The organism is Agromyces soli, from assembly GCF_022811605.1.
Lineage (GTDB): Bacteria > Actinomycetota > Actinomycetes > Actinomycetales > Microbacteriaceae > Agromyces > Agromyces soli.
Genome location: NZ_CP094533.1, coordinates 2,629,879 through 3,533,570, shown reverse-complemented (window position 1 = coordinate 3,533,570; position 903,692 = coordinate 2,629,879). Strand labels below are relative to the sequence as shown.

Annotated in this window: 858 protein-coding genes, 16 tRNA genes, 3 rRNA genes, 1 other RNA gene, 2 pseudogenes and 1 riboswitch (2 of these 881 only partly in view); of the genes and pseudogenes, 477 read left to right on the top strand and 403 right to left on the bottom strand. The window is 71.9% G+C overall.

The window, feature by feature from the left end; translation table 11 throughout:
- The 4 genes from MTP13_RS16985 to bcp all read left to right on the top strand — a co-directional run.
- A protein-coding gene (locus MTP13_RS16985; protein WP_243568824.1) for a hypothetical protein crosses the window boundary here: on the top strand, positions 1-43 show its 3' portion. Its footprint begins 521 nt before the window's first position; the window shows 43 of its 564 coding nt (coding positions 522-564); its start codon lies beyond the left edge, outside the window; the stop codon is at positions 41-43.
- Positions 43-1,314: a CpaE/TadZ family protein gene (locus tag MTP13_RS16980; protein WP_243568823.1), complete on the top strand. Its 1,272-nt coding sequence runs from the start codon at positions 43-45 to the stop codon at positions 1,312-1,314. The genes MTP13_RS16985 and MTP13_RS16980 overlap by 1 nt, the downstream gene beginning before the upstream one ends.
- Before the next feature lie 3 nt (positions 1,315-1,317).
- Complete coding sequence (locus tag MTP13_RS16975; protein WP_243568822.1) at positions 1,318-2,811, top strand: sensor histidine kinase; 1,494 nt, start codon at positions 1,318-1,320, stop codon at positions 2,809-2,811.
- 73 nt (positions 2,812-2,884) lie between these two features.
- Entirely contained in the window at positions 2,885-3,361 is a 477-nt protein-coding gene (gene bcp / locus MTP13_RS16970; protein WP_243568821.1) for a thioredoxin-dependent thiol peroxidase, read from the top strand.
- Positions 3,362-3,396: 35 nt separating this feature from the next.
- Here bcp and MTP13_RS16965 read toward each other — a convergent pair whose 3' ends face one another.
- Positions 3,397-3,849 (bottom strand): hypothetical protein, encoded by a 453-nt coding sequence (locus MTP13_RS16965; protein WP_229781798.1) that lies wholly within the window; start codon positions 3,847-3,849, stop codon positions 3,397-3,399.
- Between the two features lie 236 nt (positions 3,850-4,085).
- Here MTP13_RS16965 and MTP13_RS16960 point away from each other — a divergent pair, with 236 nt between their 5' ends.
- Positions 4,086-4,334, top strand: a complete 249-nt coding sequence (locus MTP13_RS16960; protein ID WP_055859573.1) for a WhiB family transcriptional regulator — start codon at positions 4,086-4,088, stop codon at positions 4,332-4,334.
- Positions 4,335-4,400: 66 nt separating this feature from the next.
- On the opposite strand, the gene rsgA is transcribed toward MTP13_RS16960, so the two are convergent.
- Both rsgA and aroA read right to left on the bottom strand, forming a co-directional pair.
- A complete protein-coding gene (rsgA, locus tag MTP13_RS16955) occupies positions 4,401-5,471 on the bottom strand; it encodes a ribosome small subunit-dependent GTPase A (RefSeq protein WP_243568820.1) in 1,071 nt (356 codons plus the stop codon).
- Positions 5,468-6,829, bottom strand: a complete 1,362-nt coding sequence (gene aroA / locus MTP13_RS16950; protein ID WP_243568819.1) for a 3-phosphoshikimate 1-carboxyvinyltransferase — start codon at positions 6,827-6,829, stop codon at positions 5,468-5,470. The genes rsgA and aroA overlap by 4 nt, the downstream gene beginning before the upstream one ends.
- Positions 6,830-6,940: 111 nt before the next feature.
- On the opposite strand from aroA, the gene MTP13_RS16945 reads away from it, so the two are divergent.
- The 3 genes from MTP13_RS16945 to MTP13_RS16935 all read left to right on the top strand — a co-directional run bounded on the left by MTP13_RS16945 (position 6,941) and on the right by MTP13_RS16935 (position 10,083).
- A complete protein-coding gene (locus MTP13_RS16945; protein ID WP_189086373.1) occupies positions 6,941-7,564 on the top strand; it encodes a sigma-70 family RNA polymerase sigma factor in 624 nt (207 codons plus the stop codon).
- Entirely contained in the window at positions 7,561-7,815 is a 255-nt protein-coding gene (gene rsrA, locus MTP13_RS16940) for a mycothiol system anti-sigma-R factor (RefSeq protein ID WP_189086324.1), read from the top strand. Before MTP13_RS16945 ends, rsrA begins: the two co-directional genes overlap by 4 nt.
- A gap of 75 nt (positions 7,816-7,890) precedes the next feature.
- Positions 7,891-10,083 (top strand): MMPL family transporter, encoded by a 2,193-nt coding sequence (locus MTP13_RS16935; protein WP_243568818.1) that lies wholly within the window; start codon positions 7,891-7,893, stop codon positions 10,081-10,083.
- A gap of 82 nt (positions 10,084-10,165) precedes the next feature.
- Here MTP13_RS16935 and MTP13_RS16930 read toward each other — a convergent pair whose 3' ends face one another.
- On the bottom strand, positions 10,166-13,936 hold the full coding sequence (locus tag MTP13_RS16930) for a multifunctional oxoglutarate decarboxylase/oxoglutarate dehydrogenase thiamine pyrophosphate-binding subunit/dihydrolipoyllysine-residue succinyltransferase subunit (protein ID WP_243568817.1): 3,771 nt from the start codon (positions 13,934-13,936) through the stop codon (positions 10,166-10,168).
- A 146-nt stretch (positions 13,937-14,082) separates the two neighbouring features.
- Between MTP13_RS16930 and guaB1 the strand changes: the two genes are divergently transcribed.
- The 4 genes from guaB1 to MTP13_RS16910 all read left to right on the top strand — a co-directional run bounded on the left by guaB1 (position 14,083) and on the right by MTP13_RS16910 (position 18,553).
- Complete coding sequence (gene guaB1, locus MTP13_RS16925; protein WP_243568816.1) at positions 14,083-15,522, top strand: GMP reductase; 1,440 nt, start codon at positions 14,083-14,085, stop codon at positions 15,520-15,522.
- Positions 15,523-15,649: 127 nt separating this feature from the next.
- Positions 15,650-16,975 (top strand): hemolysin family protein, encoded by a 1,326-nt coding sequence (locus MTP13_RS16920; protein ID WP_243568815.1) that lies wholly within the window; start codon positions 15,650-15,652, stop codon positions 16,973-16,975.
- Positions 16,972-18,009 (top strand): hemolysin family protein, encoded by a 1,038-nt coding sequence (locus MTP13_RS16915; RefSeq protein WP_243568814.1) that lies wholly within the window; start codon positions 16,972-16,974, stop codon positions 18,007-18,009. The genes MTP13_RS16920 and MTP13_RS16915 overlap by 4 nt, the downstream gene beginning before the upstream one ends.
- Positions 18,010-18,121: 112 nt before the next feature.
- A complete protein-coding gene (locus MTP13_RS16910; RefSeq protein WP_243568813.1) occupies positions 18,122-18,553 on the top strand; it encodes a VOC family protein in 432 nt (143 codons plus the stop codon).
- 7 nt (positions 18,554-18,560) lie between these two features.
- Here MTP13_RS16910 and MTP13_RS16905 read toward each other — a convergent pair whose 3' ends face one another.
- Complete coding sequence (locus MTP13_RS16905) at positions 18,561-19,205, bottom strand: HAD family hydrolase (RefSeq protein WP_243568812.1); 645 nt, start codon at positions 19,203-19,205, stop codon at positions 18,561-18,563.
- Positions 19,206-19,228: 23 nt separating this feature from the next.
- Between MTP13_RS16905 and MTP13_RS16900 the strand changes: the two genes are divergently transcribed.
- Positions 19,229-20,077, top strand: coding sequence for an ADP-dependent NAD(P)H-hydrate dehydratase (locus MTP13_RS16900; RefSeq protein ID WP_243568811.1), 849 nt, complete (start codon positions 19,229-19,231; stop codon positions 20,075-20,077).
- 36 nt (positions 20,078-20,113) lie between these two features.
- On the opposite strand, the gene MTP13_RS16895 is transcribed toward MTP13_RS16900, so the two are convergent.
- Genes MTP13_RS16895 through MTP13_RS16885 form a run of 3 tightly spaced genes read right to left on the bottom strand, consistent with a single transcriptional unit; the run spans position 20,114 to position 22,636 of the window.
- A complete protein-coding gene (locus tag MTP13_RS16895) occupies positions 20,114-20,902 on the bottom strand; it encodes an amino acid ABC transporter ATP-binding protein (RefSeq protein WP_243568810.1) in 789 nt (262 codons plus the stop codon).
- On the bottom strand, positions 20,899-21,765 hold the full coding sequence (locus MTP13_RS16890) for an amino acid ABC transporter permease (RefSeq protein WP_243568809.1): 867 nt from the start codon (positions 21,763-21,765) through the stop codon (positions 20,899-20,901). The genes MTP13_RS16895 and MTP13_RS16890 overlap by 4 nt, the downstream gene beginning before the upstream one ends.
- 34 nt (positions 21,766-21,799) lie before the next feature.
- Positions 21,800-22,636 carry an ABC transporter substrate-binding protein gene (locus MTP13_RS16885; protein WP_243568808.1) on the bottom strand — a complete coding sequence of 279 codons (837 nt, stop codon included), beginning with the start codon at positions 22,634-22,636 and terminating at the stop codon, positions 21,800-21,802.
- 103 nt (positions 22,637-22,739) lie between these two features.
- On the opposite strand from MTP13_RS16885, the gene MTP13_RS16880 reads away from it, so the two are divergent.
- The 4 genes from MTP13_RS16880 (at position 22,740) to MTP13_RS16865 (ending at position 26,078) form a co-directional block, all read left to right on the top strand.
- The gene (locus MTP13_RS16880) at positions 22,740-24,053 is read left to right on the top strand and encodes a hypothetical protein (RefSeq protein ID WP_243568807.1); all 1,314 of its coding nucleotides are present in this window, start codon (positions 22,740-22,742) and stop codon (positions 24,051-24,053) included.
- Between the two features lies 1 nt (position 24,054).
- On the top strand, positions 24,055-24,405 hold the full coding sequence (locus MTP13_RS16875; RefSeq protein ID WP_243568806.1) for a hypothetical protein: 351 nt from the start codon (positions 24,055-24,057) through the stop codon (positions 24,403-24,405).
- A gap of 8 nt (positions 24,406-24,413) precedes the next feature.
- A complete protein-coding gene (locus MTP13_RS16870) occupies positions 24,414-24,719 on the top strand; it encodes a thiamine-binding protein (protein ID WP_230766043.1) in 306 nt (101 codons plus the stop codon).
- An 81-nt stretch (positions 24,720-24,800) separates the two neighbouring features.
- Positions 24,801-26,078, top strand: coding sequence for an MFS transporter (locus MTP13_RS16865; RefSeq protein ID WP_243568805.1), 1,278 nt, complete (start codon positions 24,801-24,803; stop codon positions 26,076-26,078).
- A 39-nt stretch (positions 26,079-26,117) separates the two neighbouring features.
- Here the strand turns inward: MTP13_RS16865 and MTP13_RS16860 are convergent, their stop codons facing one another.
- The 6 genes from MTP13_RS16860 to MTP13_RS16835 all read right to left on the bottom strand — a co-directional run bounded on the left by MTP13_RS16860 (position 26,118) and on the right by MTP13_RS16835 (position 33,310).
- Positions 26,118-26,774 (bottom strand): response regulator transcription factor, encoded by a 657-nt coding sequence (locus tag MTP13_RS16860; protein WP_189086340.1) that lies wholly within the window; start codon positions 26,772-26,774, stop codon positions 26,118-26,120.
- A complete protein-coding gene (locus MTP13_RS16855) occupies positions 26,775-28,019 on the bottom strand; it encodes a hypothetical protein (RefSeq protein ID WP_243568804.1) in 1,245 nt (414 codons plus the stop codon). It lies immediately after the preceding gene.
- Complete coding sequence (locus MTP13_RS16850) at positions 28,016-29,170, bottom strand: sensor histidine kinase (RefSeq protein WP_243568803.1); 1,155 nt, start codon at positions 29,168-29,170, stop codon at positions 28,016-28,018. The genes MTP13_RS16855 and MTP13_RS16850 overlap by 4 nt, the downstream gene beginning before the upstream one ends.
- Before the next feature lie 111 nt (positions 29,171-29,281).
- Positions 29,282-30,487 carry a homoserine O-acetyltransferase MetX gene (gene metX, locus MTP13_RS16845; protein WP_243568802.1) on the bottom strand — a complete coding sequence of 402 codons (1,206 nt, stop codon included), beginning with the start codon at positions 30,485-30,487 and terminating at the stop codon, positions 29,282-29,284.
- Positions 30,488-30,708: 221 nt separating this feature from the next.
- A complete protein-coding gene (locus MTP13_RS16840; RefSeq protein ID WP_243568801.1) occupies positions 30,709-32,031 on the bottom strand; it encodes a bifunctional o-acetylhomoserine/o-acetylserine sulfhydrylase in 1,323 nt (440 codons plus the stop codon).
- A 118-nt stretch (positions 32,032-32,149) separates the two neighbouring features.
- Positions 32,150-33,310 (bottom strand): acyltransferase family protein, encoded by a 1,161-nt coding sequence (locus MTP13_RS16835; RefSeq protein WP_243568800.1) that lies wholly within the window; start codon positions 33,308-33,310, stop codon positions 32,150-32,152.
- 34 nt (positions 33,311-33,344) lie between these two features.
- On the opposite strand from MTP13_RS16835, the gene MTP13_RS16830 reads away from it, so the two are divergent.
- From MTP13_RS16830 to MTP13_RS16775, 12 genes are all read left to right on the top strand, one after another.
- Entirely contained in the window at positions 33,345-34,127 is a 783-nt protein-coding gene (locus tag MTP13_RS16830) for an SDR family oxidoreductase (protein WP_243568799.1), read from the top strand.
- Complete coding sequence (locus tag MTP13_RS16825; RefSeq protein WP_243568798.1) at positions 34,124-34,894, top strand: potassium channel family protein; 771 nt, start codon at positions 34,124-34,126, stop codon at positions 34,892-34,894. Before MTP13_RS16830 ends, MTP13_RS16825 begins: the two co-directional genes overlap by 4 nt.
- Positions 34,875-35,390 (top strand): phosphoribosyltransferase, encoded by a 516-nt coding sequence (locus MTP13_RS16820; protein WP_243568797.1) that lies wholly within the window; start codon positions 34,875-34,877, stop codon positions 35,388-35,390. Before MTP13_RS16825 ends, MTP13_RS16820 begins: the two co-directional genes overlap by 20 nt.
- A complete protein-coding gene (locus MTP13_RS16815) occupies positions 35,387-36,103 on the top strand; it encodes a Type 1 glutamine amidotransferase-like domain-containing protein (RefSeq protein ID WP_243568796.1) in 717 nt (238 codons plus the stop codon). The genes MTP13_RS16820 and MTP13_RS16815 overlap by 4 nt, the downstream gene beginning before the upstream one ends.
- Entirely contained in the window at positions 36,103-36,801 is a 699-nt protein-coding gene (locus MTP13_RS16810) for a uracil-DNA glycosylase (protein WP_243568795.1), read from the top strand. Before MTP13_RS16815 ends, MTP13_RS16810 begins: the two co-directional genes overlap by 1 nt.
- Positions 36,802-36,899: 98 nt before the next feature.
- The gene (locus MTP13_RS16805; protein WP_243568794.1) at positions 36,900-37,478 is read left to right on the top strand and encodes a GNAT family N-acetyltransferase; all 579 of its coding nucleotides are present in this window, start codon (positions 36,900-36,902) and stop codon (positions 37,476-37,478) included.
- Between the two features lie 34 nt (positions 37,479-37,512).
- Entirely contained in the window at positions 37,513-38,946 is a 1,434-nt protein-coding gene (locus MTP13_RS16800) for an amidase (protein WP_243568793.1), read from the top strand.
- A gap of 225 nt (positions 38,947-39,171) precedes the next feature.
- Positions 39,172-40,140 carry a siderophore-interacting protein gene (locus MTP13_RS16795; RefSeq protein WP_243568792.1) on the top strand — a complete coding sequence of 323 codons (969 nt, stop codon included), beginning with the start codon at positions 39,172-39,174 and terminating at the stop codon, positions 40,138-40,140.
- Complete coding sequence (locus MTP13_RS16790; protein WP_243568791.1) at positions 40,140-41,189, top strand: FecCD family ABC transporter permease; 1,050 nt, start codon at positions 40,140-40,142, stop codon at positions 41,187-41,189. Before MTP13_RS16795 ends, MTP13_RS16790 begins: the two co-directional genes overlap by 1 nt.
- Positions 41,186-42,250, top strand: a complete 1,065-nt coding sequence (locus tag MTP13_RS16785) for a FecCD family ABC transporter permease (protein WP_243568790.1) — start codon at positions 41,186-41,188, stop codon at positions 42,248-42,250. The genes MTP13_RS16790 and MTP13_RS16785 overlap by 4 nt, the downstream gene beginning before the upstream one ends.
- Positions 42,247-43,233 (top strand): ABC transporter ATP-binding protein, encoded by a 987-nt coding sequence (locus MTP13_RS16780; protein ID WP_243568789.1) that lies wholly within the window; start codon positions 42,247-42,249, stop codon positions 43,231-43,233. Before MTP13_RS16785 ends, MTP13_RS16780 begins: the two co-directional genes overlap by 4 nt.
- Before the next feature lie 44 nt (positions 43,234-43,277).
- Positions 43,278-44,306 carry an iron-siderophore ABC transporter substrate-binding protein gene (locus tag MTP13_RS16775; protein ID WP_243568788.1) on the top strand — a complete coding sequence of 343 codons (1,029 nt, stop codon included), beginning with the start codon at positions 43,278-43,280 and terminating at the stop codon, positions 44,304-44,306.
- Between the two features lie 186 nt (positions 44,307-44,492).
- Here the strand turns inward: MTP13_RS16775 and MTP13_RS16770 are convergent, their stop codons facing one another.
- The 9 genes from MTP13_RS16770 to MTP13_RS16725 all read right to left on the bottom strand — a co-directional run bounded on the left by MTP13_RS16770 (position 44,493) and on the right by MTP13_RS16725 (position 52,234).
- Positions 44,493-44,897: a Fe-S oxidoreductase gene (locus MTP13_RS16770; RefSeq protein ID WP_243568787.1), complete on the bottom strand. Its 405-nt coding sequence runs from the start codon at positions 44,895-44,897 to the stop codon at positions 44,493-44,495.
- Entirely contained in the window at positions 44,894-45,745 is an 852-nt protein-coding gene (locus MTP13_RS16765) for an arginase family protein (RefSeq protein ID WP_243568786.1), read from the bottom strand. The genes MTP13_RS16770 and MTP13_RS16765 overlap by 4 nt, the downstream gene beginning before the upstream one ends.
- Before the next feature lie 90 nt (positions 45,746-45,835).
- Entirely contained in the window at positions 45,836-46,570 is a 735-nt protein-coding gene (locus MTP13_RS16760) for a PspA/IM30 family protein (RefSeq protein WP_243568785.1), read from the bottom strand.
- A gap of 112 nt (positions 46,571-46,682) precedes the next feature.
- A complete protein-coding gene (locus tag MTP13_RS18245) occupies positions 46,683-48,722 on the bottom strand; it encodes a TPM domain-containing protein (protein ID WP_279399744.1) in 2,040 nt (679 codons plus the stop codon).
- A gap of 84 nt (positions 48,723-48,806) precedes the next feature.
- Positions 48,807-49,610: a hypothetical protein gene (locus MTP13_RS16745; protein ID WP_243568784.1), complete on the bottom strand. Its 804-nt coding sequence runs from the start codon at positions 49,608-49,610 to the stop codon at positions 48,807-48,809.
- Entirely contained in the window at positions 49,597-50,127 is a 531-nt protein-coding gene (locus MTP13_RS16740) for a sigma-70 family RNA polymerase sigma factor (RefSeq protein ID WP_243568783.1), read from the bottom strand. The genes MTP13_RS16745 and MTP13_RS16740 overlap by 14 nt, the downstream gene beginning before the upstream one ends.
- 119 nt (positions 50,128-50,246) lie before the next feature.
- A tRNA-Arg gene (locus tag MTP13_RS16735) sits at positions 50,247-50,319 on the bottom strand.
- Between the two features lie 50 nt (positions 50,320-50,369).
- Positions 50,370-51,563, bottom strand: a complete 1,194-nt coding sequence (locus MTP13_RS16730; RefSeq protein WP_243568782.1) for an ROK family transcriptional regulator — start codon at positions 51,561-51,563, stop codon at positions 50,370-50,372.
- A 38-nt stretch (positions 51,564-51,601) separates the two neighbouring features.
- The gene (locus tag MTP13_RS16725) at positions 51,602-52,234 is read right to left on the bottom strand and encodes a DUF3558 family protein (RefSeq protein WP_243568781.1); all 633 of its coding nucleotides are present in this window, start codon (positions 52,232-52,234) and stop codon (positions 51,602-51,604) included.
- Between the two features lie 39 nt (positions 52,235-52,273).
- Between MTP13_RS16725 and MTP13_RS16720 the strand changes: the two genes are divergently transcribed.
- The 9 genes from MTP13_RS16720 to MTP13_RS16680 all read left to right on the top strand — a co-directional run bounded on the left by MTP13_RS16720 (position 52,274) and on the right by MTP13_RS16680 (position 64,477).
- Entirely contained in the window at positions 52,274-53,947 is a 1,674-nt protein-coding gene (locus MTP13_RS16720) for an arginine--tRNA ligase (protein WP_243568780.1), read from the top strand.
- A gap of 10 nt (positions 53,948-53,957) precedes the next feature.
- The gene (locus MTP13_RS16715) at positions 53,958-54,764 is read left to right on the top strand and encodes an LmeA family phospholipid-binding protein (RefSeq protein ID WP_243568779.1); all 807 of its coding nucleotides are present in this window, start codon (positions 53,958-53,960) and stop codon (positions 54,762-54,764) included.
- 161 nt (positions 54,765-54,925) lie between these two features.
- Positions 54,926-56,359 carry a diaminopimelate decarboxylase gene (gene lysA, locus MTP13_RS16710; protein ID WP_243568778.1) on the top strand — a complete coding sequence of 478 codons (1,434 nt, stop codon included), beginning with the start codon at positions 54,926-54,928 and terminating at the stop codon, positions 56,357-56,359.
- Entirely contained in the window at positions 56,356-57,666 is a 1,311-nt protein-coding gene (locus MTP13_RS16705; protein WP_243568777.1) for a homoserine dehydrogenase, read from the top strand. Before lysA ends, MTP13_RS16705 begins: the two co-directional genes overlap by 4 nt.
- On the top strand, positions 57,663-58,760 hold the full coding sequence (gene thrC, locus MTP13_RS16700) for a threonine synthase (protein ID WP_243568776.1): 1,098 nt from the start codon (positions 57,663-57,665) through the stop codon (positions 58,758-58,760). The genes MTP13_RS16705 and thrC overlap by 4 nt, the downstream gene beginning before the upstream one ends.
- 20 nt (positions 58,761-58,780) lie before the next feature.
- Positions 58,781-59,722 carry a homoserine kinase gene (gene thrB / locus MTP13_RS16695; protein WP_243570876.1) on the top strand — a complete coding sequence of 314 codons (942 nt, stop codon included), beginning with the start codon at positions 58,781-58,783 and terminating at the stop codon, positions 59,720-59,722.
- Between the two features lie 259 nt (positions 59,723-59,981).
- Positions 59,982-62,132, top strand: a complete 2,151-nt coding sequence (gene rho / locus MTP13_RS16690) for a transcription termination factor Rho (protein WP_243568775.1) — start codon at positions 59,982-59,984, stop codon at positions 62,130-62,132.
- 7 nt (positions 62,133-62,139) lie between these two features.
- The gene (gene prfA, locus MTP13_RS16685) at positions 62,140-63,216 is read left to right on the top strand and encodes a peptide chain release factor 1 (RefSeq protein ID WP_243568774.1); all 1,077 of its coding nucleotides are present in this window, start codon (positions 62,140-62,142) and stop codon (positions 63,214-63,216) included.
- A gap of 289 nt (positions 63,217-63,505) precedes the next feature.
- Positions 63,506-64,477, top strand: a complete 972-nt coding sequence (locus MTP13_RS16680) for a type IV toxin-antitoxin system AbiEi family antitoxin domain-containing protein (protein WP_243568773.1) — start codon at positions 63,506-63,508, stop codon at positions 64,475-64,477.
- A gap of 24 nt (positions 64,478-64,501) precedes the next feature.
- Here the strand turns inward: MTP13_RS16680 and epsC are convergent, their stop codons facing one another.
- Together epsC and cysK are read right to left on the bottom strand one after the other, a co-directional pair.
- Positions 64,502-65,086 (bottom strand): serine O-acetyltransferase EpsC, encoded by a 585-nt coding sequence (gene epsC / locus MTP13_RS16675; protein WP_243570875.1) that lies wholly within the window; start codon positions 65,084-65,086, stop codon positions 64,502-64,504.
- 4 nt (positions 65,087-65,090) lie between these two features.
- The gene (gene cysK / locus MTP13_RS16670; RefSeq protein ID WP_243568772.1) at positions 65,091-66,026 is read right to left on the bottom strand and encodes a cysteine synthase A; all 936 of its coding nucleotides are present in this window, start codon (positions 66,024-66,026) and stop codon (positions 65,091-65,093) included.
- A gap of 111 nt (positions 66,027-66,137) precedes the next feature.
- On the opposite strand from cysK, the gene prmC reads away from it, so the two are divergent.
- Complete coding sequence (gene prmC, locus MTP13_RS16665) at positions 66,138-67,016, top strand: peptide chain release factor N(5)-glutamine methyltransferase (RefSeq protein WP_424221787.1); 879 nt, start codon at positions 66,138-66,140, stop codon at positions 67,014-67,016.
- Positions 67,017-67,025: 9 nt separating this feature from the next.
- Here prmC and MTP13_RS16660 read toward each other — a convergent pair whose 3' ends face one another.
- Positions 67,026-68,108, bottom strand: a complete 1,083-nt coding sequence (locus MTP13_RS16660) for a TetR/AcrR family transcriptional regulator C-terminal domain-containing protein (protein ID WP_243568771.1) — start codon at positions 68,106-68,108, stop codon at positions 67,026-67,028.
- 114 nt (positions 68,109-68,222) lie between these two features.
- Here MTP13_RS16660 and MTP13_RS16655 point away from each other — a divergent pair, with 114 nt between their 5' ends.
- From MTP13_RS16655 to MTP13_RS16585, 15 genes are all read left to right on the top strand, one after another.
- Positions 68,223-69,155, top strand: coding sequence for an ATP-binding cassette domain-containing protein (locus tag MTP13_RS16655; RefSeq protein ID WP_243568770.1), 933 nt, complete (start codon positions 68,223-68,225; stop codon positions 69,153-69,155).
- 47 nt (positions 69,156-69,202) lie between these two features.
- Positions 69,203-70,033 carry an ABC transporter permease gene (locus tag MTP13_RS16650; protein WP_243568769.1) on the top strand — a complete coding sequence of 277 codons (831 nt, stop codon included), beginning with the start codon at positions 69,203-69,205 and terminating at the stop codon, positions 70,031-70,033.
- 107 nt (positions 70,034-70,140) lie between these two features.
- Positions 70,141-70,926, top strand: a complete 786-nt coding sequence (locus MTP13_RS16645; RefSeq protein ID WP_243568768.1) for an L-threonylcarbamoyladenylate synthase — start codon at positions 70,141-70,143, stop codon at positions 70,924-70,926.
- Complete coding sequence (locus tag MTP13_RS16640) at positions 70,923-72,203, top strand: MraY family glycosyltransferase (RefSeq protein WP_243568767.1); 1,281 nt, start codon at positions 70,923-70,925, stop codon at positions 72,201-72,203. The genes MTP13_RS16645 and MTP13_RS16640 overlap by 4 nt, the downstream gene beginning before the upstream one ends.
- A complete protein-coding gene (locus MTP13_RS16635; protein WP_243568766.1) occupies positions 72,200-72,673 on the top strand; it encodes a Cg1360 family ATP-synthase-associated protein in 474 nt (157 codons plus the stop codon). The genes MTP13_RS16640 and MTP13_RS16635 overlap by 4 nt, the downstream gene beginning before the upstream one ends.
- Before the next feature lie 196 nt (positions 72,674-72,869).
- Positions 72,870-73,649 carry a F0F1 ATP synthase subunit A gene (gene atpB, locus MTP13_RS16630; RefSeq protein WP_243568765.1) on the top strand — a complete coding sequence of 260 codons (780 nt, stop codon included), beginning with the start codon at positions 72,870-72,872 and terminating at the stop codon, positions 73,647-73,649.
- A 45-nt stretch (positions 73,650-73,694) separates the two neighbouring features.
- Positions 73,695-73,931 carry an ATP synthase F0 subunit C gene (gene atpE, locus MTP13_RS16625; RefSeq protein WP_108390493.1) on the top strand — a complete coding sequence of 79 codons (237 nt, stop codon included), beginning with the start codon at positions 73,695-73,697 and terminating at the stop codon, positions 73,929-73,931.
- A gap of 30 nt (positions 73,932-73,961) precedes the next feature.
- Positions 73,962-74,522 (top strand): F0F1 ATP synthase subunit B, encoded by a 561-nt coding sequence (locus MTP13_RS16620; protein ID WP_243568764.1) that lies wholly within the window; start codon positions 73,962-73,964, stop codon positions 74,520-74,522.
- 3 nt (positions 74,523-74,525) lie between these two features.
- Positions 74,526-75,317, top strand: coding sequence for a F0F1 ATP synthase subunit delta (locus MTP13_RS16615; RefSeq protein ID WP_243568763.1), 792 nt, complete (start codon positions 74,526-74,528; stop codon positions 75,315-75,317).
- Between the two features lie 87 nt (positions 75,318-75,404).
- Positions 75,405-77,045 carry a F0F1 ATP synthase subunit alpha gene (gene atpA, locus MTP13_RS16610; protein WP_243568762.1) on the top strand — a complete coding sequence of 547 codons (1,641 nt, stop codon included), beginning with the start codon at positions 75,405-75,407 and terminating at the stop codon, positions 77,043-77,045.
- Between the two features lie 44 nt (positions 77,046-77,089).
- Positions 77,090-77,986, top strand: coding sequence for a F0F1 ATP synthase subunit gamma (locus MTP13_RS16605; RefSeq protein ID WP_230768582.1), 897 nt, complete (start codon positions 77,090-77,092; stop codon positions 77,984-77,986).
- A 22-nt stretch (positions 77,987-78,008) separates the two neighbouring features.
- On the top strand, positions 78,009-79,463 hold the full coding sequence (gene atpD / locus MTP13_RS16600; protein WP_243568761.1) for a F0F1 ATP synthase subunit beta: 1,455 nt from the start codon (positions 78,009-78,011) through the stop codon (positions 79,461-79,463).
- Between the two features lie 2 nt (positions 79,464-79,465).
- Positions 79,466-79,726, top strand: a complete 261-nt coding sequence (locus MTP13_RS16595) for a F0F1 ATP synthase subunit epsilon (protein WP_189086159.1) — start codon at positions 79,466-79,468, stop codon at positions 79,724-79,726.
- A gap of 31 nt (positions 79,727-79,757) precedes the next feature.
- On the top strand, positions 79,758-80,330 hold the full coding sequence (locus tag MTP13_RS16590) for a P-loop nucleotide/nucleoside kinase family protein (protein ID WP_230768578.1): 573 nt from the start codon (positions 79,758-79,760) through the stop codon (positions 80,328-80,330).
- Positions 80,330-81,103 carry a YaaA family protein gene (locus MTP13_RS16585; protein ID WP_243568760.1) on the top strand — a complete coding sequence of 258 codons (774 nt, stop codon included), beginning with the start codon at positions 80,330-80,332 and terminating at the stop codon, positions 81,101-81,103. The genes MTP13_RS16590 and MTP13_RS16585 overlap by 1 nt, the downstream gene beginning before the upstream one ends.
- A 35-nt stretch (positions 81,104-81,138) precedes the next feature.
- On the opposite strand, the gene MTP13_RS16580 is transcribed toward MTP13_RS16585, so the two are convergent.
- On the bottom strand, positions 81,139-81,744 hold the full coding sequence (locus MTP13_RS16580) for a DNA-3-methyladenine glycosylase I (RefSeq protein WP_243568759.1): 606 nt from the start codon (positions 81,742-81,744) through the stop codon (positions 81,139-81,141).
- Positions 81,741-82,238 (bottom strand): methylated-DNA--[protein]-cysteine S-methyltransferase, encoded by a 498-nt coding sequence (locus tag MTP13_RS16575; protein ID WP_243568758.1) that lies wholly within the window; start codon positions 82,236-82,238, stop codon positions 81,741-81,743. Before MTP13_RS16575 ends, MTP13_RS16580 begins: the two co-directional genes overlap by 4 nt.
- A 210-nt stretch (positions 82,239-82,448) precedes the next feature.
- On the opposite strand from MTP13_RS16575, the gene MTP13_RS16570 reads away from it, so the two are divergent.
- On the top strand, positions 82,449-83,588 hold the full coding sequence (locus tag MTP13_RS16570) for a DUF4192 family protein (protein ID WP_243568757.1): 1,140 nt from the start codon (positions 82,449-82,451) through the stop codon (positions 83,586-83,588).
- 148 nt (positions 83,589-83,736) lie between these two features.
- On the opposite strand, the gene MTP13_RS16565 is transcribed toward MTP13_RS16570, so the two are convergent.
- On the bottom strand, positions 83,737-85,119 hold the full coding sequence (locus MTP13_RS16565) for an aspartate aminotransferase family protein (protein ID WP_424221786.1): 1,383 nt from the start codon (positions 85,117-85,119) through the stop codon (positions 83,737-83,739).
- 2 nt (positions 85,120-85,121) lie between these two features.
- The gene (locus tag MTP13_RS16560; protein WP_243568755.1) at positions 85,122-85,610 is read right to left on the bottom strand and encodes an Lrp/AsnC family transcriptional regulator; all 489 of its coding nucleotides are present in this window, start codon (positions 85,608-85,610) and stop codon (positions 85,122-85,124) included.
- A gap of 213 nt (positions 85,611-85,823) precedes the next feature.
- On the opposite strand from MTP13_RS16560, the gene MTP13_RS16555 reads away from it, so the two are divergent.
- The 7 genes from MTP13_RS16555 (at position 85,824) to MTP13_RS16525 (ending at position 94,639) form a co-directional block, all read left to right on the top strand.
- Complete coding sequence (locus tag MTP13_RS16555) at positions 85,824-86,621, top strand: PP2C family protein-serine/threonine phosphatase (RefSeq protein ID WP_243568754.1); 798 nt, start codon at positions 85,824-85,826, stop codon at positions 86,619-86,621.
- A 74-nt stretch (positions 86,622-86,695) separates the two neighbouring features.
- On the top strand, positions 86,696-87,331 hold the full coding sequence (locus MTP13_RS16550; protein WP_243568753.1) for an FHA domain-containing protein: 636 nt from the start codon (positions 86,696-86,698) through the stop codon (positions 87,329-87,331).
- Positions 87,332-87,429: 98 nt separating this feature from the next.
- A complete protein-coding gene (locus MTP13_RS16545; protein WP_243568752.1) occupies positions 87,430-90,339 on the top strand; it encodes an FtsK/SpoIIIE domain-containing protein in 2,910 nt (969 codons plus the stop codon).
- A 152-nt stretch (positions 90,340-90,491) separates the two neighbouring features.
- Positions 90,492-91,634 carry an ABC transporter substrate-binding protein gene (locus tag MTP13_RS16540; RefSeq protein WP_243568751.1) on the top strand — a complete coding sequence of 381 codons (1,143 nt, stop codon included), beginning with the start codon at positions 90,492-90,494 and terminating at the stop codon, positions 91,632-91,634.
- A 2-nt stretch (positions 91,635-91,636) separates the two neighbouring features.
- Complete coding sequence (locus tag MTP13_RS16535; protein WP_243568750.1) at positions 91,637-92,833, top strand: ABC transporter ATP-binding protein; 1,197 nt, start codon at positions 91,637-91,639, stop codon at positions 92,831-92,833.
- Position 92,834: 1 nt separating this feature from the next.
- Positions 92,835-93,746: an ABC transporter permease gene (locus MTP13_RS16530; RefSeq protein WP_189086147.1), complete on the top strand. Its 912-nt coding sequence runs from the start codon at positions 92,835-92,837 to the stop codon at positions 93,744-93,746.
- Between the two features lie 149 nt (positions 93,747-93,895).
- A complete protein-coding gene (locus tag MTP13_RS16525; RefSeq protein ID WP_243570873.1) occupies positions 93,896-94,639 on the top strand; it encodes an ABC transporter permease in 744 nt (247 codons plus the stop codon).
- A 66-nt stretch (positions 94,640-94,705) separates the two neighbouring features.
- Here the strand turns inward: MTP13_RS16525 and MTP13_RS16520 are convergent, their stop codons facing one another.
- Together MTP13_RS16520 and gabT are read right to left on the bottom strand one after the other, a co-directional pair.
- Positions 94,706-95,695, bottom strand: a complete 990-nt coding sequence (locus MTP13_RS16520; RefSeq protein WP_243568749.1) for an asparaginase — start codon at positions 95,693-95,695, stop codon at positions 94,706-94,708.
- Positions 95,695-97,053 carry a 4-aminobutyrate--2-oxoglutarate transaminase gene (gene gabT, locus MTP13_RS16515; RefSeq protein ID WP_243568748.1) on the bottom strand — a complete coding sequence of 453 codons (1,359 nt, stop codon included), beginning with the start codon at positions 97,051-97,053 and terminating at the stop codon, positions 95,695-95,697. The genes MTP13_RS16520 and gabT overlap by 1 nt, the downstream gene beginning before the upstream one ends.
- 108 nt (positions 97,054-97,161) lie before the next feature.
- Between gabT and MTP13_RS16510 the strand changes: the two genes are divergently transcribed.
- Positions 97,162-97,644, top strand: a complete 483-nt coding sequence (locus MTP13_RS16510; protein ID WP_243568747.1) for an OsmC family protein — start codon at positions 97,162-97,164, stop codon at positions 97,642-97,644.
- 71 nt (positions 97,645-97,715) lie between these two features.
- Here MTP13_RS16510 and MTP13_RS16505 read toward each other — a convergent pair whose 3' ends face one another.
- Positions 97,716-98,630, bottom strand: a complete 915-nt coding sequence (locus MTP13_RS16505; RefSeq protein ID WP_243568746.1) for a hypothetical protein — start codon at positions 98,628-98,630, stop codon at positions 97,716-97,718.
- A 76-nt stretch (positions 98,631-98,706) separates the two neighbouring features.
- Positions 98,707-99,507 carry a lysophospholipid acyltransferase family protein gene (locus MTP13_RS16500; protein WP_424221785.1) on the bottom strand — a complete coding sequence of 267 codons (801 nt, stop codon included), beginning with the start codon at positions 99,505-99,507 and terminating at the stop codon, positions 98,707-98,709.
- 47 nt (positions 99,508-99,554) lie between these two features.
- Between MTP13_RS16500 and dxr the strand changes: the two genes are divergently transcribed.
- The 5 genes from dxr to MTP13_RS16475 all read left to right on the top strand — a co-directional run bounded on the left by dxr (position 99,555) and on the right by MTP13_RS16475 (position 104,518).
- The gene (gene dxr, locus MTP13_RS16495) at positions 99,555-100,649 is read left to right on the top strand and encodes a 1-deoxy-D-xylulose-5-phosphate reductoisomerase (protein ID WP_243568745.1); all 1,095 of its coding nucleotides are present in this window, start codon (positions 99,555-99,557) and stop codon (positions 100,647-100,649) included.
- A 45-nt stretch (positions 100,650-100,694) separates the two neighbouring features.
- Positions 100,695-102,020, top strand: coding sequence for a M50 family metallopeptidase (locus MTP13_RS16490; RefSeq protein ID WP_243568744.1), 1,326 nt, complete (start codon positions 100,695-100,697; stop codon positions 102,018-102,020).
- A gap of 131 nt (positions 102,021-102,151) precedes the next feature.
- The gene (locus MTP13_RS16485) at positions 102,152-103,345 is read left to right on the top strand and encodes a sensor histidine kinase (protein ID WP_243568743.1); all 1,194 of its coding nucleotides are present in this window, start codon (positions 102,152-102,154) and stop codon (positions 103,343-103,345) included.
- Entirely contained in the window at positions 103,342-104,049 is a 708-nt protein-coding gene (locus tag MTP13_RS16480) for a response regulator (protein ID WP_243568742.1), read from the top strand. Before MTP13_RS16485 ends, MTP13_RS16480 begins: the two co-directional genes overlap by 4 nt.
- Positions 104,050-104,215: 166 nt before the next feature.
- A complete protein-coding gene (locus MTP13_RS16475) occupies positions 104,216-104,518 on the top strand; it encodes an SHOCT domain-containing protein (RefSeq protein ID WP_243568741.1) in 303 nt (100 codons plus the stop codon).
- Positions 104,519-104,561: 43 nt separating this feature from the next.
- Here the strand turns inward: MTP13_RS16475 and MTP13_RS16470 are convergent, their stop codons facing one another.
- Both MTP13_RS16470 and MTP13_RS16465 read right to left on the bottom strand, forming a co-directional pair.
- Positions 104,562-105,815 carry a low temperature requirement protein A gene (locus tag MTP13_RS16470; RefSeq protein WP_243568740.1) on the bottom strand — a complete coding sequence of 418 codons (1,254 nt, stop codon included), beginning with the start codon at positions 105,813-105,815 and terminating at the stop codon, positions 104,562-104,564.
- A gap of 83 nt (positions 105,816-105,898) precedes the next feature.
- Positions 105,899-107,083 carry an acetyl-CoA C-acetyltransferase gene (locus MTP13_RS16465; RefSeq protein ID WP_243568739.1) on the bottom strand — a complete coding sequence of 395 codons (1,185 nt, stop codon included), beginning with the start codon at positions 107,081-107,083 and terminating at the stop codon, positions 105,899-105,901.
- Between the two features lie 132 nt (positions 107,084-107,215).
- Here MTP13_RS16465 and MTP13_RS16460 point away from each other — a divergent pair, with 132 nt between their 5' ends.
- From MTP13_RS16460 to MTP13_RS16435, 6 genes are all read left to right on the top strand, one after another.
- Entirely contained in the window at positions 107,216-107,989 is a 774-nt protein-coding gene (locus MTP13_RS16460; protein ID WP_243568738.1) for a CoA transferase subunit A, read from the top strand.
- A gap of 1 nt (position 107,990) precedes the next feature.
- On the top strand, positions 107,991-108,635 hold the full coding sequence (locus tag MTP13_RS16455; RefSeq protein WP_243568737.1) for a CoA transferase subunit B: 645 nt from the start codon (positions 107,991-107,993) through the stop codon (positions 108,633-108,635).
- Between the two features lie 62 nt (positions 108,636-108,697).
- Positions 108,698-109,690 carry a YihY/virulence factor BrkB family protein gene (locus MTP13_RS16450; RefSeq protein ID WP_243568736.1) on the top strand — a complete coding sequence of 331 codons (993 nt, stop codon included), beginning with the start codon at positions 108,698-108,700 and terminating at the stop codon, positions 109,688-109,690.
- A 100-nt stretch (positions 109,691-109,790) separates the two neighbouring features.
- Positions 109,791-110,492, top strand: coding sequence for a hypothetical protein (locus MTP13_RS16445; protein ID WP_243568735.1), 702 nt, complete (start codon positions 109,791-109,793; stop codon positions 110,490-110,492).
- Between the two features lie 95 nt (positions 110,493-110,587).
- Positions 110,588-111,718 carry a flavodoxin-dependent (E)-4-hydroxy-3-methylbut-2-enyl-diphosphate synthase gene (gene ispG / locus MTP13_RS16440; protein WP_243570871.1) on the top strand — a complete coding sequence of 377 codons (1,131 nt, stop codon included), beginning with the start codon at positions 110,588-110,590 and terminating at the stop codon, positions 111,716-111,718.
- Between the two features lie 229 nt (positions 111,719-111,947).
- Complete coding sequence (locus tag MTP13_RS16435) at positions 111,948-113,471, top strand: hypothetical protein (protein ID WP_243568734.1); 1,524 nt, start codon at positions 111,948-111,950, stop codon at positions 113,469-113,471.
- On the opposite strand, the gene MTP13_RS16430 is transcribed toward MTP13_RS16435, so the two are convergent.
- Positions 113,437-114,903: an RNB domain-containing ribonuclease gene (locus MTP13_RS16430; protein ID WP_243568733.1), complete on the bottom strand. Its 1,467-nt coding sequence runs from the start codon at positions 114,901-114,903 to the stop codon at positions 113,437-113,439. The genes MTP13_RS16435 and MTP13_RS16430 overlap by 35 nt on opposite strands.
- A 65-nt stretch (positions 114,904-114,968) precedes the next feature.
- On the opposite strand from MTP13_RS16430, the gene MTP13_RS16425 reads away from it, so the two are divergent.
- The 6 genes from MTP13_RS16425 to rbfA all read left to right on the top strand — a co-directional run bounded on the left by MTP13_RS16425 (position 114,969) and on the right by rbfA (position 122,673).
- Complete coding sequence (locus MTP13_RS16425) at positions 114,969-116,738, top strand: proline--tRNA ligase (protein WP_243568732.1); 1,770 nt, start codon at positions 114,969-114,971, stop codon at positions 116,736-116,738.
- A gap of 58 nt (positions 116,739-116,796) precedes the next feature.
- Positions 116,797-117,864, top strand: a complete 1,068-nt coding sequence (locus MTP13_RS16420; RefSeq protein WP_243568731.1) for an LOG family protein — start codon at positions 116,797-116,799, stop codon at positions 117,862-117,864.
- 108 nt (positions 117,865-117,972) lie between these two features.
- Positions 117,973-118,962, top strand: coding sequence for a transcription termination factor NusA (gene nusA / locus MTP13_RS16415; RefSeq protein ID WP_243568730.1), 990 nt, complete (start codon positions 117,973-117,975; stop codon positions 118,960-118,962).
- Positions 118,963-119,025: 63 nt separating this feature from the next.
- Positions 119,026-119,271: a YlxR family protein gene (locus MTP13_RS16410; protein ID WP_243568729.1), complete on the top strand. Its 246-nt coding sequence runs from the start codon at positions 119,026-119,028 to the stop codon at positions 119,269-119,271.
- Between the two features lie 85 nt (positions 119,272-119,356).
- Positions 119,357-122,143: a translation initiation factor IF-2 gene (gene infB, locus MTP13_RS16405; protein WP_243568728.1), complete on the top strand. Its 2,787-nt coding sequence runs from the start codon at positions 119,357-119,359 to the stop codon at positions 122,141-122,143.
- A 59-nt stretch (positions 122,144-122,202) separates the two neighbouring features.
- Positions 122,203-122,673 (top strand): 30S ribosome-binding factor RbfA, encoded by a 471-nt coding sequence (gene rbfA, locus MTP13_RS16400; protein WP_243568727.1) that lies wholly within the window; start codon positions 122,203-122,205, stop codon positions 122,671-122,673.
- 16 nt (positions 122,674-122,689) lie between these two features.
- On the opposite strand, the gene MTP13_RS16395 is transcribed toward rbfA, so the two are convergent.
- A complete protein-coding gene (locus tag MTP13_RS16395; protein ID WP_243568726.1) occupies positions 122,690-123,574 on the bottom strand; it encodes an HhH-GPD family protein in 885 nt (294 codons plus the stop codon).
- Between the two features lie 52 nt (positions 123,575-123,626).
- Between MTP13_RS16395 and MTP13_RS16390 the strand changes: the two genes are divergently transcribed.
- Positions 123,627-124,214 carry a nucleoside/nucleotide kinase family protein gene (locus MTP13_RS16390; RefSeq protein ID WP_243568725.1) on the top strand — a complete coding sequence of 196 codons (588 nt, stop codon included), beginning with the start codon at positions 123,627-123,629 and terminating at the stop codon, positions 124,212-124,214.
- 101 nt (positions 124,215-124,315) lie between these two features.
- Here MTP13_RS16390 and MTP13_RS18240 read toward each other — a convergent pair whose 3' ends face one another.
- On the bottom strand, positions 124,316-124,438 hold the full coding sequence (locus MTP13_RS18240) for a hypothetical protein (protein WP_279399743.1): 123 nt from the start codon (positions 124,436-124,438) through the stop codon (positions 124,316-124,318).
- A gap of 20 nt (positions 124,439-124,458) precedes the next feature.
- A complete protein-coding gene (locus MTP13_RS16385; RefSeq protein WP_243568724.1) occupies positions 124,459-124,800 on the bottom strand; it encodes a hypothetical protein in 342 nt (113 codons plus the stop codon).
- On the opposite strand from MTP13_RS16385, the gene MTP13_RS16380 reads away from it, so the two are divergent.
- On the top strand, positions 124,793-125,128 hold the full coding sequence (locus MTP13_RS16380) for a hypothetical protein (RefSeq protein WP_243568723.1): 336 nt from the start codon (positions 124,793-124,795) through the stop codon (positions 125,126-125,128). The genes MTP13_RS16385 and MTP13_RS16380 overlap by 8 nt on opposite strands.
- 27 nt (positions 125,129-125,155) lie before the next feature.
- Here the strand turns inward: MTP13_RS16380 and MTP13_RS16375 are convergent, their stop codons facing one another.
- The gene (locus MTP13_RS16375; RefSeq protein ID WP_243568722.1) at positions 125,156-126,151 is read right to left on the bottom strand and encodes a ketopantoate reductase family protein; all 996 of its coding nucleotides are present in this window, start codon (positions 126,149-126,151) and stop codon (positions 125,156-125,158) included.
- Positions 126,152-126,206: 55 nt separating this feature from the next.
- On the opposite strand from MTP13_RS16375, the gene truB reads away from it, so the two are divergent.
- The 10 genes from truB to MTP13_RS16325 all read left to right on the top strand — a co-directional run bounded on the left by truB (position 126,207) and on the right by MTP13_RS16325 (position 135,042).
- Entirely contained in the window at positions 126,207-127,103 is an 897-nt protein-coding gene (truB, locus tag MTP13_RS16370; RefSeq protein ID WP_243568721.1) for a tRNA pseudouridine(55) synthase TruB, read from the top strand.
- The gene (locus tag MTP13_RS16365) at positions 127,100-127,468 is read left to right on the top strand and encodes a hypothetical protein (RefSeq protein ID WP_243568720.1); all 369 of its coding nucleotides are present in this window, start codon (positions 127,100-127,102) and stop codon (positions 127,466-127,468) included. Before truB ends, MTP13_RS16365 begins: the two co-directional genes overlap by 4 nt.
- A 45-nt stretch (positions 127,469-127,513) precedes the next feature.
- The gene (locus MTP13_RS16360) at positions 127,514-127,993 is read left to right on the top strand and encodes a hypothetical protein (RefSeq protein ID WP_243568719.1); all 480 of its coding nucleotides are present in this window, start codon (positions 127,514-127,516) and stop codon (positions 127,991-127,993) included.
- Positions 127,990-128,925, top strand: coding sequence for a bifunctional riboflavin kinase/FAD synthetase (locus MTP13_RS16355; RefSeq protein ID WP_243568718.1), 936 nt, complete (start codon positions 127,990-127,992; stop codon positions 128,923-128,925). Before MTP13_RS16360 ends, MTP13_RS16355 begins: the two co-directional genes overlap by 4 nt.
- 2 nt (positions 128,926-128,927) lie before the next feature.
- A complete protein-coding gene (locus tag MTP13_RS16350; protein ID WP_243568717.1) occupies positions 128,928-130,145 on the top strand; it encodes an MFS transporter in 1,218 nt (405 codons plus the stop codon).
- Between the two features lie 155 nt (positions 130,146-130,300).
- The gene (locus MTP13_RS16345) at positions 130,301-131,245 is read left to right on the top strand and encodes a sugar-binding transcriptional regulator (protein ID WP_189086116.1); all 945 of its coding nucleotides are present in this window, start codon (positions 130,301-130,303) and stop codon (positions 131,243-131,245) included.
- 62 nt (positions 131,246-131,307) lie between these two features.
- The gene (gene deoC, locus MTP13_RS16340; protein ID WP_243568716.1) at positions 131,308-132,315 is read left to right on the top strand and encodes a deoxyribose-phosphate aldolase; all 1,008 of its coding nucleotides are present in this window, start codon (positions 131,308-131,310) and stop codon (positions 132,313-132,315) included.
- 17 nt (positions 132,316-132,332) lie between these two features.
- Entirely contained in the window at positions 132,333-133,922 is a 1,590-nt protein-coding gene (locus MTP13_RS16335; RefSeq protein ID WP_243568715.1) for an aldehyde dehydrogenase family protein, read from the top strand.
- On the top strand, positions 133,919-134,779 hold the full coding sequence (locus tag MTP13_RS16330) for an aldehyde dehydrogenase family protein (RefSeq protein WP_243568714.1): 861 nt from the start codon (positions 133,919-133,921) through the stop codon (positions 134,777-134,779). Before MTP13_RS16335 ends, MTP13_RS16330 begins: the two co-directional genes overlap by 4 nt.
- Positions 134,780-134,781: 2 nt before the next feature.
- Entirely contained in the window at positions 134,782-135,042 is a 261-nt protein-coding gene (locus tag MTP13_RS16325) for a hypothetical protein (RefSeq protein WP_243568713.1), read from the top strand.
- 38 nt (positions 135,043-135,080) lie between these two features.
- Here MTP13_RS16325 and MTP13_RS16320 read toward each other — a convergent pair whose 3' ends face one another.
- The gene (locus MTP13_RS16320) at positions 135,081-135,359 is read right to left on the bottom strand and encodes a metal-sensitive transcriptional regulator (RefSeq protein ID WP_243568712.1); all 279 of its coding nucleotides are present in this window, start codon (positions 135,357-135,359) and stop codon (positions 135,081-135,083) included.
- 82 nt (positions 135,360-135,441) lie between these two features.
- Between MTP13_RS16320 and MTP13_RS16315 the strand changes: the two genes are divergently transcribed.
- From MTP13_RS16315 to MTP13_RS16280, 8 genes are all read left to right on the top strand, one after another.
- A complete protein-coding gene (locus MTP13_RS16315; RefSeq protein ID WP_243568711.1) occupies positions 135,442-137,301 on the top strand; it encodes a DUF2207 domain-containing protein in 1,860 nt (619 codons plus the stop codon).
- A gap of 34 nt (positions 137,302-137,335) precedes the next feature.
- The gene (locus tag MTP13_RS16310) at positions 137,336-138,070 is read left to right on the top strand and encodes a ZIP family metal transporter (protein WP_243570870.1); all 735 of its coding nucleotides are present in this window, start codon (positions 137,336-137,338) and stop codon (positions 138,068-138,070) included.
- Between the two features lie 255 nt (positions 138,071-138,325).
- A complete protein-coding gene (locus MTP13_RS16305; RefSeq protein ID WP_243568710.1) occupies positions 138,326-140,449 on the top strand; it encodes a DEAD/DEAH box helicase in 2,124 nt (707 codons plus the stop codon).
- Between the two features lie 149 nt (positions 140,450-140,598).
- Positions 140,599-141,630, top strand: coding sequence for a 6-phosphofructokinase (locus MTP13_RS16300; RefSeq protein ID WP_243568709.1), 1,032 nt, complete (start codon positions 140,599-140,601; stop codon positions 141,628-141,630).
- A 14-nt stretch (positions 141,631-141,644) separates the two neighbouring features.
- Positions 141,645-142,127 (top strand): 8-oxo-dGTP diphosphatase, encoded by a 483-nt coding sequence (locus MTP13_RS16295; RefSeq protein ID WP_243568708.1) that lies wholly within the window; start codon positions 141,645-141,647, stop codon positions 142,125-142,127.
- Positions 142,128-142,235: 108 nt separating this feature from the next.
- Positions 142,236-143,414: an inorganic phosphate transporter gene (locus MTP13_RS16290; protein ID WP_243568707.1), complete on the top strand. Its 1,179-nt coding sequence runs from the start codon at positions 142,236-142,238 to the stop codon at positions 143,412-143,414.
- Positions 143,411-143,761, top strand: a complete 351-nt coding sequence (locus tag MTP13_RS16285; protein ID WP_243568706.1) for a peptidase — start codon at positions 143,411-143,413, stop codon at positions 143,759-143,761. The genes MTP13_RS16290 and MTP13_RS16285 overlap by 4 nt, the downstream gene beginning before the upstream one ends.
- Before the next feature lie 77 nt (positions 143,762-143,838).
- On the top strand, positions 143,839-145,302 hold the full coding sequence (locus tag MTP13_RS16280) for an NCS2 family permease (protein WP_243568705.1): 1,464 nt from the start codon (positions 143,839-143,841) through the stop codon (positions 145,300-145,302).
- A 67-nt stretch (positions 145,303-145,369) separates the two neighbouring features.
- On the opposite strand, the gene MTP13_RS16275 is transcribed toward MTP13_RS16280, so the two are convergent.
- The 4 genes from MTP13_RS16275 to MTP13_RS16260 form a co-directional block, all read right to left on the bottom strand.
- A complete protein-coding gene (locus MTP13_RS16275) occupies positions 145,370-146,656 on the bottom strand; it encodes a uracil-xanthine permease family protein (RefSeq protein WP_243568704.1) in 1,287 nt (428 codons plus the stop codon).
- A 171-nt stretch (positions 146,657-146,827) separates the two neighbouring features.
- Entirely contained in the window at positions 146,828-148,477 is a 1,650-nt protein-coding gene (locus MTP13_RS16270) for a GMC family oxidoreductase (RefSeq protein ID WP_243568703.1), read from the bottom strand.
- Positions 148,474-149,424, bottom strand: coding sequence for a YegS/Rv2252/BmrU family lipid kinase (locus tag MTP13_RS16265; RefSeq protein WP_243568702.1), 951 nt, complete (start codon positions 149,422-149,424; stop codon positions 148,474-148,476). Before MTP13_RS16265 ends, MTP13_RS16270 begins: the two co-directional genes overlap by 4 nt.
- Positions 149,425-149,426: 2 nt before the next feature.
- The gene (locus MTP13_RS16260) at positions 149,427-151,079 is read right to left on the bottom strand and encodes an FAD-binding oxidoreductase (protein WP_243568701.1); all 1,653 of its coding nucleotides are present in this window, start codon (positions 151,077-151,079) and stop codon (positions 149,427-149,429) included.
- A 20-nt stretch (positions 151,080-151,099) separates the two neighbouring features.
- Between MTP13_RS16260 and MTP13_RS16255 the strand changes: the two genes are divergently transcribed.
- From MTP13_RS16255 to MTP13_RS16245, 3 genes are all read left to right on the top strand, one after another.
- Complete coding sequence (locus MTP13_RS16255; RefSeq protein ID WP_243568700.1) at positions 151,100-151,708, top strand: TetR/AcrR family transcriptional regulator; 609 nt, start codon at positions 151,100-151,102, stop codon at positions 151,706-151,708.
- A complete protein-coding gene (locus tag MTP13_RS16250) occupies positions 151,705-153,171 on the top strand; it encodes a glycerol-3-phosphate dehydrogenase/oxidase (protein ID WP_243568699.1) in 1,467 nt (488 codons plus the stop codon). Before MTP13_RS16255 ends, MTP13_RS16250 begins: the two co-directional genes overlap by 4 nt.
- A gap of 89 nt (positions 153,172-153,260) precedes the next feature.
- A complete protein-coding gene (locus MTP13_RS16245) occupies positions 153,261-153,608 on the top strand; it encodes a DUF4190 domain-containing protein (RefSeq protein WP_229781772.1) in 348 nt (115 codons plus the stop codon).
- A 60-nt stretch (positions 153,609-153,668) separates the two neighbouring features.
- On the opposite strand, the gene MTP13_RS16240 is transcribed toward MTP13_RS16245, so the two are convergent.
- The 5 genes from MTP13_RS16240 to MTP13_RS16220 are packed head-to-tail and all read right to left on the bottom strand — an operon-like array spanning position 153,669 to position 158,785.
- The gene (locus tag MTP13_RS16240; protein ID WP_243568698.1) at positions 153,669-154,403 is read right to left on the bottom strand and encodes a FadR/GntR family transcriptional regulator; all 735 of its coding nucleotides are present in this window, start codon (positions 154,401-154,403) and stop codon (positions 153,669-153,671) included.
- A 10-nt stretch (positions 154,404-154,413) separates the two neighbouring features.
- A complete protein-coding gene (locus MTP13_RS16235; RefSeq protein ID WP_243568697.1) occupies positions 154,414-155,202 on the bottom strand; it encodes a 3-oxoacyl-ACP reductase in 789 nt (262 codons plus the stop codon).
- Positions 155,203-155,254: 52 nt separating this feature from the next.
- Positions 155,255-156,610 carry an aldehyde dehydrogenase family protein gene (locus MTP13_RS16230; RefSeq protein ID WP_243568696.1) on the bottom strand — a complete coding sequence of 452 codons (1,356 nt, stop codon included), beginning with the start codon at positions 156,608-156,610 and terminating at the stop codon, positions 155,255-155,257.
- Positions 156,607-157,437 carry a gamma-glutamyl-gamma-aminobutyrate hydrolase family protein gene (locus tag MTP13_RS16225; RefSeq protein ID WP_243568695.1) on the bottom strand — a complete coding sequence of 277 codons (831 nt, stop codon included), beginning with the start codon at positions 157,435-157,437 and terminating at the stop codon, positions 156,607-156,609. The genes MTP13_RS16230 and MTP13_RS16225 overlap by 4 nt, the downstream gene beginning before the upstream one ends.
- Positions 157,418-158,785 carry a glutamine synthetase family protein gene (locus MTP13_RS16220; protein ID WP_243568694.1) on the bottom strand — a complete coding sequence of 456 codons (1,368 nt, stop codon included), beginning with the start codon at positions 158,783-158,785 and terminating at the stop codon, positions 157,418-157,420. The genes MTP13_RS16225 and MTP13_RS16220 overlap by 20 nt, the downstream gene beginning before the upstream one ends.
- 222 nt (positions 158,786-159,007) lie before the next feature.
- Here MTP13_RS16220 and MTP13_RS16215 point away from each other — a divergent pair, with 222 nt between their 5' ends.
- Positions 159,008-160,594 carry an amino acid permease gene (locus MTP13_RS16215; RefSeq protein WP_243568693.1) on the top strand — a complete coding sequence of 529 codons (1,587 nt, stop codon included), beginning with the start codon at positions 159,008-159,010 and terminating at the stop codon, positions 160,592-160,594.
- 210 nt (positions 160,595-160,804) lie between these two features.
- The gene (locus MTP13_RS16210; protein ID WP_243570869.1) at positions 160,805-162,262 is read left to right on the top strand and encodes an aspartate ammonia-lyase; all 1,458 of its coding nucleotides are present in this window, start codon (positions 160,805-160,807) and stop codon (positions 162,260-162,262) included.
- Between the two features lie 66 nt (positions 162,263-162,328).
- Here MTP13_RS16210 and MTP13_RS16205 read toward each other — a convergent pair whose 3' ends face one another.
- Entirely contained in the window at positions 162,329-163,204 is an 876-nt protein-coding gene (locus MTP13_RS16205; RefSeq protein ID WP_243568692.1) for a fumarylacetoacetate hydrolase family protein, read from the bottom strand.
- A 110-nt stretch (positions 163,205-163,314) separates the two neighbouring features.
- Positions 163,315-164,850 (bottom strand): AlkA N-terminal domain-containing protein, encoded by a 1,536-nt coding sequence (locus MTP13_RS16200; protein WP_279399742.1) that lies wholly within the window; start codon positions 164,848-164,850, stop codon positions 163,315-163,317.
- A gap of 74 nt (positions 164,851-164,924) precedes the next feature.
- Here MTP13_RS16200 and MTP13_RS16195 point away from each other — a divergent pair, with 74 nt between their 5' ends.
- The 4 genes from MTP13_RS16195 to MTP13_RS16180 all read left to right on the top strand — a co-directional run bounded on the left by MTP13_RS16195 (position 164,925) and on the right by MTP13_RS16180 (position 168,867).
- Positions 164,925-166,328: an FAD-binding oxidoreductase gene (locus MTP13_RS16195; RefSeq protein ID WP_243568691.1), complete on the top strand. Its 1,404-nt coding sequence runs from the start codon at positions 164,925-164,927 to the stop codon at positions 166,326-166,328.
- A 9-nt stretch (positions 166,329-166,337) separates the two neighbouring features.
- Complete coding sequence (locus MTP13_RS16190; RefSeq protein ID WP_243568690.1) at positions 166,338-167,477, top strand: PrsW family intramembrane metalloprotease; 1,140 nt, start codon at positions 166,338-166,340, stop codon at positions 167,475-167,477.
- Between the two features lie 231 nt (positions 167,478-167,708).
- Positions 167,709-168,080, top strand: coding sequence for an FKBP-type peptidyl-prolyl cis-trans isomerase (locus tag MTP13_RS16185; RefSeq protein ID WP_189086090.1), 372 nt, complete (start codon positions 167,709-167,711; stop codon positions 168,078-168,080).
- Positions 168,081-168,156: 76 nt separating this feature from the next.
- Positions 168,157-168,867, top strand: a complete 711-nt coding sequence (locus MTP13_RS16180; RefSeq protein ID WP_243568689.1) for a lysoplasmalogenase — start codon at positions 168,157-168,159, stop codon at positions 168,865-168,867.
- Here the strand turns inward: MTP13_RS16180 and MTP13_RS16175 are convergent.
- On the bottom strand, positions 168,779-169,078 hold the full coding sequence (locus MTP13_RS16175) for a protealysin inhibitor emfourin (RefSeq protein ID WP_243568688.1): 300 nt from the start codon (positions 169,076-169,078) through the stop codon (positions 168,779-168,781). The genes MTP13_RS16180 and MTP13_RS16175 overlap by 89 nt on opposite strands.
- An 11-nt stretch (positions 169,079-169,089) precedes the next feature.
- Positions 169,090-170,175 carry a M4 family metallopeptidase gene (locus MTP13_RS16170; RefSeq protein WP_243568687.1) on the bottom strand — a complete coding sequence of 362 codons (1,086 nt, stop codon included), beginning with the start codon at positions 170,173-170,175 and terminating at the stop codon, positions 169,090-169,092.
- 51 nt (positions 170,176-170,226) lie between these two features.
- Between MTP13_RS16170 and MTP13_RS16165 the strand changes: the two genes are divergently transcribed.
- Positions 170,227-171,060, top strand: coding sequence for a CPBP family glutamic-type intramembrane protease (locus MTP13_RS16165; protein WP_243568686.1), 834 nt, complete (start codon positions 170,227-170,229; stop codon positions 171,058-171,060).
- Between the two features lie 76 nt (positions 171,061-171,136).
- Positions 171,137-172,159, top strand: coding sequence for a CPBP family intramembrane glutamic endopeptidase (locus tag MTP13_RS16160; protein ID WP_243568685.1), 1,023 nt, complete (start codon positions 171,137-171,139; stop codon positions 172,157-172,159).
- Between the two features lie 46 nt (positions 172,160-172,205).
- Here the strand turns inward: MTP13_RS16160 and MTP13_RS16155 are convergent, their stop codons facing one another.
- On the bottom strand, positions 172,206-172,577 hold the full coding sequence (locus MTP13_RS16155) for a DUF488 domain-containing protein (RefSeq protein WP_243568684.1): 372 nt from the start codon (positions 172,575-172,577) through the stop codon (positions 172,206-172,208).
- Positions 172,578-172,710: 133 nt separating this feature from the next.
- Between MTP13_RS16155 and rpsO the strand changes: the two genes are divergently transcribed.
- A complete protein-coding gene (gene rpsO / locus MTP13_RS16150) occupies positions 172,711-172,980 on the top strand; it encodes a 30S ribosomal protein S15 (RefSeq protein ID WP_189086083.1) in 270 nt (89 codons plus the stop codon).
- Between the two features lie 117 nt (positions 172,981-173,097).
- On the opposite strand, the gene MTP13_RS16145 is transcribed toward rpsO, so the two are convergent.
- Complete coding sequence (locus MTP13_RS16145; protein WP_243568683.1) at positions 173,098-173,640, bottom strand: CGNR zinc finger domain-containing protein; 543 nt, start codon at positions 173,638-173,640, stop codon at positions 173,098-173,100.
- A gap of 94 nt (positions 173,641-173,734) precedes the next feature.
- Between MTP13_RS16145 and MTP13_RS16140 the strand changes: the two genes are divergently transcribed.
- The 3 genes from MTP13_RS16140 to MTP13_RS16130 are packed head-to-tail and all read left to right on the top strand — an operon-like array spanning position 173,735 to position 176,322.
- Positions 173,735-174,772: an EamA family transporter gene (locus tag MTP13_RS16140; protein ID WP_243568682.1), complete on the top strand. Its 1,038-nt coding sequence runs from the start codon at positions 173,735-173,737 to the stop codon at positions 174,770-174,772.
- 9 nt (positions 174,773-174,781) lie between these two features.
- Complete coding sequence (locus tag MTP13_RS16135) at positions 174,782-175,669, top strand: LLM class flavin-dependent oxidoreductase (protein ID WP_243568681.1); 888 nt, start codon at positions 174,782-174,784, stop codon at positions 175,667-175,669.
- Between the two features lie 53 nt (positions 175,670-175,722).
- The gene (locus tag MTP13_RS16130; RefSeq protein ID WP_243568680.1) at positions 175,723-176,322 is read left to right on the top strand and encodes a hypothetical protein; all 600 of its coding nucleotides are present in this window, start codon (positions 175,723-175,725) and stop codon (positions 176,320-176,322) included.
- 24 nt (positions 176,323-176,346) lie between these two features.
- On the opposite strand, the gene MTP13_RS16125 is transcribed toward MTP13_RS16130, so the two are convergent.
- Entirely contained in the window at positions 176,347-176,721 is a 375-nt protein-coding gene (locus MTP13_RS16125; RefSeq protein ID WP_189086078.1) for a thioredoxin family protein, read from the bottom strand.
- Positions 176,722-176,857: 136 nt separating this feature from the next.
- Here MTP13_RS16125 and MTP13_RS16120 point away from each other — a divergent pair, with 136 nt between their 5' ends.
- The gene (locus tag MTP13_RS16120; RefSeq protein ID WP_243568679.1) at positions 176,858-177,829 is read left to right on the top strand and encodes an alpha/beta fold hydrolase; all 972 of its coding nucleotides are present in this window, start codon (positions 176,858-176,860) and stop codon (positions 177,827-177,829) included.
- Here MTP13_RS16120 and MTP13_RS16115 read toward each other — a convergent pair.
- A complete protein-coding gene (locus MTP13_RS16115) occupies positions 177,814-178,584 on the bottom strand; it encodes a glycosyltransferase family A protein (protein ID WP_243568678.1) in 771 nt (256 codons plus the stop codon). The genes MTP13_RS16120 and MTP13_RS16115 overlap by 16 nt on opposite strands.
- 180 nt (positions 178,585-178,764) lie before the next feature.
- On the opposite strand from MTP13_RS16115, the gene MTP13_RS16110 reads away from it, so the two are divergent.
- The gene (locus MTP13_RS16110) at positions 178,765-179,976 is read left to right on the top strand and encodes an LLM class flavin-dependent oxidoreductase (protein WP_243568677.1); all 1,212 of its coding nucleotides are present in this window, start codon (positions 178,765-178,767) and stop codon (positions 179,974-179,976) included.
- Positions 179,973-180,605 carry an FMN reductase gene (locus tag MTP13_RS16105; protein WP_243568676.1) on the top strand — a complete coding sequence of 211 codons (633 nt, stop codon included), beginning with the start codon at positions 179,973-179,975 and terminating at the stop codon, positions 180,603-180,605. The genes MTP13_RS16110 and MTP13_RS16105 overlap by 4 nt, the downstream gene beginning before the upstream one ends.
- 67 nt (positions 180,606-180,672) lie before the next feature.
- Here the strand turns inward: MTP13_RS16105 and MTP13_RS16100 are convergent, their stop codons facing one another.
- Entirely contained in the window at positions 180,673-181,257 is a 585-nt protein-coding gene (locus tag MTP13_RS16100; RefSeq protein WP_243568675.1) for a DedA family protein, read from the bottom strand.
- A 54-nt stretch (positions 181,258-181,311) separates the two neighbouring features.
- On the bottom strand, positions 181,312-181,518 hold the full coding sequence (locus MTP13_RS16095) for a dodecin family protein (RefSeq protein ID WP_243568674.1): 207 nt from the start codon (positions 181,516-181,518) through the stop codon (positions 181,312-181,314).
- 211 nt (positions 181,519-181,729) lie between these two features.
- Between MTP13_RS16095 and MTP13_RS16090 the strand changes: the two genes are divergently transcribed.
- Together MTP13_RS16090 and MTP13_RS16085 are read left to right on the top strand one after the other, a co-directional pair.
- Positions 181,730-183,808, top strand: a complete 2,079-nt coding sequence (locus MTP13_RS16090) for a GDSL-type esterase/lipase family protein (RefSeq protein ID WP_243568673.1) — start codon at positions 181,730-181,732, stop codon at positions 183,806-183,808.
- Positions 183,809-184,001: 193 nt separating this feature from the next.
- Positions 184,002-186,287, top strand: coding sequence for a polyribonucleotide nucleotidyltransferase (locus MTP13_RS16085; protein ID WP_243568672.1), 2,286 nt, complete (start codon positions 184,002-184,004; stop codon positions 186,285-186,287).
- A 102-nt stretch (positions 186,288-186,389) separates the two neighbouring features.
- Here MTP13_RS16085 and MTP13_RS16080 read toward each other — a convergent pair whose 3' ends face one another.
- The 3 genes from MTP13_RS16080 to MTP13_RS16070 form a co-directional block, all read right to left on the bottom strand.
- A complete protein-coding gene (locus MTP13_RS16080; protein WP_189086071.1) occupies positions 186,390-186,602 on the bottom strand; it encodes a hypothetical protein in 213 nt (70 codons plus the stop codon).
- A 2-nt stretch (positions 186,603-186,604) separates the two neighbouring features.
- Positions 186,605-187,261 (bottom strand): ArsR/SmtB family transcription factor, encoded by a 657-nt coding sequence (locus tag MTP13_RS16075; RefSeq protein WP_243568671.1) that lies wholly within the window; start codon positions 187,259-187,261, stop codon positions 186,605-186,607.
- 118 nt (positions 187,262-187,379) lie between these two features.
- The gene (locus MTP13_RS16070; RefSeq protein WP_243568670.1) at positions 187,380-187,838 is read right to left on the bottom strand and encodes an Lrp/AsnC family transcriptional regulator; all 459 of its coding nucleotides are present in this window, start codon (positions 187,836-187,838) and stop codon (positions 187,380-187,382) included.
- A 168-nt stretch (positions 187,839-188,006) separates the two neighbouring features.
- On the opposite strand from MTP13_RS16070, the gene pdhA (MTP13_RS16065) reads away from it, so the two are divergent.
- The 4 genes from pdhA (MTP13_RS16065) (at position 188,007) to MTP13_RS16050 (ending at position 191,913) form a co-directional block, all read left to right on the top strand.
- Positions 188,007-189,146, top strand: a complete 1,140-nt coding sequence (gene pdhA, locus MTP13_RS16065) for a pyruvate dehydrogenase (acetyl-transferring) E1 component subunit alpha (protein WP_243568669.1) — start codon at positions 188,007-188,009, stop codon at positions 189,144-189,146.
- Complete coding sequence (locus MTP13_RS16060) at positions 189,143-190,153, top strand: alpha-ketoacid dehydrogenase subunit beta (protein WP_243568668.1); 1,011 nt, start codon at positions 189,143-189,145, stop codon at positions 190,151-190,153. Before pdhA (MTP13_RS16065) ends, MTP13_RS16060 begins: the two co-directional genes overlap by 4 nt.
- Positions 190,150-191,535, top strand: coding sequence for a dihydrolipoamide acetyltransferase family protein (locus MTP13_RS16055; protein WP_243568667.1), 1,386 nt, complete (start codon positions 190,150-190,152; stop codon positions 191,533-191,535). Before MTP13_RS16060 ends, MTP13_RS16055 begins: the two co-directional genes overlap by 4 nt.
- 87 nt (positions 191,536-191,622) lie before the next feature.
- The gene (locus MTP13_RS16050; protein ID WP_243568666.1) at positions 191,623-191,913 is read left to right on the top strand and encodes a 4a-hydroxytetrahydrobiopterin dehydratase; all 291 of its coding nucleotides are present in this window, start codon (positions 191,623-191,625) and stop codon (positions 191,911-191,913) included.
- A 31-nt stretch (positions 191,914-191,944) separates the two neighbouring features.
- Here MTP13_RS16050 and MTP13_RS16045 read toward each other — a convergent pair whose 3' ends face one another.
- Both MTP13_RS16045 and MTP13_RS16040 read right to left on the bottom strand, forming a co-directional pair.
- Positions 191,945-192,424, bottom strand: coding sequence for a GNAT family N-acetyltransferase (locus tag MTP13_RS16045; protein WP_243568665.1), 480 nt, complete (start codon positions 192,422-192,424; stop codon positions 191,945-191,947).
- A complete protein-coding gene (locus MTP13_RS16040; RefSeq protein WP_243568664.1) occupies positions 192,403-193,014 on the bottom strand; it encodes a TetR/AcrR family transcriptional regulator in 612 nt (203 codons plus the stop codon). Before MTP13_RS16040 ends, MTP13_RS16045 begins: the two co-directional genes overlap by 22 nt.
- Positions 193,015-193,193: 179 nt before the next feature.
- Between MTP13_RS16040 and MTP13_RS16035 the strand changes: the two genes are divergently transcribed.
- From MTP13_RS16035 to MTP13_RS16000, 8 genes are all read left to right on the top strand, one after another.
- On the top strand, positions 193,194-194,801 hold the full coding sequence (locus MTP13_RS16035; protein WP_243568663.1) for a carboxyl transferase domain-containing protein: 1,608 nt from the start codon (positions 193,194-193,196) through the stop codon (positions 194,799-194,801).
- A gap of 5 nt (positions 194,802-194,806) precedes the next feature.
- Entirely contained in the window at positions 194,807-196,834 is a 2,028-nt protein-coding gene (locus MTP13_RS16030; RefSeq protein WP_243568662.1) for an ATP-binding protein, read from the top strand.
- Positions 196,819-197,985, top strand: coding sequence for an acyl-CoA dehydrogenase family protein (locus tag MTP13_RS16025; RefSeq protein WP_243568661.1), 1,167 nt, complete (start codon positions 196,819-196,821; stop codon positions 197,983-197,985). Before MTP13_RS16030 ends, MTP13_RS16025 begins: the two co-directional genes overlap by 16 nt.
- Positions 197,986-198,001: 16 nt before the next feature.
- Positions 198,002-198,532, top strand: a complete 531-nt coding sequence (locus MTP13_RS16020) for a MaoC family dehydratase (RefSeq protein ID WP_243568660.1) — start codon at positions 198,002-198,004, stop codon at positions 198,530-198,532.
- The gene (locus MTP13_RS16015) at positions 198,529-199,356 is read left to right on the top strand and encodes an HpcH/HpaI aldolase/citrate lyase family protein (RefSeq protein ID WP_243568659.1); all 828 of its coding nucleotides are present in this window, start codon (positions 198,529-198,531) and stop codon (positions 199,354-199,356) included. The genes MTP13_RS16020 and MTP13_RS16015 overlap by 4 nt, the downstream gene beginning before the upstream one ends.
- Before the next feature lie 74 nt (positions 199,357-199,430).
- Positions 199,431-200,483, top strand: coding sequence for an aldo/keto reductase (locus tag MTP13_RS16010; RefSeq protein ID WP_243568658.1), 1,053 nt, complete (start codon positions 199,431-199,433; stop codon positions 200,481-200,483).
- A gap of 60 nt (positions 200,484-200,543) precedes the next feature.
- A complete protein-coding gene (locus tag MTP13_RS16005) occupies positions 200,544-201,926 on the top strand; it encodes a M16 family metallopeptidase (RefSeq protein WP_243568657.1) in 1,383 nt (460 codons plus the stop codon).
- Between the two features lie 37 nt (positions 201,927-201,963).
- On the top strand, positions 201,964-202,566 hold the full coding sequence (locus MTP13_RS16000) for a histidine phosphatase family protein (RefSeq protein WP_243568656.1): 603 nt from the start codon (positions 201,964-201,966) through the stop codon (positions 202,564-202,566).
- Positions 202,567-202,611: 45 nt separating this feature from the next.
- Here the strand turns inward: MTP13_RS16000 and MTP13_RS15995 are convergent, their stop codons facing one another.
- A complete protein-coding gene (locus MTP13_RS15995) occupies positions 202,612-203,097 on the bottom strand; it encodes a GNAT family N-acetyltransferase (protein ID WP_243568655.1) in 486 nt (161 codons plus the stop codon).
- A gap of 69 nt (positions 203,098-203,166) precedes the next feature.
- Between MTP13_RS15995 and dapB the strand changes: the two genes are divergently transcribed.
- Both dapB and MTP13_RS15985 read left to right on the top strand, forming a co-directional pair.
- Positions 203,167-203,919 carry a 4-hydroxy-tetrahydrodipicolinate reductase gene (gene dapB / locus MTP13_RS15990; protein ID WP_243568654.1) on the top strand — a complete coding sequence of 251 codons (753 nt, stop codon included), beginning with the start codon at positions 203,167-203,169 and terminating at the stop codon, positions 203,917-203,919.
- Positions 203,916-204,350, top strand: a complete 435-nt coding sequence (locus MTP13_RS15985) for a hypothetical protein (RefSeq protein WP_243568653.1) — start codon at positions 203,916-203,918, stop codon at positions 204,348-204,350. The genes dapB and MTP13_RS15985 overlap by 4 nt, the downstream gene beginning before the upstream one ends.
- 40 nt (positions 204,351-204,390) lie before the next feature.
- Here the strand turns inward: MTP13_RS15985 and MTP13_RS15980 are convergent, their stop codons facing one another.
- The 4 genes from MTP13_RS15980 to MTP13_RS15965 form a co-directional block, all read right to left on the bottom strand.
- A complete protein-coding gene (locus MTP13_RS15980) occupies positions 204,391-205,284 on the bottom strand; it encodes a TIGR01777 family oxidoreductase (RefSeq protein ID WP_243568652.1) in 894 nt (297 codons plus the stop codon).
- 2 nt (positions 205,285-205,286) lie between these two features.
- Positions 205,287-205,712 (bottom strand): OsmC family peroxiredoxin, encoded by a 426-nt coding sequence (locus MTP13_RS15975; RefSeq protein WP_243568651.1) that lies wholly within the window; start codon positions 205,710-205,712, stop codon positions 205,287-205,289.
- Between the two features lie 140 nt (positions 205,713-205,852).
- Positions 205,853-206,335, bottom strand: a complete 483-nt coding sequence (locus MTP13_RS15970) for a DUF4395 domain-containing protein (RefSeq protein WP_243568650.1) — start codon at positions 206,333-206,335, stop codon at positions 205,853-205,855.
- Positions 206,322-206,774 (bottom strand): TlpA family protein disulfide reductase, encoded by a 453-nt coding sequence (locus tag MTP13_RS15965; protein WP_243568649.1) that lies wholly within the window; start codon positions 206,772-206,774, stop codon positions 206,322-206,324. Before MTP13_RS15965 ends, MTP13_RS15970 begins: the two co-directional genes overlap by 14 nt.
- A 122-nt stretch (positions 206,775-206,896) precedes the next feature.
- On the opposite strand from MTP13_RS15965, the gene MTP13_RS15960 reads away from it, so the two are divergent.
- The 10 genes from MTP13_RS15960 (at position 206,897) to MTP13_RS15915 (ending at position 218,428) form a co-directional block, all read left to right on the top strand.
- On the top strand, positions 206,897-207,706 hold the full coding sequence (locus MTP13_RS15960; RefSeq protein WP_243568648.1) for a thymidylate synthase: 810 nt from the start codon (positions 206,897-206,899) through the stop codon (positions 207,704-207,706).
- Positions 207,703-208,284, top strand: coding sequence for a dihydrofolate reductase (locus MTP13_RS15955; RefSeq protein WP_243568647.1), 582 nt, complete (start codon positions 207,703-207,705; stop codon positions 208,282-208,284). The genes MTP13_RS15960 and MTP13_RS15955 overlap by 4 nt, the downstream gene beginning before the upstream one ends.
- A gap of 183 nt (positions 208,285-208,467) precedes the next feature.
- Entirely contained in the window at positions 208,468-209,391 is a 924-nt protein-coding gene (gene dapA / locus MTP13_RS15950) for a 4-hydroxy-tetrahydrodipicolinate synthase (RefSeq protein WP_243570867.1), read from the top strand.
- A 72-nt stretch (positions 209,392-209,463) separates the two neighbouring features.
- Complete coding sequence (locus MTP13_RS15945; protein ID WP_243568646.1) at positions 209,464-211,137, top strand: ribonuclease J; 1,674 nt, start codon at positions 209,464-209,466, stop codon at positions 211,135-211,137.
- A gap of 229 nt (positions 211,138-211,366) precedes the next feature.
- Positions 211,367-212,404, top strand: coding sequence for an efflux RND transporter periplasmic adaptor subunit (locus tag MTP13_RS15940; RefSeq protein ID WP_243568645.1), 1,038 nt, complete (start codon positions 211,367-211,369; stop codon positions 212,402-212,404).
- A complete protein-coding gene (locus MTP13_RS15935; RefSeq protein ID WP_243568644.1) occupies positions 212,401-213,111 on the top strand; it encodes an ABC transporter ATP-binding protein in 711 nt (236 codons plus the stop codon). The genes MTP13_RS15940 and MTP13_RS15935 overlap by 4 nt, the downstream gene beginning before the upstream one ends.
- On the top strand, positions 213,108-214,349 hold the full coding sequence (locus MTP13_RS15930) for an ABC transporter permease (protein WP_243568643.1): 1,242 nt from the start codon (positions 213,108-213,110) through the stop codon (positions 214,347-214,349). Before MTP13_RS15935 ends, MTP13_RS15930 begins: the two co-directional genes overlap by 4 nt.
- Positions 214,350-214,424: 75 nt before the next feature.
- Complete coding sequence (locus MTP13_RS15925; RefSeq protein ID WP_243568642.1) at positions 214,425-217,268, top strand: FtsK/SpoIIIE family DNA translocase; 2,844 nt, start codon at positions 214,425-214,427, stop codon at positions 217,266-217,268.
- Positions 217,269-217,286: 18 nt separating this feature from the next.
- A complete protein-coding gene (gene pgsA / locus MTP13_RS15920) occupies positions 217,287-217,892 on the top strand; it encodes a CDP-diacylglycerol--glycerol-3-phosphate 3-phosphatidyltransferase (protein WP_243568641.1) in 606 nt (201 codons plus the stop codon).
- The gene (locus MTP13_RS15915; protein WP_243568640.1) at positions 217,889-218,428 is read left to right on the top strand and encodes a CinA family protein; all 540 of its coding nucleotides are present in this window, start codon (positions 217,889-217,891) and stop codon (positions 218,426-218,428) included. The genes pgsA and MTP13_RS15915 overlap by 4 nt, the downstream gene beginning before the upstream one ends.
- Here MTP13_RS15915 and MTP13_RS15910 read toward each other — a convergent pair.
- Both MTP13_RS15910 and MTP13_RS15905 read right to left on the bottom strand, forming a co-directional pair.
- Positions 218,425-219,111 (bottom strand): response regulator transcription factor, encoded by a 687-nt coding sequence (locus MTP13_RS15910; RefSeq protein WP_243568639.1) that lies wholly within the window; start codon positions 219,109-219,111, stop codon positions 218,425-218,427. The genes MTP13_RS15915 and MTP13_RS15910 overlap by 4 nt on opposite strands.
- Positions 219,108-220,709, bottom strand: a complete 1,602-nt coding sequence (locus MTP13_RS15905) for an ATP-binding protein (RefSeq protein ID WP_243568638.1) — start codon at positions 220,707-220,709, stop codon at positions 219,108-219,110. Before MTP13_RS15905 ends, MTP13_RS15910 begins: the two co-directional genes overlap by 4 nt.
- Positions 220,710-221,045: 336 nt before the next feature.
- Between MTP13_RS15905 and MTP13_RS15900 the strand changes: the two genes are divergently transcribed.
- From MTP13_RS15900 to MTP13_RS15850, 12 genes are all read left to right on the top strand, one after another.
- Positions 221,046-221,951, top strand: a complete 906-nt coding sequence (locus MTP13_RS15900; protein ID WP_341680661.1) for a Bug family tripartite tricarboxylate transporter substrate binding protein — start codon at positions 221,046-221,048, stop codon at positions 221,949-221,951.
- Positions 221,948-222,502, top strand: a complete 555-nt coding sequence (locus MTP13_RS15895; protein ID WP_243568636.1) for a tripartite tricarboxylate transporter TctB family protein — start codon at positions 221,948-221,950, stop codon at positions 222,500-222,502. Before MTP13_RS15900 ends, MTP13_RS15895 begins: the two co-directional genes overlap by 4 nt.
- Positions 222,495-224,054, top strand: coding sequence for a tripartite tricarboxylate transporter permease (locus MTP13_RS15890; protein WP_243568635.1), 1,560 nt, complete (start codon positions 222,495-222,497; stop codon positions 224,052-224,054). The genes MTP13_RS15895 and MTP13_RS15890 overlap by 8 nt, the downstream gene beginning before the upstream one ends.
- Before the next feature lie 213 nt (positions 224,055-224,267).
- A complete protein-coding gene (locus MTP13_RS15885; protein WP_189086033.1) occupies positions 224,268-224,576 on the top strand; it encodes a helix-turn-helix domain-containing protein in 309 nt (102 codons plus the stop codon).
- 92 nt (positions 224,577-224,668) lie between these two features.
- The gene (locus tag MTP13_RS15880; RefSeq protein ID WP_243568634.1) at positions 224,669-224,899 is read left to right on the top strand and encodes a DUF3046 domain-containing protein; all 231 of its coding nucleotides are present in this window, start codon (positions 224,669-224,671) and stop codon (positions 224,897-224,899) included.
- 263 nt (positions 224,900-225,162) lie between these two features.
- On the top strand, positions 225,163-226,227 hold the full coding sequence (gene recA, locus MTP13_RS15875; RefSeq protein ID WP_230766598.1) for a recombinase RecA: 1,065 nt from the start codon (positions 225,163-225,165) through the stop codon (positions 226,225-226,227).
- 103 nt (positions 226,228-226,330) lie between these two features.
- Positions 226,331-226,462, top strand: coding sequence for a hypothetical protein (locus MTP13_RS18235; RefSeq protein ID WP_279399740.1), 132 nt, complete (start codon positions 226,331-226,333; stop codon positions 226,460-226,462).
- 49 nt (positions 226,463-226,511) lie between these two features.
- Positions 226,512-227,138, top strand: a complete 627-nt coding sequence (locus MTP13_RS15870; protein ID WP_243568633.1) for a regulatory protein RecX — start codon at positions 226,512-226,514, stop codon at positions 227,136-227,138.
- Positions 227,139-227,150: 12 nt separating this feature from the next.
- Positions 227,151-228,752, top strand: coding sequence for a tRNA (N6-isopentenyl adenosine(37)-C2)-methylthiotransferase MiaB (gene miaB, locus MTP13_RS15865; protein WP_243568632.1), 1,602 nt, complete (start codon positions 227,151-227,153; stop codon positions 228,750-228,752).
- A gap of 1 nt (position 228,753) precedes the next feature.
- On the top strand, positions 228,754-229,674 hold the full coding sequence (gene miaA, locus MTP13_RS15860; protein WP_243568631.1) for a tRNA (adenosine(37)-N6)-dimethylallyltransferase MiaA: 921 nt from the start codon (positions 228,754-228,756) through the stop codon (positions 229,672-229,674).
- Positions 229,675-229,679: 5 nt separating this feature from the next.
- Complete coding sequence (dapF, locus tag MTP13_RS15855; protein WP_243568630.1) at positions 229,680-230,561, top strand: diaminopimelate epimerase; 882 nt, start codon at positions 229,680-229,682, stop codon at positions 230,559-230,561.
- The gene (locus MTP13_RS15850) at positions 230,558-231,817 is read left to right on the top strand and encodes an MFS transporter (protein ID WP_243568629.1); all 1,260 of its coding nucleotides are present in this window, start codon (positions 230,558-230,560) and stop codon (positions 231,815-231,817) included. Before dapF ends, MTP13_RS15850 begins: the two co-directional genes overlap by 4 nt.
- Positions 231,818-231,860: 43 nt before the next feature.
- Here the strand turns inward: MTP13_RS15850 and MTP13_RS15845 are convergent, their stop codons facing one another.
- On the bottom strand, positions 231,861-232,475 hold the full coding sequence (locus MTP13_RS15845) for a class I SAM-dependent methyltransferase (protein ID WP_243568628.1): 615 nt from the start codon (positions 232,473-232,475) through the stop codon (positions 231,861-231,863).
- 42 nt (positions 232,476-232,517) lie between these two features.
- Between MTP13_RS15845 and hflX the strand changes: the two genes are divergently transcribed.
- The 3 genes from hflX to metE all read left to right on the top strand — a co-directional run bounded on the left by hflX (position 232,518) and on the right by metE (position 237,685).
- On the top strand, positions 232,518-234,044 hold the full coding sequence (gene hflX, locus MTP13_RS15840) for a GTPase HflX (protein WP_243568627.1): 1,527 nt from the start codon (positions 232,518-232,520) through the stop codon (positions 234,042-234,044).
- A 247-nt stretch (positions 234,045-234,291) separates the two neighbouring features.
- Positions 234,292-235,245, top strand: a complete 954-nt coding sequence (locus tag MTP13_RS15835; protein WP_243568626.1) for a methylenetetrahydrofolate reductase — start codon at positions 234,292-234,294, stop codon at positions 235,243-235,245.
- Between the two features lie 106 nt (positions 235,246-235,351).
- Positions 235,352-237,685: a 5-methyltetrahydropteroyltriglutamate--homocysteine S-methyltransferase gene (gene metE, locus MTP13_RS15830; RefSeq protein ID WP_243568625.1), complete on the top strand. Its 2,334-nt coding sequence runs from the start codon at positions 235,352-235,354 to the stop codon at positions 237,683-237,685.
- 81 nt (positions 237,686-237,766) lie between these two features.
- On the opposite strand, the gene lexA is transcribed toward metE, so the two are convergent.
- Positions 237,767-238,456: a transcriptional repressor LexA gene (gene lexA, locus MTP13_RS15825; protein WP_243568624.1), complete on the bottom strand. Its 690-nt coding sequence runs from the start codon at positions 238,454-238,456 to the stop codon at positions 237,767-237,769.
- A gap of 255 nt (positions 238,457-238,711) precedes the next feature.
- Between lexA and MTP13_RS15820 the strand changes: the two genes are divergently transcribed.
- The 8 genes from MTP13_RS15820 (at position 238,712) to MTP13_RS15785 (ending at position 248,648) form a co-directional block, all read left to right on the top strand.
- Entirely contained in the window at positions 238,712-239,080 is a 369-nt protein-coding gene (locus tag MTP13_RS15820) for a LysM peptidoglycan-binding domain-containing protein (RefSeq protein ID WP_243568623.1), read from the top strand.
- Positions 239,081-239,140: 60 nt separating this feature from the next.
- Complete coding sequence (locus tag MTP13_RS15815; protein WP_243568622.1) at positions 239,141-240,241, top strand: histidinol-phosphate transaminase; 1,101 nt, start codon at positions 239,141-239,143, stop codon at positions 240,239-240,241.
- Between the two features lie 2 nt (positions 240,242-240,243).
- Positions 240,244-240,852, top strand: a complete 609-nt coding sequence (gene hisB, locus MTP13_RS15810) for an imidazoleglycerol-phosphate dehydratase HisB (RefSeq protein WP_189086190.1) — start codon at positions 240,244-240,246, stop codon at positions 240,850-240,852.
- The gene (gene hisH, locus MTP13_RS15805) at positions 240,849-241,487 is read left to right on the top strand and encodes an imidazole glycerol phosphate synthase subunit HisH (protein ID WP_243568621.1); all 639 of its coding nucleotides are present in this window, start codon (positions 240,849-240,851) and stop codon (positions 241,485-241,487) included. Before hisB ends, hisH begins: the two co-directional genes overlap by 4 nt.
- Positions 241,488-241,609: 122 nt before the next feature.
- A complete protein-coding gene (priA, locus tag MTP13_RS15800) occupies positions 241,610-242,356 on the top strand; it encodes a bifunctional 1-(5-phosphoribosyl)-5-((5-phosphoribosylamino)methylideneamino)imidazole-4-carboxamide isomerase/phosphoribosylanthranilate isomerase PriA (protein ID WP_189086019.1) in 747 nt (248 codons plus the stop codon).
- A 10-nt stretch (positions 242,357-242,366) separates the two neighbouring features.
- The gene (locus MTP13_RS15795) at positions 242,367-243,215 is read left to right on the top strand and encodes an SseB family protein (protein ID WP_243568620.1); all 849 of its coding nucleotides are present in this window, start codon (positions 242,367-242,369) and stop codon (positions 243,213-243,215) included.
- 38 nt (positions 243,216-243,253) lie between these two features.
- Positions 243,254-247,864 carry an ATP-dependent helicase gene (locus MTP13_RS15790; protein ID WP_243568619.1) on the top strand — a complete coding sequence of 1,537 codons (4,611 nt, stop codon included), beginning with the start codon at positions 243,254-243,256 and terminating at the stop codon, positions 247,862-247,864.
- On the top strand, positions 247,851-248,648 hold the full coding sequence (locus MTP13_RS15785; RefSeq protein ID WP_243568618.1) for a DNA-formamidopyrimidine glycosylase family protein: 798 nt from the start codon (positions 247,851-247,853) through the stop codon (positions 248,646-248,648). Before MTP13_RS15790 ends, MTP13_RS15785 begins: the two co-directional genes overlap by 14 nt.
- Positions 248,649-248,686: 38 nt before the next feature.
- Here the strand turns inward: MTP13_RS15785 and MTP13_RS15780 are convergent, their stop codons facing one another.
- On the bottom strand, positions 248,687-249,094 hold the full coding sequence (locus MTP13_RS15780) for a DUF1844 domain-containing protein (protein WP_189086015.1): 408 nt from the start codon (positions 249,092-249,094) through the stop codon (positions 248,687-248,689).
- Positions 249,095-249,372: 278 nt separating this feature from the next.
- Here MTP13_RS15780 and infC point away from each other — a divergent pair, with 278 nt between their 5' ends.
- From infC to MTP13_RS15695, 17 genes are all read left to right on the top strand, one after another.
- The gene (gene infC / locus MTP13_RS15775; protein ID WP_189086189.1) at positions 249,373-249,993 is read left to right on the top strand and encodes a translation initiation factor IF-3; all 621 of its coding nucleotides are present in this window, start codon (positions 249,373-249,375) and stop codon (positions 249,991-249,993) included.
- Between the two features lie 45 nt (positions 249,994-250,038).
- Positions 250,039-250,233, top strand: a complete 195-nt coding sequence (rpmI, locus tag MTP13_RS15770; protein WP_243568617.1) for a 50S ribosomal protein L35 — start codon at positions 250,039-250,041, stop codon at positions 250,231-250,233.
- Between the two features lie 29 nt (positions 250,234-250,262).
- On the top strand, positions 250,263-250,646 hold the full coding sequence (gene rplT, locus MTP13_RS15765; protein WP_189086013.1) for a 50S ribosomal protein L20: 384 nt from the start codon (positions 250,263-250,265) through the stop codon (positions 250,644-250,646).
- 128 nt (positions 250,647-250,774) lie between these two features.
- On the top strand, positions 250,775-251,575 hold the full coding sequence (locus MTP13_RS15760) for a TrmH family RNA methyltransferase (RefSeq protein ID WP_243568616.1): 801 nt from the start codon (positions 250,775-250,777) through the stop codon (positions 251,573-251,575).
- 68 nt (positions 251,576-251,643) lie between these two features.
- Positions 251,644-252,432: an amino acid ABC transporter ATP-binding protein gene (locus tag MTP13_RS15755; protein ID WP_424221784.1), complete on the top strand. Its 789-nt coding sequence runs from the start codon at positions 251,644-251,646 to the stop codon at positions 252,430-252,432.
- Positions 252,433-252,488: 56 nt separating this feature from the next.
- Positions 252,489-253,388 (top strand): glutamate ABC transporter substrate-binding protein, encoded by a 900-nt coding sequence (locus MTP13_RS15750; protein WP_243568615.1) that lies wholly within the window; start codon positions 252,489-252,491, stop codon positions 253,386-253,388.
- 69 nt (positions 253,389-253,457) lie between these two features.
- Positions 253,458-254,114, top strand: coding sequence for an amino acid ABC transporter permease (locus MTP13_RS15745; protein WP_189086010.1), 657 nt, complete (start codon positions 253,458-253,460; stop codon positions 254,112-254,114).
- Positions 254,111-255,013: an amino acid ABC transporter permease gene (locus MTP13_RS15740; RefSeq protein ID WP_230766639.1), complete on the top strand. Its 903-nt coding sequence runs from the start codon at positions 254,111-254,113 to the stop codon at positions 255,011-255,013. The genes MTP13_RS15745 and MTP13_RS15740 overlap by 4 nt, the downstream gene beginning before the upstream one ends.
- Positions 255,014-255,059: 46 nt before the next feature.
- Complete coding sequence (pheS, locus tag MTP13_RS15735) at positions 255,060-256,100, top strand: phenylalanine--tRNA ligase subunit alpha (RefSeq protein ID WP_243568614.1); 1,041 nt, start codon at positions 255,060-255,062, stop codon at positions 256,098-256,100.
- Positions 256,101-256,102: 2 nt separating this feature from the next.
- Positions 256,103-258,628, top strand: a complete 2,526-nt coding sequence (gene pheT, locus MTP13_RS15730; RefSeq protein ID WP_243568613.1) for a phenylalanine--tRNA ligase subunit beta — start codon at positions 256,103-256,105, stop codon at positions 258,626-258,628.
- Positions 258,629-258,908: 280 nt separating this feature from the next.
- On the top strand, positions 258,909-259,952 hold the full coding sequence (gene argC / locus MTP13_RS15725) for an N-acetyl-gamma-glutamyl-phosphate reductase (protein ID WP_243568612.1): 1,044 nt from the start codon (positions 258,909-258,911) through the stop codon (positions 259,950-259,952).
- A complete protein-coding gene (argJ, locus tag MTP13_RS15720) occupies positions 259,949-261,106 on the top strand; it encodes a bifunctional glutamate N-acetyltransferase/amino-acid acetyltransferase ArgJ (protein ID WP_243568611.1) in 1,158 nt (385 codons plus the stop codon). The genes argC and argJ overlap by 4 nt, the downstream gene beginning before the upstream one ends.
- 2 nt (positions 261,107-261,108) lie before the next feature.
- Complete coding sequence (gene argB, locus MTP13_RS15715) at positions 261,109-262,032, top strand: acetylglutamate kinase (protein ID WP_243568610.1); 924 nt, start codon at positions 261,109-261,111, stop codon at positions 262,030-262,032.
- Positions 262,029-263,213, top strand: a complete 1,185-nt coding sequence (locus MTP13_RS15710) for an acetylornithine transaminase (protein ID WP_243568609.1) — start codon at positions 262,029-262,031, stop codon at positions 263,211-263,213. The genes argB and MTP13_RS15710 overlap by 4 nt, the downstream gene beginning before the upstream one ends.
- Before the next feature lie 23 nt (positions 263,214-263,236).
- The gene (argF, locus tag MTP13_RS15705; protein WP_243570866.1) at positions 263,237-264,172 is read left to right on the top strand and encodes an ornithine carbamoyltransferase; all 936 of its coding nucleotides are present in this window, start codon (positions 263,237-263,239) and stop codon (positions 264,170-264,172) included.
- Positions 264,169-265,617, top strand: a complete 1,449-nt coding sequence (argH, locus tag MTP13_RS15700; RefSeq protein WP_243568608.1) for an argininosuccinate lyase — start codon at positions 264,169-264,171, stop codon at positions 265,615-265,617. The genes argF and argH overlap by 4 nt, the downstream gene beginning before the upstream one ends.
- 14 nt (positions 265,618-265,631) lie before the next feature.
- Entirely contained in the window at positions 265,632-266,231 is a 600-nt protein-coding gene (locus tag MTP13_RS15695) for a DNA-3-methyladenine glycosylase (protein ID WP_243568607.1), read from the top strand.
- An 18-nt stretch (positions 266,232-266,249) separates the two neighbouring features.
- Here the strand turns inward: MTP13_RS15695 and MTP13_RS15690 are convergent, their stop codons facing one another.
- Positions 266,250-266,843 carry a hypothetical protein gene (locus tag MTP13_RS15690; RefSeq protein WP_243568606.1) on the bottom strand — a complete coding sequence of 198 codons (594 nt, stop codon included), beginning with the start codon at positions 266,841-266,843 and terminating at the stop codon, positions 266,250-266,252.
- Positions 266,840-267,463 carry a DNA-binding protein gene (locus MTP13_RS15685; RefSeq protein WP_243568605.1) on the bottom strand — a complete coding sequence of 208 codons (624 nt, stop codon included), beginning with the start codon at positions 267,461-267,463 and terminating at the stop codon, positions 266,840-266,842. The genes MTP13_RS15690 and MTP13_RS15685 overlap by 4 nt, the downstream gene beginning before the upstream one ends.
- Positions 267,464-267,584: 121 nt before the next feature.
- On the opposite strand from MTP13_RS15685, the gene tyrS reads away from it, so the two are divergent.
- The 4 genes from tyrS (at position 267,585) to rrf (ending at position 274,852) form a co-directional block, all read left to right on the top strand.
- Positions 267,585-268,886 carry a tyrosine--tRNA ligase gene (gene tyrS, locus MTP13_RS15680; RefSeq protein WP_243568604.1) on the top strand — a complete coding sequence of 434 codons (1,302 nt, stop codon included), beginning with the start codon at positions 267,585-267,587 and terminating at the stop codon, positions 268,884-268,886.
- A gap of 586 nt (positions 268,887-269,472) precedes the next feature.
- Positions 269,473-270,997 (top strand): 16S ribosomal RNA (locus MTP13_RS15675).
- A 467-nt stretch (positions 270,998-271,464) separates the two neighbouring features.
- Positions 271,465-274,569: ribosomal RNA gene (locus MTP13_RS15670) — 23S ribosomal RNA — on the top strand.
- A gap of 166 nt (positions 274,570-274,735) precedes the next feature.
- Positions 274,736-274,852, top strand: a 5S ribosomal RNA gene (gene rrf / locus MTP13_RS15665).
- Together the 16S, 23S and 5S rRNA genes form the textbook arrangement of a ribosomal RNA operon.
- 168 nt (positions 274,853-275,020) lie before the next feature.
- Here rrf and MTP13_RS15660 read toward each other — a convergent pair.
- Positions 275,021-275,818 (bottom strand): hypothetical protein, encoded by a 798-nt coding sequence (locus tag MTP13_RS15660; RefSeq protein WP_243568603.1) that lies wholly within the window; start codon positions 275,816-275,818, stop codon positions 275,021-275,023.
- Between the two features lie 9 nt (positions 275,819-275,827).
- Between MTP13_RS15660 and MTP13_RS15655 the strand changes: the two genes are divergently transcribed.
- From MTP13_RS15655 to cmk, 15 genes are all read left to right on the top strand, one after another.
- Positions 275,828-276,793 carry a hypothetical protein gene (locus MTP13_RS15655; protein ID WP_341680650.1) on the top strand — a complete coding sequence of 322 codons (966 nt, stop codon included), beginning with the start codon at positions 275,828-275,830 and terminating at the stop codon, positions 276,791-276,793.
- Positions 276,768-277,799, top strand: a complete 1,032-nt coding sequence (locus MTP13_RS15650) for an HAD-IIA family hydrolase (protein ID WP_243568602.1) — start codon at positions 276,768-276,770, stop codon at positions 277,797-277,799. Before MTP13_RS15655 ends, MTP13_RS15650 begins: the two co-directional genes overlap by 26 nt.
- A gap of 110 nt (positions 277,800-277,909) precedes the next feature.
- On the top strand, positions 277,910-278,080 hold the full coding sequence (locus MTP13_RS15645) for a hypothetical protein (RefSeq protein WP_243568601.1): 171 nt from the start codon (positions 277,910-277,912) through the stop codon (positions 278,078-278,080).
- A 2-nt stretch (positions 278,081-278,082) separates the two neighbouring features.
- A complete protein-coding gene (locus MTP13_RS15640) occupies positions 278,083-278,892 on the top strand; it encodes a TlyA family RNA methyltransferase (RefSeq protein WP_243568600.1) in 810 nt (269 codons plus the stop codon).
- Positions 278,889-279,803, top strand: coding sequence for an NAD kinase (locus MTP13_RS15635; protein WP_243568599.1), 915 nt, complete (start codon positions 278,889-278,891; stop codon positions 279,801-279,803). Before MTP13_RS15640 ends, MTP13_RS15635 begins: the two co-directional genes overlap by 4 nt.
- Before the next feature lie 18 nt (positions 279,804-279,821).
- On the top strand, positions 279,822-281,519 hold the full coding sequence (gene recN / locus MTP13_RS15630) for a DNA repair protein RecN (protein WP_243568598.1): 1,698 nt from the start codon (positions 279,822-279,824) through the stop codon (positions 281,517-281,519).
- Positions 281,520-281,536: 17 nt separating this feature from the next.
- A complete protein-coding gene (locus tag MTP13_RS15625) occupies positions 281,537-283,306 on the top strand; it encodes a CTP synthase (RefSeq protein ID WP_424221962.1) in 1,770 nt (589 codons plus the stop codon).
- Positions 283,299-283,976 carry an NUDIX domain-containing protein gene (locus tag MTP13_RS15620; protein WP_243568597.1) on the top strand — a complete coding sequence of 226 codons (678 nt, stop codon included), beginning with the start codon at positions 283,299-283,301 and terminating at the stop codon, positions 283,974-283,976. Before MTP13_RS15625 ends, MTP13_RS15620 begins: the two co-directional genes overlap by 8 nt.
- Positions 283,973-284,875, top strand: coding sequence for a site-specific tyrosine recombinase XerD (gene xerD, locus MTP13_RS15615; protein WP_243568596.1), 903 nt, complete (start codon positions 283,973-283,975; stop codon positions 284,873-284,875). The genes MTP13_RS15620 and xerD overlap by 4 nt, the downstream gene beginning before the upstream one ends.
- Before the next feature lie 55 nt (positions 284,876-284,930).
- Entirely contained in the window at positions 284,931-285,818 is an 888-nt protein-coding gene (locus MTP13_RS15610) for a ParA family protein (RefSeq protein WP_243568595.1), read from the top strand.
- Positions 285,802-286,653 carry a segregation and condensation protein A gene (locus MTP13_RS15605; RefSeq protein WP_243568594.1) on the top strand — a complete coding sequence of 284 codons (852 nt, stop codon included), beginning with the start codon at positions 285,802-285,804 and terminating at the stop codon, positions 286,651-286,653. Before MTP13_RS15610 ends, MTP13_RS15605 begins: the two co-directional genes overlap by 17 nt.
- Positions 286,643-287,407, top strand: coding sequence for an SMC-Scp complex subunit ScpB (gene scpB / locus MTP13_RS15600; protein WP_243568593.1), 765 nt, complete (start codon positions 286,643-286,645; stop codon positions 287,405-287,407). Before MTP13_RS15605 ends, scpB begins: the two co-directional genes overlap by 11 nt.
- Positions 287,400-288,206 carry a pseudouridine synthase gene (locus tag MTP13_RS15595; protein ID WP_243568592.1) on the top strand — a complete coding sequence of 269 codons (807 nt, stop codon included), beginning with the start codon at positions 287,400-287,402 and terminating at the stop codon, positions 288,204-288,206. Before scpB ends, MTP13_RS15595 begins: the two co-directional genes overlap by 8 nt.
- Before the next feature lies 1 nt (position 288,207).
- Positions 288,208-289,290, top strand: a complete 1,083-nt coding sequence (locus MTP13_RS15590; protein WP_243568591.1) for a prephenate dehydrogenase — start codon at positions 288,208-288,210, stop codon at positions 289,288-289,290.
- 52 nt (positions 289,291-289,342) lie between these two features.
- Positions 289,343-290,014, top strand: coding sequence for a (d)CMP kinase (gene cmk / locus MTP13_RS15585; protein ID WP_243568590.1), 672 nt, complete (start codon positions 289,343-289,345; stop codon positions 290,012-290,014).
- Here cmk and MTP13_RS15580 read toward each other — a convergent pair.
- Positions 290,011-290,859: a GAP family protein gene (locus tag MTP13_RS15580; RefSeq protein WP_243568589.1), complete on the bottom strand. Its 849-nt coding sequence runs from the start codon at positions 290,857-290,859 to the stop codon at positions 290,011-290,013. The two genes, cmk and MTP13_RS15580, sit on opposite strands and share 4 nt — an antisense overlap.
- Before the next feature lie 118 nt (positions 290,860-290,977).
- Here MTP13_RS15580 and MTP13_RS15575 point away from each other — a divergent pair, with 118 nt between their 5' ends.
- The 4 genes from MTP13_RS15575 (at position 290,978) to MTP13_RS15560 (ending at position 294,774) form a co-directional block, all read left to right on the top strand.
- Positions 290,978-292,171 (top strand): sensor histidine kinase, encoded by a 1,194-nt coding sequence (locus MTP13_RS15575; RefSeq protein ID WP_243568588.1) that lies wholly within the window; start codon positions 290,978-290,980, stop codon positions 292,169-292,171.
- A complete protein-coding gene (locus MTP13_RS15570; RefSeq protein ID WP_243568587.1) occupies positions 292,168-292,857 on the top strand; it encodes a response regulator transcription factor in 690 nt (229 codons plus the stop codon). Before MTP13_RS15575 ends, MTP13_RS15570 begins: the two co-directional genes overlap by 4 nt.
- A 127-nt stretch (positions 292,858-292,984) precedes the next feature.
- Positions 292,985-294,496, top strand: a complete 1,512-nt coding sequence (der, locus tag MTP13_RS15565) for a ribosome biogenesis GTPase Der (protein WP_243568586.1) — start codon at positions 292,985-292,987, stop codon at positions 294,494-294,496.
- Positions 294,497-294,537: 41 nt separating this feature from the next.
- Positions 294,538-294,774 carry a DUF167 domain-containing protein gene (locus MTP13_RS15560; protein WP_243568585.1) on the top strand — a complete coding sequence of 79 codons (237 nt, stop codon included), beginning with the start codon at positions 294,538-294,540 and terminating at the stop codon, positions 294,772-294,774.
- 21 nt (positions 294,775-294,795) lie between these two features.
- On the opposite strand, the gene MTP13_RS15555 is transcribed toward MTP13_RS15560, so the two are convergent.
- Positions 294,796-295,407, bottom strand: a complete 612-nt coding sequence (locus MTP13_RS15555; RefSeq protein ID WP_243568584.1) for a GNAT family N-acetyltransferase — start codon at positions 295,405-295,407, stop codon at positions 294,796-294,798.
- Between the two features lie 73 nt (positions 295,408-295,480).
- On the opposite strand from MTP13_RS15555, the gene MTP13_RS15550 reads away from it, so the two are divergent.
- The 6 genes from MTP13_RS15550 to MTP13_RS15525 all read left to right on the top strand — a co-directional run bounded on the left by MTP13_RS15550 (position 295,481) and on the right by MTP13_RS15525 (position 298,398).
- A complete protein-coding gene (locus MTP13_RS15550) occupies positions 295,481-295,927 on the top strand; it encodes a MarR family winged helix-turn-helix transcriptional regulator (RefSeq protein WP_243568583.1) in 447 nt (148 codons plus the stop codon).
- Positions 295,924-296,613, top strand: coding sequence for a hypothetical protein (locus MTP13_RS15545; RefSeq protein WP_243568582.1), 690 nt, complete (start codon positions 295,924-295,926; stop codon positions 296,611-296,613). Before MTP13_RS15550 ends, MTP13_RS15545 begins: the two co-directional genes overlap by 4 nt.
- Positions 296,614-296,720: 107 nt before the next feature.
- A tRNA-Pro gene (locus MTP13_RS15540) sits at positions 296,721-296,794 on the top strand.
- A 182-nt stretch (positions 296,795-296,976) separates the two neighbouring features.
- A complete protein-coding gene (locus MTP13_RS15535) occupies positions 296,977-297,165 on the top strand; it encodes a helix-turn-helix domain-containing protein (RefSeq protein WP_243568581.1) in 189 nt (62 codons plus the stop codon).
- A 46-nt stretch (positions 297,166-297,211) separates the two neighbouring features.
- Positions 297,212-298,069, top strand: coding sequence for a tyrosine-type recombinase/integrase (locus MTP13_RS15530; protein WP_243568580.1), 858 nt, complete (start codon positions 297,212-297,214; stop codon positions 298,067-298,069).
- Complete coding sequence (locus MTP13_RS15525; RefSeq protein ID WP_243568579.1) at positions 298,036-298,398, top strand: tyrosine-type recombinase/integrase; 363 nt, start codon at positions 298,036-298,038, stop codon at positions 298,396-298,398. Before MTP13_RS15530 ends, MTP13_RS15525 begins: the two co-directional genes overlap by 34 nt.
- A 282-nt stretch (positions 298,399-298,680) precedes the next feature.
- Here the strand turns inward: MTP13_RS15525 and MTP13_RS15520 are convergent, their stop codons facing one another.
- Positions 298,681-300,075: a DUF6414 family protein gene (locus MTP13_RS15520; protein WP_243568578.1), complete on the bottom strand. Its 1,395-nt coding sequence runs from the start codon at positions 300,073-300,075 to the stop codon at positions 298,681-298,683.
- A complete protein-coding gene (locus tag MTP13_RS15515; protein WP_243568577.1) occupies positions 300,065-301,288 on the bottom strand; it encodes an AAA family ATPase in 1,224 nt (407 codons plus the stop codon). The genes MTP13_RS15520 and MTP13_RS15515 overlap by 11 nt, the downstream gene beginning before the upstream one ends.
- Positions 301,289-302,144: 856 nt before the next feature.
- On the opposite strand from MTP13_RS15515, the gene MTP13_RS15510 reads away from it, so the two are divergent.
- From MTP13_RS15510 to MTP13_RS15495, 4 genes are all read left to right on the top strand, one after another.
- On the top strand, positions 302,145-302,723 hold the full coding sequence (locus MTP13_RS15510; protein ID WP_243570863.1) for a helix-turn-helix domain-containing protein: 579 nt from the start codon (positions 302,145-302,147) through the stop codon (positions 302,721-302,723).
- Positions 302,724-302,978: 255 nt separating this feature from the next.
- A complete protein-coding gene (locus MTP13_RS15505) occupies positions 302,979-304,355 on the top strand; it encodes a purine-cytosine permease family protein (protein WP_341680640.1) in 1,377 nt (458 codons plus the stop codon).
- Positions 304,352-305,005: a cyclase family protein gene (locus tag MTP13_RS15500; RefSeq protein ID WP_243568575.1), complete on the top strand. Its 654-nt coding sequence runs from the start codon at positions 304,352-304,354 to the stop codon at positions 305,003-305,005. The genes MTP13_RS15505 and MTP13_RS15500 overlap by 4 nt, the downstream gene beginning before the upstream one ends.
- Before the next feature lie 148 nt (positions 305,006-305,153).
- Positions 305,154-305,708, top strand: a complete 555-nt coding sequence (locus tag MTP13_RS15495) for an AAA family ATPase (RefSeq protein ID WP_243568574.1) — start codon at positions 305,154-305,156, stop codon at positions 305,706-305,708.
- A gap of 136 nt (positions 305,709-305,844) precedes the next feature.
- Here the strand turns inward: MTP13_RS15495 and MTP13_RS15490 are convergent, their stop codons facing one another.
- A complete protein-coding gene (locus tag MTP13_RS15490) occupies positions 305,845-306,189 on the bottom strand; it encodes a winged helix-turn-helix transcriptional regulator (RefSeq protein ID WP_243568573.1) in 345 nt (114 codons plus the stop codon).
- 64 nt (positions 306,190-306,253) lie between these two features.
- On the opposite strand from MTP13_RS15490, the gene MTP13_RS15485 reads away from it, so the two are divergent.
- Positions 306,254-307,117 (top strand): SDR family oxidoreductase, encoded by an 864-nt coding sequence (locus MTP13_RS15485; RefSeq protein WP_243568572.1) that lies wholly within the window; start codon positions 306,254-306,256, stop codon positions 307,115-307,117.
- Positions 307,118-307,185: 68 nt separating this feature from the next.
- Here MTP13_RS15485 and MTP13_RS15480 read toward each other — a convergent pair whose 3' ends face one another.
- A complete protein-coding gene (locus tag MTP13_RS15480) occupies positions 307,186-311,676 on the bottom strand; it encodes a DUF7507 domain-containing protein (protein ID WP_243568571.1) in 4,491 nt (1,496 codons plus the stop codon).
- 263 nt (positions 311,677-311,939) lie between these two features.
- Positions 311,940-312,299: an ArsR/SmtB family transcription factor gene (locus tag MTP13_RS15475; protein ID WP_243568570.1), complete on the bottom strand. Its 360-nt coding sequence runs from the start codon at positions 312,297-312,299 to the stop codon at positions 311,940-311,942.
- A 16-nt stretch (positions 312,300-312,315) separates the two neighbouring features.
- Between MTP13_RS15475 and MTP13_RS15470 the strand changes: the two genes are divergently transcribed.
- Positions 312,316-312,798, top strand: coding sequence for an SRPBCC domain-containing protein (locus MTP13_RS15470; protein ID WP_243568569.1), 483 nt, complete (start codon positions 312,316-312,318; stop codon positions 312,796-312,798).
- A 78-nt stretch (positions 312,799-312,876) separates the two neighbouring features.
- On the opposite strand, the gene MTP13_RS15465 is transcribed toward MTP13_RS15470, so the two are convergent.
- The gene (locus tag MTP13_RS15465; protein ID WP_243568568.1) at positions 312,877-313,425 is read right to left on the bottom strand and encodes a type 1 glutamine amidotransferase domain-containing protein; all 549 of its coding nucleotides are present in this window, start codon (positions 313,423-313,425) and stop codon (positions 312,877-312,879) included.
- A gap of 148 nt (positions 313,426-313,573) precedes the next feature.
- A complete protein-coding gene (locus MTP13_RS15460) occupies positions 313,574-313,933 on the bottom strand; it encodes a DoxX family protein (RefSeq protein WP_243568567.1) in 360 nt (119 codons plus the stop codon).
- Positions 313,934-314,078: 145 nt separating this feature from the next.
- On the opposite strand from MTP13_RS15460, the gene MTP13_RS15455 reads away from it, so the two are divergent.
- The gene (locus MTP13_RS15455) at positions 314,079-314,507 is read left to right on the top strand and encodes a winged helix-turn-helix transcriptional regulator (protein WP_243568566.1); all 429 of its coding nucleotides are present in this window, start codon (positions 314,079-314,081) and stop codon (positions 314,505-314,507) included.
- A gap of 18 nt (positions 314,508-314,525) precedes the next feature.
- Here the strand turns inward: MTP13_RS15455 and MTP13_RS15450 are convergent, their stop codons facing one another.
- The 3 genes from MTP13_RS15450 to pdhA (MTP13_RS15440) are packed head-to-tail and all read right to left on the bottom strand — an operon-like array spanning position 314,526 to position 317,820.
- Positions 314,526-315,698 carry a dihydrolipoamide acetyltransferase family protein gene (locus MTP13_RS15450; RefSeq protein ID WP_243568565.1) on the bottom strand — a complete coding sequence of 391 codons (1,173 nt, stop codon included), beginning with the start codon at positions 315,696-315,698 and terminating at the stop codon, positions 314,526-314,528.
- Positions 315,699-315,712: 14 nt separating this feature from the next.
- Positions 315,713-316,705, bottom strand: a complete 993-nt coding sequence (locus MTP13_RS15445; protein ID WP_243568564.1) for an alpha-ketoacid dehydrogenase subunit beta — start codon at positions 316,703-316,705, stop codon at positions 315,713-315,715.
- The gene (gene pdhA / locus MTP13_RS15440; RefSeq protein ID WP_243568563.1) at positions 316,702-317,820 is read right to left on the bottom strand and encodes a pyruvate dehydrogenase (acetyl-transferring) E1 component subunit alpha; all 1,119 of its coding nucleotides are present in this window, start codon (positions 317,818-317,820) and stop codon (positions 316,702-316,704) included. Before pdhA (MTP13_RS15440) ends, MTP13_RS15445 begins: the two co-directional genes overlap by 4 nt.
- 107 nt (positions 317,821-317,927) lie before the next feature.
- Here pdhA (MTP13_RS15440) and MTP13_RS15435 point away from each other — a divergent pair, with 107 nt between their 5' ends.
- Positions 317,928-318,545, top strand: coding sequence for a TetR/AcrR family transcriptional regulator (locus tag MTP13_RS15435; RefSeq protein ID WP_243568562.1), 618 nt, complete (start codon positions 317,928-317,930; stop codon positions 318,543-318,545).
- Between the two features lie 59 nt (positions 318,546-318,604).
- Here MTP13_RS15435 and MTP13_RS15430 read toward each other — a convergent pair whose 3' ends face one another.
- Positions 318,605-319,930 (bottom strand): flavin monoamine oxidase family protein, encoded by a 1,326-nt coding sequence (locus tag MTP13_RS15430; protein ID WP_243568561.1) that lies wholly within the window; start codon positions 319,928-319,930, stop codon positions 318,605-318,607.
- Between the two features lie 175 nt (positions 319,931-320,105).
- Between MTP13_RS15430 and MTP13_RS15425 the strand changes: the two genes are divergently transcribed.
- From MTP13_RS15425 to MTP13_RS15415, 3 genes are all read left to right on the top strand, one after another.
- Positions 320,106-320,552: a hypothetical protein gene (locus MTP13_RS15425; protein WP_243568560.1), complete on the top strand. Its 447-nt coding sequence runs from the start codon at positions 320,106-320,108 to the stop codon at positions 320,550-320,552.
- A gap of 89 nt (positions 320,553-320,641) precedes the next feature.
- On the top strand, positions 320,642-321,286 hold the full coding sequence (locus MTP13_RS15420; protein WP_243568559.1) for a CueP family metal-binding protein: 645 nt from the start codon (positions 320,642-320,644) through the stop codon (positions 321,284-321,286).
- Between the two features lie 210 nt (positions 321,287-321,496).
- Complete coding sequence (locus MTP13_RS15415; protein WP_243568558.1) at positions 321,497-321,910, top strand: hypothetical protein; 414 nt, start codon at positions 321,497-321,499, stop codon at positions 321,908-321,910.
- 87 nt (positions 321,911-321,997) lie between these two features.
- Here MTP13_RS15415 and MTP13_RS15410 read toward each other — a convergent pair whose 3' ends face one another.
- The gene (locus tag MTP13_RS15410; protein ID WP_243570862.1) at positions 321,998-323,728 is read right to left on the bottom strand and encodes a 2-isopropylmalate synthase; all 1,731 of its coding nucleotides are present in this window, start codon (positions 323,726-323,728) and stop codon (positions 321,998-322,000) included.
- A gap of 282 nt (positions 323,729-324,010) precedes the next feature.
- Between MTP13_RS15410 and MTP13_RS15405 the strand changes: the two genes are divergently transcribed.
- From MTP13_RS15405 to rlmN, 3 genes are all read left to right on the top strand, one after another.
- Positions 324,011-324,679: a FadR/GntR family transcriptional regulator gene (locus MTP13_RS15405; RefSeq protein WP_243568557.1), complete on the top strand. Its 669-nt coding sequence runs from the start codon at positions 324,011-324,013 to the stop codon at positions 324,677-324,679.
- A complete protein-coding gene (locus MTP13_RS15400) occupies positions 324,676-325,467 on the top strand; it encodes an ABC transporter ATP-binding protein (protein WP_243568556.1) in 792 nt (263 codons plus the stop codon). The genes MTP13_RS15405 and MTP13_RS15400 overlap by 4 nt, the downstream gene beginning before the upstream one ends.
- Positions 325,468-325,540: 73 nt before the next feature.
- On the top strand, positions 325,541-326,734 hold the full coding sequence (gene rlmN / locus MTP13_RS15395; protein ID WP_243570861.1) for a dual-specificity RNA methyltransferase RlmN: 1,194 nt from the start codon (positions 325,541-325,543) through the stop codon (positions 326,732-326,734).
- A gap of 23 nt (positions 326,735-326,757) precedes the next feature.
- On the opposite strand, the gene MTP13_RS15390 is transcribed toward rlmN, so the two are convergent.
- The 3 genes from MTP13_RS15390 to fdxA are packed head-to-tail and all read right to left on the bottom strand — an operon-like array spanning position 326,758 to position 327,727.
- A complete protein-coding gene (locus MTP13_RS15390) occupies positions 326,758-326,907 on the bottom strand; it encodes a hypothetical protein (RefSeq protein WP_243568555.1) in 150 nt (49 codons plus the stop codon).
- Positions 326,904-327,407, bottom strand: coding sequence for a flavin reductase family protein (locus MTP13_RS15385; protein ID WP_243568554.1), 504 nt, complete (start codon positions 327,405-327,407; stop codon positions 326,904-326,906). The genes MTP13_RS15390 and MTP13_RS15385 overlap by 4 nt, the downstream gene beginning before the upstream one ends.
- Positions 327,404-327,727, bottom strand: coding sequence for a ferredoxin (gene fdxA / locus MTP13_RS15380; RefSeq protein WP_243568553.1), 324 nt, complete (start codon positions 327,725-327,727; stop codon positions 327,404-327,406). The genes MTP13_RS15385 and fdxA overlap by 4 nt, the downstream gene beginning before the upstream one ends.
- A 57-nt stretch (positions 327,728-327,784) precedes the next feature.
- On the opposite strand from fdxA, the gene soxR reads away from it, so the two are divergent.
- From soxR to ligD, 4 genes are all read left to right on the top strand, one after another.
- Complete coding sequence (gene soxR, locus MTP13_RS15375) at positions 327,785-328,300, top strand: redox-sensitive transcriptional activator SoxR (RefSeq protein WP_243568552.1); 516 nt, start codon at positions 327,785-327,787, stop codon at positions 328,298-328,300.
- A 174-nt stretch (positions 328,301-328,474) separates the two neighbouring features.
- On the top strand, positions 328,475-329,383 hold the full coding sequence (locus tag MTP13_RS15370) for an aggregation-promoting factor C-terminal-like domain-containing protein (RefSeq protein WP_243568551.1): 909 nt from the start codon (positions 328,475-328,477) through the stop codon (positions 329,381-329,383).
- 72 nt (positions 329,384-329,455) lie between these two features.
- Entirely contained in the window at positions 329,456-329,941 is a 486-nt protein-coding gene (locus MTP13_RS15365; RefSeq protein ID WP_243568550.1) for a nitroreductase/quinone reductase family protein, read from the top strand.
- Positions 329,942-329,951: 10 nt separating this feature from the next.
- Positions 329,952-330,983 (top strand): non-homologous end-joining DNA ligase, encoded by a 1,032-nt coding sequence (ligD, locus tag MTP13_RS15360; protein WP_243568549.1) that lies wholly within the window; start codon positions 329,952-329,954, stop codon positions 330,981-330,983.
- Positions 330,984-330,990: 7 nt separating this feature from the next.
- On the opposite strand, the gene MTP13_RS15355 is transcribed toward ligD, so the two are convergent.
- The gene (locus MTP13_RS15355) at positions 330,991-331,698 is read right to left on the bottom strand and encodes a GTP pyrophosphokinase (protein ID WP_243570860.1); all 708 of its coding nucleotides are present in this window, start codon (positions 331,696-331,698) and stop codon (positions 330,991-330,993) included.
- Between the two features lie 210 nt (positions 331,699-331,908).
- Positions 331,909-332,319, bottom strand: a complete 411-nt coding sequence (locus tag MTP13_RS15350; protein WP_243568548.1) for a YchJ family protein — start codon at positions 332,317-332,319, stop codon at positions 331,909-331,911.
- A gap of 143 nt (positions 332,320-332,462) precedes the next feature.
- Between MTP13_RS15350 and MTP13_RS15345 the strand changes: the two genes are divergently transcribed.
- Complete coding sequence (locus MTP13_RS15345) at positions 332,463-333,296, top strand: aggregation-promoting factor C-terminal-like domain-containing protein (protein ID WP_243568547.1); 834 nt, start codon at positions 332,463-332,465, stop codon at positions 333,294-333,296.
- Positions 333,297-333,309: 13 nt separating this feature from the next.
- Here the strand turns inward: MTP13_RS15345 and MTP13_RS15340 are convergent, their stop codons facing one another.
- Both MTP13_RS15340 and MTP13_RS15335 read right to left on the bottom strand, forming a co-directional pair.
- The gene (locus MTP13_RS15340) at positions 333,310-333,603 is read right to left on the bottom strand and encodes a GNAT family N-acetyltransferase (protein WP_243568546.1); all 294 of its coding nucleotides are present in this window, start codon (positions 333,601-333,603) and stop codon (positions 333,310-333,312) included.
- Positions 333,604-333,621: 18 nt separating this feature from the next.
- A complete protein-coding gene (locus tag MTP13_RS15335) occupies positions 333,622-334,002 on the bottom strand; it encodes an RNA-binding S4 domain-containing protein (RefSeq protein ID WP_243568545.1) in 381 nt (126 codons plus the stop codon).
- A gap of 49 nt (positions 334,003-334,051) precedes the next feature.
- On the opposite strand from MTP13_RS15335, the gene MTP13_RS15330 reads away from it, so the two are divergent.
- The 5 genes from MTP13_RS15330 to MTP13_RS15310 all read left to right on the top strand — a co-directional run bounded on the left by MTP13_RS15330 (position 334,052) and on the right by MTP13_RS15310 (position 337,048).
- The gene (locus MTP13_RS15330; RefSeq protein ID WP_243568544.1) at positions 334,052-334,501 is read left to right on the top strand and encodes an NUDIX hydrolase; all 450 of its coding nucleotides are present in this window, start codon (positions 334,052-334,054) and stop codon (positions 334,499-334,501) included.
- 67 nt (positions 334,502-334,568) lie between these two features.
- Positions 334,569-335,165 carry a CDP-alcohol phosphatidyltransferase family protein gene (locus MTP13_RS15325; protein WP_279399738.1) on the top strand — a complete coding sequence of 199 codons (597 nt, stop codon included), beginning with the start codon at positions 334,569-334,571 and terminating at the stop codon, positions 335,163-335,165.
- A 116-nt stretch (positions 335,166-335,281) separates the two neighbouring features.
- Positions 335,282-335,695: an FHA domain-containing protein gene (locus tag MTP13_RS15320; protein WP_243570858.1), complete on the top strand. Its 414-nt coding sequence runs from the start codon at positions 335,282-335,284 to the stop codon at positions 335,693-335,695.
- On the top strand, positions 335,692-336,384 hold the full coding sequence (ftsR, locus tag MTP13_RS15315) for a transcriptional regulator FtsR (RefSeq protein ID WP_243568543.1): 693 nt from the start codon (positions 335,692-335,694) through the stop codon (positions 336,382-336,384). Before MTP13_RS15320 ends, ftsR begins: the two co-directional genes overlap by 4 nt.
- A 109-nt stretch (positions 336,385-336,493) precedes the next feature.
- Positions 336,494-337,048 (top strand): MerR family transcriptional regulator, encoded by a 555-nt coding sequence (locus tag MTP13_RS15310; RefSeq protein ID WP_189086683.1) that lies wholly within the window; start codon positions 336,494-336,496, stop codon positions 337,046-337,048.
- Between the two features lie 48 nt (positions 337,049-337,096).
- On the opposite strand, the gene MTP13_RS15305 is transcribed toward MTP13_RS15310, so the two are convergent.
- Positions 337,097-337,969, bottom strand: coding sequence for a ParA family protein (locus MTP13_RS15305; protein WP_243568542.1), 873 nt, complete (start codon positions 337,967-337,969; stop codon positions 337,097-337,099).
- An 83-nt stretch (positions 337,970-338,052) separates the two neighbouring features.
- On the opposite strand from MTP13_RS15305, the gene MTP13_RS15300 reads away from it, so the two are divergent.
- Together MTP13_RS15300 and def (MTP13_RS15295) are read left to right on the top strand one after the other, a co-directional pair.
- On the top strand, positions 338,053-341,457 hold the full coding sequence (locus tag MTP13_RS15300; RefSeq protein WP_243568541.1) for a pyruvate carboxylase: 3,405 nt from the start codon (positions 338,053-338,055) through the stop codon (positions 341,455-341,457).
- 73 nt (positions 341,458-341,530) lie between these two features.
- Entirely contained in the window at positions 341,531-342,022 is a 492-nt protein-coding gene (gene def, locus MTP13_RS15295) for a peptide deformylase (RefSeq protein ID WP_189086686.1), read from the top strand.
- A gap of 64 nt (positions 342,023-342,086) precedes the next feature.
- Here def (MTP13_RS15295) and MTP13_RS15290 read toward each other — a convergent pair whose 3' ends face one another.
- Complete coding sequence (locus MTP13_RS15290) at positions 342,087-343,919, bottom strand: AMP-dependent synthetase/ligase (RefSeq protein WP_243568540.1); 1,833 nt, start codon at positions 343,917-343,919, stop codon at positions 342,087-342,089.
- 150 nt (positions 343,920-344,069) lie between these two features.
- On the opposite strand from MTP13_RS15290, the gene MTP13_RS15285 reads away from it, so the two are divergent.
- The 3 genes from MTP13_RS15285 (at position 344,070) to MTP13_RS15275 (ending at position 347,230) form a co-directional block, all read left to right on the top strand.
- Complete coding sequence (locus MTP13_RS15285; RefSeq protein ID WP_243568539.1) at positions 344,070-345,035, top strand: ROK family glucokinase; 966 nt, start codon at positions 344,070-344,072, stop codon at positions 345,033-345,035.
- A 55-nt stretch (positions 345,036-345,090) separates the two neighbouring features.
- Positions 345,091-345,780, top strand: a complete 690-nt coding sequence (locus MTP13_RS15280; RefSeq protein WP_189086689.1) for a lysophospholipid acyltransferase family protein — start codon at positions 345,091-345,093, stop codon at positions 345,778-345,780.
- A 121-nt stretch (positions 345,781-345,901) separates the two neighbouring features.
- Positions 345,902-347,230 carry a class II 3-deoxy-7-phosphoheptulonate synthase gene (locus tag MTP13_RS15275; protein ID WP_243570857.1) on the top strand — a complete coding sequence of 443 codons (1,329 nt, stop codon included), beginning with the start codon at positions 345,902-345,904 and terminating at the stop codon, positions 347,228-347,230.
- Between the two features lie 91 nt (positions 347,231-347,321).
- Here MTP13_RS15275 and pknB read toward each other — a convergent pair whose 3' ends face one another.
- Positions 347,322-349,226 (bottom strand): Stk1 family PASTA domain-containing Ser/Thr kinase, encoded by a 1,905-nt coding sequence (gene pknB, locus MTP13_RS15270; RefSeq protein ID WP_243568538.1) that lies wholly within the window; start codon positions 349,224-349,226, stop codon positions 347,322-347,324.
- Between the two features lie 89 nt (positions 349,227-349,315).
- Complete coding sequence (locus MTP13_RS15265; RefSeq protein ID WP_243568537.1) at positions 349,316-350,419, bottom strand: LysM peptidoglycan-binding domain-containing protein; 1,104 nt, start codon at positions 350,417-350,419, stop codon at positions 349,316-349,318.
- A 242-nt stretch (positions 350,420-350,661) separates the two neighbouring features.
- Between MTP13_RS15265 and MTP13_RS15260 the strand changes: the two genes are divergently transcribed.
- Positions 350,662-351,000 (top strand): Rv2175c family DNA-binding protein, encoded by a 339-nt coding sequence (locus MTP13_RS15260; RefSeq protein ID WP_243568536.1) that lies wholly within the window; start codon positions 350,662-350,664, stop codon positions 350,998-351,000.
- Positions 351,001-351,032: 32 nt separating this feature from the next.
- Here the strand turns inward: MTP13_RS15260 and MTP13_RS15255 are convergent, their stop codons facing one another.
- Positions 351,033-352,145, bottom strand: coding sequence for a polyprenyl synthetase family protein (locus MTP13_RS15255; protein ID WP_243568535.1), 1,113 nt, complete (start codon positions 352,143-352,145; stop codon positions 351,033-351,035).
- A gap of 73 nt (positions 352,146-352,218) precedes the next feature.
- Between MTP13_RS15255 and MTP13_RS15250 the strand changes: the two genes are divergently transcribed.
- The 24 genes from MTP13_RS15250 to MTP13_RS15135 all read left to right on the top strand — a co-directional run bounded on the left by MTP13_RS15250 (position 352,219) and on the right by MTP13_RS15135 (position 379,176).
- Positions 352,219-352,608, top strand: coding sequence for a DUF3040 domain-containing protein (locus tag MTP13_RS15250; RefSeq protein ID WP_243568534.1), 390 nt, complete (start codon positions 352,219-352,221; stop codon positions 352,606-352,608).
- Between the two features lie 345 nt (positions 352,609-352,953).
- Positions 352,954-353,385, top strand: a complete 432-nt coding sequence (gene mraZ / locus MTP13_RS15245; protein ID WP_243568533.1) for a division/cell wall cluster transcriptional repressor MraZ — start codon at positions 352,954-352,956, stop codon at positions 353,383-353,385.
- Positions 353,386-353,489: 104 nt separating this feature from the next.
- A complete protein-coding gene (rsmH, locus tag MTP13_RS15240; RefSeq protein WP_243568532.1) occupies positions 353,490-354,443 on the top strand; it encodes a 16S rRNA (cytosine(1402)-N(4))-methyltransferase RsmH in 954 nt (317 codons plus the stop codon).
- Complete coding sequence (ftsL, locus tag MTP13_RS15235; RefSeq protein ID WP_243568531.1) at positions 354,440-355,015, top strand: cell division protein FtsL; 576 nt, start codon at positions 354,440-354,442, stop codon at positions 355,013-355,015. The genes rsmH and ftsL overlap by 4 nt, the downstream gene beginning before the upstream one ends.
- Positions 355,016-355,037: 22 nt before the next feature.
- Positions 355,038-356,807 (top strand): peptidoglycan D,D-transpeptidase FtsI family protein, encoded by a 1,770-nt coding sequence (locus tag MTP13_RS15230; RefSeq protein WP_243568530.1) that lies wholly within the window; start codon positions 355,038-355,040, stop codon positions 356,805-356,807.
- A gap of 13 nt (positions 356,808-356,820) precedes the next feature.
- Positions 356,821-358,365 (top strand): Mur ligase family protein, encoded by a 1,545-nt coding sequence (locus tag MTP13_RS15225; protein ID WP_243568529.1) that lies wholly within the window; start codon positions 356,821-356,823, stop codon positions 358,363-358,365.
- Positions 358,362-359,774 carry a UDP-N-acetylmuramoyl-tripeptide--D-alanyl-D-alanine ligase gene (locus MTP13_RS15220; RefSeq protein WP_243570856.1) on the top strand — a complete coding sequence of 471 codons (1,413 nt, stop codon included), beginning with the start codon at positions 358,362-358,364 and terminating at the stop codon, positions 359,772-359,774. The genes MTP13_RS15225 and MTP13_RS15220 overlap by 4 nt, the downstream gene beginning before the upstream one ends.
- Positions 359,771-360,865 (top strand): phospho-N-acetylmuramoyl-pentapeptide-transferase, encoded by a 1,095-nt coding sequence (mraY, locus tag MTP13_RS15215; protein ID WP_243569863.1) that lies wholly within the window; start codon positions 359,771-359,773, stop codon positions 360,863-360,865. The genes MTP13_RS15220 and mraY overlap by 4 nt, the downstream gene beginning before the upstream one ends.
- Positions 360,865-362,400 carry a UDP-N-acetylmuramoyl-L-alanine--D-glutamate ligase gene (murD, locus tag MTP13_RS15210; protein WP_243568528.1) on the top strand — a complete coding sequence of 512 codons (1,536 nt, stop codon included), beginning with the start codon at positions 360,865-360,867 and terminating at the stop codon, positions 362,398-362,400. The genes mraY and murD overlap by 1 nt, the downstream gene beginning before the upstream one ends.
- Positions 362,357-363,631 carry a putative lipid II flippase FtsW gene (gene ftsW, locus MTP13_RS15205; RefSeq protein WP_243568527.1) on the top strand — a complete coding sequence of 425 codons (1,275 nt, stop codon included), beginning with the start codon at positions 362,357-362,359 and terminating at the stop codon, positions 363,629-363,631. The genes murD and ftsW overlap by 44 nt, the downstream gene beginning before the upstream one ends.
- Entirely contained in the window at positions 363,628-364,707 is a 1,080-nt protein-coding gene (locus MTP13_RS15200) for a UDP-N-acetylglucosamine--N-acetylmuramyl-(pentapeptide) pyrophosphoryl-undecaprenol N-acetylglucosamine transferase (RefSeq protein WP_243568526.1), read from the top strand. The genes ftsW and MTP13_RS15200 overlap by 4 nt, the downstream gene beginning before the upstream one ends.
- 86 nt (positions 364,708-364,793) lie before the next feature.
- Positions 364,794-366,197, top strand: coding sequence for a UDP-N-acetylmuramate--L-alanine ligase (murC, locus tag MTP13_RS15195; RefSeq protein WP_243568525.1), 1,404 nt, complete (start codon positions 364,794-364,796; stop codon positions 366,195-366,197).
- A gap of 13 nt (positions 366,198-366,210) precedes the next feature.
- Positions 366,211-367,278, top strand: coding sequence for a cell division protein FtsQ/DivIB (locus MTP13_RS15190; RefSeq protein ID WP_243568524.1), 1,068 nt, complete (start codon positions 366,211-366,213; stop codon positions 367,276-367,278).
- Positions 367,279-367,459: 181 nt separating this feature from the next.
- Positions 367,460-368,665, top strand: coding sequence for a cell division protein FtsZ (gene ftsZ, locus MTP13_RS15185; RefSeq protein ID WP_243568523.1), 1,206 nt, complete (start codon positions 367,460-367,462; stop codon positions 368,663-368,665).
- The gene (locus MTP13_RS15180) at positions 368,662-369,333 is read left to right on the top strand and encodes a YggS family pyridoxal phosphate-dependent enzyme (protein ID WP_243568522.1); all 672 of its coding nucleotides are present in this window, start codon (positions 368,662-368,664) and stop codon (positions 369,331-369,333) included. Before ftsZ ends, MTP13_RS15180 begins: the two co-directional genes overlap by 4 nt.
- Before the next feature lie 33 nt (positions 369,334-369,366).
- Positions 369,367-369,855 carry a cell division protein SepF gene (locus MTP13_RS15175; protein ID WP_243568521.1) on the top strand — a complete coding sequence of 163 codons (489 nt, stop codon included), beginning with the start codon at positions 369,367-369,369 and terminating at the stop codon, positions 369,853-369,855.
- A 6-nt stretch (positions 369,856-369,861) separates the two neighbouring features.
- Positions 369,862-370,179, top strand: coding sequence for a YggT family protein (locus MTP13_RS15170; protein WP_243568520.1), 318 nt, complete (start codon positions 369,862-369,864; stop codon positions 370,177-370,179).
- Positions 370,180-370,303: 124 nt separating this feature from the next.
- Positions 370,304-370,990, top strand: coding sequence for a DivIVA domain-containing protein (locus tag MTP13_RS15165; RefSeq protein WP_243568519.1), 687 nt, complete (start codon positions 370,304-370,306; stop codon positions 370,988-370,990).
- Complete coding sequence (gene lspA, locus MTP13_RS15160) at positions 370,980-371,630, top strand: signal peptidase II (protein ID WP_243568518.1); 651 nt, start codon at positions 370,980-370,982, stop codon at positions 371,628-371,630. The genes MTP13_RS15165 and lspA overlap by 11 nt, the downstream gene beginning before the upstream one ends.
- A complete protein-coding gene (locus MTP13_RS15155; RefSeq protein WP_243568517.1) occupies positions 371,630-372,550 on the top strand; it encodes an RluA family pseudouridine synthase in 921 nt (306 codons plus the stop codon). The genes lspA and MTP13_RS15155 overlap by 1 nt, the downstream gene beginning before the upstream one ends.
- A 135-nt stretch (positions 372,551-372,685) precedes the next feature.
- Positions 372,686-376,156 (top strand): DNA polymerase III subunit alpha, encoded by a 3,471-nt coding sequence (dnaE, locus tag MTP13_RS15150; protein ID WP_243570855.1) that lies wholly within the window; start codon positions 372,686-372,688, stop codon positions 376,154-376,156.
- A gap of 95 nt (positions 376,157-376,251) precedes the next feature.
- Complete coding sequence (gene hisD, locus MTP13_RS15145) at positions 376,252-377,562, top strand: histidinol dehydrogenase (RefSeq protein ID WP_243568516.1); 1,311 nt, start codon at positions 376,252-376,254, stop codon at positions 377,560-377,562.
- A gap of 35 nt (positions 377,563-377,597) precedes the next feature.
- A complete protein-coding gene (gene nrdR / locus MTP13_RS15140; protein WP_189086504.1) occupies positions 377,598-378,071 on the top strand; it encodes a transcriptional regulator NrdR in 474 nt (157 codons plus the stop codon).
- Between the two features lie 46 nt (positions 378,072-378,117).
- Positions 378,118-379,176 (top strand): quinone-dependent dihydroorotate dehydrogenase, encoded by a 1,059-nt coding sequence (locus tag MTP13_RS15135; protein ID WP_243568515.1) that lies wholly within the window; start codon positions 378,118-378,120, stop codon positions 379,174-379,176.
- A 36-nt stretch (positions 379,177-379,212) separates the two neighbouring features.
- Here MTP13_RS15135 and MTP13_RS15130 read toward each other — a convergent pair whose 3' ends face one another.
- A complete protein-coding gene (locus MTP13_RS15130) occupies positions 379,213-380,298 on the bottom strand; it encodes an App1 family protein (RefSeq protein ID WP_243568514.1) in 1,086 nt (361 codons plus the stop codon).
- A 115-nt stretch (positions 380,299-380,413) separates the two neighbouring features.
- Between MTP13_RS15130 and MTP13_RS15125 the strand changes: the two genes are divergently transcribed.
- The 5 genes from MTP13_RS15125 (at position 380,414) to MTP13_RS15105 (ending at position 384,341) form a co-directional block, all read left to right on the top strand.
- A complete protein-coding gene (locus MTP13_RS15125; RefSeq protein ID WP_243568513.1) occupies positions 380,414-381,076 on the top strand; it encodes a TetR/AcrR family transcriptional regulator in 663 nt (220 codons plus the stop codon).
- A 97-nt stretch (positions 381,077-381,173) separates the two neighbouring features.
- Positions 381,174-381,986: an ABC transporter ATP-binding protein gene (locus tag MTP13_RS15120; RefSeq protein WP_243568512.1), complete on the top strand. Its 813-nt coding sequence runs from the start codon at positions 381,174-381,176 to the stop codon at positions 381,984-381,986.
- On the top strand, positions 381,983-382,675 hold the full coding sequence (locus MTP13_RS15115; protein WP_243568511.1) for an ABC transporter permease: 693 nt from the start codon (positions 381,983-381,985) through the stop codon (positions 382,673-382,675). Before MTP13_RS15120 ends, MTP13_RS15115 begins: the two co-directional genes overlap by 4 nt.
- Positions 382,672-383,415 (top strand): ABC transporter permease, encoded by a 744-nt coding sequence (locus MTP13_RS15110; protein WP_243568510.1) that lies wholly within the window; start codon positions 382,672-382,674, stop codon positions 383,413-383,415. The genes MTP13_RS15115 and MTP13_RS15110 overlap by 4 nt, the downstream gene beginning before the upstream one ends.
- Positions 383,412-384,341: an ABC transporter substrate-binding protein gene (locus tag MTP13_RS15105; protein ID WP_243568509.1), complete on the top strand. Its 930-nt coding sequence runs from the start codon at positions 383,412-383,414 to the stop codon at positions 384,339-384,341. Before MTP13_RS15110 ends, MTP13_RS15105 begins: the two co-directional genes overlap by 4 nt.
- 27 nt (positions 384,342-384,368) lie before the next feature.
- Here the strand turns inward: MTP13_RS15105 and MTP13_RS15100 are convergent, their stop codons facing one another.
- The 3 genes from MTP13_RS15100 to MTP13_RS15090 all read right to left on the bottom strand — a co-directional run bounded on the left by MTP13_RS15100 (position 384,369) and on the right by MTP13_RS15090 (position 386,545).
- Complete coding sequence (locus tag MTP13_RS15100) at positions 384,369-385,130, bottom strand: DedA family protein (protein WP_243568508.1); 762 nt, start codon at positions 385,128-385,130, stop codon at positions 384,369-384,371.
- A gap of 108 nt (positions 385,131-385,238) precedes the next feature.
- Positions 385,239-386,165, bottom strand: coding sequence for a M56 family metallopeptidase (locus tag MTP13_RS15095; protein WP_243568507.1), 927 nt, complete (start codon positions 386,163-386,165; stop codon positions 385,239-385,241).
- Positions 386,166-386,167: 2 nt separating this feature from the next.
- The gene (locus MTP13_RS15090) at positions 386,168-386,545 is read right to left on the bottom strand and encodes a BlaI/MecI/CopY family transcriptional regulator (RefSeq protein ID WP_243568506.1); all 378 of its coding nucleotides are present in this window, start codon (positions 386,543-386,545) and stop codon (positions 386,168-386,170) included.
- A gap of 122 nt (positions 386,546-386,667) precedes the next feature.
- Between MTP13_RS15090 and MTP13_RS15085 the strand changes: the two genes are divergently transcribed.
- From MTP13_RS15085 to holA, 9 genes and pseudogenes are all read left to right on the top strand, one after another.
- On the top strand, positions 386,668-388,080 hold the full coding sequence (locus MTP13_RS15085; protein WP_243568505.1) for a cytochrome ubiquinol oxidase subunit I: 1,413 nt from the start codon (positions 386,668-386,670) through the stop codon (positions 388,078-388,080).
- Between the two features lie 12 nt (positions 388,081-388,092).
- Positions 388,093-389,097, top strand: a complete 1,005-nt coding sequence (gene cydB, locus MTP13_RS15080; RefSeq protein WP_243568504.1) for a cytochrome d ubiquinol oxidase subunit II — start codon at positions 388,093-388,095, stop codon at positions 389,095-389,097.
- Position 389,098: 1 nt separating this feature from the next.
- The gene (gene cydD / locus MTP13_RS15075) at positions 389,099-390,745 is read left to right on the top strand and encodes a thiol reductant ABC exporter subunit CydD (protein ID WP_243568503.1); all 1,647 of its coding nucleotides are present in this window, start codon (positions 389,099-389,101) and stop codon (positions 390,743-390,745) included.
- Positions 390,732-392,402: a thiol reductant ABC exporter subunit CydC gene (cydC, locus tag MTP13_RS15070; protein ID WP_279399736.1), complete on the top strand. Its 1,671-nt coding sequence runs from the start codon at positions 390,732-390,734 to the stop codon at positions 392,400-392,402. Before cydD ends, cydC begins: the two co-directional genes overlap by 14 nt.
- Before the next feature lie 156 nt (positions 392,403-392,558).
- On the top strand, positions 392,559-393,941 hold the full coding sequence (locus tag MTP13_RS15065) for an anthranilate synthase component I family protein (protein ID WP_243568502.1): 1,383 nt from the start codon (positions 392,559-392,561) through the stop codon (positions 393,939-393,941).
- Between the two features lie 76 nt (positions 393,942-394,017).
- Positions 394,018-396,594 carry a leucine--tRNA ligase gene (leuS, locus tag MTP13_RS15060; RefSeq protein WP_243568501.1) on the top strand — a complete coding sequence of 859 codons (2,577 nt, stop codon included), beginning with the start codon at positions 394,018-394,020 and terminating at the stop codon, positions 396,592-396,594.
- Positions 396,595-396,694: 100 nt separating this feature from the next.
- Positions 396,695-397,411, top strand: a complete 717-nt coding sequence (locus MTP13_RS15055) for a helix-hairpin-helix domain-containing protein (protein ID WP_243568500.1) — start codon at positions 396,695-396,697, stop codon at positions 397,409-397,411.
- Between the two features lie 770 nt (positions 397,412-398,181).
- A pseudogene (locus MTP13_RS18310) lies at positions 398,182-399,525 on the top strand (ComEC/Rec2 family competence protein); the annotation flags it as partial.
- A 388-nt stretch (positions 399,526-399,913) separates the two neighbouring features.
- Complete coding sequence (gene holA, locus MTP13_RS15050; RefSeq protein WP_243568499.1) at positions 399,914-400,942, top strand: DNA polymerase III subunit delta; 1,029 nt, start codon at positions 399,914-399,916, stop codon at positions 400,940-400,942.
- A gap of 318 nt (positions 400,943-401,260) precedes the next feature.
- Here the strand turns inward: holA and rpsT are convergent, their stop codons facing one another.
- The 4 genes from rpsT to MTP13_RS15030 form a co-directional block, all read right to left on the bottom strand.
- Positions 401,261-401,521 (bottom strand): 30S ribosomal protein S20, encoded by a 261-nt coding sequence (rpsT, locus tag MTP13_RS15045; RefSeq protein WP_189086488.1) that lies wholly within the window; start codon positions 401,519-401,521, stop codon positions 401,261-401,263.
- 148 nt (positions 401,522-401,669) lie between these two features.
- On the bottom strand, positions 401,670-402,503 hold the full coding sequence (locus tag MTP13_RS15040; protein ID WP_243568498.1) for an alpha/beta fold hydrolase: 834 nt from the start codon (positions 402,501-402,503) through the stop codon (positions 401,670-401,672).
- A gap of 2 nt (positions 402,504-402,505) precedes the next feature.
- Positions 402,506-403,138, bottom strand: a complete 633-nt coding sequence (locus MTP13_RS15035) for a response regulator (protein WP_243568497.1) — start codon at positions 403,136-403,138, stop codon at positions 402,506-402,508.
- Entirely contained in the window at positions 403,135-404,349 is a 1,215-nt protein-coding gene (locus MTP13_RS15030; RefSeq protein WP_243568496.1) for a sensor histidine kinase, read from the bottom strand. The genes MTP13_RS15035 and MTP13_RS15030 overlap by 4 nt, the downstream gene beginning before the upstream one ends.
- Positions 404,350-404,429: 80 nt before the next feature.
- Between MTP13_RS15030 and lepA the strand changes: the two genes are divergently transcribed.
- Genes lepA through hemW form a run of 3 tightly spaced genes read left to right on the top strand, consistent with a single transcriptional unit; the run spans position 404,430 to position 408,186 of the window.
- Positions 404,430-406,304, top strand: a complete 1,875-nt coding sequence (gene lepA, locus MTP13_RS15025; RefSeq protein ID WP_243568495.1) for a translation elongation factor 4 — start codon at positions 404,430-404,432, stop codon at positions 406,302-406,304.
- Positions 406,305-406,314: 10 nt separating this feature from the next.
- Positions 406,315-406,959 carry a DUF1990 family protein gene (locus MTP13_RS15020; protein WP_243568494.1) on the top strand — a complete coding sequence of 215 codons (645 nt, stop codon included), beginning with the start codon at positions 406,315-406,317 and terminating at the stop codon, positions 406,957-406,959.
- 3 nt (positions 406,960-406,962) lie between these two features.
- Positions 406,963-408,186: a radical SAM family heme chaperone HemW gene (gene hemW / locus MTP13_RS15015; protein ID WP_243568493.1), complete on the top strand. Its 1,224-nt coding sequence runs from the start codon at positions 406,963-406,965 to the stop codon at positions 408,184-408,186.
- A gap of 76 nt (positions 408,187-408,262) precedes the next feature.
- On the opposite strand, the gene MTP13_RS15010 is transcribed toward hemW, so the two are convergent.
- Both MTP13_RS15010 and MTP13_RS15005 read right to left on the bottom strand, forming a co-directional pair.
- A complete protein-coding gene (locus tag MTP13_RS15010; protein ID WP_341680611.1) occupies positions 408,263-408,682 on the bottom strand; it encodes a DUF4870 domain-containing protein in 420 nt (139 codons plus the stop codon).
- 136 nt (positions 408,683-408,818) lie between these two features.
- Positions 408,819-409,226 (bottom strand): DUF4870 domain-containing protein, encoded by a 408-nt coding sequence (locus tag MTP13_RS15005; RefSeq protein ID WP_243568492.1) that lies wholly within the window; start codon positions 409,224-409,226, stop codon positions 408,819-408,821.
- A gap of 180 nt (positions 409,227-409,406) precedes the next feature.
- On the opposite strand from MTP13_RS15005, the gene hrcA reads away from it, so the two are divergent.
- From hrcA to leuA, 13 genes are all read left to right on the top strand, one after another.
- Positions 409,407-410,429: a heat-inducible transcriptional repressor HrcA gene (gene hrcA / locus MTP13_RS15000; protein WP_243568491.1), complete on the top strand. Its 1,023-nt coding sequence runs from the start codon at positions 409,407-409,409 to the stop codon at positions 410,427-410,429.
- Positions 410,430-410,485: 56 nt separating this feature from the next.
- On the top strand, positions 410,486-411,586 hold the full coding sequence (gene dnaJ / locus MTP13_RS14995; protein WP_243568490.1) for a molecular chaperone DnaJ: 1,101 nt from the start codon (positions 410,486-410,488) through the stop codon (positions 411,584-411,586).
- A gap of 1 nt (position 411,587) precedes the next feature.
- Positions 411,588-412,322, top strand: coding sequence for a 16S rRNA (uracil(1498)-N(3))-methyltransferase (locus MTP13_RS14990; protein WP_243568489.1), 735 nt, complete (start codon positions 411,588-411,590; stop codon positions 412,320-412,322).
- Positions 412,323-412,346: 24 nt separating this feature from the next.
- The gene (locus tag MTP13_RS14985) at positions 412,347-412,706 is read left to right on the top strand and encodes a histidine triad nucleotide-binding protein (RefSeq protein ID WP_189086477.1); all 360 of its coding nucleotides are present in this window, start codon (positions 412,347-412,349) and stop codon (positions 412,704-412,706) included.
- A 4-nt stretch (positions 412,707-412,710) separates the two neighbouring features.
- Positions 412,711-413,805 carry a PhoH family protein gene (locus MTP13_RS14980; RefSeq protein WP_243568488.1) on the top strand — a complete coding sequence of 365 codons (1,095 nt, stop codon included), beginning with the start codon at positions 412,711-412,713 and terminating at the stop codon, positions 413,803-413,805.
- A 7-nt stretch (positions 413,806-413,812) separates the two neighbouring features.
- Entirely contained in the window at positions 413,813-414,274 is a 462-nt protein-coding gene (gene ybeY / locus MTP13_RS14975) for an rRNA maturation RNase YbeY (RefSeq protein ID WP_243568487.1), read from the top strand.
- Positions 414,275-414,276: 2 nt separating this feature from the next.
- Positions 414,277-415,590 carry a hemolysin family protein gene (locus tag MTP13_RS14970; RefSeq protein WP_243568486.1) on the top strand — a complete coding sequence of 438 codons (1,314 nt, stop codon included), beginning with the start codon at positions 414,277-414,279 and terminating at the stop codon, positions 415,588-415,590.
- Positions 415,583-416,476 carry a GTPase Era gene (gene era, locus MTP13_RS14965; protein ID WP_243568485.1) on the top strand — a complete coding sequence of 298 codons (894 nt, stop codon included), beginning with the start codon at positions 415,583-415,585 and terminating at the stop codon, positions 416,474-416,476. Before MTP13_RS14970 ends, era begins: the two co-directional genes overlap by 8 nt.
- Positions 416,477-416,581: 105 nt before the next feature.
- Positions 416,582-417,775 carry a sensor histidine kinase gene (locus MTP13_RS14960; RefSeq protein ID WP_243568484.1) on the top strand — a complete coding sequence of 398 codons (1,194 nt, stop codon included), beginning with the start codon at positions 416,582-416,584 and terminating at the stop codon, positions 417,773-417,775.
- Complete coding sequence (locus MTP13_RS14955) at positions 417,772-418,431, top strand: response regulator (protein ID WP_243568483.1); 660 nt, start codon at positions 417,772-417,774, stop codon at positions 418,429-418,431. Before MTP13_RS14960 ends, MTP13_RS14955 begins: the two co-directional genes overlap by 4 nt.
- Before the next feature lie 100 nt (positions 418,432-418,531).
- Positions 418,532-419,293, top strand: coding sequence for an ABC transporter ATP-binding protein (locus MTP13_RS14950; RefSeq protein ID WP_243568482.1), 762 nt, complete (start codon positions 418,532-418,534; stop codon positions 419,291-419,293).
- The gene (locus tag MTP13_RS14945) at positions 419,293-420,690 is read left to right on the top strand and encodes an ABC transporter permease (protein ID WP_243568481.1); all 1,398 of its coding nucleotides are present in this window, start codon (positions 419,293-419,295) and stop codon (positions 420,688-420,690) included. Before MTP13_RS14950 ends, MTP13_RS14945 begins: the two co-directional genes overlap by 1 nt.
- Before the next feature lie 220 nt (positions 420,691-420,910).
- Positions 420,911-422,683: a 2-isopropylmalate synthase gene (leuA, locus tag MTP13_RS14940; RefSeq protein ID WP_243568480.1), complete on the top strand. Its 1,773-nt coding sequence runs from the start codon at positions 420,911-420,913 to the stop codon at positions 422,681-422,683.
- 180 nt (positions 422,684-422,863) lie between these two features.
- On the opposite strand, the gene MTP13_RS14935 is transcribed toward leuA, so the two are convergent.
- Positions 422,864-423,532 carry a trimeric intracellular cation channel family protein gene (locus MTP13_RS14935; protein WP_243570852.1) on the bottom strand — a complete coding sequence of 223 codons (669 nt, stop codon included), beginning with the start codon at positions 423,530-423,532 and terminating at the stop codon, positions 422,864-422,866.
- 98 nt (positions 423,533-423,630) lie between these two features.
- Here MTP13_RS14935 and recO point away from each other — a divergent pair, with 98 nt between their 5' ends.
- Together recO and MTP13_RS14925 are read left to right on the top strand one after the other, a co-directional pair.
- Positions 423,631-424,443 (top strand): DNA repair protein RecO, encoded by an 813-nt coding sequence (recO, locus tag MTP13_RS14930; RefSeq protein ID WP_243568479.1) that lies wholly within the window; start codon positions 423,631-423,633, stop codon positions 424,441-424,443.
- Positions 424,440-425,246, top strand: coding sequence for an isoprenyl transferase (locus MTP13_RS14925; RefSeq protein WP_243568478.1), 807 nt, complete (start codon positions 424,440-424,442; stop codon positions 425,244-425,246). Before recO ends, MTP13_RS14925 begins: the two co-directional genes overlap by 4 nt.
- 9 nt (positions 425,247-425,255) lie before the next feature.
- On the opposite strand, the gene MTP13_RS14920 is transcribed toward MTP13_RS14925, so the two are convergent.
- The 7 genes from MTP13_RS14920 to MTP13_RS14890 all read right to left on the bottom strand — a co-directional run bounded on the left by MTP13_RS14920 (position 425,256) and on the right by MTP13_RS14890 (position 433,671).
- Positions 425,256-428,540: a hypothetical protein gene (locus MTP13_RS14920; RefSeq protein ID WP_243568477.1), complete on the bottom strand. Its 3,285-nt coding sequence runs from the start codon at positions 428,538-428,540 to the stop codon at positions 425,256-425,258.
- Positions 428,537-429,877: an SWIM zinc finger family protein gene (locus MTP13_RS14915; RefSeq protein ID WP_243568476.1), complete on the bottom strand. Its 1,341-nt coding sequence runs from the start codon at positions 429,875-429,877 to the stop codon at positions 428,537-428,539. Before MTP13_RS14915 ends, MTP13_RS14920 begins: the two co-directional genes overlap by 4 nt.
- A gap of 20 nt (positions 429,878-429,897) precedes the next feature.
- A complete protein-coding gene (locus MTP13_RS14910; RefSeq protein WP_243568475.1) occupies positions 429,898-431,652 on the bottom strand; it encodes an ABC1 kinase family protein in 1,755 nt (584 codons plus the stop codon).
- A 4-nt stretch (positions 431,653-431,656) separates the two neighbouring features.
- The gene (locus MTP13_RS14905; protein WP_424221783.1) at positions 431,657-432,220 is read right to left on the bottom strand and encodes a PadR family transcriptional regulator; all 564 of its coding nucleotides are present in this window, start codon (positions 432,218-432,220) and stop codon (positions 431,657-431,659) included.
- A 71-nt stretch (positions 432,221-432,291) separates the two neighbouring features.
- Positions 432,292-432,459 (bottom strand): hypothetical protein, encoded by a 168-nt coding sequence (locus tag MTP13_RS14900; protein WP_243568474.1) that lies wholly within the window; start codon positions 432,457-432,459, stop codon positions 432,292-432,294.
- The gene (locus tag MTP13_RS14895) at positions 432,456-433,121 is read right to left on the bottom strand and encodes a DsbA family oxidoreductase (RefSeq protein WP_243568473.1); all 666 of its coding nucleotides are present in this window, start codon (positions 433,119-433,121) and stop codon (positions 432,456-432,458) included. Before MTP13_RS14895 ends, MTP13_RS14900 begins: the two co-directional genes overlap by 4 nt.
- Before the next feature lie 67 nt (positions 433,122-433,188).
- A complete protein-coding gene (locus tag MTP13_RS14890; RefSeq protein WP_243568472.1) occupies positions 433,189-433,671 on the bottom strand; it encodes an aminoacyl-tRNA deacylase in 483 nt (160 codons plus the stop codon).
- A 91-nt stretch (positions 433,672-433,762) separates the two neighbouring features.
- Between MTP13_RS14890 and dusB the strand changes: the two genes are divergently transcribed.
- The 11 genes from dusB to MTP13_RS14835 all read left to right on the top strand — a co-directional run bounded on the left by dusB (position 433,763) and on the right by MTP13_RS14835 (position 446,286).
- A complete protein-coding gene (dusB, locus tag MTP13_RS14885; protein ID WP_243568471.1) occupies positions 433,763-434,932 on the top strand; it encodes a tRNA dihydrouridine synthase DusB in 1,170 nt (389 codons plus the stop codon).
- 47 nt (positions 434,933-434,979) lie between these two features.
- Complete coding sequence (locus tag MTP13_RS14880; protein WP_243570850.1) at positions 434,980-436,242, top strand: deoxyguanosinetriphosphate triphosphohydrolase; 1,263 nt, start codon at positions 434,980-434,982, stop codon at positions 436,240-436,242.
- Between the two features lie 62 nt (positions 436,243-436,304).
- Positions 436,305-438,194: a DNA primase gene (dnaG, locus tag MTP13_RS14875; protein ID WP_243568470.1), complete on the top strand. Its 1,890-nt coding sequence runs from the start codon at positions 436,305-436,307 to the stop codon at positions 438,192-438,194.
- 201 nt (positions 438,195-438,395) lie between these two features.
- The gene (locus tag MTP13_RS14870) at positions 438,396-440,027 is read left to right on the top strand and encodes an ABC transporter substrate-binding protein (RefSeq protein ID WP_243568469.1); all 1,632 of its coding nucleotides are present in this window, start codon (positions 438,396-438,398) and stop codon (positions 440,025-440,027) included.
- 96 nt (positions 440,028-440,123) lie between these two features.
- Positions 440,124-441,215: an ABC transporter permease gene (locus tag MTP13_RS14865; RefSeq protein ID WP_243568468.1), complete on the top strand. Its 1,092-nt coding sequence runs from the start codon at positions 440,124-440,126 to the stop codon at positions 441,213-441,215.
- 1 nt (position 441,216) lies between these two features.
- Positions 441,217-442,305 (top strand): ABC transporter permease, encoded by a 1,089-nt coding sequence (locus tag MTP13_RS14860; RefSeq protein WP_243568467.1) that lies wholly within the window; start codon positions 441,217-441,219, stop codon positions 442,303-442,305.
- Positions 442,302-443,990: an ABC transporter ATP-binding protein gene (locus MTP13_RS14855; RefSeq protein ID WP_243568466.1), complete on the top strand. Its 1,689-nt coding sequence runs from the start codon at positions 442,302-442,304 to the stop codon at positions 443,988-443,990. Before MTP13_RS14860 ends, MTP13_RS14855 begins: the two co-directional genes overlap by 4 nt.
- A 2-nt stretch (positions 443,991-443,992) precedes the next feature.
- Positions 443,993-444,847, top strand: a complete 855-nt coding sequence (locus tag MTP13_RS14850; protein WP_243568465.1) for an ATP-binding cassette domain-containing protein — start codon at positions 443,993-443,995, stop codon at positions 444,845-444,847.
- 89 nt (positions 444,848-444,936) lie between these two features.
- Positions 444,937-445,863 (top strand): NAD(P)-dependent oxidoreductase, encoded by a 927-nt coding sequence (locus MTP13_RS14845; RefSeq protein WP_243568464.1) that lies wholly within the window; start codon positions 444,937-444,939, stop codon positions 445,861-445,863.
- A gap of 69 nt (positions 445,864-445,932) precedes the next feature.
- A tRNA-Asn gene (locus tag MTP13_RS14840) sits at positions 445,933-446,005 on the top strand.
- Between the two features lie 113 nt (positions 446,006-446,118).
- Positions 446,119-446,286, top strand: a complete 168-nt coding sequence (locus tag MTP13_RS14835) for a hypothetical protein (protein ID WP_243568463.1) — start codon at positions 446,119-446,121, stop codon at positions 446,284-446,286.
- A gap of 50 nt (positions 446,287-446,336) precedes the next feature.
- Here the strand turns inward: MTP13_RS14835 and MTP13_RS14830 are convergent, their stop codons facing one another.
- From MTP13_RS14830 to MTP13_RS14805, 6 genes are all read right to left on the bottom strand, one after another.
- Positions 446,337-446,822 carry a gluconokinase gene (locus MTP13_RS14830; protein ID WP_243568462.1) on the bottom strand — a complete coding sequence of 162 codons (486 nt, stop codon included), beginning with the start codon at positions 446,820-446,822 and terminating at the stop codon, positions 446,337-446,339.
- 138 nt (positions 446,823-446,960) lie between these two features.
- The gene (locus MTP13_RS14825) at positions 446,961-448,601 is read right to left on the bottom strand and encodes an amidohydrolase (RefSeq protein WP_243568461.1); all 1,641 of its coding nucleotides are present in this window, start codon (positions 448,599-448,601) and stop codon (positions 446,961-446,963) included.
- Positions 448,602-448,623: 22 nt separating this feature from the next.
- On the bottom strand, positions 448,624-449,475 hold the full coding sequence (locus MTP13_RS14820) for an ABC transporter permease (RefSeq protein ID WP_189086448.1): 852 nt from the start codon (positions 449,473-449,475) through the stop codon (positions 448,624-448,626).
- On the bottom strand, positions 449,472-450,428 hold the full coding sequence (locus tag MTP13_RS14815; protein WP_243568460.1) for an ABC transporter permease: 957 nt from the start codon (positions 450,426-450,428) through the stop codon (positions 449,472-449,474). Before MTP13_RS14815 ends, MTP13_RS14820 begins: the two co-directional genes overlap by 4 nt.
- 5 nt (positions 450,429-450,433) lie before the next feature.
- Positions 450,434-451,585: a polyamine ABC transporter substrate-binding protein gene (locus MTP13_RS14810; RefSeq protein WP_243568459.1), complete on the bottom strand. Its 1,152-nt coding sequence runs from the start codon at positions 451,583-451,585 to the stop codon at positions 450,434-450,436.
- Positions 451,586-451,605: 20 nt separating this feature from the next.
- Positions 451,606-452,697 (bottom strand): ABC transporter ATP-binding protein, encoded by a 1,092-nt coding sequence (locus MTP13_RS14805; RefSeq protein WP_243568458.1) that lies wholly within the window; start codon positions 452,695-452,697, stop codon positions 451,606-451,608.
- A 206-nt stretch (positions 452,698-452,903) separates the two neighbouring features.
- Between MTP13_RS14805 and MTP13_RS14800 the strand changes: the two genes are divergently transcribed.
- The gene (locus MTP13_RS14800; protein WP_243568457.1) at positions 452,904-453,590 is read left to right on the top strand and encodes a FadR/GntR family transcriptional regulator; all 687 of its coding nucleotides are present in this window, start codon (positions 452,904-452,906) and stop codon (positions 453,588-453,590) included.
- A gap of 32 nt (positions 453,591-453,622) precedes the next feature.
- On the opposite strand, the gene MTP13_RS14795 is transcribed toward MTP13_RS14800, so the two are convergent.
- Entirely contained in the window at positions 453,623-454,612 is a 990-nt protein-coding gene (locus MTP13_RS14795) for a LacI family DNA-binding transcriptional regulator (RefSeq protein WP_243568456.1), read from the bottom strand.
- Positions 454,613-454,769: 157 nt separating this feature from the next.
- Between MTP13_RS14795 and MTP13_RS14790 the strand changes: the two genes are divergently transcribed.
- From MTP13_RS14790 to MTP13_RS14735, 12 genes are all read left to right on the top strand, one after another.
- A complete protein-coding gene (locus tag MTP13_RS14790; protein WP_243568455.1) occupies positions 454,770-456,443 on the top strand; it encodes an amidohydrolase in 1,674 nt (557 codons plus the stop codon).
- 55 nt (positions 456,444-456,498) lie between these two features.
- On the top strand, positions 456,499-457,413 hold the full coding sequence (locus MTP13_RS14785) for an ABC transporter substrate-binding protein (protein WP_243568454.1): 915 nt from the start codon (positions 456,499-456,501) through the stop codon (positions 457,411-457,413).
- A gap of 5 nt (positions 457,414-457,418) precedes the next feature.
- The gene (locus MTP13_RS14780; protein ID WP_243568453.1) at positions 457,419-458,444 is read left to right on the top strand and encodes an amino acid ABC transporter permease; all 1,026 of its coding nucleotides are present in this window, start codon (positions 457,419-457,421) and stop codon (positions 458,442-458,444) included.
- Positions 458,441-459,205: an amino acid ABC transporter ATP-binding protein gene (locus tag MTP13_RS14775; RefSeq protein WP_243568452.1), complete on the top strand. Its 765-nt coding sequence runs from the start codon at positions 458,441-458,443 to the stop codon at positions 459,203-459,205. Before MTP13_RS14780 ends, MTP13_RS14775 begins: the two co-directional genes overlap by 4 nt.
- 122 nt (positions 459,206-459,327) lie before the next feature.
- Positions 459,328-459,876, top strand: coding sequence for a hypothetical protein (locus tag MTP13_RS14770; protein ID WP_243568451.1), 549 nt, complete (start codon positions 459,328-459,330; stop codon positions 459,874-459,876).
- A gap of 194 nt (positions 459,877-460,070) precedes the next feature.
- Positions 460,071-461,117, top strand: a complete 1,047-nt coding sequence (locus tag MTP13_RS14765) for an ABC transporter substrate-binding protein (RefSeq protein WP_243568450.1) — start codon at positions 460,071-460,073, stop codon at positions 461,115-461,117.
- On the top strand, positions 461,114-461,884 hold the full coding sequence (locus MTP13_RS14760) for an ABC transporter ATP-binding protein (protein WP_243568449.1): 771 nt from the start codon (positions 461,114-461,116) through the stop codon (positions 461,882-461,884). The genes MTP13_RS14765 and MTP13_RS14760 overlap by 4 nt, the downstream gene beginning before the upstream one ends.
- Positions 461,881-462,762, top strand: coding sequence for an ABC transporter permease (locus tag MTP13_RS14755; protein WP_243568448.1), 882 nt, complete (start codon positions 461,881-461,883; stop codon positions 462,760-462,762). Before MTP13_RS14760 ends, MTP13_RS14755 begins: the two co-directional genes overlap by 4 nt.
- Entirely contained in the window at positions 462,747-463,778 is a 1,032-nt protein-coding gene (locus tag MTP13_RS14750) for an Ldh family oxidoreductase (protein WP_243568447.1), read from the top strand. The genes MTP13_RS14755 and MTP13_RS14750 overlap by 16 nt, the downstream gene beginning before the upstream one ends.
- The gene (locus MTP13_RS14745) at positions 463,775-466,021 is read left to right on the top strand and encodes a DUF1684 domain-containing protein (RefSeq protein ID WP_243568446.1); all 2,247 of its coding nucleotides are present in this window, start codon (positions 463,775-463,777) and stop codon (positions 466,019-466,021) included. The genes MTP13_RS14750 and MTP13_RS14745 overlap by 4 nt, the downstream gene beginning before the upstream one ends.
- Before the next feature lie 89 nt (positions 466,022-466,110).
- Positions 466,111-466,857, top strand: coding sequence for an AzlC family ABC transporter permease (locus MTP13_RS14740; RefSeq protein ID WP_424221782.1), 747 nt, complete (start codon positions 466,111-466,113; stop codon positions 466,855-466,857).
- Positions 466,854-467,159 (top strand): AzlD domain-containing protein, encoded by a 306-nt coding sequence (locus MTP13_RS14735; RefSeq protein WP_189086432.1) that lies wholly within the window; start codon positions 466,854-466,856, stop codon positions 467,157-467,159. The genes MTP13_RS14740 and MTP13_RS14735 overlap by 4 nt, the downstream gene beginning before the upstream one ends.
- A gap of 3 nt (positions 467,160-467,162) precedes the next feature.
- On the opposite strand, the gene def (MTP13_RS14730) is transcribed toward MTP13_RS14735, so the two are convergent.
- The gene (gene def, locus MTP13_RS14730; RefSeq protein WP_243568445.1) at positions 467,163-467,729 is read right to left on the bottom strand and encodes a peptide deformylase; all 567 of its coding nucleotides are present in this window, start codon (positions 467,727-467,729) and stop codon (positions 467,163-467,165) included.
- Positions 467,730-467,770: 41 nt separating this feature from the next.
- Between def (MTP13_RS14730) and MTP13_RS14725 the strand changes: the two genes are divergently transcribed.
- The 4 genes from MTP13_RS14725 (at position 467,771) to MTP13_RS14710 (ending at position 470,595) form a co-directional block, all read left to right on the top strand.
- Positions 467,771-468,688 carry a DMT family transporter gene (locus MTP13_RS14725; RefSeq protein WP_243568444.1) on the top strand — a complete coding sequence of 306 codons (918 nt, stop codon included), beginning with the start codon at positions 467,771-467,773 and terminating at the stop codon, positions 468,686-468,688.
- A gap of 159 nt (positions 468,689-468,847) precedes the next feature.
- The gene (locus tag MTP13_RS14720; protein WP_243568443.1) at positions 468,848-470,098 is read left to right on the top strand and encodes a glycosyltransferase; all 1,251 of its coding nucleotides are present in this window, start codon (positions 468,848-468,850) and stop codon (positions 470,096-470,098) included.
- 9 nt (positions 470,099-470,107) lie between these two features.
- Positions 470,108-470,181, top strand: a tRNA-Ile gene (locus tag MTP13_RS14715).
- A 63-nt stretch (positions 470,182-470,244) separates the two neighbouring features.
- Entirely contained in the window at positions 470,245-470,595 is a 351-nt protein-coding gene (locus MTP13_RS14710; protein WP_243568442.1) for a metallopeptidase family protein, read from the top strand.
- An 83-nt stretch (positions 470,596-470,678) separates the two neighbouring features.
- Here the strand turns inward: MTP13_RS14710 and MTP13_RS14705 are convergent, their stop codons facing one another.
- The 3 genes from MTP13_RS14705 to MTP13_RS14695 all read right to left on the bottom strand — a co-directional run bounded on the left by MTP13_RS14705 (position 470,679) and on the right by MTP13_RS14695 (position 473,620).
- Positions 470,679-472,142, bottom strand: coding sequence for a flotillin family protein (locus MTP13_RS14705; RefSeq protein ID WP_243568441.1), 1,464 nt, complete (start codon positions 472,140-472,142; stop codon positions 470,679-470,681).
- Positions 472,143-472,228: 86 nt separating this feature from the next.
- On the bottom strand, positions 472,229-472,699 hold the full coding sequence (locus tag MTP13_RS14700) for an NfeD family protein (protein WP_243568440.1): 471 nt from the start codon (positions 472,697-472,699) through the stop codon (positions 472,229-472,231).
- A 168-nt stretch (positions 472,700-472,867) separates the two neighbouring features.
- Positions 472,868-473,620 carry a hypothetical protein gene (locus MTP13_RS14695; protein WP_243568439.1) on the bottom strand — a complete coding sequence of 251 codons (753 nt, stop codon included), beginning with the start codon at positions 473,618-473,620 and terminating at the stop codon, positions 472,868-472,870.
- A gap of 100 nt (positions 473,621-473,720) precedes the next feature.
- Here MTP13_RS14695 and MTP13_RS14690 point away from each other — a divergent pair, with 100 nt between their 5' ends.
- On the top strand, positions 473,721-475,460 hold the full coding sequence (locus tag MTP13_RS14690; RefSeq protein WP_243568438.1) for a bifunctional 3'-5' exonuclease/DNA polymerase: 1,740 nt from the start codon (positions 473,721-473,723) through the stop codon (positions 475,458-475,460).
- On the opposite strand, the gene MTP13_RS14685 is transcribed toward MTP13_RS14690, so the two are convergent.
- Complete coding sequence (locus MTP13_RS14685) at positions 475,439-476,056, bottom strand: PadR family transcriptional regulator (protein WP_243568437.1); 618 nt, start codon at positions 476,054-476,056, stop codon at positions 475,439-475,441. The genes MTP13_RS14690 and MTP13_RS14685 overlap by 22 nt on opposite strands.
- 220 nt (positions 476,057-476,276) lie before the next feature.
- On the opposite strand from MTP13_RS14685, the gene MTP13_RS14680 reads away from it, so the two are divergent.
- Positions 476,277-476,798, top strand: coding sequence for a DUF3145 domain-containing protein (locus MTP13_RS14680; RefSeq protein ID WP_243568436.1), 522 nt, complete (start codon positions 476,277-476,279; stop codon positions 476,796-476,798).
- Between the two features lie 148 nt (positions 476,799-476,946).
- On the opposite strand, the gene MTP13_RS14675 is transcribed toward MTP13_RS14680, so the two are convergent.
- The 6 genes from MTP13_RS14675 to aceE form a co-directional block, all read right to left on the bottom strand.
- On the bottom strand, positions 476,947-478,182 hold the full coding sequence (locus MTP13_RS14675; protein WP_243568435.1) for a beta-ketoacyl-[acyl-carrier-protein] synthase family protein: 1,236 nt from the start codon (positions 478,180-478,182) through the stop codon (positions 476,947-476,949).
- Between the two features lie 76 nt (positions 478,183-478,258).
- Positions 478,259-478,507, bottom strand: a complete 249-nt coding sequence (locus tag MTP13_RS14670) for an acyl carrier protein (protein WP_189086421.1) — start codon at positions 478,505-478,507, stop codon at positions 478,259-478,261.
- A gap of 67 nt (positions 478,508-478,574) precedes the next feature.
- On the bottom strand, positions 478,575-479,579 hold the full coding sequence (locus MTP13_RS14665) for a beta-ketoacyl-ACP synthase III (RefSeq protein ID WP_243568434.1): 1,005 nt from the start codon (positions 479,577-479,579) through the stop codon (positions 478,575-478,577).
- 41 nt (positions 479,580-479,620) lie between these two features.
- Positions 479,621-480,544 (bottom strand): ACP S-malonyltransferase, encoded by a 924-nt coding sequence (locus MTP13_RS14660; protein ID WP_243568433.1) that lies wholly within the window; start codon positions 480,542-480,544, stop codon positions 479,621-479,623.
- Between the two features lie 108 nt (positions 480,545-480,652).
- Positions 480,653-481,870 carry a PucR family transcriptional regulator gene (locus tag MTP13_RS14655; protein ID WP_243568432.1) on the bottom strand — a complete coding sequence of 406 codons (1,218 nt, stop codon included), beginning with the start codon at positions 481,868-481,870 and terminating at the stop codon, positions 480,653-480,655.
- A 13-nt stretch (positions 481,871-481,883) separates the two neighbouring features.
- Positions 481,884-484,610: a pyruvate dehydrogenase (acetyl-transferring), homodimeric type gene (gene aceE, locus MTP13_RS14650; protein WP_243568431.1), complete on the bottom strand. Its 2,727-nt coding sequence runs from the start codon at positions 484,608-484,610 to the stop codon at positions 481,884-481,886.
- Between the two features lie 159 nt (positions 484,611-484,769).
- Between aceE and MTP13_RS14645 the strand changes: the two genes are divergently transcribed.
- Positions 484,770-485,228, top strand: coding sequence for a peroxiredoxin (locus MTP13_RS14645; protein WP_243568430.1), 459 nt, complete (start codon positions 484,770-484,772; stop codon positions 485,226-485,228).
- Between the two features lie 30 nt (positions 485,229-485,258).
- On the opposite strand, the gene MTP13_RS14640 is transcribed toward MTP13_RS14645, so the two are convergent.
- Positions 485,259-485,990: a hypothetical protein gene (locus MTP13_RS14640; RefSeq protein ID WP_243568429.1), complete on the bottom strand. Its 732-nt coding sequence runs from the start codon at positions 485,988-485,990 to the stop codon at positions 485,259-485,261.
- 65 nt (positions 485,991-486,055) lie between these two features.
- Here MTP13_RS14640 and MTP13_RS14635 point away from each other — a divergent pair.
- Positions 486,056-486,128: transfer RNA gene (locus MTP13_RS14635), tRNA-Val, on the top strand.
- A gap of 85 nt (positions 486,129-486,213) precedes the next feature.
- Here the strand turns inward: MTP13_RS14635 and MTP13_RS14630 are convergent.
- Positions 486,214-486,930, bottom strand: coding sequence for a DUF4386 domain-containing protein (locus MTP13_RS14630; RefSeq protein WP_243568428.1), 717 nt, complete (start codon positions 486,928-486,930; stop codon positions 486,214-486,216).
- A gap of 94 nt (positions 486,931-487,024) precedes the next feature.
- Here MTP13_RS14630 and MTP13_RS14625 point away from each other — a divergent pair, with 94 nt between their 5' ends.
- The gene (locus MTP13_RS14625) at positions 487,025-487,459 is read left to right on the top strand and encodes a hypothetical protein (protein ID WP_243568427.1); all 435 of its coding nucleotides are present in this window, start codon (positions 487,025-487,027) and stop codon (positions 487,457-487,459) included.
- Complete coding sequence (locus MTP13_RS14620) at positions 487,459-487,683, top strand: helix-turn-helix transcriptional regulator (RefSeq protein ID WP_243570848.1); 225 nt, start codon at positions 487,459-487,461, stop codon at positions 487,681-487,683. Before MTP13_RS14625 ends, MTP13_RS14620 begins: the two co-directional genes overlap by 1 nt.
- 240 nt (positions 487,684-487,923) lie before the next feature.
- Here the strand turns inward: MTP13_RS14620 and MTP13_RS14615 are convergent.
- A pseudogene (locus MTP13_RS14615) lies at positions 487,924-488,148 on the bottom strand (winged helix-turn-helix transcriptional regulator); the annotation flags it as partial.
- Between the two features lie 166 nt (positions 488,149-488,314).
- On the opposite strand from MTP13_RS14615, the gene MTP13_RS14610 reads away from it, so the two are divergent.
- From MTP13_RS14610 to rnpB, 4 genes are all read left to right on the top strand, one after another.
- Positions 488,315-488,644, top strand: coding sequence for a YciI family protein (locus MTP13_RS14610; RefSeq protein WP_243568426.1), 330 nt, complete (start codon positions 488,315-488,317; stop codon positions 488,642-488,644).
- 166 nt (positions 488,645-488,810) lie between these two features.
- On the top strand, positions 488,811-489,629 hold the full coding sequence (locus tag MTP13_RS14605; RefSeq protein WP_243568425.1) for a Nif3-like dinuclear metal center hexameric protein: 819 nt from the start codon (positions 488,811-488,813) through the stop codon (positions 489,627-489,629).
- A gap of 43 nt (positions 489,630-489,672) precedes the next feature.
- Entirely contained in the window at positions 489,673-490,410 is a 738-nt protein-coding gene (locus tag MTP13_RS14600) for a zinc ribbon domain-containing protein (protein WP_243568424.1), read from the top strand.
- 55 nt (positions 490,411-490,465) lie between these two features.
- Positions 490,466-490,841, top strand: an RNA gene (rnpB, locus tag MTP13_RS14595) — RNase P RNA component class A.
- A 39-nt stretch (positions 490,842-490,880) separates the two neighbouring features.
- Here the strand turns inward: rnpB and ppgK are convergent.
- Together ppgK and map (MTP13_RS14585) are read right to left on the bottom strand one after the other, a co-directional pair.
- Positions 490,881-491,633, bottom strand: a complete 753-nt coding sequence (gene ppgK / locus MTP13_RS14590) for a polyphosphate--glucose phosphotransferase (RefSeq protein WP_243568423.1) — start codon at positions 491,631-491,633, stop codon at positions 490,881-490,883.
- 30 nt (positions 491,634-491,663) lie between these two features.
- Positions 491,664-492,527, bottom strand: coding sequence for a type I methionyl aminopeptidase (map, locus tag MTP13_RS14585; protein ID WP_243568422.1), 864 nt, complete (start codon positions 492,525-492,527; stop codon positions 491,664-491,666).
- Between the two features lie 11 nt (positions 492,528-492,538).
- Here map (MTP13_RS14585) and MTP13_RS14580 point away from each other — a divergent pair, with 11 nt between their 5' ends.
- Positions 492,539-492,724, top strand: a complete 186-nt coding sequence (locus MTP13_RS14580; RefSeq protein WP_189086408.1) for an SPOR domain-containing protein — start codon at positions 492,539-492,541, stop codon at positions 492,722-492,724.
- Positions 492,725-492,775: 51 nt separating this feature from the next.
- Here the strand turns inward: MTP13_RS14580 and panB are convergent, their stop codons facing one another.
- Positions 492,776-493,618 (bottom strand): 3-methyl-2-oxobutanoate hydroxymethyltransferase, encoded by an 843-nt coding sequence (gene panB, locus MTP13_RS14575; protein ID WP_243568421.1) that lies wholly within the window; start codon positions 493,616-493,618, stop codon positions 492,776-492,778.
- Positions 493,619-493,692: 74 nt separating this feature from the next.
- Between panB and MTP13_RS14570 the strand changes: the two genes are divergently transcribed.
- Together MTP13_RS14570 and MTP13_RS14565 are read left to right on the top strand one after the other, a co-directional pair.
- Positions 493,693-495,030, top strand: a complete 1,338-nt coding sequence (locus MTP13_RS14570) for a glutamine synthetase family protein (RefSeq protein ID WP_243568420.1) — start codon at positions 493,693-493,695, stop codon at positions 495,028-495,030.
- 4 nt (positions 495,031-495,034) lie between these two features.
- On the top strand, positions 495,035-498,061 hold the full coding sequence (locus tag MTP13_RS14565; protein WP_243568419.1) for a bifunctional [glutamine synthetase] adenylyltransferase/[glutamine synthetase]-adenylyl-L-tyrosine phosphorylase: 3,027 nt from the start codon (positions 495,035-495,037) through the stop codon (positions 498,059-498,061).
- A 65-nt stretch (positions 498,062-498,126) separates the two neighbouring features.
- Here the strand turns inward: MTP13_RS14565 and MTP13_RS14560 are convergent, their stop codons facing one another.
- On the bottom strand, positions 498,127-498,303 hold the full coding sequence (locus tag MTP13_RS14560) for a YegP family protein (RefSeq protein WP_189086404.1): 177 nt from the start codon (positions 498,301-498,303) through the stop codon (positions 498,127-498,129).
- A 141-nt stretch (positions 498,304-498,444) separates the two neighbouring features.
- Between MTP13_RS14560 and MTP13_RS14555 the strand changes: the two genes are divergently transcribed.
- Positions 498,445-498,822 carry a cupin domain-containing protein gene (locus tag MTP13_RS14555; protein WP_243568418.1) on the top strand — a complete coding sequence of 126 codons (378 nt, stop codon included), beginning with the start codon at positions 498,445-498,447 and terminating at the stop codon, positions 498,820-498,822.
- Between the two features lie 85 nt (positions 498,823-498,907).
- Here MTP13_RS14555 and glnA read toward each other — a convergent pair whose 3' ends face one another.
- Positions 498,908-500,332, bottom strand: coding sequence for a type I glutamate--ammonia ligase (gene glnA / locus MTP13_RS14550; protein WP_243568417.1), 1,425 nt, complete (start codon positions 500,330-500,332; stop codon positions 498,908-498,910).
- A 148-nt stretch (positions 500,333-500,480) separates the two neighbouring features.
- Here glnA and MTP13_RS14545 point away from each other — a divergent pair, with 148 nt between their 5' ends.
- A complete protein-coding gene (locus tag MTP13_RS14545; protein ID WP_243568416.1) occupies positions 500,481-500,918 on the top strand; it encodes an RDD family protein in 438 nt (145 codons plus the stop codon).
- A 100-nt stretch (positions 500,919-501,018) separates the two neighbouring features.
- On the opposite strand, the gene MTP13_RS14540 is transcribed toward MTP13_RS14545, so the two are convergent.
- The 3 genes from MTP13_RS14540 to lipB form a co-directional block, all read right to left on the bottom strand.
- Positions 501,019-501,732, bottom strand: a complete 714-nt coding sequence (locus MTP13_RS14540) for a DUF4191 domain-containing protein (RefSeq protein WP_243568415.1) — start codon at positions 501,730-501,732, stop codon at positions 501,019-501,021.
- Positions 501,733-501,829: 97 nt separating this feature from the next.
- Positions 501,830-502,819, bottom strand: a complete 990-nt coding sequence (lipA, locus tag MTP13_RS14535) for a lipoyl synthase (RefSeq protein ID WP_243568414.1) — start codon at positions 502,817-502,819, stop codon at positions 501,830-501,832.
- Positions 502,816-503,451 carry a lipoyl(octanoyl) transferase LipB gene (gene lipB / locus MTP13_RS14530; RefSeq protein WP_243568413.1) on the bottom strand — a complete coding sequence of 212 codons (636 nt, stop codon included), beginning with the start codon at positions 503,449-503,451 and terminating at the stop codon, positions 502,816-502,818. The genes lipA and lipB overlap by 4 nt, the downstream gene beginning before the upstream one ends.
- Positions 503,452-503,576: 125 nt before the next feature.
- Between lipB and MTP13_RS14525 the strand changes: the two genes are divergently transcribed.
- Positions 503,577-505,283, top strand: a complete 1,707-nt coding sequence (locus MTP13_RS14525) for a serine/threonine-protein kinase (RefSeq protein ID WP_243568412.1) — start codon at positions 503,577-503,579, stop codon at positions 505,281-505,283.
- Here MTP13_RS14525 and sucB read toward each other — a convergent pair.
- From sucB to MTP13_RS14510, 3 genes are all read right to left on the bottom strand, one after another.
- Positions 505,280-506,800: a 2-oxoglutarate dehydrogenase, E2 component, dihydrolipoamide succinyltransferase gene (gene sucB / locus MTP13_RS14520; protein WP_243568411.1), complete on the bottom strand. Its 1,521-nt coding sequence runs from the start codon at positions 506,798-506,800 to the stop codon at positions 505,280-505,282. The two genes, MTP13_RS14525 and sucB, sit on opposite strands and share 4 nt — an antisense overlap.
- 59 nt (positions 506,801-506,859) lie before the next feature.
- The gene (lpdA, locus tag MTP13_RS14515) at positions 506,860-508,233 is read right to left on the bottom strand and encodes a dihydrolipoyl dehydrogenase (protein ID WP_243568410.1); all 1,374 of its coding nucleotides are present in this window, start codon (positions 508,231-508,233) and stop codon (positions 506,860-506,862) included.
- Positions 508,234-508,335: 102 nt separating this feature from the next.
- On the bottom strand, positions 508,336-509,802 hold the full coding sequence (locus tag MTP13_RS14510; RefSeq protein ID WP_243568409.1) for a leucyl aminopeptidase: 1,467 nt from the start codon (positions 509,800-509,802) through the stop codon (positions 508,336-508,338).
- Positions 509,803-509,897: 95 nt separating this feature from the next.
- On the opposite strand from MTP13_RS14510, the gene MTP13_RS14505 reads away from it, so the two are divergent.
- The 4 genes from MTP13_RS14505 to MTP13_RS14490 all read left to right on the top strand — a co-directional run bounded on the left by MTP13_RS14505 (position 509,898) and on the right by MTP13_RS14490 (position 514,439).
- A complete protein-coding gene (locus MTP13_RS14505) occupies positions 509,898-510,821 on the top strand; it encodes a proteasome assembly chaperone family protein (RefSeq protein ID WP_243568408.1) in 924 nt (307 codons plus the stop codon).
- A gap of 300 nt (positions 510,822-511,121) precedes the next feature.
- Positions 511,122-512,438, top strand: coding sequence for an RNA polymerase sigma factor (locus MTP13_RS14500; RefSeq protein ID WP_243568407.1), 1,317 nt, complete (start codon positions 511,122-511,124; stop codon positions 512,436-512,438).
- Between the two features lie 7 nt (positions 512,439-512,445).
- On the top strand, positions 512,446-513,702 hold the full coding sequence (locus MTP13_RS14495) for a Mur ligase family protein (protein WP_243568406.1): 1,257 nt from the start codon (positions 512,446-512,448) through the stop codon (positions 513,700-513,702).
- Positions 513,699-514,439 (top strand): type 1 glutamine amidotransferase, encoded by a 741-nt coding sequence (locus tag MTP13_RS14490; protein WP_243568405.1) that lies wholly within the window; start codon positions 513,699-513,701, stop codon positions 514,437-514,439. The genes MTP13_RS14495 and MTP13_RS14490 overlap by 4 nt, the downstream gene beginning before the upstream one ends.
- A gap of 51 nt (positions 514,440-514,490) precedes the next feature.
- On the opposite strand, the gene MTP13_RS14485 is transcribed toward MTP13_RS14490, so the two are convergent.
- Positions 514,491-514,724, bottom strand: a complete 234-nt coding sequence (locus MTP13_RS14485; protein ID WP_189086390.1) for a DUF7455 domain-containing protein — start codon at positions 514,722-514,724, stop codon at positions 514,491-514,493.
- A 145-nt stretch (positions 514,725-514,869) separates the two neighbouring features.
- Here MTP13_RS14485 and MTP13_RS14480 point away from each other — a divergent pair, with 145 nt between their 5' ends.
- Positions 514,870-516,948: a DNA gyrase/topoisomerase IV subunit B gene (locus MTP13_RS14480; protein ID WP_243568404.1), complete on the top strand. Its 2,079-nt coding sequence runs from the start codon at positions 514,870-514,872 to the stop codon at positions 516,946-516,948.
- A 114-nt stretch (positions 516,949-517,062) separates the two neighbouring features.
- Here the strand turns inward: MTP13_RS14480 and MTP13_RS14475 are convergent, their stop codons facing one another.
- Positions 517,063-519,534, bottom strand: a complete 2,472-nt coding sequence (locus tag MTP13_RS14475; protein ID WP_243568403.1) for a DNA gyrase/topoisomerase IV subunit A — start codon at positions 519,532-519,534, stop codon at positions 517,063-517,065.
- An 81-nt stretch (positions 519,535-519,615) separates the two neighbouring features.
- On the opposite strand from MTP13_RS14475, the gene MTP13_RS14470 reads away from it, so the two are divergent.
- The gene (locus tag MTP13_RS14470; protein WP_243570846.1) at positions 519,616-520,755 is read left to right on the top strand and encodes an alkaline phosphatase family protein; all 1,140 of its coding nucleotides are present in this window, start codon (positions 519,616-519,618) and stop codon (positions 520,753-520,755) included.
- Between the two features lie 58 nt (positions 520,756-520,813).
- Here the strand turns inward: MTP13_RS14470 and MTP13_RS14465 are convergent, their stop codons facing one another.
- The gene (locus tag MTP13_RS14465; RefSeq protein WP_243568402.1) at positions 520,814-521,395 is read right to left on the bottom strand and encodes a DUF3043 domain-containing protein; all 582 of its coding nucleotides are present in this window, start codon (positions 521,393-521,395) and stop codon (positions 520,814-520,816) included.
- A 38-nt stretch (positions 521,396-521,433) separates the two neighbouring features.
- Between MTP13_RS14465 and MTP13_RS14460 the strand changes: the two genes are divergently transcribed.
- The 5 genes from MTP13_RS14460 (at position 521,434) to MTP13_RS14440 (ending at position 526,585) form a co-directional block, all read left to right on the top strand.
- On the top strand, positions 521,434-522,852 hold the full coding sequence (locus tag MTP13_RS14460; RefSeq protein ID WP_243568401.1) for a dipeptidase: 1,419 nt from the start codon (positions 521,434-521,436) through the stop codon (positions 522,850-522,852).
- A gap of 117 nt (positions 522,853-522,969) precedes the next feature.
- Positions 522,970-523,320, top strand: a complete 351-nt coding sequence (gene erpA, locus MTP13_RS14455; RefSeq protein WP_243568400.1) for an iron-sulfur cluster insertion protein ErpA — start codon at positions 522,970-522,972, stop codon at positions 523,318-523,320.
- A gap of 201 nt (positions 523,321-523,521) precedes the next feature.
- Positions 523,522-524,424: an aa3-type cytochrome oxidase subunit II gene (gene ctaC, locus MTP13_RS14450; protein WP_243568399.1), complete on the top strand. Its 903-nt coding sequence runs from the start codon at positions 523,522-523,524 to the stop codon at positions 524,422-524,424.
- A complete protein-coding gene (gene ctaD, locus MTP13_RS14445; RefSeq protein WP_243568398.1) occupies positions 524,421-526,157 on the top strand; it encodes an aa3-type cytochrome oxidase subunit I in 1,737 nt (578 codons plus the stop codon). The genes ctaC and ctaD overlap by 4 nt, the downstream gene beginning before the upstream one ends.
- Positions 526,157-526,585: a cytochrome c oxidase subunit 4 gene (locus MTP13_RS14440; RefSeq protein ID WP_243568397.1), complete on the top strand. Its 429-nt coding sequence runs from the start codon at positions 526,157-526,159 to the stop codon at positions 526,583-526,585. Before ctaD ends, MTP13_RS14440 begins: the two co-directional genes overlap by 1 nt.
- A 203-nt stretch (positions 526,586-526,788) precedes the next feature.
- Here the strand turns inward: MTP13_RS14440 and MTP13_RS14435 are convergent, their stop codons facing one another.
- The 5 genes from MTP13_RS14435 to ctaE form a co-directional block, all read right to left on the bottom strand.
- Positions 526,789-527,514, bottom strand: a complete 726-nt coding sequence (locus MTP13_RS14435; protein WP_243568396.1) for a methyltransferase domain-containing protein — start codon at positions 527,512-527,514, stop codon at positions 526,789-526,791.
- A gap of 212 nt (positions 527,515-527,726) precedes the next feature.
- Positions 527,727-529,331, bottom strand: a complete 1,605-nt coding sequence (qcrB, locus tag MTP13_RS14430) for a cytochrome bc1 complex cytochrome b subunit (RefSeq protein ID WP_189086380.1) — start codon at positions 529,329-529,331, stop codon at positions 527,727-527,729.
- Positions 529,328-530,398, bottom strand: coding sequence for a cytochrome bc1 complex Rieske iron-sulfur subunit (gene qcrA / locus MTP13_RS14425; protein ID WP_243568395.1), 1,071 nt, complete (start codon positions 530,396-530,398; stop codon positions 529,328-529,330). Before qcrA ends, qcrB begins: the two co-directional genes overlap by 4 nt.
- A gap of 38 nt (positions 530,399-530,436) precedes the next feature.
- Entirely contained in the window at positions 530,437-531,228 is a 792-nt protein-coding gene (gene qcrC / locus MTP13_RS14420; protein ID WP_230768765.1) for a cytochrome bc1 complex diheme cytochrome c subunit, read from the bottom strand.
- 47 nt (positions 531,229-531,275) lie between these two features.
- A complete protein-coding gene (gene ctaE / locus MTP13_RS14415; protein ID WP_243570844.1) occupies positions 531,276-531,878 on the bottom strand; it encodes an aa3-type cytochrome oxidase subunit III in 603 nt (200 codons plus the stop codon).
- Positions 531,879-532,051: 173 nt separating this feature from the next.
- On the opposite strand from ctaE, the gene trpD reads away from it, so the two are divergent.
- Positions 532,052-533,104, top strand: coding sequence for an anthranilate phosphoribosyltransferase (gene trpD / locus MTP13_RS14410; RefSeq protein WP_243568394.1), 1,053 nt, complete (start codon positions 532,052-532,054; stop codon positions 533,102-533,104).
- A 90-nt stretch (positions 533,105-533,194) separates the two neighbouring features.
- Here the strand turns inward: trpD and glpK are convergent, their stop codons facing one another.
- Complete coding sequence (gene glpK, locus MTP13_RS14405; RefSeq protein WP_243568393.1) at positions 533,195-534,709, bottom strand: glycerol kinase GlpK; 1,515 nt, start codon at positions 534,707-534,709, stop codon at positions 533,195-533,197.
- Between the two features lie 110 nt (positions 534,710-534,819).
- Entirely contained in the window at positions 534,820-535,545 is a 726-nt protein-coding gene (locus MTP13_RS14400) for an MIP/aquaporin family protein (RefSeq protein ID WP_243570843.1), read from the bottom strand.
- A 283-nt stretch (positions 535,546-535,828) separates the two neighbouring features.
- Here MTP13_RS14400 and dhaK point away from each other — a divergent pair, with 283 nt between their 5' ends.
- From dhaK to dhaM, 3 genes are read left to right on the top strand one after another with little or no spacing between them, the layout of a single operon-like run.
- On the top strand, positions 535,829-536,830 hold the full coding sequence (dhaK, locus tag MTP13_RS14395) for a dihydroxyacetone kinase subunit DhaK (RefSeq protein WP_243568392.1): 1,002 nt from the start codon (positions 535,829-535,831) through the stop codon (positions 536,828-536,830).
- A gap of 13 nt (positions 536,831-536,843) precedes the next feature.
- Entirely contained in the window at positions 536,844-537,491 is a 648-nt protein-coding gene (dhaL, locus tag MTP13_RS14390) for a dihydroxyacetone kinase subunit DhaL (protein ID WP_243568391.1), read from the top strand.
- Between the two features lie 3 nt (positions 537,492-537,494).
- Positions 537,495-538,208, top strand: a complete 714-nt coding sequence (dhaM, locus tag MTP13_RS14385) for a dihydroxyacetone kinase phosphoryl donor subunit DhaM (RefSeq protein WP_243568390.1) — start codon at positions 537,495-537,497, stop codon at positions 538,206-538,208.
- 25 nt (positions 538,209-538,233) lie between these two features.
- Here dhaM and MTP13_RS14380 read toward each other — a convergent pair whose 3' ends face one another.
- Positions 538,234-538,995, bottom strand: coding sequence for an SDR family NAD(P)-dependent oxidoreductase (locus MTP13_RS14380; RefSeq protein WP_243568389.1), 762 nt, complete (start codon positions 538,993-538,995; stop codon positions 538,234-538,236).
- Between the two features lie 62 nt (positions 538,996-539,057).
- Between MTP13_RS14380 and MTP13_RS14375 the strand changes: the two genes are divergently transcribed.
- Complete coding sequence (locus MTP13_RS14375; RefSeq protein ID WP_243568388.1) at positions 539,058-539,396, top strand: hypothetical protein; 339 nt, start codon at positions 539,058-539,060, stop codon at positions 539,394-539,396.
- A gap of 10 nt (positions 539,397-539,406) precedes the next feature.
- Here the strand turns inward: MTP13_RS14375 and MTP13_RS14370 are convergent, their stop codons facing one another.
- The gene (locus tag MTP13_RS14370) at positions 539,407-539,898 is read right to left on the bottom strand and encodes a DUF1990 family protein (RefSeq protein ID WP_243568387.1); all 492 of its coding nucleotides are present in this window, start codon (positions 539,896-539,898) and stop codon (positions 539,407-539,409) included.
- A 92-nt stretch (positions 539,899-539,990) separates the two neighbouring features.
- Here MTP13_RS14370 and MTP13_RS14365 point away from each other — a divergent pair, with 92 nt between their 5' ends.
- Together MTP13_RS14365 and MTP13_RS14360 are read left to right on the top strand one after the other, a co-directional pair.
- Positions 539,991-540,497, top strand: coding sequence for a GNAT family N-acetyltransferase (locus MTP13_RS14365; RefSeq protein WP_243568386.1), 507 nt, complete (start codon positions 539,991-539,993; stop codon positions 540,495-540,497).
- A gap of 10 nt (positions 540,498-540,507) precedes the next feature.
- Entirely contained in the window at positions 540,508-541,041 is a 534-nt protein-coding gene (locus MTP13_RS14360; RefSeq protein WP_243568385.1) for a GNAT family N-acetyltransferase, read from the top strand.
- Here the strand turns inward: MTP13_RS14360 and MTP13_RS14355 are convergent.
- Together MTP13_RS14355 and MTP13_RS14350 are read right to left on the bottom strand one after the other, a co-directional pair.
- Positions 541,005-541,469 (bottom strand): DUF6461 domain-containing protein, encoded by a 465-nt coding sequence (locus MTP13_RS14355; RefSeq protein WP_243568384.1) that lies wholly within the window; start codon positions 541,467-541,469, stop codon positions 541,005-541,007. The two genes, MTP13_RS14360 and MTP13_RS14355, sit on opposite strands and share 37 nt — an antisense overlap.
- Positions 541,466-542,206 (bottom strand): DUF4328 domain-containing protein, encoded by a 741-nt coding sequence (locus MTP13_RS14350; protein ID WP_243568383.1) that lies wholly within the window; start codon positions 542,204-542,206, stop codon positions 541,466-541,468. The genes MTP13_RS14355 and MTP13_RS14350 overlap by 4 nt, the downstream gene beginning before the upstream one ends.
- A 141-nt stretch (positions 542,207-542,347) precedes the next feature.
- Here MTP13_RS14350 and MTP13_RS14345 point away from each other — a divergent pair, with 141 nt between their 5' ends.
- The 4 genes from MTP13_RS14345 (at position 542,348) to MTP13_RS14330 (ending at position 544,860) form a co-directional block, all read left to right on the top strand.
- Positions 542,348-542,761, top strand: a complete 414-nt coding sequence (locus MTP13_RS14345; RefSeq protein WP_243568382.1) for a hypothetical protein — start codon at positions 542,348-542,350, stop codon at positions 542,759-542,761.
- 60 nt (positions 542,762-542,821) lie between these two features.
- Complete coding sequence (locus MTP13_RS14340; RefSeq protein ID WP_243568381.1) at positions 542,822-543,298, top strand: hypothetical protein; 477 nt, start codon at positions 542,822-542,824, stop codon at positions 543,296-543,298.
- A gap of 84 nt (positions 543,299-543,382) precedes the next feature.
- Positions 543,383-544,045 carry a DUF2510 domain-containing protein gene (locus MTP13_RS14335; protein WP_243568380.1) on the top strand — a complete coding sequence of 221 codons (663 nt, stop codon included), beginning with the start codon at positions 543,383-543,385 and terminating at the stop codon, positions 544,043-544,045.
- Positions 544,046-544,338: 293 nt separating this feature from the next.
- Positions 544,339-544,860 (top strand): hypothetical protein, encoded by a 522-nt coding sequence (locus MTP13_RS14330; protein WP_243568379.1) that lies wholly within the window; start codon positions 544,339-544,341, stop codon positions 544,858-544,860.
- Positions 544,861-544,876: 16 nt separating this feature from the next.
- Here the strand turns inward: MTP13_RS14330 and MTP13_RS14325 are convergent, their stop codons facing one another.
- The gene (locus MTP13_RS14325; protein ID WP_243568378.1) at positions 544,877-545,218 is read right to left on the bottom strand and encodes a hypothetical protein; all 342 of its coding nucleotides are present in this window, start codon (positions 545,216-545,218) and stop codon (positions 544,877-544,879) included.
- Positions 545,215-545,403 (bottom strand): hypothetical protein, encoded by a 189-nt coding sequence (locus MTP13_RS14320; RefSeq protein WP_243568377.1) that lies wholly within the window; start codon positions 545,401-545,403, stop codon positions 545,215-545,217. The genes MTP13_RS14325 and MTP13_RS14320 overlap by 4 nt, the downstream gene beginning before the upstream one ends.
- A 98-nt stretch (positions 545,404-545,501) precedes the next feature.
- Between MTP13_RS14320 and MTP13_RS14315 the strand changes: the two genes are divergently transcribed.
- Positions 545,502-546,014 carry a GNAT family N-acetyltransferase gene (locus MTP13_RS14315; protein WP_243568376.1) on the top strand — a complete coding sequence of 171 codons (513 nt, stop codon included), beginning with the start codon at positions 545,502-545,504 and terminating at the stop codon, positions 546,012-546,014.
- 64 nt (positions 546,015-546,078) lie between these two features.
- On the opposite strand, the gene MTP13_RS14310 is transcribed toward MTP13_RS14315, so the two are convergent.
- The 4 genes from MTP13_RS14310 to MTP13_RS14295 form a co-directional block, all read right to left on the bottom strand.
- On the bottom strand, positions 546,079-546,804 hold the full coding sequence (locus MTP13_RS14310) for a phosphotransferase (protein WP_243568375.1): 726 nt from the start codon (positions 546,802-546,804) through the stop codon (positions 546,079-546,081).
- 25 nt (positions 546,805-546,829) lie between these two features.
- On the bottom strand, positions 546,830-549,205 hold the full coding sequence (locus MTP13_RS14305) for an ATP-binding cassette domain-containing protein (RefSeq protein ID WP_243568374.1): 2,376 nt from the start codon (positions 549,203-549,205) through the stop codon (positions 546,830-546,832).
- A gap of 71 nt (positions 549,206-549,276) precedes the next feature.
- The gene (locus MTP13_RS14300) at positions 549,277-549,684 is read right to left on the bottom strand and encodes a VOC family protein (protein WP_243568373.1); all 408 of its coding nucleotides are present in this window, start codon (positions 549,682-549,684) and stop codon (positions 549,277-549,279) included.
- 5 nt (positions 549,685-549,689) lie between these two features.
- Positions 549,690-550,148: a helix-turn-helix transcriptional regulator gene (locus MTP13_RS14295; RefSeq protein ID WP_243568372.1), complete on the bottom strand. Its 459-nt coding sequence runs from the start codon at positions 550,146-550,148 to the stop codon at positions 549,690-549,692.
- A 216-nt stretch (positions 550,149-550,364) separates the two neighbouring features.
- Here MTP13_RS14295 and MTP13_RS14290 point away from each other — a divergent pair, with 216 nt between their 5' ends.
- Positions 550,365-550,967 carry an HdeD family acid-resistance protein gene (locus MTP13_RS14290; RefSeq protein ID WP_243568371.1) on the top strand — a complete coding sequence of 201 codons (603 nt, stop codon included), beginning with the start codon at positions 550,365-550,367 and terminating at the stop codon, positions 550,965-550,967.
- Between the two features lie 82 nt (positions 550,968-551,049).
- On the opposite strand, the gene MTP13_RS14285 is transcribed toward MTP13_RS14290, so the two are convergent.
- Positions 551,050-551,817: an SDR family oxidoreductase gene (locus MTP13_RS14285; protein ID WP_243568370.1), complete on the bottom strand. Its 768-nt coding sequence runs from the start codon at positions 551,815-551,817 to the stop codon at positions 551,050-551,052.
- Between the two features lie 120 nt (positions 551,818-551,937).
- Here MTP13_RS14285 and MTP13_RS14280 point away from each other — a divergent pair, with 120 nt between their 5' ends.
- From MTP13_RS14280 to MTP13_RS14265, 4 genes are all read left to right on the top strand, one after another.
- A complete protein-coding gene (locus MTP13_RS14280; RefSeq protein WP_243568369.1) occupies positions 551,938-552,411 on the top strand; it encodes an NfeD family protein in 474 nt (157 codons plus the stop codon).
- The gene (locus tag MTP13_RS14275; protein ID WP_243568368.1) at positions 552,408-553,331 is read left to right on the top strand and encodes an SPFH domain-containing protein; all 924 of its coding nucleotides are present in this window, start codon (positions 552,408-552,410) and stop codon (positions 553,329-553,331) included. Before MTP13_RS14280 ends, MTP13_RS14275 begins: the two co-directional genes overlap by 4 nt.
- Complete coding sequence (locus MTP13_RS14270; RefSeq protein ID WP_243568367.1) at positions 553,328-554,092, top strand: glycerophosphodiester phosphodiesterase family protein; 765 nt, start codon at positions 553,328-553,330, stop codon at positions 554,090-554,092. The genes MTP13_RS14275 and MTP13_RS14270 overlap by 4 nt, the downstream gene beginning before the upstream one ends.
- Positions 554,093-554,177: 85 nt before the next feature.
- Positions 554,178-554,543 (top strand): RNA polymerase-binding protein RbpA, encoded by a 366-nt coding sequence (locus tag MTP13_RS14265; RefSeq protein WP_189086779.1) that lies wholly within the window; start codon positions 554,178-554,180, stop codon positions 554,541-554,543.
- 78 nt (positions 554,544-554,621) lie between these two features.
- On the opposite strand, the gene lnt is transcribed toward MTP13_RS14265, so the two are convergent.
- The 9 genes from lnt to MTP13_RS14220 are packed head-to-tail and all read right to left on the bottom strand — an operon-like array spanning position 554,622 to position 564,511.
- Positions 554,622-556,145, bottom strand: coding sequence for an apolipoprotein N-acyltransferase (gene lnt / locus MTP13_RS14260; RefSeq protein WP_243568366.1), 1,524 nt, complete (start codon positions 556,143-556,145; stop codon positions 554,622-554,624).
- Positions 556,146-556,204: 59 nt separating this feature from the next.
- Positions 556,205-558,637, bottom strand: coding sequence for a DEAD/DEAH box helicase (locus MTP13_RS14255; protein WP_243568365.1), 2,433 nt, complete (start codon positions 558,635-558,637; stop codon positions 556,205-556,207).
- A gap of 9 nt (positions 558,638-558,646) precedes the next feature.
- Positions 558,647-559,399 (bottom strand): twin-arginine translocase subunit TatC, encoded by a 753-nt coding sequence (gene tatC, locus MTP13_RS14250; RefSeq protein WP_243570842.1) that lies wholly within the window; start codon positions 559,397-559,399, stop codon positions 558,647-558,649.
- Between the two features lie 51 nt (positions 559,400-559,450).
- Positions 559,451-559,681, bottom strand: a complete 231-nt coding sequence (gene tatA, locus MTP13_RS14245; protein ID WP_243568364.1) for a twin-arginine translocase TatA/TatE family subunit — start codon at positions 559,679-559,681, stop codon at positions 559,451-559,453.
- 39 nt (positions 559,682-559,720) lie between these two features.
- On the bottom strand, positions 559,721-560,731 hold the full coding sequence (locus tag MTP13_RS14240) for a helix-turn-helix transcriptional regulator (RefSeq protein ID WP_243568363.1): 1,011 nt from the start codon (positions 560,729-560,731) through the stop codon (positions 559,721-559,723).
- Positions 560,731-561,747, bottom strand: coding sequence for a helix-turn-helix transcriptional regulator (locus tag MTP13_RS14235; protein ID WP_243568362.1), 1,017 nt, complete (start codon positions 561,745-561,747; stop codon positions 560,731-560,733). Before MTP13_RS14235 ends, MTP13_RS14240 begins: the two co-directional genes overlap by 1 nt.
- Positions 561,748-561,796: 49 nt before the next feature.
- The gene (locus tag MTP13_RS14230) at positions 561,797-562,798 is read right to left on the bottom strand and encodes an FKBP-type peptidyl-prolyl cis-trans isomerase (RefSeq protein WP_243568361.1); all 1,002 of its coding nucleotides are present in this window, start codon (positions 562,796-562,798) and stop codon (positions 561,797-561,799) included.
- A 34-nt stretch (positions 562,799-562,832) separates the two neighbouring features.
- Positions 562,833-563,843, bottom strand: a complete 1,011-nt coding sequence (locus MTP13_RS14225; RefSeq protein WP_243568360.1) for a tRNA (adenine-N1)-methyltransferase — start codon at positions 563,841-563,843, stop codon at positions 562,833-562,835.
- A complete protein-coding gene (locus MTP13_RS14220) occupies positions 563,840-564,511 on the bottom strand; it encodes an HAD family hydrolase (RefSeq protein ID WP_243570841.1) in 672 nt (223 codons plus the stop codon). Before MTP13_RS14220 ends, MTP13_RS14225 begins: the two co-directional genes overlap by 4 nt.
- Positions 564,512-564,624: 113 nt before the next feature.
- Between MTP13_RS14220 and MTP13_RS14215 the strand changes: the two genes are divergently transcribed.
- Entirely contained in the window at positions 564,625-565,536 is a 912-nt protein-coding gene (locus tag MTP13_RS14215) for a PAC2 family protein (RefSeq protein ID WP_243568359.1), read from the top strand.
- A gap of 40 nt (positions 565,537-565,576) precedes the next feature.
- Here MTP13_RS14215 and MTP13_RS14210 read toward each other — a convergent pair whose 3' ends face one another.
- Positions 565,577-566,395 (bottom strand): undecaprenyl-diphosphate phosphatase, encoded by an 819-nt coding sequence (locus MTP13_RS14210; RefSeq protein ID WP_229781860.1) that lies wholly within the window; start codon positions 566,393-566,395, stop codon positions 565,577-565,579.
- Positions 566,396-566,465: 70 nt separating this feature from the next.
- Positions 566,466-567,791, bottom strand: a complete 1,326-nt coding sequence (locus tag MTP13_RS14205) for a M20/M25/M40 family metallo-hydrolase (RefSeq protein WP_243568358.1) — start codon at positions 567,789-567,791, stop codon at positions 566,466-566,468.
- A gap of 200 nt (positions 567,792-567,991) precedes the next feature.
- Between MTP13_RS14205 and MTP13_RS14200 the strand changes: the two genes are divergently transcribed.
- The 5 genes from MTP13_RS14200 (at position 567,992) to MTP13_RS14180 (ending at position 574,830) form a co-directional block, all read left to right on the top strand.
- Positions 567,992-568,076: transfer RNA gene (locus MTP13_RS14200), tRNA-Leu, on the top strand.
- A gap of 131 nt (positions 568,077-568,207) precedes the next feature.
- A complete protein-coding gene (locus MTP13_RS14195) occupies positions 568,208-568,909 on the top strand; it encodes a hypothetical protein (RefSeq protein WP_243568357.1) in 702 nt (233 codons plus the stop codon).
- Positions 568,906-570,444 carry a Y-family DNA polymerase gene (locus MTP13_RS14190; protein WP_243568356.1) on the top strand — a complete coding sequence of 513 codons (1,539 nt, stop codon included), beginning with the start codon at positions 568,906-568,908 and terminating at the stop codon, positions 570,442-570,444. The genes MTP13_RS14195 and MTP13_RS14190 overlap by 4 nt, the downstream gene beginning before the upstream one ends.
- Before the next feature lie 13 nt (positions 570,445-570,457).
- On the top strand, positions 570,458-573,889 hold the full coding sequence (locus tag MTP13_RS14185) for an error-prone DNA polymerase (RefSeq protein WP_243568355.1): 3,432 nt from the start codon (positions 570,458-570,460) through the stop codon (positions 573,887-573,889).
- A 74-nt stretch (positions 573,890-573,963) separates the two neighbouring features.
- The gene (locus MTP13_RS14180) at positions 573,964-574,830 is read left to right on the top strand and encodes a DUF3097 domain-containing protein (RefSeq protein ID WP_243568354.1); all 867 of its coding nucleotides are present in this window, start codon (positions 573,964-573,966) and stop codon (positions 574,828-574,830) included.
- A 34-nt stretch (positions 574,831-574,864) separates the two neighbouring features.
- Here MTP13_RS14180 and MTP13_RS14175 read toward each other — a convergent pair whose 3' ends face one another.
- The 3 genes from MTP13_RS14175 to MTP13_RS14165 all read right to left on the bottom strand — a co-directional run bounded on the left by MTP13_RS14175 (position 574,865) and on the right by MTP13_RS14165 (position 577,448).
- On the bottom strand, positions 574,865-575,611 hold the full coding sequence (locus MTP13_RS14175) for an SDR family oxidoreductase (RefSeq protein ID WP_243568353.1): 747 nt from the start codon (positions 575,609-575,611) through the stop codon (positions 574,865-574,867).
- 79 nt (positions 575,612-575,690) lie between these two features.
- On the bottom strand, positions 575,691-576,779 hold the full coding sequence (locus tag MTP13_RS14170) for a VIT1/CCC1 transporter family protein (RefSeq protein WP_243568352.1): 1,089 nt from the start codon (positions 576,777-576,779) through the stop codon (positions 575,691-575,693).
- 192 nt (positions 576,780-576,971) lie between these two features.
- Positions 576,972-577,448, bottom strand: a complete 477-nt coding sequence (locus MTP13_RS14165; protein WP_243568351.1) for an Lrp/AsnC family transcriptional regulator — start codon at positions 577,446-577,448, stop codon at positions 576,972-576,974.
- Positions 577,449-577,557: 109 nt separating this feature from the next.
- On the opposite strand from MTP13_RS14165, the gene MTP13_RS14160 reads away from it, so the two are divergent.
- Positions 577,558-578,808, top strand: coding sequence for a trans-sulfuration enzyme family protein (locus tag MTP13_RS14160; protein ID WP_243568350.1), 1,251 nt, complete (start codon positions 577,558-577,560; stop codon positions 578,806-578,808).
- Between the two features lie 9 nt (positions 578,809-578,817).
- Here MTP13_RS14160 and MTP13_RS14155 read toward each other — a convergent pair whose 3' ends face one another.
- On the bottom strand, positions 578,818-580,623 hold the full coding sequence (locus MTP13_RS14155; protein ID WP_243568349.1) for a DEAD/DEAH box helicase: 1,806 nt from the start codon (positions 580,621-580,623) through the stop codon (positions 578,818-578,820).
- Positions 580,624-580,736: 113 nt separating this feature from the next.
- Between MTP13_RS14155 and MTP13_RS14150 the strand changes: the two genes are divergently transcribed.
- Complete coding sequence (locus tag MTP13_RS14150) at positions 580,737-581,579, top strand: SGNH/GDSL hydrolase family protein (RefSeq protein WP_243568348.1); 843 nt, start codon at positions 580,737-580,739, stop codon at positions 581,577-581,579.
- Between the two features lie 12 nt (positions 581,580-581,591).
- On the opposite strand, the gene MTP13_RS14145 is transcribed toward MTP13_RS14150, so the two are convergent.
- Both MTP13_RS14145 and MTP13_RS14140 read right to left on the bottom strand, forming a co-directional pair.
- Positions 581,592-582,953, bottom strand: coding sequence for a D-alanyl-D-alanine carboxypeptidase family protein (locus MTP13_RS14145; RefSeq protein WP_243568347.1), 1,362 nt, complete (start codon positions 582,951-582,953; stop codon positions 581,592-581,594).
- A gap of 11 nt (positions 582,954-582,964) precedes the next feature.
- Positions 582,965-583,792 (bottom strand): TrmH family RNA methyltransferase, encoded by an 828-nt coding sequence (locus tag MTP13_RS14140; RefSeq protein WP_243568346.1) that lies wholly within the window; start codon positions 583,790-583,792, stop codon positions 582,965-582,967.
- A gap of 104 nt (positions 583,793-583,896) precedes the next feature.
- On the opposite strand from MTP13_RS14140, the gene MTP13_RS14135 reads away from it, so the two are divergent.
- Positions 583,897-584,742, top strand: coding sequence for a Sir2 family NAD-dependent protein deacetylase (locus tag MTP13_RS14135; protein WP_243568345.1), 846 nt, complete (start codon positions 583,897-583,899; stop codon positions 584,740-584,742).
- 56 nt (positions 584,743-584,798) lie between these two features.
- A complete protein-coding gene (locus MTP13_RS14130; protein WP_243568344.1) occupies positions 584,799-585,407 on the top strand; it encodes a histidine phosphatase family protein in 609 nt (202 codons plus the stop codon).
- A gap of 6 nt (positions 585,408-585,413) precedes the next feature.
- Here MTP13_RS14130 and MTP13_RS14125 read toward each other — a convergent pair whose 3' ends face one another.
- Both MTP13_RS14125 and MTP13_RS14120 read right to left on the bottom strand, forming a co-directional pair.
- Positions 585,414-586,511, bottom strand: coding sequence for a glycosyltransferase family 4 protein (locus MTP13_RS14125; protein WP_243568343.1), 1,098 nt, complete (start codon positions 586,509-586,511; stop codon positions 585,414-585,416).
- Positions 586,508-587,398 (bottom strand): alpha/beta fold hydrolase, encoded by an 891-nt coding sequence (locus MTP13_RS14120; protein ID WP_243568342.1) that lies wholly within the window; start codon positions 587,396-587,398, stop codon positions 586,508-586,510. The genes MTP13_RS14125 and MTP13_RS14120 overlap by 4 nt, the downstream gene beginning before the upstream one ends.
- 60 nt (positions 587,399-587,458) lie before the next feature.
- On the opposite strand from MTP13_RS14120, the gene MTP13_RS14115 reads away from it, so the two are divergent.
- Positions 587,459-588,157: an exonuclease domain-containing protein gene (locus MTP13_RS14115; RefSeq protein ID WP_243568341.1), complete on the top strand. Its 699-nt coding sequence runs from the start codon at positions 587,459-587,461 to the stop codon at positions 588,155-588,157.
- A 163-nt stretch (positions 588,158-588,320) separates the two neighbouring features.
- On the opposite strand, the gene MTP13_RS14110 is transcribed toward MTP13_RS14115, so the two are convergent.
- The 3 genes from MTP13_RS14110 to glgA all read right to left on the bottom strand — a co-directional run bounded on the left by MTP13_RS14110 (position 588,321) and on the right by glgA (position 590,760).
- Entirely contained in the window at positions 588,321-588,575 is a 255-nt protein-coding gene (locus MTP13_RS14110; RefSeq protein ID WP_243568340.1) for a type B 50S ribosomal protein L31, read from the bottom strand.
- A 143-nt stretch (positions 588,576-588,718) separates the two neighbouring features.
- Positions 588,719-589,507, bottom strand: coding sequence for an ABC transporter ATP-binding protein (locus MTP13_RS14105; RefSeq protein WP_243568339.1), 789 nt, complete (start codon positions 589,505-589,507; stop codon positions 588,719-588,721).
- Positions 589,508-589,572: 65 nt separating this feature from the next.
- A complete protein-coding gene (gene glgA, locus MTP13_RS14100; protein WP_243568338.1) occupies positions 589,573-590,760 on the bottom strand; it encodes a glycogen synthase in 1,188 nt (395 codons plus the stop codon).
- A 92-nt stretch (positions 590,761-590,852) separates the two neighbouring features.
- Between glgA and glgC the strand changes: the two genes are divergently transcribed.
- Both glgC and serB read left to right on the top strand, forming a co-directional pair.
- The gene (glgC, locus tag MTP13_RS14095; RefSeq protein ID WP_243568337.1) at positions 590,853-592,100 is read left to right on the top strand and encodes a glucose-1-phosphate adenylyltransferase; all 1,248 of its coding nucleotides are present in this window, start codon (positions 590,853-590,855) and stop codon (positions 592,098-592,100) included.
- Positions 592,097-592,765: a phosphoserine phosphatase SerB gene (gene serB, locus MTP13_RS14090; RefSeq protein WP_243568336.1), complete on the top strand. Its 669-nt coding sequence runs from the start codon at positions 592,097-592,099 to the stop codon at positions 592,763-592,765. The genes glgC and serB overlap by 4 nt, the downstream gene beginning before the upstream one ends.
- A 378-nt stretch (positions 592,766-593,143) precedes the next feature.
- Here serB and MTP13_RS14085 read toward each other — a convergent pair whose 3' ends face one another.
- From MTP13_RS14085 to MTP13_RS14075, 3 genes are all read right to left on the bottom strand, one after another.
- A complete protein-coding gene (locus MTP13_RS14085; RefSeq protein ID WP_243568335.1) occupies positions 593,144-594,499 on the bottom strand; it encodes an HNH endonuclease signature motif containing protein in 1,356 nt (451 codons plus the stop codon).
- Between the two features lie 198 nt (positions 594,500-594,697).
- The gene (locus MTP13_RS14080; protein WP_243568334.1) at positions 594,698-595,165 is read right to left on the bottom strand and encodes a hypothetical protein; all 468 of its coding nucleotides are present in this window, start codon (positions 595,163-595,165) and stop codon (positions 594,698-594,700) included.
- A 10-nt stretch (positions 595,166-595,175) separates the two neighbouring features.
- Complete coding sequence (locus MTP13_RS14075; RefSeq protein ID WP_243568333.1) at positions 595,176-595,886, bottom strand: beta-ketoacyl-ACP reductase; 711 nt, start codon at positions 595,884-595,886, stop codon at positions 595,176-595,178.
- Between the two features lie 144 nt (positions 595,887-596,030).
- Between MTP13_RS14075 and MTP13_RS14070 the strand changes: the two genes are divergently transcribed.
- Genes MTP13_RS14070 through MTP13_RS14060 form a run of 3 tightly spaced genes read left to right on the top strand, consistent with a single transcriptional unit; the run spans position 596,031 to position 597,453 of the window.
- Positions 596,031-596,351: a DUF3099 domain-containing protein gene (locus MTP13_RS14070; protein WP_243568332.1), complete on the top strand. Its 321-nt coding sequence runs from the start codon at positions 596,031-596,033 to the stop codon at positions 596,349-596,351.
- Positions 596,348-596,590 (top strand): hypothetical protein, encoded by a 243-nt coding sequence (locus tag MTP13_RS14065; protein WP_243568331.1) that lies wholly within the window; start codon positions 596,348-596,350, stop codon positions 596,588-596,590. Before MTP13_RS14070 ends, MTP13_RS14065 begins: the two co-directional genes overlap by 4 nt.
- Positions 596,587-597,453 (top strand): SURF1 family cytochrome oxidase biogenesis protein, encoded by an 867-nt coding sequence (locus MTP13_RS14060; protein WP_243568330.1) that lies wholly within the window; start codon positions 596,587-596,589, stop codon positions 597,451-597,453. Before MTP13_RS14065 ends, MTP13_RS14060 begins: the two co-directional genes overlap by 4 nt.
- An 84-nt stretch (positions 597,454-597,537) precedes the next feature.
- On the opposite strand, the gene MTP13_RS14055 is transcribed toward MTP13_RS14060, so the two are convergent.
- A complete protein-coding gene (locus MTP13_RS14055) occupies positions 597,538-599,136 on the bottom strand; it encodes an ABC-F family ATP-binding cassette domain-containing protein (protein ID WP_243568329.1) in 1,599 nt (532 codons plus the stop codon).
- A 117-nt stretch (positions 599,137-599,253) separates the two neighbouring features.
- Between MTP13_RS14055 and MTP13_RS14050 the strand changes: the two genes are divergently transcribed.
- Positions 599,254-600,360 (top strand): winged helix DNA-binding domain-containing protein, encoded by a 1,107-nt coding sequence (locus MTP13_RS14050; RefSeq protein ID WP_243568328.1) that lies wholly within the window; start codon positions 599,254-599,256, stop codon positions 600,358-600,360.
- An 88-nt stretch (positions 600,361-600,448) separates the two neighbouring features.
- Here MTP13_RS14050 and MTP13_RS14045 read toward each other — a convergent pair whose 3' ends face one another.
- Together MTP13_RS14045 and MTP13_RS14040 are read right to left on the bottom strand one after the other, a co-directional pair.
- The gene (locus tag MTP13_RS14045) at positions 600,449-601,012 is read right to left on the bottom strand and encodes a YceI family protein (RefSeq protein WP_243568327.1); all 564 of its coding nucleotides are present in this window, start codon (positions 601,010-601,012) and stop codon (positions 600,449-600,451) included.
- A gap of 133 nt (positions 601,013-601,145) precedes the next feature.
- Positions 601,146-602,312, bottom strand: a complete 1,167-nt coding sequence (locus tag MTP13_RS14040; protein ID WP_243568326.1) for a glycoside hydrolase family 3 N-terminal domain-containing protein — start codon at positions 602,310-602,312, stop codon at positions 601,146-601,148.
- 91 nt (positions 602,313-602,403) lie between these two features.
- Between MTP13_RS14040 and MTP13_RS14035 the strand changes: the two genes are divergently transcribed.
- The 6 genes from MTP13_RS14035 to MTP13_RS14010 all read left to right on the top strand — a co-directional run bounded on the left by MTP13_RS14035 (position 602,404) and on the right by MTP13_RS14010 (position 608,559).
- A complete protein-coding gene (locus MTP13_RS14035; RefSeq protein ID WP_243568325.1) occupies positions 602,404-603,558 on the top strand; it encodes an aggregation-promoting factor C-terminal-like domain-containing protein in 1,155 nt (384 codons plus the stop codon).
- A gap of 80 nt (positions 603,559-603,638) precedes the next feature.
- Positions 603,639-604,451, top strand: a complete 813-nt coding sequence (locus MTP13_RS14030; RefSeq protein WP_243568324.1) for an oxygenase MpaB family protein — start codon at positions 603,639-603,641, stop codon at positions 604,449-604,451.
- 16 nt (positions 604,452-604,467) lie between these two features.
- Positions 604,468-604,959 (top strand): Lrp/AsnC family transcriptional regulator, encoded by a 492-nt coding sequence (locus MTP13_RS14025; RefSeq protein ID WP_243568323.1) that lies wholly within the window; start codon positions 604,468-604,470, stop codon positions 604,957-604,959.
- A gap of 107 nt (positions 604,960-605,066) precedes the next feature.
- Positions 605,067-606,194 (top strand): pyruvate dehydrogenase (acetyl-transferring) E1 component subunit alpha, encoded by a 1,128-nt coding sequence (pdhA, locus tag MTP13_RS14020; RefSeq protein ID WP_243568322.1) that lies wholly within the window; start codon positions 605,067-605,069, stop codon positions 606,192-606,194.
- Complete coding sequence (locus MTP13_RS14015) at positions 606,191-607,219, top strand: alpha-ketoacid dehydrogenase subunit beta (protein ID WP_243568321.1); 1,029 nt, start codon at positions 606,191-606,193, stop codon at positions 607,217-607,219. The genes pdhA (MTP13_RS14020) and MTP13_RS14015 overlap by 4 nt, the downstream gene beginning before the upstream one ends.
- Entirely contained in the window at positions 607,216-608,559 is a 1,344-nt protein-coding gene (locus MTP13_RS14010; protein WP_243568320.1) for a dihydrolipoamide acetyltransferase family protein, read from the top strand. Before MTP13_RS14015 ends, MTP13_RS14010 begins: the two co-directional genes overlap by 4 nt.
- Positions 608,560-608,596: 37 nt before the next feature.
- On the opposite strand, the gene MTP13_RS14005 is transcribed toward MTP13_RS14010, so the two are convergent.
- Entirely contained in the window at positions 608,597-609,091 is a 495-nt protein-coding gene (locus MTP13_RS14005; RefSeq protein WP_243568319.1) for a hypothetical protein, read from the bottom strand.
- 342 nt (positions 609,092-609,433) lie between these two features.
- Between MTP13_RS14005 and MTP13_RS14000 the strand changes: the two genes are divergently transcribed.
- From MTP13_RS14000 to MTP13_RS13990, 3 genes are all read left to right on the top strand, one after another.
- Entirely contained in the window at positions 609,434-609,952 is a 519-nt protein-coding gene (locus MTP13_RS14000; protein ID WP_243568318.1) for a hypothetical protein, read from the top strand.
- A 302-nt stretch (positions 609,953-610,254) separates the two neighbouring features.
- The gene (locus MTP13_RS13995; RefSeq protein ID WP_243568317.1) at positions 610,255-611,907 is read left to right on the top strand and encodes an FAD-dependent oxidoreductase; all 1,653 of its coding nucleotides are present in this window, start codon (positions 610,255-610,257) and stop codon (positions 611,905-611,907) included.
- Complete coding sequence (locus MTP13_RS13990) at positions 611,904-612,236, top strand: metal-sensitive transcriptional regulator (protein WP_243568316.1); 333 nt, start codon at positions 611,904-611,906, stop codon at positions 612,234-612,236. Before MTP13_RS13995 ends, MTP13_RS13990 begins: the two co-directional genes overlap by 4 nt.
- Positions 612,237-612,255: 19 nt before the next feature.
- On the opposite strand, the gene MTP13_RS13985 is transcribed toward MTP13_RS13990, so the two are convergent.
- A complete protein-coding gene (locus MTP13_RS13985) occupies positions 612,256-612,771 on the bottom strand; it encodes a tetratricopeptide repeat protein (protein WP_243568315.1) in 516 nt (171 codons plus the stop codon).
- 278 nt (positions 612,772-613,049) lie between these two features.
- On the opposite strand from MTP13_RS13985, the gene MTP13_RS13980 reads away from it, so the two are divergent.
- The 3 genes from MTP13_RS13980 (at position 613,050) to MTP13_RS13970 (ending at position 615,899) form a co-directional block, all read left to right on the top strand.
- On the top strand, positions 613,050-613,799 hold the full coding sequence (locus MTP13_RS13980; protein WP_243568314.1) for a tryptophan-rich sensory protein: 750 nt from the start codon (positions 613,050-613,052) through the stop codon (positions 613,797-613,799).
- Positions 613,800-613,875: 76 nt separating this feature from the next.
- A complete protein-coding gene (locus MTP13_RS13975) occupies positions 613,876-614,811 on the top strand; it encodes a hypothetical protein (protein ID WP_243568313.1) in 936 nt (311 codons plus the stop codon).
- Positions 614,808-615,899 carry a hypothetical protein gene (locus MTP13_RS13970; protein ID WP_243568312.1) on the top strand — a complete coding sequence of 364 codons (1,092 nt, stop codon included), beginning with the start codon at positions 614,808-614,810 and terminating at the stop codon, positions 615,897-615,899. The genes MTP13_RS13975 and MTP13_RS13970 overlap by 4 nt, the downstream gene beginning before the upstream one ends.
- A gap of 127 nt (positions 615,900-616,026) precedes the next feature.
- On the opposite strand, the gene MTP13_RS13965 is transcribed toward MTP13_RS13970, so the two are convergent.
- The 10 genes from MTP13_RS13965 to rplU form a co-directional block, all read right to left on the bottom strand.
- Positions 616,027-616,102 (bottom strand) — tRNA-Ala (locus MTP13_RS13965).
- A gap of 90 nt (positions 616,103-616,192) precedes the next feature.
- Entirely contained in the window at positions 616,193-616,588 is a 396-nt protein-coding gene (rsfS, locus tag MTP13_RS13960) for a ribosome silencing factor (RefSeq protein WP_243568311.1), read from the bottom strand.
- A gap of 45 nt (positions 616,589-616,633) precedes the next feature.
- Positions 616,634-617,650, bottom strand: coding sequence for a hypothetical protein (locus tag MTP13_RS13955; protein ID WP_243568310.1), 1,017 nt, complete (start codon positions 617,648-617,650; stop codon positions 616,634-616,636).
- The gene (gene nadD, locus MTP13_RS13950) at positions 617,647-618,243 is read right to left on the bottom strand and encodes a nicotinate-nucleotide adenylyltransferase (RefSeq protein WP_189084981.1); all 597 of its coding nucleotides are present in this window, start codon (positions 618,241-618,243) and stop codon (positions 617,647-617,649) included. The genes MTP13_RS13955 and nadD overlap by 4 nt, the downstream gene beginning before the upstream one ends.
- Before the next feature lie 10 nt (positions 618,244-618,253).
- Positions 618,254-618,451 carry a hypothetical protein gene (locus MTP13_RS13945; protein WP_243568309.1) on the bottom strand — a complete coding sequence of 66 codons (198 nt, stop codon included), beginning with the start codon at positions 618,449-618,451 and terminating at the stop codon, positions 618,254-618,256.
- A 91-nt stretch (positions 618,452-618,542) separates the two neighbouring features.
- Entirely contained in the window at positions 618,543-619,805 is a 1,263-nt protein-coding gene (locus MTP13_RS13940; protein WP_243568308.1) for a glutamate-5-semialdehyde dehydrogenase, read from the bottom strand.
- Between the two features lie 9 nt (positions 619,806-619,814).
- The gene (gene proB, locus MTP13_RS13935) at positions 619,815-620,633 is read right to left on the bottom strand and encodes a glutamate 5-kinase (RefSeq protein WP_243568307.1); all 819 of its coding nucleotides are present in this window, start codon (positions 620,631-620,633) and stop codon (positions 619,815-619,817) included.
- Complete coding sequence (gene obgE, locus MTP13_RS13930; protein ID WP_243568306.1) at positions 620,630-622,138, bottom strand: GTPase ObgE; 1,509 nt, start codon at positions 622,136-622,138, stop codon at positions 620,630-620,632. The genes proB and obgE overlap by 4 nt, the downstream gene beginning before the upstream one ends.
- Positions 622,139-622,221: 83 nt before the next feature.
- Positions 622,222-622,479, bottom strand: coding sequence for a 50S ribosomal protein L27 (gene rpmA / locus MTP13_RS13925; protein WP_189084976.1), 258 nt, complete (start codon positions 622,477-622,479; stop codon positions 622,222-622,224).
- A gap of 27 nt (positions 622,480-622,506) precedes the next feature.
- A complete protein-coding gene (rplU, locus tag MTP13_RS13920; protein ID WP_189084975.1) occupies positions 622,507-622,815 on the bottom strand; it encodes a 50S ribosomal protein L21 in 309 nt (102 codons plus the stop codon).
- 244 nt (positions 622,816-623,059) lie between these two features.
- On the opposite strand from rplU, the gene MTP13_RS13915 reads away from it, so the two are divergent.
- The gene (locus MTP13_RS13915; RefSeq protein ID WP_243568305.1) at positions 623,060-623,344 is read left to right on the top strand and encodes a DUF4031 domain-containing protein; all 285 of its coding nucleotides are present in this window, start codon (positions 623,060-623,062) and stop codon (positions 623,342-623,344) included.
- Between the two features lie 6 nt (positions 623,345-623,350).
- On the opposite strand, the gene MTP13_RS13910 is transcribed toward MTP13_RS13915, so the two are convergent.
- Complete coding sequence (locus MTP13_RS13910) at positions 623,351-625,945, bottom strand: Rne/Rng family ribonuclease (protein WP_243568304.1); 2,595 nt, start codon at positions 625,943-625,945, stop codon at positions 623,351-623,353.
- Between the two features lie 297 nt (positions 625,946-626,242).
- On the opposite strand from MTP13_RS13910, the gene MTP13_RS13905 reads away from it, so the two are divergent.
- Positions 626,243-626,869 carry a vitamin K epoxide reductase family protein gene (locus MTP13_RS13905; protein ID WP_243568303.1) on the top strand — a complete coding sequence of 209 codons (627 nt, stop codon included), beginning with the start codon at positions 626,243-626,245 and terminating at the stop codon, positions 626,867-626,869.
- An 81-nt stretch (positions 626,870-626,950) separates the two neighbouring features.
- On the opposite strand, the gene ndk is transcribed toward MTP13_RS13905, so the two are convergent.
- From ndk to MTP13_RS13880, 5 genes are all read right to left on the bottom strand, one after another.
- Complete coding sequence (gene ndk / locus MTP13_RS13900; RefSeq protein ID WP_189084971.1) at positions 626,951-627,373, bottom strand: nucleoside-diphosphate kinase; 423 nt, start codon at positions 627,371-627,373, stop codon at positions 626,951-626,953.
- Complete coding sequence (locus MTP13_RS13895) at positions 627,370-627,744, bottom strand: DUF4233 domain-containing protein (protein WP_243568302.1); 375 nt, start codon at positions 627,742-627,744, stop codon at positions 627,370-627,372. The genes ndk and MTP13_RS13895 overlap by 4 nt, the downstream gene beginning before the upstream one ends.
- A complete protein-coding gene (locus MTP13_RS13890) occupies positions 627,741-629,117 on the bottom strand; it encodes a bifunctional folylpolyglutamate synthase/dihydrofolate synthase (protein ID WP_243568301.1) in 1,377 nt (458 codons plus the stop codon). The genes MTP13_RS13895 and MTP13_RS13890 overlap by 4 nt, the downstream gene beginning before the upstream one ends.
- The gene (ileS, locus tag MTP13_RS13885; protein WP_279399733.1) at positions 629,114-632,419 is read right to left on the bottom strand and encodes an isoleucine--tRNA ligase; all 3,306 of its coding nucleotides are present in this window, start codon (positions 632,417-632,419) and stop codon (positions 629,114-629,116) included. Before ileS ends, MTP13_RS13890 begins: the two co-directional genes overlap by 4 nt.
- Before the next feature lie 216 nt (positions 632,420-632,635).
- Entirely contained in the window at positions 632,636-633,265 is a 630-nt protein-coding gene (locus tag MTP13_RS13880; RefSeq protein ID WP_243568300.1) for a TetR/AcrR family transcriptional regulator, read from the bottom strand.
- Positions 633,266-633,338: 73 nt separating this feature from the next.
- Between MTP13_RS13880 and MTP13_RS13875 the strand changes: the two genes are divergently transcribed.
- The 7 genes from MTP13_RS13875 (at position 633,339) to MTP13_RS13845 (ending at position 641,866) form a co-directional block, all read left to right on the top strand.
- Positions 633,339-635,006 carry an ABC transporter substrate-binding protein gene (locus MTP13_RS13875; protein ID WP_243568299.1) on the top strand — a complete coding sequence of 556 codons (1,668 nt, stop codon included), beginning with the start codon at positions 633,339-633,341 and terminating at the stop codon, positions 635,004-635,006.
- Positions 635,007-635,010: 4 nt separating this feature from the next.
- A complete protein-coding gene (locus MTP13_RS13870; RefSeq protein WP_243568298.1) occupies positions 635,011-635,955 on the top strand; it encodes an ABC transporter permease in 945 nt (314 codons plus the stop codon).
- Positions 635,956-636,041: 86 nt separating this feature from the next.
- Positions 636,042-636,842, top strand: a complete 801-nt coding sequence (locus tag MTP13_RS13865) for an ABC transporter permease (RefSeq protein WP_243570839.1) — start codon at positions 636,042-636,044, stop codon at positions 636,840-636,842.
- Positions 636,839-638,509, top strand: coding sequence for an ATP-binding cassette domain-containing protein (locus tag MTP13_RS13860; protein WP_243568297.1), 1,671 nt, complete (start codon positions 636,839-636,841; stop codon positions 638,507-638,509). The genes MTP13_RS13865 and MTP13_RS13860 overlap by 4 nt, the downstream gene beginning before the upstream one ends.
- Positions 638,510-638,574: 65 nt before the next feature.
- Entirely contained in the window at positions 638,575-641,157 is a 2,583-nt protein-coding gene (gene valS, locus MTP13_RS13855; protein ID WP_243568296.1) for a valine--tRNA ligase, read from the top strand.
- A 20-nt stretch (positions 641,158-641,177) separates the two neighbouring features.
- Entirely contained in the window at positions 641,178-641,627 is a 450-nt protein-coding gene (locus tag MTP13_RS13850; protein ID WP_243568295.1) for a GNAT family N-acetyltransferase, read from the top strand.
- A complete protein-coding gene (locus tag MTP13_RS13845; RefSeq protein WP_243568294.1) occupies positions 641,627-641,866 on the top strand; it encodes a hypothetical protein in 240 nt (79 codons plus the stop codon). The genes MTP13_RS13850 and MTP13_RS13845 overlap by 1 nt, the downstream gene beginning before the upstream one ends.
- A gap of 25 nt (positions 641,867-641,891) precedes the next feature.
- Here the strand turns inward: MTP13_RS13845 and MTP13_RS13840 are convergent, their stop codons facing one another.
- The 6 genes from MTP13_RS13840 to sufB all read right to left on the bottom strand — a co-directional run bounded on the left by MTP13_RS13840 (position 641,892) and on the right by sufB (position 646,918).
- The gene (locus tag MTP13_RS13840; RefSeq protein ID WP_243568293.1) at positions 641,892-642,704 is read right to left on the bottom strand and encodes a methyltransferase domain-containing protein; all 813 of its coding nucleotides are present in this window, start codon (positions 642,702-642,704) and stop codon (positions 641,892-641,894) included.
- Between the two features lie 93 nt (positions 642,705-642,797).
- Entirely contained in the window at positions 642,798-643,127 is a 330-nt protein-coding gene (locus MTP13_RS13835) for a metal-sulfur cluster assembly factor (protein ID WP_243568292.1), read from the bottom strand.
- A 20-nt stretch (positions 643,128-643,147) separates the two neighbouring features.
- Positions 643,148-643,918 carry a Fe-S cluster assembly ATPase SufC gene (gene sufC / locus MTP13_RS13830; protein ID WP_243568291.1) on the bottom strand — a complete coding sequence of 257 codons (771 nt, stop codon included), beginning with the start codon at positions 643,916-643,918 and terminating at the stop codon, positions 643,148-643,150.
- 68 nt (positions 643,919-643,986) lie between these two features.
- Entirely contained in the window at positions 643,987-644,313 is a 327-nt protein-coding gene (locus tag MTP13_RS13825; RefSeq protein WP_243568290.1) for a non-heme iron oxygenase ferredoxin subunit, read from the bottom strand.
- A gap of 1 nt (position 644,314) precedes the next feature.
- A complete protein-coding gene (gene sufD / locus MTP13_RS13820) occupies positions 644,315-645,496 on the bottom strand; it encodes a Fe-S cluster assembly protein SufD (protein ID WP_424221781.1) in 1,182 nt (393 codons plus the stop codon).
- Positions 645,497-645,499: 3 nt separating this feature from the next.
- Positions 645,500-646,918: a Fe-S cluster assembly protein SufB gene (sufB, locus tag MTP13_RS13815; RefSeq protein ID WP_189084955.1), complete on the bottom strand. Its 1,419-nt coding sequence runs from the start codon at positions 646,916-646,918 to the stop codon at positions 645,500-645,502.
- A 226-nt stretch (positions 646,919-647,144) separates the two neighbouring features.
- Here sufB and MTP13_RS13810 point away from each other — a divergent pair, with 226 nt between their 5' ends.
- Positions 647,145-648,077 (top strand): COX15/CtaA family protein, encoded by a 933-nt coding sequence (locus tag MTP13_RS13810; RefSeq protein WP_243568289.1) that lies wholly within the window; start codon positions 647,145-647,147, stop codon positions 648,075-648,077.
- Between the two features lie 192 nt (positions 648,078-648,269).
- On the opposite strand, the gene MTP13_RS13805 is transcribed toward MTP13_RS13810, so the two are convergent.
- Complete coding sequence (locus MTP13_RS13805) at positions 648,270-649,190, bottom strand: heme o synthase (protein WP_243568288.1); 921 nt, start codon at positions 649,188-649,190, stop codon at positions 648,270-648,272.
- A 309-nt stretch (positions 649,191-649,499) separates the two neighbouring features.
- Here MTP13_RS13805 and tkt point away from each other — a divergent pair, with 309 nt between their 5' ends.
- Genes tkt through pgl form a run of 6 tightly spaced genes read left to right on the top strand, consistent with a single transcriptional unit; the run spans position 649,500 to position 657,608 of the window.
- Positions 649,500-651,590: a transketolase gene (gene tkt / locus MTP13_RS13800; protein WP_243568287.1), complete on the top strand. Its 2,091-nt coding sequence runs from the start codon at positions 649,500-649,502 to the stop codon at positions 651,588-651,590.
- A gap of 25 nt (positions 651,591-651,615) precedes the next feature.
- On the top strand, positions 651,616-652,725 hold the full coding sequence (gene tal, locus MTP13_RS13795) for a transaldolase (protein WP_243568286.1): 1,110 nt from the start codon (positions 651,616-651,618) through the stop codon (positions 652,723-652,725).
- Positions 652,722-654,326 (top strand): glucose-6-phosphate isomerase, encoded by a 1,605-nt coding sequence (locus MTP13_RS13790; protein ID WP_243568285.1) that lies wholly within the window; start codon positions 652,722-652,724, stop codon positions 654,324-654,326. The genes tal and MTP13_RS13790 overlap by 4 nt, the downstream gene beginning before the upstream one ends.
- A gap of 17 nt (positions 654,327-654,343) precedes the next feature.
- A complete protein-coding gene (zwf, locus tag MTP13_RS13785; protein WP_243568284.1) occupies positions 654,344-655,885 on the top strand; it encodes a glucose-6-phosphate dehydrogenase in 1,542 nt (513 codons plus the stop codon).
- Positions 655,882-656,841: a glucose-6-phosphate dehydrogenase assembly protein OpcA gene (locus MTP13_RS13780; protein WP_243568283.1), complete on the top strand. Its 960-nt coding sequence runs from the start codon at positions 655,882-655,884 to the stop codon at positions 656,839-656,841. Before zwf ends, MTP13_RS13780 begins: the two co-directional genes overlap by 4 nt.
- Positions 656,838-657,608 (top strand): 6-phosphogluconolactonase, encoded by a 771-nt coding sequence (gene pgl, locus MTP13_RS13775; RefSeq protein ID WP_243568282.1) that lies wholly within the window; start codon positions 656,838-656,840, stop codon positions 657,606-657,608. The genes MTP13_RS13780 and pgl overlap by 4 nt, the downstream gene beginning before the upstream one ends.
- 82 nt (positions 657,609-657,690) lie before the next feature.
- Here the strand turns inward: pgl and MTP13_RS13770 are convergent, their stop codons facing one another.
- The 12 genes from MTP13_RS13770 to coaE all read right to left on the bottom strand — a co-directional run bounded on the left by MTP13_RS13770 (position 657,691) and on the right by coaE (position 671,912).
- Positions 657,691-658,056 carry an RNA polymerase-binding protein RbpA gene (locus tag MTP13_RS13770; protein ID WP_243568281.1) on the bottom strand — a complete coding sequence of 122 codons (366 nt, stop codon included), beginning with the start codon at positions 658,054-658,056 and terminating at the stop codon, positions 657,691-657,693.
- Positions 658,056-658,307, bottom strand: a complete 252-nt coding sequence (gene secG / locus MTP13_RS13765) for a preprotein translocase subunit SecG (RefSeq protein WP_189084947.1) — start codon at positions 658,305-658,307, stop codon at positions 658,056-658,058. Before secG ends, MTP13_RS13770 begins: the two co-directional genes overlap by 1 nt.
- A 99-nt stretch (positions 658,308-658,406) precedes the next feature.
- Positions 658,407-659,195: a triose-phosphate isomerase gene (gene tpiA, locus MTP13_RS13760; protein WP_243568280.1), complete on the bottom strand. Its 789-nt coding sequence runs from the start codon at positions 659,193-659,195 to the stop codon at positions 658,407-658,409.
- Complete coding sequence (locus MTP13_RS13755) at positions 659,186-660,400, bottom strand: phosphoglycerate kinase (protein WP_243568279.1); 1,215 nt, start codon at positions 660,398-660,400, stop codon at positions 659,186-659,188. Before MTP13_RS13755 ends, tpiA begins: the two co-directional genes overlap by 10 nt.
- Before the next feature lie 34 nt (positions 660,401-660,434).
- Positions 660,435-661,439 (bottom strand): type I glyceraldehyde-3-phosphate dehydrogenase, encoded by a 1,005-nt coding sequence (gap, locus tag MTP13_RS13750; protein WP_189084944.1) that lies wholly within the window; start codon positions 661,437-661,439, stop codon positions 660,435-660,437.
- A gap of 99 nt (positions 661,440-661,538) precedes the next feature.
- Positions 661,539-662,165, bottom strand: a complete 627-nt coding sequence (locus tag MTP13_RS13745) for a superoxide dismutase (RefSeq protein ID WP_189084943.1) — start codon at positions 662,163-662,165, stop codon at positions 661,539-661,541.
- Between the two features lie 103 nt (positions 662,166-662,268).
- Positions 662,269-663,249, bottom strand: coding sequence for a DNA-binding protein WhiA (gene whiA / locus MTP13_RS13740; protein WP_243568278.1), 981 nt, complete (start codon positions 663,247-663,249; stop codon positions 662,269-662,271).
- A 42-nt stretch (positions 663,250-663,291) separates the two neighbouring features.
- Positions 663,292-664,167 carry an RNase adapter RapZ gene (gene rapZ / locus MTP13_RS13735; protein WP_243568277.1) on the bottom strand — a complete coding sequence of 292 codons (876 nt, stop codon included), beginning with the start codon at positions 664,165-664,167 and terminating at the stop codon, positions 663,292-663,294.
- 35 nt (positions 664,168-664,202) lie between these two features.
- A complete protein-coding gene (gene uvrC, locus MTP13_RS13730; RefSeq protein WP_243568276.1) occupies positions 664,203-666,158 on the bottom strand; it encodes an excinuclease ABC subunit UvrC in 1,956 nt (651 codons plus the stop codon).
- 3 nt (positions 666,159-666,161) lie between these two features.
- Entirely contained in the window at positions 666,162-669,068 is a 2,907-nt protein-coding gene (uvrA, locus tag MTP13_RS13725) for an excinuclease ABC subunit UvrA (RefSeq protein ID WP_243568275.1), read from the bottom strand.
- A 93-nt stretch (positions 669,069-669,161) separates the two neighbouring features.
- On the bottom strand, positions 669,162-671,228 hold the full coding sequence (uvrB, locus tag MTP13_RS13720) for an excinuclease ABC subunit UvrB (protein WP_189084938.1): 2,067 nt from the start codon (positions 671,226-671,228) through the stop codon (positions 669,162-669,164).
- Positions 671,229-671,300: 72 nt separating this feature from the next.
- On the bottom strand, positions 671,301-671,912 hold the full coding sequence (coaE, locus tag MTP13_RS13715; RefSeq protein WP_243568274.1) for a dephospho-CoA kinase: 612 nt from the start codon (positions 671,910-671,912) through the stop codon (positions 671,301-671,303).
- A 47-nt stretch (positions 671,913-671,959) separates the two neighbouring features.
- On the opposite strand from coaE, the gene MTP13_RS13710 reads away from it, so the two are divergent.
- On the top strand, positions 671,960-672,565 hold the full coding sequence (locus MTP13_RS13710; RefSeq protein WP_243568273.1) for a DUF4126 domain-containing protein: 606 nt from the start codon (positions 671,960-671,962) through the stop codon (positions 672,563-672,565).
- Positions 672,566-672,665: 100 nt separating this feature from the next.
- On the opposite strand, the gene rpsA is transcribed toward MTP13_RS13710, so the two are convergent.
- The 5 genes from rpsA to MTP13_RS13685 form a co-directional block, all read right to left on the bottom strand.
- A complete protein-coding gene (gene rpsA, locus MTP13_RS13705; protein WP_189084935.1) occupies positions 672,666-674,117 on the bottom strand; it encodes a 30S ribosomal protein S1 in 1,452 nt (483 codons plus the stop codon).
- Between the two features lie 108 nt (positions 674,118-674,225).
- Positions 674,226-675,257, bottom strand: a complete 1,032-nt coding sequence (locus tag MTP13_RS13700) for an epimerase (RefSeq protein ID WP_243568272.1) — start codon at positions 675,255-675,257, stop codon at positions 674,226-674,228.
- Positions 675,254-676,921 carry a DUF885 domain-containing protein gene (locus tag MTP13_RS13695; RefSeq protein WP_243568271.1) on the bottom strand — a complete coding sequence of 556 codons (1,668 nt, stop codon included), beginning with the start codon at positions 676,919-676,921 and terminating at the stop codon, positions 675,254-675,256. The genes MTP13_RS13700 and MTP13_RS13695 overlap by 4 nt, the downstream gene beginning before the upstream one ends.
- A 79-nt stretch (positions 676,922-677,000) precedes the next feature.
- A complete protein-coding gene (gene polA / locus MTP13_RS13690; protein ID WP_243568270.1) occupies positions 677,001-679,679 on the bottom strand; it encodes a DNA polymerase I in 2,679 nt (892 codons plus the stop codon).
- Between the two features lie 155 nt (positions 679,680-679,834).
- The gene (locus tag MTP13_RS13685; RefSeq protein WP_189084931.1) at positions 679,835-680,440 is read right to left on the bottom strand and encodes an ANTAR domain-containing response regulator; all 606 of its coding nucleotides are present in this window, start codon (positions 680,438-680,440) and stop codon (positions 679,835-679,837) included.
- A gap of 36 nt (positions 680,441-680,476) precedes the next feature.
- On the opposite strand from MTP13_RS13685, the gene MTP13_RS13680 reads away from it, so the two are divergent.
- Positions 680,477-680,562 (top strand) — tRNA-Leu (locus tag MTP13_RS13680).
- Between the two features lie 37 nt (positions 680,563-680,599).
- Here MTP13_RS13680 and MTP13_RS13675 read toward each other — a convergent pair.
- From MTP13_RS13675 to pyrR, 30 genes are all read right to left on the bottom strand, one after another.
- Positions 680,600-681,067, bottom strand: coding sequence for an SRPBCC family protein (locus MTP13_RS13675; RefSeq protein ID WP_243568269.1), 468 nt, complete (start codon positions 681,065-681,067; stop codon positions 680,600-680,602).
- A gap of 94 nt (positions 681,068-681,161) precedes the next feature.
- Positions 681,162-682,577, bottom strand: a complete 1,416-nt coding sequence (gene pyk, locus MTP13_RS13670; protein WP_243568268.1) for a pyruvate kinase — start codon at positions 682,575-682,577, stop codon at positions 681,162-681,164.
- A gap of 67 nt (positions 682,578-682,644) precedes the next feature.
- Positions 682,645-684,102: a glutamate synthase subunit beta gene (locus tag MTP13_RS13665; protein WP_243568267.1), complete on the bottom strand. Its 1,458-nt coding sequence runs from the start codon at positions 684,100-684,102 to the stop codon at positions 682,645-682,647.
- A 53-nt stretch (positions 684,103-684,155) separates the two neighbouring features.
- A complete protein-coding gene (gene gltB / locus MTP13_RS13660; protein WP_243568266.1) occupies positions 684,156-688,730 on the bottom strand; it encodes a glutamate synthase large subunit in 4,575 nt (1,524 codons plus the stop codon).
- A 109-nt stretch (positions 688,731-688,839) separates the two neighbouring features.
- Entirely contained in the window at positions 688,840-689,826 is a 987-nt protein-coding gene (lgt, locus tag MTP13_RS13655; RefSeq protein ID WP_243568265.1) for a prolipoprotein diacylglyceryl transferase, read from the bottom strand.
- A gap of 59 nt (positions 689,827-689,885) precedes the next feature.
- On the bottom strand, positions 689,886-690,671 hold the full coding sequence (gene trpA / locus MTP13_RS13650) for a tryptophan synthase subunit alpha (protein WP_243570837.1): 786 nt from the start codon (positions 690,669-690,671) through the stop codon (positions 689,886-689,888).
- Positions 690,671-691,876, bottom strand: a complete 1,206-nt coding sequence (gene trpB / locus MTP13_RS13645) for a tryptophan synthase subunit beta (protein WP_243568264.1) — start codon at positions 691,874-691,876, stop codon at positions 690,671-690,673. Before trpB ends, trpA begins: the two co-directional genes overlap by 1 nt.
- A 1-nt stretch (position 691,877) precedes the next feature.
- The gene (gene trpC, locus MTP13_RS13640; RefSeq protein WP_189084925.1) at positions 691,878-692,648 is read right to left on the bottom strand and encodes an indole-3-glycerol phosphate synthase TrpC; all 771 of its coding nucleotides are present in this window, start codon (positions 692,646-692,648) and stop codon (positions 691,878-691,880) included.
- Position 692,649: 1 nt separating this feature from the next.
- Positions 692,650-692,880 carry a DUF6704 family protein gene (locus tag MTP13_RS13635; RefSeq protein ID WP_243568263.1) on the bottom strand — a complete coding sequence of 77 codons (231 nt, stop codon included), beginning with the start codon at positions 692,878-692,880 and terminating at the stop codon, positions 692,650-692,652.
- A gap of 31 nt (positions 692,881-692,911) precedes the next feature.
- The gene (locus tag MTP13_RS13630; RefSeq protein ID WP_243568262.1) at positions 692,912-693,613 is read right to left on the bottom strand and encodes a Trp biosynthesis-associated membrane protein; all 702 of its coding nucleotides are present in this window, start codon (positions 693,611-693,613) and stop codon (positions 692,912-692,914) included.
- Positions 693,610-695,139, bottom strand: coding sequence for an anthranilate synthase component I (locus MTP13_RS13625; RefSeq protein ID WP_243568261.1), 1,530 nt, complete (start codon positions 695,137-695,139; stop codon positions 693,610-693,612). The genes MTP13_RS13630 and MTP13_RS13625 overlap by 4 nt, the downstream gene beginning before the upstream one ends.
- Positions 695,136-695,516 (bottom strand): phosphoribosyl-AMP cyclohydrolase, encoded by a 381-nt coding sequence (hisI, locus tag MTP13_RS13620; protein ID WP_243568260.1) that lies wholly within the window; start codon positions 695,514-695,516, stop codon positions 695,136-695,138. Before hisI ends, MTP13_RS13625 begins: the two co-directional genes overlap by 4 nt.
- The gene (hisF, locus tag MTP13_RS13615; RefSeq protein ID WP_243568259.1) at positions 695,513-696,274 is read right to left on the bottom strand and encodes an imidazole glycerol phosphate synthase subunit HisF; all 762 of its coding nucleotides are present in this window, start codon (positions 696,272-696,274) and stop codon (positions 695,513-695,515) included. The genes hisI and hisF overlap by 4 nt, the downstream gene beginning before the upstream one ends.
- 10 nt (positions 696,275-696,284) lie before the next feature.
- Positions 696,285-697,124: an ATP phosphoribosyltransferase gene (gene hisG / locus MTP13_RS13610; protein WP_243568258.1), complete on the bottom strand. Its 840-nt coding sequence runs from the start codon at positions 697,122-697,124 to the stop codon at positions 696,285-696,287.
- A gap of 44 nt (positions 697,125-697,168) precedes the next feature.
- The gene (locus MTP13_RS13605; RefSeq protein ID WP_243568257.1) at positions 697,169-697,432 is read right to left on the bottom strand and encodes a phosphoribosyl-ATP diphosphatase; all 264 of its coding nucleotides are present in this window, start codon (positions 697,430-697,432) and stop codon (positions 697,169-697,171) included.
- A gap of 9 nt (positions 697,433-697,441) precedes the next feature.
- Positions 697,442-698,110, bottom strand: a complete 669-nt coding sequence (gene rpe, locus MTP13_RS13600; protein WP_243568256.1) for a ribulose-phosphate 3-epimerase — start codon at positions 698,108-698,110, stop codon at positions 697,442-697,444.
- Between the two features lie 30 nt (positions 698,111-698,140).
- Positions 698,141-699,511: a transcription antitermination factor NusB gene (locus tag MTP13_RS13595; RefSeq protein ID WP_243570836.1), complete on the bottom strand. Its 1,371-nt coding sequence runs from the start codon at positions 699,509-699,511 to the stop codon at positions 698,141-698,143.
- Positions 699,512-699,624: 113 nt separating this feature from the next.
- A complete protein-coding gene (gene fmt, locus MTP13_RS13590; protein ID WP_243570835.1) occupies positions 699,625-700,560 on the bottom strand; it encodes a methionyl-tRNA formyltransferase in 936 nt (311 codons plus the stop codon).
- A gap of 58 nt (positions 700,561-700,618) precedes the next feature.
- On the bottom strand, positions 700,619-702,574 hold the full coding sequence (locus MTP13_RS13585) for a primosomal protein N' family DNA-binding protein (RefSeq protein WP_243568255.1): 1,956 nt from the start codon (positions 702,572-702,574) through the stop codon (positions 700,619-700,621).
- 1 nt (position 702,575) lies between these two features.
- Entirely contained in the window at positions 702,576-703,769 is a 1,194-nt protein-coding gene (gene metK, locus MTP13_RS13580; protein WP_243568254.1) for a methionine adenosyltransferase, read from the bottom strand.
- A 2-nt stretch (positions 703,770-703,771) separates the two neighbouring features.
- Complete coding sequence (gene coaBC, locus MTP13_RS13575) at positions 703,772-705,016, bottom strand: bifunctional phosphopantothenoylcysteine decarboxylase/phosphopantothenate--cysteine ligase CoaBC (RefSeq protein WP_243570834.1); 1,245 nt, start codon at positions 705,014-705,016, stop codon at positions 703,772-703,774.
- Between the two features lie 30 nt (positions 705,017-705,046).
- Positions 705,047-705,304: a DNA-directed RNA polymerase subunit omega gene (rpoZ, locus tag MTP13_RS13570; protein WP_189084914.1), complete on the bottom strand. Its 258-nt coding sequence runs from the start codon at positions 705,302-705,304 to the stop codon at positions 705,047-705,049.
- A 78-nt stretch (positions 705,305-705,382) separates the two neighbouring features.
- Positions 705,383-706,297 carry a guanylate kinase gene (gene gmk / locus MTP13_RS13565; RefSeq protein ID WP_243568253.1) on the bottom strand — a complete coding sequence of 305 codons (915 nt, stop codon included), beginning with the start codon at positions 706,295-706,297 and terminating at the stop codon, positions 705,383-705,385.
- Positions 706,290-707,168: an orotidine-5'-phosphate decarboxylase gene (gene pyrF, locus MTP13_RS13560; RefSeq protein ID WP_243568252.1), complete on the bottom strand. Its 879-nt coding sequence runs from the start codon at positions 707,166-707,168 to the stop codon at positions 706,290-706,292. The genes gmk and pyrF overlap by 8 nt, the downstream gene beginning before the upstream one ends.
- Positions 707,165-710,455, bottom strand: a complete 3,291-nt coding sequence (carB, locus tag MTP13_RS13555; protein WP_243568251.1) for a carbamoyl-phosphate synthase large subunit — start codon at positions 710,453-710,455, stop codon at positions 707,165-707,167. The genes pyrF and carB overlap by 4 nt, the downstream gene beginning before the upstream one ends.
- Positions 710,455-711,609, bottom strand: a complete 1,155-nt coding sequence (gene carA / locus MTP13_RS13550; protein WP_230763399.1) for a glutamine-hydrolyzing carbamoyl-phosphate synthase small subunit — start codon at positions 711,607-711,609, stop codon at positions 710,455-710,457. Before carA ends, carB begins: the two co-directional genes overlap by 1 nt.
- Complete coding sequence (locus MTP13_RS13545; RefSeq protein ID WP_243568250.1) at positions 711,602-712,150, bottom strand: PH-like domain-containing protein; 549 nt, start codon at positions 712,148-712,150, stop codon at positions 711,602-711,604. Before MTP13_RS13545 ends, carA begins: the two co-directional genes overlap by 8 nt.
- Entirely contained in the window at positions 712,143-713,483 is a 1,341-nt protein-coding gene (locus tag MTP13_RS13540; RefSeq protein WP_243568249.1) for a dihydroorotase, read from the bottom strand. The genes MTP13_RS13545 and MTP13_RS13540 overlap by 8 nt, the downstream gene beginning before the upstream one ends.
- Positions 713,480-714,433 carry an aspartate carbamoyltransferase catalytic subunit gene (locus MTP13_RS13535; protein ID WP_243568248.1) on the bottom strand — a complete coding sequence of 318 codons (954 nt, stop codon included), beginning with the start codon at positions 714,431-714,433 and terminating at the stop codon, positions 713,480-713,482. Before MTP13_RS13535 ends, MTP13_RS13540 begins: the two co-directional genes overlap by 4 nt.
- A complete protein-coding gene (pyrR, locus tag MTP13_RS13530; RefSeq protein ID WP_243568247.1) occupies positions 714,430-714,987 on the bottom strand; it encodes a bifunctional pyr operon transcriptional regulator/uracil phosphoribosyltransferase PyrR in 558 nt (185 codons plus the stop codon). Before pyrR ends, MTP13_RS13535 begins: the two co-directional genes overlap by 4 nt.
- A gap of 104 nt (positions 714,988-715,091) precedes the next feature.
- On the opposite strand from pyrR, the gene MTP13_RS13525 reads away from it, so the two are divergent.
- Entirely contained in the window at positions 715,092-716,432 is a 1,341-nt protein-coding gene (locus MTP13_RS13525) for an MFS transporter (RefSeq protein WP_243568246.1), read from the top strand.
- A 126-nt stretch (positions 716,433-716,558) separates the two neighbouring features.
- Positions 716,559-717,917, top strand: coding sequence for an 8-oxoguanine deaminase (locus MTP13_RS13520; protein ID WP_243568245.1), 1,359 nt, complete (start codon positions 716,559-716,561; stop codon positions 717,915-717,917).
- 74 nt (positions 717,918-717,991) lie between these two features.
- Here MTP13_RS13520 and nusB read toward each other — a convergent pair whose 3' ends face one another.
- The 13 genes from nusB to MTP13_RS13455 all read right to left on the bottom strand — a co-directional run bounded on the left by nusB (position 717,992) and on the right by MTP13_RS13455 (position 730,596).
- Positions 717,992-718,405, bottom strand: a complete 414-nt coding sequence (gene nusB, locus MTP13_RS13515) for a transcription antitermination factor NusB (protein ID WP_243568244.1) — start codon at positions 718,403-718,405, stop codon at positions 717,992-717,994.
- Positions 718,405-718,968, bottom strand: coding sequence for an elongation factor P (efp, locus tag MTP13_RS13510; protein ID WP_243568243.1), 564 nt, complete (start codon positions 718,966-718,968; stop codon positions 718,405-718,407). Before efp ends, nusB begins: the two co-directional genes overlap by 1 nt.
- 74 nt (positions 718,969-719,042) lie before the next feature.
- A complete protein-coding gene (gene aroQ, locus MTP13_RS13505; RefSeq protein ID WP_243568242.1) occupies positions 719,043-719,480 on the bottom strand; it encodes a type II 3-dehydroquinate dehydratase in 438 nt (145 codons plus the stop codon).
- 43 nt (positions 719,481-719,523) lie between these two features.
- Complete coding sequence (gene aroB / locus MTP13_RS13500; RefSeq protein ID WP_243568241.1) at positions 719,524-720,618, bottom strand: 3-dehydroquinate synthase; 1,095 nt, start codon at positions 720,616-720,618, stop codon at positions 719,524-719,526.
- Entirely contained in the window at positions 720,615-721,148 is a 534-nt protein-coding gene (locus MTP13_RS13495; protein ID WP_243568240.1) for a shikimate kinase, read from the bottom strand. Before MTP13_RS13495 ends, aroB begins: the two co-directional genes overlap by 4 nt.
- Positions 721,145-722,374 (bottom strand): chorismate synthase, encoded by a 1,230-nt coding sequence (aroC, locus tag MTP13_RS13490; RefSeq protein WP_243568239.1) that lies wholly within the window; start codon positions 722,372-722,374, stop codon positions 721,145-721,147. Before aroC ends, MTP13_RS13495 begins: the two co-directional genes overlap by 4 nt.
- A gap of 87 nt (positions 722,375-722,461) precedes the next feature.
- Positions 722,462-723,310 (bottom strand): shikimate dehydrogenase, encoded by an 849-nt coding sequence (locus tag MTP13_RS13485; RefSeq protein ID WP_243568238.1) that lies wholly within the window; start codon positions 723,308-723,310, stop codon positions 722,462-722,464.
- The gene (gene mltG / locus MTP13_RS13480) at positions 723,307-724,764 is read right to left on the bottom strand and encodes an endolytic transglycosylase MltG (RefSeq protein ID WP_243568237.1); all 1,458 of its coding nucleotides are present in this window, start codon (positions 724,762-724,764) and stop codon (positions 723,307-723,309) included. The genes MTP13_RS13485 and mltG overlap by 4 nt, the downstream gene beginning before the upstream one ends.
- Positions 724,761-725,240 (bottom strand): Holliday junction resolvase RuvX, encoded by a 480-nt coding sequence (ruvX, locus tag MTP13_RS13475; protein WP_243568236.1) that lies wholly within the window; start codon positions 725,238-725,240, stop codon positions 724,761-724,763. Before ruvX ends, mltG begins: the two co-directional genes overlap by 4 nt.
- A 1-nt stretch (position 725,241) precedes the next feature.
- Positions 725,242-727,899, bottom strand: coding sequence for an alanine--tRNA ligase (alaS, locus tag MTP13_RS13470; RefSeq protein ID WP_243568235.1), 2,658 nt, complete (start codon positions 727,897-727,899; stop codon positions 725,242-725,244).
- Between the two features lie 69 nt (positions 727,900-727,968).
- Positions 727,969-728,163 carry a hypothetical protein gene (locus MTP13_RS13465; RefSeq protein ID WP_189084896.1) on the bottom strand — a complete coding sequence of 65 codons (195 nt, stop codon included), beginning with the start codon at positions 728,161-728,163 and terminating at the stop codon, positions 727,969-727,971.
- 147 nt (positions 728,164-728,310) lie between these two features.
- Complete coding sequence (gene rpsD / locus MTP13_RS13460; RefSeq protein ID WP_189084895.1) at positions 728,311-728,934, bottom strand: 30S ribosomal protein S4; 624 nt, start codon at positions 728,932-728,934, stop codon at positions 728,311-728,313.
- A gap of 180 nt (positions 728,935-729,114) precedes the next feature.
- The gene (locus tag MTP13_RS13455) at positions 729,115-730,596 is read right to left on the bottom strand and encodes a replication-associated recombination protein A (RefSeq protein ID WP_243568234.1); all 1,482 of its coding nucleotides are present in this window, start codon (positions 730,594-730,596) and stop codon (positions 729,115-729,117) included.
- A gap of 113 nt (positions 730,597-730,709) precedes the next feature.
- Here MTP13_RS13455 and MTP13_RS13450 point away from each other — a divergent pair, with 113 nt between their 5' ends.
- From MTP13_RS13450 to MTP13_RS13440, 3 genes are all read left to right on the top strand, one after another.
- The gene (locus MTP13_RS13450; protein ID WP_243568233.1) at positions 730,710-731,489 is read left to right on the top strand and encodes a peptidylprolyl isomerase; all 780 of its coding nucleotides are present in this window, start codon (positions 730,710-730,712) and stop codon (positions 731,487-731,489) included.
- A 120-nt stretch (positions 731,490-731,609) separates the two neighbouring features.
- Positions 731,610-732,842 carry a DUF349 domain-containing protein gene (locus MTP13_RS13445; protein ID WP_243568232.1) on the top strand — a complete coding sequence of 411 codons (1,233 nt, stop codon included), beginning with the start codon at positions 731,610-731,612 and terminating at the stop codon, positions 732,840-732,842.
- 93 nt (positions 732,843-732,935) lie between these two features.
- The gene (locus MTP13_RS13440; RefSeq protein WP_243568231.1) at positions 732,936-733,478 is read left to right on the top strand and encodes a hypothetical protein; all 543 of its coding nucleotides are present in this window, start codon (positions 732,936-732,938) and stop codon (positions 733,476-733,478) included.
- 9 nt (positions 733,479-733,487) lie between these two features.
- Here the strand turns inward: MTP13_RS13440 and MTP13_RS13435 are convergent, their stop codons facing one another.
- The 11 genes from MTP13_RS13435 to pdxS form a co-directional block, all read right to left on the bottom strand.
- Positions 733,488-735,734, bottom strand: a complete 2,247-nt coding sequence (locus tag MTP13_RS13435; protein ID WP_243568230.1) for a RelA/SpoT family protein — start codon at positions 735,732-735,734, stop codon at positions 733,488-733,490.
- A gap of 67 nt (positions 735,735-735,801) precedes the next feature.
- Complete coding sequence (gene secF / locus MTP13_RS13430; RefSeq protein ID WP_243568229.1) at positions 735,802-736,806, bottom strand: protein translocase subunit SecF; 1,005 nt, start codon at positions 736,804-736,806, stop codon at positions 735,802-735,804.
- A complete protein-coding gene (secD, locus tag MTP13_RS13425) occupies positions 736,806-738,533 on the bottom strand; it encodes a protein translocase subunit SecD (protein WP_243568228.1) in 1,728 nt (575 codons plus the stop codon). The genes secF and secD overlap by 1 nt, the downstream gene beginning before the upstream one ends.
- 63 nt (positions 738,534-738,596) lie before the next feature.
- Positions 738,597-739,007: a preprotein translocase subunit YajC gene (gene yajC, locus MTP13_RS13420; protein WP_189084888.1), complete on the bottom strand. Its 411-nt coding sequence runs from the start codon at positions 739,005-739,007 to the stop codon at positions 738,597-738,599.
- A 71-nt stretch (positions 739,008-739,078) separates the two neighbouring features.
- Positions 739,079-740,134, bottom strand: coding sequence for a Holliday junction branch migration DNA helicase RuvB (ruvB, locus tag MTP13_RS13415; protein ID WP_243568227.1), 1,056 nt, complete (start codon positions 740,132-740,134; stop codon positions 739,079-739,081).
- Positions 740,131-740,751 carry a Holliday junction branch migration protein RuvA gene (gene ruvA / locus MTP13_RS13410; protein ID WP_243568226.1) on the bottom strand — a complete coding sequence of 207 codons (621 nt, stop codon included), beginning with the start codon at positions 740,749-740,751 and terminating at the stop codon, positions 740,131-740,133. Before ruvA ends, ruvB begins: the two co-directional genes overlap by 4 nt.
- Positions 740,748-741,365, bottom strand: coding sequence for a crossover junction endodeoxyribonuclease RuvC (gene ruvC, locus MTP13_RS13405; RefSeq protein WP_243568225.1), 618 nt, complete (start codon positions 741,363-741,365; stop codon positions 740,748-740,750). The genes ruvA and ruvC overlap by 4 nt, the downstream gene beginning before the upstream one ends.
- 10 nt (positions 741,366-741,375) lie before the next feature.
- A complete protein-coding gene (locus tag MTP13_RS13400; protein WP_243568224.1) occupies positions 741,376-742,131 on the bottom strand; it encodes a YebC/PmpR family DNA-binding transcriptional regulator in 756 nt (251 codons plus the stop codon).
- Between the two features lie 87 nt (positions 742,132-742,218).
- Positions 742,219-742,755 carry a DUF1697 domain-containing protein gene (locus MTP13_RS13395; RefSeq protein ID WP_243568223.1) on the bottom strand — a complete coding sequence of 179 codons (537 nt, stop codon included), beginning with the start codon at positions 742,753-742,755 and terminating at the stop codon, positions 742,219-742,221.
- 10 nt (positions 742,756-742,765) lie between these two features.
- Positions 742,766-743,401, bottom strand: a complete 636-nt coding sequence (gene pdxT, locus MTP13_RS13390) for a pyridoxal 5'-phosphate synthase glutaminase subunit PdxT (RefSeq protein ID WP_243568222.1) — start codon at positions 743,399-743,401, stop codon at positions 742,766-742,768.
- Entirely contained in the window at positions 743,398-744,288 is an 891-nt protein-coding gene (gene pdxS / locus MTP13_RS13385; protein ID WP_279399732.1) for a pyridoxal 5'-phosphate synthase lyase subunit PdxS, read from the bottom strand. The genes pdxT and pdxS overlap by 4 nt, the downstream gene beginning before the upstream one ends.
- Positions 744,289-744,371: 83 nt before the next feature.
- On the opposite strand from pdxS, the gene MTP13_RS13380 reads away from it, so the two are divergent.
- Both MTP13_RS13380 and pdxY read left to right on the top strand, forming a co-directional pair.
- On the top strand, positions 744,372-745,763 hold the full coding sequence (locus MTP13_RS13380) for an aminotransferase class I/II-fold pyridoxal phosphate-dependent enzyme (RefSeq protein WP_243568221.1): 1,392 nt from the start codon (positions 744,372-744,374) through the stop codon (positions 745,761-745,763).
- A gap of 7 nt (positions 745,764-745,770) precedes the next feature.
- On the top strand, positions 745,771-746,622 hold the full coding sequence (gene pdxY / locus MTP13_RS13375; RefSeq protein ID WP_243568220.1) for a pyridoxal kinase PdxY: 852 nt from the start codon (positions 745,771-745,773) through the stop codon (positions 746,620-746,622).
- Between the two features lie 68 nt (positions 746,623-746,690).
- On the opposite strand, the gene MTP13_RS13370 is transcribed toward pdxY, so the two are convergent.
- Positions 746,691-747,164 carry a hypothetical protein gene (locus MTP13_RS13370; protein WP_243568219.1) on the bottom strand — a complete coding sequence of 158 codons (474 nt, stop codon included), beginning with the start codon at positions 747,162-747,164 and terminating at the stop codon, positions 746,691-746,693.
- A 159-nt stretch (positions 747,165-747,323) separates the two neighbouring features.
- Between MTP13_RS13370 and MTP13_RS13365 the strand changes: the two genes are divergently transcribed.
- Positions 747,324-748,529, top strand: a complete 1,206-nt coding sequence (locus MTP13_RS13365) for a sensor histidine kinase (protein ID WP_243568218.1) — start codon at positions 747,324-747,326, stop codon at positions 748,527-748,529.
- Positions 748,526-749,155: a response regulator transcription factor gene (locus tag MTP13_RS13360; protein ID WP_243568217.1), complete on the top strand. Its 630-nt coding sequence runs from the start codon at positions 748,526-748,528 to the stop codon at positions 749,153-749,155. The genes MTP13_RS13365 and MTP13_RS13360 overlap by 4 nt, the downstream gene beginning before the upstream one ends.
- Positions 749,156-749,185: 30 nt before the next feature.
- On the opposite strand, the gene MTP13_RS13355 is transcribed toward MTP13_RS13360, so the two are convergent.
- The 5 genes from MTP13_RS13355 to MTP13_RS13335 form a co-directional block, all read right to left on the bottom strand.
- On the bottom strand, positions 749,186-749,743 hold the full coding sequence (locus MTP13_RS13355) for an HIT family protein (protein WP_243568216.1): 558 nt from the start codon (positions 749,741-749,743) through the stop codon (positions 749,186-749,188).
- Positions 749,740-751,734 (bottom strand): threonine--tRNA ligase, encoded by a 1,995-nt coding sequence (thrS, locus tag MTP13_RS13350; RefSeq protein WP_243568215.1) that lies wholly within the window; start codon positions 751,732-751,734, stop codon positions 749,740-749,742. The genes MTP13_RS13355 and thrS overlap by 4 nt, the downstream gene beginning before the upstream one ends.
- A 211-nt stretch (positions 751,735-751,945) precedes the next feature.
- Positions 751,946-752,020, bottom strand: a tRNA-Val gene (locus MTP13_RS13345).
- 24 nt (positions 752,021-752,044) lie between these two features.
- Positions 752,045-752,118, bottom strand: a tRNA-Cys gene (locus tag MTP13_RS13340).
- A 55-nt stretch (positions 752,119-752,173) separates the two neighbouring features.
- Positions 752,174-752,246: transfer RNA gene (locus MTP13_RS13335), tRNA-Gly, on the bottom strand.
- Between the two features lie 271 nt (positions 752,247-752,517).
- Here MTP13_RS13335 and MTP13_RS13330 point away from each other — a divergent pair.
- Positions 752,518-752,593 (top strand) — tRNA-Val (locus MTP13_RS13330).
- A gap of 69 nt (positions 752,594-752,662) precedes the next feature.
- On the opposite strand, the gene MTP13_RS13325 is transcribed toward MTP13_RS13330, so the two are convergent.
- From MTP13_RS13325 to zapE, 3 genes are all read right to left on the bottom strand, one after another.
- Positions 752,663-753,244 carry a type II toxin-antitoxin system PemK/MazF family toxin gene (locus MTP13_RS13325; RefSeq protein ID WP_243568214.1) on the bottom strand — a complete coding sequence of 194 codons (582 nt, stop codon included), beginning with the start codon at positions 753,242-753,244 and terminating at the stop codon, positions 752,663-752,665.
- 41 nt (positions 753,245-753,285) lie between these two features.
- Positions 753,286-754,548 carry an ammonium transporter gene (locus tag MTP13_RS13320; RefSeq protein ID WP_189084874.1) on the bottom strand — a complete coding sequence of 421 codons (1,263 nt, stop codon included), beginning with the start codon at positions 754,546-754,548 and terminating at the stop codon, positions 753,286-753,288.
- 146 nt (positions 754,549-754,694) lie between these two features.
- A complete protein-coding gene (gene zapE, locus MTP13_RS13315) occupies positions 754,695-755,750 on the bottom strand; it encodes a cell division protein ZapE (RefSeq protein WP_243568213.1) in 1,056 nt (351 codons plus the stop codon).
- Between the two features lie 143 nt (positions 755,751-755,893).
- On the opposite strand from zapE, the gene MTP13_RS13310 reads away from it, so the two are divergent.
- Complete coding sequence (locus MTP13_RS13310) at positions 755,894-756,793, top strand: sulfurtransferase (RefSeq protein ID WP_243568212.1); 900 nt, start codon at positions 755,894-755,896, stop codon at positions 756,791-756,793.
- Between the two features lie 62 nt (positions 756,794-756,855).
- A complete protein-coding gene (locus tag MTP13_RS13305; protein ID WP_243568211.1) occupies positions 756,856-757,290 on the top strand; it encodes a SufE family protein in 435 nt (144 codons plus the stop codon).
- Positions 757,291-757,300: 10 nt separating this feature from the next.
- Here the strand turns inward: MTP13_RS13305 and MTP13_RS13300 are convergent, their stop codons facing one another.
- Complete coding sequence (locus tag MTP13_RS13300; RefSeq protein ID WP_243568210.1) at positions 757,301-758,470, bottom strand: alpha/beta hydrolase family protein; 1,170 nt, start codon at positions 758,468-758,470, stop codon at positions 757,301-757,303.
- Between the two features lie 91 nt (positions 758,471-758,561).
- Between MTP13_RS13300 and MTP13_RS13295 the strand changes: the two genes are divergently transcribed.
- From MTP13_RS13295 to MTP13_RS13280, 4 genes are all read left to right on the top strand, one after another.
- Complete coding sequence (locus MTP13_RS13295; protein WP_243568209.1) at positions 758,562-759,146, top strand: DUF3000 domain-containing protein; 585 nt, start codon at positions 758,562-758,564, stop codon at positions 759,144-759,146.
- On the top strand, positions 759,139-760,335 hold the full coding sequence (locus MTP13_RS13290; RefSeq protein WP_243568208.1) for a ribonuclease D: 1,197 nt from the start codon (positions 759,139-759,141) through the stop codon (positions 760,333-760,335). Before MTP13_RS13295 ends, MTP13_RS13290 begins: the two co-directional genes overlap by 8 nt.
- A gap of 78 nt (positions 760,336-760,413) precedes the next feature.
- Positions 760,414-761,619, top strand: a complete 1,206-nt coding sequence (locus MTP13_RS13285) for a thiolase family protein (protein WP_243568207.1) — start codon at positions 760,414-760,416, stop codon at positions 761,617-761,619.
- Between the two features lie 5 nt (positions 761,620-761,624).
- Positions 761,625-763,763, top strand: a complete 2,139-nt coding sequence (locus tag MTP13_RS13280) for a 3-hydroxyacyl-CoA dehydrogenase NAD-binding domain-containing protein (RefSeq protein ID WP_243568206.1) — start codon at positions 761,625-761,627, stop codon at positions 763,761-763,763.
- A 72-nt stretch (positions 763,764-763,835) separates the two neighbouring features.
- Here the strand turns inward: MTP13_RS13280 and dxs are convergent, their stop codons facing one another.
- The 5 genes from dxs to dut all read right to left on the bottom strand — a co-directional run bounded on the left by dxs (position 763,836) and on the right by dut (position 770,796).
- A complete protein-coding gene (gene dxs / locus MTP13_RS13275) occupies positions 763,836-765,782 on the bottom strand; it encodes a 1-deoxy-D-xylulose-5-phosphate synthase (RefSeq protein ID WP_243570833.1) in 1,947 nt (648 codons plus the stop codon).
- A 123-nt stretch (positions 765,783-765,905) separates the two neighbouring features.
- Entirely contained in the window at positions 765,906-768,716 is a 2,811-nt protein-coding gene (locus MTP13_RS13270) for an aconitate hydratase (protein ID WP_279399731.1), read from the bottom strand.
- A 156-nt stretch (positions 768,717-768,872) separates the two neighbouring features.
- Positions 768,873-769,718 (bottom strand): DUF3159 domain-containing protein, encoded by an 846-nt coding sequence (locus tag MTP13_RS13265; RefSeq protein WP_243568205.1) that lies wholly within the window; start codon positions 769,716-769,718, stop codon positions 768,873-768,875.
- Positions 769,718-770,341: a DUF3710 domain-containing protein gene (locus MTP13_RS13260; RefSeq protein WP_243568204.1), complete on the bottom strand. Its 624-nt coding sequence runs from the start codon at positions 770,339-770,341 to the stop codon at positions 769,718-769,720. The genes MTP13_RS13265 and MTP13_RS13260 overlap by 1 nt, the downstream gene beginning before the upstream one ends.
- A complete protein-coding gene (dut, locus tag MTP13_RS13255) occupies positions 770,338-770,796 on the bottom strand; it encodes a dUTP diphosphatase (protein WP_243568203.1) in 459 nt (152 codons plus the stop codon). The genes MTP13_RS13260 and dut overlap by 4 nt, the downstream gene beginning before the upstream one ends.
- Positions 770,797-770,834: 38 nt before the next feature.
- Between dut and MTP13_RS13250 the strand changes: the two genes are divergently transcribed.
- Complete coding sequence (locus MTP13_RS13250) at positions 770,835-771,281, top strand: DUF3093 domain-containing protein (protein ID WP_243568202.1); 447 nt, start codon at positions 770,835-770,837, stop codon at positions 771,279-771,281.
- Positions 771,282-771,296: 15 nt separating this feature from the next.
- Here the strand turns inward: MTP13_RS13250 and MTP13_RS13245 are convergent, their stop codons facing one another.
- Complete coding sequence (locus MTP13_RS13245) at positions 771,297-771,590, bottom strand: DUF4193 domain-containing protein (RefSeq protein ID WP_189084861.1); 294 nt, start codon at positions 771,588-771,590, stop codon at positions 771,297-771,299.
- Positions 771,591-771,784: 194 nt separating this feature from the next.
- Between MTP13_RS13245 and sepH the strand changes: the two genes are divergently transcribed.
- On the top strand, positions 771,785-772,885 hold the full coding sequence (gene sepH, locus MTP13_RS13240; protein ID WP_243568201.1) for a septation protein SepH: 1,101 nt from the start codon (positions 771,785-771,787) through the stop codon (positions 772,883-772,885).
- A 107-nt stretch (positions 772,886-772,992) separates the two neighbouring features.
- Here the strand turns inward: sepH and clpX are convergent, their stop codons facing one another.
- The 8 genes from clpX to MTP13_RS13200 form a co-directional block, all read right to left on the bottom strand.
- Positions 772,993-774,270, bottom strand: a complete 1,278-nt coding sequence (gene clpX, locus MTP13_RS13235; RefSeq protein ID WP_243568200.1) for an ATP-dependent Clp protease ATP-binding subunit ClpX — start codon at positions 774,268-774,270, stop codon at positions 772,993-772,995.
- Positions 774,271-774,366: 96 nt separating this feature from the next.
- Positions 774,367-775,116, bottom strand: coding sequence for an AAA family ATPase (locus MTP13_RS13230; protein WP_243568199.1), 750 nt, complete (start codon positions 775,114-775,116; stop codon positions 774,367-774,369).
- A 15-nt stretch (positions 775,117-775,131) separates the two neighbouring features.
- Complete coding sequence (locus tag MTP13_RS13225) at positions 775,132-775,809, bottom strand: ATP-dependent Clp protease proteolytic subunit (RefSeq protein WP_243570831.1); 678 nt, start codon at positions 775,807-775,809, stop codon at positions 775,132-775,134.
- A 26-nt stretch (positions 775,810-775,835) separates the two neighbouring features.
- Positions 775,836-776,423 (bottom strand): ATP-dependent Clp protease proteolytic subunit, encoded by a 588-nt coding sequence (locus tag MTP13_RS13220; protein ID WP_243568198.1) that lies wholly within the window; start codon positions 776,421-776,423, stop codon positions 775,836-775,838.
- A gap of 74 nt (positions 776,424-776,497) precedes the next feature.
- Entirely contained in the window at positions 776,498-776,995 is a 498-nt protein-coding gene (locus MTP13_RS13215; RefSeq protein ID WP_243568197.1) for a tetratricopeptide repeat protein, read from the bottom strand.
- A gap of 79 nt (positions 776,996-777,074) precedes the next feature.
- The gene (gene tig, locus MTP13_RS13210) at positions 777,075-778,484 is read right to left on the bottom strand and encodes a trigger factor (RefSeq protein WP_243568196.1); all 1,410 of its coding nucleotides are present in this window, start codon (positions 778,482-778,484) and stop codon (positions 777,075-777,077) included.
- A 49-nt stretch (positions 778,485-778,533) separates the two neighbouring features.
- Positions 778,534-778,608: transfer RNA gene (locus MTP13_RS13205), tRNA-Pro, on the bottom strand.
- 165 nt (positions 778,609-778,773) lie between these two features.
- A tRNA-Gly gene (locus tag MTP13_RS13200) sits at positions 778,774-778,844 on the bottom strand.
- A gap of 201 nt (positions 778,845-779,045) precedes the next feature.
- On the opposite strand from MTP13_RS13200, the gene MTP13_RS13195 reads away from it, so the two are divergent.
- Entirely contained in the window at positions 779,046-779,531 is a 486-nt protein-coding gene (locus MTP13_RS13195; RefSeq protein ID WP_243568195.1) for a Dps family protein, read from the top strand.
- An 81-nt stretch (positions 779,532-779,612) separates the two neighbouring features.
- Here the strand turns inward: MTP13_RS13195 and MTP13_RS13190 are convergent, their stop codons facing one another.
- From MTP13_RS13190 to MTP13_RS13165, 6 genes are all read right to left on the bottom strand, one after another.
- Entirely contained in the window at positions 779,613-780,275 is a 663-nt protein-coding gene (locus tag MTP13_RS13190; RefSeq protein WP_243568194.1) for a response regulator transcription factor, read from the bottom strand.
- 36 nt (positions 780,276-780,311) lie between these two features.
- Entirely contained in the window at positions 780,312-781,796 is a 1,485-nt protein-coding gene (locus tag MTP13_RS13185; protein ID WP_243568193.1) for a sensor histidine kinase, read from the bottom strand.
- Positions 781,783-783,342 carry a multicopper oxidase family protein gene (locus MTP13_RS13180; RefSeq protein WP_243568192.1) on the bottom strand — a complete coding sequence of 520 codons (1,560 nt, stop codon included), beginning with the start codon at positions 783,340-783,342 and terminating at the stop codon, positions 781,783-781,785. The genes MTP13_RS13185 and MTP13_RS13180 overlap by 14 nt, the downstream gene beginning before the upstream one ends.
- A gap of 95 nt (positions 783,343-783,437) precedes the next feature.
- Complete coding sequence (locus MTP13_RS13175; RefSeq protein ID WP_243568191.1) at positions 783,438-784,442, bottom strand: Fpg/Nei family DNA glycosylase; 1,005 nt, start codon at positions 784,440-784,442, stop codon at positions 783,438-783,440.
- A 9-nt stretch (positions 784,443-784,451) separates the two neighbouring features.
- On the bottom strand, positions 784,452-784,964 hold the full coding sequence (locus MTP13_RS13170; protein WP_243568190.1) for a ribose-5-phosphate isomerase: 513 nt from the start codon (positions 784,962-784,964) through the stop codon (positions 784,452-784,454).
- Between the two features lie 10 nt (positions 784,965-784,974).
- Positions 784,975-785,961: a DUF2332 domain-containing protein gene (locus MTP13_RS13165; protein ID WP_243568189.1), complete on the bottom strand. Its 987-nt coding sequence runs from the start codon at positions 785,959-785,961 to the stop codon at positions 784,975-784,977.
- 127 nt (positions 785,962-786,088) lie between these two features.
- Between MTP13_RS13165 and pepN (MTP13_RS13160) the strand changes: the two genes are divergently transcribed.
- The 9 genes from pepN (MTP13_RS13160) to MTP13_RS13120 all read left to right on the top strand — a co-directional run bounded on the left by pepN (MTP13_RS13160) (position 786,089) and on the right by MTP13_RS13120 (position 798,458).
- A complete protein-coding gene (pepN, locus tag MTP13_RS13160) occupies positions 786,089-788,638 on the top strand; it encodes an aminopeptidase N (protein WP_243568188.1) in 2,550 nt (849 codons plus the stop codon).
- 74 nt (positions 788,639-788,712) lie between these two features.
- Positions 788,713-789,624, top strand: coding sequence for an ABC transporter ATP-binding protein (locus MTP13_RS13155; protein WP_243568187.1), 912 nt, complete (start codon positions 788,713-788,715; stop codon positions 789,622-789,624).
- The gene (locus tag MTP13_RS13150) at positions 789,621-790,484 is read left to right on the top strand and encodes an ABC transporter permease subunit (protein ID WP_243568186.1); all 864 of its coding nucleotides are present in this window, start codon (positions 789,621-789,623) and stop codon (positions 790,482-790,484) included. Before MTP13_RS13155 ends, MTP13_RS13150 begins: the two co-directional genes overlap by 4 nt.
- Positions 790,485-790,494: 10 nt before the next feature.
- Complete coding sequence (locus tag MTP13_RS13145; protein ID WP_243568185.1) at positions 790,495-791,814, top strand: sensor histidine kinase; 1,320 nt, start codon at positions 790,495-790,497, stop codon at positions 791,812-791,814.
- Positions 791,811-792,518, top strand: a complete 708-nt coding sequence (locus tag MTP13_RS13140; protein WP_243568184.1) for a response regulator — start codon at positions 791,811-791,813, stop codon at positions 792,516-792,518. The genes MTP13_RS13145 and MTP13_RS13140 overlap by 4 nt, the downstream gene beginning before the upstream one ends.
- 95 nt (positions 792,519-792,613) lie before the next feature.
- Positions 792,614-795,181, top strand: coding sequence for an aminopeptidase N (gene pepN, locus MTP13_RS13135; RefSeq protein WP_243568183.1), 2,568 nt, complete (start codon positions 792,614-792,616; stop codon positions 795,179-795,181).
- 22 nt (positions 795,182-795,203) lie between these two features.
- Positions 795,204-796,307 (top strand): mechanosensitive ion channel family protein, encoded by a 1,104-nt coding sequence (locus MTP13_RS13130; RefSeq protein WP_243568182.1) that lies wholly within the window; start codon positions 795,204-795,206, stop codon positions 796,305-796,307.
- Between the two features lie 44 nt (positions 796,308-796,351).
- Positions 796,352-796,759, top strand: coding sequence for a globin (locus tag MTP13_RS13125; protein ID WP_243570830.1), 408 nt, complete (start codon positions 796,352-796,354; stop codon positions 796,757-796,759).
- A 40-nt stretch (positions 796,760-796,799) separates the two neighbouring features.
- Complete coding sequence (locus MTP13_RS13120) at positions 796,800-798,458, top strand: FAD-binding dehydrogenase (RefSeq protein ID WP_243568181.1); 1,659 nt, start codon at positions 796,800-796,802, stop codon at positions 798,456-798,458.
- Positions 798,459-798,465: 7 nt separating this feature from the next.
- On the opposite strand, the gene MTP13_RS13115 is transcribed toward MTP13_RS13120, so the two are convergent.
- Positions 798,466-799,146: a DUF8185 domain-containing protein gene (locus MTP13_RS13115; protein WP_243568180.1), complete on the bottom strand. Its 681-nt coding sequence runs from the start codon at positions 799,144-799,146 to the stop codon at positions 798,466-798,468.
- A gap of 90 nt (positions 799,147-799,236) precedes the next feature.
- Between MTP13_RS13115 and MTP13_RS13110 the strand changes: the two genes are divergently transcribed.
- From MTP13_RS13110 to MTP13_RS13100, 3 genes are all read left to right on the top strand, one after another.
- The gene (locus MTP13_RS13110) at positions 799,237-800,118 is read left to right on the top strand and encodes an acyl-CoA thioesterase (protein WP_243568179.1); all 882 of its coding nucleotides are present in this window, start codon (positions 799,237-799,239) and stop codon (positions 800,116-800,118) included.
- 149 nt (positions 800,119-800,267) lie between these two features.
- Entirely contained in the window at positions 800,268-800,750 is a 483-nt protein-coding gene (locus tag MTP13_RS13105; protein WP_243568178.1) for a QcrA and Rieske domain-containing protein, read from the top strand.
- A gap of 4 nt (positions 800,751-800,754) precedes the next feature.
- The gene (locus MTP13_RS13100) at positions 800,755-801,243 is read left to right on the top strand and encodes a DUF2231 domain-containing protein (RefSeq protein ID WP_243568177.1); all 489 of its coding nucleotides are present in this window, start codon (positions 800,755-800,757) and stop codon (positions 801,241-801,243) included.
- Between the two features lie 12 nt (positions 801,244-801,255).
- Here the strand turns inward: MTP13_RS13100 and MTP13_RS13095 are convergent, their stop codons facing one another.
- The 4 genes from MTP13_RS13095 to MTP13_RS13080 are packed head-to-tail and all read right to left on the bottom strand — an operon-like array spanning position 801,256 to position 804,476.
- Positions 801,256-801,735: an acyl-CoA thioesterase gene (locus MTP13_RS13095; RefSeq protein WP_243568176.1), complete on the bottom strand. Its 480-nt coding sequence runs from the start codon at positions 801,733-801,735 to the stop codon at positions 801,256-801,258.
- A gap of 1 nt (position 801,736) precedes the next feature.
- A complete protein-coding gene (gene ettA, locus MTP13_RS13090) occupies positions 801,737-803,419 on the bottom strand; it encodes an energy-dependent translational throttle protein EttA (RefSeq protein WP_243568175.1) in 1,683 nt (560 codons plus the stop codon).
- Positions 803,420-803,424: 5 nt separating this feature from the next.
- The gene (locus MTP13_RS13085) at positions 803,425-803,910 is read right to left on the bottom strand and encodes a DUF6993 domain-containing protein (RefSeq protein WP_243568174.1); all 486 of its coding nucleotides are present in this window, start codon (positions 803,908-803,910) and stop codon (positions 803,425-803,427) included.
- Positions 803,911-803,954: 44 nt separating this feature from the next.
- On the bottom strand, positions 803,955-804,476 hold the full coding sequence (locus MTP13_RS13080; protein WP_243568173.1) for a single-stranded DNA-binding protein: 522 nt from the start codon (positions 804,474-804,476) through the stop codon (positions 803,955-803,957).
- Positions 804,477-804,749: 273 nt separating this feature from the next.
- Here MTP13_RS13080 and MTP13_RS13075 point away from each other — a divergent pair, with 273 nt between their 5' ends.
- Complete coding sequence (locus MTP13_RS13075; RefSeq protein ID WP_243568172.1) at positions 804,750-804,989, top strand: hypothetical protein; 240 nt, start codon at positions 804,750-804,752, stop codon at positions 804,987-804,989.
- Positions 804,990-805,070: 81 nt separating this feature from the next.
- Entirely contained in the window at positions 805,071-805,751 is a 681-nt protein-coding gene (locus MTP13_RS13070; protein WP_243568171.1) for a hypothetical protein, read from the top strand.
- Positions 805,752-805,874: 123 nt separating this feature from the next.
- Here MTP13_RS13070 and nadE read toward each other — a convergent pair whose 3' ends face one another.
- Complete coding sequence (nadE, locus tag MTP13_RS13065) at positions 805,875-806,696, bottom strand: ammonia-dependent NAD(+) synthetase (RefSeq protein WP_243568170.1); 822 nt, start codon at positions 806,694-806,696, stop codon at positions 805,875-805,877.
- A gap of 124 nt (positions 806,697-806,820) precedes the next feature.
- Between nadE and MTP13_RS13060 the strand changes: the two genes are divergently transcribed.
- The 6 genes from MTP13_RS13060 to MTP13_RS13035 all read left to right on the top strand — a co-directional run bounded on the left by MTP13_RS13060 (position 806,821) and on the right by MTP13_RS13035 (position 810,652).
- Complete coding sequence (locus MTP13_RS13060; RefSeq protein ID WP_243568169.1) at positions 806,821-808,041, top strand: cation:proton antiporter; 1,221 nt, start codon at positions 806,821-806,823, stop codon at positions 808,039-808,041.
- Between the two features lie 41 nt (positions 808,042-808,082).
- A tRNA-Arg gene (locus MTP13_RS13055) sits at positions 808,083-808,155 on the top strand.
- Positions 808,156-808,219: 64 nt separating this feature from the next.
- Positions 808,220-808,843, top strand: coding sequence for an oligoribonuclease (gene orn / locus MTP13_RS13050; protein WP_243568168.1), 624 nt, complete (start codon positions 808,220-808,222; stop codon positions 808,841-808,843).
- 39 nt (positions 808,844-808,882) lie between these two features.
- Positions 808,883-808,958: transfer RNA gene (locus MTP13_RS13045), tRNA-His, on the top strand.
- A 56-nt stretch (positions 808,959-809,014) separates the two neighbouring features.
- Positions 809,015-809,362, top strand: coding sequence for a metallopeptidase family protein (locus MTP13_RS13040; protein ID WP_243568167.1), 348 nt, complete (start codon positions 809,015-809,017; stop codon positions 809,360-809,362).
- 54 nt (positions 809,363-809,416) lie between these two features.
- Positions 809,417-810,652 (top strand): D-alanyl-D-alanine carboxypeptidase family protein, encoded by a 1,236-nt coding sequence (locus MTP13_RS13035; protein WP_243568166.1) that lies wholly within the window; start codon positions 809,417-809,419, stop codon positions 810,650-810,652.
- Positions 810,653-810,689: 37 nt separating this feature from the next.
- On the opposite strand, the gene MTP13_RS13030 is transcribed toward MTP13_RS13035, so the two are convergent.
- From MTP13_RS13030 to MTP13_RS12960, 15 genes are all read right to left on the bottom strand, one after another.
- The gene (locus MTP13_RS13030) at positions 810,690-810,947 is read right to left on the bottom strand and encodes a hypothetical protein (RefSeq protein ID WP_243568165.1); all 258 of its coding nucleotides are present in this window, start codon (positions 810,945-810,947) and stop codon (positions 810,690-810,692) included.
- Between the two features lie 42 nt (positions 810,948-810,989).
- Positions 810,990-811,544: a zeta toxin family protein gene (locus MTP13_RS13025; RefSeq protein ID WP_243568164.1), complete on the bottom strand. Its 555-nt coding sequence runs from the start codon at positions 811,542-811,544 to the stop codon at positions 810,990-810,992.
- Entirely contained in the window at positions 811,541-812,407 is an 867-nt protein-coding gene (locus tag MTP13_RS13020; protein WP_243568163.1) for an energy-coupling factor transporter transmembrane component T family protein, read from the bottom strand. The genes MTP13_RS13025 and MTP13_RS13020 overlap by 4 nt, the downstream gene beginning before the upstream one ends.
- The gene (locus tag MTP13_RS13015; protein WP_243568162.1) at positions 812,404-813,894 is read right to left on the bottom strand and encodes an ABC transporter ATP-binding protein; all 1,491 of its coding nucleotides are present in this window, start codon (positions 813,892-813,894) and stop codon (positions 812,404-812,406) included. The genes MTP13_RS13020 and MTP13_RS13015 overlap by 4 nt, the downstream gene beginning before the upstream one ends.
- Positions 813,891-814,529, bottom strand: a complete 639-nt coding sequence (locus MTP13_RS13010) for an ECF transporter S component (RefSeq protein ID WP_243568161.1) — start codon at positions 814,527-814,529, stop codon at positions 813,891-813,893. Before MTP13_RS13010 ends, MTP13_RS13015 begins: the two co-directional genes overlap by 4 nt.
- A gap of 35 nt (positions 814,530-814,564) precedes the next feature.
- Positions 814,565-814,675, bottom strand: a riboswitch (TPP riboswitch).
- Positions 814,676-814,758: 83 nt separating this feature from the next.
- A complete protein-coding gene (locus MTP13_RS13005; RefSeq protein ID WP_243568160.1) occupies positions 814,759-815,094 on the bottom strand; it encodes a hypothetical protein in 336 nt (111 codons plus the stop codon).
- Positions 815,095-815,157: 63 nt separating this feature from the next.
- Complete coding sequence (locus tag MTP13_RS13000) at positions 815,158-816,438, bottom strand: DNA polymerase IV (RefSeq protein WP_243568159.1); 1,281 nt, start codon at positions 816,436-816,438, stop codon at positions 815,158-815,160.
- A gap of 43 nt (positions 816,439-816,481) precedes the next feature.
- Positions 816,482-817,102: a hypothetical protein gene (locus tag MTP13_RS12995; RefSeq protein ID WP_243568158.1), complete on the bottom strand. Its 621-nt coding sequence runs from the start codon at positions 817,100-817,102 to the stop codon at positions 816,482-816,484.
- A 108-nt stretch (positions 817,103-817,210) separates the two neighbouring features.
- Positions 817,211-818,731 carry an Asp-tRNA(Asn)/Glu-tRNA(Gln) amidotransferase subunit GatB gene (gatB, locus tag MTP13_RS12990; protein WP_243568157.1) on the bottom strand — a complete coding sequence of 507 codons (1,521 nt, stop codon included), beginning with the start codon at positions 818,729-818,731 and terminating at the stop codon, positions 817,211-817,213.
- Entirely contained in the window at positions 818,731-820,272 is a 1,542-nt protein-coding gene (gatA, locus tag MTP13_RS12985; RefSeq protein ID WP_243568156.1) for an Asp-tRNA(Asn)/Glu-tRNA(Gln) amidotransferase subunit GatA, read from the bottom strand. The genes gatB and gatA overlap by 1 nt, the downstream gene beginning before the upstream one ends.
- Positions 820,269-820,571 (bottom strand): Asp-tRNA(Asn)/Glu-tRNA(Gln) amidotransferase subunit GatC, encoded by a 303-nt coding sequence (gatC, locus tag MTP13_RS12980; protein WP_189084818.1) that lies wholly within the window; start codon positions 820,569-820,571, stop codon positions 820,269-820,271. The genes gatA and gatC overlap by 4 nt, the downstream gene beginning before the upstream one ends.
- 38 nt (positions 820,572-820,609) lie before the next feature.
- On the bottom strand, positions 820,610-822,955 hold the full coding sequence (gene ligA, locus MTP13_RS12975) for an NAD-dependent DNA ligase LigA (RefSeq protein ID WP_243570829.1): 2,346 nt from the start codon (positions 822,953-822,955) through the stop codon (positions 820,610-820,612).
- Between the two features lie 77 nt (positions 822,956-823,032).
- Positions 823,033-823,734, bottom strand: a complete 702-nt coding sequence (locus MTP13_RS12970) for an aminoglycoside 3'-phosphotransferase (RefSeq protein WP_243568155.1) — start codon at positions 823,732-823,734, stop codon at positions 823,033-823,035.
- Positions 823,735-823,779: 45 nt separating this feature from the next.
- On the bottom strand, positions 823,780-824,919 hold the full coding sequence (mnmA, locus tag MTP13_RS12965; protein WP_243568154.1) for a tRNA 2-thiouridine(34) synthase MnmA: 1,140 nt from the start codon (positions 824,917-824,919) through the stop codon (positions 823,780-823,782).
- Positions 824,920-825,003: 84 nt separating this feature from the next.
- Positions 825,004-826,227, bottom strand: coding sequence for a cysteine desulfurase family protein (locus MTP13_RS12960; protein WP_243568153.1), 1,224 nt, complete (start codon positions 826,225-826,227; stop codon positions 825,004-825,006).
- A 53-nt stretch (positions 826,228-826,280) separates the two neighbouring features.
- On the opposite strand from MTP13_RS12960, the gene MTP13_RS12955 reads away from it, so the two are divergent.
- Both MTP13_RS12955 and ybaK read left to right on the top strand, forming a co-directional pair.
- Positions 826,281-828,368: a glycogen debranching protein gene (locus MTP13_RS12955; protein ID WP_243568152.1), complete on the top strand. Its 2,088-nt coding sequence runs from the start codon at positions 826,281-826,283 to the stop codon at positions 828,366-828,368.
- Positions 828,368-828,865 (top strand): Cys-tRNA(Pro) deacylase, encoded by a 498-nt coding sequence (ybaK, locus tag MTP13_RS12950; RefSeq protein WP_243568151.1) that lies wholly within the window; start codon positions 828,368-828,370, stop codon positions 828,863-828,865. Before MTP13_RS12955 ends, ybaK begins: the two co-directional genes overlap by 1 nt.
- A gap of 8 nt (positions 828,866-828,873) precedes the next feature.
- Here the strand turns inward: ybaK and glgP are convergent, their stop codons facing one another.
- On the bottom strand, positions 828,874-831,453 hold the full coding sequence (glgP, locus tag MTP13_RS12945; RefSeq protein WP_243568150.1) for an alpha-glucan family phosphorylase: 2,580 nt from the start codon (positions 831,451-831,453) through the stop codon (positions 828,874-828,876).
- Positions 831,454-831,550: 97 nt separating this feature from the next.
- Between glgP and MTP13_RS12940 the strand changes: the two genes are divergently transcribed.
- A complete protein-coding gene (locus MTP13_RS12940) occupies positions 831,551-833,593 on the top strand; it encodes a maltotransferase domain-containing protein (RefSeq protein ID WP_243568149.1) in 2,043 nt (680 codons plus the stop codon).
- Positions 833,586-835,766: a 1,4-alpha-glucan branching protein GlgB gene (glgB, locus tag MTP13_RS12935; protein ID WP_243568148.1), complete on the top strand. Its 2,181-nt coding sequence runs from the start codon at positions 833,586-833,588 to the stop codon at positions 835,764-835,766. The genes MTP13_RS12940 and glgB overlap by 8 nt, the downstream gene beginning before the upstream one ends.
- A gap of 50 nt (positions 835,767-835,816) precedes the next feature.
- Here glgB and MTP13_RS12930 read toward each other — a convergent pair whose 3' ends face one another.
- Together MTP13_RS12930 and MTP13_RS12925 are read right to left on the bottom strand one after the other, a co-directional pair.
- Positions 835,817-836,752, bottom strand: coding sequence for a tetratricopeptide repeat protein (locus tag MTP13_RS12930; RefSeq protein ID WP_243568147.1), 936 nt, complete (start codon positions 836,750-836,752; stop codon positions 835,817-835,819).
- The gene (locus MTP13_RS12925; protein WP_243568146.1) at positions 836,749-838,620 is read right to left on the bottom strand and encodes a DUF8094 domain-containing protein; all 1,872 of its coding nucleotides are present in this window, start codon (positions 838,618-838,620) and stop codon (positions 836,749-836,751) included. Before MTP13_RS12925 ends, MTP13_RS12930 begins: the two co-directional genes overlap by 4 nt.
- 161 nt (positions 838,621-838,781) lie before the next feature.
- On the opposite strand from MTP13_RS12925, the gene MTP13_RS12920 reads away from it, so the two are divergent.
- Positions 838,782-840,395 carry a DivIVA domain-containing protein gene (locus MTP13_RS12920; RefSeq protein ID WP_243568145.1) on the top strand — a complete coding sequence of 538 codons (1,614 nt, stop codon included), beginning with the start codon at positions 838,782-838,784 and terminating at the stop codon, positions 840,393-840,395.
- Positions 840,396-840,417: 22 nt separating this feature from the next.
- A complete protein-coding gene (locus MTP13_RS12915; protein ID WP_243568144.1) occupies positions 840,418-841,494 on the top strand; it encodes an AI-2E family transporter in 1,077 nt (358 codons plus the stop codon).
- A 48-nt stretch (positions 841,495-841,542) separates the two neighbouring features.
- Here the strand turns inward: MTP13_RS12915 and MTP13_RS12910 are convergent, their stop codons facing one another.
- From MTP13_RS12910 to rpsB, 9 genes are all read right to left on the bottom strand, one after another.
- Positions 841,543-842,292 carry an alpha/beta hydrolase gene (locus MTP13_RS12910; protein WP_243568143.1) on the bottom strand — a complete coding sequence of 250 codons (750 nt, stop codon included), beginning with the start codon at positions 842,290-842,292 and terminating at the stop codon, positions 841,543-841,545.
- Positions 842,289-842,594, bottom strand: a complete 306-nt coding sequence (locus MTP13_RS12905) for a hypothetical protein (RefSeq protein ID WP_243568142.1) — start codon at positions 842,592-842,594, stop codon at positions 842,289-842,291. Before MTP13_RS12905 ends, MTP13_RS12910 begins: the two co-directional genes overlap by 4 nt.
- A gap of 84 nt (positions 842,595-842,678) precedes the next feature.
- Positions 842,679-843,278, bottom strand: coding sequence for an aggregation-promoting factor C-terminal-like domain-containing protein (locus MTP13_RS18305; RefSeq protein WP_424221780.1), 600 nt, complete (start codon positions 843,276-843,278; stop codon positions 842,679-842,681).
- 153 nt (positions 843,279-843,431) lie between these two features.
- Positions 843,432-843,986 carry a DivIVA domain-containing protein gene (locus tag MTP13_RS12895; protein WP_243568141.1) on the bottom strand — a complete coding sequence of 185 codons (555 nt, stop codon included), beginning with the start codon at positions 843,984-843,986 and terminating at the stop codon, positions 843,432-843,434.
- A gap of 20 nt (positions 843,987-844,006) precedes the next feature.
- Positions 844,007-845,023, bottom strand: coding sequence for a phosphatidate cytidylyltransferase (locus tag MTP13_RS12890; protein ID WP_243568140.1), 1,017 nt, complete (start codon positions 845,021-845,023; stop codon positions 844,007-844,009).
- Positions 845,024-845,032: 9 nt separating this feature from the next.
- Positions 845,033-845,587 carry a ribosome recycling factor gene (gene frr, locus MTP13_RS12885; RefSeq protein WP_189084801.1) on the bottom strand — a complete coding sequence of 185 codons (555 nt, stop codon included), beginning with the start codon at positions 845,585-845,587 and terminating at the stop codon, positions 845,033-845,035.
- Between the two features lie 35 nt (positions 845,588-845,622).
- Positions 845,623-846,360 (bottom strand): UMP kinase, encoded by a 738-nt coding sequence (pyrH, locus tag MTP13_RS12880; protein ID WP_189084800.1) that lies wholly within the window; start codon positions 846,358-846,360, stop codon positions 845,623-845,625.
- A gap of 198 nt (positions 846,361-846,558) precedes the next feature.
- Positions 846,559-847,383, bottom strand: coding sequence for a translation elongation factor Ts (gene tsf, locus MTP13_RS12875; protein WP_243568139.1), 825 nt, complete (start codon positions 847,381-847,383; stop codon positions 846,559-846,561).
- A gap of 23 nt (positions 847,384-847,406) precedes the next feature.
- Complete coding sequence (gene rpsB / locus MTP13_RS12870) at positions 847,407-848,318, bottom strand: 30S ribosomal protein S2 (protein WP_243568138.1); 912 nt, start codon at positions 848,316-848,318, stop codon at positions 847,407-847,409.
- A gap of 425 nt (positions 848,319-848,743) precedes the next feature.
- Between rpsB and MTP13_RS12865 the strand changes: the two genes are divergently transcribed.
- The gene (locus MTP13_RS12865; protein WP_243568137.1) at positions 848,744-849,256 is read left to right on the top strand and encodes a murein hydrolase activator EnvC family protein; all 513 of its coding nucleotides are present in this window, start codon (positions 848,744-848,746) and stop codon (positions 849,254-849,256) included.
- Between the two features lie 44 nt (positions 849,257-849,300).
- Here the strand turns inward: MTP13_RS12865 and MTP13_RS12860 are convergent, their stop codons facing one another.
- The 10 genes from MTP13_RS12860 to MTP13_RS12815 form a co-directional block, all read right to left on the bottom strand.
- On the bottom strand, positions 849,301-850,335 hold the full coding sequence (locus MTP13_RS12860) for a tyrosine-type recombinase/integrase (protein WP_243568136.1): 1,035 nt from the start codon (positions 850,333-850,335) through the stop codon (positions 849,301-849,303).
- A gap of 4 nt (positions 850,336-850,339) precedes the next feature.
- Positions 850,340-851,236: a metallophosphoesterase gene (locus tag MTP13_RS12855; RefSeq protein WP_243568135.1), complete on the bottom strand. Its 897-nt coding sequence runs from the start codon at positions 851,234-851,236 to the stop codon at positions 850,340-850,342.
- Between the two features lie 82 nt (positions 851,237-851,318).
- On the bottom strand, positions 851,319-852,641 hold the full coding sequence (gene dprA, locus MTP13_RS12850; RefSeq protein WP_243568134.1) for a DNA-processing protein DprA: 1,323 nt from the start codon (positions 852,639-852,641) through the stop codon (positions 851,319-851,321).
- Between the two features lie 8 nt (positions 852,642-852,649).
- Positions 852,650-854,191, bottom strand: a complete 1,542-nt coding sequence (locus tag MTP13_RS12845; RefSeq protein ID WP_243568133.1) for a YifB family Mg chelatase-like AAA ATPase — start codon at positions 854,189-854,191, stop codon at positions 852,650-852,652.
- Positions 854,191-854,547 carry a YraN family protein gene (locus MTP13_RS12840; protein ID WP_243568132.1) on the bottom strand — a complete coding sequence of 119 codons (357 nt, stop codon included), beginning with the start codon at positions 854,545-854,547 and terminating at the stop codon, positions 854,191-854,193. The genes MTP13_RS12845 and MTP13_RS12840 overlap by 1 nt, the downstream gene beginning before the upstream one ends.
- Positions 854,548-854,658: 111 nt before the next feature.
- Positions 854,659-854,982, bottom strand: coding sequence for a DUF2469 family protein (locus tag MTP13_RS12835; RefSeq protein ID WP_243568131.1), 324 nt, complete (start codon positions 854,980-854,982; stop codon positions 854,659-854,661).
- Positions 854,983-854,988: 6 nt separating this feature from the next.
- On the bottom strand, positions 854,989-855,678 hold the full coding sequence (locus MTP13_RS12830; protein WP_243568130.1) for a ribonuclease HII: 690 nt from the start codon (positions 855,676-855,678) through the stop codon (positions 854,989-854,991).
- Positions 855,678-856,427, bottom strand: coding sequence for a signal peptidase I (gene lepB, locus MTP13_RS12825; RefSeq protein WP_243568129.1), 750 nt, complete (start codon positions 856,425-856,427; stop codon positions 855,678-855,680). The genes MTP13_RS12830 and lepB overlap by 1 nt, the downstream gene beginning before the upstream one ends.
- A gap of 91 nt (positions 856,428-856,518) precedes the next feature.
- On the bottom strand, positions 856,519-856,866 hold the full coding sequence (gene rplS / locus MTP13_RS12820; protein WP_243568128.1) for a 50S ribosomal protein L19: 348 nt from the start codon (positions 856,864-856,866) through the stop codon (positions 856,519-856,521).
- A gap of 198 nt (positions 856,867-857,064) precedes the next feature.
- Positions 857,065-857,565, bottom strand: coding sequence for a hypothetical protein (locus tag MTP13_RS12815; protein ID WP_243568127.1), 501 nt, complete (start codon positions 857,563-857,565; stop codon positions 857,065-857,067).
- 122 nt (positions 857,566-857,687) lie between these two features.
- Between MTP13_RS12815 and map (MTP13_RS12810) the strand changes: the two genes are divergently transcribed.
- The gene (gene map / locus MTP13_RS12810) at positions 857,688-858,455 is read left to right on the top strand and encodes a type I methionyl aminopeptidase (protein ID WP_243568126.1); all 768 of its coding nucleotides are present in this window, start codon (positions 857,688-857,690) and stop codon (positions 858,453-858,455) included.
- A 15-nt stretch (positions 858,456-858,470) separates the two neighbouring features.
- On the opposite strand, the gene trmD is transcribed toward map (MTP13_RS12810), so the two are convergent.
- Genes trmD through rpsP form a run of 4 tightly spaced genes read right to left on the bottom strand, consistent with a single transcriptional unit; the run spans position 858,471 to position 860,459 of the window.
- Positions 858,471-859,163 (bottom strand): tRNA (guanosine(37)-N1)-methyltransferase TrmD, encoded by a 693-nt coding sequence (gene trmD, locus MTP13_RS12805; protein ID WP_243570828.1) that lies wholly within the window; start codon positions 859,161-859,163, stop codon positions 858,471-858,473.
- A 16-nt stretch (positions 859,164-859,179) separates the two neighbouring features.
- Positions 859,180-859,785, bottom strand: a complete 606-nt coding sequence (gene rimM / locus MTP13_RS12800) for a ribosome maturation factor RimM (RefSeq protein WP_243568125.1) — start codon at positions 859,783-859,785, stop codon at positions 859,180-859,182.
- Between the two features lies 1 nt (position 859,786).
- Entirely contained in the window at positions 859,787-860,023 is a 237-nt protein-coding gene (locus MTP13_RS12795; protein ID WP_189084786.1) for an RNA-binding protein, read from the bottom strand.
- A gap of 4 nt (positions 860,024-860,027) precedes the next feature.
- Positions 860,028-860,459, bottom strand: a complete 432-nt coding sequence (rpsP, locus tag MTP13_RS12790; protein ID WP_189084785.1) for a 30S ribosomal protein S16 — start codon at positions 860,457-860,459, stop codon at positions 860,028-860,030.
- Positions 860,460-860,748: 289 nt separating this feature from the next.
- On the opposite strand from rpsP, the gene MTP13_RS12785 reads away from it, so the two are divergent.
- Positions 860,749-861,900: a glutamate--cysteine ligase gene (locus MTP13_RS12785; protein WP_243568124.1), complete on the top strand. Its 1,152-nt coding sequence runs from the start codon at positions 860,749-860,751 to the stop codon at positions 861,898-861,900.
- 8 nt (positions 861,901-861,908) lie between these two features.
- On the opposite strand, the gene ffh is transcribed toward MTP13_RS12785, so the two are convergent.
- From ffh to smc, 5 genes are all read right to left on the bottom strand, one after another.
- Positions 861,909-863,492, bottom strand: coding sequence for a signal recognition particle protein (ffh, locus tag MTP13_RS12780; RefSeq protein WP_243568123.1), 1,584 nt, complete (start codon positions 863,490-863,492; stop codon positions 861,909-861,911).
- 61 nt (positions 863,493-863,553) lie between these two features.
- Positions 863,554-864,042, bottom strand: a complete 489-nt coding sequence (locus tag MTP13_RS12775; RefSeq protein WP_243568122.1) for a DUF2004 domain-containing protein — start codon at positions 864,040-864,042, stop codon at positions 863,554-863,556.
- 25 nt (positions 864,043-864,067) lie between these two features.
- Complete coding sequence (ftsY, locus tag MTP13_RS12770) at positions 864,068-864,943, bottom strand: signal recognition particle-docking protein FtsY (RefSeq protein ID WP_243568121.1); 876 nt, start codon at positions 864,941-864,943, stop codon at positions 864,068-864,070.
- A 52-nt stretch (positions 864,944-864,995) separates the two neighbouring features.
- On the bottom strand, positions 864,996-865,670 hold the full coding sequence (locus tag MTP13_RS12765; RefSeq protein ID WP_243568120.1) for a hypothetical protein: 675 nt from the start codon (positions 865,668-865,670) through the stop codon (positions 864,996-864,998).
- Between the two features lie 64 nt (positions 865,671-865,734).
- On the bottom strand, positions 865,735-869,253 hold the full coding sequence (smc, locus tag MTP13_RS12760; RefSeq protein ID WP_243568119.1) for a chromosome segregation protein SMC: 3,519 nt from the start codon (positions 869,251-869,253) through the stop codon (positions 865,735-865,737).
- Between the two features lie 127 nt (positions 869,254-869,380).
- On the opposite strand from smc, the gene MTP13_RS12755 reads away from it, so the two are divergent.
- The gene (locus MTP13_RS12755) at positions 869,381-870,481 is read left to right on the top strand and encodes a GNAT family N-acetyltransferase (protein ID WP_243568118.1); all 1,101 of its coding nucleotides are present in this window, start codon (positions 869,381-869,383) and stop codon (positions 870,479-870,481) included.
- A 6-nt stretch (positions 870,482-870,487) separates the two neighbouring features.
- Here MTP13_RS12755 and MTP13_RS12750 read toward each other — a convergent pair whose 3' ends face one another.
- Positions 870,488-871,528 (bottom strand): LacI family DNA-binding transcriptional regulator, encoded by a 1,041-nt coding sequence (locus tag MTP13_RS12750; RefSeq protein WP_243568117.1) that lies wholly within the window; start codon positions 871,526-871,528, stop codon positions 870,488-870,490.
- A 145-nt stretch (positions 871,529-871,673) separates the two neighbouring features.
- On the opposite strand from MTP13_RS12750, the gene uxaC reads away from it, so the two are divergent.
- From uxaC to manD, 8 genes are all read left to right on the top strand, one after another.
- Positions 871,674-873,113 carry a glucuronate isomerase gene (gene uxaC / locus MTP13_RS12745; RefSeq protein ID WP_243568116.1) on the top strand — a complete coding sequence of 480 codons (1,440 nt, stop codon included), beginning with the start codon at positions 871,674-871,676 and terminating at the stop codon, positions 873,111-873,113.
- Between the two features lie 128 nt (positions 873,114-873,241).
- Entirely contained in the window at positions 873,242-874,540 is a 1,299-nt protein-coding gene (locus MTP13_RS12740; RefSeq protein WP_243568115.1) for an ABC transporter substrate-binding protein, read from the top strand.
- 28 nt (positions 874,541-874,568) lie between these two features.
- Positions 874,569-875,528 (top strand): carbohydrate ABC transporter permease, encoded by a 960-nt coding sequence (locus MTP13_RS12735; protein ID WP_243568114.1) that lies wholly within the window; start codon positions 874,569-874,571, stop codon positions 875,526-875,528.
- Between the two features lie 58 nt (positions 875,529-875,586).
- Entirely contained in the window at positions 875,587-876,468 is an 882-nt protein-coding gene (locus MTP13_RS12730; protein ID WP_243568113.1) for a carbohydrate ABC transporter permease, read from the top strand.
- Positions 876,469-876,518: 50 nt separating this feature from the next.
- Positions 876,519-877,595, top strand: a complete 1,077-nt coding sequence (locus MTP13_RS12725) for an alpha/beta hydrolase family protein (protein ID WP_243568112.1) — start codon at positions 876,519-876,521, stop codon at positions 877,593-877,595.
- Entirely contained in the window at positions 877,592-879,028 is a 1,437-nt protein-coding gene (locus tag MTP13_RS12720; protein ID WP_243568111.1) for a tagaturonate epimerase family protein, read from the top strand. The genes MTP13_RS12725 and MTP13_RS12720 overlap by 4 nt, the downstream gene beginning before the upstream one ends.
- A complete protein-coding gene (locus tag MTP13_RS12715; RefSeq protein WP_243568110.1) occupies positions 879,025-879,807 on the top strand; it encodes an SDR family oxidoreductase in 783 nt (260 codons plus the stop codon). The genes MTP13_RS12720 and MTP13_RS12715 overlap by 4 nt, the downstream gene beginning before the upstream one ends.
- An 87-nt stretch (positions 879,808-879,894) precedes the next feature.
- Positions 879,895-881,133, top strand: a complete 1,239-nt coding sequence (manD, locus tag MTP13_RS12710) for a D-mannonate dehydratase ManD (RefSeq protein WP_243568109.1) — start codon at positions 879,895-879,897, stop codon at positions 881,131-881,133.
- Positions 881,134-881,164: 31 nt separating this feature from the next.
- Here the strand turns inward: manD and mutM are convergent, their stop codons facing one another.
- From mutM to MTP13_RS12660, 10 genes are read right to left on the bottom strand one after another with little or no spacing between them, the layout of a single operon-like run.
- Positions 881,165-882,133, bottom strand: coding sequence for a bifunctional DNA-formamidopyrimidine glycosylase/DNA-(apurinic or apyrimidinic site) lyase (gene mutM / locus MTP13_RS12705; protein WP_243568108.1), 969 nt, complete (start codon positions 882,131-882,133; stop codon positions 881,165-881,167).
- A 1-nt stretch (position 882,134) separates the two neighbouring features.
- Positions 882,135-882,845, bottom strand: coding sequence for a ribonuclease III (gene rnc / locus MTP13_RS12700; RefSeq protein ID WP_424221779.1), 711 nt, complete (start codon positions 882,843-882,845; stop codon positions 882,135-882,137).
- 28 nt (positions 882,846-882,873) lie between these two features.
- Positions 882,874-883,077, bottom strand: a complete 204-nt coding sequence (rpmF, locus tag MTP13_RS12695; RefSeq protein WP_067950558.1) for a 50S ribosomal protein L32 — start codon at positions 883,075-883,077, stop codon at positions 882,874-882,876.
- A 9-nt stretch (positions 883,078-883,086) separates the two neighbouring features.
- Positions 883,087-883,602 carry a YceD family protein gene (locus MTP13_RS12690; RefSeq protein ID WP_243570826.1) on the bottom strand — a complete coding sequence of 172 codons (516 nt, stop codon included), beginning with the start codon at positions 883,600-883,602 and terminating at the stop codon, positions 883,087-883,089.
- 56 nt (positions 883,603-883,658) lie between these two features.
- Entirely contained in the window at positions 883,659-885,965 is a 2,307-nt protein-coding gene (locus tag MTP13_RS12685; RefSeq protein WP_243568107.1) for a transglutaminase TgpA family protein, read from the bottom strand.
- The gene (locus MTP13_RS12680; RefSeq protein ID WP_243568106.1) at positions 885,955-887,331 is read right to left on the bottom strand and encodes a DUF58 domain-containing protein; all 1,377 of its coding nucleotides are present in this window, start codon (positions 887,329-887,331) and stop codon (positions 885,955-885,957) included. Before MTP13_RS12680 ends, MTP13_RS12685 begins: the two co-directional genes overlap by 11 nt.
- Before the next feature lie 2 nt (positions 887,332-887,333).
- Positions 887,334-888,317: an AAA family ATPase gene (locus MTP13_RS12675; protein ID WP_243568105.1), complete on the bottom strand. Its 984-nt coding sequence runs from the start codon at positions 888,315-888,317 to the stop codon at positions 887,334-887,336.
- Positions 888,318-888,346: 29 nt separating this feature from the next.
- A complete protein-coding gene (gene coaD, locus MTP13_RS12670) occupies positions 888,347-888,838 on the bottom strand; it encodes a pantetheine-phosphate adenylyltransferase (protein ID WP_243568104.1) in 492 nt (163 codons plus the stop codon).
- Positions 888,839-888,880: 42 nt separating this feature from the next.
- Positions 888,881-891,082, bottom strand: coding sequence for an ATP-dependent DNA helicase RecG (locus MTP13_RS12665; protein ID WP_243568103.1), 2,202 nt, complete (start codon positions 891,080-891,082; stop codon positions 888,881-888,883).
- The gene (locus MTP13_RS12660; protein WP_243568102.1) at positions 891,079-891,879 is read right to left on the bottom strand and encodes a hypothetical protein; all 801 of its coding nucleotides are present in this window, start codon (positions 891,877-891,879) and stop codon (positions 891,079-891,081) included. The genes MTP13_RS12665 and MTP13_RS12660 overlap by 4 nt, the downstream gene beginning before the upstream one ends.
- Before the next feature lie 93 nt (positions 891,880-891,972).
- On the opposite strand from MTP13_RS12660, the gene rsmD reads away from it, so the two are divergent.
- Entirely contained in the window at positions 891,973-892,575 is a 603-nt protein-coding gene (gene rsmD / locus MTP13_RS12655) for a 16S rRNA (guanine(966)-N(2))-methyltransferase RsmD (RefSeq protein ID WP_243568101.1), read from the top strand.
- Here rsmD and thiL read toward each other — a convergent pair.
- The gene (gene thiL / locus MTP13_RS12650; protein ID WP_243568100.1) at positions 892,545-893,540 is read right to left on the bottom strand and encodes a thiamine-phosphate kinase; all 996 of its coding nucleotides are present in this window, start codon (positions 893,538-893,540) and stop codon (positions 892,545-892,547) included. The two genes, rsmD and thiL, sit on opposite strands and share 31 nt — an antisense overlap.
- A 24-nt stretch (positions 893,541-893,564) precedes the next feature.
- On the opposite strand from thiL, the gene MTP13_RS12645 reads away from it, so the two are divergent.
- On the top strand, positions 893,565-894,068 hold the full coding sequence (locus MTP13_RS12645) for a DUF3515 domain-containing protein (protein WP_243568099.1): 504 nt from the start codon (positions 893,565-893,567) through the stop codon (positions 894,066-894,068).
- Positions 894,069-894,077: 9 nt separating this feature from the next.
- Here the strand turns inward: MTP13_RS12645 and MTP13_RS12640 are convergent, their stop codons facing one another.
- The 9 genes from MTP13_RS12640 to MTP13_RS12600 all read right to left on the bottom strand — a co-directional run.
- The gene (locus tag MTP13_RS12640) at positions 894,078-895,184 is read right to left on the bottom strand and encodes a D-alanine--D-alanine ligase family protein (protein ID WP_243568098.1); all 1,107 of its coding nucleotides are present in this window, start codon (positions 895,182-895,184) and stop codon (positions 894,078-894,080) included.
- Positions 895,084-896,223, bottom strand: coding sequence for an NAD(P)H-dependent glycerol-3-phosphate dehydrogenase (locus tag MTP13_RS12635; protein ID WP_243568097.1), 1,140 nt, complete (start codon positions 896,221-896,223; stop codon positions 895,084-895,086). The genes MTP13_RS12640 and MTP13_RS12635 overlap by 101 nt, the downstream gene beginning before the upstream one ends.
- A complete protein-coding gene (locus MTP13_RS12630) occupies positions 896,213-897,019 on the bottom strand; it encodes a lysophospholipid acyltransferase family protein (protein ID WP_424221778.1) in 807 nt (268 codons plus the stop codon). Before MTP13_RS12630 ends, MTP13_RS12635 begins: the two co-directional genes overlap by 11 nt.
- An 8-nt stretch (positions 897,020-897,027) precedes the next feature.
- Positions 897,028-898,398, bottom strand: coding sequence for a UDP-N-acetylglucosamine 1-carboxyvinyltransferase (murA, locus tag MTP13_RS12625; protein ID WP_243568096.1), 1,371 nt, complete (start codon positions 898,396-898,398; stop codon positions 897,028-897,030).
- Entirely contained in the window at positions 898,399-899,016 is a 618-nt protein-coding gene (gene leuD / locus MTP13_RS12620; protein WP_243568095.1) for a 3-isopropylmalate dehydratase small subunit, read from the bottom strand.
- 2 nt (positions 899,017-899,018) lie between these two features.
- The gene (gene leuC / locus MTP13_RS12615) at positions 899,019-900,467 is read right to left on the bottom strand and encodes a 3-isopropylmalate dehydratase large subunit (protein ID WP_243568094.1); all 1,449 of its coding nucleotides are present in this window, start codon (positions 900,465-900,467) and stop codon (positions 899,019-899,021) included.
- Positions 900,468-900,591: 124 nt separating this feature from the next.
- Positions 900,592-901,149, bottom strand: a complete 558-nt coding sequence (locus MTP13_RS12610) for an FHA domain-containing protein (protein WP_243568093.1) — start codon at positions 901,147-901,149, stop codon at positions 900,592-900,594.
- Between the two features lie 9 nt (positions 901,150-901,158).
- Positions 901,159-903,498: a transglutaminase-like domain-containing protein gene (locus tag MTP13_RS12605; protein WP_243568092.1), complete on the bottom strand. Its 2,340-nt coding sequence runs from the start codon at positions 903,496-903,498 to the stop codon at positions 901,159-901,161.
- A protein-coding gene (locus tag MTP13_RS12600) for a DUF58 domain-containing protein (protein WP_243568091.1) crosses the window boundary here: on the bottom strand, positions 903,495-903,692 show its 3' end. Its footprint extends 1,113 nt past the window's final position; the window shows 198 of its 1,311 coding nt (coding positions 1,114-1,311); its start codon lies beyond the right edge, outside the window; it ends in the stop codon at positions 903,495-903,497. Before MTP13_RS12600 ends, MTP13_RS12605 begins: the two co-directional genes overlap by 4 nt.

Here is a 903,692-nt window from a genome sequence, read left to right as displayed (position 1 = left end):
CGGCGACGCGATCGACCTCGTGCCCGCACGGTCGGTCGGCTGATGGTCCGGATCGCCCTGCTGCTCGGGCGCGAGGTGGAACGTCGACTGCTGCCCGACGCGGTGGAGCACGGGCACCGGGTCGTGCGGGCCGGCACGTGGCCGGAGCTGCGCGACGGGCTGGCGGAGCACCGGCCGGAACTCCTGCTCGTCGCGGCCGGCGTGCTCGCCGTCGATCACGACGTGCTGGCGGTGTGCGACGCCGCCGGGGTCCGGGTCGTCGCCCTCGCCGACGACGACCGCCAGCGCGCCGCGGCGCGGGCGGCCGGCCTGCACGAGGTCGTCGGGCCCGTCGTCGCGTGGGCGGAGCTCGAGCCCGTCGTGACGGGGCGCGTCGCGCTCGCGCCGGAGGCGACGCCCTCGCCCGAGGCCCGCACCGTCGCGGTCTGGGGTCCCACCGGGGCGCCCGGCCGCACGACGGTCGCCGTCAACGTCGCCGCCGAGCTCGCGGCCGCAGGTCGACGCGTCGCACTCGTCGACGCCGATCCGTACGGCGGAGCCGTGGCGCTCGCCCTCGGGCTGCTCGACGAGACTCCCGGCTTCGCGGCCGCCTGCCGACTCGCCGGCATGAACGCCCTCGATCGCGCGGAGCTCGAGCGGCTCGCGCAGCGCTGCGCGACGAGCGGTGCGGAATTCGAGGTGTTCACCGGCCTCATCGGACCGGGGCGCTGGCCCGAGCTCGGCGCGGACCGGGTGGCCGCCGCGCTCGCGGCCATCGCCGCCGAGGTCGATGTCGTCGTCATCGATACGGGGTTCAGCCTCGAGCGCGACGAGGAGCTGACGAGCGATCAGTTCGCCCCGCGGCGCAACGCCGCGACCTTCGCCGCGCTCGAGGCGGCCGACCGGGTGATCGCCGTCGGGCTCGCCGATCCCACGGGGCTCGGCCGCCTGCTGCGCGGCTGCGCTGAACTCGCGGAGCACGTGGATCCGGAACAGATCGACGTGCTGGTGAACCGGGTCCGACCGAGCGTGCTCGGCATCGGTGCCTACGCGCAGGTGCGGGCGACGCTGCAGCGCCTCGGCGGCATCGAGCGGGCCTGGCTCCTGCCCCACGACGGGCGCGGCCCGGACGCCGCGGTCCTCCGGGCTCGAGCACTGCGCGACGCGGCTCCGCGCTCCGCCCTGGCCTTGGCCTTTCGGGAGTACACCGCCGAGCGCTTCCCGCGCGCGGATGCGTTCGACGCGGGCGCGCCCCGCCCGAGCAGACGCGGCCCGGGCATCCGCGGAACACGTCTGCTGGATCGCGTACGACGCGGTGCGCCGCACTACGCTTGAGCTGTGTCGACCCTCAGTGAACTCGTCCTCGCCCAGGGCCGCAGCAGTCAGGCCGACGTCGACTGGCTGCACATGCTCGTCGGCGACCTGCAGCTGCTCGCCGATCTCGCCTTCGCCGACATCGTGCTGTGGGTGCCGTCCGGCGACGACGACTTCGTCGCGGTCGCGCACTCGCGCCCCTCGAGCGCGGCGACGCTCTTCTACCGGGACTTCGTCGGCCAGCGCATCAAGCCGCAGTGGCGCGAGCTCGTCACGCAGGCGTACACGAGCGCGGAGATCATCGACTCCTCCGCGCCCGACTGGTACGAGGAGATGCCGACCCGCGTGCGCGCCGTGCCCGTCATGCGGCGGCTCGCCGAGGCGAGCACCGCGGTCGCGCCCGAGCCGGTCGCCGTGATCACCCGGCACACGAACCTCGGTGCGACGCGCACGCCGAGCCGGCAGGAGCTCACCTTCAACGACTGCGCCGGCGAGCTGTTCCAGATGATCGCCTCCGGCGACTTCCCCGATCTCGGTGCCCCGACGGGCCCCCGGCGAGGCGCCCCGCGCGCCTCCGACGGCCTCATCCGGCTCGACGTCGACGGCATCACGACCTTCGCGAGCCCCAATGCGCTCTCGGCCTTCAACCGGATGGGGTTCGACGACGAACTCGAGGGGGAGTCGCTCGCCGACGTGACGACCCGGCTGCTCGGCGGCAAGCTCGTCGTCGACGAGTCGCTGCCCCTCGTCGTGACGGGGCGGGCGCCCTGGCGCACCGACGTCGAGTCCCGCGGCGTCACGGTCTCGCTCCGGGCCATCCCGATCCGGCGCAAGGGATCGCGCATCGGCGCGATCGTGCTCACCCGGGACGTCACCGAGCTCCGCCACCAGGAGCAGGAGCTCATCACGAAGGATGCCACGATCCGGGAGATCCACCACCGGGTCAAGAACAATCTGCAGACCGTCGCGTCATTGCTGCGCATCCAGGCGCGCCGCACCCACTCCGACGAGGCCCGCGAGGCCCTCACCCAGGCCATGCGCCGAGTCGGGGCGATCGCGGTCGTGCACGACACGCTGTCGACGGGCCTGTCTCAGAACGTGGACTTCGACGAGGTCTTCGACCGGGCGCTGCTGCTCGTCGCCGAGGTCGCCGCCGCTCACAACACGACGGCCCACCCGAAGCGCTCCGGCAGCTTCGGCGTGCTCCCGAGCGAGTACGCGACCCCGCTCGCCCTCGCGCTCACCGAGCTCGTCACCAACGCGGTCGAGCACGGCCTCGCCGGCCAGGTGGGCGAGGTCGAGGTGGTCGCCGACCGCTCCGACCAGCTGCTCACCGTGCAGGTGCGCGACACGGGATCCGGCCTCCCCGAGGGGCGCGTGGGCGAGGGGCTCGGCACGCAGATCGTGCGCACCCTCATCCAGGGCGAGCTCGGCGGCACGATCGACTGGCACACCGTCGTCGGCACCGGCACCGAGGTGACCATCGAGGTGCCGCTGCGCTGGATCGCCCCGGCGTGAGCCGGCGCTCGTCGCCGGCGCCCGGACATCCGACGCGGGGCGCGCCCCGCGGAGGCGGCCTACCATGGTCGATATGAACGATGCACGACTCGCCCCCGGCGATCCCGCCCCCGACTTCACGCTCGACGACCAGGACGGCACCCCGGTGACGCTCTCGTCGCTCCGCGGCGGCAAGGTGGTGCTGTACTTCTACCCCGAGGCGATGACCCCGGGCTGCACGACCGAAGCGTGCGACTTCCGCGACAGCCTCAACTCCTTCAAGGCGGCGGGCATCCGCGTCCTCGGCGTCTCCAAGGACGAGGTCGAGAAGCTCAAGCGCTTCGCGGAACGCGACCGGCTGAACTTCACCCTCCTCGCGGACCCCGACCTCGCCGTCCAGCAGGCGTACGGCGTCTGGGGCGAGAAATCGCTCTACGGCAAGATCGTCGTCGGCTCCATCCGCTCGACCTTCGTGATCGACGAGGAGGGCCGCATCGCGAAGACCTTCTACAACGTGAAGGCCACCGGGCACGTCGCGCGCATCCGGCGCGAGCTCGGCCTCGACGACTGAGCCGCATCCGCTCCGCCGGGGCGGTGCCGGGGTGCTCAGTGCTCCGGCGCCGCCCCGGCGTTGCCGTAGGCGCGGCGCACCGACGGGGCGAGCATGAGCACGACCACGACGATCGCCGGGATGAGCAGGGCCCAGCCGATGTCCGGACGGGCGAAGAGCCCCTGGAACGCCCCGGCCGCGACCGAGACCTGCAGCACCTGCCACACGATGGCGCCGGCGCGCGACCACCCGGCACGACGGATCGAGGCGACGGCGACGGCGGCCGTGAAGACGGCGCCGATCGCGACGAGCACGATGAGCGCGACGGCGGTCGCGTAGGACGACGGGGCGAGGGTCAGCAGGTCGACGACGAGCCAGACGAGCACGCCCGCGACGGCGAGCGCCTCGAGCACGAGCAGCACGTTCACGATCGCGAGCGCCGCGCGGGGGACCCCCTGATCAGCGGGCGGTTCCTCGGCTGAGGCGGGGCGGTCGGAGCTCTGATTCACAGCGATATCCCATACACGGCTATTGATTCGACCCCGTCGCTATGCCACGATTTACAAGGCCGAGTTGATGCTCACAGGGTGGTGAGCCGATCAATCATGATCCTACTTCCCGAGACTTGGCTTTCCCCCCCGCAACACCGCCACCGAGTTCGCGCGCACGCGAGTACGTACGAACGAAATGGCCGCGCGAGAGCGCGCGAGTGTGACTGCGACGAGTAGCAACAAGGAGCATCTCCATGGATTGGCGCGACAAAGCCGCCTGCCTCACCGCCGACCCCGAACTGTTCTTCCCGGTGGGGAACACTGGTCCGGCCGTCGACCAGATCGAGAAGGCGAAGGCGGTCTGCGCCCGTTGCACGGTCACCGAGATCTGCCTGCAGTACGCCCTCGAGACCGGTCAGGACTCGGGCGTCTGGGGCGGCCTCAGCGAAGACGAGCGCCGCGCCCTGAAGCGCCGCGCCGCTCGCGCCCGCCGCGCCGGCTGAGCGCCGCGACACGACCTCCATCGAGCCGAGGCCGGACGACACCACCCCGTCCGGTGCTCGGCTCGATCAGTGTCCGCCGCGATCGGCGCCGCCCGGCGCGGTCGAGAACGTCTCGAGCAGCCGCTGCAGCGAGTCCAGCCTGGCCGCGCCCGTCTCGTCGAGCTCGCCGTCGGCCGCGGCCTCGTTGAGCGCGCAGTCGGGCGCATCGGGCAGATGGGTGCAGCCCCTGGGGCAGCGCTCCGCGATCTCGGCGAGCTCGGTGAACGAGCGCAGGATGTTCGCGGGGTCGACGTGCCCGAGGCCGAAGGAGCGCACGCCGGGGGTGTCGATCACCCAGCCGTCGCCCTCCGCCGCCTCCAGGCGCAGCGAGACCGTCGAGGACGAGGTGTGCCGGCCGCGACCGGTGACGTCGTTCACCCGGCCGGTGGCACGCTCCGCGCTCGGCACCAGCGCGTTCACGAGGGTCGACTTGCCGACGCCGGAGTGCCCGACGAAGACCGTGCGGTGGCCCACGAGGGCGGCGCGGATCTCGTCGAGCGGCATGTCCTCGGCAGCGGAGCGGAAGACCGGCAGCTCGAGGCCGGCGAAGCTCTGCAGGAACGGCTCGGGATCGGCGAGGTCGGTCTTCGTGATGCAGAGCAGCGGCGTGATGCCCGCGTCGTAGGCGGCGACCAGATAGCGGTCGACGAGCCTGGTGCGCGGTTCGGGGTTCGCGGCGGCGACGACGACGAGCATCTGATCGGCGTTCGCCACGATGATGCGCTCCACGGCGTCGGTGTCGTCGGCGCTCCGCCGTAGCAGGCTCGTGCGCTCGCCGATCCTGACGATCCGGGCGAGCGTGCCCTCGTCGCCCGTCGTGTCGCCGACGACGTCGACGAGGTCGCCGGTCACGACGGACTTGCGCTTGAGCTCGCGCGCCCGCGCGGCGGTCACCTCGCGCTCGTCGGCACCGCCCTCGTCGAGTAGGACCGCGTAGCGGCCGCGGTCGACGCCGAGCACGCGGCCCTGCACGGCGTCGGCGTGCTCCGGGCGCTGCTTCGTGCGCGGCCTGCTGCCGCGGCGGCTCGGACGCACCCGGACGTCGGACTCGTCGAACTCGGGCTCGTCGTCCTCGTCGTCGGCGTCCCACCAGCTCATCGCAGCAGCCCGCCCCAGAGCTCGGGGAACTGCGGCAGGGTCTTGCCGGTCGAGGCGATGTCGTCGATCACGACCCCGGGAACCGCGAGGCCGACGATCGCGCCGCTCGTCGCCATCCGATGGTCGGCGTAGGCGCGCCAGGCGCCCTCGTGCAGCGGGACCGGCTCGACCAGCAGACCGTCCTCGAGCTCGGTGACCCGCCCGCCGAGGCCGTTCAGCTCGGCCGCGAGCGCGGCGAGCCGGTCGGTCTCGTGGTGGCGGATGTGGCCGATCCCGGTGAACGTCGACGGGCCGTCGGCGAAGGCGGCGATCGCGACGAGGTTCGGCACGAGCTCGCCCGCCTCGCCGAGGTCGAGCTCCACGGCGCGGATGCCGCCCGCCGCCGCACCCGGAGCGCGGACGGTGAGCCGGTCGCCGGCGCGCTCGACCGTGGCGCCGAAGCGGGGCAGCAGCGTCTCGAGCTGGGCGCCGACCTGCGTGGTGGCGTCGGGCCATCCCGTGATCGTCACCTCGCCGCCCGCGACGAGCGCCGCGGCCAGGAACGGCGCAGCGTTCGAGAGGTCCGGCTCGATGTCGACGTCGACGGCGGCGATGGGGCCGGGCGCCACGATCCAGCGACCGGGCTCCGGCGACTGGACCACGACGCCCCGGCGGGCGAGGGCCGCGACGGTCATCTCGATGTGCGGCATGCTCGGCAGCCGCTCACCGGTGTGCCGGAGGTCGAGCCCCTGCTCGAAGCGCGGGGCCGACAGCAGCAGCCCGGAGACGAACTGGCTCGACGCGGAGGCGTCGATCTCGAGGGCGCCGCCCGCGATGCGGCCGGTGCCGTGCACGGTGAACGGCAGCGTGCCGCGGCGGTCGTCGTCGAGGTCGACGCCGAGGCCCTTCAGGCCGTCGATGACGCCGGACATCGGGCGTCGCCTGGCGGCCTCGTCGCCGTCGAAGGTGGTGGGCCCGAGGCCGAGGGCGGCCACCGGCGGCACGAAGCGCATGACGGTGCCGGCGAGGCCGCAGTCGACGGTGGTGGAGCCGAGCAGCTCCTCGGCGGGCGTCACCCGCAGATCGTCGCCGAAGCCGCCGCGGCCGGGCAGCCGTTCGAAGCCCACGCCGAGCGCCGAGAGCGCCTCGACCATCAGTTCGCTGTCGCGCGACCAGAGCGGCGCCCGGAGCACCGACGGGCCCTCGGCGAGGGCGGCGAGCACGAGCTCGCGGTTCGTCAGCGACTTCGAGCCCGGCACGGCCAGCGTCGCCTGCAGCGGCCGGCTCGCGGTGGGCGCGGGCCAGCCCGGGTCGGGCTCGGTGCGGCGCGCGTCGCCGTACGGGTCGAACTCGGGCTCGGAATATGGCGTGATCTGCATCGGTTATCAACAGTAGCGTCCGTGCGGGCGCGGGAGGAGAGGGTGCAGGTGAGCCTCGCACTGCTGGAACGGACGGCGGCCGAGCGGGTCGACGATCTAGGATGGCCGGTGATGACCGGTGATGAGATCGACGAGCCCATGGTCGAGGCCGAGCGCCCGCTGGGCGAGCTGTTCGAGGAGCAGGCGCTGCCCTTCATCGATCAGCTGTACGCCGCCGCGCTGCGGATGACGAAGAACCCCGCCGACGCGCAGGACCTCGTGCAGGAGACCTTCGTCAAGGCGTACGCCGCCTTCGCGCAGTTCAAGCAGGGCACGAACTTGAAGGCGTGGCTGTACCGCATCCTCACGAACACCTTCATCAATACCTACCGCAAGAAGCAGCGGGAGCCCTACCAGGGCACGATCGACGAGCTCGAGGACTGGCAGCTCGGCGGCGCCGAGTCGACGACCGCCGCGACGAGCCGCTCCGCCGAGGCGGAGGCGATCGACCACCTGCCCGACAGCGCCGTGAAGGACGCGCTGCAGGCGCTCCCCGAGGACTTCCGACTCGCCGTGTACTTCGCGGACGTCGAGGGCTTCTCCTACCAGGAGATCGCCGACATGATGAACACCCCGATCGGGACCGTGATGAGCCGCCTGCACCGTGGCCGGCGGATGCTTCGCGAGTCCCTCGCCGACTACGCCCTCGAGCAGGGCATCCAGTCGGCGGCCAACCCCACCAGGAGCAAGAAATGAACGACTGCGGCTGCGACAAGGCGCGCGCCGAGCTCGAGGAGTACCTGCACAACGAGCTCTGCAGCGAGGATGCCGCCGACATCCGCGCGCACATGGAGAACTGCCCCGAGTGCTCCGGCGAGCTGAAGGTCGGCATCACCATCACCGAGGTCGTGCAGCGGGCGTGCCGTGAGAGCGCCCCCGACGAGCTCCGCACCGTCGTGCTCACGCGGATCCGCGAGATCCAGACGCACGCCGTCTTCGCCGACTGAGCCGAGCGGTCCGCGCGCGGCCAACCTTTCGATGGACGCGCCGGAAGGCGCGCGCGGCCTAACGTCGAGAGCATCATGAACGATGCAGAGCTTCGACCCGTCCGCTCCGGAGTGCCCCGCTGGCTCCGCGTGCTGCTGCCCGCCGTCCTGATCCTCCTGTGGACGGCGGCGTTCGGCGTCGGCGGCGCCTCCTTCGGCGCCATCTCCGAGGTGCAGACGAACGACCAGACCCAGTTCCTGCCCGCGAGCGCCGAGGCGACCGAAGTGCAGGCCCTCCAGGAGAGCTTCCGCACGGGAGACGAGGTGCCCGCGATCGTCGTCTACGCGAGCGACGACGGCTCCAAGCTCGACGCCGCCGCCCTCGCCGACGTCGACGACGTCCGCGGGCTCATGGCCGGCGTCGACGGCGCGGGGGAGACCTCGCCGGTCATCCCCTCCGAAGACGGTGCCGCGGCGCAGTTCGTCGTCCCGGTGGACTCGGGCGCCGAGGGCGGGGTCGACGAGGTCGTCGGCCAGGTGCGGGAGCTCGTCGCCGAGCACCAGCTCGACGGCGTCACGAGCGCCGTCACCGGCCCGGCGGGCTTCACCGCCGACCTCGTGGCCGCCTTCGCCGGTATCGACGGTCTGCTGCTCGCCGTCGCCCTCGCCGCGGTGTTCGTCATCCTCGTGATCGTCTACCGCTCGCTCCTGCTGCCGTTCATCGTGCTCTTCACGAGCTTGTCGGCGCTCTGCGCCTCGGTGTTCGCCGTCGTCTCGCTCGCGCGCAGCGGCGCGCTGCTGCTCAGCGGCCAGACCCAGGGCATCCTCTTCATCCTCGTGATCGGCGCGGCCACCGACTATGCGCTGCTCTACACCGCGCGCTACCGCGAGGCGCTCGAGTCCGAGCCCGGCAAGTGGGCGGCGACGATGACCGCGCTCCGCCGCGCCTGGGAGCCGATCGTCGCCTCGGGCGGCACGGTCATCGCGGGGCTCCTCATCCTGCTCTTCAGCGAGCTCAACTCGAACAAGGCGCTCGGCCCGGTCGCGGCCATCGGCATCGTCGCGGCGCTCCTCGCCGCCCTCACCCTGCTGCCGGCGCTGCTGCTCTGGGCGGGCCGGGCGGCCTTCTGGCCGCGCAAGCTGCACCGACCGGATGCCTCGGCGCCCGGCGCCCCCGCGGAGCCCGAGCTGCCCGCCACGGGGCTCTGGGCGGGGCTTGCGCGCCTGGTCGGTCGGCGGCCGCGCCTCGTCTGGGTGCTCTCCGTGCTGCTCCTCGCCGGCATGTCGCTCGGCCTCGCCCGGCTCGACGCCGACGGGGTGCCGTCGAGCGAGTTCGTGCTGGGGCACTCCGAGGCGCGCGACGGGCAGGCACTGCTCGCCGAGCACTTCCCGGGCGGCTCCGGGGCGCCGGCGGCGATCGTCGGGCCGGAGGACGAGCTGCAGGCGATGGCCGACACCGCCCTCGCGACGGATGGCGTGGCGAGCGTCGCGGTGGTCTCGGCCGACTCGCCCTCCGGCACCGCGCCCGTGACGGCCGACGGCATCGGCGCGTTCGGCCCGCCCGGCACCCCGGCGCCCGAGCCGACGGTCGTCGACGGTCGGGTCCTGCTGCAGGCGACCCTCGACGACGCCCCGGACTCCGCGGCCGCCGAGCAGACCGTGCGGGAGCTGCGAGACGCGCTCGACGCCGTGTCGTCCGACGCGCTCGTCGGCGGCCCGACGGCAGTCGCCCTCGACACGAACGATGCGGCGATCGCCGACCGCACGCTCATCATCCCGCTGGTGCTCGCGGCGATCCTGCTCATCCTGATGCTGCTGCTGCGCGCCATCGTGGCGCCGCTGCTGCTCATCGCGAGCGTCGTGCTCTCGTACACGGCGGCGCTGGGCGTGTCCGCCTGGGTCTTCGAGGGGATCTTCCACTTCCCGGGCGCCGACCCGAGCGTGCCGCTCTTCGGCTTCGTCTTCCTCGTCGCCCTCGGAGTGGACTACAACATCTTCCTGATGACGCGGGTGCGCGAGGAGTCGCTGCGCTTCGGCGCGCGGGAGGGCGTGCTGCGCGGACTCCGGCTCACCGGCGGGGTGATCACCTCCGCCGGCCTGGTGCTCGCGGCGACGTTCGCGGCGCTGGGGGTGCTGCCGATCCTCTTCCTCGCGCAGATCTCCTTCATCGTCGCGTTCGGCGTGCTGCTCGACACCTTCCTGGTGCGCACCCTGCTCGTGCCCGCCCTGGCGTACGACCTGGGCCGGTCCATCTGGTGGCCGTCGAAGCTCGCCCGCGGGGCGCGCTGAGCGGGCGCGCCCCCGGGCGCGGGAGCGCCGAAGGGGCGCGGATGCCGAGGCATCCGCGCCCCTTCGGCGCTTCAGACGTGAGTTACACGCTCAGCGCGCGACGCACGAGCTCGCTCTGCTCGGCGGCGTGCCGCTTCGCCGAGCCGGTCGCGGGGGAGGCCGCGGCCGCACGCGAGATGACCTGGACCTGACGCGGCCCGAGCTTGTTCGTCTCGATGATGAAGTACGGCCAGGCGCCCTGGTTCTCCGGCTCGTCCTGCGCCCACACCAGCTCGGCGTTCGGGTAGGAGTCGGTGACCGCCTTCAGCTCGCCGGCGGGCAGCGGGTAGAGCTGCTCCAGGCGGACGAGGGCGATCTCGGGGTTGGGTGACTTCTCGAGCTCCGCCGCGAGGTCGTAGTAGAGCTTGCCCGACAGGAACACGACCCGCTTGACGGCGGCCTTGTCGGTGATGCGCGCATCGTCGATCACCGGCTCGAAGCGGCCCTGCGTGAAGTCGGCCACCTCGCTCGTGGCGCCGCGCAGGCGCAGCATCGCCTTCGGGGTGAAGACCACGAGCGGCTTGCGCGGCCGCGCGTACGCCTGACGGCGCAGCAGGTGGAAGTAGGACGCCGGCGTCGAGGGACGGGCGACCGTCATGTTGTTCTCGGCGCAGAGCTGGAGGTACCGCTCGATGCGGGCGCTCGAGTGGTCGGGGCCCTGGCCCTCGTAGCCGTGCGGCAGCAGGAGCACGACGCTCGAGCGCTGGCCCCACTTCTGCTCGGCCGAGGAGATGAACTCGTCGATGATGGTCTGCGCACCGTTCGCGAAGTCGCCGAACTGCGCCTCCCACGCCACGAGAGTGTCGGGGCGCTCCACCGAGTAGCCGTACTCGAAGCCCATCGCCGCGTACTCGCTGAGCAGCGAGTCGTAGACGTAGAAGCGGCCCTGGTTCTCGGCCAGGTTCATGAGCGGCAGCCATTCCTGGCCGTTCACCCGGTCGTGCATGACCGAGTGGCGCTGTACGAAGGTGCCGCGGCGCGCGTCCTGACCGGCGAGGCGCACGGGGGTGCCCTCGAGCAGGAGCGAGCCGAAGGCGAGCAGCTCGCCGAAGCCCCAGTCGATCTTGCCGTTGCGGCTCATGTCGACGCGCTTCGTGAGCAGCTGCTGGATCTTCGGGTGCACCGTGAAGCCGTCGGGCTTGTTGCCGAAGGCGTCGCCGACGGCGTGCACGACCTCGAGGGAGACGCCGGTCGTCTCGAGCTCGCCGCTGGCGGGCTCGGGTTCGGCGACGGACTCGGTCGCGCCGATCACCGGGATCGCGCCGGTCTGCGCCGCGTGCGTCTCCGCGAAGGCGCGCTCGAGGCGGTCCTGGAAGTCGCGGTGCGCGTTCTCGTACTCCTCCTCGGTGATGTCGCCGCGGCCGACGAGCGCCTCCGTGTAGAGCTTGCGCACGCTGCGCTTGGCCTCGATGAGGTTGTACATCAGCGGCTGCGTCATCGAGGGGTCGTCGCCCTCGTTGTGCCCGCGCCGGCGGTAGCAGATGAGGTCGATGACGACGTCTCGCTTGAACTCCTGGCGGTAGCGGAACGCGAGCTCCGCGACCCGCACGACCGCCTCGGGGTCGTCGCCGTTCACGTGGAAGATCGGCGCCTGGATCGTCTTCGCCACGTCGGTCGAGTAGATCGACGAACGGGCGTCGCCCGGCACGGTGGTGAAGCCGACCTGGTTGTTGATGTTGACGTGGATCGTGCCGCCCGTGCGGTAGCCGCGCAGCTGCGACATCTGCATGGTCTCGACGACCACGCCCTGGCCGGCCATCGCCGCGTCGCCGTGGACCAGGATCGGCAGGGTCGAGAAGGTGCCGATGGGCTTGCGGTCCTGCTTCGCGCGCACGATGCCCTCGAGCACGCCGTCGACGGCCTCGAGGTGCGAGGGGTTGGCGGCGAGCGAGACCGGGATCTGCTGGCCGCCGTCGGCGGTGAAGGTGCCCTCGGTGCCCAGGTGGTACTTCACGTCGCCGGAGCCCTGGCCGGCGGTCGCGCCCTCGAACTCGCGGAACACCTGGCCGTACGTCTTGCCGGCGATGTTCGTGAGCACGTTGAGCCGCCCGCGGTGGGCCATGCCGATCGCGACCTCGTCCATGCCGGCCTTCGCCGCGCCCTGGAGGATCTCGTCGAGCAGGGCGATCACCGACTCGCCGCCCTCGAGGCTGAAGCGCTTCTGGCCGACGTACTTCGTCTGCAGGAAGGTCTCGAACGCCTCGGCCTCGTTCAGCTTGCCGAGGATGCGCATCTGCTCGTCGTGGGTCGGCTTCTCGTAGGGCCGCTCGACCTCGTTCTGGATCCAGGCGCGCTGCACGGGGTCCTGGATGTGCATGAACTCGATGCCGATGGTGCGGCAGTAGGAGTCGCGCAGGACGCCCAGGATGTCGCGGAGCAGCGCCTTGCGCCGGTCGCCGAAGCCGCCGGTCACGAACTCGCGGTCGAGGTCCCAGAAGGTGAGGCCGTGGCTCGCGATGTCGAGGTCGGGGTGCGTGCGCTGCACGTACTCGAGCGGGTCGGTGTCGGCCATCATGTGACCGCGCACGCGGAACGCGTTGATGAGCTCCTGCACGCGGGCGGTCTTGTCGATCGCGCTCGCGACGTCGACCGCGATGTCCGGCGCCCACTGGATGGGCTCGTACGGCAGCCGGAGCGCGGCGAAGATGCCCTCGTAGAAGCCGCGCTGGCCGATCAGCAGCTCGTGCACCTTCTTCAGGAACTCGCCGGAGCCGGCGCCCTGGATGACCCGGTGGTCGTAGGTCGAGGTGAGGGTGATCGTCTTGCCGATCGCGAGGTTCGCGAGCGTCTTCTCGCTCGCGCCCTGGAACTCGGCGGGGTACTCGAGGGCGCCGGCGCCGATGATGCAGCCCTGGCCCTTCATGAGCCGCGGCACCGAGTGCACGGTGCCGATGCCGCCCGGGTTCGTCAGGGAGATCGTTCCGCCCTGGAAGTCGTCGGCCTTCAGCTTGTTCTGGCGCGCCCGCGAGACGAGGTCCTCGTACGCGGCGAGGTACTCGTTGAAGGTCATCGTCTCGGCGCGCTTGATGGCCGGGACGAGGAGGGCACGGGTGCCGTCGGGCTTCGGCAGGTCGATGGCGATGCCGAGGCCCACGTGGGCGGGCTTCACGAGGGAGGGCTTGCCCTCGACCTCGGCGTAGTAGACGTTCTGGCTCGGGAACTCCTTGAGCGCCTGGATCAGCGCCCAGCCGATGAGGTGGGTGAAGCTGATCTTGCCGCCGCGGGTGCGCCGCAGGTGGTTGTTGATCACGATGCGGTTGTCGATCATGAGCTTCGCGGGGACGGTGCGCACGCTCGTCGCGGTGGGAACGGTGAGCGAGGCGTCCATGTTGGCCGCGAGCGTCTTCGGCATGCCCTTGAGGGTCACGACCTCGTCCTCGCGCTCGGAGGCGACGACGGGCTGCGGGCTCGTGACGGGCACATCGGCCGGGACCGGCTCGGAGCGCGGCGCCCGGGAGGTGGTGCGCGCCGCCGGGGTCTGCCCGATGACGGGCGTCGGCGTGGTCGGCGTGGGCACGGCGCCGTTGGCCGAGCCGTCGGCCGAACCGTTGGCCGGTTGGGGAGCCGCCGGTGCGGCCTGCGCGGCCGGCGCCGGCGGAGCGGCGGAGGTCTCGGCCGCGGGAGCCGGAGCAGCGGCGGCGCTCTCGGCCGTCTTCGAGCGGTGGTAGTGCTCCAGCACCGGCCGCCAGGTCTCGTCGACGGAATCAGGGTCGGCGAGGTACTTCTCGTACATCTCGTCGACGAGCCATTCGTTGGCTCCGAATTCGCCCGACGCCGTCTCTTCGGCACCCGCCCCGGTCAATTGGCTCGACACAGCCTCTCGCCCACTCTCTCCGTTGATGAAAGGATTCCGCGGAGATCGGACCGGCCGCGCTCGCGACCGCGCCCCGATCACCCACCCAAGCCTAAACCCGTTGCGACCCGGCCGAGGACCTCGCGCCTGGCAGTACCGTGGGAGCCATGGAGTTCTACCGCACGGCGCCGACGCACGATCTGACGTACTCCGACGTATTCCTCGTCCCGAGCCGCTCCGGCGTGCCGAGCCGGCTCGACGTCTCGCTCGCCCCGGACGACGGATCGGGCGGCTCGATCCCCGTCGTCTCGGCGAACATGAACTCCATCACGGGGCCGCGCCTCGCCGCGACGCTCGCCCGCCGCGGCGGCATCGGCGTGCTCCCGCAGGATCTGCACCTGCAGGACCTTGCAGAATCCATCCGCTGGGTCAAGGCCCAATCGGCGAGCTTCGACATCCCGCACCGCTTCTCGCCGGATCAGACCGTCGCCGATGCCCTCGTGGCTCTGCCCGCCGCCGCCGGCCACGGCCTCGTGCTCGAGGACGAGCAGGGCGAGTTCCGCGGCTGCATCCTGGCCGAGCGCCTCGCGACGGCGCTCCCCGATGCCCGGCTCGGCGACCTCGTGCACGGCGGCAGCGCCGCGCTCGACGCCGACGACGTCGACACCCCGCGCCGCGCCTTCGACCTCATGGTGGAGGCCGAGCTCGACTTCGCCCCCGTGCTCCGGCACGGCAAGGTCGTCGGCACGCTCAGCCGGCGCAGCGCCCTCCGCGGCACGATCTACGAGGCCAACGTGGACGGCGACGGCCGGCTCCGCGTCGCCGCGGCCGTCGGCATCAACGGCGACGTCGAGGCCAAGGCCCGCGCGCTCGCCGCGGCCGGCGTCGACATGCTCGTGCTCGACACGGCCCACGGCCACCAGGAGGGCATGGTCGCCGCGGTCCGCCGCGTGCGCGACCTCGAGCTGGGGCTGCCCATCGTCGCGGGCAACGTCGTGACCGAGCAGGCGGTGGCCGATCTCGTCGAGGCCGGTGCCGACGTGCTGAAGGTCGGGGTCGGGCCCGGCGCGATGTGCACGACCCGCATGATGACCGCCGTCGGTCGCCCGCAGTTCTCCGCCGTGCTGGAGACCGCCGAGGCGGCGGCCGGCCTCGGGGCGAAGGTCTGGGCGGACGGCGGGGTGCGCTACCCGCGCGACGTCGCGCTCGCCCTCGCCGCCGGGGCGGCCTCGGTGATGATCGGCTCCTGGTTCGCCGGTACGATCGAGGCGCCCGGCGTGCTGCGCACCGACGCCGACGGCCGGCTGTACAAGGAGAGCTGGGGGATGGCCTCCACCAAGGCCGTGCGCGAGCGCTTCGACCGGCTCTCGCCCTACGAGCTCGCCCGCAAGGAGCTCTTCGCCGAGGGCATCTCCTCGTCGGCGATCTACCTCGACCCGCTCCGGCCCTCGCTCGAGGATCTGCTCGACATGATCACCTCCGGCGTGCGCAGCTCCTTCACCTACGCGGGGGCGCGCTCGCTCGCCGAGTTCCGCGATCGTGCGCTCGTCGGCATCCAGTCCGCGGCAGGCTACGAAGAGGGCAAGGCGCTGCCGGTCAGCTGGTGACGGATGCGGCGGCTTCCCAGTCTCGGAGCGGGACGCCGCCGATATACTGGCGGCACCATGGACGAACCTCCCTCTGCGAATACGCCCGGCCATAGACCCTCGCCCGTGACGCGTCGGGGAGGTGCCCGTGTCTGAGTGGATCCTGCTCGGCATCGGTGTGCTTCTCACGATCGGCACGGGCTTGTTCGTTGCGAGCGAGTTCGCGCTCGTCAACCTCGATCGCGCCGATCTCGAGGCGCGACGCGCCAGGGGCGAGACCCGATTGGGCCTCACCATCCAGGCGCTGAAGATCACCTCCACCCACCTCTCGAGCGCCCAGCTCGGCATCACGCTGACGACGCTGCTCACCGGTTACACGATGGAGCCCGCGATCTCCTCGCTGCTGGCGGGGCCGCTCACGGGCATCGGGCTCCCGGAGGAGCTCGTGCGGCCAGTGGGGGCGACGACCGCCGTCGTCATCGCGACGCTGCTGTCGATGCTCGTCGGCGAGCTCGTGCCGAAGAACTTCGCGCTCGCGCTCCCGCTCGCCACGGCGAAGCTCGTCATCCCGTTCCAGACCGCGTTCACCTGGGTCTTCCGGCCCGCGATCGCGGTGCTGAACGGCAGCGCCAACGCCGTCATCCGCTCCTTCGGCATCGAGCCGAAGGAGGAGCTCTCCGGCGCCCGCTCCGCTGAGGAGCTGAGCTCGCTCGTGCGCCGCTCCGCGAGCGCCGGCGTGCTCGAGCAGGACACGGCGACGCTGCTCGGCCGCACGCTGCGCTTCTCGGGCCACGACGCCTCCGACGTGATGACGCCGCGCCCGCGGCTCGCCGCGGTGCAGCGCCTCGAGCCGGCGGAGGCGGTCATCGAGCTGGCGCGCCAGACCGGCTACTCGCGCTTCCCGGTGTACGACGAGAACCTCGACGACATCGTCGGCGTCGTGCACGTCAAGCAGGCGGTGGCCGTGCCGCGCGAGCGCCGCGGCGAGGTGCCGACCTCGGCGCTGCAGTCCGACGCGCTCCGCGTGCCGGAGACCATGAAGCTCGACTCGCTCCTCGGCGAGCTGCGGGCGCGCGGCTTCCAGATGGCGGTGATCGTCGACGAGTACGGCGGAACCGCCGGGGTCGCGACGCTCGAGGACCTCGTCGAGGAGCTCGTCGGCGAGGTCGCCGACGAGCACGATCGCACGCGCGCGGGCATCGTGCGCCGTGGCGACGAGATCAGCTTCCCCGGCATCCTGCGCCCCGACGAGCTCGAGGAGCGCACCGGCATCCGCGTTCCCGAGAACGGCGACTACGAGACCGTGGCCGGGTTCATCACCGCGTCCCTCGGGCGCCTGCCCGTCGTCGGCGACGAGGTCGAGATCGACGAGGGCCGGCTCGAGGTGCGCCGGCTCGACGGCCGCCGGGTCGACCGGGTGAGGTTCATCCCGACCCCGCTCCCCACGGCCGATGAGGAAGGGGGCGAGCGATGAGCGACTGGGCCGGACTCGCCTGGCTGTTCGTGCTGCTGCTCGCGAACGCCTTCTTCGTGGGCGCCGAATTCGCCGTCATCTCGGCGCGGCGCTCGCAGATCGAACCGCTCGCCGAACAGGGCAAGCGCAGCGCCAAGACCGCGCTCTGGGCGATGGAGCACGCGACGCTCATGCTCGCGATGAGCCAGCTCGGCATCACGATCTGCTCGCTGCTGATCCTGAACGTCTCGGAGCCGGCGATCCACCACCTGCTCGAGATCCCGCTGGCGCTCACCGGCTGGAGCGAAGAGGTGATCGGCACGGTCGCGTTCATCATCACGCTGGTGCTCGTGAGCTACCTGCACGTGGTGTTCGGCGAAATGGTGCCGAAGAACCTCTCGTTCTCGGTGCCCGACCGCGCGGTGCTGCTGCTCGCCCCGCCGCTGGTGTTCATCGCCCGCCTCCTGAAGTTCGTCATCGTGGCGCTGAACGCGACGGCGAACGGGGTGCTGCGGCTCTTCGGCGTCGAGCCGAAGAACGAGGCGAACTCGACGTTCACGCTCGACGAGGTGCAGACCATCGTCGACCAGTCCCGCCGCGAGGGCGTGCTCGACGACGCGAGCGGCACGCTGAGCGCGGCGTTCGAGTTCACGACGAAGCGCGTCTCCGACGTCGCGGTGCCGATGGACTCGCTCGTCAGCCTGCCGCCCGGGGCCACCCCGCGGGACGTCGAGCGCGCGGTCGCCAAGCACGGCTTCTCGCGCTACGTCATCCTCGGCGAGGACGGCGAGCCCGACGGCTACGTGCACCTGAAGGACGTCATCGACCTCGACGACGGCGAGTTCGACGACCCGCTGCCCGCGAAGCGGGTGCGGCGGCTCGTCTCGGTCTTCGACGGCACCGAGGTCGAGGACGCGCTGTCGACGATGCGCCGGCTCGGCACGCACGTCGCCCGCGCCTTCGACCGGGAGGGGGCGACGACGGGCGTGGTGTTCCTCGAGGACATCATCGAGGAGCTCGTCGGCGAGGTGCACGACGCGACCAGGCGGGGCTGACGCCACCGCGACCGAAGGGCGGCCCCGCGCAGGCGGGGCCGCCCTTCGGCGTCAGCGGCAGGTGCCGATTCCGGCGTAGACTGAGCGCGACCCGAGGAATCGAGGTTCACTCATGTTCGAGACGATCCTGGCGACGGCGGTCCTGCCGGCGCACGACCTCGACCGCGCCAGGCAGTGGTGGGCGCAGGTGCTCGGCCGCGAGCCCATCGGCGGCGAGCCGGAGGGCGAGACGCTGTTCTACGAGATCGGCGGCCTGCCCGTCATGGTGTACCGCACGGGCTTCGCCGGCACCGCGCAGAACACCGCCTTCAATCTGCTCACCGACGACCTCGACCGTGACATGGCGGCGCTCCGCGCAGCGGGCGTGGCCTTCCACGAGTACGACCTCCCGGGCCTCAGCACGGTCGACGGCGTCGCCGAGCTCGGCGACGAGCGTGCGGCCTGGTTCAGCGACAGCGAGGGCAACATCTTCTCGCTGAGCCAGCCGGCCGGGGAGTCGGCGGCACTCGTCGAGCGCTTGCGCGCCCGGAACTCGGCCGGCTGACTCCGCCTCAGGCCGAGCGCTCGCGGAGCCAGCGCTCGAGACCGGCGGCGTCGGTGAAGACATGCCCGTCGCCGCCCGCAGCCCGCGCGCCCTCGACGTTCTCGGCCCGGTTGTCGATGAACAGGAACTCCTCGGGCACGATGCCGAGCTCGGCGATGACGTGCTCGTAGATGTCGGCGTTCGGCTTCACGAGCCCGAGCTCGCCGCTCACGAAGACCCGCTCGAACAGCGGACCGAAGGAGCCGTGCCGCAGCCAGCCCGAGAAGTCGGCGCCCGCGTTCGACAGCAGGGCCAAGCGGGTGCCGCCGGCCTGCAGCGCGTGCAGCACGGCGAGGGTGCCCGGATCGACGCTGAGCCAGCCGCGGTGGTCGATCGCCCACAACTCGTGCACGTCGATTGGGGAGAACTCCGTGCCGAGGCCCGCGGCGACCGCCGACCAGTAGCCGAAGATCGAGAGGGTGCCCTGGTCGAGGCCCTCGCGGTGCGCCCAGTACTCGTGCCAGAACGCGTCCTCCTGCTCGGGGGCGACGCGCGCCCGGGCGACGAGGGCGGCGCGGTCGGCGGCGCCGGGCTCGCGGGAGATCACCTCGCCGTAGTCGAACACGACGACGGCGGGGGAGAGGGCGATGGGGGCGAGGGCTGTCGGAGTCATCCCGGCCAACCTATCGTTGGAGCATGAGCGCTGGCGGATGGCAGGAATGGCAGGCCGGGGACGCGGCGGAGTGGCTGCGGCCGCCCACCGCGGACGACGACAAGTACTCCCGCGGCGTGCTCGGGGTGGTCACCGGTTCCCACGAGTACCCCGGGGCGGCACTGCTCGGGGTCGAGGCCGCCACCCGGAGCGGCGTCGGCATGGTGCGCTACACGGGGCCGCGCCCCGTGCGGGCGCTCGTGCTGGCCCGCGCACCCGAGGTGGTCACGACCTCCGGCCGGGTGCAGGCCTGGCTGCTCGGCTCGGGCATGGACCCCTCGCGCCGCTCCTTCGTGCTCATCGGCGAGCTCGAGCACGCGCTCGCCTCCGGCCTCCCGGTCGTGCTCGACGCGGGCGCCCTCGACCTCGTCGGCGCGCATTCGGCGCCCACCGTCATCACCCCGCACGCTCGCGAGCTCGCGACCCTGCTCGCCGACCGGGAGGTGCGCACGAGCGTCGAGGAGGTCCGCAGCGACCCGGCCGCGTGGGCGGCGCGCGCCGCGCGCGAGATCGGCGTCGTCGTGCTGCTGAAGGGCGCGGTGACGCACATCGCCGATCCGGACGGCGCGGCGATCGCCGTGACCGCGCCGACGCACCGGCTCGCCACCGCCGGCTCGGGCGACGTGCTGGGCGGCATCCTCGGCGCGCTCGTCGCCGGCTCCCACGAGCGCCTCGCGAACGACGCGCACGCGCTCGCCCCGATCGCCGCGACCGCAGTGCTGGTGCACGGGCTCGCCGCCGAGCGGGCCGTCGCCGCGGTCGACGGCGGCCCGATCGTCGCCTCCGACATCACCGCGCAGGTGCAGCGGGTGCTGGGTCAGCTCGCGGGCTGAACGCCCCGCCGGACCGTCGTCGGAAGCGGCCGCGCGTCAGCCGGGCAGCACACGGGCGAGGAACGCGCGGGTGCGCTCCTCGCGCGGAGCGGCGAAGAACTGCCGCGACGGCCCCTGCTCCACGATGCGGCCGCCGTCGAGGAACACCACCCGGTCGGCGACGTCCCGTGCGAACGCCATCTCGTGCGTCGCCATCAGGATGGTCGTGCCGCCGTCGGCGAGGGAGCGGACGAGGGCCAGCACCTCGCCGACGAGCTCGGGGTCGAGGGCGCTCGTCACCTCGTCGAGCAGGAGCAGCTCGGGTCCGGTCGCGATGGCCCGCACGATCGCGACGCGCTGCTGCTGCCCGCCCGAGAGCCGGTCGGGGTAGGCGCGGGCGAAGTCGGCCAGGCCGATCGAGGCGAGGAGCTCCTGCCCGCGGCGCTCCGCTTCGGCCTTCGGCGTGCGATGCACCAGGCGGGAGGCGAGCGTCACGTTGTCGAGCACGCTCAGGTGCGGGAACAGGTTGTAGTGCTGGAAGACGGCGCCGATCCGCGCGCGGACCGCATCGGCATCCACTCGCGGATCGCTGATGTCGCGACCCGCGAGCCGGATGACGCCGTCGTCGATCGGCTCGAGGAGGTTCGCGGTGCGCAGCAGCGTCGACTTGCCCGAGCCGGAGGCGCCGATGAGCGCGACGACCTCGTGCGCGCGCACCTCGAGGTCGACCCCGTCGAGGACGACGTGCTCGCCGTACGCGCGGCGGACGCCCGAGAGGGCGAGCACGGGTTCGCGCTCGCCCGCGGCCCCGGCGGGCGGCTGCGCCCCGTCGGCTGCGCGGCTCATACGATGCTCCCGATCTGCTCGCGTCGCCGCATCCGCGCCGTCACCCAGTCGGTGAGCCGGACCATCGGCAGCGCGAGGAGGACGAACAGCAGCCCGGCGACGACGTAGGGCGTGAAGTTGAAGTAGTGCGCCGTCTCGATCTGCGCCGCCCGCACCGCGTCGACCGCGCCGAGCACCGAGATCAGCCCGACGTCCTTCTGCATCGCGACGAAGTCGTTCATGAGCGCCGGCGTCACCTTGCGGATCGCCTGCGGCAGCACGACCCGGCGCATCGTCTGCGCGTGGCTCAGGCCGAGCGAGCGCGCGGCGAGCCGCTGCGAGGGGTGCACCGCCTCGATGCCGGCGCGGAACACCTCGGCGACGTACGCCGAGTACACCAGGACGATCGCGATCGTGCCCCAGACCGCGACCGGCAGCCGCGGGAAGAACTCGAGCGCGGGCACGCCGTAGCCGACGAGGTAGAGCACGATGAGCAGCGGCACCCCGCGGAAGAGATCGGTGTAGCCGGCCGCGATCGCCCGCAGCGGGAAGAACACCGGGCCGCGGAGGGTGCGCAGAGTCGCCAGCGTGATGGCGACGAGCAGCACGCCGACGGCGGCGAAGACGAGCACCTGGAGGTTCAGCAGCAGCCCCTCGGCGATGCGCGGGAGGGAGGCGATCGCCACCTCGGGATCGAAGAAGGTCTCCGCGACCCGCGCCCACCCCGGCGAGCCGAGCACCGCCCAGGCGAGCAGCCCGGCGAAGACGAGCGTGCTCAGGGCGCTCACGAGCACCGATCGCCAGGTCTGCCGACGGCGGAACGCCCGGCGGCCGAGCTCGAGTTCGCTCGGCCGCCAGGCGCCGTCGGGGGATGCTGCGCTCATGCGGCCGCCGGAGCGGCCGGAGCGGCCACGCGGGTCACTTGAGGACGGGCGCCGTGTCGTCGCCGCCGAGCCACTTCGCCGCGAGCTCGTCGAGCGTACCGTTCTCGCGCAGCGCGTCGACCGCGGCGGTGACCTTCTCGGTCAGCGGGGAGTCCTTCGCGAGCACGAGGCCGAACTGGTCGCCGCCGCCCGTCGAGGGCAGCTGGCCGATGATCTTGCCGCCGTCGAGCTCCGCGCCCGTCAGGTAGAACGCGGTCGGCAGGTCGACGACGATGGCGTCGACGGTGCCGCTCTGCAGCGCGAGCTTCGCGTCGTCGTTCGTGTTGAAGATCTGCGCCCCGCCCTCGGGGGCGATCGTCTGCTCGACCGCGGTGAGGCTCGTCGTGCCGGTCTGGGCGCCGATCTTGAACGGCTTCAACTCGGCGATCGTGGTCGCGCCGGCCGCGGGCGAGGCGTCGACCGTGACGACCACCTGCGTGGTCTCGTAGTACGGCGAGGAGAAGTCGACGGCCTGCTTGCGCTCGTCGGTGATGGAGAACTGCTGGAGGTTGAAGTCGAAGTCCTTCGGTCCCGGCGCGATCGCCTGCTCGAAGGTGGAGCGCACCCAGACCACGTCGTCCTTCGTGAAGCCGAGCTCGTCGGCGACCGCGTAGGCCACGGCCGACTCGAAGCCCTCGCCGGACTCGGGGGCGTCGTCGATGACCCAGGGGAAGTACGCGGGCTGGCCGGTGCCGATCGTGAGCTTGCCGTCGGTCACGTAGCCCTCGGCGCTCGGGCCGGCGGCCTGGCCGTCACCGCCCGCGGTGCAGCCGGCGAGGGCGAGGGCCGCTGCGGCGGCGAGGGCGACGGCGGTGAGCGTGCGACGGGTCATGGCGGGGCCTTCCGATCGGGATGACTCCAGCTTGGCCGAACTCGCCGCATTCCGCAGCCCGCATGGCGTCGTATGACGGCCCGGCGCGGCTAGGCTCTGAGCCATGCCGGATCGGGTGGGGGGTCGTCGATCGAGCCGTGGCATCCGCCGTCTTCTGGCCGGGCGGGGCGCGATCTGGATCGCGTTCGCGCTCGTGCACGCCGCGCTGATCGCGCTCAATCTCTTCGCGCAGGGCCTGCCGCTCGGCGACGTGACCGGGGTGTACCGGATCTGGGCCGAGAACGCGGCGCACGGCTACGCGCGAATGGGCATCGACCTGCCGTGGGTGTACCCGATCCTCGCCTTCGCTCCGATGGCGGCGTCCCTCGCGTTCGGCGGGCCGTGGTTCGGCGAGACGTGGCTCGCGCTCGTCACCGTGCTGAACGGGATCACCCTCGCGGTGCTGCTCGGGCGGGCGGCCTTCTCCAGGCACCGCCGGCTCGCCGCCTGGTGGTGGCTCGGCTTCCTCGCGCTGCTCGGGCCCATCGCGCTCGGCCGGATCGACGCCGTCACCGTGCCCTTCGCGATGCTCGGCCTGCTCTGGGCCGCCGGCCGGCCCCGCGTCGCCGCCGTGCTGCTCACCATCGGCGCGTGGATCAAGGTCTGGCCGGCCGCTCTCGTCGCCGCCCTCGTCGTGGCGCTCCGCCGCAGGGCCGAGGTCGTGATGATCGCGCTCGCGCTGAGCTTCGGCATCCTCGCGGTGAGCGTCGTCGCCGGAGCGGGCGCCAACGCGATCGGCTTCATCGGCGAGCAGGCGGGCCGCGGGCTCCAGGTCGAGGCGCCGCTCGCGGTGCCCTGGCTGTGGGCGATCGTCGCCGGCGCGCCCGGGGTGCACATCGCCTACGACCGCGAGATCCTGACCTACCAGGTGTACGGACCCGGCGTCGAGACCGCCGCCTGGCTCACCACGCCGCTGCTCGCCGTCGGCGTCGCGGCCGTGCTCGCCGTCGGCATCCGCGCGGCGCGACGTGGCGCACCGTTCGGCCGGCTGCTGCCACCGCTCGCGCTCGCCTTCGTCGTGGTGCTGCTGCTCGGCAACAAGGTCGGCTCGCCGCAGTTCGTCACCTGGCTCGCCGCCCCGATCGTGCTGGGGCTCGTGCTGCGCCCCGCGCGCTTCGCGGTGCCGGCGCTGCTCGCGGCCGGCGCGGCGCTGCTCACCCACGTCATCTACCCGTACTGGTACGGCTGGCTGCTCGTCGCAGACCCGGCGTTCGTGCTGCTCTTGACGGGCAAGGTCGCGCTGCTCGCGCTGCTGCTCGCGTGGGCGCTGCGACGGTTGTGGCAGGCTGGAAGCCGGGTCGCGCTCCCGGTGGACACCCGACCGCAGTCGATGGAGTCAGGATCGAGACTCGGGCGGGCGATCGGCGGGAGGGACTGAGATGATCCGCGTACTGCGGGACAGCGAGGAGTGGGGCTCCCCGCATCTCGAGTTGCTCCAATCGAACATTCTGGAGCAGCTCGATGCGGAGAACATGCTCTGCGACCTGGGGCTCGAGGCCGACGCCCTGGAGAGACTGGCCTGGGCACTGACGGCGAACATCCAATATGCGTTCGACGTGCGTTGGGCGCCGAAGTGGGTGCCGAAGGGGTCCCCGCACATCTGGGTCCAGTGGGACCAAACATTCGCACGGTGCAACGAGTGCCTCGCCGAGAGCCCTGCGCTCGCCTCGGAGAACCAGGCAAGGGCGTGGTTCTCCTCGCACCGGGTGATTCACGAGAACACGGAGTAGGAGCAGACATGCTGGTGGCATTCTCAGTCGCGCCGAGCGGCACGGGGCGGAGCGACGGCTCGGTGCACGACGCCGTCGCGGCGGCGGTGAAGATCGTGCGGGAGTCCGGGCTGCCGAACCGCACCACCTCGATGTTCACTGAGATCGAGGGGGAGTGGGACGAGGTCTTCGACGTGGTCCGGCGGGCGACCGAGGCCGTCGGCGCGTACGGCTCGCGCGTCTCGCTCGTGCTGAAGGCCGACATCCGCCCGGGCTACGCCGGCGAGCTCGACGCGAAGGTCGAGCGGCTGGAGCAGGCGATCGACGAGGCATAGTCGGCGCGCTCGCACGGACGCACGACGGCGGATGACGGCATCCGCTTGTCGAATCGATTCGAGGCGTGACAGAATCGCCGGGTGATCCCCGACTCCTCCGGGCCGACGACGCTGTCGCCGGCCCGTCTCCGTTTCGCGCTGCTGGCGCTCGCCCTCGGCGGCTTCGGCATCGGCGCCACCGAGTTCGTCGCGATGGGCCTACTGCCCGACATCGCGGGCGATCTGCTGCCCGGCCTCGCCGCCACCTCGCCCGACGAGGCGAACGCGCAGGCCGGCTGGCTCATCTCCGCGTACGCGCTGGGCGTCGTCGTCGGGGCGCCCACCATCGCCGCGGCGGCGGCGAAGTGGCCGCGCAAGCGGCTGCTGCTCGCCCTCGCCGCCTGGTTCGCCCTCGGCACGCTCGCCTCGGCCCTGCTGCCGAGCTTCGGCCTCGTGCTCGTCGCCCGCTTCGTCGCCGCGCTGCCGCACGGCGCGTACTTCGGCATCGCCTCCCTCGTCGCGGCGAGCCTGATGGGGCCGGGCAAGCGCGCCCGCGGCGTCGCGCTCGTGCTCTCCGGGCTCACCATCGCGAACGTCGTCGGCGTGCCGAGCATCACCTGGCTCGGGCAGCTCGCGGGCTGGCGGATCGCCTATCTCGCCGTCGCCGTGATCTTCGTGCTCACCTTCCTCGCGATCGCGGCGGCGGTGCCGTGGCAGGCGGGCGACCCCGCGGCGAGCATCCGTCGCGAGCTCGGCGCCTTCCGCCGCTCGCAGGTCTGGTTCGCGATCGCGATCGGCGCGATCGGCTTCGGCGGCTTCTTCGCGATGTACAGCTACATCGCGCCGCTCGCCACCGAGGTGACGGGGCTCGAAGCGGCCTTCGTGCCCTTCGTGCTCGTCGCGACCGGCCTCGGCATGACCGTCGGCAACCTCATCGGCGGCCGCCTCGCCGACTGGAGCGTGCGCCGCACGATGTACCTGTTCTTCGTCGCCCTCGCGGCGGCACTGCTGCTGCTCGCCCTCACGGCGAGCCATCCGCTCGGCCTCTTCGGTGGGGTCTTCCTCGTCGGCGTGACGTCCTCGGCGCTCGCGCCGACCATCCAGACCCGCCTCATGGACGTCGCCCGCGACAGCCAGTCGATCGCCGCCGCGCTGAACCACTCGGCGCTGAACGTCGGCAACAGCATGGGCGCGGTGCTCGGCGGCCTCGTGATCGCCGGCGGCCTCGGCTACCTCGCCCCGATCTGGGTCGGCTTCGCGCTGACGCTCGCGGGCATCGCCCTCGCGTTCGCGAGCTTCGCGCTCGACCGGCGGCGGATCGGCCGCGGCGTCGACGTGCCGTACGCGACCGGGGCGGTCGCGGCGGCCGAGCGGGACTGAGCGGAGCGGCCGGCCGCGCGGCGCCGGCCGCGCGCCGCGTCAGTCGGTCTGCAGCAGGATGCCGTCGGCGATGGCGCGCTTGCGGAGCGCGACCTTCGTGCCGACGTCGTAACCGGCGACGCGGTACTTCTCGCGGATGCGCTTGAGGTAGCTCTTCGCGGTCTCCTCGGAGATGCCGAGCTGGAACGCGACCGCCTTCACCGGCTGCCCGGCGCCGTACAGCGCCATGACGCGCCGCTCCTGCGCCGACAGCTTCGGCGCCTGCACCGCGTCGGCGTCGGCGAGGGTCGTCTCGAGCTCGGGCGTGATGTACGAGTCGCCGAGCCGCGCCGCCCGGATCGCCTCGACGATCGTCTCGACCGGCTCCGACTTCACGAGGTAGCCGAGCGCGCCCGCGTTCAGCGCCTCGCGGACCACCGCGGGCTCCGAGTAGGTGCTCATCAGCATCGTCTGCACGCCGGCCGACTTCAGCATCGACAGCTTCAGGGAGACCGGGATGTTGTCGCGCAGGTCGAGGTCGAGGAGCACGACGTCGGCCGGGAACTCCGGATGCGCGAGCAGCTCCGACCAGGACGGCACCGCGGCCACGAGCTGGATGTCGGGCGCAGCACCCCGCAGCCACTCGGATAGGGCGCCGAGCAGCATGCGGTGATCGTCGACGATCGCCAGGCGGATCGGTGCGGCCGGTTCAGGCATTCATCTTCCCCTCGTTCGGGCGCCTCGAGGCGCCGAAGCGGCTGCCGGGGCGTTCGGGTCGACCGGGCAGACGAGTTCGATCCTGATCGAATCCGATGTGGACACGACCTCGTGACTTCCGAGACTACCGAGTGCATCCCAGATGGCGGGGTCCAGATGACGCCGCGCCACGCCGGAGACCTCGATCTCGATCGCGAGCGGGCCACGTTCGTCGTCGTCGAACGGCTCGCTGCGGACCCGCACGACCACCCTCGCGCCGGCCGCCCGGCGCGGGCGCCGCTCGCCGGCGATCAGCCAGAGCGTGAGCAGCAGACCGTCGCGCTGGGCCGGAGCGAGGACACCGGCGTCGCCCTCCGGGTCGTCGATCGTGACGCGGCGGCTGAGGTACGCCGACTCGGTGACGGCGTGCTTCAGCCAGGTGTCGCTGCGCCCCTCGATGAGGCGGACCCGCAGCTTCGCCGCGAGCGCGCCGGCCCGGAGCGCCGCGTCGGTCGGCAGCGGGATCGGCAGCCGTCCGGAGCCGACGTCCTCGAGCAGCGACTCGGCGTCGAAGTCGAGCCGTGCGAGCTCCTCCGAGGCGCGCATGCCGACCGCGCTGCGCGGGGTCTGCACCGTGCTCTGCACGAGCGAGAGGTCGAGCTCGCGCCCGACGAGCCGGCGGAACCCCACGATCGCGAGTGCGGCGACGACGACGGGCAGCACGGCGGACGCGGCGACCGCGACGCCGACGACGACGAGGGAGCCGGCGGCGGGCAGCTGCAGCAGGGAGACGATCGCGATCGCCGCGCCGATGACCCCGGCGACCACGACGGGCACGCGGCGGCCGCGCAGCGTCGTCACGGGCATCAGCACGACGGCGGATGCCGCGGCCGCCGTCGGCGCGACGCCGAGGTGCAGCAGGCCCTGGGTCGCGACGAGGTCGAGGCCAACCGGCACCGCGAGCGCGGTGAACAGCGCGAGGTAGACCCAGGCCGGCATCCGCGGCGAGAACAGCCGGGAGACGACGCCGCCGGCGAGGACGACCGCGAGCGCGATCCACGCCGCCCAGGGGTCCCGGCCGGCCGGATAGGCGCCGGCCGTGGCGAGGAGGTGCACGAAGTGCCCGGCGACGAGCACCGCCGCGGCGATCGTGATGCCCGCAGACATCCGCCGACCACCGTGGCGCTCGCGCATGTCGACGGCGGCGCGCGCCGAGCGCGCCGGTCGCCGGAACGAGCGTTCGATGGTCGAGTGCAGTCCGCTCACGGCTTCGGCACCTCGAGCATGACGGTCGTTCCGGCCCCTGGGGAGGAGAAGACCCTGGCGCGCCCGCCGACGGCGTGCAGACGGCCCACCACCGACTCGGCGAAGCCGAGCCGGCCGGGCTCGACCGCGTCGGTCTGGAAGCCGGTGCCGGCGTCGGTGATCATCGCGCGCACCGCACGCTCGTCGTCGGTGACCGTGACGTCCGCCTCGTTCACGCCGGAGTGCCGGCGCACGTTCTCGAGGCACTCGCCGAGCGCGCCGAGCAGCGCGTCGAGGCTGTCCCGGGGGAGCAGCAGTTGGCCGGCGCCGTGCCAGTTCACGTCGAGGCCCATCCGGGCGAAACGCTGGCGGACCGACTCGAAGGTCGAGCCGAGCGCGTCCTCGTCGGCCTCGGGCGCGTACATCGGGTGCGAGCCGACCTCGAGCGGCACGCCCAGGCGCAGCTGGCGCAGCAGGCGGGCGTCGTCGCGCGCCTGGTCGCGGAGGGCGGCCTGGCCCACGCCGACGCCGGAGTGCGCGAGGAGGCTGAGGGTCGCGAGCACGGTGTCGTGCAGCAGCCGGGCGTCCTGGCGCTGCTGCGACTCCGCCTCGCTCGCGAGGCGCTCCGCCTCGTGCGCCCGACCGACCTCGGAGATGCGGTCGGCGGCCCGGTCGATCGCGCGCGCCGTCCAGGTCGCGAGCAGGCCGCAGGCCGCCCAGCCCGCGATCGCGGCGACGATGGGCAGCAGCGAGCCGCGGCCGGCGACCGCGCCGATCCAGACGGCGATGACGACGACGGCGGCGAGGCTCGCGACGATGAGCTGACCGTGGCGTCGGGGGACGAGGGTCAGCGCGAGCGCGGCCGTCGCGGCGCCCGCGATGGCCGCGATGGCCGTCGATCCGGCCGGGCCCGGGGTGTCGAGGCCCACGAGGAGGATGGCGGCGACGCCCGCCGCCACCGCGCCGAGCGCCGGGCCGAGCTCGCCGCGTTCGGTGTGCAGCACGATCGCGCCGGCCACGAGCAGGATGAGCACGATGGCGACGATCCGGGCGATGAGGCCCGTGGAGTCCGGCACGAGCAGGCACAGCACCGCCCCGGCGCACCCGGAGAGGCCGGTCAGCCGCGCGATCCGGGCGAGGAGCCGATCGCGTTCGTTGTGGATGCGATGCACGATCTTCCTCAGCCGAACAAGGGCGCCCGCGACGGAAGCCCGATAGTCGAACCCTAGTGCAGAGCGGGCCGGTGGCGCTCGTTCGAGCGGCGACGCGCGCCCGCCGGAGGCTCAGGCGGCGAGCAGCGCCGCGATCGCGCGGCCCACGGCGTCGGACTCGATGAGGAAGGCGTCGTGGCCGTACTCGGAGTCGAGGACGACCGGGTCCGGCCCGTGCACACTGCGCCGCAGCTGCGCCGCGATCTCGCGCTGCCCGGCGAGCGGGAAGTACCGGTCGCTCTCGATGCCGAGCACGAGGCTCTTCGCCTCGATGCCGGCGAGCGCCGTCGCCGCCCCGCCGCGCCCTCGGCCGACGTCGTGCGAGTTCATCGCCTCGGTGAGCACGAGGTAGCTGTTCGCGTCGAAGCGCCGGGTGAACTTGTTGCCGTGGAAGTCGAGGTACGACTCGACGGCGAACCGGCCGCCGCCGCCGAGCGGGTCGAGGCCCGACTGCCAGCTGCGCGCGAAGCGGTCGTTGAGCTCGGTCGCCGTACGGTAGTTCAGCATCGCCATCCGGCGGGCGAGTGCGAGGCCCCGGCTCGGGCCTTCGCCGTCGGGGGCGTCGTAGTAGGCGCCGCCGGCGAAGGCGGGGTCGGAGCGGATGGCCTCGAGCTGCACCGAGTTCAGGGCGATCTGGTCCGCGGTCGCCGCGGGCGGGCCGGCGAGCACGGCGATCCGCTCGACCCGCTCGGGGGCGGTGATCGCCCACTCGAGCACGTGCATCGCGCCCATCGAGCCGCCCACGACGGCGGCGAAACGCTCGAGGCCGAGCTCGTCGGCGAGGGCCTGCTGCGCGGCGACCTGGTCGCGGATCGTCAGGAACGGGAATCGGCCGCCCCACTCGGCGCCGTCGGGCGCGAGGGAGGCCGGGCCGGTCGAGCCCTGGCAGCCGCCGAGCACGTTCGGGGCGATGACGAACCAGCGCTCGGTGTCGATCGCGCGGCCCGGGCCCACGACGTCCTCCCACCAGCCGGCGCTCGGGTGGCCGGGCCCAGCCGAGCCGAGCACGTGGCTGTCGCCCGTGAGCGCGTGCAGCACGAGCACGGCGTTGTCGCGCGCGGGGGAGAGTTCGCCCCAGGTCTCGTAGGCGATCGTGACCTCGGGCAGCGTCTCGCCGGACTCGAGCCGGACCGCGCCGATCTCGGCGAAGCGGCGGTCGCCGACCGGGTCGCCGATGCGCCAGGCGCCGGTCGCCGGGGCTCGGCCGAGCAGGCTGTGCGCCCGCGCCTCCGGCACGATGCTCGCCGGGACGACGTCCGCCTGCGTCTGCCAGTCCATGCCTTCGATTCTCCCCGAGCGCGCGGGGCGCGCGGGCATTGTTACGGTCGAGGCGTCCGGCCACCGTCGCCCTCGCACAACTCAGGAGGGCCAGCCAGGGGCGACGCGGATCGGGCGGATGACGACGGCCATAACCGGCAGATGTTCCTGAGTTGTGGAAGGGGAGACGACGGATGCCGCAGGCGTCGGCCTGCGGCATCCGGGTCGTGCTGGGCTTCGCGTTACGCGCGGAGCGCCTCCGAGGCGGCGCGGGCGGCGGCGAGGCCGGCCTCGAGGTCCGCCTTCAGGTCGTCGATGTTCTCGATGCCGACCGAGAGCCGCACGAGGCCCGGCGTCACGCCGCTCGTGAGCTGCTGCTCGGGCGTGAGCTGCGAGTGCGTCGTCGAGGCCGGGTGGATGACGAGCGAGCGCACGTCGCCGATGTTCGCGAGGTGCGAGAACAGCGAGAGGTTGTCGACGAGCGCGCGGCCCGCGTCGACGCCGCCCTTCAGCTCGAAGGACAGCACCGCGCCGACGCCCTTCGGGGCGTAGGTGTTCGCCGCCGCGTACCAGGGGCTCGAGGGCAGGCCGGAGTAGTTCACGCTCGCGACGTCCGGGTGGTCGTCGAGCCACTCGGCGATCTCCTGCGCGTTCTGCACGTGACGCTCGATGCGCAGCGACAGCGTCTCGATGCCCTGGATGAGCAGCCAGGCGCTGTTCGGCGAGATCGCCGCGCCCAGGTCGCGCAGCAGCTGCACGCGGGCCTTGATGATGTAGGCGAGGCCGTCGCCGACCGCGGCCGTGTAGCTCGCGCCGTGGTACGAGGGGTCGGGCTCGGTGAGGCCGGGGAACTTCTCGACGTTCTTCGACCACTCGAACTTCCCGCCGTCGACGATGATGCCGCCGATGGTGGTGCCGTGGCCGCCGAGGAACTTCGTCGCCGAGTGGATGACGATGTCCGCGCCGTGCTCGAACGGACGGATGAGGTACGGCGTCGCGATCGTGTTGTCGACGACGAGCGGGATGCCGGCGTCGTGCGCGATGCCCGACACGAGGCCGATGTCGAGCACGTTGATCTTCGGGTTGCCGATGGTCTCGGCGAAGAAGAGCTTCGTGTTCGGGCGCACCGCGCGGCGCCACTCCTCGGCGTCGTCCTGGTTCTCGACGAAGGTGGTCTCGATGCCGAGCTTCGCGAGCGTGTACTTGAAGAGGTTGTAGGTGCCGCCGTAGATCGAGCTCGACGAGACGATGTGGTCGCCCGCCTGCGCGATGTTCAGCACCGAGAAGGTCGCCGCCGACTGGCCGGAAGCGAGCAGCAGTGCGCCCGTGCCGCCCTCGAGCGCGGCGACCCGCTCCTCGACGACCGCCTGGGTCGGGTTCTGGATGCGGGTGTAGATGTTGCCGAACTCGGCGAGCGCGAAGAGGTTCTGCGCGTGCTCGGCATTGTCGAAGACGTACGAGGTCGTCTGGTAGATCGGGGTCGCGCGGGCCTTCGTGATCGGGTCGGGGGCGGCGCCGGAGTGGACCTGCTTGGTCTCGAAGCGCCAGTCGGCTGCGTTGCTCATCGAGCTCTCCTTCGGTTCGGCCGGCTCGGGTGGCCCGGCCGTGTTGCGACCACGCTAGGCGGGGCGCGCAGGCCGGGCAACGCGACCCGACACACGGCGTAACCGCTGACCGGCCGGCTCAGTCGCGCGGCGCGGGCGGGGCCGTGGGCGGCGTCGTACCGGCCGGGCCCGGCGGAAGGGCCTCCGGGGGGAGCACGATCGTGCCGGTCGCGGTCGACGGCTCCGGGCGGAACAGCCACCTGGCGCGCGGCTCGACGAGCGGGCGGAAGAGCCGGCGCACGGGTTTCAGCGACAGCACGATCGAGATGCCGACGCAGAATACGATCATCGCGGGCAGCACCCAGAACGGCTGATCGCCCTCGAGCACGCCCGACTCGCGGAACGGATAGAGCACGAAGCTGTGCAGCAGGTAGATGTACATCGTCGCGGCGCCGAACGGCGTGAACCAGTGCGCCCCGCGCGGCATGAGCGTGAGGAAGGCGACCGCGAGCACCATGGCGGCGAGGAGCAGACCGAGCCGGATGGCGCCCGTCCACGGCTCGTCGTAGCCGAGGTCGGGGTAGGACTCGTCGTAGAGCAGGAACCGGCGGAGCTTCATGTCGCGCCACCACTCGATCGCGCTCGGCATGGCGATGAGCACCGCGGCGAACAGCGCGATCGCCCCCGCGCGCCAGCGCCAGGCCACGCGGGCGGGCAGCGCCAACCAGCGGCCGGTGATGCGCCACTGCCGCAGCTTCCACCCGAAGACGAAGAACGGCAGCATGCCGAAGGTGCGGCTGAGGGCGAGCGTCGAGTCGATCGTCTCCGAGTAGCCGGCGGCGACGGAGATCGCGATCGCGATGAGCAGGGGCGCCCGCAGCACCACCAGGTAGGGCAGCGCGACGCGCCACACCGCGAGCGCGATGAGGAACCAGAGCGTCCACGACGGCGTCGCGTAGTCGAGCCCGACCCCGGTGCCGAGGAGGAATCGCAGCACCGTCCAGATCGTCTCGAAGATCAGGTACGGCAGCACGATGTCGGTGATCACCTGGCGGATCGACCGGGCCGTCGGCGGCCCCGACTTCGCGAAGTAGCCCGAGACCGTGACGAACACCGCCACATGGAAGGAGTAGATGAACAGGTAGACGCTGTACGCCGAGTTGGACTCGCCGATGAGCGGCAGGATGCCGTGACCGACGACGACGAGGACGATCGCGATCCACCTCGCGTTGTCCCACAGCGGCACCCGTTTCTTCTGGTGCGGCTGGGACTTCGTCGGCGTCGTCGGCGTGGAAGGCATCGCCCCATTGTTCCAGCACGGGCAGAATAGGCGCATGAACGGCAGGCGGGCAGTGGTCACCGGGGCGAGCTCGGGCATCGGCGAAGCCACGGTGCGGGCGCTCCGCGCAGGCGGCTGGGAGGTGGTCGCCGTCGCGCGGCGCGCGGATCGGCTGCGCGCGCTCGCCGAGGAGACGGGGGCCGCGTTCGTCGTCTGCGACGTCACCAGGCAGGACGACGTCGACGCCCTCGCCGCCGAGCTCGCCCGGGGCGGGCCCGTGCACGGGCTCGTGAACAACGCGGGCGGGGCCAAGGGGGTCGCCTCCGTCGAGGCATCCGATCCCGAGGACTGGCGCTGGATGTTCGAGGTGAACGTGCTCGGGCTGCAGCGCGTCACCGCGGCGCTCCTGCCGCTGCTGCGGCAGGGGGCCGCGGAGCGCGGCGTCGCCGACCTCGTCAACGTCACCTCGATCGCCGGGCACGTACCGTACGCGGGCGGAGGCGGGTACAACGCCGCGAAGTCGGCCGCCCACGCCGTCACCGCGGTGCTGCGGCTGGAGTTGAACGGCGAACCGATCCGCGTCGTGGAGGTCGCGCCCGGCATGGTGCGCACCGAGGAGTTCTCGCTCGTGCGCTACGGCGGCGACCGGGAGAAGGCGGAGGCCGTCTACGCCGGAGTGGCGGAGCCGCTCGCCGCCGAGGACGTCGCCGCGGTCATCGCCGACGCGATGGGCAAACCCAGGCACGTCGATCTCGACCTCATCGTCGTGAAACCTGTGGCGCAGGCCGCCCCGCACCTGCTGGCGCGGGGACCGCTCGAGGTGCGGACCGGGCGATGAGCGGGACGGGCGGGGGCGAGCGCGATCGTGAGACCGCCCGCCGCCGCGCCTGGGAGGACCGCACGACCGGGCCGCTCGTCGTGCTCGGGATCGGGTTCCTCGTCGCCTACGCGACCCTCGTGCTCACGGAGGCGCTGCCGCCCTGGCTCGTGCTGACGCTGCAGCTGCTGCTCATCCTCTCCTGGGCGACCTTCGTCGTCGACGTCGTCGTGCGCTGCGCGCTCACCCCGCGCGGGCACCGGATCGCGTTCCTCGCGCACCACCCGCTCGACGTGCTCTCGGCGCTGCTGCCGGTGTTCCGGGCGCTTCGCGTGGTGAGTCTCGTGCACCGGGTGCGGTTCTTCCGGGGCCATGGCGGCGACGCGTTCCGCGCGCGGGTCGTCTCCTCGATGCTCGTCTACGCCGTCGTCTTCATCGTCTTCATCGCGCTCGCCACGCTGAACGTCGAGCGCGACGCTCCGGGCGCGACGATCCAGAGCTTCGGCGACGCGATCTGGTGGGCCTGCGTCACGATCGCCACCGTGGGCTACGGCGATATGTACCCGGTGACGGTGACCGGGCGCATCTTCGCCGTCATGCTGATGATCGGCGGCATCGCGATCGTCGGCACCGCCTCGGCCACGATCGTCTCGCTGTTCACCGAGCGCCTCGGGCAGCTCCGCGAGCGGCCGCACGAGGAGCGCGAGCGCCCGCACGAGGGACGGACCGCGGATGCCGGGGCGGCCCCCGACGCCGTACCCTTGCAGGATGACCTTCGACGCGAATGACGCGGCCATCGGCGAACCCGATGTGCGTCGCGAGATCCTCGGCTGGGACCAGTTCGGCGAGGCGGCGAGGACCCTCGCCGCGGACGTGCTCGGGTCGGGGTTCCGCCCCGACGTCGTCATCGCGATCGCCCGCGGCGGGCTGCTGCTGGCCGGCGCGATCTCGTACGCGCTCGGCACCAAGCAGTGCGGCTCCATCAACGTGGAGTTCTACACCGACATCGAGCAGGTCCTGCCCGAGCCGATCGTGCACCCGCCGATGCTCGACGCCCCCGCGCTCGCCGGCCTGAAGGTGCTGCTCGTCGACGACGTCTCCGACTCGGGCCGCACGCTCGCGAAGGTGCTCGAACTGCTCACCGACGTCGGCTCGGAGGTGCGCACGGCGACGCTCTACACGAAGTCGCGCACGGTGCTCGTGCCGGACTACAGCTACCGGGCCACCGACGACTGGATCGTCTTCCCGTGGTCGGCGCAGCCGCCGGTGCAGGTCACCGCGTGAGCGTCCACCTGCTGGGCGGCGGCGCGCTGGAGCCGGCGGACGCCCCGCTGTACGCCCCGTTCCTCGCCGAGGCGGCGACGCGGGCCCGCGCGGCCGGCCGCACCGTGCCCCGCGTCGCGATCGTGTCGATCCACCCGGGCGGTCCGGAGCGGGCCGAGGTGCTGCGCGTCGTGCTCGCCGCGGCCGGCGAGGTCGAGACCCACGTGACGAGCTCGCCCGGCGGCGAGCCGCTCGCGCTCACCGCGATCGCGGACGTCGACGGCATCCTCGTCGGCGGCGGCATCGTGGAACAGGTGCGCGCCGGGCTCGAACCGCTCTTCGGCGAGCTGCGGCGTCAGGTCGCGGGCGGCGTGCCCTACCTCGGCGTCTCGGCCGGCGCCATGATCGCGGCCGAGGGCGCGCTCGGCGGCGGCTCCCGCATCGACGGGGTGCTGGTCGCGCCCGAGGACCCGGCCGAGCCCGGCCCCGAGTTCGAGGTGGACGCCGGCATCGGCCTCGTCGACGTCGCGATCGACGCGCACGTCGCGCAGCGCGGCACCCTCTCCCGGCTCGTGGCCGCCGTGGAGTCCGGGCTCATCGACGGCGCCCTCGGCATCGACGAGCGCACGGTGCTCATCGTCGGCGAGGGCGGGCTGCGCGTCGAGGGCGACGGCAGTGTGTGGCGCGTGCTCCCCGGCGACGGCGGCGTCCTCGTCTCGACGATCGGCGCCTGATGGCGCCCGCGAAGACCCTGCCCGAGCTCGCCGAGGCCGGCCTCATCGACCCGGGCTGGGCGGCCGCGCTCGAGCCGGTCGCCCCGCGCATCGCCGAGCTCGGCGAGTTCCTGCGCGCCGAGCAGGCCGCCGGTCACGGCTACCTGCCGGCGGGGGACCGCGTCCTGCGCGCGTTCTCGCAGCCGATCGACGACGTCCGGGTGCTCATCGTCGGGCAGGACCCGTACCCGACGCCGGGGCATCCGATCGGGCTGAGCTTCGCCGTGGAGGCGCACGTGCGACCGGTACCGCGCAGTCTCGGCAACATCTACAAGGAACTGCGCGACGACCTCGGCGTCGAGCCGCCGGCGCACGGCGACCTCGGTGCCTGGAGCCGCAACGGCGTCATGCTGTTGAACCGGGTGCTGACCGTGCGCCCCGGCACGCCGGCCTCGCACCGCGGCAAGGGCTGGGAGGCGGTCACCGACCACGCCATCCGCACCCTCGTTGCTCGGGGCACGCCGCTCGTCGCGATCCTCTGGGGGCGCGACGCGCAGTCGCTGAAACCGCTGCTCGGCCAGACCCCGACGATCGAGTCGGTGCACCCCAGCCCGCTCTCCGCCTCGCGCGGCTTCTTCGGCTCGAAGCCGTTCAGCCGGGCGAACGCGCTGCTCGAGGCCCAGGGCGGCGCCCCGGTCGACTGGTCGCTGCCCGCCTGAGCCGCGCCGCCGGCTCGGCCGACTCCGCCGGCTCGGCCGACTCCGCCGGCTCGGCCGCCGAAACGCGCCCGCAACACCGGACGCGTAGGCTGGCCGCCATGCTCGAGGAGGAATACCAGCAGCGGCGCGTGCCGCCGCCGCATCTGCGACCGGCTGCGCCCGCCGAGCCGCCGTTCGAGTACGTCATCCGGCCGGCGACGCCCGCCGACCTGCCGAGCGTGCGGGAGATCTACAACTACTACGTCGCGAACTCCACGGTGACCTTCGACGAGGACCCGATGACCCTCCGCGAGTGGCGGCAGAAGTTCGCCATGCTCGACAAGCTCGGCCTGCCGTTCCTCGTCGCAGAGTCGCCGTCCGGTCAGCTGCTCGGCTACGCGCTCGCCGCTCCCTGGCGCCAGCGGCGGGCGTACCGGTACACAGCGGAGAACTCGATCTACCTCGGCCCCGCGGCATCCGGCAAGGGGCTCGGCCGCGCGCTGCTGACGGCCCTCCTCGATGCGTCGACCGCGGCGGGGCTCCGCGAGATGATCGCGGTCATCGCCGACCAGGGCGCCGAGGCCTCGCTCGCGCTGCACGAGAAGTTCGGCTTCGTCGAGATCGGCCGCATGGGGCGCGTCGGCTTCAAGTTCGACCGCTGGCTCGGCACGGTGCTGATGCAGAAGAACCTGCGCTGAGCGCGCAGACCGCCGTCGGTCGTAGGCTCGACGGATGAGCGACCCGGTGGAACTGCACGAAGCGACCGCCCTCGAACTGCACCAGCTGCTCCAGCGCGGCGAGGTCTCGCCGAGCGAGCTCGCGGCGCACTTCCTCGCCCGCATCGAGCGGCTGGGCCCCCGGGTCGGCGCCTTCGCCCACGTCGACGCGGAGGCCGCGCTCGAGCGCGCGCGCCTCGTCGAGCGGGAGGTGCCGCGGACCGCGCCGCTCTGGGGGATGCCGCTCGCGGACAAGGACCTGCAGCTGCGCGCGGGGATGCCGGCCCGCTTCGGCTCCCGCGCCTTCGCCGACTTCGTGCCCGCGGAGTCCGATGCGCTCGTGCGCGACGTCGACCGTGCCGGCGCCGTGAGCCTCGGCAAGACCGCGACGCCCGAGTTCGGGCTGCCGTCGTACACGGAGGGGCTCGCCTTCCCGCCCGCCCGCACGCCCTGGGACCTCGCGCGCGGCGCCGGCGGCTCGAGCGGCGGCGCCGCGGCGGCCGTCGCGGCCGGGCTGCTGCCGTTCGCGCCCGGCTCGGACGGCGGCGGCTCGATCCGCATCCCGGCCGCCTCCTGCGGGCTGGTGGGGCTGAAGCCGTCGCGGGGGCGGGTGCCGGGCGGGTCCGGGATCGGCAGCCTCGCCGGCCTCGGCGTGGCCGGCCCGATCGCGCGCACCGTCGCGGACGCCGCGCTGCTGCTGGACGGCCTGGTCGCTCCGGCCGGGTACCCGGCGGAGCATCCCTTCGCCCTCCGCGCCCCCGGCTCCGACGGCCCGTTCCTCGGTGCCGCGATCCGCGGCGAGGGCCGCTATCAGCTCGGGGTGATGACCGAGACCCCGTGGGACGACTTCACCGAGATCGTCGTCGAGCCCGAGGCGCACGCCGCACTCGAGCGCGGCATCGAGCTCGCCGACCGGCTCGGGCACGGCGTCGAGGCCGTTCCGCCGGCGCCCGAGCCCGGCTACGCCGACGCGTTCCGCGCCGTCTGGCAGGCGGGCGCGGGCGGCATCCCGGTGCAGGGCGAGGGGGAGGAGCTGCTCGAGCCGCTCACCCGCTGGCTGCTCCGCCGCGGCCGCGCCCTGCCCGCGACCGAGCTCGTCGCGGCGCTGTCGTGGCTCTCGGACTACGAGCAGCGCGTCATCCGCCGCCTCGCGAGCTACGACGCGGTGCTCACCCCGGCGCTCGCGATGACGCCGCGCCCCGTCGGCTGGTACGACGCGGAGGACGGCGAGCGCAACTTCGCCCAGCAGGTCGCGTTCACGCCGTTCACCTCCTTCGTGAACGTCACGGGGCTGCCCGCGATCACCGTGCCGGTGACGTTCACCGAGGGCGGGCTGCCGATGGGGGTCCAGCTGATCGGGCGGCCGGGCGGCGAGGCCGTGCTGCTGTCGATCGCGGCGCAGTTCGAGCGCCGTGCCGGTGTCGTGGGGCGGCGTCCGCAGGTCTGGTGAGCGGCCCCGCCCCGCCCGTCGGGCGCCGCCTCGCCCGCTCCGTCGCCCCGCCCGGCCCGCCCGCCCTGCCCCGTCCACCCCGCCCCGCCGCCTTTCGAGAACTCAGGAACGCGTTCCGGGCAGGCGCGGAATCTCGGGCCTCCGCGAAATGCACGGCGGCCATAACGGGCAGATGTTCCTGAATTGTCTCTTCGCCCCGGCGGAGTGGTGTGTAAGACTTAGGTAATGCTTACCTCAGTAGCGGAGTCGATCGTCCGCTCGCGACCGGCGTACCGCAGCTTCCCCGCCGCCGTCGCGCGGGTCGAGCGACTGTCGCCCCACTTCGTCCGGGTGACGTTCGCGGGGGAGGAGCTCGCCGACTTCGGCACCGCCGGCCTCGACCAGCGGGTGAAGCTCGTCTTCCCCATCGAGGGCCGCGGCTTCGCCGACTTCCCCGAGGGGGAGGACTGGTACCGCGCCTGGCGGGAGCTGCCCGCCGAGCGGCGCAACGTGTTCCGCACCTACACGGTGCGCGCCGTGCGCCCGCACCGCCGGGAGGTCGACGTCGACTTCGCCCTGCACGGCGACCTCGGACCCGCCTCCGCCTGGGCCGCCCGCGCGAGCGCCGGCGACGAGCTCATCATCATCGGGCCCGACGAGCGCAGCCCCGAGCGCACCGTGGGCATCGACTTCCGCCCGGGCGCGGTCGACACCGTGCTGCTCGCCGGCGACGAGACCGCGGCGCCCGCCATCTGCGCGATTCTCGAGCAGCTCCCCGCCGACGCCTCGGGCGCCGCCATCATCGAGGTGCCGACCGCCGACGACGTGCTGCCGGTCGCCGCGCCGCCCGCCGTCGAGGTGCGCTGGCTCGCCCGCTCCTCGGCCGACGCGGTGCACGGGGAGCGGCTGATCCCCGCAGTGCGCGACTGGGTCGTGCGGGCGACGACGCCGAGCGGCTCGGGCGAGGCGGCCGCCGCCGCAGATGCCTCGGGGGCCGCCGCGCTCGCCGCGGCCGAGCGGGCCGACGGCGACGACGTGCCGCTCTGGGACGTGCCGGAGGGTCGGAGCCTCGACGGGGCCTGCTACGCGTGGCTCGCCGGCGAGGCATCCGTCATCACGGCGCTGCGCCGCTTCCTCGTGCGCGACGCCGGTCTCGACCGGCGCCAGGTCGCGTTCATGGGCTACTGGCGGCGCGGTCGCGCCGAGCTGGAGTGATGCGCGCCGCCACCACGGGCCCGTCCTCGGTTTCCGCGCCCGCCCCGCGTCGGCCGACCCGCTCCCGGCCCGGCCGGGTCGTGCTGGTCTTCGGCCTCGCGGCCCTGGTGCTCGTGCTGATGGTGCTCGCGAGCCTCGCCTTCGGCGTCCGGGCGATGGACCCAGCACAGGTCTGGCGGGCGATCTTCTCGCCCGACACGGCCGACCCGGACCAGTTCGTCGTGCTGCAGCTGCGCGTGCCGCGCACGGTCATCGGGCTCGCCGCGGGCGTCGCGCTCGGCCTCGCGGGCACGGTGATCCAGGGCGTCACCCGGAACCCGATCGCCGATCCCGGCCTGCTCGGCATCAACGCCGGCGCCTCGTTGGCGGTCGTGCTGGGCATCTCCTTCGTCGGGATCGTCGACCCGCTCGGCTACATCTGGCTCGCCTTCGCCGGGGCCGGGCTCGCGGCCGTCGCGGTGTTCTCGATCGGCCGCGGGGAACCCGTGCGGCTCGCACTCGTCGGCGCGGCCGTCACGGCGTTCATCACGCCGCTCATCGCGCTCGTGCTGCTGCAGGACACCGAGGCGTTCAACCAGTACCGCTTCTGGGCGGTGGGCTCGTTGACGGGGCGCGAGCTCGCGACGGTCGGCGTGCTCTGGCCGTTCCTGCTCGTCGGCGCCGTGCTGGCGTTCTTCCTCGCGCACCGGCTCAACCTCCTCGCCCTCGGCGAGGACGTCGCGAGCGCCCTGGGGCAGCGCGTCGGCGTCACCCGCGGCCTCGCGGGCGTCGCGATCGTGCTGCTCTGCGGCACCGCGACGGCCCTCGCCGGCCCGATCGCCCTCGTCGGGCTCGTCGTGCCGCATGCGGCGCGCCGGCTGGTCGGCAGCGACTACCGCCTCGTCATGCCGCTCGCGCTGCTGCTCGGGCCGATCATGCTGCTCGCCGCCGACGTGCTCGGCCGGCTCGTCGTGCCGAACTCGGAACTCGAGGCGGGCGTCGTCGCGGCCTTCCTCGGCGCGCCCGTGCTCATCGCGGTCGCCCGCAGCCGGAAGGTGGCCGGGTTGTGACCGCCGTGGGAGTGCGCCCCGGCCGCGCGGAGGCGTCGCCCGGCGTCGGACGGCTGCACGAGGTGCGCCGTCGTCGTCGCCGTCGCGGGCTCGCGGTCGTGCTCGTCGTCGCGGCGCTCGGGCTCGCCGTCGCGCTCGTGGCCGCGTCGCTCGGCGCGGCGGCCGTCTCGCCCGACCGGGTGCTCGCGGTGCTGCTCGGGCAGGGCGAGAAGGTGGAGCGCTTCGTCGTGCTCGAACTCCGCCTGCCGCGGATCGTGGCGGCCCTCGTCGTCGGCTGGGCCTTCGGGCTCGCCGGCTCGGTGTTCCAGGCGGTGCTGCGCAACCCGCTCGCGAGCCCCGACATCCTCGGCATCTCCTCCGGGGCGAGCCTCGGCGCCGTCTGGGCCATGCTCGGGCTCGGCCTCGCCGGCATCTGGGTCACGGGCTTCGCCTTCGCCGGCGGACTGCTCGTCGCCGTCATCATCTGGGCCGTCGCGTGGCGGCAGGGCCTGCACGGCATCCGCTTCGTGCTCGTCGGCGTCGGCCTCGCCTACGTCTGCGGTTCGGCGGTCAGCTGGCTGCTCGCCCGCGGCGACGTGCGGCAGGCGCAGCAGGCGCTGCACTGGACGGTCGGCAGCGTCGCGGACGTGCGCGGCGACGACCTCGCGGGCCTCCTCCTCGGGGTCGCCGTGATGTCGCTCGTCGTCGCGCTCGCCTCGCGCATGCTCGCGGTGCTCGCGCTCGGCGACGACCACGCCTCGTCGCTCGGAGCCCGGGCGCACGCGGGCCGCGTGGTGCTGCTGGCCGCGGCCGTCGGGCTCGTCGCCGTCGCCGCCGCGATCGCGGGGCCGATCGCCTTCGTCGCACTCATCGCCCCCGCCATCGCTCGCCGGCTCGTCGGCGGCGGCGGCGCGGCGCTCCTCGCCGCGGCCGTCGTCGGCGGCGTGCTGACGCTCTCCGCCGACGTCGTCGGCCAGTTCGCGATCCCGGGGCTGATGGCCCCCGTCGGCATCGTCACCGGCCTGATCGGCGCCCCCTATCTGCTCTGGCTGCTCGCCCGCACCGAGAGGACCCGCGCATGACCCCCCGGGCACGCACCGTCGACCCGGCCGTGGAGGCCGGCTCGGTTCCAGCCGACGCCGGGCCGGTCCCGGTCGAGGCATCCGCGCCCCGTCCGTCCGCCGACGCCTCCGGCCCCTCGGACCGCGCCGACCACCGCGCCGGCCACCCCATCGGCCTCGCCGCCGAGGGCGTGAGCCTCGGCTACGACGGCCGCCGCATCGTCGAGGACCTCTCGCTGCGGCTGCCGGCGGGACGGATCACGGCGATCGTCGGCCCGAACGCGTGCGGCAAGTCGACGCTGCTGCGCGGCCTCGCGCGACTGCATCCGCTCGAGGCCGGCCGCGTCACGCTCGATGGGCAGGACGTCGGACGGATGCCGCGTCGCGAGCTCGCCCGCCGGCTCGGCGTGCTGCCCCAGTCCTCGGTCGCCCCGGACGGCGTGCGCGTCGCCGACCTCGTGGGGCGCGGGCGCTACCCGCACCAGGGCTGGTTCGGTCGGCATTCGAGCGGCGACGACCTGGCGGTGGCCGAGGCGCTCGAGGCGACCGGGATGGCCGAACTCGCCGACCGGCCGATCGACGAACTCTCCGGCGGGCAGCGGCAACGGGTCTGGATCGCGATGGTGCTGGCGCAACAGCCCGAGGTGATGCTGCTCGACGAGCCCACCACCTACCTCGACCTGGCCCATCAGCTCGAACTTCTGGACCTCCTCACCGCGCTGAACCGCGAGCGCGGCACGACGATCGTGATGGTGCTGCACGAGCTGAACCTGGCGGCACGCTACGCCGACCACCTCGTCGTGATGTCGGGTGGTCGCGTGGTGGCCGAGGGGGAGCCCGCCCGCGTGCTCGACCGCGACACGGTGCACGGCGCGTTCGGGCTCTCGGCGGAGGTGATCGACGACCCGGTCTCCGGCGGTCCGCTCATCGTGCCGATCGGACGGTTCCACTCGGCGCCGGTCGTCACGGAGCGCAACGCGGGTTCCGAATCCACTCTCGGTTAGGTTAGCCTGTCCTTATCATCCCCTGATCGACTCGAGGAGTCCCCGTGCGTCTTCGCCGTTCCCTGATCGCCGTGGCCGGTGCCGCCGTCGCCGCGATCGCCCTGTCCGCCTGCGCCGGCGGGAGCACCGAGCCCGCGGCGAGCGACGCGCCCGTCACCGGCGAGGGCTTCCCGATCACCATGGAGCACGCCCTCGGCGAGACCGTGATCGACCAGGCGCCCGAGCGCGTCGCCACCTGGGGATGGGGGTCGACCGAGGCGGCCATCGCCCTCGGCGTCTACCCCGTCGCGATCGGCGAGCAGATCTGGACCGTCGGCGCCGGCAACTACCTGCCCTGGGTCGAGGCCGCCTACGAGGACGCCGGCGTCGAGCTGCCCGCCCTGCTGAGCGACCCCGAGGGCGGCGCGACCGTGCCCTACGAGGAGTTCATCGAGGCCGACCCCGACCTGATCCTGGCGCCGTACTCCGGCCTCACGCAGGAGCAGTACGACACCCTCTCCGAGATCGCCCCCGTCGTCGCCTATCCCGAGGCGCCGTGGACCACCCCGTGGGACGAGGAGATCCGCATCACCGCCGAGGCGCTCGGCCTCGCCGAGCAGGGCGACGAGCTGCTCGCCTCGATCTCCGACCAGCTCGCGGAGACCGCCGCAGCGCACCCCGAGTTCGCGGGCAAGACCTTCGCCGGCATCTGGGACGGCGACGGCTTCGTCTCGGTCTACACCGCGGCCGACTCGCGCATCGAGGTGCTCACCGAGCTCGGCCTCGAGGTCGCGCCGAGCGTGTCGAAGCTCGACACGAGCGACGGCGGCTTCTACTACGAACTCAGCTACGAGCAGCTCGACCAGCTCGACGCCGACTTCATCGTGAGCTACCACTCCTCGAAGGAGGAGGCCGACGCCTTCCTCACCAAGCCCGAGGTGCAGGCCATCCCCGCCGTCGCCGCGGGGAAGGTCGCCCAGGTCTCCGACCCGGTCACGGTCTCCTCGGTCTCGCCGCCGACCGCGCTCAGCTTCGACTGGGAGGGCGGCCTGCCCACGCTCGTCGACGCGATCGCGGCGGCGCTCGCCAAGTAGGCGGGCAGACGCCACGGGAACGGCCCGGATGCCTCGAGGCATCCGGGCCGTTCCGTGTTCGCGCCATCTCCACCCCGTTGCTCCACAACTCAGGAACAACCCGATCGGCATCCCTGTGAATCCGGGCATCGTCCGATGGGGCCACGCGCATAACCGCCAGATGTTCCTGAGTTGTGCGAGGAGGGGTCAGGGGAGGTAGCCGCCGTCCTGGAGCCCGGCCTCGATCTCGAAGCGGTTCTTCAGCGGATCGCGGCCGGCGATGAAGTAGAGCAGCGGGAAGAGCATGCCGTACGTCCGCCACTGCTCCCGGTGCACGGCCTCGTGCACGAGCACCCGCGGCCCGACGTTGCGGTCGGTGAGGTAGCAGCCGCCGACGCAGGAACCGCCGCGGCCGAAGGTCCACTTCGGCATCCCCTGGAAGATCCAGAGCCCGTCGCGCCGCTCGATGCGACCGGTGCTCCACAGCGATCCCCAGACGAAGCCGACGGCCGTGGCCCACCAGTAGCCGACGCGGCTGACGGGCGAGTCGGTGAGGCGCAGCACGACGCGGCGCGGCTCCCGGTCCGGGATGCCGCGGGCACCGCCCGTCATGCCTCGCCCCGCTCGGCCGAGGTGAGCGCGGCGACGAGGCGCAGGATCGTCGGCAGGTCGTCCTCCGCGGCGAGCGGGGAACCGGGGGCGAAGCCCGCGATCGCGGCGCCCGCGATCGGGAAGCGCGCGACGACCGCGCGGAGCGTGGCGGCGAGGGTCGCGGCGTCGACTCCGAACGGCAGCGGGTAGGAGAGCCCGGCGAGCGCGGAGGGGTCGAGCACGTCGAGGTCGAGGTGCACGAACACGCGGCTCGCACCCGTCGCCTCGAGGGCGCCGACCACGACGGTCGGGTCGGAGAGGTCCTCGACGGTGAGCGTCTGCACGCCGTGCTCGTCGATGTAGCGGCGCTCCTCGTCGTCGAAGGCGCGGGCGCCGCCGAGCACGATGCGCTCGGGCGGGACGCGCTGCGACTCGTCGAGCCGGAGACCGTCGGCGCCCTCGCCGGCGATGGCGCGGAGGGTCATGCCGCCGAAGCCGCCCGACGGCGAGCTCTCCGGCGTGTTCAGATCGGGGTGGGCGTCGAGCCAGAGCACCGCGAGCTCGCCGTCGCCGCGGGCCGAAGCGTGCCCCACCGCGGCGAGCGAGGCTCCGCAGTCGCCGCCGATCGTCAGCGCCCAGTCGGGCACCTGCTCGAGCACCGTCGCGGCGGCCTCGCGCACGCGGCGGATCGTGCTGTACCGCTGGATGCCGGTGCCGAGCGCCTCACCGGCCTCGACGGGCACCTCGACCGTGAGCGTCGCGGCGGACGGCAGATCGCCGCGGATCGCCTCGGCTCCGTCGACGTGGCTCATCGCGCGAGCGGAGACGGAACCCTGCCAGAGGGGGACGACGACGAAGGTGGCCGGCATGGTCTCCAGTATCGCCCCTCGACGGGGGATCGGGGGAGAACGGCGGATGCCCCGAGCTTCCGCCCGGGGCATCCGACTGGTGCGCGCGGTTCAGCCGCCGATCGCGCCCTGGCCGCCGCCGGCCTTCAGCGCGGCGAGCCGCGCGTCGACCTCGGTGAGCTCGCCGAGGTCGTCGAGCTCGTTGAACTGGGCGTCGAGGCTCGACGCGGCGATCTCGGCCTGGCCTCGGACGAGCGCCTCTTCGCGGCGGATCTTCTGCTCGAAGCGGCCGAGGTCGCTCGTCGGGTCGAGGATGTCGATCGACTTGACCGCGTCCTGCACCTGGCGCTGCGCCTGGGCGGTCTTCGCCCGGGCGACGAGCTCGTTGCGCTTGTTCTGCAGCTCGACGAGCTTCTGCTTCATGCCGTTCAGGCCGGCCTTCAGCTTGTCGACGACCTCGGTCTGCGCGGCGATCTGCGGCTCGGCGGCCTTCGCCTCGTTCTCGGACGTGATCTGGCGGCTGAGCGCGACCTTCGCGAGGTTGTCGAACTTGTCGGCCCCGGCGGCGTCGCCGGCGCTGCGGAGCTCGTCCGCCTTGCGGCTCGCGGCGAGGGCCTTGTCGCCCCACTCCTTGGCCGCGTCGACGTCTTCGCGGTGGTCGTCCTCGAGCAGGCGCAGGTTGCCGATGGTCTCCGCGATGGCGGCCTCGGCGTCGGCGATGGAGTTCGTGTAGTCGCGCACCATCTGATCGAGCATCTTCTGCGGGTCTTCGGCCTCGTCGAGGAGCGCGTTGATGTTCGCGCGGACGAGCTGCGAGATGCGACCGAAGATGGACTGTTTGACCATGGCGGTTCCTTTCCTGTGGCGGGTCAGCGGATGCCGTCGGCATCCGTCGGGTCGAGCCGGCCGGTGCCGGCGAGCCGGCCGGTGCCGGCGAGTCTGGGGCGGGCTGTCCGGATCAGAATCGGCCTCCGCTCCCGCGGCGGGATCGCGTGCCTGAGCCGCCGAAGCTCCCTGCGGAGCGGCGCCCGGAGCTGCCGCCGCCGAATCCGCCGAATCCGCCGGACGAGCCGGAGGAGCCGGAGCCGCCGCCCCAGCCGCCGCTCGAGCGACGGCCGCCGCCGCCTCCGCCGCCGAGCAGGTTGTCGATGAGGATGCCGCCGAGCACCGCGCCGAAGAGGTCGCCGCCGGAACTGCGGCCGGCCGGGGCCGCGCCGCCGCCGTACCCGGAGCCGTACCCGCCGCCGCCGAAGCCGCCGACGTCGGTGCGGGCGAGCGAGATCGCCTCGTCGGCGAGGCGCTCGGCCTGCTGCGCGGTGGCGAGCGCCGCGACGGGGTCGCTCGCCGCCTGGGTGCCCGCCTCCGAGACGAGCCTGCGGGCCTCGGCGACCCTGGTGCGGGCTTCCGGGCCGATGGCGCCGCGGCGGGCGACGATGTAGTCCTCGGCGGTCTGTGCCTTGGCGGAGGCGGCGGCGAGCGTGCGCTGCAGCTGGGCCGCGGCGCGCTGGACGCGCTCCGCCGCATCGCGCGCGCCGGCGATCGCCTGATCGATGGCGGTGTTCGCCTGGGCGAGCCGCGCCTGCAGGGCGAGCGGGTCGCGGGGGGCGGCGCCAAGGGCGCTGCGGAGCGCGGCGGCCTCGGCAGCGGTCTGCTCGGCGAGCGCGGCGAGCCCGTCGCCCGGCATGCCGCGGGCCGTCTGCACGTCCTGCTCGAGGTCGGCGGCACCCGCGGCGATCGCCGCATCCGCGGCGGCGAGCTCGGCCGCGAGCCGCTCCACGGCCGCCGCGAGCAGCTTCGCCTGGTCGACGGCCTCCTCCGCGGCGCGGATCTCGACGGCGGCCGGGCCCTGCTCGCCCCGGGCGAGGGCGGCCTCGGCCTCGGCCATCGCCTCGCGCGCGAAGTCGAGGCGGGCGCGGGCCTGCGCCGGGTTGTCGGCGATCGCCGCGAGGGCCGGGGCCGCGTACTGCGCCTGCAGCGAGGCGAGCCGGGCCGCCGCGGGCGACGCGTTGGTCTCGACGGCGGCCGCGGTCTGCCGCACCCGGGCGAGCGCCTCCGGGGCGGTGCGTTCGAGCTCGCGCAGGGCGTCGAAGCGTTCGGCCTGCGCGTCGAGCAGCGCGTCGGCCTCGCCGGTCACGCGGATGATCGTCGAGTACCACTCGCGGCGCTGCTCGTCGGTGTCGGGGATCCCGTCGTCGAGCTGCTGCTGGATCGCGAACGCCTCGCGCACCTTGCCCTTCGCGGCGGCGAGGGCCTCGCGGAACGGCGCGGTGGCCTCGTCGCCGTAGGAGGCGACGGCGAAGCCGAGCTCCTCCTCGCTGGTCTTCAGCGCGTCGTCGATCTGCACGAGGGCGCCGCCGGCGGTGCGGCGCAGCTCCTCGAGCGAGGGCGGCGGGGGAGCGCCCGGCGCGGCGGTCCCGGCGCCCCGCCTGCGACGGGAGCGGACGACGAGCACGATCACGACCACGATGCCCGCGACGACGAGGAATGCGAGGAGCCAGCCCCACCAGCCGCCGGCCGCACCGTCGCCGCCGGCGATCGCGTCGGCCGCCGCGGTCGCGGCGCCGGCCCAGTCGCCGGCGCGGAGCCTGGGTTCGACGATCTCGGAGCTGATCCGGTCGAGCTCGGCGTCGGAGAGCGAGGCGCTCTGGTCGGCGGAGAGGTAGTAGGCGCGGCCGTCGACGGCGACGGCGAGGAGGTAGTCCTCGGCGCCCATGTTCGCGCCGACCGCGGTGTCCGCCGCCCACTCGACGGCGGACGACGGGTTCGTGAACTCGTCGACGTAGGCCACATAGAGCTGGCGGCCGCTGCGCTCGCCGGCGTCGACGAGCGCCTGCTCGACGGAGGCGAGCTCATCGCCCAGCACGCCGGCCTGATCGACGACGGGGGAACTGCCGAACGAGACCGGATCCTCCGCGTGCGCGATGCCCGCGGGCAGGGCCACCGCGGTGAGGACGGCGCCGAGCGCCAGCAGCATCGAACCCAGACGTCGCTTCGACATGTACCAGCAGCCCTCCGCCCCGGGACCAGACGCTCCAGAGTCTATGTCCCGCCCCCGAACTGGCGCCACCGGAGGGCGCGGCGCTCAGCGGACGGTCAGCTGCACCGGTTCGGAGACGAGGGGGACGCCGAGTGCGGCACCGGGGGCGGCGAGCGAGACGGCGGCGCTCAGCGCGTAGGAGCCGGGCGCGAGCGCGGGGAGGGCGCCGGGGTCCGTGAGCGCCGCGTCGTCGTCGCAGCGCACGGCGCGCACCGGGGCGGTGAGCTCGATGTGCTCGCCGGGCTCGAGTGCGAGCGGCATCCGCACCGCCTCGAGCCCGCTCGTGTGCCACCGGGTGACCTCGTCGGCGACGGTGAGCGCCGGCCCGGCGAACAGCTCGCCGCGGAACGGGACCTCGCCCGTGTTCGTGAGGGTCACGGTCGCCTGCGCGATGCCGCCGGCGTCGAGCGCCGGGACCGCCGAGATCTCGATCGCGAGCCCGTCGGCGGACGGCGTGTTCGCCGCGGCCGGAGACGTCCCGCACGGGTTCAGCCGGTCGATCGGGCGCAACGCGAGCTCCTCCTGCGGCGGCTCGTCCGCCGGGGCGACGCCCGTCGCGGACGGCGCGGGCGACCCGGCGGCGTCGCCGTCGGCCTCGGTCGAGGCGCTCGCGGGCGCGTCGGCCGTCGTCGACCCCGCGTTCATCACGAGGCCGCCGGAGAGCACGACGCCGCCGATCGCGAGCACCGCGACCGCGCTCGCCGCGCCGCTCAGGATGGCCGTTCGCCGTCGTCGGCGGTCGCGCCGGCTGCGCGAGAGCACCCCCTCGAGGTCGAGCCGGGCGCCGTCGGCGCCCTCGGCATCCGCGTGCAGGGCGCGACGCAGCGCCTCAGGGTCAGGGCGTTCCATCTCCGCCTCCCGTTCCGGCGGCCGGATCGGCCGCGATCATGCTGGAGGAGAGCGCCCGCAGCCCGTCGCTCAGGTAGCGCTTCACGGAGCCCTGGGCGATGCCGAGGACGCGGGCGATCTCCGCGACCGGCAGGTCCTCGTAGTAGCGCAGCACCAGGCACGCCGACTGCCTCGGCGAGAGCGTGCGCAGCCGCTCGGCGAGATCGATCCGCTCGTCCACCGCCTCGGCGGCGGCGACCGTCCGCTCGGGCTCGACGGCGAGGTGCCTGACCCGTCGCCAGGTGTCCCGCCGCCTGGAGCGGTCGATGACGAGGTTCAGGATGGCTCGTCGCACGTAGGCCTCGGCGCGCGGCAGCTCGAGCGAGCGGCGGGGCCGGCCGAAGGTGCGGACGAGCGCGTCCTGCACGAGGTCGGCCGCCTCGTCCCGATCGCCGCAGAGCAGGTAGGCGTAGCGCACCAGGGCGTCGCCGCGTTCGGCGACGAGCCGCTCCGCGACCCGGTCCCATGCGCTCGCCACGTTCGTTCCTCCCGACGGCGGACGATCCGCCGTCACTTGAAGAGACGAGTGAGTCGGCGAATCGGTTGGGGCGGAAACGCGAATGACGCGGGACTCGCGTCCCGCGTCATTCGAACTCGTGCCCCCGGAGGGATTCGAACCCCCGACCTACGGTACCGGAAACCGGCGCTCTATCCCCTGAGCTACGGAGGCGCACAGCTGTCAACAGTAGCACCCCGCGAGGGGCGCGCCGAACGCTCGGCTCAGTGCACGACGAGGCTCGCGACGGTGTCCAGCAGGTCCTCGCGCACCTTCGCGCGCAGGTACGTGCGGCCGCCCCGGAGCACCGGCACGTCGCGCACCTCCGTCGCCACGACCTCCGGGTACCAGCGGCTGATCCGGCGGATCGCCGCCTGCACGACGGCCGCGAGCTCGTCGCCGCCGATCGCCGCGACCGGGCCGGCCAGCACGAGCTGCCGCGGGTCGAGCGTGGCGAGCAGCGGAAGGACGGCGTGCGCCACGCGCTCGCCGAACTCCGCGGTGAAGCGGGCGCGCACCTCGGGTCCGGCGGCGGCGAGCGCGGCGAGGGCCGTCGGGTGGTCGCCGGCGGGCAGCCCCTCGGCCCGGACGAAGCGCTCGACCGCCCGGCCGCCGACGAGGTCCTGCACCGTCTGGGCCTCCGGGTCCATCGCGCGCGCCTCCGCGGAGAGGGGGAGGAAGCCGATCTCGCCGGCCCCGCCGAAGCTGCCGCGGTGCAGGTCGCCGGCCACGTCGAAGGAGGCGCCGACGCCGTTGCCGAGCCAGACGAGCGCGAACACCTCGCCGTCGACCCCGGCGCCCGAGTCGCGCTCCGCGACGGCGGCGAGGTTCACGTCGTTCTCGATGAACACCGTGCGGCCGAGCGCCGCCTCGAGCGTCTGCCGCACGCGCAGCACCGGCCAGCCGGGCAGCGTCTCGGTGAACAGCTCGCCCTCCTCGCCGGGGTCGACGTAGCCGGCGGTGCCGATCACGACCGTGTGCACCGCTTCGGCGTCGGTGCCGGCCGCCGCGCTCGCGTCGGCGATGGCGCGGCGGATCTCCGCGACCGCGTCGCGGTCGGCGGCCGCGGCGGGCAGGGCGAAGCGGGCGACCGGATGCTCCGTGCCGACCGCGTCGACGACGGTCGCCCGGAGTTCGGCGGCGTCGAGGTCGACGGCCACGCCGAGCGGGCGGTCGATGCGCGCCGCGTACAGCGCGGCGTTCCGGCCGGGGGAGCCCGCGACGGTGCCGCGCTCCTCGATGACGCCTGCGGCGAGCAGCCGGGTCATCATCAGCGACGCCGTGGGCTTGGAGACGCCGACGATCTCGCAGATCCGGTTGCGGGTGAGCGGGCCGTGGTCGAGCAGCGCCGAGAGTCCGACCCGGTCGTTGACCGCGCCGAGCCACGATGGCGTGCCCTTGGCGGATCGCGCAGCCATCCTCGCTCCTTCCCGTTCCGCCTGGCCGTGGCCCGGCGTCACGCCGGCAGGTTCGACAGCACCGCCTCGACGAGCTGCTGGGCGTCGCCCGGCTCGAAGAGCGCGTTCGAGTCGATGACGATCCAGTAGCCGCTCTCGGTGAAGATCTGCGCCTCGCCCGAGTCGCCGGACTGGCGGAAGTACCCCTCGACCGCCGGCGGCGTGCCGTACGTGGGCACCGCGCTCGAGCCGGACGCCGCCTGGTTGCGGGCGGCGTCGAGCGCCGGGCCGGCGGGCGTCGCGACGCCGAGCTGGATGACCTCGCCGCTCGTCTGGTTGAGCCAGCCGCAGGCGGTGCCGCCCGCCGCGACCGTGGCCGAGACGTCGGTGGAGCTCGGCTCGAAGCCCTCTTCGAGGCCGAAGTTGGCGTTGAACTCGTAGATCTGATCGGGGGTGATCAGGGTGTCGCAGTCGGCGCTGAACGGTGTCGACGTGGGCTCCGGAGTGGCGCTCGGCGTCTCGCTCGGCGCGGGCGCGGAGCTCGAGGGCGACGGCGACCCGCTCGGCGTCGAGCTCGGGGTCGGCGACTCGGCCGCGCAGCCCGCGAAGGCGGCGGTCGCCGCGACTGTGACGAGGAACGCCGCCACGGCCTTGGCGGACCGGACGGCGGGGGAGCGGTGCATGCGCGACATGGGAGGAACCCTATCAATCGCGAACGATAGGATTCGTGCGTGACTCCAGCCGATCTTTCGCATGCCCTGTCCGACCTCGTCGCCGCCCTCGTGGAGCGACGTCGCGCGGCGGGCGCGGAGCTCGAGCTGAGCGTCACCCCCGAGCAGATCGTGCTCGAGCGGCCGAAGCTGCGCGAGCACGGCGACTGGGCCTCGAGCGTGGCGCTGCGCATCGCGAAGCCGCTCGGCGCGAACCCGCGCGAGATCGCCGAGGAGCTCGCTTCCGGCCTCGCCGAGCTCGACGGCGTGGCGAGCGCCGAGGTCGCCGGTCCCGGCTTCATCAACATCCGCCTCGACGCGGCGGCGGCCGGCGCACTCGCGAAGACGATCGTCGACGCGGGCGCCGACTACGGGCACGGCACCACCCAGGCGGGCCGAGTGATCAACATGGAGTTCGTCTCGGCGAACCCCACCGGCCCCCTGCACATCGGCCACACCCGCTGGGCGGCGCTCGGCGACTCGATCAGCCGGGTGCTGCGCGCCGCGGGCGCCGAGGTCGCGAACGAGTACTACATCAACGACGCCGGCAACCAGATGGACAACTTCGGCGCCTCGGTGCTCGCGGCGGCGAAGGGCGAGCCGACGCCGGAGGGCGGCTACCCCGGCCAGTACATCGCCGACCTCGCGAAGGTCGTGCTCGAGCGCGAGCCGAAGCTCGGCGAGCTCGACGACGCGACCGCGCTGCACACCGCCCGCGAGATCGCCTACGAGCACCAACTGGCCGAGATCCAGGCCTCGCTCGACCGCTTCAACGTGCACTTCGACGTGTGGACGAGCGAGCGCCGGCTGCACCAGAAGGACGAGCACGGCGTCTCGGCGATCGACGCGGCGCTGGAGCGACTGCGCGCCCAGGGTCACGTCTACGAGGCCGACGACGCGATCTGGGTGAAGACGACCGACTTCGGCGACGACAAGGACCGCGTGTTCTGCCGCTCGAACGGCGTGCCCACCTACTTCGCCGCCGACGCGGCGTACTACCTCGACAAGGGCGACCGCGGCTTCGAGCACAAGATGTACCTGCTCGGCGCCGACCACCACGGCTACGTGCACCGGCTGAAGGCCGTCGCGGGCGCCGCGGGCGAGGACCCCGAGCGCGACATCGAGATCCTCATCGGCCAGCTCGTCTCGGTCAACGGCGCCCGGCTGTCCAAGCGCGCCGGCAACATCATCGAGCTCGACGACCTGCAGGCCTGGCTCGGCACCGACGCGCTCCGGTACACCCTCGCGCGCTACCCGGCCGACTCGCCGATCGCGATCGACCCGGAGGTGCTGAAGCGGCGCACCAACGACAATCCCGTCTTCTACGTGCAGTACGCGCACGCCCGCACCGCGGCCGTCGCCCGGAACGCGGCCGCCTCCGGCGTCGACCGTTCGGAGTTCGCCCCGGAGCTGCTCGAGCACGAGACGGAGTCGGCCCTGCTCGGCGCCCTGCAGGAGTTCCCGCGCGTCGTGGCGCAGGCGGCGGAGCTGCGCGAGCCGCACCGCGTCGCCCGCTATCTCGAGGAACTCGCCGGGCTCTACCACCGCTGGTACGACAACTGCCGCGTGCTGCCGCTCGGCGAGGAGCCGGTCGGCCCGCTGCACCGCACCCGGCTCTGGCTGAACGACGCCTCCGGCCAGGTGCTCCGCAACGGCCTCGACCTCCTCGGCGTCTCGGCGCCCGAGCGGATGTGACGGAGGCGCGATGAGCGAGGCCGCGACCGTGCCGATCGACCCGGCTCCCGGTGCCCGGGGGCCGAAGCCGAAGCGGCGCGGGCTGCGCGCCCTCGTCATCGTGCTCGTCGTCGTCGTCGTGCTCGGCGTGGCCGCGGTCGTCGCCGACGGCATCGCCCGCGGCATCGCGCAGCAGCAGGTGGCGGCCAAGATCCAGCAGAAGCTGCCCGAGGACGTGCAGGGCGACGTCGACGTCCGCATCGGCGGCTTCTCCGTCATCGCCCAGTACCTCTCCGGTCGGATGGACGAGGTCGAGCTCTCCGCACCCGAACTCGAGGTGCGCGGTGCGCCCGTGGCCGTCGATGTCACGCTGCACGGCGTGCCCGTCGACCTCGCGGAGCCGGTCGGTCGGCTCTCCGCCCGCGTCACGATCGAGCAGGACGCGCTGAACGCCCTCATCGCCGAAGCCGGCACCGCGGCGGCGGTGGGCACGGTCGAGCTCGGCGAGGGCACGGTCGGCTACGCCGGACAGGCCGAGCTGCTCGGCCTCACCGTCGACTACACGGCGAGCGCGCGCCCGGAGGCGGCCGGCGACGAGGTGCTGCTCACCCCCGTCGACGTCTCGGTGGGCGCCCTCGGCGGCAGCATCGACGTGTCGGGCCTCGTCGAGCGGCTGCTCGGCGAGGAGCCGGTCGCCGTGTGCGTCGCGCAGTACCTGCCCGAGGGGCTCCGGGCGGAGCGCGTGCAGGTCGAGCCCGGCACCGCGACGGCGTGGCTCGGGGCGGAGCGCTTCACGCTCGACGGCGCGAGCCTGTCGACGACCGGCAGCTGCGACTGACCCGACGTTTCGGGGCGTCGTCATGAATTTCAGCGGCTCCGGCTCCGTCGATAGACTCGCGATGATCCGCCGAGGCGGATGACGCCGACTGGCTTCAGGGACCAATCCGGGTTCGCTCGCCGCGCAGCACCCCCAGCTCCCGCATCCCGTGAGGTTCGTACGTGGCAGGACACGCAGCAGACCGCCGCACCCTCGAGGTGCCCGCCGACCCGAACGCGCTCGTCGAGGGCGTCTGGCCCGCGAGCGCGACCCGTGACGAGGCCGGCCGACTCGTCGTCGGCGGCGTCGACGCGGAGAGCCTCGCGGCCAGGTTCGGCACCCCGCTCTACGTGCTCGACGAGGGCGACGTTCGCGCCAGAGCCGCCCGCACCCGCACCGCGTTCGAGGCGGCAGCGCGCCGCATCGGCACCGAGGCGACCGTCTACTACGCGGGCAAGGCGTTCCTCTCCACGGCGATCGTCCGCTGGGTGACCGAGTCGGGTCTCGCCGTCGACGTGTGCTCGGGCGGTGAGCTCGCCGTCGCGCTCGCCGGGGGCGCCGAGCCCGCGCGCCTGGGCTTCCACGGCAACAACAAGTCGGAGGCGGAGATCGCCGCCGCGGTCGAGGCCGGCGTCGGCGCCCTCATCATCGACAGCGAGATCGAGATCGAGCGGGTCGCCCGGGCTGCTGCGGCCGCCGGCCGCGTGCAGCGCGTGCGCCTCCGCGTGAACAGCGGCGTGCACGCGTCGACGCACGAGTTCCTCGCCACCGCGCACGAGGACCAGAAGTTCGGCGTGACGCTCGGCCGCGCCGTGGAGCTCGGCGAACGCATCCGCTCGCACCCCTCGCTCGAGTTCCTGGGGCTGCACTGCCACATCGGCTCGCAGATCTTCGACGCGGCCGGCTTCGCCGAGTCGGCGGCGCGGCTCCTCGCCGAGCACGCCGCGCTGCTGGCCACCGGCCCGGTGCCCGAGCTGAACCTCGGCGGCGGCTTCGGCATCGCCTACACCGCGGCCGACGATCCGGCGCCCATCGAGCGCATCGCCGACGGCATCGCCGACGCGGTGGCCGAGGGCTGCCGCGCCCTCGGCATCCCCGTCCCGAAGCTCGCCTTCGAGCCCGGCCGCACGATCGTGGGCCCAGCGGGCGTCACGCTCTACCGCGTCGGCACGGTGAAGCCCGTGCCGACCGAGGAGGGCTGGCGGCACTACGTCTCCGTCGACGGCGGCATGAGCGACAACGCGCGCTTCGCGCTGTACGGGGCCGACTACTCGGCCCGGCTGGCCTCCCGCAGCTCGGCGGAGCCCGCCGCGCTCGTCCGCATCGCGGGCAAGCACTGCGAGGCCGGCGACATCGTGGTCGACCGCGAGTACCTGCCGCACGACGTGGGCCCGGGCGACCTCGTCGCCGTCGCCGCGACGGGCGCGTACTGCTGGTCGCTCTCGAGCAACTACAACCACGTGCCCCGCCCGGCCGTCGTCGCCGTGGACCGGGGCGCCGTGCGGGTCATCGTCCGCGGCGAGACCATCGCCGATCTCCTCGCCCGCGACGTCGGGCACGACGCATCCGGAACCTCGGACGCCGTCTCCACCCCAGCCGAAGGGACCTCAGAATGATCGAGTACCGCTCCATCCGCGTCGCACTCCTGGGCGCCGGGTCGGTCGGATCGCAGGTCGCGAGGCTCCTCCTCGAGCACGGCGACGAGCTGGCCCAGCGCATCGGCGCGCGGCTCGAGCTCGTCGGCGTCGCGGTCCGCGACGTCGACGCCCGCCGCGATGTCGAACTGCCCCGGGAGCTCCTCACGACCGACGCGGAGACGCTCATCCTCGGCGCCGACGTCGTCATCGAGCTGATGGGCGGCATCGAGCCGGCGCGCACGCTCGTGCTGCAGGCGATCGGTTCCGGCGCCGACGTCGTGACGGGCAACAAGGCGCTCATCGCCGCGCACGGCCCGGAGCTCTTCGCCGCGGCCGAGCAGGTCGGCGCGCAGCTCTCCTACGAGGCCGCGGTCGGCGGGGCGATCCCGATCATCCGCCCGCTGCGCGACTCGCTCGCCGGCGACCGGGTCGAGCGCATCCTCGGCATCGTGAACGGCACCACGAACTTCATCCTCGACCGCATGGACACGACGGGCGCCTCCCTGGAGGACGCGCTCGCGACCGCGACCGAGCTCGGCTACGCCGAGGCCGACCCGACCGCCGACATCGGCGGCTACGACGCGGCGCAGAAGGCCGCGATCCTCGCGAGCCTCGCGTTCCACACGAACGTCCCGATCGAGGACGTGCACCGCGAGGGCATCACGCAGGTGAGCGCGGAGCAGGTCGAGTCCGCGCGGAAGGCCGGCTACGTGGTCAAGCTGCTCGCGATCTGCGAGCGGATCGCGGATGCCGCGAGCGGCGAGGAGGGCGTCTCGGCCCGCGTCTACCCGGCGCTCGTGCCCCGCAGCCACCCGCTCGCCGCCGTGCACGGCGCGAACAACGCGGTCTTCGTCGAGGCCGCCGCCGCCGGCCCGCTGATGTTCTACGGCGCCGGCGCCGGCGGCGTGCAGACGGCGTCGGCCGTGCTCGGGGACCTCGTCGCGATTGCCCGCCGGCACGTCATCGGCGGCCCGGGCACCGCGGAGTCGACGCACGCCGCCCTGCCGGTGCTGCCGATCGACCGCATCACGACCCGCTACGCCATCACGCTCGAGGTCGCCGACGAGCCGGGCGTGCTCGCCACCATCGCGCACGTCTTCGCCGACCACGGGGTCTCGGTCGAGCAGCTCGAGCAGACCGTGGACGAGGTCTCCGGCCGGGCTACGCTGGTCATCGGCACGCACGAGGCCAGTGAGGGCGCCCTCGCCCAGACCGTCGCCGCACTCGCGGCGAGCCCGGTCGTCGTGTCCGTCGCGTCCGTCCTCCGAGTCGAAGGAGCCCAGTGAACCAGCCCACCCCCAAGCCGGGCTCGCGCCAGTGGCGCGGCGTCATCCGCGAGTACGCCTCGAGGCTCGACGTCACCGACGCCACCCCCATCGTCACGCTCGGCGAGGGCGGCACGCCGCTGCTGCCGGCCCCCGCGCTCGGCCGCCGCACCGGCGCCGACGTCTGGGTGAAGTTCGAGGGCATGAACCCGACCGGCTCGTTCAAGGACCGCGGCATGACCATGGCCGTCACGAAGGCCGTCGAGCGCGGCGCCGAGGTCGTCATCTGCGCCTCGACGGGCAACACCTCGGCCTCGGCGGCCGCCTACGCGGCGCACGCCGGCATCACGGCGGCGGTGCTCGTGCCCGAGGGCAAGGTCGCGATGGGCAAGCTCAGCCAGGCCGTCGCGCACGGCGCCCGCATCATTCAGCTGCAGGGCACCTTCGACGACTGCCTCGACATCGCCCGCGAGCTGGCCGACGTGCACCCGGTCCACCTCGTCAACTCGGTGAACAACGACCGCATCGAGGGGCAGAAGACGGCGGCCTTCGAGGTCGTCGAGGTGCTCGGCGATGCGCCCGACTTCCACTTCGTGCCGGTCGGCAACGCCGGCAATTACACGGCGTACACGCGCGGGTACCGCGAGGACATCCAGGCGGGCAACGCGACGCGGATGCCTCGCATGTTCGGCTTCCAGGCGGCGGGATCGGCTCCGATCGTCCGCGGCGAGCCCGTGCGCGACCCCGAGACGATCGCGAGCGCCATCCGCATCGGCAACCCCGCCTCGTGGGAGCTCGCGCTCTCCGCGCGGGACGAGACCGACGGCTACTTCGGCGCGATCGCCGACGAGCGCATCCTCGAGGCGCAGCGCATCCTCTCGGCCGAGGTCGGCATCTTCGTCGAGCCCGCCTCGGCGATCTCCGTCGCCGGACTGCTCGAGCGCGCCGAGGCCGGGCAGGTGCCGGCTGGTGCGCGCGTCGTGCTCACGGTCACCGGCCACGGGCTGAAGGATCCGCAGTGGGCGGTCCGCCGCGCCGACGGCACGGAGGAGCAGCCGGTCGTCGTCCCCGTCGACACGGCCCAGGTCGCCTCGCTGCTGGGGCTCGGCGCGTGAGCGGCGGGATGGCCGGCGCGATGCCGGAGCAAGAGCTCGCACAGGCCCCCGGCCTCGTGGGACGCTCGATCGTCGTGAAGGTGCCCGCCACCTCGGCGAACCTCGGCCCCGGCTTCGACACGCTCGGGCTCGCGCTCGCGCAGTACGACGAGCTCGAGGTCAGCGTGATCGAGGCCGGCCTCGAGATCGAGGTGCACGGCGTCGGTGCCGGCGAGGTGCCGCTCGACGACTCGCACCTCGTCGTGCGCGCGGCGGCGCACAGCTTCGCCCGCGCGGGCTACGCCCTGCCGCCGATCCGGCTCGTGGCGCGCAACACGATCCCGCACGGCCGAGGGCTCGGCTCCTCGGGTGCGGCGATCGTCGCCGGCGTGATGATCGCGAAGGGCCTGCTCGAGGGCGTCGTCGAGTTCGACGCCGACCGCCTGCTCGAGCTCGCGACCGAGCTCGAGGGCCACCCCGACAACGTCGCCCCCGCGCTCTTCGGCGGGCTCACGATCGCGTGGACGACGCCGGAGGGACCGCGCCACAAGAAGCTCATCGTGCACCGCGGCGTCTCGCCGCTCGTGCTCGTGCCCGAGCACGAGATGTCGACGGCGCTCGCCCGTTCGCTGCAGCCCGAGCAAGTGCCGCACGAGGACGCGGTGTTCAACGTCTCGCGTTCGGCGCTGCTCGTCGCCGCGCTGATCCAGAGCCCCGAGCTGCTGCTCGCGGCGACGGAGGACAAGCTGCACCAGAACTACCGGGCGCAGGCGATGCCCGAGACCGACGCCCTCATCCGGGCGCTCCGCGCCGCGGGGCATCCGGCCGTCGTCTCGGGCGCCGGGCCCTCGATCCTCGTCCTCGCGAGCGACCCGGCCGAGCGTGCGGAGGCCGCGGCGCTCGTCGCCGAGCGCTCGGAGACGGCCTGGCAGGCCCTGCCGCTCGCCGTCGACTTCAAGGGCGCGACCGTCCAGGCGGGCTGACCCGGCGCGCCGGCGGACGCTTCCGTACGGATTGGCGCGTCGCGGTTCGTCCCCGGGCGGGGTCGGGTGCTAGACTCGACCCCGCACCCGACGACCGACACGCGGTTCGCGTCCGTCGCCGCATGGTGCGATTCCCGGCAATTCATTGCTCTCGCTCTTGCGCAGATCTGCGCCTCCGCGCGCATCGATCGCCCGCTGTCGAGCGACCAGCCCTTCCGAGCCCGCGAATCTCGCGGCCGGGGGAAAGGAACATACCCCAGTGACCAACGGAACCGACCGCGTCCAGAACGCGGCCAGCACCGCAGAACTCAAGAGCCTCAAGGTGGCCGAGCTCGTCGAGCTCGCCGGCTCCCTCGGCATCGCCGGCGCCTCGAAGCGCCGCAAGGGCGAGCTGATCGAGCTCATCGAGGCCCAGCAGGCAGCCGGCAACGTCGAGCTCGACGTGCCGACCGTCGAGGCCGACGCGCCCGCCCCTGCCGAGGCGGCACCCGCCGTCGCGACCGAGGCGCCCGCCGACGAGGCCCCGGCAACCGAGGCATCCGCTGCGTCCGAGGCGCCGGCCGTTGAGGCGCCGGCCGTCGAAGCATCTGTCCCGGCCGAGGCGCCCGTCGCCGAGGCGCCGGCGCAGACCGAGGCGCCCGCGCGTCGCGGCCGCCAGTCGCGTCGCGTGACGAGCAGCGGCACCGCCGCCGTGCAGCACGTGAACGGCGGCGGCTCCGGCGTTCCGCTCGTCCCCGGCGACGACGAGGCCGCCCGTGAGGCCGCCCGCGCCGCCGTGCGCGAGGAGCTCGCGGCCGCCACCGGCGAGGCCGGCCAGCGTCCGGCCGCCGCCGAGGGCGAGTCGGGCGAGACGCCCGAGCCCCGGCAGGGCCGTCGTCGCGGCCGCCGCGGCGGCGAGCGCAACGCCGACGACAAGCAGCAGAACGGCCGCGGCGAGTCGCAGGCCGACGGCGAGAAGTCGCAGGGCGGTCGCAACGGCGACGCCCGCAACGAGCGCAAGAACGACGGCGAGCGCAAGAACGACGGCGAGCGCAAGAACGACGGCGAGCGCAGGAACGACAAGAACGACGGCGACAAGACCGCCGACGGCGAGAAGCAGGGCCAGGGCCGCGACAAGCAGGGCCAGCAGGGCGGCCAGCAGACCCAGCAGCAGGACGGCGAGGGCGGCCGTCGCAGCCGCTACCGCGACCGCAAGCGCCGCGGCCAGGGCGGCCAGGGTGACGAGGTCGAGCCCGAGATCCTCGACGACGACGTGCTCATCCCCGTCGCCGGCATCCTCGACGTGCTCGACAACTACGCCTTCGTGCGCACCACGGGCTACCTGCCCGGCCCGAGCGACGTCTACGTCTCGCTCGGACAGGTGAAGAAGTACCACCTGCGCAAGGGCGACGCCGTGGTCGGCGCCATCAAGCAGCCGCGCGAGGGCGAGGGCAGCAGCCGCCAGAAGTACAACGCGCTCGTGAAGGTCGACTCGATCAACGGCCAGACCGCGGAGGAGGCGGCGGCCCGCGTCGACTTCCAGAAGCTCACGCCGCTGTACCCGCAGGACCGCCTGCGCCTCGAGACCGAGCCGACGAAGCTCACCCAGCGCATCATCGACCTCGTCGCCCCGATCGGCAAGGGCCAGCGCGGCCTCATCGTCGCGCCGCCGAAGGCCGGCAAGACGATCGTCCTGCAGCAGATCGCGAACGCGATCTCGCAGAACAACCCCGAGGTCCACCTCATGGTCGTGCTCGTCGACGAGCGCCCCGAAGAGGTCACCGACATGGAGCGCACGGTGAAGGGCGAGGTCATCGCCTCGACCTTCGACCGTCCCGCCGAGGACCACACCACCGTCGCCGAGCTCGCCATCGAGCGCGCCAAGCGCCTGGTGGAGCTCGGCCACGACGTCGTCGTGCTGCTCGACTCGATCACCCGTCTCGGCCGCGCGTACAACCTCGCCGCGCCGACCTCGGGCCGCGTGCTCTCCGGCGGCGTCGACGCCTCGGCGCTGTACCCGCCGAAGCGCTTCTTCGGCGCCGCGCGCAACATCGAGAACGGCGGCTCGCTCACCATCCTCGCCACCGCGCTCGTCGAGACCGGGTCGAAGATGGACGAGGTCATCTTCGAGGAGTTCAAGGGCACCGGCAACAGCGAGCTGCGCCTCAGCCGCCAGCTCGCCGACAAGCGCATCTTCCCGGCGGTCGACGTGAACGCGTCGTCGACCCGTCGCGAGGAGATGCTGCTCAGCCCCGACGAGGTGAAGATCACCTGGAAGCTCCGTCGCGCGCTCGCCGGCCTCGAGCCGCAGCAGGCGCTCGAGGCCGTCCTCGGGCGGCTCAAGGAGACCCAGTCGAACACCGAGTTCCTGCTCCTCATGCAGAAGTCGGCACCGGTCGGCGGGCACTCGAACGAGTCCGACCACCGCTGATCCGCCGATGTTCGAAACCGTCCGACCGCTGATCGCCGAGCACGGCGAGCTCCAGCAGGAGCTCGCCGACCCGGCGCTGCACGCCGACCCCGCTCGCGCGAAGAAGGCGAACCGGCGGTACGCGGAGCTCTCGAAGATCGTCGCCGCACACGGCGCCTGGGTGCAGGCCGGCGACGATCTCGAGGCCGCCCGCGAGCTGGCGAAAGAGGACGAGGCGTTCGCCGAGGAGGTGCCCGCGCTCGAGGCATCCCTCGCCGAGGCGCAGGAGAAGCTGCGGCGGCTGCTGATCCCGCGCGACCCCGACGACGGCCGCGACGTGATCATGGAGATCAAGGGCGGCGAGGGCGGTGCCGAGAGCGCGCTGTTCGCCGCCGACCTGCTGCGCATGTACATCCAGTACGCGCAGTCCAAGGGGTGGAAGACCGAGCTGCTCGAGCGCAACGAGTCCGACCTCGGCGGCTACAAGGACGTGCAGCTCGCGATCAAGTCGAACGCGAGCGATCCCTCGCAGGGCGTGTGGGCGCACCTCAAGTACGAGGGCGGCGTGCACCGCGTGCAGCGCGTCCCCGTGACCGAGACGCAGGGGCGCATCCACACCTCGACGACGGGCGTGCTCGTCTTCCCCGAGGTCGACGAGCCCGAGGAGGTCGACCTCAACCAGAACGACCTCAAGATCGACGTCTACCGATCGAGCGGCCCCGGTGGCCAGTCGGTCAACACGACCGACTCCGCCGTGCGCATCACGCACCTGCCGACCGGCATCGTCGTCTCGATGCAGAACGAGAAGTCGCAGCTGCAGAACCGCGAGGCGGCCATGCGCGTGCTGCGGGCACGGCTCCTCGCCCGGCAGCAGGAGGAGCTCGCCGCGGCGGCCTCCGACGCCCGCCGCTCGCAGATCCGCTCGATGGACCGGTCCGAGCGCATCCGCACGTACAACTTCCCCGAGAACCGCATCGCGGATCACCGCACCGGCTACAAGGCGTACAACCTCGATCAGGTGATGAACGGTGCGCTCGACCCCATCATCGAGTCGGCGATCCGCGCCGACGAGGAGTCGCAGCTGGCCGCCTCCGGCGACGACTGAGCCGCCCGGGCAGGGCTCCGGCGCCTGACGGACGCTGCCCGGTCTGCGGCTGACTACGCGGGCCCTGACGCAGCGCGCGCGCCACTTCGTGCTCGTCGCGCCACTCGGAGTGGCGCGTGGCGAGCGAAGTGGCGCGGATGCCTCGGGTCGAGGCCTGCGGGCCGCCGAAGGGCGCGCGAACGCACCTGGATGCCCCTGCTCCTCCTCCACATCGTGGCGAGCTGCGGCGTCCTCCACGGATGCGCTCCGAGCGCCGGGACGGCGGCTCGCACGGCTCGATGCTGAGGCGGTGCCCAGCCGCCCCGACGACTCAACGCCCCTGCCGATCGATCGCCATCGGCTCATCCGCACGTCCGCGGCGCGCCAGACCGGGCAGCAGGCGCAGCTCAACCGGGCGGTACGTGCCGGCGAGGTGCAGCGCGTTCGGCGCGGGGTCTACGCACCGGTCGGCGCCGACCCGCCGCTGCGCGGAGCCGACCATCACCTCCTGACCGCGTTCGCCGCAGCCGCGCAGCGCGAGGACCCGGTCTTCGCGGGATACACCGCCGCGCTGCTGCACGGCATGCCGGCGGTCGGGGCGATCCCGGCGCAGGTGACCGTTCTCGCGGGCGGGGCCTCCGGGCGCATCCGCAACGGCGTCATCGAGCTGGGGCGCCGAGCCGACACCGTCGTCGAGTCGCATGGCGGCGTCCGGCTCACCTCGCTCGCCGAGGCGGTCCTCGAGGTCGGTCGTCGATCACCCCTCGTGACCGCGCTCGCGATGGTGGATGCCGCGATCGGCCCTCGGCTCGACGGCGATCCGCGCCCAGACTGCACGCTCGACGAACTCGTGGCGATCCTCGAACGTCGGCGGCCGTTCCGGGGGAGTCCCCGGATCGCGGCCGTCCTCGCCCGCGCCGACCCGCTGGCCGAGAGCCCGCTCGAGTCGCTGAGCCGGCTGCGTTTCGAGGAGTACGGCTTCCCGCCGCCGCGCTCGCAGCACGAGGTCCGCCTCACCGACGGGCGGACCGCTCGGCTCGACTTCGCGTGGCCGGGCCTTGGGGTGTGGGGCGAGGCCGACGGCATGGGCAAGTACGGCAGCGGCGGGGCGCGTACTGCGGCGACCCTCATCGAGGAGAAACGGAGAGAGAATGCGATCCGAGCGATCACCGGGTGGCGCTGCGTGCGCTGGGGATGGCGGGACGCGTGGCTGGGCGTCCCGCTCGCGCGCCTGCTCCTCGACGCGGGGCTCCCGGCGAGCGGACGCGCCCGACGGCGGTGAATCCGTGCGGCGGCGCGCGCGTCGTCAGATCTGCCAGTGCCAGTCGTGCACGCCGCGCGCGGCATCCGCGGCAGCGTTCGAGAGCGGGCGCACCGTCGCGGGGACGCCGACGACCAACGAGTGCGGCGGGGCGTCCTTCGTGACGACCGCATTCGCCCCCACCGCGCTCCAGGCGCCGATCGTGATGTTGCCGAGCACTTTCGCGCCGGCGCCCACGGTCACGCCGTCCTCGAGGGTCGGGTGCCGCTTCGTGCCCGGCGGGGTGTTCCGGGGCGCCTTCCCGCCGAGCGTGACGCCGTGGTACAGCATCACGTCGTCACCGATGACCGTGGTCTCGCCGATGACGACGCCCATGCCGTGGTCGATGAAGAACCGCCGGCCGATGGTCGCCCCCGGGTGGATCTCGATCCCCGTGAGGAAGCGCGCGAGCTGCGAGACGAGCCGGGCGAGGAAGCGCCAGCGGCGGCGCCACATCCGGTGCGTCAACCGGTACGTCCAGATGGCGTGCAGCCCCGAATACACGAGGAAGACCTCGAGACCGCCCCGTGCGGCGGGATCGTGCGCACGGGCGGTCGCGAGGTCTTCCTTCAGGCGCGAGAAGATCGTCACCCGATCAGTCAAGCAGACCTTCGTACAGCACCGTCGACAGGTACCGCTCGCCGTAGCTCGCGACGATGACCACGATGGTCTTGCCCTCGTTCTCGGGGCGCTTCGCGAGCTCCAGCGCGGCGTAGACCGTCGCGCCCGAGGAGATGCCGCCGAGGATGCCCTCCTCCTGGCCGAGCCGGCGCGCCGTGGCGACGGCCTGGTCGATGTTGACGTCGATGATCTCGTCGTACACCTCGCGGTCGAGCACCGCGGGCACGAAGTTGGCGCCGATGCCCTGGATCTTGTGCGGCCCGGGCTCTCCGCCGTTGAGGATCGGCGATTCGGCGGGCTCGACGCCCACGATCTTCACCTCGGGCTTGCGCTCCTTGAGCACCTGGCCGGTGCCCGTCAGCGTGCCGCCCGTGCCGATGCCGGAGACGAAGATGTCGACGCCGCCATCGGTGTCGGCCCAGACCTCCTCGGCCGTCGTCTTGCGGTGGATCTCGACGTTCGCCTCGTTCTCGAACTGGCGCGCGAGGATGGCGCCGGGTGTCGAGGCGGCGATCTCCTCGGCCTTCGCGACGGCGCCGCGCATGCCCTCGGAGCCCGGGGTGAGCACGAGCTCGGCGCCGTAGGCCTTCAGCAGCGCCTTGCGCTCGGCCGACATGGTCTCGGGCATCGCGAGGATGACCCGGTAGCCGCGTGCTGCACCGATCAGGGCGAGCGCGATGCCGGTGTTGCCGCTCGTGCCCTCGACGATCGTTCCGCCGGGCTGCAGCTGACCGGACGCCTCGGCGGCGTCGACGATGCCGACGCCGAGACGGTCCTTCACGCTGGCCGAGGGGTTGTAGAACTCGAGCTTCGCGAGCACGGTGGCGCCCGCGCCCTCGGTGAGGCGGTTCAACCGCACGAGCGGGGTGCCGCCGAACGTCCGGGTGATGTCGTCGTAGATCTTGGCCATCTGGAGCCCCTCTCGGAGAGCAACGGGTCGGGCGCTGCGGAGCGCAACTGGTCGGGCGCTGCCAGACTACGGCGGGAGTCTCACAGCCGGGTGTGCGTTACATTCCATTGCGTGGATTCGTTCGACCCGCCCGCCCGTTCCCTGCGTCAATTGCGAGAGGAGACGGTGGCCCGACTCGCCGCCGCGGGGGTTCCCGATCCCGAGGTCGACGCCGAGCTGCTGCTCGGCCACGTCCTGGGCCTCAGCCGCGGGGGAGTGCAGGCGAAGCTCGTCGTGGGCGCCGAGGTGCCCGATGCGCAGCTCGCGACGCTCGACGGCCTCGTGGCCCGTCGGGTGCGGCGCGAGCCGCTGCAGCACCTCACGGGGCGCGCCGCGTTCCGGTCGCTCGAACTGCACGTCGGGCCGGGCGTCTTCGTGCCGCGCCCCGAGACCGAGCAGGTGACGGAGCTCGCCGTCGAAGCCCTGCGCGCCGTGGCGACGCCCGAGCCGGTCGCGGTCGACCTCGGCAGCGGCAGCGGGGCGATCGCGATCGCCCTGGCCACCGAGGTGCCGCACGCCCGGGTCTACGCCGTCGAGAAATCCGGCGACGCGATCGACTGGACGCGCCGCAACGTCGACGAGCTCGCGGGTCCCAATCTGACGCTGGTGCACGGCGACCTGGCCGACGCGCTCCCCGAGCTCGACGGCGCGGTCGACCTCGTGATCTCGAACCCGCCGTACGTGCCGGACGAGGCGGTGCCGCGCGATCCGGAGGTGTGGCTGCACGACCCGGCGATGGCGCTCTACGGCGGGGCGGACGGGCTCGACGTCGTGCGCGTGCTGTCGCAGCGGGCGCGGCAGCTGCTGCGCCCGGGGGGCCTGCTCGTGATCGAGCACGGCGAGCTGCAGGCGGCGCCGATCGCGGCGCTCCTCGCCGGCGACGGCTGGAGGGGCATCTCGCACCACCGCGACCTCACCGCCCGCGACCGGGCGACGACGGCGCTGCGCTGAGCCCGGCGGTCAGCTCTGGCGCGCGGCCTTCTCGCGCGCGTGCTGCTCCTTCTCGCGCGCGTGCTGCTCCTTCTCGCGCGCGTGCTGCTCCTTCTCGTGCGCCTGCTTGACGGCCTCGCGCTCGCGCTTGCGGGCCTCGCGCAGGGCCTTCTCGGCCTCGCGCACCTTCTGCTCGGCCTCCTTGCGCGCCTTCGCCGCTTCGCGCACCTTCGGCTCGCGAGGCAGCACGAGCATCGGGTCCCCCTCGGGCTGCGGCCCCGCGGCCTCCGCGTCGACGCGAGCCGCCCCGCTCTGCCCCGCTGCGGCCGAGCCTGAGGTCGAGGCCGCCTCGGCCGTGCGATCGAGGTGGTACTGGAGCCCGTCGAGGATCCGTTCGAGCCCGAAGGTGAAGTCGGTGTCCGCGTCCTCCTCGGACTCCTCGGGCGGCGGCACGTAGCCGCCGGCGGCGAACAGTGGGCTGAGCGCGGGGAAGCGCTCGGGGGTCACCAGCTCGGCGAGCGCGGCGAACGCGGCGGAGCCCGAGGCATCCGCTCCGCCGGCCGCCGCCGCGGTGAGGTCGCGCTCCTGCGCGCTCGTGGCGCGGACGTAGGCCGTGAGCAGCAGGAGCGCCGACATCTTCTCGCCGTCGCTCAGGGGGAGCTCCCGCACCTCGTGCAGGAACCAGTCGACGATCTGCAGACTGTTGGGCGTGATCGGCGCGCCCGACACGGGGATGTCGACGAGCCAGGGGTGCTCCCGATACGTCGAGCGGATGCCGAGCGCCCAGGCGGTGACGCCGGCGCGCCAGTCGCGCTCGAGCGACTCGCTCGGCTGCACGGGCAGGCTCGCGCCCTCCTGCATCAGGAGCACGAGGTCGTCCTTGCTCGTGACGTAGCGGTAGAGCGACATCGTGGTGAAGCCGAGCGCCGTGGCGACCTTGCTCATCGAGACCGCGGCGAGCCCCTCTGCATCCGCGATCTCGATCGCCGTCTCGACGATGCGCGCGATCGACAGCTCGCGCTTCGGTCCGCGCTGGGGGTGTGCGGCGATGCCCCACGCCAGCGCCACCCCGCGGGGGAGCTCGGGGTCGGTGGGCGGCGCGGGCTGATTCACTCGGCACTCCTCGGTTCGGCTTGACCTCAGTCTAGAACTGTGTATTACTTAAACAACTGTAGGCGATATAAACAGTTTGCGGGATACGCAGACGCTCGACGAAGGGAACCACCCGTGGAACTCGCCATCCAAGCCCGCGGACTCCGGAAGCGGTTCGGCAGCACCGAGGTGCTCGCCGGGCTCGACCTCGCCGTCCAGGCGGGCAGCATCTTCGCGCTGCTCGGCCCGAACGGCGCCGGCAAGACGACCACCATCGGCATCCTCACGACGCTCGTGCGGCCCGATGCCGGAGCGGCGACCGTCGTCGGCGCCGACGTCCGCACCGCGCCCGCCGAGGTGCAGCGGCGCATCGCGCTGACCGGCCAGTCGGCCGCGGTCGACGGGGAGCTCACCGCGATCGAGAACCTGGTGATGCTCGGACGGCTGTCGGGGCTCGGCCGGCGGCAGGCCCGCGCGAAGGCCGCCGAGCTGCTCGCGCGTTTCGAACTCGAGGGCGCGGCGAAGCGGCGCGTCAGCACCTTCTCCGGCGGCATGCGCCGTCGGCTCGACCTCTCGCTGAGTCTCGTGGTCGACGTGCCGGTGCTCTTCCTCGACGAGCCGACGACCGGGCTCGACACCCGCAGCAGGCAGGAACTCTGGGCCATCATCCGCTCGCTCGCCGACGCCGGCACGACGGTGTTCCTCACCACCCAGTACCTCGAGGAGGCCGACCGGCTCGCCGATCGCATCGCGGTGCTCGATCGCGGCACGATCGCGGCGGAGGGCACCGCGGCCGAGCTCAAGGCACGAGTCGGCGGCGAGTTCGTCGAACTCCGCGACGCCGACGGGGAGCTCCTGCGCGAGATCCCGACCGACGGCAGCGTGCACGCCCTGCGCGGCGCCATCGACGAGCTCGACCGCAGCGAGCTCGGCGCCGTGCCCGGCGCGCGGATCGGCATCCGCCGGCCCAGCCTCGACGACGTCTTCCTCGCGATCACCGCGGGCGGAACGCCCGGCTCGCCCGGATCCTCGGCCGTGCGATCCGGCGAATTGCTCGAGACGAACTGACCCGTGCCGACGCGAGCACGTGACGAACCGACCTTGAAGGGACGACCATGACCACCAACGCCACCACCCTGCCCGCGCGCACCGCGCCGGCCGGCCCGACGCGCGCCCTCCGCCCGCGCATCCGCGGCACCGTCGCCGAGCGGGTCTTCGTGACCAGGAGCCTGCTCCAGGAGCTCCGCGACCCCGAGTCGATGCTCATGGCCGTCGTGCTGCCGGTGATGCTCATGCTGATGTTCACGTTCATCTTCGGTCAGGCGATCGACCCGAGCGGGGGCTACGTCGACTACGTCGTGCCCGGCATCATCCTGCTCTGCGCGGGCTTCGGCGCCTCCTCGACCGCCGTGTCGGTGTCCCGGGACATGACGACCGGGATCATCGAGCGCTTCCGCACCATGCCGCTGCGCAGCGGCGCGGTGCTCACCGGGCACGTCGTCGTGAGCGTCATCCGGAACCTCTTCGCGACCGCCGTCGTCATCGCCGTCGCGCTCCTCGTCGGCTTCCGGCCGGACGCCACCGCGCTCGACTGGCTGGCGATGTTCGGCGTCGTCGCGCTCTACATCCTCGCGATCACCTATCTGTTCGCGGCGATCGGCCTGGCCGCCTCGAGCCCGGAGGCGGCGAACGGCTACGGCTTTATCCTGCTGTTCCTGCCGTACGTGTCGAGCGCGTTCGTGCCGGTGGAGACCATGCCCGACTGGCTGCGGCCGATCGCCGAGCACCAGCCGATCACGCCGGTGATCGAGACGATCCGCTCCTTCCTCGTCGGCACGCCGCTCGGCAGCTCCGGCTGGGTCGCGCTGGCCTGGTGCCTCGGCATCGTGCTCGCCGCGGCCGTCTGGGGCGCCTGGCTCTTCCGGCGCAAGGCCGGCCGCCGCTGAGGCGCCGATACGGCGGATGCCTCGGGCGCGGCGTCGCCCGAGGCATCCGGCGCGCCCCCGGCCGCACGCCGTCGCCTCTCGCGGGCCCGGACTAGAATCGGCAGGTCATGACTGCCATCTACGACTGCTCGGTCGACTCCCAGCTGCTCACCGGAATGCGCCTCGCCAGAGGTGCGATCGGCCGGGGCGAGCTCGTCGTACTGCCGACCGACACCGTCTACGGACTCGCGGCCGACGCCTTCACGCCCGCCGCCGTGCAGCGGCTGCTCGACGCCAAGGGGCGCGGGCGCACCTCGCCGCCGCCCGTGCTCGTGCCCGGGATCCCCACGCTCGACGCCCTCGCCGCCGAGGTGCCCGATGCGGTGCGCGAGCTCGTCGCGGCGTTCTGGCCGGGCGGGCTCACCGTGATCCTGCACGCCCAGCCCTCGCTGCAGTGGGACCTGGGGGAGACGCGCGGCACGGTCGCGCTCCGCATGCCCTCGCATCCGATCGCGCTCGAGCTGCTGAGCGAGACGGGCCCGCTCGCCGTGTCCTCCGCGAACCTCTCCGGCCGTCCGAGCGCCACGACCGCCGCCGAGGCGGAGGCGATGCTCGGCGATTCGGTCGCGGTCTATCTCGAGGCGGGGCCGAGCGGCAGCGACTACGAGGCCGTCGGCGAACGCCCCGGCGACCTGTCGTCCACCATCGTCGACGCCACGGCGCTCGCTTCCGGCGGGCCGCTGCGCATCGTCCGCGCCGGGGTCATCACCCGTGAGCGCATCGCCGAGGTCGTGGGGGAGGAGCTCCTGGCCCCGATCGCGGAACCGGCCCTCCCGGCCGCCGCGGATGCCTCGGCGGACGCGGACGCGTCGACCGACGCCGCTCCCGATGAGACGGACGCCGCCCGCTCATGACCCTGTTCGTCGCCCTCGCGCTGCTCGCCGCCCTCGTCACCTTCGGGTGCGCGGTCGTCGTCTGGCGTCTCAGCCTGAAGTTCCGGCTGTACCCGAAGATCCGCGAGCGCGACGTGCACACCCGGCCGACGCCGAGGCTCGGCGGCATCGCCATGTTCATCGGCGTGCTCGCCGCCTTCGGGGCGGCCTGGTTCGTGTCCTCGCTCGGCTCGACTCGATTCGCGAACGTCGCCATCATCTTCCAGAACCCGGGCCAGGTGCTCGCCATCCTCGGTGCGGCCCTGCTCATCGTGCTCATCGGCGTCGCCGACGACCTCTGGGACCTCGACTGGATGACGAAGCTCGCCGGTCAGTTCATCGCCGCCGGCCTCGTGACCTGGCAGGGCGTCTCGATCGTCTCGCTGCCGATCGGGGGCATCACCGTCGGCTCCTCCTGGATGTCCGCCGCGGTGACGGTCTTCGCGATCGTGCTCGTGATGAACGCGGTCAACTTCATCGACGGGCTCGACGGACTGGTCGCCGGCGTCTCGCTCATCGCCAACGGCGTGTTCTTCGTCTACACCTACCTGCTCGTGCAGCAGACCTCGCCGACCAACTACTTCAACCTCGCCTCGATCATCGCCGTCGTCCTCGTCGGCGCCTGCGCGGGCTTCCTGCCGCTGAACTGGCGCCCCGCGAAGCTGTTCATGGGCGACGCCGGCGCGCTCCTCGTGGGGCTGCTGATGGCGACGTCGGCGATCTCGGTCACCGGTCAGCTGAACCCGGGCAGCGTGGGCTTCGAGCAGCTCTTCGCGGCGTTCATCCCGATCCTGCTCCCCTTCATCGTGCTGCTCATCCCGCTGCTCGACTTCGGCCTGGCGATCGTCCGGCGCCTGCGCGCCGGCAAGTCGCCGTTCGCCGCCGACCGCAAGCACCTGCACCACCGACTGCTCGACATGGGGCACAGCCACCTGAACGCCGTGCTCATCTTCTACGGCTGGACCGCGGTGGCGTCCGTCGGATGCCTCCTCACCTACGTCTTCCCGCTGTACTTCGGGATCGACGTGCTGTGGGCCTTCGTCTTCCTCGGCGTCGGCTTCGTCGTCTGCACGGTGCTGACCCTCGCCCCGCTCGGCCGGCGCAAGCGCCTGACGGTGGCTGCGGAGGAGCGCCAGGTCGAGGGCCCGGTGAACGCCGTGGACGGCGAGCCGGAGGAGCCGGTGCACGCCGACGGGCTCGACGAACTCGCAGCGACGCCCTCGGTAGAATCGGGCGACCCCGGAACAGGAGCCCGATGAACGACGTCGCCCCCGCAGACCGCACGCCCACCTCGAACCCGGTGCTTCGCCGGGCGCTGACCTGGGGCGGCCTCCTCGCGGCCGTCATCCTGGTGGTGAGCTCGGTGCTCGGGCTGATCTTCGCCGGGGTGCCGGGCCTCGTGAGCGCCCTCATCGGCACGGTGATGGCCGTCGTCTTCATGGGCATCACCTCGGCGAGCATCCTCCTCGCCAACCGCTACGCGAACAGCGACCTCTTCGTCGGCATCTTCTTCGGCGTCGTGCTCGGCGGCTGGATCGTGAAATTCATCGTCTTCATCGTGCTCGTCGTCGTCCTGCGCGGCGTCGACTGGCTCGATCCGACGGTGCTCTTCCTCAGCATCGTGGCCGGCGTGCTCGCCTCGCTGGTCGTCGACGTGCTCGTCGTGGCCAAGTCGCGGCTGCCCTACGCGAGCGATGTCGAGCTCCCGAAGGCGCCCTCCGAGGACTGATCTCGGCGAAACTCCCGGCTACGGCGAATTCGTCTCGATGTAGAAGTATTGCTAGAGTAGACCCCGATCCCCTACGGTTTGCGCCGCTCACGCGTGTGCGAAACCGTATCCGATGTTCGTCGTCGCGAGAGCCCCGCTCCACGCCCCGAAACAGGAGAACGCGCTGCTAGCACACGCTGTGAACCTGCTGGTTCCGATGTCAACCGATGATGGTGAATTCCACGGACCGTCGATCGGCGAATTCTTCCCGGGCCCGCTCCTGTTCGAGGACACGCCCTTCGAGATCAACCGCATCATGCTGGTGCGTTTCGTCGCCGTCGCCGCGCTCCTCCTGCTCTTCTGGCTCGGCACCCGTCGCATGCGCGTCGTCCCGGGTCGCTTCCAGAGCCTCGTCGAGATGGGCCTCGACGTCGTTCGCGTGAACATCGCCGAGGACCTGCTCGGCAAGAAGGACGGCAAGCGCTTCCTGCCGATCCTCACCACCATGTTCTTCATGGTGCTGTTCATGAACCTCACGGGCGTCATCCCGTTCCTGAACATCGCCGGCACCTCCGTCATCGGTGTGCCGCTGGTCCTCGCGATCGTCTCGTACATCACCTTCATCTACGCCGGTGTGCGCAAGAGCCCGAAGAACTTCTTCAAGAACGCGCTCTTCCCCTCGGGCGTGCCGTGGCCGGTGTACATCATCGTCACGCCGATCGAGTTCATCTCGACCTTCATCATCCGCCCCGTCACGCTGACGCTGCGACTCATGATGAACATGATCGTCGGCCACCTGCTGCTCGTGCTCTTCTTCGCAGCCACGCAGTTCTTCTTCTTCACGGCGCCCGGGCTGTTCAAGCTCATGGGCGTGGGCAGCCTCGCCTTCGGCCTGGCGTTCACCCTCTTCGAGATCCTCGTCGCCGTGCTGCAGGCCTACGTCTTCGCTCTTCTCACCGCGGTCTACATCCAGCTCGCGGTCGCGGAAGAGCACTGAGCCGGGCAACCGCCCACACCAATCCCTAAGAAAGGAAACCCCAACGTGGACGCAACCACCGTTCTCGCTGAGATCAACGGCAACATCGCGACGGTCGGCTACGGCCTCGCTGCCATCGGCCCGGCCATCGGCGTGGGCATCGTCGTCGGCAAGACGATCGAGGGCGTGGCCCGCCAGCCCGAGCTCGCCGGCCGCCTGCAGGTGCTGATGTGGATCGGTATCGCCTTCACCGAGGCGCTGGCCTTCATCGGTATCGCCACCTACTTCATCTTCACCAACTAGTCCCCTTCCGCAGCGAGTTAGGAGGCCACTGTGCTTCACGCAGTACTCAAGGCTGCGACTGAGGAGTCGACGCAGAACCCGGTGATCCCGGAGTGGTACGACATCATCTGGTCGTCGGTCTGCTTCGTCATCATCCTCGTCTTCTTCTGGAAGTACGTGCTGCCGCGCGTCCAGAAGATGCTCGACGAGCGCGGAGAGGCCATCGAGGGCAACATCGCGAAGGCCGATGAGGCTCAGCGCAAGGCCGAAGCGGCCCTCGAGGAGTACACCGCTCAGCTCGCCGACGCGCGAGCCGAGGCCGGTCGTATCCGCGAGACCGCCCGCGAGGACGGCAAGCAGATCGTCGCCGAGGCCAAGGACACCGCGGTCGCCGAGGCCGCTCGCGTCACCGCGAGCGCGCAGGCGCAGATCGAGGCCGAGCGGCAGTCCGCGCTCGTCTCGCTGCGCAGCGAGGTCGGCACCATCGCGATCGACCTCGCCTCTGGCGTGGTCGGCGAGACGCTGTCCGATGACGCGAAGGCGAAGGCGGTCGTCGACCGCTTCCTCGCCGATCTCGAGGCCGACACGGCCACCGCCGGAGGGAAGAACTAGCCCATGGGGAGCGCCACGACCCAGGCCCTGGCCGCCACGCGCACCGCACTCGGTGCGCTCGGCCCGGCCGAGCTGTCGGTCGCGAGCGAACTGCTCGCCGCCGTTCGCGTGATCGGTGCCACGCCGCAGCTGCGCACCGCACTCACCGACAACGAGGCGGATGCCGCGCAGAAGCGCGCGCTCGTCGAGTCGGTCTTCGGCGGCAAGATCTCGGCCGGCGCGGCCTCGCTCCTCGTGAGCGCCGCGTCGAGCCGCTGGTCGAGCGCCGCGGACTTCCTCGCGGGTGCCGAGGAGCTCGGCATCCGGGTCGCCGCCCGTGCGTCGAGCGACGCCGAGGTCGACGCCGAGCTGTTCGCCTTCGACCGCACGGTCGCCGGCGACTCGGAGCTCGAGCTCGCGCTCGGCTCGAAGCTCGGCGGCCCCGAGCCGAAGGCGGCGCTCGTCGATCGCCTGCTCGGCGGCAAGGCCTCGCCCGCGACGGTCGCCATCGTGCGTCACCTGGTGCAGCAGCCGCGCGGCCGCCGCATCGGCGAGATGCTGCGCGGTGCCGCGTCCGTGGTCGCCGACGAGCGCGGCTTCGAGGTCGCGACCGTGACGACCGCCGTCCCGCTCACCGCCGAGCAGCTCGCCCGGCTCGAGCGCGGCCTCGCCGCACAGGCCGGCCGTGCCATCCGCTTCGACACCATCGTCGACCCCGCCGTCGTCGGCGGAGTCCGCGTGCAGATCGGCGACGAGGTCATCGACGGCAGCGTCGCCAGCCGCCTCAACGAGCTGCGGCAGAAGCTTGCCGGCTGACGCCGGACGACAACGACCGGCGTCCTGCGCCGCGACACATCAGTAGCTGTACCGCGGTACAGGCCAGCCCAGGAAAAGGAAAAGGCAATGGCAGAACTCTCCATCAGCCCCGATGAGATCCGTTCGGCTCTCTCGGAGTTCGCTCAGGCGTACGAGCCTGGCGCGGCGCAGAAGACCGAGGTCGGGTACGTGACCGACGCGGCCGACGGCATCGCCCACGTCGAGGGCCTGCCCTCGGTCATGGCGAACGAGCTCGTCCGCTTCGCCGACGGCACCCTGGGCCTGGCGCAGAACCTCGACGAGGACGAGATCGGTGTCGTCGTGCTCGGCGAGTTCACCGGCATCGAGGAGGGCATGGAGGTCACCCGCACGGGTGAGGTCCTGTCCGTCCCGGTGGGCGAGGGCTTCCTCGGCCGCGTCGTCGACCCGCTCGGCAACCCGATCGACGGTCTCGGCGAGATCACCGACATCGACGGCCGTCGCGCGCTCGAGCTCCAGGCGCCCGGCGTCATGCAGCGCAAGAGCGTGCACGAGCCGATGCAGACCGGCATCAAGGCGATCGACGCCATGATCCCCGTCGGCCGCGGCCAGCGCCAGCTGATCATCGGCGACCGCCAGACCGGCAAGACCGCCATCGCGATCGACACGATCATCAACCAGCGCGCCAACTGGGAGTCGGGCGACCCGACCAAGCAGGTCCGCTGCATCTACGTCGCGATCGGCCAGAAGGGCTCGACCATCGCGAGCGTGAAGGGCGCCCTCGAGGAAGCCGGCGCGATGGAGTACACCACCATCGTCGCCGCGCCGGCCTCGGACCCGGCGGGCTTCAAGTACCTCGCGCCGTACACCGGTTCGGCCATCGGCCAGCAGTGGATGTACGCCGGCAAGCACGTCCTCATCGTGTTCGACGACCTGTCGAAGCAGGCCGAGGCCTACCGCGCCGTGTCGCTGCTCCTCCGCCGTCCGCCGGGCCGCGAGGCCTACCCGGGCGACGTGTTCTACCTGCACTCGCGTCTGCTCGAGCGTTGCGCCAAGCTCTCCGACGAGCTCGGCGCCGGCTCGATGACCGGCCTGCCGATCATCGAGACCAAGGCGAACGACGTCTCGGCGTACATCCCGACCAACGTGATCTCGATCACCGACGGCCAGATCTTCCTGCAGTCCGACCTGTTCAACGCGAACCAGCGTCCGGCGGTCGACGTCGGTATCTCGGTCTCGCGAGTCGGCGGTGACGCGCAGGTCAAGTCGATCAAGTCGGTCTCCGGCACGCTCAAGCTCGAGCTCGCCCAGTACCGCTCGCTCGAGGCGTTCGCGATGTTCGCGTCGGACCTCGACGCGGCCAGCCGTCGTCAGCTCGCCCGCGGTGCGCGCCTGACCGAGCTGCTGAAGCAGCCGCAGTACTCGCCGTACCCCGTCGAGGACCAGGTCGTCTCGATCTGGGCCGGCACCAAGGGCCACCTGGACGAGGTCCCGGTCGAGGACATCCTGCGCTTCGAGTCGGAGTTCCTCGACTACCTGCGCCGCAACTCGGACGCCCTCACGGTGCTCCGCGAGTCCAACAAGCTCGAGGACGAGACCATCGCCAAGCTCGAGTCGGCGATCTCGACCTTCAAGAGCGAGTTCCAGACCGGAGAGGGCAAGCCCCTCGCCTCGGTCGGCAGCGAGCAGTTCGAGGCCATCGCCGAGGAAGACGTCAACCAGGAGAAGATCGTCAAGGGTCGCCGCTGAGGCATCCGGCGATCTAGCCAGGTCACCAGGGATACAGGAGAGACATGGGAGCGCAACTTCGGGTCTACCGGCAGAAGATCAAGTCTGCCCAGACGACGAAGAAGATCACCAAGGCGATGGAGCTCATCGCCGCCTCGCGCATCCAGAAGGCGCAGGCCCGAGTGACGGCGTCGACGCCGTACTCGCGGGCCATCACCCGTGCCGTCTCGGCCGTGGCGACGTACTCCAACGTCGATCACGTGCTGACGACCGAGCCCGAGAAGATCGAGCGTGCGGCCGTCGTGATCCTCACGAGCGACCGCGGCCTCGCCGGTGCCTTCAATTCGCAGGTCCTGCGTGAGGCGGAGGAGCTCGCCGAGCTCCTCCGCTCGCAGGGCAAAGAGGTGGTGTACTTCCTCGTCGGACGCAAGGCGGTCGGATACTTCCAGTTCCGTCACCGCGGGTTCGAGCAGCAGTGGACCGGCAGCTCGGAGAACCCCGAGTTCGAGCTGGCGAAGGAGATCGCCGACGCCGTGCTCGAGGCCTTCCTCCGGGACGCCTCCGACGGCGGCGTCGACGAGATCCACGTCGTCTACAACACCTTCGTGAGCATGATGACGCAGACCCCCACGGTCGTGCGCCTGCTGCCGCTCGAGGTGGTCGAGGGCGTCGAGGAGCCGGATGCCACGGTGCAGCCGCTCTACGAGTTCGAGCCCGACGTCGAGACGGTGCTCGACGCACTGCTTCCGGTGTACATCGAGAGCCGCATCTTCAACGCGCTCCTGCAGTCGGCTGCCGCCAAGCACGCCGCGACGCAGAAGGCGATGAAGTCGGCCTCGGACAACGCCGACAAGCTGATCACCGACTACACCCGCCTCGCGAACAACGCTCGCCAGGCCGAGATCACGCAGCAGATCTCCGAGATCGTGGGCGGCGCGGACGCGCTCGTCGTCGCCAAGTAGCAATCCAGAAAGAGTGAGCAGAATGACTGACACCATCGACATGGTCGCTGACCAGGCCGTCGCGGTCGGCCGGATCGCCCGCGTGACGGGCCCGGTCGTCGACATCGAGTTCCCGCACGACTCGATCCCCGAGATCTACAACGCCCTGACCACGCAGGTCACCATCGGCGGCGAGACCTCGACCCTGACGCTCGAGGTCGCCCAGCACCTCGGCGACGACGTGGTCCGGGCGATCGCCCTGAAGCCGACCGACGGTCTCGTCCGCGGCCAGGAGGTCCAGGACACCGGCGCGCCGATCTCGGTGCCCGTCGGCGACGTCACCAAGGGCAAGGTCTTCAACGTGATCGGCGAGGTGCTGAACCTCGAGCCCGGGCAGACCATCGAGGTCACCGAGCGCTGGCCGATCCACCGCAAGCCCCCGGCCTTCGACCAGCTCGAGTCGAAGACGCAGCTCTTCGAGACCGGCATCAAGTCGATCGACCTCCTCACCCCGTACGTGCAGGGTGGAAAGATCGGTCTGTTCGGTGGTGCGGGCGTCGGCAAGACGGTCCTCATCCAGGAGATGATCCAGCGTGTCGCGCAGGACCACGGCGGTGTCTCCGTGTTCGCCGGCGTCGGCGAGCGCACCCGTGAGGGCAACGACCTCATCCACGAGATGGAGGAGGCGGGCGTCTTCGACAAGACCGCCCTCGTCTTCGGCCAGATGGACGAGCCGCCGGGCACGCGTCTCCGCGTCGCGCTGTCGGCCCTGACGATGGCCGAGTACTTCCGTGATGTCCAGAAGCAGGACGTGCTCCTCTTCATCGACAACATCTTCCGCTTCACGCAGGCGGGCTCGGAGGTCTCGACCCTGCTCGGCCGCATGCCGTCCGCGGTGGGGTACCAGCCGAACCTGGCCGACGAGATGGGCATCCTGCAGGAGCGAATCACCTCGACCCGTGGCCACTCGATCACCTCGCTGCAGGCGATCTACGTGCCGGCCGACGACTACACCGACCCGGCCCCGGCCACCACGTTCGCGCACCTCGACGCGACCACCGAGCTCTCGCGCGAGATCGCCTCGAAGGGTCTGTACCCCGCGATCGACCCGCTGACCTCGACGTCGCGCATCATGGACCCGCGCTACCTGGGCGCCGACCACTACCGCGTCGCCACCACGGTGAAGCAGATCCTCCAGAAGAACAAGGAGCTCCAGGAGATCATCGCGATCCTCGGTGTCGACGAGCTCTCCGAGGAAGACAAGATCACCGTGGCCCGCGCGCGCCGTATCCAGCAGTTCCTCTCGCAGAACACCTACATGGCGAAGAAGTTCACGGGTGTCGAGGGCTCGACGGTTCCGCTGAAGGAGACCATCGAGTCGTTCGACGCCATCGCCCGCGGTGACTTCGACCACGTCGCCGAGCAGGCCTTCTTCAACGTCGGCCCGATCTCGGACGTGGAAGAGAAGTGGGCGCAGATCCAGAAGGAGAACGGCTGATCATGGCCGCCCTCAACGTGAGCGTCGTCTCGGCCGACCAGGAAGTCTGGTCGGGCGAGGCGGCGATGGTGGTCGCGAAGACCGTCGAAGGCGAGATCGGCATCCTGCCGGGTCACGAGCCCATGCTCGCGATCCTCGCCGGCGGCGAGGTCCGGGTGACGCTCGACGGAGGGGAGAAGCTCACCGCGAACGCGGAAGAGGGCTTCCTCTCGGTCCAGCAGAACTCGGTCCAGATCGTGGCGTCTCGCGCCGCGCTCGTCTGAGCGATCCACCCAGCTGAGAAGGAGTTCGCGGATGCCTGGGGAGCAGCCGTTCGACCGCCAGTTCGGTGACCTCGCGGTCACGCAGCTCATCGTCATGGCGGGGCTGCCGGGTGCGGGAAAGTCGACGATCGGTGAGATCGTCGGCGCCCGCCTCGGCGCCACCGTCGTGTCGGTCGATCCGATCGAGTCGGCCGTGCTCCGTGCCGGCATCGATGCGGATCAGCCCACCGGCCTCGCCGCATACCTCGTCGCCGAGGAGATCGCGCGCAAGGAGCTCGAGGCCGGTCGCACCGTGATCGTCGACGCGGTGAACGCCGCGGAGGCCGCGCGTCTGCAGTGGCGGGATCTCGCCGAGCGCACCGACGCCCGGCTCCGGGTCATCGAGGTCGTCTGCTCGGACGAGGGCGTGCATCGTTCCCGTCTCGAGAAGCGCGAGCGCAACCTCCCGCACCTCGACGAGACCACGTGGCGCGCCGTGGAGCAGAGCCTCGAGGGCTATGCCGCCTGGAACGGCCCCTCGGCGGCGCTCCCGCGCGTGACGATCGACTCGGTCCGCTCGCTCGGTGAGAACGTCGACGCGGCGCTCGCGTTCATCGCCTCGTAGTGCTGCTCGTCCTTCCGCCCTCGGAGACGAAGCGCACCGGCGGCACGCAGCCGCCGCTCCGTCTCGACGCACTGTCGTACCCCTCGCTCGAACGGGTGCGCGCCGAGCTCGTTGCCGCCGTGGTGGAACTCGCCGCGGATCAGGACGCCGCGATGCGCGCCCTGAAGCTGGGACCCCGCTCGGCGGCCGAGGTCGAGCACGACCGGCTGCTCGCGACGTCGCCCACGATGCCGGCCCTTGACCGCTACACGGGCGTGCTGTACGACGCCCTCGACGCTCCGAGCCTGGACGGAGATGCACGCGCGTACGCCGGCCGGCATGTCGTGGTGCACTCGGCGCTGTTCGGCCTCGTGGGTGCGCTCGATCCCATCCCGGCGTATCGGCTCTCGCACGATTCGCGCGTGCCCGGCCATCGGCTGAAGCCGCTCTGGCGGGAGCCGCTCGCGGCCGCGCTCGCGGCGCACGGCGGTCTCGTCGTCGATCTCCGCTCCGAGGGCTACGTGGAACTCGGGCCGGCGCCGCCCGGTTCGGTGTTCGTGCGGGTCGTCGCGGTCGATGGCGACGGCCGGAAGCGCGCCCTCAACCACTTCAACAAGCGCGCGAAGGGCGAGTTCACCCGGGCGCTGCTCACCGCGCGCCCCGAGCCCCTCGACGAGGTCGACGCCCTGATCGCATGGGCGCGCTCGGCCGGCTTCGAGCTCAGCCTCAGTGCCGATGCGACCGCCGGAGGCGACGAGCCGTCCGTGCGCGAGTTGGAGCTGCTCGCAGCGTGAGCGGCGGGCGCCTGCGCCGCGCGACGGCACGCTGATCAGCTCACGAGCCCGTCGGTCCGCGATGCGGAGCGGAAGCAGCCGACCAGATGATCGTCGACCATCCCGGATGCCTGCATGAGGGCGTACATCGTGGTCGGCCCGACGAAGCGGAAGCCGAGCCTGCGGAGCTCCTTGCTCATCGCGGTGGACTCGGGTGTCGTCGCGGGCACCTCCGCGAAGCTCGCGAACGGCGCCTCGCGAGGCGGCGGCGCGAACGACCAGAGCAGCTCGTCGATCGGGGCATCGAGTGCGAGCGTCGCCCGTGCGTTCTGAATGGTCGCCTCGATCTTGCCGCGGTGCCTGATGATCCGTGCGTCGCCGAGCAGCCGTTCGACGTCGTGTTCGTCCATCTCGGCGACTCGGACCGGATCGAAGCCGTGGAAGACCTCGCGGAACACCGGCCGCCGCCGCAGGATCGTGATCCAGGAGAGCCCGGCCTGGAAGCCTTCGAGGCACAGCTTCTCGAACAGTCGGACGGGGTCGCGCATCGGGGTGCCCCACTCCTCGTCGTGGTAGCGGGAGTACTCGGCGTCGCCGGCGCCCCACGCGCACCGCGTGATTCCGTCGTCGCCGACGACGAGGTCGGGGCGTTCCGCGCTCATGCGGCGAAGCCGATCTGCTCGTGGCCGAGCAGCCACAGCTTGGTGGGGATGCCCCGCCCGCCCGAGTAGCCGGTGATGCGTCCATCGGAGGCGAGCACTCGGTGGCAGCCGATCACGATGGGGATCGGGTTGGCGCCGACTGCGCCACCGATCGCTCGCGCGGAACCCGGGCGGCCGACAGCCTGGGCGAGAGCGCCGTAGGAAGTCGCCTCGCCCCAGTGCAGTCGCGCGAGCTCGGCCCACACGGCGCGCTGGAAGTCGCTGCCGCCCGCGGGCCGCACCGGGATCTCGAAGTCCGTGCGCGTGCCCGCGAAGTACTCGGACAGCTGCTCGCGGGCGAGCTCGAGGACGGCGTTGGGGCGCTCGGGCTCGTCGTCGTGCGGCAACGAGCCGTCGGCGTCCTCGATCGTCAGCGCGACGAGGTGCTCGTCGTCGCCGACGAGCTCGATGCGCCCGACGGGGGAATCGATCCGGAGGAGGTAGACGTTGCTCATGCTTCGAGCGTATCTGCGCCCGCAGACACCAGCTCGCGGGAATCGGACACCTGTGGAGAGCGGATTCCGGTCGGCCGTTGTTGGGGGAGGGGAGGCGACCGCGTCGTGCGCTCCGGCGATCCGTCCTCCCCATCCTCCATCCAGACCGCAGCTTCCACAGAAGCCGCTCGCGCCGCCGTCGACGGTCCGCTCGGTGCGGATGCTGGGGCCATGTCGAAACAGTTCACCGTCCGCGCCGTGGGCGGACACGAGTTCCTCGCCCTCCTCCCGCAGCTCGCCGGGGTCCCCGTCCGGCGATCGCTCGTCTGCGTCGCGTTTCGAGGCGATACGGTCATCGGCGTCCTCCGGCACGATCTCCCGCGCCGGGTCGCCGACCATCCGGTGCTCGTCGCGGCGGTCGTCGGAGCGGTGTGCCGCATCGAGGGGGCCGAGGGCATCATCGTCGTCGTGTTCACCGACCGTGACTATCCACGGTCTGCCGCCGCCTCTGAGCGCCGTCTGATCGATCGGATGGGTGCGCGGCTCGAAGATGCGGGCTTCGAGGTGCGCGACGGCTTCGTCGTGGCGTCGACCGGCTGGGGATCGGTCGTCGATCCGCTCGTCCCCATCGGAGGACGCGATCTCGCACTCATCGACTCGGCGGCCGCCGAGCTCCCGGTGCTCGGCGAGCTCGCAGCGGACCCCCGGCAGCCCACCACGGACCGCGCACGGGCCGCTCGCCTGCGACGACGTCTCGTGGCGCTGCGCGAGCAGGGCTCGCTCGAGTGGCTCCAGCGCGAGCTCGGCGACCAGATCGACCCGATCGAACTCGTCGAGCGCGTGCTGTGCGAACCGGTGTCGACGGCGGCGCAGGGCGCGTGGTTCGCCGAGCTCTCCGCGTCGGCGGTGTTCCGGGACGCGATCGTGCTGCAGATCGCGTTCGGCGCCGCGGTCGGGGAGATCGCGCTCCAGGGGGCCGCCGGACGCTCCGAGCCCTTCGACGACAGCCCCGTCGGGCTGACGAGCGACCTGGAATCGGAGGGGAGCGAGGAGTTCGTCTCGGAGCTCTACCTCGGCCGTACTCGGCTCAGACCGCAGACGAAGCGGGTCGAGGCCGGCATCGGGTTCGTGGAGCAGCTGCTGGTCGACCTCCCGCGGGCCGATCGGCCAGGGGTGCACTGCGTCGCCGGCTGGCTGCACTGGGCGCTCGGACGGGGAAGCCGTGCCGGCGCGCACCTCGATCGGGCCCTCGAGATCGACCCGGACCACGCCATGGCGCGCTTGCTCGACACCTACCTGGGTTCTGGGGCGCTGCCCGAGTGGGCGTTCGTCCGGGAGGATGACCACCGTGCGCTCCTGGGCGGGCACTGATCGCGGGAGCGGTCCGATGCGGTCCGTCCCGCCGGCCGCGAGCGGGTCCGCAGGGACGCCGAGGGCCCCGGATGTCACGCATCCGGGGCCCTCGGGATCTGGCCGATTCAGTGCGTTCGCGCGTCGATCCGTGCGCGAACGCGAGCGGTCACAGGCGGTTCGACGCCTCGGTGAGCACGCTGCGCAGAATCTGCTCGATCTCCTGGAACTCGGGCACGCCGATGGTGAGCGGCGGCGAGAGCTGGATCACGGGGTCGCCGCGGTCGTCGGCGCGGCAGTACAGGCCCGCGTCGAAGAGCGCCGTCGAGAGGAAGCCGCGCAGCAGGCGCTCCGACTCCTCCTCGTTGAAGGTCTCGCGCGTGGCCTTGTCCTTCACGAGCTCGACCGCGAAGAAGTAGCCCTCGCCGCGGACGTCGCCCACGATCGGCAGGTCGTTGAGCTTCTCGAGCTCGGCGCGGAACAGCGGGCTGTTCTCGCGGACGTGCTCGTTGAGCTTCTCCTCCTCGAAGATGTCGAGATTCTCGAGCGCGACCGCGGCCGAGACCGGGTGACCGGCCCAGGTGTAGCCGTGGTAGAAGGTCGTGTCGCCCTTCTTGAACGGCTCGTAGATCTTCTCGTTGATGATGGTCGCGCCCATCGGGGCGTAGCCCGAGGTCATCGCCTTCGCGCAGGTGATCATGTCGGGCACGTAGCCGAGCTGGTTGCACGCGAAGTAGTCGCCGATGCGGCCGAAGGCGCAGATGACCTCGTCCGAGACGAGCAGCACGTCGTACTTGTCGCAGATCTCGCGCACCCGCTGGAAGTAGCCGGGGGGCGGCGGGAAGCAGCCGCCGGAGTTCTGCACGGGCTCGAGGAAGACGGCGGCGACCGTGTCCGGGTCCTCCATCAGGATCTGCTCCTCGATGCGGTTCGCCGCCCAGAGGCCGAAGGCCTCGATGTCGTCGGCCGGCGCGCCCATCTCGGCAGCGCGGTAGAAGTTGGTGTTGGGCACGCGAAGCCCACCGGGGGTGATCGGCTCGAACGGCGCCTTGATCGGCAGACCGGTCACGGCGAGGGCGCCCTGCGGGGTGCCGTGGTAGGCCAGGGCGCGCGAGATGACCTTGTACTTGGTCGGCTTGCCCATGAGCTTCCAGTAGTTCTTCGCGAGCTTGTAGGCGGTCTCGACCGCCTCACCGCCGCCGGTCGAGAAGAACACGTGGTTCAGGTCGCCGGGCGCGTACTCCGCGAGACGGTCGGCGAGCTCGATCGCCTTGGGGTGCGCGTAGGACCAGATCGGGAAGAACGCGAGCTCCTCGGCCTGCTTCGCGCCCGCCTGGGCGATGCGCGAACGGCCGTGGCCGGCGTTCACGACGAAGAGGCCGGCGAGCCCGTCGATGTAGCTCTTGCCGTTGATGTCGAAGATGCGGTGGCCCTCGCCGCGAGTGATGATGGGCACACCCTGCTCCATCGTCGACTGGCGCGCGAAGTGCATCCAGAGGTGATCCTTCGCCTGCTTCTGCAGCGTCGCATTGTCGTAGCGGACATCGGTCATGGTCATCGGTTCCTCACGGTTCCCCAGTTGTAATGCTGCTTCTGCAGCCTCAGGTAGACGAAGGTCTCGGTCTGCTGCACGCCGTCCAGCGAGCGGATGCGAGCGTTGAGGAGATCGATGAGCTCCTCGTCGTTCTCGCACACGACCTCGGCGAGCAGATCGAAACTGCCGGCGGTGAGCACCACGTAGTCGATCTCGGGGATCGCGGAGAGCTGCTCGGCGAGCAGCCGGGTGTCGCCCTCGGCGCGGACGCCGATCATCGCCTGTCGCGTGAACCCGAGCTGCATCGGGTCGGTGACGGCGACGATCTGCATGACGCCGGCCTCCTGCAGCCGTTGCACGCGCTGGCGCACCGCGGCTTCGGAGAGGCCGACGGCCTTACCGATATCGGCATAGGAACGCCGACCGTCGGTCTGGAGCTGCTCGATGATCGCCTTCGACACATCGTCGAGTTGCACCGGACGCGACGTGAGTCGTCCCGTGTTCGTCATGGCTCGATCATGACAGTCCAAAGGTGCAGAAGCAAGGGAATCAGTCGAATGAGCGCTGTTTCACAACTGATTCCATGGATGGTGGGGGGAGATCAATCCCGAACCGGGAAGTGCTCGTGGCGCGTTGTCCGCAGCCGAGCGGCGGTTCGAAGCGCTACGATCGACGGGTTCCCCTCACATCCTGACGCGTCCCCCCGCAGACAGGCGAGATCCGTGACCCAGATCGGCATCGGCAATCCGCGCCATCGTGTCGTGCTGCCCGGCGGCACCGAGATCGGGATCGCGTGGTCGGCGATGACCGACACGGGCCTGCGACGCGAGGTGAACGAGGACAGCTTCCTCGCCCAGCCGCCGATCTTCGCCGTCGCCGACGGGATGGGCGGGCACGCGGCCGGTGACTTCGCGAGCGCCGCGGTCGTCACCCGGCTCGCGGAGTACGGCGGCCGAACGGTCGTGGGCACCCCCGACATCGACCAGGCGCTGCGCTCCGCCGTCCAGGACATGGGCCGCGGCCGGGGTGTGACCGACGAGGGCAGCGGCACCACGGTGACCGGCGTCGCGCTCGGCTCGATCTCGGGCGAGCCGGCGTGGATCGTCTTCAACATCGGCGACTCCAGGGTCTACCGGCTCATCGGCGGCGTGCTCGAACAGCTCACCGTGGATCACTCGATCGTGCAGGAGCTCGTCGACGCCGGTCAGATCACGCGGGAGGAGGCCGAGACGCACCCGCACTCGAACGTGATCACCCGCGCGGTCGGCTTCCACGAGGCGCCGCTGCCCGACTACCGCGCCATCGCGATCGAGCCGGGAATGCGCCTGCTGATCTGCTCCGACGGGCTCACGAAGGAGATCACGGCCTACGGTCTCCGCCACTTCCTCGCGTCCAATCCCACGGCGGATGCCGCGGCCAGGCACCTGATGGATGCGGCGCTCGGCAACGGCGGTCGCGACAACGTCACCGTCGTCGTGGTCGACGTCCTCGATGTGGTCCGGCCGGCCGGGACCGACTGACACCCCTCGCCGGCGACACGGGCGCCGCCCGCCTGCGCCCGCCCGGCGCATCCGCCGCTACGCTGGAAGCGGAGATGAGGAGCGTGCACGTGAACTGCCGGATCTGCGGTGCTGACCTGCCCGACGGGGCGATGTTCTGCGGTGAGTGCGGAAGCTCGACGAGCGCGACGCCGGAGTCCAGGCGCAAGCCCGACCCGAGGCCGGGCGATACGACCATCGTCCACCCCCTTCCGCGCCGCAACAGCGGAGTCATCAGCATCCCGGTCGGCGGGTTCCTCGCCCCGGGCGCTGACGCCCAGGGGGACGACGTGCCCGTGGCGGCGGGCCAGACGCCGCCGGCGTCGAGCGGGGCAGCGCCCGCTGCGAAGAGCGCTCCGGGGGAGTCCGACCGGTTCCGCCTGCGGTTCAGCACGGGGGAGACCCGCATCGTCTTCGGCACCGGCCTGATCGGACGCAAGCCGCTGCCGCAACCGGGCGAGCGGTTCGACCATCTCGTGCAGATCGCCGATCGCACGCTCTCGGTGTCGAAGACGCATCTCGAATTCGGATCCCACGACGGCGTGCTGTGGATCGCCGACCGCTTCTCCGGCAACGGCACGCTGGTGCGCCGCCCGGACGATGGCGCCGTGCGCTGCGAACCCGGCCGCCGATACCAGGTGCCGAGAGGCAGCACGATCGAGCTCGCGCAGCAGCAGATCGTCGTCGACTAGCGAGGCTCCCGTTCCTCAACAGCGGGCGTGATCGCCGTCGTATCCACCGATCGCCCGACCCGAAGCCGGCGGCGGTCCGATGCTGCTGAGATTCTGGCATGGACCTCCCGACCGATCGGCAGCCGCGGCTCCGCCTCCCGCACCCGCCGAGCACCCGGCAGAAGCCTCCGTTCCCGCTCCTGGCGACGCTCGCGCCGATCGCCACCGCGGGCGTGCTGTTCGCGCTGACGCGGTCTCCGCTCGCGCTCGTGTTCGCCGCGATCGGGCCGGTGGTCGGCCTCGCGGCGGTCTTCGACGGGCGGCGCAGTGCGCGGCGCCATCTCAAACGGGAGCGGCTCGAACGGATCGAGGCGCGGCGGTTGCTCACCGACGAGATCGCGGAGCGCCACGCGGTGGAGCGCGTCGAGGCGTGGCGTCGGGCCGGCGAACTCGAAGCGCTCCTCTCCGAGCCGGCGGGCTCACGATGGCGCACCGCCGACAGCTCGGAACTGGTGCTCGGTCGCGGCGTCGTACCCAGCGGGCTCCGCATCGAGGGCGAGGCCTTCGACGACGACGACCGGGCGCTGCTCGCCCGGGCATGGGCGCTCTCGGACGCGCCGATCCGCGCCGATCCCGCCGCGGGCATCGGCTTCGTCGGGCCGATGCCCGTGGTCCGGGCAGCGGTCCGCGCTTCGGTGGTCAGGTGGGCGTCCACCGTGCGGCCCGGCGCAGGAGGGCTGCGCGTCCCGCCGCTGGAGGAGTGGGCCTGGGCCGAGCGGCTGCCCCAGCTTCGCGGTTCGCCCTCGATCACCGTCGTCGAGGGCGAGCAGCCGGCCGACCCGCGCGGAGTCATCGCGTGCGCGATCGAGCGCGCCGCCTTGCCGCCGGGCCTCGGCACGGTGGTCGAGCTCGACTCCCCGCGTCGCGCTCGGATCGAGGTGCTCGACTCGCCGGAGCGCAGCGGAGCGTTCGTCCCGGAGCTGCTCAGCAGCAGGCACGCCGCCACCGCTGCGGACCGGCTGGCCGAGGTCGCCGAACGAAGCGGCCTCGACGCGAAGCCGCTGCCTCTTCGTGTCGATCTCGCCGCGTTGACGCAGCCGCCCGCCGGTGGTCGCGAACGTCTCGCGGCGGCGGTGGGGACTGCGTCCGGCGGTGGCGCGCTCGAACTCGACTTGGTGCAGCAGGGACCGCACGCCCTCATCGGCGGCACGACGGGAAGCGGCAAGAGCGAGTTCCTGCTCGCCTGGCTCGCCGCGCTCGCGACGATGTACTCGCCCGCGGCCCTCGCGATGCTGCTGGTCGATTTCAAAGGCGGCGCGGCGTTCCGACCGATCGCCGAGCTGCCGCACGTCGTCGGCATCGTCACCGACCTCGATGAAGCCGAGGCGCTCCGCGCCGTGGAGAGCCTCCGCGCAGAGATCCGGCAGCGAGAACGGCGGCTGCGGCAGAGCGGCGCTCGGGACTTCGTCGAGCTCGATCGCTCGATCGATCTCCCGAGGCTCGTCATCGTCGTCGACGAGTACCAGGCGCTCCTCGAACGCTTCGACGAGTTGGGTCGGGTGTTCGCCGACCTCGCGGCCCGCGGGCGCTCGCTCGGCATGCACCTCATCCTCTCCACGCAACGTCCGAACGGAACCGTTCGGGAGCAGATCACCGCGAACTGCCGGCTGCGCGTCTGCCTGCGGGTGCTGCACCCGAGCGACAGCCGCGCCGTCGTCGGCGTCGATGACGCGGCGCGGATCCCTCCCGATCGACCGGGACGAGCGATCGTCGACGACGGCACTGGGCCACCGCGCACGTTCCAGTCGGCGATCGCGGACCCGCTGCACCTCGAACTGCTGCAGGCCGGTCGGGCGGGCGAACCCCAGGCCAAGCGCCCGTGGCTCGACCCGCTTCCCTCCCGCCTTCGTCTGGGCCAACTCGATCCGACTCCCGACGGCATCGTGTTCGGGCTGCTCGACGCGCCTGAGGAGCAGCGCCGCATGAACGCGGTCTGGCGGCCCGCAGCCGACGGCGCCCTGCTCGTCTGCGGAGCACCCGGCAGCGGTCGGCGCACGACCCTCGACACGATCGCGGCCGCGTTCGCCGCGCGCCACGGTCCTGATCGGGTCGTCCGGCTGCCCGAGCAGCGCTCGCTGGCCTGGGACCTGCTGACGGGGCTCGCCCGGCAGGCGGAGTCCCCCCGCCTCGGTGGCGGGCCGAGACTCCTGCTCGTGGACGCCGCCGACGTGCGCTTCCGCTCCTGGCCCGACGAGTACCGCCTCGCTGCGGCCGAGGCGCTCGCCACGATCCTCGACGACTCGAGCGGCGGCCTGCACCTCGCGGTGTCGGCGACCCGCCCGACGGGCCTGCCAGCCGAGATCCGCGACGGCTTCCGTGCGCTGCTGCTGCTTCGGCATGCGTCGCGTGGTGAACTCGCGCAGCTCGGCGGCGAGCCCTCGCTCTGGCGAGCCGATGATCCGCCCGGAGCCGGGCAATGGGGCGGCAAACGGCTGCAGGTGGCGATGACCGATCCGCCCGGCTCGGGGGCGATGCGTGCCGGGAGCCCACCGCTCGCCGGCCGGCCGGATCCGGCTTCCGTGCTCGAGTTCCAGGGCGGCGGCCGGTACGCGGTCATCGCGCGGAACGTTCCCCTCGCACTCGCGCGACTCGCGGAGATCGAGGGCATCCGGGTCCGTGGCCTGACTGCCGCCGGCGCGGTCGAACACCCGCTCGCTCCGGCCGATGAATCCGGCCGGCCCGAGGTGCTCGTCGGCGACCTGGACGCGTGGGCGGCCGCGTGGCGGCTCTGGGGAGAGCTGAGGCAGACGGCGGTCGTGATCGTCGACGGCGGACTCGCCGAGTTCCGCACGCTCTACCGGGGACGCGAGCTGCCGCCGCTGCTCGACCGGGGCGCCGGGCAAGGCTGGCGGGTGAGCCCCGACGGGGGAATCGCACGCTTCGTCTGGCCGGAGCGGCGCTTTCGACGGATTCACCCGTCGAAAGCGCCGAGCGCAACCGGAACCATCGTGTCCGACGCGGAATCGTAACGAATCGGACATCGACCCGTGATTCCAGCCGTGCACTGTGGCAGGATCAAGCCACCCCGCAGTGCTGCGAACCCGAGAGGAAGCCCGTGACTCGGCAACCCCCGACGGATCCACGAATCCGTTCCCTCATCGATCTCGCACGCCGCCAGCAGTTGAGCCGCAGAACCTTGCTCGCCGGTGCCGGCGCCGGGGCCACTGCGCTCGCGCTCGCCGCGTGCCAGAGCGGGCCCCGCCCGAAGCCGACGCCGGCCGCCGACCGTTCCGACGGCGATCCCACCGTCCGCTGGGCCAACTGGGCCGCCTACATCGATGAGGACGACGACGGCAACTACCCGACCCTGCAGGCGTTCACCGAGGCCACCGGCATCTCGGTCGACTACCAGGTCGCCGTCGACGACAACAACACCTACTACGGCAAGGTGAAGGATCAGCTCGCGCTCGGCCAGGACATCGGCTCCGACACGGTCTGCCTCACCGACTGGATGGTGGCCCGCTGGATCCGCTTCGGCTACACGCAGGAGCTCGACCACGCCAACATGCCGAATCTCGCAAACCTCAATCCCGCCCTCCGCGATCCGGACTTCGACCCCGGCCGCACGTACTCCGTGCCGTGGCAGGGCGGCTTCGGCGGCATCTGCTGGAACAAGGAGGCGATCCCCGGCGGCATCACGCGGGTCTCCGATCTGTGGGACCCCTCGCTCAAGGGCCGGGTGGGCGTCCTCTCCGAGATGCGGGACACCATGGGCTGCATCATGCAGGACCTCGGCACCGACATCGCCGGCGATTGGGGCGACGACGAGTTCACCGCGGCCATCGACGTCTTCCGCGAACAGGTCGACCGCGGCCAGGTGCGCAACATCAAGGGCAACGCCTACCTCGAGGACCTGAAGTCCGGCGACACCCTGGCGGCGATCTGCTGGTCCGGCGACATCACCGTGATCAACGCGGAGGCCGGCGACAAGTGGGAGTTCGCCCTGCCCGTCGGCGGCGGCACGCTGTGGAACGACAACTTCCTCGTCCCGGTCGGCTCGCCGCGCAAATCGAACGCCGAGCGGCTCATCGACTTCTACTACCAGCCCGAGATCGCCGCGGAGGTCGCGGCGTGGGTGAACTACATCACGCCCGTCGAGGGGGCGAAGGAGGCCGCCATGGCCATCGACCCCGAGCTCGCCGAGAACCAGCTCATCTTCCCGAACGCCGACACGCTCGAGCAGGCTCACGTCTTCCGGGGGCTCACGGCGCGCGAGGAGCAGAAGTACCAGACCCAGTTCCAGTCGATCCTGTTGGGAGTGTGACCATGGCGATGCGCGAATTCGCCGAGCGCGGTGCGGACCTCGAGCTCGTCGGTATCCACAAGCGGTTCCCCGGCTTCACCGCCATCGAGGAACTCGATCTCACGATCCCCGCGGGATCCTTCTTCGCCCTGCTCGGGCCGTCGGGCTGCGGCAAGACGACCACCCTCCGGCTCGTCGCGGGGCTCGACGAGCCGACGAACGGACGCATCCTCATCGGCGGCACGGACGTCACGGCCACTCGATCGCACGAGCGCCCGGTCAACACGGTCTTCCAGAGCTACGCGCTCTTCCCGCACATGACGATCCTCGAGAACGTCGCGTTCGGGCTCCGCCGGCGCCGCATCGACGATCCGGCGGGCAAGGCGCACGAGGCGCTCCGCCTCGTCGAACTCGACCACCTCGCCCAGCGCCGGCCCCAGCAGCTGTCCGGCGGGCAGCAGCAGCGCGTCGCGCTCGCCAGGGCGATCGTGAACCGTCCCGCGCTCCTGCTGCTCGACGAGCCGCTCGGCGCGCTCGACCTGAAGCTCCGGCGGCAGATGCAACTGGAGCTCAAGGCGATCCAAGAAGAAGTGGGGCTCACCTTCCTCCACGTCACCCACGACCAGGAGGAGGCCATGACCATGGCCGACACGGTCGCGGTCATGAACAAGGGGCGCATCGAGCAGATGGGCGCCCCGGAGGAGCTCTACGAACTGCCGAGGACGGCGTTCGTGGCGAACTTCCTGGGCCAGTCGAACCTGTTCACGGGCGACGTCGTCGGCGCCACGGACACCGCGATCGCGGTCGACGCCGCCGGCTCGCGCATCGTGGTCCCGGCGGCGCGGGCGCAACGCCATTCGGGCCAGGTCACGGTCGGCGTCCGCCCCGAGAAGGTCGAGCTGCACCGCGAACAGCCCGCCGCCGAGGCGGACCGCAACCTGATCGGCCCGGGCGTGGTGACCGACGTCTCGTTCTCGGGGGTGAGCACCCAGTACCTCGTCGAGATCCCCGGAGCCGGTCGGGTGCTGGTGTTCGCGCAGAACATCTCCTTCGGCCCCGCGGCCGCCGAGGGCGACCGCGTGTGGGTCAGCTGGGCCGTCGAGCACGGCTTCGGGCTCGAGGACACCCCGGACGAAGCGCGGTTCCAGGCGGATGCCTCGACGAGCGCCATCGCGGCCCAGCACCGCGACGCGCTCGTGGCGGAGCTCGAGGAGCACTGAGGTGGCCTTCGCAGCCTTCGCCACGGCCGAAGCGCAGCCGCAGGCGCCGAGGAAGCGCAGCGCGATCGCGCTCGTGCTGCTCGCCCCCGGCATCGCCTATCTGGTGCTGTTCTTCCTGACGCCCCTCGTCTCGCTCCTGCTCACCTCGCTGCAGGTGCAGAGCGAGTTCGGCGACATCGGCGAGTTCGACTACGCCTTCAACTGGCAGAACTACGTCGACGTCGTCACCTCGTACTGGCCGCACATCCTGCGCTCCTTCGGCTACGCGCTCGTGGCGACCGTGCTCGCCCTCGTGATCAGCTATCCGATCGCCTACTTCATCGGAGTGAAGGCCCGCAGCAAACCGCTCCTGCAGGGCATCCTGCTCGTGCTCGTCATCGCCCCCTTCTTCATCTCCTTCCTGCTGCGCACCCTGGCCTGGAAGCAGGTGCTCTCCGACGAATCGTTCATCATCACCTCGTTGAAGGCGCTCTCGCTCATGGCGCCGGACGCGCACTTCACCGGCACCCCGTTCGCAGTCATCTTCGGTCTGACGTACAACTTCATCCCGTTCATGACCCTGCCGCTCTACACCACCCTCGAGCGGCTCGATCTCCGCTACCTCGAGGCGGGCGGCGACCTGTACGCGAGCCCGGCGACGGTGTTCCGCAAGGTCACCGTCCCGCTGTCGATGCCGGGCATCGTGGCGGGCACGCTGCTCACATTCATCCCAGCGGCCGGCGACTACGTGAACGCGAGTCGCGACTTCCTCGGCGGGCCGGGCACGCAGATGATGGGCAACGTGATCGAGGCGAACTTCCTCGTGCTGCTGAACTATCCAGCGGCCGCGGCACTCTCCATCATCCTGATGGCGGCGATCCTCATCCTCGTCGGCATCTACGTCAAGCGGAGCGGAACGGAGGACCTGCTGTGAGCGGTGAAGGACAGGCCGGGGCGGTCCTCGGGGGACTCGCCGAGAGCGAGCAGCTCGAGCAGCGCCCGCAGCCGACGCGCGACCGACCCCGACGCGGGCTCGGCCGCTGGCTGCTGCCCACCTACGTGACGATCGCCTTCGCGTTCCTCATGATCCCGATCGTGTACACCTTCGTGTTCAGCTTCAACGACTCGGTCAAGTCGAACATCGCGTGGCGCGGGTTCACCTTCGACAAGTGGCTGAACGTCTGCAACGTCGAGGGCGGTGCGGTCTGCCAGGCGTTCGGCAACAGCATCGTGATCGGGCTCGTCGCGACCGTCCTGGCCACCACGCTCGGCACGATGATCGCGATCGCCCTCGTGCGCTACCGGTTCCGCGCCCGATCGGCGATCAGCCTGCTGCTGTTCCTGCCGATGGCGACCCCGGAGGTGGTGCTCGGTGCGGGCCTCGCCGCGCAGTTCCTCGCGGTCGGCGTGCCGAAGGACATGGTGACGATCATTCTGGCGCACACGATGTTCTGCATCAGCTTCGTCGTCGTCACGGTGAAGGCCCGGGTCGCGAGCCTCGACCCGGCGCTCGAGGAGGCGGGCCGCGACCTCTACGGCTCGCCGTCGCAGGTGTTCTGGCGGGTGACGTTCCCGCTGCTGCTGCCCGGCATCCTCGCGGCTGCGCTGCTCTCCTTCGCGCTCAGCTTCGACGACTTCATCATCACGAATTTCAACTCCGGTTCGGTGTCGACGTTCCCGAAGTACATCTACATCTCGGCGGCGCGAGGCATCCCGGCCGAGGCGAACGTGATCGCCTCCGCCGTGTTCCTGTTCGCGATGATCCTCGTGATCACCGTGCAGGTGTCGCGCGCGGCGCGCGAGAAGCGGCTCGCCAAGCTCGGCTGAGGCGGTGTGGGCGCTCGGATGAGCGCCCGCACCGCATCCGCCTGAGGGCGGCGCGAGCGGCGGTCGTCAGACGGTCGCCCGGATCTCGCCGACCGGGCGGTCGCCGCCCATCACCCAGAGGTCGAGCTCCGCGCGGGCGAGGTCGACGTCGTCGTGGTCGAGCGCCTTCGCATCGGCGAGCAACCGCAGCGCGACGATCGTCGACGCCCGTGAGGAGCCGTCGAGCACCTTCAGTGCGACCGTCGTGCCGTTCGGCGCGGTCATCACCATGACGCCTTCCGCGCCGAACTTCGCGAAGACGCCGAGCCGTTCGATCGCCACCGTGTCGGGCTGCCCGGGACCGGCGACCGCCCACGGGTGCGCCCGCGCGGCCTCCGCCAGTTCGGCGGCCTCGCGGTAGAGCGCGAACGGCGAGCTGGTCTGGGCGGTGGTGATCTTCTGGACACCGCGCGCGAGCCCGCCGAGGCTGATCGCGTGCACCGGCGCCCCGCAGCCGTCGACCGCGCTCGCCGCGGGGCGCTCGCCGGTCAGCCGCTCGAGCACGTCGAGGATCTTCTTCTGCAGCGGATGCTCGGGGGAGAGGTAGCCCTCGACGGGCCAGCCGTTCTGCACGCAGGCGAGCAGCATGGCCGCGTGCTTGCCCGAGCAGGTCATGAAGACCCGTTCGGCCGAGCCCCCCGAACGCAGCAGCTGTTCCCGCGCCGTGCGGTCGCCCGGCAGCGCCGGCGGGCAGCCGAGCGCCGATGCGCTCAGGCCTTCGCGGGCGAGCAGCCCCTTGACGAGCGCCACGTGCGCGGCCGTGCCGGAGTGGCTCGCCATCGCGATGGCCGCGTCCTCGCCGCGCAGAACGACCCCTGAGGTCATCACGGCCACGGCCTGGAACGGCTTCAGCGCCGAGCGCGGGAAGACCGGGGTGCGAACGTCGCCGAGGCTGCGCAGCACCTCGCCCTCGGGGGTGAGCACGATGGCGGAACCGGCGTGCCTGGACTCGATGAAACCATTGCGTTCGACCACTGCGAGTTCGACGGAATCGGCGATGCTGAAGGTGCCGGCCATCAGCCGAGCGTCGCGAGGCCGGACTCGAGCACGCCGAGCGCGTCCTCGATGAGCTCGTCGGTCACGGCGAGGCTCGGCAGGAAGCGGAGCACGTTCCCGTAGGTGCCCGCGCTCAGCAGCAGCACGCCCTGCTGGGCGGCGTGGGCGATGAGCGCCCCGACCGCCTCGGGGTACGGCTCCTTCGTCGTGTCGCGGGTTCCGGGCCGGACGAGCTCGATCGCGATCATCGCGCCCTTGCCGCGGACGTCGCCGATGACGTCGAAGCGCTCGGCGAGCGAGCGGAGCCCTGCGGTGAGGCTCGACTCGATCCGGCGGGCCTCCGCCAGGAGGTCGTCGCCCTCGATCGCCTCGAACACGGCGACGGCCGCCGCGCAGGCGACCGGGTTGCCGCCGAAGGTGCCACCGAGGCCACCGGGCTGCGCCGCGTCCATGATCTCCGCGCGGCCGGTGACGGCGGCGAGCGGGAGCCCGCCGGCGATGCCCTTCGCGGAGAGCACGAGGTCGGGCTCCCAGCCGAACTGCTCGCTCGCGAAGTAGCTGCCGCTGCGGGCCATGCCCGACTGGATCTCGTCGGCGATCATGACGACGCCGTGCTCGGTGCACCAGGCCTGCAGCGCGGGCAGGAAGCCGTCGGCGGGCACCATGAAGCCGCCCTCGCCCTGGATCGGCTCGACGACGAGGCACGCCAGGTCCTCGGCGCCGACGACCTTCTCGAGATAGGCGATCGTGCGCGCAGCGGCCTGCTCGCCGCTGAGCCCGTCCCGGTACGGGTAGGAGTTCGGCGCGTGGTAGACGTCTCCCGCGAGCGGGCCGAAGCCGGAGGCATACGGGTGCGCCTTGTAGTTCATGGCCATGGTGAGGTTGGTGCGACCGTGGTAGGCGTGGTCGAGCACCGCGACGCCCCGGCGACGGGTGAACTTGCGTGCGATCTTCACGCCGTTCTCGACGGCCTCGGCGCCCGAGTTCACCAGCACGGACTTCTTCGCCCAGTCGCCCGGCGTGTGCTGGGCGAGGAGCTCGGCCACGCGCACGTACTCCTCGTACGGGGTGACGGTGAACAGGGTGTGGGTGACGTCGTGCAGCTGCGCGGTGGCCGCCTCGACGACGTGCCGCTCGGTGTGGCCGACGGTGGTGACGCCGATGCCGCCGCCGAAGTCGACGAAGCGGTTGCCGTCGACGTCGACGAGGATCGCGCCGTTGGCGCGCTCGATGTAGACCGGCAGGGCGCTCGAGACGCCCGCGGAGACGACGGCGGTGCGTCGCTCGTGCAGCGCGATCGACTTCGGGCCGGGGACGGCCGTGACGAGCTGGCGCTGCTGCGGCACCGTGTACGAGGGTGCGATCTGGGTCTCAGTCATGATGCGCCCAAGCTTATCCCCGAGGCAGAATCGTGTGGGCGGTCGATTCGGCCGCCGGACCGGGCGGCGGTCGCGCGCCCGGTCGAGACGCGGTCGGACGGAGTCGGGATGCTGGGCGAACACCACTACGAGGTCGCGGTCGAGTGGACCGGCAATCTGGGCACCGGCACGAGCGGCTACCGCGCCTACTCGCGCCGCCATGTCGTCCGCGGGGCGGGCAAGGAGCACGAGCTCGCCGGTTCCGCCGATCGCACCTTCCACGGCGACCGCGAGCGCTGGAACCCCGAGGAGCTCCTGCTCGCCGCCCTCAGTCAGTGCCACATGCTCTCGTACCTGCACGTGGCGACGAACCACGGCGTCGTCGTGCTGGGCTACGAGGACGCCGCGTCGGGCACCATGAGCGAGGACGGTCGAGGCGGTGGGGCGTTCGTCGCCGCGACGCTGCGGCCGCGGGTGACCGTCGCCGATCCCGCCATGGTCGAGCTCGCCCAGCGGCTGCACGCCGAGGCTGCGGAGAAGTGCTTCATCTCGGCATCCGTCGCCTTCCCGGTCGGCCATGAGCCGAGCGTCGAGGTGGCAGCGGCCGACTGAGCCGCCGCGGCCGACCGAGCCGCAGCGGCCGTCAGCGCACGGCGCCGCCGGCCGACCGCGACGAGCCGCGGTCAGTCCTCGCGCGGCGGCGCGGTCGGGATGCCGGGGGTCGGGCAGACCTGTCCGTCGACGAGTCGGCTGCACGGCGGCAGGAAGCCCGGGTAGCGCTCGCTCGTGGGGTCGCCGAACCACCGGTTCCACAGCAGCCAGAAGTTCAGGTTGCCCCAGGCCGAGCAGCCGTCGCCGCCCGCGTCGGCCGAGACGAGGGCGGCCTCGTTGGGCTGGTAGGGCGTGTAGTTGTAGAGGTTCGCGGTCGCCTGGTTCTGGATGAGCACGGTGCTGCCGCCGCACGCGGCGTCGGGGTTGTAGGAGACGGGCACCGCCCCGATCCGGTACTGCCGGTCCGGCTGCTGGGTGTACTGCCGGAACTGCCACGCCGCGTTGTACACCTGGTTGAAGAAGCCGAAGTACTTCACGTCGCAGTCGGCCGTGTCCGGGCAGGCGTAGCCCGTCGCCCGCAGGTAGCCGTGCTCGCTCGGCCGGGTGAGCAGCGACTGCTCCTTCTGCAGCAGCACGAGCAGCGTCTTCGGACTCACCCCGCAGGCGACCGCGGTCTTCGCGATGATGCGGCTCGCGCGCTCCTTCACCGCGCCGCGGTACTCGGCGCAGTGTCCGGGACCTGCGGCCGGCTGCGTCACGGTCGTCTGCCGGTAGTCGGCCAGGCAGGTGACCCCGGCGTCGGGACGGCAGGGCAGCGCTTCGAGGAAGTCCTGGATCTGCTCCTCGTCGAGCGCGGCCGAGTCGAAGAAGCTGTCGTCGCTGACGATCAGGCCGGGATCGAAGCCGGAGGTGTCGACCTCGTCGATCTGCTCGGGGTTCGCGCGGACGGTCGCCGCCGGGTCGACCGTCGGCGCGCAGGCGGCGAGCAGCACGACGACGCCGGCGGCGAGCGCGGCGAGGGCGGAGATCGGTCGGAGCCTGGTCACCCGCTCGACGCTAGCGGGTACCGGTGCCAAGCGGCTGAGAAGCGGCGGCACGTCGCGAGGCGGGACCGCTCGCGGCTCAGACCCGTTCGCGCGGGACGACCCGGTCGGCGATGCGGGCGATCGCGCTCTGCGGGGGCGTCTCGTTGTAGCGGCCGGCGAGCTCCTGGCCGCTCAGGGCGTGGATCGCGGCCATGATCTCGTCGGTCGCCGCCCGCCGGGCCTTGCCGGACTCGGCACTGCCGTGCACGGAGAGGTCGAGCGGCTCGCCGAAGCGCACCTGCACCGGCCGGATGCGAGGGAATCTGGCACCCACCGGCTGGATCTCCTGCGTGCCGACGAGCCCGACCGGCACGACGGTCGCGCCCGTGGTGAGCGCGAGCCACGCGACGCCCGTGCGGCCCTTGTAGAGGCGGCCGTCGAGGGAGCGGGTGCCCTCCGGGTAGAGCGCGAAGGCGTTGCCGCCCTCGAGGATGCGACGGCCGAGATCGAGGGCCTCCTGCGCCTGCGAGCCGGCGCCGCGCTCGACGCTGACGGCCCCGATCGAGCCGAAGAAGGTGCGCGAGACCCACCCCTTCAGGCCCTTCCCGGTGAAGTAGTGCGACTTCGCGAGGAACTGCACGGGCCGGGGCGCGGCGAGCGGGATCACGATGCTGTCGATGAACGAGAGATGGTTCGAGGCCAGGATGACCGGCCCGCGTCGGGGCACGTGCTCGCGGCCCGTGATCTTCGGCCGGTAGACGATCGCCACCAGGGGACGGAGGATGCCTCGCACGATCGTGTACAGGGGCCCGGGGCGCTTCGGCGCAGCAGGGACGGCTTCGGCCTCGATCTCGCTCACCAGACGAGCGTAGGGCCATCCGTATGCGGCTGTCGGCATACCCCCGAACCCGGGCGGCGAGGCGTCGTCGGCCCTAGGGTGGAGGCGTGCGCAGCGTGATCATCCTCGGCTCATCCGGTTCCATCGGCACCCAGGCGCTCGACGTCATCCGCGCCAATCCCCGCCGCTTCGAGGTCGTCGGCCTCGCGGTCGGCTCCGATCGGGCGACCCTCGAACGGCAGGCCGCGGAGTTCGGGGTCGAGCACACCGCGGTCGGCATCGAGGAGGCCGAGCAGCTCGTGCGCGACGTCGACGCCGACGTCGTGCTGAACGGCATCACCGGCTCGGTCGGCCTGGGCCCGACGCTCGCGACGCTCCGGCGCGGCGCGACGCTCGCGCTCGCGAACAAGGAGTCCCTCATCGTGGGCGGCGATCTCGTGACCGGGCTCGCAGCTCCCGGCCAGATCGTGCCGGTCGACTCCGAGCACTCCGCCATCGCGCAGGCGCTGCGCTCCGGCACCGACGACGAGGTGCGCCGGCTCGTGCTCACCGCGTCCGGCGGACCGTTCCGCGGCCGGAGCCGCGACGAGCTCGAGGCGGTCACGCCCGCCGAGGCGCTCGCTCACCCGACCTGGGACATGGGGCTCGTCGTCACGACGAACTCCGCGACCCTCGTGAACAAGGGTCTCGAGGTGATCGAGGCGCACCTGCTCTTCGACGTCGACTACGAGCGGATCGACGTCGTGGTGCATCCGCAGTCCATCGTGCACTCGATGGTCGAGTTCATCGACGGCTCGACGATCGCGCAGGCCTCGCCGCCCGACATGCGGCTGCCGATCTCCCTCGGCCTCGACTGGCCGAATCGGGTGGGGTCCGTCGGCCGGCCGCTCGACTGGACGCAGGCGCAGAGCTGGACCTTCGAACCGCTCGACGACGCGGCGTTCCCCGCCGTGCGCCTCGCGAAGCAGGTGGGCCGGGCCGGGGGCGAGTACCCGGCCGTGTACAACGCGGCCAACGAGCAGGCGGTCGCGGCGTTCCACGCCGGCCGCATCGGCCTCCTCGACATCGTCGACACCGTGCGCGAGGTCGTCGAGCAGCACGAGGCCGCCGGCACGCTGACCCTCGAGTCGCTCGCCGCGGCCGAGGCATCCGCCCGCCGCTCGGCCGACGCGAGGATCGCACGCCGCTCAGCGGATCGATAGCCGCCGCCCAGCGGCCTCCGAGCGGATCGCAGTACGCTTCACCCCGTGGAATCCGTGCTCGCCTTCGTCATCGGCGTCGTCATCATCGTGATCGGCCTCGGCCTGTCGATCGGCCTGCACGAGATCGGGCACCTCGTGCCGGCGAAGCTCTTCAAGGTCAAGGTGACGCAGTACATGATCGGCTTCGGGCCGACCATCTTCTCCCGGCGCAAGGGCGAGACCGAGTACGGCGTGAAGGCGATCCCGCTCGGCGGCTACATCTCGATGATCGGCATGTTCCCGCCCGGCAAGAGCGGGCAGACGAGGGCGGACTCCACCGGGTTCTTCCGCGGCCTCGTGCAGGACGCCCGCGACTCCAGCGCGGAGTCGATCACGCCGGGCGACGAGGACCGCGCCTTCTACCGGCTGCCGGTGTGGAAGCGCATCATCGTCATGTTCGGCGGGCCGTTCATGAACCTGCTGCTCGCGGTGCTCTTCTTCGGCATCCTCTTCATGGGGCTCGGGATGCCGGAGCCCTCGACGACCATCGGCAGCGTGAACGCCTGCGCGCTCCCCGCGACGAGCGAGCGGCAGACGTGCGAGAGCGGCGACCCGCAGGCGCCCGGCGCCGAGGCGGGGCTGAAGCCCGGCGACCGGCTCGTCTCGATCGACGGCACCCCGATCACCAGCTGGGCCCAGTCGACGGCGCTCATCCGGGAGCACCCGAACGAGGCGATGACCTTCGTCGTCGAGCGCGACGGCGCCGAGCGCGAACTCACCGTCACCCCCATGCTGAGCGAGCGCTACGCGCTCGACGAGCGGGGCGAGGTCGTCACCGGGGCGAACGGGCAGCCCGAGACGATCTCCGCGGGCTTCGTCGGCATCGGCGCCGCGAACCACCGGGTCGCCCAGTCGCCCGGCACGACCCTCGAGGCGGTCGGCCAGCAGATCTCCGGCGTCGCCGGCATCATCGTGAACCTGCCGCAGCGCATGATCGACGTGGCGAACGCGGCGTTCGGGCCGGGGGAGCGCGACCCCAACGGGCCGATCTCGGTCGTCGGGGTCGGCCGAGTCGCCGGCGAGATCGCGACGATCGACACGATCCCGCTCGTCGACAAGGCGGCCGGCATGATCGGCATCCTCGGATCGCTGAACGTTGCCCTGTTCGTCTTCAACCTCATCCCGCTCCTCCCGCTCGACGGCGGCCACATCGCGGGAGCGCTGTGGGAGGCGATCCGTCGCGGCTTCGCGAAGCTCTTCCGCCGGCCCGACCCGGGCCCCGTCGACCTCGCGAAGCTCATGCCGCTCACCCTCGGGGTCGTGGTCGTCGTCGGCGCGATGAGCGCGCTGCTGATCTACGCCGACCTGGTCAAGCCGGTGACGCTGCTCTGAGCCGGCGGCACCGCAGGGGACCAGCGCGCACCGGGATGGCCCGGGCGTCTCGACGGCTACGCCGGCGGGAGTACGGGAGCCGCCTCCCGTGGGCGGATCCGGACGGGATGGCGCGGGGCTACGATCGGGACATGCCCGTGCCTCCGTGGGACGACCAGGCTGCGCGGCAGGGCCCTCCGCCCGCCGTCGTGCTGCTCCTGCCCGTCGTGCTCAGCCTGCTCGTGCAGGTGCCGGCGGCGATCGGCATCGCCGTCTGGACGGCCGCGCCCCCGGCGCTCGCCGCGCTGCAGATCGGCCTCGCCGCGGCCGGCGGCCTGGCCCTCCTCGCCTCGCGGCGCTGGCCCGGGCCGACCGTCGTGGTCGTCGCCCTGCTCGCGCTCGCCGCGGTGCTCACCGGTCCCGACGTCGGGCCCCCGTCCCTCGCGCTCGCGTTCGCGATCGTGCTGGCGATCGTGCGCGGCGCCGCGGTCTGGGCCGCGAGCGCGGTCGGCGTGGCTTGGGTCGTCGCCGTCGCGCTCGGGCCGGTGACGGGGCACGCCTGGTCGCCGTTCCGGGTCGCCGCGACCACCGCGGGGCTCGGGCTCTGCTTCGCGATCGGCTGGTTCGCGCGCCGCCGACGGGAACGGGCGAGCGCCTTCCGGGAGGCGGTGGCCCGGCGACGACGCACCGCGGAGGAACGCGAGCGCGTGCGGATCGCCCGGGAGCTGCACGATGTCCTCGGCCACGCGCTCTCGCAGATCAACGTGCAGGCGAGCGTCGGACTGCACCTCATGGACCGCGACCCCGAGCAGGCGCGGACCGCGCTCGCGAGTATCAAGGGCGCCTCCAAGACCGCGCTCGAGGAGGTGCGCAGCGTGCTCGGCGTGCTCCGCGAGGGCGAAGCGCCGCTCGCGCCTCAGGCCGAGCTCGCGCAGCTGCCCCGGCTCGTCTCGGAGTTCGCGGTGCCCGGGCTCACCACCAGCCTGGACGACCGGCTGGGCGGCGAGGTGCCGGCCCGACCGACGCAGTTCGCCGCCTACCGCATCGCCCAGGAGGCGCTGACGAACGTCGCCCGGCACGCCGAGGCGAGCCGCGTCGAGCTGCGCCTCGAGCGCGACGGCGAGGTCTTCGTGCTCACGGTCGACGACGACGGCGTCGGGCTCTCCGCCAACGCCGCCGAGGCGACGACCGGCGCGATCGCGCTCGGCGACGGGCTGGAGGCCGGCCGCGGCCTCCTCGGCATGCGTGAGCGCGCCGCGTTGCTCGGCGGCACCGTCGACTTCACGGCGGCGCCGCACGGCGGCACCCGGGTCACCGCCAGACTGCCGTGGGGTGCGCCGCGATGAACGAGTCGACCGCCGCCACCGCACCCCGGACGATCCGCGTCGCCCTCGCCGACGACCAGCTGCTCGTGCGCGCCGGCTTCCGCGCACTCCTCGACGCCGAGCCCGACGTCGAGGTCGTCGCCGAGGCGGCCGGCGGCCGGGAGCTCCTCGCCCGGCTCGGGGAACACGCGGTCGACGTCGTGCTGATGGACATCCGGATGCCGGACGGCGACGGCCTCTGGGCGACGGAGCAGATCGCCGCCGATCCCGCGCTCGCCGGGGTGCGGGTCGTCATCGTCACCACCTTCGAGCTCGACGAGTACGTGGCGCGGGCGGTGCGGGCCGGGGCGAGCGGCTTCCTCGTGAAGGACACCGAGCCGGTCGACCTCATCCGCGCCGTGCGCGTCGTCGCCGCGGGCGAGGGGCTGCTCTCGCCGGGCGTGACGCGGCGGCTGCTGGAACGGCTCTCCACGGGCCTCCGCGAGTCCCCGCGCAGAGCGGAGCTCGACGTGCTCACCGAGCGGGAGCGCGAGGTGCTTCGCCTGGTCGGCCTGGGCCTCTCGAACGAGGAGATCGCGGCCCGGCTCGTGCTCAGCCCGCTGACCGCGAAGACGCACGTCTCTCGGATCATGTCCAAGGTCCACGCCCGCGACCGGGTGCATCTCGTGGTGCTCGCCTACGAGACCGGGCTCGTCGCGCCGGGCTGGCAGGACCCGGCCGGCTGATCGGTCGCCGATCTTCGCCGGCCGCCACGCGTCCGGCCGGAGGGGCCTGCTCCCGGGGGAGCAGTCGAGGTGTCTCCCACCGGCGGATTCGCGGGACGCCGCCGACGGGGAGGCTCGAATCGGAGCGGCCCACTCGGGGTCGACCGGATCGCAAAGGACCCACACCATGCTCACCACCACCCTCGCAGCGGCCGTGGCCGCGCACGCCGGCCCCTGGGCCGCCGGATTCGGCTGGGTGTTCTTCCTCATCCCGCTGTTCTGGATCCTCGTCTTCGTGCTCCTGTTCGGACTGCTCGGCCGTCGCTGGCGTCGTGCGGCCTGGGCGCAGGGCGGCGGCTACGGGCCACCGTGGGCCCGCGGCGCGAGCGCCGAGCAGACCCTGGCGGAGCGTTTCGCGAAGGGCGACATCGACGAGCAGGAGTACCGCGCTCGGCTCGAGGTGCTCCGCGCGAACCGGCCGAACGGCTGAACCCGGATGGCGGGCGCCGCGGGCGCCCGCCATCCGCTCCGCCTCAGCGCTCGAGGATCTCCTCGAGCGCGAGGCGCTGGTGGCGGTGGCCGACGGTCTCGTAGCCGACCACGACGACGAGGGGCGCGAGCGCCGCGATCAGGATGCCGACGGGCAGGCTCGCCCCCGCGGCGACGGCGACGGCGGCGAGCGCGAGCATCGCGAGGCTGCCGAGGTACAGGCCGATGTGGAACGGGTCGAAACGACCGAGCAGGAACGAGTACAGGGCGAACAGCATCGTCAAGAACACCGCGACCGGGATCACGACGGTCGCGAGCGCGGCCAACTCGGAGATGGCGACCTCGTCGGCGATCGCGTTCGCGGCGACGTGGAGGCCCGCGCCGGTCGCCGCGAGCGCGCCGAACACGAGCATGTGCCCGTAGCCCCAGACGAAGGAGCGCCGCGGGAACACGGCGAGCAGCGTGCCCGACGGCATGGTGAAGTAGCTCCACCAGAGTCCGAAGGCGAGCAGGACTCCGCCGAACGCGACGATCACGGCGTCGGCCGACCACCCCTGCTCCTCGACGACGGCCGAGATCGCGAGGATCGTGCCGAGCACGATCTCACCGAGGGTGATGATGACGAGGAGCGAGTAGCGCTCGGCGATGTGGTGCGGATGCCACGGCGTGCTGCCGCCGCGGCGCTCGGCCAGCAGCGGCACGAGCATCTCCGCCACGCCGAAGAGCACCATGAGCCAAATCGCCACGGCGAACGGCGGGTACACGAGGATCTGCACGATCCAGGCGATCTGCACAATGCCGAGGAGCCCGGCGTAGCGGAGCGCCGTGCGCCGATAGCGCGGGTCGTGCCGGGCGACGCGCAGCCAGAGCGCGATCGTCGAGACCCGCATCACGACGTAGCCCGCGATCATGATCCCGTTCTCGACGTGCGCACCCTCCTCGATGGAATGGAAGAACGGCGGCAGGCCGAGCGCGAGGACCAGCACGCCGAGCATCTGCACCATCGTGGCGATGCGGACGAACACGTCGTCGTTGTCGAACGCGCTGGCGAGCCAGGAGTAGTTGATCCACGCCCAGCAGATCGCGAAGACGGCGAGGCCGAAGGCCAGCAGGGCCGGGCCGAAGCTGCCGATGCCGAGCAGGTGCGCCGCCTGGGTGCCGGCCTGGCTGAACGCGACGACGAGGGTCAGGTCGTAGAGCAGCTCGAGCGGCGTCGCCGCCCGGTGCTGCTCCTCGGGGTCGCGGCCGACCATCCGGCGCAACCGGTGGTCGAGCGGCTGGTGGGCGGTCGAGGTCATGCGCACATCGTCGCACGGTGGGCGGGAACGGCGACAGCCCCCGGATCGGCGGCGATCCGGGGGCTGTCAGGGTGCTCGGAGGGTCAGCGGGAGAGCAGCAGCGCCTCGCCCTGACCGCCGCCGCCGCAGAGGGCGACCGCGGCCCGCCCACCGCCACGGCGCGAGAGCTCGAGCGCGGCGTGCAGTGCGAGCCTCGCGCCGGAGGCGCCGATCGGGTGGCCGAGGGCGATGGCGCCACCGTGCACGTTCACCCGCTCGTGGTCGAGCTCGAGGTCGCGGGCGGACTGCAGGGAGACGGCGGCGAAGGCCTCGTTGATCTCGACGAGGTCGAGCTCGCCGGCCGTCCACCCCGCGCGTGCGAGCGCCGCCTGGATGGCGTTCGACGGCTGGGAGTGCAGCGAGTTGTCGGGGCCGGCGACCTGCCCGGCGGCGCCGATCACGGCGAGCCAGCCGAGGCCGCGCTCTTCGGCCCAGCTGCGGCTCGCGACGACGACCGCCGCCGCGCCGTCCGACAGCGGCGAGGAGTTGCCGGCGGTGATCGTGCCCTCGGCGGCGAAGGCGGGGCGCAGCTTCGCGAGCACCTCGACGGAGGAATCCGGTCGTACGCCCTCGTCGGCGGAGACGGTGACCGGCTCGCCCTTGCGCTGCGGGATCTCGACGGACACGATCTCGTCGTCGAACACGCCCTCGGCCTGGGCGCGGCCCGCCCGCACGTGCGAGGCGGCGGCGATCTCGTCCTGCTCGGGGCGGCCGATGCCGTAGCGGCCGTTGATCCGCTCGGTGGAGGCACCCATCGACTCGCGGTCGAAGGCGTCGGTGAGTCCGTCGTGCGCGGCGTGGTCGAGGAGCTCGATGCTGCCGTACGTGTGCCCGGCACGCGAGCCTGGGAGCAGGTGCGGCGCCTTCGTCATGGACTCCTGGCCGCCGGCGACCACCACGCTCGCCTCGCCCAGTCGGATGAGGCGAGCCGCGTCGGTGATCGCGACGAGGCCGGAGAGGCACACCTTGTTCAGCGTCGTCGCCGGCACGCTCCACGGGATGCCCGCGGCGACGGCGGACTGCCGGGCGGGATTCTGCCCGGCGCCGGCCTGCAGGACCTGGCCCATGATGACGGCGTCGACGTCGTCGGGGGCGACCCCCGCGCGCTCGAGCGCGCCGCGGATCGCGACCGTGCCGAGCTCGACGGCGCTGCGGCTCGCGAGGTTGCCGTTGATGCGGGCGAACGGGGTGCGGGCGCCGGCGATGATGACGACGTCTTCGGTGCTCATGGTGGGTGGACTCCTTCGTCGGGGCGCGGGCTTGCGCGACCTCACCATTCTACGGTTCAGTTAACGGTGATTCACCGGAATCGCGGCGGACGGCCCGATTTCCGGCGGTCGACGTGACGAGGAGGTCGCGACATGACGCTCGACAAGACCGTGCCCGATGCCGCGGCGGCGGTCGCCGACATCCCCGACGGCGCTTCGCTGGCCGTGGGCGGCTTCGGCCTCTGCGGCATCCCGATGGTGCTCATCGACGCCCTGCTCGCACGCGGGTCGCGTGAGCTCGCCGTGGTGTCGAACAACTGCGGCGTCGACGACTGGGGGCTCGGCGTGCTGCTCGCCGCCGGGCGCATCCGCAAGATGACGTCCTCGTACGTGGGCGAGAACAAGGAGTTCGAGCGGCAGTACCTCTCGGGGGAGCTGGAGCTCGAGCTCACCCCCCAGGGCACGCTGGCCGAGAAGCTCCGCGCCGGGGGAGCCGGCATCGCCGCCTTCTTCACGCAGACTGGCGTCGGCACGCAGGTCGCCGAGGGCGGGCTGCCGCAGCGGTACTCCGCGGACGGGGGGATCGCCGTGGCCTCCGCCCCGAAGCCGGTGCAACGCTTCGACGTCCGCGGCGAGCTGCGCGATTTCGTGCTCGAGGAGGCCATCACCACGGACTTCGCGCTCGTGCACGCGAAGCGGGGCGACCGGCACGGCAACCTCGTGTTCGACAAGTCGGCGCGCAACTTCTCGCCGCTCGCCGCGATGGCCGGGCGGATCTGCATCGCCGAGGTCGAGGAGCTCGTCGAGCCCGGCGAGATCGACCCGGACGCGGTGCACCTGCCGGGGATCTTCGTGGACCGCGTCGTCGAGGTGGGCCCCGACGTCGAGAAGCGCATCGAACGGCGCACCGTGCGAGAGGAGCACTGAGATGGCGCTCAGCAGGCTGGAGATGGCGGCCAGGGCCGCGCGGGAGCTCGCCGACGGCTCGTACGTGAACCTCGGCATCGGGCTGCCGACCCTGGTGCCGAACTACGTGCCCGACGGGGTCACCGTGGTCCTGCAGTCCGAGAACGGGATCCTCGGCGTCGGCCCGTACCCGCGCGAGGACGAGGTCGACCCGGACCTCATCAACGCGGGCAAGGAGACGGTGACGGTGCTGCCCGGCGCCGCGTTCTTCGACTCGGCGACGAGCTTCGGCATGATCCGCGGCGGCAAGGTCGACGCCGCGATCCTCGGCGCGATGCAGGTGTCCGCGACGGGCGACCTCGCGAACTGGATGATCCCCGGCAAGATGGTGAAGGGGCCTGGCGGCGCGATGGATCTCGTGCACGGCGCCCGTCGCCGGATCGTGCTCATGGAGCACGTCGCGAAGGACGGCTCGCCGAAGATCGTGCGCGAATGCTCGCTGCCGCTCACCGGGCGCGGCGTCGTCGATCGGATCATCAGCGACCTCGCTGTGATCGACGTCACGCCCGATGGGCTGCGGCTCGTGGAGCTCGCGCCGGGGGTCACTGCCGAGGAGGTCGTCGCCGCGACGGAGCCGCCGCTCGACGTCAGCGCCGTCGCGCACTAGCGCGGATCCGGTGCCGACGGAAGGGGCTGCGGCATCCCGCCGGGTTCCGCCAGAATCGCAGGGTGGAACGCCCAGCATCGCCCGTACAGCTGAGCCGCGCCGCGTGGTGGGTCGCCGCCCGCCGCACGGCCCGCACCTTCTTCGAGGGCAACGGCATCGACCGCGCCGCCGCGCTCGCCTTCTTCAGCGTGCTCGCGCTCTTCCCCGCGGTGCTCGTGACCGCGTCGATCCTCGCGCTCGCCGGCCAGGAGGGACGCGCGCTCGGCGCGGCGATCGATCTGGCGGGCGATGTGCTGCCGCGCGAGACGGTCGCCTTCCTCAGGGAACGGCTCGGCGAGTTCGCGGTCTCGCCGGCGGCGACGCTCGGCGTGGTCACCGGCGCGGTCGTCGCGCTCTGGACCGCCTCCGCGTACGTCACGGCCTTCGGTCGGGCCATGAACGACGTCTACGGCGTCGAGGAGGGGCGGCCGATCTGGAAGCTGCGCGGGGTGCAACTGCTCGTCACGGCGGGGTTCCTGGCCCTCGTCTCCGTCATCGTGCTGCTGCTCCTGCTCGGCGGCGGGATCGCCACGGCGGTCGCCGAGCAGCTCGGCGCGGGCGAAGCGGTCCAGCTCACCTGGGCGATCGTGCGCTGGCCCCTCATGTTCGCGGTGCTCGTCTGCCTGATCGCGCTGCTGTACCGGGCGACGCCGAACATTCGGCAGCCGAGGTTCCGCTGGCTGAGCGTCGGCGCCGTCGTGGCGATCGTGGTGGTCGCGGGGGCCTCGGCGGCCTTCGCCTGGTACCTCACGGCGTTCGCCGACTACGACCGGGTCTACGGTTCGCTTGCCGGAGCCGTGGTCTTCCTGGTGTGGCTGTGGCTGGTGAACGGCGGTCTGTTGATCGGTGCCGCGTTCGATGCCGAGCTCGAGCGCGCACGGGAACTGCAGGCTGGCGCTCACGCCGAGGATCGCATCCTCCTGGAGCCGCGCGACACGAGTCGGATCGCGCGCAACGCCGAGCGGATCGCCGCCGAGCGGGAACGGGCGCGGCGGCTGCGACGAGACGCTCCGTGAGCCGTTACCGGATCGTGCTCTCCGGTCGCTGTCCAGGAATGAATGCGTCCAGCAGAATGTGATCGACGGGCGGGGGATGCCCGGAGAGGCATGGTGGGGGATGCGCCGGACGCGCGTGGGGATCATCGGGGTCGTCGTCGCGGCGGCGCTCGTGCTGACGGGGTGCGCGGCGGAGCCGGCGCCCACTCGTGCCCCGAGCCCTCCGGCGACGCCGGTCGAGACACCGACGCCGACGCCGAGCGCGGACCCGCTCGCCTCCGTCGACGCGCTCGTCGTGCGGCCGACCGTGCTCGAACTCCGCGCGGGCGAGGAGGTCGTCGAGACGCTCGACTACATGTCGGAGCCGGCGGCCGCGGTGGCGACGCTCACCGAGCTCTTCGGCCGGCCGCCGGTCGACGAGGAGTACGACGGCGGCAATCACCGGCCGGACGGCATCTTCCACGCGTGGGGCGACTTCGTCCTGGACGAGCGGTTCTACGACGAGGAACGCCGGCAGCGCGACGGCTACGACTGGCTCGTCTGGCCCCGCTTCGCGGTCTACTTCGACGGCCCGGCCGCCGAGGGGATCGCGCTCCGCGCGCACGACGGTTCGCAGGCGGGCGAAGCCTGGTCGGCGCTCGCCGAGCGGCCGTCGTTCGACCCGGAGCTCTGGGTCTGCGTCGGCACCTCGATCGAGGCGGAGACGATCGAGGTGCCCGACGATCGAGCGGATCGCGTGAACGTCGTCGCGACGGAGGACGAGGAGGACGGCACCGTGCGCTGGATCGGCGCCCCCGAGATGGAGGCGGAGGGCTGCGCCTAGCGCGACGACCGTGACGCCTCGGGAGTTCGCTGCGCTCGGCCGCGACCCAGCCGGGCGGAACTAGACTGCAAGACGTGCCTGCAGTGAATCTCGGAATGCCGAAGGTCCCCGAAGTCCTGGCCGCGCGACGCAAGTCCCGCCAGATCAAGGTGGGCAAGGTGCTCGTCGGCGGCAACGCCCCGGTGAGCGTGCAGTCGATGACTACGACGCCCACCACGAACATCAACGCGACGCTGCAGCAGATCGCCGAGCTCACCGCCTCCGGCTGCGACATCGTGCGCGTCGCGGTGCCGAGCCGCGACGACGCCGAGGCGCTGCCGATCATCGCGAAGAAGAGCCAGATCCCCGTGATCGCGGACATCCACTTCCAGCCGAACTACGTGTTCGCCGCGATCGACGCCGGCTGCGCCGCGGTGCGGGTGAACCCCGGCAACATCCGCAAGTTCGACGACCGGGTCGGCGAGATCGCGGCCGCGGCGAAAGCCGCCGGCGTCTCGCTCCGCATCGGCGTGAACGCGGGGTCGCTCGACCCGCGGCTGCTCGAGAAGTACGGCAAGGCGACGCCCGAGGCGCTCGTCGAGTCGGCGGTGTGGGAGGCCTCGCTCTTCGAGGAGCACGACTTCCACGACTTCAAGATCTCCGTGAAGCACAACGACCCCATCGTCATGGTGAAGGCGTACCGGCTGCTCGCCGAGCGCGGCGACTGGCCGCTGCACCTCGGCGTGACCGAGGCGGGGCCGGCGTTCCAGGGCACCATCAAGAGCGCGACGGCCTTCGGCATCCTCCTCGGCGAGGGCATCGGCGACACCATCCGCGTCTCCCTCTCGGCCCCGCCGGTCGAGGAGGTCAAGGTGGGCCTGCAGATTCTGCAGTCGCTGAACCTCCGCGAGCGCAAGCTGGAGATCGTCTCCTGCCCGTCGTGCGGGCGGGCGCAGGTCGACGTCTACACCCTCGCGAACGATGTCACCGAGGGGCTCAAGGACGTCACCGTCCCCCTTCGCGTCGCCGTGATGGGCTGCGTCGTGAACGGCCCCGGCGAGGCTCGGGAGGCCGACCTCGGCGTCGCGAGCGGCAACGGCAAGGGCCAGATCTTCGTCAAGGGCGAGGTGATCAAGACGGTGCCCGAGGCGGAGATCGTGCAGACCCTCATCGCCGAGGCGCAGCGCATCGCCGAGGAGATGGGCGGGGATGCCCCGACGGGCGCCCCGACGGTCGTCACCGTCTGATCCGCGCTCCGCGTCGAACGACCCCCACTCGGGTGCCCCGAGCTGGGGGTCGCTCCGTGTGCGCCAGGGGTGGAGAATCGGGGCACTCCCTGATCTGAGAAAACCTCACAGATTAGTACCGTGATGGCGTGAACCGGGACGCCGCGCCGGTACCGCCTCCGCCCCGTTCCGGGAATCGCCGAACCCGATTGCCGCCCGCCCGGGCGGCTGCACGAATGGAGCGATACCCATGTCCATCCGAACGCGCGCTCGCGCGCGGCTCGGCGTCGGCCTCGGTGCCGGTGCCGCGCTCGCCGCGCTGAGCCTCCTGATCGCGCCGCTCGCGGCGCAGGCCGAGGAGCCGGCACCGGCCGACCCCGCGGCCGTCACGGCCCCCGCCGATCCGGCGCCCGCCGAGCCGGCGCCCGACCCCGCCCCCGCGCCCGCCGATCCCGCACCCGCAGCCGAGCCGGAACCCCCAGCCGAGACCGCTCCCGCACCGGAATACGAGCCCGCCGCAGCGCCCGAACCGGCGCCCGCGCCGCCCGCGGTCGTCGTCGCCGAGCCGGGCACCACCGCCGAGGAGTCCCTCGCCGATCCTGTGGCGGAGCCGACCGTGACGCTGTTCCCGGGCGCGAGCACGCCGGCGGCGACGGGAACGAAGGCCGCCGCAGCACCGCTCGCCGCCCCCGCGCCGGGCGACCCCTGCTATCCGGCCGTCTGCATCGACAACGGCACGATCCTGCTCGCCGTGAACCCGACGGGCGAGCTCAACACCTCGAACGCCGCCGGTTCGAAGGCCGGCCCAGGGGACGCCGGGCTCGACTACCTGCCCACCAACAACGACGCCACCTCGCCCGGATGCCTCTGCGAAGGCTGGGGCGTCGCGGATCCGGCGAGCGGGGTCTGGGGCGGGGCGAACCTCGACACCGAGGGGCCGGGCGGCACGAACCTCGTGCTCGAGTCCTTCACGCACACCGCCTCGACGGCGACCTCGGTCGTCGTGATCCAGGACGCGGAGGCCCGCCCCGTGTTCCGGGTCACCCATCAGTACGTGCCCTCGACCGCCACGAAGAACCTCTACCAGGTGAACGTGACCATCGAGAACTTGACGGGGGAGACCATCGCCACCGTGAAGTACCGGCGCGTCATGGACTGGGACATCGAGCCGACGGCGTTCAGCGAGTTCGTCACGATCGACGGCGGCTCGGCGAGCGCTCTCGCGTACTCGAGCGACGACGGCTTCGCGAGCCCGAACCCGTTGGCCGGGCCCAGCTCGATCCGCTTCGAGGGCAACGCCGTCGATGACGGCCCCGCCGATCACGGAGCGCTGTTCGACTTCGCCTTCGGTCCGCTCGGTCCCGGCGGCTCGCTCAGCTTCGTGATCTTCTACGGGGCGGCGGCGAGCGAAGCGGAGGCGCGGGCCGCGCTCGCCGCGGTCGGCGCCGAGGCCTACTCCTTCGGCCAGACGAGCAGCGATCCGAGCGGCGGCACGCCGAACACCTTCATCTTCGCCTTCGGCAAGGTCGGCGGTGCGCCGATCTTCCCGAACGAGGGTGAGGAGCCCGAACCGGTGCCGGTGCCCGCTCCGGTCGTCGTGCCGGCCGCGCCCGTCGCGGTCCCGGCGGCGGAGGTGGAGGTCGCCGCGGTCTCCGCCGACGAGCTCGCCTCGACCGGCGCCGAGCCGGCCGGTGGCCTGCTCGCCGCCGCGCTGCTCGCGTTCGCGGGGATCGGGCTCGTCACGACGGCAGCGCTGCGCCGCCGCCGGGCCTGAACCCGACCGAGCCGGAGCGGATGTCGGCGTGCTCCAGCACGATCGGCATCCGCTCGCCGGCTCCAGGCATCGGCCGGCCGGCCGGTGCCCGGCAGTTCGCGGTGACCGCCGGCTCGTCCAGTTGCACGACGAGGCGGTCCTCGCCGCGCACCTCGACGACGGTCGCCTCGAAAACCTCGCCGACCCGGTCGGCGAGGAGCGCCGCCTCGACCCGGTCGAGGGTCGCCTGCTCGAGCCGGCCCGCGCGAGCGGCGGAGGCTTGCATGAGGGGCGGCAGCTCGGGCAGGCTCTCACGGAGCCACGTCGGCACCGGACGGCCCTCGGCGATCGCGAGGCTCGCGACGAGCCCCCAGCGGTCGACGAGCCGGCGGATCGGCGCCGTGACGTGCGCGTACGGCGCGGCGATCGCGGCCTGCCCGGGATCGGCGGGCGGAGTGCCGTCGAACACCTCGTAGCCGGCGCCGCGGAACAGCGAGGCGGCGGCGCGCAGCACCGGTCCGGTGCGCGGGTCGCGGCGGTCGAGGCTGCGCAAGTACTCGCCGTAGGCGAGCCGCTCCGGCCAGGGCAGCCCGAGCGCCGCCGTCCGGATGCGGAACGCCGCGATCGCCTCGGCGTCCGGCGGCGGCATGGTCCGCAGCACCCCGACGCCGCCGTCGAGCATGAGCCGGGCGGCCGCGATGCCCGTCATGATCGAGAGCTGCGCGTTCCAGGTCTCCACCGGCAGGGGCAGTCGCCGCTCGATGCGGTAGCCGCCCTGCTCGTCCCTGACGACCTCCTCGTCCGGCAGGTCGAGGCTCGCGCCGCCGCGCAGCCGTTCCTGCTCGAGCCTGGCCGCTCCGAAGGCGGGCAGTTCGGCGAGCGGGCCGGCGTGCTCGCCGGCGTCGACGGCGCGCTGCGCCGACTCGTAGTCGAGCTGCGCCCGTGAACGGACGAGCGCGCGCTCGAGACCGGTGCGCAGGACCTCGCCCTGCCCGTCGAGCTCGAAGGACCAGACGTAGGCGGTGCGGTCCTCGCCGGGCAGGAGCGACGCGCGGTCCACCCCGATGACGGGCGGATGCAGCGGGATCATGCCGTCGGCCGCGTACAGGCTCTGCCCGCGGCGGCGGGCTTCGGCATCGACCGCGCCGCCCGGGCGGACGAACGACGGCACATCGGCGATCGCGTAGCGGACGAGCCATCCGCCGCGCCTCCGCGGCTCGATCAGGAACGCCTGATCGAGATCGCGCGCCCCGGCCGGATCGAGCGTGACGAACGCCAGCTCGCGGAGGTCGCGTGCGGGCACGGGGTCGGCGGGGCGCGCCGCATCGGCCTCCGCGAGCACCTCGGGGGAGAACTCGCCGGGCAGCTCGAGCTCCGTGCGCAGCGCGTCGAGGGCCTCGGCGAGCTCGCTCTGCGCGGTGGACGGGGCGAGGTGCGTGCGTCGGGCCGGCATGGGGCCAGCCTACGAGCCGACCGGGCGCGCTGAGCGAGCTCGCCGCTCGCAACTAGACTCGTCGGGTGCCCACACGTCTTACGAACTTCTTCCTCCGCACCCTCCGTGAAGACCCCGCCGACGCCGAGGTCACGAGCCACAAGCTGCTCGTCCGCGCCGGCTACATCCGGCGCCAGGCGCCGGGCGTCTTCGCGTGGCTGCCGCTGGGCCTGCGGGTGAAGGCGAAGATCGAGCGCATCGTCCGCGAGGAGATGACCGCGGCCGGGGCTCACGAGGTGCACTTCCCCGCGCTGCTGCCGCGCGAGCCCTACGAGCTCACGAACCGCTGGACCGAGTACGGCGACGCGCTGTTCCGGCTGCAGGACCGCAAGGGCGCCGACTACCTCCTCGCGCCGACGCACGAGGAGGCCTTCACGCTGCTCGTGAAGGACCTGTACTCCTCGTACAAGGACCTGCCGCTCACGATCTTCCAGATCCAGGACAAGTACCGCGACGAGGCCCGGCCCCGCGCGGGGCTCCTCCGCGGCCGCGAGTTCACGATGAAGGACGCCTACTCCTTCGACGTCGGCGACGAGGGGCTGGATGCCTCGTACCAGGCCCAGCGCGACGCGTACGAGCGCATCTTCACGCGGCTCGGCCTCGAGTACGTCATCGTGCAGGCCGACGCCGGCGCGATGGGCGGTTCGAAGAGCGAGGAGTTCCTGCACCCGACGCCGGTCGGCGAGGACACCTTCGTGCGCTCGGCCGGCGGCTACGCGGCGAACGTCGAGGCGTTCACGACCGTCGTGCCGGACCCCATCCCCTTCGACGGTCTGCCGGCCCCCGTCGTGGTCGACTCGCCGAACACGCCGACCATTCAGACGCTCGTCGACCTCGCGAACGCGGAGGTGCCCCGGCCCGACGGCCGCGCCTGGACCGCGGCGGACACCCTGAAGAACGTCGTGCTCGCGCTGACCCGGCTCGACGGCAGCCGCGAGCTCGTCGTCATCGGACTGCCCGGCGACCGCGAGGTCGAGATGAAGCGCGTCGAGGTCGCCTTCGCGCTGGCCGAGGTCGAGCCCGCCACCGAGGCCGACTTCGCGAAGCACCCCGGCCTCGTCAAGGGCTACATCGGCCCCTGGTCCGAGGACGGCGCGGTGCTCGGCGAGGAGTCGGCCACCGGCATCCGCTACCTGCTCGACCCGCGCGTCGTCGACGGCACCGAGTGGATCACCGGGGCGAACGTCGACCAGAAGCACGTCTTCGGGCTCGTGGCCGGCCGCGACTTCGTCGCCGACGGCACGGTCGAGGCCTCCGACGTCCGCGACGGCGACCCCGCGCCCGACGGCTCCGGCCCGGTGGAGATCGCCCGCGGCATGGAGATCGGCCACGTCTTCCAGCTCGGCCGCAAGTACGCCGAGGCGCTCGGCCTCAAGGTGCTCGACGAGAACGGCAAGCTCGCCACCGTGACGATGGGCTCCTACGGCATCGGCGTCACCCGCATCCTCGCGATCATCGCCGAGCTGAACAACGACGAGAAGGGCCTCGTCTGGCCCGCCGCGGTCGCGCCGTTCGACGTGCACGTGCTCGCGACGGGCAAGGACCAGGCCGCCTTCGAGGCCGCCGAGCGGATCGTCGCCGCGCTCGAGGCGAGCGGACGCGAGGTGCTCTACGACGACCGCCCGAAGCTCTCGCCCGGCGTGAAGTTCGCCGACGCCGAGCTCATCGGCGTGCCGAAGATCGTGATCGCGGGCCGCGGCGTCGCCGAGGGCGTCGTCGAGCTCTGGGACCGCGCGAGCGGCGACCGCGTGCAGGTGCCGATCGACGGCGTCGTCGCCGCGCTCGACCAGGACTGAGGCGGCTCGCACGGGCGCGGCGGGCGATGATCGCCGCGCTCCGTGCGAGGCTGGAGGCATGAGCCTCACGCCCGCCGACGCCCCGAGTCTGCCGCCCGAGCTGCAGGGCGCCGTCGACGAACTCGTCGCCGAGGCCGGGATCTCCGCGAACCGCTCGCTGATCGAGCGGATCCTCGTCACCGGCCTCCACCTCGGCACCGATCCGACCGATCGGCTCGACCTCAAGATCACCGCGGCCGCGCTCGAGGAGATGCGCGCCGCCTTCCGGCTGTTCGCACCCTATGCGGACGTGCCGAAGGTCACCGTCTTCGGCTCGGCGCGGACGAGGCCCGACGATCCGGGCTACGCGCAGGCGGAGCAGGTCGCCGCGGCGCTCGCCGAGCAGGGCTGGATGGTCGTGACCGGCGCCGGCCCCGGCATCATGGAGGCCGCGACCAAGGGGGCGGGGCCCCATCGCTCGCTCGGCGTGTCGATCCGGCTGCCCTTCGAGGAGAGCCCGAACCCGGTGCTCGTCGACCCGAACCGCGTCGCGATGAAGTACTTCTTCACCCGCAAGCTCATGCTCGTGAAGGAGTCGCGCGGCTTCGTCTGCCTCCCCGGGGGCTTCGGCACGCTCGACGAGACGTTCGAGCTGCTCACCCTGCAGCAGACGGGCAAGGCGGAGCCGGTGCCGATCGTGCTGCTCGACCGGCCGGGCGGGCACTACTGGCGCGGGCTCGCGGAGTTCGTCGAGGGCGAGCTCGCCGCCGGCGGCTTCATCGCGCTCGACGATCTCGATCGGGTGCTCATCACCGAGGACCCCGTGCGGGCGGTCGACGAGATCGTCGGCTTCTGGCGCAACTACGACTCGCTCCGCTGGGTGGGCGGCCGCCTCGTGCTGCGCCTTCGGGCCGAGCCGAGCGACGCCGAGATCGCGGAGCTCAACGAGCGCTTCGCCGGGCTGCTGGCGGGCGGCAGGATCGAGCGGGTCGCCCCGTTCGCCGTCGAGCGCAACGACGACGACCGGATCGAGCTGCCGCGGCTGGCGCTCGAGCTCGTGCCCCGGCAGGTGGGGGAGTTGCACCGGCTCATCCGCGCCATCGACGAGTTGCCGAGCGCGCCGGCCGAGCCTCCGCTCGGCGTCTGAGCCGGCGCGGCACCGGGCGCGGACGGCGCGGTACTGACCGGGCGGTCGATCCGGTACCCTGGGATCTCCGCCGAATCGGCGGGAAGAGCTGAATAGAGGAGGCCGGCGATGGATATCGACCTCAGCATGCTCCGCATGGTGGAGCGCGAGAAAGAGATCCCGTTCGACGAACTGGTGCAGATCATCGAGCAGGCGATCCTGATGGCCTACCTCAAGCACAGCAATCCGAATCAGCACGGGCACGCCAATCCCAACGGCGCGCGTGCCGAGCTCGACCGCAAGAGCGGGCACGTCGCGATCTTCGTGCCCGAGCTCGACGAGGAGGGCAACGTCATCGGCGAGGCCGAGGACACCCCCGACGACTTCGGCCGCATCGCGGCGTACGCCGCGAAGCAGGTCATCAGCCAGCGCCTCCGCGACATCGCCGACGACGCCGTGCTCGGCGAGTTCCGGGGCCGCGAGGGAGACATCGTCGCCGGCGTCATCCAGCAGGGCCCGAACCCGAAGATGGTGCACATCGACCTCGGCACCGTCGAGGCCATCCTGCCCCCCGAGGAGCAGGTGCCCGGCGAGGAGTATCCGCACGGCCAGCGCGTGCGCGTCTACGTGACGAGCGTCGCGAAGGGCGCGAAGGGCCCCTCGATCACGGTGTCCCGCACCCACCCGGCGCTCGTGCGCAAGCTGTTCGCGCTCGAGGTGCCCGAGATCGCCTCCGGCGTGGTCGAGATCGTCTCGCTCGCCCGCGAGGCGGGACACCGCACGAAGATCGCGGTGCGCGCCACCCAGCCCGGCGTGAACGCGAAGGGCGCGGCGATCGGCGAGCTCGGCCAGCGCGTGCGCGCGGTCACCGCCGAGCTCGGCAACGAGAAGATCGACATCGTCGACTTCTCCGACGACCTCGCGACCTTCGTCGCCTCGGCGCTCTCGCCCGCGAAGGTGACCCGGGCGTACGTCGTCGACGAGACGCTGCGCGCCGTGCGCGCGCTCGTGCCCGACTACCAGCTCTCCCTCGCCATCGGCAAGGAGGGCCAGAACGCGCGCCTCGCGGCGAAGCTCACGGGCGCGAAGATCGACATCCAGCCGGACACGGCCGAGTAGGGAACCGCGTCGGCTCCTCCGTCGCGTCCCGGCGCGACGGAGGACGTGGCCCGGGGGTGTAAGATGGAACCCGTCAGAACGTGCATCGGTTGCCGTGCGCGTGCCCCGCGATCCTCACTTCTGAGGGTCGTTCTCCAAGATTCCCACCTCGTCGCAGATGCGGCAGCGGTGCGTCCTGGGCGGGGCGCGTGGCTGCATCCGACGCGCGAGTGCTTCCTGCTCGCTGACCGGCGCCGCGCCTTCGGGCGCGCGCTCCGATTCACGGGCTCGCTGGACACCAGCGACATACAGAACAGGCTGAACGGCTAATGGACCACTAATGAGCGGCTCGAAATGAGACCCGTCCACTAATCGGTCTGCCCCTGTCCGGGCGCAGACCCGGAACAGGAGAGTTGTGGCTGCCAAACCACGCGTACACGAGATCGCCAGCGAGCTCGGGGTCGACACCAAGATCGCCCTCGAGAAGCTGAAGGAACTGGGCGAATACGTCAAGGGCCCGTCCTCGTCGATCGAACCCCCCGTCGCCCGCAAGCTCAAGGCCGCCCTCGAGGCCGCCGGAGCCGCCGGCACCGCTGCGCCCGCCGCAGCGCCGAAGCCCGCGGCGGCGAAGCCGGGCCCCAAGCCGGGCCCGAAGCCCGCAGCGACCCCCGAGCCGGCCCCCGCCCCCGCGGGCGAGGCCCCGCTCACGGTGGCCGAGCGCCAGGCGCAGGCCGAGAAGGCCGCGGCCGAGAAGGCTGCTGCCGAGAAGGCCGCCGCAGCGCAGGGCGCCGAGCAGGCGCCCGCGGCCGAGCAGCCCGCCGGCGACGCCGTCAAGCCCGGCGGAGCGCCCAAGCCCGGTGCCCCGCGCCCGGCCGGCCCGAAGCCGGCCTCCTCGCGTCCGGGCAACAACCCGTTCTCGAGCTCGCAGGGCATGGGCCAGCGCCCCGCGCAGCCCCGCCCGGGCAACAACCCGTTCTCGAGCTCGCAGGGCATGGGCCAGCGCCCGAGCCCCGGCAACATCCCGCGCCCGCAGGCGCCTCGTCCCGGTTCGCCGCGCCCCGGCGCCCCGCGTCCCGGCGGTGCTGGTCGTCCCGGCGGTCCCGGCCGTCCCGGTGGTGGCGGCGGCTTCCGTCCCGGTGGTGCTCCCGGCGGCGCAGGCCGTCCGGGCGGTCCCGGTGCCGGTGCCGGCGGCTTCCAGCGCCCCGGCGGCGGCTTCGGCGGCCCGCGTCCCGCGGGTGGCGGCGGTCGCGGTCGTGGTCCCGGCGGCGGCACGGCCGGCGCGTTCGGCCGCGGTGGCGGCAAGAGCAAGGCGCGCAAGTCGAAGCGGACGAAGCGGGCAGAATTCGAGATGCGGGAGGCTCCGTCGCTCGGCGGCGTGAGCGTGCCCCGTGGCGACGGCTCGACCCCGATCCGTCTGCGCCGCGGCGCCTCCATCTCGGACTTCGCCGACAAGATCGATGCGAACCCCGGTTCGCTCGTCACCGTGCTGTTCCACCTCGGTGAGATGGCGACGGCGACCGAGTCGCTCGACGAGGCCACCTTCCAGGTGCTCGGCGAGGAGCTCGGCTACAAGATCCAGATCGTCTCTCCGGAGGACGAGGACCGCGAGCTGCTCGAGGGCTTCGACATCGACCTCGACCAGGAGCTCGAGGACGAGACCGACGAAGACCTGGCCCAGCGGCCCCCGGTCGTCACCGTCATGGGTCACGTCGACCACGGTAAGACCCGACTGCTCGACGCCATCCGCAACGCGAACGTCGTGTCGGGCGAGGCCGGCGGCATCACCCAGCACATCGGTGCGTACCAGGTGCACACTCAGCACGAGGGCATCGACCGCGCGATCACCTTCATCGACACCCCGGGTCACGAGGCGTTCACCGCCATGCGTGCCCGTGGTGCGCAGGTGACCGACATCGCGATCCTCGTGGTCGCGGCCGACGACGGCATCATGCCGCAGACGGTCGAGGCGCTGAACCACGCCCAGTCGGCGAACGTGCCGATCGTGGTCGCCGTGAACAAGATCGACAAGCCCGAGGCGAACCCCGCCAAGGTTCGTCAGCAGCTCACCGAGTTCGGCCTCGTGGCCGAGGAGTACGGCGGCGACGTCATGTTCGTCGACGTCTCGGCTCGTGAGGGCGTCGGCATCCAGGACCTGCTCGACGCGGTGCTCCTCACCGCCGACGCGGGGCTCGACCTGCGGGCCAACCCCGACAAGGACGCCCGCGGCGTCGCGATCGAGGCGAAGCTCGACAAGGGCCGCGGCGCCGTGGCGACCGTGCTCATCCAGTCGGGCACGCTCAAGGTCGGCGACGCGATCGTCGCGGGCACGGCCTACGGCCGCGTCCGGGCGATGAGCGACGAGAACGGCGATCCGGTCGAGGCCGCGCTGCCGTCGCGCCCGGTGCAGGTCCAGGGCCTGTCCTCGGTGCCTCGCGCCGGCGACACCTTCCTCGTGACCGAGGACGACCGCACGGCGCGTCAGATCGCCGAGAAGCGCGAGGCCGCCCAGCGGAACGCGCAGCTCGCGAAGGCCCGCAAGCGCATCTCGCTCGAGGACTTCACCCGGGCCCTCGAGGAGGGCAAGGTCGAGGCGCTCAACCTCATCATCAAGGGCGACGTGTCGGGTGCCGTGGAGGCGCTCGAGGAGTCCCTGATGAAGATCGAGGTCGACGACTCGGTCCAGCTCCGCATCTTGCACCGCGGCGTCGGTGCGATCACGGAGTCGGACATCGACCTGGCCACCATCGACAACGCGATCGTGATCGGCTTCAACGTGCGACCCGACGTGAAGGCGCGCGAGCGCGCCGCCCGCGAGGGCGTCGACGTGCGCTTCTACTCGGTCATCTACAACGCGATCGACGACATCGAGAACTCGCTCAAGGGCATGCTCAAGCCCGAGTACGAAGAGGTCCAGTCGGGTGTCGCCGAGATCCGCGAGGTGTTCCGCTCCTCGAAGTTCGGCAACATCGCCGGTGTCATCGTCCGTTCGGGCACGATCACCCGCAACGCGAAGGCGCGCGTCATCCGCGACGGCGTCGTCCTCGCGGACGGGCTCGCCATCGAGTCGCTGCGCCGGTTCAAGGACGACGTCACCGAGGTCCGCACGGACTTCGAGTGCGGTATCGGCCTCGGCAAGTACAACGACATCCAGGTCGGCGACGAGATCGAGACCGTGGAGCTGCGCGAGAAGCCTCGCGTCTGATCGAAACGGCCGGGGCGGTTCGCCGCCCCGGCCTTTCGTTCGAAAGGAGACCCTGCATCATGGCTGATCCCCAGCGCGCCAGGAAGATGGCGGACCGCATCCGCGAGATCGTCGCACGTCGGCTCGAGAAGGGGCTGCGGGACCCGCGCCTCGGCTTCGTGACGATCACCGACGTCCGCGTCACGGGCGACCTGCAGCACGCCAGCATCTTCTACACGGTCTACGGCACCGAGGAGGAGCGTCGCGACTCGGCGCTCGCCCTCAAGGCGGCGACCGGGATGCTGCGCACCGAGGTCGGTCGCAACATCACCGCGCGGCTCACTCCGTCGCTCGAGTTCATCGCCGACGCGATCCCCGAGAACGCCGAGCACATCGAGGAGCTGCTCCGCGAGGCGCGCGAGCGCGACGCGGAGACCACGGCGCTCGCCTCGGGCGCGAGCTTCGCCGGGGAGGCCGACCCCTACGTGAAGCCTCGCGTGGACGAGGACGAGGACGACGAGGACGAGGCATCCGCCGCCGTTCGGGACTGATCCCGCCCGCCGCCGTTCAGGCGTCCGGGAGGGAGTAGCCGTCCGCGCCGACGACCGCGAGGCCGTCGGCGACGAGCGAGCCGAGCGCACGCTCGAGCTGTCCGGCGTCGGCCCAGCGGGTCTCGAGCAGGGCCCGGTCGACGGGGGCGTGCGCGGCCCGCAGCTCCGCGAGCACGATGCCCCGCACCTGGCGGTCTGAGCCCTCGTAGCGGGCCTGCCGACGCTTCGGTGCGCCGTCGTCCGGGCGGCCGGCGGCGAGCCAGGCGCAGCGCGAGCGCACCGGGCACGCCTCGCAGTCGGGCGTGCGCGCCGTGCACACGGTCGCGCCGAGCTCCATCGCCCCGGCGTTGAAGCGACGCGCTGCGGCGCGCTCGACGGGCAGCTGGGCGGACATGGCGGCGAGGTCGCGCGCCGTGGAGGGGGCGCCGGCATGGGCGCGGCCGTCGATCGCGCGGGCGAGCACCCGACGGGTGTTCGTGTCGACGACGGGGTGCCGATCGCCGAAGGCGAAGGCGGCGATCGCGCGCGCCGTGTAGGGGCCGATGCCCTTGAGGGCGAGCAGCTCGTCGAGGCCGGACGGGACCTCGCCGCCGTGGCGCTCCACGATCTCCGTGGCGGCCTCGTGCAGCCAGAGCGCGCGCCGGGGGTAGCCGAGACGGTCCCAGGCGCGAACGGCCTCGGCCGGGGGAGCGGCGGCCAGCGCGGCCGGCGTCGGCCAGCGCTCGATCCATGCGGTCCAGCGGGGGAGCACCCGCGAGACCTGCGTCTGCTGGAGCATGAACTCGCTCACGAGCACCGCCCAGGGCGACACCTCGGCGGCACGCCACGGCAGGGGGCGCGCGGCGTGCGCGAACCAATCGTCGACGAGCTCGGCGAAGCTCGGCTCGGTGGGGTGTGGCATCCTCTCGAGCCTAGGCCGTGCCGGGGCGGGCCGAGGCGGTTAGGCTCGCAGTATGCGACTCGTGACGACCCCGCGAGTGACGTTCCTCCGGGACCTCGCCGACCTCGTGCAGCTGCGCACCGCCCGGGGGCGGGTGGTGGTCGCGGTCGACGGGCCGCTGCGCTCGGGCAAGACCGCGTTCGCCGACGACCTCGGCGCGGTGCTCGAGGAGCGCGGCGCGACGGTGTTCCGGGCGCGCATGGAGGGCTTCCACCGTTCGCGCGAGGCGCAGGCGGCGTTCGGCCCGGACACCGCCGCGCGCTACGTCGACTACGGCTTCGACGAGTCGGCGCTGCGTCGGGTGCTCGTCGAGCCGTTCCGGCTCGCCGGCTCGACGGGATTCGTCACGCGGGTCCGCGACGTCGGACGGGATGCCTGGGTGGAGCCGAAGTGGCTCACGGGGCCCGAAGACGCCCTGCTCCTCCTGGACGGGCGGTTCCTGCTGCGGGACCGGCTGCGTCCGCTCTGGGACTTCTCGATCGCGATCGCCGGGGATCCGGTCGACCCGGCGGACGCGATCGCCTACGCCAGGTGCGACCCGCGGCGGGTGGCGGACGTGGTGGTGGAGCTGGCCGACCCGGCGAGGCCCCGCGCGGTCTGAGCCGCGTCGAGGCCGCACCGGACGCGGCTGAGTCGCGGCCCGCTCCGGACGGCGAGCCGGTGTGACGACGGGGGCGGACGGACGCCCGCCCCCGGGCTCGCTCAGCGCTTGCGCGCCTTGACGATGCCCTCGTCGGCCTTCTCGCGCTTCTGCGCTCGCTTCTCCTTCAGCGAGAGCTGAGGCTGCTTCTTCGACGTGCTTGCCTTGGGTGACTTTCCGGCCATGATGAGCTCGCTTCCCTTCGTCAGCTGGCGGGCTTCCGGACACCATAGTCCATTTCTTGCGGGAGCGTGGTGCGGGGCAGGCGGCTTCGCACGCAGCGCCGGGAATTGCCGTTCACCAGGGAATCTGGGATGATCGTCAGTTCAATCGGAATCTTGCAGGGAGGGCAGTCGTGATGGTTCACCGCACCGCGGACGCGCCGCTGCGCGACCGCGTCGTCACCCCCGACCGCCCCGCCCGACCGCCAGGCAGCTGAGCCGAACACCCAGACGCTCAACGCCACCCGGTCGACGACCGGGTGGCGTTCTCCGTCTCCGCCGTCCACCGACCATCCGACCGCAGAAAGGACCACGACCATGACCACCACCGACCGCCTCGCAGGCCTCGACGCCGAGCAGCTGCACCGCATCGTCGTCGCGCACGAGGCCGCCAAGCGGGCCCGCTTCAGCGCCGACTACCTGCGCGCCCGGGTCACGATCGCCGGCGCCCCCGAGTTCGCGCAGGCCTCCGCCGAGTTCACCGACGAGATCATGGAGCTCATGGACCGGGTGGGCTACACCGGCGGCCGGAACACCGCGCTCGCGACCATCCGGTGGGCGCTGCTCGCCGACCGTTTCCGGGACTCGCTGAGCGACGACGAGCACCGCGCCCTCACGGCCTCGTTCGAGGCGGCGGCGGTCCCGGCCGCCTGAGTCGGGTCCGGCGTCGTCGCGTCGCGCTCAGCTCGGGATGGCCGCGAGCAGCTCGGACTCGCCGAGCGGTGCGCCGGCGCGTTCGACCCGGTGCACCAGCTCGACGAGCGCGGCGTTCACGGGGGCCGTGAGCCCGACCGCGGCCGCCTCGCGCACGACCGCGCCGTTCAGGTGGTCGACCTCGGTCGGCTGCCCGCGGCGGAGGCTCTGCTGGGTGGAACCGAGGTTCGGCACCCGCCCCATGCGCACGCCCATCAGCCACGGCAGCGCCTGGCCGAGCGCCACCGGGAGTGCGGCGAAGCACCGCAGCCGACGATCGCCGAGGCCCTGCAGAGCGCCGAATCGCACGCCGCGGGCGACGCCCACCCGCACGGTCTCGCGCATCGAGCGGGCGACGACCCGGCGGGTCGGTCCGTGCCGGAGGACGTCCTGCACGGGGCGGCCCAGAATCGCCGGCACCGCGTTCACCATGTTGACGACGAGCTTCGACCACTGCGCGCCGCGGAAGTTGCCGATCGCGACGACCGGTACGGCGTCGCTGAGCAGCGCCGCGATGCGCCGGCTCTCGGCGTCGGCCGGGCCCTCGCCGCGGCCGAGGTAGCTCGTGGCCGTCGTCGTCACGCGCACGACGCCCGGCTCGGTGTAGTTCGCGGCGATGATCGACAGCACGCCGAAGCACGGCGTGCCGGGCAGCAGCCGCTCGGCCGTGGCGACGCCGTCGAGGCCGTTCTGCACGACGACGAGCGGCAGGCCGGCGATCAGCTCGGCGTTCGCGGCGATCGCGGCCTCGGCATCCTGCGCCTTCGTGCACACGAGCACGAGCTCGGGGCGACGGGTGAGCCGGGGGTTCGCCTCGACCTGCACGGCGGCCTCGCCGTAGCCGCCGGACAGGCGGATGCCGCCCGCGCGGATCGCCTCGAGCCCGGCGCCCCGCGCGGTCACCTCGACCTCGTGGCCCGAGCGGGCGAGCAGCGCGGCGAAGGTGCCGCCGAGCGCGCCCGCGCCGATGATCCCGATCCGCATCCTCCCAGCGTAGGGGCGGCGGCCCGGCCCGCGGACGACTGTTAGCCTGGTCGGCGTGAACAGCGGCCTCCTCCTCGTCGACAAGCCGCAGGGGATCACGAGCCACGACGTCGTCGCGCGCGTCCGCCGCCTCGCCGGCACCCGCCGGGTGGGCCACGCCGGCACGCTCGACCCGATGGCGACGGGGCTCCTCCTGCTCGGCGTCGGCGGCTCCACCCGCCTGCTGCACTACCTCGTCGGTCTCGACAAGCAGTACCTCGCGACCATCCGCCTCGGCTGGGGCACCACGAGCGACGACGCCGAGGGCGAACCGCACGAGGCGGCCGACCCGGCGCGCGTCGCCGCCGTCGCCGACCGGGCGATCGCCGCCGGCATGGCGGCGCTCACCGGCGAGATCGAGCAGGTGCCGAGCTCCGTGAGCGCCGTGAAGGTCGACGGACGGCGCGCCTACGACCGCGTCCGCGCGGGGGAGCAGGTCGAACTCGCGCCCCGGCGCGTCACGGTCTCGGCGTTCGAGCTGCTCGAGCTCCGCCGCGCCGACGGCCACCTCGACCTCGACGTGCGCGTCGACTGCAGCTCGGGCACCTACATCCGGGCGCTCGCCCGCGACCTCGGCGCGGGCCTCGGCGTCGGCGGGCATCTGACGGCGCTCCGCCGCACCAGAATCGGCAGCTTCCCGGTCGAGCAGGCCGCACCGCTCGACGGACTGGACGTCGCCGCGCGCATCCTGAGCCCCGCCGAGGCGGCGCGACGCGCGCTGCCGGTCGTGTCGATCGACGCGCAGCAGACCATCGACCTCGGCCACGGCAAGCGCATCCCCGCCGGCGAGGCCCCGACGAAGCAGCCGCTCGCAGCGATCGGTCCCGCCGATCGGCTCGTGGCCATCGTCGAGCGCCGCGGCGACGAGCTCCGCGTCATCACCGGCTTCCCCCAGGAGGAGACGACCCCATGATCGAGTGGTACACCTGGGTGCAGCTCGGCGTCGCCGTCGCGGCGGGCCTGCTCTGCCTCGTCCTGGGCCTCGCAGGACGCAAGCCCAGCGACCTCACCATCGGCGCGCTCGCCCTCGTCGAGCTGCTGCTCGTCGCGCAGCTCGTCGTCGCGCTGCTCGCGCCCGCGTTCGGGAACGCGCCGAGCGGCAGCGTGCTCGAGTTCTACACCTATCTCGTGAGCGCCCTGCTGCTGCCCCCGGCGGCCGCGCTGTGGGCGCTGCTCGAGCGCAACCGCTGGTCGACGGTCGTGCTCGGCGTCGCCGCCTTCTCCGTGGGCGTCATGGTGTACCGGATGCTGCAGATCTGGACCGTCCAGGGGCTCTGACCCCGTGCGCCGCATCGTCGGCGCGTCTGAGAGAATCGAAGCGACATGAACAGCGCACCCCAGAGCCCGGCCGCGCCCGCCGCGCGTCGGCGGATGAGCGGCATCGGCCGCGTCCTCGTCGCCGTCTACGGCGTGCTCGCCCTCGCGGCCCTCGGCCGTTCCTTCGTGCAGATCGTGCAGAAGTTCGACGAGGCGCCGCTCGCCTACGCCCTCTCCGCGCTCGCCGCCGTCGTCTACGTGATCGCGACGATCGCCCTCGTCCGCTCGGGCCGCGGCTGGTACCGCGTCGCCTGGGCGACGATCGTCTTCGAGTTCACCGGCGTCCTCGTCGTCGGCACGCTGAGCGTCGTGCTGCCGGGGCTGTTCCCGCACGACACGGTGTGGTCCTGGTACGGCCGCGGGTACCTGTTCATCCCGCTCGTGCTTCCGGTGCTCGGCATGTGGTGGCTCGCGAAGCACCGCCCGGCCGCCGGCACGCCGGCCGAAACCCCGCTCGCCGTCGCCGCCGAACGGCCGGCCTCGTGAGGGTCTTCGACGACCTCGCCGGAGTCCCGGCGGGGTTCGGGCCCGCTGCCGTCACGATCGGCAAGTTCGACGGCGTGCACGTCGGGCACCGCGCCGTCATCGGGCGACTGCGCGAGATCGCGGCGGAGCGGCAGCTCGCCGCGGTCGCCGTCACCTTCGACCGCAATCCGCTCGCGCTCCTCGCGCCAGACAAGTGCCCGGCCTCTCTCGTGAGCACGAGGCAGAAGCTCGAGCTGCTCGCGACGACCGGGCTCGACGCCACGCTGCTGCTGCACTTCGACCGGGTGCTGGCCTCGGTGCCGGCCGAGGAGTTCGTCGAGCGCATCCTCGTCGGCGCGCTCGGCGCGAAGGCGCTGCTCGTCGGCGAGGACTTCCGCTTCGGGGCCAGGGGCGCCGGCGACGTCGCCCTGCTCGAGCGCCTCGGCGAGGGGCACGGCTTCACGGTCGAGGTGCTGGGCGACATCCGGCCCGACGGCGAACGCCGGGTCTCCTCGACCTGGGTGCGCGAGATGCTCGACGAGGGCGACGTCGCCCGTGCCGCCGAGCTGCTCGGCGGGCACCGGCCCACGGTGAGCGGCGTCGTGGTGCACGGCGCCGCGCGCGGCCGGGAGCTCGGCTTCCCGACGGCCAACCTCTCGCCGGAGTCGGAGGGACTCATCCCGGGCGACGGCGTGTACGCCGGCTGGCTGACCGACGCCGGCGTCCGGTATCCGGCGGCGATCTCCGTCGGCGACAACCCGACCTTCGAGGGCGTGCCGAAGAAGCAGGTCGAGGCGTACGTGCTCGATCGCGAGCTCGACCTGTACGACCACCTCGTCGACGTCGAGTTCGTCGAGCGGATCCGCGGGATGGTGGCGTTCACGACCATCCCAGACCTGATCGCGACCATCCAGGACGACGTCGACCGCATCCGCACCATCCTGCTGGGCTGAGCGTGGCCCCCGCGGGTCCGCCCTCGCCTCGCGCTCCGTGGCGGGGCCGGCTGCTCGCCCTCCTCGGCATCGTGCTCGTCGCGTTCAACCTGCGCACGGCCGTCGCGGCGCTCTCGCCGGTGCTCGGCCGGGTCGCCGAGGACATCGCACTGAGCCCGGCGTTCATCGGCTTCCTCGGCATGCTGCCGCCGCTGTGCTACGCGGCCTTCGGCATCCTGACGCCGCTCGTGGCGCGCCGGTTCGGCCTCGAACGCACCCTCGTGGCCTCCCTCGTGCTGCTGACGGCCGGGCTGGCCTGGCGCGGTCTCGCCGCGGACGGCGTGCAGCTCGTCGTGGCGAGCGTCGCGACCTTCGCGGCGATGGGCGTCGGCAACGTGCTGCTGCCCCCGCTCGTGAAGCGCTACTTCCCGGCTCGGATCGGGCTCATGACGACGGTCTACGTCACGGCGATGTCGGTGAGCACGCTCGTTCCGCCCCTGCTGGCCGAACCGGTGGCCGAGGCGGCCGGTTGGCGGGTGTCGGTGGGGGAGTGGGCCGTTGTCGCGGCGGTCGCGCTCGTGCCGTGGGCGCTGCTGCTCGCGCGGCCGGCGGCGGGCGTCGACAGCCAGCCGGAGGAGCCGCAGCCCGGGCTGCTCGCCCGGGCCGCGCGCTCGCCCCTCGGCTGGGCGCTGCTCGTCGTCTTCGCGGTCGCCGGCTTCAACGCCTACTCGGCGTTCGCCTGGCTGCCCGAGATCCTGCACGACATCGCGGGCACCGCTCCGGCGGAGTCGGGCGCGCTGCTCTCCCTCTACGCGGCGATGGGGATCCCGGCTGGGCTCTTCGTCCCGGTGCTCGCGGTGCGCTTCGGCCGGATCCGGCTGCTCGTCTGGTTCGCGGTGCTCGTGTTCGTCTGCGGCTACCTGGGCCTCCTGCTCGCGCCGGGGCAGGCGAGCTGGCTCTGGGTCGCCCTCGTCGGCTGCGGTCCGATGCTGTTCCCGTTGTCGCTCGTGCTCATCAATCTCCGCACGCGCAGTCACGAGGGTGCGGTCGCCCTGAGCGGCTTCGTGCAGTCGGCGGGGTATCTCGTCGTCGCGGTGGGCCCGCTCGTCGTCGGCCTGCTGCACGAGGCGAGCGGCGGCTGGACGTGGCCGCTCCTGCTGCTGCTCGTCTCGACCCTGCCGGCCGCGGTCGCCGGGGCCGTCGTGGCGCGGCCGCGGTACCTGGAGGACGAGCGGCGCTGAGCGTCCGCGCCGGTCGCGGGCTCCGCGGTGGATGCCTCGCCGCCGTGCTCGCGCGCGTGCGCCGCCGGCCCGTGTTGCTCATGTGAGCAGAATCACCTGCGAGTGTTGCTGGGCGCGGATCCGGTGCCTACCCTGGAACGAGGGGAAGGAGTCGGATGGACGAGACCGATGAGCTGCTGTCGATCCGGGCCGCTGAGCTCTACTACGAAGAGAACAAGACCCAGGACGAGATCGGTCAGGCGCTGCGCCTGACCCGCTGGAAGGTCGGCCGGCTGCTCGCCCAGGCCAAGCAGCGCGGGTTCATCCGCATCGAGATCCTGCACCCGCGAGCCCGGCGCCTGCCGATCGAGCGCCGCCTGCGCGAGGAGCGCGGGCTGAGCGACGCGATCGTCGTCTCCTCCGCCGGGGTCGCCGGCCCCGAGGAGTTGCAGGCCCGCACGGCCCAGGCCGCGGCCGACTACCTCACCGCGCTGCGCCCGGTGCCGCGCACCCTCGGCGTGAGCTGGGGCCGCACGCTCTACGAGATCTCGCAGCACCTCCGCAACGGCTGGGCGACCGGCGTGAACGTCGTGCAGATCAACGGCGGCGTGAGCCTGAACCGACGACCGGGCACCGCCGCGGCCACCGCCGTCGGCATCGCCCAGAAGGGCGGAGGGCAGGCCACCCTGCTGCCGAGCCCCGCCATCCTCGAGCGGCTCGAGACGAAGCAGGCCATCGAGTCCGATCGCGTCGTCGCGGGCGTGATCGAGCTCGCCCGCTCCGCCGACGCCTACCTCTTCAGCGCAGGCGCCGCCGACGAGAGCTCGGTGCACGTCGAGAGCGGGTACCTCTCCGTCTCCGACGTGGACCTCCTCGTCGCGAAGGGCGCCGTCGGCGACGTCGTCGGCCGCTACCTCGACTCCGACGGCAACATCGTCGACCCCGCGCTCGACGCGCGCACCGTCGGGCTCACTCTCGACGAGCTCCGCCAGGCCCCGCTCGCCATCGCCGTCATCGCCGGTCAGGCGAAGCATCCCGTCGCCGACGCGGTCGTGCGCAGCGGGCTGTGCACCGTGCTCGTCACCGACGAGGCCACGGCGCTCCACCTCCTCGACGGCTGAACGCCGCGCACCTCCCCACGAACCACGTATCGCCACAACAGCCGGAAGGCAGGTCACCCACGATGACTGGCACCACCCTCGTCACCGCCCGCGAGCGCGCGCTCGCCGTGCTCGGCGGCGACCCCGACGACGCGACGCTCCGCCGCTATCTGCACGGCATCCCCGGCGTCGACGCGGTCGGCCTCGAACAGCGGGCGGCCGCGCTCGGCACCCGCTCCGTCAAGACCAGCTCGAAGGCCTGGGCCCTCGACCGCATCATCTCGCTCATCGACCTGACCACGCTCGAGGGGGCGGACACCCCCGGCAAGGTGCGCTCGCTCGTCGCGAAGGCGCAGAACCCCGACCCCGCCGAGCCCGGCACCCCGCGGGTCGCCGCCGTCTGCGTCTACGGCGACATGGTCCCGTACGCGGTCGAGGCGCTCGGTGCCGCCCACGGCGACCCCGACGACGGCGGCATCTCGGTCGCGGCGGTCGCGACCGCCTTCCCGTCCGGCCGCTCCTCGCTCGACATCAAGCTCGCCGACACGGCCGAGGCCGTCGCGGCCGGCGCCGACGAGATCGACATGGTGATCGACCGCGGGGCGTTCCTCGCCGGTCGCTACGGGCTCGTCTTCGACCAGATCGCCGCCGTGAAAGAGGCCTGCCGCCGTCCCGACGGCACGAGCGCGAGCCTCAAGGTGATCCTCGAGACCGGCGAGCTCGTGACGTACGACAACGTGCGCCGCGCCTCCTGGCTCTCGATCCTCGCCGGCGGCGACTTCATCAAGACCTCGACCGGCAAGGTGCAGCCCGCCGCGACCCTGCCCGTGACCCTGCTGATGCTCGAGGTCGTCCGCGACTGGCACCGCCTCACCGGCCACAAGGTGGGCGTGAAGCCGGCCGGCGGCATCCGCACCTCGAAGGACGCCATCAAGTACCTCGTCACCGTCGCCGAGACCGTGGGCGAGGAGTGGCTCGTGCCGCACCTCTTCCGCTTCGGCGCCTCCAGCCTGCTGAACGACGTGCTGCTGCAGCGCCAGAAGCTCGCGAGCGGGCACTACTCCGGCGCCGACTACGTGACCATCGACTGACCGAGACGAGACCTGAGATGAGCTTCCTCGAATACGCACCGGCCCCGGAGTCCCGGGCCATCCTGTCGCTCCGCGACCGCTACGGCCTCTTCATCGACGGCGAGTTCGTCGACGGCCGCGGCACGCCGTTCCAGACGATCTCCCCGGCGAGCGAGGAGCGGATCGCCGAGATCGCCTCGGCCAACGCGGAGGACGTGGCCGACGCCGTCGCCGCCGCCCGGCGCGCCTACGAGCGGGTCTGGTCGAAGATGAGCGGCCGGGACCGCGGCAAGTACCTCTTCCGCATCGCCCGCCTCGTGCAGGAGCGCGCCCGCGAGCTCGCGGTCGCCGAGTCGCTCGACAACGGCAAGCCGATCAAGGAGTCGCGCGACGTCGACGTGCCGCTCGTCGCCGCCTGGTTCTTCTACTACGCGGGCTGGGCCGACAAGCTCGACCACGCTGGCCTCGGGGCCGACCCGCGCGCCCTCGGCGTCGCCGGGCAGGTCATCCCGTGGAACTTCCCGCTGCTCATGCTCGCGTGGAAGATCGCGCCGGCGCTCGCCGCGGGCAACACGGTCGTGCTGAAGCCGGCCGAGACGACCCCGCTCACGGCGCTGCTCTTCGCCGAGATCCTGCAGCAGGCCGAGCTGCCCGCCGGCGTCGTGAACATCGTCACCGGCGCGGGCGAGACGGGCGCGGCGCTCGTCGCCGCCGACGTCGACAAGGTCGCCTTCACCGGCTCGACGGGCGTCGGCCGGGCGATCGCGAAGCAGGTCGCCGGCACGCAGAAGAAGGTCACCCTCGAGCTCGGCGGCAAGGCGGCGAACATCGTCTTCGACGACGCGCCCATCGACCAGGCGATCGAGGGCATCGTCAACGGCATCTTCTTCAACCAGGGGCACGTGTGCTGCGCCGGCAGCCGCCTGCTCGTGCAGGAGAACATCCACGACGAGGTCGTCGACCGGCTGAAGCAGCGCCTCTCCACGCTCCGCCTCGGCGACCCGCTCGACAAGAACACCGACATCGGCGCCATCAACTCCGCCGCGCAGCTCGCCCGCATCCGCGAGCTCAGCGACGTCGGCGTGGCCGAGGGCGCCGAGCGCTGGAGCGCACCGTGCGAGCTGCCCGCCGAGGGCTTCTGGTTCGCGCCGACGATCTTCACGGGCGTCGAGACGAGCCACCGCATCGCCCGCGAGGAGGTGTTCGGCCCGGTGCTCTCGGTGCTGAGCTTCCGCACCCCGCAGGAGGCGATCGCGAAGGCGAACAACACCCCGTACGGCCTCTCGGCCGGCATCTGGAGCGACAAGGGCAGCCGCATCCTCGCGGTCGCCGATCAGCTCCGGGCGGGCGTCATCTGGGCGAACACCTTCAACCGCTTCGACCCCGCGAGCCCGTTCGGCGGCTACAAGGAGTCCGGCTACGGCCGCGAGGGCGGCCGGCACGGGCTCGGCGCCTACCTCGCGCCCGCCACGAGCCGCAGCGCGCGCGCCGCGCGCGCCGTCGAGGCATCCGCCGCGCCCGCCGCGAAGGCGAGCCCCGCCGCGAAGGCGGATGCCGAGGCGAAGCCGGCCCCCGCGAAGCGGAGCCGTCGATCGAGCAAGTCCGCTGAGAAGGGAGCCGCGAAGTGAGCCGCCTCACCGTGCCGAAGACGTACAAGCTGTTCATCGGCGGGGCCTTCCCCCGCAGCGAGTCGGGCCGCACCTACGAGGTGACGAACGCGTCGGGCGGGTTCCTCGCCAACGCGGCGAAGGCCTCGCGCAAGGACGCCAGGGACGCGGTCGTCGCGGCCCGCGGCGCCGTCGCGGGCTGGGCCGGCGCCACCGCCTACAACCGCGGCCAGGTGCTCTACCGCATCGCCGAGCTGCTCGAGGGCCGCCGGGCCCAGTTCGTCGCCGAGATCGAGGAGGCCGAGGGCGTCTCCCGCGCCGCGGCCGGCGCGCAGGTCGACGAGGCCATCGACCGCTGGGTCTGGTACGCGGGCTGGGCCGACAAGTTCGCACAGGTCGCGGGCAACGCCAACCCGGTCGCCGGCCCCTACTTCAACCTCTCGGTGCCGGAACCCACGGGGGTCGTCGCGATCGTCGCGCCGCAGGATTCCGCGCTCCTCGGCCTCGTCTCGGCGGTCGCCCCCGCGCTCGTCGCCGGCAACGCGGTCGTCGTCGTCGCGAGCGAGCGCTTCCCGCTGTCGGCCATCTCGCTCGCCGAGGTGCTCGCCACGAGCGACGTGCCGAAGGGCGTCGTCAACGTGCTCACGGGCTCGCCCGCCGAGATCGCCCCGTGGCTCGCGAGCCACGCCGACGTCAACGCGCTCGACCTCGTCGGCGCGGGCGCGCTCGACTGGATCGACCTCGAGATCGCGGCGGCCGACACCCTGAAGCGGGTGCACCGCCCCGAGCAGGGGACGGACGCCGCGGCGCCGAGCCTCGAGCGCATCGTCGGCTTCACCGAGACGAAGACGGTCTGGCACACGAAGAGCCTGCGCTGATCGTGGCCGGTCGCCGGGGCGCCTCCGACGAACGCGGTCGTCTCGTCGACGATCCGTTCGCGTGGCGCGCCACGGCGGCCGGCGGCCTGCTCGTCTCCCGCGGCGGCCGGCACGTCGTGACCGTCGGGGGAGCGGAGGCGGCGCGCCTCATCGCGCGCCTGGAGCGGGCCGAGTCCGCCGGTGACGAACTCGCCGTGCAGCACCTGCTCGCCCGCGCGACCGGCAACTACCGGCGCGGCAACGAGCGGCGCGGCGGGGGCTGAGCTCCGGCTCGGGCTCAGGTTCGGGCGCCGGGCGAGGCTCAGCTGCGGTTGTTCGACAGCTCGAAGATGCGGATCAGCTCGGCGACGGCGGCTTCGCGCTGCTCGCCGCCGGCCTCGTACTGGTGGCTCACGTGGGTGCGCAGGTGGTTCTCCACGAGCAGCTTGTTCAGCGAGCCGAGGGACTTCTGCACCGCGAGCGACAGCGTGATGATGTCGACGCAGTAGTCCTCGTTCTCGATCATCTTCTCGATGCCGCGCAGCTGGCCCTCGATGATCTTCGTGCGGTGCAGCGCCCGCTTCTTGATGTCCTCGATCACCCCCTCAGGATAGCGGCTGCGAATGCAGTACCGACCGGGGTATTCGGTCCAAGCGCGGGGCCGGATTCGCTACGGTGGCAGCATGAGCCGTCGGATGCCCCGCACCGCCGTCGCCCTCGTGGCCGGCCTCCTCGCCGGCGCCGGGCTCGCGCTCGCCGGCGCCCCGCTCGCCTTCGCGGGCCCTGGCGGTGCGGCGGCGCCCGCACCCGCGCTCGCCTCGGCCGAGACAGCGGCGCCGGCCGGCGTGTCCGTGCTGCCCGCGGGCACCGACGACTTCGTCTTCGACTCCTTCGACGCCGTGTACGAGCTCGGCACCGACGAGGACGGCCGGTCCGTGCTCGACACCACCGAGACGCTCGTCGCCGTGTTCCCCGAGTTCGACCAGAACCGGGGCATCCGCCGGGCCATCCCGCTCTCCTACGACGGTCACCCGGTCGACCTCGAGGTGCGCTCGGTGACCGACGAGCACGGCACGCCGCGCGCCTACTCGACCGAGCCCGACGACGACGACGAGTTCCTGCTCGTCTCGATCGCGGGCGACGAGTACGTGCACGGCCGGCAGAGCTACGTCATCGAGTACCGCCAGCACAATGTCACGCACGTGCCCGACGACCGGCCGATCGACGAGTTCTACTGGGACGTGAACGGCACCGGCTGGGCGCAGCCCTTCGGCCGGGTGAGCGCCGAGGTGCGGCTCGCGGGCGGGGCGGCCGCGGGCTTCACCGGGGAGGGCGCCTGCTACCAGGGCCCGTCGGGCTCGAACACGCCGTGCACCTCGCTCGAGCTCGGCGAGACGGGGGCCGTCGCCACGGCCGAGGCGCTCGGGCCGTACCAGAACCTCACGGTTGCGCTGGCCTTCGAGCCCGGCACCTTCGTGCCGCGCGACGACGCCTTCACCTCCTCGCCCGCGGCGCTCGCCGGGGCCGGGGGAGCGCTCCTCGCCCTCGGCGCCGCGGGCGCGGCCATCGTCGCCCGGGCCACGCGATGGCGCGACCATCCGGGACGCGGCACGATCATCGCCCAGTACGAGCCGCCGCCCGGGCTCAGCGTCATGGAGGCCGCCGAGCTCGTCGGACAGCCGGGCAAGGGCGTCACGGCGACGATCCTGCAGCTCGCGGTGCAGCACCGGCTCCGGGTCGTCGAGCTCGCTCCGAAGCGCTTCGCCGTCGAGTACGGCGGCGGCGAGGGGCCGGACCCCGACGCCGACCAGGTGCTGCGCGAGCTCTTCGCCACGAGCGGTCGGCGCGAGCTGAAGCAGCAGGACACCGCGCTCGGCAAGAAGCTGCTCGCGCTTCGCAGCGCCGTCCGCAGCCGCGTGGTGACGGAGGGGCTCCGACGCACGCCGCCCGTCGGCCCGCGCCTGCTGCTGGGGCTCCTCGCCCTGCTGGGCGGCATCGCGGGCGTCGTCTTCGGCATCGTCGCCCTCGACCAGGCGATGGGCGGCGGGTGGCCCGTGCTCGGCCTCGTCCTCGGTATCCTCGCGGTGCTCGCCGCCGCGTTCGCGGTGATCGACGTGCGCCCGCTGACCGAGCCGGGCCGCGCGGCGAAGGACCACCTCGAGGGGCTGCGCGTCTACCTGCGACTCGCGGAGGCCGACCGCATCCGAATGCTGCAGAGCCCGCAGGGCGCGCTGCGCACCGGCGGCCCCGAAGCCGTGCTGAAGCTGCACGAGAAGCTGCTGCCGTACGCGGTGATCTTCGGCATCGAGCGGGAGTGGAGCCGGGTGCTCGCCGCCGAGTACGCGGAGCGCGGGGCCCAGCCCGAGTGGTACGCGGGGCGCGGGCCGTTCGACGCGCTCGCGTTCAGCGCGGGGGTCTCCGCCTTCTCGACGAGCTCGTCGAGCTCATGGTCGGGGTCGAGCTCGAGCTCCTCCTCGAGCGGTTCGGGCGGCGGGGGCTTCTCGGGCGGCGGCGGGGGCGGCGGCGGAGGCGGCGGACTGTGAGCGCGACGCCGGCCGGCCCGGAGGCCCGCCGGTGATCCCCGAGTGGATCGCCCCGGGCATCGCCGGCCTGCTCGCCGGCGGCGCCCTCCTGATCGGTGCGCTCGTCGCCTGGTACGTCGACGTCCCGAGACCGATCGTCGCCGGCATCATGGCCTTCGGCGCCGGGGTGCTCGTCTCCGCGCTCGCCTTCGATCTCGTGCTCGAGGCGCAGGAGCAGGGCGGGCTCTGGCCGACGGTGCTCGGCTTCGCGGGCGGCGCGGTCGTCTACGTCGTGCTGAACCAGCTGCTCGACCGGCTCGACCAGCGCAACCGCCCCGGCAGCGGCGAGGACCCGGGCACCGGCACGGGCATCGCGGTCGGCGCGCTGCTCGACGGCATCCCCGAGTCCGCCGTGCTGGGGCTCAGCATGGTCGGCGGGGCAGGGGTCAGCGTGCCCGTCTTCGTCGCCATCCTCATCTCCAACCTGCCGGAGGGGCTGTCGAGCACCGCCGAGCTGAAGGCCGCAGGCCGGAGCCGGCGCTACGTGCTGCTGCTCTGGTCGGGGATCGCCGTCGCGAGCGCCCTCTCGGCGATCGCCGGCTTCGTGCTGCTCGACGAGGCGAGCGGCGAGACGACCGCCGTCGTCACCGCCATCGCGGCCGGAGCCATCCTGGCGATGATCTGCGACACGATGATCCCCGAGGCGTTCCGCACCGCCCACGCCGCGACCGGCCTGCTCGCGACCGCGGGGTTCCTGCTCAGCTACACCGTGCACGTGCTCGGCGGCTGAGCGCCGCGCCGATCCCCGTGAACTCGCCTGTTCGGGTCGAATCCCGCTAGAATGAGGGGTGCGCCGGGCGATTCCGCTCAGGGGCAGGCGGTGCGATCCGCGCCAGCCGTCCCAGATGCCGCCCTGCAGTCGATGATCGACACCGCGCAGTCCGCGGTTCCGATCGTGCGGCATCCGTCAGCCGGAGGCCGCGAGGGGGAGTCGTCGTTCCGAACGGGCCGACGCCCGGCGCGACGGCCAAGAGACCGGAGGACCATGGCCCAGACCAGGCAGCGCTCGCGCACGCGCTCCCGCGACGACGACGCGCCCATCATCCCGATCCTCGCGCGCAAGGTGCGCGAGGTCGAGCAGAAGGCGCAGAAGAACAAGCTCGGCCCGACGAACCGGACCAAGTTCCAGGTGATCGCCCTGCTCATGCGCGAGGAGCGCACCCGCGTCAAGGCCGATCCGGAGCTCAGCGATGCGCAGCGCGCCGAGCTGCTGAAGCGCCTCGACGGCATCGCCCAGATCCTCGCCAAGACGGCGGCGCGCGACACGAGCCTCATCACCCTGCTCGAGCCGGATGCCTCGATCTCCACGGTCGCGCAGCGCTTCCGCCGCGACTGGCTGCTCGAGTCCGGCGCCGAGCTCAGCGCCGACGAGCTCATCATCACGCGCGAGCCGGAGCCCGCCCCGATGCTCGCCGAGAACCAGGTCGTGCCGCGCTCCGTGAAGTCGCGGCAGCTCGCGAGCCCGTTCCTCGCCCCCGACTTCTCGCAGCAGCCGCAGCCGGCCGTCCCGGCCCGACGCCTCGCGAACTGGGAGCTGCTGAGCCCGCTGTTCAAGGCTTTCGAGCTCGGCTCGGGCGGCCAGTCGGCGACGATGCCGCTGCCCGAGGCGCCGAAGATCGACCGGGTCACCCCGCGCGGCCTCGAGCTCATGAAGCACCAGGCCCGCTTCGTCGAGGCCGCCCGGCTCGGCCACCGCACCTTCCTGCTCGCCGACGAGCCGGGACTCGGCAAGACGGCGCAGTCGGTGCTCGCCGCCTCCGTCGCCGATGCCTACCCGCTGCTCGCCGTGGTGCCGAACGTCGTGAAGATGAACTGGGCCCGCGAGGTCGAGCGCTGGACGCCGCAGCGGCGCGCCACGGTCATCCACGGCGACGGGCAGACCGTCGACGCCTTCGCCGACGTCGTCGTGGTGAACTACGACGTGCTCGACCGGCACATGTCGTGGCTGTCGACCCTCGGCTTCCGCGGCATGGTCGTCGACGAGGCGCACTTCATCAAGAACCTCGGGTCGCAGCGCTCGAAGAACGTGCTCGCCCTCGCCGAGCGCATCCGCCGCAGCGCCCCCGGCGGCGACCCGCTGCTGCTCGCCCTCACCGGCACCCCGCTCATCAACGACGTCGACGACTTCCGGGCGATCTGGCAGTTCCTCGGCTGGATCGACGGCGACAAGCCGGCCCCGCAGCTCCTCGCCGAGCTCGAGCGCATCGGGCTCACGCCCGCCGACCACGGCTTCTACGCCGAGGCGCGCCGCGCGGTCATCGACCTCGGCATCGTCCGCCGCCGCAAGGTCGACGTCGCCGCCGACCTGCCCGCCAAGCGCATCGCCGACCTCCCCGTGGAGCTCGACGACGAGCTGGGACGCTCCGTGCGGGCCGCCGAGCGCGAGCTCGGCAACCGGCTCGTGCAGCGCTTCCGGGCGCTCGTCGAGGCGCGCGACCTGCGTGTGGGCGACCTCGACGAGGACACCCGCGACCAGTTCGTCCGCGCGGTCGCGAGCGCCGAGCTCGAGGAGTCGAAGCAGGCGAAGTCCGGCGAGAACGTCTTCACGATGGTGCGCCGCATCGGCCAGGCGAAGGCCGGGCTCGCGGCGGACTACGCCGCCCAGCTCGCCCGCTCGGTCGGCAAGGTCGTCTTCTTCGCGAAGCACATCGACGTCATGGACCAGGCCGAGGCCGCCTTCGCGGCGCGCGAGATCCGCACGGTGTCGCTCCGCGGCGACCAGACGGCGCTCGCCCGCCAGGCGGCGATCGACGCGTTCAACTCGGACCCCGAGGTGCACGTCGCGGTCTGCTCGCTCACGGCGGCCGGCGTCGGCGTCAACCTGCAGGCGGCCTCGAACGTCGTGCTCGCCGAGCTCAGCTGGACGAGCGCCGAGCAGACGCAGGCGATCGACCGCGTGCACCGCATCGGTCAGGACGAGCCGGTCACCGCGTGGCGGATCATCGCCGCGCACACGATCGACGCGCGCATCGCGGAGCTCATCGACCAGAAGCAGGGCCTCGCCGCCCGCGCGCTCGACGGCCAGGACGTCGAGCCCGGTTCGGCGGACTCGGTGCAGCTCGATGCGCTGCAGCACCTCCTGCGGCAGGCGCTCGACGGCGCGCTCTGAGCGATCCGTCGGCGGCGGGGTCGGGGCGAACGCCCCGGCCCCGCCGCCGTCTCAGCACCCAGTCGAGGAGCGTATAGACTCCGATTCGACCCCGCCGACGTGGTCATGCACCCTTCCCGCCTTCCCACTTCCCCAGGAGACGTGCACATATGAAGATCGGCCTGCTCACCTCCGGCGGCGACTGCCCCGGACTCAACGCGGTCATCCGCGGCGCCGTGCTGAAGGGCGTCATCTCCCACGACACCGAGTTCGTCGGCTTCCGCTGGGGCTGGCGCGGCGTCGTCGAGCGCGACATCGTGCCCATCACGCGGCACGACGTGCGCGGCCTCGCCCGACAGGGCGGCACCATCCTGCACTCGAGCCGCACCAATCCCTTCGAGGGCGAGTTCGGCGGCCCTGAGCACATCCAGCGCACCCTCGACGAGTACGGCATCGACGCGATCATCGCGATCGGCGGCGAGGGCACGCTGACGGCGGCCCGCCGGCTCTACGACGAGGGCGGCATCAAGGTCGTCGGCGTGCCGAAGACCATCGACAACGACCTCGCGGCGACCGACTACTCCTTCGGCTTCGACACGGCCGTGGAGATCGCGACCGAGGCCATCGACCGCCTCCGCACGACGGCCGACTCGCACGGCCGCTGCATGGTGCTCGAGGTCATGGGCCGCCACGTCGGCTGGATCGCGCTGCACTCCGGCATGGCGGGCGGCGCGCACGCCATCCTCATCCCCGAGCAGCCCCAATCGATCGAGCAGATCTGCGAGTGGGTCGAGTCGGTGCGTTCGCGCGGCCGCGCCCCGCTCGTGGTGGTCGCCGAGGGCTTCACCCTGCCCGGCATGGACGAGCCGCACTCGCACAAGGGCCTCGACGCGTTCAACCGGCCGCGCCTCGGCGGCATCGCCGACGTGCTCGCGCCGATGATCGAGGAGCGCACGGGCATCGAGTCCCGGGCGACCGTGCTCGGCCACATCCAGCGCGGCGGCGAGCCGAGCGCCTACGACCGGGTGCTCGCCACCCGGCTCGGCATGGCCGCCGTCGAGGCGGTCTACGACGAGGCCTGGGGCTCCATGGTGACGCTGCGCGGCACCGACATCCGCACGGTCTCGATCGCCGAGGCGACCGGCAGCCTGAACACGGTGCCGCAGTCGCGCTACGACGAGGCCAGGATCCTCTTCGGCTGAGGCCGGCGCGACGGATGCGGCATCCCGAGGTGTGCGTGTGCTACCTCCTGCGCGAGCGGGAGGGGCGGTTCGAGGTGCTCCTCGGGCGCAAGAAGCACGGCCTCGGCGAGGGGCGGCTCGTCGCACCAGGCGGCAAGCTCGAGCCGGGGGAGACCCCGGCCGCCGCGTGCGTCCGCGAGGTGGCCGAGGAGGTCGGCCTCGACGTCGTCCCGGCCGACCTCGAGGCGCGGGGCGTCGTCGACTACCGCTTCCCCACTCGGGAGTCGTGGAGCCAGCGCTCGCACGTCTTCGTCTGCCGCGAATGGCGGGGGGAACCGCGCGCGTCCGACGAGCTCGATCCCGAGTGGTTCCCGGTCGAGGAGGTGCCGCTCGAGCGGATGTGGGACGACGCCTCGCGATGGCTTCCGGGCGTGCTCGCGGGGGGCCGGGTCGAGCGCTCCTTCGTCTTCGGGGACGATCTCGCGACCGTGGTGGAACCGGGCCCGTCCGTCGCGTAGGATCGACGGGTGCGCGGGCTCCCCGGAGGCCGCAAGCGATACCCCATGAACTTCTGGTGAACGTCTTCACCGATCACAAGAGGCAGCGTCCACTACAGAAAGGCGCCGGTGGATCTCACCCTCATCGTCGTGCTGGTCATCGCACTGGCGTTGTTCTTCGACTTCACGAACGGCTTCCACGACACGGCGAACGCCATGGCGACGCCGATCGCCACCGGGGCGCTCCGGCCGAAGACCGCGGTCACGCTCGCCGCGATCCTGAACCTCGTCGGCGCGTTCCTCTCCACCGAGGTGGCGAAGACCATCTCGGGCGGCATCATCCGCGAGGGCGACGGCGGCGTGCTGATCACGCCCGAGCTCGTGTTCGCCGGCCTCATCGGCGCCGTGGTCTGGAACATGATCACGTGGCTGATGGGGCTCCCGTCCTCGTCCAGCCACGCCCTGTTCGGCGGCCTCATCGGCGCGGCGATCGTGGGCGCCGGCCTCGGGGCGATCGACTTCCCGGTCGTCGTCTCGAAGGTCATCCTGCCGGCCCTGCTCGCACCGCTCACCGCCGGGCTCGTCGCCTACGCCGCGACGAAGCTCGCCTACGCGATCACCCGGCGCTACGACGGCAAGCCCGACGGCCGCGACGGCTTCCGCTACGCGCAGGTGTTCTCCTCCTCGCTCGTCGCGCTCGCGCACGGCACGAACGACGCGCAGAAGACGATGGGCGTCATCACGCTCACGCTCGTCGCCGCGAACCTGCAGGCGCCGGGCAGCGACGTGCAGTGGTGGGTCATCGTCACCTGCGCCGTCGCGATCGCGCTGGGCACCTACATGGGCGGCTGGCGCATCATCAAGACCCTCGGCACGGGGCTCACCGACGTGAAGCCCGCGCAGGGCTTCGCCGCCGAGACCGCGACCGCCGCGACGATCCTCGCCTCGAGCCACGTCGGCTTCGCGCTCTCGACGACCCAGGTCGCCTCGGGCTCGGTGATCGGCTCCGGTCTCGGCCGGCGCGGCTCGAAGGTGCGCTGGCGCACGGCCGGGCGCATCGGCGTCGGCTGGCTGCTGACGCTGCCCGCCGCGGGCGCGGTCGGCGCGCTCGCCGCGCTCGTCGCCCACCTCGGCGTCGGCGGCGTCATCATCGACGCGGTCGTCGGCGTCATCGTCATCATCGGCATCTTCATGTGGTCCAGGCGAAGCGAAGTCTCCCACCACAACGTGGTCTCCGAGGTGGCGGACTCCGGTCGCGCCGTGAAGATCAAGCGCAACCCGAAGCCCAAGCGGAAGGCGAAGAAGTGATCGACTGGGCCGCCTTCCTCCTCGTCCTCGTCTCCGCGCTCGTCGGGGCCTGCGTCGTCGTGAGCGCGTACGCGCTCGGCATCCGCCTGCTCACCCTGTCGGGTCGCACCCCGCTCGTCACCCCCGCCGAGTTCACCGACGCGATCACCATCGTCACGCCCGCCGAGATCAAGGCCGCAGCGAAGCGCGCCGCGAAGGCGGCCAAGAAGAGTCCGCTCACGGAAGGCCAGAAGCGGCTCGCGCTCTTCGGAGCGTGGGGGTGCTTCGCGCTGAGCGCGATCGCCGTGCTCGTCGGGATCTACCTGATCCTCGGCGAGCACCTCACGCGGCTCGTCGGCGGGGCCTGACGCCCGAGTCGCTGCATCACCCTTCGGATTCCCCACCTCCGAGCGCACGCTCGGCGACCCCACAGAAGGCGCAGCCAATGACGACCACGACCCCGACTGCTGACACCCCGCAGCAGACCCCCAAGAACGCGTTCGACCGCTTCTTCGAGATCACCGCCCGCGGCTCGTCCGTCGGCACCGAGATCCGAGGCGGCATCGTCACCTTCGTGACGATGGCCTACATCGTGATCCTGAACCCGATCATCCTGTCCTCCGGCGTCGACGTCGACGGCAACCAGCTCGGCTTCGCCCAGCTGTCGGCGGTCACGGGCCTCACCGCGGGCGTCATGACGATCCTCTTCGGCGTCGTCGCGCGGCTGCCGTTCGGCTTCGCCGCGGGCCTCGGCATCAACTCCTTCCTCGCGGTCTCCGTCGTCGGGCAGGTCACCTGGCCCGAGGCGATGGGCCTCGTCGTCGTGAACGGCCTCATCATCGTGCTGCTCGCGGCCACCGGCCTGCGGCGCATGATCTTCAACGCGGTGCCGATCCAGTTGAAGCTCGCGATCACGGTCGGCATCGGCCTGTTCATCGCCTTCATCGGCTTCGTTGACGCCGGCTTCGTGACCGCGACGGGCGTCTCCTCGCCGCCGGTCGGCCTCGGCGCCGGCGGCTCGGTCGCGACCGTGCCGAGCCTCGTCTTCATCCTCACCCTCCTCATCACCGGCGTGCTCGTCGCCCGCAAGGTGAAGGGCGGCATCCTCATCGGCCTCGTCTCGGGCACCGTGCTCGCGGTCGTCATCGAGGCGATCTGGAACCTCGGCCCGAAGATCGCGAACGGCGAGCTCGTGAACCCGAACGGCTGGGGCCTCTCGGTGCCGGAGCTGTCCGGCTCGCCCGTGAGCCTGCCCGACCTCTCGCTCGTCGGCCAGGTCTCCTTCGGCTCCTTCGAGCGCATCGGCGTGCTGGCGGCCCTCATGCTGGTCTTCACCCTCGTGTTCACGAACTTCTTCGACGCCATGGGCACCATGACCGGCCTGTCGAAGGAGGCCGGCCTCGCGGACGAGCGCGGCGACTTCCCGCGCATCAAGTCGGCCCTCGTCGTCGAGGGCGTCGGCGCCGTCGCGGGCGGTTTCACCTCGGGCTCCTCGAACACCGTCTTCATCGAGTCGGGCGCCGGCATCGGCGAGGGCGCCCGCACGGGCTTCGCGAACGTCGTGACGGGTGTGCTGTTCCTGCTCGCGATGTTCTTCACGCCGCTCGTGTCGATCGTGCCGACCGAGGTCGCCGCGGCGGCGCTCGTGATCGTCGGCGCGCTGATGATGTCGCAGATCCGCTACATCGACTTCAGCGACTTCTCGGTGCTGCTGCCGGTATTCCTCGCGGTCACCGTCATGCCGCTCACGTACTCGATCGCGAACGGCATCGGCGCGGGCTTCATCGCCTGGGTCGTGGTGCGTTCGCTCGGCGGCAAGGCCCGCGAGATCAGCCCGCTGCTGTGGATCGTCGCGGCCGGCTTCCTGCTCTACTTCGCCCGTGGCCCGGTGGAGGCGCTGTTCGCCTGATCGGCGGGTGACGCACGGATGCCCCGGGCAGCACTGCTGCCCGGGGCATCCGTCGTTCGAGGCGGGGCTACGCCGTGCCGCGCGCCTTCCCGATGGCGTTCATCGCGTGGTACACGACGATCGCGGCGACCGTGCCGAGCGCGATGCCGTTGAAGACGACGGTGCCGAACTGGATCGTGAAGTTCGCGATGCCGATGATGAGCGCCGTCGCGGCCGTGAACTGGTTCACCGGGCGCGAGAAGTCGACCTTGTTGTCGACCCAGATCTTCACGCCGATGATGCCGATGAGACCGTACAGGGCGACCGTGGCGCCACCGAGCACGCCCGCGGGGATCGTGTTCACGAGCGCCCCGAACTTCGGCGAGAGGCCGAGCAGGATCGCGACGAAGCCGGCCACCCAGTACGCGGCCGTCGAGTAGACGCGCGTCGCCGCCATGACGCCGATGTTCTCGCCGTACGTCGTGGTGCCCGAGCCGCCGAAGAAGCCCGCGATGGTGGTCGCGATGCCGTCGGCGAAGAGGGCGCGGCCGGTCTGCCGGTTGACCGCGGGGTCGGTCATCTGCGCGACACCGCGCACGTGGCCCACGTTCTCGGCGATGAGCACGAGCACGATCGGCAGGAAGGCGGGCAGCAGGCCCCAGAGCGCCGCGTCGGCGAAGGGGTTGCCGGCGAGGTGGAACTCGGGCAGGCCGACCCAGGCGGCCTGCTGGATCGCCTCGAAGTCGACCTGGCCCTGCAGCACGGCCGCGACGTAGCCGACGAGTACGCCGATGAGGATCGAGATCCGCCCCAGGATGCCGCGGAACAGCACGGTCGTGAGCAGCACCGCCGCGAGCGTGATGAGCGCGGTGAGCGGGGCCTGATCGAAGTTGGACTTCGCCGCCGGGGCGAGGTTCAGACCGATGAGCGCGACGATCGCACCCGCGACGACCGGCGGCATGAGCACGTCGATCCAGCCGGTGCCGGTCCAGATCACGAGCGCGCCGATGAGGGCGAGCATGACGCCGACGGCGACGATGCCGAAGAGCGCCGCGCCCATCGGGTCGGCCGCCTGCTCGGCGGCGAGCGCGGCGGTGACCGGGGCGATGAACGCGAACGAGGAGCCGAGGTAGCTCGGCAGCCGGTTCTGCGTGATCACCAGGAAGAGGATCGTGCCGATGCCGGAGAACAGCACCGTCGTCGCCGGCGGGAACCCGGTGAGCAGGGGCACGAGGAAGGTGGCGCCGAACATGGCGACGACGTGCTGCGCGCCGAGGCCGATGGTGCGCGGCCAGCTCAGGCGTTCGCCGGGGGCGACGACCTCGCCCGGGGCGACGGTCTTGCCGTCGCCGTGAAGGGTCCAGGGGAGTGCCATGGGGCTCCGTTTCGCGTGGTGGGGGTGCCCGTCGGCGCGGGTCGCGCGGCGGGCCGGGGCTCGAGCGGCGCGGCAGGGGCCGTGCGCTGCATCGGAGCATAGCGAAGCGGAGGGCCCCCTGTCGTCACTTCGATCGGAGAAGTGCCGTCGCGGCGGCGCGCGCCGCGGCGCTCAGCGCGCGAGCAGCCGGTCCTGGCTCGGCCGTTCGTCGGGCGCGCCCGCCGCGGGCCAGTACGACAGGGCGCGCTCGGCGAGCGCCGTGATCGTGAGCGAGGGGTTCACGCCGGGGTTCGCCGGCACGGCCGCGCCGTCGACGACGGAGAGCCCGGGGTGGCCCCACACCCGGTGGTACGCGTCGACCACGCCGTCGGCGGGCGACGCGGAGATCGGGGCGCCGCCGAGGAAATGCGCGGTCAATGGGATGCCGAACACCTCCGGCCACGAGCCGCGCGCCTCGGCGGGCACACCGCTCTCCTCGGTCATCCGGGCGGCGATGGCCTCGGCGGCGCGGTGCGCCTCGGGCAGATGGCTCGGGTTCGGCTCGCCGTGGCCCTGCGCGCTCGTGAGGCTCAGCCGGCCGAAGCGGCGGCGCAGCGAGAGGGTCAGCGAGTTGTCGGCCGTCTGCATGACGAGCGCGATGATGCCGCGCTCGCTCCAGCGGCGCAGCGAGGCGAGCCGGAACTGGCGGGCGGGCGAGCGCAGCACGAGCCGGACGACCCGGCCGAGGCGCCGGGGGAGCGGGAGCTCGCCCGGCACCATCACGGTCGCGAGCGCGCCCATGAGGTTCGAGCCGGGCCCGTACCGCACGTTCTCGACGTGGGTGCGGTCGTCGACGTGGAAGGAAGTCGTGATGGCGACGCCGTGCGCGAGGCCGAGCGAGTCGGGCACCGCGGTCGCCACGGCGCCGTCGAGGGCCTCGGAGTTCGTGCGGGTGAGCCGGCCGACCGCGTCGGAGACGGCGGGCAGCGCGCCGGAGCGCTTCATCCGGTGCAGGAGCTGCTGCGTGCCCCAGGTGCCGGCGGCGAGCACGACCCGCTGCGCGGTGACGGTGCGTTCGCCGCGCCGCAGCCGGCCGTCGGTGCGGCGGGTGGTGACGGTGAAGCCGCCGCCCGGCAGTTCGCGCACCTCGGTGACGGTGCGCATCGCCTCGATGGCGACGCCCCGGCGCTCGGCGAGCGCGAGGTAGTTCTTGACGAGCGTGTTCTTCGCACCGACCCGGCAGCCGACCATGCAGTTGCCGCAGAGCGTGCAGCCGGTGCGCTCGGGGCCCTCGCCGCCGAAGAACGGGTCGGCCGTGCGCTCGCCGGGTCGACCGAACCAGACCCCGACCGGGGCGCGCCGGAAGGTGTCGCCGACGCCGAGGTCCTCGGCCGCGCCCGCCATGATCCGTTCGACGGGTCCGTGATGCGGATAGCGTTCGACGACGCCGAGCATGCGCTTGGCCGTCGCGTAGTGCGGGGCGAGCTCGCCGCCCCAGTCCGCGAGATCCCGCCACTGCCGGTCGGCGAAGAAGCCGGGACCGGGTTCGTAGAGGGTGTTCGCGTAGTTGAGCGAGCCGCCGCCGACGCCGGCGCCGGCGAGGATCATCACGTGGGGCAGGCGGTGGATCCGCTGCACGCCGTAGCAGCCGAGCGCGGGCGCCCAGAGGTAGCGCCGCAGGTTCCAGCTCGTCTTCGCGAAGTCCTCGTCGGCGAAGCGCCGGCCGGCCTCGTAGACGCGGACCCGGTAGCCCTTCTCCGCCAGCCGCAGCGCCGCCACCGAGCCGCCGAAGCCCGAGCCGACGACGACGACGTCCTCGTCGAACGCCGTCCGTGCGCTCATGCCGGGCCGCCCGCGGCGTGCGCCGCTTCGCCGAGGGTCGGCCGACCCTCCGCGGGCGGCACCATGATGCGCAGCGCGCCCGCCCGGGAGACGATCTCGCAGTCGCCGCTGCCGACCCGCTCCCCGTCGGCGTAGACGGTGAGCCCGGGGGCCGAGACCCGCACGGCCCGGGCGCGCCGGTGGGTCACCTCGGGGCGGCGGTCGTGCCGGCCGCGCAGCAGCAGCGGGAACAGCCGGATGAGCCGCAGCCGCGTGAGCGGGGCGACGTGCACGAGGTCGAGCAGCCCGTCGTCGGGGTGCGCGCCGACGCAGACGGGCATGCCGCCGCCGTAGCTCTCGGTGTTGCCGACCGCGACGAGCGTGCCGGGCGCGCGGTACTCGGCCTCGTCCTCGATCCGGATCGTGAAGTCCATGGGGCGCAGCCGCACGAGCTCGATCGCGAGCGCCAGGTAGTAGCGGAGCGCGCCGTGCGGCCAGCGCAGCCGGTTCGTGCGGTCGCTGACCTTCGCGTCGAAGCCGAGCGCGGCGACGGTGAGGAAGGGCGTCGTCCGGCCCGCGCTCCGCACCTCGCCGACGTCGATGACCCGCGCGGTTCCGGTGAGCGCGAGCGCCGCGGCGGCCGCGGCATCGTCACGGGGGAGTCCGAGGGCGCGGGCGAGGTCGTTGCCGGTGCCCGCGGGAACGAGCACGATCGGCACGGACACGTCGAGGAGGAGGGGCTCGAGGATGCCGGAGAGGGTGCCGTCGCCGCCGACGACCACGAGCGCGCTCGGGGCGGCTTCGAGCGCCTGCACCGCGAGCGCGGCGGTCTCGGCGGCCGAATTCCCCTCGTAGCTGCGCACCTCGACGCCGTGCGCGCGGAGCCCGGCGACGGCCGATGCCGCCGCGGCGCGTCCGCGCCCCTTTCCGGCGAAGGGATTGGCCAGCACCGCGATGTGCCCGCCCACCGTCATCCCTCCAGGCCCGGTTCGGGTTCGGGGGACGCGGGCGGCTCGGCCGCGATCACCGCGCCGGGATTCAGGATCGCGCGCGGGTCGAGTTCGCGCTTGATGGCGCGGAGGATGCGGATGCCGGTCTCGCCGATCTCCGTCGCCAGCCACGGGGCGTGGTCTCGGCCGACCGCGTGGTGGTGGCTGATGGTGCCGCCGGCCGCGAGGATGGCGTCGTTGACGTCGGCCTTCACCCGCTCCCAGACCTCGAGCGGCTCTTCTCGGATGCCCGCGAGGACGGTGAAGTAGAGCGAGGCGCCGGTGGGATAGACGTGCGACACGTGGCACATCACGTACGACTTGGCGCCGGCCGCGCCGAGCCCATCTCTGAGCGTGCGTTCGACGGCCTCGCGCAGCGCCGGCAGCTTCGACCAGGTGGTGGCCGTTTCGAGCGTCTCGCAGAACACGCCGGCGTCGAGGAGGGCGTCGCGCAGGTAGGGGCCGTCGAAGCGGCCGGCCAGCCAGTCGGAGGCGGCGCCCGCGCCGGAGGAGGTGCCGCCCGCGGCGCGCAGCAGCTCCGCGGTGCGCGCCCGGCGGTCCTCGATGCCGTCGCCCTCGTAGACCGTGACGGCGCTCGCCCCCTTCGCGAGCGCCTTGCCGAGCTTGCCGAGCTGGGCGAGGCTCACAGCGGTCTCCGCCTCGTCGGAGAGACGGATGACGGTCGGGCCGCCGCCGTGCTGGGCGACCCGGCGGAGCCCCTCCGCGCCCGACGCGAAGTCGGGGAAGGTCCAGGCCTCGAACACCCGCTCGCGCGGCACCGGGTGCACGCGCACCCGGACCTCGGTGATGACCCCGAAGATGCCCTCGGAGCCGAGGAACACCCGGACGAGGTCGGGGCCGGCGGCGGAGCCGGGGGAGCGGCCGAGCTCGAGCTCGCCGGTGGGGGTGGCGACGCGCAGTCCCGTGACCATGGTGTCGAAGCGTCCGTAGCCGGCCGAGTTCTGCCCGGACGAGCGGGCGGCGGCGAAGCCGCCGATGGTCGCGTAGCGGAAGCTCTGCGGGTAGTGGCCGAGCTCGAAGCCGTGCGCGGCGAGCAGCGCCTCCGCCTCGGGGCCGGTGGTGCCGGCGGCGAGGACGGCCTCGCCGCTGAGCTCGTCGAGGGAGCGGAGGCCAGTGAGCCGGCGCAGGTCGAGGCTCACGACGGCGTGGTGGGCGCCGCGTTCGGGGTCGAGGGCGCCCACGACGCTCGTGCCGCCGCCGTACGGGATGACCGCGATGCCGTGGGCGTCCGCGACGGCGAGGCAGGCGAGCACCTCGTGGTGGTCCGCCGGACGCACGACGGCGTCGGGGGCGAGCTGCTCCGCCGCCCTGCGGCGGAGCAGGTCCGGCGTGGAGCGGCCGCCGGCGTGCCGGAGCCGGGCCTCGGCCGAGAGCTCGACGTGCGCTTCGCCGACGACGGCGCGGTACGCGTCGAGCTCGTCGGCGGTGAGCGCGGGCGGCGGCAGGCGCACGGCGTCGAGCTCCGCGGCCGGGGCCGGTCGCCGGACCCGGCCGAGCAGGAGCGGCAGCAGCGTGCGCACGGCGAGCGGCAGTTCCTTGGCCTTGGCGGGGTCGCCCCAGCCGTTCCACCGCATCGGCGGGTCCGCGGCGACTCTGTCGCGTGCATCGCTCATGCATTACAGTGTGACAGATCATGGAAGAACGTCAAGCAATGCTGCCGCCGTTCGGCGCCGAGCTCCCCGAGTGGGACGCCACGCAGGCGCGCGTGCTCGACGCCGCGGACGAGCTCATCCGCCGTCGCGGCCTCGGCGGGGTGACGATCGCCGAGCTCTCGCGCCGTTCCGGGCTGAGCCGACCCACCGTGTACCGCAGCTGGAGCGACGCCGACGACGTCGTCCGTTCGGCGCTGCTGCGCCGGGTCATCCGCATCCTCGGATCCTTCGAGACCCCCGCGCGCACGCGCGCGGGCCTCGTCGACGACGTGCTGCGCTTCTCCGCCCGGTTCCGCGCGGACGCGGTCTACGGGCGGCTGCTCGACGACGAGCCGGAGGCGTTCACGCGCTACACCCTGCAGCGCGTCGGCTCGAGCCAGCGGATGATCCTCGCCTGGCTCGCCACGGCGATCGCGGCCGCGCAGGACGACGGCTCGGTGCGTCGGGGCGAGCCCCGCGAGATCGCGGTCATGCTGCTGCTCATCGCCCAGTCGGCCGTGCTCTCGCACGGCACCGTCACCGAGCTCATCGACGAGGTCGCCTGGGAGCGCGAGCTCCGCGCGGCCCTCGACGGGCACCTGCGGCCATGACCGGTCCCGACGCGCTCGATGCCGGCCGCCGCAGCCGGGAGCTCGAGCGCGCCGCCGGCGAGACGGCGGATCTGCTCGTCGTCGGCGGCGGCATCACGGGAGCCGGGGTCGCGCTCGACGCGGCCTCGCGGGGGCTCCACGTCGTGCTCGTCGAGGCGCAGGATCTCGCCTTCGGCACGAGCCGATGGAGCTCGAAGCTCGTGCACGGCGGGCTCCGCTACCTGGCGACCGGCGACGTGGCGACCGCCAGGGAGAGCGCCGCCGAGCGCCAGCTGCTGATGACCGCGATCGCGCCGCACCTCATCCGGCCGCTGCCGCAGCTCCTCCCGTTCCTGCCGGGCGTCTCGCTCCGTCAGCGTGCCGCCGGGGCGGTCGGCATGGGCCTCGGGGACCTGCTCCGCGTGCAGGCACGCACCCCGCGGAGGGTGCTGCCGCCGCCGCGGCCCGTCACGGCCGGCACGGCGCGGCGGCTGGTGCCGGCGCTCGAGCGGCGGGGCCTGCGCGGCGGGATGCTCTCGTACGACGGGCAGCTCGTCGACGACGCGAAGCTCGTGGTCACCGTCGCCCGCACGGCCGCAGCGCACGGGGCGCGGATCCTCACCCGTGTGCGCGCGCTCCGACTTCGCGCCGACGGCGCCGCGGTGGTGGACGCGCTGAGCGGGGAGCGCTTCGAGCTCCGCGCGCGGGCCGTCGTGAACGCGACGGGCGTCTGGGCCGGAGGCCTCGACGACGGCATCGCCGTGCGACCGAGCCGCGGCACCCATCTCGTGCTCGACGGCGCGCTCCTCGGCCACCCGTCCGCGGCGCTGACGATCCCGCACGAGGGCTCGATCAGCCGCTACGTGTTCGCCCTGCCGCAGCGCTCCGGCCGCGTCGTGGTCGGGCTCACCGACGAGGATGCGCCGGGGCCCGTGCCGGAGGTGCCGGTGCCGAGCGAGGCCGAGATCGCCTTCCTCCTCGCGAGCCTGAACCGGGTCGTCGCGACGCCGGTCCGGCGCGAGCAGATGCTCGGCGCGTTCGCCGGGCTGCGGCCGCTCATCGACAGCGGCGCCGACCGCACGGCCGACCTCTCCCGGCGCCACCTCGTCGCCGTCTCGGGCGCCGGCTTCGTCTCCGTGCTCGGCGGCAAGCTCACGACGTACCGGCGGATGGCGGAGGACGCCGTCGACCTCGCGGTGGCGACACGGGCGATCGCGGCGCCGCCGAGTCGCACCGCCCGCCTGCGGCTCGTCGAGGTCGACGACGCCCTCGCCCGAGCCCGCCTGGCGGACGCGGCCGAGCCGATCGCCGAGGGCGTCCCCGTGCGTCGCGCCGACGTCGAGTACGCCGTGCGCGTCGAGGGCGCGCTCACCGCCGACGACGTGCTCGATCGGCGCACCAGGATCGGTTTCATCGCCGCCGAGCGGGAGCGCTGCCTGCCCGTCGTCGAGCAGCTCGTCGCCGAGGCGCTCGCCGAGGGGTGAGCCCGCAGCCCGGGGTCGGGTCCGCTCGGGGTCGGAATCGGGGGATATCCCCATACCGACGTCGCGGCGCGATCCGTAGCGTTGGAGCCATGACCACCACCATCGATCCCACCGTCACCCCCGTCCACCCGGCGGGCGGGGCTCAGCAGCCCGCCCCGGCGCAGCCCCGGGCGGCCGAGACGAACGGCTTCTCGATCGCGAGCCTCGTGCTCGGGCTCGTGTCGATCGTCGCCGGCTTCACGTTCCTGGTGCCGATCGGCGGTCTCGTGCTCGGCATCGTCGGCCTCCAGCGTGAGCCCGCCTCGCGCACCATGGCGATCTGGGGCGTCGTGCTCAACACCGTGATGCTCGTCGGCACCGTGCTCGTCGGCTTCGGCATGCTCGCCTTCGGCGCGCTCACACTGCCGTTCCTGCCCTTCTTCGCGACCGCGTTCTGACGCCCGCACCACGGACGGGGGCGCGCCGACGGCGCGCCCCCGTTCCGCGTGCGCGCGAGCTCAGCCGTAGAAGCCGCGCAGCAGCGCCTCGGTGCCGATGAGGTGCTCGGCCATGGCCTGCGCCGCCTCGTCGGGGCTGCCCTTCAGGATCGCCGAGACGATCGCGCCGTGCTGCTCGTCGGAGTGCGAGATGTTCGGCGCGAGCAGCGGGATGCCGTCCAGCAGTTCGTTGATGCGCATCCGCACCTCGGCGACGAGCGGGGTCACCGACTCGGCCCCGACCACCTCGGCGATGACGAGGTGCAGTCGGGAGTCCGCGACCCGGTAGCCCGCCTCGTCCGCCTGTCCGCAGGCGAGGTGCGCCTGCCAGAGGCGTTCCCGGTCGGCGGCGCTCAGCTCGCTCTCGGCGGCTCGCCGCGCCACGCCGACCTCGACGACGGCGCGCAGCGCCAGGGTGTCGTCGAGCGCCCGCCGCTCGATCGGCCGGGGCACGCCGGGCCCGGGCTCGGGCAGGGGATCGGAGACGAAGGTGCCGCCGTAGCGGCCGCGCCGGGCGACGACCCAGCCGGCGTCCGCGAGCGAGCCGATCGCCTCGCGGAGGGTGTCCCGGCTGACCTCGAGGGTCGCCGCGAGCTCGCGCTCGGCCGGCAGGCGCTCTCCGGGCGCGATGAGCCCGAGCCGGATGGTCTGCAGCAGCCGCTGCACGGTCTCCTCGAAGGCGTTCGCCGGCCGGGCGGGCCGCAGCAGCAGGCCGGCGTCCAGCATGCCCGGCTGCTCCGCTCCCCGCTCGTCCATGCTTCCGAGCCTAGAGGGGCGTGACGTAGGCGGCGCTGATGCCGCCGTCGACGAGGAAGGTCGAGCCGGTGATGAACGAGGCATCGTCGCTCGCGAGGAAGGCGACCGCCGCCGCGAGCTCCTCCGGGTTCGCGAAGCGCCCGACCGGCACGTGCACGAGCCGGCGCTGCGCCCGCTCGGGGTCCTTCGCGAACAGCTCCTGCAGCAGCGGGGTGTTGACCGGGCCCGGGCAGAGCGCGTTCACCCGGATGCCCTGCCTCGCGAACTGCACGCCGAGCTCGCGGCTCATCGCGAGCACGCCGCCCTTCGACGCCGTATACGAGATCTGCGAGGTGGCCGAGCCCAGTACCGCGACGAAGGAGGCGGTGTTGATGATCGAGCCGCGGCCCTGCGCGACCATGTGCCGGAGCGCGGCCCGCGAGCACAGGTACACGCTCTTCAGGTTGACGTCCTGCACCTTCTGCCAGGCCGGCAGCTCGGTCGTCTCGATGGAGTCGTCATCGGGCGGGGAGATGCCCGCGTTGTTGAAGGCGATGTCCACCGAGCCGTAGACCCGCGCGGCCTCGTCGAAGAGGTGGTCGACCTGCGCCTCCTCGGTGACGTCGAGCTGGACGAAGAGGCCGTCGACGTCGCTCGCCGCGGCCGCGCCGCTCGTCGGGTCGAGGTCGCCGATGACGACCTTCGCGCCCTCCGCCGCGAGGCGGCGCGCGGTGGCGAGGCCGATGCCGGAGGCGCCGCCGGTGATGACGGCGACGCGCCCGGCCAGGCGCTGGGTGAGGTCGAGCGGGGTGACGGTCATGGTGCTCCCTGGGTTGCGATGGTCGGATCGGGGCGAGGCGTGGCGGGCCGGCTCAGTCGACGGCGATGAAGACGTTCTTCGTCTCGGTGAAGGCGGCGGGGGCGTCGGGTCCGAGCTCGCGGCCGAGCCCGGACTGCTTGAACCCGCCGAACGGCGTCGAGTAGCGCACGGAGGAGTGCGAGTTCACGGAGAGGTTGCCGGACTCGACGCCGCGGGCGACGCGGATGCCGCGGCCGATGTCCCGCGTCCAGATCGAGCCGGACAGCCCGAAGCGGCCGGCATTGGCGAACGCGACCGCATCCGCCTCGTCGTCGAAGGGGAAGACCGACACGACCGGGCCGAAGATCTCCTCCGTCGCGGTGCGGGCGTCGCGGGCCGGGGTCAGCACCGTCGGCGGGAACCAGAACCCCGGGCCGTCCGGTGCGCTGCCGCGGAACGCGACGTCGCGGTCGTCGGGCACGAACTCGCGCACCCGCTCGCGGTGCGCCGCCGCGACGAGGGGGCCCATCTCCGTCGCCTCGTCGCGGGGGTCGCCGACCTTCACGCCCTGCACGGCGGGTTCGAGCAGCTCCATGAAGCGCTCGTACACGCTGCGCTCGACGAGGATGCGGCTGCGCGCGCAGCAGTCCTGGCCGGCGTTCTCGAACACGCCGTACGGCGCGGTGGCCGCCGCGCGCTCGAGGTCGGCGTCGGCGAAGACGATGTTCGCGCTCTTGCCGCCGAGCTCGAGGGTCACCCGCTTCACCTGCGCGGCGCAGCCGGCCATCATGCGCTGACCGACCTCCGTGGAGCCGGTGAAGACGACCTTCCGCACCGTCTCGTTCGTCACGAACCGCTCGCCGACCACCGAGCCCCGACCCGGGATCACCTGGAACAGCCCCTCCGGCAGCCCGGACTCGAGTGCGAGCTCGGCGAGTCGGAGGCTCGTGAGCGGCGTCCACTCCGCGGGCTTCAGCACCACCGCGTTGCCGGCGGCGAGCGCCGGCGCGAAGCCCCACGAGGCGATCGTCATGGGGAAATTCCACGGCGTGATGACCCCGACGACGCCGAGCGGCTCCTGGAAGGTGACGTCGAGGCCACCCGCGACCGGGATCTGCCGGCCGAACAACCGCTCGGGGGCGGCCGAGTAGTACTCGAGCACGTCGCGGACGTGGCCCGCCTCCCAGCGGGCCTGGCCGATCGGATGCCCAGAGTTGCGCACCTCGATCGCCGCGAGCTCCTCGATGGCGCCGTCGACGGCTTCGGCGAAGCGGCGGAGCGCTCGCGCCCGGTCGGCGGGCGCCGCGGCGGCCCAGTCGCGCTGCGCCAGCGCGGCGGCGGCGATCGCGGCGTCCGTCTGCTCGACGTCGGCGCCCTCGACGGCGGTGACGAACTCCTCGTCGGCGGGGTTCACGATGGTGTGCGTCATGGCGCGGTCCTCTCGGGGGCGTCGGATGCGGGGGCGGCGGATGCGGGGGCGTGCTCGCGGGTCGCGCGGTGGGACCGGGCGGCCTCGACGAGGCCGGCGAACAGCCGGCGGTCGCGGGCGTTCTCCTCCGGGTGCCACTGCACGGCGACGCCGAACGGGGCGGCGGGCAGCTCGACGGCCTCGATGACCCCGTCGTCGCTGCGCGCGGTCACGAGGAGGCCGTCGGCGACGCGGTCGAGCGCCTGGTGGTGGTAGACGTGCACGGGCAGGGCGTCGGTCTCGCCGACGAGCCCCGCGAGGCGGGAACCGGGGGCGATCCGCACGGTGGTCTCGCCGAACACGGCGGGCGCCGGCTGGTACGCCTCGGTGCCGACGACGTCGGGCAGGTGCTGGTGCAGCGTGCCGCCGAGGGCGACGTTCAGCATCTGAGCGCCGCGGCAGATGCCGAGGAACGGCACGCCGTCGTCGATCGCTGCGGTCAGCAGCGCGTCCTCCCAGTCGTCGCGATCGACTCTGGGCGCACCCGTGCGCTCGTGGGCGGGCTGCCCGTAGCGGGCCGGGTCGACGTCGGCGCCGCCGGCCACGATCAGCCCGTCGAGCGAGGCGAGGACCCGGCTCGCGAGCTGCGCGTCCACGGGCTGCGGCGGCAGCAGCACGGCGATGCCGCCCGCATCGGTGACGGCGTCGAGGTAGACCTTCGGCAGGAAGGATGCGGGCACGTCCCACACCCCGGTCTGCGCCCGTTCGAGATAGGTCGTGATGCCGATGACCGGCGCGGTCGCGCTCGCCGCCCGGAGGCGCTGCGGCTCAGAGTCGTTCGAAGCCACGAACCCGCTCCCAGTCCGTCACGGCCGCGTCGTAGGCGGCGATCTCGACGCGCGCGTTGTTCAGGTAGTGCTCGACGACCTCATCGCCGAAGGCGTCGCGGGCGATCGTCGAGGCCCCGAAGAGCTCGGCGGCCTCTCGGAGGGTCGCGGGGACCCGGGCGACGTCGGACTCGTAGGCGTTGCCCGAGAAGAGCTCGTCGGGCTCGAGCTCCTGCTCGATGCCGTGCAGGCCCGCGGCGATGAGCGCGGCGACGGCGAGGTACTGGTTGACGTCGCCGCCCGGCACCCGGTTCTCGACGCGCATGCCGTGGCCGTGGCCGACAACGCGGAGCGCGCAGGTGCGGTTGTCGAGCCCCCAGGCGATCGCGGTCGGCGCGAAGCTGCCGGCGACGTAGCGCTTGTAGGAGTTGATGTTCGGTGCGGAGAACAGGGTGAGCTCGCGCATGGCGGCGAGCTGCCCGGCCAGGAAGTGCCGGAACAGCTTCGACATGCCGTGCGGGGCGGACTCGTCGGCGAAGACCGCCTCGCCGCCCGTGCCGCGGAGCGAGATGTGGATGTGGCAGCTGTTGCCCTCGCGCTCGTCGTACTTCGCCATGAAGGTGAGCGCCTTGCCGTGCCGGTCGGCGATCTCCTTCGCGCCGTTCTTGTAGAGCGAGTGGTTGTCGCAGGTGGTGAGCGCGTCGGCGTAGCGGAAGGCGATCTCCTGCTGGCCGAGGTTGCACTCGCCCTTGACGCCCTCGCAGTACATGCCGGCGCCCTCCATCGAGCGGCGGATGTCGTGCAGCAGCGGTTCCATGCGGGTGGAGGCGAGCAGGGCGTAGTCGATGTTGTAGTCGCTCGCCGCGGTGAGCTCGCGGTAGCCCTTGCGCCAGGCCTCGCGGTACGAGTCGTCGAAGACGATGAACTCGAGTTCGGTGCCGACGAAGGCGGTGAGGCCGCGCTCGGCGAGCCGCTCGAGCTGGCGCTGCAGGATGCGCCGGGGCGAGGGCTCGACGGGGGAGTCGTCGAGCCAGCGGAGGTCGGCGGTGACGATCGCGGTCTGCTGCAGCCAGGGCGCCATCCGCAGCGTCGCGAAATCGGGGATGAGCGCCATGTCGCCGTAGCCGCGCTCCCAGCTCGACATGGCGTAGCCGCCGACGGTGTTCATCTCGACGTCGACCGCGAGCAGGTAGTTGCACGCCTCGACGCCGTGCGCGGCGGCGTCCTCGAGGAAGAGCCGGGCCGAGACCCGCTTGCCGACGAGGCGCCCCTGCATGTCGGTGAACGAGACGATGACCGTGTCGACGTGGTCGTCGGCGATCGCCTTGCGCAGCTGGTCGAGCGTGAGGGGTCCCGTGGGTGCCGACATTCGATGCTCCTCCTCGAGTGGAATGGTCGGTTGTGGCGACCATTACATCACGAGTGCGCGCCGCTGGGAATGGATGCTTCGCAGCCGATCTGGATGTTTCCGAGACATTTCTTCACGAAAGGTCTGTACGGCCGACCATTGACGCCCCTATCATCGTGGCCAACACACCGCACCCCCGCGCTCGCCCCCGAACGGCGCGCGCCATGAATGCAAGGGAGCACCATGGCCAAGGACACGCTCAAGGTGTCGGGCGTCACGTATTCGACGGCCGACGAGGGGTACTTCGAGAAGCGCAGGCTCAAGCGTTCGGCGGGCGTCTGGGGGCTCTGGGGCCTCGCGGTCGCCGCCGTCATCTCCGGCGATTTCTCGGGCTGGAACTTCGGCATCGACTTCGCCGGCTTTGGCGGCATGCTGATCGCCTTCGCCGTGCTCATCGTCATGTACTACGGCCTGATCTTCTCCATCGGCGAGATGAGCTCCGCGATGCCGCACACGGGCGGCGCCTACTCCTTCTCGCGGGCGGCGATGGGCCCGTGGGGCGGCTTCATCACGGGCCTCGCGGAGACCATCGAGTACGTCGCCACCACCGCGGTGATCGTCTACTTCTCGGCGGCGTACGCCGACGGCATCACGAGCGAGCTGCTCGGCTTCTCGATGCCGGCGCCGATCTGGTGGGCCATCCTCTACCTCGCGTTCATCGCGCTCAACGCGGCCGGGGCGAGCATCTCGTTCAAGTTCGCGATCGTCGTGTCGATCATCTCGATCGCGATCATCCTCGTGTTCTCGGCCATGGCGCTGTTCTCCGGCCAGTTCTCCTGGGATGCGCTCTGGGACATCGCGCCCGACGCCGGCCAGACGGCGTTCCTGCCGCACGGCGTGCTGCCGATCCTCTTCGCGCTGCCGTTCGCGATGTGGTTCTTCCTCGGCATCGAGGAGCTCCCGCTCGCCGCGGAGGAATCGCACGACCCCGTCCGGGACATCCCGCGCGCCGGTCTCATCGCCCGCGCGACGCTCATCATCACCGGCCTGCTCGTGCTGTTCCTGAACACCGGCGTCATCGGCGCCGAGGCCACCGGCACCGCGGGGGAGCCGCTGCTCGACGGCTTCCGGGCGATCGTCGGCGACGGCGCGGCCGCCGTGCTCGCGCTCTTCGCGCTCGTCGGCCTGCTCGCCTCGCTGCAGGGCATCATGTTCGCCTACGGGCGCAACATGTACTCGTTGTCCCGCGCCGGGTACTACCCGAAGTTCCTCTCGCTCACCGGATCGCGGCAGACCCCCTGGGTCGCGCTCGTCGCCGGGGCGATCATCGGCTTCGTCGCGCTCAACATCGTCGACCTCGCGGGCGGGGCGGGCGGCGTCGCGGGCGCGATCGTGCTCAACATCGCCGTGTGGGGCGCGGTGCTCGCCTACCTCATGCAGATGGTGGCCTTCGTGCTGCTGCGCCGCAAGTTCCCGAACGCGAGCCGCCCGTACCGCAGCCCGTGGGGCGTGCCCGGGGCGATCGCCGCGGCCGTCATCGCGGCGCTCATCTTCGTCGGCTTCCTACTGAACCCGACCTTCGTGCCGGCGATCATCGCGATCGCGGTGGTGTACCTCGTGATGCTCGTCGGCTTCGGCGTCTGGGGCCGGCACCGCCTGGTGCTCTCCCCGGAGGAGGAGTACGCGGTGTCCGGCGGCCTGCACGGCGACCCGCAGGCCGAGGGCTACGGCGGCACGGTGGAGGAGCAGCTGCTCGCGAGCGACGGCGTCGACGAGCCGGCCGAGGGGCGAGCGACGGGCGGACCGGGCGGGGCGGCCCCGCTCGGCTGAGCGGGCGACGGATCCCGGCGTGGGGGCGCCGGGAGGAGCGGAGCGGCGGGGCGCGGGGGGCGCTCCGCCGCTCGGCGCTTCGGGCTAGGCTCGGAGGAGGCGCGGAACCGCGCCGGTACCACCCGCCGGGCGATCCCCGGCGGCCGAGGCGATGGAGCCAGCGTGTCGATCTCCGCACACCCGACCCACGAGCGCCGCCTGGAGGCGAACATGATCGGACCCGACGTCCCCACCCGAGTCGAGCGGGACTCGCTCGGCGAAGGCCATGTGCCCATCGACGCCTACTGGGGCGTGCACACGCTCCGCGCCCTCGAGAACTTCCCGATCACCAAGCGCCCGATCTCGGTCTACCCGGAGCTCGTCGTCGCCCTCGCCTCCGTCAAGCAGGCGGCGGCCCGAGCCAACCGCGAGCTCGGCGTGCTGACCGAGCAGAAGGCCGCCTGGATCGACGAGGCCTGCCAGCGCATCATCGACGGCGAGCTGCACGACCAGTTCGTCGTCGGCGTGATCCAGGGCGGCGCCGGCACCTCGACGAACATGAACGCGAACGAGGTCATCGCGAACTTCGCGCTCGAGATCGGCGGCTACGAGAAGGGACGCTACGACGTCCTGCACCCGATCGACGACGTCAACCGCAGCCAGTCGACGAACGACACCTACCCGACCGCGGTGAAGCTCGCGATGGCGTTCTCGCTGCGCACGATGCTCACCGAGCTCGACCTGCTGCGCATCGCCTTCGGCAAGAAGGGGCGCGAGTTCCACGAGGTGCTGAAGGTGGGCCGCACGCAGCTGCAGGACGCCGTGCCGATGACGCTCGGCCAGGAGTTCCACGGTTTCGCGACCACGCTCGGCGAGGACGTCGACCGGCTCCGCGAGACCATCAAGCTGCTCTCCGAGGTGAACCTCGGCGCGACCGCGATCGGCACCGGCATCACGGCGGAGCCGGGCTACACCGACGCGGTCGTCCGCACGCTCAGCGAGATCACCGGCCTCACGCTCGAATCCGCGCCCGACCTCATCGAGGCCACGAGCGACACCGGCGTCTTCATGACCTTCTCGAGCGCGCTGAAGCGCAGTGCCATCAAGCTCTCGAAGATCTGCAACGACCTGCGTCTGCTCTCCTCCGGTCCGCAGGCGGGCCTCGGCGAGATCAACCTGCCGCCGAAGCAGGCGGGCTCGTCGATCATGCCCGGCAAGGTCAACCCGGTGATCCCCGAGGCGGTCAGCCAGGTCGCCTACGCCGTCGCCGGCGCCGACCTCACGGTCACGATGGCGGCCGAGAGCGGGCAGCTGCAGCTGAACGCCTTCGAGCCGGTCATCGCGCACTCGCTGCTGCAGTCGATCACGTGGATGCGCCAGGCCTGCTGGACGCTGCGGGTGAACTGCGTCGACGGCATCACCGCCAACACCGACCGGCTCGAGCACATGGTCTCGACGAGCGTCGGCGTCATCACGGCGCTCATCCCGTTCATCGGCTACACCGAGGCCGCGACGCTCGCGAAGCTCGCGCTCGCGACGGGTCGCCCCGTGGCCGACCTCGTCGTCGAGGCCGGCCTGATGAGCCGCGAGGACGTCGAGCGGCAGCTCTCGCCATCGAAGCTCTCCGGCATCCGCCCGATCACGACCGCGATCCCGGTGCAGCAGCTGCAGGCCGAGCCGAGCGAGTAGCGAGCGATGCGAAACGGCGCCCCGGCCGAGGCCGGGGCGCCGTTCGCGTCCGTGCGTGGGGTCGTCTCAGACGACGCGGCAGTGGGTCGTGAGCGAGCCGATGCCCTCGACGGTGATCGTGACGGTGGAGCCGTCCTGCAGGAACACCTGCGGGTTGCGCGAGTAGCCGGCGCCGCCGGGGCTGCCGGTGCTGATCAGCGTGCCGGGCGGGATCGTCGCCGAGCGCGACAGGTAGGAGATGATCTCCGCGACGCTCCGCACCATCTCGTTCGTCGAGGCGTCCTGCAGGATGCGGCCGTCGAGGTTCGTGGTGAGCCAGAGGTCCTGCGGGTCGGCGATCTCGTCGGCGGTGACCACGACGGGGCCGGTCGGGGTGAAGCCGTCGAAGGACTTGCAGCGCGACCACTGCGCCTCGCTGAACTGGATGTTGCGCGCCGTGATGTCGTTCACCACGGTGTAGCCCCAGACGTAGTCGAGCGCGTCGCGCACGTGCACGCCGCGCGCCGGCCGACCGATGATGACGCCGAGCTCGGCCTCGTAGTCGACCTGCGTCGAGAGGTCCTCCGACCAGCTCGTCGTGGCGCCGTGCGAGGTGAGCGAGTTCGGCCAGAGCGAGAAGATCGTCGGGGCGGTCTCGTGGCGGAGCTTCAGCTCCTGCGAGTGCGCGGCGTAGTTCGCGCCGATCGCGAGGATGTGCGGCGGGCGCAGCACCGCGGAGGCGTGCCGCAGCTCGGAGACGGGGGTGAGCCGTGCGCCGGCCTCGAGCGCGACGTCGACTGCGACGCGGACGGCGGCGAGGCCGTCGGGGCCCTGCTCGATGAGGTCCTGCAGGTCGCGCGGCGCCGGGTCGAGCACCTCGTCGAGGAAGAGCGCTGCTTCGGCGATCACCACCGCGAGCCGGGGGGTCGTCTGGCCTTCGACTCTCAGGTGCGCGAATTTCACCATTCCAAGCTATCGGGTGGGTTCCGGGCGAAACCTGACGGCATGTACAACACTCCGGCGCTATCCTTCCACAATGGCGACAGTCGCTTCCGCCATCCGAAAGGAATGGGTCACGTGGCGGCGCGCCAGAGATGCATCGAGGCGTAGCTGCGCCAGGGCGCCCAGCCCGTGCCGCGCCCGTCGAGCTCGCCCGCTTCGCCCGGCAGGCCGAGCGCCCGCGCCCCGGCGCGCAACGCGAGGTCGCTCGTCAGCAGCACGTCGGGCGCCCGGGTGACGCGCATCGCCACGTAGCCGGCCGTCCAGGGGCCGATGCCGCGGATGGCGAGGAGGTCGGCGGCCAGCTGCTCCCGCGACCGTTCGGCCGAGACGAGGAGTTCGCCGCTCGCCAGCCGCTCGGCGACGTCGAGGATGGTCGCGATCCGCGCTTTCGGGCCGGCGAGCACTTCGGCGCCGCGCGCCGCGATCGCGGCGGCCGTCGGGAAGAGCAGGGAGAGCTCGCTCGGTGCCGCCGCCGGCATGGGCTCGCCGAGCGCGGCGGCGAGGCGGCTGAGCGCGGTGCGCGCGGCGGCGACGGAGATCTGCTGGCCGATGAGGGCGCGGAAGAGGAGTTCGTGCGGGTCGAGGCAGCCGGGGACGCGGATGCCGGGCACCCGCGCCACCGCCGGGGCGAGCGCCGGGTCGTCGGCGAGCGCCTCGTCGATCGCGACCGCGTCGGCGTCGAGGTCGAACAGCCGGCGCACCCGGGCGACGAGCGGCGGCAGGTCGCCGAGGGCGGCGAGCCGGGCCTCGACCTCGATCGCGGCGCCGCCTTCCGCCTTCGTGAACGAGAGCAGCGCCGGTCCGCCCGGCAGCCGCAGGGTGCGCTCGAAGCCGCCCTCGACGGCTCGCTCGACGCCGACGACCGCGCGGACCGCGAGCCAGGTGAAGACGCCGTCGGCGTCGAACGGCTCGCGAGCGGGCAGTCGCAACCGGACGTGGGCGCCGCCGTCGGCGGTGGCCTCCGGCGGCGCACCGCCCGCGCCCGTGCGATGCGCCGCGTGCCGCAGCTCGAGCGGGCTGCGGTCGTAGACCTCGCGGATCGTCTCGTTGAACTGACGCACGCTGCCGAAGCCGGCGGCGAACGCGATGTCGGCCGCCGGCATGTTCGTGGAGAGCAGCAGCGTGCGCGCCGTCTGGGCGCGGTGCGCCCGCGCGAGGGCGAGCGGGCCGGCGCCGAGCTCGGCGCCGAGCACCCGGGTGAGGTGGCGGGTGGTGTAGCCGAGCCGTGCGGCGAGGCCGGGCACGCCCTCGCGCTCGACGACGCCGTCGGCGATGAGGCGCATGGCGCGGGCGGCCAGGTCGTCGCGCAGGTCCCACTCGGGGGAGCCGGGCACCGCGTCGGGCAGGCAGCGCTTGCAGGCGCGGAGGCCCGCCTCGTGCGCCGCGGCCGCGGTGAGGTAGAAGGTGACGTTCGACGGCTTGGGGGAGACGGCCGGGCAGCTCGGCCGGCAGTAGATGCCCGTGGAGTGCACGCCTGTGATGAACTGCCCGTCGAAGCGGGCGTCGCGGGCGCGCATCGCCCGGTACCGCTCGGCGAAGACCGGGTCGGCGAGCGCGGCCTCGTCGCGGGCGGCGGCCCGCTGCGGGCGGTCGGTGGTGACGGTCATAGCTCCAGCCTGCCACCGTCCGCCGACAACGACTCGCGGGAATCGGACACGAGCGGCGCGGCTAGGCTGCATCCATGTCGAACGAGGTCGTCCAGCAGCTGATCGCCGAGCTCGGGGGCGCCGTGGCCCTCGACGAGGCCGCGCTCGACGCGAGCCGCGAGGACCGCTCGGGGCATCGCGCCGCCGCGCGCCCCCTCGCGGTCGTCCGCCCCGGCAGCATCGCGGAGGTGCAAACGACGATGCGGATCGCGCACGCGAGCCGCACCCCGGTCGTGCCGCGGGGAGCCGGCACCGGGCTCGCCGGCGGCGCGATCGCGAGCCCGGGAGCCATCGTGCTCGACGTCTCCGGTATGGACCGCATCCTCGAGATCGACGAGGAGGACGAGCTCGCCGTCGTCGAACCCGGCGTGCTCAACGGCGCCCTGAACGCCCAGCTCGCGCAGAGCGGACTCTGGTTCGCGCCCGACCCGGCGAGCCGGGAGATCTCCTCGATCGGCGGCAACATCGCGACGAACGCGGGGGGCCTGCTCTGCGCGAAGTACGGCGTCACCCGTGAGGCGGTGCTCGGGCTCGCCGTGGTGCTCGCCGACGGTCGGCTGATCCGCACGGGCCGCCGCACCGTCAAGGGCGTGACCGGCTACGACCTCACCGCGCTCCTCACCGGCTCCGAGGGCACGCTCGGCGTGATCGTGGAGGCGACGGTACGGCTGCGGCCCATCCCGCTCGGCGGACCCGTGACGATCGCCGCCGCCTTCCCCGACGTCGAGGCGGCCGCCGCGGCGTGCACCGCGGTCACGGCGGCGAAGCTCCGGCCCGCCATCCTCGAGCTGCTGGACGCCGGATCGATCGCCCGCATCGCCGAGCACCTCGGCGAGGCGGCGCTCGTCGGCACCCCGCTCGCCGGGCTCGCGCCCGGCGAGGCCTTCGTCGTCGCCCAGTGCGACGACGCCGGGGCCGAGGCGGACGCGGTCGCCGTGGCCGCCGTGTTCGAGGCGGCCGGCGGGCGCACCCGCCGCTCGGGCGACGTCGCCGAGGGGGAGCGGCTGCTCGGCATCCGCCGTGCGATGCACCCCGCGATGGCCGCGCGCGGCGAGGTGCTCATCGAGGACGTCGCCGTGCCGCGCTCGAAGCTCGCGGAGATGTTCCGCGCCATCGAGGAGATCGGCGCCCGGCACGGCGTCGAGATCCCGACGATCGCGCACGCCGCCGACGGCAACCTGCACCCGAACTTCGTGTACGCCGGCGGCGAGGTCCCCGCTCACCTCTGGGCCGCCGCCGATGAGATGTTCCGCACCGCCGTCAGCCTGGGCGGCACCCTCACCGGCGAGCACGGCGTCGGCATCCTGAAGCGCCGCTGGCTCGCCGACGAGCTCGGCCCCGACGTCTTCGAGCTGCAGCGGGGCGTCAAGCGACTGTTCGACCCGCTCGGCATCCTGAACCCCGGGGTGATGTTCGAACCGGCGCCGCCCGCTCGATAAGCTGCGCGCGTGAGCTTCCATCCGCAGGCCCAACCCCAGTTCCTGCCGCCCGCCGCGACGCCGCCGCGCCGCTCGTCGGGCCTCGTCTTCGCGGTCGTCGGCCTCTCGATCGCCGGGCTCGTGGGCCTCCTCGTCCTCGCCTACCTCGCGGTCGCGCTCGGCGTGTCGAGCCTCGTGGTGGGCTCGGTGCTGGCCCTCGTCCCGCTCGCCATCGTGCTGCTCGCGGTGCGGTGGGTGGACCGCTGGGAGCCGGAGCCGCGTTGGGCGCTCTGGTTCGCGTTCCTGTGGGGCGCCGCGGTCTCCGTCGCGATCGCGCTGATCGTGGACCTCGGCGTGCAGATCGCCGTCGCGGTGACGACGCCGGGAGGTGCGAGCGACGAGGTGCTGCAGTCGGTCGTGCAGGCGCCGATCGTGGAGGAGACGGCCAAGGGCGTCGGCGTGCTCCTCGTCTATCTGTTCTCGCGTTCGCACTTCGACGGTCCGATCGACGGGCTCGTGTACGCGGCCACGGTCGCCGCGGGCTTCGCCTTCACCGAGAACGTGCTCTACTTCGGCGTCGCGCTCGCCGAGGGCGGCGCCGAAGAGCTCGGCGCGACCTTCGTCGTGCGCGGGCTCTTCTCGCCCTTCGCCCATGTGCTCTTCACCGCGTGCACGGGCCTGGCGCTCGGCATCGCGGCGAATCGCGGCGGCGGGCCCCGGGTCGTCGGCTGGTTCCTCGGCGGGCTCGCGCTCGCGATCGGGCTGCACGCGCTCTGGAACGGCTCGCTCGTCTTCGCCGACGCGGTGGCCATCTACGTGACGGTGCAGGTGCCGATCTTCGTCGCCGCGATCGTGCTCACCGTGCTGCTGCGGCGCCAGGAGGTGCGGATCACGAGGCTGAGGCTCGGCGAGTACCAAGCCGCGGGATGGTTCGACGCGGGCGAGGTCGAGGGGCTCTCGACCCCGGCGGGCCGCCGGGCCGCCCTCGCCTGGGCGAAGGCCCAGCGGCCGCCGCGCACCGCCGCGGTGCGGAGCTTCATCGCGGACTCCACGCGACTCGCCTTCACGCGGAACGCGATCGCCACGGGGCGGGCCGACGTGCGCCGGCTCGAGGACGAGCGGGTGCTGCTCGAACGGGTCACCGCCGCCCGCCGCGCGATCATGGGGTAGACGCACGGAAGAAGCTCGTCGCCTGGGCCGGTGATGGGCGCAGTGCGCTGCCGGGGCGTTTCCCCCTCCACGGAAGAAGCTCGTCGCCCTGGGGTGTGGCACTGCCGACAGCTCTCCTGGGCGACGAGCTCCTTAGGGTTCCAGGGTGCACGCTGTTCGCAGTCAGCGCAAGAGCGGAGTGGACGCCCGTCCGCGATTGCTCTCGGCCAGGCCATCCGTTTGGATGGAGGCATGACCGACACCAACAGCAAGCCTGAGATCGACGCCCCCGAGGGGCCCGCCCCCACCGAGCTCGTCATCGAGGACATCGTCGTCGGCGACGGCGCCGAGGCCCAGCCCGGTTCGACCGTCGATGTGCACTACCTCGGCGTCGAGTACGACTCGGGCGAGGAGTTCGACTCCTCCTGGAGCCGCAACCAGTCCATCAACTTCCCGCTGCAGGCGCTCATCGCCGGTTGGCAGGAGGGCATCCCCGGCATGAAGGTCGGCGGGCGCCGCAAGCTCACCGTTCCGCCGCAGAAGGCGTACGGTCCCGCCGGCGGTGGCCACCGCCTCTCGGGCCAGACCCTGATCTTCGTGATCGACCTGCTCGGCGTCAGCTGAGCGACCACGACCAACGAGGGCCGGCGGGGATTCCCGCCGGCCCTCGTCGCGTCCGCGCCGCGCTACGATGCCTGCTGTGCTGCCGCCGTTCCTGCCCTATCTGGTCCTCTCCGTCGTGCACCTCGTGCTGCTCTCGATCGGCCCGGACTGGTCGGTGACCGCGACGAAGGCGCTGCTGATGCCGGCGCTCGCGCTCGCCGTGGTGCTCGCCGCACCGCGGCCGAGGGGCGCGGCCTGCTGGCTCCTCGTCGCGGGGCTCGGCTTCTCCTGGGGCGGCGACGTGGCGCTGAGCTTCCCCGGCGACGGCTGGTTCACGATCGGCCTGGGCTCGTTCCTCGTCGCGCATCTCGTGTACCTGGCGTTGTTCCTGCGGCTCGGCCGCGGGGCGGGCGAGGTGCGTCTGCGTCGACGCCGGCGGGTCCCGCTCTGGGCGCTCCTGGGCTATCCGGTGTGGTTCGCCGGGTTCCTCGCGCTGCTCGGCCCGCACACGGGCGCGCTCCTCGTGCCGGTGGCCGCCTACGGGCTCGCGCTCGGGGCGATGGCGGCGTTCGCCGCCGGCAACGGTCCGATGCTCGCCGCGGGCGGCGCCCTCTTCGTGGTGTCCGACTCGGTGCTCGGGCTCGGCCGGTTTCTGCCGGGCTACGACGTCGCATGGCACGATGCCGTCGTGATGGTGAGCTACCTCGCCGCGCAGGGCCTCATCGCCCTGGGCGTCGTGGTGCACCTCCACGTTGCGGCGCGGCGGTCCGCCGCACCCGTTCGACCAGCTGCTGCCACGGCCCGGTGAGCTGACGCTCGGCGAGCTCGACCTCGTTCGGCGGGCAGCTGATGCGGTAGACGTAGCGGTCGGGCTCCGGCGGTGCCGCGGGCACCTCGTGCCAGGGCAGCTCGTCGAGCAGCAGCACCCAGTCGTCGCGGTCGGGCTGCGCGTCGACCTCCACCTGCCAGGTGAGGCGGAGCCCGGCGAGCCCGCCGCTGCGTTGCACGATGACGTCCATCGCGCCAGATGCTACTCCGCCGGACGGGACGCCGGGCCGTCGGCCCCGGCATCGTCACTCGCCTCGGGCTCGACGCCCACCGCCTGCCAGCCGCGGAGCACCGCCTGCCGTTCGCGGGATTCGGCGCCGAAGCGCTCGCCGGCGGCGCGCACCGTCTCGGCGGCGAAGCCGGCGAAGGTCTCGTCTTCGCGGAGCCGGTCCGACACGAGCGCGTCGTACCAGATGCGGCCCACGTGCTCCCAGGCGAAGCCGCCGAGCTCGCGCGCCGCGAGGGCGAACGCCCGGTTGGGGATGCCGGAGTTCAGGTGCACCCCGCCGTGGTCGTCGCTCGTCTCGACGTAGTCGCGGAGGTGCCCCGGCTGTGGGTCGCGGCCGAGCACGTCGTCGTCGTAGGCGGTGCCGGGTTCGAGCATGGAGCGCAGCGCCCGCCCCTCGACCTCGGGCGTGAAGATCCCTTCGCCGATGAGCCAGTTCGCGGCCTCGGCGTCCTGGCCGAGGGCGTACTGCTCGACGAGGGCGCCGAACGCGTCGGAGACGTGCTCGTTGAGCGCGCCCGATTGGCCCTCGTAGCGGAGCCTGGCGGTGTGCTCGGTGACGCCGTGCGCGAGTTCGTGCCCGATGACGCTGAGCGAGCCGGTGAACCCCTGGAACACCTCGCCGTCGCCGTCGCCGAACACCATGCGCTCGCCGTCCCAGAACGCGTTGTCGTAGCGGTCGCCGAAGTGCACGGTGGCCTCGAGGGGCATGCCGGCGCCGTCGATCGAGTCGCGCCCGAACACCCGCTCGAACAGCCGGTGGGTGTCGCCGAGGCCGTTGTACGCCTCGTCGACGGCGTCGTCGCCGGTGGCGGGTTCGCCCTCGCGCCGGACGAGCCGGCCGGGCAGCTTCTCGAGGCCTTCGGCGTCGGAGATGCGGCGCACCGGCGTGGAGGGCGCGTCGGGCAGCACGCTCGGCAGCTCGGGCAGCGGGCCCGGGCCGAGCCGGGGCGACGGGGGCCGCAGCAGTGCGCGCCGGGCGGCCTCCGCGGCGAGCGGGAAGCGCGGCCCGGCGGACTCGGCGATGCGATCGAGCAGGTAGGGCGGGACGATCTCCGGCATGCCTCGATGCTGCCACCGACCGCCGACAGCGGCCACCCTTAGGGTGGGAAGGTGCCAACGCTTCCGACGGGCGAGCTCCGCCGCCATGCGATCGGTCTGCTCCCCGCCGCCGCGGTCTGCGGTGCGGCGGTGCTGCTGTTCGGCGTGCAGCTCGTCTGGCCGGGCTACGCGCTGCTCGCCGCAGGCCTCGTCGGCGCCTGGCTCTGCGACCGCAGCGGCCGCACCGAGCGGCTCGCCGCCGATCTCGCGCTCATCGCGCTCGGCCAGCTGATCATCTCCACCGTCTCGCTGAAGGCCGACCTCTCGAACGAGGGGATGGTCCGCTTCGCGATCGTGCTCGGGCTCGCCGTCGCTGTGCCGTACCTGGTCTCGCGATTCCTCTACCGCGAAAAGGTGATCCGATTCCCGTGGCGCACGGGGCGGCGCTGGACGCTCGCGCAGTGGGGCTACCTCGCCGCGGTCGTCGTGGCGGGATGGCTCATCCTGCCGTTCTACTTCATCACCTCCGGGGTCTACACGAACTGGCCGACCGTGGTCGCGCCCGACGAGATCGCCCGCCTCTTCGTCGGCGTGAACGCCGTCGGCACCTGGGACGAGCTGTTCTTCATCTGCACGGTGTTCACGCTGCTCCGCCGGCACTTCCCGGTCTGGCAGGCGAACCTGCTGCAGGCGACGGTGTTCGTCTCCTTCCTCTGGGAGCTCGGCTACCAGTCGTGGGGGCCGCTGCTCACCATCCCGTTCGCCCTCGTCCAGGGCTGGACCTTCACCCTCACGAAGTCGCTCACCTACGTGCTGACCGTGCACCTGCTGTTCGACGCGGTGGTCTTCGCGGTCATCGTGTACGCGCACAACGGATGGCCCGCGATCTTCCTGCTCGCGCCCTGAGCTCCCACGGGCGGGGGAGGGGATTCCGCCGCACGGGGGAGGTGCGGCCTCCGCCGGCTCCGCTTCGATGGGATCCATGAGCGATTCCGAGACCACCACCACGGTGCCGGGCCCGGCCGGGGCGGGCGCCGCGAGCGCCGCCGACCGTCAGCGGGCGAAGAACTCCGAGCGCGGGCCGGTGCTGCCGACGTCGGTGCCGTGGCGGGCGGTGATCGTCTTCCTCGTCATCGCGCTCGGCGGCGCCTGGCTCGTCGAGCTGCCGGTCTGGCTCTCGGGCGAGGGCCTCGCGAGCCCGTGGTTCGGCCCGCTGACCCTCGCGATGATGTTCACCCCGACGGTCGCCGCCCTCGTCGTGGCGTTCTGGGTGCGGCGCGCGCCGAGCGTGCCGCGCTGGCTCGGGCTCTGGCCGCTGCGGCCCGCGGGGCGGACCTGGCTTCTCATCGCGCTCGGCGCGGTCGGCTTCACCGTCATCCCGTTCGCCGCGCTCCTCCTCGGCGACACGATGGGGCTCATCCGGCTCGACCTGAGCGGCGTCAGCGGCGTCGCCGCGGCGCTCGCCGCGAGCGGCGGGCAGGGCGCGGATCCCGCGACCGTCGTGACGATCACCCTCCTGATGCTGCCGATCGTCACCCTCGTCAACTGCGGGGCGACCTTCGGCGAGGAGCTCGGCTGGCGCGGCTGGCTGCTGCCCGCGCTGCGCCCGCTCGGCACCTGGGCGGCGCTCCTCGCGAGCGGCGTGATCTGGGGGCTCTGGCACGCGCCGGTCGTGCTGCTCGGCTACAACTACGGCCGCACCGACGTGCTCGGCGTCCTCTGCATGATCGTCTTCTGCGTGCTCGTCGGCACGGTGATCGGCTGGCTGCGCCTGCGCAGCGCCTCCGTGTGGCCCGCGGTGATCGCGCACGCGGCGCTCAATACCGCCGGCTCCCAGTTCCTGATCTTCGTCGACGCGAGCGACCTCCCGGCCGATCCGTGGGGGTCGATGCTCGGCTGGCCCGGCTGGATCCTCTTCGCGGCGATCATCGTGCTGCTCGCCGTGACGGGGCAGTTCCGGAAGCAGCCGCAGCCCGGCCTCACGCTCGCCGAGTCGCACGCTTGAGCCGAGACGCCCGAGTCGACGCGTCGAGTCGGGCGAGCCTCCCGGCTCAGGCCGGCTGCTCGACCTCGGCGCCGTGCGCGGCGAGCCAGTCGAGCAGTACCGCCGCGTGGTTCACCCGCTCGTCGCGGGCGCCGAAGAGGAGCGTGACCCGCGGATGCTCCCGGCCGAGCTCGAGGAGCTCGGCACCGGCCGTGCCCGCGTCGAGCTCATGCCGGTACTGCGCGGCGAAGTGCGCGAAGTCCTCGAGCTGGTGATGCCACGCCGTGCGCAGCTCGGGGGAGGGGGCGACCTCCTTGTCCCAGCGGTCGAGTTCGGCCCGCTCCCGGCTCACCCCGCGCGGCCAGAGCCGGTCGACGAGCACTCGGAATCCGTCGTCGGCGGAGGCCGCCTCGTAGACGCGCTTGATCGCGAACACCATGGCTCCAGTCTGAGGCAAGTCGGGCCCTCGCGCTCTGCTAAGCTAGTTCGGTTGCCGTCCACCGGCCGCGCATGAAGAGAGCCCAGGCATCAGGCCCCGGGCAGCGCGCAACGAGAAGAAAGGGGATCCCTCTATGGCACTGGATTCAGAGACCAAGAAGGCGATCATCGAAGAGTACGCGACGCACCCCGGTGACACTGGATCCCCCGAGGTCCAGATCGCGATCCTCACCAAGCGCATCAAGGACCTCACCGAGCACCTGAAGGAGCACAAGCACGACCACCACTCGCGTCGTGGTCTGCTGCTCCTCGTCGGTCAGCGCCGTCGTCTGCTCGGCTACCTCGCCGACGTCGACATCGAGCGCTACCGTGCGCTCATCGAGCGTCTCGGGCTGCGCCGCTAAGTGCCGCCGGCGCCGCCCTCGTGCGGCGCGCCGAAGTCCGGCATGGCTCTCGATGAGCCGCGAACTTCTTGCGAAGGCCCCCGCACCTGCTCCTCGGAGCAAGGCCGGGGGCCTTCGTCATGCCCGGGCGCGGTAGGCGCGCACGGCCATGCGGTTGCCGCAGCGGGTCGAGCAGAAGCGGCGTGAGCCGTTCTTCGAGAGGTCGAGGTAGGCGGCATCGCAGTCGTCGGCGTCGCAGCTGCGGAGCCGCTCGAGCTGATCGGCGCGCACGACGTCGACGAGGGCCATGGCGACCTCGACGAGGATGCGCTCGGCGAGCGGGGCCTCGGCCGAGGTCGCGTGGATGTGCCAGTCGAGCGCGTCGTGCCGCACGAGCCGGGGGACCGCGTTCGACTCGGTGAGGATCGCGTTCACCTCGTCGACCGCGTCGTCGCGGTCGCGCGACCACAGTGCGCGCAGCCGCGCCCGCGCGGCGGCCACCTCGGCGAGTTCCCGGGCGTCGCCGTCGCGTCGTCCCGAGTACCACCAGCGATCCAGGATCGCGACGAGGGCGGCGGGGTCGCCGAGCTCGTCGGTGCCGGAGGCGCTCGCCTCGGGCACCGTGTTCACCAGGGCGGCGGCGAAGTGCAGGGCGTCGATCGTGTCATTGGTGAAAATCATTTGACTCCTGACTTCGGCGTGCCGTACTGTCACGAGCATAACGACGTTCACCCATGACGTGTGGACGTTTCGGCATCGGAGTCGAGGAGGGCTCGTGCGCGGATCGCGCGGCGTGACGGGGATCGCCCTCGGGGTGGCGGCGGGGCTCGCCTTCGGCGTGGGCGGCGTGTTCGTGAAACCGCTGCTGGAGAACGGCTGGAGCCCCGGCGCGGCGGTGCTCGCCCGTATCTCGATCGCCGCCGTCATCCTCGCCGTCCCCGGCGTCCTCGCCCTCCGCGGCGACCTCCGCCCGCTCTGGCGGGCGCGCTGGACCGTGCTGCTGTTCGGCCTCATCGCCGTCGCCGGCGTGCAGTTCTTCTTTTACGCCTCGCTGGAGCGCATCCCGGTCTCGCTCACGCTTCTCATCGAGTACCTCGCGCCGATCGCGCTCGTGCTGCTCGCCTGGGCGCGCTCCCGGCGGATGCCGCAGCGCATCGTGCTCGCGGGCTCGGTGCTCGCGCTCGCGGGCCTCGTGCTCGTCATCGGCCCGGGTGGCGGCCGGCTCGACCCGCTGGGGCTCGCCTTCGCCGCGCTCGCGATGCTGGGGGTCTGCGTCTACTACCTCGTCGGCGAGTCCTCGGCCTCCCAGCTGCCGCCGCTCGCGCTCATCGCCGCCGGCTTCGTCGTCGGGGCCGTCGCGCTCGCGCTCCTCGGGCTCACGGGGCTGCTGCCGATGCGTTTCGTCTTCGACGACGTCGCGTTCCTCGGCGCCGAGGCGCCGTGGTTCGTGCCCCTGATCGCCGTGGGCGTGCTCTCCACCGCCTTCGCGTACAGCGCCGGGCTCGCCGCGATCGGCCGGCTCGGTTCCCGGCTCGCGGCCTTCCTCGGGTTGTCCGAGGTGGTCTTCGCGGGCATCGCCGGCTGGGTGCTGCTCGGCGAGGTGCTGAGCGGCCTGCAGATCCTCGGCGGGGCGCTCATCCTGGCCGGCATCGTCTGCGTCAAGCTCGAACGCCGGCCGGCCGTGCCCGGCGGCACCGCCGGTGGAGGGGGCGGCGAGGCATCCGCGCCCGCCGTCGAGCTCGGCGCCGAGCCGATCCCGGTCACCGCCGCGCTGCCGCTCCCGCCGGGTGCGGGCGAGGAACGCGGGGCCTAGGCTCGCCCCATGCGCTTCGGCATCGTCATCCTTCCCCAGTTCCCGTGGCCGGAGGCCGCCCGCCGGTGGCAGGCGGCGGAGGCGTACGGCTTCGACGTCGCCTGGACGTACGACCACCTCTCGTGGCGATCCCTCGCCGACGAACCCTGGCAGGCGACCGTGCCGACGCTCACCGCGGCGGCGATGGCGACCTCGACGATCCGGCTCGGCACCTTCGTCGCGAACCCGAACTTCCGTCACCCCGTGCCGTTCGCGAAGGAGCTCGCGACCCTCGACCAGATCGCGGGCGGACGCGTGGTCGCCGGGCTCGGCTCCGGCGGCACGGGCTTCGACGCGCACGTGCTCGGGCAGGAGGCCCTGTCACCGAGACAGCGGCACGAGCGCTACGTCGAGTTCGTCGAGGCGCTCGATCGGCTGCTCCGCTTCGAGCAGCCCGGATCGGGCGGCGTCTCGTTCGCGGGGGACTGGTTCACCGCGGAGCATGCCCGCATGGTCGGTGCGCCGGCGCAGTCGCCGCGGCTGCCGGTCCAGCTCGCGGCGAACGGTCCGCGCGGCCTCGCGTTGGCGGCACGGCTCGCCGACGGCTGGATCACGACGGGGCGCGCCGAGCTCGATGCGGAGGCGTGGTGGCGGCACGTCGGCGAGCTGTCCGAGCGCTTCGCGGAGGCGTGCGCCGAGCAGGGCCGCGACGTCGCCGCGGTCGCGCGGGTGCTCTCGCTCGACGAGGGCGACCGCTATTCGCTCTCGAGCGCCGCCGCGTTCGAGGACGCCGTCGAGCGGGCGCGCGAGCTCGGCTTCGACGAGTTCGTCGCGCACTGGCCGCGCGAGTCGGGCATCTACGCCGGCGACGAGCGGGTGCTCGAGGACGTCGCGGCCCGGCTGCCCCAGCTGCGCTGAGCGCTGGGAAGCCGCCGTGAGTCGGCGGCGATCGAGCAGATACCGTTGAGGGCATGCCAGCCCCCCGCCGCAAGCCCCTGCTCCTGTGGGAGCCGTTCCCCTATCTCGCGCTCTTCGTCGTGCTGCTCGCGACGAGCTTCGTGCGGCCGGGCGCGGAGCCGTGGCTGTTCTGGCCGCTCATCGTGCTGCTCGCGGCCGCGCTCGTGTACCTGGTCATCTCGATCGGTCGCGAGAAGCGCGGCGCGAACCCCGACCAGTGGGGCAATCTGCTCGGCGTCGACGACCTCACCCTCGTCGAGGCGCCGTCGGCCGATCGCGAGGTGCGCACGGTCGTGCCCATCGACGGCGCCGCCCACCGGCAGTCCGGCATCGAGATCGCGCGCACGCAGGGCGGACCCGAGCAGACGGCGGTCCTCGTGCCGCGGGCGAGCCGGTGGATGGCCCGTCGCTACCGGGTGGGCGTGCAGCTCGTCGGCGGGCAGCGGCCCCGGCACGCCGGCTACCTCGGCCAGGCGGCGGAGGACCGCTACGTCGACCGGCTCGACGCGCTGCGCGGCGAGGGCAAGTACGTCCGGGTGCCGGCGCGCATCGTGGGCGACGGGCGGCCGTTCAAGGTCGAGCTCGACCTCAGCGGACTCGACGAGACGGTCTGAATCCGGGCGCGCGGCGCGCTCGGGTCAGGAGGCCTGACCGTCCTCCTCGCGCGCGAGCTGCTCGCGGACCTGGTCCATGTCGAGCTCACGAACCTGCGAGACGAGGTCGTCGAGCACCGGGCGGGGGAGCGCCCCGGCCTGCGCGAAGACGCCGATGCCGTCCTTGAATGCCATGATCGTGGGGATCGAGGTGATGTTCATCGCCGCGGCGAGCTGCTGCTGGTCCTCGGTGTCGACCTTCGCGAAGACGAGGTCGGGGTTCGCCTCGGCGGCCGCCTCGTAGTTCGGTGCGAACTGCAGGCAGGGGCCGCACCAGGACGCCCAGAAGTCGACGAAGACGGTGCCGCCTTCGAGGATCGTCTTCTCGAAGGTGTCCATGGTGAGCGCGACGGTAGCCATGGGCGTCAGCCTACGGGCCGCAGCTTTGAAGCCGCCCAGTGTTCGCTCTCGGCGATGGCTCGGCGAGGAGTCGCTGAGTCTCGGCGTCGCGCCGCCGTTCCGCCGATTCGAGCAGCCGCAGCGCTATCGTGAGGGCGTGACTGAGCGCGGTCCCGATGAAGCGGAGCGGGCGACGGATGCCGCCTTCCGGAGCACGCCGGCGGGCGTGCTCGCGCCACCGCCCCCGGGCTGGCAGGCGCACGCGGCCGAACTCGACGCCGCGATCCCCGACTTCGACTGGCGCTCGCTGCCGGTCGGGGCCGAGCGCCGCTGGTTCGACGCGCCGAGCGGGCGGCTCGCCGGACTCGCCATGGGGCCGGCCGACGGGCCGAGGGTGCTCCTCGTCCCCGGTGCGACCGGCTCGAAGGAGGACTTCGTCCTCATGCTGCCGCTGCTCGCGGACGCCGGCTACCGCGTCGAGGCCTTCGACCTCGCTGGGCAGTACGAGTCCGCCGGAGCGGGGCCCTGGCGGCTCGACCCACCGGCCGCGCGCTACGAGCGCACGCTCTTCCTGAACGACCTCCTCGCGGTGCTCGCCGCGGGGAGCGGGCCGGCGCACGTGCTCGGCTACAGCTTCGCGGGCACGATCGCGCAGGAGGCGCTCACCCTGGCGCCCGAGCGTTTCGCGAGCCTGGCGCTGCTGTCGAGTCCGCCGGAGCCCGGGCAGGCGTTCCGCGGGGTGAAGCGGATCGGCGCGATCTCCGGCTTCACGACGCCCAGGCAGGGCGCCGCGCTCATGCTCTGGGGCATCCGCAGCAATCTGAACCGGGTGCCGCCCGGGCGTCTCGCCTTCGTGCGCGAGCGGTTCCGGCTCACCCGCCGCGACAGCGTGGACGATCTCATCGCGTGCATGATGGCGACCCCCGACCTCCGGCGCGAGGTCGCGGCATCCGCCGTCCCGAAGCTCGTGGCGGTCGGGGCGCACGACCTCTGGCCGCTCGAGCTGCACGAGCGCTCGGCCCGCGAGCTGGGCGCGCGCTACGCCGTGTACCGGACCGGGCACAGTCCGTGCGAGACGACGCCGCACCAGCTCGTGCGCGACCTGCTCGAGCTCTACGCGACCGCCTGATCGCCCTCGTCCGCCACGGCGGTGTCCGTCGCTGCCGCGCGGTGCTCGGCGCGCCGCTCGAGCGCCGGCCACTCCCGCCATTCGACCGCGAGGGTGTGGAACGCCATCCGCAGCCGGCGGCCGAGCGCCGCCCAGCTGTCGAACGGTCGCGCGGAGACGCCGACGAGGAGGCTGCGCTCGTAGGCGACGGACATGCCGGGGCGGAGCCACCAGGCCAGGTCGAGGTCGTCGTGCACGTCGGCGCGCTCGCGGTGGACGATCCCGCGCAGCTCGCGCCACGCCTCGCTGCGCAGCGCATAGTTCGAGCCGAAGAGCGGCGGATGCCCGAGCAGGATGCCGATGGCCCAGAAGTAGCCGCCGATGTAGAGGTGCCTGGCGACCCAGCGCGTGAACGCGGTGCCCCCGTAGAAGCGGCCGGGGCCGGTGACCGCGGTGGGAGCGTCGGCCTCCGCCATCCGTCGCTCGACGCGGGCGAGCCAGTCGGGCGGGGGCACCGAGTCCGCGTCGAGTCGGGCGAGCAGCTCGCCGCGAGCCGCGTCGAAGCCGGCGGCGGTCGCTGGCCAGATGCCGCGGCGCGGCTCGGTCACGACGCGGGCGCCCACGGCGCGGGCCACGGCGGCCGAGTCGTCGCTCGAGCCGTTGTCGACGACGATGATCTCGTCGGCGGGGCGGGTCTGCGCGGCCAGCGCGGAGAGGCAGACCCGGAGCATGGCGGCATCGTCCAAGCAGGGGATGACGACCGAGATGCTGCCCATCACCCCGGAGTCTAGACCCCGGGTGTCCGCGGATCGCGGCGGCAGGGCAGACTGGATCCGGTGCGTCATTCCGCTGCCGATTCGATCGAATCGGCGAAGCGGGAATAGCTTCGGGGGCGAGCTCGTTCCTGTCTATGCAAACGCATTGAAAGCACTCGACCCGCACCCCAGGAGGACGCCGTGCAGTTCGGAATCTTCACCGTCAGCGACATCACGCAGGACCCGACGACCGGCCGCACGCCGACCGAGGCCGAGCGGATCCAGGCCACCGTCGCCATCGCCAAGCACGCCGAAGAGGTCGGCCTCGACGTCTTCGCCCTCGGCGAGCACCACAACCCGCCGTTCTGGTCCTCCTCGCCCACGACGACGCTCGCGTACATCGCCGGCCAGACCTCGACCCTCCAGCTCTCCACCGCGACGACGCTCATCACCACGAACGACCCGGTGAAGATCGCCGAGGACTACGCGATGCTCCAGCACGTCTCGGGCGGCCGCGCCGACCTCATGATCGGGCGCGGCAACACCGGGCCGGTCTACCCCTGGTTCGGCAAGGACATCCGGCAGGGCCTGCCCATCGCCGTCGAGAGCTACGAGCTGCTGCACCGCCTCTGGCGCGAGGACGTCGTCGACTGGGAGGGCAAGTTCCGCACCCCCCTGCAGGGCTTCACCTCGACGCCGCGCCCGCTCGACGGCGTGCCCCCGTTCGTCTGGCACGGCTCCATCCGCACCCCGGAGATCGCCGAGCAGGCCGCCTACTACGGCGACGGCTTCTTCGCGAACCACATCTTCTGGCCCGCCTCGCACACTCAGCGCATGATCGCGCTGTACCGGCAGCGCTTCGAGCACCACGGCCACGGCACCGCCGCGCAGGCGATCGTCGGCCTCGGCGGCCAGGTCTTCATGCGCCGCAACTCGCAGGACGCGGTGCGCGACTTCCGGCCGTACTTCGACAACGCGCCGGTCTACGGGCACGGCCCGAGCCTCGAGGAGTTCACCCAGCAGACCCCGCTGACCGTGGGCAGCCCGCAGGAGGTCATCGACCGCACGCTCGGCTTCCGCGACTACGTGGGCGACTACCAGCGCCAGCTGTTCCTCGTCGACCACGCGGGCCTGCCGCTGAAGACCGTGCTCGAGCAGCTCGACCTGCTCGGCGAGGTCGTCGGGGTGCTCCGCACCGAGTTCGCGAAGAACCGCCCGGCCGAGGTGCCCGACGCCCCCACGCACGCCTCGCTCGTCGCCGCGAAGTACGGTGACGAGGCGCCCCGGCAGGCGACCCCGAACGCCAACCGCGGCGACAACCTGACCGTGGGCGCCTCGCCCTACCAGGACGCGCCCGCGCCCGCCGGCTCGGCCTTCGGCCCCGCCGCGACCCGTGCAGGAGGTGCACGATGACCACCAAGCAGATCGTCGTCGTCTCGGCGGGGCTCTCCACCCCGAGCTCGACCCGTCAGCTCGCCGACCGCCTCGCCGCGGACTCGGTCGCCGCGCTCGCCGAGCGCGGGGTCGAGGCCGAGGTGCGCACCTTCGAGCTGCGCGAGCTCGCCCACGACATCACGAACCACCTGCTCATGGGCTTCGCGCCGCCGAAGCTCGAGGAGGCGCTCGACGCCGTGGCCTCGGCCGACGGGCTCATCGCCGTCACGCCGATCTTCACGACGAGCTATGCGGGACTGTTCAAGTCGTTCATCGACGTGATCGACCCGCAGGCCCTCACCGATCTGCCGGTGCTGCTCGGCGCGACCGGCGGCACGCCCCGGCACTCCCTCGCGATCGACTACGCGATGCGCCCGCTGTTCACCTACCTGCACGCGGTGCCGGTGACCACCGGCGTGTTCGCCGCGACGAGCGACTGGGGCGGCGCGGACGGCGACGGCGTGCGCTCGCTGCCCGACCGCATCTTCCGCGGCGCCAAGGAGTTCGCCGAGCTGGTCGAGCGCACCGACCGCTCGCAGCTCGTCAGCGACCCGTTCCGGCTCGACCGGCCGATGGGGCACCTCATCGGCGGCCTCGCCGGCGAGTAACCCCCGCCCACCCAACCGAGTTGCCCGACTTTCATGAAAGTCGGGCAACTCGGCGTTTTCAGCGGGCTCAGGGGGCGAAACGGCGGACGAGCGCGTCGACCCCGAGGCCCGCGAGGATCGCGACGGGCACCGAGATCGCGAGGGCGAGCAGCGGCCGGTCCGCGAAGGCGGAGCCGACGATCGCCCCCATCGCCGTGTTGAACACCGCCCACGCAAGCCCCGCCGCCGCCGAGAGCGGCAGGTACCGGCCGAGCGGGATCCGTACGGCGCCGGCGGCGAGGTTCACGGCGATGCGGGCGAAGGGCACGTAGCGGGCGGTGAACACGAGCACGGCGGTGCGGCGGCCCACGGTGCGACGCACCCGCTCGATCGCCGCGGCGACCCGCGGCTTCCGCTGCCACGCCCAGCGCTCGAGGCCGCCGGCGCGGCCGATCGCGTAGCAGGCGAGGTCGCCGAGGACGGCGCCGACCGCGGCGACCGGGATCACGACGAGCGGATTCGGATGCCCCGTGGTCGCCGCGAGCGCCCCCAGGGCCACGACGAGGGTCTCGCTCGGCAGCACCACGAGGAAGGCGTCGCCGACGACGAGCGCGAAGAGCGCGGGCAGCAGCCACGGCGAGGCGGCGAGCTGGGCGAGGGCGTCGTCTGACACCCCGCCTTGCTATCCCGGCGGGGTGAACAGCGGGTGGCCGAGCGGCGAGCGCCGTCAGTCGTCGAGCACGAAGGTCACTTCGAGCGTGACCGACCAACCGGTGATCACCCCGTCGCTGGCCTCGATCTTCTGCTCCTTCACCCAGGCTCCGGAGACGTTGCGCAGCGTCTCGGACGCCCGGGCGACGCCCGCGGAGATCGCGTCGTCGAAGCTCTGCTCGGAGCGGGCGGTGATGGTCGTCACGCGGGCGACGGATGCCATGGGATCCTCCTCGATCGATGGAGCGGTGCTCGGATGCGGCGCCGCCCTGCCATGCAACGCCGCTCCCGGCACGGCGGCAAGGCTCGAGCGCTGTCCGTCCGGCGACGGGTTCGCGACCGGGCGGCGAACGCTCGCCGACGCGGCGGTGAATCCTCGGTGCCCGGGCCCGCTTTCGCGCGGTGCGGCGGCGCAGCCGGGGCACCCTGGTCTCGTGAAGGTCGCGATCCTCGCCGAATCGTTCCTCCCGCACATGAACGGGGTCACCCACTCGCTCCTCCAGGTGCTGGGGCACCTGGAGCGCGCCGGGCACGAGGCCCTCGTCATCGCACCGCGCGCCGGCCGCGTCGACGAGGCGGCGCTCCGCGGGGCGCGGCTCGTGCAGCTGCCGTCGACGCCGCTGCCGCGCTACCCGCAGGTGCGGATCGCGGTGCCCGGCCTGCGCCGGCTCACCGCCGCGCTCGCCGAGTTCTCGCCCGACGTCGTGCACCTCGCCTCGCCGTTCGTGCTGGGGTGGCAGGGCGTGCGCGCCGCCGAGGCGATCGGGGCGCCGAGCGTCGCGGTCTACCAGACGGATGTCCCGGCCTACGCCGCCCGCTACGGAGTCCCGGCCGCGGCACCGGCGCTGGAGCGGCACGTCGCGCGGCTGCACGGCCGGGCGACGCTCACGCTCGCACCCTCGAGCTCGGCGCTCGAGCGGCTCGACGCGCTCGGCGTCTCCGGCTCCCGGCTGTGGCGGCGCGGTGTCGACCTCGAGCGCTTCCGGCCGGGTCGTCGCGACGAGGCCTGGCGGCGGCGGATCGCACCCGGCGGCGAGGTCGTCGTGGGCTACGTCGGCCGGCTCGCGCCCGAGAAGCAGGTCGAGGATCTGCTGGCGCTCCGCGGCGTGCCCGGAATCCAACTCGTCGTCGTCGGCGACGGCCCCTCCCGCGACGAGCTCGAGGCGCTGCTGCCGGACGCGGTCTTCACCGGGTTCCTCGGCGGCGAGGAGCTCGCGACGACGCTCGCGAGCTTCGACGTCTTCGTGCACCCGGGGGAGAGCGAGACGTTCTGCCAGACCGTGCAGGAGGCGCACGCGAGCGGTGTGCCCGTCGTCGCCACCGGCGCGGGCGGCCCGCTCGACCTCGTGCGGCAGAGCGTCGACGGCTGGCTCTACCGACCGGGCGACCTCGACGAGTTCGCCGCCCGCGTCGCGGACCTCGCGGGCGATGCCGCGAAGCGCCGCGCCTTCGGCCGGGCGGCCCGCCGCGGCGTCGTGGGCCGGGGGTGGGACGTGCTCTGCGAGGAGCTGCTCGCCCACTACCGCGACGCCAGGGCGCGCGCCGCGGGGCTCGCGTCGGCGGCACCGGGCCAGGTCGCACCGGCCCCGCCCGCGCCGCACCCGGCATCCGTTCCCGGCCCGGCCGAGCCCGGCCGGACCCGCGCCGCCGAGGCGCCGCTCCGCTTCGTCGCGGTGGGCGACTCGCTCACCGAGGGGCTCTGCGACGACTCGCGCACGGCCCCGGGCGAGTACCGCGGCTGGGCCGACCGGCTCGCCATGCTGCTCGCGATGAGCCGGCCGGGGCCCGGCGTCGAGTACGCGAACCTCGCAGTGCGCAGCCGCCGCATCCGGGACGTGGTCGACGAGCAGCTGCCCGCGGCGCTCGCGCTCGGCGCGGAGCTCGTCGGCATCTTCGTCGGCGGCAACGACCTCGTGCAGCGCGGCGCGGACCCCGTCGCGCTCGCCGATCAGCTCGGAGCGGGTCTGCGCGCGGCCGCCGCCGCAGGCTGCCGGGTGCTCGTCGTCACCCCGTTCCTGCCGGAGCGCTGGGAGGTGCGCGGCCTCCGGGCCCGATTCGCCCGCTTCGACGCGCGGCTCCGCGCGCTCGCGGCGGAGCACGGCGCCGTGCTGGTCGACGTCGAGCACGCCGCCGAGCTGCGCGCCCGCTCCAGCTGGGCGGCCGACCGGGTGCACCTGAACCCCGCCGGCCACCGCACGCTGGCCTACGCCGCGGCGCGCGCGCTCGGCATCCCGGACGCCGCGGTCCTCGCCGACCTCGAGCTCGCGCTGCACGACGGCGCGCACCGGACGCGGGTCTCGGGGCCCGCCTGGATGGCGGTGCACGTGCTGCCCTGGGTGGTCCGGCGGCTGCGCGGACGGACCGCGGGGGAGGGCCGCTCGCCGAAGCGGCCGGAACTCGCCCTACTCCGGATTCCGGCTCCGACCGGGGCCGCTCTGCTAGAGTCGAAGCGGTTGCCCGAGTGGTCGCCGCATCGCAGCTCTGCCTCGCAGCGGGCCGCGAACCGCAACTGAACACCGAGCACCTTCGGAGCAGGCCGGCAGGAAGCTGGTCCCCTGTGGTGGCTTACCGACTCGATTCGGTGGACTTCTACTGGTGGCCAGCGTGAGCGCATCGTCCTGATGCGATTCGTATTGCCTGTTCCTGCTCCTTCGTATGCAGTCGTGCCCACACGGGGTGCGACGGGAAACAAAGGAGAGAGACCTCTTGGAAGGTCCTGAAATCACGTTCGCCGAGACCGTCATCGACAACGGCAAGTTCGGCACCCGCACCATCCGCTTCGAGACCGGACGCCTCGCCCAGCAGGCGCAGGGCTCCGCGGTCGCCTACATCGACGAAGAGACCATGCTGCTCTCGGCGACGAGCGTCTCGAAGCAGCCGAAGGATCACTTCGACTTCTTCCCCCTCACGATCGACGTCGAGGAGCGCATGTACGCCGCGGGTCGCATCCCCGGCTCGTTCTTCCGTCGCGAGGGCCGCCCCTCGACCGAGGCGATCCTCACCTGCCGCCTCATCGACCGCCCGCTCCGCCCCTCCTTCGTCGAGGGCCTGCGCAACGAGGTCCAGGTCGTCGTGACCGTCCTCGCCATCGAGCCCGACGAGCTCTACGACGTGCTCGCCATCAACGCCGCGTCGCTCTCGACGCAGCTGTCCGGCCTGCCGTTCTCCGGTCCGGTCGCCGGCGTCCGCGTCGCGCTCATCGACGGCCAGTGGGTCGCGTTCCCGAAGCACGGCCAGCTCGAGGAGGCCGTGTTCAGCATGGTCGTCGCGGGCCGCGTCGTGACCGAGGCCGACGGCTCCGAGGACGTCGCGATCATGATGATCGAGGCCGAGGCGACCGACAACGCGTGGAACCTCATCCAGGGCGGCGCCGTCAAGCCCGACGAGACCGTCATCGCGCAGGGCATCGAGGCCTCGAAGCCCTTCATCAAGCAGCTCGTCGAGGCGCAGCTCGCGGTCGCGAAGACCGCGGCGAAGCCCGTCGCCGACTACCCGACGTTCCCGCCGTACCAGCCCGAGGTCAAGGAGGCCGTCGAGGCCTTCGCCGCCGCCGAGCTCAAGGACGTCTACCAGATCGCCGGCAAGGTCGAGCGCCAGGACGCCGACGACGCCCTCAAGGCGCGCGTCAAGGAGCACGTCGCGGCCAAGGTCGAGGCGGGCGAGCTGCCCGAGTCGGCCAACGCCGAGGTCTCCGCGGCCTACAAGTCGGTCACCAAGAAGGTCATGCGCACGCGCGTGCTCGAAGAGGGCGTCCGCATCGACGGCCGCGGCCTCGCCGACATCCGCCCGCTCGACGCCGAGGTGCAGGTCGTGCCCCGCGTGCACGGCTCGGCCATCTTCCAGCGCGGCGAGACCCAGATCCTGGGCGTCACCACGCTGAACATGCTGAAGCTCGAGCAGCAGATCGACTCGCTGAGCCCGGTCACCAAGAAGCGCTACATGCACAACTACAACTTCCCGCCCTACTCGACCGGTGAGACCGGTCGCGTCGGGTCGCCGAAGCGTCGCGAGATCGGGCACGGCGCACTCGCCGAGCGCGCGCTCGTGCCGGTGCTGCCGACGCGCGAGGAGTTCCCCTACGCGATCCGTCAGGTGTCCGAGGCCCTCGGCTCCAACGGCTCGACCTCGATGGGCTCCGTCTGCGCCTCGACCCTGTCGCTGCTGAACGCCGGTGTGCCGCTGCGCGCCCCGGTCGCCGGCATCGCCATGGGCCTCATCTCCGACACCGTGAACGGTGAGACCCGTTACGCGGCCCTCACCGACATCCTCGGTGCCGAGGACGCGCTCGGCGACATGGACTTCAAGGTCGCCGGCACGAGCGAGTTCGTCACGGCCATCCAGCTCGACACGAAGCTCGACGGCATCCCCGCCTCGGTGCTCGCCGGCGCGCTGACCCAGGCCAAGGAGGCCCGCACCACCATCCTCGCCGTGCTCAACGCGGCGATCGACGGCCCGGACGAGATGGCCCCGACCGCTCCGCGCGTCATCAGCGTGCAGATCCCGGTCGACAAGATCGGCGAGCTGATCGGCCCGAAGGGCAAGACGATCAACGCGATCCAGGACGAGACCGGCGCCGACATCTCCATCGAGGAGGACGGCACCGTCTACATCGGCGCCACCGACGGCCCCTCGGCCGAGGCGGCCCGCGCCCAGGTGAACGCGATCGCGAACCCGACCAACCCGGAGGTCGGCGAGCAGTTCCTCGGCACCGTCGTGAAGATCGCCACGTTCGGCGCCTTCGTGTCGCTGCTGCCGGGCAAGGACGGCCTGCTGCACATCTCCGAGGTGCGCAAGCTCGCCGGCGGCAAGCGCGTCGAGAACGTCGAGGACGTGCTGGGCGTCGGGCAGAAGCTGCTCGTCGAGATCACCAAGATCGACGACCGCGGCAAGCTCTCGCTCGCCCCGGTCCTGCAGGAGGACGCCGACGTCGAGGGTCGTACCGCCACTGGCGAGCACACCGACGCGCCGGCTGAGGGCTCCGAGGTCGAGTGACCGCGGTTCCCGCCTGACACGCGGATGCCCCGCCCGATTCGTTCGGGCGGGGCATCCGTCGTTTCCGGGCCGCTGCGGACGACGCGCAGCGCGGCCCGTTGCTCAGAGCGGGAGGTAGCCCGCGCTGCGGAACAGCTCGTCGCGCTCGGCGAGGGCGCGCTCGGCGGCGGCCCGGGCCTCGGCCCGGCCGAGCAGCTGCTCGCGGTCGGTGCGTCGGCTGGCGCGGCGCAGGCCCCAGCTCGCGAGGCCGAGGCCGCTGCGGACGGCGAGGCCGGCGAGTCGGCCGGCGCCGGGGGAGAGGGTGGCGGTGGTCATGATCACTCCTTCCGAGTGTGGTCCTGGGTGGCCTCGCCGCGCACGAGCGGGAAGGCGTTGAGGTGAATCTGCACGGGCATGGAGCCCGGCGTGGGCGTGCGCTTGTAGCGATCGCCGAACTTCAGGAACACCGCGTCGATCTCGGCGACGAGCTCGGCGAGCTGTTCGACGGTGAGACGGAGGTTGATCGTGTCGCTGGTGGCGACCTCGAGCCACTCCTTGCCGAAGACGTGCGGGCCGTCCGAGACGAAGTCGCGATAGTTGCGGTCGCGGATCGTGAGCCACTCGTCCTCGACGAGCTTCGCGGCGAGCCGCTCGGCGCTGCCCGGGGGCAGGTCCTGCGGGTCGGGCACGGCGACCGAGCCGGGCGTGCGCTCCCACCACCGCTCGCGGCCGGTGCCGCGGCTGGTGTCTTCGCGGACGAGGCCGGCGCGCTCGAGCTGGCGGAGGTGGTAGCTCATGGAGCCGCTCGACTCGCTCAGCCGTTCGCCGAGCCCGCTCGCGGTGAGCGGGCCGTAGGAGGACAGCTCGTCGTAGATGCGGATGCGCAGCGGGTGCCCGAGCGACTTCAGCGCCGTCGCCGACAGCACGTGGTCGATGCCGGGATGCCGGGTGCTGCTCGGCTGGGCCTCGATGTGGCTCGGAGTCGTCTCGCTCATGCATGCAAAGATACCGTTGCAAAGAAAGCTTTGCAAGCGTTTGTTTGCAAGTATTCGTTTGCAACGGTTTCTTGGCACTCGTGGACCGACGCGGGCCCCGGAGTTCGGCCGGCCGCGGCTACCGCTCGAGCAGCGGCCCGATCCGATAGGGGATGAGCTCGCCCATCGAGAGGGAGGTCTCGGTGCGCTCGACCCCGTCGATCGCGAGGATCTCGCCGTCGATGCGGAAGAGGTCGTGCGCGTCGCGGCAGACGACGCGGGCGAGCAGGTCGACCGAGCCGGAGAGCCCGTGCGCCTGCAGCACCTCGGGGATCTCCGCGATGCGGGCGACGACCTCGCCGAGCTGCTTCTGCCGCACGTGCACCGCGACGAAGGCCTCGAGCGGGTAGCCGAGCGGCGCCGGGTCGATCGCCCGCTCGAAGGAGGCGAAGGCGCCGGATGCCTCGAGCCGGGCGAGCCTGGCCTGCACCGTGTTGCGGCTGAGGCCGAGGCGCTCCGCGAGGGCGACGACGGTCGCGCGGTGGTCGGCGGCGAGCGCGGTGAGGAGGGCTCGGTCGAGCTGGTCGAGAGTGCTCATGCTGCGCAGTGTAGCGAGGATTCAGCGCCGCGTGCTTGGCAACATGCTCAATGGATCCGGTGATGCTTGAGCTGTGTGACCTCCCGACGTACGCTCGGGCGTATCCGGCGACGTGGCCGGCGAGTCGGAGCGCCCACGAAGCGCTCCGCCGAACCAGGAGGATCGACGATGACCCTTTCCGACCGTGATGCGACCGGGCTCTTGACGAGGCCCGAGTCGTTCGTGCAGCTCGTCGACGAGACGGGCACCCGGCGCCACGACGCCGAGTTCGACCCGTGGGTCGCCGACGTCGACGCCGCCGCGCTCGGCCGGCTCTACCGCGACATGGTCATCGTCCGCCGGCTCGACGCCGAGGGGGTCGCGCTGCAGCGCCAGGGCGAGCTCGGGCTCTGGCCGCCGCTCGCCGGGCAGGAGGCCGCGCAGATCGGCTCCGTGCGCGCCCTGCGCGACGACGACTTCGCGTTCACGAGCTACCGGGAGCTCGCCGTCGCCTGGGCCCGCGGCGTCGCCGCCGAGGGGCTCGTGACCACCTGGCGCGGCACCGCGTCGTCCGGCTGGGACCCGGCCGCCCACCGCGTCGCCGTGCCGCAGATCATCATCGGCGCGCAGGCGCTGCACGCCACCGGCTACGCGATGGGGCTGCGCTGGGACCACTCCGACGCCGCGGCCATCGCCTACTTCGGCGACGGCGCGACGAGCGAGGGCGACGTCAACGAGGCGTTCGTCTTCGCCTCGAGCTTCGAGGCGCCCGTCGTCTTCTTCTGCCAGAACAACCAGTGGGCGATCTCGGAGCCGGTCGGGCTGCAGTCCAAGCAGGAGCTGGCCCGCCGCGCCGACGGCTTCGCGATGCCCGGCATCCGGGTCGACGGCAACGACGTCCTCGCCGTGCTCGCCGTCACCCGCATGGCGCTCGAGCGCGCCCGGCGGGGCGATGGCCCGAGCCTCATCGAGGCCGTCACCTACCGCATGGGTCCGCACACCACGGCCGATGATCCGAGCCGCTACCGCGACGACGCGGAGCTCGCCGCCTGGCGGGAGCGCGATCCGATCGCCCGCCTGCTCGCCCTCCTCGAGGGCCTCGGAGTCGACGTCGCGGGGCTCGAGCGCGAGACGGCCGAGGCGGCGGACCGCGCCGCCGCCGAGCTCCGAGCCGCCTGCCTCGGCCTCGTCGACCCGCCCGCCCTCAGCGTCTTCGACCACGTCTACGCGGAACCGAACAGCCACGTCGCCCGTCAGCGCGAGCACTACGAGCGGTATCTCGCGCTCTTCGGCGACGAGGCATCCGACCAGAACGGAGCCGGCCGATGACCACCCTCACCCTCGGCAAGGCCCTGAACCGGGGCCTCCGAAACGCCCTCGCCGCCGACGACCGCGTCGTCCTCATGGGCGAGGACATCGGCACGCTCGGCGGCGTGTTCCGCATCACCGATGGGCTGCAGGCCGAGTTCGGCCGCGAGCGGGTCGTCGACTCGCCGCTGTCCGAGGCGGGCCTCATCGGCACCGCGGTCGGGCTCGCCTACCGCGGCTTCCGCCCCGTCGTCGAGATCCAGTTCGACGGCTTCATCTACCCCGGCTTCGATCAGATCGTCGCGCAGGTGGCGAAGCTGCACTACCGCTCCCGCGGGGCGGTGAAGGTGCCGATCACGATCCGGGTCCCGTTCGGCGGCGGCATCGGGGCGGCCGAGCACCACTCCGAGTCGCCCGAGGCGTACTTCGCGCACACCGCCGGCCTCCGCGTCGTGGTCTGCTCGAACCCGGCGGACGCGCACGTGATGATCCAGCAGGCGATCGCGAGCGACGATCCGGTGCTCTTCTTCGAGCCCAAGCGGCGGTACCACGTGAAGGGCGAGGTCGACGAGGCCGCGAGCCTCGCCGACGCGAAGCCGATGGGCATCGCGACGGTGGTCGCACCGGGCGACGACGTGACGCTCGTCACCTACGGCGCGCTCGTGCAGACGGCCAAGGACGCCGCGGTCGCCGCCGCCGAGGACGGCGTCTCCCTCGAGGTCATCGACCTGCGGTCGCTGGCGCCGGTGGACTACCCGACCCTCGAGGCCTCGCTGCGACGCACCGGTCGGCTCGTCATCGCGCACGAGGCCGGGCAGCAGGGCGGGGTCGGCGCGGAGATCGCCGCGAGCCTGACCGAGCGCTGCTTCGACTACCTGGAGCACGCGCCGGTGCGGGTCACCGGCCACGACATCCCGTACCCGCCCGCGAAGCTCGAACAGCACCACCTGCCGGACCTCGACCGGATCCTCGACGGCGTCGACCGCGTGCTCGGCCGCGCCAACTCGCTCTCGGGGGTCGAGGCGTGAGCGGCGTGCGCGCGTTCGCGCTGCCGGACCTCGGCGAGGGCCTGACGGAGTCGGAGCTCGTCGCCTGGCGCGTGTCGGTCGGCGACCGCATCGAGCTCAACCAGATCGTCGCCGACGTCGAGACGGCGAAGGCCGTCGTCGAGCTGCCGTCGCCCTTCGCGGGGGTGATCACCGCCCTGCACGCCGAGCCCGGTCAGACCGTCGAGGTCGGCGCGCCGCTGTTCTCGTGCGAGACCGGCGAGGGTGCGCCGGCCGGCGGCGCGGGCGATGGCGGCGCGGATGCCTCGGGCAGCGCAGGCCCCGAAGCAGACGCGCAGCCCGAGCCGAAGCGCGAGCCGACGCTCGTCGGCTACGGCGCCGCGGCCGATCGCGGGCCGCGCCGTCGCCGGCGCGTCCCGCCACCCGGCGGGGCGACGCCGGCAGCAGGCAGCGACGGCGGCGAGGCATCCGCCGCGAGCCCCGCGACCGCGGTCGCGAGCCCCGCCTCCGGGCCCTCGCGGCGCGGTGACCGGCCTCGTTCGACGCCGCCGGTGCGCCGACTCGCGCGCGAGCTCGGCGTCGACCTCGACGCGGTCGACGGCACGGGCGAGCGCGGGCTGATCACGCGCGACGACGTCGAACGCACGGCGAACGCCCTCCAGCCGTCCGCGGCGGCGGCGGCCCGCCCGGCGGCGGGCGAACGCCCGGCCGAGACCCGCATCCCCATCCGCGGCGTCCGAAAGCACACGGCCGCCGCGATGGTGCGCAGCGCCTTCACCGCGCCGCACGTGACCGAGTTCCTCACCGTCGACGTGACCGCGACGATGGAGCTGCTTCGCGGCCTGCGCGAGGATCGCGCCTTCGCCGGGCACCGGATCACGCCGCTCGCCGTCGTCGCGAAAGCGGTCTGCCTCGCCGCGGCGCGCACCCCGGAGGTCAACGCGCGCTGGGACGAGGAGGCGCAGGAGATCGTGCAGTTCGCCGGCGTGAACCTCGGCATCGCGGCGGCCACGGATCGCGGGCTCGTGGTGCCCGTGATCCCCGGCGCCGAGCGGATGACCCTCGTCGAGCTGGCCGACGCGATCGCGGCGCTCGCCGAGACCGCCCGTGCCGGCCGCACGAGCCCGGCCGAGCTGTCCGGCGGCACGATGTCGATCACGAACATCGGCGTCTTCGGGATCGACGCGGGCACGCCGATCCTGAACCCGGGGGAGGCCGCGATCCTCGCGACCGGCCAGGTGCGCCGGCTGCCGTGGGAGCACCGCGGCGAGATCGCGCTGCGCGAGGTGATGACGCTCTCGCTCTCCTTCGACCACCGGCTCGTGGACGGCGAGCAGGGCTCGCGCTTCCTCGGCGACGTCGGCCGGCTGCTGCGGGAGCCCGGGTTCGCCCTCACGATGTGAGCGGGCCGCGGGGGATGGCGGCGCCGTCCCCCGCGGCGTAGCCTCGCCGAAGGGCCGCACCTGCGGCCGGGACGGGGGGACGACGGGATGGACGACCGCACACTGCTGCTCGCGGAGGACACGGCCGCGGCGCTCGCCGGCACGCCGTTCGAACACGCCGTGGACCACCTCGTCGCGAGCTACGAGACGGGGGACTTCTCGGCCGGGGTGCGCTTGCTCGACCGCGTCGCGGTGGTCGCCGACGAGCTCGCGCACCATCCGGACGTGCACGTGCGCTGGGGCTCGATCACCTTCGAGCTGCGCTCGCACGACGTCGGCGGGGTGACCCGGCGCGACGTCGAGCTCGCGCAGCGCATCCACGCGCTCGCGAGCGAGTAGCGACTCGCACTCGGTCTCGGCGGTGTCGGGCTCAGTCGAGCTCGTAGACGAGGCGCTCCGTCTCGCCGCCGCGGGCGGGCGCGAACACGAGCTCGCGGGCGACCTCCGCGAAGCCGAGCTTCGCGAGCACCGCGCGCGAGCCCCGGTTGTCGGCCGCGACCCGGGCGCGCACGGGACGCTCCGGGAGCCCGTCGAGCAGGAGGCGGAGGGCGCGAGTGGCGATCCCGAGGCCCCAGTGGTCCGGGTCGATCCAGGAGTCGAGCACGGCCACGCCGTGCTCGCGGCGCACTTCCACGTCGCCGACGATGCGTCCGTCGGCGCGCACGGTGCGGGTGGTGAGCTCGGGATCGGCGAGGCGCTCGGCCCAGCGGGCGTCGAATGCGGGCCGGTCGTCGTCGCCCGGCGCGAACGCGGCCTGGTGGACGGCGATCTCGTCGTGGTGGAAGCGGAACAGTGCGTCGAGATCGGCGGCGCGGGTGGGGCGCAGCGTCACGACATGAGGCTCGCCCATGTCATTTCCTCCAGAATGCCGCGGATGGTGGTCGCGGCGGGTCGGCGCCCAGGGGTGCGGGCGCTGTGCGGAGTGGAGTTCATGAGGCCGAAGGCGGCGTGTGCCCTGACCCTGAGCTCCTCTTCGGCCAGATCCGGCCGGAGTCGATCGAGCACGCCGACCCAGTGTTCGACGTACGTGCGCTGGAGGGTGCGCATCTCGTGCCGTGCGGCCGGGTCGAGCTGGGTGACCTCGCGCTCCTGCACGGCGATGACGTCGGCGTCGCCGACGGCGAACTCGACGTGGAAGCGGATGAGGGCGCGCAGCGCCGCCTCCGGGGTCGCATCGACGGCGAGCACGCGCTCGGCCCCGTCGAGCAGCGCCCGGCTCGCGTCGACGAGGATGGCGGCGAGCACGGCGCCCTTGCCGGGGAAGTGCCGGTACACGGCCGGACCGGAGACGCCGACCGCCGCGCCGAGCTCGTCGAGGGTGACGCCGGCGTAGCCGCGCGCCGCGAAGAGCGCGGCGGCGGCGTCGAGGATGGCGGCGCGCCGATCGGCCTTGCGGAGGCTCCGCTGCGTGGGGGCCTCGACCTCGGTGCCGCTCGTCATCCGTGCTCCGCGTCGTCGGGAATTCAGTGAGTGCAGGTTAACCGGGTCGTGCTCGACCGGTCAACCTGGCGCGCAGGCGAGCGCACTGCTTGCCGTTTCGGTTAGTCGCCACTAACATCAAATCGAGTTAGCGGGCATTAACCGAAGTGCCCGCCCAACGCCACGACGGAGAGGCGGACATGGGCGCATTGCAGTCAGCAGTCGACCCGGCATCCGAGCGCGCGATCGCGAACGCCGCCGCTCACGCCGAGCTCGCCGCCGAGCTCCGCGAGCGGCTGGCGCGCGCCGCCCTCGGCGGGCCCGAGGCCTCACGCGCGCGCCACGTCGCCCGGGGCAAGCTGCTGCCGCGCGACCGCGTGGTGCGACTGCTCGACGAGGGCAGCCCGTTCCTCGAGCTCGCGCCGCTCGCCGCCGAGGGGCTGTACGGCGGCGACTCGCCCGGCGCCGGCCTCATCACCGGCATCGGCCTCGTGCACGGGCGCCCCGTCATGGTCGTCTGCAACGACGCCACCGTCAAGGGCGGCACCTACTACCCGATGACGGTGAAGAAGCACCTCCGGGCGCAGGAGGTCGCGCTCGAGCAGCGGCTGCCGTGCATCTCGCTCGTGGACTCCGGCGGGGCGTTCCTGCCGATGCAGGACGAGGTGTTCCCCGACCGCGAGCACTTCGGCCGCATCTTCTTCAACCAGGCGACGATGTCCTCGCTGCGCATCCCGCAGCTCGCCGCCGTGCTGGGCTCCTGCACCGCGGGCGGCGCGTACGTGCCCGCGATGAGCGACGAGACCGTCATCGTGCGCGGGCAGGGCACCATCTTCCTCGGCGGCCCGCCGCTCGTGAAGGCCGCCATCGGCGAGGTCGTGACCCCCGAAGAGCTCGGCGGCGGAGAGCTGCACGCGCGCACCTCCGGCGTCGTCGACCACCTCGCCGAAGACGACGAGCACGCGCTCGAACTCGTCCGCGACATGGTCGCCACGCTGCCGGCGCCCGCCGAGCGGGCCTGGGCCGTTCGGGAGCCGCGACCCCCGGCGGTCGACCCCGCGGGGCTCACGAGCGTCGTCCCGGTCGACGTGCAGCAGCCCTACGACGTGCGCGAGGTCATCGCCCGCCTCGTCGACGCCAGCGAGTTCGCCGAGTTCAAGCCGGAGTACGGCGACACGCTCGTCACCGGCTTCGCCCACCTCGACGGCCACCCCGTCGGCGTCGTCGCGAACAACGGGGTGCTGTTCAGCGAATCGGCGCTGAAGGGCGCGCACTTCGTCGAGCTCTGCGATCAGCGCGGCATCCCGCTCGTCTTCCTGCAGAACATCTCGGGCTTCATGGTCGGCCGCGACGCGGAGGCCGGCGGCATCGCCAAGGACGGCGCGAAGATGGTCACCGCCGTCGCGACGACGCGCGTGCCCAAGTTCACCGTCGTCATCGGCGGCTCCTTCGGCGCGGGCAACTACTCGATGTGCGGGCGGGCGTACTCGCCCCGCTTCCTCTGGATGTGGCCCAACGCCCGCATCTCGGTGATGGGCGGGGAGCAGGCCTCGTCGGTGCTCGCCACCGTGAAGCGCGACCAGCTCGCCGCGCGGGGCGAGGACTGGCCGGAGTCGGACGAGGCGGCGTTCCGCGCCCCGATCCGCGCGCAGTACGAGGAGCAGGGCAGCCCGTACCACTCGACCGCGCGGCTCTGGGACGACGGCATCATCGAGCCGGGCGACACCCGCACCGTGCTCGCGCTCGCCCTCGAGCTCGCGAGCCGCACCCCGCTGCCCGAGCCGCGCTTCGGCCTCTTCAGGATGTGATGGCGATGACCGATCAGCAGCTGCGCCGCTCCGCCGGCCCCCGGCCCTTCGACCGTGTGCTCGTCGCCAATCGCGGCGAGATCGCCGTGCGCGTGATCCGCACCCTGCAGCGGCTCGGCATCGAGGCCGTGGCCGTGTACTCCGACGCCGACCGGGACGCCCCGCACGTCGCCCTCGCCGACCGCGCGGTGCGCATCGGCCCGGCCCCGGCCGCCGAGAGCTACCTCGATCCCGAGCGCCTCGTGCGCGCCGCGGTCGAGAGCGGCGCCGAGGCCGTGCACCCCGGCTACGGCTTCCTCTCCGAGCACGCCGGCTTCGCCCGCGCCTGCGCCGACGCCGGGCTCGTCTTCATCGGCCCCGGAGCGCGCGCACTCGAGATCATGGGCGACAAGATCCGGGCGAAGCGCCACGTCGCCGCGAGCGGCGTCCCCGTGGTACCGGGCGTCGCCGACCCCGCGCTCGACGACGCGGCCCTGCTCGACGCCGCCGAGGCCGTCGGCTACCCGATCCTCGTGAAGCCGTCGGCCGGCGGCGGCGGCAAGGGCATGCAGCTCGCCCGCGACCGCGAGGAGCTCGCCGAGGCGCTGCCGACCGCGCGCCGCGTCGCGTCCGCCGCCTTCGGGGACGACACGCTCCTGCTCGAGCGCTTCATCGAGCGGCCCCGGCACATCGAGGTGCAGGTGCTCGCCGACGCGCACGGCGCCGTGGTGCACCTCGGCGAGCGCGAGTGCTCCCTGCAGCGCCGGCACCAGAAGGTCATCGAGGAGGCGCCGTCGGCGCTGCTCGACGAGGCCACTCGCGAGCGCATCGGCCTGGCGGCCTGCGAGGCCGCCAGGAGCGTCGACTACCGCGGCGCCGGCACGGTCGAGTTCCTCGTCTCGGATGCCGCGCCGGGCGAGTTCTTCTTCATCGAGATGAACACACGGCTGCAGGTCGAGCACCCCGTCACCGAACTCGTGACCGGGGTCGACCTCGTCGAGCAGCAGCTGCGCATCGCCGCGGGGGAGCACCTCGCACTCACCCAGGACGCGCTGCACCTCGACGGGCACGCGATCGAGGCCAGGCTCTACGCCGAGCGGCCCGCGGACGGCTTCCTGCCCGCCACCGGCCCGGTGCTCGTGTGGCGCCCGGCGGGCGGCGACGGCGTCCGCATCGACGCGGGCCTGCGGGCGGGGCAGGAGATCACCGCCCACTACGACCCGATGCTCGCGAAGCTCATCGCCTGGGGGCCCGACCGCACGACCGCGCTCGAGCGGCTCCGGGCGGCGATCGACGAGACCGTCGTGCTCGGGGTCGACACGAACCTCGAGTACCTCGGCGAGCTGCTCGACGACCCGGAGGTGCGCGCCGCCCGGCTGCACACCGGCCTGATCGACCAGCGCCCGGCACCGGCGGGAGCGGAGCCGACCGCCGCGGCGCTCGCCGCAGCGACCGCGCTCGTCGAGGCCGAGGCGCTCGCCGCCGCAGGGCCCGCCGCCCGCGCATGGCGGCGCGAGCGGGGCTGGCGAGCCTCGGGGCCCGGAGCCGAGGAGGCACCCGCCAGCCGTGCGCAGCCGGACGCCGTCGCCGTGCGCGCCCCCGACAGGGCGATCTGGGTGCACGCCGACGGCCGCGCCCAGCGCATCGTCCCGGTCGACCGCCGGGCCGAGCTCGAACGCCGTCTCGCGGCCGCGGAGCGCGGGGGAGCGGCCGACCCGGTGCTCCGGGCGCCCATGCCGGGCACCGTCACGGCCGTGCTCGTGCACGACGGCGACGCCGTCGAGACGGGCGCCGCGATCCTCGCCATCGAGGCGATGAAGATGGAGCACCGCGTCGTCGCGCCGTTCGCGGGCGTGGCGCGGCTCGCCGTCGCGGTCGGCGCGCAGGTCTCCCGCGAGCAGGCCGTCGCCACCGTCGAGCAGCTCCTCGCCGTCGAGCCGTCCGGACCCGACTCCCACCCCGATCCCGGCCGCGCCGACCCCGGCGCCGCCGAGCCATCGGCCCACGAGGCCACGACCCACGAGCAAGGAGCACCGCAGTGGACTACCAGCTGAGCGACGAGGAGCAGGCGCTCTTCGACCGCGTGAAGGACTTCGCCGACACCGTCGTCGCGCCCGCAGCCTACGAGTACGACACGAAGCGCCGGCTGCCGCTCGAGATCATCGCCCAGATGGGCGAGCTCGGACTCTTCGCGCTGCCGTTCCCGGAGTCGGTCGGCGGGCTCGGAAAGTCCTACTTCCAACTCTGCCTCGCGGTGGAGGCCCTCGGCCGCGTCGACCAGTCCATCGGCGTGACCCTCGAGGCGGGCGTCGGCCTCGGCGTCATGCCGATCTACCGCAACGGCACCCCCGAGCAGCACGCCGAGTTCCTGCCCGACCTCATCGCCGGTCGCGCGCTCGCCGGATTCGGCCTGACCGAGGCGGGTGCGGGCTCCGACGCCGGCGCCACGCAGACGACCGCGGTGCTCGACGGCGACGAGTGGGTGATCAACGGCTCGAAGCAGTTCATCACGAACTCCGGCACGCCGATCACGAAGCTCGTCACGATCACCGCGGTCACCGGAGAGCGCGAGCTCCCCGACGGCACCGTGAAGAAGGAGCTCAGCTGCATCATCGTGCCGAACGGCACGCCGGGCTTCACCGTCGAGGAGGGCTACGACAAGGTCGGCTGGCACACGAGCGACACCCACCCGCTGACGCTCCGCGACGTGCGGGTGCCGGCCGCGAACCTGCTCGGCGAGCGGGGCCGGGGCTACGCCAACTTCCTGCAGCGGCTCGACGAGGGACGCATCGCCTTCGCGGCGCTCGCCACGGGCGCGGCGCAGGGATGCCTCGAAGAGGCGCTGCGCTACGCGAAGAGCCGCGTGGTGTTCGGCCACGAGATCGGGCGCAACCAGCACATCGCCTTCAAGATCGCCAAGATGCAGGCCCGGGTGCACCAGGCGCGGCTGGCGTGGCACGACGCCGCGCGCAAGATGGACGCGGGGCTGCCCTTCAAGATGGAGGCCTCGATCGCGAAGATGGTGTGCGGGGAGGCGGCGATGGACAATGCCAGGGACGCGACGCAGATCTTCGGGGGCTACGGCTTCATGAACGAGAATCCCGTCGCCCGCCACTACCGCGACTCGAAGATCCTCGAGATCGGCGAGGGGACCACCGAGGTGCAGTTGATGATCATCACGAGGGAGCTCGGGCTCGTCGCCTGAGCGCGAGGAGGTCGCCATGACGGATGCCGGCGCCGAGACGCCCGCGCTGCGCGAGATCGTGCAGCGGGGCCTCTGGTTCGAGGAGTTCGAGGAGGGCGTGCGCTACGTGCACCGGCCCGGTCGCACCGTGACCGAGGCCGACAACGTGCTGTTCACGACCCTGACGATGAACCCGCAGCCGCTGCACCTCGACCGGGCCTTCGCCGAGACCCAACCGTTCGGCCGGGTGCTCGTCAACTCGATGTTCACCCTGTCCACGCTCGTGGGGCAGTCGGTGGCGCAGCTCACACTGGGCACGCTCGTCGCCAACCTGGGCTTCGGCGAGATCGCGTTCCCGGCTCCGGTGTTCGTCGGCGACACGCTCTCCGGCGAGAGCCTGGTCGAGGGCAAGCGGCTCTCGTCGTCGCGGCCGGGCGAGGGCGTCGTGACGCTGCGGCACACCTCGCGCAACCAGGACGGTGTCGTCGTGGCGCGGTGCACGCGCAGCATGCTCGTCTGGACCCGCGAGGCGGGGGAGCGGGCCGCGGCCGGCGGTGCGCGATCGTGAGCGGCGGATTCCGCTTCGGCCCCGCGCTGCTGTTCTGCCCGGCGGACCGACCCGACCGCTACGAGAAGGCGCTCGCGCGCGCCGATGCGGTGATCCTCGACCTCGAGGACGCGGTCGCCGCCCAGGCGAAGCCGGCGGCGCGCCGGGCGCTCGTCGAGCACCCGCTCGATCCGGAGCGGGTGATCGTGCGGGTGAACCCGGCGGCCAGCGGGGAGCTCGAGGCCGACCTCGAGGCGCTCGCCGGCACCGGGTACCGCACGGTCATGCTCGCGAAGTGCGAGGGCACCGCCGACCTCGTCGAGCTCGGCGCCCTCGAGGTGATCGCGCTGTGCGAGACGGCGCGAGGCGTGCTCGCCGCCGGGGAGCTGGCGGCCCTCGCCCCCGTGATCGCCCTGATGTGGGGCGCGGAGGACCTCGTCGCCTCGCTCGGCGGCACCTCCAGCCGTTTCCCCGACGGGCGCTATCGCGACGTCGCGAGGCACGCCAGGTCCCAGGTGCGCCTCGCGGCGGCCGCGCACGGCGTCGCCGCGGTCGACGCGGTCCACCTCGACCTCGACGACGACGCCGGGCTGCGGGCCGAAGCCGACGACGCGGTCGCGCTCGGCTTCGAGGCGACCGCGTGCGTGCACCCGCGCCAGGTGGAGCTCGTGCGGGCGGCGTACCGACCGCATCCGGACGCCCTCGCCGAGGCGCGGACCATCCTCGCCGCGGCCTCGGGGGAGCGCGGCGTGTTCGCGTACGAGGGCCGCATGGTCGACGCGCCGCTGCTCAGACAGGCCGAGGCGGTGGTCCGCCGCGCTGGCGGTTCGCCAACGATTCGGTAACGCTTCGGCCGCCATTCACGGCCAGTGGTATCCCCGCCCCGTACGCTCGAAAGCGATCCTGGGGAGGAGGAGCGGTGGCACGCCACACGATGACGAGAGACGCCCAGCGCGGGCGCGAGGCGGTCGAGCTCGAGTTCGACGCCGAGGTCATCGACGAGCCCACCGACGTCCTGGTGCCCTCGAACCCCGTGTCCGGTCCCATCCGGGTGCCGCGCAAAGCCGCCCTCGGCGACACCGGCATCGCGGTGCACCCGCTCGCCCTCGGCGGCAGCGTCTTCGGCTGGACGCTCTCGCACGAGGCATCCTTCGCGGTCCTCGACCGCTTCGCCGGCCTCGGCGGTGAGCTCATCGACACGGCCGACGCCTACGCCTCGGGACGCAGCGAGCAGATCATCGGCGCCTGGCTCGCCGACCGCGGGCTCCGCGACCGCATGACCGTCATGACCAAGGCCGGCCGACACCCCGAGCACCGGGGGCTTTCGCCCCGATCGCTCCAGGGCGCCGTCGACGCCTCGCTCGAGCGTCTCGGCGTCGAGCGCATCGACGTGCTCTTCTTCCACGGCGAGGACGCCGAGGTGCCGCTGGAGGAGAGCCTCGGCGCCGTCGACCGGCTGATCGCGGCGGGCAAGGTTCGCTCCATCGGCGCCTCCGACTTCTCGCCGGAGCGGCTCATCGAGGCGCGGGTGCTCGCGGCCAACGGCCTGCCGAGGTTCCAGACCGTCACGACGGCGTACAACCTGATGGACCGCCGCGGCTTCGAAGGGGCGCCCGAGCTCGTCGCGCACGCCCAAGGGCTCGCCGTGCTGCCGTACTTCGCCCTCGCGGGCGGCTTCCTCGGCGGCGGGGTGCGCCGTCGCACCGAGCTCCGTCACGACGCGCGCGGCGCGCGCGTGGCGCGCCACCTCGGCCGCCGCGGTCAGCGCGTGCTCGCCGTGCTCGACGACATCGCCGCGGAGCACGGCGTCACCACGGCGACGATCGCCGTCGCCTGGCTGCAGTCGCGCCCGACGGTCGCCGCGCCGGTCGCGGGCGTCTCGCGCCCCGAGCAGGTCGACGCGCTCCTCGCGGCCGGCTCCGTGCAGCTCCAGCGCTCCGAGCTCGTCGAGCTCGACCGCGCCTCGGCCTGAACCGGGGCCGCCCGGACGGGGGCGACCCACCTCCGGGGGACGTGGCTTAGGCTGTTCGGGATGAACGGCGCTGTCGACCTCCCTCTCGGCCTGGCCGAGCTCTCCTTCCGGGCGGCCGGGGAGTCGCTCGTCCGGCGCAGCGTCCTCCCCTCCGGCGTGCGGGTCCTGAGCGAGCAGGTGCCGGGCGCCCGTAGCGCCACGATCGGCTTCTGGGTCGCCGTCGGCTCGCGCGACGAGCAGCCCACCGGGGCGGGGCATCCGGCCACGTACGGCTCGACGCACTTCCTCGAGCACCTGCTCTTCAAGGGCACCGCCGGGCGCAGCGCGCTCGACATCGCCGTCTCCTTCGATGCGGTCGGCGGCGAGCACAACGCGCTCACGGCGAAGGAGCACACCTGCTACTACGCGAAGGTGCAGGACCGCGATCTGCCGATGGCGGTCGAGGTGCTCGCCGACATGTTCACCTCCTCCCTGCTCGACGCCGGCGAGTTCGAGACCGAACGCGGCGTCATCCTCGAGGAGCTCGCGATGGCCGGCGACGACCCGGCCGACGTCGCGGGCGAGCGCTTCTTCTCCGCGGTGCTCGGCGAGCACCCGCTCGGCCGCCCGATCGGCGGCACGCCGGAGACGATCCGCGCGGCGACGCGCGACGCCGTCTGGGAGCACTACCGCGCGAACTACCGGCCGCAGGACCTCGTCGTCACCGTCGCGGGCGCCGTCGATCACGACGAGCTCGTCCGGCTGCTCGAGGGTGCACTGGCCCGCGCCGGCTGGCGCATGGACGAGCCGGGCACCCCGGTCGAGCGTCGCACGGCGGTGCCGGCCCCGCTGGAGCGCGGCCCGGAACTCGCCGTCGTCGAGCGCCCGATCGAGCAGGTGAACCTGCTCGTCGGCGTGCCCGGCCTCGTCGCCTCCGACGAACGGCGCCCGGCGATGAGCGTGCTGAACGCGATCTTCGGCTCCGGCATGAGCTCCCGCCTCTTCCAGGAGGTCCGCGAGCGCCGAGGGCTCGCCTACTCCGTGTACTCCTTCGCCCCCGCGTACTCCGATGCCGGGCTCTTCGGCATGTACGCCGGCTGCGCGCCGCAGAAGGCCGGCACCGTCGTCGAGCTGCTCCGCAGCGAGCTCGAGCGGCTGGCCGAGCACGGCGTCACCCCGGAGGAGCTCGCCCGGGCGGCGGGCCAGCTCGGCGGCGCCTCGGCGCTCGCCCTCGAAGACTCCGACACGCGCATGTCGCGTCTCGGCCGTGCCGAACTCACGCTCGGCGAGTTCCAGGATCTCGATGAGGCGCTCCGGCGCATCGCACTCGTCACCGTCGACGATGTGCGGGCGCTCGCAGCAGACCTCGTCTCGCGGCCCTTCTCGGTCGTCGCCGTTGGCGCGACCGACGAGGCCGCCCTCAGCGGAGCGGCCGAGGCCGTTTCCGCGACCAGCGTCGCCTGAGCGCGGCATCCGATCGACGACAGGGAATCGAAACCTCGTGGCACACCACCTCTACCTCGTACGCCATGGCGAGCAGCTCGACGCCGAGCACGGCATGCCGGACGGACCGCTCTCGCCGAGGGGCCGCCGGCAGGCGGAACTGCTCGCCGAACGGCTCGGCGGCATCCCCTTCGACGCCGCCTGGCACTCGCCCCTGCAGCGTGCGGCGGAGACGGCGGGGATCGTCGCCGCGAAGCTCCCGGCGGTGACGCCCGAGCCCTCGGCCCTGCTCTTCGACTGCATCCCCTCGGGCCCCGCCCCCGAGACCCCCTCGGCGTACGCGCCGTTCTTCGGCGCCGTCACCGACGCCGAGATCGAGGCCGGCAGCGCGCAGATGGCCGACGCGGTGGCGGAGTTCCTCCGCTCGCACCGCGACGACCGGCACGAGCTGCTGATCACGCACAACTTCGTGATCGCGTGGTTCGTCCGCGAGGTCCTCGGCGCCCCGGACTGGCGCTGGGTGTCGATCAACCAGGCGAACTGCGGCCTCACGGTGCTCACGCAGAAGCCGGGCCGGCCGTGGAGCCTCGTCGTGCACAACGACCTCTCGCACCTGCCGCCCGAGCTGCGCACCGGCCTGCCCGAGCCCTACGCGCTCTGAGCGGGCGCCGAGCGCGAGCGACGGCGGGTCGGCCGGCGGGATGCCTCAGCCGAGGCGCTTGCCGAACCAGTCCGTCGCGTTCGGGTTCGCGTTGTACGGCTCGATCGGCGTGAAGCCGCTCGCGCGGTAGAGGCCGCCGGCCGCCTCGAGGCTCCGGTTGGTGTCGAGCACGAGCTCCTGCGCACCGAGTTCGCGAGCCCGCTGCTCGAGGGCGTCGAGCAGTCGCCGGCCCTCGCCGCCGCCACGCGCCGCCGGGGCGAGCCAGAGGTGCTTGACCTCGAAGCGGATCAGTTGATCGGGCTCGGGGGAGCGCTGGATGCGCCGCACGCCGCCGCAGCCGACCGCGTGCCCGTCCTCGCGGACGACGAGCAGGAAGGCGCCGGCCGGCGGGGCGAACTGGGCCGGATCCGGAAACGTCGGTCGGTACTCGCCCTGCTCGGGCGGGAAGCCCTCGGCCCGCTCGGCGAAGTACGCCGTGAGCATGGCCTGCGCGTCCGCGTCGGCGACGTCGACCTCTCGGTGCTGCAGCATGGGCCCAGCCTACGGCCGGCACGGCGACCGCCAGGCCGGGCGCCGGTCCGCCCGCGATAGGCTGGTCGGGTGACGATACGGGTCGCGGTGGCCGGGGCCACCGGCAAGATGGGACAGCTCGCGACGAGGCTCATCGAGGCCGCCGACGACCTCGAACTGCACGCCGGGCTCGACTCCCGTGCTCCGCTGAGCGCGCTCGACGGCGCCGACGTCGTGCTCGACGTCACCCACCCCGCCGCGAGCGCGGGCATCGTCGAGCACGCGGTCCGCGGCGGCATCCCCGTCGTCGTCGGCACCTCCGGCTGGTCGGCCGATCGCATCGTCGGCATCGAGCGGCTCGTCCGCGACACCGAGGGCGCGCGGGCCGTGCTCTTCGTCCCGAACTTCTCCATCGGCAGCGTGCTCGGCACCGCCTTCGCCGCGCTCGCCGCCCGGTTCTTCGACTCGATCGAGGTCGTCGAGGCGCACCACGCCGGCAAGGTCGACTCGCCCTCGGGCACCGCGGTGCGCACGGCCGAGCTGATGGGCGAGGCCCGCGCCGCCGCCGGCGAACCGCCGGTCGCCGCGCCGCACGTCGACCAGCGGGCCCGCGGGCAGCTGGTCGCCGGCATCCCCGTGCACAGCCTGCGCATGACCGGTCTCCTCGCCGAACAGCGGGTGCTCCTCGGCGGCGACGGCGAGACCCTGCAGATCACGCACTCGACCCTCTCCTCGAGCTCCTACGAGGCGGGCATCCTGCTCGCCCTGCGCCGCGCGCCCGGGGCGGAGGGCGTGAGCGTCGGGCTCGACGCCCTGCTCGAACTCGGGATCGGCGCGCGATGAGCGTGCGCATCGGCGCCGTCGTCATGGCGGTGCTGCTCGGCGTGTACCTCGTGCTCGTCGGCTGGCGGGCGGTGCAGTTCATCGGCACCGGCGAGCCCATCGCCGTCGCGATCGGCGTGGCCCTGCTCGTGCTGCCGCTGATCGGCGCCTGGGCGCTCTGGCGGGAGGTCCTCTTCGGCGCCCGCTCGCAGACCCTGATGACGACCCTCGCCGCGGAGGGCGGTACCGAGCTCGGGCTGCCGACGCTGCCGAGCGGTCGCCCGGAGCGGCAGGCCGCGACCGAGCGCTTCGACGAGTTCCGGCTCGCGGTCGAGGCCGAGCCCGAATCCTGGCGCGCCTGGCTGCGGCTCGGCCTCGTCTACGACGCCGCGGGCGACCGGCGGCGGGCCCGCCAGGCCGTTCGCCGGGCCATCGAGCTCTCCCGGGCCTGAACAGCCCGCGCGAGCCGAGCCGGCCGGTTCCGGCCGCGCGTCAGCGCGTCGGGGCGAGCATCGCGTCGAGCGCCGTCTCGACGGAGGGACGGGCGAAGCGGTAGCCGTCCGCCAGCAGCCGCTCCGGCACCGCGGCCTGGTCGGCGAGCAGCAGCTCGTCGGCGGCGACGCCGAGACCCAGCCGCAGGAACGGTGCAGGCACGGCGAGCACGTAGGGTCGCCGCATCCGCGTGGCGAGCGCCGCGAGCACATGATCGGCCGTGGCCGGCGCGGGGCCGACGAGGTTCACCGGGCCGTCGAGCTCGGAATCGAGCAGGTGCAGCATCGCGCCGATCTCGTCGTCGAGGGCGATCCAGGGCCAGTGCTGACGTCCGTCGCCGAGCCGGCCGGACAGCCCGAAGCGGGTGAGTCCGGCGATCCGGCGCATCGCCCCGCCGCGACCGACGACGATGCCGGAGCGCAGCAGCACGGTGCGCGTGCCGGCGGGGGCGCGGAGGGCCTCGGCCTCCCAGACGGCGACCACCTCGGCGAGGAAGCCCTCGCCGCGCTCGGCCGACTCCGGAAGCGTCTCGCCCGGTCGATCGCCGTAGGCGCCGACGGCCGAGGCGTTCAGCAGCGCCGCGGGCGGTGAGGCCGCCCGGCGCATCGCCTCGACGAGGGTGCGCGTGGCCGCGACCCGCGAGGCGACGATCTCGGCGCGGTAGCCGCGGGTCCAGGGCAGTCGCGCGAGCGACGCACCGGAGAGGTTCACGACCGCGTCGGCGCGCTCGATCTCCGCGAGGTCGATCTCGCCGCGCTCCGGCGCCCACGCGGACTCGTCGCCGGCGGACGCCGGGCGGCGCACCAGCCGGACGACCTCGTGCCCCGAGGCCCGCGCGCGGGCCACGAACTCGGTGCCGAGGAAGCCGGACGCACCGGCGACGAGGACGCGCACGATCAGGCCAGCTCGGCCTCGATGGTGATGGGGATGCCGGCGAGCGCCTGCGAGATCGGGCAGTTCTGCTTGGCGTCCTCGGCGAAGGTCTGGAACTCGGCTTCGCTGAGGCCCGGGACGCGCGCGCTCACGAGCAGGTGGCTGCCGAGCACGCCCTTGCCGGCCTCGAAGGTCACGGCGGCGGTGGTCTGGATGCTCTCGGGCTCGTGGCCGGCGCCGGAGAGCGCGTGCGAGAGGGCCATCGAGAAGCACGAGGAGTGCGCCGCGGCCAGCAGTTCCTCGGGCGTCGTCGTGGCGTCGGCGCCCTCCGAGCGGGCGCGCCAGTTCACGTTGAACTCGGCCAGCTTCGAGGAGTCGAGGCGGACGCTGCCGGAGCCGGCGACGAGGCTCCCGTTCCAGACGGTGGTGGATTCGCTCGTGACGGCCATGGGGTCCTCCTCTTCGCGCCGGGATCCGGCGTTCGTTCGGTGCGCCGGGCGTCTCACGATGCGGGCTCCGGCCTCGGGGGCCGGTGCCCGGCGCGCTGTTCGGCCGCCCGTCGGAGCTCGTCTTCGAGCCGGCACCCAGCCTAGCGAAGCGAGCCGGCGAGCGGACGGGCCGGGCGGATCACCCGGGCCCGGATCAGCAGCAGATACAGCTGGCAGCCGAGGCAGAATCCGAACGCGGCGTTCAGGAACGCGGCGAGGAACGCGGCGGCCGCCGCGATCGGGACCGCGAGCGGGAGGCCGACGGCGCCGAGCACCACGCCCGCGCCGGCGACGAGGAGGCCGACGCCCTGGGCGAAGGCCGGCGGGCGCGGGTCCTCGAGCTCGGCGGGCGGCGCGAGCCGCGGGCGGACGAGGCGCCGGTAGAGCACCCCGAACGGATGCCGGGCGACCCCGGCGATGGCGCCCCACGCGAAGAGCAGCGCGAGCGCCGCGAGCAGCAGCCATGCGGCGAGCTCGGCGCCGGCGAGGCCGAGCACGACGTCGACGAGGAGCAGCGCCGCGGTGATCGCGGCGCTGAAGCGCGGTCCGCGGGGATCGATGGCGGCGGGTTCAGTGCTGGACACGGGTCCTCCTGGTGAGCGAGTCGAGCAGCCGGGCGAGCTCCTCGATGCGAGGCGGCCCGCCGATGCGGGCGCGCTGCCGGCCGGCGCCGTCGTACACGAGCGTGGTCGGCGTCTGCAGCACGGCGAAGCGCGCCGCGAGCTCCGGTTCGTCGGTGAGATCGATCTCGAGGTGCCGCACGCCCTCGGTCTCCGCGGCGAGGGCCCCGAGCTGCCTGGCGGTGCCGGGGCAGCGGCTGCAGAGCGCGGTGGAGAACTGCACGAGGGTCGCCCGCTCGCCGAAGGCGGCGGCCTCCACGCCGAGCGCAGCGGCCGCCGTCGAGGCATCCGTGCCGCCGGAGGCGACGACCACCCGGCCGCTGCGGGCGCGCAGCACGAAGCCGAGCGCCGTCGCCGCGCCGAGCAGCGCGAGGGCCACGAGGAGCGCCGCGGTCCAGTTCATGCGGCGATGCTAGGCGCGCAGGAACCGGCCCGCGAGCATGTTGCGCCGGGTGACGCAGCGTGACGTCCGGCGGCTCAGCGCGGCACGCCCGCGACCCCCGGTTCCGGGGCTAGCATCGAGGGGTGGCAGCCGCGATCCCGACCCCGTACGAAGACCTGCTCCGCGACGCGCTCGAGCACGGCACGCACAAATCCGATCGCACCGGCACGGGCACGACCAGCGTGTTCGGCCGGCAGATCCGCTTCGACCTCGCGCAGGGATTCCCGCTGATCACCACGAAGCGCGTGCACTTCAAGTCGATCGCGTACGAGCTGCTCTGGTTCCTCCGCGGCGACTCGAACGTGCGCTGGCTGCAGGAGCACGGCGTCACCATCTGGGACGAATGGGCCGACGCCGAGGGCGAGCTCGGTCCCGTCTACGGCGTGCAGTGGCGCTCCTGGCCGACGCCCGGCGGCGAGCACATCGACCAGATCGCCCAGGTGATCGAACAGATCCGCCAGACGCCCGACTCGCGCCGGCTCATCGTCTCAGCATGGAACCCGGCCGACATCCCCGACATGGCGCTCGCGCCGTGCCACGCGATGTTCCAGTTCTACGTCGCCGACGGCAAGCTGTCGTGCCAGCTGTACCAGCGCAGCGCCGACCTCTTCCTCGGCGTGCCGTTCAACATCGCGTCCTACGCCCTGCTCACGCTCATGGTCGCCCAGCAGACGGGGCTCGAGCCCGGCGACTTCGTCTGGACGGGCGGCGACTGCCACATCTACGACAACCACCTCGAGCAGGTGCGCACCCAGCTCGAACGCGAGCCGTACCCCGCTCCGACGCTGCGCTTCGCGCGCACGCCCGAGTCGATCCTCGACTACGAGTACGACGACTTCGTGGTCGAGGGCTACGAGCACCACCCGGCCATCCGCGGCGCGGTCGCGGTATGAGCGACGCCTCCGCCGCGTCGGCGGCCGGTGTGCGCATCGGGCTCGTCTGGGCCGAGGCCCACGGCGGCGTGATCGGCGCCGGCGGCGGCATGCCCTGGCACGTGCCGGAGGACCTGGCGCACTTCAAGGCGGTGACGCTCGGCGCGCCGGTCGTCATGGGGCGCAAGACCTGGGACTCGCTGCCCGAGCGCTTCCGGCCGCTGCCCGGCCGGGCGAACGTCGTCGTGACGCGGCAGGCCGAGTGGTCGGCCGACGGCGCGCAGCGGGCCGGCTCGCTCGACGAGGCGCTCGCGCTCGCCGCGGAGGGCACGGCGGCCGACGCGGATGCCTCGGCCGAGGCCGTCCGCGTCTGGGTCATCGGCGGCGGTGAGCTCTTCCGGCAGGCGCTGCCGCGCGCCGATCGACTGGAGGTCACCGAGCTCGACCTCGAGGTCGCGGGCGACGCCTTCGCTCCCGAGCACGGCGCCGAGTGGCGGCTCACGGCCGTCGAGCCCGACGAAGCGGGGAACGGATCCGAGGCGGGCTGGCACTCCTCCCGCTCCGGCATCCGCTACCGCTTCCTCGCCTTCGAGCGCTGAGCCCGCCCGGCTGCGCGCCCAGCTCCGCCCGTGCCCCCAGGCCCGCCCGTGCGCCCCGCAACGGATCGGCGGCGACGGCCGCGAAGCGCAACGGAACGTCGCGCGGCGCGCGGAACCGATAGCCTGGAGGGCGTGACTCAGGAAAACCCCTTCGGACAAGTGCTCGTCGCGCTCGTCACGCCGATGACGGCGGACGGCGAAGTCGATTGGCCCGGGGTCGAGAAGCACATCGACGACGTCATCTCGAACGGTGCCGACGGCATCGTCGTCACGGGCACCACGGGCGAGACCTCGACGCTGACCGACCCCGAGAAGCTGCGGCTCGTCGAGGTCGGCAAGGACGTCGCGGCGGGCCGCGCGAAGATCATCACCGGCGGCGGCTCGAACGAGACCGCGCACGCCATCGAGCTGTACCAGCACAGCGAGAAGGCCGGCGCCGACGGCATCATGATCGTCACGCCGTACTACAACAAGCCGACCCAGGCCGGCATCCTCACGCACTTCCGCATGGTCGCCGACGCCACCGACCTTCCGGTCATCCTCTACGACATCCCCGGTCGCACGGGCGTGCCGATCACCTACGAGACGATCCTGCGGCTCGCGAAGCACCCGAACATCCTCGCCGTGAAGGACGCGAAGGGCGACTTCAGCGAGGTCAGCCGGGTGCTGAACCAGACCGATCTCATGTACTTCTCCGGCGACGACGCGAATGTGCTCCCGCACCTCGCGATCGGGGCGACCGGCCTCATCGGCGTCACCGCGAACATCGCGCCGGCGCCCTACCGGGCCATCGTCGACGCCGTGAACCGGGGCGACCTCGCCGCGGCGACGGCCGAGCACCAGCGCCTCGAGCCGCTCGTTCGTGCGACGATGACGCACGTGCCGGGCACCGTGGCGGCCAAGTACATCCTGCACGGCCTCGGCCGCATCGGCAGCCCGCGCGTGCGCCTGCCGCTCGTCGGGCCCGAGGAGTGGGAGGCCGCCCTCATCGAGGACGAGATCGCGCTCGTCCAGGGCGTGCCCGGCGCCGACTTCCACAACTTCCGCCCCGATCGCAACGCCGCCGCCGGCGGCGCCCTGCCGAAGATCGCGGGCACCACGCGCTGAACGGCGCACCGAGACATCCGCTGGGCCGCGCGGCCCGCACCGTCAACTGAACATCAACACGAAGGAGGGCCTATGCCCGACGTCTTTGCACCCGCCACGCTCGAGGCGGGCACGCTCCGCGTGATCCCGATCGGCGGCCTCGGCGAGGTCGGCCGCAACATGACGAGCTTCGAGATCGACGGCAAGATCCTGATCGTCGACTGCGGCGTGCTCTTCCCGGAGGAGCACCAGCCCGGCGTCGACCTCATCCTGCCCGATTTCGGCTTCCTCGAGGACCGCCTCGGCGACATCGTCGGGGTCGTGCTGACGCACGGCCACGAGGACCACATCGGCGCCGTGCCCTACCTCCTGAAGCGCCGCGCGGACATCCCGCTGATCGGCTCGACGCTGACCCTCGCGCTCGTCGAGGCGAAGCTCAAGGAGCACCGCATCCAGCCGTACAGCCTCACCGTGCGCGAGGGGCAGCGCGAGACGCTCGGCCCCTTCGACCTCGAGTTCGTCGCGGTGAACCACTCGATCCCCGACGCGCTCGCCGTCGCGATCAAGACCCGGGCGGGCAGCGTGCTGGCCACCGGCGACTTCAAGATGGACCAGCTGCCGCTCGACGGCCGCCTCACCGATCTGCGCGACTTCGCTCGCCTCGGCGAGGAGGGCATCGACCTGTTCATGGTCGACTCGACGAACGCGGATGTCCCGGGCTTCACGCCGCTCGAGCGCGAGATCGGCCCGGTCCTCGACCAGGTGATCTCGCGGGCCACGAAGAAGGTCGTCGTGGCGAGCTTCTCGAGCCACGTGCACCGTGTGCAGCAGGTGCTCGACGCGGCGCACGCGAACGGCCGCCGGGTCGCGCTCCTCGGCCGCAGCATGGTGCGCAACATGACCATCGCCGCCGAGCTCGGCTACCTGAAGGTGCCGGACGGCGTGCTCGTCGACTACAAGAAGGCCGGCGACATCCCCGACGAGCGGATCGTCTACATGTCGACCGGCTCGCAGGGCGAGCCGATGGCCGTGCTCAGCCGCATGGCGAACCGCGACCACCAGATCGAGATCGAGCAGGGCGACACCGTCATCCTCGCCTCGAGCCTCATCCCCGGCAACGAGAACGCCGTCTACCGCGTCATCGACGGGCTCACGAAGCTCGGCGCGAACGTCGTGCACAAGGGCAACGCCCGGGTCCACGTCTCGGGCCACGCCGCGGCCGGCGAGCTGCTGTACTGCTACAACATCCTGAAGCCGCGCAACGTGCTGCCGATCCACGGCGAGTACCGGCACCTCGTCGCGAACGCGAAGCTCGCGCGCGACACGGGCATCCCGGAGCGCAACACCTTCATCGGCGAGAACGGCACCGTCTTCGACCTGAAGGACGGCGAGGTGCGCGTCGCGGGCCAGCTCGATCTCGGCTTCGTCTACGTCGACGGCTCCACGGTGGGCGAGATCACCGACGCCGACCTCAAGGACCGCCGCATCCTCGGCGAGGAGGGCTTCATCTCGGTCATCGTCGTCGTCGACGCCGCGACCGGACGGGTCATCTCCGGGCCGGAGATCCACGCCCGCGGCTTCGCCGAGGACGACGCGGTCTTCGAGGACGTGAAGCCGAAGATCGTCGGCGCCCTCGCGGATGCCGCGCAGAACGGCGTGCGCGATGCGTACGGGCTGCAGCAGATCGTGCGCCGCACGCTCGGCACCTGGGTGAACCGGCGGCTGCGCCGGCGCCCGATGCTCGTGCCGCTCGTGATCGAGGCGTAGCCCGCCGCCGTCCCGCTCCGCTCGCACCGCCCGTGGCTCCGGCCCGGGCGGTGCGAGCCGTTTCGGCGAGCCCGGCAGTGCGGGCGGCGCCTCCGCGACAGCGCGGTGGCGGGATCGCGACACCCGCTCGGGGTTTTCCCGGATTCATCCCCGAGAGGTACGAAGCGGAGCCGATTCACCCCATAAGGTGGTCCAGTGCCCGGGGGACGGGCCGAAGGATTGGGGTGTCGTGGGCGTCTGGCGCAAGTGGATCTTTCCGATCATCCGGGTGGTGCTCGTCGCGGTCGTCGCAGTGGCGCTCGTGAAGCTGGCCTTCTTCCCGGACCGGGCGGAGGATGACGCGGCGCTGCAGCCGGGCGGCAGCCTCACCCAGCCCCAGGTCGTCGTCTCGACCGGCACAATCACGAACGATCTCGTGCTGAGCGGCACGGTGAACGCCGACGCCGCCGTCACCGTCAAGGCCACCGGCACAGGCACGGTCGACGAGATCTTCATCGGCGCGGGCAGCACCGTGACCAAGGGCGACAAGATCTTCGACATCAAGGTCGAGGACCCGCCCGCGATGGTCGAGGAGCCGGGGCCCGACGGGCAGCCGATGCAGGTGCCCGCGGAACCGACGTTCCACTTCGAGAAGGTCTTCGCGCCGGCGAACGGCGTGCTCAGCTCGCTCGACGTCATCGAGGGCCAGCCCGTCACGACCGGGGCCGCGGCGGGCAAGGTCGCCCCGCCGTCCTTCAACGTGACGGCGACGCTGAGCCCGGAGCAGCAGTACCGGCTCACGCAGCAGCCGAGCGAGGCGACGGTGGCGATCACCGGCGGCCCTGCGCCGTTCGTCTGCACCGGCCTCACCATCGGCACGCCGCAGACCGGCGGCGGCGACGGCGGCGAGGAGAGCGGCGGTCAGGGCGAGGGCACCGCGACGGCGGCGACGGTGCGCTGCGCGGTCCCCGGCGACGTGCGCGTCTTCCCGGGCCTCGCCGCCGAGGTGACGATCCAGGCCGGCTCGGCCGAGAACGTGCTCATCATCCCCACGACCGCCGTGAAGGGCGGGGCGGAGACCGGCGTCGTGTGGCTCGTCGACGCCGAGGGCGCGCAGACCGAGCAGAACGTGAAGCTCGGTCTCAGCGACGGCAGCCAGGTGGCGGTCGCCGAGGGCCTCGCCGAGGGCGACACGATCCTCGAGTTCGTCCCGGGTGCTCCGGCCGTCGTGCCGGGCATGGAGGGCTGCGAGCTCCTGCCCGACGGCAGCCAGGTGTGCCTCGGATGAGACTCGTCGAGGCCGTCGACGTCGGCCGCACGGTGCAGATCCCCGACGCCGAGCCGCTGACGATCCTCCGGGGCGTCGAGCTCACCGTCGAGGCGGGGGAGCGGGTGTCGATCGTGGGACGCAGCGGGTCCGGCAAGTCCACGCTGCTCAACCTGCTCGGGCTCATCGACAGCCCGACCGAGGGCGAGCTGCGCATCCTCGGCGAGGACGCCGCACGGCTCCGCGGCGCCCGGCGCGACCGCATGCGCGGGCAGGAGATCGGCTTCGTCTTCCAGCAGTTCAACCTGCTTCCGGGGCGGACGGCGCTCGAGAACGTCCAGACGCCGCTGCTCTACGCCGGTGGCGCCTCCTTCTGGCGTCGTGAGCGGATCGCGCGCGAGATGCTGGGGCGGGTCGGCCTCGGCGAGCGCACCGACGCGAAGCCCGAGCGCCTCTCCGGAGGCGAGCAGCAGCGCGTCGCCATCGCCAGGGCGCTCGTGCGCCGCCCCCGGCTGATCCTCGCCGACGAGCCGACCGGCGCCCTCGACCTCGAGACGGGAAGCACGGTGATGGAGCTCATCGAGGAGGTCGCGGCCGAGACCGACGCCGCCCTCGTCACGATCACGCACGACCCGGCGATCGCGCGCCGCGCGGACCGTCACCTGCGGCTGAGCGAGGGGCGCCTCGTGCCCCTCGACGAGCCGGTGCCCGCCGGGAGCGCCGCATGAACGCGCTCGCGCGGCTCGGCACGGGCTTCGTCAGCGCCGTCGTCGAGGCGATGGAGGAGCTGCGCATCCACCGGGGGCGCGTGCTGCTGTCGCTCGTGGGCGTCGCGGTGGCCGTGTGCGCCCTGGCGACCGTCGTCGGGGCCGGCGCGGTCGCCGAGCAGGGCGTCCGCGAGTCCTCCGAGCGCGGGGGCGGTCGCGCCGCGACGGCGACCTTCAACGTCAATGCGGCGACGCCGCCCGATCCGGTGCAGGTCGGCACGGCCTGGAACGAGGTCCTCGAACGCTACGGCGTCGCGTACGGCACGCGGCTCAGCTACGGCGAGATGCTCGTGCAGTTCACCGACGGCGCCGTGACCGTCCCCGTGCAGGCCGTCGATCCGGCGTACGGCATCATCCACCGGGTGCGCGTGAGCGAGGGCGCCTGGTTCGACGAGACCGACGCGGAACGGCTCGCCCCCGCCGTCGTGATCAGCGAAGCCTTCTGGGACCGGCTCGGGCGACCGCCGCTCGCGACGCACCCGACGGTGGAACTCCTCGGCGAGGGCGGCCGCACTGCGGTCGTCGTCGGGGTCACGCCGCGCAACGGCGAGTGGGACACCGAGCCGAGCGCGTTCATCCTCGCCGACGCATACGCGTCGTTGCCGGTGCCGGGCGGAACGGGCTCGTCGATGATGGGCAGCCTGCTGCCGAGCTTCGAGGCGTGGATCGACCAGAACCAGGCCGACCCGATCATCGAGGCGATCCGCCGCGACTTCGCGGCCGCGCTCGGCGACGGGGTCCAGGTCGACGGGTTCCGCACCGACTACGCCGCCTTCGGCGAGGACCCGCTGCTCTTCGTCAAGCTGCTCGTCATCGGGGTCGCGGTGATCATCCTTCTGCTCGGCGCGCTCGGGCTCGTGAACATCGCCCTCGTGACGGTGCGCACCCGCATCCGCGAGATCGGCATCCGGCGCACCTTCGGCGCGACCGCCGGCCGAGTGTTCTTCGCCGTGATGATGGAGAGCGTGGTCGGCACCTTCGTGGCCGGCGTCGTCGGCGTCGGCGTCGCGATCCTGATCGTGCGCAGCCCGCTGATGAGCATGCTGCTCGGCGGCGGGGAGCTCGAAGACCTCCCCGGCTTCCCGATCGAGGCCGCGGTGATCGGGCTCGGCTCCGCAGTGCTCGTCGGAGCGCTCGCCGGCCTCCTGCCGGCCTTCGCGGCCATCCGCGTGCGGGTCATCGACGCGATCCGGTTCTGAGCGTGCGCACGCGGATCCGGAACATTCCCGCGCAGCTGCCGGCCGGTGACGGCGGGCGGCCGTAGCCTGGTGGGCATGGCAACGAGCACGAAGTCGACGGGCCGTGCCTCGGGTACCTCGACCCGCGGCGCCGCCGCGCGCACTGCCCCGACGAAGAAGCTGCCCGCCGCGACGGCCAAGCAGAGCAAGGCCGCGCAGGCGAAGGCCGCGCAGCCCGAGGGTCCGAACCTGCTCGTGCGGGCGTGGATGGGGCTCGCCCACGTGGCCGGCGGGGCCGCTCGCGCGCTGGGTCCGGAGACGCTGCAGAAAGAGGAGCGCCGCGACGGGCTGCCCTTCTTCCTGGTGCTCCTCGCCATCGCGGGCGCCGTGATCGAGTGGTTCCTCATCAACGACCCCGTGGCGCAGACGCTCGATGCGTGGAGCTTCGGCGCCCTGTTCGGCCGGGTCGCCTTCGCGCTGCCGATCATCATGCTGCTGTTCGCGGTCTGGCTGTTCCGCCACCCGAGCTCGGTGCACGACAACACCCGCATCGGCATCGGCCTGGCGCTGCTCCTCGTCACCGTGGCGGCGCTCTGCCACATCTTCGGCGGGCAGCCCGATCCGAGCGAGGGCATCATGGCGCTCGCGAAGGCCGGCGGCGTCCTCGGCTGGACGCTCGCGCAGCCCCTGATCTTCCTGATCACGCCGATCGGCGCGACCGCCGTCGTGATCCTGCTGCTCATGCTGGCCCTGCTCATCATGACGAAGACCCCGCCGAACCGCATCGGCGCGCGCGTCCGCGAGCTCTACGTCTGGCTCTTCGGCGCACCGGAGGCCGACCCCGTCGAGGCGGCGCCCGAGGCGAAGCCGAGCCGCCGCAAGAAGGAGCGCAGCGAGCCGGTCGAGCTCGACGGACTCGACGACGACGAGGAATCGAGTGCGAGCGGCCTCGTCCCCTGGTGGCGGCGCAACAGCTCGAACCGCGAAGAGGACCCGAGCTTCGAGGCTCCCGGCGTCGACGGCCTGACCGAGGTGTTCGGGCCCGGCTCGGCCGACGGCAGCTTCGAGTCGGCCATCGAGGGCGACGGCTACGACGCCGAGGTGATCGGCGAGCTCGAGCGCGCCGAGTCCGCGGTGGCTCGTTTCACGGGCGAGGTGCCGCACGGCGGCACGGGGCTCCGGGGCGACGACGCGGGCGCGACCGCCGTGCTGGAGCCGCTTCCCGGCCTCGACGACGAGCCTGGGGCCGACGCGGTGCCCGGGCTCGTGCCCGACGAGGCCGCCGAGCCGCAGCCCGACCGCCCCTACCACCTGCCCGCCTCCTCGACGCTCGCGGCGGGTGCCCCGGCGAAGACGCGGTCCCAGGCCAACGACGACGTGGTCCGCGCGATCACGGGCGTGCTCGAGCAGTTCTCGGTCGATGCGAAGGTCACCGGCTTCTCGCGCGGCCCGACCGTGACCCAGTACGAGATCGAACTCGGGCCCGGCGTCAAGGTCGAACGGGTCACCGCGCTGTCGAAGAACCTGTCCTACGCGGTCGCGTCGAACGAGGTGCGCATCCTCTCGCCGATCCCCGGCAAGAGCGCGATCGGCGTCGAGATCCCGAACGCCGACCGTGAGATCGTGACCCTCGGCGACGTGCTGCGGGCGCCGGCCGCGGCGAACGCGAAGCACCCGATGACGATCGGCGTCGGCAAGGACGTCGGCGGCGGCTACGTCGTCGCGAACCTCGCGAAGATGCCGCACCTCCTCGTCGCCGGCTCCACCGGCTCGGGCAAGTCGAGCTTCGTGAACTCCATGATCACGAGCCTCCTGATGCGGGCGAAGCCGAGCGACGTGCGCATGGTGCTCATCGACCCGAAGCGCGTCGAGCTCGCCCCCTACGCGGGCGTCCCGCACCTCATCACGCCCATCATCACGAACCCGAAGAAAGCGGCCGAGGCGCTGCAGTGGGTCGTCAAGGAGATGGACATGCGGTACGACGACCTCGCGTCGTTCGGGTTCCGCCACATCGACGACTTCAACAAGGCCGTCGTCAACGACGAGATCGTGCTGCCGGCGGGCAGCGAGCGGGTGCTGAAGCCGTACCCGTACCTCCTCGTCGTCGTCGACGAGCTCGCCGACCTCATGATGGTCGCCCCGCGCGACGTCGAGGACTCGATCGTCCGCATCACGCAGCTCGCCCGCGCCTCGGGCATCCACCTGGTGCTGGCGACCCAGCGCCCCTCGGTCGACGTCGTGACCGGCCTCATCAAGGCGAACGTCCCGTCGCGGCTCGCGTTCGCGGTGACGAGCGTCACCGACTCGCGCGTCATCCTCGATCAGCCGGGCGCCGACAAGCTCATCGGTCAGGGCGACGGCCTGTTCCTGCCGATGGGGGCGTCGAAGGCGCTCCGCGTGCAGGGCGCGTGGGTGAGCGAGGCCGAGATCGAGCGCGTCGTCTCGCACGTCACGCGGCAGGCGCGACCCGACTACCGTCAGGACGTGCAGGCCGCGGTCGAGCGCAAGGAGATCGACTCCGATATCGGCGACGACCTCGAGCTGCTGCTCGCGGCGGCCGAGCTGGTGGTGTCGACGCAGTTCGGCTCGACCTCGATGCTGCAGCGCAAGCTCCGCGTCGGCTTCGCGAAGGCCGGGCGGCTCATGGACCTCCTCGAGTCCCGCGAGATCGTCGGTCCGTCCGAGGGCTCGAAGGCGCGCGACGTGCTCGTGACCGCCGAGCAGCTGCCCGGCGTGCTCGCCAAGCTCCGCGGCGAGCCGTCGGGGCCGGCGCCCGCCGCGGCACCGGCTGCCGCGCCCGCCGCCGCGGCTGCGCCGCCGCAGGCCGCGCCGCAGGTGGACGACCGCTACGACGATCCGGTCGGCCGCATCCCCGAGGGCCTCGAAGAGGTCGAGGCGGAGGACGACGAGGATGCCTGGGGCCTCACCGGTCGCGACTGACCGGGTAGCCTTGGCCCTATGACCTCCTCCGCCGAAGGGCGTGCTCGATCGGCGAACTGGAACCTGCCGAACGCGATCACGATCGTGCGCATCCTGCTCGCGCCGATCTTCTTCTGGCTGCTGCTGGCCGATGGCGGCGAGGGCGGCGCGCTGCGCTGGGCGGCGACCGCGCTGTTCGTCGTCGCGATCGCGACCGACGGCATCGACGGGCACATCGCGCGCAGCCGCGGGCTCGTCACCGACCTCGGCAAGATCCTCGACCCCATCGCCGACAAGCTGCTCACGAGCGGAGCGCTCGTCTGCCTCTCGATCCTCGCCGAGGTGCCGTGGTGGGTGACCGGGCTGATCGTGCTGCGCGAGGTCGGCATCACCGTGTGGCGCTTCGTCGAGCTCGGCCGCGGCAACGTCGTACCGGCGTCCTCGGGCGGCAAGCTCAAGACCGTCGTGCAGGCGGTCGCGATCTCGGTCGCCCTCGCGCCGCTGCCCGTGCTGCTGGGCGAGTGGATGGCGTGGGTGAACGCGGTGCTCATCGCGGCGGCGCTCGTGCTCACCGTCTGGTCCGGTCTGCTGTACGTGCGGGACGCGGTCCGGCTCGCCCGTGAGGGGCGCGCGGGGCGCGCATGACGCACGGCGCGGATGCCTCGCTCGGGCCGGCCTCTCGGGGCTCCGGCGCCGCATCCCGGCACGACGAGACGGCCGCGCTCGTCGCGGAGCTCGGCCGTCGCGGCTGGCGTCTCGCGGTCGCCGAGTCGCTCACCGGCGGCCTCCTGGCCGCCGAACTCATCCGCATCCCCGGCGCCTCGGCCGTCGTGAACGGCGGGATCGTCGCGTACGCCACCCCGCTGAAGCACCGGCTCCTCGGCGTGGACGCCGAGCTGCTGGCCGCCGAAGGCGCCGTGCACCCGGAGGTCGCCAGGCAGATGGCCCGCGGCGCCCGCTCGGCGCTCGCCGTCGACGGCCGCGACGCGGAGCTCGGCATCGCCACGACCGGGGTCGCCGGCCCGGATCCGCAGGACGGCCGAGCACCCGGCACCGTCTACCTGGGAGTCAGCGGCCCGGCGGGGGAGCGTGCGGTCGAGCTCCGGCTGACGGGCGATCGGGCGCAGATCCGAGCCGAGACGGTGCGCCGGGCCATCGCCGAGCTGCGCGCCGGGCTCTAGCGCGACTCCCGCCGCCGGTAGCGGTGCTCCGGGCGGCCCGCCGCACCGTACCGCGGGGCGACCTCGGCCGCGCCGGTCGCGACGAGGTGCTCGAGGTAGCGCCGGGCGCTCACCCGGCTCATGCCGAGCGATTGGGCGATCTCGGCGGCCGAGGCATCTGGTGCCGCGTTCGCGAGCTCGGCGGTGACCCGGCCGAGACTGACCCCCGACAGCCCCTTCGGCACCGTCAGCGGGCCGGTCGCCGCCGCCGCAGTGCCGAGCAGGCGGTCGACTTCCTGCTGGTCGAGCGCGTCGGGGCGACGCTCCCGGCGGAGCTCGCGCCGCACCTCCTCGAGCCGTTCGCCGAGGGTCGCTCCGGTGAACGGCTTCACGAGGTACTGGCGCACGCCGAGCAGTCGCGCCCTCCGCACGGTGTCGAGGTCGCGGGCCGCGGTCACGGCGATGACTTCGATCTCGTCGCCCGAGGCGCGCAGTCGGCGGAGTACTTCGAGGCCGCCGAGGTCGGGCAGGTACACGTCGAGCAGGACGAGCTCCGGGCGGTGCTGCTCGATGGCCGCGAGCGCGGCGGCGCCGGTGTGCGCCTCGGCGACGACGACGAAGCCGGGCCGGGCGTCGACGAAGGCCCGGTTGACCTGGGCGACGGCGAAGTCGTCGTCGACGATGACGACGCGGACGTCGCTCATGCGTCCGCCTCCGCCCGGTCTCTGGCGGAGGGCAGCCGGACGGTGAAGCGCGCGCCGCCGGCGGGGGAGGGCACGGCCTCGGCGGTGCCCCCGAGCCGGAGGGCGATCCGCTGGACGATGGTGAGCCCGATGCCGCGGCGCGCCTTGCCGGGTGCGGGGGGTTTGTCGCTGACGTCGGGCTGGAAGATCGCGGCGCGGCGCTCGGCCGGGACGCCCGGTCCGTCGTCGTCGACCTGCACCAGGACGACATCGGGCTCGAGGTCGTCGCGCACGAGGAGGTGGACGCCGCCGCCGAGGACGCACGCTTCGACGGCGTTGTCGAGGAGGTTCGCCACGACGGTGCGGATGTCGTCGGCCGCGGGGTGCCCACTGCCGAGATGCGAGGCGGGGTCGACCTCGAGCCCGATGCCGAGCTCGTGGGCGCGGGAGCGCTTGGCGAGCACGAGCGCCGCCGTCTCGGGATCGGCGATGCCGCCGTGGTCGTGCAGCGAGCTCAGCGCGCCGCCGGCACCGACGCGCTCGATGAAGGCCGTTGCCGCCTCCAACTGGCCGAGCTCGATGAGCCCGCCGAGCACGTGCAGGGTGTTCGAGAACTCGTGCGACTGGGCGCGGAGGTCGTCGGCGAGGCTCTGCGCGCCCTGCAGCTCGCGCAGCATGGTCTCGAGCTCGGTGCGATCGCGGAGGATCGCGATCCAGCCCACCTCGCGGCCGTCGACGCGGATGCGGTCGGCGTGCACGAGCAGCACGCGTTCGCCGGAGAGCACGGGGGTCTCGGCGGGCTCGTCGGCCACGATGAAGCGGGCGAGCTCGCCGTCGAGCGCCTCGTCGACCGTGCGGCCGAGCACGGCCTCGGCGTCCACGCCGAGGAGGCGGGCGGCCGCGTCGTTCACGAGCACGATGCGCCGGTCGCCGTCGAGGGCGACGAGGCCCTCGCGGATGCCGTGCAGCATGGCCTCTCGTGTCTCCAGCAGGGCACGGATCTCGTCGGGCTCGAGTCCGTAGATGCGGCGCCGGATGAGCCCGCCGATCCAGGCGGAGCCGAGCACGCCCACGAGGGTCGCCCCGACGAGCGCCGCGAAGAGCGCCCAGAGGCCGCCGAGGAAGTCTTCGCGGAGCTCGGACTCGAGGATGCCGACCGAGACCTGACCGAGCACGGTCGTGCCGTCCGCGGCGAAGATCGGCACCTTGACCCGCCAGGACTCGCCGAGCGTGCCGGTCTGCGTGCCGACGTAGATCCGTCCGGAGAGCGGCACGGACGGGTCGGTGGAGACCCGCTCGCCGATCCGCTCGGGATCGGGGTGCGAGTAGCGGATGCCCTCGTCGTTCGCGACGACGACGTACGTCACGTCGGAGGCCTCGCGGATCACCTCGGCGATCGGCTGGATCGTGCGCGACGGCGCGCGGTCGTCGAAGGCGTCGATGATCACGGGCAGCGAGGCGACGGACTGGGCGACGGCGACCATGCGGTCCTCGTACGACTCGCGGAGCTGCCGCTCCTGCAGCAGGGCGGCGACGAGTCCGGTGCCGACGACGGTGGCGAGCACGATCGTCACCTGCAGCAGCAGGAGCTGCATGCGCAGCGACATCGACCGGCCCACTGGAACAGTGTGCCGCACGCGGCGGCGCCTCCAGGCATCCGGAGCCGTGAACACTACGACCGAAACGACCGCAACGACCCTTACGACGCTTACGACCGCAGCATTCCGCCTGACGGAAGCCGGGCTCTAGCTTCGTGCCGTACCGATCGACCGGCCAGGGTGGCCGGCGCTCAAGGAGGAGTCTTGCGATCAGCATCCGGACCGCGGTCCGCGGTCCTTTCCCGACCCACGGCGCGGCGCTACGGCGTCGTCGCTCTCGCGCTCGCGACCGGACTCGGCCTCGCGGCCTGTTCCGGCACCGGGGCGCAGCCCTCCGGCGGAGGCGACTCGGAGGCGGTGTCGCTCGACGCCGTCCAGCTCATCGCCCCGGCGGACCCCGGCGGCGGCTGGGACCAGACCGCTCGTGCGCTCGGCGAGGTGCTCACCGGTGAAGGCCTCGTCGGCAAGGCGCCCGTCGAGAACATCGGCGGCGCGGGCGGCACCGTCGGCCTCGCGGCGCTCGCCAACGAGAAGGATCCGGCCACCCTCATGGTGACCGGCCTCGTGATGGTCGGCGCCGTCGAGACGAACGCTTCGCAGTCGCGCATCGAGGACGTCACCCCGATCGCCCGGCTCACCGAGGAGCCGCTCGTCGTGGTCGTGCCCTCGTCGTCGCCCTACAAGTCGGTCGGCGACCTCGTCGACGCGATTGTGAAGGAGGGCGCGGCGATCTCGGTCACCGGCGGTTCCGCGGGAGGCGCCGACCACATCCTGGCCGGCATGCTCGTCACCGAGGCCGGCGTCGACCCCGCCGACGTCCCGTCGACGCTGAACTACATCCCGAACTCGGGCGGCGGCGAAGCGGTCACGATGCTGCTCGGCGGCACCGTGCAGGCCGGCATCTCGGGCGTCGGCGAGTTCGCCGAGCAGGTCGAGGCGGGCGAGCTCCGCGCGCTGGCGGTCTCGTCAGGCGAGCCGAGCGAGCTGCTGCCCGAGGTGCCGACGCTGGCCGACGAGGGCTACGACATCGAACTCACCAACTGGCGTGGGCTCCTCGCCCCTCCCGGCATCGACGACGCCGACCGTGAAGCACTGGTCGAGCTCGTGACCGAGCTGCACGCCTCCGACGCGTGGACGACGACCCTGGCCGACAAGGGCTGGAGCGACGCGTTCCTCGTCGGCGACGAGTTCCAGGCGTTCCTCGACGGGAACATCGCCGAGGTCGCCGAGACGCTGCAGACGATCGGCCTGGTCGCGAAGTGACCACCGAGACTCCGGACCCCGCCGGCGGCCCCCGCCCGGCGGGGGCCGGACCCCGGCGGCCGATCGGCGAGCTCGCGTTCGCGGTCGTCTGCGCGCTGCTCGGCGTCGGCGTCATCGTCGGCGCCGGGGCCATTCGCGTCCCGCCGGGCTCGGCGAGCGTGCTCGGCCCGCGCGTCTTCCCGTACTTCGTCGGCGCGCTGCTGCTCGCCGCCGCGGTCGCCGTCGTCGTCGCGATCGCGACGGGGCACCGCGGACAGCCCGACGAGGGCGAGGACGTCGACCCGAACGCGAAGACCGACTGGCGGGCGGTCGTGCTGCTCGTCGTCGTGTTCTGCTCGCAGCTCGTGCTCATCGAGTTCGTCGGCTGGCCGATCGCGATCGCCGTGGTCTTCGCCGGCGCGGCCCTCACCCTCGGCGCGAAGCGCTGGTGGATCGCGGTGCTCGTCGGGCTCGGACTCGGGCTCGCCACGCAACTGCTCTTCGGGACCTGGCTGGGGCTCTCGCTCCCCGCCGGCCCCCTGCTCGACTGGATCCCGATCTTCAATGGATAGTCTCGCCGCCCTCCTCGAGGGCTTCGCCACGGCCCTGCAGCCGCAGTACCTCCTCTACGCGCTGTTCGGCGTCTTCGTCGGCACCGCGGTCGGCGTGCTGCCGGGCATCGGCCCGGCGATGACCGTCGCCCTCCTGCTGCCGCTCACCTACTCGCTCGATCCCACGGGCGCCCTGATCCTCTTCGCCGGCATCTACTACGGCGGCATGTACGGCGGCTCGACCACCTCGATCCTGCTGAACACGCCGGGGGAGTCCGCATCGATCGTCACCGCGCTCGAGGGCAATCGGATGGCGAAGGCCGGCCGCGGCGCGGCCGCCCTCGCCACGGCCGCCATCGGCTCCTTCGTCGCGGGCACGATCGCCACCGTGCTGCTCACCTTCCTCGCCCCCGGCATCGCCAAGCTCGCGGTGCAGCTCGGACCGGCGGACTACTTCGCCCTGATGGTCGTGGCGTTCCTCACGGTCGGGGCCCTGCTCGGCTCGAGCGTGCCGCGTGGGCTCGTCTCGCTCGGGCTCGGCCTCATGCTCGGGCTCGTGGGTACCGAGGTGCTCTCCGGGCAGCAGCGCTACACCTTCGGGGTGCCGAGCCTCGCCGACGGCATCGACGTCGTGCTCATCGCGGTCGGCCTCTTCGCGCTCGGCGAGACGCTCTACGTCGCGTCGCGGCTCCGGCACGGCGCGGTGCAGCTCATCCCGGTCACGCGCGGATGGCGCAGCTGGATGACCCGCAGCGACTGGCGCCGCTCGTGGAAGCCGTGGTTGCGCGGCACGGCGATCGGCTTCCCGATCGGCACGATCCCGGCCGGCGGCGCCGACGTCGCGACGTTCCTCTCCTACGCGAGCGAGCGCAAGCTCGCGAAGGGCCGCGCCCGCGAGCAGTTCGGGCGCGGCGCGATCGAGGGCGTCGCGGGCCCGGAGGCCGCGAACAACGCAGCGGCGGCCGGCGTGCTGGTGCCGCTGCTGACGCTCGGCCTGCCGACCACGGCGACCGCGGCCATCATCATCTCCGCGTTCCAGTCGTACGGCATCCGCCCGGGGCCGCTGCTCTTCGAGAACCAGTCGGGCCTCGTCTGGGCGCTCATCGCGAGCCTCTACATCGGCAACGTGCTGCTGCTCGTGCTCAACCTGCCGCTGGTCGGCATGTGGGTGAAGGTGCTGCGCATCCCGCGGCCGTACCTCTACGCCGGCATCCTCGCCTTCGCCGGCCTCGGAGCGTACGCGCTGCACTTCAACGTCTTCGACACCCTCACGCTGCTCGTCGTCGGCGTCGCCGGCTTCCTCATGCGCCGCTACGGCTACCCGGTCGCCCCGATGGTCGTCGGCGGCATCCTGGGGCCGATGGCCGAGGAGCAGCTCCGCAAGGCGATGGCGATCAGCCAGGGCGATCTGCTCTACCTCGTGCACAGTCCGTTCGCGATCATCGCCTACACGACGATGGCCGTCATCGTGCTCGGCGGCATCTGGCTGAAGCGACGCAGAGCGCGGCTCGAGGCGGCGCCGAAGCTCGTGCCGACGTCCGCGATCCAGGCGATCGACGAAGCGACGAAGTAGTCGCAGCTTCGGGCCGCGGGGCCCCGTGGTGATCACCCGGGATCGCCGCGGGGCCCCGCGGAATACCCGCCGACTCCGAGCCGTTACATGTGACGAGTTCACACGGGAATTCCAGTGTGCAAGGCTAGAGTCTGACTCACGGGAGACGTCGGTTAGACTGACCCTCCCGTTCCGGTCCAACCGGGCCGAGAGGCAGAAGAGAAGGAGGTTCCGATGGTTCTGGTTCGTCAGGAGATCGGCGATGTGCTGAGGGACTTCCGGCTGCAGAAGGGGCGCACCCTTCGCCAGGTGGCGTCCAAGGCCTCCGTCGCTCTCGGCTACCTCAGTGAGGTCGAGCGCGGGCAGAAGGAGGCGTCGAGCGAGATCCTCGCGTCCGTCGCCGAGGCGCTCGACACTCCCATCTCGGTGATCATGCACGAGGTCGGCGATCGCATCGCCGTGCTCGAGGGCCTCACCGCGGTGCCCGACAGCCTGCCCGACGAGCTCGTCGCCGAGTTCGACGCAGACATGATGGTGCGCTGAGCCTCGAGTTCAGTGCTCCCCGATTCCCCGAACGGCCGGTCCTCGACCGGCCGTTCGGCTGTTCCCGGCCGTGCGGCCGGCAGGAGGTCGACGTGAAGCTCAGCGAGTTCCAGCTCGCCGTCGCCGAGGAGTTCGGCGAGGGCTACGGCGGGGTCGTGGTCGCCGATCTGGCGCTCGCCGCGTTCGGCGGGCGCACGGCGAAGGAGGCGCTCGCCGACGGCGTTCCGGCCCGCGAGGTCTGGGCGGCGCTCTGCGAGGCGACCGACGTCCCGTTGGCGCGGCGCCACGGGCCGGCGATCCGCGAGCCGCGCGCCACGAGCTGAACCGCGCCGAAGATCTGTTCGACACGCCGCGGCGGGTTCGAACATGCGTTCGGTGCTGCGGTACTGTCCTCAACAGGTGAGGTGATCCAGGATCCGTCCACGGTTCACCGCTTCCGGCACCCGGTGTCGGTGGTGGTGGCTAGCGTCGGAGGCGTCGGATCTTCCGATCCGAACCCGCCTTGTCGCAAGGCGGGCGGGGTCACGGCCCCGCTCGAGGCGCGACAGCCTAGAGGCAGCCGACCGACTCAGAAGGAGCCCACCTCATGCCCTCTCCCGCAGACCGCGAGAAAGCCCTCGAAACCGCCCTCGCCCAGATCGACCGCCAGTTCGGCAAGGGCTCCGTCATGCGCCTCGGCAGTGAAGAGCGCGCCCCGGTCGAGGTCATCCCCACCGGTTCCATCGCCCTCGACGTCGCGCTCGGCGTCGGCGGCCTGCCCCGCGGCCGCATCATCGAGATCTACGGCCCGGAATCCTCGGGAAAGACCACGCTCACCCTGCACGCCATCGCCAACGTGCAGCGCGCCGGCGGCATCGCCGCCTTCGTCGACGCCGAGCACGCGCTCGACCCCGACTACGCCAAGAAGCTGGGCGTCGACATCGACTCGCTCCTCGTCTCGCAGCCCGACACGGGCGAGCAGGCGCTCGAGATCGCCGACATGCTCGTCCGCTCGGGCTCCATCGACCTCGTCGTCATCGACTCCGTCGCGGCGCTCGTGCCCCGCGCCGAGATCGAGGGCGAGATGGGCGACTCGCACGTCGGTCTCCAGGCCCGCCTCATGTCGCAGGCGCTCCGCAAGCTGACCGGTGGGCTCAACCAGACGAACACCACGATGATCTTCATCAACCAGCTCCGCGAGAAGATCGGCGTGTTCTTCGGTTCGCCCGAGACGACCGCCGGCGGCAAGGCGCTGAAGTTCTACGCCTCGGTGCGCCTCGACATCCGTCGCATCGAGACCCTGAAAGACGGCACCGAGGCGGTCGGCAACCGCACCCGCGTCAAGGTCGTCAAGAACAAGATGGCCCCGCCGTTCAAGCAGGCCGAGTTCGACATCCTGTACGGCGTCGGCATCTCCCGCGAGGGCTCGCTCATCGACTACGGCGTCGACCAGGCCATCGTGAAGAAGTCGGGTGCGTGGTACACCTACGACGGCGACCAGCTCGGCCAGGGCAAGGAGAATGCGCGCAACTTCCTCCTGCAGAACCCCGACATCGCCGCCGACATCGAGCAGAAGATCCTCGTGAAGCTCGGCATCGGCAAGCAGGGGCAGCAGGCAGCCGAGACGGGCGGCAACGTCGAGTCGATCGACGCGAAGCGCCGGGGCGCCTGAGTCCCATGGTCCGTCGGCACGAGCCGGGTGGTGGGCGCGAGCGCTCGGACGAGGTCGGTCAGCCGGCCGAGTCCGAGCGGCTCGCGCCCGTCGCGTATCTGCCGTGGGCGGTGCCCGGTGTCGAGCCGAGCCCGCGCCAGGGCGAGTCGGGGTCGACCTCGGCACGGCCGGCAGCATCGCCACCGAGCGCGTCGCGCACGTCGGCCTCGCGATCGAGCCGCTCCCGCTCGCGTGACTCCGAGGCGCGACCGCCTCGGGGCAGCGAGTGGTCGCACCTCATCGCGGTGACGTCCGAGCCCGCCGACGAGGCGACGTTCGCCGGAGCCGCCAGCGGTGAGGATGCCGCCGGTCGGCGCGGTGGGCCGCGGGCCGACCGATCGCGATCCAGGGGCGGGCACCGGCCTCGGGCCGACGAGCCCGTCGAGGTCGACGAGCCGGGTCCCGAACGCGACGAGCGCATCGATCGAATCGTGGTCGGCCGGCTCCGGCGTTCGGCGTTGTCGGTCGCCGAGGTCCGGGCCGTGCTGGTCGAGCACGGCCTCGACGACATCGAGGTCGAAGACTGGATCGAGCGCTACGAGCGGCTCGGTTACCTCGACGACGCCCGGCTCGCCGAGCAGCTCGTGCACAGTCACGGTGAACGCCGCGGCCGGGGGAGCGGGGCGATCCTCGCGGAGCTCGGACGGCGCGGCGTCGACGTCGGCGTCGCCCGAGAGGCCGTCGGTGAGCTCGACCCCGAGGTCGAGCTCACGAACGCCATCGCGGTCGCCGAACGTCGGGCACGGCAGCTCGGCGGGCTCGACCGTGCGGTCGCCGAGCGCCGGCTCTCGGCATTCCTCGCCAGGCGGGGGTATCCGGGCGACGTCGTGCGGGAGGCGGTGGCGACGGCGCTGCCTCGCGAACGCTCGTAGACTGGTGCGATCATGAGCACGCTTCACGAGGTCTCGCCGGGCGAGGCCGTCCCCGCCCAGGCAGAGTCCGCCCCGCGCACCTACGAGGTGCGCACCTTCGGCTGTCAGATGAACGTGCACGACTCCGAGCGGCTGTCGGGCTCTCTCGAGGCCGCCGGCTACGTCCCCGCCAACGGCGCCGAGGCCGACGTGGTCGTCATCAACACCTGCGCGGTGCGAGAGAACGCCGACAACAAGCTCTACGGCAACCTCGGGCACCTCGCCGGCGTGAAGCGCCGCCACGAGGGCATGCAGATCGCCGTGGGCGGCTGCCTCGCGCAGAAGGACAAGAACGTCATCCTCGAGAAGGCGCCGTGGGTCGACGTCGTCTTCGGCACGCACAACATGGGCGCCCTGCCGAGCCTGCTCGAACGGGCCCGTCACAACGACGAGGCGCAGCTCGAGATCCTCGACGCGCTCGAGGTCTTCCCCTCGACGCTGCCGACGAAGCGCGACTCGACCTACAGCGGCTGGGTGTCCATCTCGGTCGGCTGCAACAACACCTGCACCTTCTGCATCGTGCCCGCGCTCCGCGGCAAGGAGAAGGATCGCCGGCCGGGCGAGATCCTCGCCGAGGTGCAGGCGCTCGTCGACGACGGCGCCATCGAGGTCACGCTGCTCGGGCAGAACGTCAACTCCTACGGCGTCGAGTTCGGCGACCGGCAGGCGTTCGGCAAGCTCCTCCGCGCCGCAGGCAAGATCGACGGGCTCGAGCGCATCCGCTTCACGAGCCCGCATCCCGCCGCCTTCACCGACGACGTCATCGACGCCATGGCCGAGACACCGAACGTCATGCCGCAGCTGCACATGCCGTTGCAGTCGGGCTCCGACCGCATCCTCAAGGCCATGCGGCGCTCCTACCGCTCCGAACGCTTCCTCGGCATCCTCGACCGGGTGCGCGCCAAGATCCCGAACGCGGCGATCTCCACCGACATCATCGTCGGCTTCCCGGGCGAGACCGAGGAGGACTTCCAGGAGACCCTTCGCGTCGTCGAAGCCGCCCGCTTCGCCTCCGCCTTCACCTTCCAGTACTCCATCCGCCCGGGCACCCCCGCCGCCACGATGGAGGAGCAGGTGCCGAAGGAGGTCGTGCAGGAGCGCTACGAGCGGCTCATCGCCCTCCAGGAGCGCATCTCCTGGGAAGAGAACCAGCGACTCATCGGCCGCACCGCCGAGGTGCTCGTCGCGACCGGCGAGGGCAAGAAGGACGCCGAGACGCATCGGCTCTCGGGCCGTGCCGAAGACAGCCGGCTCGTGCACTTCGAGGTGCCGGAGGGCTCCGAGATCCCGCGGCCGGGCGACGTCGTCACCGTCGTCATCTCGCAGGCGGCGCCGTTCCACCTCATCGCCGACTCGCCCGACGGGGCGCCGCTCGCGGTCCGTCGCACCCGCGCCGGCGACGCCTGGGACCGCGCGCAGGCCGAGAGCTGCGGCGTGCCGGCCGACGGCGGCGCCGCCGGAGCGCCAGGTCCGGTCTCGCTCGGACTGCCGTCGGTCCGCGTGGCGCGCGAGCCGCTCGTCTCGCCGGGCGTCGGCACCATGCCGATCTACGATCCCACCGACGGTCAGCGCTGAGGTGACCCTCGTCGCGGTCGTCGGTGCCACCGGCACCGGCAAGTCGGACTTCGCGCTCGACCTCGCCGAGGCGGTCGCGCGCACCGGCCGGCAGGCCGAGATCGTGAACGCCGACGCCATGCAGCTCTACCGCGGCATGGACATCGGCACGGCGAAGCTGCCCGTCGCGGCGCGCCGAGGCATCCCGCACCACCTCCTCGACGTGCTCGAGGTGACCGCGGAGGCCTCCGTCGCCGCGTACCAGCGCGATGCGCGCGCCGCCGTCGAGCGGATCACCGCCGACGGGGGTGTCGCGGTGCTCGTCGGCGGCTCCGGCCTGTACGTCTCGAGCGTCATCCACGACTTCCGCTTCCCCGGCACCGACCCGGCGGTGCGCGCGCGACTCGAGGCCGAGCTCTCCGAGCGGGGGCCTGGACTCCTGCACGCGCGACTGCGCGAGATCGACGCCGAGACCGCCGCAGGCGTCGACGCGCAGAACGGCCGGCGCATCGTGCGAGCGCTCGAGGTCATCGAGGTGACCGGCGAACCCAAGGCGGCGCGCCTTCCCGAGGAGCCGGTGCCGTGGCGCCCGCACCGCATCGTGCACCTCCGCAGCGACCGGGCCGCGCTCGTCGCTCGGCTCGACGAGCGGGTCGAGCAGATGTGGCGCGACGGGCTCGTCGACGAGGTGGCGGGTCTCCTGCCGCTGGGACTGGAGCGCGGGGTGACCGCGCGCAAGGCGATCGGCTACGCGCAGGCCCTGGCCGAGCTGCAGGGCCGGATGCCGCGGGCCGAGGCGATCGTCGAGACCCAGCAGCTCACCCGGGTGTACGCGAGACGCCAGGTGGGCTGGTTCAAGCGGTACCGCGAAGCGGTCGTGCTCGACCCCCTCGACGACGACGCCCGCGCCGCGGAGCTCGACCGGCTCGCCGCCCTAGACTGAAGCGCATGTCGTTCGATCTCAGGTTCACCAAGGGGCAGGGCACCGGCAACGATTTCGTGCTCTTCGCGGATCCCGAGGGCGACCTCGAACTGACCCCCGAACAGATCCGCGCGGTCTGCGACCGGCGCTTCGGCGTCGGCGCCGACGGCGTCATCCGCGCGGTCCGCAGCAGCAACCTCGCGGCCGGGGCCGATGCCCTCGCCGAGGACGCCGCGGCCGTCTGGTTCATGGACTACTGGAACGCCGACGGCTCCGTCTCGGAGATGTGCGGCAACGGCATCCGCGTCTACGCCGCGTACCTGCTCGACCAGGGCCTCGCCGAGCTGCCCGACGGCGGCGAGCTCGTCATCGGCACCCGCGCCGGCGTGCGGCACGTGCGCCGGGCCGGCAGCGGCTACCAGGCCGACCTCGGCGTGTGGCGGCTCGCCGGCGGCGAGCCGCTCGTGCGCGCGAAGAACCTGCCCGTCGCGCGGCCCGGCCTCGGCATCGACGTCGGCAACCCGCACGTCGTCGTCGCCCTCGCCGACGAGGCCGAGCTCGAGGGCCTCGACCTCGGCTACCTGCCCGTGCTCGACCCGGAGCCCGAGGCCGGTGCGAACGTCGAGTTCGTGGTGCCGGCCGACCCGCTCGTCGAGGACGGCGTCGGCCGCATCCGCATGCGCGTGCACGAGCGCGGCTCGGGCGAGACTCTGTCCTGCGGCACGGGCGCGGTCGCCTCGGCGCTCGCCGTGCGGCACTGGGCGGGCGCGGGCGCGCCTGACGCCTGGCGCGTCCAGGTGCCCGGCGGGGTGCTCGGCGTCCGCATGGTGAACGCCCCCGACGGCGAGCACGTCTCGCTCTCCGGCCCGGCCGAGCTCGTCTACGACGGCGTGCTCGCGCTCGCATGAGCGGGGCCGACCGCCGAGAGTCCGCGCGCTCCGCCTTCCCCTGGCTGCTGCTCGTCGGCATTTCGCTCGTCGCGCTGAACTTCCGCGGGCCGCTCGTCACGATCTCGCCGGTCATCGGGGATATCGAGCAGAGCCTCGGCATCACGCCGACCACCGCGGGGCTGCTGACCAGCCTGCCGGTGCTCTGCTTCGCGCTCGGCACGCCCGTCGCCGCCTGGACGATCCGGCTGACCGGTGCCGAGCGCGCCGTCGCGATCGCGCTCATCGGCACGTTGATCGGCACGATCATCCGGTCCGGCGGTACGACGACGGCCGCCTTCGTCGGCACCATCGTGATCGGCATCGCCATCGCGATCGGCAACGTCGTCGTGCCAGTCGTCATCCGGCGCGACGTGCCACCGGCGCGGGCGCAGCTCGTCACCGGCGTGTACTCGGCCATGATGAACGTCGGCTCGATGCTCACCATCGCCGCCACCGCGCCGCTCGCCGAGCAGATCGGCTGGCAGTGGGCCACCGCCGTCTGGGGCGTGCTCATCCTCGTCGCGCTCGCGGTGTGGGGCGTGCACCTGCGCCGCACGGTCGCGGAGAGCCGGGAGGCGAGGGCGGCGGAGGCGCTCGCGGTCACCGGCTCGATGCAGGCGGTCACCGGACCGACCGGCGTGATCCCGGGGGAGCGATCCGCGTGGCGCAACAGCATGACCTGGCTGCTCGCCGCGGCCTTCGCCACGCAGTCGTTCTCGTACTACGGCCTGAGCGCCTGGCTGCCGAGCCTGTACGGCGACGAGCACGGCCTCGACGCGATCGCCGCGGGCAACGTCTCCTCGCTGTTCCAGCTGGCCGCCGTCGTGGGCGCGCTCGGCGTGCCGTTCCTCGGCCGCGCGCGCCCCGTCTGGCTGCAGCCCGCGATCGTCGGCGTGCTCTGGATGAGCCTGCCGCTCGGGCTGCTGCTCGCGCCGGACGCGTACCTGCTCTGGACCGTCACCGGCGGCGTCGCGCAGGGCGGCGGCTTCGTCGTCATCATCGCCTCGGTCGTGCGGTTCACGCGCACCGACCGGGAGACGACGCAGATGTCCGCGCTCGTGCAGGCCGGCGGCTACCTGCTCGCCGCGACCGCGCCGCCCGTGCTCGGCGCCCTGCACGAGTCGACCGGCGCGTGGACCGCGCCGCTGCTCGCGGTGCTGGTCGCGACGAGCGGATTCCTCGTGCTCACGAGCACGGCGGCGATCCGTGCGGCGCGCACGGGCGCGGCGGACTGATCGCGAGCGCCGTGCGCCGAGCGCGGCGCGCGCCGCGTACGCGTCACGCGTCGGGCGAGCGCACCTCGATGAGGCGGAAGCCCTTGTCGGTGGCGTGCCGCTCGACCGCCGTGCCGCTCGGCAGCGTCTCGCCGAGCCAGCGCTGCAGCGAGTCGGCGCCGAGATTCTTCTGCACGACGAGCCAGGCCGAGCGGTCGGCCTCGAGGCGGGGCAGCCACGTCGTGAGCAGTTCGTGCAGCTGCGGCTTGCCGATGCGGATCGGCGGGTTGGACCAGATCGCGCGGAACGCCAGGTCGCCGGGAACATCCTCGGGCAGCACGGCGTTGACATTCGTGAGCCCGAGCCGCGCGGCGTTGCGTCGCACGAGGTCGAGTGCCCGTTCGTTCACGTCGACGGCCCAGACCGTCGCATCGGGGGAGCGCAGCGCGAGCGTCAGCGCCATCGGCCCCCAACCGCAGCCGAGGTCGAGCAGCTGCCCGTCGGCGGGCGGCTCGGGGGCGTGGTCGAGCAGCACACGGGTGCCGTGGTCGACGTGCTCGGGGCTGAACACCCCGGCGGCGGTGAGCAGCTCGAGTTCACGCCCCGCCAGGCGCACCCGGACGGTGCGCAGCGCGTCCTCCGACGCGGGCTTGGACGAGAAGTAGTGCTCCTGAGACATACAGGGGAACCTATCGCACGAGGGAGAAGTAGGCTGGACACGATGAACGAAGCCCCAGAACAGCACCCCGACGACGCCGTCGAGCGCGTGCTGCGCTCGGCCGACACGCGCGCCGGCATCGCCCGGTTCGGTGCCGAGGCCGCCGCAGCCATCCAGAAGGACGGCGCGGATGCCTCGCCGTGGCAGTCCAGCGACGGCGAACAGCTCGACCGCGAGGAGCGTGCAGCGCTCCGCCGCGTGAGCGGGCTATCGACCGAGCTCGAAGACGTCACCGAGGTCGAGTACCGCCAGCTCCGACTCGAGAACGTCGTGCTCATCGGCGTCTACTCGCAGGGCTCGCTCGACGACGCGGAGACCTCGCTGCGCGAACTCTCCGCCCTCGCCGAGACCGCGGGAGCCCGGGTGCTCGACGGCGTACTGCAGCGCCGCCCGCACCCCGACCCCGCCACCTACCTCGGCCGCGGCAAGGTCGAGGAGCTGCGCCACATCGTCGCCTCCCTCGGCGCCGACACCGTCATCGCCGACACCGAGCTCGCACCGAGCCAGCGCCGCGCGCTGGAGGACGCGGTGAAGGTCAAGGTGATCGACCGCACGGCCGTCATCCTCGACATCTTCAGCCAGCACGCGAAGAGCCGGGAGGGCAAGGCCCAGGTCGAGCTCGCGCAGCTCGAGTACCTGCTTCCCCGGCTCCGCGGCTGGGGCGAGTCGATGTCGCGCCAGGCCGGTGGCCAGGTCGGCGGCGCCGGCGCCGGCATGGGCAGCCGCGGCCCCGGTGAGACGAAGCTCGAACTCGACCGGCGGCGCATCCACTCCCGCATGGCGAAGCTCCGCAAGCAGATCGTCGGCATGAAGCCGGCCCGCGAGGCGAAGCGGGCCAACCGCAAGCGCAACGCGGTGCCGTCCGTTGCGATCGCGGGCTACACGAACGCCGGCAAGTCGAGCCTCTTGAACCGCATCACCGGCGCGGGCGTGCTCGTGGAGAACGCGCTCTTCGCGACGCTCGACGCGACCGTGCGGCGCAACACGACGGCCGACGGCCGCGTGTACACGATCGCCGACACGGTCGGCTTCGTGCGCAACCTGCCGCACCAGCTCGTCGAGGCGTTCCGCTCGACGCTCGAGGAGGTCGGCGACGCCGACCTCATCGTGCACGTCGTCGACGCAGCGCACCCCGACCCGGCCGGGCAGATCGCCACCGTGCGCGACGTCATCGGCGAGGTCGGCGCACGCGACGTGCCCGAGCTCGTCGTGTTCAACAAGGCCGATCTCGTCACCGCCGAGGACCGCCTCGTGCTGCAGGGCCTTGAGCCCGATGCCGTGTTCGTGTCCGCGCGCACCGGCGAGGGCGTCGAGGCCGTGCTCGAGGCGATCGGGCGCATGCTGCCCGACCCGGCCGTCGAGGTCGAGCTGCTCGTGCCCTACGAACGCGGCGACATCGTCTCCGCGCTGCACGAGACCTCCCGCGTGCTCGAGCTCGACTACGTCGAGGAGGGCACCCGGGTGCGCGCGCTCGTCTCGCCCGAACTCGCGGGCCAGCTCGCCGAGTTCCGGGCGCCGGTCGCGGCCTAGAACCGAGCCGCACCGCCGCGGGAGGCCGGGTCATCCGGCGTCCCGCGGCGTCATCCTCGGTCATACTCCTGCGCGCCCGGCGCCGTCGGCGTATCGTCGCTCATGATCGTCGGCGACGGGCCGGATGCCCGCCGCCAGGAGCGACCGCCGAGCCCGGCACCCGCCCGCGAGACCCACCCGCCGCACGGCGGCGGTGGCCGCGGCAAGCCGTGCCACCGCCCATGCGGCATCCCGTCGAGGAGCCAGCATGACCGGAGCCGCAGGCGACTGTCCCGGCCGTCCGCCGATCTCCTTCGAGCTGTACCCGCCGCGCAGCGACGCCGCGGCGATCGCGCTCGGGCGCACGATCGATCGGCTGGCCGAGGTCGACCCCGCGTTCATCTCCGTGACGTTCGGCGCCGGCGGTTCCTCGCGCGGACGCTCCCTCACGGTGCTCCGATACATCCTCGAGCAGACGCACGTCGAGCCGATGGCGCACCTCACCTGCGTCGGTTCCTCCCACGCCGAGGCGAACCGCATCGTGCGGGAGTTCCTCGACGCGGGGATCACGAGCTTCCTCGCGCTCCGCGGCGACCCCCCGGAGGACGGCGACGCGGACGCCGGTCTCGGCGACCTGGGCTCGGCCGCCGAACTCGTGCAGCTCATCCACCGGGTGCAGGAGGAGCGCGAGCCCTTCGGCCAGGCCGGAGTGCCCGGCGCCCCCGGCGCCCGGCGGATCCGCGCCCGCCCGCGCCCCGAGCGCGTCGCCGTCGCCGCCTTCCCGACGGGGCATCCGCGCTCGCGCGGCCTCGCCCAGGACGTCGACGCCCTCCTCGCCAAGGAGGTCGCCGGGGCGACGCTCGCGATCACCCAGCTGTTCTGGCACGCCGAGGACTACCTCGGCTTCGTGGAGCGGGCGCGCGCGGCCGGGGTCTCGATCCCGATCCTGCCCGGCCTCATGCCCGTGACGACGCCGGCCCGCCTCGCCCGGCTCACCGAGCTGACGGGCGTCGAACCGCCCGCGGAGCTCGCGATCGCGCTCGAGATCGAACCGGACGCCGCGGGCCGCGCGGAGATCGGCGAGGCGCACGCGGCGGCGCTCGCGGCCGCGGTGCTCGCCGGCGGGGCGCCCGGCCTCCACCTCTACACCTACAACCGGCACGAGACGGTGCGCTCGGTGCTCGAACGGATCGGCATCCACTCGGCCACGACGCACGGCTGAGCCCGAACGAAGACCCGGCCCGAGGCATCCCGCCCCGGGTCTCCCCGGCGACCCGCGATCCCGCGGTGCCTCGTCGACCCCGCAGCACGACGAAAGGACCCAGCACATGACCGCACCCGCCTTCCCCGCGGGCACGATCCTCGGCTACCCGCGGATCGGCCGCCGCCGCGAGCTGAAGCGCGCCGTGGAGGCCTACTGGGCCGGACGCATCGACCGCGCCGAGCTCGAGCGGCGGACCGCCGAGCTGCGGTCGGCGACCCGCGCCCGGCTCATCGAGCTCGGGCTCGGCCGCGACGACTCGGCCCTCCCCGACTCCTTCGCCGCGTACGATCAGGTGCTCGACACCGCCCTCGCGGTCGGCGCGGTGCCCGAGCGCTTCGCGCACCTCCGCACGGCCGACGGCTCCGTCGACGTCGACGGCGAGTTCGCGCTCGCCCGCGGCGAGGCGGGGCAGCCGCCGCTCGAGATGACGAAGTGGTTCGACACGAACTACCACTACCTCGTGCCCGAGATCGGCCCGGAGACGGCGTTCGGCGCCCATCCTGAGCGGCTCGTGACGCGCTTCGCGGAGGCGCTCGGGGAGGGCGTGCTGACCCGCCCGGTGCTCGTCGGACCGGTGACGCTCCTCGCGCTCGCGAAACCGGCCGCGGAGGCGCCTGAGGGCTTCCGACCGCTCGACGCGCTGGAGCGGCTGCTCCCCGTGTACGCCGAGCTTCTGGCACGTCTCGCCGAGGCGGGCGCCGCGTGGGTGCAGCTCGACGAGCCGGCCCTCGCGAGCGAGAGCCTCGACGAGAGCCCGGCCCGCCTCCGCGAGGCGGCGGCGCGAGCCTATGCCGTGCTCGGGACCGCCGCGCGGCGCCCGGCCCTCTTCATCGCCACCCCGTACGGCGGCATCGGCGAGGGGCTGGACGTGCTCGCGGCGGCGCCCGTCGAGGCGATCGGCCTCGACCTCGTGCGCGGCGAGCTCCCGAGCGGACTCGACGACACCACCCGCGCCGGCCTGGCGGGCAAGACGCTCGTCGCGGGCGTCGTCGACGGGCGGAACATCTGGCGGGGCGACCTCGCGGCGGCCTTCGATCGCGCCGCGGCGCTCGACGGGCTCGCCGGGTCGCTCGCGATCGCGACCTCCACCTCGCTCCAGCACGTGCCGCACGACCTCGCGGACGAGCAGCGGCTCGACCCGCGGCTCGCCAGCTGGCTCGCCTTCGCCGACCAGAAGGTCGCCCAGGTCGCGACGCTCGCGCGCGGGCTCGCGGACGGCCGGCGCACGATCGAGTCGGAGCTCGCGGATGCCTCGGCCGCCCTCGTCGACCGCGCCGGCGCGCCCGGGGTGCGGGTGCCGGCGGTCCGCGAGCGGCTCGCCGCCCTCTCGGACGCGGACTTCGCGCGCGTCGCCTACGACGCGCGCGTCGAGGCCCAGCTCGACCTCGGGCTGCCCGAGCTGCCGACGACGACGATCGGCTCCTTCCCGCAGACGGGCGAGCTCCGTCGGGCGCGGGCCGCGCTCGCGGGCGGCGAGCTCGACGAGGCCGGCTACCGCGCGCTCATCGAGCAGGAGATCGAGCGGGTCGTGCGGCTGCAGGAGGAGCTCGGCCTCGACGTGCTCGTGCACGGCGAGCCGGAGCGCAACGACATGGTGCAGTACTTCGCCGAGCTGCTCGACGGCTTCGCGGTGACCGAGCACGGCTGGGTGCAGTCCTACGGTTCGCGCTGCACGCGTCCGTCGATCCTCTGGGGCGACGTCTCCCGCCCCGCGCCGATGACCGTGGGCTGGTCGGCCTACGCCCAGTCGCTCACCGAGCGGCACCTGAAGGGGATGCTGACGGGGCCGGTGACGATCCTGGCCTGGTCGTTCGTGCGCGACGATCAGCCGCTCGGCGACACCGCGCGTCAGGTGGGCCTCGCCCTCCGCGACGAGATCGCGGACCTGGAGGCCGCCGGCATCCGGATCATCCAGGTCGACGAGCCCGCGCTCCGTGAGCTGCTGCCGCTCCGCCGTGCGGACCAGCCCGCGTACCTCGACTGGTCGGTCGGCGCGTTCCGGCTCGCGACGGGCGGGGCCGCACCGGCGACGCAGGTGCACACGCACCTCTGCTACTCCGAGTTCGGCGTCGTCATCGACGCCATCCGGGGGCTGGATGCCGACGTCACGAGCATCGAGGCCGCGCGCAGCCGCATGGAGGTGGTCGAGGACCTCGGCCGCAGCGGCTTCGACCACGGGGTGGGTCCGGGCGTGTACGACATCCACTCGCCCCGGGTGCCCGGCGAGGACGAGGTGCGCGAGCTGTTGGAGCGCGCGGTCGCGGAGGTGCCGGCCTCGCGGCTCTGGGTGAACCCGGACTGCGGGCTGAAGACGCGCGGCTACGCCGAGACCGTCGCCTCGCTCGCCCACCTCGTCGGCGCGGCGCGTTCGGTGCGGGAGTCGCTCGCCCGCGCCTGAGCGGCGTGACCCGCCGCGGCTGCGGACGCGGAACGGCCCGGGATGCGAGGCATCCCGGGCCGTTCCTGGCGTCTGGCGGCGTCAGACCGCGCGGAGCACCGCGACGACCTTGCCGAGCACCTCGGCGTCGTCGCCCAGGATGGGCTCGAAGGCGCTGTTGCGGGGGAGCAGCCAGGTGTGGCCGTCGCGCTGCCGGAAGACCTTCACGGTCGCCTCCTCGTCGAGCATGGCCGCGACGATCTCGCCGTTCTCCGCGGTGCGCTGCGATCGCACGACGACCCAGTCGCCGTCGCAGATGGCCGCGTCGACCATGGAATCGCCGACCACTTTCAGCATGAACAGCTCGCCCTTGCCCACGAGCTGGCGGGGGAGGGGGAAGACCTCGTCGATCTGCTGCTCGGCGGTGATCGGGATGCCGGCGGCGATGCGGCCGACGAGCGGCACCATCGCCGCGTCGCCGACGGGGATCGGCTCGCCCTCGCTCGGCTGGCGCTCGTCGCTGCCTGGGAGCTCGATCAGCACCTCGAGCGCGCGGGGACGGTTCGGGTCGCGGCGCAGGTAGCCGGCCAGCTCGAGCTGGTTCAGCTGGTGCGTGACGCTCGACAGCGAGGACAGGCCCACGGCGTCGCCGATCTCGCGCATGCTCGGCGGATAGCCCCGCGTCGCAACGGAGCGCTGGATGACCTCGAGGATCGAGATCTGCTTCGCGCTGAGGCTCTTGCGGCGGCGCGCACGTGCGGCCGGTTTGCTGCCCTCGGTCTCGGTGCTCACGTGCTGACGCCCCTCGTCGGCGGTCTTGCGACCGGAATGTCGGTGGTCCCTGATGGACTCTGTTCTGACATTCGAAACTGTATCCGCGCAACGCGGGTGCGGCAAACATTCCTTCGAGTGTGTCGCGAATCCGACGTGGCGCAATGTTCGAAGAACGGCTTGCAGATTCGAACAATCGAAGATAGATTCGGAACACAGCTTCGCATCCGGCCCTCCCGGCCGAGGGCCGGGTGCGATTCTCCTGGAGGTGTTGAGATGAGCGCAGTGGTAGCAAGCGGTGCCGAGTTCACCGCGAACGGCTTCGCAGGTGCCCGCACGCGGCTTCGACTGACCCGACGCGGTCGGGTCGTCTTCACGACCCTCGGGGCGCTCCCGCTCGTCATCTGGGCGGCACTGAGCGTGCTCGGCGCCGGAGTCGCGGCGGCCGACGACGCGGTCGGCGGCCCGGGCGCGAGCTTCGAGTACGTCACGGTCGGCGCCGGCGACACCCTGTGGGAGATCGCCGAGGCGACCGACCCCGGGGCCGATCCGCGGGTGGTCATCGACGACATCATCCGACTGAACGGGCTCGACTCCTCGGTGGTCGAGCCGGGCCAGCGCCTGGCGCTTCCCGCCGCGAACTGAGCGCTCCGACGCCGCGTGATCGCGGCGTCACAGGGTGCCGCGCATCACTAGCATGAAGTGGTGACGAGCTTCGAAGATCTGCCCATCCGCGATGACCTCAGGGGGCGCTCGCCCTACGGAGCGCCGCAGAAGATCGTTCCGGTCGCGCTCAACGTGAACGAGAACACGCACCCGATTCCCGAAGATGTGGCGCACGACATCGTCGCGCGAGTGGCGGCGGCCATCCTCCAGCTGAACCGGTACCCCGATCGGGAGTTCACCGCACTGCGCGAGGCGTTCGCCCGCTACCTCGGACACGGTCTCGCGCCCGAGCAGATCTGGGCGGCCAACGGCTCGAACGAGGTGCTGCAGCACCTGCTGCAGGCGTTCGGCGGCCCCGGGCGCCGGGCGCTCGGCTTCTCGCCCACCTACTCGATGTACTCGCTGCTCGCCTCCGGCACCGGCACGGAGTGGATCGACGCCCCGCGCGACGCCGACTACGAGTTGAGCGCCGAGACGGCCGTCGCGGCCATCGAGCAGCACGATCCCGACGTCGTCTTCCTCTGCGCGCCGAACAACCCCACCGGTACCCCGGTGTCGCTCGACACCATCCGCGCCGTCGCCGATGCCGCGCGCGGCATCGTGATCGTCGACGAGGCCTACTTCGAGTTCGCGGACCCCGGCACGCCGAGCGCGCTCGAGCTCCTCGAGGGCCGGCCGCGCCTCGTCGTCTCGCGCACGATGAGCAAGGCCTTCGCCTTCGCGGGTGCGCGGGTCGGCTACCTCGCCGCCGATCCGGCGGTGATCGACGCCCTCCGTCTCGTGCGGCTCCCGTACCACCTCTCCGCCCTCACCCAGGCCGCGGCCCTGGCCGCCCTCGCGCACAGCGACGAGATGCTCGCGATGGTCGACGAGATCCGCGGACAGCGCGAGCGCATCGTGCGCGAGCTCGGCGGCCTCGGCTTCCGCCCGTACCGGAGCGGGTCGAACTTCGTGCTGTTCGGCGGCGTCGAGGAACCGGCGGCGCTCTGGCAGGCGCTCCTCGAGCGGGGCGTCCTGATCCGCGACATCGGCCTGCCCGGCAGCCTCCGGGTGAGCGCGGGCACCGAGGCGGAGACGACCGCGTTCCTCGAGGCGATCGCGCTGTTCGCGCCGAGCGCCGCGAATAGGATCGGAGCATGACCATGGCGAACCAGCACCGCACGGCCCGCGTCCAGCGCGAGACGAGCGAGTCGAGCATCGACCTCTCCATCGATCTCGACGGCACCGGCACGAGCGACATCGAGACGGGCGTCCCGTTCTACGACCACCTGCTCACCGCCTTCGCCAAGCACTCGCTGAGCGATCTCACCGTGCGCGCCAGCGGCGACGTGCACATCGACGTGCACCACACCGTCGAGGACACCGGCATCGTGCTCGGCCAGGCCATCCGCCAGGCGCTCGGCGACAAGCGCGGCATCTCGCGCTACGGCGACGCACTCGTCCCGCTCGACGAGGCGCTCGCGCAGGCCGTCGTCGACATCTCGGGTCGGCCGTACCTCGTGCACACGGGCGAGCCCGAGGGCTTCGAGTTCCACCTCATCGGCGGCCACTTCACGGGGTCGATGGTGCGCCACGTCTTCGAGGCCATCACGTTCAACGCCGGCCTCACCGTGCACGTCCGCGTGCTCGGCGGACGCGACCCGCACCACATCGCCGAGGCCGAGTTCAAGGCCTTCGCGCGGGCGTTCCGGCAGGCCAAGGCGCTCGACCCGCTCGTCGTCGGCATCCCGTCCACGAAGGGCGCGCTGTGAGCCGCACCCGGCGCGTCGTCGTCCTCGACTACGGCTCCGGCAACGTCCACTCGGCGGCGAAGGCGCTCGAGCGGGCGGGGGCCGACGTCGAGGTCACCGCGGCCCGCGCGGCGGTGATGGAGGCCGACGGGCTCGTCGTGCCCGGCGTCGGCGCCTTTCGCGCCGTGATGGAGCAGCTCCGCGCCGTGCGCGGCGACGAGCTCATCGATCGGCGACTCGCGGGCGGGCGCCCCGTGCTCGGCATCTGCGTCGGCATGCAGGTCATGTTCGAGCGCGGCGTCGAGCGCGGCACCGACACCGAGGGGCTCGGCGAGTGGCCGGGCGAGGTCACCGAGCTGCCGGCCGAGGTGCTGCCGCACATGGGCTGGAACACGGTGACGCCCGACGCCGGCAGCGCGCTCTTCGACGGCATCGAGGACGAGCGCTTCTACTTCGTGCACTCCTTCGCCGCCCAGCGGTGGAGCCTCGATGTGATCCCGCCGTTCCCGCAGCCCTCGCTCACCTGGGCCGAGCACGGCGGCCGCTTCCTGGCCGCGGTCGAGAACGGCCCGCTCTCGGCCACGCAGTTCCACCCGGAGAAGTCCGCGGATGCCGGCATCCGCCTGCTCTCCAACTGGATCGGCACCCTTTCCTGACCGGCGCGACGCCCCGGCGTCCCGACCCTGATCGTCACGTGTCAATCGCGGCCACCGGCCGCGACTAGGATGCTGTGACTGTGCCCGAGTGCCGCACAGCGGCCTTCTCTCCGAGGACAGTGATGAGCGAGTTCAACCACACCCCCCGCCTGGTGCTCCTGCCGGCCGTCGACGTCGCCGGCGGCAAGGCCGTCCGCCTGACCAAGGGGGAGGCGGGCACCGAGACCAACTACGGCGACCCCGTCGACGCCGCGGCCGAGTGGGCCGATCAGGGCGCCGACTGGATCCACCTCGTCGACCTCGACGCCGCCTTCGGCCGCGGCTCGAACGCGGGCATCCTGAAGAAGGTCATCCGCCAGGTGCGCGGCGTGAACGTCGAGCTCTCCGGCGGCATCCGCGACGACGCCTCGCTCGAGAACGCGCTCGAGATCGGCGCGAAGCGCATCAACCTCGGCACCGCGGCGCTCGAGAACCCCGAGTGGGCCGCCTCGGTCATCGCCCAGTACGGCGAGGCCATCGCGATCGGCCTCGACGTGCGCGGCACGACGCTGGCCGCGCGCGGCTGGACGAAGGACGGCGGCGACCTCTGGCAGGTCATGGACCGCCTCGAGGAGGCCGGGGCCGCCCGCTACGTCGTCACGGACGTGACCAAGGACGGCACGCTGCAGGGACCGAACCTCGAGCTGCTCCGCCAGGTCATGGAGCGCACGCACCGCCCGGTCGTCGCCTCCGGCGGCGTCTCGAACCTCGACGACATCGCGGCGCTCCGCGAGCTCGTGCCGCTGGGCCTCGAAGGCTCGATCGTCGGCAAGGCGCTCTACGCGGGCGCGTTCACGCTCGCCGAGGCGCTCGACGTCGCCGGCTACTGACGGCCCGGCGATGAACGACGCCGAGGCGGCCGGCACCGACGGCCAGGATGGCGCACGGGAGCTTCCCGCGCACCTGGCCGACTCGGCGGGCGTCCCGTGGGCCGGTCGCGCCTTCGAGGCGAACCCGCACGCGGGCGACGACGGCTCGACGCCGCCGGAGCTCGGCGCCGCGCTCGCCCGGTTCCGCGACGGCGACGGCTCGCAGGCGGCGGTGGTCGACGCGTTCGGCCGTGCGCGGCTGCTGATCCCGCTCCTCGCGGAGCTCGGCGACCCGTCGGCCGGCTCGGGGGAGTCCGGCGGTGCCGAGATCGGCCCGCACGGCCACGCCGTCGACAAGAGCCAGGAGCTCTCGATCGTCACGGTGAAGGCGCCGGACGGTCGGCGCGTGCTGCCCGTGTTCTCCTCCGTCGAGGCGATGCGCACCTGGAACCCGGAGGCGCGGCCGGTTCCCGCCGACGGCGTGCGGGTGTGCCTCGCGGCCGCCGACGACGGCACGGAGCTCGTGGTGCTCGACCCCGGCTCGGGGAACGAGTTCGTGCTGCGCCGGCCCGCGGTCTGGGCGGTCGCCCAGTCGCACGGCTGGCTGCCGCCGTTCGAGTCCGTACCGGTGCGGCTCGCGTTCGAGCGCTCGATCGGCAGCGAGCTCGCGGTGCTCGGCATCGACCTCGCCGCGGGCGATCCGCTCTCGCAGCTCGCCGGGCCCGAGCTCGTCGTCGTGCTGCACCTCGTGGAGGGGCTCACCCGCGAGGAGCTCGACGCCACGACCAGCCGGCTCGCCCGCCGCTGGGCGGAGGACGACGCCATCGCGACCGGCGTCGACTCGCTCGCGGTCCGTCTCGTCGGCGGCCGCGCGGCCTGAACCGCCGGCGTGTCGGCGGCATCCGCTTGAATGGGTGCATGACGGATGCGCTCACGGCGTTCTCGGCGGCCACGCGCACGTGGTTCACCGAGGCGTTCCGCGCGCCGACGCCCGTGCAGGCCGGGGCCTGGTCGGCGATCGGGCGGGGGTCGCACGCCCTCGTCGTCGCCCCCACCGGCTCGGGCAAGACGCTCTCGGCCTTCCTCTCGGCCATCGACCGGCTGCATCGCGAGCCCGCCCGTGAGCCGGGCACGCGGGTGGTGTACCTCTCGCCGCTGAAGGCGCTCGGCGTCGACGTCGAGCGCAATCTGCGCGCGCCGCTCACGGGTATCGCCCGGGTGGCCGAGCGGCTCGACGAGACCCCGCCGCCGATCACGGTCGGCGTGCGGTCGGGCGACACCCCGGCCGACGAGCGACGCGCGCTGCAGCGGCACCCGCCCGACATCCTCATCACGACGCCCGAGTCGCTCTTCCTCATGCTGACCTCGCAGGCGCGTGAGACGCTCCGCTCCGTCGAGACGGTCATCGTCGACGAGATCCACGCGGTCGCCGGCACGAAGCGGGGCGCGCACCTCGCCGTGACCCTCGAGCGCCTCGACGCACTGCTGGAACGTCCGGCGCAGCGCATCGGGCTCTCGGCCACGGTGCGTCCCGTCGAAGAGGTGGCGCGCTTCCTCTGCGCGAGCGCTCCCGTCGAGATCGTCGCGCCCCCGGCCGACAAGCGTTTCGAGCTGCGCGTCGTGGTGCCCGTCGAAGACATGGCGCAGCTGCCCGCGAGCGACGACGCCACGGGCTCGATCTGGCCGCACGTCGAACAGGCGATCCTCGATCAGGTGCTCGCGAACCGCTCGTCGATCGTCTTCGCGAACTCCCGCCGCCTCGCCGAGCGGCTGACGGCCAGGCTCAACGAGCTGCAGCTCGAAGAGGTCGAGCGCGAGGAGCTGGCCGTCGCGGCCGCCGCCGGCGGGCCGCCGGCGCAGGTCATGGCGCAGTCGGGGCAGACGAACGGCGCCCCGCCCGTCATCGCCCGGGCGCACCACGGCTCGGTCAGCAAGGAGCAGCGGGCCGAGATCGAGGACGACCTGAAGTCCGGCCGCCTCCGTTGCGTCGTCGCCACCTCGAGCCTCGAGCTCGGCATCGACATGGGGGCGGTCGACCTGGTCGTGCAGGTCGAGGCGCCGCCCTCGGTGGCGAGCGGCCTGCAGCGCCTCGGTCGGGCCGGTCACCAGGTCGGCGAGGTCTCCCGCGGGGTGATGTTCCCCAAGAATCGGGCCGATCTGGTGCACACCGCCGTCGCCTCCGAGCGCATGCTCGCCGGCGCGATCGAGACGCTCCGAGTCCCCGCGAACCCGCTCGACATCCTCGCTCAGCAGACCATCGCCGCGGCGGCCGTCGACGAGCTCGACGTCGAGGGCTGGTTCGCGACGCTCCGCCGTTCGGCGCCGTTCTCCGCGCTGCCCCGCTCGGCGTACGAGGCGACCCTCGACCTCCTGGCGGGGCGCTACCCGTCCGACCGCTTCGGCGAGCTGCGCCCGCGCCTGGTCTGGCACCGCGAGCAGGGCGTCCTCACCGGCCGACCCGGCGCGCAGCGGCTCGCGGTGACGAACGGCGGCACCATTCCCGATCGCGGCATGTTCGGCGTGTTCCTCGTGGGCGCCGACGAAGGCGCGGCGCGCCGCGTCGGCGAGCTCGACGAAGAGATGGTGTACGAGTCCCGGGTCGGCGACGTGTTCGCGCTCGGGGCGACGAGCTGGCGCATCCAGGAGATCACCTTCGACCGAGTGAACGTCGTGCCCGCCTTCGGTCAGCCCGGCCGTGTGCCCTTCTGGAAGGGCGATGCGCTCGGCCGTCCAGCGGAGCTCGGCCGGGCGCTCGGGGCGTTCATGCGCGAGCTCGGGGCCGCCGAGGAGTCGCCGGCGCTCGCCCGGCTCCGCGCCGCCGGGCTCGACGACAACGCCGCACGCAATCTCGTCGCCTTCCTCGCCGACCAGGCGCGCGCCACCGGACAGGTGCCGAGCGACCGCACGCTCGTCGTCGAACGCACCCGCGACGAGCTCGGCGACTGGCGCGTCATCCTGCACTCCCCGTTCGGCATGCCCGTGCACGCGCCGTGGGCGCTCGCCGTCGCGGCCCGGGTGCGCGAGCGGCTGGGTGTCGACGGCTCGGCCGTGGCGTCCGACGACGGCATCATCGTGCGGGTGCCCGACACCGGGGTCGACCCGCCCGGGGCAGAGCTCTTCGTCTTCGAGACGGGCGAGCTCGAGCAGCTCGTCGCCGACGAGGTCGGCGGATCCGCGCTGTTCGCGAGCCGCTTCCGGGAGTGCGCGGCGCGGGCGCTGCTGCTGCCGCAGTACCAGCCCGGCCGCCGCTCACCGCTCTGGCAGCAGCGGCAGAAAGCCGCCCAGCTCCTCGAGGTCGCGAGCGCGTACCCCACGTTCCCGATCATCCTCGAGACGGTGCGCGAGGTGCTGCAAGACGTCTACGACGTGCCCGGGCTCGTCGAGATCGCCGCCGACATCGCGGCGCGGCGGGTGCGGCTCGTCGAGGTCACCACCGACACGCCGAGCCCCTTCGCGAGCGCCCTGCTGTTCGGCTACGTCGGCGCGTTCATGTACGAGGGCGACTCGCCGCTCGCCGAGCGTCGCGCCGCGGCGCTCGCGATCGACCAGTCGCTGCTCGGCGAACTGCTCGGCCGCGTCGAGCTGCGCGAGCTCCTCGACCCCGGCGTCATCGACGAGACCGAGGCCGAACTGCAGCGGCTCGCCCCGGATCGCCGGGCCAAGGGCGTCGAGGGCGTCGCCGATCTCCTACGCGTGCTCGGTCCCCTCCGCGACGACGAGCTCGCGGCCCGGGTCAACGCGGGCACTGACGCCGCGGCCGCCCTGGCCGAGCTCGTCGCGGAGCGGCGGGCGGTGCGGGTCTCGTTCGCCGGCGCCGAGTTCGCCGCGGCGGTCGAAGACGTCGGCCGGCTGCGCGACGCGCTCGGCGTGCCCGTGCCGCCGGGGGTCGCCGCGGCGTTCGGCGAGGGGGTCGCGGATCCGCTCGGCGACCTCGTCGGACGGTACGCACGCACCCACGGGCCTTTCGCAGTCGAAGAGGCCGCCGAGCGCTTCGGCATCGGCGTCGCGGTCGCCCGCGCGGCACTGCGCCGGCTCGCCGACGAGCGCCGGGTCGTCGAGGGGGAGTTCCGCCCGCACGGCACCGCGACCGAGTGGTGCGACGCGGAGGTGCTGCGCCGGCTCCGGCGTCGCTCGCTCGCGGCCCTCCGGCACGAGATCGAGCCGGTGCCGCAGGAGGCGCTCGCGCGCTTCCTCCCGGCCTGGCAGCACGTGGGCGGCACGCTGCGGGGCCTCGACGGCGTGGTCGCCGTCATCGAACAGCTCGAGGGTGCGCGGCTGCCCGCCTCGGCCTGGGAGTCGCTCGTGCTGCCGGCCCGGGTGGCCGACTACTCGCCGGCGATGCTCGACGAGCTGATGGCGGCCGGCGAGGTGCTCTGGGCCGGCTCCGGTGCACTGGCCGGCGACGACGGCTGGGTCACCCTGCACCTGGCCGAGACCGCTCCGCTCACCCTGCCCGCTCCGGCGCCGCTCGAGCTCGACCCGGTGCAACGCGAGCTCCTCGTCGCGCTCGGCTCGGGGGGCGCGTTCTTCTTCCGGCAGCTGGCCGATGCGGTGGGCGCCTTCGGCGAGCTCGAGCACGCGCCCGACGACGCGGCACTGGTCGAGGGGCTGTGGGGGCTGGCCTGGTCGGGGCTCGTCACGGGCGACACCTTCGCGCCCGTGCGCGCGCTGGTCGGTGCGGGGCGCAGCGCGCACAAGTCTTCGCGCCCGGCGCCACGGGCGAGGATGCTCCGAGGCCGTGCGCTGCCCCGGGCCACGATGCCGAGCCGCAGCGGGCCGCCGTCCGTCGCGGGCCGCTGGTCGGTGCTGCCCGTCGCCGACGAGGACGCCACCCGGCGCGCGCACGCGCTCGGCGAGACGCTGCTCGATCGTTACGGCGTGGTCACCCGCGGCAGCGTCGTCGCGGAGGGCGTGCTCGGCGGCTTCGCGCTCGCCTACAAGACCCTGCGCGGCTTCGAGGACTCGGGCCGTTCCCGGCGCGGGTACTACGTCGAGCGCCTCGGCGCCGCGCAGTTCGCCGCGCCGGGCGCCGTCGACCGGCTCCGCGGCTTCACCGAGCCCGCGGGCGACCGCGAGTCCGGCACGGAGCGCCCGCCGGCGCGCCGAACGTCGGACGCCGGGGGCGCGGGCGGTCGCGAGCCATCCGCTTCGGTGCCCCGGCCCGTCGCGCTCGCGGCCACCGATCCGGCGAACGCCTACGGCGCCGCGCTGCCGTGGCCGGACCCGCCGGGGGAGAGCTCGCACCGGGCCGCGCGCAAGGCGGGCGCCATCGTGGTGCTCGTCGACGGCGAGCTCGTGCTGTACGTCGAGCGCGGCGGCAAGACGGTGCTGGCGTACCGCGACGACGAGCAGACGCTGCAGGCCGCAGCCGCCGCGCTCGCGGAGCTCGTGCGCTCGGGCCGCGTGCGCCGGCTCGCCGTGGAGTCGGTCAACGGGGTCTTCGTGCTCGGCACGCCCTTCGGTCGCGCGCTGAGCGCTGCGGGCTTCGGCGAGACCCCGAAGGGGGTGCGGCTCGATGCCCGAAGGTGACACCGTCTATCGGGCCGCCGCGCGGCTCGGGGACGCCCTCGCCGGCCGGGTGCTCGTCCGCAGCGACTTCCGCGTGCCGCGCTACGCGACCGCCGACCTTCGCGGGGAGCTCGTCGAGCAGGTCGTGAGCCGCGGCAAGCACCTGCTCGTCCGCACGCCGTCGTGGAGCGTCCGCAGCCACCTCAAGATGGAGGGCGAGTGGCGGGTCTACACGCCCGGCCAGCCCTGGGGCAAGCCCGCCCACCTCGCGCGGCTCGTGCTCGCGAACGACGAGGCCGTCGCGGTGGGCTTCGAGCTCGGCGAGGTCGAGCTGCTGCCGCGCGACGCGGAGGACGCGGCCCTCGCCAGGCTCGGCCCCGATCTGCTCGGCGACGACTGGGACCCGGTCGAGGCGACCGCGAGGCTCGCCGCACGGGGCGAGCAGCCGATCGCGGTCGCGCTGCTCGACCAGCGCGTCATGGCGGGGCTCGGCAACGTCTACGTGAACGAGCTGTGCTTCCTCCGCGGCATCCGCCCGGAGCGGCCCGTCGCCGAGGCGGGCGACCCGGCGCGGATCGTCGATCTGGCGCACCGCCTGATCCGGGCCAACCGCGAGCGCACCGCACGGGTCACGACCGGCGTCGACCGGCGCGGCGCGCGGCTCTGGGTGTACGGACGGGGCGGGGCGCCGTGCCGGCGCTGCGGCACGCTCGTCGAGCGCGGCGAACTCGGCCGCGGACGCACCGATTCGGTCACCGACCCGCAGGAGCGCGTGATCTACTTCTGCCCGAACTGCCAGCGCTGAACGGCGCGGCTGAACGGGGCGCCGGTGGCGCGCGCGGCTCAGCTGACCGGGCCGGTCCACTTCTCGCCGGGGCCCTGACCGATCGGGTCGGGGATGGGCGAGGTCTCGCGGAACGCGAGCTGCAGCGAGCGCAGGCCGTCGCGCAGCGAGCGGGCGTGCATGTCGCTGATCTCCGGGGCGCCGGCGGTGATGAGTCCGGCGAGGGCGTTGATGAGCTTGCGGGCCTCGTCGAGATCGAGCTGCGAGTCGGGGTCGTCGGCGAGGCCGACCTTCACGGCGGCGGCGCTCATGAGGTGCACCGCGGCCGTCGTGATCACCTCGACGGCGGGCACCTCGGCGATGTCGCGGGTGGCGTCGGCGGCCTCAGCCGCGACCGCTGCGGCGTACTGCTCGGCCTCCTCCCCGTGCGAGTGGGCGGCGGGGGACTCGGCGGAATTGTCGGTCACGGATTTCCTCTGCTAAACTTCTGCGGGCTCCGGGGTTCATCCCCGGTACGAAAGTGGATCTTCTCCCACCCGCGCTGACCGCTCAAGGTTACCGGGTCGTTGCACTCCGCCGGGTCTCGTGAGAGGCCGGGTAGTCAGGGTGCCGCACCAGCCCTCGGAATCCGTTCCGAGGCCGAAGTGCGTGCCAGAATTTCTGGCAAGGAGTGCCGCTCTCGTCGTCGGGCGGCATCCGTCTCCCGATCGGCTTCTGAAGAATGCCTTGAGCAGAGGAGACACGCATCAGCGATCCGCGTACCAATGACCGTATCCGCGTCCCCGAGGTTCGTCTCGTGGGTCCTGGCGGAGAGCAGGTCGGCGTCGTGAAGATCGAGGTGGCCCTGCGGCTCGCGCAGGAGGCGGACCTCGACCTCGTCGAGGTCGCACCGAACTCCCGCCCGCCGGTCGTCAAGATCATGGACTACGGCAAGTACAAGTACGAGGCTGCGCAGAAGGCCAAGGAGGCCCGGCGCAATCAGGCGAACACCATCCTCAAAGAGGTCCGGTTCCGCCTCAAGATCGACAAGCACGACTACGAGACCAAGATGAAGCGCGCCGTCGGCTTCCTGAAGGCCGGCGACAAGGTCAAGGCGATGATCCTCTTCCGCGGTCGCGAGCAGTCGCGTCCCGAGATGGGCGTCCGCCTGCTGCAGCGCTTCGCCGAGGACGTGGCGGAGTTCGGCACCGTCGAGCACACGCCCACCATCGACGGCCGCAACATGGTCATGGTCATCGCTCCGCTCAAGAACAAGTCCGAGGCCAAGGCCGAGGCGAACGCACAGCGTGCTGCGTCCAAGGCGCGACCGGCCGAGGCCGGCGAGCCCGAGGCGCAGACGGCAGAGTCCGGTACGGACGAAGCCTGACACCCCGTCCGTCATTCGTGGCGGCAGATCCAAGGAGAACACGAGATGCCGAAGCAGAAGACCCACTCCGGGTCCAAGAAGCGCTTCAAGATCACCGGCAGCGGCAAGATCAAGAAGCAGCAGGCCGGTATGCGCCACAACCTCGAGGGCAAGTCCTCGGTGCGCACCCGCCGCCTGAACCAGGACAAGGTCGCCGCGGCGCCCGACGCCAAGGTCATCAAGAAGCTTCTCGGCCGCTGAGCCGAAGAGACCCGTAAGGAACACACGTCATGGCAAGAGTGAAGCGCGCTGTCAATGCGCACAAGAAGCGTCGGGTCATCCTCGAGCGCGCCGAGGGCTACCGCGGTCAGCGGTCGCGCCTCTACCGCAAGGCGAAGGAGCAGGTCACCCACTCCCTCGTCTACTCGTACAACGACCGCCGCAAGAAGAAGGGCGACTTCCGTCGCCTGTGGATCCAGCGGATCAACGCGGCCTCGCGTGCGAACGGCCTCACCTACAACCGCCTCATCCAGGGCCTTGGCCTGGCCGGCGTCGAGGTCGACCGTCGCATCCTGGCCGAGCTCGCGGTGAACGAGCCCACCGCGTTCGCGGCGCTCGTCGAGACCGCCAAGAAGGCGCTCCCCGCCGACGTCAACGCGCCTTCGGCCGCGTAACGTCGCTTCGGCACCCGAAGGGCCCGGCATCCTGCACAGGATGCCGGGCCCTTCGTCGTGCGCGCCGGTCCCGCCGCCGCGCGGGCCCGGCGCCCGGATCCGCGTCCAGCGCTCGCTAGGCTGAAGCCATGCTCGAGAACCCCCGTTCGCCGCGCGTCCGCGCCGTGGCGAAGCTCGCGAAGAAGGCCGCCCGCCAGGAGAGCGGACGCTTCCTGCTCGAGGGCCCGCAGTCCGTCGGCGAGGCCCTGACCTTCCGTCCGGAGCTCCTGGAGGAGCTGTTCGCGACGCCGACGGCGCTCGAGCGCCACCCCGAGGTCGCGGAGCGTGCGCGCGAGCACGACATCGAGGTCGAGTTCGTGACCGAGCAGGTGCTCGAGTCGATGGCCGACACGGTCACCCCGCAGGGCTTCGTCGCCGTGTGCCGGCAGTTCCCGACGGCCGTGAAGGACGTGTTCGCCGCCGGGCCGAAGCTCATCGCCATCCTCGAGGAGGTGCGCGACCCGGGCAATCTCGGCACCATCGTCCGCGCCGCCGATGCGGCCGGCGCCGACGCCGTGATCCTCACCGGCCGCGCGGTCGACCTCTACAACCCGAAGGTGGTTCGCAGCTCCACGGGCTCGATCTTCCACCTGCCCGTCGCGGTGGGCGCCGAGCTCGAGGACGTCGTGACCCGTGCGCGCGCCGGGGGCCTCACCGTCCTCGCCGCCGACGTGAAGGGCGACGACCTGCTCGCCGTGCGCACCGAGGGGCTGCTCGCGCAGCCGACAGCGTGGATCTTCGGCAACGAGGCGCGCGGGCTCGACGACGACAAGCTCGCCCTCTCGGACCGTGCGGTGGTCGTCCCGATCTACGGCAACGCCGAGTCGATGAACCTCGCCACGGCCGCCTCCGTGTGCCTGTATGAGAGCGCCTTCGCGCACCGCAGCTGATCACGAATCGGTAAACCCGCCGGGCGAGCTCTGGCGATTCCGGTGCGCTTGTCCCTAACTTGGGGGATATGCAGCGCAGCGAACCCGCCCCGGAGACGTCGAACTTCTCGGTGCGCCGGGGAGAGCCGCTGGTCGTCGTCGACCACGTCGAGAAGCACTACGGCCAGTTCCACGCGCTGAAGGACGTCTCCCTCAGCGTCGATCGCGGCGAGGTCGTCGTCGTCATCGGGCCGTCGGGCTCGGGCAAGTCGACGCTCTGCCGCACGATCAACAGACTGGAGACCTTCACCTCGGGCTCGATCCGCATCGACGGCGACGAGCTGCCGAAGGAGGGCAAGGCGCTCGCGGCGCTCCGCGCCGACGTCGGCATGGTCTTCCAGTCCTTCAACCTCTTCGCGCACCTGACGGTGCTCGACAACGTGACGCTCGGGCCGATCAAGGTCAAGCGGCAGTCGAAGGCGGATGCCGAGCGCGCGGCGCGCGTGCTGCTCGAGCGGGTCGGCGTCGCCCAGCAGGCGGAGAAGCTGCCCGGTCAGCTCTCCGGCGGCCAGCAGCAGCGCGTCGCCATCGCCCGAGCGCTCGCGATGAACCCGAAGGTGATGCTCTTCGACGAGCCGACGAGCGCCCTCGACCCGGAGATGATCAACGAGGTCCTCGACGTCATGGTCGGCCTCGCCCAGGACGGCATGACGATGATCGTCGTCACCCACGAGATGGGCTTCGCCCGGAAGGCGGCCGACCGGGTCGTCTTCATGGCCGACGGCCAGATCGTCGAGGAGGCCGCGCCCGAGGAGTTCTTCACCGCTCCCAAGAGTGCGCGGGCGAAGGACTTCCTCTCGAAGCTCATCACCCACTGAGACGTCCGCGCCCTGCCGCGGCGACCCGAACGACGATACGAAACCAGGAGGATCACATGCGAAGCAGAACACGACTCGCCGGCGCGATCGCCGGCCTCGCGGTCGCGGCACTCGCCCTGACCGGCTGCAACAGCGGGAGCCCCGGAGACCCGAGCGACGGCGCCGGCGACGCGAGCGACGCGCCGCTCTGGGAGGTCGCGAGCGACGTGCAGCTCGAGGGCAGCCCGACCTTCGACGCGATGACGAAGCGCGGCAAGGTCGTCATCGGCGTGAAGAACGACCAGCCCGGCCTCGGCTACGAGGACGCCGCCTCGGGCGAGCGCAGCGGGTTCGACATCGACATCGCGCGCTGGATCGCGGCCTCGCTCGGCTTCGACGAGGACCAGATCGAGTACCAGACGATCCCGTCGGCGAACCGCGAGCAGGCGATCGTGAACGGTGACATCGACTACTACGTCGGCACCTACTCGATCACCGACAAGCGCAAGGAGCAGATCGACTTCGCCGGCCCGTACCTGATCACCGGCCAGGGCCTGCTCGTCGCGGCCGACAACGAGGACATCAACGGCCCGGACGACCTGGCCGGCAAGATCGTCTGCTCGGTGACGGGCTCGACGCCGCTGCAGCGCATCCGCGACGAGTACAACCCGGGCGACACGGTCGAGTACGACACATACTCGCAGTGCGTCGACCAGCTCGTGCAGGGCTCGGTGGACGCCATCACGACCGACGAGGCGATCCTCGCCGGCTACGTGGCGCAGCAGCCCGACAAGCTGAAGATCGCGGGCGAGCCGTTCAGCGAGGAGCGCTACGGCGTCGGCATCGCGAAGGGCGACTCCGAGCTGCAGTCGCACATCAACGAGCTCTTCACCGATGGCGGCGACGTGTGGCAGGCGCTCTTCGACGAGCACCTCGCACCCGCCGGAATCAAGGGCGAACAGCCGGCCGTCGACTGAGCCGGCGCGGGCGGGGGCCGACCGGTCCCCGCCCGCACCGCCGTCCGACCCGATCCGCGGAGGAGCACGATGGGCATCATCACCGACAATCTCGACCTCTGGTCGTCGACCCTGCTCGGCACCCTCGTGCTGTTCGTCGCGGGCGGGCTGCTCGCGCTCGTCCTCGGCACCCTGGTGGGGGCGATGCGGGTGTCGCCCATCCCGGTGGCCCGGGCGGTCGGCACCTTCTACGTCAACACCATCCGCAACACCCCGCTCACCCTCGTCTTCTTCGCCTTCGCGTTCGCGCTGCCGCCGCTGCTCGGCCTCCGGCTCACCGGCGACGTCTCACTGACGCTCGCGATCTGCGCCCTCGGCATCTACACCGCCACCTACGTGGCCGAGACCATCCGCTCCGGCATCAACACCGTGCCGGTCGGCCAGGCGGAGGCGGCACGCGCCCTCGGCCTCACCTTCGGGCAGGTGATGACGCTCGTGGTGCTGCCGCAGGCGTTCCGCTCGGTCATCCCGCCCATGATGAGCGTCTTCATCGCCCTGCTGAAGAACACCACCGTCGCGGCGGGCTTCTCCGTCGTGAACCTCGGCTCGATCCGCAGCTACCTCAGCGAGCGCGGCGAGAACCAGTTCGTGGCGATCCTCTGGGTCATGGTCGTCTTCGTCGTGCTCGTGCTGCTGCTCTCCTGGGCGCAGCGAGCGCTCGAGAACCGTTGGAAGGTGGCGCGATGAGCAGCGTCCTGTACGACGTCCCCGGCCCCCGCGCCATCGCGAGGAACCGCATCCTCGGCGTCATCACCGTGCTCGTGGTGCTCGCCATCCTCGGCTTCATCGTCTGGCGGCTCTGGGACACCGGCCAGTTCTCCGCGGAGAAGTGGGACGCCTTCACCTACTCCAACGTGTGGCTGCAGATCGCGCTCGCCACGGGGCGCACGCTCGCCGCCTTCGCCGTCGCCGCCGTCGGTGCGCTCGCCCTCGGCTTCGCCCTCGCGATCGGGCGGCTCAGCGACCACCCGTGGCTGCGCGGGCCGATCGGCGCGGTCGTCGAGGTGCTGCGGGCGGTGCCCGTGCTGGTGTTCATGTTCCTGCTCTACTACGGGCTCCCGGTGCTCGGCATCCGCATGGAGCCGTTCTGGGCGGTCGTCATCGCGCTCATCGCCTACAACGGCTCGGTGCTCGCCGAGGTGATCCGCGCGGGCGTCGAGTCGCTGCCCCGCGGGCAGAGCGAGGCCGGCTACGCGATCGGCCTGCGCAAGGCGGCCGTGATGCGGCTCGTCCTGCTGCCTCAGGCGATCCGAGCGATGATGCCGGTCATCATCGCCCAGCTCGTCGTCACGCTGAAGGACACGGCGCTCGGCTACATCATCACGTACCAGGAGCTGCTGTTCTACGCCCGCTACATCGGCTCGCAGTCGACGTACGGTTCGCCGATCGTCCCGGCGACGATCGTGGTCGGCGCCATCTACATCGCCCTGTGCCTCATCCTCTCCTTCGTGGCGAACCGGGTGGAGCGCCGGCTGCGGCGGACGGCGAAGCTCGGCAAGGGCGTCGCCCCGGCGGACGACGCCATGACGGCGACGCGCGCCGTCGCCGTGCAGGCCGGGCTCGACGACCCCGAGCCGCGCCGCTGAGCGCCCGGCACCGCCCGGTGGCAGCGGCCGACTAGACTCGATCTTCGTGCCAGAGCCCACTGAAATCACCGAGCCCGCGGTCGCCGCGGCCGTCGACGCCGCCCTCGCGGCGATCGCCGCCGCCGACGACTCCGCCGCGCTTAAGCAGGTCCGCGCCGAGCACACCGGCGAGAAGTCGCCGCTCGCTCAGCTGAACGCCCTGCTGCGCAGCGTCCCCAACGAGCAGAAGGCCGCCCTCGGCAAGCTCGTCGGCAGCGCGCGCGGCCGGGTGAACCAGGCGTTCGCGGCCCGCGAGGCGGAGATCACCGCCGCCGAGGCCGAGGCGCGCCTCGCCGCTGAGGCCGTCGACGTGACGGCGCTGCCCTCGCGGACGACCGTCGGCGCCAGGCATCCGCTCACCCTGCTCCAGGACCGCGTGGCCGAGATCTTCACCGGCATGGGCTGGGAGATCGCGGAGGGCCCCGAGGTCGAGAGCGAGTGGTTCAACTTCGACGCGCTGAACTTCGACCCCGACCACCCCGCGCGCGCGATGCAGGACACCTTCTTCATCGACCCGCCCGAGCAGCACCTCGTGCTCCGCACGCACACGAGCCCCGTGCAGGTGCGCTCGATGCTCGAGCGCGAGGTGCCGATCTACGTGCTCGCGCCCGGCCGGGTCTACCGCACCGACGAGTTCGACGCGACGCACCTGCCGGTGTTCATGCAGTTCGAGGGGCTCGCGATCGACCGCGGGCTGACGATGGCGCACCTGAAGGGCACCCTCGACCACTTCGTCAAGGCCGTCTTCGGCGAGGAGGCGAAGATCCGCCTCCGCCCGAGCTACTTCCCGTTCACGGAGCCGAGCGCGGAGCTCGACTTCTGGCACCCGACGTTCAAGGGCGGTGCGCGCTGGATCGAGTGGGGCGGCTGCGGCATGGTCCACCCGAACGTGCTCCGCTCCGCGGGCATCGACCCGGAGGTGTATTCGGGCTTCGCGTTCGGCATGGGCATCGAGCGCGGGATCATGCTCCGCAACGACGTCTCGGACATGCGCGAGATGGTCGAAGGCGATATCCGCTTCTCCCAGCAATTCGGAATGGTGGTCTGACGATGCGAGTGCCGCTCAGCTGGCTCGCCGAATACGTCGAGCTCGTCCCCGGGACGACGCCCGAGGACGTCCACGCCGCCCTCGTGAAGGTCGGTCTCGAAGAAGAAGAGGTGCACGGCTTCGAGCTGCAGGGCCCGATCGTCGTCGGCGAGGTCCTCGACTTCGTCGAGGAGCCGCAGTCCAACGGCAAGACGATCCGCTGGTGCCAGGTCCGCGTCGCGCCCGAGGGCGAGACCGCGGCCGACGGCGGGGATGCCGTGCACGGCATCGTCTGCGGCGCGCGCAACTTCTTCGCCGGCGACAAGGTCGTCGTGACCCTGCCCGGCTCGGTGCTGCCCGGCCCGTTCCCGATCGCCGCGCGCAAGACGTACGGGCACGTGTCCGACGGCATGATCGCCTCGGCGCGCGAGCTCGGCCTCGGCGAGGACCACGACGGCATCCTCCGGCTCGCGGAGCTCGGCATCGACGCACCTGTCGGCAGCGACGCGATCGAGCTGCTCGGCCTGAACGACGCCGCGGTCGAGATCAACGTGACGCCGGATCGCGGCTACGCCTTCTCGATCCGCGGGGTCGCGCGCGAGTACGCGCACGCCACGGGGGCCGCGTTCCGCGACCCCGTCGCCCAGTCGGCGCCGGCGGATGCCTCGGGCGAGGCCTTCCCCGTCGTGATCGCCGACGATGCGCCGATCCGCGGTCGCGTGGGCTCCCACGTCTTCGCGACCCGCATCGTGCGAGGGGTCGACCCGGCGCGGCCGACGCCGCCGTGGATGGTCGCGCGGCTGAAGCTCGCCGGCGTGCGCTCGCTGTCGCTGCTCATCGACATCACGAACTACGTGATGCTCGAGTTCGGCCAGCCGATGCACGGCTATGATCTCGACACCCTCGTCGGCGGCATCACCGTGCGCCGGGCCCGCGAGGGCGAGACGATCGAGACGCTCGACGGCAAGCAGCGCGCGCTGCACCCCGAAGACCTGCTGATCACCGACGAGGCCGGCCCGATCGGCATCGCCGGGGTGATGGGCGGCGCCCGCACCGAGATGAGCGACGCGACCAAGAACGTCCTCATCGAGGCCGCGAACTTCGACACGGTGTCGATCGCGCGCGCCGCCCGCCGGCACAAGCTGCCGAGCGAGGCTTCGCGCCGCTTCGAGCGCGGCGTCGATCCCGAGATCGCCGCGGCCGCCGCGAGCCGGGTCGCCCAGCTCATGGTCGACCTCGCCGGCGGCACCGCCGACCCGGTCGGCGGACTGATCGACGAGACGCCTGCACGCGAGCGGATCGCGCTGCCAGACGGCTACGTCTCCGGCCTCATCGGCGTCGAGTACACCGACGCCGAGATCCGCGACGCCCTGGCCGAGATCGGGGCCCGGGTCGAGGACGCCGAGGGCGGGCTCTCCGTCACTCCGCCGAGCTGGCGCCCCGACCTCACCGGCAAGGCCGAGCTCGCCGAGGAGGTGGCCCGGCTGGTCGGGTACCACCGCATCCCCTCCGTGCTGCCGGTCGCGCCTCCTGGGCGCGGGCTCACCCGGGCCCAGCGGCTGCGCAAGCGCACCGCCGACGTGCTCGCCGCGGGCGGCGGCACCGAGGTGCTCGCGTTCCCGTTCGTCGCCGAGCACGACAACGCCCTGTTCGGCAGCGTCGACGGGGAGCCCGTCGCCTCGGTCCGCGTCGCGAACGCGCTCGACGCCAGCCGCCCGTTCCTGCGCCGCTCGCTGCTGCCGGGGCTGGTCGAGATCGCGCGCCGCAATCTGTCGCGCGGGCTCGTCGACCTCGAGCTGTTCGAGCTCGGCCTGGTCTTCCTCCCCGAGTCCGGCCGCGAGTACGGCACCGCGGAGCTGCCGGCCGCCGGCGCGCGCCCGAGCGACGCCGAGCTGGCGGCGCTCATCGACGGCATCCCCCCGCAGCCGCGCCACGTCGCGGTGCTGCTCACGGGCGACGTCGTCGCGAAGCAGCCCGGCCAGCCGGCCGTCCCCGCCGGGCTCGTGGACGTCCTCGATGCGGTGCGACGCATCGCGCTCGCGACCGGGGGCGAGATCGAGATCGTGCAGGGGCGCCACCAGGCGATGCACCCGGGTCGCACCGCGGAGCTCCGGCTCGGTGGCGCCAGCATCGGCTTCGCGGGCGAGCTGCACCCCGCGATCGCCGAGGCGGCCGACCTCCCGCGCGTCGTCGCCGTCGCGGAGCTCGACCTCGACGCCCTCATCGAGGCGACCGACCGCACGATGGAGGCCAGCCCGCTCGGCACCCACCCCGCGGCGACGCAGGACCTCTCCCTCGTCGTGCCGGTCGAGACGCCGGCCGCCGAGGTCGGCGCCGCCGTGCGCGAGGGCGCCGGTGAGCTCCTCGAAGCGCTGCACCTCGTCGACGACTACCGGGGCCAGGGCGTGGCCGAGGGCAGCAAGAGCCTCACCTTCGCGCTCCGGTTCCGGGCGGCCGACCGCACGCTCACCGCGGCGGAGGCGAGCGAGGCGAAGCTCGCCGGTGCCCGCCTCGCGGCCGAGCGCTTCGGCGCGGCGATCCGCGACTGAGCCGCGGAGCACCGTCCGTACGGCCCCGCCCGGCACTCGCCGGGCGGGGCCGCACGTCATCCGGCGACCTCCGGTTTGGCATCCCTCCCACGGAGTCGGTAGGGTCGCAGCATGTCCTCCCTTCGGTCCCTCGCCGCGGCGCAGCCTCTGCGCGCCGCCGCGCTGCGCGACCGACGCCGGGGCGCTCGCCGACGCTAGGCGACCCCGTGCACGGCGATGCCGCCGTGCACCGGTGTCGCCGGAGCCGACCCACGACCGCTCAGACCTTTAAGGTGGACTCATGACCTACTCCGTCGCCGTCTCCGGCGCGTCCGGCTATGCCGGGGGAGAGATCCTCAGGCTCCTCGCCGACCATCCCGAGTTCGAGGTGCGCACCGTCACCGCGCATCAGAACGCCGGCCAGTCGCTCGTGCAGGTGCAGCCGCATCTGCGCAGCTACACGCATCTCACGCTGCAGGAGACGAGCGCCGCGACCCTCTCCGGTCACGACCTCGTCTTCCTCGCCCTGCCGCACGGCGCCTCGGGCGCGATCGCGGCGGAACTCGCCGACGACGCCCTCGTCGTCGACTGCGGCGCCGATCACCGCCTCGAGAGCGCCGCCGACTGGGCCGCGTTCTACGGCGGCGACTTCCACGGTGCGTGGACCTACGGCGTCCCCGAGCTGCCGCGGCTCTCCGGCACCCAGCGCGACCGGCTCGCGAAGACCCGGCGCATCGCGGCTCCCGGCTGCAACGCGTCCACCGTGGCGCTGTCGCTCGCGCCCGGCATCCGGGCCGGGGTCGTCGAACCGACCGACCTCGTGAGCGTCCTCGCCGTCGGTCCGTCGGGCGCCGGCAAGAGCGCGAAGACGCATCTGCTCGCCTCCGAGATCCTCGGCTCCGCGAACCCGTACGCGGTCGGCGGAACGCACCGCCACATCCCCGAGATCCAGCAGGCGCTCCGCTGGGCGGGTGCGGCCGAGCCCACGATCTCGTTCACCCCGGTCATCGTGCCGATGTCCCGCGGCATCCTCGCGACCTCGACCGCGCGCATCGTGCCGGGCACGAGTGCAGCGACCGTCCGGGCCGCCTGGGAGGACGCGTACGCGGGGGAGCGCTTCGTCCAGCTGCTCCCCGAGGGCCAGTTCCCGCGCACCGCCGACGTGCTCGGTGCGAACACGGCGCTCATGGGCGTCGCCGTCGACGAGGCCGCGGGCCGGGTCGTCGTCGTCACCGCCGTCGACAACCTCGTGAAGGGCACCGCGGGTGCCGCCATCCAGTCCGCCAACCTCGCGCTCGGTCTCGCCGAGTCGACCGGCCTCCCCGTGAACGGAGTCGCCCCGTGACCGTCACCGCCCCCGCAGGATTCGAGGCGGCGGGGATCGCCGCCGGCATCAAGCGCTCCGGCGCACTCGACCTCGCCGTCGTCGTGAACCGCGGCCCCGCCCAGCAGGCGGCGGTCGTCTTCACCGCGAACCGGGCGCAGGCGAACCCCATCCTCTGGTCGAAGGAGGCGGCGAAGGACGGCCTCGTCTCCGCCGTCGTCCTGAACTCCGGCGGAGCCAACTGCTTCACCGGGCCCGAGGGCTTCCAGGTCGTGCACCGCACCGCCGAGGCCGCGGCGGCAGCGCTCGGCGTGGCCGCCGGCGACGTCCTCGTCTGCTCGACCGGCCTCATCGGCGAGCAGCTCGACGGCGAGATCCTCGAGGAGGGCGTGCTGTCCGCGGTGGCCCGGCTCGGGGCCGACGAGGGGTCCGGCGACGACGCCGCGCGCGCCATCATGACGACCGACACGAAGCCGAAGACCGTGATCGTCGACGGCGCCGGGTGGCGCGTCGGCGGCATGGCGAAGGGCGCCGGCATGCTGGCGCCGGGGCTCGCGACGATGCTCGTCGTGCTCACGACCGATGCGGTGCTCGACGCCGCGGCGCTCGACCGGGCGCTGCGCAGCGCGACCCGGGTGAGCTTCGATCGGCTCGACTCCGACGGCTGCATGTCGACGAACGACCAGGTCACGCTGTTGTCGAGCGGGGCCTCCGGCGTCGTCCCCGACGAGGCGGAGTTCGCCGACGCGCTCGCCCGGGCCTGCCTCGACCTCGCCGCCCAGCTGCAGGCCGACGCCGAGGGCGCGAGCCACGACATCACCATCGAGGTGCGCGGCGCGGTCACCGAGGACGACGCGGTCGAGGTCGGCCGCTCGGTCGCCCGCAACAACCTCTTCAAGGCGGCGATCTTCGGCAACGACCCGAACTGGGGCCGCGTGCTCGCCGCGATCGGCACCACGACCGCCCCGTTCGACCCCTACCTCGTCGACGTGTCGATGAACGGCGTGCGCGTCTGCCACGCCGGCCGCCCCGATCGCCCGCGCGACGAGGTCGACCTCACGCCGCGCGCGACGCACGTGCTCATCGAGCTGCACAACGGCCCGGCGACGGCGACGATCCTCACCAACGACCTCACGCACGACTACGTGCACGAGAACAGCGCGTACGCGAGTTGAGCATGACCGAGCAGCGCGATACCGGCGCAGACGCGGATGCCGCGTCGAAGGCGCAGACCCTGATCGACTCCCTGCCGTGGCTGAAGCGCTTCCACGGCGAGACGATCGTCGTGAAGTTCGGCGGCAACGCGATGGTGAGCCCCGAGCTCCAGCGCGCCTTCGCCGAGGACATGGTCTACCTCCGCTACGCGGGCGTGAAGCCCGTCGTCGTGCACGGCGGCGGCCCGCAGATCTCCTCGATGCTCGGCCGGCTGGGCATCGAGAGCGAGTTCCGCGGCGGGTACCGGGTGACGACCCCCGAGACGATGGACGTCGTGCGCATGGTGCTCTCCGGGCAGGTGAACCGGGAGCTCGTGAGCCTCATCAACGAGCACGGCCCGCTCGCTTCCGGCCTCTCGGGCGAGGACGCCGGCCTCTTCACTGGCCGCCGCCGCGGCGCCGTCGTGGACGGCGAAGAGGTGGACCTCGGCCTCGTCGGCGACGTGGTCGCGGTCGACCCGGCGCCCGTGCTCGCACAGCTCGCGGCGGGGCAGATCCCGGTGGTCTCCTCGATCGCGCCCGACGGCGACCACCCCGGGCAGTCGCTCAATGTGAACGCCGACTCGGCGGCCGCCTCGCTGGCGGTCGCGCTCGGCGCGGCGAAGCTCGTCATCCTGACCGACGTCGCGGGCCTCTACCGCGATTGGCCGAACCGCGACTCGCTCGTCTCGATGATCGACGCCGACGAGCTGGCGGCGCTGCTGCCCTCGCTCGAGTCCGGCATGATCCCGAAGATGACCGCGTGCCTCGAGGCGGTGCACGGCGGCGTCGCGAAGGCCGCGATCATCGACGGCCGGGAGCCGCACTCGATCCTGCTCGAGGTGTTCACCACCCAGGGCTCCGGCACGGAGGTCGTGCCGGCGACGACGAAGGAGACCGCGGCATGACCGCCTGGCAGCCGCGCTTCGAAGCGCGCATCATGCGCTCGATCGGGCTTCCGCTCGCGAAGCTCGAGCGGGGCGAGGGGGCGTGGGTCTGGGACGACCAGGGCACCCGCTACCTCGACTTCCTCGCCGGCATCGCGGTGAACGCCCTCGGCCACGCGCACCCGGTGTTCGTGCAGGCCGTCTCCGAGCAGGCGGCGAAGCTCGCGCACGTCTCGAACTACTTCACGACTGAGCCTGCGCTCGAGCTCGCCGAACGGATCGTGCGACTCGCCGGCGCGGGAGACGAGGGCCGGGCCTGGTTCGGCAACTCGGGCGCCGAGGCGAACGAGGCCGCGTTCAAGCTCGCCCGACTCAACAACGGGGGCGGTGGCCGGACGCGGGTGCTCGCGCTCGTCGACGCCTTCCACGGGCGCACCATGGGCTCGCTCGCCCTCACGGGCAAGCCGCAGATGCGGCAGGCCTTCGAGCCGCTGCCCGGCGGCGTCGAGCACATCCCAGCGACGATCGAGGCGCTCGAGGCCGCCGTCGACGACGCGGTCTCCGCACTGATCCTCGAGCCGATCCAGGGCGAGGCCGGCGTGGTCGAGCTCCCGGAGGGCTACCTCGAGGCCGCCCGCGAGCTCACCAGCCGGCACGGCGCCCTGCTCATCGTCGACGAGATCCAGACCGGTGCGGGCCGCACCGGCGCCTGGTTCGGCTTCCAGCACGCGGGCATCACACCCGACGCGATCACGGTCGCGAAGGGCATCGGCGGCGGGTTCCCGATCGGCGGCCTCGTCACCTTCGGTCACGCCTCCGAGCTGTACCAGAAGGGCATGCACGGCTCGACCTTCGGCGGCAACCCGCTCGCGACCGCGGTCGCGAACGCGGTGCTCGGCGAGATCGAGCGCGCCGGGCTCGTCGAGAACGCCGCGCGGCGCGGGATCGAGTTGCGCGAGCGCGTGCTCGCCCTCGGCTCGCCCCTCGTCTCCGGCGTCCGCGGGCGCGGGCTCCTCGTCGGCGTCGGTCTCGCCGAGCCGGCGGCCCAGGCCGTCGTCGCCGAGGCGATGCGCGAGGGGCTCATCGTGAACGCCGCCAACGACCACACCATCCGGATCGCGCCGCCGCTCACGATCGGCGACGCGGAGCTCGACGAGTTCGAGGCGCGGTTCGGCCGCGCGCTCGCCGCCGTCGCCGGATGACCGCACGCAACGAACGGATGCCGATGACCCGCCACTTCCTCCGCGACGACGACCTGAGCCCGGCCGAGCAGGCCGAGGTGCTCGAGCTGGCCGCCCGGCTCAAGGCCGACCGCTACGCCGAGCGCCCGCTCGCCGGCCCGCAGACGGTCGCCGTGCTCTTCGACAAGACCTCCACCCGCACCCGCGTCTCCTTCTCGGTCGGCATCGCCGACCTCGGCGGCGTTCCGCTCGTGATCAGCTCCTCCGAGAGCCAGCTGGGCGGCAAGGAGTCGGTCGCCGACACCGCCCGCGTCCTCGAGCGGATGGTCTCCGCGGTCGTGTGGCGCACCTACGCCCAGTCGGGCCTCGAGGAGATGGCGGCGGGCACCACGGTTCCCGTCGTCAACGCCCTCTCCGACGACTTCCACCCCTGCCAGATCCTCGCGGACTTGCAGACCGTGCGCGAGCGCAAGGGCGAGCTCGCCGGCCTCACCCTCGCCTACTTCGGCGACGGGGCGAACAACATGGCGCACTCCTACCTGCTCGGCGGCGTGACCGCCGGCATGCACGTGCGCATCGCCGCCCCGGCGGACTACGCCCCGCGCGCCGACCTCGTCGCCGATGCCGAGCGCATCGCCGCGCAGACCGGCGGCTCGGTGACCGTGACGACGGATGCCTCGGCCGCGGCTCGCGGCGCCGACGTGATCGTGACCGACACGTGGGTCTCCATGGGCCAGGAGAGCGAGAAGGCGGAGCGGCTCGCGACCTTCGGCGACTATCGGGTGACGGCGCGGCTCATGGCCGAGGCCGACGCCGAGGCGGTGTTCCTGCACTGCCTGCCCGCGTACCGCGGGGTCGAGGTCGACGCCGAGGTCATCGACGGGCCGCAGTCCGTCGTCTGGGACGAGGCCGAGAACCGGCTGCACGCGCAGAAGGCGCTGCTGGCCTGGCTGCTCGCGAAGCAGGAGGAGGCACGATGACCGACGGCACGAACGCCGAGGCCCACGGCACGAACGAGGGCTCGCTCTGGGGCGCCCGCTTCGCGAGCGGCCCCGCGCCCGAGCTCGCCCGGCTCTCGAAGTCGACGCACTTCGACTGGCAGCTCGCCCGCTACGACCTCGCCGGATCCCGAGCGCATGCCCGCGCGCTCGCCGCTGCCGGGTACCTGCAGGCGGCCGAGCTCGATGGCATGCTCGCCGGTCTCGACGCCCTCGAAGCGCGCATCGAGACGGGCGAGCTCGTCGCCGCCGAGTCCGACGAGGACGTGCACGGCGCGCTCGAGGCGGCGCTCATCGAGGTCATCGGACCCGAGCTCGGCGGCAAGCTCCGCGCGGGTCGCAGCAGGAACGACCAGATCGCGACGCTCGTGCGGCTGTACCTGAAGGATCACGCCGCCGTCATCGGCCGCGAACTGGTGCACCTGATCGACGCGCTCGTCGCGCAGGCCGACGCGCACCCCTCGGCGATCATGCCGGGGCGCACGCACCTGCAGCACGCGCAGCCGGTGCTGCTCGCGCACCACTTGCTTGCGCACGGTTGGGCGCTGTCGCGCGACCTCGAGCGACTCGTCGACTGGACGAAGCGCGCCGACGTCTCGCCGTACGGCGGGGGAGCGCTGGCCGGATCGACCCTCGGGCTGGACGCCGCCGCCGTGGCGAGCGACCTCGGCCTCGCGAGCCCCGCGCCGAACTCGATCGACGGCACGGCGAGCCGCGACGTGGTCGCGGAGTTCGCCTTCGTCGCCGCCCTCATCGGCATCGACCTCTCGCGCGTCTCCGAGGAGATCATCCTCTGGAACACCCGCGAGTTCGGCTTCGTGACTCTCGACGACGGCTACTCGACGGGCTCGTCGATCATGCCGCAGAAGAAGAACCCCGACATCGCGGAGCTCGCCCGCGGCAAGTCCGGCCGCCTCATCGGCAACCTCACCGGGCTGCTCGCGACGCTGAAGGCGCTGCCGCTCGCGTACAACCGCGACCTGCAGGAGGACAAGGAGCCCGTCTTCGACTCGGTCGAGACGCTCGAGGTGCTCCTGCCGGCCTTCACCGGCATGGTCGCGACGCTCACCTTCCACACCGAGCGGATGGCCGAGCTCGCGCCCGCCGGCTTCTCACTGGCGACGGATGTCGCCGAGTGGCTGGTGAAGCGCCACGTGCCGTTCCGCGACGCGCACGAGATCACGGGCGCGCTCGTCCGTGCCGCGGAGGAGCGCGGGCTCGGCCTCGAGGACCTCGACGACGCCCAGCTCGCCGCGGTCTCGCCGCACCTGGTCCCCGAGGTGCGCGAGGTGCTCTCGGTCGAGGGCTCGGTCGCGAGCCGCGACGGCATCGGCGGCACCGCGCCCGCGCGCGTCGCCGAGCAGCTCTCGGCGCTCGCCGATCGCGTGCGTCAGCTGGTCGGGCAGCTCCCGGAGGCCGTGCACTGAGCGAGCTCACGACGATGCCGCGCTCGTTCTTCGAGCGCGACCCCGTCGAGCTCGCGCCGCTGCTGCTCGGCGCCGTGCTGAGCCATGAGACGGCCGACGGGCGGGTCGCGATCCGCCTCTCCGAGGTGGAGGCGTACCGCGGCGTCGGCGAGGATCCCGGCTCGCACTCGAACCGGGGCCTCACGCCGCGCACCGCGGTGATGTTCGGCGAGGCCGCACACCTGTACGCCTACTTCAGCTACGGCATGCACACCTGCCTGAACATCGTGTGCCGGTCCGCGGGCGAGGCCTCGGCCGTGCTGCTGCGCGGCGCCACCGTGGTCGAGGGGATCGAGCTCGCACGGGTGCGTCGGGGCGGAGCGCCGGATCGCGAGCTCGCCCGCGGACCCGCGCGGCTCTCCATCGCGCTCGGCGTGCCGCTCACCGCGACGGGGGCGGATCTGCTGGCGCCGCCGTTCGAGCTTCGCATGCCGGGCGCGCCCGTCCCGTTCGCGACGGGACCGCGCACCGGCGTGAACGGGGCGGGCGGCGGCACGGCGTATCCGTGGAGGTTCTGGATCCCGGGGGATCCGGGCGTCTCCCCGTACCGCAGGCACGCCGGCGCGCACGCCTGAGCGCGTTCGCGCCGGGCGTCAGCGCAGCACGAGGTGGGCGACGAGCCCGGCGGCGGCGGCCCAGATGAGGCTCGCGAGGGTGCCGATGATGAAGCGCTCCCGCGCCTCCGGGGCCTCGAGCTCGGTGAATCGGCCGACGCCCTTCACCGCGACGACGATCGCGAGCGCCTCGGGGAAGCCCGCGACGATCGCGCCGGCCGTCGCGAGCCGCTCGAGCACGCCGATGGTGCGCCCGCCGCGCAGCACCTCGCGCTGCGCGGGACGTGCGCCCGCGGCATCCTCCCCGTGCTTGGCGTCCACGAGGATGCCGCCGTGCAGGCCTTGCCGCACCGAGCCGCCCATCGCGAGATCGAGCGCGACCGCGGCCGCGGGGCCGCCGCCGAACACCGCGACGGCGATCGCCGCCGCGGACGTCAGCACGCCGATGCCGAGCGGGGCGGGGGAGGGCAGGCTCGCCGCCGCGACGAGCGCGAGCGCGAGCGCACCGGCGGCGAGCCACAGGTGCAGGCGTCGCGGCTTCCAGTACGCGAGCACCGCGAAGACGGTCGCAGCTCCCAGCGCGAGCGCGAGCAGGATCCAGCCGAGCAGCTCGGCGAGGTACCAGGTGGTCACGGTCGTCCTTCCATCGAGGCGTCGGAGCCGGACGCGGTGTCCAGGAGTTCGAGCAGGCGAGCGAGCGCGGGGAGGGCATCGAGCTCGGTGCGGATGTTCGCCGACTTCATCCTTGCGCTGATCGCGGGGGCGCTCACACCGAGCTCGTCGGCGATGTCGGTCTGCCGGGCGCCGTCGCGCAGCCGGTCGTACACTTCCCAGCCCTCGGGGGAGCGTCGGTCGCGGAGCACGAGGGCGAGCCGGAAGAGCGCCTCGACGTGCGCGGCGTCGGGCGAGGAGGCACCGATGGCGAAGCGCGGCGAGCTCTTCTTGGCACGCTCGACGGCGTCCCTCGCGGCGAAGAACGCCGCCCCGCTCGCCTCTCGGATGTCGTCGGGCAGCGGTTCGCGCACCTCGCCGACGCCGAGGCCGACGCTCCAGTCGCCGCTCCGCAGCAGCTCGAGCACGATGTCGACGACGACGCCCGGATCGTCGCTCAGCAGCTGCAGCTCGTCACCGGCGTTCCGCGCTACGGGCAGCAGCAGGTGGTCGCCGTACGCGGCCTGCAGGCGGTCGCGTTCGCCGGCGGTGAGATCGGGCCGCGTGCGGCTCGCGACCTGGTCGGCGGTGACGACGATCATGGCGCTCCTCGAGGTGGGGACGAGCGGCCGGAGCGACCGCGCCATCCTCCATAAGGATAGAGCATTAATCGAACACGAGTTAGCGATCCATCCTGAATCTCTCCGCTGGTAGCCTGACGTGGTGTCAGATCCCGAGATCCTCGCAACCCAGCAGAACGACGCCTCCTTCGAGGACGTCTGGGACGAGCTCGTCTGGCGCGGCCTCGTGCACGTGTCGACCGACCAGGCTGCGCTGAAAGAGCTCCTTTCCGGCGAGCCGATCACGTATTACTGCGGGTTCGACCCGACGGCGCCGAGCCTGCACCTCGGCAACCTCGTGCAGCTGCTCACGATGCGCCGGCTGCAGCTGGCCGGCCACCGGCCGCTCGGCCTGGTGGGGGGCTCGACCGGGCTCATCGGCGATCCTCGCCCCACAGCCGAGCGGGTGCTCAACACCAAGGAGACGGTCTCCGAGTGGGTGGGGTTCCTGCAGGCGCAGGTCAGCCGCTTCCTCTCGGCGGAGGGGCCGAGCGCCGTCCGCCTCGTCAACAACCTCGACTGGACGGCCGGGCTCAGCGCCATCGACTTCCTGCGCGACATCGGCAAGCACTACCGCGTCGGCACCATGCTGAAGAAGGACGCGGTCGCGTCCCGGCTGAACTCCGATGCGGGCATCAGCTACACCGAGTTCAGCTACCAGATCCTGCAGGGCTACGACTACCTCGAGCTCTTCCGCCAGTACGACTGCGTGCTGCAGACGGGTGGCAGCGACCAGTGGGGCAACCTCACGAGCGGGACGGACCTCATCCACCGCGTCGAGAGCGCTTCGGTGCACGCGATCGGCACCCCGCTCATCACGAACGCCGACGGCACCAAGTTCGGCAAGAGCGAGGGCAACGCCATCTGGCTCGACCCGGCCATGTGCAGCCCGTACCGCTTCTACCAGTTCTGGCTCAACACCGATGACGCCGACGTCGTGCAGCGCCTCAAGGTGTTCACGTTCCTGGGCCGCGCCCGGATCGAGGAGCTCGCGGAGCTCGTGGAGCGCGAACCGTTCCGTCGCGAGGCGCAGCGGGTGCTGGCGCACGAGGTGACGACGATGGTGCACGGAGCGGAGGCCACCGCCGCGGTCATCGCCGCCTCGCAGGCGCTGTTCGGGCAGGGCGAGCTCTCGGAGCTGGATGCCGCGACGCTCGAGTCCGCGCTGCGCGAGCTGCCCAACACGACGACGTCGCCCGAGACGCCGATCGCCCAGCTGCTCGTCGACACCGGACTGGTCTCGAGCGCGAGCGAAGCGCGTCGCGCGATCGCCCAGGGCGGGGTCTCGCTCGACAACGTCCGCGTCGAGGACGAGAAGGCGACGCTCGAAGGCCGGGTGGCGCCGGGTGGCATGGCCGTGCTGCGGCGCGGCAAGAAGACCCTCGCGGGCGTCTTCGTCCTCTGATCGACCCGAATGCGCGAATCGGCCCCGCATCCGTCTCGGATGCGGGGCCGTTGCACGTCCGGGGGAGCTGACCGCGAGACTGCCTCGCGTTCCACGACGGCGCGGCTCGGAATCGCCCCTGATCCGGGCCTTTCCCGCTCCGGGTCGACCGCTTCGAAGCGCGACACGCCCGGGATGTAGGGCGAAGTTGCGGGGAGGTGGCGATCTCCGTAAAGTATTCATCTGTTGCCCCACAGCAGCGGGAAGAGCGAGAAGCTCACCGCTTCAAGGTGGCAGAACAATGCCGAGACATGAAGGTTCTTCCTTCTGTTCTCGAAGCATTCGGTTCCGTCCTCTTCAGGATGCCCGGGTGAAGAACGATTGCTCCGAATGAGCGGCGTCTGACGTCGCGAAGCGGGTGCGTCCGTTTCTTGAGAACTCAACAGCGTGCACTATGTTCAATGCCAATTTATTGAACCCCAGCCTGCTTTTTGGAGTGGGTATGGATTCCTTTGATTGATGGACAATTTGATTTTGATTAGTCAGTTGTTTCTCTGTCAGTGAACAAACTCTGGTTGGCCTCCTTTGGGGGTTGGCCGAATCATTTTTTTTGGAGAGTTTGATCCTGGCTCAGGACGAACGCTGGCGGCGTGCTTAACACATGCAAGTCGAACGATGAACTTGGAGCTTGCTCTGGGGGATTAGTGGCGAACGGGTGAGTAACACGTGAGTAACCTGCCCTGGACTCTGGGATAACTTCGAGAAATCGGAGCTAATACCGGATAGGACCTTGCACCGCATGGTGTGGGGTGGAAAGTTTTTCGGTTTGGGATGGACTCGCGGCCTATCAGCTTGTTGGTGAGGTAATGGCTCACCAAGGCGTCGACGGGTAGCCGGCCTGAGAGGGTGACCGGCCACACTGGGACTGAGACACGGCCCAGACTCCTACGGGAGGCAGCAGTGGGGAATATTGCACAATGGGCGCAAGCCTGATGCAGCAACGCCGCGTGCGGGATGACGGCCTTCGGGTTGTAAACCGCTTTTAGTAGGGAAGAAGCCTTCGGGTGACGGTACCTGCAGAAAAAGGACCGGCTAACTACGTGCCAGCAGCCGCGGTAATACGTAGGGTCCGAGCGTTGTCCGGAATTATTGGGCGTAAAGAGCTCGTAGGCGGTTTGTCGCGTCTGCTGTGAAAACTAGAGGCTCAACCTCTAGCCTGCAGTGGGTACGGGCAGACTTGAGTGGTGTAGGGGAGACTGGAATTCCTGGTGTAGCGGTGGAATGCGCAGATATCAGGAGGAACACCGATGGCGAAGGCAGGTCTCTGGGCACTTACTGACGCTGAGGAGCGAAAGCGTGGGGAGCGAACAGGATTAGATACCCTGGTAGTCCACGCCGTAAACGTTGGGCGCTAGATGTGGGGACCTTTCCACGGTTTCCGTGTCGTAGCTAACGCATTAAGCGCCCCGCCTGGGGAGTACGGCCGCAAGGCTAAAACTCAAAGGAATTGACGGGGGCCCGCACAAGCGGCGGAGCATGCGGATTAATTCGATGCAACGCGAAGAACCTTACCAAGGCTTGACATACACGAGAACGGGCCAGAAATGGTCAACTCTTTGGACACTCGTGAACAGGTGGTGCATGGTTGTCGTCAGCTCGTGTCGTGAGATGTTGGGTTAAGTCCCGCAACGAGCGCAACCCTCGTCGCATGTTGCCAGCACGTTATGGTGGGGACTCATGTGAGACTGCCGGGGTCAACTCGGAGGAAGGTGGGGATGACGTCAAATCATCATGCCCCTTATGTCTTGGGCTTCACGCATGCTACAATGGCCGGTACAAAGGGCTGCGATGTCGTAAGACGGAGCGAATCCCAAAAAGCCGGTCTCAGTTCGGATTGAGGTCTGCAACTCGACCTCATGAAGTCGGAGTCGCTAGTAATCGCAGATCAGCAACGCTGCGGTGAATACGTTCCCGGGCCTTGTACACACCGCCCGTCAAGTCATGAAAGTCGGTAACACCCGAAGCCGGTGGCCTAACCCTTGTGGAGGGAGCCGTCGAAGGTGGGATCGGTGATTAGGACTAAGTCGTAACAAGGTAGCCGTACCGGAAGGTGCGGCTGGATCACCTCCTTTCTAAGGAGCAACTCGGAGGCTTTCGGGCTTTCGCAGTGCGCCAGATCAAGACGAACGTTCTTGCTGGTTGCTCATGGGTGGAACATTGACATAGGCATCCAGGCCAAGGGTTCTGGTTTAGTACGCCGTCTTTCGGGATGGTTGGAACGATCGGGGTCGGCGGGTTGGGTGCGTGCACGCTGTTGGGTCCTGAGGGACCGGGCGCAACTTCTTGGCTTTGGCTGGGGGGTGGCTGGTTTCTTGCAGGCCTCTGCCGATGCTCACTGTGGTGGGCGGGTGTGGGGGTGCTGTTCGTCTGTTGAGAACTACATAGTGGACGCGAGCATCTTAGACTGACCCGTTTTGGGTCGGTCACATAGGTGAGTCGTCGAATGGTGCCCTTTCGGGGGTGCGTGTTTCGGCGTATTCACTGGTCAATTTCGCAGCATCCTTTGGGGTGTTGCACGAATTCGATCGAACTCATGTGATTTCAAGTTTCTAAGAGCAAACGGTGGATGCCTTGGCATCTGGAGCCGAAGAAGGACGTCGTAATCTGCGATAAGCCTCGGGGAGCTGATAAACGAGCTGTGATCCGAGGATTTCCGAATGGGGAAACCCCGCCAGGCCCTTTGGGTGACCTGGTGACTCCCGCCTGAATATATAGGGCGGGTAGAGGGAACGTGGGGAAGTGAAACATCTCAGTACCCACAGGAAGAGAAAACAACCGTGATTCCGTGAGTAGTGGCGAGCGAAAGCGGATGAGGCTAAACCGGTCATGTGTGATACCCGGCAGGGGTTGCATGGTCGGGGTTGTGGGACCTTTCGGGCTGTTCTGCCGGACAGCCACGGTGACGCGTATGCGATAGACGAACCGGATTGAAAGCCGGACCGGAGTGGGTGTGAGTCCCGTAGTCGAAATCGTGTGCGGCCCGGAGAGGGATCCCAAGTAGCACGGGGCCCGAGAAATCCCGTGTGAATCTGCCAGGACCACCTGGTAAGCCTAAATACTCCCAGATGACCGATAGCGGACAAGTACCGTGAGGGAAAGGTGAAAAGTACCCCGGGAGGGGAGTGAAATAGTACCTGAAACCGTTTGCTTACAAACCGTCGGAGCTCCCGTGTTGGGGTGACGGCGTGCCTTTTGAAGAATGAGCCTGCGAGTTAGTGATCTGTGGCGAGGTTAACCCGTGTGGGGTAGCCGGAGCGAAAGCGAGTCTGAATAGGGCGATTCAGTCGCAGGTCCTAGACCCGAAGCGAAGTGATCTATCCATGGCCAGGTTGAAGCGACGGTAAGACGTCGTGGAGGACCGAACCCACTTAGGTTGAAAACTGAGGGGATGAGCTGTGGATAGGGGTGAAAGGCCAATCAAACTTCGTGATAGCTGGTTCTCTCCGAAATGCATTTAGGTGCAGCGTTGCGTGTTTCTTGCCGGAGGTAGAGCTACTGGATGGCCGATGGGCCTCAACAGGTTACTGACGTCAGCCAAACTCCGAATGCCGGTAAGTGAGAGCGCAGCAGTGAGACGGTGGGGGATAAGCTTCATCGTCGAGAGGGAAACAACCCAGACCACCGACTAAGGTCCCTAAGCGCGTGCTAAGTGGGAAAGGATGTGGAGTTGCACAGACAACCAGGAGGTTGGCTTAGAAGCAGCCACCCTTGAAAGAGTGCGTAATAGCTCACTGGTCAAGTGATTCCGCGCCGACAATGTAACGGGGCTCAAGCACGCCACCGAAGTCGTGGCATTCATACAATCGATAGGCCTTCGTGGTCCAGTCGTGTGGATGGGTAGGAGAGCGTCGTGTGCCGGGTGAAGCGGCGGTGGAAACCAGCCGTGGACGGTACACGAGTGAGAATGCAGGCATGAGTAGCGAAAGACGGGTGAGAAACCCGTCCTCCGGAAGACCAAGGGTTCCAGGGTCAAGCTAATCTGCCCTGGGTAAGTCGGGACCTAAGGCGAGGCCGACAGGCGTAGTCGATGGACAACGGGTTGATATTCCCGTACCGGCGAAGAACCGCCCACACCAATCCAGTAATGCTAACCATCCGAACTGTCACATCGTTCCCTTCGGGGGACACCGTGGCGGGGAGCATGGGACCCGGTCTGGTGCGGTGAGCGTATTAACAGGTGTGACGCAGGAAGGTAGCCCAACCCGGGCGATGGTTGTCCCGGGGCAAGCGTGTAGGCCGAGTCGTAGGCAAATCCGCGACTCATTACGGCTGAGACGTGATGCGGATAAAAAGTGGGTGATCCTATGCTGCCGAGAAAAGCATCGACGCGAGGTTCTAGCCGCCCGTACCCCAAACCGACTCAGGTGGTCAGGTAGAGAATACCGAGGAGATCGAGAGAATCGTGGTTAAGGAACTCGGCAAAATGCCCCCGTAACTTCGGGAGAAGGGGGGCCGGATCGTTGTAGGCACTTGCTGCCGAAGGCGTGAAGGCCGCAGAGACCAGTGGGAAGCGACTGTTTACTAAAAACACAGGTCCGTGCGAAGACGCAAGTCGATGTATACGGACTGACGCCTGCCCGGTGCTGGAAGGTTAAGCGGAACGGTTAGCTCTTCGGAGCGAAGCTGAGAAGTTAAGCCCCAGTAAACGGCGGTGGTAACTATAACCATCCTAAGGTAGCGAAATTCCTTGTCGGGTAAGTTCCGACCTGCACGAATGGCGTAACGACTTCCCAGCTGTCTCAACCGCGAACTCGGCGAAATTGCAGTACGAGTAAAGATGCTCGTTACGCGCAGAAGGACGGAAAGACCCCGTGACCTTTACTACAGCTTGGTATTGGTGTTCGGTGTGGCTTGTGTAGGATAGGTGGGAGACTTTGAAGCGGGCACGCCAGTGTTCGTGGAGTCATTGTTGAAATACCACTCTGGTCACTCTGGATATCTAACTTCGAACCGTGATCCGGTTCAGGGACAGTGCCTGGTGGGTAGTTTAACTGGGGCGGTTGCCTCCCAAAGAGTAACGGAGGCGCCCAAAGGTTCCCTCAACCTGGTTGGCAATCAGGTGGCGAGTGTAAGTGCACAAGGGAGCTTGACTGCGAGACTGACAGGTCGAGCAGGGACGAAAGTCGGGACTAGTGATCCGGCAGTGGCTTGTGGAAGCGCTGTCGCTCAACGGATAAAAGGTACCTCGGGGATAACAGGCTGATCTTGCCCAAGAGTCCATATCGACGGCATGGTTTGGCACCTCGATGTCGGCTCGTCGCATCCTGGGGCTGGAGTAGGTCCCAAGGGTTGGGCTGTTCGCCCATTAAAGCGGTACGCGAGCTGGGTTTAGAACGTCGTGAGACAGTTCGGTCCCTATCCTCTGCGCGCGCAGGAAATTTGAGAGGATCTGACCCTAGTACGAGAGGACCGGGTTGGACGAACCTCTGGTGTGCCAGTTGTTCCGCCAGGAGCACCGCTGGTTAGCTACGTTCGGGATGGATAACCGCTGAAAGCATCTAAGCGGGAAGCCGGCCTCAAGATGAGATTTCCATCCCCTTCGGGGGGAGAGGCGCCCAGCCAGACGACTGGGTTGATAGGCCAGATGTGGAAGCACCGCAAGGTGTGCAGCTGACTGGTACTAATACGCCGATAACTTGATAATCACTATCTACATCAACGTTTGCAAAAGGCACGATGTAGAGCCCGATGACTCGCGTCCACTGTGTGGTTCCCAACAGACGAACCAACCAACAAATTGAACAGAGCAACGCTCGAACGATTTCCCCACCAACCCGCGCCAGACGCACGGTTGGTGTCGGGGCAAGAGTTACGGCGGCCATAGCGTCAGGGAAACGCCCGGACACATTCCGAACCCGGAAGCTAAGACTGACAGCGCCGATGGTACTGCAGGGGGGACCCTGTGGGAGAGTAGGACACCGCCGGACACCCATTCACGAAAGGCCACCCCGAACCCCGGGGTGGCCTTTCGGCATTTACGGACAGATTTGAGCCCGCCCGATAGCCTCGAGGCGGATGAGACTTCAAGAGACGGCAGGCTGAGCGTGAGCGATTCCAGGAACGATGGGGAGCGGAGCTCCGACGACCGGGGACGCTCAGAACGCCCGAAGCGCGACTCCGGTTCGCGCGACGGAGGCCAGCGTCGTGATGGCGCCGCACCTCGCGGGGATCGCAGCGGCGGCCCGCGCGGTGGCGACCGACGCCCGTCCGAGCACAAGCCGTGGGAGAAGGACCGTGCGTCCGGCCCCCGCCGCGATGGTGACCGGAAGCCGTGGGAGCGCGACGGTGCGCGTGGCGGCGAGCGCTCCGGTGGCCAGCGTCGCGACGGTGAGCGTAAGCCCTGGGAGAAGGACCGCGCGTCCGGCCCCCGTCGTGATGGTGACCGGAAGCCGTGGGAGCGCGATGGTGCTCGTGGCGGCGACCGCTCCGGTGGCCAGCGTCGCGACGGTGAGCGTAAGCCCTGGGAGAAGGACCGCGCGTCCGGCCCCCGCCGTGATGGTGACCGCAAGCCGTGGGAGCGCGATGGTGCTCGTGGCGGCGACCGCTCCGGTGCTCCGCGTCGCGATGGCGAGCGGAAGCCGTGGGAGCGCGATGGTGCTCGTGGCGGCGGTCCTCGTCGTGACGGTGATCGAAAGCCGTGGGACAGCGATCGCTCCGGTGGTCCGCGTCGTGATGGCGACCGCAAGCCCTGGGAGCGCGATGGCGCTCGTGGCGACGATCGCTCCGGTGGTCCGCGTCGCGATGGCGAGCGGAAGCCCTGGGAGCGCGATGGCGCTCGCTCCGGCGGCCCGCGCCGCGACGGCGACCGCGGACCCCGCAAGCCGTGGGAGCAGCGCGACGATCGGGATCGCAGCGGCCGGCCCGGGGCCGAGCAGGCCCGGCCGGACTCGCACGGTGCCGCGATGCGCCAGATCCGCCCGCGCCATGACGACCCGATCGTGCCCGAGCACATCCGCCCGGCCTCGCTCGAGAAGAGCGCCCGCGCCGAGCTGCGCACGCTGACGAAGGAGAACGCCGACTGGGTGGCCGTGCATCTGGCCGCTGCGGCCGAGTTCCTCGATACCGATCCGGAGCTCGCGCACCGGCACGCCCTCTCGGCATCCCGCCGTGGTGGCCGCATCGGCGTCGTCCGCGAGACGCTTGCGATCACCGCCTATGCGACCGGCGATTTCGCGCTCGCGCTGCGCGAGCTGCGCACCTATCGCCGCATCACCGGCAGCGACGAGCAGCTCCCGCTCATGGTCGACAGCGAACGTGGGGTGGGGCGTCCCGACCGTGCACTCGAGCTCGGTCGTTCGGTCGACCGCTCGACGCTGCCGGCGGGGGTGCAGGTCTCGCTCGCGATCGCGATGTCCGGAGCTCGCCTCGACCGCGGCGAGACGGAGCTGGCGCTCGCGGAGCTCGAGATCCCGCAGCTCGACCCCGATCGCGCCTTCTCCTACAGCCCGTCGCTGTTCCTCGCGTACGCCGAGGTGCTCGACGAGCTGGGCCGCGAGGCGGATGCCGCGGACTGGCGCGCTCGCGCGCTGCGCGCTGAGGCGGCCCTGGCCGGTCCGGCCGAGTCGGAGGTGTTCGAGGTCTTCGTGCTGGACGAGGACGAGGATGAGGACCAGCGCGACATGCGCGTGGCGTCGGAGCCGGCGGAGGCCGAAGCTGAGGCGGAGGCTGAGACCGAGGCGGAGGCTGAGACCGAGGCGGAGGCTGAGACCGAGGCGGAGGCTGAGACCGAGGCGGAGGCTGAGACCGAGGCGGAGGCTGAGACCGAGGCGGAGGCCGAGGCGGAGGCCGAGACCGAGGCTGAGGCCGAAGCCGAGACCGAGGTCGAAGGGGAGTCGGACGCCGATGGCGCTCTTCCGCGCGAAGACTGAGCCGGTCACGCCGCTCGACGGCGTGGACGCGGTCTTCGCCGATCTGGACGGCGTCGTCTACCAGGGGCACGGCGCGATCCCGCACGCCGTGGAGAGCCTCAACCTCGCAAAGCGAGGCCGCGCGGTCGGCTATCTCACGAACAACGCCTCGCGAAGCGACGTCACGGTCGCCGCGCACCTGGCCGAGCTCGGCCTGGACGTCGTTCCGAGCGAGGTCGTCACGTCGCCGCAGGCGGCCATGCACCTGCTCGGCGAACACGTCGAGCCGGGTGCGCTCGTCCTCGTCGTCGGCGGCGAGGGCATCGTCACGGAGCTCGACCGCCGCGGCTATCGGGTCACCCGTTCGGCGGACGACGCTCCGGCGGCCGTCGTGCAGGGCTTCGCACCCGACGTCGGCTGGACGCAGCTCGCCGAAGCGGCGTTCGCACTGAACGCGCACGGCGGCCCGGACGTGCCCGGAGGGATCCCCTGGATCGCGACGAACATGGACTGGACGATCCCCGTCGCCCGTGGCATCGCGCCCGGGAACGGCACGCTCGTGTCCGCCGTGCATACCGCCGTGGGCCGGTTCCCGCTCGTCGCGGGCAAGCCGGAGCGGGCGATCTTCGACGAGGCCGTCCGCCGCTTCGAGGCGACGGCGCCGCTCATGGTGGGGGACCGGCTCGACACGGACATCCTCGGTGCGCGTCGCGCCGGGATCCGCTCGGCCGTGGTGCTGACCGGCATCGATCGGGCCAAGCAGCTGCTGGCCGCGAAGGCCGACAGCCGACCCGACTTCATCCTCGAGGACCTGCGCGGACTGCACGAGCCGTACCCGGTGACCGAGGAGCGTCGCGGGGGAGCCCTGCGCGTCGGACGGGCGGCCGCGAAGGTCGACGGCGCGCGCGTGGTCGTGGTCGAGGAGGGAGACGGCGGCATCGACCTGCTGCGCGCCGCCTGCGCGGCGATCTGGGCGTCGGGCACGCCGATCCACGCGCTCGAGGTGCCGGAGCGGTTGTACGCCTGAGGGCTCTCGCTTCGACGGCTCGCTTCGACGGCTCCCTTCGATGGCCTCCCTTCGACAAGCTCAGGGAACCCATGGCCCGTTCGTCGTCGGGTGCCGGTAGCGTTGAGGGCGTGAGCGACGCATCGAACTCCGAGCCCCGAGACCTGAGCGAGGCCACCCGGGCGGCGCTCGACGAGCTCGAGTCGGCCCCGCTCGACGAGCGTGCCGCGGGCTATCGCCAGCTCGCCGATGCGCTGCGCTCGGAGCTCGAGCAGTCCGACCCGAGCCGCGACGCGGGGTGAGCATGCCCGACGCCCGACTCGACGCCGCCCTCGCCGAGCGCGGACTCGCGCGCTCCCGCACCCACGCGGCCGCCCTCATCGCGGCCGGCTCGGTCACCGTCGACGGCCGCCCGGTCGTCAAAGCCTCGACGCGGGTCGCGGCGGAGGCCGAGCTCGCCGTCGCGTCCGACGACCACTACGTGAGCCGGGCCGCCCACAAGCTGCTCGCTGCGCTCGACGCGTTCTCCGTCGACGTCGACGCACGCCTCGCGCTCGATGCCGGCGCCTCGACGGGCGGCTTCACCCAGGTGCTGCTCGAGCGGGGCGCACGACGCGTGCTCGCGGTCGACGTCGGCCACGGTCAACTCGCGCCCGAGCTCCAGGGGCATGAGCGAATCGTGCTCGTCGAGGGCTGCAACGTCCGCACCCTCGACGCGGAGGGGCTCGCCGCGCTCACCGGGGTCGCCGAACGACCCGACCTCGTCACCGCCGACCTGTCCTTCATCTCCCTCACCACCGTGCTGCCGGCGCTCGTCGGCACCGCGGCGCCGGAGGCCGACTTCGTGCTGCTCGTGAAGCCGCAGTTCGAGGTCGGCCGGGGCGGCACCCGAGAGGGCATCGTGCGCGATCCGGCCCGCCGCGCCGACGCCGTGAACGACGTGCTGTGGGCCGCGCACGATCTCGGCCTGCGCACCGTGGGCGTCGCGGCGTCGCCGATCGCCGGCGGGCAGGGCAACCAGGAGTTCCTGGTGCATCTGACGGCCGTGCAGGGCTCCGATCCGTCAGAATGGTCGAGTCGTATCGAACGGCTGGCGAGAGGGGGCGCGGCATGAGCGCAGCACGGCATTTCCTCGTCGTCTCGCACACCGGGCGCGCCGCTGCGCTCGAGGCGACGGTCGAGGTCTGCGAGCGGCTGCTCGCCGAAGGCGCCGTGCCGGTCATCGCCGCCGAGCACTGGGACGACGTGCAGGAGGTCGTGCCCGAGCTCGATGGGCGGGCGCTCCGACTCGAATCGGTCGATCCCGCGGTCATCGAGCTCGTCATCGTCCTCGGCGGCGACGGCACCATCCTCCGCGCCGCGGAGCTGATCCGTCCCCACCCGGCGCCGCTCCTCGGCGTCAATCTCGGCCACGTCGGCTTCCTGGCCGAGAGCGAGCGCGACGACCTCGGCCTCACGATCACCCGGGCGCTGGCCCGCGACTACGCCGTCGAGGAGCGCATGACGCTCTCGGTGCGCGCGAAGGTCGGCGCCGAGGTCGTGTACGAGAGCTGGGCCCTGAACGAGGTCACCGTCGAGAAGGCCGAGCGCGAGCGCATGCTCGAGGTCGTCATCGAGGTCGACCGGCGCCCGCTGTCGTCGTTCGGCTGCGACGGGGTCGTGATGTCGACGCCGACCGGCTCCACCGCCTACTCCTTCTCCGCGGGCGGCCCCATCGTCTGGCCGAGTCTCGAGGCGCTGCTGCTGGTGCCGCTGTCGGCGCACGCACTCTTCGCGCGGCCGCTCGTCGTCGGGCCCGAGTCCTCGCTCGCCGTCGAGATCCTGCAGCGCACCGAGAGCAGCGCCGTGATCTGGTGCGACGGCCGCCGCACCTTCGACCTGCCCGCCGGCTCCAGAGTCATCGTACGGCGGTCCCCGGTGCCCGTCCGGCTCGCGAGGCTCCACGAGGCGCCGTTCACCGATCGGCTCGTGAACAAGTTCCAATTGCCGGTGACCGGCTGGCGGGGGCCGAGCGGCCGTGACTGAGCGCGAACGGAGGCGAACGTGATCGAAGAACTCGGCATCCGCGACCTCGGCGTCATCGCCGAGGCGACCCTGCCCCTCGGGCCGGGGTTCACCGCGGTCACCGGTGAGACCGGCGCAGGCAAGACGATGGTGGTGACTGCCCTCGGGCTGCTGCTCGGCGCGCGCTCCGACGCCGCGGCTGTGCGCGCCGGTGCGAAGCAGGCCTGGGTCGAGGGGCGCTGGCTGCTCGCCGACCCCGAGGCCGTGGCCGAGCGCGTCGCCGAGACCGGCGGCGAGATCGAGGCGGGCGAGCTGCTGCTCGGCCGCTCGGTGTCGGCGGAGGGACGCAGTCGGGCCGTGGTCGGCGGGCGCAGCGCGCCGGTGGGCGTGCTGGCCGAACTCGGCGAGGAGCTCGTCGTCGTGCACGGCCAGGCCGATCAGCAGCGCCTGCGCTCGGCCACGGCGCAGCGCGAGGCGCTCGACCGCTTCGGCGGCGCTCCGCTCGCCGCGGCGCTCGAGGCGTACCGCGCGGGCTTCGAGGGGTGGAAGGCGGATGCCGCGGAGCTCGCCACACTCCGAGCCGAGCACGACGCGAGGGCCCGCGAGGCCGAGGAGCTCCGCGAGGCGCTCGACGAGCTCGAGACGGTCGACCCGCAGCCCGGCGAGGACGAGGAGCTGCACGAGCGCTCCGAGCGGCTCACGAACCTCGAGGAGCTGCGACTCGCTGCGGCCCAGGCCCGCGAGCTGGTCTCCGCCGAGGAGGTCGCCGACGACGCGCCCGATGCCGTCGGGCTCGTCGAAGGCGCTCGGCGGCAGCTCGAGCGGGTCGCCGGCTTCGACGCGGCGCTCGCCCCGATCGCCGAGGCGCTGACGAACGCCGGATTCCTGCTGGCGGATGCTGCCGCCGAGCTCTCCGGCTACCTCGCTTCCCTCGACGCCGACGGTGCGCGCGAGCTCGAGCTCGTGCAGGAGCGCCGGGCGCTGCTCGCAGGGCTCGCGCGCCGGCACGGCTCGCTCGACGAGGCGATCGAGTTCCGCCGCACCGGCGGGCTCCGACTCGTCGAGCTCGACGGCGACGACGACCGCATCGCGGTGCTCGAGGCATCCGTCGAGCGCCTCCGCGACGAACTCGACCGGCTCGCCGACCAGCTCACCACGCTGCGCAGTTCAGCGGCCGAACGCCTCGCCGCGGCCGTCACGGCCGAGCTCGCTGCGCTCGCCATGCCGGACGCCGTCTTGAGCGTGTCGGTCGAGCCGCTGGACGAGCCGGGCGTGCACGGGCGCGACCAGGTGCAGATCCTGCTTCGCCCGCACCCCGGGGCCGAGCCCCGCTCCGTGTCGAAGGGCGCCTCCGGCGGTGAGCTCTCGCGGGTGATGCTCGCGATCGAGGTCGTCATCGGCGCGGTCGACCCGGTGCCGACGTTCGTCTTCGACGAGGTCGACGCCGGTGTCGGGGGAGCGGCGGCGATCGAGATCGGCCGCCGGCTCGCGAAACTCGCCGAGCGTTCGCAGGTCATCGTCGTGACCCACCTCGCCCAGGTCGCGGCGTTCGCCGGCAACCATTTGAGCGTCGTGAAGGGCACCGACGGCCAGGTGACGAGCTCGAGCGTCAGGCAGCTGCTCGGGGCCGAGCGCGAGGCCGAGATGGCGCGCCTGCTGTCCGGCCTCACCGACTCCGAGATCGGTCTCGCTCACGCGCGCGAACTGCTCGAGATCGCCGCCGAGCGGGCGGCATGAAGGACGAAGGGGGAGCCATGGGTCGGCATGTCGGGCACTCGGAGTCCGAGCGTGGGTTAGACTATAAGCCCGTGGTGGATGAACGCGGCGCACAGCACTCGAATACTGACTTTTCCGACGACACGACCAAGCACATCTTCGTGACTGGTGGTGTCGTTTCTTCATTGGGCAAGGGCCTGACAGCGGCCAGTCTCGGCAACCTGCTCACGGCTCGCGGGCTCCGGGTGGTGATGCAGAAGCTCGATCCGTACCTGAACGTCGACCCGGGCACGATGAACCCGTTCCAGCACGGCGAGGTGTTCGTCACTGACGACGGGGCCGAGACCGATCTGGACATCGGCCACTACGAGCGGTTCCTCGACATCGAGCTCTCCCAGGCGGCCAACGTCACGACGGGGCAGATCTACTCCACCGTCATCGCCAAGGAGCGGCGCGGCGAGTACCTCGGCGACACGGTGCAGGTCATCCCGCACATCACCGACGAGATCAAGCGACGCATGCGGCTGCAGGCCTCGGAGTCGCCGAAGCCCGACGTGATCATCACGGAGATCGGCGGCACGGTCGGCGACATCGAGTCGCAGCCCTTCATCGAGTCGGCGCGCCAGGTGCGCCACGAGCTCGGCCGCAAGAACGTCTTCTTCGTGCACGTCTCGCTCGTGCCGTTCATGGGCGCCTCCGGCGAGCAGAAGACGAAGCCGACGCAGCACTCGGTCGCGGCCCTCCGGTCGATCGGCATCCAGCCCGACGCGCTCGTGCTGCGCAGCGACCGGCCCGTCACGGAGTCGAACAAGCGCAAGATCGCGCTCATGTGCGACGTCGACGAGGCGGCCGTGGTGAACGCGGTCGACGTGCCCTCGATCTACGACATCCCGACCATGCTGAACACGCAGGGCCTCGACGCCTACATCGTCGACGCGCTCGGGCTCGACGGCAAGGCCGCCGAGGTCGACTGGTCGGGCTGGGCCGAGCTGCTGAAGGTCGTGCACGACCCGAAGCACGAGGTCACCATCGGGCTCGTCGGCAAGTACATCGACCTGCCCGACGCCTACCTCTCGGTCACCGAGGCGCTCCGTGCGGGCGGCTTCGGCAACGACGCGAAGGTCCGCATCGAGTGGATCCCCTCCGACGAGTGCGAGACGCCCGAGGGCGCCCAGAAGCACCTCGCGCACCTCGACGGCATCTGCGTGCCCGGCGGCTTCGGCGTTCGCGGCATCGAGGGCAAGCTCGGGGCGCTCCGCTTCGCCCGCGAGAACGGCATCCCGGCCCTCGGCCTCTGTCTCGGCCTGCAGTGCATGGTCATCGAGTACGCGCGGAACGTCGCCGGCCTTCCCGGCGCCTCGTCGAGCGAGTTCGACCCCGACACCGAGTTCCCGGTCATCGCGACCATGGAGGAGCAGGTCGAGATCATCTCGGGCGGCGATCTGGGCGGCACGATGCGCCTCGGCCTCTACCCGGCGGCCCTCGCCGAGGGTTCGATCGTCGCGGAGCTCTACGGCTCGGCCGAGGTCTCCGAGCGGCACCGGCACCGCTACGAGGTGAACAACGCCTACCGCGACCGCATCGCCGAGGCGGGGCTGTCGTTCTCGGGCCTCTCGCCCGACCGCAACCTCGTCGAGTACGTCGAGCTGCCGCGCGAGGTGCACCCGTTCTACGTGGCCACGCAGGCTCACCCGGAGCTGCGCAGCCGGCCGAACTCGCCGCACCCGCTGTTCCGCGGCCTCGTGGCCGCCGCGCTCGAGCGCCAGGCGGCGTCGAAGCTGTTCGACGACGACGTGGACAATGGCTGAGCCCTTCGGCGAGCCGACGGTCGGCGGGACCCCCGTCGGTCCGTCGCTCGCCGACGAGCGGGCCGAGCCGCTGATCCGCAGCTCGGAGCTCGCGTTCGAGGGGCGCGTGTGGGACATCCGCCGCGAGACCTTCGAGTTCGCCGGCGCTCCGGTGACCCGCGACTTCATGCACCACCCGGGCGCCGTCGGCGTGCTCGCGCTCGATCGCGACGACCGGGCGATGCTCATCCGCCAGTACCGGCATCCGGTCCGCCTGAACGACTGGGAGATCCCCGCGGGCCTGCTCGACGTCGTCGGCGAGGACCCGCTCCTCGCGGCGCAGCGCGAGCTCGCAGAAGAGGCCGACCTCGAGGCGGCCGAGTGGGCGGTGCTCGCCGACATCCACACCTCGCCCGGCGGCAGCGACGAGGCCATCCGCATCTACCTCGCGCGGGAGCTGCGCGGAACGCCCTCGCGCTACGAGCGCACCGAGGAGGAGGCGGAGCTCGTGACCGCCTGGATCCCGCTCGACGACTGCGTCGACGCGGTGCTCGACCGTCGGGTGTCGAACGCCCCGCTCGCGGTCGCCGTGCTCGCCGCGGCGGCCTCGCGGGCGCGCGGCTGGGCCAGTCTCGCCCCGGCGGATGCCCCGTGGGACTCGAAGCCCGGGCGCGAGGCAGCCGGGGCGTGAGCTCCCGCGAGATCGACGGCTACCTGCGACACCTCGCGGTGGAGCGGGGGCTCGCGCGGAACACCATCGCCTCGTACCGGCGGGACCTCCAGATCTACGGCGGATGGCTCGAACAGGCCGGCCACGCCGGCCCCGACTCGGTCGGCGCCGCTGAGCTCGCCGCCTTCCAGCGCTACCTCAGCGCCGACCGGCAGCCCGTCCTCGCGAGCTCCTCGGTCGCCCGGGTGCTGTCCACGGTGCGCGGCCTGCACCGCTTCCTCGCCGAGGAGGGCCTGACCGAGACCGACGCGGCGCGCGAGCTGAAGCCGCCCAAGCTCCCGGCGCGCTTGCCGAAGGCGATCCCGATCGAGGCGGTCGAGCGGCTGCTCGCGGCCACCGACGGCGACGAGCCGCTGCGGGTCCGCGACAAAGCGCTGCTCGAGCTGCTCTACGCGACCGGCGCCCGCGTGTCCGAGGCGGTCGGGCTCAACGTCGACGATCTCGTCGACGCCGAGGTGGTGCGCCTCTTCGGCAAGGGCGGCAAGGAGCGCATCGTGCCCGTCGGCAGCTACGCCAGGGCCGCCATCGAGGCGTACCTCGTGCGTGTCCGGCCGCAGCTGTCGAGCCGGGGCAAGGCGACGCCGGCGCTGTTCCTCGGCGCCCGCGGTGGGCGCCTCAGCCGGCAGGCGGCCTGGGTGGCGATCACGGATGCCGCGGACCGCGCCGAGCTCGGCCTGGAGGTGTCGCCGCACACCCTGCGGCACTCCTTCGCGACCCATCTGCTGTCCGGCGGGGCCGACGTGCGCGTCGTTCAGGAGCTGCTCGGTCACTCCTCGGTGGCGACGACGCAGATCTACACCCTCGTCACGGCCGATACACTCCGGGAGATGTACACGACCGCCCACCCGCGCGCTCGCTAGAATCGACCAAGCATCGCTCGACCCGAACGGGCGCCCGCTGAGGAGGAGAGACCACGTGACCGACCAGAAGCGCGACCCCGCGAGCACCACGGCGCCGCAGGAGTCGAAGCTCGGTCCGACCGGTCGACCGCTGCGCGAGTTCCCCACGCCGCCGGCGCTGCGCGAGCACGGCCCGGCCCGGATCATCGCCCTGTGCAACCAGAAGGGCGGCGTCGGCAAGACGACGACGACGATCAACCTCGGCGCGACGCTCGCCGAGTACGGCCGCCGGGTGCTCGCGATCGACTTCGACCCCCAGGGCGCGCTGTCCGCCGGGCTCGGCGTGCAGACCCACGACGTGCCGACGATCTACGACCTGCTGCTGTCCCGCGGCACCGAGCCGGCCGACGCCATCCAGCAGACCTCGGTCCGCAACTTCGACGTCATCCCGGCGAACATCGACCTCTCGGCCGCCGAGGTGCACCTCGTCACCGAGGTCGCCCGCGAGCAGATCCTCGCCGGCGTGCTGCGCAAGGTCTCCTCCGACTACGACGTCATCCTCATCGACTGCCAGCCCTCGCTCGGCCTGCTGACGGTGAACGCGCTCACCGCGAGCCACGGCGTCGTCATCCCGCTCGAGTGCGAGTACTTCGCGCTGCGCGGCGTCGCGCTGCTCATCGAGACGATCGACAAGGTGCGCGACCGACTGAACCCCGCCATCACGCTCGACGGCATCCTCGCGACGATGTACGACGCCCGCACTCTGCACTCCCGCGAGGTCCTCGAGCGCGTCGTCGACGCCTTCGGCGACCGGGTGCTCGAGACGGTCATCACGCGCACGGTGAAGTTCCCGGACGCCACCGTCGCGGCGACGCCGATCACCGAGTTCGCGCCCGAGCACCAGGCGTCGAAGGCCTACCGGCAGCTCGCCCGCGAGCTGGTGTTCCGTGGCGCGGTCGCCTGAGGCGGCCGCCCCGGCCGATGCGCAGCCCCCGGCGGAGGCCGCGGCAGAGGGCGACCCGGGATTCCGGGTCGCGCTGACGAACTTCGAGGGGCCGTTCGACTTGCTCCTCTCGCTCATCACGAAGCACGAGCTCGACATCACCGAGGTCTCGCTGTCGAAGGTGACCGACGAGTTCATCTCCTACCTGCGCGGGCTCGACTCCGAAGAGGAGCTCGACCGGGCGAGCGAGTTCCTGGTGGTCGCGGCGACGCTGCTCGACCTGAAGATCGCGGGGCTGCTGCCGCAGGGCGAGCTCGTCGACGCCGAGGACGTGGCGCTCCTCGAGGCCCGCGACCTGCTCTTCGCCCGGCTGCTGCAGTACCGGGCGTTCAAGGAAGCGGCGCGCTGGTTCCAGGCCGGGCTCGAGCGCGAGGGCACCCGGCACGCGCGCACGGTGCGGCTCGAGGAGCGGTTCCGCCAGCCCGCCCCGGAGCTGCGCTGGACGCTGTCGGCCGAGGACTTCGCCGCGCTCGCGGTGCTCGCCCTCACGCCGCGCGAGATCCCCGTGGTCGGGCTGGACCACCTGCACGCGCCCGTCGTCTCCATCCGGGAGCAGGCGGCGCACGTCGTCGCCGTGCTGCGTCGCGGCGAGCCCGTCACCTTCCGTCAGCTGATCGCCGGGGTCGACCGGCAGGGCGTCGTCGTCGCCCGCTTCATCGCCGTGCTCGAGCTCTACCGGCACGCGGCGATCGGCTTCGAACAACTGGAGCCGCTCGGCGAGCTGACGCTGCGCTGGGCGACCGACACATGGAGCGACGACAAGCTCGAGAGCCTGGGAGCCGACTATGACGACTGAGACCGAGCAGACCGAGCCGGGCGTGCAGGATCCGGAGGCTCGGGAGGGCACGACGACGGATGCCTCGGCTGAGGCATCCGCGCGCGACGCGTCCGCCGCAGCCGACGCGCCGGAGCTGTCCGTCGCGACGCCCCTCGACGTTCCCGGCCAGCACCGGCTCGACCTCGACCGTGCCATCGAGGCGATCCTCTTCATCTCCGACGAGCCGCTCGGCGTCGTCCAGCTGGCGGCCACGGTCGCGCGCCCCGTCGCCGAGGTGCGCGCCTCGATCGCCCGCCTCGTCGCCGACTACGACGGCACCGGCACCTCGGGGGAGCCGCGCACCGACGTGGCCGAGGCGCCCGCCCTCGTCGGCGGGGGCCGGCGCGCCTTCGAGCTCCGCGAGGTCGGCGGCGGCTGGCGCTTCTACGTGCGCCAGGAGTACGACGCGCTCGTCGCCGGCTTCGTGCTGACGCAGACGTCGACCAAGCTCTCCCAGGCGGCGCTCGAGACCCTCGCCGTGATCGCGTACAAGCAGCCGATCTCCCGTTCGCAGGTCGCCTCGATCCGCGCCGTGAACGTCGACTCGGTCGTGCGCACCCTGCTCGGGCGCGGCCTCGTCACCGAGGTCGACACCGACCCCGAGACGGGCGCGATCCTCTACGGCACGACCGAGCAGCTCCTCGTCCACCTCGGCATCAACTCGCTCGACGAGCTGCCGCACATCTCGCCGCTCCTCGACGACGGCCAGGAAGGATTCGATCTCGATGGCTGAGCCCGCCACCCCCACGGAGCCCACGGCCGGCGGTCCGCAGCGCCTGCAGAAGGTGCTGTCCGCCGCCGGCGTCGCCTCGCGCCGGGTCATCGAGGACTACCTCGTGCAGGGCCGCATCGAGGTGAACGGGACGGTCGTGACCGAGCTCGGCACGCGGGCGGACCCCGCGGTGGACCACGTGTCCGTCGACGGCGTCGCCGTGCAGCTCGACACCGCGAAGCGCTACTACGTGCTGAACAAGCCGACGGGCGTCGTGTCGTCGATGAAGGACGAGCAGGGCCGCCCCGACCTCCGTCGCTTCACCGACGAGCTCGACGACCGCGTCTACAACGTCGGCCGCCTCGACGCGGAGACCAGCGGGCTGCTGCTGCTGACGAACGACGGCGAGCTCGCGCACGTGCTCGCCCACCCCTCCTTCGGCGTGGAGAAGACATACATCGCGAAGGTGCGCGGCCGCGTGACTCCGCAGACGCTGCAGCGCTTGAAGCAGGGCGTCGAGCTCGACGACGGCCCCATCCGGGCCGATCGGGCGAAGCTCCTGCAGGCCCAGGGCGACGCGCGCCACAGCATCGTCGAGCTCACCCTGCACTCCGGCCGCAACCGCATCGTGCGCCGCATGCTGAAAGAGGTCGGGCATCCCGTCGTGGAGCTCGTGCGCCGCCAGTTCGGACCACTGCACCTTGGTACACTCAGGTCCGGCCAGCTCCGGGAGCTGACGAAGGCCGAGCGCGGCGCGCTGCTCACCATCGCCCGCCAGGCGGAGGCGACGCGCGGAACCGCCGGCGCGAAGGAGGACTGAGGTGGTCGAGTCACGACTGACCGGCCCCGTCCGGATCGTCGGCGCGGGCCTGCTCGGCACGAGCGTCGCACTGGGGCTCCGCTCGCGCGGCATCGAGGTGATCCTCGACGACGCCTCGCCGACGCACGTGGCGATCGCGGCCGACCTCGGCGCCGGCCGCCCGGCCACCGCGGGCGACGCCCCGCAGCTCGTCGTCGTCGCGGTGCCGCCGGACGTCACGGCCCGCGTCGTCGCCGCCGAGCTCGAGGCGTACCCCGACGCCATCGTCACCGACGTCGCGAGCGTGAAGGCCGGCATCCTGGCCGAGCTCGTCGAGCAGGGCGCCGACGTCGCCCGCTACATCGGCTCGCACCCGCTCGCCGGACGCGAACGCGGCGGACCCCTTTCGGCCCGCGCCGACCTCTTCGTCGGCCGCCCCTGGGTGGTCGCCGCCCACGACGCCATCAGCTACCAGCGCGCGGGCGCGATCGACGACCTCATCCTCGACCTCGGGGCGACCCTCGTCGAGATGACCCCGGAGGAGCACGATCGCGGCGTCGCGCTCATCTCCCATGTGCCCCAGGTGGTGTCGAGCGTCATGGCGCGGCGGTTCATCGACGCGCCGCACGCCGCCCTCGGCCTGGCCGGCCAGGGGGTGCGCGACGTCACCCGCATCGCGGCGAGCGACCCGGACCTCTGGGTGCAGATCCTCGGTGCGAACGCCGAGCCGGTGCACGACATCCTCGTCGCCGTGCGCGACGACCTCGACCGCTTCATCGAGGCGCTCGAAGCCCCGCAGGCGCCCGGCGCGCGTCGTCGCGTCGCCGAGGAGCTCGCCGCGGGCAACACGGGCGTCTCCCGACTGCCCGGCAAGCACGGCACTGACAAGCGCTTCACGACCGTCATCGTCATGGTCGACGACCGCGCCGGCGAGCTCGCCCGCCTACTCGCAGAGATCGGCGAGATCGGCGTCAACCTCGAAGACCTCCGCCTCGAGCACTCGCCGGGCCGCCAGGTCGGCCTCGCCGAGGTGCAGGTCGTGCCCGAAGCCGCCGAGCGCCTGAGCGAGGAGCTCGCCGCGCGCGGCTGGCGCATCGCCGGCTGAGCGAGCAGGCAGCCCACACCCCCGATCGCACCCGAACCCTGGAGGCATCCCCGTGCAGCACCCCCTCGTCGTCGCCGTCGACGGTCCCGCCGGCAGCGGCAAGTCGAGCGTCTCGAAGGCGGTCGCGCGCCGCCTCGGCTACGGCTTCCTCGACACCGGTGCGGCGTACCGCGCGCTCGCCTGGCACGTGGCCCAGTCGGACGTCGACCCGGAGGACACGGCGGCGGTCATCGGCTCCCTCGACGCCTTCGAGTACGGCATCGGCACCGACCCCGACGGCTACCGGGTCCACGTCGGCGAGCACGACGTCACCGAGGCGATCCGCGAGCCGAGGATCTCCGGCATCGTGAGCGCCGTGGCCCGCGTTCCCGAAGTGCGCGCGCACCTGATCGGCTTGTTCCGCGCCATCATCGCGGCGGAGGCCCGCCCCGGCATCGTCGTCGAGGGCCGCGACATCACGACGGTGGTCGCGCCCGACGCGAGGGTGCGCATCCTCCTCACCGCCAGCGAGGAGGTGCGGATGTCGCGCCGGGCCGCCGAGCTCGCCGGCCACGACGCCGCGGCGACGGGCGCGCAGCTCCGGGCCCGTGACCAGGCCGACTCGAAGGTCGTCGACTTCCTGAACGCCGCCGACGGGGTCACGCTCGTCGACTCGACCGAGCTGGACTTCGGCCAGACGATCGACGCCGTCATCTCGGTGATCCGTGCGGCCGACGAACGCTAGAGGATCTGCTCGAACAGCCCGAGCTCCGAGGCGGCCGCGCGGGCGAGGATGAAGCCGACGATCCCGAGGATCCACGCCGTGTTCTCGCTCGCCGTGCGCTCCAGCCAGGCGGCGAGCCGCTCCAGCGGCGCCTTCACGAGGGGCGCCGCGACGATCCGCAGCACGAGCAGCACGAGCGCGGGCGCGATCATCAGCAGGCAGTAGCCGGCAAGTGCGCCGAAGCGGAGCGGCATGCTGAACTCGGCCTCGGCGAGCATCCCCATCGCCACGAGATACGGCAGCATCGTCGCGACCTCGATGAGCCCGGCACCGAGGGCCACGGCCACGACCGTGACGGGCGAGGTGCCGTCGGCGAGCAGGCGGTCGCGCCAACGCGCGATCCGGCCGCCCGAGGCCGGTTCGGCCGGCGCACCCGCCGCGTTCGAGGCATCCGTGCTCCCCGCGGTCGCAGCGGCCGATCCCGGCAGCGCCGCGCCGCTCGCCGCGCTCGCCACGCGCTGAGCGGCCGCGGCCTCCCGCTTCTTCTTCGCCTGCTCGTTCGAGGGCATCGCGAAGGCGAGGACGAGGAGCCCCGCACCGAGGAGGAGCCGGATCCACAGTCCCGTCGTCGAGCTCAGGAATCCCTGCGCCACATCGACGAGGTTCACGAGCCCGAGCGTGAACAGGATTCCCACGGCGAGGTAGAACACCGCGATCGTCACGAGGTAGAGCAGCACCCGACCGCCGCGCAGCCGCGGGGCGAGCAGCAGGAACACCGGGATGAGCAGCGTGCCGATGCTGAGGCCGTCGACGAGGGCGAGCACGGCGAGGGTGATGCTGAGCGGCGCATCGGTCAGGAGGTCCATGCGCCCAGGTTCGCGCGAACGCCGACCACGCGGATCGGGCGGAGGACGGAGACGGGCCGGGCAGCCCCTCGTCCTTTCGGAGGAGGATCGCCCGCTCCGGGCATGCTTCGATGGAGGCATGCAGAGGAACGACGGCGGGACGGTACTGCGCTGGGTGCGCGAGCACCGCCCGCTCGTCGACGCCGTCGGCATCGCCGCGATCAGCGCGCTCGCGGCCGCCATGGGGCTGAACCAGGTCTGGGACGCGCTCAGCGTGCTGCCGGAGCCGGTCTCGCCGTGGTGGGGCTTCGTCGTCTCGATCCCCGCCTTCATCGCGGTGGCGCTCAAGCAGCGGATGCCTCGCACAGGACTCGCCGTCGCCGCGACGATCAGCGTTCTCTCGCTCTTCACCGTCGGCGGCCTCGGCGCGCTCCTGGCGCTGCTCGACCTGCTCTGGCTCGTGACGGTGCGGGCGACGCCCGCGGCCCGGCAGCGCATCCTCATCGGCTGCGGCATCGTCACGGCGGCGTTCACCGTGCTCACCCTCGCGGCGACCGGCGAGCTGCGCATCGCCCTCCTCGTCGGCCTGCAGCTCGGCGCGCTGCTCGGAACGGACTACTGGTGGGCGACGGCGGTGGCCCAGGCGAACGAGCTCGCCGAGCTGCACCGGCGCGAGGCCGCCGAACTCGTGCGGCACGCCGAGCGCGACCGCGACACCGCGCTGCAGCACGAGCGCGACGCGATGGCCCGAGAACTGCACGACCTCGTCGCCGGGCACGTCTCGGCGATGGCGATCCGCGCGGAGGCGGCGCTCTCGGTCCCGCCCGACGCCGGGGGAGACCGGGCGGCGCTCCGGGCCGTGCGCGACTCGAGCCTCGAGGCGCACGAGGCGCTCCGTTCGATGATCACCGTGCTCCGGGCCGGCGGCGGTGAGCTCGTCGTGCCGCCGCGGCTCGACCGGGTGGCCGACTACGTCGACGCGGCGCGCCGCTCGGGACTCGAGGTCCGCTTCGACGGCGCCGCTGCGACCGAGCTGCCCGCGCCCGTCGAACAGCTCGCCGCGCGGGTCGTGCAGGAAGGACTCGCGAACTGCGTGCGTCACGCCGCAGGCGGTCGCGTGGCGGTCTCGATCGAGACGGACGCGGGCGGCGTGCTCGTGCGAGTCGACTCGCGGGACGGCCGCCCGCTGGAACGACCGAGCCTGCCGGGCAACGGCTCCGGCCTCGCCATGCTCGCCGAGCGGGTGCGCGCGCTCGGCGGGCGCTTCGACGCCGGACCGGTGGGCGCCGGCTGGTCGGTGCGCGCCGCCCTCCCGCTGGAGCCCGCGGCATGAGCGCGCCACGGGTGCTCCTCGTCGACGACCACGGCGCGATCCGCGAGGCGCTGCGGATCATGCTCGAGTCGCACGGCCTCGTCGTCGTCGGCGAGGCCGCGGACGGCGAGACCGCGGTGCGCAACGCGACCGCGCTGCGCCCCGACGTCGTGCTCATGGATCTTCGGATGCCCGGCATGGGCGGGGTCGCCGCCACTCGGGAGATCCAGGCGCAGGGGCTCGCCGACGTGCTCGTGCTCACGAGCTTCGACGAGGACGAGCTCGTGTTCGGCGCCATCCGCGCCGGCGCGGCCGGGTTCCTGCTGAAGACGGCGGACGCCGCGACCCTCGTCGACGCGGTGCGCCGAGTCGCGGCGGGGGAGGGCATGCTCGATCCGCGGGTCACCCGGCGGGCGCTCGCCGCGCTCGCCGGAGCCGGGGCGGAGGGCCGGCCGGGGGACGGCGGCGAGCGGAGCCGCGCGGATGCGCCGGCCCGGGGCATCCCCGACGCCGCCGGCCTGACCGGCCGGGAGCGCGACGTGCTCGACGGCATGGCGCTCGGCCGTTCCAACGCCGAGCTCGCCGAGGCACTCGGCATCTCCGTGCCCACCGTGAAGACCCATGTCTCGAACGTGCTCGCGAAGCTCGGCGCCCGCAGCCGGAGCCACGCCGTCGCCATCGCGCGCGGGCTCGACGCCGGCCGCTGAGACCCGTTCGGCGACGCCCCGCGGACGGCCTCCGACGGTCGTTCCGACGGGGCATCCGGCCTTCCCAGCTCGGGTACGGCAGACTAGAGGGCGCGCGATCGCGCCCACGACGTTTCCAGGAGACCCCATGAGCGACCACGACGACGAGTTCGAGGCCCACGACGACGACCTCGCCGAGCGCCTCGCCGACGTCGACGACGACCTTGCCGAGCAGCGGGCCGCCGCGCTTCGCAGCGGCCTCGACGACTACGAGCTCGACGAGGAGGACCTCGACCTGCTCGAGCTCTCCGAGGAGGGTGAGGACGGCGTCCACTACCTCCCGGCGCTGCCGGTCATCGCCATCGTCGGCCGCCCGAACGTCGGCAAGTCGGCGCTCGTGAACCGTATCCTCGGCCGCCGCGAGGCCGTCGTCGAGGACACCCCCGGCGTCACCCGCGACCGCGTCTCGTACAAGGGCGAGTGGCTCGACCGCCGCTTCACCCTCGTCGACACCGGCGGGTGGGAGCCCGACGCCAAGGGCATCGACGCCTCCGTCGCCGCACAGGCGGAGGTCGCGATCGACCTCAGCGACGTGGTGCTCTTCGTCGTCGACGCGACCGTCGGCGCCACCTCGACCGACGAGCACGTCGTGCGCCTGCTGCGCAAGACGAAGAAGCCCGTCTTCCTCGTGGCGAACAAGGTGGACGACGCCCGCCAGGAGCCCGAGGCCGCCGCGCTGTGGAACCTCGGCCTCGGCGAACCGCACCCCGTCTCCGCCCTGCACGGCCGCGGCGTCGCCGACCTCCTCGAGTCGGTCTTCAAGGTGCTGCCCGAGGTCTCGGCCGTCGCGAAGCAGGAGATCGGCGGCCCCCGCCGCGTGGCGATCGTCGGCCGCCCGAACGTCGGCAAGTCGAGCCTGCTGAACAAGACCGCGCGCGAGGAGCGCGTCGTCGTCAACGAGCTCGCCGGCACCACGCGCGACCCGGTCGACGAGCAGATCGAGCTCGCCGGCAAGGTGTGGCGCTTCGTCGACACCGCCGGGATCCGCCGTCGCGTGCACCTGCAGCAGGGCGCCGACTTCTACGCCTCGCTCCGCACCCAGGCCGCGCTCGAGAAGGCGGAGGTCGCGATCGTCGTGCTCGACGTCTCGCAGCCAATCTCGGAGCAGGACGTGCGCATCATCGACCTCGTGCTCGAATCGGGCCGCGCGCTCGTGCTCGCCTACAACAAGTGGGACCTGCTCGACGACGACCGCCGCCGCTACCTCGAGCGCGAGATCGAGCAGGACCTGCACCACGTCGCGTGGGCGCCCCGCGTCAACATCTCGGCGCGCACCGGCCGCCACCTCGAGAAGCTCGTGCCCGCCCTCGAGACCGCGCTCGAGTCGTGGGACACCCGTATTCCGACGGGCAAGTTCAACGCCTTCCTCACCGAGCTCACGCAGGAGCACCCGCACCCGGTGCGCGGCGGCAAGCAGCCGCGCATCCTGTTCGGTACCCAGGTCTCGACCCGGCCGCCGACCTTCGTGCTGTTCACGACCGGCTTCCTCGACCCGGGCTACCGCCGGTTCATCCAGCGGCGCCTGCGCGAGATCTACGGCTTCGAGGGCAGCCCGATCGTCGTGAACATGCGGGTGCGGGAGAAGCGCCAGCGGCGCTGAGCCGCAGCGCTGCTCGCGGTCGCTGCTGCGTCGTCTCGCCGATGGAACTCACGGTTCGGGTGAAGCCGGGCAGCCGCAAGGGTCCGCTCGTGGAGCCGTCGCCGGAGGATCCGGCGGCGGCGCTCACGGTGTTCGTGCGCGAGCGGGCGGTGGACGGCGCGGCGAACGCCGGCGTGATCCAGGCGCTCGCCGCGCACTTCGGCGTGCCGCGGCGCGATGTCGTGATCGTGCGCGGCGAGACGTCGCGCATCAAACGGGTGCGGATCGAGGAGCGCTGACCGTGCGGATGCCGCAGGGGTTCAGAACTCGAGCTGCATGACCGCGCGGCTCGGCGAGGGGCGGCCCACCTCGGCGAAGCCGGCCCCCGCGAACATCGACACCGTGCCGTGGAAGAGCTCGGCGGCCGACACCGTGCTCTTCGCGCTCGGGTCGACGGCGTACGCCTCCAGCACCCGGGCGCCGTGCTCGCGCGCGTACGCGACGGCCGCCTCGGCGAGGGCGGCCCCGACTCCGCGACGGCGGTGCGCACGGGGGACCACGAAGCAGCTCACGGCCCACACGCTCTCGTCGGCGAGCTCCGGCTGCGCCGTGCCGTTGCGGACGAGCGTGCTTCGCGCGACACGGGAGAGCGCCGGTCGCGGCTCGACCGCGCACCAGCCGACGGGGGTCTCGCCGTCGTAGGCGAGCAGGCCGGGCCCGGGGCCGTCGTCGGCGAGCTGGGCTTCGAGTCGGTCGTGCAGCGTCTCGGTGCCGACCTCGCGCCAGTCCCGGCCGGGGATCTTGTACCACTGGCACCAGCAGGTGGCGGGGTCGCCCTTGGTGCCGAACACCGCCTCGACGTCGGCGAAGGGCGCCTCGTCGGCGGGGATGACGGTGAGGCTCGGATGCGTCGTCGGAATCACGGTGGCCATGCCGTCACGCTAGCGGGTGGGTCCGACGGCGCGGATATCGTGAAGTCAGGTAATGATGTAGTACCTTCATGGTATGAACGTCACGATCCTCGACCGGCTGCTGCAGATCGGCGAGCTCTTCCAGCACGACATGGCCCGAGCGTTCGCCGGCACCGGCCTCACCAGCGCCCGCGTGCGCGTGCTCTGGGTGCTCCAGCACAGCGGGCCGATGACGCAGCAGGCGCTCGCGTCGGCGCTCGAAGTCAGCCCGAGGAACGTCACCGGGCTCGTGGATGCGCTCGAGGCATCCGGCCACGTCCACCGCGCACCGCACCCGAACGACCGTCGGGCGGTGCTCGTCGAGCTCAGTGCGACGGCCGAGCAGACGATGGCGCAGATGCAGCGCGACCACGCCGCACTGTCGGCGACGCTGCTCGACGCCGTCGATCCGGGGGAGCGGGCCGCGGTGGAGCGCGGCGTCGCGGCGATCGCCGACCGCCTGGCCGTGCTCGTCGCCGAGGCGCGGGAGGCGGAGTCGTGAGCGGGTCGGAGGCCGGCGAGCGAATCACCGCCCCGTCGAACCGTTCCTCGATCCTGGCTCGCACTGGCGGCGTGCTGAAGCGCGCGCTCATGCTGGAGCTGCGGGTGTACGAGAGCCTCTGGCGCTTCCTTGCGCGACGCCCGGCGATCGCGCCCGGTGCGGTCGGCGTCGGCTACCACAAGCCCGTGCTGACGGTGCTCTGGATCTTCATCGTGCTCTCGGCCGTCGAGATCCCGATCATCGACCTGATCGTGCACCGCTGGCCGCCCGTGCGCATCGCGATGCTCGTGCTCGGCGTCTGGGGCGTGACGTGGATGCTCGGGCTGCTCTGCGCGATGCTGACGCGCCCGCACACCGTCGGCCTGGAGGGGATCCGGGTGCGGCAGGGGCTCGAGCTCGACGTAGCCCTCGGCTGGGACGACATCGCCTCCGTCGCGATCACGAAGCACGTCGACGAACCGAAGTCGCCGCGTGTGGCCGACGGCGTGCTCGCGGTGCGGCAGCAGGACGAGACCAACCTGGAGCTCGTGCTCGAACGGCCCACGACGGTGCGGCTCCCGGGGCCCGCACCGCGCGGCGGCGCCCACGAGGTCGAGGTGGTACGGTTCTGGGCCGACGATCCGCGAGCGGTGCTGGACGCGGCGCGGCCGTTCCTCGTGGGGGAGCCGGCGGTGCGGCGCGACTGAGTCGCGCCGGTTCGCGCTCACGCCGGATGCCTCCGCCGGGTGTGCACGAAGGGGCCTCCGGAACCCGCTATGATGGTCAAGTTGCCTCGGCGGAATCGCCGGAGCATCGGGCTGTGGCGCAGCTTGGTAGCGCACTTGACTGGGGGTCAAGGGGTCGCAGGTTCAAATCCTGTCAGCCCGACCGAAAGGTCCCGGAAACTCAAGGGTTTCCGGGACTTTTTCTGTAGGTGGATGTGGTTCGGTCATCGAAAACCCATCACTCTGACGCCCTCGCGGCCCTTGTGGGCCGCCGCGCTCCGGTAGGGGAGCGACCGTGCCGGTTGCTCCCGATCCGTGGGTGGGAGCGAGTCGCACCTGTTCGATATGGACACCGAACACAGCCCGACCGACAACTCCTGGGCCCTGGAGCCGCTGCTCGACGTCGGCGAGCTCGCCGCGTACCTGGGCGTGCCCGTCTCCACCGTCTACGACTGGCGCACCCGTGGCCTAGGTCCGCGAGCGTATCGCTTCAGGAAGCATCTGGAGTTCGCGCTCTCGGACGTGCGGATCTGAATCGAGCAGCAGCGCGACGCACCTGCCGCGGGCCAGAAGTGACGCGATGAGCTGGCAACGCCTGACCATCGGTACCTTCGGCGACGTCGGCTTCCTCACGAGCCCGAATGGACGCGTCGTCGCGCGTGCCCGCTACCGCGACTGGGATGGCAAGACTCGGCTCGTCCAAGCAACCGGGGACACACGGAAGTCCGCCGAGCGTGCGCTGAAGGCTAAGCTCGCCGACCGGATCCTCTTCCAGCCGTCGTCCTCGGCGCTCACCCCGGACAGCCCGTTCCCCGACCTGGTCGCGTACTGGCTCGAAGACTTCGCACTCGAAAACCGCCTGTCGAAGCGCACCCTGCAGCTGTATGAGCGAAACATTCAGACCCTCGTCATGCCCGCCTTCGGGAACCTGACCCTGCGGGAGATCGGTGTCGCCCGCTGCGACCACTTCCTCAAGCAACTCGCGAAGCAGAGTTACAACCGTGCCAAGCAGGCCCGCGTCGTGCTCCGGCTCGCGCTCGGTCTCGCCGTCAGGCATGAGGTGCTGCCGCGGAACCCTATGGACCACGTCTCGCGGCTACACTGTCCGGCGTCGACGCCGAATGCGCTGACGCCTGCGGAGGTGAATGCGATCCGCACGGCGATCGCGTTCTGGGAGGCCGGGCGCTCGATCTCCGGACCGAAGCCCGACGGACAGCTCGGCGCGATCGTCGAGGCCATGCTCGGAACCTCCGCCCGCATCGGCGAGGTCCTCGCCATCCGTTGCCGCGACATCGACGTCACCAGCCCGACTCCGTCCATCCGGATCACCGGCACGAGCGTCAGCCACCGCGGCGAGGCGACCACGCAGCAGGACCACCCGAAGACAGCCAAGTCGCGGAGGACGTGTCGATCCCGTCGTTCACCGCAGAAGCTGTGAGGCGGCGCCTGACACGCCTGGAAAAATCCTCGCTCGACGCCCTGTTGTTCTGCAGCCGCGAGGGAACTCCGCTGACCACGAACAACGTGCGCCGTCAGCTTCGGCACGTGCTGGACCTTGCGGGAATCACCGGGGTGACCCCGCACATGTTCCGCCGCACCGTCGCGACCGCGATCAATGAACAGGCCGGCGTCGAACTCGCTGCCGAACTACTCGGCTACACGGGCCCGAGAATCACGATCCAGCACTATATTTGCCGCAGCGAGATGGTGAACCCGGTCACCGCGAGATGCTGGAGCGGGCGTTCTCGAAGGACTAGTGCTCGGTGATCGAGCGACGGGATCGCCACAGGTGCGGGCTGCCTGTGGCGATCCCCGTCGGCTGGAGGTGGCGCCCTCTATGCGCGTGAGTCGGGCTTGACGCGCTGTGTTTGAAAGACGGATAGGTTATGGAATCCGGCGCGGCTCGGTGTCTCTCAGAAGACGAGCAAAGGTGGATCGCATCATCGGTGAGTTGAAGCTCGCCGGCGAGGAGCCGATGGTGGTCATCGATGTCCGTACCGACAACAAGCCATGGGCCTCGAAGGCGTGATTCGAAGCCCGGCTGTCTCATCACCAATAGATTGCGATGATCTCCGTATCGAGAAGCCGTTCAACCGGTCGAATGGGCGGAGGATTCGATCCTGACCGGCTCGTAGTGTCGATCGCGAATGAGGGGAACAGCTCCAGTCCAGCACTTGCGCGACACTCTTGCCGGACTTTCAAATCGCGCTTTGGCTTTGGAGCAACTATTTCGAAGCGCGCCACAATCAGATCGCGGATCTCGTCGAATGCTCTGCGCTGCATCGACGCGTCCGTCGCGCCGCCTACGAACTTCGACTTGAGCCTGGCGAGGGCTACCTGATCGTCGTCCTTCCAGTCTGCGTCTTCGGGTAGCAACGCGGTCTTGTATGCCTCGAGCGCTTTGTCGAACGCGATCTGCTGCCCCAGTTGGGAGCCTGTTGCCGAATCGGACGCTGTGGGCGAGCGGATCGCGTTTATCTGGTCGACGAAGCCCGGGGCGACCTCGCTGAAGAGGTCCGCTAGCTTCACGGGCGTCCAGGAGTTCTGGATGTTGTCTCGAGCAACGCGAGCCAAGATAGTGAATCGTGCTCCGGAGAAGAGGACGCGACGAATGTCTTTCCAATAGCCGATGTGCTCGGTAACTCCCGCGATGTGTAGTGGATGCGTGTCCACTTCGAGCCCCTCGATCGAAGTCTTGTGCACGATGTACTCGCACCCCTCAACCTCGACAACGACGTGATTCGTCGCCGTCGCCTTGATCGGGATGAGGCCCGCAAGGAAACGGTCGAGCACCCTCATGATCGGCTCGCTGTCGCGAAGAAACCCTAGGAGGCCACCCGAGCCAAACATGGCTGGGAACTCGTCGGCCATGGCAGACCACTCTGTCATCATCGATCCGAGCTTGAAGACCGGGTCGACCGCAAGCGTCACGTCGACCTCGATCAACGTACCCCGCATGAAGGAATAGCCGGCCTCTACTGCACGAGGGTTGTTGATTGTGGCGATGGACGGGACGTCGTTGATGCGGGTTGGCGGGTCCCCATCCTCGGAGAGCTTAAAGTCCAGCGGCAGCTCTCTCAGCTCTTTGAACAGCGTCTGAATGACGGCCTTACGTGAGCTCTGCGTGCTGTTGCTATTGCTCGTCTGATAGCGGGTGGATGAGTCCAGTTGAGCAGTTCCACCTACTAGTTCAGAGCCTAGTTTCGTGCCAACCGATCCACTCAGCTCTGCCTCGTCAGCTCGAGAGATCGCCTGAGACACCTCATGCGGGATGGTTGCGTTCTGCGATACCAGGAGGCTGTGAAGGCTGACCGCATCGAGATAGACGAACTCGCGCAGCGGTCGGCGGTTCTTTGTCTCGTTGGCGGCCTCGTGCAGGCGCCTGTCAGACCGCCATGCCTTGAACGAAGTCAGCGGATGCCGAATCCACGACCTACGTGACACGATCACTTCCTTCCGCCCGCACGCGGGTTGGCCTTGTGCGCACGCGCTCAAATGCGAGTGCGAGGTCCTCATCGGCAATTGCCTTGCGCCCATCGCCTGCCGCGACTAGGGCAGCCTCAGTCCAGATAGCCGTCAACATTGCGCCAGACCAGCCATCGGTCAGCTTTGCGAGGTCCTCGAGCGGCAGCGGATCTACCGTTGTCAGCCGCGCGGCGCGCACTTGGAGGATCTTGTAGCGGTCTTCGACGGTGGGAAGGGGGAAGTCAATCTCCCAGTCGAATCGGCCTGGTCGCAACAACGCCTCATCGATGTCCTCGACTCGGTTGGTCGCGGCGATCACGATGACGTTGCTCTCTGCTTCGAATCCATCGAGCAGGGTCAGTAGCTGCGCCACGACGCGCTTGGACTCTCCGTTGGAGTCGTTTGTACGGCGGCCGGCGATGCTATCGATCTCGTCGAAGAAGATGATGGCGCGCTCTTGCTTGGCCGCCTCTTCGAACAGTCGACGTAGTGTCTCTTCGCTGTCGCCGACCCACTTGCTGACGATTGAGGGACCGCTCACCAAGTAGAACTTCGCGCGAGACACCTGAGCGATGATGCGGGCGAGGTGCGTCTTCCCTGTGCCGGGCGCCCCCGTGAAGATAACGCCCTTCACGGGCTTGGCGCCAATCGCCTTCAATTCTTCGGCGCGGTCGAGCTGTGTCTCGATGAGCTCCTTCGCTCGCGAGACGACGTCCTCGTATCCGCCGAATGAATCGAAGGAGAGCCCATTCTCCGAAGGGTCGATGACATACTCGTGTAAGTCGTCGTCTACGCCAGCATCTCGATAGCGAAGAGGCGTGTCCGAAATCACCCTTACTATGCCGTCAATATCGTTGTATTCGACGGTGTTCCCCACGGCGACCTCGACTGATGGCTTGCCCTTCAACACACGTATTACAGCGCCACCTTCGAGTGCGACACCGTCATCAAGCAACTTTCGGATCACACCGACCGAGCCGTCCTCCGGCCAGACGGTGTCAGGTGCCGGGTACCATCGCCCCTCTGTGGTGAAGATGATGTCGCCACGAGAGAGCCCCACTGGTTCGGGCAACGAGAACCGCGCACTGCCCCCATTGGTGAGCCTCCCAAAGAAGACGTATCCGTCCTCGATGACGTCAATGACCTTGATGAACTGGCCGTCGTCGCGGCTTGCGTACTCGGCGTCTGTCACTCACTTCCTCCGTTGATGACGTCGGTTGTGCTCTCAGGCTACTGGGTTACGGCGACATGGCTGGCTAGTAGGCCAGCGCCACGTGTCGGTAGTTCGAGGCCGCGATCGGGGCGGGAGCGCTCGCGAGGTCGGGGCTGTCATTGCGCGGACGAAACGAGGCGTGCGTAGCTTCTAGCGTGCGTATACCCCGCCCGATGCTTTGCGCAATCGGCGCTCCCTGTGCGCACGACCGCCAACGCTTCGCCGGGTCGAGGCTTCCGAACGCGCTGAGCCGTCTGTCAACCTCCCGAACCTGAACGAATCCACGCAGCTTGACATAGCGCGCGCTGACCACGTTGGTGACAAGAGAGCTTCCGAAGGGCCGTCTCAAGCCGGTGGTCCTCCACGGAATGTCCCCATGAGAACCGCAAAAACACATGGATTCTCAGTGATTCGCCACTCCATCCGGATCCCGCTCGAACCCGTCACCTGTCCTTGGCGCGAGTCCGAAGCCCGACTCATCAGCAACCCACCTAAATCACCCGCCACGACCCGCCACCAACCGACTACGCTCGTGCCAAGCGAACCGCTCGGTTCCCAGTAGCACAAGGGAATCCGCGAGTTCCCGAGACGATCGGCGGAGATCGGAAATCGACCGGATCCTCCAAGCGGTCGCAGGTTCAAATCCTGTCAGCCCGACCAGAAAGCAGCGGAGACTCAAGAGTCTCCGCGGTTTTTTCGTTGGCGAGGTTCGACCTGACATCCGGCGACCAGGTGCACGATCTCGAAGCGGGCCGAGGGCGATCCGAGCAGGGGACTCGGCCCCGTGCTCGCCCGGCGAGGGCCGTGTTCCGCTCGAGCACGGTACCGTGGCGATATGCGTCCAATGCCGCTCGAGCCGTCGGGTCGATCGATCTCCATCGGGCCGCGCGTGCGCGAGGCGAGGATCGAACGGGGGCTGACGATCGAAGAGGTCGCCCGCGTCGCCGGGCTCACCAAGGGGTTCCTCTCTCGAATCGAACGCGACATCGTCTCGCCGAGCGTGAGCACGCTCGTCTCGCTGTGCGAGGTACTGTCGATCTCGGTGGGCTCGCTGTTCACCGAGCCGGAGGTCAAGTTCGTGGCGGCCGGCACCGGGCCTCGCGTCAATCTCGGCGGGATCGACACCGAGGAGCGTCTGGTGACCCCTCGTGAAGAGGCGCGCGTCCAGATGCTGCGGTCCGTCATCTCATCGGAAGGGCGAGGCGCGACCGACCTGTATGCGGTGGCCGCCGATGTCGACGTCCTGCACGTGCTTCGGGGCCGCGTCCGCGTGGAGTTCACCGCCGAGCAGGCGTGGGAACTCGGACCGGGCGACACCCTGACCTTCAACGGACATGAGCCGCACAACTGGAGCGTCATCGGCGACGAGGCAGAAGTGATCTGGGTGCTCGTCCCCGCCATCTGGAGCACCTGACCCGTGGACTGACGTTCCTCGCCGCCTCCGCGTTCAGCGGGGCGGCGCGGTTCGGCGTACCGGGATTCGATCTTGACAGCCGAGGGCGCGAGGGATTACCTTCATCGCAAGTTGCAGTATGAAAAACATCTGTTGCTTGTTAAGCACCTAGACCACGAGGTGTGCTCACCACGACGCTGCACTCCAGCGTGCTCCCATTCGCCACACCTCACCCCCGGAGGAGCAATGTCGCTCTTTTCTCGTCTCAACTCGCAGTTGGAGACGCAATCCGACCAGGCCGGCCCGGTGCGCGGCACCCTGTCGCTCGCGCGGATCGGACTCATCTGGCTCGCCGCGAACTTCGTCGTGACGACCCTGCTGACCGGAACGTTCTTCATCCCCGCCATCGACTTCGCCTCGGCGACGACGCTGATCGTCATCGGCACGATCGTCGGTGCCGTCGTCCTCGTGCTCGTGGGCTACATCGGAACTCGAACCGGTCTTCCGACCATGGCGCTCACTCGTGGCGCGTTCGGCATCCGCGGCAGCCTGCTCCCCTCGCTCGCCAACGTCTTCTCGCTGATGGGCTGGGTCTGGGTGCAGGCGATGCTCGCCGGCATCACGGTCGACTACATCGTGGCGACCTACACGGGGTACTCGAACCCGGTGCTCTTCTCGGCGCTCAGCCAGACCCTCGCCGTGATCCTCGCGATCTTCGGGCACGAGGGCATCGCCCGGATCGAGCCGTGGCTCGCCGCCGTGATGCTCGGCTTCGCGGCGTGGATCTTCACCACCGCGTTCACCGAGTTCACTCCCGCGGACTACCAGGCGATCCCCGTCGACCTCGACCTCGGCTTCACCCCGGCGATCGTCCTCGACATCGTCATCGCCACCGCGATCGCGTGGACGGTGCTCGCGGCCGACATCAATAGGCACGCACGGAATGGGCGCGCCAGCGTCGTCGGCTCCGGCGTCGGATACACCATCTCCACCATCATCGCGATGATGCTCGGCGCGACGGCGACCGGGTACCTGCTGCTCACCGGCGCGGACGCCATCCCGTTCGACCCCGCGCCGATCGTGGCCGCGTTCGGCATCCCGCTCGCCGTGGTCATCTTCGTCTCGGTCATGGCGACCAATGTGGTCGCGCTGTACGGGATCACGACCTCGGCGATCAATGCCGCCCCGCGGGGGAGGATCCGGTTCCTGCCCGCCGTCCTCGTGCTCGGCGCGATCTCCATCGCCGGCTCGACCTGGCTCGGACTGCTGGGGCAGTTCACCACGTTCTTGACCATGATCGGCGCGTTCTTCGTTCCGGTCTTCGCGATCATGATCGTCGACTACTTCATCATCAAGCGACGCAACTACACGACGGACATGCTCCGAGCCGAAGGCGGCCGCTACTGGTACACGCGCGGCGTCAACTGGATCGCAATCGTGGTCTGGGCGATCGGCGCCGCGGTGTCGTACCTGCTCGCGTACGTCTGGCACAGCCCCACCGGCGCCACGATCCCGGCGTTCGTGCTCACGTTCTTCCTGTATCTCATCGCGATGCTGCCCGAGCGTCGACGCACGGCGCCCGAGCCCTACGAGCACCTCGCCGACGCGGCGGCCGAGCGCGATGCGGCGCTGGAGACGGAGGTGGGACGATGACGGGCATGCGCGACCTCAGCCACGTCATCCGAGCGGGGATGCCGGTCTACCCGGGCGACCCCGCGGTCGAGTTCGCCACGACCGCGCGCATCGAGACCGAGGGGGTCGAAGTGACGTCGCTGACGCTCAGCACCCACTCGGGCACCCACCTCGATGCCCCATCGCACAGCGTCCGCGGCGGTCGGACCGTCGCGCAGATCTCACTCGAGGAACTGCGCGGTCCAGCGCTGCTCGTCCGCATGCCCGGGCTCGCACCGCGGGCGGAGATCACGGTCGCGGGCATCGAGCGGGCCCTCGGAGCTCCACTGCCCGCCGTGCTTCCGGCGATCGTCGTCATCGAGACGGGCTGGGCCCAGCACTACGGCACCGACGCCGCATTCCGGCACCCGGGCCTGACGCCTGATGCTGCGCGAGCACTCCTCGCGCGCGGGATGCGGGTGCTCTGCGTCGACACCTTCAGCCCGGACCTGACGGAGGACGGCGGAACGCACTTCCCCGTCCACGATCTCGTCCTCGGCGCCGATGGCGCGATCGTCGAGAACCTCTGCAACCTCGAGGGCCTCCCGCGGCACCTCGAGGTCGAGATCGTTCCGCTCCCGATCGACGCCGACGGAGCGCCCGCGCGCATCATCGCCCGCGACGCGGGCTGACGCGCGACCTCTGGGCCCACGGGGATGAGGCCCCTTCGCCGGCATCCTGGCTGCGCCGTTCCGGGCGCGACGGGGGAGTGGCAGGGCGGCCTCATTCTCAAGCTCGAGCGCGAAGTGATCTGGACTCCCGCTCGCTACGCTGGAGCGCATGCACGCGGACGTCGTTCTTCTGACCGGTTCGCCAGGGTCCGGCAAGACCACGACGGCGCGGAGCCTGGCAGCCGGGTATCCGTTGGCGGCGCATCTGCACACCGACGACTTCTGGCATGTGATCGTGTCGGGCGGTGTTGCTCCCTACCTGCCGGAGGCCGACGCGCAGAACCAGACGGTGATGGCGGCGATCCAGCAGACCGCCTGGACCTACGCCGCAGGCGGTTTCACGACGGTCGTCGACGGGATCATCGGACCGTGGATGCTTTCGCACTTCCGCCGGCGGGGCGCCGATGAGGAGCCGGTGCGGCCTCGGTTGCACTACATCGTCTTGCGTCCAAGCCGCGAAGAAGCCGTGCGGCGCGCGCAGGCGCGGACCGCTCCCGACGCGCTGGTCGACGAAGCGATAGTGACCGCGATGTGGGATCAGTTCGCTGACTTGGGCCCGCTCGAGCCGCACGTCATCGACACCACTGCGCAGCGGCCGCACGAAACGCTTGCAGCAGTACAGCAGGCCGTCGCCGGCGGCCGGTTCCTGCTCACAGATCCCTGAGTCCGCGTTCCGTCCGCACCGCGGAGGGCCGGCGGGCCGGTTGGCTGCTGCTCGATGCAGTCCGCCCGGCTGACGCGCCTTTGCGAGCTCAACGGTGTCGCCGGGGTGCGTCGCTGCCGAGGCATCCGGCAGGGTCTCAGGCGGGATCGGATGCCGGGACGAACGCGGAGACCGGTGCGGCCTTGCCCCAGGCGTACATCGCATCGAGCACGGGCCGAAGGCTCCGACCGAGATCGGTGAGCTCGTAGACGACCCGCGGAGGAATCTCAGGGAACGCGGTGCGCGTGAGGAGCCCGCGCGACTCGAAGAGCCGCAGGCGGTTGGTCAGCGTGTGCGCGCTGATGCCGGGCAGGGCCTCGCGGAGCTCTCCGAACCGCTGCGGTCCGTGCAGCAACTCGCGGATGATGAGCGTCGCCCACGGGCCGTCGAACAGGAGCAGAAACCGCGCCACCCCGCAGTCGGGCAAGTCGACGTCCACCATGATTTCCAGGATAGCCCGTTAGTGCAGTTGACGTAACTGGTGCACTGGATGAACTAATGGAGACATGACCTATCTCGTACATGGAGCCACTGGAGCTCAAGGATTGCCCGTTCTCGCTGCCCTGACCGCCGCCGGGAGGGACGCCGTGGCCGCGGTCCGGAACCCGGCCGGGCTGCCGGCCGGCACCCGATCGCTCGCCGTCGATCTCGCGGACGGGGAGGCGCTCGCGCGCGCCTACGCCGGCGCGGAAGGCGTGTTCGTGCATCTGCCGATGGGCGGCGACCCGGCGGTGTCCGCGGCGCAGGTCGTGGCGATCGTGTCGGCCGTCGACACGGCGCGGCCGGCCCGGGTGGTGATCTCCACCAGCGGAGCCATCGTGGACGAGCCGGGGTCGCCCCTGCAGGCTCCGAGCACCGCACCCATTCAGCAGCTGATCCAGGGCGTTGCCGCGACCGGGGTCTCCACGGCGGTCGTCGCCCCGCGCCTGTACCTCGAGAACCTCCTGCTCCCGGTCGTCGCGGAGCCCGCTCGCTCCGAGGGCGTCCTGCGGTACCCGCTGCCCGCGGAGTACCCCGTGTCGTGGAGCTCCCACGTCGATGTCGCGGACGCCGCCGTCGAGCTCCTCACCGACGACTGGGTCGAGGGCATCGTCGCGATCGGGCACCGTCCGGGGCTCACCGGCACCGATCTTGCGGCCGGCTTCGCGCAGCACTTCGCGACGGAGGTGCGTTTCGAAGCGATCTCGCCCGACGCGTTCGGAGAGCTCATCACGCCGCTCTTCGGGGCCGCCGCGCAGCCCGTCGTCGACCTCTATCGCGCGCTGAACGCTGCTGACCAGAACGTCATCGCCGAGGACCGGAGCGCGCAGATGATGCTCGGGCTGGCGCCTCGAAGCGTCGCCGACTGGCTCGCGGCCGTCGACGCGTAGCCGGTCGTCGCGGCGCGCTCGGCCCGCCCGCCGTGTCGCGGGGCCGGGACGAGCGCGCCGCGACACCGCTACGACCCCGGGTGCGCGGCGCGCCGCGCGCGGAGGACCAGCACCAGTGCCCCGCCGATCAGCAGCAGGGCTGCCAGGACGATGAGGCCGACCGCGATGGACACGCCGGTCGTCGCGAGTCCGGGCGACTCGGTCTTCGCCGTCGGCACCAGCGCCGTCGAGAACCCGGAGAACACCCGATCCGATGCGCCGGGACCGATGCCGGAAGCGATGGCGGTGTTCGTCAGTGGTGCGCCGCTGAGGTCGGCCTCGACCACGGTGTACACCGCGGTGCAGACGACCGTGCGCCCGGGGAGCAGCGCTGCGGCCTCGTCGGGACAGACGGGTTCGCCGAGTGCGCCGGCGCCGGAGAACTCGCCCTCCTGCACCGTGACGTCGCGGAGGGTGACGTTGCCGGTGTTGGTGATGGCGAACGAGTAGGTGATGCGCTGCCCGGCCTTCGCAGCCCGGTCGGCGTCGGCTGTCTTCAGGAGGGTGAGCCCGGGCTGGGGGTCCTGGGGGATTCGCACGTCGGACGGGTCCGACTCGACGGCCTCACCTCCGGGGCTGGTGGCCTGCGCCGTGGCGGTGTTCTCCAGCGTGCCGCGGTCGACGTCGGCCTGCTGGACCACGTACGTCGCGCTGCAGACGAGTTGCGCGCCGGGTGCGAGCTGCCCGGCGTCGTCCCGGCAGACGACCTCGGACAGCTCGCCGGCACCCGAGAAATCGCCCTCACTGACGGCGACCTCGTGCAGCGTGACGTTGCCGGTGTTGCTGACGACGAACGAGTAGGTGATCGTCTCACCGGCGACGAGCTCCGTCGTGTCGGCCGACTTCACGATCTGCAGGCTCGGGGCCGGCGGGATCACCACCTCCGCCTCGTCGGGATCGGAATCCACGGCACCGCCCCTCGGCGGGGTGCCGTGCGCGGCGGCGGTGTTCGTGATCGTGCCCGCATCGACGTCGGCCTGCGTGATCGTGTAGCTCGCCGTGCACCTGGTCGTCCCGCCGGGAGCGAGTGGAGCAGCCGGGCATTCGATCGCGGACAGGCTGCCCGTGCCGGAGAAGTCCTGCTCGTCGATGCCGATCTCGTGCAACGTGACGTTGCCGGTGTTGCGCACGTTGAAGGTGTAGGTGACGGTGGTGCCGGCCGCAGTCGCGGAGCCGGGATCGACGGACTTCGCGAGGGTGAGCGACGGCTGCGGATCCTGCGGAATGCGCACCTCGGAGGGGGGTGTCGTCACCTCGCGGCCCGACGGCGGCGTGCCGGTGGCCGTCGCCGTGTTGTCGATCGTGCCGCGGTCGACGTCGGCCTGCGTGACCGTGTAGCTCGCGCTGCAGTCGATCTGCGCCCCCGGCTTCAGTGCGGATGCCTCGTCGGGGCAGCTGATCTCCGACAGCGATCCCGAGCCGGTGAACCCGGTGTCGTTCACCGTCACCCCGGTCAGCGTGACATTGCCGGTGTTCTCGATCACGAAGGTGTAGGTGATCTCCTCGCCGACGCGCAGTTCGGTGCGGTCGGCGGATTTCACCAGGGTCAGGCTCGGTGCCGCTTCGATCGTGACGATGGCGTTCGCGGGGGAGGAGCTCGTTTCTTCGTTCGTGGGAGAGTTTCCGCGTGCGGTAGCGGTGTTCGTGACGACGCCGGCATCGACGTCGTCCTGCGAGAGGGTGTAGTCGGCGTGGCAGGTCATCTCGGCGCCGGGTGCCAAGGCGTCGCCCGGGCAGGTGATCGCACTGAGCTGGCCGGAACCGCTGAAGTCGTTCTCGTCGATGGTGAGCTCGTGGAGCGTGACATTTCCGGTGTTGCGCACCACGAAGTCGTACTGGATCGTCGCGCCGGCGGCGCTGGCAGTGGTCGGATCGGCGAGTTTCTCGAGCTCGACCGCAGGGGACGGCGGAGCGTCGACGGTCGCCCTGGAGGGCGGCGAGGGCACGGTCTCCCCGTTGGGCGAGGTGCCGCCCACGGTGGCGGAGTTGGCGATCGTTCCCGTGTCGACATCCTCCTGGGTCACCTGATAGGTGGCGGTGCAGGTCGTGGTCTCGCCTGCTGCGAGGCTCGTCACCGGGCAGTCGATGGCGCTCAGCTCGCCGGTGCCGGAGAACTGTCCCTCCGCGACCTCGAGGTCGCGGAGGGTGACGTTGCCGCGGTTCGTGACCTCGAACGAGTAGGTGACCGTCTCGCCGGCCCGTCCGATCGTCTCCGGCGAGGCGGACTTCCGCAGGTCCAGGTCGGGACGAGCGGCGATGGCGACCTCGGCGGTGGACGGAGCGGAGACCGGGGGCTCGGAGCCGGCCGGCGGAATCGCGGTGGCCGTCGCCGTGTTCTCGAATCCGCCGGCGTCGGCGTCAGTCTGCGTGATGACGTAGCTCGCCGTGCAGATCACGACCTCTCCGGGGCGCAGCACCCCGCTCGGGCAGCTCACCTCGGGCGGAGCGCCGCTGCCGCCGAACGCGGTCTCGTCGATCGTCGGGTCGGTGAGGCTCACGTTGCCGGTGTTGGTGATCACGAACTCGTACGTGACCGTCTCGCCCGGGCCGGCGGGCGCGCTCGGGGTGACCGACTTCTCGAGTGCGATCTGCGGGTCTGCCTCGACGGGGATCCGGGCGGTGTCTTCGGGCGCGTCGACCGGAGCCCCGTCGGGCGCGTCGCCGGACGCCGTCGCGGCGTTGGTGACCTCGCCGGCGTCGACGTCCGCCTGCGTGAGCGTGTAGCTCGCCGTGCACACGAACGAGGTGTTCGGAGCGAGCGTCCGGTCGGCAGGGCAGCTGAGCGCGGAGAGGGTTCCCGTTCCGGAGAAGTCCGATTCGGTGACGTCGATGTCTGCGACGGTGACGTTGCCGGTATTGCGGACGACGAAGGAGTAGGTGATCTCCTGCCCCTCCTGATAGCTCGCCGCGTCCTGCGGTTCGGCCGACTTCTCGATGGCGAGCGCCGGTGCCGCACGCTCGACCGGAGTCGAGGTCGATGACGGACGGGAGGAGACCTGCGGAAGCCCGTTCGGAGGCGTCGCCGCCGCGGTCGCGGTGTTGTCGACCGAGCCGGCATCCTCGTCGTCGGCGGTGATCGTGTAGACCGGCGCGGTGCAGCTCACCGATTCGCCCGGCTCGAGTGCGACGGCGGGGCAGGTGACCGCGCCGAGCTTCGGGTCGTCGACCGTGGGGTCCGTGAGGATCGTGTTGCCGGTGTTCTCGACCAGGAACTCGTAGGCGATCGTGTCCCCGGCATCGGTGATGCCGTTGTCGTTGACGTCCGTCGGCGTCCCCGCCGTCTTGGTCAGGCCGACGGATGGACGCTGGGCGTCGTTCGTGAAGGTGCAGACGACCGCGGAGCCGGACGGCAGCACGAACTCGCCCGAGGTGCCCCCTCCTCGCGCGAGCTCTCGGTTCGAGTTCGTGTCGACGCACCGCCAGCTGCGCACGTATCGTTCGTCGGCGCCCGCTCCGCTCTCGGTGACTCGGTAGGTCTCGCCGCCGAGTCCGATCACGGGCCCCGCGATCATCGCGGGGTCGTCCTGAACACCCTGCTTGGAGCCCGAGGTGGTGGCCCGGTTGCCACGGGTGATGCCGCCGCCCGTGACCTCCAGGGTGACCTGGTCGGCGGCGTCGACGCGCCCCTCGGGGAACGCCTTGCGGACCGAGATCGTGTTCGGGCTCGCGCACGAGCCGAGGTCGCCGGAGTCGTTCCGGTTGTCGCCGGTGAGCGCCCGCTGCGAGATGACCTGCCCGGTGCTCGGGTTCGCCTGGTACCAGGTGGTGCCGCTCGCCATGTAGAGGTACCCGTCACCGCCGAAGGCGATGCCGTTGATGTTGTTGTTCGGGGTGTTGATCGTGGTCAGCGTCTCGCCCGTGATGGCGCGCGGCTGCGGTTGCGAGGTGGTCGGCAGCTGCTGCTTGACCACCGAGAGCGTGTTGCCGCCGTTGCCGCCCGCGATGACGTAGAGGTACCCCGTGCTGTCGAACGCCCAGTCGCCGTTGTTGCCGCCGGGGACACTGCCGCGCGCGACGAGGCCGAGGTACTCGTCGGCACCCAGGTCGTAGCCGTAGACGTAGGCGGTGGAGCCGCTGAATCCGCCGTAGTAGTACACGTTCGCGGCGGTGTTGACGGCGCCGTGGGTGACGTTGACGGCGGCGTTGGGCAGACCGCGGACCAGCGCGGTGGTGGTTCCGTCGGGGTCCATCATGAGCAGATACGTGCCGGTCTGGCCCGCGGCGATCGCGCGACGCCCGTCCCCGGTGAAGCCCAGCGCGTTGAGGTTCGTCGTGCTCCCGCTGTTGTCGAACCTGCCGACATTCGTCGCGACCCCGGTGCCCGGGTCGACCTCCATCAGGTAGTTGTTCGGGGACGGGGCACGCAAGGAGTACACGGAGGTGCAGTCGAACGTCGTCGCGGCGATCGCCGGGAGCGCGTCGGAGGTCGCCGAGATCGGGGCGACGAACAAGGTCGCGAGGAGGCCGAGCACGGTCGTCGCGGCCATGCGCCGCCGCTCTCGTCGTGCGGGCTTCTTCATCTGCGCGTCTCCCAACGTGATTCCCCGCCTGCCGAGTGCGCGCACGACGGGATGCCAATGCTTGGCCATCCTACTGGTATGCTGCGCATCATGCACTTTGCCGACGGCGTTGACGCAACAGGGATGCATGGGGGCGGCGGGCGCGAAGCGCCGCGGCGAAGTCGACGCTCGCTGTCGCTCGTGACGTCGCGCTCAGGATTTGGGATCCCTGAGGTGGGCGGCATTCTTGCCAGAGTCGCGCGATGGCCCGTTCCCGGTTCCGATCAGCGGTGGGGGTGCTCGGTCGCCCCGGCGTCCGGCAGGTCGAGGTGGTCGAGCAGGTCGACCGCGGCCTGCATGTAGCCGCTGATCCAGCGGTCGTGGATGCGCTTGATCGGCAGGGGGGCGAGCGCGAGGTGGCGCTCCCGTCCGATCTTTCGACCGGTGACGAGCTCGGCCTCCTCGAGGACGCGCAGGTGCTGCAGCACGGTGGTGCGGTCGAGTTCGGAGAAGCGGGCGCAGAGGGCGCCGGTCGTGAGGGACGACTCGCGCAGCGCGTCGAGCATCCGCCGCCGCACGGGTGCGGCGAGCGCCTTGAAGACGGCATCGTCGTCCGCGGCGGGGCTTCCGGCATCCTGAGTCATGTGATAAAAATACAACATGAATGAGGATGCTGCGCTCCAACGACTCGCCTTCACCGTGTCCGGCCGGGTCGCGAGACCCTGCGCCGAGGTCTACGAGGCCGTCGCCGACCCCGCGCAGCTCTCCCGCTACTTCACGACCGGCGGCGCGCGCGGCCGGCTCGACGCCGGCGAGGAGGTCAGTTGGGATTTCGCAGACTTCCCGGGCCGATTCCCGGTTCGCGTCATCGAGGCCGAGCCGCCGCGACGCATCGTGATCGAGTGGGACGCTGCGCCGGGCACGGCCGACGGCGGCGCCGCCGCGACGCGCACGACCTTCGAATTCGAGCCCATCGATGACGACCGTCGCACGCTCGTGACGATCACCGAGTCGGCGTGGAAGCTCACGGAGGGCGGCGCGCAGCACGCCTTCGGCAACTGCGAGGGATGGACCGGCATGCTCTCGGCTCTGAAGGCCTGGGTCGAGCACGGCATCAACCTCCGCGAGGGCTTCTACCGCTGAGATGCGGGCGAGGCATCCGCCCATCGACGGGAAACGCCCCGGCAGATCCAGGATCTGCCGGGGCGTTCGTGGGTGGGGTCAGGCCGTCTGGCCGGCGTGGGTGCCCTCGCCGATCTCCTCGACGACCTTCGCGTTGAAGGCGGGCAGGTCGTCGGGGGTGCGGCTCGACACCAGGCCCTGGTCGACGACGACCTCCTCGTCGACCCAGTTCGCTCCGGCGTTCTTGAGGTCGGTGGCGAGGCTCGGGTAGCTCGTGATCGTGCGCCCGTCGACGACGCCGGCCTCGATGAGGATCCAGGCGCCGTGGCAGATCACGCCGACGGGCTTGTGCTGCTCGAAGAAGGCGCGCGCGAAGTCGATCGAGTCGCGGTCGAGTCGGAGATGGTCGGCGTTCACCACGCCGCCCGGCAGCACGAGCGCATCGAAGTCGTCGGCGCTCGCAGCGCCGGCCCGCACGTCGACGCGCTGCACGTGCCCCTTCTTGCCGGTGATCTCCGAGGCTTCCGGCGCGACCATCGTCGCGGTCGCTCCGGCGCCCGTCACCGCCTCCCACGGGCTCGTGAGCTCGCTGTCCTCGAATCCGTCGGTGGCGAGGAAGGCCACGCGCTGTCCGCTGAGGTGCGTCATCCGTCCGTCCTTTCGTCGGTGGTGGTGGGTGTCCCGTTGGGGGATGACTCCACTCTGCGTCCGACGCGCGGAGGCTGCGAGGGGGTGGCCGATGCCGGCCGAGGATGCTACGGGCGCGCAGCCCGCCCGTCGCTCAGCCGACGCCCGCTCAACCGAAGGCGACCCAGCCGATGCCGACCAGGACGGCTGCAACACCGAGCACGAGGCTCGGTGCGAACGGCTCGCGCCGGCGCATGTGCAGCGCGACCGCGACGACCATCATGACGGCGAGCGCGAAGGCGGCGACGGGGGTGAGCCACGGCGCCACGCCCGTCGCGGCCGGCAGGATCAGGCCGATCGCGCCGATCACCTCGAGGATGCCGATCGTCTTCAGCTGCGGTGCGGTCACCTCCTCGACCCAGCCCATGCGCTCGTGCACGCGCTCGTACGGCGTCACGGCCTTCATCGAGCCGGCCATGACGAAGAGTGCGGCGAGCAGGCCGGTGATGACCCAGAGGGCGATGATCATGCGAGGGGCTCCCTAATAGTTACTGATCGTGTGTAACGCACGATCAGGTACTGTAATGGATGCGGACCCGGCACTTCTCCGTGCGTCACGCACCTCGAGGTGCGTGACCGGGGCATCGATCAGGGCGGGCCGCGGGAAGGTGCACATGAGCGACCCGGCCGTCTCCCGCACGCTGCCGTTCCCGCCGTCGGGTGCCGATGGCGAGGGAGCCGCCTCGTGCAGCACCGACCATCCGGCGAGCCGGGTCATCCGCGAGATCCTCGCCCGCGTGGGCGACAAATGGAGTCTGCTCGTCATCGGCCTCCTGCACGACGGTCCGCTGCGCTTCACCGAGATCCAGCGCCGCGTCGACGGCATCTCGCACCGCATGCTCACCCAGACGCTGCGCAGCCTGCAGCGCGACGGACTCGTCTCGCGCACGAGCTACGCGGAGATCCCGCCGCGGGTCGAGTACGCGGTCACGCCACTCGGTCGTTCCCTCTCCGAACCCGCGATCGCGCTCGCCGCGTGGGCGGCCGAGCACCACCGGGCCATCCTCGACGCGCGAGCCGAATTCGACGGCGACGACGCCTGAACGCCGTCGCCGCCGGTCTCACGCGACGATCCGGAATGGATGCTCCAGCAGGCCGGTGAGCGTCGCGAGGAACTCCGCGGCCAATGCGCCGTCGATGATGCGGTGGTCCGAGGTGAGGGTGTACCGCAGTCGTCGTCGCTCGACCGGGATGCCGTCGACGAGGGCGAGCTCGGGTCGGGCCGCGCCGACGGCGAGGATCGCGCCCTGCGGCGGGTTGATGATCGCGGTGAAGTGCTCCACGCCGTACATGCCGAGGTTGCTGATCGTGAACGTGCCGTCTGCGAGCTCGTCCGGTGCGAGCGCCCGCTCCGCGGCGCGACGGCCGAGCTCGCGCGTGGACGTCGCGATGGCCCGCACAGCGAGGCGATCGGCGTCGCGCACGACGGGCACGACGAGCCCGGCCGGCGAGGCGATCGCGATCCCCAGGTGAATGCCGTCGTGCCGCACCGTGGCGCCGCCGCCCTCGGCGGAGTAGGAGGCGTTGACGCCCGGATGCGCGCGCAAGGCCAGGGCGACGGCGCGGACGAGCAGGTCGTTGACGCTGATCCGCGGCTCGTCGTCGACCGCTGCCTCGTTCACGCGGACGCGAAGTGCGAAGAGCTCCTCGACGTTCGCCGATGCCGTGGCGGTGAAGCTCGGCACGGTCGTCGCACTGCCGGTCAGACGGGCGGCGATGGTGCGGCGGATGGCGTCGAAGGGGATCGCTGTCGAGGGGGTGCCCTTCGACGGGCTCGGGGAACCAGTCGGGCTCGGGGAACCAGTCGGGCTCGGGGAGCCAGCCGGGCTCACGGGGCCGGGCGGAGGGGTGTCGAGATCGGCGCGGACGATGCGGCCGCCAGGCCCCGAGCCGGGGATGTCGGCGAGGTCGAGGCCGCGTTCGCGGGCGATCCGGCGCACGAGCGGGCTGGCCGCCCGGCGATCGGCAGCGGGCTCCGGCGCAGGAGCGGACGTTGCCCGTCCATCGTCGAGGCGCGCGATCGGCGTGCCGATCGGCACGTTCTCGCCGACCTGCACGAGGATCTCGACGAGCGTGCCGGCCTCGTAGGCCTCCTGCTCCATGAGGGCCTTGTCGGTCTCGATCTCGACGAGGAGCTCGCCGGGGGAGACCGCGTCGCCCGGCTGCTTGTGCCAGGCGGCGATGGCGCCCTCGGTCATGGTGTCCGAGAGGCGGGGCATGAGGATGTCGATCATGGCGGTCTTCCTGCTCAGCGGCGCCGGGCGACGGCGTCGACGGTCTCGCGGATGGCGGCGGCCGCGTCGTCCGCCGAGGGGAGTGCGGCGAGCTCGAGACTCTTCGCATAGGGCATCGGCACCTCGGCCATCGCGACGCGGCGCACCGGGGCATCCAGCCAGTCGAACGCGCCGTCCCCGATGGTGGCGGCGATCTCCGCTCCGATGCCGTAGGTGAGCCAGTCGTCCTCGAGCACGACGGCGCAGTTCGTCTTGCGCACCGAGGCGATGATCGTGTCGCGGTCGAGGGGACGCAGGCTCCGCAGGTCGACGACTTCGGCGTCGATGCCCTCCGCGGCGAGCCGTTCGGCGACCTCGAGGGCGACGACCGCCATCCGCGAGTAGGCCACGATGGTCACGTCGCTGCCCGTCCTGGTGACCGCAGCCCGGCCGATCTCGGCGGGCTCGAGATCGTCCGGCACCTCGCCGCTCGTGTTGTACAGCGCGAGGTTCTCGAGCACCAGCACTGGGTCGTCGTCGCGGATCGCCGCGAGCATGAGGGCCTTCGCGTCGGCCGGTGTCGCGGGGGCGACGACCTTCAGACCGGGAACGAAGGCGTAGTACAGCTCGACGTTCTGCGAGTGCGTCGCGCCGAGCTGCTGCCCGCCGCCTCCCGGGGTGCGGATGACGAGCGGCACCCGCGCCTGCCCGCCGAACATGCCGTAGATCTTCGCCGCGTGGTTCACGATCTGGTCGAGCGCGAGCAGCGAGAAGTTGATGGTCATGATCTCGACCACGGGGCGCAGGCCGAGCATCGCGGCGCCGACGGCCGCCCCGGTGAAGCCCTCCTCGGCGATCGGGGTGTCGCGGACGCGCTTCGCCCCGAACTCCGCGAGGAGCCCGGCGGTGATCTTGTACGAGCCCTCGAAGCGACCGATCTCCTCGCCCATGAGCAGTACATCCTCGTCGCGGAGGAGCTCTTCACGGAGGGCGTCGTGCAGGGCCTGGCGGTAACTGGTGACGGTCACGCGGTGGCTCCGTTCACGGAGGCGGCGGTCGACGCGGCGGGCATCGCGAGGAAGAGCGCCTCGCCGGGCCGCCGCCTCGAGTCGTTCGGTACGGGCGTCGCGTAGGTGTAGTCGAAGAGGGTCTCCGGGTCCGGGTGCGGGCTGGCCTCGGCGAAGGCGACGGCCGCGGCGACGGCGCGATCGGCATCCCGCTCGGCGTCCGCGATCTGCTGCTCGCTCAGGCGAGCCGACTCGAGGAGCCGAGCCGCGTAGCCGGCGATCGGATCGGCGGCCCGCGCCGCCTCCACCTCCTCGCGGCTCCGGTAGCGGGCCGGGTCCACGACGGAATGCCCCTTGAGTCGGCCCGACACGGCCTCGAGCAGGAATGGTGCCCCGGCCCGCGCGCTTGCGAGCGCCGTCGCGGCGGCTTCCCTCACCGCGATGGGGTCGTTGCCGTCCACCCGGGCCGACGCCATCCGGTAGGCCGCAGCGCGTCGGTGCAGCTCGGGCTCCGCCGAGGCCTCCTCGACCGTGGTACCCATGCCGAGTCCGTTGTTCACGATGACGTAGACGATGGGCAGCTTCCAGATCGCCGCCAGGTTCAGCGACTCGTGGAACGCGCCGATGTTCGTGGTGCCGTCGCCCATGAGGCAGACCACGGCCTCGTCGCCGCCGCGGTAGTCGATCGCGAGGGCGGCGCCGGTCGCGAGCGGGAGCTGCCCGCCGACGATGCCGTAGCCGCCCATGAACCGGGCTTCGAGGTCGAAGAGGTGCATCGAGCCGCCCCAGCCCTTCGAAACGCCGTCGCTGCGGCCGTAGAGCTCGGCCATGATCCGCTCGGGCGCGATGCCGCGGGCGAGGGCGTAGCCGTGCTCACGGTAGTTCGTGAACACGTAGTCCTCGGCGCGGAGGGCGGACATCAGCCCGGTGACGGTCGCCTCCTCGCCGAGGTTGAGGTGGCAGTAGCCGCCGATCCGCGCCTCCGTGTACGCGCGAGCTGCGCGTTCCTCGAAGCGCCGGATGAACACCATCTGGCGGTAGAAGGCGAGTTCCTGCGCCGCGCTCGGCGCGTCGTCAGCGGCCGGGGCCGTGGGCGCCGACCGGGGGCGAGTGCGGCTCGTCGTGGTCCGGGGCATGGGGGTTCTCCTTCTCGCCCGAGCGGGGCCGCGCTCGCCGAGGTGTCGGCCGCGGTCCCGCACATGAATGATACGAACTACGGATCATTATATGATGGTGGCATGAGATGTCACGACGACGGCGGGCGCGGATGACGGGGGAGCTCACGACCGCTCCCCGCAAGCGCGGGCGGCCCACCGAGTCCGAGCGCGCCCAGCGCCGCGACGACATCCTCGACGCCGCCGTGCGGCTGTTCGTCGCGAGCGGCTTCGCGCAGGTGAGCCTCGACGACCTCGCCGCCGAGGCCCGCGTCACCAAGCGCACCATCTACGCGTACTTCGGCGATCGCACCGAGATCTTCCTCGCGGCCGTCGCGCGCCTGCGCGAGCGCGCGCTGCGCCGGCCGACGACCGAGCAGGGACTGGCCGCGCTCGCCGCGGACATCGTCGCCGTGCTGCACTCCGACGAGGCGGTCGGGCTGCACCGGCTCATGATCACCGAGTCGGGCGCGTTCCCCGACCTCGCCGCCGGCTTCTACCGGGACGGCCCGGACTCGTACATCGGGGAGCTCCGCGACCGCCTCCGCTCGGGCGGGCTGCCCGAGGAGCTGGCCGAGCCGCTGTTCGCCCTCCTGCTCGGCGAACCGCACCGGCAGCGCCTGCTCGCCCTGCGCCCGGCGCCCGATCGCGAGGCCGCAGCGGCCCACGCGCAGCGCGCGCTCGCGGCGCTCGGCCTGGGAGCCTGAGCCGGTCGCCGGTCGCCGGTCGCCGGTCGCCGGTTGCCGGTCGCCGGTCCTGCTCCTGCTCAGTCGCTCCAGGCGTCCGAGATCGGGACCGCCCGCCCGAGCACCCGCTCGGCGGCGCGGTGCCCCGAGTACATCGCCGCGGGAACCGTTGCCGGGTCATCCGTCCACGTCGCCTCGCCCGCGAGGTGCAGCACGCCGCCGACGGGGGTCGCGAGCGCGTCGTGGTCGGCGGTCGTCGAGCCGAGCGTCATGTACGCGTACGAGCCCCGGGCGAAGGGATCGTCCTGCCACGCCGTGCGGTGCAGCCCCGTGGGCACGCCGACGCGCTCGCCGTAGATCCGGCGCAGCTGCGCGAGCACGTCCTCGACGAGCTCCTCGTCGGTCCAGGACCGCGTCGCCTCGGCCGCCGGGCCCGCAGCGAAGGTCAGCAGCGTCGGATCGCCGTGCAGCGCCGTGAGGTCGTACCAGGAGTGCCACCAGCGGCTCTCGGGCCCCTGCTGCCGGACGGCGTAGACGCCCTCGTCCCAGAACCGCGTCGGGAAGCGCAGGAACACCTTCTCGAAGGCGTTCATCTCGAGCCGGCCCAGCGCGCCCGCGACCGGCTCGGGCAGCGGCGGTTCGATCCGGAACCCGTCCGACTTCAAGACCCCGACGGGGACGGTCACGATGGCGGTGTCGGCTGTGAAGCGCTCCTCGCCGCACCGGACCAGGATGCCGCCATCGGCCCACTCGACGTGCGTCACCGCGTGCTCGAGGCGCACGTCGAGCCCCTCCGCCAACCGGGCGGGCAGCACGTCGTAGCCGTCGGGGAAGACGACCTCGTCGCCGTCGATCGCGTCGTCGTCGAGGCCGTGCGCCGCGAGGTCCTCGATCCACGCGCCGTACTGCTCCTCGCTGCGGTGCTCGAGGTACTCGCGCACGCGCTCGCTCCGCTCGGGCTCCCAGCCCTGCGCGGCGAGCGCGGCGTCGGTGACGTCTCGGTACGAGGCCTCGGGGACGGAATCGGCGATCTTCTCGAGCAGCGCCGCATCCACCGCGCGGATGTCGTCGGCGAAGGCGCGGGCCGCGTCATGGTCGAGCCGCCGCCCGTCCGGCCCGTAGTAGGCGATCGGACGGCTGTCGGGCTGATAGCCGCCGACGGTGAACTCCATGGTCCGCATGCCGAACGCCTTGGCCGCCTCGGCGACCGCGCTGCCGGTCACGCCGTGGATCCACGAGGCGCCGAGATCGGTGCTCGCGCCACCGCTGCGGTCGGTCCAGACGCGTCCGCCCACGCGGTCGCGCGCTTCGAGCACGACGACCCGTCGCCCGGCGCGGCCGAGCAGCCTCGCCGCGGTCAAACCGGACACCCCGGCGCCGATCACGATCGTGTCGACGTGCTCCATCGCTGCGCTCCCTCGCCGCGCGTGCTGGGACGCGCGATCCGACGCTACCGGCATCCGCGCGTGCTCGGCGAGTCGGTGACGCCGCGACGGCGTCGTCGTCGGCGGCCGGCGTGCGACTTCATAGACTGGACGGGTGTGGTGCTCCCGGTCGCATCGCTCGCGATCGCGAGCGCGGGTGGGTCGAGCCCGCATCCGGATCGGGGCCGGGGTGCTCGTGCTCTGCGTGCTCGCCGGGCTCCTGGCGATGCACGGGTTCGCAGGCGCAGCCGCGGGCGAAGCCGTGCCGTCGCGCGGAGCGTCGCAGGCCTCGATCGACCCGGAGCACTGGGCGTTGGCCGCATCCGACGCCGAGCGGGTCTCATCGGCCGGCGCGGACGCGGCGCCGCCCGCGCCCGCTGCGGTGCCGCACTGCCCGTCGTGCGCCGGGGACGAGGCGGTGGTCTGCGCTGCGGTGGGGTGCTTCCTCGCCGTGCTGCTCCTCGCCCTCTCGCTGGCTGCGCCGGCCAGACGGCCTGGACTCGCCGCCGCTGCGGCGGTGCTCCGGGCCTCCCCGCGTCGCGCCCAACTCCGGCTGCAACGCCCGGTACCGATCCGCGCGCTGCTCTGCATCAGTCGGACCTGAGGGGCCGTCGGACCCTCGGCGCGCGCCGTGCGCGTCGTGGACCGCCATGCCCGGTTCTCCTGTTCCACTGACCCTCGAAGGATTCCTTCATGCCGTTCCTCACCCGCTCGTTCTCCCGCGCCCGCAGTAGGGCGCTGCCCACGCTCGCCCTGCTCCTCGTCTCGATGTTCACGCTGGCCGCCTGCGCCGCGCCCGGGCCGGCTCCGGCCGCGCCGCCGAGCTCGGGCGGCGCCGCTGCGCCACCCCGGGCTCCCGGCGAGCTCCTCGCCGACTACGGCCTGGACGGGCTCGACGCCAGGCAGATCGTGGACCGCCTGGATGCGTTGCCGGTCGCGGACCGCCCGGCCGACCTCATCGCCTCAGTCCGACCCGACGTGCTCGCCCTGTCCGACGGAGAGCGGGAATTGGCGCTGCCGATGCCAGAGGAGTTCTACGTCTCGATCGCCCCGTATCGCTCGCAGACCCACGAGTGCGTCTTCCACAGCCTGACCACCTGTCGAGGGGAGCTGGCGAACGAAGCGTTCAGGGTCGTCGCGAGCGACATGGCGACGGGGGAGACGGTGCTCGACGAGGTGCGGACGAGCTTCGACAACGGCTTCGTCGGCCTCTGGCTGCCTCGCGGGGCCCAGTTCGAGGTGCGGATCACTGACGCCGACGGCGCGACCTCGGCGGCCACGGTCGACACGGCTGCGCTCGATGCCGCGAGCTGCGTCACCACGATGCGGCTGGGGTGAGGCGGCACGGAAGTGGCGCTATCGCGCCCCACCGTGCCCGAAGAGAGGTAAAAACGCATGCAGTGATTGAGCTAGGGGTGAATATGCACTAGGAACGAGAGTGAGCTCGGTCCAGACGGCGACCCGGGCCCGCAGAGTCAGGAGATCAGTGCAGATGTCGAAGAAGACGTTCCTCATCAGTTCGGGCGGAACGATCTCGACCCCGGTCGCGTGCGGTACTCGCTGAGCTCGCGCATCGCCGCCTCGAGGGCCGGAGCGATCGCCGCGATCGCTGCGGCCCTCGCGGTGGCAGGATGCGCGTCGGCACCCGACCTCGCGCCGTCGGAGCTCGTGGGGGCTCCGCTCGATCGATTGACCGGTGCGGTCGGCGACGAGGTCCAGCTGCTCATTCAGGATGCCTCACCCCGCCTCGGGCTGGCCGCCTCGTACGCCTTCGACCACGGCGGGGACTCCGCCTGGACGATCATGGCGATCTGCTCGAGCGGGTCGAACGTGCTCGAGCCGGGCTCGGTCGAGGTGGCGGTGGTTCCCAGCGAGTCCGTCACGGCCGAGGTCGAGGCCGAGCTCCGCGCCGGCGACTGGTCCGATGCGACCGACTGCGACGGGCGGCCGCATCGCGGCTGACCCACTCGCTCCGGGCTTCCGGCCGGGGATCGGAGCCGGGCGGGGAGCACCCCCGCCCGGCTTCTCACGGCCTCAGGGCGGGCCGTCTCACGCCGGCACCGTCGGCCGTGCTGCCGCGACCGCGTTCGCCGCGACCAGCACCGCCTCCAGGCTGGCGCCCACCACGGAAGCGCCCCGGCCGGCGGTCCAGCGCACCCCCTCGGGATGGCGGAACTCGAGGAGCGTGAGCGCGTCGCTGCCCTCCCCGTGGCCGAGGCTCGTCTGGTGCAGCCCGAGCACCTCGAGCTCGATGCCGTGCGCGGCGAGCGTCTCGACCAGCGCCTCGACCGGGCCGACGCCCTCGGCCAGGTGCTCGATGGTCGCGCCGTCCCGTTCGATCACGATCCGCGTCCGACTGCAGCCGTCGGCCTCGCCGATCTCGTACCCGCGCAGCTCGATCGTCCGGGGCGTCGCCGCGTCCGTACCGTCGGGCTGCCCCGCACCGTTGAGGTACACCGCACCGAACAGCGCCCAGAGTCGCGCGGCGTCGAGCTCGTCGCCCGACTCGTCGGCGAGGCGCTGCACGTGCCGGGCGAAGTCGATCTGCAGTCGTCTCGGCAGCTCGATCCCGAGCTCCCGCTCCAGCAGATAGGCGGCGCCGCCCTTGCCGGACTGCGAGTTCACCCGGATCACGGCGTCGTAGCTGCGGCCCAGGTCCGCCGGGTCGACGGGGAGGTAGGGCACCCGCCACGCGATCTCCCGCTCGGGCCGCCCCTCGGCGGCGGCCCGGGCGCGGTGCTCGGCGAAGCCCTTTCGGATGGCGTCCTGGTGCGTCCCGCTGAAGGCCGTGTGCACGAGGTCGCCGGCGTACGGATGCCTCGGGTGCACCTCGATCCGGTTGCAGTGCTCCACCGTGCGGCGGATCTCGTCGAGCTGGGCGAAGTCGATCATCGGATCGATGCCCTGCGTGTGCAGGTTGAGCGCGAGTGTGACGAGGTCGACGTTGCCGGTGCGCTCGCCGTTGCCGAAGAGGCATCCCTCGACCCGCTCGGCGCCGGCGAGCACGGCGAGCTCCGCGCAGGCGACCCCCGTGCCGCGGTCGTTGTGCGGATGCACGGAGAGGATGACCCCCTCGCGCCTGGCGAGGTGCCGGTGCATGTACTCGATCTGGTCGGCGTAGACGTTCGGCGTCGCGATCTCGACGGTCGCCGGCAGGTTCAGGATCACTGGACGGTCGGGGCTCGCGTCCCACAGCTGCGTCACGGCGTCGCAGACCTCGAGCGCGTAGTCGGGCTCGGTGAGATTGAACACCTCCGGCGAGAACTCGAAGCGCACGTTCGGCAGCGCGCCGGCGAGTTCGAGGACGTCGCGGCCGCCGGCGAGGATCAGCTCGAGCAGCTCGCCCCGGTCGCGACCCAGCACCAGGTCGCGCCAGACCGGGGCCGTCGCGGTGTAGAGGTGGATGACGACGGGGTTCCGGATGCCCCGGATCGACGCCACGGTGCGCTCGATGAGGTCGCGGCGGGCCGGGGTGAACACGACGATGGTGACGTGCTCGGGCGCGAGCCCGGACTCGGCGAGGAGTCGGACGAAGTCGTAGTCGGTCTGCGACGCCGAGGGGTAGCCGACCTCGATCTCGGTGTAGCCCATCGCCACCATGAGCTCGAAGAAGCGGCGCTTCCGTGCGGGGTCCATCGGTTCGGCGAGGGCCTGGTTGCCGTCGCGGAGGTCGACCGGGACCCAGAGGGGCGCGGCAGTGAGGTGCCGGCTCGGCCATTCGCGGTCGCGGAGCGGGAGCTCCACCCGCTGGGTGACGTCTCGATAGCGGTGGGACGGCATCTGCGAGCGCCGTTGCCGGTTCCAGTGCGGTGCGTCGGCGGGGACGGGCCCGGCGGGGGAGTCGATGCGGTCGAACGGGGTCGGCGCGGCGGGGACGGTCGGGGTTGCGGTGCTGCCGGTCATGGCGGGTCCTTCGGTTCGGATCGGGTGACCGGCGTGCGAAGCGGCTCCACGTCGGGGAGCCGGCCCGGCTAGGCCCCGACGTGGCGACGAAGGAGGAGGCCGCGCGCGAACATGGCTAGACTGTAGCACGACTCCTCAGACAAGTAGAGAGGTGGGTCGATGGAACAGGTGAAGCGGGCGCCGCTCGCGGACCAGGCGGCCGAGCTGCTGCTCGAGCGCATCCGCGCCGGCGAGTGGGAGCTCGGCCAGAAGCTGCCCGGCGAGACGACGCTCGCGCCCCAGCTCGGCGTCGGCCGCTCCACGGTCCGAGAGGCCATCCGCCAGCTCGCCGGCCGCGGCGTCCTCGCCTCCAGGCAGGGCGCCGGAGTCTACGTCACCGCGCTCGACGTCCCCGAGGAGTGGGACGCCGTGCTGCGCCGCGCCGACCTCGTCTCGGTCATCGAGGCCCGCATCGCGATCGAGGCGGAGGCGGCCGCGCTCGCCGCGGGGCGACGCACGCCGAGCGACCTCCGCGCCATCCGTCGCGCCCTCGACGACCGTGCCGCGAACCGAGTCGACATCGAGGACCACGTCGACGCCGACACCCGCTTCCACCGCAGCATCGTCGCCGCGGCGCACAACCCGATCCTGACGGAGCTGTTCGACGGCTTCACCCCGCGGATGCGACAGGCGATGGTCGAGATGCTCCGCCTCCGCGGCGAGTTCGGCGACGACGCCGACCACGGGGCGCACGAGCGGCTCGCCGAGCGCATCGCCGAGCGCGATGGCGACGGCGCCGCGCGGGAGAGCCGCAGCCACCTCGGCGCCATGAAGGCGGCGCTCGCGTGACGGGGCCCGTCCTCGAGCTCGCCGGGGTGACCTTCCGCCGCGACGGCCGGCAGATCCTCGACGGCATCGACCTCCGCGTGGAGCAGGGCGAGCGCTGGGCGCTGCTCGGGCCGAACGGCGCGGGCAAGAGCACCATCCTCGGCTTCTGCGGCGCCGTCACCTTCCCGAGTTCCGGCACCGTCGACGTGCTGGGGGCCCGGCTCGGCCGCGTCGAGCTGCAGGAGCTCCGCCGGCACATCGGGCACGTGAACCCGCGGCATCCGGTCCGCTCCCGGCTCACCGTGACGCAGGTGGTGCTCACCGGTCTCACCGGCACCATCGAGACGCCCATGCGCTGGGTGCCGACGCCGGATCAGCTCGACGCCGCCCGTCGCGTCATCGCGGAGCTCGGCCTCGACCACCGGCGCGACGCGATCTGGCCGACGCTGTCGCAGGGCGAGCGCGGGCGGGCGCTCATCGCGCGGGCGCTCATCGCCGAGCCGAGCCTGCTGCTGCTCGACGAGCCCACGACCGGCCTCGACGTCGCCGCGCGCGAGCAGTTCCTCGAGACGGTGGACGGGCTGGCCGTGCGGGCGCCGCGGCTGTCGACCATCCTCGTCACCCACCACCTCGAGGAGTTGCCGGAGACCACGACGCACGCGATCGCGATCTCGCACGGGGCGACCGTCGCGTCCGGGCCGGTGGCCGAGGTCGTGACGACCGAGGTGATCACCCGGGCCTTCGAGCATCCGATCGTCGTCGGCCGCGACGGCGGCCGCTGGTCGGCCCGCGCCGCGCGGGCGCGGTAGTCGAGCCGGTGCTGCGTCGGTACGGGCGGATGCCGCGTACCCTTGGAGGGTGACGAACTCGAGCGATTCCACCATGACCCCCGTGCGCCGACCGCAGGTCCGCCCGGCGACCGAGGGCTGGGAGCAGAAGAAGGGCCCCGACGGGCGCCCGATGCTCCAGTTCGCCTCGCCCAAGCGCGGCAAGCCGCCGGTGCACCTCGCCGACATCGCGCCGGCCGATCGCAAGGCGCACGTCGCCGAGCTCGGCTTCCCCGGATACCGGGCCGCGCAGCTCGCGACGCACTACTTCGTGCACCACACGAACGACCCGGCCGAGATGACCGACCTGCCCGCCGCGTCCCGCGACGAGCTCGTCCGGACCGTGCTGCCGCCCCTGCTCACCGAGGTCCGCCGCTTCACGACCGACAACGGCGACACCATCAAGTTCCTCTGGAAGCTGCACGACGGCGCCCTCGTCGAATCCGTGCTCATGCGCTACCCGGGCCGGATCACCCTCTGCGTCTCGAGCCAGGCCGGCTGCGGCATGAACTGCCCGTTCTGCGCCACGGGGCAGGCGGGGCTCACCCGCAACATGTCAGCGGCGGAGATCGTCGAGCAGGTCGTGCTCGCGAACGCGGCGCTCGCCCGCGGCGAGCTCGGCGGCCGCAAGCACGGCGACCACACGCCCGACCGGGTGTCGAACATCGTGTTCATGGGCATGGGGGAGCCGCTCGCGAACTACGCCCGCCTGATGCAGGCGGTGCGCACGATGCTCGCCCCCGCGCCCGACGGCCTCGGCATGTCCGCCCGCGGCATCACCGTGTCGACCGTCGGCCTCGTGCCCGCGATCCGCAAGCTCGCCGCTGAAGACCTGCCCGTGACCTTCGCGCTCAGCCTGCACGCGCCCGACGACCAGCTCCGCGACGAGCTCATCCCCGTGAACTCCCGCTGGAAGGTCGACGAGGCGCTCGACGCGGCCCGCGAGTACTTCGAGAAGACCGGGCGTCGCGTCTCGATCGAGTACGCCCTGATCAAGGACATGAACGACCACGGCTGGCGCGCCGACCTGCTCGCCGAGAAGCTCAACGAGCGGGGGCGCGGCTGGGTGCACGTGAACCCGATCCCGCTGAACCCGACGCCGGGCTCCATCTGGACCGCCTCGGAGCCCGCGGTGCAGCAGGAGTTCGTGCGCCGGCTGGAGGCGGCCGGCGTCCCCACCACGATCCGCGACACCCGCGGCAAGGAGATCGACGGCGCCTGCGGGCAGCTCGCCGCGGCCGACGGCTGAGACGATCCGCGCGGCGGGTCGGCTCAGCGGATGAGGAACTGCACGAGCGCGCCGATCGCCGTCAGCACGATCAGGGCGAGGAGCCCCCATCGGCGGGCGACGACGGCGAGCCTGGCGGTCGACATGCGTCGTCGGCGTCGGCGGGGCTTCGAGGGCCTGGGCGTCTCGCTCATGGCAGCGGCGTCGCTCCCACCAGGCTGAAGTAGGTGCGGTCGCGGTAGACGAGCGGCGTCGCCGCCGGGCCGAGGCGCACCTCGACGACCTCGGCGAGCACGAGCGTGGAACTGCCGACCGGCGTGCGTTCGAGGATGCGGCAGCGGAGCGCCGCCGGGGCGTCGGGCAGCCAGGGTTCGCCGGTCTCGAAGCGGGACCAGCCCTGCTCCGTCGTGAAGCGCGGTGCGCCGGAGCGGGCGAACACCTCGGCGATCTCGGCCTGATGCTCGCCCAGGAGGTGCACGACGACGCCGTCGGTGCCGAGCAGGGCCCCGGCGGAGCCGGTCGCCCGGGTGACCGAGAAGGAGAGCACCGTCGGATCGATCGCGACCGAGGCGACGGAGGAGGCGGTGAGGCCCACCGGTCCGGTCGCGCTCGCGGCGGTGATGAGGGCGACGCCGGCGGGATGGTGCCGGAACGCGAGCTTGTAGGCGTCGACGAGGCCGGGCGCCTCGCTCATTCGTGCGCCTGCGGGGGGAGTACGGCAACCACAGGGTGATCGTAGGCGATGACGCCGACCTTCGCGGCGCCGCCGGGCGAGCCGATCTCGTCGAAGAACTCGACGTTCGCCTTGTAGTAGTCGGCCCACTCGTCGGGCAGGTCGTCCTCGTAGTAGATCGCCTCGACCGGGCAGACGGGCTCGCAGGCGCCGCAGTCGACGCACTCGTCGGGGTGGATGTACAGGGATCGCTCGCCCTCATAGATGCAGTCGACCGGGCATTCGTCGATGCACGCCTTGTCCTTGACATCGACACAGGGCAGGGCGATCACGTACGTCATGGTTCCACCGTAAGACTTCAAGTACGCTTGAAGTCAAAACGGAGCGAGGAAACGCACATGACGCCTCAGACCGAGCTGGACTCGACGGTGCCGGTGCATCACGAGCCCGACGAGCTCCTCACCATCGGCGAGATGAGCAGGCGCACCGGCGTCGCGGCGTCGGCGCTCCGCTTCTACGAGGACCTCGGGCTCATCGCCTCCGTGCGCACCACCGGCAACCAGCGCCGCTATCCGAGGCACATGCTGCGCCGGGTGTCGCTCATCGCGGTCGCGAAGCGTCTCGGGCTCCCGCTCTCCGACGTGCAGGAGGGCTTCGGCGATGTGCCGCTCGATCGCACGCCCAGTCACGAGGAGTGGCAGCGGGCGTCCCGGCAGTGGAAGCGGCGGCTCGTCGAGCGACGTCGCGGGCTCGAGCGACTCGAGCGGGAGCTCACGGGATGCATCGGCTGCGGCTGCCTCTCGATGAAAGCCTGCGCTCTGCTGAACCCCGACGACGCGCTCGGCGAAGACGGCGCGGGTCCACGCCGGCTCGATCCCGAGCTCGAGCGCGCCGACGCCGACTTCGACGCCTGATCGGGGATTTTCGACCCCCGAACGGGGGCGTTTCACATGACTTTCTCAGGAAATCCCAAGGGGTCGTGGAGTAACTCTCGCAAAACTACCCACTTCGCTCCGGCGACCCCCCTGTACCCGAGACGATGAGCCGCGCCGCGGTGGGCAGCACCACCGAGGGCGCACGTGAGAGACATGCAGAACCAGAACCGCGAGAACACCCCCACCACAACTTCAGAGCCGATGCAGAGCCGTGCCGAACGACGCCGCACCCGCAGCCAGCGCACGCGCTATTTCCTCGCCGCAGGTGCGGTCGTCGCCGTCGGCGCGATGGTCGGCACCGGCTTCGCCGTCCAGTCGGCCGTCGCCGCGCAGAACGACCGGGTGGCCGAGACCGCGGCCCTCGCCGACGCGGCCAACCTCGACATCGAGCAGCTCAGCTCGCACGCCGGCATCCTCTCGGCCCGCGCCGTGAAGACGGCCAAGGACACCCTGAGCGTGGCGCACGCCACCATCTCCGCGGCCGACGGCAAGGTCGACGCCGCGGCCCTCAACACCTCCGCCGCGAGCCTCGGCCAGTACGAGCTGCTCGCGCCCGAACGCGTCTTCGAGCTCGCCGCCGAGACCACCGCCGTCGCGAACGACGTGAAGGGCAAGGTCACCGAGTTCGACCGCGTCGCCGCTGAGAAGGCCGCGGCCGAGGCCGCCGCGAAGGCCGCTGCCGAGGCCGCCGCCGCTGAGGAGGCCGCGTCGGCCGACTCCGGCTCGAGCGAGTCGTCACGGCCGTCGGCTCCGTCGAACCCGAGCGAGGCACAGGCCATCGCCCGCGACATCATGGCCTCCGAGCACGGCTGGGGCGCCGACCAGTTCGGCTGCCTCGTCGAGCTCTGGAACCACGAGTCCGGCTGGCGCACCGATGCGGCGAACCCGAGCGGGGCCTACGGCATCCCCCAGGCGCTGCCCGGCAGCAAGATGTCCGCCTTCGGCGACGACTGGGAGACGAACCCGGCGACGCAGATCCGCTGGGGCCTGTCCTACATCTCGGGCCGCTACGGCACGCCGTGCGGCGCGTGGGACTCGTTCAACGCGCAGGGCTGGTACTGATCGCTCGCTGAGCGACACGCGGGCCGGGGCGATCGCCCCGGCCCGTTCCGCGTCTCCGGGCAGAATGGGGTCGTGCCGCGCACCGTCGAACTCGTCCGGGCCGTCGTCGCCCCGTTGACCCGCACACCCGTCTTCCGTGCCGCCGCGCCGGTGATCCTGCCGCGCGTCGAGCGCCTCCTCGCCCGCCTCACGGGCCGTCGGGTGCAGCTGAGCGCCCTGCTCGTGCCGTCGCTCGTGCTCCGCACGACGGGCGCGCGCAGCGGCGCGGTGAGAGAGACGGAGCTGATGTACACCCCGGACGGCCACGGCCGGGCGATCGTCGCGGGGACGAGCTTCGCCAGGCAGCGGCATCCGGCCTGGACCTACAACCTGCTGGCCCATCCGGACGCCGAGATCCTCGTCCGGGGCCGGGCGATGCGGGTCAGGGCGCTTCCCGTGGCCGACGCCGACCGCGACGCGGTCTGGGCGCTCATCGAGCGGCAGTGGCCCGGGTATCGCGGCTACGAGCGCGAGTCGGGGCGCGTCGTGCGACTGTTCCGTCTGCAGCCCGTGCGGTAGCGTCGCAGGCATGGCCTCCGACGCGGTCGTCCTCACCGTCCCCGGCCCGCACGGCGAGCGTGACGTGCGGGTTTCCAGTCCCGGCCGCGTGCTCTGGCCCGAGCCGGGGATCACGAAACGCGAGCTCGCCGAGTACCTGGTGACGGTCGGCGAGGCCTTCGTCGCCGCGAACGGCGACCGCCCGGTCTCGCTGCAGCGATTCCCCGAGGGCATCGAGGGCGAGCAGTTCTACTCGAAGAACCCGCCGAAGGGGGCGCCCGAGTGGGTGCGCGCCGTGCCGGTCACCTATCCGAGCGGGCGCAGCCACCCCCAGCTCGTGATCGACGAGCCCGCGGCCGCCGTCTGGGCGGCGCAGATGAACACGATCGTGTTCCACCCCTGGGCGTCGCGCGCGGAGGACAGCGACCACCCCGATCAACTGCGCATCGACCTCGACCCGCAGCCGGGCACCGGCTTCGCGGAGGCGGTGCCGGCGGCACTCGCGCTGCGTGAGCTGCTCGCCGAGCTCGGCCTCACCGGCTTCGTCAAGACGAGCGGCAACCGGGGCATCCACGTCTTCGCGCCGATCCGGCCGGAGCACGAGTTCCTCGAGGTGCGGCACGCGGTCATCGCGCTCGCGCGCGAGCTGGAACGGCGGATGCCGGAGCAGCTCACCACCGCATGGTGGAAGGAGGAGCGCGGCGAGCGGGTGTTCATCGACTTCAACCAGGCGAATCGCGACCGCACCATGGCGGGCGCGTACAGCCCGCGCGCGCTCCCGCACGCCGCCGTGTCCTGCCCGCTCGAGTGGGACGAGCTCGAGCACGTCGATCCGGCGTCGCTCACCGTGCGCACCGTGCCCGAACGCCTCCGCTCGGTCGGCGATCCCTGGGCGCGGATGCACGAGCAGGCGGGCGACCTCGCCCCGCTGCTCGAGTGGTGGCGGCGCGATCTCGACGACGGCCTCGGCGAGCTCCCGTTCCCGCCGGACTTCCCGAAGATGCCCGGGGAACCGCCGAGGGTGCAGCCGAGCCGGGCGAGAACGCCCGAGGCGGGGGAGTAGCGGGCGCTCAGGCGATCGAGGTGCGGCGCAGTCTGGCCTTCGCGCGCGGATCGCCGTGCACCTCGCGGTGCAGCCGCTCCATGCGGGTGTCGAGCTCGGAGGCGGTGCGTGCGGCGTCGGTGAGGCCGTCGAGGAGCTCCTGCGGCACCTGCCGGTCGTACTTGTAATAGATCTTGTGCTCGAGGCTCGCCCAGAAGTCCATCGCGATCGTGCGGATCTGCACCTCGACGACTACCGGGTGCGCGCCGGTGGACAGGAAGACCGGCACCTCCACGATGACGTGCAGGCTCTGGTAGCCGTTCGGCTTCGGCTCGGCGATGTAGTCCTTGACCTGGAGCACCCGGATGTCGCGCTGGGCGACGAGGAGCTCGTAGATCCGGTACGCGTCGGAGACGAAGCTGCAGGTGACGCGGACGCCGGCGATGTCGGTGATCGTGCGGCTGATGGCCTCGAAGCTCGGTTCGACCCCCTTGCGCGACATCTTCTCGATCACGCTGTCGAGCGACTTCAGCCGGCTCGAGATGTGCTCGATGGGGTTGTAGTCGTGGGCCTGGTTGAACTCCTCGCGGAGGATCGAGAGCTTGGTGATGACCTCGTCCATGCCGAACTTGTAGCGCTGCATGAAGCGTTCGGTCTCGTCCCGGAGCGCCCGCATCTCCTCGAGCGTCTGGCCGTCGATCGTGTCGAGCGCCCGCTGCGCCCGGTCGGTCAGCATCGGCGACTCCGGTGCCTCCGGCGCCGAGGGCGGCGTGATCGGAACCGGCAACGGTACCGGGGCGAAGTCGAACGGGCTGCTCTCGGCTGAGGTCACGGGCTCACCCTACGGAGCGAACCTCGGGATCTGCTTTGACCTGCCTGGGCACATGGGCACCTGGGCACCTGGGCATATGGGCGCCCGTGTGCCCGGGTGCCTGGTGCCCGGTGCTCAGTCCCGGTGCTCGCCGTCGAGGTAGCGCCAGCCGTCGTCGCGACGCACGAAGCGACTGCGCTCGTGCAGCTCGCCCCGACCGTCGGCGTCCCGGAAGACCGCGCGGAACTCGACGATGCCCGTCTCGTCCTCGGGGGCGCCGCCGACGACGTCGATGACGATGAGCCGGCGCCACTCGGTCCCGGCGTCGAGCGTGAGCTCGCTGGGCCGCGTCGAGGCATCCCAGCTGCGCAGCAGGTAGTCGATATCGCTGAGAGCGAACGCGGTGTAGCGGGACCGCATGAGCGCCACAGCGGTCGCCGGCGCCGCACCGCCGTCGATCGCGGGGCCGCAGCAGGCCCCGTACGCCCCGTCCCCGCAGGGGCAGGGGGCATCGGCTGGCGGCTGGAGGGTGGCCCGGTTCGGCATCCCTCCAGTATCGCGGTCGGGCGCCGCGCACACCGTCTGCTCAGGGAGAGCTGAGGAACTGTTCAGAAACGGCGTGCAGAGTGGCTGACTTGTGCCCGGCCCTCGGGATCCCCCGAACACCGACCCGCCGGCGCAGTACCCCTATGCGAACCAGTACTCAGAACCCCCACGCCCAGACCAGCCCCCGAATCCCCGACGCCCGCCCGACGCGTCGTTCGCTGCGCGCCCGTCGGACCGGCCGGCGCCGCCTGCTCGTCGTCGCCGGCGCGATCGTCGCCGCCGGCCTCGTGGCCGGCACCGGCCTCGCCGTGCAGGGCGCGGCGGACAGCCGGCAGCGCATCGCCGCGACCGAGGCGCTCGGCGCCCAGAACTCGCTCGACTCGAGCCAGCTCGGCGCCTACGCCGGCGTCGCCAAGGCACGCGCTCAGGGCAGCGCCAAGGACACGCTCGCGGTCGCCAACGCGGCGCTCACCGCGGCCGACGGCAAGGTCGACACGAGCGGGCTGGCGGCGGCCGTGGCCTCCCTCGGCGACTACGAGGAGCTGCCGATCGACGAGATCGTCGGCCTGACCGCGCAGACGCGCGCCGAGGCCGAGAAGACGCGCGCCCTCGCAGCCGAGCACGACCGCGTCCTCGCGGAGCAGGCCGCGGCGCTCGCCCGCGCGAACACGCCGGACGGCGCCCGCGCCACCGCCCGCGACCTCGCCGCCTCCCGGTACGGCTGGGGCGACGGCGAGTTCGAGTGCCTCTCCTCGCTCTGGCAGAAGGAGTCGGGCTGGTCGTACACCGCCTACAACGACTCGAGCGGCGCCACCGGCATCCCGCAGGCGCTCCCCGGCAGCAAGATGGCGAGCGCCGGCAGCGACTGGGAGACCAACGCCGCCACGCAGATCTCCTGGGGCCTCGACTACATCCAGCGCGCGTACGGTTCGCCGTGCTCCGCCTGGGGGCACTCGCAGTCGATGAACTGGTACTGAGCGCGGGACCCGCTCAGCTCGCGCGGGACTCGAGCAGGTGGCGCCGATCGGGATGCCGGTCGAACCACTCCTCCACGTACCAGCAACTCGGCACGATGCGCGCGGTCGTCGTCGCCTCGACGTCGTCCACCGCGAACGCGACGACCTCGCCCGCGAGCCCCGAGCCGCGGTATGGCGGATTCGTGAACGTCCGGACGAAGGCGATCGAGTCGCCGAGCCGCCGGTAGTCGAGGACGCTCGCCAGCTGCCCGTCGACGCGGAGGGCGTAGCGGCTCTGCTCGGGCTCGTGCCGGATCTCGGTTGCCATGCCCTCAGGCTACGCCGCTCAGAGCGGGCGCTCGCCGCGCAGACGCTCGAGCTCGCGGCGGTCGCGCTTCGTCGGACGCCCCGCTCCGCGGTCGCGCACGGGCAGCTGCGCGGTGAGCTCCCGAGGGGGCCGTGGAGGCGTCCGGTCTTCGAGCGCCGCGGCCGCGAGCGGTGCGCTCACCCGCTTCACGAGGATGCCCCGGACGACGAGGATGCGGTCGAAGCCCTCGACGCGGACCCGGATCTCATCGCCGGGCCGCACCGACTGCGCCGCCTTCGCGCGCTCGCCGTTCATCCGCACGTGCCCGGCCCGGCAGGCCGCCGTCGCGGCGGAGCGGGTCTTGAACTGCCGCACGGCCCAGAGCCAGGCGTCGATGCGGGCGGTCTCGGGAGCGGGCACCCGCCCAGCCTACGTCGCCCTCCGGCGCGGAGTGCGAGATGCTGGACGGGTGAGCGGAACGAGCGGCGACGCGTGGGTCGAGGGTCCCGACGGGGCGAGGTACTGGGGCAGGTTCGGCGCGGCCGGTCTGCTCATCACGAGTCCCGAGCGCGAAGTGCTGCTGCAGCACCGCGTCGAGTGGAGCCACTTCGGCGGCACGTGGGGCATCCCGGGCGGCGCCCGGCACGAGCACGAGTCGGCCGTCGACGCCGCCGTCCGCGAGGCGGGCGAGGAGGCGGGCGTGCCCGCCGGCCTGGTGGAGGTGCGCTTCACCTCCGTGCTCGACCTCGGCTACTGGTCGTACACGACGGTCGTCGCGAGCGCCCTCCGCCGCTTCGATCCGATCATCGCCGACCCGGAGAGCCTGGAGCTGCGCTGGACGCCGATCGAGGCCGTCGCCGAGCTCCCGCTGCACCCGAGGTTCGCCGAGGCCTGGCCGGGGCTCGCGTCGCAGCTCTGACCCCGAGCTTCGCGCCGCGCTGTCCGTGCGCCCGGCGAGGTCGGCGGCCGTCGCTAGGATCGGACGCGTGACGGGGGAGCGCGAGGGGCAGGTGAGCACGCGGGTCTGGACGATCCCGAACGTGCTCAGCATGCTGCGCCTCGCCCTCGTGCCCGTCTTCCTCGTGCTGCTCGTGCTCCACGAATACATCGGGGCGCTCGTCGTGCTGGTGGTGGCGAGCCTCAGCGATCTCGCCGACGGCTACCTCGCCAGGCGGCTGAACCAGGTCACCCGGCTCGGCCAGCTGCTCGATCCCGCCGCCGACCGCCTCTACATCTTCGCGGCACTCCTCGGGCTCGCCGCGGGCGGCCTGGTGCCCTGGTGGATCGTCGTGGTCATCGTCGCCCGCGACGTGTTCCTCCTGATCCTCGGCGTCGTGCTCGCGAGTCACGGCTACGGCCCGCTCCCGGTGCACCAGCTCGGCAAGGTCGCCACCTTCGCGCTCTTCTTCGGCCTGCCGGTCATCATGCTCGGCCTCGCGTTCCCGGCGGTGCAGCCCGTCAGCGAGCCGATCGGCTGGGCGATCACGCTCTGGGGCGCGTTCCTCTACTGGTGGGCGGGCATCATCTATGCGATCGAGACGGCTCGCGCGGTGCGCGCAGCGCGGGTGGCGCCACGGCCCTGATCCGATACGCTGGATGCGGGAGGTACGCCGTGGCGGACAACGACAACACGCAGGGCTCGGAGCCGACGACCAACACCTCGTCGAACGAGCTCGGCGGCAACGCGAACGACACGACCATCGGGTTCAGCCGGGAGGCGGCGGCGCAACTCGCCGCGGTCGACACCGACGTGACACCCGAGGAGCAGGAGGCGATCAATGCGCTTCCCTCGGGGTCAGCCCTCCTCATCGTGCGTCGCGGGCCCAACAGCGGTGCCCGGTTCCTCCTCGACACCGAGGTGACGACCGTGGGCCGCCACCCCGACGCCGACATCTTCCTCGACGACGTCACGGTCTCGCGCAAGCACGCGGAGTTCGTGCGGCACCGCACGGCGTTCGAGGTGAAGGACCTGAGTTCGCTGAACGGCACCTACTACGACGGCGTGCGCATCGAGACGGCGCTGCTCGCCGACGGGGCCGAGGTCCAGATCGGCAAGTTCCGGCTCACCTTCTACGCTTCGCGCCGCGACCTGGTGCCGGCGAGCGGCGAGTGACCCCCACCGCGGCATCCGCGGGTGCGAGCGGCCGTGCGCCGCTCCTCGGTATCGGGCAGGTTCTCGCCCGCCTCCAGCCGGAGTTCCCCGAGCTGACTCCGTCGAAGCTCCGCTTCCTCGAGGAGCGGGGGCTCGTCACGCCAGCGCGGACCGCCGCCGGCTATCGCAAGTTCGCCGAAGCCGACGTCGAGCGCATCACGATCGTGCTGTCCCTGCAGCGCGATCAGTACCTTCCGCTCAAGGTCATCCGCGAGCACCTCGACGCGATCGACCGCGGTGAGACCCCCGCGCTCCCGGGCGCGACGAGCGCCGCCGTGCACCTCGGCGGGGCCCGCCGTCTCAGCCGGCGCGAGCTGGTCGAGGCCGCCGGTGCGACGCAGCAGTTGCTCGATGACGCGATCGCCGTCTCGCTCCTCGCCCCGGCCGAGGTGTACGGCGACGACGCGCTGACGCTGCTCCGTTCCCTCGTGGCGCTCCGATCCGTCGGCATCGAGCCCCGGCACCTCCGTGGCGTCCGCGTGGCCGCCGAGCGCGAGGCGGCGCTCATCGAACGCGCGATCACGCCCGAGCGCCGCGCGGATCCGGCAGGCAAGGCCCGCTCTGGCGAACGGGCCCGCGAGCTCGCGGGCGAGCTCGAGACCGTGCACGAGCTGGCCCTGCGGGCGGCCGTCGCGCGGCTCTCGCACTGAGCCGTCGCGACACGCCGTGACGTTCGGCCCGATGTGTTTGGCGCCGACCCCCGGGGTCGGTAGCGTGGGAGTCGTCCGGCCGTGGAACGGCCAGAGTGAGGGGTGACGGATGAGCGAGCTCGATCGGAGCGAACGCGCACGGTACGACCTCGGCCTGCTGTTCACCGACGGACTCCCCGAGCACGACGAGGGCACCGGCTACCGCGGGGCGATCGCCGCGCGAGCCGCCGGCATCAGCTACCGCCAGCTCGACTACTGGGCCCGCACGCAGCTCGTCGAGCCGACCGTCCGCGGCGCGGCCGGGTCCGGCTCGCAGCGGCTCTACGGGTTCCGCGACATCCTCGTGCTGAAGCTCGTGAAGCGCCTGCTCGACACCGGCATCTCGCTGCAGCAGATCCGCACGGCGGTCACGCAGCTCCGCGAGTCCGGTGTGCACGACCTCGCCCAGACCACGCTCATGAGCGACGGCGCGAGCGTCTACCTCTGCACCTCGGACGACGAGGTCATCGACCTCGTGAACCGCGGGCAGGGCGTGTTCGGCATCGCCGTCGGCAAGGTGCTCCGCGAGGTGGAGTCGACCCTCGTCGAGCTGGACACCCAGCCTTCGGACCCGATGGATGAGCTCGCCGCCCGTCGCGGGGCGAAGACGCGCAAGATCTCCTGATCCCGCCGCGCACCGATCAGGTGCGCAGCCGTCGGAGCGGACGCCGCGTCAGGCGGATGGCGCCTCGAGCTCGGCCCGAGGTACCGCACCCGTCGCGATCGGCGTCGCCGCCGACTCGGGCGCCCCGGCGTCGCCGATGCGCGCGGCGCGCAGGACCCGGTCGAGCAGCTGGTCGAAGTTCGCCGACATCTCCTCGGCGCTCTCGCCGGGCCACATGTGCAGCGGCTTGGCGGCGCCCTGCGCCTGCTGCAGCGAGGTGCGCTCGGGCAGCTGGGGGCTCAGGACGAGCGGGCCGAACATGTCGCGCAGCTCCTTGATGCGGAACTGGTGCTCGAGCGACTGCACGCGCGCGCGGTTCACGATGATGCCGAGCGGCTGCAGCCGGGGGGAGAGGCCGCGGCGGATCTCCTCGATCGCCCGCAGCGCGCGGTCGGCGGCGGCCACGGAGAAGAGCCCCGGCTCGGTCACGACGGCGACGCGGTCGCTCGCGGCCCACGCGGTGCGCGTGAGGGCGTTCAGCGAGGGCGCGCAGTCGATGAGGACGAGCTCGTAGTCGGCCTCGACGTTCGCGAGCGCCTCCTCGAGCTTCCAGATGTCGCGGATGGACGGGTGCGGCCCGTCGAAGTTGATGGCGGACGGGCTGCCGATCATGACGTCGATCGTGGACTGGGGGTTCTGCCTGGCCCAGCCGCTCGGCGCGATCGCCGAGCGGACGATCTTCTCCTTGGGAGAGGCGAGGACGTCGGCGACGTTCAGGTGGCCGGCGACCTGGATGTCCATGCCCGTGGACACGTCTGACTGCGGGTCGAGGTCGACGACGAGGGTCCGGATGCCTCGGGCGAACGCCGCAGAGGCGAGACCGAGCGTGACCGTCGTCTTGCCGACGCCGCCCTTGAGGGAGCTGACCGAAAGAACGTGCACGAACAGATACGTTACCGTTAGGACTCGATGGATTGCTCAGCGTTCGCTGTGCGCGTCCGCAGCCCGCTGACCGAGAGGCCTGCATGTTCACGAAGATCCTGGTTGCGAATCGTGGCGAAATCGCCATCCGCGCGTTCCGCGCGGCGAATGAAGTGGGTGCGAAGACCGTCGCGGTCTACCCCTACGAGGACCGCAATTCGCTGCATCGTCTGAAGGCCGACGAGGCGTACCAGATCGGTGAGCCGGGCCACCCCGTCCGCGCCTACCTCGACATCTCGGAGATCATCCGGGTGGCCAAGGAGTCGGGCGCCGACGCGATCTACCCGGGCTACGGCTTCCTCTCCGAGAACCCCGAGCTCGCCCAGGCCGCGGCCGAGGCCGGCATCGCGTTCATCGGTCCGCCCAAGCAGGTGCTGGAGATGGCCGGCAACAAGGTCACGGCGAAGGAGCACGCGATCGCCGCGGGCGTCCCCGTGCTGAAGTCGACCCCGCCCTCGCGCGACCTCGACTGGCTCGTCGGCGAGGCCGAGAGCATCGGCTTCCCGATCTTCGCGAAGGCCGTCGCCGGCGGCGGCGGCCGCGGGATGCGTCGGGTGAACACGCCCGAAGAGCTCCGCCCGGCGCTCGAGGAGGCGATGCGCGAGGCGGACAGCGCCTTCGGCGACCCGACGATGTTCCTCGAGCAGGCGGTGCTCCGGCCCCGTCACATCGAGGTCCAGGTGCTCGCCGACGCGAGCGGCGAGACCGTGCACCTCTTCGAGCGCGACTGCTCCGTGCAGCGGCGACACCAGAAGGTCATCGAGATCGCCCCGGCGCCGAACCTCTCCGACGAGGTGCGGCAGTCCCTCTACCGCGATGCGATCGCGTTCGCCCGCTCCATCGGCTACGTCAACGCGGGCACGGTCGAGTTCCTCCTCGACACCGCGGGCGAGCGGGCCGGCGAGCACGTCTTCATCGAGATGAACCCCCGCATCCAGGTCGAGCACACGGTGACCGAGGAGGTCACCGACGTCGACCTCGTCGTGGCGCAGATGCGCATCGCCGCGGGGGAGACCCTCGGCGACCTCGGCCTGCACCAGGACGAGATCCGCCTGCGCGGGGCGGCGCTGCAGTGCCGCATCACGACCGAGGACCCCACCTCGGGCTTCCGCCCCGACACGGGCAAGATCACCACGTACCGCTCGCCCGGCGGCGCCGGCATCCGCCTCGACGGCGGCACGGTGAACCCCGGCGCGCAGATCAGCCCGCACTTCGACTCGATGCTCGCGAAGCTCACGTGCCGCGGTCGCGACTACACGGCCGCCGTCGCCCGGGCCAAGCGCGCCCTCGCCGAGTTCCGCATCCGCGGCGTCTCCACGAACATCCCCTTCCTGCAGGCCGTGCTCGACGACCCGGCCTTCGTCGCCGGCGACCTCAGCACCTCGTTCATCGACGAGCGCCCGCAGCTGCTGCGCGGCCGCGTCTCCAAGGACCGCGGCACCAAGATCCTGAACTGGCTCGCCGACGTGACCGTCAACCAGCCGAACGGGCCCGCGCCGATCTCGGTGCGCCCCGTCGACAAGCTGCCGAAGCTCGACCTCTCGCAGCCCGCGCCCGACGGCTCGCGTCAGCGGCTGCTCGAGCTCGGGCCGGCCGGCTTCGCTGCGGCGCTCCGCGCGCAGACGCCGCTCGCGGTCACCGAGACGACGTTCCGCGACGCCCACCAGTCGCTCCTCGCGACGCGCGTGCGCACGAAGGACCTCATCGCCGTCGCGCCGTACGTGGCCCGGCTCACGCCGCAGCTGCTCTCGGTCGAGGCCTGGGGCGGGGCGACCTACGACGTCGCCCTGCGCTTCCTCGGCGAGGACCCCTGGGAGCGGCTCGCCTCGCTCCGCGAGTCGCTGCCGAACGTCGCGATCCAGATGCTCCTGCGCGGCCGCAACACGGTGGGCTACACGCCGTACCCCACCGAGGTGACCGACGCCTTCGTGCGTGAGGCCGCGTCGACGGGCGTCGACGTCTTCCGCATCTTCGACGCGCTGAACGACGTCGCGCAGATGCGCCCCGCGATCGACGCCGTGCTCGAGACCGGGCACTCCGTCGCCGAGGTCGCGCTCTGCTACACGGGCGACCTGCTCGACCCGGCCGAAGACCTGTACACGCTCGACTACTACCTGCGTCTCGCCGACGAGATCGTCGGCGCCGGCGCGCACGTGCTCGCGATCAAGGACATGGCGGGGCTGCTCCGCCCGGCCGCGGCCGCGAAGCTCGTCCGGGCGCTCCGCGAGCGGTTCGACGTGCCGGTGCACCTGCACACCCACGACACCGCAGGCGGGCAGCTCGCCACGCTCCTCGCGGCGTCCGAGGCGGGCGTCGACGCGGTCGACGTCGCCAGCGCGCCGATGGCGGGCACCACGAGCCAGCCGTCCGCCTCCTCGCTCGTCGCCGCGCTCGCGCACACCGAGCGCGACACGGGGATCTCGCTCGACGCGGTCTCCGATCTCGAGCCCTACTGGGAGGCCGTGCGCCGGCTGTACCGTCCGTTCGAGTCGGGCCTGCCCGGCCCCACCGGCCGCGTCTACCACCACGAGATCCCCGGCGGTCAGCTCTCGAACCTGCGCCAGCAGGCGATCGCCCTCGGCCTCGCCGACGACTTCGAGCTCATCGAGGACATGTACGCGGCGGCGGACGAGATCCTCGGCCGTGTGCCGAAGGTGACCCCCTCGTCGAAGGTGGTCGGCGACCTCGCGCTGCACCTCGCCGCGGTGAAGGCCGACCCGGCCGACTTCGCCGCGAACCCCGAGAAGTACGACATCCCCGACTCGGTCGTCGGCTTCATGGCCGGCGAGCTCGGCGATCTGCCGGGCGGCTGGCCCGAGCCCTTCCGCTCGAAGGTGCTCGCCGGTCGCGACGTGCGCATCGGCGTGGCCGAGCTCGACGAGTCGCAGCGGGCCGCCCTCGAGGGCGACTCCGCCGGCCGCCGCGCGATGCTGAACACGCTGCTGTTCCCGGCGCCGACCCGGCAGTTCGAGCAGATCCGCGAGCTCTTCGGCGACCTCTCCGTCGTGGACACGGCCGACTACCTCTACGGGCTGCGCTCCGGCGGTGAGCACGTCATCGAGATCGACAAGGGCGTGCGGCTGTACGCGGGCCTCGAGGCGATCGGCGAGGCCGACGACAAGGGCATGCGCACCGTCATGACCATCCTGAACGGCCAGCTCCGCCCCGTGTTCGTGCGCGACCGCTCCATCACGGTGGACACCCGCGCCGCGGAGAAGGCGGATGCCTCGCAGCCCGGTCATGTCGCTGCGCCGTTCTCGGGCGTCGTCACGCTCCAGGTCGAGCCCGGCACCGAGATCCAGGTCGGCCAGGCCGTGGCCTCGATCGAGGCCATGAAGATGGAGGCGGCCATCACCTCGCCGGTTGCCGGTGTGGTCGAACGGGTCGCGATCCCGAAGACGCAGCAGGTCGAGGCGGGGGACCTCCTCGTCGTCGTCCGACCCGCCTGAGTCGCGATACGCTGTCGCCGCCCACCTGAACGCTCGCAACGCCCGCCTGCCGCGGGCCTGGAATGGAGCCCCCGTGCCTGAACGTCCCATCCGTGTCTTCGGCGATCCCGTGCTGAAGGCCCGGTCCGCGCCGATCGAGACCATCGACGACGGCGTCCGGGGGCTCGTCGCGGACCTGCTCGACTCGGTGAAGCTGCCCGGTCGTGCCGGTGTCGCAGCGCCGCAGATCGGCGTCAACCTCCGCGCGTTCAGCTACAACGTCGACGGGCGGATCGGCTACGTGCTGAACCCGGAGCTCGTCGAGGTGCGCGGCGAGAAGGAGCCGACCGGCGAAGGCTGCCTCTCGGTGCCCGGACTCTGGCACGACACCCCGCGCCATCCCTATGCGCGGGTGCGCGGCATCGACCTCGACGGCCAGGAGATCGTCGTCGAGGGCACCGGGGTGCTCGCGCAGGCGCTGCAGCACGAGACCGACCACCTCGACGGCATCCTCTACCTCGACCGCCTCGAGCCGGCGGAGCGCCGGGTCGCCATGCGCGAAGTGCGCGAGTCCGACTGGTTCTGAGTCGCCGGACGAACGACGAAGGGGGCGCCGCGGATCGCGGCGCCCCCTTCGCGGTGCTTCGAGGTCAGCTGATCGCGGACATGCCCTCGGTGGCCGGGGCGCCCGAGTACATCGCCTCGATCTCGCCGGCGAAGTCGTCCAGGATCACATTGCGCTTGATGCTGAGCTTCGGCGTGAGGTGACCGCTCGCCTCGGTGAGCTCGAGGGGCAGCACCGTGAACTTGCGGATCGACTCCGCGCGCGAGACGAGCTCGTTCGCGGCGTCGATCGCCCGCTGCACCTCCGCGCGGACCGCCTCGTTCGCCGCCGCCTCGTCGAGGCTCATGCCGGCGTCCTCGCCGTTGTTGTTCAGCCAGACCGGCAGCATCTCCGGGTCGAGGGTCACGAGCGCCGAGATGAACGGCTTCTTGTCGCCGACCACGACGACCTGCCCGACGAGCGGGTTGGCGCGGATCGGGTCCTCGAGCGCGGCGGGGGCCACGTTCTTGCCCCCGGCCGTGACGATGATCTCCTTCTTGCGCCCGGTGATGGTGAGGAAGCCCTCGTCGTCGAAGGAGCCGATGTCGCCCGTCTTGAACCAGTCGCCGTCGAAGGCCTCCGCGGTCGCCTCGGGGTTCTTCCAGTACTCCTTGAAGACGTTGATGCCCTTGACCTGGATCTCGCCGTCGTCGGCGAGGCGGACGGCGACGCCGGGCAGCGCCGGGCCGACCGTGCCGATCTTCGAGCGCTTGGGCAGGTTCACCGTGGCGGGTGCGGTGGTCTCGGTGAGGCCGTAGCCCTCGAGGATGGCGATGCCGAGGGCGTGGTAGAAGTGCCCGAGACGAGCGCCGAGCGGCGCGGAGCCGGACACCGCGTACTTGACGTTGCCGCCGAGCGCCGCGCGCAGCTTCTTGAAGACGAGCGCGTCGAACAGGCGGAAGCGCAGCTTCAGCCCGAACGGCACCGAGCCCTGCTCGAGGGCCGTCGAGTAGGCGACGGCCGTCTCGGCGGCGGCGCGGAAGATCTTGCCCTTGCCGCCGGTCTCGGCCTTCTGCTCGGAGACGTTGTAGACCTTCTCGAAGACGCGGGGGACCGCGAGGAGGAACGTCGGCTTGAAGCTCGACAGAGCGGGCAGCAGCTGCTTCGTGTCGGGCTGGTGGCCGACGCGCACGCCGGCGTGCACGCAGAGCACCGCGATGAACCGCGCGAAGACGTGGGCCAGGGTGATGAACAGCACGGTCGAGGCGCCGTTCGGGTCGAGCACGACCTCGTCGAGCGCGACCGCGGAGTTGCGCGAGAGCTCGACGAAGTTCGCGTGGGTCAGCACGCAGCCCTTCGGCTTGCCGGTCGAGCCAGAGGTGTAGATGAGGGTCGCGATGTCGTCGGCGTTGGCGATGGTGCGGCGGCGCTCGATCTCCTCGTCGGAGACGGAGCCGCCCGACGCGGCGAGCTTGTCGAGGTCGCCCAGGTCGACCTGCCAGACGTGCTGCACGGCGGGCAGCTCGGGGTGCACCTCGTCGAAGCGGCTGAAGTGGTCCGGCGTCTCGACGATGATGGCGATGGCGCCCGAATCGCTGAGGTTCCACCGCACCTGCGCGGGGGAGCTCGTCTCGTAGACGGGCACGAGCACCGCGCCCGCGAACCAGACGGCGAAGTCGATGAGCGTCCACTCGTAGCGGGTCTTGCACATCAGGCCGATCTTGTCGCCGGGCTGGATGCCGGCGGCGGCGAGCCCCTTCGCGAGGGCGATCACCTGGGCGTGGAACTCCTTCGCCGTCACCGGCGACCATCCACCGTCGGCGGTCGGCAGCGAGAACAACGCGGCGTCGGGGGTGGCGCGCACGCGTTCCACCAGCAGGTCGGTGGTGTTCGCATGCGGGTCGGCGGCGACAACGGCGGGCGTTGCGAATTCGGTCACGGCAGCTCCTTCGGCACCGGGGAGGCCTTCGCGCGTCGACGCACGTCTCGGGCCTCGGCGTTGGGTTGACTACACTCTAGTCGTTGCCCGCGCGCGCCCCGGCGTCCGGCGGCGGCGCGAACCTTCCCGTTCCCCCTGAAAGGCGGCCTCGTGGCGCACGCGATCGGCATCGACATCGGCGGTACGAAGATCGCGGGAGCGATCGTCGACGAGCTCGGCACCATCGTCGCGCAGGACCGCGTGCCGACCCCGGCCGGCGACGCGCGCGCGGTCGAGGACGCGGTCGTCGCGATGATCGGGCGGCTCCGCGCGGATGAGCACGCGGCGGGCGGCATCGACGCCGTCGGAGTCGCCGCGGCCGGATTCATCGACGCGGCGCAGTCCACCGTCTACTACGCGCCCAACATCGACTGGCGCAACGAGCCCTTCCGCGAGAAGCTCGAGGCCCGCGTCGGCGGCACCGTCGTCGTCGACAACGACGCGAACGCCGCGGGCTGGGCCGAGTTCCGCTTCGGCGCCGGGCGGCTCGTGAGCGACATGGTGATGCTCACGATCGGCACGGGCGTGGGCGGGGCGATCGTCGCGAGCGACCGGCTCTTCCGCGGCGGCTTCGGCGCCGGCGCCGAACTCGGGCACCTCCGGCTCGTCCCCGGCGGCATCGCCTGCGGCTGCGGTCAGCACGGATGCCTCGAGCAGTACGGCTCGGGCCGGGCGCTGCTGCGGATGGCCGGCGAGATCGCCGATGCCGGCGGCATCGGCCAGGCGCTCGCCCGGACGCGCGCCGAGCACGGCAAGCTCGACGGTGCGCTCGTCGGCGGGCTCATCGAGGCGGGCGACCCGGGCGCGCTCGCGGCGCTCCGTCAGCTCGGCCAATGGCTCGGGCAGGCGGCGGCGAGCCTCTCGGCGGTCCTCGACCCGCAGCGCTTCGTCTTCGGCGGCGGGGTCGCGGTCGCCGGCGAGCTTTTGCTGCAGCCCGTCCGCGAGGCGTATCTCGAGCATCTGCCGGCGCGGGGCTACCACCCCGAGCCCGACTTCGTGATCGCGGAGCTCGTGAACGACGCCGGGGTCGTCGGCGCCGCCGACCTCGCGCGCGTGTGGGTCGAGCAGCACGCCTGATCGCTAGGCTGGACTCCGCCCGGGGCGGGCGCGACGGACGAGACGGGGAGCTCGGGTGTTCTACTGGATCATGAAGCACATCGTGGTGGGGCCGGTGCTCCTCGCGATCTTCCGCCCCTGGATCGTCGGCCTCGAGAAGATCCCCGCGAACGGCCCGGTCATCCTCGCCTCCAACCACCTCTCCTTCATCGACTCGATCTTCCTGCCGCTCGTCGTCGACCGGCCGGTCGTCTTCCTCGCGAAGAGCGAGTACTTCACGGGCCGCGGACTCAAGGGCTGGGCCACGAAGCTCTTCTTCCAGGCCACCGGGCAGCTGCCGATCGATCGAAGCGGCGGCAAGGCGTCCGAGGCCTCCCTCAACACCGGGCTCCGCGTGCTCAGCGAGGGCCGCATCCTCGGCATCTACCCCGAGGGCACCCGCAGCCCCGACGCGAAGCTGTACCGGGGACGCACCGGGGTCGCCCGCATGGTCCTGGAGTCGGGTGCCCCGGTCGTGCCCGTCGCCATGATCGGCACCGCCGAGGTCATGCCGATCGGCACGCGGCTGCCGAAGGTGCGGCGCATCGGCATCGTGATCGGCGATCCGCTCGACTTCTCGCGCTTCCACGGGCTCGAGAGCGACCGCTTCGTGCTGCGCAGCGTGACCGACGAGCTCGTCTACGAACTGCGCGAGCTGAGCGGCCAGGAATACGTCGACGTCTACGCGAGTTCGGTCAAGGAACGACGGGCCTCCGAGGCGCGGTAGGCTCGTCCTACGACGCCGCGCAGCGCGGCGTCGTTTCGTACCCGCGCGCGACCGCGCGCCCGACCCTCCAGGACATCCAGTGCAGCAGCTCGTCGAGCCCTTCGTGAACGCAGATCCCGATGTGATCGCGGGCCTCGACTATTGGCGCACGCTGCCGATCAAGCAGCAGCCGCAGTGGCCCGACGCCGACGCGGCCTCCGCGGCGTCGGCCGAACTCGCCACGCTGCCGCCGCTGGTCTTCGCCGGTGAGGTGGACATGCTGCGCGAGCGGCTGGCCAGCGCCTCCCGCGGCGAGGCGTTCCTCCTGCAGGGCGGCGACTGCGCCGAGACGTTCGCCGGAGCCACGGCCGATCAGATCCGCAACCGGGTGAAGACCCTGCTGCAGATGGCCGTCGTGCTGACCTACGGCGCCTCGATGCCGGTCGTGAAGATGGGCCGCATGGCGGGCCAGTTCGCGAAGCCCCGCTCGAGCGACACCGAGACGCGCGGCGATGTGACCCTGCCCGCCTACCGCGGCGACATCGTGAACGGCTACGACTTCACGCCGGAGTCGCGCGCCGCCGACCCGCGTCGGCTGCTGCAGGGCTACCACATGGCGGCCTCCACGCTGAACCTCATCCGCGCGTTCACCCAGGGCGGCTTCGCCGACCTCCGGCAGGTGCACCAGTGGAACCAGGGCTTCGCGGCCAACCCGGCGAACGCCCGGTACGAGAAGCTCGCGCGTGAGATCGACCGCGCGGTGAAGTTCATGGACGCCTGCGGCGCGGACTTCGACGAGCTCAAGCGCACCGAGTTCTACACGGGCCACGAGGGTCTGCTGATGGACTACGAGCGGCCGATGACGCGCATCGACTCGCGCACCGGCACGCCCTACAACACCTCGGCGCACTTCATCTGGATCGGTGAGCGCACGCGCGAGCTCGACGGCGCGCACGTCGACTTCCTCTCGCGCGTCCGCAACCCGATCGGCGTGAAGCTCGGCCCCACGACGACGCCCGAGACGATGCTCGAGCTCGTCGAGAAGCTCGACCCCAACCGCGAGCCGGGCCGGCTGACGTTCATCACCCGCATGGGCGCCGGACGCATCCGCGAGGCCCTGCCGCCGCTGCTCGAGGCCATCAAGCAGTCCGATGCCCAGCCGCTGTGGGTGACCGACCCCATGCACGGCAACGGCATCACGACGCCCACCGGCTACAAGACCCGTCGCTTCGACGACGTGGTCGACGAGGTGAAGGGCTTCTTCGAGGCGCACCGGGCCGCTGGCACCCACCCCGGCGGCATCCACGTGGAGCTCACCGGCGACGATGTGACGGAGTGCCTCGGCGGCTCCGAGCACATCGACGAGGCGACGCTCGCGACCCGCTACGAGTCGCTCTGCGACCCGCGCCTGAACCACATGCAGTCCCTCGAGCTCTCCTTCCTGGTGGCCGAGGAGCTCGGCTCGCGCTGAGCGCGAGTGAACGAACGGCGGCGTCCTGCTTCGGCGGGGCGCCGTCGTTCTGCATGCGGCGGGCGGGGATGGCCCCGAGCGGTGCCGCGGCTCAGAAGTTGACGGAGATCTCGCTGCCGCGCTTGATGCGGTCGCCGGCCGCGACGCTCTGCTTCGCGGCGACGACGGCGCCCTCGAGGAACTCGGGCACGTTGGAGGTCACGGTGAAGTCGAGCGCCTCGAGCTGGGCTCGCGCCTCGGCGACCGTCTGGCCGGTGATGACGTTCGGCACCTCGACGAGGTCGGGGCCCTTCGAGACGATCACGAGCACGCTGTCGCCGGGGCGCATCGGGTCGTTCTGCGCCTCCGCGCTGATCACGACGTCGACGTCGACGTCGTCGCTGAACTGCGGGTCGCCCTGCACGAGCTCGAGGTTCACCTCGGAGAGCGTGGCCTCGGCCTCGCCGATCGACATGCCGGTGACGTCGGGCACCGCGCCGAGCGAGACGACGAGCGTGATCGCCCCGCGCTCCGGGTAGTCGGCGGGCAGGGCGTTGCCGTCGCCGTCGAGCAGCGCGATCACGGCACCCGCGTCGATCTCGCCGCTGAACTGCTGCACGACGTCGTCGGCGACGGCGAACTCGCCGAGCGCGGCGCGCGCGTCGGCCTGCGGCTGACCGATCACGTCGGGCACCTCGAGGATGCGCGGGCCGAGCGAGACGAGCATCGTGACGACGGACCCTCGTCGCGCCTGCGCGCCGGGGCCGGGGTCGGTGCCGGACACGAGTCCCGCCGCGATCTCGGGGTCGTACCGTTCGCCCTGCTCGACCTCGAAACCCGCGTCCTCGAGCAGGGCCTGCGCGGCGGCGGGCTCGAGCCCGGCGGCCTTCGGCACCGCGGCGAGCGAGCCGGGGCCCGCGCCGAAGTACCAGCCGGTTCCGCCGGCGAGACCGGCGAGCAGCAGGACGAGGGCGAACAGCCAGTACCCCTTGCGCTTGCGACGGGCGGCGCGCGCGGTGAGCGCGGCGGACTCCTCGCCCTGCTGCTCGGGGTCGGCGACGGCGGTTGGGACCGGCGCCGACGGCGGCTGCAGGACCCTCGTCTCCGCGGTGGCCGTCGCGTCGGCCAGCACCATGGTGGGCTGGTAGAGCTCGGGGACGGGGCCGGCGACGCCCCGAACGGCGCCCTCGACCTCGCGCAGCCGGTCGAGCATCGCCCGGGCGTCGGCGGGGCGCTGCTCGGGATCGCGGGCGGTCGCCCAGAGCACGAGCTCGTCGAGCTCGGGCGGGACGCCCGAGAACTTGGAACTCGGCGTCGGCACCTGGTCGTTGGCGTGCTGGTACGCGATCTGCATCGGAGCTTCCCCGACGTACGGCTGCTCGCCCGTGAGCATCTCGTACATCATGATGCCGACGGCGTAGATGTCGCTGCGGGCATCGGCGACGCCGCGCGTGACGAGCTCGGGGGAGAGGTAGGCGATCGTGCCGAGCAGCGCTTGCCCGGTCGCCGTGTTCGCGCTCGCGGCGCGCGCGAGCCCGAAGTCGCCGAGCTTGATGCGCCCGTCGTCGGCGAGGAGCACGTTCTCGGGCTTGAGATCGCGGTGCACGATGCCGGCCTTGTGCGCGGCGGCGAGGCCGGCGAGCACGGCGTCCATGATGTCGACGGTCTGCTCCGGCGTGAGCCGCTGGTAGTCCTTCAACAGGTCGCGCAGCGTGATGCCGGGCAGGTACTCCATGACGAGGTACGCCATGTCCGCGTCCTGGCCCTGATCGAAGACGTTGACCACGTTCGGGTGCGCGAGCCGGGCCGCGGATCGGGCCTCCTGCACGAAGCGGGTCTTGAACGTGTTGTCGTCGGCGAGGTGGCCGTGCATGATCTTGATCGCCACGCGGCGCTCGAGCCGCAGATCAGTGGCGAGGTAGACGGTCGCCATGCCGCCGCGGGCGATCCGCGAGCGCACCTGGTACCGGCCGTCGATGAGACGGCCGAGCATCGGGTCGACGGGCGCAGTGGTCACCGTAGAAGTCTACGAAGCGGCGTATGCCGTTTCGGTTCGAACCGCCGTGGCGATGCGGATCGAAACCCCTTCGTGACCCGGACGAGGGGTCAGCCGAGCTCGCTGAGCCAGGCGGTCGCCTGCGCCTCCCACTTCGCGTAGTAGCTCGGGTAGGCGCTCAGCTGCACGGCCTGCGCGGCGTCCGTCACGCTCATGGATTCCCAGCCGGGAATGTCGAGGAGGCCGCGGGTGACGCCCGGGTTCGGGTTCGCGGCGCCGCCGTAGAACGCGGTGGTCGCCCGGACCGGGTCGAGCACCTGCTCCGGCGTGCCCCAGCCCTGGCTCGGCCGCTGCTGGAAGAGCCCGAGCGAGTCTCGGTCGCCGTGCCGGACGTTGCGGAGCCCCGACTCCTGCGCGGCTGCGGCCAGCGCGATCACGATGCCGCGGTCGGGCACGCCGAGCGCGCGGCCGATGTCGACGACGAGCTGGGCGTTCTGCCGCATCTCGTCGGTGAGGACGGTGCTCACCGAGGCGACGAGTGCCACGGCGGCCGGGCGCGGGACGGTCAGCACCTGCCCGGGCTGCAGCACGGGGTCGGCGCTGAGGCGGTTCGCGGCGAGGAAGGCGTCGAGGTCGACGTCGAGCCGCTCGGCGAGGTCCCACGCGGTGTCGCCCTCGGCGACGGTGACCTGGGCCGGGGGCTCCGCCGTCGCAGGGGGGCTCTGCTCGGCCGGCGCCGACGGGGCGGATGCCGCGCCCGCGAGGGGCAGGACCACCTGTTGCCCGGGGAAGATGAGGCTCTCGCGCCCGAGGCCGTTCGCGCTCAGCAGCTGGGCGAGGTCGACGCCGTAGCGTTCGGCGATGCCGCCCATGGTGTCGCCGGCGACGACGGTGTGCCTGGCGATCTCCGGGGCCGGCTCGCTCGCCCGCGGCGTGCCGCCCGGCAGCACGAGGCGCTGGCCCGGGAAGATCAGGCTCGACCAGCCGAGGCCGTTCGCGGCCAGCAGCTCGGCCGTCGACAGGCCGTAGCGCTCCGCGATGCCCGAGACCGTGTCGCCGTCGGCGACGGTGACCTCGGCGGGCACGGCGCCCGCGACGGCGCGGGCGCCGGCCGTTCCGGCGGCGGTCGCCTTGCCTTTCGCGAGGCGTTTCGGCGGCTGGGGCGCGGCGTCGGCGGGCTGCGCGAAGCCGAGCGCGACGGCGATGGAGCTCATCACGGCGATGGGCAGGGCGATCGCTCGTGAGCGGAGGCTCGGCCGCGACGCCGAGGCTCCCTGATCTGGCCCCCGCTCGAATTCCGGTTCGGGCCGTGTCGTCATCTGGTTCCCCTCGTCGGCATGGATCACCGGCTGTTCGTCACGGTCGCACAGGGGAGGGGGCGAGTCAAACCCCTCGCCCGCGTGGCGCGGGACCCGACTCCGACACGAGCGGCCCGCGACGTGGCAGGCTGTTCTTCGTGAGCGAATCAACTGCGTCCGAGTGGCTGACCGTCCCCGAGCTCGTCGAACTGCTCGACGTCTCGCCCGGGCGGGTGCGGCGCCTGATCGACGAGCGCCACCTGCTCGCCCGCCGCGTCGACGGGGTGCTGAAGGTGCCGGCGGACTTCCTCCGCGACGGCGTGCCGATGCCGGAGCTGCACGGCACCGTCATGGTGCTGCACGACGCCGGCTTCAGCGACGCCGAGGCCCTCGACTGGCTGATCGGCGAGGAGGACAGCCTCGGGACGACGCCGATCGCGGCGCTGCGCGCCGGCCGCAAGGCGGAGGTGCGGCGCGTCGCGCAGGCGCTCGCCTGACGAGGCATCCGCTCCCGACGACGCGCGATCGGTCAGCTGACCCGCTTCGCGACGGAGCGGGCGAGCGCTCCGAGCTCGGCCCGGGCGTGCTCGCTGATGGGGGCCTCTGCGAGGGCCGCCGTCGCCGACTGCAGCTGACGGGTGATGAGCGCCTCGATCTCGTCGACCGCGCCGCAGTCGCTGAGCGTCTGCTGCAGCATCCGCACCTGCGTCTCGTCGAGCTCGGGGTCGCCCAGCAGTTCGTCGAGCAGGCGCCGGGTGCTCGGCGCGAGCCGCTCGCGCGCAATGGCGATGAGCATCGTGCGTTTGCCCTCGCGGAGGTCGTCGCCTGAGGGCTTGCCAGTGAGCTCGGGGTCGCCGTACACGCCCAGCAGGTCGTCGCGCAGCTGATAGGCGATGCCGAGCGGAAGCCCGTAGGCGCGGAGCGCGGCCGCCTGCTCCCTCGTGGCGCCGCCGATCGCCGCGCCGATCGCGAGCGGCGCCTCGACGCTGTACTTCGCGGCCTTGTAGACGATGACCCGCTCGGCGCGGAGCTGCTGCTCCTCGTCGGGCTGGGCGATCCAGGCGTGCTCCTCGAGGACGTCGAGATACTGGCCGGCCGTCACCTCGGTGCGCATGCGCATGAACTCGGTCCTAGCCGCGCGGGCGTCTGCGCGCTGCTCGAGCAGTTCGAGGCCCTCGTCGAGCAGCTCGTCGCTCCAGCCGAGCAGCAGGTCGCCGAGCAGGATCGCCGCCGAGCGGCCGAACTGCTCACCGTCGCCGACCCAGCCGGACTCGCCGTGCAGCCGCTCGAAGAGCCGGTGCGCGCTCGGCGCGGATCGCCTGGTGTCCGAGTTGTCGATGAGGTCGTCGTGCACGAGCGCCGCCGCATGGAAGAGCTCGAGCGACGCGGCCGCGGAGATCACGGGGGAGCGGTCGCGGGAGTCGGGGCCGTCGAAGGGATCGAAGGAGCCGCCGGTGACGGCCTCCCACCCCCAGTAGCAGAACAGTGCCCGGAAGCGCTTGCCCCCGCTGAGAAAGCGCTTCGAGAATGCGCCGAGTGGGGCGAGGTCGCCCGAGACAGCATCGAGAATGGAGGTACGGTCGGCGAGGAAATCCTCGATCCGATCGTGAACCAGGTCGACCAGTCGGGAACCGTGTGCCACCCGCCTAGCCTAGCGAGGCGCAGCGGCGTTAGAATCGACGTAGGATGCGTTGATCCCGAAAGAGGGGAATGAGATGCCGCTTTCAGAGCAGGAGCAGCGCCTTCTCGAAGAGATGGAGCGCAATCTCTACCGCAACGACGCCGATTTCGTGCAGGCGGTCGGCGGTCGACGAGGTGGGGTGGACTACCGACGGTTGACGATCGGTGTGCTGATCGCCCTCGTCGGCATCGGCGCGCTCATCGCCGGGGTCGCGCTCCAGATCCCCGTCGTCGGCATCCTCGGCTTCGCCGCGATGTTCGCCGGGGTGCTGTTCTCGATGACCCGTTCCCGCCGAGGGGCGGGCCAGCCCTCGCCGGTCGATCCGGTCGACGCCGCGCGCCGGCCTGGGCAGAGCCGACCGAAGGCGGGGTTCATGGACCGGCTCAACGACCGTTGGGACCGCCGTCAGGACGGGCAGGGCTAGGCGGTTCGACGCCGCCTCCACCGCGCTCCTCCACTTCGCACCACTCGCGGGCCGATCGAGACGATCGGCCCGCTTTTTCGTGCCCGGATGCCCGTCCGTGCGCGACCTGACGCGCTGAATCGGCGGTCCGGCCGGGCGTGACCACGCCGTCCGGCCCCTTCGGCGCGCCCGGAATCTCCACGTTGTGCGATTTCCCCTCCACTTCCCACCACGCCGAGGATCCTTGAATTTCCGGGCATCGAACCGGGCCAATCGGCGTCTTAAGGCGCAAGTTCATTGAAACGGGGATGAGAGTGGAGTAAAGTGGGGCCACCTGGATCCTGGCCGGAGGAAAGGGGGTGGGGGATGTTTCTCGGTACGTACGAGCCGAAGCTCGACGAGAAGGGGCGCATCATCCTGCCCGCGAAGTTCCGAGAGGAGCTCTCCAACGGTCTCGTCCTCACCAGGGGGCAGGAACGCTGCCTCTACGTCTTCAGCGCTCGCGAGTTCGAGCAGATGAGCGAGAAGATCCGCCAGGCCCCGGTCACGAGCAAGCAGGCCCGTGACTACATGCGCGTCTTCCTGTCGGGGGCTTCGGCCGAGACGCCCGACAAGCAGCACCGCGTGACCATCCCCGCCACGCTCCGCGGCTACGCAGGGCTCGACCGCGACCTCGCCGTGATCGGCGCGGGCAGCCGGGTCGAGATCTGGGACGCCGAGGCGTGGCAGGAGTACCTCGCCGAGCAGGAAGCGGCGTTCGCCGAGACCGCGGAGGAGGTGATCCCGGGGCTCTTCTGAGCTCCTCGGGCGCTGACTCCCAGCCGTTGCACCTGGTGCACTTCCCCGCATCAGGGTCACGGATGGGGATCAGGACCCGGGGCTCTCGGGACCGGAGAAGGAACATGGACCTCGATCGCATCCACACCCCAGTCATGCTCGACCGCACCGTCGAGCTGCTCGCTCCCGCCCTCGAGGCGCCCGGCGCCGTGCTCGTCGACGCCACGCTCGGCATGGGCGGGCACAGCCGCGCCTTCCTCGAGCGCTTCCCCGAACTCACCGTCATCGGCCTCGACCGCGACCTCGAGGCACTCGCGATCGCCCGCGAGCGGCTCGCCGCGTTCGGCGACCGCGCCCGCTTCGTGCACACCGTCTACGACGGCATCACCGAGGCGATCCGCCGCGAGGGCTTCGACGAGGTGCAGGGCATCCTGTTCGACCTCGGCGTCTCCTCGCTGCAGCTCGACCGGGCCGAGCGCGGCTTCGCCTACGCGAAGGACGCGCCGCTCGACATGCGCATGGACCCGTCCCGCGGGCGCACGGCCGCCGATGTGCTCGCCGAAGCGGACGAGGACGAGCTGCGCCGGATCTTCCTCGACTACGGCGAGGAGAAGCTCGCTGCCCGGTACGCCCGGGCCATCGTCCGGGCGCGGGCCGAGCACCCCATCACCCGATCGGGCGAGCTCGTGCAGATCCTGCACGACGCGACCCCGGTGGCGATCCAGCGCCAGGGGCACCCGGCCAAGCGGGTCTTCCAGGCGCTGCGGATCGAGGTGAACGAGGAGCTCTCGGTGCTCGCCGCCGCCATCCCGGCCGCGCTCGACGCGGTCGCGGTCGGCGGACGCATCGTGGTGCTCTCCTACCAGTCCCTCGAGGACCGGCTCGTGAAGCGCGAGCTGCAGGCGGCCTCGAGCTCGACCGCGCCCGCGGGCCTCCCGATGGAGCTGCCCGAGCACAAGGCGCAGTTCCGGCTGCTGGTCCGAGGAGCGGAGCTCGCGAGCGAGGCCGAGCAGGCCGAGAACCCCCGTGCCAAGCCGGTGCGCCTCCGCGCCGCAGAACGAGTGAGGAGGGCCAGATGAGCGCAGTGGCCGCCCAGACCCTGCCCGCACCGCTCCGCGGCGCGCCCGCCGAGGCCCCGGCCCGGCGGCTCCGTCTGGTTCCCGACGCGGTCCGGCGGCGCAAGCCGCGGATCGCCTACGCCATCATCGCCCTCGGCGCGATCATCCTCGTGGCGGCCGCACAGCTCGTGATCTCCGTCGCGATGACGCAGGGCGCCTACGAGCTCGACTCGCTCCGCGTGCAGCAGACCAAGCTCGAGCGCGACCGCCAGATCGTCGCCGAGGAGCTCGACGCGCTGCAGTCGCCCCAGAACCTCGCCCGCAACGCCGAGGAGCTCGGCATGGTGCCGAACACGACGCCCGTCTACCTGCGGCTCTCGGACGGCGCCGTGCTCGGCCAGCCGCAGGCGGCCGGCTCCGATGCGGCGGACTCCGGGCCGCTCGTCCCGAATTCGCTGATCACCGACGTGCCGCTCGTGAACCAGCCGGCGACGAGTGAGAATGCCACCGGAGGAACGGGTGCGGGGGCGCCCGCCGGCAACGACACCCAGCTCGTCCCGCCGGGGGCGCTGCCCACTCCGGACACGCACTGATCCACCAGGGGGCACTCCAGGCATGAAGCAGACGAGCCGGTATCCGATGCGGCGCGTGATCGTGGCCGGGGCGCTGCTCATCGCCTTCGTCGCGGTGTTCGTCGTGAAGCTCGTCGAGATCCAGGTGGTCCGCGCCGACGAGTACAACGCCGAGGCCGAGCAGGTGCGCAGCGACTCGCGCACCGTCTACGGTGCGCGCGGAGACATCGTCGACCGCAACGGCACCGTGCTCGCCGACTCGGTCATGCGATACGACATCACGCTCTCGCCGAAGCAGGCGAAGGCGCGCGAAGCCGAGGACCCCGGGCAGCTCGCGAAGAACGCGGCCGATCTCGGCGCGGCGCTCGGCATCCCGGCCGCGCAGATCACCGCGGTGGTCGAGCAGAGCCTCGCCGAGGACGCCGACTCCGACTTCGCGTACCTCGCGAAGCAGGTCGACGTCGCCGCCTACGATCGGGTCAGTGCGCTCAAGGTGCCCTGGGTGTACTCGCAGGAGCATCCCGGACGGACCTATCCGAACGGCGCGGTGGCCGGCAACCTGCTCGGCTGGGTCAACGACGACGGCGAGCCGGCGGGCGGCCTCGAGGCGGCGCAGGACCAGTGCCTCGCCGGCGTCGACGGCACGGTCACCTCGCTGCACTCCCTGAAGGACTGGGTGGACATCCCGGGCACGGAGCGCACCGTGAAGGAGGCGCAGCCGGGCGGCACCGTGCAGCTCACGATCGACGCGGACCTGCAGTGGGAGGTGCAGCGCATCCTCGCCGCGCGGGTGGCCGAGGTCGGCGCCGAGTGGGGCATGGTCACCGTCATGAACGCGAAGACGGGTGAGCTGCTGGCCGTCGCCGACGTGCCCACCGTCGACCCCAACGACCCGGGTGCGACGGATGCCGAGGACCGCGGCTCGCGCTCCTTCTCCGCCCCGTTCGAGCCCGGCTCGACCTTCAAGGCGCTGACCGCCGCGTCCGTGATCGACGCGGGGCAGGCAGACCCCACGAGCGGAGTCGTGGCCCCGTACCGGATCACTCCGGGCAACGCCGACATCAACGACTCCGACTACCACGACGACGAGCGACTCACCCTCACCGGCGTGCTCATCGACTCCTCGAACACCGGCATGTCGCAGTTCGGCGAGCGGGTGAGCGACGAGCAGCGCTACCAGGACATGCTCGACTTCGGACTCGGCACCGAGAGCGAGGTCGGCTTTCCGGCCGAGGCATCCGGCGACCTGAACGGCGGGCCGGACTACTGGGCCACCGACGACCAGACGAAGTACGCGACGATGTTCGGCCAGGGTCTCACGACGACGGCGATCCAGGTGGCGAGCTCGTATCAGGCGCTCGCGAACCACGGCGTGCGGATGCCGGTGCAGCTCGTGCAGGGCTGCGCGGACGCGGACGGCACGGTCACCGGCAAGCCCGATCAGACGCCCCGCGAGGTGGTCTCTGCCAAGGCGGCCGACGAGACGACCGCCATGCTCGAGCGGGTGTACCTCGAGGGCTGGTTGGCGGACCAGTGGAACATCCCGGGCTACCGGGTCGCGGCGAAGACGGGCACCGCGCAGGTCGCGGACGGTCAGGGCGGGTACCGCAGCGAGTACCTCGTCTCGGTCTCGGGGTACGCGCCGGCCGACGACCCCCAGTACGTCGTTTCGGTGAGCATCTTCGATGCGGTTAAGATGAACTCGTCCGCCGCATCCGCTCCCGTCTTCCGAGACGTGATGAGCCAGGTGCTGAAGAAGTATCGGACGGTTCCATCCGGCGCCCCGGCGCCCGAACTGCCAGCAAGCTGGTGAGAAAGTTGGATTCGTGACCGGCACGCCTCCCACGGCACTCCGGCCGCAGCACCCGAATCCCAGATCGCTCCGCGAGCTCGCGGAGGAGTTCGATCTGGTGGTGCGCGGCGATCTCGACGGACTCGAGGTGACCGGCGTGGCCCTCTCCAGCCGCGCGGTGCAGCCGGGCGATCTCTACGTCGGCGTGCCCGGGCGCAACGCGCACGGCGCCGACTACGCCGCGGATGCGGCCGCCCGCGGGGCGGTCGCGGTCCTGACCGACGCCGACGGCGCCGAGCGCGCGGCGCGCGCCGAGCTGCCCGTGCTCGTGGTCGACGACGCGCGGGCGGCGCTCGGCGAGGTCGCGGCCTGGATCCACGGCACGGCCGACAACCCGGCGACCCTCTTCGGCGTGACGGGCACCAACGGCAAGACGAGCGTCGTCTACCTGCTCGACGGCATCCTCCGCCAGCTCGGCGTCGTCTCGGGCCTCACGTCCACCGCCGAGCGCCGCATCGGCGACGAGGCGGTCGTGAGCTCGCTCACCACCCCCGAGGCGAGCGAACTTCACGCGCTCCTCGCCCGCGCCGAGGAGCTGGGCGCCAGCGCCTTCGGCATCGAGGTCTCCGCTCAGGCGCTCAGCCGTCACCGTGTCGACGGCCTCGTCTTCGATGTCGTCGGCTTCACGAACCTGAGCCACGACCACCTCGACGACTATGCGTCGATGGACGAGTACTTCGCGGCGAAGCTGGCCCTCTTCCAGCCCGACCGCGCTCGGCGCGGGGTCGTCACGGTCGACTCCGAGTGGGGTCGTCGGCTCGCACGCGAGTCCGGCGTCCCGGTCACGACGCTGACGACGAGCCCCGATGTCGAGGCGGAGTGGCGGATGACCGTCGGCGAGGAGCTGGCGGCGAGCACGTCGTTCGTGCTCGAAGGGCCAGCGGGTCGGCTCGAGACGTCCGTGCCCATCGTCGGCTGGTACATGGCGGCGAACGCCGCGCTCGCGATCGTGATGCTCGTCGAGGCGGGCTACGCCTTCGACGAGATCGCCACAGCACTCGACCGCGACGGCGGCATCAGTGCGTACATCCCCGGTCGAGCTGAGCGCATCTCGGGCGAGCAGGGGCCGCTCGTCTACGTCGACTACGGTCACAGCCCGGACGCGTTCTTGCAGACCCTCGGCGCCATCCGCCGATTCACCCCGGGCCGTCTCGTGATGGTCTTCGGCGCCGACGGCGACCGCGACACGACGAAGCGCGCCGAGATGGGCGCGATCGCCGCACGCGGCGCCGATGCGCTCGTGATCACTGATTTCCACCCCCGCTGGGAGGACCCCGCGGCCATCCGCACCGCGCTCATCGCCGGCGCCCTCGAGGCCGTGCCCGGCCGCGAGATCCACGAGATCGCCGACCCGCGAGCCGCGTTCCGCACGGCGCTCGGGCTCGTCGGCGAGGGCGACGCCATCCTCTACGCCGGACCCGGGCACGAGGACTACCACGAAGTGAAGGGCGAGAAGATCCCGTACTCCGCCAGAGACGATGCCAGAGCGGCGCTCCGCGAAGCGGGGTGGCCGGCGTGATCGCGTTGAGCCTTGCCGAGATCGCCGCGGCGGTCGAGGGAGAACTCCGCCTGCCCGCACACGGGGCCTCCGCCGAGGACCGTGTCGACGGGTCGGTCACCACCGACTCGCGCGAAGTCGTCGCGGGCGGCGTGTTCGTGGCCAAGCGCGGCGAGTTCGACGACGGGCACCGCTTCGTGCCCGCGGCCGTCGACTCCGGCGCGGCACTGCTCATCGTCGAGGAGGCGCAGCCGGTCGAGGTGCCGCAGATCCTCGTCGACGACTCGGTCGAGGCGCTCGGCCGCCTGGCCACGGAGGTCGTCGCGCGTGTGCGTGCGCTCGGGCGTCTCCGCATCGTCGGCGTGACGGGCTCGAACGGCAAGACGACGACGAAGAACCTGCTGCGCACGGTGCTCGAGCGGGTCGGGGAGACGGTCGCCGCACGGAAGTCCTTCAACAACGAGGTCGGCGCGCCGATCACGATGCTCGAGCTCACCGAGTCGACCGAGTTCCTCGTCGCCGAGATGGGCGCCTCCGGGATCGGCGAGATCGCACGGCTGATCCGGATGGCTCGCCCGGACGTCGGCATCGTCCTGAAGGTCGGCCTCGCGCACGCCGGCGAGTTCGGCGGCATCGAGCAGACCGTCCGCGCGAAGAGCGAGATGGTCACCGAGCTGCTCGACACGGATGTCGCGGTGCTGAACGCCGACGACCCGCGCGTCGCGCCGATGGCGGAGCTCACCCGCGCCCGCGTGGTCCGCTTCGGGCTGGGCGACGACGCCGACGTCCGAGCGAGCGACATCCGCGTGCACGCCCGCGGGACCGACTTCACCGTCACCGTGCCTGGTGGCGAGTCCGCGACAGTCGCCTTCGGGGTGCTCGGCGAGCATCACATCATGAACGCCCTCGCTGCGATCGCCGCCGCGCGGGAGCTCGGGGTGCCGCTCGACGGCATCGTCGCCGCGCTGGAATCCGTCACGCTGGCCGAGCACGGCCGCATGGAGGTGCTCGGCGGCCGCGACGAGATCACGGTCATCAACGACGCGTACAACGCGAGCCCGGACTCGATGTCGGCCGCGCTGAAGACGCTCGCCCAGGTCAAGCGCGACGGCGCTCGCACCTTCGCCGTGCTCGGCGAGATGAGCGAGCTCGGGGAGTTCTCCGGCGACGAGCACGACCGGATCGGCCTGCTCGCGGTGCGGCTCGGCATCTCCCAGCTCGTGGTCGTCGGCCAGGGTGCCAGGCGGCTGCACATCTCGGCCATCAACGAAGGCTCGTGGGACGGCGAGTCCGCCTTCGTGGAGACGCAGGACGAGGCCTTCGAGCTCGTCACGGCGCAGGCGCGCCCCGGGGACACGATCCTCGTGAAATCTTCGAACTCCGCGGGGCTGCGACACCTCGGCGACCGATTGGGAGAATGGTTCTCGTGAGAGCACTACTGACTGCCGGGGCGTTGTCGCTCGCGTTCACGCTCTTTCTGACGCCGGTGTTCATCCGGTTGTTCGTCCGCCTGGGGTGGGGGCAGTTCATCCGTGATGATGGGCCGCAGTCGCATCATGTGAAGCGGGGCACGCCCACGATGGGTGGGATCATCTTCATCCTGGGCACCTTGTTCGGGTATTTCGGGGCGACGCTGATCAATGGTGAGGGTGCGACGGCGTCGGCGCTGCTGGTGCTGTTCATGATGGTCGGGCTCGGTGTGGTCGGGTTCATCGATGATTTCTTGAAGACGCGGAAGAAGCAGAGCCTGGGCCTTGGCGGGTGGGCGAAGGTCGCCGGGCAGGTCGTGGTGGCGGGCACGTTCGCGTTGTTGGCGTTGCAGTTCCCGAATGCGCAGGGCACGACGCCGGCGGATACGAAGATCTCGTTCATCCGGGATCTGCCGTTGGACTTCATGGTGTTCGGCACGATCGCCGGGACGATCCTGTACGTGATCTGGATCTGTCTGATCTCCACGGCTGCGTCGAACGGGGTGAACGTGACCGACGGGCTCGACGGGCTCGCCGGCGGGGCGTCGATCCTCGCGATCGGGTCGTTCGTCGTGATCGGGTTCTGGCAGTTCAACCAGGCCTGCTCGAACCCGAACCTCAACCAGGCCGACGCCTACCGCTGCTACGAGGTCCGTGACCCCCTCGACCTCGCGATCGTCGCGACGGCGATCGTGGGCGGCCTCATCGGGTTCCTGTGGTGGAACACGAACCCGGCGAAGATCTACATGGGCGACACGGGGTCGCTCGCGCTCGGTGGTGCGCTGGCGGCGCTGGCGATCGTGAGCCGCACCGAGCTGCTGCTGGTGCTGATCGGCGGGCTGTTCGTGATCGAGACGGGGTCGGTGATCGTGCAGCGGGCGTACTTCAAGCTCACCCACGGCAAGCGGATCTTCCTGATGAGTCCGATCCATCACCACTTCGAGTTGAAGGGGTGGGCCGAGGTCACCATCGTGGTGCGGTTCTGGATCATCGGCGGCCTCCTCGTCGCTGCCGGCGTCGGCAGCTTCTACCTCGAATGGCTCCAGAGCTGATGGTGATCCCTGCCGCTGAACGACTCGCCGGGCTGACCAGCTGGCACGCCGACTGGAGCGGCCTGCGGGTCGCGGTCCTCGGGCTCGGCGTCACCGGCTTCGCCGTGGCCGACACCCTCACCGAGCTCGGAGCGGAGGTGCTCGTGCTCGCCCCAGCGCGCGACGACGATCGCGCCCGTATCCTCGAGGTGATCGGCGCCCGGCTCGTCACCGATCCGCTCGAGACGGTGCCCGCCGAGCTCGCCGAGTTTTCGCCCGAGCTCCTGGTCGCCTCGCCCGGGTTCCACCCGGACCATCCCGTGCTCGAGTGGGCCGGGGCCGAGGGCGTCCCGGTCTGGGGCGACATCGAACTGGCCTGGCGCGTCCGAGACAAGGTCGAGGCCGCCGAGTGGATCCTCGTCACCGGCACGAACGGCAAGACGACGACCACGCAGCTGACGGCCACGTTCCTCGCCGCGAACGGGCTGCGCGCGGCGCCGTGCGGCAATATCGGCGTGCCCGTGCTCGACGCCGTGCGCGACCCGCAGGGCTTCGACGTCCTCGTGGTCGAGCTGTCGAGCTACCAGCTGCACCACGTGCCCACCGCCGGCCCCGGCGCGCTGCACCCGCTCGCGAGCGTCTGCCTGAACCTCGCCGACGACCACCTCGACTGGCACGGCTCCTTCGCGGGCTACCGGGACGCGAAGGCCAAGGTCTACGCGAACACCAGGATCGCCTGCGTCTACAACCGCGCCGACGAGGCGACCCGGCTCATGGTCGAGGAGGCGGAGGTCGAGGAGGGCGCACGCGCCATCGGCTTCGGGCTCGACGTGCCCGGGCCGAGCGACTTCGGCGTCGTCGAGGGGATCCTCTGCGACCGCGCGTTCCTCGACGACCGCCGCAGCACGGCGCTCGAGATCATCACGGTCGCCGAGCTCGAGCCCCGCGGCCTCGACGCCCCGCACATCGTGCAGAACATCCTCGCCGCCGCGGCGCTCGCGCGCGCTGCGGGCGTCCCGGTCGGCATCATTCACGACGCGCTGGGGGAGTTCCGGCTCGACGCGCACCGCATCGAGACCGTGGCGATCGCCGGAGGCGTGCGGTGGATCGACGACTCCAAGGCGACCAACCCGCACGCGGCGCAGGCCTCGTTGAAGGCCTTCGGCCGTGTGGTCTGGATCGTGGGCGGCCTGCTCAAGGGCGTCGATGCGGACTCGCTCGTCGCGGCGCACGTCGGCCGGCTCCGCGCCGCGATCGTGATCGGTGCGGCCCGCGACGAGCTCGTCTCGGCGTTCCGCCGACACGCGCCCGAACTGCCGCTCTTCGAGGTCGTCGCGCCGGACACTGAGAACGTGATGCCCGAGGCGGTCGCGTTGGCGGCCTCGGTGGCCGAGCAGGGCGACACCGTGCTGCTCGCGCCGGCGGCGGCGTCGATGGACCAGTTCACCGACTACGCGGACCGCGGTCGCAGGTTCCACGAAGCGGTCAGAGCGATGCTGGGAGGTGAGGCGGATGCCGATGGCACCCCAGCCGACCCCCGAGCCGACGAGGACTGAACCGGCCAGCACCGAGGCCTCGGCCGAGCCGCGCGGGATGGCGGCCGCCCGGATCCGCTTCGGGCGGGTGCTGCGGGTCGAGTCCGGCGACTTCTACCTGCTGCTCGGCACGACGCTCTTCCTCGTCGTCTTCGGCCTGGTCATGGTGCTCTCCTCCTCGGTGGTGGAGTCGCGCATCGAGGACGGCGGCGCCTTCGTGCAGATCGGCCGGCAGGCCGCCTTCGCGGCAGTGGGCGTGCCCGTCATGCTGCTCGCGAGCCGGATGCCGCAGCGGGTGTGGATGCTGCTCGCCTGGCCGGCGCTGGCCTTCTCCTGCCTCATGCAGCTGCTCGTCGTGGCGACGCCGCTCGGCGTCGAGATCGGCGGCAACACGAACTGGATCTCGTTCGGCGGCTTCCAGTTCCAGCCCTCGGAGATGATCAAGGTCTCGATGGTGATGTGGCTCGGCCTCATCGTGACGAAGAAGCAGGCGCAGCTCGGCGACTTCGTGCACGGCGTGCTGCCGATCCTGCTCGTCGGCGGCGGCTCCATCGGCCTCGTGCTGCTCGGCGGCGACCTCGGCACCGTCATGATCATGGGCGCCATGCTGATCGGGGCGCTCTTCCTCGTCGGCATCCGGATCCGCCTGCTCATCGGCCCGGTGCTCGTCGCCGCCCTGCTCTTCGTGATCGTCGCCTTCTCGAGCGAGAACCGCATGAAGCGCATCATGAGCTTCGTGCAGGAGAGCTGCACGAAGGTCGACGTGGACGCGTGCTGGCAGATCCAGCACGGCACCTTCGCCCTCGCCAACGGCGGCGTCTTCGGCGTCGGCCTCGGCAACTCGGCGGCGAAGTGGTCGTGGCTGCCCGCGGCGGCGAACGACTTCATCTTCGCGATCATCGGCGAGGAGCTCGGCCTGATCGGCGCGATCGTCGTGATCGCCATGTTCGTACTGCTCGCGATCGCCTTCGCACGGGTGCTGCGGGGGGCCCGCACGCCCTTCGGCAAGGCGGCGACCGCATCGGTCATGGTGTGGGTCATCGTGCAGGCGTGTGTCAATATCGGTGTCGTGCTCCGCGTCTTCCCGGTCCTCGGCGTCCCCCTTCCGCTCGTCTCCGCTGGAGGCACGGCCCTCCTCACGACGCTCTTCGCGATCGGCATCGTGCTGTCGGTCGCGCGGAACCCCGACGGCGGCGGCAGCGGCCGCTGGCTGCGCCTCGGCGCCCCGGCGGCGGCGGGTGCCGTGCGATGACCGTCTACCTCCTCGCCGGCGGAGGCACCGCCGGGCACGTGAACCCCCTGCTCGCCGTCGCCGACCGACTGCGCGAACGCGAGCCCGACTCGGTCGTGCTCGTGCTCGGTACCGCGGAGGGCCTCGAGTCCCGCCTCGTCCCGCAGCGCGGCTACCGCCTGCTCACGATCCCGAAGGTGCCGTTCCCGCGGCGCCCGAACGGGGCGGCGCTGCGCTTCCCCCGCGCGTTCGGCCGCTCGATCGGCATCGTGCGCGAACTCATCGCCGAGCACGGCGTCGACGTCGTCGTCGGCTTCGGCGGCTACGTCTCGACGCCCGCGTACCTCGCGGCGCGGCGCGCGGGCGTGCCGGTCGTCATCCACGAGGCGAACGCCCGTCCCGGCCTCGCCAACCGCCTCGGCGCGCGCTGGGCCGCCGGCGTCGGCGTGGCCTTCGCCGGCACGCCGCTGCGCGGCGCGCAGGTGGTCGGCATGCCGCTCCGCCGCGAGATCGAGCGGCTCGACCGCGCGGCCTCGCGAGCCGAGGCGGCCGAGTACTTCGAGCTGGATGCCGCGTCGCCGGTGCTGCTCGCCACGGGCGGCTCGCTCGGCGCGCGCCGGATCAACGGCACGATGGTCGACTCCGCCCGGCGGATCGTCGACGCGGGCTGGCAGGTGCTGCACATCGCGGGCGGCACCGCCGAGGCGAGCGACCCCGGCGTCGAGGGCTACCGCTTCGTCTCCTATGCGGACCGGATGGAGCTCGCGCTCGCGCTCGCGGACTTCGCGGTGTCGCGCGCGGGTGCGGCGACCGTCAGCGAGCTCTCGGCGCTCGGCATCCCGGCCGTGTACGTGCCGTACCCCGTGGGCAACGGCGAGCAGCGCTTCAACGCGGCCGGCGTGGTCGCGGCGGGCGGCGGGATCCTCGTCGACGACGCGCAGTTCACCCCGGAGTGGTTCGCCGCCGAGGTGCTGCCGCTCCTCGCCGATCGCGACCGCATCGGGGAGATGGGCCGGCTCGCGCTCGGCACGGGCTTCCGCGACGGCACCGAGCGCTTCGTCGCGCTCATCGACGCGGCGCTCGACCCGCACGCCTGAGCCGCACCGCGCCGGAAGGCGCGTAACGTGGAAGGGGAGCATCGCGCTCCCGAGCAACACCGACCAGCGAGGAAGAGCCACCCGACGTGACGATCAAGCCCGACCCCTCCACCGAGATCCCCGCCGAGCTCGGCAACGTGCACTTCGTCGGCATCGGCGGCTCCGGCATGAGCGGTATCGCGCGACTCGTGCTCGGCGACGGGCACCGCGTGACCGGTTCCGACGTGCGGGACTCGGCGAACGTGCAGGCGCTGCGCGAGCTCGGCGCGGAGATCGCCATCGGGCACGACGCGGCCAACCTCCCCGACGACGTCGACACCGTCGTCGTGACCGGCGCGCTGTGGCAGGACAACCCCGAGTACCGGCTCGCGCTCGAGCGCGGGGTGCCGGTGCTGCACCGCTCGCAGGCGCTCGCGGCGCTCATCGGCGGGCGGCGGCTCGTCTCCGTCGCGGGCGCGCACGGCAAGACGACCTCGACGGGCATGATCGTCACCGGCCTGCTGGCGCTCGGCGCCCGGCCGAACTTCGTGAACGGCGGCGTCATCGAGGGGCTCGGCGTGAGCGCGGCCGCGGGCGACGGCGAGCTGTTCGTCGTCGAGGCTGACGAGTCCGACGGCTCCTTCCTGCTCTACGACACCTCGGTCGCGCTCATCACGAACGTCGACCCCGACCACCTCGACCACTACGGCTCGCGCGAGGCCTTCGAGCAGGCGTTCGTCGACTTCGCCGACCGGGCGCGCGAGCTCGTCGTGATCTCCTCGGACGACGCCGGCGCGCTCCGCGTGACCGAGCGGCTCTCGCACGCGAACATCGTGAGCTTCGGCGAGGCCGAGGGGGCGACGGTCCGGGTGCACTCGATCGAGACCGACGGCCCGGTCGCCTTCGCACTGAGCTACCAGGGCGCCGAGTACCGGGCCAGGCTGCGCGTCCCCGGCCGGCACAACGCGATCAACGCCGCCGGTGCGTTCGCGGTGCTCGTCGGCCTCGGCTTCGATCCGCAGCTCGCACTCGACGGGATCGCCGGCTTCGCCGGGACCGGCCGGCGATTCGAGCTGCACGGCACGGTCGGCGGGGTCAGCGTGTACGACGACTACGCCCACCACCCGACCGAGGTCGCCGCGGCGCTCGCGGCCGCGCGCACGGTCGTGGGCGAGGGGCGGATCATCGCGGTGCACCAGCCGCACACCTACAGCCGCACGCAGGCGTTCGCGAAGGAGTTCGCCGAGGTGCTCGAGCGGTACGCCGACGAGACCGTCGTGCTCGACGTCTACGGAGCCAGGGAGGACCCGGTGCCCGGCGTGACCGGCGCGCTCGTGAGCGAGCGCTTCGACGACGCCGAGCGGGTGGCGTTCATCGCCGACTGGCAGGAGGCCGCCGACCACACGGCGCAGATCGCGCGCGACGGCGACTTCGTGATCACCCTCGGGTGCGGCGACGTCTACCGCATCGTCCCGCAGCTGCTCGCCTCGCTCGAGCGGCAGCGCGGGTGAGCTCGGGGCTCGTGTGAAGCGGCCGCAGGGGTTCGACGGGCCGCGCGCGCCGCGCCCCGGTCGTGACCGGCCCGCTCCGAGCGAGCCGACGGAAGCCGCGCCCGTCCCGCTCCGCCGGGGCGGCGTCGCCGAGCGCATCGAGCCGGATGCAGTCACCGCACCGGTGCCCGTCGTCGGCGGCGATCCGTACGCGACGGTGCCGCTCGGCACCGCTCCGCTCGTCGCGCCGCTGACCCCGGATCCCGTGGAGCGCGGTGACGGCGACTCGTCAGCACCCGCGCCCGATCGTCCGTCGTCCGCCGCCTCGGCCGCGGCGGAGGCCCGGGCGGCGCGGAAGGCCTTGGCCGCGGCCGAGCGCGCGCGGCGTAGCTACGAGCGTCGCGAGGTCCGCCGCTTCACGGCGCACACGCGTCGTCGTCGGCGGGCGTGGCTCATCGGGATCGGCGCCGCGGCGCTGTTCGTCGGCGGGGTGCTCGCGATCGCGTACTCGCCGGCCATGGCGCTGCGCGAGGTACGGGTCGAGGGCGCCTCCCGGATCCCGCCGGAGCAGATCCAGGCGGCCTTCGACGGCGAGCTGGGCACGCCGCTGCCGCTCATCGGCTCCGGCGAGGTGAACACGGCGCTCCGCGCCTTCCCGCTCATCGAGACCTACTCGACCGAGCTGGTGCCGCCCGGCACGCTCATCGTCCGCATCGCCGAGCGCACGCCGGTGGGCGTGGTGCAGGGGGCCGAGGGGCTCGAGCTCGTCGACGCGGCCGGCGTCGTCATCGACCGCCCCGCCGAACGTCCGGAGGGGCAGCCGCTGATCGAGGCCGGCGCGACGAACGGGGCCGGGTTCCGCGCGGCGGCCGGCGTCGTGCGCTCGCTGCCCGACGACATCCGGACCCAGCTCGTGCGGGTCACCGCCGAGACGGCGGACGACGTCCGTCTCGAGCTCTCGAGCGGCGCCTCGGTCGTGTGGGGGAGCGCGGAGGACTCGGCGCTGAAGGCGGTCGTGCTCGCCGGGCTCATGAAGAACGCCGCTCCGGACTCGGTCGGCCTGTACGACGTCTCGGCCCCGACGAGCCCGGTCACCGACTGATCCCGCCCCGACGGTGCCGATTCGGTGTTCAGGAGCACGAATCGGGCCATCCGTTCGCGACACGCGGAGTGTCGTCGTCGCCCAGGCGGGGCGGGGGACCTACCGTCGTTCTCAGGAATTGCATACTCAGCAAAACTTTAACCTTCGACTAGAGGTTCAAGGTTCCCAGGGAAGGCCGAACATGTCGACAAACCAGAACTACCTCGCCGTCATCAAGGTCGTCGGCATCGGCGGCGGCGGCGTCAACGCCGTCAACCGCATGATCGAGCTGGGCCTGCGCGGCGTCGAGTTCATCGCCATCAACACCGATGCCCAGGCGCTGCTGCTGAGTGACGCCGACGTCAAGCTCGACGTGGGTCGCGACCTCACCCGGGGACTCGGCGCCGGCGCCGATCCCGAGGTCGGCCGTCGCGCGGCCGAGGACCACGCGGAGGAGATCGAGGAGGCGCTCGCCGGCGCCGACATGGTCTTCGTGACCGCGGGCGAGGGCGGCGGCACCGGCACCGGCGGTGCCCCGGTCGTCGCGCGCATCGCGAAGTCGATCGGCGCGCTCACGATCGGTGTGGTCACCAAGCCGTTCAGCTTCGAGGGCAAGCGCCGGCAGACGCAGGCCGAGCAGGGCGTGGCGCGTCTGAAGGAAGAGGTCGACACCCTCATCGTGGTGCCGAACGACCGGCTGCTCGAGATCAGCGACCGCGGCATCTCCATGCTCGAGGCGTTCTCGACCGCGGACCAGGTGCTCCTCGCCGGTGTCCAGGGCATCACCGACCTGATCACCACCCCCGGCCTCATCAACCTCGACTTCGCCGACGTGAAGAGCGTCATGCAGGGCGCGGGCTCCGCGCTCATGGGGATCGGCTCCTCGAGAGGGGCGGATCGGGCGATCAAGGCCGCCGAGCTCGCCGTCGCCAGTCCGCTGCTCGAGGCCTCCATCGACGGGGCGCACGGCGTGCTGCTCTCGATCCAGGGCGGCTCGAACCTCGGCATCTTCGAGATCAACGACGCCGCGCGGCTCGTGCAGGAGGCCGTCCACCCCGAGGCGAACATCATCTTCGGCGCGGTCATCGACGACACCCTCGGCGACGAGGTGCGCGTCACCGTGATCGCCGCGGGCTTCGACGGGGGCGAGCCGCAGCCGAAGCAGGCCGTGGAGGCGCGTCAGCAGGCCGCCGTCCCCGCGGCGGTCGGTGCGGCCGTCGGCGCGGCCGGCGCGCTCGGCTCCGGCGAGCCCGGCGACCCGATCGCCGAGATCGACATCGACGAGCTCGTCGAGACGGCGAGCTGGGGCTCGGCGGAGACGACCGCGAGCACGGCCGACCAGATCGTCTCCGACCCGGCCTTCGACGACGACGGCGACGACCTCGACATCCCCGACTTCCTGAAGTGAGCCAGCTCGCCGACCGGCTGGCCGCGGTCCGCGCCGGCATCTCGGATGCCGCGGCCGCGGCCGGCCGCTCGCCCGACGAGCTCACGACGATCGTCGTGACGAAGTTCCATCCCGCCTCGCTCGTGCGCGAGCTCGTCGAGCTCGGGGTGCGTGACGTGGGCGAGAACCGGCACCAGGAGGCGCAGGCGAAGGCGGCCGAACTCGCCGAGCCCGGGCTGCGCTGGCACTTCGTCGGGCAGTTGCAGAGCAAGAAGGCCAGGCAGGTCAGGGCCTACGCCTCGGTGATCCACTCGATCGATCGGACGGCGCTCGTCGACGTGCTCCGCTCGGAGGAGTCGAGCGTCGACTGCTTCGTGCAGCTCAACCTCACCGAGGACCCGGGGCGCGGGGGTGTGGCCCCCGCCGAGCTCGAACCGCTCGTGGAGCACGTGCTCGCGACGCCGGGGCTGCGGCTGCTCGGCCTCATGGCCGTCGCGCCGCTCGACGAGCCGGCGCGGCCGGCCTTCGCCAGGGTCCGCGAGCTCTCCGAGCGCGTGCAGCGGCTCGCCCCTGAGGCGGGCGCGCTGTCGATGGGGATGTCGCACGACTACGCCGATGCGATCGCCGAGGGTGCGACACACCTGCGGATCGGCACCGCAATCACGGGGAATCGCCCGGAGCGCGGTTAACCTCGAAGAGACGAAGAACACCGGAGGGCAGCGATGTCGAACCCGCTCAAGAAGACCATGGTCTACCTCGGCCTCGCCGACGAGGAGCTCGAGACCGAGGCTCCCCAGCAGCAGGCCGCAGCGGCGGCCCCGGCTGCACCCGCCCAGGCCGCGCCCGTCGCGGCTGCCGCCCCGAAGCAGGCGCCGGTGACGCCGCTGCGAAAGCAGCACATCCAGCCGGTCGCCCCCCAGGTGGAGATGAACGAGATTCTCACGGTGCATCCGCGCCAGTACCGCGACGCCCAGGTGATCGCCGAGTCCTTCCGCGAGGGGGTGCCGGTGATCATCAACCTGTCGCAGATGTCCGACAACGACGCTCGTCGCCTCATCGATTTCGCGAGCGGGCTCTCGCAGGGCCTCTCCGGCAAGATCGAGCGCGTCACGAGCAAGGTGTTCCTGCTCTCGCCGGCGCACGTCGTGATCTCCGGCGAGAGCGGCGAGGCCGACGACGACGTGGATGCGTCGTTCTTCACGCGCGCGTAGCCGGCGGTGGGCGCCCTCTCCGTCGTCTGGAGCATCCTCTCGACGCTGCTGCTCATCTACTTCTTCGTGATGTGGGGGCGGTTCGTGCTCGACCTCGTGCGCACCTTCAACCGCAGCTGGCGGCCGCGCGGCGGTTGGCTGGTCGTGGTCGAGGCCGTGTACACGATCACCGATCCGCTCATCAAGTTCTTCCGGCGGCTCGTGCCGCCGCTGCGCCTCGGTCCCGTGGCGCTCGACCTCGCGTGGAGCCTGGCCATGCTCGTCGTCATCGTGGCGATGACCGTGGTCTCCTGGCTCTCGCAGGTCACCGCGCTCGCTGGCTGACGATCTCCTGCGAGCATTGCGGGCCGAGACGATCGGCCCTGCGGTCGCCCGAACGCGGGTGGTACCGTAACCTGAACGTGATCCGACAGTTCGATAGTTTCGACAGATTTGAGGGTGAGCAGCCATGGCGCTAACTCCGGAAGATGTGGTCAACAAGCGCTTCCAGGCGACGAAGTTCCGTGAGGGCTACGACCAGGACGAGGTCGACGATTTCCTCGACGAGGTGGTCGTCGAGCTGCGTCGACTGAACCAGGAGAACGAGGAGCTGCGTCAGCGCCTCGCCGCCGCAGAGGCCCGTTCCTCCGACCAGCCGGCCGCGCCGGCGCCGGCGGCCCCCGCGCCCGCCGCGTTCACCGAGCCCGCCTCGCAGCCGGCCACCGTCGCCGTGCCGACGCAGCAGCCGACCCCGCAGTCGGAGCTCGACGAGCAGACCTCGACGACGAACCTCCTCCAGCTCGCCCGCCGGCTCCACGAGGAGCACGTGCGCGAGGGCGTCGAGAAGCGCGATGCGCTCATCGCCGAGGGGCACGCGACCGCGGCCCGCCTCGTCGCCGAGGCCGAGGCGAAGCAGCGGCAGCAGATCGGCATCCTCGACCAGGAGCGCGTCGCGCTCGAGAAGCGGGTCGACGAGCTGCGCGTCTTCGAGCGCGAGTACCGCCAGAAGCTGAAGAGCTACATCGAGGGTCAGCTGCGCGACCTCGACACCGCGTCGCCGGTGCAGGTCTCGGGCAACCAGGGCTTCTCGGCCCCCGTGAGCGCCTCGGCGCAGGGCGAGCAGCCGGCGCCCACCTTCCAGGGCTTTGGCGCCTGAGCGCAGCGCGAAGGTCGGCACCACCACCGCACTCCTGGTCCTGGCCGGCGCCGCCGTGGTGGCGTACGGCCTCGACCAGCTGAGCAAGTACCTGGTCGTCTCGAACCTCACCGAGGGTGAGACGGTCCAGGTGCTCGGGCAGGTGCTCGAGTTCCAGTTCGTGCGGAACCCGGGTGCGGCGTTCTCGCTCGCGAGCGGGATGACCTGGATCTTCACGATCCTCGCGGCCGGCGTCATCACCTTCATCATCTGGTTCGCCCGGCGCATCAAGTCGGTGGCCTGGGCCATGGTCTTCGGGCTGCTGCTCGGCGGCGTGCTCGGCAATCTGACCGACCGGCTGTTCCGTGAGCCGAGCTTCGGGCTCGGCCACGTCGTCGACTTCATCTCGACGCCGTGGATGCTCCCCGCGATCTACAACGTCGCCGACATCTCGATCGTGTCGAGCATGGCGTTGTTCATGATCCTCACGATCCGCGGCATCGGGCTCGACGGTTCGCGCGAGGAGCGTCAGCCGAGGGGCGCCAAGGCGAGCGAGTCCGTCGCGGCCGAGCCGCAGGCGAACACGGATGCCGAGCCAGGGGGCGAGACCGAGGCCGGGCCGCGGGCCAGCCTCCCGGCCCCCCGACCGAGCGAGTCCTGATGGAGCACCGCTCCCTGCCCGTCCCGGACGGGCTCGAGGGCGCGCGCGTCGATCAGGGGCTCGCGAAGCTGCTCGGCTTCTCGCGCACGCAGGCGGCCGAGGTCGCCTCGGCGGGTGGTGTGCTCCTCGACGGCGCGGTGGCCGGCAAGTCCGACCGCCTGCGCGCGGGCGCCTGGCTCGAGGTGAGCTGGGAGCCGCCGCGCACCCTCGAGGTCGAGCCGATCGCGGTGCCCGAGCTCGGCATCATCCACGACGACGACGAGCTCGTCGTCGTCGACAAGCCCGCCGGCGTCGCGGCCCATCCCTCGCTCGGCTGGACCGGGCCGACGGTCGTCGGCGCCCTCGCCGCGGCGGGCTTCCGCATCTCGACCTCCGGTGCGCCGGAGCGGCAGGGCGTCGTGCACCGCCTCGACGCAGGCACGAGCGGGCTCATGGTGGTCGCGAAGTCCGAGCGGGCGTACACGGCGCTGAAGCGCGCGTTCCACGACCGCGAGGTGGAGAAGATCTACCACACGGTGGTGCAGGGCCATCCCGACCCGTTCGTCGGCACGATCGACGCGCCCGTCGGCCGTCATCCGCGCTCCGAGTGGAAGTTCGCGGTCGTCGCCGACGGCAAGCACGCGGTGACCCACTACGAGACGCTCGAGGCCTTCCCCTCCGCGTCCCTGCTCGAGGTGCACCTCGAGACCGGGCGCACGCACCAGATCCGCGTGCACATGGCGGCGCAGCGCCACCCGTGCGTCGGGGACGCGATGTACGGCGCCGACCCCACCATCTCGGCCCGGCTCGGGCTCGAGCGCCAGTGGCTGCACGCCAAGCAGCTCGCCTTCACGCACCCCGGCACGGGGGAGTGGACGACGTACGAATCCGAGTATCCGGCCGATCTCGCCCGCGCGCTCGAACTCCTGCGGGCCGACTGAGCCGTCGCCGCCCCCGGTGTGGGCGGGTCGCCGTAGACTCGCAGCACACCCCAGATCCACCAGCAGCACCACCCGATGAGGAGCCCCGTGGCCGCCGATTCCTTCGTTCATCTGCACGTCCATTCCGAGTACTCCATGCTCGACGGCGCCGCGAGAATCGGGGAGCTCATCAAGGCCGCCCAAGGGCACGAGATGCCCGCCGTCGCGGTCACCGACCACGGCAACGTGTTCGGCGCCTACGACTTCTGGAAGCAGGCGACCGACGCCGGCATCAAGCCGATCATCGGCACCGAGGCGTACCTCACGCCGCGCACCGACCGGCGCGACAAGACCCGTGTGCGCTGGGGCGACGGCGGCGGCGACGACGTCTCCGGCTCCGGTGCGTACACGCACATGACGCTGCTCTCCGAGACGACCGAGGGCATGCACAACCTGTTCCGGCTCTCGAGCCGGGCCTCGATCGAGGGCTACTACTTCAAGCCCCGCATGGACCGCGAGCTGCTGCAGACCTACTCGAAGGGGCTCATCGCCACGACCGGCTGCCCCTCCGGCGAGGTGCAGACGCGGCTCCGCCTGGGCCAGTACGACGAGGCGGTGAAGGCGGCGGCCGAGTTCCGCGACATCTTCGGTCGCGAGAACTTCTTCTGCGAGATCATGGACCACGGTCTCGGCATCGAGAAGCGCATCATGGACGACCTGTTCCGGCTCGCGAAAGACCTCGGGCTCCCGCTCGTCGCGACGAACGATCTGCACTACACGCACGCCCACGACGCCAAGAGCCACGCCGCGCTGCTGTGTGTGCAGTCCGGCTCGACGCTCGACGACCCGAACCGCTTCAAGTTCGACGCCGACGAGTTCTACCTGAAGACCGCCGCCGAGATGCGGCACCTCTTCCGCGACCACCCCGAGGCGTGCGACAACACCCTCGCGATCGCCGAGCGCTGCGACGTGCAGTTCAACACCAGCGCGAACTACATGCCGCGCTTCCCCGTTCCCCAGGGCGAGAACGAGGAGAGCTGGTTCGTGAAGGAGGTCGAGAAGGGGCTGCACCTGCGCTACCCGAACGGCATCCCGGCCGACGTCCGCAAGCAGGCCGACTACGAGGTCGGCGTCATCAGCCAGATGGGCTTCCCCGGCTACTTCCTCGTCGTCGCCGACTTCATCAACTGGTCGAAGGAGAACGGCATCCGGGTGGGCCCGGGCCGCGGTTCGGGCGCCGGCTCCATGGCGGCCTACGCGATGAAGATCACCGACCTCGACCCGCTGCAGCACGGCCTCATCTTCGAGCGCTTCCTGAACCCCGACCGCGTCTCGATGCCCGACTTCGACGTCGACTTCGACGAGCGCCGTCGCGGCGAGGTCATCAAGTACGTGACCGAGAAGTACGGCGAGGAGCGCGTCGCGCAGATCGTCACGTACGGCACGATCAAGGCGAAGCAGGCGCTGAAGGACTCGGGCCGCGTGCTCGGCTTCCCCTTCTCGATGGGCGAGAAGCTCACGAAGGCGATGCCGCCGGCCGTGATGGGCAAGGACATCCCGCTCTCGGGCATCGTCGACAAGGAGCACCCGCGCTTCAAGGAGGCGGGCGACATCCGGGCGATCATCGAGACCGACCCCGAGGCCCGCACGGTGTTCGACACCGCCCTCGGGCTCGAGAATCTGAAGCGCCAGTGGGGCGTGCACGCGGCCGGCGTGATCATGTCGAGCGACCCGCTGATCGACATCATCCCGATCATGAAGCGCGAGCAGGACGGCCAGATCGTCACGCAGTTCGACTACCCGGCATGCGAATCCCTCGGCCTCATCAAGATGGACTTCCTGGGGCTGCGCAACCTCACGATCATCGACGACGCGCTCGACAACATCGAGGCGAACCGGGGCTTCCGCCCGGTGCTCGAAGACCTGGCGCTCGACGACCAGCCGGCGTACGAGCTGCTGTCGCGCGGCGACACGCTCGGCGTGTTCCAGCTCGACGGCGGCCCGATGCGCTCACTGCTGCGGCTCATGAAGCCCGACAACTTCGAAGACATCTCGGCCGTCATCGCGCTGTACCGACCCGGCCCCATGGGCGCGAACTCGCACACGAACTACGCGCTGCGCAAGAACGGGCTGCAGGAGATCACGCCGATCCACCCCGAGCTCGCCGAGCCGCTGAAGGACATCCTCGAGACGAGCTACGGCCTCATCATCTACCAGGAGCAGGTGATGGCGATCGCGCAGCGGGTGGCCGGCTTCTCACTCGGTCAGGCCGACATCCTCCGCCGCGCGATGGGCAAGAAGAAGAAGTCCGAGCTCGACAAGCAGTACGCGGGCTTCTCGCAGGGCATGATCGACAACGGCTACTCCGAGGGCGCGATCAAGATGCTCTGGGACATCCTGCTGCCGTTCTCCGACTACGCGTTCAACAAGGCCCACTCGGCCGCGTACGGGGTGCTCAGCTACTGGACGGCCTACCTCAAGGCGCACTATCCGGCCGAGTACATGGCCGCGCTCCTCACGAGCGTCGGCGACGCACGCGACAAGCTCGCGCTCTACCTCAACGAGTGCCGCCGCATGGGCATCAAGGTACTGCCGCCCGACGTGAACGAGTCGATCGGCTTCTTCGCCGCCGTCGGCGACGACATCCGATTCGGCCTCGGCGCCGTGCGCAACGTCGGGTTCAACGTCGTCGACGCGATCCGCGCCGCCCGCGACGAGAAGGGGCGCTTCGAGTCGTTCCACGACTTCCTGAAGAAGTCGCCGCTGCAGGTCGCGAACAAGCGCACCGTCGAGTCGCTCATCAAGGCCGGCGCCTTCGACTCGCTGGGTGACACCCGCCGCGCGCTCGTCGAGACGCACGAGTCCGCCGTCGACGGCGCGGTCGCCACGAAGCGCGTCGAGGCGACCGGCCAGGCCGGATTCAACTTCGACGACCTCTTCGACGAGGGGGAGCGCTCCGAGGCCGCCTCGCAGGTGCCGCCGCGCCCCGAGTGGCCGAAGAGCACGAAGCTCGCATTCGAGCGCGAGATGCTCGGGCTCTACGTCTCCGACCACCCGCTGGCCGGCCTCGAGGTGCCGCTCGCGAAGCATGCCTCCACGAGCATCGCCGACCTCATGAGCTCGGAGCACACGCAGGACGGCGACACCGTGGTCGTCGCCGGCCTCGTGACGAGCGTGCAGCACCGCATCGCGAAGTCCTCCGGCAACCAGTACGGCATGATCCAGGTCGAGGACTTCTCGGGCGAGATCACCGTCATGTTCATGGGCAAGGCCTACCAGGAGTTCGCGCCGGGGCTGCAGGCCGACTCGATCGCGGTCGTCCGCGGCCGGGTCAGCATGCGCGACGACGGCATGAACCTGCACGCCTTCAGCGTCTTCACCCCCGACCTCGGGCAGGGCGACGAGAGCGGGCCGGTGATGATCTCCCTGCAGGACGTGCGTGCCACGACCGACACCATCACGGCGCTCGGCGAGGTGCTGGCCCGCCACCGGGGCGACACCGAGGTGCGGCTCCGGCTCGTGAAGGGCGGCACCGCGCGCGTCTTCGAGGTGCCGCATCCCGTGCGGGTGACGGCCGACTTCTACGGCGAGCTGAAGAGCCTGCTCGGCCCGAACTGTCTGAGCTGAGCCGAGCCGAGTCGAGCCGAGCTGAGGTGAGCAGAGCTGAGCCGAGCCTGAGCGGCGCGGTCCGGGGCGCCCGGCCTCGCTAGGCTGGAGCCCTGATGCTGCGAACGATCGATCTCCGCGGAACCCGTCCGACCCAGCGCGAGTTGCTCGCGCTCGTGCCCCGTGCCGCCACCGACGTGTCGGCGGCGCTCGAGACCGCGCGCACGCTCGTCGAGGAGGTCCGCGAGCACGGCGAGCAGGCGCTGCTCGCCCAGGCGGAGCGTCTGGACCGGGTGCGCCCGCCGGCCATCCGCGTGCCCGAGTCGGAGCTGCGCGAGGCGCTCGACGCGCTCGACCCCGGGATCCGCCGCGCCATCGAGTCGACCATCGAACGCGTCCGCGCGGCGAGCGCGGCGCAGGTGCCCGCTCCGGAGCGCACCGTGCTCGCCGACGGCGCCGTCGTGGAGCAGCGCTGGCAGCCGGTCGCCCGGGTCGGCCTCTACGTGCCCGGCGGCAAGGCCGTCTACCCCTCGAGCGTCGTGATGAACGTCGTGCCGGCGCAGGCCGCCGGAGTCGCCTCGATCGCGCTCGCCTCGCCGCCGCAGGCGGCCCACGGCGGCCGCATCCACCCGACGGTCGCCGCCGTCGCCGCGCTCCTCGGCATCACCGAGGTCTACGCGATGGGCGGCGCGGGCGCGATCGGCGCCTTCGCGTACGGCGTCGACGAGCTCGGGCTCGACCCGGTCCAGCGCGTCACCGGCCCGGGCAACGTCTACGTGGCGGCTGCGAAGCGCGTCGTCGCCGCGGTCACGGGCATCGACGCGGAGGCGGGGCCCACCGACATCCTGGTCATCGCCGACGACGCGGCCGACGCCGACTTCGTGGCCGCCGACCTGATCAGCCAGGCCGAGCACGACGAACTCGCCGCCTCGGTGCTCGTGACCGACTCCGAGGCTTTCGCCGCGCGGGTGCTCGAGCGGCTCACGGTCCGGGCCGCGGCGACGAAGCACCGCGAGCGCGTGCTCGCGGCGCTCGGCGGCGCGCAGTCGGCCCTCGTGCTCGTCGACGACCTCGAACAGGCCGCGGCCTTCGCGAACGCCTTCGGGCCGGAGCACCTCGAGATCCAGGTGCGCGACGCCGACGCGGTGCTCGCCGGAATCGAGAACGCCGGGGCGATCTTCCTCGGCCCGTACTCGCCCGTGAGCCTCGGCGACTACGCCGCCGGCTCCAACCACGTGCTGCCCACGGGCGGCCAGGCGCGGCACGCCGCCGGCCTCTCGGCGGCGACGTTCCTGCGGCCGCAGCAGATCGTCAGGTACGACGAGCGGGCGCTCCGTGAGGTCGCGCCGGTGATCGCCGCGCTGTCCGCGGAGGAGGACCTGCCCGCCCACGGCGAGGCCGTGACGGCGCGGTTCCCGGAGGTCTGAGCCGGCCGCCGGGCCGGGGGTAGGCTTGGCACACCATGTACTGCCCGTTCTGCCGCCACCCAGATTCGCGTGTCATCGACTCCCGCACGAGCGACGACGGACTCTCGATCCGACGTCGTCGGCAGTGCCCGGAATGCGGTCGCCGCTTCTCGACCACCGAGACCGCGAGCCTCGTGGTCATCAAGCGCTCCGGAGTCGTCGAGCCGTTCAGTCGCGAGAAGGTCGTGCTCGGTGTGCGCAAGGCGTGCCAGGGGCGCCCGGTGACCGACTCCGACCTCGCCGTGCTGGCGCAGAAGGTCGAGGAGACCATCCGCTCGACGGGCGCCTCGCAGATCGAGGCGAACGACATCGGCCTCGCCATCCTGCCGCCGCTGCGTGAGCTCGACGAGGTGGCGTACCTGCGCTTCGCGAGCGTCTACCAGGCGTTCGAGTCGCTCGACGACTTCGACGCCGCCATCGCCCAGCTCCGCGAGGAGCACGGCCGGCTGCCCGCACGCCCCGTGGAGTGACGCGCGGCGCGGAGCGGCACGTCGGCTCCGGTAGCCTGGCTGCGGCATGTATGGACTCCTCTTCTCGCTCTTCCTGTCGAAGCTCGACCCCGAAGACGCGCACCACCTCGCCTTCCGCGTGATCCGCGCGCTGCCGACCCTGGGCGTCGGACGCGTCGTCGAGCGCTTCACCGCCCCCGACCCTGCGCTCGCGGTCGAGACGCTCGGGCTGCGCTTCCCCTCGCCCTTCGGCGTCGCGGCGGGCTTCGACAAGGACGGCTTCGCCGTGCGCGGGCTCGGCAACCTCGGCTTCGGCCACGTCGAGGTCGGCACGATCACCGCGATCGCGCAGCCCGGCAATGAGCGACCCCGGCTGTTCCGCCTCGTCGCCGACCGGGCCCTGATCAACCGGATGGGGTTCAACAACGGCGGTGCGGATGCCGCGGCGGGCCGCCTCTCGCGACTCTCCCGCCGCCCGCACCGACCCGTGCTCGGGGTCAACATCGGAAAGAGCCGGGTGACCGCGGTCGAGGACGCCGTCGCCGACTACGAGCGCAGCGCGAGCGTGCTCGCCCCCTTCGCCGACTACCTCGTGGTGAACGTCAGCTCGCCGAACACGCCGGGGCTGCGCGGCCTGCAGGAGCTCGACGCCCTGGCACCGCTGCTCGAGGCCGTGCGCGCGGCCGCTGGGCGCACCCCGCTGCTCGTGAAGATCGCCCCGGACCTCGCCGACGAGGAAGTGCGCCGCATCTGCGCGCTCGTGCTGCGGCTCGGCCTCGACGGCATCATCGCGACGAACACGACGATCTCCCGTGACGGACTGAAGACCCCGGCGGCCGAGGTCGAGGCGAAGGGGGCGGGCGGCCTCTCGGGCGCCCCGCTCGCGGCCCGTTCGCTCGAGGTGCTCCGGCTCATCCGGGCCGAGGTGCCCGCCGAGCTCTGCGTCGTCTCCGTCGGCGGCGTCGAGACGGCAGCCGACGTGCAGGACCGGCTCGACGCCGGTGCGACGCTCGTGCAGGGCTACTCGGCGTTCATCTACCGGGGGCCGTTCTGGGCCCGGCAGGTGAACCGCGGGCTGCTCCGGTTCCGCCGCTCGCGCGAGCAGGCCGGGTCGCGTTCGCGCTGAGCCCGCCGCCGGGCCGCGTCGGCGCGCCGATCCGTCTCAGGCGTCGGCGCCCCCGCGCCCGCTGAGCACGCCGGCCTCGGCCAGGCGGTCGGCGAGGGAGGACCCGTCGCTCGCGGAGACCCACGGGATGCCGTCGTCGTGCTCGCCCGTCTTCGTGCGACCGCCGGCGAGCACCGCCTCGCCCGTGGAGAGTCGCCGGATCGCCACGGCGGCGACGCGGTCGGGGTGATCCTCGGCGAAGCTCGCGTAGAGCTCCTCGTCGTGCTGCCCGTCGTCCCCGATCAGCAGCCATCGGATGCCGGGGAACTCCTCGGCGAGCCGGCGCAGGTTCTGCTCCTTGTGCGCGCGGCCGCTGCGGAACCAGCGATCGTGCGTCGGACCCCAGTCGGTGAGCAGCAGCGGCCCGGCGGGGAAGAGGTTGCGCGAGAGGAACCGCGTGAGCGTCGGCGCGACGTTCCAGGCTCCGGTCGACAGGTAGATCACGGGCGCGCCCGGGTGCGAACGGGCGAGCCGCTCGAAGAGCACGGCCATGCCGGGCGTCGGGATGCGGGCGTGCTCGGCGAGCACGAAGGTGTTCCAGGCCGCCACGAGGGGGCGGGGGAGCGCGGTCACCATGACGGTGTCGTCCACGTCGGAGATGATGCCGAAGTCGGTGTCGGGCGAGACGACGAGGATCGGCGCCTCGACCTCCGCAGAGCCCTCGGTCGAGAGCACGGCGCGGTGCCAGCCGGGCGCGAGCTCGACGGGGATCTTCGTGTCGACCACGCCGCCGCGGTCGGCGAGCACCTCGATGCGGACCTCGCCGATGCGGATGACGACCGGAACGTCGCCGACGGGGACGCTCGTGAAGCTCCGCCAGCCGCGGATGCTCTCCTGACCGGGGCGCCGGCGCCGGCGGCCGCTCGGCTCGTCACCGGTGCGGGGCTTCGAGAGCAGCACCCGGCAGAATACGCGGACCCAGTCGGTCGAGCCGTACCCCGTGTACGGCACGACCGTCGGGATGTGCCCGCGGCGCCTGGCGAACCGCTCCCTGACCTCGTGCACCCAGTCCTCGAAGCGTGCCGCGCCGTGCCGGGCCGTCCGCTCGGGGGGTCCGGGCGGGGGTGGGGGGCTCGCCGGCATCCCCTCAGTCTGTCATGCCGGTGCGGACGGGGTCGAACCGCGGCGCGCGCCGCCCGTGCGGTCGGAGCGGGTCCGGCGGGCAGGTAAAGTAGCCAGGCAAGTCCAAGGAGGTTTCGTGTCGAACGTCGACCTGATCCTCGGTACCGACCACGCTCGGAAGCGTGCCGTCCGTACCGAACCGACCCAGCGTCGCAGCTCGCAGCGCCTCGATGCGCTGCTCGACGCCGCTGCTGAGATCGTCGACGAGATCGGCTTCGAGCGGCTCACCACGCAGATGGTGGCCGAGCGAGCCGGCGCCTCCATCGGCACGGTGTACCGCTACTTCCCCGACCGCGTCGCGGTGCTGCACTCGCTCCGCGAGCGCTCGGTCCGGCGCTACCGCGAGCGGGTCGCCGACCTGTTCGACGGAACCGCGTTCGACGGTTGGTGGCACGCGGTCGAGCTGGCGGTCGACGCGTGCATCGACCTGTACCGCGACGAGCCCGGCTTCAGCGTGATCCACGGCTCGGAGCGCGAGCTCAGCGACGACGGCATCGAGCCCGAGTTCGCCGACCGGCTCGCGAGCGTCATCGAGGCCGAGTTCGGCGAGCTGGGCGACGGGGAGGAGCTGCGGTTCCGGCTCGGCGTCGCGATCGAGCTCGTCGACTCGCTCGTGAACCGGGCGTTCATGCGCGATCCCGCAGGCGACGAGCGCTACCTCCGCGAGGCGAAGCGAGTCGTCCGCGAGTACCTCGAGGGCGCGCTCGACGGACGTCGCAGGGTCGAGTCCGCAGCATAGTGCACCCGCGCCGCGCCGATGGAGGCGTTGCCCGCCGGCCGGAATGATGTTTGGCTGGTCCTCGCGTTCGGACCCACCGGGCGGGGGAGAGCGAAACATGATCGAGTTCCGCGGCGTCACCAAGCAGTATCCCGACGGCACAGTCGCGGTCGGCGGTGTGGACCTCGTCGTCCCGCCCCGCACGACCACGGTGCTCGTCGGCACCTCCGGTTCCGGCAAGACCACCCTGCTGCGCATGATCAACCGGATGGTCGACCCGACCGACGGGGCCGTGCTCATCGACGGCACCGACGTCGCCACCGTCGACCCGGTGCGCCTGCGCCGTTCGATCGGCTACGTCATGCAGAACTCCGGCCTGCTGCCGCACCGCACCGTGCTCGACAACGTCATGACGGTGCCGCTGCTGAAGGGCACACGCCGCCAGACGGCTCGGGCGAGGGCCATGGAACTGCTCGAGACGGTCGGACTGGATGCCTCGCTCGCGCAGAAGTACCCCGCGCAGCTCTCGGGCGGGCAGCAGCAGCGCGTCGGCGTCGCGCGCGGCCTCGCGGCGGACCCCAACATCCTGCTGATGGACGAGCCGTTCGGCGCGGTCGACCCGCTCGTGCGCCAGGAACTGCAGCAGGAGCTCCGCCGGCTGCAGCGCGAGCTCGGCAAGACCGTCGTGTTCGTCACGCACGACATCGACGAGGCGTTCCTCCTCGGCGACCAGGTCGTGCTGCTCCGCACCGGCGGCAGGGTCGTGCAGTCCGGCGAGCCGGCCGAGTTCCTCGCGAGCCCGGCCGACGACTTCGTCAGCGGCTTCGTGGGAGCCGACCGCGGCCGGCGCCGCCTGCGGCTCGAGGAGGTCGGCGGCCGCCGCGTCGTCGTCGACGAGGACGGCCGACCGGCGGGAGTCCTCGAACCGTGAACTGGCTCGTCCAGAACCTCGGCCTCGTCGGCGAGCTGCTGCTCGTCCACCTCGCATTGTCGGTGCCGGCGATCATACTGAGCTTCGTGATCGCGATACCCATCGGCTACCTGGCGCACCGGCAACGGTGGGCCCGAGGTGTGCTGCTCACGCTGTGCGGCGTGCTCTACGCGATCCCCTCGCTCGCGCTGTTCATCGCGCTGCCCGCGATCACCGGCTTCGGCATCCGCTCGCCGCTGAACCTCGTCGTCGCGCTGACGCTCTACGGCATCGCGGTCATGGTGCGCACGGCCGCCGACGCCTTCGACGCGGTCTCGCCCGACACCCGGCTCGCGGCCACCGCCATGGGCTACTCCGCCGCCGGCCGGTTCTGGGCGGTCGAGCTGCCGCTCGCCGGCCCCGTGCTGCTCGCCGGGCTCCGCGTCGTGATCGTCAGCACCGTGAGCCTCGTCACGGTCGGCGCCGTCATCGGGGTGCAGAGCCTCGGCAGCCTGTTCACCGACGGGTTCCAGCGTGGCATCGTGGCGGAGATCGTCACGGGCATCGTCGCGACGATGGTGCTCGCCCTCGTGCTCGACGCGCTGAGCGTGCTCGCGGGGCGCCTGCTGCTGCCCTGGGCGAGGCGGGCCGCCCCCGGCCGGCGAAGTTCCTCGCAGGCCGCCCCGATCGAGGCGGGTGAGCCGGCATGAACCTCTTCGCCGACGCGATCGCCTGGCTCCTCGACCCGGCCAACTGGGGCGGGCCGAGCGGCATCTCGGCGCGGCTGCTCCAGCATCTGGCGGTATCCGCGGTCGTGCTCGTCATCGCCGCCGTCATCGCCCTGCCGATCGGCGGGCTGATCGGGCACACCGGTCGGGGCAAGCAGCTCGCCGTGATGGTGTCGGGCGGCCTGCGCGCACTGCCCACGCTCGGCGTGCTGACGCTCTTCGGGCTGTGGCTCGGCATCGGCCTGCGTGCGCCCGTGCTCGCACTCGTCATCCTCGCCATCCCGCCGCTGCTCGCCGGCGCCTACGCGGGGTTCGAGTCGGTCGACCGACGCACGGTCGATGCGGCCCGCGCGATGGGCATGCGCGAGACGCAGATCGTCGGCAAGGTCGAGCTGCCCATCGGCCTGCCCATCGTGGTCGGCGGCATCCGTTCGGCGGCGCTGCAGGTCATCGCCACCGCGATGCTCGCCGCCTACCTCGCCGACGTCGGTCTCGGCCGCTTCATCTTCGAGGGGCTGAAGACGCGCGACTACGCGCAGATGCTCGGCGCCTCGCTCCTCGTCATCCTGCTCGCCCTCGTCGTCGACGGCGCGTTCGCCCTGCTGCAGCGCCTCGTCACTCCGACCGGGGTGCGTCTCGCCCGCTCCGCCCGCACGGGCACCGAGCCGGCGCGCAAGCGCACCCCTGCCCGACGCACCATCACCGAAGGGAATCCAGTATGAACACGGCACGCACGACCCTCCGCATCGCCCTGGCGGCCGTCGCCGTCGGCGCGATGACGGCCCTCGCAGGCTGCGCCTCCGGCGGCGACCCGCTCGACGAGTCGTCCTCGCCGGGCGGCTCGGGGGGCGACACCATCGTCATCGGCTCGCAGGACTACTACTCGAACGAGATCATCGCCGAGCTCTACGCGCAGGCACTGGAGGAGAACGGCTTCACGGTCGACCGCCAGTTCCGCATCGGGCAGCGCGAGGTCTACATGCCCGAGATCGAGGACGGCTCGATCGACGTCTTCCCCGAGTACACCGGCAACCTGCTGCAGTTCTTCGAGCCCGACACGACGGCGACCACGAGCGACGACGTCTATACCGCGCTCGAGGGTGCGCTGCCCGACGGGCTGCGCGTGCTCGACCAGTCGACCGCGAGCGACCAGGACTCGTACAACGTGACCAAGGCGTTCTCCGAGGCGAACAACGTGAAGAGCCTCGCCGACCTCAAGAACGTCACCTCGAAGATCACGCTCGGCGGCAACTCCGAGCTGGCGACCCGCCCCTACGGGCCGGAGGGCCTGAAGTCGGTGTACGGCGTCGACGTGGCCTTCACCCCGATCGAGGACAACGGCGGCCCGCTGACCCTGAAGGCGCTCGTCGACGACCAGGTGCAGATGGTGAACATCTTCAGCGCCGACCCGAACATCGCCGCGAACGACCTCGTGACGCTGGAGGACCCCGAGGGGCTCTTCCTCGCCTCGAACGTCGTGCCCGTGGTGAGCGAGAAGGTCACCGACGACATGGCGAAGGTCATCAACACGGTGAGCGCTGCGCTCACCCCCGAGGACCTCGTCGCGCTGAACTCGCTGAGCGTCAACGAGCAGCAGTCGGCCGCGCAGATCGCGAAGGACTGGCTGGCCGAGAAGTCGCTGTTCTGAGCCTCGCAGAGGGGTCGGAATCCCGGGTCACGCCCGGGACTCCGGCCCCTCCGTCGTGCACGGGCTCGCCTCGCCCTCGCTCACGGCGGTCTCGTTCGCGAGCTCGTCGACCGGCGTCGCGTCGCCCGCGACCGCGTCGCCCAGCGCCGCGTCGGCCTCGAGGTGGCGGGCCTCGGAGCGCAGGATCAGCTTCTTCGCGATCCAGACGACGACGAGGAACACCGCGATGACGGCGACGAAGACGTAGCCCGCCCAGTGCAGTTCGCGGCTGAGCTCTCGGTAGCTGCCCGCCGCGACCCAGCCGACGGTCGTGTACGCCGCGGCCCAGATCGCGCAGGCGGGCGCGGTCCAGGCGAGGAAGCGGCGATAGCTCATCGTGCTCATGCCGACGGTGAGCGGAACGAGCGAGTGCAGCACCGGCAGGAAGCGCGAGATGAACACCGCGGGCCCGCCGCGCCGGTCGAGGTAGCGCTGAGCGCGCTGCCAGTTCGCCTCGCCGATGCGCCGGCCGAGCCGCGAGTGCTGGATGCGCGGGCCGAACCAGCGGCCGAGCACGAAGCCGACCGTCTCGCCGAGGAGCGCGCCGAAGATGACGGTCACGAGCATCGCCACGTACTGCGTGCCGTTCTCGATCGCCGTCGAGGCGACGATGACGACCGTGTCCCCGGGCACGATGAGGCCGATGAGCACGGAGGTCTCGAGCATGATGCCGATCCCCGCCAGCACGGTGCGCAGCACCGGGTCCACGCTCTGGACGGTGTCGAGGATCCAATCGAGCAGCTCGTTCATCGTGACCGAGCCTACGGGCCGTGGCTGGGGAGGGCATCCGACCAGGGAGTGATCACGCGGGGGTGCGCCCCGTACCGCGGAGTGACATCGCGGCGGAACCTGCCGGCCTCAGCCGAGGATCGCGAGCATCGAGACGATGGGCGTCGCGACGAGGATGAACGCGGTCGCAACGATGCCGACGCGCTCGACGAGCGGCAGCGGCTGGATCGGGTCATCGAGGCGACGGAGCCGCGCTTCGAGCAGGTCGGGGTCGGGCCGGACACCACCGGCGTCCGCGTAGGCGAAGGGCTCGGCGTCGGCGCCGAGGCGTTCGGCCGCCCGCCGCAGCGGTTCGGCCCCCGTGGTGCGTCGGGCGCCGTCGTCGGCGAGCATCTCCGTCAGCGTGGACACGGCCCGCTCTGCGCGATTCGCGATCGGGAACCAGGGCAGTGCGCTGTGCCACGCGCGGAAGGAGAGCAGCACGACGTGGTGCAGTTGCTCGAGGTGAGTGCGCTCGTGCGCGACGACCGCCGCGAGCTCGTCGTCCTCGAGCGCACCGATGAGGCCGTCGGTGAGCACCGTCGCCGTGCGCAGGCCTGGCACGCAGTACGCGAGCGGTACCGGGTGGGCGAGCACCCGGGTGCCCGGCTGGCCGGGCAGCGGCTCGCTCAGCAGATCGATGAGCTGGTGCTGGCGACGTCGCTCGCGCTCCGCCGAGACCGCGGTGAGCGCGAGGTTCAGGGCGAGGTGCACCGCGAGTCCGGCGGCGAGCGTGAGGGCGGCGATCTCGAACACGCCGTAGTGCTCGGGGATCGGCCCGTCGACGAGATGGGGGAGGAGGTCCCGGAGTCCGGCGAGGAGGGATCCCGAGGCCGAGGCGCCGAAGGCGAGCAGGCTGCCGATCATGGCGAGGCCGCCCGAGAGGGCGATCGCCTGCCAGAGGGCGAGGGCGAGGGCGGGCGCTCTGGCCGGCCAGGCGGCGCTCGCGAGCGCGAGCGGGGCCGGCCACGCGAGGGTGATCGCGAGGGCGGCGAGCACAGCCGCGACGACGAGCATGGTCAGCGCCGGGCGCTGAGCTCGTCGAGGAGGCGGCGGAGGGTCTGCGCCTCGCCGGCGGTGACGGTGCCGACGAAGCGCGCGAGGGCGCCGTCGCGGTCGTGCGAGGAGTCCAGCACCTCGTGCATGAGCTCCGCGGTGTGCTCGGCCCGGCTGAGCAGGGCGCGGTAGCGGTGCGGTCGCTGGTCGCGCGAGCGGGAGACGAATCCCTTGCGCTCGAGCCGGGACAGCACGGTGAGCACCGTGGTCGTCGCGGGGGAGCGGCCGCGGTCGGAATCGGTGAGCACGAGCCGGTCGCGCACCTCGTTGGCCGTGAGTGCGGCGTCGCTCGTCCAGAGCTCTTCCATCACCGCTCGTTCGAGCTCGCCAAGACCTGCCATTGCTTCATCGTACTGCGTGACTTGCGCTTCTTCTACATCGAGTAGAAGAATGGGTGCCGCAGGCTTCTACGAGGTGTAGAAGTCATCCGCTCGGGCCCGGACGGCCGCGAAGGGGGCACCCTGTGAATGATCTGCTCGATCCGCTCTTGCTGGCCAGGTGGCAGTTCGGTCTGACGACCGTCTACCACTTCCTGTTCGTGCCGCTCACGATCGGTCTCGCCACGACGACGGCGATCTTCCAGACCGCCTGGGTGCGCACGGCGAAGGTCGAGTACCTGCGCATCACCCGGTTCTTCGGCTCGATCTTCCTCATCAACTTCGCCATGGGTGTCGTGACCGGCATCGTGCAGGAGTTCCAGTTCGGCATGAACTGGTCCGAGTACTCCCGCTTCGTCGGCGACATCTTCGGCGCGCCGCTCGCGCTCGAGGGACTGCTCGCCTTCTTCCTGGAGGCGACGTTCATCGGCCTCTGGATCTTCGGCTGGAACCGCCTGCCGCAGAAGCTGCACCTCGCCACCATCTGGGTGACCGCGGTCGGCTCGATCGTGTCGGCGTACTTCATCATCGCGGCGAATGCGTGGATGCAGAACCCGGTCGGATTCGAGCTGAACGCCGAGCGCGGCCGGGCGGAGCTGGTGGACATCTGGGCGGTGCTGACGAACCCCGTCGCCCTCGCGGCCTTCCCGCACACCATCGCCGCGGCGTTCATGGTGTCGTCCGGTCTCATCATCACGGCGGCCGCGTGGCACCTCTCGCGCAACCAGCACCTCGACACGATGCGTCCGGCCCTGAAGTTCGGGCTCTGGGCGATGGTGGTCTCCGGCGCGCTGACCACCTTCTTCGGCGACCAGCTGAGCCTCGCCATGGTCGCGACGCAGCCCATGAAGATGGCCGCGGCCGAAGCCACCTACGACACCGTGTGCGGGGCGGACGCCTCCTTCTCGATCTTCACGCTCGGCACACCGGACGGCACGAACGAACTCTTCTCCATCCGCGTCCCGTACCTCCTGTCGCTGCTGTCCACGCACAGTCTCGACGGCTGCGTCGAAGGCATCAACGACCTGCAGGCCCAGTACACCGAGCTCTGGGGCCCTGGCGACTACACGCCGATCATCTGGGTCACCTACTGGGCGTTCCGCTGGATGATCGGGCTCGGCATGGCCCACGTCCTCGTCGCCGTCGTCGGCCTCTGGCTCACCCGCAAGGGCCGGATGCCGAAGCAGAAGTGGGTGTGGAAGGTCGCCATCTGGAGCTTCCCGCTCTCGCTCGGCGCCATGATCGTCGGCTGGGTGTTCACGGAGATGGGCCGGCAGCCCTGGATCGTGTTCAGCCAGATGTTCACGGAGTCGGCAGTGTCGCCCAACGTCACGGGCCTCGACGTGCTCATCTCGCTCACCGCCTTCACGCTGATCTACGGCATCCTCGCCGTCGTGGAAGTGCGCCTCATCATCCGCGCCGTCAGGAAGGGGCCGCCCGAGATCGGCGCCCCCGACCCCGAGACCGGACGCGTCGAGCAGCCCTCGACGGTCTACTAGAAGGAGTTCGCCATGGATCTCGCCGTGCTCTGGTTCTGGATCGTCGCCTTCTTCTTCGTCGGCTACTTCGTGCTCGACGGCTTCGACTTCGGCGTCGGCATGACCATGCCCTTCCTCGCGAAGGACGACACCGACCGCCGGGTCATGATCAACACGATCGGCCCCGTCTGGGATCTCAACGAGACGTGGGTGATCGTCGCCGGCGCCGCGCTGTTCGCGGCCTTCCCCGAGTGGTACGCGACGCTGTTCTCCGGCTTCTACCTCGCGCTGCTGCTCATCCTGCTCGCGCTCATCGCCCGCGGCGTGTCCTTCGAATACCGGCACCAGCGGCCGGAGTCGCAGTGGAAGGCCTGGTTCGACCGCATGATCATCGTCGGCTCGGCCGTGCCGGCGCTGCTCTGGGGCGTCGCCTTCGCGAACATCGTGCAGGGTGTGCCGCTCGACGCCGACCACAACTACATCGGCACGCTCTTCGACCTGCTGAACCCGTACGCCCTGCTCGGCGGCGCCACGACGCTGCTGCTGTTCTTCACGCACGGCGCCGTGTTCATCGCGCTGAAGACCGAGGGCGAGCTGCGGGCCCGGGCCAAGCGCCTCGCGACGAAGGCTGGCGTCATCACGATCGTCGTCGCCGCAGCGTTCCTGCTGTGGACGGGCGTCGCGCAGGGCTCCGCGTGGTTCTGGGCGCCGGCGGCCGTGGCGGCCGTCGCCCTCATCGGCGGAGTGCTCGCGAACGTGCGCGGGAAGGAGGGCGTGGCCTTCGGGCTCATGGCGCTCACGATCGCGGCCGCCGTGATCGGGCTCTTCGCCGCGCTCTTCCCCGAGGTGATGCCCGCATCCAACGACCCGGCGAACAGCCTCACGATCGCGAACGCCTCCAGCACGCCGTATACGCTCACGTTCATGAGCTGGACCGCGCTGATCTTCCTGCCGCTCGTGCTCGCGTACCAGGCGTGGACCTACTGGATCTTCCGCAAGCGCGTCACCAGGCAGACCATCGAGGCGGCCGCGCACTGACGTGAAACCGCTCGACCCTCGCCTCATCCGGCGCTCCGGCGCCGCCCGCGGCTTCCTCGCCGCGGGCGGCGCGGTGGCGCTCGTCCAGGCCGTCGCCGTCATCGGCTTCGCGTACGCGCTCGCCAGACTCGTGACCGATCTCGTCGCGGGCGTCCCGCTGGCGGAGCTCGGCTGGGCGATGCTGCTGCTCGTCGGCTGCGTCCTCGTGCGCGCACTCGCGGCGTGGGTGTGGGAGTGGTCCGGCGCCGCAGGGGCGGTGCGAGTGAAGGCCGAGCTCCGCCGGGCGGTGCTCGAGTCGGTCGATCGCGGCGCCGGAGCGCCCGGCGGCACGGGCAGGCTCGCGACCCTGCTCGGACCCGGGCTCGACGCGCTCGACGACTACTTCGGGCGCTACCTCCCGCAGCTCGTGCTCACGGTGATCGCGATGCCGATCCTGCTCGTCGCGGTCTGGCTCGCCGATCCGCTCTCCGGGCTCATCCTCGTCATCGTGCTGCCACTGCTGCCGATCTTCATGGCGCTCATCGGCCTGGCCACCAAGCAGGTGCAGCAGCGGCAGTGGGAGGGGCTGCAGCAGCTCTCGACCGCCTTCCTCGAGATCGTCGGCGGCCTGTCCACGCTCGTGGTCTTCAACCGCGCGGAGCGCCAGCTGGGCCGCATCCGGCGGGCGACCGACGCGTACCGCGGCAAGACGATGCGCGTGCTGCGGGTGACCTTCCTCTCCGGCTTCGTCCTCGAGTTCGGGGCGAGCCTGTCGATCGCGCTCGTCGCGGTGTCGATCGGCCTGCGCCTCGTCTCGGGGGAGATGGGCCTGCTGGCCGGCCTCTTCGTGCTCGTGCTCGCGCCGGAGGTGTTCCTGCCGCTGCGGAACGTGGGTGCCGCCTTCCACGCCTCGACCGAGGGGCTCGAAGCCTCCGGCGAGGCGCTCGACCGCATCGAGGCGGGGGAGCGGGCGGATGCCTCGGCCGTGCGCGCCGCGACGACGCCGGCCTCGGCACGGTCCGGGGCGGACGCGGGCGCGGTGCTCCGGCTCGAACGGTTCGCGGCGCTGCGCGACGGCCGTGCCGTCGCCGCTCCCGTCGACCTCGAACTGTCACCCGGCGAGGTCGTCGCCCTCGTCGGACCGAGCGGTGCGGGCAAGTCGAGTCTCATCGCCGCGCTGCTCGGCTTCGCCGAGGCCGACGGCGAGGCCTGGGTCGACGGCGCGCCCGCGGGGCCCGCTGCCCGGCCGCGCGTGGCCTGGGCCGGCCAGCAGCCGCTGCTGCGCGCGGGCACCGTCGCGTCGAACGTCCGGCTCGGCAGCGAGCAGGCGCCCGAGGCGCTGCTCGAGGAGGCGCTCGCCGAGCTCGCCGTGGGGCTCGAGGCCGGGCACCCGGTCGGGGCCGACGGTGCCGGGCTCTCCGGCGGGCAGCAGCAGCGGATCGCGGTGGCCCGCGCCTGGCACCGCGCCCGCGCCGAGGGAGTGCGACTGCTCATCCTCGACGAGCCGAGCTCGGCGCTCGACGCCGGACACGAGGCCCGGCTCGCCACCGCCGTGCGCCGGCTCGCAGAGAACGGCACCGCGGTGCTCGTCGCGAGCCACCGCCCCGCCCTCGTCGAGGCGGCCGATCGCGTCGTCGAACTCCGGGAGGCCGTCCGTGTCGCGAACTGACCCCGCCGCACGTCGCGTACTGCGCGAGGCGATGCCGCCCCTCCGGCGGCTCCTGCCGGCGGTGCTCGCGGGCATCGCCTCCGGCGGATCGGCCGTCGCGCTGCTCGCCGCGAGCGCCTGGCTGATCACCCGGGCGGCCGAGCAGCCGCCGATCCTCTTTCTCTCGCTCGGCATCGTCGGCGTGCGGGCGTTCGCGCTGTCGCGCGCGGTGTTCCGCTACCTCGAACGACTCGCGGGGCACGATGCGGCGTTCCGGCAGCTCGCGGCTGTCCGTGCCGGCGTGTACGAGCGGATGCTCCCGGTCGCGCCCGACGGCGTGCCGGCGACCCGGGGCGGCGAGCTGCTCGCCCGCTTCGTGGGCGACGTCGACGAGCTTCAGAACCTCGCGCTCCGCGTGGTGCAGCCCGTCGTGAGCGCGCTCGTCGTGCTCGTCGCCGCGGTGACGGGCATCGCGTTCCTCGCGCCCGGCGCGGCGGCCGGGCTCGCGCTCGTGCTCGTGGCCGGCATCGGCCTCGCGCTGTTCGCCCAGCATCGCGCGGGCGCGCGGGCCGACCGCGAGCTCGCCCCGCTGCGCGGTCGGCTCCAGCAGGCGGTCGTCGAACACCTCCGCACGAGGGAGCTGCTGGTCGCGTACGGCGCCACCGACGCCGACCTCGACCGCATCGACGGCCTCGCCCGGCGACTCGGACGCGTCTCGCGGGCGCGGGCGGTCGCCGCCGGGGCGGTCGCCGCGGCCGTCGCGGCCATGGGTGGCATCGGCGCAGCCGTCGCGCTCTGGCTCGCCGCCCCCGTCCTCTCGAACGGCGGCATCGACGGCCCGACGCTCGCGATCCTCGCCCTCGTGCCGCTCGCCGTCGCCGAGGTCGCGGCGGCGATCCCGCCCGCGGCGGCGGCGTGGCGCGTCGCGCGCTCGGCGGCGGAGCGCGTCGCCCGTGCGGTGCCCGCCGACGTGCCGCCGGAGCTGCCCGTCCCCGCGGTCGCGCCCCGGGCGCTGCCGGCCGACGGAACCGCACCCAGGCTCGAACTGCACGGCGTGCACGCCGACTGGCCGGGGTCGGACGGGATCGAGCGGCCGAGCGCCCTCCGGCCCGTCGATCTCGTGCTCGACCCGGGAGAGCGCGTGCTCGTGCGAGGCCCGAGCGGCAGCGGCAAGACCACGCTCGCCCACGTACTCGTCCGATTCCTCGAGTACGGCGGCTCCTACCGCGTCGACGGCATCGAGGCGCGCGAGCTCGATGCCCATCGGCTGCGCGACCGCATCGGGCTCGTCGAGCAGCGGCCCTGGCTCTTCGACGAGTCGATCCGGCAGAACCTCATCTTCGCCCGGGACACGGCGAGCGACGCCGAGCTCGAGGCGGTGGTCGAACGCGTCGGCCTCGGCGAGTGGATGCGCGAGCGCGGCGGACTCGACGCGCCCGTCGGGGAGCGAGGCGCGCTCGTATCGGGCGGCCAGGCCCACCGGATCGCGCTGGCCAGGGCGATGCTCGCGGACTTCGACGTGCTCGTGCTCGACGAACCGACCGCGAGCGTCGATCGCGCGCGGGCGGACGCCCTGCTCGCGGAGCTGCTCGACGCGGCATCCGGCCGCTCCGTCGTGCTCATCTCGCACACGCCCGTCGCGGCGGGACTCGTCGACCGCGAGCTCGTGCTCGGCTGAGCGGCGAAGGGGTCGTTTTCCGGCATCCGCCCTCGTGACCACCGCGGCGGATGTCGGAAAGCGACCCCCTCGCGTGGGCGCGGGGGGCGGGGGCTGGCGCGGGCACGGGGGGATGGCGCGGCGCGGCATGGGCCGCGCGCGCCGTAGGCTGAGGGGATGCCCCGACGCCTCCGTCGACGACCGCTGCCCGGGTGGCGCGACCCGGAGCTCGTCCACCTCGAGCTCGCCGGCGGCGCCCCGGTGTCCGCGTGGCTCGACTCCGGCATCGACGCGAGCTCCGGCTCGAGCGTCGTCGCGGTGCCGCGCGATGGCGCCAAGGTCCTCGTCGCGGGCGACGACACTCCGCCGGCGGACGTCTTCGAAGCGCTCCGCACCGAGCTCGGCGATTCCGTCGACGCCTCGGCGGGCGCGACGCCGCTCGGCTGGATCGGCTGGTTCGGCTACGAGTTCGGCGCTCGCGCGCTCGGCCTGCCCGCCGCGCCGACGCGCACACCGGCGGCGGCCTTCTTCTTCGCCGAGCGCGCCGTGGTCTTCGACCACGCCGCCCGGACGATGCGTCTCGAGTGGCTCGAGGACGATGCGGACCCCGCCTTCGCCGCAGCCCAGGCATCCTGGCTCGAGCGCACCGCAGCCGCCATCGCCGCACTGCCCGAGGCGGCGGCCGGCCTCGATCCCGTGCCCGCCGTGCCCGCCGTCGCCGCGCCCCGCTGGCGGCACTCGGCGGAGGCGTACCGCCGACGCATCCTCGCCTGTCAGGAGGCGATCGCCCGGGGCGACGCCTACCAGCTCTGCCTCACCAACCGGATCGACGTCGACGGCCGTTTCGACCCCGTCGAGCTGTACCGGCGGCTCCGCCGCACGAGCCGGAGCCACCACGGCGGACTGCTCCGCTTCGACGACACCGCCCTGGTCAGCGCCTCGCCCGAGCAGTTCCTGCTCGTCGAGCCCAGCGGGCTCGTCTCGACGAAGCCGATGAAGGGCACGCGCCCGCGGCATCCCGACCCGGAGCGCGACGCCGCCCTCCGGGGCGAACTGCTCGCGAGCGCGAAGGAACGGGCCGAGAATCTCATGATCGTCGACCTGATGCGCAACGACCTCTCGCGCGTCGCCGAACTCGGCAGCGTGCGCGTGAGCGGCTTGCACACGGTCGAGGAGTACCCGCAGGTGCACCAGCTCGTCTCCACCGTCTCCGCGCGGCTCCGGCCCGGGCTCGGCGCCGTCGACGCGATGGCCGCGGCGTTCCCCGCCGGCTCGATGACGGGCGCACCGAAGGAGAGCGCCATGCGCATCCTGCACGGGCTCGAAGCGGGGGAGCGCGGCATCTATGCGGGCGCCTTCGGCACCGTCTCGGTCGATGGCGGCGCCGACCTCGCGATGGTGATCCGCTCGATCGTCGTGACCCCGACCGGTGCTTCGATCGGGACCGGCGGCGGCATCACCGCGCTCTCCGTGCCGGAGGAGGAGGTGGAGGAGACCCGGGTGAAGGCCCGCGCGCTGCTCGACGCCCTCGGCGCCGCCCCCGACGCCGCGATCGAATAGGCTGGAAGCTCGCATCGAGCGCGCTTCCGTCGCGCCCGCGATCCCACCCCCGCAGATACGCACGATTGAGAGTCACGTGGTCAACGAGCAGGAATCCGTGCCGCGCCCCGACGCCGACGCCTACGACTTCGCCGCCATCCAGGAGAAGTGGCTTCCGGTGTGGGAGGAGCTCGAGCTTTTCCGCGCGGGCCGCGAGGGCGACACCCGCCCCCGCAAGTACGTGCTCGACATGTTCCCGTACCCCTCCGGCGACCTGCACATGGGGCACGCCGAGGCGTTCGGCTTCGGCGACATCTCCGCCCGCTACTGGCGCCACCAGGGCTTCGACGTGCTGCACCCGATCGGCTGGGACTCGTTCGGCCTCCCGGCCGAGAACGCCGCCATCAAGCGCGGCGCCGATCCCCGCGAGTGGACCTACTCGAACATCGCGCAGCAGAAGCGCTCGTTCCGCCAGTACGCGCCGAGCTTCGACTGGTCGCGCGAGCTGCACACGAGCGACCCCGAGTACTACAAGTGGAACCAGTGGCTGTTCCTGAAGCTCTACGAACAGGGCATCGCGTATCGCAAGGCCGGCCAGGTCAACTGGTGCCCGAACGACCAGACCGTGCTCGCGAACGAGCAGGTCGTCGACGGGCACTGCGAGCGCTGCGGCGCGGTGGTGACGAAGAAGGCCCTGACGCAGTGGTACTTCCGGGTCACCGACTACGCCGACCGGCTGCTCGACGACCTCAACCAGCTCGAGGGCACGTGGCCGTCGAAGGTCGTCTCGATGCAGCGCAACTGGATCGGCCGCTCCTCGGGCGCCGACGTCGAGTTCGAGATCGAGGGCCGCGACGAGCGCGTGACCGTGTTCACGACCCGCCCCGACACGCTGTACGGCGCGACCTTCATGGTCGTCGCCGTCGACTCCCCGCTCGCCGCCGAGCTCGCGGCCGGCGCCTCCACCGAGGTGCAGCGCAACTTCGAGGGCTACCTCGACTCCGTGCGCGCCGAGAGCGACATCGACCGGCTCGCGACCGACCGGCCGAAGACCGGCGTCTTCCTCGAGCGCTACGCGGTGAACCCGCTGAACGGCGAGCGCCTGCCGATCTGGGCGAGCGACTACGTGCTGGCCGACTACGGTCACGGCGCGATCATGGCCGTGCCCGCGCACGATCAGCGCGACCTCGACTTCGCCCGCGCCTTCGAGCTGCCGGTGCGCGTCGTCGTCGACACGAACGCACCGGTCACGGGCGTCATCCCGGTCATCCCGACCGATGCCGACGGCAACGCGATCGAGCCCGACGACCTGCCCCCGCTCGACCCGGCGTCGACCGGCGTCGCGCTCACGGGCGAGGGTCGGCTGATCAACTCCGGCCCCCTCGACGGGCTGTCGAAGTCGAACGCCATCCGCCGGGCCATCGAGATCCTCGACGAGCGCGGCACCGGCCGCGCCGCGAAGAACTTCCGGCTGCGGGACTGGCTGATCTCCCGCCAGCGCTTCTGGGGCACGCCGATCCCGATCATCCACTGCGCCGACTGCGGCGAGGTGCCGGTGCCCGAGTCGGAGCTGCCCGTGCGGCTGCCCGACGCGGCGGGCCTCGACCTGAAGCCGAAGGGCACGAGCCCGCTGGGCGCGGCCGAGGCCTGGGTGAACGTCACCTGCCCGAACTGCGGAGGCGCGGCCAAGCGCGACTCCGACACGATGGACACCTTCGTCGACAGCTCCTGGTACTACCTGCGCTACCTGAACGCGAACGACGACACGCGCGCCTTCGACCCGGCCGAGGCCGAGAAGTGGGCGCCCGTCGACCAGTACGTCGGCGGCGTCGAGCACGCGATCCTGCACCTGCTGTACTCGCGCTTCATCACGAAGGTGCTGTTCGACCTCGGCTACCTGCGGTTCACCGAGCCGTTCACCTCCCTGCTGAACCAGGGCATGGTGCTCATGGACGGCTCGAAGATGTCGAAGTCCAAGGGCAACCTCGTCGAGTTCGCCTCCGAGCTCGCCGCGCACGGCACCGACGCCCTCCGCGTGACGCTCGCGTTCGCCGGGCCGCCGGAGGACGACATCGACTGGGCCGACGTGTCGCCGGTCGGCTCCGCGAAGTTCCTCGCCCGTGCCTGGCGCATCGCGCACGACGTGACGAGCGCCCCCGAGGTCGATTGGTCGACGGGCGATCGCGCGCTCCGGCGCGCCTCGCACCGTCTGCTGGCGGATGCCCCGGGGCTGGCCGAGTCGTACAAGTTCAACGTCATCGTCGCGCGCCTGATGGAGCTCGTGAACCTGACCCGCAAGGCGATCGACCAGGGCCCCGGCCCGGCCGACGCGGCCGTCCGTGAGGCGGCCGAGGTGACGGCGATGGTCCTCGACCTGTTCGCGCCGTTCACTGCGGAGGACATGTGGCAGCGGCTCGGCTACGAGCCCTCCGTGGCGCTCGTGCCGTGGCGCAAGGCCGACCCGGCGCTGCTCGTCGAGGACCAGGTCACCGCGATCGTCCAGGTCGACGGCAAGGTGCGCGACCGGCTCGAGGTCTCGCCGAAGGTGTCCGGCGAGGAGCTCGAGCGCCTCGCGCGCGACTCGGCCGCGGTCGCCCGGGCGATCGGCGAGCGTGAGATCGTGAACGTCATCGTGCGCGCGCCGAAGCTCGTCAACATCGCGACGCGGGGGTAGGGCACTCCGGCCCTCCTCCACATGCGGGGCGGATCTCGCGGCGCTCACCGGGTCCGCCTCAGTGCGTCCCACGCGGTTCGGTCGACCGTAGCGTCGTGGCATGCCTGGACTCCCGAGCGGCGCCGAGCCCGATGACGACGCGCTGGCGCTCCTCGCGCCGTCGGCTCGCCGAGCGGGTGCGCGCACCCGCATCGCCGTCGGCGCGGCGGTCGTCGTGTTCCTCGTGGCGCTCGCGGTGGCCGCGCTGCTCTCGTTCTCCGGTTCGGGCGGTGGGGATGCCGGTTCGCTCGAGTTCGGCGACGAGACGGCGATGGGCGACGAGGCGGCGCCCGGGGCTGCGCTGACCGGGGCGCCGGCCTCACCGGTGCTGCTCGTGCACGTCCTCGGCGCCGTCGCCCGGCCCGGCCTCGTCGAGCTCGAACCCGGGGCGCGCGTCGTCGACGCCATCGCCGCCGCGGGCGGCCTCACGGCCGAGGCCGACGCCGGCGGGGTGAACCTCGCCCGCCCGGTCACCGACGGCGAGCAGCTCCTCGTCCCGCGACCGGGCGAGGTGCCGCCGCCGCAGCCCGGGGCGGTCGGCGGTGCGAGCGGAGCAGGCGGCGAGCCGGGGGCTGCCGGCGCCGCCGGCGTGGTGCAGCTGAACACGGCGGGCCTCGCCGAGCTCGACACGCTGCCGCGCATCGGGCCGGCGCTCGCGCAACGGATCCTCGACTGGCGAGCGGCGAACGGCGGTTTCACGAGCGTCGAGCAGCTGCTCGAGGTCGCGGGCATCGGCGACGCCGTGTTCGCCGGGCTCGTCGACCGGGTCGCCCTGTGAGCAGCCCGCCCGCACCGCCGCTCGGCACGGCCGCTCCGGTGCGCGATCTGCGGCTCGTCCTGCCGGCGCTCGTGGCCTGGGCCGTCGCCTGGGTGGCGGTGCGGCTGCCAGAGCTCGGGATCGGAACCTGGGTCGCCCCGGTGGTGTGCTGGGCGACGGCGTGCGGCGCCCTGCTCGCCGTGCTGCGCCGGCGGCGGCCTGCGGCAACGCTGGCGCTCGTCGCCGCCGCGGCCGGCGCGGTCGTCGCGACGAGTGCTGGCGTCGCGCTGGCGGACCGCGACCGCGGACCGTTCGCGGGGGAGCGACGGGCCTCGGCGGCCGTGGTCGTCGAACTCGTCGGCACTCCGCGCGACGCCTCGTTCGCCTCGGCGGCGACGGGGTTCGACGCCGAATCCGAGTCCGATCCGGGCGCGCCGGCGTCCCAGCGGCTGCGGGTGCCGGCGCGACTGCTCGAGGTCGAGGGCGAAGCGGTGCGCCCGGTGCCGGTGGTCGCGGAGTTCGAAGCCGACCCCGGCAGGATCGGGCTCGGCTCGCGGCTCGCCTTCGACGCTCGGGCTGCGCCGCAGCCGCCCTCCGAGCGTGCAGCGCTCCGGCTGCGCGGCGGCGCGGTGGACCGCATCGCGCCGCCCCCCTGGTGGGCCGCATGGGCGCTCCCGCTGCGCGCCGGACTCGTGGATGCCGCCACCGAACTCGGCGGCGATGGCGGCGCGCTCGTGCCCGGGCTGGCAGTCGGCGACGAGCGCGCCGTCGGCGAGGAGCTCGACGCCGCGATGAAGGCGAGTTCGCTCACCCACCTCACCGCGGTGTCCGGGGCGAACTGCGCGATCATCACGGCCGCCGCGTTCTGGATCGCGGCTCGATGCCGCGCGCCGCGCTGGGCTCGGGTGGCGGTTGCGATCGGCGCGCTGCTCGGCTTCGTGGTGCTCGTGACGCCGCAGGCGAGCGTCGTCCGCGCTGCGGCCATGGCGATCGTGCTGCTCGTGGCGCTCGCCCGCGGACGGCGGGGCGGTGGCGCGCCCGCGCTCGCGACGGCGGTGATCGTGCTCCTCGTGGCCGACCCCTGGTATGCGGGCGACTACGGCTTCGCGCTCTCGGTGGCGGCGACCGGTGGCCTGATCCTGCTCGCCCCGCCGCTCGCCGCGCGCCTCGCCCGCGTGATGCCGGCGCCGCTCGCGGTCGTGCTGGGGGTTCCGATCGCAGCGCAACTCGCCTGCCAGCCGATCCTCGTGCTCCTCGAACCGACGATCCCGCTCTCGGGGGTCGCGGCGAACCTGCTGGCCGCGCCGGCGGCACCGCTCGGCACCGTCCTGGGCCTGCTCGCCTGTCTCGTCCTCCCGATCGTGCCCTCGGTCGGTTTCGCTCTCGCGCAGCTCGCCTGGCTCCCCGCCAGCTGGATCGCTGCACTCGCGCACGCCGCCTCGAACATGCCGCTCGCCCAGTTGCCCTGGCCGCCTGGAGCGCCGGGCGCTGCACTGCTGCTCGTCACCACCGCGGCCGCATTGCGCCTCGTGCTCGGCCGCCACCAGCGGCGCCCGCTGGCGGCGCTCTCGCTGGCCCTGGTGCTCCTCGTGGCCGCCGGCACCGTCGGAGGGGCTCTCGGCACTCGGGTGCTGCCCGGGATGCTGCGTCCCGCCGACTGGTTCGTTGTGGCCTGCGACGTGGGACAGGGCGATGCCGTGCTGCTCAGGGCCGGCGGACGCACCATGCTGGTCGACACCGGCCCGGAACCGGCGGCGCTCGGGCGCTGCCTCGAGCTCGCCGGGGTCGATCGCATCGGAGTGCTGGTGCTCACGCACTGGGATCTGGATCACGTCGGCGGAGTGCCGGCCGTGGCCGATCGGGTCGACGCCGTGCTGCACGGCCCGCCCGACGGGACTCGTTCGCGCCGGGCGCTCGCCCCGCTCGTCGAGCGCGGTGTCCCCGCGGTCGAGGCCGAGGTCGGCAGGAACGGCGAGCTCGGCGGACTGCGCTGGCGGGTGCTGTGGCCCGATGCCGGGGCGCGACCGGGCAACGACGCGAGCGTCGTGCTCGCCGTCGACGGACCGCAGGCGAGCGTGCTCCTGCTGGGCGACCTCGGCGAGACGGCGCAGATCGGGCTCCTGAAGCGGCTGGACGCCGCCCGGACCGGTGAGTTCGACCTCGTGAAGGTGGCCCACCACGGCTCGGCCGACCAGCACGAGGCGCTCTACGCGCGCCTGGGAGCCGTGCTGGGTCTGATCGGCGTCGGCGCCGACAACGGCTACGGGCATCCGACGGCCGCGCTGCTCGAACTGCTCGAACGCCACCGCGTGCACGCGATGCGCACCGATCGGATGGGCACCGTGTTCGTCGGCGACGACGGCGAGGGGCTGCGGCTGTGGAGCGAGCGCGGCGCGGCGGAGCCGCCACCCGGGCCCGGGGGGCCGTCGGCCGTCGAGCAGCCCGCGATGACAGCGGCCGCCCGTAGACTCCGCCGTAGACTTGGAGGTCGAGCCGGCGCATTCCGCCGGGCAGGAGGAGACAGTGGCGGCACGCACCGCGGCACGCGCCGCACCGAAGGCGAAGGCGGCCATCCCGCAGCTCGCGTGGAACGCGGTCCGTCCGGCGCCGGTGGTGCTCGTCGCCGGTCCCGAAGACGTGCTCGCCGAGCGGGCGATCGGCATGCTCCGCGACTTCCTCCGCACCGAGGATCCCGCGCTCGAGGTGAGCGACCTCGAAGCCGACGCCTACCGCCGAGGCGAGCTGCTGACGCTCGCGAGCCCCTCCCTCTTCGGCGAACCGCGACTCATCCGCGTCTCCGGCGTCGAGAAGGCGAGCGACGACTTCCTGCTCGACGCGCTCGACTATCTCGAGCAGACGGCCGAGTCGACCACGCTCGTGCTCCGGCACCGCAACGGTCAGCGTGGCAGGAAGCTGCTCGACGCGATCCGGGCCGGCTCGGGCGGCGGCATCGAGATCGTCTGCGCCGAGCTCAAGAAGGATTCCGAGAAACAGGACTTCGCCGCGACCGAGTTCCGCAGCGCCGGACGGAAGGTGAGCCCCGGCGCGCTGCGCGCCCTCGTCGGCGCGTTCAGCGACGACCTCGCCGAGCTCTCGGCCGCATGCCGGCAGCTCATGGCCGACGCCCCGGGCGACATCGACGAGAAGCTCGTCGCCAAGTACTACGGGGGCCGGGTCGAGACCACGGCGTTCACCGTCGCCGACGCCGCGATCGCCGGACGGCATGGCGAAGCGCTCATCGCCCTCCGGCACGCACTCGACAGCGGCGCCGACCCGGTGCCGATCGTCGCGGCGTTCGCGATGAAGGTGCGCACGATGGCGAAGGTGTCCGGGGCGCGCGGCGGGGGAGCGCAGCTCGCGTCGTCGCTCGGGATGGCCCCGTGGCAGGTCGACCGCGCCCGCCGCGACCTCGCCGGGTGGGACGATGCCGGCCTCGCGCGCACCATCGAAGCGCTCGCGGCGACCGACGCCGCCGTGAAGGGCGCCGAGCGCGACCCCGTCTTCGCCCTCGAACGTCTGATCGGCGTCATCGCCTCCCGCGGCCGCGACTGACCTCGGTCCATCCGCGCCCGAGCCTCACGCGGCCCACCCGCGCCCGGGCCCCACGCCGCCGCGCCTGACCCCGTTCCCCCCGCGCCGAGCTCCACCCGTCCCGTCCGCGCCCCAGCCTCGCGCGGCCGCCGCCTGCGTCGGCATCCGCGAGCTGCACGACGAAACGCCCGACGCGCCATCAGGAGTGGCGCAGCGAGCGTTTCGTCGTGCGACTCGCCAGCCGCTACCGCACCGGTGCCGGTGCCGGGGCGAAGCAGCAGCCGCGCGGGAACGACGAAGGCCCCGCCGGAGCGGGGCCTTCGTGGATGCTGCTGCGCCTCAGAGCGCGGCGGCCTGCTTCGCGATCGCCGACTTGCGGTTCGCGGCCTGGTTCTTGTGGATGACGCCCTTCGAGACAGCCTTGTCGAGCTTGCGGTTCGCAACGCGAACGGCGGCGGTCGCCTTGTCCTTGTCGCCACCGGCGATCGCCTCGCGCGCGGCGCGGACGACGGTCTTGAGCTCGCTCTTGACGGCCTTGTTGCGCTCCTCGGCCTTGCGGTTGGTGCGGATGCGCTTGATCTGCGACTTGATGTTTGCCACGTGGATTCTTTCGTTGTCGTGCGGTACGGGATGTGCCGCGAGCGGTAGAGGGGCCGCCGCGACGTTTCGTGCGGGGTGGGACCCACACGCAAGCCAACAGGCAACGATACCAGTTCTCAGCGGACGGCACCAAAGCGAGCGGTGCGTCTCACCCGGTCGATGCGGGGGCCCGCCCGGCGCGGCCGCGGGCCGCCGCGCGGCGTTGGAGCTCGGCCACCGCATCGAGCACCACGGCGGTGAACGCCTCCGGGCGGCTCAGGCTCACGAGGTGGGTGGCGCCGGGCACGACGACGAGCCGGCCGTCGTGCATCGCACGGGCGAGCCGGCGCTCCTCGAGCCGGAAGTGATCGAGCTGCCCGTTCACGAGCCAGACCGGGCAGCGCACCGCGCCGAGCGCCGCCTCGAGGTCGATCGTGCCGACGGCGCGGAGCGTCGGCCGCATGACGTCGAGGGCCACGCCGCCGGCGACGACGTCGTGCGCTGCGGTGGGGGAGAGCATGAGGCGGATGAAGCCGTCGTTGAGCGAGCGTCCGCGGTCCGGCAGTCGGCCGATCGCGTCCGCGAGGGCGAGGTAGCCGTGGAGGCCGACGCCGCGGGGGCGGGTGCCGCACGAGGCGGCGACGAGGCCGTCGAGCAGGTCCGGATGCCTTGCCGCGGTTTCGATCGCGAGGTAGCCGCCAAGGCTCAGCCCGACGAGCAGGCGCGGCACGGGCTCCGGCTGCGCCGAGCCAGCCGAGCCAGCCGAGCCAGCCGAGCCAGCCGAGCCGTGCGGGCCATCCGCGTGCTCCTCGGCCCGGAGCGCGTCCGCGATCGCAGCCACTGCGCCGTGCAGGGTGAACGGTTCGCCGATCCGGCGCCCGTGCCCGGGCAGGTCGATCGCCACGGCCTCGACGTCGTAGCGCGCGAGCGCCTCGAGCTGCGCGCGCCACATCGTGGCGGAGGTGCGGATGCCGTGGACGAGCACGACGCGCGCGCGGACCACGGTCAGCCCGCGCGGATCGCGCCGAGCTCGCGAGCCCGCGCCACCGCGGCCGTGCGCGAACCGACGTCGAGCTTCGTGAAGATGTGCACGAGGTGGCTCTTCACCGTGGCCTCGCTGAGGAAGAGGGCGCGGCCGATCTCGCGGTTCGACCGTCCCTCGGCGACGAGCGTGAGCACCTCCGCTTCGCGGGCGGTGAGCCGCTGCTCGGCGCCGTCCGCGGCGGCGAGTCGAGAGGAGACCGCCGGGGCGAGGGCGGTCTCGCCGGCCGCGGCGAGGCGCACCGCCGCGAGGAGTTCCTCGGGCGGGGCGTCCTTCAGCAGGTAGCCGCTGGCTCCCGCCTCGATCGCGCCGAGGATGTCGGCGTCGGTGTCGTAATTCGTGAGCACGAGCACCCGCGGCGGGCGAGGGAGGGCGCGGATGCGCCGGGTGGCCTCGGCGCCCTGCAGCTCGCCGGGGAACTGCAGGTCCATCAGCACGAGGTCGATGCCCCCGTCGCCGCTCTCGCCGGCGAGGCGGATCGCCTCCGCCGCGGTTCCCGCCTCCGCCACGACGACGAGCTCCGGGTCGGCCTCGAGCATCGCCCGGATGCCGGCGCGGACGACGGGATGGTCGTCGGCGAGCATGAGGCGGATCACGACGGCACCACCGGGATGCGCACGACGACCGCGGTGCCCTCGCCGGGTGCGGACTCGACGTCGGCGGTGCCGCCGAGCCGCTCCGCGCGGCGCCGGATGGCGGGCAGCCCGAATCCGTCGCCCGCCTCGGCCTTTCGCGGGTCGAAGCCGACGCCGTCGTCGACGACGTCGAGCGCGACCTCGTCGCCGAGGAAGCTCAGCGTGAGCTCGGCGTGCGTCGCCCTGGCGTGGCCGACGACGTTCGCCAGTGAGCCCTGGGCGATGCGGAGGAGCGTCGCCTCGACCGCCATGGGCAGCGGGGCCGGCTCCCCGCTCGTCGAGAAGCTCGCGCGCACCGTCGCGCCCGATTGCTCGGCCTGCGCGTTCGCCGAGTCGACGAGGCGCTGCAGCGCGGCGGGCAGCCCGCGGCCGTCGAGCGGGGCCGGGGTGAGCTCGCGGATGAAGCGCCGCGTCTCCTGGAGGTTCTCCGCCGCCGTCTCGCGGGCGAGCTCGAGGCGCTCCCGGGTGCGGTCGTCCTGCACGTCTCGCTCGGCCGCGTGCAGCAGCATCTGGATGCTCGACAGGCCCTGCGCGACGGTGTCGTGGATCTCGCGGGCGAGCCGCTCGCGCTCGGCCTTGGTGCCGGCCTCCCGGCTGGCGGCGGCGAGCTCCTCACGGGTGGCCATGAGATCGAGGATGAGCGCCTGACGCTCCCTCGTCTCCTGCGCCATGGCCCGGTAGCCGAGTCCGATGACGATCGCGACGCCGGCGCTGATGAACGGACCGAGGATGCTGCCGGGCTCGAAGCCGAGGTGCATCGTCGTACTGGCGACGGAGATCGCGAACGTGACGATCACGAGCGGCACGGCGATCGAGGCGGCGAGCACGTGCAGCTCGAGGAAGAAGAGCGGGAACGCGAGGAACGCCGCGTCGGGCGTGAGCACGCTGAGCGCGGCCCACAGCGCGAGCAGGCCGATGAGCCAGAGCACGCGCGCCCACACCGGGAGGTGCCGGTGCGCGGCGGCGACGCCCGCCCCGTACCAGGCGAGGAACACGATCGCGAGGACCGTGACGGGCACCTCCAGCCCGTCGTCTGCGACGAGCGCCCGGACGACGACGAAGAGCGCCAGTCCGACGACGAGCACGTGGAGTCCCGCGCGGAGCGCGATGAAGACCGGGCGCAGCGCGGAGGGCTGCACCCGCTCGTCGACGGGGGCTTCGAGCACGGCCATGATGGGCCTCAGCGTAGCCCCGGGGGCCTGACCGGGGCATCCGTCGAAAGTCGCACCCGAAGTCATGGGAGAATCGATCGATGTCTCCGAGAGCTGTGAACCCGCCGGTGCCTGCTGCCACCGACCCTGCGCTGATCCGCAATTTCTGCATCATCGCGCACATCGACCACGGCAAGTCGACCCTCGCCGACCGCATGCTGCAGATCACGGGGATCGTCTCCGACCGGGACATGCGGGCCCAGTACCTCGACCGCATGGACATCGAGCGCGAGCGCGGCATCACCATCAAGAGCCAGGCGGTGCGCATGCCGTGGGCCGTCGCCGACGAGAGCGGGCGCGACGTCGCGTACGCGCTCAACATGATCGACACCCCCGGACACGTCGACTTCAGCTACGAGGTCTCCCGCTCCCTCGCGGCCTGCGAGGGGGCCATCCTGCTCGTCGACGCCGCGCAGGGCATCGAGGCGCAGACCCTCGCGAACCTGTACCTGGCGCTCGAGAACGACCTCGAGATCATCCCGGTGCTGAACAAGATCGACCTGCCCGCCGCGGAGCCGGAGAAGTACGCGCGCGAGCTCGCCGACCTCATCGGCGGCTCGCCCGACGACGTGATGAAGGTCTCGGGCAAGACGGGCCTCGGGGTCGAAGCGCTCCTCGACCGCGTCGTGCAGCGCATCCCCGCCCCGGTCGGCGACGCCGACGCGCCGCCGCGCGCGATGATCTTCGACTCCGTCTACGACAGCTACCGCGGCGTCGTCACCTACGTGCGAATGGTCGACGGGCAGCTGAATCCGCGCGAGCGCATCCAGATGATGTCGACGAAGGCGACGCACGAGATCCTCGAGATCGGCGTGAGCGCGCCCGAGCCCACCCCCAGCAAGGGCCTCGGCGTCGGCGAGGTCGGCTACTTGATCACCGGCGTGAAGGACGTCCGCCAGTCCAAGGTGGGCGACACGGTCACGACCGCGGTGAAGCCCGCGGCCGATGCGCTCGACGGCTACACCGAGCCGCTGCCGATGGTGTTCTCGGGCCTGTACCCGATCGACGGCAGCGACTACCCCGAGCTGCGCGAGGCCCTCGACAAGCTGAAGCTCTCGGATGCCGCGCTCGTCTACGAGCCCGAGACCTCGGTCGCCCTCGGCTTCGGCTTCCGCGCCGGCTTCCTGGGGCTCCTGCACCTCGAAATCGTCACCGAGCGGCTCCGCCGCGAGTTCGGTCTCGACATCATCGCGACCGCGCCCTCGGTGGTCTACGAGGTCACCACGGAGGACAAGAAGACCGTCACCGTCACGAACCCGAGCGAGTTCCCGACCGGGGCGAAGATCGCCGAGGTCCGCGAGCCGATGGTGAAGGCCGCGATCCTCGCGCCGAAGGACTACGTCGGCACGATCATGGAGCTCTGCCAGTCGCGTCGCGGCACCCTGCTCGGCATGGAGTACCTCGGCGAGGACCGCGTCGAGATCCGCTACGACATGCCGCTCGGCGAGATCGTCTTCGACTTCTTCGACCACCTGAAGTCGAAGACCGCCGGCTACGCCTCGCTCGACTACGAGCCCTCCGGCGATCAGGCCGCCGACCTGGTGAAGGTCGACATCCTGCTGCAGGGCGAGCAGGTCGACGCGTTCAGCGCGATCGTGCACCGCGACAAGGCGTACGCGTACGGCGTGCTGATGACCGGCCGGCTTCGCGAGCTCATTCCGCGCCAGCAGTTCGAGGTGCCGATCCAGGCGGCGATCGGGGCCCGGATCATCGCGCGCGAGTCCATCCGGGCCATGCGCAAGGACGTGCTGGCGAAGTGCTACGGCGGCGACATCAGCCGCAAGCGCAAGCTCCTCGAGAAGCAGAAGGAGGGCAAGAAGCGCATGAAGATGGTCGGCCGCGTCGAGGTCCCTCAGGAGGCGTTCATCGCCGCGCTCTCGGGCGACACCGAGTCCAAGGACTCCAAGAAGAAGTAGGGAGCGCGTCATGAAGCGACGGAGCTCGTTCACCGACCAGTCGGTGACGTACGGGGCGATCGGGGCCACGCAGGCCCCCGATCTCCTCCGCTACCCGCCGGAGGGCTACCGCCCGGCGGAGGACAGCGTGAAGATCGGCTCGGGGCGTGAGCGCTTCGACAAGGCCGCGGAAGAACTGATGACCTGGGGCGTCCAGCGCGGCGCCGGGTTCGAGGTGCTCGACGTAACGGCCGGCACCGGCACGCAGTACACGGGCATCGCCTACGACGTCGAGGGCGCGCCCGCCGCCGGCGCCCAGCCGCACACCGAGCAGCGCTTCGCCGCCGACGGCACGCCGTACCTCGCCGCAGGGATGACGGCGACGCTCCGCTCGCAGCGCCGCTTCGGGCATCACGACACGCACGTCCTCGTCGTCTACGTCATCGACGAGCCGGACCGCATCGGCTTCGCCTACGGCACCACCGCCGACGGGGAGGAGAGCGGCGAGGAGTCGTTCGTGCTCGAACGCCGCGAGGACGACAGCGTCTGGCTGACGATCCGCTCGGTGCTGCAGACGGCGGGCGGTGCGCGCGCCGTCGTCGCCCCGGCCGTGCGCCGCCGCCGCCGCGAGCTCACCCAGCGGGAGCTGCGCGCGCTGCACCCCGCGTTCGTCTGAGCCGTGGCCGGACCGCTTCCGATCGGCGATCCTGCGCCGGCGGACGGGCTGCTGCCCGCGCAGGCCGTCGACGGCGCCGCCGAGCGCGCGCTCGGGCTCTACGTGCACGTGCCGTTCTGCCGCGTGCGCTGCGGGTACTGCGACTTCAACACGTATACGGCGACCGAGCTGCGCGGCGCCACCCAGGCCGACTACGCAGCGCAGGCGATCGGCGAGCTGCGCTTCGGCGCGGCGGCGCTCGAGGCATCCGGTCTGCCCCCGCGCGAGCTCGGCACCGTGTTCTTCGGCGGCGGCACCCCGACGCTGCTGCCCGCCGCTCAGCTCGTCGAGATGCTCGCGGCCGCCCGCCGCGAGTTCGGCATCCGGCCCGGCGCCGAGGTGACGACGGAGGCGAACCCGGACTCGGTGGACGCCGCGTACCTCGCCGAGCTGCGCGACGGCGGCTTCACCCGAGTGTCGTTCGGCATGCAGTCGGCGGTGCCGAGCGTGCTCGCGACGCTCGACCGTACGCACGACCCCGAGCGGGTGCCGCTCGTCGTCGCCTGGGCGCGCGAAGCGGGGCTCGACGTGAGCCTCGATCTGATCTACTCGACGCCGGGGGAGCGGCTCGCGGACTGGCGCACGAGCCTCGAGGCGGCGATCGTCGCCGCCCCCGATCATCTGAGCGCCTATTCGCTCATCGTGGAGGACGGCACGAAGCTCGCCCGCCAGGTGCGCCGCGGTGAGCTCGCCGCGCCCGACGACGACCTCGCGGCCGACATGTACGAACTCGCCGACGAGCTGCTCGCCGAGGCGGGATTCGCCTGGTACGAGGTCAGCAACTGGGCGCGCGGCGACGAGCACCGCTCGCGGCACAACCTCGGCTACTGGCGCGGCGACGACTGGTGGGGCGTCGGACCCGGCGCGCACAGCCACGTCGGCGGCGTGCGCTGGTGGAACGCGAAGCACCCGGCCGCCTACGCCGACCGCATCGCCGCCGGCGTCTCCCCGGCAGTCGGCCGGGAGACGCTCGACGCCGCGGCCCGGGAGACCGAGCGGGTGCTGCTCGGCATCCGGATCCGCGAGGGGCTCGAGATCGCCTCGCTCCCCGAACCGGGGCGCGCGGCGATCGCCGGTCTCATCGCCGAGGAGCTCGTCGAGCCGCGCGCGGCGCTCGCCGGCCGGCTGACCCTCACCCGCCGCGGTCGGCTGCTCGCGGACGCGGTCGTCCGGCGGCTGCTCGCCTGAGTCCGGGGCGCTGCTCGGGCCGGAACGTCGAATCGCCCGCCTCCGCGGGGGAGACGGGCGATCCGAGGATGCTCGATCAGCTGACGAACTTGATCGACATCGGGTAGGTGTAGGGCTGGCCCTGGTTCGCCTTGATGGCGGCGATGATGCTGAACACGATGACCAGCACGCCGACCGCGGCGAGGATGAAGATGCCGATGATGACGATGGTCAGGATGCCGCCGACGACGCTCGCGATGAGCATGGTGAGCTGGAAGTTCAGCGCCGTCGCGGTGTGCGCGCGCACGAACGGGCCCTTGTCCTTCAGCAGCAGGTAGCCGAGCAGCGCCGGGATGAAGCTGAAGAAGATGCCGCCGATGTGCACGAGCGTCGCCCAGAGCTTCTCGTCGGCCGGATTCAGCGGCTGCGTCTGCTGGTAGGGATTGCCGGGCGGCGGGGCCGGCGGGCCGGGAGGCGGCGGCGTCGGCGGGGTCGGTGGGGTGGGCACGTCGGTCATGGAAGGCCTCCTGGCTGCACCGCCTGCGCGGTGGGATGGTCGGACGCCTCCATGGTGGCAGAAACGGCGCGCCGGACGGAAGGGCCCGTCCGGCGCGCCGCCGGTGCCGCTGCGACCGCGGGGCGGCCGGAGTCGACTACTTGATGAGTCGGAGCGCGAAGGGGTAGCGGTAGTGCTGCCCGTCCTTGACGCGCAGGAACGCGATGATCGAGAACACGATCGAGATCACCCAGACGGCGAGCGAGATGAGGCCGCCGATGAGGATGATCGAGAGCACGGCGCCGATGACGTAGCCGATGAGCATCGTGATCTGGAAGTTCAGGGCCTCCTTCGCCTCGACGTTGGTGAACTGGCCGCGGTCCTTGAAGACGAGCCAGATGATGAGCGAGGGCAGGAAGCCGAGGATGCCGCCCAGGTGGGCGAAGGAGGCCCACTGGATGTCCTGGTCCTGGGGGAGCGGCCCGGCTGCGGCGGCCGGCTGCGGGGGCACGGGCTGCTGGGGCGGCACGTTCGGGTCGGGCGTCTGTGCGTTGGGGTCGGTCATGGCGATGCCTTTCGGGGCTGGGGATCGGCCGCGGCTCGTGCTGACCCGTTCGGGGGACGGCTCGCGGACTCGGGATCACCGTAGCGCCGCCCGTGGGGCGTCGCAACGCCCGCGGCGCAGGATGTCGCGATAGGATTGGCACTCGAAGAAGACGAGTGCCAACGGACGGGAGGTGGGGCGATGGTCTCCGATCGAGGGCTGGCCGTGCTCCGCGCGATCGTGCAGGACTACGTCGCCTCCCGCGAGCCGGTCGGCTCGAAGACGATCGTCGAGCGGCACGCCTTCGGCGTCTCGGCCGCGACGATCCGCAACGACATGGCCCTGCTCGAGGAGGAGGAGCTGATCGCGGCGCCGCACACCTCGTCGGGGCGCATCCCCACCGACAAGGGGTACCGCGTCTTCGTCGACCAGCTGAGCGAGCTGCGGCCGCTCAGCCAGGCGCAGCGGCACGCGATCGAGACCTTCCTCGGCGAGTCGAGCGACCTCGACGAGCTGCTGGCGCGCACCGTGCGGCTGATCGCGCAGCTCACCAATCAGCTCGCCGTCGTGCAGTACCCGAGCTTCGCGAGCTCGCGCGTGCGCCACGTCGAACTCGTGGCGCTCGCGCCCGATCGAGTGCTCTGCATCCTCATCACCGATTCCGGTCAGGTCGAGCAGCGCGTCGCCGAGCTCGGCTCGCCGGTCGACGAGCAGACGCTCGCCTCGCTCCGGGCCCGCTTCAACGAGCTCGCCGCCGGGCGGACCCTCGCCGAGGCCGCGCAGGCGCTCTCGGGCGAGGTGCCCGCGGTCGACCCGCGGCACGCGCAGGTGCTGCACACGCTCGCGACCACCCTCGCCGAGCAGGCCCGCGTCCAGCGCGGCGACCGCCTCGTGGTCGCCGGCGCCGCGAACCTGGTGCGCACCGAACAGGACTTCGCGGGCTCCATCCTCGGCGTGATCGAGGCCATCGAAGAACAGGTCGTGCTGCTGAAGCTCTTCGGCGAGATGGCCTCCGATCAGCACGGCGTCGCCGTCAGCATCGGCCGCGAGAACGCCCCGTTCGGCCTCGCCGAGACCTCGGTCATCGCGAGCTCGTTCGCGGTGGCCGGCCGCGACGTCTCACGGCTCGGCGTCGTCGGGCCGACCCGCATGGACTACACCACGAGCATGGCGGCGGTCCGCGCGGTCGCGCGCTATCTCTCCCGCACGCTCGGCGAGCACTGACCAGCAGCCGTCATCGACCAGCCGCACCCGGCACCCATCGAAAGGAACCGCCCTCCGTGGCAGACCACTACGAGGTCCTCGGCGTCTCCCGCGACGCCACCCCTGACGAGATCAAGAAGGCCTACCGCCGGCTCGCCCGCGAGCTGCACCCCGACGTCAACCCGGGCGCCGAGGCGTCCGAGCGCTTCAAGGAGGTGACGCACGCCTACGACGTGCTCTCCGACCCGAAGCAGCGCCAGCAGTACGACCTCGGCGGGCAGGGCGGCTTCGGCGGCCAGGCCGGCTTCGGGGGCTTCGGCGACATCTTCGAGACCTTCTTCGGCGGCGGCCAGCAGAGCCGAGGCCCCCGCTCGCGGCGCGAACGCGGGCAGGATGCGCTCATCCGCGTCGAGCTCGGCCTCGAGGAGGTCATCTTCGGCACCCACCGCGAGCTCGAGGTCGACACGGCGGTCGTCTGCGAGACGTGCCACGGCAGCTGCTGCGCCCCCGGCACCTCGCCCGTCACCTGCGACATCTGCCACGGCACCGGGCAGATCCAGCGCACCGTGCGCTCGCTGCTCGGCAACGTCGTCACGGCGAGCCCCTGCGGCTCCTGCCGCGGCTACGGCACGATCATCGCCACGCCGTGCGTCACCTGCCAGGGGCAGGGTCGGGTCCGCGCTCGTCGCACCGTGCCGGTCGACATCCCCGCCGGCGTCGACACGGGCCTCCGGCTGCAGATGCCGGGGTCCGGCGAGGCCGGTCCCGCGGGCGGCCCGAACGGCGACCTCTATCTCGAGATGAAGGTGAAGACGCACGAGGTCTTCAGCCGCGACGGCGATGACCTGCTCTGCACGCTCGAGGTCGCGATGACCGATGCCGTGCTCGGCACCAGCACCACGGTGCACGCCCTCGACGGCGACGTCGAGCTCGAGCTGAAGCCGGGACTGCAGTCGGGCGAGGTGCTGACCGTCAAGGACCGCGGCGTCACGCGGCTCCGGGGCAACGGTCGAGGCGACCTCCGGATCGGCGTGCACGTGCTCACCCCGACGAAGCTCTCCGGCAAGGAGCGCGAACTCGTCGAGAAGCTCGCCGCCGCGCGCAAGCAGAAGGCGCCCGAGCTCGCGCACTTCCAGCAGGGGCTCTTCGCGAAGCTCCGCGACCGGTTCCTGGGCTGAGATGGCGAGCCTCTACCTCGACGAAGGCGCGGAACTGGCGGCGGTCGCCGCCGGCGACATCGTGCGGCTCGGCGGTCAGGAGGCGCGCCACGCCGTCCAGGTCGCCAGGGTGCGCCTCGGCGAGCGGATCGCGATCGGCGACGGGCGTGGCACGGTCGTGTCCGGCCCGGTGCTCGAGAGCGGCCAGGGCGAGCTCGTGATCGAGGTCGACGAGGTCCGCCGCGAGCAGCCGGCCGCGCCCGCGCTCGTGCTCGTGCAGGCCCTCGCCAAAGGCGATCGCGACGAGCTCGCCGTCCAGGCCGCCACCGAGCTCGGGGTCGACCGCATCGTGCCGTGGGCCGCGGCCCGCTCCGTCTCGCGCTGGGAGGGTGCGAAGGCCGAGAAGGGGCGGCAGCGCTGGGCGACGATCGCCCGCGAGGCGAGCAAGCAGTCGATCCGCGCCTGGGTGCCGGAGGTCACGGCGGCGACGCCGACGGCCCGGCTGCCGGAACTGCTCGCCGGCGCCCGACTGCTCGTGCTCGAGCCGACCGCCGAGCACGGCCTCGCGCAGCTCGAGCTCGACGAGCGGCCGCTCGCCCTGCTCGTCGGACCCGAGGGCGGCGTCGCCCCCGAGGAGCTGGCCCGGCTGGCGGCGGCCGGCGCCGAGCCCGTCCGCCTCGGCCCGACCGTGCTGCGTACCTCGACCGCCGGGCCCGCCGCGATCGCGCTGCTCAGCGCCCGGCTCGGGCGGTGGTGAGGCATCCGTCGCTACGATGGACCCATGACCGCCCAGGCCGCCGACCCCACCGTCTTCGAGCGCATCGCCGCGCGTGAGATCCCCGCGACGATCGTCGCCGAGACCGAACGGGTCATCGCGTTCCGGGACATCGCGCCGCAGGCGCCCGTCCACGTCGTCGTCACCCCGAAGCAGGGGCGCTACCGCGACGTCGTCGAGCTCGCCGCCGGCGACCCCGGGCTCCTCGCGGAGCTCGTCGAGGTCGCCCGTGGCGTCGCCGACGAGCTGGCCGACGGCCAGTTCCGACTGATTTTCAACACCGGCGCGGGCGCGGGCCAGACCGTGTTCCACGTGCACGCGCACGTCCTCGCCGGGGGCCTCGAGGAGCGCACGCTTGCCGGCTGAGCCGATGAATGACCAGGGCGCCGACGCGCGCCCCCGCCCCGACGAAGAACTGCTGCACATCGACGGCATCGAGATGGTGCGCCTGCTCGGTCCGCAGGACCGCCTGCTCGCGCAGATCCAGCGCGAGTACCCGGGCGTCACCGTGCACGTCCGCGGCAACCAGATCTCACTGCGAGGCGAGGAGGCCGAGCGGCTCCGCGCCCGGCGCCTCATCGAGGAGCTGCTGGCGCTCGTCCGGCAGAACCAGGACCCCACGACCACCGAGGTGACGAGCTCGGCCCGCATCCTCGAGCAGGACCCGGGGGCGCGCCCCTCGGAGCTGCTCGGGCAGGTGATCGTGTCGAGCCGGGGCAAGCAGATCCGGCCGAAGACGGAGGGCCAGCGCGCCTACGTCGACGCGATCGACGAGCACACCATCGTGTTCGGCATCGGCCCGGCGGGCACCGGCAAGACCTACCTCGCGATGGCGAAGGCCGTGCAGGCGCTGCAGCGCAAGGAGGTCAGCCGCATCATCCTCACGAGGCCGGCGGTCGAGGCCGGCGAGCGGCTCGGCTTCCTGCCCGGCACGCTGACCGACAAGATCGACCCCTACCTGCGACCGCTCTACGACGCGCTCAACGAGATGATGGACCCAGAGCTCGTGCCGAAGCTGCTCGCCTCGGGCACCGTCGAGGTCGCGCCGCTCGCCTACATGCGCGGCCGCACCCTCAACGACTCCTTCGTCGTGCTCGACGAGGCGCAGAACACGACGCCCGAGCAGATGAAGATGTTCCTCACCCGACTCGGCTTCGGCTCCAAGATGGTCGTCACGGGCGACATCACCCAGATCGACCTGCCGGGCGGGGCGTCAGGGCTGCGCATCGTCACGCGCATCCTCGACGGCATCGACGACATCGCCTTCGCGCGCCTGACGAGCGACGACGTCGTGCGGCACACCCTCGTGGGCCGCATCGTCGACGCGTACACCGAGTTCGACCAGCGCCAGCAGGCGCAGCGCTACGAGCGGGCCGAGGCCCGCGAATTCGCCAACCGCGCCGAGCGCCGCGGACGCGGCGCGAGCGGCGGCCCCAGAGACCACCTGCCGAGAAAGGCGAAGTGAGCGAGGCATGAGCATCGAGATCAACAACGAGTCGGCGATCGAGGTCGACGAGGCCGCGATCCAGCGGCTCGCCGTCTACGCGCTCGACGCGATGCACGTGCACGTCGACGCGGAGCTCGCGATCGTGCTCGTCGACGAGGGCGCCATGGAGCAGCTGCACGTGCAGTGGATGGACGAGCCCGGCCCGACCGACGTGCTGAGCTTCCCGATGGACGAGCTGCGCCCGGGCACCGAGGACCAGCCGACCCCGCCGGGGCTGCTCGGCGATATCGTGCTCTGCCCGCAGGTCGCCGAGGCGCAGGCGAAGACGGCCGGCCACACGCTGACCGACGAGCTGCTGCTGCTCACCGCGCACGGCATCCTGCACCTGCTCGGCTTCGACCACGCCGAGCCCGCCGAGGAGAAGGAGATGTTCGGCATCCAGCGCGACATCCTCGTCGGCTTCGCCATGCAGGAGCGACGTCGCTGACGATGGAACCCTGGTACTTCCTCGTCGCCGCCTTCGTGCTGGTGGCCTTCGGCGGCCTGATGGCCGCGGTCGACTCCGCGATCGCCTCGAGCTCGCGCGCCGACATCGCGGAGCTCGCCGAGGGCTCCCGCGCGAAGCGATCGCTCACCGCCATCGCCGAGGACACCGGCGCGCACGTCAACGCGGTGAACTTCATGCGCATCCTCGCCGAGACCACGGCGGCGGTGCTCGTGACCCTCGCCTTCGCGAGCTTCCTCGACAACCCGTGGCTCGTGCTGCTCTGGTCGGCGCTCATCATGACGGCGGTCTCGTTCGTGCTCGTCGGGGCGAGCCCGCGCAGCGTCGGGCGCGTGCACGCTGCGACGGTGCTGCGGCTCACCGCGCCGCTCGTGCACTTCCTCCGGGTGCTGCTCGGCCCGCTCGCGGGCGCCCTCGTGCAGCTCGGCAACCGGGTCACGCCGGGCCGGATCCGCTTCGCCGGCGTCTCGAGCGAGGAGCAACTGCTCAGCATGGTCGACGAGGCGACCGAGCTCGACGTGCTCGAGGAGGGCGACCGCGAGCTCATCCATTCGATCTTCGAGTTCAACGACACCGTCGTGCGCGAGGTCATGGTGCCGCGCACCGACATGATCACGATCGACGCGACGGCGCACCTGCAGCAGGCGATGAGCGTCTTCCTGAGCGCGGGCTACTCCCGCATCCCGGTGATCGGGCTCGACTCCGACGACGTCACCGGCATCCTCTACCTGCGCGATCTCGCGAAGCTCGGCTTCGAACGGCCGCTCGACGCCGAGAGCCTCACCGTCGGGCAGCTCGCCCGGCCGGCCGAGTTCGTGCCGGACTCGATGAAGGCCGACGCCCTGCTCCGGCAGATGCAGACCACCTCGAACCACCTCGCCATGGTCGTCGACGAGTACGGCGGCATCGCCGGGCTCGCCACCATGGAAGACCTGATCGAGGAGCTCGTCGGCGACATCTCCGACGAGTACGACCGCGAGACGCCAGAGGTCGAGGCGCTCGGCGACGGCCGATACCGGGTGAGTGCGCGGCTCGCCGTCGACGAGCTCGGGGAGCTGTTCGGCCTGGAGCTCGACGACGACGACGTCGACACCGTCGGCGGTCTGCTCGCGAAGGCGCTGGGCCGGCTCCCGCAACGCGGCGACCGCGCTTCGACGAGCGGCCTCGAGCTCGAGGCCGAGCGCACCGAGGGCCGGCGACGGCGCATCTCGACTGTGCTGGTCTCGGCCGACGCGGCCCTCATCGACGCCAGGGCCGCCTTCCTCGGCGAGGCAGAACAGGAGCACCACCGTGACTGAGTACCGTGCAGGATTCGTCTCCTTCGTCGGCCGCCCGAACGTCGGCAAGTCGACGCTCACGAACGCGCTCGTCGGCGAGAAGGTCGCCATCACGAGCTCGAAGCCGCAGACGACGCGCCGGGCCATCCGCGGCATCGTGCACCGGCCGCACGGGCAGCTGATCCTCGTCGACACGCCGGGCCTGCACCGCCCGCGCACCCTGCTCGGCGAACGGCTGAACGCGCTCGTGCAGACCACGCTCGGCGACGTCGACGTGATCGCGTTCTGCGTGCCGGCGAACGAGCCGATCGGCCCCGGCGACCGCTTCATCAACGAGCAGCTGGAGCAGTACCCGCGCGCGAAGAAGGTGGCGATCGTCACGAAGACCGACGCCGCCTCGAAGGCGAAGGTGGCCGAGCAGCTGCTCGCCGTCTCCGGACTGCGGGAGTGGGACGCGATCGTGCCGGTGTCCGCCCCGCGCGGCGAGCAGCTGGAGGTGCTCGTCGACGAGCTGCTGACGCTCATGCCGGCGTCGAGCCACCCGCTCTACCCCGAGGAGACGACGACCGACGAGGACGTGACCGAGCGCATCGCCGAGTTCGTGCGCGAAGCGGCGCTCGAGGGCGTCTCCGACGAGCTGCCGCACTCGATCGCGGTGACCGTCGACGACCTCATCGAGCGGGACGACAAGGACCTCGTCGAGATCTACGCGAACGTCGTCGTCGAGCGCGACAGCCAGAAGGGCATCATCATCGGCAAGGGCGGCGCCCGGCTGAAGGAAGTCGGGGCGGCGGCCCGCGTCGAGATCGAGCGGCTGCTCGGCCGCAAGGTCTACCTCGCCCTGCACGTCAAGGTCGCGAAGGACTGGCAGCGCGACCCCAAGCAGCTCGGCCGGCTCGGGTTCTGAGCTCGCGCCCGGTCAGCGGCCGGCGGCTGCCTCGGCCGTCCGTCTGCAGGATGATTCCGGCCGGATCGGCGTGATCGCCGGGGGAGCTGGGCGTACGGTGGTTCGATGCGCACGACTCTGAGCCGCGGTCGCCTGACGACCGATCTCGTGCTCGCCGCCGTCTTCGCGCTCGTCTCGCTGCCGCTGGCGCTGCTCGGCAACGTCTTCGACCTCGTCGCCCTCGCCGGCTTCACGGCGGCGCTCGCGGTGCGCCGGCTCTCCCCGGGCTGGTCGCTCGGCGTCGCCTGGCTCGCCGCGCTCGTGCAGATGGGCACGCTGCGCGAGCTGCAGCTCTACGACATCGCCGTGCTCGGCGTGCTGTACTCGACCGCCGCGCATGGCGCCTCGATCGTGAAGTGGCTGGGACTCGTCTCCGCCGGCGTCGGCTCGGTCGTCGCGACGCTCTACCTCGGGCTGCTGAAACCGGCGCTCGGGCAGAGCGAGTTCCTGTTCGCGCCGGACAACGCGGTCGCGCTGACGCTCTGGCTCGGCGTGACCTTCATCGCGGCGATCTCCGTGCTCGTGCTGAGCTGGACGGCCGGCCTGCTCGTGCGCGCGGTGCGCGACTCGCGGGAGATCCGCCGCCGCGAGGAGGTCGCGCTCCGCGAGCGCGAGCTGGCCGAGTACCGCTACGTGGTTGAGCAGGAGCGCAACCGCATCGCCCGCGACATGCACGACGTGGTGGCGCACTCGCTCGCCGTCGTGATCGCGCAGGCCGACGGCGCCCGCTTCGCCGCCCGCACCCGGCCCGAGACGGCCGTCGAGGCGCTCGGCACCATCGCGGGCGTCGCCCGCGGCGCGCTCGGCGACGTGCGGATGCTCCTCGCCGAACTGCGCCACGCCGAGACGGACACCCCGCAGCCCGTCCTCGACGACCTCGAGGAACTGCTCGCCCAGCTGCGCGCGGCCGGGCTCGAGGTCGAGCTCGTCGAACGCGGCCCGCGGATCGAGCTCGGCACCGGCCACCAGATCGCCGTCTACCGCATCGTGCAGGAGGCGTTGACGAACGCGCTCAGGCACGGCGACGCCGACCGGCCCGTCGACGTCGTGCTCGACTGGGAGCAGGCCGGCGTCGTCGCCACCGTCACGAACCACGTGCGGCCCGACGCCGAGCCCGTCGGCGCCCGCGGCGCCAGGCACGGCATCCCGGGCATGCGCGAGCGCGCCCAGCTGACCGGGGGGCAGCTCACGATCGAGACCGATGACGACCGATTCCGGGTGATCGCCCGGATCCCGGCCCAGCAGGGGAGCACCAGATGACCGAGATCCGCGTCTGCCTTGTGGACGACCAGGCGCTGTTCCGCGCCGGCATCCGCATGCTCATCGAGTCGCAGCCCGACCTCTCCTTCGCCGGCGAGGCCGCCGACGGCGCTGCGGGCGCGGCACTCGCGAACCGGGCGCGTCCAGACGTCGTCCTCATGGACGTGCGGATGCCGGTGCTCGACGGGATCGCCGCCACGGAGCGCATCCTCGCCGACGCCGACCGCGGCGGCTATCCCGCCCCGCGCGTGCTGGTGCTCACCACCTTCGACCTCGATGAGAACGCCGCACGCGCGATCCGCGCCGGGGCGAGCGGCTTCGTACTGAAGGACGCCGACCCGGAGTTCCTCCTCGCCGCCATCCGCACGGTGCACCAGGGCAACGCCGTGATCGCGGCCAACGCGACGCGGAACCTCATCGCGCACGCCGGCCGGGGGAGCGAGCGCAGCCCGGCGCCGCCCGCCTGGGACGAGTTGACGCCGCGCGAGCGGGAGATCTTCGCCCTCGCCGCCAAGGGGCTCTCGAACTCCGAGATCGCCGCGGGCGAGTTCCTGAGCGAGGCGACGGTGAAGACGCACGTCAGCCGCATCCTCGCGAAGCTCGGGCTGCGCGACCGGGTGCAGCTCGTCGTCTTCGCGTACGAGCACGAGCTCTGAGCGTCATCCTGCCGCCGGCCACCGGTCATCCTGCAGGATGACGGCGGACCATCCGCCGGCCGGATGACCGGGGCGGGGGCCGGTCCGTAGCGTCGAAGACATGCAGATCCAACCCTCAGACCTCGGCCTCATCGCCCGCGTCGCCACCCTCGGCAAGCGCTACGGCAGCGGCTCCGGCCAGGTCACCGCGCTCGACGACGTCTCCCTCGGGCTGCGCCGTGGCGAGTTCACCGCGATCATGGGCCCGTCGGGCTCGGGCAAGTCGACGCTGATGCACATCATGGCCGGCCTCGACACCCCGAGCTCGGGCCAGGTGTGGCTCGGCGACACCGAGATCACCTCGCTGCCCGACAGCGCCCTGACCGTGCTGCGCCGCCGCCGCGTCGGCTTCATCTTCCAGTCCTTCAACCTCGTGCCGACCCTCGACGTGCGCGGCAACGTGCTGCTGCCGTTCGAGCTCGACGGGCGCAAGCCCAGCCTCGACGAGCGCATGTGGATCGAGGAGCTGTACGAGGTGCTCGGCCTGAAGAGCCGCCTCGGCCACCGGCCGCACGAGCTCTCCGGCGGCCAGCAGCAGCGCGTCGCGATCGCCCGCGCGCTCGCCACCCGGCCCGACCTCGTCTTCGCCGACGAGCCGACCGGCAACCTCGACTCCCGCACCGGGCGCGAGGTGCTGGGGCTGCTCGCCGGGGCGAGCGCCGGCTACGGGCAGTCGATCGCGATGGTGACCCACGACCCGATCGCCGCGAGCCATGCCGACCGGATCCTCTACCTCGCCGACGGGCGGATCGTCCGCGACGCCGGCCGCTCGACGCCGGAGGAGATCGCCTCCTTCATGCTCTCCATGGAAACCGCGGCCTGATGCGCGCCCGGCTGAAGGACCAGATCCCCACCCTCCTCGTCGCGCTGCTCGCGGGCACCTTCGGCGTCCTGCTGCTGCACGTCACGGGCATGCTCGCCGTCGCGATCGCCGCGGACTCCGTCACGGGGGACAGCGACACGGTGGCGCTCATGCTGCCGGTCGTGGCGTGGGTGTTCATCGTCATCGCGATCTACGTCAGCGCGGTCGTCACCTCGAACACGGTGGCCACGGTCGTCGCGGGTCGCACCCGGCTGATCGCCCTGCTGCGGCTCATCGGTTCCTCGGCGCGCGCCGAGCGCGGCCGGATCGCCCGGGAGGGCCTCGCCGTCGGCTTCGCCGGCGCGGCCGCCGGCATCCTGCTCGGCACGCTCGCCGCGTTCGGGCTCGAGCGGGTCGCGGTCGCGAGCGGGGTCATGCCCGCGGTCGACTACCAGTACCTGAACGCCTCGGTGCTGCTGCCCGCCATCGCCGTCGTGCTGACGACGTGGCTCGCCTCCTGGGTCGGCTCGCGCCGTGTGCTGCGGGTGCGCCCCATCGAGGCGATCGGCCAGGCGGTCGAGTCCGACCGCGAGGAGCTCGTCCGCCGGCGCGGCCGGAACATCGCCGCCGTCGTGCTGATCGTGCTCGGCACCGCACTGCTCGCCGCGGGCATCGTCGTCGGACTGGTCAGGCCGGAGGGCGTGCTGATCGGGCTGCTCGGCGGCATCCTCTCCTTCTCCGGCGTCGTGCTCGCCGCGCACGTCGTCATGCCGCCGGTGCTCCGGCTCGTGGGGCGGCTGTTCGGCCGCTCGCCGGCGGCCCGCATCGCCGCGGAGAACGCGGTGCGCAATCCCGAGCGCGCCTCCCGGATGACCATCGGCCTCGTGATCGGCGTCACCCTCGTCACCACCTTCTCCGTCACGATGGAGTCCTACCGCGCGATGATCCACGCGGCGATCGAGGCGCAGCCCGAGGTGTTCGCGGGCGTCGAGGGCATGCTCAACGTGACCATCGCGATCTTCGCCGTGCTCATCGGCTTCAGCGCGCTCATCGCCGCGATCGGCATGGTGAACACGCTCTCGCTCAGCGTGCTGCAGCGCACCCGCGAGCTCGGCCTGCTGCGGGCGCTCGGCTTCGAGGCGCGGCAGCTGCGCGGCATGATCGTCGCCGAGGCGGCGGCGCTCACGGTCGCCGCGACGCTCACCGGGCTCGTGCTCGGGTTCGTCTACGGCTGGGCGGGCGCGCAGGCGCTGCTCGGCGGGGCGCAGGGGCAGCCGGTGTTCGTCTTCCCCGGGATCCCGTGGGCGATGATCGGCATCCTGATCGTCGCCGCCGGCCTGCTCACGGCGATCGCCTCGATCGCCCCGGCGCGACGGGCGATGCGCGTCTCGCCGGTCGTCGCGCTCGCGACCGACTGAGCGCGGCCATCAGACCGGGCACCAGGGGGGTGCCCGCCGGGCGGGACCGGGGCTCCGTGGGGGACGCTCCGGTTCCGCCCTTCTCCGTCGCGGTGCTACCCTGGTTCCGTGCTTCACGGCCTGCTTCTCCTTAGCTGCCGCAGCGAGTCCTCGTTCTAGGCCTCCCTCGCTGCGGAGTTCGTCGTCGGCTGCCACCGGACTGAAGCGAGAAGAGAGCACCATGCAGAACACCCAGAAGCCGTCCCCGATGCCCGTGCACCGGTACCGTCCGTACCACGAGCAGCTCCGCGTCGAGCTGCCCGACCGCACCTGGCCCGATCGGCGCATCACCGAGGCGCCGCGCTGGTGCGCGGTCGACCTCCGCGACGGCAACCAGGCCCTCATCGACCCGATGAGTCCCGAGCGCAAGCGCATCATGTTCGAGCTGCTCGTGAAGATGGGCTACAAGGAGATCGAGGTCGGCTTCCCGAGCGCGAGCCAGACCGACTTCGATTTCGTCCGTCAGCTCATCGACGACGGCGCCATCCCCGATGACGTCACCATCCAGGTGCTGACGCAGGCGCGCGACCACCTCATCGAGCGCACCTACGAGGCGATCGCCGGGGCCAAGCAGGCCATCGTGCACCTCTACAACTCGACGAGCGTGCTGCAGCGCGAGGTCGTGTTCCGCACCGACCGGCAGGGCATCATCGACATCGCGCTGCACGGCGCGCGCAAGTGCCGCGAGATGGAGTCGACCGTCCCCGGCACGGCCGTCTACTACGAGTACTCGCCCGAGAGCTACACCGGCACCGAGCTCGAGTTCGCGGTCGACGTCTGCAACCAGGTGCTCGAGGTGTTCGAGCCGACGCCCGAGCGCAAGGTCATCATCAACCTGCCCGCGACGGTCGAGATGGCCTCGCCGAACGTGTACGCCGACTCGATCGAGTGGATGAGCCGGCACCTCGCGCACCGCGAGAACGTGATCCTCTCGCTGCACCCGCACAACGACCGCGGCACGGCGATCGCGGCGGCGGAGCTCGGCTATCTCGCCGGCGCCGACCGCATCGAGGGCTGCCTCTTCGGCAACGGCGAGCGCACCGGCAACGTCGACCTCGTCGCGCTGGGCATCAACCTGTTCACGCAGGGCATCGACCCGCAGATCGACTTCAGCGACCTCGACGAGATCAAGCGCACGGCCGAGTACTGCAACCAGCTGCCGGTGCACGAGCGCAGCCCTTGGGCGGGCGACCTCGTGTACACCGCGTTCAGCGGCTCGCACCAGGACGCCATCAAGAAGGGCTTCGAGGCGATGGAGGCGAAGGCCGAGGCGGCCGGCGTCACCGTCGACGAACTCGAGTGGGCGGTGCCCTACCTGCCGGTCGACCCGAAGGACCTGGGCCGCAGCTACGAGGCGGTCATCCGGGTGAACTCGCAGTCGGGCAAGGGCGGCGTCGCCTATCTGCTGAAGAGCGACCACGCGCTCGAGCTGCCGCGCCGGTTGCAGATCGAGTTCTCGGGCGTCGTGCAGGCGAAGACCGACGCCGAGGGCGGCGAGGTCACGAGCGACGAGATCTGGCGCATCTTCACCGACGAGTACCTTCCGGCGCCGGAGTCGCGCCCCGACGAGAAGTGGGGCCGCTTCGAGCTGCTGAGCCTCCGCACGGAGAGCGACCTCGACGGCATCGTGAACGTGCGCGTCGGCCTCCGCGACGGCGCCGAGCGCGTCGACGCCGACGCGAGCGGCAACGGGCCGATCTCCGCGTTCCTCGCGGTGCTCGGCGCCGAGGGCGTGCAGGTGAAGCTCCGCGACTACGTCGAGCACACGCTCGCCGCGAGCGGCGACGCCGTCGCTGCCGCGTACGTCGAGCTCGAGGTCGAGGGCCGGGTGCTCTGGGGCGTCGGCATCGACGCGGACATCTCGACCGCCTCGCTGAAGGCCGTCGTGTCCTCGGTGAACCGCGCGCTGCGCGGGGTCGCGGTCGAGCCCGAGCCGGAGCTCGCCGCCGTCTGAGCCGCTCGCCGAGCCGTCGGTCCACGAGTCGTCCGCGTCCACCCGGACCCGGGCGACTCGCCATTTCCAGAGTTGCCCGACTTTGATGAAAGTCGGGCAAGTCGGGTTTGGTGAGTTCAGAGTTGCCCGACTTTGATGAAAGTCGGGCAAGTCGGGTTTGGTGAGTCGGGGTTCGGGCGGTCAGCGGCGGATGACGGGGAGCACGCCGGTCTCGGTGGCGACCTTGCGGCGGTTGAGCATGCGCTGCTCCGGGAGCGAGAGGTCGAAGATCACGGCGAGCCAGCGGATGATGCTCGTCACCACGACACAGGCGATGCCGGCGATGAAGATCGGCACGTGGAAGAGATCGAGCACGACGAGCACGAGGCATCCGGCCGCCGCAGCGACCGCGTAGAGCGAGCCGACGTGCATGATCGCGACCGGAAGACTCATCAGCATGTCGCGGAGGATGCCGCCGCCGACGGCCGCTGCGACGCCGACGAACACCGCGGGCAGGATCGGCAGGCCGAGGCCGAGCGCCTTCGAGGTGCCGAACGCGCCGAACATGCCGATGACGACGGCATCGAGTCCGACGATGAGGCCGTTCAGCCGGGAGAGCGGGCCGGCGAGCAGCATGCCGACGAGCGAGGCGACGACCGCCGTCACGAGGTACCAGTTGCTCTGCAGCGCGCCGATCGGCTGATTCAGCAGCAGGTCGCGGATGACGCCGCCGCCGAAGCCCATGACGATGCCGACGATCGCGACGCCGAGCAGATCGAGCCGGCGTTCGCCGCGGAAGCCGGACGCGAATAGCGCGCCCTGCACGCCGCCGAGGCCGACGGCGGTGAGGTCCAGCCAGAGCGGGATCATGAACTGCGAGGTCTCCACCCGCCCATTCTCGCAAGCGGATGCCGCCGATGGTCCCGTGTTCCGGCGGTTCGCCCGGCCCGAGGTGGGAGAATCGTCTGGTGCCCGTGTATCGAGATGAAGCCGTCGTGCTGCGCACCCACAAGCTGGGTGAAGCCGATCGCATCGTCACGCTGCTCTCGCGGCGGCACGGCAAGATCCGTGCGGTGGCGAAGGGCGTGCGCCGCACGGCGTCGAAGTTCGGGGCGAGGCTCGAGCCGTTCATGGTCGCCGATCTGCAGCTCTACGAGGGCCGCACGCTCGACGTGATCACCCAGGCGGAGTCGCTCGGCTCCTACGGCGCCGAGATCTCGCAGGACTACGCGGCGTACACGGCCGCGAACGCCATGGTCGAGACCGCCGACCGCGTCACCGAGGCCGAGGGCTCGCTGCAGCAGTACCTGCTGCTCGTCGGGGCGCTGCGCTCGCTCGCCCGGCGCGAGCACGGTCCGGGCCTGACCCTCGACTCCTATCTGCTCCGCGCGCTCGCCCTCGCCGGCTGGGCGCCGAGCTTCGAGGACTGCTCTCGCTGCGCGAGGCCCGGCGAGCACCGCGCGGTCGTGGTGCAGCTCGGCGGCATCGTCTGCGACGAGTGCGCGCCGCCCGGCTCGCCGCGCATCGAGCGCTCGACGATCGCGCTCCTCGGGGCGCTGCTGACCGGGGACTGGGCGCGCGCCCAGGCAGCGCCCGAGCGCGACCGCAACCAGGCCTCCGGCATCGTCGCCGCCTACGCGCAGTGGCACCTCGAGCGGGGCCTCCGCTCCTTGCCGCACGTCAGCCGCGACGCCGACGAGCCGACCGACCGACCGGCGGCGGCCCGCACAGCGCCCGAGCGCCCGGCCCCCGGCGCGCCAGCCCAGACAGGAACTCCGTGACCCCGAAGCCCTACACGCACCGCGACGCGGTGCCGTACCGCCCCATCGACTGGACCGGCCTCTACCCGCCGGAGCTGCCTCGCGGGGCCGTGCCCGAACACGTCGCGGTCGTCATGGACGGCAACGGCCGCTGGGCGAACCGCCAGGGCCTCACCCGGATCGAAGGCCACAAGGCCGGCGAGGCGGCGCTCCTCGACGTCGTCGCCGGTGCCGTGCAGATCGGCGTGAAGCACCTCTCGGTCTACGCCTTCTCGACCGAGAACTGGAAGCGCAGCCCCGACGAGGTGCGTTTCCTGATGGGCTACAACCGCGACGTGCTGCACCGCCGGCGCGACCAGCTGAACGAGTGGGGCGTGCGCATCCGCTGGGCGGGGCGCAAGCCCCGGCTCTGGAAGTCGGTCATCGAGGAGCTGCAGTTCGCCGAGCGGCTGACCGCGGGCAACGATGTGCTGACCCTGACGATGTGCGTGAACTACGGCGGGCGCAACGAGATCACCGACGCGGTCCGGGCCATCGCCGACGACGTCGCGGCCGGGCGCCTCCGGCCCTCCGCCGTGAGCGAGAAGCAGATCGCGAAGCGGCTGTACCAGCCCGACATGCCGGACGTCGATCTCTTCGTGCGCAGCTCCGGCGAGCAGCGCACCTCGAACTTCCTGCTCTGGCAGTCGGCCTATGCGGAGATGGTGTTCCTCGACACCCTCTGGCCTGACTTCTCCCGCGTCGATCTCTGGCGCGCGGTCGAGCTGTACGCGCGGCGCACCCGCCGCTTCGGTGGCGCGGTCGACGCCCCCAGCGCCGAGTAGTCCGCCGCCTCAGCCGAGTCCGAGCGCCGCGAGGAGCGCCCGCGCCTTGACGAGCGCGGCGGACGAGCCCTTCCGTGCGGCGAGCTCCGCGAGACCGGGCCACGCCGCATCCTCGGCGGGGATCCGGCCGGCGGATGCCGCGGCCCGCAGCACCGGGGCACGCAGCAGCGCGACATCGAGCACCCGGTTCAGCCACGCCGGCGGCTTCGGCTGCGCCGCCGCGAAGCGCACCGACTCGGTGAGCAGCGGCCAGAGCACGGGTAGCGCCCGCAGCTCTCGCTCGATCGAGCCCATCATGCGCGCGGGCGTCAGCTCGGGCAGCGGCAGGAGCCGTCGCGCGGCGAGCCGCACCGAGGCCGCGGAGAACTTTCGCGCTGCCACCATCGCATCGACGCTGTAGCGCGACTCGACGTCCGAGCAGAGCGAGGCGAGCACGACCGCGACCATGAGCGAGGTGAGCGGCGGTTCGAGGCCGTCGCTGCGCGGGCCGGCCCCGCCGGTGCTTCGGTCACGGAACTCGGAGACCGAGAGCCGGCCCGCGGCGTCGTCCCATTCGATCCAGCGGCGCTCGTCGCCGTCGACCGTCTCGGCGTCGAGCTGCCCTTCCCGGTCGAGGGCGTAGGCCCACGCCATCAGGGCGCGGTAGCGCACCTCCGGGGCGTCGGCGAGCGCGAACTCGAGCGGCACGAAGCGCTTCGAGCCGCGAGTGAGCACCGTCGCGGTCGGTTCGACGCCGTCGTCGATCACCACGCCCTCGCCGTCGCCTGCCGGCCAGACGTCGTCGAGATCGATCCCGGGCTCGGCCTCGGGGGCCGGGGGAGCGGCCGGCGCGCTCGCCTCGGGGAGGCGGGCGACGACCGCGCGGGCGGCGGCGACGGCGCGCGAGGAGCCGCTCCGCGCGGCGAGCGCGCGGACGCCCGGCAGCTCGAGCACGGATGCCTCGGCGATGCCGGCGCCGACGGCAGCCAGGGCGGACGGCAGGAGGGCGTCGATCGCTTCGACGAGCTCCGCCGTCCCCGGCACCATCCGGACGCCGGCGAGGGATGCCTCGACGGTGCGGTCGAGAAGCGGCCAGACGAGCGATCCCAGTCCGGCCTCGGCGAGCTCTCCGGCCACGCGGGCGAGCTGCGCCGCGCCGCTCGGGCCGCCGCGGTCGACGAGCCGGAGCTCGGCCACGCCCGGGATGAGGAGGCCGCGCTCCCAGGCTTCGAGCACGGCCTCGAACATGGCGCCGGCGGCCTGCTCGTGCGGCGAGCGGAGCCCGCCGATCAGCGCTGCGGCCTGGCGCGGTCCGAACGGTCGGGCGCGGCGGGCGAGCTGCCGCCAGGTGTAGCCGCTCGCCGCTTCGAGCCAATCGCCCGAGTGCGTGCCGTCGCCCCATCCCGGCAGCTCCACCGGGGAGCCCCAGCCGTAGCGGCTCGGGTCGAGCCGCGGCGGGAATCCGCTGAGCGAGGCCGGGAGGGCCGTCTCGGCGCGGGACCAGTCGCCGTCCTCGTCCTGCACGAGGGCCGGCTCGCGGAGCGGGTCGAGCAGGTAGGCGCGAGCGGCGGGGCCCGCGCCCGTCGCCATGCGCTCGCCGGACTGCAGCAGCACCGGCACCTCGAGCGTGGCGAGCTCGTCGAGCTGCGCCGGCGTGACGAGCGAGAGCTCGACCCGGAGCAGGGCGAGCAGCAGGTCCGCCTCGCTCGCGGCGGCGTCGGCGTCGCGGTGGGCGCGCAGCCGGGCGAGCAGCTCCTCTGGATCGATCCGAAGGTCGTCCCAGCTCGGGGTCGACAGCAGCATCGGCACCTCGCCGAGGCGCTGCGCGACGGCGGCCTCGCGAGCGGTCGCCGGTGGGTAGTGCACGTCGTGGCGCCAGTCCTCGCCGCCGGGGCCGACGAGGCGGTCGAGCGAGCGGATCGGCGCCTCGGCGACCCAGTCGGCCACGGCTCCGACGCCGGCCCGCCAGCTCGGCTTCAATCCCCGCAGGGCGAGGCGCGCACGATCGGGATCGCTGCGGGCGACGGCGTTCGCGAGGTCGAGGAAGCGATCCACCTCGAGGTCCATGGCGTTCTCCGGGCGGGAGGCGAGACGCTCGGCGGCGGTGGACAGCGCCTCGATCGTCGCCGGCGCCTGGGCGAACCTCGGCACCTCCCAGAGCGGCGGCGTGGCACTCCAGGCGATGGGCGGCGCGTCGACGGGATGCTCCGCCACCGCCTCGGCGGTGAGGCCCCAGCGTGCGAGCAGGGCCGTCGCGGACTTCGCGAGGCCCGCGTCCCGCCCGGCCGCCACGGCGGCGAGGGCAGGTCGCGCGGTCTCGCCCGCCGCGCCGGCGAGCGGCCGGGGGCGCCGTTCGGCGGCGTCGAGGACCGCACGTCGAGCGGCCTTGGGCTTCGTCGCGAGGGCGAGCGACACCGCCTCGGCCGCGTCGTCCGCGTCGCCGTGCTCGATGAGCGCCGGCGCGAGCGCCACGACGACCGGCGCCTCGGCGTGGCTCAGCGCGCCCAGCAGGGAGCCGGCGTGCGCGACGAGTTCGGTGTCGCTCAGAGCGAGTGCTCCGACGAGCGTGCCGGCCCAGGCCTTCCGGTCTCCCGGGCGCTGGGCCGCGTCCAGCGCGAGGAGCACGAGCGCGACCGCCTCGTCCCGCCGGATCCAGCCTGCCGCGACCCCGGCCGCGACCGCGCGGCCGAACGGCCCGGTCGCCGGGGCCCCGACGGCGATTCCGACGCGGATGTGCTCGGTGAAGCGTGAGCGGAGGAGCTCGGCGTCGATCGCGCCGCGGTCCTGCGGGAAGAGCTCCGCCTCCTCGCCGAGGGCGAGCGCCGCGTAGACGGACCAGTCCTTCAGATACTCCACGCTCTCGGGCACCGGGAGACCGTGATGGTGCACGAGCCGCACCGCGCGTCCCGCGTGCACCGACGTGGAGTGCTCCCAGGCGCGGCGGTTCGAGCGGCAGGCGCGGGCGACGAACGCCGTCGCGAACTCGGGCCCGCGGGTCGCGAGCACCTCGGCCGCCAGCTCGTCGGGCACCGTGCCGGCCCCGCCGAGCAGGTCCTCGGCCCGCCTGGCGTCGACGCCGGTGCGGATCGCGAAGAGGGCGAGCATCCCGTGGTCGGTCTCGCCGACGAGCGAGGCCCGGACGAAGCCGCCGTCGTGCTCGGACCACTCGGTCCAGTCGCCGCGGCGGAGCCCGGCCCGCGCCTCGCGCTGCTGCGCCTCGGTGCCGATCGGCAGCGCGGGTGCGTCGGGGAGCGGGGCGCCGTCCCAGCCGAGCTCGCGGAACAGTTCGAGCGAGCGGGCGAGGGCGTCGGTCATGCGGTCTCCTCCATCAGGATGCGCACGGCGAGCACGTGCGCGCAGGGTCCTCGGTCGCGGCTGCCGCCGAGTTGCCAGGTGCAGCTGCATCGGCCGCCGTCGTCGCCGATCCGCACCAGGTACCGCACCGGCTCGGTGGCGCTCCCGCCCTCGACGTGCCATTCGCCCGGGGCCTCGGCGGGCGAGACGTGCCGTTCGGCGGCGAGGCGGCGGGCGGTCCGCACCCGCGGGTGGTCGCGCGTGACGCGCTCGGGATCGTCGGGCAGCTCGCGATGGAAGTACGCGCCGCTCCGCACGTCCCAGCCGACGCGGCCGGAGGCGGCGAGCACGGCGATGCCGGACTCGGTCTGGGCGCGGCCGAGGCCGGACTCCCGCTGCAGCCGCTCCACGTCGATCACCGGCTCGAAGGCCAGCAGGGCCGAGAGCAGCGCAGCGTGCTCGGCGACGTCGTCGGGCGCGAGGGCGCTCACGAGCGATCCTTCGCCGGAGAAGCCTCGCCACGATTCGACGGTGAGCCCGAGGAGCAGACGCGCGTGCGGGAGCGAGACCTCGACGGCGGTGGGCCCCGGCTCGCCGTCCGCCGCTCCGTACACGGCGAGCCCCTGCACGTGGGGGAGCAGCCGTTTCAGCGCGGCGAGCCGGTGCAGGCCCTGCACGTGCACCGCGCTGCCGGTTCGGCGCGGAGCGAGCCTGGCTCCGCTCGGGGTCGGGGTCAGCCAGCCGCTCGCACCCGAGGCCGTCGTCGCCGGGAGCGAGCCGAGCAGCGCCCGGGCGCCCGCACGGTCCAGCTCGAACGCGGGGCGCAGGCGGCGGTGCAGCTCGGCCACGTTGCCGAAGGCCGGGATCCAGCGGGCCGGCATCTCGACCGGGCGTTCGACGGCGGTCGTCTGCGGGGTGGAGAGCGCGAGCCCGTCGGCGCCGACGTCGAGGTGGAACAGTTCGGAGCGCCCGACCGCGATGAGGGCCTGCCTCGTCGCGAGGCCGAGGTCGACGTTCGTCGTGCCGTGCGACACCTCGCCGCCGTCGAGCCCGCTCGCGAGCAGGTCGAGCCGGGCGTAGACGCTGTTGCATGCCGAGAAGACCTCGGCGCGGAGGCGGTCGCCGTGGGCGGTCAGCACCGGGTCGCGCTGGGTCGTCGGCGTGTACTTGAAGTACCGCGTGGCGGTGAGGTCGGCGAGGGTCAGCAGTCCGCGGGCGACGAGCTGCGGCTCGGTGGCGAAGCCGTGGAAGAAGCTCGGTCGCGGATCGGGACCGCTCGGCGCGAGGCCCGGGGCAAGCGCGAGGGTGAGTCCGTTCGCGGTCGCCGCCGACGCCGACGCGAATCCGCGATGCCCCATGCAGGCAGCCTAGCCGAGCGCTACCGCGGGCCGCGCCGGGAGAACAGCCCGGCGAGGAGGGCGTGCAGCAGCGGTAGCACGGAGAGCGCGACGAGGGTCCAGCCGAGCGCCGGGTTCGGCGCGACGATGACCGCGCCGCCGATGAGGAGGGCGGCGAACAGCACGGCCGAGACCACCCGACGGGCGACGCCCTCGAGCCGGTCGAGGCGCCGCTCGAGGCGCGAGGTGTCGAAGGAGAGCCGGCCCTGCTCGACCTTCGTGACGACGGAGTCGAGCCGCTGCGGCATCCCCCAGAGAATGCCGGCGCTCGACATCGCCTGGTCGAGCAAGCCGCGGGCCATCCCGCCGCCCTCCTCGCGGAGCAGCTGCGTCGCGTACGGCTCGACCGCGTCCCAGACGTTGAACTCGGGGTCGAGCCCGCTGCACATGCCGGAGGTGAGCGCCATCGCCCGGATGAGGAGCAGCAGATGCTCGGGCAACTGCAGGGGGAGGGAGCGCACGACATCGCCGAACTCCTCGCCGAACTCGCGGAACTCCTTCGGGTCCACGTCCTTCAGCTGGGCGAAGCCCATGCCGCCGAAGCGCTCGAACAGCTGCGAGAGCGCGCGTTCCAGCTCGCCGGTGTCCGCGCTCGGCAGGAGCACGCCGATCTCCCGTGCGGCCTCGATCATGCCGCGCCCGTCGCGTGCGGCGACGGCGATCACGAGGGTGCGCAGCCCGCTGCGGAGCTCGGCGGGCACCTCGGCCATCATGCCGAAGTCCACGAACGTGAGCCGCCAGGCGGGCGTCGCCGCGTCGCCCGCAGAGGCCGACGGATCAATGGCGACGCTGGGCGTGACGAAGAGGTTGCCGGGGTGCGGATCGGCGTGCACGAAGCCGTGCGTGAACACCTGGTCGAACATGACCTCGGCGAAGACGTGCGCGACCTCCGAGGGGTCGATGCCGGCCGCGCGCAGTGCCGCCGTGTCGTTGATCTTGATCGCGGTGACGTCCTGGAGCGTCAGCACCCGGCGGGTGGTGCGCGCCCAGACGACGGCGGGGGCGTCGACGCGCGGCTCCTCTGCGAACGATTCGGCGAAGCGTTCGGCGTTGGCCGCCTCGTGCAGGTAGTCGATCTCCTCGAGGCTCGTCTGCGCGAACTCCTCGACGAGCGCCGGGGCATCCACTCGGTCCGCGACGATCCGCACTCGGCGCAGCCAGCCCGCGATGCGGCGGAGCGCCGCGAGGTCGACGGCGACGATGCGGTCGATGCCGGGGCGCTGCACCTTCACGACGACCTCGGCGAAGCCGGCGTCCTCGGCGTCGGGCGCGGCGAGCCGGGCGCGGTGCGCCTGGCCGAGCGAGGCCGCGGCGACCGGGGTTTCGTCGAAGGCGGCGTAGACCGAGCCGAGCGGCGCGCCGAGCTCCTGCTCGGCGAGCGCCCGGATCTCGGGGAACGCGACCGCGGGCACTTCGTCCTGCAGGCCCTCCAGCTCGGAGGTGATCTCGGGCGGCAGCACGTCGAGCCGGGAGGAGAGGAACTGGCCGACCTTGATCATCAGACCGCCGAGCTCGACCGCGAGACCGCGGAAGCGAGAGGCGAGCCGCTGCATCCGTGCGGCGCGGGTGCGCTCGGCGATGCCGGCGAGTCCGAGCTTCGGCAGCGCGAGTTCGAACCACCAGAGCTGCACGAGCTGCCGGGCGGCGAAGCGCAGGATGCGGCGCGAGCGGGCGCGCCGGGCGCGCTCGTCGTCCGCGGCGGGCGGCGTGGGGCCGCCGGCGTCGCGCGGCGTCACCCGGTCAGTCCTGGGCGAGGATCGAGTAGAGCCGCCGGCGAGTGTCGTCGAGCTCGCGCACCGCCTGCTCGAGCTGCTCCGGCGTGCCGGTGCGGCCGAGCTGCGCGGCCGCCGAGGCGAGCTCGATGCCGGCCTTGGACAGCGCCGCGTGCGGGGCGGCGCCGCGGGTGCCCGACTCCCAGGGTGCGGGTCGATCGGCGCCCGCATCGGCTTCGGCGCGGCCGGCCTCCGTGAGGGAGTAGGTCTTGCGGCCGCGGAGCTCCTCGGCCGTGATCAGCCCCTCGTCGGCGAGCAGCTGCAAGGTCGGGTAGACCGAGCCGGCGCTGGGCTTCCAGCTGCCGCCGCTGCGCTCCTCGATCTCGCGGATGATCTGGTAGCCGTGCATCGGCTCCTCGGCGAGCAGGACGAGCACGGCCTGGCGCACGTCGCCGCGCGCCATGCGGGAGCCGCCGCCGCGCGGGTCGAGGGAGGAGCGCAACTGCGACATCGCCTCCCAGAGCATCTGGCCGGGGCCGTCGCCGGGGAACCCGGTGCCGCTGAAACCGCCGCTCGGGCGCTGTCCGTTCATGGTGACCTCCATGCTGAGCTACGAACGATACTCAACGATATATCGTTCGGCGCGGGGAGGGAAGGGGCCGCCTACTCGGTGGCGGCGTCAGCACCGGGCACGAAGCAGACGTCGCCCTCGCAGACCATGGCGCCGGGGGCGCCGGTCACCATCGTGAACGGCGAGGCGGATGCCTCGGCGGGCGCGCCGGCCGAGGCATCCGTCGCGGCCACCGCGGTCGAAGCGTCGGCCGCGGTCACGCGACCGCCCCGTCCCGCTCGCCGGCCACCTGGGTGAGCACCTGGCCGAAGACCTCGGCGGGCTGGGCGCCGGAGACGCCGTACTTGCCGTCGATGACGAAGAAGGGCACGCCGTTGATGCCGTACGCGCCCGCCTGGGCGATGTCGGCCTGGACGGCCGCGGCGAAACGACCGGACTCGAGGGCCTCGCGCGCGGCGTCGGCGTCGAGGCCCGCATCGGCGGCGAGCGCGACGAGCTCGTCGACGCGGCCGACATGCCGACCCTCGGTGAAGTAGGCGCGGAACAGGCGCTCCGCGAGCTCGAGCTGGCGGCCCTCGGACTTCGCGAAGTGCAGCAGCTCGTGCGCCTTGAGCGTCTTGGTGTGCTGGAGGGCGTCGAAGTCGTAGTCGAGGCCCGCGTTCGCGGCGACGCCGGTGACGTGCTGCAGCATCTGCTGCACCCGCTCGGCCGGCATGCCCTTGTGCTTCGCGAGGAAGTCGATCTCGCTGCCCTCGAAGTCGACGGGCGTGTCGGGGGCGAGTTCGAAGGAGTGGTACTCCACCTCGATCTCGGGGGCGTCATCGCCCAGGGCGGCGACGCCCGCTTCGAAGTGGCGCTTGCCGATGTAGCACCAGGGGCAGGCGATGTCGGACCAGATGTCGATCTTGATGGGAGTGCTCACATCGATGCGAACGCACGGACCGCGCGCGGCATTCCCGTTCGCCGCGGACGGTCCTTCTCGGCGAGCGCTACTCCGGGTCGCTGAGGTCCGCGACGGTCGCGCCGTACGCCGCGATGAGCGCGTCGGCGTCGACGAAGAGGCTGCGGCCGTGCTCGCCGGCCCCCATCGAGACGCGCCGGCCGGCGATCGTCTCGTCGGCGTACACCGGCCAGGCGGTGGTCGAGCCGAGCGGGGTGATCGTGCCGCGCTCGTAGCCGGTCGCGGCGAGCGCGAGCGAGGCGTCGGGCAGCTGCAGCTTGTTGACGCCGACGAGCGCCCGCAGCTTCGGCCAGCTGATCTTGCGGCCGCCGGGCACGAGGGCGAAGAGGTAGCTGCCGTCGCTGCGCTTGACGACGAGGGATTTGACGATCTCGCCGGGGGAGATGCCGAGCAGCTCGGCCGCCTCCTCGAGGCTTCGAGCGGCGGGGCGAGCGATGATCTCGATCTCGAGTCCGCGGGCGGCCGCGTCGGCTCGCACCCGCTCGACGCCGGAAAGGGGCGCGTCCGTCATCTCGTCCTCCACATCGCTCGATCCGGTTCGAATCCTACGCGCCGCGCGGGAACGGGCGGCCTGCGGACCGGGATCTGGAAGAATCGAAGGGATGTCAACGATCCCCGCCACCGTCACGCCGCTCACGATCGGCGCGCTCGAGCTCGACGTGCCCGTGGTGCTCGCCCCGATGGCGGGCATCACGAACACCGCGTTCCGCCGGCTCTGCCGCGAGTTCGGTGCCGGCCTCTACGTCTCCGAGATGATCACGAGCCGCGCGCTCGTCGAGCGCACGCCCGAGTCGATGCGGCTCATCACCCACCACGAGTCCGAGACGCCGCGGTCCATCCAGCTCTACGGCGTCGACCCGAAGACCGTGTCCGAGGCCGTGACGATGCTCGTCGCCGAGGACCGCGCCGACCACATCGACCTGAACTTCGGCTGCCCGGTGCCGAAGGTCACCCGCAAGGGCGGCGGCGCCGCCCTGCCGTGGAAGAACGGGCTGTTCCGCGACATCGTCGAGGGCGCAGTGCGGGCCGCGGGCGACATCCCGCTCACGATCAAGATGCGCAAGGGCATCGACGCCGATCACCTGACCTACCTCGAGGCGGGGCGCATCGCCGAGGGCGCAGGCGTCGCCTCGATCGCGCTGCACGCGCGCACCGCGGCCGAGTTCTACTCGGGGCACGCCGACTGGTCGGCGATCACGAAGCTGAAAGAGACGGTCACCTCGGTGCCCGTGCTCGGCAACGGCGACATCTGGTCGGCCGACGATGCGCTGCGCATGGTCGCCGAGACGGGGTGCGACGGCGTCGTCGTCGGTCGCGGATGCCTCGGCCGCCCCTGGCTGTTCGGCGATCTCGCGGCGGGGTTCCGGGGCCAGCTGGCCGACGGCACGGCGAGCCTCTTCCAGCCGAGCCTCGGCCAGGTCGCGCAGACCTTCCGCCGGCACGCGGAGCTGCTCGCCGAGTTCTTCGACAGCGAGGAGCGCGGCTGCCGCGACATCCGCAAGCACGTCGCCTGGTACTTCAAGGGCTACCCGGTCGGCGGCGAGCTGCGCGCCCGGCTCGCCACCGTCGAGTCGCTGCAGATGCTCGACGACCTGCTCGGCACGCTCGACTGGTCGATGCCGTACCCGGGCGAGGGGGCGGAGGGCCCGCGCGGTCGCGCCGGCACCCCGAAGAACCCCGCCCTGCCCGACGGCTGGCTCGACTCGCAGGAGCTCGCCGGGCACGACCGCGTGACGCTCGTCGACGCCGAACTCGACACGAGCGGCGGCTGAGCGTGACGATCCCGGCCTTCGGCGACCGCCTCTTCGGCGGCGCAGAGCTGCTCGGCGATGCCGGGCTCTTCGGCGGCTACGGCGAGGTCGACGCCGAGCGGCTGCTGCCCGAGCAGCACTCCTCGCGCCGCAGCGACTTCGCCCGCGATCGGGCGCGCCTGCTGCACTCGAGCGCGCTGCGCCGGCTCGCGGCGAAGACCCAGGTGCTGAGCCCCACCGCCGGCCTCGACTTCGCGCGCAACCGGCTGACCCACTCGCTCGAGGTCGCCCAGATCGGTCGCGAGCTCGCCGCCAACCTCGCCCTCGATCCCGACGTCGTCGACACGGCGTGCCTCGCGCACGACCTCGGGCATCCGCCCTTCGGACACAACGGCGAGAAGGCGCTGAACGCCTGGTCGGCCGACATCGGCGGTTTCGAGGGCAACGCGCAGACGCTGCGCATCCTCACCAGGCTCGAGCCGAAGGTGTTCGACGCCGACGGCCGCAGCTACGGGCTGAATCTCACCCGGGCGAGCCTCGACGCGAGCTGCAAGTACCCCTGGCCCGAGGAGCAGGGCGTCGCCGACCCGTCCGGGCGGCAGAAGTTCGGCTTCTACCACGACGACGTCGCGGTGTTCGAGTGGCTGCGGGCCGGGGCGCCCGAGCGGCGGCTCTGCATCGAGGCGCAGGTGATGGACCTCTCCGACGACATCGCCTACTCGGTGCACGACTTCGAGGACGCCGTCGTCAACGGCTACCTCGACGTCGAGGCGCTCGGCCGTCGCGTCGACCACGACGAGCTCGTCGCCTCGATGTACGAGTGGATCGGCGGACAGCACTCGCACGACGAGCTGATGGCGGCGTTCGACCGCCTCGACTCGCTCGACGTCTGGCTCGACACGTGGAGCGGCAGCCGGCTCGACCAGGCGCGGCTCAAGAACCTCACGAGCCAGCTCATCGGCCGGTTCGCGCACGCCGCGACCGAGGCCACCCGGGCGGCGTTCCCGGTGGCGAGCCTCATCCGCTTCGACGGCGACGTCGTGGTGCCCCGCGAGATCCAGGCCGAGATCGCCGTGCTCAAGGGCATCGTCGCGGCCTTCGTGATGTCCCGCAACACGCGGCAGCCGATCTACCGGCAGCAGCGCGAGGTGCTGACCTCGCTGGCCGACGTCCTCCTCGAGACTGGGGAGCAGCACCTCGACCCGGGCCTCGCCGAGGACTGGCGGGCCGCGGGCGACGACGCCGCGCGCAAGCGGGTCGTCGTCGATCAGGTGCAGAGCCTCACCGACCAGTCGGCGCTCGCCTGGCACGAGCGGCTCGTGCAGCGCTGACGCGCGGCGGCGGCGCGTCGGGAACGGGCCCCGGAGGGTCCGGCTGAGCATAGGATGTGAGCATGGCGGGCCGAATTCGACAGAGCGATGTCGAAGAGGTGAAATCCCGCACGAACATCGCCGACATCATCGGCGAGTACGTGAGTCTGAAGTCCGCCGGCGTCGGCTCCATGAAGGGCCTCTGCCCGTTCCACGACGAGCGCAGCCCTAGCTTCAACGTGCGCCCCGGGGTCGGTTTCTACCACTGCTTCGGCTGCGGCGAGTCGGGTGACGTCTACAGCTTCCTGCAGAAGATGGACCACGTCTCGTTCACCGAGGCCGTCGAGCGGCTCGCGGGACGCCTCGGCTACGAGCTGCACTACGAGGACGGCGGCCAGGCGAGCGACCACGGCAACCGGGCCCGGCTCCTCGCGGCGAACCAGGCGGCGGCGGAGTTCTTCGCCGAGCAGCTGCTGCAGCCCATCGCCGAGGTGGGCCGCCGGTTCCTCGGCGAGCGCGGATTCGACGCCGAGGCGGCCAAGCGCTTCGGCGTGGGCTTCGCACCGAAGAGCTGGGACGCTCTCACGAAGCACCTCCGGGGGCGCGGCTTCTCGACCGAGGAGCTCGCGGCGGCCGGGCTCGTCTCGCAGGGCGACCGCGGCGTCTACGACCGCTTCCGAGGCCGCCTCGTCTGGCCGATCCGCGACGTCACCGGGCAGACCGTGGGCTTCGGCGCCCGGCGGCTCCTCGAGGATGACAACGGCCCGAAGTACCTGAACACGCCCGAGACCGCGATCTACCACAAGGCGCAGGTGCTGTACGGGCTCGATCTCGCCAAGCGCGACATCTCCCGCTCGCAGCGCGTCGTCGTCGTCGAGGGCTACACCGACGTCATGGCCTGCCATCTGGCCGGGGTCACGACCGCGATCGCGACGTGCGGCACCGCGTTCGGCGTCGACCACATCAAGGTGCTCCGGCGCGTGCTCGGCGACGATTCCGGCGTGGGCGAGGTCGTGTTCACCTTCGACGGCGACGAGGCCGGGCAGAAGGCCGCGATGCGCGCCTTCGCCGAGGAGCAGCGCTTCGCCGCGCAGACCTTCGTCGCCGTCGCGCCCGACGGGCTCGACCCCTGCGACCTGCGGCTGGCCCGCGGCGATCACGCGGTGCGCACGCTCGTCGACACCAAGGTGCCGATGTTCGAGTTCGTGCTGCGCCAGATCGTCGCCCGCTACGACCTCGACACGGTCGAGGGCCGGGTGTCGGCGCTGCGCCAGTCCGCGCCGGTCGTCGCCGAGATTCGCGACCCCGCGCTGCGCCCCGGCTACTCGCGCGAGCTCGCGCGCATGCTCGGCATGGACCTCGGCGAGGTAGGCCGTGCGGTCAAGGCGGCGACGAGCCGCAGCCGCTCGGGGGAGCGCGACCGCGGCCAAGGGGAGCGGCGGGCGCCTGGGGCGAACGACGGCGGCCAGGTCGAGGCGCGGGCGGATGCCTCGGCGCGCCCGTTCTCGATCTCCGAGCTGCCCAACGATCCCTCGACGCGCCTCGAGCGCGAGGCGCTCCAGGCGATGCTGCAGTACCCGGGCTCCGCCGATCCCGCCCTGCTCGCGCACGCCGCGGAGGCGCGCTTCGAGAACCCCTCGCTCGCCGTCGTGCGCGACGGCATCGCCGCGGCCCTGGCGGGCGGCGTCGAGGCGATCACGGTCGACCGCGTCATCGGCCAGGTGCCGGCGCCCTTCGCGAGCATCGTGCAGCAGCTCGCGGTGCTGCCCGTCCCGCAGCGCAACGAGGCCGCGATCGCCGGCTGGGTGCGCGGCGTGCTCTCCTCGCTCGTCGATCGGGAGCTGCTGCGCCAGAAGGTCGAGCTGATGGGCCGGCTGACCCGGCTCGCCGCGGAGGACCGGGCGAGCTACGAGATGCTGCAGCGCGCCATCGTCGAGATCGACCGCGAACGGGTGGCCCTTCGCGCCGAGTGAGGCGGGCCATCCGTCCGCCCGCGCACTGACGCGCATCCCTTGCGTGCTTGGTTGCAGATCGGTAAACATTCCTCCGTCGCAGCTCCCCGCCGTGCATGTTTCCAGCCCCCGTGTGCTAGGTGTTGGGGATATCGAATCGCGGGCGAGCGCCGGACCGGGCGCTGGTCCGCGATGAACTCTGACAGGAAGAGGGACCCGGATATGACATCCGCATCCACTACCGCGCGTCGCGGCATCGTCGCCGTCGCCGGACTCTCGATCGCGGCGCTCGCGCTCGCGGGCTGCTCGGCCGGCGGTTCGAACGGCTCGGGCGGCGGTGACTCGATCACCATCGGCACGACCGACAAGATCACGACGCTCGACCCGGCCGGTTCGTACGACAACGGCTCGTTCGCCGTGATGAACCAGGTGTTCCCGTTCCTCATGAACACCCCCTACGGCAGCCCCGACGTCGAGCCCGACATCGCGGAGTCCGCGGAGTTCACCGCGCCGACCGAGTACACCGTGAAGCTGAAGCCGGGCCTGAAGTGGGCCAACGGCAACGACCTCACCTCCTCGGACGTGAAGTTCTCCTTCGACCGCCAGCTGAAGATCGCCGACGAGAACGGCCCGTCGTCGCTGCTCTACAACCTCGACTCCGTCGAGGCGGTCGACGACACCACCGTCGTCTTCCACCTGAAGAGCGAGAACGACCAGATCTTCCCGCAGATCCTCTCGAGCCCGGTGGGCCCGATCGTCGACGAGGACGTCTTCTCGGCCGACGCGCTGACCACCGACGACGAGATCGTCAAGGGCGAGGCCTTCGCCGGCCAGTACGTCATCACCAGCTACAAGATGAACGAGCTCATCTCGTACGCGGCGAACCCCGACTACGAGGGCATCCTCGGCGCCCCGAAGACCGACAAGGTCAACGTCAAGTACTACGCCGACTCGTCGAACCTCAAGCTCGACGTGCAGGAGGGCAACATCGACGTCGCGTTCCGGAGCCTCTCCGCCACCGACATCGACGACCTCAAGAAGAACGACAAGGTGAAGGTCGTCGACGGCCCCGGCGGCGAGATCCGCTACATCGTCTTCAACTTCAACACCCAGCCGTACGGTGCGACGACGCCCGAGGCCGACCCGGCCAAGGCGCTCGCCGTCCGCCAGGCGGTCGCGGACCTCATCGACCGCGACGAGATCGCCACGCAGGTCTACAAGGGCACCTACACCCCGCTGTACTCCTACGTTCCCGCGGGCCTCACCGGCCAGGTCGACGCGCTGAAGCCGCTCTACGGCGACGGCAACGGCGGCCCCGACGCGGACAAGGCGAAGGCGAGCCTCGAGGCCGCCGGCGTGACCGTCCCGGTCGAGCTGAACCTGCAGTACTCGAACGACCACTACGGCCCGTCCTCGGGCGACGAGTACGCGCTCATCAAGGACCAGCTCGAGGCATCCGGCCTCTTCAAGGTGAACCTGCAGACCACCGAGTGGGTGCAGTACTCGAAGGACCGCAGCTCGGACGTGTACCCGGCCTACCAGCTCGGCTGGTTCCCGGACTACTCGGACGCGGACAACTACCTCACGCCGTTCTTCCTGATCGAGAACTTCCTGGCGAACCACTACAACAACCAGGAGGTCAACGACCTCATCCTGCAGCAGGCGGTCACGGCCGACCCGGCCGAGCGCACCGCGCTCATCGAGCAGATCCAGGAGAAGGTGGCGGCCGACCTGTCGACCGTGCCGTACCTCCAGGGCGCGCAGGTCGCGGTCGTCGGAGCCGACGTGACGGGCGCCGAGGGCACCCTCGACGCGTCGTTCAAGTTCCGCTACGCCGCGCTGGCCAAGGGGTGATCCCCGACAGCCGGTAAGGTTTCCGAAGAACCGAACGGGCGGCCCGCCTCTTCCGAGGGCGGGCCGCCTTTCGTTCCGTCCCGACGATAGGCGAACATGAGCTCAACGACGACCGCGCCGCCGACCACCCCGGGTGGCGCCCCCCGACGCCAGGAGAGATCCTCAGGCGGAAGCAGCCTCGGCAGGTACATCGCGATGCGCGCCCTGCTGATCATCCCGACGGTCTTCATCCTCGTGACGGTGGTCTTCATCGTCATGCGGGCGACCGGCGACCCGATCACCGCGAAGCTCGGCGACAAGCTGCCGCCCGCGCAGCTCGCCGAGGCGATCCACAACGCCGGCTACGACCGGCCCTGGATCGTGCAGTACGTGGAGTACCTCGGCCAGATCTTCACCGGCAACTTCGGCACCACCGGCGACAACCGGCCGGTCGTCGAGATCCTCGTGACCTACGGCACCGCCACCCTCGAGCTTGCGTTCTACGCGCTCGTCGTGGCCTTCATCGTCGGCATCCCGCTCGGCATGGTCGCCGCCTACGTGCGCGACCGCTGGGGCGACGCGGTGCTGCGCGTGTTCGCAATCCTCTGCTACGCCACCCCGGTGTTCTTCGCCGGCATGCTCCTGAAGCTCGTCTTCTCGGTCTGGCTCGGCGTGCTGCCGGTCGCCGGCCGCGCGTCGACCGGCTCGGAGCTCGAGATGCAGTTCCTGCCGTTCAGCACCGGCATCTACACCATCGACGCGTTCCTGACGGGCGATCCGGCCGTCATCGGCGACGTGCTCCGGCACGCCGTGCTCCCGGCGATCGCGCTCGGCCTGCTCACCGCGGGCGTCTTCCTGCGGCTCGTGCGCACGAACGTGATCGGCACGCTGTCGACCGACTACGTCGACGCGGCCCGCTCGCGGGGCGTCGCCGAGCGCCGACTCGTGACGAAGCACGCCTACCGGCCCGCGCTCATCCCGATCGTGACGGTCATCGGCCTGCAGATCGCGCTGCTGCTCGGCGGGGCGGTGCTGACTGAGACGACCTTCGAGTGGAAGGGGCTCGGCTTCATGCTCGCCGAGTTCCTGAAAGCCCGCGACTTCGCGGCCGTGCAGGGCATCGTCGCCATGCTCGCCGTCATCGTCGCGCTCACCAACTTCGTCGTCGACATCATCGCGGCGCTCATCGACCCGAGGGTGAGGTACTGAGATGACCGCCACCACCGCCACTTCCGCGACCGCTGGCGCCGTGCCGAAGCGCCGGCTGCGCGACCGCCTGCCGGTCGTGCACCAGCTACGCCAGAGCGTCGGCCTGCAGCGCGGCATGCTCGTCGCCGGTCTCGTCATCACGGGGCTGTTCATCCTGACCGCGATCTTCGCGCCGCTGCTCGCGCCCTACGGCTTCGCTCAGCTCCGCGGCGAGGACGGCGCCTTCGGCAGCCAGCAGGCCCCCTCGGCCGAGCACCCCTTCGGCACCACCGTCGGCGGCTACGACGTGCTGTCCCGAGTGATCTGGGGCGCGCAGACCGCGCTGCTCGTGATCATCGTCGCCGTGATCGCCTCGATCATCGCCGGCGTGCTGCTCGGCCTCGTCTCCGGCTACTTCGGCGGCTGGTTCGACCGGGTGCTCGTCGTCGTCTGCGACGCGATCTACGCCTTCCCCTCGCTGCTGCTCGCGATCGCGCTGTCGATCATGATCTCCGGCGGCCAGTCGAGCCTGTGGGGCGGCATCCTCGCCGCGGCGCTCTCGATCACCGTCGTGTTCATCCCGCAGTACTTCCGGGTGATCCGGGCGGAGACCGTGCGGATCAAGGCGGAGGCCTACGTCGAGTCGGCGAAGGTGCTGGGCGCGTCGAACGGCCGGATCATGTTCCGGCACGTGCTGCGCAACGCCACCCGCACGCTGCCGCTCATCTTCACGCTGAACTCCTCGGAGGCGATCCTCACGCTCGCGGGCCTCGGCTTCCTCGGCTTCGGCATCGAGCCGACGGCCGCCGCCGAGTGGGGCTACGACCTCAACAAGGCGCTCTCGGACGTCACGAGCGGCATCTGGTGGACCTCGCTCTACCCGGGTCTCGCCATCGTCCTCGCGGTGCTCGGCATCACGCTCGTCGGCGAGAGCCTGAACGACCTGGCCGACCCGCGCCTGCGCGGTCGCCGCCGCGTCGCGCAGGCCGCCGGCCAGGTCGCCGAGACCTCGGTCGTCCCCGGCGGCACCCTCTCGGCCGGACCCGGGGGCCTCGACGGCCTCGAGAACGGCGAATCGTTCGACGAGCACGGAATCGAGGTCAAGCGATGAGCACGGTCGTCGAGATCAAGAACCTGGGCGTCTCGTTCGCCACCGACGCGGGCGCGGTGAAGGCGGTCGACGACGTCTCGCTCGAGGTCGCCCGCGGCGAGGTGCTCGCCATCGTCGGCGAGTCCGGCAGCGGCAAGACCGTCACCGCCAAGACCATCCTCGGGCTGCTGCCGGAGACGGCGACCACGAGCGGCGCCGTGCTCCTGTCGAACCGGGAGGGCACGCGCGAGAGAGACGTCATCTCGCTCGGGAAGCAGCAGCTGCGCGACATCCGCGGCACCGATGTCGCCATGGTGTTCCAGGAGCCCTCGACGGCGCTGAACCCCGTGTACACGGTGGGCTGGCAGATCATGGAGGGGCTCCGCGCCCACGGCGAGGTCTCGAAGAAGGAGGCGCGCCGCAGGGCGATCGAGATGCTCGGCCGGGTCGGCATCCCCGACCCCGAGGAGCGCATCGACCACTTCCCGCACCAGTTCTCCGGCGGGCAGAAGCAGCGCATCGTGATCGCGATGGCGCTCGTGCTCGACCCCGGTCTCATCGTCGCCGACGAGCCGACGACCGCGCTCGACGTGACCGTGCAGGCCGAGATCCTCGACCTGCTGCGGCGCTGCCGCGACGAGTTCGGCACGGCGATCGTGCTCATCACGCACAACATGGGCGTCGTCGCCGATCTCGCCGACCGCGTCGCGGTGATGTACCAGGGCAAGCTCGTCGAGCAGGCGCCCGTGCGCGAGCTGTTCGCCGCGCCGCAGGCCGACTACACGAAGGCGCTGCTGGCCGCGGTGCCGCACGTGGGCCACGGCACGGCGCGCGCCGCCGAGCGCGTCGCCGCCCGCGCCGAGGGCTGGGCGGGCGCCGCGCCCGTCGTCGAGGCCCGCGGGCTCGAGATCGTCTACCCCGGCCGGTTCGGCCGGCCCGGCTTCCGCGCGGTCGACGGCGTCGATCTCGTCATCCGCCCGGGGGAGGTGCTCGGCCTCGTCGGCGAGTCCGGCTCGGGCAAGACGACGATCGGCCGCGCGATCGCGGGGCTCACCAAGGTGACCGGTGGATCGCTGCAGGTGCTCGGCCACGAGATGAACGGCATCCGCGAGCGCGACTTCCGCCCCACGCGGAGCCGGATCGGCTTCGTCTTCCAGGACCCGGCGTCGAGCTTCAACCCGCTGCTCACCATCGCCGAGTGCGTCGCCGAACCGCTCGTGATCCACGGGCGCGCGGCGGACGCCGCGGAGGCTCGGGGGCGCGTCGACGAACTGCTCGAGGCGGTGCAGCTGCCGCGCGCGTACGGCGACCGCTACCCGCACGAGCTCTCCGGCGGCCAGCGCCAGCGCGCGAGCCTCGCCCGCTCGCTCGCCCTCGAGCCCGAGCTCCTCATCGCCGACGAGCCGACGAGCGCGCTCGACGTGTCGGTGCAGGCGCGCGTGCTCGAGCTGTTCCGGGAGCTGCAGCAGGAGTTCGGCTTCGCGTCGCTGTTCATCAGCCACGACCTCGCCGTCGTCGATCTGCTCGCCGACCGCATCGCGGTGCTCTACCACGGCGAGCTCGTCGAGGAGGGCACCGGCGCCGAGGTGCTCGGGGCGCCGAGCGACCCGTACACGAAGCGCCTGCTCGCCTCGCTGCCCGTGCCCGACCCGGTCGAGCAGGCCGAGCGCCGGGCGGAGCTCCGTCGTCTCCGGGAGGCCCGCTGAGGATGCGCAACGCGGCACACACGAACCCCGTCGTCCTCAGCGACCTCTCGGTCGAGTACCCGGCGAAGGGTCCGAGCCCCGCGCACGTCGCGGTGCACGGGCTCTCCTTCTCGCTCGCGCCGGGGGAGGTGCTCGGGATCCTCGGCAGCGCCGGCAGCGGCAAGTCCACGCTCGCGCGGGTGCTGTCGGGGTCGTTCCTCGATCAGCGGGCCGGCGACGGCCAGCCGGTGATCACGGGCGGCGACGCGACGGTGCTCGGCCACGGGCTGCGCAAGCTCCCCAGGCGCAAGCAGGCGGCGTTCTCGCTGCACGTCGGCTATCTCGCCCAAGGGGCCGCCGATTCGCTGCCGGCCGACCGATCGGTGCGCGAGATCGTGGCGGAGCCCATCCTGGAGCGGGACCAGCACTACAACGCGCGGGCGCTCGCGACGCGGGTGGCGACGATGGTCGACTCGGTGCGGCTGCCGCTCGGCTTCCTCGACAAGTACCCGTACGAGCTCTCCGCCGGGCAGCGGCAGCGGGTGGCGCTCGCCAGGGCGCTCGTGCTCGAGCCCACGCTGCTGATCGCCGACGAGCCGACCGCCGGCATCGACCTGACGGTGCGGGACTCCGTCGCGCAGCTCGTGAACGAGCTGCGACAGGGGCACACGTTCTCGGCGATCGTGATCACCCACGATCTGCCGGTGCTGCGACGCATCGCCGACCGGATCGCCGTGCTCGACCACGGCGCGCTCGTCGCCCTCGGCACGATCGACGAGGTGCTCTCCGACCCGCGGCATCCGTACGTCCGCGCCCTCGCGGGTGCGCTCGACGGCGGGCACGCCGTCATCGAAGACCTCGAACCGCCGCTCGCATGAGTCCGCTCGGGGATGGCGCGCGGCATCGTCCGGTGCGCGGGGCCGCCGACGCGGCGCCGCGACAGGCGGCCGAGGCGGGGGAGCGTCCCGTGCCCGGTCCGATCGCGGTGCTTCCGGATGCCTCGGCGGAGCTTCGCGCCGCGGTCGAATCCGCCGGCGGGCGGCTCGCGCCGCTCGGGGACGACACCCGGGGACTCGTGTGGACCGCGAACGACGGCGCCGCGGAACTCGCGGCGATCCTGCGCGAACGGCCCGGCATCGGCTGGGTGCAGCTGCCGTGGGCGGGCGTCGACGCCTTCGCCGAGCTGCTCGCCGGTGCCCGCGGCGACGGCCGCACGTGGACGAGCGGCAAGGGAGCCTACGCACAGCCCGTCGCCGAGCACGCGCTCGCCCTCGCACTCGCCCTGCTCCGGGAGCTGCCGCGGCGCGCTGCGGCGAGCTCGTGGGAGCCCGACGAACGCGGACGCAGCCTCTACGGTGCGGAGATCGTGGTGCTCGGCGCCGGCGGCGTCGCCGTCGAGCTGCTGCGGCTGCTGGAGCCGTTCCGCGTGCGCGCCACGGTCGTGCGCCGCCGCGACGGCGCGGTGCCCGGTGCGGCGCGCACCGTGCCGGTGGCACAGCTCGCCGAGGCCGCGCGGGGTGCGGAGCTGCTGTTCGTCGCCGCGGCGCTGACCGACGACTCGCGGGGGATCGTGGATGCCGAGGTGCTCGCCGCGCTCGCCCCGGGCGCCGTCGTGGTGAACGTCGGCCGCGGGGCGGTCATCGACACGGCGGCGCTCGTCGCCGCCCTGGAATCGGGTGCACTCGGCGGTGCCGGGCTCGACGTGACCGATCCGGAGCCGTTGCCGGCGGGCCATCCGCTCTGGGCGTTCGAGCAGTGCCTGATCACGCCGCACGTCGCCGATACCGAGGAGATGACGGCGCCGCTCTACGCCGACCGCGTCGCCGAGAACGTGCGCGCCTTCCTCGGCGACGGACCGTTCGTCGGCCGGATCGACCTCGAGCACGGCTACTGAGTGGCGAGCTTCGCTCGGATTGGGAGAGTGGGCGCGGCTTTGCTAGAGTAGTCGTCGCTGAACAAGCGATCCTCCATAGCTCAATTGGCAGAGCAATCGGCTGTTAACCGATAGGTTCTTGGTTCGAGTCCAAGTGGGGGAGCATCTGCGGCCCGGCCTCTTCGGAGGCCGGGCCGTTTTTCTTGTTCCAGCCCGCGCTCATTCGCCCTGGACCGACCGCCGTCTCGGCGGGTACGGTCCTCATGAGGAGGCACCATGGCTGAGGAACCGATCGAACCCGCGCTGGATCTGGCCATCGAGCGGGCGCTCGAGGCGGCGAATCTGCGTTCCGGCGATGCACTGAGCGGGGTGACGGCGGGCGTCGCCGAGCAGCCCGAGCCATCCGCCGCCGAGAGCGGCGACGCGGGCGGCGACGGGGACTGATCACGCGGCGCTCAGCGGTCCCGTCGAGACCGCTCAGTGGCGGAAAAGGCTCAGAGCCCGAGTTGCGCGATCGTGTGCTCGACCACGTGCTCCGGGGTGCCCTGCACGTCGATGACGAGGCCGGATTCGCCGGCTGCGAGCGGTTCGAGCGTCTCGAACTGCGAGTCGAGCAGCGTCGACGGCATGAAGTGGCCGGTGCGCTGTCCGAGCCGCTCGGCGATGAGCTCGCGGGGTCCCGTGAGGTGCAGGAAGACGACGTCGGGACGCGCCAGCCGCTCGCGGTAGGCGCGCTTGAGCGCCGAGCAGGTGATCACGGCCGGGCGGTCGGCGTCGAGGTGCGCGTCGATCCAGTCCGCGATCCGGTCCAACCATGGCTCGCGGTCGTCGTCGCTCAGCGGGGTTCCGCTCGCCATCTTGGCGACGTTCGCGTCCGGATGCAGCCGGTCGCCCTCCTGGAAGTCCCAGCCCAGCCGCTGCGCGATGAGTTCGGCGAACGTGGTCTTGCCGCTTCCCGAGACGCCCATGACGACGAGCACGGGACCGCGCCCCGTGCGGGCCGAGCCTGCGTCGGACGAAGGGTGTGGCGCGAGGTTGATGATTCTCCCTTCCGGCCGCGAGGCCGGGGATCTACTGCTGGTGGGACGATGCGCGGCGCCGACTGCGGCGCGACGACGCTACCCCCGCTCGAAGACGACCGCACCCCGCGCGAGAGTGGTGTCCACCTGCACGGCGTGCAGCTCGGCATCCGGCACCTCGCGCAGCTCGGTGTCGAGGAGCACGAGATCCGCGAGCAGGCCGGGTTCGATGCGGCCGCGCAGCTCGTCCTGACGCACCGCGTGCGCTGCGCCGCTCGTGGCCGCACGCAGCGCGGAATCGCGCGACAGAGCTTCGTGCGGCAGGAACGGCTCGGTGGAGTCGCCCGGGTAGCTGCGGTTCACGGCGACGTGGATCCAGTCGAAGGGGCTCGGCGTGGTCACGGGCCAGTCGGAGCCGAAGGCGAGCGGCACCCCGGCGAGCTCGAGCGAGCGGAAGGCGTAGTGATGGTCGTGCAGCGAGGCGTCGAGGAAGGGCAGCGTCATCTCGACCATCTGCGCGTCGGCCTGCGCCCAGTAGGGCTGCACGTTCGCGATCACCCCGGCGTCCGCCATGCGCGAGATCAGCCCGGGATTGAGCAGCTGCAGGTGCGCGAGCTGATGCCGGCGGTCGCGCACGGGATTCTGCCGCTGCGCGGCCTCGATCATCGTGAGCACCTCGTCCGTCGCCCGATCGCCGATGACGTGCGCGTGCAGGTCGAAGCCGGCCCGATCGAGCTCGACGACGACGGGGGCGAGCTCCACGGGGTCGAAGAAGGTGATGCCGCGGTTGGGCTCCGCCGCCGAGCAGTGCTGCCCCGACGGGTCGAGGTAGGGCACCGAGACGGCGCCGGTGAGGGTCTCGCAGACGCCGTCGTACATGATCTTCACGCCGCTGGCGCGGAACCGCTCGTCGCCGGCGAAGGCCGCGCGGCGCGCGATGAGCTCGTCGAGGGCGCCCGCGGGGTCGGTGCGGGGCAGCCAGAGGTTCCCGGTGACCTGCCCGAGCAGGGCGCCCGAGTCGATCGCCCGGCGATAGCTGCGCTCGACGTCGGTGGTCGGCACGAAGTCGCCGACGATGGCCTCCTGCCAGCCCGTGATGCCGAGGGAGAAGAACCGCTGCTGGCCGGCGAGCAGGCCGGCGAAGCGCGTCTCCTCGTCGAGCGGCGGGATGAGTTCGGCCACGAGCAGCATGGCGCCCTCGTGCAGCAGGCCGCTCGGGGCGCCGGACGCGTCGCGCTCGATGCGTCCGCCATCCGGATCCGGGGTGCCCGCGGTGATGCCGGCCCGACGCAGCGCGGCGGAGTTGACCCAGGCGCTGTGGCCGTCCTTGTTCGAGAGGTAGGCCGGGCGCTCGCCGGTCAGCCGGTCGAGCTCGACGAGCATCATGGCGGTGTCGGCGAAGTGGTCGAGCGACCAGCCCCGACCGACGATCCACGGCTCGTCCGGCATGCGCCGACAGTAGTCGTCGATGAGCTCGAGCGCATGGGCGCGCGAGCGGCTCGACGAGAGGTCGCAGCGGGCGAGCTCGATGCCGGACTCCACGAGGTGCACGTGGGCGTCGGTGAAACCGGGCAGCAGGCTGCGCCCGGCCGCGTCGAGCACCTCGCCGGGGGCGGAGCCGAGCTCCGCCATCGGCACCACCCGGGCGATGCGCTCGCCTTCGACGGTGACGGCGTGCCGCCGTGCGCCGCCGTCGAGGAGCGGCAGCGTGCAGTCGACGATCGTCAGCTTCGCGGTCATCGGATGATCCTTCCAGGCGTCGTCATTCGGAGCCGACCAGCGCGCGAGCCGTGCTCGACGCCGATCCTCCTCGGGCGAGGACCGCTGCCGCCAGGGCGAGCAGCGCGAGGGTGGCGATCAGCATCACGGCGGCCATCGCGGCGAGCTCCGGGCGCAGGCCGGATCGCAGCGAGCTCAGCACGTACACCGGCCAGGGCGTGTTGCCCGTGGTCTGCACGAACGCGGAGATGATCGTGTTGTCGAGGCTGAGGGTGAAGGCCATCAGCGCACCGGCGCCGATCGCGGGCGCGAGCTGCGGCAGCAGGATCTGCCGGAAGCTGTTCCAGCGAGAGGCGTAGAGGTCCTCGGCGGCCTCGGTGAGCGCCGGGTCGAGGGCCCGCACCCGGCCGCGCACCAGGAAGGACACCACGGCCGTCGCGAAGAGCGAGTGGCCGATCGCGAGTCGGAGGATGCCGTCGTTGAGCGGGGCGATGCCCCAGTCCACGCTGAGCGAGGTGAGCCAGGGCATCAGCGAGACGGCCTGCACGATCTCGGGGGTGACCAGCACGAGGGCGAGCACGCCGACGATCACCGAGACGACGGTGCCCGTGCGGACGCCGATGGCGACGCCCAGCGCCGAGCCGAGCAGCGTCGCGAACAGCGTCGCGACGACGCTCGAGCGGAGCGAGACGCCCACCGCGTGCAGGATGTCGGGGGAGCTGAACGCCGTCTGGTAGGCGTTCACCCCGAAGCCCTCCCACGCGCCGAGCAGACGTCCCGAGTTGAACGAGTACACGAGGATCACGAGGAGGGGGGCGAAGAGGAAGAGCAGCACCAGGATCCCGAAGATCCGCAGCGACAGGTTCGTGGCGCGGTCGCGCGTCGTGCCCGTCATGCCGGCACCTCCGTCCCGGTGCGGGCGGGCGTCGCCCCGGCCGCGGTTCGTTCGATCGGCAGCCGGCGGCGGGCCCGGAGGATCGCGCCGCAGACGATGCCGACGGCGCCCACGAGCACGACGCTGAGCAAGGTGATCAGGATCAGGGTCACGCTCATCGCGGAGCCGAGCGCCCAGTTCTGCCCCTGCTGGAACTGGCCGGCGATCATCTGCCCGACCATGTTGCCCTTCGCGCCGCCGAGTACCTGGGCGGTGATGTAGTCGCCCATGAGCGGGATGAAGACGAGCACGACGCCGCCGACGATGCCGGGGGCCGCGAGCGGCAGGGTCACCTGCCGGAACGTGCCCCAGCGCCCGGCGCCCAGGTCCTTGCTGGCCTCGCGCAGGGCCGGCGTGAGCCGTTCCATGGCGACGAAGATCGGCAGGATCATGAGGGGCAGGTAGTTGTAGACCACGCCGAGCTGCACCGCGCCCTTCGTGTAGAGCATCGAGAACGCGGCGTCCACGAGCCCGAGCTGCCGGAGCAGTACGGTCACCGGGCCCTCCGGTGCGAGCAGGATCTGCCAGCCGAGGGTGCGGATGAGGAAGTTCGTCCAGTACGGCACGAGCACGAGCGCGAGGACCACGTAGCGCCACTTCGGCGTCACCTTGACCGCGAGCCAGTAGGAGAAGGGCACGGCGATCAGCACGCAGATGAGCGTGCCGATCACCGCGATCTGCAGGGTGTTCGCGAAGGTGAGCAGGAACGCCCCGCTCAACGCCTCGCCGTAGCGGTCGAGCGAGAGCACGGAGTTGTCGTGCGTGCCGTAGAGGCCGGGCTTCTGCCCGAAGCTGTACCACACGACGACCAGGATCGGGACGATGAAGAAGACCAGCATCCAGATCCCGCCCGGCACCGCGAGCAGCGTGGAGGACCCGCGCGGCCCGCGCCCGGAGGTCCGTGTTCTCGCCATCCGGCTCATGCCCCCGCGCGCGCCTTCATCTCGGCGACGATCTCCATGCGGGTCTGCTGCGCGGCGTTGATCTGACCGGTGTACATGCGCTGCTTCTCCTCCTCGCTCGGGAAGATCATGCCGAGCAGTGGCGCGTCCGCGGCGGCGAGCTGGCTCTCGGCGGCGCCGATGCCGGTGCCGTAGCCGACGTACTCGGTGTTGCGCACGGCCTGCTCGAGGCCGAGCGAGTAGTCGATGAACTCGTAGGCCGCGTCGACGTTCTGGGCGCCCTTGACGATGGCCCAGTTGTCGGTCCAGAGGTTGGTGTCGGGCGTGGGCAGCACCCACTTCCAGCGGTCGGGGTCGGAGCTCGCCATGATGCCGCGCCGGGCCTCGCCGTTCCAGGTGTGCACGAGGGCCTGCGAGCCCTGCGGGATCGCCCCGCTGCCGGGCGCCGAGTCGAAGGCCGAGATGTGCTGGGCCAGCTCGTCGACGAGGAAGGTGCGGATCTTCGCGAGCTCGCCCTCGTCCTGGGTGCTCTGGTCCCAGCCGCGGGCGAAGCAGAGGATGGCGCAGATCTCGCCCGGGTCGTCCGCGAGCGAGGTGCGGCCGCTGGCCTCGTTCTTCGCCGCGTCGATGAAGTCGTCCCACGAGACGAGCTCGCGGGTGATCACGCGGGTGTCGTACGCGAAGCCGGTGGTGCCCCAGTACTTGGGCACCGTGTAGGTGTTGTCCGGGTCCCACGCCTGGCCGAGGAAGGCCGCGTCGACGTTGCCGAGGTTCTTGAGCCGGCTGAGGTCGAGCTTCTCGAGCAGCTCGTTCTCGGCCATCTGTGGCACGAAGACGCCGGTCGGGATGACGATGTCGTAGCCGCTCGTGCCGCGTGCGGCGACGAGCTTGGCGATCATCTCCTCGTTCGAGGAGTAGGAGTCGATCGCGACGCCAGGCGCGAAGCCCTTCAGGTTCTCGGGCGCGTCGTAGCCGGACCACGAGTAGACGCGCATCGTGCCGGAGCCGCCGCCCGATCCGGAGCCGCCGCCGTTCGCGCCGTCGGGCGCGCAGGCTGCGAGCGCGAGCGTCGCGCCGGCGCCGACGACGCCGGTGAGGAAGAGCCGGCGGGTGAATTCGCCCTCGCGGGAGCGCGGGACGAGGATCTTGGGGATGCGGTGCTCGGTCATGGTCGTGCGCTCCTTCGAGGTCAGGCTGCGGATGCCGCGGGGAAGACCGCGACGTGGTCGGGGGACCAGCTGGCGAGGATCCGCTCGCCGGGGCTGAAACGCTGGGGTTCGGTCACTCGGGCGGAGCGGGTCACCAGGGTGCGCCCGGAGGCGGCGCGGATCACGTACTGACGGCTGTCGCCGAGCGTGTTGACGGCCTCGACGACGCCGGCGCAGGCGTTCACCGGGATCTCCGCCGACTCGGGGCGGAGCGTGATCGCCTCCGGTCGGATCGCGACGGTGGCGGCGGGTCCGGCCGGGGGCGTCGAGGCGGGGAGGAACCGCACGCCGTCCGCGTCGACGAGCACACCCGAATCCGTGCGCACATCGTCGAAGAAGTTCTGCTGCCCGACGAAGCCGGCGACGAACCGGGTGGCCGGCCGCTCGTACACCGCCTCGGGCTCGTCGAGCTGTTCGATGCGGCCGCCGTTCATGATGGCGACGCGGTCGCTCATCGCAAGGGCCTCGCCCTGGTCGTGCGTCACGAACAGGAACGTCGTGCGAAGCCGGGTCTGGATGAGGCGCAGCTCGATCTGGACCTCTTCGCGAAGCTGGCGGTCGAGCGCGGCGAGCGGCTCGTCGAGGAGCAGCACGCGGGGGCGGTTGACGAGGGCGCGGGCGAGGGCGACGCGCTGCTGCTGCCCGCCCGAGAGCTGCGCGGGCTTGCGGTCGGCGAAGCGGTCCAGGCGCACGAGCTGCAGCGTCTCGGCGACGCGTTCGGCGATCTCGGCCTTGGCGACGCGGCGCTGGCGGAGTCCGTAGGCGACGTTGCCGGCCACGGTGAGGTGCGGGAAGAGCGCGTAGGACTGGAAGACCGTGTTGACCTCGCGCTTGTTCGCGGGCAGTCCGCCGATCTCCGCGCCGTCGAGCAGAATGCTGCCGCGGTCGGGCTGCTCGAAGCCGGCGATCATGCGCAGGGTGGTGGTCTTGCCGCATCCGGACGGGCCGAGCAGGGAGACGAACTCGCCGGGGCGGAGGATCAGGTCGAGCGAGTCGACGACGGTGCTGCCGCCGAACCGCTTGGTGATGCCTCGCAGTTCGAGGGTCGAACCGCCGCTCGCGTCCGTGCTCATCTCGTTCTCCCGTTGCGTCGTTGGAACTCAGGCCCTCGTGAGCGTCCAGCGGGGGAGCGATCAGTCCGGGGATTCTGATTATGGTTATATGTAGGTCATATTCCAAATCCGATCGAAACGGGTCCGACATTACTTCGTCACCGACAGTCCGAGATAATCGGGGGATGGATGCAGCGTCGCCCGGGTCATCTGCCCTTCACGAGCGAGTGATCGAGACGCTCGGCGCCGAGATCGTCTCCGGACGACTCGCGCCGGGCTCGCGCATCCTGACGACCGACGTCGCCGAGCGCTTCGGCGCGTCCCGCTCGGCGCTCCGCGAGGTCGTGCGGGTGCTCGAGTCGATGGGGCTCGTCGAGGTGCGGCGCCGTGCGGGTGTCGAGATCCTGCCGAGCGAACGCTGGAACCCGTACGACCCCCGGCTCATCCGCTGGCGCCTCGCCGGCCCGGAGCGGCTCGACGTGCTGCATGCGCTCTCGCAGTTGCGCAGCGGGGTGGAGCCGCTCGCGGCCGGTCTCGCCGCCCAGCACGCGACGGCCGAGCAGCGCGCCGCGATCTTCGCCGCGGTCTCGGGCATGGCGGAGCAGTCCCGCGAGGCCGACGGAGCGCCGTACCTCGACCACGACATCGCCTTCCACGCCGCGGTGCTGGATGCCTCGGGCAACCACTTCTTCGCCGCGCTCGGCCCGGTCATCGGCGAGGTGCTCCGCGGCCGGACCGCCCACGACCTCATGCCGCACGAGGCGAACCCCGCGGCCCTGCGCCTGCATCAGGAGGTGGCCTTCGCCGTCGCCGAGGGGCGCGCCGAGGATGCCTCGCGCGCCCTGGCCGCCATCGTGACCGAGGCGGACCGTGCCGTGCAGACGGTCGTCGCGGCGGCGAGCGGCCGGGACTGACGGCGCCGCGCGGCCGGCGCGGCGTCTGCCGCTCAGGTGCCGCGGACGACGAGCGGGGCCGGCAACCGCTCGATGCGGGGCTCCGCGGGCCGGCCCGACTCGTGCAGCAGTACCGCCATCATGCGGGCGGCGTGCACGCCGTAGCCGTAGGGGTTCAGGTCGATCGCCGAGATCGGCGGCGTGTGGAACTCCATCATCGTGCTGTCGACGCCCGACACGAGCGGGAAGCCGCCGTCGGGGGAGCGGCCGATGGTGCGCAGGAGTCCGGCGATGCGGGGCGCGACCGCGTCGCCCGCGACGAAGAGCCCGTCGCAGGGGACGGGGGCGCCGAGCTCCCGTTCGAGGAGCTCGAGGATCTCCTCGTTGCTCTGCCTCGCGGTGATCGCGATGATCGCCGGGTCCACGCCGTGCTCGACGCACCAGTCTCGGTAGCTCGCCTCGATCGTGCGGCTCCACTCGGAGACGGACTCGATCGTGAGCAGCCCCGGCCGCGCGGCGCCCCGGGCGACGAGGTGCCGCAGGCTGTCGCGGGTGGCGGCCGGGGCATCCGCCTCGACGACGCCCCATGGCGCCTCGGCCGAGGCCGGCGGGGGATCGATGCAGACCGTCGGCCGGCCGCTGCGAAGCAGCTCGAACATGCCCAGGTCGTCCGAGTGCGGTTCGACGACGACGAAGCCGTCGACCTCGGGGAAGTCCCGCACGAGCCCCGTCTCGCCGGCCGAGGGCAGCAGCAGCGGCGAGAGCTCGGTGTCGGCGAAGCCGGCCACGATCCCGCGCATGATCTCCGCGAAGTAGAGCGAGTACTCCATCACGGTCGACGGGAAGTAGACGCCGATCGTGTTGGTCCGGCTGAGCCGGAGCGCCTGGCCGGTGCGGTTCGGCCGGTAGCCGAGCTCCTCGGCGGCGCGGCGCACCTCTTCGCGCGTCTGCTCCGACACGCCGGGCTTGCCGTTGAGCGCCATCGAGACGGCGGCGGCCGAGATGCCGAGGTGCCCTGCGAGGTCCTTCAGTGTCGTTCCCACGCCTGCCTTCCGGGGTGCCGAGGTCGAACTGCGGGGACCGGACGGCGTCGTCGAACGCGTTGACAAGGCCGGTGCCCGTCAATAGGCTACCCATCATTCCTTAAACGATTAAGTTCGCCGGAATGTCAACGGTTGTCAGAGTACCAAGGAGTCAGGGTTGACCGACGCACTCGATCTCGCGTTCACGAACGGCGCGCTGTTCGACGGAGAGCGCTACCACGCAGGCCCCACGCACGTGGGCGTCGCCGGCGGCCGCATCGTGCTCGTGGGCGAGGAGGTGCTCGCCGCGATCGGACCGGACACCGAGGTGGTCGAGCTCGACGGCCGGCTGCTGCACCCGGGCATGAACGACGCCCACGTGCACCCCGTCGAAGCGGGCATGGAGATGCTCGGCTGCGATCTCTCGGACGGCTACACCCGCGAGGACTACCTGGAGCTCGTCCGCGGCTACGTCGAGCGCAACCCCGACGTCGAGTGGATCGTCGGAGCCGGTTGGCAGCAGGCCGCCTTCCCGGGCGGCGCGCCGCTCGGCGCCGACCTCGACGCCATCTGCGACGACCGCCCGATCATCCTGTCGAACCGCGACCACCACAGCGCCTGGGTGAACGCCGAGGCGCTGCGCCGCTGCGGCATCGACCGCGACACCCCCGACCCGGCCGACGGCCGCATCGAGCGCGACGCCTCGGGGGAGCCCACGGGCACCCTGCACGAGGGGGCGCGGATGCTGGCGCTCCGTCACGCCCCGGAACCGGGCTTCGACGACATGTGCGCGGGATTCCGCGTCGGCCAGCAGAAGCTCGTCGGCTACGGCATCACGAGCTGGCAGGACGCTCTGATCGGGCAGTACGGCAATCACAGCCCGTTCTTCTACGACGTCTACCGACGCGCCGAGGAGCGCGGCGAACTCATCGGCCGGGTGAACGGCGCGCTGTGGTGGGAGCGCTCGCTCGGGCTCGAGCAAATCCCCGCGTTCCTCGAGAAGCGCGCCGCCGTCGCCGGCGGTCGCTTCCGCGCCGACACGGTGAAGATCATGCAGGACGGCGTCGCCGAGAACCAGACCGCCGCGATGATCGAGCCCTACCTCGTGCCCGGCCACGAATGCCGCCACAGCGACAACCGCGGCATCGCCTTCGTCGACCCGGCGAAGCTGCCCGAGTACGTCACCGAACTTGACCGGCTCGGATTCCAGGTGCACTTCCACGCCCTGGGGGACCAGGCGGTGCGCGGCGCGCTCGACGCGATCGCGGCGGCCCGGCGGGAGAACGGCCAGGCCTCGACGACGATGCACCTGCTCGCGCACATCCAGATCATCAACCCCGCGGACGTGCCGCGCTTCGCCGAGCTCAACGCCTCGGCGGACATGCAGCCGCTCTGGGCGAGCTACGACCCGCAGATGGTCGAGCTCACCGTGCCCTTCCTCGGCGAGGAGCGGGTCGGCCACCAGTACCCGTTCGGCTCGCTGCACCGCGCCGGCAGCCACCTCTGCGGCGGCTCGGACTGGCCGGTGACGTCGGCCGACCCCTGGCTCGGCATCCACGTCGCCGTCAACCGCCGCATGCCGGAGGGCCACCCCGACTACAGCCCGCGCGTCTTCCTCGAGGAGGAACGGCTGGAGCTCGACGTCGCCCTGCGGGCCTACACGCTCGGCGGGATCGAGGCGAACGGCCGGGACGCAGATCTCGGGCGCATCGCGCCCGGACAGCTCGCCGACCTCGTCGTCGCCGATCGGGACCCCTTCGCCGCGCCCGTCGCGGAGCTCCACCTCACCCGGGCGGCGCTCGTGTACGTCGACGGTGCGCTCGTGCACGCGGCGGACGCCGTCGCCGCCTGACCCGCCTCACCGCACCATCCACCTGCCCATCCATCCCCCAACCGAAGGAAACGAAATGAAGAAGCGCCTCATCGCCGCGGCCGCCCTCACCGCGCTCGCCCTGAGCGGCTGCACGGCCGCCGCCGACGCCGAGCAGCAGGCCGCGGAGGGCGGCACCGCCTCGGCGAACTCGGCCGTCGACCTCTCGAAGATCGAGAAGAGCGAGGCGGCGGCGAAGCTGCTGCCCGCCGACATCGCCGAGCGCGGCACCTTCGTGCTCGCCGTCGACGCGACCTACCCGCCGAACGAGTTCAAGGACGACGCCGGCAACCCGATCGGGTGGGAGGTCGACCTCATGAATGCGGCCATCGTGAAGCTCGGCCTCGAGCCCAAGAACGAGATCTCGAAGTTCGAGAACATCATCCCGAAGATCGAGCTCGGCAAGTACGACTCCGGCATCGCCGGCTACTACGACACCCTGAAGCGACAGGAGAACTTCGACATGGTCGACTTCTTCCTCGCCGGCAACCAGTTCGGCTCGCTCGAGGAGAACCCGATCGACGACGAGCTCGACATCTGCGGCCAGAAGATCTCGGTGCCGAACGGCGGCTCCGCCCCGCTCTACTACCTTCCGGAGGTCGACAAGCGCTGCGCCGCCGAGGGCAAGGGCTCGATCGAGGTCATGGGCTACGACACGACCGACGAGATGGTCGCCGCGGTGACCCTCGGCCGCGCCTTCGCCTTCGTCGCCGACTCGCCCGTCGTGAGCTACGCCGTGAAGAACAGCGGCGGCAAGCTCGTCGGCTCCGAGATCTACGAGACGCTCCCCGCCGGCGCGCCGTTCAAGAAGGGCAACGACGAGCTCGTCGCGGCCTTCGCGGCCGCCGTGCAGGAACTGCACGACGACGGCACGTACGACGAGATCCTCGAGTTCTGGGGCGTCGAGGCCGGGCGTCTCGACGCCATCACGGTCAACGCCGGCACCGAGTAGCCGTCGTGTCCGAGATCACCCGCGCCGTCCCGGTGGCGCGTCCGAAACCCATCCAGGCGGTGCCGCTCCGGCATCCGTGGCGGAACCTCCTGGCCTTCGCACTGATCTTCCTGCTGCTCGCGTTCATCATCGACGCGGCGCAGCGCGAGGCGTACGACTGGCCCGCGTTCGCGCTCTACCTGTTCGACGTCCGCGTCATCCAGGCGGCGGGCGTGACGCTCGCCCTGACCTTCCTCGCGATGATCGGCGCGGTCGTCGTCGGCATCGTGCTCGCGGTCATGCGCGAGACCGACAATCCCGTGCTGCGGGCGATCGCCTGGGGCGTCATCTGGTTCTTCCGCGGCACCCCGGTGTACGTGCAGCTCGTGTTCTGGGGCCTGCTCAGCTCGATCTACCAGACGATCAACCTCGGCCTGCCGTTCATGGAGCCGTGGCTCGTGCTCGAGACCGCGGACGTGATCCCGCTGTTCTGGATCGCCGTGCTCGGGCTCGCCCTGAACGAGGCCGCCTACATGGCCGAGATCGTGCGAGCCGGGCTGCTCTCCATCGACCCCGGCCAGACGGAGGCCGCCTCCGCGCTCGGCATGGGCTGGTGGCTCACGATGCGGAAGGTCGTCATCCCGCAGGCAATGCGGGTGATCATCCCGCCGACGGGCAACGAGGTCATCTCCATGCTGAAGACGACGTCGCTCGTGACGGCGGTGCCCTTCAGCTGGGACCTCTACACGCGCACCCGGGACATCTCGGCGGCGACGCTGAACCCGATCCCGCTGCTGCTCGTGGCCTCGGTCTGGTACCTCTTCTTCACCTCGATCATGATGATCGGCCAGAGCCGGCTGGAGCGGCACTTCTCGCGCGGCCAGCTCGGGCACGGCGCGACGCCGAAGCGGCGCAGGCGCCAGGAGTCCGCCGAGCGCGGTCCGGTGGTGCTCGCGAGCCCGGAGGCCGTCGCCGCACCGAGCGCTGCCGGGACGCTCCCGGGTGCTGGGATGCGCGCGGATGCCGGGATGCCGGAAGGAGAGGCCCGATGAGCGACATCAAGGTCAGCGCGCAGGAGGTGCACAAGTCCTTCGGGGACACGCACGTGCTGAAGGGCATCGACCTCGAGGTGCGACGCGGCGAGGTGAGCTGTCTGCTCGGTCCCTCCGGGTCGGGGAAGTCGACGTTCCTGCGCTGCATCAACCATCTCGAGTCGATCGACTCGGGCCGGATCGAGGTCGACGGCACGCTGATCGGCTACCGCGAGCACGGTGAGCGGCTGCACGAGCTGAAGCCCGCGGAGGCCGCGGCGCAGCGCGAGAACATCGGCATGGTGTTCCAGCGCTTCAACCTGTTCCCGCACATGACCGCGCTCGAGAACATCACCTGCGCGCCGGTCTTCGTGAAGCGCGCCCAGCGCTCGGAGGCGCGGCAGCGCGCGCTCGAGCTGCTCGACCGGGTGGGGCTCGCCGATAAGGCGGACGCCTACCCGCGCGAGCTCTCCGGCGGGCAGCAGCAGCGCGTCGCGATCGCCAGGGCGCTCGCCATGACGCCCGACCTCATGCTCTTCGACGAGCCGACCTCGGCCCTCGACCCGGAGCTCGTGGGGGAGGTGCTCGACGTCATGAAGTCCCTTGCCGAGAGCGGCATGACCATGATCGTCGTGACCCACGAGATGGGCTTCGCCCGCGAGGTCGCCGACACGGTGACGTTCATGGACGGCGGGGTCGTCGTCGAGCACGGCACCCCGGACGAGGTCCTCGTGCGGCCGCAGCACGGCCGCACGAAGGCCTTCCTCTCGAAGGTGCTGTGAGCGTGGCGGCCCGGATCGGAACTCGTGCCTCCGATCCGGGTCGCGGCGCCGCGACGGAGGGCCCGGCGCGCCCCGCGTTCGGGTGGCGGCGCCGGGACCGCCCGCGCCCGTAGGATCGCGGGATGGACCCGTACTCGCCGCTGCCAGGACCGGCTCCGCAGAGCCCCCCGCCGACGCGTGCTCGCGGGGTGGGCGGCGGGGTGATCGCGGCGATCGCCGGCGGCGCCGCGGCGCTCTTCCTCGTGCTGCTCGTCCCGGTGAGCTTCGCGGCGGTGCACCTCGGTCAGCAGTTCGCGGTCGTGGTCGACGGGCAGGCGGACGGTTCCGCGGCTGCGGCGTCCGAGCTCGTCGACCGGCTCCAGTCCGGCGAGACGCGCTACACCTTCCCCGCGGCGCTCGAGAACTACGGAGACGGGCGCTACAGCGGGCTATGCCCTGCAGAGTACGCCGAGGGATGCTGGCAGAGCGCCGTCTTCACCGAGTCGGACTGCGCCACCGTCTCGGTCGTCCTCTGGTTCTCGAACGACCCGGAGGGGTACGAGCCCGAGCAGACGGCGACGATCGAGCTGCACGACGTCGTGCCGTACGAGGCGGCCCCCGTCGTCTTCGGCAACGACGGCTTCGAGTACGGCTGGGTCGCCGACGTGCTCTGCCCCGTAGCCGAGAGCTGATCCTCGGGCGCTCGGCGCGGCATCCCCATTGAAGGAACGTTCCACCGCGTGACCCAATGTGACGCGCGGGCCAGCACCGGACCGTGCGCGATCGGTACATTCCTGAGTACCGCTCCACGCGCTGGGCCCGCCCCGCTGGAGCGGTTCGCCGTCGGGCCCCCGCCCGCGGTCGCCCCCGAATCCTGGAGCTCCACATGCGCACTCGCCGCCGTCTCGTCGGAGGCCTCGCCCTCCTCGCCAGCGCCGCCTTCCTCACCGCGTGCAGCGCGGGCGGGGGAGAACCGGCGAGCGAGTCCGTCGAGGACGCCCCGAAGATCACCTTCCTCTACTCGCCGTACGCGGACTACGCGCCGTTCTTCCTCGCGGAGGAGAAGGGCTACTTCGAGGACGCCGGCGTCGATGTCGAGCTCATCTCGAAGAGCGGCAGCTCGGGCGAGACGTACCAGCAGGTCTCCACCGGCAACATCGTGGCCGGCGGCGCGACCTGGGGCGCGGGCCTGTTCAACGCCACGAAGGCCGGAGCCTCGCTCTCCGTCATCGCGAGCGTCTCGCGCATCCCCGAGTCCGGCAAGAACCCCTCGCCGCTCCTCGCCTCCGAGCAGTCCGGCATCACCGAGGCGGAGCAGCTCAAGGGCAAGAAGATCGGCATCCCCGGCGACGGCGGCTTCGGCATCTACTCGGTGCACCTCGCGCTCGAGTCGGCCGGCCTCTCGCTCGACGACGTCGAACTGGTGAACCTGAGCCCGGGCGACATCCCGCCGGCGCTCGCGAACGGCTCCATCGACGCGACCTGGTCGATCGAACCCATCTCCTCGGCGGTCATCTCGCAGGGGCTCGGGCACGAGATCCTCGACGTCGACTACCAGGCGGGCGTCGAGCTCGGCGCGCTCGTGTTCAACACCGACTACGTCGAGAAGCACCCGGCGGCGGTCGTCGCTTTCACCTCCGCCTACCTGAAGGCCGTGCAGGAGCTCGCCGACGGCGGCTGGCAGGACGCCGACGACCAGGCGGTCATCGCCGAGTACACCGACCTCCCCGTCGAGACGCTCACGTCCATCGGCCTCACCGTGCAGGACCCGGAGGGCGCGATCGACTGGAAGGACGTCGCTCGCCAGGAGGCGTTCTTCCGCGACCGCGGCGCGCTCGAGTTCCAGGGCGACTCCGGCATCGAGCAGGTGTTCCGCGCCGACCTGCTCGAGCAGGCCTCGGCCGAGGCGAGCTCGGCGGCCGCCGCGAAATGAGCGGCATCTCCGTCGAGGGGCTCTGGAAGGCCTACCCGAGCGCCGAGAATCGCGACGAGGTGCTCGTCGCCCTCGAGGACGTCTCGCTCGAGGTCGGCGAACGCGAGTTCGTCTGCGTCCTCGGGCCCTCCGGCTGCGGCAAGAGCACGCTCCTGCGCATCGCGGCCGGTCTCGAGAAGCCGAGCCTCGGCACGGTGGAGACCCAGAGCCGCCCCTCGGTGGTCTTCCAGGAGCACGGGGTCTTCCCGTGGCTCACGGTCGCCGAGAACGTCGCCTACCCGCTGCGGCTCCGCCGGGTGCCCCGGGCCGCGCGCCGAGCGCGTGTCGCCGAGCTGCTCGAACTCGTCGGGCTGACGGAGTTCGCGGGGTACTACCCCTCCCAGATCTCCGGCGGCATGCGGCAGCGCACCTCGGTGGCGCGGGCGCTCGCGGACGACGGCAACGTGCTGCTCATGGACGAGCCCTTCGGCGCGCTCGACGAGCAGACCAGGGTCGCGCTGCAGCAGGAGCTGTTGCGGATCTGGGAGCAGACCGAGAAGTCCGTGCTGTTCATCACCCACAGCGTCGACGAGGCGCTGACCCTCGCCGACCGGGTCGTGGTGATGTCGCACCGGCCGGGCCGCATCATCGCCGAGGTCGAGATCCCGTTCGGCCGCCCGCGCGACATCATCGAGCTGCGCCGCGATCCGCGGTACGGCGAGATCACCTACCAGCTGTGGAACCTGCTCGAGGGCGACACGGCGGCCGAGGAGGTGGTGCCGCAGTGAGCACCGACACGCAGACGAACGCCGCGCGGGCGTCCGCCGCCCAGGCGGGCCCCGGGCCGGCCGTCACCGCCGCCGATCGCGAGGAGATCCGCGTGACTCTCGCCGCCGCGGTGCGCGCGGAGCGCGGTTCGCCGTGGATCCGTCGCATCGGCCCGTACACGCCGCTGCTGCTGCTCGTGGTCTGGGAGGCGCTCAGTCGGCTCGGCATCCTCGACGCGCGGTTCTTCCCCGCTCCGACGGCGATCGTCGAGACCTTCGTGAACCTGCTCGTCTCGGGGCAGCTCGTCGCGGACATCCTGATGACCCTGTCGCGCATCGCGGTCGGCTTCGTGCTCGGCGCGATCCCCGGCGTGCTGCTCGGCCTCCTGCTGGGGTCGGTCCGCTCGGTGCGCCTGCTGCTGGAGCCGGTGTTCTCGAGCCTCCTGCCCATCCCGAAGGTCGCGATCTATCCGCTGCTCCTGCTGATCTTCGGCCTCGGCGAGACGAGCAAGTACGTCATCGTCGCGATCGGCGTCTTCTTCTACCTCTTCTTCAACACGATGAGCGGCGTCATGCAGACGCCGCCGCTGTTCGACGACGTCGCCAGGGCGAACGGGGCCTCGCGCATCCAGCGCCGGCTCACCGTCTCGCTGCCCTACGCGCTGCCCTCGATCTTCACGGGTATCAAGCTCGCCACCGGCGGCGCCTTCGTGATCATCGCGGCGTCCGAGTTCGTCGGTGCGCAGAGCGGCCTCGGCTATCTCATCTGGAGCTCGTGGTCGACCTTCGCGGTCTCGAAGATGTACGTCGGCATCGTGACGATCTCGGCGCTCGGCTACGGCGCGACCGCGCTCGAGGGCTATCTCGAGCGACGCCTCGTGCCGTGGGTGAAGTACTGAGCGGGGTCGGCATGTCGATCTCCTTCGACGCAGGCGCCGCGCAGGCGCTCGCCCTCGACCGGCTCCGGAAGGCCGCGCCCGAGGCGCCGCTCGCCGAACTCGAGCTCGCCTCGCGCTGGCTCGTCGAGGCCGAGCTGCTCGGGCTGCCGGACTTCGGCATCGGGATGCTCCGGCGGGACCTCGGCCGGCTGGCCGCCGGGTCGAGCCTGGCGCAACAGGCCGAGCCACCGGGGCCGGTCTCCGACGCGCCGACGGCGAGCATCGATGCCTCGGGGCGGCCCGGCATCCTCGCGCTCGCCCGCGCGACCGCGGTCGCGGCGCAGCGCGCGACGACGAACGGATCGGCGATCGTGGGCATCCGCGGCGCGGGCGCGCTGGGCGTGCTCGGGCTCGCCGCTCGCGAGCTCGCCGAGCAGGGGTTCGTCGCGTTCCTCGCGGCTCAGGCGCCGCCGATCGTCGCGCCGTGGGGCGGCACCCATGCCGTCGTCGGCACGAACCCGATCGCGATCGCCGTGCCGAGGCCCGACACGCCGCCGCTCGTCGTCGACTACGCCACGGCGCCCGCGACGATGGCGGCGCTCCGTCGCCATCGCGCGGAGGGCCGCGCGCTGCCGGCCGGACTCGCGATCGACGCCGACGGCGCCGCGACGACGGATGCTTCGCGCCTCGCCGCGCTCGTTCCCGCGAGCCTGCTCGGCTCCCTCACCGGACTCGTTGTGGAGCTGCTCGCCGGCGTCGTGACGGGCGGGCGCGGGGCCGCCGACGGCACGCGCGGGGCCATCCTGATCGCCGTCGACGCCAGCGGCACCGGTGCGGCGGACGTCGCCGCCGGCGCGGCGCGGTTCGCGGACGAGTGGCAGGCGGCGGGCGGGCACCTGCCGGCGCGATTCGACGCCCTGCCGACGCGGACGAGCACCCTGGCCGAGCAGCCCGCACCGACCGCCAGGGTCGCGCTCGACGAGTCGACCGCGGAATGGCTCGGCCTCGGCGCGGACGCCACGGGCGGCGTCCGATGAGCGGGGCGCTCGAACTCCGGGTCGACCCGCCGGTGGCGCCACTCTGGCAGCGACGCGCGATCACCGTCCGGGGCGCCGCGCCGGGGGCACTCGTCACGATCCGGGCGACGACTCGGCGCAGCGGTGGGGATTGGGCGGCGCAGGCGAGCTATCTCGCGGACGCGGACGGCCGAATCGATCTCGACCGCGACGCGCCCGTCTCGGGCGACGTCCGCACGGCCGACGCCATGGGCCTCTGCTGGGCGCAGCGCCGGGAGCCGGGCACGAGCGGCCCCGCGGAACCGCTCGACGTCGCTGAGCCCCTCGTCACCCGGCTGCACGCCCGAGAGGAGCCCGGCACCGGGCTGCCGGAGCTCGGCGACACCGGGGCCGGCGGAGCCGAGGCGCACGCCGAGCTCGTGCAGCAGCTCCTCGTGCCCGGGGTCGAGCGCCGGGAAGTCCGGCGGGACGGGCTCGTCGGCACGCTGTTCCGACCGGCGGGGCCGGGGCCGTTCCCGACCGCCATCGTGCTGAACGGCTCCGGCGGCGGCATCAACGAGGCGCGGGCGGCCCAGTATGCCGCACGGGGCATCCAGGCGCTGGCGCTCGGCTACTTCCGGGGCCCCGGCCTGCCGGACTTCCTCTCGCGCACCCCGCTCGAGTACTTCGAGCGCGCGATCGCGTTCGTGCGCGACGAGCTCGACCCCGCGGGCGGGGCGCCGATCGTCACCGGGCAGTCGCGCGGCGGCGAGCTCTCGCTGCTGCTCGCGGCGACCTTCCCCGACCGCATCCTCGCGATCGCCGGCTTCGTGCCCGGCGCCTACGTGTTCGGCGCGCAGGGCGCGGCCGACCCCGCCGACGGCTGGGACGGGCCGAGCTGGACCCACGGCGGGCAGCCGCTCGAACACCTCTGGCACGACAACGCCGAGGTCGACTGGCAGCCCTGGAACGACGAGCCGCCCCCCACGCGGCACGCCGACGTCTACGTCGACGGGCTCCGCGACCGCCGGCTCGCGCTCGCCTCGCGCATCCCGATCGAACGCTTCGCCGGGCCGGTCGCCTGCGTGTCCGGGCTCGACGACCGGGCGTGGCCCTCGAGCGGCGGATCGCGGATGGCCCTCGCGAGCCTCGCCCGCCACGGGCACCGCGCCGAGCGCCTGCACCTCGACTACGAGGACGCCGGGCACGGCATCGGCCTGCCGCATCTGCCGAGCACCGACATCGAGCGCGTGCACCCGGTCTCCGGCGTGCGCTACTCGAACGGCGGCACCCCGCGGGGCAACGCCCGTGCGAGCGCCGACTCCTTCGAGCAGATCTGCGCCTTCATCCACCGCGCGGCCGCCGCCCGACCACGAACCACCACGAGAGAAGGAACCACCCCGATGCCAGCGATCGAACACCTCGAGGGACAGTGGCGCGAGTGGCGCCACGCGCGCGTCGCCGAGCTCGGCCGGCCCTACGGCTGGACCGCGCTCGTCGCCCAGTACTGGCTCACCGACGCCTCGCGGGGCGAGACGTTCGAACTGCTGCCCGGCACTTGGTCGGTCGAGCATGGGCGGATCGTCTACACGCCTCCGGTCGAGGGGCCGAACCTCGTCGTCGACGGCGAGCACCCGAGCGGACCGGTCGAGATCCGGCCCGGCCGGAACCAGACCTACGGCCACGGCACGAGCGCGCCCGTCTACTTCGGCCGGAGCGAGGTCGAGACGATCGTCCGCACGAGCGACGGCGGCGACCCGCTCTACGCCATCCGCGTCCGCGACCCCGAGGCGTCGGCGGGGGTCGACCTCTCCGGCCTGACCGCCTACGACTACGACCCCGCGTGGCGGCTCCCCGCGAGCTTCACGCCCGCGGCTCGCGAGGACGTCGAGCAGCCCACCGTCGAGTCGGGCGTGCGCGAGACGACCGCGCGCATCGGCACCCTGCGCTTCGAGTTCGAGGGGCGCGGCTACGAGCTCGCGATCATCGGCAAGGACACGGCGCACGGGGTCCAGCCGGTCGCCCACCTTCGCGATCTCACGAGCGGGCGCACCACCTACGGCGCCGGTCGCGTCGTCGAGCTGCAGTTCGCCGACGAGGCGGGCGAGCGCATCGACGTCATCGACTTCAACTACCTGCACGCCTTGCCCTGCGCGTTCACGAACTTCGTGACCTGCCCGGTGGTGCCGCAGCAGAACCACCTCGACTTCGAGGTGCTCGCCGGCGAGCAGCGCCCCGTCACCGATATCGCGCGCGTGCTCACCTTCGAGGCCCCGGCCGCCTGAGCCCGGCCACCCGCGCCGGCAGCCGGGCCGGGTCGCCGCCCGGCGCCGGGTATGCTGCGAACCGGCGCGCGGGCGCCCGAGGAGGTGCAGTGGAGGAACGTCCAGCCGGCGACGACGCGGCGGCGCTCACGCCCGACGAGGCCGTCGACGAGGCCGGAGAGCGCGCCCGGGCGATCCGCGAGAGCGTCGCCGTCGGCGTCGCGACGGCGATCTACGGCATCTCCTTCGGCGCGCTCTCCGTCGCGGCGGGCCTCGACGTGTGGCAGACGGTCTTCCTGAGCCTCGTCATGTTCACCGGCGGCTCCCAGTTCGCGCTCGTCGGCGTCCTCGCCGCCGGCGGCGCGGCCGCCGGGGGCTCGGCCATCGCGACGGCGGCGATGCTCGGCATCCGCAACGTCGTCTACGGCATGCGGATGAAGCCGCTCGTCGGCGGCAGCCCGGCACGCAATGTGCTGGCCGCCTGGATCACGATCGACGAGTCCACCGCCGTCGCGCTCGCGCAGAAGCTGCCGGGCAACGCCCGGCTCGGCTTCTGGCTGACCGGGGCGATCGTGTTCGTCGGCTGGAACCTGACGACGCTGGCGGGCGCGCTCATCGGCGACGCGATGGGCGACACGAGGGCCTGGGGACTGGATGCCGCGGCCGGAGCGGCCTTCCTCGGCCTCCTCTGGCCGCGCTTGAAGCGGTTCCAGGCCGGCGCCGTGGCCGTCGGCGCGGCCGTGGTCGCGGCGGTGGTGATGCCCTTCGTCATGCCCGGACTGCCCGTGCTGATCGCCGCGCTCGTGGCCCTCCTCGTCGGCTGGTTCGACCTCTTCGACCGGAGGCGGCGCGCATGACGACCTGGCACCTCATCCTCATCGCCTCCGCCGCGACGCTGGCGCTGAAGCTCGGCGGCTACCTCGTGCCGGTCGGCTTCCTCGAGCGCGAGCGTCCGGCGCGCATCGCGGATCTCCTCACGGTCGCGCTGCTCGCGGCGCTCATCGTCGTGCAGACGCTCGGTGCCGGGCAGGCGCTCGTCGTCGACGCGCGGGTGCCCGCGCTCATCGTCGCCGCCGCGCTCTACGCCATCCGGGCGCCGTTCATCGTCGCGGTCGCGGCGGCCGCGGTCGTCGCGGCGGCGATCCGCGCCTTCGGCTGAGCCTCAGCCCTCGAGGTCGTCGACGCCCGGCATCCAGGAGACGCCGGGGCGGCCCCAGCCGAGCTTCTTCGTGATCTTCGTCACGATCTTGCGGTCGGCGTGCGAGAGCCGGTCGGTGTAGAGCACGCCGTCGAGGTGGTCGTACTCGTGCTGGAAGATGCGCGCGAGCCACCCCTCCGCGTCGATCTCGTATCGCTCGCCGTCGAGGTCGGTGGCGCGGAGCACCGCGCGCTCGGCGCGACGCAGGCCGAAGCGCTCGCCCGGGAACGAGAGGCAGCCCTCGGACTCCTCGTCGAGGTCGGGCTCGCCGGCCGGCGGGGGAGAGATGAGCAGCTCGGGGTTGATGGCCACGCCGCGCCAGCGGACGCCCTCCTCGTCGGTCCAGCCGTAGGTGAAGACCCGCAGGTCGACGCCCACCTGCGGGGCGGCGAGGCCGACGCCCGGGGCGGCGTCCATCGTCTCGAAGAGGTCGGCGACGAGCGTGCGGATCTCGTCGTCGATCGCCTCGACGGGGCGGGCGGGGGAGTGCAGCACCGGGTCGCCGGTGATTCGAATGGGGAGCACGGCCATTCGGCAAGGATATCGAGGCGCGAGCGGGTAGGGTCGAGGTCGTGGATCCGGACCTGAGCGAGCTCACCGAGCAGATCGCCCTCGACCCGCACCAGTTCATCGGCATCCCGCTCGCGATCGCGGGCGCGGTGTTCCTGTCGCTCGGGGCGCAGTTCCAGCACCGCGGCGTCGTCAAGGTCGAGTCGCACACCACCGACAGCCTCGGCAAGGGGCTGAGCCTCAAGCAGCTCGCGCTGCTGCTCGCCCGGCCGTCCTGGGTGCTCGGCACGCTCATGCTCGGCCTCGCCGTCGTCTTCCAGCTGTCGAGCCTCTACTTCGCCCCGCTCATCGTGGTGCAGCCGCTCGGCGCGATCGCCCTCGTGATCACCTCCATCGTGAACTCGAAGGTGAACCACGTGAAGCTGAACCGCAAGGCGATCACCGCGATCGCGCTCTGCGTCGGCGGCGTGTTCCTCTTCGTCGGCGTCGCCGCTTTCACCGCGGTCGACAAGCCCGTCACCGAGCAGCAGCTCATCACGATCCTCGTGATCCTCGCCGTCGTGCTCGTGCTCGCCGGCCTGGCGTTCGTCTTCTTCCGGCACCGCGTGCGCGCCATCTTCTACGTCATCATGGCGGGCGTCGTGTACGGCTTCGTGGCGACCCTCGCCAAGGTGGTGCTCGGCCGCATCCAGCAGGGCGACTTCGAGTGGATCACGCTGATCTGCGTCATCGCCCTGCTCGCGGCGACGGGGCTCGGCGCCTACTTCGTGCAGAACGCCTACGCCTCCGGCCCGCCGGACCTCGTCATCGCGGGCCTCACCGTCGTCGACCCGATGGTCGCGGTCGCGATCGGCATCGTCGTGCTCGGCGAGGCGTCGCAGGCGCCGATCTGGGCCATCCCGGTGTTCATCCTCGCCGGGGCGATCGCCGTCTTCGGCGTGTTCATGCTCGCCCGCAACCACCCGCAGACGCGGCTCTGAGCCGCGGGCGACCATCCGTCATCCTCCAGGATGACCTGCGCGCGGCGAGCCGTTCGCCGCGCCGTGCGTAGACTAAGGTCGGTTGCAGCCGCGCCGACCTCGCGCGCCCACCTGGGGGACGAACCGTTCCCGACGCTCGAACTGTGAGGAACCTCCCACGTGTCAGATTCTTCCGATCCGGCGCCCGCCGAGCTCGGCACCGCCTCGAAGCGCCCGCTCCGCATCCTGATCGGGGCCGACACCTTCGCCCCCGACGTGAACGGCGCCGCTCGCTTCGCCGAGCGGCTGGCCGCCGGCCTCGTCGAGCGCGGGCACGAGGTGCACGTCGTCGCACCGGCCGCGAGCCGCAAGCACGGCACGTGGAACGAGGTGCACGAGGGGCAGGAGCTGGTCGCCCACCGCCTCTACAGCTGGCGCTGGTACCCGCACGACTGGCTGCGCTTCGCGCTGCCGTGGCGCATCAAGCGCAACGCCGCCCGCATCCTCGACGAGGTCCAGCCCGACGTCGTGCACTTCCAGTCGCACATCGTCGTGGGCCGCGGCCTGTCGATCGAGGCCGAGAAGCGCGGCATCCGCATCGTCGGCACGAACCACTTCATGCCCGAGAACATGCTCGAGTTCACGCTCATCCCCAAGGCGTGGCAGGAGTGGGCCGTCGGGCTCGCCTGGAAGGCGGCGAAGCGCACCTTCGGCCGCGCCGAGTCCGTGACCACGCCGACCCGTCGCGCCGCCGAGTTCCTCGAGCGCTACACCGGCCTCCGGGGCGTGCACGCGATCTCCTGCGGCATCGACGCGCACAAGTACTCGCCGAACTGGGAGCCGCGCACCGAGAACCGCATCCTCTTCGTCGGCCGGGTGACGGGCGAGAAGCAGATCGACGTGCTGCTGCGCGCCGCGCTGCTGCTGCCCGCCGAGCTCGACGCCAAGATCGAGATCGTCGGCGGCGGCGACCAGCTGAAGGCGCTCCAGCACCTCGCCGACGAGCTGGGCATCGCCGATCGCGTCACCTTCACCGGCCGCGTCACCGACGAGGAGCTCCGCGACGCGTACCACCGGGCGACGGTGCTCGCGATGCCGTCGATCGCCGAGCTGCAGTCGATCGTCACGATGGAGGCGATGGCCTCCGCCCTGCCCGTCGTCGCGGCGAACGCGATGGCACTGCCGCACCTCGTGCACGACGGCGAGAACGGCTACCTCTTCGAGCCGTCGAACCCCGAGGACCTGGCGGCGAAGCTGCGCACCGTCCTCGAGGCCGACCCGGCCGAGCTGCGCCGCCTCAAGGAGGGCTCGATGCGGCTCATCGAGGCGCACGACATCCAGCGCACGCTCGCGACGTTCGAGAGTCTGTATCGTGGTGAGGCGGTGGCCGACCCGGCCACCGATCCGGCGTCGGCGGCCCGCGAGGACTGACCGGCGCAGGGGGCGGTAGCTCAGCTGGTCAGAGCAGTGGACTCATAATCCATCGGTCACGGGTTCAAGTCCCGTCCGCCCTACTCCGTCCGCACCGATCCGCCTCCGGGCTCGCCTCACGGCCGCGGCCGAGGGAGAATCGAGCCATGGTCGAGATCTCCGAGGACGACTTCGAGCGGATGGTCGGCGAGGTCTACGACTCGCTGCCCGACGACATGGTGCGCGGGCTCGAGAACGTCGCCATCCTCGTCGCGGATCAGCCGCCGGGGGAGCGGCCGCGCCTCTACGGCCTCTACAGCGGCCGCCCGCTGAAGACCCGCGGCGCCTACGGCTTCGGCGAGCTGCCCGACCGGATCACGCTGTTCCGCAACACCATGCAGGAGCACAGCGCCGACCTGGACGCGCTTCGCGCCCGGGTGCGCATCACCCTCGTGCACGAGATCGGCCACTACTTCGGTCTCGACGATGCGCGGCTGGGCGAGCTCGGCTGGGCGTAGCCGCTGAGCGCTCGCGGCGGCGCGCCGACACGAGCGGGCCCCGGTGACGATCATCACCGGGGCCCGCCGACGGGTGCGTCGTGCTACTTCGCGACCGCGGGCTCGTCGGCCTGCTTCACGACCGCGCCGCCGGCGAGGCCGGCGAGGATCGATGAGACGTCGAGCCCGGTGAGCGACTTCACGACCTCGGTGCCCTCGCCGAGCACCTGGCCGACGGTCTTCGTCACCGCGCTCGCACCGTCGGTGGAGACGACCGTGAGGGTGTCGATGTTCGAGATCGGCTCGGCGGCGGCGCGCACGATCTCGGGCAGGCGCGAGATGATCTCCTGCGCGAGGGCCGCCTCGCCGTACTTCTTCAGCGCCTGCGCCTTCGCGTCGGTCGCGGCCGCCTCGGCGAGACCCTCCGCCTGGATGGCGGCGGCCTTCGCCTCACCGTCGGCACGGATACCGGCGGCGAGGGCCACCTGGCGGTCGCGCTCGGCCTCACCGGCGAAGCGCACCGAGGTCGCCGCTGCCTCGGCATCCTGCACCGCGGCGACCTTGTTCGCCTCGGCGATCTTGGTGCGCTTGTACGCGTCGGCCTCGGTGGCCGCGTTCGCGGCGTCGCGCTGCGCGTTCGCGCGCTGCACGGCGGCGTACGCCTCCGCCTCGGCGGGCTTGCGGACGTCGATGTCGAGGCGCTCCTGGGTGACGAGCGCCTGCTCGGCGAGCGCATCGCGCTCCTCGGTGGCGACGAGCTTGTCCTGCTCGGCCTTCGCGAGCAGGCCGGATGCGTCGGCCTCGGCGTTCGCCCGGTCGGTCTCGGCCTTGATCGAGGCCTGGCGCAGACTCAGGGCCTTCTGCCGCTCGGCGATCTGCTCGGCGGCCTCGATGCGCGCGAACTCGCTCGCGCGGGCGGCCTCGGCCTCGCTGATCTCGGCGACCTGGCGTGCGCGGGCGGCCTCGGCGCGGCCGAGGTTCGCGAGGTAGTCGCTGCCCGGGGTCGAGATGTCGGAGATGTTCAGCAGGTCGACCTGCAGGCCCTGCTCGACGAGGTCGGTCTTCGTCTCGGAGACGACCCGGTCGGAGAGGCTCTTGCGGTCGGAGATGATCTGCTCGATCGTCATGTCGCCGACGATCGAGCGCAGCGAGCCCTCGAGCGATTCCTTGATGATCTCGGTGAGCAGCTGCTGCTGCGAGAGGAAGCGCTGGGCCGCGCGGCGCACACCGTCCTCGTTGCCGGAGACCTTGAAGTTGATGGACGCCTTGATCGCGATCTTGATGCGGTTCTTGTCGACGCCCTCGACGGTGATGCCGATCTGGCGCTGCTCGAGGGAGATCGAGAAGCCCTGCTGCAGGATCGGCCAGACGAAGGTGCGGCCGCCGATGACGACGCGCTGACCGCTCGCCTGCTCCGGGGAGGCGCGGCCGGCGCCGCGACCGACGATGACGAGGGCCTCGTTCGGCGGCACCCGGCGGATGCGCCGGGCGATGAAGACGAGCAGGCCGAGCAGGGCGATGACGAGCGCGATGATCGCGATCACCTGGATGAGGGTCGGGTCGAGCATGGGGGCTTCCTTCTCGGTTCGGGACGGGGATCGGCGCGTGGGGGCGCCCGGGGGAGACTCTGGCGTGCCGTGCGAGGCACGCGGGGCTAGTCGGCGACGACCTTCACGCGGCTGCCGGCCTGCTCGACGACGCGCACGCGCGAGCCCTCTGCGATGGGATCGGCGGAGTATGCCATGCGGCGCTCGAGCTCGCCGGGGCCGTCGAGGCTGACCTCGCCGCCCGCCGGGGAGATGTCCGAGCGGGCGACGCCGCTGAGGCCCACCGCGGAGACCGGTCCGCCGTCGGAGCTGCGGGTGAGGTTGCGCACCACGAGGACGCTGAGCACGTAGGCGACGACGGCGAGCACGGCGGCGAGCACGTAGGCCCAGACGAGTTCGAGACCGAGCGAGGCGGTGAGCGTGCCCGCGGCGCCGAAGACGACGAGTCCGACGGCGAGCGCCGTGCCGGAGATCGCGCCGTCGCCGATCTCGAAGTGATCGAGGATGTCGCCGAGGATCAGCGAGACGAGGAGCAGGGCGAGGCCGACGCCTCCGACGATGAGGAAGGGGAGGAGCACGTCGCCGGGCCTCTCTGGTCGTGGAAAGTGGAGTGCGTTCACCCTATCGGCAGAGCTTCTCCCGCCGCATCGCCGATCGGACGAGCGGTCATCGGGCCGACGGCGCCGGAGCGCGTCGTGGGATGCGCGAGCACGTCGGGTGGGCGCGCGCTCGGAGCGCGTTGCACCCTACGCGGGCGCGACGACGGCGAGCGCCTCGACGGCGTCGGCGCCGCGCAGCCGCACCATGCGCTCGACGATCTCGTCGGCGACGCGGGCGTCGACCGTGCGGCACACGACGTCGTTCGGGCCGATCGCGTCGAGTCCGCCGCCACGGACCCGGATGACGTCCCAGCCGACCTCGGCGAGCGCTTCGTCCTTCTCGCGGTCGGACGCCTCCTTCAGCCCGAGGTGCGCCCGCCGAGAGCGGCCGGGGTCGTCGTACTCGATCGCGATGCGCAACTGCGGCACCAGGATGTCGGGCCAGACCTCGGTGCGACCGAAGAAGGTGCGTGCGACGCGCACCGCGTTCACCCGGTGGTGCAACCGGATGCGTTCGCCGAGGAGCCCCTTGAGCCGCTGCTCGGTCATCGAGGTGCGGGTGCGCAGGCCTGGGTTCATGAAGGCGACGCCCGCTTCGCGCCGTGCGGCCGGGGCGCCCGCGCTCGTGCGGCATTTCGCGCACGCGGTGCCGGTGAGCTGCTCGCGCACGCTCGCGCGATAGCGGTCGTGCCCGCGTTCGCAGCGCCACTCGTACTCGGCGCCGATGCGGGTCTCGCGGGCGAGCCGCCCGCGCTCGGGCGGACTCGCGCGGCGCAGCAGTTCGCCGCGCGAGCGCTGGGTCTCGGCGATGAGCATGCACAGCGGGCAGACGCGGGAGAGACGGATGGCGCCCCGCTCCGGGTCGCCGCCGTGCCCGCAGCGGAAGCTCACCTCAGCCATGCCGGGCCTCCGGCTTCGCATGCGTCGTCATGCGGCCATGCTCGCGGGCACCACCGACACGCGTGGCGGCGATGTCACCGGCGTGGGCCACACTGGGATCGTGCGCATCGCGATCGGCCCCCGCGACGACGGCCTGATCGCCCTCGTCGACCCCGATGCGCCCGCGCAGCCGCTCGCCGCGGTCCCCGCCGCCGAGCTCGCGGCGACGATCGCCAGCTTCGAGCGCGACGAATCCCCTCGCTGGGTGTGGAGCGACACGCGGCAGTGGTACCCGAAGCTCCTCGCCGCGGGCGTGCGCGTCGAGCGCTGCGACGACCTGCTGCTCGCCGCCGCGATCCTCGACCACTCCACCGATACCGCGGCGGTGCGCGAACGCGGCGCCGCCGCGGCGCCGGCGTGGATCGCCAGGCTCCGCGCCGGGCAGCTCGCCCCCACGCCCGCCGCGGTCGGCACCGCGCTGTTCGACTTCGACGACTTCGACGGGGGCGATCGCGGCGCCGGCGCCGACGGGCCGAGCCTCGACGAAGTGCTCGCCGAAGACGCCCGCCAGCGGGCGCTCACCGCCGGCAGTGCCAGGCCGCGGGCCATGCGACTGCTGCTCGCCGCCGAGTCCGCGGGCGCGCTGATCGGGGCCGAGCTGCACGCCGCTGGGCTCCCGTGGAGCCGCGAGGTGCACGAGCGAGTGCTCGAGACCACTCTCGGCGCGAGGCCGCGCCCCGGGGCGAAGCCCGAGCACATGGAGCGGTTCGCCGCAGCGGTGCGTCGTGAGCTCGAGGCGCCGGGGCTGAACCTCGATTCGCAGCTCGAGGTGCTGCGCGCGCTCCGCGCCGCGGGCATCCCGGTCGAGTCGACGAGCCGCTGGGAGCTGCGCGAGCACGAGCACCCCGCCATCGAACCGCTGATCTCGTACAAGAAGCTCGCCAGGCTCGCGAGCGCGAACGGCTGGGCCTGGCTCGACGAGTGGATCGTCGACGGCCGGTTCCGCCCCGACTACGTCCCCGGCGGCACCGCGACCGGGCGCTGGGCGACCTCGGGCGGCGGCGCGCTGCAGCTGCCGAAGCTCGTGCGCAGCGCGGTGGTCGCCGATCCCGGCTGGCGGCTGGTGGTCGCCGACGCGGCGCAGCTCGAGCCGCGCGTGCTTGCCGCGCTCGCCCGCGACGAGGCGATGGCCGATGCGGCCCGCGGTCGCGACGTGTACCGCGGCATCGTCGAGGCCGGCGTGGTCGAGGAGCGCGACCAGGCGAAGATCGCGGTGCTCGGCGCCATGTACGGCGCCACGACGGGTGACAGCGGGCGGCTCGTGCCGCGGCTGGCGCGGGCGTTCCCCCGGGCGATGGCACTGGTGGACCGAGCCGCGGCCCAGGGCGAGCGCGGCGGCAGCGTGACCACCAATCTGGGCCGATCCTCGCCCCTTCCCCCGGCGAGCTGGCGGCAGGTGCAGCAGCGTGCGAGCGAGCCCGACGCGAGTCCGAGCGACGAACGCCGGGCCCGCAGCTCCGCTCGCGACTGGGGCCGCTTCACGCGCAACTTCGTCGTGCAGGGCAGCGCCGCCGAGTGGTCGCTCTGCTGGATGGCGGCGCTCCGGTCGCGGCTGGCCGCGATGGAGCCGTCGCAGAGCAGAGCGGCGGCGTCGGGCCCGGTGTTCGAGGCGGTGCCGCACCTCGTGTACTACCTGCACGACGAGATCATCGTGCACACCCCGGCCGAGCGTGCGGACGAGGCCGCCGCGGCGGTCGCCGAGTGCGCGGCCGAGGCCGGGCGCTTGCTCTTCGGCGACTTCCCCCTCGATTTCCCGCTCGATCTCGCCGTCGTCGACAGCTACGCGCTGGCCGAGGGCTGAGCCGAGCGGCGTCGACCGCGCTTCGGACGCACGTCCGAAGGAGCGAACGCGAGCTCGGCGGATGCCTGGGCCGCCTCGACTTCGTCGAGCCACGCCAGGGCGGCTCGGGCGCGCGCAGCCTCGGCGGCGGCCGCCAGCCGGCGCAGGCGAGCGCGCGACGAGGCATCCGCCTCGGACTGCTCCGCGACGGCGAGCTCGTCCGCGGCCACCGCGTCGGCTGCGGTGAGGCGCGTCAGCCAGCGCTCGCGTTCGGCCGCGAGCACGGGGGAGAGCGGCACCTTGGGCAGCGATGCGGCGATGAGCACGCGGTCGAGGCTCTCGTCCCACGGGTCGGCGCCCGGGGCATCCGCCCCGGAGAGCCAGCCCGCGACGACCGTCTCGCCGTTCGCGGTGAGCCCGTGCAGCGGCAGCCCGTCCTCGGTGGTGCCCGCTGGCGCGATCAGCCCGGCCTTCGTCGCCCGCTCGAGCGTCGCGTAGCTCTGCCCGACGTTGATCGCTCGGCGGCCGCCCGTGCGTTCGGCGAGGCCGCCGTGCAGGGCGAAACCGTAGGCCGGGCCCATGCCGAGCAGGGCGAGCAGGGCTTCGCGAACGGCCACGGTGCGTCTCCGATCCTGAGCTGAAGAACTCCTCACCGAGCATAGTATTGCTCGCGAGCCGTGCGCCACGCCGCCATCGGCCGCGACGCGCCGGGGATTCTTGTCATTCCGCCTGATGCGAGGCATAATCGCGGGTGACGGCAGTGCCGTCGGCAATCGAATATCCGCCCGTTCGTTCCGAGGTCGTAGGGGAAGACGCACCTCAGAGAACGGAGTAGAGATGGCGGAGCAGCTCACGCGGGCCACGCGCGCCGCGCGAGGAGTGCTGTTCGTGCACTCCTCGCCACGAGCGATCTGCCCCCACCTCGAGTGGGCGGCGGGGCGCACGCTCGGCGTGCCCGTGAACTTCGATTGGCAGGAGCAGCCGGTGCTCCGCGGCAGCATGCGCGCGGAGTACTACTGGGAGGGCGCGCAGGGTGACGGCGCCCGGCTCGCCTCGGCGCTGCGCGGCTGGGACCACGTGCGCTTCGAGGTGAGCGAAGACCCCGGGGCCGGCAGCGACGGCGCGCGCTGGATGCACACGCCGGACCTCGGCATCCACTTCGCGCAGACCGACAGCGCCGGGAACGCGGTGATCCCGGAGGATCGCGTGCGCTACGCCCTCGAGCTCGCCGGGCACGACCCGCTCGAGCTGCACCGCGAGCTGCGCCTCGCGCTCGGCCAGGCGTGGGACGACGAACTCGAACCCTTCCGCCATGCGAGCGACTTCGCTCCGGTCGTCTGGTTGCACCAGGTGGGCTGAGCGGATGCCGCGGGTCGCCTGCGGCGCGACGCGGAGGTCGGATGAGGAATCCCGGCGACCGTACGAGCGAAGCGGGCGGCCCGATGACGACGGCCCCGGTGGGAAACCCACCGGGGCCGTCGTCATGCGCCGTGCGAACGGCGCCGGATCATGCGGAGCGGAACGCGATGACCGCGTTGTGGCCGCCGAAGCCGAAGGAGTTCGAGATCGCCAGCTGGTCGCCGGAGCCCAGGTCCTGCGACTCGCCGGAGACGCGGAACGGGACCTCGGGGTCCTGCTCGGTGAGGTTGATCGTCGGCGGCGCCTGACGGTCGCGGATCGCGAAGATCGTGAAGATCGCCTCGAGCGCGCCGGTGCCGCCGAGGAGGTGGCCCGTCGACGCCTTGGTCGCCGACACCGGGATGTCCTCGATGCGGTTGCCGAACACGGTCTTCAGCGCCTGGAACTCGTTCGGGTCGCCCACGGGCGTCGACGTCGCGTGCGCGTTGATGTGCGTGACCTCGTCGGGCGTCGCACCGGCCTGGGCGAGCGCGAGCTCGACCGCGCGGGACGCGCCGCGGCCCTCGGGGTCGTTGGCGGTGATGTGGTACGAGTCTGCCGTGACGCCGCCGCCGACCACGTAGGCGTAGATCTTCGCGCCGCGAGCCTTGGCGTGCTCCTCGGTCTCGAGGATGAGCGCACCGGCGCCCTCGCCCATGACGAAGCCGTCGCGGTCGACGCTCGTCGGACGCGAGGCGTGCGCCGGGTCGTCGTTGCGCCGCGAGAGCGCCTGCATGGACGCGAAGGACGCGATCGTGATGGGGTGGATGGCCGACTCGGTGCCGCCCGCGATGACGATGTCGGCGAGGCCGTCCTGCAGGTGCTTGACGGCGTTCACGAGCGACTCGGTGCTCGAGGCGCAGGCGCTCGCGTAGGTGCTCGCGTAGGCGCGGGCGCCGAAGTGCAGCGAGAGGTTGCCCGCCGCGGCGTTCGGCATGAGCATGGGCACGGTCATGGGCAGCACGCGGCGGGGGCCGCGCTCGCGCAGCGTGTCCCAGGCGTCGAGCAGCGTCCAGACGCCGCCGATGCCGGTGGCGAAGTCGACGCCGAGGCGCTCGGGGTCGACTTCGGGGGCGCCGGCGTCGGCCCAGGCCTCCTTCGCGGCGATGAGCGCGAACTGGGAGGCGGGGTCGAGGCGCTTGGCGACGGGGCGCTCGAGGACGGCCTCGGGGCGCACGATGGCCTCGGCCGCGAAGGTGACGGGAAGCTCGTACTTCTCGACCCAGTCGTGCTCGAGGCTGCGCGCGCCGGACACGCCGGCGCGCAGGGCGTCCCAGCTCTCGGGGGCGGTTCCGCCGAGCGGCGAACTCGCACCGATGCCGGTGACGACGATGTTCTTGGTCATGACGAAAACACTCCGGGAGGAAACGGGACGAGGACCGTACGAGCGGGCCGCCTGGGCGGCCCGCTCGTCGCGATGCCTAGGCCTGGGCCTTGACGATGAAGCTGACGGCGTCGCCGACGGTCTTGAGGTTCTTCACCTCTTCGTCGGGGATCTTGACATCGAACTTCTCCTCGGCGTTGACGACGATCGTCATCATCGAGATGGAGTCGATATCGAGGTCATCGGTGAACGACTTGTCCAGCTCAACCGTGTCGGTCGCGATGCCGGTCTCGTCGTTGATGAGCTCGGCCAGGCCGGCCAGCACTTCTTCGTTGGACAATGCCATGGTTCTTCTCCTTGCAGGGGTGTCTCGTTTGACCGAGACACAGTCTAGAGGGACGGGGACCGGTGGTTCAGGGAAGAACCACCACTTGGGCGCCGAACACGAGTCCGGCGCCGAAGCCGATCTGCAGCGCGAGGCCGCCGGAGAGCTCGGGGTGCTCCTCGAGCAGGCGGTGCGTGGCGAGCGGAATGGAGGCGGCCGAGGTGTTGCCCGTCGTCGCGATGTCGCGGGCGATCACGACCGACTCGGGCAGCTTCAGCTGCTTGGCGAACTCGTCGATGATGCGCATGTTCGCCTGGTGCGGGATGAACGCCGCGAGGTCGGCGCTCGTGATGCCGGCGGCGTCGAGGGCCTGCTTCGCGACCTTCGCCATGTCCCACACCGCCCAGCGGAAGACGGTCTGGCCTTCCTGACGGAGCGTCGGCCACTCGCCCTCGCCGTCGCGGTACTCGACGAGCGTGCGGTTCATGCCGACGGCGCCGGCCTTCGAGCCGTCCGAGCCCCAGACGGTGCGGGCGATGCCGGGGAAGTCGCTCGGCCCGATGACCGCGGCGCCCGCGCCGTCGCCGAGCAGGAAGGAGATGCTGCGGTCGGTCGGGTCCACGACGTCGGAGAGCTTCTCGGCGCCGACGACGAGGGCGTAGTGGGCGACACCGGTGCGGATGAGCGCGTCGGCCTGGGCGACCGCGTAGGCGTAGCCCGCGCAGGCGGCGTTGGCGTCGTAGGCGGCCGCGGGGTTCGCGCCCACGCGGTCGGCGAGCACAGCGGCCATCGAGGGCGTCTGCTGCACGTTCGAGATCGTGGCCACGATGACGAGGTCGATGAGCTCGGGCGAGATGCCGGACTTCGCGATCGCCTCCTGCGACGCCTCCGTCGCGAGGTCGAGCGCGCTCACGGCGCCGCTCGCGCGGGTGCGGGTGACGATGCCGGTGCGCTGCTGGATCCACTCGTCGGAGGAGTCGATCGGCCCGATCAGCTCGTCGTTCGGCACTGCGTGCTCGCCGCGGGCGGCGCCCATCGCGTAGATCCGCGTGTAGGCGGGCCCGTGCGACTGCTGCAGGGTCGGCTTGGTCATGCGCTTCGACTCTTCTCTGCTTCTTCTCGGAGGTTTGGGGCTCAGGCGGCCTGGGCGGCGATCAGTTCGGCGGCCGCCTCCAGGTCGTCGGGCGTCTTCACGGCGACGGTCGGCACGCCCTTGAGGCCGCGCTTGGCGAGCCCGACGAGCGCCCCGGCCGGCGCGAGCTCGATGATCCCGGTGACGCCGGCATCGGCGAAGGCGGCCATGTCGAGATCCCAGCGCACGGGCGAGGAGACCTGGCCGACGAGGAGCTCGACGAACGCCGCGCCCGACTCCACCCGGCTGCCGTCGCGGTTCGTCCAGAGCGGGAGCGCGGGGTCGGCGGGGGAGAGCGTCGCGGCGACCTCGGCGAGCCGGTCCACGGCGGGCCGCATGTAGCGGGTGTGGAACGCGCCGGCGACCTGCAGCGGGATGACCCGGGCGCCGGCGGGCGGCTCGGCCTTCAGCTGCTCGAGTGCGTCGAGCGCTCCGGCGACGACGATCTGGCCGCCGCCGTTGTAGTTGGCGGGCTCGAGGCCAAGCTCGGCGAGGCGGGCGAGGAGCTGCTGCTCGTCGCCGCCGAGGACGGCGCTCATGCCGGTCGCGACCTCGGCCGCGGCATCCGCCATCGCGCGACCGCGGGCCGCGACGAAGCGCATCGCCTCGCTCGCGTCGAGCACGCCGCTGCCGGCCGCTGCGGTGATCTCGCCGACGGAGTGTCCGGCGATGCCGCCGACACCGGTGGCCCGGCCGTTCGCGAAGAGCGCCTCCAGGGTCAGGATGCCGGCCGCCACGATGAGCGGCTGCGCCACCTTGGTGTCGCGGATGGTCTCGGCGTCGCTCACGGTGCCGTGCTCGGCGAGGTCGAGCTCGGCCGCGGCCGAGAGCTCGGCCAGGCGCGCGGCGCGCGCCGGGTCCTCGAGCCAGGGGGTGAGGAATCCGGGGGTCTGCGAGCCCTGTCCAGGGCAGACGACGACGATCACCCGACTAGTCTGCCAACGCCCGGACGGTCATGGGTGTGCACACGCCACAAGGTCTGGAAAGATCCCTTGTGCGCGGGGCACAGGAGTCGCGACCGTCGGATCGGGACGTCAACTCGCGCTGCGACGGCGCGGCTGCGCCTCGTGATCGCTCATGGAGCCGACGATCAGCGCCGACTGCAAGATCAGTGCCTCGCGCGCGCCCGTGGCGTCGTACCCGATCACGTCGGAGACTCGCTTCAGCCGGTAGCGCACCGTGTTCGGGTGCACGAAGAGCTCCCGCGCCGTCGCCTCGAGCGAGCGGCCGTTGTCGAGGTAGCTCCAGAGCGTCGTCAGCAGCTCGGTGGAGTGCGCCTGGAGCGGCCGGTAGATGCGGTGCACGAGCGTCGCCCGCGCGAGCGGGTCGCCCGCGAGCGCCCGCTCCGGCAGCAGGTCGTCGGCGTGCACCGGTCGCGGGGCGTGCCGCCAGGACCTCGCGACCGCGAAGCCCGCGAGGGCCGCCTTGGCGCTCTTCGAGGCATCCACCAGGTTCGGCACCTCGTGCCCGAGCACGAGGTGCCCCGCGCCGAACTGCGGCTCGAGCTGGGTCGCGATCTCGAGGAAGCTGAGCGCCGGAGCGGTGCCGATCGTCTCCTCGCCGCCTTCGCGCGCCTGCGGGTCGGCGCGCCCGATGACGACGACGAGCCGGTTGCCCTGCACGCCGATCAGCACGTCGGCGTGCATGTGCCGCGCGGCGCGGCGCACCTGGTCGACGTCGAACTGCTTCGGCGCCGTGCCGACGAGCACCGCGACCTCGCCGTGACCGTGCCAGCCGAGGGCGGCGATGCGGCTCGGCAGCTCGTCGTCGTACTCGCCGGAGAGGATCGAGTCGACGACGAGCGCTTCGAGCCGCGCGTCCCAGAGGCCGCGCGCCTCGGCGGCGCGCGCGTAGACGTCGGCCGCGGCGAAGGCGATCTCCCGCGAGTAGAGCAGGATCGCCTCGCGCAGCGGCTCGCCGCCGTCCTTCACCCGCTCCTCGACGACCTCGACGACGACCCTGATGAGCTGCAGCGTCTGCTGCAGGCTCACCGAGCGCAGCAGCTCCCGGGGCGCCGCGCCGAACACGTCAGCGGCGATCCACGGCGTGGAGCGCGGGTCGTCGAACCAGGAGATGAACGAGGTGATCCCCGCCTGCGCGACGAGGCCCACGGCCGAGCGTCGGCTCGGCGGCATGTCACCGTACCAGGGGAGCGTGTCCTCCAGTCGCTTCAGCGTCTGGGTGGACAGCTCGCCCGAGATGGTGCGCAACCACGCGAGCGTTTCCGCCTTCGTCCGGGGCCTCGTCGCCAATGCCGGTCGCCCGTCAGCTCTCGCCGCCGGCCGACCCCGTGGTGCCGGCGTTGACGTCGTGCAGACGGTACTTGGCGATCGCCTGGCCGGCGAGCGAGCGGTCGACCTCGCCGCGCTCCGCGAGGAGCTCGAGCGTGCGGACCACGACCGAGGGGCCGTCGATCTTGAAGAAGCGACGGGCCGCCGGGCGGGTGTCCGAGAAGCCGAAGCCGTCGGCGCCGAGCGTGGCGTACTGACCCGGCACGTAGGGGCGGATCTGCTCCTGCACGCCGTGCATGAAGTCGGACACCGCCACGAACGGACCGGCCGCACCCGAGAGCTTCTGCGTGAGGTACGGCACGCGGCGCTCGGCGTCGGGGTTCAGGAAGTTGTGCTCGTCGGCGGCGAGACCGTCGCGGTTGAGCTCCGACCAGCTGGTGACGCTCCACACGTCGGCCGCGACGCCCCAGTCCTCGGCGAGCAGCTGCTGCGCCTCGAGGATCCACGGCACCGCGACGCCGGACGCGAGCAGCTGCGCCTTCGGCCCCTGCACCGGCGACTGCGAGATGCGGTGGATGCCTCGGACGATGCCTTCGACGTCGACGCCCTCCGGCTCGGCTGGTTGCACGATCGGCTCGTTGTACACCGTGAGGTAGTACATGACGTTCGGGTCGGGGTGCGCGCCGCCGTACATGCGCTCGAGGCCGGAGCGCACGATGTGCCCGATCTCGTAGCCGTACGCCGGGTCGTAGGAGACGACCGCCGGGTTCGTCGCCGCGAGCAGCAGCGAGTGGCCGTCGGCGTGCTGCAGGCCCTCGCCGGTGAGCGTGGTGCGGCCCGCGGTCGCGCCGATCATGAAGCCGCGCGCCATCTGGTCGCCGGCCGCCCAGATCGCGTCGCCCGTGCGCTGGAACCCGAACATCGAGTAGAACACGTAGATCGGGATCAGCGGCTCGCCCTGCGTCGAGTACGAGGTGCCGACGTTGGTGAACGCGGCGAGCGCCCCGGCCTCGTTGATGCCGACGTGGATGATCTGGCCCTGCGGGCTCTCCTTGTAGGCGAGGAGCAGCTCGCGGTCGACCGAGGTGTAGTGCTGGCCGTTCGGGTTGTAGATCTTCGCGTTCGGGAAGAACGCGTCCATGCCGAAGGTGCGCGCCTCGTCGGGGATGATCGGCACGATGCGGTGGCCGAAGTCCTTCGAGCGCATCAGGTCCTTCAGCAGCCGCACGAACGCCATGGTCGTGGCGATCTCCTGAGTGCCCGAGCCCTTCTTCGCGATCGCGTAGGCGGAGTCGTCGGGCAGGGAGATCGCGGTGTGCGAGGTGCGCCGCTCGGGGGTGTAGCCGCCGAGTGCGCGCCGGCGCTCGTGCAGGTACTGGATCGCCTGGTCCTCGCCGCCCGGGTGGTAGTACGGGGGAAGGTAGGGGTTCTCCTCGAGCTGGGCGTCGCTGATCGGGATGCGCATCGAGTCCCTGAAGGTCTTCAGGTTGTCGAGCGTCATCTTCTTCATCTGGTGGGTCGCGTTGCGGCCCTCGAACGCCGGTCCGAGCCCGTAGCCCTTGATCGTCTTCGCGAGGATGACGGTCGGCTGGCCCTTGTGCTCGGTCGCGGCCTTGAACGCCGCGTAGACCTTGCGGTAGTCGTGGCCGCCGCGCTTCAGTCCCCAGATCTCGTCGTCGCTCAGGTGCGTGACGAGGTCGAGGGCGCGCGGGTCGCGGCCGAAGAAGTTCTCGCGCACGTAGGCGCCCGACTCGGCCTTGTAGGTCTGGTAGTCGCCGTCGGGGGTGACGTTCATGAGGTTGCGCAGGGCGCCCTCGTCGTCGCGGGCGAGCAGGTCGTCCCACTCGCGGCCCCAGATGACCTTGATGACGTTCCAGCCGGCGCCGCGGAAGAAGCTCTCGAGCTCCTGGATGATCTTGCCGTTGCCGCGCACCGGGCCGTCGAGACGCTGCAGGTTGCAGTTGATCACGAAGGTGAGGTTGTCGAGCCCCTCGTTCGCGGCGACCTGGAGCTGACCGCGGCTCTCGACCTCGTCCATCTCGCCGTCGCCGAGGAACGCCCAGACGTGCTGGTCGGAGGCGTCCTTGATGCCGCGGTTGGTGAGGTACTTGTTGAGCTGCGCCTGGTAGATCGCGTTGATCGGCCCGAGGCCCATCGACACGGTCGGGAACTGCCAGAACTCGGGCATGAGCCGCGGGTGCGGGTAGCTGGAGAGGCCGTTCGGGGCGTGCGACTTCTCCTGGCGGAAGCCGTCGAGCTGGTCGGCGCTGAGCCGGCCCTCGAGGAACGCGCGGGCGTACATGCCGGGGGAGGCGTGGCCCTGGTAGAAGACCTGGTCTCCGCCGCCGGGGTGGTCCTGGCCGCGGAAGAAGTGGTTGAAGCCGACCTCGTACAGGGCGGCGCTCGACGCGTAGGTCGAGATGTGGCCGCCGACGGCGATGTCCGGGCGCTGGGCGCGGTGCACGAGCACGGCGGCGTTCCAGCGGATCCAGGCGCGGTAGCGGCGCTCGATCTCCTCGTCGCCCGGGAACTCGGGCTCGTTCTCGGGGGCGATCGTGTTGAGGTAATCGGTGGTGGGCACCATCGGCACGCCGAGGTGCAGTTCCTTGGAGCGCTTGAGCAGGCTCAGCATGATCTCGCGGGCCCGCTGGTGGCCCTTCGCCGCGACGAGCGCGTCGAGGGATTCAGCCCATTCACCCGTTTCGTCGGGATCGGAGTCCATGGCGTCGACCGAGTAAGGGTCCTGGTCGTTGACAGTCACACTCGACCTCTTTCAGTAGTCTCGAAGCGGTTCGTGCGTGTGCGCGCCGAGCGGACTCCTCGCCCGAGCGGCACCACGCCATCCTAGTGATTCTATGCCCGCAGCCCGCCGGTCCGACCGGCCATGGCTCGGGCGCCATCACCGAAAGCGACGCTATCAATGATCCTGCCGTCAGGGGCCCACGCGCCCGAGTTCGCCCTCCCCGACCAGCACGGCGCGCCCGTCTCTCTGGCTGCGCTCACCGCCCGTTCGCCGGTGGCGCTGGTCTTCTTCCCGCTCGCGTTCTCGGGCATCTGCCAGGGCGAGCTGTGCGAGCTCCGCGACCATCTGCCGCTCTTCCAGGACGCCGCCGTGCAGCTCGTCGGCGTGTCGGTCGACTCGAAGTTCGCGCTGCGCGCCTGGGGCGAGCAGGAGGGCTTCGATTTCCCGCTGCTGGCCGACTTCTGGCCGCACGGCGAGGTGGCGCGCGCCTTCGGCGCGTTCCGGGAGGATGCCGGCACGGCCTCCCGAGCCACCTTCGTGATCGACCGCGAACGCCGGGTGCGGGCGTCGTTCGCGAGCGCGCCGGGGGAGCCGCGGCCGCTCGCCGCCTACCGCGAGGCCATCGCGGCGCTCTGAGCGGCCGCCGCCCGGCGAGGAGCGCCGCCGTCAGGCGAGGATGTTCACCGCACGCGAGATCACGAGCGCGAGCAGCACGAAGCCCGTGAGCGCCTGCACCGACATCAGCAGCTTCGTTCGGCTGCGCAGCGGCATCGCGTCGGTCGGGCTGAAGGCCATGGTGTTCGTGAGCGAGACGTAGAGGTAGTCGACGAAGCCGGGCCGCCAGTCCGCGCGTCGGGACGAGCCCGCGGCGACCTCATGCGACGCGTCCTCCTCGTCGTCCTGAGGGAATGCGAAGTCGGCGAGCGGAAGCTCGCGCCGGGGGAGCGTCCCCCGAGCCACCGGGCCGCCGCGGTCGAGCTCCCAGTAGAGCAGGCCGAAGGCGATCACGTTCGTGATCCAGACCTGGGCGGCCTCGAGCAGCACCGAGGCGCCGTCGGCGCTGCCGTCGATGAGTCGGACGACCACGTTCGCGACGCCGAGCTGGTTCACGAGCACGAGCACGGCGGAGAAGACGATCGCGAGCACGCGCGACCACTGGGTCTGCCGGTCGAGGCGGTGCGGGTTGATCACGAAGAGGGGCACCGCCATGGCGGCGAGCGCGATCAGTCCGATCGTGCGGCCGACCGCGGTCTCCGGCTGCTGCACGAGGGCGGTGAGCACGGCCGCCACGACGATGCCCGCGAACGCCGCCCAGCGGGTCTCGGCCCGTCGTTCCTGAGCCGGCGAGGCCGGGGCGTCGTCGGTCGAGGCCGTCGCGTCTTCGGCGTCGCTGCGCATACCGCGAGTGTACGACCCGGCACCTCGACGGCCGGTAGGATGGGGCCTCGCCGCGCTTCGCGTGCGGGCCTGTAGCTCAGTTGGTAGAGCGCCACGTTTACACCGTGGATGTCGTCGGTTCGAGCCCGGCCGGGCCCACGCCCCCGGTACCGTCCGCAGAGGGTCCCGCGGCAGCTCCGCCCAGAGGCGGAGGGCGGCTGATCCGCGGCGGCCGGCGCCGCGCCTACCGCCCGGCGAGCACGGGCGCCACGGACGCGCCGCCGATTCGGGCGGGCGGGCGGATGCCGACGACGAGCAGGTACCCGATCACCCAGAACTCGGCGATCGTCGCCGGGATCGTCAGTGCGTCGAGCACGAGCGCCGGAACGTCCGGGAGGGCGGCCCCGACGAGGCTGCTGAGCACGTACCCCGTGCCGCCGGCCAGCAGCGTCCAGCCGAGGAGACTCGGCATCCGGTCGGTCGACCGCGCGAACCAGCCCATGGGCAGCAGCCAGAGCCCGAAGAACACCGCCCCGACCGCCCAGCAGGCATCCGCGATCGTGAGCAGCAGCAGCGTCGCGGTCGCGGCAGCGTCGCCGCCGGGGGCGAGTGCGGGGTCCGCGGCCACGTTCGAGGCGGCCATGAGCAGTGCCGCGCTCGTGAGGATGGCGGTCGCGTTCGCCATCCCGAACGCCGCCGTCGCGAAGGCCGCGCCGGGGCGATCGCGCTGGAAGAGTGCGAAGAACCCGACCGCCGCCGCGGCCTGCGCGATGACGACGAGCAGTTCGAGCGCGATGCCGAGGTGGGCCAGCCAGGCCTGTTCGCGGAGCAGTCCCAGCGTCCCGACCGGATCGCCCGGTGCGCGGAGCTGGGGCCGGATGACGAGGAAGCCCGCCATCCCGAAGACGGCGAGGCCGAGGTAGGCGACGCCCGTGAGGCGGGCGGTGCGCTGCTGGTTCATGGATCCTCCAAGATCGATGTCGAATATTTTTGACATTGACGGTAGGGTGGGGCGCAGTGAATGTCAAGAATCATTTACATCGGACGGAGTGGCCATGGTCTACGAAGAGCGCAACACCTGGGCGAGCATGGTCGTCACGGTCGTCGTGCTGATCGCGTACGTCGTGATCGTCCTGCAGCGGGCCGGCGGCGGCCCGCTCACCGAGGTGCTCTGGTGGCCGATCATGCTCGGCGCCATCGTCGGGGCGATCGTCCTGACGATCGTCGTGAGCATCCTGTGGGGGATCCTCGCCGGCATGCGCGACCCGGACGGGGTGGGCCAGTCCGACCAGCGCGACCGCGACATCGCCCGCTTCGGCGACCGCGTCGGCCAATCGTTCATGGTGGCGGCCGGGCTCGGGGTGCTCGCGCTCTGCGCGATCCAGGCGCACTGGTTCTGGATCGCGAACGCCATGTTCTTCGGCTTCGCGCTCGCGAGCCTCGCAGGCTCGCTCGCCCGGGTGGTCGCCTACCGTCGTGGACTCGCCTGATGGTGAAGCCCACCAGGGTGACCAATCGCATCCGGGCCGTCCGTGAGGGCGCCGGCCTGACGCAGGCCGAGCTCGCGCGCCGGATCGGCGTGACCAGGCAGACCCTCATCGCGATCGAGCAGAGCAAGTACTCGCCGACCCTCGAGCTCGCCTTCCAGCTCAGTCGTGTCTTCGGCCTCGGCATCGACGAGCTCTTCCAGTACCCCGAGGCCGACTCGGAGTGAGGCACCCGCGGCCGGGCTCAGTGCCGCACGTGCGGAGGCCTGGGAGAGCTCGGTCATCACGCTGTCGGCCGCTGACGGCTTCCCGTGGAGGTGCACGTCACGGAGCTCGTCCATGAAGCGATCCCACAGCCTGGGGCCGCCATCGGCGAGGATCTGTGCGCGGATCGCGAGTTCCGGCGAGGTGGGCAGCCAGCGATTCCCCCACTTGCCGAGCTGCGCAAGAACCGGGATCAACTCGATCGCCGCTTCGGTGAGCCGGTAGTCGATCTTCTGTCGGTGGCTCGGGTCTTCGTTGCGGGTGAGCAGACCGGCCTCGACGAGTTTGGTCAATCGTGAGGACAGGATGTTCGAGGCGATCCCCTCGAGAGAGTTGGCGAGGAGTTCCCGGAAGTGGCGGTGGCCTCCGAAGACGATGTCCCGCAGGACGATCAGGGACCAGCGGTCCCCGAGCAGCTCCACGGTCATGTTGATGGGGCACCCCGACCGCCCGCCCGGCACCGTGAGCTGCTCGACTTCTCCAGAAACTGATGGTGGCACGCAATCAGTCTATGATACCTTGCCACCGGTTGCAGAGAGCAATCGGATTCCGGTTCAGCAGCGGGAGCGCGCGGACGGAGAGAGGCTGGTCGACATGGCAACCTTCATCACGATCGGGTACGGGGATCAGGCAGGGTACGACCGAACGGACCCATCGGTTCGCGATGTCGCACATGCCCACGATGCGCACCTCGCCGAAGGCGGAGCCCGAATCGGACGCGCAGAGCGCCCGGTGCAGGTTCGAAACCCCGACGGACGAGGCACTCGGCGTGAGGACGGCGCCTTCATGCGTGCCGATCTGCCGGTCGCTGGGTTCATGCTCATCGAGGCGGACGACCTCGACCAGGCCGTCGCCATGGTCGCGGAGACCCCGTGCGCGGTGGCCCACGGCGTCGTGGAGGTCTGGCCGCTCAGCAGGGGGTGACCGCCCACCGAAGTGGCGACGCCCGCACGCCGGAGCCCTTCGCGCTGGCGATACGATGGTCCGAGGCACGGACCCGCGTATCCGGCGCGGCCGGGAAGGTGAGCACGACCGTGGACCATCGCGAGCGCTCCATCGCCACCGGAACCGAGCACCGGGCCCCGCGCGCATGAGCCGCACCCTCGCCGAAGTGCTCGACGTCGTCGAGCGGCGCTGGCCGATCGCCGGCATGGAGCCGTGGGACGCTGCCGGACTCGTCGCCGGTGACCCGAAAGTCGAGGTCCGACGCATCCTGCTCGTCGTCGACGCCGTGCGGGCGACCGTCGACGAAGCGATCGACGGCGGCTTCGACCTCGTGATCGCGCACCACCCGCTCCTGCTCCGCGGCGTCACGACGGTCGCCGAGGACCGCTACAAAGGCGCCGTGCTCGCCAAGCTCATCCGCGGCGGCTGCGCGCTCGTCGCCGCCCACACCAACGCCGACGTCGTCGAGACCGGCACCTCCGCGGTGCTCGCCGAGCGGCTCGGGCTGCTCGACGTCCGACCGATCGTGCCGGCGCCCGACGGCCGCACCGGCCTCGGCCGGGTCGGGCGCCTCCCCGAACCGACGACGCTCGGCCGGCTCGCCCGTCGGCTCGCCGAGGTCCTGCCGCCCACAGCGACCGGCGTGCGTGCCGCCGGCGACTTCGACGGACCCGTCGAGACGGTCGCCCTGTGCGGCGGCGCCGGCGACTCGCTGCTCGCCGATCCCGCGGTCCGTGCCGCCGACGTCTACGTCACCGCCGACCTCCGCCACCACCCCGCCTCCGAGGCCCGCGAGCAGGCGCTCGTCGGCGGCGGACCCGCACTGCTCGACGTCTCGCATTGGGCGAGCGAGTGGCTCTGGCTCGATCGCGCCGCCGCCGAGCTTCGCGAAGACCTGCCCGAGCTCGACGTCGTCGTCTCCGAGCTGCGCACCGACCCCTGGGACTTCCAGGTCGTCCAATGACCGGTCCCGCCATCCCGACCGCCGACCCCACGAGGAGCAACACGTGAAGGCCAGCCCCGCCGACCAGGAGACGCTGCTGCGGCTCCAGGCGATCGACACCCGTATCGCCCAGCTCACGCACCGACTCGGCAACCTGCCCCAGGCAGCCCCGCTCGCCGAGCTCGCGAGCCGCGACGACGGCGTGCGTCGCTCCCGCGCCGAGGCGCACGGCGTGCTCGAAGACACCCGCGCCGAGCTCAAGCGCATCGAATCCGACGTCGAGATGGTCGAGGCCCGCATCGCGCGCGACAGCGAGCGGCTCACGCAGACCTCCTCGGTGAAGGATGTCGCAGCGCTCGAGTCCGAGCTCGTCTCCCTCCGCCGCCGCCTCTCCGACCTGGAGGACCAGGAGCTCGTCGTGATGGAACGCGTCGAGGGCGCGGAATCCGCGGTCGCGGCGATCGACGACGAGCGCGCCGGCATCGCCGTCGCGCAGCAGCAGCTCGAGTCCGAGCGTGGCGAGGCTGCCGCCGGCCTCGAGACCGAGCGCGAGCAGGCCGTCCGCGATCGCGGCACGGTCGCCGCCACGGTGCCCGAGGCCCTGCTCGCCTTCTACGAGCAGCGGCGCGAGCGCGGCGCCGGAGTGGGTGCGGCCCTCCTCCGTCAGCGCACCTGCGGCGGCTGCACCATGACGCTCACCGGCAGCGACCTCGAGGCGGTGCGCCGCTCGGCGCCCGACGAGGTCGTGCAGTGCCCCGAGTGCGACCGCATCCTGGTCCGCACCGAGGAGTCCGGGCTCTGAACCGCGCCGGGCGGCGGGGCCTCGGTCCTCCCGCCCGGTAGACTGGCCCGGCGAGCGGGTCGGCAAGACGGTCGCGTCGCCCGAGCGATCGGGCGCCGAGGAACGTCCGGGCTCCGCAGGGCAGGACGGTGGGTAACGCCCACCCGGGGTGACCCGCGAGACAGTGCCACAGAAAACAGACCGCCTCGGGCTTCGGTCCGAGGTAAGGGTGAAACGGTGGGGTAAGAGCCCACCAGCGGCCGCGGCGACGCGGTCGGCTCGGTAAACCTCGTCCGGAGCAAGGCCAGACAGGGAACGATGGGGCTGCCCGTCCCGTTCCCGGGTAGGCCGCTAGAGGGCCGTGGCAACGCGGTCCCGAGAGAGATGGCCGTCCAGCCGGTGTCGCGCAAGCGCCCGGTGAACAGAACCCGGCGTATCAGCCGGCCCGCTCGCACCACTCCCGACCGGCCGCCGAGGGCGCGCGGCGCTGCTCAGTCGGCCGCGAGCGAGGCGGCGCCGAGGATGCCCGCGTTGTTGCGGTGCACGGCGGGCACGATCGGGGTCGCGAGTTCGAGCAGCGGCAGGAACTGCTCGTGATGCTTGGAGACGCCGCCGCCGACGACGAACAGGTCGGGCGAGAACAGCATCTCGAGGTGGGCGTAGTACCGCTGCAGGCGCTTCGCCCACTCCGCCCAGTCGAGGTCTTCGCGCTCCATCGCCGAGTACGCGGCCCGGTGCTCGGCGTCGTCGCCGTCGAGCTCGAGGTGTCCGAGCTCCGTGTTCGGCACGAGCACGCCGTCGAAGAGGAACGCCGAGCCGATGCCCGTGCCGAGCGTGGTCAGGATGACCAGGCCGTCGGCGCCGCGGGCGGCGCCGTAGCGGAGTTCGGCGACCCCGGCCGCGTCGGCGTCGTTGATGAAGTGGATGTCCCGCCCGAGCGCCTGCTCGAAGAGTTCCTCGGCGTGCAGGCCGATCCACTCGTGCGAGACGTTCGCCGCCGAAAGGGTGAGCCCGCGCTTCACCACGGCGGGGAAGCACACGCCGAGGGGCAGCTCGTCGCCGCCCGACTCGGAGAACTCCTCGAGGAGCGCGCTCGCGGCCTCGACGATGTCGGCCGGTCGGCCGCCCTCGGGGGTGGCGACCTTGCGGCGGGGCGAGACGAGCTCGCCGCTCGCGAGGTCGACGACCGCCCCCTTGATGCCGGTGCCGCCGATGTCGATGCCGATCGCGAGGTCCTGCGTCATGGCGTTCACCCTACCCGGCGGGCCCGCCGCTCAGGGCAGCGTGAGGATCTCGGTGCCGCGCTCGGTGACGACGAGGGTGTGTTCGAACTGCGCCGTGAGCGAGCGGTCGCGGGTGACCACCGTCCAGTCGTCGGCCCAGAGGTCCCAGTCCGTGGTGCCCAGGGTGAGCATCGGCTCGATCGTGAACACCATGCCCGGCTCGATGACCGTGTCGTGCTCGGGGGCGTCGTAGTGCGGGATGACGAGGCCGGTGTGGAAGGCGCGGCCCACGCCGTGGCCCGTGTAGTCGCGGACGACGCCGTAGCCGAAGCGCTTCGCGTAGGCCTCGATGGCGCGCCCGATGACGTTCACCTGGCGTCCCGGGGCGACCGCCTTGATGCCGCGGGCGAGCGCTTCGCGCGTGCGCTCGACGAGGAGCCGTGTCTCCTCCGGGGCGTCGCCCACGAGGAAGGTCGCGTTCGTGTCGCCGTGCATGCCGTCCAGGTAGGCGGTGACGTCGAGGTTCACGAGGTCGCCCTCGTCGAGCACGGTGTCGTCGGGGATGCCGTGGCAGATCACCTCGTTGACCGAGGTGCAGCTCGAGGCGGGGAACCCCCGGTAGCCGAGCGTCGAGGGGTAGGCGCCGTGACCCACCACGTACTCGTGCACGATGCGGTCGAGCTCGGCGGTCGTGACCCCGGGGACGATCGCGGCGGACGCCGCCTCGATCGCGCCGGCGGCGATGCGGCCGGCCGCCCGGATGCGCTCGACCTCCGCCGCCGAATAGCGGTCGCCCTCGGTGTTCGGGCGCGGCGCGACCCGCCCGACGTACTCGGGGCGGGGGATCGCGGCAGGCACCGTGCGGGGCGCGGGGAGGCGGCCGGGGATCAGGTGGCCGGCGGAGTCCTTGGGCATAGGATCAGCCTATGACGGAGGACATCGAGCACCGGTTCTGGTACAACATGCGCACGGGCGAGGTCGAGCAGGGCTTCGTCTCGCAGTCGGCGGATCGCGTCGGCCCGTTCGACACCCGCGAGGAGGCCGAGCACGCGCTCGAGAAGCTTCGCGCGAACAGCGAGAAGTGGGCCGCGGAGGACGCCGCGGAGGACTGAGACGACGAGGGGCGGGCGCCGAAGCGCCCGCCCCTCGATCATCGTGGCCGGCTACTCGTACGAGTGCTCGGGGCCGGGGTAGACACCGGCCGAGACATCCGCCTGCCACGCCTTCGCGGCCGCGCCGAGGACGCCGGCGAGGTCGGCGTACTGCTTGACGAACTTCGGGATCCGGCCCGGGGTGAGACCCGCCCAGTCGGTCCAGACGAGCAGCTGGCCGTCGGTGTGCGGGCCGGCGCCGACGCTGATGGTCGGGATGTCGAGGCGCTCCGTGATCTGACGCGCCGCGTCGGCGGGGACCATCTCGAGGACGACGGCGAAGGCGCCGGCCTCCTGCACCGCGACGGCGTCCGCGAGCAGCTGTTCGAGCCCCTCGCCCCGGCCCTGGATGATGTGCCCGCCGAGGCCGTGCTCGCTCTGCGGCGTGTAGCCGATGTGGGCCATGACCGGGATGCCGGACTGCACGATGCGGCGGATCTGCTTGTGGCTGCGTTCGCCGCCCTCGAGCTTGACCGCGTGCGCCCCGGTCTCCTTCATGAAGCGGACGGCCGTGTGCAGCGCCTCCTCGGCCCCGTTCTCGTAGGAGCCGAAGGGCATGTCGGCGACGACGAAGGCGCGCTGCACGGCGCCGGCGACGGCACGGGTCAGCGGGATCAGTTCGTCGACCGTGACCGGAAGGGTGGTCTCGTAGCCGAGCACGTTGTTGCCGGCCGAGTCGCCCACGAGCAGGAAGTCGATGCCCGCCTCGTCGAAGATGCGGGCCGTGAGCTGGTCGTAGCTCGTGAGGCCCGTGATCTTGATGCCGTCGCGCTTGGCGTTCTGGAAGTGCCGGGTACGTACGCGCTTGGGTCCGTCCGAGGCCGAAGCCCCGCCGTACGGGTTCTGCTCTGACATGCCGTCAGTCTGGCACAGCCGCAGGTCCCGCCCGGCCCGACCCAGTACGCTGAGAAGCGCGAGAAAGGGTGTGGATGGATAAGCAGCGCGACTTCGTTCTCCGGACCATCGAAGAACGTGGGGTCAAGTTCATCAGGCTGTGGTTCACCGATGTCGTGGGCACCCTGAAATCGGTCGCGATCGCCCCCGCCGAGGTCGAGGGCGCGTTCACCGAGGGCATCGGCTTCGACGGTTCGGCGATCGAGGGACTGAGCCGCACGTACGAGTCCGACCTGCTCGCGTACCCCGACCCGTCGACGTTCCAGACGCTGCCCTGGCGCGGCGATGTCGACCCGACCGGGCGCATGTTCTGCGACATCACGACGCCCGACGGCGAGCCGGCGGTGTCCGACCCGCGCAACGTGCTGAAGCGCACCCTCGCGCACGCGGCCGACCGCGGCTTCACGTTCTACACGCACCCCGAGATCGAGTTCTATTTGCTGAAGTCGTCGAAGTACGGCCCGGAGGGCCCGCAGCCGGTCGACTCCGCCGGCTACTTCGACAACGTGCCCGGCGGCACCGCGCACGACTTCCGCCGCCGTTCGGTGCGCATGCTCGAAGACCTCGGCATCTCGGTCGAGTTCAGCCACCACGAGTCGGGCCCGGGCCAGAACGAGATCGACCTGCGCTACGCCGATGCGCTCACGACCGCCGACAACATCATGACGTTCCGCACGGTCGTGAAGGAGGTGGCGATCGAGCAGGGCGTGTACGCGACGTTCATGCCGAAGCCGTTCTCGGAGTTCCCGGGCAGCGGCATGCACACCCACCTCTCGCTGTTCGAGGGCGATCAGAACGCGTTCTACGAGCCCGGTGCGCAGTACCAGCTCTCGAAGATCGGGCGGCAGTTCATCGCCGGGCTGCTGCGTCATGCGGGCGAGATCTCCGCCGTCACGAACCAGTTCGTGAACTCGTACAAGCGGCTCTGGGGCGGCGGCGAGGCGCCCAGCTTCGTCTGCTGGGGGCACAACAACCGCTCGGCGCTCGTGCGGGTGCCGCTCTACAAGCCGAACAAGGGGCAGAGCGCGCGCGTCGAGTACCGCGCGATCGACTCGGCCGCGAACCCGTACCTCGCGTTCTCGCTGCTGCTCGCCGCCGGCCTCAAGGGCGTCGAGGAGGGCTACGAGCTCCCGCCCGAGGCCGAGGACGACGTCTGGATGCTGAGCGACCGCGAACGGCGGGCTCTCGGCTACAGCCCGCTGCCGGCGAGCCTCGACCACGCCATCGAGGAGATGGAGCGCTCGGAGCTCGTCGCCGACACCCTGGGCGAGGAGGTGTTCCGCTACGTGCTCGCGAACAAGCGCGCCGAGTGGCAGGACTACCGCTCGCAGGTGACGCCGTTCGAGCTCACGCGCAATCTCGAGATCCTCTGACCGGATGACTCGGCAGGCGGCGCCGTACAGCGGGCTCGCCCGGGCCGGCTTCGACGACTTCGAGCGCGCCCGAGCCGGGCTCGCCCAGCTCGCGGAGGCGAGCGGGGTCGGGGTACCCGAGCTGCTCGAGGCGCTCACGGCGGCGGCCGATCCGGACGAGGCGCTGGCCACGCTCGAGCGCCTCGCCGAGCGCGCCCCGGCGGAGGTTCGCCGCGTGCTCGAACGTCCGGCGTCCGCCGAGCGTGCGGCTCGACTGCTCGGCGCTTCCCGGGGCCTGGGGGAGTTCTTCCTGCGCAATCCCGACGAGCTCGTGCTGCTCGAGCGCGAGCCGGAGCCGCCGCTCGGAGAAGACGAGGCGCGCGCGGTGCTCGTCGCGGCGCTCGACGAGCTCGGCGACGGGCCGGTCGAGCCGGAACAGGCGGCCCGGGCCATCCGCCTCCGCTACCGACGCCTGCTCGCCGGGATCGGCGTCTACGACCTCACGCGGGCGAGCGCGATCGAGGCCGTCGACACGATCGCGGCCGGCCTCGCCGACCTCGCCGGGGCGGCGCTCGACGCCGCCCTCGTCGCGGCGCGCCGACTGGTCGGGCGACGGCCGGGCGACGCGGCCGCGCCAGGCCGGCATCCGGCCGACGAGGTGGCGGCCACCCGCCTCGCCATCATCGGCATGGGCAAGGCCGGAGCGCGGGAGCTCAATTATCTGAGCGACGTCGACGTGATCTTCGTCGCCGAGTCCGCCGACGAGGAGCGGGTCTCCCAGGGGCTGGCGGTCGAGATCGCGACCCGCCTCGCCGTCGTCGCGAGCCGGCTCATCGACGATGCCGGGGTCGAGCCGCCGCTCTGGGAGGTCGACGCGAACCTCCGCCCGGAGGGCAAGGACGGCGCGCTCGTCCGCACCCTCGACTCGCACGTGCAGTACTACGAGCGCTGGGCGAAGAGCTGGGAATTCCAGGCGCTGCTGAAGGCGAGGCCGCTCGCCGGCGACGCCGAGCTCGGCGCCAGGTACCTCGCCGCGCTCTCGCCGATGGTCTGGGCGAGCTCGGGGCGCGAGGGCTTCGTCGAGTCGGTGCAGCAGATGCGCGAGCGGGTGACCCGGCACATTCCCGCCGACGAGGTGGACGTGCAGCTGAAGCTCGGACCCGGCGGCCTCCGCGACATCGAGTTCACGGTGCAGCTGCTGCAGCTCGTGCACGGCGCGAGCGACGACGAGATCCACCAGCGCGGCACCCTGCCCGCACTCGGCGCGCTCGCGAGCCGCGGCTACGTCGGTCGCGAGGAGGCGGGGGAGTTCGCCCACGACTACCGTTTGCTCCGGGTGCTGGAGCACCGCCTGCAGCTGTCGCGGCTGCGCCGGACGCACCTCATGCCACGCGACGAGTCGGAGCTGCGCGTGCTCGCGCGAGCGAGCGGGCTGGCGCGCAACGCGGCCGAGCTGACGGCACTGTGGCAGGCGACGCGGCAGCGGGTGCGAGGCCTGCACGAGCGGCTCTTCTACCGTCCGCTGCTCTCCGCCGTCGCGGCGCTGCCGGCCAGCGGGCTCGAACTCACCAGCGCCCAGGCGGAGGCACGGCTCGCCGCCATCGGCTTCCGCGATCCGAAGGGCGCACTCGGGCACATCGCGGCGCTCACCGCCGGCGTCTCGCGGCGCGCGACGATCCAGCGGCACCTGATGCCGGTGCTCATCTCGTGGTTCGCCGAGGGCGCCGATCCCGACTACGGGATGCTGGCCTTCCGACGCCTCTCCGACACCCTCGGCACGACCCACTGGTACCTGCGGCTGCTGCGGGACTCCTCCGACGCGGCGTTGCGGCTCACGCGAGTGCTCTCCGGATCCCGTTTCGTCGGCGAGCTGCTCGAGCGGAGCCCCGAGGCGGTCGCCTGGCTCGAGGACCTCGACGAGCTGCGACCGCGATCGCTCACGGCCCTCCGCGACGAGTCCGCGGCGGTCCTCGCGCGACACGGCGAGCCGGAGGCCGCCGCGAAGGTGCTGCGGGCCATCCGCCGCCGGGAGGTGCTGCGCCTCGCGCTGGCCGCCATCCTCGACGTCTGCGGCGTCGAGGAGCTCGGCCACGGGCTCAGCGACGTCACCGAGAACCACCTCGCGACGACCGTCGAGGCCATCAGGCGGGGCGATGGCGGCGACGGCGACGGCGACGGCATCGAGTTCGCGGTGATCGGCATGGGCCGCTTCGGCGGGCGCGAGCTCGGCATCTCCTCCGACGCCGACGTCATCTACGTCTACCGCCCCGCCGCGCTCGAGGGCGACGCCGCGCACCGGGTCGCGCTGCGCATCGTCTCTGAGCTCGGTCGGCTCACCGAGGACGCGCGCCTGCCGTTCGAGCTCGACGCGGATCTCCGTCCAGAGGGGCGCAACGGGGTCATGGCGCGCTCGCTCGAGGCGTACCGCGCCTACTACGCGCGCTGGTCGCTCACCTGGGAGGCGCAGGCGCTGCTGCGCGCCCGTGGCGTGGCCGGGGATGCCGCGCTGCTCGACGACTTCCGCGAGCTCGCCGACGGCGTGCGCTACCCGGCCTCGATCGCCGAGCAGGCCGTGCGCGAGGTGAAGCGCATCAAAGCCAGGGTCGAGAACGAGCGGCTGCCGCAGAACGCCGATCCGGCGAGGCACCTGAAGCTCGGCCGAGGCTCGCTGAGCGACGTCGAGTGGTTCGTGCAACTCATCCAGCTGCAGCACGCCGCGGAGGTGCCGGCGCTCCGCACGACCTCCACCCTCGATGCCCTGCAGGCCGCCGTCGACGCCGGGCTGGTGGCGGCCGACGACGCGGAGACGCTGCGCGCGGCCTGGATCTTCGCCTCGCGGGCGCGCTCGGCGCTGACCCTCTGGCTCGACCGCACCACCGACGTGCTGCCCGTCGAGCGCACCCAGCTCGAGGGCGTCGCCCGGCTGATGGGCTACCCGCCCGGGTCGGCGGCGCAGCTCGAGCAGGACTACCTGCAGCTCACCCGGCGCTCGCACGCCGTGTTCGACCGCGACTTCTACGGCATCGAACCGGGGCGCGAGCCCACGCGCTGAACCGTTCGACTGACGGGCCGGAACCCCGCGCGGCATGGGGCGGCGCGGGGTTCCGGAGTCGTGGGTCAGGCTTCGACGACCGGGGCGTCCGGGGCGTTCTTCTTGACGGACTCGATACCGTTCTGTGCGGCCGACTTCGAGCTGTAACCCTCGGAGACCGCGATCGTTTCGCCGTTGCCGGCCTTCAGGCGGAAGCGCCATTCGCCTCGCGCGTCGGTGTAGAGCTCGAACTTCCCAGCCATTCTCGGCCCCTTCTCGAAACGGGCGCCGGCGTGCGCCGACTCGTTCACATCGTGGCGTCCAGACGGTCACGCGCACAAGGGGGCAAACGCGCGCGCCGGGGCATCCGCCTCTGCACCCGCGCACAGCCCTACGATGGCGGGATGACCGACGACGTCCGCAACGTGCTGACCGCCCTCGCCGCGGTCGGCGAGCCATGGCAGCCGCACCGCCTCACGAGCGTGAACGACTACGACGTGAAGGTGGTGAAGCTCCTCGGCGAGTTCGTCTGGCACAGCCATCCCGAGACCGACGAGCTGTTCCTCGTCGTCGCGGGCGAACTGACCATCCAGTTGCGCGACCGGGACGTCGTGCTGGGGCCGAACGACGTCTTCGTCGTGCCGAAGGGTGTGGAGCACTGCCCGCGGGCCGACGAGGAGGTGCACGCGATCCTCATCGAGCCGAAGGGCACCGTGAACACGGGCGACGCCGGGGGAGCGCGGACGGCCGAGGTGCGGGAGATCCCGACCTCCGACTCGTGAGCAGTGTCGCGCACGCGCGGAGCCCACGGAGAACGCCCCGGGCAGCTGACGCTGCCCGGGGCGTTCGGATCGGCCGAACTGCGGCTCAGACGCCGTAGTACAGCTCGAACTCGAAGGGGTGCGGACGCTGGGCCAGCGGCTTCAGTTCCTTCTCGCGCTTGTAGTCGATCCAGGTCTCGATGAGCTCCTTGGTGAACACGCCGCCCTCGAGGAGGAAGTCGTGGTCGGCCTCGAGCGCGTCGAGCACGGCGTCGAGCGAGCCCGGCACCTGCGGGATCGTCTTGGCCTCCTCGGCCGGCAGCTCGTAGAGGTCCTTGTCGACCGGCTCGTGCGGCTCGATGCGGTTCTTGATGCCGTCGATGCCGGCCATGAGCTGCGCCGCGAAGGCGAGGTACGGGTTGCCCGAGGCGTCCGGCGCGCGGAACTCGATGCGCTTGGCCTTCGGGTTGGTGCCCGTGATGGGGATGCGGATCGCCGCCGAGCGGTTGCCCGCCGAGTAGACGAGGTTCACGGGGGCCTCGAAGCCCGGGACCAGGCGGTGGAACGAGTTCACCGTCGGGTTCGTGAAGGCGAGCAGCGCCGGGGCGTGCTTCAGGATGCCGCCGATGTACCAGCGAGCCAGGTCGGAGAGCCCGCCGTAGCCGGCCTCGTCGTAGAACAGCGGCTTGCCGTCGCTCCACAGCGACTGGTGGGTGTGCATGCCCGAGCCGTTGTCGCCGAAGAGGGGCTTCGGCATGAACGTCGCGGTCTTGCCCCACTCGTTTGCGGTGTTCTTGACGATGTACTTGAACTTCAGGATGTCGTCCGCCGAGTGGACCATCGTGTCGAACTTGTAGTTGATCTCGCCCTGGCCGGCGGTGCCGACCTCGTGGTGGCTGCGCTCGAGCTCGAGGCCCGCGTCGATCAGCTTCAGGCAGATGTCGTCGCGCAGGTCGGCGTGCTGGTCGACCGGCGAGACGGGGAAGTAGCCGCCCTTGAACGGGGTCTTGTTGGCGAGGTTGCCGCCCTCTTCGACGCGACCCGAGTTCCAGGCGCCCTCGCTGGAGTCGATCGAGTAGAAGCTCGTGTGCTGGTTCACCTCGTAGCGGACGTCGTCGAAGATGTAGAACTCGGCCTCGGGGGCGAAGTAGGCGGTGTCGGCGATACCGGTCGAGGCGAGGTACTTCTCGGCCTTCTTCGCGACCTGGCGCGGGTCCTTCGCGTAGATCTCGCCCGTGCGCGGGTTGTAGATGTCGAAGATCATGATGAGCGTGCGCTCCGCGCGGAACGGGTCGATGTACGCCGTCGACACGTCGGGGATGAGCTGCATGTCCGACTCGTGGATCGACGCGAAGCCGCGGATCGAGGAGCCGTCGAAGAGCTGGCCGACGGTGAAGAAGTCCTCGTCGACCGTCGACGCCGGGATGTTGAAGTGCTGCTGCACACCCGGGAGGTCGGTGAAGCGGATGTCGAGGAACTTGACCTCGGTCTCCGTGATGAACTTGAGGACTTCAGACGAATCACTGAACATGCGACGACTCTCCAAGGGGGCGGGCGGGAAGTCCGGAATCTCCGGGGCGGCCAGCAGCCGTCACTGACGGTATCCTCGGGCCGTTTCCCGGCCATGACGTGAATGTTTCCGGCATGTTACACGGCTGGGTGCTCGGTAGGATCGAAGGATGCCCGACGCGAAGCCGACCACCTTCGGAGATCTCCAGCCCAGCAAGTGGCCGGGGGAGCGGCTCGGGCTCCCCGAATCGGGCCGCGGTTCCGTCGGTCGGGTCGGCCGGCGCATCGCCGCCCTCCTCATCGACTGGGCGAGCGCGATGCTGCTCGCCCTGCTGTTCACCCCGTACGACTCGGTCGCCTACAACTTCGTGACGCCGCTCGTCTTCGTCGTGCTGCAGATCGTGTTCATCCCCACGATCGGCGGCAGCATCGGCCATCGCCTGCTCGGCATGGCGGTCGTCCCGCTCGAGGGCGGCTGGATCGGCATCCGGCGCCCGATCGTCCGTTCGCTGCTGCTCGCCATCATCGTGCCCGCGCTCGTGTGGGACTCCGACCAGCGCGGCTTCCACGACAAGGTCGCGGGCACCGTCCTCATCCGCAGCCGCTGAACGAGGCATCCGCGCGCGACGACAGACGCGACCCTCGCACAACAGAACGGGGCGGTCTCCTGCAGGAGACCGCCCCGTTCACGTCATCGGGACCCTGGAGTCAGCGGAGCTTGCCGCGCTGCGGACGCACCTTCAGCGGGTCGATGCCCTTCGGGATCGGCAGCGAGCTCTGCAGCGAGTTCAACCGGTTCGACACCGCCATGACCTCGGGCTTGGTGAGCGTCTTCTTGAGCTTGCGCAGCGTCGCCGCGAGGCGGTGCAGCTCGACGTCGCCGTCCTCGTGCCCGACGGAGATGAGCGTGACGTCGACCGTCGGCAGCACCCGCGCGACCTTGCGCTGCTCGTCGTCGAGCATGCGCTGGGTGCGGCTGGCGGGGCCCTCGCTGATCAGCACGACACCGCCGCGACCGACGGCGCGGTAGACGGCGTCCTGCGTGCGGCCGTTCACGGCGACCGGCATCTCATTGCCGACCCAGCCGCCGCGCAGACCGCTGCGCAGCACGGCGCCGACCGCACCCGGCTGACCGTCGATCTGCGAGTACGCCGCACGCTCGGCGCGACGGCCGAGGATGATCATGGCGATCAGGAGGCCGGCGAGCACGCCCGCGACGACCCAGAGCGCGATGGTGAAGCCGTTGCCCTCGCTGAGCCACAGCGCGAGTCCGAGCGTCACCGCGATCGGGGCGAGGAAGCCGAGGAGCATGAGCCACTGCGCGGTCGAGTCGTAGCGGCGGGTCATCTGGAAGACCTGCCACATCTGCTTCAGACGGCCGGGCTCCTTGGGGGAGGACGCGGAGTCCTTGGTGCGTGCCATGCGTCAAGGATACCGGCGGCGGGGGCCGCTGCGGACCGCGTTCGCGGCCCGCGTGCGACCCCCGCCGAACCGGGCGGCGGGACCGGGGCGGCCGGGCTCAGCCGACCGCCTGGGCGAAGCCGAGCTCCGCGTCGGCGAGGTGGGCGAGCCCCGGCGGGAGCTCGCGCCCCTTCGCCAGCATCGACTGGGCCCACAGGCGTCCCGCGCGGTACGAGGAGCGCACCAGCGGGCCGGCGAGCACCCCGAGGTAGCCGAGCTCCTCGGCTTCCGCCTTCAGTTCGAGGAACTCCTCGGGCCGCACCCACCTGGCCACGGGCAGATGCCTCGGGCTCGGCCGGAGGTACTGCGTGATCGTGATGATGTCGGTACCGGCGTCCAGCAGGTCGCGGAGCGCCTGGGAGACTTCGGCCCGCTCCTCGCCCATCCCGAGGATCAGATTCGACTTGGTGATGAGTCCCACCTCGCGGCCCTGCGCGAGGACGTCGAGCGAGCGCTCGTAGCGGAACGCCGGGCGGATGCGCTTGAAGATGCGCGGCACCGTCTCGACGTTGTGCGCGAAGACCTCGGGCCGGGCGTCGAAGACCTGCCCCAGCAGCTCCGGCTCCCCGTTGAAGTCGGGTACGAGGATCTCGACCCCGGTGCCGGGGGACTGCGCGTGGATCTGGCGGATCGTCTCCGCGTAGAGCCACGCGCCGCCGTCGGGGAGGTCGTCACGGGCGACGCCGGTGACGGTCGAATAGCGCAGTTGCATGCGCACCACCGACTCCGCGACCCGGCGAGGTTCGTCGGCGTCGAACTCGGCGGGCTTGCCGGTGTCGATCTGGCAGAAGTCGCAGCGCCTGGTGCACTGCGAGCCGCCGATGAGGAAGGTGGCCTCGCGGTCCTCCCAGCATTCGTAGATGTTCGGGCAGCCGGCCTCCTGGCAGACGGTGTGCAGCTCCTCGCTCTTCACGAGCGATTGCAGCGCGCGGTACTCGGGCCCCATCTTCGCCCGGGTCTTGATCCACTCGGGCTTCCGTTCGATCGGCGTCTGGGCGTTGCGGACTTCGAGGCGCAGCAGACGGCGCCCCTGTGGTTCGGCGCTCACGCGGCGATCGCCGCCTCGGCCGCCTCGAGGTGACGGAGCACCGGCTCGACGACGTCGATCGGGCGCACCGTGCGACCGAGGACGCGCGAGATGGTCGTGACGCCGGCGTCGCGGATGCCGCACGCGACGATCTTCTCGTACGGCTCGAGCGAGTTCGAGCAGTTGAGGGCGAAGCCGTGCATGGTCACCCCGTCCGCGACGCGGATGCCGATGGCGGCGATCTTCTCGTCGACCCCGTCGCCGACCCAGACGCCGGAACGGCCCTCGACCCGGCGCCCCGCGATGCCGAGCTCGGCGAGGACGGCGATGAGCACGTCCTCGAGCCGTCGGACGTAGCCGACGACGTCGATGGGATCCGGCAGCCGCAGGATCGGGTAGCCGACCAGCTGACCCGGACCGTGCCAGGTGATCTTGCCGCCGCGGTCGACGTCGACGACGGGCGTGCCGTCGACCGGCCGCTCGTCGGGACTCGTCCGTTTGCCGGCGGTGTAGACCGCTTCGTGTTCGAGGAGGATGACGGTGCCCGGGTTGGTTCCGGAGACCACCGCCTGATGGACGGCGCGCTGGAGGGAGAGTCCCTCTTCGTACGGCACGGAGTTGGCGCTTAGCCCCGTGACGACAGAGTCGAGCATACGGATCAGTCTAGACACCGCATCATCGACGAGGGAGCTCGTCCACAGGCGCGCCGCCGGCGGCACCGTCCACCGATGCCGACCGCCGGCGATCGAGCGGCGATCCGTCGGGCGAGCATCGGGGGATGGAACAGCAGACGCAGCAGACTCGACGCGGGCGGCGCGCTCGTGGCCGCACCGGCAACCGGCGGAGCGGCGGCCCGACCGTCGCCGCAGCGGCGCCGGCGCCGGCGCCGCTCGCGGCCGAGCCAGGCATTCGGCCGCTTCGCTCGCCGTGGGCCGCGTCCAGCGGCGAGCCGCCGGCGGGCGAGGCGGTCGTCTCGGGCGGATGCCTCGGCGGCTACCGCCTGCTCCGGCGCATCGGCGCGGGCGCTCGGGCGCAGGTGTTCCTCGTGCGGCCGGAGTTTGCTGCCTCACCGGACGCCGGGCTCGCTGGGCCCGAGCCCGTCGAGCAGGCGATGGCGCTCCGGGTCTACGACGAGCAGGTCGATCAGGGTACCGTCACGATCGAGCTGGAGGCGCTCGACGCGCTCGGCGGCGGCACGCTTCCCGCGATCTCCGACGTCTTCACCTCCGGGCGCACGGTGTGCCTCGTCGTCGAGGCGGTCACCGGTCGTCGCCTGTCGAACCTGCTCGATGAACGACGCCTCGCGCCGGGCGAGGCGGTGACCGTCCTCGCGCCGATCGCGGCCGCGGTCCGCGAGTTGGCGCGGTGCGGGTTCGCGCACCCGCAGCTGTCGGCGGCCGACGTGCGTTTCGACGCCGCCGGCCGTCCCCGAATCACCGGGCTCGGCCAACTGCAGCGGCTCGGGCCCGCCTCGGCCGAACGGACCGCGCTCGAACGGCGGGCGCACGAGGCACTCGTCGGCCTCGTCGAACTGGTCGCCGGGGCGACGCACCCCGCGCCGCCGCTGCAGCGCGTCGTCGAGCTCGCCCGTGCCAGGCTCTCTGCTCGCCCGTTCGAGTCGTTCGCGCTCGACGTGGAGCACGCGCTGTTCCAGGTCGCGACCGCGGTCCCGGTCATCGGCGCGGGCGAAGACCGTCCGGCCAGGGCGCCCGTGCGGCGACCGCCGTTGCACGGGAACGGCACGCTCGAGCCGGTGCACGAGCCGCCGTCCTCGAGCACCTCAGCGAGCGCGGAACGGGTGCGTTCGAAGCCGCGTGCGCGCGAGCGCGACGAGGCTGGCGACCGGAGCGGCGGGCTGGGGGAGCTCCTCGCCGCCGAGACGCCCGTGCTCGAGCTGCTGCGCACCGGACGCTGGCGCAGCTGGCTGGGCGACCGGCTCGCCCGTCGGCGCAGCACGATCGTGGTGGGCGCACTCGTCGCGGCCGCAGCGTCCGTGCTCCTGCTCACGCTCGTGCCGCCCGAGCGCGGCGAGTCCGTCGAGCGCGGCCCGGGCTCACCGTTCGGGGCCGCCGAAGACGCGCCGTCGCCCGTTCCCACCACGTCGACGCCCGAGGAGGATCGAGCGGAGGCCGGAGCGGAGCCGCTCGAGGCCGACGCGGCACCGCTCGACGAGCCCGACGCGCTCGTCGCCGCGGCTGCAGAGCTGCTCGCGGATCGTGCCTCCTGCCTCGCCGCCGCCGACCGCCAGTGCCTCGGCCAGGTCGTGCAGCCGGGATCCGCACTTGAGCGCAGTGATCTGGCGGAGCTGGCGGGCGAGCGCCCGGTCGAGCAGGTGCCCTACGACCTCGATGCCGTGGTCGTCGTCGGCACCATGGGCGGCGCGGTGCTGCTCGAGGTGCCGGTCACGGGCGCCGAACGCGAACCGGCCTCGCTCCTCATGATTCGGAGCGAGGCCGGTTGGCGTCTGCGGGAGATCTTCGACTAGATGCCGAGGTCGGCCTCGAACGCGCCCTCCTCGAGCCGCTCCTTCACCGCGGTGAGGAAGCGGGCCGCGTCGGCGCCGTCGATGATGCGGTGGTCGTACGACAGCGCGAGGTACACCATCGAGCGGACCGCGATGGCGTCCGAGCCGTCCTGCGAGACGACGACCGCGCGCTTCACCACGGTGCCCGTGCCGAGGATCGCGGTCTGTGGCAGGAAGACGACCGGGGTGTCGAACAGCGCGCCGCGCGAACCCGTGTTGGTCAGCGTGAAGGTACCGCCGGAGAGCTCGTCGGGCTTCAGCTGGTTGTTGCGCGTGCGCTCGGCGAGGTCGGCGATCTGCGCGGCCAGGCCGGCGAGGTCGAGCTCGCCCGCGTCGCGGACCACCGGGGTGAGCAGGCCGCGCTCGGTGTCGACCGCGATGCTCATGTTCTCCTGCGCCGGGTAGACGATCGAGTCGCCCTCGACGGTCGAGTTGATGATCGGGTAGGCGCGGAGCGCCTCGGCCGCGGCCATCGCGAAGAACGGCAGGAACGAGAGCTTGTTGCCGGTCTTCTGCAGGAACTCGCCCTTGACGCGGTCGCGCAGCTTCGCGACCTTGGTCACGTCCACCTCGACCACCGTCGTGAGCTGCGCGGTCGACTGCATCGAGACGACGGCGCGCTCGGCGACGACCTTGCGCAGGCGGGTCATCGCCTGCGTGGTGCCGCGCAGCGGCGAGGTCTCGAGCGGCGTGCGGGCCGGCGCAGCGGCAGCGCCAGCGGGGGCGCCCTGCGCCTGCAGCACGTCCTGCTTGCGGATGCGGCCGCCGACGCCGGTGCCGGTGACGTTGGCGAGGTCGACGCCCTGCTCGCTCGCGAGCTTGCGGACGATCGGCGTCACGTAGCCGCTGGGGCCCGCGTGCGAACCGCCGGCGGCCGGAGCCGCTGCCGGTGCCGGAGCAGCAGCAGGAGCAGGAGCCGGTGCAGCAGGAGCCGGAGCAGCGGGCGCCTCAGCGGCCGGAGCCGGCGCGACAGCCGGAGCCGGAGCCGGAGCAGCGGGCGCCTCAGCGGCCGGAGCCGGAGCAGCCGGAGCCGGTGCGGCAGGCGCCTCAGCAGCCGGGGCCTCAGCAGCCGGAGCGGCCGGGGCCGGTGCGGCAGGCGCCTCGGCGGCGGGGGCCGGAGCGGCCGGGGCCGCGGGTGCCTCAGCAGCCGGAGCCGCCGGAGCCTCGGCAGCCGGAGCAGCGGGCGCTTCAGCCGCGGGAGCCTCGGCGGCCGGGGCCGCGGACTCCTCGGCGGCGGCCGAGCCGTCGCCGATGGTGACGAGGGCGGTGCCGACCTCGACGGTCTCGTCCTCCTGGACGAGGATCGCCTCGATGACGCCGGCGACCGGCGACGGGATCTCCGTGTCGACCTTGTCGGTGGAGACCTCGAGCAGAGGCTCGTCCACCTCCACGCGGTCGCCGACGGCCTTCAGCCAGCGCGTGACCGTCCCCTCCGTGACACTCTCACCGAGTGCCGGGAGGCTGACTGATTGGCTCATTCGCTTGTCTCCTTCACAGCGTTGGACGCCTTGTGTGGTCCGATTTTGGAGCGGGTGGGTCAGATCGCGTGCAGCGGCTTGCCGGCGAGCTTCAGCACGGCCTCGCCGAACGCTTCGTTCTGGGTGGGGTGGGCGTGGATGAAGGGCGCGATGTCCTCCGGGTAGGCCTCCCAGTTCACAGCCAGCTGGGCCTCGCCGATGAGCTCGCCGACGCGGCCGCCGATCATGTGGACGCCGACGATCGGGCCCTCCTTGACCTGCACGACCTTGATCGAGCCGCTCGTGCCGAGGATGCTGCTCTTGCCGTTGCCGGCGAGGTTGTACTCGTAGCTCGTGACCTGCTCGGCGCCGAACTTCTCCGCGGCCTTGGCCTCGGTGTAGCCGACCGAGGCGACCTCGGGCTCGCAGTACGTGATCTTCGGGATGTTCACGTCCTCGACGATGATCGGGTTGAGGCCCGCGATCTCCTCGGCGACGAAGATGCCCTGCTGGTAGCTGCGGTGGGCGAGCTGCAGGCCGGGGACGATGTCGCCGATGGCGTAGACGCCGGGCACGTTCGTCTGGAGGCGCTCGTTCGTGGGCACGAAGCCGCGGTCGAGCTGGACGCCGACCTCCTCGAAGCCGAGGCCCTGGGTCGAGGGGCCGCGGCCGACGGCGACGAGCAGCAGCTCGGCCTCGATCGTGGTGCCGTTCTCGAGCGTCACGACGACGCCCGACTCGTTCTGGGTGACGCTCTGGAAGCGGATGCCGAGCGAGTAGTCGATGCCGCGCTTCTTGAAGGCGCGCTCGAGCTGCTTCGAGATCGACTCCTCCTCGTTCGGCACGAGGTGGGGGAGCGCCTCGATGACGGTCACCTCGGCGCCGAAGGAGCGCCAGACGCTCGCGAACTCGACGCCGATGACGCCGCCGCCGAGCACGGCGACCTTGCCAGGGACGAAGTCGAGCTGCAGCGCCTGCTCGCTCGTGATCACGCGGCCGCCGATCTCGAGGCCGGGCAGCGATCGGGAGTACGAGCCGGTGGCCAGCACGACGTTCTTGCCGACGTAGCGCTCGCCGGCGACCTCGACGGTGTTGGGCGAGACCAGGCGGCCCTCGCCCTCGACGACGGGGATGCCGCGCGCCTTCAGAAGGCCCTGCAGGCCCTTCCACTTGCTCGCGACGATGCCCTCGCGGTAGGCGGTCACGCCGGGCATGTCGATGCCCTCGAACGCGGTCTTGACGCCGTACTTCGCCGCGTCCTTGGCGGACTCGGCGACCTCGGCGGCGTGGAGCAGCGCCTTCGTCGGGATGCAGCCGCGGTGCAGACAGGTGCCACCGAGCTTGTCCTTCTCGATGACGACGGCAGTCATGCCGAGCTCGACCGCTCGGATGGCCGCCGCGTACCCGGCGCTCCCGCCGCCCAGGACGACGATGTCAAAGTTCTGCTCGGACAAACCGGTATCTCCCTCGCGCATCAGATCTGCGACACGGACCGCACCGGGTTCGTGCCCGGAGCGGGTGACCGGGGCGAGTGTTTTCGCCCCGGTTCGACCTTACTACCCCGCGGCGAGCTCCTCGCCAAGGCGGACGAGGGTGCGCACAGCGATGCCGGTCGGTCCGCCGCTCGTGAATCCCCAGGCCGCGCCGCCGTTGTCCGCCGGGCCGGCGATGTCGAGGTGCGCCCACGGGATCTTCGCGCCGTCGTGTTCGCCGACGAACTCCTGGAGGAACACACCCGCGAGGAGCATGCCCGGGACGATGCCGCCGAGCTTGGTGTTCGTGAGATCGGCGACGTCGGACTTCAGGAGGGGGAGGAGGTGGGCGGGCAGCGGCATCGGCCAGACCGACTCGTCGACGGCGGCCGCGGCGTCGCGCACGCGCTCCACGAGCCCGTCCTCGCCCATCAGACCGGTGATCCGTCCGCCGAGCGCGACCATCTGCGCACCCGTCAGCGTGGCCACGTCCACGATCGCGTCGGGCTGCTCCTCGCTCGCGGCGACGATGCCGTCGGCGAGCACGAGCCGGCCCTCGGCATCCGTGTTGAGCACCTCGACGGTCTTGCCGCCGCGGATGCGCAGCACGTCGTTCGGCCGCATCGCGGTGCCCGACGGCAGGTTCTCGGCGAGGCACAGCCACGCGGTGACCCGGATCGGCACGTTCAGCCGGGCGAGCGCGATCGTCGCGTTGAGCACGGCGGCGGCCCCGGCCATGTCGCCCTTCATGCCCACCATGGACTGCATGGGCTTCAGGCTCAGGCCGCCTGAGTCGAAGGTGATGCCCTTGCCGACGAGGGCGAGCGAGCGGGTCGCGCCCTCGGGCGCGTACTCGAGACGGACGAGCCGGGGCCCGCGGGTCGAGCCCTGGCCGACGCCGAGGATGCCGCCGAAACCGCCGGCCTCGAGCTCGTCCTCGGCGGAGACCCGCACGTCGACGCCGGCCGCGCGCGCCGCCTCGGCCGCGAGCTCGGCGAAGCTCGCGGGGAACAGCTCGGACGGCGAGAGGTTCACGAGGTCGCGGGTCGAGGCGACCGCCTCGGTGACCGCGCGCACCCGCTCGGTGCCCAGCTCTTCGTCGTCGAAGCCGGTGTGCAGGGTGATCGAGGCGACGGGCGCCTTGGGCTTCGAGCGGTACTCGTTGAACCGGTACGCGCCGAGGACAGCACCTTCGAGGAGCGCCGCGGCCTCGGCCGCGGAAGCGGCGGGGATGCCGATCGCGACCGACTCCACCTCGCTCAGCTGGCGCAGCGCGCTGCCCGCGGCGAGCCGGAGTGCGGCCGCGTCGGCCGTGGGTCCGGTGCCGGCGACGGCCACGACGCGGCCCTCGACCGCCGGGTCGGCGAGCCGGACGAGCTCGTCCGCCGCGCCCTTCGCCGCCAGTGCGCGCAGCTGCGCCTCCGCCCACTCGAAACCGGCGGGGGCGAGGAGGGCGACCCCGTCGTCATCGCTCCGCGACGCGAGGACGACGACGTCGACGGCGGCGTCGACGGCAGGGGAGGAGGACAGCGAGATCGTGGGAGTGGGCATGCCATCGATGCTACGCGGGGCGGTGTTCGCTGTGAGCGTTCGCGGGAGGCATCCGCGCCGGCGGCTGGTCCGATGCGTCTCAGTAGTCTGGAATCATGCGCGACCCCCGATCCCTGTACGAGCCGAACCCCGCGGTCGACGTTCCGCTCGGCCTCCCGCTCGTGGCCGGGCTCACCGGCTTCGCCGATGCCGGCGGCGCGGTCGCGCAGACCACGGAGTACCTGCGCTCGACCCTCGACATCACGGTCGTCGCCGAGTTCGACGCCGACGAGCTGCTCGACTACCGGGCGCGCCGCCCGATCATCGTCTTCGACGGCGATCACCTCACGGAGTACCGGCCCGCGCGGCTCGCCCTCGACCTCGCGAAGGACGAGCTCGGCCGGCCGTTCCTCCTGCTCACCGGCTTCGAGCCTGATTTCCAGTGGGAGCGCTTCTCGCGAGCGGTGCTCGAGCTCGTCGAGCGCTATCAGGTCGCCTCCTTCAGCTGGCTGAACGCCATCCCGATGCCGGTGCCGCACACGCGGCCGATCGGTGTCACCGTGAGCGGCAACCGCAGCGAGCTGATCGAGACCATGTCGGTCTGGCGGCCGACGACGCAGGTCCCCGCGAACGCGCTGCACCTCGTCGAGTACCGGCTGCACGAGCGCGAGCTGCCCGTCGCCGGCTTCGTGCTGTTGGTTCCGCACTACCTGGGCGACACCGAGTACCCGGCCGCCGCCATCGCGGCGCTCGAGGCGATCAGCGCGGGCACCGGGCTGATCTTCCCGACCGAGGTGCTTCGCGAGCAGGGACGCGACTTCGTGGCCCGCATCGACGAGCAGGTCGCCGAGAACGGCGAGCTCGCCAAGCTCGTGACGACGCTCGAGCACCGCTACGACGCGTATATGGCCGGCACGAGCCTGCGGTCTCCGCTGACCGACGAGGACGGCGAGGTCCCGACGGCCGATGAGATCGCCGCCGAGCTCGAGAAATTCCTGGCCTTCCGCCGCTCCGACGAGGAGCCGCCGCACCCGGTGTGACCGGGCGCCGACTCGGCGCGCCGCGGAATAGCGGCGGATGCCGAGGCGTTCTCACTCTTCGAAGGGCGCGCGCGGCCGTATCGCGCCGAGTGCGCGAAGAACCGGCGGCTCGCTGGTATAATTGTAGGCAGGACCCGTTCTGGTCGGCCGAGGCGATCTCGATCGCATTCGCTGCGGACTTGACATGGGTCCTCGTAGTGTCCGAAAACACCGGGCAGAGTCCGAGAATACCGGGCAGCCGAACATGCCGAGCACCGTCGTCGTGTCGCGAGCGCACCGACGAGGAGAGGGTCAACACCTATGGCAACCAAGTCCACGAAGACTGCGACGGCCGAGGCTGAGGCGAACGCCGAGAAGCCGGTCGCAGCCGGGACGAAGCGCTCCACCGCCAAGGCGGGTACGGCGAAGGCCGCGCCGAAGGCGAAGACCGCCGCGAAGACGCCTCGCACCGCCACGGCCAAGGCCGCGACGAAGCCGAAGGGCAAGCGCAAGGGCGACGATGACGACGAGGAGCTCGACGAGGGCGACGAGCCCGTCGTCGACGAGGCCGAGACCGAGGAGACCGAGGCCGCCGGCGACGAAGCCGACGCCGACGAGGAGGCCAAGCCGATCCCGGCCGACCCGCACCCCACGGGTGCGCTCGTGCTGCGCGCGGCCGACGACGAGGACGAGGTCCCCGTCTACTCCGCGGCGATCACCGGCGCCACCGCCGACCCGGTCAAGGACTACCTGAAGCAGATCGGAAAGGTCGCGCTGCTCAACGCGGCCGAAGAGGTCGAGCTCGCGATGCGCATCGAGGCAGGCCTCTTCGCCGAGGAGAAGCTCTCGCACATGTCCGACGCCGAGAAGCGCTCGCAGCTCGGTCGTGAGCTGCAGTGGGTCGCGAAGGACGGGCAGCGGGCGAAGAGCCACCTGCTCGGCGCGAACCTGCGTCTCGTCGTCTCGCTCGCCAAGCGCTACACCGGCCGCGGCATGCAGTTCCTGGACCTGATCCAGGAGGGCAACCTCGGTCTCATCCGCGCGGTCGAGAAGTTCGACTACACCAAGGGCTTCAAGTTCTCGACCTACGCCACCTGGTGGATCCGTCAGGCGATCACCCGCGCCATGGCCGACCAGGCGCGCACCATCCGCATCCCGGTGCACATGGTCGAGGTCATCAACAAGCTCGCCCGGGTGCAGCGCCAGATGCTGCAGGACCTGGGGCGCGAGCCCACGCCGGAAGAGCTCTCGAAGGAGCTCGACATGACCCCTGAGAAGGTCATCGAGGTGCAGAAGTACGGCCGCGAGCCGATCTCGCTGCACACTCCGCTCGGCGAGGACGGCGACAGCGAGTTCGGCGACCTCATCGAGGACACCGAGGCGGTCGTGCCGGCCGACGCGGTGGGCTTCACGATGCTGCAGAAGCAGCTCGAGTCGCTGCTCGACTCGCTGAGCGAGCGCGAGGCGGGCGTCATCCGCATGCGCTTCGGCCTCGGCGACGGCATGCCGAAGACGCTCGACCAGATCGGCGACACCTTCGGGGTCACGCGCGAGCGCATCCGCCAGATCGAGTCGAAGACGATGGCGAAGCTGCGGCACCCGTCGCGCTCGCAGTCGCTGCGGGACTACCTCGAGTAGGCCGGCGGTGCGCTACGCGCCGGCGATCGCCGTCGGCAAGCTCGTTCGGATCGCCGCCCGGCTGAGGAAGCCGGGCGGCGGCTCCGCGATCCCGGGGCTGATCGTCAACCGCATCGCGCCCGGCTACCTCAAGCGCACGCTGTCGGGCTTCCCGCAGGGGCTCGTGGTGGTGTCCGGCTCGAGCGGCAAGTCGACGACGACGAAGATGCTCGTCGCGATCCTCCGCGCCCACGAGGTCTCGATCTTCACGAACCCATCGACCGCGAACATCAGCCAGGGGCTCACCTCCGCGCTCCTCGAGCAGGCGGACTGGCGTGGCCGGGTGCCGGGCGACGTCGCCGTGCTCGAGATGGACGAGGGGCACGGCGCGCTCGTGATGCAGGGCGTCGATGCGCGGGTGGTGGCGCTCACGAACGTCATGGTCGACCAGATCGACCGCTTCCACGATTCGGAGATGGTCGCCGGGATGTTGGCGCGCATCGCCGCACGCGCCGGCGAAGCCGTCGTGCTGAACGCCGACGACGCCTACCTCGAGCGACTCGCCGCCCGGGTCGCCCCCGGGGTCGCGGTGCGGCGCTTCGGCGTCTCGGCCGAGGTCCTCGCCGCCGCGCCGCGCGGCCTCGGCAACACCGAGACGAGCGAGGCGCGCCTCGATCCGGCCGACGGGGTCGTCGTGGCGCGCGTCGACGGGGCGTCCGCGGTGCTGCTCGACGGCGGGGTCGAGCGCCCCATCGGGCTGCCGGCCCGAGGCATCCACTACGCGGTCGACGCAGCCGCCGCCTATGCGACGGCGCGCGCGGTGCTCGGCGAGCGCTTCTCGCCCGAGACCGCGTCGGCGGCGCTGTCCAGCATCCCCCCGGTGTTCGGCCGTGGCGAGCGGGTCCGCATCCGCGACCAGGACGTGGACTTCGTCCTCGTGCAGAATCCCGCCAGCTATCAGCTGAACATCGATGCGATCCCGGTGGGCACCGAGCAGATCCTCTTCGCGATCGGCTCGGACGTGCGCGACCCCTCGTACTTCTGGCCGGTCGACGCCTCCTCGCTCGGCCGGGTGTCGATCGTCAGCGGATCGAAGGCGGCCGAGGCGGCGCTCATGCTCGCCTACGACGGCGTCGCGATCGACCGCGTCGAGCCGGACCTCGGCCGGGCGCTCGACGACTTCCTGGCGGCCCCCGCGCCGGCGAACGGGGTGAAGACGATCGTCTTCACCGCGGACTCGATGCGCCGGACTCGGGCCCATCTCGGACTCACGGAGGCGGAATGACCTTCACGATCGTCTCCCTGCTGCCCGGCACGCAGAACACGAACGGCGACGCGCAGAACGCGACGGTGCTCGAGACACGGGCGGAGTGGGCCGGCATCGCCGCTCGCACCGTCGTCGTCGAGCGCGCCGCGGAGCTGCCGAGCGAGATCGACGCGATCGTCCTCGGCTCAGGGAGTGACGCCTCGCTCGAGCGCAGCCGCGACGTGCTGCGCACGATGCACGACGAGCTCCGCCGCTGGGGCACCGAGGGCATCCCGATCCTCGGAGTCGGCACCGGCTGGGAGCTGCTCAGCTGGGGCGTCGAGCACCGGGACGGCAGCTCGCTCGAGGGGCTCGGCATCCTGCCCGGACGCGCCGTGCCGCGCGACGGGCGGGTCACCGGCGACGTCGTCGTCGCCACGCCGCGCTTCGGCCAGCTCGTCGGCTTCGAGAACCACGCCCGCGCCTACGTCGGCGCCGAGGCCTCGCCGCTCGGGCGACTTCGCGCCGGTGAGGGGAACGGCCGCGACTCCGGGCAGGAGGGCGTCATCATGGGCTCCGTGATCGGCACCCATCTGCACGGGCCCGTGCTCGCGAAGAACCCGGCCTTCGCCGACGCACTGCTGCGGATCATGGCCGAGCGCCGCGGCATCGGCTACGCGCCCGGGGAGCAGGCTGTGGCGGTCGACGCCTACGCTGCAGCCGCCCGCGCCGCGCAGCTCCGCGCCTCGGGCATCGACCTCGAGCCGTCGGACTGAACGACGAAACGCCCCGGCCGGAGCCGGGGCGTTTCGCGAAGTCGGTCGGACTCAGTCGCGAGCGTCGACGAGGAGTCGGTCAGACTCGTCGTGCCAGCTCTGCGCGATCTGGGAGAGCTTCTCCTGGTGCTTGCGGCCGTGGTGGGCGCAGAACAGGAGCTCGCCGTTCGCGACGACCACGCGGATGTACGCCTGGGCGCCGCATGCGTCGCAACGATCGAGCGCGGTGAGCTCGTAGGTACGCTCGACGTCGACCGCATCGTTCGCCTCGGTCTGCTGGGTCATAGCTCCTCCTTCGTTCGCGCGCTGACTTCCGTGTTCATCAATCAAAACACGCGCCGTGCGGGGTTCCTTCCGTATCGCCGGGCATTTCGCTGAGAGCGCAGTGGCTGCGCAGGACTGTCGGTCCCGGTCACTAGGCTTGATCGACGTGAGCTCCGATTACTCCGCCCGCCATCTCTCCGTGCTCGAGGGCCTCGAGGCCGTGCGCAAGCGACCCGGCATGTACATCGGGTCGACCGACTCCCGAGGGCTCATGCACTGCCTGTGGGAGATCATCGACAACGCGGTCGACGAGGCGCTCGCCGGCCACGGTCGCGAGATCGAGGTGGTGCTGCACGCCGACCAGAGCGTCGAGGTGCGCGACCAGGCACGAGGCATCCCGGTCGACGTCGAACCGAAGACCGGGCTCACGGGCGTCGAGGTGGTCTTCACGAAGCTCCACGCCGGCGGCAAGTTCGGCTCCGGCTCCTACGCGGCCTCGGGCGGTCTGCACGGTGTCGGCGCGTCGGTCGTCAACGCGCTCTCGTCCCGACTCGACGTCGAGGTCGACCGTGACGGCAAGACCTGGGCGATGTCGTTCCACCGGGGCGAGCCCGGGCGATTCGCCGACGCGGGCACGCCCGATCCCGAAGCGCCGTTCACCCCGTTCGAGCAGTCGAGCTCCCTCGACGCCGTCGGCAAGGTCAAGAAGGGCGTCACCGGCACCCGGGTGCGGTACTGGGCCGACCCGCAGATCTTCACGAAGGGCGCGAGCTTCCAGATCGAGGAGCTCCTCGGCCGCGCGAGGCAGACCGCCTTCCTCGTGCCCGGGCTCGGGCTCACCGTGATCGACGAGCGCGGCGAGGCGCCCGAGACGCACCGCTTCCACTTCGAGGGCGGCATCTCCGAGTTCGTCGAGCACCTCGCCACCGACGGGCCGGTCACCGAGATCTGGCGGCTCACGGGCGAGGGGCGCTTCACCGAGACGGTGCCGGTGCTCTCCGAGGGCGGGGCGATGATCCCGACCGAGGTCGAGCGCACCTGCGAGGTCGACGTCGCGCTGCGCTGGGGCACCGGGTACGACACCGTCATCCGCAGCTTCGTGAACATCATCGCCACGCCGAAGGGCGGCACGCACCTCGCCGGCTTCGAGCAGGGCCTGCTGAAGCTGCTCCGCTCGCAGGTCGAGCAGAACGCCAGGCGCCTCAAGGTCGGCAACGACAAGCTCGAGAAGGACGACATCCTCGCCGGACTCACCGCGGTGCTCACCGTGCGCCTGCCCGAGCCGCAGTTCGAGGGTCAGACGAAGGAGATCCTCGGCACCCCCGCGGTGCGCGCCATCGTCTCCTCGGTCATCACCAAGCAGCTCGGCGAGCGCTTCGCCTCGACCAAGCGCGACGACAAGGCCCAGACCTCGCTCGTGCTCGAGAAGATCGTCTCCGAGATGAAGGCGCGCATCTCGGCGCGCACCCACAAGGAGACGCAGCGCCGCAAGAACGCGCTCGAGAGCTCCTCGCTGCCCGCGAAGCTTGCCGACTGCCGCTCGAGCGACGTCGCGCAGAGCGAGCTGTTCATCGTCGAGGGCGACTCCGCGCTCGGCACCGCGAAGCTCGCCCGTGACAGCGAGCACCAGGCGCTGCTGCCGATCCGGGGCAAGATCCTGAACGTGCAGAAGGCGTCCGTGGCCGACATGCTCGGCAACGCGGAGTGCGCGGCGATCATCCAGACGATCGGCGCGGGCTCGGGTCGCACTTTCGACCTCTCCGCCGCGCGCTACGGCAAGGTCATCATCATGAGCGACGCCGACGTCGACGGCGCGCACATCCGCACGCTCCTGCTCACGCTCTTCTTCCGCTACATGCGGCCGATGATCGAGGAGGGGCGGGTCTTCGCCGCGGTGCCGCCGCTGCACCGCATCGTCGTGCAGAACCCGGGCTCGAAGCCGAACGAGACGATCTACACCTACTCCGAAGCCGAGCTGAACGGCGTGCTCTCGACGCTCAAGCGGCAGAACAAGAAGTACCAGGACCCGATCCAGCGCTACAAGGGCCTCGGCGAGATGGATGCCGAGCAGCTCGCCTCGACCACGATGGACCGCCAGCACCGCACCCTCCGCCGGGTGAACCTCGCCGACGCCGAGAACGCCGGGCGCGTGTTCGAGCTGCTGATGGGCAACGAGGTCGCCCCGCGCAAGGAGTTCATCGTCGACAGCGCCACGGGGCTCAGCCGCGAGCGCATCGACGCCTGACGACCCGCGTGCAGCGCGTGCCCTGGTGCGTGCTGCACCCGGGGTGGGCGCTGCACCCGGGGTGGGCGCTGCACCCGGGGTGGGCGCTGCACCCGGGGTGCGCGCACGGGCGGCTCAGCCGATGCGGCGGCCCACGGCGCTGACGACCGCGTCGAGCTGCACGCCGGAGGCGTCGCGCCTCGCCCCGGGCTCGGGGAGCGCGCGCACCGAGCCATCGGCACCGAGGCCGTAGGCGGGCTCGGGCCCGGCCCACGCGACCGTGAGAGCGTCCTGCCCCTTCAGGAAGCGCTGCGCACGCACACCGCCCGTCGCCCGGCCCTTGCCGGGGAACTCGTCGAACGTCGACACCTTCGCGGCGCCGGGGTCGGCGCCGAGCAGCGTATCGCTCGTCGCCGCGATCGTGACGACGACCGTCGACTCGAGCTCGGCGGGCGTCAGCGCGGTGAACGAGAGGACCCGCGCACCGGCGGACAGCTTCATGCCCGCCATGCCGCCGGCGGGGCAGCCCTGCGGGCGCACCGAGGAAGCGGGGAAGTGCAGCAGCTGCGCATCGCTCGCGATGAAGACGAGCTCAGCGTCGTCACCGCTCTGCACCGCGCCGACGACCTCATCGCCCGGCTTCAGCGAGATCACCTCGAAGTCGGGGCGGTTCGGGTACCCGCCGGGAGCCACGCGCTTCACAATGCCCTGCTTCGTGCCGAGCGCGATCGGCTGCTCGCTCGTGAGCGAGACGATCGCGAGGATGCGCTCGCTGCGATCGGTGAGACCGAGGTAGTCGTGCACCCTGACGCCCGCGCCGAGCTGCACGGAGTTCGCCGGCAGCGTGGGCAGGTCGAGCGGCGAGAAGCGCACGAGACGCCCCTTCGAAGTGATCGCCCCGATCTCGGTGCGACTCGTGGTGTCGAGCGTCGAGGCCACGGCGTCGTGCTTGCTGCGCCGGGCGGGCACGGTGATCGCGAGGGCCTCCTCGCCCTCCGGGCGGTCCACGCGGGCGATGCGGCCGGTCACGCTGAGGAAGACGCGGCACGGCACGTCGGCGTGCTCGAGCGAGGCGGCGACGGCCTTGCGCGAGGCCCCGGCGGGGAGCGCCTTCGCCTCGGTGAGGAGCGTGCGCCGAGGGGTGCCGTAGAGCTCGGCGACCTGCTCGAGCTCCTCGGAGACGAGCGCCCGGATGCGGGCCTCGCTGCCGAGCAGCTCCTCGAGCTCGGCGATCTCGGCCTGCAGCTTGTCGCGCTCGGCCTCGAGCTCGATGCGGGAGAACTTGGTGAGTCGGCGCAGGCGCAGCTCGAGGATGTACTCGGCCTGCAGCTGGCTGAGGTCGAAGACGTCCTGCAGCCGGTGACGGGCCTGATCGGTGTCGTCGCTCGTGCGGATGACCTGGATGACCTCGTCGATGTCGAGGATCGCGATGAGCAGGCCCTCGACGAGGTGCAGGCGCTCGCGGCGGCGGGCGAGGCGGAACTCGCTGCGCCGGGTGACCACGCGGATGCGGTGGCCCACGTAGACGAGCAGCAGCTCGCGGAGGCCGAGGGTCTGCGGCTGCCCGTCGACGAGCGCGACGTTGTTGATGTTGAACGAGTCCTCGAGCGGGGTGAGCCGGTACAGCTGCTCGAGCACCGCCTGCGGGTTGAATCCGGTCTTGATGCCGATGACGAGCCGCATGCCGCGCTTGCGGTCGGTGAGGTCGGTGACGTCGGAGATGCCCGTGATCTTCTTGGCGTTGACGCCGTCCTTGATCTTCTCGATGACCTTCTCGGGGCCCACGAGGTAGGGGAGCTCGGTGACGACGAGGCCCGCCTTGCGCGCGGTCAACTGTTCGACGCTGACGCGCGCGCGGGTCTTGAACGAGCCGCGGCCGGTGGCGTACGCGTCGCGGATGCCGGCGAGGCCGACGATCGTGCCGCCGGAGGGGAAGTCGGGGCCGGGCACGAACTCCATCAGCTCGTCGAGGCCGGCGTCGGGGTGCTCGAGCAGGTGGCGGGCGGCGTGCACGACCTCGACGAGGTTGTGCGGGGCCATGTTCGTCGCCATGCCGACCGCGATGCCGCTCGCGCCGTTCACGAGCAGGTTCGGGATGGCGGCGGGCAGCACCTCGGGCTGCTGGTGGCTGTTGTCGTAGTTCGGGACGAAGTCGACGACGTCCTCGTCGAGGCTCTCGGTCATCGACATCGCCGGGGGAGCGAGGCGCGCCTCGGTGTACCGGGCGGCGGCCGGGCCGTCGTCGAGCGAGCCGAAGTTGCCGTGACCGTCGACGAGCGGCACCCGCAGCGTGAACGGCTGGGCGAGCCGCACCAGGGCGTCGTAGATCGCCGAGTCGCCGTGCGGGTGCAGCTTGCCCATGACCTCGCCGACGACGCGCGCCGACTTCACGTGCCCGCGGTCGGGCCGCAGGCCCATGTCGCTCATCATGTAGAGGATGCGCCGCTGCACGGGCTTCATGCCGTCGCGGGCGTCGGGCAGGGCGCGCGAGTAGATGACCGAGTACGCGTACTCGAGGAAGGACCCCTGCATCTCGGCGGCGACGTCGACGTCTTCGATGCGCTCGGCGATGGGCGGCTGCTCGGGGTCGTGGGGTGCTCGGGTCATCCGTCAATCTCGGTCGAGGCGCTCGCGCGCGAGGCAACTGGGGCGCGCCCGGCCTGTGTCAGACTGGGCGCGATGCCTGCCATGCTACCGGTGACCGACGACACGACCCCGCGGCTTGCCGGGGTGCTGGCGAGTTCGCTCGCGGCCGTCACCGGCGGCGGGGGCGCGTTCGATCTGCCGCCCGTGCGCTCCGCGCTCGTCCTCCTCGTCGACGGCCTCGGTGCGGCGAACCTGCAGGCGCGCGCCGGCCACGCGAGATTCCTCGCCGGACGGATGGCGAAGCGCGACGTGATCCGCACGGTCTTCCCCTCGACGACGGCCGCCGCCATCGCCTCGTTCGCGACCGGGGTCATGCCCGGCGAGCACGGGCTGGTCGGGTACCGCACCCTCGAACCCTCGCGCGACGTGCTGGCGAACCAGCTGAACGGCTGGGAGCACGGACAGCTCCCCGAAGACTGGCAGCGCAGCGCGACCCTCTTCGAACGCGCCGGCGAGCTCGGCATCCGACCGATCGCGGTCGGCGCCCCGCGGTACGCGACGAGCGGCTACACCCGAGCGGTGCTGCGCGGCGCCGAGTACCGCTCCGGCACGAGTCTCGCCGAGCGGTTCGCCGCGGCGTTCGAGGCGGTCGCCGCAGCCGAGCCCGCGCTCGTCTACCTCTACGTGCCAGAGCTCGATCAGATCGCGCACGCCCACGGCTGGGAGTCGGGGCGGTGGCTCGCCGCGCTCGAGGAGCTCGACGCCGAGGCATCCGCGCTGGCCGCCCGCCTCCCGCGCGACGTCGGCATGCTCGTGACCGCCGACCACGGCGTGATCGACGTGCCGGAGCACCGGCACGTGCACATCGACGCACGACCGGCCCTGCTCGACGGGGTGCGCCATATCGGGGGAGAGCCGCGCTGCCTGGCGCTCTGGTTCGATCCTTCCTTCCCCGAGCCCGAGCGGGAGCGGGTGGCCGGGCTCTGGCGGGAGGCCGAGGCGAAGCGCGCCTGGGTGCTCACCCGCGACGAGGCGGTCGACGCGGGACTCTTCGGCGCCCGCGTCGACGACGCCGTGCGCCCGCGCATCGGCGATCTGCTCGTCGCCGCCCGCGCGGGCGTGGCCTACTACGACGCCCGCGAGGCGAACCGGGCGCCCGAGCGGATGATCGGGCAGCACGGTTCGCTGAGCGACGAGGAGACGCGCATCCCGCTCATCCGCCTCGGAGCGTTCGCCCGCTGAACGTCGCAGGGCCCCGCCGTGGTGGCGGGGCCCTGCGGCGGATCAGGCGGGAGAGCGCTCAGGCGGGGTACTGGCCGCGCTTGACCTGGGGCTTCGGCAGCCGCAGCGGGCGCAGCTGCAGCGCCCGCATCGCCGCGTACCAGCGCACGCGCTCGGCCTTGTCGCCGTACTTCGCGCGGAGCTTCTTCGTCAGCAGGTAGCCGAGGATGATGCAGTCGAGCACGGCGACGGCGAAGAACGCCCAGAGCACGAGGATGCTGATCGCCTGCACCTCGGCACTCGGCACGAAGGTCAGGATGATCACCAGGAACATGACGGGGATCAGGATCTCGCCGATGCTGAAGCGGGCGTCGACGTAGTCGCGCACGAACTTCTTCTGCGGTCCGCGGTCGCGGGCGGGAAGGTACTTGTCGTCGCCCATCGCCATGCCGACGCGGGCGCGCTCGCGCGCCTCCGCGGCCTTGGCGCGGGCCTGCTTCGCCGCTTCCTTGCGGTCGGATGGCACGAGCGGCCGCTTGCGCGCGGCCTCCTGCTCGGCACGGGTCGGGGTGGGGACGCCTTTGCCGCCGCTCTTCAGACGCTCCTGCGTCTCATCGAGCGTCTCGGTCGACGTCTGCTCGGTCTTCTGCTGCTTGGCCACTGGATTCCTCGAATCGGTTCACCTTTAAGATTACCGGCATGACCGACCCCACGAACCACGCATCCGCCGAGCCCACGACGCCGAACGCGGACGCGATCCGAACCGCCGTCGATGCGGCCTTCCCCGGCGTCGTCGCCGAGCTCGGCCGACTCGTCCGGATCCCCTCCGTCTCCTGGCCCGCGTTCGACCCCGCGCACGTCGCGGAGAGCGCGGAGGCCGTGGCGGAGCTGCTGCGCGGGACGGGGGTGTTCGAACTCGTCGAGATCCGGCGCGCCCCCGTCGAGGACGGCTCCGAGCTCGGTCAGCCCGCCATCGTTGCGCGCCGCGCCGCGCGCAACGGGCGCCCGACGGTGCTCCTCTACGCCCACCACGACGTGCAGCCGCCCGGCAAGGACGAGGACTGGGACACGCCGCCGTTCGAGCCGACCCAGCGCGGCGACCGCCTGCACGGGCGCGGCGCCGCCGACGACAAGGCGGGCGTCATGGCGCACGTCGGCGCGATCCGGGCGTTCGCCGAGGCATCCGGCGACTTCGACCTCGGCCTCTCGGTCTTCATCGAGGGGGAGGAGGAGTGGGCCTCCCGCTCCTTCGGGAACTTCCTGCGCGAGAACCGCGAGCTCCTCGAGGCCGACGCGATCATCGTCGCCGACTCGGGCAACTGGGACATCGACACTCCGGCGATCACGGTCGCCCTCCGCGGCGCCGTCGCGTTCAACCTCCGCGTCGAGACGCTCGCGCACGCCTCCCACTCCGGCATGTTCGGCGGGGCCGTCCCCGACGCGATGCTCGCCGCCATCCGGATGCTCGGGACGATGTGGGATGCCGAGGGCGCTGTCGCCGTCGAGGGCCTCACGAGCGCCGAGCTCGACATCCCCGCCTACGACGAGGCGCAGCTGCGCGCGGAGGCCGGACTGCTCGACGGGGTCAGCCCGATCGGGCGCGGCTCGATCCTCGATCGGATCTGGGCGCAGCCGGCGATCACCGTCACCGGGATCGACGCGCCCGACGTCGCGAACGCCTCGAACACCCTGATCCCGTCGCTGCGGGTGCGCATCAGCGCCCGCATCGCGCCCGGACAGGACGCCGGGGAGGCCTTCGACGCCCTCCGCGCCCACCTCGAGGCGAACGCGCCGTTCGGCGCGAAGCTCGGCTTCGAGGACGTCGACCGCGGTCAGGCGTTCCTCGTGGACACGAGCGGCTGGGCGGTCGCGGAGACTCGAGCGGCGATGGCCGAGGCGTGGGGCAAGCCCGCGGTGGACACGGGGGTCGGCGGCTCGATCCCCTTCATCGCCGAGCTCGTCGAGGAGTTCCCGGGCGCGCAGATCCTCGTCACGGGGGTCGAGGACCCGGACTCGCGAGCGCACAGCCCGAACGAGTCGCTGCACCTCGGCGTCTTCAAGCGCGCCCTGCTGAGCGAGGCGCTGCTGTTCGGCCGACTGAACGCCCGCGGCGCCTGATCCGCTGCCGGCCCGCGGCGGTGCGCCGCCGCGGGCCGGGAATATCCAGCATTCAGCCGACGCTCTACGGAGTGGACGTACAATCGTCGTCAGGACGGCGAGATCACGAGGAGTGACATGAGCGAGACCATCACCGAGACCACGCACGGCGTCAAGCTGAGCGAGCCCGCGGCCGACAAGGTGCGCAGCCTCCTCACGCAGGAGGGTCGCGACGACCTCCGCCTGCGCGTGGCGGTGCAGCCCGGCGGATGCTCCGGCCTGATCTACCAGCTCTACTTCGACGAGCGCATGCTCGAGGGCGACGCCGTCGTCGACTTCGAGGGCGTCGAGGTCATCGTCGACAAGATGAGCGTCCCGTACCTCGACGGTTCGACCATCGACTTCGAGGACACGATCCAGAAGCAGGGGTTCACGATCGACAACCCGAACGCGCAGGGAAGCTGCGCCTGCGGCGACTCGTTCCACTGATCCGCCCGAGAAACTCGCTCCGAGGGAGACCGCTTCGCGGTCTCCCTCGTGTGTTTTTTCGCAGATCCACTCGGAAATCGTCCGGATTCCGATCGCGACATCCGCGTCGAGTGCACACCCGAGCCGCGGAGTCGGAGTAGGCTAGACACCGATCACCGCGCTTCCCTGTGAAGCGCCTTCGAGTCTCCCGAAAGGTCTCCGGTGCGCAACAATCGCCGACTCCGATGGGCTGCAGTTCCGATCGCAGCGACGCTCACTCTTGTCCTCGCCGGGTGCACCCAGGCGCAGCTGAACGGATTCCTCCCCGGATTCATCGAGGGCGAGTCGCCCGCGACCAATCACACGGAGCGCGTCTCGGGTCTGTGGGTCACCTCCTGGATCGTGCTCCTCGTCGTGGGCGTGATCACCTGGGGCCTCACGATCTGGGCGGTCATCGCGTACCGCCGGCGCAAGGGCCAGACGGGCCTGCCGGTGCAGCTGCGGTACAACATGCCGATCGAGGTGTTCTACACGATCGTGCCGCTCATCCTCGTGCTGGGCTTCTTCGCCTTCACGGCGCGCGACCAGGCCGAGATCGAGAAGCGGTTCACCGCCGACGAGGTCGACGTCAAGGTCGAGGTCATCGCCAAGCAGTGGGCGTGGGACTTCAACTACGTCAACGAAGACGTCTACTCGCCCGGCATCCAGGCGCAGCTCGACCCGAACGGCCCCGCCGGCTCGGTCGACCAGGCCGCGCTGCCCACGCTCTACCTTCCCGTCGGGGCGAACGTCGAGCTCGAGCTCGAGTCGCGCGACGTCATCCACTCCTTCTGGGTCGTCGACTTCCTCTACAAGAAGGACATGTACCCGGGCAAGACGAACTACATGTCGTTCGTCCCCGAGCGCGAGGGCACCTATGCAGGCAAGTGCGCCGAGCTCTGCGGCGAGTACCACTCGCTCATGCTCTTCAACGTCGAGGTCGTCTCGCAGGCCGAGTACGACGACTACATCCAGTCGCTGCGCGACGCCGGCCAGGAGGGCCAGCTGTCGAACGAGTACGACCGGAACCAGAACCTGCCCGGCACGGGCGCGCCCGAACTGAAAGAGGAGCACGAAGCCGAATGAGCACCACGACCGCACCGGCTCGACCGCAGTCGTCGAGCCTGCCGTTCGGCGCTTCGAAGGTGGAGCGCAAGGGGAACGTCCTCGTCAAGTGGATCACCTCGACCGACCACAAGGTCATCGGGTACATGTACCTGATCACCTCGTTCATCTACTTCTGCATCGGCGGCGTGATGGCGCTGATCATCCGCGCCCAGCTGTTCGAGCCCGGCCTGGAGATCATCCAGACGCGTGAGCAGTACAACCAGCTGTTCACGATGCACGGCACGATCATGCTGCTCATGTTCGCCACCCCGCTCTTCGCGGGCTTCGCGAACGTGCTCATGCCGCTGCAGATCGGCGCCCCCGACGTGGCCTTCCCGCGTCTGAACGCCTTCGCCTACTGGCTGTTCAACTTCGGTTCGCTGATGGCGGTCGCCGGCTTCTTCACCCCGCAGGGCGCGGCCTCGTTCGGCTGGTTCGCCTATCAGCCGCTCGCCTCGACCACGTTCTCGCCCGGTGTCGGCGGCAACCTGTGGATGCTCGGCCTCGGCCTCTCCGGCTTCGGCACGATCCTCGGCGCCGTGAACTTCATCACGACGATCGTCACGATGCGCGCGCCCGGCATGACCATGTTCCGCATGCCGATCTTCACCTGGAACACGCTCGTCACCTCGATCCTGATCCTGATGGCGTTCCCGGTGCTGGCCGCCGCGATCCTCGCCGCCGGTGCCGACCGCGTCTTCGGCGCCCACATCTACGATCCCGCCAACGGCGGCGTCATCCTGTGGCAGCACCTCTTCTGGTTCTTCGGTCACCCGGAGGTCTACATCATCGCGCTGCCGTTCTTCGGCATCGTGTCCGAGATCTTCCCGGTGTTCAGCCGGAAGCCGATCTTCGGGTACAAGACCCTGATCTACGCGACGATCGCCATCGCGGCCCTCTCGGTCACGGTCTGGGCGCACCACATGTACGTCACCGGCTCCGTGCTGCTGCCGTTCTTCGCGCTCATGACGATGCTGATCGCGGTTCCGACCGGTGTGAAGATCTTCAACTGGGTCGGCACGATGTGGCGAGGCTCGATCACCTTCGAGACGCCGCTCATCTGGTCGCTCGGCTTCCTGATCACCTTCGTCTTCGGCGGTCTGACCGGTGTCATCCTCGCGTCGCCGCCGCTCGACTTCCACGTCTCCGACACGTACTTCGTCGTGGCGCACTTCCACTACGTCGTGTTCGGCACGGTCGTCTTCGCGATGTTCGCGGGCTTCTACTTCTGGTGGCCCAAGTGGACCGGCAAGATGCTGAACGAGACGCTCGGCAAGTGGCACTTCTGGCTGCTGTTCATCGGCTTCCACACCACGTTCCTCGTGCAGCACTGGCTCGGCGTCGTCGCGATGCCCCGTCGGTACTACTCGTACCTGCCCGAGGACAACATCACCTGGATGAACCAGCTGTCGACCATCGGCGCCGGCATCCTGGCGATCTCGCTCATCCCGTTCTTCCTCAACGTGTACATCACGGCGCGGAAGGCTCCGAAGGTCACGGTCAACGACCCGTGGGGCTATGGCGGCTCGCTCGAGTGGGCCACCAGCTGCCCGCCGCCGCGGCACAACTTCACATCGATCCCGCGCATCCGCTCGGAGCGCCCGGCGTTCGACCTCAACCACCCGGAGGCGGGCGTGCCCGTCGGCATCGGACCCGCGAAGGACGCCCCTGAGGCGCCGGTGTACGACGCCGCCAAGGAGGAGATCAAGTAATGCGCGCGAATGTCATCCTCTTCTGGCTCCTCGCGATCTTCCTCGCGATCATTGCGGCCGTCTACGGTGTGTGGACCGCTGCGAGCGGCATCGAGGTGAACGGCGGCCCCGAGTGGGCCGGCATGATCGCCATCTCGCTGGCGGCGATCCTGTCTGCGTTCATCGCGTTCTACCTCGGACGCGTGCACAAGGCGCAGGGCGCTGAGCTCCCCGAGGACCGCCTCGATGCGAACATCGACGACGGCGACCCCGAGCTGGGCTTCTTCAGCCCGTGGAGCTGGTGGCCGATCGTGCTCGCCGGCGCCGCGGCGCTGGGCTTCCTCGGTCTCGCGGTCGGCTTCTGGATCTCGTTCATCGCGATCCCGCTCGTGCTGATCTCGCTCGTCGGCTGGGTCTACGAGTACTACCGGGGCAACTTCGCCCGCTGACGCATCGCGTTTGGAACGGCCCGGCATCCGAATGGATGCCGGGCCGTTTCGCGTGTGCGCTCCGTTGCGGCCCGGTACCGTCGCCGGCGGGCCGCTGGCGTGAGCGCCACTTCGGTGTCGTTGCGCCACTCGTAGTGGCGCGTAGAGGCCGAAGTGGCGCTCACGCAGCGCAGCCGCGCGTGCAGGACGTGCCGGCGCGGGGCTCAGACGCCTGCGCCGCTCCCAGCCGCGTTGCCGACGGTCTCGAAGACGAGCAGGTCCACGGCGAGGGTGATGGCCTCAGGAAGCGCGCGGAGCCCCGCTGCGGGCTCCGTCGCCCGATGGTGGGCCGACGGACCCATCGCGATGATCGCGGCCGCGAACGCGTCGTCAGCGGCGGCATCCTGATCCAGGACGAACCGCGCGTCGACGGACCGCACGGTGCGGAGCGCGAAGCTCGGGGCGAGCTCCTCGACGAGCGTGGCCGCCTTGCCCTCTGGGATGGTCAGCACACGACCGTCTGCGCGGAGCTCCCGAAGGTGGTCCGGTCGCGGCACGACGACGAGCAGCAGGCCGCCGGGGCGCAGGATGCGGCGGAACTCGCTCGCGTTGCGCGGCGCGAACACGTCCAGGATGGCGTCGACCGATCCGTCTCGGACTGGGAGCGGCTGCCAGGTGTCGGCGACGAGGCCGTCGACGGAATCCGGGCGACGGCGGACGGTTCGCACGACGGCGGCGGGGGAGAGGTCCATCGCGAGCACCCTCGGGGTCTGCTCGTTCGTTCCGATCAACGCTTCGAGCGCGAGCGCCGTGTAGTGGCCTGTGCCGCAGCCGGCGTCGAGGACGCGAGGCTCGGGTCCGAGCGCCGCGTCCCGGAGCACGGCGATGAGCTCGCGCTTCAGCGGATCGAAGAAGCCGGCGTCGTGCACGAGATCACGGGCGTCGAGCATCGCCGCATCGTCACCGCGGAGTCCCGCGGAAGCGGGTCCAAGCGCCGTGAGGTAGCCGCGCTTGTTCGCGTCGAAGGAATGCCCGTTCGGGCAGCGCAGCTGCAGCGGGGGGAGTGCCTCGAGCGGCGACGCGAAACAGCTCGGGCACCGCAGCCACTCAGACAGGGTCTGAATGGTCATGCGGTGCCCGAGCTGAAGCTGAGCGGGTCGGCTCAGTGGTGCTCGCCGTGACCGGCCTCGAGCTCGCCCTTCGTGACCGGGGCGATCCGGTCCTCGAAGAACCAGCGCGACATGCCGGCGCGCAGGCGCTGACCGAAGGTGATCTTGCCGCGCGAGTTCGGGCGCAGCATGAGCGGCTCGTAGGTCTCGAAGCTGACCAGACGCCAGCGCTCGTACTCGTCGAGCGGCTCGTGCACCTCGATGAACTCGCCACCGGGGAGCTTCACGATGCGGCCGGACTCGAAGCCGTGCAGCACGATCTCGCGGTCCTTCTTCTGCAGAGCGATGCAGACTCGCTTCGTGATGAAGTAGGCCACGAACGGCCCGAGGATCACCACGGCCTGGAGCGCGTGGATCACGCCCTCCATGGTCAGCGAGAAGTGCGTCGCGAGCAGGTCGGAGCTGGCCGCGGCCCAGAGGCCCGCGTAGAACGTGACACCGGCGGCGCCGATCGCGGTGCGCGTCGGAGCGTTGCGGGGGCGGTCGGCGATGTGGTGCTCGCGCTTGTCGCCCTTCACCCAGGCCTCGATGAACGGGTACATCAGGGCGAGGACGATGAACACGCCGATCGCGATGATGGGCACCAGGATGTTGAAGGACCAGGTGCGGTCGAGCCAGACGAACTCCCAGCCCGGCGGGATGAGTCGCAGGGCGCCGTCGGCGAAGCCGATGTACCAGTCGGGCTGGGTACCGGCGGAGACGGGCGACGGGTCGTACGGGCCGTAGTTCCAGATCGGGTTGATCGTGAACAGCGACGCGATGAGCGCGAGGACACCGAAGACGATGAAGAAGAAGCCGCCGGCCTTGGCCGCGTACACCGGGAGGATGGGCGGGCCGACCGCGTTGCCCGGGGTCTTGCCCGGCCCGGCGTACTGCGTGTGCTTGTGCACGACGACGAACACGAGGTGCAGTGCCACGAAGGCCACCACGAGCGCGGGCAGCAGCAGGATGTGCAGCGTGTAGAGGCGCCCGACGATGTCGGTGCCCGGGAACTCGCCGCCGAACAGCAGGAACGACATCCACGTGCCGACGAGCGGGAAGCCCTTGATCATGCCGTTGATGATCGCGAGGCCGTTGCCCGAGAGCAGGTCGTCGGGGAGCGAGTAGCCGGTGAAGCCCTCGGCCATGGCCAGGATGAACAGCACGAAGCCGATCACCCAGTTGAGCTCGCGCGGCTTGCGGAACGCACCGGTGAAGAAGATGCGCAGCATGTGCAGGCCGATGGCCGCAACGAACAGCAGGGCCGCCCAGTGGTGCATCTGGCGGACGAAGAGGCCACCGCGGATGTCGAAGGAGATGTCGAGCGTCGACGCCATGGCGACCGACATCTCGACGCCCTTCAACGGCACGTAGGAGCCGTTGTAGTGCACCTCGGCCATGGAGGCCTGGAAGAAGAAGGTCAGGAACGTGCCCGAGATGAGCACGACCACGAAGGCGAAGAGCGCGACCTCACCGAGCAGGAACGACCAGTGGTCGGGGAAGGCCTTGCGGCCGAGCTCCTTGACGAAGCCCGCGATGCTCGTGCGTTCGTTGACGTAGACGGACGCCGCCGCGGTGAACGACCGCTTCTGCGGGGCGTTGGTGGTTGCGGTGCTCAATGACGCTCCCAGAAGCTCGGGCCGACAGGTTCGGTGAAGTCGCTCTGCGCGATGAGGTAGCCCTCGTCGTCGACGGCGATCGGCAGCTGCGGCAGCGGCCGCTTGGCCGGGCCGAAGATGACCTCGCAGTGGTTCGACACGTCGAACTGCGACTGGTGGCACGGGCACAGCAGGTGGTGGGTGTGCTGCTCGTAGAGCGCCACCGGGCAGCCGACGTGCGTGCAGATCTTCGAGTACGCGACGATGCCGTCGTACGACCAGTCCTTGCGATCGGGCAGCTCGTTGAGGTCCTTCGGGTCGAGACGCATGAGCAGGACGGCGGCCTTGGCCTTCTCGTCGAGCTTGCCGTGCTCGAGGTCCTGGAGGCCCTCGGGGATGACGTGGAACGCGCTGCCCATCGTGACGTCGGACGCCTTGATCGGGGCGCCGGAGGGGTCGAGCGCGAGACGCGTGCCCTTCTTCCACATGGTGTGGCTGAGCAGCTCGATCGGGTTCTGGTCCTGCGGCGCGAGACCGCGGAACAGCACGACGGCGGGCAGCGGGAACACGAGCAGCGCGCCGATGAGGCTGTTGCGGATCACCGCGCGGCGGGAGAAGCCCGACTCGCGGTCGGCGTCCTGGAACACCTTGACCGCGGCGGCCTGGGTCTCGGGGGAGCCGCCGATCGGGTGGCGCTCGTCGACGAGCTCGACGTCGTACATGAGCGACTTCGCCCAGTGCACGGCGCCGAAGCCGATGCCGAGGAGGGCGAGCGTTGCGCCGAGGCCGATAAAGAGGTTGTTCAGCCGGACGTCGCCGACGTTGTTCGACTCCATCGGGAAGAGCATGTACGCGGCGATCGCCCACACGCTGCCGACGATCGACAGGTAGAAGAGCGTGTACACCGTGCGCTGGGCGCGCTTCTCGCGCTTCGGGTCCTCGTCGGTGACGCGCGGACGGTGGGCCGGGAAGCCCGGGTTCTCGAACGCGTCCTGGGCGATGAGCGCGGTGCCCGGCGAAGCGGCGGGCGCGGCGTGCGACGAGTCGGCAGCGGCGATCTCCGTGCCGCTGTGGTCGTCCTGAGCCATGGTTCTCCTTTGTGAAGCTTCTTCGATGCCGGGGTGCGTCAGTTGGACTTGGCCGTGATCCACACGGTGATCGCGACCAGCGAGCCGAGACCGAAGATCCAGATGAACAGACCCTCCGCGACCGGGCCGATCGAGCCGAGCTCGAAGCCGCCGGGCGAGCGGTTGTCCTGCACGTACTTGAGGTACGTGATGATGTCGCGCTTGTCCTCGGGCGAGATGTTCATGTCGTTGAACACCGGCATGTTCTGCGGGCCGGTGACCATGGCCTCGTAGATGTGCACGCCCGAGACATCCGTCAGCGGGGGAGCGAACTTGCCTTCGGTGAGCGCACCGCCCGCGCCGGCCACGTTGTGGCACATCGCGCAGTTGATGCGGAAGAGCTCCGCGCCGTTCGCGGCGTCGCCGCCGCCGTTGGTGAGGTGGTCGGCGGGGATGTCCGGGCCCGGGCCGAGCGAGGCGACGTAGTAGGCGAGCTGCTTGACCTGCTCATCGGTGAACTGCACCGGCTTCTGCTGCGCCTGCGGGCCCTGCATCTGCATCGGCATGCGCCCGGTGCCGACCTGGAAGTCGACGGCCGCGGCACCGACGCCGATGAGGCTCGGGCCTTCCTTGGTGCCCTGGGCCTCGAGGCCGTGGCAGGTGGCGCAGTTCGCCTGGAAGAGCTTCTTGCCCTCGTCGATCGTCTGCTGCGAGTTCGCGCTGGACTCGGCCTGGGCCGTGCCGGTGCTGAACGCCGCGTAGGCGCCGCCGGTGAAGACCAGACCCAGGGCGAGAAGTGCGACGGTGGCGAGCGGGTGCCGGCGGCCGGTGCGTCGCTTCTGGCGGTTCATAGGGCTCTTTCTGTTCTCGGACATGCTGCGTCGGCGCTTCGGGTTCATCACTTGAGCACGTAGATGACGAGGAAGAGGCCGATCCAGACGACATCGACGAAGTGCCAGTAATACGAGACGACGATGGCGCTCGTCGCCTCCTTGTGGCCGAAGTTCTTGACCGCGAACACCCGGCCGATGACGAGGAGGAACGCGATGAGACCACCCGTCACGTGGAGTCCGTGGAAGCCGGTGGTGAGGTAGAACGCCGAACCGTAGGCGTTCGAGTCGATCGCGATGCCCTCGCTGACGAGCGTGGCGTACTCCCAGATCTGGCCGGCGACGAAGACCGCGCCCATGGCATAGGTGAGGAAGAACCACTCGACCATGCCCCACTTGAGCGGGTTGTACCAGGCGCCGGTCATGTACGGCTGCATGCGCTCAGCGGCGAAGACGCCGAACTGGCAGGTGAAGCTCGACAGCACGAGGATGATGGTGTTCGTCAGCGCGAACGGGAAGTTCAGGCGTCCCGCCTCGAACGTCCAGAGCTCGGGCGACGTCGACCGCAGCGTGAAGTAGATAGCGAAGAGGCCAGCGAAGAACATGACCTCGCTGCCGAGCCAGACGATCGTCCCCACCGCCACGGTGTTGGGCCGATTGATCACGGGCATGCTCGCCTGAGGAGTGATAGAGGTGCTCGTCACCCCTCCATTATGGCTGAAACCAGCGCTGAGTTTTCGTCAGGAGGGCAAGCCGTGTCCGACCATTGAAGTAAGGCAACCCTCAGTTGGGCTGCGGGATCGCCGGGAATTCACCGTGAATCCGCGCCAGTAGGATCGAAGCCATGACGGTTCAACGCACCTGGCCCGCGATCATCAGCTCCCTTCTGGAGGGCGAGGACCTCAGCGTGTCGGACGCCGCCTGGTGCATGGAGCAGGTCATGACCGGGCAGGCGGGGGAGGCGCAGCTCGCTGGATTCCTCGTGGCGCTCCGGGTCAAGGGCGAGACCGTCGACGAGATCGTCGGGTTCCGCGACGCCATCCTCGAGCACGCGATGCCGCTCGCGGTCGATCCGATGGCGCTCGACATCGTCGGCACCGGCGGCGACCGCTTCGGCACCGTGAACGTGTCGACGATGGCGTCGGTCATCGCCGCGTCGGCCGGTGTCCCGGTCGTGAAGCACGGCAACCGTGCCGCGAGCAGCGCCTCCGGCTCCTCCGACGTGCTGGCGGCGCTCGGCATCGATCTCTCGCTCCCGGCCGAGCGCGTCGCCGAGGTGCTCGGCGAGTCCGGCATCACCTTCGCCTTCGCCGGCGCGTTCCACCCCGGGTTCCGGCACGCCGGCCCGGTGCGCTCGCAGCTGGGCGTGCCGACGGTGTTCAACTTCCTCGGGCCGCTCTGCAACCCGGCCCGGCCCGAAGCCTCCGCGGTCGGCGTCGCGCACCTCGACCGCGTCCCGCTCATCGTCGGCGTGTTCCAGACGCGCGGGGCGACCGCCCTCGTGTTCCGAGGCGACGACGGGCTCGACGAGCTCACGACGACCGGGCACTCGCACATCTGGGAGGTGTCGCGGGGCACCGTGAAGGAGCACGACCTCGACCCGCGCGACCTCGGTATCCCGCGCGCCGACATCGGGGCGCTGGTGGGTGGCGACGCCGCGCACAACGCGGAGATCGTGCACCGCGTGTTCGCGGGGGAGCGCGGCCCGATCCGGGACATCGTCGTGCTGAACGCGGCGGCCGGACTCGTCGCGTTCGAGCTGGCCAAGGACCCCGCGCAGGTGCAGCGGGCGATCATCGATCGCTTCCGGGACAAGATGGCGGTCGCCGAAGAGGCGATCGACTCCGGATCCGCGGAGCGCAAGCTCGGCGAGTGGGTCGCGGCGACGCAGCGCTGAGCCGGTCACGGCCGCAGAGATGCGGATGCCCCGCACGAGCGTGCGGGGCATCCGTGATCGTTCTCCTGGGACGGGCGCGACGACCGCGCGTCAGCGCACGTCCTCGTCGACCCAGTCGAGGGTCTTCGTGACGGCCTTCTTCCAGAGGCGCAGCTCGCGCTCGCGCTCGTCTGCGTCCATCTTCGGCTCCCAGCGACGATCCTCCTGCCAGTTGGCGCGGAGATCGTCGAGGCCCGACCAGAAGCCGACGGCGAGGCCGGCGGCGTAGGCCGCGCCGAGCGCGGTCGTCTCCGCGACGACCGGTCGCACGACGGGAACGCCGAGGATGTCGGCCTGGAACTGCATGAGCGTGTTGTTCGCGATCATGCCGCCGTCGACCTTCAGCTCGCTGAGCTCGACGCCCGAGTCCGCGTTGACCGCGTCCAGCACCTCGCGGGTCTGGAACGCGGTGGCTTCGAGCGCGGCGCGGGCGATGTGGCCCTTGTTCACGTAGCGGGTGAGGCCGACGAGCGCGCCGCGGGCGTCGGGGCGCCAGTACGGCGCGAACAGGCCCGAGAACGCCGGCACGAAGTACGCGCCGCCGTTGTCCTCGACGCTCTTTGCGAGCTCCTCGACCTCCGGCGCGCTCGAGATGAGCCCGAGGTTGTCGCGCAACCATTGGATGAGCGAGCCGGTGACCGCGATCGAGCCCTCGAGCGCGTAGTGCGGCTCGTCGTCGCCGAGCTTGTAGCCGAGGGTCGTGAGCAGGCCGTTCTTCGAGTGCACGATCTCGGTGCCGGTGTTGAAGATCAGGAAGTTGCCCGTGCCGTAGGTGTTCTTCGACTCGCCCGGGTCGAAGGCCGCCTGGCCGAAGGTCGCCGCCTGCTGGTCGCCCAGGATGCCGGCCACGGGCACCTCTCGGAGGAGGCTCGACGGCTCGACGGTGCCGTAGACCTCGGAGGAGCTCTTGATCTCGGGCAGCATCGAGCGGGGCACGCCGAACGCCTCCAGGATGTCGTCGCGCCAGCTCAGCGTCTCCAGGTCCATGAAGAGCGTGCGGCTGGCGTTGGTGACGTCGGTGGCGTGCACGCCGCCGTCGACCCCGCCGGTGAGGTTCCACAGCACCCAGCAGTCGGTGGTGCCGAAGAGGAGGTCTCCGGCCTCGGCCTTCTCGCGCGCACCCTCGACGTTCTCGAGGATCCAGACGATCTTCGTGCCGGAGAAGTAGGTGGCCAGGGGGAGGCCCACGTCCTGCTTGAAGCGCTCGACGCCGCCGTCCGCGGCGAGGCGGTCGACGATGCTCTGGGTGCGGGTGTCCTGCCAGACGATCGCGTTGTAGACGGGCTGCCCCGTGTTCTTGTCCCAGACGACGGCGGTCTCGCGCTGGTTGGTGATGCCGACCGCGGCGATGTCGTGGCGGGTCAGGTCCGCTTTGCCGAGGGCCTGGCCGATGACCTCGCGGGTGTTGTTCCAGATCTCCATGGGGTCGTGCTCGACCCAGCCGGCCTTGGGGAAGATCTGCTCGTGCTCGAGCTGTCCGGTCGAGACGATCGAACCGGACTTGTCGAAGATGATCGCCCGGGTGCTCGTGGTGCCCTGATCGATCGACAGGATGTAGTCGGCCATGGAATGGCTCCTCTCGCGTCCGCCCTCCGGCGGTCGCCTTCGTGGTGGTGCTGAGGTACTGGCGGCGGAACGACTCGGGGCCGCCCTCGGTGAGGACGGCCCCGAGCGGTTCAACCGAGGATCGGCAGGGCGAAGATCGCCGCCCAGCCGGCGAGGACGCCGCCGATGATCGGGCCGACGACGGGCACCCAGGAGTAGCTCCAGTCGCTGCCGCCCTTGCCCTTGATGGGCAGGATGGCGTGCGCGATGCGCGGGCCGAGGTCACGGGCCGGGTTGATCGCGTAGCCGGTGGGGCCACCGAGCGAGGCGCCGATACCGATCACGAGCAGCGCCACGGGCAGGGCGCCGAGGGCGGCGAGGCCGGAGGCGTCGCCGTTGCGGCCGAAGCCGATCACGACGAAGACCAGCACGAAGGTGCCGACGATCTCGGTGACGAGGTTCCAGCCGTAGGAGCGGATCGCCGGGCCGGTCGAGAATACGCCGAGCTTGTTCGCGGGCTCGGGCTCCTCGTCGAAGTGCTGCTTGTAGGCGAGCCAGCAGAGCACGGCGCCGATGATGGCGCCGATCAGCTGCGCACCGATGTACGTGATGACGCTCAGGAACGAGACCGCCACCGTGGTCCCCATCGCGGGGTTGCCGAACTCGGTCGCGCCGTTCGCGACGAGGCCGAGCGTCACGGCCGGGTTGATGTGCGCGCCGGAGGCGTAGGCGACGACCACACCGGCGAAGACCGCGAGGCCCCAGCCGATGTTGACCATGAGGAAGCCGCCGTTGAATCCTTTGGTGCGCACGAGCGCGACGTTGGCGACCACGCCACAGCCGAGCAGTACGAGCATCGCCGTGCCGACGAGCTCCGCGAGGAACAAGACCCCGAGATTGTCCACGTTGACTACCCATCCTTTCGCTGAGCCCGCGGGCCGCGCCCAAGGGCGGTGATAGTGCTCACCCTAGTCACAGACTCGGGCGCGGGGGAAGAGCGCTCCCTCCGGCGCGTTCCGGTGGATTCAGCGGAGACCCCTTACCGGAACGGCTCGGCGGGGCGTAGGTTGGCGGTACTGCCGTTGCGGCGTCGGTGCCCTCTGCGCGACGCCGCGCGGCCCTGCGGGGAAGGGATTTGCGGTGAAGAAGATCATCAACGACCCGAAGCGCGTGGTCGACGAGTCCGTGGCGGGCTTCGCGGCCGCCCACGCCGATCTGGTGCGTGTCGAGTACGACCCGATCTTCGTCGTGCGAGCCGATGCACCGGTCGCCGGCAAAGTCGGGCTCGTCAGCGGCGGGGGCAGCGGACACGAGCCGCTGCACGCGGGCTACGTCGGCTACGGCATGCTCGACGCCGCCGTGCCCGGCGCGGTCTTCACCTCGCCGACGCCCGACCCGATCCTCGCCGCGACGAAGGCGGTCGACGGGGGAGCGGGGGTCCTGCACATCGTGAAGAACTACACGGGCGACGTGCTGAACTTCGAGACCGCGGCCGATCTCGCGGCGGCGGAGGGCATCGAGGTCCGGGCCGTCGTCACGAACGACGACGTGGCGGTGAAGGACTCGCTCTACACGGCCGGCCGGCGCGGCGTCGCGGGCACGGTGCTCGTCGAGAAGATCGCCGGCGCCGCCGCGCAGCGGGGCGACTCGTTGGACGAGGTCGCAGCCGTCGCCGAACGGGTGAACGCCAATGCCCGGTCGATGGGCCTCGCGCTCACGCCGTGCATCGTCCCGCACGCTGGAGAGCCGAGCTTCACGCTCGCCGAGGACGAGATCGAGATCGGCATCGGCATCCACGGCGAGCCGGGTCGCGAGCGGATCAAGCTCGAGCCCGCCGACCGCCTGGTCGATCGACTGCTCGACCCCATCCTCGAGGACCTGCCGTTCGGTTCGGGCGACCGCGTCCTGCTCTTCGTCAACGGCATGGGGGGCACCCCCCAGGTCGAGCTCTACCTCGCGTACCGTCGCGCTGCCGAGGCGCTCGGCGAGCGAGGGATCGAGATCGCCCGTTCGCTCGTCGGCAACTACATCACGGCGCTCGAGATGCAGGGCATGTCGATCACGCTGCTGAAGCTCGACGACGAGATGATCCAGCTGTGGGACGCGCCGGTGCAGACGGCCGCGCTCCGCTGGGGCCGGTAGGGAGGGGCTGAGCGTGGGATTGGACATCACCTGGGCGGTCGACTGGGTGCGCCGCAGCGCGGAGACCGTCGCCGAGCATCGCACGAGGCTCATCGCGCTCGATCGTGAGATCGGCGACGGCGATCACGGCGAGAACCTCGACCGCGGCTTCCAGGCCGTGCTGCCGAAGCTCGACGACCTCTCCGCGGGCTCGACCCCGGGCGATGTGCTCAAGCTCGTGGCGACGACGTTGATCTCGACGGTCGGCGGCGCCGCCGGTCCGCTCTACGGCACCGCCTACCTGAAGGGGGCGATGGCCGCCGGAAGCGCGACCTCGCTGGACGGGCCGGCGATCGCCGCGGTGCTCACGGCGGCGCGCGACGGCATCGTCGCGCGCGGCAAGGCCGAGTCGGGCGACAAGACGATGGTGGATGCCTGGACGCCCGCGGTCGAGGCGGCGGACGCCGCCGCGGAGACCGGGGCGGACGCCCGCACGGTGCTCGAGGCCGCGGCGAGCGCGGCCGAGGCCGGCGCGGAGGCGACCGAGCCGCTCGTCGCCAGGAAGGGACGGGCGAGCTATCTCGGCGAACGCTCGGCCGGGCATCGTGACCCGGGTGCCGAGTCGTCGGCACTGCTGCTGCGGGCTGCGGCGGACGCCGCAGAGGCCGCGGCGGGGGACTGAGGGATGGCGTCGGAGGGCCGGGTGGGCCTCGTCTTCGTCTCGCACTCCGCGAAGATCGCCGAAGGGCTCGTCGAGCTGGCGGGCCAGATGGCGCCGGAGACCGCGCTCATCGCGGCGGGCGGAACGGACGACGGCCGGATCGGCACGAGCTTCGATCGTGTGAGCGCGGCCATCGCGGAGGCGGACGCCGGCCGCGGCGTCGTCGTGCTCTGCGATCTGGGCTCGGCGATTCTGACCGCCGAGACGGCGCTCGACTTCCTCGATGACGAGGTGCGCGCGCTCGTTCGCATTGTGGATGCCCCGATCGTCGAGGGCGGCGTGGCCGCCGCCGTTGCGGCGCAGGCCGGCGACGGGTTGGATGCGGTGGTCGCCGCGGCGCGGAGCGCCGTCGGCGGCGCGGCGGGGCCGGACGAGGCATCCGCCGTTCCGCATCCCGGCCCCGCTCCCGCTGCCGAGGCGGGCGGCCCGCAGCGCACGGTGCGACTCATCAACCCGTCCGGGCTGCACGCGCGGCCCGCGGCCGAGCTGGTGAAGCTCGCGAGCACCTTCGCGCAGCCGGTGACCGTGAACGGCACGGACGCGAAGAGCCTGCTCGCGATCATGGCGATGGGGCTGACGAAGGGGGCCGAGGTCGTGATCGCGAGTGCGGATCCCGCGGGCGGCGCCGCAGTCGATGCGCTCGCCGAGCTCGTCGAGTCGGGGTTCGGGGAGGTCTGACCGGCGCCGAGCCGGCAGCCGGGGGTCAGTTGCCGCCGCTGATCCGGATGTCCGTGCCCGTCGTGTAGCTCGCGTCGTCCGACAGGAGGTAGTCGACCGCGCCCGCGATCTCGTGCGGCTCGCCGGCGCGTCCCATCGGGATGGACGCGGCGCGCTCCTCGGGGGCGTTCGGCCGGCCGGCGTCCGCGTGGATCTCGGTGCGCGTCGTGCCCGGCGAGACGGTGTTCACCCGGACCCCCGCGCGCGCGAACTCCTTGGCGGTGCCGAGGGTGAGCACGTTCAGCGCGGCCTTGCTCATCGAGTAGGGAACGTAGCGGTTCGGCGAGCCGCTCGTCGCCGCGCCCGAGGAGATGTTCACGATCGATCCGCCGCGTCCGCCCAGCTCGGTGGACATGTGCCGGATCGCCTGCTGGGTGATGAGGAGCGGCGCGAGGACGTTCACCCGGAAGACGAGCTCGCTCTCTTCGAGGGGGACGTCGAGGAAGCCGCCGATCTTTCCGGTGATGCCGGCGTTGTTCACGAGTCCGGTGACGGTGCCGAAGCGCTCGATGGCCGCCGGCACGATTCCGGCGGCCGCGTCGAGGTCCGCCAGATCGACCCGGAGAAGTTCGACTCGGGCGCCGCCGGCGCGGAGCCGTGCCGCGAGCTCCTGCGCGTCGTCCTCCCGGCTGCGGTAGCTGAGCAGGAGCGCGTGCCCCTTGCCCGCGAGGCGCTCGGCGATGGCCCGGCCGATCCCGCGGGTGCCGCCGGTGATGATGGTGGCCGGTGTCGTGGCGTCGGAGGTCATGGGTCCAGCCTAGGCAGCGCGGCGGGGTGGCGGCGCCCGGCGTCGAGGCGTAGCATCCGGCCATGGCACGCGACGCAGCGAGCCGCCCAGGCGACGGCAACGCTTTCACCAGGTTCTTCGATCGAGTCGATTCCGCGCTCGAGCCGATCTTCGGCGCCCCACCCTCAGTCGGCGGCCTCGAGCAGAACGACGCCGCCGAGCTACGGACCCGGCCGTGTCCGGTCTGCGGTCGCGCGATCTTCGAGCACACCTTCGACGACCTGTCCGGCAACATCGTCATGACGTGTCCCACGTCCGAGCGTCTGCCGGAGCGCGCGGCGTCCGGACCGCTGAACGAACTCGGCATGCCCGCGCAGGGGCGCCGCCTGGAACGGTACGAGCAGCGCGCCGCGGCGGAGTGAGCTGGCGCGCTCAGCGGAGTGCGCGAAGATAGCGCCACCTCGTGACGCGCTGGGCGATGCGCAGCAGTGGGTAGGCGCGCCGCCACGTACCCTGCGGCGCCGCGCGGGATCGCGATCTGACGGTGAGGGTGATCGCGCCGTCGGCGGTGCGATCGAGCACGAACGCCTCCTCGCCCTCGAGCGGATGGCCCGGCCTCGTGACGTAGGCGAAGCCCACCCGGTCGGGCTCGTCGACGACGGCGATGACCTCGACCGGCTCGTCGACGCTCCAGCGCAGCAGGCCGGCGCGGATGACGAGGCGTGCCCCTGGGGTGGCGACCGCCCCGCCCGGCACGCGAAAGCCGCTGCGCGTCTTCACTCGCCAGCGGAGCAGATCCACTGCGGCGCGATGCCAGAGGGCGTCCCCATCGCCGATGGTGCGGGAGACCTCGCTGGAGTCGAAGCCGGCACGCGCCGTGAGGTCGTTGAGGAGTGACGGGGGAGGGTCATCGTCAGGCCGCATTCCCATCTCCCTTCTGCGCGTGCGTCTGGACAGGCTACTCGGGCCTCCGCTCGCTTCCATGCAGTGTCGGTGGTCGGTGATTCACTGGCGCCATGACTGAGGTGCGACTGCAACGCTGGTCCGACGCCGATCTCGCCACGCTGCAGCGCAGCAACACGGCGGAGATGACGGCTCACCTGGGCGGCCCGGAGACGCCGGAGGCGGTCGAACGCCGCCACGAGCGATACCTGAGCGAATGGCGCGACGGCACCGCCCGAATGTTCCGCATCGTGATCGACGGACACCCTGAAGGCGTCGGATCCATCGGCTACTGGCCGCACGAGCACCACGGCGAGGCGGCAGTCGAGGCGGGATGGGCCGTGGAATCGGGCTATCAGGGCCGGGGCATCGCGACCGGTGCGCTTCGCGCCCTCATCGCGGAGGTGCGTCGTCACGACCCTGCGGTCGCGATCTACGCGTACCCCCGCATGACGAACGAGGCCTCGGGCGCCATCTGCCGCAAGGTGGGCTTCGAGCTCATCGGGGTCGAAGCCTTCGAGTATCCCCGCGGTCATGTCGAAGACTCGGGAGTGTGGGTGTTCCGCGGGCCGGGTGTGTGACGATGGGGCGATGCGCACGGTGACTGTGCGGGCGATGACGCCCGAGGAGTACGAGGCCTGGCAGTCGGCGATCGCCGAGGAGTACGCGACCGAACAGGTCGCGAGCGGGGCCTGGCTCGCGGATGGCGCGGTCGAGCGCGCCCGTGCTGAGAACGCCGGGCTGCTCCCGGACGGGCTCGAGACCGAGCGGATGCTCCTGCTGCTCGGGATCGACCCGGTCGGCGAGCCGGTGGGTCGGGCATGGGTCAGTCTGGATCACCCTCGCGGGACGCAGGGCGTCGCCTTTCTCTATGCCTTCGAGATCCTCGAGGAACGACGCGGTGCCGGCTTCGGTCGAGCCCTGCTCACGGCCGTCGAACAGGCGACGAGGGAGGCCGGAGCGGATGCCCTCGAGCTCAACGTGTTCGGCAGCAACACGGTGGCGCTCGGGCTCTACGCCTCGAGCGGCTACGCGGTGGTGACGCAGCAGATGCGCAAGCCGCTGGGCGAGCGTGAGCGCTCGGACGATCAGCCGGCAGTCGACGGTCTGAGGCCGATTCGCTGATCAGTCACGCTGAAGCAGAGCGCGGCGTTGTTGGTGTCGCCCTCGCCGAACGCCCGCACGTCACGGCCGAGAGCGGTACCGACGAGAGTGATGACGTCGCAGACGGCGTCTGCTGCGGACTGATCCGTGAGCTCGCGAAGGTCGAAGTCGAACGCGACCTCGCCCCAGTCGAAGAAGTTCACCTGAACCGACGAGGTCGGGTGCACGCGGATCGAGTCCCCATCCGCGAGCCTCGACGCCGCCGTCTCGGCGAGCACGGGCGACCCGTCGGAGTTCCACCGCACCACCCAGCCGGTCTGACGGAACGCATCGACGAGCAGCGGCCAGTCGCTCGCCGCCGACCCCTCCGCGTAGCAGTCGGGGAGCGCACCGGCTTCCGGCCCGAAGGCCTCGAGCAGTGCGTGCACGTTGACCCGAGGCCCGCTCACGCGACGAGCGTGTGCGCCGGCGTCGCGGCGCGCTGCACGATGCCCTGAGTGATGCCGCGCACGATCAGGCAGGCGAGGGGCACCGCGGCGAGCGTCAGCAGCTCGCCCACGATACTCAGCCACATCGAGATCCGCAGCTGCTCAAGATCCTCGGCGGCGAGGTAGACGCGGGACGAGAGCTGTGACACAGCGCTCCCCGCGAGCCATAGCACCCACCAGGCGATCTGCCAGGTGGGACGCACTCGCCCGATCGCGCGCCAGAGGTCCGAGATGTTCTGGTACGGGAACCACCAGCACACGATCGGAATGAACCACGATCCGGCGTGCCACCCAGGGGTGCGCCGAGTCTGGCCTGCGACGTGCTTCGCGGCGTGGAACTGCCAGACCGCCCACAGCACCGCGGTCGCGATCGTCGCCACGATGGCGGCGATGCTGCCCACGAGCGTGCCTTGGTCGTACAGGTCGAACAGGGCGATGGACGTGTCATTGCCGTTCAGATAGTCACTGGCGACCCCCACCCCGTATCCCTCGACGGCGATGGTCGTCGCGGCCACCGCGCCGCCCGCGACGAGGAGGATCTGGGTGGCGAGCGCCAGCCGGGCAAGGGTGGTGGGGTTCGCAGCGGCGGGCACCTGGGGCGGCTGCACCCACTGCCCACCGTCCCACCACCAGGAGGTTCCCGAGCCGTCGGGTGCGGGGTACCAGCCTGGGGGAGTCGCCGCAGGGGTCGTCGTCATCGGTGGATCCTTCGGGTTCTTCAGTCAGATGAGCGATTCGGACGGAACTGTCCGCTCGATGCTGTCACTCTAGTGAGCAGCGACCGATCATGGGAACCTTTGCGAAGCCCAGGTCGCAACGACCGGGGAGAGGGGATGCCGATGCGGAAGCCGGTGCCCGCGCAGCCGCTCTCAGAGCTGATCGGCGATCGCTTGGGCTCGATCGAGTTCGTACTGAACGACTACATGCAGTTCCGCTTCGATGGATCCCCGGGGGTGGAGGAGTCTCCGGTGCTCAGCTGCTTCGTCTGGCCGACCGTCGAAGCGCGTGGTCGGGTTTGGCGCGAGCCGGATCTGGGATACGCCGATGCCGTCCGGCGACTCGCCCCCGGCACCGTGCTCGAGGCGAGTGATTCGATCGGCGCGGGGATCCGTATCGTTCTCGACACGGGAATCGTGCGGATCGACCCCAGTCCGGACGAGGTCGTGGTGGAGATCGCGCTGCTTCGGGGCTTGAGCGATGGCGGCTGGATGGTCTGGCGGCCGGGGGAGGATGCCTTCGCCCATCTCGCGTGAGGCAGCGGATCCGTGGGAGTTCTGGCGCGAGTCCGCCCGGACAACGTGTACCGTTCACGCGTGACGATGAACTGGCTGACGCGAGCTTGGGCCACCGGTGGACTCGACGACGAGGAGTGGGAGGCGCACCTGCGTGCCTATCGCCGGCACTGCGCCGAAGTTCGTCCGAGACTGAGCGGCGGGGCCGAGCTTCTGCTGGACGGGATCAACCTCCACGATGCGCAGATCCACTCGTTCGAGCACGGAACGGACGGCAGCCTCGCGATGCGGGCGCTCATCGGGGATCTCCAGGTGGGCTACTCGTTCATCGAGCTCACGTTCGTGGACGCCGAAGTGCGGCTGGAAGCGGGTCGTGATGGTGAGGAGCTGTCCCTGACGGGGCCGGGAGTCGAGATCCACTACGACGAGATCGACGTCCAACCGGATGGTCGATTCGTGCACCGGGTCCTGCTCTGGCCCGACGGTGAGTACGAAGTCACGTTCTCCGCCCTCACCGAGCATCGCGTACCGGCGGATCCGAGCGACCGTCGCCGTTGATGGCACTCCGTGCGCTTGGGGATGAGGGGGAGGGGGCTGGCGCCGGCATGATCCATTGGACAGAGCGGGTGCGATGATGTGCCTGTGCATCCGCTGCCTCCGCCCCACGAATCCGCTGCTCCAGGCTGGTACGTCGATCCGATCGCGAACGACATGCTGCGTTGGTGGGATGGAGCCGACTGGTCCGAGACCGAGTTCAAGCTCGTCGAGACCGCCATGAAGATGGACCTTCGCAAGGCACCCCGTCCAAGGACAGATCCAGGAGATTCGCCTCGGGCGGCCAGTGAGCCGCGAGCCTCGAAGTTCACCTCGTTGGCATGGGCTCTGCTCCCGGTCCAGGTGTTTCTCACTGGTCTGATCACCTACGTGGTGATCGCCGCGTGGACCGTCATCGGCGGCGCCTACACGGAGGGCTTGCAGGTCATCGGGTTCGCGTACCTCTCCGCTCAGCTCACGATCGGAGCCTTCCTCGTTGGCCTCCCGCTCCGGATCGCTGAGTCGGCGCGCCGGTGGTGGTTTCGACACGCGCTCTGGGCACTCGCGCTGTTCGGGCTCGCTGCGGTTGGACTCCTGCTCTCCTTCGTCGTGGGCGACGCGGGTCCGGTCCACTACGCCGAGACAGCCGAGTGGCCCGCGACAGACGGCTACGGACCCGACACGCGAGTCTTCCTACCGTCGCTGGTGGTGCTCGCATTCGCCACGATGCATCTGCTCCCGCCGCTGCGCCGGTGGCGAACGGCGGCCTGACAAGCGCTTCCACTCCAGCGTCAAGATGCTCCACGGCCGCAGTGACTCGCGCACACTCGAGGCGTCGTGCCCTGGATCGGTGTCGCTGAGCGTGACGTTCCTCGGCTCTCGCCTTCCACGCTGCATGGACGAGATGGTTGACGGATTCTCGTGCCTGCGAGTTGCCAGCCCGGGGAAGTGGGGAGCAGGTTGCTGCAACGCCGAGACGGTCGGCCCTCTAATCGGACATAATGTGCATTATCGGCGCAGCGGAGTGTGGGTCGATGCTGGGCCAGCGCGGGTACATTCGTCGAATGGCAGCGCTGCGCATCACCGGCTGGGACGTCGTGCATCTGGATCGTTTGACCTTCATGTGGGTGCAGTCGATTCGGTTCGAGCTCGACGCCTCGAAGTCGGACCGCGAGTTGCTCGAACTGCTGATCTCGAGCCCGGGATACGGGCACGACTACGCGTCTCCCTTCGACGGTGAGGAAATGGTCGATCCACCGGTCATTCACGGTCGTTGGTACCTCGGGGCGATTCACCAGGGGCGATTCTCCGAGACGAGTGCAGAGCTTGCCCGGTCGGTGATTCGAACCTGGGTCGACGACCAGGACTGGCGCGATCCGGAGTATCGCCAGCCGCCGGAGGTGCACGAGCGTCTCGAACCGGTGTACGAGATCTTGCGTTCGGGGCGGGTCTACCGGCTCAGGAACCCGTCGGACGACTTCCTGCACGAGTACGGCTGCGTTACCGGAAATCTCGGGTTTCACGAGTTCGTCACGATCGATCGACGCTCGGGAGCCCTGTATCTCCTCGTCGCCAGCGACGACTGACGCCGCGCATGTGCACTCAGTTGTCGATGTGGATGGCTCCGCCGAGTGCGGACCACTCTCGCAGGAACTCGCTGGTGAGTGCGTATCCGAGCTGCTCGCTGCCCTCGGAGATGAAGCTGATGCGCAGCACGAGCTCGATCCCGTCGCCGCCCGCCGGTAGCTGAAGGCCGACCGCCGCTCGGGCGGCATCCCCGAGCACCTCGTCCAGTCGGCGCTGGCGTTCTCGCCAATCCTCGCCCGGCACTCGCTCCAGGTCCACGAGATGGTGCACCCGGGCGTCGTAGCCCGCTTCTCGCGCGCGCTCGAGGCTCGCGAAGACGTAGCTCGCCGAGACGAGCAGGGATCCGGGCTCGCTCAATGCGGGCCGAGTGCCTGACCGGCGGTATGAGCGGCCGCGAGTGCGTCGCTGTGCGACCGCTCCCCCGCGATGGTCGCGTCTGCGTCGCCGGCGCGGGTGCGGCTGCGACGCGACCTGACCGTGACCATGGCGGTGCCGGCGGCGAGAAGAACCACGAATCCGCCGAGCCAGAAGATGAGTTCCATGCCGCTCCCCCGTTCCTGTGTGCAGGAGCATACGCCCTGCGTGCAGAGAATGGAAGCACATTCTCCGATTCGCTCGGCGGCCGCGATAGCGTCGGAGGATGAGCTTCACCATTCGCGCCGCGGGCGGCTCAGATTTCGCCGCGACCGAGCAGATCGAGCGCGACGCCGATCAGCTGTTCGTGGACCGCTTCGAGGCCCGGGACTGGCCGCCGCCGACGTCCGCAGCTGCGCGCGCTGGGGCGCCCGGGTTCACCCTCGTCGCCGCCGCATCGGAGTCGGATGCCTCAGCGCACGTGCTCGGCTTCGCCCAGGTGCTCGAGATCGCCGGGCAGGCGCATCTCGAACAGCTCTCCGTGCGCCCGACCGAGGGACGCCGTGGTGTCGGCGGGAGTCTCATCGACGCGGCGGCGGACGAGGCCAAGGCGCGTGGATACTCCGCCCTGACGCTGCGCACCTACGCGGACGTGCCCTGGAATGGCCCGTTCTACCTCCGGCACGGATTCCGCGAAACCGAACCGACCACGGACTTCGAGCTCAGCCTGCTCGCCATCGAAGCGGCGCTCGGGCTCAACGCCTACGGCCGCCGCACGCAGATGACGCGCAGGCTCTGAGGCCGGCGGGCACAGCTCAGTCCCGCTCCCCGAGCCCGGACCGGATGGCCGCGGCATCTGCGCGCTACATCGCGGCATGCTCGAGGAGATCCGCCCGTCCGGTCTCGGCGGCGCGGTCGCGCGTGAACGCCTCGAGCTCGTCGAGCCGCTCGGCGGCGACGGCGAGCACCTGCCGGGGCGAGGCATCCGTCCCGTAGGCGTCGAGCAGGCTGCGGAGGCGGGCGGCTCGATCGAGACCATCGGTGTCCGGCGCGTCGGCGGCGTAGGGGACGATGCGGTAGGCGAGGTACGCGAGATCCCAGATCCGAGGCCCCGGCGAAGCGAGATCGAAATCGATCGCTCCGACGAGCTCGTCGTCGCGCACGATGAGGTTGTACGTGGCGAAATCGTTGTGGCAGACGACCTCGACGGGCTCCCGCGCGGCGGTGCGCCAGACGAGATCAGCCCCGGTGAGCGGCACGCTCGCGTCGTGGATGCGCTTGAGTAGCCTACCTGCGTCGACCAGCACCCGCTCCGACCAGAGCAGCTCCGGATCGGCTGCCGCGAGATTCTCGCCCTCGACGAAGGAGAGCATCTCGCGGCCGCGCTCGTCCAGGCCGAGCGGTTCGGGGATGCCGACGACCCCGGACTCGCGCAGCAGCGCCAGAAGTCGCTGCACGGCCGGGGTCCACTCCCCCGCGGGGCGCCGGACCGTGTCGCCGATGCGGAGCACCTCGCCCATGTTGCCGCCGGCGAGTACCTCGCCGACCCCGCTCGTCGCAGATCGGGAGGCGTTCGCCGCTTCGCTCATTCCGTGAGCCTATCGAGGCGTGCGGTCACGCCCCGACGTACTCGGCCAGGTGCTTGCCGGTCAGCGTGGACCTCGACGCGACCAGTTCGGCCGGCGTGCCCTCGAAGACGACGAGCCCGCCGTCGTGCCCGGCGCCGGGGCCGAGGTCGATGATCCAGTCTGCATGCGCCATCACCGCCTGGTGGTGCTCGATCACGATGACCGACTTGCCGGAGTCGACCAGTCGATCGAGCAGACCGAGCAGGTTCTCGACATCGGCGAGGTGCAGGCCGGTCGTGGGCTCGTCGAGCACGTAGACCTCGCCCGTCTCCCCCATGGCGATCGCGAGCTTGACGCGTTGGCGCTCACCGCCGGAGAGCGTCGAGAGCGGCTGCCCGAGCGTCAGGTAGCCGAGTCCGACGTCGGCGAGCCGCCCGAGGATGGCCACCGCAGCGGGGATCTTCGCCTCACCCTCGGCGAAGAAGTCGCGCGCCTGTGCGACCGGGAGGTCGAGCACCTCGGTGATGTCGAGTCCGCCCAGCTTGTACTCGAGCACGGCGGCCTGAAAGCGCTTGCCGCCGCAGTCCTCGCAGGGCGTCTCGATGGTGTCCATGAAGCCGAGCTCGGTGATGATGACGCCCGATCCCTTGCACGTCGGGCAGGCGCCCTCGGAGTTCGCGCTGAACAGCGCCGGCTTCACGCCGTTGGCCTTCGCGAAGGCCTTGCGGATCGGCTCGAGGAGCCCCGTGTACGTGGCCGGGTTGCTGCGTCGCGATCCCTTGATCGCGCCCTGGTCGATCGAGACGACGCCAGGGCGCTTCACCACGGAGTTGTGGATGAGCGAGCTCTTGCCCGAACCGGCCACGCCGGTCACCACCGTGAGCACGCCGAGCGGCAGGTCGACGTCGACGTCGCGGAGGTTGTGCTCGTTGGCTCCGCGCACCTCGATCGCGCCGGTTGACCTGCGCACCTCCGGCTTGATCGACGCCCGGTCGTCGAGGTGTCGGCCGGTGAGCGTGCCGCTCCGCTTGAGCCCCTCGACGTCGCCCTCGAAGCAGATCTCGCCGCCGTTGCTGCCGGCGCCCGGCCCGAGATCGACGACATGGTCGGCGATGGCGATCGTCTCGGGCTTGTGCTCGACGACGAGCACCGTGTTGCCCTTGTCGCGCAACTGCTCGAGCAGGCCGTTCATGCGCTGGATGTCGTGCGGGTGCAGGCCGATGGTCGGCTCGTCGAACACGTAGGTGATGTCCGTGAGCGAGGAGCCGAGATGCCGGAGCATCTTGATGCGCTGCGCCTCGCCGCCGGACAGCGTGCCCGACGGCCGCTCGAGGCTCAGGTAGCCGAGGCCCAGGGTGACGAAGGCGTCGAGGTTGGCGCTGAGCGCGCCGAGCAGCGGCCCCGCCTCGGGCAGCTCGAGCCCGCGCACCCAGTCGGCGAGGTCGGTCACCTGCATGCGGCACGCGTCGGCGATGCTGATGCCGTCGATCTTCGAGGACCTGGCGCCCTCGGTGAGGCGGGTGCCATCGCACTCGGGGCACGTCGCGAAGGAGGCGACCCGCTCGACGAAGGCCCGGATGTGCGGCTGCAGGGCGTCGAGATCCTTCGAGAGCATCGACTTCGTGAGCTTCGGGATGAGCCCCTCGTACGTCATGTTGATGCCGCTGATCTTGACCTTCGTCACCTCGCCGTAGAGGAAGAGGTGCCGCTGCTTCTCGGTGAACTGCCCCACCGGCTTGTCGGCGGGATAGAAGCCCGACTCCGAGAAGCCCTTCACCATCCAGCCGTCGGCCGTGTAGCCGGGCACCATGATCGCGCCCTCGTTCAGCGACTTCGACTCGTCGACGATCTGCGTCAGGTCGAGATCGGAGACCTGCCCGCGGCCCTCGCACCGCGGGCACATGCCGCCGAGGTAGATCGCGTCCTTCACGATCTTCTTCTCGCCGCCGGGCCCGGTCATCACTCCGCTCGCCTTCTGCGTCGGGATGTTGAAGGAGAACGCCGTCGGGCCGCCGATGTACGGCCGGCCGAGCTTGCTGAACAGGATGCGCAGCATCGCGTTCGCGTCGGTGACCGTGCCGACGGTGGAGCGCGGGTTCGCACCGAGTCGCTCCTGGTCAACAATGATCGCCGTCGTAAGCCCTTCGAGCACGTCGACGTCGGGCCGTGGCACCGAGGGCATGAAGCCCTGCACGAAGGCGCTGTAGGTCTCGTCGATCATGCGCCGGGACTCGGCCGCGATCGTGTCGAAGACGAGCGAGCTCTTGCCGGAGCCGGAGACGCCGGTGAAGACGGTGAGCCGGCGCTTCGGGAGCTCGACGTTCACGTCCTTCAGGTTGTTCTCGCGGGCGCCGCGCACGAGGATGCGCTCGTGCTGATCGGCGGGGTGCTCGGTCGCGTCGGTCGTCGCGGCGTCGGTCATGGCTGCTCCATCATTCGGCGGTTCGGCTCTAGCTGGGGTCGGCGGTGCGGTCGGGGTCGGACGGATGACGTTCAGCTCGGCTGCTGGATGCGCACCATGTTGCCGGCGGGGTCGCGGAACGCGCAGTCGCGCACGCCGTAGGGCTGGTCGATGGGCTCCTGCGCCACCTCGGCGCCGCTCGACTGCACCCGGTCGAACGCGGCGTCGACGTCGTCCGCGGCGAGCACGATGCTCGCGAAGGTGCCCTTCGCCATCATCTCGGCGATGGTGCGCTGCTCGTCGGCGGTGATGCCGGGGTCAGCGTTCGGCGGATACAGCACCACCGAGTTCGTCTGCTGCGGTGCGCCGAGCGTCAGCCAGCGCAGGCCGTCGTAGCCGACGTCGTTGCGCAGCTCGAACCCCAGCACGTCGCGGTAGAAGGCGAGGGATGCCTCGGCATCCGTGTGCGGAAGGAAGGTGTACTGAATCGAGATGTCCATGCGCGTCACGCTAGTCGCTGCGGTTTCGGGCGCGCTTCTCGATTCCTGATCGGTCTCGTGGCGCGCTTGGCGAGCACCGACGGTACGCCCTCGAGGGGGCCGGCGGTCTGCCCGCGGAACTCGCTCGGCGGCACCCCGACGAGCTCGGTGAAGCGGGTGCTGAACGTGCCGAGCGACGAGCAGCCCACCTCGAAGCAGACCTCGGTGACGCTGAGATCGCCGCGTCGGAGCAGCGCCATCGCCCGCTCGATGCGGCGGGTCATGAGGTAGCTGTAGACGGATTCGCCGTAGGCGGCCTTGAACTCGCGACTGAGATGGCCGGCGGACATGTTCGCACCGCGGGCGAGCTCGTCGACGTTGAGGGGTCGCGCGTACTCGCGATCGATGCGGTCGCGGACGCGGCGCAGGCGGGCGAGGTCGGCGAGGCGCTGTCGTTCGCGCTCGGCGTCGGCGTGCTCGGCCATCTCTCCCCCGCGTGCGTCTCGTTCGGTGCGGGCGACGCGCCGCCCTCGGACCTGAAGCGACGCTAGCGCACGCGCCCGACATCCGGTGCGGTGCCGGATCGAGTAGCTTCCGTCGCGCGAGGTCGCATCGCGACGCGCGGGTTCACATCCGACACTCAGCTTGCGCGGCGGCCTAGCCTGGCCCCGTATCTCCAAGTCGTGAGAAAGGAACCGCTCATGTCAACGCCCCAGTCGGACGGCGTCTTCGCTGCGTTCTCGCTCGATGCGAGGGACCTGACGAAGTCCGCCATCAACACGGTGCGCGCCACCCTGGGCATCTCCGGTGCCGTCGCGCTCATCTTCGGTCTGCTGATCACCTTCTGGCCGAAGAACTCCGCCGTGGTCATCACGATCCTCTTCGGGATCTACTTCATCATCGCGGGCCTCGCGTACCTCGGCCTCGGCATCTTCTCGAAGGGGATCTCGGGCGGGGCGAGGGCGCTCGACATCATTCTCGGCGTCCTGTTCGTCATCGGCGGCGTGATCGTGCTCGCGAACCCCAGTGAATCGGCGGTCATCCTCGGCCTGTTCCTCGGCCTGTTCGTCGGCATCCTGTGGATCGTCGAGGGCATCGTGGCGCTCGTCCAGTCGGGCGACGCGGCGTCGAAGGGATGGGCGATCTTCTTCGGCATCCTGAGCGTCGTGGCCGGTGTCGTGCTGCTCTTCTCGCCGCTCTGGGGCGCGGTCGTGCTGTTCATCTTCGCGGGCATCGCGCTCATCGTGCTGGGCATCGTGCAGATCGTGCGCGCCTTCACCTTCGGCAAGGGCGTCACCGCCTGACGCGGATCGCGAACGACGACGGCCGGCCGTCGGAAGCCCCGCTTCCGCCGGCCGGCCGTTTCGTCTTCGGCGTGCTCGCCCGTCAGGCCTCGGGCGCGAAGCCCGAGACGTCGCCGACGAGCCGCGTGTGCTCGGCGGGGATCGGATCCACGGCGGCCTGGGCGACCTCGGCCGCGAACTCGGACACGTTGTAGAGCCGGCCCGCGTCCTCGCGGCGGGCGGCGATGGCGCCGGGGTTCGCGCGCTCGAGCAGGGTGGCGGTGATGGTGCCCTCGATCATGTCGCCCGAGACGACGACGAACTCGATGCCCGCCGCGTCGAACTCCGGGAGCTTGGCGCGGAGCGCGTCCTCACCCGCGCGCTTCGAGAGCGCCACCGGCTCGTACTCCGGCATCGTCGGGGTGGTGCGGATGAAGTGGGCCTGGTGGCTCGTCACGAAGACGATGCGCGCGCCATCGGCGAGGAACGGCAGCGCCTGCTCGACGACGTTGAGCTGAGCGTCGCGGTTCAGTCGCATGGCGTAGTCCTCGCCCATGCCGGACTCCATGCCGCCGGAGGCGTTCAGCACGAGGAGATCGACCCGGCCGAGCTCGGCGACGGTGCGCTCGAACATCGCGGTGACGGAGGCCGCGTCGGTGAGGTCGGCGCCGACCGCGATGGCGCGGCCGCCCGCCTCGGTGATCTCGGCCACGACCTTGTCGGCGCGCGGGGCCTTGCTGCGGTAGTTCACGACGACCGCGGCGCCGGCGGCGGCGAGATACCGCACCGTGTCGGCGCCGATGCCCCGGGACGAACCGGTCACGAGCGCGACCTTGCCGTCGAGCGTTGCGGGGGCGAGCGGGCTGGTCACTGGCGGACTCCTCGGGGGTCGGTTCGGGCGGCCGAACGGACGCCGAACCCGAGGATATCAATCCCCGTATGCCGAGGCCGGGCTGCTAGTTTCGAGTGGGGCGTTCGAAGGAGAAGGAAAGTGGATGTACTGACCGAGTACGCCTGGATCGCGTGGATCGTGCTGATCCTCGCGTTCGCGACGATCGAGGTCTTCACCCTCGAGATGACGTTCCTGATGCTCGCCCTCGGCAGCGTCGCCGGTCTCGTCTCGGGCGCCTTCGGCATCCCGTGGTGGGCGCAGTTCCTCATCGCGGCCATCGTCGCCGTCGTGCTCATCTTCACGCTCCGTCCGCCCCTTCTGCGGCGGCTGCGTCGCGGTGGCGATCCGGCGAGGAGCAACATCGACGCCCTGATCGGCGCCGACGGCGCCGTCGTCAGCACGCTCACGCAGGCCGGCGGCCAGGTCCGTCTGCAGAACGGGGAGACCTGGACGGCCAGGCTCTCCCCCATCACCGAACAGCGCGATGTCGCGGTCGGCGAGAAGGTTCTCGTCACCGGCATCGACGGCGCGACGGCGGTCGTCGTGCCGGTAGAGAGGAGCGCCGCGTCGTGATCGACGTCCCCACCATCATCGTCACGATCGTCGTGGCGGCGGTCGCGATCTTCGTGATCGTCGTCATCGCCCGGTCGATCCGGATCATCCCGCAGGCCTACTCCGGCGTCGTCGAACGACTCGGCCGGTACCACAAGACGCTCACCCCGGGTCTGAACGTGCTCGTCCCGTTCATCGACCGGCTGCGTCCGCTCGTCGACATGCGCGAGCAGGTCGTGTCGTTCCCGCCGCAGCCCGTGATCACCGAGGACAACCTCGTGGTCTCCATCGACACGGTGGTCTACTTCCAGGTCACCGACGCGCGGGCCGCGACCTACGAGATCGCGAACTACCTGGGCGCCGTCGAGCAGCTCACGACCACGACGCTCCGCAACGTCGTCGGCGGGCTGAACCTCGAGGAGGCGCTCACCAGCCGCGACAACATCAACGGCCAGCTCCGCATCGTCCTCGACGAGGCCACCGGCAAGTGGGGCATCCGCGTCTCGCGCGTCGAGCTGAAGGCGATCGACCCGCCCGTGTCCATCCAGGACTCGATGGAGAAGCAGATGCGCGCCGAGCGCGACCGCCGCGCCGCGATCCTCACCGCCGAGGGCACGAAGCAGTCCGCCATCCTCGAGGCCGAAGGCCTCCGGCAGGCCGAGATCCTCCGTGCGGAGGGCGACGCCAAGGCCGCCGTGCTTCGCGCGCAGGGCGAGGCCGAGGCGATCCAGACCGTCTTCCGCGCCATCCACGAGGGCGACGCCGACCCGAAGCTGCTCGCCTACCAGTACCTGCAGACGCTCCCGCAGCTCGCGCAGGGTCAGGCCAACAAGCTCTGGATCGTGCCGAGCGAGCTCACGGAGGCGCTGAAGGGCATCGGCAAGGCGTTCACCCCCGGTGGCGCCGCCGGCGCTCGTGCGGAGGGCCAGCCGCCGCAGTGAGCGACGACGTCACGACGGCGTACTTCGAGGGCGGGCCCCCGCGCGTGCTGGCGCACCGGGGGCTCGCCCTCGAGGCTCCCGAGAACACCCTGCTCGCCTTCGCGAAGGCCGTCGCGATCGGCGTCACCCACGTCGAGACCGACGTGCATGTCTCGCACGACGGCGTCGCGGTGATCGCGCACGACCCGACCCTGGAGCGAGTGGCCGCCCGGCCGGTCCGGGTCGAGCAGCTCACCATGCCCGAACTCCGCCGCGTCGAGCTCGGCGAGGGCCAGGGATTCGCAAGCCTGGCCGAGGCGCTCGACGGCTTCGGCGAGACCCGGTTCAACATCGATGTGAAGACCGAGGCGGCGGTCGCGCCGACGATCGAGGCGGTGCGACGCACCCGGGCGGCCGATCGGGTGCTGCTGACGAGCTTCTCGGAGCGCCGTCGGCTCCGCCTCGCCGCCGCGATCCCCGGCGTCGCGACTTCGGCCGGTGGCAGCGGGGTGCTGGCGGCCCGCTCGGCGGCGCTGAGCGGCAACCGGGCCCTCCTCCGGCGCGCGCTCCGGGGCGCGCGGGCGCTGCAGATCCCCGAGCGGGCGAACGGCCTCCGGCTCGTGACGCCGCGCTTCCTCCGCGCGCTGCACGAGGTCGACGTCGAGATGCACGTGTGGACGGTGAACGATCCGCTCGATATGCGTCGACTGCTCGCCCTCGGCGTGGACGGCCTCGTCACCGATCGCGCGGACGTCGCGCTGGAGCTCCTCGCCGAACACTGAGAATTCCCCGACAATTCCACGGCCGCTGGCAAGGGAACGCCCAGCTTGATCGTTTAGAACTGTAAGCGATCGAGAGGAGCCCACCATGGCCGACCGGAGCCTTCGAGGCATGCGAATCGGTTCGCAGAGCCTGCAGAGTGAAGACGGTGTGGTGTTCGCCGACCGCGCCGAGTACACCTACCGCTGCGCGACGTGCGAACGCGAGACCGTGATGGTCTTCTCCACCGAGGCCGAGCTCCCCGAAGTGTGGGAGTGCCGCTTCTGCGGCGCCGAGGCGACGCTGCTCGTCGACTCCAAGCCCGTCGAGGTCGACCGCTCCGGCGAAAAGGCCGCGCGCACCCACTGGGACATGCTGCTCGAGCGCCGCACGATCCCCGAGCTCGAAGAGCTCCTCGCTGAGCGCCTCAACTACCTGCGGGCCCGTCGCGGCCAGCAGAAGATCGGCGCCTGAAGACCATCGGAGTCAGACCGCTTCGACTACGACGAACGCCCCGCACGAGCGGGGCGTTCGTCATTTCTCCGAAGCCGTTCAGCCGCGCCGCCGACGGGCGGCGAAGCCCGCGGCGATGAGCCCGGCGAACGAGAGCACCCCGATCGCCCCCGGCACCCACGGCCCGAGGAAGACCGCCGGCGTGAGGCCGGTGCGGAGCTCGACGTCGGTCAGCATCGCGCCGGGCACATCCGCCTTGAGCCCGTCGATCGTGCGGCCCGTGGGATCCATCACCTGGCTCGTCCCGACCGTCGAGAGATTCACCACGGAGCGACCCGTCTCGATCGCCCGCAGCCGCGCGATCGCGAGCTGCTGCAGGTTCTCGTCGGTGCCGCGGAAGTCGGCGTTGTTCGTCTGCAGCAGATAGACCTCGGCGCCGTCGCGGGCACCCTCCCAGATCAGGCCGTCGTAGATGACGTCGAAGCAGATGGCGAGGCCCGCGAGGGTGCCGTCGAGATCGAACACCGGCGGATTCGTGCCCGCGGAGTAGCCGCGCTGCACGAGCGAGATCAGGTCCGGGGCGAAGAACATGTAGAAGTCGCGGTCGGGGATGTACTCGCCGAAGGGCACCGGGTTCCGTTTGTCGTAGAAGGCGGTGGCCCCCTCGCCGGCGCGCCAGAGCATCGAGGTGTTGTAGTACTTCTCGTCGCGGTAGCTGACCGCGTTCATGATGAACGGGGCGTCGACCTGTTCCGCGATCCGGTCGAGTGCGGCCGCGGCGCTCGGGTTCCCGAGCGGATCGAGGTCGACCGAGCCCTCCGGCCAGAGCAGCACGTCGACATCATCTGCGTCGAAGAGCGGCTCGCTCGCCTCGAGCTGACTGCGGAAGATCTCCCCGGGCTCCCGTTCGTCGAAGTAGCCGGCCGGCCCGTTGCCCTGCGCGCTCGCGACGCGGAGCTCGCCGTTCGGCGTGGTCGGCCAGGCGGGCAGCAGGAGCGCGACCACGAGCGTGGCGGCGACGGGCAGCGCCCCGCGCCAGTCGTTCCAGGCGCGGGTGCGGACCCATTCGATGATCGCGGCCACGAGGAACACCATCACGAAGCCGAGGCCGGATGAGCCGCCCCAGGAGACGAGCTGCGCGAATGGGCTCTCGGACTGGCTGAGGGCCGCTCTCGCCCACGGGAAGCCGCCGTACGGCACCGAGCCCACGACGTTCTCGCGGAGCACCCAGAGGCCCGCGACGAGCGCGGGCAGGGCAAGGAGCCGGCCGAAGCGACCGGGGAGGGCACGCGGCATCCACCGGTAGGCCAGTGCGATCGCGAGCGCGCCGACGGCGACGAAGGCCGCCTCGAACAGCGAGAGCGCGAGCCACGGGATCGGCCCCAGGTACCGGCCGGTCCAGGAGACGTCGACGAGGTAGAAGGTGGCCCCGAAGACGTAGCCCATCAGCAGGGCTCCGCCGATGCTGCGCCCGATGAGGGTCAGGAGGGCGAGCGCGATGCCGGCGAAGGCGAGCGGCCAGATGCTCGCACCGGGGAAGCCGAGGTCGTAGACGAACGCGGCCCCGACGGCGGCGGGGAGCGCCGCCCACCAGGGCAGCAGGGGGCGAGGGCGTTCTGGCACGGGGGAAATCCTAGGCGCAGGAGGCTGGGCGTCGGCCGCGCTCGCGGCCGCGGCCGCGCTCACGCGACGACCGTGTCGATCACGACGCCGCGGCGGACGCCGTCGATCGCGTCGCGGGCTCGGATGGCGAGTTCGGAGTCCGCGACGATCGAGATCTGATCGAGGAGGTCGATGACCTGCTTCGTCAGGCGCACGAAGTCGCCCGCGGCGAGCTCGATGTCCTCCAGGACGACGCCGAGCGGCACCCCGCGGGCCCAGGCGTGCATCGCCTGCGCGAGGGCCGGAGACGGCTGCTCCGGGCCGCTGAGACGGTGATCCCGTTCGAGGTCGTCGAGTTCCGACCAGACGTCGGTCGTGCGGTCGAACGCTTCCCGGAACCCGCCGCGCGGGAGCCGGTACTCGACCCCGCGATCGTCGCGGCGGGGCTCGTAGACGAGCGCAGCCGCCATGGCGGCGAGTCCTGGCGCGTCGAGTTCCGTCCAGAGCCCGCGCCGCAGCGACTCGGCCACCAGCAGGTCGCGTTCCCCGTAGATGCGCTTCAGGATGCGGCCGTCGGGTGTGGAGACGAGGGCCCCGTGACGGTCCCGTTCGAGGTAGCCGAGCCGTTCGAGCACCTCGGTCACCCGGTCGAAGCGCTTCGCGACCTGGCCGGTTCGGGTGCGGATCTGCGACTGCAGCTGGTCGTGCTCCTTGCGCAGCCGCCACCACCGCTCGGCCCAGCGGGCGTGCGCCTCCCGTTCGGCGCAGCCGTGGCAGGGGTGGGCCCGGAGCGCCTTGCGCAGGCCCGCGATCTCCCGCTGCATCCGTTCGCGCTGCGCGTTCGTGGGGTTGCCCTTCGCCTGCTTTCGCTCGAGCTCGGCGATGTTCCGCCGGATCCCCGCGTACTCGCCGAAGTCGCCGAGATGGCAGCGCATCGCCTGCTCGAAGCCGGCGAGCGACTCCTCCTGCTTGCGGAGCGTGCGGGCGAGGTCGACGACGGCGCGGTCGGCCTGGAACTGCGCGAAGGAGAGCTCGAGGATCTGCCGGGTGCGTTCCCGGCCGAACTGGTCGATCAGGTTCACGGCCATGTTGTACGTCGGCTTGAAGCTCGAGTTCATCGGGTAGCTGCGGCGCGAGGCGAGCGCGGCCACGGCCTCCGGGTCGAGCCCCTCGACCCACTGGATCACCGAGTGCCCCTCGACGTCGATGCCGCGGCGGCCCGCCCGTCCCGTGAGCTGGGTGTACTCCCCCGGCGTGATCGGCACGCGCGCCTCGCCGTTGAACTTCTCCAGCTTCTCGAGCACCACCGAGCGCGCCGGCATGTTCACGCCCAGGGCGAGCGTCTCGGTCGCGAACACGACCTTCAGCAGCTTCTGCTGGAAGAGCTCCTCGACGATCTCCTTGAACGCCGGCAGCATGCCCGCGTGGTGCGCCGCGACGCCGCGCTGCAGCCCCTCGAGCCACTCCCAGTAGCCGAGCACCGCGAGGTCCTCGTCGCGGAAGGTGCGCACCCGCGCCTCGACGATCTTGCGGATCTCGTCGCGCTCGTGCGCCTCGGTGAGCCGGAGCCCGCTGCGCAGCAGCTGGCGGACCGCCTGGTCGCAGCCGGCGCGGGAGAAGATGAAGACGATCGCGGGCAGCAGGTGCTTCTGCTGCAGCATCGCGACGAGTTCCGGGCGATCCACCCGGCCGCCGCCCTGCTGACCCCGGTGGTACCCGCCCCGGTCGCTGCCCCGCCGCCCGCGCTGCGAGCGGCCGCCGAGGGACCGGCTGCTCGCCCTGGCGAGCTGCTTGAGCTCGGGGTTCACCCGGTGCGTCGCCGCCTGGCCGGAGGAGTCGAAGAGGTCGAGCAGCTTCTGCCGCACGAGCACGTGCTGTTCGAGCGGCACCGGCCGCTCCTCGGAGACGATCACGTCGGTGTCGCCCCGGACGGCCTGCAGCCAGTCGCCGAACTCCTCCGCGTTCGACACGGTCGCGCTCAGCGAGACGAGGCGCACGGCCTCGGGCAGGTGGATGATGACCTCCTCCCAGACCGCGCCGCGGAAGCGGTCGGCGAGGTAGTGCACCTCGTCCATGACGACGTACGCGAGCCGGTCGAGGAGCGGCGAGTCGGCGTAGAGCATGTTGCGCAGCACCTCGGTCGTCATGACGACGATGCGCGCACTCGAGTTGACGTTCGTGTCGCCCGTGAGCAGTCCGACCTGATCGGCGCCCCAGGCGTCGACGAACTCCTGGTACTTCTGGTTGGACAACGCCTTGATCGGCGTCGTGTAGAACACCTTCGCGCCGGGCTCCTGCATGGCGAGGAAGACCGCGAACTCCGCGACGATCGTCTTGCCGGCGCCGGTCGGCGCGGCGACGAGCACGCTGCGCCCCTCGTCGAGGGCGCTGCACGCGGCGCGCTGGAAGGGGTCGAGGTCGAATCGGATGGTCGCCTGGAACTCCGCGACCCGCGGCTGCCTGCGTTGCTGCCGCGAGAGGGCGTACCGCTCCGACGGAGAGGAGGTCGTCACCCGTCCAGCCTAGACAGCCGCCCCGAACTCGGCGGCATTCCGCTTCGCGACACGGCGATCGTGCAGGAACGAGAGGAACCAGGCCACGAAGTAGAGCAGGATCATCGGGATCGCGAGCAGGAACATCGACACGACGTCGGCCGACGGGGTCGCGATCGCGGTGAACAGGATGATCACGAGGATGGCCACCCGCCACGCCTTGAGGATCGCGGCGGCGCTGAAGATGCCCGCGTAGTTCAGCAGCACGATGAACACCGGCACGACGAAGGCGACGCCGATTGCGAGCACGAGCTTCAGCACGAAGTCGACGTACTCCTTCGCGGTCAGCCAGGCCGGCGAGGTGTCGGGCACGAAGCTCGTCATCACCTTCACGATGTTCGGCAGCACGAACCAGCCGGCTGCGCAGCCGAGCAGGAAGAGCGGGATCGCCGAGGCGAAGAACGCGAGCGTGAACTTGCGCTCGCGGGTGTTCAGCCCGGGCACCAGGAAGGCGAAGATCTGGTAGAGCCACACCGGGCTCGAGAGCACGATGCCGATGGTGAACGCGATCTGCAGACGCAGGTCGAAGGCGCTGCCGATCGTCGGGAAGACGATCTCGGCCTGCTTGCCGGTCGCCTCCGCGACCCGGTGCACGGGTTCTTGGATGGCGTCCCACACGAACAGGTCGGTGAGGATCCAGCCGCCGACGGCGCCGACGACGATGGCGATGGCGGAGATGAAGAGCCGCTTGCGCAGCTCGATCAGATGCGCGCCGAGCGACATCCGCTTCTCGCGGTTCTTCTCACCGCGCTCTCTCACCGCGGTCACGGGAGGTCAGGCGTTCTTGCCGGAGTCCGTGCTGCCCGCCTTGGGCTGCTGCTCGCCCGAGGCGCCCGTGCCGTCAGCGGCGTCCTCGCCGGACTGGTCGGAACGGACTTCGCTCTTCAGGATCTTCATCGACTGGCCGAGGCTGCGGGCGAGGGCGGGCAGCTTGGGCGCGCCGAACAGCAGCAGGATGACCACAAGGATGATCAGCGCGTGCCAACCGGTGAAACCTTGAAACATGGGGGCTCGTCCAATGTTCGGAAACTCGTGGGGATCAGTCTAGCCGGTCGGACCAATGCCGGAGCCGCCAGTCGGGACGTCCGGGGTCTCGTAGCCGGCGAGGCCCGCGCGCGCCCACTCCGCGACCGCGGCCCTGGCCTCGGCGGGCGCGACCACCGTGACGAGCCCCGGCAGTCCCGCGATGAGGCGCTTGAGGCCGTGATAGTGCGCCACGCGCAGCGTCACCCGCAGCCGGTCGCCCGCCGGCTCACTGCTGGAGTCGGCCAGATAGTCGGCGAGCAGCGGCAGCGTCTCCTCGGCGACGTCGACCACGACGTCGAGGTCGGTGTCGGAGCCGTGGAAGAGGGTGTCGGGCACCTCGCGGCCGCTGTGGTCGGCGATCGGCCGTTCGCTCACGAGCAGCCCGGTCATCCGATCGACGCGGAAGTTGCGCATGTCCTCCCGGCCGTGGTCGTACGCCTGGAGATACCAGTCGGCCCCGAGGGACGCGATGCGGAGCGGGTCGACGCGGCGCCTGGCCCGCTCCCCCAGCGCATTGCGGTAGTCGAACTCGAGCTGGCGTCCGGCGGCGACCGCCTCGCGGATGCGGGCGAGCGAGGCATCCGCCTCCGTCTCGGCCACCGCGAGCTGCGTGGGGGCGCCGGTGGTGCCGAGCCGGAGCTTCTCGAGCAGGGCCGCGAGCCTGGCGCTGCCCGCGTTCTCCGGGGACGCAGAGAGGTACTGCAGGCCGGCGATGAGCGCGCTCGCCTCGCGCGCCGACAGGCGGGGCGCGTCGTCGATCGCGACGTGGTGCACGATCACGATGACGTCGTCGTCCTCGAAGGAGTCCCAGTCGATGTCGAACAGGTCGTTCGGCTGGTAGGTGCCGGTCTCGCCCGGCAGGCCCGAGGTCGCGATCAGACGGACCGCGTCGCGGATCTCGCCCTCGCCGAGGCCGAAGTACTCCGCCGCCTCGGACACGTCGACCACCCGCCGCTCGAGGAGGTACGGCACGAAGGCGAGCAGGAACACGAGCTTGTCGGAGGCGCGCAGCGGCTTGCGTGCGGCCATCAGCTCTCCCCCGCCTCGTCGTGCGCAGCCGCGACGATCGCGAGCCGCGCCTGGACCGCGTCGCGGAGCTCGGCCGGCGAGAGCACGCGCACCTCAGGGCCGTAGGCGGCGAGTTCGTCGGCGAAGACGGCCGCGTCGGTGTAGTGCAGGCTGATCACTCCGCGGTCGTCGTCGCGGAGCACGGCGCGCTTGCCGAGACGGACCTCGGCGTCGCTGCCGGCGGCGACGGCCAGGTCGGCCGTGTTCTGCAGCCGGAGCGCCTCGAGCTCGCCGAGGATGCGGTCCTGCACGTCGGCGGGCGGCGCCTCGAAGGAGACGCCGGTCAGCACCTCGACGGGGCCGACGATGCGGGAGAGCAGGTAGGTGCGCAGGCCGTCGGCGTCGCGGTCGCGGCCGTGCAGATGCCAGCGGCCCTCGTGCAGCACGACCGCATACGGCTCGACGCGGCGGAGGCGCGGGGCGGGCTCGCCGGGCTTGAAGTAGCGGAAGGAGACCGCCTGCCGGCGGTCGAGCGCCTGGCGCAGCGGCTCGAAGGCGGCGTCGCGCACCCGCAGCCGAGGGGCGTAGCCGATGACCGGCTCGCGCGGCTCGATGCCGAGGGCGCGCAGCTTCGTGAGGGCGCGCTGCGAGTCGGAGGAGAGGGATGCCTCGCGCCACACTTCGGCGGCGAGGCCCAGCAGGGCGAGCTCGTCGGGGGTGAAGGTGACCTCGTCGGGCAGGTCGTAGCGGCCCTTGGGGATGCGGTAGCGAAGGGACTGGTTGTCGCCCGGGCGATCGGGCGACTCGATGGTCTCGAGCGGGATGCCGAGCTCGCGCACCTCGTCCTTGTCGCGCTCGAACTGGCGCTCGAGGCTCGCGTTCGCCCCGGACGGGTCGTAGCGCTCGGCGTAGCCGCGCACGGTCGACAGGATCTCCGACTTCAGCAGCCCGGTCTCGGTCGCGAGCAGCGCGAGCACGAGGCTGAAGAGGCGGTCCTCGACCTGGATGCGGGGCGTTCCCCGAGACTTCTCCGCCACAGCAGCGATCATACTGAACCGGCCGGGGCCGGTCGCCGCCGCGCGGGAATCAGAGGACGCCCAGGATGTCGACCACGAAGAAGAGCGTGGCGTTCGGGGCGATGACCCCGTTGCCGGCCCCCTGCTCGCCGTACGCCTCGCTCGCCGGGATGATGAGGCCGAGCTGCGAGCCGACCTGCTGGCCGATGAGCGACTTCGTGAAGCCGACGGGGAGGCCGATCTGCATCGCCGTCGCCGCGTCGCTCGTCGCGCCGACCCGCGCGGGCGTTCCCTGGTCCCAGGTGGAGAGCTCCTCGATGACCTGGTTGTCGTCCCAGTTCACGGCGGTGAACTGCACGACGACCGTGTCGCCGTCCTTCACGACCGGGCCGTTGCCGCCCTTGAGCGTCTCGACCGCGGTGGTCTGCTTCGCGTCGGCGGGCGGGTCGGACTTCGGCACCGTGATGCCGGGACGGCCGTCGGGCGCGAGCACGACCGCGGGGAATCCGTCGCGGGTGAGCTGCGGGGCGCCCTCGGCCTTCATCGGGAAGGCGCGGAGCACGTCGAGGACGAACACCACGCCGTTCTTCGGGTCGGCGCCCGGAGTGGGCTCTCCGGCCCCGCTCGCGTCGTAGTCGGCCGCGACGAACATGACGCGCGAGCCCTCGCTGGCGCAGCTGAGGCCCTTGTCGAAGGCCGGGACCGAGTCGGAGCCGCCCCGCGTCATCAGCTGGCCGCCCGCATCGCCGAAGCCGCCGCCGCCGAGCTTCTCGCCGGTGCCGCCGTCGTACGCGACGAACGCCACCTCGACGAGCTGGCCCTCCGCGATGGAGTCGCCCTCGCCCTCGTGCAGCACCTCGCACTGGGTCTCGGTCGGCGTCAGCGGGGTGGGGAACGTCACCTTCGGCTCGGAGCCGAACTCGCCCGTCACGGTGACCGCCTCGGTCGAGGCGCCGGGGCCGGCCTCGGGTGCGGGTCCGGTCGAGCAGGCGGAGAGGGCGACGGCGACGCCGAGGGCGGCGATGAGCGCGAGAGACGAGCGCACGGATCCTCGATTCTGGGATGCGGTCACGGATGCCGCCTGGGCGGCGGTGAGCGATGAAAGCCTACCCGGCATCGCCGGGGGCCTCGTCGATGGGGGCGCGGGCGTGGCCGGCCGCGGTGTCCGCGGCGCGGACGCGCTTGCGGAGCGCCTTGTCGCTGACCGTCCGCTCGCCGAGGGCGCCGGGCGTCCACGCCTCGACGTCCTCGTCGCTGAACTCCGTCTTCGACGGGCGGCGCTTGAGCTCGGGCAGCACGGTGTCCGGCGCGAGCCGGCGGGCGGTGATGAGGAAGCCGGTGTGCGCGATCATGCGGTGGTCCGGCCGGACCGCGAGCCCCTGCACGTGCCAGCCGCGCACCATGGTCTCGTTCGCGTCGGGGTCGGTGTACTCCCCCGTCGCCCGGATGGCCTCGGCGACCCTGGAGAGCTGGGTGACGGTGGCGACGTAGCAGAGCACGACCCCGCCGGGCTTCAGTGCGCGGGACACCGCGCCGATGCACTCCCAGGGCGCGAGCATGTCGAGCACGACCCGGTCGACGGAGCCGTCGGCGACGGTCTCCGGGAGCGCCTCGGCGAGGTCGCCGAGCGTGATCGACCAGTTCTCCGGGTCGCGACCGTGGAAGGTCGCGACGTTGCCGCGAGCGACCTCGGCGAACTCGTCGCGCCGTTCGAAGGAGTGCAGCCGGCCCTCGGGGCCGATGGCGCGCAGCAGCCACAGCGAGAGGGCGCCCGAGCCGACTCCCGCCTCGACGACGGTGGCGCCGGGGAAGACGTCGGCCTGCGCGAGGATCTGGGCCGCGTCCTTCGGGTAGACGATGGCCGCGCCGCGCGGCATCGACATGACGAAGTCGCTGAGCAGCGGCCGGAGCGCCAGGTATTCGACGCCGACCTCGTTCGCGACGACCGAGCCGTCGGGCAGCCCGATCACGGCGTCGTGGGCGATGCCGCCCTTGTGCGAGTGGAAGACCTTGCCGGGTTCCAGGGTGATGGTGTGCATCCGCCCCTTCGGTCCGGTGAGCTGGACGCGGTCGCCGACCCGGAAGGGGCCGCTCCGCTCGCCGCGGCTCTCGTTCACGCGTTGGCCTCCTCGGGCTCGTCGGCGAGGCGCTGCGAGGCCAGGTGGGCGCTCGCGGCCTCGAACAGCTGGACGCTCGTACGCCCGGCCAGCGTCGGCCACAGCAGGTGCGCGTCGCTGCCGTCGAGCGAGGCGATGTGCGGGATGCCGAGGGCGAACGCCCCGGACGCCGCCGCGGAGGCGACCCCTGGCGGGGAGTCCTCGAGCGCGATGCAGGCGGTGATGTCGACGCCGAGCTGCTCGGCGGCGCGCAGGTAGGGCTCGGGGTGGGGCTTCGGGTGGTCGACCATGTCGCCGGCCACGAGCACGTCGAACGCCTCGAATCCGGTGGCGGCGACGATGTCCTCCGCCATCGCGCGCAGCGACATCGTGACGAGACCGGTCGGCACCCCCGCCTCGCGGATCTCCCGCAGGAGCTCGCGCGCACCGGGGCGCCACGGCGCGCCCTCGGCGACGATCTGCTCGCGCACGCGGCCGGTGAGGTGGTGCACGATCTCGTCGGCGGAGAGGGCGACGCCCGCCCGTTGGAAGACGGCGGCCGACTCCCAGAGGCCGGAACCGACGAGCTGCAGCCCGTCCTCCTCGGTCCAGACGCCGCCGTGCGAGCGGACGAGTTCGGCCTCGGCGCGGAGCCAGTACGGTTCGGTATCGACGAGCGTGCCGTCCATGTCCCAGAGGACGGCGGCGGGAAGGCGAGGAGTCACAACGGGCAAGTCTACGGGCACCGCCTATTGTGGAACCGAACCCGGATCGTCCGGGCGCAGGAAGCGGGGCGACGCCAGTGGACCATCCGGTCGGATTCGACGGCGGACGACTCCTCGTCGTGGCCTTCGAGGGGTGGAACGACGCGGGCGAGGCGGCGACCGGGGCGGCGAAGCTGCTGACCCGTCGGCTGGGGCTCGTCGAGATCGCCGCGGTCGACCCCGAGCTCTACTTCGACTTCCAGTTCTCGCGGCCGTCGATCGTCGCCGGCGACGACGGCGTGCGCCGGATCGAGTGGCCGGGCGCCGCGATCCTCGGGCCGGGCGGCGAGCCCGAGCTCGACGAGCCGGAGGAGCAGCTCACCGGGCCGGGCGCCGAGGGACTGCACGTGCTGCTCGGCGCCGAGCCGGCACGCAGCTGGAAGGCGTTCACCGCCGAGCTCGTCGACGCCGCGCTCGCGGCCGACATCGACGGCATCGTGCTGCTCGGCGCCATGCTCGCCGACGCGCCGCACACCCGGCCGCTCGCGGTCTTCGCCTCGAGCGAGAACCCCGAGGTGCGCGCCTCGCTCGGCGTCGAGCGCTCGAGCTACGAGGGGCCCGTCGGCATCCTCAGCGTCATCGCCGATCAGGCCGAGCGCGCCGGCATCCCGACCGTCTCCCTGTGGGCCTCGGTCCCGCACTACGTGCACAACGCGCCGTCGCCGAAGGCGGTGCTGGCGCTCCTCGGCAAGCTCGAGGAGCTGACGGGGCTCTCGATCCCCCGGGGCTCGCTCGAGATCGAGTCGAAGGCCTGGGAGGCCGGCGTCGACGCCCTCGCGGCGGAGGACGACGAGATGGCCGCCTACATCGCCCAGCTCGAAGAGGCCCGCGACGCGGTCGACGCCCCGGAGGCGAGCGGCGAGGCGATCGCCAAGGAGTTCGAGCGCTACCTGCGCCGTCGCGGCGACGGCCCGGCCGGCGACGAGCCCTGGCGGCCCCGGGAGGGCTGACCCGGGAGGGCTGACCCGGGCGGGCTGACCCGGGCGGGGCTCAGGCGCTCAGCACGCCCGTGCCGAGCAGCACGAGCAGCAGCCCGCCGAGCAGGATCCGGTAGATCACGAAGGGCAGGAAGCTGCGCTTCGAGATGTAGTTCATGAAGAACGCGATGACGAGCAGCCCCACGACGAAGGCGACGAGCGTCGCCGCGCCCGTCTCGACGAGCCCGTAGACGCTCGGTTCGCCGATGCTCTTGAAGAGCTGGTAGAAGCCCGAGCCGAAGACGGCGGGGATCGCCAGCAGGAACGCGTAGCGCGCGGCGGCGGCCCGCTCGTAGCCGAGGAAGAGCCCCATCGAGATCGTGCCGCCCGAGCGCGAGACGCCGGGGATGAGCGCGAGCGCCTGCGCGAAGCCGAACAGGATGCCGTGCGGCACGTTCAGCTCCCGGAGGGTGCGGGTCTTGCGGCCGGCCCAGTCGGCGAGACCGAGGATGATGCCGAAGACGATGAGCATCGTCGCGACGATCCAGAGCGAGCGGAAGGTCGTCTCGATCTCGTCCTGGAAGAGCACGCCGAGCGCCACGATCGGGATCGAGCCGACGATGATGAGCCAGCCCATCCGGGCGTCGGGGTCGTTCCGCGGCACCCGGCCCGTGAACGAGCCGAACCAGTGCGAGATGATCCGCACGATGTCGCGCCAGAAGAACACGACGACCGCCGCCTCGGTGCCGATCTGGGTGATGGCGGTGAACGCCGCGCCCGGGTCCTGCGCGCCAGGCAGGAGCTCACCCAGGATGCGCAGGTGCGCGCTCGAGGAGATGGGGAGGAACTCGGTCAGTCCCTGGACGAACCCGAGGATGAGGGCTTCGATCACGTGTCGTGTGTCCGTTCGGTCGGTGGCGTGCGGCGACGGAGACGATCGTAAGCCCCCTCCGCGGGAGGGCTCAGTATTCGAGCAGCAGGTCGCGAAGCACGCGATGCCCGAAGGAGAGCGCGTCGAGCGGCACGCGCTCGTCGACGCCGTGGAACATCGCCGGGAAATCGATGTTCTCGGGCAGTCGGAGCGGCGCGAAGCCGTAGCCGGCGATGCCGAGCCTGGAGAGCGCCTTGTTGTCGGTGCCGCCCGAGAGCAGGTACGGGAACACCGGGGCGCCGGGGTCGTGCCGGCCGATCGCCCCGGCGACCGCGTCGACGAGCGGGCCGGTCGTGGATGCCTCGAGGCCGACGTCACGGTGCACGATCTCGACCTCGACGTCGTCGCCGGCGAGCGCGCGGATCGCGGCGAGCACCTCGTCCTCCTCGCCCGGGAGGGTGCGGATGTCGACGAGCGCCTCGGCCCGGTCGGGGATGACGTTGTGCTTGTAGCCGGCCTCGAGCAGCGTCGGGTTGGTCGTCGTGCGCAGCGTCGCGGTGATGAAGCCCGAGGCGGAACCGGTGGCGAGGGCGAGCTCGTCGGGCGAGACCTGCTGGGGGTCGACGCCGAGCACTCCGGCGACGGCGGCGAGGAGCTCCGTGGTGGTGCCGGTGAGGCGCAGCGGCCACTCCGTACGGCCGATGCGGGCGACGGCCTCGGCGAGCTTCGTGACGGCGTTGTCGTGGATGAGTCGGGAGCCGTGCGCGGCCGTGCCGGTGGCGACGAGCCGCACCCAGAGCAGGGACTTCTCCCCCGTCTGCAGCAGGTAGGCCCGGGTGCCGCCGACGGTGATGGAGTAGCCGCCGACCTCGCTGATCGCCTCGGTGGCGCCGGCGAAGAGCTCGGGGTGGTGCTCGACGAGCCAGTGCGCGCCGTAGTCGCCGCCGGCCTCCTCGTCGGCGAAGAACGCGACGACGAGCTCGCGCTCCGGCTGGCGGCCGCTGCGCAGGATGTCGCCGAGCGCCGTCAGCATCATGGCGTCCATGTCCTTCATGTCCACCGCGCCGCGACCCCAGAGCATGCCGTCGCGCACCTCGCCCGCGAAGGGGTCGACGCTCCAGTTGCGCGGGTCGGCGGGGACCACGTCGAGGTGGCCGTGCAGCACGAGCGCCGGCTTCTCGGGATTCCGGCCCGGCACTCGTGCGATGACACTCGCTCGGCGCGGAGCCGACTCGAACAGCTGCGGGGCGAGACCGAGGGCGGAGAGCTTGGCCTCGACGTACTCGGCGGCCTCGCGCTCGCCGTTGGCGCGCCCCTCGCCGTAGTTCGTGGTGTCGAAGCGGATCAGCTCCTGCGCGATGCTCGCCGTCTCGTCGAGTTCGTCGGTGATCGCGGGGGTCGTCGCTGCCTCGGCCATGCGCTCCACGCTATCGTGCCCGGCTCGTTCTCCCCCACTCCCCCGATTCTCCCGGCGCGGCCCCCTCGGGGAACGAGTTTCAGCAGCGTGATCTGCGCTTTCGGAGGGGCGGATGCCGCGGTCGCCCGTGGTGGTCAAACGGCCCTCCGAAACCGTGCTAATGTCTTCTACGGCCCGCTGAGAGATCAGCGGGAAACCACGCGCGGGTGGCGGAATTGGCAGACGCGCTAGCTTGAGGTGCTAGTGCCCGTATAGGGCGTGGGGGTTCAAGTCCCCCCTCGCGCACGTGGTCGAAAGGGCCGGATCGAAAGATCCGGCCCTTTCGCGTTTTCCGGCCTCGCCCACCCATCCGGAGAGTCGAATACCTGTTCGATTGCGGACTTGCCGTTTTCGAATCTCTGTTCGAAACTGGATGAGTGACCTCGACCCTTCCCCAGCGCACCCGCCTCGAGCGGGTCGCCGAGCTGCAGAGCCGCATCCACGGCATGCAGGCGACGAGGCTCGAGGGGCGCGCGCTGCCGACCCATCCCGCGTTCGCGGGACTCCTCCCCGGTGGGGCGCTGCGCGAGGGCACCGTCACCGAGGTGCACGGCTCCGGCTCGGTGCTGATGGCCCTGCTCGCCGAGGCGAGCGCCGCCGGGCGCTGGTGCGCGGTCGTCGGCATCCCCGAGTTCGGGGTCGAGGCGGCCGAGCGGTTCGGACTCGACCTCGACCGGCTCGCGCTCGTGCCGCGGCCCGGGCGGCACTGGTTCACCGTCGTCGCGACACTCGCCGAGGCCATCCCCCTCGTCGCGGTCCGCCCCGGCGGCCGGGTGCAGCCGGCCGAGGCGTCCAGGCTCGCGGCCAGGCTCCGCGAGCGCGGCGCCGCCCTCCTCGTGGCCGGCAGCTGGCCGGGCAGCGAGGCGAGCCTCGGCGTCGAGTCGAGCGGCTGGAGCGGGCTCGAGCGCGGGCACGGCCTGCTCGCCGATCACGAGCTGCTCGTGCGCGCCTCCGGTCGCGGGGGCTTCGCGAGCGGGCGACGCGCGCGGCTCCGGCTCGCTGAGGAGGCGCGGGGCTTCGCCGAAGTGCAGCCGCTGGCCGAGGTCCGCCGGATCGGCGCAGAACGGCGGGCGGGATGATCCGGCACACCCGCACCATCGTGCTCTGGTGCCCCGACTGGCCGGTCCTCGCCGCGGGCCGTGAGGCGGGGCTCGACCCGGCACGGCCGATCGCGCTCATCGAGGGCGGCGCCGTGCACTCCTGCTCGGCCGCGGCACGCCGCGACGGGGTCGTCAGGGGCCTCCGCCTGCGCGAGGCGCAGTACCGCTCCCCCGAACTCCTCGTGCTCCCCTACGACCCCGTGCTCGATCATCGCGCCTTCGAGCCCGTGGTGCGCGGGGTGGAGCAGGCGGTGCCCGCCGTGCAGCTCGTGCGGCCCGGCACGCTCGCGATGCGGGCGCGCGGCCCGGTCCGGTACTACGGGGGCGAGGCGCAGGCGGCGGGCGCCCTGCTCGACACCGTCGCCGCGCTCGGAGTGCCCGGGGCGAAGATCGGCATCGCCGACGGCCCCTTCGCGGCCGAGCAGGCGGCCCGCAGCGCGCTGCGCTCCCCCGTCGGAGTCGTCCCGGAGGGCGGCTCGGCCGAGTTCCTGGCACCGCTGCCCGTCTCGCTCGTCGTCGATCAGCGCACCCGCACACTGCTCCTGCGGCTCGGGGTGCGCACGCTCGGGGAGCTCGCGGCGCTGCCGGCCGCCGACGTGCGTCGGCGCTTCGGCCCGGCCGGGGCGTTCGCGCACGAGCGGGCCGCCGGGCGCGAGCAGTCCGAGGTGGCGGCCCGCACGCCTCCGCCGGAGTTCGAGGTGGAGCAGCGCTTCGAGCCGCCGATCGACCGGATCGATCAGCTCGCCTTCGCGTTCCGGGTCTCGGCCGAACGGTTCATCGATCGCATCCGCGAGTCGAGGCTCGTCTGCACCGCGCTCCGGGTCGAGCTGGAGGACGACCGCGGCGGCCACTCCGGGCGCAGTTGGCTGCATCCGCGCTGGTTCACCGCCTCGGAGGTGCTCGATCGGGTGCGCTGGCAGCTGCAGGGCGCGGGCAGCGCCGAAGCCGGGCTCGCCGCCGCGGTGACCCGGGTGCGCATCATCCCCGAGCGGCTGGACTCGACCGGAGACCACGAGCCCGGGCTCTGGGGCGGCGGTCCCGACGAACGGGTGCATCACGCGCTCACCCGCGTGCAGGGGCTCCTCGGGCACGAGGGGGTCGCCACCGCGGCCGTCGGCGGCGGGCGGCTCCTCGGCGACCGGCAGGTGCTCGTGCCCTGGGGCGACCGCGCCCCGGCGGTCCGGCCCGGGCCGTGGCCGGGCACCCTGCCCGCGCGAGCGCCGGCGAGCGTCTTCGACGAGCCGGTGGCGGTGCTCCTCCGCGACGCCGCGGGCGGCTCCGTCACGATCGACGAGCGCGGAGCGATCGGCTCCCCGCCGGCCGGCTTCGCCCTCGCCGGGCAGCAGCCGGCCGAGGTGCGCGCCTGGGCCGGCCCGTGGCCCGTCGTCGAGCGCTGGTGGGATCCGGAGCGGGCGAGGCGGGTGCACCGCTTCCAGCTCGTCGACCACGACGGCTGCGCCTGGCTGCTGCTCCGCGACGCGGAGGGCTGGTGGGCTGAGGCGAGGTACGACTGATGGGGCGCGACTGATGGGCTGGAACAACCCCGAGATCCCCTGGTCGGAGCTCGAACGCAAGCTGTCCGACCGGCGCCGGCCGACGCCGTCGAAGCTCATCGCCGACGGCGGCGACGGGCCGGCCTTCAGCCGGAAGCGCGCCCCGTACCGGCCGAGCGAGGGGCTCGTCGCGCCGAGCGGGCCGCTCGTGCCCTACGCGGAGCTGCACGTGCACTCCAACTACAGCTTCCTCGACGGCGCCTCCCAGCCCGAGCAGCTCGTGGAGGAGGCGAGGCGCCTCGGGCTCTCCGGCCTCGCGATCACGGACCACGACGGCTTCTACGGCATCGTCCGCTTCGCCGAGGCGGCCGAGAGCTTCCCCGAGCTGCGCACGGTCTACGGGGCCGAGCTCTCCCTCGGCCTCTCCGCCCCGCAGCTGGGCGCCGCCGACCCCGAGGGCGAGCACCTGCTCGTCCTCGCCCGGGGCGAGGCCGGCTACCACCGGCTCGCGGCGGCCATCACGGCGGCGCAGCTCGCCGGGGGCGAGAAGGGACGCCCCGTCTACGAGCTCGAACGGCTCGCGGAGCAGGCCGGCGGCGAGTGGGTCGTGCCGACGGGCTGCCGCAAGAGCGCGGTGCGCCGGGCGCTCGCGGCCGAGGGCGACGACGGGGCTCGGCGCGAGCTCGATCGGCTGATCGCCCTGTTCGGCCGGGAGCAGGTGGTGGTGGAGCTCTTCGACCACGGGCATCCCGGCGACCAGCGCGCGAACGACCGGCTCGCCGCGATCGCCGCCGGTGCCGGGGTGCCGCTGCTCGCCACGAACGCCGTGCACTACGCGACGCCGGGCGAGCACCGCCTCGCGAACGCCCTGTCGGCGGTGCGGGCCAGGCGCAGCCTCGACGAGCTCGACGGCTGGCTGCCGGCCGCGAACGAGCAGCACCTGCGCAGCGGCGCCGAGATGCTGGCCCGCTTCGGCCGCTACCCGGGCGCGGTCGAACGCTCCGTCGTGCTCGCCGAGGAGCTCGGCTTCACGCTCCGCAGCGCCCGGCCCCGACTCCCGAGGCAGGAGGTGCCGGCGGGGCACACCCCGATGAGCTGGTTGCGCGAGCTCGTCCGGCAGGGCGCCGAGGAGCTCTACCCCGGCGTGCCCGAGCACGTGCGCCGGCGTCTCGACCACGAGCTCGCGGTCATCGAGCAGAAGGACTTTCCCGGCTACTTCCTGATCGTGCACGATCTCGTCGCCGAGGCGCGCCGGCGAGGCATCCTCTGCCAGGGACGCGGCTCCGCCGCGAATTCGGCCGTCTGCTATGCGCTGCGGATCACCGCGGTGGACTCGATCAAGTTCGATCTGCCCTTCGAGCGCTTCCTCTCCGCCCTGCGCGACGAGGAGCCCGACATCGACGTCGACTTCGACTCCGATCGGCGCGAGGAGATCATCCAGTACGTGTACGCCAAGTACGGCCGGCAGAACGCGGCCCAGGTCGCGAACGTGATCAGCTACCGGCCGAAGGCCGCCGTGCGCGACATGGCGAAGGCGCTCGGCTACGGGACCGGCCAGCAGGACGCCTGGTCGCGGCAGGTGGAGCGCTGGGGCGCCGTGGTCGAGACCGACGACCACGACATCCCGGGCCCCGTGGTCGAGCTCGCGGAGCAGCTGCTCACCTTCCCGAGGCACCTCGGCATCCACTCCGGCGGCATGGTGCTCACCGACCGCCCGGTCGGCGAGGTCTGCCCGATCGAGCACGCCCGCATGCCGGGGCGCACGGTGCTGCAATGGGATAAGGACGACTGCGCCTGGATGGGCCTCGTGAAGTTCGACCTGCTCGGCCTCGGCATGCTCGCCGCCCTGCAGTACGCCTTCGACCTGATCGAGGCCCGCACCGGCGAGCACTGGGAGCTGCACTCCATCCCGAAGGAGGAGCCGGCCGTCTACGACATGCTCTGCCGCGCCGACTCCATCGGCGTGTTCCAGGTCGAGAGCCGGGCGCAGATGGGCACGCTCCCCCGGCTGAAGCCGCGCTGCTTCTACGACCTCGTGGTCGAGATCGCGCTGATCCGGCCCGGCCCCGTGCAGGGCGGCGCGGTGCACCCCTACATCCGGCGGCGCACGGGCGAGGAACCGGTCAGCTACCTGCATCCGAAGCTTGAGCCGGTGCTGAAGCGCACCCTCGGGGTGCCGCTCTTCCAGGAGCAGCTCATGCAGATGGCCGTCGCCGTGGGCGATTGCACCGCGGCCGACGCCGACCTCCTGCGCCGGGCGATGGGCTCGAAGCGGGGCGTGCAGAAGATCTCGGAGCTGCAGGAGAAGCTCTACGCCGGGATGGCCCGCAACGGGCTCTCCCAGGCGGACGCCGACGCGATCTACGGCAAGATCGAGGCCTTCGCGAACTTCGGCTTCGCCGAGAGCCACGCCCTGGCGTTCGCGCTGCTCGTCTACGTGAGCTCGTGGCTGAAGCTGCACTATCCGGCGGCGTTCCTCGCCGCGCTGCTGCGCGCGCAGCCGATGGGCTTCTACTCGCCGCACACCCTGACCGCCGACGCCCGGCGGCACGGGGTGCGCATGCTCCGGCCCGACATCCTCCGTTCCGCGGTGCACGCAGGGCTCGAGCCGCTCGACCGCGCCGAGGTCCGTGGCCCGCTCGGCGATCCGGGGCGGCCGCCGAGCGGCCTGGGCGGATGCCTCGATGCCGAGCAGCCCGAGGTCGGCGACTTCGACCGGGCGGCCCCCGACCGTTCGGCCGAGCACCGCCGCGACGGCGCCTTCGCCGTGCGCCTCGGGCTCGCCGACGTCGCCTCGATCGGCACGGCGGTGGCCGAGCGCATCGTGGCCGAACGCGAGTCGGGCGGCCCCTATCGCGACATGGCCGAGGTGGCGCGCCGGGCCGGGCTCGACACCGAGCAGCTCGAGGCCCTCGCCGCCGCCGGCGCCTTCGAGACGTTCGGACTGGCGCCGCGCGAGGCGCTGTGGCTCGCGGGCGAGGCCGCGCAGGACCGGGCGGAGTTCCTGGTGGGCTCCGTCGTGGTGGTGCAGCCGCCGCTGCTGCCGATCCTGAGCGAGGCCGAGCAGGTGGTCTACGACCTCTGGGCGACGGGCATCTCCCCCGACGACCATCCGATCCGGCACGCGCGGGAGGAGCTCGACGCCCGCGGCGCGGTGCGGATCGACCGCCTGCAGGCCGTCGAGTCCGGGCGGCGCGTCGAGGTGGGCGGGGTGGTCACCCACCGGCAGCGTCCGGCGACCGCCTCGGGCATCACCTTCCTGAACCTGGAGGACGAGTCGGGCACCCTCAACGTGATCGCCGGGGTCGGCGTCTGGAACCGCTACCGGCGCATCGCGAGGGAGGCGCCGGCGATGGTCGTCCGAGGCATCCTGGAGCGTTCGCCGGAGGGCGTGACGAACCTCGTGGTCGACCGCTTCGAACGGCTCACCGTGCAGGCGCCGCACCGGTCACGGGACTTCCGCTGACCCCGTCGGCGCCACTCCGAGCGCGGCCGCCGTGTCTCCGCCGGCGGGCGGTCCGGGTCCGTTAGCCTCGACCGGTGCCCGCCACCCCGCCCTTCGACCACGACCCCCACGACCGCTACGGCAGCGATGTGCTCGCCGGCGATTGGAAGGCCAGGGGCCGCACGACGATCCCCGAGGTCGCGGCCGAGCGGGACCTCGTCGTCGAGCTCGCGGAGTCGGGCTTCTGCGGCGCGATCCTCGGCGTCGAGCAGGGCAACGTCGTGCTCGAGGACCGCTTCGGCGGCCGCCGGCTGTTCCCGCTCGGACACGGCTTCCTCCTCGACGGGCGGCCGGTCCGCCTCGTCGCGCCGAAGCCGAAGGCGCCGGCCGGACGGCTGCGCACCGCCTCGGGCTCCTTCGTCGCCGAGGCGGCGCCCGCGAAGGTGGCGCTGCCGAGCCGCATCTTCGTCGAGGGGCGCCACGACGCGGAGCTCGTGGAGAAGATCTGGGGCGCCGACCTCCGCGTCGAGGGCGTCGTCGTGGAGTACCTCGAGGGGGTCGACGTGCTCGCCGACACGCTCGCGGAGTTCCGACCCGGCCCGAAGCGCAAGGTCGGCGTGCTCGTCGACCACCTCGTACCGGGCTCGAAGGAGCAGCGCATCGCGGATGCCGTCGCACGCGGGCCGCACGGCGCGCACGTGCTCGTCGTCGGCCACCCCTACATCGACATCTGGCAGGCGGTGAAGCCGCAGCGGCTCGGGGTCGAGGCGTGGCCGGTCATCCCCCGCGGCACCGAGTGGAAGCACGGCATCTGCGCCGCGTTCGGCTGGCCGCACGCCGAGCAGGCCGACATCGCCCGCGCCTGGCAGCACATCCTCGGCCGGGTCCGCGGCTACGGCGACCTGGAGCCGGCGCTCCTCGGCCGGGTCGAGGAGTTGATCGACTTCGTGACGGCGCCGTAACCGGCTCCGCTGCGCTCCCCGCGCCTCGTGCGGCTCAGACCGAGAAGCCGCCGTCGCTGTGGATCAGCTGCCCGCTCACCCAGCGCCCGTCCTCGGAGACGAGGAAGCGGACGAGGCGCGCGGCGTCCTCGGGGGTGCCGAGCCGTCCGCTCGGCTGCTCCGCGGTGAGCGCGGTGCGCGTCGCGTCGTCCATCCAGCCGGTGTCGATCGGGCCCGGGTTCACGAGGTTCGCGCGGATGCCGAGGCCGCCGAGCTCGCGGGCCGCGGCGACCACGATGCGGTCGAGTGCGCCCTTGCTCGCGCCGTACGGCAGATTGCCCGCGGTGTGGTCGCTGGTGAGGGCGACGACGCTGCCGCCGCCGGCCGGGACCTGCTCCGCGAACGCGCGGATCAGCAGCCAGGCGGCCCTGGTGTTCACCGCGAAGTGCCGGTCGAAGTTCTCGAGCGAGGTGTCCAGCAGGCCGGAGTCGACGCTGTACGCGTGCGACAGCACGAGCGCGGACACGGGGCCGAGCTGCGCGCCGACCTCGGCGAGGAGCCGTGCCGGCGCGGCGGGGTCGGCGAGATCGGCGTCGAGCCGCAGGGTGCGGCCGCCGTGCGCGAGGAGCTCCGCCTCGAGCAGGACCGGGTCGCGCTCGGGATCGCCGCCGTAGGGCATCTCGCGGTCGCGCTCGGCCGAGCTCGTCACCGCCACGTCCCAGCCGTCCGCGGCGAGGGCGACGGCGATGGCGTGCGCGATGCCGTTGCGGCGACCGGCTCCGGTGACGAGGGCGACGGGCATGCGGTTCCTCCCTGCGGCTTCGGCTGCGGGCGCAGCTCGGCCGCCTCTCGCCGCGCGGCCGGCGGCACGAGTCGCCACGCTAGCCGATCGTGGTGCCGAAGGCGAGGCCGAGCACGTACGTCACCGCGGCGGCGCCGAGGCCGATCGCGAGCTGACGCAGCGCCCGCTTGAGCGGCGAGGCGCCCGACAGCAGGCCGACGGTCGCGCCGGTCGCGAGGAGGGCGATGCCGACGAGCGCGGTGGCGAGGAGCACCGCGGGCAGGCCGCTCATGCCGAACAGGTAGGGCAGCACCGGGATGAGGGCGCCGGAGGCGAAGAAGCAGAAGCTCGAGAGCGCCGCGGACAGCCCGGTGCCCACGGCCTCGTCGTCGTGCTCGGCGACGCCGAGCGCGTCCGTCGGGGTCGGCTGCTGTTCGACGGCGTGCACCCGGGCGACGACGAGTGCGGCGTGCTCGGCGGCCTCGGCCGGCTCCATCCCCCGCGCGCGGTAGACGAGGGCGAGCTCGTTGGCGTCGATGTCGAGGTCGGGCAGCGCTTCGCGCGCCGTGGGATCGGGAGCGGATGCCTCGAGCAGCTCGCGCTGGGAGCGCACCGAGACGTACTCGCCCGCACCCATGGAGAGCGCGCCCGCGAGGAGCCCGGCGATTCCCGTGAACAGCACGACCGGCGCGGGCACCCCGGTGGCGCCGATGCCGAGCACGAGGGCGAGGTTGGAGACGAGGCCGTCGTTGGCGCCGAAGACGGCAGCGCGGAAGGTGCCGGCGAGGCGTCGCCGGCCGCGCGCCGCCAGGCCGCGGACCACTTCGCCGTGGATCCGTTCGTCGGCGGCCATCGCCGCGGTGGCGTCCGGGTCGCTCGCGTAGGGCGAGCGGGCTTCCGCACGCTGCGCGAGGGCGAGGACGAAGATGGAGCCGAAGCGCCGCGCGAGCGCACCGAGCAGGCGGGTGCGGATGTCGGCTCGCGGCACGCCGCGCTCGTCGCCGCCGAGCAGCCCCAGCCAGTGCGCCTCGTGCCGGCCTTCGGCGGTGGCGAGAGCGAGCAGGATCTCCCGCTCCTCGCCCTCGCGGCGCGCGGCGAGTTCGCGGTAGACGGCGGCCTCGGCGCGCTCGTCGGCGAGGTAGCGGCGCCATCTGGCTCGATCTGCTGCGGTGCCCTGCGGGGTACTCATGCTGCTCCTTCTCGCGGGCGCGTCGACGGTTCGGCCCGCGCCATCGCGTGGACCGCCCTCGCGGCCTCAGCCAAGCTACCGGGGTGGCCGGTCGAAACGGCTCGAAACGGCGGGATTCGCAGCATTTCGGATTCCCGAACGTCCTTCGGCCCGCCGAAGCTCGCCCGGGTGCCAGCGGACTCGGGGCGTCAGTCAGCCGACGAGATGCTGCCAGCCGTCGCCGGCGGCGTACTCGAAGATGAGGTTCGTCTCGGTGTGGGCGACGGCCGGGTGACCGGTGAGGTGGGCGAGCACGAACTCGCGCAGCTCTTCGGCGTCGCGCGCGGCGACGTGCAGCAGGTAGTCCTCGGCACCGGCCATGTGGAAGACGGCGAGCACGCCGGGCAGGTGGGGCACGGCTTGCCGGAAGGCGTCGATCTCGCTGCGATCGTGCTTCACGAGGCGGACGGCGATGAGCGCCTGCAGGGAGACGCCGACGGCGGCGAGGTCGACGTCGACGCGGAAGCTGCGGATGATGCCGAGGCTCTGCAGCCGGCGGAGCCGGAGCGAGACGGTGGACTCGGCGACCCCGACTTCAGCGGCCAGCGCGGCGCCCGAGGCGCGGGCGTTCGACGAGAGCGCGGCGATGAGCGCCCGGTCGACGCGATCGAGTTCGGCTTTCTGCGCCATCGCTTCCTCCTTCGGGGGGTGTCTCGATGAATCTTCGACAAAGAGTACCAGTATGCGGGAAACTGCGACAGATCTTGCCGAACTCTGCAGATCCTGCTTCATTGGCGGAATGCAGACCTCGAATTCGCGCTTCGAGACTCGCGCGGTGCACGCCGGCATGCACGGCGTTCGCGAGCTCGGTTCCCATGTTCCTCCCATCGACCTCTCCACGACGAATCCGCTGCCCTCCGTCGAGCTCGGCGGCCGCTCGTACGAGGAGCTCGCCGGCGGCCACGACCTCGGCGACGAGCGTTCGGCGGTCTACCAGCGGCTCTGGCAGCCCGGAGTGGCCCGGTTCGAGGCGGCCCTCGCCGAACTCGAGGGGGCCCACGGTGCCGTCGCTTTCGCGAGCGGCATGGCGGCGCTCTCGGCGCTGCTCATCGCGAGCGCGAGCGCCGGTCGGCCGCACATCGTGGCGGTCCGCCCGCTCTACGGCGGCACCGACCACGTGCTCGACACCGGGCTGCTGGGCACCGAGGTGAGCTGGGCGACCGCCGATGAGGTCGCCGACGCGATCCGGGCCGACACCGGGCTCGTCGTCGTCGAGTCCCCGGCCAATCCGACGCTCGAGCTCCTCGATCTCGGCGCCCTCGCCCGAGCTGCGGGCGAGGTGCCCCTGCTCGTCGACAACACCTTCGCGACGCCCGTGCTGCAGCGCCCCATCGAGCATGGCGCCGCGCTCGTGCTGCACAGCGCCACGAAGTATCTCGGCGGGCACGGCGACGTCATGGGCGGGGTCGTCGCGGGCGATCGCGAGTGGGTGGGACGGCTGCGCCGAGTGCGCGCGCTCACGGGCGGTCTGCTGCATCCCTTCGCGGCCTATCTGCTGCACCGCGGGCTCCGCACGCTGCCCGTGCGGGTGCGCGCGCAGCAGGCGACCGCGGGCGAGCTCGCGTCGCGCCTCGCCGCGCACCCGGCCGTGGCCGCCGTGCACTACCCGGGACTCCCCGGCCAGGACCCGCAGGGGCTCATCGGGCGCCAGCAGGCGGGCCCCGGTTCGATCATCGCGCTCGACCTCGTGGGCGGCTTCGAAGCGGCGCAGCGCTTCGTGGAGGCGTGCGAGCTCGTCACCCACGCCGTCTCGCTCGGCGGGGTGGACTCGCTCGTGCAGCATCCGGCCTCGCTCACGCATCGGCCGGTCGCCGGCGAGGCCAAGCCCGCCGCTGGTGTCGTGCGACTCTCGATCGGGCTCGAGCACGTCGACGACCTCGCCGATGATCTGCTGCGGGCGCTCGACGCGGCATCGCTCGATGAGGCGACGCTCGCCGAGACGGAAGCGGCGCTCGACCGGCCTGCGTTCGCGACCGCCGACGCCGACTGAGCTGCGTCGTCAGCGGGCGCCGAGCCGCTTGCGCACGAACTCGATGCGCGCCTGGAGCTGGGTCACCGTCGCCTGCGCGACCGCGGGACCGCCGCAGATGCGCCGCAGCTCGGAGTGCACCTGCGAGTGCGGCTCCCCGGTCTGCCGCGCCCAGAGGCCGACGAGACTGTTCAGCAGTGCGCGCTGCTCTTTCAGGGTGCGGTAGAGGGCGACGGGCTCGGCGTGCTGCTCGTCGGCGACGGTGTGCTTGCGGCGGTCGCCGGCGCGGCGCGCCTGGCGCGCCTGGCGGTGACGGAGCAGCTCGGACACCTGCTCGGGCTCGAGGAGGCCCGGGATGCCGATGAAGTCGAACTCCTCATCGCTGCCGGGCTCGGCGAGCGTGCCGAACTCGGTGCCGTCGTAGACGACGCGGTCGAAGGTGGCGTCTGAGGCGATCGCCTGCCAGGTGAACTCGGCGGAGAGCTCGTCGGACGCCTTCTCCTCGCGGTTCGCCGCTTCGAGCAACCCGTCGTCCAAGCCGGGATCGTCGGCCCCGTCGCCGTCGCGCCGGTCGAGCGCGTGGTCGCGCTGCCGCTCGAGCTCGCTCGCGAGCGCCATCAGCACCGGCACGTTCGGCAGGAACACCGAGGCGGTCTCGCCGCGGCGCCGGGCGCGCACGAAGCGGCCGATGGCCTGCGCGAAGAACAGCGGCGTGGAGGAGCTCGTCGCGTAGACGCCGACGGCGAGCCGCGGCACGTCGACCCCCTCCGACACCATGCGCACCGCGACCATCCACCGGCTCGTCGATGCCGAGAACGCCTCGATGTTGGCGGACGCCTCCTTGTCGTCGGAGAGCACGACGGTGACCCGCTCGCCGCAGATCTGCTCGAGCTGCTGCGCGTAGGCGCGGGCCACGGTCTGGTCGGTCGCGAGCACGAGTCCGCCGGCGTCGGGGATCGACTGGCGAACCTCGCTCAAGCGCCGATCGGCGGCGTTCAGCACGGCGGGGATCCACTCGCCGCTCGGTTCGAGGGCGGTGCGCCAGGCGGCGGAGGTGATGTCCTTCGTGTTGTCCTCGCCGAGCCGCGCCTCCATCTCGTCGCCGGCCTTCGTGCGCCAGCGCATGTGGCCGGCGTAGACCATGAAGATGACGGGGCGCACGACGCCGTCGGCGAGGGCCCGGTCGTAGCCGTAGGCGTAGTCGGTCCTGGAGACGCGGATGCCCTTCGCATCCGGCGCGTAGTCGACGAACGGGATCGGCGCGGTGTCGCTGCGGAACGGGGTGCCGGTGAGCGAGAGCCGCTTCGCGGCGGGCTCGAAGGCCTCGCGGATGGCGTCGCCCCAGGACAGCGTGTCGCCGCCGTGGTGCACTTCGTCGAGGATGATCAGGCTGCGGCCCGAGAGCGTGAGTTCGCGGTGCAGTGCGGGGCGCATCGCCACCTGCGCGTAGGTCACGGCGACGCCGTGGAAGTGCCGCGCCGAGCGGCCGTGCGCGTTGCGGAAGCCGGGGTCGAGGCGGATGCCGACGCGGTCGGCGGCGTCGGCCCACTGCCGCTTCAGGTGATCGGTGGGCGCCACGACGGTGATGCGGTCGATGATGCGCCGGGCGCGCAGCTCGGCCGCGAGCCGGAGCGCGAAGGTCGTCTTGCCGGCGCCCGGGGTGGCCGCCGCGAGGAAGTCACGTGGCAGCTCGTCGAGGTAGCGGTCGAGGGCCTCGGCCTGCCAGGCGCGGAGCTTCGAGGCGGTGCCCCAGGCGGCGCGCTCGGGATACGACGGGGAAAGGTGCTCGGCGGCCGACGTGCCCGGGTGGGCGCCGTTCGGAATCACTGAGCTCATGAGGATACGAGGCTACCCGAGGCATCCGACACGGGCGAAGCCGGATCGCCGACCGGGCGTGGCGCGCCGCCGAGCGGACGCGCGTCGCCGTTCGGCGTGTGCAGAATGGAGGAATGCCAGTCGGAGCAAAGTCCAACGAATCCGCGGAGCCGGTGCCCACCGAGCCGCGTCACCCCTGGTCGCGCTACGTCGCCCTGGGCGACTCGTTCACCGAGGGCATCGGCGACCCGGAGCCGACCGTGCCCGGCGGGCATCGGGGCTGGGCGGACCGCGTCGCCGAGGTGCTCGCCCAGGGCGACGCCGACTTCGCCTACGCGAACCTCGCCATCCGCGGCCGGCTCATCCAGCAGATCATCGACGAGCAGATCGAGCCCGCGCTCGCGCTCCGGCCCGACCTGATCACGATCTCGGCCGGCGGCAACGACGTCATCCGCCCGGGCACCGACCCCGACGAGATCTCGGCGCGCTTCGAGTACGCCGTCGAACGGCTCTCCCGCGACCGGGCCACGATCGTGCTGTTCACCGGCGTCGACGTCGGCTTCTCCCCCGTGTTCCGCGGCATCCGCGGCAAGGTCGCGATCTACAACGAGAACCTCCGGGCGATCGCGGCGAAGCACGACCTGCTGGTCGCCGATCAGTGGGCGCTCACCGAGATCCAGGATCAGCGCATGTGGGCGCCCGACCGGCTGCACCTGAACGCGCTCGGCCACCACACCGTCGCGCGCATGGTGCTCGCGACGCTCAACGTCGACAACGACCTCGAGCCATCGACGCCCGAACCGCTGCCGGCCCGCAGCTGGCGCGAGGCGCGGGTGGGCGACCTCGCCTGGGCGCGGGAGTACCTCGTGCCGTGGGTCGTTCGGCGCATCCGCCACCAGTCCTCCGGCGACTTCGTCACCGCCAAACGGCCGGATGCCGGTCCCTACGCGGCCTCGGAGCTCCGCGACGACCACTGACCGGCGCGCAGCTCAGCCCCGTCCGGCGACCGCCGGAGCGTCGAGCGCGCCGGGGTTGCCGAGCCGCCACCAGGCGCCGGGGTCCTCGAGGGAAGCATCGAGCCGCAGCGGGACGACGATCGTGCGGGTGCCCGCCGTCACGGTCGCGTTGCCGACCTCGCTGCCGTCGTCGGCGGTCGTGACGGCGGCCGCGTCGACCTCGACGGCGACGGGGGTGTCGCTCCAGACGACCAGGCGGGCGGCCTCGCTCGCCTCGGCGTGCGCGGTCTGTCCCCACGGGGTGGCGTAGCTGGCGAGGTCGGCGCCCTCGTCGAAGACGGTCACCTCGCGGAAGCCGGGTGCGACGCTGTCGAGGAGCGCCGCCACCGCCTGGCGCAGGCTCGCGTGGTCCGGGGCGTCGAGCAGGACGCCGACGATCGTGACCGACTCCTCGCCGACCTGGACGTCGGCGGAGAAGAGCAGGTTCGCCGCATCGTCGGTGGTGCCGGTCTTGATGCCGTCGACGCCGTGGGTGCCGAGCAGCTTGTTCGAGTTCTCGATGGGCCCGAGCGACGGCAGCTCGACCTCCTGCGTCGCGACGATCGCCGCGACGACCGGATTCTCGAGCGCGAGCTCGCCGAGCCGCACGAGCTCGGCCGGCGTGCTCGTGTTGTCGAGGGAGAGCCCGCTCGAGTCGGCGATGACCGTGTGCTGGAAGCCGTGATCGGCGAGCCAGGTCCTGGCGCGGTCCAGGAAGGCCTGCTGCGAGCCGAAGGCCCAGTTCGAGATCGAGATCGCGTAGTTGTTGCCGGACGGCAGCAGCATCGCCTCGAGGCTCTGCACGAGACTCAGTGAGATGCCTGGCTCCACCGGCGCGACGGAGCCGTTCTGGGCGATCATGTCCCAGTACAGCTCGACGTCGGCCTCCGTGTAGGCCAGCTCGGGGCCGCTCTCCCCCGCCGCGACGGGGTGCTCGTCGAGCACGACGAGCGCGGTGATGATCTTGGTGATGCTCGCCGTCGGCAGCGCGGCGTCGGCGGAACCGGTCGCGAGGAGGCCGTCGAACCCGACCGCGCCGACCGCGTAGCCGCCGAATCCGGGCAGCTCCAACTGCTGCGCCGCCTGTGCGACCGGCTGCGGCGCGGTGACGACCGGGGCCGCGGCCGGGATCGGCGCGCCGAGCGCCCGGCCGACGTAGACGCCGCCCGAGACGAGCAGTGCGAGGATGATCGCGAGCGCGCCGAACACGACGATCCGGCGGCGGCGGTAGACCCGCGCCTTGGCCTGGCGGGTCGCACCGGCGGGATCGCTGGCGGACGCGGCGGGGTCGGCGACGGCGCGGCGCGGGCGCGCAGCGTCGTGCTCGGCCTCGCGGCCGGGGGCTTCGGTCGTCATCGAGTGCGAGCCTAGCCGCCGGACCCGTGCTCGGGCTGGAGGTCGGTCAGCGCGTACAGCACCACCGCGGCGGCCGCCGCGACGTTCAGCGAGTCCACCTCGTGCAGCATCGGGATCGTCACGATGCGGTCGGCCGCGGAAAGCGCCCGGCGGCTCAGCCCGTCGCCCTCGGCGCCGAAGACGAGCGCGAGCCGCTCCGGAGGGTCCTTCGCGAGCGTGCGCAGCGAGACGGCGTCGTCGGCGAGGGCGAGCGCGGCGATCTCGAAGCCGTGGCCGTGCAGCAGCGGGGCGGCCTCGTCCCAGTCGGGCAGCCGGGTCCACGGCACTTGGAACACGGTGCCCATGCTGACCCGCACGCTCCGGCGGTAGAGCGGGTCGGCGCAGCGCGGGCTCACGAGCACCGCATCCGCGCCGAGGCCGGCGACGGAGCGGAAGATCGCCCCGACGTTCGTGTGATCGACGATGTCCTCGAGCACGACGACCCGGCGGGCGTCGCGGAGCAGTTCGGCCGGGTCCGGGAGCTCTGGCCGCTCGAACGCGGCGAGGGCCCCGCGGTGCACGCGGTAGCCCGTGATCTCCTCGAGCTGTGCCGCGTCGGCCAGATGCACCGGCACGTCGTACGCCGCGAGCAGCGGCTCGAGCCCCGTGAGCCACTTCTCCTCCAGCAGCACGGAGCGCGGGCGGTGCCCGGCCGCGAGCGCGCGGGCGATGACCTTGGCGGATTCGGCCAGGTAGATGCCGCGCTCCGGCTCGGTCGCGCTGCGCAGCGCGACGTCCGTGAGATCGGCGTAGTCGGCGACGGCGTCGGATGCCGCGTCGCGCACTCGTTCGACGTGCAATGGTCCTCCCGGCCCCCAAGCCTGCCACCCCAGGAAACAAACTGGAAAAGCGCGGTGTTTACCATCGTGGTACTCGTCCCGTGAACGTCGTCGATTGGAGCCGTGTGAGCACCAGCACTGCAGAGCCCGCCGTGGCCGGCCTGGACCGCGCGATCGACGTGCTCGGCGCGGGCAGGATCGCGGTCCTCACCGGGGCCGGGGTCAGCACCGACTCGGGCATCCCCGACTACCGGGGCGAGGGGGCGCCGCGGCGCTCCCCGATGACGTTCCAGACCTTCGTCGGCTCCGAGCCGGCGCGCAAGCGCTACTGGGCGGGCAGCCACCTGGGCTGGCGCTCCTTCGGCTCGGCGCGCCCGAACGGCGGCCACCGCGCGCTCGCCCGGCTCGAGGCCTCCGGCGCGACGGCCGGCGTCGTCACGCAGAACGTCGACGGGCTGCACCGGCGCGCTGGCAGCCGCCGGGTCGTGGAGCTGCACGGCGGCATGGACCGGGTCGTCTGCCTCGCCTGCGGTCAGCTCTTCGCGCGCGAGGCGATCGCCGAGCGGCTCACCGCGCTGAACCCGGGTCTCGAGCCCGAGCTCGAGCGTGCGCTGCGCACGAACCCCGACGGCGACGTCGAGGTCGACGACGTCGCGGGCATGCGCATCCCCGAGTGCTCCGTCTGCGGCGGCATGCTGAAGCCCGACGTGGTCTTCTTCGGCGAGTTCGTGCCGGTCGAGACGTTCCGCTCGGCGGCCGGCGTCGTCGAGGCGGCCGACTCCCTGCTCGTCGCCGGCAGCTCCCTCGTCGTGAACTCCGGCATCCGCCTCATCGAGCTCGCCCGTCGGCGGCATCTGCCGATCGTCGTCGTGAACCGCGGCGAGACGAAGGGCGATGGCCGCGCGGCCGTCAAGCTCGACGCGGGCACGACCGAGACGCTGACCGCCATCGCGGATGCCCTCGGTGCATGACTCGGGCGCGTGAGTTCGGTGCGTGAGTTCGCCGGCGCATCTGCGAGCATGGTCTGATGACCGAGCTCAGCAGGATGCCGCTCGCGCCCGTCACGATCGCGCTCGTGCGGCACGGCGAGACCGATTGGAACCGTGAGCGGCGCATCCAGGGCCTCACCGACATCCCGCTGAACGACACGGGGCGTCGGCAGGCCGCCGAGGCGGCCGAGGCGCTGCGCACCGAGTCGTGGGACGCGATCTACGCGAGCCCGCTCTCCCGCGCGGCGGAGACGGCGTCGATCATGGCCGAGCGGCTCGGGCTGGCCGCGCCCGTGCACGTTCCCGAGCTCGTCGAACGCCGGCACGGGGCGCTCGAGGGCCTCGACCCCGAGGGGCGGGCCGCGCTCGAGGCATCCGCCGCGACCATCGAGGGACTCGAGCCGCGCTCTGCGGTCATCGAACGCAGCTCGGCGGCGCTCCTCGCGCTCGCCGAACGGCACTCCGGCGGGCGTGTGCTCGCGGTGGCGCACGGCGGCGTCATCCACTCGCTCATCCTGCACCTCAGCGACTGGACGCTGCCGGCGCCCGGCTACCGCATCGACAACGGTTCGGTGCACCTCGTGCGCGTCGCGGACGGCGCGCTCGAACTCGTCGAGCCCGAGCGGCTCACCGGCACCGCGGACTGAGCGTGCTCAGCGGCGGCGCCGGGTGCGGCGGCCGCCCTGCTCGGCGACCGTGCGCTGCATGAGCTCGAGCAGCCGCTCCGCGGACGCGGCCCAGGTGTAGCCCGCCGCCCGTTCGACCGCGAGCTCCGAGCGTCGCGCCCACTCCTCGTCGGCCTCGAGCTCGCGCACCGCGCGGACGAGATCGTCGGGGTCGGCCGGGTCGAAGTACTCGGCGGCGTCGCCGCCGATCTCCCGGAAGATCGGGATGTCGCTCACCACGATGGGCGTGCCGAGGCGCATCGCCTCGACGAGCGGGATGCCGAAACCCTCCGCGCGCGAGGCGTGCACGAGTGCGGTCGCGCTCGAGAGCAGCTCGGCGTACTCCTCGTCGCTCGCCCCGTCGTGGAAGACGATCCGCGCGTCGGGGGCGAGCCTCGTGAGCCGACGACGCTCGTCGTCGCTGATCCGGCTCATCAGGTGCAGCTCGTGGTCGGGCAGCTTCGCCGCGGCCCGCACGAGCGTGTCGACGCCCTTGTACGGCATGAACGAGCCCATGTAGACGAGCCGGCCGCGGGCCGGTCGCTGCCGCGGGAGCTCGGGTCGGCCGAGTTCATCGGAGGCGTTCGGTACGACGGTGACCTCGCGCTTCGTCAGGCGGTGCTCGGCGATGAGTCCCGCCGTGGTCTCGGACACCGTCACGACGCGGTCGGCCCGGTTCAGCAGCACCCGCTGCGGCCACCACGCGAGGTGGTAGAGCCGCCAGAGCAGCCGCACCGGCCACGGCAGATTGCGCGGCGGGGTGCGGTTCTCGTAGTAGATGAGATCGTGGAGGGTGAGCAGCAGCCGGTAGTCGCGGCCGAGCGAGCCCATCGTCTGCATCGGCGAGAAGACGAGATCCGGCTTCAGCCGCTTCACCTGCAGGGCGACGAACGGCTCGAGCGGACTCGTGGGCCCGCTCACGAGCTGCCAGGGCAGTTCGGGCAGCAGCTCGAGCTGGCGGTGGTCGTTGATCAGCATGGTGACGGGATGGCGCTTGCCGAGCTCGCCGACGAGGCCGGCGGTGAACCGGCTGATGCCGTCGTGCTGCCCGATGCGGGTGTACCTGCAGTCGAAGACGATCCTCACGCGGCCGCTCCGTGCGGCACGAACCCGAGGATGCGGCGCGCGGCGTCGCCCGGCGCTTCGTAGTGGATGAGGTGGCCCACCTCGGGGATGACTTCGAGACGCGCGTCGGGGAAGCGCTCGACGAGCGCATGCTGAGCCGACAGCGGGGTGATGTCGTCGCGCTCGGCCGCGATGAGCAGCACGGGAACGTCGATGCGCGGCGCGAACTCGCGCACGTCGTGGCTGACCGAGGCCCGGAACGCCTCGAGCAGGCTGTCGCGGTCGCTGAACGCCGAGAAGTAGCGGTCGTGCTGGTCGTGGATGAACCGGCGGAGCTCGCGCGAACGGGTCTTCGCCATGGTCACGCTCATCACCCGCACGATCGCGCGGTTCTTCAGCACGGCGAAGCCGGCCCGCTCCGGAAGGGCGGCCGCCGCCCGGTAGTACGCGACCGCGAGGCGCGTCATGACGCCCCGGGGGCCTTCGAGCGCGGGCGCCCCGATCGGGTTCACCAGCACGAGACGCTCGGGGCGGAGCCCGCCGGCCACCGCGGCGGACGCCACGATCGAGCCGAAGGAGTGGCCGAGCAGCGTGTACGCGCCGTCGAGCTCCAGCGCGGCGACGAAGGCGTCGAGCCACGCGGCGTAGCCGGCGATGTCGTGCGGGCCGTCGAGCGGCGCGGACTCGCCGAAGCCCGGAAGGTCGGGCGAGACGATGCGGAACCCCGGCAGGTTCGCGACGATCGGCTCGAGTCCGTGGTGGTCGCCGCGAAAGCCGTGGACGAGCACGATCACGGGTGCGCCGGGCTCGCCGTACTCCCACCACGCCGTCGTCGAACCGAGCACCGTGGTGCGGTGTTCGCGCACGGGGATGCGCTCGAGCTGGGCGGCGTAGGGCGAGGGGGTCATCCGTTCCAGTCTACGGCGCGGCAGCCCCGAGCTGTCGGAGGCCGCACGTAGGGTGACGGCATGATCGATGCCACCGCCGACTGGGCCGACACCCTCGCCGTCTTCGACCTCGAGACCACGGGCATCGACATCGACACCTGTCGCATCGTCACCGCCTACGTCGGCGTGCTCGATCGCGAGGGCCGCATCGTCGAGCAGCGCAGCTGGCTCGCCGACCCCGGGGTGGAGATCCCCACAGCAGCGAGCCTCATCCACGGCGTCTCGACCGAACGCGCCCGGGCCGAGGGGCTGCCGGCCGCGCGCGTCGTCGCCGAGATCGTCGCGGCGCTCGCCGACGCCGCGGGTCGCGGGCTCCCGATCGTCGCCTACAACGCCGCGTACGATCTCTCGGTGCTCTCGCGCGAGGCCGAGCGCTACGGGGTCGTTCCGCTGCCCGGTCCGGGGCCCGTCGTCGATCCGCTCGTCATCGACAAGGCGGTCGATCGCTACCGGCGCGGCAAGCGCACGCTGACCGCGGCCGCGGCGCACTACGGGGTCGAGCTCGTCGACGCCCACGACGCGGGCGCCGATGCCGCCGCGGCGGGCCGGGTGGCGCAGGCGATCGCCCGGGCGTTCCCCGAGGTCGCGGTGCTCGCCGCGGCCGAACTGCACCAGCGTCAGGTCGAGTGGGCGCGCCTCCAGGCCGAGAGCTACCAGGACTGGCGGCGGCGCAACGGCGAGCCCGAGTTCGTCGCTGTGGGCGCCTGGCCGCTGCGCTGAGCAGCGCGGGATCGGGGTGCTGCGCTGAGCTGAGCGCGGTCCGGTGCGCCGAGCGCGGGCCGCTGCATCCGCTCCCCCGGGTCATCCGGTCGTTCAACGCCGAACGGGCGGACGACCCGAAGGTCGCCCGCCCGTTCTCGCGACGGTGCTCGTCGCGGTGGTCTTACTTGGAGCCGCCGAAGCCCTTGAAGCGCTGGTTGAACTTCTCGACGCGGCCGGCCGAGTCCATGATGCGCTGCTTGCCCGTGTAGAACGGGTGCGACTCGCTCGAGATCTCGACGTCGATGACCGGGTAGGTGGCACCGTCGAGCTCGATCGTCTTGTCGCTCGTCGCGGTCGAACGCGTGAGGAACGTGGCGCCGGACGCCAGGTCGCGGAAGACGATGGCGTTGTACTCGGGGTGGATGTCGGTCTTCATGAAGACTTCCTTGATCAGTAATCGAGATGGATGGGGATTCCGCCGCCGTGGCCGACCGCTCGCTTGGCGCAGTACGGCGGCAGGGAAGCTCAGTGGCCCTCGGGCCAGCTCACGAGTTTAGCAGATGCAGCGGTGCGCCGCCCTCAGGCGGTCGCCCGCGCGGCGAAGCGGCCGTCGTTCTCGCTCAGCTCGATCGGCAGGCCGAAGGTCTCGCTCAGGGTGTCAGCGGTCAGCGCCTCGGCGAACGGGCCCGACGCGACGACCTCCCCCTGCTTGAGCAGGAGGGCGTGCGTGAAGCCCTGCGGGATCTCCTCGACGTGGTGGGTGACCATCACGATGGCGGGCGAGGACGCCGAGGAGGCGTAGCCGCCGAGGAGTCCGACGAGCTCCTCGCGGGCGCCGAGGTCGAGGCTCGCGGCCGGCTCGTCGAGCAGCAGGAGCTCGGGGTCGGTCATCACGGCGCGCGCGATCTGCACGCGCTTCTGCTCGCCGTCGGAGAGGCTGCCGAAGCGGCGGTCGGCAAAGCGCTCGAGGCCCCACTCGGAGAGCACCCGCTGCGCGCGACGGAGGTCGATCTCCTCGTATTCCTCGTTCCAGCGTCCCGCGACCGAGTAGGCGGCGGTGAGGACGACGTCGAGGACGGTCTCGGACTTCGGCAGCTTGCGGGCCATCGCGGAGGAGGCGAAGCCGATCATCGGGCGGAGCTCGAAGACGTCGACCTTGCCGAGCGACTCGAGCAGCACCTCGGCCTCGCCCGAGCTCGGGTGCATCGCGGCCGCGGCGATCTGCAGCAGGGTGGTCTTGCCGGCGCCGTTCGGGCCGAGCACCACCCAGCGCTCATCGGCCCTGACCGTCCAGTCGATCCCGTCGAGGATGGTGTTCCCATCGCGGACCACCGACACATCGCTGAACTTCAGAACCGTGCTCGCCATGCGATCCATGCTATCGGCAGCCGGGGGCCTCGACGGCCCACCCCAGAACCGTGCACCGGAGCCCGTCAGCGGGCGAGCGCCGCGCGGTACACCTCGCGAGTGCGATCGGCGATGGCGGCCCAGCCGAAGTGCGCCTCGGCCCGTTCTCGGCCGGCCGCGCCGAGCCGACGGGCGCCGTCGGGATCGGCGAGCACGCGCTCGAGTGCGGCGGCGAGATCGGCGACGTACCGCTCGGCGTCGAGCGGTGTGCCGGTGCCGTCATCCGCCTGTTCGATCGGCACGAGCACGCCGGTGACCCCGTCCTCGACGACCTCCGGGATGCCGCCGGTCGCCGTGCCGACGACGGCCGCACCGCACGCCATCGCTTCGAGGTTGACGATGCCGAGCGGCTCGTAGATCGACGGGCAGACGAACGCCGTGGCCGCGGTGAGCACGGCCGTCAGCTCGGGCCGCGGCAAGTGTCGGTCGATCCAGACCACGCCGTCGCGTTCGCGACGGAGCTCCTCGACTAGGCCGGTGACCTCGGCCATGATCTCAGGGGTGTCCGGGGCGCCGGCGCAGAGCACGAGCTGGGCGTCGGCGGGCAGTCGACGTGCGGCGCGCAGCAGGTACGGCAGCCCCTTCTGCCGCGTGATCCGACCGACGAACACGATGGAGGGGCGGTCCGGGTCGATCCCGAGGGAGCGCACGAGCGCGGCGTCGTCGTTCGGGGCCCAGTCGACGAGATCGATGCCGTTGTAGACGACCTCGACCCGGGCCGGGTCGATCGCAGGGTACGCGCGGAGGATGTCCCGGCGCATCCCGTCGCTGACCGCGATCACGGCGTCGGCGTCCTCGAACGCGGTGCGCTCGACCCACGACGACAGGGCGTATCCCCCGCCGAGCTGCTCGGCCTTCCACGGCCGGAGCGGCTCGAGGCTGTGCGCGGTGACGACATGCGGCACGCCGTGCAGCCGCTTCGCGGTGAAGCCGGCGAAGTTCGCGTACCAGGTGTGCGAGTGGACGAGGTCCGCCCCCGAGACGTCGCCGGCCATGAGCAGGTCGACGCCCATCGTGCCGAGCGCGGCGTTTCGGCCGTCGAACTCGGCCGGCGGCGTGTACGCGAAGGTGCCGGGCTCCTCCCTGGGGGCCCCGAAGCAGCGGACGCGGACCTCGAGGTCCCGGCGGAGCGCCCGGACGAGCTCGGCGACGTGCACGCCGGCGCCTCCGTAGACCTCCGGCGGGTATTCCCTGGTGAGCAGATCGACCAGCATGCGGCCACGCTAGCGCAGCGCGGCGAGGCCGCGCTGGACTCGGATCGACTCGGAGGGGACGAATCCGCCCCTCGCTCGTTACGCTGGGGACCATGGTTGCGCGCAAGGTCTTCGCGATCGTCCTCGCCGGCGGCGAGGGCAAGCGATTGATGCCCCTGACCGAGGACCGTGCGAAGCCGGCCGTGCCGTTCGGCGGGCAGTACCGGCTCATCGACTTCGCGCTCTCCAACCTGCTGAACTCGGGTCTGCGCCAGATCGTCGTGCTCACCCAGTACAAGTCGCACAGCCTCGACCGCCACGTCTCCCAGACCTGGCGGTTGAGCGGGCTGCTGAACTCGTACGTCGCCTCAGTGCCCGCCCAGCAGCGGCTCGGCAAGCGCTGGTTCTCCGGCTCCGCCGACGCCATCCTGCAGAGCCTGAACCTGATCCACGACGAGCGCCCCGACCTCATCGTCGTCGTCGGCGCCGATCACGTGTACCGCATGGACTTCGCGCAGATGGTCGATGCCCACGTCGAGTCCGGTGCCGCCGCGACGGTCGCGGCCATCCGCCAACCGATCTCGCTCGCCGATCAGTTCGGCGTCATCGAGGTCGACGCCGAGCGGCCAGACCGGATCTCGCGCTTCCTCGAGAAGCCGACGCACCCGGTCGGCCTCCCCGACGCGCCCGGCTCGGTGCTCGCCTCGATGGGCAACTACGTCTTCGACGCCGACGCCCTCATCGACGCGGTGAAGCGCGACGGCGACCGTGCCGACTCCGGGCACGACATGGGCGGCGACATCATCCCCGCCTTCGTCGAGGAGGGGCGCGCCGGCGTCTACGATCTGCAGCGCAACGACGTGCCGGGCGCCACCGACCGCGACCGCTACTACTGGCGGGATGTCGGCACCATCGACTCGTACTTCGAGGCGCACCAGGACCTCATCTCGGTGCTGCCCGTGTTCAACCTCTACAACCGGGAGTGGCCGATCTTCAGCCAGCAGCTCAACTCGCCTCCGGCGAAGTTCACGAGGGACGCCCGCGGCGCCCTCGGTACCGTCATCGACTCGATCGTCTCGCTCGGCTCGGTCATCTCCGGCGCGCACCTCGAACGCAGCGTCATCGGGCCGTGGGCCATGGTGGGCTCCGGCGCGCACGTCGCCGACTCGATCCTCTTCGACCGTGCCCGCATCGAGGGCGGCGCCACCGTGCGCCGGGCGATCCTCGACAAGGAGGTCGTCGTCGAAGAGGGCGCACAGGTCGGCATCGACCGGCAGCAGGACCTCGCGCGCGGCTTCATCGTGACCGACAGCGGCATCACCGTCGTGGGCAAGGGCTCGCGCATCCGGGCCCGCGCGTGAGCGCCGCAGCCCTGGCCGCCTCGGGCGGCCCCCTCGTCGTGCTCGACGCGGACTCGACCCTCATCCGCGAGGAGGCGATCGAACTGCTCGCCGAGGAGGCGGGGACGCTCGCGCATGTCGCGGCCGTCACCGAACGGGCGATGCGCGGTGAGCTCGATTTCGCGGAGAGCCTGCGCGAGCGGGTGGCGACGCTCGCCGGGCTGGATGCCTCGATCCTCCCTCGCGTGCGGGAGCGGATGACCCCGACGCCGGGACTCGACCGCCTCATCGCGGGCGTGCATGCCGCGGGCGGGCGCATCGGCGTCGTCTCGGGCGGCTTCCATGAGCTCCTCGACCCGCTCGCCGAACGGCTCGGCCTCGATCATTGCCGGGCGAACCGGCTGGAGATCGACGGCGGGCGGTTCACCGGACGCGTGCTCGGTCCGATCATCGACGCCGAGGCGAAGGCCGTCGCGCTCGCCGAGTGGGCGGCGGCCGGGGGCATCCCGCTCGCTCGGACGATCGCGGCCGGCGACGGCGCGAACGATCTGCGCATGCTCGAGACGGCGGCGCTCGGCGTCGCGTTCTGCGCGAAGCCGGTCGTACGGAGTCGGGCCGATGTCGTCATCGATCGCCCGGACCTTGCGCAGCTGCTCCCCCTCGCCGGGCTCGCCGACGTCGGGTAGGGGCCCACGGCGGTTCAGCCGGTGCGCTGCACAGGTCGGGATGCCCGACTGGACTCTCGCCGATCGGGCTGCGCTGATCCGCGGTGACGTGGTGCCCTGATCTGGGGTGCAGACGGGGTGCCCGGATCTTGGTGCAGACGGGGCGCTCGGATCTTGGTGCAGGCGGGGCGCTCGGATCTTGTGCCCGGATCTTGGTGCAGACGGGGCGCCCGGAGGCACCGACCAGTGCCGAGTGGCGTCGTGGCCGCCCGCTGCACGAGTGCGCCGCGCCTACGTTGCGCCGCGCTGTGGCGTGCCAGCGCGGGGTTGCGCTCGATGTCCCGGCCGGACGTGCCTGACCGTGCCGACTCGCGCGCGCAACGACGCCAGCAGGCGTGCTCAGAAGGGTGCGGGTTCGGGGTAGCGCTCGGGTTCGGGGTAGCGCTCGGTGTCGTGGTGGGGTGGGTGTTCGGGGGTGCTGGGTGGGTTTCGGGGTGGGTGCGGGTGTTGGGGTGTGGTGGTGGCGGTGTGTCCGGTGGGGGTGTGCCAGGTGATGGTGCCGTTGGGGGTTCGGGTGACGTGGAAGCGGGTGTGGTGTTTGAGGGTGTGGTCGGTGCGGCAGGTGGGGGCGAGGTTGGTGGTGTTGGTGGGGCCGCCGTGGGTCCAGGGGGTGAGGTGGTCGAGGTCGCTTTGGTGGGCGGGGCGGGTGCAGCCGGGTCGGGTGCAGGTGCCGTAGTGGTGGGTGAGCCAGCGGCGTTGTGCGGTGGTGGTGCGGTAGCGGGTGTGGTCGAGGGTGAGTGGGGCGGTGGTGATGGGGTCGGTGATCATGCGGAGGAAGGTGGGGGCGTGGGCGAAGAGGTGGCGGGCGGTGTCGTCGTCGATGGGGCCGTGGCCGTCGAGTTCGGCCGGCGTGTACCCGCTGCCCGGGGTGGTGGTGTTGGTGAGGGTGAGGGCGGGGATGGTGATGAGGATCTCGGTGCGTACGGCGGTGGGGGTGCCGTGGCCGGTGAGCCAGTCGGTGGCGGTGTCGGCGCGGAGTTGGTCGAGGGTGCGGGTTTCGCCGGCCTGGCCTGACTGCTGGGTTGCGGTCGTGGTGGTGCGGGCGTGGATGCGGGCGGCGTCGACGGCGGAGATGTAGAGGCTGATCCACGCCATCCCGTCGGGGGCGGGTTCGAGGATCAGCCGTCGGGTGGTGTGGGCGCGTTGGTGGCGGGCCGAGGTGGTGTCTGGGGGTTCGAGGTGGGTGCGGAGCCGTCGGGCGCGCTGCCGGAATCGGGGTAGCGGGATCGTGCCGGCAAGACCCGCGAGGGCCTCGTCGAACTCGGTCAGTGCGGCGGCGTGCCGGGCCGCATCGGCGGCAGAATGGTGCGGGTCGTTGAGGGGGATGCCGTCGAGGGTGTCGAGTGCGGCGCGTACTTCGGCGTAGGACGCGATGCCGTCGCGGAACCTCGCCCACAGGCGGGGCAGGTGCCGGTGCGCGACGGCGGCGTGGTGGGCGCGGGACCGGATCGTCGCTGCCGGCAGTTGTAACCGCATCGACAGTTCCGCCGCGACCGAGCGGGCGGCGAGCTCGCCGACCGGGATGCCGCCGCGAGACTGGGCGTGGTGCGCGTCGGCGTGGACGTACAGTTCGGGGTGGCTGTTGGCGAGAGCGAAGGCCTGCCGGTAGGCGTCGAGTTGTGCGGCCTGCATCCGGTTCGCTTCCAACTGGGCGCCCTCGGCGGCATCCAGGGTGGCTTGGAGTTCGGCGAACACGGCTCGTGACCCGCCCGCGGCCGACGCGACCCGCCACCCATCCAACGAGGGCCACTCAGGCTCAGCCCACTCGGCAGCACTGACCGCGGCCGGGTCGGCCAGGCCATCAGAGTGCAGCGGGTCCATCCCCCAACACTATCGAACACATCTTCGAAACCGGCTCCCGAAGTGGCGCTGTGGAAAACCCGCGCGGAGGACTCAGGCCGAGTCCACCTCCGAGAAGTCTTCGACTCCGCACGGGGTGGTCCCCTCGAAGAGCACCCCGATTCCGTACGGGTCCGCCAGCTCCAGACGCGACTCCGCGAAGCGCAGCATCCAGCTCCCGTCCGACCAGAGCACCGCTTCGGGCGCACCGAACGGCGGCTCGGCGCGCTGCAGTTCGAGGAGCTCAGGTCCGCTCACGCCGAACTCCGGTTCGCGAAGCCGCTGCTGCAGGTACTCCGCGGCGGCGCCGGCGAGCTCATCGAACCGGACGACGACGAGCCCCGCGAGCCGCAGCACGTCCTCCCCCGGTCGGTCGACCGGATCCATGATGATGCTCACCGAACGCAGCCGACCGTCTCCTGCGGGCTCGATGCTCGCGGTCCAGCACGCGATCGGCTCGGGCGCGTCGATGCGGACGAACTCGGCGCCCGAGACGTCCAAGCGGGTCGGGAGATCGACCATGGGTCCGCGCCTAGTGCCCCATGCCGAGGCCGCCGTCGACGGGGATGACGGCGCCCGAGATGTACGCGGCGTCGTCGGACGCGACCCAGGCGACGACCTTCGCGACCTCGCTCGGCACCGCGAAGCGGCCGGCCGGGATGTTCTTCTTGTACTCGGCCTGCTGCGCTTCGGGCAGCGCGTCGGTCATGTCCGTCTCGATGAAGCCCGGCGCCACGACGTTGGCAGTGATGCCGCGCGCGCCGAGCTCGCGAGTGAGCGAGCGGGCCATGCCCACGAGCCCGGCCTTCGACGCCGAGTAGTTCACCTGCCCGGCGGAGCCGTACAGGCCGACGACGCTGGAGATGAGCACGACCCGGCCGAAGCGGGCCTTGAGCATGCCCTTGGAGGCGCGCTTCACCACACGGAAGGCGCCGCCGAGGTTGGTGTCGACGACCTGCTCGAAGTCGTCGTCGCTCATCCGCATGAGCAGCGTGTCGCGGGTGATGCCGGCGTTCGCGACGACGACCTCGACCGGCCCGAGCTCGGTCTCGATCTCGGCGAACGCGCGATCGACGGACTCGCTGTCGGTGACATCCGCCCGAACCGTCAGCGAGCCGGCGGGGCCCTCGCCCGAGCGCGCCGTGACGGCGACCCGGTGGCCCTGCGCGAGGAACTCCTCGGCGATCGCGTATCCGATCCCCCGGTTGCCCCCGGTCACCAGCACGGTGCGGCTCGTCGTCATGTCGGCTCCATTTCGAGTCGGAAAAGATGGCGGGCCTCGCCCGAGGCCCGTCCCAGCATAGAACGTCGTCCATTCCCGGCATCCGCTCGGCCGAGACGGACGTAGGCTTGAGAGGAGGAGCGCCGTCAGAGCCCGGCGACCATCATGAAGCAGCAGTCGATCACCTCGCTGCCGCCCTCCCCGGATCAGGAGCGGCGCGCGCGCATGCTCAAGTACACGATCGCGATGACGATCCGCGTCGGATGCATCTTCGCCATGCTGTTCGTGCAGGGCTGGTGGATGGCGATCTTCGCGGCGGGCGCCATCTTCCTGCCCTACGTCGCCGTCGTGCTCGCGAACGCGCAGGGCACCGGCCGCGCCGGGCAGATCGTCTCCCCCGAGCGCGCCCTTCCCGCTGCGCCCACGCACCCCCGAGACGACGACGGCCCCCGCGGCCCCGATGCATCCACTGGGGACCGGGCATGATCGGCGGTCTGGGCGGAAGCCCCACGGAGGTCATCTGCTCGCGGGCCGGCTGCAGCGCGCCCGCCGGGTGGCGGGTCGAGTGGAGCAATCCACGCATCCACACCGACGGCCGCACGAAGACCTGGCTCGCCTGCGACGACCACGTCGAATACCTTCGCGGCTTCGTCGAGGCCCGCAGCTTTCCCGTCGCCGTCAGCCGGTTCGTCCCGCCGGCCGCCGCTCCCGGAGGAGATGAATGAGCCGCTGGCGCTTCCTGATCGCCCCGCGCTGGGCCGGCTACCTCGCCCTCGTCATCGTGTTCGCGATCGTCTGCTCCGCCCTCGGCACCTGGCAGCTGAACCGTCGAGCCGAGGCGCTCGCGGAGGTGGCCCGCATCGACGCCAACTACGACGCCGAACCGATCCCGCTGGACGAGGCGCTGCCGGAGCTCGACGCCTTCGACGTCGAGCAGCGTTGGCAGGTCGTGGAGCTCCGCGGCGAGTACCTCGTGGATGACGAGGTCGTCGTCCGCAATCGACCGTTCTCCGGCACGACCGGCTTCGAGGTGGTCACCCCCTTCCGGCTCGACAACGGCGACGTCTTCATGGTCGACCGCGGCTGGGTCGCGCAGAACTCCGACGGTCGACCGAGCGAGGTGCCTGCGCCGCCGAGCGGTGAGGTCGACGTGACCGCTCGGCTCAAGGCGGGCGAGGGCCGCATCGCCGGCCGCACCTCGACGGGGCGCGAGTTCGCGACGATCGACCTCGAGGAGCTCGCCGAACGGGTGGGCGCGCCGAGCTATACCGGCGCCTACGGCATCCTCGTGCAGGACGGAGCGGATGCCGCGGAGCCTCCGCTCGCCGCCCCGCGCCCCGAGCGGGACGAGGGGCCCCACCTCTCCTACGCGCTGCAGTGGTACGTCTTCGCGCTGCTCGCCTTCATCGGCCTCGGCTGGGCGGCGAACCAGGAGCGCAAGGCGCGCGAGGAGGTCGGGCTCGACGAGGTCGAGACGGATGGCGCGACGCCACCCGCGCGCACCCAGCACCGCGCACCCCGGCGGAAGGAGCCGGCGAAGCGCGACCACGACGCGGACGCCGAGGACGAGATCCTCGACCGGCGCTGAGACCGCGCCGGGGCCGGAGCGACGCAGGCGTGCCGCGTCACGGCCGACGCCGCAGCGCCGGACCGCGCCGCAGCGCCGGACTGCTCAGGCGAGCTCGATGAGCTCCTGGTACTCGGCGCTCCAGTGGTCCTCGACGCCGTCGGGCAGGATCAGCACCCGCTCGGGGTTCAGCGCCTCGACCGCACCCGGGTCGTGCGAGACGAGCACCACGGCGCCCTCGAAGTGCGCGAGCGCGTCGAGGATCTCCTCGCGGCTCGCCGGGTCGAGGTTGTTCGTCGGCTCGTCGAGGAGCAGCACGTTGGCGCCCGAGACGACGATCATCGCCAGCGCGAGCCGGGTCTTCTCGCCGCCGGAGAGCACGCCGGCCGGCTTGTGCACGTCGTCGCCCGTGAAGAGGAAGGAACCCAGCACCTTGCGCGCCTCGGTCTCGGTGAGCGCCGGCGAGGAGGAGACCATGTTCTCGAGCACCGTGCGCTTCACGTCGATCGTCTCGTGCTCCTGCGCGAAGTAGCCGATGCGGAGGCCGTGCCCGGGCTCGAGCTGCCCCGTGTCGGGCTGGTCGACGCCCGCGAGGATGCGCAGGAGGGTCGTCTTGCCGGCGCCGTTCAGGCCGATGATGACGACCTTCGAGCCGCGGTCGATGGCGAGGTCGACGGCCGTGAAGATCTCGAGCGAGCCGTAGCTCTTCGAGAGATCCGACGCCTGCAGCGGGGTGCGCCCGCAGGCCGCGGGCGTCGGGAAGCGCAGCTTCGCAACGCGGTCGACGGCGCGCACCTCCTCGAGCCCGGCGAGCAGCTTGTCGGCTCGGGCGACCATCTGGTGCGCCGCGGCGGCCTTCGAGGCCTTCGCCCCGAACTTGGCCGCCTGCAGGCGCAGCGCGTCGGCCTTCTTCTCGGCGTTGGCGCGCTCCTTCTTACGGCGCTCCTCGTCGGCGGCGCGCTGGCGCAGGTAGTGCTTCCAGCCCATGTTGTAGATGTCGATGACCGAACGGTTCGCATCCAGGTAGAACACCCGGTTGACGACCTCGCCGACGAGCTCGACGTCGTGGCTGATCACGATCACGCCGCCGCGGTAGTTCTTCAGGAACTCGCGCAGCCAGACGACGGAGTCGGCGTCGAGGTGGTTGGTCGGCTCGTCGAGGATCATCGTCTCGGCGTCGGAGAACAGGATGCGCGCGAGCTCGATGCGTCGTCGCTGGCCGCCGGAGAGCGTCTTCAGCGGCTGGTCGAGGATGCGGTCGGGAAGGTTGAGGTTCGAGGCGATCGACGCCGCCTCCGCCTCGGCCGCGTAGCCGCCGAGCGCGGTGAAGCGGTCGGTGAGCGTTCCGTAGCGCTTCATGGCCTTCTCGGCGACGGCGGGGTCGTCGGAGCCCATCTGCTCGGAGGCTTCGCGCATGCCGAGCACGAGGGTGCCGAGGCCGCGGGCGTCGAGGATGCGCGTGCGGGCGAGCATCTCGGGATCGCCCGAGCGCGGGTCCTGCGGGAGGTAGCCGATCTCGCCGGAGCGGTCGATGCGGCCGCCCGTCGGAAGCGTCTCCCCCGCGAGCGTCTTCGTGAGGGTGGTCTTGCCCGCACCGTTGCGTCCGACGAGGCCGATCTTGTCGCCCGGGCTCACACGGAAGGCGACGTCCTCCATGAGCAGCCGGGCGCCGACGCGGATCTCGAGATCGGTGACGGCGAGCACGGCGGGGCCTCCTGGAGGGATGGGGATGGTGTGCCGAGCGGCACAGCCTCCCAGTCTATCGCGCTCGCGGGCGGTGCGTCGCCGCTCGGCGTCGGCGGGCTCCGGCAGACTCTGGGCATGACGACTTCCCCGACGGCGGATGCCGATCCCAGAACCGTCCGGGCGGCGCGGCTCGCGGCCCAGGGACTCGATACCGGCTTCGCCTCCCCCGCCCAGGTGGTCGACCGCCTCGTCTGCGTGCAGGCGCAAGACCTGGCGGCGGCGAAGTGGGTGCTCGGCGCCCGCATCCCTGGCAGCTCCGAGGCGCGCATCGACGAGGCGATCGACCGCGCCGAGCTGCTGCGCTCGTGGCCGATGCGTGGCACGCTGCACTTCGTCTCGCCGGAGCTGTATCGGCCGATCCTCCGCTTGACGGCGGAGCGCGTGCTCCAGCGGGCGACGACCATCCACCGGCGCGAAGGACTCGACGACGAGGTGGCCGCTCGGGCGCGCGCGGTGGCGGTCGCCGAGCTCGAGGGCGGCAGATCGGCCACGCGCGAGGAGCTCCAGGCCGCGTGGAACCGCGCCGGCATCCCGATCGAAGGTCAGCGCGGCTACCACCTGCTCTGGCGCCTCGCGAACGAGGGGCTGCTCTGCTGCGGGCCGATCGAGACGCGGGCGAGGCAGCGCTTCGCGCTCCTCGACGAGTGGTCGCCGGCCGCGCCCGGTCCGGCCCTCGACGACGACGAGGCGCTGGGGCGGTTCTTCGTGGGCTACGTGCGCGGCCACGGCCCGGTCACGGTGCGCGACTTCGCCTGGTGGGGCGGGCTCACGATGGCGCAGGCCCGCACGGGGCTCGCCGCGGCGGGCGACGCGGTCGTCGCGTACGACGCGGAGCGCTACCTCGCGGCGGATGCCTCATCGGCGCCGACGGCGCCGGCGGGACGCCAGGTGCTGGCGCCGTTCGACGAGTACTTCCTCGGCTACGGCGATCGTTCGGCGTTCTGCTCCGAGGCCGATGCGCTGCGGGTCGTGCCCGGCAAGAACGGCTTGTTCCTGCCGCTGCTCGTGGCGGACGGCGAGGTCGTGGGCACGTGGAAGCGGCGGCCGCCCCGCCGTGGCGCGGTCGGGATCGACGTCACCGCGTTCGACGCGATGCCGTCGCTGGACGAGTTCCGTCCCGCGTTCGAGCGCTGGGCGGCGTTCTGGTCGCTGACACTCGACGACGTGGTGCTCGCGGGCTGACGCGCAGGGCGATCGGCGCGCTCGGCATCCGCTGACGCGACGAGGGGCCGGGCGATCGCAGCGCCCGGCCCCTCGTCTTCGCGCGAGACTACTGCGCGAGCTGCGCCTGCAGCTCCAGGGTGATGGTCACCTGGTCGCCGAGGAGCACGCCGCCGGTCTCGAGCGCCGCGTTGTAGTGCAGGCCGAAGTCCTCGCGGTTGATGACGGCCTTGGCGGTCGCGCCGGCCTTGTAGTTGCCGTAGGGGTCGCCGCCGAAGCCGCCGAAGTCGAAGTCGAAGGTGACGGGCTTCGTGATTCCGCGGATGGTGAGGTCGCCGTCGACCTTGAAGTCGCCGCCCTCGACGCGGACGCCGGTCGAGACGAAGTCGATCGTCGGGTAGGTCTCGGCCTCGAAGAAGTCCCCGGTGCGCAGGTGCGCGTCGCGGTTGGGCTCGTTCGTCGACACGGACGCGACCTCGGCGGAGGCGGTCACGGACGAGTCGAGCGGGTTCTCCGCGGTCACGAAGGTGGCGTCGAAGCGCTCGAACTTGCCCTTGACCTTGCTGATCATGAGGTGGCGGATCTGGAAGCCGACCTCACTGTGGGCGGGGTCGATGGTCCAGGTGCCGGCGCGGTAGCCGGGGATGTCGATGGTGGGTGCGGTCGTCGTCATGAGGGTGGTCTCCGATGTCGATTCGTCGGGGCCGGTCGGCCCGCTTCGATGACAACGCATGGAATCCCGAGATGTATTCCAACGCATACGAAAAATTTCTGCGCCGCTGCGATCGCCGCGCGTACGGCCGCGCTCAGTCGGCCGCGAGCTCGCGGCGCAGCGTCAGCACCCGGAGCGCCGCCTCGTCGAGGCGGGCCTCGGAGATGCGCCCCGAGCGCACGGCGTCGGCGATCGCGGCCGTCAGCCCGTCGACGGAGATGCCGAACTCCGACGGATCGGCCGGCAGCACGTACAGCAGCAGGTCCGAGCCCGAGGCGACCGCGCGGATCGCGTTCTCCCCCGGGTCCTGGTACTCCTCGAGCCCGTTGTGCTGCAGCATGAGCAGATCGTCGGTCACCACCACGCCTTCGAAGCCGAGCTCCTCGCGGAGGATGCGATGCCACTCCGTCGACAGCGACGCGGGAGCCGGGTCGACGGCCGGGAAGACGAGGTGGCCGGTCATGACGAGCTCAGTGCCGGCGTCGATCCCGGCCTGGAACGGCGGCGCGGCGATCGACCGCCATCCGGCGAGGTCGAGCGGGCTCGTCGGGAGGCTCTCATGGGAGTCCCCGGGTGCCTGCCCGTGACCGGGGAAGTGCTTGAGCGTGGACGCCACGAGGCCCTGCTCCCCCTGCACCGCACCGGCGACCAGCGGGGAGGCCGAGGCGGCATCGAGGCCGAGGACGCGACTGGAGATGAAGGAGTCCGGGTCGTCGGTGACGTCGGCCACGATGCCGAAGTTCACGTCGATGCCCGCGGCGGCGAGCACCTCGCCACGAGTGCGGAACGCGTCGGTCGCCTCGGCCGCCGAGCCGCCCCGCAGCGCGTCCGCGCCCGGCGCCGGGTCCCACGGGAGTCGCCGCACGTCGCCGCCCTCCTCATCGATCGCGATGAGCGTGCGCGCCTCGGGATCGAGCTGCACGGCGGAGGTGAGCGCTGCGAGGGCGTCGGCGTCCGCGGGGATGTTGTCGCCCATCAGGATGAGCCCGCCGATGCCCTGCTCGGCGAGCGCGCGGAGCGGGCCCGGCTCGATCCCCGGTGCATGCAGCATGAGGAGCGACGCGGCCTTCTGCTCGAGACTCATGTCGTCGAGGCGCTCCGCCGCCCACTCGGCCGCGGTCGGCGGAGGCGGCGGGGTCGGCGATGCCGACGGGGTCGGCGGCGACGCCGGAGCCGATGGCGCGGGTGCGGCACTGCACGCCGAGACGGCCAGGACGCCGACGGCGAGGAGGGCGAGCAGCCCGGCGCGTGTGCTCTGCATGGCCATCGAGTCTACGGGGCGTGTCCCATCCGGCGCCCGAGGAGGCCGCGGGTAGACTCGCCGCGCCGACGACCGCGGAGGTGGATTTCTGATGCGTTCTCGCCGCACGCTCCAGCGCGGCGCCGCGGCAGGTGCTGCGCTCATGCTGGCCGGGCTGCTTGCCGTGGCGACGCCGACCGCCGCGCTCGCCGAGGACTACCCGAGCTGGGACGAGGTCGAGGCGGCGAAGTCCGACGTGGCCAGCCGCACCGCGGAGGCCGAGCGGATCGACGCCCTCGTCGCCTCGCTCCAGGCGGAGTCCGGCCGGCTCGGGGACGCGGCCGTCGTCGCGGCCTCGGAGTCCGCCGCAGCGGACGCCGCCCTCGCGGAGGCGAGCGACCGCGCCGAGGAGCTCCAGGCCTCGGCGGAGACGGCCAGCAGCACCGCGGTCGAGGCGGCGGCGCAGTTCGGCCGGGCGTCCGCCCTGCTCGCCCGCTCCGGCTCGACAAACAGCCTGCTCACGCTGCTCAGCGAGAGCGCGCACGCCGAGGCGGGCGGCGACCCGAGCCGAACGCTCATGGCGCTGTCCCGCACCGAACGGCTCGCCGACCTCTCCTCGGGGATCGCTGCCGTCGCGACCGAGGCGAAGGCGAACGCCGACGCGCTGAGCGCTCAGGCGGCCGTCGCCGAGGACGAACGCTCGCGTCGGGCCGAGGCCGCGCGCAGTCAGGCTGAAGCTGCGGAAGCGGCGCACGCCCGCGCGGAGGCCGACGTCGCGGCGCAGCAGGCCACCCTCGACACGCTCTACGCCCAGCTGGCCAGCCTCCGCAACCGCTCGGTCGAACTCGAGCGCCGCTACCAGATCGGCGTCGACGCCCAGCGCGAAGCCGACGCCAGGGCCGCGGCCGAGGCCGAGGCGAACGGAGGGATGACCCCGGCGCCACCGCCTGGGATCGTCGTGGACCCCGACGGCGCGAAGGCGTACGCCAGGCAGGCGGTCGCGCGGTACGGCTGGGGCGACGGCGAGTACCAGTGCCTCGTGCTGCTGTGGACGCGGGAGTCCAGCTGGCGCGCCGACGCCTACAACGCCTCGAGCGGCGCCTACGGCATCCCGCAGTCGCTCCCCGGCAGCAAGATGGCGTCCGCCGGTGCGGACTGGCGCACCAACCCCGCCACGCAGATCGAGTGGGGGCTCGCGTACATCTCCGGCCGCTACGGCGCCCCGTGCGGCGCCTGGGCGCACTCCGAAGCGGTCAACTGGTACTGAGCCGAGTCGAGCCGGCCGGGCGGCGCCTCGAGGGGACCTCGTCTGGCCGGCACTCAGGCGCCGCGTGTCAGACTGGAGGCGTGGAGCACGACGAGCAGGCGACGTTCCGGCGTCATGCCGGTGACGGGAGCCTGCTCGCCGGCGGTGCCGCCGCCATCCTGCTCCAACTCGCCGACCCGCGGGTGGCCGCCGGTGTCGCGGCCCACAGCGACTTCGTGCATCGCCCGTTCGACCGCCTGCTCGGGACCCTCGACTACCTCTACGCCGTCGGCTTCGGCTCGCCGGAGCTGGCGGAGCGGATGGCCAGGCGAGTCGACGAGCGCCACCGCCCGGTGCACGGCCGGGCCACGGCCGACGGAGCCCGCTACAGCGCGTTCGACGCCGACGCCCAGCGCTGGGTGGCCGCCACGATCGCGGCGACGACGCTGCAGCTGCACGAACGCCTCGTGGGCCGGCTCCCGGCGGCGGACGCCGATCTCCTCGTGCGCCGGCTCGGGGCACTCGGCGGCAGGCTCCAGGCGACGCGGGCAGGCTGGCCCGAGACGAGGGCCGAGTTCGATCGGTGGTGGGCGGAGCGGCTCGCGCAGCTCGAGGTGGGCGACGACGCGCGACGGGTCGCGCACGCCCTCCTCGACGGCCGAGCGCTGCCGCCCGGCGTCCGGGTGCTGCTGCCCCCGGTCCGCCTGATGACGACCGTCCTCCTCCCCCAGGAGGTCCGGCGGGCCTACGGGCTGTCCTCGGCGCCACGGGTCCTCGCGGCCGGCACGGCCTGGCTCCGCGCCGTCGGGGTCGCCAGGCGCGTGCTCCCCCGAGGCATCCGCGAGCTGCCGCTGCGGCGCTCGCTCCGGCGCGCCGCGCTGGCCACCGAGTACGCTGAGCCTCGAGGACGATGACGACCCAGCAGGAGCCATGACCACGCACCAGCCGCACCGCGAACCGCTCGACGACATCGACCGGCGCATCGTCGCCGAGCTCAGTCAGGACGGCCGGCTCTCGGTGCGCACGCTCGCGGAGCGCGTGCACGTCTCACGCACCGCCGCGCACAATCGCCTGCAGGCGCTGCAGCGCCGCGGGGTGATCAGCGGCTTCGGCGCGCAGATCGACCGCAAGGCGATCGGGCTCGAGATCTCGGCGCTCGTGGTGGTGCGCGTGGGCGACGTGCCCTGGGAGCAGATCGTCGACCAGCTCGCGACCCTGCCCTTCGTCGAGAAGGTGCAGGCGGTCTCCGGCGACATCGACATCATCCTCACCGTCAGCGCGCCCGACCACGAGCAGCTGAGTCAGGCGATCCTGCGCGACATCCACGACATGCCGGGCGTCGTCTCCACGCGCTCGCACCTCATCCTCGCTGAGATCGAGGGCCGGCCGCCCGCGCAGTCCCTGGACATCTGGCGCAGCTGACGGCCGCCTGGCGGACGGGCGTCACGCGTTCCGCCGCCCGAGAGCCGTTCGTTCCTCCTTGCACGACACGACATCCGCGGGGCGCGAAGCTGCCGCACGATGGCGTCATGAGCCTCAACGTCGAGCTGCCGCCCACCCGCACCCTGCCGCCGGAGAAGCCGCTCCGGCTGCTCGACAACGCCGGACACGCGGTGACCGGCCGCGACACCGGCGGATTCGCTCTGCCGGACCTCGCCACCCTCGTCGAGCTCTACCGCCGCATGGTGATCGCTCGCCGCTTCGACGTGCAGGTCACTGCGCTCACCCGCCAGGGGCGACTCGCGACCTACCCCTCCGCCCTCGGCCAGGAGGCGTGCGAGATCGGCGCCGTCTCCGCGCTCGACGCGGACGACTGGCTCTTCCCGACCTACCGCGAGAGCGTGGCCCTGCTCACCCGAGGCATCGATCCCGCGGAGATCCTCGTCTCGTTCCGCGGGGACTGGCACAACGGCTACGACCAACGCGCGCACCGCACCGCGGCGCAGGCGACCCCGCTCGCGACCCAGGCGCTGCACGCCGTCGGCCTCGGCCACGCGGCCCGACTGCGGCGCGACCCCATCGCCGCGCTCGCCTTCCTCGGCGACGGCGCGACGAGCGAGGGCGACGCGCACGAGGCCTTCAACTTCGCCGCCGTCTGGCAGACGCCCACCGTCTTCCTCGTGCAGAACAACCAGTACGCCATCAGCGTGCCGCTCTCGCGGCAGACGCACGCCCGCACGTTCGCCGACAAAGCCGTCGGCTACGGCATGCCCGGCTATCACGTGGACGGCAACGACGTCGCCGCCGTCTACGCCGTGACGCGCGCCGCCGTCGAGCGCGCCCGCGCCGGCCACGGCCCGACGTTCATCGAGGGCGTCACCTATCGGGTCGAATCGCACACCAACTCGGACGACCCGACGCGCTACCGGCAGCAGCGCGAGGTCGAGCACTGGAAGCGGCGCGACCCCATCGAGCGGCTCGAGAAGTACCTCGTGTCGGAGGGCGCGCTCGGCGACGGGTTGCGCGAGGAGATCACCGAGGCGGCCGAAGCGCTCGCTGCACGCACCCGCGAGGCGATGTCCGCCGAGGCGGAGGTCTCGCCGCTCGAACTGTTCGACCACGTCTACGCGACTCCGCGGCGCCAGCTCGCCGAGCAGCGCGAACGGCTCGCCGCCGAGCTGGCCGGCGGCCTCGAGACGAGCGGGGCCGCCCGATGAGCGCACTCGCCGAAGCCGCCCCTGCGGCCGAAGCCGGGACCGGACCGGGCCCGGTCACCATGGCGGCCGCGCTGAACCGCGCCCTGCGCGACGCCATGGCGGAGGACGACCGCGTCGTCGTCTACGGCGAGGACGTCGGCCCGCTGGGCGGCGTCTTCCGGGTGACCGACGGCCTGCAGGCGGAGTTCGGGGAGGAACGGATCTGGGATTCACCGCTCGCGGAGTCCGGCATCGTCGGGACGGCGGTCGGCATGGCGATCTACGGCCTGCGCCCGGTCGTGGAGATGCAGTTCGACGCGTTCAGCTACCCCGCGTTCGAGCAGATCGTCTCGCACGTCGCGAAGATGCGGAACCGCACGAAGGGACGTCTTCAGCTGCCCATGGTGATCCGCATCCCCTGCGCCGGGGCGATCGGCGGTGTGGAGCACCACTCCGACTCCTCCGAGGCGTACTGGACCGCGACCCCGGGACTGACGGTGGTGACCCCGTCGAACCCGGCCGACGCCTACTCGATGCTGCGCGAGGCCATCGCGAGCGACGACCCCGTCGTGTTCATGGAGCCGAAGAGCCGCTACTGGGCCAAGGCCGAGCTCGCGCTGCCGGTCACGACGGCGCCGATGGACCGCGCGCTGGTGCTCCGCGAAGGGACCGACGTCACGCTCCTCGCCTACGGGCCGACGGTGAAGACGGCGCTGGATGCCGCGGACGCCGCCGCCGCGGAGGATCTCTCGATCGAGGTGATCGATCTGCGAAGCCTCTCCCCCTTCGACGACGAGACCGTGGGCGCATCCGTGCGGAAGACCTCGCGCGCAGCAGTCATCCACGAGGCCGCGCAGTTCGGCGGCTACGGCGCGGAGGTGGCGGCCCGCGTCACGGAGCGCAACTTCCACTGGCTCGCGGAGCCGGTGCTGCGGATCGCGGGGTACGACATCCCGTATCCCTCGCCGAAGCTGGAGTCCTTCCACCTGCCGACCGCCGACCGGGTGCTGCACGCGCTCGCCGGCTGGGACTGGGACCTCGCATGAGCCGCGAGTTCCTGCTTCCCGACCTCGGCGAGGGGCTGAGCGAGGCCGAGATCGTCGCGTGGCTCGTCGCCCCGGGCGACACGGTCGCTGTCGATCAGCCCGTCGTCGAGCTGGAATCGGCGAAGTCGGTCGTACAGCTGCCGTGCCCGTTCGACGGCGTGGTGAGCCGCCTCGGCGGCGAGGTCGGCACGGTGCTGCACGAGGGCGCCGTGCTGCTCGCGCTGGAGCCGAGCGGCGACGCGGCGGTGGAAGCGGCCGCGGATGCTCCGGAGACGACGGATGCCGCGGAGGAGACCTCCGGCGCCGTGCTCGTCGGCTACGGCACGATGTCGAGCACCGTCGCCACCCGGCCGGTCGGCGCTCCGGGGCGGTTCGGCCGTCGCGATGCCGCACGAGCGGCCGGGGGCCCGCCGTCGCGCCCGCGCCTCGACCCGGCGCGACGCTTCCCCGTGGTGTCGCCGATCGTGCGCCGGCTCGCGCGCCAGAACGGCTTCGACGCGAGCAGGCTCGAGGGCACCGGGCCCGACCATCTCGTGCTGCGGCGCGATGTCGAGGCCTATCTCGCATCGGGGGCGACAACCCCGGACACGCCGCGACCGGAGCGCTCGGCGCAGCCGGAGGCGGCGCGCACGGCGGCGGTGGACGGCCCGTCGAGCGAGCGCGACGAACGGATCCCGCTCGACCGGATGCGCCGCGCCGCCGCGGCCCAGTTCACTCGCTCTCGGCGCGAGATCCCGGAGGCGACCGTCTGGCTCGACGTGGATGCGACCCGCCTCGTCGAGGCGCGGCGCGAACTGCGCGAGGCGACGGGCGAGCGGTTCGGTCTCACCGCGCTGATCGCGCGCTTCGCGGTCGCCGGCCTCGCGCGGCATCCGATCTTGAACTCGAGCTTCGATTCGGAGCGCGAGGAGATCGTGCAGCACCGCGCGGTGCACCTCGGAGTCGCGACGCAGGGGCCGCGCGGCCTCGTCGTGCCAGTGATCGCCGATGCGGGCGCGCTCACCCTGCGCGGGCTCCGTGACGCGATCGCGGCCGTGCCCGACGCGCTGGGGCACGGCGGCGCACGTCTGCGCGGGGGCACGTTCACGCTGAACAACTACGGCGCGCTCGGCGTCGACGGCTCTGCGGCGATCATCAACCACCCCGAGGCGGCGATGCTCGGAGTCGGGCGCTTCGTCGAACGGCCGTGGGTCGTCGACGGCGCGATCGTGCCGCGGACGGTGACGGAGCTCACGCTGAGCTTCGATCACCGGGTGTGCGACGGCGCGGAGGCGGCCGCGTTCCTGACGTTCGTCGCGGGCTGCATCGAGCGGCCGATGACGCTGCTCGCCGAGCTCTAGTCCGTCACCCCGAGCCGGTGGCCCGGCCGCGGGCGGCTCAGAAGAACTCGTCGGGCGTGCCGGCGGCCCGCTCGACGTCGCTCGTGTCGCGGCCGGCGTCGCGGAGCTTCGCGACGGCGACGCGGAGGCCGGATTCCATCTGCGCCGCCCAGGCGTCCGACTCGCGCGCGCTGGTCTCCGCCGCCCGAGCGCGTGCGTCGGCCGTTTCGGCCGCCTCGCGCGCGTCGGCGACCTGCTTCAGCGCGAGGGAGATGCCGTAGTACGCGGCGACCATGGTCGCGATCGGCGCGGCGATGATCGCGAGCGCGCTGATCGCGGCGCCGTTCGGCGCGAAGGCGACGAGCAGGGCGAACGCGAGGAAGAGCGCGACGATCGCGGCGAGCACCACCAGCATGAATCGGAGGTCCCGCCCCCAGGGGCCTCGTGGGCGCGCAGCGCCGTTGGCGGCGGCATCCGCCGGGGGGTTCGGGGCGGTCGGTTCGCTGGAACCGAACGGATCGATCGAGGGCGAGGTGGGTGCGGACTCGGACATCGTTTCCTCCTGGCCGACGGACGATACGTCCCCCATTGTGGGGTCGGTGCGCGGGGTCGGTCAAGGCGATCGGGTCGCTGTGTCCCCTGAACTGGCTACGTTTCGAGCTTTCGCCGGGCCGGTCTCATCCGACACAATCGAAGGCAGATGGGAACTCGTTCGGGGGCGAGAGGCTGAGAGTACCCGCTCGAAGCTGACGTCGTACCGCGCATGCCTGAGGCGCGGACGCCCGTGTTCATCGACCGTTCGGTCGGCGAATGCAGGTGTCCAACCCTCGGATCAGTCACCGTTCGCCTCACGGCGACCGCTGTGAGGCTGTGCATGCACGGAAGGACACGCGGTATGAAACCCACTGTCGTCGCCCTGTTCATCCTCGCCGGCGCACTCGTGCCCGGCATCGCGGCCCAGGCCGCCCAGCCCGCGGCCGCACCAGCGGTCGCGGTGCACGCGGCGGGCTTCGGCGACAACCCGGGGACGGATGTCTCCGGGTACCGTGCGAGCGCACAAGCCGATCACGACGCCCGTCTCGAAGCGGCTCGCGCCGCTGCGGCGGCGAAGGCTGCAGCGGATGCTGCGGCGGCGAAGGCTGCGGCCGACGCTGCCGCCGCGGAAGCTGCTGCCGCCGCCGAAGCCGAGGCCGAGGTCGTCTACGAGGAGGCAGACGACGCCTCCTGGTCAGACGAGGGCTCGTGGTCGGGTGGCTCCGCCGAGGAGGCCGCACCCGCGGCCGCCCCGGCGCCTGCTGAGGCTGCACCCCAGCCGACGTCACCGCGACCGGACAACAGCAACTGCGGACCCTGCCCCGCAGAGACGCTGGAGTGGATCGTGTACGACGGCGTCGGCTACTGGGCGTGCCCCTGAGCGAGCGACCCGAACCGCTCCACACCGTGGGCTAGCCGCGGCCGAAGAGCTTCGCGAAGAACCCGCCGCCGGACTCGGCGGGTTCGTGCGCGCCGTCGCACCACTGGCCGGCCGGGACCCGTCGCTTCACGTCCGCGATGTGCTGGCCGCATCCCGACCAGGTCGTCTTGCCGCACCTTCGACACGTGACGGGTGAACACATGGGCTGATCCTCTCGTAGGTCCCGGATACCCCCGGGGTATGGCCTACACTGTACACAACGGAACCGCGACGCCCCTGCGTCGCCGGAGAGGAGTGCCAGTATGCGGGTGATCGTGATCGGTGGCGTGGCGGGCGGAATGTCCGCGGCGACGAGGCTCAGACGACTCGACGAGTCGGCCGAGATCATCGTGCTCGAGCAGAGCCGGTACGTCTCGTACGCCAACTGCGGCCTGCCCTACTTCGTCGGCGGCGAGATCGAGCACCGCGCCGAGCTGCTGCTGCACACCCCCGAGTCGCTCGGCGCGCGGTTCCGCCTCGATGTCCGCACGCAGCACGAGGCGCTCGCGATCGACCCCGAGGCGCGTCGGGTCGAGGTCATGGACCACCGCAGCGGCGCCCTCGTCGAACTCGACTACGACGTCGTCGTGCTCGCGCTGGGCGCCGCCGCGCACCCGCTCGACGCCCCCGGGATCCCCGTGCACACCCTCCGCACGGTCGACGACGTCGACGCGATCGATGCGCTCCTCCCCCGTGACGGCGACGGGTCCGCGCTCGTCGTCGGCGGAGGCTACATCGGTGTCGAGGCCGCCGAGAACCTCGTGCGCCGAGGCGTGCCGACCACCCTCGTCCACCGCGGCCCGCACGTGCTCGCCGCGCTCGACCCCGAGCTCGCGGTGCTCGTCGAGGACGAGCTGCGCGCCAACGGCGTCGAGCTGCGCACCTCGACCGAGATCCAGTCCGTCGAAGAGGGCGAGGTGCGCCTGAGCGACGGCGCGCGGCTCCGGCCCAGGCTCATCGTGAACGCGAGCGGGGCGAGCCCCAACACCGGGCTCGCCCGGGCGGCCGGGCTCCGGCTCGGGGCGAACGGCGGCGTCGCCGTCGACGCCCAGAACCGCACGAGCGATTCCCGCATCTACGCGGTGGGCGACGGCGTCGAGAAGATCGGTCTCGACGGCGAGGACACGCTCGTGGCGATGGCCGGGCTCGCCAACCGGCACGGGCGCACCGCCGCCGACGTCATCGCCGGGCGGGCGGAGCACAACTCCCCCGCGCTCGGCACGACCGTCGTGCGCGTCTTCGGTCTGACTGCGGCATCCCTCGGCTGGTCCGAGCGACGCCTGCAGCGCGCCGGCCGGCCCTACCGGGTCGTGCACACGCACCCCATGTCGCACGCCGGCTACTTCCCCGGCGCCGAGCGGATGGCGCTGAAGCTCATGATCGACCCCGCCGACGACGCCATCCTCGGCGCGCAGGCGGTCGGCGGGGCCGGGGTCGACAAGCGGATCGACGTGCTCGCCGTCGCGATGACCGGCGGCATCACCGCTTCGGGCCTCGCCCGGCTCGAGCTCGCCTACGCGCCGCAGTACGGCCAGGCGAAAGACCCGATCAATCAGCTCGGGTACGTGGCCGACAACGTGCGCACCGGGACCACCGCGACCGTGCAGTGGCACGAGCTTCCGGCGCTGCAGCTGAACGGGGCGGCCGTGGTCGACGTCCGCAGCGACGCCGAGCGCGCCGCGGGGGCGATCCCCGGCGCCCTCGGCATCCCCCTGGACGAACTGCGCGAGCGGCTCGACGAGCTGCCCGACGCCCCGGTCGTGGTGTACTGCCAGGTCGGCCAGCGCGGTCACACGGCGGCGCGGCTGCTCGTGCAGCACGGCGTGGACGCGCGGAACCTCGACGGCGGGTACCGCACCTGGTCCGCCGGACGCGCGGCGGAGCACGCCGCCGCCGAGACGATGGAGGCACGATGACCGACACCACGGGATCAATGCCGACGGGAGAGCGGCGTCAACCCGCCGATCGCCTCGTCGCCAACCGGCTGAAGCGCGCCCAGGGGCAGCTCGCCGGCGTGATCGAGGCGGTCGAATCCGGTGCCGACTGCCGCGAGGTCGTGCAGCGCCTCTCCGCCGTGGTCGGCGCGCTCGATCGCGCCGGGTTCCTGATCATCTCGCACGCCATGCAGGACTGCCTGAGCGACGAGGCGGCGAGCGAGGGAGCCCACGCCGGCGACAGCGAGGGCGAGGACGGCCGGAGGCTGACCCTCGACGAGGTCGAGAAGCTCTTCCTCTCGCTCGCCTGAGCGCCACCGGCCGGCTCGTCTAGTCCTCGAGCCGGCCGGCCGCGAGCCAGCCCGCGAGTCCGCGCAGCCCCGTGCTCCACCGTCCGAGGTCGGTCACCTCCGCGTGATCCGTGATCACCTGGAGCAGCTCGGCCACGGCACCGTCCGCGTCAGCGGCGTCCAGCCGTGTGAGCGCGGAGAACACGCGCACCGCGTCCGACGCGGGGAACTCCCGCCTGGCGCGGTCGAGTACCTCGCGCGACGCGTCGAGCTCGCCGAGCCAGCGCAGCGTACTCCCGTATTGGCAGAGACAGCGTCGCAGGGTGTCGCCCTCGAGGCCCAGCCGGAGGGCGCGCTCATAGTGCTCGCGCGCGAGCGCCTCTTCACCGGCGGTGTCGTACGCACCGCCCAGCTCGTAGACGAGCACCGGGTGATCCGGATGCGCGGCGAGCAGCTCGCCGAAGTACCGGATGGTCGGGGCCATGTCCTCGCGATCGCGGCGCTCGTAACCGAGGCGGATCGCCTCCGCGAGTTCGGCGCTGAGCTCCGTCGCCATGTCGTCCCCTTCGAGGCATCCTGACGTCGCCGATCGGCGGCCGCAGACGGCCATCCTACGACCGGGCGGGCGCAGGCCGGCGTGCGCGCTCGCCGGAGCGGTGCCTAGAGGCCGGTGCGGATGGTGTCAACCGTCGGGCGAGGAGGTGCGGCTCGTGGGACAGTGGCGGACCCGAGGCAATCCGGACGCCGTACGAGAGGACTGAGCCCATGACCTCCATGTCATCCAGCGCATCGACCGACGGGGCGCGTGATGCGACACGGCAGGCAGTCGTGCTGGTGAGCTCGATCCTCGCCATCATCGCAGCGTTCCTCGGTTCCGGCGTCGTCATCGGCACGCCGATCCAGCAGGCCGCGGGCGGCTATCTGGATGCCGACGCCACCCTGGTCGCCCCGGGCACCGGCGCGTTCCGGATCTGGAGCCTGATCTACGCCGGCATGCTCGCCTACGCGATCTGGCAGGCGCTCCCCGCCCAACGTCACGACGAGCGCCAACGCCGCCTCGGCTGGTGGGTGACGGCGTCGCTCCTGTTGAACGCCGTCTGGATCTTCACCGTGCAGCTCGATCTGCTGTGGCTGAGCCTGCCCGTCATCGCCCTGCTGCTCGCCGTGCTGTGCCGGCTCTTCGTGCTCCTGCGGCGCAGCACCCCGAAGAGCCGGGTCGAGGCGGTCGTCGCCGACGGCTCGATCGGGCTGTACCTCGGCTGGGTGGTCATCGCGACCGCCGCGAACGCCGCGGCCGTACTCACCGCGGCCGGATTCCGCGGTTTCGGTGCGGCCCCTGAATTCTGGGCCGCGCTCGTGCTCGGCGTGGCGTCCGCGGTCGGCATCGCGCTGGCGCTCTGGGGCGGCGGGCGGATCGCGCCGACGCTCTCGCTCTGCTGGGGGATCTGCTGGGTCGCGATCGCCAGGGCCATCGACGAGCCCCGCTCCGAGCTGACGGCCGTGGCGGCGCTGCTCGCTGCCGCGGCCGTGATCGCCGCGACGGCGTTCGCCCGATTCCACCATGACCGTCGGGGGCGTGGCTGACCCGCCGGACGAACTGCGAGGATGGAGCTGAGGGGCCTCGCCGAGCCGGCCGAGCTCCGACGGAAGGATCCGATTCGTGAGTTCGAGCAGCCCCGGGAGCCTCGGCGACCTGGACGTCCGCGCCTTGACCGACGAGGTCGACCGATCGACAGTGTCCGCGCACGCGCGGCGACTCGAACAGGAGCTGGGGGTCCGCTCGGGCGTCTCGCGGTTCGGCGTCGGCTGCGTGCTGGCGATCGTCGTGCTGCTGGGCGTCCCGACCGCCGTGCTCTTCGGACTCCTGGCCCTCGACCAGGGCCCCGGCTGGGCGATCGCCGCCGCGGTCGTCCTGCTCGCCACGGTCGCGCTCTGCGTGTGGCTGCTGACGGCGGCGTCCAGGCACGACCGGCAGCTGCCGGAACGGCGCTACCGGCTCGAGCGGTTCGCGGCCGACAACCAGCTCGAGTACACGCCCGTTCTCGCGGACCCGGCGCATCGCGGGCTGCTCTTCGGCCGGGGCCGGGACCGTGTCGCTGACGACCTGATCGGCTGGCCGGGTGACCGGCTGGAGGTGGCCAACTACCGCTACGTGACGGAAGGCTACCGCGGCGCGCGCTCCGTCTGGGAGTGGGGCTACGCCACGGCACCGCTCGATCGGGCCGCTCCGGAGCTCCTGCTCGACGGGAAGCGGAACACGGGGGCCTTCGATGAGCGGATCGCGTCGGCCTTCGATGCCAGGACGCCGACACGACTCGACTCGCCCGATGGCGGCCGATTCGAGCTCTGGACCTGGCAGCGCGACGTGGACCTCGCTCGCAGGCTGTTCGACGGAAGGCTGCTGTCGCAGCTCGCCCGGCGAGCCGTCGACCTCGAGATCGTCGGTGGCCGGGTCTTCCTCTTCTCAAACCGCCCACTCAGCACCAGCGACCCCGAGACGTGGGCGTGGATCATCGAGACGATGGGGTTGATCCAGGACCGGGTCGCGTCGCTCGGGCTGCCCGAGCAGGCAGCGGAGCAGGGGAACGAAGCATGAGCACATCGGGGATCGCTCGGTTCACGTGGGTGATCTGGCCGTGGATGAACTGGGTCGTGCCGGCGTTCGTGTGCCTCCACGGACTGCTCGGCAACGGAGGATGGGAGAGCCTGGTGCTCATCCCGGCTTCGGTGGTGCTCGTCCCCGGCACGGCGCTCCTCGGGGCGCTCCCCCGGTTCCTGCTTCGACGACGAGGGTACGCCAGCGCTCCGCTGCCGATGGTGCCACTCCTGTTCGTCGTCTGGTGGGGGTGGATCTGCGTCGGTGCGGCGATGCCGGGCACGACGGACAGCGCACCCCTGCCCTCGATCCTGAACGCGCTCGCCGGCGAGCGGCTGCCGTCCGCGATCGAGACGGGCCTGATGATCGTCGGCGCGGTCGCCGCGACGCTGAGCTGGGTCGCCGTCCTGACCATCGCGCTGGTGCTGGTCCGGCAGGGGCGGACCGGCACCGCAGCTGCGGGCCCGCACCGCGCGAGCGTGATCGTGGCCTGGGCTGCGGCCTTCGTCGTCCCGCTCGCGATCGTTGCGAGCTGCGTCGTCGGAGTCGGGCTCCACTCGACGGCGCAGGATGCGAACGGCGACACGTTCTCCGTGGCGCAGGCGCGGGACGGTGCAGCCCGGCTCGAGCTCGACCGAAAACGATACGAGGCGACGCAGCAGGCGCTCTCCGAGGTCCGGGCGCGCGTCTCGCCGATGGACTGGACCGGCGCGGAGGCGCGCGCGAGCTCGTCTCGTGGCTGCCCGTGGGTGACGGCGGCAGCCGACTGCTACGCCCTGACCGCCCGTTTCGTGCAGGCGGCCTCGGCGTCACCGGACTTCGCCGCCATCGCCGACTCGCTGAGTGCGTCCGGCTGGGACGTCGGGGATGCCGTCACCGACGAGTGGGGCGCCGTGGAACTCGAGGCACGCAGCCCGGACGGCGTCTCCGTCAGGGTGCGGTACTCGAAGGGCGAGTCCGGTCAGCGCTTCGTCAACGTGACGGCCACGAGTCCGAGCTGGTGGGGGTCGAGCTACGACGTGCGCCTGGACACCTTCGAGATCGATGCCGAGCAGAGCTACGCGGCGGAGGACTTCCCGCGGCTCTGAGCCGATCCCCGACTCTGACGCGGTTCGGGGTGATCGGCTGGGGGCTCCTCACGGCGGGCCCGGACGGTGCACGCTCCGAGCGGCCGACGAGAAAACCCCCGCACTTCCGAGGAAGTGCGGGGGTTCTTGGTGGATCTGAGGGGACTCGAACCCCTGACCCCCTGCATGCCATGCAGGTGCGCTACCAGCTGCGCCACAGACCCAGTGGGGCTTTCGCCCCGCTTCGTTCCCGCTCTCGCGGCAACAGATTCAGATTACACCACCTTCGGCGCGCTCGCGAATCCGAGCGGGCCTCACTCCCCCGCTGCCTGGGCGCCTGGAGCGTTCGGCACGAGATCGGCCACCGGGATGGCCGGGCAGTCGAGCCAGAGCCGCTCGAGCCCGTAGTACATGCGCTCCTCACCGTGGAACACGTGCACGACGAGGTCGCCGAAATCGATGAGCACCCACCGGCCGCCGTCTCGCCCTTCGCGGCGGAGCGTGCGCGAACCGGCCTCGAGCATCGCGTCCTCGATGCCCTCCGAGATCGCCACCACATTGCGCTCCGAGGAGCCCGTCACGAGGAGGAAGACGTCGGTGAACGGCGACTGCTCGGACACGTCGAGCGCGACGAAGTCCTCACCGCCCTTCGCGTCCGCCGCGCGGACGGCGACGGCGAGGAGATCATGGGCGTGCTGAGAAGCGGTCATGCGCTCGCTTTCGAAGCGGTGGAGGATCGGATGGTCATGGTCGGCTCAGAACAGGCGGAACACCGCGCCGATGACGAGTGTCGCGACGACGCCGAGGGCGAGGACGCCTGCGGTGATGGCGAGGATGAGCGGCACGTTGGCGCCGTCCTTCTTCGGCGGGGCCATCATCTGCTTCGACGTGGTCTGGGTGCTGATCGCCTTCGTGGCGGAGACGGGGGCGACGCCGGCGGTCGCGGCGTCCTCGACGTGATCGAGCAGTCGGTCGATGTCGGACGAGTCGACCTGGCTCGGGTGCACGCCGGTCGCGCCGAAGCTGCGGGGCAGATCGATCGACCCGGTGACGATCACGTCGTCTCCGGCCGCGGCGGGCGGCATGATCGTCGCGCCGTCGGGCAGCGACGGGAGGATGAGGGCGTTCGTGGTCGTCGGCACCCCGCGGGACACCCCGCCTCGGCTGAGCAGTTGATCGAACGGCTCCGCCGCCGCCTCGTCATCGTCGGCCGCCATCTGGAGGCTCCAGTGGCCGGTGTTCGGCGCCGGCTCCGCGGGCGCGGCATCGTGGCGCGTGGCTGGTCCCGGATCAGCCCGTGGCGTCGTCGGCGGCTCGGCAGCCGCCCCCGGTGCCGTGGTGGGGCGCGCAGGGGCCGGGTCGTCGATCGCCTCCGCGTCGTCGACTTCGTCGAGCTGGTGCGTGTCGAGCATCGCCCGCAGCTCGCGGCGGGTCAGCGTGCGCTCCGGTGTGTTGCGGGACGGCTCCTGACCGCCGGCGGGCCGCGGGGCGGCCGGGTTCGTCGTCGACGCGGCGTCGCTGCGCGGCGGCGGGGCGAACGCGCTCGGCGCGGTCTGCACGACCCGCTGGGGCGGAGCGGGCACGGCCGCCTGCGGCGGCGCGACCGCCGGAGCGGGGGCGCCCTGCTCAGGCGCCGTGGCGGCGCCGGGCCCGGTGGCCGGCGGGTCGGCCTCCGCATCGGCGCGCTCGACGCCGCCGGCGGCCTGCTCCTGCAGCCGTCGCTCGCGCTCGCGCGCCTCGCGCCGGGTCAGCGGCGGTTCCTGCGACGTCATTCGACACTCCGATACAGATGGTGCTTCGAGATGTACTGCACGACCCCGTCGGGCACCAGATACCACACCGGGAATCCCCGGTTCACGCGGTCACGGCAGTCGGTCGAGGAGATCGACAGGGCCGGGACCTCCAACAAGCTTACGTCCTGCTCCGGTAGACCGGTCACGGAAAGCACGTGGCCGGGGCGGGTGACTGCCACGAAGTGGGCGAGTTCCCAGAGCTCCGAGACGTCCTTCCACGAGAGGATCTGCGCGATCGCGTCGGCGCCCGAGATGAAGAAGAGATCGGCGTCGGGACGCTGCGCCCGGATGTCGCGCAGGGTGTCGATCGTGTAGGTCGGCTTGCCGCGGTCGAGGTCGACGCGGCTCACGGTGAACCGCGGATTCGAGGCGGTCGCGACCACCGTCATGAGGTAGCGGTGCTCGGCCGGCGTGACGACGGTCTTGTAGGTCGGCTCGCCGGTCGGGACGAACACGACCTCGTCGAGGTCGAACGACTGGGCGACCTCGCTCGCCGCCACCAGGTGACCGTGGTGGATCGGGTCGAAGGTTCCGCCCATGACCCCCACTCTGGGGCGGCGATCACCGCTCATTCGAGGACCCTCAGTGGCCGCCGTGCTCGCTCCCGCCGTGGCGCTTCGCATACGCCTCGGACTTCGCGCGGTGCCGGTTGGCGACGTCGCGGTACGAGTAGGTCACGATGCCGAGCGCGAAGAAGACGATGAGCGCGATGAGCCCGTACACGTAGGTCTCGACGGGGAGCTCCCGCGCGTGCACCGTCTCGGCGAAAACAACGGCCATCAGGCTCATTCGTGGATTCCTTTCGTAGCCCGCGCGGGAATCGCGCGGAACGCTCCGGCCAGTCTACCGAGTACGGAGAGGGTTCGACGGATCAGCCGCGCACGTGCCCCGCACCCCGGACCAGCCATTTCGTGCTCGTGAGCTGCGGCAGGCCCATCGGCCCGCGCGCGTGCAGCTTCTGCGTCGAGATGCCGACCTCGGCGCCGAAGCCGAACTCGGCGCCGTCCGTGAAGCGGGTGGACGCGTTGACCATCACGGCCGCCGCGTCGACCTCGTCGAGGAAGCGCTCGGCGTTCGCGAGGTCGTTCGTCACGATCGACTCGGTGTGCTTCGTCGAGTAGCGCCGGATGTGGGCGAGCGCGTCGTCGAGCGAGTCGACGACCCCGACCGAGATCTCGAGGCTCATGTGCTCCGTCGCCCAGTCCTCCTCGGTGACCGGCGCGAGGTCCGGGCGCAGTGCGCGCACCGCCTCGTCGGCATGGATCGTCACGCCGGCGGCCTCGAGCCTGGCGAGCACGGGCGGCAGCAGCCGCTCGGCGGCGGCGCGGTGCACGAGCAGCGTCTCGAGGGCGTTGCAGACGCTCGGACGCTGCACCTTCGCGTTGTGCACGAGCTCGACCGACCAGTCCTCGCGCGCGCTCTCGTCGAGATACATGTGGACGACCCCGGCTCCGGTCTCGATGACGGGCACCTTCGCCTGCTCGACGACGGCGCGGATGAGCCCGGCGCTGCCCCGCGGGATGAGCACGTCCACGAAGTCGCGCGCTTGCATGAGGCGGGTGGCGCCCGCGCGGCCGAAGTCGTCGACGGTCTGCACCGCGTCGCCCGGCAGCCCGGCTGCGTCGAGCGCGTCGCGGAGCAGCTGCACGAGCACGGCGTTGGTGCGCTCCGCGGCGCTGCCCCCGCGCAGCACGACGGCGTTGCCGCTCTTCAGCGCGAGCACCGCGATGTCGATGGTCACGTTCGGGCGAGCCTCGTAGATCGCGCCGACCACGCCGAGCGGCACCCGCACCTGATCGATGCGCACGCCGTTCGGCAGGGAGCGGCCGCTCACGGACTCCCCCACCGGATCGTCGAGGCCGATGACCTCGAGCACCGCGTCGGCGATCGCGCCGATGCGCCGCTCGTCGAGGGTCAGCCGATCGAGGAGGCCCGTCGAGAGGCCCTGCTCGCGCCCGGCGTCGAGGTCGCCCCCGTTCGCCGCCACGATCTCGCCCACCCGCTCGCGGAGCAGGCGCGAGACCTGCTCGAGCGCCCCGTCCTTCGTGCTGGTGGTGGCGCGGCCGAGGGCGCGCGAGGCCTCCTTCGCCGCAGCGAAGCGACGGTCGAGCACCTGGAGATCGAGATCCGACATGCCCCAAGCCTAGGCGAGGGCGGCCCCTTCGTCGGCCGTGTGACGGGCCGGGGCGGGGTCGAACCAGGTGCCGACGTCGTCGCCCGCGAGCGCCCGGTCGACGAGCGGCGTCGCGGTGATCAGCACCGAGGTGCCGCCCTCGGCGGCGATGCGCGCGGCCGAGACCTTCGTCTCGGCGCCGCCGGTGCCCACGCCCGCACGACCGACGGAGCCGATCTCGATGCCGGCGAGCGGGTCGCCGAACGGCACCCGCGCGATGCGCTCGGCGCCCGGAAGGTGCGGGGGCTTCGTGTAGAGCGCGTCCACGTCGGAGAGCAGCACGAGCAGCTCGGCGCCGATCAGCTGAGCGACGAGGGCGGCGAGCCGATCGTTGTCGCCGAAGCGGATCTCGTGCGTCGCCACGGTGTCGTTCTCGTTCACGATCGGCAGGATGCGCAGGCCGAGCAACCGCTCCATGGCGCGCTGGGCGTTCGAGCGATGCGTCGCGTTCTCCAGGTCGCCCGCGGTGAGCAGCACCTGCCCCGCGATGATGCCGAAGCGGTCGAGCGACTGCTGGTACCGGAAGACGAGCAGGTTCTGCCCCACGGAGGCCGCGGCCTGCTGGGTGGCGAGGTCGTCGGGCCGCGCGTCGAGCTTGAGGTACGGCATCCCGGTCGCGATCGCGCCCGAGGAGACCAGGACGACCTCGGCGCCTCGGCCGTGAGCGGCCGCGAGCGCGTCGACGAGCGGGGCGATCTGTCCGGCGTTCTCGCCGCTGATCGAGGAGGAGCCGACCTTGACGACGATGCGCGTCGCGGCGGGCACGTCCGCCCGCTCGACGGGCGTCATCCCTGCTCCTCGTCGGACCAGATGCCCGCCTCCCGCTCGCGCTCGAGCTCGGCGCGGGCCTCGGCCTTCGCGTCCATGCGGTCGTGGTAGTCGCTGCGGCGCTCCGCCCGGGTCGCGCGCCGGTTGTCGTCGAAGCGCGTGTCGGTGCCGCGCGGCGAGGTGATCAGCTCGGCGGTCGAGGTGAGCGTCGGCTCCCAGTCGAAGACGATGCCCGAGCCGGGGCCGATGACCACGGTCGAGCCGGCGGTGGCGCCCGCGCGGACGAGCTCGTCCTCCACGCCGAGGCGGGCGAGCCGGTCTGCGAGGTAGCCGACGGCCTCGTCGTTCGCGAAGTCGGTCTGGTGCACCCAGCGCTCCGGCTTCGTGCCGAGCACCCGGTAGATGGTGCCGTAGCTGCCGCCCTCCGGGCGGACCACGAACTCGGGCGCGTTCACGGCCTTCGGGCGCAGGACGATGCGCTCGGGCTCCGGCTTCTCGGCCCGGCGGGCGCGCTCCTCGTCGACCACTGCGCCGAGCGCGAAGCCGAGCGTGCGCAGGCCCTCGTGGCTCACGGTCGAGATCTCGAAGACCCGGTAGCCGCGAGCCTCGAGCTCGGGCTTCACGAACTCGGCGAGCTCCTTCGCCTCGGGCACGTCGACCTTGTTGAGCGCGATGAGCTGCGGGCGCTCGAGGAGGGGCACCTGCCCCTCGGGCACCGGGTAGGCGGCGAGCTCGGCGAGAATGACGTCGAGGTCGCTGATCGGGTCGCGACCCGGCTCGAGCGTGGCGCAGTCGAGCACGTGCAGCAGGGCCGAGCAGCGCTCGACGTGGCGGAGGAACTCGAGCCCGAGGCCCTTGCCCTCGCTGGCGCCCTCGATGAGGCCGGGCACGTCGGCGACGGTGAAGCGGTGGTCGCCGGCCTCGACGACGCCGAGGTTCGGGTGCAGCGTCGTGAAGGGGTAGTCCGCGATCTTCGGGCGCGCGGCCGACATCGCGGCGATGAGGCTCGACTTGCCGGCGGACGGGTAGCCCACGAGCGCGACGTCGGCGATCGTCTTCAGCTCGAGGACGATCTCGCCCTCGAAGCCTGGCGTGCCGAGCAGCGCGAAGCCGGGCGCCTTGCGCTTCGTCGTCGCGAGCGAGGCGTTGCCGAGCCCGCCCTGACCGCCCTGGGCCGCGACGAAGCGCATGCCGGGCTCGGCGAGGTCGGCGAGCTCCTCGCCCGACTCGTCCTTCACGACGGTGCCGACGGGCACCGGGAGGATGACGTCCTCGCCGGTCACGCCCGAACGGTTGTCGCCCATGCCGGGCTGGCCGTTCGGCGAGGTGCGGTGCGGGCGCCCGTGGTACGTGAGCAGGGTGGTGACCTGCGGGTCGGCGACCAGCACGATGTCGCCGCCGTCGCCGCCGTTGCCGCCGTCGGGGCCCGCGAGGGGCTTGAACTTCTCCCGACGGACGGAGACGCAGCCGTTGCCGCCGTGGCCGGCGCGCACGAACAGGCGCACCTCATCGACGAAGCTGACCATGCTGCGCCATCCTCTCTCCGAGCTCTCGCTCGGAAACACGTGAGGGCGAGCCGAAGCCCGCCCTCACGAAACAGTTCGCTCGACTATTCGCCGACCGCCACGATGTTGACGACCTTGCGGCCGCCCTTCGCGCCGAACTCGACCGCACCCGCCTCGAGGGCGAACAGGGTGTCGTCGCCGCCACGACCGACGTTCGCGCCGGGGTGGAAGTGGGTGCCGCGCTGGCGGACGATGATCTCGCCGGCCTTCACGACCTGGCCGCCGAAGCGCTTCACGCCGAGGCGCTGGGCGTTCGAGTCACGACCGTTGCGAGTGGAGCTCGCTCCCTTTTTGTGTGCCATGTCAGTCTCTCCTTGCGAGCCTGGTCGTTACTTGATGCCGGTGACCTTGACGCGCGTGAGCTCCTGACGGTGGCCCTGGCGCTTCTTGTAGCCGGTCTTGTTCTTGAACTTCTGGATCACGATCTTCGGGCCGCGCAGGTCCTCGAGGACCTCGGCGGTGACCGTGACCTTCGCGAGCGACTTGGCGTCGGAGGTGATCTTGTCGCCGTCGACGAGGAGGACCGGGACGAGCTGGACCTTGCCGTCCTCGCCCGCCTTGACGCGGTCCATCGTCACGATGGTGCCGACTTCGACCTTCTCCTGCCGACCGCCGGCGCGCACTACTGCGTAAACCACTACTCGTACCTAACTCCGGGGAGCCTCGGGGGCTCCGTCTGTCTCATGGGATGTCACTGCGCGGTCGCCCCAGCGGGAAAAGAAGGGTGATGACTGCCAGAAAACTGTCGGGCACACCGGGATAAGCGGCGGCACCAACGGTCGAGTTTACCGGATGCCGGAGAGCCTCGCAAACAGGCTGCCCCGGCGCGTCTCGCCCGTCCGAGCGGATGCCCCGCGCCCGTGCGGGCATAGGATCGGCCGCATGACCGTCCTCATCGACACGCCGCTCTGGCCGAAGCACGGCACGGTGTGGGCGCACCTCGTGAGCGACGCCTCGATCGCCGAACTGCAGGCATTCGCCGAGCGGGCGGGTCTGCCGCCGCGGAGCTTCGACCTCGATCACTACGACGTGCCGGTCGAGCGCTACGAGGACCTCGTCGCCGCCGGCGCGGTGCCCGTGGAGCCGCGCGAGCTCGTCCGGCGACTGCGGGCGAGCGGACTGCGGGTCACGCCGAGGGAGCGCCGGGAGCGCCGCGCCTCGGCGTGACGGTGCTCAGTCCTCCTGCGGCCGGGTGATCACCGGGGCCTCGCCACCGGCGCTCGACGCCGTGCTGACGCGGCGGCTGCGGGCGCGGCCCTCCCCCGCCTTCTTCGGCGCCGGCAGCGCGTCGAGCACGGAGTCGAGCAGGTGCTCGGTGTCGGCGGGCGGGTTCGGCCGGCTGCGCACGGGAGCCTCGGGGAGCTCGATCACCGGGACGATCGGTGCGGCGGCGGACTCCGCGGCGGGCGCGGTCGGCTCGGCTTCGCGCTCGCGCGCGGGGCGCTCCGGCGGTGCATCCGCGCCGTCGGCGTTCGTCGCGTCGGCCTGCTGCTCGCCGGCCTGCTGGGCACTGCTCGCCCGGCGACGGCCGCGGCGGCGCGAGGAGCGCGACTCGGCGGGCGCGGCCTCGGCTGCAGCCTGCTCCGACTCGCGCGGCTCGCCGCCCGCGATGGTCGAGGCGGCGATCTGGGCCAGGGCGTGCTTCGCGTCCTCGGTGATGCCGTGGGTGCCGGCGGACGCCGACTTGTCCGGCTGCGGCGCCTGCGGCTGCTGCGGCTCGCGGTCACGACCCCCGCCGTTGCCCCCGCCGTTGCCGTTGCCGCCGCGTCCGCGGCGGCGCTCCGGCTGCTGCTGCGGGGCGCGGTGCCGGAAGACGGGCTCGTGGTGCACGATGATGCCTCGGCCGGCGCAGGTCTCGCAGGGCTCCGAGAACGACTCGAGCAGGCCCAGACCGAGCTTCTTGCGCGTCATCTGCACGAGCCCGAGCGAGGTCACCTCGGCGACCTGGTGCTTGGTGCGGTCGCGGGAGAGGCACTCGATGAGCCGGCGCAGCACGAGGTCGCGGTTCGACTCGAGCACCATGTCGATGAAGTCGACCACGATGATGCCGCCGATGTCGCGCAGCCGCAGCTGCCGGACGATCTCCTCGGCCGCCTCGAGGTTGTTCTTCGTGACCGTCTCCTCGAGGTTGCCGCCGGACCCGACGAACTTGCCCGTGTTGACGTCGACGACCGTCATCGCCTCGGTGCGGTCGATGACGAGCGATCCGCCGGAGGGCAGCCACACCTTGCGGTCGAGCGCCTTCTCGATCTGCTCCGAGACGCGGTACTCGTCGAAGGCGTCCGTGTCGCCGCGGTAGGCCTCGACGCGCTCGAGCAGGTCGGGCGCGACCTGCCGCAGGTAGCGCTCGATCGTCTCGCGGGCCTCGTCGCCCGAGATGATCATCTTCTGGAAGTCCTCGTTGAAGACGTCGCGGACGATCTTGATCAGCAGGTCGGGCTCGGAGTGCAGGAGCGCGGGCGCCTGCACCTTCTCGAGGGTCGCCGAGATGTCGGACCACTGCGAGATCAGCCGGTTCACGTCGAGGGTCAGCTGCTCCTCGGTGGCGCCCTCGGCGGCGGTGCGCACGATCACGCCCTGGTTCTCGGGCAGCACCTCCTTGAGGATCTTCTTCAGCCGGGCCCGCTCGGTGTCGGGGAGCTTGCGGCTGATGCCGTTCATGGAGCCGTTCGGCACGTAGACGAGGTAGCGGCCCGGCAGCGAGATCTGGCTCGTGAGGCGCGCGCCCTTGTGGCCGACCGGGTCCTTCGTGACCTGCACGAGCACCCGGTCGCCGGGCTTCAGGGCGAGCTCGATGCGGCGGGGCTGGTTCTTCTCGCCGTTCTCGGCGGCGGCCTCCCAGTCGACCTCGCCCGAGTAGAGCACGGCGTTGCGGCCGCGGCCGATGTCGACGAACGCGGCCTCCATGCTGGGCAGCACGTTCTGCACCCGGCCGAGGTAGACGTTGCCGATGAGCGAGGCGTCCTGGTTGCGCGCGACGTAGTGCTCGACGAGCACGTTGTCCTCGAGCACGCCGATCTGGATGCGGCCGCCCTTCTGCCGCACGATCATCTGCCGGTCGACGGCCTCGCGGCGGGCGAGGAACTCCGACTCGGTGATCACCGCACGACGACGGCCGGCGTCGCGACCGTCGCGGCGGCGCTGCTTCTTCGCCTCGAGGCGGGTCGAGCCCTTGACCTTCTGGGGCTCGGTGATGAGCTCGGGCTCGCGGGGCTTGCGCACCTTGACGACGTTGTTCGCCGGGGCGTCGCCGTTCGAACGGGCCTCTTCGCCGCTGCGGCGACGCGTGCGCCGGCGCACGCTCGAGGACTCGTCGCGCTCGTCGTCGGACTCGGCGCGCTCCGGCACGACGAGGACGGGCGGAGCACGGAAGATCAGCGACGTCGTCGAGATCGGCCCGGTGATCGGGCGCAGCTCCTCCGCCGGCTCCGCCTCGGCGCTCGCGGCGTCGGCGGACGCGTCGCTCGTCGCCGCAGTCTCGGCGTCGGCCGCCGGGGCCTCCGCCGCGGCGGGCGCTTCGCCCGCGGTCGCCGCCGGCGTCTCGGCCGGGTCCGCGGCGGGGATCTCGGCGACGGCGTCCGTCACTGCGGCCGCCGGGGCCTCGACCTCGTCCGCAGGGGCGTCGACCGTCGGCGCGTCTGCGACGTCGTCGGCGCGGGGCACGAGCGTCGCGCGCCGACCGCCGCGTCGGGAGCCGAACAGCCCGCCGAGCCGCTTGGCCCCTCGGGTCGAATCGTTCGTGGGGTTCTCGTTGTTGCCTTCCACCATCTCTGGTGCACTCCTACACCGGTGGCTCGACCTCGTCGGCCGGCCTCCGTACTCCTCGGAGCGGCCCCCGCGTGCGGGTGACCGCCAACTCTTCTCTGCAACCGGGCGGGTGGTGCCTCGGTCGCGACATCTCCGCGGCGGGTTCGCCGCGTCTCGGATGCCTGGGCATCCTCAAAGCCTTCGCCGGTGCCGGACCAGGCTGGTCCGAACCGACTTCCCTCCGATTATCGCACGCCCGCCGCCGCCGAGGTGGAATCCCCGCAGCTGCCCGCCCCGCGGGCGTGTCAGAATACGACCATGCCCGACTCCGCTCGCCGCACACGCCCGATCGGCCTCGCCGTCTTCCTGCTCATCGCCGGCGCCCTCGGGCTGCTGGCCGCATGGGAGCTCTCGGTCGAGAAGGTGCTCACGCTCATCGATCCGACGCACGTGCCGAACTGCAACGTCGGCGTCCTCGTGGGCTGTGCGACGAACCTGGAGTCCTGGCAGGGCTCCGTGTTCGGCTTCCCGAACCCGTTCATCGGCGTGGCGGCGTGGCCCGTCGTCATCACGATCGCGATCGGCATCCTCGCCGGCGCCCGCTTCGCGCGGTGGTTCTGGGTCGGGCTGAACGTCGGCGTCGCCGGCGCCCTGGTCTTCGTGGGATGGCTGATCTACCAGAGCATCTACGTGCTCGACGTGCTGTGCCCCTGGTGCATGCTCACCTGGGCGGTCACGATCCCGACGTTCTGGGTCGTCACGCTGTACAACCTGCGCGAGGGCAATCTGCCGGCCTCCGCGCGGATCAAGCGCCTCGCCGCGTCGTGGTTCGGCTGGATCCCGCTCATCACGGTCGTCTGCTACGCGATCGTCATCTTCCTCGCGCAGGTGCAGATGGACGCCATCCCGCGGGTGCTGCTCGACCTGCAGAACCTCTTCCGCTGAGCCAGCAGCGGATCGCGGCCGAGACGCGCGACGGCGGGGCGACGATGATCGTCGCCCCGCCGTCCGTGTCGATCGGAACGCTCAGCCGAACCAGAGCGCGAGCTCGCGCTCGGCCGACTCGACCGAGTCGGAGCCGTGCACGAGGTTCTGCTGCACCTTGAGGCCCCAGTCGCGGCCGAAGTCGCCGCGGATGGTGCCGGGGGCGGCGGTCGTCGGGTCGGTGGTGCCGGCGAGGGAGCGGAACCCCTCGATCACGCGGTTGCCGGCCACGCGGATGGCGACCGTCGGGCCCGACTGCATGAACTCGATGAGCGGCTCGTAGAAGGGCTTGCCCTCGTGCTCCTCGTAGTGCTTCGCGAGGAGCTCGCGGTCGGCCTGGACGAGGCGGAGGTCGACGAGCGAGTAGCCCTTCGCCTCGATGCGGCGGAGGATCTCGCCCGTGAGGTTGCGTGCGACGCCGTCCGGCTTCACGAGCACGAGGGTCTCTTCGATGACGGTGGTCATTCCTGTTCCTTCCCGGCGGCGTAGGCCGCACGTTCCCGGTCGATGCGCGCGCCGGTGACCATGCAGTACCACCACATGCCGCCGAAGAGCGCCCCGACGAAGTACATCGCCGGGTTCACGAGCCCGGCGAGGATGATGAGGGCCTGGATGGCCCAGCCGACGCCGTAGCCCCAGCCGGAGCGCAGGCCGCCGATCGCGGCGACGAGCCCGACGAGGATGACGCCGCCGGTGACGAGGGCCGCCCAGGCGGGCAGGCCGAACGGCCCGCCCTCGGGGGGCGTCAGCCCCCAGAGCACGAGCGCGGCGAGGAAGACGACGATCGTCTCGAAGCCGAGGACGATCGACGCGAGGCTTCTGCGGACGGAGCTCATGCGAGCCACCCCCGGTCGTCGGCGATCGCCATGGCCTCGCCGACGAGCACGATCGAACCGGCCACGAGCACCGCGCGGCGCTCGTCCTCGCCGGCCCACTCGCGCGCCAGCTCGAGCGCGTCGTCGAGCCGTTCGGCCAGCTGCACCCGCTCGGGGCCGACCGCGCCCGCGACGACCGCCGCGAGGGTCTCGGCGGGCTGGGCGCGATCGGAGTCCGGCCGGGTCACGATGAAGCCCGCGCCGGTCGCGGCGAGCTCGCGGGCGATGCCCGCGGCGTCCTTGTCGCCGAGGACCCCGAAGACCACGACGAGCTCGTCGAAGTCGAACGACTCGCCCAGGGCCGCGACGAGCGCCCTGGCGCCGTGCGGGTTGTGCGCCGCGTCGACGAGGATCGTCGGCTGCTGACCGATGCGCTGCAGCCGCCCCGGCGAGCTCGCCGCGGCGAGCCCGTCGCGCAGGGCGTCCTCGGAGAGCGCGGTCGAGCCGCCGCCGAGGAACGCCTCGACCGCGGCGATCGCGACTGCGGCGTTCTGGGCCTGGTGCGCGCCGAAGAGCGGCAGCACGAGGTCGTGGTACTCCCCCGCGAGTCCGCGGACGGACACGAGCTGACCGCCGACCGCCGGACGGCGCTCGAGCACGGCGAAGCCCTCGCCCTCGACCGCGAGGCTCGACTCGGTGAGCTCCGCGGCTCGGCGGAGCTCGGCGAGCGCCTCGGGCTGCTGGGCCGCGGTGACGACCGAGGAGGCGGGCTTGATGATGCCGGCCTTCGTGCGGGCGATCTCGGCGACGGTGGAGCCGAGCTTCGACTGGTGGTCGAGGTCGATCGGCGTGATCACGGCGACCTGCCCGTCGGCGACGTTCGTGGAGTCCCACTCGCCGCCCATGCCGACCTCGAGGACGACGACGTCGACCGGGGCATCGGCGAAGCAGGCGAACGCGAGCACCGTCATCGTCTCGAAGAAGGTCAGCGGCGGCTCGCCGGAGCCCTCGAGCTCGGCGTCGACGATCGCGAGGTAGGGCTCGATCTCGCTCCAGTTGCGCGCGATCGCCTCGTCGGCGATCGGTTCGCCGTCGATCAGGATGCGTTCGGTGAAGCGCTCCAGGTGCGGACTCGTGAGCATGCCGGTGCGGAGCCCGTAGGCGCCCAGGACGCTCGCGATCATGCGGCTCGTGGAGGTCTTGCCGTTCGTGCCGGTCAGGTGGATGACGGGCGCCGCGCGGTGCGGGTCGCCCAGGAGCTCCACGGCGCGGCGGGTGGCGCCGAGCCGGCGCTCGGGCGCCGCCTCGCCGACCCGCTCGAGGAGCGCGGCGTACACGGCGTCGGCCGCGTCGCGCGCCTCCTCGTCGAAGTCGCCCTCGTATCCGTCGCTCATGCGCGCTCCACTTCGATCTCGACCACGGTGCCGCCCGCGAGCGGCTTCGCCTCGCTGCCGGCGGGCAGCGGGCGGAGCTCGACCACCGTCGCGAGCGTCTCGCCGGCGATGAGCTCGCGGTGCCGCTCGGCCGCGGCGGTGCCGGCCTCGTCGAGGCGGAGCTCGAGCCGGATGCGGTCGCCGACCTCGAGGCCGGCGGCCTTGCGGGCGTCCTGCACGGCGCGGACGAGGTCGCGGGCGACGCCCTCAGCCTCGAGCTCGGGCGTGACCGCGGTGTCGAGCATCACGAAGCCGCCGTCGCCGACGAGTCCGAGTGCGGTCTCACCGTCGGCGCTGCCACCGGCTTCGAGCACGAGCTCGTACTCGCCCGGCTCGAGGGCGATGCCGCCGGCGACCACCCCGTCGGCCGTGACCGACCAGTCGCCGCCGCGGGCGGCCTGGATCGCCTGCTGCACCTGCTTGCCGAGGCGCGGGCCCGCGGCGCGGGCGTTCACGGTCAGCCGCTTCTCGATCCCGAAGGCCTCGGCACTGTCTGGCGCGAGGGCGACGATCTCGACCGCCTTGACGTTCAGCTCGTCGCGGAGGATGCCCTCGAACGGCGCGAGCGCCGCGGCATCCGCCGTGACGACGGTGAGCTTCGCCAACGGGAGCCGCACCCGGCGGCCGGCCTGCTTGCGCAGCGCCAGCGCGACGCCCGTGATCTCGCGGACCGCGTCCATGGCGGTGACGAGCTCGGGGTCCGCCGGGAACTCCTCGGCCTCGGGCCAGTCGGCGAGGTGCACGCTGCGGCCGCCGGTGAGGTCCTTCCAGACCCGCTCGCTGACGAGCGGGAGGAGCGGGGCGGTGAGCCGGGTCAGGGTCTCGAGCACGGTGTAGAGCGTGTCGAACGCCTCGGCGCCCCGGCCGTCGGCGTCGACGCCGGACCAGAAGCGGTCGCGCGAGCGACGCACGTACCAGTTCGTGAGCACGTCGCCGAAGTCGCGCAGCTTCTGCGCGGCGAGCGGCGAGTCGAACGCGTCGAGGTCGGCGGTCACGGCCTCCACCAGGTCGCGCAGCTTCGCGAGCAGGTACCGGTCGAGCACATCGGTCGACGACGTCGAGCGGGACGCGTCGTAGCCGCCCTCGCGGGCCGTGTTGGCGTAGAGGGAGAAGAAGTACCAGGTGCTCCACAGCGGCAGCATCAGCTGACGGACGCCCTCGCGGATGCCCTCCTCGGTGACGACGAGGTTGCCGCCGCGCAGCACGGAGCTCGACATCAGGAACCAGCGCATCGCGTCGGAGCCGTCGCGGTCGAAGACCTCGTTGACGTCGGGGTAGTTGCGCAGCGATTTCGACATCTTCTGCCCGTCGCTGCCGAGCACGATGCCGTGGCTCACGACGTTGCGGTACGCGGGGCGGTCGAACAGCGCGGTCGAGAGCACGTGCATGACGTAGAACCAGCCGCGGGTCTGACCGATGTACTCGACGATGAAGTCGGCGGGGTGGTGCGTGTCGAACCACTCGCGGTTCTCGAACGGGTAGTGCACCTGGGCGAACGGCATCGAGCCGGAGTCGAACCAGACGTCGAGCACGTCGGGGATGCGCCGCATCGTGCTCTTGCCCGTCGGGTCGTCGGGGTTCGGCCGGGTGAGTTCGTCGATGTACGGGCGGTGCAGATCGGGCTCGCCCGCGCCGTTCACGGGGAGGCGGCCGAAGTCGCGCTCGAGCTCGGCCAGCGAGCCGTACACGTCGGTGCGCGGGTAGGCGGGGTCGTCGCTCTTCCACACCGGGATGGGTGAGCCGAAGTAGCGGTTGCGGCTCACCGACCAGTCGCGCGCGCCGGCGACCCACTTGCCGAACTGGCCGTCCTTGACGTTCTCGGGCACCCAGGTGATCTCCTGGTTGAGTTCGCCCATCCGGTCGCGGAACTCGGGCACGCGGATGAACCAGCTCGACACGGCCTTGTAGATGAGGGGGTTCCGGCAGCGCCAGCAGTGCGGGTACGAGTGCTCGTAGCTCGCCTGGCGGAGCAGCCGGCCCTCGGCCTTCAGCAGCTGCGTGAGCGGCTTGTTCGCGTCGCTCCAGAGCTGCCCGGCGACGTCGCCCACCTCGGGCAGGAAGCGGCCGGCGTCGTCGAGCGAGATGATCACGGGGATGCCGGCGGCTTCGCAGACCTTCTGGTCCTCCTCGCCGTAGGCGGGCGCCTGGTGCACGATGCCCGTGCCGTCCTCGGTCGTGACGTAGTCGGCGACGAGGATCCGCCAGGCGTGCTCGAGCCCCCACGCCTCGACATCGGCGTAGTAGTCGAAGAGCCGGTCGTAGCTGACGCCCTCGAGCTCGGCGCCGCGCACCGTGCGGGTGACCGCCGCCCGCGCCTCCTCGGCGCTCGCGTAGCCGAGCTCCTTCGCGTAGTTGCCGACGAGGTCGACCGCGATGAGGTACTCGGCGCCCAGCACCTCGGGCGCCGGGGCCGACCCCTCGGCGGCCTCGCGCAGCACGGTGGCGTCGGGCGTGCCCGCGGGGCCGGCCGGCACCACGGCGTACTCGATGTCGGGCCCGACCGCGAGCGCGAAGTTCGTCGGCAGCGTCCACGGCGTCGTCGTCCAGGCGAGGGCGCGCACCGCGGTGAGGCCGAGCGCCTCGGCCTTCGCCCCAGTGAGGGGGAAGGTGACGGTCACGGTCTGGTCCTGGCGCATCTTGTAGACGTCGTCGTCCATGCGCAGCTCGTGGTTGGAGAGCGGGGTCTGGTCGCGCCAGCAGTACGGCAGCACGCGGTAGCCCTCGTAGGCGAGGCCCTTGTCGTGCAGCGTCTTGAACGCCCAGACGACGGACTCCATGAAGCCGGTGTCGAGGGTCTTGTAGTCGTGCTCGAAGTCGACCCAGCGCGCCTGCCGGGTGACGTACTCCTCCCACTCCTTCGTGTAGCGGAGCACGGAGGTGCGCGCGGCCTCGTTGAAGGCCGCGATGCCCATCTCCTCGATCTGGCTCTTGTCGGTGATGCCGAGCTGGCGCTCGGCCTCGAGCTCGGCGGGCAGGCCGTGCGTGTCCCAGCCGAAGCGGCGGTGCACCTGCTTGCCGCGCATCGTCTGGAACCGCGGGAACACGTCCTTCGCGTAGCCGGTGAGCAGGTGTCCGTAGTGCGGCAGGCCGTTCGCGAACGGCGGGCCGTCGTAGAAGACCCACTCGGGGGCGCCCTCGCGCTCGTCGATCGAGGCCTGGAAGGTGCGGTCGGCCTTCCAGAAGGCGAGCACCTCCTGCTCGACCGCCGGGAACGACGGCGACGGCGTGACGGATGACTCGGGGTCCTGACCCTTGGGGTACAACGCTCGCTCCTGCAGTGATCTCCTGGTCACGAGGACGGCGCGTTCCTCGAACGCCACCGCGGTACCACCCCGCTTGCCGCACCCGCCGTGGATGCGACCGCTCGCTCTTCAGCTGTGACGGGCTGGTCCCGTCCGGTTCTACTGGCCGCGGGCGGACCCGTGGCGTTCTTCCGGAGACTCCCCGGTGATGGCCGGATCGCAGTCGCTGCGTCGAGTCTACCGGGTCACAGCCGGCCCCGCGTCGAGGAGGGGCGCGTAGCCGAGGCAGACGGGGTCGACGGCCTCGCGCACGGCCTCGACGAGCGCACCGCGCTCCACGCCCGCGAGCGCCCAGCCTGCGGCCCCGCTCACGAGCGCGGCGACGGCGGCGCTCGACGCGGCGTGCACGAGCCGGTCGCCCGGAGACCTCCCGGAACGGGCGGCGAGGAATTCCCCGAGCTCGGCTGCGACGCCGAGGAAGCGCTCGAGGCCCGAGGCCCGGAACTCCGCCTCCGCGCCGATCGTCTCGCGCTGACTCAGGGCGAGCGGGATGCCCCGGTGCGGGTGCCGCGCGGCCAGCTCGAGCAGCGCCTCGCGGAGTGCGGCGCTCGGGGCGAGGCCGGCCGGGACCGCAGCGAGCACCTCCGGCAGCGCGCGCAGGGTGTCGTCGACGTCGAGCCAGAGCAGGTCCGACTTCGTGGCGAAGTAGTTGAAGAAGGTGTTGCGACCGACGCCCGCGCGCTGGGCGATCTGGTCGATCGTGGTGCGGGCGTAGCCCTGTTCGAGGAACAGCTCCCCCGCGGCATCCTCGAGCGTCCGCCGGGACGATGCACGGGGTCGCCCGCCGCGGCCGCTCGATTTGGTCATAGACTCATTATGGACTGAGTACCGAAACTCGTCCGATCATCCCCTCGCCCGTCGTTCAGGAGCCCACTCGCGCATGCCCGCCACCAGCCGTCGCCCAGGCGCCCGCGCCGCCGCCCGCCTCGCCCTGCCGCTCGCCGTCGTCGCGGCCCTCGCCCTCGCGGGGTGCACCGCGGCCGAGCCGGGCGCCGCGCCGTCGACCCCGAAGCCGGGCGGCACGCTCGTCTACGCCACCGGCGACGCGGAACCCGACTGCCTCGACCCGCACGTCGGCGGCAACTACCCGCAGGCCCTCCTCGCCGGCCAGGTGCTCGAGTCACTGGTCTCGCTCGACGACGACCGTCAGGTCATCCCGTGGCTCGCCGAGTCCTGGACCACGAGCGACGACGGCCTGAGCTGGGACTTCACCCTCCGCGACGACGTCGAGTTCACCGACGGCACGGCGTTCGACGCCGCGGCGGTGAAGGCCAACATCGAGCACCTGCAGGACCCGGCGACCCAGTCCTCGACCGGCTACCTCGCGGTCGGCAAGATCGCCTCGGTCGAGGTCGTCGACGACACCACCGCGCGCTTCCACCTGACGGCGCCCGACAGCGCGCTGCTCGAGTCGCTCGCCCAGCCGTGGACCGCGATGGAGTCGCCCGCCGGCATCGCGCGCGGCATGGACGAGAACTGCCAGGCGCCGATCGGCTCCGGCCCCTTCGTCGTCGACGCCTGGGTGCCCCAGGACCACGTCTCCCTTGTCCGCAACGACGGCTACCACGGCGGCCCCGCCGATCGCGGTCGCGACGGAGCGGCGTACCTCGAAGCAATCGAGTGGCGCTTCCTGCCCGACGCCGCCTCCCGGTACGCGGCGCTCCAGGCCGGCCAGGTCGACGTGATCGACAACGCGCAGCCGGACGCCCTGCGCCAGGCGCGCGAGGGCGCTGACGGGCTCGTCGAGATCGACGCCCCCCGCCCCGGCGCGTCGAACCGGATCGAGTTGAACTCCGGCCAGGCCCCCTTCGACGACGAGCGCGTGCGCGAGGCGTTCATCCGCGCCGTGCAGCTCGACGACGGCATCGAGAGCCTCTTCTTCGGCACCGCCGAGCGGAGCCACTCGGTGCTCTCCAGCGTCGAGCCGCTCGCCTACGCCGACGCGAGCCTCTTCGAGCCCGACCTCGACGCCGCGAACGCGCTCCTCGACGAGGCCGGCTGGTCGGCCAAGGACGCCGACGGCATCCGCACCAAGGACGGCGCCCGACTCGTGCTGCGCTTCCCCGTCTCGACCAACCAGTCGATCCCGGCCGAGCAGTCGCTGTTCGAGCAGATCCAGGCGACCGCGAAGGAGGCCGGGTTCGAGGTGCAGCTCGAGCCCCTCGACCTGTCCAGCTGGTACGGGGCACTGTTCACCCACGAGTACGAGCTCGTGAGCGCGCCGTACACGAAGATCGGCCCCGACGTGCTGCGCATCCTGTACCACAGCGACAGCATCGTGCCGGCGCCGAGCGGCTACTTCGCGAACCTCGCCCAGCTCTCGAACCCCGAGCTCGACGCCCTCCTGACCGAAGCCGCCTCCGCGTCGGACCCGGCCGAGCGCGCCGCGGACTACGAGGCCGCGCAGCGGATCATCCTCGAGGGCTACTACGCGCTGCCGCTCTACGACCAGCAGAACCACTACCTGCACCGGGACGCCGTGCAGGGCGCCCGGGCGCTGCCCACGGTGTCGACGCCCTGGTTCGCCGACGCCTGGCTCGCCGACTGACCCGATGCGGGCTCGCCGGATCCGCGCGATCGCGCTCCGCCTCGGCGGGGCGCTGTTCGTGCTGTGGGCGGTCGCGACGCTGACCTTCTTCGCGATCCACCTGGTCCCGGGCGACCCCGCCCAGGCGATCCTCGGCGGGCCGGGCTCCCAAGCACCGCAGGAGACCCTCGACCGTGTGCGCGCCGAGTACGGGCTCGACCAGCCGCTCGTCGTGCAGTACGCGGCCATGCTCGGCCGCCTGCTCACGGGCGACCTCGGCACCTCGTACTCGCTGAAGGCGCCGGTCGCCGAGCTGATCGGCGGACAGCTGCTCGGCACGCTGACCCTCGCCCTCGCCGCACTCGCGCTCGCCTGGGTGCTCGCCATCGGGCTCGCGCTCTGGTCGAGCGCCCCCGGCCGCGTCGCCCGCGGTGTGGCCGGCGCCATCGAGCTGACCGCGGCGGCGCTCCCCCACTTCTGGCTCGCCACGGTGCTCATCGCGGTGTTCGCGACCGGACTGGGCTGGCTGCCGCCGGTCGCGAACGGCAGCGCGAGCGGCCTGGTGCTGCCGGTCGTCACCCTGGCGGTTCCGCTCGCGGGATTCCTCGCCCAACTGATGCGTGAGCACCTGCTCGACGCCCTGGAGCGGCCGTTCACCGTGTCCGCGCTCGCCCGCGGCGAGACGGCGAGCGGCATCCGCCTGCGGCACGCACTCCGGCACGCGGCGCTGCCCGCGGTGCAGCTCTCCGGCTGGGCGATCGGCTATCTCATCTCGGGGGCCGTCGTCGTCGAGACGATCTTCGCGCGGCCCGGACTCGGCCGCACCCTGCTCCGCGCCACCGAGCTGCGCGACGTGCCGCTCGTCACCGGCGTCGTGCTCGTGGTGGCGCTCGTCTACGTGCTCATGACCGTGCTCACCGACCTCGTCGCGACCCTCGCCGACCCGCGGATCCGGACGGCGGCGGCATGAGCGACCTCGAGCTCCGCGCGGGCGCCTCGCCCGCCGACGCGCCACGCTCGGCACGCACCCGCGAGGACCGGCCCCGCCGTCGGAGGATGCCTCGGCCGAGCGTCGTGCTCGCCGCGGCCTTCGTCGGCTTCCTGCTGCTCGCCGTCGTCTGGCCGGGCCTCCTCCAAACAGCGCCACCCGACGCCATCTCCCCCGCCGAGGCGTTCCAGCCGCCGTCGGCGTCGCACTGGTTCGGCACCGACGAATCGGGGCGGGACGTCTACAGCCGCGTCGTCGCCGGCACCGCCCCGTCGCTGCTGATCGGGGTGCTCGCGACCGCGATCGGACTGGCGCTCGGCCTGCTGCTCGGCGGGATCGCTGCCCTCGGCGGGCGCGTCCTCGACTTCGTCATCGGCCGGGTGAACGAGGTGCTCTTCGCCTTCCCCGGCATCCTGCTCGCCCTGCTCGTGATCGTCCTCTGGGGCCCGGGACCGGTGACCGCGACCGTCGCCGTCGGCCTGTCGACCGCGCCGGGCTACGCCCGGATCATCCGCGGCCAACTGCTCGCCATCCGCGGCTCCGGGTACGTGGAGGCCGCCCGCGTGCTCGGCCACGGCCGAGCACGCATCCTCGCGGCGCACATCCTGCCGAACGCCCTCGTGCCGATCGCGGCGCTCGCGACGCTCGGCATCGGGCAGGCCGTCGTCTGGGCCTCCTCGCTCAGCTTCCTCGGCCTCGGCGCGCAGCCGCCGGCCGCGGAGTGGGGCGCGATGCTCTCCGCCGGTCGCACGTACCTCGGCACGGCGTGGTGGCTGACCGTGTTCCCCGGGCTCATGATCGTCGCCACCACCCTCGCGACGACCGTGCTGGGCCGGGCGCTCACCGCGCGGGACGGAGCCCGACGATGAGCGGCGCGGCGCTCACGGTTCGCGGCCTCCACATCGGATTCGGCGGGACGGAGGTCGTCCGCGGGGTCGACCTCGATCTCGCCCCGGGGCGGATCGTGGCCCTGGTCGGCGAGTCGGGCTCGGGCAAGAGCGTCACGGCGCGGGCGCTGCTCGGCCTCGCCGGGCGCGGCGCCCTCGTCGACGCCGAACGCTTCGAGCTCGACGGCGAGGACGTCCGCGGCGCCGGCGAACGGCGCTGGCGGCGCCTCCGCGGCGCCAAGGTCGGCCTGGTGCTCCAAGACGCCCTCGCCTCGCTCGACCCGCTGCGCCCGATCGGTCGGGAGATCGGCGACGCGCTGCGGCTGCACCTCGGCCTGCGGCCCGCCGCGGCACGGCAGCGGGTACTCGAACTCCTCGAGCGGCTCGAGCTGCCGCACCCCGCCCTGACGATCGACCGCCGCTCGGGCGAGCTCTCGGGCGGCATGCGCCAGCGGGCGCTGATCGCGGCGGCCGTCGCGCTCGATCCCCCCGTGCTGGTCGCCGACGAACCGACGACCGCGCTCGACGTCGGCGTCCAGGCCACGGTCCTGCAGCTGCTTCGCGAGGCGGCCGACCGCGGCGCGGCCGTGCTCCTGATCAGCCACGACCTGGCCGTCGTGTCGGGCATCGCCGACGAGATCCTCGTGCTCGCGGACGGCACGGTCGTCGAGCGCGGCCCGACGGCCGCGGTGCTCGGCGCGCCCCGGCACGCGGCGACCCGGGCGCTGCTCGCCGCCGTGCCGACGGAGGTGCCGCGCGGCGTGCCGCTGCTGGCCGCCGCGCGGCTCGCGGACCCGGGCGCACGGGTCGCGGGCTCGACGCCGCCGGCCCAGGCAGCGATGTCCCCGACCGGAACCGCCCCGATCCTCGAGGCGCACGGCCTCGGGCGGGCGTACCGCTCCCGCGGCGGGGACGTCACCGCGGTCGAGGACGTCTCGGTGGCGCTGCGCCCGGGTCGCACGCTGGGGCTCGTGGGCGAGTCCGGCTCCGGAAAGACCACGCTCGCGCGGCTCCTCCTCGCCCTGGAGCGCCCGGACGCCGGCGTCGTCCGCTTCGACGGCGCGCCGTGGAGCGAGCTGACAGAAGCAGCCAGGCGGCCCGCTCGGCGGCGCATCGGGGCGATCTGGCAGGACCCGTACGGCTCCTTCGACCCGCGCTGGGGCGTGGCCCGGCTGCTCCGCGACGCGCTGACCGCGGGCGGGCAGCCCGGTGACGATCGGGCCGTGCGGGAGCTGCTCGACCTCGTGCGGCTGCCGGCCGCGCTCGCGGCGGGCCATCCGCTCGAGCTCTCCGGCGGCCAGCGGCAGCGGGTGGCGATCGCGCGGGCGCTGGCGGCGCGGCCGGAGGTCCTGATCGCCGACGAACCCGTGTCGGCCCTCGACGTGACCGTGCAGGCGGCCGTCCTCGACCTCCTCGACGAGCTCCAGCGCGAGCGCGGGCTCGCGATGCTGTTCATCTCGCACGACCTCGGCGTCGTCCGGCACATGAGCGACGAGCTCGCGGTCATGCGCCACGGGAGAATCCTCGAACAGGGCGAGGCCGAGCAACTCTTCGCCGCCCCGCAGCACGCGTATACCGCCGCCCTCATCAGGCATTCTCCGCGACTCGCCTGGGGTGGTGATGCGCACGGCACTCCCAGCACCCGGTAGGCTGGAGCGTCGCATATTCAGGCACCCCCATGGACTCGGTGCCGCACATACCGAACCGGAGCACCATGACCGACACCGCGCGAATCCCCGAGAAGCCCGCCCTCGAAGGCCTCGAGACGAAGTGGGGCGGCGTCTGGGAAGACCGGGGCACCTACCGCTTCGACCGCGACTCGGCGACCCGCGAGTGCATCTACTCGATCGACACGCCCCCGCCGACCGCGTCCGGTTCGCTGCACATCGGCCACGTGTTCTCCTACACGCACACCGACGTCGTCGCCCGCTTCCAGCGCATGCGCGGCAAGCACGTGTTCTACCCGATGGGCTGGGACGACAACGGGCTGCCGACCGAGCGCCGGGTGCAGAACTACTACGGCGTGCGCTGCGACCCGACGCTCCCCTACGAGGCCGGCTTCACGCCGCCGTTCGAGGGCGGCGAGGGCAAGAGCGTCAAGGCCGCCGATCAGGTGCCGATCTCGCGCCGCAACTTCATCGAGCTCTGCGAGCGCCTCACGGTCGAGGACGAGCAGCAGTTCGAGGCGCTCTGGCGCAGTCTCGGCCTCTCCGTCGACTGGACCCAGTCCTACCGCACCATCGCCGACGAGGCGCTGTTCACCTCGCAGCTCGCGTTCATCCGCAACGTGGAGCGCGGCGAGGCCTACCAGGCGCTCGCGCCGACCCTGTGGGACGTCACGTTCCGCACGGCCGTCGCGCAGGCCGAGCTCGAGGACCGCGAGCAGCCCGGCCACTACCATCGCGTGGCCTTCCAGCGCCCGGACGGCGGCACCGTCGAGATCGAGACGAGCCGTCCCGAGCTGCTCCCCGCCTGCGTCGCCCTCGTCGCCCACCCCGACGACGAGCGCTACCAGCCCCTCTTCGGCACCACCGTCACGACCCCCGTGTTCGGTGTCGAGGTGCCCGTCGTGGCGCACCACCTCGCCCAGAAGGACAAGGGCACCGGCATCGCGATGATCTGCACCTTCGGCGACGTCACCGACGTCGTCTGGTGGCGCGAGCTGCAGCTGCCGAACCGCGCGATCATCGGCTTCGACGGCCGCATCATCGCCGAGGCCCCCGAGGCGATCACGAGCGAGGCGGGCCGTGAGGCGTACGCGCAGCTCGCCGGCAAGACGACCTTCTCGGCCAAGCAGGCCGTGGTGGAGCTCCTCCGCGCCTCGGGCGAACTGCTCGGCGAGCCCAAGGCCATCACCCACCCGGTGAAGTTCTTCGAGAAGGGCGACCGCCCCCTCGAGATCGTCTCGACCCGGCAGTGGTACATCGTGAACGGCGCCCGCGACGAGGACCTCAAGGAGCGCCTGCTCGGCCGCGGCCGCGAGATCGACTGGCACCCGGACTTCATGCGGGTGCGATACGAGAACTGGGTCGGCGGTCTCTCGGGCGACTGGCTCGTCTCCCGCCAGCGCTTCTTCGGCGTGCCGATCCCGGTCTGGTACCCGCTCGACGCCGACGGGAACCCGCGCTTCGACGAGCCCATCGTCGCGAGCCGCGAGCAGTTGCCCGTCGACCCGTCCTCGACGCCGGCGCCCGGCTTCGACGAGGCGCAGCGCGGCGCGCCCGCCGGCTTCATCGGCGAGCACGACGTCATGGACACCTGGGCGACCTCCTCGCTGACCCCGCAGCTGGCGGGCGGCTGGGAGCGCGACCCAGAGCTGTTCGAGCTCGTGTTCCCGTACTCGCTGCGCCCGCAGGGCCAGGACATCATCCGCACCTGGCTGTTCTCGACCGCACTCCGGGCCGAGCTCGAGCACGGCGCGGCCCCCTGGTCGAACGCCTCGATCTCCGGCTTCATCGTCGACCCCGACCGCAAGAAGATGTCGAAGTCCAAGGGCAACGTCGTCACCCCGGCCGGCCTCCTCGAGCAGCACGGCTCCGACGCGGTGCGCTACTGGGCCGCCTCCTCGCGCCTCGGCACCGACGCGGCCTTCGACCCGCAGAACCCGACGCAGGTGAAGATCGGCCGACGGCTCGCGATCAAGGTGCTGAACGCCGCGAAGTTCATCCTCACCTTCGAGGGCGACGCGGACGCCCCGGTGACCGAGCCGGTCGACCGCAGCATGCTCGCCGCGCTCGAGACCGTCGTGCAGCAGGCCACGAAGGCGCTCGAGGGCTACGACCACGCCCGGGCGCTCGAGCTCAGCGAGACCTTCTTCTGGACCTTCTGCGACGACTACCTCGAGCTCGTCAAGGAACGCGCTTACGGCGAGCAGAGCGCCGAGCAGGCGTCCGCCGTCGCCGCCCTGAAGACCGCGCTCTCGGTGCTTTTGCGCCTGTTCGCGCCGGTCATCCCCTTCGCCACCGAGGAGGCGTGGAGCTGGTCGAACGAGGGATCGGTGCACACCGCGAACTGGCCCGCCGCCGAGGAGCTCGCCGCGCGCGGCGAGGCCGGTGTGGAGCTCCTCGAGCTCGCGAGCCTCGCGCTCACCGGCATCCGCCGGGCGAAGACCGATGCGAAGGCCTCGCAGAAGACGCCGGTGTCGCGCGCCGTGATCGCCGCGCCCGCCGACGCCGTCGCGCTGCTCGAGGCCGCCGCGGGCGACCTGCGCGCGGTGGGACGCATCGACACGCTCGAGTTCGCCTCCGCCGAGGCGCTCGAGGTGCGCGACGTGGAGCTGGCGACGCCGGCCGAATGACCTGGAACCATGGGGGAAGCATGACCACGATCGACATCCGCCTGGCCGAAGAGGGCGATTTCTTCGGCTGGCTCCCGCTCTTCGAAGCGTATTGCCGCTTCTACGAGACCGAGCTCGACGACCGCAAGGCGCTCACCGTCTGGACCTGGCTCCAGGACGAGCAGCACCCGCTGCGTGCGGCGCTCGCCGTCGACGCCGAGGGCACGCCCGTCGGCCTCGCGCACTTCCGCGCGGTGCCCGACACGCTGAGCGCGACCACCGGCGTGTACCTCGACGACCTGTACGTCACCGAGGAGGTGCGCGGCAGCGGCGCCGGCCGCGCCCTCATCGAGTTCGTCCACGCGCGGTCCGCGGAGCTCGGCCAGGGCGGGGTCAGCTGGATCACGGCGGCCGACAACGAGCCCGCTCAGGCGCTCTACGACCGGATCGCCCGCCGCACCAGCTGGGTCACCTACGAGATGGACGCCTGATGCAGCTCGGCACCCGCTGGCCGTTCGGCAGCACGCCGCCGGCCTCGGTGCCGGCCGACACCCGGGCCAAGGTCGCCGCGCTCGAGGCGACCCGTTCCGACGGCGCCGGTCGCACCTGGACGCTCACCTGGCTCGAGGGGCGCGCGATCGCCGAGCTCGACGACGGCACCGTGATCGACGGCGACACCCTGCGCGACGCCGCCGCATTCGGTTCGCCGGACGACGAGGACGACTGGTAGTCGGTCGCCCCGCCGCCCGGAAGCACTACTTCGTGGCGATGATCTCGCCGTGCGGCATCAGCAGCCAGCCGTCGGGGTCGGCCGCCCAGTCGCGCCACGCCTGCGCGATGCGCGCCAGCTCCTCCGGGTGGGAGTGCCCCGACTCGATGGCGTGCGCCGCGAAGTTCGACTCCGTCGCGCGGACGGCCCACGAGCCGCCCCACCACTCGCGGTCGAGCTCCGAGGCGAAGACCCACACCGCGCCGCTGCCGGTGACCCCGGAGAACCCGGCCTCGCGGGCCCAGGCGGTGAGCCGGCGACCGGCGTTCGGCTCGCCGCCGTTCCAGCGGTGCACCGCGTCGTAGAGCTCCAGCCAGCGGTCGAGGCCGGCCGAGTCGGGACTCCAGATCAGCCCGCCGTAGTCGACGTCGCGCGCGGCCAGCACGCCGCCCGGGCGGAGCACTCGGCGGAACTCCCGCAGCGCGTCGACCGGCCGGCCGAGGTGCTGCAGCACCTGGTGCGCGTGGACGACGTCGAAGCTGTCGTCGGGGAAGTCGAGGGCGTACGCGTCGCCGACGGCGAATGAGACGTTCGAGACGCCCTCGCTCTCGGCGAGTCCCGCGGCCTGGGCGACGACCTCGGCCGAGGCATCCACCCCGGTGACCCGGCCGGGGCCGACGCGACGGGCGAGGTCGATCGAGATGGTGCCGGGACCGCTGCCCACGTCGAGCACCTCGAGGCCGGGGCGGAGGTGCGGCACGAGGTACGCGGCCGAGTTCTCCACCGTGCGCCAGGAGTGGATGCGCAGCACGCTCTCGTGGTGTCCGTGGGTGTATGCGTCGCGGGGCGTGGTCGTCATATCGGCAACATTACGCGCGCCGGACCCACTGTGACGCCGGACGACGGATGCCCCCGACCGCAGCTGCAGTCGGGGGCATCCGGTGGCGTGATGTCAGATCGCGAAGCCGAGCGCGCGCATCATGTCGCGGCCGTCGTCGGTGATCCGCTCGGGGCCCCACGGCGGCATCCACACCCAGTTGATGCGGAAGGCGTCGACGACGCCGTCGAGGGCCTGCGCGGTCTGCTCCTCGATCACGTCGGTGAGCGGGCAGCCGGCGCTCGTGAGCGTCATGTGGATGACGAGCGCGTCGTTCTCGTCGTCCCAGCCGAGATCGTAGATGAGGCCGAGGTCGACGATGTTGACCCCGAGCTCGGGGTCGACGACGTCCTTCAGCGCCTCTTCGACCTCGTCGTAGCGCTCCGGCGCGAGTGAGGTGACCATGGTCAGATCCTACGCCCGGGTCACTCCGCCGAGGCGGTCTCGGCGACCTGGTAGCGGTCGTAGCCCTCGTCCTCGAGGCGGTCAGCCAGCTCGGGCCCGCCCTGCTCGGCGATCTTGCCGGCGACGAAGACGTGCACGAAGTCCGGCTTGATGTAGCGGAGGATGCGCGTGTAGTGCGTGATCAGGAGGATACCGAGGCCGGTGTTCTCCTTGGCGCGGTTGACGCCCTCCGAGACGATCTTGAGCGCGTCGACGTCGAGGCCGGAATCGGTCTCGTCGAGCACCGCGAACTTCGGCTTCAGCAGCTCGAGCTGCAGGATCTCGTTGCGCTTCTTCTCGCCGCCGGAGAAGCCCTCGTTGACGTTGCGCTCGGCGAAGGCCGAGTCCATCTTGAGGTTGCCCATCGCGGTGCGGACGTCCTTGACCCAGTGGCGCACGCTCGGCGCCTCGCCGTCGATCGCGGTCTTGGCGGTGCGGAGGAAGTTCGTCACCGTGACGCCGGGGATCTCCACCGGGTACTGCATGGCCAGGAAGAGGCCCGCGCGGGCGCGCTCGTCGACGGACATCTCGAGGACGTTCTCGCCGTCGAGGAGGATCTCGCCCTCGACCACGGTGTACTTCGGGTGGCCGGCGATGGTGTACGCGAGGGTGGACTTGCCGGAGCCGTTCGGGCCCATGATGGCGTGGATCTCGCCCTCGTTGATGACGAGGTCGACGCCGCGGAGGATCTCGCGGGTGCCCTGGTCGGTTTCGACGTTGACGTGCAGGTTCTTGATCTCGAGCACGGACATGATCTGGTTTCTGGTCTCTTTCGTCGTTCGGCGCTCGGCCGACTGGATGCTTGGGCTGAGCGGGTCGCTCAGACGGTCACGGTGACCGCGGGGTCGATCAGGACGTCGCCGCCCGAGATCTCGACCTGGTAGACGGGGACCGGCTCGTAGGCCGGGAGGGTGAGCGGCTTGCCGGTGCGCAGCGAGAACTTCGAGCCGTGGGCCCAGCACTCGAGCGTGTCGTCCTCCACGAAGCCCTCGGCCAGCGAGATGTCGCCGTGGGTGCAGGTGTCGCCGATGGCGAACACGTCACCGGCGGCGTCCTTCACCACGGCGATCGGCACGCCATCGAGGACGAAGCGCGACGCCTGGTTCTCGACGAGCTCGTCGATCCCGCAGACTCGGACGGCGGCCATCTCAGGCGCCCTGCAGTTCGGCTTCGAGGGCGGCGGTGAGGCGCTCTTCGAGCTCCGCCACGCCGATCTGCTGCACGATCTCGGTTAGGAAGCCGCGCACGACGAGGCGGCGCGCCTCCTCCTCCGTGATGCCGCGGGCCATGAGGTAGAACAGCTGCTCGTCGTCGAAGCGACCGGTGGCCGAGGCGTGCCCGGCCCCCGCGATGTCGCCCGTCTCGATCTCGAGGTTCGGGATCGAGTCGGCGCGGGTGCCGTCGCTCAGCACGAGGTTGCGGTTCTGCTCGTAGCTGTCGGTGCCGACCGCCGCGTTGCCGATCAGGACGTCGCCGATCCACACGCTGCGCGCGCCCTCGCCCTGCAGCGCGCCCTTGTAGGTGACACGGCTGCGGGTGTTCGGGGCGTCGTGGTGCACGTACACCTGCTGCTCGAGGTGCTGGCCCGCGTCGGAGAAGTACAGACCGAGGGCCTCGACGTCGCCGCCCTGTTCGGCGAGGTGCGTCGACGGGTTCACCCGCACGACCTTGCCGCCGAGCGAGACGACGATGTGCTTGAGCTTGGCGTCGCGGCCGATGCGCGCGAAGTGGCTCGCGAGGTGCACGGCGTCGTCGTCCCACTCCTGCACCGAGACGACCGTGAGGTTCGCGCCCTCGCCGACGATCACCTCGACGTTCTCGGAGAGCCGGGCGGAACCGGTGCCGCCAAGCACTACGAGGCCGCGGCTGTTGGGCGCCGCCTCGATCACGGTGTGCGCGGCGCGCGGCGTGGCGCCGAGACCCGTGCGGGTGACCGTGGCGATCTTGTCGTCCTCGCCGGTCACGCGGACGAGGAGGGCCTCGCCGAAGTTGGTCCAGGCGTTGGCCGAGGCGCGCTCCTCGGGGGTGCCGGCGGTGCCGATGCGGGCATCGTCGCGGGCGATCCACTCGACCGCGACGCCCTCGGCGCCCGAGGTCTCGAGGCCGAGGCGCGCGCCGTCGAGCTCACCCGAGGTGAGGTCGGCGAAGGCGGCGACCGGGGACAGCTTCCATTCGTGCTCGCGGCCCGTGACGGGGGCGAAGTCGGCCACCTCCACCGAGCGGAAGCGCTCGGAGCGGGTCTGCACCGGGACGACGGGGCCGTCCGAGTGCGCGACGAGGCCGTGCTGGCCGGCGGTGGGCATGGCGGTGCTCTGCGTTGCGACGGTCATTGCTTAGCCGACCGATCCTTCCATGCCCATCTCGATGAGCTTGTTGAGTTCCATCGCGTACTCCATCGGCAGCTCGCGCGCGATCGGCTCGATGAAGCCGCGCACGATCATGGCCATCGCCTCGTCCTCGGGGATGCCTCGCGCCATCAGGTAGAAGAGCTGCTCCTCGCTGACCTTCGACACCGTGGCCTCGTGGCCGAGCTGGACGTCGTCGACGCGGATGTCGATCGCCGGGTAGGTGTCGCTGCGCGAGATGGTGTCGACGAGCAGCGCGTCGCAGCGCACGGTGTTGGCCGCGTGGTGCGCGTTCGCGTCGACGCGGACCTCGCCGCGGTAGCCGGCGCGGCCGCCGCCGCGGGCGATCGACTTGGAGACGATCGACGACTGCGTGTACGGCGCCATGTGGATCATCTTGGCGCCCGCGTCCTGGTGCTGGCCGGGGCCGGCGAAGGCGACGGAGAGCGTCTCGCCCTTCGCGTGCTCGCCCATCAGGAAGATCGACGGGTACTTCATCGTCACCTTGGAGCCGATGTTGCCGTCGATCCACTCCATGGTGGCGCCCTCGTGGGCGACGGCGCGCTTCGTGACGAGGTTGTAGACGTTGTTCGACCAGTTCTGGATCGTCGTGTACCGAACGCGGGCGTTCTTCTTCACGATGATCTCGACCACGGCCGAGTGCAGCGAGTCGCTCTTGTAGATCGGCGCGGTGCAGCCCTCGATGTAGTGCACGTAGCTGTCCTCGTCGGCGATGATCAGCGTGCGCTCGAACTGGCCCATGTTCTCCGTGTTGATACGGAAGTAGGCCTGCAGCGGGATCTCGACGTGCACGCCCTTCGGCACGTAGACGAACGAGCCGCCCGACCAGACCGCCGTGTTCAGCGCGGCGAACTTGTTGTCGCCGGCCGGGATGACGGTGCCGAAGTACTCCTCGAAGATCTCGGGGTGCTCCTTGAGCGCGGTGTCGGTGTCGAGGAAGATGACGCCCTGCTCCTCCAGGTCCTCGCGGATCTGGTGGTAGACGACCTCGGACTCGTACTGCGCGGCGACGCCGGCGACGAGGCGCTGGCGCTCGGCCTCGGGGATGCCGAGCCGCTCGTAGGTGTTGCGGATGTCCTCGGGCAGGTCTTCCCAGCTCTGGGCCTGCTTCTCGGTGGACCGCACGAAGTACTTGATGTTCTCGAAGTCGATCTCCGAGAGGTCGGCGCCCCAGCTGGGCATCGGCTTGCGGTCGAAGAGCTGGAGGGCGCGGAGGCGACGCTGGAGCATCCACTCCGGTTCTTCCTTCAGACGCGAGATGTCGGCGACCACCTCCTGCGAGAGTCCGCGGCGGGCCGAAGCTCCGGCGGCATCCGAGTCGGCCCAGCCGAACTCGTACACGCCGAGTCCTTCGAGCTCTGGGCGGTCGATCAGTACGTCCGTCATGCTCTCCTCTTCTCCTTCCCTGCGACCGGCTATCAGGCCGGCTCACCGTGCGCCGTGAATCGAGGTGTTCGCGACGACTGGTGATGTGCGGGCGGCTCCATTGCGAACCTAAGATGGCAGAGAGGCCGAGCGCGCGATTCACCGCGCGGGGCCCGCCATCTGATCAAGTCTATAGGGTCGCCCCGACACTGGCTCCGTTCCACGCGACCCGGATGAGGAACTCCGCGTGAACCGCCCGAGCACCGGCCTGCACATCCCCACGAGTCTGCGGATCTTCGCCTGGTTGTCTTTCATCTTCAACGTCGTGATCATCGCCACCGGGGGCGCGGTCCGGCTCACGGGCTCCGGGCTCGGCTGCAGCGACTGGCCGGTCTGCGTGCCCGGCTCGCTCGTACCGACGCCCGAGCTCGGCATCCACGGCGTCATCGAGTTCGCGAATCGCACGATCAGTGGCCCCCTGCTCATCGCGGCGCTCGCCGTGGTGCTGCTGAGCTGGCGCCGCCGATCCGCCCGTCGCGACCTGTTCGTGCTCTCGCTGGTGATCCTCGCGCTCGTCGTGGTGCAGGCGCTGGTCGGGGCCTTCGTCGTGTGGCAGGAGCTTGCGGCTGCGCTCGTCGGCTTTCACTACACGGTCTCGGTGGTCATCGTGTGCCTCACAGCGGCTTTCCTCGCCCGCATGGGCGAGCCCGCGGGCGCTCGCGAACGCGCGGTCCCCAAGGGCTTCGCGATCCTCACGCACGTCACGAGCCTCGTGCTCGCCATCACGGTGATCGTCGGGGTGTTCACCACCGGTTCCGGCCCGCATTCCGGCGACGAGGACGTGGTGCGCACGGGCGTCGACGCGAGCCTGCTCGCTCATGTCCATGCCTGGCCCGGCTACGCACTCGCTGCGCTCACGGTGGTCCTCACGATCTGGGCCGGGCTGAAGCGCCTGCGGCCGCTGCCCTGGCTGCTGGCGCTGCTCGCGATCGTGCTCGTGCAGGTCGCAGTCGGCCTGTACCAGGCACGCAACGGGCTGCCGCCCCTCGCAGTCGGCGTGCACATGGTGCTCGCTTCGCTCTCTGCCGCCGCCTTCACGGTCGTCGTGCTCCGGCTGAAGCGCCCCGTCGCCCAGGGCGCCGCGGAAGCGAGCCGCGCCGAGGCGGTCAGCGCCGCCTGAGCCGCGGCCGCCGCCGGGAAGGGCAGCCGGGGCACCACGCCGCCGGCGTCGCCCGCCCGCGGCCTGCGCGGGCGGAGGAATCTCGCGTCGCGGGAGGATCGGTTGGGCGAGCGAGTCCTCCCCTGCTGCTGATCTCCTCCGCGCCGCACATGGTGGCACTGCGAGAGCGCGCGAGCAGACCGCGACAGCCGCTTAGAAGGGCAGCAGCGGGTCGATGCCGACGGCGAGGAAGACGAGCGACAGGTAGACGATCGAGCCGTGGAACACGCGCATCGGCGAGACCTGCTCGTGCCGGATCGCGAGGTTGTAGAGGCGGTGCGTCTCGTAGATGAACCAGGCGCCGGTCACGACCGCGACGGTCGAGTAGACGAGCCCCATGCCGGCGATCGGGATCAGCAGCAGCGAGCACGCGACCGTGGCCCAGGCGTACAGGATGACCTGGAGGCCGACCTGCGCGCGACCGCGCACCACCGCGAGCATCGGCACGCCCGCCGCGGCGTAGTCCGCCTTGTACTTCATCGACAGCGGCCAGTAGTGCGGCGGGGTCCACAGGAAGATGATGAGGAACAGGATGACGGGCGGCCAGCTCAGGTCCTCGGTGACCGCGGCCCAGCCGATCAGTACGGGCATGCAGCCCGCGATGCCGCCCCAGACGATGTTCTGCGCGGTGCGGCGCTTCAGGATGAGGCTGTAGAAGACGACGTACAGCAGGATGGCGGCGAGCGACAGCAGGGCGGCCAGCCAGTTCGTGAAGACCCACAGCCAGACGATGGATGCCGCGCCGAGCCCGTAGGCGAAGACGAGCGCCTCGCGGTCGCTCAGCTCGCCCGTGACGAGCGGACGACCCTGCGTGCGCTTCATGACCCGGTCGATGTCGCGGTCGATGTAGCAGTTGAAGGCCCCGGCGCTGCCGGCGCTCATGGCGCCGCCGATGAGCGTCGCGATGAGCAGCCAGAGATCGGGCAGGCCCTCCTGCGCGAGGATCATGGTCGGCGCGGTGACGACGAGCAGCAGCTCGATCACGCGCGGCTTCGTGAGGGCCACGTAGGCGCCGAGCTTGCGGCGGAAGGTCGACGGGGCCCGGGTCTCGGTGGTCTCGCCTGTTGCCTGCATCGCTCCTCTTCCGGTGACGCCGCGCTGGTGATCGCGCGCGGGCACGCCGCCTTCGATTCTAGGCCATCCCCGCGCGGCACTCCGGCGCGTCCCTCCGCACCGGCCCGCGACGTCACGAACGGCCACGGCCGAGTCCCCCACTCCATATACTGAGGGAGAGCGCGCCCGATGGCGAGGTTCCGAGCTGCCGACGAGTCGTCGGCCGGGGCCGACGGTCTGGGCTCCACCGCGCCGCAGCGATTCCCTGGCGGGCCAGGGGGCCGGTCGGCTCCCCGCGACCCCGCCACGACCGGAAGGAACAGCAACCTCGTGGCAACTCTGCAATGGGACTCCCTCGACGATCGCGCGGTCGACACGGCTCGCGTGCTCGCAGCCGACGCCGTGGAGAAGGTCGGCAACGGACACCCGGGCACGGCGATGAGCCTCGCCCCGGCGGCCTACCTCCTCTTCCAGAAGGTGATGCGCCGCGACCCCTCCGACCTGGACTGGCTCGGACGCGACCGCTTCATCCTCTCCGCGGGGCACTCCTCGCTCACGCAGTACGTGCAGCTCTACCTCGAGGGCTCCGGCCTCGAGCTCGACGACCTGAAGGCGCTCCGCACCTGGGGCTCCAAGACCCCGGGCCACCCGGAGTACGGCCACACCGCCGGCGTCGAGATCACGACCGGGCCCCTCGGCCAGGGCCTCGCGTCCGCCGTCGGCTTCGCCTACGCGGCGCGCTACGAGCGCGGGCTCTTCGACCCCGAGGCGCCGGCGGGCGAGAGCCCGTTCGACCACTTCGTCTACGTCGTCGCGGGCGATGGCGACCTGCAGGAGGGCGTGACGAGCGAGGCCTCCTCGCTCGCCGGTCACCAGCAGCTCGGCAACCTCGTCGTGATCTACGACTCGAACCAGATCTCGATCGAGGACGACACGAACATCGCCTTCACCGAGGACGTCGCGAAGCGCTACGAGTCCTACGGCTGGCACGTGCAGACGGTCGACTGGAAGAAGACCGGCGAGTACGTCGAGGACGTCGCCGAGCTCTACGCCGCCATCGAGGCGGCGAAGGGCGAGCAGGCGAAGCCCTCGATCATCATCCTGAAGACGATCATCGGCTGGCCCTCCCCCGGCAAGCAGAACTCCGGCAAGATCCACGGCTCGGCGCTCGGCGCCGCCGAGCTCGCCGCGACCAAGGAGGTGCTCGGCTTCGACCCGGAGCAGAGCTTCGTCGTCGCCGAGGACGTCATCGAGCGCACCCGCGGCGCCCGTGAGCGCGGCGCCGCCCTGCACCGCGAGTGGCAGGCCTCCTACGACGCGTGGGCGGCGGCCAACCCGGAGCGCAAGGCGCTGCTCGACCGGCTCGAGGCCGGCGAGCTGCCGGAGGGCCTCGAGCAGGTCCTGCCGGCGTTCGAGGCGGGCACCGAGGTGTCCACCCGTGCCGCGTCCGGCAAGGTCATCAACGCGCTGGCCGCCGAGCTCCCCGAGCTCTGGGGCGGGTCCGCGGACCTCGCGGAGTCGAACCTCACCACCATCAACGGCGGCGGCTCGTTCGTGCCGAGCGAGCACTCCACGCACGAGTGGGCGGGCAACCCCTACGGCCGCGTGCTGCACTTCGGCATCCGCGAGCACGCGATGGGCGCCATCCTGAACGGCATCGTGCTGCACGGACCGACGCGCGCCTTCGGCGGCACCTTCCTGATCTTCAGCGACTACATGCGGCCCGCCGTGCGTCTCGCGGCCCTCATGCAGGTGCCGTCGATCTTCGTCTGGACGCACGACTCCGTCGCCCTCGGCGAGGACGGCCCGACGCACCAGCCCATCGAGCAGCTCGCGAGCCTCCGGGCCATCCCGGGCCTCGACGTCGTGCGCCCCGCCGACGCCAACGAGGTCTCGTACGCCTGGCTCGAGATCCTGAAGCGCCGCGGCGGCCCCGCCGGCATCGCCCTGACCCGGCAGAACATCCCGGTGTTCGAGCGCGGCGACGGCGATGCCTCCGGCGACGTCTTCGCGAGCGCGGCGAACGTCTCGAAGGGCGCCTACGTGCTCGCCGAGGCCGCGTCGGGCACGCCGGACGTCATCCTCATCGCCACGGGATCCGAGGTGCAGCTGGCCGTCGCGGCCCGCGAGCAGCTCGCCGCCGAGGGGATCGGGGCGCGCGTCGTGTCCGCCCCGAGCCTCGAGTGGTTCGAGGAGCAGGACGCCGCGTACCGCGAGCAGGTGCTTCCCACCGCGGTGACCGCGCGCGTCTCGGTCGAGGCCGGGCTCTCGCTCAGCTGGCAGCGCTACCTCGGCGACCGCGGTCGCGCCGTGTCGATCGAGCACTTCGGCGCCTCCGCCGACTACAAGACCCTGTTCCGCGAGTTCGGCATCACGACGGACGCCGTCGTCGCCGCCGCCAAGGAATCGCTCGCCGTCTGAGCGGGCACGAAGGAGCAACGAACCCATGAGCACCACCCCCACCGCCGCCCTCTCCCAGGCCGGCGTCAGCATCTGGCTCGACGACCTCTCGCGCGAGCGCATCGAGACGGGCGACCTCGCCCGTCTGATCGAGGAGCGCGACGTCGTCGGCGTCACCACGAACCCGACGATCTTCGCCGGGGCGCTCTCGAAGGGCGAGCGGTACGCCGAACAGGTCGCCTCACTCGCCGCCTCGGGCGCCGACGTCGACCGCGCCGTCTTCGAGATCACGACCGACGACGTCCGGGCCGCGGCCGACGTGTTCCGCCCGGTCTACGACCGCTCCGGCGGCTTCGACGGCCGCGTCTCGATCGAGGTCGCCCCCGGGCTCGCCCACGACACGGCGGGCACCGTCGCCGAGGCGAAGACCCTCTGGGAGCGCGTCGACCGCCCGAACGCCATGATCAAGATCCCCGCGACCGTCGAGGGCCTCGACGCCATCCGCGAGACCATCGGCGCGGGCATCAGCGTCAACGTGACGCTGATCTTCAGCCTCGACCGCTACCGCGCGGTGATGGAGGCCTACCTCGCCGGCCTCGAGCAGGCGAAGGCCGCCGGTCACGACCTCAGCACGATCCACTCGGTCGCCTCCTTCTTCGTGTCGCGCGTCGACACCGAGATCGACCAGCGGCTCGTCGCCATCGGCACGGACGAGGCGCTGGCGCTCAAGAGCAAGGCCGGGGTCGCCAACGCGCGCCTCGCGTACGAGCTCTACGAGGAGACCTTCGCGAGCGAGCGCGCCGCGGCGCTCCTCGCCGCCGGCGCGAACCGCCAGCGCCCGCTCTGGGCCTCGACCGGCGTCAAGGACCCGGCCCTGCCCGACACCCTGTACGTCACCGAGCTGGTCGCGCCGGGCGTCGTCAACACGATGCCGGAGAAGACCCTCGAGGCCACCTTCGACCACGGCGTCGTCACCGGCGACACGGTCACCGGCGCCTACGCCGAGGCTGGCGCCGTCCTCGACGCGCTCGCGAAGGTCGGCGTCGACTACGACGACGTCACGGCGCTGCTCGAGCGCGAGGGCGTCGAGAAGTTCGTCGTGTCCTGGTCGGAGCTGCTCGAATCCGTGGGCCGGGCGCTGGAGTCGGCGCGATGAGCTTCCGGATCTCCGTCAGCGGCGCGGCGGCGGAGGCCGTGCGCCGCGTGGTCCCCCAGCTCGTCGCCGATCGGGTGGCGAGCGGCATCACGGCGCAGGACCCCGAGCTCTGGGGTGCTGCGGCCGAGGAGGAGTCCGCGAAGCGGCTCGGCTGGACCGAAGCCGTCGCGATCTCCCGGCCGCTCGTCCCCGAGATCCTCGCGCTCCGCGACGAGCTCCGCACCGCCGGCGTCGATCACATCGTGCTCGCCGGCATGGGCGGCTCCTCGCTCGCCCCCGAGGTCATCACCCGCACCGCGGGCGTGCAGCTCACGGTGCTCGACTCGACCGAGCCCGGGCAGGTCCGCTCGGCGCTCGCCGACCGCCTCGCCTCGAGCGCGCTCGTCGTCTCGTCGAAGTCGGGATCGACCGTCGAAACCGACAGCCAGCGCCGGGTGTACGAGCAGGCGTTCCGCGACGCGGGCATCGACCCCGTCGGCCGCATCGTGATCGTCACCGACCCGGGCTCGCCCCTCGACGAGTCGGCCCGCGCCGCCGGCTACCGCGTCTTCAACGCCGACCCCAATGTCGGCGGCCGCTACTCCGCGCTCACCGCGTTCGGGCTCGTCCCCTCCGGCCTCGCCGGCGTGGACATCGCCGAGATCCTCGACGAGGCCGAGGCGATGGAGCTGCCCCTGGCGGTCGACACCGAGGAGAACCCCGGCCTCGTGCTCGGCGCCGCGATCGCGGCCACGCAGCCGCTTCGCGACAAGCTCGCGATCGTCGCCGACGGCACCCACATCGTCGGCTTCGCCGACTGGGCCGAGCAGTTGATCGCCGAGTCCACGGGCAAGGAGGGCACGGGCCTGCTGCCCGTCGTGCTCGAGCCCGGCGCGCCGGAGCTCTCGGCCGGCCTCGCCGACCTCCAGCTCGTGCGCCTCGTCGACGACGCGGGCAGCCACCTCTTCCGCGACGACGAGCACGACGAGATCCGCGTGAGCGGCACCCTCGGCGCTCAGCTCCTCGTCTGGGAGTACGCGACCGCGGTCGCCGGGCGCCTGCTCGGCATCAACCCCTTCGACCAGCCCGACGTCGAGTCGGCGAAGATCGCCGCGCGCGGCCTCCTCGACGCCCGACCGGAGCCCGCCCCCGCGGCGTTCGTCGCCGAGGGCATCGAGGTGCGCGGCACGCCCGAGGTGATCGGCGCGGCGAGCGATCTCGCCTCCGCGATCGAGGTGCTGCTCGAGGAGCTGCCCGCCGACGGCTACCTCTCGGTGCAGGCGTACGTCGACCGGGTCGCGCACCCGGAGCTCGCGCAGCTGCGCGAGCTGCTCGCGGCGCGCGCCGGCCGCCCCGTCACCTTCGGCTGGGGTCCGCGCTTCCTGCACTCGACCGGGCAGTTCCACAAGGGCGGCCCCGCGGTGGGCGCGTTCCTGCAGCTCACGCAGCGACCCGCCGAGGATCTCGCGATCCCCGAGCGGCCGTTCACCTTCGGCGAGCTGATCGCGGCCCAGGCCTCCGGCGACGCGAGCGTGCTCGCCGAGCACGGCCGGCCCGTGCTGACGCTCACGCTCACCGACCCCGCGGCGAACCTCGCGTCCCTCGTCGCCGCGATCGACTGACGGCAGGAGCCACCGCAGTGCAACCGGCACTCATCGAGGCGGGCCACAACCCGCTGCGTTCTCCGAAGGACTACCGGCTGAATCGCATCGCCGGCCCTTCGAGCCTCATCATCTTCGGCGTGACGGGCGACCTGTCCCGCAAGAAGCTGATGCCCGCGGTGTACGACCTCGCGAACCGGGGGCTCCTGCCCCCCGGCTTCGCGCTGGTCGGCTTCGCCCGGCGCGACTGGGAGAACGAGGACTTCGCCCAGGTCGTGCACGACTCGGTGAAGCAGTACGCGCGAACCGAGTTCCGCGAGGACGTCTGGCAGCAGCTGGCCCGAGGCATCCGCTTCGTCACCGGCACCTTCGACGACGACGACGCCTTCGACCGGCTCCGCGAGACGGTCGAGTCGCTCGACCGCGAGCGCGGCACGATGGGCAACCACGCCTTCTACCTGTCGATCCCGCCGAAGTCCTTCCCGCTCGTGACCGAGCAGCTGAAGCGCTCGGGCCTCACGGAGCAGCGCGAGGGCCAGTGGCGGCGCGTCGTCATCGAGAAGCCGTTCGGCAGCGACCTGCAGACGGCCCGCGAGCTGAACGACGTCGTCGCGTCGGTCTTCCCGCCCGACTCGGTGTTCCGCATCGACCACTACCTGGGCAAGGAGACGGTGCAGAACATCCTGGCGCTGCGCTTCGCGAACCAGCTGTACGAGCCGATCTGGAACGCGAACTACGTCGACCACGTGCAGATCACGATGGCCGAGGACATCGGCGTCGGCGGCCGGGCCGGCTACTACGACGGCATCGGCGCGGCCCGCGACGTCATCCAGAACCACCTGCTGCAGCTCCTGGCCCTGACGGCGATGGAGGAACCGATCTCCTTCGAGGCGGCCGACCTCCGCGCCGAGAAGGAGAAGATCCTCGCCGCGGTGCGACTGCCCGAAGATCTGGCGACGGGCACCGCCCGCGGCCAGTACGCGGGCGGATGGCAGGGCGGCGAGCAGGTCGTCGGCTTCCTCGACGAGGAGGGGATGAACCCCGAGTCGACGACCGAGACCTACGCGGCCATGAAGCTGACGATCGGCACGCGCCGCTGGGCCGGGGTGCCGTTCTACCTGCGCGCCGGCAAACGGCTCGGCCGCCGGGTCACCGAGATCGCCGTGGTCTTCAAACGCGCGCCGCAGCAGGTGTTCGCGGACAGCCAGACCTCGGAGCTCGGCCAGAACGCGCTCGTGATCCGGGTGCAGCCCGACGAGGGCGTGACGATCCGATTCGGCTCGAAGGTGCCGGGCGCCGGCATGCAGGTGCGCGACGTGACGATGGACTTCGGCTACGGTCACGCCTTCACCGAGGCGAGCCCCGAGGCGTACGAGCGGCTCATCCTCGACGTGCTGCTCGGCGACCCGCCCCTCTTCCCCCGACAGGAGGAGGTCGAGCTGTCCTGGAAGATCCTCGACCCGATCGAGCACTTCTGGGCCGGCCAGGGCCGTCCCGAGCAGTACCGACCCGGTTCCTGGGGCCCGAGCTCGGCCGACGAGCTGCTCGCCCGCGACGGACGCAGCTGGAGGCGCCCATGATCGTCGATCTGCCCGACACCACGACCAGCCAGGTCTCCAAGGCGCTCGTGAAGATCCGCGAGGAGGGCGGCGTCGTCGCGCTCGGCCGGGTGCTCACCCTCATCATCGCGACCCAGGCCGGGCGCGAGGAGGAAGCGATCGAGGCGGCGAACGACGCCTCCCGCGAGCACCCGATGCGCGTCATCGTCGTCGCCTCGGAGCCCGGCGCCGATGGCGCGGGCGTCGCCCCGCGACTGGATGCCGAGATCCGCGTCGGCGGCGACGCCGGCGCGAGCGAGGTCATCGTGCTGCACGCCTTCGGCGAGGTCGCGAGCGACGAGGAGAGCCTCGTGATGGCGCTGCTCCTCCCCGATGCGCCCGTCGTCACCTGGTGGCCCGGCAAGGCCCCGGAAGTCCCGGCGCTCGCCCCGCTCGGTCGCATCGCGCACCGACGGATCACGGATGCCTCGGCCCAGCCCGATCCGCAGGCGGCCCTCTCCGCGCTGGAGCGCAGCTACCGCCCGGGCGACGCGGACTTCGCCTGGACCAGGCTCACCCTGTGGCGCGCGCAGCTCGCGGCGGTGCTCGACCAGCCGCCCTACGAGTCCGTGACGCGCGTGCACGTCTCCGGCGCGGTGGACTCCCCCTCGACGACGCTGCTCGCCGCGTGGCTGAAGCTCCAGCTGCAGGCCGAGACGAGCTGCAGTCTCGCGGGTACCGAGAGCGGTCTGCACGGCATCCACGGCGTCGAGCTCGAGCGGGCCAGCGGCGGGATCGAGCTCATCCGCGACGTCCCCGGGGTCGCGACCCTGCGCCAGCCCGGACAGCCGGTGCACGACCTCGCCCTCCCCCGGCGGAGTCTGCGCGACTGCCTCGCCGACGAGCTGCGCCGGCTCGACCCGGACGAACTCTACGGCGAAGTGATCACCGTCGGCCTGCCGCTGCTCGCCGACGGAACGGAAGGTGGACGAGGATGACCAACGACCGACGGGTGCTCGTGCACCCGGACAAGCCCGCGCTCGCGGCCGCCGTCGCGGCGCGGTTCATGACGAAGCTGCTCGACATCCTCGACGAGCAGGCGGTCGCGCACATCGTGCTCACGGGCGGCTCCATGGGCGGCGCCGTGCTCGAGTCCGTCGCGGCGTCACCGGCGCGGACGAGCATCGACTGGGCGCGCGTGCACTTCTGGTGGGGCGACGAGCGCTGGGTCCCCGAGCGGGACGCCGAGCGCAACGACACGCAGTCGTTCGAGGCCCTCCTCGACGCGCTCGAACTGCCCGAGGGCAACACGCACCCCTTCCCCGCCTCGGACTCCGGGCTGGAGCTCGACGTCGCGGCCGAGGTCTACGCCGCCGAGCTCGCCGCCCACGGCGTGGACGGGCAGCCGTACCCGATCTTCGACATCACGTTCCTCGGCGTCGGCCCGGACGGGCACATCGCCTCGCTCTTCCCGCACCGCTCCGGCATCCAGGTGACCGACCGCACCGTGATCGCGGTGCGGAACTCGCCCAAGCCCCCGCCCGAGCGGCTCAGCCTCACCCGGCCGGTGCTGAACTCCTCGCAGCGCGTCTGGTTCGTCCTCGCGGGGGCCGACAAAGCCTCCGCGCTCGGCCTGGCCCTCGCCGGCGCGAGCCGCGACGAGGTGCCCGTTGCGGGTATCAAGGGCCGACGCCGCACCGTGTTCTTCGTCGACCGCGACGCGGCCGCCGAGGTGCCGGAGCAGCTCATCGCCCCCGAGTACTGAACGGCGCCACGGCGACGCAGAACGGCGGGCGGATCCGAATGGATCCGCCCGCCGTCTCGTCGTGTGCCGGAGTCGGTCGGAATTACTCCGGCGCGCTCGTACCGCGCCGCGCGCGGAGCTGCTGGAGCGCCTCCTCGAGAAGGGCCGCCGCCTCTTCTTCGGTGCGCCGCTCCTTCACGTAGGCGAGGTGCGTCTTGTAGGGCTCGGTCTTGGACAGCGACGGCGGGTTCGCCTTGTCGCGGCCGGCCGGGAGCCCCGTCGACGGGCTGTCGATGACCTCGGGGATCTCCTCGTCGGGGAGGTTCGCCGCGAAGTAGCGGATCGTCTCGTTGCCCTGCGCGTCCCAGTAGCTGATGGCGACGCGGTCGGCGTGGAAGCCGCGGTCCTGCTCGCCCATGGGGCCGGCGCCGACGCGCGAGCCGCGGATTGCACTGTTGCCCGAGACCATCAGATCCCCGCTTCGAACTTGGTGATGAGGCCGAGCACCACGATGCAGGTCACCCAGACGAGGCCGAGGATAATCGTGATCCGGTTGAGGTTGCGCTCCGCGACGCCGGAGGCGCCGAGGTTGGAGGTCACGCCGCCGCCGAACATGTCGGAGAGGCCGCCGCCGCGACCCTTGTGCAGCAGGATGAGCAGGGTCAGCAGCAGGCTCGTGAGGCCGAGCAGGACCTGCAGGACGACCTGGAGAATCTCCACAGTGAAACCTTTCCGGGCACGACGGACTGGTCGGTGCCGACAATCGAGTATAGCCGGGCGGCGGCCCGGGAGCGCGTCGGCGCCCCGGGCCCGGCCCGATCAGGCGCCGACGTGCTTCTTGAAGCGGACGATCGCCGAGAACTCGTCGATGTCGAGGCTCGCGCCGCCGACGAGGGCCCCATCGACGTTCGGCTCGCGCAGGAACGCGGCGATGTTCGCCGCCTTCACGGAGCCGCCGTAGAGGATGCGGGTTGCCTGCGCGACGTCGTCGCCGGCGACCTCGGCCAGCACCGAGCGGAGCGCCGCGGCCACCTGCTCGGCCTGCGCCGGCGTCGCCGCCTGTCCGGAACCGATGGCCCAGACCGGCTCGTACGCCACGACGAGGCCCTTCGAGGCGTCCACGCCCTCGAGCGCACGACGGAGCTGCGCGACCGGCACGGCGCTCGCGCCGTGGGCCTCCAGGTCTTCCGCCGTCTCGCCGACGCAGAGCACCGGCACGAGGCCGTGGCGGTGCGCGGCGACCACCTTGGCGTTCACGTCCTCGTCGGTCTCGGCGTGCAGCGTGCGACGCTCCGAGTGCCCGATGATGACGTAGCCGCAGTCGAGCTGCTTGAGGAACGCGCCCGACACCTCGCCGGTATAGGCGCCGGAGTCGTGCTTCGACAGGTCCTGCGCGCCGTAGCCGATCGGCAGGGAGTCGGCCGTGACGAGCGTCTGCACCGAGCGGAGGTCGGTGAACGGCGGGAAGACCGCCACCTCGGCATCCGCGTAGTCGTGCTTCGCGTCGGCGAGGCTCCAGGCGAGCTTCTGGACGAACGCGATCGCCTGCAGGTGATCGAGGTTCATCTTCCAGTTGCCCGCGATGAACGGGGTGCGCTTCACTGCCATCCGAGGACCTCCAGTCCGGGGAGTTGCTTGCCTTCCAGGAACTCGAGGCTCGCGCCCCCGCCCGTGGAGATGTGACCGAACTGGGCGTCGTCGAAGCCCAGCTGCCTGACCGCGGCGGCCGAGTCGCCGCCGCCGACGACGCTCAGGCCGTCGACCTCGGTGAGCGCCTCGGCCACGGCACGGGTGCCGGCGGCGAAGGGCGCCAGTTCGAACACGCCCATCGGACCGTTCCAGAAGACCGTCTTCGAGTCGCGGATGCGGGCTGCGAAATCGGCCGCCGTCTCGGGGCCGATGTCGAGGCCGAGCCCCGCGGCGCCGAACGGCGTCTGCTCGATGGCGTCCGCCGGGGTCACCACGTGCTCGGCGTCGGCCGAGAAGGAGGCCGCCACCACGACGTCGCTCGGCAGCACGAGCTCGACGCCGCGCTCGGCCGCCTCGGCGAGGTAGTCGCGGACCGTGTCGAGCTGGTCGGCCTCGAGCAGGCTCGAGGCGACCTTGTGCCCCTGGGCGGCGAGGAACGTGAACAGCATTCCTCCGCCGACGAGCAGCGTGTCGACCCGCGGCAGCAGGTGCGCGATCACGCCGAGCTTGTCGGACACCTTGGAGCCGCCGAGCACGACCGTGTACGGGCGCTCGGGCGTCTCGGTGAGCCGGTCGAGCACCTCGAGCTCCGCGGCGATCAGGAGACCGGCGGCGCTCGGCCGCAGCTGCTCGAGCTCGTAGACGCTCGCCTGCTTGCGGTGCACGACGCCGAAGCCGTCGGAGACGACGACGTCGGCGAAGACCGCGAGCTGCTCCGCGAAGGCGCGGCGCTCCGCGTCGTCCTTCGCCGTCTCCCCCGGGTTGAAGCGGAGGTTCTCGAGCACGAGCACCTCGCCGTCGCCGAGGGCGGCGACCTTGGCCTTGGCGTCCTCGCCGACCGTGTCGGCGGCGAAGCCGACCGGGGCGTCGAGGAGCTCGCCCAGGCGGGCCGCGACGGGCCCGAGACTGTACTTCGCCTCGGGCTCGCCCTTCGGCCGGCCCAGGTGGGAGATCACGACGACGCGGGCGCCCTGCGCGAGCAGGGCGTTCAGCGTCGGCAGCGAGGCCCGCACGCGGCCGTCGTCCGTGATCGTCTCGCCGTCCAGGGGGACGTTGAGATCGCATCGGACGACGACGCGCTTGCCGGCGAGCTCACCGAGGGAATCGATGGTTCGCAGAGTCACTGTGCTCCGTTTCGGTCGCCGGCGGTCGGCCGGATCAGAGACGCTCGCCGACGTACTCGGCGAGGTCGACGAGGCGGTTGGAGTACCCCCACTCGTTGTCGTACCAGCTGGAGAGCTTCACCTGGTCGCCGATGACGCGCACGAGGCCGGCATCGAAGATCGACGAGTGCGGGTCGGAGACGATGTCGCTCGAGACGATCTCGTCCTCGGTGTACTTCAGGATGCCCTTCATGGGCCCCTCGGCGGCGGCCTTGTACGCGGCCTTCACCTCGTCGACCGTGACCGGGCGCGAGGCGGTGACCGTGAGGTCGGTGATCGAGCCGGTGGGCACCGGGACGCGGAGCGCGAAGCCGTCGAGCTTGCCGACGAGCTCGGGCAGCACGAGGCCGATGGCCTTCGCGGCGCCGGTCGAGGTCGGCACGATGTTGATCGCGGCGGCGCGGGCGCGGCGCAGGTCCTTGTGCGGGCCGTCCTGCAGGTTCTGGTCGGCGGTGTAGGCGTGGACCGTCGTCATCAGCCCGCGCTCGATGCCGAAGGCGTCGTTGAAGACCTTGGCGAGCGGCGCGAGGCAGTTGGTCGTGCACGACGCGTTCGAGATGATGTGCTGCGTCTCGGGGTCGTAGTCCTGCTCGTTGACGCCGATCACGAAGGTGGCGTCCTCGTCGGTCGCGGGCGCCGAGATGAGCACCTTCTTGGCACCGGCCTCGAGGTGCTTGCGCGCGTCGGCGGCCTTGGTGAAGAAGCCGGTCGACTCGATGACGATGTCGACGCCGAGCTCGCCCCAGGGCAGGTTCGCGGGGTCGCGCTCCGCGAACGCCTTGATCTTGGTGCCGTTGACGATGAGGTTCTCGTCGTCGTACTCGACGGTGGCGTCGAGGCGCCCGGTGATCGAGTCGTACTTCAGCAGGTGGGCGAGGGTCTTGTTGTCTGTGAGGTCGTTGACCGCGACGATCTCGAGGTCTGCGCCCTGGGCGAGCGCTGCGCGGAAGAAGTTGCGGCCGATGCGGCCGAATCCATTGATGCCGATCTTGACGGACACGGGAAGGTCTCCTGATTGGACTGGGCGCGAACGCGCCGTTTGGGAAGGATGAGGCACGGACGGCGGTGTCCCCGGACCAGGTCCGGGGACACCCATCCGCTACGACAGTAGCAGCAGGCCCGCGGTCTTCTCGGTGGCCGCCTGCCAGCGCTTCTGCACGTTCGCCCAGTCCACGATGGTCCAGAACGCCTTGACGTAGTCGGCGCGCACGTTCTGGTAGTCGAGGTAGTAGGCGTGCTCCCAGACGTCGAGCATGAGCAGCGGCACGATGCCGGCCGGGAAGTTCGCCTGCTGGTCGAAGAACTGCACGATGATCAGGCGCTGCCCGATCGAGTCCCACGCGAGGACGGCCCAGCCGGAGCCCTGGACGCCGAGTGCCGTGGCGGTGAAGTGCTTCTGGAATCCGTCGAAGGAGCCGAAGTGGTCGTCGATCGCGGCGGCGAGCTCGCCGCTCGGCTTGTCGCCGCCCTCGGGCGAGAGGTTCGTCCAGAAGATCGAGTGGTTGACGTGACCGCCGAGGTTGAACGCGAGGTCCTTCTCGAGCTTGTTCACGTTGGCGAGGTTGTCCGTCTCGCGCGCCTCGGCGAGCTGCGCGAGCGCCGTGTTCGCGCCCGTCACGTACGCCTGGTGGTGCTTCGAGTGGTGCAGCTCCATGATGCGACCGCTGATCGCCGGCTCGAGCGCCGCGTAGTCGTACGGAAGATCGGGGAGGGTGTAGTCAGCCATTGCTTCTCCTTGTCAGATGCCGGGTCGTCCGGGCCTCTGCCTGGTCCAACCGCGGCCTTTCCGAGTCTATGCCCGAAGGCCCGGCCGGGGCCGGGCCTTGACGTCACACCTCGTCGAGGTCGGCGGGCAGGCTCGCCTCGGTGCCGGGCACGCCGAGGTCGGCCGCGCGCTTGTCGGCCATCGCCAGGAGGCGCCGGATGCGGCCGGCGACCGCGTCCTTCGTCATCGGCGGATCGGCGTGGTGGCCGAGCTCGTCGAGGCTCGCGTCGCGGTGCGCCAGGCGCAGCTCGCCCGCGTACTTCAGGTGGTCGGGGATGTCCTCGCCGAGCAGCTCCATCGCGCGTTCGACGCGTGCGCACGCAGCGACCGCGGCCTGCGCGGAGCGGCGGAGGTTCGCGTCGTCGAAGTTCACGAGCCGGTTGGCGGTGGCGCGCACCTCGCGCCGCTGGCGGAGCTCCTCCCAGTTGCGCACGGTGCCGCTCGCACCCATCACCTGGAGCATGGCGCTGATCGCCTCGCCGTCGCGGACCACGACCCGGTGCACGCCGCGCACCTCGCGGGCCTTCGCGGCGATGCCGAGGCGTCCGGCCGCGCCCACGAGCGCCATCGCGGTCTCGTTGCCCGGGCAGGTGATCTCGAGGGCCGCGGAGCGGCCGGGATCGGTGAGGCTCCCGCTCGCGAGGAACGCCCCGCGCCAGACCGCCGCGACCTCGTCGCGCGAGCCCGTGGTGAGCCGGTTCGGCAGGCCGCGCACCGGCCGGCGCCGGGCGTCGAGGAGCCCCGTCTGCCTGGCGAGCGTTTCACCGCCCTCGAGCACGCGGACGAGGTACTGGTTGCCGCGACGCACGCCCCCGGCCGCCGAGACCGAGACGTCGGGGCGCACGCCGTAGAGCTCGGCGAGGTCGCGGGTGACCCGGCGCACGAGCGTCGGCGAGTCGAGCTCCGCCTCGATCGCGATGCGACCCGAGATGATGTGCAGCCCGCCCGCGAAGCGCAGGATCGTGGCGAGCTCAGCGGCCCTGACGCTTGTCTTCGCGACGTCGACGCGAGCCAGCTCTTCCTTCACATCAGCCGTCAATGCCACGTGGTTCCCAATCTTCCGTTGTTGCCGCCGCTCCCCCGAGGATCATTCTCGCCCGAGGTCGCGGTCTTTGATACTGACGGCGACCCCTGGCAATTGCCCGAGCCGCCCGGCGATCTCCCGCACGATCGCGACCGAGCGGTGCTTGCCGCCGGTGCAGCCGATCGCGACCGTCGCGTGTCGCTTGTTCTCGCGCTGATACCCCGCCATGACGGGCGCGAGCGCCGCCGCATAGGCGTCGATGAACTCCATCGCCCCCGGCTGGCCGAGCACATACCCCGACACCCGCTCGTCCTCCCCCGTGAGCGCCCGCAGCTCGGGCTCCCAGAACGGGTTCGGCAGGAAGCGGGCGTCGGCCACGTGGTCGGCGTCGGTCGGGATGCCGTACTTGAAGCCGAAGCTCAGCACCGTGACCCGGAGCCCCGCCCGGTCGGCCTCCGCGAAGGTGTCGGTGACGAGCGTCGCGAGCTGGTGGATGTTCAGGTCGGAAGTGTCGACGACGAAGTCGCTCGACTCCCGGATCGCCGCGACCCTCGCCCGCTCCGCGCCGATGCCGTCGAGCAGCGTGCCGTCGCCCTGCAGCGGGTGCGGGCGGCGGACGGCCTCGAAGCGTCGGACGAGCGCGGCGTCGGTGGCGTCGAGGAACATCACCCGCACGTTCACGCCCGTCCGGAGCGCCTGGATGATCTCCTGCAGCTCCGAGAAGAAGTCGCGGCCGCGGATGTCCACGACCGCGGCGATGCGGGGAAGCGAGTTGCCGGCCCGCTCGACGAGCTCGACCAGCGGCCGGAGCATCTGCGGCGGGAGGTTGTCGACGACGTACCAGCCGAGGTCTTCGAGGGCGTTCGCGGCGGTGGATCGACCGGCTCCGCTCATCCCGGTGACGATGAGCATCTCCTGGTGCTCCGTCTCGTCTGCCATCAGCCGGCCGCCCCCTTCGTTTCTGAAGCTCCAGCCTACCGGGGCGCGGGGGCGCGCACGGTCTGCAGATGGCTGTGCACCGTCTCGGCGAGGACCGGTCCGATGCCCTTCACCTCGGCGATCTCGCTCGGCGCCGCGCCCTTCAGGCGCGCCACCGAGCCGAAGTGCCGCAGCAGCTCCTTCACCCGGGCGGGCCCGAGCCCCGGGATCTCGGCGAGCACCGTGCCGATGTCGCGCTTGCGGCGCTGGCGCTGGTGCGTGATCGCGAAACGGTGCGCCTCGTCGCGGATGCGCTGGAACAGGAAGAGCGCGTCGCTGTTGCGGGGCAGGATCACCGGGAAGTCGGACTCGGGGGTCCAGATCTCTTCCAGGCGCTTCGCGATGCCGCAGAGGTAGATGCCCTCCACGCCCGACTCGCGCAGCGCCCGCTCGGCGGCGGCCACCTGCGGCTGCCCGCCGTCGACGACGAGCAGATTCGGCGGGTAGGCGAACTTCTTGCGCCGCGCCGGCTCGACCACGGCGTCGGCGTCCGTCGGGTCGGCCGCGACCTCGACATCGGTGCCGGCAGCGACGGACGAATCGTCTGCGGCATCCGCCGTCGGCTCCCCCGTGTCGCGCAGGTAGGCGAGGCGGCGGGTGAGCACCTGGTGGATCGAGTCGGTGTCGTCGGTCGAGCTCGGGATCGTGAAGCGCCGGTACTGGTCCTTGCGCGGCAGGCCGTCTTCGAACACGACCATCGAGGCGACGATGTTCGTGCCGCTCAGGTGCGAGACGTCGTAGCACTCGATGCGGAGCGGGGCATCCGCCATGCCCAGCGCCTCCTGGATGTCCTCCAGCGCCCGCGAGCGCGTCGTGAAGTCGGCGCTGCGACGCGTCTTGTAGAGCATGAGGTTCTGCTTGGCGTTCTGCTCGGCCGTCGCGAGCAGCGCGGCCTTGTCGCCGCGCTGCGCGGCACGCAGGCGCACCTTGCGGCCGGCGTGTTCGGCGAGCCACGCCTCGACCGCCTCGGCGTCGTCGGGCAGCACCGGCACCACGACCTCGCCCGGCGGGCGGAGGTCGTCGGCGTAGGCGTTCTGGAGCACGACGTCGACGAGCTCGCCGAGCGGCACGTCGAGCTCCTTGTCGACGGTCCACGAGCGCACACCGCGCACGCGTCCGCCGCGCACCGCGAACATCTGCACGGCCGCCTGCAGCTCGTCGTGATCGATGCCGAAGACGTCGAGGTCGACCTTCTCGCCGAGCACCATCGCGCTCTTCTCGAAGAACTCCCGAGCCGCCTGCAGCTGATCGCGGCGACGCGCGGCCGTCTCGTAGTCCTGCGCGGCCGCGGCCTCGCGCATCTCCCGCTCGAGGTCGCCGAGGATCGCCGTGTCCTGGTTCTGCATGAACGCGACGAAGCGGTCGACGTTCTGCCGGTGCTCCTCGATCGTGACCTTGCCCGAGCAGGGCCCGAAGCAGCGGCCGATCTGCCCGGCGAAGCAGGGCTTGCCGCTCGCCATGGCTCGGCGGTAGTCGCTGTCCTTGCAGGTGCGGATCGGGAACAGCTTCGTGAGGATCTCGAGCGTCTCGCTCACGGCCCAGACCTTGGGGTACGGGCCGAAGTACCTGGCACCGGGGATGCCGCGCTTGCGCGAGACCATGGCCCGCGGCGCCTCGTCGCCGAGCGTCACCACGAGGTACGGGTAGGACTTGTCGTCCTTGAAGCGCACGTTGAACGGCGGCTTCCACTCGTTGATCCAGGTGATCTCGAGCTGCAGCGCCTCGACGTCGCTGCGGACCACGGTCCACTCGACCGAGGCCGCCGTCGTCACCATGCGCCGGGTGCGCTCGTGCAGGGTGTGCAGCGGCGCGAAGTAGTTCGACAGCCGGGCTCGGAGGTTCTTGGCCTTGCCGACGTAGAGCACGCGCCGCTCCGCATCGCGGAAGCGGTACACGCCCGGCGAGGTCGGGATCTCCCCGGCCTTCGGCCGGTACGGGACGGTGCCGGCCATCGCCTAGCCGGCCACCCGCCGAGCGGTGGGCTGCTCGACCGCGGCCTGGGCGTCGAAGATCTCGCGCAGGAAGTAGCCGGTGTGGCTCTCTTCGACGTCGGCGACCTGCTCGGGCGTACCCGTCGCGACGATCTGCCCGCCGCCGGAGCCGCCCTCGGGGCCGAGGTCAATGATCCAGTCGGCCGACTTGATCACGTCGAGGGAATGCTCGATCACGATGACCGAGTTGCCCTTGTCGACCAGCTTGCCGAGCACCTTCAGCAGCTTGCGCACGTCTTCGAAGTGCAGGCCGGTGGTCGGCTCGTCGAGGACGTACACGCTGCGGCCGTTGGAGCGGCGCTGGAGCTCGGTGGCGAGCTTCACGCGCTGCGCTTCACCGCCGGAGAGCGTCGTCGCGCTCTGACCGAGTTGCACGTAGCCGAGTCCGACGTCGACGAGGGTCTTGAGATAGCGGTGGATCGCCGAGATCGGCTCGAAGAACTCGGCCGCCTCGCTGATCGGCATCTCGAGCACCTCGGCGATGTTCTTGCCCTTGTAGTGCACCTGCAGCGTCTCGCGGTTGTAGCGCTTGCCGCCGCAGACTTCGCACGCGACGTAGACGTCGGGCAGGAAGTTCATCTCGATCTTGATGGTGCCGTCGCCCGAGCACGCCTCGCAGCGGCCGCCCTTGACGTTGAAGCTGAACCGGCCGGGCAGGTAGCCGCGCGCCTTGGCCTCGGCCGTCTCGGAGAACAGCGTGCGGATGCGGTCGAACACCCCCGTGTACGTCGCGGGGTTGGACCGGGGCGTGCGCCCGATCGGCGCCTGGTCGACGTGGACCACCTTGTCGAGGTGTTCGAGCCCGCTCACCCGGCGGTGCTTGCCCGGCACTTTGCGCGCCCCGTTCAGCCGGTTCGCGAGCACCCGGTAGAGGATGTCGTTGACGAGCGAGGACTTGCCGGAGCCGCTGACGCCGGTGACCGCGGTGAGCGTGCCGAGCGGGAAGCGCACGTCGACGTTGCGCAGGTTGTTCGCCGCCGCGCCCTCGACCGTGATCATGCGCTCGGGGTCGACCGGTCGACGGGACTCGGGGATCGCGATCTCCTTGCGGCCCGAGAGGTAGTCGCCGGTCAGCGAGTCGGTGTTCGCGAGCAGCTCGGCGTAGCTGCCCGAGTGCACGACCGTGCCGCCGTTCACCCCGGCGCCGGGGCCGATGTCGACGATCCAGTCGGCGGTGCGGATGGTGTCCTCGTCGTGCTCGACGACGATGAGCGTGTTGCCGAGGTCGCGGAGCGCGATGAGCGTGTCGATGAGGCGTCGATTGTCGCGCTGGTGCAGGCCGATGCTCGGCTCGTCGAGGACGTAGAGCACGCCCGTCAGGCCGGAGCCGATCTGCGTCGCGAGGCGGATGCGCTGCGCCTCGCCGCCGGAGAGCGTGCCCGCGGCGCGGGCCAGGTCGAGATAGCTGAGCCCGACCCGGATGAGGAAGTCGAGGCGGAGCTTGATCTCACGCAGCACCTGCGCGGCGATCGCCTGCTCGCGGTCGGTGAGCTCGAGCTTGTCCATGAAGGCGCGGGCGTCGGTGAGGCTGAGCCGGCAGACCTCGGCGATGCTGCGCTCGTGGATGTGCACGGCGAGCACCTCGGGCTTCAGCCGGTTGCCGTCACAGACGGGGCACGGCACCTCGCGGAGGTACTCGGCCCAGCGGGCGCGCTGCTGGTCGGTCTCGGCCTGCACGTACTGCCGCTCGATGTAGGGCACGACGCCCTCGAAGCCCGAGGTGTAGCTCATCTCTCGGCCGTAGCGGTTGCGCCAGCGCACCTTGACCTCGAAGTTGTCGCCGCGCAGCACCGCCGCGCGCGCCTCGGGCGCCAACTCTTCCCACGGGGTGTCGAGCGAGAAGTCGAGGTCGCGGGCGAGGCCGGACAACAGTTTCTCGTAGTAGTTGTAGAGGCTCTTGCCCTGCGAGGTCCACGGCAGGATGACGCCCTCGGCGATCGACAGCGCCGGGTCGCCGAGCAGCAGCTCTTCGTCGACCGACATGCGGGTGCCGAGGCCGGAGCACTCGGGGCAGGCGCCGAACGGCGCGTTGAACGAGAAGGTGCGCGGCTCGATCTCGGTCAGCTGGATCGGGTGCTGGTTGGGGCAGGAGAGCTTCTCGGAGAAGGTCTGCCAGGCCTCGGGCCCGTCTTCGTCGACGTAGTTGATCTGCACGAGCCCGTCGGTCAACCGCAGCGCGGTCTCGAGCGAGTCGGTGAGCCGGCCCAGGATGTCGGGCGAGGAGACGAGCCGGTCGACGACGACCGAGATGTCGTGCTTGACCTGCTTCTTGAGCTTCGGCGGCTCGTCGAGGCGGATGACCTCGCCATCGACGACCGCGCGCGAGAAGCCCTGCGCGGCCAGCTCGCGGAACAGGTCGACGAACTCGCCCTTCTTCTTCGAGACGACCGGGCTCAGCACCTGGAAGCGCGTGCCGTCGGCGAGCTCCATCAGCTGGTCGGCGATCTGCTGCACGGTCTGGCGCTGGATGCGCTCACCGCAGACGGGACAGTGCGGCACGCCGATGCGCGCCCAGAGCAGTCGCATGTAGTCGTAGATCTCGGTGATCGTGCCGACGGTGGACCGCGGGTTGCGGTTGGTCGACTTCTGATCGATGGAGACGGCCGGGCTCAGCCCCTCGATGAAGTCGACGTCGGGCCGGTCGACCTGCCCCAGGAACTGGCGGGCGTACGCGGACAGCGACTCGACGTAGCGGCGCTGCCCCTCGGCGAAGATCGTGTCGAACGCGAGCGACGACTTGCCCGAGCCGGAGAGCCCGGTGAAGACGACCATGGCGTCGCGCGGAATCTCGACATCGACGTCGTGGAGATTGTGCACGCGGGCACCACGAACGCTCAGTCGGGAGTGGGCATCGAGACGTGAAACTGGCACCCTACGAGTCTAGGGACGACCACCGACACTCCTCCCCCGACGGCTGCGCTGTGGGCGAACACACGTTCGAATCACGACGGGTGGACCGTGCGCTCAGCCGAGATGCCCGGCCTTCTCCATCTGCCGCAGCTCGCGCTTGAGTTCGGAGACCTCGTCGCGCAGGCGTGCGGCGAGCTCGAACTTCAGCTCCCCCGCGGCCTCGAGCATCTGCCCGTTCAGGTCGCGGATGAGGCTCTCGAGGTCGTTCGCGCCCTCGGCGGCGATGCCCTCGCGACGCAGGTTCGGCACGGGCGAGGTCTTCTTCGCGTCACGGCCGGCGAGGAGGGCCGCGGTGTCGGCCTCCTCGCGCGCGAGCACCTGCGTGATGTCGGCGATGCGCTTGCGCAACGGCTGCGGATCGATGCCGTTGACCCGGTTGTACTCGATCTGCTTCTCGCGACGCCGGTTCGTCTCTTCGATGGCGTTCGTCATGGAGTCGGTCATGACGTCGGCGTACATGTGCACCTGGCCGGAGACGTTTCGCGCCGCACGGCCGATGGTCTGGATGAGCGACGTCGAGGAGCGCAGGAAGCCCTCCTTGTCGGCGTCGAGGATCGCGACGAGGGAGACCTCGGGAAGGTCGAGGCCCTCGCGCAGCAGGTTGATGCCGACGAGCACGTCGTAGACGCCGGCCCGGAGTTCGGTGAGCAGCTCGACGCGCCGGAGCGTGTCCACGTCGGAGTGCAGGTACCGCACCCGCACGCCGGCCTCGGTGAGGAAGTCGGTGAGCTCCTCGGCCATCTTCTTCGTGAGCGTCGTCACCAGGACGCGCTCGTCGCGCTCGGCGCGCACGCGAATCTCTTCGAGCAGGTCGTCGATCTGCCCCTTCGAGGGCTTCACCACGATCTCGGGGTCGACGAGGCCGGTCGGACGGATGATCTGCTCGACCACGCCGTCGGCGATGCCGAGCTCGTAGCGGCCCGGCGTCGCCGAGAGGTAGACCGACTGGCCGATGCGGTGCTTGAACTCGTCCCACTTCAGCGGGCGGTTGTCGAGCGCACTCGGGAGCCGGAATCCGTGCTCGACGAGCGTGCGCTTGCGCGAGGAATCGCCCTCGTACATGGCGCCGATCTGGGGAACGGTCACGTGCGACTCGTCGATCACGACGAGGAAGTCGTCGGGGAAGTAGTCGAGCAGGCAGTGCGGCGGCTCGCCCGCGGAACGCCCGTCGATGTGCCGCGAGTAGTTCTCGATGCCCGAGCAGAAGCCGATCTGCTCCATCATCTCGAGGTCGAAGGTGGTGCGCATGCGCAGCCGCTGCGCCTCGAGCAGCTTGCCCTCGCGCTCGAGCTCGACGAGCCGCTCGTCGAGCTCGTCGCGGATGGTGCCGATCGCCCGCTGCATGACGTCGGTCGAGGCGACGTAGTGCGAACCGGGGAACACCGGGACCGCGTCGAGCTTCTGGATGACCTGCCCGGTCAGCGGGTGCAGGCTGTAGAGCGCCTCGATCTCGTCGCCGAACATCTCGATGCGGATCGCGTGCTCTTCGTAGACCGGGATGATCTCGATCGTGTCGCCGCGCACTCGGAAGTTGCCGCGGGAGAAGTCGACGTCGTTGCGCTGGTACTGCATCGAGACGAACTTGCGGATCAGCCAGTCGCGGTCGACGCGCTGACCGACCTGCAGCGGCATCATCGCGTTCAGGTACTCTTCCGGCGTGCCGAGGCCGTAGATGCACGACACGGTGGAGACTACGACCACGTCGCGCCGGGAGAGCAGCGAGTTGGTCGTGGAGTGGCGCAGCCGCTCGACCTCGGCGTTGATCGAGGAGTCCTTCTCAATGAAGGTGTCGGTCTGCGGCACGTAGGCCTCTGGCTGGTAGTAGTCGTAGTACGAGACGAAGTACTCGACCGCGTTGTGCGGCATGAGCTCGCGGAACTCGTTCGCCAGCTGCGCGGCGAGGGTCTTGTTGTGCGCGAGCACGAGCGTCGGCCGCTGCACCTGCTCGATGAGCCACGCGGTCGTCGCCGACTTGCCGGTGCCGGTGGCACCGAGGAGCACGACGTCGGTCTCACCGGCGTTGATGCGGGCCGCGAGCTCGGCGATCGCCTGCGGCTGGTCGCCGCTCGGCTGATACTCGCTGACGACCTCGAACGGGCGCACGGAGCGGGTGGATTCCATGCCGTCAAGTCTAGGTTCGGCCACCGACACGACGGCCGGCTCGAGGCATCCCTTCGCGCAGGGCGAACCCGGTCAGCGCGCCGCGAGCTCCGAGGCGACCCGCGACCAGAGCGCGTCGGCCTGGCTCATGGTGTGGCCGAGCGAGCCGTCCGTGTCGATCACGACGTCGGCGACCTTCAGCCGAGCCTCGCGGTCGATCTGCGCGTCGACGCGCGCCTCGGCCTGGAGCGGATCGAGGCCGCGCTGCTCGACGAGTCGCTTCACCTGCGTGCGCTTCGGCGCGTCGGTGACGACGACGAGGTCGAAGGGGTGATCGACGTTCGCCTCGACGAGCAGCGGCACGTCGTAGACGACCACGGCGTCGGGGTTCTCGGCCTCGGCCTTGGCGATGAGGCGGCCGGAGAGCTCGCGCACCGCGGGGTGCACGATGGCGTTGAGCTTCGCCCGCGCGGCGTCGTCGCCGAAGACGATGCCGCCGAGGCGCTCCCGGTCGAGCGAGCCGTCGGTGCGGAGCACCTCGGGGCCGAACGTCTCGGCGATCGCCGCGAGCGCCGGAGTGCCGGGCTCGACGACCTTCCGCGCGAGCTGGTCGGCGTCGAGATGCACGGCGCCGTGCTCGTAGAGACGCCGGGCGACGGTGGACTTTCCGGATGCGATGCCGCCGGTGAGGCCGATCAGGTACACAGCCCCACTCTAGCCGTGCGAGACTCGTGCCGGCGGAAGGAGCCCGCATGCTGGAACTGCTGACGGCGACGGGGCTGGCGCTCGCGGCCGGCCTCAACGCGTGGATCCCGCTCGTGCTCCTCGGCGCCCTCGACCGGTTCACGGGCCTCGTCGAGCTCCCGCCCGCCTGGTCCTGGCTGGCGAACGAGTGGGTGCTGCTCGTCCTCGCGGTGCTGCTCGTCGTGGAGTTCCTGGCCGACAAGGTGCCGGGGCTGGACACCGTCAACGACGTCGTGCAGACGGTCGTGCGCCCGACCGCGGGCGGGATCGCCTTCGGGTCGGGCCTCGGCGCGACCACCGTCGCCGTCACCGACCCCGAGACCTTTTTCGCCTCGCAGCAGTGGGTGCCGATCGCCGTGGGCGTCGCGCTCGCGCTGCTCGTGCATCTGCTGAAGGCCGGCGCCCGCCCGATGCTGAATGCGGCGACCGCAGGCCTCGCCGCGCCGATCGCGAGCACGGCCGAGGATGCCGGCAGCGTGCTCATCGTCGTCGCGGCCGTGCTGGCGCCGATCCTCGTGCTGCTGGCGATCGCCGCCGCGGTCGCCGCGACGGTCTGGCTCGTCCGTCGTCGGCGTCGTCGACGCACGGCGGCGGCGCCCGACGCATCCGTCTGAACCGGACCCGGGAACCGGCCCGGCCCGAACCACGACCGGCCCGGAAACGGCGGAAGGCCGACTCCCGAGGGAGCCGGCCTTCCGGTGATCGCAGGAGCGATCAGTTGTTGCTCGAGAGCTTCTCGCGGAGCGCCGCGAGCGAAGCGTCGTCGGCGAGGGTGCCCGCGCCGGCGGTCTCGCTCGAGTAGGACGCGCCACCGGCCGAGAACGAGTCGTCGGCGGCCTGAGCGGCGAGCGAAGCAGCAACCTGCTTCTTGTGCGCCTCCCAGCGAGCCTGGGCGGCAGCGTAGTCCTGCTCCCACTTCTCGCGCTGGGCCTCGAAGCCTTCCTTCCACTCGTTCGTCTCGGGGTCGAAGCCCTCCGGGAACTTGTAGTTGCCCTGCTCGTCGTACTCGGTGAGCATGCCGTAGAGCGCCGGGTCGAACTCGGTGCCCTCGGGGTCGACGCCCTCGTTCGCCTGCTTCAGCGAGAGCGAGATGCGGCGACGCTCGAGGTCGATGTCGATGACCTTGACGAAGACCTCTTCGCCCACCGAGACGACCTGCTCGGCCAGCTCGACGTGCTTGCCCGACAGCTCCGAGATGTGCACGAGGCCCTCGATGCCGTCGGCGACGCGGACGAACGCACCGAACGGAACCAGCTTCGTGACCTTGCCCGGTGCGACCTGACCGATCGCGTGCGTGCGGGCGAAGACCTGCCAGGGGTCTTCCTGCGTCGCCTTGAGCGAGAGCGAGACGCGCTCGCGGTCGAGCTCGACGGAGAGCACCTCGACGGTGACCTCCTGGCCGACCTCGACGACCTCGCTGGCGTGCTCGATGTGCTTCCACGAGAGCTCGGAGACGTGCACGAGGCCGTCCACGCCGCCCAGGTCGACGAACGCACCGAAGTTGACGATCGACGAGATGACACCCTTGCGAATCTGGCCCGGGTGCAGGTTGGCGAGGAAGGTCGAGCGCGACTCCGACTGGGTCTGCTCGAGCAGCGCCCGGCGCGACAGGACCACGTTGTTGCGGTTCTTGTCGAGCTCGAGGATCTTCGCCTCGAGCTCCTGGCCGAGGTACGGGGTGAGGTCGCGCACGCGGCGGAGCTCGATGAGCGACGCCGGGAGGAAGCCGCGGAGGCCGATGTCGACGATCAGGCCGCCCTTGACGACCTCGATGACCGAACCGGTCACCACGCCGTCGGACTCCTTGATCTTCTCCACGTCGCCCCACGCGCGCTCGTACTGCGCACGCTTCTTCGACAGGATCAGGCGGCCTTCCTTGTCCTCCTTCTGGAGAACGAGGGCCTCGACGGTGTCGCCGACCTCGACGACCTCGCTGGGGTCGACGTCGTGCTTGATGGAAAGTTCACGCGAGGGGATGACACCCTCGGTCTTGTACCCGACGTCGAGGAGGACCTCGTCGCGGTCGATCTTGACGACAGTGCCCTCGATGAGGTCGCCGTCGTTGAAGAACTTGAGCGTCTTCTCGACCGCGGCGAGGAAATCGTCAGCAGATCCGATGTCGTTGATCGCGACCTGCTTGGGCGCCTTGGTCGTTGCGGTTGTCATGAAGTAAATGCTCCGAATGGACAATATCGGGCCCGTCGCGAAGGTAGAGCGTGTGTGTGTTCCGCGATGGGCATGCGGACAGGAATGTCACACGAGTGACATCCCATCCTAACCGATTTCGGATGAGCGGGGCAATGCGAGCGCCTCGCTCCCCCAGCGCGACCGGCGCACCGGGCCCCGCACGATCGAGCGCAGCGCCGGCTCGAGCTCGGGAAACGCGAATCGGAAGCCGGATGCCTCGAGCCGCTCGGGCAGCACCCGCCGGCTCTTCAGGACCAGCTCGGTCTCGGTGCCGATCATCGCGGCACCGAGCTCGAGCAGCCAGCGCGGCTGCGGGGCGCCGAAGGGGATGCCGACGACGCGGCGAAGGGTCGCCATCAGCTCCCGGTTCTGCACCGGGTTCGGCGAGCTCAGGTTCACCGGGCCATCGAGCGGGTGCAGCTCGAGGAAGTCGATCGCCCGGACCACGTCGTCGAGGTGGATCCAGCTGAACCACTGGCGCCCGCTCGTCCGGCGGAAGCGATGGGCCGTGCCGGCCGCTCGACGCGCCGCCGACACCGGCCAGCGGCCGTCGTACTGCGGCCCGCCCAGACCGAGCCGGGTCAGCCGGACCAGCGGTGCCAGCGCCCCGCCGCGACCGAGCACGATCGCCGTGCGCAGGGCGATCCGTCGGGTGCCGGGAAGCGCTCCGGCGAAGAGCTCGGCTTCCCAGGCCTCGGCGACCGCGACCGAGAAGCCCTCGCCGTGCTCGCCCGTCGCCTCGGTCATGGCTCGACCGTCGGCGTGCCGGTAGATCGTCGCGGTCGAGGAGTTCGCCCAGACGGCGGGCGGGTGCTCCGCCCGCCCGATCGCCGCGCGCAGCGCAGCGGTGGTCTCCAGCCGGGAGCGCACGATCTCTGCGCGGTTCGCCGCGGTGTACCGGCAGTCGACGCTCCTGCCGGAGAGGCCGATCACGAGCGCCGCGCCGTCGACCGCTCTCGCGATGCCGTCGGCATCGTGCCACGCCACGTCGGCGTCGCCCCGGCCGATGGTCAGGAGCTCGCGGCCCGCGCGACGCGCACGCGCGACGAGCGCCCGGCCGAGGAAGCCGGACGCTCCCCCGATCACGACGCGGCCGCCGCGGCCGGGCTCGGCCGTCACCCGAGCAGTGCCGAACGCAGGGTGTCGAGCCCGACGCCGCCGAGCGCGAGCGCCCGACTGTGGAAGCGACGGATGTCGAAGTCGGCGCCCTCGCGGCGGCGGAGCTCGTCGCGCAGCTGCTCCCAGATGCGCTGCCCCACCTTGTAGGACGGCGCCTGCCCCGGCCAGCCGAGGTACCGATTGACCTCGAAGGTGACGAAGCCGTCGTTCATCGCGACGTTGCGCCCCATGAATTCGAAGGCGTACTCGCCGGTCCACACGCCCTGGCCGTCCAGGCGCTGCTTGCCGAGGTGCACGCCGATGTCGAGCACGACCCGGGCCGCGCGCATCCGCTGCCCGTCGAGCATGCCCAGCCGGTCGGCCGGGTCGTCGAGGTAGCCGAGCTCCTCCATGAGGCGCTCAGCGTAGAGCGCCCAGCCCTCGGCGTGCCCGGAGGTGCCGGCCAGCTGCCGGCGCCAGAGGTTCAGCGTGCCGCGGTTCACGACCGCCTGGCCGATCTGCAGGTGGTGTCCCGGGACGCCCTCGTGGTAGACGGTCGTGAGTTCGCGCCAGGTGTCGAACTCGGTGACGCCCTCGGGCACCGACCACCACATCCGCCCGGGCCTGGAGAAGTCGTCGGTGGGACCGGTGTAGTAGATGCCGCCCTCCTGGGTCGGCGCGATCATGCACTCGAGGGTGCGGATCTCCTCGGGGATGTCGAACTGGCTCGCGCCGAGCTCCGCCACCGCGCGGTCGCTCGTCTCCTGCATCCAGCGCTGCAGCGCCTCGGTGCCGACGAGCTTGCGGCTCGGGTCGGCCTCGAGCGCGGCGATCGCCTCGCGGACCCCGCCGCCCGGTACGATCTCGCGCGCGATCGACTCCTGCTCGGCGACCATCCGGGCGAGCTCCTCGATGCCCCACTCGTACGTCTCGTCGAGGTCGACGACCGCGCCGAGGAACTGCCGGGACTGCAGCGCGTAGATCTCGCGGCCCACCCCGTCGGCCTGGCCAGCGGCCGGCGCAAGCTCGCCCTCGAGGAACTCAGCGAGCCCGCGGTACGCCTCGGCCGCGGCGCCCGCCGCGCGCCCGAGGTCCTGCTGCAGGGAAGCCGGCAACGCGGCTCCGTCGGCGTTCGCCGAGGACGCGAAGTCCGCGAAGAAGCCGTCGCTGGCCGCGGTGCGGCGCGCCTGCGCGGCGACCTCCCGCACCTGGCGGACGGCGGGCACCACCCCGCGGCGGATGCCCTCGCGCAGGGTCTCGGCGTAGCCGGCGATCGCCTCGGGCACCGCGGCGAGGCGGGTCGCGATCCGTGACCAGTCGTCGACGGATGCGGTCGGCATCAGGTCGAACACCTCGCGGATCTCCTGCGCCGGGCTCGCGATGACGTTCAGGTCGCGAAGGTGCAGCTCGGCGGCGTCGCGCGCGAGCGCGAGCTCCAGCTCGCTGCCCAGGTCGTCGCGGGTGACCCGGTCCACCTCGTCGGCGACCGGCGCGGCCCGCAGTGCGGACAGCGCAGCCCGCGTCGCCTCGCTCGCCCGTTCGTGGCCCGCCGGCGAGTAGTCGGGCAGCCGGTCGTCGGCCTCCGTGCGGCCGATGTAGGTGCCGACGGTCGGGTCGAGGTCGACGAGCGTGTCGACCCAGCCCTCCGCGAGGCGATCGATCTCGGTCTGCGCGCGTTCTGCCATGGGCCGAGCCTAGCCGCCGCCCGGCCGACCGCGCAGGCAGCGACACCCGGACGGGCGCCCGGGCGTCGCCGTGCGCGGCTCAGTGCGCGGCGTCGTCCCAGTTCGCGCCGCGCCCGACCTGCACGTCGAGGGGGACGAGCAGCTCGGCCGCGTTCGCCATGCGGGTGCGCACGATGCCCTCGAGCTCGTCGCTCTCGCCGGCGGCGACCTCGAAGATGAGCTCGTCGTGCACCTGCAGCAGCATGCGCGAGGCGAGCCTGCGCTCGCGCGCGTCGCGTTCGATGCCGGTCATGGCGACCTTGATGATGTCGGCGGCCGAGCCCTGGATCGGCGAGTTGAGCGCGGCCCGCTCGGCGTTCTCGCGCAGCACCCGGTTCGGGCTGTTCAGATCGGGGAACGGGCGGCGGCGACCGAAGATCGTCTCGGTGTAGCCGTCGATCTTCGCCTGCTCGACGACGCCGCGGAGGTAGTCGCGCACGGCGCCGAAACGCTCGAAGTAGTCCTTCATCAGCTGCGTCGCCTCGGAACGGTCGATGCGCAGCTGCTTGGACAGGCCGAAGGCGCTGAGACCGTACGCGAGACCGTAGGACATCGCCTTGACCTTGGTGCGCATGAGCGGGGTCACGTCGGCCGGGTCGACCGAGAAGATGCGCGCGCCGACGAAGCGGTGCAGGTCTTCGCCCGCGTTGAACGCCTCGATCAGTCCGGCGTCGCCGGAGAGGTGCGCCATGATGCGCATCTCGATCTGCGAGTAGTCGGCCGTCAGCAGCTCGGTGTACTTGGCGCCGTGACGGAACGCGACGCGGATGCGGCGGCCGTCTTCGGTGCGGATCGGGATGTTCTGCAGGTTCGGGTCGTTCGACGACATGCGGCCCGTGGCCGCGCCGATCTGGCCGTACGTGGTGTGGATGCGCGCGTCGGCGGCGATGGACTTGTCGAGCGACTCGACGATCTGCCGGAGCTTCGTGGCGTCGCGGTGCTCGAGGAGCAGACCGAGGAACGGATGCGGGTTGGACTCCTGGAGGTCGGCGAGGGCTCCCGCGTCGGTCGTGTAGCCCGTCTTCGTGGCACGGGTCTTCGGCATGCCCAGCTGGTCGAAGAGCACCTCCTGCAGCTGCTTCGGCGAGCCGAGGTTCACCTCGCGGCCGATCTCGGCGTAGGCCGCTGCGGCGAGCCCCGCGGCCCGCTCCCCCAGTTCGGCCGACAGCGCGGCGAGGGCGTCGTGATCGACCGCGACGCCGCGCAGCTCCATCGCGGCGAGCACCGGGACGAGCGGCATCTCGATCTCGGCCAGCACGCGGCGCGGGCCTTCGTCGAGCGCGGCGAGCACGAGCGGGGCGAGCCGCACCGTGTACCAGGCGAACTCGGGCGCACCGGAGTCGCTGCCCTCTTCGGGGACGAGCTGGGAGGGGTCGCCGACGGGCACGGTCTCGCCGAGGTACCGGTCGACGAGCTCGATCAGGTTCTTCTCGGTGAGGTTCGGTCGCACGAGCCAGGCCGCGAGCAGCGGATCGACGACGAGTCCGTCGATGGAGAGCCCGCCGCGGATGAGCGCCTTCAGCTGCGCCTTCGCGTCGGTCATGATCTTGGGCGCGTCGCTCGCGAGCCAGGCCTCGAAGGGGCCGAACTCGGCACGCCCCGCCTGCCACGGCAGCTCGATCGACGAGTCGGCCGTGGCGATGCCGATCGTCGCCACCTCGCCGCCGGCGGTCTCGACGTGCAGCCCGAGCCCCGCGGGCGCCGCCTGCTGCGCCTGCTGCAGCCAGGCCGCCAACTCCTCGCCCACGGGCCGCGCGGGTGTCGGTGCCGCGACGGCGGGCTCGCGCTCGACCGGTGCGGCGGCCGCGCGCGGGCCCCCGTTCGTCTCGCCGCGGGCGATCTTCATGACGCGGTCGAGCAGGGTCTTGAACTCGAGCCGGCCGAAGAGCTCGTGCACCGCGTCTTCGTCGATCGGTCGGGCCTCGAGATCGGCCAGCTCGAGCTCGAGCTCGACGTCGGTGACGAGCCGATTGAGTTTGCGGTTGCGGATCGCGTTCTCGCGCTCGCGGCGCAGATTGTCGCCGACGACGCCCTTGATCTCGTCGATGTGGTCGAGGATGCCCTGCAGGTCGCCGTAGAGCTTCAGCCACTTGACCGCGGTCTTCTCGCCGACTTTCGTGATGCCGGGCAGGTTGTCGCTCGTCTCCCCGACGAGCGCGGCGATCTCGGGGTACTGGTGGGGCGGCACGCCGTAGCGCTCGACGACCGCCTCGGGGTCGTAGCGCTTCAGCTGCGACACGCCCTGGGTGTTCGGGTACAGCAGCGTGACGTCGTCGTTCACGAGCTGGATGGTGTCGCGGTCGCCGGAGACGAGCAGCACGCGGTAGCCCTCGGCCTGGCCCCGGGCGGCGAGCGTCGCGAGGATGTCGTCGGCCTCGAAGTCGTCCTTCTCGAGCGTCGTGATGCTGAGGGCCTTCAGCGCCTCCTGCAGGATCGGCACCTGCCCCTTGAACTCGATCGGCGTCTCGCCGCGGTTGCCCTTGTACTCCTCGTACTCGCGGGTGCGGAACGAGACCCGCGACTTGTCGAAGGCGACGGCCAGGTGCGTCGGCTTCTCGTTCTGCAGCAGCAGGAGCAGCATCGAGAGGAAGCCGTGGATGGCGTTCGTGTGCTGCCCGTCACGGGTCTGGAAGCTGTCGACCGGCAGGGCGTAGAAGGCTCGGAAGGCCAGCGAGTGGCCGTCGACGACGAGGAGGGTGGGCTTTGCTGCGTCCGTCACTCGGACAGCCTACAAGCGGCCGCCGACACCCGACGTCCGTCGTCCGCGCGGCGCAGCGGCGTGCACCGGGAAACGGCGGATGCCCCGTCGGCGCACGGCCGGCGGGGCATCCTGAGTCGGAGGGAACGCCGGGCCGTCGGCCGGGCGTTCGGGCGTCACTTCTTGGCGGAGAGCTGCTCGATGATCGCCTGCGAGACATCGCGCATGGTGAGGCGGCGGTCCATCGAGGCCTTCTGGATCCAGCGGAACGCCTCGGGCTCGGTGAGGCCCATCTTCTCGTTCAGCAGGCCCTTCGCGCGGTCGACGAGCTTGCGGGTCTCGAAGCGCTCGACGAGGTCGCCGACCTCAGCCTCGAGCGCGATGATCTGCGCGTGGCGGGCCAGGGCGATCTCGATCGCGGGCAGCAGGTCGTTCGGGGTGAACGGCTTCACGACGTAGGCGAGGGCACCGGCCTCGCTGGCGCGCTCGACGAGCTCCTTCTGGCTGAACGCGGTGAGCAGCACGACCGGGGCGATGTGCCCCTTCGAGAGCCGCTCGGCGGCCGAGATGCCGTCCAGCTGCGGCATCTTCACGTCCATGATGACCAGGTCGGGCCGCAGCTCCGTGGCGAGCTGCACGGCGGTCTCGCCGTCACCCGCCTCGCCGACGACCTCGTAGCCGTTGTCCCGCAGGATCTCGACGATGTCGAGGCGGATGAGCGACTCGTCTTCGGCCACGACCACGCGACGCGGTGCGGGCTGGGTTGATTCGGTGTCAGTCACGCCAGAAAGCCTACGGTATTCTGAGCGAGGCCTCTGGCCGGTGTGGCGGAATGGCAGACGCGGAGCACTCAAAATGCTTTGCCCGAAAGGGCGTGTGGGTTCGACCCCCACCACCGGCACCAGTGTGCGACCGCCCGCCCGCCGGGCGCGTCGCGCGGCTCAGTCGAGGTCGGCGGCGGCGCGTTCCGCGGCGGCGGCGACGTGCCGGTTGCGCTCGTCGAAGAGCCGCAGCAGATGCCGGCGGAGCACGGGCTCGACGAGGCGCCCGAGCGGCCCGAACGGCGCCCGGAACACCACGTGGTCGCGCATCAGCGTGCCGCCCTCGAGCGACTCGAAGCGGTGCTCGTGGCGGAAGAGCGCGAACGGTCCGCGAAGCTGCTCGTCGACGAATCGGCTCGGCCGCTCGTACGCCGTGATCCGGCTCGTCATCCGGAAGCGGACGCCGAAGTGCCGTGCGCGCCAGGTGACCTGCTCCCCCGGCCCGATGCGCCCTGAGGTGACGCCGGCGATCGCTCGCTCGCCGCTCGAGCGCATCGACTCGAGATGGAGGTCGATGTCGCACGAGGCGTCGAACGCCGCCGCGGGCGGGGCCGCGATGCGGGTGGCGCACTCGAACTCGACGGTCACGGCGCCATCCTCGCATGGCCCGCGGGCCGATCGCGTCCAGCGCGTGCAGCGGCGGCCCGATCCGAGGGATCGGGCCGCCGCAGCGCCGTCGGGGTTAGAGGACCTCGCCGACCTTGTGCACGCGCACGTCGTTCGTGGTGCCGGGGATGCCGGGAGGGGAACCGGAGACGATGACGACCGTCTCGCCCTCCTCGGCCCGACCCGACTTCGCGAGCGCCTCGTCGACCTGCTCGACCATCTGGTCGGTGTGGGTGACGCGCTCGACGACGAAGGTGTCGACGCCCCAGTAGAGCGCCATGCGACGGCGGATGGCCTGATCCGGCGTGAACGCGAGGATCGGGATGTCGCTGCGCAGGCGCGCCATGCGGCGCGCGGAATCGCCCGACTCGGTGAAGACGCACAGGTACTTCGCGTCGACGAAGTCGGCCACCTCGACCGCGGCCGCCGTGATGGCGCCGGACTGGGTGCGCGGCTTCGTGCCGAGCGGGGGCACGCGCTCGAGCCCGTGCTTCTCGGTCGACTCGACGATGCGCGCCATGGTCTGCACCGTGATGACGGGGTACTCGCCCACGCTCGTCTCGCCCGACAGCATGACCGCGTCGGCGCCGTCGAGCACGGCGTTCGCGACGTCGCTCGTCTCCGCGCGCGTCGGCACGGGGCTGTGGATCATCGACTCGAGCATCTGCGTCGCGACGATCACCGGCTTCGCGAGACGACGGGCGATCTCGACCGCCCGCTTCTGCACGATCGGCACGGCCTCGAGCGGCAGCTCCACGCCGAGGTCGCCGCGGGCGACCATGATGGCGTCGAAGGCCTCGATGATGCCCTCGAGGTGATCGACCGCCTGTGGCTTCTCGATCTTCGCGATGACGGGCACGCGACGGCCGACCTCGTCCATGATCTCGTGCACGCGGACGATGTCGTCGGCGTTGCGCACGAAGGAGAGGGCGATCAGGTCGGCGCCGAGCTCGAGGCCCCAGCGCAGATCGGCCTCGTCCTTCTCGGACAGCGCCGGCACGTTCACCGCGACGCCGGGCAGGTTGATGCCCTTGTTGTTCGAGACCGGGCCGGCGACGATGACCTTGGTGGTCACGACCACGCCGTCCGTCTCGACGACCTGCACTCGGACCTTGCCGTCGTCGATCAGCAGGAAGTCGCCGGGGGCGACATCCTGCGGCAGGCCCTTGAAGGTCGTGCCGACGAGCTCCTTGGTGCCCACGACGTCCTCCGTCGTGATCTTGAAGATGTCGCCCTCGGCGAGCTCGTAGGGTCCGCCCTCGAACTTGCCGAGTCGGATCTTCGGGCCCTGGAGGTCGACCAGCACCGCCACGGCGCGACCGGAGTCGTTGGCCGCCTTGCGGACGTTCTGGTAAACGGCCTCGTGCACGTCGTACGTGCCGTGGCTCAGGTTCATGCGGGCGACGTCGACGCCCGCATCGATGATCGCTCGGATCTGTTCATAGCTCGATGTCGCCGGCCCGAGGGTGGCGACGATCTTCGCTCGTCTCATATTCGTATGTGCTCCCAGGTGTTCCGCGCGAACGCGGTGCGGTGCCGGCGGCTCGCGCCGCCGACGCTCAGACGGAGAAGGCGCGAGCCGTCGCAGCGATCGGGCTCGGCAATCTCGTGTCTCCTTCAAGGTACCGGTCGACGGCCGCCGCCGCCGCCCGGCCCTCGGCGATCGCCCACACGATGAGCGACTGGCCGCGACCCGCGTCGCCGGCGATGAAGACCCCCGGCTGCTCGGTCGCGTACTGCGCGTCGCGGGCGAGGGCGCCGCGGTCGGTGACGTCGAGCTCGAGCTGCGGCTGGATGGTCTCGGTCTCGGGGCCGGTGAAGCCGAGGGCGAGCAGCACGAGGTCCGCCGGGATCTCCCGCTCGGTGCCCGACTTCGGCACCCGGCGTCCGTCGACGAACTCGGTCTCGGCCACGCGCACGGCGCGGAGCTCGCCCGCCTCGTTCGCGAGGAACTCGACGGTCGACACGAGGTACTCGCGCGTGCCGCCCTCCTCGTGCGCGCTCTGCATCTCGAACAGGGTCGGATGCATCGGCCACGGCTGGCCCGAGCTGCGCACCTCGCCCGGCTGGCGGCCGATCGCGAGGTTCGTCACGCTCAGCGCGCCCTGACGGTGGGCCGTGCCGATGCAGTCGGCGCCGGTGTCGCCGCCGCCGAGCACGACGACGTGCTTGCCCTCCGCGCTGATCTGGTCGAAGACCGGGTCGCCGGCGGCGGCTCGATTGCCCTGCACGAGGTACTCCATGGCGAAGTGCACGCCGGGGAGGTCGCGTCCGGGGATCGGCAGGTCGCGGGGCACCATCGCACCCGTCGCGACCACGACGGCGTCGTAGCGCGACCGCAGCTCGTCCCAGCCGATGTCCGTGCCGATGTCGACCCCGGCGCGGAAGCGCGTGCCCTCGGCCGTCATCTGCGCGAGTCGCTGGTCGAGGTGGCGCTTCTCCATCTTGAAGTCCGGGATGCCGTACCGGAGCAGGCCACCGATTCGGTCGTCGCGCTCGAAGACCGCGACGGTGTGCCCGGCGCGGGTGAGCTGCTGCGCGGCGGCGAGGCCCGCGGGGCCCGAGCCGACGACGGCGACCGTCTTGCCGGTGAGCCGGCCGGGCGGCTGCGGCTGCACCCAGCCGTTGCCGAAGGCCTGGTCGATGATCGAGACCTCGACCTGCTTGATCGTGACCGCGGGCTGGTTGATGCCGAGCACGCAGGCCGACTCGCACGGGGCCGGGCAGAGCCGGCCCGTGAACTCCGGGAAGTTGTTCGTGGCGTGCAGTCGCTCGATGGCGGCGCGACCCTCGCCGCGCCACATGAGGTCGTTCCACTCGGGGATCAGGTTGCCGAGCGGGCAGCCCTGGTGGCAGAACGGGACGCCGCAGTCCATGCAGCGACCGGCCTGCCGACGCAGCTGGGCGGAGTCGCCCGGCTCGTAGACCTCTTTCCAGTCCATGATCCGCACCGGAACGGGGCGCCGCTTGGGCAGCTCCCGCTCGGTGACCTTCAGAAAGCCCTTCGGGTCAGCCACCCGTCACCTCCATACCGCTCGTGTTGCCGTTCGGATTCGTGCTCGAGATCGCCTCAGCCACCCGTCACCTCCAGGATGCGGGTCCAGACCACGTCGCCGTCGGGGTCGAGCCCCTCGTCGACGGCGCTCTGCCGCGTCTGCAGCACGGCCGCGTAATCGCGCGGCAGCACCTTGGTGAAGCGGTCGAAGGCGCCCTCGCCCGCTTGGAGGAGGGATTCCGCGACCGCGGAGCCCGTCTCGGCGAGGTGCTGCTCGAGCAGGTCGCGCACGATCTCACGGTCGGCGGAACCGAGCGCCAGGAGCTCCAGTTCGCCGCTCGCGAGGGACTCGCGGTTCACCAGGGCCTCGTCGAGGCCGAGCACGTATGCCGTGCCGCCCGACATGCCCGCGCCGAGGTTGCGTCCGGTGTCGCCGAGGATGAGTGCGAGCCCGCCCGTCATGTACTCGAGCGCGTGGTCGCCCACGCCCTCGACGACGGCGGTGGCGCCGGAGTTGCGCACGAGGAAGCGCTCGCCCACGATGCCGCGGATGAACATGCTGCCCTGGGTCGCCCCGTAGCCGATCACGTTGCCGGCGATGACGTTCCGCTCGGCGGCGAAGCTCGCCGTCGGTGCGGGGCGCACGACGATGCGTCCGCCCGAGAGCCCCTTGCCGACGTAGTCGTTCGAGTCGCCCTCGAGCCGCAGCGTGATGCCGGCCGGGAGGAAGGCGCCGAGCGACTGCCCGGCGGAGCCGGACAGCGTGATCTCGATGGCCCCCTCGGGGAGGCCGTTGGCGCCGTGCCGGGCGGTGACCTCGTGGCCGAGCATCGTGCCGACGGCCCGCTCGGTGTTCTTGATCGGCAGTTCGATCTCGACGTGGCCGCCCTGCTCGAGCACCTGGCGGGCCCGGGCGATCAGCTCGTTGTCGAAGTGCTCGTCGAGCTCGTGGTCCTGCGCGCGCCCGTGCTTGCGCGGTTCGGCGTCGGCGAAGTCCGGGCCGATGAGCACGGGGGTGAGGTCGAGGCCCGAGGCCTTCCAGTGCGAGACCGCCCGGTCGACGTCGAGGAGCTCGCGCCGGCCGATGATCTCGTCGATGGAGCGGAAGCCGAGCGCGGCGAGGTGCTCCCGCACCTCCTCCGCGATGAACTCGAAGAAGTTCACGACGAACTCGGGCTTGCCGGTGAAGCGCTTGCGCAGCTCCGGATTCTGCGTCGCGACGCCGACGGGGCAGGTGTCGAGGTGGCAGACGCGCATCATGATGCATCCTTCGACCACGAGCGGCGCGGTGGCGAAGCCGAACTCCTCGGCCCCGAGCAGGGCGCCGATGATGACGTCCCGCCCGGTCTTCAGCTGCCCGTCGACCTGGACCACGACCCGGTCGCGCATGCCGTTCAGCATGAGCGTCTGCTGCGTCTCGGCGAGGCCGAGCTCCCAGGGAGTGCCGGCGTGCTTCAGCGAGTTCAAGGGGCTCGCGCCGGTGCCGCCGTCGTGGCCGGACACCAGGATGACGTCGGCGAGGGCCTTGGCCGTGCCGGCGGCGACCGCGCCGATGCCCGACTGGCTCACGAGCTTCACGTGCACGCGCGCCTTCGGGTTCGCCCGCTTCAGGTCGAAGATGAGCTGCTTCAGGTCCTCGATCGAGTAGATGTCGTGGTGCGGCGGCGGCGAGATCAGGCCGACGCCCGCGGTCGCGTGCCGCGTGCGGGCGACCCACGGGTACACCTTCGTGGGCGGCAGTTGACCGCCCTCGCCCGGCTTCGCGCCCTGGGCGAGCTTGATCTGGATGTCGTCGGCGTGCGTGAGGTACATGCTCGTCACGCCGAATCGGCCGGAGGCGACCTGCTTGATCGCGCTGCGCCGCTCGGGGTCGAGCAGCCGGTCGAGGTCCTCGCCGCCCTCCCCCGTGTTCGACTTCGCGCCGAGCCGGTTCATCGCGACGGCGAGCGTCTCGTGCGCCTCCTTCGAGATCGAGCCGTAGCTCATCGCTCCGGTGGAGAAGCGCTTCACGATCGACGACACCGGCTCGACCTCGTCGAGCGGCACCGGCGGGCGCACCCCGCTGCGGAGGGCGAACAGGCCGCGGAGCGTCATGAGCTCCTCGGCCTGCGAGTCGACGAGATCGGTGTACTCCCGGAACACGTCGTAGCGACGGTTGCGGGTGGAGTGCTGCAGGCGGAACACGGTCTCGGGGTTGAAGAGGTGCGGCGAGCCGTCGCGGCGCCACTGGTACTCGCCGCCCGTCGCGAGCCGCTCGTGCGCGCGCACGGCGACGTCCTCCGGGTACGCCTCCGTGTGCCGGGTGAGGTTCTCGGCCGCGATCACGTCGATGCCGATGCCGCCGAGCTTCGAGGTCGTGCCCGTGAAGTACTCGTCGATGAACTCCTGCGACAGGCCGATCGCCTCGAAGGCCTGCGCCCCCGCGTACGAGGCGATGGTCGAGATGCCCATCTTCGACATGATCTTCAGCACGCCCTTGCCGAGCGCCTTGATCACGTTGTGCACCGCGTCCTCGGGGCTCACCCCGGAGATCACGCCGGAGCGCACGAGGTCCTCGCACGTCTCCATCGCGAGGTACGGGTTCACCGCGGAGGCGCCGTAGCCGATGAGGAGCGCGACGTGGTGCACCTCGCGCACGTCGCCGGCCTCGACGATGAGCCCCACGCGCATCCGCGTCTCCGCGCGGATCAGGTGGTGGTGCACCGTCGAGAGCATGAGCAGCGACGGGATCGGCGCGAGGTCCTTGTTGGAGTCACGGTCGCTCAGCACGATGAAGGACGCGCCCTCGACGATCGCCTCGTCGACCTCGCGGCAGATGGCGGCCAGCCGGTCGCGCATCGCGTCGGGGCCTTCGTCGAAGCGGTACGTGCCGCGGATCGTGACGGTCGTGCGCGAGCCCGGCGTCGGGTCGATGTGCACGATCTTCGCGAGCTCGTCGTTGTCGATCACGGGGAAGTCGAGCGAAACCTGCCTGGCGTGCTCGGGCCCCGCCGTCAGCAGGTTGCGCTCCGGGCCGAGTCCGGTGCCGAGCGAGGTCACGACCGCCTCGCGGATCGAGTCGAGCGGCGGGTTCGTGACCTGCGCGAACTGCTGGGTGAAGTAGTCGAAGAGCAGGCGCGGACGCTGCGCGAGCACCGCGATCGGGGTGTCGGAGCCCATCGCCCCGAGCGGCTCCTGCCCGGTGCGCGCCATCGGCGCGAGCAGGATCTTCACCTCTTCCTCGGTGTAGCCGAAGGTGCGCTGGCGACGGTTCACCGAGGCCGGCGGGTGCACGATGTGCTCGCGCTCGGGGAGCTCGGCCAGCCGGATGCGGCTCTCGTCGAGCCACTCGCCCCACGGCTGGGCCGCGGCGAGCTCGCGCTTGATCTCGTCGTCCTCGATCAGGCGGCCGGCCTCGGTGTCGACGAGGAACATGCGGCCCGGCTGCAGGCGTCCCTTGCGGACGACCCGCGAGGGCTCGATGTCGAGCACGCCGATCTCGCTCGCCAGCACGACGAGGCCGTCGTCGGTCACGAGATAGCGGCCCGGGCGCAGGCCGTTGCGGTCGAGGGTCGCACCGACCAGGGAGCCGTCGGTGAAGACGATCGCCGCGGGGCCGTCCCACGGCTCCATGAGCATCGAGTGGTACTCGTAGAACGCGCGGCGCTCGGCATCCATGCCGGCCTGGTTCTCCCAGGCCTCGGGCACCATCATCATGACCGCGTGCGGGAGGCTGCGCCCCGAGAGGGTGAGCAGCTCGACGACCTCGTCGAACGACGCGGAGTCGCTCGCGCCCGGGGTCACGATCGGCAGGATCGGGTCGAGCTCGCCGAGCAGCTCGGACTCGAGCTGCGACTGGCGGGCCCGCATCCAGTTGCGGTTGCCCTGGATCGTGTTGATCTCGCCGTTGTGCGCGATCATGCGGAACGGCTGCGCGAGCGGCCACGACGGGAAGGTGTTCGTCGAGTAGCGCGAGTGCACGAGCGCCAGCTTCGACGCGAAGCGCTCGTCGGAGAGGTCGGGGTAGAACGGCTCGAGCTGGAGCGTCGTGACCATGCCCTTGTAGACCAGGGTGCGCGCCGACAGCGAGGCGAAGTACAGCTCCAGCTCCCGCTCGGCGCGCTTGCGCAGCCGGAAGGTGAGCCGGTCGAGCGCGATGCCGGCGACGGCCGGCGCCCCCTCGGCGTTCGCCGCGCGCACGTAGAGCTGCTGCACGGCGGGCATCGCCTGACGGGCGAGCGTGCCGAGCTGCTCGGGGCGCACGGGCACCTCGCGCCAGCCGAGAACCGTCAGACCCTCCTCCGCAGCGAGCCGGGCGAGCGACTGCTTGATGCGGCTGCGCGAGGTCGGGTCGACCGGGAGGAAGGCGTTGCCGACCGCGTACTCGCCCGCCGCAGGCAGCGGGAACTCGGTCACCGCCCGCAGGAACTCGTCGGGGATCTGCGTGATGATGCCAGCGCCGTCACCGGTGCCGGCGTCGGAGCCGATAGCCCCGCGGTGCTCCAGGTGACGCAGCGCGTCGAGCGCCGCGGTGATGATGTCGTGCCCGGCGGTGCCGCGCAGCGTCGCGACCATCGCGAGCCCGCAGGCGTCTTTCTCGGCGGCTGGGTCGTACAGGCCCTGTGCGGCCGGCACGGTGCCGAACCGCGAGAAGGGAGGGGTGAGCGACACGGGAACCGTCCTCTCAGCAAGCGGAAAAGGAGGGGACGCCGTCGGCCCTTCGCAAGGGATCTGCACGGCACGAGGTGCGGCGCCGCTGCGGGAGAACGGGGACTGACTCCTAGACGGAGGACGAGCGGCCTGGGCTTGTGGCGGCCGACTCAGGGGCGTTCTCGGACTCGACGCCGTCGTCGAGCGAGTCCGATTCGGACTCGATTTCGTCAGAGTCTACAACAGCATCGGGCCGCTGCCATTCACGGCCCGGCGCGTAGACGCTCGGCTCCAGTCCGGTGTGCCGACGCGACTGCACGATCAGCAGGAGCACGCCGATCACGACGGCCGCGAAGGACGCCCACACGTTCGAGCGGATGCCGAGGAGCATCTCGCTCGGGTCGACGCGGATGGACTCCAGGAACGCGCGGCCCAGGCCGTACCAGATGAGGTACATCGCGAAGGCCTTGCCCCAGCGGAGGCCGCCCTTGCGCTCGAGCAGCAGGATGACCGCGACACCGGCGAGGTTCCAGATGATCTCGTAGAGGAACGTCGGGTGGAACAGCGTGCCCTCGGGCAGGCCCTGCGGCCACGCCGGGTTGGAGTACTCGATCTCGAGGCCCCAGGGCAGGTCGGTCGGCGAGCCGAACAGCTCGTGGTTGAACCAGTTGCCGAGCCGGCCGACGGCCTGGGCCACGAGGAGGCCGGGCGCGAGCGCGTCCGCGAAGGAGAGGAAGCGCAGGCCCGTGATGCGGCAGGCGATGAGCACGCCGATCGCGCCGCCGATGAGCGCGCCGTAGATGGCGTTGCCGCCCTCCCAGATCGCGAAGATCTTCCACCACTCCTGGCCGGCGAAGTAGTCGTTCGGGTGGGTGAAGACGTGGTAGAACCGGGCGCCGATGATGCCGAGCGGCACCGCCCAGAGCGCGATGTCGAGCACGATGCCCGGCTCGGCGCCGCGCTTCGTGAGTCGGCGCGAGGTGATGATGACCGCGAGGATGATGCCGAGCAGGATCCACAGCGCGTAGGTGTGGATGTCGAGCCGCCACCCGAAGAGGTTGAGCTCGAAGACCTGCCACGAGTAGTCCGGGCTCGGGATGCTGAACGGTGCGATCACGCCGTCGACTGCCTTTCGTCAGGTGGTGCGGCCGCCACGGCGGCCCACACGAGCGTACTTCACTGCGGGCGCGTGCCGCGCGCGAGCTCGGCCGCGAGCCGGCCGGCGGCCTCGGCGCCGCCCTCGGCGACCGCCGCGACGAGCGCGGAGCCGACGATGGCGCCCTCGGCGTACTCGAGCACCTCGGCGACCTGCGCCGCGGTCGAGATGCCGACGCCGACGCAGGCCGCCTCGGCGCCTGCGTCGTGCAGGCGTGAGACCAGGGTGCGGGCGGCGCGATCGACGTCGGAGCGCGCGCCCGTGATGCCCATCGTCGAGACGGCGTAGACGAAGCCGCGGCTCGCCTCGACGGTCTTCGCGAGCCGGGCGTCGGTCGAAGTCGGCGCGGCGAGGAACACCCGGTCGAGGCCGGTGCGCTCGGTGGCGGCGAGCCAGTCGGCTCCCTCGTCGGGGATCAGATCGGGGGTGATGAGCCCGGCTCCCCCGGCGGCGGCGAGCTCGTCGGCGAAACGGTCGACTCCGTACTGCACGACGGGGTTCCAGTAGGTCATGATCAGCACCGGGGCATCCGTGCGCTCCGTGATGCGGCGCACCGCCTCGAAGCCGTCCGCGATGCGGAAGCCGTTCTGCAGCGCCTGCTGCGTCGCGGCCTGGATGACCGGTCCGTCCATGACGGGGTCGGAGTACGGCAGCCCGAGTTCGAGCACGTCGACACCGTTCTCGACGAGCGCCACGGCCGCCTCGACGCTCTCGTCGAGCGTCGGGAAGCCCACCGGCAGGTAGCCGATGAGCGCGCCGCCCGCCTCGCGATTGCGCCGGGCGATGACCTCGCCGACCGTCCGCATCACGCCTGCTCCCCGTCGTAGAGGCCGAAGTACTCCGCGGCCGTGTCCATGTCCTTGTCGCCGCGGCCCGAGAGGTTCACCAGGATGACGGCGTCCGGGCCGAGCTCGCGGCCGAGCTCCAGGGCGCCCGCGAGCGCGTGCGCCGATTCGATCGCCGGGATGATGCCCTCGGTCCGGGTGAGCAGTCGCAGCGCCTGCATGGCGGCGGCATCGGTGACCGGGCGGTACTCGGCCCGGCCGAGCGCCGCGAGCCACGAGTGCTCCGGGCCCACGCCCGGGTAGTCGAGGCCGGCGGAGATCGAGTGCGACTCGATGGTCTGGCCGTCCTCGTCCTGCAGCAGGTAGCTGCGCGCGCCGTGCAGCACGCCGGGGCGGCCCTTCGTGATCGTCGCCGCGTGCCGGGGCGTCTCGGCCCCCTCGCCGCCGGCCTCGAAGCCGATCAGCCGCACGTCGACGTCGTCGAGGAAGGCGTGGAAGATGCCGATCGCGTTCGAGCCGCCGCCCACGCACGCCGCCACCGCGGTCGGCAGGGCACCGGTCAGCTCGAGCATCTGCGCCCGCGCCTCCTCGCCGATGATCTTCTGGAAGTCGCGCACCATCTCCGGGAAGGGGTGCGGGCCGGCGACCGTGCCGAAGACGTAGTTCGTCGTCTCGACGTTCGTGACCCAGTCGCGCATCGCGTCGTTGATCGCGTCCTTCAGGGTGCGCGAGCCGGTCTTCACGGCCACGACCTCGGCGCCGAGCAGGCGCATGCGGGCGACGTTCAGCGCCTGGCGCTCGGTGTCGACCTCGCCCATGTAGATCGTGCAGTCGAGGCCGAACAGCGCGGCAGCGGTCGCGGTCGCGACGCCGTGCTGGCCCGCCCCGGTCTCGGCGATGACGCGCGGCTTGCCGATGCGCTTGGTGAGCAGCGCCTGGCCGAGCACGTTGTTGATCTTGTGCGAACCCGTGTGGTTCAGGTCCTCGCGCTTCAGGATGATGCGGGCGCCGCCCGCGTGCTCCGCGAAGCGGGGCGCCTCGGTGATGATCGAGGGGCGGCCGGTGTAGCTGCGCCCGAGCTCGGCGAGCTCCTCGTGGAAGGCCGGGTCGAGCTTCGCGAGCTCGTACGCATCGGAGAGCTCGTCGAGGGCGGCGACGAGGGACTCGGGCACGAACCGCCCGCCGAAGTCGCCGAAGTACGGACCGTGGGCGTCTCGGAGCGCCATGTCACACCGCCAGGAATGCAGAGAGGGTGGCCACCGGATCGCTCGTGACGAGCGCCTCGCCGACGAGCACGGCGTCGGCGCCGGCCCGGCGGTAGTGCGCCACGTCGTCGGGCGAGAGCACCGCGGACTCCGCGACGCGGATCGCGCCGTCGGGGAAGCGGTCGACGAGCCGGCCGAACAGGTCGCGGTCGAGCTCGAAGGTGTTCAGGTCGCGCGCGTTCACGCCGATGAGCTTCGCACCGAGCGCGGCGGCGCGGTCGAGCTCCTCGGCCGAGTGCGCCTCGACGAGCGCCGTCATGCCGAGCTCGGTGATGAGCGCGTACAGCTCGGCGAGCGTCGCGTCGTCGAGTGCGGCGACGATCAGCAAAGCGAGGTCGGCACCGGCCGCGCGGGCCTCGAACACCTGGTACGGCGTCGAGAGGAAGTCCTTGCGCAGCACCGGCAGCGCGACCGCCTCGCGGACCGCCTCGAGGTCGTCGAGCGAACCGCCGAAGCGACGGCCCTCGGTGAGCACGCTGATCGCGCTCGCGCCGCCGAGCTCGTAGTCGCGCGCGAGCGCGGCCGGGTCGGTGATCGTGGCGAGCGCGCCCCGCGAGGGGCTCGAGCGCTTGATCTCGGCGATGACCTTCACCCGATCGGCCGGTCGCAGCGCCTCGAGCGCGTCGATCGCGGCCGGGCGCGCCAGGGCGGCGCGCTCGACCTCGGCGAGCGGACGAGTCTGCCGGCGCGCCTCGGCGTCGGCGACGGCGTTGGCCGTCAGCTCGGCGAGCACGTCAGTGCGAGCTGACGGAGCTCTTGGCCCCGCCGACGCCGTAGCCGGCCTTGGCCAGCACCCAGCCGACCAGGACGCCGACGACGAGCAGGCCCGCCGAGGCCCAGACGAGCCACTCGAGCTCGAAGAAGAACGCGACCGTGCCGATCGTGAACGCGACGAGCATGATCACGACGGCCGTCCACGCCGCGGGCGAGTGTCCGTGGCCGGGGTCTGCGTGCTCAGTGGTCATGGTGCTCCTTCGTTGCGGGGTCTCGGCAAGTCTACCGGTCGGCTGCGCCGGGCTCGTCGCCCCGCGCGGTCGGTCGGTCGGGGTGGTCTTCGGGCTCGGCGGCCGCCCCTGCGGGCGGCTCGCTCTCTTCAGTCGGGTCGTCGCCGCGGGTCAGCTCGTCCCACTCCTCGACGGCGCGGTCGCGGCTCGACACGGGGGCTGCCGCGCCATCCTGACGGAGCTTGGCGCCGCCGTAGCGGCTCGACGAGGCCGGCCATTTCGCGCCCGTGACGAACACGAGGAGCGCGGAGACGACGAGCAGGGCGCCGCCGGCGAAGGCGGCGAGCGGCCAGAGGCTCGCGTCGACGCCCGCCACGAGCGCGGCGGTCGGCTCGGCGCCGGCCACCCCGGTCGCCTCGGTCACCGCGGGCGCCACGGCGGCCACGGGGTCCGCGAGCGTCAGCGAGGCGGCCAGGACGACGCAGCCGCCGAGCAGGAACTCGAGCGCACCGAGCACGATGCGCAGGCCGGGGCCCGCGAGCGCGAGGGCTGCGGACAGCGCGAGGGCCGCGAGGCCCAGGGCCGCGAGCGCGGGCGAGGCGAGCTGTCCGCTCACCGCGATCGCCGTGCCGTCGCCGCCGGCGCCGGCCACGAGGTGCAGCTCGAACCAGGTCTGGCTCCAGCTCAGCATGGCGAGGCCGCCGCCGAGGATGGCCCCCAGGATGGCGGTGAGCTTCAGCCGTGCCGGGGTCATGCGCCCACCCGCTGCATCGCGTTCGCCACCGCGACCGCCTTGAGCGGCGCCGCGGCCTTGTTCACGGACTCCTGGAACTCGGCCTCGGGGACCGAGTCGGCGACGAGGCCGCCGCCGGCCTGCACCCGCGCGACGCCGCCCTGGATGAGCGCGGTGCGGATCGCGATCGCGAGGTCGGCGTCGCCGCCGAAGCCGAAGTACCCGACCACGCCGCCGTAGACGCCGCGCTGGGCGGGTTCGAGCTCGTCGATGATCTCGAGCGCTCGCGGCTTCGGCGCGCCCGAGAGCGTGCCGGCCGGGAAGGTCGCCCGGAACACGTCGACGGCGTTCCGCCCCCGTGCGAGGTCGCCCTCGACCGAGGACACGATGTGCATGATGTGGCTGAAGCGCTCGATGCGCATGAACTCGGTGACCTCGACGGAACCCGCCACGCACACCTTCGCGAGGTCGTTGCGGGCGAGGTCGACGAGCATCAGGTGCTCGGCGCGCTCCTTCGGGTCCGCCTCGAGCTCGGCCTCGAGCGTGGCGTCCTCCTCCGGCGTCGCGCCCCGCGGACGGGACCCGGCGATCGGATGCGTGTAGACGCGGCCGTCCTCGACCTTCACGAGCGCCTCGGGCGAGGAGCCGACGATCCAGTACGGCTCCCCCGCGGTGTCCTCGAGGTGGAGCAGGTACATGTACGGGCTCGGGTTGAGGCTCCGCAGCACCCGGTACACGTCGACCGGGTCGGCGGTGACCTCCTGCTCGAAGCGCTGCGAGATCACGACCTGGAACACGTCGCCGTCTCGGATGTACGCCTTCGAGCGGTCGACGGCGGCGAGGAAGTCCTCGCGATCGGTGCGGTGCCGGGGCGCCGCGGCGAGGCCGAGGTCGACCTGCGCCAGTCGCGCCTCGGCCGGCTGCGCCAAGCCGCCCTGCATGCGGTCGAGCCGCGCCTGCGCATCCAGCCAGAGCGTCTCGGCGTCGTCGACGCCGTCGTTCAGCGCCGAGGCGATGAGCTGCACGGTGCCCGTGCGGTGGTCGATGACCACGAGCTCGGAGACGAAGGCGAACGCCTGCGACGGCACCTCGAAGTCCGCGGGCGGCTGGTTCGGCAGCCGCTCGATCTGACGGATCGCCTCCCAGCCGATGAAGCCGACGAGTCCGCCGGTGAGCGGCGGGGCGCCGGGCACGTCCTCCGTGGCCCAACGCTCGTACAGCGCCTCGAGGGCGGCCAACGGCGCGAGCTCCGTCGCGTCGCCGAGCGCGCGCTCCCTGGGCAGCCCGTGGTCGAGCCATTCGACCTTCCCGTCGCGCTCGGTCAGCACGCCGTGCGAGGCGACGCCGACGAAGGAGTAGCGCGACCAGATGCCGCCCTGTTCGGCGGATTCGAGCAGGAAGCTGCCGGGCCGCCCCTCCGCGAGCTTGCGGTAGATGCCGACCGGGGTCTCGCCGTCGGCGAAGAGCTCCCGCACCACGGGCACCACGCGGCGCCCGCCGAGGAGGTTCTGGAAGCCCTCGAACGTGGTCGTCGCGGTGCTCGTCATGCGTCGCCTCCCGAGGCATCCGGCGCGTCGCCCACGACCACCGGCACGGGGTCGCCGTCGAAGCAGGTCCGCGTTCCGGTGTGGCACGCGGCGCCGATCTGCTCGACGCGCACGAGCAGGGTGTCCGCGTCGCAGTCGAGCGCGGCGGACTTCACGTACTGCGCATGGCCCGAGGTGTCGCCCTTGCGCCAGTACTCCTGACGCGAGCGGGACCAGAAGGTGACTCGGCCCTCGCTGAGCGTGCGACGCAGGGCCTCGCGATCCATCCAGCCGAGCATGAGCACCTCGCCGGTGTCCCACTGCTGGATGATCGCGGGCAGCAGCCCGTCGGCATTGAACGCGGCCCGCTCGATCGCGGCCTCCGTGGTGTGCGTCATCGCACGGTCCTCCCGTCGGCGGCCAGCGCCGCCTTCACCTCGCCGATCGTGATCTCGCCGTTGTGGAACACCGAGGCCGCGAGCACCGCGTCGGCGCCGGCGGCGATCGCCGGCGCGAAGTCGGAGACCCGCCCGGCCCCGCCCGACGCGATCACCGGCACGCTCGACAGCTCGTGCATGAGGGTCGTGAGTTCGAGGTCGAAGCCGGCCTTGGTGCCGTCGGCGTCGATCGAGTTCACGAGCAGCTCCCCCGCACCGAGCTCGATCGCCCGGCGAGCCCAGTCGAGGGCGTCGAGCTCGGTCTCGGTGCGGCCGCCGTGCGTGGTGACGACGAAGCCGGAGGGCGTGCGCCCCGAGCGCTTCACGTCGAGCGACAGCACAACGACCTGCGCGCCGAAGCGGTCCGCGATCTCGGCGACGAGCTCGGGCCGGGCGATCGCGGCGCTGTTCACGCCGATCTTGTCGGCGCCGTGGCCGAGCAGGCGCGCCACGTCCTCGGCGGAACGCACGCCGCCGCCGACGGTGAGCGGGATGAAGACCTGCTCGGCGACCTGCTGCACCATGTCGTACGTCGTCGAGCGGTCGTCGACCGTCGCGGTCACATCGAGGAAGGTGAGCTCGTCGGCGCCCTGCTCCGCGTAGCGCGCGGCGAGCTCCACCGGATCGCCCGCGTCGCGCAGGTTCTGGAAGTTGACGCCCTTCACGACGCGGCCGGCGGCCACGTCGAGGCACGGGATGACCCGGACGGCGAGGCTCATCGCGCCGCCCTCACAACCGAGCCGCGTGGATCGCCGAGACGAGGATGGCGCGGGCGCCGATCTCGTACAGCGCATCCATGACGTGGTTCATGTCGGTGCGCGGGATCATCACCCGGACGGCCACCCAGTCGGGGTCGTGCAGCGGCGAGACCGTGGGCGACTCGAAGCCCGGGGCGGCCGCGGTGGCCTGCTCGAGGTGCGCGACGGGGACGTCGTAGTCGAGCAGCACGTACTGCCGGGCGACGAGCACGCCCTGCAGGCGGCGCACGAGCGTGCCGGTGCCGGGCTTGTCGATGCCCGAGCCGATCAGCACGGCCTCGGACTGCAGGATGACGGGCCCGAAGATCTCGAGGCCGGCCTTGCGCAGGGTGGAGCCGGTGGACACGACGTCGGCGACCGCGTCCGCGACGCCCAGGCGCACGGCGGACTCCACGGCGCCGTCGAGCTTCACGAGCTTGGCGGTGACGCCGTGACGGGCGAGGAAGTCGCCGACGAGACCCGGGTAGCTCGTGGCGACCCGCACCCCCTCGAGGTCCTCGAGCGTCGAGAAGCCGCCGGCCGGCGCTGCGAAGCGGAAGGTCGAGTCGCCGAAGCCGAGCGAGGCGATCTCGGCGGCCTCGGACCCCGAGTCGAGCAGCAGGTCGCGGCCGGTGATGCCGACGTCGAGGGCGCCGGAGCCGACGTACGTCGCGATGTCACGGGGACGGAGGTAGAAGAACTCGACGCCGTTGCGCGGGTCGGCGGTGTGCAGGTCGCGGGGGTCGCGGCGACCGGTGTACCCGGCCTCCCAGAGCATCTGGGCGGCGGTGTCGGAGAGCGAGCCCTTGTTGGGCACGGCGATGCGGAGCATGTACTGACTTTCGTGTCGACGGTTCGGATCGGGCATGCGCGCGATCACAGATGTCGGTACACGTCGGCCGGCGCGAGGCCCTTGGCCAGCATGAGCACCTGGAGATGGTAGAGCAGCTGCGAGATCTCCTCGGCCGTCTCCTCATCGCTCTGGTACTCGGCAGCCATCCAGACCTCGGCCGCCTCCTCAACGATCTTCTTGCCGATGGCGTGCACGCCGGCGTCGAGCTCGCGCACGGTGCCGGACCCCTCGGGGCGGGTCCTGGCCTTGTCGCTGAGCTCGACGAAGAGGTCGTCGAAGGTCTTCACCCTCCTAGGCTACCGGTGCGCGTGACCGTGCGACGACGCCGCCGCCCGCAGCGCCGCGATCTGCTCCTCGGGAACCCCGCGGAACACCGCGGAGCCCGCGACGAAGGTGTCCGCGCCGGCCTCGGCCGCGATGCCGATCGTGTCGACCGTGACGCCGCCGTCGACCTGGAGCCACACGTCGAGGCCCGCGGCGCGCACGGCGTCGGCGACGCGGCGCAGCTTCGGCATCGTCTCGGGCATGAACGACTGCCCGCCGAAGCCCGGTTCCACCGTCATCACGAGCACCTGGTCGAACTCGGGCAGCAGCTCGAGGTAGGGCTCCGCCGCGGTGCCGGGCTTCAGCGCGATGCCGGCGCGGGCGCCGATCTCGCGGAGGCGGCGGGCGAGCCCCACCGGATCGGCGACGGCCTCGGCGTGGAAGGTGACGCTCGCCGCGCCCGCCTCGGCGTAGCCCGGGGCCCAGCGATCCGGGTCGTCGATCATCAGGTGCACGTCGAGCGGGATCGGGCTGACCTGCTGCAGCCGCTCCACCATCGGCAGCCCGAAGGTGAGGTTCGGCACGAAATGGTTGTCCATGATGTCGACGTGCACGAGATCGGCCGTCGCGATGCGTCCGAGCTCACGCTCGAAGTTCGCGAAGTCGGCGGCCAGGATGCTCGGGTTGATGCGCGTCGTCATGGCTCGAAGCCTAGCGAGCGACGACCCGGCTCAGGCGACGCGGCGCACGAGGGCGATGAACATCGCGTCCGTGCCGTGACGGTGCGGCCAGAGCTGCACGGTCTCGGGCGCCCCGGCGAGGTCGAGCTCGTCCCGCGCCACGGAGTCGACGACGGACCGGGTGTCCACCGGCTCGACGACGCCGTCCCACCGGCGCATGGCGGCGGCGAGCGTGCCGTGGGTCTCGCTCGTGTGCGGCGAGCATGTCACGTAGGCGAGCAGCCCTCCCGGCGCGAGCAGTTCCACCGCGTGGTCGAAGAGCTCCCCCTGCAGGGCGGTGAGCTCGGCGACGTCGCCCGGCTGCTTGCGCCAGCGCGCCTCGGGGCGGCGACGGAGCGCGCCGAGCCCGGTGCACGGCGCATCGAGCAGGATCCGGTCGAAGCCGGCGGGCGAGTCCAGCTCGGCGGCCGCCACCGATCGGCCGTCGCCGACCCGCACGGGCACGTCGAGCGGCACTCCGGCGACGGCCTTGCGCACGAGTTCCGCGCGGGCCTCGCCGAGCTCGTTCGCGACGAGCACCGCGTCGGTCGCGAGGGCTTCTGCGGCCAGCACGGCGGTCTTGCCGCCGGGACCCGCGCAGAGGTCGAGCCAGCGCTCCCCCGGCTCGACCGGGCGCGCCCGGCTCAGGGCGAGCGCCGCGAGTTGCGACCCCTCGTCCTGCACCCGGATCCGGCCCTCGTGGGCGGCGATGAGCTCGAACGGCGCCGCGGCCGTGAAGCCGATCGGCGAGAAGCGGTTCGGCGCGCCGAGCTCTTCCACGGGCTCGTCACCGAGCCCGGGCAGCGCGACGAGATTGACCCGCGGCGCGGCGTTGTCGGCGACCAGGAGCGACTCCAGCTCCTCGGCGCGGCCCTCGCGTTCGAGCGCCTGCGCGAAAGCCCGCACGATCCACTCGGGATGACTCTCGAGCACTGCCATCCGTTCGAGCTCGCCGCCCGTCGTCTCGTCGGCGACCCAGCCGCGCCACTCCTCCGGCGTCGAGCGGGAGATGGTGCGCAGTACGCCGTTCACGAAACCGCTGGCTGCGGGGGCGAGCCGCTTCGCGAGCACGACCTGCTCGTTCACGGCGGCGTGCACGGGCACCCGGGTGGCGAGCAGCTGGTGGGCGCCGAGGCGGAGGATGTCGAGCACGACGGGGTCGATGGCCGTGCGCTCGCGCTCGGAGACGAGTTCGATGATGCGGTCGTAGTAGCCCTGTATCCGCAGGGTGCCGTAGGTGAGCTCCGTCGCGAGGGCGGCGTCGGCCGGACTCAGCTTCGAGCGCTCGATCCGCTTCGGGAGGAGGAGGTTGGCGTACGCCTCATCGTCGCGCACCGCCTCGAGCACCTCGTACGCGACGATCCGCGCGGGCGACACCCGCACCTGACGGGGCGCCGTCCCCTGCTCGCGTCCACCGCTGCGCTCCTGCTTCCTGACCACCCGTCAACTGTACGGGCCCCGGCGGACGCCGAGCGACGGTGGGCGGCCGCCGTCGATCAGCGCTCGAAGCGCGCGCCCGGCGGAAGCCCCCGACCCCAGTCCGCCGCGGACATCGCGCCGCGACCGGCCGGCTGGACGCGGACGAGCTCGATCGGCGCATCCGCGGTGCCGACGAGGAGCCGTCGGCGCTCCGGCGCCAGCTGACCGGGGGCGAGCGGCCCGGGCGCGCCCGGCGCCCCGTCCTGCTCGGCGAGGCGCGCCTCGAGCACCTTGACCCGTGCGCCGTCGAGGAGCGCCCACGCCCCCGGCTCCGGCGTGACGCCGCGGTACCGGTCGAGCACCCGCGCCGCGGGCTGCGTCCACCCCAGCCGGCCGTCGTCGAGGCTGAGCTTCGGGGCGAAGCTCGGCTCGCCGCGCTGCGGCCGGGCCACCGCGGTGCCGTCGGCCAGCGCATCGACGACGCCCGCGAGCAGCTCTGCCCCCTCGACGGCGAGCCGGTCGAGCGTCTCCCCCGCCGTCGCGCGCCGATCGGCGGGCCGGCGGTGCTCCGCGAACACCGCGCCCGCGTCGAGCTCCGGGACGAGCTGGAACACCGCCGCACCGTGCTCGGCATCGCCCGCGATGATCGAGTGCTGCACGGGCGCCGCGCCGCGCCACGCCGGGAGTAGCGAGAAGTGCAGGTTGATCCAGCCGAGCCGCGGTGCGCTCAGCAGCGGCTCGCGGACGAGGCCGCCGTAGGCGACGATCACGCCGAGATCGGGCTCGAGCGCGGCGATCGCGTCGCTCGCCTCGGCATCCAGGCGCGCCGCCTTGATCGTCGGCACGCCGAGGTCCGCTGCGGCGGCGGCGACGGGCGACGGCGTGAGCACGCGTTTCCGCCCGAGCGGCGCATCCGGGCGCGTGACGACGCCGACGATCTCGTGCCGGGAGGCGGCGAGCAGTCGGAGGCTCGGGACGGCGACGGCCGGGGTGCCGGCGAAGACGAGGCGCAGAGAGGTCACCCGGCCATTCTCCCGGATGCGGGCGGCGCCGCTCGCAGGCGGGACCGGCTCAGGGCACCTCCGGGTCGTCGAAGCGGACCCGGAGGATCGGCCGCTTCACCTGCCGCCCCGCCACCGGCTTGCGCCGCTCGGTCGCCGCGCGGATCATCTCCGCCTCGAGCGTGCGGGCGACCGCGGCGCCCTGCGCGTAGTCGAAGCGCACGAGCGCGCGCTCCAGGCCGTCGTCGACCGGCACCGGCCCGAGCACGTCGACTCCGGGCACGGCCTCCGTGACGGCGTCCAGCGCCCGCGCGAGCCGCTCGCGTCCACTCGTCACGCTCGCCACCCGGATCGCGGGCGGGAAGCGGAGCGTGCGCCGCGCAGCGAGCTCGTGCGCCGCCCACTCGGGCTGGCGCCAGGTCGCGAGCGCCGAGGCGAGCTCGCCGGCGACGCCGACGAGGAACACCGGGGCGCCCGGCGCGGCCAGCGCGGCGGCGTTCGACCACCAGCGCAGGCAGTCCTCGGCGACGCGCAGCGTCTCGCGGAGCAGCATGCGCTCGCCGTCGAGCAGCAGCACGGCCCGGTAGCCGCCCTCGGCGAAGGGCTCCGCCCCTCGTGTGGCGACGACAAGGGCGGGCTCCGGCCCCACCCGCAGGATCGGCCGTTCGCCGTCGGACAGGATGACCCGAGTGCGCGGGAACGCCCGCCCGAGCTCCTCGGCCGTGCGGCTCGCCCCGACCGTGGCCGCGCGCAGTTTGGTGCCCTCGCAGACCGGGCAGCGCCACGCGCTCGCCGCGGTGCCGCAGAGCGTGCACACCGCCGCGCCGCCCGAGCGCGGGATCGCGAGCGGGCCGCTGCACGCGGCGCACTTGGCCGGTTCGCGGCAGCGGTCGCACACGAGCAGGGGCGCGTTGCCGGGCCGGGCGACCTGCACGAGCACCGGGCCGAGGGCGGCCGCCTCCTGCGCCTCGCGCCAGGCGGCGGAGGGAATGCGCGCCGAGCCGGGTTCGGTCTGCGCCTGCCGTTCGGTGACGACGATGCGCGGCCGCACGGGTTTCTGCAGCGGCACCTCGTGCACCCAGCCCAGCTCGACCAGGCGCTGCACCTCGACGCTGCGGGTGTGGCCGGCGAAGAGCAGGGCGGCGCCCGACTGCTCCTGCCGGATGAGGGCCGCGTCCCTGGGGTGCACACCGGGCGAGAGCGGTTCGTTCATGAGCCCGTCGCCGTCGTCCCAGAAGGCGACGAGGCCGAGCCGGGCTGCCGGGGCGTACACCGCCGAACGGTTGCCGACGATGATCCGCGCCGCCTCGCCCGTCGCGTCGAGGAAGGCGCGGTAGCGCGCGGGACCGGTCTGGCGCGCGTCGGTGCGCAGCACGCGCCGCGCGTCGACGAGGGCCCCGAGCGCGGCCTCGAGCTGCTCCTGGTCGCGGTAGTCGGGCACCACCAGGACGGCGCTCCGGTCCGTCGCGAGCACGTTCGCCGCCGCCAGCGCGAGCTCGCTCGCCCAGGCGCCGACCCAGGTGCCGTCGGGCAGCCGGACGGGGCGGGCGTCGGCGGCGAGGGCCATCCGCTCGCCCGTGGCGAGCCCGCGCGCGAGTACCCCCTCCGCGCCGCCGGGAGGGGCCGGCGGATCGACGGGCAGCGGGCCGGGGTCGGGCTCCGCGGCGAGCCACGCGCGTTCGGCGCGCACGTACCGCCCCGGGATCGCGAGCCGCAGGATGTCGCTCGCATTGCCGGCGGCGCGGTCGGCCGCGGCGCGCGCCAGCCGCCACACCTCGGGCGTGAGCATCGGCGCCTCGGACACGACGTCGTCGAGCTCGCTCAGCCGGCCCGCGAACTCGCTGTGGTCGCCGAGCTCGACGAGCCAGGCGTTCGCGATGCGCCCGCCGGTGCGGAGCGGCACGCGCACCCGCATGCCAGCGCGGACGACGTCGCGCAGCCGCTCGGGCACGCGGTAGTCGAAGAGCTGGTCGAGCTGCGGAAGGGGCGAGTCGACGAGCACCCTGGCGACGAGGTCGCCCGCCATCTCAGAGCCCGGCGGCGGAGCGGAGCGCGTCGACGCGATCGAGCCGCTCCCAGCTGAAGTCGGGCAGCTCGCGGCCGAAGTGGCCGTACGTCGCGGTCTTCGCGTAGATCGGCCGCAGCAGATCGAGGTCGCGGATGATGGCGGCCGGCCGCAGGTCGAACACCTCGCGGATGGCCCCGATGAGGCGCTCCTCCGGCACGTGCGCGGTGCCGAAGGTCTCGACGTAGAGGCCGACCGGCGCCGCCGCGCCGATCGCGTAGGCGACCTGCACCTCGAGCCGGTCGGCGAGCCCCGCGGCCACGGCGTTCTTCGCGACCCAGCGCATCGCGTAGGCGGCCGAGCGGTCGACCTTCGAAGGATCCTTGCCGCTGAACGCACCGCCGCCGTGCCGGCTCGCGCCGCCGTAGGTGTCGATGATGATCTTGCGACCGGTGAGCCCGGCGTCGCCCTGGGGGCCGCCGATCTCGAAGCGGCCGGTCGGGTTGATGAGCACGCGGAGCTCGGGCCGCGCCAGTTCGACCGTATCGAGGACCGGGCGGATGACGAGCTCCTCGACCTCGGCGCGGAGCTGCTCGGTGGAGACCTTGGGCGAGTGCTGCGTCGACAGTACGACGGTCTCGATGCTGCGCGGCGTCTGCCCCTCGTAGCCGATCGTGACCTGCGTCTTGCCGTCGGGGCGGAGGTAGTCGAGCTCGCCGGCCTTGCGCACGTCGGCGAGTCGCTCGGCGAGGCGATGGGCGAGCCAGATCGGCACGGGCATGAGCTCGGGCGTCTCGCGCACCGCGTAGCCGAACATGATGCCCTGGTCGCCCGCGCCCTGACGGTCGAGCTCGTCGTCGCTCGCGTGCTCGCGCGCCTCGAAGGCGTGGTCGACGCCCTGCGCGATGTCGGGCGACTGCCCGCCGATCGAGACCGAGACGCCGCAGGAGCGGCCGTCGAACCAGACGTCGGAGGAGTCGTAGCCGATGGACGTCACCCGCTCGCGCACGATCGCCGGGATCTCGACGTAGCCGGAGGTGGAGACCTCGCCCGCCACGTGCACGAGGCCGGTCGTGACGAGCGTCTCGACCGCCACGCGGGCGTTCGGGTCGACGGTGAGCAGCGCGTCGAGGATGGAGTCGGAGATCTGGTCGCAGATCTTGTCCGGGTGCCCCTCGGTGACCGATTCGGACGTGAAGAGGCGGAGTGCGCTCATGTTCAGCTCGTCGTTCCTTCTGGAGTGCGTGCGGCGTGCGCCGCGGGGTTCAGCTTCGAGACAACCACGTCGAGGATGGCATCCGCCACCGACGCCTTGCTTCCGTGTGCTTGTGTGACGACCGCGTCGTCGGGGCCGATGACGACGACCCTGTTGTCATCGGCGGCGAAGCCCTCGCTCCAGCCCACCCGGTTGACCACCAGCAGGTCGGCGCCCTTGGCCCTCCGCTTGCCGCGGCCGAGCTCCAGCAGGCGCTCCTCGTCGGACTCGGTCTCGGCGGCGAAGCCGACGAGCAGCGTGCCGTCGTGCGGTGCCGCGCCGAGGCCGGCGAGGATGTCGGGGTTGCGCACGAGCTCGAGGGTGAGCCCGGAGTCCGAGGCGTCCTTCTTGATCTTCTGCTCGCTGACCGCGGCGGGGCGGTAGTCGGCGACGGCGGCGGCCATGACGACCACGTCGGCGCCCGCGGCGGCGTCGACGAGCTCGCGCTGCAGTTCGAGTGCCGTGCTGACCTCGCGGACGTCGCAGCCCTCGGGGCGCGGAACCTCGAGGTTGGCGGCCACGAGCGTCACCTCGGCGCCGCGGGCGCGGGCGGCCTCGGCGATGGCGATGCCCTGCTTGCCGCTCGAGCGGTTGCCGAGGAAGCGCACGGGGTCGAGCGGCTCGCGCGTGCCGCCGGCGCTCACCACGACGCGGCGCCCGGCGAGATCGCCCGTCGCTCGTGCTGCGGAGACGCGTGCGAGGGCGGCCTCGACGATGACCTCGGGCTCCTCCAGTCGGCCGGCACCTCGGTCGGTGCCGGTCAGTTGGCCTTCGGCCGGGCCGACGACGGTGACGCCGCGCTCGCGCAGCAGCGCGATGTTCGCGCGCGTCGCGGCGTGCTCCCACATCTCGGTGTGCATCGCCGGGGCGATGACGAGCGGAGCGCGGCTCGCGAGCACGGTGTTGCCGAGGAGGTCGTCGGCGAGCCCGGCCGCGAGCTTCGCGATCGAGTTCGCCGTCGCCGGGGCGATGACGATCAGGTCGGCCGCCTGCCCGATGGCGACGTGCCGGACCTCGGCGACGCCCTCGTACAGCTCGGTGTGCACCGGGTTGCGCGAGATCGCCTCGAGCGTCGGCCGGCCGACGAAGCGGAGCGCCGCCTCGGTCGGGACGACGTGCACGTCATGACCGGCCAGCACGAGCTGGCGCACGACGGCGACGGCCTTGTACGCGGCGATGCCGCCGGTGATGCCGACGACGATGTTCAGTCGGCCCGTCGTGCTCGCCACGCCGGCGGCTTACTCGCTGATGGGGCGCAGGCGCAGCTTGTCCTCGTTGATCTCGTGCATCGCCACGGTGAGCGGCTTGTCATCGATCGACGAGTCCACGAGCGGGCCGACGTTGTCGAACAGGCTGCCCTCGTGCAGATCGGCGTAGTAGTCGTTGATCTGACGGGCGCGCTTCGACGCGAAGATGACCAGCTGGTACTTCGAGTCGACCTTCGACAGCAGGTCGTCGATGGGCGGGTCGATGATGCCGGACAGCTTCTCAGCCATGGAGTGACTCCTCGCTTCGGTGATGCGCACGAGGTGTGCGCGAAAGATCGTGGCCCGGTCGCCCGAACTGCGGGCAGCTCAATGACGACCCTTGCGGGGCCGCATCAAGTCTACGACCTTTTGCGCGGCCTCGGAGACCTCGTGGTTCACGACCTGGTGATCGAACTCGTCGGCGGAGGCCAGTTCGACCTTCGCGGTCTCGAGCCGGCGCTGCTGTTCGGCCGGCCCCTCGGTGCCCCGGCCGACGAGCCGGCGGACGAGCTCGTCCCAGCTCGGCGGCTGCAGGAACACGAGCGTCGCCTCCGGCATGGCGCGGCGGACCGAGCGCGCGCCCTGGATGTCGATCTCCAGCAGCACGCTGTCGCCCGCGGCGATCGCCTGCTCCACCGGGCCGCGGGGCGTGCCGTACCGGGAGGCGTTGTGCACGGTCGCCCACTCCAGCAGCTCGCCAGTCTCGATCAGGCGGTCGAACTCGGCGTCGTCGACGAAGAAGTAGTGCTCGCCGTCGATCTCGCCCGGGCGCGGGGCGCGGGTCGTCGCGGAGACCGAGAGCTTCACCTCGGGATAGTGGTCGCGGATGTATCCCGCGACCGTGCCCTTTCCGACGGCCGTGGGACCGGCGAGCACGACGAGCCGGTCGCCCGTGCCGCCGTGCGCGGCGACCCACTCGGCGACGAAGCCGCGCAGGCGGCGGCGCTGCAGCCGGCCGAGGCCGCCCAGGCGCTTGGCGGGCGAGATCTGGAGCTCGTCCATGATCCGCTCGGTCTTCGTGCGACCGATCGCCGGGATCGCCCCGAGGAACTCCGTGACCCGGAGCCGGCCCTCGACGCCCTCGGGGTCGTCGAACGCGACGCGGAGCACGTCGAGCGGGCTCCGGGCGCCGTCGGCGACCTCCTGCTTCACGATCGCGCGGGCCCGGCGCGCCGCGACGGCGGCTCGGGAGGCGGCGACTCGGTCGACCTCTGGCGGGGTGGTGGGGGTCCGATCAGACACCGAGCGATCCTACCTCCCCGGCGCGGCGCCGGACGGCCTCGCCGATCTCCTCGGGCCCGGCGGCGAGCACGGACCGGGACTCGTTCACGATGGCGCCGGCGGCCAGGCGGCCGAACAGCTCGCCGAGCTGGGCGGCGTCGCCGCCCTGGTGGCCGAAGCCCGGGGCCAGCACCGGCAGACCGGGCGTCTCCCCGTAGGCATCCGGGTCGATGCCGACCGCGCGCAGCTCGACGGTCGCGCCGATCACGACGCCCGCGTCGCCCAGAGTGCGGGTCGAGGCATCCGGGCGCGCGCGGTTCCACGCGTCGACGCCGTCGACCATCGCGGAGGCGATCGTGCGGCCGGCCCGGCTGGACTGCCGGAGCTCGGCCGTCTGCACGGGCCCGGACTCCGGGTTGGACGTCGCGGCGAGCACGAACACGCCTTTGCCGACCGCTGCGGCGCGCTCCATGACCGGGGCGAGCGTGGCGAGCCCCTGGTAGGGGTTCAGCGTCAGGGCATCCGCTTCCAGCGTCGAACCCGGGCGGAGCCAGGCATCCGCGTAGCCCGCGAGCGTCGAGCCGATGTCGCCGCGCTTCGCGTCGGCGATCACGATGAGCCCCGCGTCGCGCGCCTCGGCGAAGACCCGCTCGAGCGCCGCGTAGCCGGCGGCACCGTGCCGCTCGTAGAACGAGACCTGCGGCTTCACGATGCCGATCTGGCCGGCCGCCGCGTCGACGACGCGGAGGCCGAACTCGCGGACGCCCTCGCCGCTGTCGGGCAGGCCCCAGCTCTCAAGGAGCTGCGCGTGCGGGTCGATCCCGACGCACAGCCGGCCGTACGCGGCGAAGGCCGCCGCCAGACGGTCACCGAACGCGACGGGCTCGCTCACGCGGCCCCCTCCCGGCGGCGCTGGTACTCCTGCAGGCTCGTCACGTCGAAGCCGTCGCCGACCACGTCGAGCGAGGCCACGGCGGCGGAGAGCTCCGCGATCGTCGTGAACAGCGGGATGCCGGCGGCCACCGCCGCGGCGCGGATCTCGTAGCCGTCGGCCCGGGCGGAGCGACCGCTCGGGGTGTTCACGACCACGTCGACCTCGCCCCGGTGGATGAGCTCGACCACGCTCGTCGCGTCGGCGTCGGGCTTGTCGTGGAACTTCAGCACCTCGCTCGCCCGGATGCCGTTGCGGCGCAGCACCTCGGCGGTGCCCTCGGTGGCGGCGATGTCGTAGCCGAGCTGCTGCAGGCGCAGCACCGGCAGGATCGCCGCCCGCTTGTCGCGGTCGGACACCGAGACGAAGACGGTCCCGGAGGCCGGCACGCCGCCGTACGCGGCGAGCTGGCTCTTCGCGAACGCCGTCGGGAAGTCGCGGTCGATGCCCATGACCTCACCGGTCGAGCGCATCTCCGGCCCGAGCACCGAGTCGACCATGCCGCCCTCGCGCGTGCGGAAGCGGTGGAACGGCAGCACGGCCTCCTTCACCGCGACCGGCGCGTCGAGCGGCACGCGGGAACCGTCGACCTCGGGCAGCAGGCCCTCGGCGACGAGCTCGCGGATCGTCGCGCCGACCATGACCCGGCTGGCGGCCTTCGCGAGCGGGATGCCGAGCGCCTTCGAGACGAAGGGCACCGTGCGGCTCGCCCGCGGGTTCGCCTCGAGCACGTAGAGCACGCCGGCGCCGATCGCGAACTGCACGTTCAGCAGGCCCTGCACGCCGATGCCCTCGGCGATCGCCCGCGTCGCCTCGCGGACCCGGTCCACCTCGGCACGGCCGAGCGTCACGGGCGGCAGGGTGCAGCTCGAGTCGCCGGAGTGGATGCCGGCCTCCTCGATATGCTCCATCACGCCGCCGATGTAGAGCTCGCTCCCGTCGTACAGCGCGTCGACGTCGATCTCGATGGCGTCGTCGAGGAAGCGGTCGACCAGCAGCGGGTGGCTCGGGCCGACGATGCCCTGCCCCTCGATGCGGTCGAAGTACTCGGCGAGGTTCGTGCTGTCGTAGACGATCTCCATGCCGCGGCCGCCGAGCACGTAGCTCGGACGGACGAGCACCGGGTAGCCGATGCCCTCCGCGATCTGCTGCGCGCCCGCGAGGTCGACGGCGGTGCCGTTGCGCGGCGCGAGGAGGCCCGCGTTCTCGAGGATGCCGGCGAAGAGGCCGCGCTCCTCGGCGAGGTCGATCGCCGAGGGCGAGGTGCCGAGGATCGGCACGCCGGCCGCCTCGAGGCCCTTCGCGAGGCCGAGGGCGGTCTGGCCGCCGAGCTGCACGACGACGCCGACGAGCTCGCCGGACTGCGACTCGGCGTGGATGACCTCGAGCACGTCCTCGAGCGTGAGCGGCTCGAAGTAGAGCCGGTCGCTCGTGTCGTAGTCGGTCGAGACCGTCTCCGGGTTGCAGTTGATCATGATGGTCTCGAAGTCCGCGTCGTGCAGGGCGAACGAGGCGTGCACGCAGGAGTAGTCGAACTCGACGCCCTGGCCGATGCGGTTCGGGCCGGAGCCGAGGATGACGACCTTGCGGCGATCGCTCGCGGCGACCTCGGTCTCCTGGTCGTAGCTCGAGTAGTGGTACGGCGTGAGCGCCGGGAACTCGCCGGCGCAGGTGTCGACCGTCTTGTAGACCGGGCGGATGCCGAGGATGTGGCGCACCTCGCGGGCGTCCTGCTCGCTGCCGAAGCCGCGGAGCTGGGCGATCTGCGCGTCGGAGAAGCCGTGGTCCTTCGCGAGCAGGATCGTCTCGGTGTCGAGCGCCTCGGCGGCGGCGACCGTCGCGGCGACCTCGTTGATCAGCACGATCTGGTCGAGGAACCACGGGTCGATCTTCGTGGCCTCGAACGCCTGCTCGATCGTGGCGCCCTTGCGGAGCGCCTGCTGCACGAGCACGATCCGGCCGTCGGTCGGCGTCTGCGCCTGCTCGAGGAGCTCCTCGACGCTGCGCTCCTCCTCGCCCCAGTGGAACGACGAGCCGCGCTTCTCGAGCGAGCGCAGAGCCTTCTGCAGGGCGGTCGCGTAGTTGCGGCCGATCGCCATGGCCTCGCCCACCGACTTCATGGTCGTCGTCAGTGTCGGGTCGGCGGCCGGGAACTTCTCGAACGCGAAGCGCGGCACCTTCACGACGACGTAGTCGAGCGTCGGCTCGAAGCTCGCGGGCGTCACCCGGGTGATGTCGTTCGGGATCTCGTCGAGCCGGTAGCCGATCGCGAGCTTCGCCGCGATCTTCGCGATCGGGAAGCCCGTCGCCTTCGAGGCGAGCGCCGAGGAGCGCGAGACGCGCGGGTTCATCTCGATGACGATGACGCGGCCGTTCGACGGGTCGATGGCGAACTGGATGTTGCAGCCACCCGTGTCCACGCCGACGGCGCGGATGATGTCGATGCCGATGTCGCGGAGGCGCTGGTACTCGCGGTCGGTGAGGGTGAGCGCGGGGGCGACGGTGATCGAGTCGCCCGTGTGGACGCCGACCGGGTCGACGTTCTCGATCGAGCACACGACGACGGTGTTGTCGTGCGTGTCGCGCATGAGCTCGAGCTCGTACTCCTTCCAGCCGAGGATGGACTCCTCGAGGAGCACCTCGGTGGTCGGCGAGTCGTGCAGGCCTGCGCCCGCGATGCGGCGCAGCTCGGTCTCGTCGTATGCGAAGCCGGAGCCGAGACCGCCCATCGTGAAGGAGGGGCGGACGACGAGCGGGTAGCCGAGGTCGTCGGCCGCGGCGAGCACCTCGTCCATCGTGTGCGCGATGTGCGAGCGCGCGACATCCGCGCCGCACTCGACCACGAGCTCCTTGAAGAGCTGGCGGTCCTCGCCCTTGCGGATGGCGTCGACCTTCGCACCGATCAGCTCGACGCCGTGCTTCTCGAGGATGCCGGCGTCGTGCAGCGCGATGGCCGCGTTGAGCGCGGTCTGGCCGCCGAGGGTCGGCAGGATGGCGTCGGGGCGCTCCTTGACGATGATCGACTCGATGATCTCCGGGGTGATCGGCTCGATGTACGTCGCGTCGGCGAAGTCCGGGTCGGTCATGATCGTGGCGGGGTTCGGGTTCACGAGGATGACCCGAACGCCCTCGGCGCGGAGCACGCGGCAGGCCTGGGTGCCGGAGTAGTCGAACTCGGCGGCCTGCCCGATGACGATGGGGCCGGAGCCGATGACGAGGACGGAATTGATGTCGTCGCGCTTGGGCATTAGTCGCGGTTCTCCTTGCTCGCGATGACCAGCTCGCGGAAACGATCGAAGAGGTAGTTCGCGTCGTGCGGGCCGGCAGCCGACTCGGGGTGGTACTGGACGCTGAACGCGGGGATGTCGAGGCAGTTGAGGCCCTCGACCACGTCGTCGTTGAGGTCGACGTGGCTGACCTCGACGCGGCCGAAGCCCTCGCTCGACTCGCTCACGCGATCGATCGGGGCGTCGACGGCGAAGCCGTGGTTGTGGGCCGTGATCTCGACGCGGCCGGTGGCCTTGTCGAGCACGGGCTGGTTGATGCCGCGGTGGCCGAACGGCAGCTTGTACGTGCCGAAGCCGAGGGCGCGGCCGAGGAGCTGGTTGCCGAAGCAGATGCCGAAGTACGGCCGGCCGTCGCGGAGCGACTCGCGGAGGAGCTGCACGTGCCGGTCGCTCGCGCTCGGGTCGCCGGGGCCGTTCGAGAAGAAGAGCGCGTCGGGCTCGAGCGCCCGCACCTCCTCGATCGTCACGGTCTGCGGGAGCACCTCGACGTCGAAGCCGCGCTCGGCGAGGAAGTTCAGCGTGGAGGTCTTCACCCCGAGGTCGAGCACCGCGACCGAGCCGATCCGCTCGCCGGTGGCGGGCAGCGAGTAGCGCTCCCCCGTCGACACCTCGCCGGAGAGGTTCTGCCCCGCCATCTCGGCACCGCCGAGCACGAGGTCGAGCTGCTCGCCCGCCGTGAGGCTCGCGTCCTCGCCGGAGAAGATGCCCGCCCGCATCGCGCCGGCGTCGCGGATGCGCCGCGTGACGGCGCGCGTGTCGATGCCGGAGATGCCGACGATGCCGGCGTCCGCGAGGTCGTCGTCGAGGCTCCGCTGCGAGCGGAAGTTCGACACGACCCGGGAGGGGTCGCGCACGACGAAGCCGGCGACCCAGATCTGCTTGGACTCCATGTCCTCGTCGTTCATGCCCGTGTTGCCGATGTGCGGCGCGGTCATGAGCACGATCTGACCCGCGTAGGACGGGTCGGTCAGCGTCTCCTGATAGCCGGTCATGCCGGTCGCGAAGACCGCCTCGCCGAGCGTGCGGCCGAGGGCGCCGTACGCGCGTCCCTCGAAGCGGGTTCCGTCCTCGAGGACGAGCACGGCGGGGGCCGTGCGGGTCGTGGTCTCAGTCACCAGAGGCCTCGCCTTCCTGTTGCGACCGCGGCTGCTCGGCCGCGGTGATGTCCGTGACGGCGTCGATGATCCGAGCGGTGTCGCCCGGGTATCGCGCCCGAAGATAGCTGTCGATGCGCACCGGCACCTCGCCGGGCTCCGACTCGTGCGGCTGCCAGGTGAGGGCCACGAGGCCCTCGGCCTCGACGCCGCGGTCGATCGCGTGGCTCGCGGCGCCGATCCCGACGATGCGCTCGACCGGGAGGAAGCTCGCCGGCTCCCCCGCGATCCGCAGCAGCACGCCCGCGTCGTACACCTCGAGGTGGGCCGCCCCGCGGAACGCCAGGCCGTCGACCGCGAGCCGCTCGAAGGGCTCGCTCTCGGGGGTCGAGGCGACGTAGAGCACCTCGGTCTCGAGGACGGCCGCCGCGAGCGTCGCGGGCACGGGGTACGCCGCGAGGCGGGCGTCGCGGGCCCGTCGTCGTCGCCAGGAGCGGACCATCAGCCAGATCACGACGGCGACGACGATGACGGCGACGATCGCGCCGATGAGCTTATCCATCACCGCTCCCCGCTGCCGCGGCGAGTCCGGCAACCTCCGCCGCCTCGCGCACCTCGCCGTCGCGGACCGTCGCGTAGCCCTGGTGGAACGTCCAGCGCACGGAGCCGGGCAGCGTCTCGCCGAGGTACGGCGAGTTGGTGCTGCGGCCGGCGAGCCGCTCGAGACCGAACTCCCCCGTCGCCGAGGGGTCGTAGAGCACGAGCTCGGCGGGCGCGCCGACCTCGACCTCGCCGCCCTGGCCCGCGAGGCGACCGATGCGGGCGGGCGCCTGGCTGAGCACCCGCGCGACGTCGGCCCAGTCGAGGCGGCCGGGCTCCACCATCGTGCGGTGCACGACGGACAGCGCGGACTCGAGCCCGACCATGCCGTTCGCCGACGCGTCCCACTCGCCCTCCTTGGCCTCCATCGGGTGCGGGGCGTGGTCGGTGGCGACGATGTCGATGGTGCCGTCCGCGAGCGCGGCGCGGAGCGCCTCGACGTCCTCCGCTCGGCGCAGCGGCGGGTTCACCTTGAAGCGCGGGTCGTAGCTCGCGACCCGGTCCTCGGTGAGGAGCAGATGGTGCGGCGTCACCTCGGCCGTGACGTCGATGCCGCGGGCCTTCGCCCAGCGGATCACCTCGACCGAACCGGCCGTCGAGACGTGGCAGACGTGCAGTCGACTGCCGACGTGCTCGGCGAGCAGCACGTCGCGGGCGATGATCGACTCCTCGGCGACCGCCGGCCAGCCGGCGAGGCCGAGCTCGCCCGAGAGGGCGCCCTCGTTCATCTGCGCGCCCTCGGTGAGCCGCGGCTCCTGGGCGTGCTGCGCGATGACGCCGCCGAAGGCCTTCACGTACTCGAGCGCGCGGCGCATGAGCAGCGGGTCGTGCACGCAGAAGCCGTCGTCGGAGAAGACCCGCACTCGGGCGCGGGACTGGGCCATGGCGCCGAGCTCGGCGAGGCGCTCGCCGGCCAGGCCCACCGTCACGGCGCCGATCGGCTGGACGGCGGCGTACCCGGCGGCCCGCCCGAGGCTGAACTCCTGCTCGACGACGCCGGCGGTGTCGGCGACCGGCGAGGTGTTCGCCATCGCGAAGACCGCGGTGAATCCGCCCGCCGCGGCGGCGCGGGTGCCGGTGAGCACGGTCTCGCTCTGCTCGTAGCCCGGCTCGCGGAGGTGGGTGTGCAGGTCGACGAGCCCGGGCAGCACGACGAGGCCCGCCGCGTCGACGAGCTCCGCCCCGCGGGCGTCGAGCCCGGTGCCGAGCTCGGCGATGCGTCCGCCCTCGAGCAGGAGGTCGCGGCGTTCGCCGTTCGGCAGCTGCGCCCCGACGATCAGGTGACGCTCGCTCATGCGGCGGCCCCCCGTTCACCGGACAGCAGCAGATAGAGGGCGGCCATTCTCACTGATACTCCGTTCGCGACCTGCTCGCGCACCGTGGACTGCGGCGAATCGGCCGCGCGGGCGGCGATCTCGAGACCGCGGTTCATCGGTCCGGGATGCATGACCATCGTAGTGTCGGGAAGCGCGTCGAACCGCGCGTCGTCGAGCCCCCAGGTGCGGGCGTACTCCCGACTGTTCGGGAAGAAGGCCCCGTGCATCCGCTCGGCCTGGATGCGCAGCATCATGACCACGTCCGGCCGGCGGCCGAGCGCCTCGTCGAGGTCGTAGGACGTGGCCACGGGCCAGCGGCGCGTGTCGACGGGCAGCAGCGTCGGCGGCGCGACGAGCTCGACCTCGGCGCCGAGCGCGGGCAGCAGCCAGGCGTTCGAGCGCGCGACCCGCGAGTGCAGCACGTCGCCGACGATGAGGACGCGCGCGCCGTCGAGCCCGCGCCCGCGGGAGGCGGCGCCGTGCAGCCGGCGGCGCATCGTGAAGGCATCGAGCAGGGCCTGGGTGGGGTGCTCGTGCGTGCCGTCGCCGGCGTTGACCACGCCGGCGTCGATCCAGCCGCTCGTCGCGAGCGTGAGCGGCGCCCCGGAGGCCGGATGCCGGATGACGACGCCGTCCGCGCCCATGGCCTGCAGCGTCTGCGCGGTGTCCTTCAGGCTCTCGCCCTTGGAGACGCTGGACCCCTTCGCGCTGAAGTTGATGACGTCGGCGGAGAGCCGCTTCGCCGCAGCCTCGAACGAGATGCGGGTGCGGGTCGAGTCCTCGAAGAAGAGGTTCACGACGGTCTTGCCGCGCAGCGTCGGCAACTTCTTGACCTCGCGCTCCTGCACCGCCGCCATGTCCTCGGCGATGTCGAGGAGCTCGATCGCCTGCTCGCGGGACAGCTCGCGCGTGCCCAGCAGGTGGTTCACTTCGCCTCCCCCTCGCCCTGGGCCGTCTCGATCGCGACGCCCTCGTCGCCGTCGGTCTCGACGAGCCGCACGTTGATGCGCTCGTCGTGGGACGACGGCAGGTTCTTGCCGACGAAATCCGCTCGGATCGGGAACTCGCGGTGGCCGCGGTCGACGAGCACCGCGAGCCGCACCGCGCGGGCGCGGCCGAGGTCGGAGAGGGCGTCGAAGGCGGCGCGGATGGTGCGCCCGGAGTAGAGCACGTCGTCGACGAGGACGACGGTGCGTCCGTCGATGCCGCCCGCGGGCACCTCGGTCGGCTGCGGGGTTCGGGTGCGGGTGCGGGAGAGGTCGTCGCGGTACATCGTGACGTCGATGGAGCCGACCGGCACCGGTGCCGCGTCGGGTTCGATGCGGGCGATCGTCTCGGCGATCCGGCGGGCGAGGATCACGCCGCGGGTCGGGATGCCGAGGATGACGAGGTCGCTCCCCCCGCGGTTGGATTCGAGGATCTCGTGCGAGATGCGGGTCAGCGCCCGTTGGATGTCCGCCTGGGTGAGCACGGCGCGTGCCACGGCGGCCTCCCTTCTCCGCCTCACGGGACGGCCTTAAAGGTTGCCAAACTCCGTCGAGTTTAGCAGCGCGTCGGGTGCGGTTTCGCCGTGCGTACGATGCAAGGGTGAGTTCTCCCCCGCCGCGACGATCGCACTTCGTCGATCTCGCCCCGCTACGGGAGTCGCCCGCGTTCGCCCGGCTCTGGATCGGCGGCACCATCGCGGGCATCGGCGCGCAGCTGACGGTGCTCGCCGTCGGGCTGCAGCTCTACGAGCTCACGCGCTCGACGCTCGCGGTGGGACTCGTCGGCGGCATCGCGCTGCTGCCGATGCTCGTGGCCGGGCTCTGGGGCGGCGTCCTCGCCGACGCCCTCGACCGGCGGCGCCTGCTCATCGCGAGCGCGAGCACCACTTGGGCGGCGACCGCGGCGCTCGTCGCCGTCTCCGCCGTCAGTGCGGCCGAGCACGAGGCCGGCCGGCCGGTCGCGATCTGGCCGTTCTACGTGCTCACCACCGTCATCTCGGTCTGCGCCACCGTCACCGGCGCCACCCGGACCGCGGTCACGCCGCGGCTGCTCGCGCCGGCGCTCGTCTCCCGCGCAGCCGCCCTCAGCGGAATCGGGATCGGCGTGCAGCTCACGCTCGGCCCGGCGCTCGGCGGCGTGCTCGTCGCTTCGATCGGCTATCCGCTCACCTTCAGCGTGGACCTCGTGCTGTTCAGCGCGGGCTTCCTCGGCATCCTGACGCTCCCCGCCGTCCCACCGAGGGCCGCCGAGGAGGGGGCCGGGCGACGCACCGGCTTCGCGGCCCTCGTGGACGGCTTCCGCTTCCTGCGCCTGGCGCCGAACATCCGCGCCGGCTTCCTGATCGACCTCGCCGCGATGACCTTCGGCCGGCCCTACGCGCTCTTCCCGGCTGTCGGCGCCGTCGCCATCGGCGGCGGAGCGGCGACCGCCGGCGCGCTCACCGCGGCGTTCGCCGTCGGCACCTTCCTCACCAGCCTGCTGAGCGGACGGGTCATGCACGTCCGGCGCTACGGCGTCGCCATCGGCCGCTCGGTCATCGTCTACGGGGCGTGCATCGCCGGGTTCGGCGCGGTGATCGCGATCGTGCTCGCCGGGCGCTCCTCGGCCGCGGACGCCGCGCTGAGCCTGCCGGCGCTGCTCGGCGCCGCGCTCCTGCTCGCGGGCGCGGGAGCGGCCGACGAGGTGAGTGCGATCTTCCGCAGCACGATGCTGATGACCGCGGTGCCCGACGAGCTCCAGGGTCGGATGCAGGGCGTGTTCCAGGTGGTCGTCACGGGTGGTCCGCGCCTCGGCGACCTCTGGGTCGGCATCCTCGCGACGGCGGTGGCGCTCTGGTTCCCGCCGCTCTTCGGCGGGCTGCTCGTCGTCGCGGCCGCCGTCGCGATCCTCCGCCTCCAGCACGGCTTCCGCGACTACGACGCCCGAACCCCGACGCCCTGAGCGATGCGCCGGCGCGCGTAGCGTTGACGGGGCATCCGCCGCGCACGTAGTCTGGCGCGACCTGGATCAGCAGACAGGTCAACACTGAGCTGGCACCACTCCTCCACCGTCGAAGGGATGCCGCTCATGGCACGAGTCTGGATCAAGAACCCCGCCGCCGTCTTCACCGCAGCCGAGCACGCGCCCGGCACCGCGGACGGCGGCATCGTCGTCGAGGCCGGCCGCATCGTCGAACTGCTCCGCGCCGGCGCCGCCCCCGCGAGGCCGGTCGACGAGGTCTTCGACGCGGCGAACCACGTCGTGCTCCCCGGCCTCATCAACACCCACCACCACTTCTTCCAGACGCTCACCCGGGCCTGGGCGCCCGTGGCCGACGCGAAGCTCTTCCCCTGGCTGCAGGGCCTCTACCCGGTGTGGGCGCGGCTCACGCCGGAGAGCCTCGAACTCGCCGTGACCGTCGCACTCGCGGAGCTCCTGCTCTCCGGCTGCACGACCGCGGCCGACCACCACTACGTCTTCCCCGAGGGGCTGGACGAGGCGATCGACCTCGAGGTGGAGGCCGTGCGGCGGCTCGGCATGCGGGCGACGCTCACCCGCGGCTCGATGACCCTCGGCCAGCGCGACGGCGGCCTGCCGCCGCAGAGCGTCGTGCAGGACGGCGACGTCATCCTCGCCGACTCGGAGCGGCTCATCGACCGCTACCACTCCACCGCACCCGACGCCGACCTCCACATCGCGCTCGCGCCGTGCTCGCCGTTCTCGGTGACGCGGGAGATCATGTCGGAGAGCGCCGAGCTCGCCGCCCGCCGCGGGGTGCGCCTGCACACGCACCTCGCCGAGACCCTCGACGAAGAGGAGTTCTGCCGCGAGCGCTTCGGCCTGCGCACCGTCGACTACCTCGAGAGCGTGGGCTGGCTGGGTCCGCAGAGCTGGCTCGGTCACGGCATCCACTTCGACGAGCGGGAGATCGCCCGCCTCGGTGCGGCCGGGACGGGCGTCGCGCACTGCCCGACCTCGAACATGCGGCTCGCCTCGGGCATCGCGCGCGCGATCGAGCTGGAGGATGCCGGCGTGCCCGTCGGCCTCGGCGTGGACGGCTCCGCCTCGAACGACTCCTCGAACCTCATCCAGGAAGTGCGTCAGGCGCTCTACCTGCAGCGGCTCCGCTACGGTGCCGACGTGCCGGTCGCCCGGGCGCTCGGCTGGGCGACTCTGGGCTCGGCGCGGGCGCTCGGCCGGGACGGCGAGCTCGGGTCGATCGAGCTCGGCAAGCAGGCGGACCTCGCGCTGTTCACGCTCGACGAGCTGCGGTTCTCGGGCAGCCACGACCCGATCGCGGCGCTCGTGCTCTGCGGGGCCGACCGTGCCGACCGCGTCATGGTCGGCGGCGAGTGGCGGGTCGTGGACGGCCGCATCCCCGGGCTCGACCTCGACGGGCTCATTCGCGCCCACTCCGCCGCGGCGCGACGACTCGTCGTCGGCTGAGCGACGGAACGCCGGACGGCGGGCCGCCTGGTGGCGGCCCGCCGTCCGGCGTCGAGCGGGTGAAGCGCGGTGCGTCAGGCCTTCGCGTGCGCGACCGCGGCCAGCAGCCCGTTCACGAAGCCGGCCGAGTCGTCGGTCGACAGCACGGTCGCGGCCTCGACGGCCTCGGCGATCGCGACGGCGTCGGGCACCTCGTCGTTGTAGACGATCTCCCAGACGCCGATGCGCAGCAGCGCGCGGTCGATCGCGGGCATGCGCTCGAGGGTCCAGCCCCGGGAGTGCGTCGTGATGAGCTCGTCGATCTCGGCGCGATGGTCGACGATGCCGTCGACGATCTCTCGGGCGTACAGCCAGGACGCCTGGCGCTCCGGTTCGCCCGCGGCCTTCTCGGCCTCGACGACGAGCAGCTGCTCCACCGGCATCCCGCGCATCTCCGCGGCGTAGAGCAGGTCGAGCGCGCGCTTGCGAGCCTTGGTGCGAGCGCTCACTAGTCGTTCACGCGGCCGAGGTAGTCGCCCGACCGGGTGTCGACCTTGACCTTGGTGCCGGTCTCGAGGAAGAGCGGGACCTGGATCTCGTAGCCGGTCTCGACGGTGGCGGGCTTCGTGCCGCCGGTCGAGCGGTCGCCCTGCAGGCCCGGCTCCGTGTACGTGATCTCGAGCACGACCGAGGCGGGGAGGTCGACGTACAGCGGGTTGCCGTTGTTCAGGGCGATGGTGACGGCCTGGTTCTCGAGCATGAAGTTCGCGGCGTCGCCGACGGTCGCCGCGGGGACGGTGATCTGGTCGTAGTCGACCGCGTCCATGAAGACGAAGCCGTCGCCGTCGTTGTAGAGGTACGTGAAGTCGCGGCGGTCGACGTTCTCGATGTCGACCTTCGCGCCAGCGTTGTAGGTGCGGTCGACGGTCTTGCCCGTGACGACGTTCTTCAGCTTGGTGCGGACGAACGCGCCGCCCTTGCCGGGCTTGACGTGCTGGAACTCGATCACGCTCCAGAGCTGGCCGTCGATGCTGAGGACGACGCCGTTCTTGATGTCTGCGGTCGATGCCATGCGCGTGGATTCCGTTCCGTTTCGGTGAAGTCGTTCGGCCGCAGGCGGTGGCGCACGCGGGCCGACGAACGATTCTAGACGATGCGCAGCAGCTGCTGCACGGCGAGGCGATAGGAGTCGCTGCCGAAGCCGGCGATGACACCCGTCGCGACCGCCGAGATGACGCTCGTGTGCCGGAAGCGCTCCCGCGCGTGCGGGTTCGAGAGGTGCACCTCGATGAGCGGCACGCCGGCCTGCTTCAAGAGCGCGGCGGCGTCGCGCAGCCCGTAGCTGTAGTGCGTGAAGGCCGCGGGGTTCAAGACGACCGGGGTGCCCCGGTCGACGGCCTCGTGGATCCAGCGGATGAGCTCGCCCTCGTCGTCGGTCTGCCGGAGCTCGAGCTCGACGCCCTCGGGCAGTCCGACGCGCAGCGACGCCTCGATGTCGGCGAGCGTCTCGCTGCCGTACACCTCGGGTTCGCGGGTGCCGAGCCGGCCGAGGTTCGGCCCGTTCAGCACGAGGATGGTCGTCATGCGCTCAGCCTAGCGGCGGGCTGAAGGCTTCGGCGGCCACGATTCACGAGCCGATCTCCTGGTAGGCCGCGAACAGCATCGACTGGTCGGGGGCCTGCATCACGGTGGGCTTCGCGAGGTCGTCGAGCACGATGAAGCGCAGCTGGCCGCCGCGTGACTTCTTGTCGCGCTGCATGGTGGCGAGCAGCGTGTTCCAGCGGCCGGCCGGGTAGCTCGTCGGCAGGCTCAGCAGTTCGAGCACCCGGCGGTGCCGGTCGGCGACCTCGTCGGAGAGCCGGCCGGAGAGCCGGCCGAGCTCGGCGGCGAACATCATGCCGACCGCGACGGCGGCGCCGTGCCGCCACTGGTAGCGCTCGGCGTGCTCGACCGCGTGCCCGAGGGTGTGCCCGTAGTTCAGGATCTCGCGGAGGCCGGCCTCCTTGAAGTCCTCGGTCACGACGTCGGCCTTCATCCGGATGGCGAGCTCGACGACCCGGCGGAACTCGGGCGTCGCGGGATCGGTGGCGCGCTCGGGGTCGGCCTCGATGGTGTCGAGGATCTCGGGGTAGCGGATGAACCCGGCCTTCACGATCTCGGCGAAGCCCGCGAGGATCTCGTTCTTCGGCAGCGTGTCGAGCAGGTCGAGCTCGCAGATGACCTCGGCCGGCGCGTGGAACACGCCGACGAGGTTCTTGCCCTCGTTCGTGTTGATCCCGGTCTTGCCGCCGACGGCGGCGTCGACCATGCCGAGCACGGTCGTCGGCACCTGCACCACGCGGACGCCGCGCAGCCAGGTCGCCGCGACGAAGCCGGCCAGGTCCGTGACCGCTCCGCCGCCCATGCCGACGACGGCGTCGCTGCGGGTGAAGTCGGCCTGGCCGAGGATCTGCCAGCAGAACGCGGCGACCTCGACCCGCTTGCCGGCCTCGGCGTCGGGGATCTCCGCGAGGATGACCTCGAAGCGGTCGGTGAGCGACTCGCGGAGCTCGGCGGCACGGGCGCCGAGGGTCGCCGGGTGCACGAGCAGGACTTTGCGCACGGCCGGCCCGAGCGCGTCCCCGATGCGCGCGATCACGCCGCGGCCCACGACCACGTCGTAGCCCTCGTCGCCGCCGACCCGGATCACGGTCGGCTCGGCCTGCGGCTCGAGTGCGGTCATGCTGTTCCTCCGAAGCGCTCGGTGATGTCGGTGACGATCCGCGCGACCGAGCGGCGCGAGGTGTCGATGGCGAGGTCGGCGAGCGAGGCGTAGACGGGCGCCCGCTCGTCGCGAATCCGGGTCCAGGCCTCGATCCCGCCCTGGGCGATCAGCGGGCGCGCGCTGCCGGCCAGTCGCGGCGCGACGGCCGCGGCGCTCACCTGCAGCCACACCACGGGCAGCTCCGCGAGATCGATACGGGTCGCCGGATGCAGCACGGCTCCCCCGCCGAGCGAGACCACCGCCTCCTCGGCGAGGGCCTCGGCGACGATCTCGCGCTCGACGATGCGGAAGTACTCCTCGCCCTCGCGGGCGAAGATCTCCTCGATCGGCCCGTAGCGCTCGACGATGCGGGCGTCGGTGTCGACGAACGGCGCACCGGTCTGGGCGGCGAGCTTCTGCCCCACGCGGGACTTGCCCGCGCCCATCGGCCCGATGAGCACGAGGGGCAGCGCGAGCGCACCGGGCGCGGCGGCGCCCGCCGCGGTCATCCCGCTGCGCCGGCCGCGAGCCCGGCGTCGCCGTCCGCCCCCGCGCTCGCGAGCGCCTCGGGGATCGCGGCGAGGTACGCCTCGAGGTTCCGCCGGGTCTCGGCGAGCGAGTCGCCGCCGAACTTCTCGAGCACGGAGTTGGCGAGGACGAGTGCGACCATCGCCTCGGCGACGACGCCCGCCGCCGGCACGGCGCAGACGTCCGAGCGCTGGTGGTGCGCGGGAGCCGGCTCCCCCGTCGCGACGTCGACCGTCGGCAGGGCGTGCGGGATGGTGGCGATCGGCTTCATGCCGGCGCGGACCCGCAGCACGGTGCCGGTGGACATGCCGCCCTCGGTCCCGCCGGCGCGGTCGCTCGCGCGGACGATGCGGCCGCGGTCGAGGTGCAGCTCGTCGTGCGCCTCGGAACCGCGGCGGCGGGTGGTCTCGAAGCCGTCGCCGACCTCGACCCCCTTGATCGCCTGGATGCCCATGAGCGCGGCGGCGAGCTGCCCGTCGAGCCGGCGGTCCCAGTGCACGTGCGAGCCGAGCCCCGGGGGGACGCCGTAGGCGAGCACCTCGACGACGCCGCCGAGCGTGTCGCCGGACTTGTGGGCGTCGTCGACCTCGGCCACCATGCGCGCCGACGTCTCGGCGTCGAAGCAGCGCAGCGGGTCGGCGTCGACCGCCGCGAGATCGGCGGGCAGCGGCAGGGCCGCGCCCTCCGGCACCCGGACCGGTCCGATCGACAGGGTGTGCGCGATGGTGCGGATGCCGAGCTCCGCGAGGAACGACTTCGCCACGGCGCCGAGCGCCACGCGCGCGGCGGTCTCGCGGGCGCTCGCGCGCTCGAGCACCGGGCGGGCCTCGTCGAAGCCGTACTTCTGCATGCCGACGAGGTCGGCGTGCCCCGGGCGCGGACGGGTCAGCGGCGCACCGCGGCCACGGCCGAGGCGGTCCTGCTCGATCGGCTCGGGGCTCATGACCTCCTGCCACTTCGGCCACTCGGTGTTGCCGACGCGCAGGGCGATCGGGCTGCCGAGGCTGAGGCCGTGGCGCACCCCGCCCGAGATGGCGAGCTCGTCCTGCTCGAACTTCATGCGCGCGCCGCGGCCGTAGCCGAGCTTGCGCCGTGCGAGGTCCTCGCGGACCTGATCGAGCGAGACGGGGATGCCGGCGGGGAGGCCCTCGAGGATCGCGACGAGTTCGGGGCCGTGCGACTCACCGGCAGTGAGCCAACGAAGCATGGCTCTATCCTTCCACAGCGCAGGGGGCCCACTCTCCGCGTGACGTCGCCGCCCGGGGCGCAGTCGGAGGGGGCCGCGGCGGACGCCTCAGGCGATCGCCGCTCGCATCGCCCGGAGCACCCCGGCCTCGTCGGGCAGCGCCTGCTCCGGATCGCCGTTCGCGAACACGCGCACCTGCAGCAGCGCCTGGTGCAGGAGCATGCCGAGGCCGTGCACGACGGTGCCGTCGGCGTCGAGCCACGCCGCCGCGAGCGGGCTCGGCCACGGGTCGTACGCGACCTCCAGCAGCACGGCACCACTGGTGAGCGCCGCACTCGGCCGCACCCCGAGCTCGGTGCCGCCGGGCACCGTCGCCACGACGAGGTCGAGGCCGTCCGCGCCCGAGAGCTCGTCGATGCGCCGCACGAGCACTCTGAGCCCGAGCGACGCGGCGAGGGGTTCGAGCGCCGTCGCGCGAGCCGGGGTGCGCACGAAGACCTCGACCTCGCTCGCACCGAGTTCCGCGATCGCGGCGATCGCCGACGCGGCGGTCGCTCCCCCGCCGACGACCGCGGCACGCGCCGACGCGGTCACCCCGGCGTCCGCGAGCGCCCCGACGATGCCGCCGACATCGGTGTTGAACCCGAGGCGGCGACCGCCGTCGAAGCGCAGCGTGTTCGCGGCGCCCGTGAGCCGGGCGCGGCGATCGAGCTCGTCGACGAGCGGGAGCACCTCCTGCTTCAACGGCATCGTGAGCGAGAGCCCTCGCCACGAGGCATCCCGCGAGCGCACGAACTCGGCCAGCTCGGCCGAACCCACCTCGACGGCCTCGTACTGCCAGTCGATGCCGAGCGCCGCGTACGCGGCGCGGTGCAGCGCCGGCGACTTCGAGTGCGCGATCGGCGAGCCGAGCACGGCGAGCCGGTGCAGTGCGGACTCCTGCAAGCCGCCGCTCACTGGTACTCCGGGTGCTCGTCCATCCAGGCCAGCCACTTCGCGACGGCCGCGTCGTGCTCGTCGACGGTGGTCGAGAAGATCGTCTCGCCCGTGTCGAGGTTCCACGTCACGAAGAAGAGCCAGGTGCCGTCGGCGGGGTGCAGCGCGGCGTCGATCGCGAGATCGCCCGGATTGGAGATCGGGCCGATCGGCAGGCCGGGATGCACGTAGGTGTTGTACGGATTGCCGGCGTCGGCGCGCTCGGCATCGGTCGTGGCGACCCGGTGGGTGTTGCCGGTGCCGTACGCGACCGTCGCGTCCGACTGCAGCAGCCCCGACTCCCACTGCGCCGGGTCGAGTCGGTTCTGGAACACCCGCGAGACCTTGTAGTAGTCGTCGCGGAGGCCGGCCTCGCGCTGGATCAGCGAGGCGAGCACGATCGTGCGCCAACGATCGGCCGGTGCGACACCCGCCTCGTCGAGCGCCTGGAACTGCCGGTCGACGAGGGTCTGCAGCACGCCGCGGGCGTCGAGGCCCGGATCGAGCGTGTACGTCGCCGGGAACAGGAATCCCTCGAGCGACTTCGCCTCGGCCGGGAGGCCGTAGCTCTGCGGCGACTCGGCCGCGGCCGCCTGGAGCGCCTCGAGCGGGACGCCGGTGCCCTCCGCGATGTTCGTCAGCGCGTCGACGGTGGCGGTGCCCTCCGGGATGACGAAGGTGTTCTCGAGCTTGTTCGCCGGATCGAGCAGCGCATCGAGCGCCGACTGCGCGCTCATCTTCTCGGCGAGCCGGTACGCGCCCGGGTAGAAGGCCGGCTCCGGATCCTGATCGACGAGCACGTCGTAGAACGCCTTCGAGGAGGCCACCACGCCCTCGTCGTAGAGGTTCTCGGCGATCGAGGAGCCGTCGTCGCCCTCGTGGATCATGAAGGTCACCTCGCCGCTGCCCGAGCCCTCGTAGTCCGCGGCGGGCGCGAAGCGCTCGATCACCGCGGAGATGGGCCCCTGCAGGAAGAAGAACGCGCCGACGCCGAGGGCGACCACGATGAGCAGCGCGATGAGGCAGCCCCACGCCCCGCGGCGCTTCGGCCGCTGCGGCGTGTCGTGGTCGTCGAAGCCGGCCGCCTCCCGCCGTTCGGCCCGGCTCGGCCGCGCCGGCTCGCTCGGGGCGGTGACGGGCTCCGCCTCGATGAGGGCCTGACGCTCCTCGAGTTCGCGCCGCTCCCGGCGGGTCAGCGGCACCTCCTCCTGCGCGGCGAACGGGTCGTTGCTGCGCGGGGCGACCCGGCCCGGCTCCGCGGCGGATTCGGCGAATGGGTCGTTCACCCACTCCTCGGTGCGCGGGGCGGCGTCGGGCGCAGCGGCCCGGCCGTCGCCGGCTCGGCTCGCCGCGGCCTCGTCTCCGGAGAGGATCGCCTCCCAGTCGAGACCGGGGCGCTGGCGCGACGCGCGCTGCTCAGGGGGGAGCTGAGTCACAGGGGTGGTGGCCCTTCGTCGGTGCCGAGGGACTGCCCCGGCGGCTTGCCCGACGCGCGTTCGGCGTCGATGGCGTGTTGCAGAATGATAACGGCTGCGGCTTGGTCGATGATGGACCGCTGCTGCTTGGCGCGTTTCCCGCTCGCCCGGAGCGCCTGCTGCGCCGTCACCGTCGACATCCGTTCGTCCACCAGCCGCACCGATGCGCCGCCGTTCGCGAGCCGGCTCGCGAACGCGACGGCGTCGTCGGTCGAGGGCGTCGCGTTGCCCGTGAGCGAGAGCGGATGCCCCACCACGAGCTCGAACGCGTCGTACTCCTCGGCGAGCTCGAGGATCCGGCGCACATCGGCGTCCGAGCCCTCCGCGGCCCGCGGCACCGTCTCGAGCGGCACCGCGAGCATCGCCGAGGGATCGCAGCGCGCGACGCCGATGCGGGCCCGGCCCACATCGACGCCGAGGCGGACGCCGTCGCGCACCCTAGCGGCCGAGCTCGTCGCGGACCGCGTCGAGAGCCGCGGGGATCGCGGCCACGTCGGTGCCGCCGCCCTGGGCCAGGTCGGGCTTGCCGCCTCCACCGCCGCCGAGCACACCGGCCATGCGCTTCGCGAGTGCGCCCGCGTTCGCGCCGGCCTCGCGGGCCGCGGGGGACGTCGCGGCGATCGCGAGCGGCTTGCCGCCGACCTCGGCCGTCAGCGCGACCACCGAGGCCACGTCGCCGAGCTGTGCGCGCACCGAGAGCGCGAGGGAGCGCAGCTCGTCGCCGGAGCCGAGGGTGCCGACGTGCTCCGCGACGAGCAGGACCTCGCCCGTGCGCACCGCGGTCGCCGCCAGCGCCGGCACGCGGTCGTTGAGCGCCTTGGCCTCGTAGGCCTGGATCTTCTTCTCGGCCGCCTTCAGGTTCGCCACGAGTTCGCCGACCCGGTCGACGAGCTGCTCGGGACGCGTCTTCAGCGAGCTCGTGAGCTCGCCGACCAGCGCGCGCTCGGCCGCGAACTGGCGGAACGCCTCGATGCCGACGAGCGACTCCACCCGACGGTTCGTCGCGCCGACCGAGGACTCGCCGACCAGATTGATCATGCCGACCTCGGCGCTCGTGCGCACGTGGGTGCCCGCGCACAGCTCGCGCGACCAGGGGCCGCCGATGTCGACGACGCGCACGACGTCGCCGTACTTCTCGCCGAACAGCGCCATGGCGCCGAGCGCCTTCGCCTCCTCGAGCGGCAGCTCGCGGGTGACGACCTCGAGGTTGTCGCGGATCGCGGCGTTCGAGATCTCCTCGATCTCGGAGCGGGTCTCGCTCGAGAGTGCCGTGTTCCAGCTGAAGTCGAGACGCAGGTAGCCGGCCTTGTTGAACGAGCCGGACTGGTGCGCGTTCGGCCCGAGCACCTGCCGGAGCGCGGCATGCACGAGGTGGGTGCCGGAGTGCGCCTGGGTGGCGCCGCGCCGGTAGTCCTCGTCGACGAGGCTCGTCGCGGTCTCGCCCACGCCGACCTCGCCGCGCACGACCCGCACGGTGTGGCTGATGAGGCCCTTGACCGGGCGCTGCACGTCGAGCACCTCGAGCTCGAAGCCGTCGCCCACGATGCGGCCGCGGTCGGGCGCCTGCCCGCCGGACTCCGCGTAGAGCGCGGTCTCGGCGAGGATGACCTCGGCCGTCTGCCCCGCCGTGGCGCGCTGCACCGGCCGACCGTCGACGAGGAGGCCGAGCACGCTCGACTCCGTCTGCAGCTCGGTGTAGCCGGTGAAGATCGTCTCGCCCTTGGCGCGGTAGTCGGCGTAGACCGAGAGGTCCGCGAGCACGCGCTTCTTCGACTTCGCGTCGGCCTTCGCACGGTCGCGCTGGTCGGTCATGAGGCGATCGAACTCGCCGCGGTCGACGCTCAGCCCCGCCTCCTCCGCCATCTCGAGCGTGAGCTCGATCGGGAAGCCGTAGGTGTCGTGGAGCAGGAACGCGGTGTCGCCGGCGAGCTCGCCGGAGCCCTGCGACTTCGTCTTCGATACCGCCACGTCGAGGATCGTCGTGCCCGAGGCCAGCGTGCGGAGGAAGGTGTCCTCCTCGCCGAGCGCGAGCTGCTCGAGGTGCGAGTAGTCGGTCGCCACCTCGGGGTACGCCGACTTCATCGCGTCGCGAGAGGCCGCGAAGAGCTCGTGGAAGCTCGGGCCCTCGACGCCGAGCAGGCGCATCGCACGGATCGAGCGGCGGAGGAGCCGGCGCAGGATGTAGCCCCGGCCCTCGTTCGACGGCGTGACCCCGTCGCTCATGAGCATGAGCGAGGAGCGCACGTGGTCGGCGATGATGCGCATGCGGACGTCGTCCTCGTGCGCGGCGCCGTAGCGACGGCCCGACAGCTCCGCGGCGCGGTCGAGCACCGGGCGCACCTGGTCGATCTCGTACATGTTCTCGACGCCCTGCTTGATGAACGCCACGCGCTCGAGGCCCATGCCGGTGTCGATGTTCTTCTTGGGCAGCGGGCCCGCGACGTCGAAGTCGACCTTGGAGCGGACCTCGGTCAGCAGCTCCTGCATGAACACGAGATTCCAGATCTCGATGAAGCGGCTGTCGTCGACCGCCGGGCCGCCGTCGCGGCCGTACTTCGGTCCGCGGTCGAAGAAGATCTCCGAGCTCGGACCGCCGGGGCCGGGCTGGCCGGTGTGCCAGTAGTTGTCCGCCTTGCCGAGGCGCTGGATGCGCTCGGCCGGAAGGCCGATCAGCTTCTGCCACAGCTCCGCAGCCTCGTCGTCGGTCTCGTAGACCGTCACCCAGAGGTCGCGCTCGTCGAAGCCGAGGCCGCCGTCGGCCTCGGAACGGGTGAGGAGCTCCCACGCGTAGGTGATCGCCCCCTCCTTGAAGTAGTCGCCGAACGACCAGTTGCCGAGCATCTGGAAGAACGTGCCGTGACGGGCGGTCTTGCCGACCTCCTCGATGTCGTTCGTGCGGATGCACTTCTGCACGTCGACGGCGCGGGGGTACGGGGCCGGGACGACGCCGGTCAGGTAGGGCACGAACGGCACCATGCCGGCGACCGTGAAGAGCAGGGTGGGGTCGTCGGAGACGAGCGAGGCCGAGGGGACGACGGTGTGCCCGCGCTCGGCGAAGTAGTCGATGTAGCGACGGCTGATCTCGGCAGTCTGCATGGTTCCGTTCCGGGTCGTTGCACCCCGCGACGGCGGGGTGAGAACTGTGCGCGCGAAGGGCGCGAGTGGTCAGCGCTCGTCGGTGCCGGCGGCGCGGAGCTCGGCGTCGCGCTCGTGGTAGCCCTCGGCGATGGCCTGGCCGAACGCCCTGGCCTTGGCGTCGACCGACTCGAAGAACTTGCGGCCCTCGGCCGTCTGGTTCACCTGGTGGGCCACGACGAATCCCGCCGCGATGCCCGCGACGAACCACAGCACGCTCTTCACCGATTGCTCCTCTGGTCGAACTCTGTCCGAGGGACCGCGGCCCCTGACGCTTCCGTCCAGTCTAGGCGAGCCGAAGGCCCGCCCGCCGGGACGACGGAGGGGCCGCGGGCGAACCCGCGACCCCTCCGGCCTGCACGCGACGCTGGGTCAGCGCGCGGCGTAGTACTCGACGACGAGCTGCACGTCACAGGTGACGGGGACCTCGGCGCGCTTGGGGCGGCGGACGAGGGTCGCCTCCAGCTTGTCGATCTGGACCTCGAGGTAGCCCGGGGTCTTGGGGAGCACGTCGACGTGACCGCCGGCAGCGGCGACCTGGAACGGCTCGGTGCCCTCGGAGCGCTGCTTGACGCCGATGTGCTGGCCCGGCTTCACGCGGAACGAGGGACGGTCGACGATCTTGCCGTCGACGAGGATGTGGCGGTGCACCACGAACTGACGGGCCTGCGCGATGGTGCGGGCGAAGCCGGCGCGCAGCACGAGGGCGTCGAGACGCATCTCGAGCAGCTCGACGAGGTTCTCACCGGTCTGGCCGTCGATGCGCTTCGCCTCGTTGTAGGCGATGCGGAGCTGCTTCTCGCGGATGCCGTACTGGGCGCGGAGGCGCTGCTTCTCGCGGAGACGGACGGCGTAGTCGCTGTCGGCCTTGCGCTTGGTGCGGCCGTGCTCACCCGGAGCGTAGGGGCGCTTCTCGAGGATGCGCGCGGCCTTCGGGGTCAGGGCGACGCCGAGTGCGCGCGAGAGGCGGGTCTTGCTACGTGCACGATTCGACACGAATGGTCCTTTCGGAGGTTCTGAAACGGGGTTCCGGCGCGCGACAGCGCGCTGGAAAGCTCTAGTCAGAGGGATTCACCATGGGCCGACCGGCTACAGGTCGCGCCGCTTCGCCGTCGGAGATCGCGCAGCCGCACGCGAAAACCTGGCTTCAGGCCATCAGCAATCGTAGCACGGGGCTCAGTCCTCGCCGCGCACGATGCGGCGGAGCTTGGCGAGCCTCGCCGAGAGCTCGCGCTCGTGCCCGTGCTCCGTCGGCTCGTAGTACCGTGCGCCCCGCAGGGTGTCGGGCAGGTACTGCTGGGGCACCACGCCGATCTCGGCGTCGTGCGGGTAGCGGTAGCCCTTGCCGTGCCCCAGGCGCTTCGCCCCGGCGTAGTGCGCGTCGCGCAGGTGCTTCGGCACCCGGCCCGCCTTGCCGGCCCGGACGTCGGCGATCGCCTGGTTGATGCCGAGGTAGGAGGCGTTCGACTTGGGTGCCGTCGCGAGATGCACGACGGCTTGGGCGAGCGGGATGCGGCCTTCCGGCATGCCGATGAGGGCGACCGCGTCGGCCGCGGCGACGGCGACGCCGAGCGCCGTCGGGTCGGCCATGCCGATGTCTTCGGACGCGAGCACGATGATGCGCCGGGCGATGAACCGCGGGTCCTCGCCCGCTTCGATCATGCGCGCCAGGTAGTGCAGCGCGGCATCGACGTCGCTCCCCCGCACCGACTTGATGAAGGCGCTGATGACGTCGTAGTGCTCGTCGCCGTTGCGGTCGTAGCGCAGCAGCGCCCGGTCGACGGCGCGCGCGACCGTCTCGGCCGTGATCGTCGGCTTCGCCGGGGCGGAGGCGGAGGCATCCGCATCGTCGGCGGGCGCCGGCGCGTCGGCCGAGGGCTCAGCATCTGCGCTCGAATCCGAGTCGTCGCCCGGGGCATCCGCCTCGCCGGACGACGCGTCGGCCGCGGTGTCCGCCTCGGCCTGCGCAGCGGCGAACTCGCCGATCGCGGAGTTCGCAGCGGCCTCGAGCGCCGTGAGCGCGCGGCGCGCGTCGCCGGAGGCGAGGCGGACGATCGCCTCGCGCGCCTCCGGTTCGAGCACGAACGCGTCGGCGAGCCCGCGCGGGTCGGTCGCGGCGCGGTCGACGAGCGTGCCGAGATCGTCGTCGCTCAGCAGCTCGAGCGTGAGCAGCAGCGACCGGGACAGCAGCGGCGAGATGACCGAGAAGGACGGGTTCTCGGTGGTCGCGGCGACGAGGATGACCCAGCCGTTCTCGACGCCGGGCAGCAGCGCGTCCTGCTGAGCTTTCGTGAAGCGATGGATCTCGTCGAGGAAGAGGACCGTCGAGAGCCCGTAGAGATCGCGGCTCGACTGCGCCTCTTCCATCACCTGACGGACGTCGCGGACCCCGGCCGTGACCGCGGAGAGCTCGACGAAGCGTCGGCCGGAACTGCGCGCGATCGCCTGGGCCAGCGTCGTCTTGCCGGTGCCCGGCGGCCCCCAGAGGATCACCGAGACGGACCCGCTCGTGCCCGTCCGGTCGCTTGCGAGCGCCACCAGCGGCGAGCCCGGGCTCAGCAGATGACGCTGGCCGGCGACCTCGTCGAGGCTCGTCGGCCGCATGCGCACCGCCAAGGGAGTCGCGCCGGAGCGCAGCCCCGTACCGGTGTCCACCATGCCCTCCAGCGTAGCGACGCCCGCCGACACGGCGTCCCGCAGCGACGCGGTGATTGGCACGGTGCGCGGGGCTTGCGTAGAGTCGGCTCGCAGGAGTCCCGAGAAGGAGCAGCGTGGCATCGAACGACCGTCAGGCGCGCGAAGAGCGCGCGAGGCTTCGCACCTACCAGGCACGGCAAGAGGTCCACACGCGCAAGCAGCGCCGGAGGACCCGCGACAACGTCATCGCCGTGCTCGCGCTCGTCGTGGTGCTCGTGCTCGCCACGGCCGCGCAGCTGTTCTACTTCAGCGGCGGCCCCGGCGCCCCGGAGCCGGCGCCGAGCGAGTCCCCCGCGGCCAGCGAGCCCGCCGGCGCGAACGAGGGCGACGTGCCGTCGGCCGAGCTCGCCGAGGGGCGCACCTGGACGGGAACGCTCACCCTGAACGGCATCCCGCTCGGCGTCGAGCTTGACGGGGCGGCCGCGCCGCAGGCCGTGTCCTCCGAGATCAACCTCGCGCAGGCGGGCTTCTACGACGGCGTCAGCTGCCACCGACTCACCACCTCCGGACTGTTCGTCCTGCAGTGCGGCGACCCGAACGGCGACGGCACCGGCGGGCCCGGCTACAGCTACGGCCCGGTCGAGAACGCGCCGGCCGACAACGTGTACCCGGCGGGGACGATCGCCATGGCGCGCCAGACGGGGAACGGCTACAGCCAGGGCAGCCAGTTCTTCCTGGTCTACGAGGACACGACGCTGCCGACCGACGCCGCGGGCGGCTACACCGTGCTCGGCACCGTGACGAGCGGGCTCGACGAGCTGCGCGCCGCGGTGATCGACGCGGGGACGGCCGACGGCGGCGGGGACGGCGCTCCCGCCGTGCCGGTCACGATCGACTCCTTCACGCTGCAGTGAGCCGGCGGCGCGCTCCGGAGCGCGCCGTCGCGACCGGCACCGCGCGCCGGAGGTGCAATAGGCTTGATGTCGCACCGCCGCCGTCAGGCGGCATCTACCGACCTACGACAGGGTGAGGCCGTGACCGAATCAGATCAGCAACCGTGGGGCCGCGTCGACGAGACGGGCACGGTCTTCGTTCGGACCGCCGACGGCGAACGGGCCGTGGGCGAGTACCCCGACGGCACCGCTGAGGAGGCCCTCGCCTACTTCGAGCGCAAGTACGCCGACCTCGCCGGCGCGGTCGGGCTGCTCGAGCAGCGCGTCCGCCGCGGCGCCCCCGCGGCCGACGTGGCCAAGGCGGTCGCCGCCCTGCAGGAGTCCGTGGCCGACGCCCGGGCCGTGGGCGACCTCGACGCGCTCCGCACGCGGCTCGACGCCCTCTCGGGCACCACCCAGGAGCTGAACGAGCAGCAGCAGGCCGAGGCCAAGGCGCAGCTCGCAGAGGCCATCGCCGAGCGCACCGCCATCGCCGAGGCCGCCGAGGCGCTCGCCGCCCAGGACCCCGCCAAGACGCAGTGGAAGCAGACGTCCGCCGAGCTCGACGCCCTGTTCGCCCGCTGGCAGCAGCACCAGCAGAACGGCCCGCGCCTGCCGAAGAACGAGGCGAACGAGCTCTGGAAGCGCTTCCGTACGGCCCGCTCGACGATCGAGTCGCACCGCAAGGCGTTCTTCGCCCAGCTCGACAGCGCCCACCGCGAGGTGCGGGCGCGCAAGCAGCAGCTCATCGAGCGCGCCGAAGCCCTGGCCCCGCGCGGCGCCGACGCCGTCGGCGACTACCGCGCCCTCCTCGACGACTGGAAGGCGGCCGGCCGCGCCGGCAAGAAGGTCGACGACGCGCTCTGGGCGAAGTTCAAGGCGGCGGGCGACGTGCTCTTCCACGCGAAGGCCGAGATCGACGCGCGCGACGACGCCGAGTACCGCGAGAACCTCGAGCAGAAGCTCGAGCTCATCACGGAGGCCGAGCAGCTCCTGAGCGAGAAGGACCCGAAGCGCGCCCGACCGGCGCTCAACGCGATCCAGCTGCGATGGGACGAGATCGGCCGGGTCCCCCGCGACCAGGTCCGGGTCATCGAGGATCGCCTGCGCAAGGTCGAGACGCACGTGCGCCAGCTCGAGGACGAGCGCTGGCAGCGCGAGGACCCCGAGAAGAAGGCACGCTCCGAGGGCATGCTCGGCCAGCTGCAGGATGCCATCGCGAAGCTCGAGGCCGAGCTGCAGGCCGCGGAGGCCGCCGGCGACGCGAAGGCGATCGCCGCTGCGCGCGAGGCGCTCGAGGCGCGCCAGGCCTGGCTCAAGGCCGTCGGCGGCTGAACTCGGGTCCACCGACCGTCATCGGCCGGGTCGTTCTCCACAGAACGCCCCGGCCGTCGCCGTTCCGGCTCCTCCACCGGGCAGACTCGCCGCATGCCTCGCCTCCCCGACGTCCTCGACACCACGGAGTTCTCGCTGGCGGAGCTCTGCGCCGCACGGATCGACGGCGAGCTCGTCCCGGTGGTCGACCGGTGGGTGGCGATCGACGCCCCCGACGTCCCCGCCGTGCGGGCGCGGGCGCTCGGCGGCGCGCCGGGCGGGCCGGCGATCGCCGGCTGGTCGGCGGCGTGGGTGCACGGCGCGACGCCGGTGCCGCCGGTGGTCGCGGAGTTCTGCGTCCCGCACGGCGCTCGCGTCGCCCGCTCGCGGGATCCCCGCCGGCTCGTCCGCGAGGTGGCGATCACCGCGGCCGACCACACGATGGTCGGAGGATGCCGCTGCACCTCCCTCGAGCGCACGGCGTTCGATCTGCTGCGCGATCCGAGGTACGACGATCGGCGGCTCGCGCCGGTCCTCGCCGAGCTCGTTCGCTCGGACCCCGAGCTGCCCGCACGCCTCCGCGCGCGCTTCGCGCCCGAGCGCAGAGTCCCCCATCGCCGACTCGCCCTGATCAGGCTGAGCGGACTGCCGTACTGACGCCGGGGTTCAGCCGTCGCTCACGCGGTAGACGTCGTACACCGCGTCGATGCGCCGCACCGCGTTGAGCACCCGGTCGAGGTGCGTGGTGTCGCCCATCTCGAACACGAAGCGGCTGAGGGCGAGCCGGTCGGTCGAGGTCGTGACGTTGGCCGACAGAATGTTCACGTGGTGCTCCGAGAGCACACGAGTGACGTCCGAGAGCAGACCGGCTCGGTCGAGCGCCTCGATCTGGATCTGCACGAGGAAGACGCTCTTCGAGCTCGGCGCCCACTCGACGTCGATCATGCGCTCGGGCTCGCGCAGCAGCGACTGCACGTTGTGGCAGCTCGCCTGGTGCACCGAGACGCCGGCGCCCCTCGTCACGAAGCCCACGATCTCGTCGCCCGGCACCGGCGTGCAGCAGCGGGCCAGCTTCACGAGGATGTCGGGCGCACCGCGCACGAGCACGCCGGAGTCGCTGTTTCGCGGCAGCGGGCGGGACCGCACGGGGATCGCGAGCTCGGGCTCGTCACCGCCCTCGACGTCGCGCACCAGGGCGACGACCTTCTCGAGCACCGATTGCGTCGAGACGTGCCCTTCGCCGACGGCGGCGTAGAGCGCGGAGACGTTCTCGTAGCGCAGCTGCGCGGCGACCTCGGCGAACGACTCCTGGCTCATCAGCTTCTGCAGCGGCAGGTTCTGCTTGCGCATGGCGCGGGCGATGGCATCGCGCCCCTGCTCGATCGCCTCGTCGCGCCGTTCCTTCGTGAACCACTGCCGGATCTTGTTCCGCGCTCGCGCGGACTTCACGAAGTTCAGCCAGTCCTGGCTCGGACCGGAATCGGGGTTCTTCGAGGTGAACACCTCGACGACGTCGCCGCTCGAGAGCTCGCTCTCGAGCGGCACCAGCCGGCCGTTGACCTTCGCGCCCATCGTGCGGTGGCCGACCTCGGTGTGCACGGCGTAGGCGAAGTCGATCGGGGTCGCGCCGGCCGGCAGGCCGACGACCCTCCCCTTCGGGGTGAAGACGTAGACCTCCTTCGCACCGATCTCGAAGCGCAGCGAGTCGAGGAACTCCCCCGGGTCGGCGGTCTCGGCCTGCCAGTCGGAGATGTGCGCGAGCCACGCCATGTCGGTGCTGCTCTGCTTCTCGTCGACGCGGCCGCTCGTCATCCGCTCCTTGTACTTCCAGTGCGCCGCGACGCCGTACTCCGCGCGCTGGTGCATGTCGTGGGTGCGGATCTGGATCTCGACCGCCCGGCCCTTCGGACCGATCACGGTCGTGTGCAGCGATTGGTAGAGGTTGAACTTCGGCGTCGCGATGTAGTCCTTGAACCGGCCGGGGACCGGCGTCCACCTGGCGTGGATCGCGCCGAGCACCGCGTAGCAGTCGCGCACCGAGTTCACGAGCACGCGGATGCCGACGAGGTCGTAGATCTCGTCGAAGTCGCGCCCCCGCACGATCATCTTCTGGTAGATCGAGTAGTACTGCTTCGGGCGGCCCATGACCTTGCCGCGGATCTTCGCAGCCTTGAGGTCGTCGTTCACGAGGTCGATGACGTTCTGGACGAACTCCTCGCGCTGCGGAGTGCGCTGCTTCACGAGGCTCTCGATTTCGGCGTAGAGCTTCGGATACAGCACCGCGAAGGAGAGGTCCTCGAGCTCCCACTTGATCGTCTGGATGCCGAGGCGATGCGCGAGCGGCGCATAGATCTCGAGCGTCTCGGTCGCCTTGCGCGTCGCCGACGCGGCGGGGACGAAGCCCCAGGTGCGGGCGTTGTGCAGGCGGTCGGCGAGCTTGATGATGAGCACCCGGATGTCCTTGGACATCGCGACGATCATCTTGCGCACCGTCTCGGCCTGCGTCGAGTCGCCGTACTTGACCTTGTCGAGCTTCGTGACGCCGTCGACGAGCATCGCGATCTCGTCGCCGAAGTCGGCACGCACCTGATCGAGCGTGTACGCCGTGTCCTCGACGGTGTCGTGCAGCAGCGCCGCGGCGACCGTCTTCGAGCCGATCCCCAGGTCGGCGAGGATCTGCGCGACCGCGACCGGGTGCGTGATGTAGGGCTCGCCGCTCTTGCGCTTCTGACCCTCGTGCGCCCGCTCGGCGACCTGGTACGCGCGCTCGACGAGTGCGAGGTCGGCCTTCGGGTGGTGCATGCGCACCGTGCGGATGAGCGTCTCGACCGCACCGGAGGGCTGGGCCTTGGAGAAGATCCTCGGCACGAGGCGGCGCAGCGACGCCGTGGAGTTCACTCCAGTCTCGGTCATCTCAGCACCTCCAGGGTTCCATTCCTACCACTGTCGGAGCCCCCTGGAGCCCGCACGGCGGCCCGGGCTACGCTTCGACGGCGACCGACGCCCCCGCCCGCTCGCGCTCCTTGAGCACCTTCTGGTCGTGGCGCTTGATCGTCGGCTCCCCCTCGCGCAGCTGCGAGTACATCGGCGCCGCGATGAACACGGTCGACCAGGTGCCGACCAGGATGCCGATGAGCAGAGACAGCGAGATGTCGCGCAGCGTGTCGGCGCCGAGGACGCCGGCACCGATGAAGAGGATCGCCGCGACCGGCAGCGCCGCGATGACGCTCGTGTTGATCGACCGCACCAGCGTCTGGTTGACGGCGAGGTTGACCGACTCGGCGAAGGTGCGCCGCGATTCATCCCCGTCGTCCGCGGTGTTCTCACGGATCTTGTCGAACACCACGACGGTGTCGTAGAGCGAGTAGCTGAGGATCGTCAGCACGCCGATCATCGCGGCCGGGGAGATCTCGAAGCCGACGGCGGCGTAGACGCCGACCGTGACGATGAGGTCGCCGATGAGCGCGAGGATCGCGGCGAGCGACATCTTCCACGTGCGGAAGTAGATCGCCATGATGATGCCCGCGAGCAGCAGGAACGCGATGAGGCCGACGATGGCCTGCCGGGTCACGTCTGCACCCCAGCTCGGTCCGATGAAGCTCGAGGTGACCTCGCTCACCGGCACGTCGTACGCCTCGGCCAGCGCGGCCGAGACGTCGTGCGAGTCCTGCTGCGAGAGCTGGTCGGTCTGCACGCGCACACCGCTGTCGCCGACGATGGTGACCTTCGCGGCGGCCTCCGGCACGACGCTCGCGACGGCCTCGGTCGCCGGCTCCGGCGTGGCGTTCTGCACGTTCGTGATCTGGAACTGCGAGCCGCCCAGGAACTCGATGCTGAAGTTCACGCCGCGCACGAGCGGGACGACGATCGACAGGATGACGAGCACCGCCGCGATCACGTACCACTTGCGTCGTCCGCCGACGAAGTTGAACGAGCGCTTGCCCGTGTAGAGATCGTTGCCGAAGGTGGTGAGACGGCTGGCCATCAGGACTCCTTGCCTTCGCTCGTCGAGCTGAGCTGTTCGGCGGCCTTGCGCTCCGCGATCGTCTGGCGGCGCTGCGCCTCCTTCGCGCTCGACGCGGCCTTCTTGGCGGGCACCGAGGACGGCTTGCGGAACTCCGCGCGGCCCCGGTAGACGGCGCCGAGCGCGTTCGGGTCGAGGCCCGACCACGGGTTGCCGCCGGAGAAGAACCGGGTCTGCGCGAGCAGCTGCAGCATCGGGTGCGTGAACAGGATGACGATCACGACGTCGATGATGGTCGTGAGGCCGAGCGTGTAGGCGAAGCCCTTGACGCTGCCGACCGCGAGGATGAAGAGCACGATCGCCGCGAGCAGGTTCACGCCCTTCGAGGCGAGCACCGTGCGGAAGGCGCGCTTCCAGCCCGCCTCGACGGCGCCGACCAGTGGTCTGCCGTCGCGCAGCTCGTCTCTCACGCGTTCGAAGTAGATGATGAACGAGTCGGCCGTGAAGCCGATCGCCACGATCACACCCGCGATGCCCGCGAGCGAGAGGCGGTAGCCCTCGCGCCAGGACAGGATCGTCAGCATCAGATAGGTGATGATGCCCGCGATGATGAGCGAGGCCACGGTCACCGAGGCGAGCGCGCGGTACTGGAAGATGCTGTAGAGCACGACCAGGATGAGGCCGATGAGGCCCGCGATGAGGCCGTTCTGCAGCTGCTGCGTGCCGAGCGTGGGCGAGATCGTCTCGGACGACTGCACCGTGAAGCTGATCGGCAGTGCGCCGAACTTCAGCTGGTCGGCGAGCGCCTTCGAGGTCTCCTGAGTGAAGGAACCGGTGATCTGCGGGCGGCCGTCGGTGATGACGCCGTTCATGGAGGGCGCCGAGATGACGGCGCCGTCGAGCACGAAGGCGAACTGGTCGCGCGGGGTCTGCCCCTTGAGCCCGTAGAGGCGCGTCGAGACATCGGCGAACGCCTTGGTGCCCTCGTCGTCGAAGACGAGGTTCACCGCCCACTGGCCGGTCGAGGCGCCGTTCTGCGTCGTCACGACGCCGTTCGTGGCGTCGACGATGTTCGCGCCGCTCACCTCGACGGGGCCGAGGATGTACTTGGCCGTGCGGCTCGCGTCGCAGGTGACGAGAGGCTCGTCGGCCGGCGCCACGTTGGCGTCGGGGTCGTCGAGGCTCGAGCACTGAAAGGAGTCGAACTCGTTCTGCAGCGCCGGGGTGATCCACGAGGGGTCGCTCGGGTCGGTGGGCTCGACGGTTGGCGTGGCCTCGAGCTCAGCGTCGTCGGTCGGCGCCGGCGACTCGCTGGGGCTGATCGACTGATCGGTCGCGGCGCTCGCGAGGAGCACGGGGCGGAGCTCGAGCTTCGCCGACTGCTCGATGCGGTTGCGCGTCTGCTCGTCGAGCTCACCCGGGATGCGAACGACGACGTTCGAGCCCTCGGTGTTGATCTCGGGCTCGGCGACGCCCGAGGCGTCGACGCGCTGACGGATGATCGACACCGCCTGGTCGAGCTGCTCCTGGGAGGCGGTCTGCCCGGACTCGAGCTTGGGCTCGAGGATGATCTGCGTGCCGCCCTCGAGGTCGAGCGCGAGCTTCGGCGTCCACGACCCGCCGCCCCAGATCACGCCGGCGGCGTTGATCGCGAACAGACCGACGATGATCACGCCGAGCCAGCTCAGCGACCGCCAGGCCTTGCGAACGGGGGTCGGCCGTGATGACCGCTTCGGTGCTGCAGCCACGTGCTCTGCTTTCTCTGCGTCGGCCCGCGCACGAGTGCGCGGGCCGAGCCAGTGGGAACGGGTTTAGTCCTCGGACTTCTTCGGCGACTCGTCGCCCTTGGGCGCCTCGTCGGCCGCCTTCGGCGTCTCGTCAGCCGCATCGTCGATGCGCTCGCCGAACTCCGGCTCGCCGTCGATCGACTCGATCGCCGGGGCGTCGGCGCCTTCGGCAGGCTCGATCACGCGGGCGATGGTCTGACGGTGCAGGGTGAGCACGGTGCCAGGGCTCACCTCGAGCTCGGCGCGGTTCTCCTCGTCGTCGATCGAGACGACCGTGCCGAAGACGCCGAAGTTCGTCATCACCTTCGCGCCCGGCTGCACCTTCGACTGCAGCTCGCGTGCCTCGGCCTGGCGCTTCCGCGAGTTGCGGAACATGAAGAAGATCAGCACCGCGAGGACGGCGAGCATGATGAGAGTCAGCGGATCGAAGGGCATGAGCTGGGAAACCTTCCGGTGCGCGCGACGGCGCGCGAAGTCAGAGACAAGGGGGCCGAAGCCTCCTTGGATTATAGGTCATCGATGGGGAGTGCCTGCTCGACGCCCGGCGCGTGCTCTGCGAGCCCGAAGTGCCGCCACGCGGCGGGGGCCGCGACTCGGCCCCGCGGAGTGCGCGTGATGAGCCCGATGCGCACGAGGAACGGCTCGACGACGGCCTCGATGGTCTCGGACTCCTCGCCGACCGAGACGGCCAGGGTGTTGAGCCCCACCGGCCCCCCGCCGAAGCGCTCGAGCAGGATCGTCATGACCGCGCGGTCGAGCCGATCGAGGCCGAGCGCGTCGACGTCGTAGAGCTCGAGGGCGGCGCGCACCGCCTCGAGATCGGCGCGCGCGCCGGCGCCGCCGGAGTGCACGAGCGCGTAGTCCCGGACTCGGCGGAGCAGGCGGTTGGCGATGCGCGGCGTGCCGCGGCAGCGACCGGCGATCTCGGCCAGCGCCTCGCCGTCGATGTCGAGCCCGAGCATGCGCGCGGCCCGCTCGAGCACCTGCTCGAGCTCGCCCCGGTCGTAGAACTCGAGGTGCGCCGTGAACCCGAAGCGGTCGCGCAGCGGGTTCGGCAGCAGGCCGGCGCGCGTCGTGGCGCCGACGAGCGTGAACGGCGCGAGATCGAGCGGCACGGAGGTGGCGCCGGCGCCCTTGCCGACCATGATGTCGATGCGGAAGTCCTCCATCGCGAGGTACAGCATCTCTTCGGCCGAGCGCGCCATGCGGTGGATCTCGTCGATGAAGAGCACCTCGCCCGGCACCAGGGAGCTGAGGATGGCGGCGAGATCTCCCGCGTGCTGGATGGCCGGCCCGCTCGACATGCGGAGCGGTCGGCCGCCCTCGTGGGCGACGATCATCGCGAGCGTCGTCTTGCCGAGCCCCGGCGGGCCCGCCAGCAGGATGTGGTCGGGGGTGCGCTGCTGCAGCTGGGCGGCCGTGAGGAGCAGCTGGAGCTGCCCGCGCACCTTGCTCTGCCCGACGAACTCCTGCAGGCTCTTCGGGCGCAGCGCGCCCTCGAACGCGAGCTCGGCCTCCGAGGCGAGCTCGGGGTCGGTGAGGTCGAGATCGTCGTGGTTCATCGCGCTCGACCGCCCTGCTGCGCCGGCCCGAGCCGCGCGAGCGTCAGCCGGAGCAGCGTCGGCACGGAGGCGGCGTCGGCCTCGCTCACGGCGAGGATCGTCTCGTCGAGCGCCTCGGCGGCGACCTTCTCGGACCAGCCGAGCCCGGTGAGGGCGGCGAGCACGCTGTCGCCGATGCTGCCGCTCGCGACGGGTGCGCTCGTGGCGCGGGCGGCCGGCGCGGCCAGCTTGCCCGTGAGGGACACGACGATGAGCTTCGCCGTCTTCGGGCCGATGCCGCTGACCTTGCGGAAGGCCGCGTCGTCTTCGCGGTGCACCGCGGCGGCGACCTCGTCGGGCGAGAGCACCGAGAGCACGCCGAGCGCGGACTTCGGCCCGACGCCGTTCACGCCGACGAGCAGTTCGAAGACCTCGAGCTCGTCGCGCGTGCCGAAGCCGAAGACGGTCAGCGAGTCCTCGCGGACGATGAGCACCGTGTGCACGGAGAGCTCGTCGCCCACGCGGCTGGCGAGCACGAGCGCCGGGGTGGTGTTGACTTGGAAGCCGACGCCGCCGACGTCGATGACGAGGGTGCTGCCGGCGGCGACGAGCACGCGCCCGCGGAGGGAGGAGATCACTCCTTCACCCTACGGGCCGCCCCCGACACCGCCGCGGAGCGCTCCGCGGCGAGCCACGCCCGCTGCGCCGGGGTGAGGCCCGAGGCGTCCTGCTCACCGCTGCGCCCGGTCGAGGCGTCCCGGATCGCCGCACCGGCGACCCCGCCGGTGCGCCAGGCGTGGCAGATCGCGAGGGCGAGGGCGTCCGCGGCGTCCGCCGGCTTCGGCACCTCCTCGAGCCCCAGGATGCGCGCGACCATCGCGCCCACCTGCTTCTTGTCGGCGCGCCCGTACCCCGTGATCGCGGCCTTCACCTCGGAGGGGGTGTGCAGCGCGACCGGCAGCTCCCGCCTGGCCGCGATGAGCATCGAGACGCCGGAGATCTGCGCGGTGCCCATGATCGTCGAGACGTCGGAGCGGGCGAAGACCCGCTCGAGGGCGACGGCCTGCGGCCGGTGCTCCTCGAAGATCGCCTCGAGGCCGTCCGCGATGCGGGCGAGCCGCCGTTCGATGGGGGCGTCGGTGGGCGAGCGCAGCACGACGACGTCGACGAGCCGGGCGCGCCGGTTCGGCTCGACGTCGACGACGCCGACGCCGCAGCGGGTGAGCCCGGGGTCGATGCCGAGCACCCGCATCGCGATCGCCCTACTCCGCCTCGAGCTCGGCCTGCACCTCGGCGGTGAGGTCGAAGTTGCTGTAGACGTTCTGCACGTCGTCGCTGTCTTCGAGCGCGTCGATCAGGCGGAAGACCTTGCGCGCCGTGTCGGCGTCGATCTCGACCTTGAGGTTCGGCACGAACTCGATGTCGGCCGACTCGTAGTCGAGGCCGGCCTCCTGCAGGGCCTTGCGCACCTCGACCATGTCGGACGGGTCGGTGATGACCTCGAAGCCGTCGGCGTGCGGCTCGATCTCCTCGGCTCCCGCCTCGAGCGCCGCCATCATGACGTCGTCCTCGGTCGTGCCCTCACCCGTGACGACGATGACGCCCTTGCGGGTGAAGTTGTAGGCGACCGAACCCGGGTCGGCGAGCGTGCCGCCGTTGCGGCTGAGCCCGGTGCGCACCTCGGCGGCGGCACGGTTCTTGTTGTCGGTGAGCACCTCGACCATGAGGGCGACGCCGGAGGGGCCGTAGGCCTCGTACGTGATGCTCTGGTACTCGACGGCCTCGCCGCCGATGCCGGCGCCGCGCTTGATCGCCCGGTCGATGTTGTCGTTCGGCACCGAGGTCTTCTTGGCCTTCTGCACGGCGTCGTACAGGGTGGGGTTGCCGTTCAGGTCGGCGCCGCCCAGCTTCGCGGCGACCTCGATGTTCTTGATGAGCTTGGCGAAGGACTTCGCGCGACGCGCGTCGATGACGGCCTTCTTGTGCTTCGTCGTGGCCCACTTGGAATGCCCGGACATGCTGCTCCTGGATCGATTGCCCGGCGGGGGCGCCCGCCGGTCTCCCATTCTACGGCAGCGCCGCCGCGGGGCCCGGGAAGCGCGCGCCTACTTCAGCAGCTTCTGCAGCGTGCGCAGGTTGCGGTTCGTCGTCGTCGGCTTGAAGCGCGCTTTGGCGACCAGCTTGGAGAAGGCGCTGTCGATGCCGACCGCGCGACGGCAGTGCCAGTAGACGACCTGCTCCCCCGGCGCGATCGTCTCGTCGGCGGGATCGAGCGAGGGCGCGGCCTCGAGCAGTTCGGCGAGCGGCGCCGGGTCGGAGGCGAACAGCACGTACGGATGCCACCCCTCGCGCTCGGCGTCGAAGGGGAACGCCTCGACGATCTGCTCGAGGCGCTCCCGGGAGCAGAGCACGATCCAGGCCTCGTAGCCGAAGCGATCGGACAGCCCGGCCTCGATCGCCGCCTTCAGCCGCCGCTCGGCCGCGGCGCCCTGCGCCTCGGCCTCGAACGCGACGTTGCCGCTCGCGAGCACCGTGCGGACCCCCTCGAAGCCGAGCGAGCCGAAGAGCTCGCGGAGCTCGGCCGATCGGATCGTGATGCCACCGACGTTCACCCCGCGCAGCAGCGCGATCCAGCTCCCCATGACGGCGACGCTACCGCGCCCCGACCATCCCGAGGAAGTACTCGTGGAAGCGGTGCTCCCCCGTGATCTCCGGGTGGAAGCTCGTGCCGAGCAGGGCTCCCTGGCGCACCGCGACGACACGGCCGTCGGCCAGCGCGGCGAGCGGCGTCGCCCGCGGTCCGAGCGATTCGACGACCGGGCCGCGGATGAAGGCCGCATGCACCGGCGGCTCGCCGAGCTCCGGCACCGCGAGTTCGGTCTCGAAGGACTGGTTCTGCGAGCCGAAGGCGTTGCGCCGCACGACGATGTCGAGCCCGCCGAAGGAGCGCTGGCCGGGACTCGCATCGAGCACGGTGTCGGCGAGCATGATGAGCCCCGCGCAGGTGCCGTAGACCGGCATCCCGCCGCCGATCGCGGCGATCAGCGGCTCGGCGAGCCCGAAGGTGCGCGCGAGCTTGTCGATGACGCTCGACTCGCCGCCCGGGATCACGAGGCCGTCGATCTCGGCGAGCTCCGCCGGCCGACGGACGAGCGTCACCCGGGCGCCGAGGACGGCGAGCACACGGGCGTGCTCGCGGAAGTCGCCCTGGAGGGCGAGGACGCCGACGCGGGGGCCGGTCGCGCCGGCCCCCGCGTCGAGCGACTCCTCGCGGAGGGTGGTCGTCACCAGCCGCGCTCGGCGAGCCGGTGCGGGGCCGGCAGGTCGCCGACGTTGATGCCGACCATCGCCTCGCCGAGCCCGCGCGACACGTCCGCGATCACCGAGGCGTCGTCGTAGAAGGTCGTGGCCTTGACGATGGCGGCGGCGCGCTGCTCGGGGTTGCCGGACTTGAAGATGCCGGAGCCGACGAACACGCCGTCCGCGCCGAGCTGCATCATCATGGCCGCGTCGGCCGGGGTGGCCACGCCGCCCGCGGTGAAGAGCACGACGGGCAGCTTGCCGGTCTCGGCGACCTCGAGCACGAGCTCGTAGGGCGCCTGCAGCTCCTTGGCCGCGACGTAGAGCTCGTCGCGGGTCATCGACTTCAGCGCGTTGACCTCGCTCGTGATCTTGCGGATGTGCTTGGTCGCCTCGGACACGTCGCCGGTGCCGGCCTCGCCCTTCGAGCGGATCATCGCCGCGCCCTCGTTGATCCGGCGGAGGGCCTCGCCGAGATTCGTGGCGCCGCAGACGAAGGGCACGGTGAACTGCCACTTGTCGATGTGGTTGACGTAGTCGGCGGGCGAGAGCACCTCCGACTCGTCGATGTAGTCGACGTCGAGGGCCTGCAGCACCTGGGCCTCAACGAAGTGGCCGATGCGCGCCTTCGCCATGACCGGGATCGAGACCTCGGCGATGATCGCCTCGATGAGGTCGGGGTCGCTCATGCGGGCGACGCCGCCCTGCGCGCGGATGTCGGCGGGCACGCGCTCGAGCGCCATCACGGCGACGGCGCCGGCGTCCTCGGCGATGCGCGCCTGCTCCGGGGTGACGACGTCCATGATGACGCCGCCCTTCAGCATCTCGGCGAGGCCGCGCTTCACGCGGCTCGAGCCCGTCTCGGGTACCGTCACAGGGAATCCTCTCGATCGAGCGCGAGCCCATGCCGCGCTTCGAAACAGACCAACGGAATCATTGTCCTAGGCCAAAATGTAGCATGGTCGTGGACGCGAGGAAGGACCATGACGTGATCGCCGAGATCGAAGGGCGTTCGGCCGCCGAGATCGCCGACAGCCTGCGTGCGCTCATCGAGCGCGGGCGGCTCCGCCCCGGCGACGCACTGCCCCCGGTCCGCACCCTCGCCGAACAGCTCGGGGTGAACCGCAACACCGCCGTCGCCGCCTATCGGCAGCTCGGCGCCTCCGGGCTCGTCGTCACCCGGGGACGCGCAGGCACCAGGGTCGCCGGCGCCGCGCCGGTCGCGCAGGAGGGCTTCGCGGCCGACACCGCGCTCCGCGACATCGGCACGGGCAATCCGGATGCCGCCCGCATCCCCGACCCTTCGCGCGCGCTGCTCGGCATCGCGCGCCGCCCCGTGCTCTACGGCGAGCCGGTCATCGACCCGGGCCTCGAGCAGTGGGCCGCCGAGTGGATGCACCACGACCTGCCGGCCGGACTCCCCCTGCGGCTCACCGTGACCTCGGGAGCCGGCGACGCCGTCGAACGGCTGCTCGCCCAGGCGCTCACCCGCGACGACGCCGTCGCGCTCGAAGACCCGTGCTTCCTGACCAGCATCCACACTGTCCGCATCGGCGGGTACCGTCCGGTGGCCGTGCCGGTCGACGAGCAGGGCATGACCGTCGCAGGTCTCCGCGCCGCGCTCGAGCAGGGGGTCCGGGCCGTCATCTGCACGCCGCGGGCGCAGAACCCGACCGGGGCGAGCCTCAGCGCCGAGCGCGCCGCCGAGCTCCGGGCGGTGCTCGCGGAACACCCCTACGTGCTCGTGATCGAGGACGACCACTACTCGCTGCTCTCGCAGCGGCCGTTCCACTCCCTGATCGGGCCGGAGCACCGGCGCTGGGCGCTCGTCCGCTCGGTGTCGAAGTTCCTGGGCCCCGACATGTGCCTCGCCGTCACGGCCTCCGACCCGGAGACGGCCGAGCGCCTCGCCATGCGGCTCACGCCCGGCACGACCTGGGTGAGCCACCTGCTCCAGCGGCTCGTGCACGCGCTCGCCATCGACCCGGAGGTCGCCGCGGGCATCCGCGCGGCAGGCGCGCACTACGCCGCGCGGAACCGCACGTTCGCGGAGCTGCTCACGGCGCAGGGCCTGCCCACCGAGCCCGGCGACGGGCTGAACGTCTGGGTCGCCCTCGGCGCACCGGCGCGGGCGGTCGTCGAGCAGCTGATGCGACGCGGCTGGCTCGCCCGGCCCGGCGACGAGTTCGCCCTCGCGGGCGGTGCGCCGCCCGAGCGGCTGCGCCTCACGGTGCACGAGCTCGACGACGAGGAGCTTCGCCGGCTCGCCTCGGATCTCGCGGCCTCGGTCCGGGCGGCACGCGAGGCGAGCGGCGCCGCGGAACCGGTCCGGCTCGCCGAGGTGGGATGATCGTCCGATGAAGATCCTCTCGATCCAGTCGGCGGTGGCCTACGGTCACGTGGGCAACTCCGCCGCCGTCTTCCCCCTGCAGCGCATCGGCGTCGAGGTGCTCCCCGTCTACACGGTGAACTTCTCGAACCACACCGGCTACGGCGCCTGGCGCGGACCGCTCATCGCACCCGACGAGGTCCGAGAGGTCATCGCCGGCATCGAGGACCGCGGGGTGCTCCCCCAGATCGACGTCGTGCTCTCCGGCTACCAGGGCGGCGAGGGCATCGCCGACGTCATCCTCGAGGCCGTCGCGAAGGTGAAGGCGGCGAACCCCTCCGCCATCTACTCCTGCGACCCCGTGATGGGCAACGCGAAGTCGGGCTGCTTCGTCGCCCCCGCCATCCCGGTGCTGCTGCGCGACCGCGTCGTGCCGGCGGCCGACCTGATCACGCCGAACCAGTTCGAGCTCGGCTTCCTCACCGACACGGAGCCCGACACGCTCGAATCGACCCTCGACGCCGTCGACCGCATCCGCGCCACGGGTCCGCGCACGGTCCTCGTGACGAGCGTCGAGCGCCCCGACCGCGAGCCGGGGACGATCGAGATGCTCGCCGTCGACGACCGCGGCGCCTGGATCGTGCAGACCCCGCTGCTGCCGCTCAAGGCGAACGGCTCGGGCGACGTCACCGCCGCCCTCTTCACCGCGCACTACCGCGCCGCCGGCGACGCCGCCGACGCGCTGGCCCGCACCACCTCGAGCGTCTTCGGCCTCCTCGAGCGCACGCACCGCTCGGGCGAGCGGGAGCTCCAGCTCGTCGAGTCGCAGGAGGACTACGCGAACCCCGCCATGCAGTTCTCGGTGCGCCAGGTGCGCTGAGCCGCCACGACGACGGATGCCCCGGCCGGGTCGACCCGGCCGGGGCATCCGTGTCTCCGGGCGAGGCCTCAGCGCGCGAGCGAGACGCCGAGCGTCGCGAGCACGCCGAAGACGACGCCCCAGAGCACGATCGAGACGATCTGCCAGAAGATGACGGCGTTACGACTCGCGCCGAAGGAGACCATGGCCGCGGAGGTGAGCTGACTCGGCAGCATGGTCTGCCCGACGATGCTCACGCCCGCGACGCCGTACTTGTCGAAGGCCCGGCGCAGCTTCTCCCGGCGCGGCGACTCCTCGCTCGCCTCCTTCCCGGCGACGACCTTGGAGCGCACGCCGTGCGCGGTCAGCACGAAGATGAGCATCGACACCACGTTGCCGATCACCGCGACGCCGATGGCGACGGCCGGGGGCAGCCCGATCAGCACGCCGACGACCGAACCGAAGTAGGACTCCACGAACGGCACCGCCGCGACGAGCATCACCCCGAGCCACTGGAGGTAGGTGGGCAGGGAGCCGGCGAAGTCCTGGAGCGCGTCGATCATGTCGGGGCCTTTCGAGTGCGGGTCGCCATCGCGAGCTGCGGTGGGATGCCTCCAGCCTCCCGGCCCCGGCCGGTTCCCGGCAGTGCCGCCGTGTCAGCGAACGCCGTGCGGATCCGCACCCCGGAACGTGACAAATGTCACTGCCATATGCTCGGATCCATGCCCCCGGAACCCGCCCGCAGCGTCCGCGCGACCTGGCTCTACACGCTCGTGTCGATCGTGTTCTTCTACGGGTTCTTCGATCTCATCGTCGGTCTCACGCTCTTCGAGGCCTACCTCACCGAACGGTCGCCGCTCATCCTCGCAGCGCTCGTGCTCCAACTGCTCGCCACCGCGGCGCAGCTCCGTTACTGCTGGTTCCTCCACCTCGGCCGCGGCGGGGGGCTGCCGCATCCTGCCTGGACCGTCGTCCTGCTGCTCCCCGCCGCCCTCGTCTGGGCGCTCGGGCTCCTCGCGCCCGGACTGGCGCTCACGAGCGCGATGCCGCTCTGGGCCGCCCTGACCCTCATCGCGCCGCTGCTGCCGAAGCCCAGGCGCGGTCAACTGCTGGCCGTCGGCGCCGCGGTGACCGTGGCGCACGTGGTGGCAGCCGCCACGCTGCACGGCGGCGCCGAGACCGCCCGCGAGCAGTCCACCGGCTGGATGATCGGCTTCTTCGCGGTCATGCTGCCGATCATGGCCCTCACCAGCCTGTGGTGGTGGGAGGTGGTCGTCCGGCTCGACCGGAACCGACGCACCGCCGGCGAACTCGCCGTGACGCAGGAGCGGCTCCGCTTCGCCTCCGATCTCCACGACATCCAGGGCCACCACCTGCAGGTGATCTCGCTGAAGTCCGAGCTCGCCGAGCGACTCCTCGAGCGCGACCCCGAGCGCGCTCGCGCCCTCGTGCACGAGGTGCGGCTCATCGCCAAGGACGCGCTCGAGGAGACGCGCTCCCTCGTCGCGGGCTACCGCCAGGTCGCGTTCGACCAGGAGCTCGAGAACGCGCGCGAGGTCCTCACCGCCTCCGGGGCCGTCTGCACGCTGCGGCTCGGGCCCGTGCCGAGCGACGACGAGGTGCAGCGCGCGCTGGGCTCCGTGGTGCGCGAGGGCACGACGAACATCCTCCGGCACAGCGAAGCGCGCGCCGTCACGATCGAGCTCGTGACGCGCGGCGAACGCTGCGAACTGCGGATCACGAACGACGGGGTCGCGGCGCCGGCAGACGGCGCTCGGCGGTCCGATCAGGGGCCCGGCAGCGGCCTCGACGGCCTCCGCGAGCGACTGACGGCGATCGGCGGCGCGTTCAGCACCGAGGCGGACGCCGCAGCCGGCACGTTCCAGGTCGTCGCGAGCGTCCCGATGCCCGCCGGGGTGCCCGCATGACCCGCGCCGATCCCCTCGCCCCGCCCATCCGGCTGCTCGTGGCCGACGACGAGCACCTGATCCGCGGCGCGCTCGTGGCGCTGCTCGACCTCGAACCGGACATCGAGATCGTCGCGAGCGCCGACACGGGCACCTCCGCGGTCGCGCAGGCCGCAGCGACGCGCCCCGACGTGTGCCTGCTCGACCTCGAGATGCCCGACGCCGACGGCGTCGAGGCCGCCGCGCGCATCCTCGCGACGGTGCCGACCCGGGTCGTCATCGTGACCCGGCACGCCCGCCCCGGGGTCTTGCGCCGGGCGCTCGCCGCGAAGGTGTCCGGTTTCGTGCCGAAGTCGACGCCGGCGGAGAGCCTCGCCGACGTCATCCGCGACGTCGCCGCCGGGCGCCGGTACATCGATCCGGAGATCGCCGCCGCGGCGCTCACCGCCGAGCGCTGCCCGCTGACCGACCGGGAGCTCGACGCCCTGCGGCACAGCCGCTCGACCCTCAGCGTCCAGCAGATCGCCGAGCGGCTGCACCTCGCCCAGGGGACCGTGCGGAACTACCTCTCCTCCGCCATGACCAAGCTGGACGCGGCGTCGCGGCACGAGGCCGCGGAGAAGGCGTGGCAGCAGGGCTGGATCTGAGTCCGGATCACCGGGGCCGGGCTCGGCGGTTCAGCCGGCCGTAGGCCAGGCCTCCGCGATCGTGCGGCGCACCTCGCCGAGGAGCTGCGGCAGCGCCTTCGTGCCCGCGATGATCGGGAAGAAGTTCGAGTCCGAGGCCCAGCGCGGCACGACGTGCTGGTGCAGGTGCTCCGAGATGCCGGCCCCGGCGATCCGCCCCTGGTTCATGCCCAGGTTGAACCCGTCGCAGCGCGAGACGGCGCGGATGACCCGCATCGCCGTCTGGGTGAGCTCGCCGATCTCGGCGACCTCCTCGGACGTGGCCTGGTCGTAGGTGGCGATGTGCCGGTAGGGGCAGACGAGCAGGTGCCCGCTGTTGTACGGATAGAGGTTCAGCAGGGCGTACGCCGTGCGCCCGCGCGCGACGATGAGGGCGTCCTCGTCGCTGCGCTCGGGCGCTCGGCAGAACGGGCACTCGTGCGACTCCGGCTCGCCCTGCTGGATGTACACCATCCGGTGCGGCGTCCAGAGCCGCTGGAACGCGTCGGGCGCCGCGGCGAACTCCTCGGACGACTGCACCCGCAGCTCCTCGTCGGCCGCCCCGGTCATCCGAACAGGTCGTCCCGGCTCGTCACCTGGCGGTGGTCGCGGATCGACGCGAGCACGTGCTCGATCGCCTCGTCGACCGCGACGCCGTTCTCCTGGGTACCGTCGCGGAACCGGAAGCTCACGGTGCCGGCCGAGCGGTCGTTCTCGCCGGCGATGAGCTGGAACGGGATCTTCTGCGTCGTGTGCGTGCGGATCTTCTTCTGCATGCGGTCGTCGCTCGTGTCGAGCTCGGCCCGCACGCCCGCGACCCGCAGCCGCTCGACGATGTCGCCGAGGTAGGGCGCGAACTCGTCGGCGACGGGGATGCCGACCACCTGCACGGGGGCGAGCCACACCGGGAACACGCCCGCGTAGTGCTCGAGCAGGATCGCGAAGAAGCGCTCGATCGAGCCGAACAGCGCCCGGTGGATCATGATCGGGCGGTGCTTCTCACCGTCGGATCCGGTGTACTCGAGCTCGAATCGCTCGGGCAGGTTCGGGTCCACCTGCACCGTGGAGAGCTGCCAGGTGCGCCCGATGGCATCGCGGGTCTTCAGGTCGATCTTCGGCCCGTAGAACGCCGCCTCGCCGGGCACCTCGGTGAGCTTCAGCCCGCTCGCCACGGCGACGTTGCGCAGCGCGTTCGTGGAGTACTCCCAGAACTCGTCCGAGCCGATCCACTTGGACTTCTCGTCGTCGCGCATCGAGAGCTCGAGTTCGAAGTCCTCGAGGCCGAAGTCGCGCAGCATCGAGATGACGAACTCGAGCACGCGGGTCGCCTCGGCCTCCAGCTGCTCGGGCGTGACGAAGAGGTGCGAGTCGTCCTGGGTGAAGCCGCGCACCCGGGTGAGCCCGTGCAGGGCTCCCGAGAGCTCGTTGCGGTAGACCGTGCCGTTCTCGGCCAGCCGCATCGGCAGGTCGCGGTAGCTGCGCGCCCGCTCCTTGTAGATGAGGATGTGCATCGGGCAGTTCATGGGCTTCAGGTAGTAGTCCTGGCCCTGCTTCGTGACGTTGCCCTCGGCGTCGCGCTCCTCGTCCATGACGATCGGCGGGAACATGCCCTCGCGGTAGGTGACGAGGTGGTTCGACTGGAGGAAGAGGTCCTCCTTCGAGATGTGCGGCGTGTACACGTAGGTGTAGCCGCCCTCGATGTGCCGGCGACGGGCGTGCTGCTCCATCTCGCCGCGGATGATGCCGCCCTTCGGGTGCCAGACCGAGAGCCCCGAGCCGATCTCGTCGGGGAAGCTGAAGAGGTCGAGCTCCTTGCCGAGCTTGCGGTGGTCGCGCTTCGCGGCCTCCTCGAGGCGGTGCTGGTAGGCGCGCAGCTCGTCCTTCGTCGGCCAGGCGGTGCCGTAGATGCGCTGGAGCTGCGGGTTCTTCTCGCTCCCCCGCCAGTAGGCGCCGGCGACGCGCATGAGCGCCCAGCCGTTGCCGATCATGCGGGTGTTCGGCAGGTGCGGCCCGCGGCAGAGGTCCTTCCAGGCGACCTCGCCGGTCTTCGGGTCGACGTTGTCGTAGATCGTCAGCTCGCCGCCGCCGACCTCGACGTTCTCGTTGTCGTCTCCGGTCGAGGCGCTGCCCTTCAGCCCGATGAGTTCGAGCTTGTACGGCTCGTTGGCGAGCTCGGCGCGCGCCTCCTCGTCGCTCACGACGCGGCGCACGAAGCGCTGGCCGGCGCGGACGATGCGCGACATCTCCTTGTCGAGCGCCTTCAGGTCGTCGGTGCTGAACGCCTCGGCGACGTCGAAGTCGTAGTAGAAGCCGTCGGTCACGGGCGGGCCGATGCCGAGCTTCGCCTCGGGGTTCACGTTCTGCACCGCCTGGGCGAGCACGTGGGCGGTGGAGTGGCGCAGGATGTTCAGGCCGTCGGGCGAGTCGATCGTGACCGGCTCGACGACGTCGGTCTCCGTGACCGTGGTCGCCAGGTCCTTGAGCTCGCCGTTGACGCGCATCGCGACAACGGAACGGTCGGTGAAGAGCTCGAAGCCGTCGGTCACCTGGTCCACTCCCATTTAGCTGGATCCCACCGCGCGGGCATCCCGCCCACCGCGGTCCGGGATCGTCGATCATCCGGATGTCGCGGCGCGCACGTCGTGAGAACCGCGCCGCCCCTCAACTGTAGTCGCGTGCTGGGCGACCGCGCGCCGAGGCGCGCACCGCGGACGACGCCGGGCAGAGGCCGGATACGACGAACGCCCCGGCGTCTGCCGGGGCGTTGCTGTGTGGTGGGCGATACTGGGATCGAACCAGTGACCTCTTCCGTGTCAGGGAAGCGCGCTACCGCTGCGCCAATCGCCCGTGTCAAGTCGAAAGAATTCGGCTTGGAGGTGGATACGGGATTCGAACCCGTGTATACGGCTTTGCAGGCCGCTGCCTCGCCTCTCGGCCAATCCACCGTGTCTGGGTTCACCACCAGAAACCAGAAACGGGCTTTCGCCCGGTTCTGATCAGAGCGGATGACGAGACTCGAACTCGCGACCCTCACCTTGGCAAGGTGATGCGCTACCAACTGCGCCACATCCGCGTTGTCGCCGTTTCCGGCAACACAGAAACTGTAACCGAAAGGGTGAACGATTCACAAACCGAGGATGGCTCCCCCACTGTTCAGCCAGGTCAGCTACGGAATCCAGCCGTGCAACCCGGGCGTGTCGAGTCCGTTTCGGGGGCGTTGCCGACCTTCGGGGCGGAGCCGGACACGCCCGGGATCCGAGGCCCGCCCGCCCGATGTGCATTCACCCCTCGGCGTCGGCTACTATCGAACCCGCGGCACGACGCGTTCGTGCCCGAATCCCCTTGGGCGATTGGCGCAGCTGGTAGCGCGCTTCCTTCACACGGAAGAGGTCGTCGGTTCGAGCCCGGCATCGCCCACCAGAGAAGCCCCCGGCAGACGCCGGGGGCTTCGTCGTTCTCGGACGAGGTCCGCGTGGATCGACGCCGCCGTCAGCGCCAGCCGTAGCGGCCGCGCAACGCCTCGGCGACGAGCCGGTAGCGGGCCTCGTCGAGCGAGGCGGCCTCCCGGCGCATCCCGTCGCCGTGCACCAGGAAGATCCGGTCGAGCCGCACCCAGCTCGGCCGGCCCTCGGCATCCCAGGGGCCGGTGCCGAGCCCCAGGTAGTCGCGATCCCCCGACCGGCCCTTGCTCGTGAGCTGCACCGCGAGGAAGCGATCCCCGTCGCCGGCGGCGACGATCACGACCGGGCGATCCTTGCCCCGGCCGTCGTGCTCCTCGAACGGCACCCAGGTCCACACGATCTCACCGGGATCCGGCTCGCCGTCCGGCGTCGGAGCGTAGCTCAGCACGACCCGACCGAGGCCTCGCGGGTCGACCTCCTGCGTCGCGGATGCGCCGGACTGCCCCGGCGACAGGACGTCGGTCGTGGTCCCGCCCCGGCCGGATGCGCCGCTCGCACGTGCCGCCCGAGACGAGGCGCCCGGCCCTCCGCTGCGCGCCTGGCCGCTCGATCGGAACGCCTGACCGATCGCACGAACGAGGGCGGTGAGGAAGCGGCTGGCGTCTGACACACCGGCACACTACCCCACCGCCCCCGAGTGGCGGATCGGCGCTAGACGAGCTCGAGCTTGTACGCGTCCTCGCCGTGCACGGCGGTGTCGATGCCCGCGATCTCGTCCTCGTTGCGCACCCGGAAGCCCATGATCTTCTGGATCGCGAAGCCGATCACGAACGTCAGCCCGAACGAGTAGGCCAGCACCGCGAAGGCCGCGATCGCCTGCACCGCGAGCTGCGTGAGCTCGCCGCTGTAGATGAGCCCGGTGCCGTTCGCGAAGATGCCGAGGTACAGCGTGCCGATGAGGCCGCCCACGAGGTGGATGCCGACCACGTCGAGCGAGTCGTCGAAGCCGAACTTGAACTTCAGGTCGATCGCGACGGCGCAGACCGCGCCGGCGACGAGGCCGAGCACGATCGCCCACACCGGGGTCAGGGATGCGCACGCGGGCGTGATCGCCACGAGGCCGGCCACGGCGCCCGACGCGGCGCCGACCGAGGTGGGCTTGCCGTCCTTGATCTTCTCGACGAGGAGCCACGCGAGGAGCGCGGCGGCCGGGGCGGCGATCGTGTTCACGAAGGCGAGGGCGGCGGTGCCGTCCGCGGCGAGCTCGGAGCCCGCGTTGAAGCCGAACCAGCCGAACCAGAGGAGCCCGGCGCCGAGCAGCACGAACGGCGGGTTGTGCGGCACGTGCGCGCCCTTCGAGAAGCCGACGCGCTTGCCGAGGACGAGCGCGAGGGCGAGAGCCGCGGCGCCTGCGTTGATGTGCACGGCGGTGCCGCCGGCGAAGTCGATCGCCCCGACGCCGAAGGCCTGCTGCAGGCCGTAGGTGATCCAGCCGCCGTAGGCGAAGCTGCCGTCGTCGGCCAGTCCGAAATTGAACACCCAGCTCGCGACCGGGAAGTACACGACGACCGCCCAGATGCCGGCGAAGACCATCCACGCGCCGAACTTGGCCCGGTCGGCGATCGCCCCCGAGATGAGCGCGACCGTGAGGATCGCGAAGGTCGCCTGGAAGGCCACGAAGGCGAGCGGCGGGAACGCGGCGCCCTCCGGCGTCTCGAGCAGGCTCTGCAGGCCGAGGGCCGACCAGTCGATCGCCCAGGGCGCGCTGAGCCCCTCGGCGGCGGGGAACGCGATGGCGTAGCCGAAGAGCACCCAGAGCACGCCGATGAGGCCCATCGCGCCGAAGCTCATCATCATCATGCTGATGACGCTCTTCGCCTTCACGAGGCCGCCGTAGAAGAACGCGAGCCCTGGCGTCATCAGCAGCACGAGTGCCGCCGCGATCAGCAGGAACGCGGTGTTGCCTTGGTCCATCTCGAAACCTCTCTCGGGTGCAACCGGGGATCCAGTGGGCCCAGTGTCACGAGAGCTGGTTTCGAACGACGCCTCGTCGTGTTTCGGTCCGGTTACGGAGCGGGCGCTCCCGTAAACAGCAGGTTTCGGCGCAGTCGGGTCGCGCGTCAGTCGTGCGGCGGCAGCTCGCCCGAGGTCAGTGCGATCATGCGGCTCATCGAGCGGAGGTACTTCTTGCGGTAGCCGCCCGCCATCATCTCCGCGTCGAAGACCTCGTCGAGGGGGATGCCGCTCGCGATGAGCGGCACCTCGGCGTCGTACACGCGGTCGATGAAGGCGACGAGGCGCAGCGCGGCGTTCTGGTCGTTCAGCTCGTGCGCGCCGGTGAGGGCGATCGCGTCGACGCCGTCGATGAGCCGCACGTACTTCGACGGGTGGACCGTGGCGAGGTGGGCGATGAGCTCGTCGAAGCCGTCGAGCGAGGTGCGGTGCCCGTTGGCCGCGAGCGCCTCCGCCGTGCGGCGGACGGCCGCGTCGTCGCCCGCGACGACCGCATGCCCCTCGGTGTCGCGACGGCGGTAGTCGAGCCCGTCGATGCGCAGGGTCTCGAAGTTCGAGGAGAGCGCGTGGATCTCGCGCAGGAAGTCGGCCGCGGCGAAACGCCCCTCGCCGAGTGCGTTCGGCGGGGTGTTGCTCGTCGCGGCGACCCGCGTGCCGCCCGCCATCAGCTCGCCGAGGAAGCGGGTCATCAGCATCGTGTCGCCCGGGTCGTCGAGCTCGAACTCGTCGATGCACACGAGCTTCGCCCCGCGGAGCAGCTCGACCGCCTGCGCGTAGCCGAGCGCCCCGACGAGCGCCGTGTACTCGATGAAGGTGCCGAAGTACTTCGGGCCGTGGGCGACGTGCCAGAGCGCGGCGAGGAGGTGGGTCTTGCCGACGCCGAAGCCGCCGTCGAGGTAGACGCCCGGCAGCTCGATGCGGGCCGGCCGCTTGCGGGAGAAGAAGCCGCCCGGGCGCTGGGCGGCGCGCCAGGCGCCTGCGAACTCCTTGAGCCGGGCGAGCGCCGCCTGCTGCGAGGGGAAGTCCGGGTCGGGCCGGTACGAGTCGAAGGACGCGTGCTCGAACTGCGGCGGCGGGGTCAGCGCGGCGGCAATCTCGGCGCCCGTGATGGTCGGGTTCCGCTCGATGAGCCGGACGAGCGTGCTGGCCTCAGCCGTGGTCATGTTCAGGGGTCTCCCGTGTTGCATCCGATGACGGCCCCTGTGACTTCGACCGGCGCGCCGCGTAGATTCGAGTTGGATTTCGCCACCAGCCTAGTCCGCTCCCCGAACCCCCACGCCCGACCGGGCGCCCGCAGGAGGCCAGCATGTCCGTCGCGTTCGACCCCGCCGAGAAGTTCGCCGAGTACGCCCACCCCGAGCGACTCGTCTCCACCGAGTGGCTCGCCGAACGCCTGGGCGAACCGGGTCTCGTGGTGGTGGAGTCGGACGAGGACGTGCTGCTCTACGAGATCGGCCACATCCCCGGTGCGGTGAAGATCGACTGGCACACGGAGCTCAACGACCCGGTCGTCCGCGACTACCTCTCCGGCGAGCAGTTCGCCGCGCTGCTCGGCTCGAAGGGCATCGCCCGCGACTCGACCGTCGTCATCTACGGCGACAAGAACAACTGGTGGGCCGCGTACGCGCTCTGGGTGTTCACCCTCTTCGGACACGAAGACGTGCGGCTCCTGGACGGCGGCCGCGACCTCTGGATCGCCGAGGGCCGCGAACTCACCACCGCACCGGCCGAGGTCACGCCGGTCGAGTACCCGGTCGTCGAGCGCGACGACACCGTCGTCCGAGCCTTCAAGGAGGACGTGCTCGCCCACCTCGGGAAGCCGCTCATCGACGTCCGCTCCCCCGAGGAGTACTCGGGCGAGCGCACCACGGCCCCGGCGTACCCCGAGGAGGGCGCCCTCCGCGCGGGGCACATCCCGACCGCGGCGTCGGTGCCCTGGGCGCGCGCCGCCGCGTCCGACGGCACCTTCCGCCCCCGCGCGGAGCTCGACGCCATCTACCGCGACGAGGTCGGCCTCGAAGACGACGACGAGATCGTCGCCTACTGCCGCATCGGTGAGCGCTCGAGCCACACCTGGTTCGTGCTCACGCATCTGCTCGGCTTCGAGCAGGTGCGGAACTACGACGGCTCGTGGACCGAGTGGGGCAGCGCCGTGCGCGTGCCCATCGTCACCGGGGAGGCGCGCGGCGAGCTGCCCGCGCGCTGACCCGCGAGTGCGGTTCGGCGGTGCCGGCAGCGGCGGCGCCGATCGGTGCGAGAATCGAGGGGATGGACGACACGGCACTCCCCGACCGGCTCGCCGAGACCCGCGACGACTTCCTCGCGCTCGAGGTGAAGGACCGCCTCCAGCTCCTGCTCGAGTTCTCGAACGAGCTGCCGGAGCTGCCCGAGCGCTACGCCGATCACCCCGAACTGCTCGAGCGCGTCGAGGAGTGCCAGTCCCCCGTCTACCTCTTCGTCGAGGTCGATGACGGCCGAGTGCACCTGCACGCCACCGCGCCGCGGGAGTCACCGACCACCCGGGGCTTCGCCTCGATTCTCGTGCAGGGGCTCGACGGGCTCACCCCGCAGAAGGTGCTCGACGTCCCCGCCGACTACCCGCAGTCGCTCGGGCTCGGGCAGGCGGTGTCGCCGCTGCGGGTGCGGGGCATGACCGGCATGCTCGCCCGCATCAAGCGCCAGGTGGCCGAGCGCGGCGCCTGATCGCTGGCGATCAGCGGGCGGTGAGCCACTCCGAGATGAGCGAGCTCCAGCGCTCCGGATCCTCGTTCCACAGCTTGGTGTGGCGCGCGCCCTCGAAGATCTCGAACTGGACGAGATCGGGACGGGCCTCCGCCAGGCGCCGCGAACCGTCGATCGGCACGAAGCCGTCGTCGACGCTGTGCAGCAGCAGCATCGGCACCGCCAGTTCGTCGGCCCGCTCGGCGGCGTCGAGTTCGGCGAGGTCGATGGGCTCGGCGAGGCCCGCGAGCCCCGACCCCAGCCGGTCGCGCAGCACCCGGCTCACGACGACGGCGAACTCCGCGGGCAGCCGGTAGAGCGTGCCCTGGAAGCGCAGGATGTCCGCCCAGTCGACCGCCGGCGACTCCAGGATGAGGCCGCAGACCGCGTCGGCGACGCCCGGCGAGCGGAGCATCGCCTGCAGCACCGTGCCGCCGCCCATCGACCAGCCCATCAGCACGATGCGCCGCGCACCGTGCTCCTGGGCGTAGGCGACGGCCGCCTCGACGTCGCGCCACTCGGTGCTGCCGAGACCGAAACGGCCGTCGCCGGAGGCCGGCGCCTCCCCGTCGTTCCGGTAGGAGATCAGCAGGGTGTCCCAGCCCTGCGCACGAGCCGGCGCGACGGCCCGGAGGCCTTCGGGGCGCCTGGCCCCCCAGCCGTGCACCTGGATGACCCAGTCGCCACCCGGCTCCTCGGCGGGGACGTGCCAGGCGGGGGCCGGTCCGACCGGCGTCTGGATCGCGACGTTCTCGTAGGGGATGCCGAGCTCCCACGGCCCCAGGTGGTACCAGCCGCTCATCCGCCCGCGCTGCGCACGCTCGAGGCGGCCGAAGTCGATCGACTCGATGACTCGGCGGACTCCGCGCGGCCCGTCGTCGAGGACCTCGCCGAGTCGGGCGTATCCGGCGTCCCGGTCGAACCAGAACCCGTAGCGCCCGGCCATCCGCGCTTCGTCCGACGGCGCCAGCAGGATCTCGTTCCTGGGGCGGTCGACGCCGAGGATGCGGACGTCCTCCTCGCGCTCCAGCGGCGGAGTGACCACCTTGCGCGCGAACCGCACCCCGATCGCGGCGGTGACCGTCGCCGCGACCGCCGCCGTCAGCGCGACGACCCCGATCGCGATCCCGACGCCCTTCGCGATGCGTGCTCCCCCTGGCATACGTCCCCCTCCGGTCGATCCCGTCGAGGTGGTGCCGGTCGGACCGGCGTGCCGCCGACATCCGCCTCGACGCAGACTCTAGTCTGCACTCGTGCCCGACTCAGCGACGCGACCGCCCCACGAGTTCGAGGTCGCGCTCGAATCCATCCGAGCGGCCTCGCCCCGAAGCGAGCTCCGCGTGTCCGAGATCCCCGCGCCCGCGGCCCTCGCCCCCTACGCCACTGCGCTGTCGGCGGACGTGCTGCCGAGCCGGCACGCCGACTCCGAGCTCGGCACCGGCCGCTTCGTGCTCCTGTACGACCCCAGCGAGCCGGAGCAGTGGGGCGGACGGTTCCGCGTCGTCTGCTTCGCGCAGGCGCCGCTCGAGACCGACATCGGCCTCGACCCGTTCCTGGCCGACGTGGCCTGGTCCTGGCTCGTCGACGCCCTCGACGCCAGGGGCGCGAGCTATGTGGCGGCCTCGGGCACGGCGACGAAGATCCTCTCCACTGGCTTCGGCGAACTCGCCCAGCAGGGCGACGGCGCGCAGATCGAGCTGCGCGCCTCGTGGACCCCCCTCGACCCCCGGATCGACGCGCATGTGGAAGGCTGGGGCGAGTTGCTGTGCATGCTCGCCGGGCTGCCGCCCCGTTCCGAAGGGGTGACGACCCTACTCAGACGGAGGAACCGTGACTGACTACCGGGTGATCGACACGCCGGAAGCCTTCGCGGCCGCGGTCGACCGGATCGCCGACGGCGACGGCCCCATCGCGGTCGACGCCGAGCGGGCGAGCGGGTTCCGCTACTCGCAGCGCGCGTACCTCATCCAGCTGTTCCGGCGGGGCTCCGGCACCTTCCTCTTCGATCCGCCCGCGCTCGGCGAGTTCGGCCGGCTGCAGGAGCTCGTGCACCACGACGAGTGGGTGCTGCACGCGGCCAGTCAGGACCTCGCGTGCCTCCGCGAGGTCGGGCTCGACCCGGAGCGCATCTTCGACACCGAACTCGCCGCGCGCCTCCTCGGCATGCAGCGCGTCGGTCTCGCCGCCGTCGTCGAGGAGCTCCTCGGCGTCACCCTCGCGAAGGAGCACTCCGCGGCGGACTGGTCGACCCGGCCGCTCCCCCAGCCGTGGCTCACCTACGCGGCGCTCGACGTCGAGCTGCTCGTCGATGTGCGCGACCGCCTCGCCGAAGAGCTCGTCGCCGCGGACAAGGCGCGGATCGCCGAGCAGGAGTTCGACGCCGTCCTGCACCGCGAACCGAAGCCGGCGGCGAACGAGCCCTGGCGCCGGCTCTCCGGAATCCACGCGCTGCGTTCGCCCCGCAATCTCGCGGTCGCCCGCTCGCTCTGGCTCGCCCGCGACGAACTCGCCGTCGAGCGCGACGTGGCGCCAGGGCGACTCGTCCCCGACTCGTCGATCCTCACCGTCGCGAAGGCCATCCCGCGAAGCCGCCGGGCGCTCGCCGATATGAAGGACTTCAACGGCCGGGCGAGCCGCAGCGAGCTCGACCGGTGGTGGAAGGCCGTCGAGGCCGCCATCCAGACGAACGACCTGCCGGCCGCGCGCGTGCCGAGCGACGCGCCGCCGCCCCCGCGCGCCTGGGCGGCGCGCAACCCGGAGGCCGACGCGCGTCTTCGCCTGGCCAAGGAGGCGGTCGCCGAGGTCGCCGAGGAGTACGGGATGCCGGTGGAGAACCTGCTCACCCCGGACACGCTGCGTCGCGTCGCCTGGCACCCGCCACTCGAGCTCGACGCCGCAGCGATCTCGGCCGCGCTCGCCGAACACGGCGCCAGGCCCTGGCAGCTTGAAGCCACCGCACAGAGAATCGCTGCGGCCTTTAGCGAGGCGGCACAAAGCATTCAGGACGCCGAGGACAGCGCTTCGTAGGTTCCGTCAAGCGATTCCGCCGCCGCGAGGACGGCTTCGTAGGATCGAATCATTCCTGATCCGAAAGGGAGCTGCAGCGTGGCTGAACGAGCTGATGTCGTGTTCGTCGACGGGGTCCGGACCCCGTTCGGACGAGCCGGTGAAAAGGGCATGTACTGGAACACCCGGGCCGACGACCTCGCGGTCAAGACCATCACGGGGCTCCTCGAACGCAACCCCTCCCTGCCCCCGGCGCGGGTGGACGACGTGGCGATCGCCGCGACCACCCAGCAGGGCGACCAGGGCCTGACCCTCGGCCGCACCGCCGCGATCCTCGCGGGCCTGCCGATGAGCGTGCCCGGCTTCGCGATCGACCGCATGTGCGCCGGCGCGATGACCGCCGTCACCACCACCGGCTCCGGCATCGGCTTCGGCCAGTACGACGTGGTCATCGCCGGCGGGGTCGAGCACATGGGGCGGCACCCGATGGGCCTCGACGCCGACCCGAACCCGCGGTTCCTCGCCGAGAAGCTCGTCGCCGCCGATGCGCTCAACATGGGCAACACCGCCGAGCGGCTCCACGACCGCTTCCCCGAGCTCACCAAGGAGCGCGCCGACCGCTTCGGCATGCTGAGCCAGCAGAAGGTGCAGGCCGCCTACGACGCCGGGAACATCCAGCCCGACCTCGTGCAGGTCGCCCTGCGCACCGAGTCGGGCTGGGGCCTCGCCACGGAGGACGAGGGCCGCCGTCCCGAGACGACCATGGAGGGCCTCGCGACGCTGAAGACGCCGTTCCGCCCGCACGGCCGGGTCACCGCGGGCAACGCCTCGCCCCTCACCGACGGCGCCACCGCCGCGATCCTCGCCAGTTCCGACGCGGCCAAGGAGCTCGGCCTCACGACGAAGATGCGCATGGTCAGCTTCGCCTTCGCCGGCGTCGAGCCCGAGGTCATGGGCATCGGGCCCATCCCCTCGACCGAGAAGGCGCTGAAGCGCGCCGGCCTCGACATCTCCGACATCGGACTGTTCGAGCTCAACGAGGCCTTCGCCGTGCAGGTGCTGAGCTTCCTCGACCACTTCGGCATCGCCGACGACGACGAGCGCGTGAACCCCTGGGGCGGCGCCATCGCCATCGGCCACCCCCTGGCCGCGTCGGGCGTGCGCCTGATGCTCCAGCTCGCCCGCCAGTTCGAGCAGCGCCCCGACGTCCGCTACGGCGTGACCGCGATGTGCGTCGGCCTCGGACAGGGCGGCACCGTCATCTGGGAGAACCCGCACCACAAGCGCTACGGAAAGGGTCGTTGAGCGACATGACCGACTACTCGAAGATCGATTTCTCCGAGCTCGCCGCCATGTCGGCCGATGAGGTCGTCACACACTCCTACGTGCGCGACGTCCGACTGCCGTCCGGCAAGACGCTGGCCCTCATCACGCTCGACAACGGGCGCGACCACACCCGGCCCACGACGCTCGGTCCGGTGACGCTGCTCGAGCTCGACGAGCGGCTCGTCGAGCTGCAGGCGCGCGCTACGGCGGGCGAGATCGATGCCGTCGCGATCACCGGCAAGCCGTACTTCCTCGCGGCGGGCGCCGACCTCTCGAAGGTCGGTGAGATCCCGAGCCGCGAGGTCGCGCTCAAGATGGGGCAGCTCGGCCACTTCGTGCTCGGCAAGCTCGGCGAGCTCGGCGTGCCCTCGTTCTGCTTCATCAACGGCCTCGCCCTCGGCGGCGGGCTCGAGATCGCGCTGAACTCCGACTACCGCACGGTGGACTCCTCCGCGCCCGGGATCGCCCTGCCCGAGGTCTTCCTCGGCATCATCCCCGGCTGGGGCGGCGCGTACCTGCTGCCGAACCTGATCGGCATCGAGAACGCGCTCAAGGTCGTCGTCGAGAACCCGCTGAAGAACAACCGCATGCTGAAGGCGAAGGACGCCCTCGAGCTCGGCATCGCCGACGCGATGTTCGCGCCGGTGAACTTCCTCGAGGACTCGCTGAAGTGGGCCGACGGCGTGCTCGGCGGCGCGCAGGTGAAGCGCCCGAACACGCCGGGCAAGCTCGAACGGCTCGCGAAGTGGGACGTCGCGATCGGCATCGCGCGCAAGACCCTCGAGGCCCGCATCGGCTCCGTCGCGAAGTCGCCCTACGCCGCGCTCGAGCTGCTGAAGGCAGCCAAGAGCGGCACGAAGGCCGAGGGCTTCGCCCGTGAGGACGAGGTGCTCGCCGAGCTCATCGCCGGCGACCAGTTCCGCGCCTCGATCTACGCGTTCAACCTCGTGCAGAAGCGCGCCAAGCGGCCGGCGGGCGCCCCCGACCGCGAGCTCGCGCGCAAGGTGACGAAGGTCGGCATCATCGGTGCCGGGCTCATGGCGAGCCAGTTCGCGCTCCTCTTCGTCCGCCGCTTGCAGGTGCCGGTCGTCATCACCGACCTCGACCAGGCACGCGTCGACAAGGGCCTCGGCTACATCCGCGACGAGATCGGTGCGCTCGAGCAGAAGGGCCGCATCGACGCCGACGAGGCGAACCGGCTCCGCGCCCTCGTCAGCGGCACGACCGACAAGGCCGACTTCGCCGACTGCGACTGGGTGATCGAGGCCGTGTTCGAGGACTTGACGGTGAAGCAGCAGGTCTTCGCCGAGGTCGAGCCGCACCTCGCCGAGACGGCGATCATCGCGACGAACACCTCTTCGCTCTCCGTCGAGGAGATCGGCGCGAAGCTCGCCCACCCGGAGCGCCTCGTCGGGTTCCACTTCTTCAACCCGGTTGCGGTGATGCCGCTCATCGAGATCGTGCGCACGCCGAAGACCGACGATGCGACGCTCGCGACCGCGTTCGCGACCGCCGCGAAGCTGCGTAAGAGCGCCGTCCTCACGGCCGACGCCCCGGGCTTCGTCGTGAACCGCCTGCTCGCGAAGGTGATGGGCGAGGCGGCGCGCGCCGTCGACGAGGGCACTCCGGTTCCCGTCGTCGAGAAGGCGCTCGCCCCCATCGGGCTCCCGATGGGCCCGTTCGAGCTCATCGACCTCGTCGGCTGGGCGGTCGCCGCGCACGTGCAGGACACGATGGTGCGGGAGTTCCCGGAGCGCTTCTACGCCTCGGAGAACATGCACGCGCTCTCGAAGCTCGGCTCGCCGGTCGTCGAGAAGGACAAGCACGGCAAGGTCGTCGACCTCAGCAAGGAGGCGAAGAAGGCGATCACGGTGGGCAAGACCCCGGTGGATGCCGCGACGATCCTCCGCCGCGTGGAGGACGAGCTCGCCGGCGAGATCCACCTCATGCTCGAGGAGCAGGTCGTGGCCGCCGCGGAGGACATCGACCTCTGCCTCATCCTCGGCGCGGGCTGGCCGTTCCAGGCCGGCGGCGCGACGCCGTACCTCGACCGCGTGGGCGCCTCGGAGCGGGTCTTCGGCGACACGTTCCACCACCCGCCGGTGCGCGGCGTCGGCGCCTGAGCCGAGCAGACGCACGGGAACGGCCCGCGACGATCTCGTCGCGGGCCGTTCCCGTACGGAATGCCGGCGCGGTCAGTCGGCCGCGCGAGCGACCACCGGTTGCGCGCCGGTGTCGCCCGAGACACCGCGGGCGTGCGGCAGCTTGGTGCCGAGCACCATCGCGGTGACGTCGTGGGCGATGTGCTGCGGCGTGAGCCCCACCCGCTCGAGGATCTCGGCGCGCGAGCCGTGGTCGAGGAATTCGTCGGGCAGGCCCAGTTCGGTCACGGCGGTGTCGACGCCGGCCTCACGGAGATCCTGCCGGATGCGAGTGCCCACGCCGCCGACCCGCACGCCGTCCTCCAGGGAGACGACGAGCCGATAGTCCGCGGCGAGCCGCACGACGCTCTCGGGCACGGGAACGACCCAGCGCGGATCGATCACCGTCGCGCCGATGCCGTGCGCCTCGAGCCGCTTCGCCACGTCGAGGCCGATGCCCGCCATGGGGCCGACGGTCACGATGAGCACGTCGCGGCGCTCGGACTCGACGAGCACGTCGACGCCATCGGCCGTGCGGCGGACCGCGTGGTACTCGGTGCCGACGGAGCCCTTCGGGAAGCGCAGCACGGTGGGCGCGTCCTCGACGCGCACCGCCTCGCCGAGCTCCTCGGCCAGGCGCACCGAATCGCGCGGAGCGGCGATCCGGATGCCGGGGACGACCTGCAGGATCGACAGATCCCAGACGCCGTGGTGACTCGGCCCGTCGGGCCCGGTGACTCCGGCGCGATCGAGCACGAAGGTGACGCCGGCCTTGTGCAGGGCGACGTCCATCAGCAGCTGGTCGAACGCGCGGTTCATGAAGGTGGCGTAGACGGCGACGACGGGATGGAGCCCGCCGAAGGCGAGCCCGGCCGCGCTCGTGACCGCGTGCTGCTCGGCGATGCCGACGTCGAAGACGCGGGCCGGGAAGCGCTCCGCCATGCGGTGCAGGCCGGTGGGCCGCAGCATGGCCGCGGTGATGCCCACGAGCCGTTCGTTGTGCTCGGCGAGCTGCACGAGCTCGTCGGCGAAGACGCTCGTCCAGCTCTTCGCGCCGCTCGTGTCGAGCGGTTCGCCCGACTCCGGGTCGATCTGCCCGACGGCGTGGAACTGGTCGGCCACGTCGTTGCGGGCGGGCTCGTAGCCGCGGCCCTTCTCGGTGATCGCGTGGACGATGACCGGGGCGCCGTAGTTCTTCGCCTGCCGGAGGGCGTCCTCCATCGCGTGCTCGTCATGCCCGTCGACGGGGCCGACGTACTTGATGTCGAGGTTCGAGTAGAGCGCCTCGTTGTCGGTGAAGCGGGAGAGGAACCCGTGCAGGCCGCCGCGCACGCCGCGGTAGAACGCCTTCGCCGGTCCGCCGAGCCGCTCGAAGGCCTCGCGGCTGGACAGGTGCAGATTGCGGTAGGTGCGCTTCGTGCGCACGGAGTTCAGGAAGCGGGCCATGCCGCCGATGGTCGGGGCGTAGGAGCGGCCGTTGTCGTTCACGACGACGATGAGCTTGCGGGTGTTGTCGTCGGAGATGTTGTTGAGCGCCTCCCACGTCATGCCGCCCGTGAGCGCCCCGTCGCCGACGACGGCCACGACATGGCGGTCGTGCTGCCCGGTCATCTCGAACGCCTTCGAGATTCCGTCGGCCCACGAGAGCGAGCTGGAGGCGTGCGAGGACTCGACGATGTCGTGCTCGGACTCGCTGCGCTGCGGGTAGCCCGCGAGGCCGCCGTTCTGGCGCAGGGTCGAGAAGTCCTGACGGCCGGTCAGCAGCTTGTGCACGTACGACTGGTGGCCGGTGTCGAAGACGATGGCGTCCTGCGGCGAGGAGAACACCCGGTGTATCGCGATCGTGAGCTCGACCACGCCGAGGTTCGGGCCCAGGTGCCCGCCCGTCTTCGCGACGTTCGCGACGAGGTGCTCGCGCACCTCCTCCGCGAGCTGGTCCAGCTGCTCCCTCGTGAGACCGTCGAGGTCACGAGGGCCTCTGATCGTCTCCAGCAGGGTCATCTGCGCCGCCTTTCCGTGCGCCGCGAAGTGGGGGTGCGGCATCCGTCGATTCTACGCGACCCGAACGGCTGAGGCCGGGCGCTCCCTGAACGGAACGCCCGGCCTCGCCGAGTCGCGCCCGCGTCAGACGAGCGAGCGCAGCACGTACTGCAGGATGCCGCCGTTGCGGTAGTAGTCGGCCTCACCGGGCGTGTCGATGCGGACGACCGCGTCGAACTCGACCGTCTGCTTGCCGGCCGGCGAGTGCTCGCTTGGCTCGGCGACGACGTGGACCGTCTTCGGGGTGGTGCCCTCGTTCAGCTGCTCGAGGCCCGAGATCGAGACGACCTCGGTGCCGTCGAGTCCGAGCGAATCGGCCGACTCCCCCACCGGGAACTGCAGCGGGACGACGCCCATGCCGATGAGGTTCGAACGGTGGATGCGCTCGAAGCTCTCGGTGATGACCGCCTTCACGCCCAGCAGGCTCGTGCCCTTCGCGGCCCAGTCGCGCGAGGAGCCGGAACCGTACTCCTTGCCGCCGAAGATGACGAGCGGGGTGCCCTGCGCCTGGTAGTTCTGCGAGGCGTCGTAGATGAACGACTGCGGCGCGTCGGCCTTCGTGAAGTCGCGGGTGTAGCCGCCCTCGACGCCGTCGAGGAGCTGGTTCCGCAGGCGGATGTTCGCGAAGGTGCCGCGGATCATCACCTCGTGGTTGCCGCGGCGCGAGCCGTAGGAGTTGAAGTCCTTGCGCTCGACGCCGTGCTCGGTCAGGTAGTGGCCGGCGGGGCTGTCGGCCTTGATCGAGCCGGCGGGCGAGATGTGGTCGGTCGTGACCGAGTCGCCGAGCTTCGCGAGCACGCGGGCGCCCGAGATGTCGGAGACGGGCGACGGCTGCATGGTCATGCCCTCGAAGTACGGGGGCTTCCGCACGTAGGTCGACTGCTCGTCCCACTCGAACGTCGAGCCGGTCGGCGTCGGCAGCGTGCGCCACCGCTCGTCGCCCTCGAACACGCTCGCGTACTGCGTGGTGAACATGTCCTCGCTGATCGACGAGTCGATCGTCGCCTGCACCTCGGCCGCGTCGGGCCAGATGTCGCGGAGGAAGACGTCGTTGCCCTCGGGGTCGGTGCCGAGCGCGTCGGTCTCGAAGTCGAAGTTCATCGAGCCGGCGAGCGAGTAGGCGATCACGAGCGGGGGCGACGCGAGGTAGTTCATCTTCACGTCGGGATTGATCCGGCCCTCGAAGTTGCGGTTGCCCGAGAGCACCGCGGTCACCGCGAGGTCGTTCTGCTGGATGGCGGCCGAGACCTCTTCGATGAGCGGGCCCGAGTTGCCGATGCAGGTGGTGCAGCCGTAGCCGACGGTGTAGAAGCCGAGGTCTTCGAGGTCCTGGGTGAGGCCGGCCTTCTCGTAGTAGTCGGTGACGACCTTCGAGCCCGGTGCGAGGGTGGTCTTCACCCACGGCTTGGCCTTCAGGCCCTTCTTCACGGCGTTGCGCGCCAGCAGACCCGCCGCGAGCATGACCGAGGGGTTCGAGGTGTTCGTGCACGAGGTGATCGCCGCGATCGTGACGGCGCCGTGGTCGAGCGTGTACTCGGTGCCATCGGCCTCGACGACCTGCGTCGGCTTCGAGATCGAGGTCGGCGCGTGGCTCTTGTGGTGGTGCACGTGCTGGCTGTACTCGTCTTCCGGCGAGTTCGCGGGCGGGTCGGACGCGGGGAACGACTCGGCGATCTCGAGGTCGACGAGGTCGTGGTCGACCTCGGCGTAGTTCGTCAGGTCCTTCTCGAACTGCTCCTTGGCGGTCGAGAGGATGATGCGGTCCTGCGGGCGCTTCGGGCCGGCGATCGACGGCACGACCGTGGAGAGGTCGAGCTCGAGGTACTCGGAGAACACCGGCTCGTTGTCGGCGTCGTGCCAGAGCTTCTGCTCCTTGGCGTACGCCTCGACGAGGGCGAGCTGCTGCTCGCTGCGACCGGTCAGGCGGAGGTAGTCGACCGTGACGTCGTCGATCGGGAACATCGCGGCGGTCGAGCCGAACTCGGGGCTCATGTTGCCGATGGTCGCGCGGTTCGCGAGCGGCACCGAGGCGACGCCCGAGCCGTAGAACTCGACGAACTTGCCGACGACGCCGTGCTTGCGGAGCATGTCGGTGATGGTGAGCACGACGTCGGTCGCGGTCACGCCGGTCGGGATCGAGCCCGAGAGCTTGAAGCCGACGACCTTGGGGATGAGCATCGAGACGGGCTGGCCGAGCATGGCCGCCTCGGCCTCGATGCCGCCGACGCCCCAGCCGAGCACGCCGAGGCCGTTGACCATCGTGGTGTGCGAGTCGGTGCCGACGCAGGTGTCGGGGTAGGCGCGGACGACGCCGTCGACCGAGCGGTCGTAGATGACCTTCGCGAGGTGCTCGATGTTCACCTGGTGCACGATGCCGGTGCCCGGCGGGACGACCTTGAAGTCGTCGAAGGCCGTCTGGCCCCAGCGCAGGAACTGGTACCGCTCGCCGTTGCGCTCGTACTCGATCTCGACGTTGCGCTCGAGCGCGTTCTCGGTGCCGAACAGGTCGGCGATGACGGAGTGGTCGATGACCATCTCGGCCGGCGAGAGCGGGTTGATCTTGTTGGGGTCGCCGCCGAGCGCGACGACGGCCTCGCGCATCGTGGCGAGGTCGACGATGCAGGGCACACCGGTGAAGTCCTGCATGACCACGCGCGCGGGCGTGAACTGGATCTCGGTGTCGGGCTCGGCCGTGGGGACCCACGAGCCCAGCGCCTCGATCTGCTCCTTCGTGACATTCGCGCCGTCCTCGGTGCGCAGCAGGTTCTCGAGCAGCACCTTCAGGCTGAAGGGGAGCTTCTCGTACCCGGGCACGGTGTCGATGCGGAAGATCTCGTAGGATTCGTCGCCGACGCGGAGCGTGTCCTTCGCCCCGAAACTGTTCACTGCAGACACGATGTCCTCTCCTTCGCGAAGCCTGCCGCGAACGCATCGCGGCACTTCATCTTGCTCGTCAGACAGGGGGCCGATCCAGCAAGGGTAACCTAATGGCCCCAGCGCCGCCCCGCCCCGCGGGTTCGAGCTATTTATCTCGACGTCGAGATAACTCTATCACTCGGCGGCGGCGTCCTCCGCCGGGTACACGGCGCGCACGACGAGCCAGGTGAAGACGAGCACGAGGGCGTACAGCGGGACGCCCATGAGCAGTCGCGTGGCCCCGAGCGCCTCGACGTTCTGCGCGAAGTAGAACGGCAGCTGCACCGCGAGGCGTGCGACGAAGAGCCCGACCCAGACGAGGGTGAGGAACTGCGCGGCACGCAGCTTGCGGCGGTCCTGCCGCCAGGCGAGGCCGTCGTTCATGAGGAAGCCGACGATGAGCCCGATCACCGGCCAGCGGACGAGCACCGAGACGAGCAGCACGGTCGCGTAGACGCCGTTCGTCCAGAAGCCGAGCACGTAGTTGTCCTCGGCGCGCCCGGTCCAGAGCGAGAGCCCGGCCGAGGCGAGCACGCCGACGAGGCCGGCGATCGCCTGCGTCGGCTGACTCTTGACCACCACCCGCGCGATCGTGAAGACGACGGCGAGCCCGACGGACGCCGCGAGCGCCGGGACGAGCGCCGCCTGGGTCTCGAGGTGCGCGAAACTCGTCAGCGAGCTGTAGACGACGAGGAAGACGAGGCCGGGCAGCAGGGCCTCGAGGATGCCGCGGACGCCGCCGATCGCCGTGAGCAGGTCGCGCCCGCTCAAGCGCTCGTCGCGCGCCAGCGCACCGAGCCCGCTGCGTTCGGCCGCGGCGGCCAGCTGCCGACCGAACTCGCCGGCGAGCTCGGAGCGGTCGCCCGGCTCCGCGGCCGCGCGGGCGCCGTCCGCTCCGTCCGGTGCTGCGGCGTGGTTCGCCGCGTCGCGGAAGCCCTCCTCGGCGGGCGCGCCGTCGCGCCGTTCGGCGTCGCCCGACATCACTGCTGCGGCTGGGCGCCGGTCGCCGGCATCCGCAGCGGAATCAGGTCGCGCGGCGGCATCGGCGTCGTCCCGCGGACGACGACGATCGAACGGAAGAGGTCCTCGACCTGCGCGGCGGCCGCCGGGTCGACCGCCGCCTCCCCCGCGATGACGCCGCGGAGGAACCAGCGGGGCCCGTCGACGCCGACGAAGCGGGCGAGACGCATCCGGCCGCTCGCACCGTCGGCCGCGGCCACCGGGATCTGCGCGAGCAGTTCCGGCCCGAACGCGCCCTCGCGGACGCTCGTCGTGCCACCCTGGCGCGCGATCTGCTCGGCGATCTGCTCGCGGATCTCGTGCCACAGGCCACTCGAGCGCGGCGCCGCGAACGGCTGCACCTGCAGTGTCGAGTTCGCGTAGTCGAGGCCGACGGCGACGACGCGCTTCGAGCCCTCCTCGACCTCGAGTCGCAGGTGCAGACCCTCGCGCGGCAGCACTTTCACGCCGCCGAGGTCGACGTAGGGGCGAACCGGGTTCGCCTCGGACTCGTCGAAGGGGCCGTTGGTCGCCCGGTCCTCGGGCGCCGACTTGGGGTGGTCGACGGGACGCTCCGCGCTCCCGGCGTTCTCGATCTCGCTCACGCGTTCGCTCCTTGCTTCTGCTCGCCGAACCCCGTCGACCCGAACCCGCCCTCGCCGCGGTCGCTGCCGGGCAGGCGCTCGACCTCGACGAAGCGTGCACGGCTGACCGGCATGACGACGACCTGGGCGATGCGGTCGCCCGCCTCGATGGCGTACGGCTCGCGCGCGTCGGTGTTCAAGAGCGCGACCTTGATCTCGCCGCGGTACCCGGCGTCGACGGTGCCCGGCGCGTTCACGATGGTGATGCCGTGCTTGAAGGCGAGTCCGGAGCGCGGCACCACGAAGGCGACGTAGCCCTCGGGCAGCGCGATGGACACCCCGGTGCCGACGATGGCGCGCTCACCGGGGGCGAGGACGATGGACTCGGCGGCGTGCAGGTCGGCTCCGGCGTCGCCCGGGTGGGCGTAGCTCGGGACCCGCGCGGCCGTGATCAGGACGTCGACGGAATCGCTCACCGTTCGAGGGTAGTGCAGAAGTCTGGTGGGATAGAGACATGCCCGTGTACCGCGAGAAACTCTGGCCCACTCCTTGGATCTACATCGTGAGCCTGCTGCTCGTCCCGTCGAGCATCCTGGTGCTCGCGCCCGTCTCGATGCCGGCGGGCATCATCACGGGGATCGTGCTCTACCTCGCCGTGATCGGGGCGCTGAGTCTCACGTCGCCGACCGTCGAGGTGCGCGACGGCCGGCTCCGCGCCGGACGAGCGGAGATCGAGCTCGCCCACACCGGCGAGGCGGTCGCGGCCGAGGACGCCGCGGCCCGGGCGGAACGGGGCACCGGGCTCGACGCCCGCGCGTTCCTCGTCATCCGGGGCTGGGTGCAGCCCGTCGTGCGCATCCCGATCATCGACCCGGCCGACCCCACGCCGTACTGGCTCGTCTCGAGCCGCCGGCCCAAAGAACTGGCCGCCGCGATCAACGGATCGCGACGGCCGGAGTAGGGGCGGGTGCGTCGCTCAGGCGGCGCACTCGAGGCAGATCGGCCCGAGCTTGGTCTCGTGGTCGATCTGCGAGCGGTGCTTCACGAGGAAGCAGCTGACACAGGTGAACTCGTCGGCCTGCGGCGGGAGCACGACGACGTCGAGCTCGACATCCGAGAGGTCGGCGCCGGCGAGGTCGAAGCTACCGGGGTTGTCGGCGTCTTCGACGTCGACCACACCCGACATCTTGTCGGGGACGCGTTCCTTGAGGGCCTCGATCGACTCCGAGTCGTCTTCGGTCTTCCGCGGGGCGTCGTAGTCGGTTGCCATTCCCATCCATTCCTTCACGCCGAGGATTCGGCGGCGTTAGTCTGCATGAAATCATCGGCGTAAGCAAACCATCGCCCGAGAGCCCTTCGGCTCTCGCTGCCTGGTCAACTTCCGGCACGCCCGGGGTATTCCCGGAGCACGGCCGATTCGCGTGGCATCCTTGGCGGGAACGCAGGCACGGAAGGGTTCTCGCGATGCAGGAACTGAAGGTGATCGGGGTCGAGGACGGCGCACTCCTCGTGGCCACTGAGGACGGCGCGCGCTTCCGGATCGTGGTGGACGACGTGCTGCAATCGCGCATCCGCCAGGCCCAGCCCGAGCAGCACCAGGGCCCGAAGATCCCGCCCCGCGAGATCCAGGCGCACATCCGCTCCGGCCTGTCCGCCGAGGACGTCGCGGAGATCACCGGCGCCGCGGTCGAGTACATCCGGCGCTTCGAGGGGCCGGTCGTCGCGGAGCGCGAGCACATCGTGAACTCCGCCCTCGCCGTGCCCGTCGCGACGGCGATCGAGCCCGACGGCGACGAGCCGGCCTCGTTCGGTTCCGCCATCCGCGATCGCCTCGCGCGACTCGGGGCGAGCGGCGAGCGCTGGGCGAGCTGGAAGGACGAAGAGCGCGGGTGGATGGTGAAGCTCGAGTTCACCGTCGACGAGATCGAGCACGACGCCCGCTGGAGCTTCGAGCCGCGCAAGCAGGCCCTCCAGCCGCTGAACTCCGAAGCGATCACCCTCTCGCAGCAGGGCGAGCTCAAGGGCGGCCTGATTCCCCGCCTGCGCGCCGTCGACGGGGACGCCTCCCGTTTCGACAGCGGCGCCTTCACGCTCGAGGAGCCCGAGCACGGCGAGTTCGACACCGCCCCGCAGCTCGAACCGCTCCCCTACGCCCGCAGCACGCCGCAGTCGAGCCCCGCGGTCACTCGCGCGGCGATCAAGCGCGCCGACGAGCCGGCCCCGGTGATGGGCGAGACGGCCGACCTCCTGGAGGCGCTCCGCCGCCGCCGGGGCGAGCGCGAATCCGCCGGCGAGACCGCGTCGAGGCCCGCCGAGCCGACGCCGCTGCTCGAGCAGCCCGAGCTCCCGCTGCCGGCGGAACCGGTCGCGCCGTCGAGCCCGAAGGCGAAGAAGGCCGAGTCGGGCGAGGACCGGCCCGCAAAGGCCGCACGCGGCCTCTGGGGCGGCAAGCAGCAGAGCAGTGGGCGCGGGGACGCGGCGCCGGCCAAGAAGAGCTCCAGGGCCTCCATGCCGAGCTGGGACGAGATCGTCTTCGGCGCGCGCCCCGACGACGACCTGGCCTGATCGCCGGCCCGTCGGGCGCACGACGCCCCGAACGCACGGTTCCATCCGTCGCCGGGGTTCCGCGCGCCCCGCTCTGATCCGCCCCGCCGCTCGGACGGGGCCGGGCCTCAGGCCGACTTCTCCTGCCGGCGCTGCTTCACGGGCACGATCGTGGGAGCCGCGTTGTCGATGACCGCGGCCTTCGTGACCACGACCCGGGCGACGCCGGTCGAGCTCGGCACCTCGAACATGATCGGGCCGAGCACTTCTTCCATGATGGCGCGGAGACCGCGCGCCCCCGTCTGGCGGAGCACGGCGAGGTCGGCGATCGCCTCGAGCGCGTCCTGCTCGAAGTCGAGGGCGACGCCGTCGAGCTCGAACATGCGCTGGTACTGCTTCACGAGCGCGTTCTTCGGCTCGGTGAGGATCTCGATGAGCGCCTCCCGGTCGAGCGGCGTCACCGTCGCGACGACGGGCAGTCGGCCGATGAACTCGGGGATGAGGCCGAACTTGTGCAGGTCTTCCGGGAGCACCTCGCTGAAGAGCTCCGCGTCCTCGCGCTTCGAGTGCAGCGGGGCGCCGAAGCCGATGCCGCGCTTGCCCGCGCGCGACGAGATGATGTCCTCGAGCCCGGCGAACGCCCCGGCGACGATGAACAGCACGTTCGTCGTGTCGATCTGGATGAACTCCTGGTGCGGGTGCTTGCGGCCGCCCTGCGGGGGCACCGAGGCGACCGTGCCCTCGAGGATCTTGAGCAGCGCCTGCTGCACGCCCTCGCCGGAGACGTCGCGCGTGATCGACGGGTTCTCGGCCTTGCGGGCGATCTTGTCGACCTCGTCGATGTAGATGATGCCGGTCTCGGCGCGCTTGACGTCGTAATCGGCGGCCTGGATGAGCTTCAGGAGGATGTTCTCGACGTCCTCGCCGACGTAGCCAGCCTCGGTGAGCGCCGTGGCGTCGGCGACCGCGAAGGGGACGTTCAACTGCTTGGCGAGCGTCTGCGCCAGGTAGGTCTTGCCGCACCCGGTGGGGCCGATGAGCAGGATGTTCGACTTCGCGATCTCCACGTCGTCGTGGGTGCGGTCGGCCGTGGTCAGGGTTGTCTTCGCGCGGATGCGCTTGTAGTGGTTGTAGACGGCGACGGCGAGTGCGCGCTTCGCGGGCTCCTGCCCGATCACGTACTCCTCGAGGAAGGAGAAGATCTCCTTCGGCTTCGGCAGCTCGAACTCGCCGGCCTCGGTCTCGCCGGCCTCGGCCAGGCGCTCCTCGATGATCTCGTTGCAGAGCTCGACGCACTCGTCGCAGATGTAGACGCCGGGGCCCGCGATGAGCTGCTGGACCTGCTTCTGGCTCTTTCCGCAGAACGAGCACTTCAACAGGTCTGCGCTCTCTCCGATGCGTGCCATCGCATCCTCCCTCTCAGCGGTCTGCTCCGAGCCTAACCCGTGCCGGCGTCGTTGCGGCGGAGCGGCGCAGGATCGGCGGCGGCGTGGCGATCCGCTTCAGTCGATCAGGTGCCGGAGGTACCGGCGGGGGTCGTCGAGGAACGACCGCGTGTGCTGCACGATCTCGAGCTCCGCCCAGTCGACCCGGCGCACGCCCCACTCCCCCAGTTCCAGAATGGTCGCGCCCGGGAGGGCGGCGAGCACGGGCGAGTGCGTCGCGCAGACGATCTGGGTCCCCTCGGCCGCCATCTCGGCGAGATTCGCGAGCCACGTCAGCGTCGAGGCGAAGGACAGCGCCGCCTCGGGCTCGTCGAGGCAGACGAAGCCGGCCGTGTACCGCGGGTGGTTCAGCTTCTCGGCCAGCAGCGCGTTGAACGACTCGCCGTGGCTCAGCGCGTGCAGGTGCCGGTCCGGGCTGTCCGGGAGGGCCTCGAGGTAGCTGTAGTAGCCGTGCATCGTCTCGGCTCGGAGGAAGAAGCCCCAGCGCGGGGCGCCACCGGGACGCTCGATGCCGAGCCACCCGCCGAGCGGCGATTCCGAGGGCCGGGTCGTGCCGCCGCCGTGGCTGCTCCCGCCCTCGGCCGGCAGACCGTAGGCCATCGCGATGCCCTCGATGAGCGTCGACTTGCCGCTGCCGTTCTCGCCCACGAGGAAGGTGACCCCGGCTGGGAGCTCGAGCCCGCCCTCGGCGAGGAGCTGGGCGATCGCCGGGACCGTCGCGGGCCACGCCCGGCGGTCGACCGGGGCATCCGGCCGGACGAAGAGACGGCGAACGGCGCGCCGGTCGTCCAGCGCGCCGTTCGTCATCGGAGGGTGCCGGGCTCAGCTCGTGAGCGCGGGCAGCGTCTTGCGCGAGGTCAGCACCTGATCGATGAGGCCATACTGCATGGCCTCCTCGGCCGACAGGATCTTGTCGCGGTCGATGTCCTTGTTGACCTCGTCCTGGCTGCGCTTGGAGTGCTTCGAGAGCGTCTCCTCGAGCCAGGTGCGCATGCGCAGGATCTCGGCGGCCTGGATCTCGATGTCGGAGGCCTGCCCGTGCCCCGCCTCGCCCATGGCGGGCTGGTGGATGAGGATGCGGGCGTTCGGCAGCGCGAGGCGACGACCCGGCGTGCCGGCTGCGGCGATGACCGCCGCCGCCGAGGCCGCCTGGCCGAGCACGACCGTCTGGATCTGCGGACGGATGTACTGCATCGTGTCGTAGATCGCGGTCATCGCCGTGAAGGAGCCGCCCGGCGAGTTGATGTACATCATGATGTCGCGCTCGGGGTCCATCGACTCCAGCACCAGCAGCTGCGCCATGATGTCGTCGGCCGACGCGTCGTCGACCTGCACGCCGAGGAAGATGATGCGGTCCTCGAAGAGCTTCGCGTAGGGATCCTGACGCTTGAAGCCGTACGCCGTGCGCTCCTCGAAGCTCGGCAGGATGTAGCGCGAGCCGGGGGCTTGCACGCCGGAGAAGGCGGTGCCGCCGTAGGCGGGGCCGGTGAAGGCTGGCATGGTCATTCGCTCGTTCTCTCTCTCGTTCACGCCTGGTTCGTTCCGCCGCCGCCCGCGACGTCGAGCGCGGACTCGCGGATGTGGTCGACGAAGCCGTACTCGAGGGCCTCCTGCGCGGAGAACCAGCGGTCGCGGTCGCCGTCGGCGTTGATCTGCTCGACGGTCTTGCCGGTCTGCGCGGCCGTGATCTCGGCCAGACGCTTCTTCATGTCGAGGATGAGCTGGGCCTGGGTCTGGATGTCGCTCGCGGTGCCGCCGAAGCCGCCGTGCGGCTGGTGCAGGAGCACCCGTGCGTTCGGCGTGATGTACCGCTTGCCCTTGGTGCCGGCGGTCAGCAGCAGCTGGCCCATCGAGGCCGCCATGCCGATGCCCACCGTGACGATGTCGTTCGGCACGAACTGCATCGTGTCGTAGATCGCCATGCCCGCCGTGATCGAACCGCCCGGCGAGTTGATGTAGAGGTAGATGTCCTTCTTCGGGTCTTCGGCGGCGAGCAGCAGAAGCTTCGCAGCGATCTCGTTCGCGTTGTCGTCGCGCACTTCGGAACCGAGCCAGATGATGCGGTCCTTCAGCAGTCGATCGAATACACCCGGCTGCGGTGTCTGTTCGGCCATGGATGTCGCTCCGTTTCGTTGTCGCGTTGCATCGAATCTATCCGGTGCAACCGCGCGGAACGGGGCTGTTCGCCCTAGGCGGATGACGCGTCGCCGCCGAGGCCCGCGACGTACGCGGCGAGCGAACGCCGGTACTGCGGCAGGTGCGGAGCGAGGGCCGTGATGAGCTCGGCCGCCGCACGCCGCTCCTGCCCGAGATCGACGAGCGCGAGCGCACGGAACGCCACCACCGCGTCACCCAGATCCTGCGGCTCGGCGGCGGCCTCGTCGAGGAGTCGGAGCGCCTCTCCCGGACGGCCGAGGTTCCGCAGCGTCGAGGCGAGCTGGATGAGCGCCTCGACCCGCGCCCGGCCTGAGAGCCCGAGCTCGAGCGCCCGCCGGTAGCCGGCGACCGCCTCGTCCTCCAAGCCCGCCGCGTCGCGGGCGCCGGCCGTTTCGAAGGCGCCTCGGGGGTCGTCGGCGGGCAACTCCGCCGCGAGCGCGTCGATGCGCCGGATCACCTCGGCGTCGCCGAGGGCTTCCGCGTCGGCCCAGACGGCGTCGACGGCGTCCTGCCAGTCCGCTGCGGTCATCGCCCGTCCCTTCGGGTGGTCCCGGAACGCGAGCGGGGGCCGGGCCATCGGCCCGACCCCCGCTCGCGGAATCAGCTGCTTACGCGTCCGACTTCTTGGCGGCGCGCTTCTTCGGCGCGGGCTTCTCGCCCTCCGCCTCGTCGCTCGCCTTCTTCGTGGCGCGCTTCTTCGGCGCGGGCTTCTCGGCCTCCTCGGCCTCCGCCTCGTCCTCGCCGACCGCGGTGAACTCGCTGAGGTCGACGGCCTTGCCGTCGGCGTCGGTGACCTTCGCCTTGCCGAGCGCGATCGCGAGCGCCTTGTTGCGGGCGACCTCGCCGACCATCGCGGGGATCTGGCCCTGCTCGCTCAGGATCTGCACGAACTCCTGCGGGTTCATGCCGTACTGGGCGGCACCCTGCACGAGGTACTGGGTGAGCTCGTCCTGGCTGACCTGGACGTTCTCGACCTCGGCGATCTTGTCGAGGATGATCTGCGACTTGAAGGACTTGGTGCTCGCCTCGGTGACCTCGGCGCGGTGCTCGTCGTCCTCGAGACGGTTCTCGGACTCGAGGTGGCGGTGCACCTCGTCCTCGATGACCGAGTCGGCGACCGGGACGTCGGCGAGCTCGATGAGCTTGTCGACGAGCAGGTCGCGGGCCTGAGTGCCCTGACCGAAGGTCTTGTTGCGGGCGACCTGCTCCTTGAGGGAATCGGTGAGCTCGGCGATGGTGTCGAACTCGCTCGCGATCTGGGCGAAGTCGTCGTCGGCCTCGGGGAGCTCGCGCTCCTTCACCGCGGTGACGGTGACGGTGATCTCGGCGTCGGCGCCCTCGTGCTCGCCGCCCAGCAGGCTCGAGGTGAACGTGGTGGTCTCGCCCGCGGTGAGCGAGTCGAGCGCCTCGTCGATGCCGGCGAGGAGCTCGCCCGAGCCGACCTCGTAGGAGATGCCGTTGGCGGTGTCGACCTGGGCGCCGTCGATCTCGGCGACGAGATCGAGGGTCACGAAGTCGCCGGTCTTCGCCGGGCGGTCGACCGTGATCAGCGTGCCGAAGCGGCTGCGGAGTCGGTCGAGCTCCTCGGTGACCTCGTTCTCGTCGATCTCGACCGAGTCCACGGTGAGCTCGAGGCCGTCGTAGGCGGGCAGCTCGATCTCGGGACGGACGTCGACCTCGATCGCGAGCAGCAGGTCGCCCGAGAAGTCCTTCTCGTTCGGCCACTCGACGATGTCGGCCGACGGGCGGCCGAGCGGACGCAGCTCGTGCTCCGTGACAGCGGCGCGGTAGAAGCCGTCGAGGCCCTCGTTGACGGCGTGCTCGAGCACGGCGGCCTTGCCGACGCGCTGGTCGACGATGGGCGGCGGCACCTTGCCCTTGCGGAACCCGGGCACGTTGATCTGCTCGGCGATGTGCTCGTACGCGTGGGCGATGCTGGGCTTCAGCTCCTCGGGCGACACCGTGATGGTGAGCTTGGCGCGCGTGGGGCTCAGCTTCTCAACCGAAGTGGTCGGCATGTGGAAGTTCTCCTGTTGTGTGGAAGTTCGTGTCGAGCCAGGCGACTCGTCGGGGCGACAGGATTCGAACCTGCGACCTCCCGCTCCCAAAGCGGGCGCTCTAGCCAAGCTGAGCTACGCCCCGAGTCGCTACTCAACTCGTCGACACCCGCGCAGGCATGCCGAAGCAGACCGGGACGCGGATGACCCGAGAAAGTCTACTGCACGGCGCGGGGCTGCTCAGGACACCGGGACGACGACGCGGCCGAGCGCGAACGGCGCTGAATCGGCCCGAGCGGAGCTGGATCGGAGGGGATGACGGGAATCGAACCCGCGTAATCAGTTTGGAAGACTGAGGCTCTACCATTGAGCTACATCCCCGATGCGCCTCTCGGCACGGTTCGATCGTAGTGCACATCCGGGGCCTCGCCGTGCACGGCCCGCGGGCACCGCCGGCGCGAACGCGGCATCCGACCGTAGTGAGGTTCGCCTCCCCTTCGCAAGCCCTGCCTTCCCTTGCTTGAAATAGATCGTGAGCTGCGTAGCGTTGAAGGAGACATCGACCAAGGGAAGGCGGAACAGATGACCGACACCATGGCTCCGAAGACCGGCGCGAACGCCGAGGTCGCCTCCGGGGTGGCCCAGTTCTTCACCCCGATCGTGCACGAGCTCGTGACGCTCGCCGTGAACGGCAAGCAGGCGCACTGGCACGTCCGCGGGATCAACTTCCTCCCGGTGCACGAGTTCCTCGACACCGTCGTGGAGCACGCGCAGGGCTGGGCCGACGAGGCCGCCGAGCGGGTGATCGCGCTCGGGCTGCCGATCGACGCCCGCCTCGCGACCGTCGCCAAGCAGACCGCGGGCGCGAACCCCAAGTCCGGCTTCAAGCCGTCCGAAGACACCATCGCCGACGTGATCGCCCAGATCGACGTCGCGACCGAGAAGGTGAACGCGGCGATCGAGGGGCTCGAGACGCTCGACCCGTCGAGCCAGGACATCGCCATCGCGATCCGTCAGGGCCTCGACAAGGACCGTTGGTTCCTCTCGGCGCACCTCAGCGTGAGCTGAGCCGGAGCACCGACGAGGAGGGGCCGGGATCCGCGAGGATCCCGGCCCCTCCTCGTGCGCGGCCTCGGCGCCGGCCGTTGTTCAGCGTTGCAGCCAGGCGAGCACGGCGAGCACCCGGCGGTGATCGGTGCCGGAGTCCTCGAGCCCGAGCTTCTGGAAGATCGACGTCACATTCTTCTCGACGGCGCCGACACCGATGAACAGCTGCGCGGCGATGCCCCCGTTCGTGCGCCCCTCGGCCATGAGCTCGAGCACCTCCCGCTCGCGCGGCGTCAGGCTCTCGAGCGGATCGGCCCGACGGCTCAGCAGCTCGCGGACCACCTGCGGGTCGAGCACCGTGCCGCCGTCGCTCACGCGCCGCACGGCGTCGTCGAGCTCGTCGAGCGAGGCGACGCGGTCCTTCAGCAGGTACCCCATGCCACCGTCGCCGGAGCTCAGCAGCTCGTGCGCGTAGGTGCCCTCGACGTATTGGCTGAGCAGCAGCACCCCGAGCCGGGGATAGCGGCGGCGCAGCTCGATCGCCGCGCGCACCCCCTCGTCGCGGAAGCTCGGCGGCATGCGCACGTCGAGCACCGCCACATCGGGAAGATCGATCTCGACCGCCGCGAGCAGTTGCTCGGCGTCGGGATAGGACCCGACCGTCTCGAAGCCGGCCTCGTCGAAGAGCCGCACGAGCCCCTCGCGCAGGAGGACCGAGTCCTCGGCGAGCACGACGCGGAGCTGGCCGCGGGCGGGGACTGGCATGCCCCCACCCTAGCGGCGCGGGCCGACCCGCCCGGCTCAGACGCCGTCGACGCTCGGCGGCTCGGGCAGGAACGGGATGTGCGCGCCGATGATGGTCGGACCCCCGGGCGGGCTGTCGACGAGGAACTGGCCGCGAAGCCCGAGCACGCGCTCGTGCAGACCCGCGAGGCCGTGGCCCGCCTCCAGACGCGCGCCGCCCGAGCCGTTGTCGGTCACCCAGAGGTCCAGCCAGTGACCGGCCGGGCCCGCGTCGCGCACAGCGACCCGCAGCCGCACGCTCGTCGCGTCGGAGTGCTTGACGACGTTCGTGAGCAGTTCGGCGGCGACGAAGTACGCGTTCCGTTCGATCGCCGCAGGCAGCCCGCTGCCCTCCGGCAGGAGGTTCTCGAACACGACGGGCACCGGACTCCGGGAGGCGAGCGACTCGAGTGCGCTCGCGAGGCCCCGGTCCTGCAGCAGCGGGGGCGCGAAGCCGCGCGACAGTGCACGGAGCTCGTCGAGCGTCTCGCGCGCCTGCTCCCTGGCCTCGCCGATCAGCTCGCGGGCGGCGTCCGGATCGCGCTCCATCCGGCGCTCGATCGTCGCGAGGTCCATCTGCAGTCGGACGAGCCGCTGCTGGGGCCCGTCGTGGATGTCCCGCTCCAGGCGTCGCAGCGAGGCATCCTCCGCCTGCACCGCGGCGCCGCGCGATGCGGCGAGCTGCGCGACCTCCACCTCGAGCGCCTCGGAGCGCCACGCGCCGAGGAGGCCGCGCGCCGCCGCATCGTGCAGCAGCGTGAGCCCGCGGAACACGTACGGCAGGGCGAGGAGGAACACGACGCCGAGGACGAACTCGAGCACCCGCTCCCCCGCGACCACGTCGTAGGCGAAGTCGTTGCCGGGGAAGAACCGGTCGAGCAGCCACTCGTTCAGCCAGAAGCCGCGGTCGCTCTCGGGGATGAAGCGCTGCCAGATCCAGCCCGTCGTCCCGCCGAGCGCCATCGTCACCCAGACGACCGTGACCGTCCACGTGAAGATGCTCACGATCGGATTGATGATGAGCGTGTGCAGCACGTACAGCCAGTAGTGCCCGTCGACGAACGGCACGAAGGCCGCCCGCCAGAACCCCGCCTCACGCCCGTCGCGGGCCCAGTCCGGCCGTTCGATCCGCGGACGACCGGCCCACTCGAGGCGCACGAGCTCGAGCGTGCCGAAGCCGCGGGCGACGTAGAACGCGCCGACCATGACGAACACGCCGACGACGAGCGCGAGCAGCCCGACGCCAGTGAAGAAGACCGTCGCGGCGAAGCTGAGCCCGATTACCGCGATCGGCATGGTGAGGATGAGGAAGCCGAGCTCCCTCGGCACCGAGGCCCAGAGCGCGCCGTAGCCGCGCCGGCGCGTCGGCGGAGGCGCCGTGGTGGACGGGCTGCTGGCCGGTTCGGTGCTCATGGCCTCGCGATTCGTGTCGGCGGTGGACGGGGCGGTGATGATCGGATCAGTGGTGATCGGATCAGTGGTGATCGGATCAGTGGTGGTCATGGTCGGTCCCCTCGGGAATCGTCGCACGCTGACCCGGTTCGACGACGGCGAACTGCCCCATCATCCCCTGATCCTCGTGCCACAGCAGATGGCAGTGGTACATGTACGGCGTGTCCGGGTCGGCGTAGTCGGCGAAGCGGACGAGCAGCACGTACTCGGTCTCCGGCTCCACGTAGATCGTGTCCTTCCAGCCCGCGAGCTCCGGCGGCGGCGGCCCGCCGCCGACCGTGGCCAGCCGGAACTGCACGTCGTGCACGTGGAAACTGTGCGGGAGCGCGGTGTCGTTCACCACGGTCCAGCGTTCGAGCGTGTCGACCGTGACGGTCTCGTCGATACGGCCGAGATCCATGGCGTGGCCGTTGATCTCGAAGCTGTCGTCGAGGACGAAGCGGCGATCCGCTGCGACCTCGCCGTCCTCGAGCGGCGGCATCGGCACGAGCGCGGCGGGATCGGCGGCCGCCGGTCGCAGGTGGTCGGCGGCGCGGAGCTCCAGCACGTCGAATCCGTCGGCCGCCCCGTTCGTCTGCGCGACCGGCCCGACGAGCCCGGCGATCTCCGGAGTCATGCGGGACTGCAGCACGAGCCGTTCACCCGGGGTGAGGCGCACGAGCACCTCGGCCCGCTCGCCCGGCGAGAGCCGCACCTGCGGCAGCTCCACCGGCGCGTCGAGCAGCCCGCCGTCCGTCCCGATGAGCCGCACCGGCCGATCGTCGGCCCAGGCGAAGGCGTAGCTGCGCGCCGTCGACGCGTTCAAGAGCCGCAGCCGCACGAGCTCGTCGCCCGCCTCGAAGTAGGGCGAACGAGTGCCGTTCACGAGGAGCTCGTCGCCGAGTGCACCGGCGTAGCCCCGCTGCGCCGCCTCACGGCGTCCTTCGGCGCTGAAGCCGGTGTCCTGCACGATCACGGGCACGTCGTCGATCCCGTACTCGGCCGGGAGCCCGAGGGCGCGCTCGGCCTCGTCGTGCAGCAGGAACAGTCCGGCCAGCCCCCGCGACACGTGCGTCTCGGTCTCGCCGTGCGGATGCGGGTGGTACCAGAGCGTCGCGGCCGGCTGGTCGACGAGCCACTCGGGCCCCCACGTGCCGCCTGGCGCCACCATCTGGTGCGGGCCGCCGTCCATCGCCGCGGGCAGGTGCATGCCGTGCCAGTGCACCGTGGTCGGCTCGTCGAGCGTGTTGCGCACCTCGACGCGCACCCGTTCGCCGCGGTCCGCGACGAGCGTCGGACCGAGGTAGCCGCCGTTGAACCCCCAGGTGTCGCTCGGCACGCCGGGCTCGAAGTCGGTGGTGCCGGCCTGCGCGGTGAGCGCGAAGACCCGGGTGCCGTCGGCGTCCACGCTCGACGCGGCGAGCGGCGGGATCGCGAGCGGGCGATCGAAGTCGACCCGCCCGATCGTCGAGATCGGGCCCGGCGTCACGATGCCGCAGCCCGCGAAGGCGAGCGCCACGAGCCCGCCGGCCGCCAGCGCGGTGAGCCCCGAGACGAGGGTCGCGCGGGGCCGCCGGAGCGGCGAGGGGCTGGCTGGTCGAGTGCTGGTGCCGAGCATGCTTCCAGCCTCTCGAGCGCGGCCCGCCCGGCCCATCCGGCGCCCGTCCGGATCGCGGCGGGGGTTATCCCCCGCCGCTCAGTGGAGACGCCGGCTCACGCCTGGCAGGAGGGGCACCAGTAGAGCTTCCGCGCGCCGAGCTCCTCGAGCACGATGTTCGTGCCGCAGACCCGGCAGGGCAGGCCCTCCCGCTTGTACACCCAGTGGCGGTCGTCGCGGTTCGCCATCGCAGCCCGGTAGGCCTCGCCCTCGAGGCCGTCCATCGTCATCATCTGGCCGGTCTCGACGCCGATGCGCAGCAGCCGGCCCCAGTCGTGCCAGAGTTCCCGTACCGTCTCCTCGGGCACGAGCCGGCCCGGGGTGTGCGGGTTCAGGCCCGCACGGAAGAGCAGCTCCGCGCGGTAGACGTTGCCGATACCGGCGACGACGTTCTGGTCCATGAGCAGCAGGGCGATCGGAGTGGGCTTGCGGCGCACCGTCGACACGAAGCGCTCCTCGGCCTCCGCGCTATCGTCGAGCAGGGGGTCGGGGCCGAGCCTCGCCACGGTCGCCTCGACCTGGGCCGGGTCGAGCACCTCGCAGGCGGTCGGTCCGCGCAGGTCCGCGCAGACGGTGTCGGTGAGCAGACGCACCCGCACCTGGCCGACGGGCTCCGGCGGGAACGACCAGGCGGTGTCGCCCTCCTTCTCCGACTCGGCCATGCGCAGGCGCGTGCGCCGCGGCGCCCCGATGGACGTCAGCGAGTTCTCGCCGGCGGTGTCGAGCACGACGGCGTCGGGGTTCGGGCCGTCGAGGAAGGTGCCGCGCATGTTCGTCTGCCCCATGCGACCGTTCGCGGAGGCGATCGTCGGGTCGAGCAGGATGTCGCCGGCGAAGTCCCAGGCGCCGTAGATGCCGAGATGCACGCGCAGCCAGCGGTCGCCCTCGAAGCCGAGGAACATCTGCTTGCCGACGGCGCGCGCGTCCGTCATCCGCCGGCCGTCGAGGAGCGCGGCCCCCTCGGCGAAGCGCCCCTGCGGGCTCGACACCTGCACGAGGTGCCCGACGAAGTTGCGTTCGAACTGCCGGGTGATGCGGTGGACGGAGTGGCCCTCTGGCATCCGGTGCGCCTAGGCTTCCGGCGCCGAGTCGGCGGCGGTGTCGACGCCCTTGCCCGCGATGTCGCCCGTGGTCTCGTACTCGGCGAGCTGGGCGATGCGGCGCACGTGGCGCTCATCGCCCGAGAAGGGCTCCGCGATGAACGCGTCGATGTACCGGATGGCCTCTTCGACCGTGTGCTGCCGCGCACCGATGGAGATGACGTTCGCGTCGTTGTGCTCGCGGGCGAGGAGCGCGGTGTCCATGCTCCAGACGAGGGCGGCGCGGATGCCGCGCACCTTGTTCGCGGCGATCTGCTCGCCGTTGCCGGAGCCGCCGAAGACGACGCCGAGGGCGCGCACGCCGGCCGCCTGGTCGCGGGCGACGCCGAGGGCGGCATTGATGCAGAACGCGGGGTAGTCGTCGAGCGCGTCGTACTCGGCCGGGCCGTGGTCGACGACCTCGTGCCCGCCGTTCGTCAGATGGGCCTGCAGGGTCCGGCTGAACTCGAGGCCGGCGTGGTCGGTCGCGATGTGGATGCGCATGGTGACGATTCTAGGGAGTGCCGATCCAGCGGATGGCCCGGCCGTGCGGCTGCACCCACGCGAGCTGCTCCCCGTCCAGGGCGAGCACGAAGTCGCTCGAGGCGTTCGGCGCGTCCTCGCGCGCCACGATGCCGGGGACGACGCTGCGTCCCTCGACCGAGAGCCAGTGCCCGTCGAGCCGGGCGACCTCGGCGACGAAGCGGCGCTTGGCCTCCTCACCCAGGTAGGCGATCACGGCGGTGTGCAGCACGACGAGCGTTGCCCCGGCCGGCGCCTCGTCGGCGAGGCGGGCGAGCTCCTCGACCAGGTCGCCCGCGACCAGACGAGGCGGCTCGGCGGCGACGATGGCGGCCGCCTCGCGGAGCCGGGCGCGGCGGTCGTCGTGCTCGGGCCAGATCAGCGCGTCGAGCCAGGCGAGGTCGTCGGCGTGGGTCACGTCGAGCGGGTTGAGATCGATGCCCGCCCGCCAGACGACCTCCGGCAGCCGCTCGGGGATGGGGACGGGGCCGGATGCCTCGCACTCGAGCAGGACCCGGCTGGCGCCGTCGGCCGGCTGCAGCGGCGGCCGCTCGCCGTAGCGGTAGCCGTAGCGATCCGGATACAGGCAGAGCCCCGCGGATGCGCCCACCTCGAGCAGCGCGAGCGGGCCAGACAGCGCCGCGAGCACGGGCAGATGCAGCGCGCAGCGCCCGGCCTCATTCGTCTGCGTGGCGTGGTCGAGCACGGTCGCACGGACCTCGACCCAGTGCCGATGCAGCCAGTCCCGCAGCACGGCGTAGGGGCCGAGCGGCGCGCCCTGGAACCGCGCCGCGCTGAACACGAGGTTCGGCTGCCGCTTCGCGACCGGCAGTTCTTCGAGGAGGGCGATCGTCGGGGGGTCCTCGGCGACGCCGGCCGCCCAGGCCTCGTACGTCGCGGACATCCCGCGCGCCTCGACCTCGGCGAACGCCCGGTAGCGGGCCGCCGTCGAGGCATCCGGATTCATGGTCTCGCGCATGCCGCCACGCTACGTCGGGTTCGCCCGGAGCGGAACCGCTCCGACCGGGCGCGAGCGCGGTCGCGCGAGTAGGCTGGTCGGCGTTGCCTGCGGCCACGAGCCGCGTCGATGAAGCGAAGGAGCGCACGTGCCCGGAGAGAACCTCACCCGCCTGGAAGCCGAGGAGCGTGCCGCGCTCGTCCAGGTCCACGACTACGACGTCGTCCTCGACGTCACGACGGGCCCCGAGGTGTTCCGTTCGACGACGACCGTGCGCTTCCAGGCGACGACGCCCGGCGCCTCGACGTTCATCGACGCCATCACCGCCGAGGTGCACTCGATCACCCTGAACGGCGTCGCCCTCGACCCCGCCGAGGTCAGCGACGGCGTCCGCATCCAGCTGCCCGACCTCGCCGCCGAGAACGAGCTCGTCGTCGTCGCCGACGGCCGCTACATGCACACCGGCGAAGGCCTGCACCGCTTCGTCGACCCCGCCGACGGCGAGGTCTACCTCTACACCCAGTTCGAGGTGCCCGACTCTCGCCGCATGTTCGCGGTGTTCGAGCAGCCCGACCTCAAGGCGGCCTTCCGGTTCACCGTGACGGCCCCGTCGCACTGGCAGGTCGTCTCGAACCAGCCGACCCCCGAGCCCGTCCCCGCGGGCGAGGGCGCGGCCACCTGGGCGTTCGAGCCCACCCCGCGCATGTCCAGCTACATCACGGCGCTCATCGCGGGCCCGTACGACGTGGTGCGCGACGAACTGACTTCGAGCGACGGACGGGTGATCCCGCTCGGCGTGTTCAGCCGCAAGAGCCTGTCGCAGTACCTCGACGCGGACTACCTCTTCGAGAAGACGAAGCAGGGCTTCGCCTACTTCGAGGGCAAGTTCGACGTGCCGTACCCCTTCGCGAAGTACGACCAGCTGTTCGTCCCCGAGTACAACGCGGGCGCGATGGAGAACGCGGGCGCGGTCACCTTCACCGAGGTGTACGTGTTCCGTTCGAAGGTGACCGACGCGATCAAGGAGCGCCGCGTCGTCACGATCCTGCACGAGCTGGCGCACATGTGGTTCGGGGACCTCGTCACGATGAAGTGGTGGAACGACCTCTGGCTGAACGAGTCGTTCGCCGAGTGGGCCTCCACCATCGCCACCGCAGAGGCGACCGAGTGGCACCACGCTTGGACGACGTTCAACTCGATGGAGAAGAGCTGGGCGTACCGGCAGGACCAGCTGCCCTCGACGCACCCGATCGTCGCGGAGATCCGCGACCTCGAGGACGTGCTGGTGAACTTCGACGGCATCACGTACGCCAAGGGCGGCTCGGTGCTGAAGCAGCTCGCCGCGTGGGTCGGCATCGACGCGTTCTTCACGGGCGTGTCCGCGTACTTCAAGAAGCACGCCTGGGGCAACACCACGCTCGCCGACCTGCTCGCCGAGCTCGAGACCGCGTCCGGCCGCGACCTGTCGGGCTGGTCGAAGCTCTGGCTCGAGACGGCGGGCGTCAACACCCTCCGCCCCGAGATCACCACCGACGCCGAGGGCGTGATCACCTCGTTCGCGGTGCTGCAGTCGGCGCACCCCGACTACCCCACGATCCGCCCGCACCGCCTCGCCATCGGCTTCTACGAGCTGCAGGGCGACAAGCTGGTGCGCACGCACCGGGTCGAGCTCGACGTCGACGGCGAGCGCACCGAGGTGCCCGAGCTGGCCGGCCTCGCCCGCCCGGACCTCGTGCTCCTGAACGACGACGACCTGGCCTACGCGAAGATCCGCCTCGACGAAGCATCCCAGACCGTCGCGCTCGCGAACCTCTCGAAGATCGAGGACCCCCTCGCCCGTGCCCTGGTGTGGTCGAGCGTGTGGGACGCGACCCGCGACGGCGAGACGAGCGCGAGCGACTACCTCGAGCTCGTGCTCGGCAACATCGCGAGCGAGACCGAGTCCACGACCCTCCGCATCGTGCTCGCGAACGCCCAACTCGCGGCGAGCTCCTACGTCGCGCCCGAGCGGCGCGCCGACGCGCGCCGTGCCCTGGCCGACGGGCTCTGGGAACTCGCGCAGCAGGCGGAGGCCGGCAGCGATGCGCAGTTCCAGTTCGTGAAGTCCTTCGCCGCCCTCGCCGAGTCCGGCAGCCACGTCGACGAGCTCGCCGCGCTCTTCGCGGGTGAACGCTCGCTCGACGGCCTCGACATCGACACCGACCTCGGCTGGGAGCTGCTCATCGCCCTCGTCGCCGCCGGACGTGCCGGCGATGCGGAGATCGACGCCCGCCTCGCCGAGGACCAGACCGCGACCGGCCAGGAGTCCGCGGCGCACGCCCGCGCCGCGATCCCCACCCCCGAGGGCAAGCAGCGCGCCTGGGACTCCATCGTCGAGGCCGACACCGCGACGAACTCGGTCGTGCGCACCACCGCCGCTGGCTTCGTCCGCGCCGGCGATCGCGAACTGCTCACCCCGTTCGTGCCGCGCTACTTCGACATGATCGGCCGCGTCTGGACCGAGCGCAGCTACGCCATCGCCGAGAAGCTCGTCGAGCTGCTCTACCCCGCGACCCTCGCGAACCCCGAGCTCGTCGAGGCCAGCCACGCCTGGCTCGCGGCGAACCCCGACGCCGCGCCGGCGCTGCGCCGCCTCGTCATCGAGAACGTCGCCGGCGTCGAGCGCGCCCTCGCCGCGCAGGAGCGCGACGCCGCCTGATCGGCACTGGCACCGCCCGTCTGCCATTCCCGGGGGCGATGCGCGGACCGGGCGGCTTCCGTAACGTCGGAGGCATGATCACCGCAACCGCGCTCACCAAGCGCTACGGCGCGAAGACCGCCGTCCACGATCTGTCGTTCGAGGTGCGCCCCGGGCAGGTGACGGGCTTCCTCGGCCCGAACGGTGCCGGCAAGTCGACCACCATGCGCATGATCGTCGGCCTCGACCGTCCCGACACGGGCAGCGTCACGGTCGGCGGCAAGCCCTACGCCGAGCACCGCGCCCCCCTGCACGAGGTCGGAGCCCTGCTCGACGCGAAGGCCGTGCACACCGGGCGCACCGCCGAGAATCACCTCCTCGCGATGGCCGCGACGCACGGCATCGGCAAGCGCCGCGTGCACGAGGTCATCGAGCTCACGGGCTTGGAATCCGTCGCACGCAAGCGCGTCGGCGGTTTCTCGCTCGGCATGGGTCAACGGCTGGGCATCGCCGCGGCCATGCTGGGCGACCCGTCCGTGCTCATCCTCGACGAGCCCGTGAACGGCCTCGACCCCGAAGGCGTGCTCTGGGTGCGTCAGCTCGTCCGGCACCTCGCCGGAGAGGGCCGCACGGTCTTCCTCTCCTCCCATCTGATGAGCGAGATGGCGCAGACCGCCGACCACCTCATCGTGCTCGGGCGCGGCGAGATCATCGCCGACGCCCCCGTCGACGAGATCATCGCCGCCGGCACCCGCCACCGCGTGCGGGTCCGCTCGCCGCACGCCTCGCAGCTCGCCGAGCTGCTCGCGGCGCCCGAGGTCGTCATCATCCGTTCCGAGGCCGGCCTCCTCGAGGTCACCGGGCTCGAGGCGGCGGGCATCGGCGACCTGGCGGCCGCCAACGGTCTCGCCATTCATGAACTCACCCCGCAGCACGCGTCGCTCGAAGAGGCCTACCTGGCCCTCACCGCTGACGCCGTCGAGTACCGCACGGAGGCCCTCCGATGACCACCGCCACCACCGATGCCCGCCCCGTCCAGGGCGGTCCCCGGCTCGCGCACACCGCCCGCCTGAGCTTCGGCGGGATCCTCCGCTCGGAGTGGATCAAACTCCGCAGCCTGCGCTCGACCGTCTGGTCGTACCTCATCGTCGTCGCGATCTCGCTCGGCATGGCCGTACTCATGTCGTTCAGCCTCGCCAACGGGATGAGCGGCATGGACGTGTCCGCCGCCCCGCCCGCCGAACAGACCGGCATGGTGCTGCAGTCGGCAGTCTTCGGCACCTACTTCGGCCAGCTCGTGATCGCCGTCCTCGGCGTGCTGATCATCAGCGGCGAGTACACCACCGGCATGATCCGTTCGACGCTCTCGGCCGTGCCGAAGCGCTTGCCCGCCCTCGCGGGCAAGGCGGTCGTGCTCTTCGTCGCGACCCTCGTCGTCGCGATCGTCACCAACCTCGCCGCTTTCGGGATCGCCGCCGCGATCTTCGCCGGCAACGGGGTGCACGTCTCGCTGTTCGCGGAGAACGCGCTCCTCACGCTCGGCGGCGCGGCGCTCTACCTCGCGTTGGTCGCCGTCTTCGCCCTCGGCATCGGCACGATCATCCGCTCCAGCGCCGGCGGCATCGCCGCCGTCCTCGGCATCCTCCTGCTCCTGCCGACGGTGTTCGGGCTCATCCCCGCGGAGTGGGCGGCCGACGTCATGCCCTACCTCCTCTCCTCGGCCGGGATGACGATGTTCATGACGATCGGCGCGGACCCGGCGACGCTCGCGGGGCCGAACGCCTGGCAGAGCCTGCTCGTGGTCCTCGGCTGGCTGGCGGTCTCGATCGCCGGCGCCGCCGTGCTGCTGAAGCGCCGCGACGCGTAGAGTCCTGGCTATGCCGGACGCGTCACCGCTCACCCCCGACCGCCCCGTTCCGGCGGTCGGGGGTGAGCTCCGTCTGCCGAAGCCGCCCGGGGTCATCCGGCAGTTCTGGGCCCGCCATCCGCGGCTCACCGATTCGATCCTCGCCGCGCTCTACGTCGTGCCGACGTTCATCGCCACGATGGTCATCGCCACGGATTCGCCCACCCCGCCCCTCGCCGCGACCCTGCTGCAGGTCGTCGGCATCGCGATCGGCGGCGCGGCCGTGCTGCTGTTCCGCAGAACCCGACCGTGGCTGCTGACCGGCATCGCCTGGTTCGTCTGCCTGATGGTCGCGCCGTTCGGCATGAGCGACGGGTTCCCGATCCTCTACGCGCTCTACGCGCTCGGGGTGTACCGCTCGACGAAGGCCGCGTGGATCGGCTTCGGCGGCTCCGTCGCGGTGACCACGCTGAGCGCCTACCTCGAGGCATGGGCGGCTCCATCGCCGTTCGGTGGCCCGGTCGCGACCTCCTCGCAGTACGCGGCGATCATGCTCATCGTCACCCTCATCGGCGTGACGGTCGGCAATCGGCGCCGCTACCTCCTCGCGCTCATCGCCCGTGCGCACGACCTCGCGCGGGAGCGCGACCAGCAGGCGCAGCTCGCCGCGGCCGCCGAACGGGCCCGCATCGCCCGCGAGCTGCACGACATCGTTTCGCACGGGCTCACCGTCATGGTGACGCTCGCCGACGGCTCGGCCGCGACGGCGGCCCGCGACCCCGAGCGCGCCGCGGAGGCGATGCGCTCGGTCGCCGAGACCGGGCGCAGCGCCCTCGGCGAGATGCGCCGCATGCTCGGGGTGCTCCGGGAGCCGGGCGGCAGCCCGGCCGAGCTCGCACCCCAGCCAGGTCTGTCCGCCATCCCGGAACTGATCGACGGCTTCCGCGAGGCGGGCATGCCGGTCCGGCTCACCACGAGCGGTGCGCCGGAAGCCGACTCGGCGCTCGGGCTCGCGATCTACCGCCTCGTGCAGGAGGGCCTCACGAACGCCCTCCGGCACGGCAGGAACGCCCAGCACGTGGAGGTGCGCCTCGATCACCGTCCCGGCGAGGTCGAGGTGAGCGTCGAGGACGACGCACCGCCTCCGCTGGGCGACGCCCCGGCGACCCGCGGCGCCGGGCGCGGACTCGCCGGGCTGCGGGAGCGCATCGCCCTGTACGGCGGCACGCTCGACGCCGGGCCCCGCGGATCTCGCGGCTGGCGGCTCAGGGCGACCGTGCCGGTCGCCCCGGCCGAGCCGTTCCCCACCGAGACCGCCGATGAACCACGCGAAGACGGGACCACCGCATGATCACCGATGCCCTGCCCACCAGCACCCCCGTACGGGTCGCGATCGTCGACGACCAGGCCCTCGTCCGCACCGGCTTCCGGCTCGTGCTCGACGCGGAGCCGGGCATCGAGGTCGTCGGCGAAGCGGGCGACGGACTCGCCGCGCTCGCTCTCGTGCGCGAGACGGCCGTCGACGTGCTGCTGATGGACGTGCGGATGCCGGGCATGGACGGCATCGCCGCGACCGCAGAGCTCAGCGCACGGCATCCCGAGGTCCGGATCGTCGTGCTCACCACCTTCGACCTCGACGAGTACGCCTTCGCGGCGATCCGTTCGGGCGCGAGCGGCTTCCTCCTGAAGGACGTGCGGCCGCAGGAGCTCGTCGCCGCGATCCGCACGGTCGCGAGCGGTGAGGCGGCCCTCTCGCCGCGAGTGACCCGGCGCATGCTCGAACTCTTCGCCGCCGAGCTGCCCGCGTCGGACGACGCGACGAGCCGGCGAACGGCGCGGCGAGCAGAGCCCGACCGCTTCGACGCGCTGACCGCGCGCGAGCGCGAGATCCTCGTCGCGATCGCCGAGGGGCTGAACAACGCCGAGCTCGCCGAGCGCTTCTTCCTCTCCGAGTCGACGGTGAAGACCCATGTCGGCCGGGTGCTGCAGAAGCTCGGGGCCCGCGACCGGGTGCAGCTCGTGATCCTCGCCTACGAGCAGGGCCTGCTCGGCTGATCGCCCGTCCCCTCGGCGACCGCCCCGGTGGGCAGCCGACGGTCAGGGGCGGCTCGCTAGGCTGGTCCGGCGCCATCGCTACGAAGGGATCGTCCATGCCTGCTGCCAACCTCACCCGCGTCGAAGCCGAGGAACGGGCCGCGATCGTCGGCGCGCCGAGCTACGAGGTCGTGCTCGACCTCACCGACGACGGCGAGACGTTCCGCAGCGAGACCATCGCCCGCTTCACCGCGGTCCCCGGCGCCGCCACGTTCATCGAGGCGAACACCCGGGCGATCCACGAGCTCACTCTGAACGGGAGCCCCCTCGACCCGGCGGTCGTCAGCGACGGCGTGCGCATCCGCCTCGACGGGCTCGCCGAGCAGAACGAGCTTCGCGTCGTCTCGACGAACGCGTACTCCAAGACCGGCGAGGGCCTGCACCGCTTCGTCGACCCGGTCGACGGCGAGCGGTACCTCTACACCGAGTTCGCCGTCGCCGAGGCGAACCGCGTGTACGCGGTCTTCGACCAGCCCGATCTCAAGGCCGCGGTGCGCTTCACGATCAGCGCCCCGGCGCACTGGTCCGTGCTGAGCAACGCGCCCTCCCCCGCGGCCGAGCCGATCCCGGGCACGCCGAACGCCGTCTGGCGCTTCGAGACCGGGCCCGTCATCTCGAGCTACATCGTCGCCATCGTCGCCGGCCCCTACGCGAGCTGGCGAGGCAGCGCGGCGAGCGTCGACGGCCGCGAGGTGCCGCTCGGCCTGTTCACGCGGGCCTCGCTCGCCGAGTACGCCGACCCGGAGATGATGTTCGGCACGGTCGCCGCGGGCCTCGCGTTCTACGAAGAGGCCTTCGGCGTCCCGTACCCGTACGGCAAGTACGACCAGATCTTCGTGCCGGAGTACAACTGGGGTGCGATGGAGAACGTCGGCGCGGTGACGTTCAACGAGTCCTACCTGTTCCGCTCGCGGGTGTCCGACGCCCGCCGCGAGCAGCGCGCCATCGTCGTGCTGCACGAGCTCAGCCACATGTGGTTCGGCAACTCGGTGACGATGCGCTGGTGGAACGACATCTGGCTGAACGAGTCGTTCGCCACCTGGGCCTCGACGCTCGCGACCTCGCAGGTGACCGAGTTCACCGGCGTCTGGGCGACGTTCGCGAGCGACGAGAAGACGCACGCGGCCGAGCAGGACCAGCTGCCGTCGACGCATCCGATCGTCGCCGAGATTCCGAGCATCGCCGATGTCGAGGTGAACTTCGACGCGATCACCTACGACAAGGGCGCCTCCGTGCTGAAGCAGCTCGTGGCGTGGGTCGGCCTCGATGCGTTCCAGCGCGGCGTGGGCGCGTACCTCGCGAAGCACGGCGGCGGCAATGCGACGCTGGCCGACCTCCTCGCGGAGCTCGAGCTGGCGAGCGGACGGGACCTCGCGGACTGGTCGGCGCGCTGGCTCGAGACCGCGGGGGTGAACACGCTGCGCGCGGTGATCGACACGGATGCCTCGGGCCGGATCACGGCGGCGCGCGTCGAACAGACCGCCGCTGCCGAGCACCCGACGCTGCGGCCGCACCGGATCGCGATCGGCGCCTACGAGCTCCAGGACGAGCGGCTGGTGCGCGTGCACCGGGTCGAGCTCGATCTCGACGGGGCCGCGACCGAGGTGCCGGAGCTCGTCGGACTGGCCCGCCCCGCGCTGCTGCTCGTGAACGACGACGACCTCAGCTACGCGAAGGTGCGGCTCGACGACGAGTCCTTCGCCACGGCGCTCGACCACCTCTCGGCGATCGACGATCCCGTCGCTCGGGCCGTCGTGCTCGGCTCCGCGTGGGACGCCGTCCGCGACGCAGAGCTGCCCGCCTCGGCGTTCGTGCGGCTCGTGCTCGCGAACATCGGGCGCGAGACGCAGTCCTCGGCGCGCGGTCTCGCCCTCGCCCGGCTGGAGCTCGCCCTCTCGCAGTACCTCGCCGACGAGCACCGAGAGCGGATCGTCGGCGAGGCCGGCGACGCGATCTGGGCGCTCGCCGAGCTCGCCGACGCCGGCTCGGACGCGCAGCTGCAGCTCGTGAAGGCGTTCATCCGCGTCGCGTCCAGCTCCGCGCACGCCGAGCTGCTCGACGGGCTCGCCGACGGCGGCACCGCCGTGGCCGGACTCGAGATCGACCTCGACCTGCGCTGGGAGCTCGTCATCGCCCGGTCCGCGCTCGGCGTCGCGAGCGACGACGAGATCGACCGCGCGCTGGCCGCGGACGACACGGCGAAGGGGCGTCAGCTCGCGGAGACCGCCCGTGCCGCCCGCCCCGACCCTGCGGTCAAGCGGGCAGCGTGGGAGCGGGTGATGCGGGATGCCTCGCTCTCCAACGACCTCGCGCGGGCGATCGCCGAGGGCTGGCGCCGGGCCCGCCCGGCCGAGCTGCTCGCCCCGACGGCGGCCGCCTACTTCGACGAGCTGCAGGAGGTGTGGGCGAGCCGGAGCTTCAACATGGCCGCGATCATCGTGCGCGGGCTCTTCCCCGCCGCCCTCGTCGACGACGAGCTCGCCGAGCTCGCCCGCGGCTGGCTCGACCGGAACCCGGAGCCCGCCCCGCTCGCACGCCTCGTCTCGGAGAAGCTCGCCGAGCTGGACCGCGCCCTCGCGGCCCGTGCCCGCGACACCGCGTCCCTCACCGTCGATGCCCAGTAGCGCTCACTAGACTCGGGCCATCATGCTCGTGTTCGTTGAAACGCTCCTGGCCAACGGTGAGGACACCCCCGTCGACCCCGGATTCTGGACCGATATCGCGACCTTCTGGTCGGAGCACTGGGGCACCATCGTCGGCAAGCTCATCGCCATCCTGCTCATCGTCGGGATCGCGCTGCTGATCCGCTGGGTGCTGCACTTCGTCATCGACCGCGTGGTGAAGCAGATCGTCTCCGGGGTCAAGAAGAAGCAGGACGTCACCGACACGCAGGCGCTGCAGGCCTCACCGCTCGCGGCCGTGCGGCTCGTGCAGCGCACGCGGACGCTCGGCTCGGTGCTGCGCAACATCGTCAACGTGACGCTCTTCATCGTCGTCGTGCTGATGATCGTGAACACGATCGACAACACGCTGCTCGGCTCCTTCGCCCTGCTCTCGGCGGCGATCGGCGCCGGCCTCGGCTTCGGTGCGCAGAACATCGTGAAGGACGCGCTCAACGGCCTGTTCATGGTCGTCGAGGACCAGCTCGGCGTCGGCGACGTCGTCGACCTGGGGCCGGCGACCGGCATCGTCGAGGAGGTGCGGATCCGGGTGACCACCGTGCGCGACGTGAACGGCACGCTCTGGTTCGTCCGCAACGGCGAGATCCTCCGCGTCGGCAACATGTCGCAGGGCTGGGCCCGCGTCATCCTCGACCTCGCGGTGCCGTACGACGCCGACGTCGAGGCCGTCGAGGCCGAGATGCTGCGCACGGCCACCGAGATGGCGAAGTCGAGCAAGTGGCGCAGCCGCATTCTGGAGAAGCCCGAGATCTGGGGCCTCGAGTCGATCTCCGCCGAGGCGCTCATCATCCGGATCGTGATGAAGGTGCGCACCTCCTCGAAGGACGACGTCGCGCGCGAGCTGCGGGTCCGGCTGAAGCACTCGCTCGACGAGATGGGCGTGAAGCTGCCGAGCATGAACTCGGTGGTGCTCGCCGGCTTCGACAGCGTCACCCGGGTGAAGGGCGCGCGTCCGCCCCGGACGGCACCGAATGCCGTCGTCCCCGGTGCTGAGCCGTACACTCCCAAGGCGAAGCCGTCTCGCGCCGCGAAGCGACGCCCCGCCGACGACGAAGGGACGACGCTGTGAGCGACGCGAACGACCAGGCCAAGGTGCCGCCTGCCGGGGTGCAGCTGCGCGGCAGCGAGCACGGCCCCGGGCTCGGCCAGACCTTCTACGACTCGGTCGGCGGCAGCGCCACCTTCGAACGGCTGGTCGCAGAGTTCTACCGCGGCGTCGCCGACGACCCGGTATTGAAGCCGATGTACCCGGAGGAGGACCTGGGGCCCGCGGCCCGGCGGCTGCAGCTCTTCCTCGAGCAGTACTGGGGCGGGCCGGGCACCTACAGCGAAGAACGCGGCCACCCGCGACTGCGGATGCGTCACCTGCCGTTCAAGGTCAACCCCGACGCCCGGGACCGGTGGCTGGCGCACATGCGCCGCGCCGTCGACTCCCTCGACTTGCCGCCCCTCGCCGAGGCCACGCTGTGGGATTATCTGCAGCGGGCCGCATTCGCGATGGTGAACACCTTCGACGACTGAGCCCCGCACCGCCACCACCCGAAGCGACGAAGGAGTCCACGTGGCAGCATCCGACCGCACCCCCGACGCGATCATCGTCGGCGCAGGCCTCTCCGGCCTCGTCGCCGCCTCCGAACTGGTCGACGCCGGCCGCCGCGTCCTGATCCTCGACCAGGAGCCCGCCGCGAGCCTCGGCGGGCAGGCGCACTGGTCGTTCGGCGGCCTCTTCCTCGTCGACTCCCCCGAGCAGCGGCGGATGGGCATCCGCGATTCCCTCGAACTCGCGAGCGAGGACTGGGCCGGCACGGCCGGCTTCGACCGTGAAGAGGACGAGTGGGGGCGGCGCTGGGCCGAGGCCTACCTCGAGTTCGCCGCCGGCGAGAAGCGCGACTGGCTGCACGGCAAGGGCGTGCGCTTCTTCCCCGTCGTGGGCTGGGCGGAACGCGGCGACGGCCGCGCGCTCGGGCACGGCAACTCGGTCCCCCGCTTCCACATCACCTGGGGCACCGGGCCGGGCGTGCTCGCCCCCTTCATCGCCCGGGTGAAGGCCGGCGAGGCGGCCGGCCTCGTCGAGTTCCGGCACCGGCACCGCGTCGACGAGCTGATCGTCGAGGGCGGCGCCGTCGTCGGCGCGCGCGGCGCGGTCCTCGCCGAGGACGACGCCGAACGAGGGGCGCCGAGCACTCGCGACGTCGTGGGCGAGTTCGAGCTGCGCGCCCCCGCCGTCGTCGTCGCCTCCGGCGGCATCGGCGGCAACCACGAGCTGGTGCGGCAGTTCTGGCCCGAGCGCCTCGGCACCCCGCCGGGCGAGCTGCTCTCCGGCGTCCCGGCCCATGTCGACGGCCGCATGCTGCAGATCACCGCGGATGCCGGTGCCCGACTCGTGAACGGCGACCGCATGTGGCACTACGTCGAGGGCATCCAGAACTGGGACCCGATCTGGCCGAAGCACGGCATCCGCATCCTCCCCGGTCCCTCCTCGCTCTGGTTCGACGCGACGGGCTCGCGGCTGCCCGCACCGCTCTTCCCCGGCTTCGACACGCTCGGCACACTCGAGCATCTGGTGGCGACCGGCTACGGGCACTCCTGGTTCGTGCTCACCCAGAAGATCATCGAGAAGGAGTTCGCGCTGTCCGGAAGCGAGCAGAACCCCGACCTCACGGGCAAGGACCTGAAGCTGCTCGCCCAGCGGCTCGGCTCCGGCGCCCCGGCCCCGGTGGAGGCGTTCAAGGAGCACGGGGCGGACTTCATCGTCGCCGACACCCTCGACGAGCTCCTCGCGGAGATGCGGCGCCGCTCCCCCGACGTCGAGCTCGACATCGCGAACATCGCCCGCGAAGTGCTCGCGCACGACCGGGCGCTCGAGAACGACTTCGGCAAGGACGCGCAGCTCGCCGCAGTCCGCGGCGCTCGCGCCTCCCGCGGCGACAAGCTCATCCGCGTCGCCGCGCCGCACCGCTTCGTCGACCCCGCGAACGGTCCGCTCATCGCCGTGAAGCTGCACCTGCTGACGCGCAAGTCGCTCGGCGGCATCCAGACCGATCTGTCCTCGCGCGCGCTCGGCGCCGACGGCGCCCCCGTCCCCGGCCTCTACGCGGTCGGCGAGGCGGCCGGCTTCGGCGGGGGCGGCGTGCACGGCTACCGCGCCCTCGAGGGCACCTTCCTCGGCGGTTGCCTGTTCAGCGGACGGGCCGCCGGGCGCGCGATCGCGGCCGGCTGAGGGGCGGTCAGCTCTTCAGCGACCAGGGCCGCTGACGCACCAGCACGTGGCCTCGCTTCGTCGAGAGCCTGGTCCACGGACCGGTCTCGAACATCGACACCTCGTCATCGCCGAGGAAGCCGAGGCTGAAGGTCGCGAACGCGGCGCCCGCCGGAACGTACTCGAGCCCCTCGACCCCGCGGCCCCAGACCTCGGAACGGACCCGCTGCACGAGCTGCTCGCCGGTGCCGTCGGGGATCGCCTCGGCGACTTCGTCGATCCCGGCGCGAGCGGCCCGTTCGAGGGTGGCGGCGTCGGTGGACCCGATCGAGCGCCAGCCGCCGCGCGGCGGCGAGATGCCGGCCCAGGTCACCGTGCTCACTTCGTGCGGGCGCGACATGGTCACCGGACGCGACGGGTCGTCGGGGTCGACGTCGGCCTTCGCCCGCGCGATGCGGTCCGTCAAGGATCGGAGCGGCACGACGATGTCGAAGTCCTCGGTCTCCTCGAGCGCGAAGGTGCGCAGGCCGAGCACGGTGGGGGTCTCGTCGAGGATGCCGCGGGGATACAGGATCGCCGAGTACACGGCGAGGATGCCGGAACCGGCGATGAGCCGCACCGAGCCCTCGTCGACGCGAGCGGCGCGCTGCAGATACGTGTGCAGGTCGCCGAGCGACAGGCTGTCGGCGAGCGTGAAGTGCTGAACCATGTCCTGTCTAAACTACCAAGGGGCGGCGGCCGGACGGCCGCGCCGCGCGCTCGATCCGGAGCGCATCGGAGCTTTTCGCTGGAGGCACGGGTGAACGGACCCATCGACGGACTGTTGAGCACGCTCCACCTCACGAACACGGGCGCGCGCACCACCGAGGACATCTTCACCGGCCCGTCGCAGTGGATGCCGCTCGGTCGCGTGTTCGGCGGACAGGTGCTCGCCCAGTCCCTCATGGCGGCGATGCACACGGTCGAGCCCGAACGGGTCATCCACTCGATGCACGGCTACTTCCTGCGCCCGGGCGACGTCGAGCACCCCATCACGTTCTCCGTGGACCGCCTGCACGACGGTCGCTCGTTCTCCACGAGGCGCACGCACGCGTTCCAGAACGGCGAGCCGATCCTCTCACTCATCGCCTCCTTCCAGACCCGCGACGAGGGGCTCGAGCACCAGCTGGCGATGCCCGCCGACCTGCCGGACCCGGAGGGCCTGCCGTCCACCGCCGACGTGCTCGGCACGGTCGACCACGACGTCGCCCGGTACTGGGCCAGCGAGCGGGCGTTCGACATGCGTCATGTGCCCTCGCCCATCTACCTCGAGGTCGAGGGCGAGCGGGTGCCCAGGCAGGCCGTCTGGATGCGCGCCTTCGGCCGACTGCCGGACGACCCGAACCAGCACCGCGCCGCCCTCGCCTACGCGAGCGACTATTCGATCCTCGAGCCGATCCTCCGCGCGCACGGGGTCGCCTGGACGACTCCGGGCCTGAAGATCGCGAGCCTCGACCACGCCATGTGGTGGCACCGCGATGCGCGCGTCGACGAGTGGCTCCTGTACACGCAGGAGTCGCCGTCGGCGGCCGGTGGCCGCGGCCTGTCGCTCGGTCGGATCTACACCCGCGACGGGATGCTGGTCGCGAGCGTGGCGCAGGAGGGCATGGTGCGGGTGCCCGATCCGGGCGCCTTCGACTGAGCCGCGTCTCCCTCGGCTCGGGTCGCCCGCGCCGCCCGGCTCCGGCCACTCACGGAGCTGGACGCGCGCTGAGGATTCCTCCACGGCTGGCCGAGTTGCGGCAGAATCGGCTCACCGGCCCGCCGAGGTCGGGGACGAGGAGGTCGCCGATGTCCGATTCCACTCGACTCAGCCGACGCGCGCTCATCGCGCTCGGCGGCTCCGGCGGCGCGCTCGCGCTCGCGGCCTGCGCCACCGGCGGGCCCTCCGGCGGCACCGGCGATTCCGGATCGACCGGCGGCTCCGGCGCTGCCGGAGGCGGGAGCAGCGGCGGCGAGTCCGGCGCTGCACTGGCGCCGGGCAGCGAGCTGGTGAAGCTCGCCGACGTCCCCGTCGGCGGGAGCGTGTCGGCGACGGTGGATGGCGAGGCGCTCCTCGTGTCTCAGCCCACGGCGGGGACCGTGATGGCCTTCAGCGCCATCTGCACCCACCAGCAGTGCGTGGTCGCGGCGGCGGGGGCCGAGTTCGACTGCCCCTGCCACGGCTCGAAGTACGACGCCGCGACCGGCGACGTGCTGCAGGGCCCAGCCTTGCAGCCGCTGACCGCGATCCCGGTCGAGGTCGACGGGGACCGCGTCGTCGTCTCCGGGTGAGCCAGTGAACTACCAGATCGCGGGCCTGCCGCTGCACGTGCTGCTCGTGCATGCGGTCCTCGTGCTCACGCCGCTGTGCGCGCTGCTGCTCGTCGTGCTCGCGGTCTGGCCGCGGGCACGACGGACGCTCTGGCTGCCGACGCTGCTCGGCACCGCGCTGCTGCTGCCGATCGGACTCGTCACCATCGAGGCCGGGAAGTGGCTCGAGGTGCGGGTCCCGCCGGCGCCGCTCATCCAGGACCACACCGCACGCGGCGAGTCCATCGTGCCGTGGCTCGTGGGGCTGCTCGCCGTCGCGCTGGCGGTGGCCGTGTGGGCGCTCGGCGAACGGCGACTCACCGGCCGCGGGGCGCGCCTCGCGGTGTCCGCCGTGCTGGCGGTCGCGGCCCTCGCCGTCGGGACGGGCACCGTGCTGACGCTCGTCTCGATCGGCGAGTCCGGCAGCCGTGCCGTCTGGGAGGGCGGCTTCAGCGAGGATCCGCTGCAGCAGTGACGCGCGCGGCGCTCAGCGTCGTCGGAAGGCCACCGGTTCTTCCAGATACGGTTCCCAGGCGGCTCGTTCCTCGTCGGTGATGCGACGGGGGCGCTCGCTCGCGGCATCGACCAGCACGATCGTCGTCGACGCCCGCGTGTAGAGCGTGCGCGGTTCGACCCCGAGCGGCGAGTACACCTCGTAGCAGACGTCGAGACTCGCCCCGCCCATATGGCCGATCCAGAGCTCGATGTCGAGCGGGAGCCGCTGATACGGGATCGGCGCGAGGTACTCGACCTCCTGCCGCGCGATGAGCGTGACCGTCGTCGCGCCCGGCGTCGCGTCGAGCACGGCCGTGGAGGCGCCCACGGCGTGCTCGACGGAGCCGTCGTCGTTCACCCAGAACGCCTGGATGCGAGCCTCCTCGAGGAGGCTCAGCATCCGGGCGTTGTTGACGTGCCCGTACGCGTCCAGGTCGCTCCAGCGGAGCGGGGTCGGGACGTGCAGTCGCATGTCAGTCGCGGGTGAGCTTGCGGTAGGTGGAGCGGTGCGGCTTCGCGGCGTCGGCGCCGAGACGCTCGACCTTGTTCGCCTCGTACGCTTCGAAGTTGCCCTCGAACCAGTACCAGTTCGCCGGGTCCTGCTCGGTGCCCTCGTAGGCGAGGATGTGCGTCGCGATGCGGTCGAGGAACCACCGGTCGTGGGTGATGACCACGGCGCAGCCGGGGAACTCGAGCAGCGCATTCTCGAGGCTCGAAAGCGTCTCGACGTCGAGGTCGTTGGTCGGCTCGTCGAGCAGCAGGAGGTTGCCGCCCTGCTTGAGCGTCAGCGCGAGATTGAGCCGGTTGCGCTCACCGCCCGAGAGCACGCCGGCCGGCTTCTGCTGGTCGGGGCCCTTGAAGCCGAACGTGGAGACGTACGCGCGGCTCGGCACCTCGGTCTTGCCGACCTGGATGTAGTCGAGCCCGTCGGACACGACCTCCCAGAGCGTCTTCTTCGGGTCGATGCCGCCGCGGCTCTGGTCGACGTAGGAGATCTTGACCGTGTCGCCGATCTTCAAGTCGCCGCCGTCGAGCGGCTCGAGGCCGACGATCGTCTTGAAGAGCGTGGTCTTGCCGACGCCGTTCGGGCCGATGATGCCCACGATGCCGTTGCGCGGCAGCGAGAAGCTCAGGCCGTCGATCAGCTTGCGATCGCCGAAGCCCTTCTGCAGGTTCTTGGCCTCGAGGACGATGTCGCCCAGGCGCGGGCCCGGCGGGATCTGGATCTCCTCGAAGTCGAGCTTGCGCGTGCGCTCGGCCTCGGCCGCCATCTCCTCGTAGCGGGCCAGACGCGCCTTCGACTTCGCCTGGCGCCCCTTGGCGTTGGAGCGGACCCAGTCGAGTTCTTCGCGCAGGCGCTTCTGGAGCTTCTGGTCCTTCTTGCCCTGCACCTCGAGGCGCTCGGCCTTCTTCTCGAGGTACGTGGAGTAGTTGCCCTCGTAGGGGTAGAGCCGACCGCGGTCGACCTCGCAGATCCACTCCGCGACGTGGTCGAGGAAGTACCGGTCGTGCGTGACGGCGAGCACGGCGCCGGGGTACTTGGCGAGGTGCTGCTCGAGCCAGAGCACGCTCTCGGCGTCGAGGTGGTTGGTCGGCTCGTCGAGGAGCAGCAGGTCCGGCTTCTGCAGCAGCAGCTTGCAGAGCGCGACACGACGCTTCTCACCGCCCGAGAGCACCGAGACCTGCTCGTCGCCCGGCGGGCAGCGCAGCGCGTCCATCGCCTGCTCGAGCTGGGAGTCGAGGTCCCATGCGTCGGCCGCGTCGATCTCCTCCTGCAGCGTGCCCATCTCGGCCAGCAGTGCATCGAAGTCGGCGTCCGGCTCGGCCATCAGCAGCGAGATCTCGTTGAAGCGGTCGATCTTGCCCTTGATCGGGCCGACGCCCTCCTGCACGTTCTCGAGCACCGTCTTCGACTCGTCGAGCTCGGGCTCCTGCATGAGGATGCCCACCGAGAAGCCGGGCGTGAGCCGCGCCTCGCCGTTGGAGGGCTGGTCGAGTCCGGCCATGATCTTCAGGATCGTGGACTTTCCCGCCCCGTTCGGGCCGACGACGCCGATCTTCGCTCCGGGGAGGAACGCCATCGTCACGTCGTCGAGAATGACCTTGTCGCCGACCGCCTTGCGGGCGCGCACCATCGAGTAAATGTATTCAGCCATGTCGTCTACCAGTCTATGGGCCGGGTCTGTCCGATGAGGCATCCGCCGCTGCCGAGCACTGGGCGCACCGCCCCGTGGTAGCCGCCCGACTTCGGTCCGTACTGCCCGACGAGGCAGGCGCCCTGGAAGGCGACGGCGAACTGGATCGAGTCGGCGGGCTCGCCGAGGGTCGTCTGATCGGAGGTCAGCGACATCGCCGCCTTGTCGAAGCCGGCGGCGACGAGGGCGTCGATGAAGTCGCGCCCGCCGGCAGCGGCGTTCGCGGCGACGACACCGGCGTTCACCTGATCGAAGAACGGCAGGTTCTCTTCGGCCGAGGCGTCGGGCTGCAGCACGAGCGGCGCGACCGTGGTCGGCGGCGTGCTCGCGTCGGGGCTCGGCCGTGCACTCTCGCTCGGGGTGGGGGCGCCCCCGAAGCAGCCGGCCAGGAGGACCGCGGTCGCGAGGGTCAGCGCCGCTGCGCCCGCCGCCTGACCCACTCGCCGTCGCATCGCTCGCTCCTCGTTCGGGGCGGCGATCGCCGCACCCCAAGAGTCTAGGTGCTCGGTCCGGCGAGCGCCTGGAAGGCATCATCGAAGCCTCGCTCGTTCTCGCCGTCGTCGAGCTCTTCGAGCTCGTCGAGCTCGTCAGTGTGCTCCGCCACCTCGACGCCGGGTTCGGCGCTCGCGACGATCGCTTGCACTTCATCGTTCACACCGGGCTGGATGCGTCGCGGCCGGGTCATCGCCCAGTTGAGGTCATGACCGATCGCCTCGGCGTCGATCTCGGCCGTGGTGCCCTGGCGCTCCGCGGTCTGCCACGCGCGGATACGCAGGCGCCCGGTGACGACGACGTGCTCGCCTTTGCGCACCGAGAAGCCGACATGGTCGGCCAGCCTCCGGAACGCCGACACGGTGTACCAATTGGTCTCGCCATCGTGCCACTCGCCCCGCTCGCGGTCGAACACGCGTCGCGAGGAGGCGAGCCGGAACGACACGATCGGCACTCCCTTCGCGGTCACATACGTGCGCGGGTCGCTGCCGACGATGCCGGTCACGGCGATGTTGTCCTCGTTCATGGTCTCCTCGCTCTCCGGGCGCCGCCGCTCGGCGCCCTGGCGGCATCCGGAGCGCTCGTGCCGGGATCGCCCCGGATGCCGCGTGCGACTCAGCCTCTCGGGGGGCGATCCGTCCCTGCGGCGCGGGGCGCGCTTCTGTGGAGAACGCCGGAGCGGTGCGCGCGGGTGGGGACGAGCGCGCCCGCCCGCCGCCCCGGGCGATGTCGGCGGTCGCCCGTAGCTTCGAAAGAAGACGCAGGGCCGGCTGCACGAGAGAAGAGGAGCGACATGTCCATGACCATCTCGATCCGTGAGCCGTTCCCCGACCGCATCCCCGGTCTGAGCTTCGCTGCGGCAGCGCCCGACCTCTGGCGGGTCGCGGCGAGCGACGGCGCGCTGCTCGGCCATATCCGCCGGCGCGAGATCGGCGGCGTCGAGCGCTTCAGTTCGCGGCGCGTCCTCCCGGGCGGCCGGCAGGGCATCGAGCTCGGCGAGTTCTGGTCGCCGCGTGACGCGGCCGAGGTCTTCCGCTGATCCGACGACCCGGCGAAGCGGCTTCGTGGCACGCCGCGCGCACGCTCCGGCGCACGCCGGTGCGGCGGTTACGCTGCGCTCATGCAGTGGTGGACTGATCTCATCTCCTGGCTCGACTCGAGCGCCTCGCGGCCCGCGATCTTCTCGGCCGCCGTGCTCTTCCTCGCGGTCCTCGCCGCCGGACTGCTCGCCGCGTGGATCGCGAGCGGGGCGGTCAAGCGCGTGGTCGCCCAACGCGATCGCGAGCTCAAGACGGCCGCGATCGCCGCTCTCGTCGACGCGGCGACCGAGGCGTCCGTGTGGAACTCGCTGACTCCGCAGGAGCAGGTGCTCGCCGACCGCGCGGTCGGGCAGGCCGACATCCTCGTCCGCACCCTCCCGATCCGCGGCGCCGATGTCGCCGCGAACTGGTCGGCGCATCAGCTGCACGAACTGAAGCGCGCCTCCGCGACGTTCGGCTACCAGCTCGACCCCGCGGTGGCGGAGTTCCGCGACCGCCTGCTCGAGTGGCAGCGTCGTCCTTCACGTACCAAGCGCCAGTTCCAGAGCGATCTCGACCGGTGGCGCACGCAGCGGCAGGAGCCGGAGCAGACCATGCTCGACGACCAGGACGCCTGGGTCGCCACGCAGCACCACGAGCGGTTCCGCGACGCCGACCCCGTCGCCGACGCCCGAACCCTCCCGGTGTCGACCGCGGCGCAGCCTTCGGCGCCGCAGACCGCACCCACGACGCCGCTCGCCTCCAGCGACTCCGCGCGCTGAGCGCTCAGCCCGTCGCGCACTCGGGCGCCGCGGCGCTCGACGACCCACCAGTGCGGAAGCCCCGTCGGACCGACCAGGTCCGACGGGGCTTCTTCCGTCTCTCGTCGAAGCCGACTGCCGCGGCTAGCGCCACCAGCGGTCGAACTTCGACGCCGGCGTCTCACGCTTGTGCCGGCTCTGGACGAACCGGGCCTCGATGCGCTCGGCGACCGCGTCATCGATGTCGCGCCCCTCGAGGTAGTCGTCGAGGTCCTCGTAGCTCAAGCCGAGATTCGCCTCGTCCGACTGCCCAGGGTCGTCATCGAGGAGATCCGCCGTGGGGACCTTCAGGTACAGCCGCTCCGGCGCCTCGAGGACCTCGAGCAGCGCGCGTCCCTGGCGTTTGGTCAGTCCGGTGAGGGGCAGCAGGTCCGCGCCGCCGTCGCCGAACTTCGTGAAGAAGCCCGTGACGGCCTCTGCTGCGTGGTCGGTGCCGACCACCAGCATCCGCCGCTCCCCCGCGATCGCGTACTGCGCGATCATGCGCACCCGGGCCTTCACGTTCCCCTTGCCGAAGTCGCTCAGCTCCACCCCGAGCGCGTCGGCGTACTCCTCGTCGACCCCGTCGACGCCTCGACCGATGTCGAAGACCACGCGCTCGTCCGGGCGGATGAAGTCCAGTGCGAGCTGCGCGTCGTCCTCGTCGCGCTGCACGCGATAGGGCAGGCGCACGGCCACGAATCTCGCGTCGTGCCCGTCCGCCCGCAGGCCCTCGACCGCCAGTTGGCAGAGCCGCCCGGCGAGCGAGGAGTCCTGGCCGCCGCTGATGCCGAGCACGAGGCCCGCGGCGCCCGCGCGGCGCACGTAGTCCTGCAGGAATCGCACGCGCTCGGCGACCTCCTCGGCCGCGTCGATCCGGGGGCGGACGTGGAGTTCTTCGATGATCGTGGCCTGCATCGCTCGCATGCCTCGACCCTAGCGCTCGCGTGTTTCGACCGTGCTACGCGGCCGCGCGATACGCTCGGCGGCAGCGCAGCGCTCGCGGCACCGGATGCACCGGTCCAGGGCGGTCGGGGCCGGAGGGGGAACCATGGACGTCTCGATCGGCACGCTCGTGCTCTTCCCCGCCGTCGCGGTCGCCGCGCCGCTGCTCGTCCGCGCCGTCGGCAAGCTCGTGGCCATCCCCCTGGTCGTCTTCGAGATCGTGCTCGGGCTCGTGCTCGGCCCCTCGCTGCTCGGCTGGATCCGACCGGACGACTTCACGGGCATGCTCGCGGACTTCGGCCTCGCCATGCTGTTCTTCCTGGCAGGCAACGAGATCGATCTGCGCACGATCCGGGGCCGCCCGTTGAGCCGAGCGGCGATCGGCTGGGTCGTGTCGCTCTGCGCCGGCGTCGGCATCGCCGCGCTCCTCGCGCCCTCACTGCCGGCCGCCGCGTTCATCGGCATCGCGCTGACCTCGACCGCACTCGGCACGATCATGCCGGTCCTCCGCGACGCCGGCGAGCTGCGCACCCCCTTCGGCATCGGTGTCCTCGCGATCGGCGCCGTGGGCGAGTTCGGCCCGCTCATCGCGATCTCGCTGTTCCTCAGCGGCCGCGCGCCCGGCATCGCGACCCTCGTGCTGCTCGCGTTCGCCGTCATCACCGGCCTCGCGATCTGGGCGGCCGCGAGCGGCGCAGGGCGCCGCCTGCACCGCGTCATCGCCGCGACGCTCCGCACGAGCGGGCAGTTCGCGGTGCGGCTCGTGCTGCTCATCCTGGCCGCCCTCGTCGCGCTCAGCACGGTGCTCGACCTCGACATGCTCCTCGGTGCCTTCGCGGCGGGCGTGCTGTACCGTTTGCTGCTGAACGGCGCACCGCAGCCGGACACCGAGCTCATCGAACGCAAGCTCGAGGCGATCGGCTACGGCTTCCTCGTGCCGATCTTCTTCATCAACACGGGCGTGACCTTCGACCTCGCAGGCCTCACCGCGGACCCGCGCAACCTGGTGCTGCTCCCCATCTTCGTACTGCTCCTGCTCGTGGTCCGAGGCATCCCGTCCATGCTCGCCGCCCCGCGAGGCAGCGACTGGCGGGACCGCGGCGCGACCCTGCTCTTCGGCGCGACCGGCCTCCCGATCATCGTCGCCGTGACCGCGATCGGCGTCGATCGCGGCGAGCTGCCGAGCGGCACCGCGGCGGCGCTCGTCGGCGCCGGCATGCTCTCCGTGCTCGTCTTCCCGCTCGTCGCGCTCTCCCTCCGGCGTCGCGCCGCGGACGCGCCGAGCGCGCCCGGTCCCGACCGTCTCGACGTGCCCACGGAGGGCTGAGGCGCCCGGGCTCGCTATGCTATGTTCGGCGGTCGCGCCGGCCCCCCGTAGCTCAGTGGACAGAGCAGGTGGCTTCTACCCACTTGGTCGGGAGTTCGAATCTCTCCGGGGGGACGCCGATGAACCGGCCGCAGCGCCGGCTTCCTGCCCGCGCCCCGCTCGCCGGTAGACTCGCCGCATGGCAAGTGCGAGCGACCGACTGGTGTGGATCGACTGCGAGATGACCGGACTCGACCTCGAGGTCGACGAACTGGTCGAGATCGCCGTCGTCATCACCGATTACGAGCTGAACCCCGTCGACGACGGCATCAGCATCGTCATCAAGCCCGATGCGAGCGCGCTGGAGCACATGAACGACTTCGTGCGCGCGATGCACACCGAGTCGGGTCTCATCGAAGAGATCCCGAGCGGCGTCTCGCTCGCCGACGCGGAGTACCAGGTGCTCGAATACGTGCTCCAGCACGTCCCGGAGCAGCAGAAGGCGCCCCTCGCGGGCAACTCGATCGGCACCGACCGCGCGTTCCTCACGAAGTTCATGCCCCGGCTCGACGCCCACCTGCACTATCGCAACGTCGACGTCTCCTCCATCAAGGAGCTCGCGAAGCGCTGGTACCCGCGCGCGTACTTCAACGCGCCCGCCAAGCACGGCGGGCATCGCGCGCTCGCCGACATCCTCGAATCGATCCTCGAACTGCGGTACTACCGCCGGGCCGTCTTCGTCGCAGACCCCGGCCCGACCAGCCAGGAACTGCAGGCGATTTCCGCCGCTGTCGTGAACGAGTTCACGCCCGACGTGGTGTAAGCTCGTGGAGTTGCCTCCCGCATTCTGCGGTGGCGCATGGTGGGTATAGCTCAGTTGGTAGAGCGCCTGGTTGTGGTCCAGGAGGTCGCGGGTTCAAGCCCCGTTACTCACCCCAATCCGATGGCCCCGACACCGCGTCGGGGCCATCGTGCATCCGGGTGAGGAGCACGCATGGAACTCGACGCCGAGGCCTTCGAGCGCATCGTGGTCGACGAGCTCGACCTCCTCCCCGACGACATGGTCGACGGGCTCGAGAACGTCGTCTTCGTGGTCGAGGACCGACCGGAGGACGGGTCGCTCGACCTCCTCGGGCTGTACGACGGCACCGCCCTCACCGATCGCGACCGCTACGGCTTCGGGGAGATGCCCGATCGGATCATCCTCTACCGGGAGCCCCTGCTCGCGATCTGCGACGACGAGGCGACGCTGCGCGACGAGATCCACGTCACGCTCGTGCACGAGATCGCGCACTTCTACGGCATCGACGACGACCGCCTGCACGAGCTCGGCTGGGCCTGATCCTCGGCCGTGGCGCCGAGCGGCGTCGCAGGCGCTCGCAGGTAGCCTGATTCCATGACTGCTTCCCCCGGCCGCACGATCGGCATCGTCATCGGGGCGATCGCGATCCTCGGCGTCGGGGCCTACGCTCCGGCCATGCTGCTCGGGCCGCTGCCCGAGGTCGAGGTGGTCGCCGCCGCTCCCCCGGCCGCGGAGCCGCCGGCTCCGCTCGCGCTGCCGGGCGACGGAGCGAGCGCGGTCGCCCGGGTCGGCGAGACCCCGGCCGTCCTCGCGACCGCCGGCGATGCCGAGCCCCTGCCGATCGGCGCCGCCGCGAAGCTCGTGACCGTGCTCGTCACGAGCGAGGCGCTCTCGCTGCCGGTCGACGCCGCCGGTGCGGAGCTCACGATCGGCCCCCAGGACTACACCGAGTACCTGCAGGCCGAGAAGGAGGGCACGCGCACCCTCCCCGTCTCCCCCGGCGACCGCTGGTCGCAGCGCGACGTCACGCGGGCCGTGCTGCTGGCGAGCAGCAACAACCACGCGGACACGCTCGCCCGCTGGGCGTTCGGCAGCGTCGACGCCTACGTGGACCGCGCGAACGGATGGCTCGAGGCGCACGACTTCGAGACGCTCCGAGTGGCGGACGCGACGGGGCTCTCCGGCGACAGCGTCGGCACCGCGGAGGAAGTCGCCCGATTGGCGGCGCTCGCCCTGGCCCAGCCGGCCATCTCGTCGATCGTCGACGGGGTGCAGGTCACCGGGGAACGGAACATCCCGCATGTCGCCGATCACGCCGCCGATGACGGCCTCGACGCCCTGGTGCGCGGCTTCACGGACGAGGCCGGACTCGTGTTCGTCGGACGGGCCCCGCTCGGTTCCGCCGACGGAGCCGACGACTTCGTCGTCGCCTTCGTGCGGATGCCCGACTACGAGACCCTCGACCCGGCGATCGCCGCGCTCGTGCAGAGCGTCGGCGCCGCGGCGGCACCCCTCCCGGTCATCGTCGAGGGATCGAGCTACGGCGAGGCGCGCGCGCCCTGGGGCGAGCGGTCGGCGCTCCTCGCCACCGGCTCCCGCGAAGCGGAGGCCTGGGGTGCCGAGCCCGGCCCGCCCACGCTCGACGTCGCACCGTTCACCACCGCCCCCGCCGGGCGCAACGTCGGCGAGGTGGCCATCGACGTGGCCGGTGCGACGCTCTCCTCGAGCGTCGCCCTCGAGTCCGCGATCGGAGATCCGGGTCCGATGTGGCGGCTGCTGAACCCCGCCGCCATCGTCGGCGCGTTCATCGAGAGCCAGCAGTCCCGCTGAGCGCACCGGTGCGCTCAGCGAGGCTGCGCGACCCGGTTCAGTCGTTCTCCTCGTCGGCCTCGACCGGGTCGGAGTCGCTCGGATCGAACCGGTAGCGGGCGCGCTGCTCGCCGGCGACCTCCCGTTCCTCGATGCGGTCGTACCAGAACAGGGACTCGAGGCCGTCGACCGCGGCCACCATGCCGATCCGTGCCTCCGATCCGCCGTCCACGAGGGCGCGACGATCGAATTCGCCCTCGAGGGGGCCGTCGACGAATTCTGCGAGGTACTCGGTGGGCGCGTTGTCTGCAGTCATGCCACTACCGTAGCCCCGGCCGTGCCGCGACGGGAGGGCGCCTCAGGGCCGGATGACGAGGTCGGGGCTCGCCCCGCCCCGTTCACGTGCGCGATGCCGGCGCCACTGGGTCTCCCACAGTTCCCAGTAGGGGTCGAACGCACCGCCGTCGCGCCGGAGCGCACGGCCGCGCCGGTCGCCGAGCGGCGCCTCGACGAGAATGCGCACCGCGTCCGCCTGCTCGGCCACGGCGGCGAACGCCCCGCACCCTTCGACGACGAGCGGACGGCCCGGGCGCACCGTCCGCACCTCGTCGAGGCGCGAGGAGGCCCAGTCCCAAGCGCGCACTCGGCCGATCCTCCCGCCCCGGACCGCCGGGACGAGGTGGCGGCGGAGCTCGGCAGCCCCCTCGTCGAGGCCCTCCCACCCGCGATAGACCGTGTCCAGCTGGACGAGCACGGGAGCACGACGCCACTCGGCGGCGACGGCCTCGGCGAGCGTGGTCTTGCCGGCGCCGCTCGGTCCGTCGATCGCCACGAGCGACGGTCGACGCCGGCGGAGCAGCTCGCGGACGCGGGCGAGCGCCGCCGCGCTCGGCGCGGGCGTCGGCGCGCTCACGACCACACCGGGTGGAAGGTGCCGGCGAGGATCGCGCCGCCGATCGCGCACGCGGCCACCGCGAGCGCGATGAAGAGCAGCACGGCGTCGGCGCCACCGATACTCGACGGTCGGGCCCAGCTCCGCGCGGCCCGCGCCCCGAATCCCCGCGCCTCCATCGCCGTCGCGAGCTTCGAGCCGCGCCGGATGGCGAGCACCAGGAGCGCGAACGCCATCGTGGCGAAGCGCTGCAGCGCCCCGTGATCGCCGATCCCCCGGGCCCGCCGCGACATCCCCATCGCGCGCCAGTCGTCGAGGAACAGCCCGATGAGGCGCGCCCCGGCCAGCGCGCCGAGCACGAACCTCGACGGCAGGCGCCACACCTGCGCCAGCCCGTCGGCCAGCTCGGTCGGGTCGACGTCGAGGAAGAGCAGGACCGCGGGCAGTCCGATCGCGAGCACGCGCAGCGTCACCGCGATCGCCAGCTCGATCGAGCCGTCGGTGATCCGGGCGAGCCAGAAGCTCCAGTGCTCGGTGCCCGCCGGGCGCCCGTAGAGCAGCATCGAGAGTCCGGCGAGCGGCGCGGCCACGAGGATCGGCCAGCAGCGGCGCAGCATCGTCGACGGACGCACCCCCGCGAGCAGGAAGAGCGCGAGCTGCAGCACGAGCGCGATCGCGGCACTCAGCCAGTCGATCGTGAAGAGCAGCGGCGTGGTCACGAGGATCGCGGCCGCGAGCCTGGTGACGGGATTCACCCGCGGCAGGAACCGCAGGCGGGCGCCGCGCGAGGCATCCGTCTCACTCGCGTCCGCCTCCGCGGCGACGCTCGGCGGACGCCCGACGAGCGTCGTGACCGGCTCGGCCCGACCGACCCGGCCGGTCATGCCGCCCTGCCCTCTGCGAGGGCGTCGGCGCCGAGGGCGTACCTGACGTCCCCGAGCGCCTCGCGGTACGCCGCATCGTGCGTCACGGAGAGCACGGCGACGCCGTCGTCGGTGAGCTCACGGACGAGCCGGACGAGTTCGATCCAGGTCAACCGGTCCTGGCCGAAGGTGGGCTCGTCGAGGATCACGACACCGGGACGGGCGACGAGGACGGAGGCGACCGTCAGCCGGCGCTGTTCGCCGCCGGAGAGCGTGAACGGGTTCGCCTCGGCGAGGTGGGCGAGACGGAGGCGTTCGAGCACCGGTTCGATGCGCGCCGCCGCGTCCTTCGCGCCGAGCGCGCGGAGGGCGACACCGAGCTCGGCCCGCACGGTCCGGGCGACGAACTGGTGCTCCGGTTCCTGGAACACCGTGCCGATCCGGCTCAGCAGTTCCCGGGAACGCCAGCCCGCAGGGTCGCCCCCGAGCCCCCTCGCGAGGGCGGGTGCAGCGGCGACCCGGCCGGCGAGCGGCCGGATCAGTCCACCCAGTGTCAGCGCGAGGGTCGACTTGCCCGCACCGTTCGGCCCGGTGAGCACGGTCGAGGCGCCGGCCGGGACGGCCAGTTCGATCTCTGCGAGGAGAGGGCGGACCGCGGAGCGGCCGATGGTCAGCTCGTGCCCGCGCAGCAGCGCCTCGTCGCCGGGCACCGTGACGGCGCGGGCCGAGCCCACCTCGAGCGGCTCGCCGGGCACCCACACGCCCGCGGCCAGCAGTTCGGCGCGGGCGGACACGAGCACCTCGGCCGGCCGGCCGTCGGCGATCACCCGGCCGTCGCGACCGAGCACCACCATCCGGTCGACGAGCCGGTGCCAGACGTCGACGCGGTGCTCGACGACGACGAGGGTCGCCCCCGTGCGATCGAGCACGCGGGAGACCGCGTCGCGCACCTCGGCGACCCCCGCGGGATCGAGGTTCGCCGTCGGCTCGTCGAGCAGCAGCAGGCCGGGCCGCATCGCGATCGCGCCCGCGAGGGCGAGCCGCTGCTTCTGCCCGCCGGAGAGCCGGCTGGTCGGGTGGTCCAGGGGCAGCTGCAGGCCGACGGCGTCGAGGGCGTCCCGGACGCGCGACCAGATCTCCGATCGCTCGATGCCGAGGTTCTCGCAGCCGAACGCGACGTCGTCACCGACCTTGGAGAGCACCACCTGCGAGTCGGGATCCTGGAGCACGAGGCCCGAGCGCCCGCGGCGCTCGGCGGGTCGCAGCCCGTCGATCAGCATCTCGCCGACCGACTCGCCTTCCTCCGCCCCGTCGTTGACTCCGGCGAGAGCGTGCAGCACCGTCGACTTGCCGCTGCCAGAGGGGCCGACGAGGAGCACCCGTTCGCCCGGCGCGACGCTGAGGTCGAGTCCGTCGATCGCCCAGCGGCGGCGGCCGGCGTGACGCCAGCCCCAGCCGCGCGCTTCCACGCCCGCGGGCGCCGGGCGCCCGTCTCCTGTGCCGCTCATACCCGCTGCGTCACGTCCTGTCCGGCGGCGAAGCGGCTGAGCGCGCCGGTCGCGGCCAGAGCCCGCACGATGATCCAACCCAGGATGCCGGCAAGCACCGCGCCGGAGATCACGATCGTGGTGAAGTACAGGCCGAGGAACTCGGGCGACTTCTGCAGGTTGCCCGAGGTGAACAGTTCGAGCAGCCAGGCACCCGCACCCGACGCCGCGCCGGCGAGGATCGCGGGCAGCAGCCCGAAGCGGCGGTAGGCGAAGAGCGCGAAGATCAGCTCGGCGCAGAGGCCCTGCGCGATGCCCGAGTACAGCGTCTCGATGCCCCACTGATTGCCGACGAGGGCCGAGACGACGGCCGCGAGGAGCTCGACGAAGAGCGCCGCACCGGGCTTGCGGATGATGAGCCCGCCGAGGACGCCGCCGATGAGCCAGATGCCGACGGCGATGCCGCCGAGGCCGGGCGTGAGGGCGTCGGCCGCGGAGAACCAGGCGTAGCCGAGGTTGTTCCAGAGCAGGAAGAGGAGTCCCGTCGCGACGCCGATGACGGCGGCGACGACGATGTCGACGACCCGCCAGCGCAGGTCGCGGGTCCGCTTGGCGGGCCGCTCGACGGTGGATTGCTGGTTCGCGTTCGCGTGCACTGTACGTGCCCTTTCTTCAGTGGAAAGCGGCACGGGAATGAAGAGATCGATCTCCCTGCGCTGGCATGACCCAGATCAGGTTCGACGGTCGAAGGTTGGAGCACCTTCCTCTCAGCCCGGCTCACCGGACTCCCGTGTTCGAGCACAAGTATACGCCGACGCCGGCCGGCAGGTGCCGACCGGCGTCGCCGCGCGTCGTGACGACGCGTGTCGTGGGCGGGTGCGCCGCTCAGCGCTTCAACGCGCGGATGATGCCCTTCAGCGCCTTGCCGGCGACCCAGACGAACGGGGTCGCGGCGAGCAGCAGCCCGATGAGGTTCGGCTCGAAGCGGACGTCTCCACCACCGCGGCCGACGTATGCACCGAGCGGAATGGATGCCCCGCCGCCACCGCCGCCCGAGGCGGACTGGCCCTCGTCGTCGGTGCCTGAGCCGCCGCCGAAGCCGTACCAGCCGAGCGCGACGGGGATCACCGTGGTGCCGTCGAGGTCGACGGCGTCGCCGTAGGAGGTCTTGACGCCGACACCGGCGACGTTCTCTGCGAGGTCGAGCACGAATTCAGCCATGCGTCAACGGTACCCGCGCCGGCGATCCGACTCCAGGGCTTGCGCTCGGCCCGCCTGCCGCGTTCAGTGCTCGGTGGGGCGATCGCCGCCGTCGAGGGGCTGCCGGAATCGCGCCCCCGCCGCCGAGCGGTCGGGCGCGCGACCCACGAGGGCTGCGGGCTTGACCGCGCCCGTGCCGAACTTCGCCACGACCTGGTCGACCGTGCGCTCGGCGTCGCGCCATTCTTCATCGGGGTCCCACAGCGCGAACCCTCCGTCGGCCGGCCGCAGCTGCTCGCCCCTGACCCCGATGAGTCGCACCCGCTCGCCCCGGCCGACGAGTCCGGCCATCGCCTCGACGGCCTCGTCGTAGATGCGACGGGCGACGTCGGTCGGCTCGGCGAGGGTTCGTGAGCGGGTGATCGTGCGGAAGTCGTCGTAGCGGAGCTTCAGCACGACGGTTCGGGCCACCATGCCGGCCCGCCGCAGCCGCACCGCGACGTTGCCCGAGAGGTCGAGCAGCGAACGCCGGATCTCGGCGGGATCGGCGAGATCGTGCCCGAAGGTGGTCTCGTGTCCGATGGACTTCTCGACCCGGTGCGTCGAGACCTCGCGCGGATCGTCGCCGTTGGCGAGTCGGAGCAGCCGCTCGGCGAGGGCGGGACCGACCGCCCGTTCGAGGGCGTCGGGCGGCATGGCCGCGACGTCGCCGACGGTGTGCAGCCCGAGTTTGGCGAGCGACTGCTCGGTCACCCGGCCGACGCCCCAGAGCGCCGAGACCGGCAACGGGTGCAGGAAGGCGACGGTCTCGTCAGCGGGCACGACGAGCATGCCGTCGGGCTTCGCCCGCCCGGAGGCGACTTTCGCGACGTACTTGGAGGCGGCGACGCCGACCGAGCAGGTGAGGCCGGTCTCGGCCCGAACGCGCTCGCGGATGCTCCAGGCGATCTCGGCGGGACTGCCGTGCAGCCGCCGCGCGCCCGAGACGTCGAGGAACGCCTCGTCGATCGAGAGCGGCTCGACGAGCGGGGTGACCGACTCGAAGATGGTGAGCACCCGACGCGAGTACTCGCTGTACTTGCGGTAGTCGCCCCGGAGGACGATGGCGTTCGGACAGCGCTGCAGGGCGACCGACATGGGCATCGCGGAGTTCACGCCGTACCGGCGTGCCTCGTAGCTCGCCGCCGACACCACCCCTCGCCCGGCCGTACCGCCGACCAGCACGGGCTTGCCGCGCAGTTCGGGTCGGCTCAGCAGCTCGACGGAGACGAAGAAGGCGTCCATGTCGACGTGGAGGATGGGGGTGCCGGAGTCGTCGACGGGACCGGTGGTGACCTGCCTCGACGAGCCGTCCTGCTTGCTCATGCTGCGACCCTATCCCCCGCCGCCGACATCGCCGGCCCGGTGGTCAGAAGCCGAAGTCGCCGCCGCCGAAATCACCGCCGCCGAAGTCGCCGAAGCCGCCGTCGCCGAAGCCGCCGTCGCCGCCCTGATCGGCACCCGCGGCATCGACCGAGCCGGCGTCGCCGCCCTGCTCGGCCGAGCCCTCGCCGCCGCCGGCCTCGAACGCACCGGGGCCGGGAAGGAAGGCCTGGGCGATCGCCGAGCCGACCACCACGCCCGCGATGGTGCCGAGCATGGAACCGCCGAGCATCTGCCCGAACGACGGACCGCCCGCAGCGGCACCGCCGCGGCCGCCGCCCTGGAAGGCGCGCTCCATGCTGCCCGGGGCCCGGAGCTCCTGCCGGGTCGCCGCCCGCGCGAGCGCGCTGGGCTCGTCGGACACGAGTCGCTCCCCCGCCGGCGCCTGCTCGCTGAGCGCCTGGAAGACCTGCTGGCGCTGCTCGGGCGTCAGCTTCGCGAACGCCTCGGCGTGCACCTGCTCGATGGACTCCGGCGGTGCGGTGCGCAGCAGGTAGCGGTACCGCTCGACCGCGAGCTCGTCCTCGCTCAGGGCTCGAGCCCGCGGGGCGGGCTGGGCGGCGGGGCGCTCCTCGGGAGCGCCGAAGAGTCGGTCGAAGAATCCCATGCTGTCCTCGTCATTCCTGGTGGGGAAGGCGATCGTACCGAGCGCGACCACGAAACGGCTGGGAGCCGGTGCCGACGAATCGGCACCGGCTCCCGTGAGCGCAGTTCGCTACTCCGCCGCGGCGGCGCGCTCCAGCACGAGCTCGCGGACGCGAGCCGCGTCGGCTTTGCCCTGCATCGCCTTCATGACGGCGCCGATGACCGCGCCGGCGGCCTGGACCTTGCCGTCGCGGATCTTGGCGAGCACGTCCGGCTGCGCGGCGAGCGCCTCGTCGATCGCCGCGATGAGGGCGCCGTCGTCGGAGACGACGGCGAGCCCGCGGGCGTCGACGATCTGCTGCGGCGAGCCCTCGCCGGCCACGACGCCCTCGAGCACCTGACGCGCGAGACGGTCGGTGAGCGTGCCGGCCTCGACGAGGGCGGCGAGCTCGGCGACGTGCTCGGGCGACGCCAGCGACGCGGCATCCGTCTCGCTCGCGTTGGCGAGTCGGGTGAGCTCGCCCGTCCACCACTTGCGGGCGGCGGCGGGGCTCGCCCCGGCGGCGATCGTGGCGGCGACCTCGTTCAGCAGGCCGCCGTTCACGACGTCCTGGAACTCGAGGTCGGTGAAGCTCCATTCGGCCTTGAGCCGGCGACGGCGGGCCGCCGGCGGCTCGGGCAGCGCGGCGCGCAGCTCGGCGACGCGCTCGGGCGACGGGACCACGGGCACGAGGTCGGGCTCTGGGAAGTAGCGGTAGTCGTCGGCGTCGGACTTGGGGCGGCCCGGGCTCGTGGTGCCCGTGTCCTCGTGCCAGTGCCGGGTCTCCTGCGTGATGGCGCCGCCCTTCGCGAGGATCGCCGCCTGCCGCTGGATCTCGTACCGCACCGCCCGCTCGATGGAACGGAACGAGTTCACGTTCTTCGTCTCGGTGCGGGTGCCGAGCTTCTCCGCGCCCCGCGGGCGCAGCGACACGTTCGCGTCGCAGCGCAGGTTCCCGCGCTCCATCCGCGCCTCGGAGATGCCGAGCGAGATCGCGATGTCGCGGATCGTCGACACGTACGCCTTGGCGAGCTCGGGCGCATCGCCCTCGGCGCCGAAGATCGGCCGGGTGACGATCTCGACGAGCGGGACGCCGGCACGGTTGTAGTCGACGAGCGAGTACTCGGCGCCCTGGATGCGTCCGGTGGCGCCGCCGACGTGCGTGAGCTTGCCCGCGTCCTCTTCCATGTGCGCGCGCTCGATCGGCACCTGGAAGGTGCGGCCGTCGGCGAGCTCGACCTCGACCTCGCCGTCGAACGCGATCGGCTCGTCGTACTGCGAGATCTGGTAGTTCTTCGCGAGGTCCGGGTAGAAGTAGTTCTTGCGGGCGAAGCGGCTCGACTCGGCGATCGAGCAACCGAGGGCCAGGCCGAGCGAGATCGACTTCTCGACCGCCTCGCCGTTCACGACCGGCAGCGAGCCGGGCAGACCGAGGCAGACCGGCGACACGAGCGTGTTCGGCGCCGCGCCGTGGTACTTCTCGTTCGCCGGGTTCGGGGCCGGCGAGAACATCTTCGTCTCGGTGTTGAGCTCGACGTGCACCTCGAGGCCGATCACCGGCTCGAAGAGCTCGAGCGCCTGCTCGTAGTCCATCAGTTCGACGCGCGCCATCAGAGTGCGCCCTCCTCGGTCGCGGTGAGCTCGTGGGTCGAGAGGTCGGGGGCCTTCGCGAGCAGCGGGCCGCCCCACTCCGCCTCGAGCAGCCGCTCGAGGGCGCCGCCGACGTTGTAGAGGCGGGCGTCCTGGCGGGCCGGGGCGAGGAACTGGATGCCGACGGGCAGGCCGTCCTCCGGTGCGAGACCGGCGGGCAGCGAGATGCCGGGGACGCCGGCGAGGTTCGCCGGGATCGTCGCGATGTCGTTCAGGTACATCGCGAGCGGATCGTCGAGCTTCTCGCCGAGCTTGAACGCGGTCGTCGGCGCGGTCGGCGTGGCGAGCACGTCGACCTTCGCGAAGGCCTGGTCGAAGTCGCGCTGCACGAGCGTGCGCACCTTCTGGGCGCTGCCGTAGTAGGCGTCGTAGTAGCCGGCCGAGAGGGCGTAGGTGCCGAGGATGATGCGGCGCTTCACCTCGGGGCCGAAGCCCGCCTCGCGGCTCGCCGCCATGACCTGCTCGACCGTGCCGCCGCCCTGCGGGGTCACCCGCAGGCCGAAGCGCACCGAGTCGAACTTCGCGAGGTTCGAGGAGGCCTCGGCGGGCAGGATGAGGTAGTAGGCGGCGATCGCGTGCTCGAAGTTGGGCGCCTCGACCTCGACGATCTCGGCGCCGTTGCGCTCGAGCAGCTCGAGCGACTCGTGGAATCGCTGACGGACGCCGGTCTGGAAGCCGTCGGTGTCGAGCTCCTTGACGACGCCGATGCGCAGGCCCTGCACGTCGGCGCGGCGCACCGCCTCGGCCATCGAGGGCCACGGCTCGGCGATGGAGGTGGAGTCGTGCGGGTCGTGGCCCGCGATGACGTCCTGCAGCAGCGCCGCGTCGAGCACCGTGCGGGTGACGGGCCCGATCTGGTCGAGCGAGGAGGCCAGCGCGATCGAGCCGTAGCGGCTCACGGCGCCGTAGGTGGGCTTCACGCCGACCGTGCCGGTCACGTGCGCGGGCTGACGGATCGAACCGCCCGTGTCGCTGCCGAGGGCGAGGGGCGCCTCGAAGGCCGCGACGGAGGCGGCGGAGCCGCCGCCCGAGCCGCCGGGGATGCGGTCGAGGTCCCACGGATTGTGCGTCGGGCCGTACGCGGAGTGCTCGGTGGACGAGCCCATGGCGAACTCGTCCATGTTCGTCTTGCCGAGCGGCACGAGGCCCGCCTCGCGGACCTTGCGCACGGGGGTGGCGTCGTACGGCGGGATCCAGCCCTCGAGGATCTTCGAGCCGGACGTCGAGGGCATGCCCTCGGTCACGAGCACGTCCTTGATGGCGATCGGCACGCCGGCGAGCTCGCCGAGCGACTCGCCCGCGGCGCGGGCCCGGTCGACCTCGGCGGCGGCGCGCAGGGCGCCCTCGGCGTTCACGTGGAGGAACGCGTGCACGGCGCCGTCGACGGCGGCGATGCGGTCGAGGTGCGCCTGCGTCGCCTCGACGGAGCTCACCTCGCCGCGGCCGAGGCGGCCGGCGAGCTCGGCGGCGCTGAGACGGATCAGCTCGTCGGAGTGGCTCACTGCTCCTCCCCCAGGATCGCGGAGACCACGAAGCGGTCGCCGTCACGCTCAGGGGCGCCGGAGAGCGCCTGCTCGGGGCTCAGCACGTCGTCGGTCACCACATCGGCGCGGAAGACGTTCTGCATCGGGATGGGGTGGCTCGTCGGCGGGACGTCGGGGGTCGCGACCTGGTTCACCTGCTCGACGGCCTGCATGATCTGGCCGAGCTCGGTGGTGAGGTGCGCGATCTCCTCCTCGGTGAGCGCGATGCGAGCGAGGTTCGCCAGATGGGCGACCTGCTCCGCACTGATTTCAGGCATGCTGCTCCGAACGTGTCGTGACGGGGATGCCTGCCAGTCTATTCGAGCGCGTCGCCGGGGATCGAGTCGCCGAGCGCGGACGGGCCCTCGGTCACGAGCAGTCGGAACTGCTCGGCGTCGAGGACGGGGATGCCGAGCTCCTCCGCCTTGGCGAGCTTGGAGCCCGCACCGGGGCCCGCGGCCACGTAGTCGGTCTTCTTGGAGACGCTCGAGGCGGCCTTTCCACCCGCGGAGATGATGGCCTCCTGGGCGCCCTCCCGTGTGAAGCCCTCCAGGCTGCCCGTCGCGACGACGGTCAGACCGGCCAGTACGCCGCCCGCGGCGACCGCCGCCCCGGGGCCGGGGTGCCCGGGCGTCGACCATTGCACGCCCGCGGCAGCCCAGCGGTCGACGATCTCGCGGTGCCAGTCGACGTCGAACCATTCGAGGAGCGAGTCGGCGATGATGCCGCCGACTCCCTCGACCTCGGCGAGCTCGGCCCGATCGGCGGCCCTGATCGCGTCGAGCGAACCGAACCACTCGGCCAGGGCACGTGCGGCGACCGGGCCGACGTGCCGGATGTTGAGCGAGACGATGAGCCGCCACAACGGCTTGGTCTTGGCCTTCTCGAGCTCGGCGAGCAGCTTCGTCGCCGCCTCGGAGGGGCCGACCTCGCGGTGGTCCTTGCGCACGCCGGCGGCGCGGCGCTCGGCGGGGCTCATCGCCTCGGTGCCCGGCGGGTAGCTCGCGGGGCCGAGTTTCTGGAAGGGCAGTCGCCGGACGGGTTCCCCCGTCTGCTCGTCGATCTTCACCTCGCCGGTCTCGGCGTCGCGTACGACGACCTCGATCGGCACGAGCTCGTCGAGGGTGAGGTCGAAGAGTCCCGCCTCGGTGGCGAGCGGGGGTTCGGCCGGCACAGTGGGCTGGGTCAGCGCCGCGGCGGTCACCTCGCCGAGCGCCTCGATGTCGAGGCCGCCGCGGGAGCCGATGTGCTCGATGCGCCCGCGCACCTGCGCCGGGCAGGACTTCGCGTTCGGGCAACGCAGGTCGATGTCGCCCTCTTTCATGGGCCGGAGCGGCGTGCCGCACTCGGGGCAGCGCTCGGGCATCTGCCACTCGCGCTCGGTGCCGTCGCGCAACTGCTCGACCGCACCGAGGATCTCGGGGATGACGTCGCCGGCCTTGCGCAGCACCACGGTGTCGCCGATGAGCACGCCCTTGGCCTTCACGACCTGCTGGTTGTGCAGCGTCGCCTGGCGCACGGTGGAGCCGGCGACCTTGACCGGCTCCATGATCGCGTAGGGGGTGGCGCGGCCGGTGCGGCCGACCCCGACGGCGATGTCGAGGAGCCTCGTGTGCACCTCCTCGGGCGGGTACTTGTACGCGATGGCCCAGCGCGGCGCCCGGCTCGTGGCACCGAGCTCGTCGTGCAGCGCGAGCTCGTCGACCTTCACGACGATGCCGTCGATCTCGTGCTCGACGTCGTGGCGGTGCTCGCCGCGGTCGGCGATGAATTCGGCGACCTCGTCGACCGACGAGAACACCCGGGAGTGCGGCGAGACCGGCAGGCCCCAGCCGGCGAGCAGGCCGTAGATCTCGGACTGCGCGCGCACCTCGGGGTGCTGCCACGCGCCGATGCCGTGCAGGTACAGGGAGAGCCGGCCGAGCCGTTCGCGCATGAGCTCGAGCTCGACCGGGCCCTTCTTCTCGCGACGCTGCCGCAGGCTGCCCGCCGCGGTGTTGCGCGCGTTCGCGAACTCGGGGTACTTGGTGGGGATCTCGTCAGCGGGGCGGCCCTTCGCCAGCTGCTCGGCCTCGTAGGCGGCCTGCAGCTCGTGCTGGCGCTCATTCAGCGCCTCGAAGTCGACGGTGCGCAGGAACACCTCGCCGCGCACCTCGAAGAAGGCGGGGAAGCCCTCGCCCGAGAGCGTGCGCGGGATCACCGGGATCCAGTCGACGTTCTCGGTGATGTCCTCGCCGACCCGCCCGTCGCCCCGGGTGGTGGCCGTCTCGAGCACGCCGTCGCGATAGGCGAGGCTGATCGCGAGCCCGTCGATCTTGAGCTCGGACAGCCAGTGCACCGGCCGCCCGGCGGCGGCCTGGGTCTTCGCCGCCCAGTCGCGGAACTCCTCGATCGAGAAGACGTTGTCGAGGCTCAGCATGCGCTCGGCGTGCTCGTGCTCGGGGAAGCCCGCCGAGACGATCGCCGCGCCGACCTGCTGCGTGGGGCTGTCTTGCCCGGCGAGCTCGGGGAACGCACGTTCGAGCGCCTCGAGGCGATGGAAGTCGGCGTCGTACTCGGCGTCGGAGAGCGTCGAGTCGCCGTCGCCGTAGTAGGCGAGGCGCGCAGCCTCGATGCGCTCGGCCAGCCGCTCGGACTCCGCCCGCGCCTCGTCGAAGCTCATGCCCTCGAAATCGGCCGGGAACTCGCTCGCCGCATTCGTCTCGCTCACAGGCCAATCCTACGGAGGACCGGCGACACTCACTCCGCGTTCCAGAGCGCTCGGTAGTACGCGAGCCGTCGCTCGTCGGGCTCGACGCCGTACGCCGCGAAGAACGCCGGCTGCCAGCCCGGCCCGTAGTTCCAGTCGAGGCTCAGGCTCGCCACCGCGAGGTCGGCCCAGCGGTCCGCGACGCCGACCCTCGCCACGTCGACGATCGCGGCGAAGGCCCCGTCGTCGCCGAGCAGCGTGTTCGGCGCGCACGGGTCGCCGTGGCAGACGACCGGGTCGACCGGCGGCGGCTCGCGCAGCTCCGCAGGCACCGGCAGGCCGTCGCGGCGCAGGATCGCGAGCCGGTGCGCGACGCCCCAGTCGTACGGGCAGTCGTCCACCTCCAGCGAGTGCAGGCGTCGGAGTCCGTCCGCGATCGCCCGCACCGCGGTGTCGGGCTCGGCCAGCCAGCGCGCGTCGACGGCGGAGCGGGCCGGGATGGCCTCGCTCAGCAGCCATTCGCCGGAGGCATCCGCCCCCGCCTCGATCACCCGAGGGGCTGGGACCCGACCGCTGAGCCAGCGCAACCGCTCGGCCTCGTCGGCGAGCGACTCTCCCGAGCCGGTCGGGTTCCACTTCACGACGCTCGCGCGGTCGCCCTCGATGCGGAAGGTCAGTCCGCCCGCCTCGTTCCGCCACAGCGGGATCGTCGGGCGTCCCGCGGCGAGCTCGAGCACCTTCGCAGGACGCATGACCTCGGCATCCGGCCGATGGCTCGCGAGCTCAGGCTCCCCCACCTACGCGCCGACCGGGACGGCACTGACCGTGCGATCGATGGTGCACTGCCCGAGCACCCGCGTGCCGACGTAGACCACGGCGGTCTGACCGGGGGCCACGCCGTCGAGCGGCTGAGTGGGGCGCACCACGAGCTCCGCGGCGCCCTCGCCGCCGCGATCGATACGGGCGACCGCGGGCACCGGGTCGGCGTGCGCCCGGATCTGCACCTCGCACTCGAAGTCCTCGCCGTCGGCGCCGACGAGCCCGGAGGCGACGGGGTCGAGCCCCGCCCAGCTGAACCGCGACCCGGCGATCTCGGCCGTCGCGAGCGCCTCCTTCGGGCCGACCACGACGGTGTTCTCCTTCGGCCGCACTTCGAGCACGAAGCGGGGCCGTCCGTCGGGCGCCGGCGTGCCGAGGCGGAGGCCGCGGCGCTGGCCGACGGTGTACGCGTGCGCGCCGTCGTGGCTGCCGACGACGGCGCCCGTGCGGTCGACGATGTCGCCGGGGGTCTCGCCCACGCGATCGGCGAGCCAGCCCTTGGTGTCGCCGTCGGGGATGAAGCAGATGTCGTAGGAATCGGGCTTGCGCGCGACCGCGAGCCCGCGTCGCTCCGCCTCCTGGCGGACGAGCTCCTTCGACGGGGTGTCGCCGAGCGGGAACCACGCGTGCGCGAGCTGCTCGGCGGTGAGCACGCCGAGCACGTAGCTCTGGTCCTTGGCCTCGGCGCTCGCACGGTGCAGCTCCAGCTCCCCCGACGGGCCCGGCAGCACCTTCGCATAGTGGCCGGTCACGACCGCGTCGAAGCCGAGCGCGAGCGCCTTCTCGAGCAGCGCGGCGAACTTGATGCGCTCGTTGCAGCGCATGCAGGGATTCGGGGTGCGGCCGGCGGTGTACTCGGCGACGAAGTCGTCGACGACGTCCTCCTTGAAGCGCTCGGAGAAGTCCCAGACGTAATACGGGATCTCCAACAGGTTCGCGACGCGCTGCGCGTCCATCGAGTCCTCGATCGTGCAGCAGCCGCGGCTGCCGGTGCGGAGCGTGCCCGGCATCCGGCTGAGCGCGAGGTGCACGCCGACGACGTCGTGGCCGGCCTCGACCGCGCGCGCCGCGGCGACGGCGCTGTCGACGCCCCCGGACATGGCTGCTAGCACTCGCATGCCCACCAGTCTACGAAGTCGCGGCTGGACGACGGCCGGATGGCGCGGATCGATCGGGAGCAGACGGGGATGCCGCGCGCGGCGTCAGCGGTCGAAGGAGGTGCGACGAGCGGCGAGTCCCGCCTTGGCCGCCCGCTCGTGGGCGGCCGGCAGCGCCGCGAGGAACGCGTCGACGTCGTCCTCGCTCGAGTCGTGACCGAGCGTGATGCGGAGCGCGCCGCGCGCCTCGCTCTCGCTGCGGCCCATCGCGAGCAGCACGTGGGAGGGCTCGGGCACCCCGGCCTGGCACGCCGATCCCGTCGAGACCGCCACCCCGGCGGCGTCGAGGAGGAAGAGCAGCGAGTCGCCCTCGCACCCGGGGAACGCGAAGTGCGCGTTGCCGGGCAGGCGTCCGGACGGCGCTGGATCGCCGGACAGCACGGCGTCGGGCGCCACTGCGGCGACGCCCGCGATCAGCCGGTCGCGGAGCGCGGCCATGCGCTCGGCGTCGGCGTCGAGCCGGAGCGCCACCGCCTCCGCCGCGGCGGCGAAGGACGCAGCGGCGGCGACGTCCTGCGTGCCGGACCGCACCCGGCGCTGCTGCCCCCCGCCGTGGATGAGCGGCTCGATGCGCCCCGTGCGGTCCAGCACGAGGGCGCCGATCCCGGCCGGGCCGCCGATCTTGTGCGCCGAGACGCTGATCGCGACGAGCCCTGCCCCCGGCTGCGCGCCGGACTCGGCGCGCAGCGCGTGCAGGCCGACGGGCAGCTGCCCGTAGGCCGCGACGGCGTCGAGGTGGAGCGGCACGCCAGCGGCGGCCGTCAGCTCGGCGACCCGGGCCACCGGCTGCACCGTGCCCACCTCGTTGTTCGCCCAGAGCATCGTGACGAGCGCGATCCGGTCGGCGTTGGCCTCGAGCTCTGCGGCGAGCGCGTCGACGTCGAGTCGGCCGAGCTCGTCGAGCGGGAGTTCGACGATCTCCGCGCCCTCGTGGGCGGCGAGCCATTCGACGGTGTCGAGCGTGGCGTGGTGCTCGCCAGCGGGCAGCACGATCCGCGGCCTTTCGGCGTCGTGCTGTCGCTGCCAGGAGAGCCCTTTGATCGCGAGGTTGATCGCCTCCGTGCCGTTGCCGGTGAAGACGAGCTCGATCGGGTCGGCGTCGAGGGTCGCGGCCACGACGGCGCGGGACTCCTCGAGCGAGCGCTTGGCGCGCTGGCCGGCGCTGTGGATCGAGGCGGGGTTGCCCACCGTGCCGAGCGCGGCGGTGAGTGCGGCGACGGCCTCCGGCCGCATGGGGGTCGTCGCGGCATGGTCGAGGTAGACGGGCACGCCGCGCTCCTCTCCTCCGGGTGGCCTGTGGTCCACGAACTACTGTAGATCGCATGTCGGCCCCCGATCCCCTGCGCGAGCTCGGCGCCGCCCCCGGTGTCGACGGCGGTGCGGTGCGGATCTGGTCGGAGCACGCCTCGGCGGTGGAGCTCGTCGTCTTCGACGACGGCGACGTGGACTGGGCGGTCGACCGGGTCGCGCTGGAGCGCGACGAGCACGGCGTCTGGTCGGGGCGTTCCGGCGCGCTCACGCCCGGCGCGCGGTATGCGGTGCGGGTGGACGGGCCGGCCGGGGTGGAGCACGCCTTCAACCCCGTGCACGATCTGCTCGACCCCTACGCGCGGGGGCTGATCCGCGCCGGCGACGGATCCTGGCGGGGCGTCGCGCTCGGTCGGCTCGGTGACGGAGACGGCTTCGACTGGGGCGGCGTCGCCGCGCCCCGGGTTCCGCTGGATCGCACGGTCGTCTACGAGACCCATGTGCGGGGCTTCAGCAAACGCAATCCGGCGGTGCCCGAGGCGCTGCGCGGCACGTACGCGGGCCTCGCGCACGACGCCTCGCTCGACTACCTGCGCGATCTCGGGGTGACGACCGTCGAGCTGCTGCCCGTGCACGCGTTCGTGTCGGAGGAGCGGCTCGTCCGGCAGGGCCGAGTGAACGCCTGGGGCTACAACACGCTCGGCTTCTTCGCGCCGCACGGCGCGTACGCGAGCGCGGCGGCGCAGTCCGAGGGGGCCGCGGGGGTCCGCCGGGAGTTCGCGGGCATGGTGCGGCGCCTGCACGAGGCCGGCCTCGAGCTCGTGCTCGACGTCGTCTACAACCACACGGCCGAAGAGCATCGAGAAGGACCGACGTACAGCTTCCGCGGCATCGACAACGCCGCCTACTACCGGCACGACGCGCACGGCCGGTACGTCGACACGACCGGCTGCGGCAACACGCTCGACTTCGGCCGGGAGCAGACGGTGCGCCTCGCACTCGACTCGATGCGGTACTGGGCTGGCGAGCTCGGCGTGGACGGGTTCCGGCTGGACCTGGCCGCGACCCTCGGTCGCGACGACCACGGCGCGTTCACCCCGGAGCACCCGCTGCTGCGCGGGATGCTCGACGATCCGGTCGTGGGGGCGTCGAAGCTCATCGCCGAGCCCTGGGATCTCGGCCCCGACGGCTGGCGCACGGGCGGGTTCCCCGCCGGGTTCAGCGAGTGGAACGACCGCTATCGCGACCGGATGCGCGACTTCTGGCTGACGGATCTGCGCCAGGAGCGCGAGACGGGTTCGGCCGGCAGCGGGATCGGCCGCTTCGCCACGCGGATCGCGGGGTCGGCGAACACCTTCCCGCCGGAACGGGGCCCGCTCGCGAGTCTGAACTTCATCACCGCCCACGACGGCTTCACCCTCGCGGACCTGACCGCGTACGACGTCAAGCACAATCTCGGCAACGGCGAGAACAACCGCGACGGCGCCGATCACAACCGCTCGTACAATCACGGGGTCGAGGGCGAGGCCGCGGACCCCGAGGTGCGCGCCGCGCGGCGCCGGAGCATCCGGAACCTCCTCGGCACCCTGCTGCTCTCGGCCGGGGTGCCCATGCTCACCGCGGGCGACGAGTACGGGCGGACGCAGCGCGGCAACAACAACGCCTACTGTCACGACTCGCCGCTGACCTGGCTGGCCTGGTCGGCCGAGGAGCGGCCGCACTCGGCGCCGGCACTGCATCGCACCGTGCGGGCCCTCCTCCGGCTCCGTGCCGAGAACCCGGCGCTGCGGCCCGTCCGCTACGGCGTGTTCGGGGAGACGACGCCGAGTGCGACGCAGATGGACTGGTACAACGCCGAGGGCGAGTCGATGGGCATCGACGATTGGAACTCGCCGGCCGAGCGCACGCTGCAGTACCTCGCCGCGTCGACGCCGGAGCACGAGCCGCCGAACCGCATCCTGCTCGTCGTGCACGCCCGTTCCGGGGACACCGAGGTGGTGCTGCCCGCGCACGCGGGCGTCGCCGGCTACACGGTGTGCTGGGACTCGGCGCTGGAGGAGCCCGAGCCCGACCCCCGGGCGCTCGCAGCGGGCGCGCGGCTGCCGGTCGCCGCGTGGTCGATGCAGCTGCTCCGAGCCGAGCCCGAGGGCGGGGATGCCTGATGGCCAAGCGCGCAGAGCCCGCGGCCGGTACCCCGGCGACGATCGCGCTCACCGGGGCGGGGATCGCCTTCGTCCCGCGCGCCTACGACCACGACCCGCGTGCCGCGGCGTTCGGCCTCGAAGCGGCGGAGAAGCTCGGCGTCGAGGCGGAGCGCGTGTTCAAGACGCTGCTGGCCTCGGTCGACGGCGCGCTGGTCGTCGGTATCGTGCCGGTCGCCGAGCAGCTCGACCTGAAGGCGCTCGCGCAGGCGGTCGGCGGCAAGCGGGCCGAGATGGCCGATCCCGCGCTCGCGGAGCGCAAGACGGGCTACGTCCTCGGCGGCATCAGCCCGATCGGGCAGAAGACGACGTTGCCGACGGTGCTCGACGAGACCGCGATCCTGTTCGAGTCGATCCTCGTCTCCGGCGGTCGTCGGGGCTTCGATCTCGAGCTCGCGCCCGACGACCTCCTCCGGGCGACCGGCGGCAGCTACGCGCCGATCGCCCGCTCGCGCTGACCTCGGCCTCAGCCCTCGGCGAGCGCGACGAGTCCGAGTTCGGCCGGCCCGGCGAGCAGCGGGTTCGACGGCACCACCCGCACGGTGTAGCCGAAGGCGCCGGCACGGTCGAGCGTGACGGTGCCGCCGTACTCCCCATCGCCGAGGCGGGCGAGGCGGGTCGTCCGCGGCTCGGCGAGGGAGTCGTCGGGACGGCTGCGCCCGGAGACGAGCTCGACGGCGACGTCGGCGTCGTCGAGACCGCCGAGGGCGAGCTCGGCGCGCACGTGCAGCTCGTCGCCGACGGCGGGCTGGTCGAGGCCGCCGGACTCGACGTGCAGCACGCGCACCTCCGGCCAGGCGTCGCGGACCCTCGCGCTCCACGCGGCGAGCTCGCGGGCGCCGCGGGCCCCGTCGGCGACGAGGGCGCGGCGTCGCTCGGCCGCGGGGCGGTAGAGCCGTTCGACGTACTCCCGCACCATCCGGTCGGCCCCGAGCTCCGGGACGAGTCGGGCGAGGGTGGCGCGCAGCATCCTGAGCCACTCCCCCGGGACGCCGTCGGCGTCGCGTTCGAAGAAGCCGGCCGATTCGGCCGGGTCCGGTCGGTCGTAGAAGGCGGGGACGATGCGGTGCTCGAGGAGCTCGTAGAGCGACGCGGCCTCGCGTTCGTCGCGTTCGCCCTCGTCGCCGGCGGAGTCCGCGGAGGGGATGACCCAGCCGAAGTCGTCCGCGGCGTACTCCGCCCACCAGCCGTCGAGGATGGAGAGGTTCAGGGCGGCGTTCATCGCCGCCTTCATGCCGGAGGTGCCGCAGGCTTCGAGCGGCCGCAGCGGGGTGTTCAGCCAGACGTCGCAGCCCGGGTAGAGCAGTTCGGCCATGCCGATGTCGTAGTCGGGCAGGAACACGATGCGCTCCCGCAGCTCCGGCCGGGCGGCGAACTGCACGAGCCGCTGGATGAGCCGCTTGCCCTCGTCGTCGGCGGGGTGCGCCTTGCCGGCGATGACGAACTGCACCGGGCGCACCGGGTTCGTCAGGATCGCGGCGAAGCGCTCCGGGTCCTGCAGCATGAGGGTGAGCCGCTTGTAGGTCGGCACGCGCCGGGCGAAGCCGACGGTCAGCACGTCGGGGTCCAGTGCTCGGCTCATCCACTCCGGCGCCTGGCCGCCGGGATGCTGCTCCTCCCAACCGGCCACGAGACGACGGCGCGCCTCCTCGACGAGCCTCGCGCGCATCTCGCGCTTCACGGCCCAGAGCTCGGCGTCGCCGAGGGCGGGGGTCTGCCAGTCGGCGTGCTCGCTGTCGTCGGTGCCGAGGGTGCGTTCGGCGAGCGCGATGAGCGCGGGATCGGTCCAGCTGGGTGCGTGCACGCCGTTCGTCACGGAGGTGATCGGCACCTCCTCCGGGTCGAACCCCGGCCAGAGGGCGGCGAACATGCGGCGACTCACGCGTCCGTGCAGTTCGGAGACGCCGTTGGCGTGCTGCGCGAGGCGCAGCCCCATGACCGCCATGTTGAACGCGCTCGTCTCGGGGTCCGCGCCCGGTTCGACGCCGAGGGCGAGCGCGTCCGCTGGCGCGACGCCCGGCAGCAGCTCGGAGGTGACGTAGCGTTCGACGAGGGCGCGGTCGAAGCGGTCGATGCCGGCGGGCACCGGGGTGTGCGTCGTGAACACCGTGCCCCCGCGCACGAGCTGCAGTGCTTCGGGGAACGTCAGCCCCTCGCCGATCGCCGCGGAGATGCGCTCGAGGCCGAGGAAGCCCGCGTGCCCCTCGTTCATGTGGAACACCTCGGGCTCCGGCGCGCCGGCGAGCTCGGCCCAGGCGCGCAGCGCCCGCACCCCGCCGATGCCGAGCAGCAGCTCCTGCAGCAGGCGGTGCTCGCTGCCGCCGCCGTAGAGCCGGTCCGTGACGCCGCGCCACTCGTCGCCGTTCGCCGGCACGTCGGTGTCGAGCAGCAGCAGCGTGACCCGGCCCACCGCGGCGCGCCAGACCCGCGCCGTCAGGGTGCCGCCGTCGGGCAGCGCCAGGGAGATCTGCACCGCGCTGCCGTCGGGCCGGCGGAGCACCGAGAGCGGCAGGCCGTCGGGGTCGAGCGCGGGATAGCGCTCCTGCTGCCAGCCGTCGGGCGAGAGCGACTGCGAGAAGTACCCGGTGCGGTAGAACAGGCCGACCGCCACGAGCGGTACGCCCAGGTCGGAGGCGGCCTTCAGATGGTCGCCGGCGAGGATGCCGAGGCCGCCGGAGTACTGCGGCAGCGCGGCGGCGATGCCGTACTCCGGCGAGAAGTAGGCGACGAGCTCGGGCCGCTCTTCCTCGAGCCGCTGGTACCAGCGCGGCTCCGTGAGATACGCGTCGAGCTCGGCGTGCTCGCGCTCGGCTCGGGCGACGAACTCGTCGTCGGCGGCGAGCTGCTCGAGCCTGGCCGGCTCGACCTCGCCGAGGAACGTCACCGGGTCGTGCTCCGAGCGCGCCCAGGCTTCGGGGTCGATGTGCTCGAACAGCCGTCGCGTCGGCTCGTGCCACGCCCAGCGGAGGTTCGCCGCGAGCTTCTCGAGCGCGGCGAGGCGCTCGGGGACGACGGCACGGACGGTGAACTTCCGGATCGACTTCACCCCCTCAGACTAGGAGGCCCTCGTGTCCGGCGTGTGAACACCGCAGCATCGCTCGCAGCTGAGGACACGGAAACCGCGCTGCGCTAACGTTCGGAGGGTGACGTTCCGCCTCGCAGCCGACCGCATCCCCGTGACCGGGCTCACCCCGGCCGTGCCAGACCCGCGCTGGCATCCGAAGGCGTTCGAGGGCGAGGTGGTGCCGTTCGGGGCGACGGTCTTCCGGGAGGGGCACGACCTCGTCGGCGCCCTCCTCGAGCTCGCGGCGCCGAGCGGGCGCGTCCTGCGCCGTCGGATGACGAGCGCAGGGCCCGGCACGGACCGCTGGACCACGGAGGTGCAGCTCGACGAGCTCGGCCGCTGGCACTGGCACGTCACCGGCTTCGACGACGAGATCGGCACCTGGCGGCACGACGCCGCCGTGAAGATCGATGCGGGCGTCGACGTGGCCCTGATGTACGAGCTCGGCGCCCGGCTTCTCGACCGCGCCGCGGGCGATCGGGAGCGGCCGGCAGCCGCCAGGCGGGCGCTCGCGGCGCTGGCCGAGCGGCTCCGCGATCCGGAGCTCGACCCGGCGCAGCGCCGCGCGCTCGTCGACGACCCGGCGCTCGCGGAGTTCGAGCTGCGTCCGCTCAGCCGGCTCGCGGGCGACTCACCCGAGCGCGAGCTGCTCGTCGAACGACGCCGCGCGGGGGTCGGCAGCTGGTACGAGTTCTTCCCCCGCTCGGAGGGTGCGAAACGACGCGCCGACGGCAGTTGGAAGTCGGGGACCTTCCGCAGCGCGGTGCACCGCCTCGACGGCATCGCGGCGATGGGCTTCGACGTCGTGTACCTGCCGCCGATCCACCCGATCGGCGTCACGAACCGCAAGGGCCGCAACAACACGCTCGACCCCGGACCGCACGACCCCGGCTCGCCCTGGGCGATCGGCGGACCGCTCGCCGACGGCACCCCCGGCGGGCACGACGCGATCCACCCCGATCTCGGCACGCTCGCCGACTTCCGCCGCTTCGTGCGCGAGGCCGCCGCGCGCGGCATCGAGGTCGCCCTCGACCTCGCCCTGCAGGCCTCACCGGACCACCCCTGGGTCGCCGCCCACCCGGAATGGTTCACCGTGCTCCCCGACGGCACCATCCGCTACGCCGAGAACCCGCCGAAGAAGTACCAGGACATCTACCCGGTCAACTTCGACGACGACCCGGAGGGCCTCTTCGCCGAGGTGCTGCGCATCGTGCGCCACTGGATCGCGCAGGGCGTGCGCATCTTCCGCGTCGACAACCCGCACACCAAGCCCCTGGCGTTCTGGGAGCGGCTCATCGCCACGGTGAACGCCGAGGAGCCGGACGTCGTCTTCCTCGCCGAGGCGTTCACCAGGCCGGCCATGCTCCAGGCGCTCGCCATGGCGGGGTTCCAGCAGTCGTACACGTACTTCACCTGGCGGAACACGAAGGCGGAGCTCGAGGAGTTCCTGCTCGGGCTCGCCCGGGATACGGCCGACTTCCTGCGGCCGAACCTCTTCGTGAACACCCCGGACATCCTCACCGAGTACCTGCAGTTCGGCGGCCCCGCGGCGTTCACCGTGCGGGCGACGATCGCCGCGACCGCCGCCCCGACGTGGGGCGTCTACTCGGGCTTCGAGCTGTTCGAGTCCGTCGCCCGACCGGGCGCGGAGGAGGCGATCGACAACGAGAAGTACGAGTACAAACCGCGCGACTTCGCTCTCGCCGAGGCGGAGGGCCGTTCACTCGCGCTCTACCTCGGCATCCTGAACCGCATCCGCACCGAGCACCCCGCGCTCGGCCAGCTCCGCAACCTGCACGTCCATCGCAGCGACGACGACGCCGTCCTCGTGTACTCCAAGCGGCTCGCCGCCGAGTTCACGGGCACCGGAGCGGACGACACGCTGATCGTCGTCGCGAACGTCGACCCGCACTCGGTGCGCGAGACGACCGTGCACCTCGACCTCGAAGCGCTCGGCCTGCCGCCGGGCAGCACCTTCGACGTCGAGGACCTCGTGACGGGGCAGCACTGGGAATGGGGCGCGGACGCCTACGTCCGGCTCGACGCGTTCACCCGGCCGGCGCACGTGCTGCACGTCCGGCCGAACGGCGCGGATGCCTCGAAGGGGGCACCGCATGACTGACGCCGTTCCCCTCGAGCTCCTGACCGCGGTGGCCGAGGGCCGCTCGGCCGATCCGCACGCCGTGCTCGGCCAGCACGGCGGCGAGGCACCCGGAGCCGCGCGCACCCTGATCCGGGCCCGTCGGCCGCTCGCGGACACGGTGGACGCCATCCTCGACGACGGCCGGGTCATCCCGCTCCGTCACCTCGGCGAGGGGATCTGGTCCGGCGGCGACGACGGCCCCCCGAGCGGCTACCTGATCCGCGCCCACTACACGGACGGCACCGAGTGGACCGCCGACGACCCCTACCGCTTCGAACCCACCATCGGTGAGCTCGACCTGCACCTCATCGGCGAGGGCCGGCACGAAGAGCTCTGGCGGGCGCTCGGCGCCCACCTCCGCAGCCACCGCGGTATCGGGGAGACCGTGAACGGGACCGCGTTCACCGTCTGGGCGCCGAGGGCGCGCGCGGTGCGCGTCGTGGGCGACTTCAACCGCTGGGACGGCCGCGGGCACGCCATGCGCAGCATGGGAGCGAGCGGCGTGTGGGAGCTCTTCGTCCCGGACGTCGAAGCCGGATCGCGCTACAAGTTCGAGCTGCTCACCGAGGCCGGCGCCTGGATCATGAAGGCCGATCCGATGGCGCGGCAGGCCGAGGAGGCTCCCGCCACGGCCTCGATCGTCTCGACGAGCGAGCACCGCTGGGACGACGCGGCCTGGCTCGCCGAGCGGGCCGCCCGCTCCGTCCACGAACGGCCGATGAGCATCTACGAGCTCCATCTCGGCTCCTGGCGGCCCGGCCGGGGCTACCGCGACGTCGCCGACGAGCTCATCGAGTACCTCGACTGGCTCGGCTACACCCACGTCGAGTTCCTTCCGCTCGCCGAGCACCCGTTCGGCGGCTCGTGGGGCTATCAGGTCACCGGGTACTACGCGGCGACGAGCCGCTTCGGCTCCCCCGACGATCTCAAGTACCTGATCGACCGCCTGCACCAGACCGGCATCGGCGTGATCATGGACTGGGTGCCCGGGCACTTCCCGAAGGACGAGTGGGCTCTCGCCCGCTTCGACGGCGAACCGCTCTACGAGCACGCCGACCCGCGCCGCGGCGAGCAGCTCGACTGGGGCACGCTCGTGTTCGACTATGGCAACCCGCGGGTGCGGAACTTCCTCGTCGCCAACGCCCTGTTCTGGCTCGAGGAGTTCCACGTCGACGGGCTCCGAGTCGACGCGGTCGCCTCGATGCTCTATCTGGACTACTCCCGCGCCGACGGTGAATGGCTGCCGAACGAGCACGGCGGACGCGAGCACCTCGAGGCGATCGCGTTCCTGCAGGAGGCGACGGCGACCGCGTACAAGCGAAACGCGGGCATCGTGATGATCGCCGAGGAGTCGACCGCCTGGCCGGGCGTCACCGCGCCGACCTCTTCAGGCGGGCTCGGCTTCGGCTACAAGTGGAACATGGGCTGGATGCACGACACGCTCCAGTACCTCGGGCACGATCCCATGTACCGGGCGCACCACCACGACGAGCTCACCTTCTCGCTCCAGTACGCGTTCAGCGAGCACTACGTGCTGCCCATCAGCCACGACGAGGTCGTGCACGGCAAGGGCTCGCTCGTGCGCAAGATGCCGGGTGATCATTGGCAGCAGCTCGCCACGACGCGCGCCTACCTCGCCTTCATGTGGGCGCACCCCGGCAAGCAACTGCTGTTCATGGGTCAGGAGTTCGGCCAGCTCTCCGAGTGGAGCGAGGAGCGCGGGCTCGACTGGTGGATCCTCGACCAGCCCTCGCACCGGCAGCTCGCCGAGTTCGTCGCTCAGCTGAACCGCGTCTACCGCGAGCTGCCCTCGCTCTGGCAGCTCGACGACGATTCCGCCGGCTTCGAGTGGGTCGACGGCGCCGCCGCTGCGGAGAACGTGATCGCGTTCCTCCGCTACGACCGGGAACGAGTGCCGCTGCTCTGCGTCGTGAACTTCTCCGGCCGCCCGCACGAGGGATTCCGCCTCGGGCTGCCGGCCGCCGGCCGCTGGGTCGAGGTCCTGAACTCCGACGCCCTCGAGTTCGGCGGCTCCGGCGTCGGCAACCTCGGCGCCGTGGAGGCGGTCGACGCACCCTGGGCGGGGCGACCGGCCTCGGCGAGCGTCACGCTGCCGCCGCTCGGTGCGCTCTGGTTCCGACCCGAGGGCTGACCCGGAGGGTCACCCTCGCGTACGCGTTCGGCCGCGCGAACGGCGCGGGATCAGTAGAGCAGGCTCGCGAGCCGGCGGCGCGCCACGGCGACCCGGGGGTCTTCCGTGCCGACGACCTCGAAGAGCTCGACGAGGCGTTCGCGCACGGCGGTCTTGCCGTCCGGGTCCAAGCTCGGGAACAGGCTCAGCAGCCGGTCGAAGGCGTCGTCGATGTGCCCGCCGGAGAGGTCGAGATCGGCGACCGCGAGCTGCGCCTCGAGGTCGTTCGGCGCGGATGCCGCGGCGTTGCGCACCTCGTCGAGGCTCTTGCCCTGCAGGCGCCCGAGCAGGCGCACCTGGGCGAGCCCGGCGACGGCGAGCTGATCGCGGGGGTCCTGCGCCATCGCGGTGCGGTACGCCGCCTCGGCGGCCTGGTAGTCGCCCCGCTCGATGGCGTCGTACGCCTCCTGGTGCAGCGGGGGCAGCGGGGCCTCGACCGGCTCGGCGGCCTCGTCGGCGGAGGCGCCGCCGGGGTCGATCCGGCCGTCGGCCCCGTGCTGCGCGCCGAGCTCGAGGAGCTGGTCGAACAGCTGCTCGATGACGTCGTCGGGCTGCGAGCCCGCGAAGAGGGGCACCGGCTGGCCGGCGACGAGGGCGACGACCGTCGGCACGGACTGCGCCTGCAGCGCCTGCACGAGCTGCGGGCTCCGCTCCGCGTCGACCGCGGCGAGCAGGAGCCGCCCGTCCCGGGCGCGCACCAGTCGGGCGATCCGGTCGACGAGCTCGATCGACGGCTCGCTGAACCCGGCCCAGAGCACGGTGACGACCGGCACGGTCTTGCTCTGCTCGAGCACCCGGCCGAAGCTCTGGTCATCGGCCTCGACGATCAGGGGGTCGGTGCCGCCGCCCGCCGGAGCCGCGCCGTCGCTCGACGGCTGGGCCCGCTGAGCGAGCGAGGACAGGTCGACCGCACCGCGCAGGCCGATCGGGTCGTTCGGGTTCGTCATTGGACCTCCGAGGCGCTGACGAGGCTCTCGGACCAGCCGAGGAGCCGAATGGGTTCGTCCGTGCCGACCGCCGGCACGTAGAAGAGCAGCTGCAGATCGCGTGTGGACTGCACGCCCTTCGCGCTCTGCTCCGTGAAGCCGGACAGTGCGCGCGCGGGCGTGTTCTCCTTGAAGCCGGTCGTGCCGCCGTCGTTCGGACGGGACTGCTCGGTCCGACGCACGAGCGTCGAGACGAGCGCGCCCGCGTCGTTCGTCGCGAGCGCGACGACGGGGGCGTCGCCGGCGACGGCGGAGACGCTCAGCGTGATGGTCGGGTTCGCACCCTGGACCTCGTTCGCCCGAGCGGTCGCGTTGAGCGTGTCGTCCAGGTCGGTGCCCTCGAGGTCGAAGAGCGGTGCGTACTCACTCTCCGCCCCCTTCATCAGGATGTCGGCGAACGCCGTCGAGACCTGCGACGGGGCGAGCGAGAGGCCCTTGTACTCGGGGGCGATGATCGGGGCGCCGATCGAGGCGGGCGCGACGTCGGGGAACTCCGGTCCCGGCACCAACGACATCGTGTAAAGCACGTGGTACTGGTCGCGCGGCGCGTCCTGCTGGAGGACGAGCGCGGTCGGGGCGACCGCGGCGTCGTCGGACGACTCGATGACGGTGAGAACAGTGCGGGGCCATCCGGTCGTCGGGTCGGCGCTCGTCTGCTGCGGCAGCATCACGGACAGCGGCCCCGGCGGGATGGCGAGCGCCTGGGTCTGGTCGGGCAGCGTTCCGCGGATCGTGTAGTCGGCGGCCCGGGCCTCGAGCGCCGGGCCCGTGAAGCGGGTCTCGAGCGTGTCGCTCGCGCGGGCCTCGTCGTTGGCGACGGTGAACTCCGAGATGGTGCGCATGATGCGCTCCATCTGCGGCTCGGTGACGGCGGGCACGCTCTCTTCTGCCGGCTCGCCCTCCTCGGGCGCTTCGCTCGCGCTCGGGTCGGGGGTCGCCGTCGCGGTGTCGCTCGGCGACGCCTGCTCGAAGCTCGGCCAGTAGTCGGCCGAGCAGGCCGTGAGCGCGAGCGCCGGGACGAGGATGAGCGGGGCGAGGATCGCGCGGCGCCCGCGGCCGAGCGCCCGCGACTGATCCGCCGCGCTCGCCGGGCTGCGGCGGCGCAGGCCCCGCGTGCCCTTGGGGAGGTTGCGGCGCGGGCCGCGCGAGCGGCGGTGGTGGCGGATGCCGAAGAAGAGCAGCACGAGGCCGACGAGGAAGAGCACGCTGCCGCCGACCAGGAGCGGGCCGGCCCACGGCGTCGAGTTGTCGAGCGGCCACGCGACCACGAGCTGGTCGGGCACGGGGTCCTCGGATCCCGAGGCGACGATGACCGAGATGCCCTCGGGCGCCGCGATGGTCGTGGTGACCCTGCGGTCGCCGGTGAACTGATCGAGCCACAGGTCGGAGCCGGCGGGAGACACGGTCGCCGTGTCCGCGGCCGGGGCGTCGGGCGTGGCCGGCGTCGCGGGGGTCTCGACGACGGTGCCGTCGGCGGGTGCCTCCTCGGCCGGGTCATCCGTCACGCCCTCGACCCGCTCGGTCACGAGCGAGTCGGTCTCGGCGTCGTAGCCGACGGTCACGTGGTCGCTCGAACGCACCCAGGCCTCGACGTCGGACGAACGGCCGTAGGCGAGGAAGACGGTGCCGTCGCCGGCGGCGCTCAGCGTCTGCTTGCCGGGGTGCGCGGCGAGCGCCTCCGGTTGCACCACGATGTAGTCCGCCGCCTCGTCGACGCTCGCCGTGAGCGACACCCGGGCAGGCTCGAGGAAGACCGTGCGCTGGGCGATACCCAGCCCGATGAGCACGGCCGCAGCGACGAACGCCACGATGGCGAGGACGAATCGCACGTAGGACCTCCAGGGGCAAAGACATTCCACACTACCCAGCGCGCCTGAGCGTCTCCTAACCGCCAGCTGAAGACGAAATCCCCGGCCGCGCGTCCTACCCGTACAATCGGAGGCGATTCCCGCGCGCCTTTTCGCCGTCGCGGGACCGACACGGAGGAAGAATGGCCGCCGAAGAGACCGAGTTCACCCAGGTGTTCCGCGGATACGACAAGGATGAAGTCGACAAGGCGATCAACGGCCTGCGTCGCGACATCATCGCCGCGAACACCCAGTCGACCGAGGCATCGAAGGAGAACAAGCGACTCCTCGCCCGGATCGAAGAACTCACGGCCGAACTCGAAGAGGTCGGCAGCCCGACCTTCTCCGGCCTCGGCACCAAGCTCGAGAACACGCTCCGCGTCGCCGAGGAGCAGTCCACCCGGCTGATCGCCCAGGCCGACATCGATGCGGAGAAGCTGCGCCGGGCCGCCGAGGACGAGGTGCACGTCCTCAAGTCGGACGCGCGCGAGCTCGCCGAGCGGAGCGTCTCCGAGGCGCGCGCCCAGGCGAGCCGGCTGCTCGAGAACGCCCGTGCGGAGGCCGACGACATGGTCGCCAGGGCGCACGAGACGAGCGAGCAGCTCCGCCAGGAGGCGGCGCGCGACGCCGCCGCGATCCGCAGCTCCGCCGCGACCGAGACCGCCGAGCTCCGAGCCAGCGCGAAGCGCGAGGCCGCCGCCGCGATCTCCGAGGCCGAGCGCCGCGCCACCCAGCGACTCGCCGAGGCGAACGCCGAGGCGAACGAAGCGAAGGCGACCGCCGCGGGGCTCGCGAAGGAGACCGAGCAGACCCGCGCCGAGGTCGCGGTCGAGCTCGACCGTGCCCGTGCCGAGCTCGCGAAGGAGAGCGAGCAGGTGCGCCTCGACCTCGCCGCGGAGACCGAGCAGGCACGCCTCGACCTCGCCCGCGAGAGCGACGAGGCCCGCGCCGCGGTGGCCGCCGAGACCGCCGAGGAGCGCACCGCGCTGGGGCACGAGCTCGAGCAGGCCCGCGCCGATCTCGCCCGTGAGCTCGCCGCCGGTCGCGAGGAGCTCGACCTCGCCCGCGAGCAGGCCGCCATCGACCGCGCCCGCGAAGCCGAGGCCGCGAAGCAGAAGCTCGCCCACGAGCTCGAGCGGATCCGCGCGAAGCACGCCGCGGAGCTCGAGCAGATGCGCGCAGACCTCGCGCTCGAGCAGGAGCAGGCCCGCGCCGACTTCGAGGCGGAGGCCGAGCAGGCCCGCATCGACCTCGACAACCAGCTCACCTCGATGCGCAAGAAGACGACGCACGAGGTGAACCGGATGACCCGGGAGATCGAGCAGGCCCGCATCGACCTCGAGACCGAGCTCGCGACGAAGCGCGACGACGCCGAGCAGGAACTGCTCGCCGCCCACCAGCAGGGCGTCGCCGAGACCAAGAAGTTCCTCGACGAGGCGAACGCCGAGCTCGCCGACGCCGTGGCCCGCACGGCGTCCAGCCGGGCCGAGGTCGAGCGGCTCGAGACCGAGGTCCGCGCCGAGATCGCCGAGCTCCGCAACCGCGCCGAAGAGGACGCGCACTCCCGGGTGCAGGGCGCGCACGACCAGGCCCGCAAGCTCATCTCCGACGCCGAGGAGCGCACCCGCGCCCTCGTCGCCGACGCCGAGGACCGCCTCTCCCAGATCCGCATCGAGCGCGACGCCGTCGCCGGCTACTTCGAGAGCCTCCGCGGTGTCCTGACCCAGGCGGAGCAGGTCGCGGCGGACACCGAGTAGCGAGGGCGGGGCGGCTCCCGGCATGAAGATCCAGAACGCGTTCCGGGTCGGGCTCGTCGGCACGCTCGGCGTCGGCGTCGGGCTGCTGATCCTGATGTCGCTGGCGAGCCTGTCGACGATCCTCACCTACGTCGGGGCCGCCCTCTTCCTCGCGCTCGGCCTCGAGCCGGCCATCGCCTGGCTCGAACGACGCGGACTCCCCCGCTGGAGCTCCATCCTCATCGTGATGGCGGGCGTGGCAGCGCTGGTCGCCGCCCTGCTGCTCGCGGTCATCCCGATCATCGTCGAACAGGTGGGGCAGCTCGTGCAGCGGGTCCCCCTGCTCGTCACCAACCTGAACTCGACCGAGTGGGTGGCGAGCACGCTCGACTCCCTGCAGCAGCAGTTCCCGCTCTTGAACGTGCAGGAGATCTGGGACAGCATCTCCAAGGGCGTCGTCGACTTCGTGAGCGACCCGGACAAGATCAGCGAGCTCGCGGGCGGCGTCTGGCAGGTCGCGGTGGCGCTCGGCTCCGGTCTCTTCGCCGTCATCATCGTCGTCATCCTGACCCTCTATTTCACGGCGTCGCTGAACACCATGAAGCGGGGCATCTACCAGCTCGTGCCCGCCTCGCGGCGGCCCCGCTTCGCCGACCTCACGGAGCAGATCACCCAGTCGGTCGGACGGTACGTCATCGGCCAGGTGTCGCTCGCCGCGATCAACGGCGTCGCGAGCTTCATCTTCCTCTCGGTGATCCAGGCGCCGTTCTCCGCAGTGCTCGCCTTCGTCGCCTTCGCGTTCTCCCTCGTCCCGCTCGTGGGCACCCTGACCGGGTCCGTCCTCATCGTGCTCGTCTGCCTCATCCCCGGACTGGGTTCACCGCTCACTGCGCTCGTCGCCGCCGTGTACTACATCGTCTACATGCAGGTCGAGGCATACGTGCTGAGCCCGCGCATCATGAACCGGGCCGTCAAGGTCCCCGCGGCCCTCGTCGTGGTCGCCGCCCTCGCGGGCGGCGCACTCCTCGGCGTGCTCGGAGCGCTCGTCGCCATCCCCATCGCCGCATCGCTGCTGCTGATCATCAAGCAGGTCGTCGTCCCGCGGCAGAACGAGCGCTGAGGCGCGCATCCGGCCCGCCTGCGACGCCGCGCCGACGGGCTAGGCGCCTCACGCGCTCGCGACCGGCCAGCTCGTGGGCAGCGGCGCAGCCGCCGGATTCACGATCGCGACGATCTCGTCGAGCACCCGACGCGTCTGCGTCTCGCCGACCCACAGGTGACGGCCGCCCTCCACGTCGATGCGCTCGAGCCGGGGCACGCTCGCGAAGCGCGCCGCCGCCTCGGCCGGCCGCAGGTAGTCGTCGAACTCCGGGATGAGGGCGACGAGTCGCGGCTCGGCGTCGCGCCAGCGCAGCAGTTCGGCTTCGGTCGTGCGGTGAAGGGGCGGAGAGAGCAGGATGGCGCCGTCGATGCGGTGCTCCAGGCCGTACTTGAGCGCGAGCTCGGTACCGAACGACCAGCCGAGCAGCCACGGGTGCGGAAGCCCGCGCGCCTCGACGAACGCCATCGCCGCCGCGACATCCGCCCGCTCCGCGTCGCCCTCGCCGAACGCTCCGTCGCTCGTGCCGCGCGGAGAAGTGGTGCCGCGCGTGTTGAACCGCAGCACCGCGAGATCTGCGAGCGCGGGCAGCCGCGCCGCCGCCTTGCGCAGGATGTGCGAGTCCATGAAGCCGCCCGCGGTCGGCAGGGGATGCAGCGTCACGAGGGTCGCGACCGGCGCCCTGCCCTCGGGCGTGGCGAGTTCGCCGACGAGTCGGAGCCCGTCAGCCGTCGTGAGCTCGATCTCCTCGCGCACGGCGGGGAGCTCGACGCCCGCGCGGATCTCGACCGGCGTCGTGCCGAGGGAATCGTGCGTCATCTGCCCGCCTTCCAGCAGTGGGTGTGCCAGTGCCGGCGCGCGGCCAGGTCCGCCGCGTCGCCGAGCACCCCGTCCGCTCGCCACACCACGAGGTGGGCGGTGCCCGGCAGGATCTCCTGCGCGCAGCCGGGGCAGGCGTACGCCTTCTGCGCCTGCGCCTCGGACACCGGCTGGACGTTCCACTCGCGGCCGCGATGGGTCTCGGTGCGGCGCCAGCCGGAGGTCAGGCGCTCGACGTCGAGCTCGGGATGCGGCTCGCGGGCACGCGCGGACCGTCCACGGGAGCGGTGCGAGGGTGCCATGCGCACCAGTCTACGGCGGCGGCAGGGAGGTGCCGCGCGTACCGGAAGCGGCGGCAGGGAGGTGCCGCGCGTACCGGAAGCGGCTCAGTACCAGCCGGCCGACTCGGAGTGCGCCCACGCGCCGCAGGGCGAGCCGTAGCGCCCCTGGATGTACCCGAGACCCCACTCGATCTGGGTGGCGGCGTTCGTCTCCCAGTCGTCACCGGCGCTCGCCATCTTCGACCCGGGCAGGGACTGCGGAATGCCGTAGGCGCCGCTCGACTCGTTGTGCGCGTTCACTCGCCATCCGGACTCACGGTCCCAGAGCGCCACCAGGCAGTCGAACTCGCCAGCTCCCCAGCCGCGGGCCGCGACCGCGCCGGCGGCGTAGCCCTGCGCCGAACCGGGATCGGGCTCGACGGCCGGCGGCGCCCAGGCCACCGCCTCGGGCGCCTCGACGATCGGTTCCGGCTTCTTCTCGACGGCGTAGTCCTCACGGCCGACCGAGAGCGTGTACTCGCCCTCGAGCTGGAGGTCCTGCACCGCTCGGCCCTCGAAGCGGTCGCCGGCCGCGGCGAACTCCACACCCGACGCCGCGGTCGCCCGCGCGTCGACGGTCGGATCGACCAGGTTGACGAGGACGATGCCGATGCTCGCGGCCGAGGCGAACCCCACGGTCAGCGCCTGCTTGAGGCGGGAGCGCACGGCGGTGCCGCTCGCGGGGCGACGACGGGATGCGGCCTCAGGTTCGACGGCGCGACGGGCGGGAGCGAGCTGGGGACGCGGAACCGACGCGCTTGGCGCGCCTGCGTCAGAGTGCCTACCCACGATCCTCCGAGTCTAGCGAGACGGTTCGGCTCATCGCACGGCCAGCATCACGTCGACGACCGCGTCGAGCACGAGGTCGACCTGCGCCTCGCGATAACCGCCGCGTTGCGGCCGGAAGGTCACCGTGCGCACATCGTCCACCGAGATCGGCCAGCCGTCGCGGAAGTACCGGGTGAGCTTGTCCGCGAAGCGATCGACGTCCTCGACCCGGTAGCCCGTGACGAGGGGATTCACCCGCTCGAAGCGGTGGTGCTCGGGGCGGCCGAGCCGATTGGCGATGACCTGCGCCGTGGTGCGAGCCTCGCGCAGCCACGCCTCCTGCCCGTAGAGCAGCGCCGAGGTGCGCCGCTCCTGCGCGGCGAAGGCGTCCTCGAGCCGTTCGAGCGCGGCATCCACGTGGTCGGTCGAGTAGCCGTGCTTCTGCATGCCGAACGCCGTGAGCCGGATCGACTCCGCGGTGATCGTCTGGTCCCCTGGCGCCGGAGTGCCGTCGTAGGCGCGACGCGCCACCCTCAGGAACTCGTCGACCTCGCCGGTGTGGTACCCGAGCTTGGGCTTTCGTGCGCGCGGAAAGGGAGAAGACACCGCTCCAGTATTGCGCACGCTCATCCGAAGAGCTGGAAGGCCACGAACGCAACCGCCGCGGACGGCAGGATCGAGTCGAGCCGGTCGAGGAATCCGCCATGGCCCGGCAGCCAGGAGCTCATGTCCTTGATGCCGAGATCCCGCTTGATGAGCGACTCCGCGAGATCGCCGAGCGTTGCGGTGAGCAGGACGGCCGCGCCGAAGACGAGCCCGAACCACCACGTGTTGCCGAGCATGAACACCGACAGCAGCACGCCGGCGACGAGGCTCGCCAGCGCTCCCCCGGCGAAGCCCTCCCACGTCTTCTTCGGGCTGATCACCGGCGCCATCGGATGCTTGCCGAACAAGAGCCCCGCGGCGTAGGCGCCGGTGTCGGCGCCGACCGCGATGATGATGAACGCGAGCGTCCACCACTGCCCGCCGTCCGCCGCCGTCAGCACCACCGCGAAGGAGGCGAGGAACGTCACATAGCCCTGCACGAACGCCCCGGCGGCCAGATCGCGCAGCAGGCCCCGCGACCCTGCGACCGCCTTCGGGAACGCCTGCTCGACGAGGCGCCACACGGTGACCAGCAGGATGCCGCCGAGCACCGCGAGCAGTTGTCCGCCCGGTCCGCCGTAGTAGGCGATGGGCACCGCCACCACCGCGGCGACGACGGTGGGAATGCGCGGCACGAGGTACGAACCCTTGCGCAGCGCCTGGGCGAGCTCGTAGCTCGCGAAGCCGACCATCAGCACCGCGAGGAGCATGAACAGCTCTTTGAGGAAGAGCAGGCTGAGCAGCAGGGCGCCACCGAAGACCACGCCGATGAGCACCGCCAGGATCAGATTCCGCCCGGTGCGCGCCTGGATGCGCTCCTGCGCCTGATCGAACTGCGCCTTGCCGGCCTCGAACTGCCGCTCGAAATCGGCTTTCCTCGCCCCGAACTGCCGCTCGAGATCAGCCTTCCGCGCCTGCACTTGAGCGCGGAACTCACCGCGCGACGCGGGCTCGTGCCCCGATCCCCCGTCGCGCTCCTCCTCGGGAACGCCCGACATCCGCTGCCCTCAGACCTCGAGGAGTTCGGCTTCCTTGCGCTTCAGCGCCTCGTCGATCTGGTCGACGTGCGCCTTGGTCACCTGCTCGAGCTCCTTCTCACCGCGCGCGACCTCGTCGTCGCCGACCTCGCCCTTCAGCGCGTCGAGGTCGTCCTTGGCCTTGCGGCGCACGTTGCGCACCGAGACGCGGGCGTCCTCCGCCTTGGAGCGGACGATCTTCACGAACTCCTTGCGGCGCTCCTCCGTGAGCTCGGGGAGCGTCACTCGGATGACATTGCCGTCGTTGTTCGGGTTGGCCCCGAGGTTCGGCGTGTCGCGGATGGCCTGCTCGATGTCCTTCATCGCGCTCTTGTCGTAGGGCGTCACGACGAGCGTGCGCGCCTCCGGGTTGGCGAGCGAGGCGAGCTGGGCGAGCGGGGTGGGCGTGCCGTAGTAGCTCACCATGATCTTCTGGAAGAGCTGCGGGTTCGCACGACCCGTTCGCACGGTGGCGAAATCCTCCTTCGCCGCCTCGACGGCCTTCTGCATACGCACACCGGCGTCGGAAAGTACATCCGCGATCACGTCGAACTCCTTACGGTTCTAAGCCTCTGGTCAGTCTATCGACTGACGGGTTCCACGCCGTTCGCCACGACGGTGCCGAAGTCGGCGCCGAGGATGGCCGCGGTCACATTGCCGGCCGGCTCCATGCCGAACACCTGCATCGGCATGCCGTTGTCCATGCACAGGCTGAAGGCGGTCGAGTCGACGACCTTGAGGCCGCGCTGGAGCGCCTCCTGGTAGCTGATGCGGTCGATCTTGTGCGCGTCGGGGTTCGTGCGCGGGTCGTCCGAGTAGACGCCGTCCACGCCGTTCTTCGCGACGAGCACGAGGTCGGCGCCGATCTCGAGCGCACGCTGCGCGGCGACCGTGTCGGTGGAGAAGTACGGCAGACCGGCGCCCGCGCCGAAGATGACCACGCGCCCCTTCTCGAGATGACGCTCGGCGCGGCGCGGGATGTACGGCTCGGCGACCTGCGTCATCTCGATGGCCGACTGCACCCGGGTCTCCGCACCCGCCTGCTCGAGGAAGTCCTGCAGGGCGAGCGAGTTCATGACCGTGCCGAGCATGCCCATGTAGTCGGCGCGCCCGCGGTCCATGCCGCGCTGGCTGAGCTCGGCGCCGCGGAAGAAGTTGCCGCCGCCGACGACGATCGCGATCTCGACGGTGCGCGCGGCATCCGCGATCTCACGGGCGATCTGGCTGACGACGTCGGGGTTGACGCCGAGGGCGCCCCCGCCGAACGACTCGCCGGAGAGCTTGAGGAGGACCCTGCGTCGCTTGGGCGTCTCGGTCATGGGTGTCGGTTCCTTCCCGCTCGTCTGAGTTCAAACTAGTGCGTCGGCATCGTGGTGGAGCCGTACGGAGCCTGGGAATCCCGCCCGACGAGGAGGGCGGGGCCAGACGTCAGCGCCCGTCCGGGCGCGTGCGCACCCGTCGGGCGCACAGAAAAGGAGTCCGGATCGACGAGCGATCCGGACTCCTCCTCAACGGCGTTACGCCGTGGCCTTGAACCGGGCGAAGCCGGTCACGGTGAGGCCGGCGTCGTCGAGCACCTTCTTCACCTGCTGCTTGTTGTCGCGGGCGTAGTCCTGCTCGAGCAGGGCGACCTGCTTGAAGAACGCGGTGAGACGACCCTCCACGATCTTCGGCAGGGCGGCCTCGGGCTTGCCCTCGTTGCGGCTGATCTCGGTGACGAGCTCGCGCTCCTTCTCGACGATGTCGGCCGGCACCTCGTCGCGCGTGAGGTACGTCGGGTCGAACATCGCGATGTGCTGCGCGATCGCCCGCGCGGTCTCGGCGTCGCCACCCGTGTAGGCGACGACGACGCCGATCTGCGGCGGGAGGTCCTTCGAGGTCTTGTGCAGGTAGACCGCGAAGTCGTCGCCGCTCAGCGTGGCGACCTTCGAGAGCTCGACCTTCTCGCCGAGGGTGGCGGCCTGCTCGTCGATGAGCTCGCCGACGGTCTTGCCGTCGGCGGGCGCGGCGAGGGCGGACGCCACGTCGGTGGCGCCGGCCGCGGCGACCGCGTCGAGCACCTTGTCGGCGAGGGCGATGAACTTCTCGTTCTTCGCGACGAAGTCCGTCTCGCAGGCGAGCTGGATCATCGTGTAGCCGTCGGCCGACTCCTTGGCGGCCACGAGGCCCTCGCTCGTCGAGCGATCGGCGCGCTTGGCGTTGCCCTTGGCGCCCTTCAGGCGCAGGATCTCGGTGGCCTTCTCGAGGTCGCCACCGGCCTCCTCGAGCGCCTTCTTGGTGTCGACCATGCCCGTGCCGAGCTGCTCGCGCAGGGCCTTGATGTCAGCGATGCTGATTGCCATGTCTGGCTGTCTCCTTCGGGGACTTATTCGGCGGGGGTGGCGGCAGCGGCCGCGCCCTCGGCGTCTGCCTCGGACTCGGTCGCGGCGATCTCGGTCGCGGCCTCGTCGACGACCTCGGCGGCTTCGGCCTTGGCCTCAGCCTCGGTCTCGACGGCCTTCTCGGTCGCGGCGCCCTGCTGCAGGAGCTCCTGCTCCCACTCGGCGAGCGGCTCGACGGCGGAGACGTTGCCGCTCTCCTCCGGCTTCTGGTGACGCTCGATGAGGCCCTCGGCCGCGGCGTCGGCGATGATGCGGGTGAGCAGGCTCACCGAGCGGATCGCGTCGTCGTTGCCCGGGATCGGGTACTGCACCTCGTCGGGGTCGCAGTTCGTGTCGAGGATGCCGATGACGGGGATGCCGAGCTTCTTGGCCTCGTCGATCGCGAGGTGCTCCTTCTTGGTGTCCACGACCCAGAGCGCCGAGGGCGTCTTCGAGAGGTTGCGGATGCCGCCGAGCGACTTGTGGAGCTTGTCGAGCTCGCGCTTCTTGAGCAGCAGCTCCTTCTTGGTGAAGCCCGAGGTGGTGCCCTCGAAGTCGAGCTCCTCGAGCTCCTTCATGCGGGCGAGGCGCTTCGACACCGTGCTGAAGTTGGTGAGGAGGCCACCGAGCCAGCGCTGGTTCACGTAGGGCTGGCCGACGCGGGTCGCCTGCTCGGCGATGGACTCCTGCGCCTGCTTCTTCGTGCCGACGAAGAGGACGGTGCCGCCGTGGGCGACCGTCTCGCGGACGAAGTCGTACGCCTTGTCGATGTAGGCGAGCGACTGCTGCAGGTCGATGATGTAGATGCCCGAGCGCTCGGTGAAGATGAAGCGCTTCATCTTCGGGTTCCAGCGGCGGGTCTGGTGCCCGAAGTGCACGCCGCTGTCGAGCAGCTGGCGAATGGTGACGACGGCCATGAGCCGTTCTCCTTCTGTTCTCAGTTGTACGCTGCCGGCCGGCGGCCGGAAGCCCTGGTGCCCGGCGCGATCCCGCCGCTTCGGCGACTCGCTGCTGGGCAGCGACTCGCGTCGAGTCGGACTGAGTGGGATCGGCGGCCGCATGGGCACGCGGAGTCACCTCGACATGCGAGGTGCGGACCCACTCTACCAGTTCACCGGGCGGGCCGCGGTCAGGCGCGGTCGGCTCGATCGCGCCCTGCGATGGCTCGGCGCGAGCGGATGGCGCGAGCGGATGCCTCGTCCTCCACAGTCCTCGCCGGTCTGCTCCATTGCACGGATTCGCGCTGGGCGGGCCCGCGCGCCGCCTATCCGGGAAGAGTCGAAGCATGCTCCCACCGCATCGTCCCCGTTCCCTGCTCCTCTTGCTGTTCGGCGCACTCGCCATGACGGGTGCCCTCACCTCCGCCCAGGCGGCAGAGGTGCGGGCGGCTCCGCAGGCGGTGCCCGGCGCTCCGGTCGCACCGCTCGCGGCGGGCCGTTCCGCAGACACCGACTGGTGGTGGCCGGTGGGTCCCCCGGCCACGATCACCGCCCCGTTCCGCGCGCCGCCCACCCCGTATGCGGCCGGGCACCGCGGCATCGACCTCGCCGCGGCGGCGGGCGACGAGGTGCGCGCGCCCGCCGGCGGCACCGTCAGCTTCGCGGGCACGGTCGCCGGGCGGCCGCTCGTCGCCGTCGACCACGGCGACGGCTACGTGAGCGCCGTCGAACCGGTGGCGGCGCTCGTGGCGGTCGGCACCGCCGTGGCGCCCGGTGAGCCGCTCGGCACCGTGGCGGCCGGCGGCCATTGCGACGGTGCCTGCATCCACTTCGGTGTGCGGCTGCACGGGGAGTACGTCTCGCCGATGCTCTTGCTCGGCTCGGTGCCCCGCGCGGTGCTGCTCCCGCTCGACTGACGCCGCCCACGCTGCGCCTGACCCCGCCGGGCCGCGTGCCGGGTTCAGGCCCGCGGGTGGGCGGTTCGATAGCTCTGCTTCAGCCGTTCGGCCGAGACGTGCGTGTAGATCTGGGTCGTGCCGAGGCTCGCGTGCCCCAGGAACTCCTGCACCGCCCGCAGCTCTGCCCCGCCGTCGAGCAGGTGGGTCGCCGCCGTGTGCCGGAAGGCGTGCGGCCCGGCGGGCCCGCCGCCCGGCACTTCGGCGAGCAGGCCGGCGACGAGGCGGTGCACGCTCCTGGCGTTCAGCCGGCCGCCCCGCGCCCCGAGGAACACGGCGTGGCCACGGTCGAGCGGCGTGCGCCGGGCGGATGCGGTGCGCCGTCCTCCGCCGGCGGGCGATCCAGCCGCGGGCAGCTCCGCTCTCGCCGCGGCCCGCGCGAGCAGCGCCGGGCGGCCGATCTCGAGGTAGCGGTCGAGGGCGTGCGCGGCCGGGACCCCGTACGGCACCACCCGTTCCTTCGCCCCCTTGCCCAGCACCCGTACGGTGCGATTGGAGCGGTCGAGGTCGTCGAGATCGAGGCCGACGAGCTCGGAGACGCGCAGCGCGGCCGCGTAGAGCAGTTCCACGACAGCGTGATCGCGCAGGGCGTTCGGCTCGCCTTCGGCGGCGGCCTGCTCGAGCTCGGCGAGCAGGCCGTCGGCGGCGTCGCGGGTGAGCACGCGAGGGAGGGTGCGTTGCGGTTTCGGGGCGCGGAGCCTGGCGCCGGCGTCGCTCGTCGCGCGGCCGCTCGTGGCGAGCCAGGCGGCGAATCCCCGGGCGCTCGCCGCCCGCCTGGCCAGCGTCGCGCGAGCGAGGCCCCGCTGGTCTCCGTCCCACAGCCAGTCCCGGAGCAGGGCGAGCTCGAGCTCGGCGCCGAGCCCGGGGCGGTCGTCCGCAGGCTGCGCTACCGCCGTTGCCGTTGCCGCGTCGCGGGTGTCCGCGAAGCGGGCGAGGTCGTTCAGGTCGGCGGCATATGCCGCGACCGTGTGCACGGAGTAGCGGCGCTCATCACGGAGATGGGCGAGATACTCCTCGATCGCGGCGCCGAGCGGACTCACCGCGTCACCCGGTTCGCTTGCGCGAGAATCGCTCGAGCCTCGCCGGCGGGTCGAGCCTCGACAGGTCGTCGACGAACTCGGCGTCGAAGCGGGAGATCACCGGGTTCGGGCCGACCGGGGCCACGGAGACGAGGTGTCCGTCGTCGAAGAGCTGCACGAGGGAGAAGGATCGCCCGCCGTCGACCCCCTGCAGCTCGCGCGGCGGGGCGCTGACGTCGAGGGCGTACGCGGTCGCACCGGCGATCGACACGGGGATGCCCGCGAAGCTCCCGCTGCTCGGATAGTGCAGATGCCCGCCGAGGATCAGCCGCACATCGCTCCCCCGCAGCACCTCGGCGAGCCGCTCCTGGCCCTGCAGCTCGAGCACGTCCATCACCGCGATCGGCGTCGGGATCGGCGCATGGTGCACCGCGAGCACGGTGCCGCGGGGCGCGGGCGTGGACAGCACCTCGGCGAGCCAGGCCGCGCGCTCCTCGTCGATCGCGCCGTGGTGCCAGCCGGGTACCGAGACATCGAAGGAGACGATGCGAACCCCGTTGAGCTCGACCACCCGGTGCAGCGGCTCGCGCGTCGCGGCGAGATCGAGCAGCTCGGCGGCGAACGGCTCGCGCTCGTCGTGGTTGCCCATCACCCAGACGAGCTCGGCGTGGGAACGATTCGCGAGCGGCTCGAGCGCGGCGCGTGCCAGCCGATAGGCGTCCGGCTCGCCGAGGTCCGCGATGTCACCGGTCACGACGATCGCGTCGACGCCGGTGCCGAGCCGATCGAGCTGCTCGACGGCGTGAGCGAGCGCCGCGACCGTGTCGGCCGCGCCGCCGAGCGGTGCGCCGCCGGCGAGCAGGTGCGTATCGCTCAGGTGCGCGATCGTCGTGTGCGCTGCCGGGTATCTGCCGAGTTGCATCCGTCTGGCCTCCAGGGCACAGCCTACGGCGGACCTCTGCCACCGCCCGGCGCAGCCTCGGCGTGGTCGGGAGGAGTCGCCTTCATCGACGGATGAGCCAGCCGTCGGTGGTGCGCCGCACCCGCCCGAGGGCGTCGAGCGTGCCGAGTGCGCCGAGGGCGCGCGACGGCTCGAGCCCGGCGCGCGCCGCGAGCTCGGCGACGCTGCGCGGCGCCCGGACGCTCATCGCATCGAGCAGCCGGATCTCGACGTCGCGGAGTCCGGCGGGGACGGCCTGCGACCCTGGCGCCCCGCTCCGGCCCGCGGCCCCGCTCACGCCGCCGCTCAGCGTGCCCGCATCAATCTGCAGCGCCGCGTCGACCTGCGGCTCCAGCATCGTCTCGCCGCCCCGGCCGAGCAGTTCCGCCGCCTCGGCGGCGTCGGTGACGCAGACCGCCTCCTGCTCGCGCAGCAGGCGATGGCAGCCGGCGGATGCCGGGCTCGTCACCGGTCCGGGCACTACGCCGACCGGGCGACCCAGCGACGCCGCGTGATGCGCCGTGTTGAGGGCGCCGGAACGCCACCCGGCCTCGACCACGACGACCGCGTCGCTCAGCGCGGCGATGACCCGGTTGCGTGCGAGGAACCGCCACTTGGTCGGTGCAGCCCCGCAGGGCAGCTCGGAGACCACCGCCCCGCGCTCGACGATCTCGCCGAGCAGCGCTGCGTGGCCCTGAGGGTAGAGCCGATCGGGCCCGCCGGCGAGCACGGCGACCGTCGCTCCCCCGCGCCGCAGTGCCGCACGGTGCGCCGCGCCGTCGATGCCGTAGGCCCCGCCGGAGACGATCGTGCAGCCCCGATCGACGAGCCCGGTCGCGGTCTCGAGGGCGAGCTGCTCGCCGTAGCCCGTCGCCGCGCGAGCCCCGACGACGGCGATGCTCGGCCGGGCGGCGACCAGTCGCGGGTCGCCGCGCACCCAGAGCACCAGCGGCGCGTGCGGGCCGAGGTCGTCGAGCCGGTCGGGCCAGCCGTCGTCGCCGGGGACGAGCATGCGGGCTCCGAGCCGTTCGGCCTGTTCGAGCGAGCGCAGGAACGGATCCGGGGCGAGACGCTGGCGCCACCGATCGAGCCCGTCCTCGACGGCGCGGGCGCCCGGATCGAGCGCGAGTCCCGGCTGGGCACGGAACACCTCGCCCACCGTGCGCTCGCTGGCGATGAACTCGGCGGCCGCCGGTGCGCCGAGCGACGCGACGAGCGCGCCGAGGGTGCCGTCGCCGGGCTCCGCCAGGACGCCCAGCAGCGCGCGCGACGCGGCGTCTGCCGGCGTGGGACCGAGCGGCGCGGGCCCGGCGTGCGCCGCCGAGGCGTGCGATGGGGGTCGCATCACTGCCACGAGCGACTCGGCGCGGTCAAGCGCCGCGGTCACGGCGTTGCTCAGGCCGCCCACAGCGGGGCCCTTCGCAACACGTTCGCCTGCCCGACGTGCTCGCCGTCGGGCACCCCGGCGCCGTCGAGGTCGGCGAGCGTCCAGGCGAGCCGCAGCACCTTGTCGTAGCCGCGCATCGTGAGCCCGCCGCGTTCGAGCGCCCGATCGATGGCGACGGTCGCCCGGGATCCCGGGTGCATGCCACCGGCTCCGCGAAGCCACGGCCTGGGCACCTCCGCGTTGGTGCGCCACGGGGTCTGCCGATATCGCTCGGCCGCGACCGCTCGGGCGAGCTCGACCCGGCGGCGGGCCTCGGCGCTGGAGACGCGCCCGGCTGCGCCCTCGCTCGTCGCCGTCGTCGTCAGCCTGGGCACCCACAGTTCGAGGTCGAGCCGGTCCCGCAGGGGGCCGGAGATGCGCGAGAGGTACCGCCGCTTCACGCTCGGCGCGCAGGTGCAGGCCTCGCCCTTCGGCGACCACTGCCCGCACGGGCAGGGATTGGCCGCCAGCACCAGCTGGAAGCTCGCCGGGAACGAGGCGATCGCGCTCGCCCGGTGGATCGAGATCGATCGGGACTCGAGCGGCTGCCGGAGCACGTCGAGCACGGAGGTGGGGAACTCCGGCGCCTCGTCGAGGAAGAGCACGCCGTGCGAGGCTCGCGCTGCCGCGCCGGGCCGGATGAGCCGACCGCCGCCGCCGATGATCGACGCCGCGCTCGCGGTGTGGTGCGGTGCCTCGAAGGGCGGCCTCGTCGAGAGCCCGCCGACCCCGAGCCCGGACAACGAGCGCAGGGACGCGACCTCGAGCGACTGGTCGAGGCCGAGGTCCGGGAGGATGCCCGGCAGGCGCGAGGCCAGCATCGTCTTGCCGGCGCCGGGCGGTCCGTAGAGCCCCAGATGATGCCCGCCGGCCGCGGCCGCGATGAGCGCCGCCACCGCCTCGGGATTGCCCACGACGTCCGCGAGGTCGCCGGAATGGACGAGGGGCGGTTCCAGCGGTTGCGCGGCGAGGACCGGGTCGACGGCGACCACCTCGACATCGCCGCCGTGCCAGGAGACCGCTTCGGCGAGGGAGGCCACCCCGACCACTTCGATGCCGCCGACGAGCGACGCCTCGGCGGCGTTCGCCGCGGGCACCATGACGCGCTGGACGCCGGCCCGCCGCGCGGCGAGCACCGCAGGCAGCACGCCGTCGGTCGGGCGCAGGCGGCCGTCCAGGCCGAGCTCACCGAGGTGCACGAGCGCTCCCGCGGAGCCCGGGTCGAGGCGACCGGCTGCCGCGAGGCAGGCGATCGCGATCGCCAGGTCGAAGCCCGAGCCGTGCTTCGGAAGCGTGGCCGGCGAGAGGTTGACCGTGAGCCGGCGCGCCGGCAGAGGGCATCCGGAATTGGCCGCGGCCGCCCGGACGCGCTCCCGCGACTCGCCGATGGCGGCGTCGGGCAGGCCGATCACGAGGAACGCCGGGAGCTGGCTGCCGAGGTCGGCCTCGACCTCGACGATGGACCCGCTGAGCCCGAGCAGCGCCACGGACCGGGTGCGCGCGACCGGCATCAGCCGATGCCTTCGAGATGCTCGATGACGGCGGCCTCGCCCGGCCTGACCAGCACCGCGACCGCATCGATGCGCGGCGGCCCCGCGGCCGCGCCCTTCGCCTCGCACCACATCGCCGCGAGGCGACGGAGCCGGGCGAGCTTCGCCGCCGTGATCGCCTCGAACGGATGGCCGAAGCGGTCGCCCGCGCGCGTCTTCACCTCGATGAACACCGTGCACGCACGGTGCGCGGCGACGACGTCGATCTCGCCGTGCCTGCACCGCCAGTTGCGTTCGATCAGCCGGAAGCCTCGCGCCTCCAGGTGCGCCGCGGCGAGATCTTCGCCGAGGCGTCCGAGTTCTGCGTTGTGGGACATCCGCACCACCTCCGCGACCCAGCGTCGCGAACCATCGGTGCGTGCACGTCGGGGCCGGGCGGATCGGTGGAGAGGGCGCCGCTCACCGCGACAGCTGCGGAGGAGCGCGGACTACTCGTCGAGCGCGAGTTCCTTGGGCAGCTCGAACTCGCGCGCGGCGAGCTCCTCGATGTTGACGTCCTTGAAGGTCAGCACGCGCACGCTCTTCACGAAGCGGTCGGCGCGGTAGACGTCCCAGACCCAGACGTCCTTCATCGTCAGCTCGAAGTAGAAGTCGTGCTCGGTGTCGCGGCGGACCAGCTCCACCTCGTTGGCGAGGTAGAAGCGGCGCTCGGTCTCGACCACGTACTGGAACTGCGACACGATGTCGCGGTACTCGCGGTACAGGGCCAGCTCGACCTCTCGGTCGTAGTCGTCGAACTCGTCTTCATCCATCGCAGATCATCCTACGCCGAGCTCGAAGAGCGCGGCGTCAGGTTCCGCCTCGCGCGAACGATCGTGGAGCCAGGTGCGGCGGTGCAGCTCGCTCGGGCCGTGCTCCGCGATCGCCTCGAAGTGCGCCCGCGAGGAGTACCCCTTGTTCTCGTCCCAGCCGTAAACGGGCCAGTCGACGTGCGCCGCCCGCATCGCCCGGTCGCGATGGACCTTCGCGATGACCGACGCCGCCGACACCGAGGCGCAGTCGCGGTCGGCCTTGATGCGCGTGATGACCCTGGCGCGATGCTCGATCGCCTGGCTCAGCCAGTCGTAGTTGCCGTCGAGCACGAGCGGCGAGCCGAAGGGCACGTCGACGAGCTCCCGTACGGCGGCGAAGGCACGCGCCCCGGCCAGCCCGAGGCACGCCATGATGCCGAGCTCGTCGATCTCGGCGGCACTCGCCTCGCCGACGGCGGAGGCGCGCACCCAGGCCGCGGCCCTCGGCGCGAGGAGCTCGCGCTTGGGCTCGGCGAGCAGCTTCGAGTCGCGCAGTCCGGCCGGCATCCGCCGCATCCCCGCGTCGACGACGACGACCCCGACGGCGACCTGTCCGGCCAGCGCGCCACGACCGACCTCGTCGCAGGCGACGACGATCTCGGCGCCGCCGTCGAACAGCTCCCGCTCGAATCGCATCGTGGGTGCGGCGGCGGCCATCAGCCCGAGCCCTCGTCGACGCCGGCGAAGACCTCCGGGTAGTTGCCGAGCCACGCCCAGCGCGACAGCGGCCAGCTGACCACGAAGGCGCGCCCGACCACGTTGTCCACCGGGACGAAGCCCTTGAGCGGGGTGTCGCCGTTGTATCGGCTGTCCTTCGAGTTGTACCGGTTGTCGCCCATCACCCAGAGCGAGCCCTCCGGCACCGTGACGTCGAAATCGTCTCGGGAGACCCGGGTGTCCCCCGGCGGCAGCGCCACGTACGGTTCGTCGAGCGGAACGCCGTTGACGCTCATCTGGCCGAGCGCGTTGCAGCAGACCACGTGATCCCCAGGAAGCCCGATGAGCCGTTTCACCAGGTGGTCGTTCGAATCGGGCGCGGAGAGCCCGACGAAGGCGAGGAACCAATCGACCGCGGCGACGAGCGGCGGCTGCTGCGGCTCCTCGCGGACGGGCAGCCAGCCGCCCGGGTCGCGGAAGACCACGACGTCGCCGCGCTCGAGGGGCACGACGTCGGGCACGAGCTCGTTGACGATGATGCGGTCGTCGATCTCGAGCGTCTGCTGCATCGACTGCGACGGGATGAAGAACGAGCGGATCAGGAACGTCTTGATGAGGAAGGACACCAGCACCGCGACGATGAAGATGATCAGCAGATCGCGGAGGAACAGCAGCACCCCGCGCTTCCTGCCCGGCTTCTGCTGCCCGCGGTCATCGGTGGTCGCGGTGGACTGCGTCTCGTCTGTCATGGAACCCCGTGTCATTCGCTCGGAAAAACGCCGAGCTCCCCGTCCCAGTGTAGGGGCGGGGAGCTCGGACAGGCGCTTCGACGCGAGCGGTTCAGCTCTCGCGCTTCTCCTTGATCTTGGCCTTCTTGCCGCGGAGCTCGCGCAGGTAGTAGAGCTTCGCGCGACGGACGTCACCGCGGGTGACGATCTCGATCTTGTCGATGATCGGGGAGTGCACCGGGAACTTGCGCTCGACGCCGACCTGGAAGCTGATCTTGCGGACCGTGAAGGTCTCGCGGACGCCCTCGCCCGAGCGGCCGATGACGACGCCCTGGAAGACCTGGACGCGCGAGCGCGTGCCTTCGACGATGTTGACGTGCACCTTGACGGTGTCGCCCGGGCGGAAGTCGGGGATGTCCGACTTCAGGCTCGCGGCGTCGACGTGGTCGAGGATGTGCATGATGGTTCGCTCTCTGCGCCCGCCACCGGTCGAACGCGGATCAGAATTGATACGAGTGCGGTGCCGCCTCGCGCATGAAGCGCATTGCAGGCTCCCCGGAGGCAGGGCCGAGCAGCGGCACAAGCGTCTATTCTGCCAGATCGCGGGGCCGCCCGCCAACACGGCACGACGGCGGATGCCGCGGGGACCCGCTCGCGGTCAGTCGCGGATCTCGTGGACGATGATGACGTCGCCGTCGCCGTCGTCGAACGGCGGCTTCTGCGGCCCTGGCACCGGTCCCCCGCCCTGCGCGGCGGCCTGCCGCTCGAACTCCGCCATCGTGGCGCGCATCCGCCGGGAGCCGTCGGCGACGAGCTGCGACAGGGCGGCCCAGAACGCGGCGACGGCGCCGATGATCGCGAGGACGCTGAACAGGGTGGCCGTGGCGCCGTAGAACCCGGTGCCGACGATCGCGAGGTGCCACGCGCCGAGGACGCCGACGTCGAGCCAGGAGGCGGCGCGCTGGGACCGTGCGGTCGGGCGGGCGTTCACGAGCAGCGCCACGACCAGCAGCGTCAGGAAGGCCGCTGGCACCGTGATCACGAGCCCGAGCGTGCCCCAGCCACCGGCGCCGAAGAAGGCCCAGCCGACGACGAGCCAGAGCGGCAGCGCGATCACCGCGACGAACTGCCAGCGGTAGAAGAGGCGCCTGAGGAGCATGCCGACAGGCTAACCTCGGGGCGCTGTGAGCGCACCGGGTGTTCACTCAGGGCGGAGCCGGGAGACTGGACGGGCGAGCCGCGCCCGCGGCATCCGCCAGAATGGTCTCGGAGAGGATGATCGTGATCGAACTGAGGACCCCCGCCGAGATCGAGGAGATGCGCCCGGCCGGGCGTTTCGTGGCCAGCGTGCTGCAGGCCACCTCCGCCGCGGCGAAGCCGGGCGTGAACCTGCTGGAGCTCGACGCCCTCGCGCACGAGATGATCCGCAAGGCCGGCGCCGAGAGCTGCTACATCGACTACCACCCCTCCTTCGGCGCGAGCCCGTTCGGCAAGGTCATCTGCACCTCGGTGAACGACGCGGTGCTGCACGGCCTCCCCCACGACTACGTGCTGCGCGACGGCGACCTGCTGAGCCTCGACTTCGCCGCCTCCGTCAACGGCTGGGTCTCCGACTCCGCGATCTCCGTCGTCGTCGGCACGCCCCGAGAGGCGGACCTCCGCCTCATCTCGACCACCGAGGAGGCGCTCGCCGCCGGCATCGACGCCGCGCGCGTCGGCAACCGGATCGGCGACATCTCCCGGGCGATCGGCGACGTCGCGAAGGCCTCCGGCTACCTCGTGAACACCGACTTCGGCGGCCACGGCGTCGGCCGCACCATGCACGGCGACCCGCACGTGCCGAACTCCGGCCGCCCCGGCCGCGGCATGCCGTTGAAAGCGGGCCTCGTGCTCGCGATCGAGCCGTGGTGGCTCGAGACGACCGACCGCATCTTCACCGACCCCGACGGCTGGACGCTCCGCAGCGCCGACGGCTCGCGCGGCGCGCACTCGGAGCACACGATCGCCATCACCGACGGCGACCCCATCGTGCTCACCGCCCGCGGCTGACGCGGGCGGCGCGCCCTACTCGGGCGGCAGCAGGTCGGGACGGACCGCGCGGGTGCGCTCGAGCTGCTGCTCGTGGCGCCACTCGGCGACGCGGCCGTGATTTCCGGAGAGCAGCACGGGCGGCACCTCGAGGCCCCGCCACTGCTGCGGCTTCGTATAGCTCGGGTACTCGAGCAGGCCGTCCTCGTGGGACTCCTCGACGAGCGACTCCGGGTTGCCGACGACGCCCGGCACGAGCCGGCCGGCGGCTTCGATCATCGCCATGACGGCGACTTCGCCGCCGTTCAGCACGTAGTCGCCGAGCGACACGAGCCGCACCCGCATGCGGGTGCTGTAGTGGTCGACGACGCGCTGGTCGATGCCCTCGTAGCGGCCGCAGGCGAAGACGAGGTGCGACTCCGCGGCGAGCTCGCGGGCGAGCTGCTGCGTGAACGGCTCGCCGGCGGGCGACGGCACGACGAGCAGGGCGTCGGACGGGCCCTCGCCGACGATCGCGTCGAGGGCTTCGCCCCACGGCTCCGGCTTCATGACCATGCCGGCGCCGCCGCCGTAGGGCGTGTCGTCGACGGTGCGGTGCCGGTCGTGGGTGAAGTCGCGCAGATCGTGCGCGACGACCTCGATGAGGCCGGACTGCCTGGCCTTGCCGAGCAACGACAGGTCGAGCACGTCGAAGAAGCTCGGGAAGATCGTGACGATGTCGATCCGGATGGCCCCGTCTCCTTCGCTAGTCCGCGTCGTCGCCGGCGGCGGATGCCTCGGCGTCGCCCTGCGCCGCCTCGTCCGGCAGCTCCTCGAAGAGTCCGGCCGGCGGCGTCACGGTGAGGGTGCCCGCCTCGAGGTCGACCTCGGGGACGATCGCGGCGACGAACGGCACCATGACCTCGCCCGACGCGGTCTTGACGATGAGCAGGTCCTGCGCCGGCAGGTGGTCCACGTGCGCGACCTCGCCGACGCGGACGCCGTCGCGCAGGACGGCGAGCCCGACGAGCTGGTGGTCGTACCAGGCGTCCGGCTCGGCGTCGGCGGACTCGGCGGCCTCGTCGACGTCGACCCAGAGGATCGCCTTGACGAGGGTCTCGGCCGCGGTGCGGTCGTCGACGCCGTCGAAGAAGCCGACCGGCTGCTGGTTGTACCAGCGGAGCTCCCGGAAGACCAGGTGCTTGCCGTGCCACGGGGACTCGGCAGGCACCTGGAGGGAGAACTCGGCTCCCGGCACGAACCGCCGTTCGGGGTCGTCCGTGTAGAGCTCGAGCTTGATGGCGCCCTTCAGCCCGTGGGCCTTGGTGAGGCGCCCGACCCGCAACTGCTGGGGGCGCTTGTCGCGCGCCACGTCAGGCGTCGGTGTCGACGACGTCGACGCGGACTCGGCGACCGTCCGCGAGGGCGGTCACCACGGTGCGGAGCGCTTTGGCGGTGCGGCCGGCGCGTCCGATGACGCGGCCGAGGTCCTCGGGGTTCACATGAACCTCGAGGACCTCGCCACGTGCGCTCGACGCGGAGACGACCTTCACCTCGTCGGGGTGTTCGACGATGCCCTTGACGAGGTGCTCGAGCGCGGACCTGAGCAAGACGTTACGCCTCGTCGGTCGCGGTCTCGTCGGCGGGGGCCTCGGCCTCGGCGGCCGCGGGGGCCTCCTCGACCTTGGCCGGCTTCTCCGCCTTGGGCTTCAGCACCGGCTTCTTCTTGTCGTCGGCCACGAAGGCCTCCTTCGCCGCGGCGACCTTCACGGTCGAGACGGCGTCCTTGTCGCCCTTGAAGCGACCCCAGTCGCCGGTGAGCTTGAGGATGGCCCGGACCTGCTCGGTCGGCTGCGCGCCGACGGAGAGCCAGTACTGGGCGCGCTCCGAGTCGACCTCGATGAACGAGGGCTCCTCGGTGGGGTGGTACTTGCCGATCTCCTCGATCACACGACCGTCGCGCTTGGTGCGCGAGTCGGCGACGACGATGCGGTAGTACGGGGCACGGATCTTGCCGAGCCGCTTGAGACGGATCTTGACAGCCACGATTCTCCTGGAAGATGTAACGAGAGTTGAACCGATCGCCTGGAGCGTGGGGTGCACACCCGGCGGAAGCTCGAAATGGGCGGACCACGGCCTGATAGAGGGTCGGGCGGCGGTCCAACCGCCTATTCTGCCAGATCCGGACGGCCGCCGCGAACCAGGGCGGCTCCGTGTCGTCCGCGGGCGTGCTCGGGCCCGACGCGCCGCCCGTCATCGAGCGTCGTACGGGTGATGCCGGGCACCCGCCGTGTCATGATGGGCCGCACGGCATCCGTCCCGAGAAAGGCCGCCCATGCCCATCGAGTTCGCCGACTCCCCCCGCTCGACCGTCGGCCTCGAGTGGGAGATCGCCATCGTCGATCGAGAGACGGGCGAGCTCGCCTCGGTGGCCGACCGGGCCCTGCAACTGCTCGATTCGATCAGCCCCGGCGGCCAGCACCCCTTCATCACCTCGGAGCTCCTGACGAACACGGTCGAGCTCGTGAGCAGCGTGCACGCCACCGTGCCCGCCGCCGTCGCCGACCTGGAGGGCCAGCTGGCCGAGGTGCGGGCCGTCGTCGAGGAGCTCGGCGACTACGAGCTGATCTGCAGCGGCTCCCACCCCTTCAGCCAGTGGTACGACCAGCAGCTGACCGACAAGCCGCGCTACCACAAGCTCATCGAGCGAACCCGCTGGTGGGGCCGCAACATGATGATCTGGGGCGTGCACGTGCACGTCGGCATCGAGGACCGCGACAAGGCGCTGCCGATTCTCGACGGCCTGCTCACCTTCCTCCCGCACCTGCAGGCGCTCAGCGCGTCGAGCCCGTTCTGGGCCGGCGTCGACACGGGCTACGCCTCGAACCGAGCGCTGATGTTCCAGCAGTTGCCGACCGCGGGGCTCCCCTACCCGCTGACCGACTGGGCCGCCTACGAGCGCTACGTCGAGGACCTCCGTCGCACGGGCGTCATCGAGGACCACAGCGAGGTGCGCTGGGACATCCGTCCATCCCCGCGCTGGGGCACGGTCGAGGTGCGGGTCTGCGACGGCGTCTCGACCGCCAGGGAGCTCGGTGCCATCGGGGCGCTCGTGCAGTGCCTCGTCGAGTGGATGAGCACGCGCCTCGACCACGACGAGCCGTTGACGGTCCTCCAGCCCTGGTACACGCGCGAGAACAAGTGGCGCGCCGCCCGCTACGGCCTGCAGGCCGTGGTCATCACGGATGCCTCCGGCACGGAGCGCCCCGTCGCCGAGGACCTGCTCGAACTGGTCGAGCGCCTCGCCCCCGTCGCGGAGCGGCTCGGCTGCAGCGCCGAACTCGCCGAGGTGGCGCGCATGGTCGCCGAGGGTGCGAGCGCCCAGCGCCAGCTGCACGTCGCCGAGGCCAACGACGGCGACCTCAAGGCCGTCGTCGCGCACCTCGCCCACGAGCTGCGCTCGGGGATGGACGCGTCCGCGCGCTGAATCGGCGCTCAGCGGCCGCCGAGCAGCTTCTGGAAGTTCGCGAGGTCGTCGGCCGAGGGCGTCGGCGCCGCGGCACCGCCGAGCCCGAAGCCCGCGCCCTTCGACTCCTCGGCGCTCCCGGCGACGGGACGCCCCTCGGCGATGGCCTGGTTCTCGGCCGCCCGCTTGGCGGGGTTGCCCGAGCGCGAGCCGGCCGACTTCTTCTTGTTCTTGGCCGCCTGCCGCTTGCCGCCGCCGTAGCCGCCCGCGCCCGGGATCGGCCCCATGCCGGGGATCTGCGGAACGCCGCCGCGCGCGACCGTCTTCATCATCTTCGCGGCCTGCTCGAAGCGCTGCACGAGCTGGTTCACGTCGGTCACGGTCATGCCGGCGCCCTTCGCGATGCGGAGGCGACGCGAGCCGTTCAGGAGCTTGGTGTTCTGACGCTCGGCCGGAGTCATCGACTGGATGATCGCCTCGGTGCGCACGATCTCGCGCTCGTCGAAGTTCTCGAGCTGCTGCTTCATGCCGCCGGCGCCCGGCAGCATGCCGAGCATCTTCTTGATCGAGCCGGCGCCGCGGAGCTGCTGCATCTGCTTCAGGAAGTCCTCGAGCGTGAACTGCTCGCTCGCGAGCTTCTCGGCGACCTTCATCGCCTCTTCTTCGTCGAAGGCCTGCTGCGCCTGCTCGATGAGCGTGAGGATGTCGCCGAGGTCGAGGATGCGGCTCGCCATGCGGTCCGGGTGGAACGGCTCGAAATCGTCGAGCCCCTCACCGGTCGAGGCGAAGATGATCGGCCGGCCGGTCACCGAGGCGACCGAGAGCGCGGCGCCGCCGCGCGCGTCGCCGTCGAGCTTGGAGAGCACGACGCCGGTGAAGTCGACGCCGTCCTGGAACGCCTTCGCGGTGGCGACCGCGTCCTGACCGATCATCGCGTCGATGACGAACAGCACCTCGTCGGGGTTCGTCGCCTTGCGGATGTTCGAGGCCTGCTTCATGAGCTCGGCGTCGACGCCGAGCCGGCCGGCGGTGTCGATGATGACCACGTCGTGCTGCGCGCGGGCGGCGTGCGCGACGCCGTCCTTCGCGACCTTGACCGGGTCGCCGACGCCGTTGCCGGGCTCGGGCGCGTAGACGGGGACGCCGGCCTGGCCGCCGACGACCTGGAGCTGGTTCACGGCGTTCGGGCGCTGGAGGTCGCTCGCGACGAGGATCGGCGTGTGCCCCTCCTTCACGAGGTGCTTCGCCAGCTTGCCCGCGAGCGTGGTCTTGCCCGCGCCCTGGAGGCCGGCGAGCATGATGACCGTCGGCGGGTTCTTCGCGAACTGGAGGCGTCGCTGCTGCCCGCCGAGGATGCCGACGAGCTCCTCGTTGACGATCTGGACGACCTGCTGCGCGGGGTTCAGCGCCTTGTTGACCTCGTCGCCGAGCGCCCGCTCGCGCACGCGAGCGGTGAACTGCTTGACGACGTCGAGCGAGACGTCGGCGTCGAGCAGCGCCCGCCGGATCTCCCGAACGGTGCCGTCGACGTCGGAGGCCGACAGCTTGCCCTTCGTGCGGAGGTGCTTGAAGGTGTCGGCGAGGCGGTCAGACAGGGTTCCGAAGGTAGCCATAACAGGCCGATTCTATCGGGATGCCCTGGGGCCCGTGGGCCAGCGGCGCGGTGCGGCCGGCTCAGCCCTCGAAACGGACGTCGACGATCTCGCGAGCGACGTCGATGACGGCGACGAGCCGCTCGTCGGTTTCGTCGGGCGCGAGGCCGTACTCGAACTCTGCGAAGGGTTCGCCGTCGCCGTCGGCCTCCGGGCGGAGGTCGACCCGGACGAGGCTCAGCGAGCGCAGCGCGTCGACCTGGCGGTCGCCGGACTCGCGCCCGATCGCGGCCTCGATGTCCTCCGCCTGCTCGAGATCGGCGTCGAGCAGGGTGTCGAGGAACCGGACCACCGGCGAGGAGCCCGAGTCGAGCTGGCCGACGAAGGCGCCGCGGAGCTCGTCGTCGACGAGCTCGAGCTCGCCGACGAGGGTGGCCGCCGCGTCGAGGGCCGCGGTCGAGGCGGACTCGCCCTCGGCATCCAGGACGACCTCGACCCGCTGGTCCGCGTACTCGACGTCTTCCGACCAGTAGTCCCCGACGACGCCGAAGTAGTCGTGCTCGGTGGCCATGTCGCGTCCCTCTTCTCTGCTGCGCTTATCCGACGAGCTTCTGCGCGAAGACGTGCGGGGTGAATCCGGTCAGATCGGCGATTCCCTCGCCCTGACCGATGAGCTTGATCGGCAGGCCGGTCTTCTCCTGCACCGCGAGCACGAAGCCGCCCTTGGCGCTGCCGTCGAGCTTCGTCAGGACGAGCCCCGTGACCCCGCCGTGCTCGATGAACGCCTCGGCCTGTGCGAGCCCGTTCTGCCCGGTCGTGGCGTCGAGCACCAGCAGCACCTCGCTGATCGGCGCCTGCTTCTCGACGACGCGCCGGATCTTGCCGAGCTCGTCCATGAGCCCGCCCTTCGTGTGCAGCCGGCCCGCGGTGTCGATGACGACGATCTCGGTGCCGTCGCGCTTGGCCTGCTCGACGGTCTGGAACGCGACGGATGCCGGGTCCTGCCCCTCGCGCTCCGGACGGACGATGCCGACGCCTGCGCGCTCGGCCCAGGTCGCGAGCTGATCGACGGCCGCGGCGCGGAAGGTGTCGGCGGCGCCGACCACGACGCTGCGGTCGTAGCTGCGGAGGAAGCGGGCGAACTTGCCGATGGTGGTGGTCTTGCCGACGCCGTTGACGCCGACGACGAGGACGACCGCCGGACGCTCGGTGAGCCGGAGCGTCGGGTCGTACTTCGCGAGGCGCTCCTCGACGACCTCGCGCAGCATCCGCTGCACGTCGCGAGGATCGGTCGTGCGGTACCGCTCGACCTGCGCCTTGATCTGCTCGACGATCTCCTCGGTCACGCCCGGGCCGAAGTCCGCGGTGATGAGCGCCGCCTCGAGGTCGTCCCAGGTGTCGTCGTCGATCGTCTTCGCACCGAAGATGCCTCGGAGCGCCGAACCGAGCGACCAGGATGCGCGTTCTGCCATGCTTCGAGCTTATTCGTTCAGCGACGCCCGCCGGCGCACGCGCGGCGTCCGCTCAGGGCACCACCGCGATGGCGGAGAGCTCGTTGAGCTCGTCGAGGACCGCCTCGGGGTCCTGCCCGGTGCAGTCGATCGTGAGGGTGAAGCCGAGGCCGGGCTGCACGAGCGCGCGGCCCGCGACGACCCATTGGACCGTGCCGTCGTCGCCGACGACGTAGCGGGTGTCGACGTCGTCGTTGCCCGGCACGCCGAGCGCGAAGCCGCCGTCCACGGCGACCTCGCCCACCTCGGCGGCGGTGGCGCCGAACACGACGGCGAGCATCTCGTCGGTGGCGATCCGGTCGTCGCCCGAACTGGTGTCGACGTCGCCGATGAAGCCCTGCCAGTACGCGGCGGTGCACGCCCCGTCGGCCGAGGTGTAGCCCCAGTTGCCGTTCCCGTCGTCCGGGCTGGTGAGCGTCCAGCCGTCGTCGAACATGAGCCCGTCGGCCCACTCGGCGGTCGAGGCGGAAGTGAGCAGCGCGCCATCCTCGAAGGAGAGCTCGCCGAGGTCGGCGCTGTCGGTCTCGACGATCGGATCGTCGGTCTCACTCGTGCCGCCGCCGTCGATGCGCTGGGCGTTCGTCACGTCGATCGGGAAGCAGCCGCTGAGCGCGAGCGGCGCCGCGACGGCGGCGACGATCGCGAGGGCGCGGAGCGCGGAACGAGGTGCGGTGCTGACGGTGCTCATGCGGCCAGCCTAGCCATCCGTCGGGATGCGGCAATGGGGAGCGCTCCCCGCCGCGGCCCGCCGCTCAGCTCGCCGCGCGCTCCTCGCGGACGCGCTGCCCGACGACGGCGGAGACGCCGTCCTGGCGCATCGAGACGCCGTAGAGGGCGTCGGCGATCTCCATCGTGCGCTTCTGGTGCGTGATGACGATGAGCTGGGACGCCTCGCGGAGCGACTCGAAGGTGGTCAGCAGTCGGCCGAGGTTCGCGTCGTCGAGGGCCGCCTCGACCTCGTCCATGATGTAGAACGGGCTGGGGCGCGCTTTGAAGATCGCCATCAGGAGCGCGACCGCGGCGAGCGAGCGCTCACCGCCGGACAGCAGCGAGAGGCGCTCGATCTTCTTGCCGGCCGGCTTCACGCTGACCTCGATGCCGGTGCTCAGCAGGTCGTCGGGGTTCGTCAGGAAGATGCTGCCGGTGCCGCCGGGGAAGAGCACCGGGAAGACCTCGGCGAACGCGTCCCTGGTGTCCTCGAAGGCGGCCCGGAAGATCGCCTCCATCTTGCCGTCGATCTCCTCGATGATCGTCAGCAGGTCCTTCCGGGTGTTCGCGAGGTCGGTGAGCTGCTCGGTGAGGAACTGGTGGCGCTGCTCGAGCGCCGCGAACTCCTCGAGCGCGAGCGGGTTCACCCGGCCGAGCTGGGCGAGCTTCCGCTCCGCCTGCGCGAGCCGCCGCTGCTGGACGTCGCGGGAGTACGGCGTCGCCTCGCCGTCCTCGGTGTCCGGGGGCACCTCCTGCTCGGGGCCGTACTCGGCGACGAGGACCTCCTCGGTGAGGCCGAGCTCGGACTCGGCGCGCTCGGCGAGCGAGGCCGCGTGCAGCTTCTTCTCGTAGATCCGCAGCTCGAGGCCGTGCACGTCCTCGGTGACCGACTGCAGGCGCTCGCGCACCTGAGCCTCCTCGCGGCGCACGGCCTGCAGCTGCTCGTTACGGCTGGCCCGCTCGGCCTCGGCCCGGCCGAGCGCGACGCGCGCCTCGGCCACGGAGGCGTCGACGGAGGCGAGCGCCGCGGGCAGCGCCTCGGCGACGCGGCTCGCCGCCTCGAGCTGGGCACGACGGATGACGGCGCGGCGAGCGGCCTCGACCGCCTGCTGCTGCTCGGTGTCGAACTGCCGCTCGAGCTGGGCGATGCGCGCCTCCTCGGAGCGCACCCGTTCGCGGATCGTCTCGACCGCGAGCTTGGCTTCGACCTCTCGTTCGCGTGCCGCGTCGAGCGCCGCGACGGCGCCGTCGCGCATCGAGGCGTCGAGCACGGGCCGGGGCACCGCGCGGGCGGCCTCGTGCGCGGCCTTGCCCGCCTCGGCGGCGGCCTCCGCCTCGCCGACGCGGCCCTCGGCGCTCGCGGCGGCCTGCCGCAGCCGCTCGAGCTCGGCGTCGGCCGCCTCGAGCTGCACCCGGGCCCGGTTCAGCCGTTCCGTGCGCTGGGCGAGCTGGGCGTCGAACTCGCGGAGGGCGGTGAGCGCCTGCTTGGAGACCTGCTTCGCCTGCTCGTGCGTCGTGCGCTCCTCGGCCAGGGCGGTACGGCTGCGCTCGAGCGCGCCGCGCAGCTCGTCGAGGGCGTTCTGCGCCTCGTCGCGCTCCGCGACGAGCTCGATGCGGCTCTGCTTCCGTCCGGAGCCGCCGCGCAGCACGAAGCGACCGACGACGGTTCCGTCGCGAGTGATCACCGTCACCGGGCGATCGAGCTTCGCGAGAGCGGGCTCCGCGGCGCGGACCGCGTCGAGGTCGTCGGCCACGAGCACCTCCGCGAGCAGCGCGCGCACGCCCGACGGCGCGGTGACGACCTCGGCGGCCGGCGTGAGCCCTGGTACGTCCGGTATCGCGCTGGCAGTCTGGACGCCGCCCGCGTCGGCGAGGGTGATCGAGACGCGGCCGAGATCGCCGTCCGCCGCCGCGGCGACGGCCCGGAACCCGGCATCCCGGTCGTCCACCAGCACCGAGTCGGCGAGCGAGCCGAGCGCCGCGGCGATCGCGGCCTCGAAACCGGAGCGCACCTGCATGCCCTCGGCGAGCAGGCCCCGCACGCCGGGCACGCCGGCGGCCACCAGGGCGGCCGAACCGTCTCGCTGGTCGAGGGCGAGGGAGAGCGCCTGGGTGCGCGCCTGCAGGGCGCCCTGCTCGCGCTCGAGCCCGTGCAGCTCCTCGCGGAGGCGCTCGATCTCGGCCTCGGACTCGAACACGGCCGCCTGGGCGAGCTCGTACGCCTCGTCGAGGTCGGTCTCGCCGGCGTCGTCGCTCTCGGCCTGCTGCTCGGCCTCGGCGAGCGCGGCGGCGGCCGCGGCGCGTCGGGCGTCGGCCGCTTCGAGGGCATTGGCGTGCCTGAGGACCTCGCCGCGGGCGGAGGCGAGCTTCGACGCGGCCGAATCGGCCTGGCCGGCGAGCTTGGAGAGCTCGAGATCGTAGGCGGAGACCAGCGCGCTCTGCTTCGCGATCTCGGCGTCGACCTCGTCGAGCGCGGCGCGGGCGACCCCCGTGGCCTCGTGCGCGAGGTCGAGTTCGGCGGCGGTGGCGCCGATGCCGTCGCGGAGCGCCTCGAGGGCGTCGGTCGCCTGCACGATGTCCTGCCGGCTGACCGTCGGCACCGCGTCCTGCGTCTCGCCCTGGCCCCCGAGCAGGGCGATGCGCTGTCTGGCGAGGGTGTCGACGGCGCGCAGCGCGCTCTGCGCCTGCTCGAGCTCGAAGCCGAGCGAGCGCGCCCGGTCGACCTCGTCGCCCTCGAAGGTCTGCTCGAGCGCGGTGACGCGGGCCTGGTGCTGCTCCAGCTTCTCCTGCAGGACGAGCCGCTCGGCGTGCCGCTCGTGCTCGCTGCGGCCGTGCTCCTCGAGCGCCCGGCGCAGGCCGGTGAGTTCGTCGGCGAGCAGGCGCGCCTTCGCGTCGCGGACGACGGCGGCGATGCCGGCGGCTTCGCGCGCGACCTCGGCCTGGCGGCCGAGCGGCTTCAGTTGCCGGCGGATCTCGCCCGCGAGGTCGGAGAGCCTCGTGAGGTTCGTCTGCATCGCCTCGAGCTTGCGGAGGGTCTTCTCCTTGCGACGGCGGTGCTTCAGAATGCCCGCCGCCTCCTCGATGAAGCCGCGGCGGTCCTCCGGGCTGGCGTGCAGCACCGAGTCGAGTCGCCCCTGGCCGACGATGACGTGCATCTCCCGACCGAGCCCGGAGTCGCTCAGCAGCTCCTGCACGTCGAGGAGCCGGCACTGCTCGCCGTTGATGGCGTACTCCGACTGCCCGCTGCGGAACAGGGTGCGCGAGATCGTGACCTCGCTGTACTCGATCGGCAGAGCGCCGTCGGCGTTGTCGATCGTGAGGCTCACCTCGGCGCGGCCGAGCGGGCCGCGGGTCGAGGTGCCCGCGAAGATGACGTCCTCCATCTTGCCGCCGCGGAGGGTCTTGGCCCCCTGCTCCCCCATCACCCAGGCGAGCGCGTCGACGACGTTGGACTTGCCCGAGCCGTTCGGCCCGACGATGCAGGTCACCCCGGGCTCGAACGCGAAGCTCGTGGGCTGGGCGAAGGACTTGAAGCCTTTGAGCGTGAGGCTCTTGAGGTACACGTCCCACCTTCCTGCTCCGGGCGCTGCGGACTACCGTAGCCGAGTTCTCCCCCGCGGGCGCGGTGGAGCGCCGCAGCACGCCGGACGGGCGGGGGCAGCGTCGTGGCCGGCCCCGTACGCTGAAGCCATGGAGATCCGTCAGATCCCGGTCCCCGAGCGCCTCGGCGTTCCCGCCGCCCGAGATTTCGAGCGGGCGGCGCTGCTGCTCGCGTCGGTCGAGCACGAGACCTGGGGCGACGACGACTTCGCGCTCAGCGCGGCGGAGCTGCTCGCCGCTGCCCGCGGCACCCACCTGCGGCGGGTGGCGTTCGGCGCGTGGGAGGGCGACGAGCTGCTCGGCCGCTCATCCGCCGTCTGGGACGAGGATCCGGAGGCCGAGTCCGCCGAGGTCCACGTCGTCGTCGCCGCCGGGCAGCGCCGTCGCGGCATCGGTCGCGCCCTCCTCGCCGTCGCGGAGCGCGCCGCCCTCGACGCCGGCAAGCGCGCACTCGACTCATTCTCCGATCACCCCGAGGCGAGCCTCGGCGAACGGGGCACCGGGCTCCCGGCGCCCGCCGAGACGGCCGGCGACGCCGAGATCCCCGCGGACTCCCCCGCGGCCGGGTTCGCCGCGGCCACCGGCTACGAGCTCGGCCAGATCGAGCGGGTGAGTCTGCTGGACACCCGCGGTCGCGCCGACGGGCTCCGGGCGCAGCTCGTCGAAGCCGAGGCATCCGCCACCGCGGCCGGCTATCGGGTCATCGGCTGGCGGGATGCCGCGCCGGACGCCCTCGTCGACGCGTACGCCGCGGCGCGGGAGCATATGAGCCGCGACATCCCGGCCGGGGCGCTGCAGATCGACGCCGAGCGCTGGGACCGCGCCCGCGTGCGCGCCTGGGAGGCGGAGCTCCTCACCGGCGGCACGACCCTGCTGAGCTGCGCGGTGGTCGACGCCGGCGGCGACGTCGCCGGCTACACCGTGCTGGAGCTGCCGCCCGGCCGCCCCGTCGCCTACCAGGACGACACGATCGTGCTCCGCGCGCACCGGGGCCACCGGCTCGGTCTGCTGCTGAAGCTCGCGAACCTCGTCGCGCTGCACGAGGCGGCGCCCGAACGCACCCGGGTGCACACCTGGAACGCCGACGAGAACGCGCACATGCTGCGCATCAACCTCGGGCTCGGCTTTCGCCGCTCAGGGCTCTCGGCCGTCTGGGAGCGGCGGGTGCCCGCGGCCGTGCCGCTCAGCTGACCCGACTCATCCGGCCCGTTCGACGGCGGCCCGGAGCCGGGCGGCGCCAGAGCTCCGGCCGGTCGACTCGCGAGGCATCAGTCGCGTCGGGAGCAGGACCGGGTCCGACGGGACGGGTTTGCCGGCGAGGATAGCGATGAGCGTGTTCGTGGCCGTCGTGCCCTGATCGCGCAGCGGAGACGCGATGGAGGTGAGCGGTGGCGTCGTGAGCGTGCCGAGCTGGGAGTTGTCGAAGCCGACGACGCTGACGTCGCGGGGCACCTCGAGCCCGAGCGCCCGCAGCCTGACGATGAAGCCGATGGCCATCACGTCGTTGAACGCGATGACGCCGGTGGTCGGATTCGCGGCCCAGTGCGCGGCTGCGCGGAAACCGCCCTCGACGGTGGGCGACGCGGCGCGGATCCGGCACGTGCGCATGCCGAGGTCGGCCGCCGACTGCTGCACGCCCCGCCATCTGACGCCGTCGGTCCAGGATGCGGCGGGTCCGGCGAGGTACGTGACGTCGGTGTGGCCCAGCCCGTGCAAGTGCTCCGCCGCGCGCCGTGCGCCCTCCGCGCCATCCGTCAGCACGCAGGGCAGGTCGCCGACGATCCGGTTGAGCACGACGACCGGGCGCTGCTTGGCGAGCATGCGGATGCCGGCGGCGGGCAGCCGCGGACTCGTGAGGACGACTCCGTCCACCGCGGCGAGATACCGTTCGAACGCGCGCTCGCGCACCACGCTCTCGCGGGAGTCGAAGACCATCAGGGTGTAGCCCGCCGCCTCGGCCGCGAGGTCCGCGCCGCGGACGAGGTCGGTGAACACCGGGTTCTTGATGTCGCTCACGACCATCGCGAGCAGCTGCGATTGCTGGAGCGCCGCCGGAAGGGTGCGGCTGCGCTGGTACCCGAGGCGCTGCGCGACCTCTCGGACCTTCGAGGCGGTCGCCACGCTCACCCGCCCGGGTCGGGCCAGGGCGCGTGAGACCGTCGACGGTGCGACCCCGGCCGCCCTGGCGACGTCGTAGATCGTGACCGGGCGCTCCTCTGCCTGTTCGCGGTGCGGCATACGGGCATGGTACTGGCGCTCGCGCAGTGCGGAACGCCCCGGAACCACGGGCGCCGCACCCGTTCGAGGGGCATCCGGGACGCGCGGTTGGCAAAGCATGGCAACCTGTTGCCAACGCCCGAGCGGCTCCCAGAGGATGGTCCGCATGCAGCCCACACGACGAACGCACCCGGCAGGGCGGCACCCCGAGCGACTGCTCCCCTCGGAGCCTCAGCGCCGTCGCATCGCCCGCGAGCTCTACGAGCAGGTCGCCGATCTCCCCATCGTGTCGCCGCACGGCCACGTGCCCGCCGCGCTGCTCGCGGAGAACCGGCCGTTCGAGAATCCGACCGAGCTCTTCATCACCCCGGACCACTACGTCACGCGCCTCCTGCACGCGCACGGCGTGCCGCTCGCCGAGCTCGGCGTCGGCGCCGAGCCGCTCTCCGAGGAGCAGGCCCGGAGATCGTGGCGCATCCTCTGCGAACACTGGGCGCGGTTCGCCGGAACGCCGATGAAGTACTGGCTCGAGGATGTGCTCGTCGGCGTGTTCGAGGTCGACGAGCTACCGGACGCCTCGAACGCAAACGCCCTCTTCGACCACCTCGGCGAGCGCCTTCGCGACCCGGCGTACCTCCCGCGCGCCCTCGTGGAGTCGTTCAACATCGAGACGCTCGCCACGACGGACGACCCGCTCTCGACGCTCGAGCACCACGCCGCGCTCCGCGACGACCCCGCCTTCGCCACCGACGTGATCCCCACGCTGCGGATCGAGGCGGCCATCGACCCCGGCCATCCGAGCTGGCACCGGAACGTGACCGCGCTCCTCGCCGGAGCCGGGGGCGACGATGACGTCGAGTCCTACCTTGCCGCCATCGCCGAACGCCGCCGCGTGTTCGCGCGGCACGGCGCGGTGTCGATCGACTGCGCGCTCGAGGACGCCCGCACGGCGGTCCTCCCCCGCGCACGGCTCGCGGAGCTGTACCTGCGGGCGCGGCGAGGCGAGGCGACGCCCCAGGAGACGGCGACGTTCCGCGCGGGCATGGTCTCGGAGCTCGCCCGGCAGTCCCACGACGACGGACTCGTCATCACCCTGCACGTCGGATCGCTGCGCGACTACGACGCCGGGCTGCACCGGCAGTACGGGCCGGATCGGGGCTGCGACATCCCGCTCACGACGCGGTTCGCCGAGGGGCTGCGCCCCCTCCTCAACGAGTTCGGTCACGACCCGGCGTTCCATCTCGTGCTCTTCACGCTCGACGAGACCTCCTGGGCGCGGGAGATCGCACCGCTCGCGGGCTTCTACCCGAGCGTCTACGCGGGCGCGCCGTGGTGGTTCCTCGACGAACCGGAGGCCATCCTCCGCTATCGCTCCGCCGTGACCGGTTCCATCGGCTTCGGCAAGCAGTCGGGCTTCATCGACGACACCCGAGCGCTGTGCTCCATCCCCGCGCGCCACGACATGGCGCGACGCCTCGACAGCGCCTTCCTCTCGAAGCTCGTGAGCGAGCACCGGCTCTCGATCGACGAGGCCGGCTCGATCATCAGGCAGCTCAGCTACGAGCTGCCGCGCGCCACGTTCCGACTCGGCCACTTCGGCCACTGAGCCGTACGTCCGCGCACTCGTCCCCCATCCCCCGACCCGGCTCCACTCCACTCAATTCCCCCGACCCAGCTCCACTCCCCCGCTCGACACCGAACCTGACCAATGGAGGTCACGAAATGAAACGGTCCATGGCACGCGGAGCCGCCACCGCAGCGGCGCTCTCCCTCCTCCTTGCGGGATGCAGCGCATCGCCGTCGTCGGACGGATCCTCGGGATCCGCCTCCGACGAGCTCACCTATTGGTCGATGCTGACGGTCGACGAGCCCGAGGTTCCGATCCTCACCGCGGTCTTCGATGAGTTCGAGGCCGAGACGGGCATCAAGGTCAACGTCCAGTGGCAGGGGCGCGATGTCCTGCAGAAGGTCATGGCCGGGATGACGACCGGCAATGTGCCGGACCTCACCGACCAGGACAACAACCGCCTGCAGGGTCTGCTCGCGAACAACGGCGCCGCCCGGGACCTCTCCGGACTGTACGAGCGGACGGTGCAGGGCGAGGACGTCACGATCGGCGAACTCGTCGGTGACAAGTATGACCCGCTCACGAAGGGCGAGGACGGCGCGTACTTCATGCTGCCGTTCACCCTCCAGCCCTACGTCTGGTGGTACAACGGCGCCAACGTCCCGAGCCTCACCGAAGGCGCGCCGAGCGACTGGGCCGGCATGAACGCCCTGCTCGCCGAGCTGAAGGCGGAGGGCCGCGCGCCGCTCGCGCTCGACGCGGACCACACCGACTACGACCGCGCGATGGTCGCGACCGCCATCGTCCGCGCGGTCGGGCCCGGCAAGCTGCTCGAGGCCGTCGAGGACCCCACCGGCGAGGCCTGGGACACCCCGGAGATGCGCGAGGCCGTCGATCTCTTCGTCGACTGGGCCGAGCAGGGCTTCTACGCCAAGGGCTACGACAGCAGCAAGTGGCCGGCCATCCAGACGGAGTGGGCGCAGAACAAGGCCGACCTGCTCTTCCTCGGCGGCTGGACGCCGAACGAGACCCGCGGCTACGCCGCCGACGACATGGCGTACCGTGCGTTCAACTTCCCCGCCGTCGAGGAGGGCGGCGACACCGCGGTCCCAGTGGCCCTGAACGGCTTCGCGATCCCGACGAAGGCGAAGAACCCCGAGGCCGCGGAGCAGTTCCTGGCGTTCCTGTACGCGAAGGACCCCATGTCCCGTCTCACGACCGAGACGCTGAGCCTCACGGTCCGCTCCGACATCGAGGTGCCGGCCGACCTCCAGGACATCCGCGACATCGTCGACCAGAACGCGATCTACGGCGTGAACGACCAGGTCCCCGCCGTGGTCCCGAACTTCGACACGACGGTCTTCCAGCCCGCGACCCAGGCGCTCGTGACCGGCCGGCTCACCACCGACGAGTTCATCGAGCGGATGAAGACCGAGCAGAAGCAGTACTGGGAACTCAACGGGTGACCGTCCCCCGAGCCGCAGGAGCAGACGAGTGAGCGTGTTGGAGTCAGAGCGCGTCGGGACCGACGCCGACGCACCGGGGCGAACCGCCCGGACGGCGGCGACGCCGCGGCAGCGCTCGCAGCGGAACTGGTTCATCCTGTTCGTTCTCCCCGCGGTGCTGCTGTACGCACTCGTCCTGATCGGCCCGACGGTGTTCTCGATCGGGGTCAGCCTGTTCCAGTGGAACGGGCTGACCCCGCCCGAGTGGCGGGGGCTCCGCAACTACGAGATCCTCTTCCGGGATCCGGTGTTCCTCCGCTCGTTGGTCAACACCCTGGTGATCCTCTTCGTCGGCGGCGCCGTCATCTTCGTGGTCGGCTTCTTCTTCGCGGCGTTCATCCGGACCATGCGGGGGCGGAACTTCATCCGCTCTGCGCTGTTCTTCCCGTTCATCGCGTCGCCCATCGCCCTGTCGATCGTGTGGGGCGTGCTGTTCCAGTACCGCGGCATCGTGAACACCCTGCTCGGCGAGCTCGGCATCGAGCCGCTCGAGTGGCTGTCGAGCGAGAACATCTTCAAGATGGCCGTCACCGGGACCATCTGGGTCAGCGCCGGGCTCTACCTCACCATCCTGCTCGCCGGCATCGACCAGATCCCGCCGATGTACTACGAGGTCGCCGAACTCGAGGGCGCGAGCGCCTTCCAGCGGTTCCGGTACGTCACCCTCCCGCTGTCCTGGGACGTCGCCTCCGTCGCCGCGATCCTCTGGACGATCGAGGCGCTGAAGCTCTTCGACTTCCTGTTCGCCTTCGGCGGGGCCACGACGACGATGCCGCCGGTGGAGATCTGGAACTCCTCGCTCTTCGTCTACGGCCAGACCTTCGGCGACCAGGTGCCCGCGTACCGCTTCGGGTACGCCTCGGCATCCGCCGTGCTCATGCTGCTGCTGTTCGGCGTCATCGTCGTGCTGCTCCGGCGGATCCTCCGCAGGGAGCCGATCGAACTATGACCCCCACCGCATTCCCGCACCCGGCCCGCGCCGGACGCCCCGTCGAGAGAGGTGCACGATGAGCACGCAGAACACCGCCGGCGCGCCTCGGCGAGCGATCCGGCGCTCCACTCCCGGCCGACTCTTCGGCTGGCTGCCCCGGACGGTCATCTGGCTCTTCGTCGGGTTCAACCTCGTGGTCCTCGCGATCACCCTGTTGTCATCGGTGAAGACCACGAAGGACATCTTCGCGGCCCCGCTGGGCCTCCCGACCACGTGGGAGTGGGGCAACTGGAGCACGGCCTGGTCCAACAGCGGGTTCGCCGTCGGAGCGCTCAACTCCCTGATCGTCGTCGGCTCGGCATCGATCGCGGTCGTGGTGATCGCCGCGCCGGCCGCCTACGCGCTCTCCAGAATGCGCGTGCGCTGGGCCAAGCAGCTCTCGACCGCGTTCGTGCTCGGCATCGGCATCCCTCCGCACATCATCATCATCCCGCTGTTCATCGAGTTCTCGCAGCTCGGCCTCATCAACAGCAAGCTGGGGCTCATCATCGTGTACACGGGCGTCTCCTTGCCGTTCGCGGTCTTCCTGCTCACCGGGTTCATGGCCGCGGTGCCGAAGGAGATCGAGGAGGCGGCCTCCCTCGACGGGGCAGGCCCGATCGCGACGCTCGTCCGCATCTTCCTGCCGACCGTGCGCAACGGCCTGCTGACCGTGTTCATCATCACGGCGGTGAGCCTCTGGAACGAGGTGCTCATCGCCCTCACCTTCGTGCAGTCGAACGACAACTTCACCCTCGGGCTCTCGCTCATGTCCCTGCTCTCGGCGATCCAGTACAGCGGTGCGGACTACGGACTGCTGTTCGCCGGCGTCGGCATCATGCTCGTGCCGATGCTGCTGCTGTTCATCCTGCTGCGGCGATTCGTCATCGAGGGCATGACCCTCGGCGTCGGCAAGTAGCCCGCCCACCGCGCCATCGACGACGCACCCCATCTCGAAAGGACCTGCACGTGACCACCCCAGCCGTCCCGCTCGGACACCGCAATCTCAGCCCGAACGCCTGGCTCCTCGACCGGGCCAGGAAGCACACCCCCCGGTTCCACTTCGACCCGGAGAACACCGATGTCGAGGCCTGGCGGGAGGAGACGCTCGCCGCGGTCCTCGCGACGCTCGGCCAGGAGCCGCCGGCCTGCGAGCCGAACCCGGTGCTGCTCGGCGAGATCGAACTCGACGGCTTCATCCAGCAGCGCTGGATGATGGACGTCGAGGACGGACTGTCGACGATCGTGGCGGTGAACCGGCCGAGCGGCGGCACCGAGGAATCGACGTGGGCCCCGATCCTCTGCTGGCACGGCCACGACATGGGCGGCAAGGAGCCCATCATGGGCAATCGCTCGACCGCGCTGCTCCGTTCCTACGCGGACGACGACGGCTACAACTACGGCGCGGTGATGGCGCGCCACGGCTTCGTCACCATCGGCGTGGACTGGATGGGGCACGGCGACTTCGACGAACAGCGGAAGTGGCGCATCAGTTCGCCCCAGAAAGGCGTCGAGATGGACTGGTGCGACACGTACTACCTCAACGCGACCATCCTCGGCATGACACCGCTCGGGATCAACATCGCCCACGGGAAGCGCGTCCTCGACTTCGTCACCACGCTCCCCTACGTGCAGGACGGGCCGATCGGGGTGATGGGCGTGTCCGGCGGCGGCACGATGTCGCTGTGGTCGGCGCTCGCCGACCCGCGTATCGCGGCGACCGAGATCATCTGCTATTCGGACACCTTCCCCGACTTCGGCGTCCGCGACAGCAACTACTGCGGCATGCAGATCACACCCGGCCTGTTCTCGCTCGTCGACGTCTCCGATCTGCAGGGGCTGCTCTTCCCCCGCGCGCTGATGGTCGACCTCGGCTTCTTCGACGACTGCTTCATGCTCGAGTCGGCCGGCCCCTGCGCCGACCGCGTCGAGGAGATCTACCGGCGCGCCGGTGCGTCGCACCGGTTCCGCCGACAGCTGTTCGCGGCCGGGCACAGCTGGTGCGACGAACAGTCAGCCGACTTCTTCGGGGAGCACCTCCGATGAGCGGCCCGGAGCACTGCGAACTGACGATCGAGACCGTCGCGGGCGAGCGTCTGCTCGCCGTGGCGGGCGGCTCGGACCGGGAGCACGCCCGGTTCGAGCGAATGGCACCGGGCCCTCGCGCCGGCGTGGCGTACGGACCGCTGTCGGCGCGCAACGCCGCGGCGGCACGGATCGTCCGCCCGAACCTCGCACCCCGACCGATCGGGCTGTCGACCTCGGCCGGCACCGGGGACCGGCTCGGCCTCGCCACCCCGGGTCAGGCCGCCGCATTCCGTGACTTCGCGCCGAGCCTGCGGGCGATCTTCGCACAGCAGTCCATCCGCGAGATGGACCGCCTGGGCCGGAGCCCGCAACAGGTACTGGACGACGCGACGTTCGGCTGCATCGAGGCCGGATGGACTGCACCGGTCGGCGCGGATGCCGATCACCTGAAGACCACGGACGACATCGACCGCTGCCTCGCCGCGGGCTTCAGCCTCTTCACGATCGACGTGGGCGACTTCGTCGAGGTGTGCGACGAGGTGCCGTCCGATGCCGAGCTGGCCCGGCTGCCCTGGGCCGAGCTCGAGGACGACCTCGCCTCGGCCCGGCGCCGCTACGCCGCGCTCCGCCTCGAGCTCGACTCGGGCGTGCAGACCGTCGGCGAGACCGAGCTCGCGCATGCGATGGGCAAGTACGGACGAGCCGTCGCCATGGGAGCGCGACTCGCCCGTCACCTGATGGACCGCGCGAGCTCTCCCGTCGAGATCGAGATCGCCGTCGACGAGACCGACGAGCCGACGACCCCGGAGGAGCACGTCTACATCGCGACAGAGCTCGCGCGCCTCGGCATCCGCTGGGTGAGCTTCGCCCCTCGCCATCTCGGCTCCTTCGAGAAGGGCGTCGAGTTCGCCGGCGACCGCGCGGCGCTGTACGACTCGATCTCCCGGCACGCCGCGATCGCGCGGGCGCTCGGGCCCTACAAGATCGGCATGCACTCGGGCTCCGACAAGTTCAGCATCTACGACGGCGTGATGGAGCACACCCGCGGGCTCGTGCACCTGAAGACCTCGGGCACCAGCTATCTCGTGGCGCTCGGCGTCCTCGCGACGCAACGTCCCGAGCTCTTCCGGCGGGCCTATGCGGCGAGCCTCGCCGCGTATCGCGCCGCCCGCGCGAGTTACCAGGTCTCCGCGGAGGCCGGGACGGTGCCGGCGCCGGAGGAGCTCGCCGACGCGGAGCTGCCGCGCCTGCTGCTCGCCCCGGCGACGCGGCAGATCCTGCACGTCGGCTACGGCGCGGTGCTCCGGACGGCGGACGGAGACGGCGCATCGTTCCTCGGCACGGAGCTCGTCGCCGCCCTCACTGACCACCGCGACGACTACCGGGACGATCTCCGTGCGCACTTCGGCCGTCACCTCGCCCCGTTCTCGGCTGTGAAGGTCCGCTCGTGACGCTGGCACCGTCGGTCGCCGGCCTGTTCGACCTGGAGCGCAGCACCGCTCTGGTCGTCGGCGGCACCGGCGTCCTCGGCGGCCGGTTCTGCGAGGCGCTCGCCGCCGCCGGCGCTGACGTCGCGGTCGCCGGTCGCTCCCGCGAGCGCGGCGAGCAGGTGGTGCGCCGCGTGTTGGACGCGGGCGGTGCGGCGCGGTTCGTCGAACTGGATGCCACGGACCGGGCGTCCGTCGAACGCGCGGCTGCGGACTGCGGGGAGCGGGGAGGGATCGACATCCTCGTCAACGCCCCCGGCGTCAACAGCGCGACGCCGTTCGAGGAGATCACCGACGCGGAGTGGAACCTGCTGCTCGACACGAACCTCGGATCGATGTTCCGGACGATCCAGGCGTTCCGGCCTCAGCTGGCGGCCGCCGGTGGCGGCAGCGTCATCAACATCTCCTCGGCCTCCTCAGGCCCCCCGCTGTCGCGGGTGCTGGCCTACGGGGTCGCGAAAGCGGGCGTCAACAGCCTCACCCAGTACCTCGCCCGGGAGCTCGCATCGGACGGGATCCGCGTCAACGCGATCGTGCCCGGGTTCTTCCCCGCGGAGCAGAATCGTGCGCTGCTCAGCGAGCAGCGGGTCTCCGACATCGTCCGGCACACCCCCTTGGGCCGCCTCGGCGAGCAGCACGAGCTCGACGGGGCACTGCTCTGGCTCGCCTCCGGCCGAGCCTCCGGTTTCGTCACCGGAGCGCTCATCCGCGTCGACGGCGGATTCTCCGCCATGACCATCTGACCCAGTCCGGCGCAGCCGGACCTGACCCGGCCCCAGCCGTCCGACGCACGCCCATCCGCCGCTCCTGCACCGCTGAAAGGACCCGCCATGAAGATCGATCGCGCCGAGGTGATCGTCACCAGCCCGAACCGGAACTTCGTCACGCTGAAGCTCACCACCGACGACGGCGTGACCGGCCTCGGCGACGCGACCGTCAACGGACGGGAGCTGGCCGTGGTCTCCTATCTCACCGATCACGTCGTCCCTCTGCTGCTCGGACTCGATGCGCATCGCATCGAGGACACGTGGCAGTTCCTCTACCGGAGCGCGTACTGGCGGCGGGGGCCGATCACGATGGCGGCGATCGCGGCGGTCGACATGGCCCTCTGGGACCTCAAGGGCAAGGCCGCCGGCCTGCCGGTCTACCAGCTCCTCGGCGGCGCGTCGCGCACCGGGATGATGGCCTACGGGCACGCGTCCGGGAAGGAGCTGCCGGAGCTGTTCGACTCGATCCGGGAGCACCGGGAGCTCGGCTACCGCTCGATCCGCGTCCAACCCGGTGTCCCGGGGCTGAAGGCGATCTACGGCGTCGCCTCCAACACGGGGCTCGCCGGCAACAAGGGCGTCAGGTACGACCACGAGCCGGCGCAGCGCGGTGCGCTGCCCATGCTGGAGGACTGGGACACCCGCGCGTACCTCCGGCACGTGCCGACGGTCTTCGAGGCGGTCCGCGCGGAGTTCGGGCCCGAGCTGCCGCTGCTGCACGACGGGCACCACCGGATGACGCCGCTGCAGGCCGCCGCCTTCGGGAAGTCGCTGGAGCCGTACGACCTCTTCTGGCTGGAGGACTGCACCCCCGCGGAGAACCAGGAGGCCCTCCGCCTCGTCCGGCAGCACACCACGACGCCGCTCGCGATCGGCGAGGTGTTCAATACGATCTGGGACTTCCAGTCGCTGATCAGGGAGCAGCTGATCGACTACGTACGAGCGGCCTCGACGCACTTCGGCGGCATCAGCCCGCTGAAGAAGGTCATGGACTACGCCGCCCAGTACCAGATCAAGTCCGGCTGCCACGGCCCGACCGACATCTCGCCGGTCGGCTTCGCCGCGCAGCTGCACGTCGGCCTCGCGATCCACAACTTCGGCATCCAGGAGTACATGCAGCATGGGGCGCGCACCAACGCCACTTTCCAGCAGTCGATGACCTTCGTCGACGGCTTCCTGCACCCGGGCGACCGCCCGGGCCTCGGCGTGGAGCTCGACGTCGACGAGGCCGGCAAGTACCCGTACGTCACCGCGTACCTGCCGTACAACCGGCTGGCTGACGGCACGGTGCACGACTGGTGAGGCTGCGGAGCGCCTCCGGATGCCGAACGGGTCAGCCCGCGCGGCGGGTCCGCAACCGCTGACAGCGCGGGCAGCGGTGCGAGGAGCGGTTCATGAAGGGCTCGCGCACCATGAGCGTGCCGCAGCGCGGGCAGGCCTTGCCCTCGCGCCCGTACGCGTTCAGCGAGTGCGCGAAGTAGCCCGAGGCGCCGTTCACGTTCACGTACTGGGCGTCGAAGCTCGTGCCGCCCTCGGCGAGGGCCTTCTGCAGCACCCCGCGCACCGCCTCGAGGAGCTCGCGGGCCCGGCGCGCGCTCACGCTCGACGCCGGCTGCTCGCCGTGCAGGCGCACCGCCCAGAGCGACTCGTCGGCGTAGATGTTGCCGATGCCGCTCACCAGGGTCTGGTCGAGCAGCACGCGCTTGACCGCGGAGTGCCGCTTCGCGAACGCCGCGAGGAACGCCCGCTCGTCGAAGGCCGGATCGAGGGGGTCGCGCGCGATGTGGGCGACCTGGCCGGGCACGAAGCCGGCCCACTCCCCCGTGACCTCGGCCGAGAAGCCGGCGGGGCGGCCGTCGGGCGTCGGCGCCATGCGGTCGATCGCCATCGAGCCGAAGATGCGCTGATCGACGAAGTCGACGCGGAGCTCGCCGTGCGCCTCGTGCTCGAGGTGGATGCGGATGCGGGCGTGCGCGTCGCCGCCCGGATGGTCGGGGGTGCGCAGCAGCACCTGGCCGCTCATGCCGAGGTGCGCGACGAGCGCGCGCGGGGCGGCGGGAGCGTCTGATGGCTGAGTCGGTCCGGCCGATTCCGCGGGCAGGATCGGCAGCCAGAGGAACTTGCCGCGCCGCACCGCGGCGGCGAAGCGGGCGCCGACGAGGCCGCGCTCGAAGTCGCCGCTCGTCGGGTCGTGGCGCTTCAGCGAACGCTGGTCGAGCACCTCGACCCCGGTGACGAGGGCGCCGGTGACGGCGGGAGCGAGGCCGGCGCGGACGACCTCGACCTCGGGGAGCTCGGGCACCTCAGCCCGCGTTCAGCGAGGTCCAGGCCTCGAGCGCCGCGGCCATCTCGGCCTGCTTCTTGCTCGACCCTTCGCCGGAGGCGCGGACGAGTTCGCCGACCGAAACGGTGGCGAGGAAGTGCTTGCTGTGATCGGGGCCGCTCTCGGCGACCTCGTACACGGGCGGCGGGGCGCCGAGGCGGGCCGCCGCCTCCTGCAGACTCGTCTTCGGGTCCATCGCAGCACCGAAGCGCGCGGGGTCGCTCATGAGCGGGCTGACGAGGCGGAGCACGAGGGCCGTCGCCTCGTCGTCGCCGGCGTCGAGGTAGGTCGCGCCGATGATCGCCTCGACCGTGTCGGCGAGGATCGACGGTTTGTCGGCCCCGCCGGTCATGGTCTCACCGCGGCCGAGGCGGATGAACGGGCCGAGCCCGATCGCCCGGCCGACCTCTGCGAGTGCGGCGCTCGAGACGAGGCTCGCCCGGCGCTTGGCCAGCTCGCCCTCGTCGAGCTCGGGGTGATCGCGGAACAGCCGCACGGTGACGGCCTGCCCGAGGATCGAGTCGCCGAGGAACTCGAGCCGCTCGTTCGTCGGGATGCCGCCGTTCTCGTACGCGAACGACCGGTGCGTGAGCGCGAGCAGCAGCAGCTCGGGGTCGATCTCGATCTGCAGCGTCTCCTGGAGCGCTACGAGGTCTCGATCCGCAGGTCCCGTCTGCCGCGCGCGCGCCACGACCGGTCGTTCGGAGTCCGAGGGCCGACTAGACGTCGGCGACCTTCCGGCCCTTGTACTCGAGGAAGAGCGGGGTGCCCGCCGAGTCCTCGACCACGCGCGCGCGGTGCGGGAGGCTGTAGGTCACCTTGCCGTTCTCGACGGTCTTGACGAGCGTGGGGACCTCGGCCTTCCACTGCGAACGGCGCGCGTGGGTGTTGGCGCGTGACTTCTTCCGCTTGGGAACAGCCATGTCTCTCTCTCAATCTCTCTCAGAATCAGCACTGCCCGCGGCAGCGCCCTGGTCTTCGGAAGCCTCGAACCCGGCGAGCGCGGCCCATCGCGGGTCGTGCTGCTCGGGGGTGACGAGTTCCGGATGATCAGCCAGACGCTGCCCGGTCACAGGGTCGAGACCCGGGCAATCAGGCCGGCACACCGGCTGGAAGGGCAGTGCCAGCACTACCGCATCTCGGATGAGCGGTTCAAGATCCACGTGGTCGTCTTGAACCTCATACTCGAAAGCTTCCCCAGAATGATACGCGAAAAGCTCCTGGAACTCGACTTCGACGGGCACGGCGATGTCGATGAGGCACCGGCTGCACTCACCCTCGGCCACCGCGTCGAGCTCGACGCTCGTGAGAATCCCCTCATGCACGGACTCGAGTCGGACGTCGAGCTCGAGCACGGAGCCCTCGCGGACGGCGACCAGGCCCTCGCCGAGCTGGGCGGGGGCGGCGACGTCGAGCTCGACCTCGCGCATCTCGCCCGGGCGGTGCATGAGGTCGCGCACGGTGATGCGGAACGGGGAATCGTGATGGGCCACGATCGGCCATTCTACGCGCGCGCAGCCGCCCTGCGGCCCGCCCGCGCCGTGTCGAGCAATGAGACCGGCAGCAGCCGGGCTCGCCACCTCGCAGTCACCGGGGACCCTGCGCGGAGCGCGGTGACGAGGTCCACGAGTGCGGTCTCGGAGGCCGGCGCCGCGGTGCCGGGCGGGCCGTACCTGGCCCGCTCGACCGAGTCCCGCAGCGCGTTCAGGGCGTCGCGCGCCCGGTCGTCCAGGCCGCCGACCTCCTCGAGCAGCGCCTCGGCGGCCTCCCTGGGCGTCAGCGCGTCCGCGGACCCCGCCGGGTAGCCGAGGTCGCTCGCGGTGGCCATGGCCTCCCGCCAGGCGGCATCCGCGCCGCGGTCGTCGCGGCGGATCCTGCGGACGCGCACACGGCGCAGCCAGATCCGGGCGGCCGCCGGCAGGAGCAGGATCAGCAGGAGCACGAGGGTGACGAGCGGCCAGAGCACGGGGTCGTCCGTCGTGGCGGCCGTCTGGCCCCCGGAGAGCTGGCGCTCCGGGTCGAGGTCGGGCCGGGCGCCGGGGCTCGGTGCGGGCGTCCCGGGCACGAGCTCGGGCGTCGGCGCGGTCTCGCTCGCCCCCGGGCGCGAGTAGTCCGGCACCGTCCCGCGCCCGGGAGTCGGCTCGAACGGCACCCAGCCGACGCCCTGGAAGTAGAGCTCGGGCCAGGCGTGGAGATCCTGACTGTCCACCTGGACGACGGAGACGTTCTCGACCCGCTTCGTCGTCGGCGTGCCGGCCGTGTAGCCGACGGAGATGCGCGAGGGGATGCCGAGCTCACGGGCGAGCACCGCCATCGTCGAGGCGAAGTGCACGCAGTAGCCTTCGCGCTGCTCCAGGAACTCTGCGATCACGTCGAGGCCGCCGCCGTCGTACCCCTCCTCCACCGGGGCCTCGACGGAGTACGTGAAGTCCTTGCCTCGCAGATACTCCTGGATGGCGACGGCCCGGTCGTAGGCCGTGCCGCCACGGGCGCCGAGCTCCGCGGCGAGCTCGCGGACCGACTCGGGCACGTCCTCGGGGAGTTCGGTGAACTCCTGGATCGACTCGGGGATGCGGTCGCCCGAGGCCCGGAGCTGCTCGGCGGTGGGGTCGACCTCGAGCATCGTCGCCCGATACTGCTGCCCGCTCGTGTCGCTGTCGGCGCTGCGCACGGTGAGGGCGCCGCGGTCCCAGAACCAGGAGCCGTCGAGTCCCTCGACCGAGGACACCGGATATGGCAGCGGCAACCACGTGGTGCGGAGCTGCTGCACGGTGACGTCGATGGGATGCTGCGAGCGCGCCACCTCGTTCCCCAGGCCGGTCGGCGTCGGAAATTCGGCGACCGTGTTGTCGCCGTCGATCCGACGGTCGCCCGGCCCCCACACCTCGCCGTCGAAGCGGTCGATCGTGAGCAGCCGGAAGTACGGCCGGTCGCCGTCGCGCGCGACGTAGCTGAACGCGGGCACCGCGTCGGGTCGGCGCAGGTCCCGGCCGAGGTCGAGGAACGGGCTCACGCCGCGCGCGAAGAGCGCCCCCTGACCGCCCGTGCCGAGCAGCAGGCTCGACGAGACGCTCGGCGTGGCGGCGGTGAGCACCGAGGCGGCGAGGAGGCCGGCCGCGGCGAGCCCGACCGTCGGCAGCACGGTGGAGCCGACCGGCATCCGCCGCGGTGCGGTGATGCGCACCTCGTCGTCGTCCCGATGCGCGAGCGCGGCCCGTCGGCGCACCCGTACGTCGATGCGGAGCAGCAGCAGGAAGGCGGCCGCCGTGAGCACGAGCGTGCCGACCTCTGCGCCGGCTTCGATGAGGAAGCCGGGAACGAGGATCGGCACCATCGCGGGGGCCGCGGCGAGCGCCGGCAGTCGGAGGCTCAGCACCAGCACGTCGGCGAGCACCGCGAGCAGACCGGTGCCGAGTGCGAGCGCGAACGCGAGCGCGGGCACGACGACCGCGGGCACGGACTGCTGCGCGATCGTGCGCTGGGCGCCGCCGAGCAGCTCGCCGAACACGCCGAAGGTCTCGGCGGTCGGGACGAACAGCAGCAGCGAGCTGGTGCCGCCGAAGAAGAGCGTCAGCACCGCGAGCAGGATGCCCAGCTCCCCCACCGGGACCAGGGAGGCCGGGACCCGGATGGCTCGAAGCCCGGCCCCGCCGAACAGGACGGCCGCGGCGGTGGCGGCGCAGAGCCACCACCACCCGCTGCCGGCGAGCAGCGGGCCGAGCGCCATCACGGCGACGACGAGGAGCAGGAACGCGGCTGCGCTCAGTGCGAGCGCCTGCAGCCGGCTGAGCGGGGCACGATCACGGCGCATCGCGTTCACCCGCCAGGAACTCGGCCCAGCCCGTCTCGCGGGCCGCGGCGGCGCCGGTGGTCATCGGACGAGCCCCGAACGCCGTCGTCAGGTCGGCGGCGCGCCGGATGCGGACGATGCGCCAGTCCGCATGTTCGAGCGTCTCGATCCAGCGTTCGGCGACGGTCGGCAGCACGACGGCGACCGCCGGGGCGAAGGCCGCCCGGAGCGCCGCGAGCTCGGCGAGGCGCTCGTCGGACGGGCGCACCAGCACCGCGAAGCCCGGCATCGGCGCCCGCCGTTCCCGCGCCGCCGTCAGCCGGCCGGGGCTGCTGCCGTCCTCGCGCCGGCCCCGGTCGTCGTTGCGATCGCGGCGACGCCAGGTGCCCGGCGTCGGCAACCGGGCGAGGTCGTCGAGCAGCAGGGACGCACCGCCGCCCGGCTCGCGGTACTCGCCGCGTCCGGGCGCGCCCTCTTCGAGCGGCTGCAGGCGGACTCGGTAGCCGCGCTCGAGGAGATGCACGCCGAGCGAGGCGGCCGCTTCGACGGCGAGCTCGAACTCGAAGTCCGGGGCGTCGCCGCGATGGGCCTCGTCGCCTCGGCGGCTCGGCACGGTGTCGAGGAAGAGCCGCGCCTCGGGATCGCCGCGCTGCTCCTCCTCGCGGACCATCAGCTCGCCCCGGCGGGCGGTCGCGGCCCAGTTCACCCGCCGCAGCGGGTCGCCGTAGCGGTACTCGCGCGCGATCAGCTCGTCGGAGTTCGGCTGCATGCGACGCTGCAGGCTGTGCCGGGTCCCGTCGACCGCGGCAGTGCGCGCGAGCGCGCCGTCGATGGCCGTCACCCGGGGCGTGACGAGCAGTTCACGCTCGCCGCCGACCGCCCGGCGCATGACGGCGAGCCCGAACGGGTCGCCGAGCGAGAGCTGGAGCGGCCCGATCGGGTACGCGCCCCGGCGCGGAGTGCGCAGCAGGTAGTCGAGTCGCACGGTGTCGTCGCCGCTCGGCAGCGCCCGCTCCCACGGGCCGACGCCGGGGAGCACCTCCTCGGCGGGGACGAGGAGCGGCGAGGGCGCCTCGTCGCGCCATCTGGCTCCGTCGAAGGGCCGCCGCGACCGGTTCTGCACGGTGAGCCGCACCCTGGTCGAGCCGCCGGCCGCGACCGTGGCGGGCGCGAAAGCCCGGGTCACGCCGAGCCTCGGCATCCGCAGTGCCGCGTAGCCGAGCCCGACGACCGGCATCGCGATCGCGACGAACGCGAGCAGCAGCACGTCGCGGAGGTCGAACCAGAGGCTCACCGCGGCGAGCACCACCCCGATGACGACGAGCGCGGCCCCGCGTCGCGTCAGCCGCGGAACGGTGCGCGGCTGACGGCGGGTGGATGCCGGCACGGCTAGTCCCTTCGCGCGCTGCCGATCGGCACCGGCGTGTCTGCGACGATCCGGCGCACGATGGTGTCGATGAGCGGCCCGCTGTCGTGGTCGTGCGAGCCGAGCGCACGGCTCGTCGGGACGAGTCGGTGCGCGAGCACGGGCACGGCCAGGGCGTCGATGTCGTCGGGCAGCACGAAATCGCGGCCGTGCATCGCCGCGTGCGCCTTCGCGGCGCGCACGAGCTGCAGCGTCGCCCGCGGGCTCGCCCCGAGCCGCAGCTGCCGGTCCTCGCGCGTCGCCCGGGCGAGCTCGACGGCGTACTCCTTGACGGGGGCGGAGGTGAACACCCGCGACACGGTGCGGATCATGCCCTGCAGCTCGTCGAGCCCGACGACGGGGTCGACGAGTTCGATGGGACTCGCCGTCTCGCGCGTGGAGAGCATCGCGAGCTCGTCGGCCTGCGCCGGATAGCCCATCGAGATGCGCGCCATGAAGCGGTCGCGCTGCGCCTCGGGCAACGGATACGTGCCCTCCATCTCGACCGGGTTCTGCGTGGCGACGACGACGAAGGGGCGGCCGAGTCGGTGCGTGACGCCGTCGGCGGTGACCTGCCGCTCCTCCATGCACTCGAGCAGTGCGGACTGGGTCTTCGGGCTGGCCCGGTTGATCTCGTCACCGATGACGAGGTTCGCGAACACCGGCCCGGGCTTGAAGGTGAAGCTCCGCGTGGACTGGTCGAACACCGAGACGCCGGTGACGTCGCTCGGCAGCAGATCGGGGGTGAACTGGATGCGGCTCACCGTGAGGTCCACGGAGCGCGCGAGCGAACGTGCCAGCATCGTCTTGCCGACGCCGGGCACGTCCTCGATCAGCAGGTGCCCCTCCGCGAGCAGCACGGTGAGCGCCGAGACGACCGCTTCACGTTTGCCGCTGATGACGGTCTCGACGTTGGCGACGATGGCCGCGGCGCGGGCGCCGACCTCGTCGATGCCCGGTTCCGGCATCCCCGTCATGGTCGCTGCGCCCGCCTCGCTCACGGGGTCATCGCCCCCGCGAGGTACTCGGCGACGGAGGCCGGGACGTAGGGGCCGACGTCGCCGCCGAGGGAGGCGACCTGACGCACCAGCGAGCTCGAGACGTGCGCGTTCGCCGGGTCGGGCAGGAGGAACACCGTCTCGACGCCGGCCAGGTGGCGGTTCACGATCGCCATGGGCGTCTCGTAGGCCACGTCGAGCTGGGAGCGGATGCCCTTCACGAGCACGCTCGCCCCGACGTCGGTGCAGTAGTCGACGAGCAGGCCCATGCTCCAGCTCGCCACGACGATGTCGCCCTGGATGCCCGCGTCCGAGATGGACTGCTCGATCAGCGCGACCCGCTGGGCGATCGGCAGGAGGGCGCTCTTGTCGGGGTTGTGCACCACGACGACGTGGAGCTGGTCGTAGAGGCCGGCGGCACGCCCGATGACATCGAGGTGTCCGAGGGTGACGGGGTCGAACGAGCCGGGAACGACGGCGATCCGCTGCATGACTCCAGCGTAGTGCCCGGCGCAGCCGCGGGCTCGGCCGCCTCAGCTCTTGCTCAGGAACTCGCTGGCCTCGTCGTCGAGGCGCCGGCGCACGGCCTCCGCGAGCGCCGCGTGGCCGTCGAGGCCGGGGTCTGCCTCGAGGACCGCGGCGGCGTGGCCGCGCGCCTCGCCGATGAGCTCGGCGTCGCGCACCACCCGCAGCAGCTTCAGCGAGGAGCGGCCGCCCGACTGGCGGGCGCCGAGCACGTCGCCCTCCTGGCGGAGCTCCAGGTCGACCTGCGCGAGCTCGAAGCCGTCGAGCGTCGCGGCGACCGCCTCGACGCGCTGCAGCGCCACCGAGCCGGGCGTCGCCCGGGTCACCAGCAGGCACAGCCCCGGCACTCCGCCACGGCCGACCCGGCCGCGCAACTGGTGGAGCTGCGAGACGCCGAAACGGTCGGCGTCGACGACGACCATGGCGCTCGCGTTCGGCACGTCGACGCCCACCTCGATGACCGTGGTGGCGACGAGCACGTCGATCTCGCCCGCGGCGAACGCGCGCATGACTCGGTCCTTCTCGTCGGCGGCCATGCGACCGTGCAGCGCCTCGATGCGGGCCGAGCCGAGCTGCGGATGCTCGCGGAGCTCGGCCAGCGTCGCGATCACGGTGGCCGCCGGCCCGGCATCCGCCTCGGCCGGCTCGACCGGCTCGCCGTCGTCCTCCGCCTGCTTCTGATCGATCGCCGGGCAGACGACGAACGCCTGCCTGCCCAGGGCGAGCTCCTCGGCGAGCCGCTCCCAGATGCGCGATCGCCAGGCCGGACGGATGGCGAGCGGCACCACCTGCGAGGTGATGCCCGCGCGGCCGGCGGGGAGCTGCCGGATGGTGGAGACGTCGAGGTCGCCGAACACCGTCATGGCGACCGTGCGCGGGATCGGCGTCGCCGTGAGCACGAGCACGTGCGGCGCGGTGCGCCCCTTCAGCCGCAGGGCCTCGCGCTGCTCGACGCCGAAGCGGTGCTGCTCGTCGACGACGACGAGCCCGAGGTCGGCGAACGTCACCCGGTCGCCCATGAGCGCGTGGGTGCCGACGACGATGCGGGCCTGCCCCGCGGCGACCCGGAGCAGCGCCTTGCGCCGTTCGGCCGCGGGCAGCTGGCCGGTGACGAGCGTCGGGATGAGCTCGGCCGAGAGCTCGGGGCCGAGGACCTTGGCGATGGAGCGCACGTGCTGGGCGGCGAGCACCTCGGTGGGCGCGAGCAGCGCCGCCTGCCCGCCGGAGTCGGCCACCGCGAGCATCGCCCGCAGCGCGACGAGGGTCTTGCCCGAGCCGACCTCGCCCTGGACGAGGCGGTTCATCGGCGCGGCGCTCGCGAGGTCCTCGGCGATCTCGCGGCCGACCTCGTGCTGATCGTCGGTGAGCTCGAAACCGAGCGCCGCGTCGAAGCGCTCGAGCAGGCCACCGGGCGTCGGCCGGCGCTCGATCGCCGCGTGCGAACGGAGCGCCGCACGCCGCTGCAGGAGCGCGGTCTGCAGCACGAAGGCCTCGGTGAAGCGCAGCGTGCGCCGCGCCCCCTTCCAGTCGCCCTCGGTCGAGGGCCGATGGATCAGCTCCAGCGCCCGGCGGTGCCCCTCGAGGCCGCGGGCCTCGCGCACCTCGGCGGGCAGCGGGTCGTCGACCCGGCCGAGCCCGTCGAGCACGAGCGCCATCGACTTCGCGAGCTGCCAGCTGGCGATCGTCGAGGTCGCCGGGTAGATCGGGATCGGCGCCTGCGCCCAGCGCACCGCCTCGGCCTCGTCGACCGTGCGGGGGGTCTCGTCGTCGAAGAGCTCGTAGTCGGGATGCGCGAGCTGCCTGGCGCCCTTGTAGGAGCCGACCTTGCCCGCGAAGATTCCCCGCCGCCCGGGCTGCAGCTCGTTCTGCCGCCAGGACTGGTTGAAGAAGGTGAGGACGAGCACGCCGTTGCCGTCGGAGATCTTCGCCTCGACGATGGAGCCGCGCCGCTGCCGCATGGGCCGCTCGCGCACCTCGAGGACCTCGGCCACGATCGTCACGTTCTCGTCGAGCGGCAGCGAGTCGAGCGCCGTCAGCTCGCCGCGCATCGCGTAGCGCCGCGGGTAGTGCGAGAGGAACTCGCCGACGGTGCGGTAGCCGAACGCGCGCTCGATCGCCTGCGCCGTGCGCGAGCCGAGCGCCGTCGCGAGCTTCGATTCCAGGGCGAAGGAGCCGGGCTCCACGCTCGGCTCGGCTGCTGCGACGGTCATGCCTCGATCGTAGGCCGTGCCCCCGTCAACGCCTCGATCTCGGCCGTCACGAACGGGTCGTCGGCGCGCTCGGCGTCGAGCGCGCGCTGGATGGCCAGGGCCTCCTCGGTCCGGCCGAGCGTGCGCAGCGCCCGTGCCATCGACCAGCGCGCGACCCTGAGCTGCTCGGCGCTGCCGTACTGCTCGGCGGCCTCGGCGGCGAGCGTGAAATGGTGCAGCGCGGCGACGGCGTCGTCCGCGTCGTGCTTCGTCCAGCCGAGGTTGTTGTGCAGCGCGATGCCCCAGCGCAGCACGCGCGGGTCGCGGGAGCCGGCGAGCACGTCGAAGCCCTCGGCCGCCCACTCCTCCTCGTGACCGCCGTCGGTCAGCGCGAGCATGTGCAGGCCGTCGAGCACCAGGAACGCGGCGCCGGCGGCGGCAGCCTCGCGGACGGCGAGGGTCAGCTCCGGCAGCGCATCCTCCGGCCGTCCGGCGGCCGCGTGCAGGCGTCCGCGCTCGAGCGCGACCCGGGCGCGCAGCTCGGCGGCCTCGGGCCCGGACTCCGATCCCGGCGCCGCGGCGGCCACGCCGTCGAGCACCGCGAGCGCCTCCTCGGTGCGCCCCTGGAGGCCCACGGCGCGCGCGAGCTGCGCGGCCATGACCGCGCGCTTATGGGCGGTGCGCTCCGGATCGGCGGATGCCGCGCGGAAGCGCTGCTCGCTCGCCACCGGATCGGCGAAGTCCCACAGCCGGTCGATCTCGCGCTGTTCCGTGCCCCGATGGGACGAACTGGCTGAAAGTTCGGTCGAATCGTCCACGTTCCCATCATGGCAGCGCCACCCCCGAACGGGCGACCCCTTGACGGCGGATGACCGCTCGGACAGACGGTCCGCCGCTAAGCTGCGTGGAGCATGACGCGCATCATCGCCGGGTTCGCCGGCTCCCAGACCCTCGCCGTCCCCCGCACGGGCACCCGGCCGACGAGCGATCGCGTGCGCGAGGCGATCTTCTCCGCGCTCGAGGCGCGGGACGCCATCGCGGGCGCGCGAGTGCTCGACCTCTATGCCGGCTCCGGCGCCCTCGGGCTCGAGGCCGCGAGCCGCGGCGCGGCCGAGGTCGTGCTCGTCGAGCGCGCCAAGCCCGCCGCGGACATCTGCCGCAGGAACGCCGACGCCGTGCGCCGCGCGGCGCCTCGCGGCGCCGCGCCGACCATCCGGGTCGCCCAGCGCAGCGTCGCCGCGTTCCTCGAGCCCGGCGCGGCCCCCGGCCCCTGGGACCTCGTCTTCATCGATCCGCCGTACGAGCTCGGCGAGCCCGAGCTCGCCCGAGAGCTCGCCGCGCTCGCTCCGGCGCTCGCCGACGGCGCGCTGGTCGTCGTGGAGCGGAGCGCCCGTTCCGCCGAGCCGTCCTGGCCCGCCGGCATCGAGCTCGAGCGCCGCCGCGACTACGGCGAGACGACCCTGTGGTGGGCCGAGGTCCCGGATCAGCCCGAACGCCCGTCCCATCCCGAGTAGGGGTCCCAGCCGAGCGCTTCGACCGGCTCGCCGTCGAGCGAGAGCCGGCCCGGGGCGTCGACGACCCGCCCGATCGCTTCGAAGGGTGCGGGCAGCACTGCGCCCGCGGGGAAGGTCGCGAGCAGTCCATGATCCTCCGCGCCCGCGAGGGCGAGCCGCGGATCCGGTCCGAGCGCGCCGCCGTCGAAGTCGAGGCCGACCCCGCTCGCGACCGCGATGCGCCGGGCGTCGCGGGCGAGCCCGTCGGACACGTCGAGCATGGCGGTCGCCCCGGCGACGGCCGCATCGACGCCCGCGGCGACGGGCGGCTGCGGGGCGAGTTGCGCCGCGAGGAGCTCCGGCTCGCGCCGGCGCAGCAGGGCGGCGAGCGAGGCATCCGGCTCCCCCGTGGCGTCCCGCGCCTCGTCGAACAGCAGCGCCAGGCCGCGCGCCGCATCGCCCCTCACTCCGGCGTGCGCCAGCACGTCGCCGACGCGGGCCCCGGAGCGCAGCACCGGCGCACGCCCCTCCAGGTCGCCGAAAGCGGTCACCGCGAGGGTCAGCACCGTCGAGACGGAGAGGTCGCCGCCCACGACGCCGGCACCCGGCGCGAGGATCGCGAGCGCCTCTCGGAGCCCGTCGGCGATGCCCTCGAGCACGGCGACGTCGAGCTCGGGCGGGGCCGCGATCGCGACCGTGAGCGCCGTCGGCCGCGCCCCCATCGCGGCGACGTCGGTGAGGTTCGTGGCCGCCGCCTTCCAGCCGAGCTCGAACGGCGTCGACCAGGCGAGCCGGAAGTCCGGCCCGTGCACCATGAGGTCGGTCGTGACGACGAAGCGCCCGTCGGCCGCGGCGACCACCGCGGCGTCGTCGCCCGCGCCGAGCAGGGCCGACTCCCCCGGGGCGAGTCGGGGCAGCACCCTGGCCAGCACCGCATCCTCGCCGAGCCGTCCGATCGAGGCCGCGGCGCTCAGAGCGTCTTCCATGGCTCCCACGCTAGCCTGGCCTGGATGTCTCTCCGCCCCACCCGGCTCCGCCGCGCCCTGCGCGCCGCCGCCGTGATCGCCCCCGCCGCCCTGCTGCTCGCCGCCTGCACCCCGATCGTGCCGTTCGAGCCCGCCCCCGAGGCCTCGGACGCCGACTGCGCCTCGCTCGTGGTTCGGCTTCCGGACACCGTGGCCGAGCTGCCGAAGCGGGAGACGAACGCGCAGGGCACCGGGGCATGGGGCGAGCCGGCCTCGGTCCTGCTGCGCTGCGGGGTCCCGGTTCCCGGGCCGACCACCGAGCGCTGCGTGAGCGTCGACGGCATCGACTGGATCATCGACGAGTCCGACGCCCCGCGCTACCTGTTCACGACGTACGGCCGAACGCCGGCGGTCGAGGTGCTCGTCGACAACGACGTCGTCGGCGGCACCACGGCCATCGCCGATCTCTCGAACGCGGTCGGCGTCATCCCGGCCGACGGCGGGTGCACCTCGGTCGACGACCTCGGCGAGGTGCCGAGCGAGGGCTGAGCCGAAGGCTCAGCGGGCGCCGCGGGCCGCGCCGACCTCGATGAGGCGGGTGATCAGCTCGGGGTAGCTGAGCCCGGAGTTCAGCCAGCACGTCGGGAACATCGAGATCGGCGTGAAGCCGGGCATCGTGTTCACCTCGTTCACGACGTAGCCCTCGTCGGTCAGGAAGACGTCGACGCGGGCGAGCCCCTCGGCGCCGAGCGCCTCGAAGGCGCGCCGAGCGATGCGCTGCAGCTCGAACAGCTCGCCGTCGCCCAGCTCCGCCGGGCAGACGAGCTCGATGCCGGGCGCATCCAGGTACTTCGCCTCGAAGTCGTAGAAGTCGCGACCGGTCACGACGACCTCGCCCGCGACGCTGACGCCGATCTCGCCCGGCTCCGGCCCCTCGAGCACCGCGATCTCGATCTCGCGGCCCGCCACGGCGGACTCGACGAGCACGCTGCGGTCCTCGGCGAACGCGACGTCGAGCGCCGCGTCGAACGCCGCCCAGTCGCTCACCTTCGTGACGCCCACGGAGCTGCCGGCGCGGGCCGGCTTCACGAACACCGGCAGACCCAGCGCCTGCACGCGGCGCTGCCACAGCACCGGATCGGCGGTGAGCGCCTGGCGGGTGAGCGTCACCCACGGGGCGACCTGGATGCCGGCGCCCTCGAGCAGCGTCTTCGTCGCGTGCTTGTCCATGCCCGCCGCCGATGCGAGAACGCCGTTGCCGACGTAGGGCAGGCCGAGCAGCTCGAGCAGGCCCTGGATCGTGCCGTCCTCGCCGAAGCGGCCGTGCAGGATCGGGAACACCACGTCGACGTCGCCGAGCGAGCGGGTTTCCGAGCCGCCGTCGGCGGACACCGTCGTCACCCGCAGCTCGCGCGAGACGGCGCTGTCGGGCCAGCTCACCCGGGTGCCGTTGTCGACGACCTCGGGCAGCTGCGCCGGGTCGAGGGCGAAGCGCGCCGGGTCATCCGACTCGAGCACGAACGCACCGTCGCGGGTGATCCCGACCGGGATCACCTCGAAGCGGTCACGGTCGATCGCCCCCAGCACTCCCCCCGCCGTAGCGCAGCTGATCGAATGCTCGCTTGAACGCCCGCCGAAGAGCAGAACCACCCTGAGCTTGTCCATCGTTCGTCCTTTCGCCCTGGGGCTCGTCGTCCGTCGTGAGATGCGGGGCGATGTCGCGCGGGGCCAGCGTGCCGGCGAGCACCTGGCGCACCTGCTCGACGATGGGCATCGCGACGCCCTTCGCCTTCGCCAGCTCGAGGATCGGGCCGACCGAGGCCAGCCCCTCGGTCGTCTGCTGCATGCGCTCGACGACGTCCTTCAAGTGGTAGCCCTGCCCGAGCAGCCGCCCCGCGGTGTTGTTGCGCGACAGCGGCGACTGGCAGGTCGCGATGAGGTCGCCGAGGCCGGCGAGGCCCGACAGCGTCTCGGCCTGCGCCCCGTAGGCGACCGAGAAGTCCGTCATCTCGACGAGGCCGCGGGTGAGGATGGAGGCCTTCGTGTTCTCGCCGTAGCCGGCGCCGTCGACGATGCCGATCGCCACCGCGATCAGGTTCTTCAGCACACCGCCGAACTCGGTGCCCGGCACGTCGGTGTTCACGAAGGAGTGGAAGTACCGGTTGCGCGACACCGAGGCGACGGCCTGCGCCGTCTCGAGGCTCGAGGAGGAGACGACGGCCGCCGTGGGCTGCTCCTTCGCGATCTCGAGCGCGAGGTTCGGGCCGGAGATGACCGCGATGCGCGACTCGTCGATCGGCAGCACCTCGGCGATGACCTGACTCATGCGCAGGCCGCTCGCCTTCTCGACGCCCTTCATCAGCGAGACGACGATCGCGTCGGCGTGCAGGTGCGGGGTGATGGCCTCGAGGTTGTCGCGGAGCGACTGGCTCGGCACCGAGATGTAGACCTGCTCCGCCCCGGCCAGGGCGAGATCGAGCCGGCTCGTCGAGCGGAGGCCCCGCGGCAGGTTGATGCCGGGGAGGTAGTCGCTGTTGCGCTGCGCCTCCTGGATCTCGCGGGCGAGCTCCGGCCGCCTCGCCCAGAGCATCACGTCGGCGCCGCCGTCGGCGAGGATCTTCGCGAAGGTCGTGCCCCAGCTTCCCGCCCCGAGCACCGCGACGCGGGTGCCGTGGGGCTTGCGTGGGCCGTTCCTAGTCTTCAAGGCGGCCCGTCTCCTTCTGGCCGTGCACGACGGGGTCCCAGCGCTCGGCGGGAGCCGGCTCGCCGCGCAGCTCGGCCAGCAGCTCGGCGATCGCGTCCATGAGGTCGGCGGTGGCCGCGACCATCGTCGCCTGGTCGAGCGGCCGGCCGCGGTAGGGCGTGAGGTCGACGGGCTCGCCGATGGCGACGTCGATCGTCTTGCGCGGGAACAGGCTCAGCTTCTTGCCGTAGCGCGGCATGAGGGCCTGGGTGCCCCAGTGGGCGGCGGGGACGAGCGGGATGCCTCGCTCGAGCGCGATGCGCACCGCGCCCGTCTTGCCGCGCATGGGCCAGAGATCCGGGTCCCGCGTCAGCGAGCCCTCGGGGTAGACGATGACCATCCGCCCCTTCTCGACGAGCTCCTCGGCGGCCCGAAGGGCGTCGTGCCCCCGGCTGCCGCTGCGCTCGACCGGGATCTGGCCCGAGGCGCGCAGCGCCCAGCCGACGACCGGCACCTTGAAGAGCGAGGCCTTCGCCAGGAAGCGCGGGGCGCGACCCAGCTTCCAGCTCGCGGCGCCCATCACGACCGGGTCGATCTCGCTGTAGTGGTTCGGCGCGAGCACGAACGCCCCCGACTGCGGCATGCGCTCGCGGTGGTGGAAGCGGTACTTCACCCCGAGGTTGATGATCGGCAGGATGATCGCCGCGAGGAACCAGAAGAAGGAGGGCCGCCGGGTCTCCGACCGCGGTTTCGCCCCCGCCGCCGGAGGCGGATCACTCACCGGCTTCGACTCATCCGCGCCGTCGTCGTTCGCCACCTGGCCGTTCACCCTTCGAGTTCGAAGTCCGCCCCGAGCAGCTCGAGCTTCCCGATGAAGTTCTCGTAGCCACGGGCGATGATGCCGACGTTCGACACGGTCGATCGGCCCTCGGCCGTCAGCGCCGCGATGAGGTGGCTGAACCCGCCGCGCAGGTCGGGCACCTCGATGTCGGCACCGGTCAGCTTGGCGGGCCCGGAGATGACGGCCGAGTGCTTGAAGTTGCGCTGGCCGAAGCGGCACGGCTTGCCCGTCAGGCACTCCTTGTGCACGTCGATCTTCGCGCCCATCTCGACGAGCGCGTCGACGAAGCCGAAGCGCTGCTCGTAGACGGTCTCGTGCACGATCGAGACGCCCTTGGCCTTCGTGAGGGCGATCACGAGCGGCTGCTGCCAGTCGGTCATGAAGCCGGGGTGCACGTCGGTCTCGATGATCGTGGAGCGGAGTTCGCCGCCGGGGTGGAAGAAGCGGATGCCGTCCTCTTCGATCTCGAAGTCGCCGCCGACCTTGCGGAAGACGTTCAGGAAGGTGAGCATCTCGGCCTGGCGGGCGCCGCCGACGAAGATGTCGCCGTCGGTCGCGAGGGCCGCGGCCGCCCAGCTCGCGGCCTCGTTGCGGTCGAACAGCGCGCGGTGGCTGTAGCCGGAGAGCCGGTCGACGCCCTCGATGCGGATGACGCGGTCGGTGTCGACCGTGATGATCGCACCCATCTTCTGCAGGATGTTGATGAGATCCATGATCTCGGGCTCGATCGCGGCACCGGTGAGCTCGGTGATGCCGTCGGCGAGGGTCGCCGTGAGCAGCACCTGCTCGGTCGCGCCGACGCTCGGGTACGGCAGTTCGACCTTCGCGCCCTTCAGCCCGTTCGGAGCCGACATGCGGATGCCGCTCGGCAGCTTCTCGACGATCGCGCCGAAGTTGCGCAGCACCTCGAGGTGGTAGTCGATCGGCCGGTCGCCGATGCGGCACCCGCCGAGGTCGGGGATGAACGCCTCGCCGAGGCGGTGCAGCAGGGGCCCGCAGAACAGGATCGGGATGCGGCTCGACCCGGCGTGGGCGTCGATGTCGGCCATGTGCGCCTGCGCGACGCCCGAGGGGTCGAGCACCAGCGCGCCGGGCTCCTCGCCCTCGGTGACGGTCACGCCGTGCACCTCGAGCAGACCGCGGACGATGCGGACGTCGCTGATGTTCGGCACGTCCTTCAGCACGCTGGGCGTGTCGCCGAGGATCGCCGCGACCATCGCCTTGGTGACGAGGTTCTTCGCGCCCTTCAGCTCGATGCGGCCCCGCAGCGGCTTGCCGCCGTTGATCGTGATCTTGTCGACCTCGAGTCCCACTGCGCTCCCGTGCTGCTTCGCGTCATCAACGAGTGTGTTCACTCAGTTCCCTGCTTCCGCCGGCTCCCGGATCGGGAGCGTTGTTGGCCGCCATGCCGCTCGATGCTGTTCGAACTCGGCGATGGCCTCTTCTTCGCGCAGAGTGAGCCCGATGTCGTCGAGTCCCTCCAACAGCCTCCACCGAGTGTAGTCGTCGATCTCGAACGAAACCGTGAGCTCGCCTGCGCTCACCGTACGGTCAACGAGATCCACCGTGACCGGCATTCCCGGCTCGGCCTCGATGACCTCCCAGATGCGCTCGATGTCCTCGTACGCGACGAGCGCGGCGAGCAGCCCCTGCTTGCCGGCGTTGCCGCGGAAGATGTCGCCGAAGCGGCTCGAGATGACGACCTGGAACCCGAAGTCGCGGAGCGCCCACACGGCGTGCTCGCGGCTCGAACCGGTGCCGAAGTCGGGGCCGGCGACGAGCACGCTCGCGCCCCGGTATGCGGGCTGGTTGAGGATGAACTCCGGGTCCTGGCGCCAGCCGTGGAAGAGGGCGTCGTCGAAGCCGGTCTTCGTGACGCGCTTCAGGAACACCGCGGGGATGATCTGATCGGTGTCGACGTTCGAACGGCGCAGCGGAACGGCGACGCCGGTGACGGTGCTGATCTTCTCCATGATTACTTCGCCTCCACCTCGGTCACGGCCTGTTCGAGATCCCAGGGGCTCGAGAGCGTGCCGCGGATCGCGGTCGCCGCCGCCACGAGCGGGGACACCAGGTGGGTGCGGCCGCCCTTGCCCTGCCGCCCCTCGAAGTTGCGGTTCGAGGTCGACGCGCAGCGCTCCCCCGGTGCGAGCTGGTCCGGGTTCATGCCCAGGCACATCGAGCAGCCGGCGAAGCGCCACTCGGCGCCGAAGGCCTCGAAGACCTTGTCGAGCCCCTCGGCCTCGGCCTCGAGGCGCACCCGCGCGGAGCCGGGCACGACCATGACGCGGACGCCCTCGGCCTTCTGCTTGCCGGCGACGATGGACGCGAAGGCGCGCAGGTCCTCGATGCGGCTGTTCGTGCACGAGCCCATGAAGACCGCGTCGACCTTGATCTCCTTGAGCGGCACGCCCGGTCGGAGGTCCATGTACTCGAGGGCGCGCTCGGCGGCGGCGCGCTCGTGCTGGTCGTCGATGGCCGCGGGGTCCGGCACGCGTTCGGAGAGCGAGACGCCCTGGCCGGGGTTCGTGCCCCAGGTGACGAAGGGCTCGAGGGCGTCGGCGTCGATGAAGACCTCGGCGTCGAACTCGGCGCCCTCGTCGCTCGGCAGCGTCTTCCAGTACTCGACCGCGGCATCCCAGTCGGCGCCCTCGGGCGCGTGCGCGCGGCCCTTCAGGTAGGCGAAGGTGGTCTCGTCGGGCGCGACCATGCCGGCGCGGGCGCCGGCCTCGATGGACATATTGCAGATCGTCATCCGGCCGTCCATCGACAGTGCTCGGATGGCACTGCCGCGGTACTCGAGCACGTAGCCCTGGCCGCCGCCGGTGCCGATCTTCGCGATCACCGCGAGGATGATGTCCTTGGCCGTGACGCCAGGTCGCAGGGTGCCCTCGACGTTGATCGCCATCGTCTTGAACGGCTTCAGCGGCAGCGTCTGCGTCGCGAGCACGTGCTCGACCTCGCTCGTGCCGATGCCGAACGCCATCGCGCCGAACGCGCCGTGCGTCGAGGTGTGCGAGTCACCGCAGACGACCGTGATGCCGGGCATCGTGAGGCCGAGCTGCGGGCCGACGACGTGGACGATGCCCTGCTCCTTGTCGCCGAGCGAGTGCAGGCGGATGCCGAACTCGGCCGCGTTGCGACGCAGCGTCTCGATCTGCGTGCGGCTCGTCAGATCGGCGATGGGCTTGTCGATGTCGAGCGTCGGGGTGTTGTGGTCCTCGGTCGCGATCGTGAGGTCGGGGCGGCGGACCGGCCGACCGGCCATGCGCAGGCCGTCGAAGGCCTGCGGGCTCGTCACCTCGTGCACCAGGTGCAGGTCGATGTAGATGAGGTCGGGGGTGCCGTCCTCGCCCTGCTTGACGAGGTGGTCGTCCCACACCTTCTCGGCGAGGGTGCGGGGGCGTTCGCTTGACGCGGTCATGCGGTGGTCTTCCTTCGGTTCTGCTCTGAATCAGCCGTCGACGGACTCCGCGGCGGGGAAGGGCCTAGAACGAGGCCCCGCCGCGGCACCGAAGCAGAAGTCGCCGTGCACGCACCCTGACAGATTACACGTTCGGCGAGGGCAGTCTCGCCACGAGCAGCCGCAGGCGCCCGAGAACGAGCACCTCGCCGTCGCCCACGAGTCCGGTCCCGCCCGGCGCGAGTTCTTCCGGCTCCGCCCCCGGGCGCTCGATGCGGACGCCGTTCGTGGAGTGCAGGTCCGTGATCGCGAGCGCCGCGCCCGCCGGGACGGCCAGCGCGTGGGTCTTCGACACCGTGCGGCTCGGATCGTCGATCGGGACGGCGGCGCTCGCTCCCTCCGCATCCTCGATGCGCGGCGCCCGGCCGAGCACCGACGGACCCGTGACGACCGCGTCGGCGCCGCCCGCGGCGGCGAGCCGCCACCGGACGCGCTCCCCCGTGACCTCGAACGCCGGGTCGATCGGCGGCGGCGCCTGCACGACGGGGCCGCCGGGCGTCGGCCGGAGCGGCGGCGGGCCGCTCCGGCCCGGGGCGAACGAGGGCAGCGTGCGCTCGACGGGTTTCGAGGCGCGCTCGGGGGCGGCCGGCGGTTCGCCGGGCACGAGCCCCGGCGGCGGCACGATGAAGTCGGACCCGTCCACGTCGCCAGCCTAGCGGCGGCGCCCCCGCTTCCGTCGCCGCGAATAGCGGTAGCGGCTCACGATGCGCCGGACGCGGCCGGCTGCGGCCGTCGCGGCGGCGGCCACGGCATCCGCCTCCGTCCAGCGCTGGGTCGCGACCTCCTCGTCGAGCTCACGGCCCTCGAAGACGTCCCGATCGACGGCGGCGGCGAGTGCAGCCAGCGACTCGGCGCCGGCGAGCCCCTGCTCGCCGGACTGGCCGGCGAGCGCGAGGGCCGTCTGCCGGCGCGTCGCCCGCTCCGGTGGTTCGAGCCCGAGCTCGGCATAGCGGTCGACGAGCTCGTCCCAGGCACCGGCCGAGCTGCGATCGGGGCGTTCCCGGAGCCGGCGCGCCCGCCGCCGACGCTTCGCGAGCGTGACGAACAGCAGCGGCAGCAAGACCACGGCGAGCGGAATGCCGAGCGAGCCCGCGAGCACCCAGACCCAGGCGGGCACCTCGAAGGGATGGTCCCGCTTCTCGTCCTCGGTGTCGTCGATCTCGACCGTCGTGAGCAGTTCGTCGTCGGTGGACTCGTTGCGCGGCGGCTGGCGCACCTGCGGCTGCGGCTCGCTCTTCGGCCGCGGGGTCTGCTCCTGCGGCACGTCGACCTGATCGGGAGTCGGGCGGAAGCTCACCCAGCCGATGCCCTCGAACGGGACCTCGACCCAGGCGGTCACGTCCTCGCCGCGCACCTCGACCTCCTCGGCCCCCTCCTGCACCTCGGGGGCGAAGCCCATCACGACCCGGGCCGGATAGCCGAGCTGCCGGACCATGAGCGCCATCGCGGCGGCGTACTGCTCCTCGTCGCCCACCATCTGGGAGCGCGTGAACAGCTCGATCAGTCGGTCCGCACCGTGGCCCGCGCGCGAGGCGACGGAGTCCGAGGCGAGGCCGTGGCTGAGGAAGCCGTTCGTCTTCAGCCCCGTCTCGATCGCCCGGATGCGTCCGATCGCGCTCTCCTCGTCGCCCGCGTACTCCTCCGCCTTCGCCGCGACGACGTCCGGCAGCTGATCGACGGGCGGCAGCTCGAGCCGGGCGACCGGGACGTCGGCGAGGGCGTCGGGATCGGGCTGCACCTGGATGCGGGCGTCGAGCGCGTAGCTGCCGCCCGCCTGGAACCCGCTCGTGAGCACGGCGGTGCCCGCGTCGGCGTTGTACCTGAGGTCGCCCGCCCGCCCGGCGGTGCCGTCGTCGATCAGCCGCAGCTGCGAGCCGTAGCCGATCGTCGGCAGCCAGACGTCGTGGTACGCGAGCGACTCGACCTCGAGGTGCCGTTCGCTGCCGAGCTCGGCGAGCGTCGGCTTCGGCAGCGTCTCGCCGACGATCGCGTAGCCCCCGTCCACCGCGGACTCCGGGCCCGCCACCGTGAAGAGTCGGCCCGTGTAGGCATCCATCGAGGCCAGCCGGAGCACATCGCCCGGCTGCATCCCGCGCACCCGGAGCACCGGCTCCTCGGCGAGGTCCTTCGTATAGCTCCGGAACCCGGCGAGCGGGCTCGAGAACTCGCGCGCGTCGAACGGCGGCACGATCTCGTCGCGGAGCACGAAGCGCTCGGCGGCGGTCGGCGCGAAGGCGAGGCCGGCGACCGTGCCGACGACGACCGCGCCGCCGACGACGGCGGCCGCGCCGCCCGCGCGCCGGAGCAGCGTGCGCCCGTCCGCCCCGCCCTGTTCGATGCCCGTGCTGCGCCGCCACGCCAGCCAGAGGAGTGCGAGCGCACCGAAGGCCACGCCCCGCACCGCCGCGAGGAACGCCTCGTCCGTGCCGAGCAGGATGCCGGAGATGTAGAGCAGAACGGGGCCGATCAGCAGCACCGCCGCGCGCAGCACCGTGCGGCGGGCGGGCAGCCAGCGGAGCACGAGGAGGCCGCCGACGAGCGAGACGAGCCACGTCGCGACGTACGGCACGGCCGCGACGTAGTACGGCGCCTCGACCGGCGCGGCGATGGTCACGAGATCGGCCCAGCCGTAGACGGCGCCGATCGCGAGGCCGGCCAGCGAGTCGAGGCTCGGCAGCACCACGGCGATCCCCTGCCCGGGCATCGCGAACGGCGTGCCGAGCAGGAAGTAGGCCGCGAGCGCGAGCAGCACGGTGTTCAGCACCCCGAGGCGCAGCAGCGAGCCGAGCAGCGCGGCCCCGGTGCCGACGACGAGCCCGCCGACGGCGGCGAGGAGGAAGTCCATGCCGCCGAAGCTCGTCTCGTAGCCGGCGACGGCGAGCAGGCAGAGGGCGGCGAGCACGCCGAGGTCGACGAGCTGCGTGGCCGTCACCGTCCCGGCGAGGCGGGACGGTGCGGCGGGCGCCGGGGCGGCGGGGCGTGCGGCGGTCACGGCCGGACCCTCCGCATCACCGCGGCGAGCTCGCCGAGCTCGCCGATCGTCGCGACCGTGCTGCGGCCGACCTTCGCGATGCGCGACTCGGCGCCGCGCTGCACCCGGACGGCGACGAGCGGGGTCTCGGGAGGGAGAACCGTCTGCACCGCCCGGACCTCGCTGAGCGGCTGCGCGCCGCCGGTGACGAGGAC

Excerpts from the sequence above, each read along its gene's own strand:
- MTP13_RS16980 (WP_243568823.1), top strand. The coding sequence starts at position 43 with ATGGTCCGGATCGCCCTGCTGCTCGGGCGCGAGGTGGAACGTCGACTG.
- bcp (WP_243568821.1), top strand. The coding sequence starts at position 2,885 with ATGAACGATGCACGACTCGCCCCCGGCGATCCCGCCCCCGACTTCACG.
- MTP13_RS16960 (WP_055859573.1), top strand. The coding sequence starts at position 4,086 with ATGGATTGGCGCGACAAAGCCGCCTGCCTCACCGCCGACCCCGAACTG.
- rsgA (WP_243568820.1), bottom strand. The coding sequence starts at position 5,471 with ATGAGCTGGTGGGACGCCGACGACGAGGACGACGAGCCCGAGTTCGAC.
- aroA (WP_243568819.1), bottom strand. The coding sequence starts at position 6,829 with ATGCAGATCACGCCATATTCCGAGCCCGAGTTCGACCCGTACGGCGAC.
- MTP13_RS16945 (WP_189086373.1), top strand. The coding sequence starts at position 6,941 with ATGACCGGTGATGAGATCGACGAGCCCATGGTCGAGGCCGAGCGCCCG.
- rsrA (WP_189086324.1), top strand. The coding sequence starts at position 7,561 with ATGAACGACTGCGGCTGCGACAAGGCGCGCGCCGAGCTCGAGGAGTAC.
- MTP13_RS16935 (WP_243568818.1), top strand. The coding sequence starts at position 7,891 with ATGAACGATGCAGAGCTTCGACCCGTCCGCTCCGGAGTGCCCCGCTGG.
- guaB1 (WP_243568816.1), top strand. The coding sequence starts at position 14,083 with ATGGAGTTCTACCGCACGGCGCCGACGCACGATCTGACGTACTCCGAC.
- MTP13_RS16915 (WP_243568814.1), top strand. The coding sequence starts at position 16,972 with ATGAGCGACTGGGCCGGACTCGCCTGGCTGTTCGTGCTGCTGCTCGCG.
- MTP13_RS16910 (WP_243568813.1), top strand. The coding sequence starts at position 18,122 with ATGTTCGAGACGATCCTGGCGACGGCGGTCCTGCCGGCGCACGACCTC.
- MTP13_RS16905 (WP_243568812.1), bottom strand. The coding sequence starts at position 19,205 with ATGACTCCGACAGCCCTCGCCCCCATCGCCCTCTCCCCCGCCGTCGTC.
- MTP13_RS16900 (WP_243568811.1), top strand. The coding sequence starts at position 19,229 with ATGAGCGCTGGCGGATGGCAGGAATGGCAGGCCGGGGACGCGGCGGAG.
- MTP13_RS16895 (WP_243568810.1), bottom strand. The coding sequence starts at position 20,902 with ATGAGCCGCGCAGCCGACGGGGCGCAGCCGCCCGCCGGGGCCGCGGGC.
- MTP13_RS16890 (WP_243568809.1), bottom strand. The coding sequence starts at position 21,765 with ATGAGCGCAGCATCCCCCGACGGCGCCTGGCGGCCGAGCGAACTCGAG.
- MTP13_RS16885 (WP_243568808.1), bottom strand. The coding sequence starts at position 22,636 with ATGACCCGTCGCACGCTCACCGCCGTCGCCCTCGCCGCCGCAGCGGCC.
- MTP13_RS16880 (WP_243568807.1), top strand. The coding sequence starts at position 22,740 with ATGCCGGATCGGGTGGGGGGTCGTCGATCGAGCCGTGGCATCCGCCGT.
- MTP13_RS16875 (WP_243568806.1), top strand. The coding sequence starts at position 24,055 with ATGATCCGCGTACTGCGGGACAGCGAGGAGTGGGGCTCCCCGCATCTC.
- MTP13_RS16870 (WP_230766043.1), top strand. The coding sequence starts at position 24,414 with ATGCTGGTGGCATTCTCAGTCGCGCCGAGCGGCACGGGGCGGAGCGAC.
- MTP13_RS16860 (WP_189086340.1), bottom strand. The coding sequence starts at position 26,774 with ATGCCTGAACCGGCCGCACCGATCCGCCTGGCGATCGTCGACGATCAC.
- metX (WP_243568802.1), bottom strand. The coding sequence starts at position 30,487 with ATGGACTGGCAGACGCAGGCGGACGTCGTCCCGGCGAGCATCGTGCCG.
- MTP13_RS16840 (WP_243568801.1), bottom strand. The coding sequence starts at position 32,031 with ATGAGCAACGCAGCCGACTGGCGCTTCGAGACCAAGCAGGTCCACTCC.
- MTP13_RS16835 (WP_243568800.1), bottom strand. The coding sequence starts at position 33,310 with ATGCCTTCCACGCCGACGACGCCGACGAAGTCCCAGCCGCACCAGAAG.
- MTP13_RS16830 (WP_243568799.1), top strand. The coding sequence starts at position 33,345 with ATGAACGGCAGGCGGGCAGTGGTCACCGGGGCGAGCTCGGGCATCGGC.
- MTP13_RS16825 (WP_243568798.1), top strand. The coding sequence starts at position 34,124 with ATGAGCGGGACGGGCGGGGGCGAGCGCGATCGTGAGACCGCCCGCCGC.
- MTP13_RS16820 (WP_243568797.1), top strand. The coding sequence starts at position 34,875 with ATGACCTTCGACGCGAATGACGCGGCCATCGGCGAACCCGATGTGCGT.
- MTP13_RS16810 (WP_243568795.1), top strand. The coding sequence starts at position 36,103 with ATGGCGCCCGCGAAGACCCTGCCCGAGCTCGCCGAGGCCGGCCTCATC.
- MTP13_RS16805 (WP_243568794.1), top strand. The coding sequence starts at position 36,900 with ATGCTCGAGGAGGAATACCAGCAGCGGCGCGTGCCGCCGCCGCATCTG.
- MTP13_RS16800 (WP_243568793.1), top strand. The coding sequence starts at position 37,513 with ATGAGCGACCCGGTGGAACTGCACGAAGCGACCGCCCTCGAACTGCAC.
- MTP13_RS16795 (WP_243568792.1), top strand. The coding sequence starts at position 39,172 with ATGCTTACCTCAGTAGCGGAGTCGATCGTCCGCTCGCGACCGGCGTAC.
- MTP13_RS16790 (WP_243568791.1), top strand. The coding sequence starts at position 40,140 with ATGCGCGCCGCCACCACGGGCCCGTCCTCGGTTTCCGCGCCCGCCCCG.
- MTP13_RS16780 (WP_243568789.1), top strand. The coding sequence starts at position 42,247 with ATGACCCCCCGGGCACGCACCGTCGACCCGGCCGTGGAGGCCGGCTCG.
- MTP13_RS16770 (WP_243568787.1), bottom strand. The coding sequence starts at position 44,897 with ATGACGGGCGGTGCCCGCGGCATCCCGGACCGGGAGCCGCGCCGCGTC.
- MTP13_RS16765 (WP_243568786.1), bottom strand. The coding sequence starts at position 45,745 with ATGCCGGCCACCTTCGTCGTCGTCCCCCTCTGGCAGGGTTCCGTCTCC.
- MTP13_RS16760 (WP_243568785.1), bottom strand. The coding sequence starts at position 46,570 with ATGGTCAAACAGTCCATCTTCGGTCGCATCTCGCAGCTCGTCCGCGCG.
- MTP13_RS18245 (WP_279399744.1), bottom strand. The coding sequence starts at position 48,722 with ATGTCGAAGCGACGTCTGGGTTCGATGCTGCTGGCGCTCGGCGCCGTC.
- MTP13_RS16745 (WP_243568784.1), bottom strand. The coding sequence starts at position 49,610 with ATGGAACGCCCTGACCCTGAGGCGCTGCGTCGCGCCCTGCACGCGGAT.
- MTP13_RS16730 (WP_243568782.1), bottom strand. The coding sequence starts at position 51,563 with ATGGCTGCGCGATCCGCCAAGGGCACGCCATCGTGGCTCGGCGCGGTC.
- MTP13_RS16725 (WP_243568781.1), bottom strand. The coding sequence starts at position 52,234 with ATGTCGCGCATGCACCGCTCCCCCGCCGTCCGGTCCGCCAAGGCCGTG.
- MTP13_RS16715 (WP_243568779.1), top strand. The coding sequence starts at position 53,958 with ATGAGCGAGGCCGCGACCGTGCCGATCGACCCGGCTCCCGGTGCCCGG.
- MTP13_RS16705 (WP_243568777.1), top strand. The coding sequence starts at position 56,356 with ATGATCGAGTACCGCTCCATCCGCGTCGCACTCCTGGGCGCCGGGTCG.
- thrB (WP_243570876.1), top strand. The coding sequence starts at position 58,781 with ATGCCGGAGCAAGAGCTCGCACAGGCCCCCGGCCTCGTGGGACGCTCG.
- prfA (WP_243568774.1), top strand. The coding sequence starts at position 62,140 with ATGTTCGAAACCGTCCGACCGCTGATCGCCGAGCACGGCGAGCTCCAG.
- cysK (WP_243568772.1), bottom strand. The coding sequence starts at position 66,026 with ATGGCCAAGATCTACGACGACATCACCCGGACGTTCGGCGGCACCCCG.
- MTP13_RS16650 (WP_243568769.1), top strand. The coding sequence starts at position 69,203 with ATGACCACCAACGCCACCACCCTGCCCGCGCGCACCGCGCCGGCCGGC.
- MTP13_RS16645 (WP_243568768.1), top strand. The coding sequence starts at position 70,141 with ATGACTGCCATCTACGACTGCTCGGTCGACTCCCAGCTGCTCACCGGA.
- MTP13_RS16640 (WP_243568767.1), top strand. The coding sequence starts at position 70,923 with ATGACCCTGTTCGTCGCCCTCGCGCTGCTCGCCGCCCTCGTCACCTTC.
- MTP13_RS16635 (WP_243568766.1), top strand. The coding sequence starts at position 72,200 with ATGAACGACGTCGCCCCCGCAGACCGCACGCCCACCTCGAACCCGGTG.
- atpB (WP_243568765.1), top strand. The coding sequence starts at position 72,870 with ATGTCAACCGATGATGGTGAATTCCACGGACCGTCGATCGGCGAATTC.
- MTP13_RS16615 (WP_243568763.1), top strand. The coding sequence starts at position 74,526 with ATGGGGAGCGCCACGACCCAGGCCCTGGCCGCCACGCGCACCGCACTC.
- atpA (WP_243568762.1), top strand. The coding sequence starts at position 75,405 with ATGGCAGAACTCTCCATCAGCCCCGATGAGATCCGTTCGGCTCTCTCG.
- MTP13_RS16605 (WP_230768582.1), top strand. The coding sequence starts at position 77,090 with ATGGGAGCGCAACTTCGGGTCTACCGGCAGAAGATCAAGTCTGCCCAG.
- atpD (WP_243568761.1), top strand. The coding sequence starts at position 78,009 with ATGACTGACACCATCGACATGGTCGCTGACCAGGCCGTCGCGGTCGGC.
- MTP13_RS16595 (WP_189086159.1), top strand. The coding sequence starts at position 79,466 with ATGGCCGCCCTCAACGTGAGCGTCGTCTCGGCCGACCAGGAAGTCTGG.
- MTP13_RS16590 (WP_230768578.1), top strand. The coding sequence starts at position 79,758 with ATGCCTGGGGAGCAGCCGTTCGACCGCCAGTTCGGTGACCTCGCGGTC.
- MTP13_RS16580 (WP_243568759.1), bottom strand. The coding sequence starts at position 81,744 with ATGAGCGCGGAACGCCCCGACCTCGTCGTCGGCGACGACGGAATCACG.
- MTP13_RS16575 (WP_243568758.1), bottom strand. The coding sequence starts at position 82,238 with ATGAGCAACGTCTACCTCCTCCGGATCGATTCCCCCGTCGGGCGCATC.
- MTP13_RS16570 (WP_243568757.1), top strand. The coding sequence starts at position 82,449 with ATGTCGAAACAGTTCACCGTCCGCGCCGTGGGCGGACACGAGTTCCTC.
- MTP13_RS16565 (WP_424221786.1), bottom strand. The coding sequence starts at position 85,119 with ATGACCGATGTCCGCTACGACAATGCGACGCTGCAGAAGCAGGCGAAG.
- MTP13_RS16560 (WP_243568755.1), bottom strand. The coding sequence starts at position 85,610 with ATGACGAACACGGGACGACTCACGTCGCGTCCGGTGCAACTCGACGAT.
- MTP13_RS16550 (WP_243568753.1), top strand. The coding sequence starts at position 86,696 with ATGAGGAGCGTGCACGTGAACTGCCGGATCTGCGGTGCTGACCTGCCC.
- MTP13_RS16545 (WP_243568752.1), top strand. The coding sequence starts at position 87,430 with ATGGACCTCCCGACCGATCGGCAGCCGCGGCTCCGCCTCCCGCACCCG.
- MTP13_RS16535 (WP_243568750.1), top strand. The coding sequence starts at position 91,637 with ATGGCGATGCGCGAATTCGCCGAGCGCGGTGCGGACCTCGAGCTCGTC.
- MTP13_RS16525 (WP_243570873.1), top strand. The coding sequence starts at position 93,896 with ATGATCCCGATCGTGTACACCTTCGTGTTCAGCTTCAACGACTCGGTC.
- MTP13_RS16520 (WP_243568749.1), bottom strand. The coding sequence starts at position 95,695 with ATGGCCGGCACCTTCAGCATCGCCGATTCCGTCGAACTCGCAGTGGTC.
- gabT (WP_243568748.1), bottom strand. The coding sequence starts at position 97,053 with ATGACTGAGACCCAGATCGCACCCTCGTACACGGTGCCGCAGCAGCGC.
- MTP13_RS16510 (WP_243568747.1), top strand. The coding sequence starts at position 97,162 with ATGCTGGGCGAACACCACTACGAGGTCGCGGTCGAGTGGACCGGCAAT.
- MTP13_RS16500 (WP_424221785.1), bottom strand. The coding sequence starts at position 99,507 with ATGCCGACAGCCGCATACGGATGGCCCTACGCTCGTCTGGTGAGCGAG.
- MTP13_RS16485 (WP_243568743.1), top strand. The coding sequence starts at position 102,152 with ATGCCCGTGCCTCCGTGGGACGACCAGGCTGCGCGGCAGGGCCCTCCG.
- MTP13_RS16480 (WP_243568742.1), top strand. The coding sequence starts at position 103,342 with ATGAACGAGTCGACCGCCGCCACCGCACCCCGGACGATCCGCGTCGCC.
- MTP13_RS16475 (WP_243568741.1), top strand. The coding sequence starts at position 104,216 with ATGCTCACCACCACCCTCGCAGCGGCCGTGGCCGCGCACGCCGGCCCC.
- MTP13_RS16470 (WP_243568740.1), bottom strand. The coding sequence starts at position 105,815 with ATGACCTCGACCGCCCACCAGCCGCTCGACCACCGGTTGCGCCGGATG.
- MTP13_RS16465 (WP_243568739.1), bottom strand. The coding sequence starts at position 107,083 with ATGAGCACCGAAGACGTCGTCATCATCGCCGGCGCCCGCACCCCGTTC.
- MTP13_RS16460 (WP_243568738.1), top strand. The coding sequence starts at position 107,216 with ATGACGCTCGACAAGACCGTGCCCGATGCCGCGGCGGCGGTCGCCGAC.
- MTP13_RS16455 (WP_243568737.1), top strand. The coding sequence starts at position 107,991 with ATGGCGCTCAGCAGGCTGGAGATGGCGGCCAGGGCCGCGCGGGAGCTC.
- MTP13_RS16445 (WP_243568735.1), top strand. The coding sequence starts at position 109,791 with ATGCGCCGGACGCGCGTGGGGATCATCGGGGTCGTCGTCGCGGCGGCG.
- ispG (WP_243570871.1), top strand. The coding sequence starts at position 110,588 with ATGCCGAAGGTCCCCGAAGTCCTGGCCGCGCGACGCAAGTCCCGCCAG.
- MTP13_RS16435 (WP_243568734.1), top strand. The coding sequence starts at position 111,948 with ATGTCCATCCGAACGCGCGCTCGCGCGCGGCTCGGCGTCGGCCTCGGT.
- MTP13_RS16430 (WP_243568733.1), bottom strand. The coding sequence starts at position 114,903 with ATGCCGGCCCGACGCACGCACCTCGCCCCGTCCACCGCGCAGAGCGAG.
- MTP13_RS16420 (WP_243568731.1), top strand. The coding sequence starts at position 116,797 with ATGAGCCTCACGCCCGCCGACGCCCCGAGTCTGCCGCCCGAGCTGCAG.
- nusA (WP_243568730.1), top strand. The coding sequence starts at position 117,973 with ATGGATATCGACCTCAGCATGCTCCGCATGGTGGAGCGCGAGAAAGAG.
- MTP13_RS16410 (WP_243568729.1), top strand. The coding sequence starts at position 119,026 with ATGGAACCCGTCAGAACGTGCATCGGTTGCCGTGCGCGTGCCCCGCGA.
- rbfA (WP_243568727.1), top strand. The coding sequence starts at position 122,203 with ATGGCTGATCCCCAGCGCGCCAGGAAGATGGCGGACCGCATCCGCGAG.
- MTP13_RS16395 (WP_243568726.1), bottom strand. The coding sequence starts at position 123,574 with ATGCCACACCCCACCGAGCCGAGCTTCGCCGAGCTCGTCGACGATTGG.
- MTP13_RS16390 (WP_243568725.1), top strand. The coding sequence starts at position 123,627 with ATGCGACTCGTGACGACCCCGCGAGTGACGTTCCTCCGGGACCTCGCC.
- MTP13_RS18240 (WP_279399743.1), bottom strand. The coding sequence starts at position 124,438 with ATGGCCGGAAAGTCACCCAAGGCAAGCACGTCGAAGAAGCAGCCTCAG.
- MTP13_RS16380 (WP_243568723.1), top strand. The coding sequence starts at position 124,793 with ATGACCACCACCGACCGCCTCGCAGGCCTCGACGCCGAGCAGCTGCAC.
- MTP13_RS16375 (WP_243568722.1), bottom strand. The coding sequence starts at position 126,151 with ATGCGGATCGGGATCATCGGCGCGGGCGCGCTCGGCGGCACCTTCGCC.
- MTP13_RS16365 (WP_243568720.1), top strand. The coding sequence starts at position 127,100 with ATGATCGAGTGGTACACCTGGGTGCAGCTCGGCGTCGCCGTCGCGGCG.
- MTP13_RS16360 (WP_243568719.1), top strand. The coding sequence starts at position 127,514 with ATGAACAGCGCACCCCAGAGCCCGGCCGCGCCCGCCGCGCGTCGGCGG.
- MTP13_RS16345 (WP_189086116.1), top strand. The coding sequence starts at position 130,301 with ATGGACGAGACCGATGAGCTGCTGTCGATCCGGGCCGCTGAGCTCTAC.
- deoC (WP_243568716.1), top strand. The coding sequence starts at position 131,308 with ATGACTGGCACCACCCTCGTCACCGCCCGCGAGCGCGCGCTCGCCGTG.
- MTP13_RS16335 (WP_243568715.1), top strand. The coding sequence starts at position 132,333 with ATGAGCTTCCTCGAATACGCACCGGCCCCGGAGTCCCGGGCCATCCTG.
- MTP13_RS16315 (WP_243568711.1), top strand. The coding sequence starts at position 135,442 with ATGAGCCGTCGGATGCCCCGCACCGCCGTCGCCCTCGTGGCCGGCCTC.
- MTP13_RS16305 (WP_243568710.1), top strand. The coding sequence starts at position 138,326 with ATGGCCCAGACCAGGCAGCGCTCGCGCACGCGCTCCCGCGACGACGAC.
- MTP13_RS16300 (WP_243568709.1), top strand. The coding sequence starts at position 140,599 with ATGAAGATCGGCCTGCTCACCTCCGGCGGCGACTGCCCCGGACTCAAC.
- MTP13_RS16295 (WP_243568708.1), top strand. The coding sequence starts at position 141,645 with ATGCGGCATCCCGAGGTGTGCGTGTGCTACCTCCTGCGCGAGCGGGAG.
- MTP13_RS16280 (WP_243568705.1), top strand. The coding sequence starts at position 143,839 with ATGACGACCACGACCCCGACTGCTGACACCCCGCAGCAGACCCCCAAG.
- MTP13_RS16275 (WP_243568704.1), bottom strand. The coding sequence starts at position 146,656 with ATGGCACTCCCCTGGACCCTTCACGGCGACGGCAAGACCGTCGCCCCG.
- MTP13_RS16270 (WP_243568703.1), bottom strand. The coding sequence starts at position 148,477 with ATGAGCGCACGGACGGCGTTCGACGAGGACGTCGTCGTCGTCGGCTCG.
- MTP13_RS16260 (WP_243568701.1), bottom strand. The coding sequence starts at position 151,079 with ATGAGCGATGCACGCGACAGAGTCGCCGCGGACCCGCCGATGCGGTGG.
- MTP13_RS16255 (WP_243568700.1), top strand. The coding sequence starts at position 151,100 with ATGGAAGAACGTCAAGCAATGCTGCCGCCGTTCGGCGCCGAGCTCCCC.
- MTP13_RS16250 (WP_243568699.1), top strand. The coding sequence starts at position 151,705 with ATGACCGGTCCCGACGCGCTCGATGCCGGCCGCCGCAGCCGGGAGCTC.
- MTP13_RS16245 (WP_229781772.1), top strand. The coding sequence starts at position 153,261 with ATGACCACCACCATCGATCCCACCGTCACCCCCGTCCACCCGGCGGGC.
- MTP13_RS16240 (WP_243568698.1), bottom strand. The coding sequence starts at position 154,403 with ATGGACGAGCGGGGAGCGGAGCAGCCGGGCATGCTGGACGCCGGCCTG.
- MTP13_RS16235 (WP_243568697.1), bottom strand. The coding sequence starts at position 155,202 with ATGACCGTCACCCCGCTCGACCTCACCCAGCGCCTGGCCGGGCGCGTC.
- MTP13_RS16230 (WP_243568696.1), bottom strand. The coding sequence starts at position 156,610 with ATGACGCACACCATCGTGAACCCCGCCGACGAGGAGTTCGTCACCGCC.
- MTP13_RS16220 (WP_243568694.1), bottom strand. The coding sequence starts at position 158,785 with ATGTCGGCACCCACGGGACCCCTCACGCTCGACCAGCTGCGCAAGGCG.
- MTP13_RS16215 (WP_243568693.1), top strand. The coding sequence starts at position 159,008 with ATGGCCAAGGACACGCTCAAGGTGTCGGGCGTCACGTATTCGACGGCC.
- MTP13_RS16210 (WP_243570869.1), top strand. The coding sequence starts at position 160,805 with ATGATCGGACCCGACGTCCCCACCCGAGTCGAGCGGGACTCGCTCGGC.
- MTP13_RS16200 (WP_279399742.1), bottom strand. The coding sequence starts at position 164,850 with ATGACCGTCACCACCGACCGCCCGCAGCGGGCCGCCGCCCGCGACGAG.
- MTP13_RS16195 (WP_243568691.1), top strand. The coding sequence starts at position 164,925 with ATGTCGAACGAGGTCGTCCAGCAGCTGATCGCCGAGCTCGGGGGCGCC.
- MTP13_RS16185 (WP_189086090.1), top strand. The coding sequence starts at position 167,709 with ATGACCGACACCAACAGCAAGCCTGAGATCGACGCCCCCGAGGGGCCC.
- MTP13_RS16175 (WP_243568688.1), bottom strand. The coding sequence starts at position 169,078 with ATGGACGTCATCGTGCAACGCAGCGGCGGGCTCGCCGGGCTCCGCCTC.
- MTP13_RS16170 (WP_243568687.1), bottom strand. The coding sequence starts at position 170,175 with ATGCCGGAGATCGTCCCGCCCTACCTGCTCGATCGCATCGCCGAGTCC.
- MTP13_RS16160 (WP_243568685.1), top strand. The coding sequence starts at position 171,137 with ATGAGCGATTCCGAGACCACCACCACGGTGCCGGGCCCGGCCGGGGCG.
- MTP13_RS16155 (WP_243568684.1), bottom strand. The coding sequence starts at position 172,577 with ATGGTGTTCGCGATCAAGCGCGTCTACGAGGCGGCCTCCGCCGACGAC.
- rpsO (WP_189086083.1), top strand. The coding sequence starts at position 172,711 with ATGGCACTGGATTCAGAGACCAAGAAGGCGATCATCGAAGAGTACGCG.
- MTP13_RS16145 (WP_243568683.1), bottom strand. The coding sequence starts at position 173,640 with ATGATTTTCACCAATGACACGATCGACGCCCTGCACTTCGCCGCCGCC.
- MTP13_RS16135 (WP_243568681.1), top strand. The coding sequence starts at position 174,782 with ATGCGCTTCGGCATCGTCATCCTTCCCCAGTTCCCGTGGCCGGAGGCC.
- MTP13_RS16130 (WP_243568680.1), top strand. The coding sequence starts at position 175,723 with ATGCCAGCCCCCCGCCGCAAGCCCCTGCTCCTGTGGGAGCCGTTCCCC.
- MTP13_RS16125 (WP_189086078.1), bottom strand. The coding sequence starts at position 176,721 with ATGGCTACCGTCGCGCTCACCATGGACACCTTCGAGAAGACGATCCTC.
- MTP13_RS16115 (WP_243568678.1), bottom strand. The coding sequence starts at position 178,584 with ATGGGCAGCATCTCGGTCGTCATCCCCTGCTTGGACGATGCCGCCATG.
- MTP13_RS16105 (WP_243568676.1), top strand. The coding sequence starts at position 179,973 with ATGACCACCAAGCAGATCGTCGTCGTCTCGGCGGGGCTCTCCACCCCG.
- MTP13_RS16095 (WP_243568674.1), bottom strand. The coding sequence starts at position 181,518 with ATGGCATCCGTCGCCCGCGTGACGACCATCACCGCCCGCTCCGAGCAG.
- MTP13_RS16080 (WP_189086071.1), bottom strand. The coding sequence starts at position 186,602 with ATGACCACCGCCACCCTCTCCCCCGGCGCCGGCCGACTCGCCGGCCTC.
- MTP13_RS16075 (WP_243568671.1), bottom strand. The coding sequence starts at position 187,261 with ATGAGCGAGACGACTCCGAGCCACATCGAGGCCCAGCCGAGCAGCACC.
- MTP13_RS16070 (WP_243568670.1), bottom strand. The coding sequence starts at position 187,838 with ATGAGCACTCTCGACCAGCTCGACCGAGCCCTCCTCACCGCGCTCGCC.
- pdhA (WP_243568669.1), top strand. The coding sequence starts at position 188,007 with ATGACCCTTTCCGACCGTGATGCGACCGGGCTCTTGACGAGGCCCGAG.
- MTP13_RS16060 (WP_243568668.1), top strand. The coding sequence starts at position 189,143 with ATGACCACCCTCACCCTCGGCAAGGCCCTGAACCGGGGCCTCCGAAAC.
- MTP13_RS16050 (WP_243568666.1), top strand. The coding sequence starts at position 191,623 with ATGGACGACCGCACACTGCTGCTCGCGGAGGACACGGCCGCGGCGCTC.
- MTP13_RS16045 (WP_243568665.1), bottom strand. The coding sequence starts at position 192,424 with ATGGGCGAGCCTCATGTCGTGACGCTGCGCCCCACCCGCGCCGCCGAT.
- MTP13_RS16040 (WP_243568664.1), bottom strand. The coding sequence starts at position 193,014 with ATGACGAGCGGCACCGAGGTCGAGGCCCCCACGCAGCGGAGCCTCCGC.
- MTP13_RS16035 (WP_243568663.1), top strand. The coding sequence starts at position 193,194 with ATGGGCGCATTGCAGTCAGCAGTCGACCCGGCATCCGAGCGCGCGATC.
- MTP13_RS16030 (WP_243568662.1), top strand. The coding sequence starts at position 194,807 with ATGACCGATCAGCAGCTGCGCCGCTCCGCCGGCCCCCGGCCCTTCGAC.
- MTP13_RS16020 (WP_243568660.1), top strand. The coding sequence starts at position 198,002 with ATGACGGATGCCGGCGCCGAGACGCCCGCGCTGCGCGAGATCGTGCAG.
- MTP13_RS16005 (WP_243568657.1), top strand. The coding sequence starts at position 200,544 with ATGAACGGCGCTGTCGACCTCCCTCTCGGCCTGGCCGAGCTCTCCTTC.
- MTP13_RS15995 (WP_243568655.1), bottom strand. The coding sequence starts at position 203,097 with ATGCTGCAGCACCGAGAGGTCGACGTCGCCGACGCGGACGCGCAGGCC.
- MTP13_RS15985 (WP_243568653.1), top strand. The coding sequence starts at position 203,916 with ATGAGCGTGCGCATCGGCGCCGTCGTCATGGCGGTGCTGCTCGGCGTG.
- MTP13_RS15975 (WP_243568651.1), bottom strand. The coding sequence starts at position 205,712 with ATGGCCGTCACGAGCGAATCCACCACCGTCTGGAACGGGAGCCTCGTC.
- MTP13_RS15965 (WP_243568649.1), bottom strand. The coding sequence starts at position 206,774 with ATGAACTGGACCGCGGCGCTCCTCGTGGCCCTCGCGCTGCTCGGCGCG.
- MTP13_RS15955 (WP_243568647.1), top strand. The coding sequence starts at position 207,703 with ATGAGCGACGCCTCCGCCGCGTCGGCGGCCGGTGTGCGCATCGGGCTC.
- dapA (WP_243570867.1), top strand. The coding sequence starts at position 208,468 with ATGACGGCGGACGGCGAAGTCGATTGGCCCGGGGTCGAGAAGCACATC.
- MTP13_RS15945 (WP_243568646.1), top strand. The coding sequence starts at position 209,464 with ATGCCCGACGTCTTTGCACCCGCCACGCTCGAGGCGGGCACGCTCCGC.
- MTP13_RS15935 (WP_243568644.1), top strand. The coding sequence starts at position 212,401 with ATGAGACTCGTCGAGGCCGTCGACGTCGGCCGCACGGTGCAGATCCCC.
- MTP13_RS15930 (WP_243568643.1), top strand. The coding sequence starts at position 213,108 with ATGAACGCGCTCGCGCGGCTCGGCACGGGCTTCGTCAGCGCCGTCGTC.
- MTP13_RS15925 (WP_243568642.1), top strand. The coding sequence starts at position 214,425 with ATGGCAACGAGCACGAAGTCGACGGGCCGTGCCTCGGGTACCTCGACC.
- pgsA (WP_243568641.1), top strand. The coding sequence starts at position 217,287 with ATGACCTCCTCCGCCGAAGGGCGTGCTCGATCGGCGAACTGGAACCTG.
- MTP13_RS15915 (WP_243568640.1), top strand. The coding sequence starts at position 217,889 with ATGACGCACGGCGCGGATGCCTCGCTCGGGCCGGCCTCTCGGGGCTCC.
- MTP13_RS15910 (WP_243568639.1), bottom strand. The coding sequence starts at position 219,111 with ATGAGCGACGTCCGCGTCGTCATCGTCGACGACGACTTCGCCGTCGCC.
- MTP13_RS15890 (WP_243568635.1), top strand. The coding sequence starts at position 222,495 with ATGGATAGTCTCGCCGCCCTCCTCGAGGGCTTCGCCACGGCCCTGCAG.
- MTP13_RS15885 (WP_189086033.1), top strand. The coding sequence starts at position 224,268 with ATGGTTCTGGTTCGTCAGGAGATCGGCGATGTGCTGAGGGACTTCCGG.
- recA (WP_230766598.1), top strand. The coding sequence starts at position 225,163 with ATGCCCTCTCCCGCAGACCGCGAGAAAGCCCTCGAAACCGCCCTCGCC.
- miaB (WP_243568632.1), top strand. The coding sequence starts at position 227,151 with ATGAGCACGCTTCACGAGGTCTCGCCGGGCGAGGCCGTCCCCGCCCAG.
- dapF (WP_243568630.1), top strand. The coding sequence starts at position 229,680 with ATGTCGTTCGATCTCAGGTTCACCAAGGGGCAGGGCACCGGCAACGAT.
- MTP13_RS15850 (WP_243568629.1), top strand. The coding sequence starts at position 230,558 with ATGAGCGGGGCCGACCGCCGAGAGTCCGCGCGCTCCGCCTTCCCCTGG.
- MTP13_RS15845 (WP_243568628.1), bottom strand. The coding sequence starts at position 232,475 with ATGTCTCAGGAGCACTACTTCTCGTCCAAGCCCGCGTCGGAGGACGCG.
- hflX (WP_243568627.1), top strand. The coding sequence starts at position 232,518 with ATGAACGAAGCCCCAGAACAGCACCCCGACGACGCCGTCGAGCGCGTG.
- MTP13_RS15835 (WP_243568626.1), top strand. The coding sequence starts at position 234,292 with ATGACCGGAGCCGCAGGCGACTGTCCCGGCCGTCCGCCGATCTCCTTC.
- metE (WP_243568625.1), top strand. The coding sequence starts at position 235,352 with ATGACCGCACCCGCCTTCCCCGCGGGCACGATCCTCGGCTACCCGCGG.
- MTP13_RS15820 (WP_243568623.1), top strand. The coding sequence starts at position 238,712 with ATGAGCGCAGTGGTAGCAAGCGGTGCCGAGTTCACCGCGAACGGCTTC.
- hisB (WP_189086190.1), top strand. The coding sequence starts at position 240,244 with ATGGCGAACCAGCACCGCACGGCCCGCGTCCAGCGCGAGACGAGCGAG.
- priA (WP_189086019.1), top strand. The coding sequence starts at position 241,610 with ATGAGCGAGTTCAACCACACCCCCCGCCTGGTGCTCCTGCCGGCCGTC.
- MTP13_RS15795 (WP_243568620.1), top strand. The coding sequence starts at position 242,367 with ATGAACGACGCCGAGGCGGCCGGCACCGACGGCCAGGATGGCGCACGG.
- MTP13_RS15790 (WP_243568619.1), top strand. The coding sequence starts at position 243,254 with ATGACGGATGCGCTCACGGCGTTCTCGGCGGCCACGCGCACGTGGTTC.
- MTP13_RS15785 (WP_243568618.1), top strand. The coding sequence starts at position 247,851 with ATGCCCGAAGGTGACACCGTCTATCGGGCCGCCGCGCGGCTCGGGGAC.
- rpmI (WP_243568617.1), top strand. The coding sequence starts at position 250,039 with ATGCCGAAGCAGAAGACCCACTCCGGGTCCAAGAAGCGCTTCAAGATC.
- rplT (WP_189086013.1), top strand. The coding sequence starts at position 250,263 with ATGGCAAGAGTGAAGCGCGCTGTCAATGCGCACAAGAAGCGTCGGGTC.
- MTP13_RS15760 (WP_243568616.1), top strand. The coding sequence starts at position 250,775 with ATGCTCGAGAACCCCCGTTCGCCGCGCGTCCGCGCCGTGGCGAAGCTC.
- MTP13_RS15755 (WP_424221784.1), top strand. The coding sequence starts at position 251,644 with ATGCAGCGCAGCGAACCCGCCCCGGAGACGTCGAACTTCTCGGTGCGC.
- MTP13_RS15750 (WP_243568615.1), top strand. The coding sequence starts at position 252,489 with ATGCGAAGCAGAACACGACTCGCCGGCGCGATCGCCGGCCTCGCGGTC.
- MTP13_RS15745 (WP_189086010.1), top strand. The coding sequence starts at position 253,458 with ATGGGCATCATCACCGACAATCTCGACCTCTGGTCGTCGACCCTGCTC.
- MTP13_RS15740 (WP_230766639.1), top strand. The coding sequence starts at position 254,111 with ATGAGCAGCGTCCTGTACGACGTCCCCGGCCCCCGCGCCATCGCGAGG.
- pheT (WP_243568613.1), top strand. The coding sequence starts at position 256,103 with ATGCGAGTGCCGCTCAGCTGGCTCGCCGAATACGTCGAGCTCGTCCCC.
- argC (WP_243568612.1), top strand. The coding sequence starts at position 258,909 with ATGACCTACTCCGTCGCCGTCTCCGGCGCGTCCGGCTATGCCGGGGGA.
- argB (WP_243568610.1), top strand. The coding sequence starts at position 261,109 with ATGACCGAGCAGCGCGATACCGGCGCAGACGCGGATGCCGCGTCGAAG.
- MTP13_RS15710 (WP_243568609.1), top strand. The coding sequence starts at position 262,029 with ATGACCGCCTGGCAGCCGCGCTTCGAAGCGCGCATCATGCGCTCGATC.
- argF (WP_243570866.1), top strand. The coding sequence starts at position 263,237 with ATGACCCGCCACTTCCTCCGCGACGACGACCTGAGCCCGGCCGAGCAG.
- argH (WP_243568608.1), top strand. The coding sequence starts at position 264,169 with ATGACCGACGGCACGAACGCCGAGGCCCACGGCACGAACGAGGGCTCG.
- MTP13_RS15695 (WP_243568607.1), top strand. The coding sequence starts at position 265,632 with ATGCCGCGCTCGTTCTTCGAGCGCGACCCCGTCGAGCTCGCGCCGCTG.
- MTP13_RS15685 (WP_243568605.1), bottom strand. The coding sequence starts at position 267,463 with ATGATCGTCGTCACCGCCGACCAGGTCGCGAGCCGCACGCGGCCCGAT.
- MTP13_RS15655 (WP_341680650.1), top strand. The coding sequence starts at position 275,828 with ATGCGCCAGATCCGCCCGCGCCATGACGACCCGATCGTGCCCGAGCAC.
- MTP13_RS15650 (WP_243568602.1), top strand. The coding sequence starts at position 276,768 with ATGGCGCTCTTCCGCGCGAAGACTGAGCCGGTCACGCCGCTCGACGGC.
- MTP13_RS15640 (WP_243568600.1), top strand. The coding sequence starts at position 278,083 with ATGCCCGACGCCCGACTCGACGCCGCCCTCGCCGAGCGCGGACTCGCG.
- MTP13_RS15635 (WP_243568599.1), top strand. The coding sequence starts at position 278,889 with ATGAGCGCAGCACGGCATTTCCTCGTCGTCTCGCACACCGGGCGCGCC.
- MTP13_RS15625 (WP_424221962.1), top strand. The coding sequence starts at position 281,537 with ATGGGTCGGCATGTCGGGCACTCGGAGTCCGAGCGTGGGTTAGACTAT.
- MTP13_RS15620 (WP_243568597.1), top strand. The coding sequence starts at position 283,299 with ATGGCTGAGCCCTTCGGCGAGCCGACGGTCGGCGGGACCCCCGTCGGT.
- scpB (WP_243568593.1), top strand. The coding sequence starts at position 286,643 with ATGACGACTGAGACCGAGCAGACCGAGCCGGGCGTGCAGGATCCGGAG.
- MTP13_RS15595 (WP_243568592.1), top strand. The coding sequence starts at position 287,400 with ATGGCTGAGCCCGCCACCCCCACGGAGCCCACGGCCGGCGGTCCGCAG.
- MTP13_RS15580 (WP_243568589.1), bottom strand. The coding sequence starts at position 290,859 with ATGGACCTCCTGACCGATGCGCCGCTCAGCATCACCCTCGCCGTGCTC.
- MTP13_RS15575 (WP_243568588.1), top strand. The coding sequence starts at position 290,978 with ATGCAGAGGAACGACGGCGGGACGGTACTGCGCTGGGTGCGCGAGCAC.
- MTP13_RS15570 (WP_243568587.1), top strand. The coding sequence starts at position 292,168 with ATGAGCGCGCCACGGGTGCTCCTCGTCGACGACCACGGCGCGATCCGC.
- der (WP_243568586.1), top strand. The coding sequence starts at position 292,985 with ATGAGCGACCACGACGACGAGTTCGAGGCCCACGACGACGACCTCGCC.
- MTP13_RS15560 (WP_243568585.1), top strand. The coding sequence starts at position 294,538 with ATGGAACTCACGGTTCGGGTGAAGCCGGGCAGCCGCAAGGGTCCGCTC.
- MTP13_RS15555 (WP_243568584.1), bottom strand. The coding sequence starts at position 295,407 with ATGGCCACCGTGATTCCGACGACGCATCCGAGCCTCACCGTCATCCCC.
- MTP13_RS15550 (WP_243568583.1), top strand. The coding sequence starts at position 295,481 with ATGAACGTCACGATCCTCGACCGGCTGCTGCAGATCGGCGAGCTCTTC.
- MTP13_RS15535 (WP_243568581.1), top strand. The coding sequence starts at position 296,977 with ATGGACACCGAACACAGCCCGACCGACAACTCCTGGGCCCTGGAGCCG.
- MTP13_RS15530 (WP_243568580.1), top strand. The coding sequence starts at position 297,212 with ATGAGCTGGCAACGCCTGACCATCGGTACCTTCGGCGACGTCGGCTTC.
- MTP13_RS15510 (WP_243570863.1), top strand. The coding sequence starts at position 302,145 with ATGCGTCCAATGCCGCTCGAGCCGTCGGGTCGATCGATCTCCATCGGG.
- MTP13_RS15500 (WP_243568575.1), top strand. The coding sequence starts at position 304,352 with ATGACGGGCATGCGCGACCTCAGCCACGTCATCCGAGCGGGGATGCCG.
- MTP13_RS15495 (WP_243568574.1), top strand. The coding sequence starts at position 305,154 with ATGCACGCGGACGTCGTTCTTCTGACCGGTTCGCCAGGGTCCGGCAAG.
- MTP13_RS15490 (WP_243568573.1), bottom strand. The coding sequence starts at position 306,189 with ATGGTGGACGTCGACTTGCCCGACTGCGGGGTGGCGCGGTTTCTGCTC.
- MTP13_RS15485 (WP_243568572.1), top strand. The coding sequence starts at position 306,254 with ATGACCTATCTCGTACATGGAGCCACTGGAGCTCAAGGATTGCCCGTT.
- MTP13_RS15480 (WP_243568571.1), bottom strand. The coding sequence starts at position 311,676 with ATGAAGAAGCCCGCACGACGAGAGCGGCGGCGCATGGCCGCGACGACC.
- MTP13_RS15475 (WP_243568570.1), bottom strand. The coding sequence starts at position 312,299 with ATGACTCAGGATGCCGGAAGCCCCGCCGCGGACGACGATGCCGTCTTC.
- MTP13_RS15470 (WP_243568569.1), top strand. The coding sequence starts at position 312,316 with ATGAATGAGGATGCTGCGCTCCAACGACTCGCCTTCACCGTGTCCGGC.
- MTP13_RS15465 (WP_243568568.1), bottom strand. The coding sequence starts at position 313,425 with ATGACGCACCTCAGCGGACAGCGCGTGGCCTTCCTCGCCACCGACGGA.
- MTP13_RS15460 (WP_243568567.1), bottom strand. The coding sequence starts at position 313,933 with ATGATCATCGCCCTCTGGGTCATCACCGGCCTGCTCGCCGCACTCTTC.
- MTP13_RS15455 (WP_243568566.1), top strand. The coding sequence starts at position 314,079 with ATGAGCGACCCGGCCGTCTCCCGCACGCTGCCGTTCCCGCCGTCGGGT.
- MTP13_RS15450 (WP_243568565.1), bottom strand. The coding sequence starts at position 315,698 with ATGATCGACATCCTCATGCCCCGCCTCTCGGACACCATGACCGAGGGC.
- pdhA (WP_243568563.1), bottom strand. The coding sequence starts at position 317,820 with ATGCCCCGGACCACGACGAGCCGCACTCGCCCCCGGTCGGCGCCCACG.
- MTP13_RS15435 (WP_243568562.1), top strand. The coding sequence starts at position 317,928 with ATGTCACGACGACGGCGGGCGCGGATGACGGGGGAGCTCACGACCGCT.
- MTP13_RS15430 (WP_243568561.1), bottom strand. The coding sequence starts at position 319,930 with ATGGAGCACGTCGACACGATCGTGATCGGCGCCGGGGTGTCCGGTTTG.
- MTP13_RS15420 (WP_243568559.1), top strand. The coding sequence starts at position 320,642 with ATGCCGTTCCTCACCCGCTCGTTCTCCCGCGCCCGCAGTAGGGCGCTG.
- MTP13_RS15410 (WP_243570862.1), bottom strand. The coding sequence starts at position 323,728 with ATGCCGTCCCACCGCTATCGAGACGTCACCCAGCGGGTGGAGCTCCCG.
- MTP13_RS15405 (WP_243568557.1), top strand. The coding sequence starts at position 324,011 with ATGGAACAGGTGAAGCGGGCGCCGCTCGCGGACCAGGCGGCCGAGCTG.
- rlmN (WP_243570861.1), top strand. The coding sequence starts at position 325,541 with ATGACCCCCGTGCGCCGACCGCAGGTCCGCCCGGCGACCGAGGGCTGG.
- MTP13_RS15390 (WP_243568555.1), bottom strand. The coding sequence starts at position 326,907 with ATGAGCGAGACGCCCAGGCCCTCGAAGCCCCGCCGACGCCGACGACGC.
- MTP13_RS15385 (WP_243568554.1), bottom strand. The coding sequence starts at position 327,407 with ATGAGCGAGGCGCCCGGCCTCGTCGACGCCTACAAGCTCGCGTTCCGG.
- fdxA (WP_243568553.1), bottom strand. The coding sequence starts at position 327,727 with ATGACGTACGTGATCGCCCTGCCCTGTGTCGATGTCAAGGACAAGGCG.
- soxR (WP_243568552.1), top strand. The coding sequence starts at position 327,785 with ATGACGCCTCAGACCGAGCTGGACTCGACGGTGCCGGTGCATCACGAG.
- MTP13_RS15370 (WP_243568551.1), top strand. The coding sequence starts at position 328,475 with ATGCAGAACCAGAACCGCGAGAACACCCCCACCACAACTTCAGAGCCG.
- ligD (WP_243568549.1), top strand. The coding sequence starts at position 329,952 with ATGGCCTCCGACGCGGTCGTCCTCACCGTCCCCGGCCCGCACGGCGAG.
- MTP13_RS15355 (WP_243570860.1), bottom strand. The coding sequence starts at position 331,698 with ATGCTGACCGACCGGGCGCAGCGGGCGCTCGACACGATCGACGGCCAG.
- MTP13_RS15350 (WP_243568548.1), bottom strand. The coding sequence starts at position 332,319 with ATGCCGAACCGGGCCACCCTCCAGCCGCCAGCCGATGCCCCCTGCCCC.
- MTP13_RS15345 (WP_243568547.1), top strand. The coding sequence starts at position 332,463 with ATGCGAACCAGTACTCAGAACCCCCACGCCCAGACCAGCCCCCGAATC.
- MTP13_RS15340 (WP_243568546.1), bottom strand. The coding sequence starts at position 333,603 with ATGGCAACCGAGATCCGGCACGAGCCCGAGCAGAGCCGCTACGCCCTC.
- MTP13_RS15310 (WP_189086683.1), top strand. The coding sequence starts at position 336,494 with ATGAGCGAGCTCGATCGGAGCGAACGCGCACGGTACGACCTCGGCCTG.
- MTP13_RS15300 (WP_243568541.1), top strand. The coding sequence starts at position 338,053 with ATGTTCACGAAGATCCTGGTTGCGAATCGTGGCGAAATCGCCATCCGC.
- MTP13_RS15265 (WP_243568537.1), bottom strand. The coding sequence starts at position 350,419 with ATGAGCTCCATCGCCGTCGCGCTCGGCTTCGCGCAGCCCGCCGACGCC.
- MTP13_RS15250 (WP_243568534.1), top strand. The coding sequence starts at position 352,219 with ATGCCGCTTTCAGAGCAGGAGCAGCGCCTTCTCGAAGAGATGGAGCGC.
- mraZ (WP_243568533.1), top strand. The coding sequence starts at position 352,954 with ATGTTTCTCGGTACGTACGAGCCGAAGCTCGACGAGAAGGGGCGCATC.
- rsmH (WP_243568532.1), top strand. The coding sequence starts at position 353,490 with ATGGACCTCGATCGCATCCACACCCCAGTCATGCTCGACCGCACCGTC.
- ftsL (WP_243568531.1), top strand. The coding sequence starts at position 354,440 with ATGAGCGCAGTGGCCGCCCAGACCCTGCCCGCACCGCTCCGCGGCGCG.
- MTP13_RS15230 (WP_243568530.1), top strand. The coding sequence starts at position 355,038 with ATGAAGCAGACGAGCCGGTATCCGATGCGGCGCGTGATCGTGGCCGGG.
- murD (WP_243568528.1), top strand. The coding sequence starts at position 360,865 with ATGGTGATCCCTGCCGCTGAACGACTCGCCGGGCTGACCAGCTGGCAC.
- ftsW (WP_243568527.1), top strand. The coding sequence starts at position 362,357 with ATGCCGATGGCACCCCAGCCGACCCCCGAGCCGACGAGGACTGAACCG.
- MTP13_RS15200 (WP_243568526.1), top strand. The coding sequence starts at position 363,628 with ATGACCGTCTACCTCCTCGCCGGCGGAGGCACCGCCGGGCACGTGAAC.
- ftsZ (WP_243568523.1), top strand. The coding sequence starts at position 367,460 with ATGTCGACAAACCAGAACTACCTCGCCGTCATCAAGGTCGTCGGCATC.
- MTP13_RS15175 (WP_243568521.1), top strand. The coding sequence starts at position 369,367 with ATGTCGAACCCGCTCAAGAAGACCATGGTCTACCTCGGCCTCGCCGAC.
- MTP13_RS15165 (WP_243568519.1), top strand. The coding sequence starts at position 370,304 with ATGGCGCTAACTCCGGAAGATGTGGTCAACAAGCGCTTCCAGGCGACG.
- MTP13_RS15155 (WP_243568517.1), top strand. The coding sequence starts at position 371,630 with ATGGAGCACCGCTCCCTGCCCGTCCCGGACGGGCTCGAGGGCGCGCGC.
- dnaE (WP_243570855.1), top strand. The coding sequence starts at position 372,686 with ATGCTCGACGGCGCCGCGAGAATCGGGGAGCTCATCAAGGCCGCCCAA.
- hisD (WP_243568516.1), top strand. The coding sequence starts at position 376,252 with ATGCTGCGAACGATCGATCTCCGCGGAACCCGTCCGACCCAGCGCGAG.
- nrdR (WP_189086504.1), top strand. The coding sequence starts at position 377,598 with ATGTACTGCCCGTTCTGCCGCCACCCAGATTCGCGTGTCATCGACTCC.
- MTP13_RS15135 (WP_243568515.1), top strand. The coding sequence starts at position 378,118 with ATGTATGGACTCCTCTTCTCGCTCTTCCTGTCGAAGCTCGACCCCGAA.
- MTP13_RS15130 (WP_243568514.1), bottom strand. The coding sequence starts at position 380,298 with ATGCCGGCGAGCCCCCCACCCCCGCCCGGACCCCCCGAGCGGACGGCC.
- MTP13_RS15120 (WP_243568512.1), top strand. The coding sequence starts at position 381,174 with ATGATCGAGTTCCGCGGCGTCACCAAGCAGTATCCCGACGGCACAGTC.
- MTP13_RS15110 (WP_243568510.1), top strand. The coding sequence starts at position 382,672 with ATGAACCTCTTCGCCGACGCGATCGCCTGGCTCCTCGACCCGGCCAAC.
- MTP13_RS15105 (WP_243568509.1), top strand. The coding sequence starts at position 383,412 with ATGAACACGGCACGCACGACCCTCCGCATCGCCCTGGCGGCCGTCGCC.
- MTP13_RS15100 (WP_243568508.1), bottom strand. The coding sequence starts at position 385,130 with ATGAACGAGCTGCTCGATTGGATCCTCGACACCGTCCAGAGCGTGGAC.
- MTP13_RS15095 (WP_243568507.1), bottom strand. The coding sequence starts at position 386,165 with ATGCTCGTCGTCGCGGCTGTGCTCGCCGCCCTCGCGATCACCCTCGCG.
- MTP13_RS15090 (WP_243568506.1), bottom strand. The coding sequence starts at position 386,545 with ATGGCAGGTCTTGGCGAGCTCGAACGAGCGGTGATGGAAGAGCTCTGG.
- cydB (WP_243568504.1), top strand. The coding sequence starts at position 388,093 with ATGGATCTCGCCGTGCTCTGGTTCTGGATCGTCGCCTTCTTCTTCGTC.
- MTP13_RS15065 (WP_243568502.1), top strand. The coding sequence starts at position 392,559 with ATGCCCCGACGCCTCCGTCGACGACCGCTGCCCGGGTGGCGCGACCCG.
- MTP13_RS15055 (WP_243568500.1), top strand. The coding sequence starts at position 396,695 with ATGCCTGGACTCCCGAGCGGCGCCGAGCCCGATGACGACGCGCTGGCG.
- MTP13_RS15030 (WP_243568496.1), bottom strand. The coding sequence starts at position 404,349 with ATGGCCGTGCTCGAAGCCCCCGTCGACGAGCGGGTGCAGCCCTCCGCG.
- lepA (WP_243568495.1), top strand. The coding sequence starts at position 404,430 with ATGTCTCCGAGAGCTGTGAACCCGCCGGTGCCTGCTGCCACCGACCCT.
- MTP13_RS15020 (WP_243568494.1), top strand. The coding sequence starts at position 406,315 with ATGAAGCGACGGAGCTCGTTCACCGACCAGTCGGTGACGTACGGGGCG.
- MTP13_RS15010 (WP_341680611.1), bottom strand. The coding sequence starts at position 408,682 with ATGACCGACGTGCCCACCCCACCGACCCCGCCGACGCCGCCGCCTCCC.
- MTP13_RS15005 (WP_243568492.1), bottom strand. The coding sequence starts at position 409,226 with ATGACCGACCCCAACGCACAGACGCCCGACCCGAACGTGCCGCCCCAG.
- hrcA (WP_243568491.1), top strand. The coding sequence starts at position 409,407 with ATGGTCTCCGATCGAGGGCTGGCCGTGCTCCGCGCGATCGTGCAGGAC.
- MTP13_RS14990 (WP_243568489.1), top strand. The coding sequence starts at position 411,588 with ATGGCGAGCCTCTACCTCGACGAAGGCGCGGAACTGGCGGCGGTCGCC.
- MTP13_RS14985 (WP_189086477.1), top strand. The coding sequence starts at position 412,347 with ATGACCGCCCAGGCCGCCGACCCCACCGTCTTCGAGCGCATCGCCGCG.
- MTP13_RS14980 (WP_243568488.1), top strand. The coding sequence starts at position 412,711 with ATGAATGACCAGGGCGCCGACGCGCGCCCCCGCCCCGACGAAGAACTG.
- ybeY (WP_243568487.1), top strand. The coding sequence starts at position 413,813 with ATGAGCATCGAGATCAACAACGAGTCGGCGATCGAGGTCGACGAGGCC.
- MTP13_RS14970 (WP_243568486.1), top strand. The coding sequence starts at position 414,277 with ATGGAACCCTGGTACTTCCTCGTCGCCGCCTTCGTGCTGGTGGCCTTC.
- MTP13_RS14960 (WP_243568484.1), top strand. The coding sequence starts at position 416,582 with ATGCGCACGACTCTGAGCCGCGGTCGCCTGACGACCGATCTCGTGCTC.
- MTP13_RS14955 (WP_243568483.1), top strand. The coding sequence starts at position 417,772 with ATGACCGAGATCCGCGTCTGCCTTGTGGACGACCAGGCGCTGTTCCGC.
- MTP13_RS14950 (WP_243568482.1), top strand. The coding sequence starts at position 418,532 with ATGCAGATCCAACCCTCAGACCTCGGCCTCATCGCCCGCGTCGCCACC.
- MTP13_RS14945 (WP_243568481.1), top strand. The coding sequence starts at position 419,293 with ATGCGCGCCCGGCTGAAGGACCAGATCCCCACCCTCCTCGTCGCGCTG.
- leuA (WP_243568480.1), top strand. The coding sequence starts at position 420,911 with ATGCAGAACACCCAGAAGCCGTCCCCGATGCCCGTGCACCGGTACCGT.
- MTP13_RS14935 (WP_243570852.1), bottom strand. The coding sequence starts at position 423,532 with ATGATCCCGCTCTGGCTGGACCTCACCGCCGTCGGCCTCGGCGGCGTG.
- MTP13_RS14920 (WP_243568477.1), bottom strand. The coding sequence starts at position 428,540 with ATGACCGACGCCCTCGCCCGCTCGCTCGAACTGTTCCGCGAGCTCGGC.
- MTP13_RS14915 (WP_243568476.1), bottom strand. The coding sequence starts at position 429,877 with ATGGGGCATCGCGGATTCGCGTCGGCGTCGGCGGCGACCGCGAACGGA.
- MTP13_RS14905 (WP_424221783.1), bottom strand. The coding sequence starts at position 432,220 with ATGAACGGACAGCGCCCGAGCGGCGGTTTCAGCGGCACCGGGTTCCCC.
- MTP13_RS14890 (WP_243568472.1), bottom strand. The coding sequence starts at position 433,671 with ATGACGGACGCGCCCCTTTCCGGCGTCGAGCGGGTGCGAGCCGACGCG.
- dusB (WP_243568471.1), top strand. The coding sequence starts at position 433,763 with ATGTCAACGATCCCCGCCACCGTCACGCCGCTCACGATCGGCGCGCTC.
- dnaG (WP_243568470.1), top strand. The coding sequence starts at position 436,305 with ATGGCGGGCCGAATTCGACAGAGCGATGTCGAAGAGGTGAAATCCCGC.
- MTP13_RS14870 (WP_243568469.1), top strand. The coding sequence starts at position 438,396 with ATGACATCCGCATCCACTACCGCGCGTCGCGGCATCGTCGCCGTCGCC.
- MTP13_RS14865 (WP_243568468.1), top strand. The coding sequence starts at position 440,124 with ATGAGCTCAACGACGACCGCGCCGCCGACCACCCCGGGTGGCGCCCCC.
- MTP13_RS14860 (WP_243568467.1), top strand. The coding sequence starts at position 441,217 with ATGACCGCCACCACCGCCACTTCCGCGACCGCTGGCGCCGTGCCGAAG.
- MTP13_RS14855 (WP_243568466.1), top strand. The coding sequence starts at position 442,302 with ATGAGCACGGTCGTCGAGATCAAGAACCTGGGCGTCTCGTTCGCCACC.
- MTP13_RS14850 (WP_243568465.1), top strand. The coding sequence starts at position 443,993 with ATGCGCAACGCGGCACACACGAACCCCGTCGTCCTCAGCGACCTCTCG.
- MTP13_RS14835 (WP_243568463.1), top strand. The coding sequence starts at position 446,119 with ATGGCTGAGGAACCGATCGAACCCGCGCTGGATCTGGCCATCGAGCGG.
- MTP13_RS14825 (WP_243568461.1), bottom strand. The coding sequence starts at position 448,601 with ATGACCGCGAAGCTGACGATCGTCGACTGCACGCTGCCGCTCCTCGAC.
- MTP13_RS14820 (WP_189086448.1), bottom strand. The coding sequence starts at position 449,475 with ATGACGGGCACGACGCGCGACCGCGCCACGAACCTGTCGCTGCGGATC.
- MTP13_RS14815 (WP_243568460.1), bottom strand. The coding sequence starts at position 450,428 with ATGGCGAGAACACGGACCTCCGGGCGCGGGCCGCGCGGGTCCTCCACG.
- MTP13_RS14810 (WP_243568459.1), bottom strand. The coding sequence starts at position 451,585 with ATGACCGAGCACCGCATCCCCAAGATCCTCGTCCCGCGCTCCCGCGAG.
- MTP13_RS14805 (WP_243568458.1), bottom strand. The coding sequence starts at position 452,697 with ATGAGCACGGACGCGAGCGGCGGTTCGACCCTCGAACTGCGAGGCATC.
- MTP13_RS14785 (WP_243568454.1), top strand. The coding sequence starts at position 456,499 with ATGAAGAAGCGCCTCATCGCCGCGGCCGCCCTCACCGCGCTCGCCCTG.
- MTP13_RS14775 (WP_243568452.1), top strand. The coding sequence starts at position 458,441 with ATGAGCGACATCAAGGTCAGCGCGCAGGAGGTGCACAAGTCCTTCGGG.
- MTP13_RS14770 (WP_243568451.1), top strand. The coding sequence starts at position 459,328 with ATGGACCCGTACTCGCCGCTGCCAGGACCGGCTCCGCAGAGCCCCCCG.
- MTP13_RS14765 (WP_243568450.1), top strand. The coding sequence starts at position 460,071 with ATGCGCACTCGCCGCCGTCTCGTCGGAGGCCTCGCCCTCCTCGCCAGC.
- MTP13_RS14760 (WP_243568449.1), top strand. The coding sequence starts at position 461,114 with ATGAGCGGCATCTCCGTCGAGGGGCTCTGGAAGGCCTACCCGAGCGCC.
- MTP13_RS14745 (WP_243568446.1), top strand. The coding sequence starts at position 463,775 with ATGAGCGGGGCGCTCGAACTCCGGGTCGACCCGCCGGTGGCGCCACTC.
- MTP13_RS14735 (WP_189086432.1), top strand. The coding sequence starts at position 466,854 with ATGACGACCTGGCACCTCATCCTCATCGCCTCCGCCGCGACGCTGGCG.
- def (WP_243568445.1), bottom strand. The coding sequence starts at position 467,729 with ATGGCCGTGCTCCCCATTCGAATCACCGGCGACCCGGTGCTGCACTCC.
- MTP13_RS14710 (WP_243568442.1), top strand. The coding sequence starts at position 470,245 with ATGGTCGAGATCTCCGAGGACGACTTCGAGCGGATGGTCGGCGAGGTC.
- MTP13_RS14705 (WP_243568441.1), bottom strand. The coding sequence starts at position 472,142 with ATGCTCGACCCGACCCTCATCCAGGTGATCGCGATCATCGCGCTCGTC.
- MTP13_RS14695 (WP_243568439.1), bottom strand. The coding sequence starts at position 473,620 with ATGGCTGAGGTGAGCTTCCGCTGCGGGCACGGCGGCGACCCGGAGCGG.
- MTP13_RS14680 (WP_243568436.1), top strand. The coding sequence starts at position 476,277 with ATGGCGGAGCAGCTCACGCGGGCCACGCGCGCCGCGCGAGGAGTGCTG.
- MTP13_RS14675 (WP_243568435.1), bottom strand. The coding sequence starts at position 478,182 with ATGACCAAGAACATCGTCGTCACCGGCATCGGTGCGAGTTCGCCGCTC.
- MTP13_RS14670 (WP_189086421.1), bottom strand. The coding sequence starts at position 478,507 with ATGGCATTGTCCAACGAAGAAGTGCTGGCCGGCCTGGCCGAGCTCATC.
- MTP13_RS14665 (WP_243568434.1), bottom strand. The coding sequence starts at position 479,579 with ATGACCAAGCCGACCCTGCAGCAGTCGCACGGGCCCGCCTACACGCGG.
- MTP13_RS14645 (WP_243568430.1), top strand. The coding sequence starts at position 484,770 with ATGATCCTGCCGTCAGGGGCCCACGCGCCCGAGTTCGCCCTCCCCGAC.
- MTP13_RS14640 (WP_243568429.1), bottom strand. The coding sequence starts at position 485,990 with ATGCGCAGCGACGCCGAAGACGCGACGGCCTCGACCGACGACGCCCCG.
- MTP13_RS14630 (WP_243568428.1), bottom strand. The coding sequence starts at position 486,930 with ATGAACCAGCAGCGCACCGCCCGCCTCACGGGCGTCGCCTACCTCGGC.
- MTP13_RS14625 (WP_243568427.1), top strand. The coding sequence starts at position 487,025 with ATGGTCTACGAAGAGCGCAACACCTGGGCGAGCATGGTCGTCACGGTC.
- MTP13_RS14620 (WP_243570848.1), top strand. The coding sequence starts at position 487,459 with ATGGTGAAGCCCACCAGGGTGACCAATCGCATCCGGGCCGTCCGTGAG.
- MTP13_RS14610 (WP_243568426.1), top strand. The coding sequence starts at position 488,315 with ATGGCAACCTTCATCACGATCGGGTACGGGGATCAGGCAGGGTACGAC.
- MTP13_RS14605 (WP_243568425.1), top strand. The coding sequence starts at position 488,811 with ATGAGCCGCACCCTCGCCGAAGTGCTCGACGTCGTCGAGCGGCGCTGG.
- ppgK (WP_243568423.1), bottom strand. The coding sequence starts at position 491,633 with ATGACGCAGGACCTCGCGATCGGCATCGACATCGGCGGCACCGGCATC.
- map (WP_243568422.1), bottom strand. The coding sequence starts at position 492,527 with ATGCCCAAGGACTCCGCCGGCCACCTGATCCCCGGCCGCCTCCCCGCG.
- MTP13_RS14580 (WP_189086408.1), top strand. The coding sequence starts at position 492,539 with ATGACGGAGGACATCGAGCACCGGTTCTGGTACAACATGCGCACGGGC.
- panB (WP_243568421.1), bottom strand. The coding sequence starts at position 493,618 with ATGTCAGAGCAGAACCCGTACGGCGGGGCTTCGGCCTCGGACGGACCC.
- MTP13_RS14570 (WP_243568420.1), top strand. The coding sequence starts at position 493,693 with ATGGATAAGCAGCGCGACTTCGTTCTCCGGACCATCGAAGAACGTGGG.
- MTP13_RS14565 (WP_243568419.1), top strand. The coding sequence starts at position 495,035 with ATGACTCGGCAGGCGGCGCCGTACAGCGGGCTCGCCCGGGCCGGCTTC.
- MTP13_RS14560 (WP_189086404.1), bottom strand. The coding sequence starts at position 498,303 with ATGGCTGGGAAGTTCGAGCTCTACACCGACGCGCGAGGCGAATGGCGC.
- MTP13_RS14555 (WP_243568418.1), top strand. The coding sequence starts at position 498,445 with ATGACCGACGACGTCCGCAACGTGCTGACCGCCCTCGCCGCGGTCGGC.
- glnA (WP_243568417.1), bottom strand. The coding sequence starts at position 500,332 with ATGTTCAGTGATTCGTCTGAAGTCCTCAAGTTCATCACGGAGACCGAG.
- MTP13_RS14545 (WP_243568416.1), top strand. The coding sequence starts at position 500,481 with ATGCCCGACGCGAAGCCGACCACCTTCGGAGATCTCCAGCCCAGCAAG.
- MTP13_RS14540 (WP_243568415.1), bottom strand. The coding sequence starts at position 501,732 with ATGGCACGCACCAAGGACTCCGCGTCCTCCCCCAAGGAGCCCGGCCGT.
- lipB (WP_243568413.1), bottom strand. The coding sequence starts at position 503,451 with ATGCTCGACTCTGTCGTCACGGGGCTAAGCGCCAACTCCGTGCCGTAC.
- MTP13_RS14525 (WP_243568412.1), top strand. The coding sequence starts at position 503,577 with ATGGAACAGCAGACGCAGCAGACTCGACGCGGGCGGCGCGCTCGTGGC.
- sucB (WP_243568411.1), bottom strand. The coding sequence starts at position 506,800 with ATGAGCCAATCAGTCAGCCTCCCGGCACTCGGTGAGAGTGTCACGGAG.
- MTP13_RS14510 (WP_243568409.1), bottom strand. The coding sequence starts at position 509,802 with ATGCCCACTCCCACGATCTCGCTGTCCTCCTCCCCTGCCGTCGACGCC.
- MTP13_RS14505 (WP_243568408.1), top strand. The coding sequence starts at position 509,898 with ATGCGCGACCCCCGATCCCTGTACGAGCCGAACCCCGCGGTCGACGTT.
- MTP13_RS14500 (WP_243568407.1), top strand. The coding sequence starts at position 511,122 with ATGGCAACCAAGTCCACGAAGACTGCGACGGCCGAGGCTGAGGCGAAC.
- MTP13_RS14490 (WP_243568405.1), top strand. The coding sequence starts at position 513,699 with ATGACCTTCACGATCGTCTCCCTGCTGCCCGGCACGCAGAACACGAAC.
- MTP13_RS14485 (WP_189086390.1), bottom strand. The coding sequence starts at position 514,724 with ATGACCCAGCAGACCGAGGCGAACGATGCGGTCGACGTCGAGCGTACC.
- MTP13_RS14475 (WP_243568403.1), bottom strand. The coding sequence starts at position 519,534 with ATGACCCGAGCACCCCACGACCCCGAGCAGCCGCCCATCGCCGAGCGC.
- MTP13_RS14470 (WP_243570846.1), top strand. The coding sequence starts at position 519,616 with ATGCTACCGGTGACCGACGACACGACCCCGCGGCTTGCCGGGGTGCTG.
- MTP13_RS14460 (WP_243568401.1), top strand. The coding sequence starts at position 521,434 with ATGACCGACCCCACGAACCACGCATCCGCCGAGCCCACGACGCCGAAC.
- erpA (WP_243568400.1), top strand. The coding sequence starts at position 522,970 with ATGAGCGAGACCATCACCGAGACCACGCACGGCGTCAAGCTGAGCGAG.
- ctaD (WP_243568398.1), top strand. The coding sequence starts at position 524,421 with ATGAGCACCACGACCGCACCGGCTCGACCGCAGTCGTCGAGCCTGCCG.
- MTP13_RS14440 (WP_243568397.1), top strand. The coding sequence starts at position 526,157 with ATGCGCGCGAATGTCATCCTCTTCTGGCTCCTCGCGATCTTCCTCGCG.
- MTP13_RS14435 (WP_243568396.1), bottom strand. The coding sequence starts at position 527,514 with ATGCTCGACGCCCGTGATCTCGTGCACGACGCCGGCTTCTTCGATCCG.
- qcrA (WP_243568395.1), bottom strand. The coding sequence starts at position 530,398 with ATGGCTCAGGACGACCACAGCGGCACGGAGATCGCCGCTGCCGACTCG.
- qcrC (WP_230768765.1), bottom strand. The coding sequence starts at position 531,228 with ATGAACCGCCAGAAGCGACGCACCGGCCGCCGGCACCCGCTCGCCACC.
- ctaE (WP_243570844.1), bottom strand. The coding sequence starts at position 531,878 with ATGCCCGTGATCAATCGGCCCAACACCGTGGCGGTGGGGACGATCGTC.
- trpD (WP_243568394.1), top strand. The coding sequence starts at position 532,052 with ATGACGGTTCAACGCACCTGGCCCGCGATCATCAGCTCCCTTCTGGAG.
- glpK (WP_243568393.1), bottom strand. The coding sequence starts at position 534,709 with ATGGCCGACTACATCCTGTCGATCGATCAGGGCACCACGAGCACCCGG.
- MTP13_RS14400 (WP_243570843.1), bottom strand. The coding sequence starts at position 535,545 with ATGCTCGTACTGCTCGGCTGTGGCGTGGTCGCCAACGTCGCGCTCGTG.
- dhaM (WP_243568390.1), top strand. The coding sequence starts at position 537,495 with ATGGCGTCGGAGGGCCGGGTGGGCCTCGTCTTCGTCTCGCACTCCGCG.
- MTP13_RS14380 (WP_243568389.1), bottom strand. The coding sequence starts at position 538,995 with ATGACCTCCGACGCCACGACACCGGCCACCATCATCACCGGCGGCACC.
- MTP13_RS14375 (WP_243568388.1), top strand. The coding sequence starts at position 539,058 with ATGGCACGCGACGCAGCGAGCCGCCCAGGCGACGGCAACGCTTTCACC.
- MTP13_RS14370 (WP_243568387.1), bottom strand. The coding sequence starts at position 539,898 with ATGCGGCCTGACGATGACCCTCCCCCGTCACTCCTCAACGACCTCACG.
- MTP13_RS14365 (WP_243568386.1), top strand. The coding sequence starts at position 539,991 with ATGACTGAGGTGCGACTGCAACGCTGGTCCGACGCCGATCTCGCCACG.
- MTP13_RS14360 (WP_243568385.1), top strand. The coding sequence starts at position 540,508 with ATGCGCACGGTGACTGTGCGGGCGATGACGCCCGAGGAGTACGAGGCC.
- MTP13_RS14350 (WP_243568383.1), bottom strand. The coding sequence starts at position 542,206 with ATGACGACGACCCCTGCGGCGACTCCCCCAGGCTGGTACCCCGCACCC.
- MTP13_RS14345 (WP_243568382.1), top strand. The coding sequence starts at position 542,348 with ATGCGGAAGCCGGTGCCCGCGCAGCCGCTCTCAGAGCTGATCGGCGAT.
- MTP13_RS14330 (WP_243568379.1), top strand. The coding sequence starts at position 544,339 with ATGGCAGCGCTGCGCATCACCGGCTGGGACGTCGTGCATCTGGATCGT.
- MTP13_RS14320 (WP_243568377.1), bottom strand. The coding sequence starts at position 545,403 with ATGGAACTCATCTTCTGGCTCGGCGGATTCGTGGTTCTTCTCGCCGCC.
- MTP13_RS14315 (WP_243568376.1), top strand. The coding sequence starts at position 545,502 with ATGAGCTTCACCATTCGCGCCGCGGGCGGCTCAGATTTCGCCGCGACC.
- MTP13_RS14310 (WP_243568375.1), bottom strand. The coding sequence starts at position 546,804 with ATGAGCGAAGCGGCGAACGCCTCCCGATCTGCGACGAGCGGGGTCGGC.
- MTP13_RS14305 (WP_243568374.1), bottom strand. The coding sequence starts at position 549,205 with ATGACCGACGCCGCGACGACCGACGCGACCGAGCACCCCGCCGATCAG.
- MTP13_RS14300 (WP_243568373.1), bottom strand. The coding sequence starts at position 549,684 with ATGGACATCTCGATTCAGTACACCTTCCTTCCGCACACGGATGCCGAG.
- MTP13_RS14295 (WP_243568372.1), bottom strand. The coding sequence starts at position 550,148 with ATGGCCGAGCACGCCGACGCCGAGCGCGAACGACAGCGCCTCGCCGAC.
- MTP13_RS14290 (WP_243568371.1), top strand. The coding sequence starts at position 550,365 with ATGTCAACGCCCCAGTCGGACGGCGTCTTCGCTGCGTTCTCGCTCGAT.
- MTP13_RS14265 (WP_189086779.1), top strand. The coding sequence starts at position 554,178 with ATGGCCGACCGGAGCCTTCGAGGCATGCGAATCGGTTCGCAGAGCCTG.
- tatC (WP_243570842.1), bottom strand. The coding sequence starts at position 559,399 with ATGTCGCTCGGCGCGCATCTGATCGAGCTGCGCAAGCGGCTCTTCATC.
- tatA (WP_243568364.1), bottom strand. The coding sequence starts at position 559,681 with ATGTTTCAAGGTTTCACCGGTTGGCACGCGCTGATCATCCTTGTGGTC.
- MTP13_RS14240 (WP_243568363.1), bottom strand. The coding sequence starts at position 560,731 with ATGGCCGCACGCAAGCCGCTGCGCGCCTCCGACAAGCTCGTGTTCCTG.
- MTP13_RS14220 (WP_243570841.1), bottom strand. The coding sequence starts at position 564,511 with ATGGACGGCACGCTCGTCGATACCGAACCGTACTGGCTCCGCGCCGAG.
- MTP13_RS14205 (WP_243568358.1), bottom strand. The coding sequence starts at position 567,791 with ATGGCCGAGGCAGCGACGACCCCCGCGATCACCGACGAACTCGACGAG.
- MTP13_RS14190 (WP_243568356.1), top strand. The coding sequence starts at position 568,906 with ATGATCCGGCACACCCGCACCATCGTGCTCTGGTGCCCCGACTGGCCG.
- MTP13_RS14185 (WP_243568355.1), top strand. The coding sequence starts at position 570,458 with ATGGGCTGGAACAACCCCGAGATCCCCTGGTCGGAGCTCGAACGCAAG.
- MTP13_RS14175 (WP_243568353.1), bottom strand. The coding sequence starts at position 575,611 with ATGCCCGTCGCCCTCGTCACCGGAGCCGGTCGCCGCAACGGCATCGCG.
- MTP13_RS14170 (WP_243568352.1), bottom strand. The coding sequence starts at position 576,779 with ATGAGTACCCCGCAGGGCACCGCAGCAGATCGAGCCAGATGGCGCCGC.
- MTP13_RS14165 (WP_243568351.1), bottom strand. The coding sequence starts at position 577,448 with ATGGCGCAGAAAGCCGAACTCGATCGCGTCGACCGGGCGCTCATCGCC.
- MTP13_RS14160 (WP_243568350.1), top strand. The coding sequence starts at position 577,558 with ATGCAGACCTCGAATTCGCGCTTCGAGACTCGCGCGGTGCACGCCGGC.
- MTP13_RS14155 (WP_243568349.1), bottom strand. The coding sequence starts at position 580,623 with ATGAGCTCAGTGATTCCGAACGGCGCCCACCCGGGCACGTCGGCCGCC.
- MTP13_RS14150 (WP_243568348.1), top strand. The coding sequence starts at position 580,737 with ATGCCAGTCGGAGCAAAGTCCAACGAATCCGCGGAGCCGGTGCCCACC.
- MTP13_RS14145 (WP_243568347.1), bottom strand. The coding sequence starts at position 582,953 with ATGACGACCGAAGCCCCCGGCCGCGAGGCCGAGCACGACGCTGCGCGC.
- MTP13_RS14130 (WP_243568344.1), top strand. The coding sequence starts at position 584,799 with ATGACCGAGCTCAGCAGGATGCCGCTCGCGCCCGTCACGATCGCGCTC.
- MTP13_RS14120 (WP_243568342.1), bottom strand. The coding sequence starts at position 587,398 with ATGACCCCCTCGCCCTACGCCGCCCAGCTCGAGCGCATCCCCGTGCGC.
- MTP13_RS14115 (WP_243568341.1), top strand. The coding sequence starts at position 587,459 with ATGATCGATGCCACCGCCGACTGGGCCGACACCCTCGCCGTCTTCGAC.
- MTP13_RS14110 (WP_243568340.1), bottom strand. The coding sequence starts at position 588,575 with ATGAAGACCGACATCCACCCCGAGTACAACGCCATCGTCTTCCGCGAC.
- MTP13_RS14105 (WP_243568339.1), bottom strand. The coding sequence starts at position 589,507 with ATGGCGAGCACGGTTCTGAAGTTCAGCGATGTGTCGGTGGTCCGCGAT.
- glgA (WP_243568338.1), bottom strand. The coding sequence starts at position 590,760 with ATGCTGGTCGATCTGCTCACCAGGGAATACCCGCCGGAGGTCTACGGA.
- glgC (WP_243568337.1), top strand. The coding sequence starts at position 590,853 with ATGGTTGCGCGCAAGGTCTTCGCGATCGTCCTCGCCGGCGGCGAGGGC.
- MTP13_RS14080 (WP_243568334.1), bottom strand. The coding sequence starts at position 595,165 with ATGGTCGATCTCCCGACCCGCTTGGACGTCTCGGGCGCCGAGTTCGTC.
- MTP13_RS14075 (WP_243568333.1), bottom strand. The coding sequence starts at position 595,886 with ATGACGACGAGCCGCACCGTGCTGGTGACCGGGGGCAACCGGGGGATC.
- MTP13_RS14070 (WP_243568332.1), top strand. The coding sequence starts at position 596,031 with ATGAAGCAGCAGTCGATCACCTCGCTGCCGCCCTCCCCGGATCAGGAG.
- MTP13_RS14065 (WP_243568331.1), top strand. The coding sequence starts at position 596,348 with ATGATCGGCGGTCTGGGCGGAAGCCCCACGGAGGTCATCTGCTCGCGG.
- MTP13_RS14060 (WP_243568330.1), top strand. The coding sequence starts at position 596,587 with ATGAGCCGCTGGCGCTTCCTGATCGCCCCGCGCTGGGCCGGCTACCTC.
- MTP13_RS14050 (WP_243568328.1), top strand. The coding sequence starts at position 599,254 with ATGACGACTTCCCCGACGGCGGATGCCGATCCCAGAACCGTCCGGGCG.
- MTP13_RS14045 (WP_243568327.1), bottom strand. The coding sequence starts at position 601,012 with ATGACGACGACCGCACCCACCATCGACATCCCCGGCTACCGCGCCGGC.
- MTP13_RS14040 (WP_243568326.1), bottom strand. The coding sequence starts at position 602,312 with ATGCAGAGCACACGCGCCGGGCTGCTCGCCCTCCTCGCCGTCGGCGTC.
- MTP13_RS14035 (WP_243568325.1), top strand. The coding sequence starts at position 602,404 with ATGCGTTCTCGCCGCACGCTCCAGCGCGGCGCCGCGGCAGGTGCTGCG.
- MTP13_RS14025 (WP_243568323.1), top strand. The coding sequence starts at position 604,468 with ATGACCACGCACCAGCCGCACCGCGAACCGCTCGACGACATCGACCGG.
- pdhA (WP_243568322.1), top strand. The coding sequence starts at position 605,067 with ATGAGCCTCAACGTCGAGCTGCCGCCCACCCGCACCCTGCCGCCGGAG.
- MTP13_RS14015 (WP_243568321.1), top strand. The coding sequence starts at position 606,191 with ATGAGCGCACTCGCCGAAGCCGCCCCTGCGGCCGAAGCCGGGACCGGA.
- MTP13_RS14010 (WP_243568320.1), top strand. The coding sequence starts at position 607,216 with ATGAGCCGCGAGTTCCTGCTTCCCGACCTCGGCGAGGGGCTGAGCGAG.
- MTP13_RS14005 (WP_243568319.1), bottom strand. The coding sequence starts at position 609,091 with ATGTCCGAGTCCGCACCCACCTCGCCCTCGATCGATCCGTTCGGTTCC.
- MTP13_RS14000 (WP_243568318.1), top strand. The coding sequence starts at position 609,434 with ATGAAACCCACTGTCGTCGCCCTGTTCATCCTCGCCGGCGCACTCGTG.
- MTP13_RS13995 (WP_243568317.1), top strand. The coding sequence starts at position 610,255 with ATGCGGGTGATCGTGATCGGTGGCGTGGCGGGCGGAATGTCCGCGGCG.
- MTP13_RS13990 (WP_243568316.1), top strand. The coding sequence starts at position 611,904 with ATGACCGACACCACGGGATCAATGCCGACGGGAGAGCGGCGTCAACCC.
- MTP13_RS13985 (WP_243568315.1), bottom strand. The coding sequence starts at position 612,771 with ATGGCGACGGAGCTCAGCGCCGAACTCGCGGAGGCGATCCGCCTCGGT.
- MTP13_RS13970 (WP_243568312.1), top strand. The coding sequence starts at position 614,808 with ATGAGCACATCGGGGATCGCTCGGTTCACGTGGGTGATCTGGCCGTGG.
- rsfS (WP_243568311.1), bottom strand. The coding sequence starts at position 616,588 with ATGACCGCTTCTCAGCACGCCCATGATCTCCTCGCCGTCGCCGTCCGC.
- MTP13_RS13955 (WP_243568310.1), bottom strand. The coding sequence starts at position 617,650 with ATGACGTCGCAGGAACCGCCGCTGACCCGGCGCGAGGCGCGCGAGCGC.
- nadD (WP_189084981.1), bottom strand. The coding sequence starts at position 618,243 with ATGAGCGGTGATCGCCGCCCCAGAGTGGGGGTCATGGGCGGAACCTTC.
- MTP13_RS13945 (WP_243568309.1), bottom strand. The coding sequence starts at position 618,451 with ATGGCCGTTGTTTTCGCCGAGACGGTGCACGCGCGGGAGCTCCCCGTC.
- MTP13_RS13940 (WP_243568308.1), bottom strand. The coding sequence starts at position 619,805 with ATGTCGGATCTCGATCTCCAGGTGCTCGACCGTCGCTTCGCTGCGGCG.
- proB (WP_243568307.1), bottom strand. The coding sequence starts at position 620,633 with ATGACGCCCGTCGAGCGGGCGGACGTGCCCGCCGCGACGCGCATCGTC.
- obgE (WP_243568306.1), bottom strand. The coding sequence starts at position 622,138 with ATGGTCAGCTTCGTCGATGAGGTGCGCCTGTTCGTGCGCGCCGGCCAC.
- rpmA (WP_189084976.1), bottom strand. The coding sequence starts at position 622,479 with ATGGCACACAAAAAGGGAGCGAGCTCCACTCGCAACGGTCGTGACTCG.
- MTP13_RS13915 (WP_243568305.1), top strand. The coding sequence starts at position 623,060 with ATGACCGTCCTCATCGACACGCCGCTCTGGCCGAAGCACGGCACGGTG.
- MTP13_RS13910 (WP_243568304.1), bottom strand. The coding sequence starts at position 625,945 with ATGGTGGAAGGCAACAACGAGAACCCCACGAACGATTCGACCCGAGGG.
- MTP13_RS13905 (WP_243568303.1), top strand. The coding sequence starts at position 626,243 with ATGCCCGACTCCGCTCGCCGCACACGCCCGATCGGCCTCGCCGTCTTC.
- ndk (WP_189084971.1), bottom strand. The coding sequence starts at position 627,373 with ATGACCACCGTCATCGAAGAGACCCTCGTGCTCGTGAAGCCGGACGGC.
- MTP13_RS13895 (WP_243568302.1), bottom strand. The coding sequence starts at position 627,744 with ATGAGCTCCGTCCGCAGAAGCCTCGCGTCGATCGTCCTCGGCTTCGAG.
- MTP13_RS13890 (WP_243568301.1), bottom strand. The coding sequence starts at position 629,117 with ATGAGCGACGGATACGAGGGCGACTTCGACGAGGAGGCGCGCGACGCG.
- MTP13_RS13880 (WP_243568300.1), bottom strand. The coding sequence starts at position 633,265 with ATGACCAAATCGAGCGGCCGCGGCGGGCGACCCCGTGCATCGTCCCGG.
- MTP13_RS13875 (WP_243568299.1), top strand. The coding sequence starts at position 633,339 with ATGCCCGCCACCAGCCGTCGCCCAGGCGCCCGCGCCGCCGCCCGCCTC.
- MTP13_RS13870 (WP_243568298.1), top strand. The coding sequence starts at position 635,011 with ATGCGGGCTCGCCGGATCCGCGCGATCGCGCTCCGCCTCGGCGGGGCG.
- MTP13_RS13865 (WP_243570839.1), top strand. The coding sequence starts at position 636,042 with ATGCCTCGGCCGAGCGTCGTGCTCGCCGCGGCCTTCGTCGGCTTCCTG.
- MTP13_RS13860 (WP_243568297.1), top strand. The coding sequence starts at position 636,839 with ATGAGCGGCGCGGCGCTCACGGTTCGCGGCCTCCACATCGGATTCGGC.
- valS (WP_243568296.1), top strand. The coding sequence starts at position 638,575 with ATGACCGACACCGCGCGAATCCCCGAGAAGCCCGCCCTCGAAGGCCTC.
- MTP13_RS13850 (WP_243568295.1), top strand. The coding sequence starts at position 641,178 with ATGACCACGATCGACATCCGCCTGGCCGAAGAGGGCGATTTCTTCGGC.
- MTP13_RS13845 (WP_243568294.1), top strand. The coding sequence starts at position 641,627 with ATGCAGCTCGGCACCCGCTGGCCGTTCGGCAGCACGCCGCCGGCCTCG.
- MTP13_RS13840 (WP_243568293.1), bottom strand. The coding sequence starts at position 642,704 with ATGACGACCACGCCCCGCGACGCATACACCCACGGACACCACGAGAGC.
- MTP13_RS13835 (WP_243568292.1), bottom strand. The coding sequence starts at position 643,127 with ATGGTCACCTCACTCGCGCCGGAGCGCTACGACGAGGTCGAAGAGGCG.
- sufC (WP_243568291.1), bottom strand. The coding sequence starts at position 643,918 with ATGTCCGTGCTCGAGATCAAGAACCTGCACGTCAACGTCGAAACCGAC.
- MTP13_RS13825 (WP_243568290.1), bottom strand. The coding sequence starts at position 644,313 with ATGGCCGCCGTCCGAGTCTGCGGGATCGACGAGCTCGTCGAGAACCAG.
- sufD (WP_424221781.1), bottom strand. The coding sequence starts at position 645,496 with ATGACCGTCGCAACGCAGAGCACCGCCATGCCCACCGCCGGCCAGCAC.
- sufB (WP_189084955.1), bottom strand. The coding sequence starts at position 646,918 with ATGACGGACGTACTGATCGACCGCCCAGAGCTCGAAGGACTCGGCGTG.
- MTP13_RS13805 (WP_243568288.1), bottom strand. The coding sequence starts at position 649,190 with ATGCAGGCAACAGGCGAGACCACCGAGACCCGGGCCCCGTCGACCTTC.
- tal (WP_243568286.1), top strand. The coding sequence starts at position 651,616 with ATGAGCACCACCCCCACCGCCGCCCTCTCCCAGGCCGGCGTCAGCATC.
- MTP13_RS13790 (WP_243568285.1), top strand. The coding sequence starts at position 652,722 with ATGAGCTTCCGGATCTCCGTCAGCGGCGCGGCGGCGGAGGCCGTGCGC.
- MTP13_RS13780 (WP_243568283.1), top strand. The coding sequence starts at position 655,882 with ATGATCGTCGATCTGCCCGACACCACGACCAGCCAGGTCTCCAAGGCG.
- pgl (WP_243568282.1), top strand. The coding sequence starts at position 656,838 with ATGACCAACGACCGACGGGTGCTCGTGCACCCGGACAAGCCCGCGCTC.
- MTP13_RS13770 (WP_243568281.1), bottom strand. The coding sequence starts at position 658,056 with ATGGTCTCGGGCAACAGTGCAATCCGCGGCTCGCGCGTCGGCGCCGGC.
- tpiA (WP_243568280.1), bottom strand. The coding sequence starts at position 659,195 with ATGGCAGTGAAGCGCACCCCGTTCATCGCGGGCAACTGGAAGATGAAC.
- MTP13_RS13745 (WP_189084943.1), bottom strand. The coding sequence starts at position 662,165 with ATGGCTGACTACACCCTCCCCGATCTTCCGTACGACTACGCGGCGCTC.
- rapZ (WP_243568277.1), bottom strand. The coding sequence starts at position 664,167 with ATGGCAGACGAGACGGAGCACCAGGAGATGCTCATCGTCACCGGGATG.
- uvrC (WP_243568276.1), bottom strand. The coding sequence starts at position 666,158 with ATGGCCGGCACCGTCCCGTACCGGCCGAAGGCCGGGGAGATCCCGACC.
- uvrB (WP_189084938.1), bottom strand. The coding sequence starts at position 671,228 with ATGGAATCCACCCGCTCCGTGCGCCCGTTCGAGGTCGTCAGCGAGTAT.
- MTP13_RS13710 (WP_243568273.1), top strand. The coding sequence starts at position 671,960 with ATGCTGGAACTGCTGACGGCGACGGGGCTGGCGCTCGCGGCCGGCCTC.
- rpsA (WP_189084935.1), bottom strand. The coding sequence starts at position 674,117 with ATGACAACCGCAACGACCAAGGCGCCCAAGCAGGTCGCGATCAACGAC.
- MTP13_RS13695 (WP_243568271.1), bottom strand. The coding sequence starts at position 676,921 with ATGGCAGAACGCGCGCAGACCGAGATCGATCGCCTCGCGGAGGGCTGG.
- pyk (WP_243568268.1), bottom strand. The coding sequence starts at position 682,577 with ATGAGACGAGCGAAGATCGTCGCCACCCTCGGGCCGGCGACATCGAGC.
- trpA (WP_243570837.1), bottom strand. The coding sequence starts at position 690,671 with ATGCGGACGGTCGGCGAGGTCATCGCCCGGCGCAATCGCGAGGCGGGC.
- trpB (WP_243568264.1), bottom strand. The coding sequence starts at position 691,876 with ATGGCGCTCCGAGACGCCCACGGTCCGTACTTCGGCGACTTCGGCGGG.
- MTP13_RS13635 (WP_243568263.1), bottom strand. The coding sequence starts at position 692,880 with ATGACCACTGAGCACGCAGACCCCGGCCACGGACACTCGCCCGCGGCG.
- MTP13_RS13630 (WP_243568262.1), bottom strand. The coding sequence starts at position 693,613 with ATGACCCCGGCACGGCTGAAGCTCACCGCCATCCTGGGGGCCATCCTC.
- MTP13_RS13625 (WP_243568261.1), bottom strand. The coding sequence starts at position 695,139 with ATGACGAGCACCGCGACGACCACGTTCGAGGGCTTCCAGAACCTCCTC.
- hisI (WP_243568260.1), bottom strand. The coding sequence starts at position 695,516 with ATGACGCACACCACGGAGGCCGCGATCGAGCGGGCCGCGTTCAATGCC.
- hisF (WP_243568259.1), bottom strand. The coding sequence starts at position 696,274 with ATGAGCCTCGCCGTCCGGGTCATCCCGTGCCTCGACGTGGCCGCCGGC.
- hisG (WP_243568258.1), bottom strand. The coding sequence starts at position 697,124 with ATGCTCCGCATCGCCGTGCCCAACAAGGGCTCGCTCTCCGACACCGCC.
- rpe (WP_243568256.1), bottom strand. The coding sequence starts at position 698,110 with ATGACGACGCGCATCAACCCGAGCATCCTGGCCGCCGACTTCGCGAAC.
- MTP13_RS13585 (WP_243568255.1), bottom strand. The coding sequence starts at position 702,574 with ATGGCGGGCGACCTCGTCGCCAGGGTGCTCGTCGACTCGCCCCTTCCG.
- metK (WP_243568254.1), bottom strand. The coding sequence starts at position 703,769 with ATGAGCGCACTCCGCCTCTTCACGTCCGAATCGGTCACCGAGGGGCAC.
- rpoZ (WP_189084914.1), bottom strand. The coding sequence starts at position 705,304 with ATGGCTGAGAAGCTGTCCGGCATCATCGACCCGCCCATCGACGACCTG.
- carB (WP_243568251.1), bottom strand. The coding sequence starts at position 710,455 with ATGCCCAAGCGCGACGACATCAATTCCGTCCTCGTCATCGGCTCCGGC.
- MTP13_RS13545 (WP_243568250.1), bottom strand. The coding sequence starts at position 712,150 with ATGGATAAGCTCATCGGCGCGATCGTCGCCGTCATCGTCGTCGCCGTC.
- MTP13_RS13540 (WP_243568249.1), bottom strand. The coding sequence starts at position 713,483 with ATGAGCGAGCGTCACCTGATCGTCGGGGCGCAGCTGCCGAACGGCGAA.
- MTP13_RS13520 (WP_243568245.1), top strand. The coding sequence starts at position 716,559 with ATGGCACGAGTCTGGATCAAGAACCCCGCCGCCGTCTTCACCGCAGCC.
- efp (WP_243568243.1), bottom strand. The coding sequence starts at position 718,968 with ATGGCATCGACCGCAGACATCAAGAACGGCGTCGTCCTCAGCATCGAC.
- aroQ (WP_243568242.1), bottom strand. The coding sequence starts at position 719,480 with ATGACGACCATCCTCGTGCTGAACGGGCCGAACCTCGGCCGGCTCGGC.
- aroB (WP_243568241.1), bottom strand. The coding sequence starts at position 720,618 with ATGACCGCACTCGAGCCGCAGGCCGAGCCGACCGTGATCCGGGTCGGC.
- MTP13_RS13495 (WP_243568240.1), bottom strand. The coding sequence starts at position 721,148 with ATGACCGCGGCGGGCGCCGCCGCGCCCGGTGCGCTCGCGCTGCCCCTC.
- aroC (WP_243568239.1), bottom strand. The coding sequence starts at position 722,374 with ATGCTTCGTTGGCTCACTGCCGGTGAGTCGCACGGCCCCGAACTCGTC.
- alaS (WP_243568235.1), bottom strand. The coding sequence starts at position 727,899 with ATGCAGACTGCCGAGATCAGCCGTCGCTACATCGACTACTTCGCCGAG.
- MTP13_RS13455 (WP_243568234.1), bottom strand. The coding sequence starts at position 730,596 with ATGGTGGACACCGGTACGGGGCTGCGCTCCGGCGCGACTCCCTTGGCG.
- MTP13_RS13440 (WP_243568231.1), top strand. The coding sequence starts at position 732,936 with ATGCCTCGCCTCCCCGACGTCCTCGACACCACGGAGTTCTCGCTGGCG.
- MTP13_RS13435 (WP_243568230.1), bottom strand. The coding sequence starts at position 735,734 with ATGACCGAGACTGGAGTGAACTCCACGGCGTCGCTGCGCCGCCTCGTG.
- secF (WP_243568229.1), bottom strand. The coding sequence starts at position 736,806 with ATGGCCAGCCGTCTCACCACCTTCGGCAACGATCTCTACACGGGCAAG.
- yajC (WP_189084888.1), bottom strand. The coding sequence starts at position 739,007 with ATGCCCTTCGATCCGCTGACTCTCATCATGCTCGCCGTCCTCGCGGTG.
- ruvB (WP_243568227.1), bottom strand. The coding sequence starts at position 740,134 with ATGAACCACGACGATCTCGACCTCACCGACCCCGAGCTCGCCTCGGAG.
- ruvC (WP_243568225.1), bottom strand. The coding sequence starts at position 741,365 with ATGCGGGTGCTCGGCATCGACCCCGGGCTCACCCGCTGCGGCGTCGGC.
- MTP13_RS13400 (WP_243568224.1), bottom strand. The coding sequence starts at position 742,131 with ATGTCCGGGCATTCCAAGTGGGCCACGACGAAGCACAAGAAGGCCGTC.
- MTP13_RS13395 (WP_243568223.1), bottom strand. The coding sequence starts at position 742,755 with ATGGGGAGCTGGATCGCGCTGCTGCGCGGGGTGAACGTCGGTGGCATC.
- MTP13_RS13380 (WP_243568221.1), top strand. The coding sequence starts at position 744,372 with ATGGTCGTGGACGCGAGGAAGGACCATGACGTGATCGCCGAGATCGAA.
- pdxY (WP_243568220.1), top strand. The coding sequence starts at position 745,771 with ATGAAGATCCTCTCGATCCAGTCGGCGGTGGCCTACGGTCACGTGGGC.
- MTP13_RS13370 (WP_243568219.1), bottom strand. The coding sequence starts at position 747,164 with ATGATCGACGCGCTCCAGGACTTCGCCGGCTCCCTGCCCACCTACCTC.
- MTP13_RS13365 (WP_243568218.1), top strand. The coding sequence starts at position 747,324 with ATGCCCCCGGAACCCGCCCGCAGCGTCCGCGCGACCTGGCTCTACACG.
- MTP13_RS13360 (WP_243568217.1), top strand. The coding sequence starts at position 748,526 with ATGACCCGCGCCGATCCCCTCGCCCCGCCCATCCGGCTGCTCGTGGCC.
- MTP13_RS13355 (WP_243568216.1), bottom strand. The coding sequence starts at position 749,743 with ATGACCGGGGCGGCCGACGAGGAGCTGCGGGTGCAGTCGTCCGAGGAG.
- thrS (WP_243568215.1), bottom strand. The coding sequence starts at position 751,734 with ATGGGAGTGGACCAGGTGACCGACGGCTTCGAGCTCTTCACCGACCGT.
- MTP13_RS13320 (WP_189084874.1), bottom strand. The coding sequence starts at position 754,548 with ATGGACCAAGGCAACACCGCGTTCCTGCTGATCGCGGCGGCACTCGTG.
- zapE (WP_243568213.1), bottom strand. The coding sequence starts at position 755,750 with ATGACCACGGCTGAGGCCAGCACGCTCGTCCGGCTCATCGAGCGGAAC.
- MTP13_RS13310 (WP_243568212.1), top strand. The coding sequence starts at position 755,894 with ATGTCCGTCGCGTTCGACCCCGCCGAGAAGTTCGCCGAGTACGCCCAC.
- MTP13_RS13305 (WP_243568211.1), top strand. The coding sequence starts at position 756,856 with ATGGACGACACGGCACTCCCCGACCGGCTCGCCGAGACCCGCGACGAC.
- MTP13_RS13300 (WP_243568210.1), bottom strand. The coding sequence starts at position 758,470 with ATGCCAGGGGGAGCACGCATCGCGAAGGGCGTCGGGATCGCGATCGGG.
- MTP13_RS13280 (WP_243568206.1), top strand. The coding sequence starts at position 761,625 with ATGACCGACTACTCGAAGATCGATTTCTCCGAGCTCGCCGCCATGTCG.
- dxs (WP_243570833.1), bottom strand. The coding sequence starts at position 765,782 with ATGACCCTGCTGGAGACGATCAGAGGCCCTCGTGACCTCGACGGTCTC.
- MTP13_RS13265 (WP_243568205.1), bottom strand. The coding sequence starts at position 769,718 with ATGTCGGGCGACGCCGAACGGCGCGACGGCGCGCCCGCCGAGGAGGGC.
- MTP13_RS13250 (WP_243568202.1), top strand. The coding sequence starts at position 770,835 with ATGCCCGTGTACCGCGAGAAACTCTGGCCCACTCCTTGGATCTACATC.
- MTP13_RS13245 (WP_189084861.1), bottom strand. The coding sequence starts at position 771,590 with ATGGCAACCGACTACGACGCCCCGCGGAAGACCGAAGACGACTCGGAG.
- sepH (WP_243568201.1), top strand. The coding sequence starts at position 771,785 with ATGCAGGAACTGAAGGTGATCGGGGTCGAGGACGGCGCACTCCTCGTG.
- clpX (WP_243568200.1), bottom strand. The coding sequence starts at position 774,270 with ATGGCACGCATCGGAGAGAGCGCAGACCTGTTGAAGTGCTCGTTCTGC.
- MTP13_RS13230 (WP_243568199.1), bottom strand. The coding sequence starts at position 775,116 with ATGACGAACGGCGCGCTGGACGACCGGCGCGCCGTTCGCCGTCTCTTC.
- MTP13_RS13225 (WP_243570831.1), bottom strand. The coding sequence starts at position 775,809 with ATGCCAGCCTTCACCGGCCCCGCCTACGGCGGCACCGCCTTCTCCGGC.
- MTP13_RS13220 (WP_243568198.1), bottom strand. The coding sequence starts at position 776,423 with ATGGCCGAACAGACACCGCAGCCGGGTGTATTCGATCGACTGCTGAAG.
- MTP13_RS13215 (WP_243568197.1), bottom strand. The coding sequence starts at position 776,995 with ATGACCGCAGCGGACTGGCAGGACGCCGTCGACGCCGTCTGGGCCGAC.
- tig (WP_243568196.1), bottom strand. The coding sequence starts at position 778,484 with ATGCCGACCACTTCGGTTGAGAAGCTGAGCCCCACGCGCGCCAAGCTC.
- MTP13_RS13195 (WP_243568195.1), top strand. The coding sequence starts at position 779,046 with ATGACCGACACCATGGCTCCGAAGACCGGCGCGAACGCCGAGGTCGCC.
- MTP13_RS13190 (WP_243568194.1), bottom strand. The coding sequence starts at position 780,275 with ATGCCAGTCCCCGCCCGCGGCCAGCTCCGCGTCGTGCTCGCCGAGGAC.
- MTP13_RS13185 (WP_243568193.1), bottom strand. The coding sequence starts at position 781,796 with ATGACCACCACTGATCCGATCACCACTGATCCGATCACCACTGATCCG.
- MTP13_RS13180 (WP_243568192.1), bottom strand. The coding sequence starts at position 783,342 with ATGCTCGGCACCAGCACTCGACCAGCCAGCCCCTCGCCGCTCCGGCGG.
- MTP13_RS13175 (WP_243568191.1), bottom strand. The coding sequence starts at position 784,442 with ATGCCAGAGGGCCACTCCGTCCACCGCATCACCCGGCAGTTCGAACGC.
- MTP13_RS13170 (WP_243568190.1), bottom strand. The coding sequence starts at position 784,964 with ATGCGCATCCACATCGCGACCGACCACGCCGGCCTCGAGTTCAGCCGG.
- MTP13_RS13165 (WP_243568189.1), bottom strand. The coding sequence starts at position 785,961 with ATGCGCGAGACCATGAATCCGGATGCCTCGACGGCGGCCCGCTACCGG.
- MTP13_RS13155 (WP_243568187.1), top strand. The coding sequence starts at position 788,713 with ATGATCACCGCAACCGCGCTCACCAAGCGCTACGGCGCGAAGACCGCC.
- MTP13_RS13150 (WP_243568186.1), top strand. The coding sequence starts at position 789,621 with ATGACCACCGCCACCACCGATGCCCGCCCCGTCCAGGGCGGTCCCCGG.
- MTP13_RS13145 (WP_243568185.1), top strand. The coding sequence starts at position 790,495 with ATGCCGGACGCGTCACCGCTCACCCCCGACCGCCCCGTTCCGGCGGTC.
- MTP13_RS13140 (WP_243568184.1), top strand. The coding sequence starts at position 791,811 with ATGATCACCGATGCCCTGCCCACCAGCACCCCCGTACGGGTCGCGATC.
- pepN (WP_243568183.1), top strand. The coding sequence starts at position 792,614 with ATGCCTGCTGCCAACCTCACCCGCGTCGAAGCCGAGGAACGGGCCGCG.
- MTP13_RS13130 (WP_243568182.1), top strand. The coding sequence starts at position 795,204 with ATGCTCGTGTTCGTTGAAACGCTCCTGGCCAACGGTGAGGACACCCCC.
- MTP13_RS13115 (WP_243568180.1), bottom strand. The coding sequence starts at position 799,146 with ATGGTTCAGCACTTCACGCTCGCCGACAGCCTGTCGCTCGGCGACCTG.
- MTP13_RS13105 (WP_243568178.1), top strand. The coding sequence starts at position 800,268 with ATGTCCGATTCCACTCGACTCAGCCGACGCGCGCTCATCGCGCTCGGC.
- MTP13_RS13095 (WP_243568176.1), bottom strand. The coding sequence starts at position 801,735 with ATGCGACTGCACGTCCCGACCCCGCTCCGCTGGAGCGACCTGGACGCG.
- ettA (WP_243568175.1), bottom strand. The coding sequence starts at position 803,419 with ATGGCTGAATACATTTACTCGATGGTGCGCGCCCGCAAGGCGGTCGGC.
- MTP13_RS13085 (WP_243568174.1), bottom strand. The coding sequence starts at position 803,910 with ATGCGACGGCGAGTGGGTCAGGCGGCGGGCGCAGCGGCGCTGACCCTC.
- MTP13_RS13080 (WP_243568173.1), bottom strand. The coding sequence starts at position 804,476 with ATGAACGAGGACAACATCGCCGTGACCGGCATCGTCGGCAGCGACCCG.
- MTP13_RS13075 (WP_243568172.1), top strand. The coding sequence starts at position 804,750 with ATGACCATCTCGATCCGTGAGCCGTTCCCCGACCGCATCCCCGGTCTG.
- MTP13_RS13070 (WP_243568171.1), top strand. The coding sequence starts at position 805,071 with ATGCAGTGGTGGACTGATCTCATCTCCTGGCTCGACTCGAGCGCCTCG.
- nadE (WP_243568170.1), bottom strand. The coding sequence starts at position 806,696 with ATGCGAGCGATGCAGGCCACGATCATCGAAGAACTCCACGTCCGCCCC.
- MTP13_RS13060 (WP_243568169.1), top strand. The coding sequence starts at position 806,821 with ATGGACGTCTCGATCGGCACGCTCGTGCTCTTCCCCGCCGTCGCGGTC.
- orn (WP_243568168.1), top strand. The coding sequence starts at position 808,220 with ATGGCAAGTGCGAGCGACCGACTGGTGTGGATCGACTGCGAGATGACC.
- MTP13_RS13040 (WP_243568167.1), top strand. The coding sequence starts at position 809,015 with ATGGAACTCGACGCCGAGGCCTTCGAGCGCATCGTGGTCGACGAGCTC.
- MTP13_RS13035 (WP_243568166.1), top strand. The coding sequence starts at position 809,417 with ATGACTGCTTCCCCCGGCCGCACGATCGGCATCGTCATCGGGGCGATC.
- MTP13_RS13030 (WP_243568165.1), bottom strand. The coding sequence starts at position 810,947 with ATGACTGCAGACAACGCGCCCACCGAGTACCTCGCAGAATTCGTCGAC.
- MTP13_RS13020 (WP_243568163.1), bottom strand. The coding sequence starts at position 812,407 with ATGACCGGCCGGGTCGGTCGGGCCGAGCCGGTCACGACGCTCGTCGGG.
- MTP13_RS13015 (WP_243568162.1), bottom strand. The coding sequence starts at position 813,894 with ATGAGCGGCACAGGAGACGGGCGCCCGGCGCCCGCGGGCGTGGAAGCG.
- MTP13_RS13005 (WP_243568160.1), bottom strand. The coding sequence starts at position 815,094 with ATGGCTGAATTCGTGCTCGACCTCGCAGAGAACGTCGCCGGTGTCGGC.
- MTP13_RS13000 (WP_243568159.1), bottom strand. The coding sequence starts at position 816,438 with ATGAGCAAGCAGGACGGCTCGTCGAGGCAGGTCACCACCGGTCCCGTC.
- MTP13_RS12995 (WP_243568158.1), bottom strand. The coding sequence starts at position 817,102 with ATGGGATTCTTCGACCGACTCTTCGGCGCTCCCGAGGAGCGCCCCGCC.
- gatB (WP_243568157.1), bottom strand. The coding sequence starts at position 818,731 with ATGGCGCGCGTCGAACTGATGGACTACGAGCAGGCGCTCGAGCTCTTC.
- gatC (WP_189084818.1), bottom strand. The coding sequence starts at position 820,571 with ATGCCTGAAATCAGTGCGGAGCAGGTCGCCCATCTGGCGAACCTCGCT.
- ligA (WP_243570829.1), bottom strand. The coding sequence starts at position 822,955 with ATGAGCTTCGACGAGGCGCGGGCGGAGTCCGAGCGGCTGGCCGAGCGC.
- MTP13_RS12970 (WP_243568155.1), bottom strand. The coding sequence starts at position 823,734 with ATGCGTCCTGCGAAGGTGCTCGAGCTCGCCGCGGGACGCCCGACGATC.
- mnmA (WP_243568154.1), bottom strand. The coding sequence starts at position 824,919 with ATGCGAGTGCTAGCAGCCATGTCCGGGGGCGTCGACAGCGCCGTCGCC.
- MTP13_RS12955 (WP_243568152.1), top strand. The coding sequence starts at position 826,281 with ATGTCGGCCCCCGATCCCCTGCGCGAGCTCGGCGCCGCCCCCGGTGTC.
- ybaK (WP_243568151.1), top strand. The coding sequence starts at position 828,368 with ATGGCCAAGCGCGCAGAGCCCGCGGCCGGTACCCCGGCGACGATCGCG.
- glgB (WP_243568148.1), top strand. The coding sequence starts at position 833,586 with ATGACTGACGCCGTTCCCCTCGAGCTCCTGACCGCGGTGGCCGAGGGC.
- MTP13_RS12930 (WP_243568147.1), bottom strand. The coding sequence starts at position 836,752 with ATGACGAACCCGAACGACCCGATCGGCCTGCGCGGTGCGGTCGACCTG.
- MTP13_RS12920 (WP_243568145.1), top strand. The coding sequence starts at position 838,782 with ATGGCCGCCGAAGAGACCGAGTTCACCCAGGTGTTCCGCGGATACGAC.
- MTP13_RS12915 (WP_243568144.1), top strand. The coding sequence starts at position 840,418 with ATGAAGATCCAGAACGCGTTCCGGGTCGGGCTCGTCGGCACGCTCGGC.
- MTP13_RS12910 (WP_243568143.1), bottom strand. The coding sequence starts at position 842,292 with ATGACGCACGATTCCCTCGGCACGACGCCGGTCGAGATCCGCGCGGGC.
- MTP13_RS12905 (WP_243568142.1), bottom strand. The coding sequence starts at position 842,594 with ATGGCACCCTCGCACCGCTCCCGTGGACGGTCCGCGCGTGCCCGCGAG.
- MTP13_RS12890 (WP_243568140.1), bottom strand. The coding sequence starts at position 845,023 with ATGTCGGGCGTTCCCGAGGAGGAGCGCGACGGGGGATCGGGGCACGAG.
- pyrH (WP_189084800.1), bottom strand. The coding sequence starts at position 846,360 with ATGACCGAGACGCCCAAGCGACGCAGGGTCCTCCTCAAGCTCTCCGGC.
- tsf (WP_243568139.1), bottom strand. The coding sequence starts at position 847,383 with ATGGCAATCAGCATCGCTGACATCAAGGCCCTGCGCGAGCAGCTCGGC.
- rpsB (WP_243568138.1), bottom strand. The coding sequence starts at position 848,318 with ATGGCCGTCGTCACCATTCGCCAGCTGCTCGACAGCGGCGTGCACTTC.
- MTP13_RS12865 (WP_243568137.1), top strand. The coding sequence starts at position 848,744 with ATGACGGGTGCCCTCACCTCCGCCCAGGCGGCAGAGGTGCGGGCGGCT.
- MTP13_RS12855 (WP_243568135.1), bottom strand. The coding sequence starts at position 851,236 with ATGCAACTCGGCAGATACCCGGCAGCGCACACGACGATCGCGCACCTG.
- MTP13_RS12845 (WP_243568133.1), bottom strand. The coding sequence starts at position 854,191 with ATGCCGGTCGCGCGCACCCGGTCCGTGGCGCTGCTCGGGCTCAGCGGG.
- MTP13_RS12840 (WP_243568132.1), bottom strand. The coding sequence starts at position 854,547 with ATGTCCCACAACGCAGAACTCGGACGCCTCGGCGAAGATCTCGCCGCG.
- MTP13_RS12835 (WP_243568131.1), bottom strand. The coding sequence starts at position 854,982 with ATGGATGAAGACGAGTTCGACGACTACGACCGAGAGGTCGAGCTGGCC.
- MTP13_RS12830 (WP_243568130.1), bottom strand. The coding sequence starts at position 855,678 with ATGGCCGCCGCCGCACCCACGATGCGATTCGAGCGGGAGCTGTTCGAC.
- lepB (WP_243568129.1), bottom strand. The coding sequence starts at position 856,427 with ATGACAGACGAGACGCAGTCCACCGCGACCACCGATGACCGCGGGCAG.
- rplS (WP_243568128.1), bottom strand. The coding sequence starts at position 856,866 with ATGCACATCCTCGACCACGTCGACGCCGCGAGCCTGAAGTCGGACATC.
- MTP13_RS12815 (WP_243568127.1), bottom strand. The coding sequence starts at position 857,565 with ATGCTCCTCAGGCGCCTCTTCTACCGCTGGCAGTTCGTCGCGGTGATC.
- MTP13_RS12785 (WP_243568124.1), top strand. The coding sequence starts at position 860,749 with ATGCCCATCGAGTTCGCCGACTCCCCCCGCTCGACCGTCGGCCTCGAG.
- ffh (WP_243568123.1), bottom strand. The coding sequence starts at position 863,492 with ATGGCTACCTTCGGAACCCTGTCTGACCGCCTCGCCGACACCTTCAAG.
- MTP13_RS12775 (WP_243568122.1), bottom strand. The coding sequence starts at position 864,042 with ATGGCCACCGAGCACGACTACTTCGGCGTCGTCGGGGACTACTGGTCG.
- ftsY (WP_243568121.1), bottom strand. The coding sequence starts at position 864,943 with ATGGCAGAACGCGCATCCTGGTCGCTCGGTTCGGCGCTCCGAGGCATC.
- MTP13_RS12765 (WP_243568120.1), bottom strand. The coding sequence starts at position 865,670 with ATGAGCACCGTCAGCACCGCACCTCGTTCCGCGCTCCGCGCCCTCGCG.
- MTP13_RS12755 (WP_243568118.1), top strand. The coding sequence starts at position 869,381 with ATGGAGATCCGTCAGATCCCGGTCCCCGAGCGCCTCGGCGTTCCCGCC.
- MTP13_RS12750 (WP_243568117.1), bottom strand. The coding sequence starts at position 871,528 with ATGCCGCACCGCGAACAGGCAGAGGAGCGCCCGGTCACGATCTACGAC.
- uxaC (WP_243568116.1), top strand. The coding sequence starts at position 871,674 with ATGCAGCCCACACGACGAACGCACCCGGCAGGGCGGCACCCCGAGCGA.
- MTP13_RS12740 (WP_243568115.1), top strand. The coding sequence starts at position 873,242 with ATGGCACGCGGAGCCGCCACCGCAGCGGCGCTCTCCCTCCTCCTTGCG.
- MTP13_RS12730 (WP_243568113.1), top strand. The coding sequence starts at position 875,587 with ATGAGCACGCAGAACACCGCCGGCGCGCCTCGGCGAGCGATCCGGCGC.
- MTP13_RS12720 (WP_243568111.1), top strand. The coding sequence starts at position 877,592 with ATGAGCGGCCCGGAGCACTGCGAACTGACGATCGAGACCGTCGCGGGC.
- manD (WP_243568109.1), top strand. The coding sequence starts at position 879,895 with ATGAAGATCGATCGCGCCGAGGTGATCGTCACCAGCCCGAACCGGAAC.
- rpmF (WP_067950558.1), bottom strand. The coding sequence starts at position 883,077 with ATGGCTGTTCCCAAGCGGAAGAAGTCACGCGCCAACACCCACGCGCGC.
- MTP13_RS12690 (WP_243570826.1), bottom strand. The coding sequence starts at position 883,602 with ATGCACCGCCCGGGCGAGATGCGCGAGGTCGAGCTCGACGTCGCCGCC.
- MTP13_RS12685 (WP_243568107.1), bottom strand. The coding sequence starts at position 885,965 with ATGCGCCGTGATCGTGCCCCGCTCAGCCGGCTGCAGGCGCTCGCACTG.
- MTP13_RS12675 (WP_243568105.1), bottom strand. The coding sequence starts at position 888,317 with ATGCCGGAACCGGGCATCGACGAGGTCGGCGCCCGCGCCGCGGCCATC.
- coaD (WP_243568104.1), bottom strand. The coding sequence starts at position 888,838 with ATGCAGCGGATCGCCGTCGTTCCCGGCTCGTTCGACCCCGTCACCCTC.
- MTP13_RS12665 (WP_243568103.1), bottom strand. The coding sequence starts at position 891,082 with ATGACCGTCGCAGCAGCCGAGCCGAGCGTGGAGCCCGGCTCCTTCGCC.
- rsmD (WP_243568101.1), top strand. The coding sequence starts at position 891,973 with ATGACGCGCATCATCGCCGGGTTCGCCGGCTCCCAGACCCTCGCCGTC.
- thiL (WP_243568100.1), bottom strand. The coding sequence starts at position 893,540 with ATGGAAGACGCTCTGAGCGCCGCGGCCTCGATCGGACGGCTCGGCGAG.
- MTP13_RS12645 (WP_243568099.1), top strand. The coding sequence starts at position 893,565 with ATGTCTCTCCGCCCCACCCGGCTCCGCCGCGCCCTGCGCGCCGCCGCC.
- MTP13_RS12640 (WP_243568098.1), bottom strand. The coding sequence starts at position 895,184 with ATGGACAAGCTCAGGGTGGTTCTGCTCTTCGGCGGGCGTTCAAGCGAG.
- leuD (WP_243568095.1), bottom strand. The coding sequence starts at position 899,016 with ATGGAGAAGATCAGCACCGTCACCGGCGTCGCCGTTCCGCTGCGCCGT.
- leuC (WP_243568094.1), bottom strand. The coding sequence starts at position 900,467 with ATGACCGCGTCAAGCGAACGCCCCCGCACCCTCGCCGAGAAGGTGTGG.